868 protein-coding genes, 10 tRNA genes, 3 rRNA genes, 1 other RNA gene, 17 pseudogenes and 1 riboswitch (2 of these 900 running past the window's edge) are annotated in these 907,169 nt (G+C 64.7%); of the genes and pseudogenes, 527 read left to right on the top strand and 372 right to left on the bottom strand.

Features of this window, described 5'->3' with window-relative positions:
- The 5 genes from murA to MYCSP_RS06585 form a co-directional block, all read left to right on the top strand.
- On the top strand, positions 1-145 hold the 3' end of the coding sequence (gene murA, locus MYCSP_RS06560) for a UDP-N-acetylglucosamine 1-carboxyvinyltransferase (protein ID WP_088413427.1). 1,109 nt of this gene lie to the left of the window's left edge; the window shows 145 of its 1,254 coding nt (coding positions 1,110-1,254); its start codon lies beyond the left edge, outside the window; the stop codon is at positions 143-145.
- Positions 146-755: 610 nt separating this feature from the next.
- Positions 756-2,271, top strand: a 16S ribosomal RNA gene (locus MYCSP_RS06570).
- 298 nt (positions 2,272-2,569) lie between these two features.
- Positions 2,570-5,683 (top strand): 23S ribosomal RNA (locus tag MYCSP_RS06575).
- A 78-nt stretch (positions 5,684-5,761) separates the two neighbouring features.
- Positions 5,762-5,878 (top strand): 5S ribosomal RNA (rrf, locus tag MYCSP_RS06580).
- The 16S, 23S and 5S rRNA genes sit together here, the layout of an rRNA operon.
- A gap of 93 nt (positions 5,879-5,971) precedes the next feature.
- Positions 5,972-6,841 (top strand): DUF4436 domain-containing protein, encoded by an 870-nt coding sequence (locus tag MYCSP_RS06585; RefSeq protein ID WP_070911378.1) that lies wholly within the window; start codon positions 5,972-5,974, stop codon positions 6,839-6,841.
- On the opposite strand, the gene MYCSP_RS06590 is transcribed toward MYCSP_RS06585, so the two are convergent.
- The gene (locus tag MYCSP_RS06590) at positions 6,838-8,445 is read right to left on the bottom strand and encodes an adenylate/guanylate cyclase domain-containing protein (protein WP_070911377.1); all 1,608 of its coding nucleotides are present in this window, start codon (positions 8,443-8,445) and stop codon (positions 6,838-6,840) included. The two genes, MYCSP_RS06585 and MYCSP_RS06590, sit on opposite strands and share 4 nt — an antisense overlap.
- Positions 8,446-8,481: 36 nt before the next feature.
- Here MYCSP_RS06590 and nucS point away from each other — a divergent pair, with 36 nt between their 5' ends.
- A complete protein-coding gene (gene nucS, locus MYCSP_RS06595; RefSeq protein ID WP_070911376.1) occupies positions 8,482-9,150 on the top strand; it encodes an endonuclease NucS in 669 nt (222 codons plus the stop codon).
- A gap of 1 nt (position 9,151) precedes the next feature.
- Entirely contained in the window at positions 9,152-9,451 is a 300-nt protein-coding gene (locus MYCSP_RS06600) for a hypothetical protein (RefSeq protein WP_083013923.1), read from the top strand.
- Here MYCSP_RS06600 and mce read toward each other — a convergent pair.
- The gene (mce, locus tag MYCSP_RS06605) at positions 9,448-9,921 is read right to left on the bottom strand and encodes a methylmalonyl-CoA epimerase (RefSeq protein ID WP_083013924.1); all 474 of its coding nucleotides are present in this window, start codon (positions 9,919-9,921) and stop codon (positions 9,448-9,450) included. The genes MYCSP_RS06600 and mce overlap by 4 nt on opposite strands.
- A 62-nt stretch (positions 9,922-9,983) precedes the next feature.
- On the opposite strand from mce, the gene MYCSP_RS06610 reads away from it, so the two are divergent.
- The 3 genes from MYCSP_RS06610 to MYCSP_RS06620 all read left to right on the top strand — a co-directional run bounded on the left by MYCSP_RS06610 (position 9,984) and on the right by MYCSP_RS06620 (position 12,542).
- A complete protein-coding gene (locus MYCSP_RS06610; RefSeq protein ID WP_083013925.1) occupies positions 9,984-11,171 on the top strand; it encodes an acetyl-CoA C-acetyltransferase in 1,188 nt (395 codons plus the stop codon).
- A gap of 62 nt (positions 11,172-11,233) precedes the next feature.
- On the top strand, positions 11,234-11,587 hold the full coding sequence (locus tag MYCSP_RS06615; protein ID WP_083013926.1) for a DUF3817 domain-containing protein: 354 nt from the start codon (positions 11,234-11,236) through the stop codon (positions 11,585-11,587).
- A gap of 34 nt (positions 11,588-11,621) precedes the next feature.
- Positions 11,622-12,542 (top strand): co-chaperone YbbN, encoded by a 921-nt coding sequence (locus MYCSP_RS06620; RefSeq protein WP_088413429.1) that lies wholly within the window; start codon positions 11,622-11,624, stop codon positions 12,540-12,542.
- A 31-nt stretch (positions 12,543-12,573) separates the two neighbouring features.
- Here MYCSP_RS06620 and MYCSP_RS06625 read toward each other — a convergent pair whose 3' ends face one another.
- Genes MYCSP_RS06625 through MYCSP_RS06635 form a run of 3 tightly spaced genes read right to left on the bottom strand, consistent with a single transcriptional unit; the run spans position 12,574 to position 18,366 of the window.
- Positions 12,574-14,028: a neutral zinc metallopeptidase gene (locus tag MYCSP_RS06625; protein ID WP_070911370.1), complete on the bottom strand. Its 1,455-nt coding sequence runs from the start codon at positions 14,026-14,028 to the stop codon at positions 12,574-12,576.
- A 52-nt stretch (positions 14,029-14,080) separates the two neighbouring features.
- Entirely contained in the window at positions 14,081-16,297 is a 2,217-nt protein-coding gene (gene glgB, locus MYCSP_RS06630) for a 1,4-alpha-glucan branching protein GlgB (protein WP_088413430.1), read from the bottom strand.
- Positions 16,294-18,366 carry a maltotransferase domain-containing protein gene (locus MYCSP_RS06635; RefSeq protein ID WP_088415485.1) on the bottom strand — a complete coding sequence of 691 codons (2,073 nt, stop codon included), beginning with the start codon at positions 18,364-18,366 and terminating at the stop codon, positions 16,294-16,296. The genes glgB and MYCSP_RS06635 overlap by 4 nt, the downstream gene beginning before the upstream one ends.
- A 191-nt stretch (positions 18,367-18,557) precedes the next feature.
- On the opposite strand from MYCSP_RS06635, the gene glgP reads away from it, so the two are divergent.
- Positions 18,558-21,176, top strand: coding sequence for an alpha-glucan family phosphorylase (gene glgP, locus MYCSP_RS06640; RefSeq protein WP_083013929.1), 2,619 nt, complete (start codon positions 18,558-18,560; stop codon positions 21,174-21,176).
- A gap of 10 nt (positions 21,177-21,186) precedes the next feature.
- Here glgP and MYCSP_RS06645 read toward each other — a convergent pair whose 3' ends face one another.
- From MYCSP_RS06645 to MYCSP_RS06665, 5 genes are read right to left on the bottom strand one after another with little or no spacing between them, the layout of a single operon-like run.
- Complete coding sequence (locus MYCSP_RS06645; RefSeq protein WP_088415487.1) at positions 21,187-22,626, bottom strand: neutral zinc metallopeptidase; 1,440 nt, start codon at positions 22,624-22,626, stop codon at positions 21,187-21,189.
- 19 nt (positions 22,627-22,645) lie between these two features.
- Entirely contained in the window at positions 22,646-24,694 is a 2,049-nt protein-coding gene (locus MYCSP_RS06650; protein WP_162266320.1) for an ATP-dependent DNA helicase, read from the bottom strand.
- The gene (locus tag MYCSP_RS06655) at positions 24,691-25,245 is read right to left on the bottom strand and encodes an isochorismatase family protein (protein ID WP_088413432.1); all 555 of its coding nucleotides are present in this window, start codon (positions 25,243-25,245) and stop codon (positions 24,691-24,693) included. The genes MYCSP_RS06650 and MYCSP_RS06655 overlap by 4 nt, the downstream gene beginning before the upstream one ends.
- Before the next feature lie 24 nt (positions 25,246-25,269).
- Positions 25,270-25,863 carry a TetR/AcrR family transcriptional regulator gene (locus MYCSP_RS06660; protein WP_070911364.1) on the bottom strand — a complete coding sequence of 198 codons (594 nt, stop codon included), beginning with the start codon at positions 25,861-25,863 and terminating at the stop codon, positions 25,270-25,272.
- An 18-nt stretch (positions 25,864-25,881) separates the two neighbouring features.
- Entirely contained in the window at positions 25,882-27,186 is a 1,305-nt protein-coding gene (locus tag MYCSP_RS06665) for a nicotinate phosphoribosyltransferase (RefSeq protein ID WP_088413433.1), read from the bottom strand.
- A 117-nt stretch (positions 27,187-27,303) separates the two neighbouring features.
- Here MYCSP_RS06665 and clpS point away from each other — a divergent pair, with 117 nt between their 5' ends.
- Genes clpS through rdgB form a run of 11 tightly spaced genes read left to right on the top strand, consistent with a single transcriptional unit; the run spans position 27,304 to position 34,685 of the window.
- Complete coding sequence (clpS, locus tag MYCSP_RS06670; protein WP_043076067.1) at positions 27,304-27,606, top strand: ATP-dependent Clp protease adapter ClpS; 303 nt, start codon at positions 27,304-27,306, stop codon at positions 27,604-27,606.
- A gap of 11 nt (positions 27,607-27,617) precedes the next feature.
- Positions 27,618-28,205 carry an oxidative stress transcriptional regulator AosR gene (gene aosR / locus MYCSP_RS06675; RefSeq protein WP_083013932.1) on the top strand — a complete coding sequence of 196 codons (588 nt, stop codon included), beginning with the start codon at positions 27,618-27,620 and terminating at the stop codon, positions 28,203-28,205.
- Positions 28,202-29,194 (top strand): P1 family peptidase, encoded by a 993-nt coding sequence (locus tag MYCSP_RS06680; protein ID WP_088413434.1) that lies wholly within the window; start codon positions 28,202-28,204, stop codon positions 29,192-29,194. The genes aosR and MYCSP_RS06680 overlap by 4 nt, the downstream gene beginning before the upstream one ends.
- 38 nt (positions 29,195-29,232) lie before the next feature.
- Complete coding sequence (locus MYCSP_RS06685; protein WP_070911360.1) at positions 29,233-29,646, top strand: Mov34/MPN/PAD-1 family protein; 414 nt, start codon at positions 29,233-29,235, stop codon at positions 29,644-29,646.
- A gap of 18 nt (positions 29,647-29,664) precedes the next feature.
- Positions 29,665-29,946, top strand: a complete 282-nt coding sequence (locus tag MYCSP_RS06690) for a MoaD/ThiS family protein (protein WP_070911359.1) — start codon at positions 29,665-29,667, stop codon at positions 29,944-29,946.
- A 6-nt stretch (positions 29,947-29,952) separates the two neighbouring features.
- Positions 29,953-30,915, top strand: coding sequence for a cysteine synthase (locus MYCSP_RS06695; protein WP_083013934.1), 963 nt, complete (start codon positions 29,953-29,955; stop codon positions 30,913-30,915).
- Positions 30,912-31,589, top strand: coding sequence for a rhomboid family intramembrane serine protease (locus tag MYCSP_RS06700; protein WP_070911357.1), 678 nt, complete (start codon positions 30,912-30,914; stop codon positions 31,587-31,589). Before MYCSP_RS06695 ends, MYCSP_RS06700 begins: the two co-directional genes overlap by 4 nt.
- Positions 31,586-32,422, top strand: a complete 837-nt coding sequence (murI, locus tag MYCSP_RS06705; protein ID WP_070911356.1) for a glutamate racemase — start codon at positions 31,586-31,588, stop codon at positions 32,420-32,422. Before MYCSP_RS06700 ends, murI begins: the two co-directional genes overlap by 4 nt.
- 41 nt (positions 32,423-32,463) lie before the next feature.
- A complete protein-coding gene (locus MYCSP_RS06710) occupies positions 32,464-33,225 on the top strand; it encodes a cyclic nucleotide-degrading phosphodiesterase (protein ID WP_083013936.1) in 762 nt (253 codons plus the stop codon).
- A 49-nt stretch (positions 33,226-33,274) separates the two neighbouring features.
- Entirely contained in the window at positions 33,275-34,051 is a 777-nt protein-coding gene (rph, locus tag MYCSP_RS06715; protein WP_043076058.1) for a ribonuclease PH, read from the top strand.
- 13 nt (positions 34,052-34,064) lie between these two features.
- A complete protein-coding gene (gene rdgB / locus MYCSP_RS06720; RefSeq protein ID WP_088413435.1) occupies positions 34,065-34,685 on the top strand; it encodes an RdgB/HAM1 family non-canonical purine NTP pyrophosphatase in 621 nt (206 codons plus the stop codon).
- A 31-nt stretch (positions 34,686-34,716) separates the two neighbouring features.
- Here the strand turns inward: rdgB and MYCSP_RS06725 are convergent, their stop codons facing one another.
- The 4 genes from MYCSP_RS06725 to MYCSP_RS06740 form a co-directional block, all read right to left on the bottom strand.
- Positions 34,717-35,652, bottom strand: a complete 936-nt coding sequence (locus MYCSP_RS06725; protein WP_162266211.1) for an NADP-dependent oxidoreductase — start codon at positions 35,650-35,652, stop codon at positions 34,717-34,719.
- Positions 35,653-35,717: 65 nt separating this feature from the next.
- Positions 35,718-36,077: a DUF3817 domain-containing protein gene (locus tag MYCSP_RS06730; protein ID WP_070911352.1), complete on the bottom strand. Its 360-nt coding sequence runs from the start codon at positions 36,075-36,077 to the stop codon at positions 35,718-35,720.
- A complete protein-coding gene (locus MYCSP_RS06735; RefSeq protein WP_070911351.1) occupies positions 36,074-36,442 on the bottom strand; it encodes a hypothetical protein in 369 nt (122 codons plus the stop codon). The genes MYCSP_RS06730 and MYCSP_RS06735 overlap by 4 nt, the downstream gene beginning before the upstream one ends.
- Before the next feature lie 47 nt (positions 36,443-36,489).
- Positions 36,490-37,092 (bottom strand): LAGLIDADG family homing endonuclease, encoded by a 603-nt coding sequence (locus MYCSP_RS06740; RefSeq protein ID WP_235629527.1) that lies wholly within the window; start codon positions 37,090-37,092, stop codon positions 36,490-36,492.
- Between the two features lie 199 nt (positions 37,093-37,291).
- On the opposite strand from MYCSP_RS06740, the gene MYCSP_RS06745 reads away from it, so the two are divergent.
- The 5 genes from MYCSP_RS06745 (at position 37,292) to MYCSP_RS06765 (ending at position 44,906) form a co-directional block, all read left to right on the top strand.
- Positions 37,292-37,378 (top strand) — tRNA-Leu (locus MYCSP_RS06745).
- 60 nt (positions 37,379-37,438) lie between these two features.
- Positions 37,439-39,235: a fatty acyl-AMP ligase gene (locus tag MYCSP_RS06750; RefSeq protein ID WP_088413436.1), complete on the top strand. Its 1,797-nt coding sequence runs from the start codon at positions 37,439-37,441 to the stop codon at positions 39,233-39,235.
- Between the two features lie 148 nt (positions 39,236-39,383).
- Positions 39,384-40,841: a DUF3375 domain-containing protein gene (locus MYCSP_RS06755; RefSeq protein WP_088413437.1), complete on the top strand. Its 1,458-nt coding sequence runs from the start codon at positions 39,384-39,386 to the stop codon at positions 40,839-40,841.
- Positions 40,838-41,572, top strand: coding sequence for a DUF4194 domain-containing protein (locus tag MYCSP_RS06760; RefSeq protein WP_083013941.1), 735 nt, complete (start codon positions 40,838-40,840; stop codon positions 41,570-41,572). The genes MYCSP_RS06755 and MYCSP_RS06760 overlap by 4 nt, the downstream gene beginning before the upstream one ends.
- Positions 41,559-44,906 (top strand): ATP-binding protein, encoded by a 3,348-nt coding sequence (locus MYCSP_RS06765; RefSeq protein ID WP_088413438.1) that lies wholly within the window; start codon positions 41,559-41,561, stop codon positions 44,904-44,906. Before MYCSP_RS06760 ends, MYCSP_RS06765 begins: the two co-directional genes overlap by 14 nt.
- Here the strand turns inward: MYCSP_RS06765 and MYCSP_RS06770 are convergent.
- The gene (locus MYCSP_RS06770; protein ID WP_088413439.1) at positions 44,903-45,688 is read right to left on the bottom strand and encodes a crotonase/enoyl-CoA hydratase family protein; all 786 of its coding nucleotides are present in this window, start codon (positions 45,686-45,688) and stop codon (positions 44,903-44,905) included. The genes MYCSP_RS06765 and MYCSP_RS06770 overlap by 4 nt on opposite strands.
- 73 nt (positions 45,689-45,761) lie before the next feature.
- On the opposite strand from MYCSP_RS06770, the gene MYCSP_RS06775 reads away from it, so the two are divergent.
- Together MYCSP_RS06775 and MYCSP_RS06780 are read left to right on the top strand one after the other, a co-directional pair.
- The gene (locus MYCSP_RS06775) at positions 45,762-46,334 is read left to right on the top strand and encodes a TetR/AcrR family transcriptional regulator (protein WP_088413440.1); all 573 of its coding nucleotides are present in this window, start codon (positions 45,762-45,764) and stop codon (positions 46,332-46,334) included.
- Positions 46,331-48,565 carry a molybdopterin oxidoreductase family protein gene (locus MYCSP_RS06780; protein ID WP_088413441.1) on the top strand — a complete coding sequence of 745 codons (2,235 nt, stop codon included), beginning with the start codon at positions 46,331-46,333 and terminating at the stop codon, positions 48,563-48,565. Before MYCSP_RS06775 ends, MYCSP_RS06780 begins: the two co-directional genes overlap by 4 nt.
- Here the strand turns inward: MYCSP_RS06780 and MYCSP_RS06785 are convergent.
- Genes MYCSP_RS06785 through MYCSP_RS06800 form a run of 4 tightly spaced genes read right to left on the bottom strand, consistent with a single transcriptional unit; the run spans position 48,562 to position 51,815 of the window.
- On the bottom strand, positions 48,562-49,989 hold the full coding sequence (locus tag MYCSP_RS06785; protein WP_088413442.1) for an FAD-dependent monooxygenase: 1,428 nt from the start codon (positions 49,987-49,989) through the stop codon (positions 48,562-48,564). The two genes, MYCSP_RS06780 and MYCSP_RS06785, sit on opposite strands and share 4 nt — an antisense overlap.
- Complete coding sequence (locus MYCSP_RS06790) at positions 49,989-50,558, bottom strand: TetR/AcrR family transcriptional regulator (RefSeq protein WP_083013946.1); 570 nt, start codon at positions 50,556-50,558, stop codon at positions 49,989-49,991. Before MYCSP_RS06790 ends, MYCSP_RS06785 begins: the two co-directional genes overlap by 1 nt.
- Positions 50,559-50,593: 35 nt before the next feature.
- Positions 50,594-51,301: a GntR family transcriptional regulator gene (locus MYCSP_RS06795; protein ID WP_088413443.1), complete on the bottom strand. Its 708-nt coding sequence runs from the start codon at positions 51,299-51,301 to the stop codon at positions 50,594-50,596.
- Entirely contained in the window at positions 51,291-51,815 is a 525-nt protein-coding gene (locus MYCSP_RS06800; protein ID WP_083013948.1) for an HD domain-containing protein, read from the bottom strand. The genes MYCSP_RS06795 and MYCSP_RS06800 overlap by 11 nt, the downstream gene beginning before the upstream one ends.
- Before the next feature lie 97 nt (positions 51,816-51,912).
- Here MYCSP_RS06800 and MYCSP_RS06805 point away from each other — a divergent pair, with 97 nt between their 5' ends.
- The 6 genes from MYCSP_RS06805 to MYCSP_RS06830 are packed head-to-tail and all read left to right on the top strand — an operon-like array spanning position 51,913 to position 57,705.
- Positions 51,913-53,040 (top strand): TIGR03364 family FAD-dependent oxidoreductase, encoded by a 1,128-nt coding sequence (locus MYCSP_RS06805; RefSeq protein WP_088413444.1) that lies wholly within the window; start codon positions 51,913-51,915, stop codon positions 53,038-53,040.
- A gap of 28 nt (positions 53,041-53,068) precedes the next feature.
- On the top strand, positions 53,069-53,755 hold the full coding sequence (locus MYCSP_RS06810) for a phosphonatase-like hydrolase (protein WP_088413445.1): 687 nt from the start codon (positions 53,069-53,071) through the stop codon (positions 53,753-53,755).
- Between the two features lie 10 nt (positions 53,756-53,765).
- Entirely contained in the window at positions 53,766-54,803 is a 1,038-nt protein-coding gene (locus MYCSP_RS06815; RefSeq protein ID WP_083013951.1) for a 2-aminoethylphosphonate ABC transporter substrate-binding protein, read from the top strand.
- A gap of 1 nt (position 54,804) precedes the next feature.
- Positions 54,805-56,016 (top strand): ABC transporter ATP-binding protein, encoded by a 1,212-nt coding sequence (locus MYCSP_RS06820; protein WP_088413446.1) that lies wholly within the window; start codon positions 54,805-54,807, stop codon positions 56,014-56,016.
- Positions 56,013-56,906 carry a 2-aminoethylphosphonate ABC transporter permease subunit gene (locus tag MYCSP_RS06825; RefSeq protein ID WP_083013953.1) on the top strand — a complete coding sequence of 298 codons (894 nt, stop codon included), beginning with the start codon at positions 56,013-56,015 and terminating at the stop codon, positions 56,904-56,906. Before MYCSP_RS06820 ends, MYCSP_RS06825 begins: the two co-directional genes overlap by 4 nt.
- A 1-nt stretch (position 56,907) precedes the next feature.
- Positions 56,908-57,705: an ABC transporter permease gene (locus MYCSP_RS06830; protein ID WP_083013954.1), complete on the top strand. Its 798-nt coding sequence runs from the start codon at positions 56,908-56,910 to the stop codon at positions 57,703-57,705.
- Here MYCSP_RS06830 and MYCSP_RS06835 read toward each other — a convergent pair whose 3' ends face one another.
- A complete protein-coding gene (locus MYCSP_RS06835; protein WP_070911506.1) occupies positions 57,706-58,161 on the bottom strand; it encodes a MaoC family dehydratase in 456 nt (151 codons plus the stop codon). It lies immediately after the preceding gene.
- Positions 58,162-58,286: 125 nt separating this feature from the next.
- Between MYCSP_RS06835 and MYCSP_RS06840 the strand changes: the two genes are divergently transcribed.
- Positions 58,287-58,991 carry a sensor domain-containing protein gene (locus MYCSP_RS06840; RefSeq protein WP_235629528.1) on the top strand — a complete coding sequence of 235 codons (705 nt, stop codon included), beginning with the start codon at positions 58,287-58,289 and terminating at the stop codon, positions 58,989-58,991.
- A gap of 7 nt (positions 58,992-58,998) precedes the next feature.
- Here MYCSP_RS06840 and MYCSP_RS06845 read toward each other — a convergent pair whose 3' ends face one another.
- Positions 58,999-59,751 (bottom strand): TetR/AcrR family transcriptional regulator, encoded by a 753-nt coding sequence (locus MYCSP_RS06845; RefSeq protein WP_070911340.1) that lies wholly within the window; start codon positions 59,749-59,751, stop codon positions 58,999-59,001.
- 266 nt (positions 59,752-60,017) lie between these two features.
- Here MYCSP_RS06845 and MYCSP_RS06850 point away from each other — a divergent pair, with 266 nt between their 5' ends.
- From MYCSP_RS06850 to MYCSP_RS06875, 6 genes are all read left to right on the top strand, one after another.
- On the top strand, positions 60,018-61,775 hold the full coding sequence (locus MYCSP_RS06850; protein WP_088415490.1) for an alpha/beta hydrolase: 1,758 nt from the start codon (positions 60,018-60,020) through the stop codon (positions 61,773-61,775).
- Between the two features lie 69 nt (positions 61,776-61,844).
- The gene (locus MYCSP_RS06855) at positions 61,845-62,666 is read left to right on the top strand and encodes an alpha/beta fold hydrolase (RefSeq protein ID WP_083014002.1); all 822 of its coding nucleotides are present in this window, start codon (positions 61,845-61,847) and stop codon (positions 62,664-62,666) included.
- Positions 62,667-62,766: 100 nt separating this feature from the next.
- On the top strand, positions 62,767-63,483 hold the full coding sequence (locus tag MYCSP_RS06860) for a DUF1906 domain-containing protein (protein ID WP_083013957.1): 717 nt from the start codon (positions 62,767-62,769) through the stop codon (positions 63,481-63,483).
- A 590-nt stretch (positions 63,484-64,073) separates the two neighbouring features.
- Complete coding sequence (locus MYCSP_RS06865; protein WP_088413448.1) at positions 64,074-73,322, top strand: type I polyketide synthase; 9,249 nt, start codon at positions 64,074-64,076, stop codon at positions 73,320-73,322.
- Positions 73,319-73,723, top strand: a complete 405-nt coding sequence (acpS, locus tag MYCSP_RS06870) for a holo-ACP synthase AcpS (RefSeq protein ID WP_070911335.1) — start codon at positions 73,319-73,321, stop codon at positions 73,721-73,723. The genes MYCSP_RS06865 and acpS overlap by 4 nt, the downstream gene beginning before the upstream one ends.
- Positions 73,724-73,821: 98 nt before the next feature.
- Entirely contained in the window at positions 73,822-74,307 is a 486-nt protein-coding gene (locus tag MYCSP_RS06875) for an NUDIX hydrolase (protein WP_088413449.1), read from the top strand.
- On the opposite strand, the gene MYCSP_RS06880 is transcribed toward MYCSP_RS06875, so the two are convergent.
- A complete protein-coding gene (locus tag MYCSP_RS06880) occupies positions 74,304-75,902 on the bottom strand; it encodes a DHA2 family efflux MFS transporter permease subunit (protein WP_088413450.1) in 1,599 nt (532 codons plus the stop codon). The two genes, MYCSP_RS06875 and MYCSP_RS06880, sit on opposite strands and share 4 nt — an antisense overlap.
- 66 nt (positions 75,903-75,968) lie before the next feature.
- Positions 75,969-76,442 carry a thioredoxin-dependent thiol peroxidase gene (bcp, locus tag MYCSP_RS06885; RefSeq protein ID WP_088413451.1) on the bottom strand — a complete coding sequence of 158 codons (474 nt, stop codon included), beginning with the start codon at positions 76,440-76,442 and terminating at the stop codon, positions 75,969-75,971.
- Between the two features lie 84 nt (positions 76,443-76,526).
- Here bcp and MYCSP_RS06890 point away from each other — a divergent pair, with 84 nt between their 5' ends.
- The 3 genes from MYCSP_RS06890 to MYCSP_RS06900 all read left to right on the top strand — a co-directional run bounded on the left by MYCSP_RS06890 (position 76,527) and on the right by MYCSP_RS06900 (position 77,993).
- Positions 76,527-76,763 (top strand): DUF3618 domain-containing protein, encoded by a 237-nt coding sequence (locus MYCSP_RS06890; RefSeq protein ID WP_005059996.1) that lies wholly within the window; start codon positions 76,527-76,529, stop codon positions 76,761-76,763.
- Between the two features lie 67 nt (positions 76,764-76,830).
- Positions 76,831-77,427 carry a hypothetical protein gene (locus MYCSP_RS06895; protein WP_088413452.1) on the top strand — a complete coding sequence of 199 codons (597 nt, stop codon included), beginning with the start codon at positions 76,831-76,833 and terminating at the stop codon, positions 77,425-77,427.
- Positions 77,424-77,993: a hypothetical protein gene (locus MYCSP_RS06900; RefSeq protein WP_088413453.1), complete on the top strand. Its 570-nt coding sequence runs from the start codon at positions 77,424-77,426 to the stop codon at positions 77,991-77,993. Before MYCSP_RS06895 ends, MYCSP_RS06900 begins: the two co-directional genes overlap by 4 nt.
- Here the strand turns inward: MYCSP_RS06900 and MYCSP_RS06905 are convergent.
- Positions 77,990-78,820, bottom strand: a complete 831-nt coding sequence (locus MYCSP_RS06905; protein ID WP_088413454.1) for a class I SAM-dependent methyltransferase — start codon at positions 78,818-78,820, stop codon at positions 77,990-77,992. The two genes, MYCSP_RS06900 and MYCSP_RS06905, sit on opposite strands and share 4 nt — an antisense overlap.
- A 53-nt stretch (positions 78,821-78,873) precedes the next feature.
- Between MYCSP_RS06905 and MYCSP_RS06910 the strand changes: the two genes are divergently transcribed.
- The gene (locus MYCSP_RS06910; RefSeq protein ID WP_083014003.1) at positions 78,874-79,500 is read left to right on the top strand and encodes a TetR/AcrR family transcriptional regulator; all 627 of its coding nucleotides are present in this window, start codon (positions 78,874-78,876) and stop codon (positions 79,498-79,500) included.
- A gap of 100 nt (positions 79,501-79,600) precedes the next feature.
- Positions 79,601-79,984, top strand: coding sequence for a hypothetical protein (locus tag MYCSP_RS06915; RefSeq protein WP_088413455.1), 384 nt, complete (start codon positions 79,601-79,603; stop codon positions 79,982-79,984).
- Here MYCSP_RS06915 and MYCSP_RS06920 read toward each other — a convergent pair.
- Positions 79,981-82,884 (bottom strand): MMPL/RND family transporter, encoded by a 2,904-nt coding sequence (locus tag MYCSP_RS06920; RefSeq protein WP_088413456.1) that lies wholly within the window; start codon positions 82,882-82,884, stop codon positions 79,981-79,983. The two genes, MYCSP_RS06915 and MYCSP_RS06920, sit on opposite strands and share 4 nt — an antisense overlap.
- Positions 82,885-83,018: 134 nt before the next feature.
- Between MYCSP_RS06920 and MYCSP_RS06925 the strand changes: the two genes are divergently transcribed.
- Together MYCSP_RS06925 and MYCSP_RS06930 are read left to right on the top strand one after the other, a co-directional pair.
- Positions 83,019-84,230 carry a sensor histidine kinase gene (locus tag MYCSP_RS06925; RefSeq protein WP_088413457.1) on the top strand — a complete coding sequence of 404 codons (1,212 nt, stop codon included), beginning with the start codon at positions 83,019-83,021 and terminating at the stop codon, positions 84,228-84,230.
- Positions 84,223-84,879, top strand: a complete 657-nt coding sequence (locus tag MYCSP_RS06930) for a response regulator (RefSeq protein ID WP_070911325.1) — start codon at positions 84,223-84,225, stop codon at positions 84,877-84,879. Before MYCSP_RS06925 ends, MYCSP_RS06930 begins: the two co-directional genes overlap by 8 nt.
- A gap of 2 nt (positions 84,880-84,881) precedes the next feature.
- Here MYCSP_RS06930 and MYCSP_RS06935 read toward each other — a convergent pair whose 3' ends face one another.
- Genes MYCSP_RS06935 through MYCSP_RS06945 form a run of 3 tightly spaced genes read right to left on the bottom strand, consistent with a single transcriptional unit; the run spans position 84,882 to position 87,352 of the window.
- Complete coding sequence (locus tag MYCSP_RS06935; protein ID WP_070911324.1) at positions 84,882-85,370, bottom strand: DUF1003 domain-containing protein; 489 nt, start codon at positions 85,368-85,370, stop codon at positions 84,882-84,884.
- Positions 85,367-86,656 (bottom strand): magnesium transporter MgtE N-terminal domain-containing protein, encoded by a 1,290-nt coding sequence (locus tag MYCSP_RS06940; protein WP_088413458.1) that lies wholly within the window; start codon positions 86,654-86,656, stop codon positions 85,367-85,369. The genes MYCSP_RS06935 and MYCSP_RS06940 overlap by 4 nt, the downstream gene beginning before the upstream one ends.
- Before the next feature lie 60 nt (positions 86,657-86,716).
- On the bottom strand, positions 86,717-87,352 hold the full coding sequence (locus MYCSP_RS06945) for a TetR/AcrR family transcriptional regulator (RefSeq protein WP_070911322.1): 636 nt from the start codon (positions 87,350-87,352) through the stop codon (positions 86,717-86,719).
- A gap of 87 nt (positions 87,353-87,439) precedes the next feature.
- On the opposite strand from MYCSP_RS06945, the gene MYCSP_RS06950 reads away from it, so the two are divergent.
- Together MYCSP_RS06950 and MYCSP_RS06955 are read left to right on the top strand one after the other, a co-directional pair.
- The gene (locus tag MYCSP_RS06950; RefSeq protein WP_083014005.1) at positions 87,440-88,297 is read left to right on the top strand and encodes an SDR family oxidoreductase; all 858 of its coding nucleotides are present in this window, start codon (positions 87,440-87,442) and stop codon (positions 88,295-88,297) included.
- Positions 88,294-89,742 carry a flavin-containing monooxygenase gene (locus MYCSP_RS06955; protein ID WP_088413459.1) on the top strand — a complete coding sequence of 483 codons (1,449 nt, stop codon included), beginning with the start codon at positions 88,294-88,296 and terminating at the stop codon, positions 89,740-89,742. The genes MYCSP_RS06950 and MYCSP_RS06955 overlap by 4 nt, the downstream gene beginning before the upstream one ends.
- 6 nt (positions 89,743-89,748) lie before the next feature.
- On the opposite strand, the gene MYCSP_RS06960 is transcribed toward MYCSP_RS06955, so the two are convergent.
- Complete coding sequence (locus MYCSP_RS06960; protein ID WP_083013972.1) at positions 89,749-90,564, bottom strand: aldo/keto reductase; 816 nt, start codon at positions 90,562-90,564, stop codon at positions 89,749-89,751.
- A gap of 121 nt (positions 90,565-90,685) precedes the next feature.
- Positions 90,686-90,761: transfer RNA gene (locus MYCSP_RS06965), tRNA-Lys, on the bottom strand.
- 159 nt (positions 90,762-90,920) lie between these two features.
- On the opposite strand from MYCSP_RS06965, the gene MYCSP_RS06970 reads away from it, so the two are divergent.
- On the top strand, positions 90,921-92,141 hold the full coding sequence (locus MYCSP_RS06970) for a L,D-transpeptidase (RefSeq protein WP_088413460.1): 1,221 nt from the start codon (positions 90,921-90,923) through the stop codon (positions 92,139-92,141).
- An 81-nt stretch (positions 92,142-92,222) separates the two neighbouring features.
- On the opposite strand, the gene MYCSP_RS06975 is transcribed toward MYCSP_RS06970, so the two are convergent.
- The 4 genes from MYCSP_RS06975 to orn all read right to left on the bottom strand — a co-directional run bounded on the left by MYCSP_RS06975 (position 92,223) and on the right by orn (position 95,294).
- Positions 92,223-93,110 carry a DivIVA domain-containing protein gene (locus MYCSP_RS06975; RefSeq protein ID WP_083013974.1) on the bottom strand — a complete coding sequence of 296 codons (888 nt, stop codon included), beginning with the start codon at positions 93,108-93,110 and terminating at the stop codon, positions 92,223-92,225.
- 499 nt (positions 93,111-93,609) lie between these two features.
- Entirely contained in the window at positions 93,610-94,326 is a 717-nt protein-coding gene (locus tag MYCSP_RS06980; RefSeq protein ID WP_209435429.1) for an AAA family ATPase, read from the bottom strand.
- 218 nt (positions 94,327-94,544) lie between these two features.
- Positions 94,545-94,620: transfer RNA gene (locus MYCSP_RS06985), tRNA-His, on the bottom strand.
- 47 nt (positions 94,621-94,667) lie between these two features.
- Positions 94,668-95,294: an oligoribonuclease gene (orn, locus tag MYCSP_RS06990; protein ID WP_083013976.1), complete on the bottom strand. Its 627-nt coding sequence runs from the start codon at positions 95,292-95,294 to the stop codon at positions 94,668-94,670.
- A gap of 127 nt (positions 95,295-95,421) precedes the next feature.
- On the opposite strand from orn, the pseudogene MYCSP_RS06995 reads away from it, so the two are divergent.
- Positions 95,422-96,826 (top strand): annotated as a pseudogene (locus tag MYCSP_RS06995) (helicase HerA-like domain-containing protein); the annotation flags it as partial.
- Positions 96,827-96,996: 170 nt separating this feature from the next.
- Here MYCSP_RS06995 and MYCSP_RS07000 read toward each other — a convergent pair.
- Complete coding sequence (locus MYCSP_RS07000; protein ID WP_088413462.1) at positions 96,997-97,947, bottom strand: AurF N-oxygenase family protein; 951 nt, start codon at positions 97,945-97,947, stop codon at positions 96,997-96,999.
- 128 nt (positions 97,948-98,075) lie between these two features.
- Between MYCSP_RS07000 and MYCSP_RS07005 the strand changes: the two genes are divergently transcribed.
- Positions 98,076-98,735: a TetR/AcrR family transcriptional regulator gene (locus MYCSP_RS07005; RefSeq protein WP_235629550.1), complete on the top strand. Its 660-nt coding sequence runs from the start codon at positions 98,076-98,078 to the stop codon at positions 98,733-98,735.
- Here MYCSP_RS07005 and cmrA read toward each other — a convergent pair.
- A complete protein-coding gene (gene cmrA, locus MYCSP_RS07010; RefSeq protein ID WP_083013979.1) occupies positions 98,732-99,535 on the bottom strand; it encodes a mycolate reductase in 804 nt (267 codons plus the stop codon). The two genes, MYCSP_RS07005 and cmrA, sit on opposite strands and share 4 nt — an antisense overlap.
- 110 nt (positions 99,536-99,645) lie before the next feature.
- Here cmrA and MYCSP_RS07015 point away from each other — a divergent pair, with 110 nt between their 5' ends.
- Positions 99,646-100,965 (top strand): MFS transporter, encoded by a 1,320-nt coding sequence (locus MYCSP_RS07015; protein WP_162266321.1) that lies wholly within the window; start codon positions 99,646-99,648, stop codon positions 100,963-100,965.
- On the opposite strand, the gene MYCSP_RS07020 is transcribed toward MYCSP_RS07015, so the two are convergent.
- Positions 100,962-101,693 (bottom strand): MmpS family transport accessory protein, encoded by a 732-nt coding sequence (locus MYCSP_RS07020; protein WP_088413465.1) that lies wholly within the window; start codon positions 101,691-101,693, stop codon positions 100,962-100,964. The two genes, MYCSP_RS07015 and MYCSP_RS07020, sit on opposite strands and share 4 nt — an antisense overlap.
- A gap of 136 nt (positions 101,694-101,829) precedes the next feature.
- Between MYCSP_RS07020 and MYCSP_RS07025 the strand changes: the two genes are divergently transcribed.
- Positions 101,830-103,209, top strand: a complete 1,380-nt coding sequence (locus MYCSP_RS07025; protein ID WP_088413466.1) for a cation:dicarboxylate symporter family transporter — start codon at positions 101,830-101,832, stop codon at positions 103,207-103,209.
- 4 nt (positions 103,210-103,213) lie between these two features.
- On the opposite strand, the gene MYCSP_RS07030 is transcribed toward MYCSP_RS07025, so the two are convergent.
- The gene (locus MYCSP_RS07030) at positions 103,214-105,049 is read right to left on the bottom strand and encodes an APC family permease (protein WP_088415492.1); all 1,836 of its coding nucleotides are present in this window, start codon (positions 105,047-105,049) and stop codon (positions 103,214-103,216) included.
- Positions 105,050-105,182: 133 nt separating this feature from the next.
- On the opposite strand from MYCSP_RS07030, the gene MYCSP_RS07035 reads away from it, so the two are divergent.
- A complete protein-coding gene (locus MYCSP_RS07035) occupies positions 105,183-105,524 on the top strand; it encodes a DUF732 domain-containing protein (RefSeq protein ID WP_070911488.1) in 342 nt (113 codons plus the stop codon).
- Positions 105,525-105,546: 22 nt separating this feature from the next.
- On the opposite strand, the gene cysC is transcribed toward MYCSP_RS07035, so the two are convergent.
- The 5 genes from cysC to MYCSP_RS07060 all read right to left on the bottom strand — a co-directional run bounded on the left by cysC (position 105,547) and on the right by MYCSP_RS07060 (position 111,867).
- On the bottom strand, positions 105,547-107,424 hold the full coding sequence (cysC, locus tag MYCSP_RS07040) for an adenylyl-sulfate kinase (RefSeq protein ID WP_083013982.1): 1,878 nt from the start codon (positions 107,422-107,424) through the stop codon (positions 105,547-105,549).
- Positions 107,424-108,341, bottom strand: coding sequence for a sulfate adenylyltransferase subunit CysD (gene cysD / locus MYCSP_RS07045; RefSeq protein WP_083013983.1), 918 nt, complete (start codon positions 108,339-108,341; stop codon positions 107,424-107,426). The genes cysC and cysD (MYCSP_RS07045) overlap by 1 nt, the downstream gene beginning before the upstream one ends.
- On the bottom strand, positions 108,338-109,141 hold the full coding sequence (stf0, locus tag MYCSP_RS07050) for a trehalose 2-sulfotransferase (RefSeq protein WP_070911248.1): 804 nt from the start codon (positions 109,139-109,141) through the stop codon (positions 108,338-108,340). Before stf0 ends, cysD (MYCSP_RS07045) begins: the two co-directional genes overlap by 4 nt.
- A gap of 76 nt (positions 109,142-109,217) precedes the next feature.
- A complete protein-coding gene (locus MYCSP_RS07055; protein ID WP_088413467.1) occupies positions 109,218-110,579 on the bottom strand; it encodes a sulfatase family protein in 1,362 nt (453 codons plus the stop codon).
- 88 nt (positions 110,580-110,667) lie between these two features.
- Positions 110,668-111,867, bottom strand: coding sequence for an AAA family ATPase (locus tag MYCSP_RS07060; RefSeq protein WP_088413468.1), 1,200 nt, complete (start codon positions 111,865-111,867; stop codon positions 110,668-110,670).
- A gap of 56 nt (positions 111,868-111,923) precedes the next feature.
- Between MYCSP_RS07060 and MYCSP_RS07065 the strand changes: the two genes are divergently transcribed.
- Entirely contained in the window at positions 111,924-112,649 is a 726-nt protein-coding gene (locus MYCSP_RS07065) for a hypothetical protein (protein ID WP_088415494.1), read from the top strand.
- Between the two features lie 63 nt (positions 112,650-112,712).
- Complete coding sequence (locus MYCSP_RS07070; RefSeq protein ID WP_088413469.1) at positions 112,713-113,285, top strand: hypothetical protein; 573 nt, start codon at positions 112,713-112,715, stop codon at positions 113,283-113,285.
- Positions 113,286-113,578: 293 nt separating this feature from the next.
- Here MYCSP_RS07070 and MYCSP_RS07075 read toward each other — a convergent pair whose 3' ends face one another.
- Entirely contained in the window at positions 113,579-115,885 is a 2,307-nt protein-coding gene (locus MYCSP_RS07075; protein ID WP_235629551.1) for a Tex family protein, read from the bottom strand.
- Between the two features lie 102 nt (positions 115,886-115,987).
- Between MYCSP_RS07075 and MYCSP_RS07080 the strand changes: the two genes are divergently transcribed.
- Complete coding sequence (locus MYCSP_RS07080) at positions 115,988-116,680, top strand: hypothetical protein (RefSeq protein WP_088413471.1); 693 nt, start codon at positions 115,988-115,990, stop codon at positions 116,678-116,680.
- Positions 116,681-116,686: 6 nt separating this feature from the next.
- On the opposite strand, the gene MYCSP_RS07085 is transcribed toward MYCSP_RS07080, so the two are convergent.
- On the bottom strand, positions 116,687-117,589 hold the full coding sequence (locus MYCSP_RS07085; protein ID WP_088415496.1) for a hypothetical protein: 903 nt from the start codon (positions 117,587-117,589) through the stop codon (positions 116,687-116,689).
- Between the two features lie 73 nt (positions 117,590-117,662).
- Here MYCSP_RS07085 and MYCSP_RS07090 point away from each other — a divergent pair, with 73 nt between their 5' ends.
- Positions 117,663-118,277 carry a TetR/AcrR family transcriptional regulator gene (locus MYCSP_RS07090; protein WP_088413472.1) on the top strand — a complete coding sequence of 205 codons (615 nt, stop codon included), beginning with the start codon at positions 117,663-117,665 and terminating at the stop codon, positions 118,275-118,277.
- Positions 118,278-118,292: 15 nt separating this feature from the next.
- On the opposite strand, the gene MYCSP_RS07095 is transcribed toward MYCSP_RS07090, so the two are convergent.
- Together MYCSP_RS07095 and MYCSP_RS07100 are read right to left on the bottom strand one after the other, a co-directional pair.
- Positions 118,293-118,637 (bottom strand): DUF732 domain-containing protein, encoded by a 345-nt coding sequence (locus MYCSP_RS07095; RefSeq protein ID WP_088413473.1) that lies wholly within the window; start codon positions 118,635-118,637, stop codon positions 118,293-118,295.
- 87 nt (positions 118,638-118,724) lie between these two features.
- Positions 118,725-119,474, bottom strand: coding sequence for an SDR family NAD(P)-dependent oxidoreductase (locus MYCSP_RS07100; protein ID WP_088413474.1), 750 nt, complete (start codon positions 119,472-119,474; stop codon positions 118,725-118,727).
- Between the two features lie 180 nt (positions 119,475-119,654).
- On the opposite strand from MYCSP_RS07100, the gene MYCSP_RS07105 reads away from it, so the two are divergent.
- The 4 genes from MYCSP_RS07105 to MYCSP_RS07120 all read left to right on the top strand — a co-directional run bounded on the left by MYCSP_RS07105 (position 119,655) and on the right by MYCSP_RS07120 (position 123,398).
- Complete coding sequence (locus MYCSP_RS07105) at positions 119,655-120,485, top strand: helix-turn-helix transcriptional regulator (RefSeq protein WP_088415497.1); 831 nt, start codon at positions 119,655-119,657, stop codon at positions 120,483-120,485.
- 76 nt (positions 120,486-120,561) lie between these two features.
- Positions 120,562-121,452: an aldo/keto reductase gene (locus tag MYCSP_RS07110; RefSeq protein ID WP_209435430.1), complete on the top strand. Its 891-nt coding sequence runs from the start codon at positions 120,562-120,564 to the stop codon at positions 121,450-121,452.
- 12 nt (positions 121,453-121,464) lie between these two features.
- Positions 121,465-122,301, top strand: coding sequence for an LLM class F420-dependent oxidoreductase (locus tag MYCSP_RS07115; protein ID WP_088413475.1), 837 nt, complete (start codon positions 121,465-121,467; stop codon positions 122,299-122,301).
- A 95-nt stretch (positions 122,302-122,396) separates the two neighbouring features.
- On the top strand, positions 122,397-123,398 hold the full coding sequence (locus MYCSP_RS07120) for a GNAT family N-acetyltransferase (RefSeq protein ID WP_088413476.1): 1,002 nt from the start codon (positions 122,397-122,399) through the stop codon (positions 123,396-123,398).
- Between the two features lie 154 nt (positions 123,399-123,552).
- On the opposite strand, the gene MYCSP_RS23060 is transcribed toward MYCSP_RS07120, so the two are convergent.
- The 3 genes from MYCSP_RS23060 to MYCSP_RS07130 form a co-directional block, all read right to left on the bottom strand.
- The gene (locus tag MYCSP_RS23060; RefSeq protein WP_157886160.1) at positions 123,553-124,452 is read right to left on the bottom strand and encodes a hypothetical protein; all 900 of its coding nucleotides are present in this window, start codon (positions 124,450-124,452) and stop codon (positions 123,553-123,555) included.
- Between the two features lie 202 nt (positions 124,453-124,654).
- Positions 124,655-126,091, bottom strand: coding sequence for a glycoside hydrolase family 19 protein (locus MYCSP_RS07125; protein WP_235629529.1), 1,437 nt, complete (start codon positions 126,089-126,091; stop codon positions 124,655-124,657).
- Between the two features lie 421 nt (positions 126,092-126,512).
- Positions 126,513-126,586 (bottom strand) — tRNA-Arg (locus MYCSP_RS07130).
- Positions 126,587-126,659: 73 nt separating this feature from the next.
- Here MYCSP_RS07130 and MYCSP_RS07135 point away from each other — a divergent pair.
- Positions 126,660-128,669: a cytochrome c oxidase assembly protein gene (locus tag MYCSP_RS07135; RefSeq protein WP_088413477.1), complete on the top strand. Its 2,010-nt coding sequence runs from the start codon at positions 126,660-126,662 to the stop codon at positions 128,667-128,669.
- Here MYCSP_RS07135 and atzF read toward each other — a convergent pair.
- Complete coding sequence (gene atzF, locus MYCSP_RS07140) at positions 128,666-130,276, bottom strand: allophanate hydrolase (RefSeq protein WP_162266213.1); 1,611 nt, start codon at positions 130,274-130,276, stop codon at positions 128,666-128,668. The two genes, MYCSP_RS07135 and atzF, sit on opposite strands and share 4 nt — an antisense overlap.
- A 180-nt stretch (positions 130,277-130,456) precedes the next feature.
- On the opposite strand from atzF, the gene ssb reads away from it, so the two are divergent.
- The 5 genes from ssb to MYCSP_RS07165 all read left to right on the top strand — a co-directional run bounded on the left by ssb (position 130,457) and on the right by MYCSP_RS07165 (position 138,697).
- The gene (ssb, locus tag MYCSP_RS07145) at positions 130,457-130,930 is read left to right on the top strand and encodes a single-stranded DNA-binding protein (protein WP_088413478.1); all 474 of its coding nucleotides are present in this window, start codon (positions 130,457-130,459) and stop codon (positions 130,928-130,930) included.
- 118 nt (positions 130,931-131,048) lie between these two features.
- Positions 131,049-132,722, top strand: a complete 1,674-nt coding sequence (gene ettA / locus MYCSP_RS07150; protein ID WP_070911225.1) for an energy-dependent translational throttle protein EttA — start codon at positions 131,049-131,051, stop codon at positions 132,720-132,722.
- Positions 132,723-132,949: 227 nt separating this feature from the next.
- Positions 132,950-137,620 carry an NAD-glutamate dehydrogenase gene (locus MYCSP_RS07155; RefSeq protein ID WP_162266322.1) on the top strand — a complete coding sequence of 1,557 codons (4,671 nt, stop codon included), beginning with the start codon at positions 132,950-132,952 and terminating at the stop codon, positions 137,618-137,620.
- Between the two features lie 7 nt (positions 137,621-137,627).
- Positions 137,628-138,053 carry an acyl-CoA thioesterase gene (locus MYCSP_RS07160; RefSeq protein WP_070911224.1) on the top strand — a complete coding sequence of 142 codons (426 nt, stop codon included), beginning with the start codon at positions 137,628-137,630 and terminating at the stop codon, positions 138,051-138,053.
- Complete coding sequence (locus MYCSP_RS07165) at positions 138,050-138,697, top strand: hypothetical protein (RefSeq protein WP_083019379.1); 648 nt, start codon at positions 138,050-138,052, stop codon at positions 138,695-138,697. The genes MYCSP_RS07160 and MYCSP_RS07165 overlap by 4 nt, the downstream gene beginning before the upstream one ends.
- Here the strand turns inward: MYCSP_RS07165 and MYCSP_RS07170 are convergent.
- Entirely contained in the window at positions 138,694-140,283 is a 1,590-nt protein-coding gene (locus MYCSP_RS07170) for a glycoside hydrolase family 13 protein (RefSeq protein WP_083019310.1), read from the bottom strand. The genes MYCSP_RS07165 and MYCSP_RS07170 overlap by 4 nt on opposite strands.
- Before the next feature lie 51 nt (positions 140,284-140,334).
- A complete protein-coding gene (locus tag MYCSP_RS07175) occupies positions 140,335-140,742 on the bottom strand; it encodes a globin (RefSeq protein WP_083019312.1) in 408 nt (135 codons plus the stop codon).
- Positions 140,743-140,979: 237 nt separating this feature from the next.
- Between MYCSP_RS07175 and MYCSP_RS07180 the strand changes: the two genes are divergently transcribed.
- The 4 genes and pseudogenes from MYCSP_RS07180 to MYCSP_RS07195 all read left to right on the top strand — a co-directional run.
- Positions 140,980-141,531: an HNH endonuclease gene (locus tag MYCSP_RS07180; RefSeq protein ID WP_088415502.1), complete on the top strand. Its 552-nt coding sequence runs from the start codon at positions 140,980-140,982 to the stop codon at positions 141,529-141,531.
- Between the two features lie 22 nt (positions 141,532-141,553).
- The gene (ctaJ, locus tag MYCSP_RS07185; RefSeq protein ID WP_083019316.1) at positions 141,554-141,823 is read left to right on the top strand and encodes an aa3-type cytochrome oxidase subunit CtaJ; all 270 of its coding nucleotides are present in this window, start codon (positions 141,554-141,556) and stop codon (positions 141,821-141,823) included.
- On the top strand, positions 141,810-142,277 hold the full coding sequence (locus MYCSP_RS07190; RefSeq protein WP_162266214.1) for a DUF5130 domain-containing protein: 468 nt from the start codon (positions 141,810-141,812) through the stop codon (positions 142,275-142,277). The genes ctaJ and MYCSP_RS07190 overlap by 14 nt, the downstream gene beginning before the upstream one ends.
- Positions 142,278-142,406: 129 nt before the next feature.
- A pseudogene (locus MYCSP_RS07195) lies at positions 142,407-143,246 on the top strand (hypothetical protein); the annotation flags it as partial.
- A gap of 6 nt (positions 143,247-143,252) precedes the next feature.
- Here MYCSP_RS07195 and pepN read toward each other — a convergent pair.
- Positions 143,253-145,844, bottom strand: a complete 2,592-nt coding sequence (gene pepN, locus MYCSP_RS07200; protein ID WP_088413481.1) for an aminopeptidase N — start codon at positions 145,842-145,844, stop codon at positions 143,253-143,255.
- Positions 145,845-145,949: 105 nt separating this feature from the next.
- On the opposite strand from pepN, the gene MYCSP_RS07205 reads away from it, so the two are divergent.
- Positions 145,950-146,567 carry a mycothiol-dependent nitroreductase Rv2466c family protein gene (locus tag MYCSP_RS07205; protein WP_083019320.1) on the top strand — a complete coding sequence of 206 codons (618 nt, stop codon included), beginning with the start codon at positions 145,950-145,952 and terminating at the stop codon, positions 146,565-146,567.
- On the opposite strand, the gene MYCSP_RS07210 is transcribed toward MYCSP_RS07205, so the two are convergent.
- Positions 146,564-147,520, bottom strand: coding sequence for a M48 family metallopeptidase (locus MYCSP_RS07210; RefSeq protein ID WP_083019322.1), 957 nt, complete (start codon positions 147,518-147,520; stop codon positions 146,564-146,566). The genes MYCSP_RS07205 and MYCSP_RS07210 overlap by 4 nt on opposite strands.
- A 47-nt stretch (positions 147,521-147,567) precedes the next feature.
- Between MYCSP_RS07210 and MYCSP_RS07215 the strand changes: the two genes are divergently transcribed.
- From MYCSP_RS07215 to MYCSP_RS07225, 3 genes are all read left to right on the top strand, one after another.
- Positions 147,568-148,047, top strand: a complete 480-nt coding sequence (locus MYCSP_RS07215) for a ribose-5-phosphate isomerase (protein WP_070911217.1) — start codon at positions 147,568-147,570, stop codon at positions 148,045-148,047.
- 6 nt (positions 148,048-148,053) lie between these two features.
- A complete protein-coding gene (locus MYCSP_RS07220) occupies positions 148,054-148,851 on the top strand; it encodes an Fpg/Nei family DNA glycosylase (RefSeq protein WP_083019326.1) in 798 nt (265 codons plus the stop codon).
- 78 nt (positions 148,852-148,929) lie between these two features.
- Complete coding sequence (locus MYCSP_RS07225) at positions 148,930-149,592, top strand: TetR/AcrR family transcriptional regulator (protein ID WP_070911215.1); 663 nt, start codon at positions 148,930-148,932, stop codon at positions 149,590-149,592.
- A gap of 5 nt (positions 149,593-149,597) precedes the next feature.
- On the opposite strand, the gene MYCSP_RS07230 is transcribed toward MYCSP_RS07225, so the two are convergent.
- Both MYCSP_RS07230 and MYCSP_RS07235 read right to left on the bottom strand, forming a co-directional pair.
- Positions 149,598-150,488 carry a hypothetical protein gene (locus tag MYCSP_RS07230; RefSeq protein ID WP_088413482.1) on the bottom strand — a complete coding sequence of 297 codons (891 nt, stop codon included), beginning with the start codon at positions 150,486-150,488 and terminating at the stop codon, positions 149,598-149,600.
- Between the two features lie 21 nt (positions 150,489-150,509).
- Positions 150,510-150,583: transfer RNA gene (locus MYCSP_RS07235), tRNA-Gly, on the bottom strand.
- Positions 150,584-150,726: 143 nt separating this feature from the next.
- Here MYCSP_RS07235 and MYCSP_RS07240 point away from each other — a divergent pair.
- The 7 genes from MYCSP_RS07240 to MYCSP_RS07270 all read left to right on the top strand — a co-directional run bounded on the left by MYCSP_RS07240 (position 150,727) and on the right by MYCSP_RS07270 (position 156,478).
- Positions 150,727-150,800, top strand: a tRNA-Pro gene (locus tag MYCSP_RS07240).
- Between the two features lie 65 nt (positions 150,801-150,865).
- Positions 150,866-152,323, top strand: a complete 1,458-nt coding sequence (gene tig / locus MYCSP_RS07245; protein ID WP_088413483.1) for a trigger factor — start codon at positions 150,866-150,868, stop codon at positions 152,321-152,323.
- Positions 152,324-152,506: 183 nt separating this feature from the next.
- Positions 152,507-153,100: an ATP-dependent Clp protease proteolytic subunit gene (locus tag MYCSP_RS07250; protein WP_005060147.1), complete on the top strand. Its 594-nt coding sequence runs from the start codon at positions 152,507-152,509 to the stop codon at positions 153,098-153,100.
- Positions 153,097-153,750, top strand: coding sequence for an ATP-dependent Clp protease proteolytic subunit (locus tag MYCSP_RS07255; protein WP_046253161.1), 654 nt, complete (start codon positions 153,097-153,099; stop codon positions 153,748-153,750). The genes MYCSP_RS07250 and MYCSP_RS07255 overlap by 4 nt, the downstream gene beginning before the upstream one ends.
- A gap of 255 nt (positions 153,751-154,005) precedes the next feature.
- Complete coding sequence (gene clpX / locus MYCSP_RS07260; RefSeq protein ID WP_070911212.1) at positions 154,006-155,286, top strand: ATP-dependent Clp protease ATP-binding subunit ClpX; 1,281 nt, start codon at positions 154,006-154,008, stop codon at positions 155,284-155,286.
- 20 nt (positions 155,287-155,306) lie between these two features.
- Positions 155,307-155,918, top strand: coding sequence for a maleylpyruvate isomerase family mycothiol-dependent enzyme (locus MYCSP_RS07265; protein ID WP_162266215.1), 612 nt, complete (start codon positions 155,307-155,309; stop codon positions 155,916-155,918).
- 20 nt (positions 155,919-155,938) lie between these two features.
- A complete protein-coding gene (locus tag MYCSP_RS07270; protein WP_088413485.1) occupies positions 155,939-156,478 on the top strand; it encodes a GNAT family N-acetyltransferase in 540 nt (179 codons plus the stop codon).
- 48 nt (positions 156,479-156,526) lie between these two features.
- Here the strand turns inward: MYCSP_RS07270 and MYCSP_RS07275 are convergent, their stop codons facing one another.
- The 3 genes from MYCSP_RS07275 to MYCSP_RS07285 are packed head-to-tail and all read right to left on the bottom strand — an operon-like array spanning position 156,527 to position 159,063.
- Positions 156,527-156,757, bottom strand: a complete 231-nt coding sequence (locus tag MYCSP_RS07275) for a hypothetical protein (protein WP_070911209.1) — start codon at positions 156,755-156,757, stop codon at positions 156,527-156,529.
- A 10-nt stretch (positions 156,758-156,767) separates the two neighbouring features.
- On the bottom strand, positions 156,768-157,955 hold the full coding sequence (locus MYCSP_RS07280; protein ID WP_088413486.1) for a fatty acid desaturase family protein: 1,188 nt from the start codon (positions 157,953-157,955) through the stop codon (positions 156,768-156,770).
- A 16-nt stretch (positions 157,956-157,971) separates the two neighbouring features.
- Complete coding sequence (locus tag MYCSP_RS07285) at positions 157,972-159,063, bottom strand: ferredoxin reductase (protein WP_088413487.1); 1,092 nt, start codon at positions 159,061-159,063, stop codon at positions 157,972-157,974.
- Positions 159,064-159,167: 104 nt separating this feature from the next.
- Between MYCSP_RS07285 and MYCSP_RS07290 the strand changes: the two genes are divergently transcribed.
- Complete coding sequence (locus MYCSP_RS07290; protein ID WP_162266216.1) at positions 159,168-159,824, top strand: TetR family transcriptional regulator; 657 nt, start codon at positions 159,168-159,170, stop codon at positions 159,822-159,824.
- On the opposite strand, the gene MYCSP_RS23285 is transcribed toward MYCSP_RS07290, so the two are convergent.
- A complete protein-coding gene (locus MYCSP_RS23285) occupies positions 159,821-159,997 on the bottom strand; it encodes a hypothetical protein (RefSeq protein WP_088413489.1) in 177 nt (58 codons plus the stop codon). The two genes, MYCSP_RS07290 and MYCSP_RS23285, sit on opposite strands and share 4 nt — an antisense overlap.
- Before the next feature lie 40 nt (positions 159,998-160,037).
- Here MYCSP_RS23285 and MYCSP_RS07300 point away from each other — a divergent pair, with 40 nt between their 5' ends.
- Positions 160,038-160,724, top strand: coding sequence for a guanylate cyclase (locus MYCSP_RS07300; RefSeq protein ID WP_209435440.1), 687 nt, complete (start codon positions 160,038-160,040; stop codon positions 160,722-160,724).
- Between the two features lie 10 nt (positions 160,725-160,734).
- Here the strand turns inward: MYCSP_RS07300 and MYCSP_RS07305 are convergent, their stop codons facing one another.
- The 3 genes from MYCSP_RS07305 to MYCSP_RS07315 are packed head-to-tail and all read right to left on the bottom strand — an operon-like array spanning position 160,735 to position 164,643.
- Complete coding sequence (locus tag MYCSP_RS07305; protein ID WP_088413491.1) at positions 160,735-161,493, bottom strand: DUF2185 domain-containing protein; 759 nt, start codon at positions 161,491-161,493, stop codon at positions 160,735-160,737.
- A complete protein-coding gene (gene fdhD / locus MYCSP_RS07310) occupies positions 161,490-162,314 on the bottom strand; it encodes a formate dehydrogenase accessory sulfurtransferase FdhD (RefSeq protein WP_070911202.1) in 825 nt (274 codons plus the stop codon). The genes MYCSP_RS07305 and fdhD overlap by 4 nt, the downstream gene beginning before the upstream one ends.
- Entirely contained in the window at positions 162,307-164,643 is a 2,337-nt protein-coding gene (locus MYCSP_RS07315) for an FdhF/YdeP family oxidoreductase (RefSeq protein WP_088413492.1), read from the bottom strand. The genes fdhD and MYCSP_RS07315 overlap by 8 nt, the downstream gene beginning before the upstream one ends.
- A 273-nt stretch (positions 164,644-164,916) precedes the next feature.
- Here MYCSP_RS07315 and MYCSP_RS07320 point away from each other — a divergent pair, with 273 nt between their 5' ends.
- From MYCSP_RS07320 to MYCSP_RS07345, 6 genes are all read left to right on the top strand, one after another.
- Positions 164,917-166,878, top strand: a complete 1,962-nt coding sequence (locus MYCSP_RS07320) for a 2-oxoacid:acceptor oxidoreductase subunit alpha (RefSeq protein ID WP_083019364.1) — start codon at positions 164,917-164,919, stop codon at positions 166,876-166,878.
- Positions 166,875-167,972: a 2-oxoacid:ferredoxin oxidoreductase subunit beta gene (locus MYCSP_RS07325; RefSeq protein ID WP_088413494.1), complete on the top strand. Its 1,098-nt coding sequence runs from the start codon at positions 166,875-166,877 to the stop codon at positions 167,970-167,972. The genes MYCSP_RS07320 and MYCSP_RS07325 overlap by 4 nt, the downstream gene beginning before the upstream one ends.
- Positions 167,973-168,135: 163 nt before the next feature.
- Positions 168,136-168,435, top strand: a complete 300-nt coding sequence (locus MYCSP_RS07330; protein WP_070911198.1) for a hypothetical protein — start codon at positions 168,136-168,138, stop codon at positions 168,433-168,435.
- 692 nt (positions 168,436-169,127) lie between these two features.
- On the top strand, positions 169,128-169,460 hold the full coding sequence (locus MYCSP_RS07335) for a transglycosylase family protein (protein WP_070911197.1): 333 nt from the start codon (positions 169,128-169,130) through the stop codon (positions 169,458-169,460).
- Between the two features lie 102 nt (positions 169,461-169,562).
- Positions 169,563-170,129 (top strand): molybdenum cofactor guanylyltransferase, encoded by a 567-nt coding sequence (gene mobA / locus MYCSP_RS07340; protein WP_083019369.1) that lies wholly within the window; start codon positions 169,563-169,565, stop codon positions 170,127-170,129.
- A gap of 5 nt (positions 170,130-170,134) precedes the next feature.
- Entirely contained in the window at positions 170,135-171,406 is a 1,272-nt protein-coding gene (locus MYCSP_RS07345; protein ID WP_207547385.1) for a YibE/F family protein, read from the top strand.
- Between the two features lie 19 nt (positions 171,407-171,425).
- Here MYCSP_RS07345 and MYCSP_RS07350 read toward each other — a convergent pair whose 3' ends face one another.
- Both MYCSP_RS07350 and MYCSP_RS07355 read right to left on the bottom strand, forming a co-directional pair.
- Positions 171,426-172,112 carry a VOC family protein gene (locus MYCSP_RS07350; RefSeq protein WP_088413495.1) on the bottom strand — a complete coding sequence of 229 codons (687 nt, stop codon included), beginning with the start codon at positions 172,110-172,112 and terminating at the stop codon, positions 171,426-171,428.
- 9 nt (positions 172,113-172,121) lie between these two features.
- Positions 172,122-173,276 (bottom strand): FAD-dependent oxidoreductase, encoded by a 1,155-nt coding sequence (locus MYCSP_RS07355; RefSeq protein ID WP_088413496.1) that lies wholly within the window; start codon positions 173,274-173,276, stop codon positions 172,122-172,124.
- Positions 173,277-173,403: 127 nt separating this feature from the next.
- Here MYCSP_RS07355 and MYCSP_RS07360 point away from each other — a divergent pair, with 127 nt between their 5' ends.
- The 7 genes from MYCSP_RS07360 (at position 173,404) to MYCSP_RS07390 (ending at position 182,836) form a co-directional block, all read left to right on the top strand.
- Positions 173,404-174,018, top strand: a complete 615-nt coding sequence (locus tag MYCSP_RS07360) for a DUF937 domain-containing protein (protein ID WP_070911192.1) — start codon at positions 173,404-173,406, stop codon at positions 174,016-174,018.
- Positions 174,019-174,077: 59 nt separating this feature from the next.
- On the top strand, positions 174,078-174,641 hold the full coding sequence (locus MYCSP_RS07365; protein WP_131822170.1) for a hypothetical protein: 564 nt from the start codon (positions 174,078-174,080) through the stop codon (positions 174,639-174,641).
- A 51-nt stretch (positions 174,642-174,692) separates the two neighbouring features.
- Positions 174,693-177,332: a valine--tRNA ligase gene (locus tag MYCSP_RS07370; protein ID WP_088413497.1), complete on the top strand. Its 2,640-nt coding sequence runs from the start codon at positions 174,693-174,695 to the stop codon at positions 177,330-177,332.
- On the top strand, positions 177,329-178,765 hold the full coding sequence (folC, locus tag MYCSP_RS07375) for a bifunctional tetrahydrofolate synthase/dihydrofolate synthase (RefSeq protein WP_083014142.1): 1,437 nt from the start codon (positions 177,329-177,331) through the stop codon (positions 178,763-178,765). The genes MYCSP_RS07370 and folC overlap by 4 nt, the downstream gene beginning before the upstream one ends.
- 62 nt (positions 178,766-178,827) lie before the next feature.
- Positions 178,828-179,172 (top strand): DUF4233 domain-containing protein, encoded by a 345-nt coding sequence (locus MYCSP_RS07380; RefSeq protein ID WP_088415504.1) that lies wholly within the window; start codon positions 178,828-178,830, stop codon positions 179,170-179,172.
- A gap of 10 nt (positions 179,173-179,182) precedes the next feature.
- On the top strand, positions 179,183-179,593 hold the full coding sequence (ndk, locus tag MYCSP_RS07385) for a nucleoside-diphosphate kinase (protein WP_070911187.1): 411 nt from the start codon (positions 179,183-179,185) through the stop codon (positions 179,591-179,593).
- Positions 179,594-180,004: 411 nt separating this feature from the next.
- Positions 180,005-182,836, top strand: a complete 2,832-nt coding sequence (locus tag MYCSP_RS07390; RefSeq protein WP_088413498.1) for a translation initiation factor IF-2 N-terminal domain-containing protein — start codon at positions 180,005-180,007, stop codon at positions 182,834-182,836.
- A 15-nt stretch (positions 182,837-182,851) separates the two neighbouring features.
- Here the strand turns inward: MYCSP_RS07390 and MYCSP_RS07395 are convergent, their stop codons facing one another.
- Together MYCSP_RS07395 and MYCSP_RS07400 are read right to left on the bottom strand one after the other, a co-directional pair.
- Positions 182,852-183,184, bottom strand: coding sequence for a heme-binding protein (locus tag MYCSP_RS07395; RefSeq protein ID WP_088415506.1), 333 nt, complete (start codon positions 183,182-183,184; stop codon positions 182,852-182,854).
- A 46-nt stretch (positions 183,185-183,230) separates the two neighbouring features.
- On the bottom strand, positions 183,231-183,557 hold the full coding sequence (locus MYCSP_RS07400) for a hypothetical protein (protein WP_070911185.1): 327 nt from the start codon (positions 183,555-183,557) through the stop codon (positions 183,231-183,233).
- 325 nt (positions 183,558-183,882) lie between these two features.
- Here MYCSP_RS07400 and rplU point away from each other — a divergent pair, with 325 nt between their 5' ends.
- The 8 genes from rplU (at position 183,883) to MYCSP_RS07440 (ending at position 189,964) form a co-directional block, all read left to right on the top strand.
- Positions 183,883-184,194 carry a 50S ribosomal protein L21 gene (gene rplU / locus MYCSP_RS07405; protein WP_070911184.1) on the top strand — a complete coding sequence of 104 codons (312 nt, stop codon included), beginning with the start codon at positions 183,883-183,885 and terminating at the stop codon, positions 184,192-184,194.
- 13 nt (positions 184,195-184,207) lie between these two features.
- Positions 184,208-184,465 (top strand): 50S ribosomal protein L27, encoded by a 258-nt coding sequence (gene rpmA / locus MYCSP_RS07410; protein WP_070911183.1) that lies wholly within the window; start codon positions 184,208-184,210, stop codon positions 184,463-184,465.
- A 56-nt stretch (positions 184,466-184,521) separates the two neighbouring features.
- The gene (obgE, locus tag MYCSP_RS07415; RefSeq protein ID WP_083014138.1) at positions 184,522-185,970 is read left to right on the top strand and encodes a GTPase ObgE; all 1,449 of its coding nucleotides are present in this window, start codon (positions 184,522-184,524) and stop codon (positions 185,968-185,970) included.
- Between the two features lie 98 nt (positions 185,971-186,068).
- The gene (gene proB / locus MYCSP_RS07420; RefSeq protein WP_088413499.1) at positions 186,069-187,163 is read left to right on the top strand and encodes a glutamate 5-kinase; all 1,095 of its coding nucleotides are present in this window, start codon (positions 186,069-186,071) and stop codon (positions 187,161-187,163) included.
- 112 nt (positions 187,164-187,275) lie between these two features.
- Positions 187,276-187,917, top strand: coding sequence for a hypothetical protein (locus tag MYCSP_RS07425; protein WP_088413500.1), 642 nt, complete (start codon positions 187,276-187,278; stop codon positions 187,915-187,917).
- Positions 187,918-187,950: 33 nt separating this feature from the next.
- Positions 187,951-188,568, top strand: coding sequence for a hypothetical protein (locus MYCSP_RS07430; protein ID WP_133054120.1), 618 nt, complete (start codon positions 187,951-187,953; stop codon positions 188,566-188,568).
- A 189-nt stretch (positions 188,569-188,757) separates the two neighbouring features.
- Positions 188,758-189,351 carry a nuclear transport factor 2 family protein gene (locus MYCSP_RS07435; RefSeq protein WP_088413501.1) on the top strand — a complete coding sequence of 198 codons (594 nt, stop codon included), beginning with the start codon at positions 188,758-188,760 and terminating at the stop codon, positions 189,349-189,351.
- A 70-nt stretch (positions 189,352-189,421) separates the two neighbouring features.
- Positions 189,422-189,964, top strand: a complete 543-nt coding sequence (locus MYCSP_RS07440) for a hypothetical protein (RefSeq protein ID WP_070911178.1) — start codon at positions 189,422-189,424, stop codon at positions 189,962-189,964.
- 2 nt (positions 189,965-189,966) lie between these two features.
- Here MYCSP_RS07440 and MYCSP_RS07445 read toward each other — a convergent pair whose 3' ends face one another.
- Positions 189,967-190,833, bottom strand: a complete 867-nt coding sequence (locus MYCSP_RS07445) for a ribokinase (protein WP_083335960.1) — start codon at positions 190,831-190,833, stop codon at positions 189,967-189,969.
- Between the two features lie 56 nt (positions 190,834-190,889).
- Between MYCSP_RS07445 and MYCSP_RS07450 the strand changes: the two genes are divergently transcribed.
- The 10 genes from MYCSP_RS07450 to MYCSP_RS07495 all read left to right on the top strand — a co-directional run bounded on the left by MYCSP_RS07450 (position 190,890) and on the right by MYCSP_RS07495 (position 200,289).
- Positions 190,890-192,233 (top strand): glutamate-5-semialdehyde dehydrogenase, encoded by a 1,344-nt coding sequence (locus MYCSP_RS07450; protein WP_083014125.1) that lies wholly within the window; start codon positions 190,890-190,892, stop codon positions 192,231-192,233.
- 13 nt (positions 192,234-192,246) lie between these two features.
- Positions 192,247-193,161 (top strand): AAA family ATPase, encoded by a 915-nt coding sequence (locus tag MYCSP_RS07455; protein ID WP_083014123.1) that lies wholly within the window; start codon positions 192,247-192,249, stop codon positions 193,159-193,161.
- Positions 193,161-194,585 carry a vWA domain-containing protein gene (locus MYCSP_RS07460; RefSeq protein ID WP_070911174.1) on the top strand — a complete coding sequence of 475 codons (1,425 nt, stop codon included), beginning with the start codon at positions 193,161-193,163 and terminating at the stop codon, positions 194,583-194,585. The genes MYCSP_RS07455 and MYCSP_RS07460 overlap by 1 nt, the downstream gene beginning before the upstream one ends.
- A gap of 32 nt (positions 194,586-194,617) precedes the next feature.
- Complete coding sequence (gene nadD, locus MYCSP_RS07465) at positions 194,618-195,241, top strand: nicotinate-nucleotide adenylyltransferase (protein ID WP_083014121.1); 624 nt, start codon at positions 194,618-194,620, stop codon at positions 195,239-195,241.
- Positions 195,238-195,651 (top strand): ribosome silencing factor, encoded by a 414-nt coding sequence (gene rsfS, locus MYCSP_RS07470; protein WP_083014119.1) that lies wholly within the window; start codon positions 195,238-195,240, stop codon positions 195,649-195,651. The genes nadD and rsfS overlap by 4 nt, the downstream gene beginning before the upstream one ends.
- The gene (gene gpgP, locus MYCSP_RS07475) at positions 195,648-196,313 is read left to right on the top strand and encodes a glucosyl-3-phosphoglycerate phosphatase (protein WP_070911171.1); all 666 of its coding nucleotides are present in this window, start codon (positions 195,648-195,650) and stop codon (positions 196,311-196,313) included. Before rsfS ends, gpgP begins: the two co-directional genes overlap by 4 nt.
- Complete coding sequence (gene octT / locus MYCSP_RS07480) at positions 196,300-197,049, top strand: diglucosylglycerate octanoyltransferase (RefSeq protein WP_083014117.1); 750 nt, start codon at positions 196,300-196,302, stop codon at positions 197,047-197,049. The genes gpgP and octT overlap by 14 nt, the downstream gene beginning before the upstream one ends.
- Before the next feature lie 3 nt (positions 197,050-197,052).
- Positions 197,053-197,889, top strand: a complete 837-nt coding sequence (locus MYCSP_RS07485; protein ID WP_083014115.1) for a DegV family protein — start codon at positions 197,053-197,055, stop codon at positions 197,887-197,889.
- 85 nt (positions 197,890-197,974) lie between these two features.
- Positions 197,975-198,772, top strand: a complete 798-nt coding sequence (locus MYCSP_RS07490; RefSeq protein WP_083014113.1) for a ComEA family DNA-binding protein — start codon at positions 197,975-197,977, stop codon at positions 198,770-198,772.
- Positions 198,769-200,289 carry a ComEC/Rec2 family competence protein gene (locus tag MYCSP_RS07495; protein ID WP_083014110.1) on the top strand — a complete coding sequence of 507 codons (1,521 nt, stop codon included), beginning with the start codon at positions 198,769-198,771 and terminating at the stop codon, positions 200,287-200,289. Before MYCSP_RS07490 ends, MYCSP_RS07495 begins: the two co-directional genes overlap by 4 nt.
- A 12-nt stretch (positions 200,290-200,301) precedes the next feature.
- Here the strand turns inward: MYCSP_RS07495 and MYCSP_RS07500 are convergent, their stop codons facing one another.
- The 5 genes from MYCSP_RS07500 to MYCSP_RS07520 form a co-directional block, all read right to left on the bottom strand.
- On the bottom strand, positions 200,302-201,717 hold the full coding sequence (locus MYCSP_RS07500) for an FAD-dependent oxidoreductase (protein WP_088413502.1): 1,416 nt from the start codon (positions 201,715-201,717) through the stop codon (positions 200,302-200,304).
- 90 nt (positions 201,718-201,807) lie between these two features.
- Positions 201,808-203,133: a hypothetical protein gene (locus MYCSP_RS07505; RefSeq protein WP_088413503.1), complete on the bottom strand. Its 1,326-nt coding sequence runs from the start codon at positions 203,131-203,133 to the stop codon at positions 201,808-201,810.
- Complete coding sequence (locus MYCSP_RS07510) at positions 203,130-203,498, bottom strand: alpha-crystallin domain-containing protein (protein WP_083014174.1); 369 nt, start codon at positions 203,496-203,498, stop codon at positions 203,130-203,132. The genes MYCSP_RS07505 and MYCSP_RS07510 overlap by 4 nt, the downstream gene beginning before the upstream one ends.
- A gap of 17 nt (positions 203,499-203,515) precedes the next feature.
- Positions 203,516-203,674, bottom strand: a complete 159-nt coding sequence (locus tag MYCSP_RS23290; RefSeq protein ID WP_070911165.1) for a hypothetical protein — start codon at positions 203,672-203,674, stop codon at positions 203,516-203,518.
- Positions 203,671-205,521: a hypothetical protein gene (locus MYCSP_RS07520; RefSeq protein ID WP_083014106.1), complete on the bottom strand. Its 1,851-nt coding sequence runs from the start codon at positions 205,519-205,521 to the stop codon at positions 203,671-203,673. Before MYCSP_RS07520 ends, MYCSP_RS23290 begins: the two co-directional genes overlap by 4 nt.
- A 152-nt stretch (positions 205,522-205,673) precedes the next feature.
- Between MYCSP_RS07520 and holA the strand changes: the two genes are divergently transcribed.
- On the top strand, positions 205,674-206,624 hold the full coding sequence (gene holA / locus MYCSP_RS07525) for a DNA polymerase III subunit delta (protein ID WP_070911163.1): 951 nt from the start codon (positions 205,674-205,676) through the stop codon (positions 206,622-206,624).
- 80 nt (positions 206,625-206,704) lie between these two features.
- Here holA and rpsT read toward each other — a convergent pair whose 3' ends face one another.
- Positions 206,705-206,965 carry a 30S ribosomal protein S20 gene (gene rpsT / locus MYCSP_RS07530; protein WP_088413504.1) on the bottom strand — a complete coding sequence of 87 codons (261 nt, stop codon included), beginning with the start codon at positions 206,963-206,965 and terminating at the stop codon, positions 206,705-206,707.
- A gap of 245 nt (positions 206,966-207,210) precedes the next feature.
- Here rpsT and MYCSP_RS07535 point away from each other — a divergent pair, with 245 nt between their 5' ends.
- From MYCSP_RS07535 to MYCSP_RS07550, 4 genes are all read left to right on the top strand, one after another.
- Positions 207,211-208,875 (top strand): circularly permuted type 2 ATP-grasp protein, encoded by a 1,665-nt coding sequence (locus MYCSP_RS07535; RefSeq protein ID WP_070911478.1) that lies wholly within the window; start codon positions 207,211-207,213, stop codon positions 208,873-208,875.
- Complete coding sequence (locus MYCSP_RS07540; protein ID WP_070911161.1) at positions 208,875-209,852, top strand: alpha-E domain-containing protein; 978 nt, start codon at positions 208,875-208,877, stop codon at positions 209,850-209,852. Before MYCSP_RS07535 ends, MYCSP_RS07540 begins: the two co-directional genes overlap by 1 nt.
- Positions 209,852-210,691, top strand: a complete 840-nt coding sequence (locus tag MYCSP_RS07545; protein WP_083014104.1) for a transglutaminase family protein — start codon at positions 209,852-209,854, stop codon at positions 210,689-210,691. Before MYCSP_RS07540 ends, MYCSP_RS07545 begins: the two co-directional genes overlap by 1 nt.
- Before the next feature lie 62 nt (positions 210,692-210,753).
- Positions 210,754-211,401 (top strand): TetR/AcrR family transcriptional regulator, encoded by a 648-nt coding sequence (locus MYCSP_RS07550; protein ID WP_083014103.1) that lies wholly within the window; start codon positions 210,754-210,756, stop codon positions 211,399-211,401.
- A gap of 19 nt (positions 211,402-211,420) precedes the next feature.
- Here the strand turns inward: MYCSP_RS07550 and MYCSP_RS07555 are convergent, their stop codons facing one another.
- On the bottom strand, positions 211,421-212,020 hold the full coding sequence (locus MYCSP_RS07555) for a type II toxin-antitoxin system PemK/MazF family toxin (RefSeq protein WP_083014102.1): 600 nt from the start codon (positions 212,018-212,020) through the stop codon (positions 211,421-211,423).
- 77 nt (positions 212,021-212,097) lie between these two features.
- Here MYCSP_RS07555 and lepA point away from each other — a divergent pair, with 77 nt between their 5' ends.
- Positions 212,098-213,954, top strand: a complete 1,857-nt coding sequence (lepA, locus tag MYCSP_RS07560) for a translation elongation factor 4 (RefSeq protein ID WP_088413505.1) — start codon at positions 212,098-212,100, stop codon at positions 213,952-213,954.
- A 19-nt stretch (positions 213,955-213,973) separates the two neighbouring features.
- Here the strand turns inward: lepA and MYCSP_RS07565 are convergent, their stop codons facing one another.
- Entirely contained in the window at positions 213,974-214,741 is a 768-nt protein-coding gene (locus tag MYCSP_RS07565; RefSeq protein ID WP_088413506.1) for a DUF899 domain-containing protein, read from the bottom strand.
- Between the two features lie 55 nt (positions 214,742-214,796).
- Between MYCSP_RS07565 and MYCSP_RS07570 the strand changes: the two genes are divergently transcribed.
- The 5 genes from MYCSP_RS07570 to MYCSP_RS07590 all read left to right on the top strand — a co-directional run bounded on the left by MYCSP_RS07570 (position 214,797) and on the right by MYCSP_RS07590 (position 219,595).
- Positions 214,797-215,795: an NAD(P)H-dependent flavin oxidoreductase gene (locus MYCSP_RS07570; protein ID WP_083014099.1), complete on the top strand. Its 999-nt coding sequence runs from the start codon at positions 214,797-214,799 to the stop codon at positions 215,793-215,795.
- An 8-nt stretch (positions 215,796-215,803) separates the two neighbouring features.
- Entirely contained in the window at positions 215,804-215,986 is a 183-nt protein-coding gene (locus tag MYCSP_RS07575) for a hypothetical protein (RefSeq protein ID WP_083014098.1), read from the top strand.
- An 81-nt stretch (positions 215,987-216,067) separates the two neighbouring features.
- On the top strand, positions 216,068-217,996 hold the full coding sequence (locus MYCSP_RS07580) for a glycoside hydrolase family 15 protein (RefSeq protein WP_234809115.1): 1,929 nt from the start codon (positions 216,068-216,070) through the stop codon (positions 217,994-217,996).
- Entirely contained in the window at positions 217,993-218,790 is a 798-nt protein-coding gene (locus MYCSP_RS07585; RefSeq protein WP_088413507.1) for a hypothetical protein, read from the top strand. The genes MYCSP_RS07580 and MYCSP_RS07585 overlap by 4 nt, the downstream gene beginning before the upstream one ends.
- A gap of 16 nt (positions 218,791-218,806) precedes the next feature.
- Positions 218,807-219,595, top strand: a complete 789-nt coding sequence (locus MYCSP_RS07590; RefSeq protein WP_088413508.1) for a hypothetical protein — start codon at positions 218,807-218,809, stop codon at positions 219,593-219,595.
- Here MYCSP_RS07590 and MYCSP_RS07595 read toward each other — a convergent pair.
- From MYCSP_RS07595 to MYCSP_RS07615, 5 genes and pseudogenes are all read right to left on the bottom strand, one after another.
- Positions 219,585-220,837: pseudogene (locus tag MYCSP_RS07595) on the bottom strand (FAD-dependent oxidoreductase). The gene MYCSP_RS07590 and the pseudogene MYCSP_RS07595 sit on opposite strands and share 11 nt — an antisense overlap.
- Positions 220,824-221,345: a hypothetical protein gene (locus tag MYCSP_RS07600; protein ID WP_088413509.1), complete on the bottom strand. Its 522-nt coding sequence runs from the start codon at positions 221,343-221,345 to the stop codon at positions 220,824-220,826. The pseudogene MYCSP_RS07595 and the gene MYCSP_RS07600 overlap by 14 nt, the downstream one beginning before the upstream one ends.
- Positions 221,342-222,499, bottom strand: coding sequence for a hypothetical protein (locus MYCSP_RS07605; RefSeq protein ID WP_083014093.1), 1,158 nt, complete (start codon positions 222,497-222,499; stop codon positions 221,342-221,344). The genes MYCSP_RS07600 and MYCSP_RS07605 overlap by 4 nt, the downstream gene beginning before the upstream one ends.
- Before the next feature lies 1 nt (position 222,500).
- Entirely contained in the window at positions 222,501-222,914 is a 414-nt protein-coding gene (locus MYCSP_RS07610; protein ID WP_083014092.1) for a hypothetical protein, read from the bottom strand.
- Positions 222,911-224,470, bottom strand: coding sequence for a hypothetical protein (locus MYCSP_RS07615; protein WP_083014091.1), 1,560 nt, complete (start codon positions 224,468-224,470; stop codon positions 222,911-222,913). Before MYCSP_RS07615 ends, MYCSP_RS07610 begins: the two co-directional genes overlap by 4 nt.
- Before the next feature lie 59 nt (positions 224,471-224,529).
- Here MYCSP_RS07615 and MYCSP_RS07620 point away from each other — a divergent pair, with 59 nt between their 5' ends.
- The 8 genes and pseudogenes from MYCSP_RS07620 to MYCSP_RS07645 all read left to right on the top strand — a co-directional run bounded on the left by MYCSP_RS07620 (position 224,530) and on the right by MYCSP_RS07645 (position 229,391).
- The gene (locus MYCSP_RS07620) at positions 224,530-224,790 is read left to right on the top strand and encodes a hypothetical protein (RefSeq protein WP_088413511.1); all 261 of its coding nucleotides are present in this window, start codon (positions 224,530-224,532) and stop codon (positions 224,788-224,790) included.
- A gap of 167 nt (positions 224,791-224,957) precedes the next feature.
- Complete coding sequence (locus MYCSP_RS23690; protein ID WP_407661639.1) at positions 224,958-225,053, top strand: Ms4533A family Cys-rich leader peptide; 96 nt, start codon at positions 224,958-224,960, stop codon at positions 225,051-225,053.
- A 132-nt stretch (positions 225,054-225,185) separates the two neighbouring features.
- The gene (locus MYCSP_RS07625; protein ID WP_070911146.1) at positions 225,186-226,229 is read left to right on the top strand and encodes a sulfate ABC transporter substrate-binding protein; all 1,044 of its coding nucleotides are present in this window, start codon (positions 225,186-225,188) and stop codon (positions 226,227-226,229) included.
- Complete coding sequence (gene cysT / locus MYCSP_RS07630) at positions 226,226-227,125, top strand: sulfate ABC transporter permease subunit CysT (protein ID WP_083014089.1); 900 nt, start codon at positions 226,226-226,228, stop codon at positions 227,123-227,125. Before MYCSP_RS07625 ends, cysT begins: the two co-directional genes overlap by 4 nt.
- Positions 227,122-227,937 carry a sulfate ABC transporter permease subunit CysW gene (cysW, locus tag MYCSP_RS07635; RefSeq protein WP_070911145.1) on the top strand — a complete coding sequence of 272 codons (816 nt, stop codon included), beginning with the start codon at positions 227,122-227,124 and terminating at the stop codon, positions 227,935-227,937. The genes cysT and cysW overlap by 4 nt, the downstream gene beginning before the upstream one ends.
- 15 nt (positions 227,938-227,952) lie before the next feature.
- A pseudogene (locus MYCSP_RS07640) lies at positions 227,953-228,615 on the top strand (sulfate/molybdate ABC transporter ATP-binding protein); the annotation flags it as partial.
- Positions 228,616-228,645: 30 nt separating this feature from the next.
- The gene (locus MYCSP_RS23695; RefSeq protein ID WP_407661690.1) at positions 228,646-228,972 is read left to right on the top strand and encodes a TOBE-like domain-containing protein; all 327 of its coding nucleotides are present in this window, start codon (positions 228,646-228,648) and stop codon (positions 228,970-228,972) included.
- A gap of 92 nt (positions 228,973-229,064) precedes the next feature.
- Entirely contained in the window at positions 229,065-229,391 is a 327-nt protein-coding gene (locus tag MYCSP_RS07645) for a hypothetical protein (protein ID WP_070911474.1), read from the top strand.
- Between the two features lie 45 nt (positions 229,392-229,436).
- Here MYCSP_RS07645 and MYCSP_RS07650 read toward each other — a convergent pair whose 3' ends face one another.
- From MYCSP_RS07650 to MYCSP_RS23700, 7 genes are all read right to left on the bottom strand, one after another.
- On the bottom strand, positions 229,437-229,589 hold the full coding sequence (locus MYCSP_RS07650) for a zinc transporter permease (RefSeq protein WP_083014088.1): 153 nt from the start codon (positions 229,587-229,589) through the stop codon (positions 229,437-229,439).
- A gap of 110 nt (positions 229,590-229,699) precedes the next feature.
- Entirely contained in the window at positions 229,700-230,407 is a 708-nt protein-coding gene (locus MYCSP_RS07655) for a sirohydrochlorin chelatase (RefSeq protein WP_083014087.1), read from the bottom strand.
- A complete protein-coding gene (locus tag MYCSP_RS07660) occupies positions 230,400-231,692 on the bottom strand; it encodes a sulfate adenylyltransferase subunit 1 (protein WP_083014086.1) in 1,293 nt (430 codons plus the stop codon). Before MYCSP_RS07660 ends, MYCSP_RS07655 begins: the two co-directional genes overlap by 8 nt.
- Entirely contained in the window at positions 231,692-232,621 is a 930-nt protein-coding gene (gene cysD / locus MYCSP_RS07665) for a sulfate adenylyltransferase subunit CysD (protein WP_083014085.1), read from the bottom strand. The genes MYCSP_RS07660 and cysD (MYCSP_RS07665) overlap by 1 nt, the downstream gene beginning before the upstream one ends.
- Positions 232,618-233,340: a phosphoadenylyl-sulfate reductase gene (locus tag MYCSP_RS07670; RefSeq protein ID WP_088413512.1), complete on the bottom strand. Its 723-nt coding sequence runs from the start codon at positions 233,338-233,340 to the stop codon at positions 232,618-232,620. Before MYCSP_RS07670 ends, cysD (MYCSP_RS07665) begins: the two co-directional genes overlap by 4 nt.
- Positions 233,337-235,019 carry a nitrite/sulfite reductase gene (locus MYCSP_RS07675; protein ID WP_088413513.1) on the bottom strand — a complete coding sequence of 561 codons (1,683 nt, stop codon included), beginning with the start codon at positions 235,017-235,019 and terminating at the stop codon, positions 233,337-233,339. The genes MYCSP_RS07670 and MYCSP_RS07675 overlap by 4 nt, the downstream gene beginning before the upstream one ends.
- 111 nt (positions 235,020-235,130) lie before the next feature.
- On the bottom strand, positions 235,131-235,274 hold the full coding sequence (locus MYCSP_RS23700) for an Ms4527A family Cys-rich leader peptide (RefSeq protein WP_407661640.1): 144 nt from the start codon (positions 235,272-235,274) through the stop codon (positions 235,131-235,133).
- Between the two features lie 89 nt (positions 235,275-235,363).
- Here MYCSP_RS23700 and hemW point away from each other — a divergent pair, with 89 nt between their 5' ends.
- The gene (hemW, locus tag MYCSP_RS07680) at positions 235,364-236,539 is read left to right on the top strand and encodes a radical SAM family heme chaperone HemW (RefSeq protein WP_083014082.1); all 1,176 of its coding nucleotides are present in this window, start codon (positions 235,364-235,366) and stop codon (positions 236,537-236,539) included.
- A 6-nt stretch (positions 236,540-236,545) separates the two neighbouring features.
- Here the strand turns inward: hemW and MYCSP_RS07685 are convergent, their stop codons facing one another.
- The gene (locus MYCSP_RS07685) at positions 236,546-236,854 is read right to left on the bottom strand and encodes a type II toxin-antitoxin system VapB family antitoxin (protein WP_005060335.1); all 309 of its coding nucleotides are present in this window, start codon (positions 236,852-236,854) and stop codon (positions 236,546-236,548) included.
- 111 nt (positions 236,855-236,965) lie between these two features.
- On the opposite strand from MYCSP_RS07685, the gene hrcA reads away from it, so the two are divergent.
- From hrcA to MYCSP_RS07730, 9 genes are all read left to right on the top strand, one after another.
- A complete protein-coding gene (gene hrcA, locus MYCSP_RS07690; RefSeq protein WP_088415511.1) occupies positions 236,966-237,991 on the top strand; it encodes a heat-inducible transcriptional repressor HrcA in 1,026 nt (341 codons plus the stop codon).
- Positions 237,992-238,026: 35 nt separating this feature from the next.
- Positions 238,027-239,172 (top strand): molecular chaperone DnaJ, encoded by a 1,146-nt coding sequence (gene dnaJ / locus MYCSP_RS07695; protein WP_070911136.1) that lies wholly within the window; start codon positions 238,027-238,029, stop codon positions 239,170-239,172.
- Between the two features lie 3 nt (positions 239,173-239,175).
- Positions 239,176-239,955 carry a 16S rRNA (uracil(1498)-N(3))-methyltransferase gene (locus tag MYCSP_RS07700; RefSeq protein WP_083014081.1) on the top strand — a complete coding sequence of 260 codons (780 nt, stop codon included), beginning with the start codon at positions 239,176-239,178 and terminating at the stop codon, positions 239,953-239,955.
- A 77-nt stretch (positions 239,956-240,032) separates the two neighbouring features.
- On the top strand, positions 240,033-241,085 hold the full coding sequence (locus MYCSP_RS07705) for a PhoH family protein (RefSeq protein ID WP_083014080.1): 1,053 nt from the start codon (positions 240,033-240,035) through the stop codon (positions 241,083-241,085).
- Positions 241,082-241,594: an rRNA maturation RNase YbeY gene (gene ybeY, locus MYCSP_RS07710; RefSeq protein ID WP_005060346.1), complete on the top strand. Its 513-nt coding sequence runs from the start codon at positions 241,082-241,084 to the stop codon at positions 241,592-241,594. The genes MYCSP_RS07705 and ybeY overlap by 4 nt, the downstream gene beginning before the upstream one ends.
- A gap of 34 nt (positions 241,595-241,628) precedes the next feature.
- Positions 241,629-242,936, top strand: coding sequence for a hemolysin family protein (locus tag MYCSP_RS07715; RefSeq protein WP_083014079.1), 1,308 nt, complete (start codon positions 241,629-241,631; stop codon positions 242,934-242,936).
- Positions 242,929-243,255: a cytidine deaminase gene (locus MYCSP_RS07720; protein ID WP_083014078.1), complete on the top strand. Its 327-nt coding sequence runs from the start codon at positions 242,929-242,931 to the stop codon at positions 243,253-243,255. Before MYCSP_RS07715 ends, MYCSP_RS07720 begins: the two co-directional genes overlap by 8 nt.
- On the top strand, positions 243,252-244,166 hold the full coding sequence (gene era / locus MYCSP_RS07725) for a GTPase Era (RefSeq protein ID WP_083014077.1): 915 nt from the start codon (positions 243,252-243,254) through the stop codon (positions 244,164-244,166). The genes MYCSP_RS07720 and era overlap by 4 nt, the downstream gene beginning before the upstream one ends.
- Positions 244,167-244,292: 126 nt before the next feature.
- A complete protein-coding gene (locus MYCSP_RS07730) occupies positions 244,293-245,141 on the top strand; it encodes a DUF559 domain-containing protein (protein ID WP_088413515.1) in 849 nt (282 codons plus the stop codon).
- 111 nt (positions 245,142-245,252) lie between these two features.
- Here MYCSP_RS07730 and MYCSP_RS07735 read toward each other — a convergent pair whose 3' ends face one another.
- On the bottom strand, positions 245,253-246,653 hold the full coding sequence (locus MYCSP_RS07735; RefSeq protein WP_088413516.1) for an amidase: 1,401 nt from the start codon (positions 246,651-246,653) through the stop codon (positions 245,253-245,255).
- Between the two features lie 73 nt (positions 246,654-246,726).
- Between MYCSP_RS07735 and recO the strand changes: the two genes are divergently transcribed.
- From recO to MYCSP_RS07750, 3 genes are read left to right on the top strand one after another with little or no spacing between them, the layout of a single operon-like run.
- Positions 246,727-247,512, top strand: a complete 786-nt coding sequence (gene recO, locus MYCSP_RS07740) for a DNA repair protein RecO (protein WP_070911128.1) — start codon at positions 246,727-246,729, stop codon at positions 247,510-247,512.
- Positions 247,475-248,383 carry an isoprenyl transferase gene (locus MYCSP_RS07745; RefSeq protein ID WP_088413517.1) on the top strand — a complete coding sequence of 303 codons (909 nt, stop codon included), beginning with the start codon at positions 247,475-247,477 and terminating at the stop codon, positions 248,381-248,383. Before recO ends, MYCSP_RS07745 begins: the two co-directional genes overlap by 38 nt.
- Positions 248,383-248,793 carry a hypothetical protein gene (locus tag MYCSP_RS07750; RefSeq protein WP_070911127.1) on the top strand — a complete coding sequence of 137 codons (411 nt, stop codon included), beginning with the start codon at positions 248,383-248,385 and terminating at the stop codon, positions 248,791-248,793. Before MYCSP_RS07745 ends, MYCSP_RS07750 begins: the two co-directional genes overlap by 1 nt.
- Here MYCSP_RS07750 and MYCSP_RS07755 read toward each other — a convergent pair whose 3' ends face one another.
- Both MYCSP_RS07755 and MYCSP_RS07760 read right to left on the bottom strand, forming a co-directional pair.
- Positions 248,794-249,252 carry a Fur family transcriptional regulator gene (locus MYCSP_RS07755; protein ID WP_088413518.1) on the bottom strand — a complete coding sequence of 153 codons (459 nt, stop codon included), beginning with the start codon at positions 249,250-249,252 and terminating at the stop codon, positions 248,794-248,796.
- Positions 249,249-249,608: an ArsR/SmtB family transcription factor gene (locus MYCSP_RS07760; RefSeq protein WP_005060366.1), complete on the bottom strand. Its 360-nt coding sequence runs from the start codon at positions 249,606-249,608 to the stop codon at positions 249,249-249,251. Before MYCSP_RS07760 ends, MYCSP_RS07755 begins: the two co-directional genes overlap by 4 nt.
- Positions 249,609-250,098: 490 nt before the next feature.
- On the opposite strand from MYCSP_RS07760, the gene MYCSP_RS07770 reads away from it, so the two are divergent.
- From MYCSP_RS07770 to MYCSP_RS07885, 24 genes are all read left to right on the top strand, one after another.
- Positions 250,099-251,181: a hypothetical protein gene (locus tag MYCSP_RS07770; RefSeq protein WP_088415513.1), complete on the top strand. Its 1,083-nt coding sequence runs from the start codon at positions 250,099-250,101 to the stop codon at positions 251,179-251,181.
- A gap of 52 nt (positions 251,182-251,233) precedes the next feature.
- Positions 251,234-252,349 (top strand): N-acetyltransferase, encoded by a 1,116-nt coding sequence (locus tag MYCSP_RS07775; protein ID WP_207565757.1) that lies wholly within the window; start codon positions 251,234-251,236, stop codon positions 252,347-252,349.
- Positions 252,349-253,329: an NAD-dependent epimerase/dehydratase family protein gene (locus tag MYCSP_RS07780; RefSeq protein WP_088413519.1), complete on the top strand. Its 981-nt coding sequence runs from the start codon at positions 252,349-252,351 to the stop codon at positions 253,327-253,329. Before MYCSP_RS07775 ends, MYCSP_RS07780 begins: the two co-directional genes overlap by 1 nt.
- The gene (locus MYCSP_RS07785; RefSeq protein WP_083014073.1) at positions 253,326-254,384 is read left to right on the top strand and encodes a fatty acid desaturase family protein; all 1,059 of its coding nucleotides are present in this window, start codon (positions 253,326-253,328) and stop codon (positions 254,382-254,384) included. The genes MYCSP_RS07780 and MYCSP_RS07785 overlap by 4 nt, the downstream gene beginning before the upstream one ends.
- Entirely contained in the window at positions 254,381-255,736 is a 1,356-nt protein-coding gene (locus tag MYCSP_RS07790) for an aminotransferase class III-fold pyridoxal phosphate-dependent enzyme (RefSeq protein ID WP_083014072.1), read from the top strand. Before MYCSP_RS07785 ends, MYCSP_RS07790 begins: the two co-directional genes overlap by 4 nt.
- Entirely contained in the window at positions 255,733-257,238 is a 1,506-nt protein-coding gene (locus MYCSP_RS07795; RefSeq protein WP_088413520.1) for a pyridoxal phosphate-dependent decarboxylase family protein, read from the top strand. The genes MYCSP_RS07790 and MYCSP_RS07795 overlap by 4 nt, the downstream gene beginning before the upstream one ends.
- Positions 257,235-257,945: a hypothetical protein gene (locus tag MYCSP_RS07800; protein WP_088413521.1), complete on the top strand. Its 711-nt coding sequence runs from the start codon at positions 257,235-257,237 to the stop codon at positions 257,943-257,945. The genes MYCSP_RS07795 and MYCSP_RS07800 overlap by 4 nt, the downstream gene beginning before the upstream one ends.
- Positions 257,942-258,448, top strand: a complete 507-nt coding sequence (locus MYCSP_RS07805) for an SRPBCC family protein (protein ID WP_088413522.1) — start codon at positions 257,942-257,944, stop codon at positions 258,446-258,448. Before MYCSP_RS07800 ends, MYCSP_RS07805 begins: the two co-directional genes overlap by 4 nt.
- A complete protein-coding gene (locus tag MYCSP_RS07810) occupies positions 258,445-259,188 on the top strand; it encodes a hypothetical protein (RefSeq protein WP_088413523.1) in 744 nt (247 codons plus the stop codon). The genes MYCSP_RS07805 and MYCSP_RS07810 overlap by 4 nt, the downstream gene beginning before the upstream one ends.
- Before the next feature lie 3 nt (positions 259,189-259,191).
- Entirely contained in the window at positions 259,192-260,130 is a 939-nt protein-coding gene (locus MYCSP_RS07815) for an ABC transporter ATP-binding protein (RefSeq protein WP_088413524.1), read from the top strand.
- Positions 260,127-260,897 carry an ABC transporter permease gene (locus MYCSP_RS07820; protein ID WP_070911117.1) on the top strand — a complete coding sequence of 257 codons (771 nt, stop codon included), beginning with the start codon at positions 260,127-260,129 and terminating at the stop codon, positions 260,895-260,897. The genes MYCSP_RS07815 and MYCSP_RS07820 overlap by 4 nt, the downstream gene beginning before the upstream one ends.
- A 17-nt stretch (positions 260,898-260,914) precedes the next feature.
- Positions 260,915-261,190, top strand: a complete 276-nt coding sequence (locus MYCSP_RS07825) for an acyl carrier protein (protein ID WP_070911116.1) — start codon at positions 260,915-260,917, stop codon at positions 261,188-261,190.
- On the top strand, positions 261,187-262,845 hold the full coding sequence (locus MYCSP_RS07830; RefSeq protein ID WP_235629530.1) for a fatty acyl-AMP ligase: 1,659 nt from the start codon (positions 261,187-261,189) through the stop codon (positions 262,843-262,845). The genes MYCSP_RS07825 and MYCSP_RS07830 overlap by 4 nt, the downstream gene beginning before the upstream one ends.
- On the top strand, positions 262,842-263,711 hold the full coding sequence (locus tag MYCSP_RS07835; protein WP_088413526.1) for an MlaE family ABC transporter permease: 870 nt from the start codon (positions 262,842-262,844) through the stop codon (positions 263,709-263,711). Before MYCSP_RS07830 ends, MYCSP_RS07835 begins: the two co-directional genes overlap by 4 nt.
- A 38-nt stretch (positions 263,712-263,749) precedes the next feature.
- Entirely contained in the window at positions 263,750-264,568 is an 819-nt protein-coding gene (locus MYCSP_RS07840) for an MlaE family ABC transporter permease (RefSeq protein WP_088413527.1), read from the top strand.
- Positions 264,537-266,078: an MlaD family protein gene (locus tag MYCSP_RS07845; protein WP_162266217.1), complete on the top strand. Its 1,542-nt coding sequence runs from the start codon at positions 264,537-264,539 to the stop codon at positions 266,076-266,078. The genes MYCSP_RS07840 and MYCSP_RS07845 overlap by 32 nt, the downstream gene beginning before the upstream one ends.
- Entirely contained in the window at positions 266,075-267,142 is a 1,068-nt protein-coding gene (locus MYCSP_RS07850; RefSeq protein WP_088413529.1) for an MCE family protein, read from the top strand. Before MYCSP_RS07845 ends, MYCSP_RS07850 begins: the two co-directional genes overlap by 4 nt.
- Positions 267,132-268,184, top strand: a complete 1,053-nt coding sequence (locus MYCSP_RS07855; RefSeq protein ID WP_167346509.1) for an MCE family protein — start codon at positions 267,132-267,134, stop codon at positions 268,182-268,184. The genes MYCSP_RS07850 and MYCSP_RS07855 overlap by 11 nt, the downstream gene beginning before the upstream one ends.
- A complete protein-coding gene (locus MYCSP_RS07860) occupies positions 268,181-269,290 on the top strand; it encodes an MCE family protein (RefSeq protein ID WP_088413530.1) in 1,110 nt (369 codons plus the stop codon). Before MYCSP_RS07855 ends, MYCSP_RS07860 begins: the two co-directional genes overlap by 4 nt.
- Positions 269,287-270,450: an MlaD family protein gene (locus MYCSP_RS07865; protein ID WP_162266218.1), complete on the top strand. Its 1,164-nt coding sequence runs from the start codon at positions 269,287-269,289 to the stop codon at positions 270,448-270,450. The genes MYCSP_RS07860 and MYCSP_RS07865 overlap by 4 nt, the downstream gene beginning before the upstream one ends.
- Positions 270,447-271,646 carry an MlaD family protein gene (locus MYCSP_RS07870; protein ID WP_088413531.1) on the top strand — a complete coding sequence of 400 codons (1,200 nt, stop codon included), beginning with the start codon at positions 270,447-270,449 and terminating at the stop codon, positions 271,644-271,646. Before MYCSP_RS07865 ends, MYCSP_RS07870 begins: the two co-directional genes overlap by 4 nt.
- 2 nt (positions 271,647-271,648) lie before the next feature.
- A complete protein-coding gene (locus MYCSP_RS07875) occupies positions 271,649-272,545 on the top strand; it encodes a metal-dependent hydrolase (RefSeq protein ID WP_088413532.1) in 897 nt (298 codons plus the stop codon).
- A 100-nt stretch (positions 272,546-272,645) separates the two neighbouring features.
- Positions 272,646-274,079 (top strand): glycine--tRNA ligase, encoded by a 1,434-nt coding sequence (locus tag MYCSP_RS07880; RefSeq protein ID WP_088413533.1) that lies wholly within the window; start codon positions 272,646-272,648, stop codon positions 274,077-274,079.
- 13 nt (positions 274,080-274,092) lie between these two features.
- Positions 274,093-275,487, top strand: a complete 1,395-nt coding sequence (locus MYCSP_RS07885) for an aspartate aminotransferase family protein (RefSeq protein ID WP_083014056.1) — start codon at positions 274,093-274,095, stop codon at positions 275,485-275,487.
- Here the strand turns inward: MYCSP_RS07885 and MYCSP_RS07890 are convergent.
- The 3 genes from MYCSP_RS07890 to MYCSP_RS07900 all read right to left on the bottom strand — a co-directional run bounded on the left by MYCSP_RS07890 (position 275,484) and on the right by MYCSP_RS07900 (position 279,335).
- Positions 275,484-276,506 carry a 1-aminocyclopropane-1-carboxylate deaminase gene (locus tag MYCSP_RS07890; RefSeq protein WP_088413534.1) on the bottom strand — a complete coding sequence of 341 codons (1,023 nt, stop codon included), beginning with the start codon at positions 276,504-276,506 and terminating at the stop codon, positions 275,484-275,486. The genes MYCSP_RS07885 and MYCSP_RS07890 overlap by 4 nt on opposite strands.
- A 48-nt stretch (positions 276,507-276,554) precedes the next feature.
- Positions 276,555-277,235 (bottom strand): GntR family transcriptional regulator, encoded by a 681-nt coding sequence (locus tag MYCSP_RS07895; RefSeq protein WP_088413535.1) that lies wholly within the window; start codon positions 277,233-277,235, stop codon positions 276,555-276,557.
- A gap of 66 nt (positions 277,236-277,301) precedes the next feature.
- Positions 277,302-279,335, bottom strand: a complete 2,034-nt coding sequence (locus MYCSP_RS07900; RefSeq protein ID WP_088413536.1) for a TPM domain-containing protein — start codon at positions 279,333-279,335, stop codon at positions 277,302-277,304.
- A gap of 59 nt (positions 279,336-279,394) precedes the next feature.
- On the opposite strand from MYCSP_RS07900, the gene MYCSP_RS07905 reads away from it, so the two are divergent.
- A complete protein-coding gene (locus MYCSP_RS07905; RefSeq protein WP_088413537.1) occupies positions 279,395-280,678 on the top strand; it encodes a deoxyguanosinetriphosphate triphosphohydrolase in 1,284 nt (427 codons plus the stop codon).
- A 20-nt stretch (positions 280,679-280,698) separates the two neighbouring features.
- Positions 280,699-282,600, top strand: coding sequence for a DNA primase (dnaG, locus tag MYCSP_RS07910; RefSeq protein WP_088413538.1), 1,902 nt, complete (start codon positions 280,699-280,701; stop codon positions 282,598-282,600).
- A 1-nt stretch (position 282,601) separates the two neighbouring features.
- On the opposite strand, the gene MYCSP_RS07915 is transcribed toward dnaG, so the two are convergent.
- Entirely contained in the window at positions 282,602-282,850 is a 249-nt protein-coding gene (locus MYCSP_RS07915) for a hypothetical protein (protein ID WP_030095233.1), read from the bottom strand.
- Positions 282,851-283,072: 222 nt separating this feature from the next.
- On the opposite strand from MYCSP_RS07915, the gene MYCSP_RS07920 reads away from it, so the two are divergent.
- Positions 283,073-283,145: transfer RNA gene (locus MYCSP_RS07920), tRNA-Asn, on the top strand.
- 691 nt (positions 283,146-283,836) lie between these two features.
- On the opposite strand, the gene MYCSP_RS07925 is transcribed toward MYCSP_RS07920, so the two are convergent.
- Entirely contained in the window at positions 283,837-284,073 is a 237-nt protein-coding gene (locus MYCSP_RS07925; protein ID WP_088413539.1) for a hypothetical protein, read from the bottom strand.
- Positions 284,074-284,161: 88 nt separating this feature from the next.
- Positions 284,162-284,579: pseudogene (locus MYCSP_RS07930) on the bottom strand (LppU/SCO3897 family protein); the annotation flags it as partial.
- Between the two features lie 807 nt (positions 284,580-285,386).
- On the opposite strand from MYCSP_RS07930, the gene MYCSP_RS07940 reads away from it, so the two are divergent.
- Entirely contained in the window at positions 285,387-285,605 is a 219-nt protein-coding gene (locus tag MYCSP_RS07940; RefSeq protein WP_157886161.1) for a cold-shock protein, read from the top strand.
- Between the two features lie 24 nt (positions 285,606-285,629).
- Here MYCSP_RS07940 and MYCSP_RS07945 read toward each other — a convergent pair.
- Positions 285,630-285,904: pseudogene (locus MYCSP_RS07945) on the bottom strand (DUF2628 domain-containing protein); the annotation flags it as partial.
- On the opposite strand from MYCSP_RS07945, the gene MYCSP_RS07950 reads away from it, so the two are divergent.
- From MYCSP_RS07950 to MYCSP_RS23065, 4 genes are all read left to right on the top strand, one after another.
- A complete protein-coding gene (locus MYCSP_RS07950) occupies positions 285,897-286,334 on the top strand; it encodes a VOC family protein (RefSeq protein ID WP_083014047.1) in 438 nt (145 codons plus the stop codon). The pseudogene MYCSP_RS07945 and the gene MYCSP_RS07950 sit on opposite strands and share 8 nt — an antisense overlap.
- Before the next feature lie 41 nt (positions 286,335-286,375).
- Complete coding sequence (locus MYCSP_RS07955) at positions 286,376-286,843, top strand: hypothetical protein (RefSeq protein WP_133054119.1); 468 nt, start codon at positions 286,376-286,378, stop codon at positions 286,841-286,843.
- Positions 286,844-286,937: 94 nt separating this feature from the next.
- Positions 286,938-287,141 (top strand): hypothetical protein, encoded by a 204-nt coding sequence (locus MYCSP_RS07960; RefSeq protein ID WP_070911092.1) that lies wholly within the window; start codon positions 286,938-286,940, stop codon positions 287,139-287,141.
- Positions 287,142-287,173: 32 nt separating this feature from the next.
- Positions 287,174-287,440 (top strand): hypothetical protein, encoded by a 267-nt coding sequence (locus MYCSP_RS23065; protein ID WP_157886162.1) that lies wholly within the window; start codon positions 287,174-287,176, stop codon positions 287,438-287,440.
- Here the strand turns inward: MYCSP_RS23065 and MYCSP_RS07965 are convergent.
- Positions 287,430-288,143 carry a DUF5642 family protein gene (locus tag MYCSP_RS07965; protein WP_083014045.1) on the bottom strand — a complete coding sequence of 238 codons (714 nt, stop codon included), beginning with the start codon at positions 288,141-288,143 and terminating at the stop codon, positions 287,430-287,432. The genes MYCSP_RS23065 and MYCSP_RS07965 overlap by 11 nt on opposite strands.
- Positions 288,144-288,202: 59 nt before the next feature.
- On the opposite strand from MYCSP_RS07965, the gene MYCSP_RS07970 reads away from it, so the two are divergent.
- The 3 genes from MYCSP_RS07970 (at position 288,203) to MYCSP_RS07980 (ending at position 291,822) form a co-directional block, all read left to right on the top strand.
- A complete protein-coding gene (locus tag MYCSP_RS07970) occupies positions 288,203-288,934 on the top strand; it encodes a VIT1/CCC1 transporter family protein (protein WP_088413541.1) in 732 nt (243 codons plus the stop codon).
- An 84-nt stretch (positions 288,935-289,018) separates the two neighbouring features.
- A complete protein-coding gene (locus MYCSP_RS07975) occupies positions 289,019-291,019 on the top strand; it encodes an ABC transporter ATP-binding protein (protein WP_162266329.1) in 2,001 nt (666 codons plus the stop codon).
- Positions 291,016-291,822, top strand: coding sequence for an energy-coupling factor transporter transmembrane component T family protein (locus MYCSP_RS07980; RefSeq protein ID WP_088413543.1), 807 nt, complete (start codon positions 291,016-291,018; stop codon positions 291,820-291,822). The genes MYCSP_RS07975 and MYCSP_RS07980 overlap by 4 nt, the downstream gene beginning before the upstream one ends.
- An 80-nt stretch (positions 291,823-291,902) precedes the next feature.
- Here the strand turns inward: MYCSP_RS07980 and MYCSP_RS07985 are convergent, their stop codons facing one another.
- Genes MYCSP_RS07985 through MYCSP_RS07995 form a run of 3 tightly spaced genes read right to left on the bottom strand, consistent with a single transcriptional unit; the run spans position 291,903 to position 294,845 of the window.
- Complete coding sequence (locus MYCSP_RS07985; protein WP_083014042.1) at positions 291,903-293,165, bottom strand: ABC transporter substrate-binding protein; 1,263 nt, start codon at positions 293,163-293,165, stop codon at positions 291,903-291,905.
- A complete protein-coding gene (locus MYCSP_RS07990) occupies positions 293,165-293,980 on the bottom strand; it encodes a carbohydrate ABC transporter permease (RefSeq protein ID WP_088413544.1) in 816 nt (271 codons plus the stop codon). Before MYCSP_RS07990 ends, MYCSP_RS07985 begins: the two co-directional genes overlap by 1 nt.
- Positions 293,967-294,845 (bottom strand): carbohydrate ABC transporter permease, encoded by an 879-nt coding sequence (locus MYCSP_RS07995; RefSeq protein ID WP_083014040.1) that lies wholly within the window; start codon positions 294,843-294,845, stop codon positions 293,967-293,969. Before MYCSP_RS07995 ends, MYCSP_RS07990 begins: the two co-directional genes overlap by 14 nt.
- Positions 294,846-294,918: 73 nt before the next feature.
- On the opposite strand from MYCSP_RS07995, the gene MYCSP_RS08000 reads away from it, so the two are divergent.
- The 7 genes and pseudogenes from MYCSP_RS08000 to MYCSP_RS08030 form a co-directional block, all read left to right on the top strand.
- The gene (locus MYCSP_RS08000; protein ID WP_088413545.1) at positions 294,919-296,436 is read left to right on the top strand and encodes a TldD/PmbA family protein; all 1,518 of its coding nucleotides are present in this window, start codon (positions 294,919-294,921) and stop codon (positions 296,434-296,436) included.
- Positions 296,437-296,464: 28 nt separating this feature from the next.
- Positions 296,465-297,841: a metallopeptidase TldD-related protein gene (locus tag MYCSP_RS08005; protein ID WP_088413546.1), complete on the top strand. Its 1,377-nt coding sequence runs from the start codon at positions 296,465-296,467 to the stop codon at positions 297,839-297,841.
- 99 nt (positions 297,842-297,940) lie between these two features.
- Entirely contained in the window at positions 297,941-298,603 is a 663-nt protein-coding gene (locus tag MYCSP_RS08010; RefSeq protein WP_083014160.1) for a response regulator transcription factor, read from the top strand.
- A complete protein-coding gene (locus MYCSP_RS08015) occupies positions 298,600-299,616 on the top strand; it encodes a sensor histidine kinase (protein WP_088413548.1) in 1,017 nt (338 codons plus the stop codon). The genes MYCSP_RS08010 and MYCSP_RS08015 overlap by 4 nt, the downstream gene beginning before the upstream one ends.
- Complete coding sequence (locus MYCSP_RS08020; RefSeq protein ID WP_088413549.1) at positions 299,613-301,163, top strand: DUF4153 domain-containing protein; 1,551 nt, start codon at positions 299,613-299,615, stop codon at positions 301,161-301,163. The genes MYCSP_RS08015 and MYCSP_RS08020 overlap by 4 nt, the downstream gene beginning before the upstream one ends.
- 50 nt (positions 301,164-301,213) lie before the next feature.
- Positions 301,214-301,287: transfer RNA gene (locus MYCSP_RS08025), tRNA-Ile, on the top strand.
- 114 nt (positions 301,288-301,401) lie between these two features.
- Positions 301,402-301,608, top strand: a pseudogene (locus MYCSP_RS08030) (helix-turn-helix domain-containing protein); the annotation flags it as partial.
- 223 nt (positions 301,609-301,831) lie between these two features.
- On the opposite strand, the gene MYCSP_RS23070 reads toward MYCSP_RS08030, so the two are convergent.
- Positions 301,832-303,166, bottom strand: a complete 1,335-nt coding sequence (locus MYCSP_RS23070) for an ApeA N-terminal domain 1-containing protein (RefSeq protein WP_157886163.1) — start codon at positions 303,164-303,166, stop codon at positions 301,832-301,834.
- A gap of 523 nt (positions 303,167-303,689) precedes the next feature.
- On the opposite strand from MYCSP_RS23070, the gene MYCSP_RS08045 reads away from it, so the two are divergent.
- The 7 genes from MYCSP_RS08045 to MYCSP_RS08075 are packed head-to-tail and all read left to right on the top strand — an operon-like array spanning position 303,690 to position 308,771.
- Complete coding sequence (locus MYCSP_RS08045; RefSeq protein WP_088413552.1) at positions 303,690-304,085, top strand: hypothetical protein; 396 nt, start codon at positions 303,690-303,692, stop codon at positions 304,083-304,085.
- A complete protein-coding gene (locus MYCSP_RS08050) occupies positions 304,085-304,690 on the top strand; it encodes a DUF3558 family protein (RefSeq protein WP_088413553.1) in 606 nt (201 codons plus the stop codon). Before MYCSP_RS08045 ends, MYCSP_RS08050 begins: the two co-directional genes overlap by 1 nt.
- Positions 304,691-304,714: 24 nt before the next feature.
- Positions 304,715-305,929, top strand: coding sequence for a hypothetical protein (locus tag MYCSP_RS08055; RefSeq protein ID WP_088413554.1), 1,215 nt, complete (start codon positions 304,715-304,717; stop codon positions 305,927-305,929).
- A 31-nt stretch (positions 305,930-305,960) separates the two neighbouring features.
- A complete protein-coding gene (locus tag MYCSP_RS08060; RefSeq protein ID WP_088413555.1) occupies positions 305,961-306,278 on the top strand; it encodes a WXG100 family type VII secretion target in 318 nt (105 codons plus the stop codon).
- 3 nt (positions 306,279-306,281) lie between these two features.
- Positions 306,282-307,643 (top strand): C40 family peptidase, encoded by a 1,362-nt coding sequence (locus MYCSP_RS08065; RefSeq protein WP_005099154.1) that lies wholly within the window; start codon positions 306,282-306,284, stop codon positions 307,641-307,643.
- Positions 307,643-308,275 carry a sensor domain-containing protein gene (locus MYCSP_RS08070; RefSeq protein WP_005099244.1) on the top strand — a complete coding sequence of 211 codons (633 nt, stop codon included), beginning with the start codon at positions 307,643-307,645 and terminating at the stop codon, positions 308,273-308,275. Before MYCSP_RS08065 ends, MYCSP_RS08070 begins: the two co-directional genes overlap by 1 nt.
- 19 nt (positions 308,276-308,294) lie before the next feature.
- Positions 308,295-308,771, top strand: a complete 477-nt coding sequence (locus MYCSP_RS08075; RefSeq protein WP_088413556.1) for a hypothetical protein — start codon at positions 308,295-308,297, stop codon at positions 308,769-308,771.
- Positions 308,772-308,916: 145 nt separating this feature from the next.
- On the opposite strand, the gene MYCSP_RS08080 is transcribed toward MYCSP_RS08075, so the two are convergent.
- Positions 308,917-309,738, bottom strand: a complete 822-nt coding sequence (locus MYCSP_RS08080) for an RsiV family protein (protein ID WP_088413557.1) — start codon at positions 309,736-309,738, stop codon at positions 308,917-308,919.
- Positions 309,739-309,912: 174 nt separating this feature from the next.
- Between MYCSP_RS08080 and MYCSP_RS08085 the strand changes: the two genes are divergently transcribed.
- Positions 309,913-312,273 (top strand): arylsulfatase, encoded by a 2,361-nt coding sequence (locus MYCSP_RS08085; RefSeq protein WP_088415519.1) that lies wholly within the window; start codon positions 309,913-309,915, stop codon positions 312,271-312,273.
- On the opposite strand, the gene MYCSP_RS08090 is transcribed toward MYCSP_RS08085, so the two are convergent.
- Positions 312,270-312,536: a hypothetical protein gene (locus MYCSP_RS08090; protein ID WP_070911077.1), complete on the bottom strand. Its 267-nt coding sequence runs from the start codon at positions 312,534-312,536 to the stop codon at positions 312,270-312,272. The two genes, MYCSP_RS08085 and MYCSP_RS08090, sit on opposite strands and share 4 nt — an antisense overlap.
- A gap of 124 nt (positions 312,537-312,660) precedes the next feature.
- On the opposite strand from MYCSP_RS08090, the gene MYCSP_RS08095 reads away from it, so the two are divergent.
- Together MYCSP_RS08095 and MYCSP_RS08100 are read left to right on the top strand one after the other, a co-directional pair.
- Positions 312,661-313,431: a S1/P1 nuclease gene (locus MYCSP_RS08095; RefSeq protein ID WP_083014032.1), complete on the top strand. Its 771-nt coding sequence runs from the start codon at positions 312,661-312,663 to the stop codon at positions 313,429-313,431.
- Positions 313,432-313,575: 144 nt separating this feature from the next.
- The gene (locus MYCSP_RS08100) at positions 313,576-314,667 is read left to right on the top strand and encodes a GGDEF domain-containing protein (protein ID WP_088413558.1); all 1,092 of its coding nucleotides are present in this window, start codon (positions 313,576-313,578) and stop codon (positions 314,665-314,667) included.
- Between the two features lie 7 nt (positions 314,668-314,674).
- Here MYCSP_RS08100 and MYCSP_RS08105 read toward each other — a convergent pair whose 3' ends face one another.
- The 3 genes from MYCSP_RS08105 to MYCSP_RS08115 all read right to left on the bottom strand — a co-directional run bounded on the left by MYCSP_RS08105 (position 314,675) and on the right by MYCSP_RS08115 (position 317,130).
- A complete protein-coding gene (locus MYCSP_RS08105) occupies positions 314,675-315,499 on the bottom strand; it encodes a glycoside hydrolase family 16 protein (RefSeq protein WP_070911074.1) in 825 nt (274 codons plus the stop codon).
- 66 nt (positions 315,500-315,565) lie between these two features.
- Entirely contained in the window at positions 315,566-316,096 is a 531-nt protein-coding gene (locus tag MYCSP_RS08110) for a cytochrome b (protein ID WP_083014030.1), read from the bottom strand.
- Positions 316,093-317,130 carry a catalase family peroxidase gene (locus MYCSP_RS08115; protein ID WP_088413559.1) on the bottom strand — a complete coding sequence of 346 codons (1,038 nt, stop codon included), beginning with the start codon at positions 317,128-317,130 and terminating at the stop codon, positions 316,093-316,095. Before MYCSP_RS08115 ends, MYCSP_RS08110 begins: the two co-directional genes overlap by 4 nt.
- Positions 317,131-317,181: 51 nt before the next feature.
- Here MYCSP_RS08115 and MYCSP_RS08120 point away from each other — a divergent pair, with 51 nt between their 5' ends.
- Together MYCSP_RS08120 and MYCSP_RS08125 are read left to right on the top strand one after the other, a co-directional pair.
- On the top strand, positions 317,182-317,838 hold the full coding sequence (locus MYCSP_RS08120; protein WP_070911071.1) for a M15 family metallopeptidase: 657 nt from the start codon (positions 317,182-317,184) through the stop codon (positions 317,836-317,838).
- An 85-nt stretch (positions 317,839-317,923) separates the two neighbouring features.
- A complete protein-coding gene (locus MYCSP_RS08125) occupies positions 317,924-318,631 on the top strand; it encodes a hypothetical protein (protein ID WP_088413560.1) in 708 nt (235 codons plus the stop codon).
- A gap of 1 nt (position 318,632) precedes the next feature.
- Here MYCSP_RS08125 and MYCSP_RS08130 read toward each other — a convergent pair whose 3' ends face one another.
- Entirely contained in the window at positions 318,633-319,580 is a 948-nt protein-coding gene (locus MYCSP_RS08130) for a hypothetical protein (protein ID WP_235629531.1), read from the bottom strand.
- A gap of 189 nt (positions 319,581-319,769) precedes the next feature.
- Here MYCSP_RS08130 and MYCSP_RS08135 point away from each other — a divergent pair, with 189 nt between their 5' ends.
- The 4 genes from MYCSP_RS08135 to MYCSP_RS08150 all read left to right on the top strand — a co-directional run bounded on the left by MYCSP_RS08135 (position 319,770) and on the right by MYCSP_RS08150 (position 323,871).
- Positions 319,770-321,356, top strand: coding sequence for an ABC-F family ATP-binding cassette domain-containing protein (locus MYCSP_RS08135; protein ID WP_088413561.1), 1,587 nt, complete (start codon positions 319,770-319,772; stop codon positions 321,354-321,356).
- 94 nt (positions 321,357-321,450) lie between these two features.
- A complete protein-coding gene (locus MYCSP_RS08140) occupies positions 321,451-322,485 on the top strand; it encodes a M4 family metallopeptidase (RefSeq protein ID WP_088413562.1) in 1,035 nt (344 codons plus the stop codon).
- A 10-nt stretch (positions 322,486-322,495) separates the two neighbouring features.
- On the top strand, positions 322,496-322,759 hold the full coding sequence (locus MYCSP_RS08145) for a protealysin inhibitor emfourin (protein ID WP_088413563.1): 264 nt from the start codon (positions 322,496-322,498) through the stop codon (positions 322,757-322,759).
- A 71-nt stretch (positions 322,760-322,830) separates the two neighbouring features.
- Positions 322,831-323,871 carry a M4 family metallopeptidase gene (locus MYCSP_RS08150; RefSeq protein WP_088413564.1) on the top strand — a complete coding sequence of 347 codons (1,041 nt, stop codon included), beginning with the start codon at positions 322,831-322,833 and terminating at the stop codon, positions 323,869-323,871.
- Here the strand turns inward: MYCSP_RS08150 and MYCSP_RS08155 are convergent.
- Positions 323,868-324,167: a hypothetical protein gene (locus MYCSP_RS08155; protein WP_088413565.1), complete on the bottom strand. Its 300-nt coding sequence runs from the start codon at positions 324,165-324,167 to the stop codon at positions 323,868-323,870. The genes MYCSP_RS08150 and MYCSP_RS08155 overlap by 4 nt on opposite strands.
- A 76-nt stretch (positions 324,168-324,243) precedes the next feature.
- Between MYCSP_RS08155 and MYCSP_RS08160 the strand changes: the two genes are divergently transcribed.
- On the top strand, positions 324,244-325,383 hold the full coding sequence (locus MYCSP_RS08160) for an acyl-CoA dehydrogenase family protein (protein WP_088413566.1): 1,140 nt from the start codon (positions 324,244-324,246) through the stop codon (positions 325,381-325,383).
- An 11-nt stretch (positions 325,384-325,394) separates the two neighbouring features.
- On the opposite strand, the gene MYCSP_RS08165 is transcribed toward MYCSP_RS08160, so the two are convergent.
- Entirely contained in the window at positions 325,395-327,611 is a 2,217-nt protein-coding gene (locus tag MYCSP_RS08165; RefSeq protein WP_088413567.1) for an MMPL family transporter, read from the bottom strand.
- 173 nt (positions 327,612-327,784) lie between these two features.
- Here MYCSP_RS08165 and MYCSP_RS08170 point away from each other — a divergent pair, with 173 nt between their 5' ends.
- Positions 327,785-328,138 (top strand): Rv2640c family ArsR-like transcriptional regulator, encoded by a 354-nt coding sequence (locus tag MYCSP_RS08170; protein WP_088413568.1) that lies wholly within the window; start codon positions 327,785-327,787, stop codon positions 328,136-328,138.
- Between the two features lie 44 nt (positions 328,139-328,182).
- On the top strand, positions 328,183-329,115 hold the full coding sequence (locus MYCSP_RS08175) for a TauD/TfdA family dioxygenase (RefSeq protein WP_162266331.1): 933 nt from the start codon (positions 328,183-328,185) through the stop codon (positions 329,113-329,115).
- A gap of 134 nt (positions 329,116-329,249) precedes the next feature.
- Here MYCSP_RS08175 and MYCSP_RS08180 read toward each other — a convergent pair whose 3' ends face one another.
- Genes MYCSP_RS08180 through MYCSP_RS08190 form a run of 3 tightly spaced genes read right to left on the bottom strand, consistent with a single transcriptional unit; the run spans position 329,250 to position 333,421 of the window.
- Positions 329,250-329,885 carry a cysteine hydrolase family protein gene (locus tag MYCSP_RS08180; protein WP_083014022.1) on the bottom strand — a complete coding sequence of 212 codons (636 nt, stop codon included), beginning with the start codon at positions 329,883-329,885 and terminating at the stop codon, positions 329,250-329,252.
- 17 nt (positions 329,886-329,902) lie between these two features.
- Positions 329,903-332,386 carry a glycogen/starch/alpha-glucan phosphorylase gene (locus MYCSP_RS08185; protein WP_088413570.1) on the bottom strand — a complete coding sequence of 828 codons (2,484 nt, stop codon included), beginning with the start codon at positions 332,384-332,386 and terminating at the stop codon, positions 329,903-329,905.
- 57 nt (positions 332,387-332,443) lie between these two features.
- Positions 332,444-333,421, bottom strand: a complete 978-nt coding sequence (locus tag MYCSP_RS08190) for a quinone oxidoreductase family protein (RefSeq protein WP_088415525.1) — start codon at positions 333,419-333,421, stop codon at positions 332,444-332,446.
- 91 nt (positions 333,422-333,512) lie between these two features.
- Between MYCSP_RS08190 and MYCSP_RS08195 the strand changes: the two genes are divergently transcribed.
- Positions 333,513-334,025, top strand: a complete 513-nt coding sequence (locus tag MYCSP_RS08195) for a MarR family winged helix-turn-helix transcriptional regulator (RefSeq protein ID WP_088413571.1) — start codon at positions 333,513-333,515, stop codon at positions 334,023-334,025.
- Here the strand turns inward: MYCSP_RS08195 and MYCSP_RS08200 are convergent.
- Complete coding sequence (locus MYCSP_RS08200; protein WP_070911465.1) at positions 334,022-334,606, bottom strand: TetR/AcrR family transcriptional regulator; 585 nt, start codon at positions 334,604-334,606, stop codon at positions 334,022-334,024. The two genes, MYCSP_RS08195 and MYCSP_RS08200, sit on opposite strands and share 4 nt — an antisense overlap.
- Before the next feature lie 106 nt (positions 334,607-334,712).
- On the opposite strand from MYCSP_RS08200, the gene MYCSP_RS08205 reads away from it, so the two are divergent.
- Both MYCSP_RS08205 and MYCSP_RS08210 read left to right on the top strand, forming a co-directional pair.
- On the top strand, positions 334,713-335,873 hold the full coding sequence (locus MYCSP_RS08205) for an acyl-CoA dehydrogenase family protein (protein WP_070911061.1): 1,161 nt from the start codon (positions 334,713-334,715) through the stop codon (positions 335,871-335,873).
- A gap of 8 nt (positions 335,874-335,881) precedes the next feature.
- Positions 335,882-337,090 (top strand): lipid-transfer protein, encoded by a 1,209-nt coding sequence (locus MYCSP_RS08210; protein WP_070911060.1) that lies wholly within the window; start codon positions 335,882-335,884, stop codon positions 337,088-337,090.
- A gap of 3 nt (positions 337,091-337,093) precedes the next feature.
- On the opposite strand, the gene MYCSP_RS08215 is transcribed toward MYCSP_RS08210, so the two are convergent.
- Entirely contained in the window at positions 337,094-338,467 is a 1,374-nt protein-coding gene (locus tag MYCSP_RS08215) for a styrene monooxygenase/indole monooxygenase family protein (RefSeq protein WP_088413572.1), read from the bottom strand.
- 74 nt (positions 338,468-338,541) lie between these two features.
- On the opposite strand from MYCSP_RS08215, the gene MYCSP_RS08220 reads away from it, so the two are divergent.
- The gene (locus tag MYCSP_RS08220; protein WP_088413573.1) at positions 338,542-339,606 is read left to right on the top strand and encodes a GGDEF domain-containing protein; all 1,065 of its coding nucleotides are present in this window, start codon (positions 338,542-338,544) and stop codon (positions 339,604-339,606) included.
- A 13-nt stretch (positions 339,607-339,619) separates the two neighbouring features.
- Here MYCSP_RS08220 and MYCSP_RS08225 read toward each other — a convergent pair whose 3' ends face one another.
- Positions 339,620-341,371, bottom strand: coding sequence for an amidohydrolase (locus tag MYCSP_RS08225; protein WP_088413574.1), 1,752 nt, complete (start codon positions 341,369-341,371; stop codon positions 339,620-339,622).
- A gap of 13 nt (positions 341,372-341,384) precedes the next feature.
- Entirely contained in the window at positions 341,385-342,473 is a 1,089-nt protein-coding gene (locus MYCSP_RS08230) for an S-(hydroxymethyl)mycothiol dehydrogenase (RefSeq protein WP_088415526.1), read from the bottom strand.
- 24 nt (positions 342,474-342,497) lie between these two features.
- Here MYCSP_RS08230 and MYCSP_RS08235 point away from each other — a divergent pair, with 24 nt between their 5' ends.
- Positions 342,498-343,316, top strand: a complete 819-nt coding sequence (locus MYCSP_RS08235; protein WP_083014014.1) for a serine hydrolase domain-containing protein — start codon at positions 342,498-342,500, stop codon at positions 343,314-343,316.
- A 224-nt stretch (positions 343,317-343,540) separates the two neighbouring features.
- Positions 343,541-344,074 (top strand): DUF3145 domain-containing protein, encoded by a 534-nt coding sequence (locus MYCSP_RS08240; RefSeq protein ID WP_083014013.1) that lies wholly within the window; start codon positions 343,541-343,543, stop codon positions 344,072-344,074.
- Positions 344,075-344,081: 7 nt separating this feature from the next.
- Here MYCSP_RS08240 and MYCSP_RS08245 read toward each other — a convergent pair whose 3' ends face one another.
- The 8 genes from MYCSP_RS08245 to aceE form a co-directional block, all read right to left on the bottom strand.
- Positions 344,082-344,468: a DoxX family protein gene (locus MYCSP_RS08245; protein WP_083014012.1), complete on the bottom strand. Its 387-nt coding sequence runs from the start codon at positions 344,466-344,468 to the stop codon at positions 344,082-344,084.
- 59 nt (positions 344,469-344,527) lie between these two features.
- A complete protein-coding gene (locus MYCSP_RS08250; protein WP_088413575.1) occupies positions 344,528-345,361 on the bottom strand; it encodes an alpha/beta fold hydrolase in 834 nt (277 codons plus the stop codon).
- Complete coding sequence (locus MYCSP_RS08255; RefSeq protein WP_088413576.1) at positions 345,358-346,779, bottom strand: acyl-CoA carboxylase subunit beta; 1,422 nt, start codon at positions 346,777-346,779, stop codon at positions 345,358-345,360. The genes MYCSP_RS08250 and MYCSP_RS08255 overlap by 4 nt, the downstream gene beginning before the upstream one ends.
- A gap of 18 nt (positions 346,780-346,797) precedes the next feature.
- A complete protein-coding gene (gene kasA / locus MYCSP_RS08260) occupies positions 346,798-348,051 on the bottom strand; it encodes a 3-oxoacyl-ACP synthase KasA (RefSeq protein ID WP_043080046.1) in 1,254 nt (417 codons plus the stop codon).
- A 5-nt stretch (positions 348,052-348,056) separates the two neighbouring features.
- Entirely contained in the window at positions 348,057-348,356 is a 300-nt protein-coding gene (gene acpM / locus MYCSP_RS08265) for a meromycolate extension acyl carrier protein AcpM (RefSeq protein WP_030095371.1), read from the bottom strand.
- Between the two features lie 129 nt (positions 348,357-348,485).
- The gene (locus MYCSP_RS08270; RefSeq protein WP_083017882.1) at positions 348,486-349,394 is read right to left on the bottom strand and encodes an ACP S-malonyltransferase; all 909 of its coding nucleotides are present in this window, start codon (positions 349,392-349,394) and stop codon (positions 348,486-348,488) included.
- A gap of 159 nt (positions 349,395-349,553) precedes the next feature.
- Positions 349,554-350,834 (bottom strand): PucR family transcriptional regulator, encoded by a 1,281-nt coding sequence (locus MYCSP_RS08275; protein ID WP_070911051.1) that lies wholly within the window; start codon positions 350,832-350,834, stop codon positions 349,554-349,556.
- A gap of 51 nt (positions 350,835-350,885) precedes the next feature.
- Positions 350,886-353,675 carry a pyruvate dehydrogenase (acetyl-transferring), homodimeric type gene (aceE, locus tag MYCSP_RS08280; RefSeq protein WP_088413577.1) on the bottom strand — a complete coding sequence of 930 codons (2,790 nt, stop codon included), beginning with the start codon at positions 353,673-353,675 and terminating at the stop codon, positions 350,886-350,888.
- Positions 353,676-353,815: 140 nt separating this feature from the next.
- Between aceE and MYCSP_RS08285 the strand changes: the two genes are divergently transcribed.
- The 4 genes from MYCSP_RS08285 to MYCSP_RS08300 all read left to right on the top strand — a co-directional run bounded on the left by MYCSP_RS08285 (position 353,816) and on the right by MYCSP_RS08300 (position 355,489).
- Positions 353,816-354,373 carry a hypothetical protein gene (locus MYCSP_RS08285; RefSeq protein WP_070911049.1) on the top strand — a complete coding sequence of 186 codons (558 nt, stop codon included), beginning with the start codon at positions 353,816-353,818 and terminating at the stop codon, positions 354,371-354,373.
- 91 nt (positions 354,374-354,464) lie between these two features.
- Positions 354,465-354,890: a DUF3052 domain-containing protein gene (locus MYCSP_RS08290; RefSeq protein WP_070911048.1), complete on the top strand. Its 426-nt coding sequence runs from the start codon at positions 354,465-354,467 to the stop codon at positions 354,888-354,890.
- Positions 354,891-354,921: 31 nt separating this feature from the next.
- The gene (locus MYCSP_RS08295) at positions 354,922-355,383 is read left to right on the top strand and encodes a peroxiredoxin (protein WP_070911047.1); all 462 of its coding nucleotides are present in this window, start codon (positions 354,922-354,924) and stop codon (positions 355,381-355,383) included.
- A gap of 31 nt (positions 355,384-355,414) precedes the next feature.
- Positions 355,415-355,489, top strand: a tRNA-Val gene (locus MYCSP_RS08300).
- 543 nt (positions 355,490-356,032) lie between these two features.
- Here MYCSP_RS08300 and MYCSP_RS08305 read toward each other — a convergent pair.
- Positions 356,033-356,434 carry a DUF6319 family protein gene (locus tag MYCSP_RS08305; RefSeq protein WP_083017878.1) on the bottom strand — a complete coding sequence of 134 codons (402 nt, stop codon included), beginning with the start codon at positions 356,432-356,434 and terminating at the stop codon, positions 356,033-356,035.
- Between the two features lie 547 nt (positions 356,435-356,981).
- Between MYCSP_RS08305 and MYCSP_RS08310 the strand changes: the two genes are divergently transcribed.
- The 5 genes from MYCSP_RS08310 to MYCSP_RS08330 all read left to right on the top strand — a co-directional run bounded on the left by MYCSP_RS08310 (position 356,982) and on the right by MYCSP_RS08330 (position 362,024).
- The gene (locus tag MYCSP_RS08310; RefSeq protein WP_088413578.1) at positions 356,982-357,710 is read left to right on the top strand and encodes an MspA family porin; all 729 of its coding nucleotides are present in this window, start codon (positions 356,982-356,984) and stop codon (positions 357,708-357,710) included.
- Positions 357,710-358,984 carry a hypothetical protein gene (locus MYCSP_RS08315; protein ID WP_083017902.1) on the top strand — a complete coding sequence of 425 codons (1,275 nt, stop codon included), beginning with the start codon at positions 357,710-357,712 and terminating at the stop codon, positions 358,982-358,984. Before MYCSP_RS08310 ends, MYCSP_RS08315 begins: the two co-directional genes overlap by 1 nt.
- Before the next feature lie 19 nt (positions 358,985-359,003).
- On the top strand, positions 359,004-360,203 hold the full coding sequence (locus MYCSP_RS23705) for a hypothetical protein (protein WP_133054145.1): 1,200 nt from the start codon (positions 359,004-359,006) through the stop codon (positions 360,201-360,203).
- A gap of 518 nt (positions 360,204-360,721) precedes the next feature.
- The gene (locus MYCSP_RS08325) at positions 360,722-361,324 is read left to right on the top strand and encodes an LppU/SCO3897 family protein (RefSeq protein WP_456080954.1); all 603 of its coding nucleotides are present in this window, start codon (positions 360,722-360,724) and stop codon (positions 361,322-361,324) included.
- Positions 361,325-361,427: 103 nt separating this feature from the next.
- Positions 361,428-362,024: an LpqN/LpqT family lipoprotein gene (locus MYCSP_RS08330; RefSeq protein WP_083017900.1), complete on the top strand. Its 597-nt coding sequence runs from the start codon at positions 361,428-361,430 to the stop codon at positions 362,022-362,024.
- Here MYCSP_RS08330 and MYCSP_RS08335 read toward each other — a convergent pair.
- The 6 genes from MYCSP_RS08335 to MYCSP_RS08360 all read right to left on the bottom strand — a co-directional run bounded on the left by MYCSP_RS08335 (position 362,014) and on the right by MYCSP_RS08360 (position 367,497).
- Complete coding sequence (locus MYCSP_RS08335) at positions 362,014-363,072, bottom strand: DUF2235 domain-containing protein (RefSeq protein WP_088415530.1); 1,059 nt, start codon at positions 363,070-363,072, stop codon at positions 362,014-362,016. The genes MYCSP_RS08330 and MYCSP_RS08335 overlap by 11 nt on opposite strands.
- 12 nt (positions 363,073-363,084) lie before the next feature.
- The gene (locus MYCSP_RS08340; RefSeq protein ID WP_083017870.1) at positions 363,085-364,458 is read right to left on the bottom strand and encodes a WXG100 family type VII secretion target; all 1,374 of its coding nucleotides are present in this window, start codon (positions 364,456-364,458) and stop codon (positions 363,085-363,087) included.
- Between the two features lie 109 nt (positions 364,459-364,567).
- Positions 364,568-365,107, bottom strand: a complete 540-nt coding sequence (locus tag MYCSP_RS08345) for a DUF3558 domain-containing protein (RefSeq protein ID WP_083017868.1) — start codon at positions 365,105-365,107, stop codon at positions 364,568-364,570.
- 6 nt (positions 365,108-365,113) lie between these two features.
- Complete coding sequence (locus MYCSP_RS08350) at positions 365,114-365,482, bottom strand: hypothetical protein (RefSeq protein ID WP_083017866.1); 369 nt, start codon at positions 365,480-365,482, stop codon at positions 365,114-365,116.
- A gap of 121 nt (positions 365,483-365,603) precedes the next feature.
- Positions 365,604-366,647 (bottom strand): Nickel transporter NicT, encoded by a 1,044-nt coding sequence (nicT, locus tag MYCSP_RS08355; protein ID WP_207565784.1) that lies wholly within the window; start codon positions 366,645-366,647, stop codon positions 365,604-365,606.
- Between the two features lie 37 nt (positions 366,648-366,684).
- Positions 366,685-367,497 (bottom strand): oxygenase MpaB family protein, encoded by an 813-nt coding sequence (locus tag MYCSP_RS08360; RefSeq protein ID WP_083017862.1) that lies wholly within the window; start codon positions 367,495-367,497, stop codon positions 366,685-366,687.
- A gap of 28 nt (positions 367,498-367,525) precedes the next feature.
- On the opposite strand from MYCSP_RS08360, the gene MYCSP_RS08365 reads away from it, so the two are divergent.
- Positions 367,526-368,470: a cobalamin biosynthesis protein gene (locus tag MYCSP_RS08365; protein ID WP_083017860.1), complete on the top strand. Its 945-nt coding sequence runs from the start codon at positions 367,526-367,528 to the stop codon at positions 368,468-368,470.
- Here the strand turns inward: MYCSP_RS08365 and MYCSP_RS08370 are convergent.
- Genes MYCSP_RS08370 through MYCSP_RS08380 form a run of 3 tightly spaced genes read right to left on the bottom strand, consistent with a single transcriptional unit; the run spans position 368,455 to position 370,401 of the window.
- Positions 368,455-369,270, bottom strand: a complete 816-nt coding sequence (locus tag MYCSP_RS08370) for an SURF1 family cytochrome oxidase biogenesis protein (protein ID WP_088413581.1) — start codon at positions 369,268-369,270, stop codon at positions 368,455-368,457. The genes MYCSP_RS08365 and MYCSP_RS08370 overlap by 16 nt on opposite strands.
- Positions 369,270-369,758, bottom strand: coding sequence for a low molecular weight protein-tyrosine-phosphatase (locus MYCSP_RS08375; protein ID WP_070911031.1), 489 nt, complete (start codon positions 369,756-369,758; stop codon positions 369,270-369,272). Before MYCSP_RS08375 ends, MYCSP_RS08370 begins: the two co-directional genes overlap by 1 nt.
- Entirely contained in the window at positions 369,751-370,401 is a 651-nt protein-coding gene (locus MYCSP_RS08380; protein ID WP_070911030.1) for an HAD-IA family hydrolase, read from the bottom strand. Before MYCSP_RS08380 ends, MYCSP_RS08375 begins: the two co-directional genes overlap by 8 nt.
- Positions 370,402-370,435: 34 nt before the next feature.
- Here MYCSP_RS08380 and cobC point away from each other — a divergent pair, with 34 nt between their 5' ends.
- From cobC to MYCSP_RS08410, 6 genes are all read left to right on the top strand, one after another.
- Positions 370,436-371,467, top strand: a complete 1,032-nt coding sequence (gene cobC, locus MYCSP_RS08385; RefSeq protein ID WP_088413582.1) for an Rv2231c family pyridoxal phosphate-dependent protein CobC — start codon at positions 370,436-370,438, stop codon at positions 371,465-371,467.
- A complete protein-coding gene (locus MYCSP_RS08390; protein ID WP_088413583.1) occupies positions 371,464-372,603 on the top strand; it encodes a Nif3-like dinuclear metal center hexameric protein in 1,140 nt (379 codons plus the stop codon). The genes cobC and MYCSP_RS08390 overlap by 4 nt, the downstream gene beginning before the upstream one ends.
- A complete protein-coding gene (locus tag MYCSP_RS08395) occupies positions 372,600-373,322 on the top strand; it encodes a zinc ribbon domain-containing protein (protein WP_088413584.1) in 723 nt (240 codons plus the stop codon). The genes MYCSP_RS08390 and MYCSP_RS08395 overlap by 4 nt, the downstream gene beginning before the upstream one ends.
- The gene (locus MYCSP_RS08400) at positions 373,319-374,431 is read left to right on the top strand and encodes a bifunctional RNase H/acid phosphatase (protein ID WP_088415531.1); all 1,113 of its coding nucleotides are present in this window, start codon (positions 373,319-373,321) and stop codon (positions 374,429-374,431) included. The genes MYCSP_RS08395 and MYCSP_RS08400 overlap by 4 nt, the downstream gene beginning before the upstream one ends.
- Before the next feature lie 9 nt (positions 374,432-374,440).
- Positions 374,441-375,244, top strand: a complete 804-nt coding sequence (locus MYCSP_RS08405) for a HugZ family pyridoxamine 5'-phosphate oxidase (RefSeq protein WP_083017848.1) — start codon at positions 374,441-374,443, stop codon at positions 375,242-375,244.
- Between the two features lie 125 nt (positions 375,245-375,369).
- Positions 375,370-376,566 (top strand): HNH endonuclease, encoded by a 1,197-nt coding sequence (locus MYCSP_RS08410; protein ID WP_070911025.1) that lies wholly within the window; start codon positions 375,370-375,372, stop codon positions 376,564-376,566.
- Here MYCSP_RS08410 and MYCSP_RS08415 read toward each other — a convergent pair.
- The 7 genes and pseudogenes from MYCSP_RS08415 to MYCSP_RS08445 all read right to left on the bottom strand — a co-directional run bounded on the left by MYCSP_RS08415 (position 376,536) and on the right by MYCSP_RS08445 (position 381,713).
- Positions 376,536-376,982: a hypothetical protein gene (locus tag MYCSP_RS08415; protein ID WP_083017846.1), complete on the bottom strand. Its 447-nt coding sequence runs from the start codon at positions 376,980-376,982 to the stop codon at positions 376,536-376,538. The genes MYCSP_RS08410 and MYCSP_RS08415 overlap by 31 nt on opposite strands.
- Positions 376,979-378,208 (bottom strand): DUF58 domain-containing protein, encoded by a 1,230-nt coding sequence (locus MYCSP_RS08420; RefSeq protein WP_088413585.1) that lies wholly within the window; start codon positions 378,206-378,208, stop codon positions 376,979-376,981. Before MYCSP_RS08420 ends, MYCSP_RS08415 begins: the two co-directional genes overlap by 4 nt.
- A complete protein-coding gene (locus MYCSP_RS08425; protein WP_088413586.1) occupies positions 378,205-379,167 on the bottom strand; it encodes an AAA family ATPase in 963 nt (320 codons plus the stop codon). The genes MYCSP_RS08420 and MYCSP_RS08425 overlap by 4 nt, the downstream gene beginning before the upstream one ends.
- A complete protein-coding gene (locus tag MYCSP_RS08430) occupies positions 379,164-379,649 on the bottom strand; it encodes a hypothetical protein (protein WP_088413587.1) in 486 nt (161 codons plus the stop codon). Before MYCSP_RS08430 ends, MYCSP_RS08425 begins: the two co-directional genes overlap by 4 nt.
- A complete protein-coding gene (locus MYCSP_RS08435) occupies positions 379,646-380,566 on the bottom strand; it encodes a DUF4129 domain-containing protein (protein ID WP_088413588.1) in 921 nt (306 codons plus the stop codon). Before MYCSP_RS08435 ends, MYCSP_RS08430 begins: the two co-directional genes overlap by 4 nt.
- Before the next feature lie 56 nt (positions 380,567-380,622).
- A pseudogene (locus MYCSP_RS08440) lies at positions 380,623-380,940 on the bottom strand (VOC family protein); the annotation flags it as partial.
- 89 nt (positions 380,941-381,029) lie between these two features.
- A complete protein-coding gene (locus tag MYCSP_RS08445; RefSeq protein WP_088413589.1) occupies positions 381,030-381,713 on the bottom strand; it encodes a methyltransferase domain-containing protein in 684 nt (227 codons plus the stop codon).
- Between the two features lie 283 nt (positions 381,714-381,996).
- On the opposite strand from MYCSP_RS08445, the gene rnpB reads away from it, so the two are divergent.
- Positions 381,997-382,399, top strand: an RNA gene (gene rnpB / locus MYCSP_RS08450) — RNase P RNA component class A.
- Between the two features lie 17 nt (positions 382,400-382,416).
- Positions 382,417-383,841, top strand: coding sequence for an RNB domain-containing ribonuclease (locus MYCSP_RS08455; RefSeq protein WP_088415533.1), 1,425 nt, complete (start codon positions 382,417-382,419; stop codon positions 383,839-383,841).
- Here MYCSP_RS08455 and MYCSP_RS08460 read toward each other — a convergent pair whose 3' ends face one another.
- On the bottom strand, positions 383,842-385,302 hold the full coding sequence (locus tag MYCSP_RS08460) for a CYTH and CHAD domain-containing protein (RefSeq protein ID WP_088413590.1): 1,461 nt from the start codon (positions 385,300-385,302) through the stop codon (positions 383,842-383,844).
- A 273-nt stretch (positions 385,303-385,575) separates the two neighbouring features.
- Here MYCSP_RS08460 and MYCSP_RS08465 point away from each other — a divergent pair, with 273 nt between their 5' ends.
- Complete coding sequence (locus tag MYCSP_RS08465) at positions 385,576-387,378, top strand: fatty acyl-AMP ligase (protein ID WP_070911017.1); 1,803 nt, start codon at positions 385,576-385,578, stop codon at positions 387,376-387,378.
- Between the two features lie 8 nt (positions 387,379-387,386).
- Here MYCSP_RS08465 and panB read toward each other — a convergent pair whose 3' ends face one another.
- Positions 387,387-388,265, bottom strand: a complete 879-nt coding sequence (gene panB / locus MYCSP_RS08470) for a 3-methyl-2-oxobutanoate hydroxymethyltransferase (protein WP_088413591.1) — start codon at positions 388,263-388,265, stop codon at positions 387,387-387,389.
- A 174-nt stretch (positions 388,266-388,439) separates the two neighbouring features.
- Here panB and MYCSP_RS08475 point away from each other — a divergent pair, with 174 nt between their 5' ends.
- Genes MYCSP_RS08475 through MYCSP_RS08495 form a run of 5 tightly spaced genes read left to right on the top strand, consistent with a single transcriptional unit; the run spans position 388,440 to position 397,283 of the window.
- The gene (locus MYCSP_RS08475) at positions 388,440-389,813 is read left to right on the top strand and encodes a WS/DGAT/MGAT family O-acyltransferase (RefSeq protein ID WP_088415534.1); all 1,374 of its coding nucleotides are present in this window, start codon (positions 388,440-388,442) and stop codon (positions 389,811-389,813) included.
- Positions 389,814-389,836: 23 nt separating this feature from the next.
- Entirely contained in the window at positions 389,837-391,366 is a 1,530-nt protein-coding gene (locus MYCSP_RS08480) for an alpha/beta hydrolase (protein ID WP_070911451.1), read from the top strand.
- A 35-nt stretch (positions 391,367-391,401) separates the two neighbouring features.
- On the top strand, positions 391,402-392,940 hold the full coding sequence (locus tag MYCSP_RS08485; protein WP_088413592.1) for an alpha/beta hydrolase: 1,539 nt from the start codon (positions 391,402-391,404) through the stop codon (positions 392,938-392,940).
- 19 nt (positions 392,941-392,959) lie between these two features.
- A complete protein-coding gene (gene glnA, locus MYCSP_RS08490; RefSeq protein WP_070911014.1) occupies positions 392,960-394,300 on the top strand; it encodes a type I glutamate--ammonia ligase in 1,341 nt (446 codons plus the stop codon).
- Between the two features lies 1 nt (position 394,301).
- Positions 394,302-397,283: a bifunctional [glutamine synthetase] adenylyltransferase/[glutamine synthetase]-adenylyl-L-tyrosine phosphorylase gene (locus MYCSP_RS08495; protein ID WP_088413593.1), complete on the top strand. Its 2,982-nt coding sequence runs from the start codon at positions 394,302-394,304 to the stop codon at positions 397,281-397,283.
- Positions 397,284-397,323: 40 nt separating this feature from the next.
- Here MYCSP_RS08495 and MYCSP_RS23080 read toward each other — a convergent pair whose 3' ends face one another.
- Entirely contained in the window at positions 397,324-397,800 is a 477-nt protein-coding gene (locus MYCSP_RS23080; RefSeq protein ID WP_133054144.1) for a hypothetical protein, read from the bottom strand.
- Positions 397,801-398,598: 798 nt separating this feature from the next.
- Positions 398,599-399,348 (bottom strand): annotated as a pseudogene (locus tag MYCSP_RS23610) (hypothetical protein); the annotation flags it as partial.
- A gap of 329 nt (positions 399,349-399,677) precedes the next feature.
- On the opposite strand from MYCSP_RS23610, the gene MYCSP_RS08505 reads away from it, so the two are divergent.
- Positions 399,678-400,013, top strand: a complete 336-nt coding sequence (locus MYCSP_RS08505; protein WP_088413594.1) for a hemophore-related protein — start codon at positions 399,678-399,680, stop codon at positions 400,011-400,013.
- Between the two features lie 3 nt (positions 400,014-400,016).
- Here MYCSP_RS08505 and MYCSP_RS08510 read toward each other — a convergent pair whose 3' ends face one another.
- Positions 400,017-400,385: a VOC family protein gene (locus tag MYCSP_RS08510; protein ID WP_070911010.1), complete on the bottom strand. Its 369-nt coding sequence runs from the start codon at positions 400,383-400,385 to the stop codon at positions 400,017-400,019.
- A 62-nt stretch (positions 400,386-400,447) separates the two neighbouring features.
- Here MYCSP_RS08510 and MYCSP_RS08515 point away from each other — a divergent pair, with 62 nt between their 5' ends.
- The 4 genes from MYCSP_RS08515 to MYCSP_RS08530 all read left to right on the top strand — a co-directional run bounded on the left by MYCSP_RS08515 (position 400,448) and on the right by MYCSP_RS08530 (position 403,646).
- Positions 400,448-400,903, top strand: coding sequence for a MarR family winged helix-turn-helix transcriptional regulator (locus MYCSP_RS08515; protein ID WP_070911009.1), 456 nt, complete (start codon positions 400,448-400,450; stop codon positions 400,901-400,903).
- Positions 400,904-401,063: 160 nt separating this feature from the next.
- Positions 401,064-401,612, top strand: coding sequence for a hemophore-related protein (locus MYCSP_RS08520; RefSeq protein ID WP_083017818.1), 549 nt, complete (start codon positions 401,064-401,066; stop codon positions 401,610-401,612).
- 37 nt (positions 401,613-401,649) lie between these two features.
- Positions 401,650-402,360 (top strand): response regulator transcription factor, encoded by a 711-nt coding sequence (locus MYCSP_RS08525; protein WP_070911007.1) that lies wholly within the window; start codon positions 401,650-401,652, stop codon positions 402,358-402,360.
- A complete protein-coding gene (locus MYCSP_RS08530) occupies positions 402,357-403,646 on the top strand; it encodes a sensor histidine kinase (RefSeq protein ID WP_088413595.1) in 1,290 nt (429 codons plus the stop codon). Before MYCSP_RS08525 ends, MYCSP_RS08530 begins: the two co-directional genes overlap by 4 nt.
- A 10-nt stretch (positions 403,647-403,656) precedes the next feature.
- On the opposite strand, the gene MYCSP_RS08535 is transcribed toward MYCSP_RS08530, so the two are convergent.
- Positions 403,657-404,160, bottom strand: coding sequence for a nuclear transport factor 2 family protein (locus MYCSP_RS08535; RefSeq protein WP_070911449.1), 504 nt, complete (start codon positions 404,158-404,160; stop codon positions 403,657-403,659).
- A gap of 41 nt (positions 404,161-404,201) precedes the next feature.
- Between MYCSP_RS08535 and MYCSP_RS08540 the strand changes: the two genes are divergently transcribed.
- Positions 404,202-405,140, top strand: coding sequence for an endonuclease/exonuclease/phosphatase family protein (locus MYCSP_RS08540; RefSeq protein ID WP_162266332.1), 939 nt, complete (start codon positions 404,202-404,204; stop codon positions 405,138-405,140).
- On the opposite strand, the gene MYCSP_RS08545 is transcribed toward MYCSP_RS08540, so the two are convergent.
- The 4 genes from MYCSP_RS08545 to glnA (MYCSP_RS08560) all read right to left on the bottom strand — a co-directional run bounded on the left by MYCSP_RS08545 (position 405,127) and on the right by glnA (MYCSP_RS08560) (position 408,469).
- Positions 405,127-405,537, bottom strand: a complete 411-nt coding sequence (locus tag MYCSP_RS08545) for a DoxX family protein (protein WP_088413597.1) — start codon at positions 405,535-405,537, stop codon at positions 405,127-405,129. The two genes, MYCSP_RS08540 and MYCSP_RS08545, sit on opposite strands and share 14 nt — an antisense overlap.
- Positions 405,538-405,571: 34 nt before the next feature.
- Positions 405,572-405,982 carry a DoxX family protein gene (locus MYCSP_RS08550; protein WP_088413598.1) on the bottom strand — a complete coding sequence of 137 codons (411 nt, stop codon included), beginning with the start codon at positions 405,980-405,982 and terminating at the stop codon, positions 405,572-405,574.
- Between the two features lie 38 nt (positions 405,983-406,020).
- On the bottom strand, positions 406,021-406,899 hold the full coding sequence (hchA, locus tag MYCSP_RS08555; protein WP_088413599.1) for a glyoxalase III HchA: 879 nt from the start codon (positions 406,897-406,899) through the stop codon (positions 406,021-406,023).
- A gap of 133 nt (positions 406,900-407,032) precedes the next feature.
- Positions 407,033-408,469: a type I glutamate--ammonia ligase gene (glnA, locus tag MYCSP_RS08560; protein ID WP_030095429.1), complete on the bottom strand. Its 1,437-nt coding sequence runs from the start codon at positions 408,467-408,469 to the stop codon at positions 407,033-407,035.
- A 139-nt stretch (positions 408,470-408,608) separates the two neighbouring features.
- Between glnA (MYCSP_RS08560) and MYCSP_RS08565 the strand changes: the two genes are divergently transcribed.
- The 4 genes from MYCSP_RS08565 to MYCSP_RS08580 all read left to right on the top strand — a co-directional run bounded on the left by MYCSP_RS08565 (position 408,609) and on the right by MYCSP_RS08580 (position 412,706).
- Positions 408,609-409,073, top strand: coding sequence for an RDD family protein (locus tag MYCSP_RS08565; protein WP_070911002.1), 465 nt, complete (start codon positions 408,609-408,611; stop codon positions 409,071-409,073).
- 31 nt (positions 409,074-409,104) lie between these two features.
- Positions 409,105-410,499: an MFS transporter gene (locus tag MYCSP_RS08570; protein WP_088413600.1), complete on the top strand. Its 1,395-nt coding sequence runs from the start codon at positions 409,105-409,107 to the stop codon at positions 410,497-410,499.
- A gap of 91 nt (positions 410,500-410,590) precedes the next feature.
- Positions 410,591-411,427, top strand: a complete 837-nt coding sequence (locus tag MYCSP_RS08575) for a GNAT family N-acetyltransferase (protein ID WP_070911000.1) — start codon at positions 410,591-410,593, stop codon at positions 411,425-411,427.
- The gene (locus MYCSP_RS08580; protein ID WP_088413601.1) at positions 411,414-412,706 is read left to right on the top strand and encodes a SidA/IucD/PvdA family monooxygenase; all 1,293 of its coding nucleotides are present in this window, start codon (positions 411,414-411,416) and stop codon (positions 412,704-412,706) included. Before MYCSP_RS08575 ends, MYCSP_RS08580 begins: the two co-directional genes overlap by 14 nt.
- On the opposite strand, the gene MYCSP_RS08585 is transcribed toward MYCSP_RS08580, so the two are convergent.
- Positions 412,589-413,134, bottom strand: coding sequence for a TetR/AcrR family transcriptional regulator (locus MYCSP_RS08585; RefSeq protein ID WP_235629533.1), 546 nt, complete (start codon positions 413,132-413,134; stop codon positions 412,589-412,591). The two genes, MYCSP_RS08580 and MYCSP_RS08585, sit on opposite strands and share 118 nt — an antisense overlap.
- Between MYCSP_RS08585 and MYCSP_RS23475 the strand changes: the two genes are divergently transcribed.
- On the top strand, positions 413,019-413,270 hold the full coding sequence (locus MYCSP_RS23475; RefSeq protein WP_235629534.1) for a hypothetical protein: 252 nt from the start codon (positions 413,019-413,021) through the stop codon (positions 413,268-413,270). The two genes, MYCSP_RS08585 and MYCSP_RS23475, sit on opposite strands and share 116 nt — an antisense overlap.
- A 131-nt stretch (positions 413,271-413,401) precedes the next feature.
- Positions 413,402-414,607 (top strand): cytochrome P450, encoded by a 1,206-nt coding sequence (locus tag MYCSP_RS08590; protein ID WP_088413603.1) that lies wholly within the window; start codon positions 413,402-413,404, stop codon positions 414,605-414,607.
- Here the strand turns inward: MYCSP_RS08590 and MYCSP_RS08595 are convergent.
- From MYCSP_RS08595 to sucB, 5 genes are all read right to left on the bottom strand, one after another.
- On the bottom strand, positions 414,604-415,353 hold the full coding sequence (locus MYCSP_RS08595; RefSeq protein ID WP_070910997.1) for a DUF4191 domain-containing protein: 750 nt from the start codon (positions 415,351-415,353) through the stop codon (positions 414,604-414,606). The two genes, MYCSP_RS08590 and MYCSP_RS08595, sit on opposite strands and share 4 nt — an antisense overlap.
- A gap of 67 nt (positions 415,354-415,420) precedes the next feature.
- The gene (gene lipA / locus MYCSP_RS08600) at positions 415,421-416,410 is read right to left on the bottom strand and encodes a lipoyl synthase (protein WP_070910996.1); all 990 of its coding nucleotides are present in this window, start codon (positions 416,408-416,410) and stop codon (positions 415,421-415,423) included.
- Positions 416,407-417,099, bottom strand: coding sequence for a lipoyl(octanoyl) transferase LipB (lipB, locus tag MYCSP_RS08605; protein WP_070910995.1), 693 nt, complete (start codon positions 417,097-417,099; stop codon positions 416,407-416,409). The genes lipA and lipB overlap by 4 nt, the downstream gene beginning before the upstream one ends.
- 4 nt (positions 417,100-417,103) lie before the next feature.
- The gene (locus MYCSP_RS08610; RefSeq protein ID WP_088413604.1) at positions 417,104-418,027 is read right to left on the bottom strand and encodes a TIGR01777 family oxidoreductase; all 924 of its coding nucleotides are present in this window, start codon (positions 418,025-418,027) and stop codon (positions 417,104-417,106) included.
- A 4-nt stretch (positions 418,028-418,031) separates the two neighbouring features.
- On the bottom strand, positions 418,032-419,759 hold the full coding sequence (gene sucB / locus MYCSP_RS08615) for a 2-oxoglutarate dehydrogenase, E2 component, dihydrolipoamide succinyltransferase (RefSeq protein ID WP_088415535.1): 1,728 nt from the start codon (positions 419,757-419,759) through the stop codon (positions 418,032-418,034).
- Positions 419,760-419,898: 139 nt separating this feature from the next.
- On the opposite strand from sucB, the gene MYCSP_RS08620 reads away from it, so the two are divergent.
- Positions 419,899-420,129 carry a DUF167 domain-containing protein gene (locus tag MYCSP_RS08620; protein ID WP_088413605.1) on the top strand — a complete coding sequence of 77 codons (231 nt, stop codon included), beginning with the start codon at positions 419,899-419,901 and terminating at the stop codon, positions 420,127-420,129.
- On the opposite strand, the gene MYCSP_RS08625 is transcribed toward MYCSP_RS08620, so the two are convergent.
- Together MYCSP_RS08625 and MYCSP_RS08630 are read right to left on the bottom strand one after the other, a co-directional pair.
- Positions 420,126-420,740, bottom strand: coding sequence for a TetR/AcrR family transcriptional regulator (locus MYCSP_RS08625; RefSeq protein ID WP_083017888.1), 615 nt, complete (start codon positions 420,738-420,740; stop codon positions 420,126-420,128). The two genes, MYCSP_RS08620 and MYCSP_RS08625, sit on opposite strands and share 4 nt — an antisense overlap.
- A gap of 2 nt (positions 420,741-420,742) precedes the next feature.
- Entirely contained in the window at positions 420,743-421,762 is a 1,020-nt protein-coding gene (locus MYCSP_RS08630) for an NAD-dependent epimerase/dehydratase family protein (RefSeq protein ID WP_088413607.1), read from the bottom strand.
- Positions 421,763-421,878: 116 nt separating this feature from the next.
- Here MYCSP_RS08630 and MYCSP_RS08635 point away from each other — a divergent pair, with 116 nt between their 5' ends.
- Positions 421,879-422,220 carry an oxidoreductase gene (locus MYCSP_RS08635; protein WP_083017791.1) on the top strand — a complete coding sequence of 114 codons (342 nt, stop codon included), beginning with the start codon at positions 421,879-421,881 and terminating at the stop codon, positions 422,218-422,220.
- Positions 422,221-422,226: 6 nt separating this feature from the next.
- Here the strand turns inward: MYCSP_RS08635 and MYCSP_RS08640 are convergent, their stop codons facing one another.
- On the bottom strand, positions 422,227-423,735 hold the full coding sequence (locus MYCSP_RS08640) for a leucyl aminopeptidase (RefSeq protein ID WP_083017789.1): 1,509 nt from the start codon (positions 423,733-423,735) through the stop codon (positions 422,227-422,229).
- 50 nt (positions 423,736-423,785) lie between these two features.
- Between MYCSP_RS08640 and gcvT the strand changes: the two genes are divergently transcribed.
- Positions 423,786-424,880, top strand: coding sequence for a glycine cleavage system aminomethyltransferase GcvT (gcvT, locus tag MYCSP_RS08645; protein ID WP_088413608.1), 1,095 nt, complete (start codon positions 423,786-423,788; stop codon positions 424,878-424,880).
- A gap of 54 nt (positions 424,881-424,934) precedes the next feature.
- Entirely contained in the window at positions 424,935-426,038 is a 1,104-nt protein-coding gene (locus MYCSP_RS08650) for a branched-chain amino acid aminotransferase (protein WP_088413609.1), read from the top strand.
- Here MYCSP_RS08650 and MYCSP_RS08655 read toward each other — a convergent pair.
- The 5 genes from MYCSP_RS08655 to MYCSP_RS08675 all read right to left on the bottom strand — a co-directional run bounded on the left by MYCSP_RS08655 (position 426,035) and on the right by MYCSP_RS08675 (position 430,818).
- Positions 426,035-427,738: a metallophosphoesterase gene (locus MYCSP_RS08655; protein ID WP_088413610.1), complete on the bottom strand. Its 1,704-nt coding sequence runs from the start codon at positions 427,736-427,738 to the stop codon at positions 426,035-426,037. The two genes, MYCSP_RS08650 and MYCSP_RS08655, sit on opposite strands and share 4 nt — an antisense overlap.
- An 88-nt stretch (positions 427,739-427,826) precedes the next feature.
- Positions 427,827-428,585 carry an adenosylcobinamide-GDP ribazoletransferase gene (locus MYCSP_RS08660; protein ID WP_088413611.1) on the bottom strand — a complete coding sequence of 253 codons (759 nt, stop codon included), beginning with the start codon at positions 428,583-428,585 and terminating at the stop codon, positions 427,827-427,829.
- Complete coding sequence (gene cobT, locus MYCSP_RS08665; protein ID WP_088413612.1) at positions 428,582-429,607, bottom strand: nicotinate-nucleotide--dimethylbenzimidazole phosphoribosyltransferase; 1,026 nt, start codon at positions 429,605-429,607, stop codon at positions 428,582-428,584. The genes MYCSP_RS08660 and cobT overlap by 4 nt, the downstream gene beginning before the upstream one ends.
- Positions 429,604-430,137, bottom strand: a complete 534-nt coding sequence (locus MYCSP_RS08670) for a bifunctional adenosylcobinamide kinase/adenosylcobinamide-phosphate guanylyltransferase (protein WP_083017780.1) — start codon at positions 430,135-430,137, stop codon at positions 429,604-429,606. Before MYCSP_RS08670 ends, cobT begins: the two co-directional genes overlap by 4 nt.
- A 6-nt stretch (positions 430,138-430,143) precedes the next feature.
- Positions 430,144-430,818, bottom strand: a complete 675-nt coding sequence (locus MYCSP_RS08675; RefSeq protein ID WP_088413613.1) for a DUF3043 domain-containing protein — start codon at positions 430,816-430,818, stop codon at positions 430,144-430,146.
- Between the two features lie 22 nt (positions 430,819-430,840).
- Between MYCSP_RS08675 and MYCSP_RS08680 the strand changes: the two genes are divergently transcribed.
- Together MYCSP_RS08680 and MYCSP_RS08685 are read left to right on the top strand one after the other, a co-directional pair.
- The gene (locus tag MYCSP_RS08680; RefSeq protein WP_162266219.1) at positions 430,841-431,902 is read left to right on the top strand and encodes a glycerate kinase family protein; all 1,062 of its coding nucleotides are present in this window, start codon (positions 430,841-430,843) and stop codon (positions 431,900-431,902) included.
- Between the two features lie 101 nt (positions 431,903-432,003).
- A complete protein-coding gene (locus MYCSP_RS08685; RefSeq protein ID WP_070910983.1) occupies positions 432,004-432,375 on the top strand; it encodes a HesB/IscA family protein in 372 nt (123 codons plus the stop codon).
- On the opposite strand, the gene MYCSP_RS08690 is transcribed toward MYCSP_RS08685, so the two are convergent.
- On the bottom strand, positions 432,376-432,918 hold the full coding sequence (locus MYCSP_RS08690; protein ID WP_070910982.1) for an Rv0361 family membrane protein: 543 nt from the start codon (positions 432,916-432,918) through the stop codon (positions 432,376-432,378).
- Positions 432,919-433,067: 149 nt separating this feature from the next.
- Between MYCSP_RS08690 and MYCSP_RS08695 the strand changes: the two genes are divergently transcribed.
- Complete coding sequence (locus tag MYCSP_RS08695) at positions 433,068-434,039, top strand: carbohydrate kinase family protein (protein WP_088413614.1); 972 nt, start codon at positions 433,068-433,070, stop codon at positions 434,037-434,039.
- Here MYCSP_RS08695 and asnB read toward each other — a convergent pair.
- Positions 434,036-435,964 carry an asparagine synthase (glutamine-hydrolyzing) gene (gene asnB / locus MYCSP_RS08700; protein ID WP_088413615.1) on the bottom strand — a complete coding sequence of 643 codons (1,929 nt, stop codon included), beginning with the start codon at positions 435,962-435,964 and terminating at the stop codon, positions 434,036-434,038. The two genes, MYCSP_RS08695 and asnB, sit on opposite strands and share 4 nt — an antisense overlap.
- A gap of 148 nt (positions 435,965-436,112) precedes the next feature.
- On the opposite strand from asnB, the gene ctaC reads away from it, so the two are divergent.
- The 4 genes from ctaC to MYCSP_RS08720 all read left to right on the top strand — a co-directional run bounded on the left by ctaC (position 436,113) and on the right by MYCSP_RS08720 (position 439,433).
- Positions 436,113-437,162, top strand: coding sequence for an aa3-type cytochrome oxidase subunit II (gene ctaC / locus MYCSP_RS08705; RefSeq protein WP_070910979.1), 1,050 nt, complete (start codon positions 436,113-436,115; stop codon positions 437,160-437,162).
- A gap of 15 nt (positions 437,163-437,177) precedes the next feature.
- The gene (locus tag MYCSP_RS08710; protein ID WP_070910978.1) at positions 437,178-437,597 is read left to right on the top strand and encodes a cytochrome c oxidase subunit 4; all 420 of its coding nucleotides are present in this window, start codon (positions 437,178-437,180) and stop codon (positions 437,595-437,597) included.
- 238 nt (positions 437,598-437,835) lie between these two features.
- Entirely contained in the window at positions 437,836-438,702 is an 867-nt protein-coding gene (locus tag MYCSP_RS08715) for a hypothetical protein (protein ID WP_070910977.1), read from the top strand.
- Positions 438,702-439,433: a DUF2561 family protein gene (locus MYCSP_RS08720; protein WP_083020271.1), complete on the top strand. Its 732-nt coding sequence runs from the start codon at positions 438,702-438,704 to the stop codon at positions 439,431-439,433. The genes MYCSP_RS08715 and MYCSP_RS08720 overlap by 1 nt, the downstream gene beginning before the upstream one ends.
- A 6-nt stretch (positions 439,434-439,439) precedes the next feature.
- Here MYCSP_RS08720 and MYCSP_RS08725 read toward each other — a convergent pair whose 3' ends face one another.
- The 5 genes from MYCSP_RS08725 to ctaE form a co-directional block, all read right to left on the bottom strand.
- A complete protein-coding gene (locus MYCSP_RS08725) occupies positions 439,440-439,877 on the bottom strand; it encodes a PPOX class F420-dependent oxidoreductase (RefSeq protein WP_088413616.1) in 438 nt (145 codons plus the stop codon).
- A gap of 67 nt (positions 439,878-439,944) precedes the next feature.
- Positions 439,945-441,609: a cytochrome bc1 complex cytochrome b subunit gene (gene qcrB / locus MYCSP_RS08730; RefSeq protein ID WP_088413617.1), complete on the bottom strand. Its 1,665-nt coding sequence runs from the start codon at positions 441,607-441,609 to the stop codon at positions 439,945-439,947.
- Positions 441,606-442,775 carry a cytochrome bc1 complex Rieske iron-sulfur subunit gene (gene qcrA, locus MYCSP_RS08735; RefSeq protein ID WP_162266220.1) on the bottom strand — a complete coding sequence of 390 codons (1,170 nt, stop codon included), beginning with the start codon at positions 442,773-442,775 and terminating at the stop codon, positions 441,606-441,608. The genes qcrB (MYCSP_RS08730) and qcrA overlap by 4 nt, the downstream gene beginning before the upstream one ends.
- 2 nt (positions 442,776-442,777) lie before the next feature.
- Entirely contained in the window at positions 442,778-443,665 is an 888-nt protein-coding gene (gene qcrC, locus MYCSP_RS08740; RefSeq protein WP_083335947.1) for a cytochrome bc1 complex diheme cytochrome c subunit, read from the bottom strand.
- Positions 443,666-444,286, bottom strand: coding sequence for an aa3-type cytochrome oxidase subunit III (gene ctaE, locus MYCSP_RS08745; protein WP_070910972.1), 621 nt, complete (start codon positions 444,284-444,286; stop codon positions 443,666-443,668).
- 190 nt (positions 444,287-444,476) lie between these two features.
- On the opposite strand from ctaE, the gene trpD reads away from it, so the two are divergent.
- Positions 444,477-445,559 carry an anthranilate phosphoribosyltransferase gene (gene trpD / locus MYCSP_RS08750; protein WP_088413619.1) on the top strand — a complete coding sequence of 361 codons (1,083 nt, stop codon included), beginning with the start codon at positions 444,477-444,479 and terminating at the stop codon, positions 445,557-445,559.
- A gap of 9 nt (positions 445,560-445,568) precedes the next feature.
- On the opposite strand, the gene MYCSP_RS23085 is transcribed toward trpD, so the two are convergent.
- The 3 genes from MYCSP_RS23085 to MYCSP_RS08765 all read right to left on the bottom strand — a co-directional run bounded on the left by MYCSP_RS23085 (position 445,569) and on the right by MYCSP_RS08765 (position 448,370).
- Complete coding sequence (locus MYCSP_RS23085) at positions 445,569-446,444, bottom strand: hemophore-related protein (RefSeq protein ID WP_157886164.1); 876 nt, start codon at positions 446,442-446,444, stop codon at positions 445,569-445,571.
- A gap of 120 nt (positions 446,445-446,564) precedes the next feature.
- Positions 446,565-447,170, bottom strand: a complete 606-nt coding sequence (locus MYCSP_RS08760) for a TetR/AcrR family transcriptional regulator (protein WP_088413621.1) — start codon at positions 447,168-447,170, stop codon at positions 446,565-446,567.
- Positions 447,171-447,179: 9 nt separating this feature from the next.
- Positions 447,180-448,370: an acyl-CoA dehydrogenase family protein gene (locus tag MYCSP_RS08765; protein WP_088415537.1), complete on the bottom strand. Its 1,191-nt coding sequence runs from the start codon at positions 448,368-448,370 to the stop codon at positions 447,180-447,182.
- A gap of 151 nt (positions 448,371-448,521) precedes the next feature.
- Here MYCSP_RS08765 and MYCSP_RS08770 point away from each other — a divergent pair, with 151 nt between their 5' ends.
- Together MYCSP_RS08770 and MYCSP_RS08775 are read left to right on the top strand one after the other, a co-directional pair.
- On the top strand, positions 448,522-448,926 hold the full coding sequence (locus MYCSP_RS08770; protein ID WP_083019992.1) for a MerR family transcriptional regulator: 405 nt from the start codon (positions 448,522-448,524) through the stop codon (positions 448,924-448,926).
- A complete protein-coding gene (locus tag MYCSP_RS08775) occupies positions 448,923-449,930 on the top strand; it encodes an alkylmercury lyase family protein (RefSeq protein ID WP_088413622.1) in 1,008 nt (335 codons plus the stop codon). Before MYCSP_RS08770 ends, MYCSP_RS08775 begins: the two co-directional genes overlap by 4 nt.
- Here MYCSP_RS08775 and MYCSP_RS08780 read toward each other — a convergent pair.
- The 3 genes from MYCSP_RS08780 to MYCSP_RS08790 all read right to left on the bottom strand — a co-directional run bounded on the left by MYCSP_RS08780 (position 449,899) and on the right by MYCSP_RS08790 (position 453,311).
- Positions 449,899-451,692 (bottom strand): DEDD exonuclease domain-containing protein, encoded by a 1,794-nt coding sequence (locus MYCSP_RS08780; RefSeq protein WP_083019971.1) that lies wholly within the window; start codon positions 451,690-451,692, stop codon positions 449,899-449,901. The two genes, MYCSP_RS08775 and MYCSP_RS08780, sit on opposite strands and share 32 nt — an antisense overlap.
- 36 nt (positions 451,693-451,728) lie before the next feature.
- Positions 451,729-452,487, bottom strand: a complete 759-nt coding sequence (locus MYCSP_RS08785; protein ID WP_088415538.1) for a class I SAM-dependent methyltransferase — start codon at positions 452,485-452,487, stop codon at positions 451,729-451,731.
- A gap of 71 nt (positions 452,488-452,558) precedes the next feature.
- Positions 452,559-453,311: a class I SAM-dependent methyltransferase gene (locus MYCSP_RS08790; RefSeq protein ID WP_083019974.1), complete on the bottom strand. Its 753-nt coding sequence runs from the start codon at positions 453,309-453,311 to the stop codon at positions 452,559-452,561.
- Positions 453,312-453,404: 93 nt separating this feature from the next.
- Here MYCSP_RS08790 and MYCSP_RS08795 point away from each other — a divergent pair, with 93 nt between their 5' ends.
- The 5 genes from MYCSP_RS08795 (at position 453,405) to MYCSP_RS08815 (ending at position 458,089) form a co-directional block, all read left to right on the top strand.
- Positions 453,405-453,626: a hypothetical protein gene (locus MYCSP_RS08795; RefSeq protein ID WP_083019976.1), complete on the top strand. Its 222-nt coding sequence runs from the start codon at positions 453,405-453,407 to the stop codon at positions 453,624-453,626.
- A 220-nt stretch (positions 453,627-453,846) separates the two neighbouring features.
- Positions 453,847-454,953, top strand: a complete 1,107-nt coding sequence (gene ripC, locus MYCSP_RS08800; protein WP_083019996.1) for a peptidoglycan hydrolase RipC — start codon at positions 453,847-453,849, stop codon at positions 454,951-454,953.
- A gap of 65 nt (positions 454,954-455,018) precedes the next feature.
- The gene (locus MYCSP_RS08805; protein WP_083019998.1) at positions 455,019-456,182 is read left to right on the top strand and encodes a hypothetical protein; all 1,164 of its coding nucleotides are present in this window, start codon (positions 455,019-455,021) and stop codon (positions 456,180-456,182) included.
- Positions 456,183-456,187: 5 nt separating this feature from the next.
- Complete coding sequence (locus tag MYCSP_RS08810; RefSeq protein ID WP_088413625.1) at positions 456,188-457,345, top strand: glycosyltransferase family 4 protein; 1,158 nt, start codon at positions 456,188-456,190, stop codon at positions 457,343-457,345.
- A gap of 9 nt (positions 457,346-457,354) precedes the next feature.
- Complete coding sequence (locus MYCSP_RS08815; RefSeq protein WP_088413626.1) at positions 457,355-458,089, top strand: class I SAM-dependent methyltransferase; 735 nt, start codon at positions 457,355-457,357, stop codon at positions 458,087-458,089.
- Here the strand turns inward: MYCSP_RS08815 and MYCSP_RS08820 are convergent.
- Positions 458,068-459,879, bottom strand: coding sequence for an AMP-dependent synthetase/ligase (locus MYCSP_RS08820; protein ID WP_083019982.1), 1,812 nt, complete (start codon positions 459,877-459,879; stop codon positions 458,068-458,070). The genes MYCSP_RS08815 and MYCSP_RS08820 overlap by 22 nt on opposite strands.
- 82 nt (positions 459,880-459,961) lie before the next feature.
- Here MYCSP_RS08820 and MYCSP_RS08825 point away from each other — a divergent pair, with 82 nt between their 5' ends.
- Positions 459,962-460,357, top strand: coding sequence for a polyketide cyclase / dehydrase and lipid transport (locus tag MYCSP_RS08825; RefSeq protein ID WP_070910964.1), 396 nt, complete (start codon positions 459,962-459,964; stop codon positions 460,355-460,357).
- Here MYCSP_RS08825 and MYCSP_RS08830 read toward each other — a convergent pair whose 3' ends face one another.
- Positions 460,358-460,786 carry a nitroreductase family deazaflavin-dependent oxidoreductase gene (locus tag MYCSP_RS08830; protein ID WP_083019984.1) on the bottom strand — a complete coding sequence of 143 codons (429 nt, stop codon included), beginning with the start codon at positions 460,784-460,786 and terminating at the stop codon, positions 460,358-460,360.
- A gap of 82 nt (positions 460,787-460,868) precedes the next feature.
- On the opposite strand from MYCSP_RS08830, the gene MYCSP_RS08835 reads away from it, so the two are divergent.
- From MYCSP_RS08835 to MYCSP_RS08865, 7 genes are all read left to right on the top strand, one after another.
- Positions 460,869-461,309: an SRPBCC family protein gene (locus tag MYCSP_RS08835; RefSeq protein WP_070911443.1), complete on the top strand. Its 441-nt coding sequence runs from the start codon at positions 460,869-460,871 to the stop codon at positions 461,307-461,309.
- Positions 461,299-462,579 carry an ArsA family ATPase gene (locus MYCSP_RS08840; protein WP_407661692.1) on the top strand — a complete coding sequence of 427 codons (1,281 nt, stop codon included), beginning with the start codon at positions 461,299-461,301 and terminating at the stop codon, positions 462,577-462,579. The genes MYCSP_RS08835 and MYCSP_RS08840 overlap by 11 nt, the downstream gene beginning before the upstream one ends.
- Positions 462,576-462,965, top strand: a complete 390-nt coding sequence (locus tag MYCSP_RS08845; protein ID WP_088415539.1) for a hypothetical protein — start codon at positions 462,576-462,578, stop codon at positions 462,963-462,965. The genes MYCSP_RS08840 and MYCSP_RS08845 overlap by 4 nt, the downstream gene beginning before the upstream one ends.
- Before the next feature lie 310 nt (positions 462,966-463,275).
- Positions 463,276-463,998, top strand: a complete 723-nt coding sequence (locus MYCSP_RS08850; protein ID WP_083013686.1) for a lysophospholipid acyltransferase family protein — start codon at positions 463,276-463,278, stop codon at positions 463,996-463,998.
- Positions 463,999-464,073: 75 nt separating this feature from the next.
- Positions 464,074-465,372 (top strand): glycosyltransferase 87 family protein, encoded by a 1,299-nt coding sequence (locus MYCSP_RS08855; protein WP_088413627.1) that lies wholly within the window; start codon positions 464,074-464,076, stop codon positions 465,370-465,372.
- A 9-nt stretch (positions 465,373-465,381) separates the two neighbouring features.
- Entirely contained in the window at positions 465,382-465,894 is a 513-nt protein-coding gene (locus MYCSP_RS08860) for a polyadenylate-specific 3'-exoribonuclease AS (RefSeq protein WP_083013688.1), read from the top strand.
- Between the two features lie 59 nt (positions 465,895-465,953).
- Complete coding sequence (locus tag MYCSP_RS08865; protein WP_070910959.1) at positions 465,954-467,342, top strand: class II 3-deoxy-7-phosphoheptulonate synthase; 1,389 nt, start codon at positions 465,954-465,956, stop codon at positions 467,340-467,342.
- A gap of 9 nt (positions 467,343-467,351) precedes the next feature.
- Here the strand turns inward: MYCSP_RS08865 and MYCSP_RS08870 are convergent, their stop codons facing one another.
- Positions 467,352-468,656 (bottom strand): protein kinase domain-containing protein, encoded by a 1,305-nt coding sequence (locus MYCSP_RS08870; protein ID WP_083013689.1) that lies wholly within the window; start codon positions 468,654-468,656, stop codon positions 467,352-467,354.
- 39 nt (positions 468,657-468,695) lie between these two features.
- Positions 468,696-469,136, bottom strand: coding sequence for an SRPBCC family protein (locus MYCSP_RS08875; RefSeq protein WP_070910957.1), 441 nt, complete (start codon positions 469,134-469,136; stop codon positions 468,696-468,698).
- An 81-nt stretch (positions 469,137-469,217) separates the two neighbouring features.
- Between MYCSP_RS08875 and MYCSP_RS08880 the strand changes: the two genes are divergently transcribed.
- Positions 469,218-469,622, top strand: coding sequence for an Rv2175c family DNA-binding protein (locus tag MYCSP_RS08880; RefSeq protein WP_070910956.1), 405 nt, complete (start codon positions 469,218-469,220; stop codon positions 469,620-469,622).
- On the opposite strand, the gene MYCSP_RS08885 is transcribed toward MYCSP_RS08880, so the two are convergent.
- Together MYCSP_RS08885 and MYCSP_RS08890 are read right to left on the bottom strand one after the other, a co-directional pair.
- On the bottom strand, positions 469,619-471,076 hold the full coding sequence (locus MYCSP_RS08885) for an alpha-(1->6)-mannopyranosyltransferase A (protein WP_235629553.1): 1,458 nt from the start codon (positions 471,074-471,076) through the stop codon (positions 469,619-469,621). The genes MYCSP_RS08880 and MYCSP_RS08885 overlap by 4 nt on opposite strands.
- 118 nt (positions 471,077-471,194) lie before the next feature.
- Positions 471,195-472,238 (bottom strand): polyprenyl synthetase family protein, encoded by a 1,044-nt coding sequence (locus MYCSP_RS08890; protein ID WP_070910955.1) that lies wholly within the window; start codon positions 472,236-472,238, stop codon positions 471,195-471,197.
- Between the two features lie 129 nt (positions 472,239-472,367).
- On the opposite strand from MYCSP_RS08890, the gene metF reads away from it, so the two are divergent.
- Entirely contained in the window at positions 472,368-473,348 is a 981-nt protein-coding gene (gene metF / locus MYCSP_RS08895; RefSeq protein WP_088413629.1) for a methylenetetrahydrofolate reductase [NAD(P)H], read from the top strand.
- Here metF and MYCSP_RS08900 read toward each other — a convergent pair.
- Both MYCSP_RS08900 and MYCSP_RS08905 read right to left on the bottom strand, forming a co-directional pair.
- Positions 473,323-473,985: an LppM family (lipo)protein gene (locus MYCSP_RS08900; RefSeq protein WP_162266336.1), complete on the bottom strand. Its 663-nt coding sequence runs from the start codon at positions 473,983-473,985 to the stop codon at positions 473,323-473,325. The genes metF and MYCSP_RS08900 overlap by 26 nt on opposite strands.
- Before the next feature lie 14 nt (positions 473,986-473,999).
- Positions 474,000-474,662: a GNAT family N-acetyltransferase gene (locus tag MYCSP_RS08905; protein WP_083013693.1), complete on the bottom strand. Its 663-nt coding sequence runs from the start codon at positions 474,660-474,662 to the stop codon at positions 474,000-474,002.
- Between the two features lie 278 nt (positions 474,663-474,940).
- On the opposite strand from MYCSP_RS08905, the gene MYCSP_RS08910 reads away from it, so the two are divergent.
- The 17 genes from MYCSP_RS08910 (at position 474,941) to MYCSP_RS08990 (ending at position 494,667) form a co-directional block, all read left to right on the top strand.
- Positions 474,941-475,348, top strand: coding sequence for a DUF3040 domain-containing protein (locus MYCSP_RS08910; protein ID WP_070910951.1), 408 nt, complete (start codon positions 474,941-474,943; stop codon positions 475,346-475,348).
- A gap of 360 nt (positions 475,349-475,708) precedes the next feature.
- Complete coding sequence (gene mraZ / locus MYCSP_RS08915; protein ID WP_070910950.1) at positions 475,709-476,140, top strand: division/cell wall cluster transcriptional repressor MraZ; 432 nt, start codon at positions 475,709-475,711, stop codon at positions 476,138-476,140.
- Positions 476,115-477,293 (top strand): 16S rRNA (cytosine(1402)-N(4))-methyltransferase RsmH, encoded by a 1,179-nt coding sequence (gene rsmH, locus MYCSP_RS08920; protein WP_088413631.1) that lies wholly within the window; start codon positions 476,115-476,117, stop codon positions 477,291-477,293. Before mraZ ends, rsmH begins: the two co-directional genes overlap by 26 nt.
- A complete protein-coding gene (locus tag MYCSP_RS08925; protein WP_088413632.1) occupies positions 477,290-478,276 on the top strand; it encodes a hypothetical protein in 987 nt (328 codons plus the stop codon). The genes rsmH and MYCSP_RS08925 overlap by 4 nt, the downstream gene beginning before the upstream one ends.
- Positions 478,273-480,201: a peptidoglycan D,D-transpeptidase FtsI family protein gene (locus tag MYCSP_RS08930; RefSeq protein WP_088413633.1), complete on the top strand. Its 1,929-nt coding sequence runs from the start codon at positions 478,273-478,275 to the stop codon at positions 480,199-480,201. Before MYCSP_RS08925 ends, MYCSP_RS08930 begins: the two co-directional genes overlap by 4 nt.
- A gap of 127 nt (positions 480,202-480,328) precedes the next feature.
- Positions 480,329-481,882 (top strand): UDP-N-acetylmuramoyl-L-alanyl-D-glutamate--2,6-diaminopimelate ligase, encoded by a 1,554-nt coding sequence (locus tag MYCSP_RS08935; RefSeq protein ID WP_088413634.1) that lies wholly within the window; start codon positions 480,329-480,331, stop codon positions 481,880-481,882.
- The gene (locus tag MYCSP_RS08940) at positions 481,875-483,359 is read left to right on the top strand and encodes a UDP-N-acetylmuramoyl-tripeptide--D-alanyl-D-alanine ligase (RefSeq protein WP_162266221.1); all 1,485 of its coding nucleotides are present in this window, start codon (positions 481,875-481,877) and stop codon (positions 483,357-483,359) included. Before MYCSP_RS08935 ends, MYCSP_RS08940 begins: the two co-directional genes overlap by 8 nt.
- Entirely contained in the window at positions 483,356-484,435 is a 1,080-nt protein-coding gene (mraY, locus tag MYCSP_RS08945) for a phospho-N-acetylmuramoyl-pentapeptide-transferase (protein WP_070910946.1), read from the top strand. Before MYCSP_RS08940 ends, mraY begins: the two co-directional genes overlap by 4 nt.
- A gap of 6 nt (positions 484,436-484,441) precedes the next feature.
- Positions 484,442-485,899, top strand: a complete 1,458-nt coding sequence (gene murD / locus MYCSP_RS08950; RefSeq protein WP_088413636.1) for a UDP-N-acetylmuramoyl-L-alanine--D-glutamate ligase — start codon at positions 484,442-484,444, stop codon at positions 485,897-485,899.
- An 11-nt stretch (positions 485,900-485,910) separates the two neighbouring features.
- A complete protein-coding gene (gene ftsW / locus MYCSP_RS08955) occupies positions 485,911-487,488 on the top strand; it encodes a putative lipid II flippase FtsW (protein ID WP_083013698.1) in 1,578 nt (525 codons plus the stop codon).
- 45 nt (positions 487,489-487,533) lie between these two features.
- Complete coding sequence (gene murG / locus MYCSP_RS08960; RefSeq protein WP_088413637.1) at positions 487,534-488,682, top strand: undecaprenyldiphospho-muramoylpentapeptide beta-N-acetylglucosaminyltransferase; 1,149 nt, start codon at positions 487,534-487,536, stop codon at positions 488,680-488,682.
- Positions 488,679-490,151, top strand: a complete 1,473-nt coding sequence (murC, locus tag MYCSP_RS08965; protein ID WP_070910943.1) for a UDP-N-acetylmuramate--L-alanine ligase — start codon at positions 488,679-488,681, stop codon at positions 490,149-490,151. Before murG ends, murC begins: the two co-directional genes overlap by 4 nt.
- Positions 490,148-491,110, top strand: coding sequence for a cell division protein FtsQ/DivIB (locus MYCSP_RS08970; RefSeq protein WP_083013700.1), 963 nt, complete (start codon positions 490,148-490,150; stop codon positions 491,108-491,110). Before murC ends, MYCSP_RS08970 begins: the two co-directional genes overlap by 4 nt.
- A gap of 209 nt (positions 491,111-491,319) precedes the next feature.
- Positions 491,320-492,483: a cell division protein FtsZ gene (gene ftsZ, locus MYCSP_RS08975; RefSeq protein WP_070910941.1), complete on the top strand. Its 1,164-nt coding sequence runs from the start codon at positions 491,320-491,322 to the stop codon at positions 492,481-492,483.
- Between the two features lie 48 nt (positions 492,484-492,531).
- Positions 492,532-493,239, top strand: coding sequence for a peptidoglycan editing factor PgeF (gene pgeF / locus MYCSP_RS08980; protein ID WP_083013702.1), 708 nt, complete (start codon positions 492,532-492,534; stop codon positions 493,237-493,239).
- Positions 493,239-493,949: a YggS family pyridoxal phosphate-dependent enzyme gene (locus tag MYCSP_RS08985; protein ID WP_083013703.1), complete on the top strand. Its 711-nt coding sequence runs from the start codon at positions 493,239-493,241 to the stop codon at positions 493,947-493,949. The genes pgeF and MYCSP_RS08985 overlap by 1 nt, the downstream gene beginning before the upstream one ends.
- Positions 493,950-494,037: 88 nt before the next feature.
- Entirely contained in the window at positions 494,038-494,667 is a 630-nt protein-coding gene (locus MYCSP_RS08990; RefSeq protein ID WP_083013704.1) for a cell division protein SepF, read from the top strand.
- 58 nt (positions 494,668-494,725) lie between these two features.
- On the opposite strand, the gene MYCSP_RS08995 is transcribed toward MYCSP_RS08990, so the two are convergent.
- The 3 genes from MYCSP_RS08995 to MYCSP_RS09005 are packed head-to-tail and all read right to left on the bottom strand — an operon-like array spanning position 494,726 to position 496,284.
- Entirely contained in the window at positions 494,726-495,472 is a 747-nt protein-coding gene (locus MYCSP_RS08995) for a DUF899 domain-containing protein (protein WP_083013705.1), read from the bottom strand.
- A 9-nt stretch (positions 495,473-495,481) separates the two neighbouring features.
- On the bottom strand, positions 495,482-495,823 hold the full coding sequence (locus MYCSP_RS09000) for an ArsR/SmtB family transcription factor (protein ID WP_070910936.1): 342 nt from the start codon (positions 495,821-495,823) through the stop codon (positions 495,482-495,484).
- Positions 495,820-496,284, bottom strand: a complete 465-nt coding sequence (locus MYCSP_RS09005; RefSeq protein ID WP_083013706.1) for an SRPBCC family protein — start codon at positions 496,282-496,284, stop codon at positions 495,820-495,822. The genes MYCSP_RS09000 and MYCSP_RS09005 overlap by 4 nt, the downstream gene beginning before the upstream one ends.
- Positions 496,285-496,493: 209 nt before the next feature.
- Here MYCSP_RS09005 and MYCSP_RS09010 point away from each other — a divergent pair, with 209 nt between their 5' ends.
- The 4 genes from MYCSP_RS09010 to MYCSP_RS09025 all read left to right on the top strand — a co-directional run bounded on the left by MYCSP_RS09010 (position 496,494) and on the right by MYCSP_RS09025 (position 498,962).
- Positions 496,494-496,787 (top strand): YggT family protein, encoded by a 294-nt coding sequence (locus MYCSP_RS09010; protein ID WP_070911436.1) that lies wholly within the window; start codon positions 496,494-496,496, stop codon positions 496,785-496,787.
- Between the two features lie 229 nt (positions 496,788-497,016).
- Positions 497,017-497,844, top strand: coding sequence for a DivIVA-like cell division protein Wag31 (gene wag31 / locus MYCSP_RS09015; RefSeq protein WP_070910934.1), 828 nt, complete (start codon positions 497,017-497,019; stop codon positions 497,842-497,844).
- Positions 497,845-497,889: 45 nt separating this feature from the next.
- On the top strand, positions 497,890-498,345 hold the full coding sequence (locus MYCSP_RS09020; RefSeq protein WP_088413638.1) for a hypothetical protein: 456 nt from the start codon (positions 497,890-497,892) through the stop codon (positions 498,343-498,345).
- Positions 498,346-498,359: 14 nt separating this feature from the next.
- Positions 498,360-498,962, top strand: coding sequence for a M15 family metallopeptidase (locus tag MYCSP_RS09025; RefSeq protein ID WP_088413639.1), 603 nt, complete (start codon positions 498,360-498,362; stop codon positions 498,960-498,962).
- An 11-nt stretch (positions 498,963-498,973) separates the two neighbouring features.
- Here MYCSP_RS09025 and MYCSP_RS09030 read toward each other — a convergent pair whose 3' ends face one another.
- Both MYCSP_RS09030 and MYCSP_RS09035 read right to left on the bottom strand, forming a co-directional pair.
- Positions 498,974-499,948 carry an MBL fold metallo-hydrolase gene (locus tag MYCSP_RS09030; RefSeq protein WP_088413640.1) on the bottom strand — a complete coding sequence of 325 codons (975 nt, stop codon included), beginning with the start codon at positions 499,946-499,948 and terminating at the stop codon, positions 498,974-498,976.
- A 1-nt stretch (position 499,949) separates the two neighbouring features.
- Positions 499,950-500,513, bottom strand: coding sequence for a carboxymuconolactone decarboxylase family protein (locus tag MYCSP_RS09035; protein ID WP_083013711.1), 564 nt, complete (start codon positions 500,511-500,513; stop codon positions 499,950-499,952).
- A gap of 178 nt (positions 500,514-500,691) precedes the next feature.
- On the opposite strand from MYCSP_RS09035, the gene MYCSP_RS09040 reads away from it, so the two are divergent.
- A complete protein-coding gene (locus MYCSP_RS09040) occupies positions 500,692-501,240 on the top strand; it encodes a TetR/AcrR family transcriptional regulator (protein ID WP_407661693.1) in 549 nt (182 codons plus the stop codon).
- 43 nt (positions 501,241-501,283) lie between these two features.
- Here MYCSP_RS09040 and MYCSP_RS09045 read toward each other — a convergent pair.
- A tRNA-Leu gene (locus tag MYCSP_RS09045) sits at positions 501,284-501,369 on the bottom strand.
- A gap of 126 nt (positions 501,370-501,495) precedes the next feature.
- Between MYCSP_RS09045 and MYCSP_RS09050 the strand changes: the two genes are divergently transcribed.
- Together MYCSP_RS09050 and MYCSP_RS09055 are read left to right on the top strand one after the other, a co-directional pair.
- The gene (locus MYCSP_RS09050) at positions 501,496-502,824 is read left to right on the top strand and encodes a M20/M25/M40 family metallo-hydrolase (RefSeq protein ID WP_207565749.1); all 1,329 of its coding nucleotides are present in this window, start codon (positions 501,496-501,498) and stop codon (positions 502,822-502,824) included.
- Between the two features lie 26 nt (positions 502,825-502,850).
- Positions 502,851-503,372, top strand: coding sequence for a YbhB/YbcL family Raf kinase inhibitor-like protein (locus MYCSP_RS09055; RefSeq protein WP_070910919.1), 522 nt, complete (start codon positions 502,851-502,853; stop codon positions 503,370-503,372).
- 18 nt (positions 503,373-503,390) lie between these two features.
- On the opposite strand, the gene MYCSP_RS09060 is transcribed toward MYCSP_RS09055, so the two are convergent.
- The 3 genes from MYCSP_RS09060 to MYCSP_RS09070 are packed head-to-tail and all read right to left on the bottom strand — an operon-like array spanning position 503,391 to position 505,770.
- Positions 503,391-504,452, bottom strand: coding sequence for a quinone-dependent dihydroorotate dehydrogenase (locus MYCSP_RS09060; protein WP_083013715.1), 1,062 nt, complete (start codon positions 504,450-504,452; stop codon positions 503,391-503,393).
- Positions 504,452-504,709, bottom strand: coding sequence for a DUF5703 family protein (locus tag MYCSP_RS09065; RefSeq protein ID WP_070910917.1), 258 nt, complete (start codon positions 504,707-504,709; stop codon positions 504,452-504,454). The genes MYCSP_RS09060 and MYCSP_RS09065 overlap by 1 nt, the downstream gene beginning before the upstream one ends.
- A complete protein-coding gene (locus MYCSP_RS09070; RefSeq protein ID WP_083013716.1) occupies positions 504,706-505,770 on the bottom strand; it encodes a YncE family protein in 1,065 nt (354 codons plus the stop codon). Before MYCSP_RS09070 ends, MYCSP_RS09065 begins: the two co-directional genes overlap by 4 nt.
- A gap of 89 nt (positions 505,771-505,859) precedes the next feature.
- On the opposite strand from MYCSP_RS09070, the gene MYCSP_RS09075 reads away from it, so the two are divergent.
- The 7 genes from MYCSP_RS09075 to MYCSP_RS09105 all read left to right on the top strand — a co-directional run bounded on the left by MYCSP_RS09075 (position 505,860) and on the right by MYCSP_RS09105 (position 510,611).
- On the top strand, positions 505,860-506,174 hold the full coding sequence (locus MYCSP_RS09075; protein WP_083013717.1) for a hypothetical protein: 315 nt from the start codon (positions 505,860-505,862) through the stop codon (positions 506,172-506,174).
- A 56-nt stretch (positions 506,175-506,230) separates the two neighbouring features.
- On the top strand, positions 506,231-507,061 hold the full coding sequence (locus MYCSP_RS09080; protein ID WP_083013718.1) for an undecaprenyl-diphosphate phosphatase: 831 nt from the start codon (positions 506,231-506,233) through the stop codon (positions 507,059-507,061).
- Complete coding sequence (locus MYCSP_RS09085; RefSeq protein ID WP_070910913.1) at positions 507,058-507,750, top strand: histidine phosphatase family protein; 693 nt, start codon at positions 507,058-507,060, stop codon at positions 507,748-507,750. The genes MYCSP_RS09080 and MYCSP_RS09085 overlap by 4 nt, the downstream gene beginning before the upstream one ends.
- A gap of 46 nt (positions 507,751-507,796) precedes the next feature.
- Positions 507,797-508,384 carry a DUF3090 domain-containing protein gene (locus MYCSP_RS09090; RefSeq protein ID WP_070910912.1) on the top strand — a complete coding sequence of 196 codons (588 nt, stop codon included), beginning with the start codon at positions 507,797-507,799 and terminating at the stop codon, positions 508,382-508,384.
- On the top strand, positions 508,368-509,198 hold the full coding sequence (locus MYCSP_RS09095; RefSeq protein WP_083013719.1) for an SCO1664 family protein: 831 nt from the start codon (positions 508,368-508,370) through the stop codon (positions 509,196-509,198). Before MYCSP_RS09090 ends, MYCSP_RS09095 begins: the two co-directional genes overlap by 17 nt.
- A gap of 70 nt (positions 509,199-509,268) precedes the next feature.
- Complete coding sequence (locus tag MYCSP_RS09100) at positions 509,269-510,183, top strand: LppU/SCO3897 family protein (protein WP_083013720.1); 915 nt, start codon at positions 509,269-509,271, stop codon at positions 510,181-510,183.
- A gap of 92 nt (positions 510,184-510,275) precedes the next feature.
- Entirely contained in the window at positions 510,276-510,611 is a 336-nt protein-coding gene (locus MYCSP_RS09105) for a DUF732 domain-containing protein (RefSeq protein ID WP_083013721.1), read from the top strand.
- 3 nt (positions 510,612-510,614) lie between these two features.
- Here the strand turns inward: MYCSP_RS09105 and MYCSP_RS09110 are convergent, their stop codons facing one another.
- On the bottom strand, positions 510,615-511,460 hold the full coding sequence (locus tag MYCSP_RS09110) for an LLM class flavin-dependent oxidoreductase (protein ID WP_083013722.1): 846 nt from the start codon (positions 511,458-511,460) through the stop codon (positions 510,615-510,617).
- 55 nt (positions 511,461-511,515) lie between these two features.
- Here MYCSP_RS09110 and MYCSP_RS09115 point away from each other — a divergent pair, with 55 nt between their 5' ends.
- The 8 genes from MYCSP_RS09115 to MYCSP_RS09150 all read left to right on the top strand — a co-directional run bounded on the left by MYCSP_RS09115 (position 511,516) and on the right by MYCSP_RS09150 (position 516,797).
- Positions 511,516-512,280 (top strand): 3'(2'),5'-bisphosphate nucleotidase CysQ, encoded by a 765-nt coding sequence (locus MYCSP_RS09115; RefSeq protein ID WP_083013723.1) that lies wholly within the window; start codon positions 511,516-511,518, stop codon positions 512,278-512,280.
- A gap of 20 nt (positions 512,281-512,300) precedes the next feature.
- Positions 512,301-513,539, top strand: coding sequence for a cysteine--1-D-myo-inosityl 2-amino-2-deoxy-alpha-D-glucopyranoside ligase (gene mshC, locus MYCSP_RS09120; RefSeq protein ID WP_083013724.1), 1,239 nt, complete (start codon positions 512,301-512,303; stop codon positions 513,537-513,539).
- Between the two features lie 9 nt (positions 513,540-513,548).
- Positions 513,549-514,424: an SDR family oxidoreductase gene (locus MYCSP_RS09125; RefSeq protein ID WP_083013725.1), complete on the top strand. Its 876-nt coding sequence runs from the start codon at positions 513,549-513,551 to the stop codon at positions 514,422-514,424.
- Between the two features lie 96 nt (positions 514,425-514,520).
- The gene (locus MYCSP_RS09130) at positions 514,521-514,967 is read left to right on the top strand and encodes a hypothetical protein (protein ID WP_083013726.1); all 447 of its coding nucleotides are present in this window, start codon (positions 514,521-514,523) and stop codon (positions 514,965-514,967) included.
- Positions 514,968-515,142: 175 nt separating this feature from the next.
- The gene (locus MYCSP_RS09135; RefSeq protein WP_234809092.1) at positions 515,143-515,493 is read left to right on the top strand and encodes a hypothetical protein; all 351 of its coding nucleotides are present in this window, start codon (positions 515,143-515,145) and stop codon (positions 515,491-515,493) included.
- A 9-nt stretch (positions 515,494-515,502) separates the two neighbouring features.
- Positions 515,503-515,838 carry a hypothetical protein gene (locus MYCSP_RS09140; protein WP_083013728.1) on the top strand — a complete coding sequence of 112 codons (336 nt, stop codon included), beginning with the start codon at positions 515,503-515,505 and terminating at the stop codon, positions 515,836-515,838.
- A 71-nt stretch (positions 515,839-515,909) separates the two neighbouring features.
- The gene (locus MYCSP_RS09145; protein ID WP_083013729.1) at positions 515,910-516,356 is read left to right on the top strand and encodes a hypothetical protein; all 447 of its coding nucleotides are present in this window, start codon (positions 515,910-515,912) and stop codon (positions 516,354-516,356) included.
- 120 nt (positions 516,357-516,476) lie between these two features.
- Positions 516,477-516,797 (top strand): hypothetical protein, encoded by a 321-nt coding sequence (locus MYCSP_RS09150; RefSeq protein ID WP_083013730.1) that lies wholly within the window; start codon positions 516,477-516,479, stop codon positions 516,795-516,797.
- A gap of 114 nt (positions 516,798-516,911) precedes the next feature.
- Here MYCSP_RS09150 and MYCSP_RS09155 read toward each other — a convergent pair whose 3' ends face one another.
- On the bottom strand, positions 516,912-517,802 hold the full coding sequence (locus tag MYCSP_RS09155) for an alpha/beta fold hydrolase (protein WP_083013731.1): 891 nt from the start codon (positions 517,800-517,802) through the stop codon (positions 516,912-516,914).
- Between the two features lie 296 nt (positions 517,803-518,098).
- Here MYCSP_RS09155 and MYCSP_RS09160 point away from each other — a divergent pair, with 296 nt between their 5' ends.
- Positions 518,099-520,039 carry a heavy metal translocating P-type ATPase gene (locus MYCSP_RS09160; protein ID WP_088413644.1) on the top strand — a complete coding sequence of 647 codons (1,941 nt, stop codon included), beginning with the start codon at positions 518,099-518,101 and terminating at the stop codon, positions 520,037-520,039.
- A 3-nt stretch (positions 520,040-520,042) separates the two neighbouring features.
- Here MYCSP_RS09160 and MYCSP_RS09165 read toward each other — a convergent pair whose 3' ends face one another.
- From MYCSP_RS09165 to MYCSP_RS09185, 5 genes are read right to left on the bottom strand one after another with little or no spacing between them, the layout of a single operon-like run.
- Positions 520,043-520,600, bottom strand: coding sequence for an RES family NAD+ phosphorylase (locus tag MYCSP_RS09165; protein WP_083013733.1), 558 nt, complete (start codon positions 520,598-520,600; stop codon positions 520,043-520,045).
- On the bottom strand, positions 520,601-521,080 hold the full coding sequence (locus MYCSP_RS09170) for an MbcA/ParS/Xre antitoxin family protein (protein ID WP_083013734.1): 480 nt from the start codon (positions 521,078-521,080) through the stop codon (positions 520,601-520,603).
- 37 nt (positions 521,081-521,117) lie between these two features.
- A complete protein-coding gene (gene nbtC, locus MYCSP_RS09175; RefSeq protein ID WP_157886165.1) occupies positions 521,118-524,210 on the bottom strand; it encodes a nocobactin polyketide synthase NbtC in 3,093 nt (1,030 codons plus the stop codon).
- Positions 524,203-525,531, bottom strand: a complete 1,329-nt coding sequence (locus MYCSP_RS09180) for a beta-ketoacyl [acyl carrier protein] synthase domain-containing protein (RefSeq protein ID WP_083013763.1) — start codon at positions 525,529-525,531, stop codon at positions 524,203-524,205. Before MYCSP_RS09180 ends, nbtC begins: the two co-directional genes overlap by 8 nt.
- Before the next feature lie 31 nt (positions 525,532-525,562).
- Positions 525,563-526,321 (bottom strand): thioesterase II family protein, encoded by a 759-nt coding sequence (locus MYCSP_RS09185; RefSeq protein WP_088413646.1) that lies wholly within the window; start codon positions 526,319-526,321, stop codon positions 525,563-525,565.
- Between the two features lie 228 nt (positions 526,322-526,549).
- Here MYCSP_RS09185 and MYCSP_RS09190 point away from each other — a divergent pair, with 228 nt between their 5' ends.
- From MYCSP_RS09190 to MYCSP_RS09200, 3 genes are read left to right on the top strand one after another with little or no spacing between them, the layout of a single operon-like run.
- The gene (locus MYCSP_RS09190) at positions 526,550-531,583 is read left to right on the top strand and encodes a non-ribosomal peptide synthetase (RefSeq protein WP_088413647.1); all 5,034 of its coding nucleotides are present in this window, start codon (positions 526,550-526,552) and stop codon (positions 531,581-531,583) included.
- Positions 531,580-536,115, top strand: coding sequence for a non-ribosomal peptide synthetase (locus tag MYCSP_RS09195; protein ID WP_088413648.1), 4,536 nt, complete (start codon positions 531,580-531,582; stop codon positions 536,113-536,115). Before MYCSP_RS09190 ends, MYCSP_RS09195 begins: the two co-directional genes overlap by 4 nt.
- Positions 536,116-536,133: 18 nt before the next feature.
- Positions 536,134-539,607: a non-ribosomal peptide synthetase gene (locus MYCSP_RS09200; RefSeq protein ID WP_083013739.1), complete on the top strand. Its 3,474-nt coding sequence runs from the start codon at positions 536,134-536,136 to the stop codon at positions 539,605-539,607.
- A gap of 4 nt (positions 539,608-539,611) precedes the next feature.
- Here the strand turns inward: MYCSP_RS09200 and MYCSP_RS09205 are convergent, their stop codons facing one another.
- Complete coding sequence (locus MYCSP_RS09205; RefSeq protein WP_083013740.1) at positions 539,612-540,991, bottom strand: SagB family peptide dehydrogenase; 1,380 nt, start codon at positions 540,989-540,991, stop codon at positions 539,612-539,614.
- 205 nt (positions 540,992-541,196) lie between these two features.
- On the opposite strand from MYCSP_RS09205, the gene MYCSP_RS09210 reads away from it, so the two are divergent.
- From MYCSP_RS09210 to MYCSP_RS23615, 3 genes are all read left to right on the top strand, one after another.
- Positions 541,197-542,351 carry an alpha-hydroxy-acid oxidizing protein gene (locus MYCSP_RS09210; protein WP_070910894.1) on the top strand — a complete coding sequence of 385 codons (1,155 nt, stop codon included), beginning with the start codon at positions 541,197-541,199 and terminating at the stop codon, positions 542,349-542,351.
- 112 nt (positions 542,352-542,463) lie between these two features.
- Entirely contained in the window at positions 542,464-542,952 is a 489-nt protein-coding gene (locus tag MYCSP_RS09215; protein ID WP_157886166.1) for a hypothetical protein, read from the top strand.
- Positions 542,949-543,500 (top strand): Mce protein, encoded by a 552-nt coding sequence (locus MYCSP_RS23615; protein ID WP_088413650.1) that lies wholly within the window; start codon positions 542,949-542,951, stop codon positions 543,498-543,500. The genes MYCSP_RS09215 and MYCSP_RS23615 overlap by 4 nt, the downstream gene beginning before the upstream one ends.
- 55 nt (positions 543,501-543,555) lie before the next feature.
- Here the strand turns inward: MYCSP_RS23615 and MYCSP_RS09225 are convergent, their stop codons facing one another.
- Positions 543,556-544,509 (bottom strand): PAC2 family protein, encoded by a 954-nt coding sequence (locus MYCSP_RS09225; RefSeq protein ID WP_407661650.1) that lies wholly within the window; start codon positions 544,507-544,509, stop codon positions 543,556-543,558.
- Positions 544,510-544,687: 178 nt separating this feature from the next.
- Between MYCSP_RS09225 and metH the strand changes: the two genes are divergently transcribed.
- The 21 genes from metH to MYCSP_RS09330 all read left to right on the top strand — a co-directional run bounded on the left by metH (position 544,688) and on the right by MYCSP_RS09330 (position 568,624).
- Positions 544,688-548,440 carry a methionine synthase gene (gene metH, locus MYCSP_RS09230; protein ID WP_088415541.1) on the top strand — a complete coding sequence of 1,251 codons (3,753 nt, stop codon included), beginning with the start codon at positions 544,688-544,690 and terminating at the stop codon, positions 548,438-548,440.
- 46 nt (positions 548,441-548,486) lie between these two features.
- Complete coding sequence (locus MYCSP_RS09235; protein ID WP_083013744.1) at positions 548,487-549,170, top strand: HAD family hydrolase; 684 nt, start codon at positions 548,487-548,489, stop codon at positions 549,168-549,170.
- A gap of 16 nt (positions 549,171-549,186) precedes the next feature.
- Positions 549,187-549,468 carry a phosphoribosyl-ATP diphosphatase gene (locus MYCSP_RS09240; protein ID WP_005061184.1) on the top strand — a complete coding sequence of 94 codons (282 nt, stop codon included), beginning with the start codon at positions 549,187-549,189 and terminating at the stop codon, positions 549,466-549,468.
- Position 549,469: 1 nt separating this feature from the next.
- On the top strand, positions 549,470-550,351 hold the full coding sequence (gene hisG / locus MYCSP_RS09245) for an ATP phosphoribosyltransferase (protein WP_070910888.1): 882 nt from the start codon (positions 549,470-549,472) through the stop codon (positions 550,349-550,351).
- A 69-nt stretch (positions 550,352-550,420) separates the two neighbouring features.
- On the top strand, positions 550,421-550,816 hold the full coding sequence (locus MYCSP_RS09250) for a response regulator (protein WP_083013745.1): 396 nt from the start codon (positions 550,421-550,423) through the stop codon (positions 550,814-550,816).
- A gap of 228 nt (positions 550,817-551,044) precedes the next feature.
- The gene (locus MYCSP_RS09255) at positions 551,045-551,431 is read left to right on the top strand and encodes an NADH-quinone oxidoreductase subunit A (RefSeq protein ID WP_043077533.1); all 387 of its coding nucleotides are present in this window, start codon (positions 551,045-551,047) and stop codon (positions 551,429-551,431) included.
- 70 nt (positions 551,432-551,501) lie between these two features.
- A complete protein-coding gene (locus tag MYCSP_RS09260) occupies positions 551,502-552,056 on the top strand; it encodes a NuoB/complex I 20 kDa subunit family protein (protein WP_070910885.1) in 555 nt (184 codons plus the stop codon).
- Positions 552,053-552,739: an NADH-quinone oxidoreductase subunit C gene (locus MYCSP_RS09265; protein WP_083013746.1), complete on the top strand. Its 687-nt coding sequence runs from the start codon at positions 552,053-552,055 to the stop codon at positions 552,737-552,739. Before MYCSP_RS09260 ends, MYCSP_RS09265 begins: the two co-directional genes overlap by 4 nt.
- Positions 552,740-552,774: 35 nt before the next feature.
- The gene (gene nuoD / locus MYCSP_RS09270; protein WP_083336001.1) at positions 552,775-554,046 is read left to right on the top strand and encodes an NADH dehydrogenase (quinone) subunit D; all 1,272 of its coding nucleotides are present in this window, start codon (positions 552,775-552,777) and stop codon (positions 554,044-554,046) included.
- Positions 554,043-554,798, top strand: a complete 756-nt coding sequence (gene nuoE / locus MYCSP_RS09275) for an NADH-quinone oxidoreductase subunit NuoE (protein WP_083013748.1) — start codon at positions 554,043-554,045, stop codon at positions 554,796-554,798. Before nuoD ends, nuoE begins: the two co-directional genes overlap by 4 nt.
- Positions 554,795-556,099, top strand: a complete 1,305-nt coding sequence (nuoF, locus tag MYCSP_RS09280; protein ID WP_083013749.1) for an NADH-quinone oxidoreductase subunit NuoF — start codon at positions 554,795-554,797, stop codon at positions 556,097-556,099. The genes nuoE and nuoF overlap by 4 nt, the downstream gene beginning before the upstream one ends.
- Positions 556,096-558,480: an NADH-quinone oxidoreductase subunit G gene (locus MYCSP_RS09285; RefSeq protein WP_088413651.1), complete on the top strand. Its 2,385-nt coding sequence runs from the start codon at positions 556,096-556,098 to the stop codon at positions 558,478-558,480. The genes nuoF and MYCSP_RS09285 overlap by 4 nt, the downstream gene beginning before the upstream one ends.
- Complete coding sequence (nuoH, locus tag MYCSP_RS09290) at positions 558,477-559,745, top strand: NADH-quinone oxidoreductase subunit NuoH (RefSeq protein ID WP_083013751.1); 1,269 nt, start codon at positions 558,477-558,479, stop codon at positions 559,743-559,745. The genes MYCSP_RS09285 and nuoH overlap by 4 nt, the downstream gene beginning before the upstream one ends.
- Positions 559,738-560,274, top strand: coding sequence for an NADH-quinone oxidoreductase subunit NuoI (gene nuoI / locus MYCSP_RS09295; protein ID WP_088413652.1), 537 nt, complete (start codon positions 559,738-559,740; stop codon positions 560,272-560,274). The genes nuoH and nuoI overlap by 8 nt, the downstream gene beginning before the upstream one ends.
- Positions 560,275-560,303: 29 nt before the next feature.
- Positions 560,304-561,032, top strand: a complete 729-nt coding sequence (locus MYCSP_RS09300) for an NADH-quinone oxidoreductase subunit J (protein WP_083013764.1) — start codon at positions 560,304-560,306, stop codon at positions 561,030-561,032.
- Positions 561,029-561,328, top strand: coding sequence for an NADH-quinone oxidoreductase subunit NuoK (nuoK, locus tag MYCSP_RS09305; protein WP_043077524.1), 300 nt, complete (start codon positions 561,029-561,031; stop codon positions 561,326-561,328). The genes MYCSP_RS09300 and nuoK overlap by 4 nt, the downstream gene beginning before the upstream one ends.
- A 16-nt stretch (positions 561,329-561,344) precedes the next feature.
- Entirely contained in the window at positions 561,345-563,210 is a 1,866-nt protein-coding gene (gene nuoL / locus MYCSP_RS09310) for an NADH-quinone oxidoreductase subunit L (protein ID WP_088413654.1), read from the top strand.
- The gene (locus MYCSP_RS09315) at positions 563,204-564,802 is read left to right on the top strand and encodes an NADH-quinone oxidoreductase subunit M (protein WP_209435431.1); all 1,599 of its coding nucleotides are present in this window, start codon (positions 563,204-563,206) and stop codon (positions 564,800-564,802) included. The genes nuoL and MYCSP_RS09315 overlap by 7 nt, the downstream gene beginning before the upstream one ends.
- Positions 564,799-566,415 (top strand): NADH-quinone oxidoreductase subunit NuoN, encoded by a 1,617-nt coding sequence (gene nuoN / locus MYCSP_RS09320; protein ID WP_088413655.1) that lies wholly within the window; start codon positions 564,799-564,801, stop codon positions 566,413-566,415. The genes MYCSP_RS09315 and nuoN overlap by 4 nt, the downstream gene beginning before the upstream one ends.
- Positions 566,416-566,579: 164 nt before the next feature.
- A complete protein-coding gene (locus MYCSP_RS09325) occupies positions 566,580-567,830 on the top strand; it encodes a fatty acid desaturase family protein (RefSeq protein WP_088413656.1) in 1,251 nt (416 codons plus the stop codon).
- Between the two features lie 125 nt (positions 567,831-567,955).
- Positions 567,956-568,624, top strand: a complete 669-nt coding sequence (locus MYCSP_RS09330) for an ABC transporter permease (RefSeq protein WP_407661656.1) — start codon at positions 567,956-567,958, stop codon at positions 568,622-568,624.
- Between the two features lie 22 nt (positions 568,625-568,646).
- Here MYCSP_RS09330 and MYCSP_RS09335 read toward each other — a convergent pair whose 3' ends face one another.
- Positions 568,647-569,327 carry a nuclear transport factor 2 family protein gene (locus tag MYCSP_RS09335; protein ID WP_070910874.1) on the bottom strand — a complete coding sequence of 227 codons (681 nt, stop codon included), beginning with the start codon at positions 569,325-569,327 and terminating at the stop codon, positions 568,647-568,649.
- A gap of 44 nt (positions 569,328-569,371) precedes the next feature.
- Positions 569,372-570,661 (bottom strand): cytochrome P450, encoded by a 1,290-nt coding sequence (locus MYCSP_RS09340; RefSeq protein ID WP_235629555.1) that lies wholly within the window; start codon positions 570,659-570,661, stop codon positions 569,372-569,374.
- A 216-nt stretch (positions 570,662-570,877) separates the two neighbouring features.
- Here MYCSP_RS09340 and MYCSP_RS09345 point away from each other — a divergent pair, with 216 nt between their 5' ends.
- Positions 570,878-571,543 carry a TetR/AcrR family transcriptional regulator gene (locus MYCSP_RS09345; RefSeq protein ID WP_070910872.1) on the top strand — a complete coding sequence of 222 codons (666 nt, stop codon included), beginning with the start codon at positions 570,878-570,880 and terminating at the stop codon, positions 571,541-571,543.
- A 40-nt stretch (positions 571,544-571,583) separates the two neighbouring features.
- Positions 571,584-572,240, top strand: coding sequence for an MOSC domain-containing protein (locus tag MYCSP_RS09350; RefSeq protein WP_088413658.1), 657 nt, complete (start codon positions 571,584-571,586; stop codon positions 572,238-572,240).
- Between the two features lie 4 nt (positions 572,241-572,244).
- On the opposite strand, the gene MYCSP_RS09355 is transcribed toward MYCSP_RS09350, so the two are convergent.
- Complete coding sequence (locus MYCSP_RS09355; protein ID WP_088413659.1) at positions 572,245-573,054, bottom strand: thioesterase family protein; 810 nt, start codon at positions 573,052-573,054, stop codon at positions 572,245-572,247.
- A complete protein-coding gene (locus MYCSP_RS09360; protein ID WP_083013757.1) occupies positions 573,051-573,941 on the bottom strand; it encodes a RecB family exonuclease in 891 nt (296 codons plus the stop codon). The genes MYCSP_RS09355 and MYCSP_RS09360 overlap by 4 nt, the downstream gene beginning before the upstream one ends.
- Before the next feature lie 172 nt (positions 573,942-574,113).
- On the opposite strand from MYCSP_RS09360, the gene MYCSP_RS09365 reads away from it, so the two are divergent.
- Positions 574,114-576,081 (top strand): CocE/NonD family hydrolase, encoded by a 1,968-nt coding sequence (locus MYCSP_RS09365; protein WP_162266223.1) that lies wholly within the window; start codon positions 574,114-574,116, stop codon positions 576,079-576,081.
- A 95-nt stretch (positions 576,082-576,176) separates the two neighbouring features.
- Positions 576,177-577,106: an acyl-ACP desaturase gene (locus MYCSP_RS09370; RefSeq protein WP_088415544.1), complete on the top strand. Its 930-nt coding sequence runs from the start codon at positions 576,177-576,179 to the stop codon at positions 577,104-577,106.
- On the opposite strand, the gene MYCSP_RS09375 is transcribed toward MYCSP_RS09370, so the two are convergent.
- The gene (locus MYCSP_RS09375; RefSeq protein WP_407661657.1) at positions 577,103-578,455 is read right to left on the bottom strand and encodes a DEAD/DEAH box helicase; all 1,353 of its coding nucleotides are present in this window, start codon (positions 578,453-578,455) and stop codon (positions 577,103-577,105) included. The genes MYCSP_RS09370 and MYCSP_RS09375 overlap by 4 nt on opposite strands.
- A 264-nt stretch (positions 578,456-578,719) precedes the next feature.
- On the opposite strand from MYCSP_RS09375, the gene MYCSP_RS09380 reads away from it, so the two are divergent.
- On the top strand, positions 578,720-579,556 hold the full coding sequence (locus MYCSP_RS09380; protein WP_070910868.1) for a tRNA (adenine-N1)-methyltransferase: 837 nt from the start codon (positions 578,720-578,722) through the stop codon (positions 579,554-579,556).
- A 9-nt stretch (positions 579,557-579,565) separates the two neighbouring features.
- Here the strand turns inward: MYCSP_RS09380 and MYCSP_RS09385 are convergent.
- Positions 579,566-580,170, bottom strand: a pseudogene (locus MYCSP_RS09385) (hypothetical protein).
- 98 nt (positions 580,171-580,268) lie between these two features.
- Positions 580,269-580,784: a hypothetical protein gene (locus MYCSP_RS09390; RefSeq protein ID WP_088413662.1), complete on the bottom strand. Its 516-nt coding sequence runs from the start codon at positions 580,782-580,784 to the stop codon at positions 580,269-580,271.
- 163 nt (positions 580,785-580,947) lie between these two features.
- Between MYCSP_RS09390 and arc the strand changes: the two genes are divergently transcribed.
- Complete coding sequence (arc, locus tag MYCSP_RS09395) at positions 580,948-582,756, top strand: proteasome ATPase (RefSeq protein ID WP_083018350.1); 1,809 nt, start codon at positions 580,948-580,950, stop codon at positions 582,754-582,756.
- Positions 582,757-582,899: 143 nt separating this feature from the next.
- Here the strand turns inward: arc and MYCSP_RS09400 are convergent, their stop codons facing one another.
- Entirely contained in the window at positions 582,900-584,048 is a 1,149-nt protein-coding gene (locus tag MYCSP_RS09400) for a hypothetical protein (RefSeq protein ID WP_083018331.1), read from the bottom strand.
- Between the two features lie 149 nt (positions 584,049-584,197).
- On the opposite strand from MYCSP_RS09400, the gene MYCSP_RS09405 reads away from it, so the two are divergent.
- The 6 genes from MYCSP_RS09405 (at position 584,198) to MYCSP_RS09430 (ending at position 589,995) form a co-directional block, all read left to right on the top strand.
- Positions 584,198-584,680, top strand: coding sequence for a sigma-70 family RNA polymerase sigma factor (locus MYCSP_RS09405; protein WP_070910865.1), 483 nt, complete (start codon positions 584,198-584,200; stop codon positions 584,678-584,680).
- Entirely contained in the window at positions 584,677-585,423 is a 747-nt protein-coding gene (locus MYCSP_RS09410; RefSeq protein ID WP_083018329.1) for an anti-sigma factor family protein, read from the top strand. Before MYCSP_RS09405 ends, MYCSP_RS09410 begins: the two co-directional genes overlap by 4 nt.
- A gap of 190 nt (positions 585,424-585,613) precedes the next feature.
- Positions 585,614-587,302 (top strand): thiamine pyrophosphate-binding protein, encoded by a 1,689-nt coding sequence (locus MYCSP_RS09415; RefSeq protein ID WP_162266339.1) that lies wholly within the window; start codon positions 585,614-585,616, stop codon positions 587,300-587,302.
- A complete protein-coding gene (locus MYCSP_RS09420) occupies positions 587,289-587,948 on the top strand; it encodes an SRPBCC family protein (protein WP_162266340.1) in 660 nt (219 codons plus the stop codon). Before MYCSP_RS09415 ends, MYCSP_RS09420 begins: the two co-directional genes overlap by 14 nt.
- Entirely contained in the window at positions 587,945-588,958 is a 1,014-nt protein-coding gene (locus MYCSP_RS09425; RefSeq protein WP_083018325.1) for a 3-oxoacyl-ACP synthase III family protein, read from the top strand. The genes MYCSP_RS09420 and MYCSP_RS09425 overlap by 4 nt, the downstream gene beginning before the upstream one ends.
- A complete protein-coding gene (locus tag MYCSP_RS09430) occupies positions 588,937-589,995 on the top strand; it encodes an aminotransferase class I/II-fold pyridoxal phosphate-dependent enzyme (RefSeq protein ID WP_083018323.1) in 1,059 nt (352 codons plus the stop codon). The genes MYCSP_RS09425 and MYCSP_RS09430 overlap by 22 nt, the downstream gene beginning before the upstream one ends.
- A 78-nt stretch (positions 589,996-590,073) precedes the next feature.
- Here the strand turns inward: MYCSP_RS09430 and MYCSP_RS09435 are convergent, their stop codons facing one another.
- Positions 590,074-590,898, bottom strand: a complete 825-nt coding sequence (locus tag MYCSP_RS09435) for a class I SAM-dependent methyltransferase (protein WP_088413663.1) — start codon at positions 590,896-590,898, stop codon at positions 590,074-590,076.
- A gap of 93 nt (positions 590,899-590,991) precedes the next feature.
- On the opposite strand from MYCSP_RS09435, the gene dop reads away from it, so the two are divergent.
- The 9 genes from dop (at position 590,992) to MYCSP_RS09480 (ending at position 598,848) form a co-directional block, all read left to right on the top strand.
- Positions 590,992-592,488 carry a depupylase/deamidase Dop gene (gene dop / locus MYCSP_RS09440; protein WP_083018319.1) on the top strand — a complete coding sequence of 499 codons (1,497 nt, stop codon included), beginning with the start codon at positions 590,992-590,994 and terminating at the stop codon, positions 592,486-592,488.
- Between the two features lie 89 nt (positions 592,489-592,577).
- Entirely contained in the window at positions 592,578-592,772 is a 195-nt protein-coding gene (locus MYCSP_RS09445; RefSeq protein ID WP_030095612.1) for a ubiquitin-like protein Pup, read from the top strand.
- On the top strand, positions 592,769-593,617 hold the full coding sequence (gene prcB, locus MYCSP_RS09450) for a proteasome subunit beta (RefSeq protein ID WP_083018316.1): 849 nt from the start codon (positions 592,769-592,771) through the stop codon (positions 593,615-593,617). Before MYCSP_RS09445 ends, prcB begins: the two co-directional genes overlap by 4 nt.
- Positions 593,614-594,396 carry a proteasome subunit alpha gene (gene prcA, locus MYCSP_RS09455; protein ID WP_083018314.1) on the top strand — a complete coding sequence of 261 codons (783 nt, stop codon included), beginning with the start codon at positions 593,614-593,616 and terminating at the stop codon, positions 594,394-594,396. Before prcB ends, prcA begins: the two co-directional genes overlap by 4 nt.
- A 104-nt stretch (positions 594,397-594,500) precedes the next feature.
- Entirely contained in the window at positions 594,501-594,860 is a 360-nt protein-coding gene (locus MYCSP_RS09460; RefSeq protein WP_083018312.1) for a hypothetical protein, read from the top strand.
- Positions 594,857-596,047, top strand: coding sequence for a hypothetical protein (locus tag MYCSP_RS09465; RefSeq protein WP_088413664.1), 1,191 nt, complete (start codon positions 594,857-594,859; stop codon positions 596,045-596,047). The genes MYCSP_RS09460 and MYCSP_RS09465 overlap by 4 nt, the downstream gene beginning before the upstream one ends.
- A 125-nt stretch (positions 596,048-596,172) precedes the next feature.
- Entirely contained in the window at positions 596,173-597,030 is an 858-nt protein-coding gene (locus MYCSP_RS09470; RefSeq protein ID WP_088413665.1) for an ABC transporter permease, read from the top strand.
- Complete coding sequence (locus MYCSP_RS09475; protein WP_088413666.1) at positions 597,027-598,055, top strand: taurine ABC transporter substrate-binding protein; 1,029 nt, start codon at positions 597,027-597,029, stop codon at positions 598,053-598,055. The genes MYCSP_RS09470 and MYCSP_RS09475 overlap by 4 nt, the downstream gene beginning before the upstream one ends.
- Positions 598,039-598,848: an ABC transporter ATP-binding protein gene (locus tag MYCSP_RS09480; protein ID WP_083018305.1), complete on the top strand. Its 810-nt coding sequence runs from the start codon at positions 598,039-598,041 to the stop codon at positions 598,846-598,848. The genes MYCSP_RS09475 and MYCSP_RS09480 overlap by 17 nt, the downstream gene beginning before the upstream one ends.
- Here MYCSP_RS09480 and MYCSP_RS23230 read toward each other — a convergent pair.
- The 3 genes from MYCSP_RS23230 to MYCSP_RS09495 all read right to left on the bottom strand — a co-directional run bounded on the left by MYCSP_RS23230 (position 598,845) and on the right by MYCSP_RS09495 (position 602,960).
- Complete coding sequence (locus tag MYCSP_RS23230) at positions 598,845-600,071, bottom strand: ankyrin repeat domain-containing protein (protein ID WP_162266224.1); 1,227 nt, start codon at positions 600,069-600,071, stop codon at positions 598,845-598,847. The two genes, MYCSP_RS09480 and MYCSP_RS23230, sit on opposite strands and share 4 nt — an antisense overlap.
- Positions 600,072-600,212: 141 nt before the next feature.
- Positions 600,213-601,688, bottom strand: coding sequence for an amidase (locus MYCSP_RS09490; RefSeq protein ID WP_088413667.1), 1,476 nt, complete (start codon positions 601,686-601,688; stop codon positions 600,213-600,215).
- A gap of 27 nt (positions 601,689-601,715) precedes the next feature.
- Complete coding sequence (locus tag MYCSP_RS09495) at positions 601,716-602,960, bottom strand: glycosyltransferase (RefSeq protein WP_088413668.1); 1,245 nt, start codon at positions 602,958-602,960, stop codon at positions 601,716-601,718.
- 165 nt (positions 602,961-603,125) lie between these two features.
- Between MYCSP_RS09495 and pafA the strand changes: the two genes are divergently transcribed.
- The 7 genes from pafA (at position 603,126) to MYCSP_RS09530 (ending at position 611,412) form a co-directional block, all read left to right on the top strand.
- The gene (pafA, locus tag MYCSP_RS09500) at positions 603,126-604,484 is read left to right on the top strand and encodes a Pup--protein ligase (RefSeq protein WP_088413669.1); all 1,359 of its coding nucleotides are present in this window, start codon (positions 603,126-603,128) and stop codon (positions 604,482-604,484) included.
- Between the two features lie 155 nt (positions 604,485-604,639).
- Entirely contained in the window at positions 604,640-605,641 is a 1,002-nt protein-coding gene (locus MYCSP_RS09505; RefSeq protein ID WP_083018298.1) for a helix-turn-helix transcriptional regulator, read from the top strand.
- Positions 605,638-606,591 carry a helix-turn-helix transcriptional regulator gene (locus MYCSP_RS09510; protein ID WP_083018297.1) on the top strand — a complete coding sequence of 318 codons (954 nt, stop codon included), beginning with the start codon at positions 605,638-605,640 and terminating at the stop codon, positions 606,589-606,591. The genes MYCSP_RS09505 and MYCSP_RS09510 overlap by 4 nt, the downstream gene beginning before the upstream one ends.
- A gap of 57 nt (positions 606,592-606,648) precedes the next feature.
- Positions 606,649-606,909, top strand: coding sequence for a Sec-independent protein translocase subunit TatA (gene tatA, locus MYCSP_RS09515; RefSeq protein WP_162266341.1), 261 nt, complete (start codon positions 606,649-606,651; stop codon positions 606,907-606,909).
- 45 nt (positions 606,910-606,954) lie between these two features.
- Positions 606,955-607,887 (top strand): twin-arginine translocase subunit TatC, encoded by a 933-nt coding sequence (gene tatC, locus MYCSP_RS09520; protein WP_088413671.1) that lies wholly within the window; start codon positions 606,955-606,957, stop codon positions 607,885-607,887.
- The gene (locus MYCSP_RS09525; protein ID WP_088413672.1) at positions 607,884-610,625 is read left to right on the top strand and encodes a DEAD/DEAH box helicase; all 2,742 of its coding nucleotides are present in this window, start codon (positions 607,884-607,886) and stop codon (positions 610,623-610,625) included. The genes tatC and MYCSP_RS09525 overlap by 4 nt, the downstream gene beginning before the upstream one ends.
- A gap of 79 nt (positions 610,626-610,704) precedes the next feature.
- On the top strand, positions 610,705-611,412 hold the full coding sequence (locus MYCSP_RS09530) for a DUF4333 domain-containing protein (RefSeq protein ID WP_070910843.1): 708 nt from the start codon (positions 610,705-610,707) through the stop codon (positions 611,410-611,412).
- Positions 611,413-611,465: 53 nt separating this feature from the next.
- Here the strand turns inward: MYCSP_RS09530 and MYCSP_RS09535 are convergent, their stop codons facing one another.
- Complete coding sequence (locus MYCSP_RS09535) at positions 611,466-612,401, bottom strand: 5'-3' exonuclease (RefSeq protein WP_083018344.1); 936 nt, start codon at positions 612,399-612,401, stop codon at positions 611,466-611,468.
- Positions 612,402-612,467: 66 nt separating this feature from the next.
- On the opposite strand from MYCSP_RS09535, the gene MYCSP_RS09540 reads away from it, so the two are divergent.
- Positions 612,468-613,592: a M24 family metallopeptidase gene (locus MYCSP_RS09540; protein ID WP_088413673.1), complete on the top strand. Its 1,125-nt coding sequence runs from the start codon at positions 612,468-612,470 to the stop codon at positions 613,590-613,592.
- On the opposite strand, the gene MYCSP_RS09545 is transcribed toward MYCSP_RS09540, so the two are convergent.
- Positions 613,582-614,007 (bottom strand): F420-dependent biliverdin reductase, encoded by a 426-nt coding sequence (locus MYCSP_RS09545; RefSeq protein WP_070910842.1) that lies wholly within the window; start codon positions 614,005-614,007, stop codon positions 613,582-613,584. The genes MYCSP_RS09540 and MYCSP_RS09545 overlap by 11 nt on opposite strands.
- A gap of 101 nt (positions 614,008-614,108) precedes the next feature.
- Between MYCSP_RS09545 and MYCSP_RS09550 the strand changes: the two genes are divergently transcribed.
- The 4 genes from MYCSP_RS09550 to MYCSP_RS09565 are packed head-to-tail and all read left to right on the top strand — an operon-like array spanning position 614,109 to position 617,516.
- Positions 614,109-614,834, top strand: coding sequence for an SDR family NAD(P)-dependent oxidoreductase (locus MYCSP_RS09550; RefSeq protein ID WP_083018341.1), 726 nt, complete (start codon positions 614,109-614,111; stop codon positions 614,832-614,834).
- Positions 614,813-616,015 (top strand): precorrin-6y C5,15-methyltransferase (decarboxylating) subunit CbiE, encoded by a 1,203-nt coding sequence (gene cbiE / locus MYCSP_RS09555; RefSeq protein WP_088413675.1) that lies wholly within the window; start codon positions 614,813-614,815, stop codon positions 616,013-616,015. The genes MYCSP_RS09550 and cbiE overlap by 22 nt, the downstream gene beginning before the upstream one ends.
- A complete protein-coding gene (gene cobM / locus MYCSP_RS09560; RefSeq protein ID WP_083018292.1) occupies positions 616,012-616,767 on the top strand; it encodes a precorrin-4 C(11)-methyltransferase in 756 nt (251 codons plus the stop codon). The genes cbiE and cobM overlap by 4 nt, the downstream gene beginning before the upstream one ends.
- Before the next feature lie 20 nt (positions 616,768-616,787).
- Positions 616,788-617,516, top strand: a complete 729-nt coding sequence (locus tag MYCSP_RS09565) for a cobalt-precorrin-6A reductase (RefSeq protein WP_088415548.1) — start codon at positions 616,788-616,790, stop codon at positions 617,514-617,516.
- Here the strand turns inward: MYCSP_RS09565 and MYCSP_RS09570 are convergent.
- Together MYCSP_RS09570 and MYCSP_RS09575 are read right to left on the bottom strand one after the other, a co-directional pair.
- Entirely contained in the window at positions 617,488-618,981 is a 1,494-nt protein-coding gene (locus MYCSP_RS09570) for a precorrin-2 C(20)-methyltransferase (RefSeq protein ID WP_088413676.1), read from the bottom strand. The genes MYCSP_RS09565 and MYCSP_RS09570 overlap by 29 nt on opposite strands.
- A gap of 6 nt (positions 618,982-618,987) precedes the next feature.
- Positions 618,988-619,614 (bottom strand): precorrin-8X methylmutase, encoded by a 627-nt coding sequence (locus tag MYCSP_RS09575; RefSeq protein ID WP_070910838.1) that lies wholly within the window; start codon positions 619,612-619,614, stop codon positions 618,988-618,990.
- A gap of 95 nt (positions 619,615-619,709) precedes the next feature.
- Between MYCSP_RS09575 and MYCSP_RS09580 the strand changes: the two genes are divergently transcribed.
- Positions 619,710-620,465, top strand: coding sequence for a hypothetical protein (locus MYCSP_RS09580; protein WP_157886167.1), 756 nt, complete (start codon positions 619,710-619,712; stop codon positions 620,463-620,465).
- Here MYCSP_RS09580 and cobG read toward each other — a convergent pair.
- Complete coding sequence (gene cobG, locus MYCSP_RS09585) at positions 620,410-621,585, bottom strand: precorrin-3B synthase (RefSeq protein WP_088413678.1); 1,176 nt, start codon at positions 621,583-621,585, stop codon at positions 620,410-620,412. The genes MYCSP_RS09580 and cobG overlap by 56 nt on opposite strands.
- A gap of 33 nt (positions 621,586-621,618) precedes the next feature.
- On the opposite strand from cobG, the gene cobN reads away from it, so the two are divergent.
- The 7 genes from cobN to MYCSP_RS09620 all read left to right on the top strand — a co-directional run bounded on the left by cobN (position 621,619) and on the right by MYCSP_RS09620 (position 630,851).
- Positions 621,619-625,236, top strand: coding sequence for a cobaltochelatase subunit CobN (cobN, locus tag MYCSP_RS09590; RefSeq protein ID WP_088413679.1), 3,618 nt, complete (start codon positions 621,619-621,621; stop codon positions 625,234-625,236).
- Between the two features lie 9 nt (positions 625,237-625,245).
- Positions 625,246-625,650 (top strand): PPOX class F420-dependent oxidoreductase, encoded by a 405-nt coding sequence (locus MYCSP_RS09595; protein ID WP_083018281.1) that lies wholly within the window; start codon positions 625,246-625,248, stop codon positions 625,648-625,650.
- 19 nt (positions 625,651-625,669) lie between these two features.
- Positions 625,670-626,062 carry a PPOX class F420-dependent oxidoreductase gene (locus MYCSP_RS09600; RefSeq protein ID WP_070910833.1) on the top strand — a complete coding sequence of 131 codons (393 nt, stop codon included), beginning with the start codon at positions 625,670-625,672 and terminating at the stop codon, positions 626,060-626,062.
- A 38-nt stretch (positions 626,063-626,100) separates the two neighbouring features.
- Positions 626,101-626,613 (top strand): FxsA family protein, encoded by a 513-nt coding sequence (locus tag MYCSP_RS09605; protein ID WP_088413680.1) that lies wholly within the window; start codon positions 626,101-626,103, stop codon positions 626,611-626,613.
- Positions 626,614-626,759: 146 nt separating this feature from the next.
- Positions 626,760-628,292 carry an amidohydrolase gene (locus MYCSP_RS09610; RefSeq protein ID WP_165757494.1) on the top strand — a complete coding sequence of 511 codons (1,533 nt, stop codon included), beginning with the start codon at positions 626,760-626,762 and terminating at the stop codon, positions 628,290-628,292.
- Positions 628,285-630,084 carry an apolipoprotein N-acyltransferase gene (gene lnt / locus MYCSP_RS09615; protein WP_088413681.1) on the top strand — a complete coding sequence of 600 codons (1,800 nt, stop codon included), beginning with the start codon at positions 628,285-628,287 and terminating at the stop codon, positions 630,082-630,084. Before MYCSP_RS09610 ends, lnt begins: the two co-directional genes overlap by 8 nt.
- Positions 630,085-630,089: 5 nt before the next feature.
- Entirely contained in the window at positions 630,090-630,851 is a 762-nt protein-coding gene (locus tag MYCSP_RS09620) for a polyprenol monophosphomannose synthase (protein WP_070910830.1), read from the top strand.
- A 12-nt stretch (positions 630,852-630,863) separates the two neighbouring features.
- On the opposite strand, the gene MYCSP_RS09625 is transcribed toward MYCSP_RS09620, so the two are convergent.
- From MYCSP_RS09625 to MYCSP_RS09645, 5 genes are all read right to left on the bottom strand, one after another.
- Positions 630,864-631,625 carry an SDR family NAD(P)-dependent oxidoreductase gene (locus MYCSP_RS09625; protein ID WP_088413682.1) on the bottom strand — a complete coding sequence of 254 codons (762 nt, stop codon included), beginning with the start codon at positions 631,623-631,625 and terminating at the stop codon, positions 630,864-630,866.
- Between the two features lie 12 nt (positions 631,626-631,637).
- Positions 631,638-631,973: an RNA polymerase-binding protein RbpA gene (locus MYCSP_RS09630; protein ID WP_070910828.1), complete on the bottom strand. Its 336-nt coding sequence runs from the start codon at positions 631,971-631,973 to the stop codon at positions 631,638-631,640.
- Between the two features lie 209 nt (positions 631,974-632,182).
- Positions 632,183-633,079 (bottom strand): class I SAM-dependent methyltransferase, encoded by an 897-nt coding sequence (locus tag MYCSP_RS09635; protein WP_083018274.1) that lies wholly within the window; start codon positions 633,077-633,079, stop codon positions 632,183-632,185.
- Positions 633,080-633,146: 67 nt separating this feature from the next.
- Positions 633,147-636,170 (bottom strand): MMPL/RND family transporter, encoded by a 3,024-nt coding sequence (locus MYCSP_RS09640; RefSeq protein WP_088413683.1) that lies wholly within the window; start codon positions 636,168-636,170, stop codon positions 633,147-633,149.
- Positions 636,167-636,565, bottom strand: a complete 399-nt coding sequence (locus MYCSP_RS09645; protein WP_083018337.1) for an MmpS family transport accessory protein — start codon at positions 636,563-636,565, stop codon at positions 636,167-636,169. Before MYCSP_RS09645 ends, MYCSP_RS09640 begins: the two co-directional genes overlap by 4 nt.
- Before the next feature lie 224 nt (positions 636,566-636,789).
- On the opposite strand from MYCSP_RS09645, the gene MYCSP_RS09650 reads away from it, so the two are divergent.
- Both MYCSP_RS09650 and MYCSP_RS09655 read left to right on the top strand, forming a co-directional pair.
- Entirely contained in the window at positions 636,790-643,146 is a 6,357-nt protein-coding gene (locus MYCSP_RS09650) for a type I polyketide synthase (RefSeq protein ID WP_088413684.1), read from the top strand.
- A gap of 75 nt (positions 643,147-643,221) precedes the next feature.
- Positions 643,222-643,941, top strand: a complete 720-nt coding sequence (locus MYCSP_RS09655) for a thioesterase II family protein (RefSeq protein ID WP_070910823.1) — start codon at positions 643,222-643,224, stop codon at positions 643,939-643,941.
- Between the two features lie 27 nt (positions 643,942-643,968).
- Here MYCSP_RS09655 and MYCSP_RS09660 read toward each other — a convergent pair whose 3' ends face one another.
- Complete coding sequence (locus MYCSP_RS09660) at positions 643,969-644,334, bottom strand: hypothetical protein (RefSeq protein WP_070910822.1); 366 nt, start codon at positions 644,332-644,334, stop codon at positions 643,969-643,971.
- 257 nt (positions 644,335-644,591) lie between these two features.
- Between MYCSP_RS09660 and MYCSP_RS09665 the strand changes: the two genes are divergently transcribed.
- The 6 genes from MYCSP_RS09665 to MYCSP_RS09690 all read left to right on the top strand — a co-directional run bounded on the left by MYCSP_RS09665 (position 644,592) and on the right by MYCSP_RS09690 (position 649,298).
- Positions 644,592-644,921: a hypothetical protein gene (locus tag MYCSP_RS09665; protein ID WP_070910821.1), complete on the top strand. Its 330-nt coding sequence runs from the start codon at positions 644,592-644,594 to the stop codon at positions 644,919-644,921.
- 165 nt (positions 644,922-645,086) lie between these two features.
- The gene (locus tag MYCSP_RS09670) at positions 645,087-645,920 is read left to right on the top strand and encodes an ABC transporter permease (RefSeq protein WP_088415549.1); all 834 of its coding nucleotides are present in this window, start codon (positions 645,087-645,089) and stop codon (positions 645,918-645,920) included.
- A gap of 10 nt (positions 645,921-645,930) precedes the next feature.
- Entirely contained in the window at positions 645,931-646,680 is a 750-nt protein-coding gene (locus MYCSP_RS09675; protein WP_083018335.1) for an ABC transporter ATP-binding protein, read from the top strand.
- Positions 646,625-647,686, top strand: coding sequence for an ABC transporter substrate-binding protein (locus tag MYCSP_RS09680; protein WP_083018267.1), 1,062 nt, complete (start codon positions 646,625-646,627; stop codon positions 647,684-647,686). Before MYCSP_RS09675 ends, MYCSP_RS09680 begins: the two co-directional genes overlap by 56 nt.
- A gap of 22 nt (positions 647,687-647,708) precedes the next feature.
- Entirely contained in the window at positions 647,709-648,806 is a 1,098-nt protein-coding gene (locus tag MYCSP_RS09685) for an LLM class flavin-dependent oxidoreductase (RefSeq protein ID WP_070910819.1), read from the top strand.
- Positions 648,807-648,863: 57 nt separating this feature from the next.
- Positions 648,864-649,298 (top strand): pyridoxamine 5'-phosphate oxidase family protein, encoded by a 435-nt coding sequence (locus MYCSP_RS09690; RefSeq protein WP_083018263.1) that lies wholly within the window; start codon positions 648,864-648,866, stop codon positions 649,296-649,298.
- Between the two features lie 12 nt (positions 649,299-649,310).
- Here the strand turns inward: MYCSP_RS09690 and MYCSP_RS09695 are convergent, their stop codons facing one another.
- From MYCSP_RS09695 to eccA, 12 genes are all read right to left on the bottom strand, one after another.
- Entirely contained in the window at positions 649,311-651,167 is a 1,857-nt protein-coding gene (locus MYCSP_RS09695) for a CocE/NonD family hydrolase (protein ID WP_162266344.1), read from the bottom strand.
- A gap of 104 nt (positions 651,168-651,271) precedes the next feature.
- Positions 651,272-652,270: a type VII secretion protein EccE gene (eccE, locus tag MYCSP_RS09700; protein WP_083018259.1), complete on the bottom strand. Its 999-nt coding sequence runs from the start codon at positions 652,268-652,270 to the stop codon at positions 651,272-651,274.
- Complete coding sequence (mycP, locus tag MYCSP_RS09705) at positions 652,267-653,622, bottom strand: type VII secretion-associated serine protease mycosin (protein WP_088413685.1); 1,356 nt, start codon at positions 653,620-653,622, stop codon at positions 652,267-652,269. Before mycP ends, eccE begins: the two co-directional genes overlap by 4 nt.
- The gene (gene eccD, locus MYCSP_RS09710) at positions 653,619-655,007 is read right to left on the bottom strand and encodes a type VII secretion integral membrane protein EccD (protein ID WP_088413686.1); all 1,389 of its coding nucleotides are present in this window, start codon (positions 655,005-655,007) and stop codon (positions 653,619-653,621) included. The genes mycP and eccD overlap by 4 nt, the downstream gene beginning before the upstream one ends.
- Before the next feature lie 61 nt (positions 655,008-655,068).
- A complete protein-coding gene (locus MYCSP_RS09715; protein ID WP_088413687.1) occupies positions 655,069-655,932 on the bottom strand; it encodes an ESX secretion-associated protein EspG in 864 nt (287 codons plus the stop codon).
- A gap of 32 nt (positions 655,933-655,964) precedes the next feature.
- Positions 655,965-656,255 carry a WXG100 family type VII secretion target gene (locus tag MYCSP_RS09720; RefSeq protein ID WP_070913619.1) on the bottom strand — a complete coding sequence of 97 codons (291 nt, stop codon included), beginning with the start codon at positions 656,253-656,255 and terminating at the stop codon, positions 655,965-655,967.
- 18 nt (positions 656,256-656,273) lie between these two features.
- A complete protein-coding gene (locus tag MYCSP_RS09725) occupies positions 656,274-656,567 on the bottom strand; it encodes a type VII secretion protein EsxS (RefSeq protein WP_088412985.1) in 294 nt (97 codons plus the stop codon).
- A gap of 60 nt (positions 656,568-656,627) precedes the next feature.
- Positions 656,628-658,199, bottom strand: a complete 1,572-nt coding sequence (locus MYCSP_RS09730) for a PPE domain-containing protein (protein ID WP_088413688.1) — start codon at positions 658,197-658,199, stop codon at positions 656,628-656,630.
- Positions 658,200-658,204: 5 nt separating this feature from the next.
- Positions 658,205-658,513 (bottom strand): PE family protein, encoded by a 309-nt coding sequence (locus tag MYCSP_RS09735; protein ID WP_070913613.1) that lies wholly within the window; start codon positions 658,511-658,513, stop codon positions 658,205-658,207.
- Positions 658,510-662,559, bottom strand: coding sequence for a type VII secretion protein EccCa (gene eccCa / locus MYCSP_RS09740; RefSeq protein WP_088413689.1), 4,050 nt, complete (start codon positions 662,557-662,559; stop codon positions 658,510-658,512). The genes MYCSP_RS09735 and eccCa overlap by 4 nt, the downstream gene beginning before the upstream one ends.
- Positions 662,556-664,115: a type VII secretion protein EccB gene (eccB, locus tag MYCSP_RS09745; RefSeq protein ID WP_083018033.1), complete on the bottom strand. Its 1,560-nt coding sequence runs from the start codon at positions 664,113-664,115 to the stop codon at positions 662,556-662,558. Before eccB ends, eccCa begins: the two co-directional genes overlap by 4 nt.
- Positions 664,112-665,974: a type VII secretion AAA-ATPase EccA gene (eccA, locus tag MYCSP_RS09750; RefSeq protein WP_083018035.1), complete on the bottom strand. Its 1,863-nt coding sequence runs from the start codon at positions 665,972-665,974 to the stop codon at positions 664,112-664,114. The genes eccB and eccA overlap by 4 nt, the downstream gene beginning before the upstream one ends.
- A 398-nt stretch (positions 665,975-666,372) precedes the next feature.
- Between eccA and MYCSP_RS09755 the strand changes: the two genes are divergently transcribed.
- Positions 666,373-667,086, top strand: a complete 714-nt coding sequence (locus MYCSP_RS09755) for a siderophore-interacting protein (protein WP_083018037.1) — start codon at positions 666,373-666,375, stop codon at positions 667,084-667,086.
- An 18-nt stretch (positions 667,087-667,104) separates the two neighbouring features.
- Here the strand turns inward: MYCSP_RS09755 and MYCSP_RS09760 are convergent, their stop codons facing one another.
- Together MYCSP_RS09760 and MYCSP_RS09765 are read right to left on the bottom strand one after the other, a co-directional pair.
- Positions 667,105-667,416, bottom strand: coding sequence for an SDR family NAD(P)-dependent oxidoreductase (locus tag MYCSP_RS09760; RefSeq protein ID WP_083018039.1), 312 nt, complete (start codon positions 667,414-667,416; stop codon positions 667,105-667,107).
- 102 nt (positions 667,417-667,518) lie between these two features.
- Positions 667,519-668,664, bottom strand: coding sequence for a flavin-dependent oxidoreductase (locus MYCSP_RS09765; RefSeq protein WP_083018041.1), 1,146 nt, complete (start codon positions 668,662-668,664; stop codon positions 667,519-667,521).
- Positions 668,665-668,735: 71 nt separating this feature from the next.
- Here MYCSP_RS09765 and MYCSP_RS09770 point away from each other — a divergent pair, with 71 nt between their 5' ends.
- The 8 genes from MYCSP_RS09770 to MYCSP_RS09805 all read left to right on the top strand — a co-directional run bounded on the left by MYCSP_RS09770 (position 668,736) and on the right by MYCSP_RS09805 (position 677,969).
- Positions 668,736-669,605, top strand: a complete 870-nt coding sequence (locus tag MYCSP_RS09770; RefSeq protein WP_083018043.1) for a LysR family transcriptional regulator — start codon at positions 668,736-668,738, stop codon at positions 669,603-669,605.
- 203 nt (positions 669,606-669,808) lie between these two features.
- On the top strand, positions 669,809-670,561 hold the full coding sequence (locus tag MYCSP_RS09775) for a GntR family transcriptional regulator (RefSeq protein WP_083018045.1): 753 nt from the start codon (positions 669,809-669,811) through the stop codon (positions 670,559-670,561).
- A gap of 7 nt (positions 670,562-670,568) precedes the next feature.
- Positions 670,569-670,796: a 4Fe-4S dicluster domain-containing protein gene (locus MYCSP_RS09780; RefSeq protein WP_005058882.1), complete on the top strand. Its 228-nt coding sequence runs from the start codon at positions 670,569-670,571 to the stop codon at positions 670,794-670,796.
- A gap of 11 nt (positions 670,797-670,807) precedes the next feature.
- Positions 670,808-672,217, top strand: a complete 1,410-nt coding sequence (locus tag MYCSP_RS09785; RefSeq protein WP_083018047.1) for an ABC transporter substrate-binding protein — start codon at positions 670,808-670,810, stop codon at positions 672,215-672,217.
- Positions 672,214-673,086: an ABC transporter permease gene (locus tag MYCSP_RS09790; RefSeq protein ID WP_088413690.1), complete on the top strand. Its 873-nt coding sequence runs from the start codon at positions 672,214-672,216 to the stop codon at positions 673,084-673,086. Before MYCSP_RS09785 ends, MYCSP_RS09790 begins: the two co-directional genes overlap by 4 nt.
- A complete protein-coding gene (locus MYCSP_RS09795) occupies positions 673,083-673,826 on the top strand; it encodes an ABC transporter ATP-binding protein (protein WP_070912730.1) in 744 nt (247 codons plus the stop codon). The genes MYCSP_RS09790 and MYCSP_RS09795 overlap by 4 nt, the downstream gene beginning before the upstream one ends.
- Positions 673,826-676,507, top strand: coding sequence for a fumarate reductase/succinate dehydrogenase flavoprotein subunit (locus MYCSP_RS09800; protein ID WP_088413691.1), 2,682 nt, complete (start codon positions 673,826-673,828; stop codon positions 676,505-676,507). Before MYCSP_RS09795 ends, MYCSP_RS09800 begins: the two co-directional genes overlap by 1 nt.
- Positions 676,508-676,607: 100 nt before the next feature.
- A complete protein-coding gene (locus tag MYCSP_RS09805) occupies positions 676,608-677,969 on the top strand; it encodes a salicylate synthase (protein ID WP_088413692.1) in 1,362 nt (453 codons plus the stop codon).
- On the opposite strand, the gene MYCSP_RS09810 is transcribed toward MYCSP_RS09805, so the two are convergent.
- Complete coding sequence (locus MYCSP_RS09810; protein WP_083018052.1) at positions 677,966-679,615, bottom strand: (2,3-dihydroxybenzoyl)adenylate synthase; 1,650 nt, start codon at positions 679,613-679,615, stop codon at positions 677,966-677,968. The two genes, MYCSP_RS09805 and MYCSP_RS09810, sit on opposite strands and share 4 nt — an antisense overlap.
- A 99-nt stretch (positions 679,616-679,714) precedes the next feature.
- Here MYCSP_RS09810 and MYCSP_RS09815 point away from each other — a divergent pair, with 99 nt between their 5' ends.
- From MYCSP_RS09815 to MYCSP_RS09830, 4 genes are read left to right on the top strand one after another with little or no spacing between them, the layout of a single operon-like run.
- On the top strand, positions 679,715-684,097 hold the full coding sequence (locus MYCSP_RS09815) for a non-ribosomal peptide synthetase (RefSeq protein WP_088413693.1): 4,383 nt from the start codon (positions 679,715-679,717) through the stop codon (positions 684,095-684,097).
- Positions 684,094-685,383 carry an NADPH-dependent L-lysine N(6)-monooxygenase MbtG gene (gene mbtG, locus MYCSP_RS09820; protein ID WP_088415552.1) on the top strand — a complete coding sequence of 430 codons (1,290 nt, stop codon included), beginning with the start codon at positions 684,094-684,096 and terminating at the stop codon, positions 685,381-685,383. The genes MYCSP_RS09815 and mbtG overlap by 4 nt, the downstream gene beginning before the upstream one ends.
- Complete coding sequence (locus MYCSP_RS09825; RefSeq protein ID WP_088413694.1) at positions 685,349-685,579, top strand: MbtH family protein; 231 nt, start codon at positions 685,349-685,351, stop codon at positions 685,577-685,579. Before mbtG ends, MYCSP_RS09825 begins: the two co-directional genes overlap by 35 nt.
- A gap of 9 nt (positions 685,580-685,588) precedes the next feature.
- Positions 685,589-686,413, top strand: a complete 825-nt coding sequence (locus tag MYCSP_RS09830) for a class I SAM-dependent methyltransferase (protein WP_235629538.1) — start codon at positions 685,589-685,591, stop codon at positions 686,411-686,413.
- Here MYCSP_RS09830 and MYCSP_RS09835 read toward each other — a convergent pair.
- The 12 genes from MYCSP_RS09835 to MYCSP_RS09890 form a co-directional block, all read right to left on the bottom strand.
- Positions 686,410-688,158, bottom strand: coding sequence for an ABC transporter ATP-binding protein (locus MYCSP_RS09835; RefSeq protein ID WP_088413696.1), 1,749 nt, complete (start codon positions 688,156-688,158; stop codon positions 686,410-686,412). The genes MYCSP_RS09830 and MYCSP_RS09835 overlap by 4 nt on opposite strands.
- Entirely contained in the window at positions 688,158-690,740 is a 2,583-nt protein-coding gene (locus MYCSP_RS09840; protein ID WP_083018061.1) for an ABC transporter ATP-binding protein/permease, read from the bottom strand. Before MYCSP_RS09840 ends, MYCSP_RS09835 begins: the two co-directional genes overlap by 1 nt.
- 67 nt (positions 690,741-690,807) lie before the next feature.
- Positions 690,808-692,103 carry an MFS transporter gene (locus MYCSP_RS09845; protein WP_070912787.1) on the bottom strand — a complete coding sequence of 432 codons (1,296 nt, stop codon included), beginning with the start codon at positions 692,101-692,103 and terminating at the stop codon, positions 690,808-690,810.
- 74 nt (positions 692,104-692,177) lie between these two features.
- Positions 692,178-693,086, bottom strand: a complete 909-nt coding sequence (thpD, locus tag MYCSP_RS09850; RefSeq protein WP_083018063.1) for an ectoine hydroxylase — start codon at positions 693,084-693,086, stop codon at positions 692,178-692,180.
- Entirely contained in the window at positions 693,083-693,475 is a 393-nt protein-coding gene (locus MYCSP_RS09855) for an ectoine synthase (protein ID WP_070912720.1), read from the bottom strand. The genes thpD and MYCSP_RS09855 overlap by 4 nt, the downstream gene beginning before the upstream one ends.
- Positions 693,476-693,511: 36 nt before the next feature.
- On the bottom strand, positions 693,512-694,792 hold the full coding sequence (ectB, locus tag MYCSP_RS09860) for a diaminobutyrate--2-oxoglutarate transaminase (RefSeq protein WP_070912719.1): 1,281 nt from the start codon (positions 694,790-694,792) through the stop codon (positions 693,512-693,514).
- Between the two features lie 28 nt (positions 694,793-694,820).
- Complete coding sequence (gene ectA, locus MYCSP_RS09865) at positions 694,821-695,315, bottom strand: diaminobutyrate acetyltransferase (RefSeq protein ID WP_268793817.1); 495 nt, start codon at positions 695,313-695,315, stop codon at positions 694,821-694,823.
- A gap of 276 nt (positions 695,316-695,591) precedes the next feature.
- Entirely contained in the window at positions 695,592-697,235 is a 1,644-nt protein-coding gene (locus MYCSP_RS09870; protein ID WP_083018066.1) for an FUSC family protein, read from the bottom strand.
- A gap of 3 nt (positions 697,236-697,238) precedes the next feature.
- A complete protein-coding gene (locus MYCSP_RS09875) occupies positions 697,239-697,862 on the bottom strand; it encodes a MerR family transcriptional regulator (protein WP_083018068.1) in 624 nt (207 codons plus the stop codon).
- Between the two features lie 67 nt (positions 697,863-697,929).
- Positions 697,930-699,138: a Dyp-type peroxidase gene (locus MYCSP_RS09880; protein ID WP_088413697.1), complete on the bottom strand. Its 1,209-nt coding sequence runs from the start codon at positions 699,136-699,138 to the stop codon at positions 697,930-697,932.
- Between the two features lie 2 nt (positions 699,139-699,140).
- A complete protein-coding gene (locus MYCSP_RS09885) occupies positions 699,141-699,605 on the bottom strand; it encodes a copper chaperone PCu(A)C (protein ID WP_070912713.1) in 465 nt (154 codons plus the stop codon).
- Between the two features lie 6 nt (positions 699,606-699,611).
- Positions 699,612-700,328: a FadR/GntR family transcriptional regulator gene (locus MYCSP_RS09890; RefSeq protein WP_088413698.1), complete on the bottom strand. Its 717-nt coding sequence runs from the start codon at positions 700,326-700,328 to the stop codon at positions 699,612-699,614.
- A gap of 91 nt (positions 700,329-700,419) precedes the next feature.
- On the opposite strand from MYCSP_RS09890, the gene MYCSP_RS09895 reads away from it, so the two are divergent.
- The gene (locus MYCSP_RS09895) at positions 700,420-701,661 is read left to right on the top strand and encodes a CynX/NimT family MFS transporter (RefSeq protein ID WP_088413699.1); all 1,242 of its coding nucleotides are present in this window, start codon (positions 700,420-700,422) and stop codon (positions 701,659-701,661) included.
- Here the strand turns inward: MYCSP_RS09895 and MYCSP_RS09900 are convergent, their stop codons facing one another.
- The 6 genes from MYCSP_RS09900 to MYCSP_RS09925 are packed head-to-tail and all read right to left on the bottom strand — an operon-like array spanning position 701,662 to position 707,050.
- Positions 701,662-702,369 (bottom strand): anti-sigma factor, encoded by a 708-nt coding sequence (locus MYCSP_RS09900; RefSeq protein ID WP_088413700.1) that lies wholly within the window; start codon positions 702,367-702,369, stop codon positions 701,662-701,664.
- Positions 702,366-702,911: a sigma-70 family RNA polymerase sigma factor gene (locus MYCSP_RS09905; protein ID WP_083018137.1), complete on the bottom strand. Its 546-nt coding sequence runs from the start codon at positions 702,909-702,911 to the stop codon at positions 702,366-702,368. Before MYCSP_RS09905 ends, MYCSP_RS09900 begins: the two co-directional genes overlap by 4 nt.
- Before the next feature lie 32 nt (positions 702,912-702,943).
- Positions 702,944-703,717 (bottom strand): DUF1295 domain-containing protein, encoded by a 774-nt coding sequence (locus MYCSP_RS09910; RefSeq protein WP_088415553.1) that lies wholly within the window; start codon positions 703,715-703,717, stop codon positions 702,944-702,946.
- 8 nt (positions 703,718-703,725) lie between these two features.
- Complete coding sequence (locus MYCSP_RS09915; protein ID WP_088413701.1) at positions 703,726-705,000, bottom strand: class I SAM-dependent methyltransferase; 1,275 nt, start codon at positions 704,998-705,000, stop codon at positions 703,726-703,728.
- The gene (locus MYCSP_RS09920; protein ID WP_083018077.1) at positions 704,997-705,734 is read right to left on the bottom strand and encodes a DUF1365 domain-containing protein; all 738 of its coding nucleotides are present in this window, start codon (positions 705,732-705,734) and stop codon (positions 704,997-704,999) included. The genes MYCSP_RS09915 and MYCSP_RS09920 overlap by 4 nt, the downstream gene beginning before the upstream one ends.
- Positions 705,731-707,050, bottom strand: a complete 1,320-nt coding sequence (locus MYCSP_RS09925) for an NAD(P)/FAD-dependent oxidoreductase (RefSeq protein ID WP_209435432.1) — start codon at positions 707,048-707,050, stop codon at positions 705,731-705,733. The genes MYCSP_RS09920 and MYCSP_RS09925 overlap by 4 nt, the downstream gene beginning before the upstream one ends.
- 230 nt (positions 707,051-707,280) lie before the next feature.
- On the opposite strand from MYCSP_RS09925, the gene MYCSP_RS09930 reads away from it, so the two are divergent.
- The gene (locus tag MYCSP_RS09930) at positions 707,281-708,174 is read left to right on the top strand and encodes a cyclopropane mycolic acid synthase family methyltransferase (RefSeq protein ID WP_088413703.1); all 894 of its coding nucleotides are present in this window, start codon (positions 707,281-707,283) and stop codon (positions 708,172-708,174) included.
- Positions 708,175-708,192: 18 nt separating this feature from the next.
- Here MYCSP_RS09930 and MYCSP_RS09935 read toward each other — a convergent pair whose 3' ends face one another.
- The 9 genes from MYCSP_RS09935 to MYCSP_RS09975 all read right to left on the bottom strand — a co-directional run bounded on the left by MYCSP_RS09935 (position 708,193) and on the right by MYCSP_RS09975 (position 718,666).
- On the bottom strand, positions 708,193-708,687 hold the full coding sequence (locus tag MYCSP_RS09935; RefSeq protein WP_088413704.1) for a TspO/MBR family protein: 495 nt from the start codon (positions 708,685-708,687) through the stop codon (positions 708,193-708,195).
- Between the two features lie 32 nt (positions 708,688-708,719).
- Positions 708,720-710,069: an HNH endonuclease signature motif containing protein gene (locus tag MYCSP_RS09940; RefSeq protein ID WP_088415554.1), complete on the bottom strand. Its 1,350-nt coding sequence runs from the start codon at positions 710,067-710,069 to the stop codon at positions 708,720-708,722.
- A 79-nt stretch (positions 710,070-710,148) separates the two neighbouring features.
- Positions 710,149-711,258: an MFS transporter gene (locus MYCSP_RS09945; protein ID WP_162266346.1), complete on the bottom strand. Its 1,110-nt coding sequence runs from the start codon at positions 711,256-711,258 to the stop codon at positions 710,149-710,151.
- A 47-nt stretch (positions 711,259-711,305) separates the two neighbouring features.
- A complete protein-coding gene (locus tag MYCSP_RS09950; protein WP_088413706.1) occupies positions 711,306-712,394 on the bottom strand; it encodes a Gfo/Idh/MocA family protein in 1,089 nt (362 codons plus the stop codon).
- Positions 712,395-712,396: 2 nt separating this feature from the next.
- The gene (locus MYCSP_RS09955; protein ID WP_088413707.1) at positions 712,397-713,227 is read right to left on the bottom strand and encodes an HAD family hydrolase; all 831 of its coding nucleotides are present in this window, start codon (positions 713,225-713,227) and stop codon (positions 712,397-712,399) included.
- On the bottom strand, positions 713,211-714,536 hold the full coding sequence (locus MYCSP_RS09960) for a DegT/DnrJ/EryC1/StrS family aminotransferase (protein ID WP_070912690.1): 1,326 nt from the start codon (positions 714,534-714,536) through the stop codon (positions 713,211-713,213). The genes MYCSP_RS09955 and MYCSP_RS09960 overlap by 17 nt, the downstream gene beginning before the upstream one ends.
- A 320-nt stretch (positions 714,537-714,856) precedes the next feature.
- Positions 714,857-716,440, bottom strand: coding sequence for a fatty-acid--CoA ligase FadD1 (gene fadD1, locus MYCSP_RS09965; RefSeq protein WP_088413708.1), 1,584 nt, complete (start codon positions 716,438-716,440; stop codon positions 714,857-714,859).
- The gene (locus MYCSP_RS09970; RefSeq protein WP_083018089.1) at positions 716,433-717,347 is read right to left on the bottom strand and encodes an alpha/beta hydrolase; all 915 of its coding nucleotides are present in this window, start codon (positions 717,345-717,347) and stop codon (positions 716,433-716,435) included. Before MYCSP_RS09970 ends, fadD1 begins: the two co-directional genes overlap by 8 nt.
- Positions 717,344-718,666 carry a flavin-containing monooxygenase gene (locus MYCSP_RS09975; protein WP_083018090.1) on the bottom strand — a complete coding sequence of 441 codons (1,323 nt, stop codon included), beginning with the start codon at positions 718,664-718,666 and terminating at the stop codon, positions 717,344-717,346. Before MYCSP_RS09975 ends, MYCSP_RS09970 begins: the two co-directional genes overlap by 4 nt.
- 118 nt (positions 718,667-718,784) lie before the next feature.
- Here MYCSP_RS09975 and MYCSP_RS09980 point away from each other — a divergent pair, with 118 nt between their 5' ends.
- From MYCSP_RS09980 to MYCSP_RS10005, 6 genes are read left to right on the top strand one after another with little or no spacing between them, the layout of a single operon-like run.
- Positions 718,785-719,414 (top strand): TetR/AcrR family transcriptional regulator, encoded by a 630-nt coding sequence (locus MYCSP_RS09980; protein WP_088413709.1) that lies wholly within the window; start codon positions 718,785-718,787, stop codon positions 719,412-719,414.
- Between the two features lie 22 nt (positions 719,415-719,436).
- The gene (locus MYCSP_RS09985) at positions 719,437-721,227 is read left to right on the top strand and encodes an N-acyl-D-amino-acid deacylase family protein (protein WP_083018094.1); all 1,791 of its coding nucleotides are present in this window, start codon (positions 719,437-719,439) and stop codon (positions 721,225-721,227) included.
- Positions 721,228-721,271: 44 nt separating this feature from the next.
- On the top strand, positions 721,272-721,595 hold the full coding sequence (locus MYCSP_RS09990; protein ID WP_025982481.1) for an ArsR/SmtB family transcription factor: 324 nt from the start codon (positions 721,272-721,274) through the stop codon (positions 721,593-721,595).
- On the top strand, positions 721,595-722,263 hold the full coding sequence (locus MYCSP_RS09995; protein WP_083018096.1) for a cation transporter: 669 nt from the start codon (positions 721,595-721,597) through the stop codon (positions 722,261-722,263). The genes MYCSP_RS09990 and MYCSP_RS09995 overlap by 1 nt, the downstream gene beginning before the upstream one ends.
- Positions 722,264-722,323: 60 nt before the next feature.
- Positions 722,324-722,698, top strand: a complete 375-nt coding sequence (locus MYCSP_RS10000) for an ArsR/SmtB family transcription factor (RefSeq protein WP_083018098.1) — start codon at positions 722,324-722,326, stop codon at positions 722,696-722,698.
- Positions 722,695-723,702, top strand: coding sequence for a cation diffusion facilitator family transporter (locus MYCSP_RS10005; protein ID WP_083018101.1), 1,008 nt, complete (start codon positions 722,695-722,697; stop codon positions 723,700-723,702). The genes MYCSP_RS10000 and MYCSP_RS10005 overlap by 4 nt, the downstream gene beginning before the upstream one ends.
- Here the strand turns inward: MYCSP_RS10005 and MYCSP_RS10010 are convergent.
- Positions 723,677-724,936 (bottom strand): APC family permease, encoded by a 1,260-nt coding sequence (locus MYCSP_RS10010; RefSeq protein WP_083018103.1) that lies wholly within the window; start codon positions 724,934-724,936, stop codon positions 723,677-723,679. The genes MYCSP_RS10005 and MYCSP_RS10010 overlap by 26 nt on opposite strands.
- Positions 724,933-725,268, bottom strand: coding sequence for a YnfA family protein (locus tag MYCSP_RS10015; protein ID WP_083018105.1), 336 nt, complete (start codon positions 725,266-725,268; stop codon positions 724,933-724,935). The genes MYCSP_RS10010 and MYCSP_RS10015 overlap by 4 nt, the downstream gene beginning before the upstream one ends.
- 94 nt (positions 725,269-725,362) lie before the next feature.
- On the opposite strand from MYCSP_RS10015, the gene MYCSP_RS10020 reads away from it, so the two are divergent.
- Entirely contained in the window at positions 725,363-725,806 is a 444-nt protein-coding gene (locus MYCSP_RS10020) for a nuclear transport factor 2 family protein (protein WP_083018107.1), read from the top strand.
- Between the two features lie 3 nt (positions 725,807-725,809).
- On the opposite strand, the gene MYCSP_RS10025 is transcribed toward MYCSP_RS10020, so the two are convergent.
- From MYCSP_RS10025 to MYCSP_RS10035, 3 genes are read right to left on the bottom strand one after another with little or no spacing between them, the layout of a single operon-like run.
- The gene (locus MYCSP_RS10025; RefSeq protein WP_083018109.1) at positions 725,810-726,241 is read right to left on the bottom strand and encodes a PPOX class F420-dependent oxidoreductase; all 432 of its coding nucleotides are present in this window, start codon (positions 726,239-726,241) and stop codon (positions 725,810-725,812) included.
- Positions 726,242-726,278: 37 nt separating this feature from the next.
- The gene (locus MYCSP_RS10030; protein WP_070912677.1) at positions 726,279-726,713 is read right to left on the bottom strand and encodes a hypothetical protein; all 435 of its coding nucleotides are present in this window, start codon (positions 726,711-726,713) and stop codon (positions 726,279-726,281) included.
- A 59-nt stretch (positions 726,714-726,772) separates the two neighbouring features.
- The gene (locus tag MYCSP_RS10035) at positions 726,773-727,351 is read right to left on the bottom strand and encodes a TetR/AcrR family transcriptional regulator (protein ID WP_083018141.1); all 579 of its coding nucleotides are present in this window, start codon (positions 727,349-727,351) and stop codon (positions 726,773-726,775) included.
- Between the two features lie 45 nt (positions 727,352-727,396).
- On the opposite strand from MYCSP_RS10035, the gene MYCSP_RS10040 reads away from it, so the two are divergent.
- On the top strand, positions 727,397-728,251 hold the full coding sequence (locus MYCSP_RS10040; RefSeq protein ID WP_083018112.1) for a phytanoyl-CoA dioxygenase family protein: 855 nt from the start codon (positions 727,397-727,399) through the stop codon (positions 728,249-728,251).
- Here the strand turns inward: MYCSP_RS10040 and MYCSP_RS10045 are convergent.
- The gene (locus MYCSP_RS10045) at positions 728,248-729,012 is read right to left on the bottom strand and encodes a polysaccharide deacetylase family protein (RefSeq protein ID WP_083018114.1); all 765 of its coding nucleotides are present in this window, start codon (positions 729,010-729,012) and stop codon (positions 728,248-728,250) included. The two genes, MYCSP_RS10040 and MYCSP_RS10045, sit on opposite strands and share 4 nt — an antisense overlap.
- 70 nt (positions 729,013-729,082) lie before the next feature.
- Between MYCSP_RS10045 and MYCSP_RS10050 the strand changes: the two genes are divergently transcribed.
- Positions 729,083-729,853 carry a DUF2127 domain-containing protein gene (locus MYCSP_RS10050; protein ID WP_088413710.1) on the top strand — a complete coding sequence of 257 codons (771 nt, stop codon included), beginning with the start codon at positions 729,083-729,085 and terminating at the stop codon, positions 729,851-729,853.
- A gap of 7 nt (positions 729,854-729,860) precedes the next feature.
- On the opposite strand, the gene MYCSP_RS10055 is transcribed toward MYCSP_RS10050, so the two are convergent.
- The 6 genes and pseudogenes from MYCSP_RS10055 to MYCSP_RS10080 all read right to left on the bottom strand — a co-directional run bounded on the left by MYCSP_RS10055 (position 729,861) and on the right by MYCSP_RS10080 (position 734,244).
- The gene (locus tag MYCSP_RS10055; protein WP_088413711.1) at positions 729,861-730,400 is read right to left on the bottom strand and encodes a hypothetical protein; all 540 of its coding nucleotides are present in this window, start codon (positions 730,398-730,400) and stop codon (positions 729,861-729,863) included.
- A gap of 84 nt (positions 730,401-730,484) precedes the next feature.
- Positions 730,485-731,447: a cytochrome c oxidase assembly protein gene (locus tag MYCSP_RS10060; protein WP_088413712.1), complete on the bottom strand. Its 963-nt coding sequence runs from the start codon at positions 731,445-731,447 to the stop codon at positions 730,485-730,487.
- Position 731,448: 1 nt separating this feature from the next.
- A complete protein-coding gene (locus MYCSP_RS10065; RefSeq protein ID WP_083018120.1) occupies positions 731,449-732,132 on the bottom strand; it encodes a phosphatase PAP2 family protein in 684 nt (227 codons plus the stop codon).
- Between the two features lie 81 nt (positions 732,133-732,213).
- Positions 732,214-732,564 carry an ectoine synthase gene (locus MYCSP_RS10070; protein ID WP_083018122.1) on the bottom strand — a complete coding sequence of 117 codons (351 nt, stop codon included), beginning with the start codon at positions 732,562-732,564 and terminating at the stop codon, positions 732,214-732,216.
- A pseudogene (locus MYCSP_RS10075) lies at positions 732,449-733,499 on the bottom strand (alpha/beta hydrolase). The gene MYCSP_RS10070 and the pseudogene MYCSP_RS10075 overlap by 116 nt, the downstream one beginning before the upstream one ends.
- A gap of 313 nt (positions 733,500-733,812) precedes the next feature.
- The gene (locus tag MYCSP_RS10080; protein WP_133054148.1) at positions 733,813-734,244 is read right to left on the bottom strand and encodes a hypothetical protein; all 432 of its coding nucleotides are present in this window, start codon (positions 734,242-734,244) and stop codon (positions 733,813-733,815) included.
- 157 nt (positions 734,245-734,401) lie between these two features.
- On the opposite strand from MYCSP_RS10080, the gene MYCSP_RS10085 reads away from it, so the two are divergent.
- The 4 genes from MYCSP_RS10085 to MYCSP_RS10105 all read left to right on the top strand — a co-directional run bounded on the left by MYCSP_RS10085 (position 734,402) and on the right by MYCSP_RS10105 (position 738,034).
- Positions 734,402-734,950 carry an LGFP repeat-containing protein gene (locus MYCSP_RS10085; RefSeq protein WP_165757492.1) on the top strand — a complete coding sequence of 183 codons (549 nt, stop codon included), beginning with the start codon at positions 734,402-734,404 and terminating at the stop codon, positions 734,948-734,950.
- Positions 734,951-735,064: 114 nt separating this feature from the next.
- Complete coding sequence (locus MYCSP_RS10090; RefSeq protein ID WP_083018128.1) at positions 735,065-735,277, top strand: CsbD family protein; 213 nt, start codon at positions 735,065-735,067, stop codon at positions 735,275-735,277.
- 808 nt (positions 735,278-736,085) lie between these two features.
- Positions 736,086-736,547, top strand: coding sequence for a hypothetical protein (locus tag MYCSP_RS23620; RefSeq protein ID WP_074232789.1), 462 nt, complete (start codon positions 736,086-736,088; stop codon positions 736,545-736,547).
- A 74-nt stretch (positions 736,548-736,621) separates the two neighbouring features.
- Entirely contained in the window at positions 736,622-738,034 is a 1,413-nt protein-coding gene (locus tag MYCSP_RS10105) for a sensor histidine kinase (protein ID WP_083018130.1), read from the top strand.
- Positions 738,035-738,063: 29 nt separating this feature from the next.
- Here MYCSP_RS10105 and MYCSP_RS10110 read toward each other — a convergent pair whose 3' ends face one another.
- Together MYCSP_RS10110 and MYCSP_RS23295 are read right to left on the bottom strand one after the other, a co-directional pair.
- Positions 738,064-738,741: a response regulator transcription factor gene (locus tag MYCSP_RS10110; protein WP_032692659.1), complete on the bottom strand. Its 678-nt coding sequence runs from the start codon at positions 738,739-738,741 to the stop codon at positions 738,064-738,066.
- A 38-nt stretch (positions 738,742-738,779) separates the two neighbouring features.
- On the bottom strand, positions 738,780-738,944 hold the full coding sequence (locus tag MYCSP_RS23295; protein ID WP_167346511.1) for a hypothetical protein: 165 nt from the start codon (positions 738,942-738,944) through the stop codon (positions 738,780-738,782).
- Between the two features lie 189 nt (positions 738,945-739,133).
- Between MYCSP_RS23295 and MYCSP_RS10115 the strand changes: the two genes are divergently transcribed.
- A complete protein-coding gene (locus MYCSP_RS10115) occupies positions 739,134-739,943 on the top strand; it encodes a COG4705 family protein (RefSeq protein WP_088413713.1) in 810 nt (269 codons plus the stop codon).
- Positions 739,944-739,970: 27 nt separating this feature from the next.
- Here the strand turns inward: MYCSP_RS10115 and MYCSP_RS23090 are convergent, their stop codons facing one another.
- The gene (locus MYCSP_RS23090; protein ID WP_157886168.1) at positions 739,971-740,135 is read right to left on the bottom strand and encodes a hypothetical protein; all 165 of its coding nucleotides are present in this window, start codon (positions 740,133-740,135) and stop codon (positions 739,971-739,973) included.
- Positions 740,136-740,226: 91 nt separating this feature from the next.
- Between MYCSP_RS23090 and MYCSP_RS23485 the strand changes: the two are divergent.
- Positions 740,227-740,340 (top strand): annotated as a pseudogene (locus tag MYCSP_RS23485) (Rv2640c family ArsR-like transcriptional regulator); the annotation flags it as partial.
- 176 nt (positions 740,341-740,516) lie between these two features.
- Here the strand turns inward: MYCSP_RS23485 and MYCSP_RS10125 are convergent.
- Together MYCSP_RS10125 and MYCSP_RS10130 are read right to left on the bottom strand one after the other, a co-directional pair.
- On the bottom strand, positions 740,517-741,257 hold the full coding sequence (locus tag MYCSP_RS10125) for a TnsA-like heteromeric transposase endonuclease subunit (protein WP_167346513.1): 741 nt from the start codon (positions 741,255-741,257) through the stop codon (positions 740,517-740,519).
- Between the two features lie 1,619 nt (positions 741,258-742,876).
- Positions 742,877-746,053 carry a DEAD/DEAH box helicase gene (locus MYCSP_RS10130; RefSeq protein WP_088413714.1) on the bottom strand — a complete coding sequence of 1,059 codons (3,177 nt, stop codon included), beginning with the start codon at positions 746,051-746,053 and terminating at the stop codon, positions 742,877-742,879.
- A gap of 160 nt (positions 746,054-746,213) precedes the next feature.
- Between MYCSP_RS10130 and MYCSP_RS10135 the strand changes: the two genes are divergently transcribed.
- On the top strand, positions 746,214-746,729 hold the full coding sequence (locus MYCSP_RS10135) for an ABC transporter permease (RefSeq protein WP_157886170.1): 516 nt from the start codon (positions 746,214-746,216) through the stop codon (positions 746,727-746,729).
- A 664-nt stretch (positions 746,730-747,393) separates the two neighbouring features.
- Positions 747,394-747,819: a hypothetical protein gene (locus MYCSP_RS10145; RefSeq protein WP_088413717.1), complete on the top strand. Its 426-nt coding sequence runs from the start codon at positions 747,394-747,396 to the stop codon at positions 747,817-747,819.
- 148 nt (positions 747,820-747,967) lie between these two features.
- Here the strand turns inward: MYCSP_RS10145 and MYCSP_RS10150 are convergent, their stop codons facing one another.
- Together MYCSP_RS10150 and MYCSP_RS10160 are read right to left on the bottom strand one after the other, a co-directional pair.
- Complete coding sequence (locus tag MYCSP_RS10150; protein ID WP_005058085.1) at positions 747,968-748,216, bottom strand: DUF3297 family protein; 249 nt, start codon at positions 748,214-748,216, stop codon at positions 747,968-747,970.
- 377 nt (positions 748,217-748,593) lie between these two features.
- On the bottom strand, positions 748,594-749,121 hold the full coding sequence (locus MYCSP_RS10160; RefSeq protein ID WP_088413718.1) for a hypothetical protein: 528 nt from the start codon (positions 749,119-749,121) through the stop codon (positions 748,594-748,596).
- A 164-nt stretch (positions 749,122-749,285) separates the two neighbouring features.
- On the opposite strand from MYCSP_RS10160, the gene MYCSP_RS10165 reads away from it, so the two are divergent.
- Positions 749,286-751,511, top strand: a complete 2,226-nt coding sequence (locus tag MYCSP_RS10165) for a S9 family peptidase (RefSeq protein ID WP_088415557.1) — start codon at positions 749,286-749,288, stop codon at positions 751,509-751,511.
- 54 nt (positions 751,512-751,565) lie between these two features.
- On the opposite strand, the gene MYCSP_RS10170 is transcribed toward MYCSP_RS10165, so the two are convergent.
- Complete coding sequence (locus tag MYCSP_RS10170; protein WP_070912777.1) at positions 751,566-751,856, bottom strand: MerR family transcriptional regulator; 291 nt, start codon at positions 751,854-751,856, stop codon at positions 751,566-751,568.
- Positions 751,857-752,027: 171 nt separating this feature from the next.
- Between MYCSP_RS10170 and MYCSP_RS10175 the strand changes: the two genes are divergently transcribed.
- The 3 genes from MYCSP_RS10175 to MYCSP_RS10185 all read left to right on the top strand — a co-directional run bounded on the left by MYCSP_RS10175 (position 752,028) and on the right by MYCSP_RS10185 (position 753,998).
- Positions 752,028-752,480: an Hsp20/alpha crystallin family protein gene (locus MYCSP_RS10175; protein ID WP_070912776.1), complete on the top strand. Its 453-nt coding sequence runs from the start codon at positions 752,028-752,030 to the stop codon at positions 752,478-752,480.
- Between the two features lie 337 nt (positions 752,481-752,817).
- Positions 752,818-753,504 (top strand): hypothetical protein, encoded by a 687-nt coding sequence (locus tag MYCSP_RS10180; protein WP_088413719.1) that lies wholly within the window; start codon positions 752,818-752,820, stop codon positions 753,502-753,504.
- Between the two features lie 287 nt (positions 753,505-753,791).
- Complete coding sequence (locus MYCSP_RS10185) at positions 753,792-753,998, top strand: cold-shock protein (protein WP_088413720.1); 207 nt, start codon at positions 753,792-753,794, stop codon at positions 753,996-753,998.
- Positions 753,999-754,216: 218 nt separating this feature from the next.
- Here the strand turns inward: MYCSP_RS10185 and MYCSP_RS23305 are convergent, their stop codons facing one another.
- Positions 754,217-754,576, bottom strand: coding sequence for a DUF5994 family protein (locus MYCSP_RS23305; RefSeq protein ID WP_167346535.1), 360 nt, complete (start codon positions 754,574-754,576; stop codon positions 754,217-754,219).
- A 565-nt stretch (positions 754,577-755,141) separates the two neighbouring features.
- On the opposite strand from MYCSP_RS23305, the gene MYCSP_RS10195 reads away from it, so the two are divergent.
- Positions 755,142-756,074: a 2OG-Fe(II) oxygenase gene (locus MYCSP_RS10195; RefSeq protein WP_157886171.1), complete on the top strand. Its 933-nt coding sequence runs from the start codon at positions 755,142-755,144 to the stop codon at positions 756,072-756,074.
- A 14-nt stretch (positions 756,075-756,088) separates the two neighbouring features.
- Positions 756,089-756,919 (top strand): SDR family NAD(P)-dependent oxidoreductase, encoded by an 831-nt coding sequence (locus MYCSP_RS10200; RefSeq protein ID WP_088413723.1) that lies wholly within the window; start codon positions 756,089-756,091, stop codon positions 756,917-756,919.
- Between the two features lie 274 nt (positions 756,920-757,193).
- Here the strand turns inward: MYCSP_RS10200 and MYCSP_RS10205 are convergent, their stop codons facing one another.
- Both MYCSP_RS10205 and MYCSP_RS10210 read right to left on the bottom strand, forming a co-directional pair.
- Positions 757,194-758,099, bottom strand: a complete 906-nt coding sequence (locus tag MYCSP_RS10205) for a DMT family protein (protein WP_083016809.1) — start codon at positions 758,097-758,099, stop codon at positions 757,194-757,196.
- 111 nt (positions 758,100-758,210) lie between these two features.
- Positions 758,211-759,104, bottom strand: coding sequence for a LysR family transcriptional regulator (locus MYCSP_RS10210; RefSeq protein ID WP_088413724.1), 894 nt, complete (start codon positions 759,102-759,104; stop codon positions 758,211-758,213).
- 134 nt (positions 759,105-759,238) lie between these two features.
- Here MYCSP_RS10210 and MYCSP_RS10215 point away from each other — a divergent pair, with 134 nt between their 5' ends.
- The 3 genes from MYCSP_RS10215 to MYCSP_RS10225 are packed head-to-tail and all read left to right on the top strand — an operon-like array spanning position 759,239 to position 761,069.
- On the top strand, positions 759,239-760,165 hold the full coding sequence (locus tag MYCSP_RS10215) for an NADP-dependent oxidoreductase (RefSeq protein WP_088415558.1): 927 nt from the start codon (positions 759,239-759,241) through the stop codon (positions 760,163-760,165).
- Positions 760,166-760,171: 6 nt separating this feature from the next.
- A complete protein-coding gene (locus MYCSP_RS10220; RefSeq protein WP_083016802.1) occupies positions 760,172-760,636 on the top strand; it encodes a cupin domain-containing protein in 465 nt (154 codons plus the stop codon).
- A complete protein-coding gene (locus tag MYCSP_RS10225) occupies positions 760,623-761,069 on the top strand; it encodes a MauE/DoxX family redox-associated membrane protein (RefSeq protein ID WP_083016795.1) in 447 nt (148 codons plus the stop codon). The genes MYCSP_RS10220 and MYCSP_RS10225 overlap by 14 nt, the downstream gene beginning before the upstream one ends.
- On the opposite strand, the gene MYCSP_RS10230 is transcribed toward MYCSP_RS10225, so the two are convergent.
- The 3 genes from MYCSP_RS10230 to MYCSP_RS10240 form a co-directional block, all read right to left on the bottom strand.
- Positions 761,038-761,646: an LGFP repeat-containing protein gene (locus MYCSP_RS10230; protein WP_083016791.1), complete on the bottom strand. Its 609-nt coding sequence runs from the start codon at positions 761,644-761,646 to the stop codon at positions 761,038-761,040. The genes MYCSP_RS10225 and MYCSP_RS10230 overlap by 32 nt on opposite strands.
- Positions 761,647-761,790: 144 nt before the next feature.
- On the bottom strand, positions 761,791-762,486 hold the full coding sequence (locus MYCSP_RS10235; protein WP_088413725.1) for a carbonic anhydrase: 696 nt from the start codon (positions 762,484-762,486) through the stop codon (positions 761,791-761,793).
- A gap of 13 nt (positions 762,487-762,499) precedes the next feature.
- Complete coding sequence (locus MYCSP_RS10240) at positions 762,500-762,916, bottom strand: DUF5313 domain-containing protein (RefSeq protein WP_083016784.1); 417 nt, start codon at positions 762,914-762,916, stop codon at positions 762,500-762,502.
- Between the two features lie 233 nt (positions 762,917-763,149).
- On the opposite strand from MYCSP_RS10240, the gene MYCSP_RS10245 reads away from it, so the two are divergent.
- From MYCSP_RS10245 to MYCSP_RS10255, 3 genes are all read left to right on the top strand, one after another.
- Positions 763,150-763,518, top strand: a complete 369-nt coding sequence (locus MYCSP_RS10245; RefSeq protein ID WP_083016909.1) for an ArsR/SmtB family transcription factor — start codon at positions 763,150-763,152, stop codon at positions 763,516-763,518.
- A 144-nt stretch (positions 763,519-763,662) separates the two neighbouring features.
- A complete protein-coding gene (locus MYCSP_RS10250; RefSeq protein WP_162266347.1) occupies positions 763,663-765,495 on the top strand; it encodes a phosphoenolpyruvate carboxykinase (GTP) in 1,833 nt (610 codons plus the stop codon).
- 46 nt (positions 765,496-765,541) lie between these two features.
- Positions 765,542-767,209, top strand: coding sequence for a SulP family inorganic anion transporter (locus MYCSP_RS10255; RefSeq protein ID WP_167346515.1), 1,668 nt, complete (start codon positions 765,542-765,544; stop codon positions 767,207-767,209).
- Positions 767,210-767,249: 40 nt separating this feature from the next.
- On the opposite strand, the gene MYCSP_RS10260 is transcribed toward MYCSP_RS10255, so the two are convergent.
- Genes MYCSP_RS10260 through MYCSP_RS10270 form a run of 3 tightly spaced genes read right to left on the bottom strand, consistent with a single transcriptional unit; the run spans position 767,250 to position 768,896 of the window.
- Entirely contained in the window at positions 767,250-767,720 is a 471-nt protein-coding gene (locus MYCSP_RS10260; protein WP_088413726.1) for a hypothetical protein, read from the bottom strand.
- The gene (locus tag MYCSP_RS10265) at positions 767,717-768,004 is read right to left on the bottom strand and encodes an SHOCT domain-containing protein (protein ID WP_088413727.1); all 288 of its coding nucleotides are present in this window, start codon (positions 768,002-768,004) and stop codon (positions 767,717-767,719) included. Before MYCSP_RS10265 ends, MYCSP_RS10260 begins: the two co-directional genes overlap by 4 nt.
- A 19-nt stretch (positions 768,005-768,023) precedes the next feature.
- Positions 768,024-768,896, bottom strand: coding sequence for a universal stress protein (locus tag MYCSP_RS10270; RefSeq protein WP_088413728.1), 873 nt, complete (start codon positions 768,894-768,896; stop codon positions 768,024-768,026).
- A gap of 237 nt (positions 768,897-769,133) precedes the next feature.
- On the opposite strand from MYCSP_RS10270, the gene MYCSP_RS10275 reads away from it, so the two are divergent.
- The 3 genes from MYCSP_RS10275 to MYCSP_RS10285 are packed head-to-tail and all read left to right on the top strand — an operon-like array spanning position 769,134 to position 770,950.
- A complete protein-coding gene (locus MYCSP_RS10275) occupies positions 769,134-770,009 on the top strand; it encodes a universal stress protein (RefSeq protein WP_088413729.1) in 876 nt (291 codons plus the stop codon).
- An 18-nt stretch (positions 770,010-770,027) separates the two neighbouring features.
- Positions 770,028-770,234 carry a hypothetical protein gene (locus tag MYCSP_RS23490; RefSeq protein ID WP_083016898.1) on the top strand — a complete coding sequence of 69 codons (207 nt, stop codon included), beginning with the start codon at positions 770,028-770,030 and terminating at the stop codon, positions 770,232-770,234.
- Complete coding sequence (locus MYCSP_RS10285) at positions 770,231-770,950, top strand: VIT1/CCC1 transporter family protein (RefSeq protein WP_088413730.1); 720 nt, start codon at positions 770,231-770,233, stop codon at positions 770,948-770,950. The genes MYCSP_RS23490 and MYCSP_RS10285 overlap by 4 nt, the downstream gene beginning before the upstream one ends.
- Here MYCSP_RS10285 and MYCSP_RS10290 read toward each other — a convergent pair.
- From MYCSP_RS10290 to MYCSP_RS10310, 5 genes and pseudogenes are all read right to left on the bottom strand, one after another.
- Positions 770,940-772,634, bottom strand: a complete 1,695-nt coding sequence (locus tag MYCSP_RS10290; protein WP_088413731.1) for a SulP family inorganic anion transporter — start codon at positions 772,632-772,634, stop codon at positions 770,940-770,942. The genes MYCSP_RS10285 and MYCSP_RS10290 overlap by 11 nt on opposite strands.
- A gap of 17 nt (positions 772,635-772,651) precedes the next feature.
- The gene (locus MYCSP_RS10295) at positions 772,652-774,370 is read right to left on the bottom strand and encodes a sensor histidine kinase (RefSeq protein ID WP_088413732.1); all 1,719 of its coding nucleotides are present in this window, start codon (positions 774,368-774,370) and stop codon (positions 772,652-772,654) included.
- Between the two features lie 95 nt (positions 774,371-774,465).
- Positions 774,466-775,086, bottom strand: a pseudogene (locus MYCSP_RS10300) (response regulator); the annotation flags it as partial.
- Complete coding sequence (locus MYCSP_RS10305) at positions 775,083-777,494, bottom strand: phosphoketolase family protein (RefSeq protein WP_088413733.1); 2,412 nt, start codon at positions 777,492-777,494, stop codon at positions 775,083-775,085. The gene MYCSP_RS10305 and the pseudogene MYCSP_RS10300, both read right to left, overlap by 4 nt.
- Positions 777,491-778,396 (bottom strand): universal stress protein, encoded by a 906-nt coding sequence (locus MYCSP_RS10310; RefSeq protein WP_083016891.1) that lies wholly within the window; start codon positions 778,394-778,396, stop codon positions 777,491-777,493. The genes MYCSP_RS10305 and MYCSP_RS10310 overlap by 4 nt, the downstream gene beginning before the upstream one ends.
- Before the next feature lie 210 nt (positions 778,397-778,606).
- Here MYCSP_RS10310 and MYCSP_RS10315 point away from each other — a divergent pair, with 210 nt between their 5' ends.
- Positions 778,607-779,614: an Acg family FMN-binding oxidoreductase gene (locus MYCSP_RS10315; protein ID WP_083016749.1), complete on the top strand. Its 1,008-nt coding sequence runs from the start codon at positions 778,607-778,609 to the stop codon at positions 779,612-779,614.
- 13 nt (positions 779,615-779,627) lie between these two features.
- Here MYCSP_RS10315 and MYCSP_RS10320 read toward each other — a convergent pair whose 3' ends face one another.
- The gene (locus MYCSP_RS10320; protein WP_088415562.1) at positions 779,628-780,629 is read right to left on the bottom strand and encodes a zinc-binding alcohol dehydrogenase family protein; all 1,002 of its coding nucleotides are present in this window, start codon (positions 780,627-780,629) and stop codon (positions 779,628-779,630) included.
- A 51-nt stretch (positions 780,630-780,680) separates the two neighbouring features.
- Positions 780,681-781,274: an Rv1733c family protein gene (locus MYCSP_RS10325; protein ID WP_235629539.1), complete on the bottom strand. Its 594-nt coding sequence runs from the start codon at positions 781,272-781,274 to the stop codon at positions 780,681-780,683.
- A gap of 227 nt (positions 781,275-781,501) precedes the next feature.
- On the opposite strand from MYCSP_RS10325, the pseudogene MYCSP_RS10330 reads away from it, so the two are divergent.
- The 3 genes and pseudogenes from MYCSP_RS10330 (at position 781,502) to MYCSP_RS10340 (ending at position 783,741) form a co-directional block, all read left to right on the top strand.
- Positions 781,502-782,308, top strand: a pseudogene (locus MYCSP_RS10330) (universal stress protein).
- A 24-nt stretch (positions 782,309-782,332) separates the two neighbouring features.
- Positions 782,333-783,211, top strand: coding sequence for a universal stress protein (locus MYCSP_RS10335; protein WP_088413735.1), 879 nt, complete (start codon positions 782,333-782,335; stop codon positions 783,209-783,211).
- Entirely contained in the window at positions 783,208-783,741 is a 534-nt protein-coding gene (locus MYCSP_RS10340) for a GNAT family N-acetyltransferase (RefSeq protein WP_083016733.1), read from the top strand. The genes MYCSP_RS10335 and MYCSP_RS10340 overlap by 4 nt, the downstream gene beginning before the upstream one ends.
- 73 nt (positions 783,742-783,814) lie before the next feature.
- Here the strand turns inward: MYCSP_RS10340 and MYCSP_RS10345 are convergent, their stop codons facing one another.
- Entirely contained in the window at positions 783,815-784,243 is a 429-nt protein-coding gene (locus tag MYCSP_RS10345) for a cellulose-binding domain-containing protein (RefSeq protein WP_083016730.1), read from the bottom strand.
- 187 nt (positions 784,244-784,430) lie between these two features.
- Complete coding sequence (locus MYCSP_RS10350) at positions 784,431-785,531, bottom strand: glutamate--cysteine ligase (protein WP_083016728.1); 1,101 nt, start codon at positions 785,529-785,531, stop codon at positions 784,431-784,433.
- A 124-nt stretch (positions 785,532-785,655) separates the two neighbouring features.
- Here MYCSP_RS10350 and MYCSP_RS10355 point away from each other — a divergent pair, with 124 nt between their 5' ends.
- Positions 785,656-786,195 (top strand): isochorismatase family cysteine hydrolase, encoded by a 540-nt coding sequence (locus tag MYCSP_RS10355; RefSeq protein WP_083016881.1) that lies wholly within the window; start codon positions 785,656-785,658, stop codon positions 786,193-786,195.
- A gap of 116 nt (positions 786,196-786,311) precedes the next feature.
- Positions 786,312-786,767 carry a DUF1942 domain-containing protein gene (locus tag MYCSP_RS10360; RefSeq protein ID WP_083016725.1) on the top strand — a complete coding sequence of 152 codons (456 nt, stop codon included), beginning with the start codon at positions 786,312-786,314 and terminating at the stop codon, positions 786,765-786,767.
- On the opposite strand, the gene MYCSP_RS10365 is transcribed toward MYCSP_RS10360, so the two are convergent.
- From MYCSP_RS10365 to MYCSP_RS10375, 3 genes are read right to left on the bottom strand one after another with little or no spacing between them, the layout of a single operon-like run.
- Complete coding sequence (locus tag MYCSP_RS10365; RefSeq protein ID WP_088413736.1) at positions 786,764-787,195, bottom strand: arsenate reductase ArsC; 432 nt, start codon at positions 787,193-787,195, stop codon at positions 786,764-786,766. The two genes, MYCSP_RS10360 and MYCSP_RS10365, sit on opposite strands and share 4 nt — an antisense overlap.
- Positions 787,192-788,199: an ACR3 family arsenite efflux transporter gene (gene arsB / locus MYCSP_RS10370; protein WP_088415563.1), complete on the bottom strand. Its 1,008-nt coding sequence runs from the start codon at positions 788,197-788,199 to the stop codon at positions 787,192-787,194. The genes MYCSP_RS10365 and arsB overlap by 4 nt, the downstream gene beginning before the upstream one ends.
- Positions 788,200-788,258: 59 nt before the next feature.
- Positions 788,259-788,663: an ArsI/CadI family heavy metal resistance metalloenzyme gene (locus MYCSP_RS10375; RefSeq protein WP_070912646.1), complete on the bottom strand. Its 405-nt coding sequence runs from the start codon at positions 788,661-788,663 to the stop codon at positions 788,259-788,261.
- Positions 788,664-788,764: 101 nt separating this feature from the next.
- On the opposite strand from MYCSP_RS10375, the gene MYCSP_RS10380 reads away from it, so the two are divergent.
- Complete coding sequence (locus tag MYCSP_RS10380) at positions 788,765-789,124, top strand: Rv2640c family ArsR-like transcriptional regulator (protein ID WP_088413737.1); 360 nt, start codon at positions 788,765-788,767, stop codon at positions 789,122-789,124.
- A 34-nt stretch (positions 789,125-789,158) separates the two neighbouring features.
- On the opposite strand, the gene MYCSP_RS10385 is transcribed toward MYCSP_RS10380, so the two are convergent.
- Both MYCSP_RS10385 and MYCSP_RS23100 read right to left on the bottom strand, forming a co-directional pair.
- Positions 789,159-789,347: a hypothetical protein gene (locus tag MYCSP_RS10385; protein WP_088415564.1), complete on the bottom strand. Its 189-nt coding sequence runs from the start codon at positions 789,345-789,347 to the stop codon at positions 789,159-789,161.
- 106 nt (positions 789,348-789,453) lie between these two features.
- Positions 789,454-789,629 (bottom strand): annotated as a pseudogene (locus MYCSP_RS23100) (FAD-dependent oxidoreductase); the annotation flags it as partial.
- A 202-nt stretch (positions 789,630-789,831) separates the two neighbouring features.
- On the opposite strand from MYCSP_RS23100, the gene MYCSP_RS10390 reads away from it, so the two are divergent.
- From MYCSP_RS10390 to MYCSP_RS10415, 6 genes are all read left to right on the top strand, one after another.
- A complete protein-coding gene (locus tag MYCSP_RS10390; RefSeq protein WP_083016874.1) occupies positions 789,832-790,422 on the top strand; it encodes an FKBP-type peptidyl-prolyl cis-trans isomerase in 591 nt (196 codons plus the stop codon).
- Positions 790,423-790,618: 196 nt separating this feature from the next.
- Positions 790,619-791,530: a LysR family transcriptional regulator gene (locus MYCSP_RS10395; RefSeq protein ID WP_088413738.1), complete on the top strand. Its 912-nt coding sequence runs from the start codon at positions 790,619-790,621 to the stop codon at positions 791,528-791,530.
- A gap of 362 nt (positions 791,531-791,892) precedes the next feature.
- Positions 791,893-792,945 (top strand): acyltransferase family protein, encoded by a 1,053-nt coding sequence (locus MYCSP_RS10400; protein ID WP_083016696.1) that lies wholly within the window; start codon positions 791,893-791,895, stop codon positions 792,943-792,945.
- Between the two features lie 121 nt (positions 792,946-793,066).
- Entirely contained in the window at positions 793,067-794,056 is a 990-nt protein-coding gene (locus MYCSP_RS10405) for a phospholipase D-like domain-containing protein (protein ID WP_083016692.1), read from the top strand.
- Positions 794,049-794,618 carry a chromate transporter gene (locus MYCSP_RS10410; RefSeq protein ID WP_083016688.1) on the top strand — a complete coding sequence of 190 codons (570 nt, stop codon included), beginning with the start codon at positions 794,049-794,051 and terminating at the stop codon, positions 794,616-794,618. The genes MYCSP_RS10405 and MYCSP_RS10410 overlap by 8 nt, the downstream gene beginning before the upstream one ends.
- The gene (locus MYCSP_RS10415; protein ID WP_083016668.1) at positions 794,615-795,160 is read left to right on the top strand and encodes a chromate transporter; all 546 of its coding nucleotides are present in this window, start codon (positions 794,615-794,617) and stop codon (positions 795,158-795,160) included. Before MYCSP_RS10410 ends, MYCSP_RS10415 begins: the two co-directional genes overlap by 4 nt.
- Positions 795,161-795,167: 7 nt before the next feature.
- On the opposite strand, the gene MYCSP_RS10420 is transcribed toward MYCSP_RS10415, so the two are convergent.
- Positions 795,168-795,383: a hypothetical protein gene (locus tag MYCSP_RS10420; protein WP_083016664.1), complete on the bottom strand. Its 216-nt coding sequence runs from the start codon at positions 795,381-795,383 to the stop codon at positions 795,168-795,170.
- A 138-nt stretch (positions 795,384-795,521) separates the two neighbouring features.
- Here MYCSP_RS10420 and MYCSP_RS10425 point away from each other — a divergent pair, with 138 nt between their 5' ends.
- Genes MYCSP_RS10425 through MYCSP_RS10440 form a run of 4 tightly spaced genes read left to right on the top strand, consistent with a single transcriptional unit; the run spans position 795,522 to position 798,613 of the window.
- A complete protein-coding gene (locus tag MYCSP_RS10425) occupies positions 795,522-796,127 on the top strand; it encodes a class I SAM-dependent methyltransferase (RefSeq protein ID WP_083016872.1) in 606 nt (201 codons plus the stop codon).
- Positions 796,128-796,137: 10 nt separating this feature from the next.
- Positions 796,138-797,043 (top strand): DUF1295 domain-containing protein, encoded by a 906-nt coding sequence (locus tag MYCSP_RS10430; protein WP_209435433.1) that lies wholly within the window; start codon positions 796,138-796,140, stop codon positions 797,041-797,043.
- Positions 797,040-798,200: an FAD-dependent oxidoreductase gene (locus MYCSP_RS10435; RefSeq protein WP_088413739.1), complete on the top strand. Its 1,161-nt coding sequence runs from the start codon at positions 797,040-797,042 to the stop codon at positions 798,198-798,200. Before MYCSP_RS10430 ends, MYCSP_RS10435 begins: the two co-directional genes overlap by 4 nt.
- A complete protein-coding gene (locus MYCSP_RS10440) occupies positions 798,197-798,613 on the top strand; it encodes a cupin domain-containing protein (protein ID WP_162266227.1) in 417 nt (138 codons plus the stop codon). The genes MYCSP_RS10435 and MYCSP_RS10440 overlap by 4 nt, the downstream gene beginning before the upstream one ends.
- A gap of 4 nt (positions 798,614-798,617) precedes the next feature.
- Here MYCSP_RS10440 and MYCSP_RS10445 read toward each other — a convergent pair whose 3' ends face one another.
- Positions 798,618-799,070 (bottom strand): TIGR03618 family F420-dependent PPOX class oxidoreductase, encoded by a 453-nt coding sequence (locus MYCSP_RS10445; RefSeq protein ID WP_083016657.1) that lies wholly within the window; start codon positions 799,068-799,070, stop codon positions 798,618-798,620.
- 164 nt (positions 799,071-799,234) lie between these two features.
- Here MYCSP_RS10445 and MYCSP_RS10450 point away from each other — a divergent pair, with 164 nt between their 5' ends.
- From MYCSP_RS10450 to MYCSP_RS10465, 4 genes are read left to right on the top strand one after another with little or no spacing between them, the layout of a single operon-like run.
- Entirely contained in the window at positions 799,235-799,915 is a 681-nt protein-coding gene (locus MYCSP_RS10450; RefSeq protein WP_088413740.1) for a TetR/AcrR family transcriptional regulator, read from the top strand.
- Positions 799,916-799,929: 14 nt separating this feature from the next.
- Complete coding sequence (locus tag MYCSP_RS10455; RefSeq protein ID WP_083016654.1) at positions 799,930-800,907, top strand: SDR family NAD(P)-dependent oxidoreductase; 978 nt, start codon at positions 799,930-799,932, stop codon at positions 800,905-800,907.
- Positions 800,897-802,546, top strand: coding sequence for an AMP-binding protein (locus MYCSP_RS10460; protein ID WP_088413741.1), 1,650 nt, complete (start codon positions 800,897-800,899; stop codon positions 802,544-802,546). The genes MYCSP_RS10455 and MYCSP_RS10460 overlap by 11 nt, the downstream gene beginning before the upstream one ends.
- Before the next feature lie 25 nt (positions 802,547-802,571).
- Positions 802,572-803,732, top strand: a complete 1,161-nt coding sequence (locus tag MYCSP_RS10465) for a lipase family protein (protein WP_088415567.1) — start codon at positions 802,572-802,574, stop codon at positions 803,730-803,732.
- 42 nt (positions 803,733-803,774) lie between these two features.
- Here MYCSP_RS10465 and MYCSP_RS10470 read toward each other — a convergent pair whose 3' ends face one another.
- A complete protein-coding gene (locus MYCSP_RS10470) occupies positions 803,775-805,133 on the bottom strand; it encodes an amino acid permease (RefSeq protein ID WP_083016639.1) in 1,359 nt (452 codons plus the stop codon).
- Positions 805,134-805,306: 173 nt separating this feature from the next.
- Between MYCSP_RS10470 and MYCSP_RS10475 the strand changes: the two genes are divergently transcribed.
- Positions 805,307-806,002 (top strand): GAF and ANTAR domain-containing protein, encoded by a 696-nt coding sequence (locus tag MYCSP_RS10475; protein ID WP_083016635.1) that lies wholly within the window; start codon positions 805,307-805,309, stop codon positions 806,000-806,002.
- Positions 806,003-806,014: 12 nt separating this feature from the next.
- Here the strand turns inward: MYCSP_RS10475 and MYCSP_RS10480 are convergent, their stop codons facing one another.
- Together MYCSP_RS10480 and MYCSP_RS10485 are read right to left on the bottom strand one after the other, a co-directional pair.
- Complete coding sequence (locus MYCSP_RS10480) at positions 806,015-806,332, bottom strand: hemophore-related protein (protein WP_088413742.1); 318 nt, start codon at positions 806,330-806,332, stop codon at positions 806,015-806,017.
- Between the two features lie 24 nt (positions 806,333-806,356).
- The gene (locus MYCSP_RS10485) at positions 806,357-806,689 is read right to left on the bottom strand and encodes a hypothetical protein (RefSeq protein ID WP_083016629.1); all 333 of its coding nucleotides are present in this window, start codon (positions 806,687-806,689) and stop codon (positions 806,357-806,359) included.
- A 51-nt stretch (positions 806,690-806,740) separates the two neighbouring features.
- On the opposite strand from MYCSP_RS10485, the gene MYCSP_RS10490 reads away from it, so the two are divergent.
- From MYCSP_RS10490 to MYCSP_RS10520, 7 genes are all read left to right on the top strand, one after another.
- The gene (locus MYCSP_RS10490) at positions 806,741-807,274 is read left to right on the top strand and encodes a DUF6328 family protein (RefSeq protein WP_083016626.1); all 534 of its coding nucleotides are present in this window, start codon (positions 806,741-806,743) and stop codon (positions 807,272-807,274) included.
- Positions 807,275-807,369: 95 nt separating this feature from the next.
- Positions 807,370-809,478 (top strand): catalase, encoded by a 2,109-nt coding sequence (locus MYCSP_RS10495; RefSeq protein WP_088415568.1) that lies wholly within the window; start codon positions 807,370-807,372, stop codon positions 809,476-809,478.
- Between the two features lie 33 nt (positions 809,479-809,511).
- Positions 809,512-809,781 (top strand): hypothetical protein, encoded by a 270-nt coding sequence (locus MYCSP_RS10500; RefSeq protein ID WP_070912628.1) that lies wholly within the window; start codon positions 809,512-809,514, stop codon positions 809,779-809,781.
- A gap of 12 nt (positions 809,782-809,793) precedes the next feature.
- On the top strand, positions 809,794-810,210 hold the full coding sequence (locus MYCSP_RS10505) for a ChaB family protein (RefSeq protein WP_070912627.1): 417 nt from the start codon (positions 809,794-809,796) through the stop codon (positions 810,208-810,210).
- A 166-nt stretch (positions 810,211-810,376) separates the two neighbouring features.
- On the top strand, positions 810,377-810,604 hold the full coding sequence (locus MYCSP_RS10510) for a hypothetical protein (protein WP_070912626.1): 228 nt from the start codon (positions 810,377-810,379) through the stop codon (positions 810,602-810,604).
- Positions 810,605-810,726: 122 nt separating this feature from the next.
- Positions 810,727-811,356, top strand: coding sequence for a phosphate signaling complex PhoU family protein (locus MYCSP_RS10515; protein ID WP_083016622.1), 630 nt, complete (start codon positions 810,727-810,729; stop codon positions 811,354-811,356).
- Positions 811,353-813,137, top strand: a complete 1,785-nt coding sequence (locus MYCSP_RS10520; RefSeq protein ID WP_088413743.1) for a thiamine pyrophosphate-requiring protein — start codon at positions 811,353-811,355, stop codon at positions 813,135-813,137. The genes MYCSP_RS10515 and MYCSP_RS10520 overlap by 4 nt, the downstream gene beginning before the upstream one ends.
- On the opposite strand, the gene MYCSP_RS10525 is transcribed toward MYCSP_RS10520, so the two are convergent.
- Positions 813,134-814,600 carry an aminotransferase class I/II-fold pyridoxal phosphate-dependent enzyme gene (locus tag MYCSP_RS10525; RefSeq protein WP_083016616.1) on the bottom strand — a complete coding sequence of 489 codons (1,467 nt, stop codon included), beginning with the start codon at positions 814,598-814,600 and terminating at the stop codon, positions 813,134-813,136. The two genes, MYCSP_RS10520 and MYCSP_RS10525, sit on opposite strands and share 4 nt — an antisense overlap.
- A gap of 194 nt (positions 814,601-814,794) precedes the next feature.
- On the opposite strand from MYCSP_RS10525, the gene MYCSP_RS10530 reads away from it, so the two are divergent.
- The 5 genes from MYCSP_RS10530 to MYCSP_RS10550 all read left to right on the top strand — a co-directional run bounded on the left by MYCSP_RS10530 (position 814,795) and on the right by MYCSP_RS10550 (position 817,112).
- On the top strand, positions 814,795-815,475 hold the full coding sequence (locus MYCSP_RS10530) for a PAS and ANTAR domain-containing protein (protein WP_088413744.1): 681 nt from the start codon (positions 814,795-814,797) through the stop codon (positions 815,473-815,475).
- Positions 815,476-815,539: 64 nt separating this feature from the next.
- Positions 815,540-815,779 carry a hypothetical protein gene (locus MYCSP_RS10535; protein ID WP_083016611.1) on the top strand — a complete coding sequence of 80 codons (240 nt, stop codon included), beginning with the start codon at positions 815,540-815,542 and terminating at the stop codon, positions 815,777-815,779.
- Between the two features lie 11 nt (positions 815,780-815,790).
- Positions 815,791-816,159, top strand: a complete 369-nt coding sequence (locus MYCSP_RS10540) for a hypothetical protein (RefSeq protein ID WP_083016608.1) — start codon at positions 815,791-815,793, stop codon at positions 816,157-816,159.
- Between the two features lie 45 nt (positions 816,160-816,204).
- Positions 816,205-816,825, top strand: a complete 621-nt coding sequence (locus tag MYCSP_RS10545) for a flavodoxin family protein (protein WP_162266229.1) — start codon at positions 816,205-816,207, stop codon at positions 816,823-816,825.
- A gap of 11 nt (positions 816,826-816,836) precedes the next feature.
- Complete coding sequence (locus MYCSP_RS10550; protein ID WP_070912619.1) at positions 816,837-817,112, top strand: hypothetical protein; 276 nt, start codon at positions 816,837-816,839, stop codon at positions 817,110-817,112.
- 60 nt (positions 817,113-817,172) lie between these two features.
- Here the strand turns inward: MYCSP_RS10550 and mbp1 are convergent, their stop codons facing one another.
- On the bottom strand, positions 817,173-817,409 hold the full coding sequence (gene mbp1 / locus MYCSP_RS10555) for a microaggregate-binding protein 1 (protein WP_070912618.1): 237 nt from the start codon (positions 817,407-817,409) through the stop codon (positions 817,173-817,175).
- Between the two features lie 196 nt (positions 817,410-817,605).
- Between mbp1 and MYCSP_RS10560 the strand changes: the two genes are divergently transcribed.
- The 5 genes from MYCSP_RS10560 (at position 817,606) to MYCSP_RS10580 (ending at position 820,676) form a co-directional block, all read left to right on the top strand.
- Entirely contained in the window at positions 817,606-818,040 is a 435-nt protein-coding gene (locus tag MYCSP_RS10560; protein WP_162266230.1) for a low affinity iron permease family protein, read from the top strand.
- Positions 818,018-818,416, top strand: a complete 399-nt coding sequence (locus MYCSP_RS10565) for a low affinity iron permease family protein (protein ID WP_070912616.1) — start codon at positions 818,018-818,020, stop codon at positions 818,414-818,416. The genes MYCSP_RS10560 and MYCSP_RS10565 overlap by 23 nt, the downstream gene beginning before the upstream one ends.
- Positions 818,417-818,459: 43 nt before the next feature.
- The gene (locus MYCSP_RS10570) at positions 818,460-819,263 is read left to right on the top strand and encodes a nucleotidyltransferase family protein (protein ID WP_083016594.1); all 804 of its coding nucleotides are present in this window, start codon (positions 818,460-818,462) and stop codon (positions 819,261-819,263) included.
- Positions 819,263-820,048, top strand: a complete 786-nt coding sequence (locus tag MYCSP_RS10575; RefSeq protein WP_088413746.1) for a metallophosphoesterase family protein — start codon at positions 819,263-819,265, stop codon at positions 820,046-820,048. Before MYCSP_RS10570 ends, MYCSP_RS10575 begins: the two co-directional genes overlap by 1 nt.
- 172 nt (positions 820,049-820,220) lie before the next feature.
- Positions 820,221-820,676, top strand: coding sequence for an ATP-binding protein (locus MYCSP_RS10580; protein ID WP_088413747.1), 456 nt, complete (start codon positions 820,221-820,223; stop codon positions 820,674-820,676).
- Positions 820,677-820,683: 7 nt separating this feature from the next.
- On the opposite strand, the gene MYCSP_RS10585 is transcribed toward MYCSP_RS10580, so the two are convergent.
- Positions 820,684-821,106, bottom strand: coding sequence for an STAS domain-containing protein (locus MYCSP_RS10585; protein ID WP_083016862.1), 423 nt, complete (start codon positions 821,104-821,106; stop codon positions 820,684-820,686).
- A gap of 446 nt (positions 821,107-821,552) precedes the next feature.
- Positions 821,553-822,371: a SigB/SigF/SigG family RNA polymerase sigma factor gene (locus MYCSP_RS10590; protein WP_070912612.1), complete on the bottom strand. Its 819-nt coding sequence runs from the start codon at positions 822,369-822,371 to the stop codon at positions 821,553-821,555.
- A gap of 286 nt (positions 822,372-822,657) precedes the next feature.
- Between MYCSP_RS10590 and MYCSP_RS10595 the strand changes: the two genes are divergently transcribed.
- Both MYCSP_RS10595 and MYCSP_RS10600 read left to right on the top strand, forming a co-directional pair.
- Positions 822,658-823,353 carry a HemK2/MTQ2 family protein methyltransferase gene (locus tag MYCSP_RS10595; RefSeq protein WP_083016587.1) on the top strand — a complete coding sequence of 232 codons (696 nt, stop codon included), beginning with the start codon at positions 822,658-822,660 and terminating at the stop codon, positions 823,351-823,353.
- Between the two features lie 44 nt (positions 823,354-823,397).
- Positions 823,398-823,565, top strand: a complete 168-nt coding sequence (locus MYCSP_RS10600) for a CDGSH iron-sulfur domain-containing protein (protein ID WP_088413748.1) — start codon at positions 823,398-823,400, stop codon at positions 823,563-823,565.
- Here MYCSP_RS10600 and MYCSP_RS10605 read toward each other — a convergent pair.
- Together MYCSP_RS10605 and MYCSP_RS10610 are read right to left on the bottom strand one after the other, a co-directional pair.
- Positions 823,562-824,581, bottom strand: coding sequence for an iron-containing redox enzyme family protein (locus MYCSP_RS10605; RefSeq protein WP_083016580.1), 1,020 nt, complete (start codon positions 824,579-824,581; stop codon positions 823,562-823,564). The two genes, MYCSP_RS10600 and MYCSP_RS10605, sit on opposite strands and share 4 nt — an antisense overlap.
- Positions 824,582-824,634: 53 nt before the next feature.
- Positions 824,635-825,096 (bottom strand): flavin reductase family protein, encoded by a 462-nt coding sequence (locus MYCSP_RS10610; RefSeq protein WP_083016859.1) that lies wholly within the window; start codon positions 825,094-825,096, stop codon positions 824,635-824,637.
- 203 nt (positions 825,097-825,299) lie between these two features.
- On the opposite strand from MYCSP_RS10610, the pseudogene MYCSP_RS23495 reads away from it, so the two are divergent.
- Positions 825,300-825,887: pseudogene (locus tag MYCSP_RS23495) on the top strand (Crp/Fnr family transcriptional regulator); the annotation flags it as partial.
- Between the two features lie 66 nt (positions 825,888-825,953).
- Positions 825,954-828,356 (top strand): phosphoketolase family protein, encoded by a 2,403-nt coding sequence (locus tag MYCSP_RS10615; RefSeq protein ID WP_167346537.1) that lies wholly within the window; start codon positions 825,954-825,956, stop codon positions 828,354-828,356.
- Between the two features lie 147 nt (positions 828,357-828,503).
- Here MYCSP_RS10615 and MYCSP_RS10620 read toward each other — a convergent pair whose 3' ends face one another.
- The 3 genes from MYCSP_RS10620 to MYCSP_RS10630 all read right to left on the bottom strand — a co-directional run bounded on the left by MYCSP_RS10620 (position 828,504) and on the right by MYCSP_RS10630 (position 830,355).
- Positions 828,504-829,514, bottom strand: coding sequence for a DNA topoisomerase IB (locus MYCSP_RS10620; protein WP_088413750.1), 1,011 nt, complete (start codon positions 829,512-829,514; stop codon positions 828,504-828,506).
- Positions 829,515-829,576: 62 nt separating this feature from the next.
- Complete coding sequence (locus MYCSP_RS10625) at positions 829,577-829,843, bottom strand: YdeI/OmpD-associated family protein (protein ID WP_083016570.1); 267 nt, start codon at positions 829,841-829,843, stop codon at positions 829,577-829,579.
- Positions 829,840-830,355, bottom strand: coding sequence for a hypothetical protein (locus MYCSP_RS10630; RefSeq protein ID WP_088413751.1), 516 nt, complete (start codon positions 830,353-830,355; stop codon positions 829,840-829,842). Before MYCSP_RS10630 ends, MYCSP_RS10625 begins: the two co-directional genes overlap by 4 nt.
- Positions 830,356-830,490: 135 nt before the next feature.
- Between MYCSP_RS10630 and MYCSP_RS10635 the strand changes: the two genes are divergently transcribed.
- From MYCSP_RS10635 to MYCSP_RS10645, 3 genes are all read left to right on the top strand, one after another.
- Positions 830,491-831,492, top strand: a complete 1,002-nt coding sequence (locus MYCSP_RS10635; RefSeq protein WP_088413752.1) for an alpha/beta fold hydrolase — start codon at positions 830,491-830,493, stop codon at positions 831,490-831,492.
- A gap of 58 nt (positions 831,493-831,550) precedes the next feature.
- Positions 831,551-832,978 (top strand): Hsp70 family protein, encoded by a 1,428-nt coding sequence (locus MYCSP_RS10640; RefSeq protein WP_088413753.1) that lies wholly within the window; start codon positions 831,551-831,553, stop codon positions 832,976-832,978.
- A gap of 71 nt (positions 832,979-833,049) precedes the next feature.
- Positions 833,050-833,667, top strand: coding sequence for a DUF1345 domain-containing protein (locus tag MYCSP_RS10645; protein WP_083016853.1), 618 nt, complete (start codon positions 833,050-833,052; stop codon positions 833,665-833,667).
- On the opposite strand, the gene MYCSP_RS10650 is transcribed toward MYCSP_RS10645, so the two are convergent.
- Entirely contained in the window at positions 833,664-834,812 is a 1,149-nt protein-coding gene (locus MYCSP_RS10650; protein ID WP_083016556.1) for an acyl-CoA dehydrogenase family protein, read from the bottom strand. The two genes, MYCSP_RS10645 and MYCSP_RS10650, sit on opposite strands and share 4 nt — an antisense overlap.
- A 22-nt stretch (positions 834,813-834,834) precedes the next feature.
- Complete coding sequence (locus MYCSP_RS10655; protein WP_088413754.1) at positions 834,835-836,064, bottom strand: acyl-CoA dehydrogenase family protein; 1,230 nt, start codon at positions 836,062-836,064, stop codon at positions 834,835-834,837.
- 125 nt (positions 836,065-836,189) lie between these two features.
- On the opposite strand from MYCSP_RS10655, the gene MYCSP_RS10660 reads away from it, so the two are divergent.
- The 4 genes from MYCSP_RS10660 to MYCSP_RS10675 all read left to right on the top strand — a co-directional run bounded on the left by MYCSP_RS10660 (position 836,190) and on the right by MYCSP_RS10675 (position 838,575).
- Positions 836,190-836,816, top strand: coding sequence for a TetR/AcrR family transcriptional regulator (locus MYCSP_RS10660; RefSeq protein ID WP_088413755.1), 627 nt, complete (start codon positions 836,190-836,192; stop codon positions 836,814-836,816).
- Between the two features lie 195 nt (positions 836,817-837,011).
- Positions 837,012-837,287 (top strand): hypothetical protein, encoded by a 276-nt coding sequence (locus MYCSP_RS10665; RefSeq protein WP_083016842.1) that lies wholly within the window; start codon positions 837,012-837,014, stop codon positions 837,285-837,287.
- 48 nt (positions 837,288-837,335) lie between these two features.
- On the top strand, positions 837,336-838,178 hold the full coding sequence (locus MYCSP_RS10670) for an aminoglycoside 6-adenylyltransferase (RefSeq protein WP_235629541.1): 843 nt from the start codon (positions 837,336-837,338) through the stop codon (positions 838,176-838,178).
- 31 nt (positions 838,179-838,209) lie between these two features.
- The gene (locus MYCSP_RS10675) at positions 838,210-838,575 is read left to right on the top strand and encodes an RNA-binding S4 domain-containing protein (RefSeq protein WP_088415571.1); all 366 of its coding nucleotides are present in this window, start codon (positions 838,210-838,212) and stop codon (positions 838,573-838,575) included.
- Positions 838,576-838,579: 4 nt separating this feature from the next.
- On the opposite strand, the gene MYCSP_RS10680 is transcribed toward MYCSP_RS10675, so the two are convergent.
- Positions 838,580-840,196, bottom strand: coding sequence for a diflavin oxidoreductase (locus tag MYCSP_RS10680; RefSeq protein WP_088413756.1), 1,617 nt, complete (start codon positions 840,194-840,196; stop codon positions 838,580-838,582).
- Between the two features lie 133 nt (positions 840,197-840,329).
- Between MYCSP_RS10680 and MYCSP_RS10685 the strand changes: the two genes are divergently transcribed.
- The gene (locus MYCSP_RS10685; protein ID WP_070912595.1) at positions 840,330-841,106 is read left to right on the top strand and encodes a hypothetical protein; all 777 of its coding nucleotides are present in this window, start codon (positions 840,330-840,332) and stop codon (positions 841,104-841,106) included.
- Here the strand turns inward: MYCSP_RS10685 and MYCSP_RS10690 are convergent.
- Both MYCSP_RS10690 and MYCSP_RS10695 read right to left on the bottom strand, forming a co-directional pair.
- Entirely contained in the window at positions 841,076-841,624 is a 549-nt protein-coding gene (locus MYCSP_RS10690) for a DUF1802 family protein (protein ID WP_088413757.1), read from the bottom strand. The genes MYCSP_RS10685 and MYCSP_RS10690 overlap by 31 nt on opposite strands.
- A 9-nt stretch (positions 841,625-841,633) precedes the next feature.
- The gene (locus tag MYCSP_RS10695; protein ID WP_088415572.1) at positions 841,634-842,521 is read right to left on the bottom strand and encodes a universal stress protein; all 888 of its coding nucleotides are present in this window, start codon (positions 842,519-842,521) and stop codon (positions 841,634-841,636) included.
- Between the two features lie 286 nt (positions 842,522-842,807).
- On the opposite strand from MYCSP_RS10695, the gene MYCSP_RS10700 reads away from it, so the two are divergent.
- The 5 genes from MYCSP_RS10700 to MYCSP_RS10725 all read left to right on the top strand — a co-directional run bounded on the left by MYCSP_RS10700 (position 842,808) and on the right by MYCSP_RS10725 (position 851,885).
- On the top strand, positions 842,808-843,140 hold the full coding sequence (locus MYCSP_RS10700; RefSeq protein ID WP_070912593.1) for a hemophore-related protein: 333 nt from the start codon (positions 842,808-842,810) through the stop codon (positions 843,138-843,140).
- 287 nt (positions 843,141-843,427) lie between these two features.
- Entirely contained in the window at positions 843,428-848,854 is a 5,427-nt protein-coding gene (locus tag MYCSP_RS10710) for a glutamate synthase-related protein (protein ID WP_088413759.1), read from the top strand.
- Positions 848,855-848,861: 7 nt separating this feature from the next.
- On the top strand, positions 848,862-850,601 hold the full coding sequence (locus tag MYCSP_RS10715) for a diflavin oxidoreductase (RefSeq protein ID WP_088413760.1): 1,740 nt from the start codon (positions 848,862-848,864) through the stop codon (positions 850,599-850,601).
- A complete protein-coding gene (locus tag MYCSP_RS10720) occupies positions 850,591-851,427 on the top strand; it encodes a ChuX/HutX family heme-like substrate-binding protein (RefSeq protein ID WP_088413761.1) in 837 nt (278 codons plus the stop codon). The genes MYCSP_RS10715 and MYCSP_RS10720 overlap by 11 nt, the downstream gene beginning before the upstream one ends.
- A 167-nt stretch (positions 851,428-851,594) precedes the next feature.
- On the top strand, positions 851,595-851,885 hold the full coding sequence (locus tag MYCSP_RS10725; RefSeq protein ID WP_083016533.1) for a hypothetical protein: 291 nt from the start codon (positions 851,595-851,597) through the stop codon (positions 851,883-851,885).
- Here MYCSP_RS10725 and MYCSP_RS10730 read toward each other — a convergent pair.
- From MYCSP_RS10730 to MYCSP_RS10740, 3 genes are all read right to left on the bottom strand, one after another.
- Complete coding sequence (locus tag MYCSP_RS10730) at positions 851,874-853,244, bottom strand: LLM class flavin-dependent oxidoreductase (RefSeq protein ID WP_088413762.1); 1,371 nt, start codon at positions 853,242-853,244, stop codon at positions 851,874-851,876. The genes MYCSP_RS10725 and MYCSP_RS10730 overlap by 12 nt on opposite strands.
- The gene (locus tag MYCSP_RS10735; RefSeq protein WP_162266348.1) at positions 853,241-854,488 is read right to left on the bottom strand and encodes an MFS transporter; all 1,248 of its coding nucleotides are present in this window, start codon (positions 854,486-854,488) and stop codon (positions 853,241-853,243) included. Before MYCSP_RS10735 ends, MYCSP_RS10730 begins: the two co-directional genes overlap by 4 nt.
- Before the next feature lie 159 nt (positions 854,489-854,647).
- A complete protein-coding gene (locus MYCSP_RS10740) occupies positions 854,648-855,130 on the bottom strand; it encodes a hypothetical protein (RefSeq protein WP_088413764.1) in 483 nt (160 codons plus the stop codon).
- Between the two features lie 99 nt (positions 855,131-855,229).
- On the opposite strand from MYCSP_RS10740, the gene MYCSP_RS10745 reads away from it, so the two are divergent.
- The gene (locus MYCSP_RS10745) at positions 855,230-855,886 is read left to right on the top strand and encodes a maleylpyruvate isomerase N-terminal domain-containing protein (RefSeq protein WP_088413765.1); all 657 of its coding nucleotides are present in this window, start codon (positions 855,230-855,232) and stop codon (positions 855,884-855,886) included.
- A 100-nt stretch (positions 855,887-855,986) separates the two neighbouring features.
- Entirely contained in the window at positions 855,987-857,468 is a 1,482-nt protein-coding gene (locus MYCSP_RS10750) for a flavin-containing monooxygenase (RefSeq protein WP_083016521.1), read from the top strand.
- A 12-nt stretch (positions 857,469-857,480) separates the two neighbouring features.
- On the opposite strand, the gene MYCSP_RS10755 is transcribed toward MYCSP_RS10750, so the two are convergent.
- On the bottom strand, positions 857,481-858,155 hold the full coding sequence (locus tag MYCSP_RS10755; RefSeq protein ID WP_083016517.1) for a (2Fe-2S)-binding protein: 675 nt from the start codon (positions 858,153-858,155) through the stop codon (positions 857,481-857,483).
- A 110-nt stretch (positions 858,156-858,265) separates the two neighbouring features.
- Here MYCSP_RS10755 and MYCSP_RS10760 point away from each other — a divergent pair, with 110 nt between their 5' ends.
- Complete coding sequence (locus tag MYCSP_RS10760) at positions 858,266-858,712, top strand: SRPBCC family protein (RefSeq protein ID WP_070912758.1); 447 nt, start codon at positions 858,266-858,268, stop codon at positions 858,710-858,712.
- A gap of 27 nt (positions 858,713-858,739) precedes the next feature.
- Here the strand turns inward: MYCSP_RS10760 and ripD are convergent, their stop codons facing one another.
- Positions 858,740-859,288 carry an NlpC/P60 family peptidoglycan-binding protein RipD gene (gene ripD, locus MYCSP_RS10765; protein WP_070912581.1) on the bottom strand — a complete coding sequence of 183 codons (549 nt, stop codon included), beginning with the start codon at positions 859,286-859,288 and terminating at the stop codon, positions 858,740-858,742.
- 243 nt (positions 859,289-859,531) lie between these two features.
- Here ripD and MYCSP_RS10775 point away from each other — a divergent pair, with 243 nt between their 5' ends.
- The 4 genes from MYCSP_RS10775 (at position 859,532) to katG (ending at position 863,643) form a co-directional block, all read left to right on the top strand.
- Positions 859,532-860,197, top strand: coding sequence for a GNAT family N-acetyltransferase (locus MYCSP_RS10775; protein WP_083016513.1), 666 nt, complete (start codon positions 859,532-859,534; stop codon positions 860,195-860,197).
- Between the two features lie 174 nt (positions 860,198-860,371).
- Positions 860,372-860,779: a MarR family winged helix-turn-helix transcriptional regulator gene (locus tag MYCSP_RS10780; protein ID WP_070912757.1), complete on the top strand. Its 408-nt coding sequence runs from the start codon at positions 860,372-860,374 to the stop codon at positions 860,777-860,779.
- Between the two features lie 152 nt (positions 860,780-860,931).
- On the top strand, positions 860,932-861,390 hold the full coding sequence (locus MYCSP_RS10785) for a Fur family transcriptional regulator (protein WP_070912579.1): 459 nt from the start codon (positions 860,932-860,934) through the stop codon (positions 861,388-861,390).
- Positions 861,391-861,426: 36 nt separating this feature from the next.
- Positions 861,427-863,643 (top strand): catalase/peroxidase HPI, encoded by a 2,217-nt coding sequence (gene katG / locus MYCSP_RS10790; protein WP_088413766.1) that lies wholly within the window; start codon positions 861,427-861,429, stop codon positions 863,641-863,643.
- Positions 863,644-863,701: 58 nt separating this feature from the next.
- Here the strand turns inward: katG and MYCSP_RS10795 are convergent, their stop codons facing one another.
- The 3 genes from MYCSP_RS10795 to qcrB (MYCSP_RS10805) are packed head-to-tail and all read right to left on the bottom strand — an operon-like array spanning position 863,702 to position 866,005.
- Positions 863,702-863,998 (bottom strand): barstar family protein, encoded by a 297-nt coding sequence (locus MYCSP_RS10795; RefSeq protein ID WP_088413767.1) that lies wholly within the window; start codon positions 863,996-863,998, stop codon positions 863,702-863,704.
- Positions 863,995-864,396: a ribonuclease domain-containing protein gene (locus tag MYCSP_RS10800; protein ID WP_088413768.1), complete on the bottom strand. Its 402-nt coding sequence runs from the start codon at positions 864,394-864,396 to the stop codon at positions 863,995-863,997. Before MYCSP_RS10800 ends, MYCSP_RS10795 begins: the two co-directional genes overlap by 4 nt.
- 22 nt (positions 864,397-864,418) lie before the next feature.
- The gene (qcrB, locus tag MYCSP_RS10805) at positions 864,419-866,005 is read right to left on the bottom strand and encodes a cytochrome bc1 complex cytochrome b subunit (protein WP_088413769.1); all 1,587 of its coding nucleotides are present in this window, start codon (positions 866,003-866,005) and stop codon (positions 864,419-864,421) included.
- A gap of 140 nt (positions 866,006-866,145) precedes the next feature.
- Here qcrB (MYCSP_RS10805) and MYCSP_RS10810 point away from each other — a divergent pair, with 140 nt between their 5' ends.
- Complete coding sequence (locus MYCSP_RS10810) at positions 866,146-866,808, top strand: TetR/AcrR family transcriptional regulator (protein ID WP_088413770.1); 663 nt, start codon at positions 866,146-866,148, stop codon at positions 866,806-866,808.
- On the top strand, positions 866,805-867,455 hold the full coding sequence (locus tag MYCSP_RS10815; RefSeq protein ID WP_083019839.1) for an enoyl-CoA hydratase-related protein: 651 nt from the start codon (positions 866,805-866,807) through the stop codon (positions 867,453-867,455). Before MYCSP_RS10810 ends, MYCSP_RS10815 begins: the two co-directional genes overlap by 4 nt.
- Positions 867,456-867,462: 7 nt before the next feature.
- Here the strand turns inward: MYCSP_RS10815 and MYCSP_RS10820 are convergent, their stop codons facing one another.
- The 6 genes from MYCSP_RS10820 to MYCSP_RS10845 are packed head-to-tail and all read right to left on the bottom strand — an operon-like array spanning position 867,463 to position 872,009.
- On the bottom strand, positions 867,463-867,702 hold the full coding sequence (locus MYCSP_RS10820) for a hypothetical protein (RefSeq protein WP_083019842.1): 240 nt from the start codon (positions 867,700-867,702) through the stop codon (positions 867,463-867,465).
- A gap of 39 nt (positions 867,703-867,741) precedes the next feature.
- Positions 867,742-868,566, bottom strand: a complete 825-nt coding sequence (locus MYCSP_RS10825) for an ABC transporter permease (protein WP_083019844.1) — start codon at positions 868,564-868,566, stop codon at positions 867,742-867,744.
- The gene (locus tag MYCSP_RS10830) at positions 868,563-869,732 is read right to left on the bottom strand and encodes an ABC transporter substrate-binding protein (protein ID WP_088413771.1); all 1,170 of its coding nucleotides are present in this window, start codon (positions 869,730-869,732) and stop codon (positions 868,563-868,565) included. The genes MYCSP_RS10825 and MYCSP_RS10830 overlap by 4 nt, the downstream gene beginning before the upstream one ends.
- Positions 869,729-870,457: an ABC transporter ATP-binding protein gene (locus MYCSP_RS10835; RefSeq protein WP_088413772.1), complete on the bottom strand. Its 729-nt coding sequence runs from the start codon at positions 870,455-870,457 to the stop codon at positions 869,729-869,731. Before MYCSP_RS10835 ends, MYCSP_RS10830 begins: the two co-directional genes overlap by 4 nt.
- Entirely contained in the window at positions 870,433-871,482 is a 1,050-nt protein-coding gene (locus MYCSP_RS10840) for an acyl-CoA dehydrogenase family protein (protein ID WP_083019850.1), read from the bottom strand. Before MYCSP_RS10840 ends, MYCSP_RS10835 begins: the two co-directional genes overlap by 25 nt.
- Complete coding sequence (locus MYCSP_RS10845; protein WP_083019852.1) at positions 871,479-872,009, bottom strand: DUF4242 domain-containing protein; 531 nt, start codon at positions 872,007-872,009, stop codon at positions 871,479-871,481. The genes MYCSP_RS10840 and MYCSP_RS10845 overlap by 4 nt, the downstream gene beginning before the upstream one ends.
- Before the next feature lie 32 nt (positions 872,010-872,041).
- On the opposite strand from MYCSP_RS10845, the gene MYCSP_RS10850 reads away from it, so the two are divergent.
- The 3 genes from MYCSP_RS10850 (at position 872,042) to MYCSP_RS10860 (ending at position 873,910) form a co-directional block, all read left to right on the top strand.
- Entirely contained in the window at positions 872,042-872,701 is a 660-nt protein-coding gene (locus MYCSP_RS10850; protein WP_070912568.1) for a TetR/AcrR family transcriptional regulator, read from the top strand.
- Positions 872,702-872,728: 27 nt separating this feature from the next.
- The gene (locus tag MYCSP_RS10855; RefSeq protein WP_083019855.1) at positions 872,729-873,181 is read left to right on the top strand and encodes an SRPBCC family protein; all 453 of its coding nucleotides are present in this window, start codon (positions 872,729-872,731) and stop codon (positions 873,179-873,181) included.
- A 69-nt stretch (positions 873,182-873,250) separates the two neighbouring features.
- On the top strand, positions 873,251-873,910 hold the full coding sequence (locus tag MYCSP_RS10860; protein ID WP_083019857.1) for an MBL fold metallo-hydrolase: 660 nt from the start codon (positions 873,251-873,253) through the stop codon (positions 873,908-873,910).
- Here the strand turns inward: MYCSP_RS10860 and MYCSP_RS10865 are convergent.
- Positions 873,907-875,478 carry an FAD-binding oxidoreductase gene (locus MYCSP_RS10865; protein ID WP_083019859.1) on the bottom strand — a complete coding sequence of 524 codons (1,572 nt, stop codon included), beginning with the start codon at positions 875,476-875,478 and terminating at the stop codon, positions 873,907-873,909. The two genes, MYCSP_RS10860 and MYCSP_RS10865, sit on opposite strands and share 4 nt — an antisense overlap.
- On the opposite strand from MYCSP_RS10865, the gene MYCSP_RS10870 reads away from it, so the two are divergent.
- The 3 genes and pseudogenes from MYCSP_RS10870 (at position 875,477) to MYCSP_RS10880 (ending at position 877,647) form a co-directional block, all read left to right on the top strand.
- Positions 875,477-876,250, top strand: a complete 774-nt coding sequence (locus MYCSP_RS10870) for an HAD family hydrolase (RefSeq protein WP_088413774.1) — start codon at positions 875,477-875,479, stop codon at positions 876,248-876,250. The two genes, MYCSP_RS10865 and MYCSP_RS10870, sit on opposite strands and share 2 nt — an antisense overlap.
- Positions 876,251-876,259: 9 nt before the next feature.
- Positions 876,260-877,040 (top strand): annotated as a pseudogene (locus MYCSP_RS10875) (SGNH/GDSL hydrolase family protein).
- A gap of 43 nt (positions 877,041-877,083) precedes the next feature.
- Positions 877,084-877,647 carry a hypothetical protein gene (locus MYCSP_RS10880; RefSeq protein ID WP_083019909.1) on the top strand — a complete coding sequence of 188 codons (564 nt, stop codon included), beginning with the start codon at positions 877,084-877,086 and terminating at the stop codon, positions 877,645-877,647.
- A gap of 4 nt (positions 877,648-877,651) precedes the next feature.
- On the opposite strand, the gene MYCSP_RS10885 is transcribed toward MYCSP_RS10880, so the two are convergent.
- Complete coding sequence (locus MYCSP_RS10885; RefSeq protein WP_088413775.1) at positions 877,652-878,197, bottom strand: hypothetical protein; 546 nt, start codon at positions 878,195-878,197, stop codon at positions 877,652-877,654.
- Between the two features lie 39 nt (positions 878,198-878,236).
- Between MYCSP_RS10885 and MYCSP_RS10890 the strand changes: the two genes are divergently transcribed.
- Positions 878,237-879,661, top strand: a complete 1,425-nt coding sequence (locus MYCSP_RS10890; protein WP_088413776.1) for an alpha/beta hydrolase — start codon at positions 878,237-878,239, stop codon at positions 879,659-879,661.
- 4 nt (positions 879,662-879,665) lie between these two features.
- On the opposite strand, the gene MYCSP_RS10895 is transcribed toward MYCSP_RS10890, so the two are convergent.
- The 5 genes from MYCSP_RS10895 to MYCSP_RS10915 form a co-directional block, all read right to left on the bottom strand.
- Positions 879,666-880,139, bottom strand: coding sequence for an SRPBCC family protein (locus MYCSP_RS10895; RefSeq protein ID WP_088413777.1), 474 nt, complete (start codon positions 880,137-880,139; stop codon positions 879,666-879,668).
- Positions 880,136-880,486 carry an ArsR/SmtB family transcription factor gene (locus MYCSP_RS10900; RefSeq protein WP_083019872.1) on the bottom strand — a complete coding sequence of 117 codons (351 nt, stop codon included), beginning with the start codon at positions 880,484-880,486 and terminating at the stop codon, positions 880,136-880,138. The genes MYCSP_RS10895 and MYCSP_RS10900 overlap by 4 nt, the downstream gene beginning before the upstream one ends.
- Positions 880,483-880,935, bottom strand: a complete 453-nt coding sequence (locus MYCSP_RS10905) for a VOC family protein (RefSeq protein WP_088413778.1) — start codon at positions 880,933-880,935, stop codon at positions 880,483-880,485. Before MYCSP_RS10905 ends, MYCSP_RS10900 begins: the two co-directional genes overlap by 4 nt.
- Before the next feature lie 151 nt (positions 880,936-881,086).
- Positions 881,087-881,959, bottom strand: coding sequence for an LLM class flavin-dependent oxidoreductase (locus tag MYCSP_RS10910; protein WP_070912754.1), 873 nt, complete (start codon positions 881,957-881,959; stop codon positions 881,087-881,089).
- An 86-nt stretch (positions 881,960-882,045) separates the two neighbouring features.
- Positions 882,046-882,426, bottom strand: a complete 381-nt coding sequence (locus MYCSP_RS10915) for a DUF4345 domain-containing protein (protein WP_088413779.1) — start codon at positions 882,424-882,426, stop codon at positions 882,046-882,048.
- Positions 882,427-882,526: 100 nt separating this feature from the next.
- On the opposite strand from MYCSP_RS10915, the gene MYCSP_RS10920 reads away from it, so the two are divergent.
- Both MYCSP_RS10920 and MYCSP_RS10925 read left to right on the top strand, forming a co-directional pair.
- Entirely contained in the window at positions 882,527-883,114 is a 588-nt protein-coding gene (locus tag MYCSP_RS10920) for a TetR/AcrR family transcriptional regulator (RefSeq protein ID WP_088413780.1), read from the top strand.
- A 68-nt stretch (positions 883,115-883,182) separates the two neighbouring features.
- A complete protein-coding gene (locus MYCSP_RS10925; RefSeq protein ID WP_088413781.1) occupies positions 883,183-884,163 on the top strand; it encodes a pirin family protein in 981 nt (326 codons plus the stop codon).
- 11 nt (positions 884,164-884,174) lie between these two features.
- Here the strand turns inward: MYCSP_RS10925 and MYCSP_RS10930 are convergent, their stop codons facing one another.
- Complete coding sequence (locus MYCSP_RS10930; protein WP_083019882.1) at positions 884,175-885,128, bottom strand: GlxA family transcriptional regulator; 954 nt, start codon at positions 885,126-885,128, stop codon at positions 884,175-884,177.
- Positions 885,129-885,166: 38 nt separating this feature from the next.
- On the opposite strand from MYCSP_RS10930, the gene MYCSP_RS10935 reads away from it, so the two are divergent.
- Positions 885,167-885,961: an HD domain-containing protein gene (locus tag MYCSP_RS10935; protein WP_407661695.1), complete on the top strand. Its 795-nt coding sequence runs from the start codon at positions 885,167-885,169 to the stop codon at positions 885,959-885,961.
- Positions 885,962-885,964: 3 nt separating this feature from the next.
- Here MYCSP_RS10935 and MYCSP_RS10940 read toward each other — a convergent pair whose 3' ends face one another.
- Positions 885,965-887,230, bottom strand: a complete 1,266-nt coding sequence (locus MYCSP_RS10940; RefSeq protein ID WP_088413782.1) for a competence/damage-inducible protein A — start codon at positions 887,228-887,230, stop codon at positions 885,965-885,967.
- 31 nt (positions 887,231-887,261) lie between these two features.
- On the opposite strand from MYCSP_RS10940, the gene MYCSP_RS10945 reads away from it, so the two are divergent.
- A complete protein-coding gene (locus MYCSP_RS10945) occupies positions 887,262-887,669 on the top strand; it encodes a DUF6194 family protein (protein ID WP_088413783.1) in 408 nt (135 codons plus the stop codon).
- Here the strand turns inward: MYCSP_RS10945 and MYCSP_RS10950 are convergent.
- From MYCSP_RS10950 to MYCSP_RS10980, 6 genes are all read right to left on the bottom strand, one after another.
- Positions 887,666-888,739: a GNAT family N-acetyltransferase gene (locus tag MYCSP_RS10950; protein ID WP_157886173.1), complete on the bottom strand. Its 1,074-nt coding sequence runs from the start codon at positions 888,737-888,739 to the stop codon at positions 887,666-887,668. The genes MYCSP_RS10945 and MYCSP_RS10950 overlap by 4 nt on opposite strands.
- 83 nt (positions 888,740-888,822) lie before the next feature.
- Positions 888,823-889,980, bottom strand: coding sequence for a GNAT family N-acetyltransferase (locus tag MYCSP_RS10955; protein ID WP_157886174.1), 1,158 nt, complete (start codon positions 889,978-889,980; stop codon positions 888,823-888,825).
- Between the two features lie 41 nt (positions 889,981-890,021).
- Entirely contained in the window at positions 890,022-890,465 is a 444-nt protein-coding gene (locus MYCSP_RS10960) for a universal stress protein (protein ID WP_088413785.1), read from the bottom strand.
- 10 nt (positions 890,466-890,475) lie between these two features.
- Positions 890,476-890,847 carry a fluoride efflux transporter CrcB gene (gene crcB, locus MYCSP_RS10965; RefSeq protein WP_083019894.1) on the bottom strand — a complete coding sequence of 124 codons (372 nt, stop codon included), beginning with the start codon at positions 890,845-890,847 and terminating at the stop codon, positions 890,476-890,478.
- A complete protein-coding gene (locus MYCSP_RS10970; RefSeq protein WP_088413786.1) occupies positions 890,844-891,314 on the bottom strand; it encodes a fluoride efflux transporter FluC in 471 nt (156 codons plus the stop codon). The genes crcB and MYCSP_RS10970 overlap by 4 nt, the downstream gene beginning before the upstream one ends.
- Before the next feature lie 13 nt (positions 891,315-891,327).
- Positions 891,328-891,400, bottom strand: a riboswitch (Fluoride riboswitch).
- Between the two features lie 16 nt (positions 891,401-891,416).
- Positions 891,417-895,265 (bottom strand): bifunctional nitrate reductase/sulfite reductase flavoprotein subunit alpha, encoded by a 3,849-nt coding sequence (locus MYCSP_RS10980; RefSeq protein ID WP_088413787.1) that lies wholly within the window; start codon positions 895,263-895,265, stop codon positions 891,417-891,419.
- Positions 895,266-895,474: 209 nt separating this feature from the next.
- On the opposite strand from MYCSP_RS10980, the gene MYCSP_RS10985 reads away from it, so the two are divergent.
- A complete protein-coding gene (locus tag MYCSP_RS10985) occupies positions 895,475-895,750 on the top strand; it encodes a GlsB/YeaQ/YmgE family stress response membrane protein (protein ID WP_070912546.1) in 276 nt (91 codons plus the stop codon).
- Positions 895,751-895,874: 124 nt separating this feature from the next.
- Here the strand turns inward: MYCSP_RS10985 and MYCSP_RS10990 are convergent, their stop codons facing one another.
- The 4 genes from MYCSP_RS10990 to modA all read right to left on the bottom strand — a co-directional run bounded on the left by MYCSP_RS10990 (position 895,875) and on the right by modA (position 899,747).
- Positions 895,875-896,906: an APA family fibronectin-binding glycoprotein gene (locus MYCSP_RS10990; RefSeq protein WP_088413788.1), complete on the bottom strand. Its 1,032-nt coding sequence runs from the start codon at positions 896,904-896,906 to the stop codon at positions 895,875-895,877.
- Positions 896,907-897,076: 170 nt separating this feature from the next.
- Positions 897,077-898,144, bottom strand: a complete 1,068-nt coding sequence (locus MYCSP_RS10995) for a sulfate/molybdate ABC transporter ATP-binding protein (RefSeq protein ID WP_088415576.1) — start codon at positions 898,142-898,144, stop codon at positions 897,077-897,079.
- Positions 898,144-898,938, bottom strand: coding sequence for an ABC transporter permease (locus tag MYCSP_RS11000; protein ID WP_088413789.1), 795 nt, complete (start codon positions 898,936-898,938; stop codon positions 898,144-898,146). Before MYCSP_RS11000 ends, MYCSP_RS10995 begins: the two co-directional genes overlap by 1 nt.
- Positions 898,935-899,747 (bottom strand): molybdate ABC transporter substrate-binding protein, encoded by an 813-nt coding sequence (gene modA, locus MYCSP_RS11005; RefSeq protein ID WP_088413790.1) that lies wholly within the window; start codon positions 899,745-899,747, stop codon positions 898,935-898,937. The genes MYCSP_RS11000 and modA overlap by 4 nt, the downstream gene beginning before the upstream one ends.
- Positions 899,748-899,948: 201 nt before the next feature.
- Here modA and MYCSP_RS11010 point away from each other — a divergent pair, with 201 nt between their 5' ends.
- The 4 genes from MYCSP_RS11010 (at position 899,949) to MYCSP_RS11025 (ending at position 903,965) form a co-directional block, all read left to right on the top strand.
- Positions 899,949-900,632: an SDR family oxidoreductase gene (locus MYCSP_RS11010; protein ID WP_070912542.1), complete on the top strand. Its 684-nt coding sequence runs from the start codon at positions 899,949-899,951 to the stop codon at positions 900,630-900,632.
- Positions 900,633-900,727: 95 nt separating this feature from the next.
- The gene (locus tag MYCSP_RS11015; protein WP_088413791.1) at positions 900,728-901,711 is read left to right on the top strand and encodes an LLM class F420-dependent oxidoreductase; all 984 of its coding nucleotides are present in this window, start codon (positions 900,728-900,730) and stop codon (positions 901,709-901,711) included.
- A gap of 49 nt (positions 901,712-901,760) precedes the next feature.
- Positions 901,761-902,357, top strand: a complete 597-nt coding sequence (locus MYCSP_RS11020; protein WP_088413792.1) for a TIGR03086 family metal-binding protein — start codon at positions 901,761-901,763, stop codon at positions 902,355-902,357.
- 123 nt (positions 902,358-902,480) lie between these two features.
- Positions 902,481-903,965: an NAD(P)/FAD-dependent oxidoreductase gene (locus tag MYCSP_RS11025; RefSeq protein ID WP_088413793.1), complete on the top strand. Its 1,485-nt coding sequence runs from the start codon at positions 902,481-902,483 to the stop codon at positions 903,963-903,965.
- Between the two features lie 7 nt (positions 903,966-903,972).
- Here the strand turns inward: MYCSP_RS11025 and MYCSP_RS11030 are convergent, their stop codons facing one another.
- The 4 genes in view from MYCSP_RS11030 to MYCSP_RS11045 are tightly spaced (at most 27 nt apart) and all read right to left on the bottom strand, a layout consistent with a single transcriptional unit that may run on beyond the window.
- A complete protein-coding gene (locus MYCSP_RS11030) occupies positions 903,973-904,620 on the bottom strand; it encodes an urease accessory protein UreD (RefSeq protein WP_088413794.1) in 648 nt (215 codons plus the stop codon).
- A complete protein-coding gene (gene ureG / locus MYCSP_RS11035; RefSeq protein WP_083013395.1) occupies positions 904,610-905,311 on the bottom strand; it encodes an urease accessory protein UreG in 702 nt (233 codons plus the stop codon). Before ureG ends, MYCSP_RS11030 begins: the two co-directional genes overlap by 11 nt.
- A gap of 27 nt (positions 905,312-905,338) precedes the next feature.
- Positions 905,339-905,992 (bottom strand): urease accessory protein UreF, encoded by a 654-nt coding sequence (locus MYCSP_RS11040; RefSeq protein WP_083013334.1) that lies wholly within the window; start codon positions 905,990-905,992, stop codon positions 905,339-905,341.
- Positions 905,992-907,169, bottom strand: the 3' portion of a protein-coding gene (locus MYCSP_RS11045) for an urease subunit alpha (protein WP_070912537.1). The gene runs 556 nt beyond the window's last position; only the last 1,178 of its 1,734 coding nucleotides appear in the window; the start codon falls outside the window, past its right edge; the stop codon is at positions 905,992-905,994. Before MYCSP_RS11045 ends, MYCSP_RS11040 begins: the two co-directional genes overlap by 1 nt.

A 907,169-nucleotide genomic window follows, 5' to 3' on the forward strand; every position in this document is an offset into this window, starting at 1 on the left:
CCGGGCCGGCGCGGGACTCGTGCTGGCGGGGTTGGTGGCGGATGGCGTCACCGAGGTATACGATGTGTTCCATATCGACCGCGGTTACCCGTTGTTCGTGGAGAATCTCCAGAGCTTGGGTGCCGAAGTCGAGCGGGTCGGCTAGCGCTGACCACCCCCAGAACCCGAAGTTGACTCAAGTTCATTGGACTTGGTACAGTGGTCGGGTTGCCCTGAATGAGCGAGGCCGGGACAAGGAAGCGATTCCGAAATTCCGGTCTTAGGTTGGTGCGCAGTTGACCAGCCAAAACCCGGAGTTTGACTCAAGTTCACCGAACTTGATACGGTTCCCGGGCCGCTTGCAAAGGGCGAAAGCCGAAATAGAAGAAGAAATTCAGATATCTCGGCGATAGGATGGCGCGCAAGTGACCAGCCAAAACCGGGAATTTGACTCAAGTTCACCGAACTTGATACGGTTTCCCAGCCGCCCGAAAGAGCGGAAGTCGGAATTCAGGAAGAAATTCCAGAATGTCGGCGATCGGATGGCGCGCAAGTGACCAGCCAAAACCGGGAATTTGACTCAAGTTCACCGAACTTGATACGGTTTCCGAGCCGCCCGAAAAGGCGGAGGCGAGAATAAAGGAAGTAATTCCCGAATTCATAGCCACAACAAATAAATGTGTTGTTTGAGAACTCAATAGTGTGTCAGTGTTTACATAGACATTTTTTATGTCGATAACAATTCTTTTGACAGTTGTTTTGCCGGGATTAAATTTTGTTTGGAGAGTTTGATCCTGGCTCAGGACGAACGCTGGCGGCGTGCTTAACACATGCAAGTCGAACGGAAAGGCCCTTCGGGGTACTCGAGTGGCGAACGGGTGAGTAACACGTGGGTGATCTGCCCTGCACTCTGGGATAAGCCTGGGAAACTGGGTCTAATACCGGATAGGACCACACACTTCATGGTGAGTGGTGCAAAGCTTTTGCGGTGTGGGATGAGCCCGCGGCCTATCAGCTTGTTGGTGGGGTAATGGCCCACCAAGGCGACGACGGGTAGCCGGCCTGAGAGGGTGACCGGCCACACTGGGACTGAGATACGGCCCAGACTCCTACGGGAGGCAGCAGTGGGGAATATTGCACAATGGGCGCAAGCCTGATGCAGCGACGCCGCGTGAGGGATGACGGCCTTCGGGTTGTAAACCTCTTTCAGTAGGGACGAAGCGAAAGTGACGGTACCTACAGAAGAAGGACCGGCCAACTACGTGCCAGCAGCCGCGGTAATACGTAGGGTCCGAGCGTTGTCCGGAATTACTGGGCGTAAAGAGCTCGTAGGTGGTTTGTCGCGTTGTTCGTGAAAACTCACAGCTTAACTGTGGGCGTGCGGGCGATACGGGCAGACTAGAGTACTGCAGGGGAGACTGGAATTCCTGGTGTAGCGGTGGAATGCGCAGATATCAGGAGGAACACCGGTGGCGAAGGCGGGTCTCTGGGCAGTAACTGACGCTGAGGAGCGAAAGCGTGGGTAGCGAACAGGATTAGATACCCTGGTAGTCCACGCCGTAAACGGTGGGTACTAGGTGTGGGTTTCCTTCCTTGGGATCCGTGCCGTAGCTAACGCATTAAGTACCCCGCCTGGGGAGTACGGTCGCAAGACTAAAACTCAAAGGAATTGACGGGGGCCCGCACAAGCGGCGGAGCATGTGGATTAATTCGATGCAACGCGAAGAACCTTACCTGGGTTTGACATGCACAGGACGTACCTAGAGATAGGTATTCCCTTGTGGCCTGTGTGCAGGTGGTGCATGGCTGTCGTCAGCTCGTGTCGTGAGATGTTGGGTTAAGTCCCGCAACGAGCGCAACCCTTGTCCTATGTTGCCAGCGGGTAATGCCGGGGACTCGTAGGAGACTGCCGGGGTCAACTCGGAGGAAGGTGGGGATGACGTCAAGTCATCATGCCCCTTATGTCCAGGGCTTCACACATGCTACAATGGCCAGTACAGAGGGCTGCGAAGCCGCAAGGTGGAGCGAATCCCTTAAAGCTGGTCTCAGTTCGGATTGGGGTCTGCAACTCGACCCCATGAAGTCGGAGTCGCTAGTAATCGCAGATCAGCAACGCTGCGGTGAATACGTTCCCGGGCCTTGTACACACCGCCCGTCACGTCATGAAAGTCGGTAACACCCGAAGCCAGTGGCCTAACCTTTTGGAGGGAGCTGTCGAAGGTGGGATCGGCGATTGGGACGAAGTCGTAACAAGGTAGCCGTACCGGAAGGTGCGGCTGGATCACCTCCTTTCTAAGGAGCACCATTTCCCAGTCGAATGAACTCGGGAACATAAAGTGAGTATCTGTAGTGGATACCTACTTGGTGAATATGTTTTGTAAATCCTGTCCACCCCGTGGATAGGTAGTCGGCAAAACGTCGGACTGTCATAAGAATTGAAACGCTGGCACACTGTTGGGTCCTGAGGCAACACATTGTGTTGTCACCCTGCTTGGTGGTGGGGTGTGGTCTTTGACTTATGGATAGTGGTTGCGAGCATCTAAACATAGCCTCGCTCGTTTTCGAGTGAGGCTGGTTTTTGCAATTTATTAGCTAAGTTCTTAAGGGCGCATGGTGAATGCCTTGGCACTAGAAGCCGAAGAAGGACGTAGGAGGCTGCGATAAGCCTCGGGGAGCTGCCAACCGAGCTTTGATCCGAGGATGTCCGAATGGGGAAACCCAGCACGAGTGATGTCGTGTTACCCACTGCTGAATATATAGGCTTTGGGAGGAAACGCGGGGAAGTGAAACATCTCAGTACCCGTAGGAAGAGAAAACAACCGTGATTCCGTGAGTAGTGGCGAGCGAAAGCGGAAGATGGCTAAACCGCATGCATGTGATACCTGGTAGGGGTTGTGTGTGCGGGGTTGTGGGAGTTGTACTTGCCGGTTCTACCAGGCCGGCGGACAGTAAAAAAGTGTCGCGATTAGCGGAAGTGGTCTGGGACGGCCCGCCGCAGACGGTGAGAGTCCGGTACGCGAAAATCCGACACCTGTCTCGTACTTCATCCCGAGTAGCAGCGGGCTCGTGGAATCTGCTGTGAATCTGCCGGGACCACCCGGTAAGCCTAAATACTCTCTAGTGACCGATAGCGGATTAGTACCGTGAGGGAATGGTGAAAAGTACCCCGGGAGGGGAGTGAAATAGTACCTGAAACCATGTGCCTACAATCCGTCAAAGCCTCCTTGTGGGGTGATGGCGTGCCTTTTGAAGAATGAGCCTGCGAGTCAGGGACACGTCGCGAGGTTAACCCGTGTGGGGTAGCCGTAGCGAAAGCGAGTCTGAATAGGGCGCCCATAGTGGCGTGTTCTGGACCCGAAGCGGAGTGATCTACCCATGGCCAGGGTGAAGCGGCGGTAAGACGCCGTGGAGGCCCGAACCCACTTAGGTTGAAGACTGAGGGGATGAGCTGTGGGTAGGGGTGAAAGGCCAATCAAACTCCGTGATAGCTGGTTCTCCCCGAAATGCATTTAGGTGCAGCGTCGCGCGTTTCTTGTTGGAGGTAGAGCTACTGGATGGCCGATGGGCCCTACTAGGTTACTGACGTCAGCCAAACTCCGAATGCCAATAAGTTAGAGCGCGGCAGTGAGACGGCGGGGGAGAAGCTCCGTACGTCGAGAGGGAAACAGCCCAGATCGCCGGCTAAGGCCCCTAAGCGTGTACTAAGTGGAAAAGGATGTGCAGTCGCGAAGACAACCAGGAGGTTGGCTTAGAAGCAGCCACCCTTGAAAGAGTGCGTAATAGCTCACTGGTCAAGTGATTGTGCGCCGACAATGTAGCGGGGCTCAAGTACACCGCCGAAGCCGCGGCATTCATGCAATACATTCCCTTCGGGGCAGTGGCATGGATGGGTAGGGGAGCGTCCTGCACCCAGCGAAGCTGCGGAGTAATCCAGCAGTGGAGGGTGCGGGAGTGAGAATGCAGGCATGAGTAGCGACAGGCAAGTGAGAAACTTGCCCGCCGAATGACCAAGGGTTCCTGGGCCAGGCTAGTCCTCCCAGGGTAAGTCGGGACCTAAGGCGAGGCCGACAGGCGTAGTCGATGGACAACGGGTTGATATTCCCGTACCCGTGTGTGCGCGCCCATGATGAATCATCGGTACTAACCGCCCAAACGGTTCTAGATCAATCTCTTCGGAGTGCGACGTGAACCCGCTGCGTGGGACCAACGGTGGTAGTAGTCAAGCGATGGGGTGACGCAGGAAGGTAGCTGTACTGGTTAGTGGTTATACCGGAGCAAGCCCGTAGGACGACATCTAGGCAAATCCGGATGTCATATGTCTGAGAGGTGACGCATAGCCGATTGAGGCGAATTCAGTGATCCTATGCTGCCAAGAAAAGCCTCTAGTGAGTTCACACACGGCCCGTACCCCAAACCAACACAGGTGGTCAGGTAGAGAATACTAAGGCGTACGAGATAACTATGGTTAAGGAACTCGGCAAAATACCCCCGTAACTTCGGGAGAAGGGGGACCTCGCTTGGTGACCGGACTTGCTCCGTGAGCTGATCGGGGTCGCAGAGACCAGTGAGAAGCGACTGTTTACTAAAAACACAGGTCCGTGCGAAGTCGCAAGACGATGTATACGGACTGACGCCTGCCCGGTGCTGGAAGGTTAAGAGGACCCGTTAACCCTTGGGTGAAGCGGAGAATTTAAGCCCCAGTAAACGGCGGTGGTAACTATAACCATCCTAAGGTAGCGAAATTCCTTGTCGGGTAAGTTCCGACCTGCACGAATGGCGTAACGACTTCTCAACTGTCTCAACCATAGACTCGGCGAAATTGCACTACGAGTAAAGATGCTCGTTACGCGCGGCAGGACGAAAAGACCCCGGGACCTTCACTATAGCTTGGTATTGGCGTTTGGTTCGGTTTGTGTAGGATAGGTGGGAGACTGTGAAGCAGGCACGCCAGTGTTTGTGGAGTCATCGTTGAAATACCACTCTGATCGTATTGAACCTCTAACCTCGGACCGTATATCCGGTCCAGGGACAGTGCCTGGTGGGTAGTTTAACTGGGGCGGTTGCCTCCCAAAATGTAACGGAGGCGCCCAAAGGTTCCCTCAACCTGGACGGCAATCAGGTGTTGAGTGCAAGTGCACAAGGGAGCTTGACTGCGAGACTTACAAGTCGAGCAGGGACGAAAGTCGGGACTAGTGATCCGGCACCTCTGAGTGGAAGGGGTGTCGCTCAACGGATAAAAGGTACCCCGGGGATAACAGGCTGATCTTCCCCAAGAGTCCATATCGACGGGATGGTTTGGCACCTCGATGTCGGCTCGTCGCATCCTGGGGCTGGAGCAGGTCCCAAGGGTTGGGCTGTTCGCCCATTAAAGCGGCACGCGAGCTGGGTTTAGAACGTCGTGAGACAGTTCGGTCTCTATCCGCCGCGCGCGTCAGAAACTTGAGGAAACCTGTCCCTAGTACGAGAGGACCGGGACGGACGAACCTCTGGTGTACCAGTTGTTCCACCAGGAGCACGGCTGGATAGCTACGTTCGGACAGGATAACCGCTGAAAGCATCTAAGCGGGAAACCTATTCCAAGACCAGGTTTCTTACCCTTTTAGAGGGATAAGGTCACCCACAGACTATGGGTTCAATAGGCCAGACCTGCAAGCGTAGTAATACGTTCAGGGAACTGGCACTAATCGACCGAAAACTTACTAATAAATCGCAACCACTATTCGTCGTCATCAGACGACCACACTCCACCACCAGATAACTTGTGTTGATCACACGAAAGAGTTACGGCGGCCACAGCGAGAGGGAAACGCCCGGTCCCATCCCGAACCCGGAAGCTAAGCCTCTCAGCGCCGATGGTACTGTTCTCGACACGGAACGGAAGAGTAGGACACCGCCGAACATAAATTGGAAATGCCCCCCAGGAAACTGGGGGGCATTTTCATATTCTGACTGCTAGATTTCTGAAATAGCGTCGCGTAGAGATAGGGATCTTGTGCAGGCATTCAAGGGGCGCTTCAAGTTGAAGCCGGCCGCCACCACTGTGGGTGCAGTGGTAGTTGTGCTGGTCATCTACGTGGGCTTCTTGCTCATCTATCGGATGCTGGATCACCATTCAGGTCCCCCGTCGGCTGATCTGGATCTGTCACGGGACAACGAGACTGTGGTGGTCATTGATCTGCAAGACCTGCGGACAGTGAACAACCGGCTCGATGCCGAGGTCGTGGTGCTACCGGCGAAGACGACTCTCGATGCCTTCGGGCTGCTGAATGCGGACATGTCGGTGCGGCTGGTGTCGTCCCTGGATTATGGCGAGCGGCACTTTCCGCGGGGCACTGTTCCCGCGGCCATGGACGACACCCTGGTCGCGACGGGCGATGCGCAGTCGTGGCCATTCGACGAATACTCGACTGGGAATCTGCGCGCAGAAGTCATGGTGGGTAACGGCGATGGCCGTCGACCCGTGCCCGCACGCATCGAAGTGATCGGGAGCCTGGGCGGATGGCGCGTGTCGACGGAGACATCCCCCGCGCCGGCCGGCAAGGGGGATCAGACCACCGTCACGTTGGTACGTGCCCGCGGCACGCTGGCTTTCGATGTGGGTATCTGCCTGGTGTTGATCACGCTTCCGACGATGGCGCTGATCGTGGCGATCGAGACGGTCAAGGGGCGGAAGAAGTTCCACCCGCCACTGACTACCTGGTTCGGCACAATGCTGTTCGCGATTGTTCCGCTGAGAAACATCCTGCCCGGAGCGCCGCCGCCGGGGGCCTGGATAGACCAGGCTTTGGTGTTATGGGTGCTTATCGCACTGGTCGTGGCGATGGTGCTGTACGTCGAAGCCTGGTGGAAACAGTCCGATTAGACCGGCACCGCGAGTTCGGTCGGTTCGGTGCGCCCACGCAGCGTCACGGTGTCGCCCGAGCGCCAATGCAAAGCCTCGCGGTGGTGAGCGCGCAAGACGGTGTCGAGCGAAGCGACCAAATGGCCCGGCACCGTCTTGGACAGCTCGCAAAGCCGGGCAGCCTCATTGACCGGGTCGCCGATCACGGTGTACTCGAAACGATCATGAGCGCCGACGTTTCCGGCTACCGCCTGCCCCGAGGCGACGCCGATGCCTGCCTGACATTCTGGTACCTCGATCCGTAGCCGGCGCGCGATGGCGCGTGCGGCGGCCAGCGCCTGACTCTCGGGACGGTCCTGCCGGACCGGCGCCCCGAACACCGCGAGGGTGGCATCACCCTCGAACTTGTTGACCATGCCCTCGTAGCGGTCGATCTCTTCGACGACGATGGTGAAGAACCGGTTCAGCAGCGCGACCACCTCGATTGCGGGCCGGGTGGCGGCCAGCTGGGTGGATCCGACGATGTCGGCGAAAAGCACTGCGACATGGCGTTCTTCGCCGCCCAGTTCGGGCTGTTGCAATTCGGCGGCCGCGGCGACCTCGCGGCCCACGTGCTTGCCGAACAGGTCTCTGACCCGTTCACGTTCGCGCAGGCCCTCGACCATGGTGTTGAAGCCCGCCTGCAGTTCACCGAGCTCGGTGCCGTCGTACACGACGAGATCGATATCGAGGTCATTTTGGGCAACGCGCTTGATCGCGGTCTGAACCTCCTTCACCGGCGTCGCCATCAGCCATGATGCGATCCAGATCAGAATGAGCCCGAAGGTCGGAATCGCGCCGGCGATAATGATGACCGCCACCGCGAGCTGGCTCACCGTGAGGTTGTGCAGGACCAGGGCCCCGATCCCGGTTATGACGATGCCCGCCGCGGGCACGCCCGATCCCAGCATCCAGGCAAGCACCGTGCGCACCATCACACCCGAAGCCAGCCTGCGTCGGCGATAGCCTGCCTCCAGTGCGCGGGCGGCGACGGGCCGCATCGCGAATTCGGTGAACAGGTAGTTGGCGGCACAGACCACCGCGCCGCTGAAGCCGACCGCGAAGAAGATCTTCGGGATGTACATCGGGTCATAGAGCCCGTAAAGCAGGGTGAACAACCCCACGCCACCGGCCCACAGCACCGACTGTATGACGGTGAGCCGCCACGGTACCGCGAAGGCGTTGCGCTGGTCGGCCTTGGTCGGTGGGCGCTCGTCCAACGCCCACCGCACTGCTTTGAAGATGCGCCGGGTGCCCCAGACGGCACCGATGAGGACGGCGAGGGCGATGTAGACGGGCACTATGACGAAGTTGACCCAGGCGGGTGCGTCGAAGACGTTGGGTGTGGGGAACGCCACCGTCACCAGCAGAATGACGACGCCGATGCCGATGATATTGGCGGCCACCACAAACACGGTCAGGATCAGCTGGATCCGGATCCGCTGGATGAACGTGCTCTCGTCGGCCGTCCCGAGCAGCCAGGAACCGTAGCCATTGCCGGTGTTGATGTTTCCGGTCTGCCCCGTAATCGCGCCCAAGGCACGGCCCACCCGGCGCGACACTGCGCGAATCGACTCGTTTGCCATAGTTGTAGTCAGCCTATCGCCCGATACAGTGGGCCGGTGCGTCTTGTCGTAGCCCAGTGCACTGTTGACTATGTCGGTCGTTTGACCGCCCATCTACCTTCCGCCAAACGCCTCTTGCTAATCAAGGCCGATGGTTCGGTGAGCGTGCACGCCGACGATCGTGCGTATAAGCCGCTCAACTGGATGAGCCCGCCGTGCTGGCTGACCGAAGAGGCGGGCGACACCACCGTGTGGGTGGTGGAGAACAAGACCGGTGAGCAGCTGCGGATCACCATCGAGAACATCGAACACGACTCGGCCCATGAGCTCGGCGTGGACCCTGGGCTGGTCAAGGACGGTGTGGAGGCGCATCTACAGGAGTTGCTCGCCGAGCATGTCGCTCTGCTTGGAGACGGTTACACCCTGGTGCGTCGCGAGTACATGACCCCGATCGGGCCGGTGGATCTGCTCTGCCGCGACGCCGACGGCGCGACGGTGGCCGTGGAGATCAAGCGCCGCGGCGAAATCGACGGCGTCGAGCAGCTGACCCGTTACCTCGAACTGCTCAACCGGGATACCACGCTTGCTCCGGTCGCCGGGGTCTTCGCCGCGCAACAGATCAAACCCCAGGCTCGCACGCTTGCCGAAGACCGTGGAATCCGTTGCCTGACACTCGATTACGACGCAATGCGAGGAATGGACTCGAACGAGTTCAGGCTGTTCTGAGATGGTTCGTCGGGGAAAGCGGCGTCATCCGCACCGCGAGCCCGGCAGTCCGTCGCCGTCGATCGGCGCAGATCGGATCGAGCAGGGCGCCGACGGCTTCGACTATCACGTGCGGCGCATCGCGGAGGCACGAGCGATCAAGGTCTATCGCTGCCCCGGATGCGATCACGAGATCACGATCGGGGTGGCGCACGTGGTGGTGTGGCCCGTCGACGACAGGGCAGGGGAGGACCGTCGGCACTGGCATGCGCCGTGCTGGACTAACCGCGCCAATCGGAGCCCGACGCGGCGCTGGAGCTAGTGCGACTCGGTGGGCTGCACGAGCTCGATGAGCACGCCGCCGGTGTCCTTGGGGTGCAGGAAGTTGATACGCGAGTTAGCGGTGCCGATGCGGGGCTCGTCGTACAGCACCCGCACGCCCGCGGCGCGCAGCTGATCGGTGAGTGCATCGATATCGGTGACGCGGTAGGCGAGCTGCTGCAGGCCGGCTCCCTTGGTGTTCAGGAACTTGGCGATCGGCGAGGACTCGTTCAGCGGAGCCATCAACTGAATCTGCGCGCTGCCGGGCTCGGCGCCGGGGAAGGACAACATCGCCTCGCGGACGCCTTGCCCCTCGTTGATCTCCTCGTGCACCAGGATCATGCCCAGGTGCTCGTGGTACCACTCGATTGCCGCGTCGAGGTCGGGCACGGCGATACCGACGTGGTCGATGGCAGTCACCAGCCCGGTCGATAGGATCGCGGGTACATCAAGAGGAGACGAAGTCGTCATAACGCAACGGTAACCCGTTCCAGAAAACGGCGTCCAATCAAGAAAGTTACGGAAGGACTCCCATGGCCCCGACAAATAGGTCCGTAATAGTTGCCGGAGCGCGCACGCCCGTTGGCCGGTTCCAGGGGTCGCTGAAGGATTTCTCCGGGGCACAGCTCGGCGGCTTCGCCATTGCCGGTGCACTGGCGAAGGCCAAGGTGGCGCCGTCCGCGGTGGACTACGTGATCATGGGGCAGGTACTCACCGCCGGCGCGGGCCAGATCCCGGCACGTCAGGCCGCGGTTGCCGGCGGAATCGGCATGGACGTCCCGGCGCTCACCATCAACAAGGTGTGCCTGTCCGGCGTGGATGCCATTGCGCTGGCCGACCAGTTGATTCGGGCCGGAGAGTTCGAGGTGGTGGTCGCCGGTGGGCAGGAATCCATGACCAACGCCCCCCACCTGCTGCCCAAGAGCCGGTTCGGGTTCAAGTACGGCGACGTGACGCTCGTGGATCACATGGCCTTTGACGGTCTGCACGATGCCTTCACCGATCAGGCCATGGGCGTGCTGACCGAACAACGCAATGTTTCCGACAAGTTCACCCGTGAGCAGCAGGACGAGTTCGCGGCGCGCTCCCACCAGAATGCTGCCCGTGCCTGGAAGGACGGTGTCTTCGCCGACGAGGTGGTCGCCGTGCAGATTCCGCAGCGCAAAGGCGACCCGATCGAATTCGCCGAGGACGAGGGCATCCGCGCCGACACCACCGCTGCCTCGCTGGCTGGTTTGCGTCCGGCGTTCAGCAAGGAGGGCACGATCACCGCGGGATCGTCCTCGCCGATCTCCGACGGTGCCTGTGCCGTGGTGGTGATGAGCAAGGAGCGCGCCGAGCGCGAGGGGCTGGAGTGGTTGGCCGAGGTCGGTGCACACGGTGTTGTCGCCGGCCCCGATTCCAGCCTGCAGCTGCAGCCGGCCAACGCCATTCGCAAGGCTTGTGAGCGGGAAGGGATTTCGCCCGAGCAGCTGGACCTGGTCGAGATCAACGAGGCGTTCGCGCTGGTGGGGCTCGCCTCGGTCAAGGACCTGGGTATCGACCCCGCCAAGGTCAACGTCAACGGTGGTGCCATCGCGATCGGTCACCCCATCGGGATGTCCGGCGCCCGGATCACGCTGCACCTGGCGCAGGAGCTCAAGCGCCGCGGCGGTGGAATCGGCGTGGCGGCATTGTGCGGTGGCGGCGGTCAGGGTGACGCGCTGATCGTGCGAGTGTGATTTACGACGTACTGTAGTAGGCCTGAGGGAGTGTCGGGGTCCCCATCGGGCAGACTGAGGGCATGACACAGCTTTTCGACCTGCGCAGCACTGCCAGCAGGTTCCGCACCGTCGCGTTGCTCGAGGCCGTCAGCTGGGCGGGACTGCTCACTGGGATGTTCTTCAAGTACGTCCCGGACCCGGGTAACGAGATCGGTGTGAAGGTCTTCGGCTGGATCCACGGCATCGTGTTCATCGCGTACTTGGTGATGGGGTTCCTGGCGGGCCGCGAATATCGCTGGAATCCACTGACCTGGTTGCTCGCGCTGTTAGCTGGGATTGCCCCATTGTGCAGTGTGATCTTTGTCATATGGGCTGATAAGGCGGGCAAATTGCCCGTCGCGGGGACGAATGCGACGGGCGACGCGACGCCGTAGTGCGTAGGCCGCGCGCCGTGACAGACTGGAGAGCGTGACCCGACCACGTCCCGCGATGGCTGCTGCCATGTCCGGAGCCGTCGACCTTTCCGCCCTCAAGCAGCGTGCTCAAGAGCCCGCCGCGCCCCGTGAGCCTTCGGCGGGCGGTGAATGGACCGTCGACGTCACCGAGGCGAATCTCGAAACCGAGGTGCTTGCGCAGTCCAACCGCGTCCCGGTCGTCGTGCTGCTGGGCTCGCCGCGTAGCGAGGCCTCGGCGGCACTCGCCGCCACGCTGGGCGACCTGGTCGCCGAGGACCGCGGCAAGTGGTCCCTGGCGCGGGTCAACGTCGACACCAGCCCGCAGATCGCACAGGTCTTCGGGGTGCAGGCGGTGCCGACGGTGGTGGCAGTGGCCGCAGGCAGGCCCATCACCAGCTTCGCGGGTCCCCAACCGGCAGATCAGCTGCGACGGTGGATCGATTCGATCCTCGACGCGGTCGCCGGCAAGCTGCCCGACGCTCCCGAGTCGGAGGGCGGGGACGTCGAGGAGGCCGTCGACCCGGCGCTGGTTGCCGCGCGGGACGCCCTGGATGCCGGCGACTTCGAGGCGGCCAGTGCCGCCTATCAGGCTCTGCTGGACGGCGGCGCCACCGGCGCGGTGGCAGTAGAGGCAACCGCGTCGGTACGCCAGATCGCATTCTTGGTTCGCGCGACGGCTCAGCGCCAGGATGCGGTGCAGGTCGCCGATGCCACACCGCGCGACATCGACGCGGGGTTGGCCGCCGCCGACGTGGAAGTGCTTTCTCAGCAGCCGGATTCGGCTTTCGACAGGTTGGTGGCGCTGGTGCGTGTTACCAGCGACGATGACCGTGCCACGGTGCGCGCCCGACTGCTGGAACTGTTCGAGCTGTTCGATCCCGCCGACCCTGCGGTGATCGCTGGTCGGCGCAAGCTCGCCAACGCCCTGTTCTGACCTTCCCTGTATCCTGCTGGCGCGGAATCGGTTACGGGAAACGCTTGGCGCAGGTCTGGTCGTTGCCCAGCACGCCGATCCGGTAGGCATCGATGCGGGAGAAGCCGGCCGGTGCCGTCTCGCCCTTGACATCGCTGGAAGCCCTGCCGCTGGAAAGCAATTCGGAGACAGCCTCGTCGAGGTCGCCGCCGGAGAGGATCACCGGCGCACGCGGGGTCACGATGCCCCGGCCCGCGGCACGCGCGGTGAAATACCCCGTCAGGCATGCCGTGCGTAGCCCGGTCATGATGCCTTCGGTCTCCAGCCCCGCGGCCTTCTCCGCGGCCAGCGCATAACGCGAGACGATCACGCTGAATGCCGAGTAGTCACCGTTGACTTGCGCCGAGAACAGCGCCCGGTCCGACACGGGCGTTGCCATCTTCTGCAGCGCCTTGGGATCCAGCGCGATCGTGTTGTCCGTGGGGCAGTACGAGGCAGGTGCCGTGCCCGTGCCGTCGGAGCATTTCCCGTCGCCGTAGACGGTCTTGGGCGGGTTGTCCATGGGAAACACCTGCGCGGCTGCGGCCAGCACCACGTCGATGGTGTCTTGCTTGATGGGCCAGTTGTCGCCGTTGGGGCCCACCCCCAGACCCTTCGGCAGCTCGCCCCGGCGCTTGAGGATCTCGCGGGCGTCGATGCGCTTGCAGGCCATGGGCCCGTCGGTGAATCCGAACTGGAAGGCCGACACCCGCTCGAAGGCCGACCCGTGGATCGCCCACTTCTTACTGGTGTCGTTGTCGCGGATGGCGATCATTGCCGCCATCACCTTGTTGAGCCCGTCGGCGGTGTTCAGGGTGAATCGCGGCGAATCGCCCTGGGTGACCCAACGCAGATAGGCCCCGGCGAAGCAGTCGGCCTGCTGCTCCTGGTTGAGATCCATGAGGTACTCGACCTGGTCCTTGCTCATCTTCGGATCGTCGATCGGGTTGATGAGCTGAGCGTGGTACTGGATCGAGTGCCCGTACTCGTGGGCCATGACGGTGTTCATGGCCATATCGCCCATCTGCTTGCGCAGGTAGGGGAAAAGCTGACCGCGATCCCATGCGAACGAGTTGTCCAGCGGGCAGAACGCGGCGTTGATGAAACCGTTCAGGTTGCCTCGGCAGAACTCGAGATCTTCGTTGTCCTCGCGGGAATCGACGGAGATGAGCAGGGACACCGGCCGGAAGTTGGCGAACGAATCGCCGTAGAACTGCGTCCAGAACTCCTCGATATCGGCCAGGGAGACCTTGACGTAATCGTCGATCTGGCCGTTGTCGGTGTTCTCGATCGCGCGTTTGGGGACCTGCACCCCGGGCTTCATGCCCGAGGGACCGTCGACGGCGGGCATGCCGGCCACCCGCAGGGGGTCTGCGTAGATCGATTGGGGTTGGCCACCGAGCGGACGGCCACACGATGTGGTCACGAGCACCAGCCCCACCAGCAGTGCCATCCAGCGTTTGGACATCGAGCCACCCCTTTAGATACGCGATCGTGCGTCTAGCGCATCCTAATGTTTTCTACAGGTCCTCTGACACGGGTTCCAACCAGATCGCCGCGGCGGGCGGCAGCGCCAGCGTGGCCGAGGCGGGACGGCCGTGCCAAGGGTTGGCCGAAGCGTTGACCTCGCCGAGGTTGCCGACTCCGCTGCCCCGGTACTGCACCGCGTCGGTGTTGATGACCTCGCGCCAGCGACCGGTGAGGGGCAGCCCCACCCGGTAGCTGCTGTGCTCGACGCCCGCGAAGTTGAAGATGCATGCCAGCACCGAGCCGTCGTCGCCGAAGCGCAGGAAGCTCAGCACATTGTTGGCCGAGTCGTTGGCGTCGATCCACGAATACCCTTGCGGCGCGGTGTCTTGTGACCACAACGCGCGCCGCCGCTGGTACGCGGAGTTCAGATCGGCCGTCAGCGCTGCGATGCCCGCCGAGTACCCGTCCTCGTCCAGCTGGAACCAGTCGACACCGCGCTCATCGGACCATTCGGCGCGCTGGCCGAATTCCTGCCCCATGAACAGCAGTTGCTTTCCTGGATGTGCCCACATGTATGCCAGCAGGCAGCGCAGTCCGGCGGCCTTGGCGTGGTCGTCGCCCGGGATGCGGGTCCACAGCGTGCCCTTGCCGTGCACCACCTCGTCATGGCTGATGGGCAGCACGAAGTTCTCGCTGAACGCGTACAGCATCGAGAAGGTCATCTCGTGGTGATGGAAGCTGCGGTGGATGGGATCGCGCCCCAGATAGCCCAGGGTGTCATGCATCCACCCCATGTTCCACTTCATGGAAAAGCCAAGGCCGCCAAGATTGGTCGCCCGCGTGACGCCGGGCCAGGATGTGGACTCCTCGGCCACGGTGACGATCCCGGGATGCAGCTTGTGCACCGTGGCGTTCATCTCCTGCAGGAACTGCACGGCCTCGAGGTTTTCGCGACCGCCGTGGACGTTGGGTGTCCATCCACCCTCGGGGCGCGAATAGTCCAGGTAGAGCATCGATGCGACGGCATCCACGCGAAGCCCGTCGATGTGGAATTGGTCGAGCCAGAACAGGGCGTTGGCAACCAGGAAGTTGCGCACCTCGGGACGGCCGAAGTCGAAAACGTATGTGCCCCAGTCCAGCTGTTCGGCGCGGTGGGGATCGGCGTGCTCGTACAGAGGTGTCCCGTCGAAGCGGGCAAGGGCCCACGCGTCTTTGGGGAAATGTGCAGGCACCCAGTCGACGATCACTCCGATACCGGCCCTGTGCAGGGCATCGACCAGGTACCGGAAGTCGTCGGGCGTACCGAGTCGCGAGGTCGGAGCGTAGTAGGACGTCACCTGGTAGCCCCAGGATCCGCCGAAGGGGTGTTCGGCCACCGGCAGCAGCTCGACGTGAGTGAATCCTTGCACCAGAACGTATTCAGTGAGCTCGTGGGCCAGCTCGCGGTAGGTGAGTCCGGGACGCCAGGACGCCAGATGCACCTCGTAGGTGCTCATCGGCTCGAACACCGGGTTGCTCGAGGTGCGCCGTGACATCCATTCGCCGTCTTCCCAGGAATACGACGAGGTGGTGACGCGCGATGCGGTGGCGGGGGGTTTCTCGGTCGCGAAGGCGAAGGGATCGGCACGATCGGTCACCGATCCGTCGGCGCCGTGCACCCGGAACTTGTACAGCGCGCCGAGCACCATGCCGGGCCAGAACAGCTCCCAGACCCCTGACGATCCCAGCGTTCGCATGGGGGCGTCATTTCCGTTCCATCCGTTGAAATCGCCGATCAGCGAGACGCCGCGCGCGTTGGGCGCCCAGACCGCGAAGGAGATGCCGCTGACCTCGCCATCGGCAGTGACGAACGAGCGGGGATGTGCGCCAAGGATTTCCCAGAGCCGCTCGTGCCGACCCTCGTTGAACAGGTGAAGGTCCACCTCGCCGAGGGTGGGCAAGAACCGGTAGGCGTCGGCGATGACAAGCGATGTGCCGCCGTAGTCGACGTCGAGTCGGTAGTCCAGGAGGTTCAGGAAGGGCAGGGCCACGGCGAACAGACCCGACCCGATATCGGCCATCGGATGGGTCTCGTTGCCGACCAGAGCGGCGACGGTGGCTGCTCCCGGCTTGAACGCACGAATGACGGTGTGTCCCTTGCCGCCGGGGATGGGATATTCGTGCGCGCCGAGTATCGAATGCGGATTGTGGTGCGTACCCGCGGCCAGTCTGGCGATATCGGCACGATCCGGTGCCAAGATCGGTGATGCGGCGCTGTTCTTGGTCATGGGCGGTACACCAGGTGCGTGCGGGCGGGTTCGCGAACCTGCGGCAGGTTGAGGATGTGCGCTACTTGTCGAGACGGGTCGAGTCGCACATAGTTGGCTTGGCCCCACCGATATTGCTCACCGGTGAGTTCGTCACGTACCCAGAAGGTTTCGTGCCAGTCGAGACCGAGTGCGGGCAGATCGAGCCAGATGGTGCCGTCCTCGGGGCCGAAGGGGTTCAGATTCACCACAATCAGGACCGCATCACCGGTGACCGGGTCGAACTTGGAGTATGCCAACAGGGCGTCGTTCTCGACGTGATGGAAGGTAATGTTGCGCAGCTGATGCAGGGCCGGGTGCAGCCGGCGGATCTCGTTGAGTCGGGTGATGAACGGTTCCAACGATTCATCGCGGGCAGCGGCGCCTTTGTAGTCGCGAGGGCGCAGTTGGTACTTCTCCGAGTCGAGGTATTCCTCGCTGCCTTCGCGCAGCGGAACATGTTCGTAGAGTTCGTATCCTGAGTACACACCCCAGGTGGGGCTGAGTGTGCCCGCCAGGACGGCGCGGATGGCGAACATGCCCGGCCCGCCGTGCTGCAAGCTGGCGTGCAGGATGTCCGGGGTGTTGACGAAGAGGTTCGGGCGCGCCAGGTCCGCCTGCGCGGCAATCTCCCTGCCGAAGTCGGCGATCTCGGATTTTCCGGTGCGCCAGGTGAAGTAGGTATACGACTGGGTGAAGCCCAGCCGGGCCAGGCCGTACAACCGGGCCGGCCGAGTGAATGCCTCGGAGAGAAACAAGACATCGGGATCGGCCGCCTTGACCTCGCCGATCAGCCACTGCCAGAAGTCGGGCGGCTTGGTGTGGGGGTTGTCCACACGGAATATCTTGACGCCGTGAGCAACCCAGTGTTGAACCACGCGCAGGACCTCGGTGTACAGCCCCGCCGGATCGGCGTCGAAGTTCAGGGGATAGATGTCTTGATATTTCTTCGGCGGGTTCTCGGCGTAGGCGATGGTGCCGTCGGGGAGTTCGGTGAACCACTCGGGATGCGCGCTCACCCAGGGATGATCCGGTGCGCATTGCAAGGCCAGGTCCAGCGCCACCTCCATGCCGAGCTTGCGTGCGGTGGAGACGAATCGGTCGAAATCCTTGAGCGTGCCGAGCTCGGGGTTTATCGCGTCGTGGCCACCGGCGGCGCTACCGATTGCCCACGGTGAGCCCACCTCGCCGGGTTCGGCGACCGGATTGTTGTTACGGCCCTTACGGTTTACCTCGCCGATCGGATGAATCGGTGGCAGGTAGACCACATCGAATCCCATCGCGGCCACGCGCGCGAGATCGGCCGCAGCGGTCGCGAGGGTGCCGTGCATGGGCCGCCCGTCGGGTCCGACTCCACCGGTGGAACGCGGAAACAGCTCGTACCAGGAGCCGTACAGCGCGCGGGTGCGATCGACCCAGATACCGTATTGGGTTCCGCGAGTGAGCAGGTCGCGCAGCGGGAACTCGTCCAGCAACGTCAGCGTTTCCGGGGACAGCGCGTGTTGGAACCGCGCGCCTGGATCATCCTGCGTACGCAGCACTTCCGCGGAATCCACGAGGGGTTGGCGGCGCTTGCGCGGCACTCCGGCCGCGGCCCGCTCGAACAATCGGGCACCGATCTCCAGGTCGTTGGCCAATTCTGCGGCGCCCTGCCCGGCCTCCAGCTTGGCCGCGACATTGTGCCGCCAGGTAGCGACCGGATCGCCCCAGCCGTCGACACGGAAAGTCCACAACCCTTCCCGGTCCGGCACGAAGCTGGCGTGAAAGCGGTCGAGGGCCCCTCCCGGGTGCATCGGGACATGCAGCGGCTTGATACGCGTGGCGTTCTTGTCCTTGTCGCGTGGGGCCGAGATCCGGCGCAGTGGGCCTTCGGAGAGCTGCGGGTAGTGGGGGCCCAGGCAGCGCACCACTAGGGTCGCGGCCACGGCGTCGTGGCCTTCCCGCCAGACGGTTGCGGCCACGGGCACGACCTCACCCACGACGGCCTTGGCCGGATAGCGTCCACCCGCGATCACGGGGGCGACATCGTCGATGCCTATGCGTCCGGTCACCACGTCCACCGTAGTAGAAGGGCTCTTACGGCGCGGTATAGAAGTGGGCACGGAACCGTCACCGACACGCCCGCTTGTGGCGGCAACGTGCGATACGGAACCGCCACAACACGGCGTGTCGGCGCGGACGTGTCGGTGCGGAATTGCCGCCGGGCATGCGGACGAGCGAAATCTCAGTAAAGTTCTGAAGGGTGAAAGCCCTACGTCGATTCACGGTTCGTGCCCATCTTCCGGAGCGGTTGGCGGCGCTGGGCGAGTTGTCGAACAACCTGCGCTGGTCATGGCATCAACCCACCAGGGATCTGTTCGCCGATATCGACCACCAGTTGTGGGAGCAGACCAACCACGATCCGGTTGCGGTCATGGGATCGGTGCCCGCGCAGCGGCTCGACGAACTGGCCGCCGACGATGGCTTTGTCGACAGGGTGGCGGCTCTCGCGGGTGATTTGCACGACTACCTCAATCGGCCGATGTGGTACCAGCGCCAGCTCGAGCGGGGCCAGGAAGACGACGCGGGCGCCCCCGACTTACCGTCCGCGATCGCCTACTTCTCGATGGAGTTCGGTGTCTCCGAAGTGCTGCCGAACTACTCCGGTGGTCTGGGGATTCTGGCCGGCGACCACCTCAAGGCCGCCTCCGATCTGGGGCTGCCGCTTGTCGCGGTGGGGCTGCACTACCGCTCGGGGTACTTCCGTCAATCGTTGACCGCTGATGGTTGGCAGACCGAGCAGTATCCGCTGATCGACCCGGCGGGCCTGCCCCTGCGCTTGTTGGCGCACGAGGATGGCACCCCGATTCTCGTCACGGTGCCGATGCCGCAGGACCGGGTGCTCTCGGCGCGCATCTGGGTTGCCCAGGTGGGCCGGATTCCCTTGCTGCTCTTGGATTCCGATATCGCCGAGAACGATCGGGAGCTGCGGTACGTCACCGACCGGCTGTACGGCGGCGATCAGGATCACCGCATCAAGCAGGAGATCCTGGCCGGAATCGGCGGTGTGCGCGCCATCCGTGCCTATGTGGCCTCGACCGGCTCGCCAGCGCCCGAGGTGTTCCACACCAACGAGGGACATGCCGGATTCCTGGGGCTCGAGCGCATCCGGGAGTACATCGGACAGCATGGCTTGGACGTCGAGACAGCCCTGACGGTGGTTCGGTCCAGCACCGTGTTCACCACCCACACACCGGTTCCCGCCGGTATCGACAGATTCCCGGTCGACCTGGTGCGGCGGTATTTCGGTGAATCCGGCGACTCAACCCTGCTGCCCGGCCTCCCGGTGGACCGCATCATCGCCCTGGGGGCCGAGGACGACCCCTCCACGTTCAACATGGCCCACATGGGGCTGCGGTTGGCCCAGCGCGCCAATGGCGTCTCGTTACTGCACGGCCAGGTGAGCCGGTCCATGTTCAACGGGCTGTGGCCGTCGTTCGACGCCGCGGAGGTGCCCATCGGCTCGATCACCAACGGTGTGCACGCTCCCACGTGGGCAGCCCCGCAATGGCTGGAACTCGGGCAGCAACTGGTGGGTGCCGAGGCATTCAACGACGCCAGTGGATGGGAACGCATCCACGAGGTGGACCCCGGACACATTTGGTGGATTCGCTCGCAGCTGCGTGAGCAGCTGATTCAGGACGTGCGCCGGCGGATCCGCGCATCGTGGCTGCAGCGCGGTGCCGCCGAAGCCGAATTGGGCTGGGTGGACAGTGCCTTCGACCCGGGTGTGCTGACCATCGGGTTCGCCCGCAGAGTCCCGACGTACAAGCGGCTCACGCTGATGCTGCGCAACCCGGAGCGGCTGCGCGAGTTGCTCCTCGACGAGAAACATCCGGTGCAGCTCATCGTGGCCGGTAAGTCGCATCCCGCCGACGACGGCGGCAAGGGGCTCATCCAGCAGATCGTGAGATTCGCCGACCAGGCCGATGTGCGGCACCGGATCACCTTCCTGCCCGATTACGACATGTCGATGGCCCGCTACCTGTATTTCGGCTGCGACGTGTGGCTCAACAATCCGTTGCGCCCGCTGGAGGCATGCGGCACCTCGGGCATGAAGAGCGCCCTCAACGGTGGGCTCAACCTGTCCATCCGCGATGGTTGGTGGGACGAGTGGTACGACGGTGAAAACGGTTGGGAAATACCAACTGCCGACGGGGTAACCGACGACGCCCGGCGCGACGACCTGGAGGCCGCTGCGCTGTACGAGCTGTTGGCGCAGAAGGTGGCGCCCAAGTTCTACGAACGCGATGAGCATGGCACTCCGCAGCGGTGGGTCGAGATGGTGCGTCACACTCTGGAAAAGCTCGGGCCAAAAGTGTTGGCATCCAGAATGGTTCGTGATTACACCGTCGGCTACTACGCCCCGGCGGCTGCCTCGTTGCGTGCCACGGTAGGTGCCGACGAGTCCTTTGCCCCGGCCAAGGAGTTGGCGCGCTATCGCGAACGAGTGCAGCAGGTATGGCCGTCCCTGGTCATCACCGAGGTCGACAGTTCGGGTCTGCCCGACACCCCGTTGCTGGGATCGCCGTTGACGCTCACCGCGTCCGTGCAGCTGTCCGGGCTGGCGCCGTCGGAGGTCGCGGTGCAGGCCGTGATCGGGCGAGTTGACTTGGACGACAAGCTCTCCGACTCGGAGATCGTCCCGATGACTCACACCGGAAGCCGTGGCGGCGGCGTGGAGACCTTCTCCACCACTACGACCCTGCCGGTCTCGGGATCGGTGGGCTACACGGTGCGGGTGCTTCCGCACCATCCGCTGCTGGCCGGCGATAGCGAGCTGGGCCTGGCGGTGCTGGCCGCCAGCGACCTGGAGCACTGACCCGGGGAGTTCAGCCGTAACGCCTGAGGCAGCGATCGGTCGATCCTGCCACTCCGTCGCGGAAAGCATCGATGCGTGAGAAGCCGGCCGGGATGGTGGTTCCGTTGACATCGCTGGCCACCACGCCGTTGGTCAGCAGCCCGGACACCGCCTCGTCGAGGTCTTCGGCGGCGAGCACGAAGGGATTGGGTTCCCGGGTGGGCACGCTGGGGCGGGCCATCGCCGCAGAAGCGACACCCGTCAGGCAGGCGGCGCGCAGGGCGCTCTGCCCGGTGTCGAGGGGAAGATCATGTTGATTCTCGACCGCCAGTGCATAGCGGGATATGACCATCGAGTAGGCAGTGAAATCGCCGGTTATCAGCCCCTTGTCGTGGGTGGGCCGAGCCAGTTCGGTCAGTCGCGGTAGATCCAGGGCCACGGTGTTGGAACCAGGGCAGTACACCGCAGCCGCGCCTTCCACACGGCGCCCGGCCTCGTCGCACGCCGCGCCCGACAACGACAGTCGCGGCGGCTCTGCAGGTGCGTACACCGCTCGCAGGACTGTCATCAGGGCGCGCAGGGTGTCGGCGGAGACGGGTATGTCGCCCGATTCGCCCACGGGCAGGTTCACCGGCAGGCCCCCGTGGCGCTTGGTGATCTCGGCCATGTCGATCCGGGTGCATGGGGCCGCCCCGTCCATGAATCCGCGTTGGAACGCCGATACCCGTTCGAAGGCGGATCCGTGTGAGTCGATGGCGTCGCCGGCCTCGATCGGGTTGTCCCGGAAAGCGATGAGCGCGGAGATGACCGTGTTGAGGCCGTCGCCGGTGCTCAGCGTGAAACGTGGTGAGCTGCCCTGCGCCACCCACCTCAGGTAGGTACCGGCCAGGCAGTCGGCCATCTGCTCGCCGACCAGTGTCTGCGTCTGCGAGTCGACCATCTCCGACAGGTGCGCGACGGCGTGCCCGTACTCGTGGGCCAGTGTCATCGGTACCGCCATGGGCCCGAACATCCGCACCAGCTTGGGCAGCAGCGCTCCTCGGTCCCAGCCGAGGCTGTTCTGGCTGATGCAGTACCCGGCGTTGTCGAAGCCGACCGTGGGGTGGTTGCAGAATTCCGCCGCGGTGGAGCCGCCGCTATCCCATGACATCAGCGATTCCACCGGACGGAAAGTGGCCCAGAAGGTCTTGGGGTAGGCGTCCTGCCAGAAGTCCTCGATGTCGGCGACCGCATTCAATGCGAGACGGTCCGTCTCTCCATCGTCGGTGCCGCGCACCGCCCTGTCGGTCGGTTTGGGGTGTGATCGCAGTCCGGAGGGACCGTCGACAACCGGTAGCCCGGCGACTTGATAGGCGTTGCCCAGTTGTGAAACCGATTCGCCGTCAATGGCATTCGCGCACGCCGAGAGTCCGAGAACGAAGCAGGCCAGGATCGCCGTCGATGTGTGGAACCACCTGACCGGAATCGACATGGCCATCCCTCTGCTGCGGCTATCCCCGGGTGCGGGTGCCCCCTCCAGCATAGGTCGCCTTGTGCTTGGTCATCAGGCGTTGCAGTGCGGCGGTGACCACCGACAAGTCGTGTGTCGACCAGAACGGCGGCAGTGATGCCCGCAGAAATCCGCCGTAGCCCGCCGTTGCCATTCGTGAATCAAGTATCGCGACAACGCCTCTGTCGTGTGCGCTACGCAACAGTCGGCCGGTTCCCTGTGCCAGCAGTAGCGCTGCCTGGGTGCCCGCCACCGCCATGAAGCCATTGCCGCCGCGGGCGCTGATCGCTCGTTGTCGCGCAGCTCGCAACGGGTCATCCGGACGCGGGAACGGAATTCGGTCGATGAGTACCAGCGACAGCGAGGGCCCGGGTACGTCGACGCCCTGCCATAGGGACAGGGTTCCGAACAGTGAGGTCTCGGGGTCCGCGCTGAACTGCTCGACCAGAACCGATGTCGCGTCGTCACCCTGGCACAGCACCGGAGTGTCGAGCCTGGTGCGCATCTCCTCGGAAGCCTCTTTGGCGGCGCGCATCGAGGAGAACAGCCCGAGGGTGCGACCCCCTGCCGCGCGGACCAGCGTCTCGATCTCGTCGAGTGTTGCCGCTCCGAGGCCGTCGCGCCCCGGGGCGGGCAGGTGTCGTGCCAGATAGAGGATGGCGGATTTCTCGTGCTGGAACGGAGATCCGACATCGATGCCATGCCAGGTGGCCTTCGGCTCGGCGGTGGGTTCCGCACCGGGCTCCCGGGCGGGCAGCCCCCAGGAGGCGGCCATCGCGTCGAACTTCCCGCCTAGGGCCAGCGTGGCGGAGGTAAGGACGACGGTGCGTTGCCCGAACAGGCGGGTGCGTAGCAGCCCGGCCACCGAGAGCGGCGCAACGCGCAGTACCGGGCGCACCGAGCCTCGGTTCTCCTCGTGATCCAGCCACACCACATTGGGACGCGCTGTGATGTCCGGTTCGGCCCAGCATGCCAGAGCCGACGAAGCGGCATCGACGATGTCATCTAGTGCGGCAACAGCTTCTGAACGCGCCGAGGCCGTGGCCGGGTCGGTGGACTGGCCCGTGGGAATCTCGGTGCGTGCCGCGGCGGCGGCGTCACGCAATGCGGTCAGGTAGGTGACGGTCTCCTCGTCCGCGCGATCGATGGTGCCCGGCCGGCTGTCGTGGATCAGCGAGGAGAACGTCGCCGAGCTCGCCTCGAACCGGCTTGCCGTCTCCGGTGACACCAGGCGGCCGATACGCCGGATGGTGACGGTGAGTCCGACCGCCGAGAGTTCTTGGGTGGCAACGCTTGTCACCCTGTCAACCAGGTCATGTGCCTCATCGACGATCACCGCGTCATGCTCGGGCAGGATGTTTATGTCGGCGATGGCATCGATGGCCAACAGCGCGTGGTTGGTGACCACCACATCGGACTGGCCGGCGTCGAGCCGGGCCAGCTCGGCGAAGCACTCCGTGCCGAACGGGCATCGCGTGGCGCCGAGGCACTCGCGCGCCGACACGCTGACCTGTGACCAGGAGCGGTCGGGGACGCCGGGCTTGAGCTCATCGCGATCCCCGGTCTTGGTTTCTTCGGCCCACTCGTTGAGCCGCTGCACATCGCGGCCGAGCGCGCTGGCAGCGAAGGGCTCGAACAAGGTGTCCGGTGCCTCCTGATCGGAGGCGGCGCCGTTGTGCAATTTGTTGAGGCACAGGTAGTTTCCGCGGCCCTTGAGAATGGCGAACCTGGGCCTGCGGGCCAGGGACGGCGTCAGGGCATCGGCGAGCCTGGGCAGGTCGCGATCCACAAGCTGGCGTTGCAGCGCGATGGTTGCCGTCGAAACCACGACCGGGGAAGACTCCTGGATGGCGTGAGCGATCGCGGGCACCAGGTACGCCAGGGACTTCCCGGTGCCGGTGCCGGCCTGGACCACCAGGTGCTCACCGCTGTGCAGGGAGTGCTCGACGGCGGTGGCCATGGTGAGCTGCCCTGCGCGTTCTGTGCCGCCGAGTGCTGCGACGGCGGTGGCGAGCAGGCCTGTGGATGCGGTTGCGTCGGTTTCCTTCAGCGGATCACCTCGACGCCGGCGCCTTGGAGCTCCTCCAGGGCGCGGCTGACCGATTCTTGGCCAATGCCAACAGAATACACGGTCAGCACACGGGTATGCAGCCCCTCGCGCACCGCGTCACGGGCAGTAGCGGACACGCAGTAGTCGGTGGCTATTCCCACCACGTCCACGCTGTCCAGATCTCGGGCCTGCAACCAGGTTGCCAGAGTGGTGCCGTCGGTACAGACGCCTTCGAAGCCCGAATATGCGGCGGCATAGGCGCCTTTGGAGAACACCTCGTCGACGGGGGTGAGGTCCAGGTCCGGGTGAAAGTCCGCACCGGGCGTGCCGACCCGGCAGTGCGGCGGCCAACTGGTCTCGAAATCCGGGGTTTCGGAGAAATGACCGCCGGGGTCGACGTGAAAGTCGCGGGTCGCCACCACGGCGTCGTACGTTCCGGACCTGGTGAGGTCGTTCAGCGCCCGGGCGAGTGCGGCACCACCGGATACGGGCAGCGATCCTCCCTCGCAGAAGTCGTTCTGCACGTCGACGACGATAAGCGCCCTGCCCATGGATCGACGGTACCCGGCCGGTGCTCAGTCGAAGATGGCCGACACCTGGCGGCCCATGCGCGAGATGTAGTCGATCAGCTCGTCGCGACTGATCGCCAGATCTCCGCGCAGATAGTCGATGATGGCGCCCGAGGCGGCGCCGACGAGCGATACCGACAGGAACCGGCGGCGGCCCGGGTCGTCGACATCGATCAGTGCCTTCTCGGCCAGCGAGGCGAAGGCCATCGACCCGGCGAACCCCACGCTGCCGAGGGTCGGCTCGGTGAACGGAGCCAGCATCATGATGCGGCCGTACTCGGGGTTGTCGACGGTCGCGCCGATAAAGGTCTCGACCGCGCGGGTCTCCAAATCGTCCCCGTCGGGGGCGAATTCGGTGACAACACGCATCACGGATTCGAGCACGTCCTGGTACACGGCGCGCACGAAGTCGTCCCGGTCGCCGAACTCCTCGTAGAAATTGCGTTCGGAGACACCGGAAGACCGGCACACGGTGCGGATGGTCAGTGCCGGGCCGTCGATGGCACCGAGTGCGGCGATACCCGCGTCGAGCAGTGCGCGTCGACGCGTAGCCCTACGCTCCTCGGGAGTGGTTCCCGCCCATTGCCTTCTGGCTGCCATGTGACCTCCGGACCCGAATTATCCCACCAGCCGGGTGGCAATCGCAGGATCCCCGTGGGAAAGGCCCAACCCTTCCCACGGCAGGCTCAACAATCCCGTCCGCACGCGCTCCCGGGCGTCGTCGAGTGAGTCGGCGGTGACTGGCTCACCGCCGCGTATCAACGCCCCCGTGAGTGTGCGGTGCGGCTCGGCCACCTCCGGCTGCCCGGCGGTGGCGCGGTACACGACTTCCTCGAGGATGGTGCCGGTCGCTTTGGCGATACGCAGGGCACACTTGTGGCCGCCGTGAGATTCCTTGTGGCTGCTGCGTTTAGCTACGGGTATACCGTCGATCTCGACGAGTTTGTAGACCATCCCGGCCGTCGGCATCCCGGAGCCGGTCACCACCGAGGTACCCACCCCGTAGATGTCCACGGGCTCGGCGCGTAGGGCGGCTATGGAGTACTCGTCGAGGTCTCCGGAGACGACGATGCGGGTTCGGTGCGCGCCCAGCGCGTCCAACTGTGCCCGGACTTGCCGGGCCAACATGCCCAGGTCACCCGAATCAATACGCACCGCCCCGAGTTCGGGACCCGCGACCGCGATGGCGTTGTCGACCCCGGTGGTGATGTCGTACGTGTCCACCAGCAAGGTGGTGCCGACGCCGAGGGCCTCCACCTGGGCCCGGAATGCCTCGCGTTCGGCCTCGCTGGGACTCATGCCGTCCTTGGCGTGCAGCAGTGTGAAGGCATGTGCGGCGGTGCCCCGCGCCGGCACGCCGTAGCGGCGCTGCGCCTCAAGGTTGGACGTCGACTCGAATCCCGCCAGATAGGCCGCGCGGGCACAGGCCACCGCCGCGAGCTCGTGAGTGCGCCGCGACCCCATCTCGATGAGCGGGCGGTCTCCCGCCGCCGACACCATGCGGGCGGCGGCAGACGCGACGGCGCTGTCGTGGTTCAGGATCGACAGCGCCAGGGTCTCCAGAATGACGCATTCGGCGAAGGTGCCGCGCACGGTCAGCACGGGAGAACCGGGGAAGTACAGCTCTCCCTCGGGGTAGCCGTCGATATCGCCACCGAATCGGTAGGAGGCCAGGTAGTCGAGGGCATCGCGGTCCAGGAAACTGGATAGCGATGTCAATTCCTCGGATCCGAAGCGGAACTCGGCGATGGCTTCGAGCAACCGTCCGGTCCCTGCGACCACCCCGTATCGGCGGCCGTCGGGGAGCCTCCTGGCGAACACTTCGAAGGTGGCGTGACGTCCCGCGGTGCCATCGCGTAGTGCGGCGGCAAGCATGGTGAGCTCGTATTTGTCGGTGAGCAATGACGTGGACGGGTGCGTCATGTGCGCCACGTTAGCGGGATATCCGGCGATGTGGACGGGCGCCGACCGGCCTCGGGCGGTGGCGGGAAACTCAGAACTTCGTGCTGACATACTCGGCGGTCCCGGTATTCTGGGGCCATGGGTGCGCCGGCGCGAGCCTTGCCAGGGACTACAGCGGAGAGGTCTGTCGAACACGTCGACCAGACCCAGTCGCCGTGGGTCACCATTGTCTGGGACGATCCGGTAAACCTGATGAACTACGTCGCCTACGTGTTTCAGCAGCTGTTCGGCTACAGCGAGACCGAGGCCACCAATCTGATGCTGCAGGTTCATCACGAGGGCAAGGCCGTGGTGTCGTGCGGTGCCCGCGAGTCGATGGAGATCGACGTCAGCAAGCTGCACGCCGCGGGTCTGTGGGCCACTCTGCAGCAGGATCGATGAGCCGCTGATCCGTGCGTAAGTGGAAGCGCGTCAACGCCTCCGATGGGATTCGGCTGCGTTCGGAGATGGAGCCGCACGAGGCGGCGCTGGTGCAGTCGATGGTCACATCCATGCTGGCGATGCTGGACGAGCGCGAATCGTCGGCGCCTAGTGACGAACTGGCGCAGCTGACAGGCATTCGCACCGGCAACACCGAGGCCCCCACCGATGTCACCCTGGGGCGGCTGCTGCCTGACTTTCATCGGCCTGACCAGGACGGCACCAGCAGCATCGAGGCGGTCAGCGGGCTCAACAGTGCACTACGCAGCCTGTATGAGCCGGACATCATCGATGCCAAACGCGAGGCCGGACAGCGGTTGCTGCGGACGATTCCCGCAGACGGCGGGCGATTCGAGTTGTCCGAGGACGATGCGCGATCCTGGTTGACCGCGCTGAATGACGTGCGCCTGGCTCTGGGAGCGATGCTCGGGATCGACAGCGACGGGCCCCAGGAGCTGCCCGCGGACGATCCCATGGCCGGGCATATGGACATCTATCACTGGCTGACGGTGATGCAGGAGCTCTTGGTGCTCGCCTTGATGGGGAAATCGGCGGTATGAGTCTGTTCTCTGGAGCGATCACCGATGTTCCGGGAATACTCGTCGGGCATCACCAGCAGGTAGACCCCGATGCGAGCCTCGGAGCAGGCTGGGCCACCGGGACCACCGTGGTGCTGGCACCGACGGGGACCACCGGCGCCGTCGATGTGCGCGGTGGAGCTCCCGGCACGCGTGAATCCGATCTGCTCGAGCCCGCCAATACGGTGTCGACGGTCGACGCCATCGTGCTCACCGGGGGAAGTGCCTACGGATTGGCCGCCGCCGACGGGGTGATGCGCTGGCTGGAGGAACGGGGCAGGGGAGTGGCGCTGCCCGGTGGCACCGTGCCCATCGTGCCGGGTGCGGTCATCTTCGATCTGCCGGTGGGCGCCTGGAAGAACCGTCCGGATGCTGAATTCGGTTACCGTGCAGCCGAACTCGCCAATGACGCGCCGCAGTGGGGTGCGGTGGGCGCCGGTGTCGGCGCCCGGGCCGGAACGCTCAAGGGTGGAGTCGGGTCGGCCAGCGTGAGTCTTGGCGGCGGCATCGTCGTCGGCGCCGTGATCGTCGCGAATCCGGTTGGATTGGTGATCAATCCGGCGACGGGGCTGCCCTGGACCGCCGACATCGTGCCTGAGCTGAGTGCACCGCCTGTCGGCGAGGTCGAGAACCTGCGCAACCTGCCGGACAAGTCGGTGTCGTTGAACACGACGATCGGCGTGGTGGCGACGAATGCCGCCTTGAGTAAGGCGCAGTGCCGCCGCGTGGCCATCGCCGCCCACGACGGGTTGGCGCGGGCCATCAGGCCTGCGCACACCCCGATGGACGGGGACACGTTGTACGTGCTCGCGACCGGGACTGGCGAGGGTGATGCCGAGGTCCTCACAGCCTCGGTGGGGATCGCCGCCGCCGAGGCAGTCGAGCGGGCCGTGGTGCGCGCAGTGGTGGGCGCCGCGAGCATCGCCGGAATACCCGCATATCGTGACGTGTTGCCAGGAGCGTTTTCGTAGTGCTCCGTCACAGCTGAAGAAGGTAGGAAGGACCGGCAGTGCTTCGTATTCGTGCAGACCTGGTCGACGCCATGGTCAAGCATGCCCGCGCCGACCACCCCGATGAGGCGTGCGGTGTCCTGGCGGGCCCGGAGGGCTCCGATCGTGCCGAACGGCATGTGGCCATGATCAACGCCGAGCGATCTCCGACTTTTTATCGCTTTGATTCCGGTGAGCAGCTTCGAGTTTGGCGCGCGATGGATGACGCCGACGAGGTACCGGTGGTTATCTATCACTCCCACACCGCGACCGAGGCATACCCCAGCCGTACCGACATCAACTTGGCCGCAGAGCCCGATGCCCATTACGTCTTGGTGTCCACCCGCGACCCCGAGCAGCATGAGCTGCGCAGTTACCGGATCGTCGATGGGGTGGTCACCGAAGAGGACATCACCATCGTCGAGCAGTACTAGAGAAAAGGAATTCTCACCGTGTCGATTCAAGTATCGATCCCCACGATCCTGCGCACCCACACCGGTGGCGAGAAGCGCGTCACCGCAACGGGATCCACCCTGCAAGCGGTGATTGCAGATCTGGAGTCCAACTACTCGGGGATTTCCGAGCGACTTGTCGACCCCGCTATTCCGGGCAAGTTGCACCGATTCGTCAACATCTACGTCAACGACGAGGACGTGCGGTTCTCGGGTGGGCTGGACACCGCGATCGCCGACGGCGATTCGGTCACCATCCTGCCTGCCGTGGCCGGTGGCTAGCGGCACATGACCCGATACGACTCGCTGCTGCAGGCCCTGGGGAACACCCCGCTCGTCGGGTTGCAGAGACTGTCTCCGGTCTGGGACGGCGATCCTCATGTGCGGTTGTGGGCCAAGCTGGAAGACCGCAACCCGACCGGCTCCATCAAGGACCGGCCTGCCCTGCGCATGATCGAACAGGCCGAGCGCGACGGATTGCTGGAACCAGGGGCGACGATTCTTGAGCCCACCAGCGGCAATACCGGCATCTCCATGGCGATGGCCGCGCAGCTCAAGGGCTACAAGATGATCTGCGTGATGCCGGAGAACACGTCCATCGAGAGGCGTCAGCTCCTTGAGCTCTACGGTGCCCGGATCATCTTCTCCCCGGCCGAAGGTGGCTCCAACACCGCCGTCGCCACGGCCAAAGAGCTTGCCGCGCAAAACCCCTCGTGGGTGATGCTGTACCAGTACGGCAACCCGGCCAATGCGGATGCGCACTATCACGGCACCGGTCCGGAGATCCTGGCCGATCTGCCCGAGATCACTCATTTCGTCGCCGGGCTCGGCACCACCGGAACCCTGATGGGCACGGGGCGGTTCCTGCGCGAGAACGTTCCGGGGGTACAGATCGTCGCCGCCGAACCTCGCTACGGTGAGGGCGTCTACGCGTTACGCAACATCGACGAGGGATTCGTGCCCGAGTTGTACGACCCGGAGGTACTCACCACCCGCTTCTCGGTGGGGTCGTTCGACGCGGTGCGCCGCACCCGCGAGCTGGTTCAGGTCGAAGGCATCTTCGCGGGCATCTCGACCGGTGCGATTCTGCATGCGGCGCTCGGAATGGCGGCCAAGGCGGTCAAGGCGGGCGAGCGCGCGGACATCGCGTTCGTGGTCGCCGACGCCGGATGGAAGTACCTGTCGACCGGCGCGTACGCCGGTACCGTGGATGACGCAGAGGACGCGCTGGAAGGGCAGTTGTGGGCATGACGGGATATGGCGGTGGCTCCGAGCTTTCGGGTTCCGCTGCCTCCCGTCCCGGGCGCTCTGGACGTCCGCAGTGGGTCACCGGGGGAATTCTGGTGGCCTCGTTCGTGGCCCTGCTGTACGTCGTCGAGGGCATCGATTCGGTCACCGGACACCGCCTCGACGAGAACGGCATCCGGCCGCTGGAGACCGACGGTTTGGACGGCATTCTCTTCGCGCCGCTGCTGCATGCCAACTGGGGTCACTTGGTTGCCAACACCGTGCCCGCACTCGTGTTGGGTTTCCTGGCGGCGGCCGCCGGCATCGGACGTTTTCTCCTGGCAACCGCGATCATCTGGGTCCTCGGCGGTGTGGGGACGTGGCTCATCGGCAATCTCGGCACGCCGTACGAGACCAATCACATCGGGGCGTCGGGGTTGATCTTCGGCTGGCTGACATACGTGATCGTTCGGGGATTCTTCAACCGCAGTGTCGGGCAGATCCTCATCGGGTTGGTGGTGATCGTGCTCTACGGCGGTGTGCTGTGGGGCGTGCTGCCCGGTCAGTTCGGGGTGTCCTGGCAGGGGCATCTGAGCGGTGCCGTCGCCGGCGTACTGGCGGCGTACTGGCTCTCCGGCCGGGAGCGCAAGGCGAAGACCGCGCATGGTTCCGGAATACCGCCCAGGCTCACACCATGAGCGAGGCACCTATCGGGATTTTCGATTCGGGGGTCGGCGGATTGACCGTCGCACGTGCTGTCATCGATCAGCTCCCCGATGAGGACATCATCTACGTCGGGGATACCGGCAACGGACCGTACGGTCCGCTGACCATTCCGGAGATCCGCAAGCACGCGCTGGCCATCGGCGACGATCTCGTCGGACGTGGGGTGAAAGCGCTGGTGATCGCCTGTAACACGGCCTCGGCGGCATGCCTGCGCGACGCCCGTGAACGCTACGCACCGGTGCCGGTCATCGAGGTGGTGTTACCCGCCGTACGGCGAGCCGTGCACACCACGCACAACAACAAGATCGGCGTCATCGGAACGGCGGCGACCATCGCATCGGGTGCGTATCAAGATGCGTTCGCGGCAGCCCGCGATACCGAGATCACCGCAGTGGCGTGTCCGCGTTTCGTGGACTTCGTCGAGCGTGGCATCACCAGCGGACGGCAGGTGCTCCAACTCGCCGAGGGCTATCTGGAGCCGCTGCAGCGGGCGCAGGTGGACACGGTGGTGTTGGGTTGCACCCACTATCCGTTGCTGTCCGGGTTGATCCAGTTGGCTATGGGTGAGGACGTGACGTTGGTGTCGAGCGCCGAGGAAACTGCCAAGGACCTGCTGCGGGTGCTGTCCGAGAAGGATCTGCTGCGGCCGCATGACGCTCCGGTCGCGACGCGGGTATTCGAGGCAACCGGCGACCCGGACGCATTCCGCAGTCTGGCGGCTCGATTCCTTGGCCCGGCTGTGACGGCAGTGCAAACTCGAGCTAGCGGTGTTCCTGGTTACACCGAAATTGCAACACCTCTCTGACCCTGTGCCGAGACGCTTGCCCGGCGTGGCAAGCTAGGGCTGTGCGAGTCACCGTGCTCGGCTGCTCGGGCAGTGTCACCGGACCGGATTCACCGGCATCTGGTTACCTCCTGACGGCACCGGATGCGCCACCGTTGGTCATCGACTTCGGTGGCGGTGTCTTGGGCTCTCTGCAACGTTTCGCCGATCCTGGATCGGTATCCGTTCTGTTGTCGCATCTGCATGCCGATCACTGCCTGGACCTGCCCGGTCTGTTCGTGTGGCGCCGTTATCACCCGAATCCGCCCAAGGGCAAGGCGATCATGTATGGACCGGCCGACACCCTGGTGCGGGTGGGCGCCGCCTCTGCGGAGATCGGGGGCGAGGTGGACGACTTCACGGACATCTTCGACCTGTATGCGTGGAGCGAGGGTGTGCCCGTCGAATTCGGATCGCTTACGGTCACGCCCACACGGGTGGCTCACCCGCCTGAGTCGTATGGGCTGCGGATCGAGGACACCTCGGGCGCCGTGTTGGCCTACAGCGGGGACACAGGCATCTGCGATGCCGTGGTCGAGCTGGCCCGCAATGCCGATGTGTTCCTGTGCGAGGCGTCGTGGACGCACATGCCGGGGCATCGTCCGCCGGACCTTCACCTGTCGGGAACCGAGGCAGGCCAGATCGCGACCCGGGCGGGCGTCAAGGAACTGCTGCTGACGCACATCCCGCCGTGGACCTCGCGCGAGGATGTCATCGCGGAAGCCAAGTCGGCATTCGACGGTCCGGTACGCGCCGTGGTCGCCGGGGAGAGTATCGACCTGTAGCTCTGCCACTCAGACTCGGCACTGTCGCGGAGACGATAAGGTCGAGGGCGTGTCCAGACGAGAAGACGGCAGACAAGACGACGAACTGCGCCCGGTAACCATCACGCGGGGATTCACCTCACATCCAGCGGGTTCGGTGTTGATCGAATTCGGCCAGACGCGGGTGATGTGCACGGCCAGTGCCACCGAGGGGGTGCCGCGCTGGCGCAAGGGTTCTGGACTTGGTTGGCTGACAGCCGAATACGCGATGCTGCCAGCGTCGACGCATACCCGCAGCGACCGTGAGTCGGTCAAGGGGCGGGTAGGCGGCCGTACTCAGGAGATCAGCCGCCTCATCGGACGCTCACTACGTGCCTGTATCGACTTGTCGGCATTGGGGGAGAACACCATTGCCATCGACTGCGATGTGTTGCAGGCCGACGGCGGTACCCGCACCGCTGCGATCACCGGTGCCTATGTGGCGCTGGCCGACGCGGTGACGTATTTGGCCGCGCACGGCAAGCTGGCCGATGACGAGCCGTTGTCGTGTGCGATCGCCGCCGTGAGCGTGGGCGTGGTGGATGGCCGGGTGCGTGTGGACCTTCCGTACGAAGAGGATTCGCGTGCCGAGGTGGATATGAACGTGGTGGCCACCGATACCGGCACCTTGGTCGAGGTGCAGGGCACCGGGGAGGGCGCGACCTTCCCGCGGTCCACACTCGACAAGCTGCTGGATGCCGCCGTGGGTGCTGCCGAACAGCTGTTCGTCCTGCAGAAGGAAGCGCTCGCGTTGCCGTACCCCGGGGTGCTGCCGGATGCGCCGCAGAAAAAGGCGTTCGGTTCATAGTAGGCGGGGGGCCATGAAAATACTTGTCGCAAGCCGAAATCCGAAGAAGCTCGCCGAGCTGTCGCGCGTGCTTGAGTCGTCGGGGATCTCCGGTGTCGAGTTGGTATCGCTGACCGATGTTCCGGGGTACGAAGAAGTGCCCGAGACGGGTGCGAGTTTCGAGGACAACGCGCTCATCAAGGCGCGTGAAGGTGCGCAGCAGACGGGATTGCCCTGCGTAGCTGACGATTCCGGGATCGCCGTGGATGCGCTGAACTGGATGCCGGGGGTGCTTTCGGCCCGCTGGAGCGGACGGCATGGCGACGATGCCGCCAACACCGCACTGTTGCTCGCGCAGCTGTCGGACATACCCGACGAGCGTCGTGGCGCGGCGTTCGTCTCGGCGTGTGCGCTGGTGACGCCGGAGGGTGAAGAGGTGGTCGTCGAGGGACGCTGGAAGGGGTCGATTGCCCGGGAACCCGCAGGGGAGAACGGCTTTGGCTACGACCCGATCTTCGTGCCACGGGGCGGCCTGCGAACCGCCGCGGAGCTGACGCCCGAGGAGAAGGACGCGGTATCGCATCGCGGACGCGCGCTGGCGGCGCTGCTGCCGATGCTGCGCAACCTGGTGAATCTGGGCCGCACCGCTCCCTAGTTCCTCGGTTTCCTTGCTCGCGGGAAGGCGGCTAGGGCAGCAGGATGATCTTCCCGCGGGCGTGGCCGGTCTGCCCGTACTCGTGGGCCTGGCGTGCTTCGGCCAGGGGATAGGTGCGGTCGACGGTGACCTTCAGTTCGCCATTCCCCGCGAGGCGGACCAATTCTGGGCGGGCAGCGAGCCGGATGTCGGTGCCCGGGTCGGCGCCGGGGCCGCCGCCCAGTGCCTTGAACCCATCGCGTGCGGCACGATCGAATCCGGCGATCGTGGCGATGCGGTCCTTGTCGGCGACGAGCGCCAGCGAGACGTCGGCGGCCTCGTCGGTGCCGACAAGGTCGAGTGCTGCATCCACCGGACCGATTGCGCTGACGCGCTCTTGCAGACCCGGGCCGTACTCCACGGGGATGGCACCATAGCCGCGCAACTGATCGTGGCGCGCGGCACTGGCGGTGGCGATCACCGTGGCGCCCCGGGCCTTCGCGAGTTGGGTGGCCAGCAGACCCACGCCACCGGCGGCGCCGTGGATAAGAACGGTGTCGCCCTCGGTGACGTTGGTGGCTTCGAGCAGGTGGACGGCCGTCTGCCCGGTCAGGAGGAATCCGGCGGCCTCGTCGAACGACAAGCCTGCGGGCTTCTTGAACACCTCGTCCGCGCCGGCGATGATCCGGCTGGCGTAGCCGCCGATCTGCCCGGCGGCAATGACACCGTCTCCGGGTACGAGCCCGCCGACACCCGTGCCCACGGCCGCGATGGTCCCGGAAATCTCCAGGCCAAGGCGTATCGGGAGCTTGTCGGGGTCGGTACCGAAGGCGCCCGAGTACAGCTTCCAGTCGATCGGGTTAACGCCCGCGGCCTTGACGTTGATGAGCACCTGTCCCGGGCCGGGGCCGGGGGTCGCGATGTCGTGAAGTTCCAGGACATCTGGACCGCCGTATGTAGTTGCGACAACCGCTTGCGTCATGTTCATACGTGTACGCAAGGTCCGAAACCATGTCAATATTCCTGACATGAAAGATTCTTTTCGCAGAAGCCCTAGAGGCCGAACTGTTCCTTGACCTGCTTGGTGCGATAGTGCTCGACGATGAAACCGAGCAGCGGGATGGTGCCCGCGAGCAGCGTGCCGATGGTGCGTGGCCACGGCCAACGCACCTTGATGGCCAGGTCGGTGGTGAAAATCAGGTACACAAAGTAGATCCAGCCGTGCACGATGCCGATCCAGCTCGGCGGATGCGGAACCTGCTCAACGTATTTGAGCCACATCTCCCAGCACAGCGCGATCAGCCACACACCCGTGGTCCACGCCAGGATGCGGTAGCGCCACAGCGCGCCCCGGATCTTCTCAACCGGTGTGATGACGGCAGGCGTGTCGGGTGTGGCGTCTTGCTCGGTCACGGGGCGGGCTTCCTATCTTCTTCGGCCAGGGCGGCGAGGTACGCGTTGTATTCGGTCAGTGTGCGGTCCGCGGGGTCCGGCGTGGCGGCGGCGGGGCGCTCGGGCAGCAGGCCCTGAGGTATCTCGGTGACCCGATCGGTGGGCGGCGGGGGCGGTCCCTCGTCCTCGTATTGCACGAAGCGGCGATAGGCCCAGATCACGAATGCTGCGAACAGCGGCCATTGCAGTGCGTAGCCCAGGTTCTGGCCATCGCCGGTCACCGACTCGAAGCGCTGGAACTGCCAATAGGCCAGGCCGAGGAACGCGACCACACTGACGCCGACCAGCACGATGAGCGCTGGTCTCCGACGCCGTGTAGTGGACACCTTCTGACGGTACCGCGTGAGCGTGGTGAAGATGCCAACGCCCCTGGTCAGCGCTTCGGCCCGATGAAACTCGTCCAGACGTGCGGTGGCCGCCTCGCGGTAGACGGACACGACGTACCTGTCGATCGTGTCCAGGGAATGTCGAGGTTGTCGAGAGCAGCGCTGAAGAGTCCGAGGATGTCTTCGGAGCGATTGGTGAAGTGATACCGCACGCTGGCCACCCCGCGATCATTCGCGACGACGCGGCAGCCGTCGCTGTGGATGAGGCCTCGAAGGAATTCTTCGGTGGCTAGATCGACGTGTTCTTGCTGCCACGGTTCCAGTGCGATCTTTCGACTGTGCTTGCGGCCCGGGCCGTGCTGAGGAAACAGGCAGGGCCAATGCTTGGACGACAGAGAAACGTCTGTGCAACCGTCCTTGCGGTCGACTATTGCTGCGAGTTGTCCAGGCATCAGCACGTCAATTGCCTCGCGGCATTCGGCGATTATCTCGGCATACTTCGCGTCGCAGGTTATTCGTAGTCGCCATGTTCGAGGAGATCGAGAGATGCAACCGTCGCCCAGATACATTCCGAGGAGGTAGGCGTAACGGCCTGCGGGCAGTGTCGTGAAGTTGTGCTTGGTGCAATCGTTCGCATGCTCGATTCGCATGGGAATCGGGTGACGGCGCCATTGGCACACGGTGCGTCGCGGGATTCCGGTGCGGAGGGAAATCGCGCAGTCGTTTAGTCCGGCCTCGATGAGGAACCGGACACTCTCGAATTCTTCGCGTGATCGCGTCAACATCCCTCCGTGGAATCGAACCTATACAGGCTCACTGACAAGCTGGGCGGTACCATGGCGGAGCCATGCGGGCGTGATGAAATTGGCAGACATGCTGGCTTTAGGTGCCAGTGCTTGAGAGAGCGTGTGGGTTCGAGTCCCTCCGCCCGCACCAATGGGTCAGTGCACCTCGATGTACTTCGGCTGCACTCGCGGCCGCGCCTAGACTGAAAACGTGGTTCGCAGTGACGGTTTGCTTGACATCGAAGATTGCCTGAATTCCGACGGAAACATCGAGCTGCCTCCCGGCACTACGCTGATATCCCTCATCGAGCGCAATATCAGGAACGTCGGAGACACCGTCGCCTATCGGTACCTCGACTTCACCACCTCCGAAGACGGCACCCGCGTCGAGCTCACCTGGTCGCAACTCGGGGTGCGTCTCGACGCCGTGGCCGCGCAGCTACAACGCCATGTCCAGCGCGGTGAACGTGTCGCAATCCTGGCTCCGCAGGGCCTCGATTACATCGTCGGCTTTTTCTCGGCCATCAAGGCGGGCGCGATCGCCGTTCCGTTGTTCGCCCCCGAACTGCCTGGACACGCCGAACGCCTCGACACCGCGTTGACGGATTGTACGCCCTCAGTGGTGTTGACCACTGCCACGGCGCGCGCCGCGGTCGAAGAGTTTCTGAACGGTCGTCCGGAGACGCCACGGATTCTCGTCATCGACGAGATACCCGACGAAGCGGGAGAGTCGTTCGAGTACGTGCACCTCGTGGAGGACGACATCTCGCACCTGCAGTACACCTCGGGCGCCACCCGCGCACCGGTGGGCGTGGAGATCACCCATCGGGCTGTCGGTGTCAACCTGACGCAGATGATCCTGTCCATCGACCTGCTGGATCGAAACACCCACGGCTGCAGCTGGTTACCGCTGTACCACGATATGGGTCTGTCGATGATCGGCTTTCCGACCGTCTACGGTGGGCACTCCACCCTGATGTCACCGACGGCGTTCATCCGCCGGCCGCAGCGCTGGATCAAGGCACTCTCCGACGGGTGCAAGGAGGGCCGCGTGATCACCGCCGCGCCGAACTTCGCCTACGAGTACACGGCGCAACGCGGCGTACCGAAGGACGGCGCGGATATCAACCTCGACAAGGTCGTGATGATCATCGGCTCGGAGCCGGTCAGTATCGATGCCATCCGTGCGGTGGAAAAAGCGTTCGCGCCCTTGGGATTACCGCCGACCGCGTTCAAGCCCTCGTACGGAATCGCCGAGGCCACCCTGTTCATCTCCAATATCGCCCCGGATGCCGAGCCCTCGGTCGTGCACCTCGACCGCAAACAGCTTGCGGCGGGCCGCGCGGTCGAGGTCGCCGTGGACGCTCCCAATGCCACCGCCCACGTGTCCTGCGGTCAACTCGCCCGCAGCCTGCACGGCGTTGTCGTCGACCCCAGCACCGAACACGAGCTTGCCGACGGCCAGGTCGGCGAAATCTGGTTGCAGGGCAACAACGTTGGCCGCGGATACTGGGGCCGCCCCGAAGACACCGAACGGGTGTTCCATGCCCGGCTTGGCCACCCGTTGCCGCAAGGCAGTCACGCGGCGAAGGCCGACGCCGACGGCCACTGGTTGCGCACGGGCGACATGGGCTTTTACCTCGACGGCGGGCTGTATGTCACCGGCCGCCTTGCCGACCACATAACCCTCGGGGGGCACGGTCACTACCCGCAGGACATCGAGGCCACCGTCGCCGACGCCTCGCCCATCGTGCGGCGCGGATACGTCACCGCGTTCACGGTCGACGACGGTCTGGTGATCGTGGCCGAGCGTGCGTCGCGTACCGCCAAGGCCGACCCGCAGGAAGCCGTCGACGCGATCCGGGCCGCCGTCGGCACCGAGTACGGTCTGGAGCCCGCTGACGTGCGATTGCTCCCCGCGGGCGGCATTCCCCGCACCACCAGCGGAAAGCTCGCACGGTTGGCCTGCCGGGGCCAGTACCTGGAAGGCACGCTGGGCGTCCACTGAGGTCCCAGCTAACTCATTTGCCTCATTTGTCCCACGTCAGCGAGCCCATTCGCCACGCCCCGCTCGGCCCGGTAGGTTTTCCGGGCCAGTGGCTATGACGGCTGCGCGGCCGGGGGACAAGCCGCTAGCTATGTGATGGAGGTGTGCGATGGATGACCTGACAGCCGAAGAGCTGTTCGCGCACAACGACGACGTGCAGAAATCCCGCGCGGTTCGGCTGCTGGCCGCTAAGAACCTGGCGCCGTACATCACGCTCATGGAGCGCCACCTGGACCGCAGCGCCAAGGTCTCCGAACCTCAGCTGGTGGCCAGGCTCGACAGAGACCTGGGCGCCGTCGGCCTGGGGGAGCAGTCGGGACTCGCCCTCATCAAGAGTTGGGCCAGCGACGGATGGCTGCACCGGGTATCGGACGGCGCAGGCCCGGATGCCGAGAATGTCTGCTCGCTGACCGAGGACGCTCGCAGTGCACTGGCCTTCGTACGCCGACTGCGCCGCGCCGACACGGTCGCCACGGGTGGATCCATTGCGGGTATCGCCGCTGGACTCAAGCGGGTCGCCACCCAGCTGGACGGTGACCCGTCCCGACTGCGTGCCGATATCGAAGCCCAGATCGCCGAGTTGCAGACCCAGCTGCTTGCCATCGACGACGGATACCGTCCCGAACCGGACATCGTCGACCTCGAGGACGAGACCCGTGCCATCGCCTATCAGATGGAGCAGGTGATCACCGACATCGTGCGCTACGGCAGCATGCAGAACGAGATCACCGCCGGACTGATCGACGCCGCCGAAGACTCGGATTCGGGATTCCGCGACCGCGCGCGCCGGATGTTCGCCGACTACGACGCCCTCTTCGATTCGCGGGAGCGCGCCTCCTATGCCGCGTTCACCCGCACCATCCAGGATCCGGATCAGCGTGCCGTGCTGCGCAGCGATATCGCCTGTGTCGCTGAGGGATTGCCTGAACTAGACCCCGGTCTGCGTGACGTCATGAGGAACTTCTTCAAGCTGGTCTCCCAGCAGATCGCCGAGGTTTCCCGCATCGAGCAGCGCTGCGCACAGCGCATCCGGCGGTTCTTCGCCGCGGGCACGACCGAGCAGGCACGTGGCCGCGCACGACAGCTCAACGACGCGCTGGCCGCCGGGCACGCCCTGCTCAAGGTGTCGACGGCCGATTCGCCGATCGATGCCGAGCTGCCGATGGGACGCTCGGCAGCGGCGGCCATCGGCGCACTCTCGTTCACCATCAAGGACACCGCGCCCCCGGTGCTTGCGCAGGATGCGCCGTCCGGACCGCTGGATCTGAGCGGATTCTCGGCATTGGCCACCCAGGTGGACATGGCCGCATTGGCCGAGACGGTGAACAGCGCTGTTGCCGGTGGCCCAGTTTCCTTGCCCGACATGATTTCTCATGTCGAGGCTCCGTATCTGGGCGATGTGATCGTGCTGTGGTCGCTCGCTCTCAAGCAGGACAACACAGCCGATCGTGGTTCGGTGAAGGTGAAGTTCCGGTCCCTTGACGGACAGGACCGGGTGATGGAGGTACCTCAGTTGATGTTCCGCGAACCGGTGCTGGCCACCCTGGATGAGGGAGTGGCGCTGTGACGACGCAGGCCTCGGGGATGCCCTTGGGAAACATCAACTTTGACGATCTTCCGGGCGTCGAGCCCGACGCTTCGGCGCCGCGAACCGTCAAGGGGCCGCGGTTCGACGGCGATGCCAGTGAGCTCCCCGACAAGGCGTGCTGGGCGCTGCAGAACTTGGTGGCCCGGCGTTATCTGAGCAAGGACGGTCAGCCCGAGTTGTGGGCATCGATGATCGAGCACCGCAAGGTGTTGGCCTCGCGTCTGTCCGAACTGGACCTACGGCTGCGGGTGTTCGACGATCTCGAGGTTGCGTACGCCGAACCGGCCCCCTTGGAGAACCCCAGTGCGTACGGCGCCCGGGTATTGCGACGGGAACCCCTGGGCACCTACGCCTCGATCGTCGCGTTGCACCTGGCCAAGATCGCGCGGACCGCGCATGACGAACATGTCGTGGTCAGCCGTGACGACATCCATGAGCTGTTCGCCAACGTCAGTCACGACATCGACCGCGACGAGGCGATGCTGCGCGACCGTGTCGACGAGGCGATCAAGCGTTTGTCCAAGGCGGAGATCCTGCAACGCACCCGCGATGACGAGCACAGTTACACCATCAGCCCGGTCATCAACGCGCTGATGTCCGCGCAGATGATCGAGGCATTGCAACGCCAGTACGAGCAGTTGCAGCGCGGCGGCGCCGCCCCGGAAGACTCCACCGACGAAGAAGATGGCGATACCGATGACGACGAATGAGACTGCAACCCAGCAGTTCTGGCTGTCCCGACTGCAGGTCATCAACTGGGGTGTCTTCGATGGCTATCACAGCATCGAATTCAGCCGTAATGGCACGCTGATCACCGGTTCCTCGGGCAGTGGAAAATCCTCGCTACTGGACGCGATCTCACTGGCCTTCCTGTCTTCGAACCGGCGCAACTTCAACGCGTCCAGCGACACCACCGCCGCCGGCTCCAATATGGGTAAGCGCACCGTCGACAAGTACGTGCGTGGTCTGTGGGGTGAGCTGAAGAACCCGGGAGAGCGGCCCAAGCAGATGTTCCTGCGCGGTACGGGTGGGGCGTGGTCGGCGATCGCGGTGACCTATTCGGGTACCGACGGCCGCGTGATCACCGGCTTGGTGCTCAAATGGCTTGCGCCTGGTTCTGATTCGGACTCGTCGAGTCGTTACTACCTGATCGATGCCGACGCCGACATCCGCGATCTGTGCAATGCCTGGGCGAGCAAGGGATATGCCGGCTCGGTGTTCGAGGGCGCGGGCTGGCGTGGCCACAAGAGCGAACGCTGGTACCTGGAGCAGCTGTACGCCGCCGTCGGTATCCAGGGTTCGTCGGCCGCGCAGCAGCTGTTGGGCAAGGCGAAGTCGCTCAAGAGCGTGGGCGGCCTGGAGCAGTTCGTGCGGGAGTACATGCTCGACGAGCCTGAGTCCATGGCGGCGATCTCCGAGGCACTGGGACAGATCACCCCGTTGGTCGACGCGCGGGCCGCGCTCGCCATCGCCCAGCGTCAGCGGCAGACGCTGGGCGATATCGAACAGATCCAGCAGACGTACGCCAGTGATGCGGCGCAGCTGGCCACCGTCGATGTCGTGGACCATCACACCGTGCGCGACTACGTAGACCAGCAGCGTTTGGCCCTGGCAGGGCCGGAGATCGACCTACTGGACACCGAGATCACCCGGCTGGGCGGGGAATGCGACGAAATCCAGTCGCGCCAAGACATTCTCACCGGTGAGCGCGACAAGCTGCTGGGTCGCATCGCGGCGGCAGACAGCAATCTGGCACCGCTCAAGAGCGAGTTGGTCCACGCCCGGGCTCGCGCCGAGGAGGTGTCGCGCCGCCGCACCGCCTATGACAGCGCGCTGTGGGATCTCGGCCACGATGAGGACATCGAATCCGCCGAGGAATTCGAAGCCATGCGGGTGGAGAGCCTGCGCGCGGTCACCCGGATCAACGCCGAACTCGAAGCCGGTCATGACGCCTACGTCATGGCTGCCGGTGCCCTGTCGACGGCTCGTGACCAATTGCGGGCCGCCTCTGCGGAACTCAAGCGGGTCGAGCACCTGGGCACCCCGGTGCCTCCGGATGAGGACCGCATGCGCGGGGAAATCGCCGCGGCACTCGGTCTCACCGCCAAGGACCTGCCATACGTCTGCGAGCTGATGGACCTGCGCCCCGGGCAGGAGCGGTGGCGCAAGTCCGTGGAGAAGGTACTGCGCTCCACCGGCCTGTGCCTGTTGGTGCCCGATCAACATCATCGGCAGGTGCTGCGCTATGTCAACGAGAACCCGATGCGCGGTTACCTGCAGATGGAGCGGGTGATCCCGTCCGGCTCGCCGCGGCGCGCGGAGCCGGGCACCCTTGCCGACTGCCTGCGCCTGACCAACCCGAATCACGAATGTGCCGGTGCTGCCATGAGTCTGGTGGCCGGCGTGGGTGACTACGTGCTGGTCGACAGCCCCGACGAGTTCAGCAAGCACCGCCGGGCGGTCACCGATCAAGGTCTGCGCAAGGACGGTGACCGGCGTGCGGTCAAGGACGACCGACGCGAGTTGCGCGCCTCGCAATACATCTACCAGGGCAACGCCGGTGACAAGCGGGCTGCGCTCTCCGACGATGTGGTCGAGGCGCAACAGGCCGTGGGTGATGCCGAGAAGTTCATCGGCGAAATGGATACCAAGCGCGAGGAATTGCGCTCGGAAGTGGTGCGGTGGTCCAAACTGCACAGCCAGTACGAGTATTGGAGTCAGATCGACACCGACTCGGCAGAGGCGGCGGTCTCGCGACTGCAAGATCAGTACGACGCGATGTTGGAGGCCAACCCCGATCTCACCGGCCTGCAGCAACAGGCCGATTCGTATCTCGACGAGATCAAGAAGCTCTCGGAGCGTATCGGTGCGTTGAGAAAGCAAGAGTCCGAGCATGATTCGCGCCGTACGCGGCTGCTGGATCTGATGGACAATCTGAGCCCGCGGGAGGTGGGCGGGCACACTCGCTCCGGCATCGAGGCCTATGTGCCGCAGCTTTCCTCCAGCCTGGACGTGTTGGAACCCGACGCGTACCGGCTGGAGCTGTGGCGTCAGATCGAGAAGGATCAGTCGGTGTTGCGAGAGAGCGTCACCCGCTCACGCAACGAGCTGAACCGGATCCTCAATGCCTACGACCGGGACTTCCCCGATTCGATTCCCAACGACAGCGAGAACTTCGACGAGAAGATCCACGACTACGTCGCGCTGTGCCGCCGGATCGACGAGCGAGACCTGCCCGCCGCCTATGAGCGGATGCTCAGGCTCATCACCGAGCAGGCTCCCACCGCCGTGCTGCGACTGCACCAGCTCGCCGAGGAAGAGGCGCATCGCATCACCGACCAGATCGACCGTGTCAATAGCGGTTTGGGCTCGGTGGAGTTCAATCGGGGCACGCGTCTGACCCTGCGCGCCGAGCCCAAGGCGCTCGAAGCCGTGGGCGAGCTCAACGAACGTGCCCGGCGTATCTCCGCGCGTGCGGTGGCAGTGTCCATGGGCGACGAGAAGGCCATCCACGACCAGTACCAAGACATCTTGCAGCTGCGGAACCTACTGGCCGCCGAGACTCCCGAGGCCCGCCAGTGGACGCGCGACGCATTGGATGTGCGCAATCGCTTCGTGTTGTACTGCGAGGAACGCGATGCCACCACCGGGGAAGCGATTCGTACCTACAGCAATGCGGGTGCGAACTCCGGTGGGGAGCAAGAGAAGCTGATGGCGTTCTGCCTCGCCGGCGCGCTGAGCTTCAACCTGGCCAACCCGGAGACGGGAGACAACCGGCCGGTGTTCGCGCAGCTGATGCTCGATGAGGCATTCTCCAAATCCGATCCACAGTTTGCGCAGCAGGCGCTCTCGGCGTTCCGCAAGTTCGGGTTCCAGCTGGTGATTGTCGCGACCGTGCAGAACACCACCACCATCCAGCCTTACATCGACAGCGTGGTCATGGTGTCCAAGCCCGATGGCCCCGGCGTGCGCCCGGTTGCCTCGACGCGCACCGTGCCCATCGGCGAGCTCGGTGATGTGCGGAAGGCCGTGAGCGCGCGCTAGCGGCCCACGAATTCGGCGGTGGTGCGGGTCAGGAATGCCTGTACGCCCAGTGCGGCGTCTTCGGTGGTGAACAGTTCCCGGATGGTGGGCACCAGCTGGGTCTCGGCGCTCGCCTCGCCCTCGCGTACCGCTTGCCGGGCATTGCGCAACGTGGCCTGTACACCCAGCGGTGCCTGACGGGCGATGGTCTGTGCGATGGCGACGGCCTTGTCCACATGCCGGCCCGCGGCCACGACCTCCTGCACGATTCCGATGCGATGCGCCTCGGCGGCGTCGAAGGTGTCGGCCGTCAGCATCCACCGCATGGCGTTACCCCAACCCGCAGTGCGGGGGAAGCGGATCGTCGCCCCGCCGAAGGGGTATATCCCGCGGTTGATTTCGAGCTGCGCGAAGGTAGCTGTCTCATCGGCGATCACGATGTCGCCGGCGAGCGCTAGCTCGATGCCCAGCGTCAGAACCTTGCCGTGGACCGCGACAATCAGCGGCTTGGACAGATGCGTTCCGTCTACCTGCCACGGATTGATTCCGCCGTCCGGGGTGAGCGATGCGCCTCCCTGAATCTCGGCGGCCACGCTGGCCAGGTCCAGCCCAGCGGTGAACATCGTTCCCTCGCCGTACAGCACCGCGGCTCGTAGGCCCGGGTCGGCATCGAACTCTGCCAGTGCCAGGGACAACTCCTGCAGCATCGTCTTGTCGAAGGCATTGCGCTTGGCGGGCCGATTCAGCCCGATGACCTGGACATATCCATCGCGCCGGATGCTCAGGGTTTCGTACGCGCTCATTGACTTCTCCGTCTCGGTGGGCGATTATGTAGGGCATCATACATAGACCGCCTGCCGGGCCGGAAGGACGAGAATGAGCACCCCGCGCGAACGAATGGTCGCCTCGGCGGCCTTACTGATCCGGGAGCGCGGTGCGCATGCGACGGCCATTTCCGATGTTCTCGAGCACAGCGGCGCACCGCGCGGGTCGGCGTACCACTACTTTCCCGGCGGGCGCACTCAACTGCTCTGCGAGGCAGTGGATCTTGCCGGCGACTACATCGCCGGGATGATCGATGCCAAACCCTCGGTGGTGGACGCACTCGACATGCTCGTCGCCTCCTATCGAAAGCAGCTGACGCGCAGCGATTTTCGGGCAGGATGTCCGGTAGTCGCGGTGACGGTGGAGGCAGGGGACCCGGAAAGCCCGGCCGGCAATCAGCAGCTCATCGAACGCTCGGCAGAGGTCTTTCGGCGCTGGATCGGCCTCATCGCCGACAAGTTGGCTGCCGCCGGTGTTGCCCGGGCGCGCGCCGATGAGCTCGCGATGATGGCGATGACCTCGTTGGAAGGGGCCATCATCGTCGCGCGATCAACCCGTGACATCGCACCGATCGACGTGGTGCACAAGCAGTTGCGCGCTCTTATCGAGGAGGCTCTGTCATGAACACCACCAACTGGCTGCCCACTGCCTGCATTTTGTGTGAGTGCAACTGCGGCATCGTGGTGCAGACGGAGGGGCGCACGCTCGCCAAGATCCGCGGAGACAAGGAGCATCCGGGCTCGAAGGGTTACACCTGCAACAAAGCGCTGCGCCTGAACCACTACCAGAACAACGCCAACCGGCTGATCTCGCCCATGCGCCGCCGGCCCGATGGCACCTATGAGGAAATCGATTGGGACACCGCGATCGTGGAGATCGCCGAGGGTTTCCGGCATATCCGTGACAGCTACGGCGGCGACAAGATCTTCTACTACGGCGGTGGTGGCCAGGGAAACCACCTGGGTGGTGCCTACAGCGGCGCGTTCCTGAAGGCGATCGGCTCCAAATACCGCTCCAATGCGCTGGCCCAAGAGAAGACAGGCGAGGCCTGGATCGACAAGAGCCTGTACGGCGGGCACACCCGTGGCGAGTTCGAACACGCTGAGGTGTCGGTCTTCGTCGGGAAGAACCCGTGGATGTCGCAGAGCTTCCCCCGGGCCCGCGTGGTGCTCAATGAGATCGCCAAGGATCCCGCGCGCTCGATGGTCGTCATCGACCCGGTGATCACCGATACCGCCAAGATGGCCGACTTTCACCTGCGGGTGCGCCCCGGAGCCGACGCCTGGTGCCTGGCCGCTCTTGCCGCGGTGCTGATCCAGGAGAATCTGTGTGACGAAGTCTTTTTGGCTGAGCACGTCAACGGCACCGAGGAAGTTCGTGACGTGCTGCGCGCGGTACCGATCGCCGACTACGCGCTGCGCTGTGGCGTCGATGAGGATCTCATTCGGCGGGCGGCCCGGCGGATCGCCGCGGCCGAGAGCGTGGCGGTCTTCGAAGACCTGGGGGTCCAGCAGGCCCCCAACAGCACGTTGAGCTCGTACCTGAACAAGATGCTCTGGATACTCACCGGCAGCTTCGCCAAGCGCGGTGGCCAGCACCTGCATTCGTGGATGGCCCCGCTCATGGGCGGGTTCTTCGGCAAGACTCCGGTAACCGGAGCACCCATCATCGGTGGGCTGCTGCCGTCCAATGTCGTCCCCGAGGAGATCCTCACGGATCACCCCGACCGATTCCGCGCCATGATCGTCGAGAGCAGCAATCCCGCTCACTCCCTGGCGGATTCGGCGAGATGCAAGGAGGCCTTCGAGTCCTTGGAGCTGCTGGTCGTCGTCGACGTGGCGATGACCGAGACCGCACGCCTCGCACACTACGTGCTGCCCGCCGCCACCCAGTTCGAGAAGGTGGAGGCGACGTTCTTCAATCTGGAGTTCCCACACAACACCTTTCAGCTGAGGCACCCGCTGTTCGAGCCGGCGCCGGGAACCCTGCCCGAGCCCGAGATCTGGGCGCGGTTGGTCCGGGCGCTGGGTGTGGTGGATGACGCGGATCTGCAGCCGTTGCGTGAAGCCGCCGCGCAGGGGCGCGACGCCTATCTCCAGGCATTCTTCGCGGTGCTGGGAAACCCGGTACTGGCCCCGCTGGCTCCCTATGTGCTGTATGAAACCCTCGGCCCGACCTTGCCCGAGGGGCTGGAGGGGGCCGCCGCGCTGTGGGGCTTGGCGCAGAAGGTGATGATGACGTATCCACAGGCGGTGGTGCGGGCGGGCTATCCCGATGGCAACGCGTTGTTCGATGCCATATTGAACAGTCCGTCCGGGGTGGTCTTCACCGTCCACGAGTACGAGGACGACTTCGCGCTCATCACGCACACCGACCGCAAGATCGCGTTGGCGATCCCTGAAATGCTGGACGACATCAGAGGATTGGCATCCCGCCCCGCCCAGCTGACCACGCCCGAGTTCCCGATCGTGCTTTCCGCCGGTGAGCGGCGGGCATACACCGCCAACGACATCATTCGCGACCCCGCCTGGCGTAAGCGGGACCAGCAGGGTGCGCTGAGGGTCAGTGTGGAGGACGCCCAAGCGCTTGGGGTGGCAGATGGGGAGCGGGTGCGTATCGCCACCGCGGCGGGCAGCGCCGAGGCCACCGTCGAGATCAGTGACATGATGCAGCCCGGCCATGCCTCGCTGCCCAACGGGTTTGGGCTCGACTACACCGATGAGTCCGGTGAGATCAGCGTCCCGGGCGTCGCACCGAATGCGCTCACGTCCTCGGCATGGCGTGACGAGTACGCCGGCACGCCATGGCATAAGCATGTGCCCGCGCGCATCGAGCCGTTGGCCGTCCGCGTCTAGCGCACACGAGCGAGGTAGTGGCGCACGGTATTCTCGGATTCGGTGATGACGCCGATGTAGCCATCCGGACGCACCAGGACAAGCGTCGAAGGCTCGACGTCGTAGTCAGCGGAAGGGCCCATCCGCTGGACGCGTATATCGGCGATGTCGGGGGTGTGGTCGCCGAATGTGAGCAGGGTGAAGTGCGTGCCGCGCAGCACATCAAACAGATGAGTGCCTTCCGGCAACCGGGCGTCTGGCGCGCGGTCACCGGCCCCCAGGTTGCCGGGGTGTGCGCGATCATCGACGGCCAATGATCCTCCGCGATAGGTGATGTCCATCTGATGCAACTGAGGCGCGGGCCCGTCGGAGGGCTCGAAGTTACGCCGGTGTAGATCGGTACTGAGCCCGAGCACGGCGGCGGCGACGGGCATCCGCTCTTCCTCGTAAGTGTCCAGCAGCTCGGCTGGAGCGCCTGAGACGACCGCCGCCAGCTTCCAGCCCAAGTTGTAGGCGTCTTGCACGCTGGTGTTCAGGCCCTGTCCGCCCGCCGAGGAGTGCACGTGGGCGGCATCTCCAGCCAGGATCACTCGGCCCTTCCGGAACTTGTCCACCATTCGTGCGTTCACGCGATACAGCGAGATCCACCGAAGGTCATGCAGCGCGATATCTTCGCGTCCCGAACGCTCGACCAGTAGCCGCTGAACCGCCCCGAGGGTGAGCGGGGGAACATCATCAGCGGCCATACTGGCGACAAACTGATAGTGCTGGCTGCCGGGTAGATTCCACAGCGAAAAGCGTTCCGACACCTGACCACCCCGCGTCAACACGTGACAGAACGTTCCCTCCAAACCGTCCGCTCGCACATCGCCGATCAATGTCCGCTCGCGCTCGAATGTCTGTCCGGCGAATCTGACACCGAGAGCCTTGCGGACGGTGCTGCGCCCGCCGTCGGCGCCGATGAGATACGAGGCGCGGCGTGTTTCAGGAAGTCCCTCGCGGGACACCGAAACCGTCACTCCCTCGGTATCCTGCTCGAATCCTGTTACTTCGCAGCCGAACTCCACATCGCCACCGAGTTCACGCAGCCTGGACAACAGGATCTCGTCGGTGCGCCATTGCGGCACCATCCAAAATCCTGCATAGGGCACGCCCGGTCCCGACGGGATGTCAGAACCCAGCATTTCCAGTAGGGAGCGCTCGGCAACGACGTCATGCCCCGAGTAGATGCGAAAGGAGGGCATGGGCATTCCGCTTGCCGTGATGGCCCCTGAGATCCCGAGATCGTCGAACACCTCCTGAGTACGCGGGGAGAGCCCCTTGCCTCGGGAGCCCGGGAACGTGCCGGGTGCCTTGTCCAGTACCCGGCACGCGACACCGCGCCGCGCCAATTCGCACGCCAAGGTCAGCCCGGTGGGTCCGGCGCCCGAGATCAGTACGGTCATCAAACACGTCCTTGCGCAAGGACAATCAAGACGTCGTCGACCAGTCGACCGATGAACTCATCGTCGAGTGTTGCTTTCAGTGTCAACCGGTGCGCGAGCATCGCCTCGGCGACATCGTGGACCAGTTCGCGGTCGACGTCCGGGCGCACCTCACCGCGCGTGACGGCCCGGGAAAGGGGAGCGTCGAACGGGGAGAGGTTCGAGTCGGCTAGGTGGCGAGCGATGGCGTCGGCCAGTTCGGTGTCGTGCTCCATAGCGCGGATGAGGTCGGCATACAGACTCGGGGGCATGGACTTCGCCTTGTGACGCAGCATCTCCAGTGTCGCGAGTAGGTCACCCTGCAGCGAGCCGGTGTCGGGTACCTGCGCGTTGCAGTGCGCGTCATGTGCGTCAAGGGCCGCCTTCACCAGCTCGGCCTTGTTGCTCCACCTGCGGTAGATGGTCGTCTTACTGGCATGTGCCTGTGCAGCAACGGAATCGATGGTAAACCGCTCGTACCCGTCGCGCGCCAGTACCTGCAGGGCGGTGTCGAGTATCGCCGCGGTGCGTGCGTCGCCGCGTGGAACCATGAGTATTAAGTGTACGGCATTCGTACACTTAATACTCATTCCTTGAGTACAGCCTCGAAGGCAACCCGGTCGCCGCGGAAGAGTGAACGCACACGCTCGATCGGCCGTCCTTCGGTATCGAGCGTGCGCCGGTGCATCAGGAGCATGGGCATGGCGGTCGAGGTGTCTAGCAGCGAGGCTTCGCGTGGGGAAGCGAGCACTGTTTCGATGCGCTCGACGGCACTCCCGAACTGAACCCCCATGCCGCGTATCGCCTCGTACAGCGAGGTGCCGGGATCGAAGCCGTTGTGTAGTGCGCCGAACCTCGACTTGGCCAGGTAGGTGCTCTCGAGTCCGAGTTTGGCGCCGTCGGCCAGAAGTACGCGTTCCAGGTGCATCACGGTGGATCCGCTTCGGATGCCGAGATCGCGGCACAGATCCGCATCGCCGGCGATGTCCTCCCAGGTGACCAGCAGTCGTCCCGGGATTCGGCCCTGACTGTGCGCGCCCTCGGTATACGAGCGTAAAGACAATGGCTGCAACAATTTTGGTGCCGACACCACCGTGCCGCGCCCCCGTCGCTCGATGCGGCCCTCCACCAGCAGCTCGTGCAGCGCCTGACGGACCGTTTCGCGCGACACCTCAAATCGTTCGGCGAGATCACGCTCGGGCGGTACCGAATCTCCTTCGTCGAGTGTCGAGAGAATGCGGTCCAGTTCGGTGCGCACCCGGTAGTGCTTGGGTAGCCGCACGTCAGCCGTCATGTCTTGCCACCACCCTTCGTGCCAGTGCGAGCACGTGTGGGATGGAAAGTGTCATGGCGCCAGGGGCTTTCGCGCCATCATCGAATCTGCGTAGCCGTAGTGCGTCGACCCACCATGGGTGCTCGCTCCATCGAGCGTCCGATCCTGCGCCGCCCTGGTGGGCCAGTGAGGCCACGGATGTGGGAGACAGGCGGGCGGCATAGGTCGAATCCGTCAGCGCGAGGTAGCGCTTGGCCGCCACATGTGAGCCCGCGAGCCACCCGACGCGGTTTCCCAGGCGAGGGGTGAGCCAATGTCGTGCGACGGCGTCATGCCGGTGATCGGGGGCTGCGCCGAGGAGCGGGCTGTGTCCGATGTCGTGCAGAACGGACGCGAGCACTAGCTCGTCGTCGGCGCGGTCGGCGTGAGCGAGGTAGCCCGCTTGCAGGGCGTGGTCGAGCTCGTCGACGGCCTCCTCGTCCCATATCCCACGCAAGGAGAGCAGTACCGCTTCGAGTTCGGCGACGGTGTCCACAGGCGTAGCGTACGCCAAATTGGTCTATACCAATTGTTCACTCGGAGTTCGGTCGCGTGTTATTGATTGGTCTAGACCAATACGGGACGCTGGTGGCATGCGAGTGATAGTGATCGGCGGCGGGATTCTCGGAACGGCCCATGCATGGGCGGCGATCGAGCGCGGACAACATGTGGTGCAGTTGGAACGCGAAGCGGAAGCGCGCGGGGCGACGGTCCGGAACTTCGGGTTGGTGTGGGTTTCCGGCAGATCGACCATTGAGCTGCGCGCCGCGCAACGTTCTCGGGATCTGTGGCATGGCATCGCGAAATCAGTCCCGGGTATCGGCTTTAGGGCGATCGGCTCACTGACGTTGCTGCGGACCCAGGAAGAGGTGGCGGTCGCCGAGGAGGTGATGACGCGTTCCGACGCGGACGAGCGGGGGTTCAGTCTTCTTGAGCCCGGAGCGGTTCTGCGGCTCAACCCGGCATTGCGCGGCAAGTTCCTCGCCGGATTGCACTGTGCCCGCGATGCCGCCGTCGAGTCACGGGTGGCTCTGCCGGCCCTGCGACTGCACATGAAGAAGACAGGACGCTACACCTTTGTGGCGAATCGCGAAGCGCGTGCCATAGACACCGCCTCCGAAGGAGTTTCGGTCCGTGTTGACGACGGAGAGGTCTACCGCGGAGATGCGGTTGTGATGTGTGCCGGGGCGGCACACGGCGGACTTACGCGAGAGCTGTTGGGCAACTTCCCGGTCCGTAGAGTGCGATTGCAGATGATGCAGACCGCTCCGCTCGGCGAGGAGCTGACCACGGCGATCGCGGACGGTGACAGCCTGCGCTACTACCCGGCGTTCGCCGGAGAGGCGCTCGATGCCTTGAATGCCGTGCAGCTGCAAGAACCTACGGCCGCCGACCACAAGATGCAGCTCCTCTGCGTGCAACGACTGCACGGTGGCCTCACGATCGGGGACACCCACGAGTACACCGAACCGTTCGCCTTCGATGTCGATGAGGCGCCCTACCGGCATCTCATCAGCGCCGCGGAAGAACTGCTGGGCCACAAACTCCCGCCGGTGGTACGGCGCTGGGCGGGGGTCTATTCACAGTGCACCGACCCGAACCAGATCGTCTACCGGCACCAGCCTGCGCCAGGGATATGGGTGGTCACCGGGCCCGGTGGGCGCGGAATGACGCTCGGTCCAGCCATCGGCGAGGACACCGCAGACCTGATGAATCTCTAGCGGCCACGACCCCGAGAAAGGAAAAACTATGTCCGACATTCCCATTCGACTTGCCGTGCTCGACATGGCCGGCACCACCGTAGCCGACGGTGGATTGGTGCTCCAGGCGTTCGAGACGGCAGCCACCGCGGGGGGCATCGAGGAGGCCGGCCCCGAACGTGATCGCGCTCGCCAGTACGTCATCGACACCATGGGGCAATCGAAGATCGCCGTGTTCCGTCATCTGCTCGGAGACGAGGACAGGGCGCAACACGCGAACCGGACGTTCGAGGACGCCTACGATGCGCTGATCGGGGAAGGTCGCGCCCGGCCGATCGACGGTGCGGTGGAGGCGATCTCGGCATTGCGGGAAGCGGGCGTCAAGGTAGTGCTCACGACGGGATTCAGCGCCCCCACCAAGGAGAAGCTGCTGGCAGCGCTCGGTTGGGCCGAAATCGCCGACCTTACGCTGGCCCCCTCGGAGGCCGGGCGCGGAAGGCCATACCCGGACCTGGTGTTGACGGCGGTGCTTCGCCTGGAGGTCAACGATGTTCGCGAGGTAGCAGTTCTCGGGGATACCGCCAGCGACGTACTGGCCGGCCGTCGCGCGGGAGCGCAGATCGTGGCGGGAACGCTAACCGGTGCTCATGACGCGGCCCAGCTCGGCACCGCCCAGCCCACGCACATAGTGCATTCGGTGGGCGAGTTCGCCGATATCGTCCTGCGGCGAATCTGAATAACCCGATATGAGACATCTCGCATGGGTACGGACGTGGACGGTGGCAGCGGCCCTTGTATTCAGCGTCGTCGTGGGCGCATGTGGAGGGACCGGCGGTGGTACCGGACCCAACTCCGTCACCGTCTACAGCGCCGATGGGCTGGGTCCGTGGTACAAGACGCGATTCGAGGAGTTCACCCAAAGCACCGGAATCTCAGTGAACCTCGTCGAAGCCGGGTCCGCTGAGGTGGTTTCGCGGGTGGCGAAGGAACGGGCCAATCCGCAGGCCGACATGTTGGTGACTTTGCCGCCGTTTGTCCAGAAGGCGGCGAGCAATGGACTGCTGGTAGCCGCCGGTGTCGATGTCTCGGCGGTCGCGGACCACAACAAGGATCGGGACGGCCGGTACGTCGCCATCGTCGACAACTATCTGACGTTCATCGCGAATCCCGCTGCGGCACTGAAGGACGCGCGCTGGGATGACTTGCTGGATCCGCGGTTCAAGGGCAAACTTCAATATTCGACGCCGGGGCAGGCAGGGGACGGGACCGCCATGCTGGTCCTGCTTCAGCGGCTCATGGGAGAGCAGGGTGCCCTCGACTACCTGGGCCGGCTGCAGCACAACAACGTGGGACCATCCAGTTCTACCGGCAAGCTTCAGCCCAAGGTCAGCAATGCCGAACTGTGGGTGGCCAACGGGGACGTTCAGATGAATCTGGCCTCCATCCGTGAGGACCGCTCGAACTTCTCGGTGTTCATCCCTGCGGCTGACGACGGTGTCAGGTCGACCATTTCCCTGCCTTATGTTGCCGGAATTACCAAGGGTGCAACACATGTGGAGAACGCGAAGAAGCTGCTCGACTACCTATTGTCCACGAGGGTTCAGCAGACGGTCTCTCGGGAAGCGTTGGGTATGCCGGTGCGTGCCGACGTGAAAACCGAAATGGGACCCGACACGCCGTCGAACGTAATGGCGGGCGTGAACATCTGGTATCCGGACTGGGACCAGGTGCTCGGCACCCTAGACGCGTCATTGACCGCCTATCAGAAAGCGACCGGGAGCTGACATGAATTGCAGTGCCGAATTCTCTTCACCCGAAAGTTCTGTCGGCGATGTTCTTGCCAGTGCGCCCTCTGGATTTCCCCAGCGTACTGGCGCCGCCACGGACGCTCCGGCCATTGTCTTCGATCACGTGACCGTCGCCTACGGGCGCGGTAGGAAGAGATCGGAAGCGCTGCGGAACTTCAATCTGCGCATCACTCGCGGTGAGACGGTGGCACTTCTCGGACCCAGCGGGTCAGGAAAGTCAACCGCCCTCAAGGTGCTTGCAGGCTTCGTGCGGCCAGCCTTTGGCACGGTTCGGTTGGACGGTCGAGATGTCACAGACCTGCCACCGGCTAAGCGGGGAATCGGAGTGGTGGTGCAGTCCTATGCGCTGTTTCCGCACATGCGGGTGCACGACAACGTCGCCTTCGGGTTGCGTGCGCGGGGCACCAAGTCAGATCACATCGCGGCGCGTGTCGAGGAGACTCTCGCGATGGTGAGCATGTCCGCGTACGCCGACCGCTATCCACGCGAGCTGTCCGGTGGTCAGCAGCAGCGCGTGGCCATCGCGCGTGCGCTGGCCGTCCGGCCTCGGGTACTGCTCCTGGATGAACCGCTTGCCGCGCTGGATGCGCAACTGCGCCAGTCGATGGTCGCGGAACTGCAACAACTGCAGCAGACTCTCTCGGATACCGCGATGCTGTATGTCACCCACGACCAAAGCGAGGCGCTGGCGTTGGCCGACCGGATCGCGGTCATGCGCAACGCGGAGCTGGTCGACATCGATACCGTGCACAACCTGTGGACCAGGCCCCCAACTGATTTCACCGCCAGTTTCCTTGGTGGTGCCAACCTGATCCCGTGCACGGTGGGCCGGGTTTCGGGTGAGTCAGCACTCGTCTCGGTGGGAGACAAGATGCTCAGTGTGACGGCGCCTAAGGCCGAATTCGGCCGCGATCCCTGGGCACCGGGTGTGAATGCCCTGGTGTGTGTGCGTCCGCACACGCTCTCGGTGGTCGCCGTCACCGAACCCGGCGCACTGCGGGCACGCGTCGCACGTCAGGTGTGGCGAGGGGCCTCGACCAGGCTTTCGCTGGCGGTGAATGGATTCCCGGACCAGCTGATCGAGGCGGATGTACCAGGGCGCGGCGACTTTGCGCCAGATTCGGTTGTCGGAGTGAAGTTTCCGGAACCGGCCGGAGTGCTCGTCACCGCTCCGGGTGCCGGGGGATGACCACGGTGCTGGAGCGCCCCGGCCCGCCTGACGCGCAAGCCCGCCCGCAGCCCCGATCCGCAGCGCCCGTTCTCTGGGCGTTGCCGCCACTTTTCGTCGTACTCGTCATCATCGTGTACCCGCTGCTGAGAGTGCTGTCGAATTCCGCTGAAGGAAAGGGGAATAGCGCTTGGTCCGCGGTGCTGACCTCCACCATGTTTCAGCGCGCGTTGGTGACCACCGCACAGGTTGCCGTCCTCACCACCATCGGGTGTCTGATGTTAGGTACTTTCCTTGCCGTCGTGTTGTCCTTCGTGCCATTTCCCGGGTCGGAATTGGTTGGCCGTCTCATCGATACCGTGCTCGCGCTTCCGTCCTTTCTGATCACCCTGGCCTTCACGTTCTTGTACGGCACCGCGGGCGCGGTCAACGCGGTCATCGCGAGTCTCTTCGGAAGCTCACGGACACTCGATTTCCTGTCCACCCCCACCGGCGTGGTCCTGGCCGAGATCACGTTCTTCACGCCGTTTGTGGTGCGTCCCTTGCTGGCCGCCTTCGCGACAGTTCCACGTGAACAGCTCGATGTCGCGGCCAGCCTCGGTGCTTCTCCATGGCGGGTGTTGCGTCAGGTGGTGATGCCGGAGGCGTGGCCCGCACTGATGGCAGGTGGAAGCCTGGTGCTGCTTTTGGCGCTCAACGAGTTCGGCATCGTGCTGTTCACCGGCGCCAAGGAGGTCGTGACCCTGCCGGTGCTCATCTACACCAGGGGAATCGTCACGTTCGATTTGCCGGGGGCCGCTGTCATCGCGACCGTTCAGGTGGTGGTTTCGCTGGCCCTGTACGGCCTGTACCGGATCATCTTCTCGCGCATGGTGTCTGGCCGGACCGCCGAGTACCCGAAGGAGGTCTGACATGCTGTTGTGGACAAGGCGGAGCAGAATGGTCCTCTGGGCAGTCTTCGCCGCCGCTGTCACTGCAATCTTCGTGGCGCCGATAGCGACCGTGGTGCTGGCAGGATTTTCGGGAGAGTGGACGGGCCCGCTGCCTTCGCAGCTTGGGGTCGGGCGATTTGAGAAGGTCCTGGGCGGTGACGATCTGGCCAGTTTGGCGGTCAGTCTGCAGACCGCCCTCATCGCGAGCGCGTTCGCACTGGTCCTCGGAACCTGGGCGGCGTTGAGTGTGCGTGAAGTGGCCCCGTGGTTTCGCCGAGCCGTCGACATCCTTTTCCACCTGCCGATCGCGATTCCTTCGGTGGCGATCGGGTTGGGATTGTTGATCGCCTTCAACGAACGCCCCTTTCTGCTGGGAGGGACGAAATGGATTGTGATCGTTGCCCATACCGCGCTTGTCCTGGCCTTCGCGTTCAGCTCCGTATCGGCTGCGCTGGCACGTCTGGACCCGGCTTACCGGCAGGTGGCCGAGTCATTGGGCGCCGGGCGCGGCCGAGTTCTGAGCAGGGTGACGTTGCCGCTGTTGATGCCGTCGTTGGGAGCGGCGGCCGGATTGGCTATCGCATTGTCGATGGGAGAATTGGGCGCGACGGTAATGGTGTACCCGGCCACATGGCGAACCCTGCCGGTGACCATCTTCGGCCTCTCGGACCGTGGACAAGTCTTCTCGGCGGCAGCGTCCACCACGCTGCTGCTCCTGGTGACACTGCTCGCGTTGCTCGTGGTCGGCCGGATCCGCGGGAAACCTGCCTGGCCGTGACTACTGGTATAGGTACACGCTTTCGGCGGCACAGGGCGGCCGATCCTTGCCCTCGATCTCGTACTTGATCCCGTACGTCGCCTCCACGGTGCCTTTGTCGCGCTGCTTGGCCGACAGCAGCGTGACGTGCCCGCGCACGCGCGCGCCCACGTGCAGCGGCGCGGGGAATCTCACCTTGTTGACTCCGTAGTTGAGCACCGCGTCGTACGACGCGATCTCAAGTACCTCGTCGAGGAATGCCGGGGCCAGAGCGAGCGTGAGGTATCCATGCACGATAGTCCCGCCGAAAGGGCCGGACTTGGCACGTTCGGTGTCGATGTGAATCCACTGCCGGTCGCCGGTCGCGTCCGCGAACTCATTGACCTGTTCCTGGGTGATCTGAACCCAACTGCTGGTACCCAATTCGACTCTGCCCAGGGACAGCAGCTCCTGTGGTGTCGCCAGCTTGGTGGACATACCGCGCACTCCTTCTCGGGTCGTGGTGCCTTTTCGCATTACCGACCGGTCATGTCGGCTGGACTCTTCTTACCCGAGATCGCATGCCTGCCACGGGACAATGCCCAAATCCGGGAGAGCACCGTATGCGGGTAAAGTTTGCCGACATGAGGTGGTCAGTACCGCTGGTGCTCGCGCTGCTGCTCGCCGCGACGGGCTGCCAAAAGGGGGTCGACGGGGAGGCGACAGCGGAAAGAGGATCTGTTTCGGCGGGCCCGATTCAGCCCGCCCAGCTCGACCAACTCCTGACTCCGGCGCTATCGCTGACCATCACGCCGGGCAAGCCGCTGTTCGAAACCGACATGCAATCGGTCCTGTGGACAGGTTCCGATCCCGCCGAATGCCAAGGGGTCGTCGGGTACGGCCGCCATCCGCTGTTCCCCACGAACTACACCGGCCGCGAGGCGCGGACACAGACCGACAACCAGTATCCCAATCAGCACCAACTCCTCGAAGTCTCGGCCACCTATCCCGGTGATTTCCAGGCGGCGAAGTTCTTGGATTCGGTCCGCGCGAAAGTCTCCGCGTGTCAGCGCCAGGTGGTTGCGTGGGGTGATGACGGGAAGCGCAGCACCGTCACGCCGGGTCCGGTCACCGCGGGTTCACCCGATATGGTGCGGTGGTCGACGAATCTCGATGGTGATCAATGGATTTGCGAGTTCACCGTGATCGCCAAGGCCAACGTGATCGCACAGCTGGTGACCTGTTCGGGGGATCGATCGATCGACAACACAGCGCTGTCGAACCAGCGGCTCGAGAAGATCGAGGAGCTGCTCAACTCCAAGGTCTGACGGTCGATCAGGAAGCCTCGCGTGCTGCGATGTCCTGGGCGAGCAGGTGCTCGGCGCGTTGGATGATGGCCTCGACGGTGAAGTCGAAGTTGGCATCCGAGATCGTGGCGATCGAATGACCGCGGGAGGCCAACTCGTGCAGGGTCGGGGCGATCGCGGGGTTAGGTACCAGGCTGCGGGCCTCGCCGGACGCGGGCATGACGGTATCCATGTGCTCGAGGACCACGATGCCGCGAATGTGCAGAGACAGGGAGAAGTACACGTCCAGTGCGTTGTCTGGGCTGAATCCGACGCCGATGAGGGTCTGTACCAGCGATTCCAGGTTCTGAATGCTCGCCTGCAAGGCCTCACTGCTGAGCTCACTCGTGCGCATCAGGATGAGCTCGACCAGTACCGGACGCTCTCGAAACGCTTGACGCATCCGGTGGGTGTGGCAGCGCAGGGCGTCCTGCCACGTTTCGTCGCCGACGAACGGTGCGGCGAAGTGATACTGCTTTGTCGCGCGGTCGGTCATCGCATCGAGCAGCTCGCCCTTTTTGCGGAAGTACCAGTAGATACTCGTGACGCCGACGTCCAGATGCTTCGCTAGCAGCGGCATGCTCAGCCCACTGATGCCAATTTCCTCGGCGAGTTCGAACGCGCCGGCGATGATCTCCTCGGCCGAGATGGAGCCGCGGCGCCGTCGTTCCCGCTTGGGGCTGTGTGAAGGGCCCTGTGTGCTGGTCGTCCTGGCCTCACGGCCGACACCGGCATGTCGCATGTGTAATCCTCGTCGTGCCCCCGTCGCGCCGCTCTGTCCCCGTCCTACCGTTGAAGGCCCTGATGGCAAGTTGGCAGGATACCGCAGAAGCCTGGGAGCGCGGTCGGCTCCCCGGCTGGCCCAGTTCGCTGCGCTGGTGATCTACGGCACCTTTCCGGGATTTGCGCAGCCGGGTTCTGGGTGTTGGTGGCAGCGCGACCTACGGGTCACACTCGCGTTGCCGATCTGGTAATACCCCTGTGCGGTGCTCCGACGTGCGTGCACCATTGACACTCACAGCTGGCGGCATCGAGAAGGGTGTGGCAATGGCGATCGACCGGGATATCGACAAGGACCACGACGAGGAGCCAGACACAGCGCTCGCCGCGTCCACGCCCGAGAAATCCGAGATGCCCGCATGGTGGGTGCGGCGGTACACGTTCACGGGTACCGCGGTCGGCTTGGTCTTCCTCTGGCTGTCGATGACACCGTCACTGTTGCCGCGGGGCCCGCTGTTCCAGGCATTGGTGAGCGGGGGTTCTGGAGCCATTGGTTACGGGCTCGGTGTCCTGGCGGTCTGGCTGGTGCGCTACATGCGGTCACAGGATTCGAGCCCGCGGGCACCGCGCATCGCATGGTGGATTCTCATCGTGGTCGGGATCATCGGCACCGTCTTGATGATCGTCTGGTTCCACTTCTGGCAGGACCGCGTACGTGACCTCATGGGCGTACCGAGGCTCACGTTCTGGGCACATCCGCAGACCGCTGTGCTGTCGATCATTGTGCTGTTCGTGCTGGTCGAGATCGGGCAACAGATCCGCCGGCTGATTCTGTTCCTGATCGGACGGCTCAACCGTGTGGCACCCAAACGCGTTTCCGCGGTGGTTGCCGTCACGCTGGTGGTGGTTCTGGCGATGGCCCTCATCAACGGTGTTGTCGTCAGGGTGGCGATGGACTTCTTGAACAACACCTTCTCGGCGGTGAACAACGAGGAGAGCCCGGACAACCCCGCGCCGACGACATCGCTGCGCTCGGGCGGGCCGGGCTCGTTGGTCTCCTGGGCGTCGTTGGGGAATCAGGGCCGTGCCTTCATCGGTGGTGGTGCCACCACCCGTGAGCTGTCCGCGTTCAACAACGCGCCGGCCACCGAACCGATCCGGGCGTACGCGGGCCTGGAGTCCGCGGACGGCATCAAGGCGACGGCCGAGCTCGCGGCTCGCGAGCTGGAACGTGAGGGTGGCTTGCATCGCAAGGTGGTGGCGGTGGCCACCACGACGGGAACCGGCTGGATCAACCAGGCCGAGGCAGACGCTCTGGAATACATGTACAACGGCGACACCGCCATTGTCAGCATGCAGTATTCATTTCTGCCCAGCTGGCTCTCGTTCCTGGTGGACAAGGAGAACGCGCGTCAGGCAGGGCAGGCGTTGTTCGAGGCCGTGTCCGCGCGGGTGCGTGCCATGCCGGAGGCGGTACGGCCCAAGCTGGTGGTGTTCGGGGAGAGTCTCGGATCGTTCGGCGGCGAGGCGCCGTTCCTGTCGGTGAACAACATCGTGGCCCGTACCGACGGTGCGCTGTTCTCCGGCCCCACGTTCAACAACTCCATGTGGCTTGAGGCCACACACAACCGCGACGACGGGTCGCCCGAGGTGTTGCCGATCTACGACGACGGACAAAATGTTCGATTCGTTTCGCGCCCAGAGGATCTCAAGCGCCCCGCGAACACCTGGGGGAACCCGCGCATCGTCTATCTACAGCACGCGTCGGACCCGATCGCCTGGTGGAACCCCGATCTCATTCTGAGCAAGCCGGACTGGCTGCGTGAACCGCGTGGTTACGACGTGCTGCCGAGCATGGAGTGGATACCGTTTGTGACCTTCTTGCAGGTTTCCGCCGACATGGCTGTCGCGGTGAATGTTCCCGACGGGCATGGCCACGTGTACGTGCGGGCGGTCGCCGATGCGTGGGCAGCGATCCTGCAACCGCCGGGATGGACACAGGCGAAGACCGAACGGCTGCGACCACTGTTGCACTCGGGGGCCTAGCCGCCGACCTCGACGGCGGATGTTCCGTACGGTGGCTGGGTGAGCCACACCCTGGGGTCGAGTAATTACTTGACTACCTCCGACGGGCGCGCGTTGCACTACATGGTCGCCGGAACCGGTGATCCGACCGTGGTCTTCGAGTCGGGGATGGGCTTCTCGCGATCGGCCTGGGGTCTTGTGCAACCCCTTGTGGCCCAGCGTTTTCGGTCGGTGGTTTATGACCGAGCGAACCTGGGGCGCAGCGATGACGATCATCAGCCGCGCACCCTGGAACGAATCAGCGGGGACCTGAGTGAGCTGCTGGCGGCACTCGGTCCGGGGCCTTACATCCTGGTGGGTCACAGTTACGGCGGAACCATCGCGCTGGCCTCGACGGTGGCCGATCCGTCGCGCATCGCCGGCATCGTTCTCGTCGATCACTCCGACGAGAACCTCGATGCCTATTACCGTCCCGCCTCGCCCGGTTTGCGGTTCCTGGGCGTCATCCATCGGGCGGCCCTCGACGTGATGGGCCGGGTGGGCCTGCTGCCGTTTCTCGTTCGCCGCATGATGCCGCGGATGCCACGCGATGTCGTCGACGACATGGTGTCCGAAGATCTGACGTGGCGGGCCGGACGCGCCGCCAACGAGGAGGACCGCAGGTTTGTCGACGGGATGGCCGGGTTACGCGACGAACCACCGACTCTGGGCAGCATTCCCGTCACCGTCATCTCGGGAGCGCGCGCGGAGTTTCTGAATGAGGAGACACGGTCCGAACTGAATGCCGCACATCAGGTGACGGCACACCGCCTCGGCGCGCGCCACGTGGTGGCGCGCAAATCCGGACATCAGGTCGTTCTGACCGAACCGCGTTTGATCGCCGACGAGGTGTTTCGGATCGCGGATGCCTAGAAGTCGATGTGTCGTATGTGACATGCGTGGCTACCGTTTTTGTTGAGGTAGTTGTCGTAATCTGAGGCCCGAGTGCTCGGATCGGCCTTGTGAGGTAGCAGTGGTGTCCATATCCCGTCGGGATGTCCTCAAATACGCCGCCGCCTTGCCGGCCGCGGCGGCACTGGGCGGCGCAGCTTGGGCGACCCCGCGGGCGAACGCCGCATCATTGGGCACACTCATCGACTACGCCGGCGGTGTTCCGACTCCCGAAGCGATCAAGGCCGCCGGGCACCTGGGCGCCATCCGGTACGTATCCGATCCACGCAGCCCCGGATTGTCGGCGGGCAAACCCATCAAACTGGCCGAGGCGCGCGATCTATATCGGGCGGGTTTGAAGATCGTCTCCAACTACCAGTACGGCAAGCAGGACACGGCGGACTGGCTCGGTGGCCATGACGCCGGCATCAAACACGCACAGCGGGGTTGGCAGCTGCATGTCGCCGCGGGCGGTTCCTACAACGTGCCGATCTACGTCTCGATCGACGACAACCCGACACCTGAGCAGTACAAGAATCAGGTGGCGCCCTACCTGAAGGCCTGGGAAACGGTGGTCGGGCACGCCCGCACCGGCCTCTACGGCAACTCCAAGACCATTGATTGGGCCCTGCAGGACGGGTTGTGCTCGTACTTTTGGCAGCACAACTGGGGCAGCCCCAAGGGTTTCGTCCATCCCGAGGCGCACCTGCATCAGTTCGAGATCGACAAGCGGCAGGTCGGCGGAATCGGGGTCGACCTCAACGACATCCTCAAGCCCAATTTCGGGCAGTGGGTCTAGAACGAGGCGTCACCTGTTTGCGTCCCGGCTGCCACATGGCCGAAACCGGCGGACTTCGATACCGGGACTCCGAGCGCGGTCTCGGCGACGTTCCGCTCGCCTCATGGGTCGCTGAACAAACCTCACCAGTCACACCTGTCACACAAGTTGAATCAGTATTTCAGTGCCAGCAAACTTTTGGCGCAAACTCTAAATTTTCGCGGTCTAGAAGGCCTTGTCGCAGTCGCCGAACCCGACACGCGCGAATGTGGTCGGCGCCACCCAAATCAAACATAACGATTCGATAACAATCGATGTCTGATCTGCGATGTTATACCTACTCGACCGTAACCACCTGCATGCAGCACGTTTGATTCGGCGGTTAGTTGCCAGCGCCTGGCCTGCTGTTACGTATGCGGTGGTTACTCCCGCGTAGAACTCGGCAGTAACTATTGAGCCAGAAGAAATCGCCACCCCTCTTATGACACTCTTAAATCCAGACCTGCGGAGATGGTGCAGATAAACGTGCCACAACACGCCCCCGATCGACAGAGACGACGAACTCGGGTGCGTCTGGAATCACGACTGACGGAAAGACGGGTAGCGGCGACGTGACGATCAATGAATACGACAAGGTGACCAGCTCTGAGGACCCCGACGCCAATGGTGCGGTCGATCCGGGTCCCAGCGCGGGTCCGGCACTGATCGATCGTCTGGAGTCCGGTGAGCCGTACGCCGTGGCATTCGGGGGACAGGGCAGCGACTGGTTGGAGTCGCTCGCGGACTTGGCGGCCTCGGCCGGTATCGAATCGGAGCTGGCGACCCTCGCGGGTGAGGCCGAGCTGCGCCTGGAGCCCGTCGCCAAGGAACTCGTCGTGGTGCGCCCGGTCGGATTCACGCCGCTCACCTGGGTGCGTGCGCTGACCGCCGAAGAGCCCGTACCCGCCGCCGCGCAGCTGACCTCGGCCGCGGTCTCGATGCCCGGTGTGCTGCTGGCCCAGCTCGCCGCGATCCGCGCCCTGAAGATCCAGGGCCTGGACCTGGCCCAGTTGCCGCCAGTCGCCGTCATCGGACACTCACAGGGCGTGCTGGCCGTCGAGGCGCTCAAGGCCCACGGCACGCGCGATGTCGAGCTGCTGGCCATCGCTCAGCTGGTAGGCGCGGCAGCCACCCTGGTCGCGCGTCGTCGCGGCATCGTGGTGCGTGGTAATCGCACCCCCATGGTGTCGGTGACCAACGTCGACCCCGATCGCATCAAGGCACTGCTGGACGAGTTCTCCCAGGACGTCCGCACCGTGCAGCCGCCGGCGCTGTCCATCCGCAACGGCCGCCGCGCCGTCGTCATCACCGGCACCCCCGAGCAGCTGTCTCGGTTCGAGCTGTACTGCGAGCAGATCGCCGAGCGCGAGGCCGCCGAGCGCAAGGACAAGGTCCGCGGTGGTGCGGTGTTCAGCCCGGTCTTCGACCCGGTTGACGTCGAGGTGGGATTCCACACCCCGCGCCTGGCTGACGGCGTGGAGATCGCCGGCCGCTGGGCGGCCGCGGCAGGTCTGGACGTCGAACTGACCAAGGCACTGACCGAGGCCATCCTCGTCACCCCGGTCGACTGGGTGAACGAGGTCAACCATGTCGCCGACGCCGGCGCCCGCTGGATTCTCGACCTGGGCCCCGGTGACCTGCTCACCCGCCTGACCGCCCCCGTCATCCGCGGCCTGGGAATCGGGATCGTGCCGACCGCCACGCGCGGCGGGCAGCGCAACCTGTTCATGCACGGCGCCGTTCCCGAGGTCGCCCGGGCGTGGACCTCCTTCGCGCCCACCGTGGTGTCGCTGCCGGACGGCTCGGTCAAGCTGTCCACCAAATTCACCCGGCTCACCGGACGTTCGCCGATCCTGTTGGCGGGCATGACGCCGACCACCGTCGACGCGAAGATCGTTGCGGCCGCTGCGAATGCCGGCCACTGGTCCGAGCTCGCCGGCGGTGGGCAGGTCACCGAGGAGATCTTCAGCGCCCGCATCGAAGAGCTGACCGGTCTACTGGAGCCCGGTCGTCAGATCCAGTTCAACTCGCTGTTCCTCGACCCGTACCTGTGGAAGCTGCAGGTGGGCTCGAAGCGCTTGGTGCAGAAGGCCCGTCAGGCCGGCGCGCCAATCGACGGTGTGGTCGTGACCGCCGGTGTCCCGGAGCTGGAAGAGGCCGTCGCGCTCATCGACGAGCTCACTGAGATCGGCTTCAGCCACATCGTGTTCAAGCCGGGCACCGTCGAGCAGATCCGCTCGGTGGTGCGCATCGCGGCCGAGGTTCCTACCCGCCCGATCATCATGCACGTCGAGGGTGGCCGCGCCGGTGGACACCACTCCTGGGAGGACCTCGACGATCTGCTGCTGGCCACCTACTCGGAGCTGCGTTCGCGCTCCAACATCACCGTGTGTGTCGGCGGCGGCATCGGGACCCCGGAGCAGGCGGCTGAATACCTCAGTGGTCGTTGGGCATTGAAGTTCGGCTTCCCGCTCATGCCGGTGGATGGCATCCTGGTCGGCACCGCGGCAATGGCGACGCTGGAGGCCACCACCTCGCCGTCGGTCAAGCAGATGCTGGTGGAGACCCAGGGCACCCCGGAATGGGTGCCCGCCGGAAAGGCGCAGGGCGGCATGGCCTCCGGGCGCAGCCAGCTGGGTGCCGACATCCACGAGATCGACAACGCCGCGTCACGCTGCGGCCGTCTGCTCGACGACGTCGCAGGCGACGCCGACGCTGTCGCCAAGCGTCGTGACGAGATCATCGCCGCGATGGAACTGACCGCCAAGCAGTACTTCGGCGATGTCACCGAGATGACCTACGCGCAGTGGCTGAACCGCTACGTGGAGCTGTCCATCGGTGAGGGTGACAGCACCGCCGACACCGCGGTGGCGCATTCGCCGTGGCTGGACATCACCTGGCGAGATCGCTTTGAGCAGATGCTCAAGCGCGCTGAGGCTCGCCTACACCCCAAGGACTTTGGGCCCGTGGAGACGCTGTTCGTCGACGAGTCGCTCCTGGAGCGTCCCGCCGATGCCATCGCGGCGCTGCTGCAGCGTTACCCCGAGGCCGAGGCCATCAAGCTGCACCCGGCCGATGTGCCCTTCTTCGTCGCGCTGTGCAAGACGCTGGGCAAGCCCGTCAACTTCGTACCCGTCATCGACAAGGATGTGCGTCGCTGGTGGCGCAGTGATTCCCTGTGGCAGGCACACGATGCCCGTTACACCGCGGAGCAGGTGTGCATCATCCCCGGCACCGCCGCGGTCGCCGGGATCACCCGGGTCGACGAGCCGGTGGGCGACCTGCTCGACCGGTTCGAGCAGACCGCCATCGACGAGGTTGTCGCCACCGGCGCGGAGCCGCTGCCGGTGCGTTCGCGCCTGCGTCGCCGCTGGGATGTCGAGGGCCCCCTGGCAACGGTTCTGGACGCGCCGGATGTGTTGTGGTCCGGTCGTATTGCCGTCAACCCGGTGCACCGGATCGCTCCGGATGGAGCCTGGCAGGTCTTTGAAGACCGCACCGCTTCGCACCCGTCGACCGGTGCACGTCTCGAGGTCACCGGCGACGACTCGGTACGTTTGAGCGTGCCGCTCTCGGGCACCTGGGTCGACATCGACCTGACCTTGCCCGCCACCACTCGCGACGGAGGCGCCCCGGTGGTGACCACCGAGGCCGCGGCCGCCGCCATGCGGACCGTCCTCGCGGTAGCCGGCGGTGCTGAGAACCCAGCGATGCTCCCGCGTGTGGAAAACGGGACCGCGCGCGTTGTGGCGCACTGGGATCCGGAGCGCGTGGCCGATCACACCGGAGTCACCGCGGTCCTTCCCGCGCCATTGGCACCGGGATCATCCATCGTGCCGGATGCGTTGGTCGGGTTGTGCTGGCCCGCAGTGTTTGCCGCCATCGGCGATGCCAAGACCGAGGACGGCACCGGAGTTATCGAGGGTCTGCTCTCGCTGGTGCACCTGGACCACGCGGCTCACCTGGTCTCCAAGCTTCCCGCCGAGAGCGCCGAACTGACTGTTACCGCAACGGCTTCCGCGGCCACCGACACCGAGGTCGGCCGCGTCGTCCCGGTTGAGGTCACCGTGGCGGCAGCCGACGGCACCGTGCTGGCCACCCTGAAGGAACGATTCGCGATTCTGGGCCGCAATGGCGCTGCCGCGCTGGCCGACCCGGTGCGTGCCGGCGGTGCGCTCTCCGAGCATGAAGAGGACACCACTCGTCGTCGTCGGCGTGACGCCAAGCTCTTCGCTCCTACCGACATGCGGGCGTTCGCGGTGGTGTCGGGTGATCACAACCCGATCCACACGGACAAGTCGGCCGCACTTCTGGCCGGGCTGGGATCGCCCATCGTGCACGGCATGTGGCTTTCCGCCGCGGCGCAGCACGTGGTCACCTCCGCCGACGGCTCGAGCACCCCGCCGCGCACCCTGGTGGGCTGGACCGCGCGATTCCTGGGCATGGTGCAGCCGGGCGACGAGATTGACGTGCGCGTGGACCGCGTCGGAATCGATTCCGGCGCAGAGGTTGTGGAGGTTCAGGCCAAGGTCGGCAGCGACCTGGTGATGTCGGCCACCGCCCGTCTGGCAGCGCCCAAGACGGTGTACGCCTTCCCGGGCCAGGGCATCCAGCACAAGGGCATGGGTATGGATGTGCGCTCGCGCTCCAAGGCCGCCCGCAAGGTCTGGGACAAGGCCGACAAGTTCACCCGCGAGCGCCTCGGCTTCTCGGTGCTGCACGTTGTGAAGGACAACCCGACGAGCCTCATCGCCGGTGGCGTGCACTACCAGCACCCCGAGGGCGTGCTGTACCTGACGCAGTTCACCCAGGTGGCCATGGCCACGTTGGCTACGGCGCAGATCGCCGAGATGAAGGAATCCGGATCGTTCGTCGAGGACGCCATCACCTGTGGTCACTCCGTCGGCGAGTACACCGCTCTGGCCACCGTCAGCGGCGTGATCCCGCAGGACGGTCTGCTCGAGGTGGTGTTCCACCGCGGGTCGGCAATGCACGACATCGTGCCGCGAGATGAGCAGGGACGCAGTAACTACCGTCTGGCTGCCATCCGCCCGTCACAGATCGGCCTGGAGGACGCCGACGTCGAGGCGTTCGTCGCCGACATCGCCGATCGTTCCGGAGAGTTCCTGCAGATCGTGAACTTCAATCTGCGGGGTTCGCAGTACGCGATCGCCGGAACGGTGCGCGGCTTGGAACTGCTGGAGGCCGAGGTCGAGAAGCGCCGCGAAGCGTTCGGTGGCCGTCGTTCCTTCATCATGGTGCCCGGTATCGATGTGCCGTTCCACTCCGAGGTGCTGCGGGTCGGTGTCGCCGAGTTCCGTCGTTCCCTCGAGCGCGTCCTGCCGATGGACGGTGACCCGAATCTGATCATCGGCAAGTACATCCCGAACCTGGTGCCCAAGCCGTTCACCCTGGATCGTGAATTCATCCAGGAGATCCGGGATCTGGTTCCCGCCGAGCCGCTCGACGAGGTGCTCGCCGACTACGACACCTGGCGCAACGAAAAGCCGGTGCTGTTGTGCCGCAAGGTGCTTATCGAGCTCCTCGCCTGGCAGTTCGCCAGCCCGGTGCGGTGGATCGAGACCCAGGACCTGCTGTTCACCGAGGAGGCCGCGGGCGGTCTCGGCGTGGAACGGTTCGTCGAGGTCGGCGTGAAGTCGATGCCGACCGTCGCGGGCCTGGCCAACAACACCCTGAAGCTGCCCGAGTTCAGCCACAGCTCGGTCGAGGTGCTCAACGTCGAGCGCGACCACGCCGTGCTGTTCGGCACCGACAGTGACCCGGAACCCGAGCCCGAGATCGAAGAGGTCGCTCCGGCACCGGCGGACGCGGCTGCCGCGCCTGCTGCTGCTCCGGCTGCTGCGCCCGCGGCACCGAGCGGTGGGCCGCGTCCAGACGACATCGGGTTCGATGCCTCCGACGCCACGTTGGCGCTCATCGCGCTGTCGACGAAGATGCGCATCGATCAGATCGAGCCGGTGGACTCCATCGAGAGCCTCACCGACGGCGCCTCCTCGCGGCGTAACCAGCTGCTGGTCGACCTGGGCTCCGAGTTGAACCTGAGTGCCATCGACGGTGCCGCCGAGGCGGACCTGTCCGGACTGCGTGCGCAGGTCACCAAGTTGGCGCGCACCTACAAGCCGTTCGGCCCGGTGCTCTCGGACTCGATCAACGATCAGCTCAAGACGGTCTTCGGACCCTCGGGCAAGCGTCCTACCGCCATCGCCGAGCGGGTCACCAAGACGTGGGAACTCGGCCCCGGCTGGGTCAAGCACGTCACCGTCGAGCTGGCATTGGGTACCCGCGAGGGCACCAGTGTTCGTGGCGGCGACCTCGGTGGCCTGGCGCCCAGCACGCTGGCCGATGGCAATGCTGTCGACGCGGCGATAGACGCCGCCGTCTCCGCGGTGGCCAGCCGTCGCGGTGTGGGTGTCTCGCTGCCCTCTGCGGGCGGTGCAGGCGGTGCCACCGTCGACGCGGCCGCGCTGAGCGAGTTCACCGACCAGATCACCGGTCGCGAGGGCGTTCTCGCCTCGGCCGCCCGTCTGGTGCTCGACCAGCTTGGGCTGTCGACTCCGGTCGCCGTTCCCGACGGTGCCACCGATACCGAGCTCGTCGAGCTGGTCTCTGCCGAGCTGGGCTCGGACTGGCCGCGTTTGGTGGCGCCGACGTTCGACGGCAAGAAGGCCGTCGTGTTCGACGACCGCTGGGCCAGCGCTCGCGAGGACCTCGCGCGGTTGTGGATCACCGAAGAAGACGAGATCGACAGCCAGTGGGCGCAGTTGGCCGAGAGCTTCGAAGGTGCCGGGCATGCCGTTGGTACGCAGGCCAATTGGTGGCAGGGCAAGTCCCTGGCGCAGGGCCGCAACGTGCACGCCTCGCTGTACGGGCGGATCGCCGCCGGTGCCGAGAGCCCCGAGCAGGGCAAGTGGGGCGCCGAGGTCGCGGTGGTGACGGGTGCTTCCAAGGGCTCGATCGCCGCGTCGGTGGTGGCCGAGCTGCTCTCGGGTGGCGCGACGGTCATCGCGACCACGTCGCGTCTCGATGAGGACCGGTTGGCGTTCTACCGCAACCTGTACCGCGAGAGCGCACGCTTCAGCGCCAAGCTGTGGGTGGTGCCGGCCAACATGGCCTCGTACTCCGACATCGACGCGCTGGTGCAGTGGGTCGGCACCGAGCAGTCCGAAAGCCTTGGGCCGATGTCGATTCACCTCAAGGACGCACAGACCCCGACGCTGCTGTTCCCGTTCGCCGCACCGAAGGTGGTCGGGGATCTGTCGGAGGCCGGGTCGCGCGCCGAGATGGAGATGAAGGTGCTGCTGTGGGCCGTGCAACGGCTCATCGGTGGGCTGTCGGCCATCGGTGCCGAGCGCGATATCGCCTCGCGTCTGCACGTGGTGCTGCCCGGTTCGCCGAACCGCGGCATGTTCGGTGGCGACGGCGCATACGGCGAGTCCAAGTCGGCACTCGATGCACTGGTCACTCGCTGGAAGGCGGAGTCATCGTGGGCATCGCGAGTTAGTCTGGCGCACGCGCTGATCGGCTGGACCCGTGGTACCGGGCTGATGGGTCACAACGACGCCATCGTCACCGCCGTCGAAGAAGCGGGAGTCACCACGTACTCGACCGCGGACATGGCGTCGATGCTGCTGGCGCTGTGCAGCCCGGAGGCGCGAGTGCAGGCCGCGCAGGCGCCGGTGGAGAAGGACCTCACCGGTGGCCTGGCCGAGGTCGAACTCGACATGGCCGAGCTGGCCGCCAAGGCTCGCGAGGACATGGAGGCAAAGGCCAAGGCTGAAGCCGCCGCGACCTCCGATGAGGAAGAGGACCCCAGTCTCATTGCGGCACTGCCGTCCCCGCCGCGCGGATACACCTCGACGGTGCCGCCGGAGTGGGCCGACCTGGATGTTGACCCGGCCGATCTGGTGGTCATCGTCGGTGGTGGCGAGCTCGGTCCGCTGGGCTCGTCGCGCACCCGCTACGAGATGGAGGTCGACGACGAGCTGTCGGCGGCCGGCGTGCTGGAGCTCGCCTGGACCACCGGACTGGTCAAATGGGAGAACGATCCCGAGGCCGGTTGGTACGACACCGAAACCGGTGAACTGGTGCCGGAGTCGCAGCTGGTCGAGCGGTACCACGAGAAGGTGGTCGCCAACATCGGTGTCCGCGAGTTCGTGGACGACGGTGCCATCGACCCCGATCATGCTTCGCCGCTGCTGGTCTCGGTGTTCCTGGACAAGGACTTCACCTTCACGGTGTCGACCGAGGCCGAGGCCCGCGAGTTCGTGAAGTGGGATCCGGAGCACACCGTGATCCAGCCGCTGGCCGATGGCAGCGACTGGCAGGTGACCCGCAAGTCGGGCACCGAGGTTCGGGTGCCGCGCAAGACCAAGCTGTCGCGGACCGTCGGCGCGCAGATCCCGACCGGTTTCGATCCGACCGTGTGGGGCATCACCCCGGACATGGTCAGCTCCATCGACCGGGTGGCGCTGTGGAACATGGTCGCGACGGTGGACGCCTTCCTGTCGGCGGGCTTCACCCCGACCGAGCTGATGCGTTGGGTGCACCCGAGCCAGGTGGCCAACACCCAGGGCACCGGTATGGGCGGCATGACCTCGATGCAGACCATGTACCACGGAAACCTGTTGGGCCGTAACAAGCCGAACGACATCCTGCAGGAAGTACTGCCGAACGTCGTTGCCGCGCACGTGGTGCAGTCATACGTCGGTTCCTACGGTTCGATGATCCACCCGGTGGCCGCGTGCGCCACCGCGGCGGTGTCCGTCGAGGAAGGCGTCGACAAGATCCGGCTCGGCAAGGCACATCTGGCACTGGCCGGTGGGTTCGACGACCTCACGCTGGAAGCCATCATCGGCTTCGGTGACATGGCAGCGACTGCCGACACCGAGATGATGCGGGCCAAGGGCATTGCGGACAAGCGTTTCTCGCGTGCCAACGACCGTCGCCGCCTCGGCTTCGTCGAGGCCCAGGGTGGTGGCAGCGTGCTGCTGGCACGCGGCGATCTGGCCCTGAAGATGGGCCTGCCGGTCCTCGCGGTGGTCGGGTACGCACAGTCCTTCGGTGACGGTGTGCACACCTCCATCCCGGCTCCCGGCCTGGGTGCGTTGGCGGCGGGACGCGGCGGCAAGGACTCGGATCTGGCGCGCGCGCTGAACAAGCTGGGCGTGACCGCCGACGACATCGCCGTCATCTCCAAGCACGACACGTCCACGCTCGCCAACGATCCCAACGAGACCGAGCTGCACGAGCGACTCGCGGCCTCGCTGGGGCGCTCGGACGGTGCGCCGCTGTTCGTCATCTCCCAGAAGAACCTGACCGGCCACGCCAAGGGCGGTGCCGCGGTGTTCCAGATGCTGGGCCTGTGCCAGGTATTGCGCGACGGCGTCATCCCGCCGAACCGCAGTCTGGACTGTGTCGATGACGAGCTGGCCACCAGCCAGCACTTCGTGTGGCTGCGGGAGTCGTTGCCGCTCAAGGAGAAGCTGCCGCTGAAGGCGGGCCTGGTGACCAGCCTCGGCTTCGGTCACGTGTCCGGCCTGGTGGCACTGGTGCATCCGCAGGCGTTCATCGCCTCGCTGCGTCCAGAGGATCGTGAAGACTACGAGAAGCGTTCGCGTGAGCGCGTTCTCGCCGGACAGCGTCGCCTGGCCTCGGCCATGGCCGGCGGTCGGCCGATGTACGAGCGGCCGGATGGGCGTCGCTTCGACCACGATCACGATGAGTCGGAGAAGCGTCAGGAAGCCTCGATGTTGCTGGATCCGGGTGCGCGCCTGAGTGAGGACGAGGTCTACCACCGGTGATCGTCGGTATCGGGATCGACCTAGTCACCATCTCCGAGTTCGGAGAGCAGCTGGCCAGTCCCGGAACCGCTTTCGGGTCCGCGTTCACGCCGGGGGAGCGGCGTGACGCGGCCTCCAAGACCGGCGGTGAGGCGCGGTACTTGGCGGCCCGTTGGGCCGCCAAGGAAGCCGTCATCAAGGCGTGGTCCGGGTCGCGCTATTCGCAGCGACCGGTGTTACCGGAGAACATCCACCGGGACATCGAGGTCGTCACGGACACCTGGGGCCGCCCGCGCATCCGGCTCTCCGGGGCGATCGCCGAGTACCTGGCCGATATGACGATGCATGTGACGCTGACGCACGACGGCGACACCGCGGCGGCCTTCGTCGTGCTGGAGCAAGAGGGAGAAACGCCTTCCTAGTGTCGAGTGTGCGGATACAGCTGGTTTTCGCACAGATATCGATTCAATCCGCACACTCACGTCTGCCGGATATGGACTCGATCTGTTAAGAAGTGCCTATGGCGGTACCGGATTTCGTAGTTGAGCTGCGTCGGCATATCGGGCATGCACCACTGTGGTTGCCCGGCGTCACCGGTGTGGTCATTCGCGATGAGCAGGTGCTGCTGGTCAAGCGTGCCGACAATGGCGCGTGGACCGCGGTCACCGGAATCGTAGATCCGGGGGAGAACCCGGCCGACTGCGCCGTCCGGGAAGTGTGGGAAGAGTCGGGTGTTCAGGCTCTGCCCACGCGATTGGTGTGGGTGCACGTGAGTCGGCCGATTGTGCACGTCAACGGCGATCACGCGCAGTACCTGGATCACGTGTTCCGTATGGACTGGGTCTCTGGGTCGCCGTACGCGGCCGACGGCGAGAACGTCGCCGCGCAGTGGTTCGACATCGCGGCGATGCCGGACATGACCGCCGATATGCACCGCCGCATCGAGCTGGCAGTCGATACCGAGAGCACCGCAACGGTTTTCGATACCGCCGATTCACTGAGCTAGGGCCGCGATGCCGGTTCTGTCGTGGTGACCGGCGAGATGAGAAACGTCGCGGCAAGCCCCGCCGCAAGAAACGTCGCCGCGAGGTAACTGCCCAATTCGACGCCGTGCGCCATCGACGCACGGGCGGCTTCAGCGATGCCGGCGGTCTGTGGTTGGTGAGCGAACCCGTCTATGGCCGCACCCGCGCTGCGTACGATCGCGCGTGCGAGGGAATCGGATTGGTCGGGTGGGAGCCCGGAGGCTGTGAGCGTGTGGGTGAGCCGTGCGCTGATGGCGCTGAAGAAGGCCGTCGTCAGCACGGCGATCCCGAGCGCCGAGCCGAGTTGGCGGAAGACGCTTTGCATTCCGGACCCCTGACCGGAACTGCGTTCGGGAACGTCGGCGAGCACAACGTTGGTCACTTGAGCGGTCGCGAAGCCGATGCCGATGCCATAGACGAACAGTGCTGCCGAGATGGCCCACCACGTGCTGTCCGGCCGTGCGATGGTTCCGAGCACGGCCAGTCCCGCAGCCTCAAGGGCCAAGCCGATACGGACCAATCCCAGTGCCGAGATTCGTGATGTCATCCCGAAACTGGCTCCACTGGCCACGAAGCTTCCCAGCGCCACCGGCACCAGCGCCAAGCCCGCTTCAACGGCGCTGTATCCCAACGCGAATTGCAGCCATAACGGCAGAACCGCCACGATCCCGAATTCGCCCATCCCGATGATCAGCGTTGCGATGTTGCCATTGCGGAAGGAGTCGATAGAGAAGAGCCGCACGTCCATCAGCGCTTTAGTCGGCTGTGTGGGGTCGACCTGGCGGGTCAGCGCGACCTGACGAATGACAAAGCCGATCAGGGCCAGTGCCGCCAGGACGAGTGCGATGAACACCGGGGACAGGCCGAGTGTCCACCGGATGCCGAACAACTCGAACGGCTCGGCGGCGTGTATCCATCCGTAGGTGCGGCCGTCGATCAGTCCGAAGGCGAGCAACCCCAGTCCGAGGATCGAGAAGAACGCTCCAGCTGCATCCACCGGAGCGCGCGTGCGCGGCGAGCGCGGGACGAAAGCCAGTGCGCCGAGGCAGATCACCACGACGAGCGGGATATTGATCCCGAAAGCCCAACGCCACGAGGCATGTTCGGATAGCCAGCCACCGAGCAGCGGGCCCAATGCAGTCGCGGCACCGATGGTCGACCCCCAGACGGCGAACGCCTGACCTCGCGCCTTGCCGGTGAACTGTGCGTTCAGGAGCGCGAGGGATGTCGGCAGGATCAATGCGGCGCCCGAACCTTGCAGGAAGCGCGCCAGTATCAGCCACCCTCCGGTGGTGGCCATGCCGGCCAGCAGGCTCGTCGCACCGAAAATGATTACGCCGGTGAGGAAGACGCGCCGCGCGCCGAGAATGTCGGAGACGCGGCCGACGAGCAACAGCAGCGCCGCGAAGACGATCGTGTACGACTCCTGTACCCACTGGGCCTGCGCCGAGGTGACACCGAGGTCGCGCACGATCGAAGGGACGATGACGTTGACGATCGTCGTGTCCACGACGATCAGTGCCACTCCCAGCGCGATGGCGGCCAAGCCGAGCCACTTGCGCGCGTTCTCAGGCATGCGATCCCTTGCTAGTTGGGTGGCGTGCCGGTGGGCTCGCGCTCGCCGGTTGTCACCCGCCGAGCATTAGACGGATAGGTCGCGGCGCAACTTCGCGACGTGTCCCGTCGCCTTCACGTTGTACTGCGCCACCTCGATCTTGCCCTTCTCGTCCACGACGAAGGTCGATCGGATGACGCCCTCGACGATCTTCCCGTACAGCTTCTTCTCACCGAAGGCCCCGTACGCGGTCAGCGTTGTCTTGTCGGGGTCGGACAGCAGCGGGAAGTTCACCCCGTCGCGCTCGCGGAACTTCGCCAGCTTCTCGGGCTTGTCGGGGGAGATGCCGATGACATCGAGACCGGCCTCGTTGAGCTCGGCGAGGCTGTCACGGAAATCGCAGGCCTGCTTGGTGCAGCCGGGGGTCATCGCGGCGGGGTAGAAGTAGATGATCACCTTGCGGCCCTTGTAGGAGGACAGCGATACCTTCTCGCTGTCGGCGTCGAGCAGAGTGAATGCCGGGGCCTTGTCGCCAACTTCGAGCCGCTTGGTTTCCGCCATGACCGGTGCCTTTCTGTTGACCCGTACAGTTGTTGCCCTAGGGTAGTTGCTTGAGTTTCATACCGCGGACGTGGAGGAGTGCACGTGGCCAGGGATCCAGAGGCAATCAAGGCCGATATCGACAAGGCGCGCGATCAGCTCGCCGCGACGGTCGACACCCTGAGTGATCGCGCAAACCCGCAGCGTCTGGCCGAGGATGCCAAGGCTTCCGTGCTGGCGACTCTGAACAAGCCAGCCGTCAAATTCACCATCTTGGGCTTCGGGGCCGTGGTTGCGGTGCTGGTGGTTCGTAAGGTCGCAGGCAAGTTCCGTCGCGACTGATGTAGTGGGGTATTGCCCTGTTCCGCTATCTTGACAGATAGTTTGCTAGCTGAGCTATGCTCGCCGGATGTGGCTTCGGCTTGCGATGGCGTCGTGGTTGACGCGAACGTTGGTTGTTTCGCTTCTGCTCGCGTTGGTTCTGGCTGTTCCGTTATTTGGAATGGACTTCTACATCGGTGACTGGCATACCGATGTACCGATGTGGCGTCAGCTGGACTGGTGGGTGGGGATTGCCGCGCTCAGTTTGTTCCTGGGGTCGCTGATAGGTATCACAGGAGAGCTGGATAAGGACAAATACGTTCAGGCACTGGCCGGGGTCGATCCTGCGGACTTTCGCAAGGTTTCTCGCGCGGTTGAGCGTGGACCTGTACCCGAGGATCCGGTGATCCAGCAGGCCGCGGCGCGTATTGCAGAGATCTATCGACGTAGCGAGTGCAAATCGCGCAAGTCTTCGATCGCCCGCAACCTCATCTTGGCGGGGCTGCATATCTGTGCGGCTTTATTCGCGCTGCGGTACGAATTCTTACAACCCTTGTTCGTCATCGTTCCTCTCGTGCTGGCCATCGAATTCATCGCGTTGGCGTTGCGCTCGTGGCGACGGCTTCCACGGCTGGAGAAGCGAGTGGAGCTGTTGACGATGCACGAATCGCAGGTGCCTGCATGACACTTCGCCTCACTCTTGCGCCGCTGTGGATGCGGCTGATCGCCAACATCGGGATGGCTTGGGCTGTATGCGGTGCCGTGCTGATCTTCTGGAGGCCAGCGGACCCAGATCCGCTCCGCGGACAGGGCTATTGGTGGATTGCCGTCGGAGTTGCAGGACCTCTCCTCGGAGTGCTGATGACACTGGCAGGCTTAATCGAGCGGGGGAAGTATGTCGCTGTCGTGAAGGATATTGCGCCGCAGGAGTATCGGCTTGTGGCGAGCGCTCTCGTACGCGGTCCATTGCCCACCGATCCCACTATGAGGTCAGCGGTCGTTCGCCTGGCCGGTCTCTATCTGAAGTCGGCAGAGCGTAAGTCGCCGCATTTCGGGCGGCTGTCCCTCGGCATGATCTGTTTGTGGACCGCGATGGCGGCTCTTCAAGCCTTTGACGGCAGTGCAAACCCCGCCCTCATCATGATGAACTTGCCTTTGTGGGTGTTCTACGCGATGCACCACTACTACGTGATTCCGCTCGTCGAGGCGCGCCGCGCGCTCATACTGAGTCTCGAAGGCGCACAGGCCTAGAACTCGAATCGTAAGATGCGGGCGGTCCGCCTCGACGTCTTGCTCTTGGCGGCTATCCGCGTGGCGATTCGCAGCCACGTTGGAAATAGTTCCACCTCGGGCGCATCGGCCAGGCTGAATTCCTCCACTAATCGCAGCCGCGGATTCCAGCGCTCTGGGGTATGCGGATCGTTGTACCCTTCGAACTCCCGCGACTGGTTGACTATCTTGCCGGCCTTCTGCGGGAAAAGTTTTGCGACCCAGAGCCCGACCACCAAGCGCCCATAGTCGTTGTACGCCAGCTGTCCGGTAGGGAAGTGGTCGGTGATGGCTCGCATGATCGCGATGATCTGCTCCTTGGTCAGGAACGCGAACAGGCCGTCGGCAATGACCATCGTCGGGCGATCCGACGGGATACCGGTGATCCACGCCGAGTCGGTGACGGACACCCCGACGGTGTGCTCGTGCGCCCCCGGGGGGAGTGCCTTGTCGCGCAACGCTGCCATCCCGGGTAGCTCGACGCTGTACCAGTCGACGGTCGCCGGCGGCTGCACGCGCCGGTATCCGTCGTCGAGGCCGGCACCCAGATCGACCACCACCGCGTCGGGATGCTCAGCGATGAACGTGCGCACGCGATCGTCGAGAAGCTTTGCGCGCAAGGACGCTTGGCATACCACTGGAGTAAGAACCCCCAGCGTGTTGAAGTCGTAGTCGATTTCGGCGACGGCGGCCGTCGCACCGGGGTCGTGCAGGATCGGTCGCTGCCAGCCGTCGTTGACGGCCCGCGCCTTGAGGGTGAGGAAGGCAGTCTCTTCTCGTGGGGTGATGTCTGTGGTGTCGAGGCCCATGAGCTCGACTATACAAGCGTGTAGTCAATTGTCCATTCGTGTAGCATATGGCGATGGAGACCGTGGATCCCGACGACCTCACCGCCCGCGCCCGCATTCGGGACGCTGCGTTGCATGAATTCGGCGAAAAGGGATATGACGGTGCCACTATTCGGGGCATCGCTGCGCGCGCCGGGGTGTCTTCTGGGCTGCTGCGCCACCATTTCGGGTCCAAGCAGGAGCTGCGGGACGCGTGCGACGAATACCTGGTCAAGACGATGCGCAACATCAATGAGCAGGTTCGGGCGAACGTGGCACGTGGTGACATGCAGTATGTTTCGGCGCGTATCCCGATCGGTCAGTATCAGGACTACATCACACGGGCGCTGGTCGACGGCTCCGCGGGCCAGGTGTTCGATGAGATGGTCGCGATGACCGAAGGCTGGTTGGCCGGTGCCGATCACAACCGGGTGTTTCCGGCGGAGATCGATGTGAAGTCACGCGCCACCGTCATTACGGCCATGGCGTTGGCGGTCCCATTGCTTCAGCAACATGTTTCGCGTGGCCTCGGGGTGGATATCGGTTCACCCGAGGGTGATTTGAAGATGGCGGCCACGCTCGTCGACGTGTATGCCAATCCGCTGTTGACGTCCGAGCAGGCAAAATCGGCACTCGAGGACCTGGCGCACAGAATGGGGTAGCCATACCTATTGGGCAATATTCGCTGTCTGGCCTCGCGATTGCGCCTTCACCTGGGTACTCTTAGCCCGTGCCACGTACCTGCGCACTGGCTGGATCCCGATGATTTTCGTCGCTGGTCTACGTCTTGACGCGACCGCGGTCAAGGCGTCGGCGATGGTGCTCTACGTCGTCGGATTTGCCTTCACCGTGTTCTTCGGCGTGGATGGCGTGCGCCTTGCCGTGGTGCTCCTGGTCGGCATCGCAGCGACGGCAATGCACTACTGGCCGGAACGCGAGAAGTTCGACCGAATTTCGATAGCGGTCGCGATTGGTCTCCCGATCGCGTTCATGCTCGACGCCTGGTCGACTTGGGTTATCGACCAGACCCCGGCGCCCGGTGTGGGAATCGGTGTGGTGCGCCTGCTGGCGTGGCTGCTGTCGGTCGCCGGCATTCTGGCGTTTCCGCGACGCCTCATCGACAGAGACGCCGACCCGGAGGGCTAGGCCTGGGTTCTTTCCAGCCGCGACGGCCTCGTCAACAAGTACGAGAGCACCCCGGCGGTACGCGGCGATCGAGTCTTGGACCACCGGAACAACAAGCCGCGCAACAGCGGCGCCGGTGACCACCAGAACCACTTGCCCAGTGCGCCCGCCATCGCGGGCACCACGAAGGTTCTGACGATGAGTGTGTCGATCATCAGTCCGACGCCGATGGCGGTGCCGACCTGTTCGATGCTCAGGACGTTGCTGGAGAGCATCGCGAACATGGTGATGCCGAAGACGATTCCGGCCGTGGTGACCACGCCGCCGGTGCCGCCGAATGCGCGGATCATTCCGGTACGTAATCCGGCGCCGTGCAGGAAGATCTCCTCGCGCATGCGCATGGTGAGCAACAGGTTGTAGTCGGCGCCGACCGCGACCAGTGCGATAAGGGCGATCGACGGGACCGACCAATGCAGGTCACGTCCTAGCACGTCATGCCAGATCAGGGTGGTGATCCCGAGTGCGGACACGTACGAGACGATGACGGTGCCGATCACCACGGCCGCTGCCACCGGGCTGCGGAGCATGACCAGCACGATGAGGAAGACCAGCGCGAGCGCCACGGCCGCCAGCAGGAGGAAGTCGTCGTTGACGTAGCCGCGCAATTCGGCGGTGCCCGTGCCGAATCCGGTGAGGTTGACCGTGGTACCGGCCAGGGTGCCCTCCTTGGTGGCTTCGCTCACCGCGAGCATGATCTGCGGGGAGCGATGTGCGCCGTCGGCCCCGAATACCTTGCCGTCGCCGAACACCAGCATGCGCGTGGAACGCCCGTCAGGGCCGAAGTAGAGTCCGGCCGCACGCTGGAACCGCGGGTCCTGCCAGGCGCGCTGCGGCAGGTAGTAGCCCCCTTCACCACTGCTGCGGAAGTCCTCGCGCATGGCACGTAGGTATTCGGTGAGCCCGGAGAACATGCTGCGTGTCTCGCCGACTGCCTTGGTGAGTTGGTCGGTGATAGCGCTCAGCTGCCCCACGGTTGCTCGCATGTTCTTCACCGAATCCACGGCGCCGGAGAACGATTTCTGCATGCCCTGGGCGCCGGTGCCGAATTTGGCGGTACTGGCGGTCAGAGAGGCGGTCGCCGCGACGACGGAATCCATAGGTTCGACGGCCTTGAGCACCAGCGAGCAGATGCCGTCATTGGCACAGTTGGGGTTGCCGTTGGTGAAGTTGCGCAGCGGCTCCATGTACCCGGAGACCTGAGCGACGTTGTCCTGCAGCGCCTTCATCCCGGAGTGCATGTCGCCGACGCCGCCGTTGAGCTCGCCGAGTCCGCTTACCCCGCCGGCCAGTCCCTTTTGCAGCTGCGCGATGGCCCCGGAGAACTGGCTCAGTGTTGTCGAGAGCTGGTCGACGGCTCCCAATCGTTGGCTCATCTGGGCGGTTCCGTCATCCAACTGATCGGCGATGATTCCGGCCTGTTCGGTCAGCGCGGCCTGTTCGGGAATGGAGCCCGCGGGGCGGGAGGCCGATTGGACCATGCGAATTCCGGGAATCTCCATGAGCTTCTTGGTAACTCGCTCGATCCCGATGACGCCGGCGGGATTGCGTAGGTCATGGTCCGATTCGATCGAGACGATCTCCGGCAGCAGGCGGTTCGGCGGGAAATGTCGATCCATTGCTTGATAGCCCTGGTTGGCCTGAGTGGAAAGCGGTTGGGCGGCAAGCTCGTCGAAGCCCAGACGTAGACCGGTTGCGGGCAGAGCGCAGACGATGAGCACCAGCGTTGACCCGGCCAGCACCGGACCCGGCCAGCGCGCGACCATGGCTCCCACCCGGCGCCAGCGGCGCCCCGGCTGTCCACGCACCGGACGCGGCTGTGCCAGGCCACGGCGGCCCGCCAATCCGATGAGTGCGGGCAGCAGCGTGAGCGAGGCCAGCATGCCGGTGAGTATCCCGATGGCGCAAGGCAGTCCGGCGCTGCGCAGCATGCCCACCTGTGCGAACAGCAGACAGGAGAGCGCTGCGGCGATGGTCAGCCCGGATGCCGCGATGACTGGGGCCACACTGCGATTCGCGATGACCAGGGCCTGCTCGTGCTGCACGCCGGAGCGGCGTTGTTCGTGGTAGCGGCCCAGCAGGAAGATGCCGTAGTCGGTCGCCGCGCCGAGAACGAGGGCGGCAAGCAGTGCCACCGAGAAGATGGACACCTCGATGAGATCGCGCTCACCGAGGAGGGCGACGATCGAACGTGCCACCGCAAGCCCGAGGCCTACTGTCATCAACGGGATCGCCGCGGTGATGACGGATCGGTACACGATGAACAACAACACGGCGATGAGCACCACGGTGACACCGGTGATCATCAGCATCTGGGTGTCGATGGCGGTCAGCTCGTCGGCGATGGTGGCCCCCGGCCCGGTGACCCAGGCGTGCATACCCTCCGGCGCGGGCTCGTCCGCGACAATCTTGCGAACCGCAGTCAGTGCCTCGTTGGCCTTGGCGGCGCCGAGCTCGCCGTTGACGCGCAGCATGGTGTAGACGGCCTTGCCGTCTGGACTGAGCGCGCCCTCGGCTGTCAGCGGATCGGCCCACAGGTCCATTGCCGAGTCCAGGTGTGTGGTATCGGCGCGCAGTTTGGTCAGCAGCCGGTCGTGATACTGATGCTCGACGGGTCCCATCTTGCGATCGCTTTCCAGCACCAGGTAGTTGAGGTTGTTACCCGCGCCGTCCTGAAACTGGTTACCCATGACGGCACCTGCGGCGTTCACCGGTGCGTCCTGCGGCAGGAAGCCGCGGGCATGGTTGTGCGCGGTGCTTTCCACCTGAGGCACAAGCAGATTGCCCGCTCCGGCGGCGAGCATCCAGAGTCCGATGATCAGAACCGCGTAGCGGCTGGAGAACCGTGCGATGGCGTCCCACATGCCTGCCGACGCTACGGAGATGCCGGGTGGGCGTCGTCGTGCTGTAGGCGAGACTTGTTCTCCTACCGTGGTAGGAGACGTAGATCCGCGTGAAGCATGATGTGCGACGGGCCGACCGCCTCTACGCTGGCACTATGGATCGGTTCCGGGAAGTCGCGCTGCGGCGCCGTGCTTTGGTGCCGTACGAGTTTCCGTGGACTGTGCCGCTGGTGATGTACGGCAGCACGCTGCTCATCGTGGGATGCGCGGTGGTGCAGCGTGGCTTCACTCATCCCTGGGTGCTGCTGCTGGCGGTCGGCGTGGCGTTGGCGCCGATCCTCATTTTCACCGTTGGTGGCTACAAGCTCAACACGTTCTGGACCGTGGCATGTGGTCTCGCAGCGGTGGCTTTGTTCTTGACGTGGCCGCCGAATGTGGTGGACGCCGCCCCCTTTCTGTTGATGTTCACTATCGGCGAGGTGGGTGCGATGGCGTCGGTGCGCGCGGGGCTGCTTGCGGTGAGCGCCTGTGTGGCGCTGTTGTTGGTGGCCGAGCAACTGCATCACCTCGGCACCTTCTCGCTGTACATGGTGTTCTTCGTCGTGACCGGGTGGCTGATCGGCCACATCATGCAATTGCAACAACGAATTCTGCTGCAGGAACGCGCACAGCAGGTACGTATGCAGGAACAGGCTGCCGCCGATGAACGGCGTCGCATCGCGCGTGAAATCCACGACGTGATAGCGCATTCTCTTTCGGTGACACTGTTGCATCTCACCGGAGCAAGGCGAGCGTTACAGGAGGATCATGATGTGGACGATGCCGTCGCAGGCTTGGTCGACGCTGAACGCCTTGGGCGTCAGGCCATGTCGGACATCCGAGGCACCGTGGGCCTACTGAGTGCGGGTCCGGGTGGCGTCGAGCCGATGCGTTTGGCCCCCGAACCCGGCATCGCCGATATCCCGGATCTGGTGGCTGATTTCACTGCGGCGGGAATGGCGGTGGAATCACATATCTACGGGCTGGGTGAGTCCGTCAGCGCCGGAGTGGGTTTGGCGTTGTATCGGGTGGCCCAGGAATCGTTGGCCAACATCGCCAAGCATTCGCCTAAGTCGTCGGCTGCGGTATTGCTGGACGTCAACGGCTCGGTCGCGAGTCTGACCGTGAGCAACGATCTGGCGGTTGGGCTCCGGCCGGATGCGTGTTCGGGAGGTGGGCTCTCGGGAATGCGGCAGCGCATCGAGACGCTGGGCGGGGAGTTCCGTGCCGGGAAGGCCGAGGACGGCTGGACGGTGTCCGCCACGGTTCCCCTGTCCAACGGGACGTCGTGCCGCGCCCGACGGAAGGTGCTGTGGCGCCATGACTGACGCCGAGGTGGGCGTGCTATTGGTGGACGACCAGGAACTGGTGCGCACCGGGTTACGTCGGATTCTGCGCCGCAAGGACGGATTCGCGATTGTGGGCGAGTGCGCCGACGGCAGCGAGGTCGCGGCGGCGGTGACTCAGGTGCGGCCCGATGTGGTGATCATGGATCTGCGTATGAAGCAGATGAGCGGCATCGAGGCCATCCGGTTACTCCATGCATCCGACGGGCCGCCTGCCTTGGCGCTCACCACATTTGACGACGACGAGCTGCTCTCGGGAGCTTTACGCGCAGGTGCGGCAGGGTTCATCCTGAAGGACTCGCCCGCCGAGGAGCTGGTCCGCGCCGTGCACGCGGTGGCTCGCGGTGAGGCGTATCTGGACCCGGCGGTGACATCGCGGGTGCTCAACGCCTATCGGCGGGCGCCGGCCACCACCACGGGCGACGCCGAAGAGAAGCTCACCGCGCGTGAGCTGGACGTTTTGGCGCTCATCGCCTCCGGTGCCACGAACTCCGAAATCGCCGAAAAGCTGGTGATATCCGAGGTGACGGTCAAGAGTCACATCGGCCGCATCTTCGTCAAGCTCGACCTACGCGATCGGGCCGCCGCGATCGTGTATGCCTATGACCACGGCATCGTGACGCCCAAATAGCGCTACTTCAAGCCCTTTTCGCGGATCTCTTCCAGCGTTTCGTGTAGCTGTTCCAGTTCACGTCGCAGGTAGTCGCGGGTGGCCACCTCGCCGACCGCCAATCGGAGCGCGGCCAGTTCCCGGGCCAGGTATTCGGTGTCGGCCTTGGTCTGCTCGGCGCGCCTGCGGTCCTCTTCCAGCGCGACACGGTCGCGGTTTTCCTGCCGGTTCTGGGCCAACAGGATCAGCGGTGCCGCGTAGGCGGCCTGTGTCGAGAACGCGAGGTTGAGCAGGATGAACGGGTACGGATCCCATTGCAGGCGAATCGCGAAGAGGTTCAGGACAATCCACACGATGACGAACACCGTCTGCATGGCCAGATAGCGTCCGGTGCCGAGGAACCGGGCGATGTTCTCGCTGACTCGTCCGACTGCCTCGACATCGAGACCGAGGGACAGTCCGCGTGAAGTACGGGGCGTATCGAGCCGCTGTCGCGCCGATGCGTCACTCACGAACGGTCACCGCCTGCCACACTCTCGGGTTCGTCGGCGCGCCAGCCGTCGGGCATCAGGTGGTCGAGCACGTCGTCCACGGTGACAGCTCCGAGCAAGTGATCCTCCCTGTCGATCACCGGGCCACATACCAAGTTGTAAGCGGCGAAGTAGCGGGTGACTTCGGCCAGCGGGGCCTCGGCGTCCAGATAGGGCAGGTCGGTGTCGAGAATGCCGCCGACCATCGCATAGGGGGGTTCACGGAGTAGGCGCTGCAGGTGCACACACCCGAGGTAGCGCCCGGTGGGCGTCGCGGTGGGCGGTCGGACCACGAATACCAGCGAGGACAGCGCCGGTGTCAGATCCGGATCACGGACGCGGGCAAGGGCTTCGGCAACCGTGGTGTTGGGACTGAGGATCACCGGCTCCGGTGTCATCATGCCGCCGGCGGTGTTGGGGGAGTGGGTGAGCAGTCGGCGGACGGGCTCGGAATCTTCCGGATCCATCAGCGCCAGCAGCGATTCGGCCTCTGCGGGGGGCAGCTCGCCCAACAGGTCGGCGGCGTCGTCGGGGTCCATGGCCTCCAGCACGTCCGCCGCCCGCTCGTCTTCCAGCTTGGTCAGCACCTCTGCCTGGTCGTCTTCGGGAAGCTCCTGGAGGATGTCTGCCAGTCGCTCGTCGTCGAAGGCGCCCAGCACCTCATCGCGTCGCTTGGGGGGAAGCTCGCGAATGGCATCGGCCACCTCGACCGGCCGCATGCCCTCGAACTGGAGCATCAACTGGGCAACACCCTGTCCGGGGAGATTCAGGGCCGACGGCGTCAAACCGTGGATATGGCTCCAGTGGGTCACCTGCACGCCGGTGCGCCGCCCCAGCCGCCGCGGGCTTCGCACCGCGACGCGGGTGACCACCCAGTCGCGGGTGCGGGTCTGCTCAAGGCCCAGGTCCACCACGGTGAGGTCCACGCCGTGGAACTGTTCGAGCTGGGGATCGTCGGTGCGCACAGTCGTGTCCAGGACCTGACCCAGGACCAAGGCCTCGCTGGGGCGTTGTTCGAAGCGGCGCAGTGAGACGTTTCCGGTGTTGAGTGTCACCGATCCGGGCTCGATGGCGGTGACGCGCAGCATGGGCACGAAGATCCTTCGGCGCGTGAGCATTTCGACGACAAGCCCGATGACTCGCGGCTGTTTTCGGGTCACGCCAATGGCGATCACGACATCGCGTACCCGTCCGATCGATTCGCCGTCCGGGCCGAGAACCACCAGGCCTGAGAGCCTGGCTGCGAACACTTTGCTCACTGCGGCCATGACAGCAAGATTAGGGGGTGGGGACCTGACCGCTGTCCTCCGGTGTCGCGAGCTGGGTGGTTAGGGGCCGATCCCGCCGTACATGAGCGCGATGACCGCGTCCGAGAATCGTTCGGTGTCCTGTACTTCGCCGCCCCGCGAGGCGTGCAGTCCGTTGGCCAGGATCATCCCGGTCACCGCGCGAGCGGTGTACTCGGTGTCGAGATCGGCACGTAGATAACCTTTTTCGACTCCGTGCCGCAGATAGGCTTCCGTCAGGTGATCGCTGGTGGAGAGCATGGCGAATACGCGTTCGCGCAGCTCGCTGTCGACCGAGCCCGCCTCCAGCAGAAGCAGCGGCAACTGCGGGTTGTCCCGGAACAGGTGGGCAAGCGCGGCGCCGATCCGGACCGACTGCTGGCGGTACTGCTCTATGTCGTCGGCAAGGCCTGCGGCGTTCTCGGCACTGATCGCCTCAAAGATCTGTCCGGTGACGTCATCGATGACATGCTCGATGATGTCCCGCTTGCTCTTGAAGTACCGGTAGAAGGTCCCATGGCCGATCCCGATCCGTCCGGCGATGTCCGCGACACCCGTGGCGTGGTAGCCCTGCTCGGCGAAGCACGCGAACGCCGCATCCAAAATCTCCTGCCGCATCTCGAGCTTCTTGCGCTCGGCGCGACTGAGCGTGGGAGAACCAGCCGGGCTTGTCGACATAAGCGGCGATCCTACCGACCTTGACATGACTCAAGAATGACATATCATTCCGAAACTGACACGCCATTCCGTTCACTGGAGGTTGATGTGAGTCGCTATCCGAAGATCGAGCTTGCCGGCGCGGTGGTCGTCATCACCGGCGGAGCCAGGGGTATTGGGGCCGCGACCGCGCGCCTCTTCGCCGAGCGGGGCGCCGAAGTATGGATTGGCGATGTGGACGACGTGGTCGCCAAAGAAACCGCGGACGGCATCCGTAATGCACAGTCCGGTGTCCTCGATGTCACCAAACCCGAGTCCTGGGCCGCGTTTCTCGACCGGGTACGTGCCGAATCCGGCCCGGTGGACATCCTGATCAACAATGCCGGCGTCATGCCGCTGGGCGGATTCGTCGAAGAAAACGAGCGCACCACGGACCTGATCCTCGATGTGAACGTGCGCGGGCCGCTCAACGGTGCGCGCGCCGCGTTGCCGGAGATGGTGGCCCGCGGTCGTGGACACGTCGTCAACGTGGCGTCGATGGCAGGCAAGTTGGCCGTCCCCGGCATGGTCACCTACAACGCCTCCAAGTTCGGTGCCGTGGGGTTGTCGGTGGCGCTGCGCAAGGAGTACGGGAACACCGGCGTCAGCGTCAGCTGTGTGCTGCCCAGCGCGGTCCGGACCGAGCTGGCTTCGGGTGCGCCACTGGGCAAGGGCATGCCGACGGTCGATCCCGAGGACGTGGCCGAGGCCATCGTGCGCAGCGTGCAGACCCGCCGTGCGCAGATCTCGGTGCCGGGCTGGCTCGCGTTCGGGTGGGGTCTGGTGGATCTGTTTGTGCCCGAACCAGTCGAGCGACTCGCCCGCCGACTCATCGACGACCGTCGTGCGCTGACATCGCTCGACCTGAACGCGCGCGGTGCCTATATCGAGCGCATCGAGCGTCAGAGCAAGGAGCATCAGAAGTGAGCGATCAGCGTGACCCCAGGATCGTCGTCATCGGCGCGGGTATGGCCGGAATCGCTGTGGGACACAAGCTCAAAGAGGCCGGCTTCGACGATTTTACGATTCTGGAGAAGGGTGAGGACGTCGGCGGCGTCTGGTACTGGAACCGCTACCCGGGGCTGACCTGCGATGTGCCCTCGCAGGCCTATCAGTATCCGTTCGCGCCCCGGACGGACTGGCCGCGGCTTTTCGCCACCGGCAGTGAGATTCAGGCGTATCACCGCAAGGCTGCCGAGGATCTGGGCGTGATGCCGCATATTCGGTGCGGACAGGAAGTGACGGCAGCCGAGTTCACCGGAACCGGCTGGCGGGTGACGACCGGGGTAGGGGAGAGCCTGGAGTGTGATTTTCTGATCGCCGCCACCGGGGTGCTGCACCATCCGAACATCCCCGACATCCCCGGACTGGACAGCTTCCAGGGGAAGGTCGTGCACACCGCGCGGTGGGACGATTCGATCACCCTGGAAGGCAAGCGCGTCGCCGCCATCGGAACCGGTTCCACTGGCGTACAGATTGTTTCGGCCATGCAGCCCGTCGTCGAGCAGGTGACGTCGTTCATCCGGACTCCGCAGTGGGTGCTGTGGGCGCCGATGGCGATGCGGCAGCCGAAGTTCGTCACGAAGCTGTTAGAGGCGTTGCCGACCCAACGTATCGTGCGGTTCAGTGCGCTGACAGGCACCGACGCTCTGGTGAACATCGTGACCAGGCCCGGCTGGGGGCGGCGGCTCGTGCAGCAGTACGCCCGCGCGTGCCTGCACTTGATCCGCGACAAGGAATTGCGTCGGAAGCTCACCCCGGATTACCAGCCGCTGTGTAAGAGGCAGGTGCTGTCCGGGTCGTTCCACCGCGCCGTCCAGAAGCCGAACGTCGAGATCGTCACCGACCGCATCGACAGGATCACACCCACCGGAATCGTCACCGTCGACGGCATCGAGCGCGACTTCGACGTGATCGTGCTGGCCACCGGATTCCAGGCGCACAACTACATGCGTCCGATGAATCTGGTTGGCAAGGACGGATATTCGATTGACGAGGCATGGGACAAGGGGCCCAAGGCCTACCGCATGACCGCGATCCCCGGCTTCCCGAACTTCTTCACCGTGCTCGGCCCCAACTCGCCGACCGGGTCGATCTGGCTGCAGCACACGGCCGAGCGCACCGCCGAGTACATCATCAGCTGGCTTCATCGCTTCGCCCGCGGCGAGATCACCACGGTCGAAGTGAGCCGCGAGGCCACCGATGAGTTCAATGACCAAGCGCGCGAAGCGATGAAGCCGACTGTGTGGGCTACTGGCTGTAACTCCTGGTACCTCACCGAGGACGGGTCGGTCGATCTGTGGCCCTTCGATCGAAAGACCATGGAGCGCATGCTCGCATCACCCGAGGAGAGCCACTACATCGTGCAGTGATGCGCGCTAACGCAGGTTGAACGTCGCCGGATCCGGGCCGATGCGGCCGTCGGTCGCATCGAGCGCGGTGATCCGATCCACCTCGTCGGCGCTGAGCTCGAAGCCGAACACGTCGAAGTTGGCCGCGATGCGTGCCGGTGTCACCGACTTGGGGATGACGACGTTGCCCAGCTGCAGATGCCAGCGCAGGATCACCTGTGCGGTGCTCACCTGGTGTGCTTCGGCGATGGCGCCGAGCGTCGGATCCTGCAGAATCGTGCCCTGGCCCAGCGGCGACCACGCCTCGGTGGCAATGCCGTACTCGGCGTGGAAGGCGCGCAGCTCGGGCTGGGTGAACCGGGGATGCAGCTCGATCTGGTTGAGAGCGGGCACTTCTCCGGTCTCGTCGATCAGCCGCTTGAGGTTGTCGACGGTGAAGTTGCTGACCCCGATGGCCTTGGCGCGGCCGTCGGCCTGGATCCGCTGCAAGGCCTTGAAGCTGGCCACATATTCGTCGAGCTCCGGGACCGGCCAGTGGATGAGGTACAGGTCCACATAATCGGTGCCCAGCCGCGCTAGGGAGGCGTCGAAGGCGCGCAGCGCGTTGTCGTAGCCCTGGTCGGAATTCCACAGCTTGGTGGTCAGGAAGATCTCGCCGCGAGGGACGCCAGACTCTGCGATGGCCGCGCCGGTGCCTACCTCGTTGTCGTAGATCTTGGCGGTGTCGATGCTGCGATATCCGACCTCGAGCGCGGTCGAGACGGCGGCACGCGCCTCGTCGTCGGGCACCTGCCAGACGCCGTAGCCGAGCTGGGGAATCGCGGTACCGGAGTTAAGGGTCACTGGGGGAACCACATGGGGAACTGTCACGGTCAACCCAACACGAGGAGCCCCCGAGTATTCCCGGGGTTCTCGACCAAAATGAAACGCCCCGCTCCCAGGACTGGGATACGAGGCGTTTCTGTGGTGCGCCGTCAGGGGCTCGAACCCCGGACCCGCTGATTAAGAGTCAGCTGCTCTACCAACTGAGCTAACGGCGCGTGAACGTGCGTGGAAGACCTTAGCAGCCTCGGCGCCCGTAACGAAAATTGAAATCCCCGCGATAGCCCGGTCGCGGTTATTGAGGTCGTCGTGGGCCCTCGTGAACCCGTACAATCATCGCTGAGCTTGCATGCATCAAGATTCAAAGGGAGCAAAGAATGACCCAGGGTCGTCCACGCCTGCGAAGTGGCGCGCGTCGGCGGTGGGTAACCGCGCTGGTTCTTCCTTTCGTAGCACTGACCGTGCTGGCCGGATGCACGAGCACCGCGCCCAAGGAGCCGCCGAAAGTCATTGACAAGGCAACGCCTTACGCCGATCTGTTGGTGCCCAAGCTGGCGATGTCGGTTAAGGATGGCGCGGTCGGCGTGCCGGTCGATGCGCCTGTGACGGTGACCGCGGGTGAAGGTGTGCTCGGAACCGTCACCATGGTCAACTCCGATGGCAAAGACATTGCCGGTGAAATCGGCCCGGACGGTGTGACCTGGTCCACCACCGAACCGCTCGGTTACGACAAGCAGTACACGATCACCGCTGATGCCCGGGGTCTTGGCGGTGTGGCGCGCGCCAACGCGACGTTCCGCACCCATTCGCCGGACAACATGACGATGCCGTACGTGGTGCCGGGCGACGGCGAGGTGGTCGGCGTCGGTCAGACCGTGGCGATTCGGTTCGACGAGAACATCCCCAACCGGGCCGCGGCCGAGAAAGCCATCAAGATCACCACCAACCCGCCTGTCGAGGGTGCCTTCTACTGGTTGAATAACCGCGAAGTGCGTTGGCGCCCTGAGGCATTCTGGGAGCCGGGCACCTCGATCGACGTGAAGGTCAACACCTACGGTGTGGACTTGGGCAATGGTGTGTTCGGACAGGACAACGCGGCCTCGCGTTTCTCCATCGGCGACGCGATCATCAGCCGGGTGGACGACAACAACAAGGTCGTCAACGTCGAGCGCAACGGCGAGATCATCAAGACCATGCCCACCTCGATGGGTAAAGACAAGGCCCCCACCAACAACGGCACCTACATCATCGGCGAGCGGTTCAAGGATCTGATCATGGACTCCTCGACCTACGGCGTCGCGGTCAACTCACCCGACGGGTATCGCACCAAGGTGCAGTACGCCACTCAGATGTCGTACAGCGGCATCTATGTGCACGCCGCACCGTGGTCCGTCGGCGCGCAGGGCCGCACCAACACCAGCCACGGCTGCCTCAACGTCAGCACGGCGAACGCGAAGTGGTTCTACGAGAACACCAAGCGCGGCGACGTGGTGATCGTCTCCAACACCGTCGGGCCGGTGCTACCCGGCACCGAAGGGCTGGGCGATTGGAACATCCCGTGGTCGCAGTGGAAGGCCGGAAACACCAGGCAGCAGTAGGCATCAACTGGCGAGCAGACGTAAAAGCCCCCGCGCGCTCGGCGTGTCGGGGGCTTTTACGTCTGCTCGCGGGGCCTGAGATCAGCCCTCGATGACCTTCTGGTCGATCACACGCTTGGACGGCACCATGATGATCGACTTGGAGTTGTCGCGATCGCGGTAGGCCGACTCCAGGATCGACGGGATGCTCTCCAGCTTGCCGTGCACGCTCATCAATTGCTCCAGGATCGAGATGCGCTGCTGGCCAACCTCTTCCACCGACCGGCGGGCCTGATCCAAGCGGCGCTCGATCTGCTCGTCGGCCAGGCGCAGACGGCGGTCGGCCTCATCCTTGGCATCGGCGAGCCGCTTCTCGCACTCGGCCTGGGTACCGCGCCGCTGCTCGTCGACGGCCGCCTGGGTCTCGGTGCGTAGCTTGGTCAGCTCTTCGTCCAACTCGGTCTCGGCCTTCTCGCGCCGCTTGGTCTCGGCGGCTCGCAGGCGCTCAGACTCGCTGACCGCCTGGGCCACAATCTGATTGGCTTCCTCGCGGGCACGCGCCATGACCTCGGTGTATTCGGTCTCCAGTGCGCTCTGCCGTGCCGCCATGTCGGCCAGCATTTCCTTGTGTTTGGTGCGCATGGCCTCGGCATCGGACTTGGCCGAGGCGACCAGGGCCGCGGACTCGGTGCGCGCCTCGTTCTGCATCTCGGAGACTTCGTCGACCGCGATGCGCAGCATCTTGGCCATGCGGTCGGTCATCGCGTGCGCGGAGGGGGAGGTGTCACTGAGTGTGGACACCTCGTCCTTGAGCGAGGCGATCTGCTTGGTGGCGTCCTCGAGGCGGCTCTTGAGCGTCTCGACATCGTTGAGCCCGGACTGGTGCATGATCGTCAGCCGGCTGATGTACTCGTTGACCTCGATCGGGTCGTACCCGTTGCGGGTCCGAGTGAAGTTCCGAGTGGACTCATTGGTGGTGGTCGCGGTCACTGGTACCCCTTGGAAACAGGTATGGAAGTAGCGGATGGGCGTTAGCCCGCGAAGAGTATGACACGCGTTACCAGTTCTCGTATACAGCTGTTGGTAAAGACTGGATCATGGCGTAACCAGATTGTTCACATCTGACACACCTGGTCATAGTGTCTATTTCCGTAAGTCTTGCCGCCAATGATCGGTGGCAGCATGCCTGCTGTGGGTTCGCCCCTGAGATGATCAACTATCAAAACTATTTGCTAGAAATTTTGGGGAGGAATCACTGCGGAAGTGCATGACGTGTGGCACATGATTTGCCATGGAGGCAATTATGGACGTACTGCCCATGGGCGGGTTTCCTGAATTTGATCTTGATTGCGCCAGGTCAGGTAGCGCTGGTGCGGACTACCCGGTCGCGGTATGGGGTACCTGGCTGGTGGCGGCGGTTCGTGCGGCGGCGGTGGCACGGATCAGGAGGCAGAACGGAACGAACGGCTGATACGTCAAGGTTGCGCCGTCACAGCGGCTCGTCGGAAAGCAGAATTCGCAGCATCGGCTCCGGGTTCACGAGGAACTCTCGTGTGATCCGGTAGTGCTCTGTGTCGCGATAGTCAACGGGATTGATTCCTTCTTCGGAGCAGGCGTAGATGAGTGAATCTGGGTAGGCCATGAGGATCGGCGAATGAGTGGCGATGACGAATTGTGAACCTTTGCAAACTAATTCGTGCATTCGTGCTAACGCGGCCATTTGGCGCGCAGGCGAGAGCGCCGCTTCGGGCTCGTCGAGCACGTAAAGGCCGTCATTGGAAAATCGGTTGGTCATCAGCGCCAGAAAGGCTTCGCCGTGGGACTGCTCGTGTAGCGATCGGCCGCCGTAGTACGACATGATCTGCCCGCTCGGTCCTCCGTCCAGGCGCTCGATCTCGGTGGCGACGTTGAAGAAACTTTCCGCACGCAGGAAGTACCCCGTTCGTGGTTTCCGTACTCCGCGAGCGATCCGAAGGTAATCGTGGAGTCCGGAATGGGAGGCTCGGGTCGAGAACGTGAAGTTTCGGCCGCCGCCCTCGGCGTTAAAGCCGAGTGCCATAGCGATGGCTTCGAGCAAAGTGGACTTGCCGGACCCGTTCTCTCCCACGAAAAAGGTGATCCGTGGATGTAACTCGACGGTCTCCATGGACCGAATCAGCGGTAACGAAAACGGGTAGGTCTCGAAATTCGGTACGTCGTCACGCATCAGGGTCACGCGGTTGAGGAACTGAGGGGAATCCAAGTACTACCTCCAGAACAGGGCCAGTGTTGTCGACGGCGCTTTCCGCTGAGCGCCAGCGAAGCACACGACGGGCTATACGGCTACTGATGTGCCGTCCCGAGGCTAGTCGCGGCCGTTTGAGGAGGATTGGTCCACGAGTAAACGAAAACCCCGCCTACCGGAGTAGACGGGGATTTCCGTGGTGGGGTGGCTGACGGGACTCGAACCCGCGACAGCCAGGATCACAACCTGGTGCTCTACCAACTGAACTACAGCCACCATTGCCGCGCGAAGCGGCGTCACAGATCTTAACCGGTGAGGGCGCCTTAGGCCGAATCGGTATCCGGCGCGTTATCGAGGGCCGCCACGATCGCGACAAGGTCACTGGTAGAGGGCCCGGGGTCGGGGACGAAGGCCGCGCGACGGTAGTAGCGCAGCTCGCGGATCGATTCCTTGATGTCGGCCAGGGCGCGGTGGGCCAGGCCCTTGTCGGGCTGGCCGAAGTAGATCCGGGGGTACCAGCGACGGCACAGCTCCTTGATGGAGCTGACGTCGATCATCCGGTAGTGCAGGAAGCCGTCCAGCTCCGGCATATCGCGCGCGATGAAGCCCCGGTCGGTGGCGATCGAGTTTCCGGCCAGGGGAGCGGTCTTGGCCGAGGGCACGTGCTGGCGGATGTAGTCCAGCACCAGGGCCTCGGCCTCTTGGATGGTGACCACCGACTTGCGGACTTCGTTGGTGAGCCCGGATTTGGCATGCATGTCTGCGACCACCGGCGGCATCGCCGCCAGAGCGGCGTCATCGGCATGAATGACGAGGTCTATGCCCTCGCCGAGGATGTTGAGGTCGCCGTCGGTGACAAGGGCGGCGATCTCGATCAGCTTGTCGGAGCCGAGGTCGAGCCCGGTCATCTCGCAGTCGATCCAGACCAGTTCATCGCGTGGAGCACTCACAGTCTGACCACATTAGCGGTACGTGCGATCCGCGAGTGTGACGTCAACGCGGAATTTCGCGAGCAATTCATCGCCGACCCCACCGTCGGCGATGACGGGGACGGTTCGGGGCATTAGGGTCGTGGCCATGGCCGAGCAGACCACCGCGGGAGCCACGCCCGCACAGCAGATCGCCGCCGGATACGCCACCACAGGTCAAGCACTTGAACTGGGGTCGGTCGTGGTCGACGGCACCGTCGACCCGGCGGCGCGTATCCGCATTCCGTTGGCGACCCTCAACCGGCACGGCCTCATCGCCGGCGCGACCGGTACCGGCAAGACCAAGACCCTTCAGGTGATCGCCGAGCAGCTCAGCGCCGCAGGAGTGCCTGTGGTCATGGCCGACGTCAAGGGCGACCTGTCCGGCATCTCCAAGCCCGGCGAGGCCAACGACAAGACCGCCGCCCGCGCCAAGGACACCGGCGACGACTGGGCGCCGACGGGCTTCCCGGCCGAGTTTGTCTCCCTCGGAACCACCGGAATCGGTGTGCCCATTCGTGCCACCATCCACAGCTTCGGGCCGATTTTGTTGTCAAAGGTGCTGGGGCTCAACGCGACCCAGGAATCCACGCTGGGGCTGATCTTCCACTGGGCAGACCAACAGCAGCTACCACTGCAGGATCTGAAGGATTTGCGCGCGGTCATCACGCACCTGACCAGCGATGAGGGCAAGGCGGACCTGAAGAACCTCGGTGGCGTGTCGGCGGCGACGGCGGGCGTGATCCTGCGAGCGCTGATCAACCTGGAGGCCGACGGCGGCGACACGTTCTTCGGCGAACCCGAAATCGATCCGAACGATCTGATGCGTACTTCCGGAGACAAGGGCATCATCACGCTTGTCGAGCTAGGGGCGCAGGCTGCGCGGCCGGTTCTGTTCTCCACTTTCTTGATGTGGATTCTGTCCAACCTGTTCACGAAGCTGCCCGAGGTCGGCGACGTTGACAAGCCGAAGCTCGTGTTCATCTTCGACGAGGCGCACCTGCTGTTCGCCGACGCGTCGAAGGCGTTCCTGGAGCAGGTGGAGCAGACCGTCAAGCTCATCCGGTCCAAGGGTGTCGGCGTGTTCTTCTGCACCCAGCTGCCCACCGACGTGCCCAACAACGTGCTCTCGCAGTTGGGTGCGCGTATTCAGCACGCGCTGCGTGCGTTCACGCCCGAGGACCAGCAGGCCCTTGCCAAGACCGTCAAGACCTATCCCAAGACGGATGTGTACGACATGGGCACGGCGCTGACCTCGCTGGGCATCGGCGAGGCGATCGTCACGGTGCTCTCCGAGAGGGGCGCGCCGACGCCGGTGGCATGGACCCGGATGCGTGCGCCGCGTTCGCTGATGGCCGCCATCGGTGACGACGCCATCAAGGCGGCGGCCGCGTCCAGCCCCCTGCAATCCAAGTACGGCCAAACGGTCGATTCGCGATCCGCCTTCGAGGTCCTCGCCGAGAAGGCAGCCCAGGCGGCCCAGGACGCCCCCGTCGAGCAGGCTCCCGCGAAGAAGAACGGCAAGCCTGTACCTGAGAAGCCCAGCTGGTGGCGGCGCCTGCTCAGCAACAGGAGCTTTCAGAGCTTCCTCAGTGCGCTGGGCAAGCAGCTCATCCGCAATATGGGTAAGAAGTAGGGGCTGCCGAGCAGTTCGTTGTCTCTGCGCCGAGACCTAGCCCGAGACTCAGGCGTCTGCCGTCCGTTTCGACTGTGGCACAAAGCCTTCGGGCAACATCCGGGAGCGCCGCCAGAGAAACTGCACCAGGCGGCCTTCGAGCATGTTGGCCTCGTTCATGACGCGGACCAGGCGTTCGCCGAAGAACCGCAGATTCGCGTGATAGTGCGGGTTGCGCAGTGCCGTCCACGCCGAGCGTAGGGGCGGAAGCCCGGCGTCGCGATACACCGCGGGTTGCACCATGACCAGCGGGATCACCGATGCTCCTGCGGCGACGATCAATCGCTCCACGGCCATTCGGGCCCGACCGGTCTTGGCGACGGCACGGTTCAGTGCCGTCCGTGCGTAGCTGATATGCCGGGCTTCCTCCACCACGTGGATTTTCGCAATCGCGCGGGTGCGTGGCTGCAAGGTCTCGTCGTTCATGGTCTGGCGCTGCAGCCGGTCCAGTATCTCCTCGACCATCAGCATCATCGAGAAGATCGTCGCGGAAAGCGGTGCCAGCGCGGTCACGCCCACCAGGGCCCGGGCGATCATCGGCGGGTCATAACTGCGATCGCTCAATGTGTTGATCTGGCGGCCGAACATCACCGAGTGGCGGCACTCGTCGGCGACCTCGGTCAGCGCGTATTGCGCTGTGGCGCTTCGTGGATCGCTGATCGAGGCCAGCTTGAGCATTGGATGCATCAGGGCGCTCTCGGCGAGGATGCCCCAGCTGGCCAGGGCGGATGCCTCGAGTCGTCCCAGTCGGATCTTCTCGTCCTCGGTCATTCGGTCGAAGATCTTGGTGCCGTAGAGCGAGATGTATTTGTCGGGCACATAACGCAGGCCCGGGACGTCGGGCGCATCCCAGTCGACGTCCACGTCTGGGCTATAGGAACGCTCGACCGATGACCGCAGCAGTCGCACGGCCGTGCGCTCGATCGGCGAGTCGTCTTCGTCGATAGGCGTTTGCGACATGACATGCCTCCCGCTGCTCAGTCCGTCATTTCAGTAGGTAGTACCGAAAAGTACCGGGTACTTCGCGTATCGTCAATGGCATGGCGAATGGTGGTGATGCGCGGCGCGAACGATGGGCACAGCACAAGGTGCGGGTGCGCCGCAGATTCGTTGCCGCCGCCATCGTCGCGATCGAGAGGAACGGCCCGTCGGCCACGGTGGAGGACGTCGTCCGCGCGGCCAACTCCGCTAAACCCAAGCTGTATCGGCATTTTGAAGACCGCGATGATCTGTTCGGCGCGGTGGCGCAGGCCATGGTGGCCGCGATCCGGCGGCAGCTGACCGGCGCCGTCGACATCGGTATTCCGCCGAGAAAGTCCGCGCAGCGGGCCGCATCTCGCTTCATCGAGCTGGTGCAGCGGTACCCGCAGTCGACCCGATTCCTTTTCGAGCATCAGATGGTGAGCATGCGAGGCAAGCCTGCCCCGGCGCTGCGTCCACGTGGGGCCATCGCCGAGCTCGCGGCGGCCATCTCGTCGTTCCTGGAGCGGGTGAACGTGCATCCGGCCGGCGCCGACCAACTGGCGGCCGCCTTGATCGGTGCCGCGGCGACGACGGCGATATGGCAACTGGCGCAGGACGCGCCGCCCGACGATGCTGTCGCTCAGCGCCTTGCCGAGACTCTGAGGGCCTCGGTCGATGCCTTCCTGCGATGCAAGGGCGTCATCATCGACCCGGACCAAGCCCTCGATCCGGGAAAGGTCGAGACCGCGCGTGCCGCGCTCCTGGACCTGCGGGGTCAGGGTTAGTCGCCGAGCTTCTTGTAGAAGCTCCCCACGATCGGAGCGACGATGGCACGCGGGGCGTAACCCGCAGCCACCGACATCGCCTTGGACGTGATGCCGGGAACAACGCGCATCTTGTTGCGCTCCAACGCATCCAGGGAGACGCGTGCCGTGTACTCCCCGTTGATCCACAGGAAGTCCGGAACCACCTTGTCGACGATCGATGCCTCGGCGGGGTCGGGTTCGACGGTGCGCACCGGCCCGGGGGCCAACAGGGTGACGTGCACGCCGGTGCCCTTGAGTTCGCCGCGCAGCGACTCCGAGAAAGTGTTCGCGAAGGCCTTGGTCGCCGCGTAGGTCGCGTTGTTGGGAATCGGGGAGTTACCGGCCGCCGATCCGGAGATCAAGATGCCGCCGGCGCCGCGCTCAAGCATGCCGGGCAGCACGGCCAGCGTAAGGTCATGTACCGCAACAGCGTTGAGCTGCACCTGCTTGCGTTCGCCCTCGGGGTCCAGGCCGCGGATGGGCCCGAACGTCGCCGTCCCGGCGTTGTTGCACAGGATGGAGATATTGCGCTCGGAGAGTTCCTTGCACAGCACATCGCGGGCGACCGGATCGGCTAGATCCACCGCGCGTACCTCGACGATCACGCCCGTCTTCTCGGTCAGGGTGTTGGCGAGGTCGCTGAGAATCTCACCGCGGCGGGCGGTGATGATGAGGCTGTGTCCGCGGGCGGCAAGCTCTTCGGCAAGCGCCGCGCCGATGCCCTGGGAGGCTCCGGTGACAACGGCGCGGGCATCGGGACTTGGTGCGGGTATCGGCATGGGGCAATCGTAAAGGTTGCCATTGGCGCCCCAGGCTACGCTGGTCGGTAATGAGCATGCCTGGGGTCGAGAACCCGGTGGGGCGTCAAGACCCAGGGACCGGCCGACAATTGCAGACCCACACTTCACGTGGCCGGATAGCTGCCTGGGCGGCGTTCGACTGGGGGTCGGCGGCCTTCAACACCGTCATCGTGATGTTCATCTTCACGCCGTACCTGACGGGTCGGGTCGGTGCGGGCATGCCCGACGGGGTGCCGCAGGGCCTTCTCGGCTGGATGATGGGTCTGGGCGGTGTCCTTGTCTTCCTGCTTGCGCCGGTCATCGGGGTGTGGGCCGACACCCCGCAGCGGCGCCGCGTCGCGCTGGGCACACTCACCACCTTGGTGGTGGTGGTCGCCACGACGATGAGCCTGGTGCGCGAGGACAATCGCTACCTCTGGTTGGGTCTCGGGTTGTATTGCGCGGGTTCGGTATTCAACGAGCTGGCCCAGGTCCCCTACAACGCGATGCTGCACGGGCTCACCACGCCGGCCAATGCCTCGCGGGTGTCCGGCCTCGGCTTGGCCGCCGCGTACATCGGGGGCGTCGTGGTCCTGCTGGTGTGCTACCTGGGCTTCATCTCGGGAGACGGGCCGACCCGCGGTCTCTTCCACATACCGGCCGGCGACGGCTACGACGTGCGCGTGTCCGCGCTGCTGGCGGCGGCATGGTTCGCGGTGTTCGCGTTGCCGCTGGTGCTCAGCCGACCGCTGGCCGATCCGGGCGCTCCGCCGCCCAGCTCGCCCGGGCTGCTGGGGGTGTATCGGGAGTTGTGGCGCGACTTGGTCGAGCAATGGCATATGGATCGGCGCATCATCTACTTCCTCATGGCGAGTGCGATCTTCCGCGACGGGATGGTCGCGATGTTCGCGCTGACGCCGGTCATCGCCAACGGCGTATTCCATCTGTCCGGCGCGGACATCACCTTGTTCGGCGTGGCCGGGAACGTCATGGCAGCGCTCGGCGCGGTGGTGGGCGGACTGATCGACACCCGGCTGGGCTCCAAGGGGATCATCGTCGGTTCATTGACGGCGATCGTCACCCTCGGCGTCGTAATGATGTTCCTGACGGGCCAGCCCGCGTTCTGGGTCTGTGGGCTCGCCATCGCGGCGTTCGTCGGGCCTCCGCAGTCGGCGGCCCGCACGCTGGTGCTGCGGATGGCTCCGGCCGGTCGGGAGGCATTCGTCTTCGGCCTCTACACCATGACCGGCCGGGCAGTATCTTTCGTCGGTCCGTGGCTGTTCGCCACGTTCGCGCTGCTCTTTCATGCCACCCGTGCGGGTATCGCCGGCCCGGTGCTGATGATCGGATTGGGACTGGTGGCCGTCATGCTGGTCAAGGTTCCCCGATACCACCCCGTCACCGGCGAAACCGTCAGCGGCGCAAGCTAGCTCAGGGTGCTGCAGGTCGCCATCTTTCCTGACGTCGTGCTCTTCTGTGTTCCGTTGACAACCAGCGAGCACGACACATCGTGCGAGAAGTCGGCGGCGATCACCACGGCGTTCGTCACCTGCTCGGTGTTCAACTTGACCTCTTTGCGCCACGGCAGCTTGACATTGAACTCCATTTGCAGGGAGCCGCTGGCGTCGAAGTAGGTGATGTTGAGGGCCGGGCCGTGGCCGCCCACCTCGTAGACCACGGTCTCCGTCGCGGCCTGGCTTCCCTGAGTTGGGGGATTGACCGGGATCGGCGGAATGGTGAAGCTCGGTATCGGTGGGATGGTCGGCCGACTGGGCACGGTGGTCGTCGAGGTTCGCGTCGAGGGAGTGGCGACAACGGTTGGGGGCCTGTCGTCTTGCCGTTGAATCAGCACGAACAGCGTGATGATCAGCGCGACGATCACCACCAGCGCGCCGATCCCGACAACCCACAGCCAGAAGGTGTTCGATCGGCGCGGGGGCTCGGGATCCTTGGGCGGTGGGCCATACGAGCCGTACTGCTGCGGAAGCACCGCCGTTTGGTTGGGCTGGGCGGTGCCCCCGAGCGCGGGGTACTCGAACGCCTGTGATGCGTAGGCAGGGTCTTCGGGGTAGTCCAACGGTTGGCTGGACTGCGACCACGACCCGTATGACGTGGAGCCGCTCGAGGCGGCCGCATCGTCGCGGCGGTTGCTGTCCATGGCCGTCAGGGTACCCGCCAAGCTATCAATGCAGGTGAAAGCCCGTCAGCCGTGTTTTCGGCGGATCGTCACCGGGAGGTAGGACAATGGCGGGGTCGCGCTGTGATCCCGGTCACGGTACGGCACGATAGGGGCCATGACAGTGACCGAATCGACGGCTTCCAAGAGCACCCCACCCAAGAAACACAAGGACCGCACCCATTGGCTCTATATCGCGGTCATCGTCGCGGTGGTGCTGGGCGTCGCGGTCGGCCTGCTGTGGCCGGGATTCGGGAAATCGGTGGGCGTGCTCGGTGAGATCTTCGTGAGCCTCATCAAGATGATGATCAGTCCGGTCATCTTCTGCACGATCGTGTTGGGCATCGGCTCGGTGCGCAAGGCCGCCAGCGTGGGTCGTGTCGGCGGGTTGGCGTTCGTCTACTTCCTGGCGATGTCCACGGTCGCGCTGGCGATCGGGCTGGTGGTCGGCAACCTGCTCGCGCCCGGCACCGGCTTGCACCTGTCCACCGCGAATCAGGGCGCGGGGGCCAAGTACGCCGACCAGGCCCACGCTGCCGGCGGCACCTGGCACTTCATCAAATCGATTGTGCCGGAGACCATGTTCTCGGCACTGACCTCCGGCAGCGTGCTGCAGACGCTGTTCATCGCACTACTGGTCGGCTTCGCGGTACAGGCGCTCGGATCCACCGGGGAATCGATCGTGCGCGGTATCGGGATGCTTCAGAAGCTGGTCTTCAAGGTCCTCATCATGGTGCTGTGGCTGGCGCCTATCGGCGCCTTCGGTGCCATCGCCAATGTGGTCGGCCAAACCGGCTGGAACGCCGTCAAGGAACTGGGCGCACTGATGCTCGGCTTCTACACCACGTGCGTGATCTTCATCTTCGGTGTGCTGGGCGCGCTGCTGTGGGCAGTGGCCCGGGTATCGATCTTCAAGCTGGTGCGCTACCTGGCACGCGAATACCTGCTCATCGTCTCGACCTCGTCCTCCGAATCGGCGCTGCCGCGGCTGATCGCCAAGATGACTCACCTCGGCGTGGAGAAGTCGACGGTGGGAATCGTTGTCCCGACCGGATACTCGTTCAACCTGGATGGGACGGCGATCTATCTGACGATGGCTTCGCTGTTCGTCGCCGACGCGATGGGCAAGCCGCTGTCGATCGGCGAGCAGGTCTCACTGCTGGCGTTCATGATCATCGCCTCCAAAGGTGCGGCCGGGGTGACCGGGGCCGGAATGGCAACGCTGGCGGGTGGATTGCAAAGCCATCGGCCCGATCTGGTCGACGGAGTGGGCATGATCGTCGGCATCGACCGGTTCATGTCCGAGGCGCGGGCGTTGACCAATTTCTCCGGGAACGCGGTGGCCACGCTGCTCATCGGAACCTGGACCAAGACGACGGACCGCGACCGGATCAAGTCCGTGCTCTCGGGGGCGGAGCCGTTCGACGAGACGACCATGCTCGACGATCACGTGGGTGATGTCGAGGCTGAGAAGGCACCCGTGCAGGCGGCCGGATGAGACGTCAGCCCATCCGGTAGGGATAGTTGGCGACGATCGCATCGGTGCGGTCGATGAGGTTGGCCGTCAGCACGATCCCGGTTTGGTTGTGCAGGACCTGATGCCAGCGACGCTTGGTCTTGATCTCGGTGATGAGCACTGTCACCTGACGGCCGTCGCATTGTCGCTTCTTGACGTATTCCACCAGCGGAGTCACCAGGGACCGATGCGCGGTAGGAAGCACGACCAGTTCCAGGCCCGGATTCCATTGCGCCCAACGCTTGGTCATCGCGTTGGCCTTCTGATCGGTGCGGCTGATGGTGACCGGAACCACCTCGCCGCCCAGATGCAGCGCAGCCTCCAAGAGGTGCACCGTTCGCTTGTTGATGTCGTCGATGGGCACGATCACCAGCGGTGTCTGGTCCGGGGGGGTCGGCGTCAGAGCAGGCAATTCATCCAGCGCCAGTTCGCGTTTGACGCCCTGATAGTAGGACTCGGTGCGTCCGAACAGGAGGATGAGCAGCGGGATCACGATGACGAGCAGCCAAGCGCCCTCGGAGAACTTGCTGACGAAGAACACCACCATCGCGAGGGCCGACAGCGTGGCCCCGAAGCCGTTCAACGCGGCCTTCCAATGCCAGCCGGGGGTACGCGCGCCGAACCAGTGCTTGACCAAGCCGACTTGGCTGATGGTGAAGCCGATGAACACGCCGATCGCGAACAGCGGCAGCAGCCGGTGGGTGTCTGCGTCGCTGGCGATGAGGATCAGGGCCGCGAAGATCGCGAGGGCTGCGACACCGTAGCGATACACCGGCTTTTCCGCCCGCAGTCCGAACAGGTGCGGCATCCGGTCGTCCTTGGCGAGCAGGCTCATCAACACCGGCAATCCGCCGAAACTGGTGTTGGCGGCGAATCCGAGAATCAGCGCCACGGTGACATTGGTGATGTAGAACGGCAGCCCCGTGCCGAATGCCGCGGCGGACAGCTGCGCCAGGATGGTGACGTCACCGCGAGGTACTACATGGTGGGCCTTGATGAGAATGCTGAGTCCGATCAGCATGGCGCCCAACAGGATTCCCAGGGCGACCTCGGTGTGCTGGGCTCGTTTGATAGCGGGAGTCTTGAAGGCCGGGACGCCGTTGGCGATGGCTTCCACGCCCGTCAGGGATGAGCATCCGGCCGCGAATGCCTTGAGGACCAAGATGATTCCGAGTGCGCTCACCGGCTCGACGGGGCCGAGATCCTTCCCGATGACGGCTACCGGGGTGGCGTGTGCGAGCCCGAACACGATGACCGCCAGGATGCACACGATGAACAGAAGCGTCGGCAGCATGAGGACCTTCGCCGACTCGCTGATGCCGATCAGGTTCAGGATCGTCAGTATCGCCAAGCCGATCAGCGTGACCGGCAGCAGGTGCGGGGCGAGAGCGGGAAAGGCGCTCGCCAGGCTCGCTGCTCCGGCGGCCAGGCTCACCGCGACGGTCAGTACGTAATCGACCACCAGACTCGCGGCGGCCAGCAGGCTCGCCCCGCGCCCGAGGTCCTTCTTCGCCACGGCGTACGAGCCGCCGCCTTCAGGGTGGACCGCGATCACCTGGCGATAGGAGAACACGAGCACGATGAGCAGCACCGTGATCCCAATGGCCACCGGCAGGGTGAAGGTGATGGCTCCGACGCCGCCGGCGATCAGGGCCAGCACGATGGCCTCGGGGCCGTAGGCGACTGAGGACAACGCGTCGAGGGACAACGCGGCCAGCCCGCCGACAGAGGTCAGCTTGTGCGCGTCGTCCTTCAGGACGCGGCGCAGGCGGGGGTCCGCGACGCGCTGCGGTGCGGGATGAAGAGAAGGGGCAGGAACCACCGAGGGAGAGTAGGCCACGCGGTGGTGCTTTTCGTGGTTCTTTATGCGATCCTGAGGCCACGGCAGTGGTGTCAATCACGATGACATCCGCGAACCTATGTCCGATGAGGTCAACGGATGTAGACTCACTGGCATGAAGGGACTCAGTCTTACTGCGATGATCGCGATGGGTGCGGGTGCTGCGGCGATCGCCATGGCCTCTCCGGCGCACGCCGATGACGTCAGCTTCAACGAGACGTTGCACTCCTACGGGATCTACGCGCCACCGGACAAGACTGCTTACCTGGGCAAGATCGCCTGTCACCGGTTGGACACCGGCCTGGACAAGGATGCCTACCAGTCCACCGAGTTCCTGGCCAAGAACCTGGACCGGAAGAGCACCACCGAGCAGAAGTGGCAGTTCCTGGGCGCTTCGATCGACGAGTACTGCCCCGAGCAGCGGCCCGTTCTGGAGCGCGCGGCTAACCGTACCTAGGCCGGTTCGTTCTTAACCGCGCTCAGCGAGCGCGGTTAAGAACCTCGATCACCTGAGCAACCAACCCGTCGATATCGGCACCGGTCGTGTCGAGAACCAGTTCGGGATTTTCCGGGGCCTCGTAGGGCGCCTCCACACCTGTCAGACCCTTCAATTCACCCGCACGCGCCCGTGCATACAGTCCCTTGGGGTCTCTCTTCTCGCATTCGGCCAGCGGTGTGGAGATATAGACCTCGATAAACGGCAGCTTGGCCGCGGCGTTGATGCTGCGCGCGGTCTCCCGGTCGGAGCGCAGCGGCGACACCAACGATGCCAGCGCCACCACGCCGGCGTCGGCGAACAGCCGCGTCAGGTGCGACACCCTGCGGATGTTCTCGGCGCGGTCGCCCGGCGAGAACCCGAGGTCATCGGAGAGCCCGTGGCGCAGGTTGTCGCCGTCGAGCAGGTAGGCAACCTGCCCGGATTCCACCAGCGCGCGTTCCACTGCCACCGCGATGGTCGACTTGCCCGATGCCGGTAGCCCCGTGAACCAGATGATGGCACCGCGCTGCGCCGTGCTGTCCCAACGGTATTCACGGTCAAGCGCCGACGGGTGCCAACGGATGTCGGTGCGCGAGTGCGTTTCGGGTTTGACCTCGCGTGCCTCGATGATGGTGCCGGCGCCGACGGTGTCATTGGACGCCTCGTCGATCAGGATGAAGGCGCCGCTGTCTCTGCTGTCGGCATACGAATCGGCCACCACCACCGAGCTGGTACGCAGGGTGACCGCACCGATGTCGTTGAGCGCCAACTCAACCGGACCGTCCAGCTCGTCGAGAGTCTCCGGATCCAGCCGCGTGTGCAGGGCCTGGACGGTGGCGCGCACCGTCCGGGTGCCCTGCTTGAGGGCGAGCCGGTCGCCGGCGCGCAGCGGGCCGTTGGTGAACCAGCAGACCGTGGCATCCAGCTCGCGGGCCAGCACCGGTAGCACCGCATCCTCGGCTCCGCTCACCAGCACGTCGCCGCGGCCCACGTCGATGTCGTCGGCCAGTTCGATCGAGACCGACAGCGGAGCCACACCGGTGGAACGGCTTTCGTCCAGGGTGTCGACCACCGTGACGGTGGAGCGCGTCCCCGACGGCAGGTTCACCACCGAATCTCCGACGCTGAGTGTGCCTGCTGCCAGGCGGCCAGTATACCGGCGACGCTGGTCGGCGGTGGGGCGCGAGACCCACTGCACGGGCAGGCGCAGTTTGGCGGCTTCCGGCTGTGGAGGTGAAAGCTCGACGTTTTCAAGGTATTCGAGCAGGGTGGGGCCGGAGTACCACGATGTGTTCTGCGAGCGGTGCACCACGTTGTCGCCGTGCTTGGCCGCGATCGGAATGACCGTGATGTCCACCTTGCCCAGCCGGTCGGCGAGCAGATGCAGCTCGCGATCCACCTCCGCGAACCGTTCCGCGTCGAAGTCGACTAGGTCGATCTTGTTCACCGCGGCCACAAAGTGCTTGATGCCCAACAGCTTTGCGATGCGGGCGTGGCGGCGGGTCTGACGCAGCACCCCGGCCCGGGCGTCGACCAGCAGGATCGCGACATGGGCGTTGGAGGCACCGGTGAACATGTTGCGGGTGTAGCGCTCGTGGCCGGGGGTGTCGGCCAGGATGTAGCTGCGGCTCTCGGTGGAGAAGAAGCGGTACGCGACATCGATTGTGATGCCCTGTTCGCGTTCGGCGCGCAGGCCATCGGACAGCGCGGCGAGATCGGCGTTTCCCTCGTCGTCGGTAACGGCTTCCAGATGATCGACCGGCAGGCTGTCGGTGTCATGCAGCAGCCGCCCGATGAGCGTGCTCTTGCCGTCGTCCACCGAGCCGGCGGTGGCGATGCGCAGAAGTTGGCGGGTGTCCACCGCGGTCTGGGTGCTCATCAGAAGTAGCCCTCTCGTTTCCGGTCTTCCATGGCGGCCACGGATGTGCGGTCATCGGCGCGGGTCTCGCCGCGCTCGGAGACGGTGGCCACGGAGATCTCCGCGATCACGCCCTCGATCTCGGTGGCTTGCGAGCGCACGGCGCCGGTGATGGTCATGTCGCCGACGGTGCGGTAGCGCACCCATTCGGTGGCCGCTGTCTCGTCGGCCGTCGGGATGGCGTACTCGGAGGTGGCCAGCAAGATGCCGTCACGCTCGAACACCTCGCGTTGGTGCGCGTAGTAGATCGAGGGCAGCTCAAGGTTTTCCAGCTGGATGTAGCGCCAGATGTCCAGCTCGGTCCAGTTGCTCAGCGGAAACACGCGGACCTGTTCGCCCTTGCGGATGCGGCCGTTGTACAGCGACCACGGTTCGGGCCGCTGGGCGCGAGGATCCCACTGCCCGAACTCGTCGCGGAAGCTCAGAATGCGCTCCTTGGCCCGGGCACGTTCCTCGTCGCGTCGCGCGCCACCGAATGCCGCGTCGAAACCGCCGGCTTCCAACGCGTCCAGAAGGGTGCGAGTCTGTTGGCGGTTGCGTGAGGCGCCCGGGCCCGGATCGGCGACCCGTCCGGCGTCGATGGTGTCCTGCACCGAGGCGACGATCAGTTTGTGGCCAAGCCCGGTGGTGCGGCGGTCGCGGAATTCGATGACCTCGGGGAAGTTGTGCCCGGTGTCGACGTGCAGCACCGGGAAGGGCAGTGGTGCGGGCCGGAAGGCCTTCTCGGCCAACCGCAGTAGCACGATCGAGTCCTTGCCGGCCGAGAACAGCAGTACCGGGCGTTGCAGTTCGGCGGCCACTTCGCGGATGATGTGCACCGCCTCGGCCTCCAACAGCCGAAGTTCGTTGACCTGTAGTGGATTTTCTATCGTCGTCATAGCGGCAGTCCCTCCTTTTCTGCGTCGGCCCGGTATCGGTCCACCCAGTCGTCGGACCGCTGATCTGCCTGGCGCTCCAGCACCGGCGGCGGCGCCAATCGGGGATCTTGTCCCAGCGCCTCCAGCACGGTGCCCACCACCTGAGTCAGGTTGCGCCACAGGAATGGGTACGAGATGTCGATGGGTTGGATGTTCTCCTCGGCGAACCAGCGGCGCCACCCCGCCTCCTGCGCCTGCAGCATGGTGATGACGTGGGCGATCGCCCCGGCGTGGTACTCGGCGCGTGCGTCGCGGACCGGATCGGGACGGCCACGCCACACCCGGGTCTGCACCGCGCGCCAGAACGAAACCGCCTGGGACACAACGTCCGGTCGGTACACGTGCACCAGCACCGGGTCGCTGCCGACGACGTCGCGTATCGCGGCGAGTAGACCCTCGCCGGAGCGGTCGGGCAGACCCTGCGCGCGGTTCAGCAGCAGCGGGGTCTGGTTCCACATCAGCTTGCCGCCCCAGATTCCGTTCGGGGTGCGCCCCACAGTACGGATGTAATCGCGCCAGATGGTGGCGGGCGCCAGGTCGGGCTTGCCCGCGTCCAGCGGATCCAGCAGGCGCAGGATCGACTCGTCCTGGACGTCGGCGAACCATTCCCGCGGCTGCGGGGACTGGCTCGTGGTGGGCAGGTACTGGAAGAACTCCTGTGGTTCGCCCGCTACACCGGTCGCGCGCAGGGATTCCACCAGGAGGGTGCTGCCACTGCGCTGCGAGGCGAGCACCAGATATGCGGTGGGGTGGTCGGGCATGCGCAGTAGCCTAACCGCAATTGTTTTGTATTCGACTAATTGGGTTCGCCATGAATTGCAATCACCGCGAACATAACTATTGTTCGATTCCGCGTTCGTTGGCGATCGCGGATCGGTTGGCTCCGGGTCTGCCGTGGACGCGCAGGAATGTCTCGGTGTATCGCTCGGAAATACGTGTGCCCGCGAAATCTGAGGGGATCACGTCGAAGGTCTGCTCCCGCCAGTGGTTGAGGCGCAGTGCCAGGTCGTTGGCGATGGTTTCCGACTCCTCGTTGGCAACCGTTCCCAGCAGGTTATGAGCTTCTTCAGGGTCGTCCACAAGGTTGTAGAGCTCGCGATGGGGCCGGGGTCCGGTGATGTGCGTGGCAACGGCCCGGCCCGGGGGGCTGTCGGCAATGTCCCAGGGCAGGTCCAGAACCGGCCGGGGCGCGTAATTCTCTATATAGCTGTAATTCTTCGTGCGAATAGCGCGAATAGGATCAAAGGAATCATGATAGGTCTTCGTGGTGAATACCTCGGAACGCACTTCTTTTAGTTCGCCCGACGGCTTCACGATATTGCCGGCGTGGGAAACTCCCTGAACTTCCTCGGGAATTTCTACACCGAGTATTTCCAAAAGCGTGGGCAGCAGATCGACGCCGCTGAAGAGCTCGTCGTACCGCAGCGATTCGGTGCCGCGGCCACGCGGTGGACGCACGATCAAAGCGATTCCGGTACCGGCGTCGTACAGGGTGGACTTGGCCCGTGGCAATGCCGGGCCGTGATCGGTCATGAAGACCACCCAGGTGTTTTGGTCCAGGCCCGTCTCGGCCAACACCTCCAAGAGCTCACCGACCTTGGCGTCGGCCACGGAGATGGAGCCGTAGAACTCGGCGAGGTCATCGCGGACCTCAGGGGTGTCGGGCAGGTAATCGGGGACGTTTACCGTCTCGGCGTCTGACGGTTCATAGCGCTCCCTCGGAAAGGGGCGATGCGTCTCGAAGAATCCGGCGGTGAGCAGAAACGGCGACTGCGGGGAATTGCGCAACCAGCGGGTCGCATGTTCCACCACATATTCGCAATAGGAGTTCGATACGTCGTACTCGTCGAATCCCAGCGTCGCGGGGTACGCGGTTTCGTGTTGCATTCCGAACAAGGCTGTGTGCCAGCCCGATCCGGACAGAATGTGGGGGAGGGTGCGCACTCCGGCGCGGTACTCCCAGCCGTGGTGGGCAAGGCCGATCAGGCCATTGCTCTGCGGGTACCGGCCCGTGAACAGGGAACCGCGCGACGGTGAGCACAATGGTGCGGTGGCATGCGCGCGGGTGAACAGGATGCCGTCGGCGGCCAGCTGGTCCAGGTGCGGGCTGCACACGTCGGGATGCCCATAGGCACCTAGATAGCGACCGAGGTCGTGCCAATGGACGATCAGAACGTTGTCCCGTGACGCTTCGGTCACTGTGCTCCCTTCCGTGGTTCGACGGTCCAGCCAACAGTGTGCCTTGCGTTTCTGGCAACCGTTCCGCTCAGGGCGAGCACCTAACTCTTCAGCGCGACACCCAATGCCATGAAGGAGCCCTGAGAGGGTCGAGCCCAACGATCTGCGTCTCGCCCCAGTCCTTGACGAGTTCGAGTCTGATCGCCGGTCCGGCCTCGTCGAATCGGTCGTTCTCGCCTGCAAGGATGTCGCGCAACGGACGTGCGGCAAGGTGGTCGACAAGAGCACTCGCATGGGTGATCACCACCACCTGGGTCTTCGCGGCCGCTGCGCGGATGAGCGTGGCGAGTGGAGCGATGAGGTCGGGGTGCAGCGATGTTTCCGGCTCGTTGAGCACCATCAGCGGCGGCGGTTCAGGGCTCAGCAGGGCCGCGGCCCACAGCAGGAAGCGCAACGTGCCATCGGACAGCTCTGCCGCGCGCAGCGGGCGCAGCATCCCATTCTGCTGCAGCTGCAGATCGAAGATCCCCCCGCGGACGGCGACTGACACCGAGGCGCCGTCGAACGCAGCGGCGACGGCACTGTCCAAGGTATCGCTGCGGGTCTCGATGATCGTCTGGATGGCGGCTGCCACGTCGCTGCCGTCATTGGAGAGCACCGTTGTGCGCGTGCCGATCTGAGGTTGACGAGCCGGCGCCTGCATGTCCACGCGGAACCCGTCGTAGAACCTCCAGCCACGTAGCGTGTCCCGCACCGCACCCAATTCGGGGAACCTGCCAGGGAATTCGGAGAGTACGCTGCGGTATGTCGGTAGCGAGCGGTTGAAGTCCTCGAACCCGCGACCTGAATCCGAACGAGCTTCCGCGACGGGGCGGATTCTGCGGACCAGGGTCGAGCTGGGGCGAACCGATGGTCCGGTGAACACGATCTCGCGCTTGATCTCCGGGTCTCGGCCAAACGCGGAATCGCCGGGAATCGGCAGGCCGAGGTCTACCAGGTAGCCAAAATCTGTTGACGCATAACCCAGCTCGATAGAGAGGGGCCGTGTGCGGACCGTGGGCTCAACGGTACCGGTGCGTCGCGCGCCCTTGAGGTTCTCCGGCCCGGCCCACATCGCCGATTGCAGTCCGCCCTGGCGGGCCAGCGACCCGATGACCTCACCACGGCCGCAGTCGGCCAGTAGCTGCAGTGCCCGGTAAAGCGACGACTTTCCGGTCCCGTTAGCGCCGGTGACGACCGTGAGTTGGGTAAGCGGCAGCACAAGATCGCGCAGCGACCGGTATCCCCGAACGGCGACAGTGGTGAGCACGGCGCCAGGTTAACCAAGGGCACCGACATCTGACGGTGAACGGTTACGCTGCGACTGTGCTCCGGGTACGAGGCTTGGTCGCGGTTGTCGCGGCGCTGCTCTGCGCTGCGGGGGTGCCGTCGTGCCGTGTCGGCACCGATTCGCTGGCGCAGTGCAGGAACATCCTCAGTAGCGTCGGTGCCAAGAACTGCGAGTTCACCTCCACTGATGCGCTGGGGCTCCGGTTCGAGAAACGGATTGTTGGTACATCTGCCCGGATTCGCATCTTCACGCGTTCCGGAGTGATGGTTCAAACGGTCAGCCATGCCATCGAGGACTCGCCCGAATCCGGCGTCATGCTGTTGCGAGATTTGGACGGCGACGGCCGCGATGAGCTGCTCCTTTCATTGGACACCGGTGGCGCGCATCCGAATTCGCACTGGGCGCTGTGGCGGACGACGGGTAACTCCACACAGTTCCGTGCGGTGCATGCTCCGCACCTGCGTGATGACGTGATGCATGATGTCGGTGCACTGTTCGGCAGTGACTTCTGGCATGCCGGAGACGGCTTTATCGCGGAGTATGGGACCGGCCCAACACGCAGCTGGCTCACGCGGATCTATCGGTTCGATGGTGACGAGCTTGCGCCGATCGTGTCGGTTCAGAACGATGGAGTTCGGTTGGACGGAAGCATGAGCCCGTGCCAATTGGAGAAGGTGTACGACCTTGCGCGCATCGGTCTCGCAGCCGACGAGGCGCGGGATCATTTCTGCACCAGCACCGAAGAGCGTCAACGGCGCTAGAGATCACCAGGTTCTACGCCTCAACGGTGTTCGGTACCATCATCCGGCATGGGACCCGGGGGGATGCGCAAGCTAGCCATCGCGACAGCCGTTTTGATGATCAACCTGGTCGGATCACTTTGTTTCACTGCGCCGGCGAACGCGGACCCCGCGTTCCCGGACATCGACTCGCTGCCCATGGCCTCGATCAAATATCCCGCGGGCTTCGATCCGACCGACGGGAAACAGTGGCCGATCGAGAACATCTTCTCGCCCGCCGATGGGGTGTATTGCCGGTTACGTCTGCAGGCATGGGGGACCTTCCAAATGCCACCCGCTGATGTCGCCTGCGCGGGTGAGTTACCGGGAATGCCGAACGGCGAGAACATCGCCCGTATTGATATCGGCACCTCAGGCGCCCCTTACGCAAGATTCCTCAAAGGATCTAACTCCTTGGGGGACCTCAATACGTACCCGCACTTTTCTGCCGGGAAACAATTGCAGGTGTTCCTCAATACTCGGAGCATTCTGATGTCGTGCGGTAGCGGCAATGGGGACGATTTCATCTTCGCCTGCCATGCCTGGCAAAGCCTTGGCCAGGCTGACTTCCCTCCGCACGGCTTTGTACTGGCCGCTTCAGGCAGCTGGGTGTTCTGAGGGGAGATGAAGCGCAAGATCGCTTCTGCGCCGCCACGAGATCATCGAGGGCGGTAGATGATCGAGCTGACTTCGATGCACCGCTTCACTATCACCGGGCATGGGGAGGCTGCGATCGTGGATGGGGCGCAACTTGGCGATCGGACAATTTACGAAGGGGACCATGCGCTGATTGATGGCACCGAGTGTGTGATTTGGTACATCGACAGCGCTCCACGAATTCTCGATGTCGAGCCAGGCGTGATCCCCGTAGGCCTCGTGATCGGGAGGCCGGGCGAGGATCCCCCGAGGCCCTACCGCCCGAAACCTGCGTTGCGCAGCGCGTCCGCCATCGAACCCGTCGGACGAGACTCTTCCCGCTGGCGGGAATTCTTGTCGCGGTTCTGGTTCCGGCGACCCTGATTCCGGTCGTCGCGGTTCCTGTCGTCACGGCGGGGAGCGCTGGCCCGTTCGGGGCGCTTGCCCTGCGGTGGATCGTCATTGAGGCGCAGGCTCAGTCCGATCCGCTGGCGTGGGATGTCCACATCGGTGACCTTCACCCGCACCACCTGACCAGACTTGACCACCTCGTGGGGATCGGACACGTACCGATCCGACATCGCCGACACGTGCACGAGGCCGTCTTGATGCACACCGACGTCGACAAACGCGCCGAACGCGGCCACGTTCGTCACGACACCTTCCAGCACCATGCCGACCTTCAGGTCCGACACCTTCTCGACACCGGCCGCGAACGTTGCGGTGGTGAATGCGGGCCGGGGGTCACGCCCGGGCTTCTCCAACTCGCCGAGAATGTCTGTGACGGTGGGTATTCCGAATCGGTCGTCGGCGAAGTCGGCAGGTTTGAGTGAGCGCAGCGAGCGTTCGTTGCCGATCAGCTCGGCGAGCGTGATCCCCGAGCGATCGAGGATCTTGCGGACCACCGGGTAGGACTCGGGATGCACACCGGAGGCATCCAGCGGGTCATCGCCGCCCTGGATACGCAGGAACCCGGCGCACTGCTCAAAGGCCTTGGGACCCAGGCGGGGAACCTCCAACAGGCCCTTGCGGCTACGGAACGCGCCCACCTTCTCGCGGTACGCGACGATGGACTCTGCCAGGGATTCCGTCACCCCGGAGACTCGCGCCAGCAGCGGCACCGAGGCGGTGTTCAGATCGACACCAACGGCATTGACGGCATCTTCGACGACGGCATTGAGGCTGCGCGCGAGGGTGCCCGGAGTGATATCGTGCTGGTACTGCCCAACGCCGATCGACTTGGGCTCGATCTTCACCAACTCGGCCAACGGATCCTGCAGACGTCGCGCGATCGACACCGCGCCCCGCAGCGTCACATCCAAGTCCGGAAGCTCATGTGCGGCATAGGCGGATGCCGAGTACACCGACGCGCCCGCCTCACTCACCATCGCCTTAGTCGGGGCCTTTGCTCCCGCAGCCTTGATATCGGCGATGAGTTCGGCTGCCAGGGCATCGGTTTCGCGCGATGCGGTTCCGTTGCCGACTGCGATCAACTCGACGCCATGGCGGGCGACGAACGCCGCGAGGGTGGCCTTGGCCTCATCCCACTTCTTCTGCGGTTGGTGCGGATAGACCGCGCAGGTGTCCACCACCTTGCCGGTGCCGTCCACCACGGCCACCTTGACGCCGGTCCGGAACCCGGGATCAAGACCGAGCGTGGCGCGGGTACCCGCGGGCGCGGCCAGCAATAGGTCCTTGAGGTTGCGGGCGAAGACGCTGACGGCGTCTTCTTCGGCGCGTTGACGCAGCTTGAGTCGGGCGTCGACGGATGCGGAGAACATGAGCTTGGCGCGCCAGGCGACCCGGACGGTGCCGGCCAACCAGGGCGTCGCCGGGGTCTTGGCGGTCAGGTTCACACCGAGTGACTGCGCGACCATGGCTTCGTAAGGGGCGTCGTCGCCGCAGTCGAAGTTGAGGGCCAGAACCTGTTCCTTCTCGCCACGCATGACGGCGAGCACGCGGTGCGAAGGCATGCTCTCCAGAGGCTCGGAGAACTCGAAGTAGTCACGGTACTTCTGTGCTGCTTCGGTTTTCGCGGCGTCCTCAGACCACGGTGCGGTTCGCAGTGCGCCGTCTGCCCAGAACTTGGTGCGCGTGGCGCCGACAAGCTCAGCGTCCTCTGCCGCACGCTCGATGAGGATGTGGCGGGCGCCGTCGAGCGCGGCATTGGCATCGGCCACGTTCTCGGTGAGGAACTCAGCGGCCACCTCGGTGGGCACCAGGCTCGGGTCCGTCAGCAACCGGTCGGCCAGCGGTTCCAGTCCGGCCTCGCGAGCGATCTGGGCCTTGGTACGACGCTTCGGCTTGTACGGCAGGTAGATGTCTTCGACACGCGCCTTCGTATCGGCAGAGAGCAGCGCCGCCTTCAGGTCATCGGTGAGCTTGCCCTGCTCTTCGATGGAGGACAGCACCGCGGCACGGCGCTCGTCGAGTTCCCGCAGGTACCGCAGCCGTTCTTCCAGTTCGCGCAACTGACCGTCGTCCAGGCTGCCGGTGACTTCCTTGCGGTAACGCGCGATGAACGGGACCGTGGCACCCTCGTCGAGCAGCCGCACGGCGGCCGCGACCTGGGCCTCGGCCACGGCCAGTTCCGCAGCGAGGCGGGCGTTTACAGATTTCACGGTCACGCTCTGAGTCACGCCGAGGGACCCTACCCAATGCGGAGGACAAGCTACGCTCACCGGGTGCGTGTCTGGAGCGTGTTGTGCCTGATCTTCCTGGTCGCGGGGTGTGCGTCACACACGCGGCAGGGGACGCCGACCTCATCGGGCGCGTCCTCGGTAAGTACTTTGAGCCAGACGCCTCCGACGACTTCGACAACGTCGTCGGCACCTGCGCCGGGGCCGGGCGCGTCCGTGGAGTCGGTGACCCGCTGGATCGAGGCGGGCGACCCCGTCGATCCAGAGGAATTCCGCGCGGTCGATCAGGACGGCGCACCGTCGCAGCTGTCCGAAGGTGAGGTGGCGTTCCGCTCACCCGGTGAGCTTGGTCCCCGGATCATCGGGGGATGCATCACGGCGTTCAAGTACAAGGTGCCGCTGTCCTGTCTGCCGGGGATTCGCAATGCGCCGCCCCGTCCTCCCGATCTACCCGGCCAATGGATCTCGGGCTGGGTGAGCTTCGACGGAGCGACCGTCACCCTGGGCAGCCTGCATGGAGACCCCGGGCCGTTCAGCGAGGGAGTGGGCCTGCCGTTGGAACACGGAAAGCGGCTGAAATTCGGTGACTACCAATGCCGATCGGACGCGAAGGGTTTGTACTGCGTGAACTATCCGCATCACTCGGCCGTGCGACTCGGTGACGAGCTCGTGGTTTTCGGGTGCACCAAGCGGGCGATCCCGCCGCGTGGTATCGGAGTGCAGTACGACTGCGGATGAGTGCGGTCAGCCCGTCAGCCTCTGCTCCAGCAAGGCTGCCGTGAAGCGATACAAGGCGAGTAGTGAGATGAAGCCGAACATGAACAAGATGACGCTGCCGACAGACTCGTTGACCGGGTTGAGAAACAGGCCGAACGCGTAGGCGCCGATGACGACGATGGGCGCGGCATCGACCCAGCCGAGCGGACGTTGCTCAGCGCGTGCCAGCGCTTCCCTGCCCAACACGGGCAGGAGCGCGAACGAAATGACGAGCGTGATCAGGAAGCCCCAGATCGCCCAGCCGACAGGTAGTGCCGGATCGCCGAAGAAGGAGTCCGCGGGGGCGAGTGCTTTGGACTTGCCGACCCATTCATAGATGCCGAACTTGGTGCAAAAACCGTTGGCCAGGAATGCGATCCAGGCGTGCAGCATGCCGTACAGCACGCAATGCCATATGACTTGCCATGGTCGTAGGCTGCGCGGGGCGACCACGATCTTTCCGTCGAGTATCACATTGATGATCACGTAAACCGGCCACAGCAGCGCAACCATGCCGACCGGTACCAGCAGGGGAACGCTGCCGATATGTGGGCCCATCATCGGGATGTCGCCATAGCGCAGATCTCCCCAGATGAATCCGCTGTAGCTGATGTTGGCCTGCTCAAACGCCCATTCCACGACGGATGCGATGACGAAGTAGGCCAAAGCCAACTTCACGCCCAGGTGTTTGAGCATGTGCCCGAACACCGCGACCACCAGTGCCAACGAGGTGATGGTCTGGGCGACGACGGGCAGGCCAGCGCCACCGGTGGAGATTCCTGACCACAGCGTCATGACGACCCACACCACGCAGGCGACGCCGAGGGCTACGTCGATGGGATGGGCCCGCCGCGCTTGGCTGTTCGTGCGGTTGTCGGTGCTGGTACTCAATCTGCGCCGTCCTTCGGGGTCTGAATCCGCCATCGACTGGAAAATTATTCTAGAAAAATTCTCTAGTCAAGAGGTGATTCAGTATTCTTCGGTGGTGCCCACTGCCTCGAATGCCGGTGTCGCCCGTCGTCGCGCGATCCTCGACGCAGCGCTTACGTCCTTCCTGAAGAGTGGTGTGGCCGGCGCCACGGTCGAGGCGCTGCACCGCGAATCGGGCGCCAGCGTGGGCAGCATTTATCACTTCTTCGGGAGCAAGGAAGGCGTCGCCGCCGAGTTGTATCTCGAGACACTGCGTGACTATTACGATGCGTATCTTGCGGTGCTGCAAGATAGTTCGGGAGCGCGCGGCGGGATCGAGGGTGCCGTGCGTTTCCACTTGGAATGGGTTGCCGCCCACGAAATGCGGGCTCGGTTCCTATTCCACTGTCGGGAGTTCGAGGTCATCGAGGATTCTCGATCGACCATCACCGCACTGAACGAAGATTTCTACTCCCAAGCCAGTGCGTGGCTGCAACCGCACGTCGAAAAGCGGCGCATCAAGCCCCTGCCGCCCCGGTTATGCCAGGCGTTGTGGATGGGTCCGTGCGTCGAATATGCCCGGCTATGGCTGGCGCGATCGGCCGATTTCGACATGCTGGCCGCAGCGTCTGTTCTCGGGCGGGCGGCGTGGGACGCGGTTAAGGCTTAATCTGCGCGCGATCTGCTACGCCGGTGGTGGCGTCGCGGGGTTCAGCGCGTTCGGGCACAGCTCGCTTTGCAGAATGTCGAGATAGACATTGGGGGCTGGTGCGGGCGCGACGCCGGAACCCACCGGGAACTGCGATCCCACCTCCTCCGGTGGGACACCGTTCTTCAAGTCGCGGCAGGCCTGGTGTCCCGCCTGGACCACGTACGGCTCGGCATCCTTGTGAATGAAGACCCCGGCGGCGCGCAGACTGTCCAGGAACGTGTGGTCGTTTGCCTGCGCAGTACCGACGCCGAACACGCCACCGGCCGACATGCCGGCCGCGGCCATCCCGACGACGATCCTGGTACGGAGCTTGTCCATCCCTAATTCCTTCCAGTCACCAGCATTATTGCCACGGGACAGGGCTTGGCATGGGCGAATTGCGAACACAGCATGTTCACGCGGGCGCTAGTTCAGCCCACCGCCGATGACCAGGATCTCTCCGGTAATCCACGAAGCACGGTCAGAGGCCAGGAATGTCACCGCCGGGGCGATGTCCTCTGGCACACCGATCCGGCCGAGCGGGGTTATGTTCTCGATTTCAGTGCGGAACTCGCGGCTGGAGAAGGCGCTGGATTGCATGCCGTCGGTGACGGTCAACCCGGGATTGACCGAATTCACCCGGATACCCCGCGGGCCCAGCTCCTTGGAGAGGGTACCGGTAATCGCATCCACGGCGCCCTTTGAGGCGGTGTACACCAGCGAGTTTGCCGGGGTGAAGCTGGTGACGCTTGACCCGATGTTGACGATGCTTGAGCCGGAGTGAAGAGCACTGGTGAGCGCTTCGGCGATTGTGATTGCCAGGCCGAAGACGTTCAGGCTGAACTGACGTTGAAGTTCCGCTGCGGTCACCGATTCCACCGCGCCCATCTCATACACCCCTGCGTTGTTGACCAGAATGTCGAGCTTGTCGAACCGGCTTCTGAGTTCACCGAACAGTTCTTCGACACTGGCCGGGGCGGAGATATCGGCCTGGATGGCGAAGGCTTGGCCCCCGGAGTCTTCGATTGACTTCACCACATGGTCTGCGCCGCCCTTGCTCGATGAGTAGTGGACCGCCACGTGCGCTCCCGCGGACGCCAGGTCACGAGCAATGGCCGCTCCGATTCCCTTCGATGCGCCCGTAACGAGTGCCGTCTTGCCTGTCAGAATGCCCATCTTTATCTGTCTTCCCTTTAACCGCAGTATGTTTCGATGACTACTCATGCAGCGTAAGTTTGAGGTCGTGACCTAGGAAGGGTGCGCTGCTCCTACTCGGCCAGGCTTCGGTCGAGGGGTGCGCTGGGTGGGTGTGTTACACCCTGGTTGGGACGAGTCGCCGTGAGTATGTTGAGAAACATGGATCGGCGAAATGAGTTGGGCGACTTTCTGAGAGCGCGCCGGGCTTTGATATCGCCGCGACAGGCGGGGCTGCCGCAGGATGAGCCGCGCCGTGTCTTGGGCCTGCGGCGCCAAGAGGTTGCCGTGCTCGCCGGGGTGAGCGCTGATTACTACACCAGGCTGGAACAAGGGCGGGAGCGCCATCCTTCCGATCAGGTGCTGCGGGCGATTTCGCGGGCGCTGCAACTCGATACGCATGCGGCTGAGCACCTAGCAGTTCTTGCCCGGCCAGCCGGGGGAGCATCCGCCTCCGTCGCTCAGGGCGATCCCAGCGCGGGAGCGATGAGAATCGTCGACAACGTAGTGCATGCGCCGGCATTGGTAGTTGGACCGGCGCTGGACATCTTGACCATGAATGCGCACGCCCGTGCGCTCTACGGCGACTTCTCGCGCGCGGACAACCTGGCGTACATGGTTTTCCTCGACCCCGCGGCCAGGCAGTTCTATCTCGATTGGGACGACGTCGCGCGGGCCACTGCCCGCAATCTGCGTGCGAATTCGGTGACGTTCCGTGACGACCCGCGTGTAGCAGAAGTTGTAGGTGAGTTGACGATTCAGAGTGATGCCTTCACGTTCGTGTGGATGCAGCACGATGTCCGGCCACGAACAAGCGGAACCAAGCGATTCCGTCATAGCCAGGTCGGCGAGATCAGCCTTCAATACGACAATTTCGCGGTCGGCGACGCGCCGGGGCAGCAGCTTCTTGTCTACTCGGGGGACCCGGGCAGTGCCGACTGCGACGGGCTCACGCTGCTGTCCAGGCTTGCTCTGGACCAGGCGTCCGAATAGCAGGAAAAACGTCAAATCCATTCGAGACGAATATTTTTCGTCGTCTCTTGAGTTCAGATTGCGCAGGATAGATTTCGTGACATCACAGCAGACTGCTAGTGCGGGAACACTCACCATCGGTGGCGACATCACCGTCAACAGACTCGGCTACGGCACGATGCAGTTGACCAGCCCCGGCGTGTGGGGTCCTCCGCGAGATCCGGCAGCTGCGGTGCTGTTGCTCAAACGTGTGGCTGAGCTGGGAGTGAATTTCTTGGACACCGCGGATTCCTATGGCCCGCATACTGTCGAAGACTTGATCTGCGAGGCGCTGCACCCGTACTCCCACGATCTGGTGATCGCCACAAAGGTAGGTATCGCGCGTACCGGCCCGGCGGATTGGGGTTGGATCCCGCTCGGGCGGCCCGAGTATCTGCGCCAGCAGACGGAAATGAGCCTGCGGAGGCTGAAACTGGAGCGGATCGACTTGCTTCAGTTGCATCGAGTCGATCCCGTCGTTCCTTTGGAAGACCAGATCGGTGAGCTCAAGCTGTTGAGAGAAGAAGGCAAGATCAGGCATATCGGGCTCTCGGAGGTCTCGGTGAGCCAGTTGGATGCGGCGCGGCAGATCGTGCCCATCGCCTCGGTGCAGAACCTGTTCAATCTCACCGATCGGTCAGCATCTGACGTCGTGGACTACGCCACGTCCTACGGCATTGCCTTCATCCCATACTTTCCACTGGCAACCCAAGGCCTGGATGGTTCCGGTGCCGCTCTGGACGTTGTCGCGCGTGCGCATGGCGCAACTCCGGCGCAGATTGCCTTGGCATGGCTTCTTCGATGCTCTCCGAATGTGCTTCCGATCCCGGGGACTTCGTCGGAAGCGCATCTCGCACAGAACCTGGCCGCTGCAGACATCGCACTCAGTGATTCCGAGTTCGATGCCCTGTCTACGGCTGTCCCGCGGCTCCACGGCGAGCGCACATAGCGGGAGAGTGCAATGCGGATAGGCATTTTCACCACCATCACCGATGAAGGCATGGAACCCGGAGAGCTGGCGGTCGAGATCGAGGCGCGCGGATTCGAGTCGCTTTTTGTCCCCGAGCACACGCACATTCCGGTGACGATCGAAACGATCCATCCCGGCTGGGATGAAATACCCCGCGACTATTGCCGCAGCCTAGATCCGTTCGTAGCGTTGTCCTTTGCGGCGGCTGCGACGAGAGACCTGCGGATCGGTACCGCTGTGGCGCTGCTTGTCCAGCGAGACCCGATCACGTTCGCAAAAGAGTCCGCCACCCTGGATAGAGCATCGGGTGGACGGTTGGAGTTGGGGATCGGTGTCGGATGGTTGCGTGAGGAGATCCGCAATCACGGCACCGATCCGCGCACGCGGGTGGCATTACAGGGTGAGCGAATCCAAGCGGTCCAGAAGATCTGGACGGAAGAGCAAGCCGAGTTCCACGGCAAGTACGTGGCGTTCGACCCGATCCACTCCTGGCCCAAGCCGCTGCAACGACCGCACCCACCGGTGTGGTTAGGCGGCTGGGGCCCATCCACCCACGAACGGGTGCTCGACCATGCCGACGGCTGGATGGCCCCGACAATGCTTGGGGCGGAGGAGCTTCACCAGGGGATCGACGAACTCAATCGGCTGGCGGCGCAACAGGGCAGGGCGCCCGTTCCCGTGACCGCGACCGTCTTGGAGCCGCGGCCCGGCGATATCGAACGCCGCCTCCACTTGGGTGTGCACCGGGTACTGTTGGGCCTGCTGCCGGCTGCGGGCCGCGACACCACCCTGCGCACACTGGATCGCCTTGCCGCACTGATGGCCTAGCGCGCCGGCTGCGGATGTGGTTCCGCCATTAGCCGATCAGACATGGTGGCCGGTGATTACCATGCCAACTGACTCAGCTGGTTCGGGCTAGGGCGGTGCGCATCGTGGACAGAGCGTGGCCCAGATCTGTCGGCGTCGATGCCGCAGAGCTTGCGGAATTGGAGTTTTTCGCAGGCAGCGCGGTCGACGCGCTTAAGCCGCTGGCCGAGTTGCTGTCGCCACTGGACGCGGCCGCCGGGGATGTACTCATGCGTCAGCGCGAGCCGGCCGACTGGTTCTTGCTCCTCGGCTCAGGCGGAGGCGAGATCCGTCATGCGGGAGAAGACGGGGAGTCGGTCGTCGCACATCTGAGACCCGGCACGGTGGTTGGCGAGATCGCGCTTCTGCGTGGGACTGCCCGGTCGGCGACCGTCGTGGCGACCGAGCCATTGCGGGGCTGGGCCGGCGGGTGGGATGCGTTCACCGCCATGCTCGAAATCCCCGGTGCGTCAGAGGCGTTGGTCTGGACCGCGCGTCAGCGGCTGGCCACGTTCGTGACCCCTATTCCGGTGCGGCTGCGTGACGGCACCGAGTTCCACCTGCGGCCCCTTCTTCCCGGCGACAGGCAGCGCCTGGCAAGGCTCTCGCCGCGTACGGTCTATCGCCGGTTCCTGGGAGTTCCCAGTAAGCGGATGATCACCTATCTGTTTGAGCTCGACTACCTCGACCACTTCGCGTGGGCACTTACCGACGGAGCCGACGGCCTCGTTGTGGCCGATGCTCGATTCATCCGGCACGTCGACGAACCCGACAGTGCCGAGTTGGCCTTCACGGTTGGCGATGACTACCAGGGCCGGGGGATCGGAACACTACTGATGGAGGCGTTGGCGGTGTCTGCTCGTGCCGACGGCGTACGTCGATTTACGGCGTCGGTGTTGGCCGACAACTACGCGATGCGCAACATTCTGAATCGGTACGGCGTGCGCTGGGCATCGGATGGACCGGGCGTCGTCGTCACCGCACTCGATGTTCCGCACGTACGGGAGCTGAGTCTTTCTTCGGAGGTGTCCCGAAGGGTTCGTATCGCCACGCGGCAGGTGATTCAGGCGTTGTGCTGATGAGCGGGAAGTGCAGGACTGGCTTAGGACGTCCTTGAGATCAGTCGAGTGCTGTATGAATAGGTTGAAGTCGCAAGGGGGCCAAGGTGGCGCCTGCGTTCAACTTCAAGAGTCATCCCAATACCGACGATGCAGAGGCACTTTGTCGCGAGCTTCACTGGGGTACAACTCTTTGAGCTAGATATTCAGCGTTGCTTACGAGCGTGTTCTGATTATCTCCGTGGATGATGACCAGGTCGTTGCTCTTTGCCTTATTTGGCACTAAGCGAACAGAGTTGCCATCAGACAAGGTGATTTGTTGCAGCACGGAACCAGGTTCGACTTGAGTCCAATTCTCTCCTTCCAGTTTCCAGCTGCTCGGTTTGTACCATTCATCGGACTGACCTGCATCAAAGCATTCTCTGCTGGAGTAGCTCATCATAAGTAAGTCGGATGCTGACCACCACAGTCTTGTAATGGACGATCGTATATCTGGTTTAGGGTTGGGAAGATCGAGATATTTAATATCGCGTGCCTTTATATCAATTTTTCCGACGATACTATTTGCGCACTGGCGAGCGTAGTTTCCGAACGCCGCATACTGGCCGTCAGGGCTGAATTGCGCAGAACCCACCGGGACATCGGTTTTCGCAGAACCAATCGTACGCACATCTTCTGATCCTTCAGCCAGATAGATTCGACTTGACCCTGGCGTCAGCCCGTTCTCCAACCGGGAAAACAGAAAAGTGGAACCATGCGCGGCTATAAGGCGGGGGATGGATGATGGAGCCCCGGCGGGAAGGGGAGGAAAGACGACTGTACGCAGCTTAACCGGGGATGGTGGTGAGGCAGCGAGATCGAGGCTCATTAATTGGTTAGGAGCCTCGAACCAAACTACCGTATTTCCCGCCCCTGCCTTTACCTCCGATGAGGCAATTGGCAGGTGCCTGACCTCTTGATTTTCAATATTTACAGCTACGAGCTCGTAGGGCGATGCGCTTGCTTTCGAGACCGTGTAGACGAAATCTCCACTCTGAGTGAATGCCAGTGAATCTCCAATGGGATTTGTGGGCACTCGAAATGTGACCTTAGTCCCTTTTATTAATCCGATTTCATCTCTACTGGAGTACGCTAATTCGTCCGATACTCGAACGGAGCTTACTGGCGGGGATGGCTGTTCGCATGCCGAGATTGTGCTGGCTGAGATTACCAATGTGACAAGTAATGCAAGTGGGTTGAGCGCTCGCACGAAAGATTCTCTTCTCATGGGATTTGGCTCAGCATCGCGGGGTGAGGTAATCGTACGCCTTTTCGAACGCATCTCGCCGTACCGCCTGTCCGGTCTGCCCGCCATTAATCTGTTGTGTGATCTTGTCAAAGTTTTCCCAGTCGGTGCTAGATTGTACCTGATCTGCGAGGTAGTTCCCATTCGTGTGTTGGGCGTTAATGTATTTATCGCCTTGCTTTGCACTACCGGCACCGCCATCGGTGAAGAACCATCCTGCCACGCGCATTATTGCATGCATGTTTGTCGGATTGCTCAAATAGTCAGGGTTGCTTTCAAACGTACCCGGTGCGAGGTTCAAGAGCTGATCGAAAGCTTGATCTGCATTTCGATAGTTTCCCCGGCCCGTCAGTTGCATCGTCCCGTGGCCGCGATACTTGAAGCCATCGCCAGAAGCTACGTCGCCATTTCCATTTGAGTTGGCATAGTTAGTGTTGAAATAGTCTTGTTCAGCAGCACTACCCTCAGGGTATGGTGAACCTTCAGTGAGATCAGCAAAGGCGGGTCCCACTTCAGCTCGAATCTGTGCCAAGAACGCGGAAATCCGTGAGACCGAATTTATCTCATAGACCCGCATCGCTATCTGCACCGGCGTAGAGACAGATCGGAGCGTTTCGTCGCTGATTTTCGGATAGACCGTACGCATCAGACCGTCGATTCCATAGTCGCTATGGCAAGGCTCGTTTGATTGCCTACTTGGTGTCTGCGCGGGCGTTTCTGGTGATTGTTTTTGTGGTCCTGTTTGTTGGGGTGCGCAGTTGCATTGGAATGCGGGGCTGAATTTGCGGCTTGGTTGTTGGAAGGTGTTTCCGGTGCCGCCGAGGGAGGAGGCGATGAAGCTGCGGAGTTGTTCGAAGATGCCGTAGTACTGGGCTTGTTGTTCGCATTTTTGTTGGAGTTCGCGGTCTTGCTGGTCTTGTTGGTTGTTTTGGTTGGGTTGTGGGGTTTGGGTGGGTTGTTGGTTGCCTTGTTGGGGTTGTTGCCCTTGTTGTGGTGTTTGGTAGTCGGGGTTGGTTTTGCCGGGTCCCTGGGTGTAGGGGGTGGCGGTTTGGTAGTCGGGGATTTGGGTGCCGTGTTGGGGTTGTTGGCCCTGTTGGCCCTGTTGGCTGCTTTGGCTGGTGCCTTGTTGGGGTGCGCCTTGGGTGCCGGTGTTGTAGATGGAGATGCCCGAGTTTTGGTCCAGGGGTGGCTGGTTGATGCCGCCCTGGTAGTCGGGTTGTTGGGGTGGTAGGCCGGGTGGCTGGAATTGGCTGCCGTTCATACCGCCGTCGCCGGGGCCGCCGGTGGGGCCGGTGGGGTCGGCTGCTGCGGTCTGGACGGTGGAGAACCCGCTGCCGGCTGTGGTGTGGTCGCTAGCGATCTTGGCGCCGCTGATGGCGAGGGCGGTGATGGCCACGACTGCTGATGTGCGACGCAAACCTGGCGACATGTGCCACCGATCTTTGATTACCACCCGAAGAAGCCCTCCCACTCACGCCACACACCATCGGATATGTAGCTGACTGCCAGCATCATGACAGAACACACCAGAACATGTCCACATATCTAGAGCATCAACGTGTTTGCTGATAATGCCCACTAGGCGCCATGGCGATGCGGCAGCCGGAGATGACCGCTTCTCACCTGGCAATACCTTGGATCCATGTCGAGCGCTCGGGCTGCGTGAGTCGAAAGTCTGGCTTAGCTACCTCTACGCACCGGCCACCGCTTGGTGCTTCAGCTATCTGCTCTGTGGTCGGGTGCGCCGGAGTGTGGGATTGTCTGCAGCTTCCGCCTAGCTGAAGGGCGGATAAGGGGGCATGTCACTGACGTTTGTGTATGAAATCTGCCCCCACCTGCGAAAAAACTTGCGCCCCCGGCAGGAATCGAACCTGCGACCTAGGGATTAGAAGGCCCTTGCTCTATCCAACTGAGCTACGGAGGCATGTGGCGCTCGCCGCACGGGAGTCTATCGAACCGGTGACGGTGCGGATCGCATCTCGCCATACCCTTGATTGGTGACCACCACGCCCACCGCCAGGAAGACCGATTCGCCGATCTGGACGATCGTCGTGGGTCTGGCGGCACTGGCAGGCCTGGTTGCAGCCATAATCGGCGCACTCTCGTTGACGGACGCCTTGCTCGCGACCGGCCTGCCCAACCCCGGCCCCATCACGTCCTACGGGCTGCCGTTCGTGCGTGCCGCCGCCGAAATCGTCGCCGTCGTCGCCGTCGGCGCGTTCATGCTCGCGGCCTTCTTCGTTCCTCCGCAGGCCAGCGGGGTGCTCGATGTGGACGGATATCGCTCGCTGCGCATCGGCATGGCGGCATCGGCCGCGCTGGCGGTGCTCTCGGCGGTCATGGTGCCGCTGTCGGTGTCCGACGTGTCCGGTCAGCCGGTCAGCGATTTCGGCCCCGGAGAGTTGTGGTCACTCGCGGGTGACATCGAGACGGTGAACGCCTGGCGTTGGATGGCCTTCATCGCTGCCGCCGTCGCGATCGCCAGCCGAGTAGTGCTGCGCTGGTCGTGGACGCCCCTGCTGGTAATCGGATCGGTGGCCTCACTGATGCCGCTCGCGTTGGTGGGGCATTCTGCCACCGGTGGCGCACATGATCTGGGCACCAACAGTCTGATCATCCATCTGGTCTCCGCGGCGCTGTGGGCGGGCGGTTTGGTGGCGCTGTTGATACACGCGCTGCGCGGTGGAGGCTACCTCGACGTGGCCGCACGCCGGTTCTCCACGGTGGCGCTGTGGTGTTACGTCGCGATCGGGCTCAGCGGCATCATCAACGCGCTTATCCGGGTGCAGCTTTCGGACCTGTTCACTACCCGATACGGCTGGCTGCTGATAGGCAAGGCCACCGCGCTGCTGGTGCTGGGGGTGCTGGGGTATCTGCAACGCCGTTCGGCAATAACGGCATTGACCGAGGAACCGCAGAACCGCCGGCCGCTGATTCGGCTTGCCGGGATGGAAGCCGTCATTTTCGCGGTTACCTTCGGCATCGCCGTCGGGCTGGGACGTACCCCGCCACCACCGCCGGTCAACCTCAATCCCTCACCTGTCGAGGTCGCCATCGGCTACAACCTCGATGGCCCGCCGACACCGGGCCGATTGATGTTCGACTGGCGCTTCGATCTCATCTTCGGAACGGCCGCCATCGTTTTCGCGGTCGCCTACCTGGTCGGAGTGCACAGGCTCAAGGCGCGCGGCGACGAATGGCCGGTGGGGCGCACCATCTCCTGGGTATGCGGCTGCGCCTTCTTGCTGATCGCCACCTCATCGGGCGTCGGGCGATACATGCCCGCGATGTTCAGCATGCACATGGTCGCGCACATGATGCTTTCGATGCTGGTGCCCGTGCTCTTGGTCCTCGGTGGCCCCGTGACATTGTTGTTGCGGGTGCTGCCCGCCGCGGGCAAGGGTGATCCACCCGGGCTGCGCGAGTGGGTGCAGATGGCGTTGCACAGCAAGTTCTCTCGCTTCTTGACGCATCCGTTGGTGGCGACGTCGCTGTTCATCGGCGGGTTCTACGGCCTGTATCTCAGCGGGCTTTACGACGCCGCCGTCGACGTGCACGCTGCGCACCTGGCGATGAACCTGCACTTTCTGCTCAGCGGATACCTGTTCTACTGGGTGGTCATCGGCATCGATCCGTCTCCGCGGCGGCTGCCCCCGGTCGCCAAGTTGGGCATCGTGCTGGTCTCACTGCCCCTGCACGCCTTTTTCGGCGTCATTCTGATGGGCACGAAATCCATTCTCGGCGAAAAGTTCTACAGCAATCTCGCGTTGCCCTGGCGGATAGATCTGGCGTCCGATCAGCACATGGGTGGCGCGATCACCTGGGCAACGGGAGAGTTGCCGTTGATGGTGGTGATGATCGCGCTGGTCATCCAGTGGTCGCGCTCCGATGAGCGGCTTGCCCGACGGCAGGACCGTGCCGCAGACCGCGATGACGACGCCGACCTGGCCGCCTACAACGCCATGCTGGCCAAAATGGCCCAGCACGACGAGAAGACGCGCGGCTAGACCGCGCCCGCGGCAATGGCCGCCGGCCAGCTGCCGTGCTCGCTGATGTCGACGCCGGCCCGCGCGGCGGCGCCGTCGCAGCCAAAGCCGGTGCGCCACAACCCGTCATCACACTCGACCTTGCCCAGCAGCATGGGCTCGGGCAGCTGCGCCAGGAAGGTTCCCAACGCGGCGGGGGACAGTCGCCAGATCTCGCCGCCGATGCTCACGCCATCCTCTTCGGAACGGGTAAGGCCGGGCTTGGGTGGTGTGGTGCGTAGTGCCGACATCCGGTACCTGGCGGCGGTGCGCACCGGACCGACCCAGCGTGCCCCCAGATCGGTGAGTTGGAACTCCAGCGGGCCTCCCCTGAGGTGCGCGCCGAACACCGCAAGCTCGTGGGACAGGGTGATTGCTGCAGGCCAAACATCTTGTCCGACAGGTTCTCCGGTCACCAGGGCGGCGATGTCGAAGGCCACCGCGTCATCGAAGGCCCGTGCGATGACCGTCACCCCGAACTGCGCCTCTCCGGCGGTGCCCGCGGGTACCGACACCGCGCACAGGTCGAACAGATTGCAGAAATTGGTGTAGGTCCCCATGGTGGCGTTGACGCCAACAGGGTCCGCGGTCACCTGCTCGATCGTCGGATGCAGCGGTGCGGTGGGCACCAAGAGTGCATCCGCTCCTGCCAGTGAGGTCATGGCTTGCTCGCGCAGGCGTTGTACCTCGGCGCGATCACGAACGAGGCGATGCGCGGGAATATCACGCGCACCCGAAATGATCTGCGCCACAGTGGGGTCAAGCGTGGCCTCCGGATGCGCGTCGATGAATTCGCCCACGGCGGCGTAACGCTCGGTGACCAACGCACCCTCGTACAGCAGTTTTGCTGCGGCCAGGAAGGGCGCCAGGTCAACCTCGACGATGGTTGCTCCGGCCTCCCGAAGGCGTTCGACCGCCGCGTGAAACGCGTTGCGCCACAATTCGTCCAGGGCCGGCAGCTCGCGCGGGACCGCGACGGTGGGCTGCGGCGGCGCGGCCAATCGGGTGTTGGCCGGCCACGTCCGCGGCCCGACCGCGGCACCCATGGCGGCCATCGCGAGGTTGGCGGTGGTCAGGGACGGCGCGAAAATGGTGACACAGTCATAGGATTCGCAGGCCGGGACCACACCTTCGGTGGAGACGACGCCGACCGTCGGTTTGATCCCGACGATGCCCTGTAGTCCCGCGGGCACGCGGCCAGATCCGGCCGTATCGGTACCGATCGCGATATCGGCCTCGCCGGTCGCGACGGCCACGGCGGATCCGGAACTGGAGCCGCCGCTGATGTATTGGGGACGGCGCGAGTCGGATACCGCGCCGTATGGGGAGCGCGTACCGACGAGCCCGGTCGCGAACTGATCGAGGTTGGTCTTGCCGACCACTACGGCGCCCGCCGCACGCAAGGCCGCGACTGCCGGTGCGTCGTGTTCGGGAACGTACGCGTACTCCGGACAAGCAGCGGTGGTGGGCACACCGCCCACGTCCACGTTGTCCTTCACTGCGAGTCGTACACCGGCCAACGGCCCTGATGAGCCCTGCAATTCGGTGGCGATTTCGTTCTCGGGGCGGCGCATGATCCAAACCGTCATGTGAAGCAAGGTACGGGTGGTGGGACGTATCGGCCACTTATCCCCAATCCGACATTCATCCACAGCGGCGGCTTGAACACGCATGGATGACGGGTCGCGGTGTCGGTGTGCGCGGGGTTACTGGAGCCACGAAGGGCACCCGAACGGTGGTGCGCAGATAGGTAAGGAAAGGCACGGACCATGTTTGAAACGCCAGTGACTGTGATCGGCTCTATCGTCGGAGATCTCAAGCGGCGCCAGGTCGGCACCGACGAGATGATCAGATTCCGGGTCGCCAGTAATGCGCGCCGTCGACGCGACGACGGCAGCTGGGTGAATTCCAACTCCCTCTTCATCAACGTCAGCTGCTGGGGTCGGCTGGTCACCGGAGTGGGCGCCGCCTTGGGCAAGGGAGCGCCGGTGATCGTTCACGGTCACCTGCACACCAGCGAGTTCGAGGACAAGGACGGCAACCGCCGCCAGATCACCGAGATGAAGGCGATCGCTGTCGGCCCGGACCTGTCGCGGACCATCGCCCGCATAGAGAAGGTCGGATACACCGGTAAACAGGAGGACACCGAGCAACCCAATGCCGATGCTGAAGAATTGGTGCCTGAGCCTGCGGAAGCAGTCGAGAGCAGCGAGGAGTCGGCCAACCTTCGCCTGAGTGCTTGATCTGTGGGCTGACACCGGCGACCGCGCGGTCGCCTCTCACCTAGGATGGTTCGGGCAGCTCACCAGAACGGCCGTGAGCTGCGGCGAAAGAACTTAGAGGAGAGGCGACAGCGCGGCAATGGCTGAGTACATCTACACGATGATGAAAGTCCGCAAGGCGCATGGCGACAAGGTCATCCTCGACGATGTCACCCTGAACTTCCTGCCCGGCGCCAAGATTGGTGTGGTCGGTCCGAACGGCGCCGGTAAATCCAGCGTCCTGAAGATCATGGCCGGGCTCGACAAGCCGAACAACGGTGAGGCGTTCCTGGCCAACGGGGCTTCCGTCGGGATCTTGATGCAGGAGCCGCACCTGGACGAGACGAAGACGGTGCGTGAGAACGTCGAGGACGGCGTGGCCCTCAAAGGCAAGCTCAATCGATACAACGAGGTGGCCGAGTTGATGGCCACCGACTACTCCGACGAGCTCATGGAAGAGATGGGCAAGCTCCAGGAAGAACTGGACGCGGCCGACGCCTGGGATATCGACTCTCAGCTGGAGCAGGCCATGGACGCGCTGCGCTGCCCGCCGCCCGACGAGCCCGTGACGCACTTGTCCGGTGGTGAGCGCCGACGGGTGGCGTTGTGCAAGCTGCTGCTGTCCAAGCCCGACCTGCTGCTGCTCGACGAGCCCACCAACCACCTGGACGCAGAGAGCGTGCTGTGGCTCGAACAGCACCTGGCCAGCTACCCCGGCGCCATCCTGGCTGTCACCCACGACCGGTACTTCCTGGACAACGTGGCCGAGTGGATCCTCGAGCTGGACCGCGGCCGGGCCTACCCGTACGAGGGCAACTACTCCACCTACCTGGAGAAGAAGGCAGAGCGCATCGCCGTGCAGGGGCGCAAGGACGCCAAGCTGCACAAGCGGCTGCAGGAAGAGCTCGCGTGGGTGCGTTCCGGTGCCAAGGCGCGGCAGGCCAAGAACAAGGCCCGTCTGCAGCGGTACGAGGAGATGGTCACCGAGGCCGAGAAGACGCGGAAGCTCGACTTCGAGGAAATCCAGATCCCGACCGGTCCGCGTCTGGGCAATGTGGTGGTGGAGGTCGAGCACCTCGACAAGGGCTTCGAGGGCCGCACCCTCATCAAGGACCTGTCGTTCACGCTGCCCCGTAACGGCATCGTCGGCGTCATCGGCCCCAACGGTGTCGGTAAGACCACGCTGTTCAAGACCATCGTCGGGTTGGAGAACCCCGACGGCGGCGAGGTCAAGGTGGGCGAGACCGTCAAGCTGAGCTACGTGGACCAGAGCCGCGCCGGCATCGACCCCAAGAAGAACGTGTGGGAGGTCGTTTCCGACGGGCTCGACCACATTGTGGTCGGCCAGAATGAAATGCCTTCGCGGGCTTATGTTTCCGCATTCGGGTTCAAGGGCCCGGATCAGCAGAAGCCGGCCGGTGTGCTCTCCGGTGGTGAGCGCAACCGTCTGAACCTGGCGCTCACTCTCAAGCAGGGCGGAAACCTGATCCTGCTCGACGAACCCACCAACGACCTGGACGTCGAAACCCTGGGCTCGCTGGAGAACGCGCTTGAGCAGTTCCCCGGCTGTGCGGTGGTCATTTCGCACGACCGGTGGTTCCTGGACCGCACTTGCACGCACATCCTGGCGTGGGAGGGGAGCGACGACAACCCCGCTTCCTGGTTCTGGTTTGAAGGCAACTTTCAGGCCTACGAAGAGAACAAAGTGGAACGTTTGGGTATCGATGCAGCCAGACCTCATAGAGTTACCCACCGCCGCCTGACTCGCGACTAGGGTGAGGTTGCGTGTCGAAACCCGGCATGCAACCTCAGCCAGGAGCGTTCTGCGTGACTGTTAATACAGGGACCACCACTTCCGAAAACACGCCGTATACCAACGGATCTGGTGTACCGGCCATCGAAACTCTGACAGCTGCTTTCAGCCGTGCCCGCTTCCTGGGAGACCAGGAATGGGACGAGGTATTCGATGCCGATGGCCACGCCGCACCGCCGGCCCCGCCCGTGCGGGAAGCACTCTTGCGCGCACTCCTGCGACTGGCGGCACAACGCCAACCGCACGCGATATCGATGGCGGTCTACCGCAATGGCGACGACGCCGGACTGGGCACCGCGCTGCAATTGGTGACCGACTACACGCCGTTGCTGACCGAGTCGATCACCGTGCTTCTGCGCCGGCTGGGTGTGGCGATCGTCGACCTCATGGACCCGGTTTTCACCGTCGAGCGTTCGGCCGACGGCGCGCTGCTCTCCGCGGCCCCGCTGGACAACCCACACAGTGACAGCGCCGTCGGCGCCGAGTGCTGGATCCACTTGCAACTGCCGCCGTCCATTGATGCCGAGCGCCTGGCCTTCATCGAAACTCAGCTGCCGCACACCCTGGAAGACGGCAGCCATGTCGCCGCCGACACCGAGGCGATGCGCGATGCGGTCATCGAGTTGGCCGTCGATCTGGATGCTTCCGCGGGCACCGCCAGGTTCTCTGCCGCGGAGCTGACCGAGGTCGCCAACTTGCTGCGCTGGCTGGTCGACGGGAACTTCACGGTGCTGGGCTACCAGCGCTGCACGGTGGAGAACGGACGAGCGACGGTGGACGAGTCGAGCAGGCTGGGCCTGCTCAAGCGCCGTGAAGAAGTGCTCCCGCAGCTCACCCACAACGACGATCTGCTGGTGCTGGCGCAGGCCACCACACCTACCTACCTGCGGTACGCCATCTACCCGAACATCGTGGTGATACGGCAGGACGACGGCAGCGGGCCCGCCGTCGAACACCGCCTCGTCGGAGTGTTCACCGTCGCCGCGATGAACGCGGACGTGATGAGCATCCCGGTGGTTTCCGACCGGGTGCATCAAGTGTTGGCGCGTTCGGACGCCAGCCAGGACTCGCTGGCCGGGCACATGCTGATCGACATCATGCAGAACCTGCCCCGCGCCGAGCTGTTTGCGGCGGGGGTTGACCAGCTCCAGAATCTCGTCACCGCGGTGCGGAACATCGGGGCCCACCCGGGCACTCTGTTGTTCCTGCGCGCCGACGAATTGGGGAACTTCGTGACGGCCCTGGTGTACCTGCCCCGCGACCGTTACACCACCACGGTGCGGCTGGCCATGCAGGACACCCTGGTGCGCGAGCTTGGTGGCACGGGCATCGACTACACCGCACGTGTCAGCGAATCACCCTGGGCACTGGTTCATTTCACGGTCCGTATGCCGGAGGACAACCAGTCCACCAGCGTGGACACCTCGGAAGAGAACCGGGTCCGCATCCAGGGGCTGCTCACCCAGACCACCCGCACCTGGAGCGATCGGCTGGTCAGCGCGGTGCGACCTGATTCCCCGATCGATCGGGCCTGCGCGGAGCGGTATTCGGTCATCCTGCCCGAAGTCTTCAAGACAAACGTTCCGCCCGCCGAGGCCATCGCCGACATCGCCAGAATCGAAGGGCTGCAGAAGGATTCCATCGACCTGGCCTATGACGCCGAGGAGCTGGGCACCGGAGTGCTCAGCATGTATCTGGGCGGACGTTCGGCGTCCCTGAGCCAGGTGCTGCCCGTGCTGCACAGCATGGGTGTCGACGTGCTGGAGGAACGTCCGTATCACTTCACCCGGCCCGACGGCCTGGCGGTGTCGTTGTACGCCTTCCGCATCGTGGTGCATCCGGCGATTGCCCGCACTTTCGACGCGGACGGCACCGAGCGCCGCGCCGAGTTGCTCACCGATGCCATTGACGACGTCTGGCATGGCCGCGTGGAAACCGACAGGTTCAACGAGTTGGTGCTGCGCGCCGGTCTTACCGCCGGCCAGATCACCATCTTGCGCGGATACGCCAAGTACCTGCGGCAGGCGGGTTTCCCGTACAGCCAGGCGCACATCGAGACGGTGCTGGCCGACAACTCCCAGACCGCACGCGATTTCGTGGAGCTGTTCGAGGCGCGGTTCGATCCGGCCATCACCGACGACACGCTGGCCGAAGCCAAGGCCGCGCACGTGTTGGCAGAGATCGACAAGGTGGTCAGCCTCGACACCGACAGGGTGCTGCGCGCGTTCTTCGGGCTGATCCAGGCCACGCTGCGCACCAACTACTTTGTGAAAAAAGAGGACTCGGCGCGCGCCAAGGGAGTGCTGTCCTTCAAGCTCAACCCGCGCGAGATCACCGAGCTGCCCGAGCCCCGGCCGCGCTTTGAGATCTTCGTGTACTCCCCGCGGGTGGAAGGCGTGCACCTGAGGTTTGGTCCGGTGGCACGTGGTGGCCTGCGCTGGTCCGACCGTCGCGAAGACTTCCGCACCGAGATCCTGGGACTGGTGAAGGCGCAGGCCGTGAAGAACGCGGTCATCGTTCCCGTCGGCGCCAAGGGCGGCTTCGTCGTGAAGAATCCGCCGGTGGCCACCGGCGACGCTGCCGCCGACCGCGACGCGTTCCGCGCCGAGGGCGTGGAGTGCTACCGGCGCTTCATCAGCGGTCTGCTCGACATCACCGACAACCGGGACCGCACCACCAACGAGGTCGTGCCCCCCGAGGGGGTGCGCCGCCGCGACGGCGACGACCCCTACCTCGTTGTCGCCGCGGATAAGGGCACCGCGACCTTCTCCGATATCGCCAACGATGTCGCGTTGTCGTATGGATTCTGGCTCGGCGACGCGTTCGCCTCGGGCGGCTCCGTCGGCTATGACCACAAGGCGATGGGCATTACCGCCCGCGGCGCTTGGGAGAGCGTCAAGCGTCACTTCTTGGAAATGGGAATCGACACCCAGACACAGGATTTCACCGTTGCCGGGGTCGGCGACATGAGCGGCGACGTCTTCGGCAACGGCATGCTGCTGTCCCAGCACATCAAGCTGGTGGCCGCGTTCGATCACCGGGACATCTTCTTGGACCCCAACCCCGATCCGGCTTCCTCCTGGGCGGAGCGCAAGCGGATGTTCGCCCTGGAACGCTCCAGCTGGGCCGACTACAACCCCGCGCTCATCAGTGCCGGCGGCGGTGTCTACAGCAAGGAACAAAAGTCGATACCGATCAGTCCCGAGGTGCGTGACGCACTCGGAATCGACAGCGACGTAGCAGAGATGACGCCGCCACAGCTCGTGCGTGCCATCCTGCTCGCGCCGGTCGACCTGTTCTTCAACGGCGGCATCGGCACCTACATCAAGGCCGAGAGCGAATCGCAGGCCGATGTGGGAGACAAGGCCAACGACGCCGTCCGTGTCAACGGAAACCAGGTGCGCGCCAGGGTGATCGGGGAGGGCGGCAACCTGGGCCTGACGTCACGGGGACGCATCGAGTTCGAGCTCAACGGCGGTCGCGTCAACACCGACGCCCTGGACAACTCCGCCGGTGTGGACTGCTCGGACCACGAGGTCAACATCAAGATCCTGATCGACTCGCTGGTCAGCGCAGGCAAGATCGCAGCCTCCGAACGGACAGCCCTGCTGGAATCGATGACCGACGATGTCGCCACGCTCGTGCTGGCCGACAACGAATCTCAGAACAACCTCATGGGCACCAGCCGTGCCAATGCGGCCTCGCTGCTCAGTGTGCATGCGCGGCAAATCGGCTACCTGGTCGCCGAGCGCGGGCTCGATCGCGAGCTGGAGGCGCTGCCGTCGGAAAAGGAGATCGATCGCCGCGTCGCACTCGGGATCGGTTTGACCTCACCGGAACTGGCGACGCTCATGGCGCACGTCAAGCTGGGGCTCAAAGATGATCTGCTGGCCAGCGATGCCCCGGATCAAGAGGTCACGCTGCGACGTATGGTGCACTATTTTCCGGACGTGCTGCGTGAGCGCTTCGACGCAGAGATCCGGCAGCATCCGCTGCGCAAAGAGATCTATGCCACCATGCTGGTCAACTCGGTGGTCGATTGCGGTGGAATCACCTACGTGTACCGGCTTTTCGAGGATGCCGGGACAGGTTCGGTGGACGGTCTCAAGACCTATGTGGCCGTTGAAGCGATCTTCGGGCTGCGCTCGCTGTGGGACCGCATCCGCCATGCCGATGTGCCCGTGGCGGTTTCGGACCGGCTGACGCTGGACATGCGCCGTCTGCTCGATCGCGCATCGCGGTGGCTCATCAGCTACCGGCCGCAGCCGCTGGCGGTGGGCGCCGAGATCAACCGCTTTGCCCAGGGCATTGCCGAGCTGAGCCCGAAGCTCACCACCTGGCTGCGCGGTCACGATCTGGAGATTGTCACCAAGCAGACCGAAGACTTGGTGGCACTGGGTGTTCCGTTCGATCTCGCCAGTGACGTGGCCAGCTGCCTCTATGGTTTCAGCCTGCTGGACATCATCGATATCGCCGATATCGCCGATCGTGACGGCGCCGAGGTCGCGGATCTGTACTTCACCCTGATGGACGACCTGCGGGTGGATGATCTGCTGACCGCCGTCTCGCAGCTGGAACGCAACGATCGGTGGCATAGCCTGGCCCGGTTGGCGATCCGCGATGACATCTACTCCTCGCTGCGGGCGCTCACCATGGACGTGCTGTCGGTGGGCGAACCGGACGAGACCGGTGAACAGAAGATCGCCGAGTGGGAGTTCACCAACGCCTCGCGTCTGGAGCGGGCCCGCGGCACCCTGGCGGAGATCTTCGCCTCGGGCGAGCCGGACCTGGCGACGTTGTCGGTGGCAGCACGCCAGATCAGAGGGATGATCAGGAGCAGCATCACCGGTCCTGCATGATGGAGCCATGAGTTCTGATAAGCCCGGCTATGTCGCGGCGGTGCCGGTCCGCTGGTCCGATATCGACATGTACCAGCATGTGAACCACGCGACGATGGTGACGATCTTGGAAGAGGCGCGAGTGCCCTTCCTGCGTGACGTCTTTGGTGCAGAGATCACCACCACGGGCCTGCTCATCGCCGACGTCCACGTGAAGTACAAGGGGCAGGTGCGGCTCGCGGACTCGCCGTTGCAGGTGACCATGTGGGTGTCGAAGATCCGGGCGGCGGACTTCACCATCAACTACGAGGTGCGTTCGGTGGATGCAGCACCCGACTCCAAACCCGCGGTGATCGCCGACACCCAGCTGGTCACCTTTCACCTCGACAGCCAGACCCTGTTGCGCCTCACCGATACTCACCGCGAATACCTGCAGCGGTGGTCACGGCCGTGACCGAGGCCCCGCTGCGGGTACCCGACGCCTATGACCGCAAGGACCTCGCCACCTTCCTCACCCGTGTCGCTCAGCTCGACGAGTCGGCGGTGGTGCGGCTGCGCGTGCGCGACGATGGCCGGGTAGTTGTCTGGGCGGCAACACAGTTCGATGTGCTGGCCTGCCGTGCGGTGCGCGGCGAGTTGCGCACACCTGATATCACCGCCGCCGTCGACGAGGTGCTGCGTGGTCTGCAGAGCCCTGACGCGGACGGCTATGTGCACACCGGGTTCCCCATGGACTCGGTGTGGCGCGGTGCCCTGCCGGCGGACAACGGTTTCGAATACCTAGACGACATTCCTGCGCGGTCGGTGCTCGAACTGGCACAGCGCGGGGGAGAGCTGGCCCGCGAGCACGGCAGTGCTCACGGGCCGCCCGTGTCGCTGCTCGATCAGTCGGTCGTCACTGTCGACGGCGCCGGTGGTCAGCAGGTCGACGTGCCGATGCGATGCGTATTTGCCTTGATCGCAATGGGATTCATCCCGCCGAGCCCCACCGAGGAGGAGCCGGTGCGGGTGCGCGCCCTGCCGTCATGGCTGCGCCTGGATGCCCGGTTCGGTTCGGTGTATCGCCATCGAACCGACCTGTCGCTGCTGGTGCGTTAGACGATCCAGGCCGCGGTGTTGCGTGGCAGCTTGCCGTTGACGAGCGGCCCGCTGGTCAGGATGACTTCGCCCTCGGGCAGATCCACCAGATCGCTGCTGACGTTCACGGCGCAGGTGAGGCCGCCGCCCTTGACGCGGAATGCCAGTGCGCCCGGCGGGCTGCCGTACCACTCCAGGCTGGTGCCCTTGAATTCTGGACGGTTCTTGCGCAATTCGATGGCCCGCCGATACAGCGACAGCGTGGAGTCGGTGCGCTCTAGCTGACGCTCGACGGTGAATTCCGCCCAGCCGTGCGGCATGGGCAGCCAGGTCTGGTCGTTGCTCGAGAAGCCATAAGGGGGATCGGTGCCCTCCCAGGGGATCGGCACCCGGCAGCCGTCGCGGCCCCGCTCGGTGTGCCCGGAGCGCTCCCACACCGGATCCTGCAGGGCCTCGTCGGGCAGATCGACATTCGGCAGTCCGAGCTCGGAACCGTTGTAGATGAACACAGTTCCGGGCAGCGCAAGCATCACCAGGGCCATGGCCCTGGCCCGCCACTGGCCGATCTGGCCGTCGCCGTAGCGCGTCACCTCGCGCTCCACGTCGTGGTTGGACAACGTCCAGGTGGGTGTCGCGCCCACGGAATCCACTGCGGCGAGCGAGTTCTCGATGGCCGAACGGATCTTGTCGGCATCGAAGTCGGCTTCGACCAGTTTGAAGTTGAATCCGAGGTGCAGCTCGTCGGGCCTGACGTATTCGGCGAAGCGGGTGTTGTCGTTCACCCAGATCTCGCCGACGGCAACCACATCGCGGTACTGATCGAGCACCTTACGAATCTTGCGGTGGTATTCGTGGACGCCTTCGTTGTTGAAGCGCGGGTCTTCGTCGGCGATGTGCAGCATCGAGGTTTCGGTGTCCTCGATATCGGGGAGGCCCGGCGGCTTGGCCATGCCGTGGGCCACGTCGAGGCGGAAGCCGTCGATGCCGCGGTCCAGCCAGAAGCGCAGGGTGTCGGCGAAGTCGTCGAACACCTCCGGGTTGTCCCAGTTGACGTCGGGCTGTTCGGGAGCGAACAGGTGTAGGTACCACTGGCCGGGAGTGCCGTCCGGCTCGGTGATCCGTGTCCAGGCCGGGCCGCCGAACACCGACGGCCAATTGTTCGGCGGCAGTTCGCCATTGGCGCCCTTGCCGTCTCTGAAGATGTAGCGCGCACGGGCATCGCTGCCGGGTGGGCTCTGGAGTGCTTCCAGGAACCACGGGTGCTGGGAGCTGGTGTGATTGGGGACAAGGTCCATGATGACCTTGATGTTGTGCCGGTGCGCCGAGGCGATGAGCCGGTGCATCGCGATCGATCCACCGAACAGCGGATCGATCTCGCGTGGGTTGGACACGTCATAGCCGTGGTCCGCCATCGGCGATCTGGTGACTGGATTTAGCCAGATGCCTTCGATGCCGAGCAGGTCAAGGTAGCCAAGTTTTGCTGAAATACCGTCGAGGTCTCCGACCCCGTCGCCGTCGCTGTCGCCGAACGACCGCGGGTAGATCTGATAGAAAACGGCCCGCGACCACCAGGGGTCGTCATGTTGGCCCAAGTAGGCGGGGGTCACGGTTGATCATTCTGCACCACGGCGGCGTCGGCCTCGAATCGCGATCGACCGTCAGAACGGGGAGTTGACCATCGACTGCGCCGCCATTTCCAGGTAGCTCCACAGCTGGGCGCGATGCTCGTCGTCCAGGGTGTTGCGGTCGATGGAATCGACGGCGGTCCGCATGCAGCGCAGCCACGCGTCACGCTCGATGGGCCCGATCCGAAACGGTGCGTGACGCATCCGCAATCGCGGATGTCCGCGCTGATCCGAGTAGGTACGCGGGCCGCCCCAGTACTGCTCGAGGAACATTCGCAGGCGATCCTCGGCGCCGGTGAGATCTTCTTCCGGATAGAGCGGCCGCAACACCTCGTCATCGGCTACCAGCTCGTAGAAGCGGGCCACTATCGCGTGGAAAGTGGCCTCGCCACCGACGGCCTCGTAGAAGTTTTCTGGGGTAGGGGCTGCCACGTACGCCATTGTGCCGGTACCTGTGTGGGCCGGTCAGCCGGGTTGGTCACGTGATGTTCATTGGATTGACCTGCGAACACGGTGCAAATTGTCGTGCGAAGACCGCCGAATCGTGGTGCACTGGTTGTAATGGCGCAACACAAGAAGAGCCGTGGGCACCGGCATAGCAGTGCCAGCGCTGGGCCGACCCAGAACGGGTCGGCCCGAATACTGCACAGTGTCCCGGGGACGAGGGTCCCCGGGGCCATTCCCCCGCAGCAGTCCAACGACGCCGGTTCCCTATGGGGCCGGCGTCGCGTGTTATTGCTGAACTCCACATATGAGCCGCTGACTGCGCTGCCGATGCGCCGCGCCGTGATCATGCTGCTGTGCGGTAAGGCCGATGTGGTGCACGACGACCCAGGTGCCCCCGTCATCCATTCCGCCACGACGTCGGTGGCGGTCCCGTCGGTGATCAGACTGCGGACCTTCGTCCGGGTGCCCTACCGGGCCCGGGTTCCGATGACGCGCGCCGCGCTGATGCATCGTGACCGGTTCCGTTGCGCGTACTGCGGTGGGCGGGCCGACACGATCGATCATGTGATCCCGCGCAGCAAGGGTGGTTCGCACTCCTGGGAGAACTGTGTGGCCTGCTGTTCCTCGTGTAATCACCGCAAGGCGGACCGGCTGCTGGCCGACTTGGGCTGGGCGTTGCACACCACGCCGATGCCGCCCAAGGGCCAGCATTGGCGGCTGCTGTCGTCGGTGAAGGAACTCGACCCGGCCTGGGTGCGATACCTGGGCGAGGGCGCGGCGTGACTTATCGGCTACGGTTTGCATCGTGAGCTTCCTCAACAGCCCCACATACATCGGGATGCCGGTATGGGTAGCCCTGATCGCGCCGGTCTTCCTCGTGCTCGTCGGACTGTGGACGATGCGCAAGAAGGGGCCGCACCCCGCGACGTACAACATGAACGACGGCTGGACGCACGCCCCGATCCTGTGGGCTGCCGTCGACGAGAACATCGGTGATGCCCATGGGCATGGCCACGGTCATGGCGGCCACGCAGGCGCCGAGGCGATTGGAGGGTCCGCACGTGGCAAGTGGTGAAGTCACCAAGACTGCTCCCGCGGAACTCCCTCGCGGATGGGCCGAGACCGTCAGCGGTCGTATCTCGGGCGTTACCGAGCCGGGTGAGCTGTCGGTCAACTACCCGTTCCCGAACTACGAGCTGGCCACGCTCGACGATGCCCTGACCTACGGGTCACGCCAGTCGAAGGCGCGGTTCTCGGTGTACATCGGCGACCTGGGGTCGGACACGTCCATCGGCGCTCGCGAGGTCTTCCTCAAGGTGCCCACGCCCGACGAGGCCGTGCTGATCGCCGTGTCGCCCGACCAGCACGTCGTGGAGGTCGTCTACGGCGAGGGACTCAAGGGTCGTGGCGCCGAGTCCGCCGCCGACCTTGGTGTCGCCGCCGCGCTGGCGTCGTTCAAAGAGGGCAACCTGCTCGACGGGATCATCAGCGCGGTGCGCGTGATGAGCGCCGCCATCGCACGCCCCTAGTTCCCGCGCGGACTACCGCGCACCCCGCTTTTGCGTCGAGCGCATACCGCACGCATGCGAATTCCCCGAATTCACTGCGCCTGGTATGCGCTCGACGCGTTTGTCGGTGGGCTGCCGCATGATTCGGCGATGGTGAGTGGGGTGGTTCTCGGCAGTGAGGCACTTCGCGCGGGCTTGGTGACACGCCATGAGCTGTCCGCGAAGTATGTGGCCTGGCATAAAGACGTTTACATACCTCGAGATTGCGCGATGACTCCGACGATTCGCGCCGAAGCGGCGTGGCTGCGATCGCGCCGCCGGGGAGTGCTCGCGGGCTTCTCGGCGGCAGCGCTGCACGGCGCGCAGTGGGTTGATCTGTCCCGGCCGGCGGAAATCGTGGACGACCACAACCGTCGCCGCGAGAGTGGTGTGATCACCCGCAGGTGTGCGCTCGGTCCCGACGAGGTGTGCGTGGTGCGCGGCATGCGGGTCACCACCGCCGCCCGCACCGCGCTCGACCTCGCGAGTCGGTATCCGCAAGATGTCGCGGTGGCTGTCATCGATTCGCTCGCCCGGGCGACGCAGCTGTGTGCACTCGATGTGCTCGAACTCGTATCCCGGCATCGCGGGATGCGTGGTGTGCGGCGGGCGCGGGCCGCCCTCGACCTGGTCGACGCCGGCGCCCAATCGCCCAGGGAGACGTGGCTGCGGCTGCTGCTTATCCGGGCCAGGTTGCCGCGCCCCAGCACGCAGATCGTGGTGCACAACGGCGACTTCGTCGCCCTCGGTTACATCGACATGGGCTGGGAGGACGTCATGGTGGGTGTCGAATACGACGGCGACCACCATCGCAGCGACCGTCGGCAGTACCTCAAAGACATCAGGCGCCTGGAGATGCTCGAAGGCCTGGGCTGGCTGATCGTCCGGGTGGTCGCCGAGGACCACCCGGAGGACATCATTCGCCGGGTGCGCGAGGCCCGCGGCGCAAGGGGGTGCTTACTGGGCGTCGAACTCGCGGGCCCGCAGCGACCTGACGATGCCCGCGCGTCCCTCGGAGACCAGGCGGCGCAGCGCCGACGGGATCTCCTTGGCCAAGAAGCCATCTGCTGACTCCACCGCACGCTGCGAGATGTCCCACGAGGGGTACAGGCCGATTACCACGGTCTGGGCCACTTCGCTGGAACGCCGAGCCCACACACCCTCGATGGCATCGAAGTAGCGGCCCGCGAACGGCTCCAGCAGCGCGGCCTGTCCGGGCTGCACGATGCCCGCGATCACCGAACGCGCGGTGATGTTGGGCAGCGTGTCATCCTCGATGACCTGCTTCCACGCGGCCTCCTTGACCTCGGCGACCGGTCGGGCCGCGCGCGCCTGCGCCGCCTGACGCTTGCCCGCCGCGGTCTGGTCGCGCTCCAGCTCGGCGTCGATGAACACCGACGCATCCGGCTCCAGTGCGCCGGATGCCGCCAGCGCGTTCACGATTCGCCACCGCAGGTCGGTGTCGACGGTGAGGCCGGGCAGGTCCAGCGCCGCGGGATCGGAGTCCAGCAGCGCCTGCAGCACGACGGTGTGCCCCGCGGACAACACCGAAGTGGTGAAGGCGTTCACGAACGCCAGCTGATGGTCCGAGCCCGGCTCGGCGGCGCGCGCCAGCTCCAGCAGCCGGTCGGCGAAGGCCGGCCAGCCGTGCTCGCGTGCCCACTCGGGTTCCACGTACGAGCTCAGCGCGGTCTGGGCCTGCAGCAGCAGGCGCTGCGCCACACCCACTTCCGACTCGGCGTGCACACCGGAGGACACCAGCGCCACGAAGTCGCGTGCGCGTAGCTCGGCCTCGCGGGTCATCTCCCAGGCGGCCGACCAGGCCAGGGTGCGCGGCAGCGGCTCGGCGATATCGGCGATCCGTGACAGCACCGTTTCCAGCGATTCGTCGTCGAGCCGCAGCGAGCAGTACGTCAGGTCGTCGTCGTTGACCAGGATCAGCTTGCCTCGGGAAACACCAACCAGCGCCGGCACATCCGTCGACGGACCCTCGACATCGAGCTCTTCGCGATGGATTCTGACGAGTTTGCCGCTGGCCCCGGATGTAGCCGACTCCGCGGCTCCGGCGTCGTCGTAGATCCCGACGGCCAGCCGGTGCACACGTGTCTCACCGGCTCCGGGCGCCGCTCCGGACTGCTTGACGACGAACCGCGTGAACTTGCCCTCGTCGTCGACCTCGAATTCGGGGGACAGGGTGTTCAGACCGGTGGTCTTGAGCCACTGCGTGCCCCAGTCCGACAGGTCCCGCCCCGAGGCCGCTTCCAGCGCCCCCAGCAGGTCGTCGAACGTCGCGTTGCCGAAAGCGTGCGCCGTGAAGTACGCGCGCAGACCGGAGAGGAAGTTCTCCAGACCGACATACGCCACCAGCTGTTTGAGCACACTGGCGCCCTTGGCGTAGGTGATCCCGTCGAAGTTCACCTCGACGGCGGCCAGGTCTGGGATGTCGGCGGCCACCGGGTGAGTGGACGGCAGCTGATCCTGGCGGTACGCCCACGACTTCTCGACGTTGGCGAAGGTGGTCCACGCCTCGGTGTATTCGGTGGCCTCGGCCTGGCACAGCACTGAGGCAAAGGTGGCGAAGGATTCGTTGAGCCACAGGTCATCCCACCACCGCATGGTGACCAGATCGCCGAACCACATGTGCGCCATCTCGTGCAGCACGGTCTCGGCGCGGCGCTCGTAGGAGTACTTGGTGACCTTGGAGCGGAAGACGTAATCCTCCAGGAAGGTCACCGCACCGGCGTTCTCCATGGCGCCGGCGTTGAACTCCGGCACGAACAACTGGTCGTACTTGCCGAACGCATACGGGGTGCCAAAGTTCTTGTGGTAGAAGCCGAATCCCTGTTTGGTCTCGGTGAACAGTCGGTCGGCATCCATGAACTCCGACAGCGAGGCGCGGCAGTAGATGCCCAGATCGATGGTGCCGTGCTCATCGGAGTACTCGTCGTTCCACCGGGCGTACGGCCCGGCGATCAACGCGACCAGATAGGTGCTCATCTTCGCGGTGGTGGCGAAGGTGTGCACGCCGTCGGCGACGGACAGCGGCGCGCCGTTGGAGATCACCTGCCAGTGGGCGGGGGCGGTCACCGTGACGTCGAAGGCGGCCTTGAGGTCGGGCTGGTCGAAGCACGCGAACATCCGCTTGGCATCGGCGGTTTCGAACTGCGAGTACAGGTACACCTCGTCATCGACCGGGTCCACGAAACGGTGCAGTCCCTCACCGGTGTGCGAGTACTCGCAATCTGCCTCCACCACCACGGTGTTGGAGGCCAGCAGCCCGGGAAGCTCGATGCCCTGCTCCTCGTCGTATTCGCTGACGTCCAGCGCCGTGCCATTGAGCTCGACTCGACGCACCGTGCGCGCGGCGATGTCGATGACTGTCGACCCACCCGGCTGCGCGGTGAAGGTGACAGTGGTCGCCGAGTGGAACGTCTGTTCGCTGGGGGCGCCTGCACCGTCGGTGAGGTCGAGGGTGATCGCGTAGTGCTGGACGTCGATCGCCGCGGCGCGGGCCGCGGCCTGGTCACGGGTGAGGTTAGGGAGTGCCACGTACCCAACGTAGCCGGTAGAGGGCTTCTCGTGCGGGATGGGAACACGAGGGCGGCATCCTGAGTTGGGAAAGACGTTGGCCACATCACACTCGAAAGGCGCGTTATGTCTGCAGGCAAGAAGGACCTCGCCGAATTCTGGTTCGATCCGCTGTGTCCGTGGTGCTGGATCACCTCGCGGTGGATCCTGGAGGTCCAGAAGGTTCGCGACATCGACGTGAAGTTCCGGGTGATGAGCCTGGCCGTCCTCAACGAGGGACGCGAGGACCTGCCGGAGCGTTACGTCGAACTCATGAAGACGGCCTGGGGCCCGGTGCGGGTCGCCATCGCCGCCGAGCAGGCCAAGGGCCCGGAAATCCTGGAGCCGCTGTACACGGCGCTGGGTACCCGGATCCACAACCAGGACAACAAGGATCTGCCCGTCGTCATCGCCGAATCACTGGCCGAGGTGGGTCTGCCTGCCGAATTGGCCGACGCGGCCCAGTCCACCGACTATGACGAGGCGCTGCGCGTCAGCCACCATGCCGGTATGGACAAGGTGGGCCCGGACGTCGGGACTCCGACCATCCACGTCAACGGTGTGGCCTTCTTCGGCCCGGTGATCTCCAAGATCCCGCGTGGCGAAGAGGCCGGGAAGCTGTGGGATGCGTCGGTGATCTTCGCCTCATACCCACACTTCTTCGAGCTCAAGCGCACCCGTACCGAGCCGCCGACCTTCGACTAGTACCGCGGCGGCGGGTTGTCGAAGGTGTAGCCCTGCGGCTGCGGCAGATAGCCGTGCGGTATCGGAGACGGCGCCGGCGGCAGCAGCGGCGGCACGGGAGGAATGGGAGTCGGCGGCAGCAGCTTGGGTCGGAAGAACAACGACCCGGCCTGCTGCCGATTCCGCAACGCCGCCGCGCGCCAGGTGTGCACGGGGTGGCTGGAGAGCATGTTGACCAGCCAGACGAAGAAGCCGGTCTCCAGGGTGGCGCGGTTGGCCAGCGTGTCGAATTCGACGCGCTTGAGCAGGTACTTGCCCGCCGCCATCACCCCGATCGCTCCCTGAATCCCGGTGGGGCGCATGGCGTATCCGTGGTTGTCGGCGGTGTACTCCATCGACCGCGACAGCGATGTCCCCAGGAAGGGGACGAAGTTCATCGCCGTCTGGGCGAATTGGCGCCAATAGGACGCGTGCCCGGCGGCGATGTGGCCGACCTCGTGGCCGATGATGAACGCCAGTGCCTCCGGGTCACGGGCGTCGCCGCCGATCTCGAACAGGTCGCTGTAGACGACGACGAACCGGCGGAAGCCGTGGCCGCTGGCGAAGGCGTTGATCTGACCGTTGCCCAGCACGACGTAGGCATCGGGCACTTCCTGCAGGCCGAAACGCTGCGCAGCCTCGACCACCATCGCGTATCCCTCGGGGAATTGGGTGGGCGACATCTTCACGCCGTTCACCCGCTGCTGCCCGTACAGGATGCCTCGACCTAGGTACAGGGTCAGGGGCGTGGCGGCCAGCGCGACGATGATGATGTTCAGGTCGACGTGCTCGGGGTCGGCGAGATACCCGACGATGCTGAAAATCGCGCCGGCGTACAGCAGCACGGTGAACAGGATCACGACGACGAGCAACCCGATCTCCCACGGATGGCGGCGCGGGGGATAGGTGTACTGGGGCAGTCCGACCGGGTACATGCGCGCCACGGTAACCGACCGCAGGGCCACCTGACACAATCAGCGGCATGCGCGTCTATGTGGGAGCCGATCACGCCGGATACGAGTTGAAGCAGAAGATCATCGAGCATCTTCGTGGCCGCGGCCACGAGCCGGTGGACTGCGGGGCCTTTGAGCTGGACCCGCAGGACGATTACCCGGCATTCTGCATCGACGCCGCACGTCGCACCGTTGCCGATCCGGGCAGCCTGGGCATCGTGCTGGGCGGTTCGGGTAACGGTGAGCAGATCGCCGCCAACAAGGTCCCGGGTGCCCGCTGTGCACTGGCGTGGAGCCTGGAGACCGCCGTCCTGGCCCGTGAGCACAACAACGCCCAGCTGATCGGCATCGGCGGCCGCATGCACACCGTGCCGGAGGCGCTCGCCATCGTCGACGCGTTCCTGTCGGCCAAGTGGTCCGAGGAGCCGCGACACCAGCGCCGCATCGACATCCTGGCCGAGTACGAGACCACGCACGACGCGCCGCCGGTACCGGGCGCCAACGCGTAAACGCCTGTGCCGGAGGGGCATACCCTGCACCGGCTGGCCCGGCTGCATCAGCGCCGGTTCGCCGGTTCGCCGGTATCGGTGAGTAGTCCGCAGGGGCGGTTCACCGAGGGCGCGGCCGCGGTCAACGGACGCACCTTCGTGAAGGCACACGCCTGGGGCAAGCACCTGTTTCACGACTACGGCCCCGTCGGTGTCGTGCACGTACATCTGGGGCTCTACGGCACCTTCACCGAGCTCCCGGTGCCGATGGGTATCCCCGTCGGCCAGGTCCGGATGCGTATCGAGGGAACGGAGTTCGGCACCGATCTGCGTGGCGCGACGGCGTGCGAACTCATCGACGGCGCGCAGGTCGACGCGATCTTGGCCCGCCTCGGCCCGGACCCGTTGCGTCCCCGATCCGACCCGTCCTCCGCGTTTGAGCGGATAGCCAAGTCCCACAGGCCAATCGGTGCGCTCTTGATGGATCAGAAGATCATCGCCGGGGTGGGCAATGTGTACCGGAGTGAGGTGCTGTTCCGGCTGAAGATCGACCCGTACCGGCAGGGCGATCGGCTGGATCCCGATGAACTCACCGCACTCTGGGATGACCTCGTCGACCGGATGCGGATCGGGTTGCGGGTGGGCAAGATCGTCACCGTCGACCCCGAATATGACCATGGCGACCCGTCGTACGCGCCCGATCGTCCGCGCACGTACGTATATCGGCGCGCGGGGTCGCCGTGCCGGGTGTGTGGCACGCCCATTCTCACCGCCGAGATGGATGCGCGAAATCTGTTCTGGTGTCCCTCATGTCAAATTCGCTGATGTCAACCGCGATGACGTCTCCGGTTGTAAACTGCGCTGAATGGGACTGCGAGTACCAGTAACCCGAAAGGGGAGTTCATGACGCGACCGGGTGCGCCGTTGGGAAAGCTCATGGCGCGCGCGGTCCGTGGACTGGGCTCGCACCCCGAACCCGATGGCATCGAGACCCGGCTGCTGGATGCCGCCATCGAGGTGCTGGCCGAGCGGGGCACCCAGACGGCCACCATCGACGAGGTGGCGCGGCGGGCGAAAGTGGGCCGCGCCACAGTGTTTCGGCGCTTTTCCAGCAAGGACGCGTTGTTCGAGCGGGCGCTTGCCCAAGAGATGCAGAAGTTCCTGGACGAACTACAAGAGCGCGCCGGTGGTTTCGACGACATCGGCGAGCGGGTCGCCGAAGGGTTCGCAGTCTGCATCGAGATCGTGAATCACCCTCTGCTGCGCAGTGATTCACTCGTAGCCAGAATGACCGCAGTCGAAGTGATCACTCAGGGCGATCCGGCGCCCATCGACCTGGCGCGGAACTACCTCATCGCCCAGATCGACCAGATGCGCGAGGAAGGGCGCATCCCGCCGGGCGATTCCGGGCGGCAGGTCGACGTATTGATCCACCTAGTGCTGGGATACCTCGCGGCACCGACGACGACCATCGACCTCGGCAACACCGAAGAGGTGCGCGCACTGGCCCGCGAGACGTTCGCGCCCATCCTGCTGACGCCCAACGTGCCCCTCACGGCGCAGTAAGCGTTCTAGAAGTCTCCGAAATCGCCACCGAAGTCGCCGCCGCCACCATCCCAGCCGCCGCCGTCCCAACCGCCACCGTCCCAACCGCCACCGCCGCCTTGGTCCCAGCCGCCACCACTTTGGTCCCAGCTGGAGCCGCCCTGGTCCCAACCGCCTCCTTGATCGGCGCCTGATCCCTGATCCCAGCCGGCCTGGTCTGCGCCGCCGTCCTGCCCGGCGTTGAGTCCGGCGTCATAGCCGTCGGAATATCCTTGGCCGAAACCGCTTTCGAAGCCCTGCGCGCCGTAACCCACGCCGTGCATGCCGGAGAAGAGCGAGTTGAACAGCAGCGCCGACCCCACGCCCCAGGCGCCCGCGACGAGGGCGGGCTTCCACCACGGCTCGGAGTACCAGCCCGCAGGAACGGGACGCCCGGCAACGGTGCCGCCGGGGTAGTAGTTGGGGGTGCGGCCGGACGGTTGCGGAGACGCCTCGATCTGGCGGCCCTCGAATTCGATGCTTCGATCCTCGCTGACCGCGCCCGCCTTGCTCTGTCCGGCGGTCGAGGGCAGTTCGGGTCCGGGATCCATGCCCATGGCGAGCCGAGCGGCACGCACGTAGTAGAGGCCCTCGATGGCGCTTTCCTTGGCAAGTGCTGCCTGCGCCGGGGTCCGGGCCTGCTCGATGGCCGAGGATGCGGCGGTGTAGCGCTCAGAGGCGTCGGCCAGCGCCTGACGAGACGCGTCGTCGTTCCCGCTCAAACCCAGCACCTGTCCACCGAGGCGTTCGGTGAGGCGACGGGCGTCGGCCTTGGCGTCTTCGAGCTGATCGCCGCGGCGGCGACTCGATCCCTGTGTATAGATGATCGCGCCGCCGACGATCACGCCGACGAGAAGCAGGCCCAGGATGATTTCCATGGCACCTACGGTACTGACTGGTGGAGCGGGTGACGGGAATCGAACCCGCGTAGCTAGTTTGGAAGACTAGGGCTCTACCATTGAGCTACACCCGCATGCTTGCGAGGTTGTCCCGCACGCGCTGACGAATGTACAGCGCCGGGGCGGATCAAATCCAATTCTTACCGTGACATGTCGAGGCCGTAGGATCACGTGGTCTTGCACGAAGTCACGTTGGAAGTGATGGACGCAGGTCCGACGGGGTGTAGCGCAGCTTGGTAGCGCATCCGCTTTGGGAGCGGAGGGTCGCAGGTTCAAATCCTGTCACCCCGACAGCACGACAGTACGAAGAACTGCAGGTCAGACGATCTGCCGCGAACTATGAAGGAGCACTGCACGTGAAGAGCACCGTCGAAAAGCTGAGCCCGACCCGGGTTCGCATCAACGTCGAGGTTCCCTTCGCAGAGCTCGAACCAGATTTCTCCAAGGCCTACAAGGAGCTGGCCCAGCAGGTCCGTCTGCCAGGCTTCCGCCCCGGTAAGGCCCCCGCGAAGCTGCTTGAGGCCCGCGTCGGCCGCGCCGCCGTACTGGAGCAGGTCGTCAACTCGGCCCTGCCGGCCCGCTACAGCGAGGCCGTCACCGCCTCCGACGTCAAGCCCCTCGGCCAGCCGGAGATCGAGGTCACCAAGATCGAGGACGGCCAGGAGCTGACCTTCACCGCCGAGGTGGATGTGCGCCCCGAGATCGAGCTGCCCGACCTGAGCACCGTCGCGGTGACCGTCGAGCCCGTCACCGTCGAGGACTCCGAGGTCGAGGCCGAGCTGGACTCACTGCGTGCGCGGTTCGGCACCCTCAAGGGCGTCGAGCGTGCCGCCGAGAACGGCGACTTCGTCTCGATCGACCTGTCGGCCACCGTGGACGGCAAGGAGGTCGAGGAAGCCGCGACCACCGGTCTGTCGCACGAGATCGGCTCCGGGCAGCTGATCGACGGTCTCGACGAGGCCATCATCGGCCTGAAGGCCGGCGAGGAGAAGGTGTTCACCACCAAGCTGGCCGCCGGTGAGTTCGCCGGACAGGACGCCGAGGTCACCGTCAAGGTCGGGTCCATCAAGGAGCGCGAGCTCCCCGCCGCTGACGATGATTTCGCCCAGCTGGCAAGCGAATTCGACACCATCGGCGAGCTCAAAGAGAGCCTCACCGAGCAGGTGAAGGGACGCAAGCGCATCGCGCAGGCCGACGAGATCCGCGACGAGACCATCACCGCGCTGCTCGAGAAGATCGAAATCCCGGTCCCCGAGAAGATCCTCGAGGAGCAGATCGGCAACAGCCTGCATGAGGCTGTCCACGGCCTCGACCACAACGAGGACAAGCTCAACGAACTGCTGGAAGAGCAGGGCACCTCGCGCGAAGAGTTCGACAAAGACATGCGCGAATCCGCCACCAAGTCCATCAAGACCGAGCTGCTGCTCGACGTGATCGCCGACAAGTTCGACATCAACGTCGACCAGCAGGACCTCACCGAGCGCCTGGTCCTGATGTCGCGTCAGTACGGCATCGAGCCGCAGCAGCTGATCCAGTACCTGACCCAGCAGCAGCAGTTGCCGGGTCTGTACGTCGACGTGCGCCGCGGCAAGGCCATCGCCGAGGTCATCCGTCAGGCCAAGGTCACCGACTCCACCGGTGCCGATGTCGACGTCGACGCCGTGCTGGGACCGCGCCGCGGTGGAGCCGACGAGACCGACGCCGAGGACAAGCCGGCCAAGGCCAAGAAGAGTGCGGACAGCGAGAAAACAGACAAGTCCGAGAAGGCCGAGAAGAAGGCCAAGAAGAAGAGCAAGGACGACGACGCCGAGTAGTCCGCGTCACGCGGCGATGAGAGTCTCGCGCGAAGAGCATCACGCTCTGAGCGAACTCGCCCGTGGCGGGGAGTGCGCAGCACCCGATGTTGGTTAATGTCGGCAGTACGCAAAAAGGTTCTCAAGATTGGTTTCATACGGACCCCGAAGAGCTAGACGAAGGCAGGTTGCACAGTGACTGAAATGCGTTCGGCGACAGCCGGGCTCAACCTGATCGACTCGGTGTATGAGCGTCTGCTCTCCGAGCGCATCATTTTCCTGGGCCAGCAGGTGGACGACGACATCGCCAACAAGCTGTGCGCGCAGATTCTGCTGCTGACGGCCGAGGACCCCACCAAGGACATCCACCTGTACATCAACTCCCCGGGTGGGTCGATCAGCGCCGGCATGGCGATCTTCGACACCATGCAGCTCTCGGAGTGCGATATCGCGACCTACGCGATGGGTATGGCCGCGTCGATGGGTGAGTTCCTGCTCGCCGCCGGGACCAAGGGCAAGCGTCACGCGCTGCCGCACGCCCGGATCCTCATGCACCAGCCGCTCGGTGGTGTGACCGGCAGCGCCTCGGACATCGCCATCCAGGCCGAGCAGTTCCAGGTCATCAAGAAGGAGATGTTCCGTCTCAACGCCGAATTCACCGGCAAGAGCATCGAGCAGATCGAGCAGGATTCCGACCGCGACCGCTGGTTCACTGCCCCGGAGGCACTCGAATACGGGTTCGTCGACAAGATCATCACCCGCGGCAATCTCAACGGCAGCAAGGGAGCCTCCAAGTGATCTCCAAGCACCTCAACCCCGAACTGGCGCCGCAGGCGCGCTACATCTTGCCCTCGTTCATCGAGCACTCGAGCTTCGGTGTCAAGGAGTCGAACCCCTACAACAAGCTGTTCGAGGAGCGCATCATCTTCCTCGGCGTGCAGGTGGATGACGCCTCGGCCAACGACATCATGGCGCAGCTGCTGGTGCTGGAGTCGCTGGATCCCGATCGGGAGATCACCATGTACATCAACTCCCCGGGTGGCTCGTTCACCTCGTTGATGGCGATCTACGACACCATGCAGTACGTCCGCTCCGACATCCGCACGGTGGTGCTGGGCCAGGCCGCGTCGGCCGCCGCGGTGCTGCTGGCCGCGGGCACCCCGGGCAAGCGCATGGCGCTGCCGAATGCGCGTGTGCTCATCCACCAGCCCGCGTTGTCCGGCGTGATCCAGGGTCAGTTCACCGACCTGGAGATCCAAGCCAAGGAAATCGAGCGCATGCGTGTGCTGCAGGAGACCACCTTGTCCCGGCATACCGGCAAGGACGCGGAGATCATCCGCAAGGACACCGACCGCGACAAGATCTTCACGGCCGAGGAGGCCAAGGAGTACGGGATCATCGACGTCGTTCTGGAGTACCGCAAGCTCTCCGCCCAGGCGGCCTCGTAGCCGCCGGGCGGCCGGCTGCGGATAACAGTTGCAACACACCGGTCCTCGGTGCGCGTCATCGGCGGCTCCGGTCGGTGTGAGGCGATATGTTCTCCAGCACGGCGACGCGTAAATGCCGTCGGTGCGATTCGCTTTATCGGTCGCGGTGCGGCCGAGGTAGCGGGTAGCGTCGGGTTCGACAGCTCGTTTGATCAGGGCAGGGACGTGTTGACATCACGATCCACCACCGCGTGACAGGAAGTAGGACCGGCCACCATGGCACGTATCGGAGACGGCGGCGACCTGCTGAAATGCTCGTTCTGCGGAAAGAGCCAGAAGCAGGTCAAGAAGCTCATCGCCGGCCCCGGCGTGTACATCTGCGATGAATGCATCGACCTCTGCAACGAGATCATCGAAGAGGAGCTGGCCGACGCCGACGACGTCAAGCTCGATGAACTGCCCAAGCCTGCGGAGATCCGCGAGTTTCTGGAGAACTACGTCATCGGCCAGGACAACGCGAAGAAGACGCTGGCCGTCGCCGTCTACAACCACTACAAGCGCATCCAGGCCGGGGACAAGGCCCGCGATGCCCGCGGTGAGACCGTTGAGCTGGCCAAATCCAACATCTTGATGCTGGGCCCCACCGGCTGCGGCAAGACCTACCTGGCGCAGACGCTGGCCAAGATGCTCAATGTGCCCTTCGCCATCGCCGATGCCACCGCCCTGACCGAGGCCGGATACGTGGGCGAGGATGTCGAGAACATTCTTCTCAAGCTGATTCAGGCCGCCGACTATGACGTGAAGCGTGCCGAGACCGGCATCATCTACATCGACGAGGTCGACAAGATCGCCCGCAAGAGCGAGAACCCGTCCATCACCCGGGACGTCTCCGGTGAGGGCGTGCAGCAGGCCCTGCTGAAGATCCTGGAAGGCACGCAGGCATCGGTGCCCCCGCAGGGCGGCCGCAAGCATCCGCATCAGGAATTCATCCAGATCGACACCACGAACGTGCTGTTCATCGTGGCCGGCGCGTTCGCGGGCCTGGAGAAGATCGTGTCCGATCGTGTCGGCAAGCGTGGCCTGGGCTTCGGTGCCGAGGTCAAGTCCAAGGCCGATATCGACACCACCGACCACTTCGCCGAGGTCATGCCCGAGGACCTGATCAAGTTCGGCCTTATCCCCGAGTTCATCGGTCGTCTGCCGATCGTGGCCTCGGTGACCAACCTGGACCGCGAATCGCTCATCACGATCCTGTCCGAGCCGAAGAACGCGTTGGTGAAGCAGTACACCCGCCTCTTCGACATGGACGGCGTCGAGCTGGAGTTCAGCCAGGACGCGCTGGAGGCCATCGCCGATCAGGCCATCCACCGTGGTACCGGCGCCCGCGGTCTGCGCGCCATCATGGAGGAAGTGCTGCAGCCGGTGATGTACGACATCCCGAGCCGTGACGATGTCGCCAAGGTCGTGGTGACCGGCGAGACCGTCATCGACAACGTGCTGCCGACGATCGTGCCGCGCAAGCCCTCGCGCACCGAGCGTCGCGACAAGTCCGCCTAAGGCTCGTCGTGCAGAGCGCCATGGAGTTGGCGCGGGCCGAGCGCATCGACCTCGCCGAGCTCCTGGCCGGACTGACACCCGAGCAGTGGAATGCCCCGTCGTTGTGTAGCCAGTGGCGGATTCGTGACGTGGTGACGCACATGATCGGCTACGAAGACCTGAGCCGCGGCGAGTTCTACGCGCGTGTCGCCAAGGCCGGTTTCAACCCGAACCGAGCCAACGCCAATCGAGTCGCCGAGCTGGCTGACCGCACCCCCGAGCAGCTGCTGGAGATGGTGCGTGCCGCAGAAACGCCGGGGGTGCTGACATCGGGTTTCGGGGGGCGGATCGCGCTGCTGGACGGCATCGTGCATCAACAAGACATTCGGCGCCCGCTGGGGATTCCGCGTGAGATTCCCGAAGACCGGCTGAATGTCGCCATGGATTTCGCGCGCTGGGCACCGCCGGTGCGGGGTGCGCTGCGTGCCCGGGGTGTACGGCTGGTGGCGACTGATACGGGTTGGGCGGCTGGGAGGGGACCCGAGGTGACCGGGCCGGCGGAGGCGCTGCTGATGGCGATGGCGGCACGCCCATGCGTGCTGGCAGAACTCGCTGGGCCGGGTAAATCAACCCTGGCGCAACATATTTCGTAACGCCTCGTAAGCTGGTACTGATGTCCACCGAGTTCATGAGCCAGCCGACGCTAGAGGGCCCGACGCTCACCCTGCGTCCGTTGGAAGACGACGACGTTGAGCCGCTGTACCGTGCCGCCAGCGATCCCCTCATCTGGGCGCAGCACCCGAGTACGGACCGTCATCAGCGACCGGTGTTCGACAAGTGGTTCGCTGAGGCCTTGGCCGCGAAATCGCTTGTCATCATCGATCACTCGACGGGGGAGATGATCGGCTCCTCTCGTTTTTACGAGTGGGATCCGGACAAGCGTGAGGTCGCGATCGGGTACACCTTCATCACCCGCGAGTACTGGGGTGGGACCGTCAACGCCGAGCTCAAGACGCTGATGCTGGATTACGCCTTCATCAACGCCGACCTGGTGTGGTTCCACGTGGCCGCGGCCAACCTCAGGTCGCAACGCGCGCTCGCCAAGATCGGTGCCCACGAGCACCACCGCCAAAAGCGGGAGATCAACGGCGCGCTGGAAGACTACGTGTACTTCACCATCACCGCTGCCGACTGGCGAGAAGCCTCCGACTGAGCGCCACGTTCGCTACCGAGTGAAACGTGGCACCGAATCGGCGACCGGTCAGTGCGTAACCGGATCGTCGTCGACGTCCACGCCCGACCGGGACCGGTCCTGCTCGGCCCGCTTAGCCGCTTCGCGCATCTCGAAGGCGTCCGTGGCGATCTCACCGATCTGCCGGGTGACATCGACCACCGCATTGGTGATGATCTTGGCGATCTCGCCCACGTGCTCGGCGGTCGACGACACGACCTCTTGCGCCAGGTCCTTGTTGCGTTCGAACTTGCTCACCACGGCTCCTAACTTACGCGTCTACCAGCTCGCCGCGCTCGTCAACGACGACGACCTCGGGTTCGGCCACCGTCCCCTTGTTTGCGTCTTGGCGTGCGTCCCGCTCGATGTGCACCACGAGCTCCTGTTCGCCGCGGAACCAGCCGGTGGGAAGGGACAGGCGGGCGATCTTCTTCCAGGTGGACGAGAGCTGGGCGAACAGGCCACCCGTGTTGTAGGGCAGGCCGTACTTCTGGCACAGCTCGCGCACCTCGGTGGCGATCTCCGGGTAGCGGTTGGCGGGCAGGTCCGGGAACAGGTGATGCTCGATCTGGTGGGACAGGTTGCCACTCATGATGTGAAAGAGCCTGCCGCCCTCGATGTTCGCCGAGCCAAGCAGCTGCCGGACGTACCATTCGCCGCGCGTCTCGTTGGCGGTCTCCTCCTTGGAGAAGGTCTGGGTGCCGGAGGGGAAGTGGCCGCAGAAGATGATCGAGAACGTCCACACATTGCGCACGAAGTTGGCCGACATGTTGCCCAGGAAGGTGATCGGAAACAGCGGACCGGTGAGCGCCGGGAAGATCACGTAGTCCTTGAGAACCTGCTTACTGGCCTTGCGCCACATGCCTTTGATCAACGGCTTGAGGTCGTACCACTTGCGCTTGCCCCTCACGATGTTCTCGGCCTCGAGCTCGTGCACCATGACGCCCCACTCGAAGAAGACCATCAGGGCGGTCGCCCATGCCAGGTTGCCCAGGTAGTACGGATTCCACTTCTGCTCGGGCGCCATGCGCAGGATGCCGTAACCCACGTCGCGGTCCATGTCGACGATGTTGGTGTAGGTGTGGTGCATGTAGTTGTGCGAGTGCCGCCACTGGTCGGCGGGGCACACGGTGTCCCACTCGAAGTCGCGTGAGTTGAGGCCCTTTTCGCGCATCCAGTCGTACTGGCCGTGCATCACGTTGTGGCCGATCTCCATGTTGTCGAGGATCTTGGAGACGGACAGCGCACCTACCGCGGCGAGCCACACCGGCGGGATGAACCCCAGGTACATCAGGGCGCGCCCCGCGGCCTCGCAGCCGCGTTGTGTCTTGATGATCGAGTAGATGTACTCGCGGTCGCGCTCGCCCAGATCGCCGACGATCCGCTCGCGCAATGCATCGAGGTCCTTGCCCAGCGCCTCGACATCCGCTGCGCTGATGGTGATTTCGTTGCTGGTCATCGTCTATCTCCTGGGTTTAGAGGTTGATCGAGACGTCACCGACGGGCGCGGTGATGCAGAGCTGGATGTGCTGATCGGGGTCGTCGTTCTCGTCACCGGTGCGCAGGTTGCGGGTGCACCCGGATGTCTTCACCGCCGTGCAGGCGAAGCAGATTCCCATCCGGCAGCCGAATTCAGGTTGCAGACCGGCGGCCTCAGCCTGTTCGAGGATGGGACGACCGTCGTTCTCGGCGGTGACGCCCGATGTGGCGAATCGCAGCACGCCGCCGGCTTCCCCGGTGGTGCCCGAGGTGGTGAGGGTGAACTCTTCGGTGTGCAGACGGTCGGAGAGTCCGCGCTCGGCGTACAGGACGCTCACCGCCTCGTGCAAGGAGGGCGGCCCGCACAGGAACGTCTGAGCGTCCGCATGCCAGGGCACGATCGCATCGAGCTGTTCGGCGCTGAAATGTCTGCCACCGGCGCGCGTGTACTCCGTGTGCACGGTCACCGACGGCACCTCGCCGAGTGCAGCGAGTTCGTTGGCGTACGCGTTGTCCGCTGCGGTGGGCGCGTAGTAGAGCACCGCGAGCTGACCCGGATACCCATTGCCGATGAGTGTTCTCGCCATTGAGAGCACGGGTGTAATCCCACTTCCGGCGGCAATCAGGACCGTCCGGATGGGACGCGGCGACGGAAGGACGAACGTGCCGGAGGCCGGGGTGATGCTGTACACGTCGCCGACCGCGGCATGCTTGTACAGATAGTTCGAGACCAGGCCCTCGGAGCGGCGGGCGATGGTCAGCTCGATGATCTCCCGGGCGTCGTCGGCGCACGAAGGCGAGAAGCAGCGGACGTGGCGCACGCCGTCGATCACAACTCCCAGTTGTACGAATTGACCTGCGTGAAAGCCCGTGAACTGGCGCGTTGTGCGCAACGTCAGGGTCACCGACCGGGTGGTGCGGCGTTGCACGCGGATGACGCGGGCGCGCGCCTCTTCCCAGGTGATCATCGGATCGACCAGCTCGAGATAGCGATCGACGGCATGTGGGGTCACGGCGGCTGTCAGCAGCCGGCCCAGGGACGACTCGGGGGTGAGGATGCGTCGGGTGGCTTTAGTTAGAAATGTCATTCGAACTCCCTCCGTTAGGTTAACGAATGTACACTGAAATTGTGAACCAACATGCCCCCACTCAGTCAAGCCGTAGTGACCGTGTCGGTCATCACAGCGATACAGTGATCGCCATGACCAGTCATCGAGAGCGGGGCTCGTACTCGGGTTCCTCGTCGCGACGTGACTCGGTTCGGGGTGAGCAGAAATTGCGCACCCGCACCGCCTTGATGGAAGCCGCTCTCGAGCTCTCGCGCACCCAGGCGTTCTCGGGATTGAGCCTGCGCGATGTGGCCCGCGGAGCGGGAATCTCGCCGACGGCGTTCTACCGCCACTTCTCGTCCCTAGATGACCTGGGTGTCGCGCTGGCCGAAGAGGGGATGCGCATCGCTCGGGGGATCGCGCGGGAAATACGCCGCCGCGAACCGGCGACGTTGGCCGAGTCCATGCGCATCCTGGCCGAACAGGTACAGGAAAACCCGGATCAGCTGCGATTCGTCGTCACCGAGCGGTACACCGCGCCCACCGAGGTGCGCCGCGCGGTGAGCATCGAAATGCGTCTACTCGCGGGCGAGCTGGCGATCGATCTGGCCCGACGTGACCAAATGCGGCTGTGGGATTCCGCTGACCTGACCACGGCGGCCAACCTGATTCTGTCCATCGCCGCCAACGCGGTGGCCGAACTCGTACAGCTCGACGCGGACACCGCCGAGGTCGTGGACGTCGCGACCAACGCCTTGAAGATGGCGTTCGTCGGTCTGCAGAACTGGCGTTCCAGCTAGTTCGAGGTCTGCTGCCCGCGACGTTCTGATTCGCCGAGGCGCTGATGCAGCCGGTCGCGGATCTCTGCGACCGTGTACGCCTTGCGTTTGCGTTGATCCCGGGCGACCAGCACGCCTCCCGCCGCCACCCCGACGGCCCCGGCGAGCCCGAGCCACTTCCACATGTTGGCCATCGGTCCAGGCTACGGTGCGGGGATGAGTGAGCAAGTGAGTGTGTCGATCGAGGAGGCGCTCGATGCGACACGCACGGGCGACATTTGGGTGTTCCGCGGTCGGTCGGGCCCGGACCGTCTCATTCAGACATTGTCGAACAGTCCGGTCAACCACGTCGGGATGACGCTGGCGATCGACGATCTGCCGCCGCTCATGTGGCATGCCGAACTGGGAAACAAGCTCACCGACGTGTGGACGGGCGATAACCATCGGGGAGTGCAGCTGCACGATGCGCGTGAGGCGATCGAGAGATGGTCACACGTCTACGGCCAGCGATGCTGGCTCCGTCAGCTCAGCCCGCGGGTCACAGCCGAGCAGGAGGACGTCGCCCTGCGGGTCGTGGCGCGGATGGACGGGACACCATTTCCTGCCACCGCCCGGCTGACCGGCCGGTGGATGCGCGGCCGACTCCCCACCATCAGCGACCTGACTCGTGGACTTCCCTTCGTGCACAAGAAGGTTCGTGAGGTGGCCGAACGGGACATCACGAAAAAACGGCAAGCCGGGCTGGAGACCGCGTTCTGCGCCGAGACGGTGGCGATCACCCTGGAGGAGATGGGGCTGCTCGTCACCGAGAAGCGTTCGAACTACTTCGATCCGGGATCGTTCTGGAGCGGTGACAATCTGCCGCTGGCGCCGGGCTACTCGCTGGGCAGGGAGATCGCCGTCGAGGTGCCCGAGCCTTAGGCAATCGGACTCACGTGATCCGAATTGAGCGGACGAGCTGTTCGGCCGGCGCCAGATCCCGTTCGTGATCAAAGTAGACGGCGAGCTGGACATGGCTGGGGACCCCGACTGCGAAGCCGAACAGTGCAGGTGCGCGTCCATCGGGTGACTGTTCGTCCACGCGGTAGGAATGGAACAAGATTCCTTCGGCGGACCAGTCCTTGCGGTCATACGCAGCCGGGGAGGCGTTTTGGACAATCTTATCGAGACGTTGCCGCGGCTCTTCGATGTTCTCCCATACCGCGATCCACGCGGTGAGGCCGGGGCGCCACAGCACGAGGTGCTCGTCCTCGGTTCGTCGGCTCATGGGCTCGGGCGCAGCGATACTGCAATGTGCGGTCAGTTGGCCTCGCCCCTCGACCCACGGAAAGTCCGGATTCAATCCATGCGGGTTTGAAGCGTCGGGATCGACGGGCGCGCCCTCTGGATCCTCGACGAAGTGATCCCCCTCTCGTAGCCATGCGGTGCCGTGGCGTGCATCCAGATGAGGCAGTATCGCGCGGTCGTAGTTGGCAATGGTGTTGAGCGAGTACAGGCCCAGATTCGCGGCGTCGTCGACGTACTCCTGGCTCTCGTCGCCGGCGAAGAAATTCCAGCCGGAATAGTCGCGGAACATGAAACCCACCGGACAGCCGTCAACGGTGATCCGATCGCTGGCGATGCAGGCCTCGTTCCGCGCGAGGTCGGGAACAATTTGATCGGCAGGAAGCCGGAACACCTTGTCTGTCACCCGGTCACTCGATCTGCTCGGGTGTAGACGTTCATGCTGTCTGCGCGCAGAAACGCCACGAGCGTCATCCCAGACTGCGCAGCCAAATCGACAGCGAGTGAGGAGGGCGCCGACACCGCCGCCAGGATGGGAATGCCTGCCATGGTTGCCTTTTGGGCAAGCTCGAACGAGGCGCGTCCGCTCACCAGCAGAGTGGTCCCCGTCAGGGGCACCCTGTCGTTCTCCAGCGCCCACCCGATGACCTTGTCTACCGCGTTATGCCTGCCGATGTCCTCGCGCACCGCCAGCAGGCTGCCGTCCGCCGTGAACAATGCGGCGGCGTGTAGCCCGCCGGTGGTCGCGAAAACCTTTTGTGCCGCACGAAGTTTGTCGGGCAGACCGACCAGTGTGTTCGATTCGATCGTGGAGGGGTCGTCGCCGGGAGAGAAGCGGCTGATGGTCCGCACCGCCTCCAGGGAACCCTTGCCGCAGACACCGCACGACGAAGTGGTGTAGAAGTTCCGCGTCACCGTCGGGTCGGGGGCGGGTACGCCGGGGGCTAGCGTCACGTCCAGAACGTTGTAGGTGTTCAGGCCGTCGGGGCCGTCGCCCTGGCAGTACCGCACCGTCATCAGGTCGTCGCGACTACCGATGACACCCTCGGTGAGCAGGAATCCCTGGGTGAGTTCGACATCCGATCCAGGGGTGCGCATGGTGACGGCCACCGGCTGCCCGTTGACTCGAATTTCCAGAGGTTCCTCGACGACGAGAGTTTCGCTGCGGTCGCCTCGCCCGACGCCCTCGATGCGCCTGATCCTGCGCCTGTCCGTGACCCTACCCACGGGCTTCCAATCGGATCACGACCGCCTTGGACGCCGGAGTATTGGACCGCTCCGCGACATGGTCAAGGGGCACAAGCGGATTGGTTTCCGGGTAGTAGGCGGCGGCATTGCCGCGCGGTGTGGAGTAGGGCACCACGAGGAAGTCCTCGGCCCGGCGCTCCTCGCATACGCCGTCCTTGCCCGGATACTCGGACACCAGATCGACTCGCGAGCCCTCGGATAACCCTAATGCCACAACGTCTTCCGGGTTGATGAAGATCACTCGTCGGCCCCCCTTGACGCCGCGGTACCGGTCGTCCAGGCCGTAGATGGTGGTGTTGTACTGATCGTGGCTGCGCAGCGTCTGCAGCACCAGTCGCCCCTCGGGGACCGGCACCCACTCCAATGGTGCCGACGAGAAGTTGGCTTTACCCGTATGAGTGGGGAATTCACGATCGTCACGCGGCGGGTGCGGCAGTGCGAACCCGTCCGGTTGCCGCACCTTGACGTTGTAATCGGCACATCCGGGCACCACCCGCGAGATCGCGTCGCGAATGGTGTCGTAGTTCTCGACGAATCGATCCCAGGGAACCGGATGCCCGGGTCCCAGAATGGCGCGTGCCAACTGGCACACGATGGCAACCTCACTGCGCAGCAGGGTGCTTGGGGGGTGCAGACTGCCGCGTGACAAGTGCACCATGGACATCGAATCCTCCACGGAAACAAGCTGTTTACCCGACTGCTGGATATCCCGGTCGGTGCGCCCGAGGGTGGGCAGGATGAGAGCAGTGCGCCCGTTCACCAGGTGGCTGCGGTTCAGCTTGGTAGAGATCTGCACGGTCAGGGCGCAGTTGCGCAGTGCGGCCTCGGTGACGGCGGTGTCGGGGGTGGCCGAGGCGAAGTTGCCGCCCATGCCGATGAAGACTGACACCTTGCCGTCTCGCATGGCGCGGATCGCGTCGACGGTGTCGAACCCGTGCTTACGCGGAGTGCTGATGCCGAACTCGGAATCCAAAGCCGCCAGGAATTCTTCGGGCATCTTCTCCCAGATACCCATGGTGCGGTCGCCCTGGACGTTCGAGTGACCGCGCACGGGGCACACCCCGGCACCCGGCTTGCCGATCATGCCCCGCATCAGCAGCAGGTTCGTCGCCTCGCCGATGGTCGCCACCGCATGTCGATGTTGAGTCAGGCCCATCGCCCAGCAGATGATGGTGCGCTGCGAGTTGGCCAGCATGTCCGACACGGTGCGTAGCTGGTCCATGCCGATACCGGTTGCTTGCGTGACGGTTTCCCAGTCGATGCTGCGCGCCCGAGTGGCCCATTCCTGGTAACCGGCGCAGTGCTCTTCGATGAACTGCCGATCGACGATGCTGCCGGGTTTGGCGTCCTCGGCCTCCAGCAGCAGCCTTCCCAGTCCGGTGAACAGTGCCATGTCCCCGCCCAGGCGGATCTGCACGAACTCGTCGGCGATCGCCACACCGTGGCCGAGTACTCCGTTGACCTTCTGCGGATCCTTGAACCGGAGCAATCCGGCTTCGGGGAGTGGGTTGACGGCAATAATTTTGGCGCCGTTGGCTTTTGCCTTCTCCAACACCGAAAGCATGCGGGGGTGATTGGTGCCGGGATTCTGGCCGGCGATGAGGATGACATCGGCGTGCTCGATATCGGGCACCGACACCGATCCCTTGCCGATGCCGATCGAGTCCGTCAGTGCGGTGCCCGACGATTCGTGGCACATGTTGGAGCAGTCCGGCAGGTTGTTGGTACCCAGGCTGCGTACCAGCAGCTGGTAACAGAACGCGGCCTCATTGCTGGTGCGCCCGGAGGTGTAGAACACCAGGCGGTCCGGATCCGCGGCCGCCCTGACCTCGCGGGCAATGAGCTCGTACGCGTCATCCCAATCGATGGGGCGGTAATGCGATTCGCCCGGGTGTAACACCATCGGATGAGTCAGTCGCCCTTGCTGACTCAGCCAATACTCGGGTGCCTCGCGGAGCTCCTCCACCGAGTATTGCGCGAAAAAAGCAGGGGTCACGGTGCGCTTTGTCGCCTCTTCTGCGACGGCCTTGGCGCCGTTCTCGCAGAACTCGGCTAGTTTGCGGTGTCCCGGAGTCTCGGGCCACGCACAGCCGGGGCAATCGAAGCCGTGACGCTGATTCAGCTTGGTCAGTGTCGCGACGGTGCGCAGGGGGCCCATTTGTTCGAGGCCGCGTTGCAGGGAAACGCCCACCGCGGTCATTCCCGCGGCGACATCCTTCGCGCCGGTGACGGCGATACGGGGTTCGCCGGTCTCTGCCGGTTCGGCTCCGTTGTCGTGGTCAACCGTCGGTATCCGGTGCCCGGTCATACTTCTCATTCTGGACCCGTCGTCCAGTCTGGGTGTCACTAGCCTCGGCCGGTCTTTCCCAGGTGACGGCATCGCGGGGTAACCAAGCAGATGCTTGGCTCGTGCTTGTGATTTGCCTCACGTCTACTGGCGGGTACCGGGGCAACTGCACTGGCCAGGCAGCGAGAATGGCTCGACACGTGTCAAGTTTCGTGCCTGCGGGTATGGCCTCGTCAAGGTCAGCGGTGTGAAAGTGCAATAATCGGTACCGAGAGTGACAGAAAACTCTGCTGAATGGTGGCGTACGTACCGTCACCGCCAGAGTTCGTCGTGAAAGGTAGGTCACCGGTGGGCGACGGAGCCGTATCGGAGAAGCTGGAAAAAGTCGTCATCCGGTTTGCTGGAGACTCTGGCGACGGTATGCAGCTCACCGGAGACCGATTTACCTCCGAGGCTGCGATCTTCGGCAACGACCTCGCAACACAGCCGAACTATCCCGCCGAGATCCGCGCCCCTCAGGGCACGCTTCCCGGTGTTTCTTCCTTCCAGATCCAGATTGCCGACTACGACATCCTCACCGCGGGTGACCGACCCGACGTGCTGGTGGCGATGAACCCGGCGGCGCTGAAGGCCAACATCGGCGACCTGCCGCGCGGCGGCATGGTGATCGCCAACTCCGACGAGTTCACCAAGCGCAACCTGGCCAAGGTGGGCTACCAGTCGGATCCGCTGGAGCACGACGACATGTCGGACTACGTGGTCTATCAAGTTCCGATGACCACCCTGGCGCTCGGCGCCGTCGAGCCGGCCGGCGTCTCGAAGAAGGACGGCGCGCGTACCAAAAACATGTTCGCGTTGGGCCTGCTGTCCTGGATGTATCACCGTCCGCTGGAGGGCACCGAGCAGTTCCTGCGCGAGAAGTTCGCGAAGAAGCCCGATGTGGCCGAGGCCAATATCTTGGCGTTCCGGGCAGGCTGGAACTATGGCGAGACCACCGAGGCCTTCGGCACCACCTACGAGGTGGCCAAGGCGTCGCTGCCGCCGGGCGAGTACCGACAGGTTTCCGGTAACACCGCGATGGCCTACGGCGTTGTCGCTGCGGGTCGGCTCGCGAACACCAAGGTGGTGCTCGGCACCTACCCGATCACTCCGGCCTCGGACATCTTGCACGAGCTGAGCAAGTACAAGAACTTCGATGTGTTGACCTTCCAAGCCGAGGACGAGATCGCCGGAATCGGTGCGGCCCTTGGTGCCTCCTTCGGTGGAGCCCTGGGCGTCACCAGCACGTCGGGTCCCGGCGTGGCGCTCAAGAGCGAGGCGGTGGGTCTGGCGGTCATGACCGAGCTCCCGCTGCTGGTGATCGACGTGCAGCGCGGCGGTCCGTCGACCGGTCTGCCCACCAAGACCGAGCAGGCCGACCTGCTGCAGGCTCTGTATGGCCGCAACGGCGAGTCACCCATCGCGGTGCTCGCGCCCCGCTCGCCTTCGGACTGCTTCGACATCGCGATCGAGGCCGTGCGCATCGCGCTCACCTACCGGACTCCGGTGATGATCCTGTCCGACGGCGCGATCGCCAATGGCTCTGAGCCGTGGGCCATCCCGGACATCGCGAGCTATCCGGCGATCGAGCACACTTTCGCCTCGCCTGATCAGGATTTCGCGCCCTACAACCGCGACCCGGAGACTCTTGCCCGTCAGTTCGCCGTCCCGGGTACCCCCGGGCTGGAGCATCGCATCGGCGGCCTGGAAAAGGCCAACGGTTCGGGCAACATCTCGTACGACCCGGCCAACCACGACCTCATGGTGCGGTTGCGTCAGCTCAAGATCGACGGAATCACGGTGCCGGACTTGGAGGTTGACGATCCGACCGGAGATGCTCAACTACTCATGATCGGGTGGGGCAGCTCGTACGGCCCCATCGGAGAGGCCTGCCGACGTGCCCGTCGCAAGGGTCTGAAGGTTGCGCATGCGCACCTGCGTCACCTCAATCCGTTCCCGAAGAACCTGGGCGAGGTACTGCGCAAGTACCCCAAGGTCGTTGCGCCGGAGATGAACCTCGGGCAGCTGTCGCTGCTGCTGCGCGGGAAGTTCCTGGTGGATGTGCAATCGGTGACTAAGGTGCAGGGCATGGCCTTCCTCGCCGACGAGGTCGAAGAAATCATCGATGCGGCCCTGGACGGGTCGCTCGCCGACAAGGAAAGTCAGAAGGCTGTTCTCGCGCGTGAATCCGCGGTGGCCGTAGGGGATCGAGCATGACCGACGTACTCAATGGACTCAACGGCATCAGTGGTTTGGCCGGTACCGATCTGGGCTTGAGCGCCAATGCCCTGGTGCCCACCACCGACGAGGAGCAGAAGTCGAAGGACTTCACCTCCGATCAGGAAGTGCGTTGGTGCCCCGGTTGCGGTGACTACGTCATCCTCAACACCATCCGTGGCTTCCTGCCGGAGCTCGGCCTCAAGCGCGAGAACATTGTGTTCATCAGCGGTATTGGCTGCTCGAGCCGGTTCCCGTACTACCTGGACACCTATGGCATGCACTCGATCCATGGCCGCGCGCCGGCCATCGCGACCGGCCTGGCGCTGGCTCGCGAGGATCTGTCCGTGTGGGTGGTGACCGGTGACGGCGACGCGCTGTCCATTGGTGGCAACCACCTGATCCACACCCTGCGCCGCAACGTGAACCTGACAATCCTGCTGTTCAACAACAGGATTTACGGTCTCACCAAGGGGCAGTACTCGCCGACCTCGGAGACCGGCAAGGTCACCAAGTCGACGCCGATGGGCTCGCTGGACTACCCGTTCAACCCGGTATCCCTGGCGCTGGGCGCCGAGGCCACATTCGTGGGACGGGCGCTGGACTCGGACAAGAAGGGGCTGTCGGAGGTACTGCGTGCCGCAGCCGCCCACCGTGGTTCGGCACTGGTCGAGATCCTGCAGGACTGCCCGATCTTCAACGACGGGTCCTTCGATCTGTTGCGTAAGGAAGGCTCCGAGCAGCGCGTCATCAACGTGAGCCACGGCCAGCCGATCACCTTCGGTGCCGAGGGCGAACTGTGCGTCGTCCGTTCAGGTTTCGGCCTGGAGGTCGCCAAGACGGCCGATGTGAAAGCCGAGGACATCGTGGTGCATGACGCGTATTCGGATGATTCGGCCTACGCCTTCGCGCTGTCTCGGCTGTCCGAGCAGGACCTTGAGCACACCGTGATGGGTGTGTTCCGCAGCGTGCAGCGTCCCACCTATGACGACCTGGCTCGTGAGCAGCTGACCGCCGCTGCCGCCGCCAAACCGAGCGACACCGCCGCACTGCAGGCGCTGTTGACCGGTCGGGACACCTGGACCGTCGGCTAGACCCATATCGGCTGGTTTTCGCCGTCGTGCATTCGGACGCTTCGGCGTCTCCTCGCGCGCGAAATGCGGTTGCTCTCGTAAGATTCAGGGACGTTGATGTTTCCGTGCCGGGTCTCCGGTCCGGAACGCAACCTTCATGCCCTAGATACGAGGTGAGAAGGCCGTGAGGCAGTCGCTGATCGCGATAGCAACAGCAATGGCGATGATCGGTGTCTCGCTGGGCGGTGCAGCCATTGCGGCAGCCGCCGGCAACGCCAACGACGTCATCAACGAGCTCAAGGCAAACGGGTATCGGGTGATCATCACCAAGAGCGGTGCCGGCGACTTGAGCAAGTGCACCGTCGTCTCGGTGGAGAAGCAGTCGCCGGTAACGGATGTGGGTGCGGGGCGCGATGCACAGAACTATCCGACGACGGTCCCGGTGACGTCGCGAAAGATCGCTGTCGTCTCGCTGCGCTGCTGATCGGCTCACACGTTTGACGGGCCCCTCGGCAGATGTTGTCGCGTGAGGGCGAATAGGGCTATGTGCCAACACATTTCGTGGTGGCTATCGACGGCTGCCCTGGAGCGAGGCGTCGATTGTCCGAATTTGTTGCGCAATTGGTAATTGGCAAATAGTGTTATTTGTGATGCGCCTGTGAATAGAGTGAATTTGTCAATTCGCCACGCCGCATGTTTTTAAAGTTTCTAATGTGACTTGAGTGATTTGCCGTCATCGTGGTATGGCTCACAAATAGAGCGTGATCTGACTCACTAATCGCAGGTAGGAGCGACCCTAAGGGAACCTGAGAATTTCTTAAGTGACCTGGGGTTAGTCGCTGAAGATTGGCTCTGTAATTGTTTCGTTATTGGTTTGGGATGTGCGTGTCGTGAGATGACTTTCGCTGATTGGTTCCGTACGGTCCGACACGTCAAGAAACCGGAGCAAAACTCCGAACCGTGAACCCTGTGTGCAAATGGGGCCAGGGACGTCGCTAGGCGGTCTCTGGCCACCGGCCCGCGAGAGCCGGTGAGGCAGCAGCCGCCTCCCTTGTCGCGCCCGACCGAGACGGCGCGATCCGACGAAGATGTCCGCCTCGCCTGGAGGCGTGCCAGAGCCCGCTGCGGTATCCGCAAGCGGGCGGTGTTCGGTGCGTGCCCGGCGAGAGGAAAGACATGAAGTACATCCGCAAAACGCTCACCACCCGCGCCGTCCTATGGGCCATGGCCCCTGCGCTTGTCGCGGCTCCGATGGCGCTGGCTGGAACAGCGAGTGCGGATCCGGTCAACTGGGATGCCATCGCCGCGTGCGAGTCCGGTGGCAACTGGGGGATTAACACCGGAAACGGCTACTACGGCGGTCTGCAGTTCAACATGGGCACCTGGCGTGCCAACGGCGGCTCCGGCTCCCCGCACCTGGCTTCGCGCGAGGAGCAGATCCGGATCGCCGAGAACGTGCTGGCCCGTCAGGGGATCGGCGCATGGCCCGTCTGCGGACGGCGCGGCTAGACCCCGAGAAGTACACCACCAACTCAACAAGCCACCAAGAGCGGACACCCACGGTGTTCCACCTCTTGGTGGCTTGTTGGTATCTGTGCGTAAGTTTCTTCCATGAACCAACTCGCGGCGGTGGTGCTCACCGGTGGCGCTTCGCGCCGCATGGGGCGCGACAAGGCCGCCATCCGCTGGGGCGGGCAAACCCTGGCGCGGCGCATCGTGCGGGTGGCGAGCTCGCGGTGTGCGCCCGTGATCGTGGTGCGTGCGCCGGATCAGGACATCGCGACTCCAGACGCGATCGTCGTCGACGATCGCGAGCCGGGGCAGGGGCCATTGGTGGCGCTGGGGCAGGGGCTGCGGGTGGCCGCGGACAGGGGAGCGGTCAGGGCCTTCGTCTGCGCCGTGGACATGCCACTGATTGCCCCGGCACTCATCGATGAACTCGCGGCGGGTGGTGACCGCATCGTCGTCGCCACCGCGGACGGCCGGGATCACTACCTGGCTGCGGTCTATGACGTAGGCCTATGCGACATCGTTGATGAGTTGACTTCCGCCGGGGAACGCCGACTCGGTGCGCTCCTTGAGCGCGTTGGTGCGCAACGAATTTCGATATCCGAGCCGAATTGGATCGTCAACGTGAACACCGAGGCAGACCTGGCGGCGTTGCCACCTTTACCCTGACAGTCGTGTCGCACTCGCATAGCCACTCCCACGCTCATCATGGACTAGGGCCGAAAGGAACCGCACCCTTCGGATCCACCGCCGCCCGCATCGTGGTGGGCCTGCTGGCCGCGATGGGGATCGCCGTCCTCATCGGACTGGTGACGTTGTGGCCCGAGCACCGCACCGTGGATATCCCGCTGCCGTATCAGAACGCCCATGGTGGCGCGGTAACCACCGAGTCGGGCACGGTGCTGTCGACGCGCCTCGGTGAATGCGGCAGTTTGTCGACGGGACAAGTACTCACCGCCGATCCCTCGGCGGGGCAGACGCCCGATTCGACGTGCTCGCTGGACCTCATCGCGATCACCTCCGGGCCCAACTCGGGAGCCAAGACCCAGCTTGAGTTCACCTCCGGCGGCGGACAACCGACTCTTTCTGCCGGAGAACACATCCGGATCACCCGGCAGGTCGACGCGCAGGGTGCGACCAGTTACAGCTTCTATGACTACGAACGCACCTGGCCGCTGGTCGCCGTCGCCGCGGCCTTCGCGATCGTCATCTGCCTGGTGGCGCGCTGGCGCGGATTGCGGGCGCTGGTGGGCATCGTGGTGGCGTTCCTGGTGCTCGCCGTGTTCCTGCTCCCGGCGTTGCGTGACGGCGGTCCCGCGTTGCCGCTGGCATTGGTGGCGTCGGCGACGATCCTGTTCGTGGTCATCTACCTGGCCCATGGCGTGAGCATGCGCACCAGCGCAGCCCTGCTGGGCACGCTCACGGCGATGTTGTTCGCGGCCGGACTGTCCTGGGCCGTCATCGAATTGACGCACCTGACCGGCCTGTCCGACGAGCAGAACAACGAAGTCGCCGCCTACATGGGGGGAGTGTCGATATCGGGGCTGTTGCTTGCCGGCTTCATCATCGGCTCGCTCGGTGTTCTCAACGACGTCACCGTCACCCAGGCATCGACGGTCTTCGAGCTGGCGGAGCTGGGCGACGGTTCCACGCGCAGGGAGGTATTCCTGGGCGCCATGAGGGTCGGGCGCGATCACATCGCCAGCACCGTCTACACACTCGTGCTGGCCTACGCCGGGAACTCGTTGCCGCTCATGTTGCTGTTCAGCGTTGCCAACCGATCTCTGGGTGACGTGCTGACCAGTGAGGGCGTCGCGATCGAGATCGCCCGATCCGCGGTCGGTGGCATCGCGCTGGTGCTGTCCGTTCCGCTGACAACCGCGATCGCCGCAGCCTTGGCGACCCCCGGCAAGCGGGGCGTAACCGCGGGCGGCCGAGCGGCCTAACCGAGGGCGGGCGAGCGGCCTAACCGAAGGCGCAGAACTCGTTTCCGTCCGGGTCGGTGAGCACGGTCCAGCGGATGTCGGTGTCGGGGCCGCGAAGCGCACGGGCGCCGTCGTGCACCAGTTCGGCGGCGTCCGCGCGCACATCCCAGTGCCAGCGGTTCTTCACCACGCGTTCGTCGGGAACCCGGACGAACTTCCAGATCAGGTCGCCCCATCCGGCGCCGCCGCGCAACCACCGCAGTGTGCCGTCGGAGCCGGGCGTGAGCGTGCCGCCGACACGGTCTTGCCACCACTGCGCGATCTCGACCGGTTTGTCGCTGTCGGTGCATACCGCGAAGAGTTTTGCGGGTGTATCGCTTTCGAGCTCTGGATCGAGAAACGCGCAGAACTCGTTGCCTTCGACATCGGCCATCACGACCCATTCCGGTTCGGTTGCCAGTGCCGTCGCGCCCAGTGCGACGAGGTCGTCCACCGTGCGCGCGTAGACGTCGAAATGCACACGGTTCTTGACGGTCTTGGCCTCGGGCACCCGGTTGATCCAGATGTCGACATCCTCGCCGCGCCGGATCAGCGCTTCGCCAGCCTCGTCGATGTCGACCTCCCCGCCAATGGCCGCGGCCCAGAACTTGGCGACCGGGACAGGCAGCGTGGCGTCGATGCAGAAATCCTTGAGACTGGCATTGGGCTTGGGTCCGTTGGGAGACACAGGGGAATCCTATGGGCCAACCACGACACCGCCGGCGTCATATCCGGCGATGCGCTGCAACTGTCTCCAGAACACCGAGGCGGGGATGCGACCCGACGCCCGCACCAGCAGGCCGCCCAGCGCCGCCGGCCGGGCAAAGGTCACGTGCCCGATCTGGCGGCTTCGGTTGACCACCGCACGCGTGCGTGACCTTCGCCGCCGTGCATATTCACGGAAAGCGCTTGGCAGAGAGGATCGTTCGGACGCTGCCGCGCCGAGCACGGCGGCATCCTCGAGTGACAGGCACCCGCCCTGGCCCAGGTGCGGGCGCATCGGATGCGCGGCGTCGCCCACCAGGACCACCCGACCGCCGGTGATCCGGCGCAGGCGTCCGCGATCGTAGATATCGCCGCGCAAGACCGAAGTCTCATCGCTGCTGCGTAGAAGGTCCGGAATGGGATCTGCCCAGTCGCCGAACTTGCCCGTCAGGTAGTCGATTTCGCGGCCGTGTGCGCGCTGCGCCTCGTGGGATCGCTCGCCGGCGAACCAGTAGGTGCGGTTGCCGGACAAAGGCAGGTGGCCGAACTCTATCCCCGGTCCCACGGTAATCCCGGCCAGTTCATCGGGGATGGCCACTGCGGCAATGCCGCGCCACGCGGTGTATCCGGAGTACCGGAATGCGAGCGGGCCGTTGAGATACTGCGCGGCCAGTGATCCGATTCCGTCGGCTCCCACGACCGCGGCGGCGGTGAGCGACGTGCCGTCGGCGAGCTCGACAAAGGTCCCGTGTAGTCCGTCTCGAACGTTGCTCACCCGGGCGCCGTAACGCACGGTCCCCGGCGCGAGGCGGTCGGCCAGAATCGCCAGGAGTTGATTGCGTTCGGTGACGGCGACAGGCTCTCCCACGGCCTTGGTGAGCTGTCCGCTCGGTGGTTCTCGCAGCACCCGCCCGTTGTGCCAGCGCATCATCCCGGTCTCCACACGGGCGCTTGCGGCGCGCACCTCGTCGCCCACGCCTAAGGCATCGCATGCCGCTAATGCATTGGGCCATAAGGTAATTGCATATCCGGTGGAGGTGCCGTCCCGGTCATCGAGAACCACGACGTCGCGCCCGGATCGTTGTAACGCGACTGCGGTGGCAAGACCGGCAATCCCGGCGCCAACCACGACAATGTGGTCGCTCATAGCTTGACGTTATGGGCGGACCCCACAGCGGTAAAGGGTCTGGGGTTGTGATGTTCGGCATTCGTTCACTCGCGGCTGATCTGCTTGGCTAAGGTTCACCAAACCCCAGATATCTAGGAGGAGACCCATGGCCACACTCGACGAGCTACTGAATGAGATCCCGACCGATCAGATCGCCGCAAAGCTCGGGGTCGACAACGAGACGGCCGACAAGGCGATCAAGTCCGTGGTCCCGCTGCTGGTGGGTGGCCTGCAGGCCAACGCCGACGACCCGGAGAAGGCCGCCGATCTGCAGGCCAACGTCAACAGCGCACCGAGCACCCTTCTCGACGGCGGCGTGAACGTCGATGACGTCGACCAGAATGCGGGTAGCGCCGTCGTCGCCTCGCTGTTCGGTGACAACAACGCGGACGACGTCGCCGCGAAGCTCTCCGGTGCGGGTGCAGGCAACAGCGACCTGATCAAGCAGCTGCTGCCCATCCTGGCTCCGATCGTGCTGGCCTTCGTGGCCAAGAAGCTCACCGGCGGCGGTGCGCAGGCGGCGCCCGCGGAGGCACCCGCCGCCAGCGGCGGCGGAATCGGCGACATCCTGGGCAACATCCTCGGCAGCGCCGTCGGCGGCGGGGCGGCTCAGGGTGGAAACAACCCGCTCGGCAGCATCCTGGGCAGCGTGCTCGGCAGCAAGGGCGGAAGCGACGCGCTCGGCAGCATCCTGGGCGGGCTTCTGGGCGGCAAGAAGTAACCGCGCAGTCTCACTCGGAACCACCCGGCGCCCCGCGGCCCGGGTGGTTCCGTCGTGTGGTGGCCCGCCCGCCCGGGCCAGTGCTTCTCGGAGCCGCGACGGTCGCGTGCGGCGGCGCGCTGTGGGGAGCGTCATGTCCGGGCGGGGACTTCTTCCTCCTGCTGCTTGTCGGGTATGCGGCCGTGGCGATCGCCATCGTGTGGGTGCTACGGACGGCATGTCACCTCGCCCTGCGACGCGCCGGTTCTGGGGAGGCGCGAGCATCGTGGTTACGGGTGAGTGCGGTCCCCGTGGTGATCGCGATGACACTCCTGGCCATTGGCGGCGACGTGCCCATGCGTCTGCGGTTCGCGCAGGCACGAGGCGCTTTTGAGGGGATTGTGCGGTCGATTCAGGAGGGCCGTCCTGCGCCGACAGTGGTTCGGTTGGGCACCTATCGTGTCAGGAGTGTCAGCTCGCGGGGTCCGAACATCTACTTCGTCGTCGACGGCGGTGGGTTCCTCACCGACGAGGGATTCGTCTATCTGCCGCACGGCGCGCCGCAGAAATCAGAGATCGGTGAGAGAACCTGGGTGCGGCACTTCGGCGGCGATTGGTACACCTTCAGCGCCGATATGTTCTGAGCCGCTTGGCACGTGAAAATGGCAGGGACCGGCAACCCTAGAATCTGATGGGTGACCCAAATCCCTGATACCAATGCCGCCGACTCCCTGCCCACGTCATGGGATCCGGGAGCGGTAGAGGCGGATCTCTATCAGGGCTGGGTGGACGCCGGATACTTCACCGCGGACCCGTCCAGTGACAAGCCCGGCTACTCGATCGTGTTGCCGCCCCCGAACGTGACCGGCAGCCTGCATATGGGGCACGCGCTCGACCACACCCTCATGGACGCCCTCACGCGCCGCAAACGCATGCAGGGCTACGAGGTGCTGTGGCTGCCGGGCATGGACCACGCGGGCATCGCGACGCAGAGCGTCGTGGAAAAGCAGCTGGCCGCCGACGGCAAGACCAAAGAGGACTTCGGCCGCGAGCTGTTCGTCGAGAAGGTGTGGGACTGGAAGCGCGAGTCCGGCGGCACCATCGGCGGGCAGATGCGCCGCCTCGGCGACGGTGTCGACTGGAGCCGCGACCGCTTCACCATGGACGAGGGCCTGTCCCGTGCGGTGCGCACCATCTTCAAGAAGCTGTTCGACGCCGGGCTGATCTATCGGGCCGAGCGGCTGGTCAACTGGTCGCCCGAGCTCAAGACCGCCATCTCCGACTTGGAGGTCAAGTACGAGGAGGTCGAGGGCGAGCTCGTCTCGTTCCGCTACGGCTCTCTCGACGACAGTGAGCCGCATCTGGTGGTGGCGACCACCCGACTGGAGACGATGCTCGGTGATACCGCGATCGCGGTGCACCCCGACGACGAGCGTTACCGGCACCTGATCGGCACCGAGCTGGCGCACCCGTTCCAGGACCGCAGCATTCCGATCGTCGCCGACAACCATGTCGACCCCGAGTTCGGCACCGGTGCGGTCAAGGTGACTCCGGCGCATGACCCCAACGACTTCGAGATCGGGCTGCGGCACAGCCTGCCGATGCCGACGATCATGGACGTTCACGGCCGGATCTGCGACAGCGGAACGCAATTCGACGGCATGGACCGATTCGAGGCGCGGGTCAAGGTGCGTGAGGCGCTGGCCGAGCAGGGCCGCATCGTGGCGGAGAAACGCCCATACCTGCACAGCGTCGGGCATTCCGAGCGCTCCGGTGAGCCCATTGAGCCTCGCCTGTCGATGCAGTGGTGGGTCAAGGTCGAGTCGCTGGCCAAGGCCGCCGGTGACGCGGTTCGGGGCGGTGACACCGTGATTCACCCGGCCAGCCTGGAGCCGCGCTGGTTCGCCTGGGTGGACGACATGCATGACTGGTGTATCTCCCGCCAGCTGTGGTGGGGTCACCGCATCCCCATCTGGCACGGCCCCGGCGGCGAGATCGTGTGCCTGGGCCCCGACGAGACAGCCCCCGAGGGCTACGAGCAGGACCCGGATGTGCTCGACACCTGGTTCTCCTCGGCGCTGTGGCCGTTCTCCACGATGGGTTGGCCCGAGGCCACCCCGGAGCTGGAGAAGTTTTATCCCACAAGCGTTCTCGTCACCGGGTACGACATCCTGTTCTTCTGGGTGGCGCGGATGATGATGTTCGGCACCTTCGTGGCCGGCGACCCCGTGCTGCATGGCGGCAAGGTGCCGTTCGACAACGTCTTCCTGCACGGCCTGATCCGCGATCAGTTCGGTCAGAAGATGAGCAAGTCCAAGGGCAACGGCATCGATCCGCTGGACTGGGTGGAGATGTTCGGCGCCGACGCGCTGCGCTTCACCCTGGCCCGCGGCGCCAGCCCCGGTGGCGACCTGTCCATTGGCGAGGACGCCGCCCGCGCCTCGCGCAACTTCACCACGAAGCTGTTCAACGCCACCCGTTTCGCGTTGATGAATGGTGCCGCGCTGGGCGAGCTTCCCGCCGCCGATGCCCTCACCGATGCGGACCGATGGATTCTGGGGCGCCTCGAGCAGGTGCGCGCGGAGGTGGACGCCGCACTGGATCGCTACGAGTTCAGCGTGGCCTGCGAGGCGCTGTATCACTTCGCCTGGGACGAGTTCTGTGACTGGTACCTGGAATTGGCAAAGGTCCAGATGAACGACAGGGCCGACGGCACCCGCGTCGTGCTGGCCACGGTGCTGGACACCCTGCTGCGGCTGCTGCATCCGGTCATCCCGTTTGTCACCGAGGTGCTGTGGAAGACGGTCACCGGCCAGGAGTCCGTGGTGATCGCCGACTGGCCCACCGGCTCGGGTATCGAGCTGGACAGCGTTGCCGCGCAGCGCATTGCCGACATGCAGAAGCTGGTGACCGAGGTTCGGCGGTTCCGGAGCGACCAGGGGCTGGGTGACCGGCAGAAGGTGGCGGCCCGGTTGGCCGGTGTTCTGGATGCCGGATTGGACGGACAACTTGCCGCAGTGACCTCGCTGGCCTGGCTCACTCCCGCGGAAGACGGTTTCACCCCGACGGCGTCGGTGGAGGTGCGGCTGTCCGCAGGCACCGTCACCGTCGAGGTCGACACCTCCGGCACCGTCGACATCGAAGCCGAACGTCGACGGTTGGAGAAGGATCTTGCCGCCGCGCGCAAGGAACTCGACGGCACCACAGGCAAACTGGGCAACGACGCCTTCCTGGCGAAGGCGCCCGAGGCCGTCGTCGAGAAGATTCGTGCCCGCCAACAGGTGGCCACCGAGGAAGTCGAGCGGATCACCGCCCGTTTGGCGGGACTGGCGTGAGCGAGACGTTGAGTCCGGAACCCTCGCCCGACGAGATCGCGGCCCTGCTGCAGATCGAGTATCTGCTCGATCAACGCTGGCCGGAGACCAAGATCGAACCGTCCACCGACCGCATCGTCGCGCTGATGGAACTACTGGGCTCGCCCCAACGCGCGTATCCGTGTATCCACGTCGCCGGAACCAACGGCAAGACCTCGGTGACGCGGATGATCGACGCGCTGCTGACGGCACTGCATCGGCGTACCGGGCGTACCACCAGCCCGCATCTGCAGTCGGCGGTCGAACGTATCGCCATTGACGGCCAACCGATCTCGCCCGCGAAGTACGTGGAAATCTACTCCGAGATCGAACCGTTCGTGGAGCTGGTGGACAAGCAGTCGCAGGAGCAGGGTGGCCCAGCGATGAGCAAGTTCGAGGTGCTGGTCGCCATGGCATTCGTCGCCTTCGCCGACGCGCCGGTGGACATCGCCGTGGTGGAGGTTGGGCTCGGCGGGCGCTGGGACGCCACCAATATCGTGGACGCCCCAGTTGCCGTCATCACTCCGATCGGCATCGACCATGTCGAATTCCTGGGTCCCGACCTGGCCACCATCGCGAACGAGAAGGCCGGAATCATCAAGCGGCACAAGCTCGATGCGATGACCGGCGAGGCCGGTGCCGACACCGTGGCCGTGATCGCTCAGCAGGCCCCCGAGGCAATGGACGTGCTGCTGCGTCAAACCGTCGAAGCCGACGCCGCCGTGGCGCGTGAAGGCTCGGAGTTCGCGGTGCTGTCGCGTCAGGTCGCGGTCGGAGGCCAGCAGTTGGAGCTGCAGGGCCTGGGCGGGGTGTACCCGGAGATCTTCCTGCCGTTGCACGGTGAGCATCAGGCGCATAACGCCGCCGTCGCTCTGGCCGCGGTCGAGGCGTTCTTCGGTGCGGGGGCGGACCGCCAGCTCGATATCGATGCGGTGCGAGCAGGATTCGCGTCGGTGATCGTGCCCGGGCGTTTGGAGCGGGTGCGCAGCGCTCCCGCGGTCTTCCTGGACGCCGCTCACAATCCGCATGGCGCGGCCGCGCTGGCCGACACCCTGCAATCCGAATTCGACTTCCGCCGCCTGGTCGGCGTCGTCAGCGTGATGGCCGACAAGGACGTCGCCGGTATTCTCGCCGCGCTTGAACCGGCATTCGACGAGATCGTGGTGACACACAACGGTTCTCCCCGTGCCATGGAGACCGACGCGCTGGCGGGTATCGCGCTTGAACTGTTCGGTGAAGACCGCGTCGTGGTGGCGCCCACCCTGCTCGACGCCATCGAGACCGCCACCGCGATGGTCGAAGAAGTCGCCGAAGACGGCGGAGCGGAAGGCTTTTCCGGCACCGGCATCGTCATCACCGGATCGGTCGTCACCGCGGGTGCCGCCCGGACACTGTTCGGAAAGGATCCGCAGTGAGTAATCCCGAGGACGAGACCCAGCCGGCTCCGGTGGATCCGTGGCGGGGTTTCCGCGGGGTGATGGCAGGCACGCTCATCCTGGAGACAATCGTGGTGCTATTGGCCATCCCGGTGGTGAAGACGGTGGGCGGCGGGCTCTCGCCGTTGTCGCTGACCTTTCTCATCGGCATCGCGGTGGCCATGATCTTGCTCTCCGGCATGCAGGGCCGGCCCTGGGCGCTGCAAGCCAATCTGGCACTGCAAGTGGTGCTCGTCGCGGGGTTCTTCGTGAACGCCGCGATCGGATTCGTGGGCCTGTTGTTTCTCGGCGTCTGGTTGCTGATCTGGTACATGCGCAACCAGGTCCGTGACCGTCAGAGCCGCGGGGAGCTGCCGGGTCAGCGGGGGAGCGCTACCGACCAGTAGGCTGTCGCCCGTGACTGAGCGGACGCTGGTTTTGATCAAGCCCGATGGTGTGCGGCGGGGACTTGTCGGTGAGGTGTTGAACCGTATCGAGCGCAAGGGCCTGACACTGGCCGCGCTGGAACTGAAGAACGTGGACGACGCCACGGCCCGGGCCCACTATGCCGAGCATGCGGAGAAGCCGTTCTTCGGTTCTCTGCTCGAGTTCATCACCTCGGGTCCGCTCGTGGCGGCCGTGCTGGAGGGCCCGCGCGCCATCGCCGCGTTCCGGCAGCTGGCCGGGGGCACCGACCCCGTGGAGAAGGCCGCCACCGGCAGCATCCGTGGCGACTTCGCCCTGGAGACCCAGGAGAACCTGGTGCACGGCTCCGACTCACCCGAGTCCGCGGCCCGCGAGATCGCGCTCTGGTTCCCCGCCCTCTGACCCAATCCCCCTGATCTGAAACCCACGAGTGTGCGGTTTGCGTCGGTTCCTCGCGGAATTTCGACGTAAATCGCACACTCGATTTATATGCCGGGGAAGCGCGCGGCCGAGCTGATTGGTGTCCTGGTCCTCACCACCTGATTCGTATGGGATACTGAGTGTGGGTCACGGCACATGCGGCCACAACCGGCCAGCCACCGACCCGAATGACGGCACGGCGAGCGCGATCACCATTGCAGCACGTCAAGCCATCATTCCAGCCAGGCACCGGGTGGGTTCGGAACTGCGGCATCGCAGCGACGGATCGCTCGGAGCAAGACCACCACAAACCCGGACCTAGCCCGGGTACATAGAGAGAAAGCCCTCGCGTGGCCGCGTCTGACGACGCGCCCGGGGGCTTGAGGAGAATAAGTGGCCGACTATGAGCTACCAGAAGACCTACACACCAGCACACCTGAAGGGGAACAAGCCGCGCTAACGCCGGACACCCCGAAACTCCCTGCTGAACAGGGAGAACTACCCGAGAAGCTGCGAGTGCACTCCCTCGCGCGCGTGCTCGGAACCTCCACACGCCGCGTACTCGACGCGCTGTCCAACCTGGACGGGCGGGCCCGCAGCCCTCACTCGAATGTCGACAAGCAGGATGCCGCGAAGGTGCGCGAGGCGCTCGCCGGTGAGGCGGAACCCGCTTCCGCGCCGGAGCCCGTCGCGGTGGTGGCCGCCGAGGAGGCGGCTCCCGCGGTCGCCGAGAGCTCACCCGAGGATCCCGACAACCCGCCGACCACTCCGATTCTCGTCGCCGAGACGACAGTCATCGAGGCTGCCGCGGTGCCGGTGCCCCCGGCGTCTGGCCCGACCGCCTATGACTACGGCCCGCTCTTCGTGGCACCGCAGGCACCCGAGCCCCAGGAACGCCCCGTGCCCGCTCGCGCCGAGAAGGCCGCGGAGAAGCCCGTCGAGAAGACCGAGGACGTCGACGAGGATTCCGGCGACGGCGACGATCCGGACGGCGACGGCGATCGTCCGGCGCGCCGCAGGCGTCGCGGACGTCGTGGACGTGGGCGCGGCCGCGGCGAGCAGGCCGGTGGCGAAGGCGGCGACGAATCCGACGGTGAGGGTGGCGAGACCACCGACGCCGACGATGCTCCCGAGAACGGCGAAGACGCCGCCGCGACCGACGGTGACGAGTCGAACGCCGAGGACGGCGACACCCCGGAGGGCGCCAGCCGCCGCCGACGTCGGCGCAGGCGGCGTAAGGCCGGAAGTGGCGACGACGGCGATGGCCCGTCGGACGACGATCCGCCCAACACCGTTGTGCACGAGCGCAGGCCGCGGGCCGAGCGGGGCGACGAGATTCAGGGCATCTCCGGATCCACTCGCCTGGAGGCCAAGCGTCAGCGTCGGCGTGATGGTCGCGACGCCGGACGGCGCCGCCCGCCGATCCTGACCGAGGCGGAGTTCCTGGCCCGGCGTGAGGCTGTCGACCGGGTGATGGTCGTGCGGGACAAGACCCGTACCGAGCCGCCACACGAGGGTGCCCGGTACACGCAGATCGCGGTTCTCGAGGACGGTGTGCTCGTCGAGCACTTCGTGACGTCGGCGGCGTCTGCTTCGCTGGTGGGCAACATCTACCTCGGTGTCGTGCAGAACGTGCTGCCCTCGATGGAGGCGGCCTTCGTGGACATCGGTCGTGGCCGCAACGGCGTCCTGTACGCCGGTGAGGTCAACTGGGATGCAGCCGGTCTCGGCGGCTCGAACCGCAAGATCGAGCAGGCGCTCAAGTCGGGCGACTACGTCCTGGTCCAGGTCAGCAAGGACCCGGTCGGACACAAGGGCGCCCGCCTGACCACGCAGATCTCGCTGGCGGGCCGCTACCTGGTCTATGTGCCGGGTGCGTCGTCGACCGGAATCAGTCGCAAGCTCCCCGATACCGAGCGGCAGCGTCTCAAGGAGATTCTGCGGGACATCGTCCCGTCGGACGCCGGTGTCATCATCCGCACCGCATCAGAAGGCGTGCGGGAAGAGGACATTCGCGCCGATGTGCAGCGGCTGCAGGAGCAGTGGCAGGACATCGAAAAGCGTTCCGCCGACCTCACCTCCAAGGCTTCCGGGGCCGCTGTGGCTCTCTACGAGGAGCCCGACGTGCTGGTCAAGGTGGTCCGAGACCTGTTCAACGAGGACTTCTCCAAGCTCATCATCGAGGGCGACGCCGCCTGGGGCACTATCGATGACTACGTGAAAACCGTTGCACCCGATCTTCTTTCGCGGATCGAGCGGTACGAGGGCAAGGAAGGCCCGGACGTGTTCGTGGTGCACCGCATCGACGAACAGCTGGCCAAGGCGCTCGATCGCAAGGTGTGGCTGCCCTCGGGCGGAACGCTGGTCATCGATCGCACCGAGGCCATGACGGTCGTCGACGTCAACACCGGGAAGTTCACCGGTGCGGGCGGCAACCTGGAAGAGACCGTCACCCGCAACAACCTGGAAGCCGCCGAGGAGGTCGTGCGGCAGCTGCGTCTGCGCGACGTCGGTGGCATCGTCGTCATCGACTTCATCGACATGGTGCTCGAATCCAACAGGGATCTGGTGCTGCGCCGTCTCACCGAGGCATTGGGGCGTGACCGCACCCGTCACCAGGTGTCGGAGGTGACCTCCCTGGGGTTGGTGCAGCTGACTCGCAAGAAGCTGGGCACCGGCCTGATCGAGGCCTTCTCATCCACCTGTGCCCACTGCGCCGGTCGCGGCATCGTGTTGCATGTCGATCCCGTGGATACCGCCGCGGCGGCGACGGGCGCGAAGAAGGCCGAACCCGGACGGCGGGCCAAGAGGTCTCGCAAGGGCAAGGCCGAGGAGCCAGAGGTGGTGGTGGCGCGCACGCCCTCGCACCCGCAGGGAGAACACCCGATGTTCCGGGCGATGGCGGCGGCGAACGGCCACCATGAAGGTGATGAAGACGGTGAGCCCGCCGACGAGGCGCTGGACAACGACGCGGTCGACGAGGTCGAGGACATTGTCGAGGCCGTCGAGAGCGCCGAGACACCAGGCGACCCGGGGGCCGAAACCAAGTCCGCTCCCGCCGAGAGTGACGGCACGCAGGAAACCCAGGCCGAAAGTGCGCCTGAGGTTACTGTCGACGAGCCCGAGGCGCCGGAGGCCGCACCGAAACCGGCTGCCGAGGCGCCCACCAGGCCCCGACGCAGGCGGTCGGCGGCTCGTGCCGCAGGGCCGCCGGTCGAGCACTAAGCCGCGCGGCAGCGGTTAGTTGCAGCGCTCTCGGAAATCACCCAGGGGCTGGCGGATCTCCTGGAGATCAGCCTTGACCTGGGGATTTTCCTCCAGATACTGCCGGGCCTTGTCCCGGACCTGATCCTTGGGCTGGCCCTTGAGGCTCGTGAAGAAGTCGTTCACGTCCGGATGGGTGAACAAGTAGGACGACGTGGCCGCGGAGACGCCCGTCGCGACACCCGCGAGGTCCGCGGCCGTGCAGTTGGGGGGCGGATCGGCGGCGGCGACAACGGCTCCGTGCAGCGCCAGCGCGGCGGCGACACCGAATAGCCCCGCGGCCATCCTGCGGGCGGCCCATGCTGTCATCATGACTCCTCTGTGGTCGAATTCATCACTGCTGGAACGGCATTGATCACCGCGGCCCTCCGCCACCGCCACCGGGGCGGCCTGGCCGCCCGAAGTCCGGCGGTGGAGACGGGTTGACGGTGGGCGGTGTGTGCTCGGAACCGAGGATGAGATCCATTCCCCAGTTGTCGCAGGACCAGTCGTTCTCACAGGGATAGGGGACATATGGCGTCGAGGATGTCGTGCTTGCGCCCCCACGAACGTCGCCCTGCGCGCACAAGGTGGTTCCGTTGGCGTTGACGCAATCGGCCGCGGCGGGCTCCGCAGCGATCACGGCGAGCGCCGGCAGCATGATCACCACGCCGGCCGACAGGAAGCACCGAATGGTTCTCATGCTGCCACCTTCGCACTCAGAGGAGCCGATCGCCCGCCGATCGGTACGGTTATCTGCGGCGGCCCGGGCTCGGTGAGAGAAGTGTAGTTCCGATCACACCCGCGAAGAGTGCGATTAGGACTCCGGCATCGCCGAGCGAGGGGTGTCAGTTTGACCCTTAGCCCGCTGGTCACGTACCCTTAGGACCTTAAGAAGACCGTCGCGAGGCTTCCGGCCCGCGGCATGCGGCCCAGTGGAACAACCGAGCGGGCCCACCCCACGATCCAGATGCGTCAGCCGACCTGGTTGCGCGCGTCCGAACAGCAGAGCAGAGGTAGACGCAACGATGGCGACCTACGCAATCGTCAAGACCGGTGGCAAGCAGTACAAGGTTGCCGTCGGCGACCTGGTGAAGGTCGAGAAGATCGACTCGGAGCTCGGCTCCTCGGTGCAGCTGCCCGTCGCCCTGGTCGTGGATGGCGCCACCGTCACCACCGACGCGGACAAGCTGGCCAAGGTTGCAGTGACCGGCGAGATCGTCGAGCACACCAAGGGCCCGAAGATCCGCATCCACAAGTTCAAGAACAAGACCGGCTACCACAAGCGGCAGGGTCACCGTCAGCGGCTGACCGTGCTCAAGGTCACCGGAATCAAGTAGGAGCGTCTGACACATGGCACACAAGAAGGGCGCGTCCAGCTCGCGCAACGGTCGTGACTCCGCCGCGCAGCGGCTCGGCGTCAAGCGGTTCGGTGGCCAGCTCGTCAAGGCCGGCGAGATCCTGGTCCGCCAGCGCGGCACCCACTTCCACCCCGGTGTGAACGTCGGGCGTGGCGGCGACGACACCCTGTTCGCGACTTCTGCGGGCACCGTTGAGTTCGGCGCCAAGCGTGGTCGCCGGGTCGTCAACATCCTCCCGGTCGACGCTTAATTTGTTGTTTTCTGTTCTGCGTTGATCGAACAGAGAACAGTGTGAAGGAGGCTTAGGTGCCTCGTTTTGTTGATCGCGTCGTCATCCATGCCAAGGCAGGTACCGGCGGTCACGGCTGTGCTTCGGTGCATCGTGAAAAGTTCAAGCCGCTGGGCGGGCCCGATGGCGGCAACGGCGGTCGCGGCGGCAGCGTGATTCTCGAAGTGGACCCGCAGGTGCATACCCTGCTGGACTTCCACTTCCACCCGCATGTGCAGGCGCCCAACGGTACGCAGGGCATGGGGGCCCACCGCAACGGCGCCAACGGCGACGACTTGATTCTCAAGGTGCCCGACGGCACCGTCGTGCTGGACGACGATGGCCGGATTCTTGCCGACTTGGTCGGCGCGGGTGCGCGTTTCGACGCAGCGGCCGGTGGCCGAGGCGGCTTGGGCAACGCCGCGTTGGCATCCCGGGCACGCAAGGCCCCCGGTTTTGCATTGCTCGGCGAGGCCGGTGCCGAGGTCGACCTCACCCTCGAACTGAAAACCGTCGCCGATGTCGGGCTGGTCGGCTTCCCGTCGGCGGGTAAATCCTCTCTGGTCTCGGTGCTTTCGGCCGCCAAGCCGAAGATCGCGGACTATCCGTTCACCACATTGGTGCCCAATCTCGGCGTGGTGACCACCGGCGAACACTCCTTCGTGATGGCCGATGTCCCCGGGCTCATTCCGGGCGCAGCCGATGGACGCGGGCTGGGGCTGGAATTCCTGCGGCACATCGAGCGCTGCGCCGTGCTGGTTCATGTCGTGGACTGCGCGACGCTGGAACCCGGCCGCGACCCGGTCTCTGATATCGATGCTCTGGAAAATGAGTTGGCGCGATATCAACCCACGTTGCAAGCTGATTCCGTGCTCGGTGATCTGGCCGATCGGCCTCGTGCGGTGGTGCTCAACAAGGTCGACGTGCCCGAGGCCGACGAGCTTGCCGACTTTGTCACCGAAGAGGTCTCCAAGCGCGGCTGGCCGGTCTTCAAGGTGTCGACCTTGACCCGTGACGGACTGCGGCCGTTGACCTTCGCGCTGTGGGAGATGATCGAGGCGGCCCGCGCCGCACAGCCCGAACCGGTGAAGACCCGCCCGGTGATCAGACCGATCCCCATCGACGAGAGCGGATTCACCGTGTCCCCGGACCCGGATAATCCGGGTGGTTTCGTAGTGCGCGGTGTGCGGCCCGAACGCTGGATCCGTCAGACCAACTTCGAAAACGACGAGGCCGTGGGCTATCTGGGTGACCGGTTGGCACGTCTGGGCGTCGAAGACGCGTTGCTCAAGCTCGGGGCACAACCCGGCTGCGCGGTCACCATCGGGGCGATGACCTTCGATTGGGAGCCGCAGACCCCGGCGGGTGTCGACGTGACGCTCAGCGGGCGCGGCACCGATGCGCGTATCGACAAGGTCGATCGAGTGGGTGCGGCCGAACGCCGCCAGGCCCGCCGGGTGCGCCGCGGGCAAGTGGAACCCGAGTGAGCCCCGGAGCCGCGAAGCCGGCGACATCCAGCCCCGGAGCCGCGAAGCCGGCGACATCCAGCCCCGGAGCCGCGAAGCCGGCGACATCCGGCCCCGGCATGCAGGCGCGTCAGGCCATTCAAGCCGCGCGCACCGTCGTGGTGAAAGTCGGCACCGCCGCCCTCACCGATGCGACGGGAACCTTCAGCGCCGACCGGATGGAATACCTCGTCGAGGCTATCGAGGGCCGGATGAAGGCCGGATCCGACGTGGTGATCGTGTCGTCGGGAGCGATCGCGGCGGGCATGGTTCCGCTCGGATTGACCAAGCGCCCAACAGATCTGGCGACCAAGCAGGCCGCCGCCAGCGCGGGTCAGGTTGCGCTGATCGGCGCCTGGAGTGCAGCCTTCGCGCGTTATCAGCGCACCGTGGGCCAGGTTCTGCTGACCGCGCACGACATCTCCATGCGCGTGCATCACACCAATGCCCAGCGCACACTCGACAAGCTGCGGGCGTTGCACGCCGTGCCGATCGTGAACGAGAACGACACCGTGGCCACCAACGAGATCCGCTTCGGCGACAACGACCGGCTCTCGGCGCTTGTCGCTCACCTCGTGGGTGCCGATGCCCTGGTGCTGCTCTCCGACATCGACGGGCTATATGACTCCGATCCCCGAAAGGGAAACGCGCGCTTCATCTCCGAAGTGAGCGGGCCCGAAGATCTGGCCGATGTGATCGCCGGACCGGGAGGTTCGCGTGGCACCGGGGGAATGGCCTCGAAGCTTTCGTCAGCGCTGTTGGCTGCCGATGCCGGCGTCCCCGTGCTGCTGGCCTCGGCGACCGAAGCGGCCGCGGCACTGGGCGACGGCTCCTGCGGAACCGTTTTCGCCGCCCGCCCACAACGCATGTCGGCTCGCAAGTTCTGGGTGCGTTACGCCGCGGAGGCCACCGGCTCGTTGACGCTGGATGCCGGTGCCGTACGTGCCGTGGTGGCATCGCGGCGTTCGTTGCTGCCCGCCGGGATCACCGAGGTATCCGGGCGCTTCCACGGTGGCGATGTCGTCGAACTTCGCGACGCCGAGGGGACCATGGTGGGCCGCGGTGTGGTGGCCTATGACATAGCCGAATTGGCGACCATGCTGGGGCGTTCGACCAATGAGCTGCCCGAGGACCTGCGGCGCCCGGCGGTTCATGCCGACGACCTGGTCACCTGAGCGCCTCCGCATTTGCTCCAAAGAGTGGCGCGCCGCAACGGCGCCTGATACAACTTGTCAGCTGGTTCTCAGCTTGGGGATGTGCCCTGGGCGTCGTGTGGGGAGGGTTCGGATGACAAGCCGGAAATTGGGGTTCGTCAGCGCTTTCGTGAGCGCAGTGGCGCTGGTGGTGGGATTGTTCGGCTCGATGGCCGTGGCAGGTGCCTCGCCCGATACTGCCGAGACCCAGATCAGGAACCTCATCGCGGGTCAGCTTTCCGCACTCCAGGCGGTCGACGCCGTCGCTTACGGTGCGACCTACTGCGCCGAGCTCCGCGACAAGGTGGAATCCGACCACGCCCAGATGTTCACCCCGCCGGATGTCACCCGCCTCGAGGGGGCCAACGCCAAGAAGCTGCGCGCCAAGGTCAAGGAGCTCTTCCCGGCGGCGTCGAGCAGTGCGGTCGAGGCGTTTGTGCAGGCGGTCGCCGACCAGGACCAGGGCGGGGTCGACGATGCCTGGCACCAGCTGTGGGCCAGTTCGTTTGCGAAGCTCTCATACCGGGTGAAGACTGTCGAGGTCACCGGGGACAACGCCGAGGCCACCGTTGCCGTTCGCGTCGGCAGTAAGAGCAGCAACCAGCGCTGGGATCTGGTCCGTGAGGACGAAAGCTGGAAGGACTGCACCACACCGGCCACACAGGAGACCGCTGTCGGTTTGGTCGGCGGTCAAGGCCAGCAGGCGTTGCTGGACGCTCCGTTAACCGGCGAATAGGACCGAATAGCACCACAGAGGAAGGTGGCGGACGTGACTATACGTATTTTCGCTTGGGTAGCAGGACTTTTCGTGACCGTCGGGCTGCTCGCGCAGACCGCCGCCGCAGGTGCCGCCCCGGCCGATGACGCCGAGATCCGCGATGTCACCGCGGGCAGGCTTTCGGCACTACAGGCCGTCGACGCGGTCCAGTACGCATCCTTCTTCTGTGGCGATGTGCGGGATCAGATCGAATCGGATTGGGGGCAGTCGTTCACGCCGCCCGATGTGAGCCGCCTGCAGGGTGCGAACCCGAAGAAGCTGCGCGCGAAGCTTCGTGAGGTCTTCCCGCTCGCCACGGACGCCACCGTCGGGGAATTTGTGACCGCGGTGGAGAACCAAGACCAGCAGCAGTTGTCGTCGGCGTGGCACCTTTTCTGGGTGGAGACCTTCGCGAATCTGACCTTCAAGGTCACCAAGGTGACGGTCAACGGCGATGCGGCCAACGCCACCATCGCCTTCCGGAACACCCAGGGTCGCGGTAACGAGCCGCGGAAGTTCGTGCGCGAAGACGGAGCCTGGAAAGACTGCACGCCCGAGGCCACGCAGTCCGACACGGCGATCGGCCGCGATGAGCCCCTGCTGGAGAGCCTGGTCGGCGCCGAGGGCTGACACGACAGAGCGTGCCCGCCGAGCAACGTGCCGGGTGGCGTCGGTAAGCACGGTCTTCGGGCCGCGCTGCCTGGTAGGTTTGCTCGGTGAGGGTGGCACGAGCTGATCTGGACTGATAGAAATTAGCTCGGAGCCGAGTGGTCAATATGAGCGAGGGTTGTCATGGTTTGCCGGAGATGGGCAGGAGCGTTGCTGCTGGGGGCGCTGCTGTTCAGTGGTGTGGGTTGTACGCAAACCGTTGAGGGCGACGGTCAGCCCAACGCCGAGGCGCTCGCGGCTGCGCGTGATGAAAACCAGATCAAGGCCCTGATCGAGCAGCAGAACACCTACACCGCGAACTTCGATTTCACGAAGCTGGCCGAGACCAAGTGCGCCAAGTATCGGGACGCCACCGCGCAGAGCGGACCGCCGATTCCGCCGATGAGTGAGATCGCCCCGCCCGAGATCGCCACCGTGCCCGGCGCCGGTGACGCGCTGCGGGGATTGCTGGCCCAGAAGTTCCCGACAGTGCCGCAGGACGTCATCAACGCCGTGGTGGACAGCCTGGTGGCCCAGGACGAGCAGGCGTATCAGACTGCCATGCGCAATCTGCTGAAATCGCTCATCACCGTCAAGGTCACCGACATCCAGAACATCGAGGTCAAGGGAGACCAGGCCACCGCGGACCTGACGATCACCACCACGTCGGGGAACAAGCCGCCGTCCCAGGAGAAGCAGACCATCAAGTACGTCAGGGAAGACGGAAAGTGGCTGGACTGCGCGCCGCCGACCGGCGGTGCCTGAGCGAACCGTAACGGACGCGGCATCCTGCGGCGATAACGTCATGAAGCACTGCCGACCAGGGGAGGGAACCGTGAAGCGAACGCTCGTCATCACCGCAGCGCTGGCCGCGCTGGCAACCCTCGGGGTGCCCGCGGTGCATGCCGCGCCAAACCGGGACGCGGTGACAGAGCACGTGCGGGCCTGGGAAAAGGCGTACAACGATGTCGACACCAACAAGATCGGCGACCTGACCTGCGATAAGTACCGCGACCGCGAGCAGGCACAAAACGAGTCCCGGATCCCGACGTGGGACGACTTCGTCAAGCCCTCGGACTTGTACGCCAAGTTCCCCAAGCTCTCGCAGGGAACCCTCGACCAATTGCTCGACGCGGCCAAGCGCAAGGATGCCGCGGCATTTCGGGCAGCATCGGTCCAGGTGGTGCGCGAGAACGCGCATCTGACGGTGACCAATATCGACAAGATCAACGTCATCGAGGCCAAGAATGCGACGGTGACGGTGACGACGTCGTCGGTGTGGGGCAACGACTCGCCCAAGACCACCACGGCGGACTGGTATCTGACCTACGAGCGCGACGCTTGGCGTTACTGCAACCCGGTACTGACCGTCCGCTAGGTTCAGGCCCCCTTGAGCGACAGCTCGATCCTGGCTGCTGACGGGGCGCAGTTTCCGGCCCCTGATCGTAGGGTGGCGAGCGCGCCGGCCACATTCGCCCGTCGCAGGGCTGTTTGAGCTCCCTGCGGCCACCATGCCGCCAGCACGCCGGCGAAGACGTCACCGGCTCCGGTGGTGTCGAGCGGTCGCACCGGATACGACGGCACCGTGATCTCACCCTGGGGGCTGCGGTAACGCGATCCTTCCTCGCCCAGCGTGGTGACCAGGTGCCGCGACGGGTACAGCCAGGATCGGGCTTCGGTCTCGTTGACCACCACCACGCTCGCGCGAAAGGCCAGCTCTGCCAGGTCAGGTGAACGTACGGGTACCGGGGAAGCGTTGAGCACGAACTGTTTTCCGGCTTCTGCGGCCCAACGGGCCGCGGTCAGCGCGACCTGAATCGGGATTTCCAGCTGGCACAGTAGGACATCGTGCGAGCAGATGATGTCCTTGTGCACCTTCTCGTCCAGGGTGAAGGCGCTGTTGGCTCCCGGTGCCACCACGATGCAGTTCTCGCCGGAATCCTCCACGGTGATGGTGGCCATTCCACTGGGCCCATCGACCTCGACGAGCCCGTCGAGACCAATATTGTTGTCCGCCAAGTGAGATCGCAGCATGGGTGCAGCCCCGTCGGAACCCACCGCGCCGATGAACTGTACCGAGGCGCCCGCACGTGCCGCGGCGACAGCCTGATTCGCCCCTTTGCCGCCGGGAGCGGGCAGGGCCGACGTCGCCAGGACTGTCGCGCCGGGGGCGGGCAGCTCCTCTACCCGCAACGTCAGATCCATGTTGACGCTGCCGAGGACACATACCGTGGCTAACTCGGTCACCCGCCTAGGCTAGTCCTGGCGCAGCTACATTTCGGGCACCCGGATACCCTGACACGATGAGCGTTTCAACCAACGAGTTGGCTCACGGTTCTGGCCGCCCCCCGGCCAGCTCGTCCGACGCCGCTGAGGACCTGCGCGCAGGTGTTCATGATGCCGCTCGTCGGGCGCGTGTCGCGGCCCGTGACCTGGCCCGGCTGACCGCTGACGCCAAGAACGCCGCGCTCCATGCTGCGGCCGACGCCGTCGTCGCGGCCACCGATTCGATCATCGCCGCCAATGCCGATGACCTGCAGCGAGCCCGTGGTGCCGGTATCGGTGAGGCCATGCTCGATCGGCTGGCCCTCGATGCGCGCAGGGTCGCCGGCATTGCCGACGGCCTACGCCAGGTCGCGAGTCTGCCGGACCCGGTCGGCGAGGTGCTGCGCGGCTCCACTCGGCCCAACGGACTGCGATTGCGCCAGATCAGGGTGCCGCTCGGGGTTGTCGGCATGGTGTACGAGGGACGGCCCAACGTCACGGTCGACGCGTTCGGGTTGACCCTCAAGTCGGGCAACGCGGTGCTGCTGCGCGGCAGTTCGTCGGCCGCAACCTCCAACGCCGAACTCGTGCGGGTGCTGCGTGCGTCGCTGGTCGCCAGTGGCCTGCCTGCCGACACCGTCCAGCTGCTCGACAGCAGGGACCGGGTGACGGTGACGCATCTGATCCAGGCGCGCGGCTTGGTCGACGTGGTGATCCCTCGCGGCGGGGCGGGACTCATCGATGCCGTGGTGCGCGACGCGCAGGTACCCACGATAGAAACCGGAGTCGGCAACTGCCACGTGTATGTGCATGCCGACGCGGACCTCGATCTTGCCGAGCGAATCCTGTTGAACTCCAAGACCCGTCGGCCCAGCGTGTGCAATGCCGCCGAAACCCTGTTGATCGACCAGGCCATTGCGGAGGCGGCGGTGCCGCGTCTTGTCGGTGCGCTGCAGGCCGCCGGGGTCACGGTGCACGGCGATGAGCAGCTGGCGCGGAGAGCATCGGATGCGGGTCTGTCGGCGGTCATTCCGGTGACGCAGGAGGACTTCGACACCGAGTATCTGTCCCTGGATATCGCGGCAGCCGTCGTGGACGATCTCGATGCCGCCATCGGTCATATCGATCGACACTCCAGCGGGCACACCGACGCCATCGTCACCGCGAATCTCGGCGCGGCCCAGGAGTTCACCGACCGGGTAGACAGTGCCGCGGTGATGGTCAACGCCTCCACCGCGTTCACCGACGGCGAGCAGTTCGGATTCGGTGCCGAGATCGGCATCTCCACCCAGAAACTGCACGCCCGTGGCCCCATGGGGCTGCCCGAACTGACCACCACCAAGTGGATCGTCCTCGGCGACGGTCAGATCCGTCCCGCCTAACACCTGGAGTACCGTGTCTGACCCTCTTCGCCCGAGTGGCTCATCGCAGTCCCGAACCCAGACCGCGCCGCTGTTCACGAGCATCGACGACGTCACCACACGGTTGGCCGAAACCGGATACCTGGCCGACACCGCCACGGCGACAGCGGTATTCCTGGCCGACAGACTGGGCAAGCCGCTTCTGGTGGAGGGCCCCGCGGGTGTGGGCAAAACCGAATTGGCCAGGGCGGTGGCGCAAACCACCGGCTCGGGTCTGGTGCGCCTGCAGTGCTACGAGGGCGTCGACGAGGCGCGGGCCCTGTACGAGTGGAACCACGCCAAGCAGATCCTGCGCATCCAGGCCGGTTCCGACAAGGACGCAGACTGGGATGAGACCAAGACCGACGTCTTCGCCGAGGAGTTCCTGCTGTCCCGGCCGCTGCTGACGGCGATCCGTCGCGAGGACCCGACGGTGCTGCTGGTCGACGAGACCGACAAGGCGGACATCGAAATCGAGGGCCTGCTCCTGGAGGTACTCAGTGACTTCGCGGTCACCATCCCCGAGTTGGGCACCATCGCCGCCAGCCGCAAGCCCTTCGTCCTGCTGACGTCCAACGCCACCCGCGAGCTGTCGGAGGCGCTCAAGCGTCGCTGCCTGTTCCTGCACATCGACTTCCCGGACGCCGAGCTGGAGCGGCGCATCCTGCTCAAGCGGGTCCCCGAGCTGCCGGCGTCGCTGGCCGAAGAGTTGGTGCGCATCATCGGCGTGCTGCGCAACATGCAGCTGAAGAAGGTGCCCTCGGTGGCCGAGACCATCGACTGGGGGCGCACCATCTTGGCCCTCGGACTGGACACCCTCGACGACGCCGTCATCGCGTCGACGCTCGGAGTGATTCTCAAACACCACTCCGATCAGCAGCGGGCCGCGGGAGAGCTGAGGCTGAACTAATGCCCGCGCGTAAGCCCCCCAAGGCGGTGCTGCCCCTGGCACCGCACGGGCTGCCGGGTCATCTGGTGGGCTTCGTGGAAGCGCTACGCGAGCAAGGCATCTCGGTGGGCCCGTCGGAGACGGTGGACGCGGGCCGGGTGATGACGGTGCTGGGGTTGCAGAATCGCACCGAACTCCGAGAGGGGCTGGCCTGCGCGGTGTTGCGCCGCGCCGATCATCGGCCGACCTTCGACGTGCTCTTCGACCTGTGGTTCCCGCCCGCGCTCGGCGCGCGCTTCGTCGAGGTGGACAGCGATTCAGGGGAGGGGCCGCTCGACATAGACGACATCGAGCAGGTGCGTGATGAGCTGGCAGACCTGCTGGCCTCCGATGCCGGCGATCTGCCGCTGAACTCGTTGATCGCCCAGATCGTGGAGGCCTACGGAAAGTACAACTCCACCCGGGGAACCTCGTATTCGGCGTACCAGGCGATGAAATCGCTGTCCCTGGACCAGATCGAGGCCAAGCTGCTCGCGGGTCTGCTGGGCGGCGGGGACGATGCCTCGCCCACGGATCAAGCCGTGGCAAAGGCGATCGCCAAGCAACGAATTTCAAAAGTGCGCAGCCTTGTCGAGGCGGAGACCAAGCGCCGCACCGCCGAGCAGTTGGGGCGTGAGCGCGTGACCGCCTACGGGGTGCCGCAACTGGCCGAGAACGTCGAGTTCCTGCGAGCCTCGGGGGAGCAACTGCGCAACATGCGCCGGGTGGTGCAGCCCCTGGCGCGAATGCTGGCCAGCCGGCTGGCGGCCCGGCGCCGGCGTGCGCACACCGGTCAGATCGACTTGCGGCGCACCCTGCGTAAGTCCATGTCGACCGGCGGCGTGCCGATCGACGTCGTGCAGCGCAAGCCTCGCCCGGCCCGCCCCGAGCTGGTGGTGCTCTGCGATGTGTCTGGATCTGTCGCGGGGTTCTCGCATTTCACCCTGCTGCTGGTGGACGCGTTGCGTCAGCAGTTCTCGCGGGTTCGCGTCTTCGCCTTCATCGACACCACCGACGAGGTGACCCACCTGTTCACTCCGAACACCGACCTGGCCGAAGCCATTGTGCGGATCACTCGGGAGGCGCAGGTCTTCACCGGCGATGGGCACAGCGATTACGGGCACGCCTTCAAGACGTTCGTCGAGAAGTTTCCGACAGCGTTGTCCCCGCGCAGCGCGCTGCTCATCCTGGGTGACGGGCGTACCAACTATCGCAATCCCGCCGTCGAGGTGCTGTCCTCGATGGTCTCTTCGAGTCGTCATGCGCATTGGCTCAACCCCGAGCCCAAGAACCACTGGGGAACCGGTGATTCGGCGGCAAAACGCTACGAAGACGCCATCACCATGCACGAATGCCGATCGGCCAAGCAGTTGGCCGCGGTGATCGACAACCTGCTGCCCGTCTAGCGCGGTCCATCACTCCAGTAAGCTGGCAATTCGTGCAATCTGACCGACGGCGACTTGGGGTTATGGGCGGGACATTCGACCCGATCCACAACGGTCACCTCGTGGCCGCCAGTGAGGTCGCGGACCGCTTCGAGCTCGACCAGGTCATCTTTGTGCCGACCGGTCAGCCGTGGCAAAAGCAGGGGCGCAAGGTGAGCCCCGCCGAGCACCGGTACTTGATGACCGTCATCGCCACCGCATCGAATCCGCGGTTCACCGTCAGCCGGGCCGATATCGACCGTGGTGGTGCCACCTACACCGTCGACACCCTCACCGATCTACGCGACGCACATCCCGACGCGGACCTGTACTTCATCACCGGCGCGGACGCGCTGGCATCCATCCTGTCGTGGGAGAACTGGGAGCAGCTGTTCACCTTGGCCAAGTTCATAGGGGTCAGCCGGCCCGGATACGAACTGAGTTCCGATCACATCGCCCATGCCGAGCTGCCGCCCGACGGCCTGTCGCTCGTCGAGGTGCCCGCGCTCGCCATCTCGTCGACCGACTGCCGGATTCGAGCGGGGCAGGAGCGACCAATCTGGTACCTGGTGCCCGACGGCGTCGTGCAGTACGTCGCCAAACACCGTCTTTACGAGAACCGAGGGGATGCCGCATGACCGCCGCCACAGAAGCCGTCGAGCTGGCGACGCTGGCCGCACAGGCCGCCGCGTCCAAGCTCGCCGCCGACGTTGTCGTCATCGACGTATCCGAGCAACTGGTCATCACCGACTGCTTCGTCATCGCGTCCGCATCCAACGAACGTCAGGTGAACGCGATCGTCGACCAGGTCGAGGAGGTGTTGCGGCGGGGCGGCCACAAGCCGGTGCGTCGTGAGGGCGGCCGTGAGGGTCGGTGGACGCTGCTGGACTATGTCGACGTGGTGGTGCACGTCCAGCATGAGGACGAACGGAACTACTATGCACTGGAACGGCTTTGGCGTGACTGCCCGACCATCCCGGTGGATCTGGACGCCTTGCCGGCCGAGTACGCCACCGATGCCCCGGCCGATACGGAGGAAGACGCATGATCCGCCGGTTGGTGCTGCTGCGGCATGGGCAGACGACCTTCAACGCCGACAGCCGCATGCAGGGGCAGCTCGACACCGGATTGTCGGATCTGGGCCGGGCGCAGGCTGTGGCCGCCGCCGAGGTGCTGGCCAAACGGTTACCGCTGGCCATCGTGTCCTCGGATCTGCAGCGTGCGTACGACACCGCGACGGCACTGGCCGACCGCTGTCACGTGGAGGTATCCGTCGACGAACGGCTACGGGAAACGCATCTGGGTGATTGGCAGGGTTTGACGCATCACGAGGTCGACGCCATTGCCCCCGGCGCCCGGGCCGCGTGGCGTGACGATGCGACCCTGGCGCCACACGGGGGCGAGAGCCGCATCGACGTGGCCAACCGCAGTGTGCCCCTTGTTGCCGAACTCGTTGAAGCGGTGAAGGATTGGGGAACCGATGAGCGCGACCATCCGGTGGTGCTGGTCGCGCACGGAGGCCTGATCGCCGCGCTCACCGCCGCACTGCTGCGGTTGGACGTGAGCAACTGGCCGGTGCTCGGTGGAATGGGCAATGCGAGCTGGGTTCAGCTGGGTGGTCACTCGGCCGACGGGGCGGGCTTCGAGGACATTCGCTGGCGCCTGGATGTGTGGAACGCCTCGGCGCAGGTGACCAATGACGTCCTCTGACAGTGCAGACGGCACCGAACGCAAGACGCTATTGGTCTTCGCCGACTCCCTGTCCTACTACGGGCCTACCGGCGGCCTCGCCGCCAGCGATCCCCGGATTTGGCCCAATATCGTTGCCAAGAAACTCGATTGGGATCTGGAGCTGATCGCGCGTATCGGCTGGACGTGCCGGGATGTGTGGTGGGCCGCGATTCAGGATCCGCGTGCCTGGGCCGCGGTGCCCACTGCGGGAGCGGTGATCTTCGCGACCTGTGGCATGGACTCGCTGCCGTCACCGCTACCGACGGCCCTGCGTGAATCGATTCGGCTCATCCGGCCGGCCAAACTGCGCAGCTGGGTCCGCGACGGTTACGGATGGTTGCAGCCCCGGCTCTCGCCGATAGCCCGCAACGCGCTGCCGCCCAAGCTCACCGTCGAGTATCTCGAAAAGACCCGTGGTGCACTCGATTTCAATCGCCCTGGATTGCCGATGATCGCGTCGTTGCCGTCAGTGCACATCGCCGAATCGTACGGCCGCGTGCACTCCGGCCGGGATGCCACCGCAGCGGCCATCGCCGCCTGGGCGTCCGAGCACAAACTGCCCGTGGTGGACCTCAAGGAAGGGGTCGGCGAGGAGATTTTCGCGGGCCGGGGCAATCCCGACGGGATCCACTGGAACTTTGTCGCGCACGAGCGCGTTGCCGAATTGATGATTGACGCACTGCAGTCCGCGCTGCCCGAACTCAGGGACAGGTGACCCATGCCGGTTGTGGTGGTGACGGATTCGGGGGCGCGCCTGCAACCGCAAGATGCCGCGATGCTGGGCATCCGGCTGGTGCCGTTGCACGTGCTGACCGGTGATCAGGACCTGCGCGACGGAGTGGATCCGATTCCCGCCTCGGTTTACGAGAAGGGGCGGGCGACCACGGCCGGTGCCTCGCCGGCCGAACTCACCGAGGTGTACCGGCGGGCACTCGCCGACAGCGGTGGCGACGGCGTGGTCGCGGTCCACCTGTCCGGCAGGCTCTCGAGCACATTCGAGGCCGCCGAGCAGGCGGCCCGCGAGTGCGGCGAGCAGGTGCACGTCGTCGACTCCCGGTCGGCGGCGATGGGCAGCGGTTTCGTCGCCCTGGCGGCGGCACGGGCGGCGGCGGCGGGCGCCGACCTGACCGCGGCGTATCAGGCCGCGCGGGATGCGGTGGGGCGCAGTCGGTGTGTCATGGTGGTGCACAAGCTGGACCACCTGCGGCGCAGCGGACGCATCAGTGCCACTTCGTCCTGGCTCGGCACCGCGCTTGCCCTTAAGCCCGTGCTGCAGATCGATGGCGACGGCAAGTTGGTGCTTGCGCAGCGAGTGCGCACCGCCACCAAGGCCATCGGGGCGATGGTCGACAACATTGTCGACTTCGTGGGCGAGCGCCGGGTGTCGGTGACGATTCACCATGTCGACAACAGCGAAACCGCCGAAAAGGTCAACGAGCTGGTGTGCTCGCGGCTGGTCACCGCTCACGATCCGGTGATCTCGGAGATGGGGCCGGTGCTGGCGGTACACGTGGGTCCCGGCGCCGTCGGGGTCTGCGCCGAACCTGTGGACTGACCAGGAACTGTCCACAATCCCGCCTTGATCCACAGATGTCGGTCCGCCGCTTGTCGGATGGTCCGTCGCTTCCTAGCGTCAAGTCATGGAGTCCGAGCTGCTGCACCGACGTCTGGCACTGTCCGGGCGTGAGCCTGATGACGATGACGACGACGTCACGGGGACCGCTGCGGGGACGCAGTCCGAACCGGCACTGCGTTGGCTCCCCGATGCGCTGACGACCGGCGGCACGCGGAGCTGGCTGGAGTCCATCAGGACCGACCCCGGCCGCGCCGGCATGGTCGCGCTGGGTGCGATCGGTGTATTGGCGGTGCTGGTCACCGTCTTCACCGTGATGCGTCAGCCGCCTGCGCCCGTCAGTGCGAACCTTCCTCCGGTGCAACCGGTGTCATCGACGTCGGTGTCTGCGCCGAGTTCGATGGTCATCAGTGTGGTCGGCTTGGTCAAGCGGCCCGGCCTGGTGACCTTGTCGAGCGGTGCGCGGGTCGCCGACGCGGTGACGGCGGCCGGGGGAGTAGTCGACGGCGCCGATGTCGTCACCTTGAACATGGCACGCCCCGTGGCCGACGGCGATCAGATCGTGGTCGGTCTGGCTCCGGTATCCGGGCAGCCTGTGGGGATGGCGAGTTCGATCGTCGCCGCCGGCCAGGTGCCGACCGGGAGCGTGGGTGCCACGTCGACGTCACCCTCAGGACGGGTAAACATCAATACGGCAACAGAATCCGAGCTCGATGAGCTACCCGGCGTGGGGCCGGTCATGGCGGCGTCGATCGTCCGGTGGCGATCCGAACACGGGAAGTTCACCAGCGTCGATCAGCTCTCGGAGGTAGACGGGATCGGTCCCTCGCGGCTGGACAAGCTGCGCGCCCTCGTCGTGCTGTGAAGTCGGTGCAGGCCGATGAACCTGGGCCGGATCTACGGCTGGTGCCACCGGCCCTTGCCGCGTGGGGCGTGACCGCGGCAGGAATCCTCTGGCCAGTAGGCTATTTCAGTGCAATCGTGCTGGGGGCCGGTGCGCTCGCGGTGTGGCTCTCGCGCCATCGCATGAACAACAACGCCATCGTCGCCGGAGTGCTCGCCGTTCTCATCGCCGGCGTCGGCTTTTCGGTGGCCGCGGCCATCCGGTACGACGGCGTGCAGAGTCATCCTGTGCGCACTCGTGTCGGGCAGGTTGTCGCGGTACAGGTGCGAGTGACCGACGACCCGAAGGTCATCACCGGTGGCCGCGCGATGATGCGCGCCCAGCTTCTCGCGGTGGGGGAGCCGGCGCAAGCGACCGCCGGCACGGTGCTGGTGTTCGGGACATCCTCACTACTGGCTGTGGCCGCAGTCGGTGACACGCTGCAGGTGCGCGTGACCGTCGCCCGCCCCGCGCGGCGTGACCTGACCGTCGCCACGCTAGCCGTGGTCGGAGAGCCGCGGGTCATCGATCATTCGCCGATCCTTAGCGCAGCCAACGGCATTCGAGATCGATTCGTGGAGGTGGCGCGCGGTGCGCTACCTGCCGATCATGCCGCGTTGCTGCCTGCGTTGGTGCTCGGGGATACCAGCGCGCTCGATACCGGCACCGTTGCGATGTTTCGGACGTCGGGGCTCACGCACTTGATGGCGGTCTCGGGGGCCAACGTCTCCATCGTGTGCGGGGCGATTCTGCTGCTGGGCCGGCTGGTAGGACTGCGCGTCTCGGTGGTGTTGGCCGGGCTGGTTCTTGTCGGTTTCGTGGTGCTGGTGAGGCCCTCGCCGAGCGTGCTGAGAGCCGCGGTGATGGGCGTGATCGGTCTGCTCGGCGTGCTGACGGCGCGGCGCCGCCAAGCCATACCTTCCCTGGCGGCAACAGTTTTGGTGCTGCTGACGGTGTCGCCGGGTCTTGCCGTCGATGTCGGTTTCGCGTTGTCCGTGGTCGCGACGGCGGCGCTGGTGGTGTTGGCCCCGCACTGGTCGGCGCGCTTGACAGCCCGCGGCTGGCCCAAACCTCTGGCCGATGCATTGTGCATTGCCGTTGCCGCACAGGTGGTTACCGCGCCGCTGATCGCCGCCATCTCGGGAAGCATCGGTGTGGCTTCCATTGCCGCGAACCTGATGGCGGGTGTGGTCATCGCGCCCATCACGGTGCTCGGAACCGCGGCGGCGGCGCTTACCGTCGTCTCGCCACCGGCTGCGGGTCTGCTCGTGCGATTCTGCGGCCCGGAGCTGTGGTGGCTGCTGCGGGTCGCCGACTACGCGTCCGCAGGCGGTTCGACAGCGATTCCGGTGCCCTCGGGTGTGAGCGGGTTCGTTGTCGTGGCTGTGGCGCTTGGGGTTTCGGTGTGGTTGTGGCGCCGTGGATGGTTTCGCCAGCTGGCGTGCTCCGGGGTGCTGTGCGTGCTTGCCCTGGTGATCTCGGCGCAACTGGTGAGTTGACGCAACCCTGCACTACGTCCCGGACAGGGCGGGTTCGCGACGGGCGAGCTGCACGGGTGCGTCGTGGCGCCGCCAGCAGTGACGCAGTACCCGCAGCACGAAAGTGGGTCGCCGCATCTGGGACGGTGAGTCGTGCAGGTTGCTCACGCGCAGGATCGTTTCGGTGATTCGAATATCGTTGCGCGCCGCAATCAGGATCTTCGCGGACCACCACGCCATCGACTTCCGCAGGATGCGCTGTGTGAACGGCGTGTCGGCGGGCGCTGTCGTGTAGAGCGGCGCCGCCATCCTGTTCTGCTGCCACACCGTGTCGATGCGCCGGCCGACGGCGTGAAAGTAGCGGCGGGCGAGTCCGGTGTCACCCTCGAAGAGGCAGTCCCGCAAGGTGACGGCCTCCAGCAGCGCCATCGTCATGCCCTGGCCCCTGATGGGGTCCAGGCTGCAGATGGCGTCGCCGATCACCAGTAGCCCTTCGGGGAATTGCTCCATCTGGTCATAGCGCCGCCACACCGCGTCGCGGTACCAGAAGGTGTGCACATCGCCGATCGGAACCGCCGACCGTAGGGTCTCCACGAGCTCGCCGGGTACGAATTGTTCTGCAAAGGCGATCATTTCGGCGAACGTGGTGGGAGGCTCGTCCAGATTGAATTTGCCCAGGGTCAACATGACGGTGCCGTTTTCGCAGCGGGCGATTGCTCCGCCATACGGGTGTCCGGGCGCGGCGTTGAGAAAGGTGAGTTTGTCCATGGGGGTGTCGTCGGAAATGTGGAGGAGTTGACTCGCGTAGGTCACCGGAGATGTCATGCGGGTCTCAGTCGGACGGGCAAAGCCGAGGCGACCCAGGAAGGTCTGCGTGCGCGGGGTTCTTCCGGTGGCGTCCACCACAAGGTCGGAGATGAGCGTCGTCACCAGGCCGGTGGATCGCCGCGCCACGCGAACGCCGGTGACGCGATGTTCCGCGGTCATGGGCTCGATGACGTCGTGGCCATCCAGGAACTTCACATTGGCTATGCGCTGAACGCGTTGCCGTACTTGTGATTCCAAGAAGGGGCGGGTTGCCAGGTAGAGCCTGAACGTCTCCGGGTCGTCGAACTTCTCCGATCGATTGAACATCTCGTGTGGTCCGATCAGCATCCTGACGCGAGACAGATCACCCTCATCGCAGACCGTGGCGCCGTCTGCTTGCATCTCGTCGAGGATTCCGGGGAACAAGCGTTCCAGCCCCTGGGTGCCGGAGCTCATCAACATGTGAATGTGCTGTCCCTGCGGCACGCCGCTGCGTGGGGACGAGCCGGCCTTGAGCTCATCGCGCTCGACCACAGTGACCGATCGGTATGTCTCGGACAGCACCCGGGCGGCGAGCAGTCCCGCCATCCCGGCGCCGAGGACAACCGCATGATCTCTGTGTTCCCGCTTGTCAGGTGTCATCGCTGTTCCTTTCGTCCCGATGCACCCTACTCTTATCTATCTCTTAATTTCTTAGAATTACCTTAGATTTAGATTGCCTTTGGGACGCGATCAGCCACCGAAGAGCAGGTAGAGCCCGGTGAAGGTGTACCCGACCATGACGAGCATCATCGCCAACTGCCCGGTCACTTGGTGTCGTGTGGGGAGCACCTTCAGTGCCCGATCATGTGCGGCGACGACGCCCGCGATATGCCCGGCCAACACGAATCCCACCTTGAGTGTCGACAGCACGGACGGGTGCATCGACAAGAGATAGGAGACGTCGACATCGGACAGCCATCCGCGCCCCAGGGGGTCGGCGAGTCGGAGCACGGTCTGCTGTCCGCGCTCCACGAGGTACGTCAGATAGTGGGCGAATACATAACCGATCACGATCGGGATCAGCGAATGCGCCAAGAGGCCCGGCAGATCGCGCCGGGTGGTGCGGTCTACGCCACCGGTCGCACGGGCGGCCAGGCAGAAGGTTGTCGCGACGGTGGCGATGAAGACAGCCAGCCCCGCGGTCCGGATCGCGACCGCGGCCGCCGTCGAGCCACCGGCCAGTTCGTCGACGAATCCGCGCCAGGCGGGCATCGCCGAAAAACTGTCGAAGGCAGTAGAACCCAACAGCACCGCGAGTACGGCCACGATGCCCGGCCGAATCGGCAGCGACGGAAGGTGATCGAACGGGTTACCGATCGCGATGCGGCCGTCGGCATTGCGCCGCAGGGGAGCCAGGCGTGAGGCCACCATGCTGTACACGTCAAAGGGATCGGCATGCGCGCACCAGCGGGTGCCACAGGCCAGCGCGCCCGCGAGTGTCACCGCCAGGTAGACCACCAGCCAGATCTTGACCGCTGCGAGCGATCCCGGATCAGCACTGGCCAGCTCCAGCCAGACGAACATGAACAGACCGGCGGCGGCGGGCCAATATCCCCACCGCCGTGGGTATTCGGTGGGAGGTGGTCGCCGTGACAAGGGCAGTAGCCGGTACACGGCAGGCACCGGTGACAGCAGTCGCCATGCCGGCCCGAACAGCAGCGACACCGCCACCAGCCCGACCCAGAACAGTACGTAGAAGACGCCCGGCAGTGGGTTCCTGCTGTCCTGCGGGCCGAACAACGCCGCCGTGCCGATCCATACGGTCGCCAGCAGCACCATGCCGGTGACGATCCACCGTGTGGCCGGCGCGTCGACAGCCGCCGTGATCCAGGACGGCAGTGGACGTCCTGGCCGGGCCGCGTCGAACCGCGGCTTCTTCCACGCCAGTGCCACCACGGCAAAAGTGAATGTGAGCGCCCACGCCGCACCGATCAGTGCGTAGGTGTAGGGGATCGGAAGATCGGCCGAACCGCCCAGCCCATGGGCAAGAACGATGGTCGTCCGATCGTTGGTCACGGCTGCACGGTGATCGTGGCGACCGTCTTCTTCAGCTTGTGGAGTTCTACGTCGACCTTCCCGGGCAGATTGACGGTGAACTGAAACGTCTGCCCGCCTTTCGGCTCGATCTCGAAACTGTGATCGGGAGTGGAGTGAACGTGCAACTCGTCGGCGGCATCGCTGTCCACGCGAATCACGATGGGCTCTGAGACACGCGCTTGCAACGTGGCGTTGGTCGGTGTGACGACTCCGCTCTTGATGGCGACGTCTACGGTCAATCCCGCAGGCGGCGTGCTGGATCCGGTGGCGGGTGTCTCTCTCGACGTGCCGCAGCCGCTGCAGAGCACGACGGCGGCGGTGATCGCCGACAGAGCTTTGATGATCATCTTTTTCGTTCCTCCTAGTCGCGGTGTTCTTCGTCGTTGGCCGGGTCGTCCTCGTCGGCTTGGCGGCGGTCCCGCATCGCCACCCAGATGACCACGCCCGCCACGACTACCGCGGGTGCGAACGCGGGCAATGCCAACAGCAGCGAGTGATCTGCCAGGTACTCGACGGTCATGGGCCGTGTGGCACCGGTTCCTTGGGTCCCGGTGTCGGCAATGCGTTGCTGTCGCTGCGCGTTTCGGTGCCGTTGATGCGCCCGGCGCCCCAGCTCAGTACGGCGATCAGCACCAGGGTGCAGAACAACACCACCAGGGACGCCACGTTGAACAGCCAGGACGGGTGGTTCTGATTCCGCTCGCGTTGCAGGATCGTCAGCTCTTGGGTGAATGGCCGTGTGCTGGATGCCAACGCGGGCGTCTCCTCGGCGCCGATGCCCGGATCGGCGGGCAGGAAGATCGGTACGCCGGCCATCGTGGAGCCGTCCTGCACGCGCAGCAGCGTCTTCCACGAGCCGTACACCGGGATCGGCTGGGTCGACCGGTAGTGGCCCTGCCCGATCTTCTGCAGCTTGTCGATCGCCAGGCCGTGGTCGTTGGCCAGGCCGCCCTGCCAGGACAGGATGGTCACCCATTCGGGATCGTCGCTGATGAGGTCGCTCGGGTTGATCACCACGTCCGCCGACACCATGCGCTTGCCGCCATCGCTGGACAGGTCGTTCAATGTGATTGTCGCGGTGGCGTGTTCGGGTACGTCGGTGCGCAGCCCGTTGGCCACCGCGGCCCCGAGGATCAGCACCGTCAAGACGACCGCGGTGATGCTCGCGGCGGGTTTGGGTAGCTTCTGGCCGGTCAGCACCAGGCCCAACAGGGCGCCGCAGACACCCATGGCGATGGCGACCGGTACCGACATCGCCAGCGCCTCGGGCCACATGCTCGTCGGCCACGGGTAGCGGTAGACCGCACCGATCCAGAGCGACTCCAGCCACAGTCCCGCGGTGCCCACGCCCAGCCCCGCGACGGCGCCGAACAGTATGGGGCGCTTGATCAGCGGAGTCAGTGCGATGAGTTCCACGACCAGGGCAGGCCCGAGATACAGCGCGAACCAACTCGTCGGTCCACCGAGAATCGGCCCGGCGAGCAAGGCGACGGCCCCGCGCAGCACGATGGCCAGTAGGGCGCCGATGATCGCGGCGCCGCGGCCCATCACGATGCGCGCGCACACCGCGGCGAAGGCGGCAGCCGCGGCGATCATCATGGGCTGTTGCACCAGCCTGAACTGTTCGACACCGAAGTCGTATTCGATCTGGAATACCGACAGCCCGATGAACATCCCGCCAAAGGACAAGTAGCGCAGGAACTTCACGAACTTCGTGTCGTCGTCGGAGCTGAAACCGATGGCCCGTCTGCCCTCGTACTCGAGGATCAACACGGAGACCAACGACAGTCCGGCGCCCCCGATCAGCATCAGGTGGGTGGGGCCCCAGAGTGTGACGTCCTGGCCAAAGATGCGGTGCCAAATGTCATCCAGCGGGAAGCCGATCAAGGCGTACAGGCCGCACATGGCCATCAGCAGGCCGCCGACCGGCGCGTACCAGCTGCGGGTGATGCGCACCGCCGCCGCGCCGGGCTTGTCGTAGGGCAGAACGATCGCCAGGGTGCCCGCGATGAACAGCAGGAACAGGCCCAACAGAATGAAGTAGTGCGCGGGATTGGCTAGCGGACCGGCGTCGCGGCCCTTGCCGATGTGCAGGCTGACATCCCAGATGAAACCGAACAGCGCGGCGACGATCGTCGTGACGAACAGGCAGATCTGCAGGGCAACCCAGGGTGGCCGGTTGAACTTGTTGCCCACCCGGTCCGCGAGATTCTGCAGCCAGGTGATGCGTCGCTGACGATGCAGATAGCCGATCCACAGCAGGCCGACCGAGACGATCGTGGCGGCCACCGACATGCCGATCACCTGGTCGAGGGCCGCACCGCCGCCCTCGTCGGCGGCGAGGATGTGCACGGATTGTGTTGTCATGGGCTCGCCATCCTGTCGGTGAGTAGGGAGCAACCGGTCATGCTGGCGGGCAATGTTTCCAGAATTCGTCGGCTCAAACAGGAGTACGTACTAATCGACCACTCAATCGATATCGGGATCCGACCGTCCCCGGGGCATGGGACGATCATCGGGTGACCGAAGCGCTGCACCTGATCCTGGGAGACGAAGAACTATTGGTCGAACGCGCGGTGACTTCGGTGCTGCATGCTGTCCGCGGCAAGGCGAGCGGCGACATCCCCGTCAACCGGCTGCGCGCGGGCCAGGTCGACGTCGCGGAATTGGCCGAGCTGCTGAGCCCCTCGCTGTTCGCCGATGAAAGAGTGATCGTCGTCGAGGCGGCCGCCGAGGCGGGCAAGGACGCGGTCACGCTCATCGAGCAGGCGGCCTCCGATCTGCCACCGGGAACCTTTCTGCTCGTGCAACATTCGGGAGGCGGCCGCGCCAAGGCGTTGGCGGGCGCCTTGCAGAAGATGGGTGCCGCGGTGCACGACTGCGCCCGCATCACCAAGGCTGCTGAACGAGCCGACTTCGTGCACAAGGAATTTCGCCGGCTGGGGCAGAAGGTGGACGCCGACGTGGTCGCCATCGTGATCGACGCCGTCGGCTCCGATATCCGTGAGTTGGCGGCCGCGTGTTCGCAACTGGTATCGGATACCGACGGCAATGTCGATGAGGCCGCGGTGCGCCGCTACCACTCCGGTCGCGCGGAGGTCTCCGGATTCGACATCGCCGACAAGGCAGTGGTGGGGGACATCGCCGGCTCCACGGAGGCGCTGCGCTGGGCGATGCAACGCGGTGTCCCGCATGTGCTGTTGGCCGACGCGCTGGCCGAGGCCGTGCACACCATCGCGCGGGTGGGACCCATCAAACAGAACGCCTACGCGGCCGCGTCCGAACTCGGGATGCCGCCATGGCGCATCGAGAAGGCCCAGAAACAGGCCCGCCGATGGACGCGGGACGCGGTGGCCGAGGCAATGCGCGTGGTGGCCGCGCTCAACGCCGATGTGAAGGGGGCGGCGGCCGATGCCGACTACGCCCTGGAATCGGCCGTGCGTAAGGTGGCCGAACTGGTGAGCACCTGACCCGGCGGGACCGTCTCACGACACGAAAAACGCCGAGCGGGCGCGGTAGCGCTCACACTCGGCGTTGATCGAAAGAAAGATCAGAGCTTGTTCAGAGCCAGGGCCAGCGCCGACTTCTTGTTGGCGGCCTGGTTCTTGTGGATGACACCCTTGGTGACGGCCTTGTCCAGCTTGCGGCTGGCCGAAACGAGCAGCTCGCCCGCCTTGTCCTTGTCGCCCTCGGCGATGGCCTCGCGCAGTCCGCGGATGGCCGTGCGCAGGGACGACTTGGTCGCCTGGTTGCGCAACCGGGCACGCTCGTTGGTGCGGATGCGCTTTTCCTGCGACTTGATATTGGCCACGCGTTTAAATCCTTCGGTAAATCGTCTGGTTGGGCGGCAGGCCTCCAGATCATTGGATCCGGGGCAGCTGAGCAGCGCCGCAAGGGAAGAGACTACCAGGGGAACGTCCAAAACCTGAAACCGGTGGGTGAGCGCACAACACGAGATTGCGTTCAGGTAGCCAGCAAGTATCGGCGATACGCGCGCATGCACTGCCGAATCCGGCGAGTTGGTGCAGCATGGGCAACGTGAGCCTGCGAACAGTGATGCCGAACTCGGGGCGGCCGACACGCTCGGCGGCAACGTCCCGGCTAACCCGGCGTGACGATCAGATATTCGGCGGATACCGCGAGCTGGTGTCTGAGAAGGGGGCCTACTCCAAGGCCTTCGACGAAATGTTCGACTCGGACGGGAACGTGCGCGGGCCCTACAAGGGGATCTATGCCGAGCTGGCGCCCACCGATGCCGCCGATCTGGCCGCGCGCGCGGACGCGCTGGGCAGGGCGTTCATCGATCAGGGCATCACGTTCTCGCTGTCGGGTCAGGAACGGCCGTTTCCGCTGGACCTGGTGCCGCGTGTCATCGCCGCCGCGGAGTGGTCGCGGCTGGAGCGGGGCATCGCGCAGCGGGTGCGGGCACTGGAGCTGTACCTGGCCGACATCTACGGCGATCAAGAAATCCTGCGCGACGAGGTGATCCCGCGCCGGTTGGTCACATCGTGCGAGCACTTCCATCGTGAGGCCGCCGGGATCAATCCACCCAACGGTGTGCGGATCCATGTCGCGGGCATCGATCTGGTGCGCGACGCCCAGGGCACATTCCGGGTCCTGGAGGACAATCTGCGCTCGCCGTCCGGGGTGTCCTACGTCATGGAGAACCGTCGCACCATGGCACGGGTCTTCCCGGACCTTTTCGCCACCCACCGGGTGCGTGCGGTGGACGATTACTCCTCGCACCTGCTGCGGGCGCTACGGATGTCGGCGGCCACGAACGAGGCCGATCCCACAGTGGTGGTTCTCACACCGGGAGTCGCCAACTCGGCGTACTTCGAGCACTCGCTGCTGGCCCGTCAGATGGGTGTCGAATTGGTCGAGGGGCGCGACCTGTTCTGCCGGGACAACCAGGTCTACATGCGCACCACCGAGGGCGAGCGTCAGGTCGACGTGATCTACCGCCGCATCGACGACACCTACCTGGACCCCATGCAGTTCCGTCCTGACTCGGTCCTCGGGGTCGCCGGGCTGCTCAATGCCGCACGCGCCGGAAACGTCGTCATCTCCAGCGCGGTGGGCAACGGGGTGGGCGACGACAAGCTCGTCTACACCTACGTGCCGACCATCATCGAGTACTACCTCGGTGAGAAACCCATTGTGGCGAACGTGGATACGTTCCGATGTTGGCTCGATGAGGAACGCGAGGAAGTGCTGGATCGCCTCGAACACCTCGTCATCAAGCCGGTCGAAGGCTCCGGGGGATACGGGATCGTCTTCGGGCCCGACGCCTCGGAGAAGGAACGCGCCGCCATCGCCAAGAAGATCAAGGCCGATCCGCGCGGCTGGGTGGCTCAGCCGGTGGTGCAGCTGTCGACGGTGCCCACGAAGATCGGGGACCAGTTGGTGCCCCGGCACGTGGATCTGCGCCCCTTCGCGGTCAATGACGGCGACGACGTGTGGGTGCTGCCCGGCGGGCTGACCCGGGTCGCGTTGCCCGAAGGCTCTCTGGTGGTGAACTCCAGCCAGGGTGGTGGCTCCAAGGACACCTGGGTGCTGGCATCGCGGGCGTCGGTGGCCGAACGCGAGCTCGCCGGTGCCGAGCTGGTATCCGAGCTGCCCCAGGCGGCGGAGGTGGAGCAGGGTCCCGAGGCGGCCACCGCGGGATTGCAGCAGCACCATGTGCAGCAGCAACAACAGCAACAGCAGGTGATGCGCTGATGTTGGCCCGAAACGCGGAGTCGCTGTACTGGATTGGTCGTTACGTCGAGCGCGCCGACGACACCGCACGCATCCTCGACGTGACGGTGCATCAGCTGCTCGAGGACGCCAGCGTGGATCCCGATCATGCCTCCCGCGTGTTGTTGCGGGTGCTGGGCATCGACGCGCCGGACACCGTGCTTGACGTGTGGTCGCTCACCGAGCTTGTCGCGTTCAGCAGGGGAGTGCAGGGGGGATCGATCGTCGACTCCATCTCGGCGGCGCGTGAAAATGCCCGTGGTGCACGCGAAGTGACGTCCACCGAGATGTGGGAGTGCCTGAACACGACGTTCAACGCGCTGGCGGACCGCGAGCGCGCCGCGCGCAGGCTCGGCCCGCACGAGTTCTTCACCTACGTGGAGGGGCGTGCCGCCCAGTTCGCGGGACTGGCCGATTCCACCCTGAGCCGCGACGACGGCTACCGCTTCCTGGTGCTGGGCAGGTCCATCGAGCGAGTGGACATGACGGTGCGGCTGCTGCTGTCGCGTGTGGGTGACCGCGCCTCCTCGCCGGCATGGGTGACGCTGCTGCGTAGCGCTGGCGCACATGACACCTACCTGCGCACCTACCGTGGCGTACTGGACGCCAATCGGGTTGTCGAGTTCATGCTGCTGGATCGGTTGTTCCCCCGGTCGGTCTTTCATTCCCTGCGGCAGGCCGAGCTGAGCCTGGACGAGTTGGATCACCGGCCGCACAGCCGAGTTGGTGCGCGCGCCGAGGCGCAGCGACTCCTGGGCCGTGCCCGCAGCGAGCTGGAGTTCATGAGACCCGGTGTGCTGCTGGAGGATCTGCCCACCCGGCTGGCCGGGCTGCAGCAGACCTGCCGGGAACTGGGCGAGGCGGTGGCATTGCAGTACTTCCATGCCGCGCCGTGGGTGGCGTGGACCGATGCCGGGGGCCGGCACGATCTGGATCCGATCGAGGAGGGTGAGATCTGATGTGGCGCATGCGCATCGTGCACGCCACCGGGTACGCGTACAAGACGCCGGTGACGGCCTCCTACAACGAGGCACGACTGACACCGCGCAGCGACGGTCGGCAGAACGTCATCCTCAACCGCGTGGAGACGGTCCCGGCCACCCGTTCGTATCGGTACGTCGACTACTGGGGCACCGCGGTCACGACCTTCGACCTGCATGCCCCGCATACCGAGCTGGAGGTGACGGGCCTGTCGGTGGTGGAGACCGACGTGGCCGAAAAGCCCGAGGACGGCGTGGACTGGGCTGAGGTGCACACGACCGGGGTGATTGACCGGTTCGACGAGTATCTGTCGCCCACCGCGTACGTCCCGCAGAGCAAGAAGGTGCAGGCGGTCGGCAAGAGGATCGGCAAGGACGCCAGCCCCGCCGAGGCGATTGTCGCTGCGTCCAAATGGGTCCACTCGGAACTCGACTACGTGCCGGGGACCACCGGGGTGCACTCGTCGGCGCTGGACGCGCTGCGCGAGAGCAAGGGAGTGTGCCAGGACTACGCGCACCTGACGCTGGTGCTACTGCGCAGCATGGGCATTCCGGCCCGCTACGTGTCGGGCTATCTGCACCCCAAGCGTGACGCGGTGGTGGGCGAGACGGTGGACGGGCAGAGCCACGCCTGGATCCAGGCGTGGGCCGGCGGTTGGTGGGATTACGACCCCACCAACGACAGCGAGATCAACGAGCAGTACGTCACGGTCGGTGTCGGGCGAGACTACTCGGACGTCAGTCCTCTCAAAGGCATCTATTCAGGGGGTGGCTCGACCGATCTGGACGTTGTGGTCGAAGTAACACGACTCGCCTAAACGACCCAGAAAAGGCGGTTATTGCACAGGTGTCTGGCAAGAAGAGTAATAATGCGTAGACCATGGTGACCAAACAAGCTACCGGGCTATACGGCGGACGAACGGCAGACGAGCGCCGCGCGGAGCGGCGGCGACGCCTCCTTGAGGCGGGGCTCGAGGTAATGGCCAGCTCCGGCTGGGCAGCGACAACGGTCCGGGAGATCTGCAAGACCGCCGGACTGAACACCCGCTACTTCTACGAGTGCTTCGACGGCCTTGACGAGCTGCTCGTCGCGGTCTTCGACTGGATCATCGAGGACAGCATCGCCACCGCGGGTTCGGCGATGGCCGCGGCAGAGAAGGACTCACGCTCGCAGGTGCACGCCGGCGTCGTGGGTGCGGTGACCGCGCTGACCGCCGACCCCCGGCGCGCCCGCGTGATCGCCACCGAGGCGATGGGCAGCCAGCGTCTCACTCGTCGCCGTATGCGGTTGACGCACTACATGGCGTTGATGCTCGGTGCCGCCCGCGCCGAGTTCGACCCGGATGCCGATCCGAACTACACCGCGGTGCAGGCCGAAGCCCTGGCCGCGGGGGTCGCCGGCACCGTGTTGGCATGGCTCGACGGACGGCTTCGTCTGGAGCGTGAGGAACTGGCCGAATACACCGCCCAATTCGTCGATCAGGCCATGTTCACGCCGCTGCCGGTACACAACTCGGTCGAACACTGAAACGAGCTGGTCGATCCGATCAGCTCCAAGAGAACCGCGTACGCAGACGTGCCGCGACGATGTTGAATCGCTCCACGTCCAAAATGGCGCCCTCGCGCCGAATTCCTTCTTCGGGCACGTCGAGCACTCGATCGAGGCGCACCCAGCTGGGGCGCCCGTCGTAATCCCAGCTGCCGCTGCCCAGCGCTACCCAATCCGGATCGGTCTCGTGGCGCTCCTTGCTGGAGAGCATCAAACCCAGCAGGAGCGTGCCGTCGCGTCCCACCACGAGCACGGGACGATCCTTGCCCTGCGACGGGTCGTCCTCGTAGACCACCCAGGTCCACACGATCTCGCCGGGATCGGCGCGACCGTCCAGGTCGGGGGTGTATTCGATGCGGCGGGCCCGATGGGCCGTGGGCACGCTGCGGTTGGTGACCGGGCGGCCCGGAATGGCGGTCTGCTGCTCCGGCTCGACGACGCCGATCGCCTCGAGCCCCCGTTGAAGTCCACGCTGGACGAATTCCGACCCCTGTAGTTGCCGCAGCACCTTCGGGCCTTCGCGGAACACGACTTGTTCAAGAGTGTCCACCGCGATCTTCCCGAGCCTCCGCCCGAGCGTCTGCCACTGTGACGCCATGCTGCGAGCATACTGACCGGTAGTCCCTGGGGACGCGTGTGTCAGGAGCATGCCGCGCGGCATGGGAGCATGGTGCCGTGCCAAGTTTTGCCGACACGACGTTCACGGACCCGGCGCTCATCCGTAACTTCTGCATCATCGCCCATATCGACCACGGGAAGTCGACCCTGGCCGACCGCATGCTGCAGCTGACGGGCGTGGTCGACGAGCGGTCCATGCGTGCCCAGTATCTGGACCGCATGGACATCGAGCGTGAACGTGGCATCACCATCAAGGCGCAGAATGTGCGGCTGCCCTGGCAGGTGAAAAACACAGCCGGGCAGTCCGAAGATTTTGTCCTGCACCTCATCGACACCCCCGGCCATGTGGACTTCACCTATGAGGTGTCCCGCGCCCTGGAGGCGTGCGAGGGCGCGGTACTGCTGGTGGACGCCGCGCAAGGCATCGAGGCGCAGACGCTGGCCAACCTGTACCTGGCGCTGGACAAGGACCTGACGATCATTCCGGTCCTGAACAAGATCGACCTGCCTGCCGCGGACCCGGAACGGTACTCCGAGGAGATCGCGCACATCATCGGCTGCGAGCCCAGTGACGTGCTGCGTGTTTCCGGGAAGACCGGTGAAGGTGTCGCCGCGTTGCTCGACGAGGTGGTACGGCAAATCCCTGCGCCCCGAGGTGATTCGGATGCCCCGGCGCGCGCGATGATCTTCGACTCGGTGTATGACATCTACCGTGGCGTGGTCACCTACGTACGTGTCGTCGACGGCAGGATCACCCCGCGCGAGAAGATCGCGATGATGTCCACGGGCGCCACCCACGAATTGCTGGAGGTGGGCATCGTCTCGCCGGAGCCCAAACCCTCTGCGGGCCTTGGGGTCGGCGAGGTGGGCTACCTGATCACCGGCGTGAAGGATGTGCGTCAGTCCAAGGTCGGTGACACCGTCACCTCCGCCCGCAAGGGCGCGACAGAACCGCTGACCGGCTATCGCGAACCCAAGCCGATGGTCTACTCCGGGCTGTACCCGGTGGACGGATCCGATTACCCGAACCTGCGCGAGGCGCTGGACAAGCTGCAGCTGAACGACGCCGCGCTCACCTACGAGCCGGAGACCTCGGTGGCCCTGGGCTTCGGATTCCGTTGCGGCTTCCTGGGATTGCTGCATATGGAGATCACCCGCGAGCGGCTGGAACGCGAGTTCAACCTCGACCTCATCTCGACGGCGCCCAATGTGGTGTACCGCGTGGTCAAGGAAGACGGGAACGAGATGATGGTGACCAATCCGTCCATCTGGCCCGAGGGCAAGATCCGCTCGGTGTTCGAGCCGGTGGTCAAGACGACCGTCATCGCACCGAGCGAGTTCATCGGCTCGATCATGGAGTTGTGCCAATCGCGGCGCGGCGAGCTCGGCGGCATGGATTACCTGTCGCCAGAGCGCGTCGAGCTGCGCTACACAATGCCGTTGGGCGAGATCATCTTCGACTTCTTCGACTCGCTGAAGTCGCGCACGCGCGGCTACGCCAGCCTGGATTACGAGGAGGCCGGCGAGCAGGAGGCCGATCTGGTCAAGGTCGACATCCTGTTGCAGGGTGAGGCGGTCGACGCGTTCAGCGCCATCGTCCACAAGGACGGGGCCTCGGCGTACGGCAACAAGATGACCGTCAAGCTCAAGGAGCTCATTCCGCGCCAGCAGTTCGAGGTGCCGGTGCAGGCCGCCGTCGGGTCGAGAATCATTGCCCGCGAGAACATTCGTGCCATCCGCAAGGACGTGCTCTCCAAGTGCTACGGCGGTGACATCACCCGTAAGCGCAAGCTGCTGGAAAAGCAGAAGGAAGGCAAGAAGCGCATGAAGACCATCGGGCGGGTAGAGGTGCCGCAGGAGGCCTTCGTGGCGGCGTTGTCCACCGAGTCGACGGCGGACAAGCCCAAGAAGTAGTCCTAACGGAGGCTCAGGCTCAGTCTTCTTGGCAGCACTGACTCGGCATGCCCACGACGGCTCCTCCTTGCGGCCAGCCGGCCGGCGAGTCCTCCCACGGTTCCTGGCGGCCATAAGGCGTCAGATCCAGGAACGGGTATCCGACCGCGGAGTGGTCCAGCCCGCGCGCGAAGGCCGAATAGGTATGAAAAACCTCGTCGTCGCGACGCAGGAAGACGCTGGCACCCGGCCAATCGCCGCGCAGGTCCTCGTCACTGAAACCCTGGGCGTGTAGCTCGGCGAGTGACCGGTAGTTGTACTCGATCGGGGCGCGTGACGGGTCCAGCGTGACGTGGAAGTCGTAGCTGAAATCGCCGTCGTCGGTCGAATACCACGGGAACGTCCAGCCGTGCTTGTCGCGGTAACGGGCGATGCTCGCATACGGCGCGCGGGAGATGCAGGCGAAGGTAACGCCCTTGTCGTGCAACAGTGCGATGTCCTGCTCGGTGAACGTCATATCGGCGGCCCCGGTGCAGCTGGGGCAGCCGCGGTCGGCCTCATCCAGCCACATGAAGTGGTGGACGTACAGCGTGTGCCGTCCCTCGAACAGGTCGATCAGAGCCACCTGGCCGCCGGGCCCTTCGAAGAGATAGTCCTTGTCGACCTTCACCATTGGGAGCCGTCGGCGTTCGGCATTGACGGCATCGCGCAGGTGTGTGGCCTCCCGTTCGCGGGCAAGCAGCTTCTTGCGTGCCGCCAGCCATTCCTGGCGGCTTACGACATCGGGGTAAGCGGTTGGTGTGCTCATACCGATACCGACCCACCCGCCCGTCAAAACTCATCGCGTCGATACGCTGAGACACATGAGTACCGTGCTCGCCGGGCTTGGCCTTCCCGTGGTCGGTGCCCCGATGGCCGGCGGCATCACCGTTCCCGCGTTGGCGCGCGGTGTGAGTGCGGCAGGCGGATTCGCGCTGATGCCCGCGGGATATCGCACCATCGCTCAGCTGCAGCAGGACCGCGAGGCCATGGGCGATCTTCCCTTTGGTTTCAACGTGTTCGTCCCCACCCCTGACCACGGCGCCGACTTGAGCGAGTACCTGGACAGGCTGAAGGTGTGGGCCGACAAGCTTGAGGTCGCTCCCGGCGATCCGGTCTGGCATGACGACGGCTACGCCGACAAGATCGAGTATTTGGTCGCCAATCCGGTGCCGGTCGTGTCCTTCACCTTCGGTGTGCCCAGCGCGGCCGATGCGCACCGGCTGCGCGCCGCCGGGTCCGAGGTGTGGATCACGGTGACCAGCGCCGCCGAGGCCACGATCGCCGAGGGGATCGGTGCCGATGCCCTTGTTGTCCAGGGGCCGGAGGCCGGTGGGCATCGCAGCAGTTTTGACGCGGGTGCTCCCGAAGAGCCGCTGTTGGACCTGATCGCGAGCGTGCGCGCGGTGACCGCACTCCCGATCGTTGCTGCCGGCGGAATCATGGACGGCGCCGACATCGCCCGCGTGCTTGCCGCGGGTGCCGTGGCCGCGCAGCTGGGTACCGCACTGGTGGTGACCGACGAGTCCGGGGCCAAACAGGTCTACAAGGACGCCCTGCTGCAACCCGCCGACACGGTGGTGACCCGGGTCTTTTCCGGCCGCCCGGCGCGCGGCATTTCCAACGCGTTTCAGCGCGACATGGAATCTGTTGCACCGGTGAGCTTCCCGGCACTGAACTCGGCAACCAAGGAACTGCGGGCAAGTGGGGATCCGGACGTGATGTCGCTATGGGCGGGCACGGAGCATCACCGTGCCCGCGCGCTGCCGGTAGCCGAATTGATGGCCACGCTGGCTGCCGAGCTCAATGCGGCCCGGGGATAGGGGAGCAGATGAAACCGGCCACCCTGATCTGGGCGGTGCTGATCGCCGCATGCCTGTTGATCGGCATCGATCTAGTCATCTATCTGGCGGGTCCGCGCAGCGGAGGCTCGATCAATGCCCTGGTGGCGCTGCTCGTCTTCAATCTGTTGCTGTTCGGTGGGCTCGCCATCTACCTGCGTGGCCGACGCTAAATAGCCGGTGTGTTCCCGGACCGCACCTACGATGGTCCGATGGTGTCATCTCTTGATCCCGAGCTGTCGCTAGAAGGACTGATGTCCACTCAGGCTCCAGTCCAGCGTCGTGGCCCGTTTCCGCCGATCGCCGACTATGCGTTCCTCTCGGATTGGGAGAACACTTGCCTGATCGCCTCCAACGGCTCGGTGGAGTGGATGTGTGTGCCGCGCCCGGACTCGCCGAGCATCTTCGGCGCCATCCTCGATCGTGGTGCGGGGCACTTCCGGATCGGTCCCTATGGACACAACGTGCCCGCGGCACGCCGCTACCTCCCGGGCAGCCTGATGGTCGAAACCACCTGGCAGACCAAGACCGGGTGGCTCACGGTCCGCGACGCGCTGGTGTTGGGACCCTGGCACGACGTCGATTCGCGGTCGAAGACGCACAAGCGCACCCCGACCGACTGGGATGCCGAGCACATCCTGCTGCGCACCGTGCGCTGCGTCAGCGGCACCGTCGAGGTGATCATGAACTGCGAGCCCGCCTTTGACTATCACCGCGAGGGACTCACCTGGGAGTATTCCGGTGACGGATACGGCGAGGCGATTGCCCGGGCGACCAAGAACCCCGACGACAACCCGACCCTGAAGCTCACCACCAACCTTCGGCTGGGGCTGGAGGGGCGCGAAGCGCGGGCCCGTACCCGCCTCACCGAGGGCGACAGCGTGTTCGTCGCGCTCAGCTGGTCCAAACACCCTGTCCCGCAGACCTATGCGGAGGCCGCCGACAAGATGTGGAAGACCGCCGAGGCCTGGCGGCAGTGGATCAACATCGGCGAGTTCCCCGATCACCCGTGGCGGTCGTACCTGCAGAGCAGCGCGCTGGTGCTCAAGGGGCTGGCCTATTCTCCGACCGGAGCTCTGCTGGCGGCATCGACCACGTCGCTGCCGGAAACGCCTGGTGGAGTGCGTAACTGGGACTACCGGTACTCCTGGGTGCGGGATTCGACCTTCGCGCTGTGGGGTTTGTACACCCTCGGCCTGGACCGTGAGGCCGACGACTTCTTCTCCTTCATCGCCGACGCGTCGGGCGCGAACAACGGGGAGAAACATCCGTTGCAGGTGATGTACGGCGTGGGTGGTGAGCGCACCCTGACGGAGGGGGAGTTGCCGCATCTGTCCGGGTACGACGGGGCCCGGCCGGTGCGGATAGGCAACGGTGCATTCGATCAGATTCAGCACGACATCTGGGGCACCATGCTCGATTCGGTGTACGTGCATGCGAAGTCGCGCGAACAGATTCCCGCGACGCTGTGGCCGATTCTGAAGAATCAGGCCGAGGAGGCGGCACGGCACTGGCGTGAACCGGACCGCGGCATCTGGGAGGTGCGCGGCGAGCCGCAGCACTTCACCTCGTCCAAGATCATGTGTTGGGTCGCCATGGATCGCGGCGCCAAACTTGCCGAGATGCACGGCGAGAAAAGCTATGCCCAGCAGTGGCGGACCGTCGCCGAGGAGATCAAGGACGACATCCTCGAACACGGCGTGGATGAACGTGGCGTGTTGGTGCAGCGTTACGGTTCTACGGCCTTGGACGCCTCGCTGCTGCTCGCGGTGCTCAACCGATTCCTGCCGCCGGACGATCCGCGAATCCGCGCGACGGTGTTGGCGATCGCCGATGAGCTGACCGACGACGGCCTGGTGCTGCGGTACCGCGTAGAGGAGACCGATGACGGCCTGTCCGGCGAAGAGGGCACCTTCACGATCTGTTCCTTCTGGCTGGTCTCTGCTCTGGTGGAGATCGGCGAAGTGCGCCGGGCACGGCACCTGTGCGAGCGGTTGCTCTCGTTCGCCAGTCCGCTGCAGCTCTACGCCGAGGAGATCGACCCGCGTACCGGGCGCCACCTGGGCAACTTCCCGCAGGCGTTCACCCATCTGGCGTTGATCAACGCCGTTGTGCACGTCATTCGGGCCGAGGAGGAAGCGGATGTGAGCGGCACCTTCCAGCCCGCGAACGCGCCGACATGAGGCCGGGGGGCGCCGCCGCGGTCGCGGTGGTGATCTGTGTGCTCGCCGCCGGTTGCGGGCGTACTGCCGATCGCGCTGAGCGGCCCCCGACCGCCGTCGAATCGTCTTCGCAGACAGGGCCTTCGAGTTCGGCGGTGAACCCTGCCCCGGCAGAATCGGCACCGATCACTGCTGCACCCGCTTTCGGGTATGTCCCCGAATTGGAGGCCGTCACCGGCGATGAAGGAGTAGTCACCTACGACGTCCATCTACCGAAGCTCTCGGGTGGGGTGGACGCCGTGCGCGACCGATTCAACGAAGGTACACGTGCTGCACTGCGGGACTTGATCGAGAACTTGCCCGGCCCGGACACGGACCAGAAGGTGTCGATCAGTGACGGCGATCTCGGGCCGGGTCCCGAGAGCACCCGCGTCGCGATGATCGGGCCGCATGTGGTGGCGGGCATCCAGGTGTACCTCTGGTACGCGGGCGGCGCCGCTCACCCCAACCAGTCGGTCCTGACGACCGTGATCAACGGTGATACCGCGCAACCCATCACCTATGACGACCTGTTCCCCAATCAGTACGCCGCCCTGGAACGGCTGAGGCAGGTGCTGCCCGGTCTCGATCCGAGTGGGCGAGTGCGCCAGGACACCGTCAACGGGCGACTCGAACAGTGGTTGCCTACGCCCACCGGGTTGCGGTTCTACGTCCCGGTCTCGCACGCAGCGGGCGATTTTGTTCCGATTGCCGTGCCCTGGGAGAGGATTCGCGATCTGGTCGATCCCAGAATCGTGCCGGTGTTGAGCCAATAGTTGGGGGTTTTTGCTCATGAAGTTCGGTCTTGCGGTGACGCTGGTGTCGACGTGTGGTCTTGTCGTCGCGTGCCTGCTGCCACCCGAACAACCCACGCAGACCCCCGAGGCCCCCGCGTACACCAGTCCAACACCCTCGAAACCGGTGGTGTCCCTGACGCCGGCGCAAACTCCGCCAACCGCCAAGCCGGCCTTCGGATTCAACCCGACGCTCGAGCAGGTGACCGGCAAGCAGGGGAAGGTCGACTACAACGTCAAACTGCCGCAGGTGACCGGAGACAAGGCCAAGGCTCGCGACCGATTCAACGAAGGCATGCGTGCGGCCCTGAACGACGTGGTGCGCGGGTTGGACGATCCGAAGCTCACCAAGCAGGCGACGGTCGGCGATGGCCAGCTGGCGGCACGGGAGGCCAGCCGGGTGTCCTTCATCGGTCCGCACGTGGTGGCGGGAGCCGCGGTGTTCTATACCAACAGCGGTGGCCCGTACCCCAGTAACCGGGTGGCCACCATCACCATCAATACCGACACGTCGCAGCCCATCATGTTCGGCGATGTCCTGCCCAATCAGGAACAGGCGCGAGAACACCTGCGTACGTTGGCTCAGCAGCTCGGGCCACCCGATCGCATCAAGGCGGCCGGGGACATGAAATCCGAGCAGTTCCTGCACTGGTTGCCCGCGCCGAAGGGCCTGACGTTCTACATTTCCGTCCCGCATATCGCCGGGGACTACGTCCCGGTGACGGTGCCGTGGGAGAAGATTCGCGATCTGGTGGCCCCCGGGATGCAGACGGTCCTCAGCCAGTAGGAGAGCGGCGCGCGAAATCGGGCGCGTGCTCGGGTAGTGGACCAATGGCCACCCCGTAGGCCGGAATCGCTTGCAACCACGGGTATTTGGTGGCAAAAGACAACACCGAAGCCACCCTGGTACTGGGTGTGACGGTGGTGTTCGAGTCCACCGCCGAAAACACCCGCCGGTGCACGGCACGCTGCACGCGCTGGATCAGCGCGGTCGGTCCCCACCGTCGCAGCTGTACCTTGCGAAGGTCGGCGGTGGTTAGAGTGCCGGTGCGCAGCGGTTCGGCGAGGATGCGCGCGGTCGCCACCGCGTCGGCGATCGCGAGGTTGATACCGACCCCGCCGACCGGGGACATGGCGTGCGCGGCGTCCCCGATGAACAGCAGGCCGTCCCGGTACCACTTACGAAGCCGATTGAGCTGTACATCAAGTAGTTCACGTCGTCCCAGCTGGTAATGGCAACGGTACGGTCGGCCAGCCAGGGCACCATTTCACTGATCCGGTCGCGCAGCACCTGCACGTCGCCGCTGCGCATCTGCGAGTCGGTGCCCTTGCCGATGAGATAGCCGCACTGGAAATACTCGCCGCGGTCGAGCATCACCATGAATCGGTTGGTGCCGACGCGCGCACGTGGCCCCTGGGGATCGCCGGGGTGTTTCGGAAGGCGGAACCACCAGACGTCGATCGGAACGCCGAACTGTCGTGGGCGCATACCCGCCGCCGCGCGCAACACCGAGCCCCGGCCATCGCAGGCGACCGTGAGGTCCGCGCGGAGTTTCCCGGTTTCTCCTGCAGCGGTGCGAAATTCGACGCCCGTGATCTGATCTCCGGACCGCAAGAGTCCGGTGACCTCGGTACTGCGCAGCAGTTGGAAAGTGGGCTCAGCCTGCGCGGCACCGGCCAGCATTTCCAGGAAGTCCCATTGGGGCGCCATCGCGATGTGCTTGTGCGGTCCGGGCAGCCGGTTGAGATCGCCCAGCCGGTACGTCTGTTCTCCGAGGTCGACGGTCACCTGTTCGACCAAGTTATGGGGCATGGCGGCGAATTTCGGGCCGAGTCCCAATTCGTCGAGGAGGTTCAACGTGCTGGCGTGCACGGTGTCTCCGCGAAAGTCACGCAGGAAGTCGGGGTGCTTCTCCAACACCGTGACCTGGACGCCGGCGCGCGCGAGCAGCAGCGCCAACATCATTCCGGCGGGCCCGCCGCCGGCGACGGCGCAGGTGGTGCTCTGAGACAGCTCAGGTTTGGTCACGGGTTCTCCTCCACGCCACGATCAACACCCCGGCCAATGCGAACACGGGTATCAGCGAGATGGTCCAACTCAGCGCCAGGGGCGGTCCGGGTTGGGGTAGCACCTCCAGGTCCAGGGTGCCCTTCCCGGGGCCCTGTGGACCGGTGATGTCGAAGACGAACCGGTAATGCCCTTCTTCCTGCAGCGCGCGAACATCCAGGCCCCAGACCTCACGCTTACGTGGATGGCGCGCCAGCGGTTCTGCACGCCCATCTCGCCCGTCCGGCGAAACGATGGTGAGGGTCCCCGACTTGCCGGTAATCCCGTCTGCGGGAATGAAGGTGAAGTCAAGAGATTGCATGGCGCGCAGCGGCCAGGTCGAGAAGCCGACGGTCAGTGGATAGGGGCCCGCCCTCACCTGTTCGGTGTGCACGACGTTCACGGGCGCGTAGGCCTGAGCCGGGGCGCTGATCCCCAGAGACAGCGCCAGGACGCCGGCGAGCGCGGTCAAGACACGAATATGCCTCACGCGGTGGCCTCCACGGTCTCGGTGTCGTTTCCGGGCACCCGCAACATCAGGGCGATGCGTTGCGCAAGGAATCCGGCGAGGGCACCCACCACCAGCCCCACCAGACCGACGGTGACGTAGCTGCTCACGGTCTCGGTGCCCTGGCGGTAGAGGATCGCGCCCTGCAACAGATAGCCCATGCCTGCAACCGAACCCAGGAACGCGCCGATGCCAGTCATCGGCCACCGCTGCCATTTCCGGTCGCGTGCCAGGTACAGCAGGCCGGTGGCGAGTAGGGCGAAGATCCCCAGGAACATGGGCATCATTCCCGGGATCGCGGGTGGGCCGTCCCACAGGTCGTCGCGCAAGGGCAATCCCACCGCCGTGGCGTATTCATGTGCAGCCCAAGGTGAGAACCACCAGAAGATGGCTTGGATGGCACCCATGATCGCCGCGACGGCGAGCGGCGCCAGTGTCGACCGCAGGACGCCCGCGACGAGCAGCAGTACGAGCGGAACGACGAACGCCGAGCCCAGTGAGATGGGGTTGAAGTCGAACTTGAAGAGCCACAATGCGGTGAACGGAATGGCCGTCATTGCCGCCACCAATGACGCCTGGGCCATCAAACCCACTGCACCCCAGCGGAATCGCCGTGCCGCGGCAAAGGTCACGATGCTACCGAGGTCGGTGACGGTGCCGGAGACGAACAACGCGAAGTGCGGGGGTGATGCCAATACGGCATCGAACCCGTAGACCGTGTGCCACCAGAGGTCCAGCAGCCCGTAGAGGAGAAACGACGCGGCGCCACAGCCGGAGAGCAGGAAACCGAGCGGAGCGGTGAACCTGCCACCGAATACGCGAATCGGCACGCCACCCACCCAGCGCGGTACATCCTCGCCCGCGCGCTGTGCCGCCGTGATCGTCAAAACCATGATGAGGCTGGTGATTCCGCCGATGGCACTGCCCGAGTACAGGAACAGATGCGGCAGCGTGAAGAAGGTATCGGGGCCCACATCGTCATGCCATTCCACGTCCCAGGTGGTTCCGACCGCGCCCACCACGCTGCCCAGCAGCACCCCGTACGCGCCCAGTGGCGCGTACCTCTCGATGGTGTCGCGGGTGATACGGGGCGTCTGGCTCGCCCCGACGTAGGTGGCGCTCGTCTCGGTGCTCATCTCAACCTCCACTCACCCATAGTGGCATCGTCGTGCGTTCATCGGGGTCACCTGAGGGAGGCGTGACGGTCACGGCTATCTCCCACGGACCGGCCATCGACAGCATCACCTGGTCGAACTTTGTGCGGCCCGACACCACCTCGCGCAGTGGCGGCATGGCGTGCCCCATCAGTGGCATGACCAGTTCGACTGTCACCGACTCTGATTCGGGGAGACCCTGGTTCTCCCTGTTGGTGACGGCGATCTCCAGTGCCGTCATCCCGACGCGTGGGCTGTCCACGGTGACCGTGACGACGTAATGCTCGGTGCCGGAGTGCAGCGTGACGGCCTCGGGCGTGCTGGGCCAGGCGATCCATGTCAACGCCAACACCGCGGCAACGATCATCGCGAGCCCCGCCCACACTCTGCGCGTCATGAGATGTCCAGTCGTACCGGGATCGTCAGCACCCGGTAGTCGCGCTGTGCCTGAATCCAGGCGAGATAGCGCCCGGGCGTGGGGAACGTGAAGGTGAACGGCACATCGGGACCGAACGCGGCGACCGTCTCGTCGGGCGGACTGTCGCCGTTCAGAGGTGGCGCCCCGACCATAGGCGGCATGGAATCGTCTTGTGTCGCGGCGCTGTTGGAACCATGTGTCATGTGGGGCATCCCCGGCATGTCTGCTCCACCGTGGCCGCCCATCGAATGGGCATGTGCCCACATCGCCGAATCCTGCACTGCCGTGCCGAGGTCGTTCGCGGGAGCCTCACGCGGAATCGGTCCGGCGATAACCAGGTGACCCAGCATGCCCAGCCACGGCTGCAAGACCGGGTCGGATCCCACGGTCGCCGAGAGCGTCGTCGGCCGCCCGGCACGCAGGCCGGTCGCGGTGACGTGCACGTGCAGCCCGTCGATCATGCGCATACCGGGTCCGTCGAAGGGTGCGGGGGCAGCGGGCTTGCCGTCGCGCGAGGTGAGCCCGCCCGGCAGACGCACCGTCTGCACTCCACCGCCGCGCCGCACGAACTCGGCCGAGACTGCGTAACGGCCCGCGACCGTCGGCGACAATGGCACCGAATAACGGCCCGGCGCAACCCTTATCGGATGCAGGTGAGACAGCCGACCGTCCGGGGCGACCACCAGCAGGTGGATGAGCGCGCTGTCGTGGATCACCAGGTCGTCGGCGGGCAGACCGGTGGCCGTGTCGACGAGTGAGAAGTCGATGTCGGTAGTGCGGCCCGAATCCAGCACGGGCTTTTCGGCGATGAGCGTCGCCGAAGGCCGGGAGTAGTCGGTGACCGCGGGGCGGTCGAGCCGGTAGGGATTGGCCGTGTTGTCGGCGGTCGGGTCACGTTGCAAGCCCGGCTCGGGCGGGGGAGGTGCCGACGTGGACAGCACGGCACCGGTGACGGCCACCGCGAGCGCCGTCACCGTAGCGGTCACAGGTAGGGCGATCCACACGCCGCGACGTACCCGGGTGGCCACGACGAGCGAGATCACCAGCAGCAGGCCGGTGGCGGCCAGACCGAGATACGCCACTCGTTCCGGTGGTGACATTGCCTGACCCATCAAGACCAACGGGATGCGGGCGGTGTGCACGCCATCGCTGAGAGTGAGATCGGCCGGCCCGGTGCGATCGACGTCGAGAGTCGCCCCGTACGGACCGGGCTTTTCGCCGAGGACTACCAGCGCCGTCGACGTGGGCACGCCCGGGGCGGGGTCGTGCTCTTCGGTGCCGACACCCGTGGGGATGAGCTGCAACCGGAGTGGACCGGCAGCGGTGCCCTGGTGGGTGATGACATCCACGCGCAGCGGGCCGGGGATGCCGGTGACCCGGCGAGCCACCACGGTGAGCTCGCGCTCGCCCAGGCTCTGCGCTATCTGCACGTCGGCACCCGCGGTCGCCGAGTCCGCCGCCGCAATGGGGGCGCCGCTGAACAGTGCGAAGAGCGCGAGGACCAGGGACAGGTATGTCGAGGACAGGCGGGTCATCGGGATCCAGTCTGCCCTGCGCCGACAGCACCACGACGCGGTCCGCCTAAACTGGCCGCGTGAACAGCGACAGCGTGATCGGCCTCCTGAGTTGGTGGGATGGTGTCGAGCTGTGGCTGAGCGGGCGCGGATTCATTCTTCAAACAATCATCGTGATGCCTGTTGTCCTGGTGTTGGCGTACGCGATGGCCGTCGCCGGCGACAAGATCTTGTTTGTGCTGTTCAGCGTGACGAATCGGCTTGGACGGCTCTACCAGGCGACGCGCCGCCGTCCCATCGAAAGCCCCATGATCGCGGTCGTCCCGGCGGACCTGCCGTGAGCGGCATGCCGCAGTCGCGGGTGACTTTGGCGCTGGTTGCGCTGGCCGTCCTGGTGATAGTCGCCTGGCTGTTGAGCCGGTAGTTACTGGCTGTTGACGCAATAATGCTTCTACCAGCCGGTTCGACTGTAAAGACGGCATCAAAGGGCTCTGCTACGCTTCCGCTCATGCATTCCGCAGCCCCGGGTAACCGCGTGCGCCACATCCTGGCGCTCATTGCGGTCGGCACATGCGCGGTCGCAGACGTTCACTGTTGTCGCTAGACCCATCCCGTCCGCGGTTTGGTGTCGGTAGCGGCTAGTTCAAAGCCCACTGGCTGTTTCGCTACCTTTCTGTCGTTACGGGACTTACATGAGATATCCGTCCAGGTAATCGCAATCCCACGAAAGGTCCTCATGCTCAACATCGCGAAGACGGTCGGCGCCCGCCGGTGGCGCCACATCGGAGTTCTTGCCACCGCGGCAACTGTTCTCGCCGCCTGCGGTGGAGGATCCAGCGACGTCGCCGGCGGCGAGTCGCATTCCGACGCCGACACCACCCTGACGCTCGTTGCCTACGCGGTGCCGGAGCCAGGATGGAAGAAGATCATCCCGGCATTTGCGAACACCCCCGAGGGCAAGGGCGTCGCGGTCACTACTTCCTATGGCGCGTCCGGCGACCAGTCGCGGGCCGTTGTCGACGGCAAGCCGGCCGATATCGTGAACTTCTCGGTCGAGCCCGATGTGAGCCGCTTGGTCAAGGCGGGCAAGGTTTCCGAGGACTGGAACTCCGATGCCACCAAGGGTGTTCCGTTCGGTTCCGTCGTTTCTCTCGTGGTGCGCAAGGGCAACCCGAAGAACATCAAGGACTGGGACGACCTGCTTCAGCCGGGGATCAGTGTGATCACCCCCAGCCCGTTGAGCTCGGGCTCGGCCAAGTGGAATCTGTTGGCGCCGTATGCGGCCAAGAGCAATGGCGGACGCGACGAGCAAAGCGGGCTCGACTACATCGGCAAGCTGGTCGGCGAGCACATCAAGCAGCGTCCGGGATCGGGGCGTGAGGCCACCGACGTGTTCCTGCAGGGCAGCGGTGATGTGCTGATCAGCTACGAGAACGAGGCGATCAACGTCGAGCGTCAGGGCAAGGATGTCGAGCACGTCAACCCGCCGCAGACATTCAAGATCGAAAACCCCGTCGCGGTGGTGAAGGAGAGCGTCCACCCCGACAAGGTGGCCGCGCTGAAGAACTTCCTCTACACCCCCGAAGCGCAGAAGCTCTGGGCAGAGGCGGGATTCCGTCCTGTCGATCCCGCGGTTACGGCAGAATTCGCCAAGGACTTCCCGACACCGGAGAAGCTGTGGACCATCGCGGAGCTGGGCGGATGGAAGACGGTTGACCCGGCGTTGTTCGACAAGGAGAACGGCAGCATCACCAAGATCTACAAGAAGGCCACCGGATGACAACGTCAACGGACCAGTCGACTGAATCGGCGTCCGAGCCGAAACACGCTGCCCGGCCCGACCGTGAGGTCGGCGCCGGGCGGTCGGGATCACTGTTGACGCGACGGTATGGCAGCACATCGCTGCGGGTCGGCGCGGCCTCGATCTGGCTCAGCATCATCGTGCTGTTGCCGTTGGCCGCGATTATCTGGCAATCGGCCGGCGGGGGGTGGACCGCATTCTGGAACTCGGTCACTTCCAACGCCGCCATCTCGTCCTTCAAGGTGACCCTCGGAGTCTCGTTCGGCGTCGCGGTGGTGAATCTGTTCTTCGGGTTGCTGGTGGCGTGGGTGCTGACTCGTGACGATTTCCCCGGAAAGCGGTTGGTCGACGCTGTCATCGACCTTCCGTTCGCCTTGCCGACGATCGTGGCCAGCCTCGTGATGCTGGCGCTGTACGGTCCGGGCAGCCCGGTGGGCATTCACATCCAGCACACCAAGTGGGGCATCGGTATAGCGCTGCTGTTCGTCACGCTGCCCTTCGTGGTGCGGTCGGTGCAGCCCGTGCTGTTGGAACTCGACCAGTCGGTCGAGGAGGCTGCGGCCTCGCTGGGTGCCGACAACTGGACCATCTTCCGTGCGGTCATCCTTCCGGCGTTGCTCCCGTCGTTGTTATCGGGCGCGGGCTTGGCCTTTTCACGTGCGATTGGTGAATACGGCTCGGTGGTGCTGATCGGCGGTGCGGTGCCCGGTGAGACCGAAGTGTCGTCACAGTGGATCAGGACACTCATCGAGAACGACGATCGGACCGGCGCTGCGGCGATTTCGATTGTGCTGCTGCTCATCTCGTTCGTCGTGTTGTTCATCCTGCGGACCGTCGGTTCGCGCGCGGCCAAGCGAGAGGAGCTGGCACAGTGACACCGTCGCCGGTGGTTCGGTATCTCGCTCGGTATGTGGCGTTGCTCTATGTCGGCATCCTGGTGATCGTTCCCGTGGGTTTGATCCTGTGGCGTACGTTCCAGCCCGGGATCGGGGCGTTCTTCGAATCGGTCGCCACTCCGGCCGCGGTGTCTGCGTTGCAGCTGTCGCTGTTGGTGGTCGCGATCGTGGTGCCGTTGAACGTCATCTTCGGTATCCCTACCGCACTGGTGCTGGCGCGAAACAAGTTCCGCGGTAAGGCAGTGCTGCAGGCGATCATCGACCTGCCCTTCGCGGTCTCGCCGGTGGTGGTGGGTGTCGCGTTGATCCTGTTGTGGGGGTCGGCCGGCGTGTTCGGTTTCGTCGAAAACGACTTCGGTCTGAAGATCATCTTCGGATTTCCCGGCATAGTGCTCGCCAGCATTTTCGTCACGATTCCGTTCGTCATCCGTGAGGTCGAGCCGGTGCTGCATGAATTGGGCACTGAGCAGGAAGAGGCGGCCGCGACGTTGGGAGCTACTGCGTGGCAGACGTTCTGGCGTATCACGCTGCCGTCGATCCGATGGGGCTTGACCTACGGCATCGTGTTGACCATCGCGCGAACTCTCGGTGAGTTCGGTGCGGTGATCATGGTCTCGTCCAACCTGCCCGGCAAATCGCAGACCCTGACCCTGCTGGTGGCCGATCGCCATCAGCGTGGCGCCGAGTACGGCGCCTATGCCATCTCAACGCTGTTGATGGCTGTTGCGGTGATTGTCCTGGTGGTCCAGGTCGTCATCGATGCGCGACGAGCCAAAGCCATTAGCGAATAGCAAGGAGCCAACAAGATGACTGACGCGATTACCGTTCGCGGCGCGAACAAGCATTACGGTGACTTCGCCGCGCTGGACAACATCGACTTCGAAGTGCCGTCGGGCTCGTTGACGGCATTGCTCGGCCCCAGTGGCTCCGGTAAGTCGACCCTGCTGCGGGCTATCGCGGGGTTGGACCAGCCGGACACCGGCACCATCACGATCAATGGTCGCGATGTCACCGGCGTGCCGCCGCAGCGGCGTGGAATCGGTTTCGTGTTCCAGCATTACGCCGCGTTCAAGCACCTGACAGTGCGTGAGAACGTGGGATTCGGCCTCAAGATCCGCAAGAAGCCGAAGTCGGAGATCAAGGACAAGGTCGACAACCTGCTGGAGGTGGTGGGGCTGAGCGGTTTCCACACGCGCTATCCCAATCAGCTTTCCGGTGGTCAGCGCCAGCGCATGGCGCTGGCGCGTGCACTGGCCGTGGACCCGGAAGTGCTGCTGCTCGACGAGCCCTTCGGTGCTCTCGATGCCAAGGTCCGTGAGGATCTGCGGGCTTGGCTGCGCCGACTCCACGAGGAGGTGCATGTCACCACGGTGTTGGTGACGCATGACCAGGCGGAGGCGTTGGATGTCGCCGACCGGATCGCGGTGCTGAACAAGGGGCGCATCGAGCAGGTTGGATCGCCGGAGGATCTGTACGACCGTCCCGCGAACAGTTTCGTGATGTCATTCCTGGGGCCGGTGGCCAAGCTCAACGGAATCCTGGTGCGCCCGCACGATATTCGTGTGGGGCGAAACGCAGATCTGTCCCGCGCCGCCGCAGAGGGCACCGGCGAGACCACCGGCGTCACCAAGGCGAGGGTGGATCGTGTCGTGCATCTCGGTTTCGAGGTGCGGGTGGAACTGACCAGCGCGGCGACAGGCGAGCAGTTCACCGCGCAGATCACGCGTGGTGATGCCGAGGCACTCGGACTGCACGAGGGCGACCACGTGTACGTGCGGGTGACCCGCGTTCCCGACCTGGGTGAGCTGGCGGAGGCTGCGTCCTAGGGCGCGTTGCTGCGTTTTCAAAGGACACCTGCAGGTGCCCGGCTACGGGCGACACATGCCGGTCTGTCGGGGGTGGGTGCCATCGTTCGGTGATGGCGGCGAAGAAACGGGTATGCGGGGTTGAGCTGCGCTATCTCCTGACGTTGTATCTGCACCGGTTCGGCGAGACGACCGTGTCCGAGCTGGTGCAGATGTTGGATCGCAAGGGGTTCGATACCGGCGGACGGACGTCGAAGGCGGTGTCCGACGCGTTGCGCTGGGAGGTCCGCCGTGGCCGGGTCATTCACTATGGCCGGGGGAGTTACGGTCCCGGTGGGATACCGCGCGGCACCGAGCACCGCATGTTGCAGCGGGAGAAGGCCTTGTTGTCGCTCGTAGGCGGGCACGACGAAGAGTGGTCGCCGAGCTGGGATAGATAAAGAAAATGGCCCCCGGTTCGCCGGAGGCCATTTGTGTGTCGGGCTCTAGTGTTCGTCGTAGTGATCGCCGTGCGGAGCGTGGCGGTGCCCGTCGTGGATGTAATCCACGTGATCTTCGTGAGCAACTGCCTCGTGACCGCAGTCAGGGCCGTGAACGTGGTCTGGATGGGTATGGGTTTCATGTTCGGTGCTCGTCATGATCAATACCGTATCGCATACATGCGCATACAACAATGTGTTGGGAGATGTAGGCCTGTTCGGCCGACGTCGGCGTGCTGGGGCTAGCGCCCAAGTTCTGTCCTTCGGCGTCAGCGATTGAGTGCCGGGGCCTGACTCGGCAGAGTCGCGACCGTCGCCATGTACCGCTGCACCACGACCTCGGCGACCAGTCGGTCCGCGCCCAAAGGCGCCGCTACCGGCATGTTCAGTTGCGCGGCCTCGGCGCACATCTGGTCAAGCAGGAGGCCGGGGGACAGGAACCACGGTGCGACAACGATTTCCGTGGCGCCACGGGCGCGCAATGACTCCGCAGCATCGGCAAGGGTTGTCGGATCGCCGGTGGCGAACACCGTTGTCGCGATCTCCCACTGCGCGGCCAGGGCGCGGGTGCGGGCATTGGCCGTGGGATCGGAGGATCCGACCGCGGTCAGAATGACGCCGGGATTGTCGGTGCCGACCTCGGCCACACGCCGCCGGGCCAGTCGCAGCAGTCGGCCGTCGGCGCCCAGCACCGGAGCCTGCCGGACCCGCAGCCCCGAATGCGCCGTGGACAGCATCGTCGGCAGATCGATTCGTGCGTGATAGGCGTCCGACAACAGCAGTGGGACCACGACCGCGTCCCCGCGCAACTCGCCCAGCACGTCGACGAGGTTCGGCTCGGACAACTCCAGGAAGGCCGGCCGGACATCCAGATCCGGCCTCAGGAGCCGCACCTGCTCAACCAGGCGGCGCGCGTTCTCGGCGAACCGCGGGTCGCGGCTCCCGTGGGCTACAGCGAGGAGCGTCGGGCTAGACACGATTCAGTTCGACATGGCGCAGGGCATCGCCGACCAGCCCCGCGGCCAATGTATTACCGCTCGACGGATCGATCAGCAGGAAGCTCCCGGCTGTACGGTCGTCGACGTACTCGTCGACACTGATCGCCTCGGCCAGGCGAATGCTGATCTGCCCGATATCGTTGAGCTCCAATGACTCCGGCTGAGCATCGGCGGAAAGGTTCTGCTCGTCGAAGCGCTCCACCAGCTCGCCGACTATGGCGGGCACGGTCCGGGTGCCGTGTTTGAGTAGCAGGCGCGCCCCGGCCTTCAACGGCTTGTCGGCCAGCCAGCACACTGTGCCCTCGAGCTCCGAAACAGGCTCTGGCACATCGGCCGAAGCGATCAGATCGCCACGCGAGGCATCCACGTCGTCGGCGAGGATCAGCGTGACGCTGCGTCCTGCCTCGGCCACCTCAAGAGGCCCGTCTGCGGTGTCGATGCCCGCGACCGTGGTGCGCTGACCGGCGGGGGAGATCACCACCTCGTCACCCACGCGCACCGAGCCCGCGGCTACCTGCCCGGCATACCCGCGATAGTCCGGGTACTCGGCGGTGCGCGGACGGATCACGTACTGAACCGGGAATCGCAGGCCGATGGTGCTGGATGCTCCGTCGGATTTGCCGTGCGCCGGAACCGATTCCAGATGCTCGATGAGGGTTGGGCCGTTGTAGAAACCGGTCCGCTCGCTACGGGTGGCGATGTTGTCGCCGTGCAGCGCCGAGACCGGGATCTCCACCACATTCTCCGGTTTCCAGCCCAGCGAGCTGGTCAGCTCGTTGAACTCGGCGCTGATCGCCTCGAAGATCCGGGCGCTGTCGGGCACCAGATCGATCTTGTTTACCGCCAGCACCAGTCGCGGCACACCCAGCAGCGCCAGCACCGCGGCGTGACGGCGGGTCTGCTCGATGACGCCCTTGCGCGCGTCGACCAGCAGAATCACCAGCTGTGCGGTCGAGGCTCCCGACACGGTGTTCCGGGTGTACTGCACGTGCCCGGGAGTGTCGGCGAGGATGAACGAGCGCTTGGGCGTCGCGAAGTAGCGGTACGCCACGTCGATGGTGATGCCCTGTTCACGCTCGGCGCGCAGCCCGTCGACCAATAGCGACAGATCCGGAGCATCGAGCCCGCGCGACTCGGAAGCCTTGGTGACGGCGTCGAACTGGTCGATGAGCACCGACTTGGTGTCGTACAGCAGCCGGCCCACCAGGGTGGACTTCCCGTCGTCGACACTGCCGGCGGTGGCAATGCGTAGAAGATCAGACATCAGAAGTAACCCTCTCGCTTGCGGTCTTCCATCGCCGCCTCGGACACGCGGTCATCGCCGCGGGTGGCGCCGCGCTCGGTGATTCGCGACGACGCGACCTCGGCGAGCACCGCCTGCACGTCGACGGCATCCGAGAGCACCGCGCCGGTGGTCGAACCGTCGCCCACCGTGCGGTAGCGCACCGAAAGTGTTTGAAGCTCTTCGCCGTCGCGCGGCCCGCCCCACGGCCCGGGAGTCAGCAGCATGCCGTCGCGATTGAACACCTCACGCTCATGCGCGTAGTACAGGCTGGCCAGCTGCACGTTCTCGCGGGCGATGTAGCGCCACACGTCCAGCTCGGTCCAGTTACTGATCGGGAACACGCGGACGTGCTCGCCCGGAGCGTGCCGGCCGTTGTACAGGCTCCATAACTCGGGGCGCTGCTTCTTGGGATCCCACTGGCCGAATGCGTTGCGCAAGCTGAAGATTCGCTCCTTGGCGCGTGAACGCTCCTCGTCGCGACGTCCACCGCCCAGCACCGCGTCGAACTTGTTGTCGGTGATGGCCTCCAGCAGTGGAATGGTCTGCAGCGGATTGCGGATTCCGTCCGGCCGCTCGGTCAGACGGCCGTCGGCCAGGTAGTCCTCCACCTTGGAGACCACCAGGCGTAGGTTGTGCCGTTCGACGATCTCGTCGCGGAAGGCCAGCACCTCGGGCAGGTTGTGCCCGGTGTCCACGTGCAGCAGCGCGAAGGGAAGCGGTGCGGGCCAGAAGGCCTTGAGCGCGATGTGCAGCAGCACCGTCGAGTCCTTGCCGCCGGAGAACAGCAGGACCGGACGCTCGAACTCGCCGGCCACCTCACGGATGATGTGAATCGACTCCGATTCGAGGTCGGTGAGTGTTTCGGTCTGGTTCAACACAGACTCCATTTCGGTCTCCGTTGTCGTCATGAGGCGTGCAAACCGCATTCTGTCTTGGCCAGGCCCTGCCAGCGTCCGCTCCGTGCGTCGCCGCCGAGCACGGGCTTGGCCGTGCACGGGGCGCAGCCGATCGACGGATATCCCTCGTCCACCAGTGGGTTCACCAGGGCTCCGTGCTCGTCGATGTATTTCTGCATGTCCTCGTCGGTCCAGGCCGCGATCGCGTTGATCTTCACGAGTCCGAATGCCTCGTCGAAGCTGATCAGCGGCGCGTTGGCCCGGGTCGGGGCATCAACGCGACGAAGCCCGGTCACCCAGGCCGAGTACCCGGCGAGCGACGCGCGAAGCGGCACCACCTTGCGCAGGCGGCAGCACTCGCCGGGATTGCTGGCGAACAGGTCCTTGCCCACCAACTCGTCCTGCTCTGCCACCGAGTGCTCGGGGGCCACGTTCACGATGTGGATGTCATATACCGACTCCACCGCGTCACGGGTGCCGATCGTCTCGGCGAAGTGATATCCGGTGTCCAGGAACAACACATCGACACCCGGACGCACCTGGGCGGCCAGGTCGACGAGTACCGCGTCCTGCATGTTGGAGGCCACGACGTACGTGTGCGGGTCGCTCCCGAAGTTCTCATCGGTCCAACGCAGCAGCTCCTCGGCGGAGGCGTCCACCAGTTCGGCAGCGCCACGCTCGGCCAGCGCGCGCAACGAATCGAGGTCCTTTGTGCTTACGTCCGAGGTCATCGCAAGTCCGCCTCCTCGGCCCGAACTGCCCACTGCGCGAAGCGCTCTCCGTTTTCGCGCTGCTTGACGAAGTTGCGCACCACGCGGTCGATGTAATCGCCGAGCTCGGTGCTGGTGACCTTGTGCTGGCGCAGCTTACGGCCGAAACCACTGTCCAGTCCCAGGCTTCCGCCCAGGTGCACCTGGAAGCCCTCGACGCTGTTTCCGTCGCCGTCGTCGACCATCTGGCCCTTGAAGCCGATGTCGGCGACCTGCGACCGCGCGCAGGAGTTGGGGCAGCCGTTGATGTTGATGGTGACCGGCGTATCGAGCTCGGCGTTCAGATCTTCGAGCCGCTTGTCCAGCTCGGGCACCAGATCCTGTGCGCGCTTACGGGTTTCGGTGAAGGAGAGCTTGCAGAACTCGATGCCGGTGCACGCCATCAGATTCTTGCGCCAGTGCGACGGCCGCGAGGGCAGGCCCAGCGCGTCGAGGCCTGCCAGGAGCGCAGGCAGCTCGTCGTCACTCACGTCGAGGATGATCAGCTTCTGGTACGGCGTGAACCGGATGCGGTCCGATCCGGCCTTCTCGGCCAGGTCGGCGACCGCCGACAAGATGGTGCCGGAAACACGTCCCGCGATGGGGGACACGCCAACGGCGTTGAGCCCGTTCTTGAGTCGCTGCACACCCACGTGGTCGATCGGCCGCGGAGGCTGCACCGGGGCCGGGCCGTCGATCAGTGGACGCTTGAGATACTCGGTCTCGAGAACTTCCCTGAATTTTTCCACGCCCCAGTCCTTGACCAGGAACTTGAGTCGCGCCTTGGCGCGCAGTCGCCGGTACCCGTAGTCGCGGAAGATGCTGACGACGCCCTCCCAGACATCGGGCACCTCATCCAAGGGCACCCACACGCCAAGGCGCTGGGCCAGCATGGGGTTGGTCGACAGGCCACCACCCACCCACAGATCCAAACCGGGGCCGTGCTCGGGGTGCACCACGCCGATGAACGCGACGTCGTTGATCTCGTGCACCACGTCCTGCAGACCGGAGATGGCCGTCTTGAACTTGCGGGGGAGGTTGGCGTACTCCTTCTTCCCGATGTACCGGCGCACGATTTCGTCGATGGCCGGGGTCGGATCGAGCACCTCGTTCAGTGCCTCGCCTGCCAGCGGCGAACCGAGGATCACGCGCGGGCAGTCGCCGCAGGCCTGCGTGGTGTACAGGCCCACCTCGTCGAGACGGCGCCAGATCTCCGGCATGTCCTCGACCCGGATCCAGTGGTACTGCACGTTCTCGCGGTCGGAAAGATCGGCGGTGTCCCGCGCGTATTTCGTCGACAGATCGCCCAAGGTGCGCAGGGCACCGACCGACAGCGCACCGCCGTCGGAACGGACCCGCAGCATGAAGTACTCGTCCTCGAGCATGTCGGTGTTCTCGTCACCGGTCCAGGTGCCGTCGTAACCCGGCTTGCGCTGTGTGTACAGGCCCCACCAGCGGAAGCGGCCGCGCAGGTCGGTCTTGTCGATGCTCTCGAAGCCCTTATGGGCGTAGATGGTTTCGATGCGCTCACGCACGTTGAGCGGGTGGTCGTCCTTCTTGGCCTGCTCATTGGGGTTCAGCGGCTCGTGCTCACCGAGCGCCCACTGGCCCTCGCTGCGCTGTTGCTTGGGGCGAGCGGGCCGGGTCTCGCTGGTTGTCATGGTGCTCCTAACGAAGGCAGGCACAGTCGTGGGCGACACACCGGGGCTGACCGGAGGCGCAGATCCTCACGACCGTTCGGGTGGCTGGTGGTAGGACTGGGGCCAAGTACGTCAGTAGGGGAGACAACACGCGCTACAGACACGCTTCAGGTCGATATGCCGCCGCGCGACAAGGGGGACCTGATGTGTGCTCACGTGGCCAATTGTGCCACGCGAAGCTGACACCCCGCGCCACCGGGCCGTAATTCCGCTCATTGTGAGCAAAACCTCTATTCGGCATGGGGGATTCCCGCTATCGGCTATACAGATTTTTTCTCCCGCCGACCCTGGCACACACTTGAGCGGTGAGGCCCGAAACCATTGCCACCCTGCCGCCCTTGGTGCCGGCAGCCGGGCGCCCTTTCGGGATCTACGTGCATGTCCCGTTCTGTGCCACACGCTGCGGATACTGCGATTTCAACACTTACACCGCCGACGAACTCGGTGATGGGACGTCCACCGCGGGCTGGCTGGAGGCGCTGCGCGCCGAACTGGATCTGGCGGCCCGCACCCTGGACGGAAACCCGGCGGTGCAGACGGTGTTCGTGGGAGGCGGTACGCCGTCCCTCCTCGGTGGTGCCGGGCTTACCGAGGTGCTCGACGCGATCAGTGCCCACTTCACCGTGGCGCCGGGCGCCGAGGTGACCACCGAGGCCAACCCCGAATCCACCTCACCGGCCTTCTTCGAGACGATTCGCGCTGCCGGCTACACGCGCGTCTCGTTGGGCATGCAGTCGGCGGCCCCGCACGTGCTGGCCACCCTGGATCGCGTGCACGCGCCCGGCCGGGCGGTGGCGGCGGCACGGGAGGCGCGGGCGGCCGACCTTGGGCACGTCAACCTGGATTTGATTTACGGCACTCCCGGCGAGACCGACGACGACCTGCGCCGATCCATCGATGCCGTGCTGGAGGCCGGGGTCGACCACGTGTCGGCGTACGCACTGGTGGTGGAGGAGGGCACCGCGCTGGCGCGCCGCGTGCGCCGCGGTGAGCTACCGAATCCGGACGAGGACGCACTGGCCGATCGCTATCAGCTTCTCGACTCCGCGCTCTCGGAGGCGGGCCTGAGCTGGTACGAGGTGTCCAACTGGGCACGGCCCGGCGGGCAATGCCGTCACAACCTCGGGTACTGGGCCGGTGGTGACTGGTGGGGCGCCGGGCCCGGCGCGCACGGACACGTCAACGGGGTGCGCTGGTGGAACGTCAAGCACCCCAACACCTATGCCAAGCAGCTGGGACAGGGGCAGCTTCCCGTCGGAGGACACGAGGTCCTCGGCCCCGTCGAACGACACACCGAGGACGTGCTGCTGGCGGTGCGGCTGAACACCGGGATCGCATTGGCGGACTTGACCGTTGACGAACGCGGGCGGGTGCCCGAGGTGGTGGCCCGTGGACTGGGGGAGCTGGTCGACGACCGGCTGGTGCTCACCGATCAGGGACGTCTACTGGCCGACGGCGTGGTGCGCACCATCCTGGACTAGACGCGCCTAGACCACCCGCAGCTGATCCATGTCGAAAACCCTGGCATGCAGCACAACCCGATTGCGTAGTGCGGCCCGTACGGCCCGATGCAGTCCGTCTTCCAGATAGATGACGCCCTGCCACTTCACGGCGTGCGGGAACAGGTCCCCGTAGAACGTGGAGTCTTCGCTGAGTAGACGGTCCAACGCGAGCACCGTGGTGGTGGTGACCAGTTCGTCGAGGCGGATCTGCCGGGGCGGGATGCGTGACCAATCCCTGGTGGAGAGCCCGTGTTCTGGATACGGCTTCCCCTCGCGTACACCCTTGAAAATCATCGGTGACGAGCCTCCATAACACCTGAGGTTAGCGTGGACGGCCACGGCGGAGGGCCGGTGCGGCCCGGCCCCGTAAAATAAAGGGCAAAATCACGCCCAAGGGAGGTGACCATGGCCAGCGCGGACGATCGGCGCTTCGAGGTACTGCGTGCCATCGTTGCCGACTATGTCACCACCAAGGAGCCGATCGGCTCCAAGGCCCTGGTCGACAGGCACAGCCTGGGCGTCTCCAGCGCCACCGTGCGCAACGACATGGCGGTCCTGGAGGCGGAGGGTTATATCGCTCAGCCCCACACCAGCTCGGGGCGCATCCCCACCGAGAAGGGCTACCGCGAATTCGTCAATCGACTCGAGGACGTCAAGCCGCTCTCGGGTGCCGAGCGTAAGGCCATCCTGAACTTCCTGGAGGGCGGCGTCGACCTCGACGACGTGCTGCGCCGGGCGGTGCGACTACTGGCGCAGATGACCCGTCAGGTCGCCGTCGTGCAATACCCGACGCTCTCTTCGTCCAGCGTGCGCCACCTGGAGGTGGTGTCCTTGTCTCCGGCCCGGCTGCTGCTGGTGGTCATCACCGACACCGGGCGCGTCGACCAGCGGATCGTCGAGTTGGGCGATGTCATCTGCGATGACCAGCTGAGCAGGCTTCGTACGCTGTTGGGTGCGGCGTTGGACGGCAAGAAGCTGTCGGCGGCCTCGGTGGCCGTCGCCGAGCTGGCCGAACAGTCCGACGACGATCTGCGTGATCCCCTCACGCGGGCCGCGACGGTCCTGGTGGAGACGCTCGTCGAGCACCACGAGGAACGGCTGCTGCTCGGCGGAACGGCCAACCTGACGCGCAGCGCCGCCGATTTCGGCGGTCAGCTGCGTACCGTGCTGGAGGCGCTTGAGGAGCAGGTGGTCGTGCTGCGCTTGCTCGCCGCACAGCAGGAAGCCGGCCGGGTGACCGTGCACATCGGTCACGAGACCGCTGCCGAGCAGATGATTGGCACCTCTGTCGTCTCCACCCCGTATGGTGCGGGCGGAGCTGTATTCGGCGGCATGGGTGTGCTGGGGCCCACACGGATGGACTACCCGGGAACCATCGCGAACGTCGCGGCGGTTGCCATGTATATCGGCGAAGTGCTAGCCAATCGCTAGCGATATGTGAACTAGAACAGGACGTAACGAGCACAGTGGCGCGTGATTACTACGGCATCCTCGGGGTCAGCAAGGGTGCCAGCGACAGCGAGCTGAAGCGGGCGTACCGCAAGCTCGCTCGCGAGCTGCACCCCGATATCAACCCCGACGAGCAGGCACAGGCCCGGTTCAAGGAGGTCAGCGTCGCCTACGAGGTGCTGACCGACCCGGAGAAGCGGCGCATCGTCGACCTCGGCGGCGACCCGCTGGAGAACGGCGGCGGGGGCAACGGGTTCAGCGGCTTCGGTTCGGGCTTCGGTGGCCTGGGCGACGTGTTCGAGGCGTTCTTCGGCGGTTCCGCCGGTGGATCGCGCGGTCCGCGTGGGCGCGTGCAGCCGGGGTCCGACTCGCTGCTACGCATGCGTCTTGAGCTGCTGGAATGTGCCACCGGCGTGAGCAAGCAGGTGACCGTGGACACCGCGATCCTGTGCGACGGATGTACCGGCAAGGGCACCCACGGGAACTCGGCGCCGAGCGCCTGTGAGACCTGTGGCGGCCGCGGCGAGGTGCAGACCGTGCAGCGTTCCCTGCTCGGCCAGGTGCTGACGTCGCGCCCCTGCCCGACGTGCCAGGGGGCCGGCGAGGTTATCACCGATCCCTGCCACAAGTGCGGCGGCGACGGCCGGGTGCGCGCCCGTCGTGAGATCACGGTCAAGATCCCGGCCGGTGTCGGCGACGGGATGCGGGTGCGCCTGGCGGCTCAGGGCGAGGTCGGCCCGGGTGGTGGACCGGCCGGCGACCTCTACGTCGAGGTGCACGAAAAGCCGCACGACGTGTTCATTCGTGACGGCGACGACCTGCACTTCACGGTTCGCGTCCCGATGGTGGAGGCGGCGCTGGGCACCAGTGTGTCCGTCGACGCCATCCTGGACGGGCCCACCGTCATCAAGGTCGAGCCGGGTTCGCAGCCGGGCTCGGTGGTGACGTTGCGGGGCAAGGGCATGCCGCACCTGCGCACCGGAGTCCGCGGCAACCTGCACGCCCATCTCGATGTGGTGGTGCCGACGCGACTGGATTCCAAGGAACGCGAGCTGCTCAAGGACTTCAAGGCCCGCAACAAGGAGGGCGCCGAGGTCGTATGGGCCGAGTCTGCCTCCGGCGGGGTGTTCTCGCGGCTGCGCGAGGCCTTCACGGGTCGGTAGCTCGTGGCTGCCGCGACGATCTTCTACGTCGAGCGGGTCCCGTCCGTGGGTGAGCAGGTGGTCCTCGACGGCGACGAGGGTCATCACGCCGCGCGGGTGCTGCGCATGCGGGCCGGTGAGCCCGTGATGGTGTGCGACGGCGCGGGCGAGGTCGGTGACGGTGTGGTTGCCTCCGTCGACCGCGCGGGCCTGACGATCGACGTGACCGGGCGCTGGAGTGTTGGCGCCGCGACTCCCAAAGTGACTGTGGTGCAGGCACTTCCCAAATCGGATCGCTCCGAGCTGGCCGTCGATCTGGCGGTGGAGGCCGGTGCCGACGAGATCGTCCCGTGGCAGGCACAGCGCTGTGTGTCGCGTTGGGACGCAAAGGCGGCGAAGGGTCGGCAGCGCTGGGAGGCCGTCGCCCGCGCGGCGTCGCGCCAGTCCCGGCGGGCCAACCTGCCCATGGTGGCGGACTTGCATTCGACCGTGCAGCTTGCCGAGTTCGTCGGTGCTCGGGTCGCGGGCGGAGCCGTCGTGCTGGTGCTGCACGAGTCGGCGCAGTCCGGGCTCAGCACCCTGAAGGAGCGGTTGTCGTCGGCTCCGGCGGTGGTGTTGGTCGTTGGCCCCGAGGGCGGCGTCGCGGACGAGGAGCTGGGCGTTTTGACGGCAGCAGGTGCGGTTCCGGTGCGTTTGGGGCCGACGGTATTGCGCACCTCCAGTGCCGCCGCCGTCGCACTGGGGGCGCTCGGGGTGCTGACGGATCGGTGGACCGGTGGGCCGCTGGTGCACGGTGAGCGCTAATCGCGTGGAGGCTGACGGTTGCCGGCGGTAAACTCGAAGCAACTTCACAACCCAAGAAAGCAGGCGACCTTAACCACGTGACGAGCCGAGAAGAAGGTGCCGCTGCCCCGTCTGTGTCTACTCCGGACGTACGCAGCAGCGTCGAGATTCCGAACGATCTCATCATGGGCCTGTTGGGTTCAGCTGATGAAAATCTGCGCGAGCTTGAGGACGTCCTGCCCGCCGATGTCCACGCCCGCGGCAACACCATCACCTTCACGGGCGAACCCGCCGACGTGGCGTTGGCCGAGCGGGTGATCTCCGAGCTGATCGTGATCGCCCGGCGCGGTCAACAGCTCACCCCCTCGACGGTGCGCCATACCGTGGGAATGCTGACCAGCGACGGTGACGAGTCGCCCGCCGAGGTGCTGAGCCTGGACATTCTGTCGCGACGCGGCAAGACCATCCGCCCGAAGACGCTGAACCAGAAGCGCTATGTGGACGCGATCGATGCCAACACGATCGTGTTCGGCATCGGCCCGGCCGGTACCGGCAAGACGTATCTGGCAATGGCCAAGGCGGTCAACGCGTTACAGAGCAAGCAGGTCACCCGCATCATCCTGACGCGGCCCGCCGTGGAGGCCGGGGAGCGGCTGGGATTCCTGCCGGGCACGCTCAGCGAGAAGATCGACCCGTACCTGCGGCCGCTGTACGACGCGCTGCACGACATGATGGATCCCGAGCTGATCCCCAAGCTGATGGACGCGGGGGTCATCGAGGTGGCACCGCTGGCCTACATGCGCGGCCGGACCATCAACGACGCGTTCATCATTCTCGACGAGGCGCAGAACACCACCGCCGAGCAGATGAAGATGTTCCTCACCCGGTTGGGGTTCGGCTCCAAGATCGTGGTGACCGGTGACATCACCCAGGTGGACCTGCCGGGCAATGCCCGTTCGGGGCTGCGCGCGGCGATGGACATCCTCGACAACATCGAGGGAATTCACTTCTCGGAGTTGACTAGTGCCGACGTGGTTCGCCATCGGCTGGTGTCGGAGATCGTGGATGCTTACGCGCGGTTCGAGGACTCGGACCTGACAGGCAATCGCGCGCAGCGGCGTGCGTCGGGGAACCGGAGTCGGCACCGATGAGCATTGAGGTCGTCAACGAGTCGGGTATCGACGTCGCCGAGGGCGAGTTGGTGAGCGTGGCTCGTTTCGCCATCGCGGCAATGGATGTCCACCCGGCAGCCGAACTTTCGATGATGCTCGTCGACCTCGCGGCCATGGCGGACCTGCACATGAGGTGGATGGACCTGCCCGGCCCCACCGACGTGATGTCGTTCCCGATGGACGAGCTGGAGCCCGGGGGACGTCCCGACGCGCCCGAGCCCGGCCCGTCGATGCTGGGTGACATCGTGCTGTGCCCCCAGTTCGCGGCCGAACAGGCGGAGGCGGCGGGGCATTCGCTGGCGCACGAGCTCGCGCTGCTGACCGTGCACGGTGTGTTGCACCTGCTCGGCTACGACCACGCCGAACCCGAGGAAGAGCGCGAGATGTTCGCGCTGCAGAACCAGCTGCTGCAGGACTGGTATGAGCAGCAGGCTCAGCTGTACCGCGACAGCCGGCTGCTCGACAAGTCGCGCAACTTCGACGAGTGATGAGCGTCTTGCGCGAAGAACGTTGGTTTTGAGTATGTCTGGCATAGGGCTGCTGCTGGCGGCGATTGTGCTCGTCGGCCTGGGCGGTGCGTTCGCGGCCATCGACGCGGCCATCAACACGGTCTCCTCGGCGCGCGTCGACGAGCTGGTTCGTGAGGAAAGGCCGGGCGCGGTAAGGCTTTCGGCCGTCATCCGGGAGCGCCCACGGTACGTGAACCTGGTCGTGCTGCTGCGCACCACCTGCGAGATCCTCTCGACGGTGTTCCTGGTGGGTTACCTGACCGCCCGGATGAGTCTGGGTGCGGCACTGATGATCTCGGCGATCGTCATGGTGGTGACGAGCTTCGTGGCGATCGGGGTGGGTCCACGTACGTTGGGACGCCAGCACGCGTACTCGATCGCGCTGGGTGCCGCCGTTCCGCTGCAGGTGATTTCGGTGCTGCTGGGCCCCATTTCGCGACTGCTCATCGTGCTCGGTAACGCGGTGACGCCCGGCCGCGGATTCCGCAACGGACCGTTCGCCTCCGAAATCGAGCTGCGCGAGGTCGTCGACATGGCGCAGCAGCGCGGCGTGGTGGCCGATGACGAACGCCGGATGATTCAGTCGGTGTTCGAGCTGGGCGACACCCCGGCCCGCGAGGTGATGGTGCCCCGCACCGAGATGGTGTGGATCGAAAGTGATAAAACAGCCGGCCAAGCCACGTCACTCGCGGTGCGCAGCGGACACTCCCGCATCCCGGTTGTCGGCGAGAACGTCGACGATGTGGTCGGCGTGGTGTTTCTCAAAGACCTTGTGCAGCAGACGTACTACTCGGTGAACGGTGGGCGAGACGTCACCGTGGCCCAGGTGATGAGGCCAGCGGTGTTCGTTCCGGACTCCAAGCCACTGGACGAGCTGCTGCGTGAGATGCAGCAGCACCGCAAGCACATGGCGCTGCTGGTGGACGAGTACGGGGCGATCGCCGGGCTGGTGACCATCGAGGACGTGCTGGAGGAGATCGTCGGGGAGATCGCCGACGAGTACGACCACGATGAGGTCGCCCCGGTGGAGGATCTGGGCGACAAGACGTTCCGCGTTTCGGCCAGGCTGCCGATCGAGGACCTAGGGGAGTTGTACGACATCGAGTTCGATGAGGACCTGGACGTCGAGACCGTCGGCGGCCTGTTGGCGCTCGACCTGGGCCGTGTGCCGCTGCCGGGCGCGAAGGTCGCCTCGCATGGACTTTTGTTACAGGCTGAGGGTGGTCCGGACACGCGTGGCCGGGTGCGCATCGGCACGATCCTGGTGCAGCCCGACCCCGATGCGACAAGCGACGAGAAAGCGGAGGAAAAAGATGACTGAGCTGGACGCCGAAGACAACAAGCTCGTCGTGCTGGCCCGTGGCGCGATGGGTCGTGCCGGGGCGACGTCGGGGGCGGCGGTGCGTGACGGCGATGGCCGCACGTATGCCGGTGCGCCGGTGTCGCTTACGGATCTGTCGCTGACCGCGCTGCAGGCGGCCGTGGCGGCCGCGGTGTCCAGCGGCGCGACGGCCATCGAGGCGGCGGTGCTCGTCGGCGGCTCACACGAGGACCCGGGTCTCGCGGCGGTGCGGGAGCTGTCACCGTCGGCGACCGTCATCGTGACCGACCGCACCGGTGTGCCCGCGGGGCAACTGTGAGTTCGCAGGAATTCCGTTCGGGCTTTGTCTGTTTCGTCGGTCGGCCGAACACCGGCAAGTCGACGCTGACCAATGCGCTGGTCGGGCAGAAGGTCGCCATCACGTCGAACCGGCCGCAGACCACCCGGCACACGATTCGCGGGATCGTGCACCGCGAGGATTTCCAGATCGTGCTGGTCGACACCCCGGGACTGCACCGCCCGCGCACGCTGCTCGGGCAGCGGCTGAACGACCTTGTGCGCGATACGTATTCCGAGGTCGACGTGATCGGGCTGTGCATCCCGGCCGATGAGGGCATCGGGCCGGGGGACAAGTGGATCTACGAGCAGATCAAGCTTGTCGCGCCGCGCACCACGCTCGTCGCGATCGTCACCAAGATCGACAAGGTGAGCAAGGAGAAGGTCGCCGAACAGCTGCTGTCGGTGTCGCAGCTGGTCGGCCCGGATGTGGACATCGTGCCGGTATCGGCCGTCTCCGGTGCCCAAGTCGAGGTGCTGACAGAGGTTTTGGCGTCCAAGCTGGCGCCGGGGCCGGCGTTCTACCCCGATGGTGAGCTGACCGACGAGCCCGAAGAGGTGCTCATGGCCGAGCTGATCCGTGAGGCCGCGCTCGAAGGCGTGCGTGACGAGCTGCCGCACTCGCTGGCGGTGGTCATCGACGAGTGCAGCGAGCGCGAGGGGCGGCCCGAAGGCTCCGAGCTGATCGACGTGCACGCGATTCTCTATGTCGAGCGGGACAGCCAGAAGGGCATCGTGATCGGCAAGGGCGGTTCGCGGCTGCGCGAGGTCGGGACCAACGCGCGCAGGCAGATCGAAAAGCTGCTCGGCACAAAGGTTTTCCTGGATCTTCGGGTGAAGGTCGCCAAGAACTGGCAGCGCGACCCCAAGCAACTCGGCAAGCTGGGGTTCTGAGCGGCGCCCAGAACCCCTTCCCGCCGACACGCCGTGTCGTGGCGGTTTCGTATCGCACAAGTTCGCCACTAACAGGCGTGTCGGCGACGGCGTTCTTTTGTCGGTGGTCCGTGGCAGGGTCCGCCCATGGACAAACTCATCGTGGGCAGCGAGGCCATCGCTGCGGGGGTGCTCACGCGGCACGAGCTTCGTCAGCACTATGACGCCGTCTTTCGCGACGTGTACCTCCCGGTCGGGGTTGAGCTCACCGCGGGTGTGCGGGCCAAGGCGGCATACCTGTGGGCGGGTCGGCAGGCCGTGGTATGCGGGGTGTCGGCAGCGGCATTGCTCGGCAACCCGTACATCTCCGTCGAACGTGTGGTGGAGCTGAATCGGCAGCGGCGCAATGCGCCCCAGGGGATCGTGATCCGGGGTGATCGTCTTTCGCCCGACGAGTGCACGATGGTCGGCGATGTCGCCGTGACCACACGGGCGAGGACCATTTTCGATATCGGTCGACGGGTGCAGACGCATCGAGCAGTCGAGCTGACGGACGTGCTGCTGCGCGATTGTGATGCCACCGAGGTGGACGCACTGGTCGCTCGACATCGCGGTGCCCGTGGACTCCGGCGTCTGCAGAACGTGCTCTTCCTGGCAGACCCCGGGGCGGAATCCGTGCAGGAGACCCGGTTGCGTCTGTGTCTTGTGAGCGGCGGGCTGCCGCGGCCAGAGACTCAGATCGAGCTCCGGGGTTCCGGAGGGCGAGTGGTTCGCCTAGATATGGGCTGGCGAGCCGAACGCTTGGCGGCCGAATTCGACGGCGCGCAGCACTGGGGAGATTCGGCGCAGCATCGTCGCGATATCGAGCGACAGGAGTTCATCGCGGCCATGGGGTGGAAGCTCATTCGGGTAAGTCGCGATCAACTCGCCAACGACCCGGGCGCGGTCCTCGCGCGTGTCAGGTCCGCTTATCGGTCCAGAGCGCAGGCGGCCTGATTTCGACACGCCCGCTCGTGGCGACCTTGTGCGATACGAAACCGCCACCACACGGCGTGTCGGCGCAGGGGCGGCGCGGGGATGACGGCCGCGCGGAACGCGGCACGTCCCTCACCACCAGGGGTCGGGGGTTTCCGATGCCCAGTCGTTCACCGACTCCAGCTGCGCGGCAAGGGAAATCAGCAGCGGCTCGCTGTTCGCCGGACCCATCAGCTGCACGCCGATCGGCAACCCGTCCTCGGTGAATCCGGCGGGCACATTGATCGACGGCCAGCCGAGCACGTTCCACGGCCACGTCATCGGACAGGCGCCGATCTGCCCGCGATCCGTTGCCACACTGCCGATGTCGTCGAAATCGTAGATACCCGTCGGTGGTTGCGCGGTGGTCGGTGCCAGCACCACGTTGAAGCTGCCGAAGATCTTGCCGACGCGCGCCTGCAATCGCGGTTCGGCGGCCCGCGCTCGTCGCAACACCCAACCGGCCAGTCGCCGACCGGTGCGCATGTTCGTGACCGTCCGCGGGTCCCAGTGCGCCCCGGCATCGAGCCGATCCCGCCAGGGGAGCAGCCCGGCCGTGGCCCGCGGCAGGAAGTTCAGGCCGAGCCCGACACCGTAATCCGGGTCGCCCTCGGACACCATGTGCCCGAGGGAGCGCAGCTGATGACCGACGTATCGGGTGGCGGCCTCGATCGTGGGATGAATGTGCGCGGAGAATCCAGAGAACGGCACCTTGAGCGACAACGCGACGCGCAGCTGACCCGGGTCCTCGTGGACGGCGTCGAGAACCCGAACATGGGGCGGCTTGTGCAGATCCCCGGCGACATTCCCCGACGCCGCGTCCAGCAGCAGTGCGGCGTCGGCGACCGTGCGGGCCAACGGCCCGTGGACCGTTATCCCGTTGAACGCCTCCGCCAGTGGCCACGTGGAGATCCGGCCGCGCTGCGGCTTGATGCCGATCAGATGCGTCCAGGCCGCCGGAATCCGGATGCTTCCGGCCCCGTCCGAACCGATGGCGCCCGCGACCAGCCCGGCGGCCACCGCTGCGGCGCTGCCGCCGGAGGACCCGCCGGGGGTGTGGCCGCGGCTCCACGGATTGCGGGTGTGCCCGAAGCCGGGCCCGCTGGTGAAGCCCCATTGGCCCAACTCGCAGGTGTTGGTCTTGCCGACGATCACCGCCCCGGCGGCGCGCAGCCGGCGCACCAGCTCGGCATCCTCGGACTCCGAGCCGACGGCCCCTGCGGTACCGAACGCGGTGGGCGTTCCCGCCAGATCCGTGTCGTCCTTGATGGCGATGGGCACCCCGAGCAACGGGAGCCGCTGACCGGCCGCTAACCGCTTGTCGGCCGCGGTGGCCTCGGCGAGGGCGCTCTTGGTGCACACCACCCGGAACGCGTTGAGTGTCGACTGGCTGGACTTGATCGCGTTGAGCGCCGCAAGGGTCAGCGAAACGGAGCTGACCGAACCCTCCACCAGCGCGGAGGCCTGGGACGTCAGCGTGGGAAAGCCCGACATGACCAGAAGGGTAAGCCGTCGAAATAGTGCGTCAATGCGGGGATTCGTCGGTACCAGATGGGAAACTACCCGAATGCGGCTTTATCGGGATCGTGCTGTCGTGCTGCGACAGCACAAGCTCGGCGAGGCCGATCGCATCGTGACCCTGCTGACCCGCCAGCACGGCTTGGTGCGCGCGGTGGCCAAGGGCGTGCGCCGCACCCGCAGTAAGTTCGGGTCACGGCTGGAACCGTTCGCGCATATCGACGTGCAGCTGCATCCGGGGCGCAATCTCGACATCGTCACCCAGGTGCAGGCCATCGACGCCTTCGCCGCGGACATCGTCAGTGACTACGGCCGGTACACCACCGCCTGCGCCATCCTGGAGACCGCCGAACGGATCGCCGGTGAGGAACGGTCTCCGGCCGTCGCCCTGCACCGCCTCACCGTCGGCGCACTGCGGGCCATCGCCGACCAACAGCGCTCCCGCGAGCTGGTTCTCGACGCATACCTGTTGCGCGCCATGAGCATTGCCGGGTGGGCTCCCGCTATCAGCGAATGCGCCCGCTGCGCCAACCCCGGTCCGCATCGGGCCTTCCACGTGGCGGCGGGCGGCAGCGTGTGTGTGCACTGTCGTCCTGCGGGTGCGGTGACCCCGCCGCAGGGTGTGCTGGAGCTGATGGCGGCGCTTCATGACGGCGACTGGGCGGCCACCGATGACGTGCCGCAGGCCCTGCGAACACAGGCCAGCGGATTGATCGCGGCGCATTTGCAGTGGCATCTGGAACGCAAGCTGCGGACACTCCCGCTCGTCGAACGTGGCAGCAGGTTAAATATGAGCCATGGTGAAGAGCAGCCAGCCCGATCCGCAGCAGGATAAGTACTACACCGACTGGGCCGACGTACCTCAGGGCTACAACCCGACGTTCCCGGACAAGACGGTGTTTCCTGCTGTTTTCCCCAAGCTGCTGCCCGGTGTGGGCCCCGGCGGCACCCGGCCGCATCCCGCCCCCAAGCACCCCTCGGGTGCCACGCCGCCGACCATTCCCAAGGAACTGGTTCCCCGGCACGTCGCGGTGGTGATGGACGGCAACGGCCGCTGGGCCCGCGCCCGCGGGCTGCCGCGCACCGAGGGTCACAAGATGGGCGAGGCCACCATGATGGACATGGTGTGTGGTGCCATCGAGATGGGCATTCCGTGGCTCACCACCTACGCGTTCTCGACGGAGAACTGGCGCCGCCCCGCCGACGAAGTTCGCTTTCTCATGGGCTTCAACCGCGACGTGGTCAAGCGGCGACGGCACGATCTGAACAACATGGGTGTGCGGTTCCGATGGGCCGGCCAGAAGACGCGACTGTGGAGCAGCGTCTACAAGGAGCTCGAGATCACCGAGGAGCTCACCAAGAACAACAGCACCCTGACGTTGACCACTTGTATCAACTACGGTGGCCGGGCCGAAATCGCCGAGGCGACAAGGAGAATCGCCCGTCTGGTGGAATCCGGGCAGCTCAAGCCGGACCGCATCACCGAGGAGACCATCGCCAAATATCTCGATGAGCCCGATATGCCCGACGTCGACCTGTTTCTGCGGCCCTCCGGCGAGTTCCGATCCAGCAACTTCATGATGTGGCAGTCGGCCTATGCCGAGTTCGTGTTCCAGGAGAAGATGTACCCGGACTTCGACCGCCGCGACCTGTGGGCGGCCTGCCTGGAATACGCCCAGCGTGACCGGCGATTCGGGTCGGCGTGATGGCAGACCCCGAAGACGGAGCCGGCGAGATTCTCGATCGGGTGTACCGCGTGCTGCACCCGGTGCTGCCGGTCACCAGGGAACCCGACGGCGCATTGACCGCGGACTACGAGGGCACCCTGACCTCGATCCGCGTCGTCACCATCGCGGCGGGCCTGGACGTGGTGTCGCTCTCGCAAGTGCTGGCCTGGGATGTGGCCGTCAACGCGAAGTCTCGTCATCTGGTGGACGGGCTTGCGCAGAAGTCCCTGTTCGGGAACATCCTGCTGATCGCCAAGGGACGTAAGGCAGACGTGTTGCTGCGCTACAACTTTCCGGCCACCGGTATCGACGACGACGACGCGTTGATGACGCTGCTGATGATGGTGTTCGCCACGGGCGCCGACGCGCGAAAGGCGCTGGGCAACTAACTAAGAGCTTCGGCGTTCGGCGCTACAGCGGCTGCAGAAACCGAAGACCTCGACGGTGTGGTGCACCTCGGTGAAACCGTGCTCTTCGGCGATGTCGGTGGCCCATTTCTCGACCGCGCCCGCCTGCACCTCCACCGCGAAACCGCAACTCTGGCATACCAAGTGGTGGTGATGGCCGTCCGAACAGCGGCGGTACACCGACTCTCCGGTGTCGTTGCGCAGCACGTCGACCTCGCCCGATGTCGACATGGACTGCAGCGTCCGGTAGACGGTGGTCAGGCCGATGCCCTCGCCCTCGCGTTTGAGCTCGTCGTGTAGCTCCTGCGCGGACTTGAACTCGTCGGTCCGCTTGAGCAGGGCGGTGATGGCGGCGCGCTGGCGGGTGGAACGTACGGTCCCGCGCAGGGCGGGCCGTTCCTCGCGGACGCTGGGGGGACCTCCGGCCTGCGTGGGCGTCATCTCTGTTCCTCGGTATGCGCGACCGCGTCGACGACGATGTGGGAGAGGTGATCGTCGACGAGGCGGTACATGACCTCGCGGCCCTGGCGCTCCCCGGAAACCACTCCGGCGGCCTTCAGCACCCGCAGGTGCTGGCTGATGAGCGGCTGGGCCACCCCGACCGCGTCGACCAGTTCATGCACGCAGCGCTGCGATTCGCGCAGCTGCAGCACGATGGCGATGCGCACCGGCGCGGCGAGCGCGCGGAGCAGCTCACCGGACTGTTCGAGGATCTCGCGCGGGGGCAGCGGACCGGGCGGGGTGAGCGGCGCATGCGGCGGTTCGTCGTGTGCGGAGCTAAGCACGGTGTTCACCACGGCGATCTACCTCAACCTGAATCACGCCCCGGCCTGTCCGGAGACCCAACGTTTGAGTCCGGCGGCAAACCGGGCCCATCTATTGAGGGTAGTGGCCCGTAGCCGATCTGGTGGTAAGGGTGTGGCCGTGGCGGTCCGTGCCCGGTGCGGAGCCCCAGGGCGGACGGGCGACTCCCGCCACGCCTTCAACATTTGCTGCTTTGACCGGATCTGCCGCTGCGACGGGCGTTCGATGGCGTGGAAGGGCCTGTAAAGGCGGCGATTGCGGGCGTTCCCGCGGCCGCGACCTCGCGTTCACTCCGGGCCTGCGCGAGGCGAATCCGCGGCAATCGCCCATCAAATTACTGCCCCGAACTGCTCGATTTCGGGTGAGCAGCGTCACAGCCCGCTCACAGGTCTCGGCGTTGACACGGGGGCGCGCAATCTCTACGTTATGAAAACGATAATCATTATCAATTAAGACTTTGATGCCTACCCGAGGATGATCGTGATGGCCGCCTTTGCTACCGACACCAATGAGTTGAAGAACACCGACAGCGGAAGTCGGCCGGGATGGTTCGTCAGCAGACGCGTCGACATCCTCTTTGTCTTCGGTCTGGGCGCATTGTTGTCCGCGGTGCTGTTCGCGGCCGACGGGCACAAGGGCGTGTTCCTGGTGGGTGCGGTGGTCTTCTCGCTGCTGTCCGACCTGCCGCATGTGCTCACCACCACGGCCCGCGTCTGGATGGATCCCCGGGAGCGGTCACGGTACTGGGCGCATTACGTGATCAGCTTCGTCGTGGTCGGCGCGATCGTCGGCACGTTGTGGTTCGGTGGCTGGTTGGTACCGCTGCTGGCCATCTGGGCCTACTGGCAGGTGTTCCACGTTCTCAAGCAGCACTTCGGGATCGTCAACATCTACGCAGCGAAGAACGGCTACAAGGGCCCGCGAAACCGGATCAAGTACGCGCTGTACGCCACCTGCCTGGCCCCGGTGCTGTACCGGGCGAGCCACGGCCTCAACTTCTCCGAGTACGAGGTCTTCGGTCACCGCCTGCCGTTCTCGAACCTGAGCGTACCGGTGCCACCCATTCCCGGCTTCCTGGTGATCGCTGGATTCGTCTGTGCCGCAGTCCTGTTGGGTGTCGCGGTGTGGGAGCAGTTCCAGCTCAAGCGGGCGGGGCAGCGCGCGCTGCCTGCCATGTCGGTGGCCACCTTTGTGATCGCGGCGCTGTCTTACAACCTGTCCTACCTGCTGGTTTCGGACCTCTTCGCGCTGATCCTGATCGCGACCACCACGCACAGCCTGCAGTATCACCTGATCAACTGGACGCGGAACAACACGCGCTTCGCGCGCAGCGAGGACCCGGGCGAGAAGAAGCTGCTCTTGGCGCGATTGTCGACGCGGAAGGCGCTGCCGCTGTACATCGCCTTCTTTGCAGGGCTGGGCATCCTCGCCGGCCAGCTCGACACGATCATCTTCGCGGTCCCGCTGACCTTTGTGCTGCACCACTTCTACATGGACGGTGCGCTGTGGAAGAGCAAGGGCAATCCCGAGTTGGCCCACGACCTGGGAATCGTCCGTGCTGGATAGAGCACTGATCGAGCAGCCGGCCGGGCAGCGGCAGGCACGCCCGCCGGTATCGGTGCGCAGGGTCGAGTCACACTGCGAGGCCAAGCAATTCGTCGCGATGCCTTGGCGCGTCTACGGTGACGATCCGCTCTGGCGGCCCACGCTGCGTCGCGTCATGCACGCGAAGATGAACTCCAAGCACAACGCGCTGCACCGTGAGGTGCAGATCGAGAACTTCGTCGCCTACCGCGGCGGTAGCCCCGTCGGACGCATCTCCGCGGCCATCGATTCGGCATACGTGCAGCGTTACGGCGACTGCGCATTCTTCGGATTTTTCGAGAGTGTGGACGACGAGGCGGTCACCGCCGCTCTACTCGGGGCGGCCGAGCAGTGGGCCGCCGGCCGGGGCGTGACCAAGATGGTCGGTCCGTTCAGCTACACCTCCCGCGAAGAGGTCGGACTCCTGGTCTCCGGGTATGACCGACCGCCCGCACTCATGCAGCCGTACAACCCCCGGTATTACCCGGCGTTGGTGGAGGCTTCCGGATACCGCAAGAAGTTCGACAGCGCCTCCTACCGTTGGCATGTCGACGGCAGCCGGGACGTTCGGCAGCGTCTGCTGCGGCGAGCCGACGCGGTGATGCGCGACCAAGGACTGACGGTGCGCTCGGTGCGGATGCGCCGCTACGCCGACGAGCTGGAAATGCTGCGGGGTCTCTACAACGACTCCTTTGCCCATCACCCGGAGAACGTTCCGCTCAGCCGCGAGGTGTTCTCGGGTATGGCAGCCGAAATGCGGCCGCTGATCGATCCGAACATCGTGCGAATCGTCGAATCCGATGGCGTTCCCGTCGGATTCCTGCTGATGCTGCCGGATGTCAACGAGATCGTCGGGCGCTCCGGTCGGCTTACCCCGCCACTGTTGGCTCGCCTCGCCGCCCGGCGTGAGGGGCGCATCCGCGGGATCGAGACGGCGGTCGTGGTGCTCATCGGTGCGGTGCAGACCCAATTCGGGGCCGGGATCGGACGGGTGCTGGCAGGGGAGATCGTCCGGACGATCACCGGCAGCGGCTACTCGTCGGTCGCCACCACGTGGGTGCACGAGGACAACGTGTGGTCGAATTCGCTGACCTCCCAGATGAAGACAGACCCCGAGAAGATCCACCGGGTCTACCAGAAGGCGCTGTGATGGGCGACCGGACACTGGTCACCGGGGCCACCGGATACCTGGGATCCACCCTGGTGAAATCCCTGGTGCAGGCCGGGGAGCGGGTCACCGTCCTGACCAACCCGCACGAGGCGGACGTGCTTCCCGGAGGGCTGCGCGAATACGTCGAGACGACCCGTGCGGACATCACCGACGCACGCAGCGTTGACGACGCGATGCGCGGCGCCTCTCACGTGTACCACCTTGCCGGCATCGCATCGCCGAATTCCCGCCTGGGGCACAAGATCTGGCAGACCAATGTGCTCGGCACCTATCACGTGGCGCGTTCGGCGCTACAGCACGACGTGCAGCGCATGGTGCATGTGTCGTCCACCGCCGCCATCGGGTATCCGCCCAACGGGGTGGTGGCGGACGAGGATTTCGATCCGCGTGATTCGGTGCTGGACAACGTGTACTCGGCGACCAAGCGTGCGAGTGAGCAACTGGTGTTGGACTTCGTCGAACGCGGCCTGAATGCCGTCGTGGTGAACCCCGCCGCGGTGTTCGCGCCGGGGACCGGGCCCGCCCGGTCCTGGCAGGGGCTGCTGGTCGCCGCGCGCAAGGGCCTGCTGCGTGTGGTGCCGCCGGGAGGCACCGCCGTGTGCTCGGCACGAGACTTCGTCGCCGGTATCACGGCGGCAATGGCCAAGGGAGACAGCGGGCGTCGATACATCCTCAGCACCGCCAACCTGTCCTACCGGCAGATCGGAGAGCTGCTGGTGGCCGCGGTGGGCCGTGCGCATCCGGTGCGGTCTGCGCCGATGGGGCTCTTCCGGGCAACGGGCAGGGGAAACAGGCTGCTGCGCGATGTCTCCGGCCGCTTTGACCCCGACGATGTGCTGGCTGCCGAGAACATCGAGCTGATGGCTCGCGAGCTGTATTACGCACCCGACAGGGCCGTGCGAGAGCTGGGAATTCCCAAGGTCTCTACCCACGAATTGATAGCGGAGTTCGTACGATGACGGTCGAGCCACGGCAGGTACAGGCCGGCTCCAAGGAAGCCCTCGGCATCTCGATGGCCGATGCGCGTGCGCTGGTGGCAGACCTGGCGGCCCGCAGACAATGGATCTATTGGCTGGACCTTGCCGCTTGCCTGGCAATCGGGTACACGGCCTTCCTGTTGTGCCCGGCAGAGAATCTACTCTCGATGCCTGCGGTGGCGTGCATTGTGGTGGCGGCCTTCGCGTTCTATCGCGCCGTGCTGTTCGTGCACGAGCTCGTGCACGCCGAGGAAGACTTGCGCTGGTTCTCGGTGGTATGGCATGCGGTGTGCGGAATACCTTTTCTGGCACCGAAATTCACCTTCGAGTTCCACCACGAACACCATGCGTCGCGCACCTACGGGACGGCGGAGGACGGCGAGTACGTCACCTACGCCAGTGAACCGCGCTGGCGCATCATCGTGTTGCCGTTCACCGCGCTGGGCGGACCGCTGGCCTTTGTCTTCCGGTTCCTGGTGCTTGCTCCGCTGAGCTGGCTGATTCCGGCGATCCGGCCGGTGGTGCTGACCCGGGCGTCCTCGCTGATGATCGACGCCGACTTCGAGCGCCCGCTGCCACCGGCGGGCACCCCGCGTTCGTGGCTGGTGCAGGAGATCGCTTGTTTCGCCTACACATCGGCCATGCTGGTACTGCTGCTCCTGGGCGCCTACTCGCCGTATCGGTTGGTGGAGGCCTATGCCGTGATTGCCCTGGCATTGTTCGTGAACTGGCTGCGCGTGCTGGTGGCCCACCGGTATGAGGGCAAGAGCGAGCGCATGACCTTCCCGGAGCAGGTTCTCGATTCGATCGATCACCCGTCCGTGCCCGTCCTTGGTTCGCTATGGGCGCCGGTCGGGTTGCGTTTCCATGCGGTGCACCACTTTTTCCCTCAGCTGCCTTACCACCAGCTGGGGGAGGCGCGCCGGCGGCTGATGGCGGCGATCCCGCCCGATGCCGGGTACTGGTCCACCGAAGACCGTTCACTCGCCTCATCGCTGCGGCGGCTGCTCGCCCACCCGCGTAAGGAGGCGGTATGACCACAAGTCAATTCACGTCCACGGCACGAGAGTCCGGGGCCGCGACATACTCTCGGCGATTGCCCATACGGCCGGTCGAGGCGCGGGGCGCACGCGTGCGCGCCGACGACGGCCGCTGGTACGTCGACTGCTTGGCCGCCGCGGGTGCCATGTCGCTGGGCTGGAACCACCCGGTTGTCAGCGAGGCGGTCATCAAGACGGTTTCCTCGGGCGAGCCGCTGCTGTCGTTGGACTTTCACACCCCTACCCGGGATCGATTCGTCGAGGAGCTGCTCTCCATCCTGCCCGTGCGGCTGGCAGCCGATGCCAACATCCACTTGTGCTCACCCAGCGGGGCGAGCGCGGTCGAGGCCGCCCTGATGCTCGCCGAGATCGCCACCGGTGGCCGTGAACACATTGGCGTGCAAGGTGGATTCCACGGATGCACGCGGGCCGCGCGCGCCACGAGCTCCGGCGGCGGCCTGCGCCGACAACCGGTGGTGTTGTCTCCGCAGGCCAGCTTTCTGCCCTATCCGCAGGATTACCGCAGTCCCTTCGGGGTGGGCGGGGAGCAGGGTGTCGAACTGGCGATCGCGGTGGCCGACGCACTCACGCGCCCGCACAGCGGAGTGACGGCCCCGGCATCGTTGATCGCCGAGTTCGTGTTGGGAGAGGGTGGGGTGATCCCGGCGCCGGCGCGGTGGGGGCAGGCGCTGCGCCGTACGGCATCGACACTCGGTGTCCCACTGATCGCCGACGAGGTGCAGGCGGGTATGTATCGCACCGGCCCCGCCTGGGCGTTTCAGCACTGCGGCATCGAACCCGACATGATGGTCATCTCCAAGGGGCTCGGTTCCGGTATTCCGATCGCGGTTCTGGTGGTGCGCAAGGAATTCGACGTGTGGGAGCCCGGAGCGTTCACCGGCACCTTCCGTGGCAACGCGATAGCCTTCGCCGCGGCGAGCGCCGTGATCCGCTTCGCGCGGGAGAACGGTCTGCGCGGGCAGGTGACCGCTCGCGGCCAGGTCTTCCGGGATGGTCTGAACGCCATCGCATCCGGTTCGAACCTGGTCGGCGACGTGCGCGGGGTCGGCCTCATGCTGGGTGTGGAGATCGTGGACCGCGACCAGCCGTGGCCGGACGACGCCGGAGCGCCGGCCCCCGATCTTGCGACCGAGATTCAGCAGGCCTGCCTGCAGCACGGTCTCATCGTCGAGACCGGTGGACAGTACGGCAACGTGGTGCGGTTCCTGCCGCCGCTGACCATCGAGGAACCCGACATCTCCGCCGCGCTCAACGCCTTCGAGGCTGCACTCGCGGCGGTGGAGCGCACCCGGTCAACCAGTGGATCCGAGCTCGCGGAGTCACGATGACGGCGAACCAGAGTCCCTTCGTGAGTGTCTTTCTCACGGGAGATAGCGAAAACACCTACCGCGAGGCCATCGCACTGGCGGCCGACCGGGCCGGCGGCGCGCTGGGCGGTGCCACCGTGCCCGGACTGGTCGACGGTTACGCCGCGCTGAAACGCGAGGCCGGGCGGCTGGATCTCGACGACCCCGACGGGGTGGGACTGAGCCGGGCGTTGGACGAAGCAGCGGGATTGCTCGCCGAGAAGTCGGTCGTGGTAACGCATCCCGCATACCTGGCGCATCTGCATTGCCCACCCGCGTTGCCGTCGCTGGCCGCAGAGGTGCTGATCAGCGCGTTCAACCAGTCGATGGACTCCTTCGACCAGGCTCCTGCGGCTACCGCCATCGAACAGCAGGTCATCGAATACCTGTGTGCCAGAATGGGATACGGGCTGGCCGCCGACGGCACTTTCACCAGCGGCGGTACCCAGTCGAATCTGCAGGCACTGCTGCTGGCCCGCGATCTCTTCGCCCGCAGATCAGGATGGGATATCGCGACCCAGGGACTGCCGCCGGAGGCCGGTTCATGGCGGGTGCTGTGCACCCGGCAGACACATTTCTCGGTGCAGCAGGCTCTTCGGGTGCTCGGTCTCGGTACGGCCGCCGTCATCGAGGTGCCCACCGACGATGCCGGGCGGCTGCGGTCCGAGGCGCTCCCGGAGATCCTGGACGACGCGGACCGCGCGGAAACGCCGATCTTCGCCCTCGTACTCACCGCCGGAACAACCGATTTCGGGGCGATCGACCCGCTGGAGGCGTCCACCGAGCTGGCCCGGGCGCGGGGCATCTGGGTCCACGTGGACGCCTGCGCGGGTGGCTGCCTGATCTTCAGTGAGCAGCATCGGGGCCTGCTGCGCGGTATCGAGCAGGCCGACTCGGTCGCCATCGATTTCCATAAGCTGCTGTTCCAGGCGATCAGTTGCAGTGCGCTCTTGGTGCGTCACCGGGAGAGCTTCGAAGTGCTTGCCGCGCACGCGGATTACCTCAACCCGGTCAGCGATGCGGAGCAGGACGTGCTCAATCTGGTGGGCAAATCCCTGCAGACCACCCGCCGCTTCGACGCGCTCAAGGTGCTGGTCACCTTGCGGGCGGTGGGGCAGCGGCATGTCGCCGCGATGATCGATGCCACCTGTGCGGCGGCCTCGGCCGCGGCGGCAGTGGCGGACGAGCATCCGGACCTGGAATTGGCGGCGCCGGTGTGTACCAACACCGTGGTGTTGCGCTGGCGGCAGCCGGACGTCGCTTCTGAGGCGCGTGACCTGATAAACGAAACGGTGCGGGCAGAGCTCGCCCACAGCGGCCGCGCGATCGTGGGGCGCTCCAGCGCCGCTGGGGGTCAGGCGATCAAACTCACCTTCGTCAATCCCTTGGTCACCGCCTCTGCGGCGGCCGCGATGGTCTCCGAGATCGCCGCCCATGGCAACAGGATCTGGCGTGCGCGTACCCCGGAGGTCAGCGCCATATGAGCGACCAGCTGGCACGTGTGGAGCGCGTCTCTGCCGCCGACGCACGGTTCGCCTGGGCCAAGAACGTGGAGTTCTCGATCTTCGGTCTGGAGAACGACTTCGCCGACGACGTCGATATCGCGGCAGGGGAGATGGTGCACTACCGCCCCTGGGAGCGCTCGTCGGAGATCTACGTGGGCTTCTCCGGGGAATCGCCCGAGCATCCCGTCGGCGTACTGCGAGCCCTGAGGCACGATCCCGAGCTGGGCCTCGGCAGCTTCAGTACGCTGCGCGACGCCCGAAACTACCGCCACGGCACCGGAGCCGCACGCAATTATCTCTATCCGCAATGGGATTCGTTCTTCGACGGTGTTGCGCCGGAGCGCATCGCCGAGCTGGCGACCCAGGGAGTGCGCAAGAGCCATCGCCGCGCCGGGATGATCGAGCAGATATGGCACGAGTTCTTCGGCGCGCTGGCGACCGAGGGTGTCCACTTCGTCACGGTGGCGTTGGTGGTGCCGCTCTTCGACTGGTATCAGCACCTGCTGTCGGAGAGGCTGCACCAGATCGGCGACATCCTGCCTCACTACATCGGGGCCGACAGCGTGCCCGCGGTCCTCGACATCAGTGGGTCATTCGTTCCGGATGCCGCCGGTGCCGTGCAGAACGGCTCGCTGTTGGCCGCCACGGCCACCCCCTCGTCCCCCAAGAAGGAAAGAGTCAGATGAGATCGATTCACACCGAAGAGCACGTCTTCCGCAAGGTCAGCGAGATCGACTGTCCCGTAGACAAAGTATGGGAGCGGGTGACCACCCAAGAGGGCATCAACGACGAGATGGGCCCGTACATGAAGATGACGATGCCCAAGCAGTTCCGTGGCAAGTCCATCGCGGATGTCACCCCGGGCACCCGCATCGGCAAGAGCTTCCTGCTGCTGTTCGGTGTGCTCCCGTTCGGGTTCGACGACATCACCGTGGCGCGGCTGGAGCCCGGCCGGATGTTCCGCGAGGAATCCCTGATGACGGGTATGCGGGTGTGGGTGCACCACCGCACTCTGGAACCGCTGGGCGACAAGACGATCGTCACCGACGAGGTCACCCTGGCCCCGCAAGCCCCGATGGGTCTGATCCCCGGTTGGGGCCGGCTGCTGAGCAAGATCCTGGCGGCCTTCTTCACGCACCGGCACCGGCGCCTCAGCCGTACCCTTTCCGTCGCCGGAGTGCCGCGATGAGACGTCTCGGCGCGGGCGCGCTCGCGGTGCTGGCGGTGGCGATGGCCTCCGCGTGCGCGCCGGTGAACGAGGAAGCCGGGAAACCCGTCGGGCACGCCTTCCAGTTGCTGAAGTACCCTGCGTCGCAGGCAGATCCGGCGGCAGAGCCGCAAGGAAAGTCCCCCTTCGGTGATTACGCACTGGAAGTGTCCGGCTCGGTGACGTATCTCGGCGAGACCACCGCCCTCCCGGGTGCGGGTGTCATGACCGTCGGGCCGGGACCGCGACGCGGTGAGCTGAAGATCGAGCAGTACTACCAGGGAGACCGATTCCCCTACGAAACGGGGATCGTCTCCGGTGGAGACGGCAAGCCCAGCACGCTCGATGCCATCACCATCGTCAACCCGCTGGACTCGCGGGTGACCCTGCAATGCGCGGTGGACGGCGGAATCGCCTTGGCGGATATCGACGGTGAGCGTGAGCTGGCCGGAACATGCGGTGGGGGATCGAAGGCGCACGGGCACGTGAGGGCCGATGGCAGTCGCAAGGCGACGTGGCGCGACAAACCCGTCGACCTGATCCGCACCGTGGTGGACCTGACCATCACCGGCTCCAGCAGCGGTCAGATCCACCAGGTCAACGAGGTCCCCAGGGACGGCAGCTTCCCCCTGTCCACATCGATCGACGTGAACATGACGGCGCAGGGCATCAGTCTCACCCAGAAGCTGCAGCGCCACGTCCTCCCGAAAGTGAAGGACTGATTGATGACAACGGAAACACAGACTCCGGCGCTGCGCGCGACCGATCTGGTCAAGGCCTACCCGGGGTCGGAGGCCCGGGCGGTGGACGGCTTGAACCTGACGATTCCGCGAGGTGTCGTCTACTGCCTGCTGGGCAGGAACGGGGCGGGCAAGACCACCACCATTCGCATGGCCACCACCCTGCTCACCCCCACCAGTGGGGAGCTCGAGGTGCTCGGCGTTCCCGTGGACAAGACCAAGGAGCTGCGCCCCCTCATCGGTGTGGCCCTGCAAGAGGTGGCACTCGATCTGTGGATGTCACCGGTCGAGCAGATCCGCATGAGTCTGGCCATCGCCGGCTGGCCCAAGGCGCGGCGCAAGGCGCGCGAGGAACAGCTCATCGAGCAGTTCGGCCTGAGTAGCTATGTGAACCGCAAGGTGGGCGCGCTGTCGGGCGGCATGCGCCGCCGCGTCGACGTCGCGCTGGCGGTCGCGCACAACCCGCAGATGCTCTTTCTCGACGAGCCCTCCAGTGGGCTGGATATCGAAGGCAAACAGGAGGTTTGGAATGCTATCCGGCTGCTGCGTTCCGAAGGGCGGACCGTCGTGCTGACCACACACGATATGGACGAGGCGGTGTCACTCGCCGACGAGGTGGGCATCGTCAAGAGCGGACAGCTCGTGGCGTCGGGCTCCACCCAGGAGTTCACGCGCAGCCACGGTTACGCCGTCGAGATCTCGGCCTACGGCGGCATCTCCGAGGACACGGCCAACGAATTGGTGGCCGCGGGCTACACCCTGCAACGCGGTGAGACCGGGACCTTGTCCGGGACATTGGATTCCGCGTCCGCTACCGACCTGGAGGCGCTCAGTGCCCAGCTCGGTCGCGTCGGGTTGGGTGCGGCCAGCATCGAAGTGCGATCCACCTCGCTGCGCGACGCATTCCTGGAGGTGACGCAGTGAACGCCTTGTCCAACACCGCGCGGCTGTTTCGCCGTTACGTCGTCGTGGGTCTGCGACAGCCGGTCTTCGGGTTCATCTTCCCGATCGTCTTCCCGGTCGTCCTGGTGATCTTCGTGCGGTCGATGTTCCAGCGGGTCGCCGACCTACCCGGGTTCCCGCTGTCCTCCTACACCGCGTACATCGCGCCGGGCCTCATCATGCTCATTCCGATGCTCGGCGCGGGTTACGGCGCAGGCACACTCATCGACGAGATCCGATCGGGGTTCACCGACCGGCTGCGGCTCTACGGCGTGTCCACCGGACAGATCATGGCGGCCAAGATCGGCTTCGAGATGTTCCGCATCCTCCCCGCGGCGGTCATCGTCATCGGACTGCTGGCCTTCCTCGACGCGCCGCTGCGGGCGGGGCTGTTGACAGGGTTCTTCCTGGTTCTGGTGATGTTCCTATGGTCGGCGGCGTACAGCTCCCTGTTCTACCTGGTGGCGTTGCGCACCCTCAATCCGCAGGCGCCCGTGGCGATGCTGCCGCTGGCCCTACCGGTGCTGTTCGTCAGTCAGGCACTCATGCCGTCGGTGTTCCTGTCCGATTGGCTCAGGATCAGCATCAACGCGAATCCCTTCTCCCACATCGTGTCCGCCGCCTCCACGATCATGTACGGCGAATTCGACGCCATGCTGGTGGTCAAGGGCGCCCTGGTTGCCATCGGCATGTTCGCGCTGCTGCAAATCCCCATCCATCTGGTGATCCGCCGCAAAATCGGCAAATAGAAGGCATAGAGAAAAATATGGAAACCCCGTCACAACACGATGTTCTTCGCGCAAGCGACTCATCACAGGTCCGTGAGTTCCTCATCGAATTCATCGCCGAGGAGCTTGAGCTACCCACCGCGGACGTCAACGACTTCTCGGAACTGGTGGGCGATCTCGGGTTCGACTCGCTGTCATTCGCCCTGGGAGTCTCGGAGATCAAGGGTCGCTTCGGCATTCAGCTGACCAAGGACGACGTCTTCGAATGCAAGACCCTCGGCGCGCTGATCGAGCTCGTGGAGAGTCGACTGTGACGACGAATCCGGTGATCGAGCGGTTGCGGGCCGGCGCCGGCATCGCCCACCGCGGCCTCACCTCGGCACCAATCGGCCCCGACGGGACGTCGCTGCTGGACGAGTTGCGCACGGTGCCATGGGCGGATGTGCACCTGACGGGGTTGCGCATCGCGGGTGCCCTCCAGGCCGCGGGGGTACGCCCCGGTGACGCGGTCGCGGTACTGGCCGGTGCCCCCGGCGAAATCGCTCCACTGGTGCAGGGCATCTGGCTCTCCGGCGCCTCGGTGACCATGCTGCACCAGCCGACCCACCGGTCCGATATGCGCGTGTGGGTCGAGGACACCGGCCGGGCACTGGCCGCGGTCGGTTCCTCGACGGTTGTGGTGGGCGACCCGTTCATGGCCGCCGTCGGCCAGTTCGGGTCCGTCGCCACGCGCGTTTTGGAGTTGCCCGCCCTGTTGAACGGGCCGCCCGGCGAGGTTGTGGAGACCGACCAGGACGCTATCGCCTTCCTGCAGTTGACCTCCGGCTCCACCGGTACGCCCAAGGCCGTCAGCATCAGCTACCGCAATATCGAGGCCAACCTGCGGGCCATGGTGAGCGCGTCCGGCGCGGACCCCGAAACGGATGTGGTGGTGAGTTGGCTGCCGCTGTTCCACGACATGGGAATGATGGGCTATCTGATCGTCCCGATGTGCCGGGGAATGAACACGGTCAGCGTGACGCCGATGGACTTCCTCGGTGATCCGCTGTTGTGGGCGAGGCTCATCAGTACCTATCGCGGCAGCATGACAGCGGGCCCTAACTTTGCGTACTCACTGCTGGCCCGCCGCCTGAGCAAGGCACCCGATGGTGCATATGACTTGTCCTCGTTACAGTTCGCGCTCAGCGGTGCCGAGGCGATCGACGTCGCGACCCTCGAACGGTTCGCGGCGCAGGGCGCTCGCTTCGGTATGCGGGCTGAGGCCATCGTCCCCGCCTACGGTATGGCCGAGGCCACGCTGGCGGTCTCGTTCGTGCGGCGCGGTGAGGGGTTCCGGGTGTGCCCGCCGCATCCCGATCTGGTCGCAATAGAGGGCGCAGAGGTCAGTGCGCGTGTGCCGCTGGGGCTTCCGCTGCCCGGATGCGAGGTGCGGGTGGTCAACGACGACCGCGAGGTGTTGCCCGTGAACGCGATAGGCGAGCTGGAAATTCGTGGGGACAATGTCACCGCCGGGTACCGCACGGCATCGGGATTCGAGCCGATGTTGGACGCGCAGGGCTGGTTGTCCACGGGCGATATCGGCTACTTGATGCAGGACGGTCAGCCGGTGATCTGCGGGCGTAAGAAGGACATCCTGATCATCTCGGGGCGCAACGTGCATCCCGAGGACATCGAGCGGTCGGTCGTCGGGGTGGCCGGCGTTCGTTCCGGCGGCATCGCCGCGGTGCGTCTGTCCACGGCGGCGGCCGGTGAAGGATTTGCGATGGTGGCCGAATCGGCGCTACACGCGAACACCGCCGAGAGCGCACGCATCCGTGCCGAGGTGGCCGATCGTGTCTACCGCACCCTTGGGGTGAGCCCGCGTGACGTCCATGTGGTCCCCGCCGGTTGGATCCCGAAGACGTCCTCGGGGAAGCTGCGCAGGAGAGCCACCACTGAACGTCTAGCAAAATGTAGTGTGAGGCGATGACTGGGCAGGGCCAGCAGGTCCGTGTCCGCCCCGTGGTGTCCAAAGTGGTTCGCCCACTGGGTTATCGAAGTGCGGTCTATATACGACATCACCCGATTGCTGCGCTCACCACAGTGGGCGAGCAATTTGTCCTGGGCGTGCATACGCTGCGCTACTTCGTGACGGATTTGGTGACCGGTCGTTTTCAGTGGACGGAGTTCGTGCGGCAGGCGGCCTTCATGGCGGGTACGGCCGTGATGCCGACGGTGCTGGTGGCACTGCCCATCGGGGTGACGCTCTCCATTCAGTTCGCGCTGCTCGCGGGGCAGGTCGGTGCTACCTCGCTGGCCGGTGCGGCGAGCGGCCTGGCGGTGGTGCGGCAGGCCGCATCTCTGGTGGCGGCCATGTTGTTGGCCTCGGCGGTGGGCTCGGCGATGACCGCCGATCTCGGGTGCCGCACCATGCGTGAGGAAACCGCGGCCATGGAGGTCATGGGTGTCTCGGTGGTGCGCCGCCTCGTGGTCCCGCGGTTTGCCGCGGCCATTCTCATCGGTATCGCTCTTACCGGCGTGGTGTGCTTTGTGGGGTTCCTGGCCAGTTACCTGTTCAACGTGTTCGTACAGGGCGGTGCCCCAGGCAGTTTCGTCGCCACCTTCGCATCGTTCGCCACCCCGGCGGACCTGCTGCTGGCACTGATGAAGGCGGCGGTCTACGGGGCCGTCGTCGCGGTGATCGCCTGCCAGAAGGGGCTGGCCGCGCACGGTGGGCCGACCGGAGTGGCCAACTCGGTGAACGCGGCCGTCGTCGAGTCTGTGCTGCTGCTCATGATCATCAACGTCGTGGTCAGCCAGGTCTACACCATGCTGTTCCCCAGGGCGGTGCTGTGACCGTCACGCTTGACAACGGCCACAAGACTTTTCGTCCCATGGTCTTCACGGTGGATGTCGCTGCCGGTCCGCTGGCGCGTCTCGGCCACATGGTCACCTTCTTCGTGCACGCCTTCCTGGCGATCCCGATCGCACTGCGCCGCTATCGGCGTGAATTCTTGCGGCTGCTTTCGGATATCACCTGGGGCAACGGGTCGATCGTCGTCGGCGGTGGAACGGCAGGGGTGGTGCTGGTGCTCGGCATCACCTCGGGAGCTCTGGTGGCGATCGAGGGCTACAACTTCCTGAGCCTCATGGGGCTCGGGCCCGCTACCGGTGTCATCTCCTCGATGGTGACCACGCGTGAGCTCGCCCCGATCATGGCCGCGCTGGCCTTCGCGGTGCAGGCGGGATGCCGGTTTACCACCCAACTGGGCTCCATGCGTATCGCGGAGGAAGTCGACGCGATGGATTCCCTTGCCATCCGACCGATTCCGTACCTCGTGACCACGCGCCTGCTGGCCTCTGTGGTCGCCATCGTGCCCCTGTATGCAGCATGCTTGACGATCAGCTACCTGTCTTGTCAGCTGATGGTGCGTCTTGTCAGCGGCGGTTCGACGGGGCCGTATCTGCACTACTTCACACTGCTGATCAACGGGACCGATATTGCCTACTCGGTCCTCAAGGCGATCGTCTTCGTATGGATCGCCTCGGCGGTGCAGTGCTACTACGGCTTCTGCGCAGACGGGGGTCCGGAGGGTGTGGGCATCGCCGCCGGGCACGCGATGCGCGCCAGCATCACCGCGGTGATCATCGTCAACATGCTGCTGACCATGGCGCTGTGGAGTGTCGATTCGGGCGCCAGGTTCGGGGGTTGACGTGAAGAATCGCCGTGATAGCCACCACGATCTGGATGGTGCCGTCTTCTCGCGCCGCCAGCTGCTGGTGCGCGGGGGCGCCGCGCTGGCCGTCGTCGTCGCCATGACGGCGGCGCTGTTGGTCAAGTCGACCGGAGTGCTGGACCGGTATGTGAACATCGTCGCCGAGCTGCACAACGTCGGCGATGGTCTGCCGCCGCGGTCGGATGTGAAGTATCGGGGCGTGCTTGTTGGCACCGTCGACGGAGTCACCTCGGGGGTCGGTATGCAGCCCAACCGGGTGCATGTGCGGTTGAAACCCCTTTATGCTCCATCGATTCCCGCCACCGTGACCGCACGGGTGGTACCGAGCAACGTGTTCGCGGTCTCGGCCCTGCAGCTCGTCGACCATGGGTCCGGTGCGCCGATTCGCGAGGGTGGGCATATCGCCGAGGACACCCGCCTGCCCACCGTGCTGTTCCAGACCACCGTCAACAAGCTGCGCGAGATCCTCACCGCGACCGGTCGGGGCCGCGAGGACAACACCCTGGGGATCCTGGCAGCCGTGGGAGCCGCCACCGACCATCGCCGCGTCGAACTACTCACCAGTGCGGCACAACTCGACCGCGCACTCGATCAGCTCAATGCCGTCGTCGCGACCGACCAAGGCCCTTCGACGGTGTCGGCGTTGGTGCATGCCGCCCGTGGGCTCTCGCAGACCGCACCGGATCTGGTTGATGCCTTGCATCAGGCCGTGGTGCCCATGCAGACCCTCGCCGAGAAACGGGACCAATTGCGCACATTCATCGGTGCGGGGGTGCACACCACCGGCACCACCGCGGAGTCGCTGCGCAACCACACCGACCAACTCATCCAGATCACCACCGATCTGACACCGGTGCTGGGCGTGCTGGCCGACAACGCCCAGCACTTCGTGCCGATCTCCCAACGCATCACCAGGTTCTCGGACACCTTCTTCCAGCAGGTGTGGGACCCGGAACTGACCACCGCGCGGGGTCGGGTGAACCTGTCCTTCACCCCGTCGTACACCTACACCCGCGCCGACTGCCCGCGTTACGGAGAACTCAAGGGGCCCAGTTGCTTCACGGCACCGCAGATCGCGGTGCGCCCGGACCTGCCTGAGGTACTGCTGCCGCAGAACTATCACCCGCCGGCCAATCTGGCGCCGCCGCCGGGAACGGTGGTCGGCGAGAACGGCAACCTCGTCGCCGTTGGACCGCCGTTGGTCAACCCGAACCCGGACCTGCGTGACCCCAACCCGCCGGTGCCGTCCTGGCTCACTCCCGCTCCGCCTGTACCCGGCAGTGCCGACCCGGGTCAAATCGGCATGGCACCCGCTTCTTTCGGTGGAAACGTGGGTCCGGTCGGCAGCGTGCAAGAGCGCGGACAGCTGGGCCGAATCCTCGGACAGCCGGCCACCTCGGCAGACCAGCTGGTGCTCGGGCCCATCGCCCGGGGCGCCGTCGTGACCAGAACACAGGACCTGAACAACCAAGGAGATGCTCGATGAGAGGCACGGCAACGCGCGGGCCCCTGATCGGGCTGGCCGTCTTCCTGGTGATCGCCACGGTGTTGACCTGGCTCGTGTACGTCACTCTGCGCCGGGATGTCAAGGGTTCCACGGTGTCCTACGCGGCGATGTTCACCGACGTCTTCGGGCTGCGTGAGGGTGACGATGTGCGGATCGCGGGCGTGCGCGTCGGGCGGGTCCAGCACATCGAGCTCATCGGAACCGTCGCCAAGGTGAGCTTCGCGGTCCAGGACGGTCAGCCTCTGCCCGCCGACGTCACCGCGTCGGTCACGTATCAGAACATCGTGGGTCAGCGTTATCTCGCCTTGGCACAGACACACTCGGGCGCGGGCGGTTTACTGGCGCCGGGTGGTGTCATCCCCGTCGAGCGCACCGAACCCTCCTTCGATATCGGCACCCTGCTCAACGGATACGAGCCGCTGTTCGCGGTCTTGGATTCGGCGCAGGTGAACAACCTCACGCAGGCCGTCATCGGGTCGCTGCAGGGGGACACCGCGGCGTTCGCCACCCTGGTGGATCAGACGTCGACGTTGACCAAGACGTTCACCGGCCGTGACGATGCGCTGGACCATGTGATCGCCGGCCTGGACAACGTGGTGGGCAGCCTCGCCGCGCAAAACAAGGATTTCGAGGACGCCATCGGCGCCACCCGCTCCGTGGTGGGCCAGTTCGACAGCCGCCGGCCCGAGCTGGTGGCCTCGGTGGGGAAGATGACCGAGGTGGTCAGAAACCTGTCGCGGATCGCCAGGGATGTTGATCCGTCAGTGCACGAATTGCTCACGCGCGAGCCCGGTTACACCCAGCACATGCTGGACATCGAGCCGCAGATCGCATACGCGGGTCTCAACACACCGCTGTTCCTCAAGGGTCTGGCGCGCATGTTCGGGCAGGGCGCCTACATGAATGCCTATGCCTGCGACGTGAACATCTACGGGTTCTTCCCGGGGCTCAACGACGTCGTCCCGATCATCGTCAACGCGGCCACTCCGGGTGGGCGGGCCAAGCACACCGCACGCTGTAGGAACGCCGGCGATGGCGGCTGAGGTGCGCATGTCCCGGCTCTCCGTTCTTCGTAGACCGCTGGACTCCCACAACAAGACCTGGCTCGGTGTGATCGCGGTGGCCGTCGTGGCAGCGCTCATCGGCGCACTGCTGCTGGTGAAGCAAGTGGGCCTGGGGTACCGGCAATTCACCGCCGAGTTCCTGCAGGCCGCCGCGCTGCGACCGGGGAATATCGTCACCGTCGCGGGGGTGCAGGTCGGTTCGGTGACCGGTGTGCGGCTGGCGGGTGACCATGTGGAGGCGACTTTCCGGGTGCGTGACAACATTGCGGTCGGCCGTGAATCGCGGGCCGCGATCAAGATCACCACGCTATTCGGCTCCCGGTATCTGGACCTGCGACCGGCAGGCGGCGGAGCTCCCGAGGGCCGGCGGATCAGCCTGCAGCACACCGAGGTTCCCTACGACTTGCAGGCCGCACTGGCCGATTCGACCCGCACCTTCGAGCAGGTGGACGCCGATCGCATCGCCTCGTCGCTCACCGTGCTCGGTACGCAACTGGACGGGCTGCCCGGTGTGGTGCCGCAGGCCATGGAGAACGTGCGTGCGCTGTCCTCGGTGATCGCTCAGCGGCGCGAGCAGTTGGGCACGCTACTGACCAGCACCGAGAGCGTCACCGGCATGCTGCGCCGCCAGCAGTCCGATATCGGCACCTTCATCCGCCAGGGACAAGAGCTGGTGGGCGAGTTCGTGGCACGCTCGGCGGCCTTCCACGCGATGATGCGCTCACTGCAGAGCATCGTGGAGTCGCTGCGCACCATCGTGGTGGGCGATCACCGTGCCCTCGATGGGGTCATCCACACCATGGAGGAGCTCAGCGGCAAGCTCGCCAAGCAAGATGCCTTGTTACGCAACCTGCTCCAGATCGCACCGGTGCCCATTCGTGAAATCGCCAACGCCACCGGGTTTGGCAACTCGATCGAGGCAAACCCGGGTGGGGGCGCTCTCATCGATTCGTGGATGTGTGCGATCAGCGGCCGCGCCAAGCAATTCGGGATGCTCGAGTACTTCAAGGACTGCCAGTGACCAAGATTCGCACCATCCTCCTGATCGCGGTGGCACTGGTCCTGGTCGTGACCACCGCGGGCGCGGCATGGTCCGTCACCCGGGACAGTGGAACCATCACCGTCACGGCCCAATTCGACAGTGCCGCAGGCCTGTATCCCGGCAATGTGGTTGCCGTGCTCGGCATGCCGGTAGGGCAGGTCTCCAAGATCACCGCCAGGGGCGGCTACGCCGAAGTGGAGTTCACGGTTGACGGTCAGGTGAAGGTCCCCGCCGATGCGCAGGCCGTCACCCTCTCGACGTCAATCCTCACCGACCGTCAGGTCGAACTGTCGCCGCCGTATCGCGGCGGGCCGGCGCTACGCGACGGCGACACCATCGGCCTGAACCGGACCCGGACCCCCGTCGAATTCGACCGGGTGCTCGGCATGCTCGACAAACTCTCCGGATCCCTTCGCGGTGACGGCGCCGGGGGCGGGCCCATCGCCTCGGTGCTCAATGCCGGTGACGGGGTGGCCGCCGGCAACGGTGACCGAATCAAGACGGCACTGGACGAGTTGTCCCGGGCCTTGCGCCTCGGCGCCGACGGCGGGGCGCACAGCCGCGAGCAGATGACCGCCATTGTCCGGAACGTGAGCGGTCTGTTGGACGCGGCGGCCCGCAACGACGCGAGCCTGCGCCAGTTCGGTTCCACGGTGCGGCAACTCAGCGACATCCTGGCCCGTGAGAACTTTGGTTCGGGCAGTACCGGGCGGCAGTTCAACGAGGTGATCGAGCAGACCGGGAAGATCCTGCAGGACAACCGCGACGCCGTCCGCCGCGGTATCGCCAACGGCAACAAGAGCATCCAGACGGTCTACGACCGCCAGCGGGAGGTCGCCGAATTCTTCGACGTGTTGCCGCTGATGGCCGACAACCTCTACAACGCCATCGACCAGCGCAACGGCGCAATACGTGCACACTTCCTGGCCGACCGCATGGTCTTCGACGGCCAGATGGCCAAGGAGATCTGCAATCTGATGGGACTGCGCCAACTTGGTTGCAGCACAGGAACCTTACAGGACTACGGTCCCGACTTCGGGCTGACGTACATGCTCGACGGGCTCGCCGCGATGGGACAGAAATGATGCGACGCAGGCTATCGGCATTCGCCGCGATCATGATCCTCTGCGCGGGGTGTTCCACCGGTGGACTGGCCGACCTGCCACTGCCCGCCCCCGGATTGGGTGGTGGGGGATACCGGCTGACGGCCGTGTTCGCGAATGCGCTCAACCTGCCCGAGCGCGCCAAGGTGAAACTGGCCGGTGCCGACATCGGCGAGGTGGAGTCCATGGCGGCCAGGGACTTCCACGCGGTGACCACCCTGCGCATCCGCCACGACGTCACGCTTTCCGCTGGCAGCACCGCGCAATTGCGCACCGCCACACCGCTCGGTGACGTCTTCGTGGCCATCACCGCGCCCGAACGACCCCACGGCGGCACGCTTGCCGACGGCGACACCATCCCGATAGATCAGACCGGTGCGGCGGCAACCGTGGAGTCGGTGCTCAGCTCGGCCGCGATCCTGGTGAACGGCGGTGCGGTGCACAATCTCACCAACGTCGTCAACGGCATGGGTAGGGCGGCCGGTCCGGACGGTGAGGCCTTCGGGCGCATGATCGGAAAGTCCAACGAGCTGCTGGGCAAGCTCAACGCGCGCTCGGGGCAGCTGGATGCCGCGATGACGCAGACGGCCCGGCTGGCGGAGGCGCTCGACGGCAGGAGCGAGGAACTCGGGCAGGTGTTGCACGCGGCGGGTCCGGCGACGGCGACCTTGCAGGAAAACGCCGGCCAGATTTCCGATCTGGTGCTGCTGCTGGGTGATACCGCGCGCGAGTTGGGCAAGTTCCCGTCCATCGCGGGCACCGATACCAGCGGACGCAGCGTGGTGGCCGATGCCAACGCCATCTCCCGGTCGTGGAACGACGTGGTGCTGGATCCGGAGACCAGACTGCTCTCGCTCAACCGGCTGTACGCACCCTTCATCAAGATCACCGCGGGTTCGTACATTTCCGGCCGCGCCGGTATCGACCGTCTGGTGCTGGGTGCGATACCGGATGCGGGTTTCGGGGGAGATCCGGGCTTCCACGGCCCCAAGCGATACGACTGGAACAAGCTCGTCGGCACCCTCAAATACTCGTTGTGGCGGCTGCAGGAACGTGTGGTCGGGCAGGGCCCGGAAGCGCAGGGCCCTGAGGTACAGCGCCCCGCCTCGCCGGAGGCTGGTCTACCGGGGTCCGGGCGATGAGCCGCGCGTGGGTGAGCGGGCTGTCGCTCGTTGCGACCCTGGCCATTTCGGTCGCCTACCTGCTGGTCGCAGTGCTGCATGTGCGGCCGCTGGCGTCGAGTTACCCGGTGACCATTCAGCTCGCCGAGTCCGGGGGCCTGTTGCCGCACCAGGACGTGACGCTGCACGGTGTGCGCATCGGCTCCGTCGAGTCACTGACCTTCACCAGAGACGGCGTGAACGCGACCGTCACCGTGGACAGCGAGGTGCGCGTGCCGGCCTCCGCTGCGGTACGGGTCTCCGGGCTGTCCCCGGCCGGTGAGCAATACCTCGACTTCTCCGCGGCATCGGATGCGGGCCCGTTCCTGTCCGCCGGGGATGTGATCACCCGCGACCGCACCGCTATACCCGTCACCCCGGCGCAGCTGCTGACCCACGCCGACGGCGTTCTGGCCCAAGTGGATCCGGTGAAGATCGCACGCATCAAGAAGGAACTGAGTCTGAGCGCCGACGGGCCGCGCAAGCTCACCGACATCGTCGACGGCGGGGTCTTCCTGCTGGCCACCCTCGACTCGGTGCTGCCCGAGACGGTCAGCGCGATCAAGGACAGCCGCACCGTGCTGTCGGCGGCCGTGGACGTCAACGGCGGCATCGCGGCCACTGCCCGAAATTTGCGCGGCACCCTGGCGGGTGTCAACGCGATGGACGGCGGCTACCGCAAGCTCATCGACCAATCCCCGCGAGTGCTGCAGGCCACGGACAAGCTGTTCGACGACAACTCCGACACCATGGTGCAACTGTTGGCCAACCTGGCCGTCAATGCCCGGCTGTCCTACGTGCGCGTGCCCGCGCTCAGTGCCCTGTTCCCGGCCTATCGTGGTTCGGCGCTGGAGGCGTTCATCAGCACCATGCACGACCACGGACTGTGGGTGACCTCCGATCTGTATCCGCGGTACGCCTGCGATTACGGCACACCCCGGCGCCCACCCTCCTCGGCGGACTATCCGGAACCGTTCCTGTACACCTACTGCCGCGACGACGATCCCGCCGTCCTGGTTCGGGGTGCCAAGAACGCGCCGCGTCCCGCGGGCGACGACACGGCCGGGCCCCCGGCCGGCGCCGACCTGGGCGCCACCTCCGACCCGACGCCGCCGGGCCGATACACCGTGCCGACGCCCTACGGCGGACCCGCACTGCCCATCGAGCCACCGAAATGACGATGCCGACGCACAACGCGCAGCCGCGTCCGGCTTCTGCGGCCGGACGTGCGGTGCACACCCGCCGCATCGCGTTCACATTCGACGGGGCGGCGCCCTCGCGGCGGCATTTCGTGGCCGACGACATCGCCATGAGCCATCTGGTGGCACTCTTGTCGGGCTTCTTCCCGTCCGGTGAGGAGTTCTTCATCCAGTCGGTGCGGCGCTACGACCGGCAGATCACCGACCCCGTGCTCAAGAAGCAGGTTGCCGGGTTCATCGGGCAGGAGATGACCCACGGGATCCAGCACCGCGAACTGAACACGCAGTTGGTGCACCGCGGCTACTGGGCGACCGGGCTCATGGACCGGGTGGGCGCGCGTTTGGTCAAGCGCATGAAACAGCATCGGGACCGGCTGCCGGACAGCGTCGCCCGGTGCGCACTGGCCATCACCGCCGGCGTGGAGCACCTCACGGCCATCCTCGGAGAGCAGGTGCTCAGCGTGCCCTGGATACAGCACCAGCTGACCGACCCCGAGGTGCGCGCGATGCTCAACTGGCACGCCATCGAGGAGATGGAACACAAGTCCGTCGCCTTCGACGTGTACCGCTACATCGGTGGCGGCGAGCCGATGCGCATCGCGGCGATGATCGCGACCCTGGCGCTGTTCCTGAGCCGGACGGTGATCCTGCTGGCCTCGATCGCCACCGATCCGTGGGCGTGGCGCCACCCGCTGCGCACCCTGCGCAGCGTGCTGACCTTGCCGCGCACGCCGCTGTTCGCCGGACTCGGCGCCAAAATCCGGTGCTACCTGCAGCCGGGATTTCACCCCGACGACATCGACCACGGCCCGTTGCTCGAGAAGTGGCGCCAGGAGTACTTCGGTCCCGAGGGCATCCTGCTGGACCATCTGAAGTAGCTGCTGCGACCACCGAGGTAAAAAGCTCTTTCTTCGGCCCTTAGGCTGTTCAGGTCAATTACTGCAGTCCTGTGGATCTCAAGAGGAGCCTGAGCAGATCGTGGCCGCCAAGCCGAACAGTGCCGATAGGAAGCCGGTCAACAATATCGAGGCCGTCGTCAACCTCGCCAAGCGCCGGGGACTCGTGTACCCCTGCGGTGAGATTTACGGCGGTACCAAGTCGGCGTGGGACTACGGACCGCTCGGTGTGGAGCTCAAGGAGAACATCAAGAAGCAGTGGTGGCGCTCGGTCGTCACCAGCCGCGACGATGTCGTCGGCCTGGATTCCTCGGTGATACTGCCCCGTCAGGTCTGGGTCGCCTCCGGTCACGTCGACGTGTTCAACGACCCGCTGGTCGAGTGCCTGAACTGTCACAAGCGGCACCGCCAGGACCACTTGCAGGAGGCCTACGCGGAGCGCAAGGCGGCCAAAGACGCACAACCCATCGATCCCGAGTCGGTCCCGATGACCGAGATCGTCTGCCCGGACTGCGGCAACAAGGGGCAGTGGACCGAGCCGCGCGACTTCAACATGATGCTCAAGACCTACCTGGGTCCCATCGAGACCGAAGAGGGTCTGCACTACCTGCGTCCCGAGACGGCCCAGGGCATCTTCGTCAACTTCAAGAACGTCGTCACCACGTCGCGCCAGAAACCACCGTTCGGTATCGGTCAGATCGGCAAGAGCTTCCGCAACGAGATCACGCCCGGCAACTTCATCTTCCGCACGCGCGAGTTCGAGCAGATGGAAATGGAGTTCTTCGTCGAGCCGTCGACCGCGCCCGAGTGGCACAAGTACTGGATCGACACCCGGCTGCAGTGGTACGTGGATCTGGGTATCGACCCGGAGAACCTGCGGCTGTACGACCACCCCAAAGAGAAGCTGTCGCACTACTCCGACGGCACCGTCGACATCGAGTACAAGTTCGGTTTCAGCGGCAACCCGTGGGGTGAGCTGGAGGGCATCGCGAACCGCACCGACTTCGACTTGTCCACGCACGCCAAGCATTCCGGTGAAGACCTGTCGTACTACGACCAAGCCGAGGATCGCCGCTACACCCCGTACGTGATCGAGCCTGCGGCCGGTCTCACCCGCTCGTTCATGGCCTTCCTGGTCGACTCGTATCACGAGGACGAGGCCCCGAACGCCAAGGGCGGGGTGGACAAGCGCACCGTGCTGCGCCTGGATCCGCGCCTGGCGCCGGTCAAGGTCGCGGTGCTGCCGCTCTCGCGCAACGCCGACCTGAGCCCGCGCGCCAAAGCGCTGGCCGCCGAACTGCGCCAGAGCTGGAATGTCGACTTCGACGACGCCGGTGCCATCGGACGCAGGTATCGTCGACAGGACGAGATCGGCACCCCGTTCTGCGTCACAGTCGATTTCGACTCGCTCGAAGACGACTCCGTCACCGTTCGCGACCGCGACGAGATGACCCAGCAGCGTATTCCGATCGGCGGCGTGGCCGATCATCTCGCCAAATCTCTCAAGGGCTGCTAGCCGAGGAGCAGAAATGACTGACGTCCAGAACCACATCGGAATCGATCCCGCCAGCGCGCCCATCGAGGCGCCGGCGGCCGAGGCGCAGGTCCGTGCCGACGACCGTGGACACGTGTTCCACTCGTGGTCCGCGCAGGCCATGATCGACCCACTGCCCATCGCCGGGGGATCGGGCGCCACCTTCTGGGATTACACCGGCAAGGAGTACCTGGACTTCAGCTCGCAGCTGGTGAACCTCAATCTCGGACACCAGCATCCCCGTCTGGTCGAGTCCATCAAGCGTCAGGCCGACAGGCTTGCCACCATTCAACCGGCCTTCGCCAACGACGTGCGCGGTGAGCTGGCCCGCCTGGTGACCGAGCGCGCCCCGGGAACGCTGAACAAGGTCTTCTTCACCAACGGCGGCACCGAGGCCGTGGAGCACGCCGTGCGCATGGCGCGTCACCACACCGGCCGTCGCAAGGTGCTTGCCGCGTACCGCAGCTACCACGGTGGCACCACCACCTCGATGTCGCTGACCGGTGAGCCGCGCCGCTGGGCCAACGACCCGGGCGACAACTCGGTGGTGCACTTCTTCGGCCCGTACGCCTACCGTTCGGCGTTCCACTCCACCTCGCCCGAGCAGGAAACCCAAAGGGCGCTGGAGCATCTGGAGCAGCTCATCAACCTGGAGGGCCCGCCCACGATCGCCGCGATCATCCTGGAGTCGGTGGTCGGCACCAACGGTGTGCTGGTGCCCCCGCCGGGTTACCTGGCCGGGGTCCGCGAGATCTGCGATCGTTACGGCCTGGTGTTCATCGCCGACGAGGTCATGGTTGGCTTCGGGCGTTTCGGAGAATGGTTCGCCATCAACGCCTTTGACGTCACCCCGGACCTCATCACCTTCGCCAAGGGCATCAACTCCGGTTACGTGCCCCTCGGTGGTGTGGTGATCTCCGATGCGATCGCCACCAGCTTCGATCACCGTCCGTACCCGGGTGGTCTGACGTACTCCGGTCACCCGTTGGCCTGCGCGGTCGGTGTGGAGACCATCAAGGTGTTCGAGGACGACAAGATCCTGGAGCGGGTGCGCGATCTCGGCGAGCGCGTGGTGCGTCCGGAGCTCGAGCGCTGGGTGCAGACGCACCCGAGCGTCGGCGAGATCCGTGGCCGCGGATTGTTCTGGGCCGTGGAACTGGTGCGCGACAAGGAAACTCGCGAGCCGTTGGTGCCGTTCAATGCCGGCGGTGAGGCCGCCGGACCGATGAACGCCTTCGCGGCGGCGTGCAAGAAGGACGGCCTGTGGCCGTTCACGCACTTCAACCGCACGCACGTGGCGCCTCCGCTGATCATCAGCGAAGAGGATCTGCGGCGCGGGCTCGCGATCATCGACGAGGCGCTCAAGGTCGCCGACGGGTACGCGGTTTAGCCGGTGAAGACGCCGCTGTAGGCGTTCAGTGCCGGCTGGCCACCCAGATGGGCGTACAGCACGGTTGAGCCGGGCTCGATTGTCCCGTCGATAACCAGGTCGATCAGCCCTGCCATCGACTTGCCCTCGTACACCGGGTCGGTGATCATGGCCTCCAGCCGCCCGCACAGCCGGATCGCTTCGGTGGTGGATTCGACGGGCACGCCGTACTTTTCGCCCGCCCACCCCTCCAGCACGGTGATCTCGTCGGGGCGCAGGTCGCGTTCGAGGCCGATCTGACTCGCGGTGTGCCGCGCGATTCGGGTGACCTGGTCGAGGGTCTGCGGGAGGGTGGCCGATGCGTCGATGCCCAATACCCGCCGCGGTGGGCCCCCGGCATCGGCGAGTGCGGCGAATCCCGCGATCATGCCGGCATGCGTCGATCCGGTGACGGTGCACACCACGATGGTGTCGAAGAAGACGCCCAGTTGTTCTTCCTGGGCGGCCACTTCATACGCCCAATTGGCGAAGCCCAAGCCGCCGTACTTGTGTTCAGATGCGCCTGCGGGGATGGGATAGGGCTTGCCGCCACGGTTTTCGACGGCGGCCAGGGCGACTTCCCACGACCGGCGGATGCCGATGTCGAAGCCCGCCGGGTCCAGCTGCGTGTGGGCGCCCATGATGCGTGACAGCAGGATGTTGCCGACCTTGTCGTTGACGGGGTCGTCCCAGTCCACCCAGCGTTCCTGCACCAGGTGGCATCGCATGCCCAGCACCGCCGCGACGGCGGCCACCTGCCGGGTGTGGTTGGACTGATATCCGCCGATGGATACCAGGGTGTCGGCGCCGCTGGCGAGAATGTCCGGGACGATGTATTCCAGCTTGCGTATCTTGTTGCCGCCGAAGGCGAGCCCGGAGTTGCAGTCCTCCCGCTTGGCCCAGATCTGGGCGCCGCCGAGATGTCGGCTCAGGCGTTCCAGGTGATGGATGGGGCTGGGCCCGAAGGTCAGCGGGTAGCGGGGAAAATCGTGTATCGACAAGGCGCTCTCCTGGCGTTGTTCGGGTAGATCGTTGTGGAACAGCGTGTTTCAGCTGGCTCCGCGCTCTTCCTGCGTGCCGTCTTCGGGCGCGGGGATGAGGGTGTGCCAGTTGTCGCGTGTTGCGCGGCCGGCGCCCTCGCTGTCACCGGCCTCGCACCGGGCGATGATCTGCTCGTGCAGAGCCACCGAGTGGCGCCCGTCGCGGCTGGAGAACCGGATGCGTTCCAGGCGGCGCAGCACCGGGGTGACCTGTTCGAGTACGGCGGCGATGTACGGGTTGGCGCTGGCCTCGACGGCGACGGTGTGAAACTCGTCGTCCGCGGCCAGTGCGGCATCGGGGTCGTGGGCGTCGAGCGCGGCGGCAAAGCGGGTGTTGGCGTGGCGCATCGCGGCCAGATCACCGGCGGAGATGTTGGCGATGGCTTCCCGCACAGCCAGCTCGTGCATCGCGGCGGCGACCGACTGCGCCGCACGTGCCTCGCGGACGTCGACGGGGCTGACGATGGTGTGCCGACCGGGCTGGGTCTGCACCAGACCGGCCTGCTCCAGGCGGGCGAGGGCCTCGCGGATCGGGGTTCGGCTCACGCCGAGCCACCGGCTCAGTTCGTCGTCGCGCAGGCGCTCGCCGGGGGCCAGGGTGCCGTCCACGATGGCCTTACGCAGGGCCTTGTATGCGTCGTCGCGCAGGAGAGACCGCGCTACGACGCCTTCCGACGGGGGTACTGGCATGCAATATATTGCACATCGGTCGGCAGGAATCGTCAAGTACCCGGACGTGCCGGGGTGATGCGCCTGTTAGAAGCGGCCGCTTCCGCCGCGATAGCTGATTCCCGAAGACCGGGATGAGCCGCCGTAGGAGGACGACCCGGACCCGGACCAGGAACTGTGATGGCTCGATCCGCCGCTGAGCATGCCGCGCAGGATGCCGCCGATCACCGCACCCGCCACATTGCCGGCCACGTCACCGGCGACGCTGTATCCGCCATAGTTGCCGTACCCGTTGCTGTAGTAAGACTGCGCCGCGCGGACTTCTTGCATCGCGCCGCTTTCGGCGCGCGCGGCCAGCTCGGCGGCGCGGTTGGCCCACAAGATGGCGTTCGACGGATTCGACTCGCGGCTGGCCTCGGCGGCGGCGATGCTGCGCTCCGCCTCGGCGATGTCGCCCCGGGCCCCCGCGCCGATGGCACCGCGATGCAGGCCGATGTACTGGCTCACCGAGGTCACCTTCTGGCGGGCGTTGCCGATGGCTTGTGCCAGCGCCCGGGCCCGGCGTTCGGCGGCGGCCTGCTCCTGCTGCACGGCCGCCAGCAGCTTGTCCAGCTCGGCGTCGGCCTTCGAGAGGTGGCCGAACGCCGTCAGGGGATCGGTGGCTCCCACGCGCTCGGCGTCGGCGACCGCCGACACAGCGGCATCGTGCGCCTGTGCCAGCTCCTTGGCATACGGCACGGCGGCCTGTTTTTGCAGTTCCTCGGCGTGAGCGATGCCCGACTTGGTGTCCGCGATCGCCGCCGGCAGGGCGTCGGTGGCGTGCCGAATGTTGTTGGCGGCGTTGTCCACCGCGTCGAGCAGCGCGGTGGCCTGGTTGAGCGCCGACTCGGCCCCGCGCACCGCGTCCACGAGGCTCATCTGCTGGCCCTCCATCGGACGGGCCGCCAGTTCCCGCCCATGCGTGATCCGCGAATCCGCGAAGCGGACGCGCTCGTTGGCCTCGGTGATGTTTTCGGCGATCGGGGCCAGCGCCGCGCCGTCGAATTCGGTGCGCAACTGGGCCAGGATCTTTTCGGATTCGGGCACCCGTGCGGAGATCGCCACCACCTGTTGGGTGAGCGCGTTGAGCCGGTCGGGTGCGTTGATCACCAGGTTGCGCAGACCGTCGAAGGCCGTGGACTGCTCGTCGAGGGTGCGGTCGGCGCGCGTGGCGGAGGTGATCACCTCGATCAGCAGCCGCCGCTGTTCCATCGGCGTCTCGGGGATGGCGTCGTCGAGCTGCTTGCGCACGGAGAAGGACTGCGCCAACGTCGCTTTCGCCGACTCCACGGCCTGGCGGAACGGCGTCGTCTGCTCGGTGCCGAACTCCTCGACCGCCAGCGCGAGCTCGGCCTCACTGGTGCGCACCGCGTTGTCGACATTCACCACAATCGATTTCGACAGCTCGTCGAGCGCGTCGACCGATTGGGCGGCCAGCGCCTGGGCGTCGGACGGGTCGATGCCCTTGGCGGCCTCGACCTCGGCGCGCCGTCGTGCCCGGTTGCGGAACCACGAATACAGCACGAAGGCCCCGACGATGATGCCGCCGAACGCCAGCGCGCCCAGGATGGGCTTCCACGGTACGGCGAATGTCGAGGCGATCGCGTCCTCCAGACCGTTGGCGGTCTTGATGGCGGCGCCGTCCCAATCTTCCTTCCGCAGGGCCGGTTCGATGGTGTTGGACCGCAGGTCGTCGACCTCGGAGTCGGTGACATTCTGGATGTTCGACGGGAGCTGGAAGGAGTAGGCGCGGTCCTCGGTGGCCACCGCCAGCAGGGCGTCGCGGTCGCCGAAATTGCTTGCCTTCATGGTCTGCTCGGCCCAGGCCGCGGCGCCGGTGTTCCCGAAGTCTTTGACGAACACCACCCACAGCCGCACGTGCTGCGTCTCGTAGAGCTGGTCGATGGCGGCACGCACCCGCGACGGGTTCTTGAGCGCCCCGGCGCGATCGGTGACATAGCTCGGAACCCGGAAGGGCGGGTCGGCGCTCGCCGCCGGGGCCAACAGCAGTGTCGGGGCAAACACCGTGAACACCGCGATCAGGACTCCCAGCAGACCCCCGAGGGCACGCAGCAGACGCATGGTCGCCAATCTAATGCCTCGCGAGGCGCGGGGAACCGTCCTGGCAGACTGTGCCTACGATGCGCAAAAAGGATGCCTACACCGATTCCGACCGTGAACGCGTCGTCACCGAAACACCCAAGACGGCGATGATGGACATCCCGGCTGCTTCTTTGACGGAGTACCGGACCGACTTCGCGCGCGACCGCGCACGCGTCCTGCACAGCGCCGCCTTCCGGCGTCTGGCCGACAAGACTCAGGTGGTGGGCCCGCGCGAGGGCGACACGCCGCGCACCCGGCTGACCCACTCGGTGGAGGTGGCGCAGATCGGGCGCGGCATCGCCACCGGCCTGGGCGCCGACCCCGATCTGGTGGACCTGGCGGGCCTGGCGCATGACATCGGTCATCCGCCGTACGGACACAACGGGGAGCGCGCGCTCGACGAAGTGGCCGTCGACTGCGGCGGCTTCGAGGGCAATGCCCAGAACCTACGCATCCTCACCCGGCTGGAACCCAAAGTGGTTGACGCGGACGGCAACAGTGCCGGGCTGAACCTGACGCGGGCAGCGCTGGATGCGGCGACGAAGTACCCGTGGCTGCGTCCGCCGGGTGGCGGAAAGTTCGGCGCCTACGACGATGAAGTGGACGCGTTGACCTGGGTGCGCCACGGCGCTCCGCCGCGGCGCCGGTGCCTGGAAGCGCAGATCATGGACTGGTCCGACGACGTCGCCTACTCGGTGCACGACGTCGAGGACGGCGTGATCTCCGGACGCATCGACCTGCGGGTGCTGGCCTCGCCGGGGGAGGCCCAGGTGCTCGCGGAGCTGGGCGTGCAGTCCTTCGGCGGGCTGGAGCAGGGCGCGCTGGAGGAGGCAGCGGCACGCTTGGCCACGCTGCCGGTGGTCGCGGCCATCGGCCCCTACGACGGCACCCTGGGGGCCTCGGCCGACCTCAAGCGGTTGACCAGTGAGTTGGTGGGCCGGTTCGCCTCCGCGGCGATCGGGGCCACCCGAAAGGTTGCCGGGGACGGGCCGCTGGTCCGGTTCGAGGCCGAGTTGACCGTGCCCGAGGTGGTGGCCGCCGAGGTGGCGGTGCTGAAAATGCTTGCGCTGCAGTTCATCATGTCCGATCCGAAGCATATTGCGGTACAGGCCCGGCAGCGTGAACGCATTCACCGGGTGGCGCGCTGGCTGGCCGAAGGGGCCCCGGCCACCCTGGACCCGGTGTTCCTGCCCGCGTACAAGGATGCCGTCGACGCCGCGGCCCGCACCCGCGTGGTCATCGACCAGATCGCGTCCTACACCGAGAGCCGGTTGGAGCGGGTGGACCGCGATAGCCTGGGTGTTCAGGCCAGCTGGGGGTAGGGCGGCATAGACTGACCCAAATGGCCGGACGCATCCCTGATCGCGATATCGCGGCGATTCGTGAGCGCACCCGGATCGAGGACATCGTCGGCGACTACGTCCAGCTCAAACGGGCGGGTGCCGACTCGCTCAAGGGCCTGTGCCCGTTCCACGACGAGAAGTCGCCGTCGTTCCATGTGCGGCCCAACCACGGGCATTTCCACTGCTTCGGCTGCGGCGAGGGCGGTGACGCCTACACCTTCATCCAGAAGATCGAACACATCACGTTCGTGGAGGCTGTCGAGCGGTTGGCTGATCGCATCGGCTACACCATCAACTACGAGGGTGGCGGCACCGCCGCGCAGCGTGACCGTGGTACCCGGGCGCGGCTCGTGGCCGCTAACGCCGCGGCGCAGGAGTTCTACGCCGCCGCACTCGATTCACCCGAGGCGGCACCGGCGCGTCAGTACCTGACCGAGCGCAACTTCGACGGCGCGGCTGCCAAACAATATGGGTGCGGATACGCGCCGTCGGGGTGGGACACCCTGACAAAGCACTTGATGCGCAAGGGTTTCGAGTTCAAGGAGCTCGAGGCGGCGGGTCTGTCGAAGGAGGGCCGCCGCGGTCCGATAGACCGGTTCCACCGGCGGCTGCTGTGGCCGATCCGTGCCAGTAGCGGCGAGGTGATCGGCTTCGGTGCGCGCAAGATCTTCGACGACGACACCATGCCCGGCAAGTACGTCAACACCCCGGAAACCATGCTGTACAAGAAGTCTTCGGTGCTGTTCGGTCTCGATATGGCCCGCCGGGACATCGCCAAGGGGCACCAGGCCGTGGTCGTCGAGGGCTACACCGATGTGATGGCCATGCACCTGGCGGGTGTGACGACCGCGGTGGCCTCCTGCGGTACGGCCTTCGGCGACGAGCACCTCTCGATGCTGCGCCGCCTGATGATGGACGACTCGTACTTCCGTGGCGAGCTCATCTACGTGTTCGACGGCGATGCCGCCGGCCAGGCCGCCGCGCTGAAAGCCTTTGAGGGAGAGCAGAACCTGGCGGGGCAGTCGTTCGTGGCGGTGGCCCCGGACGGGATGGATCCGTGCGATCTGCGCCTCAAGTCGGGGGAGGGGGCGTTGCGGGATCTGGTGGCGCGGCGCATCCCGCTTTTCGCGTTCGCGATCCGCAGTGCACTGGCCGAGTCGGACCTGGAGATCGCCGAGGGGCGCGTGGACGCGCTGCGCCGGTGCGTGCCGATGGTCGCCAAGATCAAGGACCCCACGCTGCGCGACGAGTACGCCCGTCAGCTCGCCGGATGGGTCGGTTGGGACGATGTGGCGCAGGTGCTCGCGCGGGTGCGTGAGGAGGCTGGTAAGGCCGCCAAGGGCGGTGCGGTGGCGACCGACCGTCGTCCCCGTGGGACCGAGCCCGCGGCGCCGAAGGTCAGCATGCCCGACCCCAAGGATCCGACGCTGTGGCCGCAGCGCGAGGCGCTCAAGGCGGCACTGCAGTTCCCGGCGTTCGCCGGACCGGTGTTCGACTCGCTGACTACCGACAGCTTCACCCACCCCGGATACGTGGCGGTGCGCACCGCGATCGAGGCGGCCGGCGGCACTGCGGCGGGGATCGTCGGTGCGGAGTGGATCGAGAAGGTGCGTCAGAGCGCGTCGTCGCAGAACCAGGTGACGTTGATCAACGCGCTGACCGCCGAGGTGATCCAGGTGGACAGCGACGAGCGGCTGCCCCGGTACATCGGGTCGGTGCTGGCCAAGTTGCAAGAGGTGTGGGTCGGGCGGCAGGTGGCCGAGGTTAAGTCCAAGCTGCAGCGGATGTCACCGGTGGAGCACGCCGACGAGTACCACGCGTTGTTCGGCGATCTGGTGGCGCTGGAGGCGTACCGGCGCAGTCTGCTGGAACAGGTCAGCGGGGACGATCTGTCCGTCTGACCTACTTGTTGTCGAGCTGAGGCTCGGGCTCCAGGATCATGGTCGTCTCGTCGATCGGTGTGAGCTCCACCATGTGCGGGTCAGGGGACAGCGAGTTGGCCAGGCGCCGTCGGCTGATCTCGATCAGCTTCTTGGTCGCGGGGCTGCCGGTGACGGCCTGATACCCATTGACGATCTGCTCGTATCGGCGGCGGCCAGCCTTCGCACCCAGCACGTAGCCGGCTGCCAGCACCAACAAAACCCGAATCACGAACCCTCCACCAACTAACGAAGTTCTCCCTATCCTGCCTGACGCTCCTGTGAACGGCTGCGTCAGGACGGTCACATCTGCCCGCCTCTGAGCGACAACCCACGATGCCCACCGTTTTTGTCGCTCGTAGGCGGGCACCGAGGGGAACCGACTTGGCTTTCACCCCCGGTCGTAGGCTAGAGTCATGCCTCGGCTCGCGGTACAAACAACGCGAACCGGTAATCCCCTGTAGCTCAATTGGCAGAGCTTCCGACTGTTAATCGGACGGTTCTTGGTTCGAGTCCAAGCGGGGGAGCGCAGCAGGTTCTACGCCTCGAACTCCGTCTCCTCATGGAGGCGGAGTTTTGCGTTCACCGGCCAACAGCGATTCCGCACCGCGTCTAGGAGTCTCCACGCGACTCCACGCCAGCGCACACGACTGAGCGGCCATTATCCGGCTCGGTGCTTTGCCCGGTGGCGGCCAAGGCGGCGATTCGCGGACCCGTCGCTGGCTTGAATCCTCAACCCCGGGGTTCGCGTCGATGCCACCATGGTGCTGATCGCCAAGCTTCGCCTTCGATGGTCACTTCTCGGAAGCGTTCGTCGAGTTCGGCAACCGCCAGCCGGAGCCGGTGTGCACGGCGACCGCCGCGGTGCATGAGTGATTCGAGCCGGTCGCGAGCGTCGTCAAGAATGAGACCGTCACACCATGGGCAGAAGCCGGTACGTTCATGGCCGCCTTCGCGTACTCGTTTCTCTGTTCGCTCTACGTGTTGGCGCCATTGGTTGAGATATCGCAGGGCGGCGCCATCTTGGCGGGGCCGGCGGATGCGGTGCGGGTTCACCGCTGGAATAGGGCTCGTGCCCTTTCATGGAAAGTGTTCATATGCAACGCCGTATCGTGGCGCGGCCGGTGCAGGTCGGCCAAGATGCCGACGAAACCAAGATAGCAGGGAAGTCCGCGAAGGTGGCTGGCCGCACGCGCTCACAGTGGGCAGCCTGGGAATCTAGCTGGGTGACTCGACGTCCTGTCCCGACGCGTAGTGAATCGTGACCGGGACGCCGGTCACCTCCTCGATCAGCATCGCGCCTAGCGGCTTCAGCTCGTAGTACCGGTGAACGTTGCCCTGCGTATCGGGCGCTGTGGAGCATGGCCCGTTCGGGCATACCACCCTGATCGGCGCCGCGAGCACGGCGATGAGCAGCGCGCCGACAATACCCGTGATGATGGCAGTTCTTTTCACGTCACCCCTCGCTCGTCTCGTCCCCCGCAGCGCCAGATAGTCCGATCCAACGCCACCGCCAACTCGTCCGCGGACCAACGCCTCTGATCTACGCCACCTGCCACAAACGACAGGCTACTTCTGGGGTCTCCGTGCAGATCGTGAACCGACGCTGCGGATGCTTGTAGCCGCCCTCGGCGCAGCCGTCCAAAGTGGTAGTGTCCAAGATGATCTCGATTGGCCTGATGCGTTTGGGTGCATCGGTGTCGGTGCAGGCAACCTTGGTTACAGGCTGGGCCACGCTGATGCACGACGATGTGTCCCATGCCAGGTCTAGACATGCGGTGTACTGGCAGGTGGCCGCGGAGTTGGCGTAGACCGAGTGGTCGGCATCCCCGCATTCTTTCGGAACATTCACACGCTGAACGACCCGGTAGGTATTTCGGTCCGAACCACAATCCACCACCGTTCAGTGCGGCATTCACCAGCTCGCCGCCCAAATTCACGCACCCACCCACCGGCGCCTCGAGGACCGAGGCCAGTCCCGCATACGGTCGAGGCGCCAGGATAGCTTCCGGTACGGCGCAACATGAGTCTGACGCTTGTGACCTGGGGAAAACCGCGATACCGTTGCGCAATCGGAGCTTTGCTGCCAGCAGGGAGAGCTATGAGAAAGCTGGGTTTATTAGTCCTTGCGGGCGCGCTGTTGCTTGCGTTTTTCGTCGTCTACGTCCGGGATCGTCCCGAGAGAAACGAGGCTCCGGTCTCTCGTGATGAGGCCGTTGGAGTCGCCTCCCCAACTACGGTCGCAACGATTTACATTGGCGGCCTCGTGCCCGCGCCTTTCTCCGATGTCGACGCCGTTATCGGTGGAGAGCAGCCGGTCTATAACGAGCCCAGATTCAGCGATGAGTCTTCGTCTACCGAGCCGCCAAGGCAACGGTCGTGGACTTTGGCTTCGGGTACTCACGTCACCGTGAAATGTAGAGCGGGCTTGCCGTACTACACCTCCGAGGGCCGGACCTGGACTCCAGATTTATTCGTGTACTACGAATCGGGAAACCCTGCAGTCCAAGGGCAGGGTTACATCGCCGGGACCGCAATCGCTCTCCGGGGCCGCACGCCAGACACCAACCAGTTGATTAGCGGGGAGCAGCTGCGGCTGTGCGGGCGATGACTTGTGTGAACGACGGCATGCAACACGACACCTCGCGCCGGCCCGATCTCGCTTCGATCCAAACAACCTGCGTGCCAGTCGTGCAACGACTACAAGCCAGGACTGGGGGACCGCGGCTAGCTTGATGCGATGGACGGCGGCGGCAATGCTAGGCGATATGGCGCAAGGCATCGTGAAGTTCTTCAAGCCCGAGAAAGGCTGGGGTGCGATCACGTCACCTGAGCTGCCCGACGGGCTGGACGCCTTCGCGCACTACACGGCGATTGAGGGCGAGGGCTTTCGGATGCTCAGTGAAGGGGAGGGCGTTGAGTTCGACTATGAGAAGAGGCAGCAGGACAGCTTCCAGTTCGTCGCAACACGCGTGCGTCAGCTCTGACTCGCGCCGACTGACTTGTGCGACCTACTTGCGACGTAGCGCCCAATCTTCGCGCATCTCGCGACTGAAGCGCCATCCGATCCCATCGAAGGATTCCATGATCGGCTGCCCACCACCCGGTGACGGTAATAGGCAGGGCCCGCAAGGATCACTCCTAGAAATAAACCAAACAGCATCACGGTTATGGCTTTACGCCACATGCCTTTGACGGCGAAGTAGATCGGCCCAAAGAACAGAGCTGGCAGCCTTGTCCGGTCTCGCTGCCGATACCTTCTCGGTAGCATCCGGCGCATGGCCATCAAGCTCGAGAACGTTGGGATCGCCGTGCGCGACCTCGAAGCGACTATCGCGTTTTTCACCGACCTCGGTCTCACGGTCGTCGGCCGCGCCACGGTCAGCGGCGAGTGGACCGAGACGGCCGTGGGCCTCGATGGCAACCACGCGAACATCGCGATGCTCCAAACACCGGACGGTCATGGCCGCCTCGAACTGTTCGAGTACATCCATCCCGAAGCAATCGAGTCGAATCCCACTCGTCCCAACGAGATTGGCATGCATCGTGTCGCCTTCTCAGTCGATGACATCGACCAAGCCCTTGAGATAGCCGCGAAGCACGGCTGTCATCCACTTCGAGGCGTCGCGACCTACGAAGACATCTACAAACTCACGTACGTTCGCGGCCCCAGCGGCATCATCGTGATGCTCGCCGAGGAGCTGCAGAAGGGCTGACCGGACTTGCTCTGCCGCCGATGCGAGTCATACTTCATCCGGTGAGGAGCGCAGTGCGTGTGGGCGTGGTCTTGATGGCCTGCGCGCTTGTTTCGTGCTCACGCGCCCCCGAGCTTCCGCCGATGGAAACCGAGGTGAGCGACGGCCCGTTGGTCTGCAAGGTCCAGGAGATGGTCCGCCTCGGAAACATGGTGCCGATGCTGACCTCGCACGGTTCGCTGCCGCGACCAACCGGGTATTGGGCGGCGTTCTCGATCGTGGTCACCAACAACGGCGCCGAGAAGTCGAGCGCATTCAATGTCACCGACCAATCGTTAGCCACCTCGGAGGGGCCTGTCGTGCCCCTACCGAAGATCCATGAACTTTTGGGCAATCCTGTCGACGTCCTCGCCGGGGATCAGGAGACGTTCACCGTCGCCTTCGAGGTGCTTCCCGGCGCGATCATGCGCTCCTTGACCCTTCGGTGCGGCACCAAGTCCATCACCGTGGGCGTGGACCAGCCGAGCTAGCCGGCACCCCGCGACGCGCGTTTATCTCCCGACAATGTCGGGTATCCGAGCGTGCACCACCCGAACAACTGGTGACGAGGCAAGGAGCGGGCGCATGACCGTCGTAGCCGGAAGTACGTTCGAGCGATTGGTGGGCGGCCGTCTCACCACCTATGTCGTCAAGGCCGTGCGTTGGGCACCGTTTCAGTACGCCGAGGTGGAACCCGTGAAGGGCGGCAGACGCCAATCGATGCCGCTGCGGGAGATCGAGGAGCGTGTGGTCGATTTCCGGTCCCTGGAGGAGCTCGCGGATCTCTAAATCCCAAGCCGCAGCGGGACTATCCTGGAGGCATGAAGCGACCACGCAAAGTGGCGCGAATTCTCGGCTCCGCACTTGTCGCGGCAGCTCTGGCTTCAGCGCCAATGATCTTGCCCAGCCCGGCAGCGGGCACCGCCCACGCGACCGTATGCGCGTCGGCCGGAACCACCTCCAAATGCGAGGGTGTGCCCAGCTCGGCCTGGTACGGCTACGGCTATTACCCACCCGGTGCGTACTGGGGAGCTCCGGGATACCCGCCCTTAGCGGGGGCGGGCATCCCGATACGTCCTATCCCTTGACGGCGTTGACGGCCTTCACGAAGACGTCGGACAGCTCGTTACGGTCGACCTCACCCATGCCCGACACCGACACGGCGTGGTGATCGTCGAGCTGCGCGGAGTAGGCGACCTGCGCCATTTCCTTCTCCATGCCGGGCGCGCTGATCTTGATACTGGTCGAGGTCCCGCTCGTCGTCACTCCGTCGATGGCGGGCGCGTCGATCTTCTCGCCGGTGCCCTCGGCCATGCCGGCGATCGAAATGGTGAACTTGTCGCACGCGCCGCCCGTGGTGTCGGCGGGAATCGGGTTCACAGTCTCCATCGCCGCGGCGATGATCATCGTCTTGGACAGCGGATCGGCGCCGCCCTTGGCTCCGGTGATGCCCTGCATCGACGTCCCGGTCACCTGCGGGAAGGCGCCCAACATCTTGTCGGCGCATTCCTGCGGCGTGAAGGTGGCCTTGTCGAAGATGCCCTTCATCTGGTCGAGCATCTCCTGGGTGACCGTCGTCTTGGGCTGCACCTCGACGGTGTACCCGGCGGGGAACTGGTCCTTGATGGTGTCGATCTTGGCGATGTCGATGCTGCTGGCCGGGGCCGCAGAGCTGGTGGCGCTGCTGACCGACGTGTCCGCGGACTCGTCCTTCTTGTCGTTGTTCGAACACGCCAGCAACAGTCCGCCGGTCAATACGACGGTGCCGAAAACGGTAAGCGAACGATTCATGTCGGTAATTCCCCTCTGAGCAGTGCGTTTTCAGCAACCTGGAAGTAGATTCAATCATCGTGGCAATCGACGGCTCTACGGGATCTGCCGAACTACCGCATGAATTTGACCACACGCACCCAGACGTGTCCGGGGGATGGTTGCGTGCGGCCACGTTCGGCGCCATGGACGGCCTGGTTACCAACACGGCTCTGGTCGCCGGTGTGGGTGCCAGCGGGCTCGACGCGCACGCCATCGTGCTGACCGGCGCGGCCAGTCTGGTGGCGGGTGCGTTCTCGATGGCGCTCGGGGAATTCACGTCGGTATCGACGTCCAACTCGCAGATCGAGCACGAGGCGAGCGTGGAGCGTCGCGCGATCCAGCTGCATCCGGACGCCGAGAAGCAGGAGCTCATCGGCATGCTCGGCGACATCGGCCTCTCGCCGCAGACCGCGGCTGCCGCGGCCGACGAGATCCATCGGGACGAGAACACCGCGGTGACGATTCACCTCACCCGCGAGCTCGGCGTCAATCCCAACGACACCCCGTCGCCGTGGGTGGCCGCCATCTCCTCGTTCCTGACATTCTCGGTGGGCGCCGTGGTGCCGCTGATCCCGTTCCTGCTGGGCTTCGCGTCACTATGGGCCGGGCTGATCTGCGGCGGCGTGGGCCTGCTCATCGCAGGATGGGTCGCTGGGCGCTTCACCGCGCGGGCCCCGTGGATAAGTGCCGTGCGACAGTTGGCCTTTGGCGCCATCGCTATCGGTGCCACCTACCTGATAGGCCATGTGATCGGCGTCGCGGTGAATTAGTGCCCCGCGCGGCGAAGCTGAGAAGGCGCTGAGAGCGGTTGAGCCTGCTGGCAGAATTGTGAAGTGAATTTCACCAGGGTGCCGCTGAAACCCGATGAGTTGGCCCAGGCGGCCGTCATGGCCGCGCTCACCGCATCCATGGTCATCATCGGCACCACCCTGCCCATCTTCGGCGCCATCCAACTGCTCGGCGCGGTTCCCATGGGTCTGCTCGGCTACCGGTATCGCGTCCGGGTGCTGCTGGCCGCGGCACTGGCCGGTGGCGTCATCGCGTTCCTGCTCGCCGGGCTCGGCGGATTCATCGCGATGTGCCAATGCGTCTACATCGGCGGCCTCACCGGGGTGGTGCGCCGTCGCGGGCACGGCATGCCCGTGTTGACGGTGCTCGGGGTCATCTGCAGCACGATCATCGCCGCCTTGGCGGTCGGCGCGCTGTCGCTGCTGGAACGGATGCGCACCCTGCTCTTCGATGCGCTGCGGGCCTCGCTGGAGGGCCTGTTCAAGATGATTGCGCATGTGCCGCATCTGGAATTCGTGGGTGCGGACGCCACCAGCGCCATCGACTTCGCGATGCGCAACTGGGTGTGGTTCATCGGCGGCATCGTCTTCACCTTCGTGCTGCTGCACACGATGTTCGGCTGGTGGGTGCTCTCCCGGGTGATCAGGCGGCTCGCCGTGATCCCCGATGTGCACCAGCTCGATCCGCCGGCCGACGCGGGTGCGGTGGGCCCGGTGCCAGTTCGTCTGCACGATGTGCGTTTCCGCTATCCGCGTGGCGAAGCCGATGCGCTGGCGCCGCTTTCGATGCACATCGATATCGGTGAGCACGTCGCGATCACCGGCCCCAACGGTTCCGGCAAGAGCACCCTCATGCGCATCCTGGCCGGGCGCGAACCCACGTCCGGTGAGATCCAGCGGCCCGGAACGGTGGGTCTCGGCGCGGTCGGTGGCACCGCCATCGTCATGCAGCATCCGGAAAGTCAGGTGCTGGGCACCAAGGTCGCCGACGACGTGGTGTGGGGCCTGCCCGCCGATCACCAGGTCGATATCGACGGTCTGCTGCGCGAGGTCGGGCTGGAGGGCATGGGGCAGCACAGCACGTCGTCGCTGTCGGGCGGAGAGCTACAGCGGCTGGCAGTGGCTTCGGCGCTGGCGCGCGAACCCGCGCTGCTGGTGGCCGATGAGATCACCAGCATGGTCGACCCGCAGGGACGCCAGGATCTGCTCGGGGTCCTGTCCCGGCTCACCGCCCAGCACCGAACATCCTTGGTGCACATCACACATTTTCAGTCCGAGGCTGTCGCCGCTGACCGCGAAGTGGCGCTGCGTGCCGTCAACGGCAAGACGGCCCGTACTGCGATTCAGACCGTGCCCGTGCCCACCACCACGGCCGCGACGCCCGATGTCGAGTCGCCGGTGGTTCTCGAATTCGACTCCGTCGGCCATCAATATGCCAGCGGCACACCATGGTCCAAGACGGCGTTGCACGATGTGTCGCTGACCGTCCACGAGGGCGACGGTGTGCTCATCCACGGCGGCAACGGCTCGGGCAAGTCGACGCTGGCCTGGATCGCCGCCGGCCTCACCAAACCCACGACGGGCCAGTGCCTTTTGGACGGTAAGCCGGTCTCCGATCAGGTGGGGTCCGTCGCCATCTGTTTCCAGGCGGCCCGGTTGCAGCTGCTGCGCAGCCGCGTCGACTACGAGATTGCCTCGGCAGCAGGGTTTTCGGGGCGCGATACGGCGCGCGCCATCGAGGCTCTGGCCCGGGTGGGACTCGAGCCCGGCTTGGCCACGCGTCCCATCGATCAACTCAGTGGCGGCCAGATGCGCCGGGTGGTGTTGGCCGGATTGCTGGCCCGCTCGCCGCGTGCGCTCATTCTGGATGAGCCGCTCGCGGGTCTGGATGCCGAGGCGCAGGCCGGCCTGCTGCGGCTGCTGATCGAGGTGCGTGAGCGTGAACGGCTGACCATCGTGGTCATCTCGCATGACTTCGACGGCATGCAGGAGCTGTGTCCGCGCACCGTGCACCTGCAATCCGGCGTGCTGCTGCCCGAGTCGGTGGCATCGGGGGACCGGTCATGACCACGACACGTGCACCGCGCCGCCCCGTTGTGCTGTTGCGTCCGGTGCCCGGCACCTCGACCATTCACGAGCTGTGGGCGGGGACCAAACTCATTGCGGTCTTCCTGATTTCGGTGCTGCTGACGCTGTTTCCCACCTGGACAGCTATCGGAGCGGTGGCCGGGTTGGTGATCCTCACCGCGTGGCTGGCGTACATTCCGCGCGGCGCCGTACCCACCATCCCGATGTGGATGCTGGCGCTGGTGATCGGCGGTAGCCTCACCGTGTTCTTCAGCGGCGGGCCACCGTTTTGGCACATCGGCGGATTGACCATCGGATTCCACGGGGTGCTCGCGGTCGCGCGCACGACCGCCGTCGCGATAGTGCTGCTCGGTGCCGGAGCCATGGTGTCGTGGACCACCAATGTCTCCGAGATCGCGCCCGCGGTGGCGCTCTTGGGTCGGCCGCTGAAGGTCTTCGGGATCCCGGTCGACGAGCGCGCCGCCACGCTGGCGCTGTCGTTGCGGTCATTCCCGATGTTGTTCGACGAGTTCCGGGTGCTGGTCGCGGCCCGCAGGCTGCGTCCTCCTCAGGTGCGCGAGGGCAGGCGCGGGTTCCGGTGGGTGTCCGAGGTGGTCGATATGCTCACGGCGGCCATCACGGTCGCCCTGCGGCGTGCCTCGGAGATGGGGGATGCGATCACGGCGCGCGGTGGTACCGGGCAGATCGCGGCGCACCCGGTGCGGCCGGGTCTGCGTGATGCGGTGGCGCTACTGCTGCTGATCGCGGTCGGAACCGCGGTCGTGTTGTTCGAGGTGCTGTAGCGCGGGGGAATGGCGTCGAGTGTGCCGATGGTGTCGATTTCTGGGGGAATTTCGACCGTATCCGCACACTCGGCGCGCAGTTACCGCTCCAGTGCCTTGTTCGCCGCCTGCTGCGCCTGTTGCAACGCGGTGTGTACGTCGAGCCGTCCCAGGAACATCTCGGCGAAATAGGGCTTCAGCGCGGCGAACCCGGCCCCGTAGCCACGCCCATTGGGTGCGGCGATCTGGGGACCGTTGAGCACCTCGAAGAACGGTGCGACGTCGACGCCCTTGCCCGCCCAGTGCTGAAAGTACGGCTCCCGCGCGCTGAGCACGGCCGGGATCGCCGCGCCGTCACGGCCCAGGAACGCGTTCCCGTCGGCGCTACCCATCCAGGCCAGCACCCGCTGGACGGCCTCGGGATGCGCCGACGACGAGTTCGCGGCCGCCACAATGCCGTTGGTGACGCTGACCCGGCCCTGCGGTCCGGCGGGCATCATCGCCACGCCCCACGGGAAGGTGGCGTTCGCCTGGATCTGTGCCAGGTTATAGGTGCCGGACTGGAACAGCGCCATCCGTCCCTGCAGGAACTGGTTGCGCGAGAAGTCGTTGTTGTCGTTGGTGTCGGCGGCCGACGGCGCCACCTTGTCGACGTTGATCAGATCCACCAGGTAGGTGAAGGCCATCTGCGCGCGCGGGTTGGCGAACGCGAACCGGTCGTCGGCCTGGAACACCGCACCCGCCGAGCCGAGGTAATTCAGGTAGATGCCTTGTAAGTCGTTGGCGGCGTTGTATCCCCAATGGCCGGGCCCGGTGAGCCGGTGCAGCATCGGGCGTAGCGTGTCGACGGAGGGATCGGCATCCCAGCGCAGTTCGGCGAGCTCGGTGGGATCGACCTGGGCCTCGTCGAGCAGGTTCTTGTTGTAGTACAGGGCAATCCCGGCATCGCTGAGCTGTGGCACGCCCCAGAGCTTGCCGCCGCGGGTGAATTGGGCGACGACGGATGGATCCCAGTCCGCGTGCGGTGCAACGGGGATGAGGTTCCCGGTGTCGGAGTAGTCGGACAGGTAGCCGCTGTTGACCCAGAAGATGTCGTCGGCGCCGTGCCCGGCCACATCGGTGCGCAGACTGTTGAAGTAGCTCGCATACGAGGTGACGGTGACGGTCACCTCGATCTCGGGATTGCGGCGGCTGAACTCGCCGAACGAGCTGCGATACGCCGTGGCCACCTGCTCGTCCCAGACCCGGACGGTGACTACCGTCTTCCCGTGCGGCGTCTTCGGAATTCCCAGCCATACCGCGATTCCGAAGAGCAGCAGCGCAACCAGCCCGAGGACCAACACGGCGCGTGTCGAGGATTTCATCACTTGAGTCCGCTCAACGTGATGGAACGGACGATGTACTTCTGGAACGCCACGAACAGCATCACCAGCGGCACGATCGCCACCGTGGTCGCCGCCATCACGATGGGCCACTGCGCATTGAACTGGGACTGCAGCCCGGCGGTCGCGACGGTCAGCACCCGCCAGTTGCCTCCGCTGGTGATCACCAACGGCCACATGAAGTTGTTCCATTGCGACACCACGGTGATGAGCGTCAGCGTGATCAGGATCGGCCGGCTGACCGGAACCACCACATGCCACAGGATGTCCAGGGTGCTGGCCCCGTCCAGCCGGGCCGCGCGAATCAGGTCGTCGGGGATGGTGCGGAAATGTTCACGCAGCAGGAAGATCGCGTAGGGCGATCCGAACATGAACGGGATGACCAACGCCCAGAACGTGTTCCGCAGGCCGACCTGCGTCAGCATCAGATACATCGGCACCACGGTCACCGTGGCCGGAATCATCAGCGTGGCCAGGTACACCCAGAACAATCCGTCGCGCCCCGGGAACTGCAGGCGCGCGAAGGCGTACGCGGCCAGCACGGAGAACGTCAGCTGGCCGATCACGATGATCGCCGTCATCAACACCGTCACCAGTGCCGCGCGCCCGAACCCGGCGTCGGCCAGCCCGGTGTAGTTGGCGATCGTGAACGGATTCGGCGGGGCCAACGGAGAGTCGGCAGAGAACTGCTGCGTGGTCTTCAGCGATGCCGACAGGGCGAACAGGAACGGCCCGAGCGTGAGTGCTGCGCCCAGGATCAACAAGAGATAGACGAGCGCATTCCTAGACCAGGTCATAGCTCACCCGCGTCCGGAAGTAGCGGTGCTGGATCACCGTGACGGTCACCAGGATCAGGAACAGGATCAGCGACATCGCGGCCGAACGTCCCACATGAGCGGACTCGAACGCCTCGGCGTACACGCGGTGCGCGGCCAGGTCGGTGCGGTTCTGCGGCCCACCGCCGGTGAGCGCGTACACGGTGTCGAAGGTCTGCACCGCACTCACCACCCCGGTGACAAGGACGAAGAAGAAGGTGGGCCGCAGCATCGGCAGGGTGATACGGCGGAACCGCTGCCAGGCCGTCGCACCGTCCACGCGGGCCGCGTTGTGCACATCGCCCGGGATGGCCAGCAGACCCGCCATGAAGAACAGCGCCACATAACCGACGTTTGTCCACACACTCACCGCCGCCACCACCGGCAGCGCCAGCGAGGGGTCGGTGAGCCATTCGATGCGCGCGCCGAGGAGGCGCTCCATAAAGAACCCGATCGCGCCATCGGTGGGTGCCAACATCCAGTGCCACAGCACGCCGATGGCCAGCGGCGCGCAGATCCAGGGGATCACGTAGATGGTCCGGAACAGCACGGTGCCGGGCAGGCCGCGCACCAGCAGCGTCGCCGCGAAAAGCCCGAGCGCCGTCTGCACCGGGATCACCAACGCCACGAAAAGCAGCGTCACCAGCAGGGAGTGACCAAAGGCGCCGTCGGTGAGCACCGAACGCCAGTTGTCCAGGCCGACGAACTCGATGGGGCCCAGCAGATCCCAGCGGCACAGGCTCAGCCACACCACCACCAACATGGGCAGCAACAGAAACGCGGCCACCCCGAAAAGACTCGGGGCCAGCAGCCCGTATGCGACGGCTGTCTGCCGCGACCTACTCACGGGAACATTAAATCGCCGATGAGCCGCTTGCGCGAAGAGCGGGTGCCTGGACGGCGACGGTAGCGTTGAGCGTGTGACTCGGTCCGTAGATTCCGATTTCCTGGCGCTTCCGCGCGCCGCACTTGCCGATGCTGCTTTGAGCGCGGCCCGCGCCGCCGGTGCCAGCTATGCCGACTTACGCATCCATCGGCTCGTCAACGAGGAGCTGGTGCTCCGGGACGAGCAGGTGGAGACCGCGGTCTCCGGGCGCACCATCGGTTTGGCGGTGCGGGTGATCGTCGACGGAACCTGGGGATTCGCCTCGCATGTGCAGCTGGACGCGGCGGCCGCCGCCGAGACCGCGCGCCGGGCGGTGGGAGTCGCGCGCGGGCTGCGGAGCCTGAACCGCGAGCGGGTCGAGCTGGCGGCCGAGCCGGTCTACGCCGACGTGCAGTGGGTGTCCGAGTACGAGATCGATCCGTTCGAGGTGTCGCAGGCCGACAAGATCGCGGTATTGCAGGAGTATTCGGGGCGGCTGCTGGCCTCCGACGGTGTCGACCACGCTTCGGCGACGCTCACGGCGGTCAAGGAGCAGACCTTCTGCGCCGACACCTTCGGCTCGTCCATCACGCAGCAGCGGGTGCGCATCATGTCGCAGCTGGACGCGATCGCGGTCGATGCCGCCACCGGGTCCTTCGAGACCATGCGCACCCTGGCCCCGCCGATGGGCCGCGGCTGGGAGGCCGTCGGCAGCGACGGTGTCTGGGACTGGAGCACCGAGCTGCGCGAGATCCCGGAGCTGCTCACCGAGAAGGTGAAGGCGCCCAGCGTCGTCGCCGGCCCCACCGACCTGGTGATCGACCCCACCAACCTGTGGCTGACCATCCACGAATCCATCGGCCACGCCACCGAATACGACAGGGCCATCGGCTATGAGGCCGCCTACGCGGGCACTTCGTTCGCGACCCCCGACAAGCTCGGCACCATGAAGTACGGTTCGCCCGTCATGAACGTCACCGCCGACCGTAACGAGGTCCACGGTCTGGCCTCGGTGGGCTACGACGACGAGGGGGTGGCCTCGCAGCGCTGGGACCTGGTGCGCGACGGCATCTTTGTCGGTTACCAGTTGGACCGCGTGTTCGCGCCCCGGCTGGGCCAGGAGCGTTCCAACGGCTGCTCGTACGCCGACTCGCCGCACCATGTGCCGATCCAGCGCATGGCCAACGTGTCTCTGCAGGCCTCCCCGGAGGAGCGCTCGACCGACGACCTGATCTCCGGAGTCGAAGACGGCATCTACATCGTGGGCGACAAGTCGTGGTCAATCGACATGCAGCGCTACAACTTCCAGTTCACCGGGCAGCGGTTCTACCGCATCCGCGGTGGCAAGCTGGACGGCCAGCTGCGCGACGTCGCCTACCAGGCCACCACCACCGACTTCTGGGGTTCGATGGAAGCCGTTGGCGGCCAATCCACCTGGCGACTGGGCGGAGCCTTCAACTGCGGTAAGGCCCAGCCCGGACAGGTGGCGGCGGTCAGCCACGGCTGCCCGTCGGCGCTGTTCCGCGGCGTCAACGTTCTGAACACCAAAGAAGAGGGCGGTAGCAGCCGATGAGCCGCTTGCGCGAAGAGGAGACGGCACAGTGATCCCCGCACAGCAGGTCGCCGAGGATGTCCTGGCCGAAGCCGCGCGACGCGGCGGCGCCGACGACACCATCGTCTTGATCCAGGACAGCAGCGAGGCCTCGCTGCGCTGGGCGGGCAGCTCCATGACCACCAACGGCGAGTCGATCAAGCGCAGCATCGCGGTGATATCGATTCTGCGGCAAGGTGATCAGGCCCGTGTCGGTTCGGTGCTCACCGAGGATGCCGATCCGGCCGCGCTCGCCGGTTTGGTGGCGGCCAGCCAGACCGAGGCCGCGGCCGCGCCGCCGTCGCGCGATGCCATGCCGCTGCTGGGGCCCGGTGAGGCCGTGGGGGAGAGCTGGGATGCGCAGATCTCGCGTACCGGCGCCGACGTGTTCGGCTCGCTGGCCGCCGACCTCTCGACGGGCTTCGACGGCCCGGACACCCTGTACGGGTACGCCCGCCACGAACGCCAGACCACTTTCTTGGCGTCATCGACTGGGCTGCGCCGCCGGTTCACCCAGCCGACGGGCCAGGTGGAGATCAACGCCAAGCGCGGTGTCGGCAGCGCGTGGGCCGGGGTGTGCACGCCCGAATTCGTGTATGTGCCCACCGAATCGCTGCTGCGCCAGCTCTCCGAAAGGCTCACGGCCGCACAGAATCAGATCGAGCTCAAGGCAGGCCGCTACGAGACGCTGCTGCCGCCGTCGGCGACCGGGGACCTCATGCAGTACCTGGTGTGGACGATGGGCGGGCGCGGCGCGCACGAGGGCCGCAACGCCTTCGCCGGGCCGGGCGGCACCCGCATCGGGGAGCGCCTGACCGAGCTTCCGGTCACGGTCTACTCGGACCCGTCGTACCCGGGGCTGGAGAGCAGCCCGTTCGTGGCGACGCCGATCTCCCGGGAATCGTTGTCGGTCTTCGACAACGGCATCGGCATCGAGCGCGTCGACTGGGTGCGCGACGGCGTGATCAACGCACTGAGCTATTCGCGTGCCGATGCCGCCGAATTTGGTGCCGCCCCCACGGTGGGCGCCGATAACCTCGTCATGACCGGGGGAGGCAGCCAGACGCTGGAGCAGATGATCGCCGCCACCGAGAACGGTCTGCTGCTGACCACGCTGTGGTACATCCGCGAGGTGGACCCGACCACGCTGCTGCTGACCGGGCTCACCCGCGACGGGGTGTACCTGGTGCGCGACGGCCAGATCACCGGCGCCGTCAACAACTTCCGCTTCAACGAGAGCCCGATCGATCTGCTGCGGCGCGTCTCGCAGGTGGGCGTCACCGAGTACACGCTGCCGCGCGAGTGGAGCGACTACGCCACCCGCCAGGCCATGCCGGCACTGCGGATTCCGGATTTCCACATGTCGTCGGTCAGCGCGGCGCAGTAAGGGGGCCGCTTAGCGGTCTCCACAGAACCTTCACAAAAGGTTCCAGCCATCCCCACAAGCGTCAAATAACCTGTTCATGTGCCCAGCCAGCGAAGAATCTTGGTTGTCGACGACGAGCCGACGATCTGTGCGTCCATATCCGCGCGGCTTTGCGCCGAGGGGTATGCGGTAGACACCGAGGACAACGGCCTCGACGCGGTGCGGCATTGCCGCGAAACCCCGCCGGATCTGATGGTGCTCGACGTCATGCTGCCCGGCCTCGATGGGCTGGAGGTCTGCCGCCAGGTGCAGGCGCAGGCGCCGATCCCGGTGCTGATGCTCACCGCGCGCGGCACCGAAACCGACATGTTGGTGGGCCTGGGAGTGGGGGCCGACGACTACCTGCCCAAGCCGTTCAGCATGCGGGTGTTGGTGGCCCGGGTGGCCGCCCTGCTGCGCCGCGCCGAGCGGGTCGCGCCGCCGAGCACCGATGTGCGCATTGGGCAGGTGCGCATCGACGTGTCCGAGCGCCGCGTGTACCACCGGGACGACGAGGTGCACCTGACGCGCACCGAGTTCGATCTGCTGGCCTATCTGGCCGATAACCCGCGGGTGGCGATCAGCCGCGACCGGCTGCTGGATCAGGTGTGGGGCTGGAGCGAGGGGCTGCCGTCGGGCCGGCGCACCGTAGACAGCCACATCAAGGCGTTGCGCCGCAAGCTCGGCCAGGAGCTGATCCGCACCGTGCACGGCATCGGATACGCGTTGGAGGTACCGCGATGAGCCAACTGCTGGAACTGCTGCCGCGACCGCTGGATCCGTTGCGCTCCTTCAAGTTCAAGACGGCGGTGCTGGTGGGGGTGGCGCTGCTGATCGCCACGTGTCTGCTGTGGATCACCGCCGAGTGGAAGCTTCGGTACGCGCTCACGCTGGCGTTGTTCGTGTCGTTCGGGGTGACGTGGTTTCTGGCGCACGGTATGACCTCGCCGCTGCGGGATATGACGGCGGCGGCGCGTTCGATGGCCCAGGGCGACTACTCGCGCCGGATTCGCTCCACCTCACGCGATGAAGTGGGTCAACTGGCAACGGCTTTCAACCACATGGCCGCCGAGCTGCAATCCGCTGAGAAGTACCGCCGTGAGTTGGTGGGCAACGTCTCCCACGAGCTGCGCACACCGATCACGGCGCTGCAGGCGGTGCTGGAGAACATCGTCGACGGGGTGGCCGAGCCGGACCCGGCGACGCTGAAAACCGCACTGGCACAGACCGAACGGCTGGGCCGGCTGGTCGATGACTTGCTGGATCTGTCGAAGCTCGAGAACGGATCGGTTCCGGTGCAACGCGAACCGTTCGCGGTGCGCGAGTTCGTCGATGACGCGGTGGCCGAGGCGAAGACGACCGGACGCCAGGTGCGTTACCACGTGACCGTCGAGCCGTTCGATTTGGCGGCGGTCGCCGACACCGCGCGGCTGCACCAGGTGGTGGCCAACCTGCTGGACAACGCTTCCCGGCACAGCCCGCCCGGGGGACAGGTGTCGGTGTTCGCGCGCACCGAGAACGACGCACTGCTGCTGGAGATCGCCGACACCGGGCCCGGCATCGCACCGCACGAAAGATCACGAGTGTTCGAGCGATTCACCCACGGGGGATCGCGCGACGGCGGCACCGGTTTGGGGCTGGCCATCGCGCAGTGGGCCGTCGATTTGCATGGCGGCCGTATCGAAATCGTGGACGCGCCCGGCTGCCGGGTGCGCGTCACATTGCCGCAGTTCGACAACGAGGAGGGGAATTCATGACCACTGGTTCGATAGTGCCGCCGCCGTATCCGATTCCGGGGGCGCCGGCCGAGGCCGCAGTGCCGCCCGTGCCGCGCCCGCCGGTACCGATCTTCGGGCCGCCGTCGCGGTTTATGACGGCCTGGCCCCGGGACATCCGCTCGAAGATGACCCAGGGGGCGCTGCTCAGCGGTATCGGGGCGGGTCTAGTGGGGGCGCTGTGCTGGCGCTCGTCACTTCCGGGTCTGGGCTGGACGCTGACGGCGTTCGCGGTGGCCCTTGCGGCCTTCGCAACACAGAAGGTGCAGTGGACGCCCACCCGTGTCGGCGCGCTAGTGCTCGCGCTGTGCCTGGCGGTGGTGCCGACCGTGCGGGACGCGGGATGGCTTGTCGCGCTGTGTGTCCTGACGTCGCTGGCGTTGTTCGTGTACGCGCTGGCTCCGGCGCGGACGTGGACGGGACTGATCTACGGGCAGTTCGTGATGCTGAGGGCACCGTTCCGTGTGGCGGGCTGGATGCGCCGCGGCACCCGCACCATGTCGCGGGGTCGCAAGATCAACCCAGACCGGGCGGCCATCGTCGTGCTGATCACGCTCGGCCTGGTGGCGGCGTTCGGGGCGCTGCTGGCCGACGCCGACGCGCGGTTCAACGCGTTGATCAGCGGGGTCTTGCCGTTCGTGTCCTTCGGCGATGTGGTTGGCCGGGTCGTCGTCGGCGTGCTGGTCGGTGGGTTCGCCTTGGGCGCCATCTACGTGCTGTCCAAGCCGCCGAGCTTTGACCGATTGGCGCCGACCGAGCCCAAGAAGCTGCCGCGCTGGGAGTGGAGCTTGCCGCTGGCCGCGCTGAATCTGCTGTTCATCGCGTTTGTGGGCGTGCAAATTTCGATGCTGTTCGGGGGAGACGAGCACGTGCAGGTCACTGAGGGGTTGACCTACGCAGAGTATGCGCGCCAGGGCTTTTGGCAGCTGCTGTTCGTCACCATCCTGGTGCTGGGGGTGATCGCAGTGGCGATCCGCGTCGCGGGGCGCGAGGATGCGCGTGACCGGCTGTACCTACGGGTGCTGATCGGCGGGCTGTGCCTGACCACGCTGGTGATCGTGGCCTCGGCCATTCACCGGATGTCGTTGTACGAGAAGGCGTATGGGTTCAGTGTGGAGCGGCTGCTGGTGCGCTGGATCGAGCTGGGCATGGCCGTGGTGTTGGTGCTGATTCTGGTGGCGGGCATCCGGATGAGTGCGCGGTGGCTGCCCACCGCTGTGGTGGCGGTCGGTTCGTTCGGGATGCTCGGGTTGGCGATCTTCAACCCGGAAAGCTATATCGCGCAGCGTAACGTCGAGTTCTTCCAGCAGACCGGCAAGATCGACCAGTGGTACATGGGGAGCTTGTCGTCCGACGCATTCGCGGCGACGAAGTCGCTACCCGAGGACGTACGGGACTGCGTGCAGGGCAAGATTGCGTATCACCTGCGGGAGACTGCGCCCTGGTACGAGTACAACGTGAGCCGGGAGAAGATCCGGGCTGCCGAGGTCAAGGCAGCGTCGTGCAACCTGGATTACGACCACAGGTGACCTGGCTTCCAGGGGCTTGGCAGGGGATCGGCTAGAGTCGTGACCTGCTGGGGGCGGTAGCTCAGTTGGTTAGAGCCGTGGACTCATAATCCATTGGTCGCGGGTTCGAGCCCCGCCCGCCCTACAAACAGAGGTGTATGACGTCGGGTGATGCTTGGCGTTTCTGTGTCGGGTGAGGTTTACGGCGTTTCGGCTGATGCTTTTACACGTGGTTCGGTTGATCCTTGACACTCCCTAAATGAGGGAGTTGAGCGTGGTCGAGCAGCGGTATCAGGCCGTGTTGGCCGTGATCAGCGACGGTTTGTCGGTTTCGCAGGTCGCCTCGAAGGTGAGGGTTTCTCGGCAGAGGCTGTATGCCTGGTTGGCCCGGTATGAGGCGCAGGGCCTGGAGGGTTTGGCGGATCGGTCGCGTCGGCGGAAGGGCTGTCCGCATCAGATGCCAGCGGCGGGGGCAAGACCGAGCGGTTTCACCGAAGCCGAGTTCCTCAGCACCGCAGCGCCTTTCCTCACCTCAAGACCAACGGTCCAAGCTGAATCTGACTCCAGTCAATTGACAATTTTCCTCGCCCCCGGTCCCACTACATCAACGAGTGGCTGATGAACTATCGCAATGTGTTCGATAGCAGAAATCTGAGACCCGGAGCAGGTGAGCTGCCTTTCAAATTCGCTCATAGCTGGCCCCGCGCAACGATCTGTCGAACGTCGATGCCAACTCGATAGTTGCGGTGACTGTCGCAGATGATTCCTGTCATTTTCTTATTCCGCGCAATGCGATTCAGCAGTGCTGATTGGAGAAGGATTTCCGCTGATCGCGTAATGGTGTAAACGTCTTCGGCATCGTATGAGAAGACGGGTTCGTGCTTGATTCGATTGTACGTATCTCGGAAAATCTTTGACCACACATCTAGATCTCCAACAAACTCCTTGAAAGCCGAGCCGGCGAACTTCGCAAGACATTGCGTCAAACTTCCGTTTGGTTTCCCTGCCCACGCCACTCCAGCTCTGCGATGAATCTCTGACCAATAGTCAATCGCAGCGGCAATCTCCATGCATCGGGTTTCCACTGCCAGGCCGCGTCCGAAGCGGTAAATCTTGCTGATTGGCCCAGTTGCACGTCCGTGCTTGCGTGATAACTCAATCCAGCCGTCTACCCCTCTAATTCCGCCAATCTGCGAAAGGTTGAATACTGGATATTTATTCATTGATTTTGGTGCTTCGCTCCCCGGCGGAACCGTCATAATGCGGCTAATCCAGAGTTCAGGAGACCGTGAGAAAACACTCTCTTGCTTCAGCTCGATATCTGCTGTGCCGACGTCGGCAACTACGAAGCCTTCGTAAGCCATGTTGATGAGGTCTTGCACGGCAAGAATAGGCTCAAGGTGATCCTCCCATTGTCTCGGCTTCGTGCTCTTGGTGACAACTGCCAACGGATTCTTGAGCACTCGGACGTCATCTGGCCCTGAAACTGACCAATGAGACGAGAAGGACACTTCAATTCCGCGCCGTACCGGCGCTGTAATCTCTTTTGATGGACGAAGTTTGGCATCTACAGATTTGGAACGGCCTACTGCGTCGGTGTGCCTCTTCATTGCCACGCCGCCTATACCCGACCAGAACATTACTCTAGGGAAAGTCACAAGCATTCTTGTCAGTTTCTCGCTAGCGACGTTGCGCAAATTCACGTTTGAGAGAACTGACTGCAATCGATAAGATTCTGAGGAAGACCTAACGCCACCGATGTTGCTGTTACTGCTAATTCCAGAGATATCGTAGAACACGGCGCCGGCGGGTTTAGTTGAACCATATATGACTCGTGGAATTTCTCGGCTGGCGGTCGAGGCTGTATACGGATCAAGATTTGTCACCGTCTCTATGTGGATCAGTCTGTCGTCTTTGAGCTCCACATGTCCATTCGCGGCTTCTTCGTAGTTCAAAACTTTATCCAGGTCCGTCCAAAATTGGCCGGTAGTCCCATTCAGTATGTCTTGCAATTCGTCGGCCATTTCCGCATGTTACAAGCTGATTCAACGGCGATGATTGAACCACGCCGAACCAATCTGCGGCTTACCCAACTAAACCCTGCCTTGGCGAAGGTGAGCAGCGAGCGGGCAGCAGTCGGGCCGGTGAGCCGACCAGCGGTAAGGCATTCACGTGACCGTGTTTGAGTCGGTCACGGGGCGGAAGCAATTGAATCGCAAGGCATTCAATGCGTTCAAACGGATCGCGCGGCGCTTCAACCGAGGCTCTGGCCTGACCTCGAAACGCCAGGTGACGAGTTCTCATAATCCGTTGGTCGCGGGTTCGAGCCCCGCCCTACAGGTTGTCTTGTATGACGTCGGGTGATGCTTGACAGCTGTTTCGGTTGATCCTGGCGCTCCTTCAATCAGGGAGTTGAGCGCGGTCGAGCAGAGGTATCTGGGCCGCCATGTGATTGCAGATTTTCTTGAAATTGTTGGAACCAGATTGGCCCTAGTGTCGTCGTATCTAGATGAATGCCAGTTGTGACGACGAAACGCGAGGTCAGTGGTGAGTGTTCGGGACTATCAGTTCGACATGACCGGGATGAGCCCCGAGGAGCGCGAGCGCGCGGCGACGGGAGCGCAGGGGATCTTGCATATGGAAGACGGAGCCGGCAAGACCATGGCACAGAAGCTCCTCGTTGTGCGTGATTCGCTGAACGATGCACTGAAAGCAGCCGAGCGTGCTCAAGAGGTCGCGGGGTTCGGCGAGTTGCAAACCGGCTATGAGGTCACCAAGTTCTACAAGGACCAGTCAACGGAGGCGCGCGCCAAAATCACGGCTGACAGGGATGCAGTGCAGAAGCAGATTGACCATTTCCTGGCGATGGAGCTGCTGTACAAGAACCAGGACGATTACAACGCCGGCAACTTCGGTGCGTACCAAGCGAGCGTTGTTTACTGATGCGCTGGCTCATGTCGCTGCCCATAGCCGCGTGCATCGTTGCGTTGACTGCCGCAGGGTGCACCGATACCACCGGGGGCATCGCGAAAACTGATTCATCCGCGAGTAAGCAATCCGCCTCAGCCTCGACTTCGACACCGGTCACCAATACATTGCCGAGTCCACATCCTGGCCCGACGGACAACAACAACGGCACGAGCTTTGATCCCTGCCTTGCGTATTCAGCAGATGAATTGCGGGCATGGGGTGTGAAGCCGGGTTCGGTTGAAGACCTCGCTAACACGCCCTCGCTGCAGCGGGGTTGCGCCTGGTCCGGGGATGGATGGGACGTCCAGCAGACCGTGCTCAATCGCCCCATAAGTGACTATCTCAACCAGGACCTGTTCCCTGGATCTGAACAAGTGACCGTCGAGGGGCTCGCCGCGGTGCGATGGCGTGATGAGGTTGACCCGCAGCGTGTCTGTTACGTGGAGCTTCCTGCTCAGAAAGCGTCCGTGGGAACGATCGTTGGTGTACGGAACCCCCAGGCGCAGAAAGTGATTCCAGACGCCTGCACGAAGGCGATGAGCATTGCAACAGATACAGCCAAGAAGCTGCCCAAGTAGGGCCTGAACAGGGGAGACGATTTCATGGCTGACGATGGATGGCAGAGCCGTTCTCATGCTGACATTGTGGGGAAGCTAGGTGCGCTGAAGGCGGACAACGCGTTCACTCTGGCCAACACATGGAGCGATGTATACACGAAGCTCTCTGATGCGGCCGTCTCATACGGCAATGCGAAATCCAAACTGGCAGAGCCAGATTTCTGGACGGGTAAAGGCCCTGAGGCTGCGCTCGATGAGATGACTACCAAGGAACGCGAACTCAATTCGGACAGTGGGACGTCAGCGAAAGCGGGCAAGATGAGTACAGCCTTGTTCCAGGACGGCGAGGTGCTCTCGCAGTCCTCGCGGGTAGCGCAAGCGTATCCGGTGCCGCCCGATGACACCGATGCTGATTCCAAAAAGAAGCTGCTGGAGGCGGTCAGGGCTGAGGCGCAGCGCCTTTACACCTCGCCGTTGGAGGCCGACCGGCCCAAGTTCACGGAAGACTCGAATACCACTGCTGGTGGCCCTATGCCTGCGGGGCCTGGCGGCAACAACGACGGCGGTGGTGGTTCGAGTTCGGGCGGTTCTGGCAGCGGTACTCAAACCCCGCCGTCATCCTCGGACGGCTTGGCCAGCAAGGACACCAAACCGCAACTGGCCGGTGGCGAGGGTCAGCAGGCTGGCGCAGGTCAAGGACAGGGCGGCCAGGGCAGTGGTTCCGGTGGCGGCACTCCGGGTGGTGGTCAGGGCGCGGGTTCTGGTGGTGCTGGTTCTGGTTTGGGTTCTGGCTCGGGTGGTTCTGGCCTGCCGATCGGTAGCACGACTGCGGCTGGGTTCTCGCCGTCATCGACGGGTACGGGCGTCGGTGGGTCAGGTTCAGGTGTGGGCGGACCTGGCGGGCTGAGCGCGCTGCGCGGTGGGGCGGGCTTGCCGGGCGGTGCCGCAGCTGGTGCTGGCGGTGGTGGCGTGAATCCCGCTGGTGTGGGTGCTGCCGGTGTACGTGGCATGGGCCCCATGGGAATGATGGGAGGCGCCGGTGGGCACGGTCGCGGGGGCAAGGGTGAAGACGATGACGATCACGCGACGCCGCAGATCCTGATCAATTACGACAACACCGACGAGTTCATGGGCGACATGCCAGCAGCTTCACCGGGGGTTATCGGTGACTGGTCCGAGCAGGAGAAAGCCGAAAAGGCAGCGCGGGATCGGGAAGTTCGCCGCTACAAAGCCCTTGGCTGGGACGTGAAGTTCGAGTGACCACGGCCGGTGTGCCGGAAGGGGTACGGCGATGAGTGAGACCTTCAATGTGAGGTCAGAAGATCTTCACCGGCACGGTGAGTCGATTCTTGACGCGGTGAAGATCTCCCGCGACGAGCACGCGGGCCATCACGATCAGATTGAGGAGGCCTCCTCCGGTTGGATCGGTGAATCGGCCTCTGCCCTCGTGGATCTACACAAAGCATGGGTTGACCAGCGTGCGACGCTGCATCACCAACTTAACCAAGTTGGTATCGGCATGCAGGAAGACGCCAAGACGTTCGCGGCCATGGAGGAGCAGAACCGTGGCTCGATCGGTAAGGCGAATCCCGCAAATGGGGGAGCTTAGGTCATGGTGACCCCCGCTGATATCGAGAAGTGGAATCCGGACAAGCTACTTGCTGTGATCGGGACCGCTGAGAGCGCCCACAAATCTCTGGAGAAACTTGGCGAGAATTACGACGGCACCAAACGGAGTTTGAGTGACTGGGGTGGTTTGACGGCCGAGGCGTGGAAGGCCCAACACGGTAAACTGCGTACCGACATCACCGAGCAGGGTCGGCAGGCTAAAGCTGTCGCCGACGCCATGAAGCCCCTCTATGACGAGGTCCTGGCCGTCAAGCGCGAGTACCAAGACATCAAGGGGACTGTCGAGCGAAACGCGTCATTCGACAGCTCGGGTGCCACCGTCCATTGGAAACTCAATCCGAACGGCACTATCAACACGGGTGGCGCGTCCCTGGATTACCAGTCCGCGATGGTCAAACAGGACCTCGAACAACGTATGCAGAATGTCTTGACCAAGGCAACCACTGTCGATGCGGACATCGCAAATGCATTGCGTGCCATCACGTCCGGCGGTGTGCCAACCATCGGCGGCCAGGCGCCAGTAGACAAACCAAAGGACGAGCCCAAGCCCGCGCCGCAAGACCCATCGGTGTTGGCGTCTGGGCCCGTGGGTGGGCCGGATGGAAACCCGCCGTATCCCAATGGGGCCACGCCGACCATGATCCCCGGCAAGACAATTCCGATGGCCGATAACCCGCCTGGGTGGGATCAGAACATGGCTCCCGGACCGCAACGCGATCAGGCATGGAAGGACTACCTGTCGGGTAAGAATCCGGACGGCAGCCAACGTGCACCCGGAACGCCGCCGCTGGCGTTGCCTAAGCCGGAAGCTGTGAGTGACAAGGGGTTACGTGTTATTGGTGCGGCCGGACGTCAGCAAGGCGTTTCGTATGCCTGGGGTGGCAACAAGTCTGTGGGCGGGCCAACTCAAGGGACGCTTGCGGGGGACCCGCCCGACGGCGGCGCACATCGGTATCACGATGACCAGCGCACAGGTTTCGACTGTGGGGGACTCGTGCGCTATTCGACTCAGCAGGGCGCCGGATACGATGTGTTCCAGCGGGCGGACGGTCTGGATTCTGGTGCGGGCACGGACCGGATCGACAAGAGTCAGCACCTTACGCCGGTATCCGGCGGGGCCAGAATTCCCTCCGGGAAGATCTCGAGTATCGCGCAGCCGGGCGACATTCTTGTCTTCGAGACCCCGGGCAGCGGTCATGAAGCATTTAGCGGCAACAACACTCAGCACACCGGTATATATGTCGGTAATGGATACATGATCAATGCGCCTGAATCGGGAAAGCCTGTCAGGTTGGACAATGCGGACGAGGATAGCCGTATGACAGACGTGTTGAGGCTCAAGTGATGAGGGTGTTGCTTGCCGGACTGCTGATGGTGTTGGTGGGTTGCACGCAAGCACCCACTGCGACAACGGAACCTCCCGCGCCGCCGGACAGTAGCACCCTGACTCTGAGTGTTGCGGAAGTGCGTGAGATAACGCCGCCTGCACTCGAATCAGAGCCCGACTTCGACCTGCATAAGCCATACACCGACCCGCAGCCTGATCTCGACATGTCTGTCGCGTGCCAAAAACTGTTCAACCAGGACCAGAAGTTCGGTGAGGGGTGGACGAACTTCCGCACCCTCACATATTCCGGGCCGAGCAACATTGGAATCAAGCAGAGCATCGCTGTATACCCAGACCGCAACGCAGCCCAAGCGGTCTTCGGCGGAATCCAGGACAACCTGTCGGCCTGTCAGAAAAGCTATCCCGTCGCGCGTTACGGCGCTCCATACACGCTGAGCAAGCTAGCAGGCGATGACAAGACCGTCATGGCCCAGTACGCCGACACCGTCAACGGACCGGGCAGTGTCGAGCTGTATCGACTGGACGAGCAAGTGATCATCGATGTCAGCGCCGCCCACTTTTCCACCGACCCGCATGTGGCTGAAACCGTCTTGCAACGGATTCGAGAGAAACTGCGTTCTCGCGCGTGACTGCCAAGAGGTATGCCCAATGACGAAGCCGCAGCCCCAACTAGATCCGCCGCGGCTGGAGCTGGCCGCGGGCTTGTACGACATGGCGTCCTGGCAGCTCGACGTATTCCTCGATGACGCTGCTGGCTACGGTATTTCGCCAAAGGACGCCGCGAGCCTTCAGGCACTGGTTGACCTGATGCGGTGGCAAGCCGAGGGGTACCGGCGTTATGCGGCGAAGATGCGCGCCGAAGACGAGATGGTCGACGCCTACTTCGCGGGTGATGTGGTGGTGCCGAACACTGCGGCAGCTTTCGAGGCATCGATCACCCGCCCCGACCATCCGCCCTTCCCGAAGCGGTCCGAAGCCATCGATTACCAGCTACTGCGGCCCGTGCGAGAACAACTCGAAGAGGCCCACACAGTGCTCTCTCGTGGCTCCAGGCCGGTGATGGCCTATGCAGCTAAACAGGCCGCGGCGCTTTACTCTTGGTGTCATCCGACGTTGCCTGTGTGACGATCGAAAACGTGCACGGGTAGCGGCATCCCGGAACCTGGCTTGCTTCACGTCACACGAGGCGCATAGCGTCGCTCGCAAGTCCCTTGAAGAGCCGGGACGCTCCGAGAGAGCATGCGCTGTACTAAGCGCACGCCGAGAAGCCCTACGCGATCATCGGGTCGATCGCAGACCTCGGCACCAGCACCTGCAACGCCCCGTACGAGTCCGGCAGTATCGCGCCCTGGTCGAAGAAGAACATCACTCCGTCGTTGAGTACCGCGAAATTCTGGTAGTTCGAAGGGTTGTACAGCGACGCGGGGGAGAACGGCAACGGCGGCGGGGGAGGTGGCGTCGTCGTCGAAGTCGTAGCCGACGTGGTGGTGGTCGGCTGTCCCGAGGTTGTTGTCGTCGGCGTGGGAGTCGCCACCGGCGGCGGTGCCAGCTGCTGCTGCAGCTGAGCCTGAACGATCGGTGCGACGATCTTCAACGGATCATCGACCCGCCACAGCGGCGCACTTTCTTTGTCGTCCTGCGCAACCGTGTAGAGGATCGGCTTGCGGTAGCTCTGGTCCCAGTTGTAGGCCTTGAACGTCGTCTGCGCGCTGCCGGTGTTTTGGTAGATCTTGAAGACCACGGTCTGCGTGCCGCGCGGGGGAATCGCCGAGGTGTATGCCGTCGGCTTGATGCTCAGCTGATACGGCGTGCTGCGGGCGGTATTGGACTTTGCGGTGTTGAGAAATGCGTCGCGCGTCTTGGCGACGTATTCGGCGATCGGCTTCTGTTCCGGGTAGTTCAGCGGAATGGTGATGTCGGCGCTATACCCGGGGTCCGAGAGGCGGATCTCACACGTGGTGCCGGTGTTATTGCCCTTGAGGTCGGCGCAGTAGTCGTGTGGCGCCGCCCCCGCTACGCCAGAAAAACCGAAGATGGCGGCAGCCGTGGCCAGTACGGACACGCTTACCGAGCGTATGGATAAGTAGGGCACGCCTGCACTCTAACTTCGCAAGGTGAACCAAGTGCCCGGACCGCAGAACTGAGCCACCGAACCGACCTGCGCCTTTGAAGCTCCTGATAATCAGATGGAAGCCCTCTCCGCAGCCTCGTCACCTCGGTACGATCACTGCGTCCTTGGATCTTGAACCCCTACGAGGGAGTGGCCATGACGGGATCACCCGAATCCGGATTCAACGGCAAAATCGCGCTGGACATAAGGGATTCCGAACCGGACTGGACTCCCTACGCCGCACCCACCGCGCCCGAGGGCGCGCCCAACGTCCTGTATCTCGTCTGGGATGACACCGGTATCGCCACCTGGGACTGCTTCGGCGGCCTCGTCCAGATGCCCGCCATGAGCCGCATCGCCGAACGCGGCGTGCGCCTCTCGCAGTTCCACACCACCGCCCTGTGTTCACCCACCCGCGCCTCGCTGCTCACCGGCCGCAACGCCACCACCGTCGGCATGGCCACCATCGAGGAGTTCACCGATGGCTTTCCGAACTGCAGCGGCCGCATCCCCTTCGACACGGCGCTGCTCTCGGAGGTGCTGGCCGAAAAGGGCTGGAACACCTACTGCGTCGGCAAGTGGCACCTGACGCCGCTGGAAGAGGCGAATCTCGGTGCCACCAAGCGGCATTGGCCCCTGAGCAGAGGTTTCGAACGGTTCTACGGATTCATGGGTGGCGAGACCGACCAGTGGTACCCGGACCTGGTCTACGACAACCACCCCGTCGAACCGCCCGCCACCCCCGAAGAGGGCTACCACCTGTCCAAGGACATCGCCGACAAGACCATCGAATTCATCCGCGACGCCAAGGTGATCGCCCCCGACAAGCCCTGGTTCTCCTACGTGTGCCCCGGTGCCGGGCACGCCCCGCACCACGTCTTCAAGGAATGGGCCGACAAGTACGCCGGCACGTTCGACATGGGCTACGAGCTGTACCGCGAAATCGTGCTGGAGAACCAGAAGAAGCTCGGCATCGTCCCATCGGACACCGAATTATCGCCCGTCAACCCGTATCTGGACGTCAAGGGCCCCAACGGTGAGCCCTGGCCGCTGCAAGACACGGTGCGCCCCTGGGACTCGCTCAACGACGAGGAGAAGCGCCTCTTCTCCCGCATGGCCGAGGTGTTCGCCGGCTTCCTGAGCTACACCGACGACCAGATCGGCCGCATCCTGGACTACCTGGAAGAGTCCGGCCAGCTCGACAACACCATCATCGTGGTGATCTCCGATAACGGCGCCAGCGGTGAGGGCGGCCCCAACGGCTCGGTCAACGAGGTCAAGTTCTTCAACGGCTACATCGACACCGTTGAAGAGAGTCTGCGCTTCTACGACAACCTCGGCGGCACCGACACCTACAACCACTATCCCATCGGCTGGGCGATGGCGTTCAACACCCCCTACAAGCTGTACAAGCGCTACGCCTCCCACGAGGGCGGCATCGCCGACACCGCAATCATCAGCTGGCCCAAGGGAATCGCCGCGCATGGCGAGGTCCGCGACACCTACGTCAACGTCTGCGATATCACCCCGACCATCTACGACCTGCTGGGCATCACCCCGCCCGCGGCGGTCAAGGGCATCGCCCAGAAGCCGCTCGACGGCATCAGTTTCACCGCGGCACTGAAAGATCCGAAAGCGGACACCGGCAAGGACACCCAGTTCTACACGATGCTGGGCACCCGCGGCATCTGGCACAACGGCTGGTTCGCCAACACCGTGCACGCCGCGACCCCCTCGGGCTGGTCGCACTTCGACAAGGACCGCTGGGAGCTGTTCCACATCGAGTCCGACCGCAGTCAATGCCACGACCTCGCCAACGAGCATCCGGAGAAGCTCGAAGAGCTCAAACAACTCTGGTTCGCCGAGGCCGACAAATACAACGGCCTGCCCCTGGCCGATCTGAACCTCCTGGAAACCATGACCCGGTGGCGGCCCTACCTGGCGGGGGAGCGCACCTCGTTCACGTACTACCCGAACAGCGCCGAGGTGGGCCTCGGCGCCATGGTAGAGATTCGGGGACAGTCGTTTTCGATCCTCGCCGAGGTCAGCACCGACACCGGAGCCGAGGGCGTCATCTTCAAACAGGGTGGCGCGCACGGCGGGCACGTGCTGTTCATCCAGGACGGCAAGCTGCACTACATCTACAACTTCATGGGGGAGAAGGAGCAGAAGGTCTGCTCCGAGGCTGCGGTGCCGTTGGGTGCGCACGTGCTCGGGGCGCGCTTCGTCAAAACCGGCACCGCCCCGGGCAGCCACACCCCGGTCGGCGATGTCACCCTCTTCGTCGACGAAGACGCCGTCGGCTCACTGGGCGGCGTGCGGATCCATCCCGGCACATTCGGTCTGGCCGGCGCCGGCCTGTCCGTCGGACGCAACAGCGGCTCGGCGGTCTCCTCGCAGTACAAGGCGCCGTACGCCTTCACCGGCGGCACCATCGCGCAGGTGGTCGTCGACATCTCCGGGGAGCCCTACGAAGACCTGGAGAAGAAGCTGGCGATCGCCTTCGCGAAGGATTAGGCGGGCCAGTCGGTGAGCTGTTCCCACTCGCCGAACGGCGGCTTGTGCTCGGCCTTGATCACGATCTGCCCGGTGACCGCCGACCCGGGGTGGTACTCGTCGATCGCGAAACCCCCCTGCCGGTTCTCCGGCGTCGCGCCGTCCCAGATGTAGATGGGGCCGGGCTCGGCATCGACTTCGGCCACCTCGGTACCGCACTCGGCGACGGGCTCGTCGCGCCCCACCCCGGTGTGCTTGCCGTCGGTACGTCGCCAGATGCTCACGATCCGGATGCTACGCGCTGGCGCGCGCGCTGGGCAGCCACAACTTGACGATGTGGTGAACTCCAAGAACGAGTAGGCGTCTACGTAGGCCACCGCGCCCGCGCTGTGTCACCGTGGAGTGGTGATGAAAAGGTTTGGTGCGTTGGTGGTTGCGGCCGCCCTGCTGCTCGTGACGGCCCCGTTGGCCGCCGCCTGGGGCCCGCAGGGGCACAACATCGTGGGGGCGGTCGCCGATGCGAAGCTCACCCCCGCGGCCCGCGCGGAGGTTTCCCGCCTGCTGGCCGGCCAGGCCAACCCAACGCTGGCCGGGGTGGCCAACTGGGCCGACCAGGTGCGCCCCAGCCGACCCGAGACCGCGCCCTGGCATTACGCCGACATCGCCGAGAACAATTGCCAATACGTGCCCGCCATCAATGGCGACAATGGCAATAACGTCATCGAGGCCATTCGTACCCAGAGCGCGATCCTGGGCGACAGATCCAAATCGGATGCCGAACGTCAAGAGGCCCTCAAGTTCGTTGTGCATTTCGTCGGCGATATCCACCAGCCGATGCACGACGGGTACGCGCGCGACCGCGGCGGAAATGACATACCACTCACCTATAACGGCCGGTCGACCAATCTGCATTCGGTGTGGGACAGCGGACTGCTGAACACCCGTGGATTGAACGACGCCCAATACACCCAGGTAATCCAGGGCCTGCCCGCACCGGAGCTGGGCAGTACCGATCCCGTCGACTGGGCGCAGGCCACCTGCCAGATCGCCGTGGGCGCTTACCCCAACACCTCGACCATCGGTGCCGATTACACCAACCAATACCGGCCCATTGCCGAGGCGCAATTACGCCTCGGTGGAGAACGCTTGGCGCGCTTGATCAACGAGACGCTGACCTGACCGTTCGTATCACCACGAATCTCATTTGGCTCCCAACAATCACTGTGCCTTACGATGCCTGATTGTGGTTTAGCGCGTATGCCACATTGGGTAGTCGATTGATCGCTACTCGATCGGTTGATGTTCGCTTGGTGAGGGCGGTAGGTGGGTATCACATATTCGGGTCAGGTTGACGCCGGATCGGAATCGAATCGCCGCAGTAAAGGCGCACGGGTTTACCGGAACAACAACGATATTCTGGAACGGGTGGGGTTGCGGCGTCCCGCGGCACTGGCGAACGCGGTCTTCATCTCCGCCGTCGGGGCGGCGGCAATCTTGCTGGCCTCCACCGGATTATCGAAGGTGCCGCTGCTGTGCATCGGCTTGTCGATCCCGGCGTTCTTCTGGGGAATTCGGTATTCACGGCCCAGGCCGGTGACGTACGCGGAGTCGATCGTGTACGTCCTCTACTGCGATGTGGCGATTCTGACCGGTATCTGCGTGGTGACCACGACGGGTGTCGCGTTCGTGAAGCTGGCGTGGCTGCTGGCGGTCAACGCCTATGTATCCCTGGTGCACGGCCGGGCGGCGGTCGGCATGCAGTCGTTGGTGACCGCGGCCGGGACGGTTCTGGCCGTAGCGGGAGCGATATCTCGCGACGAATACTCCACGGCCGCGCTCACCGCCGCGGTGGTCACCATGCTGTTGGCGAATCTGTTTGCCGGATGGGTCATTTACCTGGGTAAGGCGCAGTTCAGCGAGCACGCCGACGGGCGTGACCGACTGGCGCGCCACGACGAGCTGACCGGCCTGCTGAACCGGCGCGGCCTGCAAGAGGCGTATGAGGCCAAGGCAGGTGAACCGGGCGCTCACGTGGTGGTCGTGGTCGTCGACCTGAACTTGTTCAAACAGATCAACGACACCTTTGGCCATCACATCGGCGATCAGGTGCTGCAACGGACAGCTCACCGGCTGCGCTCGGTGGCCGGGCCGGACGCCTTGTTGGTCCGCCTCGGCGGCGACGAATTCGGGATCGTCGCGGTCACCGACTCGCCACGAGACCTCGACTATCAAAGCGCCGTGCACGCGGCGCTGAACGGTGCCGGTGACGACGTGCCGGTAAGCGCCAGTGTCGGCGTCGCCACGGCGGTGCTGCCCGAGTCGGATCAGACGACGATCCACACCCTGGGGCCCATCGTCGCCCACCTACTGGTGGAAGCCGACGCCGCGATGTACGGCGCAAAGAAAGCGGTCTAGGAGCGAGTTACCAGACGCGCACGTAGTCGACGAGCATCTCCGCCGGGTACGAACCACCCGCCGGATCGCCACCACCGGAGCCCGCGACCGCCAGGTTCAGCATCGGCTGCAGGGTGTAGCCCGGATCGTTAAACGGCCAATCGTCAAGGGAATTCGCGTCGACCGTCAGGTACGGCTCCATGCCGTCGTGGTAGTCCATCCAGAAGTACAGCCCGGCATCGGTCCACGTGCAGCGCCAGGTGTGCCAGTTGTTGTCCACCGGCATCGGCAGCGTCTCGAACGAGGTGCCGTCCAGCCGTGCGTGAATCGTGGTGCCCGAGGGCCAATCCCGGTTGCCGTACCACTCCACCAGGTCGATCTCGCCGCCGCGCTCGGGGTTGTCGTTCAGTAGCCACCACGCCGGCCATGCGCCGTCGGTGAGGCAGTTGAACTTGATGCGCGCCTCGAAGGTGTGGCCGATGCTGCCGCGGAAGGTGCCGTGCAGCTTGCCGCTGAAGTACTTGCTGCCTTCCTTGGTCGCGCGGATCACCAGGTTGGAGTTTCCGTCGAGGAAGATGTTGGTGCGGCTGTCGCGGTACTCGCCCATGTTCTCGGGGCGATCCCAGAACACGGGGTTCTTGATCCGCTCGCGGAACTTCGCGGCCACCCACTTGGAGCCGTCGGGGGCCGAACCGGCCGGGCCGTCGAACTCGTCACGGAAAACGAAGCCGGCAGTCTGGGCATCCGGTGGCGCCGCGGGCTGACGTCCCGGGTCGGCCTGAGCCGTCGGGAGGGGCAATGCGGCTGCGGCCATGCCGAAGCCCATGGTCAGTATCAATTTACGGCGATCCATTTCGGGCACCCCGAAACGATAATGGTTGTACCTAGGCAATGGACGCAGCCCCGGCCATTTTGGCTGCTAGTGGCGCGGAAGCATTCTGCTGAGCAAGCGGTCCCGCAACCCGATGGTGTGGAACAGCACCGCGCTGACATGGGCAACTATGCAGGCGAGCAACGCATAGGCCACCCACGCGTGCGCCTCGCGCAGCACGCCGTACCACCCGATGCTGGTCGGCACGATCGACGGAAAACGCAGTCCGGCGATCTCCACGGGCACCCCGGACGCCGACACCAGAGCCCATCCGATCACCGGCTGCGCCAGGAACAACGCGTACATCGCGAGCTCGGAACCGGCGGCGATGAATCGCTCCGGCCCGGCCAACGAGATCGGCGGCGGCTTGTGCCAGATGCGGTTCCCCAGGCGCAGCACCGCGAGCACCAACACCAGCACGCCGACGGCCTTATGCCAGGCCAGCACCATCGGATAGTCACCGAGCGATCCGACCAGCAGCGCGCCCAACACCAGCATCGAGATGATCGCGACCGCCATCAGCCAATGCAGGAGCTGCGCCGCCAACCCAAAACGTTCGTCATCGCTGGATTCCGTCATCGCATGTCCTGCCCGAACTGTTCGACCGGAGCGGGAGTCTCCCGCGCACGCCGCCGATACGACTCCGCGTACACCGCCGCTCGGGCCGCCAGGATCGGATCATCGGAGAGCTCAATTCCCTTGGGCAACACCGTCGGATCGAAGTTGGTATCCCGGATGTGTTCTTGCTCTTGGGGAATCGCGTGGCCGAGTATCAGCGTGCCGACGTCGATCTGCTCACGATCGGGCGGCCACGGCAGTGTCGGGTCATGCGTGGGATCCACACCCGGCATCCCGACCTGCAGCAGCAGCCGGTAGCGCAGCTCACCGCGACGCATCCGCTGGGCCAGGGCCTCGAACATCCAGTTGGGTCCGTTCTTGACCGGGGCGCCGGCTGCGTTCCCGTCGGGGATCACCCGCCACCGCACCGGCGTCCGAGCGCCGTCTTTGTTGACGAAGATGAAGGTGTTGAGGCTGGAGTAGCTCGCCTCGGCGAACGACGCCGCCTTGGGCGCGGCCTCGATGAGCTTCTGTGCGGCGGCGGCCGGCGGGTTGTCGCGCATGAACGCGCTCACGCGGTCCTTGTCGCCCGAGGTTCGTGCCGCAAGCAGCCCATAGAACATCTCGGGCGTCGGGGCCATGAACACCGGCGCGGCGGCCATCGCGGTACGCCACTGCTCCCCGCCGGGAAGCGAGAAGTCAAGAGCCAGTGCCTGTCCGGAGCCGGTGTCGGGCTGATGCGGGTTCTGGCCGCCCACAGAGAACCGTCCGGCGACCGGATACACGCCCTTGGTGAACACCGACGCCGACGACACCTGCGCTCCGGCGCCGTTGCTTTCGAAACGACCGGACACGGCAAGGGCTTTGGCGTGGTTGCGCCGGTACCCCACGAACGTGCCGCCGGTCTTCTCGAACAGGTCGATGAAGGAACGTCCGGTCAACCGCGAACCGGCCCGACCTTCCAGTGCCAGGAAGCCACCCAGCCCCGTCACGGTGACGGCTCCGGCAGCGACCAGACCCACAAACATGCGGCGATCGAGCTTCTGTGCGACCACGATTTGAGGGTAATACGCCGAATCTGAAGGTCTAATGAAGACAATGAAGAGATGATGAAGCGTCTCGTCCTTGTTGCCGTGGGTCTTGGGTGTGTGCTCAGCCAGGTCGCGCCCGCCCATGCGGACCCCGATATCCCGCCGGTCAGCGAGGCCGCCCGCGCCGCCGGACTACTCGATGTGCGCTCTGTGGTCCCCGACGCCGTCATCGACCTGCGCTACGCCACCACCAACAACTTCACCGGTGTGCAGCTGTATCCGGCCGATGCCCGCTGCCTGGTGCACGAGTCGATGGCTCCCGGCCTCAAGACCGCCGCCGACAAGCTGCGCACCAACGGCGAACGGCTGGTCTTCTGGGACTGTTACCGCCCGCATGAGGTGCAGGTCCGCATGTTCCAGGTGGTGCCCAACCCCAACTGGGTCGCCAAGCCCAGCCAGTACGCCCGCAGCCACGAGGCCGGACGTTCGGTGGACGTCACCCTGGCCAACGCTCGGGGCCTGGTTGACATGGGCACTGGATTCGACGATTTCTCGCCGCGCTCGCTGGCCTACGCCACCGACGGGGTGAGCCCCGATCAGCAGGCCAACCGTGCCCGTCTGCGCAGCGCCATGCAGGCCGGTGGGCTGCAGGTGTATTCGGGGGAGTGGTGGCACTTCGACGGTCCCGGAGCGGGCGAGGGACGCCCGTTCCTGAATGCTCCCGTCAACTGAAATCGAGTAGTCCAGTACCCGGTGCGATGGCGCCCTACCGGAGTAATTTCCCTTTCGGGTCCACACGGTCCGCTGGGAGGTTGCCATGCCTGCATCACCGATCCCGCTCGCGATGCTCGCCGCGGTTCTTCTGGTTGCCTGCGGCGGTACCGGTGAGACGGTCACCCGCACCGTGACGCAGACCGTCACCGATCAGACGACGATCACCCACCAGGACGGTGGTTCCCACGGAAACGCCGGCGGCAGCGAGTCCACCCCCGGTAGGACGCCCAAGGACGACGGGCTGGCGTGGGTGCCCTATGGGCCCAAGGACCCCGCGTTCCCGACACCGGGCTGGGACGTCTACGTCTACTTCCTCAAACACGACTGCGACAGCCTCAAGAACGTCCAGAATCCCACGGGCAATCTCTACGAGGCGGCGGTCGGCGTATGCCGTGCCGCGGTGAACGGTGAAGCGAGCCAATGGGATGCCGCGGCCAAGGCCTTCGCCGCGCGCGGTGCGGGAATCGAGATCGGCCCGGCGCAATGTGTCGACGACACCATTGCCGCCATGGTCACCACACTGCTGGCTTGGCACGACGAGAACCCGGGACGCCGGCCCGAATTGACGTTCCCGCAGACCGACGGCCGCACTGCCTGCTCGAAAGACAACAACAGCTTCGTGCCGCCGGATGAGAACGGCGACACCACTTCCTCCCCAACCAGTTCCACCACATCGAGCACCACCACATCCAGCACGACGTCGTCGACCACCACGTCGAGCACGACAACCACCGCACCGTCGGGGCGCTGACTCAGTGCGAGAACTGCCAGTGCACCGAATCGTCCTCGTCCAGCACGATGATGCTGCCCTTCTGGATGGTCCACCCTTCGGTCATCAGGAACAGCCGACCCCCGGACTCGGCCAGCAGCCGTAAACCCGTGGTGCGGTACAGCGTTTTGGGTCCGGTGGTGATCTGCTCGGTGCGCACCACCGGGGAGTCGATGCCTAACGGGCTCTCGCTCACGGCTGTCGCCCGGGGCAGCGACGACACCGAGTCCTCATAGCGCTGCGCGTACCCCCGCCCGACGATATCGGCATACCCCTGCACGGCCCAGAACATCGCTGCCGCAATCACAATGCCGATGAGCACCGCCTCCAGCACGTCCTGAGGGCGGGCGATGGCATGGTGCGGCCGCGTGCGTTCCTGCCCCTGACGGCGCAGATGCCTGCCGTACACCGCCAGCGCCGTGCCGATCGCAATCATGAGCGGCCACACCACTGTTCCGGGTTCCCACTCTCGCGTCAGCTCGGGCATCACCACACCGAGGATGGCGATGGCCAGGCCGCCGAACGTCGTGATCGTGCAGACCGCCCGGATCGCGCCGGTCATGCCGTCGCGCGCGATCTTCTCGGACAACGCGCGATGCGCTGCCAGCCAGGCGATTCCGATGACGGCTGTCGCCAGGATCGGCAGATACAGCGTGCTGATGCTGCGCAGCACGTAGTCCTGGGTGGTGAAGCGGAACAGGCTCACCTCGATGCCCATCCACTGTGACTGCGCATCGCTACGTGCCCAGCCGAAGTACAACAGCAGCGCGGTGATCATCGTCAACGGTGTTCCGACCGTGGTGATTACGGCGATGACGGGGCGAAGGATCGACACCGGATCCGGCGGATCCTCGGCGGACGGACCGTCGGCCTTTCCCGGCGCATCGGCGGGCTGACGCGCTGTCTCCTCCGACGCTGCTTCGGCCGGCATGGCAGCATGCTACGCGCGACGGCCCTGACCTGGGAGGAAAATTCCCTTGCCGCTCGGGCCTCGCCGCGCCTATCCTGGCTGGCGTCCTCGTCCCCGACGAAAGGTACGACATGGATCTGTGAGGTCTGGCAATCCGCCGGCGCGTCATCGCGCGATTTCGGCGACCCACCTCACAGGAAGGCTTTTCCCATGTCCGCTGTCATTTCCTCCAACGCCCTCACCTACGTCCATCCCGACGGTTCCGTCGCTCTCGACGGGCTCGACATGCTGGTCCCGGCGGGGCGCTCCGGGCTGGTCGGTGTCAACGGCTCCGGCAAGTCCACACTTCTCCGGCTCATCGCGGGTGAGCTGCGGCCCACCTCCGGGCTGGTGCATGCCTCCGGTCATATCGGTTACCTGCCACAGGATCTCACCATCCGCAGCGAGCAGTCGGTGCCCGAGCTGCTGGGCCTGACGCCGGTCTTGGCGGCCATCGAGGCCATCGAGAACGGATCCACCGACCAGGACGACTTCGACACCGTCGGCGACGACTGGGATCTGGCCGAGCGGGTCGGCGCCGAATTGGATCGTCTGGGCCTGCCCACGGCGGTGTTGGACCGCACCCTGGGCGAACTGTCCGGAGGCGAGGTGATCCGGTTGGGGCTGGCCCGGCTGCTGTTACGGCGGCCGGACGTCCTGCTGCTCGACGAGCCGACCAACAACCTCGACGGCGAATCCCGCCGCCATCTCTACGAGGTGGTGTCTTCCTGGCAGCGCACCCTGCTGGTGGTCAGCCACGATCGTGAACTGCTGGAGCACGTGGAGCGCATCGGGGATCTGCGTGACGGCGCCGTGACCTGGTACGGCGGCGGATACAGCGACTATGCGGCAGCGGTGGAGGCCGAGCAGGAGGCGGCCGCGCAGGCGATCTCGACGGCCAAGGCGGACGTGCGCCGGGAGCGGCGCGACCTTGCCGAGGCCGAACGGGTGATCGCGCAGCGGCGCCGCTACGGCGCCAAGATGCAGGCCAACAAGCGTGAACCCAAGATCGTCATGGGGTTGCGCAAGCGGGCCGCGCAGGAATCGGCGGCAGCGCTCAAGCAGACGCAGACCGACCGGCTGGACAAGGCCCGCGAGCATCTGGACGAGGCGCAGACCAGGCTGCGGGTGGACCGCTCCATCCGTATCGACCTGCCGGGCACCGATGTTCCCGCCGGCCGCGTTGTCGTCACCACCGACAAGCTGGTGCTGCGCCATGGGGTGGCCGCACATCTGGATCTGCGCGGGCCCCGGCGGGTCGCGCTGGTGGGGCCCAACGGTTCGGGAAAGACCACACTGCTGCACACGATCGCCGGGCGCATCCCGGCCGCCGAAGGCGCTGTGACGGTGCATGTTCCGCTGGGTCTGCTGCCACAGCGTCTCGACCTGTTGGACGATGCGCTGAGTGTGGCCGACAACGTGGCGCGTCGAGCGCCGCACGCCGACATCAACACCGTCCGGGCGAGGCTGGCGCGTTTCTTGTTCCGCGGCACCGCCGCCGACAGGCTGGTCGGTGCGCTGTCCGGTGGCGAGCGGTTCCGGGCCACGCTGGCCGCGGTGCTGCTGGCAGACCCCGCCCCACAGCTGCTGTTGCTCGACGAGCCCACCAACAACCTGGACTTCGCCTCCTATGACGCGTTGGTCTCGGCGCTGGGCGAGTACCGGGGTGCCCTGGTCGTGGCCAGCCACGACCCCGGATTCCTCGAGGACATCGGGGCCGAGCCGGCGGACTGGAGAGCCGACCCGGCAATCGGGTAGTGCGCTACGCAGGCCGGGGAGATGACCGCGGACACACACTGAGCGCGTCATGTTCCCCGACCGCGAACGCGCGGCCACGTCAAGGAGACTCGCGATGTGTTTCATTATCCCCCAAGATGTCCTGCTGCGATTGGCCGACGATGACAGCGTCGCCGACGACTCGCGTACGGCCCTAGCGGCCACGGCCGCGTCCGAATCGGCATGGCGCACACTGCGCGATGCGCACACTCTGGCCACCCAGGCCGGATTGCTGGCCCGCGCCGACGCGTTCGCCGATGTGGCCAAGGCGCTGGCCAAGGCCCCCGGCACCCCGGTGTTCGACTGCAAGCACACCACCTCGCTGCCCGGCGTCACGATCGCCAACCCGGGCACCTCCACCGATACCGCGGCCAAGCATGCGTTCACCGAAACAGCCTCGGTGGCCAAGTTTTACAAGGAGTGCTTCGGGCGTAACTCGGTCGACGACGAAGGCATGACGTTGGTGTCTTCGGTCCACTACAGCGTGAACTACTCCAACGCGTTCTGGAACGGTTCGCAGATGACATACGGCGACGGAGACGGTGAGATCTTCGTCGACTTCACCGGATCCAACGACGTGATCGCCCATGAACTGACGCATGGCGTCACCCAGTACACGGCGGGTCTGCTCTACAACAACGAGGCCGGCGGCCTCAACGAGAGCATGTCGGATGTCTTCGGATCGATGTTCCGGCAGTGGAGCGCCGGACAGACGGTGGATCAGGCCGACTGGCTGATCGGCAAGGACATCATGGGTCCGCGCGCCATCGCCAAGGGCTACACCTGCCTGCGCGACATGGCCGACCCGGGTGCCCAGCACTGCCTGGCCCCGCAGCCGTCGCACTATCGCGACTACGTGCCCGGCAGCGATCCGCATGAGAGCAGCGGCATCCCCAACTACGCGTTCTATCTCGCCGCGACCAAACACGGGTCGTACTCCTGGCAGGGCGTGGGCACGGTCTGGTACGAGGCCCTGACCAGCCCGAAGGCCCGTCCGAACATGAAGATGAAGACCTTCGCCAACCTGACCCGCGAGATCTCCGCGGCCAACGCGGCGGCGGAATCGGTGCACAAGGCGATTGACGACGCGTGGACTGCGGTCGGGCTGTAGCGTCGGCGTCATGGTGGAGTACCTCATCGACAGACGGGGCGGATTCACCGGGCTTCCGGCCAGCGGCACGTGTACTGACCAAAGCTTGGACCCCGAGGCGCGACGTGCACTGGATGGATTGTTGGACAGCCCCGGGTCGCTTCCGGGCGACCCGGGTGCGGACCGTTTCACCTATACCGTGACCCGGGTCAGCGGGTCGGCTCGGACCACGCGGGCTATCCCCGAGAGCCTGCTTCCCGATGCCGTCCGGCAGATCGTCAAAGAACAGATCTGACGCCGCGAACCTGACAGTTCGGCGGTCACGCGCCGAGCGTGTGTCGGCGTTGCCCGGTAGGGTGAATCGTAATGTGCAAGCGTTCTATCATCCCGCTGGCCGTGTTGTCGCGATTGGCCGAAGATAACGACATCGCCGAGGATTCGCGCGTCGCATTCTTGGCCACCGCGGCATCCGAATTGTCTTGGCGCACCTTGCGCACTGCGCACACGCGCGCCTCCCAGGCCGGGTTGGTGGCAAGCGGCGATGCCATCGGGACGGTCATCGCCGCGCTGGCCAAGGTCCCCGAAACACCGGTGTTCGATTGCCGGCAGACCACCTCGCTGCCCGGTGTGGCCGTAGCCGATCCGGCCGCCTCCAAGGATGCCACCGTCCGGCGTGCGTTCACGCAAACGGGCGCGGTGGTGCGGTTCTACCGGGAATGCTTCGGCCGCAACTCCGTTGACAACGCCGGGATGACGCTGATCTCGTCCGTGCACTATGGCGTCAAGTACGCCAACGCATTCTGGAATGGATCCCAGATGGCTTACGGGGACGGCGACGGCAAGATCTTTCTCGACTTCACCAAATCGAACGACGTGATCGGCCACGAGTTGACGCACGGGGTAACACAATTCACGGCGGGCCTGACCTACGAGAACGAACCGGGTGCGTTGAACGAGAGCATCTCGGATGTGTTCGGTTCGATGTTCCGGCAATGGCAAGCAGGTCAGAGCGCGGACAAGGCCGATTGGTTGGTCGGCAAGGACATCATGGGTCCCGGTGCCCTCGGCAAGGGGTACACATGCCTGCGTGATCTCGCCGATCCCGGTGCAAGCCACTGCCTCTCGCCGCAACCCGCTCACTATCGCGACTACGTGCCCGGCAGCGACCCACACGACGGCAGCGGCATTCCCAACCATGCGTTCTATCTCGCGGCCACCAAGCATGGCGGCAATTCCTGGGAGGCCGTGGGCAGCGTTTGGTATGCGGCGTTGACCAGCTCGAAGGCCAGAAAGAACATGACGTTCAAGGCCTTCGCGAAACTCACCCGGCAGCTCGCCGCGGACCGGTCAGGGGCCGACTCACCCGCAACGGCGATCGACGCAGCATGGACCGAGGTTGGGCTCTAGTCTCCGACGTCCCAGTAGTTGGGGCAGGACACGTCGACGTAGACGGTCGTGTTGGCCTTGACCTCGCGGCCCGAGCGGTCGGGGTTGTTGATCCCGTTGACGGTGCAGTATTCCAGTGGAGTCAGGGTGTTGCCGTTGACCCAGTTGATCTGGACCTCGTACCCCTGGCTCTCCAGCGCGGAGATGGTTTCGCTGGCCGAGCCCGACCCGGCCACCGGCCAGTTGGGGTCTGCGACAGCCATCGGCGCAAGTGACAGCGCCATCGCGGCCGATACGAACACTGCGGCGAACCTCATGGGAAACCTCCTCCACCATGTTAGCTCGCTCGGCTGAGGCAAGATGGGACCTCACATCCCATGAATGGAGAGACCGATGACGTTCTCGCCCGAGCACGAAGACTTCCGCAGTACTGTCCGCCGGTACATCGAGGAGAAGATCAACCCCCACGTCGACGAGTGGGAGCGCGAGCAGATGATGCCGCTGCACGATCTCGTCGCAGATATGGCCAAACTCGGATTGGTGGGCCTGGAGTACGACCCCGAATACGGCGGGCAGGGCGCAGACCACCTCTTCACGCTGGTGCTGGCTGAGGAACTCGGCCGGGTAGATCACGGCTCGTTCCCGATGGCCTTCGGGGTTCATGTCGCGATGGCCACGCCGTCGCTGCACAAGCACGGCACCGACGAGCTCAAGCGCGAGTTCCTCGCGCCGGCGTTGCAGGGTGAGCAGATCGCCGCGATCGCGGTGACCGAGCCCGACGCCGGGTCCGACGTGGCAGGCATCAAGACCCACGCCCGCCGCGACGGCGACGACTGGGTGATCAACGGCTCAAAGATGTTCATCACCAACTCCGTTCAGGCCGACTGGCTGTGCGTGCTGGCGCGTACTTCGGACGAGGGCGGGTACGCGGGGATGAGCCAGATCATCGTGCCGACCAAGACGCCCGGGTACGAGGTCCGCAAGCTCGACAAGCTCGGCATGCATGCTTCCGACACGGGCCTGATCACCTTTGACGACGTGCGGGTGCCGGTCTCCAACACCATCGGCGAGGTCGGCCGCGGGTTCCAGCAGCAGATGTCGCAGTTCGTGATGGAGCGCATGTTCGGCGCGTATGGCATCCCTGCCAGCGTGAACCGGGCGTTGCAGCGCACCAAGGAGTACGCATTGGCACGCCACGTGTTCGGTAAGCCGCTGACCAAGAATCAGCACCTGGCCTACCAGTACGCGGGGCTGGCGGCACGGGCTGACATGCTGGAGGTCTACAACCGCGACATTGCCGAGCGGTACATGGCGGGGGAGAACGTCACCCGCAAGGTCACCATCGCCAAGCTGACCGCCGGACCGTTGGTGCGCGAGGCGGGCGACTGGTGCCTGCAGGTGCACGGCGGCATGGGGTACATGACCGAGACCTGGACGTCGCGATTCTTCCGGGATCAGCGCCTGCTCAGCATCGGCGGCGGCGCCGACGAGGTGATGATGCGGGTGCTGTCCCAGATCGACGGATTCTCCTGAGGGCTGCCGAATCAGCTTTCAGTGAGGCCCCACCGGGCATGAAGCCGGGCCAGCGGGCGGGGAGCCCACCAGTTGACGGTGCCCGCGATTCGCATGAACGCGGGCAGTAGCAGCATGCGCACGAGCGTGGCATCCAGGAGCACGGCGATGGTCATGCCCAGCCCGGCCATGCGCATGAAGGACACCTGGCCCGTTCCGATACCCGCGAACACCACGGCCATCAAAACCGCTGCGGCGGTGACAACCCGGCCGGTGCGCGCGATGCCGTGCGCCACCGCGTCGTCGTTGGCCGGCCGATCCTTGACAGGAGAGGCATCCCAGTACTCCTTGATCCGCGAGAGCAGAAACACCTCGTAGTCCATGGACAGCCCGAAGGTCACGCAGAACATCAAGATGGGCATGGGTGCGGCGACAGCGCCGGTGACCGTGGTGCCCAATCCACCCAGGTGCCCGTCCTGAAAGACGAACACCAGGGCGCCGAACGCCGCCGAGAGTGATAGTGCGTTCATCACAAGGGCTTTGATGGGCAGCAGCACGCTGCCGGTCAGCAGGAACAGCAGCGTGAACGTGGTTATCGCGATCACCGTCAGCACCAGTGGTGTCGTGCCCAGAATCGAGTCCACTGAATCGCGGTTGAGCTGCACGGTGCCGCCGAACAGTGTCTGTACCGGCGCCTTCACCTCGCGTAGCGCGGTGAGCTGGTGCTCGGCTGACTCGGACGACGGATCGAGATCACTGGATATGTTGAGCAGCACGGCATTTCCCGAGCGGGTGGACGGATCGCCCGGGCCGACCAGCTGTCCTTGCCGCCAGATTCCGTCCGGACCGGTAACCGTGCCGACATCTGGTATCCGCGACAGGTTCGCGCCATAGGCGGCCAGCACCGGCGATGGACCGCCCACGTCGGGCAGCACGATCTGAACCTGCCCGCTGGAGTCGTCGCTGAAGTCGGTGCGCAGCATGTCACCCACCTGGTGCGCCGACGACGTTTTCGGCAGCACCCGATCATCGGGATAGCCGAAGTGAATACCCAGGAACGGCGCGCCCAGCGACAACAACAAGACGGTGATGCCCGCGCCCACCGGTATGGCATGGCGTTGCACGAACCTGGTCGAGCGGAACCAGAACGATTCCGCGAGTGGCTTTTCCGCGCGGCGGCGGGTGAGCCTCAAGGAATCTACGCGCTCACCCAGCAGGGCAAGGATCGCCGGGGTGACCACGAGCGTGACGACCGCCGCGAGTGCCACGACGCTGACCCCTGCGTAGGCGAACGACCTCAGGAAGTACATCGGGAAGATCGCCATCGCGGCAAGGGACAGGCCGACGGTGACGGCGCTGAACACGATCGTTCGGCCGGCGGAGGTCATCGTGCGGACGATCGCCCGTGCACGCAGGTCCTCGGCGGGCACGCCCGCGTCGCGCCCGGCGGAGACCTCCTCGCGGTAGCGGCTCAGCACCAACAGTGTGTAGTCGATGGCCAGTGCCAGGCCCAGCGCGGTGGTGAGGTTGAGTGCGAAGGTCGACACATCGGTCACCCTGGTGATGAGACTGAGCAGGCCGGCGGTGCCCGCGATTGCCGCGATGCCGACCGCCAAAGGAATGGCCGCGGAGACAAGTCCGCCGAACACCCACACCAATACGAGGAAGGTGATCGGTATGGCGACCGCCTCGGCGATCAGCAGATCTTTGGCCGACTGTTCGTTGATCTGTGCGTAGACGATGGATAGCCCGCCCGCCGTGATGTCGACATCTGACGGTGGCGGGGGAAGAACGGAGACGATCGCCTTGGCATGCAATGGCGCTTTGGCCTCGCCGCCGGCGATCGAGGCGAGAATCAGCCCGGTCTGGCCGTCTTTGCTGCGCAGCGCGGCCGCCATAGTCGGCTCCTGCCATAGCGATTCGACGCGCTGCACGTTCGCATCGGATCTCAGCGCCGAGGTGACCGCGGCGACATATGCGGCAACAGGCGCCTTGGCCGGACCGTTGTCGATCTGTTGCCCCTCGGGAACGGTGATGGCCAAGACCAAGGGGTATCCGCCGCGGCCGAAGCTCTCGGCGGTGGCCTCGAGGGCACGGGAGGATTCCGACGTGGGATCGACGGATCCGCCTGCTTGCAGCTTGTCGGAGACGTCTGCTCCGAGTACCCCGAGCAGACCCACGGCCAGTACCGAGAGCACCAGCACCACAGTGGGCCTTTTGAGGATGGCGTTGGTCAATGCGGCGAGCATGGTTGATCCCCTTTCGTGCCGGACAACAACACGATGTACCGATGGTGAGAACTTCTCACCGCCGGATGTCTCTGCCGCGCTTAGGCATTTGGTATATGTCAAATATTGATCTGTGAGGAGAATGCCACACATTTGATATATGTCAAGATGCTTTGGCGGGTAGAGTATGTGACATGCCCAAGGCGTTGCCCGTGATCGATATCAGCGCGCCGATCTGCTGCGAGCCGATCGCGATGGTTCCGCTGGGCGAAGACATGGCGGTGCATCTGGCACTGCGGCTCAAGGCTCTTGCCGATCCGGCACGGCTTCGGTTGATGTCGATTCTGATGACCTCCAACGGCGGCGAGTTGTGTACCCGAGACCTTGCAGAACTGGTCGGACTGACCGACGGCACCGTCAGTCACCATCTGAGCCAGCTGAAGAAGGCCGGGTTGGTGACCGCGCTGCGGCGTGGCCCGAACGTGTACTACCGCGTCAACGCCCAGGCCATCGAGGCATTGCGCGGGGTGCTGATGACCTGCTGCTGACCGTGGCACGTCGGGTGGAAGGAAGATGCTCAATGAGAGCGATGGTGGACAGCGCGCGGCCGTCGGTGTGGACTCCGCGGGATTTTCCCGACGAGTCGGCGTGGTCGTTCTCGCTCGATGATGCCGACCGGGATGTTCTGATCGCCTACGGTCGGGGTGAAACAGGCGATCTGTCAGCACATTTCGGCCACGCAGCAGCGCGATGGCTCGACCTGCTGCACCAGGGGCCCGGATTCGTGCGGTTACGCGGCTTTCCCATCGAGGAACTCGCCGAAGGCCAGGTTGAGCGCGCCTACCTGGGCCTCGGATCGCTCCTGGGCCGTCCGGTCGGTCAAGATCGGCATGCGAACCTGCTTACTCACATCCGTGACGAACAGATCGCCGTGGAACCGGGCGTGCGCAAGTACCGCACCAACCTGCGCCAGGACTTCCATAGCGATGGCTCGGACCTGGTCGCGCTGCTGTGCCTGCATCCTGCGAAAAGTGGCGGTGAATCCAAGATCGTCAGTGCGCACGCCATCTACAACGAGATGTTGCGCCGTGCTCCGCACTTGGTCGAGGTCATGTACCAGCCGATGCCGTGGGATCGCAACAACGAACAACGCGACGGCGAATCGCCATTCTTTGAGCTTGCCCCCATCGCCGACATCGACGGCACGCCGCGAGTCTTCTTCATCGCCTGGTACATCCGCGACTCTCAGCGCCACCCCGATGCGCCCCGGCTCACCGCCGCGCAAGGTGCGGCGCTGGAGCTGGCCGAGAACATCGCCAACGAGCGTGCGTTCCATATCGAGATGCAGTTCGCGCCCGGCGATGTGCAGATACTGAACAACACCACCGTGCTGCACTCCCGCGAGGAATACTCCGATCACGACGATCCGGCGCTGCGGCGTCACCTGCTACGCCTGTGGTTGACCACCGAAAGGGCCGCCACCCACGAAATCCTGCGTGCCGGTATCCCGAAACAATCAGGCTGATCGGTTCCGATAGGGGCGCGCTCCGGAAGTGCATCTCGAGGTGCCCACCTCTGAGCGACAAACCCCGTGCCTCCGCGAAAGTTGTCGCATAGAGGTGGGCACTGGGGACATGTCCCGGGAATCCCTGGGTGCCCTCAGACTCGCGCCAGCTCCTGCTCCACCGACGTCACATCGGCGATGTTCACCCCGATGAGGGTCAGGTCGTGCACCCGCTCCGGGGTCACCTGCGAGGTTGCGTCCTCGACAAGCACCGCGCGGTAGTCCCGTTCGGAAACGTCGAACAGTGTGGCGCGCGGGCAGTTCGGCAGATTGCAGCCCGCCACCACGACGGTCGACACGTCCCGCTCACGCAGGTGCTGCTCCAGCTCGGTCCGGTAGAAAGCGCTCCAGCGGGGCTTGAACACAATGTGCTCCGCGGGCCCGACTTCCTGAAATCCGCCCGCCAACAGTAGCTCTGAGTCCAGCTGGGCGTCGTGTGGCAGGAGCTCGGTGGGGATTTGCGAACCGTCGCTGCCCGGCGCCGCGACCTCGCGGCCGGCGAGAATTTCTGCGCGACGGGGCAAATCGGTGTCTGTGCCACCGGGGACATAGAGCCGCACCACATGCACGATCGGCCGCCCGGCCTTGCGGAAAGCCGATACCAGACGTGTGAGCGCCGGAATCCGATCGGCGGTCCCGGGCACCGCCATGGCACCGGAGACGAACTCGGTCTGCACATCGATGACCACCAGTGCTGAACTGTCCCACTGCGGAGCGACGAAGCTAGTCACCCCACCACAGTAGGCGCCTACACCTGGACGGTGACCGGCCGCACACCCCAAATGTCGTCGCAGTACTCGGCGATGGCGCGGTCCGAGGAGAACTTGCCGCTGCGGGCGGTGTTGAGGATCGACATCCTCGTCCATGCCGTCACGTCGTGCCAGGCCTCGGAGACCCGGTCCTGGCATTCGATGTACGAGGAGTAGTCGGCCAGCACCAGGAACGGATCGTGACCGCGCAGCGAATCCACGATGGGTGCGAACACCGACGGGTCGCCGCCCGAGAAGTGGCCACTGGCAATCAGATCCAGCACCGCACGCAGCTCGTCGTTCAGCTCGACGAAGTCCTCGGGACGGTATCCCTCGTGCACCAGGCGCTGCACCTCGTCGACGGTGAGCCCGAACAGGAAGAAGTTCTCGGACCCGGCCTCCTCACGCATCTCGACATTGGCGCCGTCGAGCGTGCCAATGGTGAGCGCACCGTTGAGCATGAACTTCATGTTCCCGGTGCCCGATGCTTCCTTGCCCGCCGTGGAAATCTGCTCCGACAAGTCCGCGGCAGGGTAGATCAGGTGCGCGCTCTTGACGTTGAAGTTCGGCAGGAACGCCACCTTGAGGAACTGGCTGACATGTGGATCGTTGTTGACGGCCTCGGCGACTGCGTTGATGAGCTTGATGATCCGCTTGGCCATGAAGTATCCGGGCGCGGCCTTGCCGCCGAAGATGAAGGCGCGCGGGGCGATCCGCAGTTCCGGGTTCTGCTTGAGGCGGTGGTACAGCGTCACGATGTGCAACACGTTGAGGTGCTGGCGCTTGTACTCATGGATCCGTTTGACCTGGACGTCGAACATCCAATTGGGATCAAGGCTCACCCCGGTGGTCGCCAGCACGTACTCGGCGAGCCGGGCCTTGTTGAGGCGCTTGACCTCTCGCCACTGCATCCGGAAAGACGAGTCCTCGGCGTAGGGTTCCAGCTCCCGCAGCTTGTCCAGGTCGGCCACCCAGCCCTCGCCGATGGTGTCATCGAGTAGCTCCCGCAGCGCCGGATTGGCCAGCGCCAGGAAGCGGCGCGGTGTCACTCCATTGGTCTTGTTGCCGAATCGCTCGGGCCACAACTCGTAGAAGTCTTTGAGCACGCTTTCCTTGAGCAGCTCCGAATGCAGCGCGGCCACACCGTTGACGGCGTGGCTGCCGACGGTGGCCAGATGCGCCATCCGCACGCTCTTGCCGCCGTCTTCGCCGATCAGCGACATGCGCCGCACCCGGGCATCGTCGCCGGGGAAACGCGACCGGACCTCGTCGAGGAAACGCCGGTTGATCTCGTAGATGATCTCCAGGTGCCGGGGTAGGGACTCGGCGAACAATCCCAGCGGCCAGGTCTCCAGCGCCTCGGGCAGCAGGGTGTGGTTGGTGTATCCGAAGGCCGCCACGGTGATCTCCCAGGCCTCGTCCCAGCCCAGTCCGCGCTCGTCAAGAAGCAGCCGCATCAGCTCGGCGACGCCGATGGACGGGTGAGTGTCGTTGAGCTGCAAGGCGAATTGTTCGGCGAGTTCGTTGACCGGACGCTCGGCCACATCCTCCAGGATGTGCAGCACGCGCTGCAGGGAGCACGAGACGAAGAAGTGCTGCTGCAGCAGCCGGAGACGCTTACCGGCCTCGGGCTCGTCGTTGGGGTAGAGCACCTTGGTGACGGTCTCGGAGGACACCTCGTCCTCGACGGCCTTGTAGTAATCGCCGGCGTTGAAGGCATCCAGCTCGAAGGACTGCACCGCGCGCGCACTCCACAGGGTCAGTGTGTTGCACGTGTTCACCCCGTAGCCCTGGATGGGGGTGTCGTAGGGGATGCCCTTGAGGAAGCGCTGCGGTACCCAGCGGGCCCGGAATTTTCCGTCCTCGTCCAGGTACTGCTCGGTGTGGCCGCCCCATCCGACGAGGAAGTTGAGGTCGGGTTTGGCGATCTCCCAAGGGTTTCCGTTGTCCAGCCAGTTGTCGGTCTTCTCGACCTGCCAGCCGTCGCGGATTTCCTGATCGAAGATCCCGTACTCGTAGCGGATCCCGTACCCGATCGCGGGACGATCCAGGGTGGCCAGCGAGTCCATGTAGCACGCCGCCAGCCGTCCCAGGCCGCCGTTGCCCAGGCCCGGCTCCTCTTCGCATTCGAGTACCTCGTCGAGATCCTGGCCCAGTGCCGAGAGCGCGTCGCGGGCCTGCTGCTCGATCTGTAGATTCAGCAGGTTGTTGCCCAGCTGCGGCCCCATCAGGAATTCGGCGGACAGGTACACCGCCACCTTGCGGCTCAGATCCAGATAGGTCTGCATGCTGGCGATCCAGCGCTGCTGCATGCGATCTCGGACCGCGAGGGCCAGTGCGCGGTAGTAGTGGGCGGGTGTCAGCACGCTCGCCGGACGCCCGATCGAGTACCGCAGGTGGTCGATGATGGCTCGCTGCAGCGTGTCCGCGTTCAAGCCGGTGCGGGAGTGCTCGTCGTGATCGAGTTCGGCGAAGTGCGTCATGTCAACACCGTGCCATCGAATGGCGCACGGGAAAACCGAAAACAGGCGACCGGCAGGTTACTGGGGAGTGACCACCACACGCACCCCGGACGGCTCCTTCGACGCCCAGACGGATTCGATCTCGGACAGCGGCCGGGCCAGCGTCTGTAGCTGCAATTCCCCGCTGTCGACCATGGCGAACAGCTTCGGCAGGGCCTCGGTACGGGCGCGCAGCAGGGCCTCGGGTGGCATGCTGCCGATACCGACTCCGGACAGGATGATGCCCGTGCTGCGCAGGGTAGAGGCGTTGACGCTGACGGTCTCCCCGGTCATCGCGCCGATCTGCACAAAGCGGGTGGCGTGGAAGTGCGCCGACGGATGGCTGGCCGCGATCGCGTTCAGGGTCTGTTCGGCGGGGGAGCCCCACAGGTAGTCCAGTACCGCGTCGAACGGGCGCGCCGCATGCCGTGCGGTGATGCTCTCGGCGAGGTCATCGCTGCCCAGCGTGATCGCGTCGTCGGCACCGACCGTGCGCAGCCAGTCCAACCGCTCGGTGCTGCGGCCCGCGACCGTCACCCGGCCGGCCCCGAACACCGACTTGGCCAACTGAACCGCCAGCGAGCCGGTCACGCCGGTGGCGCCCAGCACCAGCACATGCTGGCCGGGCTGCACCGCGGCGCCATGGGACAGGGCCAACCAGGCGGAGATGCCTGGGTTGGGTATCGCGGCGGCGGTCACCGAATCTACGTGCTCGGGCACCTCTACGGCCCCGGCCGGGTACACGAGGGTGCGCTCGGCCATCAGGCCGTACGGCGCGACGGAACCGGCGTACACGCGGGTACCGTTGGCCAGCCGGGCGACCCCGTCGACCCCGGCGATAGCCGGAAGGGTGACTTCCTTGCTGCTGTAGTGCTTTCCGGAGATGACGGCGCGGGTGAGATTGGTCAGCGCCGACGCCTCGACGGTGGCGACCTCGGCGCCGTCGGCCGGCTGCGGATCGGGGAAATCGGTGTAGGCGGGCTGCTGCCCCCACTCATGAACGACTGCTGCCTTCATGGCGTACTCCTCAAGTTTCTGTAGAAATGGTTTCCATCGAAACCATGGAAACAATGTACGACGCCTGCCGTCGGATGGCAAGATGGTTTCCATGAAAACCAAGTCGGCGTTGATCGGCAGTATCAACACCCTGGTGGGGGCGGTGGGGGACAAGTTCGAGCCGGACGAGGATTCGGACGCCGAGCGCGATTTCATGGCGCAGCGATGCCCGTCCCGGATGGAACAGCTCATCAGGACGCTGCCGACGCTGTCCTTGCATCTGCTGGCGGCGATCGCCGAGGGGCCGGTCAGCGTGGTGGGCCTGGCCGCGCGCTCGAGTCAGCTCAAGGGCACGGTGTCCAAGCATGTGCAGCGACTGGTGGATGCGGGTTGGGTCGAGCGCACCCCGATTCCCGGCAACCGCAAGGAAATTGAGCTCACGCTAACCGCGGACGGACGCATCATCGCCGATGTGCATGCCGCACTGCATGAGGAGATGGAACGCGGTGTGCGCGATTTCTTGCAGCGCTACAGCAATGCCGATCTGCAGGTTGTCGAGAGGGTGCTACAGGATCTGCTGGCTTCGGGCAGGGATGGAGTGCGGATCGTGGCGCAGAGCTCTTAGTCGCGCACCTTGATGGACAGCGTGGGTTTGGGGATGTCTCCCGGCTGTACGCGATCCCAGGCGGCATCGATGAGCGGCTGTAGGAGCAAGGCTCCCATCTGGCGAACCAGTACCGATACCACCTGAGTAGATTCCGTGCGATCAGTGGGCGCCATGCCTTTCTTGCGCAGCGTGGCCACCTCGTCACGGGTGAGGCCGATCAGCGCATCGAGCAGGTGCATCTGCTCGCCGGAAGGTTCCAACACCGCCCTGCGCACATAGTTCACGATCGGCGGGTTGGCCTCGAGCATGCGTCGGACCGCGGCGTCGCGGGCGGCGGCGAGCTTGCGGGGGTCCTTCTCGTCTTCGACCGACCGGAGCGTGCTGACGAAGTAGTCGACCACCAATTGATCGACGGCCTCGCGTAGCCCGGCCTTGGTTTTGAAGTGGTGCTGCACCAGTCCGAGGGTCACTCCGGCCTCGGATGCCACCGCACGCAATGAGATTCGCTCCTCTCCGTACTGGGCATACAGATCCAGCGCGGTATTGCGAATACGCGCCTTGGCCGTCAGGTCCTCATCCGTTGCGCGCGGGTTTGCCATGGCTGCCATCTTACTGCACCCCTTTACAAATGAATCTCAAACGATACACTTGTATCGTCCTCGACGAGGAGGTCCAGGACGTGCTGTCCCTGAATGGAGTGAACTGATGTCCGAATTGTTCCCGGCCTATCGCGCGTCCTGGGAAACCGACGCGCATCGCGACCTGCGTAAGCACGCCGCGGAGTTCCTGCGTAAGGAGTCCACACCCAACCAGGAGCGCTGGAGTGCCCAGCATCAGGTGGACCGTGAGTTCTGGAACAAGATGGGCGATGCCGGACTGCTGGGGCTGGACCTACCTGAGGAATATGGTGGCGCCGGAGGCGATTTTGGGTTCTCGGCTGTGGTGGCCGAGGAGCTTGCGCTGGCGCAGGACTCCTCGACCGGGTGGGCCGTGCACTCACCAATCGTCGCGCACTACATCAACACGTACGGCAACAAGGAACAGCTGGATCGGTGGATGCCGGGGATCATCAGTGGCGATTTGGTACTCGCCATCGCGATGACCGAGCCTGGAACGGGTTCGGATCTACAGGGAGTGCGCACGACCGCGATCCGCGATGGTGACCACTACGTCATCAACGGTTCCAAGACCTTCATCTCCAACGGCACCCACTGTGACCTGTTGGTGATCGTGGCCAAGACAGATCCGACGCAGGGGGCCAAGGGGATATCGCTGATTGTCGCCGAAACCAAGGACCTGCCGGGATTCGAACGCGGCCGGGTGTTGGAGAAGGTGGGCCAGCACGGGCAGGACACCCGTGAGCTGTTCTTCACCGATATGCGTGTGCCGGTGGCCAACAGGCTGGGTGAGGAAGACGGCCAGGGGTTCCTCCAGCTCATGACGCAGCTCGCGCGGGAACGGCTCATCATCGCGTCGGCCAATGCGGGCATGGCCGAAGCCGCTGTGCTGGAATCGATCAAGTACACCAAGGAGCGCGAGGCGTTCGGCAAGCCGCTCATCAAGTTCCAGAACACCAAGTTCCAGCTGGCCGAATTGAAGGCCGAGGTGCTCTCGATCAAGACCACCGTGGACTGGTGCATTCAGAACTACATCGACGGCACCAACGACCCCGCGACCGCCTCGATCGCCAAGCTTGTCGCCTCCGACAAGGGCGTCGCCGTGGTGGACCGATGCGTTCAGTTCTTCGGCGGATACGGATACATGATGGAGTATCCGATCGCCCGCGCCTACGCGGCCGCGCGAGTCAACAAGATTTACGGCGGCACAAGCGAAATCATGAAAGAACTCATCAGCCGATCGCTCTAGGGAGAATCATGAAGAACAATAATCGGGTTTTCGTGGTCGGCGTGGGCATGACCAAATTCGAGAAGCCGGGCCGTCGCGAGGGCTGGGACTACCCGGCCATGGTCAAGGAGGCCGGAACCAAGGCTCTTGACGACGCGGGAGTGCGGTACGAGGACATCGAGCAGGCGTTCATCGGAAACGTTTACGGTGACTCGTGTTCGGGCCACCGCGCCCTCTACGAGCTGGGCCATACCGGCATTCCGATCTACAACGTCAACAGCAACTGCTCGACGGGATCGACGGCACTGTTCATGGCGGCCAACGCCATTCGCAGCGGCCAATCCGATGTGGTGATTGCGGCCGGGTTCGAGAAGATGGAACCCGGCTCGTTGGGCATGAAGTTCACCGACCGCGAGTCACCGCTGCAACCGCAGATCATCGCGCTCGGCGAGCTGAGCCAGCCGCAGTTCCCGATGACCGCGTGGATGTTCGCCGCCGCAGCCGAGGAGTACATGCGTGAATATGGCCTGACTGCCGAGCAATTGGCGTGGATCGGTTACAAGAACCACAAGCACTCGGTTAACAACCCGTACAGCCAGTTCCAGGACGAGTATTCGTTGGAAGACATCCTGACCTCGCGCGCCATCGTGGGTCCGCTGACCAAGCTGCAATGCTCGCCCACCTCGGATGGGTCGGCGGCCGCGATCGTGGCGAGCGAGGAGTTCGTCGACAAGCACGGATTGGCCGATCAGGCCGTGGAGATCGTCGGGCAGGCCACCGTGACCGATCGGGCTGATACCTTCGACGGCACCGCGGCGGGCATCGTCGGCGCGAACATGAACAAGGCCGCCATCGCCTCCGTGTACGAGCAGGCGCAGATCGGCCCCGAGGACATCGACGTGGTGGAGCTGCACGACTGCTTCTCGGCCAACGAAATCCTGGTCTACGAGGCGCTCGGCTTCTGCGAGCAGGGCGAGGCCGGCAAGCTGATCGACAACGAGGACACCACCTTTGGCGGCAAGTGGGTGGTCAACCCGTCGGGCGGATTGATTTCCAAGGGGCATCCGCTGGGCGCGACCGGCCTGGCCCAATGCGCGGAACTGAACTGGCAGCTGCGCGGGCAAGCCGACAAGCGTCAGGTCGCCGGTGCCGCCGCCAAGGATGGTGTGGCGTTGCAACACAACATCGGGCTCGGCGGTTCGGTGGTGGTCACGGTATACCGCCCGGCCAACCGGTAGCCGTCAGGCGGCGTGAACCAGCCCGGACCGCGCGAACTGCCCGGCAGGGGAGAAGCGTTCCAGGATGGCGTCGGCCGGCTCGCCGGCCCACTCGGTGATGAGCTCCTTGGCCGCCTCGATCGAGGTCACCCTCTCGAAGGGTTTCGGATCGTCGAGCAGACTGAACAGCTTGGATGCGAATCCCTGGTGGACGTGACCGGCCGCGAAAAACAGATCGCCGTAATCGTGCAGCTCGTCATCGCCGAGGTAGAGCCTGGTCACCAACTGTGCTGCGCGAGCCCGGCGGTTGTAGAACTCCTCGAAAGCCCCAGTGAGCCAAGTGGTATCGAAAGGTCCTTCGTGTGCTGCGGCCTTGTGAACCAGCGCGGCCGCCTGGATCAGGCCGCCCTGCGCGCCCTGCCCGGCGATGGGGTCATAGGCCACCGCGGTGTCGCCGAGCGCCGCGACGGGATGACCGCTGGCCGTGTGCCCCACCCCGTGTCGCACCAGCTGGGTCACCGCTCCGGTGATCCACGAATGCGGGTCCTCCTCGATGACGTTGAGTGACAACACCTCCGGCAGGTCCCAGTCGATGTACTCGCGGTGCACATCGGTGACGGCCTGCAGGGCGGAGGCCGCACTGTCGACGGCGGCGTACCGTCGTTCCCACTCGCTGCCGGGCTTGGCCCACGTCAGGAACGACCAGGAGGGGCCTGCGTCCTTATGCAGGTAGGGCCCCCACCATGCCTCGCCCTGATCGGTGATGAACGAGAACGCGCTGTGCTGTCCACCTGCGGGCCCACGGTGCGCGAAGACCTCCGGCCCATGTCCCAATCCGGCCACCGTCAGCATGAGCAGCCGCCGCTGCGGACGGTCGTACACGGTGCGCGAGGCGTCCACCGGGAACAACGACGACAGCCCAGCCCGGCCGGTCGCCACCAACGTCAGGTCATGCTCGGCGGCGATCGAATCAAGCCGCTGCGGGTCCACCTGCTCCACGACGAGGCGACCACCGCGCTCCTGAAAATCGGTGAGCCGGTCATCGGCCTTGAGTCGGGTATCCACGGCGACGCCCCGGGTGCCGCCGTCAAAGTCCGCGTCGAAGGCGATGATCTCGGGGCGTTCGGGTTCGTTGCCGTCGACCAGGCGCACGCTGAGGCCCGTGGAGGTGGGCCCCGGATCCAGGTAATTCGCCAATCCCAGACTGGCCTCAGCGCGCTGTGCCTCGCCGAAAATGAGCGAGGTACCGGTGGCGGGCACATCCTCGCGCAGGCTCCGCTGGTCCCGATCGCTGTAGACGGTGACGTCAAAACCCTTGCCCAACAAGCCCAATGCCGCAGTCGCGCCGGTCTGGCCCGCGCCGATAATGGCGGCTTTGCGTCCGTGTTTCGTCGTCATGTCGCCACTATCGGCGTGTGAACTTGTGCGCGAAAGGCACCCGCTCATGGTGATTGCAAGGTCCATAATGGCCCGTGCGCAATCGGCAGCGGCTGGAACCGGGTTTCCAGTACGACGTGGTCACCAACGGCCTGCGAGATACCGGGCAACTGGGCAGGCTCAGGACTGCGATCGGTGTGATGTGCATGTTGGTGGTCGTGCTTGCCCTGATCAGCAACTTCAATGCGCTCGGCCCGCAGGGTTTCTGGCCGCGCTTGGTCGTCAACATCGCGGCGGCATCGGCGGTGATCGTCGGCTTGTGCTGGTTCTTCCTGCCGTGGCCAAGTCGACGGGTCATGGTCTGTTTCGTGGTGTGGGCCGATCTGACGGTGGCGATCGGGACGGCCATGTTCTCCGACCCCATGGCCAGGCTTTTTGCGATCGTCTACCTGGGCCTCATCGGCCTGATTCCCGCCTTCTTCTTGGGTAGACGGGGCCTTGTGGCCCATTGTGGATTCGCCCTGGTGAACCTGAGTGTGCTCATCGCGCTCAACGTCGAATCGGGCGTCTCGACATGGTTCAACCAGATCATGTACGTCTTACCGATCCTGACCTCGGTCATGATTGTTCCGGTGCTCCTACAGGCAGTGATCGAGAGCACGACGTACTCGATCCTGGGCTCGGCGGTCGCTGCCAACCGCGATCCACTCACCGGCCTGCTGAACAGAAGGGGAGTCAACGCCACGAAGGAGGTCCTGCATCGCAAGCGCCTCGACGCCGTGGAAGTCGTCGTGGTGCTGCTGGACCTCGACGGGCTCAAGGAGCTGAACGACGCGCGTGGTCACGATGCGGGGGACGCCACCTTGATCGAGGTGGCGGACATGCTGATGGCGAGTACGCGCGTGGGCGAGATCGCCGCGCGCATCGGTGGCGACGAATTCCTGGTGGTGGCGTTCCCCGGGCGGCGCGAGAGTGTCCACGACACCATTCGTCGGGTGAGCACCCCGAGGCCGGGCATCGATTCCTGGAGCGTGAGCGTGGGTGCAGCATGGCAGTCCACCGCGGACGGCAGCTTTGATTTCGACCAGCTACTCCGCCGGGCGGATGAAGCCCTGTACCAGGCCAAGAGCTCGCGGGGTCTGCCGCAACAGCAGCGCTGAGCGCGGCATCGGTCTAGCGCTCGGGTGCGGTGTAGGTCTGTCGCCCGGCCAGATAGGTGGCCCGGACTGTGATCTCCCGCAACGCATCCGCTCCGACGGCGTGCGGGTCGGCCGACAACACCACGAGATCGGCGTACTTACCCACCTCAAGGCTGCCGATCTCGGTGTCGAGATGCAGCTGCCAGGCCGCGTCAATGGTCTGCGCGCGCACGGCCTGCGTGACGCTGATCCGCTGCTCGGGGGAGAGCACTCGGCCCGATCCCTTGGCCTTGCGGGTGACCGCGGTTGCGATGTTGCCCAACGGGTCCGGTGGTGAGACGTTGCCGTCGTTGTGGAAGGAAATCCGTAGCCCGGCGTCCAGCGCGGACTTGGCCGACATCCAGTGCGCGCCATGGTCTTCACCGAACAGCTCGTCAATGAGGGGATCACCCCAGAAGTAGACGTGCTCGATGAACAGGCTGGGGTGTACGCCCAGACGCGCCGCGCGCTGGAACTGCGCCGGCGTCATCGCGCCCACGTGTTCCAGGCGGGAACGCGCCGACGCGGGGGACTGGGCCTTCTCGTATGCGTCCAGCACCACGTCCACCGCGCGGTCGCCGTGCACGTGACAGGCCAGCTGCCAGCCCTGCTTGATGAAGGCCGTCGCCAGCTCGGTGACCTGCTCGGGGGTGTAGTTCATCCCGCCGTGGTGATGGGGTTCCAGGCCCATTCGGCGGGTGGCTTCGGTGTCCAGATAGGGGAACGAGGTGAAAATGTTTCCCTGCCAAGGTGATCCGTCGGCCCAGAGCTTCATACCGATCTGCGCGAACATCTGGTCCGCACCGGCCCGCGGACCCGCGACGTGTGCGGGGTCCTTGGCCAGCTCAGGGGTGCCCATCTCGTAGGCGCGGATGCGCAGCTTGACGGCCGGGTCGGCGGCCATCCGCCGGTACAGGTCTGCCGATTGTGCTGCGCTGTAGCTGTGTTCACTGGTCGTGGCGATGCCCGCGGCAGCCAGTTGACCGAAGGCCCAGTGCAGGTTCTCGTACGCGTTGGGTTCGGCGACATCGCGGAGATAGGGCGTCATCAGGGTGACCAGCGCGGCGGTTTCCCGGACCTCGCCGGTGAGTTCACCGTCGGGTCCGTGCACGTACTCCGAGCCCACCGGATCGGGCGTGTTCCGGGTGATTCCGGCCAGCTGGAAGGAGGCGCTGTTGGCGTACGCGGCATGCCCGCTGTTGGCCACGATGATTACCGGGTTGTCCGGTGCCAGCGCGTCGAGCTGTGTGCGCGTGGGCAATTGGAGATTCGGCTGTAGCAGCAGGTCGATGCCGTACAGCAGCACCTGGGTGCCCCTCGGGGTGGCCCGAACGGTATCGGCCAGCTTCTGCATCACCTCCTTGCCGGTGGGAACCACGAACGGGCGCACGTCCACGGCAGGTGGGCCCAGCGTCGCGGCGATCTGGCTCGGGTGGCTGTGCGCCTCGACGAACGCGGGAAGCAGCGCGCACCCGCCGAGCTCGATGACGTCCGTCTCGGCGGTGCGCAGCCTCATCACGTCCTGTCGCGTGCCGACGGCGGCGATTTTTCCCGCGGTGACAGCCAGCGCCTCGGCGGTGGTGTCACGGCCGTCGACCGTCACAATCGGGCCGCCGACGAAGATCAGGTCGGCGCCGGTGTCGGGACCGGCGGTGTCGTCATCGCATCCGGCGAGTGCGGCCAAACCCGTTGTGGCAGCCGCCACGGTGGCGCCTCCCACGACGAACTGCCTCCGATTGATCGACACGTGCCGACCTCGGTTAGAGCACTACCACTGAGCGTAGGACCTCGCCGTGGTGCATTTTGTCGAATGCGGCCTCGATATTTTCGATCCCGATGCGTTCGGAGACGAACCGGTCCAGCGGCAGACGGCCCTGCTGGTACAGCGATACGAGGGTGGGGAAGTCGCGCTCAGGCAGGCAGTCGCCGTACCAGGAGGACTTCAGGGCACCGCCGCGGGAGAAGAAGTCGATGAGCGGCATCTCGAGCTTCATGTCGGGGGTGGGAACGCCGACCAGCACGACGGTGCCGGCCAGGTCGCGGGCGTAGAAGGCCTGCTTCCAGGTTTCCGGGCGCCCGACGGCGTCGATCACCACGTCGGCGCCGACCTCGTCGGTGAGTTCCTGCACCGCGGTCACCACATCATCGACATTGCGGGCGTTGATGGTGTGGGTGGCGCCAAAGTCCTTGGCCCAGGCCAGTTTGGTGTCATCGGTGTCGATGGCGATGATGGTCCGTGCGCCCACCAGGGCGGCTCCGGCGATCGCGGCGTCCCCGACACCGCCGCATCCGATCACCGCCACGGTGTCGTCGCGGCCGATGCCCGCGGTGTTGACGGCCGCGCCCAGTCCGGCCATCACTCCGCACCCGAGCAGCCCGACGACGGCCGGGTCGGCGGTGGGGTCGACCTTGGTGCACTGTCCGGCGTGTACCAGGGTCTTCTCGGCGAAGGCGCCGATGCCCAGGGCGGGGGTCAGCTCGGTGCCGTCGGTCAGCGTCATCTTCTGGGTGGCGTTGAAGGTGTCGAAGCAGTACTGCGGGCGTCCACGCTTGCAGGCGCGGCACACTCCGCACACGGCGCGCCAGTTCAGGATCACGAAATCGCCGGGCTCGACGGTGGTTACGCCCGCGCCGATGGTTTCCACGATCCCGGCCGCCTCATGGCCCAGCAGGAACGGGAACTCGTCGTTGATCCCGCCCTCGCGATACGTCAGATCGGTGTGGCATACCCCGCACGCCTGCACCTTCACCACGACCTCACCGGGCCCCGGATCGGGGATCACAATGTCCACCAACTCCACAGGAGCCTTCACCGATCGAGCGATCACACCGCGCACAGTTTCAGACATGCGCATGACGCTACAGTCCCAGCCATGGGTGCTCTCGACCTCGTCGCCGACTGGCCGGTAACAACCGTCGCCGCTGCCGTAGTGGGGCCGGAGGGCGTCAGGGCCCAAATCGGCCCTGTGACGCACCAATTCGCGCTCGCGTCGGTCACCAAACCACTGGTGGCCCGTGCGGCACAGGTGGCTCTCGAAGAGGGTGCCGTCGAGTTGAGTACTCCGGCAGGTCCACCCGGCTCGACGATCGAGCATCTGCTCGCCCATGCTTCCGGACTGTCGCTGCTTTCCGATGCCGTGATCGCCAAGCCGGGCACTCGCCGGGTGTACTCGAACTATGGCTTCGCGGTACTGGCACATGCCGTCTCTGCCGGAGCCACCATCGAGTTCGGCACGTATCTGCGCGAGGCCGTGTTCGAGCCACTGGGAATGGGGCACACGGTCTTGCCGGGCGGGGCAGACACCGCCGGGTACGGCGGCTCGTCCACCGTCGTGGATCTCGTGGCCTTCGTCGGAGATCTGCTGCGGCCGCGTCTGGTCACCGCCGAAACACATCAGCGAGCCACCAATGTCGCCTTTCCAGGGTTGGACGGGGTGCTGCCCGGCTATGGCGTGCAGCGGCCCAATGACTGGGGTCTGGGCTTCGAGATCAAGGGAAGCAAGATCCCGCACTGGACGGGTGCCGAGAATTCGCCGGCCACCTATGGGCATTTTGGTCAGGCCGGCACGTTCATCTGGGTGGATCCGGCCGTCGATCTGGGGCTGGTCGTGCTGACCGACCGAACCTTCGATGGCTGGGCCAACCAGGTGTGGCCTCAGCTGTCCGATGCCGTGCTGGCCGAATTCGGCTGACTTTCCTTCGAAACTCTTCGGCGGGGGTCTGGCGGGGTACAGGGGCCTCTGTCAAAACTCTCAGGAAGCCGTTACCTCAAATTCGTCGGTAGGACTGGCGCAACACGCGCACCACAGGGCACAATGGTGTCACAAGGCACATTGGTGTAATTCGGTAACACGCTCTAGAAGCTTCGCGAGTCGTTGGGGAAGACGTCCTCGTCGAAGACAAAGGAGCACTACGAATGCACGCGTCGCCTCAGTTCGCCGACTCGACAACCGGCGTGGTGTACATCCATGCCTCACCGGCTGCGGTATGCCCGCACGTCGAGTGGGCTTTGTCGTCGACTCTGTCGACAATCGCTCCCGGGCGCACCGGCGAGTCGGTGAAGTTGCGTTGGCAGGCCCAGCCGGCCATGCCGGGGCAGCTGCGTGCCGTCACCAACTGGGTGGGCCCGGTCGGAACCGGTGCACGCCTGGCCAACGCCCTGCGCTCGTGGCCGGTGCTGCGCTTCGAGGTCACCGAGGACGCCAGCGACGGTGTCGACGGTCAGCGCTTCAGCCACGTTCCGCAGCTCGGCATGTGGAGCGGGAGCACCAGTGCCAACGGCGACATCATGGTCAGCGAGATGCGCCTGCGCGGGTTGATGGAATCCGATGCGGGCAGCATCACCTCGGAGCTCGACAACATGCTCGGCACCGCCTGGGATGACGCGCTGGAGCCGTACCGCAGTGGCGGCGACGGCGCCGAGGTGACCTGGCTGCGCGGAGTCGGCTAGGCGGGGGCTACCCCTTGTTCGCGTTGCCGATCACGCGACTGATCAGGAACCCGATGTAGGCGAGGCCGCCGAGGCTGCCCACGATGCGGGTGCGGCGGAACGCCAGCGCGAGCCCGAGCAGCAGCTCGGTGAAGCCGTTTTGGTACACCCAGCGGCGAGTGTCCTCCGGGAAGGCGACCTTGGAGATGGACTCGAACGGCTGGGGTGCGACGAAATGCGCGACGCCGGTGGCTGCCAGTCCGGCACCGCCAGCCCGGAAGCCGATGCGGATCAGGTTCGCGATGAGAACCGAGAGTCGCTGGATGAGACTAGGGCCGACCTTCGTCGGGACGAGCGTTGCGGTCGGCTGACCGTCGACGAGCAATTTGAGCGCCTTCTTGCGTCGCAGTGCCATTCCCCAGACTCCCTTGTCGATTATGTGAATGAAACGTCACTCTAACAGTACGGGGATGGCTAGGCGTCGGCTTGTCGCGTGGCGACGTCGATGCCGAACGTCTCCACCAGGAAGCTCACGATCGCGGGTGTCACCCGGCGCGGCCAGAACCGCAGGGTGGCCAGTGTTCCGGCCGAAACCACCTGCGCGCCAACGATATCGATGGCGAGATTGTGCGCGTCGGCCGCCGGGTGCAGCGGGTCGGCGGTGAGCGAGAGGATCATGGTGGGCGCATCGACGGCCCGCCGTACCGCGCGTGGCGGTGCCATGCGGCCCACCAGCATGCCCCTCATGAACGCCGCGGATCTCGACGGCGGAGCGGTCAGGAAGGAGCGAATCAAGCCCAGGGTGGGCTGCTCGGTTTCGGGGAACGATCGGGCCACCGCGCCGACCAGCCACACCAGCGGCCGACCGAGCGTGAACAGGGTGAGCCCGGCGGACCACAGGTATCCGGCGGCACCGATGCCGTTCTCCAGGAATGGCCCCTCCAGCAGCAGACCGGCGACCTTCTCGGGTGCCAGCGCCGCCGCCTCGACCGAGACATTCGCGCCGACGGAGGTGCCACCGAGCACCGCGCGCTCGATGCCCAGGGCATCCAGGGCGCCGATGAGCTGGCGGCCAAGCGCTTGTGAGTTGTAGCGGTCCGGCTCGAGCGGGCGCTCATCGGCGGTGGTGCCGAGCAGGTCCAGGCAGATCACCCGGAAACCGCGCTCGGCCAATTCCTTGGCCCAGGCGTGTTCCAGATAGTGCGAGGTGAGGAAGGCGTGGGACAGCACCACAACGCGGTCCCCGGAACCGAACTGGCGATATGCCAGCCGGTGTCCGTCGACCGTGACCGTGGTGCCGACCGTCACAGCGGGATGTTCTTGTGCCGGCCGCGCCGTGACGGCGCTTCGGCGAGGGCGCGGGTCAGCACCGCGCGGGTCTGCGACGGCTCGATCTCCTCGTCGACGACGCCGATCTCGATGGCACGATCCACGCCACCGGCGATCCGCTCGTGCTCGAGAGCCAGCTCCTCATGCAGGGCCTCGCGCTCCTCTTCGGGGGCGGCGGCCAGCTGCTTCTTGTGCAGGATGCCTACGGCGGCCTTGGCGCCCATGACGGCGACCTCGGCGTCCGGCCACGCGAACACCTTGGTGGCGCCCAGCGAGCGGGAGTTCATGGCGATGTAGGCACCACCGTAGATCTTGCGGGTGACCAGGGTGACGCGCGGAACGGTGGCTTCACCGAACGCGTGTAGGAGTTTGGCGCCGCGGCGCACCACCCCGCCCCATTCTTGGCCGACACCGGGCAGGTAGCCGGGCACGTCCACGAGCACGATCAGTGGGATGCCGAAGGCGTTGCACAGGCGCACGAAGCGTGCGGCTTTTTCGGCGCTTTCGGAGTTCAGGCAGCCCCCCAGACGCAGTGGGTTGTTGGCCAGCACGCCGACGCTTCGCCCGGCCAGGCGGCCCAGGCCGATGACCATCGACGGCGCCCACTTGCCCTGGAATTCCTCGAACGGGTCATCGGAGTCGAGCAGGGCGTTGACGATCGGGTGTACGTCGTAGGCGCGTTTGGCTGATTCGGGCAGCAGCGCGCGCAGGTCGGTGTGATCGGCCTCGGCGCGGCCGCGGTCGAACACGCCCTGCTGGCAGAAGAACCCGACCAGCTTGCGACCACGCGCGTAGGCGTCCAGCTCATCGTCGGCCACGATGTGGCACACACCGGATTTTTTGTGGTGGGCTTCGGGGCCGCCCAGGGTGGCCATGTCGACGTCCTCGCCGGTCACCGAACGCACCACGTCGGGTCCGGTGACGAACACGCGGCTTTCCGGGGCCATGATGATGACGTCGGTCAGGGCCGGCCCGTAGGCGGCGCCGCCGGCGGCGAAGCCGACGACGACCGAGATCTGCGGGATGTAACCGGAGGCGCGGATCATGGCCTCGAAGACCAGCCCGACGGCGTGCAGGGCCGAAACCCCTTCAGCCAGACGGGCACCGCCGGAGTGCCAGATACCCACGATGGGGCTCTGCTCTTCGATGGCGGTGTCGTAGGCGGCCACGATGTGGCGGCAGCCCTCGATACCCATGGCCCCGCCCATGACGGTGCCGTCGGTGCAAAAAGCGATGGTCCTGACTCCGTTGACCGTGCCACCGGCGGCCAGCACACCCGAGCGGTCACGCTCATGCAACAACTCAACACTGCCGTCATCGAAGAACGTGCTCAACCGCAACAACGGATCACGCGGATCGAGCGATTCGTCGACGGCCTCCGGAGCCAGGATCGTCATCTTGAGCCTCTCTGGTGCTTAGTACTTGCCAAAGGCAAGCGCAACGTTGTGCCCGCCGAATCCGAACGAGTTATTGATTGCGTATTTAAAATCCCCGTGACGCGGCTCTCCCGCAACGACATCCAGGTCGATTTCGGGATCAAGGTTGTCAAGATTGAGCGTCGGCGGGATAACGCCGTCGCGCAGTGCGAGCACGGTGAGCACGGACTCGAGAGCGCCGACGGCGCCGATCGAGTGGCCGAGCGCTGACTTGGGCGCATACACCGCGGCGTGCTGCACACCGGCGACGTGAATCGCGTTGGCCTCGGCGACGTCGCCGATCGGGGTGGCCGTGCCGTGAGCATTGATGTGGTCAATGTCCTTGGGGGACAAGCCAGCTGTCTGAATCGCGCGGGTCATGGCCGCACCGGCGCGGACGCCGTCGGGGCCGGGGGCCACCATGTGGTACGCGTCGGAAGTGATTCCGGCGCCCATCACGCGGCCGATGATCTGCGCACCGCGAGCCTTGGCGTGCTCCTCGGTCTCGATGACCATGAGGGCGCCGGCCTCGCCAAACACGAACCCGTCGCGATCCTTGTCGAACGGGCGAGAAGCCTTCTCCGGCTCGTCATTTCGTGTCGACATCGCGCGCATCATGGAGAATGCGGCGATCGGAAGGGCCTCGATCATGCCCTCGACACCACCGCAGACGATCATGTCGGCATCGCCCATCACGATCTGGCGCCACGCGTGCGCGATGGCTTCGGAGCCGGAGGAACACGCCGACACCGGCGTGATGACGCCCGCGCGGGCGCCGATCTCCAGGCCCACCACCGCGGCGGCACCGTTGGGCATGCACATCTGGACGGCGAGCGGTGAAACCTTGCGAATGCCATGCTCATTCATGGTGTCGTAGGTTTCGACGATGCGCTCGCCACCGCCGAGCCCGGTACCGATGACGACGCCGAGACGGTCCTTGTCGATGTCATCGGGCGTGCCGGCGTTTTGCCAGACCTGACGGCCTACGTGCAGCGCCATCCGCTGCACGTAGGCCATCCGGCGAAGTTCCAACCGGGTCATGTGGTTGTCGATGGGCTCCTTGAGGTGCCCACCGATCCACACGGGCAGACCGAACTTCTCGACGAATTCGTCCTCGAGAACCTCGATGCCGCTCTCCCCGGCGATCAATCCCTTCCACGTGCCCTCGATGTCAGGCGCGATAGAGGTCGTTGCGGCGAGAGCCGTCACAACGACGTTGGGGAAGCCACCGTTGGCAGTGGAAGGGGTTGTCACTGGTCCTAGCCCTCCAGCTGCGCGCGGATGTTGGCTGCGGCCTCGGGGTTTTCCTGCTCGAGCTTCTCGATGTAGTTGACGACATCGCCAACGGTCCGCAGACCGGCCAGATCCTCATCGGGGATCTTCACGCCGTACTTGTCCTCGGTCTGGACGGCGATCTCAACCATCGACAGCGAGTCGATGTCCAGGTCGTCGACGAACGACTTCTCGAGGGTGACCTCGGAAGGCTCGATACCGGTGACCTCTTCGATGATCTCGGCGAGACCGGCGACGATGCGATCTTTTTCTTCTGCGGTGGCCACTCGGTGGCTCCCTTCGGTGTTGTGGACTGCGGACGCAGCCCTGGGGTGAACTCTGTTATGTGGAACTGGATGAGAGAGCGGCACTGCCCACTCATCCGGGGGTACTACTTATTTGGGTGGTTTGGCCGCTTACAGCTCGGCCAGGGCGTCTAGGTCTTCGAGGGTCTTCAGCGCGTGGTTCGCGACGCCGCGCATCTCACGCTTGGCGATGCCGGACAGCGCACCCGAGGGCGGCAGTTCGACGACGGCCTGTACATCTGCCGTCTTGAAGTACTCGGTGCACAGATCCCAGCGGACCGGAGACGTGAGCTGGTTGACCAGCTTGTCCATGGCGTCGACGCCAGAGGCGACGGGGGAGCCATCGAAGTTGGACAGCAGGGTGGTGACCGGCTCGGACGGAAGAATCGCGGCTGCGGCGGCGGCGTAGGCCTCCTGCGCGGGAGCCATGAAGTGAGTGTGGAAGGCGCCGGCGGTGGCGAGCTGGCGGACGCGCGCCTTGGCCGGGGGGTCCTCGGCCAGCTTCTCCAGCGCGGTGATGCGACCGGCGGCCACGATCTGTCCGACCGCGTTGCGGTTGGCCGGAACCAGTTCGAGGGCCTCCAGGCGCTCCAGCACCTCGGCCTCGTCGCCGCCTAACACGGCGGACATGCCGGTGGGGTCCAGCGCGCAGGCCTTGGCCATCTCGGCGCCGCGGGTGGCGGCCAGGGCGACGGCGTCGTCCGCGGAGATGACCCCGGCGATGGCGTAGGCGGCGATCTCGCCCACGGAGTGGCCGGCGACCACGGTGGTCTTGGCGTTGAGGTGACCGCGCTTGGTCAGCTCGTCATAGGCCAGCAGGGTCAGTGCGACGACCAACGGCTGGGTGATGGAGGTGTCGGTGATCTCGTCGGCGGTGGCGGTGGTCCCCAGGCGCACCAGATCCAGTCCGCTGGCCTTCGACCACTGCTCAACCTGATCCTTGGCACCGGGCAGTTCGAGCCACGGTGTCAGCATGCCGGGTGTCTGAGATCCCTGTCCGGGAGCGAGCAGCGCAATCACGTGTTTAAGAGAACACTGTGAGAGGCCGTTTGCGCCGTGTAAGAGAAAATGAATCTTGTCTTAAGTATTTGTGGGAAGCCTACAAAAAGTCATCCGTTGCGACCCGATCTATACCGTCCCGCAATGTGGGACCTCGCAGGTGACCGGCCGGTAGCCCTTCTAAGTCTTAATGACATTGATTGTGACGGGTGTGATTCCTGGTTCAGGAGTGAAGACGTCGGCGTGGTCCTGGGCCAGTCTGCCGACGGTTGCCGCGACCCGCAAGACATAGGCATCACGCGGGGACGTTGGGTCTCTTCCGGTGAAATCGGTGATTCGCTTGAGTCGATAGCGGACGGTATTTGGGTGAACAAATAGTGCCCGCGCGCACGCCTCGATCGCGCCGCCCGAATCTAAGTAAGCGTCCAGTGTCTCTGTGAGTGCCGGGCCGGCATCGGCCAGCGGCCGCATCACTTCCGTATTGAGCGCCGCGATGGCCGCCTTGTCGCCCAGTAGGGCGCGCTCGGGCAGCAGCTCGCGCGAGGACACCGGCCGCGGCGCGCCGCGCCACCCCGAGACCGCGTCCATTCCCGAGAGCGCCTCCACGGCGCTGGTGTGCGACGCGCTCAGGCTTCCGGCGGTGGGGCCCACCACGACAGGGCCGTCGGAGAAGACCTTGATCAGATCGACCAGGAATTTGTCGTGCGCGGTGATCGGGCCCGACACGATGGTCAGCAGTCGGGTGCCCTGGATGACGGCCAGGGCACCGCGCCCGTGGCGCTGCGCCACCTCGTGCACCAAAGTTGTCGCCGTGGCGACGATTTCCGGCCGTGGGGTGCCCACGATGACGGTAGCCGGGGCGTTGGTGTCCCAGTTCAGGGCCGCCGCACGCGAGAGCATGTCCGGTCCGGTGTCGCCGCGCACCACCGCGTCGACCACCGTCGCCTCCAGGCGCGAATCCCAGGCGCCGCGGGTCTCGGCGGCCTCCGCGTAGGCGCTGGCGGCGCCGAACGCGAGGTCGCGGCTGTAACGCAGGATGCCCTCGGTGAGCGTCACCAGCTGCTCGTCGTTGCGGGCGAGCAGGGGCAATACCTCCTCGAAGAACTCCATCGCGGTGCGCACCATGTCGACCGAATGCCGCAGCGCGATGCGTTTGGCCAGGTCCTGCGGCACCACCTCGAAGGCTTGCATGGTGAAGCCGACAGTGCCCTCCGGGTCGCGGATCCACTCGGTGAAGTTGTTGATCGCCGTCTGCACCACCAGCGCGACGCTGGCGCGCTGGGAAGCCTCCAGGTCGGTGAAGAACGGAAGCCGGTCCTCCATGACGTGCACGGCCTCGGTGGACAGGCGCCCGGAGTACTGCTTGATCCGGTGCAGGAGCGCCTCGGGCACCTCGGCCCGCTCCCTGGGCTTGCGCGCAGCACGAAACCCGCGGGGAGCGGTGGCCGGATTGTCGGGCATCCCTAAAAGATACCCCTGATACCTAGTGGGAAACCGCCAAATTCGGGGAAGTTAGGCGCTCCCGGTGTCCTTGAAGGAGACGTCGGCGGCCGACACGTCGTCGATCTTGTACTGCGCGGCCGCCCGAACGGAGGCCTCGCGGTCCAGGGCGCCGTCGTCGGCCAATGCCTCCAACACGGCGACGACGACGGACTCGGCGTCGGTGTTGAAGTACCGGCGGGCGGCGGGCCGGGTGTCGGAGATGCCGAACCCGTCGGCGCCGAGGGTCCGGTACGTGCCGGGCACCCAGGGACGGATCTGCTCGGGCACCGCGTGCATCCAGTCCGAGACCGCCACCTTCGGGCCTTGCGCGCCCTCCAGTGCCTTCGCGACATACGGAACGCCCTTCGGGCGATCTGGGTGGCGCAGCGCCTGATGGTCGACGGCGAGTCCGTCGCGGTTGAGTTCACCCCAGGAGGTGACGGACCACACGTCGGCCGCCACATCCCACTGCTCGGCCAGCAGATCGGCGGCCTTCAGCGCGTCGGGCAGCGACACCCCGGAGGCCAGGATGTGGGCCTGATGCTTGCGCGCTTCGGGGGCCGCCCGGAACTTGTAGATGCCGCGCAGGATGCCCTCGACATCGACGTTCTCCGGCTCGGCCGGCTGCACGTACGGCTCGTTGTACAGCGTGATGTAGAAGTACACGTTCTCGCTGTTCTCGCCGTACATCCGTTGCAGGCCATGCTCGACGATGTGCGCGATCTCGTATGCGAACGCCGGATCGTAAGCCACCACAGCGGGATTGGTGCTCGCCAACAGCAGCGAGTGGCCGTCGGCGTGCTGCAGACCCTCGCCGGTCAGGGTGGTGCGTCCGGCGGTGGCGCCCAGCACGAAGCCGCGGGCCATCTGGTCGGCGGCGGCCCACAGGCCGTCGCCGGTGCGCTGGAAGCCGAACATCGAATAGAAGATGTACAGCGGGATCATCGGCTCGTCGTGGGTCGAGTACGCCGTGCCCACCGCAGTGAACGAGGCGGTGGATCCGGCCTCGTTGATGCCCTCGTGCAGGATCTGTCCCTGGGCGCTTTCCTTGTACGCCAACATCAATTCGGCATCCACCGAGGTGTACAGCTGGCCGTTGCGGTTGTAGATCTTCAACGACGGGAACCACGAGTCCATCCCGAAGGTGCGGGCCTCGTCGGGGATGATCGGAACGATGCGGTTGCCGATGTTCTTGTCGCGCAACAGTTCTTTGAAGGTGCGGACCAGCGCCATGGTGGTGGCGACTTCCTGCTTGCCCGAGCCCTTCTTGATCGAAGCGTAGGTCTCCGAACCCGGCAGCGTGAGCGGGCGCGACTTGGTGCGACGCGAGGGCACGAAGCCGCCCAGCGCGCGGCGCCGGTCCAGCATGTACCGGATTTCCGGAGCCTCGGGGCCGGGGTGGTAGTACGGCGGCAGGTAGGGGTTCTCCTCGAGCTGTGCGTCCGAGATCGGGATCCGTTGCTTGTCGCGGAAGTCCTTCAGGTCGTCGAGCGTCAGCTTCTTCATCTGGTGGGTGGCGTTGCGGCCCTCGAAATGCTTGCCGAGCGTGTAGCCCTTGATGGTCTTGGCCAGGATGACCGTCGGCTGGCCCTTGTGCTCGGTGGCCGCACGGTAGGCGGCGTACACCTTGCGGTAGTCGTGGCCGCCGCGCTTGAGGTTCCAAACCTGAGCGTCGGTAAGGTCTTTCACCAGTTCCTTGGTGCGCGGATCGCGCCCGAAGAAGTGCTCGCGGACATAGGCGCCGTCGTTGGCCTTGTAGGTCTGGTAGTCGCCGTCGGCGGTGGTGTTCATCAGGTTCACCAGTGCGCCGTCGCGGTCGGCGTGCAGCAGGGCATCCCATTCGCGGCCCCACACCACCTTGATGACGTTCCAGCCGGCACCGCGGAAGAAGGACTCCAGCTCCTGGATGATCTTGCCGTTACCGCGCACCGGGCCGTCGAGGCGCTGCAGGTTGCAGTTGACGACGAACGTCAGGTTGTCCAGGCCCTCGGTCGCGGCGATGTGCGCCAGGCCGCGCGATTCGGGCTCGTCCATCTCGCCGTCGCCGAGGAATGCCCACACCCGCTGATCGGAGGTGTCCTTGATGCCGCGGTCGCGCAGGTAGTGGTTGAACCGCGCCTGCATGATCGCGTTCATCGGCCCCAGACCCATGGAAACCGTTGGGAATTGCCAGAAGTCGGGCATGAGTCGCGGGTGCGGGTAGGAGGGCAGGCCGCCGCCGGGGTGGCTCTTCTCCTGGCGGAACCCGTCGAGCTGATCGGTGGTCAGCCGGCCTTCCAGGAAGGCGCGCGCGTAGATGCCGGGGGAGGCGTGCCCCTGGATGAACACCTGGTCGCCGCCGCCCGGGTGGGCACTGCCGCGGAAGAAATGGTTGAACCCGACCTCGTAGAGGGCCGCGGAGGACGCGTAGGTCGAAATGTGGCCGCCCACACCGACGCCTGGGCGCTGTGCGCGGTGCACCATGATCGCGGCGTTCCAGCGGATCCAGGCACGGAATCGGCGCTCGGTGTCCTCGTCGCCGGGGAACCACGGCTCGTTCTCGGTGGCAATGGTGTTGACGTAGTCGGTGGACGTCAGCGCGGGGATGGCCACACGGCCGGCGTTCGCCCGTTCCAGGAGCCGCAGCATCAGGTACCGGGCGCGTGCCGGACCCGAGCGCGCCAGCAGGCCGTCAAAGGACTCCAGCCACTCGCCGGTCTCGTCGGGGTCGATATCCGGCAGATATGACGCGACGCCCTCGCGGATCACTCGCACACGTTCGGATTGATTTGAGGCGCTTGAATTTCCGGCCAGATCCTGGCGTGCGAACTCGGTGGTCAACTTTTCTGCTCCTTAGGGGTGGGGGTGCAGATCTCAGTCACGATCAGATCGGTATCCCCATCGTGCCCCAAGTCACTTGCTACTAGCGAGTCTGGTCCAGTCATAGTGTTCGGAGCTATCTCAGCGGGTACCGTCGTGACATGCGTATCGCGGCGCTGTTCATCGCGTTGGCGGCCATCTGTGCCGCGGCCGTGGCGGGCTGCACCGTGACCACCGGAGGGCGTGCGTCGGCGCCCAGCGAGTCGGTGTCGGAGTACCGCACCTATGTCTCACAGTCCATCGAGACGTCTCGGTCCGAGGAATCCAAGCGTCTGGAGACGTCGCGGGCCCAGGCCCAGTCCGATGCGTGTGAGACGTTCGCGATGACGTCCAACGCCGCCGTTTCCGCGGGCAACGACCTGATCTCCATCATGAACGACGAGGGCGGCTACGGATCGAGCGCGGAGGCCAAGGTGGGGCCCGTCATCAACGCCCTCAACACCAGCGCCGGCCAGATCGACTCCATCAAGGCCAACGCCCAGACCGACGAGCTGCGCGATGCGCTGACCCAGTACGTCGAGCAGTCCCGAAAACTCGCCGGAGCGTTCGACAATCGGTTGACTGCCGGCAATCTCAACTCGGTGGTGCGGACCTTCAACGACGCGCGAGAGCGCGCCGGGAAGATCTGCGAACCCCTTCTTCAGACAAAAGGCCGATAGTGCCTGACGAGGGTTGCCATTGGCATGCGACGATGTGAGCATTCATCCCATGTGCGCAAGCACGCACCTGTGAATAAGGAGGGGCCGAACGGTGGTCGCGGCGGCTGACGCCTCGAACTATGCCCGCAAGTTGGGCATCCAGCGTGATCAGCTTGTGCAGGAGCTGGGCTGGGATGAGGACACGGATGACGAAATCCGGGCTGATATCGAGGACACGTGCGGTTCGGAGCTTCTGGACGAGGACTCCGACGATGTCGTCGATGTTGTCCTGTTGTGGTGGCGAGATGACGACGGCGACCTGGTCGACGCGTTGATGGACGCCATCACTCCACTGGCTGAAGACGGCGTGATCTGGGTGTTGACGCCCAAGACCGGCAAGCCGGGCCATGTGCAGCCCTCGGAGATCGCCGAATCGGCACCGACGGCAGGCCTGGTGCAGACATCCTCGCTCAATCTGGGGGACTGGAGCGCGACGCGGTTGGTGCAGCCCAAATCATCCCGGGGCGGGCGGCGATGAGCGCTCGTGCGAAGAGCAGAAGGTCTCGCTGATGCTGCCTGTCGGCACCCCCGCACCCGATTTCACCCTCCGCAACCAGAACAACCAACAGGTCAGCCTGAGCGATTTCCGTGGCAAGAAGGCCGTGCTGCTGGTGTTCTTCCCGCTGGCCTTCACCGGCGTCTGTCAGGGCGAGCTGGACCATGTGCGCGATCACATCGGCGACTTCGAGAACGATGACGTGCAGATCATCGCGCTGTCGGTGAGTGCAGGGCCGATCCACAAGATCTGGTCGAGCTATAGCGGCTTCACCTTCCCGATTCTGTCCGATTTCTGGCCGCATGGAGCCGTCGCCGAGGCGTACGGGGTGCTCAACGAGAAGGCCGGATATCCCAATCGCGGGACTTTCGTGGTGGATGCCGACGGAATCATCCGATTCGCCGAGATGCTGGACCCGGGGCAAGCCCGTGACCAGGGGGGTTGGGTAGAGGCGCTGGCCGCGCTACATTCGTGAGCTGATTCCTACGTCGGCGACGACGTGGACCGGGCGTGTAGCTCAGTGGTAGAGCTCTGGTTTTACACACCAGCGGTCGGGGGTTCGAAACCCTCCGCGCCCACCAAATCTCTGTGCTGGTCATTGCGCTTGGCCGTCCGCCCCGGGCCGGAGGCGGTGGACGATTCCCGCGGTTCGTGTGCCGGACACCGACTTGTTCCTTGCTGGTTGCGCGACATGACTACCGTTCGCGCGTGCGAAAAGCCGCCACAGTGCTTTGCCTGACCCTGGCCCTTGCCGGCTGCGGCTATGGTCGAGTGAGAATGGCGCCGCACCCTCTCATGCTGTCGACTGTTATCTCGTGCAGCCGTGCCGCGTACACCGGGGCTCCTTACTACGTACAGCTGCGCGATCCGGCAGATCGTCCTGGGCTATGTGCAAAGGCCCTCAAGATGCTCACGCCTCGGCAGTTCCAGGAAATCCCTGGCCTCACGCAGCACTGCGTGTTCAGCCGCGATGAGTCGATCCGACCCAAACACACGGTCGTGTCCATATACAGCGACCAAACCCCGGCGAGCATCAACGCCGCACGACTCGCCTGCCTGAGCACAGGCCCACACCCTGCGTAAGGCCCTGGCGTGCAGGCTCCACGCCCGCCAAATCTCTGCGTTCAGTCCAGATCGGCGAGCGCTTTGCGCGCGGCGTCGAGTTCGGCCTCAAGTGCAGCCACCTTAGCGGCCTGCTGGCAGCGTGCTTCCTCGATGACAGCATCGATCGGGGTGGACAGGTCCTCGTGTAATTCCTTGGCCGCGCGAGAGACGGCGGCTGCCGCGACGGCGAGATTGCGAGCCAGGTAGGAGCTGCCCTGCTTGAGCTCGGCGTGCCATTCGCCGTCCGCGGTTCCGGTGACGGTGAGAGTCAGCTGCAGAGTCTTGGTCCGCTTGCCCGCGGTCTTCTGGCCGGTTGCCTTCTTCGGCTTCTCCTCGGCAGGGATCTCGGGGGCCGGCTCGTCGGAAATGGCGGTCTCAGCGGGCAGTAGTTCTGTTGCCGGACTGTCGATGGTCATCGTCACGGTGAGAGCTCCTTCTTAAGTTTCACGCGCAGTGGAGAGCGATGACAGCCATTAGAACACACGTTCGATGCCAGGTTGGCGGGAAGCTCCCGGAGTGTCGCGAATACCAGTTAGCGGGCAAACGTCTCACCGTTGCTTTCCAGCAACCTTCATTGCGGCTCGGCGCCGCGATTTCGCCCGCCATGCCGGTGATCGCCGGCTGTGTTTTCGCAGATCCGGTATCGGAGTGCGCCCCGGTGGTCTCGCGGTGTCGAATCTGGCTGTATGTGCCAGCCGCAGTTGCGCCGGAAATGTTTCCTGTGGCCACGCCGGCTTTCCTTGGGGGTGATTCCAGTTGTCTCCGCAAAGTTCGCGATCTTGAAGGCGCAAACTGTGACGAATTGGTCTCTGTGTTGACAAGAGAAGGTCTCGGCCCTAGATTCTCCAGCATTGCCATGAGATGTGTTTTCGCAGTAAATAGCATCACAAGGCATTGCCTACGAAGTAGGTGCGCGAACGGGGGTCCGGCCGCAATGGGTCAGGACGAGACACGGAGGGGTTCGGTTTCATGAAGTTGCCAGATTTGGCACGTCGAAGCTGCATCGCTGCAATCGCAACATCCATGACGGTTGCGACGACGATCTTTCTGGGAGCCTCTGTGGCTGCCGCGGATCCGCAGGGGATGCCGGACCAGTACCAGCAGTTCGTGACGGACGATGGTTGGACGGTCGGTTTGACGCTGACCAATGAGGTCATCGATCACATCGACAACATCGCTGGTGCGAGCAACTCATGGCAGGCGCGAGTGTCCTACCGTGCAGAGGCGACCATCACGGGTTCGGGGTCGGCTGTGATCCAGGATGCGCAGTTGGAGACGGGGTACTTCGTGGGTTGCCGGACTGACTCTTCCTCGGGTGTGGAGTTGGGTGGCGACCTCGGCTTGACGCTCTCTCAGCAGGTGTTCGGCCAGGGCTACGGCGGTGGCTACGGACAAGGCAGTCAGAGTGGCGGTGGCGGCGGTGGCTTCGGTGGTGTGTCCGGAGGCGGCTCGTTGGGCGCCCAGGAGCACATCGGTGGATACATGCGCGTGCTGCTCAAGCCGGGTGGCTTGGCCCAGTTGCCGATGGACCGCATCAATTTCCGGAACATGCGTGCGGTTTCTCAGGTGCGCAATCAGAACGTGGAGGCCGATGGCTGTGGCGGTCAGGTGAAGATCCAGTCCTTCGCGACATTCCGGATCCGCACCGAGAACGGCAATGACACCCAGACCATCTACGGCGAACCCAAGGACCTGTGATGACTATCCGTACTCGTGGTGCCGCGTTGTTGGCCGCGCTGTCGTTCGTTTTTGCACTTGTGATGGGTTCTGCGCCAAGGACTCTGGCAGATCCGATCCAGCCGCCGCCTCCGAAGCCGATCCCGTATCCGGTGGCTCAGCCCGACGATCTTCCGCGTATAGCCCCGATCGGTGGGGCACAGGTGAAGACGAACACGCCGTTGGGCCTCGGGCCGGGGACGGGCCGGCCGTTGGCGGCCGGACGCGAACGCTCCAACGTCACCATCTCGCCATCACCCACCGATGGCACGCATCTGCCGACGGCGATCGCCGGCAAGGACGTGGTTCTGCACCTGCCTCAGGAGCGTGAGCTCACGCCGGCGCAGTGGGGAGACGGCGGTTCGGCCACCTTTACCTCTCGCGATACCGATTACCGGATTTCGCCATTCGCCGGGGGCGGTGTCGATGTGAACATCATCCGGCGCACCATCTTCACGCCGGAGAACTTCACCTTCGGCCTGCGGGTTCCCGAGGGCACCCACGTGCGTCAGGGCAGCAATGTGGTGTTGGTCGAGTCCGACGCCGCGCCTGGTCTGCCTGCGACGCCGATCGCCACGTTGTCGGTGCCGGTCGCACGTGACGCCAAGGGCAACCCGGTACAGGTGAACCCCGTGATTCACGGTGACTACATGTATCAGCAGTCCAACCTGGCGCTGGATCTCGGTCCCGCGGACATCTTCGCGTTCCCCATCACGATCACGCTGTCTTACCGGGCCTCGTCGATCCCGGCGAGCGGCCAGCTGGCCAGCGACTGGGAGGGACTGCCCGAAGGTGGTGGCCCGCCCGAGGCGAAGAAGGCTGCGCAAATCATCGGTGCACCAGGGGATTACGTGGTAGATCCGGGTGGTCAGTACCGCCCGGGGAACGTCGATCCGGTGCTGTACGGCCAGCGGCACGCTGACCGGTGCCTGTCCGGACCCAACGAATTCCGATCCGAGGACGGACGCACCGCTGACTTCTGGAGCTCATGCCAGCGCCAGGCGATGTGCCTGGATGTCACGCCCGCGCAGATGTCGGTGGATGTCTGCAAGAACCAGGCCTTCGCGAACATGTCGGCGCAGTGCACCGCAACGTTTGGGCAGACCGGGCCCGACTACGAGGCATGCCTCAACGTCGCCAACGGTCATGCGGCCTGGTCCAAGGAGAACTTGCTAGGCGGCGGGCTCTGCCAACCAACCGGCCCGGGTACCAACACCAGGTTCTTGCCCTCGAACAACAACCGTTATTGCAGTTGACCAGCAGGGGAAGCAGCTGATGACACCGGTGAAGTCGCATGGGTCGCGTCTGACCGTCAGTTTGCGGCGTGCCTTGGTTGTTGTGGCGGTTGCCGCCATTGCGGTGTCGGGTTGGCAGCTGATCAACACCGTTTCATCAGGCGTTGGTGTGCTGGGGTTGCCTGGCGCAACGGCCGATCCGACTGGCCCGCCCGGGCCAACAGGTGATCCGAGTGGCGCCAATGGTGGTCAATTTCAGCCCCCGGCTCCTCCGGCGCAGATGCCCGACTACCGAGGTGGGATCAACCAGCCGCCGTTGGATCAGAACAACGGGATCTCGATCTACAACACGGGCGCTCAAGGGGCGCCCCAGCAACCCGATCAGCAAGGCGCGCAACAAGGGGATCGGGGCCAACAGCCTCAGCACGGGACTCAGATTCCCGATTATCAGTCCGCGACGCCGTACACGCAGGGCCCTGGCCAGGCCAATCCAGATCATCAAGCGCCGCAACAAGGTAACCCGCCTCAGCAGGACCAGCCACAGCAGGGGCAGCAGAACCGGCCACAGAATAGGCAGGATCAAGACACTCGGCAGTTCGACCAGCAGCAGCGCCAACAGCAATGTGAGTCTGCGGCCCAGTACTACGGAATTCTTGAACAACTGCGCAGCTTCGTAGCGTCAGCGTTGGGTGGGGCTGGGTCTGTGTTTCAGCAGCCCAGCCGCAAATTCACACCGGCTGACCAGTGCAACTGCGCTCCTCGGCAAGGCGGACCCCAGAAACAATCGCCGGAGACGGGGGACAGCCAAACGCCACCTACTGACGAAACCAGGCAGAACAAATGCCCGGAGACTGGTCCGGACGGAATGGTAAATCTGCCGTCGCTGGAAAGCCTAAACAAGGGTTCTGAGTACCATTTAAAGCCAAATGCGGCAAATATCGCCCGGGTTGTAGCGAACCTCTTCCCGGATGTCCCGAAGATCGGTGGTTGGCGGCCGCCTGACCCGCCGTACAACGAACACGTATCGGGTCGGGCCACCGATATCATGACCTATGAGAATATGCAGCTGGGGCAGAAGATAGCCGACTATCTGGTGGCTAATTCACAGTGCTTCAGTATTCAGTGGGTTATTTTCAACCAAAAAATTTGGAATGCTAGTACTGGCAAATGGTCTCCGATGGACGATCGCGGTAGTCCAACGGCCAATCATATGGACCACGTGCACGTAAACTCCTTATAGAACCTCGGTTGGTAGTGCGTAGAAGGGCGGGCAATGTGGAAATCAAGCGGGTAGGGGCGATGGCCGGCGTCGCCGCAACTGCTGGTCTGGGTGTTTTCCTTATCGTGGGCTGCGAGACGCCGGGCAACAAGAGCCCGATGAATGAGCCGACATCCGTATCGCCTGTAGAAACTCCCCGGGTGGCTCAACCTGGGGCGACAGTGTCGCAGGCTGCGCACCCACCGCTTACCCGCGTAGAAGGGGAAGCGAAGCTACGTATTCCTCATGAAAACTATTCGGGCGAAATAGCTTCTGGTTGGTGGACCGGTACGCCCAACGCCGGCGGTAGCTGCACGTACGAAACATATCTAGACCGAGAAGTTGGTGAAGAACTAGACGAGTCAGGTACCAGTAAGGCCCCTGAAGTCGTCAAGTTCCGAATACACCCCATCGGTGGTTCCGTGAAACTCAGTGGAAACTGCGTTTGGACTAAAGACCAGTAATACTTCTACCGTCGAGAAACAATATAGGTACAGTTGATGATTTCAAAAGTTTGTAGCTCTTTGTATGCTGCTAGAGCTGTTTCTGTTCTGCCCGTTCTGATTCTTGGGACGGCGTGCGGCGGGCCCCCTGAATCTCCGTCTTCTACGGTCGCTGCGACGGCTTCTTCTACCAAGCAGGAGCTGACCGATTTCGCGGATATCGCGGGTCAGTTTCCCTCGCCGGGATCGTTGACGGCCAACGGTCAGGCCGAAGCTCCGGTCGGAGGGTGCGTGAACTTGGGTGGTGAACTGGTCAATGCCTCGCTGACCGTGGTGGATTGTGGTTCGGCGCAAAACACATACCGCGTGGTCCAGCGGGTCAACGTTCCACAAGAGTGCGGGGATACAGATCGCTCCTACTACCACAATTCGAAGGCCTTGGGCCAGTACACCGCGTGCCTGGACCTTGCATGGGATAAGTCGTCGTGTATCAGCCTGGGCCAGCCCGTCACCAAGGTTTCGTGTAACGACACGGCGGCACCAAACCGGATCAAGCCGCTCAAGGTGATCCTGGGCACCACGACTCTGGATGGCTGCACGGACGGCGGTTACGCGCATCCCCAACGCCGGTTCACCATATGCACGGAGACACAAAAGTAGTTTCCTTTGAGTTATCTGCGCTCCAATCAATTTTGTATCTAGTTAGGCTTATCCGATGATTCGGGCACCTCGTTGGATGCTGGCCGCGATGTGCGCGGCGACGATGTTGGCATCGGGATGCACAGCTGTCGTCGACGGCGACGCTGTTGCCACCCCCGGCGAGGAAGGCAAGCGGCTCACCAACCCGAAATGCAGCGAGGTGACGGTGCCGCTCCTGGAAGTGCCGTTGGACAACGATTCCGAGCCGCGAGTTGAGGTTCCGCAGCCCCCGGGTTGGGAACGTGTCCAGCGGTTCGAGAGTGGCATCGTGCGGGTCTATCTGGCGGCTCCGGACCTTCAGGCCAACGGGTTTGTCCCGAACACCACGGTGGCCATCGCCAACCTGACGGGCAAGGCATCCACCGAGGATGCCGCGTTCGCCACCGAACGGGCGGGCTTGGAGTCGTTCGGGGTCACCGATCTGGTCGAGGCTCCGGGCAGCATCTGCGGGTATCCCTCAACGACGATGACCTACAACATGGGGCTAGGGAACATCCCGGTGCATCGCCTGACCACCACCGTGGTGGCGGTCAAGAATGACAACAAGATGTTCACGGTAGGGGTGTCCGTGCAGGCGCTGGACGATACTGTTCGTGGTTTTGACAGTGCCCGCGAGACGATCCTGGCGGGCTTGCAGGTGAGCCCGCCTGCTACATCCTGATATCGGTTGGTGGAGAGGCCCATTGGGCGTCAATGATCGTGGTGTGTTCCGGTAGCGGTGGTCGGTAGCTTTTGTCATGTGCCATGCGGTCGGCGACGCTCGCGTGAATCCAGGCGCCGTCGGGGATGCGGCGACGGCGGAACGTCAACAGCGCCCAGAGCCAGCTGACCCGATGGATCTCGCCCATGGCGTAGTTCGGTTCAACCGAGCAATACCGTTGGTATTTCTCGGTATTGAGTATCAGCCCGTGTTCGGCTGCGCCGTCGATCACCCACTTGAGCGCTATATCGGAAAGCCTGTCGTCGTCGGCGTAGTCGCCCCCGATGTCGGAGTGGATTCCGGCGAACCACGCCTCGTCGACAAGCCGTTGATCGCCGAGAAACTTGATGAGGTACTCGCGATAGGGGCGGCGCCTTTCATCGATGGCGACCGCGTGACGGCCTGCCTCGGCATTGGGAACGCTTGGTGCATAGGGCCATTGCATGCTGCGTTTGAAGATGCCGGGAGCGCTGACGGTGTCCCAGAGTCCAAGGTAGGCGATGGGAATGGCGAACTTTCCGTCCTCGCGACGAGCCACGGTGCGTGAGAAGGAGTGCAGCTGGTCCCACCGCTCGGGAGACCAGCTTTGGCACGACTGCGCATACAGGCTGACGGCATAGGGGACAAGGTTCTGCGAGCCTGGGCGCAGCATGCCCACCGAGTTGAGTAGCCCGGCAAGACCTCTCGCGCAGAATGCGCCGCGGCTGAATCCGAAGATGAAGATGTGATCTCCCGGCTGCCACCGTTCGATCAGATAGGTATAGGCCTGAGCTAGCTTGGCGCGCAAGCCAACCCCGAACGCGATAGCCAGCGTGCGGGCGACGAACTGACCCACTGGGGCATACGTTCCGATGGCAGGATCGGTGCCGACACCGGGGTCGTAATAGGAGATCTGACGGTCCGTCAGATCGTGGACCACCATGTCGTAGCCGCGAACCACATTCGTGTTTCCCGCTGCGCGGATCTGATTACCCGTGCCGTCGAAGCAGATGACGATGTTCTTGGCCATCGCCATTCGATGTTAGTCCTCGCCGTCGTACGGCTTCGGGTCGTACGGCGAGGCATGCGGATTCTGGTAGGCGACGTGCTCCTCGTTCCACACTCCGATGACGGCGGGGGACACCTTGGGCAGCGGACCGATGAGCTCGTTGCCGTTGTCGAGGCTCACCAGGAACTCCGGGGTGAAGTGCTGGTCCTCGTCTTCCTGGTGATGCTGGCCGGCGGCACCGGGAGTCATCATGGTCGGCGGCTGGGCAATGCCCATGCCCGACATCGGCGAAGCTGTGGGTGTGGCTGAAAGCCCCATGCCGGCGCCTGCCGTGTAGGAGCCGGCGATGATCGGTCCGGCGGCGAGGGGACTGATGTCGTCCTTCTCGTCCTTCTTCTCATCCTTGTTGGTGGTCGGCTTACCCCATCGGCCGATGCCATAGGTGCCCGGAACCGAGCCGGTGTTGGGGCCGGTGGCCGTGGTGCTGCCACCCGACGAAGGCCGAGTGTTAGCACCAGCGCCTGCTCCGGCGGCAGCTGCTGCCGCGGCGGCAGGGCCGCTACCGCCCGCTCCGGAACCACCACCTGCCGCACCCGCGGCGGCCGCTGCCGCGCCCGCGGCGCCAGCTCCGCCGGAAGCCGATGCTTGCGATGGGTCTGCTGCTAGAGCAGCGGCCGCAGCCGCACGCACTGCAGCTTCGTCGACGGGTTTGATCTGGTCGGGCTTGATGTCCTTGCCTGTGCCCAAGTTATGGGAGGAAGCAGTGTTGACTGCTGCCGCTGCCCCGTCGCCGAACTGTGGCGCTGCTGGGAGACTAGGGATGCCTGAACCTGCCTGCTGCGAAACAGGAGACCAGACATTCCGCATGATCATGCGGGCCTCATCCTGTTTTTGCTGGGCCAGCGCTTGCTGGGCGTAGTACTGCTCGTAGGCGGCCTGTGTCTTTACTTGAGGTTCGTGTACTTGAACTACCTCAGGCATCAGCCCTTTGATCTGCGTCATCGCCGTTTCAACCTCGGCGGGCTTGGTAGCCATGAGTGACATGCCGTCGCTGACCTTCTCGGCGTGGCTCTTGTAGTCGGAGATTGCCTGCTTGGCAGCTTCAGCACCTTGGCCGGTCCAGCTGCCATTAATAGCTGTATCCAGCGAGCTCTTGAAGTTGTCGAGTGCTGACTTGAACCCAGTAGCCAGCTGCTCCCACTCGCGTGAGACTGTCAGGGCGGACTCTGAGTCGAACGCGTCCGAAGCTTCCTTCAGCCGTGCGTGGGCCCAACCTCCGAAGTCTTCTACAGGGATATTGGCTGACTCCGTACCGCCATCGATGTTTGCCCCGTGCAGTCGCTGCTTCGCATAGACCACTTCACGTTCGCGGTTGCCCCTCGTCCAGTCGTCTTCATCTCCGCTCATGGCAGCTCCTTCTTCTCGTGGCTCACAGGTCTGCTATTAGGTTCTGACGTGGCTGGCGTCGATCTGGTTCCATGGTTTTGAACTTTCTTCGACACGCTTGGCACGTCTATCAGTAAGGGAAGTACGGCATGAACGCCTCGATGTTTGCTTGTGCAGCGGCCAAACAGTCGGGGTAGGGTGCAAAACCGTTCAGTCCATCAGTGACCAAGACTCCGTATACGCCGGTCGATGCTGCTACATCGATCGCACACCCATCTTTGCGCGGTGGGGCAGATACGTAGAAGCTGAGTGCTTTTCGGCCATTGATCTCGAAATCGCGATAGCCCCAATGAGTTGCGTCTTGCCTGTCGGTCTCAAGGGTGTAGTTCGAAGCTGACACAGAAAGGTAGTACCCAGATTGTGCTCGGTACTTACATAGGTAGTTTTCAACACCAGCACCGTTGATTGAATTTGGTTCTGGCGGCCGTGAGTCGAGTTGTTGTTGTGCTATTACGCGTGCTGGAATCTCGTTGCATGGCTCGTATGTAATACGAGTGTGGCCCTTGCTGTTCGTCGGTAGGGGTGAGGTTACGGGTACGCCCGATATGGGCGACCCACACGCGGTCAAGACGACCACGGCGTAGCCCAGCGCCAATCTGCGAATCAACATGCTGGGCTATTTACCGAACCCGCCATAAGAGTTCGCGTTGCCGTGGTCCATCCGCTCGTACGCAGCCCTGAGCGCGACGAAGAGCGTCTTCATTTCCTCGGTCCGATCAATGTGCGACTGGAAGGTGTTCTCTGCGCTGTTGGCATCCCCAGCCGCCTTCGCTTGAAATTTCCTTGCTAGCTGCGCGCCGGAATCGAGATGCTGTTCAGCAAATCCGAGCTTCCGCTGGCTGAGCGCCTCGGCATCATGCTTGAGGCTCTTAAGACCGTCCATGTAGGCGTCGCACGCGGTGAGGATGTCTCGGAACTGCTGTGGGTTGAGGTGTAGCACCAGGCCGTCTGCATTTGCGCTGTTTGTCAGATTGTCTAGCGACATCGAGCCCCCTCAGATCATGGCCGGGTTTGGCCAGGTGAGATTCATCGTATGTGTATAAGACGTCGAGCGTCCCCGATCGGTTCCATCGAATTTAGGCCACCGTTTCCGCAGGTCTAACCGTCTACCCGCCCCAGCGCCTGCGCACTCCGGTGTACCGCCAGCCCAGGGCTGCCAATGCCCAGGTCGCGATGAACAGTGCCACAATCACGTAACCCATCGCGGCCAGGTCCAGCCCGCCCACCGCGGCCAGCGGCCCCGTCGTGATGTCCAGCTTCTCGGTGAGAATCGAAATGATCTCCTGCGCCCCGATCAGCATGGCCACTGCCACCGAGAGCCCGGTGATCACCAGGTTGTAGTAGATCTTGCGCGCGGGCTCCTGGAACGCCCAGTCGTAGGCGAAGTTCATCAGCGATCCGTCGAGCGAATCGAACAGCGACATCCCGGCGCTGAACAGGATGGGCAGCACCAAGATCGCGTACCAGGGCAGCCCGGTCGCCGCGGCCCCACCGGCGATCACCAGCAGCGACACCTCGGTCACCGTGTCGAATCCCAACCCGAACAACAGACCCACCGGGTACATCTGCCACGTCCTGCGAATCGTCGCCGTCAACGGCCCGAATAGCCGGTTCAGGCCGCCGCGATTGGACAGTTCGCGTTCCAGGGCCGCCTCGTCGACCTCGCCGCCCCGCATCCGCTTGGCGATTCGGTAGATGCCGATCAGCGACACCAGGTTGAGCAATCCGATGAGCAACAGGAACGTTCCCGACACGGCCGTCCCGAACAAGCCCGTCCACTGCTGCAGCGACGAGTTCTCATCGGAAACGTTGGCCGCCAACGCCTTAACGCCGAGCGCCAGCAGCCCGACCATGATGAACACGATCGACGAATGTCCCAACGAGAACCAGAAACCTACCGACATGGGGCGGCGCCCATCTGCCACCAGCTTGCGGGTGGTGTTGTCGATGGCCGCGATGTGATCGGCATCGAAGGCGTGCCGCATGCCCAGCGTGTACGCCGTGACACCCAGCCCCACCCCGAAGACGCTGCCCTGCACCGTGAAATGTGCGGGCGCCACCAGAAGGACCAGCATGCCCCAGCCGAGAACATGCAGGGCGATCACCGCGACACTCATTCCGATGACGCTGCGTCTCTGACCTGTATCCAGACGACGCCACGCATTGAGTAACGGCACGACTGCGAGCCTAGACGACCGGCTTGCCCATTCGCTCGCGCAATCGCATGTCCCAGATGAGCACCGCATACGACAACGTCCACAGCGGCGCGGGCACCACCCGATCGGCGACCCGCAGCGCGCCCAGCAGCGCATCGAAGCGCCGCTGATCACGATCCGTCCACGCCACCTGCAACAGCTCCCGGAACTGCGGGGGCAAAAACCCTTTGGTCGCAAACAGATTGAACCGGCCGGCCATGCTCAACGGCCATGGCAGCATCTTGAACGACGCCACACCCAACAGATGTTCACGCACCGGCGCATCGATGCGCAGCCCGTCCAGCGAGCGTTTCCAGTAGTCGTTGAACGCATCCCGGTCCTGTGGCCATGCCTCGGGCCGCACCTGTAGCGCCGTGCCGATGCGCGCGCCGTCCCGGTAGATGGCATCTGCGGTCTCATCGTCGAGCGGACCGTGCAGCGACTCGTACGCCTGCACGTAGTACTGATACAGGCAGGCCGCCACCCACAACTGCAGGTCCGGATCGAACGCGTTGTATTTCACCGGGCTCGCGGGCGTCGAGCGCACCCGGCGGTGCACCGCGTCAACCCCGCGCTTCATCACCTCGCGATCGCGGCGGCTGCCCATCGTGGCGACCGCCAGAAACATCCCGGTGGTGCGCGCCCGTTTGAACGGGTGCTTGTAGACATTGCCGCTGTCGACGGGGCTCTCCAGCACTCCGTATCCGACACCCGGGTGCGAAAGCTGCATGATCACGTTCGAGGCAGGCAACAGCAGCGAAGCGGGGTTGACCAGATCGACAAGCCTGGCAGGGGAGTGCTTCATTGCACAGCAAATTCTATAGGGTGTTGGCGTGTCGCGCCGAGGATTTCGCGCCGCGGGTATTGCCCTCGGTTATGCCCTGGACCGCCGCTTCGGTGACCCGCAGCGATTGCACCCGGTCGCCGGATTTGGCCAGGTCGCTGGCGCGTTGGAGGGGTACACCTACCGCGACTCCAGGCTTGCCGGCGCAGCACACACCGCCGCCCTGCTGACGGCCGTTGCCGTTACCGGCTGGGGCGCCGAACGCGCGGCGCGTCGATCCCCGGTGGCCACCGTTGCCGTGACGGCGGCCGCGACCTGGGCCACCCTCGGCGGGACGTCTTTGGTCCGGGTGGGTGCCGGCATGTCCGAACACCTCCATGACAACGACATCGACGGGGCCCGCGCGCTGTTGCCATCGCTGTGCGGCCGGGACCCGAGCCTGCTCGACACCGCCGGCATCGCCCGCGCCAGCGTGGAATCGCTGGCGGAAAACACCTCCGATGCCCACACCGGGCCGCTGGTCTGGGCAGCGCTCGCGGGTGTCCCCGGGGTGCTGGCCTATCGCGCGGTCAACACCCTCGACGCGATGATCGGCCACAAATCAGACAGGTATTTGCGATTCGGTTGGGCGGCAGCACGGTTGGACGACGTGATGAACCTGCTTCCCGCCCGGGTCACCGCGCTGGCCACGGCGGTTGCTGCGCCGTTTCTCGGGGGCTCGGCGGTCGCCGCGCTGCGTGTCTGCCTGCGCGACGGGCGAAGCCATCCCAGCCCCAATGCCGGCGTCGCGGAGGCGGCCTTCGCCGGTGCGCTCGGTGTGCGTCTGGGCGGCCCCCTGCGATACCCGTACGGCGAGGAGACACGGCCGGTGCTCGGTAATGGCGCACCCCCGCGGATCGGGGATATGCATGAGGCGGTGCGGCTTTCGCGTGCGGTCCAGCACGTGACGGTGGTTGTCGCGGTGATCGCGACCCTGCGTCAGCGCCGTCCGTAGCGGTCGGCCATCCGTTCCTCGGTGGTCTGCGGCACCCCGGGTCTCGCTGCTTTCGCCGCCGCGGTCGCCGCGCGGCGCTGCCTGATCTCGGAGAACACGAAGTAGCCCAAACCAATCGGTGCCAGAATTCCGAAGGCGATCCACTGGATCCCATAGGATAGGAACGGTCCGGCGTCCAGCTGCGGCAGCGGAATCGCGCCCAGGCCGCCGGGCTGATTCTCGGACAACTGTAGATAGGGCCCGGCCAGTGGAGCCTTCAGCAGCGTCGACACTTGTTCCGGAACAATCGAATAGACCTGGTATTGACCGTTTTCCAGGAATGGCGCCTTGTCCGACTGTTGTTCGGGCTCCCGCAGCCGTGCGTTGAGGGTCACCTGTCCGGTCGGCGCCGTGGGTATCGGTGGCACGCTGGTGCCCTGCTCGGGGCGGACATAGCCGCGGTTCACCAGGATTGCGGGTCCACCATCTACTTGAAACACCGTCAGCGCCTCATAGGCGGGCTTGGCGTCGACCACCCGGAGCCGGGCCAACACCTGCTGATCAGGCAGATAGTGGCCCGTCGCCGTCACCCGGCGCCACTCGGAATCTTCGGGCATCGAATAGTCGGCTCGCAGCTCATCTTTGAGCGGCACCGGATCGGCGCTCACCGACTGGGCGATCCGGCTGTTCTCGCGCGAGGTCTTGGTGTTCTTGCCCAGCTGCCATGGCGCCAACACCGTGAAGCACAGATACGCGAACGCGACGACCACCAACGCCAGGGCAATCCATCCCGGGCGCAGCAGAAACGCGAGCTTTCGCATCAGTTGTTCCCACGCTCCGCCAGGGTGTGGTCCACCCATTCGTGCAGGCCGGGCATCGCCGCCTCGATGACCGACAGCACGTCCACGAAGTCCTCGCGGGTGCCGTAGTACGGGTCCTCGACATCCATCGCGGCCCGGCTGGCCCGCGGATCGAAGGACCGCAGTAGCCGCACTCGTTCGGGGTCGGCGCCCAAGTGCAGCAGCATCCGGGAGTGGTTGCGCGCCAAGGCGATGATGAGGTCGGCGCTCAGATGATCGTCGTCGACCTGGGCCGCACGGTGATCCGTCGGGTAGCCGTACTCGGCCAGCACACTGGACGCGCGTTCGTCGGCGGGCTGCCCGGCATGCCAGTCCCCGGTTCCCGCGCTGGTGACCCGGACGCGATCGGCAAGTCCGCGCTCGGACAGCTGGTGGGCCAACATCTTCTCGGCGATGGGAGAGCGACAGATGTTTCCGGTGCACACGAAGGTGACATGCAGCTCAGACATGTAGCTCCTCCAGCAACTGCTGCGGGGTGCTCACGCGCCCGATGATCCACTCAGCCAGCTCACCCGGATCACCTTCGAAATCGGTTGCTCCGTAGCCCCAGTCGACGACGACGGTACCGATCCCGTGCGCAGCCGCACCCTCCACATCGTGCACGCGGTCACCGACCATCACCACGCCGGTCGATGGGACCTCGTCGAGCTGGGACAGCGCGTGCTTGATCACGTCGGCCTTGCTGGACCGGACGCCGTCCGGGCTGGCACCGGCGATCACCTGAAAAAACTCGGCAAGCCCGAAATGCTCCAGGATGCGTGCCGCGATGGGCTCGGACTTGGACGTCGCAACGACCATGGGCACTCCGGCCTCACGCAGTCGGGTCAGTACGTCGCGAATACCGTCGAACATCTCGTTCACCGCCCAGCCGCGTTCGCCGTAGTCGGCGCGGTAGGCGGCGATGGCATCGTCGGCGCGTTCGCCAAGGCCCATGGAGCCAAGTGTGATGTGCATAGGCGGCCCCACCACCCGCGACGCGATGTCACCCGTGGGTTCGGGAGCTCCGACATGGCTGAGTGCGTGGCGGAAACTGGAGACGATCCCCGGTGCGGAATCGGTCAGGGTGCCGTCGAGATCGAAGATCACCAGCATCGGAGGAGCCACCCCCCTACATTAATGTCGAGCTATGAGTGGGTCGACGGAAGCCAGGAGAGCGGCTGCGCGCTATCACGGCGACCAGGCGCTGACACCCGGCGTCCTGGACTTCGCTGTGAACGTACGCGCCGCCGCGCCGCCGCAGTGGCTGCGCGACCGGCTCGTCTCCCGTGTCGATGAGCTTGGTAGCTACCCGACCCGGGCCGACGAGGAACGCGCCGTGGCCGCGATCGCCGAACGCCATGGCCGCGCGCCCGATGAGGTGCTGCTGTTGGCCGGCGCCGCCGAGGGCTTCGCCATGCTGCCCCGGTTAAGCCCACACCGGGCCGCCGTGTTCGCACCCGGGTTCACCGAGCCCGAAGCCGTCCTTGCCGAGGCGGGCATCCCGATCGATCACGTGGTGCTGCCGCCGCCGTTCACCCTTGATGGTGGCACGGTCCACGACGACGCCGACCTGGTGGTCATCGGTAACCCCACCAACCCGACCTCGGTGCTGCACACCCGCGAGGACCTTCTCGCGTTGCGGCGCCCCGGGCGAACCCTGCTGGTCGACGAGGCCTTCATGGACGCGGTGCCCGGTGAGCCGCAGTCGCTGGCCTCGCAGCGGCTACCCGGCCTGGTGGTGCTGCGCAGCCTCACCAAGACCTGGGCGCTTGCCGGGTTGCGCGCGGGCTACGCCGTCGGTGATCCCGAGATATTGGCCAGGCTTGTGCAGGGGCGTGCCCATTGGCCGTTGGGCACCCTGCAACTCGAAGCCCTTGCCGTCTGCAACACCGCCGAAGCGGTGGCGTATGCGGCGGAGGACACACGCCGTCTTGTCGCTACCCGGCGGCGACAGGCCGACGCATTGCGCGGACTGGGGCTGACCGTCACCGAAGGGGCCGCGCCGTTTCTCCTGGTGGCTGTGCCCGATGCGGACCTGATGCGAAAACACTTGGAGACCAAGAATATTACCGTCCGTCGCTGCGACACTTTCGTGGGTCTGGAAGGGGACCATCTGCGGGTGGCGGTGCGATCTGAATGGCCCGAGCTGGTGCAAGCGATGAAGGAGATTCTGCAGTGAGTGTGCGGCTCACAGACATCATCGGCGTGCTCGACGACGCCTATCCGCCGGCATTGGCCGAATCATGGGATTCGGTGGGCTTGGTATGCGGTGATCCCGACCAGCGCATCGACGGCGTGACCGTTGCGGTCGATGCGACTACCGCGGTGCTCGACGAGATGGACGGCGCCGCCTCTCAGCTGCTGCTCGCCCATCATCCGCTGCTGCTGCGGGGTGTGGACACGGTGGCGGCCAGCACCCCCAAGGGCGCGTTGATCCATCGCCTCATTCGTTCCGGTGGTGCACTGTTCACCGCGCACACCAACGCGGATTCGGCCAGCCCCGGGGTTTCCGACGCGCTGGCCGAGGCGCTCGGATTGACCGTCACTTCGGTGCTGGCCCCGCAGTTCGCCGACTACGACAAGTGGGTGGTCTTCGTGCCCACCGAATCTGCGGATGCGTTGCGGCGCGCCATGTTCGACGCGGGTGCCGGGCACATCGGCGCCTACTCCGACTGCTCGTGGCACGTCACGGGCACCGGACAGTTCCGGCCGCTGGAGGGCTCCGACCCCACCATCGGTGCACACGGTGTGGTGGAACAGGTGGTCGAGGACAGGGTGGAGATGGTGGCACCGTCACGGTTGCGCTGCGAGCTGTTCGCGGCCATCAACGCCGCCCACCCGTATGAGGTGCCGGCCATTGACGTGTTGCCCATGGCCCCCGCGCCCGCGGGCACCGGACTGGGCCGCGTGGGTGTACTGCCCGCACCGGAGCCACTGCGGGACTTCGTGGCCCGGGTCGGCGCCGCGCTGCCGGAAACCGTGTGGGGCACCAGGGCGGCCGGTGATCCAGATGCCTTGATCCAGACCGTCGCCGTCTGCGGTGGTGCGGGCGATTCGATGCTGAGCACGGTCGTTCGCTCCGGTGTCGACGCGTACGTCACCGCGGACCTGCGGCACCATCCCGCAGATGAGCATGTCCGGGCAAGTAGCGTTGCACTGGTCGACGTCGCTCACTGGGCCAGTGAATTCCCGTGGTGCGCGCAGGCGGCGCGGGTGATCGACAACGAATTCGGGGCGAAGCTGCCGATACACATCTCCCCGGTGCGCACCGACCCTTGGACGCTGGGTTGCCCAGAGAAAGAAGAGCAAGAATGAAAGCCAATGTGGCACAACAACGTCTATTGGTGGATCTGGCATCGGTGGATGCCGAATTGACACGCGTCGCGCACCGGCGTGCGAATCCGCCGGAACGCCAGGAACATGCAGAACTGCAGGCGCAGCAGCGGACCATCTTGGACGAGGTGGGCGCACTCGGCATCGCCCTGGAGGACCTGGATGATCAGGTGGCCAAGCTGGACGCGGAGGTGACTGCCGTGCGTCAGCGCGAGGATCGCGACCGCTCCCTGCTCGCGTCGGGCAGTGCCAACGCCAAGGAACTCACCGAGATTCAGCACGAACTCGGCACCCTGGAGCGTCGTCAATCCAGCTTGGAGGATTCCGAGCTGGAACTGATGGAGCGCCGCGAGGAGCTACAGGGCCAGCAGAACTCGGCACAGGCCAACGCCGACAAGATCGCCGAGCGGATGGCCGAAATCGAGCGGATCCAGCGCGCGGTCGCCATCGACACCGACGCCGAGGAGAACCAGCTACGGCAGCGTCGTGACGGTCTGACCTCGTCCATCGACGGTCCGCTGCTGGAAACCTATGAGCGGCAACGCCGTTCGGGAGGCCCCGGGGCGGGCTTGTTACAGGGCAACAAGTGCGGTGCGTGCCGGATAGAACTGGACCGCGGCGAGCTGGCCCGGATCTCGGCGGCCGACGTCGACGAGGTGCTGCGGTGCTCGGAGTGCAGCGCGATTCTGGTGCGCCCGTGAAGGTTCTTGTCGAGGCGGACGGCGGTTCACGCGGCAATCCGGGATTGGCCGGGTACGGCGCGGTGGTGTTCTCCCCGGATCACGAGACGGTGCTGGGGGAGGCCTGTGAGGCGATCGGCCACGCCACCAACAACGTCGCCGAATACCGGGGTCTGATAGCGGGACTGGCCGAGGCAGCACGACTGGGCGCCACCGAGGTGAACGTCTCGATGGACTCGAAGCTCGTCGTCGAGCAGATGTCCGGACGGTGGAAAGTCAAACATCCCGACCTGATCACGCTGTATCAGCAGGCGGTGACCGCCGCGATGCAGTTCGAATCCGTCAGCTACAGATGGATTCCGCGGGAACGCAACAAATATGCCGACCGGCTGGCCAACGAGGCGATGGACCGTGCCAGCGGCATCGAGCCCAAGGCCGCCAAGAAGCCCAAGGAAACCGCGGAAGCCAAGGAATCCAAGCCCGCGGACTCCGCTCCGGGTTGGACAGGTGCGCGCGGCAAGCCCACCCGAATGCTGTTGCTGCGTCACGGACAGACCGAGTTATCGGTGCAGCGCCGGTATTCCGGCCGGGGAAATCCCGAGCTCACCGCACTGGGCCGCGAACAGGCCGCGAACGCCGCCCGTTACCTCGCCAGCCGGGGCGGTATCGCGGCCGTCATCAGCTCGCCGCTGGGGCGCGCCACGCAGACCGCCACCGCGGCGGCCGATGCGCTCGGTGTTCCGCTGACGGTCGATGACGATCTGATCGAAACCGACTTCGGCAAGTGGGAGGGCCTGACCTTCACCGAGGCGTCCGAGCGTGACCCGGAGCTGCATGCCCAGTGGCTCGGCGATACCTCGGTGACTCCGCCGGAGGGGGAGAGCTTCGACACCGTGCACCACCGGGTGCGGCGCGCGCGCAACCGGATCATTGCCGAATACGGTGGCGCAACGGTTTTGGTGGTCTCACACGTCACACCGATCAAGACGCTGCTGCGCCTGGCACTGGATGCGGGCCCGAGCCTGCTGTACCGGCTGCACCTGGACCTGGCGTCACTGAGCATCGCCGAGTTCTATTCGGACGGTCCGGCATCGGTGCGACTCGTCAACGAGACCTCGTATCTGACTTAGGCTGTCGCCATGGCTTCTCGTGATCACGGTGATCCGGGCGATGCGCCCACCATCGCCCCGCCTCTGACAGATGTCGCCAATCCGGCGCGGCCTTCGGCCGCGGAGGAAGCACGAACGGTCGCAGCGTCGACGAACACCGCCACGCTGGCAAGTCTGTCCGCTGACGGTGACCCGTGGGCATCGCTGATCACCTTTGGGCTCCTCGACGGTGCGCCGGTGCTCTGCGTCTCGCAGATGGCCGAGCACGGCCGCAACTTGGCGCGTGATCCGCGGGCCAGCGTGTCCATCGTGGCGCCCAATCCGCCCGAGGACCCACTGGCCAACACCCGGATCACGCTTGCCGGGAAGGTTCGCCGGCCCAGTGCGGAAGAGCTGCCCGCCGCGCGCGAGGCGCACATCGCGGCGGTGCCCGCCGCGCGGTATTACATCGACTACAGCGACTTCTCTGTGTGGATTCTGGATGTCGAACGGGTGCGGTGGGTCGGTGGCTATGGCCGCATGGACTCGGCCAGCGGTGCCGAATACGGTGCGGCCGCAGCCGATCCGGTCTCGCCAAAGGCCGCTCGCGCCGTCGCGCACCTCAACGAGGATCACGGCGACGCGCTGCTCGCGATGGCGCAGCAGCTGGGCGGGTATCCGGATGCGACCGAGGCGCGGTGTGAGGGCGCTGACCGATACGGGCTTGATATCCGGGTGAGCACCCCGCGGGGCTGGTCGGTGACGCGAGTCGGCTATGTCGAGCCGATCGACTCTATCGACGAGCTGCGCGGCGCGACCGTGCACCTGGCGCGGCTCGCTGCTCCGGGGGCCTAGCGCAGCGGCGGCGAGAATGTCTACCGCTCCGCGATATTGTGGATAACTCGTTTCCCGCTCGAATGGTTGTGGATAACAACGGAAGTCAACGCTTAGCGCGCTGACTCGTGCGTAACGTTGATGATGTGTCCGAGACCGATCCTGCCGCCCGCGCGACACAGCTTGTCGAGCGCATCGCGGAGCTGGAGCGTGTCAAAGCCGCCGCCGCGGCCGAACAGGCTCATGCCGCGGTCCTGCTCGACCATGCGCGCCGCGCGGAGGAGGCTGCCAACGGTGTGCCTAGGCGACGGCAGGGAGCAGGTGTTGCGACGGAGATCGCTCTGGCGCGGCAAGATTCGCCCGCTCGGGGAGGTCGTCACCTTGGCTTCGCGAAGGCGTTGGTCAACGAGATGCCCCACACACTTGCGGCATTGGAGTGCGGTGCGCTGAATGAATGGCGCGCGACGATCCTGGTGCGTGAAACCGCATATCTTGCCCTCGAAGACCGGCAGAAGATCGACGTCGAGATGTGTGCCGATCCTTCCCGGCTTCGGGGTCTGGGCGATGCCAGGCTCACTGCGGAGGCGAAGCGCCTCGCGTATCGGCTGGATGCCGAGGCCGTAGTGCACCGTGCCCGCCGGGCCGAGAACGAACGTCGGGTAACGATCCGCCCTGCGCCCGACACCATGACGTACCTGACGGCATTGCTTCCGGTGAAACAAGGGGTGGCGGTCTATGCCGCTCTTAGGCGAGCCGCCGATTCGTCGATGGATCCCGTTCGCGGGCAAGGACAGATCATGGCCGACACTCTCGTAGAGCGGGTGACCGGTCTATCTTCTGCCGAAGCGGTCCCCGTGGGTGTGAACATCACGATCTCCGACGAGTCGTTGCTCGGCGGGGGCGTCGAGCCGGCCGTGATCGCGGGCTACGGGCCGATCCCGGCGGCAGTGGCGCGCCGGCTTGTATCCGAGGCCGTCAGCTCCGGTGCGAAGGTACTCGCGCGGCGCCTGTATCGCCGCTGCGGCACCGGTGCATTGGTGGGAGCGGAGTCGCGAAGCCGTTTGTTTCCGAGGGGACTGGCCGAGCTGATCGACGTGCGCGATCAGACCTGTCGGTCGCCATACTGTGATGCTCCGATCCGACACCACGATCATGTGGTGGCGAGCGCGCGAGGCGGGGCTACCTCGTTCGACAATGGCCAGGGTCTGTGCCAGCGCTGCAATTACGTCAAGGAGGCACCCGGGTGGAGGGCCGCGGTCGAGGCAGGGGCTGACCGGCACACTGTGGAGATCACCACACCGACGGGAACCGTCTACCGCTCCACCGCCCCTCCGCTGCGCTGAGTAAGCGGCCGCAGGGCCAAGACATAAATGAGGACGACGGCGACCGGCACGGCCATCGGCAGCCATGGCGACTGTCCCACCGGCACCGCGGTTGCGAGCAGGGCGGCACACCCGAACACGAGCGCGGGAACGATCACCTCGCTTCTGACGGCGTTCACCTCAGAGGGCCAGCGCAGGGGATAGGCGGCCAGCAGATACGCCACCGCAGCCAGACCGGAGACCATCGCGAGCACCGGTGAGGTTTCCCCGAACGCCAGGACGCCGACGACGAACAGCACCGCCGGGGTCACGAACACCCGGAATCGAAGACCGGCCAGCACCACAAGCGCTGCGCACACCGAGAAGAGAAGCTTGTCGGTGGCTGCGAGCACCATCACCAGCCCGAGGGCGGCCGCCACCATCACCCGGACATTCATCGGTGTCTTCGCGTACGCGGGCGACGCGGCAACAGATGCATCGCATGGTTGAGTCCGGCATCGTGACTCCAGCCGACGACATCGACCCCTGTCACGGCGATGTTGCGATACATCCGTGACCGTTCCAACCGCCACCACCGGGCGACAATCGGATCGGGCTCCTCACGGAAGGGCAGGCGGTCCAGCACATCGACGACGAGAACCGGATGCCCACGCCGCCGGAGGTCGGTCAGCGCGAGTCCGAAGTCGGCGTTCAACAGGGTGGAGAATGCCACCACGATCGCGTTGGGCGGCATGGCAGCGCGCGGGGCAAGTGCACTGGCACTGTGCGAATGCCATTCTCCGGCATCGAGAACGGCGTCCAGCAGACGGTAGAACTGATGCCGTCCTATATCGGGAGCGAGCCATCGCGGCGCACTGCCCAACATGACGACACCCGCCCGGTCTCCGCGCTGCAACACAGACTGCACGAGCTGCGCGGCGCCGCGTGCGGATCTTTCTGTTGCCACGGTGGCGGGGCCCGACGGCTGCGGATAGGTGTCGATCAGAACCACGACGTCGGCGGCCCGGTCGGTGAGCCGGTCGGTGACATGCAGGCGTCCCCGTCGCGCGCTGACTCGCCAATTGACCGTGCGCAGTGAGTCACCCGGGACATACTCGCGGATGTCCGCGTACTCGACACCCGGGCCGTGGTGCCGGGTCAGATGTGTGCCGATCCGGTCGGGCAGGTCAGCGGGCGGCAATGCCACGTCTTGCGGGTCGGCCAACGGATACACACGCAGTTCCGCGGCGGGCAGCGTCACTATGGCGCCCGTCCACAAACCCGACGTCGAGACCGTCTGAACCGCAACCGGGATGGCGTACCGGCCCCACCGCTCGGCCGAAACCCGCATCGTCACGCGCTCGGGCGCAGCAGCCTTGTCCACCTCGATCTGCAGGCCGTCGACAGCGGTCGATCGCACCCCACAAACCACGGCCGGCTCGGCGGATGCGACCGATGTGGTGATCGTTACCGTCTCAGACTCCAAGCACCGTAACGGTTCTGATTCGTCGGCAACCCATACCCGGGCTTCCGGAGGGCGCCGGGCCGCGCCGACGAGGGCGCCGATGAACGGCGCCGCGAAGAGGACAAGCTGCCAGCGCCCGGTGATCATCGCGAGCACCAGTGCCGCGCCGGCACACGCGGCCAGCGCCGATGTCAACGAGGACGCGCGCCAACTGATCATCCGGACGCCCGGGGAACCGGTAGCCGATGCAGAAGCTCGTCGACCACGTGTGTACCGGTGATGCGGCGCACCCACATCTCGGGCCGCAGACTGATGCGGTGCGCCACCGCCGGCACCGCGAGCGCCTTGACGTCCTCGGGGATCACGAAGTCGCGGCCGAGCAGCATGGCTCGTGCCCGGGACATCTGTACGAGGTCCAGTTCGGCACGGGGGCTGGCACCGACCTCGACATGCGAGTGACTGCGCGTCGCGGCGGCCAGGGCCACGATGTAGCGAAGCACGTCCGGGTGCACCGAAACCTGTTCCACCGCTTCCCTCATCATGATGAGGTCGTCCGCGGACACCACTTGCGACACCACCGGCTGCGTCGAGCCCCGATCCAATCGGCGCTGCAGCATTTCGATCTCAAGGTCCTCGGTCAGATATCCCAGCTGCAGCCGAACCGCGAATCGGTCCAGTTGGGCCTCTGGCAGCGGATAGGTGCCCTCATACTCGATCGGATTATCGGTCGCCAGCACCACGAACGGTGTTGGCAGTTGGCGCGTTTTACCATCGATGCTGACCTGTCCCTCCGCCATGGCTTCCAGCAGGGCCGACTGCGTCTTGGGTGGGGTGCGGTTGATTTCATCTGCCAGTAGCAGATTCGTGAAGATGGGCCCGGTCCGGAACTCGAAGAGCCCGGACGACATGTCGTAGATCGTGGAGCCCAGCAGGTCTGCCGGCAGCAGATCCGGAGTGAATTGCACCCTGGCGAAATCGAGCCCCAACGCAGCCGCGAACGATCGAGCGATCAGCGTCTTACCCAAACCCGGCAGATCCTCGACGAGGACGTGTCCGCGCGCGAGAATCGTCAGCAGAATCAACTGCAGCGCATCGCGTTTCCCGACAACGACTCGTTCGATCTCGGTCAGCACCGCGTCCGCATGTCGGGTGGCGACGGCAACCGGCAGTGTCGTCACATCCGCTCCAATCGTTCGAGTATCGATTGCAGTACCTCGCGGCCGGGCGCGGGCTCGGCTCGGTCCGTGTCCGAGGCTCCATTCGGATCGACCCACCGCCAGAGCTCGGGGCCGAAGGTCATGCGGCCGGTCGCGGCGAGCGCCGTGCGGTCCTTTGACTGCCGATGCCCTGCTGCCGTCTCGAAATCGGCTGCGATCAACGGGCGAAGCTGTCGATCCCAGTCGCCGCGGGTCCGTTCGGCCCAACTGATTCTGGCTTCGGCGCGGGCAAGCCAGCGTTGCAACGTCTCGTCGGCCGGGAGGCTGGCCGGTGGCAATGGTTTCGGTGCACGCGCGCTACGCAGCTGGCCGCACAGCAAGTACAGCCCGACGGCCACCATCGCGCCGGTGATCGGCACCGTGAGGGGACGCAGCGGGCTGGCGGCCACGCAGGCTTCCGTCAAGATCACCACCAGCACCACGGCAGGTGCCAGCCATTTCATGGGCGGCTCCGAAGATCGTCCAGCACGACCCGCAGCCATTGGGCCGCCGATTCACGATCGGCCTGCGTCATCCGATGCGGGCTGAATCGGGCCTCCGAGAACAGCGAGACGAGTTGAGTGCCCGCGTGCGAATGAAGGGCGCCGATATGAACCGCGCGTTGCAGCACTTCCGACGGGGTGTCCGACTCCAGTGGTGCCGCCTCGGGTGCCGCGGTGAGTCCCTGCTCCATGGCTGCGTAGCAGGCGATGATCGACGCGCGCGGGTCGCGGCCCGGCTCGGCAACCTCCGCGAGTCCGAGTTCGACAAGGTGGGCAAGCGATCCTGGTGCCTCATCGCAGGCATCGGGTTCCGCGGATCGATCCCTACCCACCTCCAGGGTCTCCGGATCTCGGCGCCTGAGCACGAAGACCATCACGGCGATGCCGGCCAGCACCACACCGAGGATCACCAGGGGTGCGTTGGGTTCCTTCCGAACCGGCGCATCGCCCGGAGTCTTGTCAGGCTCGGCGTCGGGACGTCCCGGTTCGGACGTGCTCGGGGCAGGGTCGCGCACGGGCCCCTCGCCCGTCGGCCTGGCCAGATAGAGCACCGTCCACACCGCGCTCAGCAGCGCAAGCACGGTGGCGACGGCAATGATCGCTTCGCGCCGCGTCAATCCCCGTAACCGTAGGTACGACGGGCTCTCGGCCGACGGAGTCATGCCGGGGCGTCGTCGCCGAAGACTCAACAGGATGAGAATGGCCACGACGCCACACAGCAAGAGCTGCAACGCTATTGAGTGAGGTTCATCGCGGGGTTCTTCGGGCTGGGGTAGGACCTTCGGATCCGGAAGATAGCTGCGTAGTGCAACGACAGAAAGCGCGACCAGGACCATGAGCCCGGCCGCTCGAACGAACAGTCTGTCCGCACTGTTCATGCCTCATGGTTGCATGACGAGAGGCATGATTTCGCAGGTTCAGCCAGGTGCCCGCATCACGAATAGGTGCCCTCGGGGATGAGGTTGGTGATACAGAACGGATGCCCGGCCGGATCGACCAGCACCCGCCATCCATCCGGATTGGGCTGGGTTTCGGCCTTGCTCGCCCCGAGGCCGAGAATGCGAGCCTCTTCCGCATCGAGATCCGATGCCGCAAGCTCCAGGTGCAGCTGCTTGGGCACCGAACCCTGCGGCCACTGCGGCGGTTGATGATCCGCCACCCGCTGGAACGTCAACAACACGCTTGCGCCCTGCAAGGCGACCATGTCCGGGCTCTCGAACAGGATCGTCAAGTCAAGTACCTGCTGATAGAAGAAATAGCACCCAACCTGGCGGTTCCCGCCATGATGTTCTCCTTCACCGTACGTGCCAACCCCGTCCAACAGCATCGCACGCAGGCGCACTACTCCCGATGAGCGGATGCCAACCACGCCGGCAGTTGCGCGCGCCCGTCCGAACCGATCGCGACGTTGCGGTATTCGAATCCCTCGGGAAGCGTTCGCGGTGCGTTGATCCACGCGCGCGCCGCGCTGACCTCGTCAACGACCAGGTGTTTTCCGAGGATGTCACGGAGTTGTTTCTCGGTAAAAGGTCGTGGCCCAAAAGTGGCCTCCGGGGGAAAAGCTTCGGTCGCGAAAACCAATGTGAAAAATCGGCCGCCTGGTTTAAGCGCGCGCGCCGTCGATCGAATGTATCCGTCGCGTACTTCCTGGGGAATGCTGTGAAATACAAGGCTATCGATCACAGTGTTGAAGTGGTTTTCGTATCCGTTATCCACGCTTAGATCCGCGACATCGAACAATGCGGTCAGCCCAAGTTGTTGGGCCGCTGTACGTGCCTTATCCACCGCGTTCGCTGACAAGTCGAGCCCGACGACGTCATAGCCATACCCGGCCAGTGTCAACGCGACGACGCCGACACCGCAGCCCGAGTCGAGGATCGGACTCTTCAGGCGTCCTTGATGGTGGATAGCGGCTATTTCCGGCTGCATCTCGCCGATATTCCAGCCCGGTTCGCCGGGTGCGTAGTCGGCTTCGCCGCGGTAAAGCTCATCCCAATCGACAGAATTCACATTGAAAGTAGGCATGCCGGCGAGTTTAGGGGCCGTTTTACGAATGCGGCAATGGTGAATTTCTTTTGTAGGAAACCGGAATACGCGAACAAATTGTACCACCGCGCACTGGGGCGATGCTGGATGCGAAATGTCGAACTGCTGAGCCGCGGCTACAATTCGATCTATTGGGCGTGTTCTATCGAAAGAATGGCCGAAAGAATTCGCTGAATATGTGACCCAGCGCGTTCCCTGAGGGCTATGTGATGTTGGAGTGTGGCGGCCGGAACCCCCTGAGCAGGTACGATGACCGCGCGGACGAGTTGGCCGGGCGGCCGCGGGCCGCAGGAGAAATCCTGCGGTTCGAGGAAAGTCCGGACTTCACAGAGCAGGGTGATTGCTAACGGCAATCCGAGGTGACTCGCGGGACAGTGCCACAGAAAACAGACCGCCACCCTTGGGTGGTAAGGGTGAAACGGTGCGGTAAGAGCGCACCAGCGGACCGGGTGACCGGTTCGGCTCGGTAAACCCCACCCGAAGCAAGGCCAAAAGGCTGTGTTCGCACAGCTGCGGAAGTGTTCGAGGGCTGCTCGCCCGAGCTTCCGGGTAGGCCGCTCGAGGTACCCGGCGACGGTGTGCCCAGATGGATGGTCGCCGCTGCGTGGCCGCGGCTAGCCCGCGGCTGTGCGGAACAGGATCCGGCTTACAGGCCAACTCGCCCGCCTCCTACCCTGAATGGGTGACGTTGAAGCGGCTGTTCGCTCGCGACCTGAGCTTCGACGGCATTCGTAGCGAATTCGCGCTCCCCGCCGAATTCGATTCCGGTGTGCAATCGGAGGCTGCCGAGGCTGTCGACCGTCACCACGCAGAACGCATCGACCGCACCGACCTGGAACTCGTCACCATCGACCCGCCCGGGGCCCGGGACCTCGATCAGGCCCTGCACCTGGAACGCACCGCCACGGGTTACCTGCTGTACTACGCCATTGCCGACGTCGCCGCGCAGATCGAACCCGGCAGCGCATTGGACGCCGAGGCGCGCCGGCGCGGCGAGACCATCTACCTGCCCGACGGTTCGGTGCCGCTACACCCCTTGGTGTTCTCCGAAGGCTCGGCGAGCTTGCTGCCCAACGATATTCGTCCCGCCGCGTTGTGGCGTATCGAAACCGACGACAACGCCAACCCGGTGAGCTGGAGCGTGCAGCGTGCTTTGGTGAGATCGGTGCAGCAACTGACCTATCGGGAGGCCCAGGACGCGGCGGACGCTGGAAACCCTCATCCCTCGATCGCCGTCCTTCCTGAATTCGGGCGCAAAAGAAGAGATCTCGGGCTGAGCAGGGGAGCCATCGAACTCAATCTCCCCGAACAGGACGTGGTGCGCGGCGCCAGTGGTGACTGGGAACTCGTCATCGAGGCGCGTACCGAAATCGACGGCTGGAACGCGCAGGTATCTCTGCTCACCGGGATCTGTGCGGCACAGATCATGCTCGACGGCGGTATCGGCATGCTGCGGACGCTGCCGCCCGCAGACGGCGATGTGCGCCGGTGGATGCGGCGCACCGCCGATGCCCTGGGGCTGCCGTGGAGCAGTGACACCCCGATCGGAGCCCAGCTGGCCGCGTTGGATCCCTGCGCCACAACCACATTGGCGATGATGACGCAGGCAACCACCCTGTTGCGCGGCGCCTCGTATCTTGTCTTCGACGGAACATGCCCGGACGATCAGGCCGCCCTGCACGCGGGTATCGCCGCCCCCTACGCCCACGTGACCGCGCCGCTGCGCCGGCTGGGGGACCGATTCGTCACCGAAGTCTGCCTGGCGCTGTGCGCGGGCACGGAGGTGCCGCAGTGGGCGCGGGAGGGGCTGGCCGAAGCCAGATCGTCGTTGCTGCGCTCGAACACGTTGGCCAACAAGGTGGAACAGGCGTGCGTGGACCTCACCGAGGCCACCATCCTTGCCCCGCAGAAGGGGCAGACCTTCGATTCGGCGGTGCTGCGCGGCGCCGAGAAGAAGCGAGCCGCCGAGGTTTTCGTGACCGACCCGCCGATCCTTGCCCGCTGTGAAGGCAATCCGCCCGAGGGGCAGCGCGCCAAACTCATGCTGCATGAAGCGGATCCGGGTACCCGGACCGTGCTGTTCGGCTTCCCCGCCGAGGGCAGCTGATCACTTCTTGTGACGCACGGCCTTTCGGAGGGCCTTGAGCGTTGACTCGACCTGACGGCGTGCGGTCTCGGCGGCATCGTACTCACGCTGGTACAGCACCCCATAGGTGAAGGTGTCCTCGCCGGAGCTGTGCGCCTCGGCGGCCTGGGTGGCCAGATAGACCCGGCTGACCGTGCTGTCCTGATGCTCGCCCAGGAGCTCCTGAATGTCCTTGGCAGCCTGGGAGATCTTCTTGGCGCCCTCCGCGCTGGCCACATAGCGCAGTCGCTTGGCCGACTTGCGGATGCGATGCAGGGCCTCGTCGCGATATTCGCCTTCGGCACGCGCGGCCGCCCTTGCCGCACGACGCACCTTGCGGTACGCGGCATCGAGCGTCCCGCCCTCCTCCGAATGATGGGTCTCCGATGCCGGTCCGGCGGTCGCGACCAGCTCATCGAGGGTGTTGAGCAGCCGGAAGTACCGGTGGCTACGCATCGCCGCCAGCGCTCGGTGCAGGCCGTTGTCGTACCGCTGCCTGGCGGCGTCCACCAGCCGCTCGTGCACCGGCCCGCGGATGAGCGCCTCGGGCAGCTCGGCGAGTGCGGCGTCATACCGCTGTGCGAGCACCTCGGCATCGCGCGCCACTCCGAGGATGTTGGCCAGCAGGCGCAGCTCGTCGAGCGGTTCAGGATTGGTGTCCAGCCCGAAGCGCTCGGGGTTGGACTGCAAGAGACTGCGGATGCGACGGATGGTGACGCGCATCTGGTGCACCGAATCGTCGGTGTCCACCCGGACCGCCCGGTCCCAGCCCTGCAGCTGCTCCAGTTGTTCCAGCAGCGCGCGCTGGATCGAGTCCTTGCCCTTGGGACGTTCACGTTCGGGCACATCGAGAACGCGCGCCAGTTTGGAGCCGTGCCCGGCAGGTGCCGCCCCGGCGTCGAGTAGGCGGGCCGTGATCCGGTCGAACAGGGCGAGGTCGGGGTCGCTGGAGTCACCCGGGCCCGATTCCGAGAGCTCCAGCTCCCATTCCCGCCAGCTCTGATCGCCCGCGGTGACGTGGTCATCGCAGAACTCGGCGAGCTGCCGGCCGTCCGCGCCGATCAGCCGTGACACCGTGCGGTGAGTGGTGATGCGTGCCACCGGAGCGAGCTCGTCCTCTCGCACCACTGCCAGCACCGTGTCCCGCAGCTCTTCGGGAACCGTGTCGCCGGTCTCGCCGAGGGGAAGGCGCAGCTCGGTTCGGGTGTCCGGGCCCGCGGGCAGCTTGAGATGCCAGCCCGCGTCGCTGCCACCGGTGCGACGCCGCAGGGTGATGCGACGCTGGGCCAACCGCTGATCCTGGGTGTCAAAGTACACGGCGTCTAAAATTTGCTGAGGTTGCTGCTCTACGTGTGCGACAGCGGAGATTCCCTCGAATGAAGGGTTGATCGTCGCGTCGGTGACGTCGAATTTCCGCTCGACCTCGACGTGTTGAGATGGCATGAGATGTGTGCCCTGACGGTCGAAGGGACGGGATGCTCGGGTGTGCGGGCTTGGGCGAGTACGCGACACGGTGCCACATTCAGGTAAACAATGGTCACGAGTCGTCACGGGGTAATCTAAGATTCTCTTAGGGTTCTCATAAGGTCGGGGTATCAGATTGGGACGCGATATTCGCTTCGCACCGCGTGTGGTGCTGGGTGACAGTGTTGCCTGGTCGGTATTGTCCCCCCTTATGGGACGCCAGCCGTGTTCACAGCTAGACCGAGGTCACCCATGAAGTTGAATGTTGAGGAGTACCTGGACGGCAAAGGTGCTATCACCTTGCCGGACGGTTATACCGTCAACTACTACCTCGAGCGTGTCATCAGCGAGTTGGGCGAGACCTTCGCCTACCGCTACCTGGACTTCAACACCAACTCCGAGGGCGAACCCAACGATCTCAACTGGACCCAGCTTGGCCAGCGCTCTCGTGCAGTCGCCGCGCGTCTCCAGCAAGTAACCAAACCAGGCGACAGAGTCGCCATTCTGGCGCCCCAGGGCCTCGACTACGTGGTGGGTTTCTTCGCCGCCATCGAGGCCGGGAATATCGCGGTCCCATTGTTTGCTCCGGAGTTGCCCGGCCACGCCGAGCGGCTCGACGCGGTGCTCACCGACGCGGAGCCGACCGTGGTGCTGACCAACAACGCCGCGGCCGAGTCCGTCAACCGCTTTGTCCGCGGGCTGCCGCGTGACCGCCGTCCCAGGGTGGTCGCCGTCGACAGCGTCCCCGACTCGGTGGCCGCCACCTACGCCAAGGTGACGCCGGACACCGACGACATCGCCTACCTGCAGTACACCTCGGGATCTACCCGAGTTCCCGCCGGTGTGGAGATCACCCACCGCGCGGTGATGACCAACGTCCTGCAGATGATCATTTCGGTCGGTTTGGACGACAGCATTCGCAGCGTCAGCTGGCTGCCGCTGTACCACGACATGGGTCTGCTGATGATCCTGTTCCCGCTGTGCGGTGGCCGGATCACCCTGATGTCCCCGGTGTCGTTCGTGCGACGGCCCGGACGGTGGATCAAGGAACTCGCGGCCGAGGCGCACCTGGGCCGAACCTTCGCCGCCGCACCGAATTTCGCTTTCGAGCTAGCCGCCGAGCGGGGCCTGCCGAAGGACAACGAGGAACTCGACCTGAGCAATGTCGCGGGTCTCATCAACGGATCCGAGCCGGTCAGCATCTCCTCGATACGCAAGTTCAATGACGCCTTCGGGCCCTACGGACTGCCGCCGACCACCATCAAGCCGTCCTACGGCATGGCCGAGGCGACGCTGTTCGTCTCCACCATCCCCTCGGACGCCGAGGCCTCGGTGGTGTACCTGGACCGCAGGGAGCTGGGCAACGGACGTGCCGTGCGGGTCGAGGCCGACGACGAGAACGCGGTCCCGCAGGTGTCCTGCGGGAAGATCTCGCGCAGCCAGTGGGCCGTGATCGTCAACCCGAACGCCGAATCCGAGCTGGCCGACGGCGAAGTGGGTGAGATCTGGCTGCACGGCGACAACATCGGCCGCGGCTACTGGGGCAGGCCGAAGGAGACCGACTTCTCCTTCCGTAACAAGCTGCAGGCCCGGCTCGACCACGGCAGCCATGCCATCGGTACTGAGCCCGGTGCGACCTGGTTCCGCACCGGAGACCTGGGCGTCTATCTGGACGGCGAGCTGTACATCACCGGACGGGTCAAGGACCTGGTCATCATCGACGGTCGTAACCACTACCCGCAGGACATCGAGGCCACCGTCGAGGAGGCCTCGCCTGCGGTGCGACGCGGTTTCGTGGCAGCGTTCTCGGTGCCCGCAGACGGATCTGGGGAGCAACTGGTCATCGTCGCCGAGCGCGCCGCCGGTGCCGGTCGGGCCGCGCCGGAGCCGATCGTCGACGCCATTCGCGCCGCGGTTTCACGACGTCACAACCTGCCCATCGCCGATGTGCAGTTGGTCCAGGCGGGCGCGATTCCGCGCACCACCAGCGGAAAGCTCGCACGCCGAGCCTGCCGCCAGGAATACCTGGACAACAAGCTCGGCGTGCGCGCCTGACGCTTTGGTCAGTACGAGTGCTCGGGAGCGGGGAACGTCCCGCGAGCCACCTCGTCGGCGTACTGCTCGGCGGCCTTCCGTAGTTCCGCGCCGACCTGGCCGAACTGCTTGACGAACTTGGCGGTCTTGCCGCTGGTCATTCCGGCCATGTCCTGCCAGACCAGCACCTGGGCGTCGCATTCGCGACCCGCTCCGATGCCGACCGTGGGGATGGTGAGCTTGCCGGTGATCTGCGTGGCCAGATCCGCTGGGACCATCTCCATCACCACGGCGACGGCCCCGGCCTCCTGCACCGCGATGGCGTCGTGGATGAGCTGCGCGGCGGCATCGTCGCGGCCCTGAACCCGGTATCCGCCAAGGCCATTCACGCTCTGCGGGGTGAAGCCGATGTGCGCCACCACCGGAATCCCGGCGGCGGTCAGGGTAGCGATCTGCTCGGCGACGCGTTCTCCGCCTTCGAGTTTCACCGCGTGTGCGCCGCCTTCCTTCATGAACCTGGTCGCGCTCGCCAGGGCCTGAGCGGCCCCACCCTCATAGGAGCCGAAGGGTAGGTCGGCGACCACCAGTGCCTCGGTGGCCCCGCGAACCACGCCGCGCACCAAAGGAATCAGCTCGTCGATGGTGATCGGCACGGTGGTGTCGTACCCGTACACCACATTCGCGGCCGAATCCCCGACCAGCAGAACGGGAATCCCGGCCTCATTGAAAATCCGTGCGGTCGAGTAGTCGTACGCGGTGAGCATCGACCACTTGTGGCCCTCGGCCTTCCACTTCTGCAAGTGGTGCACCCGGGTCTGCGATGAGCGTTTTGCGCGAAGAGCATCAGGCTGCGTACGCGGCTCAGTCGATTTTTCGGAAGCAGCGCCATACAAGGCAGATTCAGACATCGGTGTCTCTTTCGTTCGTCTCCTCAAGGCCCATCCGGGTCCCTGGGTTTCTAACGATGTTCAGTCTGCCATCGCACAGCCGCCAGATGAATATCCGGGCGCGTGGACTTGGTCACATCGGCAGTCGCAGCATTCGGTCACGACGGCATACCCGGCTCGCCTAGCATCGGCCGCATGCAGCGGCTTTCCGGACTCGACGCCAGTTTTCTCTACCTGGAAACACCCACTCAACCCATGCACGTGTGTGGGGTACTGGAATTAGACACCACCACCATTCCTGGTGGCTACTCGTTCGAGAAACTGCGGACAAAACTCGCCGAGCGGGTCGAGGGCATCCCGTCCTTCAGGGAAAAGCTCGCCGACAGCCGACTGAACCTGGATCACCCGGTGTGGGTCGAGGACGACGACTTCGACATCGACCGCCACCTGCATCATGTCGGCCTGCCCGCACCCGGCGGCAAGGCCGAGATCTCCGACATGTGCGGACATATCGCGTCGCTGCCCCTGGACCGTGCCCGCCCGCTCTGGGAGATGTGGGTCATCGAGACCGGTGACAAGGACCGGCTGGTCGTCATGACCAAGATGCATCACGCCTCCGTCGACGGAGTGACCGGCGCCAACCTGATGTCGGCGCTGTGCGGTCTGGAACCCGATGCCGAGGCACCCGAACCCGCACCCGGCGTCGGCGGCGCCAACAGCATCGAGATCGCGGTCACCGGAGCCCTCAAATGGGCGTCGCGACCGCTGAAATTCGCCAAACTGCTGCCCTCGACCATCGGAGTGATCCCCGCCTGGCTGGAGCGCTCCAAGCGGGGCGAGGCCATGACCGCGCCCTTCTCTGCGCCGCGCACGTCGTTCAACTCCACGATCACCAGCCGCCGCAATGTCGGTTACGCCCAGTTGGACCTTGAGGATGTGCGCGCGGTCAAGAACCACTTCGACGTCAAGGTCAACGACGTCGTGATGGCCATCTGCGCCGGTGCGCTGCGCAAGTACCTGGACGACCGCGGCGAGCTCCCGGAAAACTCTTTGGTGGCCATGGTTCCGGTGTCGGTGCACGACAAATCGGACCGGCCGGGCCGAAATCAGGTGTCCGGCATGTTCTCCCGCCTGGAGACCAATGTCGATGATCCAGTAGACCGGCTCGCCGCCATCGCCGAGGCCAACAACGTCGCCAAGGAACACACCGCAGTGCTGGGCGCCACCCTGCTGCAGGACTGGAGCCAGTTCGCGGCGCCTGCGGTGTTCGGCACCGCGATGCGGGTCTACTCGCGTATCCGGTTGGCCGACCGCCATCCGGTGATCCACAACCTGGTGGTCTCCAATGTGCCGGGACCGCAAGTGCCCCTGTACTTTTTGGGCGCCCAGGTCATCGGGATGTACCCGTTGGGCCCGATCTTCCATGGCGCAGCGCTCACCGTCACGGTGATGTCGCTGGACGGGAAGCTCAACGTCGGTCTGATCTCCTGCCCCGATCTGGTGCCCGATTTGTCTGCGCTGACGGACGACTTCGGCGTGGCGCTCGAGGAGCTGAAGGCCCGGATCTGAGTTCACATGGCAACATGGCTGACATGATGTTTCGTGGGCTTGGTCGCCCTGGGCTGTTGCCGCTATTGGCTCTTGCCTCGGTGGTAGCCGTCGTCTCTGGTTGTGTGCGGTCCGTCGAAGGCCAGGCGATGGCGGCGCGGCCGTCGGAAACCGCCCTCAGTTGGGGGGATTGCGACGGTCTGACCCCCGAGAACGTCACGGTTCCGGCCAGCACGGTGTGCTCCGAGCTCGAGGTGCCCGTCGACTACACCAAGCCCGAGGGTGCCAAGGCGCGGCTGGCGATCATCAAGTACCCGGCCAAGGGCAACAAGATCGGCTCGCTGCTGATGAACCCCGGCGGCCCCGGCCAGTCGGGCATCGAGGCCGCGACCGCCATCGTCAAACAGGTGCCCAAGGAGATCCGCGATCGCTTCGACTTCATCGGATTCGATCCGCGCGGTGTCGGGTCGTCCACGCCGGCCATCGAGTGCAACAGCGACCAGGACGTGGATCGCCTGCGCGCGCAGAACGACACCGACTACAGCCCCGAGGGCGTCGCGCGCATGGAGCAGGATTCCAAGGACTTCGTGAAGCGTTGCATCGACAAGGTGGGTCTGGAGTTCCTCGCCAATGTCGGCACCGTCAACGTCGCCAAGGACATGGATCGGCTCCGCGCCGCACTGGGCGACGAGAAGCTGACCTACCTGGGTTACTCGTACGGAACCCGGATCGGCACCACCTACGCCGAGGAGTTCCCGCAGAACGTGCGGGCCCTCATCCTCGACGGCGTGATCGACCCCAACGCGGATCCCACTCAGGCCGATATCGACCAAATCGCCGGATTCCAAAAGGCTTTCGACAACTACGCCGCCGACTGCGCGAAGACCCCGAGCTGCCCGCTGGGCACCGATCCGGCGCAGGCGACCGCACGTTATCGGGCGATGATCGATCCGTTGGTCGATCATCCGGCCAAGACCAAGGACGGTCGCGGACTCTCGCACAGCGACGCGATCATCGGCACCATCATGGTGATGTACTCGCCCACACTGTGGGAGGCGTTCACCAAGGCGCTGCGCCAGCTCAGTGAGGGATCGGGCGACATCCTGCAGCTGCTCGCCGACGCATACATGAAGCGTGACGAGGACGGGCACTACAGCCACGCCCAGGATGCGCAGACCGCCATCAACTGCGTCGACGAGCCACCGCAGACCGATCGCGCCAAGGCCGTCGAGAAGGACCGTCGCATTCGTGAGGTGGCACCGTTCCAGGACTACGGCCAGTTCACCGGCAACGCACCGCTCGGGGTGTGCGCGTTCTGGCCCGTACCGCCGACGAGCAAGCCGCATCCCCTCCACGTGCCCGGTCTGCCGAAACTGCTGGTGGTCTCCACCACGTACGACCCGGCGACCCCGTACCAGGCGGGTGTTGAGCTGGCTAAACAGCTCGGCGGAGGCCTGCTGACCTACGACGGGACCAAGCACACCATCGTGTTCGACGGGAACCAGTGCGTCGACAAGGCGGCCGAGGACTATCTCATCAAGGTCACGACTCCGGCCGAAGGGGCCCGCTGCTGATCCCTTTTGGCGCCCGACATGACACGATGTGGCCCATGATGCGGATGCGCCGGGCGTTGCCGGTGATTCTTTTGATGTCCTCGGCTGTGTTCTCGGCGGGCCCCGTCATCCCTGCAGCGGCCGCGCCGCTGCCGGCGCCCAGCCCGTCCCTGCAGGCGTTCTACGACCAGAAGGTGACGTGGGGGAGCTGCGCGGGCTTTGTCAGTGATACCAGCCGCATTCCGACCGCGCAGTGCGCCAAGGTGAAGGTGCCCGTCAGCTACGACAAGCTGATGGGTGCGGTGGCCGAGCTCGCGGTGCTGCGGGTGCCCGCCTCCGGCAAGCGCGTCGGCGCTCTGCTGGTCAACCCGGGCGGACCGGGTGGATCGGGTGTTGACCTGGCGGCCGGCATGGGCGCCAAGCTCGGCGAGAGTGCGGTGGGTCAGAGCTTCGACATCGTGGGATTCGATCCGCGCGGTGTCGGTGGCTCCACGCCGACTCTGCGGTGCCGTACCGACGCCGAGTTCGACGCCTTCCGTAAGGAACCGCTGGCCGACTACAGCCAGGCCGGCGTCGCCCACATCGAAAACGTCTATCGCCAGTACGTCAACGAATGCGCAAACCGGATGGGCCTGGACTTTCTCGCCAACGCCGGAACCGCCTCGGCGGCAAGGGATATGGACATCGTCAGGGCAGTTGTCGGCGACAGCAAGCTGAACTACCTGGGCTACTCCTACGGCACCGAGCTGGGTACCCAGTACGCCGAATACTTCCCGCAGAACGTGCGCACCATGGTCTTGGACGGCGCGATCGATCCGACCATCGACCCGGTGGAGTCCAACGTCCGGCAGATGACCGGATTCCAGGTGGCATTCAACGACTACGCGGCCGACTGCGCCAAGGATCCCAAGTGTCCATTGGGGACTGACCCATCGCAGGCCGTCAAGCGTTTCCATCAGCTGATCGACCCGCTGGTGGCCAAGCCGGCCAAGACCAATGACCCGCGTGGCCTGAGCTACCAGGACGCCATCACCGGCACCATCCAGGCGATGTACACACCGCGTTACTGGAAGTACCTCACCTCGGGCTTGGCCGGTCTGGTCGACGGCAGCGGACCCGATGACCTGCTGTGGCTGGCCGACCAGTACCAGGAGCGCGACGACCAGGGTCGCTACGACAACCTGCAAGACGCCTTCAATTCGATTCGGTGCGTCGACGGGCCCACCCCGAAGGACTCGGCTCCCTGGGTGGCCGCCGACAAGCGACTGCGCGAGCAGGCGCCGTTCTCCAGCTACGGCGAGTTCACCGGTTACGCGCCGCGTGACATGTGTGCCTTCTGGCCGGTGCCGCCGACGTCGACACCGCACACCCCGTCGACGCCCGGTCTGCCGCCGGTCGTGGTCATCTCCACGACCCATGACCCGGCGACTCCCTACGAGGCGGGAGTGGCACTGGCGCAGCAGCTGGGCGGATCGCTCATCAGCTACGAGGGCACCCAACACACCGTCGCTTTCAACGGCGAGGCATGTGTCGACGAGGCGGTGACGCGATACTTCGTCGACGGCACCGTGCCTCCTAAAGACGTCCGCTGCTGACCTGCGGCATACTCTCCCCATGGATCGTCAGAAGGAATTCGTGCTGCGCACGCTGGAAGAACGCGATATCCGTTTCGTCCGGCTGTGGTTCACCGATGTTCTCGGCTACCTCAAGAGCGTCTCCATCGCGCCTGCCGAGCTCGAAGGGGCCTTCGAGGAGGGCATCGGCTTCGACGGCTCGTCCATCGAGGGCTTCGCCCGTGTCTCCGAATCGGACACCGTCGCGCATCCCGACCCGTCGACGTTCCAGGTGCTGCCCTGGACCACCAGCGCCGGCAAGCACCACTCGGCACGCATGTTCTGCGATATCAAGCTGCCCGACGGATCACCGTCCTGGTCCGATCCGCGGCATGTGCTGCGCCGCCAGCTGGCCAAGGCAAGCGATTTGGGCTTCTCCTGCTACGTGCACCCGGAGATCGAGTTCTTCTTGCTGAAGAACATGCCCGACGACGGCTCGGCCCCGATCCCGGCCGACGATGCCGGGTACTTCGACCAGGCCGTGCACGAGGCCGCGCCCAACTTCCGTCGGCACGCCATCGACGCGCTCGAATCCATGGGTATTTCCGTGGAATTCAGCCATCACGAGGGCGCGCCGGGTCAGCAGGAGATCGATCTGCGCTACGCCGACGCGCTGTCCATGGCCGACAACGTGATGACGTTCCGTAACGTGGTCAAGGAAGTGGCGATCATCGACGGTGTGCATGCCACCTTCATGCCCAAGCCGTTCAGCGATCACCCGGGCAGTGCGATGCACACGCACATGAGCCTGTTCGAGGGCGACACCAACGCCTTCCACAATCCCGATGACCCGTTGCAGCTGTCCGAGGTCGGCAAGTCGTTCATTGCGGGAATCCTGGAGCACGCCAACGAGATCAGCGCCGTCACCAACCAGTGGGTGAACTCCTACAAGCGTCTGGTGCAGGGCGGCGAGGCACCGACAGCGGCATCCTGGGGTGCGGCCAACCGCTCGGCGCTGGTGCGGGTGCCGATGTACACGCCCAACAAGTCGTCATCGCGTCGCATCGAGGTGCGCAGCCCCGACTCGGCCTGCAACCCGTACCTGACGTACGCGGTGCTGCTGGCCGCCGGACTGCGCGGTGTGGAGCAGGGTTACACCCTTGGACCCGAGGCCGAGGACGACGTGTGGCAGCTGACCGCCGCCGAGCGTCAGGCCATGGGATACAAGGAGCTGCCCAGCACCCTGGAGAACGCACTCATCGCCATGGAGCGTTCCGAGCTGGTTGCGGAAGCGTTGGGGGAGCATGTCTTCGACTTCTTCCTCCGGAACAAGCGGGCCGAGTGGGCGCGCTACCGCAGCAACGTGACCCCGTTCGAGCTGCGGGCCTACCTGGGTCTCTAAGGTGACTCGAGCCTCCACCGAGCGTTCGAAGGTCCCTAGCGTCGGACGGCTGGGGCTCGTCGATGTGCGGGCCGCATCGCTGCTCGAAGAGCTGGGCTGGACCACCGAGGCGCATGTCCCGCTGTTGTGGTCGCTGTCCAGATCGCCGGACGCCGACGCGGCGCTGCTCACCCTGATACGGCTGCACGAAGAGATGGGCCCCGAATGGGCCGCTCTGGATCGTGAACTGGCCAGCGACACCGCGCTGCGCGGGCGGCTGCTGTCGGTGATCGGCTCGTCGTTGGCGCTCGGTGATCATCTGGTGGCGCATCCCGACAGGTGGCAGCTGCTGGTCGGGGACATCGAACTTGAGTCCAAAGAGGCACTGCAGGAACGGTTCCTGACGACCGTCGGTGCTTCCGGCGGGCGGGCCTCGGTATCGGAGGCCGTTGCGATCTCTGCGCTGCGCGACGCCTACCGGGACAGGCTCCTGGTGCTCGCCGCGCTCGATCTGGCGGCCACCGTCGAGAACGAGCCGGTGCTGCCGTTCTGTCTGGTGGGGCAGCACCTGTCGGATCTCGCCGATGCCGCGCTCACCGCGGCGTTGGCCGTCGCGGTGTCGCTGGTGGTTCCCGAGGGACAGGATCCGCCCCGGCTCGCGGTCATCGCCATGGGCAAATGTGGTGCGCGCGAACTCAATTACGTCAGCGACGTCGACGTGATCTTCGTGGGGGAGGGGGCGGACTCGCTGACCACCCGCGTCGCCGGGGAGATGATGCGCATCGGTTCGAGCACCTTCTTCGAGGTGGACGCCGCGTTGCGGCCCGAGGGCAAGGCGGGCGCGCTGGTGCGCACCCTGGACGCTCATGTGGCGTACTACCGGCGGTGGGCCAAGACCTGGGAGTTTCAGGCGCTCCTCAAGGCACGCCCCGCCGTGGGAGATCCGGAGCTGGGTAAGGCGTACATCGACGCGCTCATGCCGATGGTGTGGACCGCTTGCGAGCGTGAGGCTTTCGTGTCCGAAGTCCAGGCCATGCGCCGTCGGGTGGAATCGCTGGTGCCGGCGGACCTGCGCGAGCGCGAGATCAAACTGGGCACCGGCGGGCTGCGTGACGTCGAATTCGCGGTGCAGCTGCTGCAACTGGTGCACGGTCGGGCGGATGAGTCGCTGCACGTCGCGTCCACGGTGGAGGCGCTGGCCGCGTTGTCTCTCGGTGGTTACATCGGACGCGACGACGGCGCGAATCTGACTGCCTCCTACGAATTTCTGCGGCTGCTGGAGCATCGGCTGCAGCTGCAACGGCTCAAGCGCACGCACACTCTGCCCGCGCCGGAGGACACCGAGGCGATGCGCTGGCTGGCCCGGGCTGCCCATGTGCGTCCCGACGGACAGAACGACGCCCTGGGAGTGCTGCGTGCCGAGATCAAGCGGCAGGCGGTGCGGGTGTCGCGCCTGCACACCAAGCTGTTCTATCAACCGCTGCTGGAATCGGTCACCGAGTTCGACAAGGAAGCGCTGGGACTGTCCAACGAGGCGGCCGTGCGTCAGCTCGCGGCCCTGGGCTACCAACAGCCGCAGCACGCGCTCAGTCACCTGTCCGCGCTGACCAAAGAGGGCGGCCGTCGCGGACGTATCCAAACAATTCTGCTGCCAACACTTTTGGACTGGCTCGCGGATACTCCCGACCCGGACGCCGGGCTACTGGCCTACCGACGGGTCAGTGAGGCGCTTGTCGAGCAGACTTGGTATCTGCGCACGCTGCGCGACGAGGGTGCGGTGGCCAAGCGCCTCATGCAGATTCTGGGCACCTCGGCCTACGTGCCGGATCTGATCATGCGCGCGCCCGAGGTGATCCAGCTGTACGCCGACGGTCCCAATGGTCCGAAACTTCTTGAGGCGGAACCATCTTCGGTGGCCAAGGCCCTGATCGCCTCGTCGGCACGTCATGCCGATCCGGAGCGGGCGATCGCCGCCGCACGGTCACTGCGGCGGCGGGAATTGGCGCGGGTGGCCTCGGCGGATCTGCTGGGGCTGCTGGATGTGGTCGATGTCTGCGGCGCCCTGACCTCGGTGTGGGTCGCGGTGCTGCAGGCGGCTCTGGACGCGGTGATCAAGGCGAGCATCCCCGAAGGGCAGGAGGCTCCCGCGAGCATCGCGGTCATCGGGATGGGGCGGCTGGGCGGCGGCGAGCTGGGATACGGCTCCGATGCCGACGTTCTGTATGTCTGCGATCCCCGTGACGGGGTTGTCGATTCGGATGCGGCGCGCTGGTCGGCCACGGTGGCCGAAAAGGTGGGCAAGCTGCTGGGTGCGCCGAGCACCGACCCGCCGCTCCAGGTCGACACCGGACTGCGGCCCGAAGGCCGCAACGGGCCGATGGTACGCACTCTGGCCGCATACGAGACCTACTACGCGCAATGGGCTCAGCCGTGGGAGGTGCAGGCGCTGCTGCGGGCGCACAGCGTCGCCGGCGATTCCGACCTTGGCCTACGGTTCCTGCGCATGATCGACAAGACGCGTTATCCCGCCGGAGGCATCGCCCTGGACTCAGTACGCGAGATTCGACGCATCAAGGCGCGGGTGGATGCCGAGCGGTTGCCGCGCGGTGCCGACCCGAACACCAACACCAAGCTGGGTCGCGGCGGGCTGGCCGATGTGGAGTGGACCGTGCAGCTGCTGCAGCTGCGCTACGCGCACGAACATCAGTCCCTGCACAGCACCTCGACGCTGCAGACGTTGCAGGCCGCCGCGGATGCCGGGATCGTCGAGGCCGAGGACGCCGAGCTCTTGCGACAGGCCTGGTTGACAGCGACCAACGCGCGTAATGCCTTGGTGCTGGCGCGCGGTAAGCCCACCGACCAGCTGCCCGGCCCGGGGCGGCTGCTCAACACGGTCGCCGCGGCGGCGGGCTGGCCCGACAACGACGGCGGCGAATTCCTGGACAACTATCTACGTGTCACCAGGCGTGCGAAAGCGGTCGTACAGAGGGTGTTTGGCGAATAGCTTCTGCTAGCAGAGTCAAGTCGTGTTCTGTCGCTTGAAACTATGTTCCAGCTGAGAAGATGTACAGCTGAGCCTTGTTTGACGTCGCTGTTCCGGTGAGAAGAGATAGTGATGTCGTCTTGGCGCTGCTGGGCTGAACCGTACTGATAGACATTTGAGCCAAGTCGCATGTGAAACCAATCTTCTTCCACTCTTCGACGAGGTAGTTCGCGATGCCGTTGCAAGTGGTGGGCTTGGCATCCAGAGGTCGATTGTTGATAAGTACATGACTGCCGGAATTATCGCCTTCAAAGGCTCCCACGTACGATGGCGATCCCGGCCCGGGTGGCCAAGTTCCCTCCATCTTTATCAGCCGATATGAGTCGGGAATCGAGACGGCGAGATTCTCCAGCACTTCCTTCGCCTCTTGCTCCGATACTGCCCTTGTACTGGGCGACGTAGTGGGCGAACCGCAAGCAATCAGCGCTGTTGAAAGAACAAGCATAGCGAGTGATGGTTTCATTACTTTGTTGACCATGCTATCTCGATTCTCTTCGTAGGGTCTGTGCACGCGGTGCGCCTATTTGAAACTCTGTATACTGCTCGCCCCATATGTATTGAATATTCTGGCCCAACCTATATCTCGCAAGAATGCGAAAGAGTCTATAGCGTTCGACCGCGGATCGGTGAATATAGAACCTGCATCCTCGGGGTGCGCGAAGTCGGTTACATCGTATATGTAGAATCTTTGTGAGATCGAGGGGTTCCCTTGCTCAAAGTTTACCTGCGTCACGATTTGCGCGGAGTAGCGCCCCAGTGAGTACACGGTGTCAGGGTCACTGCCGGCTACGGCGAACCATCCCCCAGGTTGGCCCTGCCAATCGGATTCGTTGCCAAACACTTCAGTAAAGCTCGTTGAGCCGCACTGTTCCAACGCCTTCTTCGCGGCATTGAGCGCCTCCTGCCTGGCGGCAGTCAATAAATCAGGAATCCCTTGGATCATTTTTCCGTAGGCACCGTTGTAGGTGTCCTTACCGAATTTGTCTACGATTGACTCGGGAAATGTGAGTGATTTGGCGACGGCGGAGCTTGGCCCACCGTCCTCATTTGCCAGGTAGTGCTCCATCAATGTCGAAGCGTCGGTCCAGCCACGTATAGCCATGTAATCACTGGCGGCCTTGGCCTTTACCCGTGCGGCGTTACCCTTGGCTGATCGCTCCAGCCAGTTCAACTGAGTCTTTCCAAACTCGGGGTCGGAATTGGCCTGTCTGGGATTAAGTGCCGGGTTGTTGCTTGCGAGGGCAGAGTTGGGAACTTGGATACCCCGGTCAGGTTTGATGGAGCAGTTTTTGTCTGGTTGTTCTGGTGATTGTTTTTGTGGTCCTGTTTGTTGGGGTGCGCAGTTGCATTGGAATGCGGGGCTGAATTTGCGGCTTGGTTGTTGGAAGGTGTTTCCGGTGCCGCCGAGGGAGGAGGCGATGAAGCTGCGGAGTTGTTCGAAGATGCCGTAGTACTGGGCTTGTTGTTCGCATTTTTGTTGGAGTTCGCGGTCTTGCTGGTCTTGTTGGTTGTTTTGGTTGGGTTGTGGGGTTTGGGTGGGTTGTTGGTTGCCTTGTTGGGGTTGTTGGCCCTGTTGTTGCCCTTGTTGTGGTGTTTGGTAGTCGGGGTTGGTTTTGCCGGGTCCCTGGGTGTAGGGGGTGGCGGTTTGGTAGTCGGGGATTTGGGTGCCGTGTTGGGGTTGTTGGCCCTGTTGGCCCTGTTGGCTGCTTTGGCTGGTGCCTTGTTGGGGTGCGCCTTGGGTGCCGGTGTTGTAGATGGAGATGCCCGAGTTTTGGTCAAGGGGTGGCTGGTTGATGCCGCCCTGGTAGTCGGGTTGTTGGGGTGGTAGGCCGGGTGGCTGGAATTGGCTGCCGTTCATACCGCCGTCGCCGGGGCCGCCGGTGGGGCCGGTGGGGTCGGCTGCTGCGGTCTGGACGGTGGAGAACCCGCTGCCGGCTGTGGTGTGGTCGCTAGCGATCTTGGCGCCGCTGATGGCGAGGGCGGTGATGGCCACGACTGCTGATGTGCGACGCAAACCTGGCGACATGCGCCACCGATCTTTGATTACCACCCGAAGAAGCCCTCCCACTCACGCCACACACCATCGGATATGTAGCTGACTGCCAGCATCATGACAGAACACACCAGAACATGTCCACATTAGGCGGAGGTTTGTTGGTTGCTGAATGAATCCAGTGGCGCGAGTGGAGGCTATGGCTTCGGGGATAACCTGCTATTACCTGGCAATATTACAAGTCCGGCCTGGTGATCCCGGAGGCTCCCGGCGAGAATGTCGGCTGGGCTATCAGGCGGTACATGTCACCGGGCGTGCGAAAGCGGTCGTGCAGAGGGTGTTTGGCGAGTAGCTTCTGCTTCATGCGGACCAAGATCCAGATCATCGTGGTACTCGGTGTAGTCGCCGGCGCTCTCGGCATGGCAGCGCCCGTTCAGGCAAAGCCGCGAGACTGCACGGTCTCCGAGGAAGCTCGGCTCGACGCGGTGGAAGCGACCAAACGCGCGGAGTACCTGGAGCGCCATCCCGACGTCAACGCGGGAATGAGCAATGCCCTCAAGAACACCCCCGGCGACGGCGGCGCCAAGCACGAGGCCGTGCAGGCATACCTCGACACGAACCCCACGGCGAGGGCTGATCTGGACGCGATCCGTCAGCCGGTGCAGGACTTCAAGAACCGCTGCTGGCCAGACGGCTAGCCGTCAGGCGCGGTCGTGGAGCGTCACCTGGTAGCCGTCGGGATCGGCGAAGGTGAAGGTGCGACCGAAAGGGCCGTCGATCGGTGCGGAGACGATGGTGTGGCCGTCGGCGACCAGGGCGTCGTGAATGGCCTGCACATCTGTGGCGTGCAACCAGATTGCGGCACCGATACCGGGCTGGGCAATGGACGTGATATCCGTGCCGGGAATGACGTCGCGTAGCGCGAAGGCGATCGGTTTCGTCTCGAAGACTACGGCATGCGGTGGTCCTGCCGGCGAGCGGACGAGGCCGAGGTACTGCTCGTAAAAGGCTTGCGACGCACTGAGGTTACGTGCCTGAAGTGAGATGAAATCTGGGCCGGTGACGGGCATGGGAACGCTCCTTTATTCATGTCAGTTTACTGACATGAATAAATCTATGTCAGAATTCTGACATGAGTCAAGATGGTGTGGGTGTCGACTTAGAGACCTCGCTGGGCTACCTGCTCAAAGAGACGTCGAGCGCTTTGCGCACGGCCATGGAGGAGGTGCTACGGCCGCTAGGGATGAGCATCACGCACTACTCGTGCCTCGAGTTGTTGGCGCAGCGCCCGGGGCTTTCGAACTCCGAGCTCGCACGGAGGGCATTCGTGACGCGGCAGACGATGAATGTGCTGTTGCAGAATCTGGAACGAGACGGCTATGTGACCAGGCCCGCAGAAGCTCCTGTGGGCAAGGTGCTTCCCGTCCGGCTCACGCCTCGAGGCAGACGCTGCCTGGAGAAGGCGACCGTCGCGGTCCGCTCCGTCGAACTCAGAATGCTGGCCGGTATGACCCAGACCGAACAGTCGGACGCGTTCCGCCTCCTGCGGCGCATGATTCACGCCCTGCGGGACGGCGGCGGCTCTTAGTCCGAGGCAGTGTCCGACCCGCTGAACAACAGCGCTGTAATTTACGGCACGCTTCTCATGGTTTCTTAACGTTCAAGCCATGACCGTCCAACCAACGCTCGATAGCGTCCCGGACGGGCCGGCACCTCGTCGGCTGTAACGCTGAACAAGGAGTTACTCCATGAAGTTCACCTCTGCTGTCCTCAGTGGTGTCGTTGGCGCAGGTGCCGTGGCCAGTGCCCTGGCATTCGCAGGTGCCGCCGGCGCTGCCCCCGGCCAGTGCACCGCCGCTGAGTTCGCCCGCACCCACTCGACCGTGTCGAGCCAGGTGGCGAGCTACTTGGACAAGAACCCCACGATCAATGACGGCATCACCAAGGCCGCCAAGGCCGCGCCGGAGGGCGAGCGCCGTGAAGCCATCAAGACCTACCTCGATGGCCAGCCCGCCGCCAAGGCCGAGCTCGACAAGATCCGTCAGCCGCTGACCAGCCTGAAGAACAGCTGTGGCGCGGACACCGACGACGCCACCCCGGCCGCGCCCGCCGGGCTGGTCGGTCAGCCCGCACAGCCGGCCGAACAGCCTGCGGCCCCGGCTGAGCAGCCGCAGCAGCCGTGGAACCCCTTCGCGCCGCAGCAGCCGGCCGAGGAGACCGCCAACACCCAGCAGGCCACCCCGGCCGCACCGGCCGCTCCGAACGTCACCGCGGTGGTTGATCAGCAGGACGTCTAACAACATCTTTGGGTGGGCGGCTTAGCCTTATGTGGCGATGACACAGGAAACTACCGCCCGTCACAAGGTGTTGATGGTCGATGACGACCCGGACGTTCGGAACTCGGTAGCCCGCGGGCTACGTCACTCGGGTTTCGACGTCCGGGTCGCTGTCGATGGCCGCGACGCGCTTACCCAGCTTGCGGCCGATGAGCCCGACGCCCTGGTGCTCGATGTGCAGATGCCCGAGCTGGACGGGGTGGCAGTGGTTACCGCACTGCGGGCCTTGGGTAATGACATTCCGATCTGCGTGCTCAGCGCACGCGACACCGTCAACGATCGGATCGCCGGCCTGGAGGCCGGCGCCGACGACTATCTGACGAAACCGTTCGACCTCGGCGAGCTGGTGGCGCGTCTGCGCGCGCTGTTGCGCCGCCGCGGCGCCGGTGCCGGTGGCCTGGCTACCTCTGCCATCACCGTCGGGCAGGTGACGGTCGACGTGGCCCGCCGGCTGGTTTTCAGTAACGGAGAGCGCGTCGAGCTGAGCAAGCGAGAGTTCGATTTGCTGGTGGTGCTGGCCGAGAACACCGGAGTGGTGCTGAGCCGCACCCGACTGTTGGAACTGGTGTGGGGCTATGACTTTGACGTCGAGACCAATGTGGCCGACGTCTTCGTCAGCTACCTGCGCCGCAAGCTGGAAAACGGGGGAGCCGCACGGGTCATCCATACCGTCAGAGGTGTGGGATACGTGATGAGGGAAGAGGCGTGAAACGCTCGCTCTCGCTGCGTACCCGCGTCGCGGTCGCGGCCTTCCTGGCCGCGGGCCTGGTGGTCGCGCTCATCGGCATCGTGGCCGGTATCGCGCTGGTGCGCAACGACACCCGACAGCTCGACCGGCGTCTGGACATGCTGACGGATGCGGTCCAGGCCACCACCCGTCATGGCGAGACCACCTTCGTGCTGACCGTCCGGGACTCCAAGAGCGGAGGCCTGGTGATCTTCCGCGGCGTCGAGTTGCCGAGGCTGCCGTTGGGGACGGGGAATGTGACTGTCGGCGACGTGAACTACCGGGTGCGGACCATCGAGAATCCGGAAGAGCAGACCGTGATTTCCCTGGGGACGCGGTCGGACACGGTGTTGGTCAACCACCGGGGAATCCCGGTCTTCGTCGCGTTGGGTGTGCTGTCGATGCTGCTGGCCGGAGGATTCGCGTGGCTGTTCGCCGGTCGCGCGGTACGGCCGCTACACCAGCTCACCGACCAGACCCGCCAGCTGGACACCGATGGCCTGCACGTGGCCGCCGTGCGCGGTGCCCGCGAGGCAGAGGAACTCGCCGACGCCATGGCCGCCATGCTCGGCCGGGTCTCGGCGGCGCAGTCCGAGACCACCAAATCGCTTCTGGCGGCGCGTGATTTCGCCGCCAGTGCTGCCCACGAGCTGCGCACCCCGCTCACCGCGATGCGTGCCGACCTGGATACCCTGCGTGCGCACGACCTGTCGGATGAGGAACGCACCGAGGTCATCGGTGACCTGCAGCGCGCGCAACGGCGCGTCGAGGCCACCATTACCGCGCTAGGGCAGCTGGCCTCCGGCGACCTGGCCCGCCCCGAGGACCGCGAACTGGTGGACATCGCCGATCTGCTGGACCGGGTGGCGGGGGATGCGTTGATGCACCGGGCCGACACCCCGGAAATCACCGTCAACGTCGACGACGGCGGTGTGGTGCTGGGTTGGCCCGACGGGCTCCGGCTGGCCGTGGACAACTTGGTGCGCAACGCCATCAACCATGGCAACGCCAAACATATTGTGCTGTCAGCGAATCGGGTCGATGATCGGTTGGTCATCGAGGTTGACGACGATGGCGCCGGACTGCCCGAGGCCGACCGGCAGCGGGTGCTGGGCCGGTTCGAACGCGGCCCCGGTGCCAAGCCGGGCGGGCTGGGGTTGGGACTGGCCCTCGTCGCGCAGCAGGCCGCGCTGCATGGGGGAGACGTGGTGCTGTCGGCCAGCCCGTTGGGCGGTCTGCGCGCGACGCTGACGATCGCGGCAAAATAGGACGCGGCAGTTAGTTCTTGCGCGACCCGTACTTGGTGAGCCATTCGCGGGCCTCGTCGGGCAGATTGCCCGACGCCTCGGCCGCCTTGCACCAGCGCCGCACCATCTTGACCATGTTGGCGGGGTTGTAGGCGTCCTCCTGTTGCGACCACAGCCCGTCCCCGGCGTAGTGCAGCACGGTCAGGTTCGGCTCGCCCCAGTGCTCGCCGTCGCCCGGATCGCTCATCACATTGTCGATTTCGCAAACCACCCAACCCTTTTCGGGGTCGAACACCGTCCAGGTGGCGGGCAGGCTCGGCATGTGGTTGCCGGGGAACTCGGCCATGACCGCCGTGATGTACTGGCGAATGGCCTCTTTGCCCTGCAGTCGGCCCACCACGTGCTCGATGTAGAGGGCGTCCTCGGTGTACATCTCGGCGTAGGGGTTCCAGTCGCCGGTCTCGATACAGCGATGAACCGTGGCCTGGTGTTGCGCGAACGCTTCTTCGAGTTCGGCGCGGCTGAATGATGGCATCAACATAAGGTACCGTCCCTGAGGTGCGAGGACGGACCGCCGTGGGGGCGCTGGGTTGGCTGCTGGCCGTCGCCGCGGTCTTGGCTATCGCATCGCGCTGGGCGCGGTCCAGTTGGTCGCCCCTGATCGGGCTGACTGCTGGCATGCCCGTCACATGTCTGCTGATGGTCGTGGGGCTGCTGCTGTTTCTGGCGGTGCGGCAATGGTGGGGTGTGCTCGCCGCGACCGTGGTGATCGCCTTGCAGGTGCTGGCCCTCGCGCCGCTGTATCTACCTGACAGCCATCCGCAGGGGACCGTGGTCACCGTGATGCAGACCAATCTGCGTTTCGGTGCCGGTGATGCCGGCGCGGTGGTGGCCGCGATTCGTGAACACGATGTGGGCGTGGTGACCGTTGACGAGCTGACCGCAGAAGCCCGAACCAAACTTGTTGCCGCGGGTATCGATTCAGTGCTCCCGTATTCGTACACCATCACCGAGCCGAAGGCTGCGGGCACCGGGATCTGGAGCCGATACCCGTTGACGCCTGTGCATCAGGATGATCAGAGCTTTGCCATGCGGCAGATCTGGGCCGAAGCCGAGATACCCGACGCGGGCCCCGTCATGCTCGTTGCCGTGCATACCCGGCCGCCCGACAAGGACATGAGTTCACCGGGCTGGCTAGCCGAACTGGACACCACCGGACGACAGCTGCAGGCGTTGCGTCCCGATGTGAAAGTCATTGTCGGCGGGGATTTCAACGCCACTTACGACCATTTCGTGTTCCGGCAGATCCTCACGGGCGGCTTCGCCGATGCGGTGGATCAGGCTGGTTCGGGCTGGTTGCCCACCTGGCGCGAAGGGCGTTGGTACACCAGGCTGATCGGGATCGACCACGTGCTGACTCGCGGCGCGACCGCCACTTCGGTGAGCACCCAGGAGATCTATGGCACCGATCACCGGGCGCTCATCGCCACGGTAGTAGTGCCTAGCTCTTCTTGAGTGCCGCGTCGATAGACAGCGATCCGCCGCCGGTGAAAACCAACAGGAAAAACGCCCAGCAGAACACGGCGGCCAACTCGCCGCCGTTCTCGATCGGCAGCAGCCCCGCGGACTGGTGCTGGGAGAAGTAGGCGAACGCCATGGTGCCCGAGGCGATGAACGCCGCTATCCGGGTCCCCGCGCCGAACAGAATTGCGACGCCGGTGAGGAACTCAAGGGCGCCTGCCCACCAGCCCAGTGACCACGACTCCACCGGGGGCATCGACGCGAGGTCGGGCCAGCGGAACAGGGTCGCGGTGCCGTGGACCGTGAACAGGAAACCGAACACAATCCGAAACAGGGACAGGACAACGGGCGTGGCGCCGTCGAGCTTGGCGACTGAGCTGGAGGAGGCCATGGCCAGGATGCTAAACCAATTCTCGCGGAACGACTTAGCGCTTAGCGCGGGTAATGAATCGATCCAGGGACAGCGCCCCGCCGCCGGTGAACACCAGGAGAAGGAAGGCCCAGCTGTACAGCGCGGCTGGCTCGCCGTTGTTCTGGATAGGCAGCAGGCCCTCGGGCTGGTGGTAGGTGAAGTACGCGACGGCCATCGCGCCGGATGACACGAACGCCGCCAGCCGGGTACCCAGGCCGAGGACGATCGCCGCTCCGCCAACGAATTCGATGATTCCGGCCCACCAAGGCAGGGTGCCCACAGACTGCAGGTATGAGGCCAGCGGCCAGCCGAACAGGTGGGAGGTTCCGTGCAGGAAGAACAGGAACCCCACCACGATCCGGAATGCGGACAGGACGACCGGCGTCAGGCCGGTGAGCTTGTTTTCGATATCAGCGAGAGCCATGCGCTTAACAATAGGACCATGGTCCGCTTTATTCCTGCTTACCCGCCGGAGACGGCCTTCACCAGGGTGTCTGCCGCCAACAGTCCGAGATTGTTGGAGGCCAGCGGGCTGTCGCCGGTGAGTAGTTTGCGATCGGCGTGTGTTTGCCCGGTGATTCCGGTGTTGAGAATCGTGACGCCCTGCTTGCGCAGATTCTCCCCGACGAGCCACGGCATTTGACCTGGGATGTAACCGATTTCGATGTTCACTCCGGTGTCCAGACTGTCTGGGAACACGCACAGGCTGTATCCCTGGAAGGGTGACTCGTCGCGATCCAGGCCGGCGGCGAGCAATGCTCCCGGGCCATGGCAGAGGGTGATGATGTATTTGTCGTACTCCAGCGCCCAGTCCAGCACCGTCCGTACTTCTTCGCTATCGGGGATGCCCAGCAGCACGCCATGCCCACCTGGGATGAACACGGCGAGGTAATCGGAGTCCGGGCCCAGGGCGTCGGCAATGACGTGTGAGAGCTTCTGGGGTTTCTTGAGTTTCGTGGAAAGCTCGGAATAGGTGTTCAGCACCGCCTCGTCCTGGCGGGGCATTGCCCAGAGCTCCAGCTTGGCGGGACTGCCCGATACCGTCGCCACGTCGATGCCGAACCCCGCGGCCTTCAGATGGTGCAGGGGCAGCAGCATCTCGACGGGGTGGTTTCCGGTGGAGAACATGGTGTCGTTCTGCATGAGCATGTAGCGCTCTTCGGTGGCGATCATGAGGATCTTCCAGCGGCCACCGGTGTAGGCGTTCTCGTGACGAACGCCGTCGAAATCGGTCTTGGACGGCACGTACTGGCTCAGTGAGTACGGCGACGGAAAGTAGGCGTTGTCTTCGGCAGGGTCTGGGACGGGGGTCCGGCTCAGTTCATCGGCTGCGTTCGGCACGAGATTCCACGCTCCTCGAAAAGTTAGACGGGACATCTATTTTCAACCTACGCCGATGCGGGATATTCCGTCGCACGATCCCGAAAACGACAAGGCCCCCGGGATGTTCCCGGGGGCCTTGTGCGAAAACGACTTACACGTCGAAGTACAACGCGACCTCGTACGGGTGAGGACGGATGTTGATCGGCTCGATCTCGTTCTCGCGCTTGAACGCGATCCAGGTCTCGATCAGATCGGACGTGAAAACGCCACCCTCGGTGAGGTATTCGTGGTCCTTCTCGAGGTTGTCGATCACCGTGGCCAGGTTGGTCGGTGCCTGCGGGATGTTGGCGGCCTCCTCCGGAGGCAGCTCGTACAGGTCCTTGTCGACGGGGGCCAGCGGCTCGATCTTGTTCTTGATGCCGTCGATACCGGCCATCAGCATGGCCGCGAACGCCAGGTACGGGTTACCCGAGCTGTCCGGGCAGCGGAACTCGAGGCGCTTGGCCTTCGGGTTGTTGCCGGTGATCGGGATACGCACACACGCGGACCGGTTGCGCTGGCTGTACACCAGGTTGATCGGGGCCTCGTAGCCCGGCACCAGACGCTTGTAGGAGTTCACCGTCGGGTTGGTGAACGCCAGCAGCGACGGGGCGTGGTGCAGGATGCCGCCGATGTAGTGGCGGGCCACATCCGAGAGCCCGGCGTAGCCGGCCTCGTCGTGGAACAGCGGCTTGCCGTCCTTCCACAGGGACATGTGGGCGTGCATGCCCGATCCGTTGTCACCGAACAGTGGTTTGGGCATGAAGGTGACGGTCTTGCCGTTGGCCCAGGCGGTGTTCTTGATGATGTACTTGAACAGCAGCACGTCGTCGGCCGCGGCCAGCAGGGTGTTGAACTTGTAGTTGATCTCGGCCTGTCCGCCGGTGCCCACCTCGTGGTGACCGCGCTCCAGGGTGAAGCCGGCGTTGATCAGGTTGGTGGTCATCTCGTCGCGCAGGTCCACGAAGTGGTCGTACGGGGCGACGGGGAAGTAACCGCCCTTGGGGCGAACCTTGTAGCCGCGGTTGGGGCTGCCGTCCTCCTCGTAGGGCTCGCCGGTGTTCCACCAGCCGGCCTCGGAGTCGATCTCGTAGAAGGTGCCGTTGATCTTCGAGTCGAAGCTGACCGAGTCGAAGATGTAGAACTCTGCCTCGGCGCCGAAGTAACAGGTGTCGGCGATGCCGGTGCTGGTCAGGTACTGCTCCGCCTTGCGGGCCACGTTGCGCGGGTCACGCGAGTAGGCCTCGCGAGTGAACGGGTCGTGGACGAAGAAGTTGACGTTCAGCGTCTTGGCGGCGCGGAAAGGGTCGATCTTGGCCGTCGAGATATCGGGCAGCAGCAGCATGTCGGACTCGTGGATCGACTGGAATCCGCGCACGGAGGATCCGTCGAAGCCGAGTCCGTCTTCGAAGACGCTGGCATCGAAAGCAGATGCAGGGATAGAGAAGTGCTGCACGACGCCCGGCAGGTCACAGAACCTGACGTCCACGTACTCGACCTTCTCGTCGGCAATGAACTTGAATACCTCGTCGGGGCTACTGAACGCCATGCTTCTCCTTATTCCTCTTGTTCCGCTGATCCAAGACCGCGCGATGCGAACCTATGGAGCCGGTGTTGCCCGCCGGTCAACCATATGTTGCGCGGATGTTACGCGTAACCACAGTTCGGTTGGCATTTACGCTGTGAGTATGGCGCGAGACCTGGGTTCATGGTTGTCGGGGCTTGGTTCGGTGCAAGGGGCGGGCAACTCTCGGTACCCGGGAGAGCAGCTCGGCCTGCCCGAGGCCGGGCCTGGATCGGCGGCACCGATGTCGCGGCGGCTACTGGCGCTGCTGCTCGACTGGCTGATCGCCGGCGGACTGGCACTGCTGTTCGTCAAGGGAAACCTGTTGTCGCCCACGCTTTCCTCGGCCCAGCTGCTTACCTGGATCGCCATCGGCACGGTCGCGGTGCGGCTGTGGAGGTTCACTCCGGGCCAGTACCTGGCGGGTCTGCAGGTGGCGCCGGCCGACGGAACCAACACGATCGGTATCGGCCGCACGTTCGTCAGGAACCTGCTGATCGCCCTCATCGTGCCGCCGCTCGTCACCGATATCGACGGCCGTGGTCTGCATGACCGGGCGACCCGCACCGTCGTGATTCGTGTGCGATGAGCGCTTGCGCGAAGAGCGCGGGCAGCGCTAGATGATCCTGCTTGCCGTCTGTATGGCGGTGTTCATGCTGCTGCTCGACATGACGATCGTGTCGAGTGCACTCGCCGACCTGCAGCTGTCTTTGGGGGCCGACCTCGCCGATCTGCAATGGGTCATCGACGCCTATGCGCTGCCGATGGCAGGGCTGCTGCTCACAGCCGCCACTCTCGGCGATCGCCTGGGTCGCCGAAAGCTCTACCTGCTGGGCATGGCGATCTTCACGGCAGCCTCTCTGTGCTGTGCGCTGTCGGGCAATGCGGCCACGCTGATCGGGGTGCGGGCGGTGCAGGGCGTCGGTGGCGCGATCCTGCTGGCGGTATCGCTGCCGATCATCGCGGCCGCGTACCCGCAGGAGCGCCGCGGTGGCCCCATCGCGATCTATGGCGCGGTGATGGGCGCGGGTAGCGCCGCCGGCCCGCTGCTGGGCGGATTACTCGTCACACATTTCGGGTGGCAGGCGATCTTCCTGGTCAACCTCCCGGTGGGTGTGGCCGCGCTGGTGATCGCGGCCCGGCACCTGCCGGAGACCCGTGCCGACGAGGTACGGCCGGTGGACTGGGCGGGCACGATGCTGCTCACCTTCGGTCTGCTGACCGGTGTTTTCGCGGTCATCTCGCTGCATGACGGGGGGATCGGAGCTCGCGCGTCCGGCGCCCTGGCGGTCGCCGCGGTCATCGCCCTGGTGTTGTTCTTCTGGTGGGAGAACCGTGCCCCGGCGCCGATGCTGAGCCTGCGGCTGGTCGCCTCGCCGGGCTTTGCCGGAGTGTGGGTTGCCGCGGCCGCGGCCTCCGGCACGCTCATCGCGGCCACCAATTACCTGGCGTTGTACTTCATGGACACGTTGGGTTACAACGCTTTTGAGACCGGGCTGCGGGCCGGGCCGCTGACACTGGCCACCATTGTGGGTGCGCCGCTCGGAATTCTGGTGGGCAAGCGGCTCCCCACCATGGTCACCATTCCCGCAGGAGTAGCGCTGGTGGCGCTCGGACTGTGGGCCGCGTCGGGGGCACATGCCGATACGGCCTGGACTCATTTCATCGTTGGTTCGGCGCTGGCCGGTTTGGGATTGGGCGCCCTGTCCGCGGTGACATCCGATGCGGCTCTGCAGTTCGTGCCGCTGAGCGATGCCGGGATGGCGACCGGATCGGTGAGCACGGGCCGCCAGATCGGCATTCTTTTGGGCGTCGCGGGCATGGGTGTGGCATTCGGGCATGCCGCCGCGCGCCAGCCCGAGGCCCGGGCCGCAGGCGCCGCAGCCATCAACAGTGTGCTGTTGCTGGGGGCGGTCGCGGCGGCGTGTGCCGCGTTCATTTCGCTGATTCTGCTCGGGGTGGCTACGATGAGTCGCTCGCACGATCCGGCCACCGGAGAGTCGCTAGCTATCTAGCCATCGGTGCAGAGCGCCTGCCAGTGCGGATACCCACGGGGATTTGTGCATTGCGGTCGTGCGCCGTAGACAGAGGGAGTAGCTTTCGATCATGGAGAGCGCGGCGGTTCTCATCGCGGCGCCCGGTGTCGGTTCCGATCGGGGGACGGACGCGAACCCGCGGCCGCGGTACAGCATTGTGTTGTCGTCGGATCCGGCTGAAATAGAAGCCGCACAACGACTTCGGTATCAGGCATTCGCCGACGAAATGGGGGCGCCGCTGCCGCATGCCGTTCGCGGGCCGCTCACGGGCGAGATGATTGACCTGGACAAGCTGGATCCCTATTGCGACCATCTGCTGGCGCGCGACGAGGACACCGGCGCCATCATCGGCTGTTGCCGGTTGCTGCCGCCCGAGGGCTACCAAGCGGCGGGGGAGACCTTCACGGACTCGATGTTCGACGCGTCGGCCCTGGACCCGCTGCGGCCCAAATTGGTTGAGATCGGCCGGGTTACCGTCGCGCCCGAGCATCGCAACGGTGCGGTGATGGGGATCTTGTGGGCCGGGATCTTCCGGTACCAGCAGATGACCGAGCACCAGTACGCGATTGGCTGTCTATCCGTCCGGATGGAGGACGGCGGGCCGCGTGGATCGTTGGTGCGCTCGGTGCACGATTTCGCGCAACGGTTTGCCGCCCCCGAGGAGTATCGGGTCATACCGCGCCAGCCCGTCGTGGTCGACGGCGTGCCGCTGGAGGACATTCCACCGCAGGAGAAGGCCAAGATTCCGCCGCTGCTGCACGGATGCCTGCGGATCGGTGGGCGTATCTGTGGTCCGCCGTCCTTTGACCCGGAGTTCGACATGGCGGACTTCTTGGTATTGGTCACCAAGGACACTGCGCGGCAACGCTATTTGGAGCGTTTGGAGCGGTCCCTTGCTCTCGGATAGCCATGCGCCCCACGATGTGCTCGGGGTCGGATTCGGGCCGTCGAACCTTGCGCTCGGGATAGCGCTGTCCGAGCATCCCCATAGGCTCTCGGCACAGTTCGTCGACGCTCAATCGCAGTTCGGATGGCATCGCGGCATGCTCATTCCGGGGGCTCGGATGCAGGTCTCGTTTCTCAAAGACCTGGTGACCCTGCGCAATACGAAGAGTCACTACACCTTTGTCAACTACCTGACCGAACGTGGGCGGCTGCCGGACTTCATCAATCAGCAGAGTTTCTTTCCGACCCGGGAAGAGTTCCACGATTACCTGGATTGGGCGCAACAGGCGCTTGACGCCGATGTCAGCTATTCGTCGCGGCTGGTGGGCATCGAGGCGGCCCACGACGGGTTCGAGGTGCGGTTGCAGGACACCTCGGGGTCATCGCCGGACCGTTCGATGCATGCACGTGCTCTTGTTCTGGGCTGTGGAACCTTCCCTGCGATGCCCTCCGGGATCAATCCCACTGCCCGGCAATGGCATAGCAGCCAGCTGTTGCACCGTCTCGAGGCGTTGGACGGTCCTCCGGCCCGGGTCGCGGTTGTCGGTGCCGGGCAGAGTGCCGCCGAGGCGGTTGCCTATCTGCACAGTCGGTACCCAAGTGCCCAGGTGCACGCCATTTTCGCGCGGTACGGATACAGCCCGGCCGACGACAGTCCCTATGCGAACCGGATTTTCGACCCGGCGGCAGTCGACGACTTCTACGGCGCCCCCGCCGAGGTCCGCCGGCAGTTGGTCGACTATCACCGCGACACGAACTATGCGGCAGTCGATTCCCCGCTGATCGCCGATCTGTATGACCGCGAGTACCGGGAACGGGTCAGCGGGCAGCGGCGCCTGTGGATGCACAACGCCTCCAAGATCGCCGCGGTCGATGAGACCCGTGGACGGGTGCGCCTCGCCGTGACTCATCTGCCGACATCGTCGACCGAGATGCTGGATTGCGATGCGGTGGTGTACGCCACCGGATATCGACCGTTGGATGTGCGGGCGTTCCTGGGCGCGCTCGCATCGTGCTACGAATTCGACGCCGACGGCCGGCCCGTGGTCGAACGCGACTACCGGCTACGGCCGCGCGCTGATGCCCCGGGGGACATCTACCTCAACGGCTCGGTGGAGCACACTCACGGACTGTCGTCCTCGTTGCTGTCCAATGTCGCGGTGCGGGCCGGCGAGATCGTGGATTCGCTTGTCGCCGAGGCGGAGACGCGCGAGGCGGTAGCGTCCTTCAAGACCGGGTAGACGAAGCGCTCGATCATCTCCGACTCCAGCGCGGGATCAGTTGCGGGCCAGAAGAGGAACGCCATCACCACACGTGCAATCCATTGCGCGGCGGTCTGGTCGGTGAGCCCGGTGAAGGCCGATGCCGAGCGCGTGATCTCCGAGGATGGTGTCAGGTAGGACCCGAGAGACGCCGGGGACATCGTCGCCAACATCGCGCTGACAACCGCGTCGTTGCGCACCGCGGTCAGTGACGCGGTGATGGCGGTGACCGCGCGCCGCGTCGCATCCGCGGACTCGACCGCACGCTGGATGTCCGCGGTGACGCTCGCGATGTTTCGGGCCAGTACCGCGTCGACGATCGCGGCTTTGCCGCCGATATGCCGGTACACCGTGGCCCGGGAGCATCCCGCCTCCCGGGCCACCGCATCCAGGTTTAGCCGGTCCAAGCCATGGCGGGCGATCTGCCGGGCCGCCACCGACACGATGCGGTCGGTGGCCATGGTGTGGCGATCACCCCGGTGCAACCAGTCCGAATACCCTGACATCAGACTCCAAATCTATCTCATAGTGAGACAAAATTAGCCATGATTCTCATCATCGACGCAGGTGGAACGGGCGAGGTGAGACGGCATGGATTGCGGCTCTGAATAGGGCGTTCTCACTTTCGGGAATGCCTTGACGTGCGGTTTTGTGGTCTGCCAGCCTCGTGGGTGATGAGCACCGTGGAATTGTTCGACCCGCAGGTCCTGGAGGATCCGTATCCGTTTTATCGGCGGCTGCGTGAGACGGCACCGGTGTGGCCGGTGGCAGATTCCGGCTTCTACTTTGTCTCGCGCTGGGATCTGGTGGTGGAGGCGACCGAGCGTACCGAGGACTTCTCGTCCAACCTCACCGCCGCACTCATGCGATCGGGCGACGGTGTGACGGTGGCGGCAATGGGGCCGCCCGCAGACCCCACACATGTGCTTGCCACCGGCGACGAACCGGTCCATCACGCGCATCGCAAACTGGTGCTGCCGACCCTGGTCGCCAAGCGGATCACGGCGCTGGAGCCGGTGATGGCCGAGACCGGTACGCAGTTGTGGGAGCGCGGTGTGAACGGTGACAGCATCGACTGGATGGCCGCGATGGGTGACGCGCTGCCCATGACCATGGTGGCCCGGCTGATCGGCCTGCCCGACGAAGATGTGCCGCAGCTGGTGCAGTGGGGTTATTCCAGTACGGAGATGCTCGGCGGGCTGAATACACCGGAACGGCAAACTCAGGTCGTCACGGACACCATGTACCTGGTGCTGTACCTGCGTGAGCACCTGGAGAAGGAGCTCGCGGCGCCGGGCGAGGACCTGCTCGGATACCTGGCCCGGGCCTGCAAGCGGGGCGATATCTCGCTGGACATCGGGGTGATGATCTTGGTCCAACTGGTGGGTGCGGGTGGTGAGTCGACGGCCGGGCTGATGGGCAATGCGGTGCGCATCCTCGGCGAGAATCTCGACCTGCAGCAGCGCATCCGATACGACCGGGCCCTGTTGCCGGCGTTCCTGGAGGAGGCGCTACGGCTGGAGTCACCGTTCCGCGGCCACCATCGTCACGTGCTCGCCGATACCTCGCTCGGTGACGTCGAATTGCCCGCCGGTAGCCACCTCACGCTGCTGTGGGGCGCGGCCAACCGAGACCCGGCAGCCTTCGACGACCCAGACACCCTGCGCCTGGACCGGTCGAGCCCGCGCAGCCACATCACCTTCGGCAAGGGGCTGCATTTCTGCGTGGGAGCGGCGCTGGCACGCCTGGAGGCGCGCACCGCGATCAACCTATTGCTGGATCGCACACGCGAATTTGTCGTCAAACCCGATGGCGCTCAATGGGTCCCAAGCATCATGGTGCGTCGGCACCAGAAGCTGGAGCTGGCGCTCGGGAACTAACGCCGCCTGATGGTGCGCTGCATCCCGCCGCGCACCTTCCCCTGGCCGGGTATCGGACCCTTGGGCATGGCGGCAGCGCGTGAACCCAGCGCCGCCAGTCGCGACTCCAGCGAGTCCATCTGCTTGGCGGTGATGTTGGCGGGGAGCTTGGTGAGGTGGCGCTCCAGCTTGGACAGCGGCACCTGGCCGTCCTCGTTGCCGACGATGACGTCGTAGATCGGCGTATCGCCGACGAGGCGAGCGGTGCGCTTCTTCTCCTGGGCCAGCAGCGGGCCGAGCCGGCCGGGGGCGCCCTCGGCGACGAAGATGACACCGGGGCGGCCGATGACGCGGTGCACGACGTCAAGCTGGGTGGTTCCGGCGACAGCGGTGGTGACCCGCCACTTCCCACGCATGTTGTCCAGCGCCCAGCCCGCGGCACCCTTCTGTCCCTCGGCCTTGGTGAACACCGACTTCTGTACGCGCCGGCCGAAGATGATGAACGCCACCAGCACGCCGAGCACCACGCCCAGGATCGGGAACAGGAACGTGCTGATACCACCCGAGAAGTACCCGGCAACCGCGAACACGGCGACGATCAGCACAAAGGCGCCGATCATGTAGGGCAGCAGCCGCTTGTCTTCCTTGCGCTGAATCTGGAAGGCCTGCCACATCTGGGCGCGGCGCGCCTTCGACTCGGCCTTGCGGCGCGCCTTTACCTCGGCCTTGGCGGCCTTGGCCTCGGCGGGACTCAGTGATTTAGCCATGGCTAGAGAATATCGCCGTCTGCGGCGTGTCCTTACCGCGCTGCCCGACGACCTTGGCGCGAGCGGCTCATCCGATGAGGTTGATCGCCTCTTGACGGGCCGAACCTGCTGCCGCCAGGTGCTCCAGGGCATCGGGCAGGGGCCGGCCGTGGTGCGCCATCGCCTGCGCGTACAGCCGTCCGGCCCGGTACGAGGAACGCACCAACGGACCGGCCATCACACCGGCGAAGCCCAGGCCCTCCGCGAACTCCGAAAGTTCCACGAACTCCTGCGGTTTGACCCAGCGGTCCACCGGATGGTGGCGCGGCGAGGGACGCAGATACTGGGTGATGGTGATGATGTCGCAGCCCGCCTCGTGCAAATCAACGAGCGAATCCTGTATTTCTTGGTTGGTCTCGCCCATACCGAGAATCAGGTTGCTCTTGGTCACCAGCTGCGCCTCACGCGCCGCGGTGATCACCGACAGGCTTCGCTCGTAGCTGAATGCGGGCCGGATTCGGCGGAACACCCGGGGCACCGTCTCCAGGTTGTGGGCCAGCACCTCGGGACGGGATGCGAACACTTCGCTCAACTGTTCCGGGATGGCATTGAAGTCCGGGATGAGCAGCTCCACGCCGGTGGCCGGGTTGAGCTCCTTGATGTATCGCACGGTTTCGGCGTACAGCCAAGCGCCGCCGTCGGGCAGATCGTCGCGGGCCACTCCGGTGACCGTCGAGTACCGCAGGCCCATGGTGTGCACGCTCTCGGCGACGCGACGCGGCTCGTCGCGGTCCAGGTCGGCGGGCTTACCGGTGTCGATCTGGCAGAAATCGCAGCGACGTGTGCACTGCTCGCCACCTATGAGGAAGGTGGCCTCGCGGTCTTCCCAGCATTCGAAGATGTTGGGGCATCCGGCTTCCTCGCACACGGTGTGCAGGCCACCCGAGCGCACCAGCGACTTGAGTTCCTTGTATTCGGGTCCCATCTTCGCTCGGGTGCGGATCCAGTCCGGCTTGCGTTCGATGGGGGTTTGGGCGTTGCGGACTTCGAGCCGCAGCAGCTTGCGGGGTTCGGTCATACCGTCGTCCCGACCGCGAGGCGACCCTCGAGTGCGTCGAGCACCGAGGAAACCACCTGGTCGCGCACCTCGGCGACGGTGACATCGCGGCCCAGCTCGGCCGACAGGGTGGTGACACCGGCATCGCTGATGCCGCAGGCCACGATCGGCAGATAGGCATCCAGGCTGTTGTCGCAGTTGAGAGAGAAGCCGTGCATGGTCACGCCGCGCTGCACCCGGACCCCGATGGCGGCAATCTTGCGTTCCGGCTTTCCGCCGCCGGCGGCCAGCCATACACCGGAGCGGCCGTCGACGCGCTTGGTCGATATGCCCAGCTGTGCGCACACCGAGATGATCGACTCCTCAACGCGGCGCACGTAATTCACCACGTCGATGGGCTCGGCCAATTGGATGATCGGGTAGCCCACCAGCTGGCCGGGCCCGTGCCAGGTGATCTTGCCGCCCCGGTCGGTGTCGATGACGGGCGCGCCGTTGATGGGCCGTTCCTGCGGCTCGGTGCGTCGGCCCGCGGTGTAGACCTCGGGGTGCTGCAGGGTGAGCAGGGTGTCGGGCCCTCCGGCGACGCGTGCCTCGAGGATGTCGCGCTGCAGCTCCCATGCCGCCTCGTAGTCGATGGTGCCCAGATCCCGCACGACGACGGGATCTGCGCTGGACCGGATGGATCCATGAGAGCGGTGCACGGGTTCCATTATTTCACTTAATAGGTTGGGCGTTGTTGGCGTAGGCGAGCGCCTCGCCGATGGTGTGATGTTCGAACTCGAATCCATGCTGTTCCAGGACGGCCGGGATGACCCGCATGCTCCGCGTCAGTTCGGCGTCGGCGAACTCGCCGAGGAGGGCGCGCAGGGCGAACTGGGGTGCGACCAGCAGCGTCGGACGGTGCAACGTGCGCCCGAGGGCCGCGGTGAACTCGGCATTCGTCACCGGCGCCGGGCCTGTCAGGTTGACCGCACCCGACAGCGTCGTTTCGTTCAATGCGAATTCGAGGGCGCGGATCTGATCCTCCAGGCTGATCCAGGGCATGTACCAGCGTCCGTTGCCCAGTCGAGCGCCCAGACCGAGTGCGAACAGCGGCCGCGACCGGCCGAACAATCCGCCGGCGGGGGAGATCACCAGGCCGGTACGAACCTTCACCACTCTGGTCCCGGCCTGCACGGCATCTTCGGTGGCGGCTTCCCAGTCGACGCATACCCGCGCCAGGAAACCCGTTCCACTGGAGGTGGTTTCGTCGATGATGCGGTCTCCGCCGTCACCGTAATAGCCAACTGCCGAAGCGTTGATCAGCACCGGCACCCCGGCATCGGCGACGGCACCGGCCAGCACCTCGGTCGGGATGACGCGGCTGTCGTAGATCTCTTGCTTGTAGGCGCCCGACCACCGTTTGTCGCCGACGCCGACCCCACACATGTTGACGACGGCGTCGGCGCCGTTCAGGGCCCCGTGTTCGATGTGCCCGCTCGCCGGATCCCAGCGCTGCTCGTCGGGTCCCATCGGATCGCGCCGAACCAACCGGACCACCGTGTGGTCCGCGGCACGCAACGACGCGACGAGGGCAGAACCGATCACCCCCGACGATCCGGCGATGACAATGCGCTTGTGCTGGGATTCAGAGCCCATAGGCCTACAGACCCAGGTCCGCCTCGAAAGCCCCCTCTTCCAGGCGATGTTTGATCGTGGTCAGGAACCGCCCCGCGTCGGCTCCGTCGATCAGGCGGTGATCGTAGGTCAGCGGCAGGTAGCAGACCGACCGGATACCGATCGACTCGTTGCCGGCATTGTCGCGAATGACCCTGGGACGCTTCACAATCGCGCCAGTGCCGAGCATGGCGGCCTGCGGCGGCACCAAGATCGGGGTGTCGAACAGGGCGCCCTGGCTGCCGATGTTGGTGATCGTGAAGGTGCCCCCGGCGAGCTCGTCGGGCTTGAGGTTTCCGGAGCGCGCACGAGCCGCGATATCGGCGATGGCACGTGCCAGCCCGGCCAGCGAGAGATCACCGGCGTTGTGGATCACCGGGGACAGCAGACCCTGATCGGTGTCGACCGCGATGCCCAGGTGCTCGGCGTCGAAGTAGGTGATCTCCTTGGTGTCCTCGTTGTAGCTCGCGTTGACGTTGGGGTGTGTCTTGAGCGCCTCGACCGCGGCCTTGGCGAAGAACGGCAGGAATGTCAGGTTGACACCCTCGCGCTCGGCGAAGGTGGCCTTGGCGCGGGCCCGCAGCGCGGCGATCTTGGTGACGTCGACCTCGTGGGTCTGGGTCAGCTGCGCGGTCTGCTGCAGCGATTCGCGCGTCTTCTTCGCGGTGATCTGCCGAATCCGGTTGGCCTTCTGCGTGGTTCCGCGCAGGTGGGCCAGCGACGGGGCCGGGGCAGCCGGAGCCGACGGTGCCGCCGCGGGGGCGGCGGCCGGTGCGGGTGCCGCAGGCGCCTTGGCGGCTTCGGCGGCGGCGAGCACGTCCTGCTTGCGGATGCGTCCGCCCACGCCGCTACCGGCCAGCGCGGACAGGTCCACGTTGTTCTCGGCAGCCAGCTTGCGCACCAGGGGGGTGACGTACGGGTTGTCGCCGGTGCTGCCGTTGGCGGCGGGCGCAGGTGCGGCAGGTGCCGCGGGAGCGGGAGCGGCAGGTGCCGGAGGCGCGGCAGGTGCGGCTTCGGGAGCGGGAGGCGCAGCCGGTGCCGGCGGGGCCGCCGCAGGTTCGGGGGCCGGAGTGGGCGCGGGCGCCGCGGCGGGAGCGGCACCGGCAGCACCGATGACGGCCAGTTCGCCGCCGACGGCGACGGTGTCGTCCTCGTTGGCCGAGATACTCAGCAGCACACCGGCGACCGGTGACGGAATCTCGGTGTCGACCTTGTCGGTGGAGACCTCGACGAGAGGCTCGTCCACGCCGACCTCGTCGCCCACCTTCTTGAGCCAGCGGGTGACGGTGCCCTCGGTGACCGACTCGCCGAGCTCGGGCATCGTGACCGAGGTGCCCGGACCCGCCGGCGCCGCAGCGGCGGGCGCGGCCGGAGCGGCCTCAGGAGCAGGTGCCGGCTCGGGTTCGGGTGCGGGCGCAGGTTCGGGCTCCGGAGCGGGGGCGTCCGCGGGAGCGGGCTCGCTGGAAGCGGCTTCGCCGGCCTCACTGATCACGCCGAGCTCGCCGCCGATCTCGACGGTGTCATCCTCGTGGGCGACGATCTTGGTCAGCACACCCGCGGTGGGAGCCGGGATCTCGGTGTCCACCTTGTCGGTGGAAACCTCGAGCAGTGGCTCGTCGACTTCGACCGTGTCGCCCTCTTGCTTGAGCCACCGCGTCACCGTCCCTTCGGTCACGCTCTCACCGAGGGCGGGCATCTGGACGGAGAAGGCCATGGTTTCCACTCCTGAAAAGGGTTTTGGACGGCGGCTCAAAACAAAACGGACACTTCATGGCTTACCACAGCGACGTGTCCGCCGGGTCAATCCTGTCACTGAGCGCAACGACGCGCCTGTCCGGGTCCAAGATCTAGGAGTGAGCGTGCGCACGGTTGTCTGCGTCATCAAGCCCGGCAGTCGCAAGGGCCCGGCGGTGGAGGTTGCCGACGATGGCGCGCTGACCCTGTTCGTGCGCGAGCCCGCGATCGACGGCAAAGCCAACAAGGCCGCGGTCGCGTTGCTTGCCGAGCACCTGAACGTGCCGAAGTCGTCGGTGCGGCTTGTCGCCGGTCAGACGAGCAGACTGAAGCGATTTTCGGTCGGCTAACGCTGGCGGCGCTTGGCCGCGGTGAGGTCGTCGAGCGAGGACAGGCGCGGCGCGGGAACGGGAAGCGGTGCAGTGCCAGCGGCACGCAGCCCATCAAGCAGGAGCGCGAGATACCGGCGCCATGCCTGCTCGCCGAGCGTGTACACGGGCCCCAGCATGGTGAGGATCACGCCGATGTCTTCCTGCTGCGCGTCGGCCCGGATCACGCCGGCTGTTCGTGCGCGCTCGACGAGCTGCGTCACCGGCTGCACGATGTTGGGCCAAATCCGTTCCTTGTCCTCGGCTCGGCCGCGGCCCGCCAGCGCGTCATAGAGTCCGCGATCGGCGGCGTGGCGAGCGGCGATGCGCTCGCAGAATGTAGCGAGTCCCCGCCAGGGGTCTGTGATGGCGAGTGCCGCGCGAGCATCCTTCGCGATCTGTTCGGTGGCCTCGCTCAAGATTTCGGAAGCCAACTCGTGTTTGTCGCGAAAGTGCCGATAGGCGGTGCCTGTCCCCAGTCCGGCGCGCCTTGCGACCTCATCGAGTGTCGCATCGAGGCCGCGTTCGGAAAACACCTCGCGTGCCGCCGCGACAAGGCGCTCACGATTGGCCACCGCGTCTTGACGGGCCACGGTCACACCAGCCCGTGCGCGAGGAGATCTCGTGCGCAATCGGTGACAGTTTCGGCCCCGGCTCTGGCCGACCAGCCCAGCACTCGCTCGGCCTTGGCAGTCGAATGCCGATTGCGTCGCCCGAGCCCGGGCGTGATCGACCGCAGATCGGGATTCACCAGCGCAAGAGCGCGCACGGCGATGTTCGGAAGCTGTCGCGTCGGCACTTTCGCGCCGTCGGTTCCCAGACGTTCCCGTAAGACTGCGGCGATATCACTCATCCACATGAATTCTCCTGTACCCAGGAATCTTTCACCGGCGGCATGGGGCGACGTCATGGCTCGCAGATGCAGATCCACCAAATCCCGGACGTCGACGACCTCCAGTCCGATTCTCGGTGTCCCGGGCATCGCTCCCGAGAGCATTCGTCCGATGACCTGAACGGAGCTGCCCTTGTCGCCTCCCAGTGCCGGGCCGAAGACTGCTCCCGGCAGGATGGTGGTTAGTTCAGTCTGCCCGCCATAGCTCTTCATGAAGTCCCAGGCCGCGCGCTCCGCAACAGTCTTAGAGCGGCGGTATGCGGGAAGCCCGGGTTGGTTGGGGTCGGTCCATAGGGTTTCGTCGGTGACGCCGTCTTCGGTGTAGGAGGCCGGGCTTGCCGCGTTGGCGGCAGAAGTCATGACCACGCGCTTGACTCCCGCAGCAGTAGCCGCCCGCAACACGTGAAGCGTGCCTTCGCGAGCTGGCACGAGCAGCGCATTTGGATCTCGGGGATCGTCGGGGGTGAGCGGGGAAGCGATATGCAGCACGTAGTCACATCCCTCGGCCGCGCCGGCCCAACCGCCCGGATGAACCAGGTCGGTATGCGCGAACTCGATCTGGTCCGCGTGATCGGTCGCCTGCGCCACGGCTTCGCGGACAGGGTCCTCCTTGGTGCGACCACGAACCGTGGTGCGCACTCCATATCCGCGCCGGAGTAACTCGGCGATCGCCCAGCGGGCGATGAATCCGCTGCCGCCGGTGACCAGGACTGTTTCGTTCACAGCACTCCCTTATCCAAGCGGAGATTACTTCTCCGTTTCTCGCACGCTACCATCAAACGGAGATAATTACTCCGTTTATTTAGCGTGATCTCAGGATTAGCTGGCACCATGGTCCAATGGCATGGATTGACGCCTTCCGCGGCAAGCGAGAGGGGCAGACCAAACAGGGCACGAACGACGACCTGCGCTACCTCGCGAACTGGGCCGCGGCGCGCACGGGCGTGGAGGCCTATGTCGAACCGCAGACCAACTTTTCCGACGTCACGGTGATTCTCATCGCGGGGGACGGCGAATGGACCCGTCGGCGCGTCGGCGGTGTCGCGGGTGCGCGCCGAATCTCCGAGCGACTCAAGATCCCGGTGTACGACGTGCACCGCACGGGATACCCACAACGCAAGCGTGACTACGACGCCCGGCAGAAAATCCTGAAGCGACGGGCAGCCGAGGAAGGCGCCTAGCCGACGTCAGCCGTTGGTGGCGATGTCCTCCAGCACCCCGAAGATGGTGCGCACCGGCACGCCGGTCCCGCCCTTGGCCGTGTAACCCCACGGTCCGCCGGTGTTGAACGCCGGGCCCGCAACGTCGATATGTGCCCACTGCACACCGTCGGCCACGAACTCGCGCAGGTACAGACCGGCCGCCAACATGCCGCCGTTGCGGTGGTTGGTGACGTTCGCCAGGTCGGCAACCCTGGATTTGAGATCGTCGCGCAGTTCCTCGGGCAGCGGCATGGCCCAACCGTTTTCGCCTACGGACTGCGAGATCGTCGACACCCGGTCGCGGAACTCGTCGGTGCCCATCACACCAGGAGTGCGGGTGCCCAGGGCCACCACCTGTGCACCGGTCAGCGTCGCGGTGTCGATCAGATAGTCGGGCTCATCCTGGCAGGCCCGCACGATCGCGTCGGCGAGGATGAGGCGACCCTCGGCATCGGTGTTGATCACCTCGACGGTGGTGCCGTCCAGGTGGGTCAGCACGTCTCCGGGGCGCTGTGCCGTCGAGGACGGCATGTTCTCGGCCATGGGCACCGTCGCGATGACGTCGATGGGCAGCTGCTGGCGGGCGGCCAGCAAGGTCACCGCGATAACCGCTGCCGCTCCACCCATATCGGAGGTCATGTTCTCCATGCCGCCCGCGGGCTTGATCGAGATGCCACCGGTGTCGAAGGTGATGCCCTTGCCCACGAGCGCGACCGTCTTGGCCTTCTTCCCCTTCGCGCCGCGGTAGGTCAACCGCACCAGCCGTGGCGGACGCGAGGAGCCCTTGCCCACGCCGACGATGCCGCCGTAGCCGCCCTTGGCCAGCTCCTTGTCGTCGAGAACCTCGACCTCGATACCTTCGGTCGTCGCCAAAGCCTTTGCACGCTTGGCGAATTCGGCCGGGAACAGATGACTCGGCGGGGTGTTCACGAAATCGCGGGCCGTCGCGACGGCGGTCGCCACCGCGGCACCGCGCTCCATGGCTTCCTTCTGCGCACGGCCCTTGTCGCCGACGAGCAACGTAACTTTCTGCAGGCCAGCATCCTTCGGTGCGGTCTTGGCGCTGCGGAACTCGGCGAAGCGGTATCCGCCCAGCACCAGGCCCTGCACGGTGGCGTCGACGTCGCGCTCGGACAACGTGGTCACCAGGTTCTCGACATTGTCGAGCGAGCGGGCAGCCACGCCGGCGGCGCGACGGATCGCCTCGGGGCCCTCGGCCTTACCGAGCCCCACCGCGAGCACACTGGCCACCGGCAACCCGTCCACCACCACCCGGGTGAGCTGTTCGGCCGAGCCGGTGGCTCCGACCGCCTTGAGCGCGGCCTCGATGGACTTGACGGCGGTCTTGTCCAACAGCTGGGCGTCGACCACCTTGGGGCCCTTGTCGGACTCCTTCTCGCCGGGGCGCACCCCCACCAGCAACACTGCGGCGGAGATACCGCGCTGCGGAATGGAGGTGGCCAGGGCGAACGAAGGTGCCGTGTATGCGCTCATAGCCTCACAGCCTAGTGAAAGCGCGTGGCGGGCCAATTAGGGTGAACGCCATGACGGACCTCTTGCTCGGACCACTCCATGATCGGCACGCCGCACAGGGCGCCACCTTCGCCGAATTCGGCGGCTGGAACATGCCGGTGTCGTACGCCGGAACGGTGGGGGAGCACACCGCCACACGTGAGGCCGTCGGTCTATTCGACGTGAGTCATCTGGGCAAGGCGCTGGTGCGCGGACCGGGCGCCGCGGCCTTCGTCAACGCATGTTTTACCAACGACCTCAACAAGGTTGGGCCGGGTAAGGCGCAGTACACCCTGTGCTGCACCGAGACCGGCGGGGTCGTCGACGACCTCATCGCCTACTACGTCTCCGATGACGAGATCTTCCTGGTGCCCAACGCCGCCAACACCGCCGCCGTGGTCGCTGCCCTGCAGGCACAGGCACCCGAGGGAATCACCATCACCGATCAGCACCGCGACTACGCGGTGCTGGCGGTGCAGGGGCCCAAGTCCGCGGAGGTGCTGCAACGCCTCGGGCTGCCAACGGATATGGAGTACATGGCCTACGCGGACGCGACGCTGGACGGTCTGCCGGTGCGGGTATGCCGCACCGGATACACGGGCGAGCACGGCTACGAGCTGCTGCCGTCCTGGGATGACGCCGGTGCCGTGTTCGACGCGCTGTTGCCGGTGATCACCGAGGCAGGTGGACAACTCGCCGGTCTGGGCGCGCGCGACACGCTGCGCACCGAGATGGGCTATCCGTTGCACGGTCACGAGCTTTCCGCCGACATCAGCCCGGTGCAGGCGCGCGCGGGCTGGGCCGTCGGCTGGAAGAAGGACGCGTTCTGGGGACGCGACGCGCTTACGCAGGAGAAGGCCGTCGGTCCGCGCCGCACCCTGCGGGGCCTGCGCGCGACCGGCCGGGGTGTGCTGCGCACCGATCTCACGGTGCTCTCCGGCGGTCAACCGGTGGGAGTGACGACATCGGGCACCTTCTCGCCGACTCTCAAGACCGGTATCGCCCTGGCCTTGCTGGACACGTCCGCCCAGATCGCGGATGGAGCGAGCGTCGTCGTCGACGTGCGCGGCCGCGAGATCGAATGCGAGGTCGTCAAGCCGCCGTTCGTGGACACCAATCCGGGATAAAACGAGCGATAACGGGTTCGGATTTGGCGACGGCGGACGGCTAGACTGCCGAGCATGAATCCGCTTCCCGAGTTCACCCGGCAACTCAACCCGTCACCGGCCAGTCCGGCGCGTCGGGCTGAGGTACTGGCCGCGCCGGGATTTGGGAAGTACTTCACCGACCACATGGTGTCCATCGACTGGAACGCCGAAAATGGCTGGCACAACGCGCAAGTGGTGCCCTACGGCCCCATCACCCTGGACCCGTCGGCCGTCGTGTTGCACTACGGGCAAGAGGTCTTTGAGGGGCTCAAGGCCTACCGGCAGCCCGACGGGACCATCGCCGCGTTCCGGCCCGAGGCTAACGCCGAACGGCTGATCCAGTCCTGCCGGCGCATCGCCATCCCCGAGCTGCCGCAAGAGCTGTTCATCGAGTCGCTGCGCCAGCTGATCGCGGTCGACGCCGAGTGGGTGCCGCCGGGCGGTGGCGAGGAATCGCTGTACCTGCGGCCGTTCATCATCGCCACCGAGGCCGGCCTGGGGGTTCGGCCCGCCGCCGAGTATCGCTATCTGCTGATCGCCTCGCCCGCGGGCGCGTACTTCTCGCAGGGCATCAAGCCGGTCAGTGTGTGGCTCTCGCACGAATACGTGCGCGCCGCACCGGGCGGGATCGGCGCGGCCAAGACGGGCGGCAATTACGCCGCCTCGCTCGTCGCGCAGGCGCAGGCCGCCGACGAGGGGTGCGATCAGGTGGTCTGGCTCGATGCCATCGAGCGCCGGTACATCGAGGAAATGGGTGGCATGAACCTGTTCTTCGTGTTCGGGCGCGACGGCGAGGCCCGTCTGGTGACTCCGGAGCTGTCCGGTTCGCTACTGCCCGGTGTGACGCGAAAGTCCTTGTTGCAGCTGGCCTCCGACGCCGGTTTCGCCATCGAGGAGCGCAAGATCGACGTCGACGAGCTGGAGAAGAAGGCCGGATCGGGCGAGATCACCGAGGTGTTCGCCTGTGGCACGGCTGCGGTCATCACGCCGGTCGGCCGGGTCAAGCACTCGGGCGGCGAGTTCACCATCGGTGACGGGGAACCCGGCGAGGTCACCATGGCACTGCGTGACACGTTGACCGGAATCCAGCGCGGCACCTTCGCCGATACGCACGGCTGGATCACCCAGCTCGGCTAGCTCTTCACCCGGCGGCGATAGGTCACCTTGTCGAATTCGTGACCGTATTCGTCGACGGCGGCCACGTCCATCTCGCTGACCAAGGTTCCGGGGCGCACGTCCACGCGAATGAAGGCGTAGTTGCGGTAGCGCACCCGCGACCACGACACCGCCTCGGCATGCTTGCTGCCGTCCGGTGCCCAGACGTAGCTGTTGGGCACCAGGGTGTCGCCGAGTTCGCGGCCGCGGTAGCCCTCCGGCTCGCCCGGCTGAAAGTCGTAGCGGGGCCGACCAGCCGAACCCACCGTGTAGTACACGGTGCCATCGGATTCCGGATCGACTGTGGAATTGTCACCGGCCTCACGGGTCGGGCGCCCCGCCCGGATGGGGTCGGTGCGCTCGAAGACGTGGTTGTGCCCCTGGAGCACCAGATCCACTTGATAGCGGTCGAACAGCGCACACCACGCGTCGCGTACGCCGCCGTCGCTGGCATGGGAGAGCGTCGTCGAATAGGCGCAGTGGTGAAAGAAGCACACGATGAAATCGATGTTCGGGTTGGTGCGGTATGCCGCCAATGTTTTTCCTACCCAGCCGGTTTGGGCTCCGCCCGAATACCCCGTGTTCGCTCGGATCTCGTACGAGACGTCGTTGGCGTCCAGCGAGAGCACGGCGACATTGCCGTACGTGAACGAGTACGCCGACGGGCAGCCGGTGGGGCCGTTGCCGGGGAACCCGAGACGTGCCAGATGGCCGCCGTATCCGTGGGTGCCGTATGCCGCTTCCATGTCGTGGTTGCCCGTCGCGAACATCCACGGGGTGGTGGAGGCGCTGGGCTCGATGGATGTCAGGTACACGTCCCAGACGAACGGGTTGTACTTGTCGAATCCTGCTGCCGCCGTGCCGCCCGAGGATACGAATTGCGGCTTCTTCCCCATCCCGGATGGGTCGGCGTACGCGATGTCCCCGGCCAGGATGTGAAAGTCGGGGCGGCACGCCACGATCTGATTCAAGACGTTCTGCGTGTGCGACACGCCAGGGTCGTTGTCCGCGCTGTAGTAGTTGTCGTCGTACTCGCCGGCGGCGAGCCCCGGTGGCTGGGTAGGGGTCTCATCGGTGCCCTGATCACCCATCATGGTGAAACGGAAGGGGGCGAGGGCGTTTCGTGCGGACGGTATCGCCGTCGAGGACGAACGAATATCGCCCAGGAACCCATCGGCGGTGCGCCAACGGTAGAAATGCTCGGCGCCTCCGCCGATCCCGTGCACGGGTGCATGGACGTAGAACTGTTCGGCGCCCAGGACTCCGTGTGCCTCCGACGGAATCTGGGTCACCAAGTTTCGAATCTCGGCCTCTAGCGACGCACCGAGTTCGGGCGTGGGGCCATGGTCGAGAAAGACCTTGGTGCCGTGCGGATTCCTGGACAACTGCCCGGAGAAGCTGAGCTGGCTGGTCGAGTCCGCGCCATACCCCACACGCCTTCCTGCGACGCTCAGCGGCGCGTCATCGGCATACGCCCGCCGCCCGAACGGCGTCATTCCCAATGCGGCGACCGCGGCGGCCGCCGCCGATCCCCGCAGGAAGTTGCGGCGCGACACCGCGTGACGGCGCAGATACCCGCGATGCCACTCGTACTGCTCGGCCATCGACATCGACTGGGCCACCGATTCGGGGATGCCCATGTCCGGTGTCTCACCGGCGGGATTCAACGGGTTGCGCGGCATAGCTTCGAATGGTGGCTCACCGCAGCAGATAACGCGACCGCACAGGCCGGTGCGACCACAAACTCTTGGTGAATCTTTCGTAGTCCTGTCAGTACGCCGCGAGCCCGAGCGCGGCCAAAGTGGTGGTCACCTCGATGCTCGCGCCCAACACATCCCCGGTGATGCCGCCGAACCTGCGTACGCAATGGCGCACCAGCAGCGCTCCGACCGCCAGGGCCACCGCCACCGCGACCGGCCCCTGCCACGGCCGCCAGGGTTGCGCCACAAGCCCGACGGCCATGGCCGCGAGCACCCACAGCGCCGCCAGCCATAACGGTTGGGACCCGGCGACCCTGGCACCGAAGCCGCTCTGCGCGGCACCGGGTACGCCGCGGCGGCATGCCACCACCGCGCTGACGCGTCCGACCGTGACCGCTAGTGCGATGGCCAGCCATTCTTGCCGGGACGCCAGCACTCCGAACGACAACGCCTGCGCCAGAAGGGTGATGATGAGAGCCACCACGCCGAACGGCCCCGCCGAGCCGTCGCGCATCACGGCCAGCGCGCGCTCCGGCGGCCCGTAGCAACCCAGCCCGTCCGCGGTGTCGGACAGTCCGTCGATGTGCAGGCCCCGCGTCGCGAGAATCGTCACCGTCACCGCCGCCAACCCTGCCAGGGCTGCCATGTACTCCAAACTCATCAACCAGGCGACGGACGCGGCCAGTGCCCCCAGCGTGGCCCCCACCACGGGCAGTGCTCCTAGCACCGGGCCTGACAATGTCCCGGCTAGTCGCGCGGGAACCGGTGCCACCGTGGAGAATTCGAAGGCTCCACCCACGGGGCGCAGGATTCGCAGCAGCACGTTCATGACGAGCTCGCTGCGTTGTCGACTCCCGCTTCGTCGAATGTCGCCATCTGGGCGAGTGTGCCCACCGCGGCCTGTAAAACGGGCAGCGCGACGAGTGCGCCCGATCCCTCACCCAGTCGCATGTCCAGATCCAGCACGGGATCGAGCCGGAGACGTTGCAGGGCAAGGGAATGCGCGGGCTCGGTAGAGCGGTGTCCGGCAAGCCACCACTGCCGTGCCCCCGGTGCCAGCTGCTCGGCCACAAGTGCGGCGGCGGTGACCACCAGTCCGTCGAGCAACACGGGAGTGCGTCGCACCGCCGCCTGCGCCACGAAACCGGCCATCGCCGCCAGGTCCGCGCCGCCCGCCCGGATGAGTAGCCCGACAGGATCGGTGCGCACGTCCCTGGTGCGGCGCAGCGCATCGCGGACAGCGGCGGTCTTGCGCGCCCATCCGGCATCGTCGACGCCCGTGCCCCGGCCCACGACCGCCACCGGTTCGCTTCCGGTGAGCGCCGCCACCAACACCGTTGCCGGTGTGGTGTTTCCGATGCCCATGTCGCCCGCGATGAGCAGATCAGCTCCGCCGTCGATCTCGGTGTCGGCCAAGGCGATTCCGGTGGACAGCGCGCCGTGTGCCTGCTCCTCGGTGAGAGCGTCTTCGACGGCGATGTTGCCGCTGGGGCGGCCCACGGCGATGTCGGCGACGCGTACGCCTGCACCGGTCAGCGTGGCAAGCACGTTCACGGCCGCGCCGCCCGCTTCGATGTTCCGCACCATCTGCGCCGTCACCGACGGGGGATAGGCGGATACTCCGGCGGCTGCCACGCCGTGATCACCGGCGAAGACGACCACTCGTGGTCGCTGGAATGTCTTAGGCGGGCACTGGTTCTGGCATGCAGACGCCCACACCGACAGCTCCTCCAGGCGCCCCAGCGCACCGGCGGGCTTGGTGAGTCGCCGTTGACGCTCGCGTGCGGCATCGGCGATGTCGGGGTTGGGCGCCGTCACCGGGGTGAATCGCGGAGCTTCGGGTGAGGTCACGTGAGGCGTCCTTTGATGACCAACGGCTGGCCGGCGACCACCAGAACCACGCGTTCGCAGCGTGCTGCCACAGCCTGGTTCAGGGTCCCGAGCGTGTCGGTGAAGAGCCGCCCGGACGCGGTGTTGGGCACGATGGTCAGTCCGACCTCCGGGCTCACGATCACCAAGTCGACGGTGTAGGCGTCGATCGCGTTCAGCAATTCGCCGATATCTGGGGTGACCGCATCGCTGCCGGTATCCCAAGCGTCCCGGGCGTCCATCGCCGCGGCCAGCCAGCCGCCGAGATCGTCGACGAGCGTGGGCAGCGGTGCGCGCGTGTGTAACTCGCCCGCGATATCCGCCGTCTCGGCGGTCGTCCAGTGGGCGGGGCGCCGCGATCGGTGTGCGGCAACCCTGTGCGCCCACGCCGTGTCGTCGCTAGCCGACGATCCGGTGGCCAGGTATCGCGCGGGTCCCGCGGCGGGAAGCAGGGATTCGGCGAAACGCGACTTTCCCGAACGAATTCCACCAAGAACCAGCGTGGTAGGCACGTGAGGCTAGACCGGCTCGCCGCGGTCCACCCGGGGACGCGGGGCGCGCATCTTGCGCAGCTGCGACGCGCGGCTTGCCGCGTACCAACCGAGCTTGAATCCGCTCTCGTCACTGGTGGGGAAGCGCTCGCCCACGCGCTTGTTCACGAGCCTGCCGACGAAGACACCGTCCACGATCATCACAAGCATCAGAACCAGCATCGCCGGGGTCATCCACATCTGCACCTGGACCGAGGGCACAGCGAACATGGTGAAGATCAAGAAGAGCGCCAGCGGCATGAACAGCCCCAGCACGTTGCGCCGCGAGTCGACGATGTCGCGGGCGAAAGCACGCACCGGGCCCTTGTCGCGAGGCAGCAGGTATGCCTCGTCGCCGGCCATCATCTTTTCCCGGTTGTCGGCCATCCGGGCGCGCCGCTCGGCGTTCTCGATCTTGCGCTCGGCGCGTGACAGCTTCGGTCCGCGCAGGGCCTTACGCCGCTGCCGGGCCTCGGAGCTGGTCAATGGTGCCGGGGCGACGGGTCCGCGGCGCTTTCCGGCGTCCCGTTTGGGTGTGGGACGGCCCTTTCCGGACTGCACCGCCCCGGAAGTACCTGTGATGTCCGTCTCACCGGATGGCAATGTGGACGTCGCGGCAGCCTCGTCGGAGGGAGCGGATTTCTTTCGGCCGAGCAGATTCACACGCCCAGATTATCCTGCGCGAATGAGTCAGATTCTGGTGGCGCCCGACAGCTTCGGTGACACACTCACCGCCACCGAGGCGGCCAGCGTCATCGCGCAAGGATGGGGGAGCGTGCGCCCCGCCGACACCTTGACCGTCAGCCCGCAGTCCGACGGCGGCCCGGGGTTCGTCGAGGTGCTGGCGACTCAACTGCCCTCGGCCAGGCGGCACGCGGCACGGGTCCGAGGCCCGTTGGACGAGGACGTCGATGCCACCTGGCTGCTGGACGGGGTCACCGCCTACGTCGAATGCGCGCAGGCCTGCGGGCTGCCGCTGCTACGGCAAGCTCCGACGGTTGACACGGCATGGCGCGCCGGCAGCGCAGGTGTCGGAGAACTGATTGCGGCTGCCCTGGACGCCGGGGCGACGCGGATCGTGGTCGGCCTCGGAGGGAGCAGTTGCACCGACGGAGGCGCGGGACTCGTGGAAGCCCTCGGGGGGATCGGCCCAGCACAGCACCGGCTCATCACGACGGAACTGGTGGTTGCCAGTGACGTCGAGCATCCGCTGCTCGGTGCGCGTGGTGCGGCCGCGGTATTCGGCCCGCAGAAGGGTGCGGACCCGGACACCGTCAATCGCCTGGAGGCGCGGCTCGCCGAGTGGGCGACGGCATTGGAGGCCGGAACCGGCCGGTCCGTGCGAGATCTCGCCGGCGCGGGGGCAGCGGGCGGAATCGGGGCGGCACTGCTGGCGCTCGGCGGCCGTCGAGAATCGGGAGCGCGCATCCTCGCCGAGCACACCGGCCTGGATGCAGCGATTGCACGGGCCGATCTGGTGATCACCGGGGAGGGCAAGTTCGACGACCAAACCCTGCACGGCAAGGTGGCCGGGGCGGTGGCAGCGCGCGCCGCGGCTTCCGGCACTCCGGTGCTGGTGTTGGCCGGTCAAGTGGCGCTGACCGCCGCCGAGTACCAGCGGGTGGGTATCGCGCGCGCCGAATCGATCACCCAGTTCGCGGGGTCGGTGCAGCGGGCCATGGAGGACGCTGCCGGTCAGCTCGCCGGATTGGCGGCACTCGTCGCACGTGACTGGCCGGTGGGCTAGGGCATAGATGTAGGAATAGCCGCAGACGAGGTACCGTTGAGGTCAGAAGACGTCCCTACAAGGACGTCCACCCGAGAGCTTCGACCAGGGGAGATCCCACCATGACTGTCCAAGACGAATCGACCGCCACTTCCGCCACCGAGGAAGCTCATGGCGTCGTCTTGACCGATGCCGCCGCCGCCAAGGCCAAGGCGCTGCTGGATCAGGAAGGCCGCGACGACCTGTCGCTGCGCATCGCCGTCCAGCCGGGTGGCTGCGCGGGTCTGCGGTACCAGCTGTTCTTCGACGACCGCGCCCTCGACGGCGACCTGACCGTCGACTTCGACGGTGTGACCCTCACCGTGGATCGCATGAGCGCGCCGTACGTGCAGGGCGCCTCCATCGACTTCGTCGACACCATCGAGAAGCAGGGCTTCACGATCGACAACCCGAACGCCACCGGCTCCTGCGCCTGCGGCGACTCCTTCAACTGATCAGAACGCGTTCCCGCCTCGCATGTACGCGGAGCAGACGTAGATCTTGTTGTCGTTGAGCAGTAATTCGGCCTGACCCTGCGGCGCATCCTTGCGCTTCTGGCTGGTCGCGGTGAACAGCACCTTGAGCTGGTACTCGGAGAAGTAGACGATCTTGTCGATCGACTTGACCGTCGCCGTCCCGAAGGTGGCCACAAACTGTTGGGCGTTGGCGCGCACGATCGTGTCATCGGTGTCTTTGTCGCGCACCGCGTCATACAGGCCGCAGCCGGCGTTGCGCGCCAGGGTCACGGTGTCGAGCCGGGCCATCGCATCCAGGTAGCCCTGGATGGTCTCCTGGATCCGCTCCTCACTGGGGCGGTGGGAGACGCCCGAATTCTTCGTCAGAAATCCCAGCAGCAGCGCCAGCACCACCAGCACGGCCACCACGGCAGCGGGTGCGAGCCAACCGGGCACCTTGCGCTTGCGCTCCGGGTAGTCGACCGGGGGAGGCATGGGCGGTAAACCAGGGTAGGGCACCGTCGAATAACCTGGTTCAGCCATTGATTCTCCTGAAAATCGTTTCCCCAGTCTCACTCCCCGACCACCCAGGCTAGCAATCGGCCACAACCGCTCTAACAGTTACGTTAGGTAAGCTTTTGGGGTTGTCTCTCGACTGCAAACCCGCCCGAATCCAACGAAGGGTCTCACGCGTGTCCATCATCGTCACCGGATCCATTGCGACCGACCACCTGATGAACTTCCCCGGCAAGTTCTCCGAACAGCTGCTGGTCGAGCACCTGCAAAAGGTGTCCCTGAGCTTCCTGGTGGACGATCTGGAGATCCGTCGCGGTGGCGTCGCGGGGAACATCGCCTTCGCCATCGGCGTGCTCGGGGGCAACCCCGCCCTGGTGGGCGCGGTCGGCGCGGACTTCGCCGAGTACCGGTCATGGCTTGAGCGCCACGGCGTGAATTGCGACGCGGTGTTGATTTCCGAGACCGCGCACACCGCGCGATTCGTGTGCACCACCGACCAGGACATGGCGCAGATCGCGTCCTTCTACCCGGGTGCGATGTCCGAAGCGCGCGACATCTCCCTGGCCGACGTCGTATCGCGCACCGGGACACCGGAATTGGTGATCATCGGAGCCAACGACCCCGATGCCATGTTCCGCCACACCGAGGAATGCCGCAGCCTGGGGCTGCCGTTCGCGGCCGATCCGTCGCAGCAGCTGGCACGCCTGTCCGGTGAGCAGGCCCGCGAGCTTGTCGGCGGCGCCGCGTACCTGTTCACCAACGACTACGAGTGGGATCTGCTGCTGTCCAAGACGGGGTGGACCGAGGCCGATGTGCGTGAGCGTGTCGACCTGCGGATCACCACCTTGGGCCCCAACGGCGTCGAGATCGTGGAGAAGGACGGCACTTCCCTCAAGGTGGGCGTGGTCCCGGAGAAGGGGCAGGCCGACCCGACCGGTGTCGGCGACGCGTGGCGTGCCGGATTCCTCACCGGCCGCAGCGCCGGACTGAACCTAGAGCGGTCGGCGCAGCTGGGTGCGCTCGTGGCCACACTGGTTTTGGAGACCGTGGGTACCCAGGAATGGCTGTGGGAGCGCGACAGCGCCCTGGCTCGCCTCGCCGACGCCTACGGTCCGGACGCGGCGGACGAGATCGGTGCGGCTCTTTAGAGCTGCACCGGGTAGTGCGGTTCCTGGATGTTCGGCCGCACCGACTGCTCGACGAAGATCGCATGCCACAGCATGAAGATCAGTACCGTCCACAACCTGCGGCTGTGATCGGCGGCTCCGGCCGCGTGCTCGGTGAGCATCCGGCTCACCGCGTCCACGTTGACCAGGTGTCCGGCTTGCGTGGTCGCGAGCATCTCGCGGGCCCACTCGTGCAGTAACCCGTCCACGAACCAGTGCCGGATGGGCACCGGGAAGCCCAGCTTGGTCCGGTGTAGAACATGCGCCGGCACAATGGGTTCCAGCGCCTTACGCAGGGCGTACTTGGTGGTGTCGCGGGTGATCTTCTCCCGATAGGGCAGCTGGGAAGCCACCTTGAACACCTCGGGATCCAGGAACGGCACCCGCAGCTCCAGCGAGTTCGCCATGGTCATCTTGTCGGCCTTGACCAAGATATCCCCGCGCATCCAGGTGAACAGATCCACATACTGCATGCGCGCCACCGGATCCCACCCCGCGCACCGCTCATAGAGGGCCGCCGTGACGTCCTGGTGGCCCCATTCCGGACGGTAGTGGGGGAGCACCGCCCGCAGCTGATCGTCGTTGAAGCTGCGCGCGTTCCCGTAGTAGCGCTGCTCCAATGTCATCGACCCGCGGTGCAGCAGGCTCTTGCCGCGCACCCCGTCCGGGATGGCGGCCGACAGGCGTGCCGCACCGCGCCGCAATGCGCCGGGCAGGTAGTCGAAGGGCTTGAGCGACAAGGGTTCCCGGTAGATCGTGTATCCACCGAACAACTCATCGGCGCCCTCGCCGGAGAGCACCACCTTGACGTGCTTACGCGCCTCCCGGGCCACGAAGAACAACGGCACCAGCGACGGGTCCGCCACCGGATCGTCCAGATACCAGACGATTTCGGGCAGCGCGGAGACAAACTCCTCCTGGCTGACCACCTTGACGACATGTCGGGCACCGATCGCCTGCGCCGACTCGACCGCCACATCGACCTCGGAATAACCTTGCCGCTCAAAACCTGTCGTGAAGGTGATGAGTTTGGGGTTGTGCCGGATCGCCAGCGCGGCGATAGCGGTCGAGTCGATGCCGCCGGACAGGAACGACCCCACCGTGACATCGGCGCGCATGTGCTTGGCCACCGAATCGGAGAGCACCTCGGTGATCTCGTCGTACCGGGACTGGCGGGTGGCGCGCGTAAAGGGCCTCACCTGGAACCGGGCCGGGAAGTAGCGCGTGACGCGCGGCGGCTCGCCGGGGGCGATGCGCGCGTACGACCCAGATTCCAGGCGCCGGATCTGGGTATGCAGGCTCTCGGGCTCTGGAACGTACTGCAGCGTCGTGTAGTGCTGCAACGCCCGTAGGTCGAGTTCGGTCCCGATGCCCAACTGCTCCACCAGGTCCAGCAGACACTTTTTCTCGCTGCCCAACGCGGTGCCGCCCGGGCCCGTCGCCATGAACAGCGGCTTGATGCCGAAAGGATCGCGTGCGCAGAACAACTCGCGCCGGGCGGTGTCCCAGATCGCGAAGGCGAACATGCCGCGCAGCCGGTGCAGCGCGTCCGGGCCCCAGAAGTGATAGGCGGCCAGGATGGCCTCGCCGTCGCCCTCGGTCGCGAAGACGGCGCCGTATTCGGCCCGGAGCGCTTCTCTGAGTTCTAGGTAGTTGTAGATCTCGCCGTTGAAGACCAGCACGTACCGATCTGGGGCATCCGCGGGCCCCCAGCGCAGCGGCTGATGCGAATGCGCGATATCGATGATCGAGAGCCGATTGAAGCCGAAGAGCACGTTTCCCTCGTGCCATATCCCGGGTTCGTCGGGGCCGCGGTGGCGCATATGCACCATCGCCGCATCTACCGCCGGGCTATGAGATTCGAGGGAAGACCCGGGCGGGCCCAGCCACGCCACCAGTCCACACACGCGGCCAAGTATGCAACATCACGGGACCTAGGTCCCGACACCGGCCCCGTCGCAGCCCTGATGCGACCGCGTGGTCTACGCTGCGTAGTATTCGATTGCTGCCACTGGTCAGCGATGGATTCTGCAGGCGAAACAGGAGGCTAAAAACGTGACGTCACGGTCCGGCTCACGGTCGTCCCTGCTGGCCACTGTGGTGCTGTTGGGCGCGGCGAGCTTCCTGCTCAGCGGTTGTAGCGTCCAAGAAGTACTGCGGTTCGGTTGGCCCGAGGGAATCACTCCCGAGGCTCACGACTACATGGCCCCCTTGTGGACCTGGGCGGTTGTCGCCTCGTTGGTCGTCGGTGTCATCGTGTGGGCCCTGACCTTCTGGACCGTCGCGTTCCACCGTCACAAGCCCGGCGATACCGAGTTCCCGCGTCAGTTCGGCTACAACCTGCCGCTGGAGCTGGTCCTGACGGTGGTGCCGTTCCTGATCATCGCGGTGCTCTTCTACTTCACGGTCGTGGTGCAGAACAAGGTCATGCACAAGGACCCGAACCCCGAGGTCGTCGTCGACGTCACCGCGTTCCAGTGGAACTGGAAGTTCGGCTACCAGAAGGTCGCGTTCAAGGACGGCAGCCTCAACTACGAGGGCGCCGACCCCGAGCGCAAGAAGGCGATGACCTCCAAGCCCGAGGGCAAGGACGCGCACGGCAACGAGCTCGTCGGCCCGGTGCGCGGCTTGAACCGCGAAGATCGCACCTACCTGAACTTCGACAAGATCGAGACCATCGGAACGTCGTCGGAGATCCCGGTGCTGGTGCTGCCCAGCGGCAAGAGCGTCGAGTTCATCCTGGCCTCTGCGGACGTCATCCACTCGTTCCGGGTGGTCCCGTTCCTGTTCACCCGCGACGTGATGCCCGAGCCCAAGGCCAACAACTCCGACAACGTCTTCCAGGTCAGCAAGATCCTGAAGGAAGGCGCGTTCGTGGGTCGCTGCGTCGAGATGTGCGGCACCTACCACTCGATGATGGCCTTCGAGCTGCGTGTGGTCAGCCCCAACGACTTCAAGTTCTACCTGGAAGCGCGCAAGGCCGGTAAGACCAATGCCGAGGCGCTGGCCTCGATCGGGCAATCGCCGGTCTCGGTCACCACCAGGCCATTCGACGGCCGTCGCGGCGAGCTTGCGCCGGCAGACAACAACGCGGCGAAGAACTAGGCGAGGGAGCGCAGCATGCATATCGAAGCCCGACTCTTCGAAATCCTCACCGGGTTCTTCGCCCTGGCCACCGTCGTGTACGCGGTGCTCACCGCCATGTACGCCAACGGTGGTGTGGAGTGGGCGGGCACCACCGCCATGGTGATGACCACCGGTCTGTCGCTGATCATCTCGACGTTCTTCCGCTTCGTGGCCCGTCGTCTGGACACCCGTCCCGAGGACTACGAGGACGCCGAGATCGCTGACGGCGCCGGAGAGCTGGGTTTCTACAGCCCGCATAGCTGGTGGCCGCTCATGATTGCGCTGGCCGCCGCCACCACTGCTGTGGGCGTGGCGCTGTGGCTGCCGTGGCTGATTGCCGCCGGTGCGGTATTCGTCCTCAGTGCGGTCGCCGGCTTGGTCTTCGAGTACCACATCGGCGCGGAGAAGCACTAGCTCATCGCGCGTTTTGCCTCGTCGTCCACCACTGTGCTCGTGCTTTGCGGCGGGACTCCCGTGGCTGGTGTGACATTGCCGTGTGCACTATCACGATTTCGATAACAATCCGGTGGTCAGTTTGGTTTTTCAGGCCGTCGGGATTCGTCGCCCCGGATTGCTTTGGCTATCGTTGCCATGGCCCCTCAGGCAGGTGGCCCGCCGGGGAGCGGGAAGTGACGAAAAGGAACTTGTGTAGATGAGTGGGACGGACAACCCAGGGTCGGGGACTCCCGGGGAAGTTCCGGACCTGGATGGTCCGAACGAGGATGGCGCAGCTGCTGACTCTTCCGGGGCGGATTCCTCGGCGTTTCATTCACAGGCGTACTCGGCGCCCGAATCCGAGCAATTCACCAGCCCGTACGTGCCGTACGACGAATACGACACCCAACTGGTCGACGGCGAGGAACCGGCTCCGCCGCGGTGGCCCTGGGTCGTCGGAGTGGCGGCGATCATTGCCGCGATCACCCTGGTGGCGTCCGTCGCACTGTTGGTAGCCGGGCGCTCGGACGAGACCACCGGTGCCGCCAAGAGCACCTCTGTCACGCCGACACCGAGCACCACACCGTGGAACGAGATCATCACCACCACGACACCGCCGCCACCGCCACCGCCCCCACCGCCGAGCAGCGAGCCCCCGCCTCCGCCGCCGCCCCCGGTCGTGACCGAGACGGTGACCGTGGAGCCGCCTCCGCCACCGCCGCCCCCGCCGGTGACGACACACGAGGCGCCTCCGCCGGTGACCACTACGACACCGCCGCCGCCTCCGCCCCCGACGACCACGACGCCGGCCGGGCCGCGACAGATCACCTATTCGGTCACCGGATCCAAGGCTCCGCTCGATCGCATCTCGATCACCTGGACCGACGGTTCCGGCCGTACCCGGGTGAACCCGAATGTGTACATCCCGTGGTCGATTACCGTCACTCCGATCTCGAATTCGGAGATCGGCTCGGTATCGGCAAGCAGCTTCCTGCGCTTGAGCCAGCTCAATTGCACGATCACCACCAGCGATGGCCAGGTGTTGTCGTCCAACAACAACAATTCGGCGCAGGCAACCTGCTGATGCCAGCAGGTCGATTGGCCAAGCCACTGGAGGCGATTGCCGGCCCGGTGCGGCGTTCCACCCCCGAGTCCGTCGATCGGATGCTGGTCGGGCTGTGTGCGGTCATCTGGTTGGCTTTCGTCGGCATGCTGGTCGGTGCGATCGTCGTGATTGCCGGAATGGGGCAGGATTCGGGATCGTCCGGGTCGTCCTGGGGGATCTACATCGTCATCGGCGTGTCGCTGGCCGTCATCGTCGGGGCCATACCGCTGCTGTTGCGCGCTCGTAAGACGGCGGCCCAGCGCACGGCGCGGGGCGCATCGAAGACCGCGCCTAAGTCCAAGGGCAGCAACGTTTCCCGAGAGGGGGACGCACCGTCCGGTCCGCCTCCAGCGGAGGCCTCGACAGAGAAGCTCAAGACCTTCGGCGGTCTGGCCGATCATGTGAGTCATGTCCCCAAGGACTACAGCGGTCCCGGGTCGCCGGCATACCGCGCTGCCGCCGAGGTAGCGGCGAAATCGGCGGTTGTGGACCGGCTGTGGTTGCGGGCGACGGTGGGGATCGCGGGTGCGATCGGCCTTGCCCTGCTGGCGGTGGTCACCGGTACCTATTTGCTTGCGGTGGACAGTGATACTGCGGCCATCGTGGCCTTTGTGTTCGCCGGCCTGATCACCGGTGCGATGGGCGCGATCCCGTGGTTTACGTTGAAGAAGCTGCGTGAGCTCGGCGCCTCGGGGTCGTCCGAAAAGTAGCCGTCTCTACTCCGCGATGCCGGCGCGGGCGATCACCTTGGTAATCCTGGCCCGGACAAGTGATTCCTCGGGCACCGCATTGCGGTGGCCGTACTGCTCGGCCAGCTCGGCTCCCATGTAGCGCGCACCGATCCGGGTCGCCCAGTCCAGCAGCTCGTCGTGACCGCTGGTGAGGTGTGCTTCGGCGGTGAACTGGACATAGGAGAACGGTGGCCGCTGGTCGTCGACAGCCAGCGAGATACGTGGATCGCGCCGGATCGCCTTGCCCTTCAAGGTGTCCGTGCCGGTCATGAAGATCAGCTCGTCCCCGTCGGAACCTTCGTTCAGGAGAAACCAGACGGGCGTCACGATGGGGGCGCCGTTGGCTCGTACCAGGCCGAGCATTCCGGTGCGCGTGCCCTCGGTGGCGAAGGCCCACCATTGCTCGCGGGTCATCTCACGCATACGTCCACCCTAAAGCAGTTGGGCCCCGCACACTTTCGTATGCGGGGCCCAACCGTAGAACTGACTTCTAGTGGCCGTGACCGTTCGTCGACGGTTCGCCGTCCTGGTACTCCTTGAGGGCGAGCAGCGACTTGTGGTGTGCCTCGTGTTCGGCTTCCACCAGTGCGGCTTGCTCGTCGGCGGGGTCGGCGAACAGGAACGAGCCGGTGCCGGGTGCGCCGGCCGATCCGAGCTTGTTCATGCGCTGAGGTACCGCTGCGCCCTGGTATTCCAGGGGGATGGCGTGGCCGTGCTCGTCGACACCGGCCAGTGGCTGGTGCAGCTCGATGTACTCGCCGTGTGGCAGTCGCTTGATGATGCCGGTTTCGATGCCGTGCTCTAGGACCGCGCGGTCGCTGCGCTGTAGGCCGATGGCCCATCGGTAGGCGAGGTAGTAGACCACGATCGGCAAGATCACCATGCCGATGCGGCCGATCCACGTGGTCGCGTTCAGCGAGATGTGGAACTTGAGCGCGATGATGTCGTTCATCGCGGCCAGCGTCAGGATCATGTAGAAGGAGATCGCTGCCGCGCCAACGGCGGTGCGTACCGGGGCGTCACGCGGACGCTGCAACAGGTTGTGGTGCGCATCGTCACCGGTGAGCTTCTTCTCGATGAACGGGTACATCGTCAGCAGTCCGAAGACCACACCCATGATCAGGGCGACTGCGAAGACCGCCGGCACGGTGTGTCCGAAGATGTACAGCTCCCACGCGGGCCACAGACGGGCCAGACCCTCGGTCCACATCATGTAGAAGTCCGGCTGGCTGCCCGCGGACACCTGGGACGGCTTGTAGGGGCCCAGCAGCCAGATGGGGTTGATCTGCAGCAGACCACTCATCAGCGCCAGGATGGCGGTGGTGAAGGCGAAGAACGAACCACCCTTGAGCGCGAACACCGGCAGGATCCGCACACCGACGACGTTCTTCTCGGTGGCACCGGGTCCGGGGAACTGGGTGTGCTTCTGGTACCAGACGAGGGCCAGGTGAACGGCGATGAGCGCCAGGATGATCGCCGGGATCAGCAGGATGTGCAGCGCGTACATGCGTGGGATGAACACGTTGCCCGGGAAGTCGCCGCCGAACAGCGCCCAGTGCAGCCAGGTGCCGACGACCGGGACACCCAGCGTGATGGACGACATCGCGGCACGCAGGCCGATGCCGGAGAGCAGGTCATCGGGCAGCGAGTAGCCGAAGTAACCCTCGAACATTGCCAGGATCAGCAGCAGCGAGCCGATGACCCAGTTGGCTTCGCGGGGACGGCGGAACGCACCGGTGAAGAAGATGCGCGCCATGTGCACCATGATCGAGGCCGCGAACATCAGGGCGGCCCAGTGGTGAATCTGGCGCACGAACAGTCCGCCGCGAACCTCGAAGCTGATGTTCAGCGCTGTTTCGTAGGCCTTGGACATCTGCACACCGCGCAGCGGCTGGTACACGCCGTTGTAGGTGACCTCGGCCATCGACGGGTCGAAGAACAGCGTCAGGTACACGCCCGAGAGCAGCAGGATGATGAAGCTGTACAGCGCGATCTCACCGAGCATGAACGACCAGTGGGTCGGGAAGACCTTGTTGATCTGTCGCTTCATCCCGGCGGCAAGGTGGTACCGCGAGTCCATCGCCTCGCCCTGGGCGGCGGCGATCTTGCCTATGCGAGAGGGTTTTTGGACGGCGTCCGTGGCTCGATCACTCATGATTTGCGCTCCCAGAATGCGGGTCCGACGGGTTCAACGAAGTCGCCGTTGGCGACGAGGTATCCGTCCTTGTCGACGGTGATCGGCAGCTGCGCCAGCGCGCGGGCGGCCGGCCCGAAGATGGGCTTGGCGAAGTGCAGCGCATCGAACTGCGACTGGTGGCACGGGCACAGGATGCGGTAGGTCTGCTGCTCGAAAAGCGATGTGGGGCAACCCAGGTGCGAGCAGATCTTGGTGTACGCGAACAGGTCGCCGTAGTTGAAGCTTTCCTGTCCCTTGCGCTTGATCACCTTGGGCATGTCGACGGGCCGCACCCGGATGATCATGACGGGGTTACGCACGCCCATCTGGATGTGCGACAGCTTCTCGTGCGATTCCACGGTGGTGCCATCGCCATCGGACTCGCGCCAGGGGAACACGGTCTCCATGCCGCCGGCGTCGATGTCCTCGGGACGGATCTTGAGCAGGACATTGGAGCTGCTGCCCACGGCCCGTCCGAGGTAGATGGTCTCGCCCTTGTACCGCGGGGTCCAGCCGCTGGTGAGCAGCACGGGCTGCTTGCCGTTGGCGGTGGGAACCACGCGCGCCCAGGGGTTCTTGATGATGCCGCCGATGAGGGCGACTGTGGCACCGGCACCCATGGCGCCGACACCGAAGCCCAGGGCTCGGATGATCATCTTGCGACGGGGAAGCGTCGAGGTGTCCAGGGTGTCCTGCAGCTGCGCGACGATGGTCTTGCGGTCCACCTCGGAGGATCCCGGGCCGTCGTGACGGTCCTGGATCGAGATCTCCTGCGGGATGAACTTCTTGGTGTACAGCACCGCACCGATACCCAGCGAGAGCACCGACAGGCCCAGCGTCAGGCCGTACAACGGCGTGGCCAGGTTGTAGACCGCGTTGCCGGGATCGCCCAGCGGCTTGTACTCCCACGGCCAGAACAGGAACACCCCGAGCAGGGCGAGTCCGAACACACCACCGAGGGCGAACCACAGCGCGATCTGACGCTCCGCGCGCTTCTCGGCCTTGGTGCCCTCGACCGGCCAGCGCGGCTCGCGGTAGACAATCTCGACACCGTCGAGATTGGTACCAAGCTTGACCAACTCGTCGCGGCTCATGCTCGCGAGCTGCTCGGCGCTCGGGATCTCTGGCTTGTCAGCGTCACTCACGCTCACGCGCGTGCTCCAATCCACAGTGCCGCGGCGATGGCGGCGACGATGCCGATGATCCACATGGCCATGCCCTCAGAGGACGGGCCGAAGCCCCCCAGGCCGTAACCGCCCGGATCGGGGGTCTCGGCCGAAGCGCGGACATACGCGACGATGTCCTTCTTCTCTTCGGGGGTGAGCTGACGATCGGAGAACTTGGGCATGTTCTGCGGTCCGGTCAGCATCGCGGTGTAGATCTGCGCCTCGCTGGCCGGGTCGAGTTCGGGGGCGAACTTACCCGACGAGAGCGCTCCACCGCGGCCGGTGAAGTTGTGGCATGACGCGCAGTTCAGGCGGAACAGATCGCCACCGCGGGCGATGTTGTTGCCGCGCAGCGACTCCTGCGCCACCGCACCATCGGCATCGCGAATCACCTGCGGGCCGCCACCGTTGGCCTGGATGTAGGCGCCCAGGGCGTCGGTCTGCTCTTCGTCGAAGATCGGGTCCTTGCGCTGGGCCTGAGCCTCGTTGCGCATGGCCGGCATACGTCCGGTGGAGACCTGGAAGTAGACGGCCGCCTCGCCCACGCCGATGAGGCTGGGGCCGCGGTCGGGCACACCTTGCAGGTTGGCGCCGTGGCAGGTGATGCACGAGGTTTCGTACAGCTGCTTGCCGGTACGCAGCAGGGCCGACTTGTCCTCGTCGGCCACCGCGACCTGCGGGGTTGGCGTGAAGGTAGAGGCCAAGCCGCCCGCAACCACCAGTGCGATCAGCAGCAGCAAACCTGCTGAGACGCGACGGCGGAACTTGCGGCGTGCGCGATTCTTGGCGGCTGTGTCCTTTACGGGCTCCACGCTCACCTGTTGTGCTCCCTTCACCGGGCTGGGCTGGGTCTTTGGGCCGTCGGGCATTTAGCGGACAAAGTAGATGGTGGCGAACAATGCGATCCACACGATGTCGACGAAGTGCCAGTAGTAGGACACGACGATCGCGGAGGTCGCCTGGGCCGGAGTGAACTTACTCATCCGGGTGCGAATCAGCAGATAGACGAAGGCGACCAGACCGCCGATGACGTGCAGGCCGTGGAAGCCGGTGGCCAAGTAGAAGGTTGAGCCGTACGAGCTACTCGCGATCGTGGTGCCCTCGTGCACGAGGTTCATGTATTCGTAGCCCTGGCCGAGGACGAAGAAGGTGCCCATGATGAGGGTGATGACGTACCAGCGGCGCAGCCCGAAGACGTCCCCGCGTTCTGCGGCGAACACACCCATCTGACAGGTGAAGGACGACGCGACCAGCACCGCGGTGACGGGGATGGCAAGCCCGAGGTTCAGCTCGGTGGGCTCCGGTGGCCAGTTACCGCCGGACTGGGCCCGCGCGGTGAAGTAGAAGGCAAAGAGCCCAGCAAAGAACATCAATTCACTGGAAAGCCACACAATGGTGCCAACACTCACCATATTGGGCCGGTTCAGTGAATGAACCCGCTGGGTAATGGCGGTTCCCGCCGGCGATCCTGGGGCTGCTGCGGTCGTCACGTCGTAAGTATGACGCTTTGTAGTTGTCGAGAGCCACCCGGGTCCGACATTGATTTGTGACCGACTCTCCACAGCATGCGTGGCCTCTGGAGAGAGCGGTATCGATGACCTGCGCCCGGCGTGTCGCGGCAGGCTCCGAAGGCATTTAGTCCTTTGTTGTCACCGCCGTGTCCATGGGACCATTTGCGGCGTGCTGGAACATTCCTGGCCCCAGGTGTTGGGGGAGCTGACCAACCGTCGCGACCTTGCGGCAGGGCAGGCGGCCTGGGCCATGGACCAGATCATGACGGGGACGGCGACACCAGCCCAGATCGCGGCCTTCGGGGTCTCGATGCGGATGAAGCGTCCGACCTCGGACGAGGTGTCCGAGCTGGCCGACACCATGCTGTCCCACGCGATCGGCTTTTCCTCCGGCGCGGATGGCGGCCCCATCGGTGCCAACGCCGTCGACATCGTCGGCACCGGGGGCGACGGCGCCAATACGGTGAACCTGTCCACCATGGCCTCGATCGTGGTGGCGGCCTGCGGGGTGCCGGTGGTCAAGCACGGCAACCGGGCGGCATCCTCCCTGGCCGGTGGCGCCGACACGCTGGAGGCGCTGGGTGTGCGCATCGATCTGGGCCCCGATCAGGTGGTGAGCAGTCTTGCCGAGGTCGGTATCGGATTCTGCTTCGCGCCGCATTTTCATCCGTCGTACCGGTACGCCTCGGCGGTGCGCCGCGAGATCGGCGTTCCCACCGTCTTCAACCTGCTGGGTCCTCTGACGAATCCGGCCCGCCCGAGGGCGGGTCTGATCGGCTGTGCTTTCGCCGACCTGGCCGAGGTCACCGCGGGGGTGTTCGCGGGGCGCGGGGCCAGCGTGCTGGTGGTGCACGGTGACGATGGACTCGACGAGCTGACCACCACCACGACCAGCACCATCTGGCGGGTTCAGGCGGGCACCGTCGACAAGCTGCGGTTCGACCCGGCGGCCTTCGGGTTCGCGCGGGCACGGCTGGAGGAGTTGGTAGGTGGCGATCCCGGGTTCAACGCCGCGGAGGTTCGGGCGGTGCTGGGTGGTCGCGCGGGTGCCGTGCGGGACGCGGTGGTGCTCAATGCGGCCGGCGCGATGGTCGCGCACGCCGGGTTGGCCAGCGATGCCCAATGGGTGCCCGCCTGGGAGGACGCGCTGGCCCGAGTGTCCACCGCGATCGACTCAGGGGCCGCGGCGGCGCTGCTGGACCAGTGGATCACTGTCAGCCGGCGACTCGGGAAGGAACAAGACGAGACGTGAGCGGCGGATCTATATCCACGGTTGCCGGTTGTTGAACCAGGCTTGATAGTCGGGGTGGCTGTCCAGGAACGGTTGGATCTGAGCGCGTCTTAGCTCCCAGGGGAACTGGTGCACTCGCGCGAATTCTTCGGCCAGGTCGGGGTGGGCGTCGAGATAGTCCTGGACGTCAGGTGGGTAGGGCGCGTTGTCGTTGGTGGGGCACCGATATGGGCACGTGTCCGTCCAGGTGGGTTGCCAGTTGTCCCAGTAGCCGCTATTGGCCCAGTCGTAGGCATATGTGTCATCCCAGGCCAGGTCGCGGTTCCAATTCCAGTGATAGGGCCAGCGGTGCCGCGCGTACAGCTCTGAATCGCCGGTAGGCCTTTGGCCGGGCTTGGCGGCCTCCTGGCGTCCCGGCTCGTTGCCGCCGGATGCGGGTGCTGGTGTGGTCTTGGCTGGCGCGGCCGACGGGTTGGTGCTCGTCGACGGTTCGTCTGCGGCGGCGGTAGGTGCCGTGGACACCGGCGCCTTGGCCGCGGGCACCGGTGTGGCCGCGGTGCTGCTGGCTGGTTCGTGTGGCTGGGCCGTCGGTGGCACTGGGGCGTTGCCGCCCTTGGGGGGCTCTGCCGGATTCTCCTCGTGAGGGGTTGACAGGGGTGTCTGTGCTTGTGGCGGGGTCGCCGATGCTGCGGGGGCAGGCGCCACCGGTGCGGGCGCCGCTGCGGGTTCGGGTAGGGATACCGCCGGTGCGGGTGCCGTCACAGGTTCGGGCACAGACACCACAGGAGCCGGGGCGGGGGCGGGCGGATCGGGGGGTGCCGCCCAGCCGAAGGCGGGCGAGCAAATCATCACTACGGCAATCGATCCCGATACGAACAGGAGCCGCCTACCCCGTGACCGTTTCATGGTTTTCTCCGCGTCTGTGATGCCGACAAATTCGCCCTCGCCAATGCGATAGTGCCTGCGGTAACTGGCGATAGCGTCGTCGGCAACTGTGAAAAACCTGTGTCTTCAGGCCAACTCGTGTCAGTCAGTCGCCAACTGCTGGCGTGCGAGCGCTTGCCACTGCTGCAGGTGCGGGTCGGTCGCGGGATTCCGCGGGGTGATGGCATAGGTCAGTGCGACTCCGCGCATGCTGGTGTTCAGTAATTCGCGCAGTGCCGTGTACTGCGGGCGTGCGGTGAGCGTCGGCCCAAAGAAGTTGTCGGTCGCGGTTCGGACCAGCTGTCCGATGGCGTGTTCCTCGGGGGCCAGTGCTGCTCGTAACTCTTTGTGGGTCCGCGCCGCGATCCACAACTCCATGGACGCCCAGAAGTATGGCTGCGCGTAGGTCGCCCACATGCTGGCGACGGCAGCGTCGATTCGCTCGTCCGGACCATCCGGCCAGTCGGTGCGATCACGTTGCGCGCGAACGCGTTCCTCGGCTAGATGGTGCACAGCCGCGACCAGTAATGCATCGCGGGAAGGGAAATGGTGTAACAGCTTGCCGCGGGACACGCCGGCTTCCTGCTGAATCCGGACGGTGGTCGCCGCGGCATAACCCTCAGTGACCAGGATGTCGAGTGCCGCGTCGAGAATGCGGCGTCGGCTCTCGCGGCTTCTGGCCTGTTCGGCGCGTTGGGTGGCTACCACCTGTGCAGGCTATCCGGTCACGTCACGCCCGATGAGCCGCCGCGCGATGACCCACTGCTGCAGTTCGTTGGCACCCTCGAATATTTCGAGGATCTTCGCGTCGCGGTAGAGCTCTTCGAGCCGTACGGATTCGCCGGTTTCGGCTACCCGCCGCGCGAATCCGTAGCCGCCGTGGATCTGGAGAGCGTCGCGCACGGTGTCTACCGCGACCCTGGTTCCATGGGCCTTGGCCATCGCGGCTTCGGGTTCGGCGCTTGCTTCGCCGCGATCCAATCGGGCCGCGGCCTTCTGGTAAAGCGAACGGGCGCATTCGATTTCGGTAGCACGCTCGGCCATTTTGAATTGCCAGTACTGCATCCTGCCGAGCGGTCCGCCGAACAGGTTGCGGGTGCGCAGGCGGTGCACGGCAAGATCCAGCGCCGCCTGCGCGACGCCGACGCCGGCGGCGCCTATGCCGATTCGCCCACGGGTGAGACATGAGATCGCGACCGACAGACCCGCACCGACGTCGCCCAGCACATTCTCGGAGGGGACGAAGACATCCTCGAACACGATGTCGGCGGTGAGCTGGCCGCGGTGGCCCATCTTCAGATCGGGGTCTCCGACCCGGATGCCGGGGGAGTTCTTCAGATCGATCAGGAGCATCGTCTGGCGTTCGCCGGTGCGCACCAATGCGGCCACCCACTGCGCGACAACGCTATTGGTGATCCATCGCTTGCGCCCGTTCACGATGAATCCGCCCGATGTCTCCTGTGCCACCGTGTGCATTGCCCCGACGGACAAGTCGCTGCTGGCATCCGGCTCGGTGGTCGCGAAGGAAAACGCCTGCTGGCCCGACACGAGTTCGGGGATGAGGGCCTCGCGCAACGTGTCCGAGGCAAACGCGAGGGCCTGTGGCACCAGAATGCACTGCCCGTCATAGACGCCGGCCATCGACGACGAGTGATACGCGATTTCCTCGGTGACGGTGCATGTCCCGAGTGCCGGGTAAGACAGGCCGAGTCCGAAGGGGTGCGCGAACGGGACGGCGAATAGCCCGGCATCGGCGAGGCCGCGGAACGCGTCCCAGGGGAAGCTGTCGCGGGTCTCCTCCTGTGCACCGATTCTGCGGGCCACCGGTGCCAGCGTGCGCTCGATCGCCGACCGCGCGCGATGTCGGAGTTCGACCACTTCATCGGGTAACCAGATGTCGCAGGACATCACATCCTGTGTGCGTGCCACGGTCGTCAGCTGTGCGGTCACGAGCGAGCCTCCTTGTCGTCTACATAAACAGTCATATCAGACTGTTTATGTAGACGACAAGATATGCGAGCTTGACCCTGTAGTGCGCTACAGGGTCAACAATGGCGTCATGCGCAGTGGCGAGGTGGCCTCCGAGGCCGGCGTGAGTGTTCAGACGGTGCGGTATTACGAACGCCGGGGCCTGCTTTCGCGGCCGCCGCGGTCCTCGTCGGGATACCGGGCCTACCCGGTGGACGCCGTCGAGGTCGTCCGTTTTGTCAAGAGAGCACAGGAACACGGATTCACACTCGATGAGGTCGACGAACTGCTGCAGCTGGCCGACGGTGGGCCCGAGGACTGTCAGGCCGCTCGTGACCTGGCGCAGTCCAAAATCGACCAACTGGCAGCGAGGGCAGCCGAACTAAACCGGATGATGCGGTCGCTGACCGACCTCGTCGATACTTGCGACCGACCACGCAAGGACCGCAGCTGCCCGCTTGTCCGGACCCTGAACAACGAGGGGACGGCACGATGAATCTGGAGATCCTGCAGGTGCCCGACTGCCCGAATGTCGCAGTGCTGCAAGACCGAATCGCTGACGCGCTGGAGGCGGAACGCGTTACCGCGACAATCGTCCACCGCGTGATAGAGAGTCTGGCCGCCGCCGAGCAGTTCGGTATGACCGGGTCGCCAACGTTACTCGTCGACGGCAAGGACCCCTTCGGTGAACCCGGGCTGGCACCCGCGGTGTCCTGTCGCCTGTATCCGGCGGAGGACGGCAATCGATACGACGGAGCGCCATCGGTCACCGCACTTCGCGCCGTCCTGCGCGTCGTCCGCGACAACGACTGCGATGCGACCGTCGCGACGTTGGGGCAGTGGAGTGGTTTGACGCTGCCCGAGGGCACCATCGAGCGCGCGATTCATGGTGCCGCCTTGCGCGCCTTTGCATTCGGTGGCGTGGCGCCCACACCGGACGAGCTCGCCGCGGTCTCCGGCGTCGACATGGCAGTGGTGGGTGCCGTGCTGGAAAATCTCCACCGGACGGACATCATTCGTCTTGACGACGAGGGCCGAATCGCTTCGGTGTATCCGTTCTCCGCGACCGCCACGGAGCATCGGGTTCGGATCCATGGCGGTGCCGAGGTGTATGCGATGTGTGCGGTCGACGCACTGGGGATTTCCGCGATGTTGGGTGGCCGACCTATCACCATCGATTCGGTCGACCACCACACGTCCGGGGCCATCGCTATCCGGGTGGACGGCGATGCCGCGACAGCCGATCCGGAATCCGTGGTGGTTTTCCTCGGGATGCAGATGGCAGAGGGTCCGCGGGCGGAAACCTGCTGCGGCCACATCAATTTCTTCACGGACTACGAGTCGGCCGAAACGTGGTCGGCCGCGCACCCGCAAGTGACCGGAACCGTGCTTGATCTGGCTGCCGCGACTCGATGTGGCGTGGCGCTCTTTGGCTCCTTGCTGACCAGAGAAGCCGACGGGACCGCCGTCAGCCCGCAGCCCGGGAATGAACAGGGCTAGCGACCCTGACCAGCTCGGCCATTCCCCAGTCGTCTTGATGGACGCTGTGTGCCATGCGTGCACTATGCGCTGTCGCCACCCAATCCCGCAGCGGGCCAGAGCATCCCGTGGCCTCGGCGTAGCCCTGGGTCGAGGACACGATGCGTACTCCGGGCTCGGCCAGCCAGCGGGTGACCAGCCCGATCTCCTCGGGTGCGGCCCCGCCGAACGGTTCCGGTGTGGGTAGCACCACCTGAGCCGACGCCGAGGCCGCCGCCACCACCGGCATCGGGGGGACGCCGCGGCGGGCGACCGCGGCACCGGCCAGTTGTCCGTGTCGCACTACCGCGAGCTGCCATCCGCCCGCGCCGTCGGGGCGTGCGGCGATCAGCTCCTCGATACGCGAGAGCGCGTGTAAGCGGTGCTGGCGGGCCAGGGCTCCGATGAGGGCGGCCGCCGCGTCGCGTTGTCGCGCTGCGGTTTCGTAGCGTGAGAGGGCGCCGAGTTCGGCCACCCGGTCGCACATGGCGTGCAGCGGATCTCCTTGTGTGCCCGCGAGGACGGCGAGCGCCGTGACGAGGCAGTCCCGGTATCCGACCGCGTCCACCCCGGCCGGCGCGGGACACGGCGAGGCGGTGTCGTGCGGGTAGGACTGGCCGTCACAACCGGGGCCATGCCGTCCGTTGGTGCCGATGCGCGTGGTGCAGGTGCGGACGCCGCTGAACCGGGCAAGGGTCAGGGCGGCGGTCGTCGCGTCGCCACGCGCACGAAACGGGCCGAACATGGACCGTCCGCCGGTGGTTCGGACGACGGCGAACCGGGGGAACGGCTCGTCGGTGAGCACCACCCACCACCAGCGATGCGGGAAGCGGGACTTGCGGTTGTACGGTGGTGCGTGCGCACCCAACAGTCGCAGCTCGCGCACCGCGGCCTCCAGCGGGTGCGCGCAGGTCACGTGGTCCACCGTGGTTGCGAGGGTGACCATCTCGCGCATCCGGCCGCGGGGGTCCGCGCCGGTGAAGTACTGCTGCACCCGTCGGCGCAGGTTGACAGCAGTGCCCACGTACAGCACCTCGCCCGATGGTCCGCGGAACAGGTAAACCCCTGGTGCGTAAGGCATTCCATCGGCCAGGGTGCGCTTGCCACGTAGCTCGTTGGGCACATGGGTGCGATAGCGTCGCAGCTCACCCATGGTGTCGACGCCTTGGTTGCCCACCCGGCCGATGAGCGCGTGCAGGACGTCGACGGTGGCCCGGGCATCGTCGAGCGCACGGTGGTTGGGGGTGGTCGTCGCGCCGAGCAGCTGGGCCAGCGCACCCAGGCTCACGCGGGGGGCCTCATCGCGCGAGAGCACCCGGCGCGCCAGCCGGACGGTGCACAGCACGGTGGGGTGCGGCCAGTCGATTCCGCATTGCCGTGCGGCGGCCTTGAGGAACCCGATGTCGAAACCGGCGTTATGGGCGACCAGTACTGCGCCGCGGGCGAATTCGAGGAAAGCCGGCAACACCTGTTCGATCGGTGGCGCGTCCACCAGCATTGCCGAGGTGATGCCGGTGAGACGGACGATCTGTGGTGGCAGCGATCGTTTCGGATCGACCAGCGTGGCCAGCTCTCCAAGTACCTCGCCGCCACGCACCTTCACCGCGCCGATCTCGGTGATCGCGTCGTTCTCCGCACTGCCGCCGGTTGTCTCCAGGTCCACCACCACAAAGGTGGTGTCGCGCAGCGCCTGCGCCGATGACCCCGACGAGGAGTCCACCTCGTCGAAGGTCAGTTGCGTCATGTGGTGACGGTAAGACCAGGGACCGACATTTCGGGTTCACGCCACGGGGGTACAGATCAACGCGAATGCGTCCCTCGTCGCCTCCACACCGTCTGCCCCAATCGACTGCCCAAGGCGTAAGCGCAGTTCGGCGCGCTGAGGATCGTCGAGCATTAGATACCTGGAGAGCGTGAGCACCATCTCCGTGTATGTCTCCGCCGGGAACTGTAGCTGCTGGGTGAAATGCCGACGCTCTGCGTGGTAGCCGGCCCGCTCGATCGTCTGGACGAGTCTGTCCCTCTCGGAGTCCGTCGGCTTTTGTGTGGACTGGGTTCTGTAGTCGGCGAGTATTGCGCCGATGTCTTGCCGGGCCGGCCTGGTGGGCACGATGTGATTCCACGCCAAGACTAATCGGCCACCGGGGCGCAGGATCCCCAAAGTCTTCTCCAACGCCAACTGGGGCTGCACCCAGTGGAACGACTCAGCGAACAGCACCATCTCAAATGAACGTCCGGAGGGCGCCCAATCTTCGTACGACGCCACTTCCACGTCGATGCCCTTGGCTGCAGCGACCTGAGCCATCCGGGCGTCGGGTTCCACGGCAGTCACCTGTGCTCCGGCGGCTGTCAGCTGCGTGGACGCGATGCCCGTGCCCGCGCCGACATCCAGAATCCGTGGACGGCTGCCGGTGGGCACTAGTTCGTCGATGAATGCCTGCGGGTAGCGCGGGCGGTACCTGTCATACGAGTCCGCCACGCCTCCAAAGGATTCAGCTCTGCGGCGGTCTGTGTATGTGAGGCGCGGCTGCTCGGTCATATCGTCAGCATGCCTAGGAATCCTGGGCAGCCACTTAAAGCCGCTTGTCAGTTGTCGCAACGTTTCCGGGTTCACGCCACGGGGGTACAAAGCAACGCGAGTGCGTCGTTCGTGGTGTCGACGCCACCGTCGCCGATCTTCTCTTCGAGCCGCGACCGTAACTGGCTCCGTTTGGCCGGGTCGAGTGTGAGGTGATTGGAATACGTGAAGACCATGTCCAGATAGGCCTGCGTGGAGAAGTGCTTCCGTTCCAGGAAATGCAGGTGCCGCACGTGATACCCGGACTTCTCGATCACCGGGGACACCGCGTCCTCGGTGTCGATGGAGGGGCGCCTCGTGGTGTCCAGGAAATCGGAGTAGACGGTGTCCAGGTCGCGCCGTGTCGGGGCGGTGGGTTCGATGCGGTTCCACACCAGGGCGAGCCGCCCGCCGGGGCTGAGCACTGTGCGCACTTTCTCCAATGCGGCGTGGGGCTCCACCCAATGAAAGGACTGCGCGAACAACACCAGATCGAATGTCCGGCCAGCCGGCTGCCAGTCCTCGAACGTGGCGACCTCGACGTCGATGCCCTTGGCGGTCGCCGCGCGGGCCATCCGGGCGTCCGGCTCCACGGCGAGCACCTCGGCGCCCGAGGCGAGCAGCTGGGCGGCCGCGATTCCGGTACCCGCTCCCACGTCCAGGGCACGCACCCGAGCACCGGAGACCAGTTCGTCGATCAGTGGTTGTGGGTAGCGGGGACGGTGGCGGTCGTAGGCATCGGCGGATTCTCCGAACGACTCGGCCCGTCGGCGGTCGGTATGTGCTGGTTGTTGCTCATCCGTCATACCGCCAGGGTGCCAGGCAGCGGCTACTTGTCGGTGGGCGCGGATACGGTCCGCTCGAACCCGAAAGAACGACTCAATGGGAGAGGAGGAGCCATGCTCATCGACTGCGACGATTGCGCGATGCGCGGCCCGGGATGCGAGGACTGCGTGGTCAGTGTGTTGTTGGGGGTGCCCCAGACACTCGCTGATGACGAGCGTGCCGCGTTGGCCGTCTTGGCCGAGGCCGGGATGGCGCCCAAGCTGCGCCTGGTGCCGATTCAACGCACCTACGACACGCCTGATTCTGCGAAGACGCCCGATGCGGGAGTCGCATAGGGCACACTCGAATGAGGTGCTTGATGGCCCTGCCCGGAAACGGGGAGGAGAACCGACGCTTACGCGACGCTGACGTCGTTCCACACTGCGGTGGACAACGCCGATGCCATTTCGTAACCTATCTGAGACCTATCGGCGTCGCGGTTCGCGGCGATCAAATTGCAGTAAAGGGATGTAGTCAGTGAGTGTCGGGCGTCTTCTTCGAAATCATTCGGATCGACTGACGCCCTCACCTCTTCGCCGTGTGGTACTCGCGGCGACTGCTGCCGCCCTGGTCGGAGGGATATTTGCGGGCGGTCAGACCGCTACCGCAGACCCCAACAACGACGCCGTCAAGAAGCTCAACGAACTGTCCCGCCAGGCCGAGGCGACCTCCGAGGCGGCTAACTCGGCGAAGATCGATCTGGACGCCAAGCTGGCGGCTCAGCGCGATGCCGAAAAGGCTGTTCTTGCCGACGAGGCGGTCGCGAAGGCTGCGCGCATGGCGGTGTCCACGTACCAAGTCGACGTCAACAAGGCCATGGTCGCCGCTTACATGGGCGGTAACACCAGCGGTTACGGCGCGGTGCTGACGTCCAATTCACCGCAGAACCTCATCGACCAGCTGTCGGTGCAGCGCACGGTGGGAACCGAGATGCGTAGCCGCATGGACAGCTATCGCGCGGCGCAGTCCTCGGCGGATGAGGCCGAGCAACGGTCCCGTGACGCCGCCGAGAAGGCGCGGGTGGCCGCCGAGCAGGCCAAGAACGTCCGTGCTTCGCTGCAGGCCAAGCAGAGCCAGCTGCAGGTGCAGATCGCGGTCGTCAAGTCGCAGTACAACACCCTGAGCCCCGGTCAGCGTGCACAGCTGGCGCTGCCGGCACCCGTCCCACCGCCGCCCGCGGCGCAACCGGGTGAGGCCGCCGATGTGCCCGAGCCGCTGATGCAGGCCGCGGCTGCCGCACCCGCGCCCGAGGCCGCCATCGGCGGTGGCGGGTCTGCGGTCGGTGCGAACGCCGTCGCGGCGGCATTGACCCGCATCGGTGCGCCCTACTCGTGGGGCGGTTCGGGCCCCAACGCCTTCGATTGCTCTGGTTTGGTCATGTGGGCCTACGGCCAGCAGGGCGTGTCGCTGCCGCACTCCAGTCAGGCACTGGCGCGCGGCGGCACCCCGGTCGCGCTGAGCGAGCTGCAGCCGGGCGATGTCATCAACTTCTACGGCGACGCCTCGCACACCGGTATCTATGTCGGCAACGGCATGATGGTGCATGCGTCCACCTATGGTGTCCCGGTCGCGGTCGTGCCGATCACGTCCTCGGGCCCGATTTACAACGCGCGCCGCTACTGAGTCCTGGTTATCGTGCTGGTGTGCCCGGGGTAGCACGTTGCGCGCCGTTTCTCGCGGTGCTGCTGCTGATTCTGTGTGGGGGTTGTCGAGCACAGCCCGCCGCGCAATCCCATGACGTGCGCGCCTCGATCCGAGAACTGTTGACGCGTTACTCCGAAGCGCTGCGCAGCGGCGATGCTGCGGCATTGTACGCCGTGCTCGCACCGGACAGATCCAAGTTCATCGAGGCGCAGCGACGTCTGCAGGAGAATCTTTCGGAGCTCAAGACCGATACGTTCGAGTATCGGCCGGCGGCCGAGATTCCGGCCGATCCGATTGCCCCACACCAACAATGGCGACTGGACGCGGCGTTGTTCTATGCGATCAGCGGAGTAGACAAGGTCGCGGTCCGGCGCCCCGTCACCGTCGGTATGGTGCACGACAACGACGGCTGGCGGTTGTTCGACGCCAGCGCGATCACCGTGCCCTGGCAGTACGGCCCGGTGATGGAGACGCGAAAGAAGGCGGGGGGCCGGGACGTGCTGGTGCTCGGTCATCCCGGCTCGGCGGTCGCGCCGCGGCTGGTTCAGGAGATAGACGGCGCCATGAGGTCGCTGTCGGAGTTTTGGGGGGCACAGTCGCGTACGGGGATGCTGTTCGTCGCCGCGGAAACAGACGCGGAATTCGCCGCCCTCGTCGGTGGCGAACACACCGAGGGAATTGCCGCTGCCGCTGTCGCGGACCGTGTTGACAGCGGAGTCGCGGTGGGACAGCGGGTGATCTTCGCACCCGGCTCGGCAGCGCTGCCCGCCGATCAATTCCGCGTGGTGCTGCGCCATGAGCTCTTCCATGCGGCCGCTCGTACCGTCACCGGTGACCGTGCGCCGCTGTGGTTGGTGGAGGGAGTGGCGGACTACAACGGCCGCCGGGGCAGCGATACCCCATTCCGCAATGCGGCGCCCACGTTGGCGAGTGCTCTTGCCGCAGGACGTGTTCCGGATCATCTGCCGACCGACGAGGAAATCGAGAATCCAGGGCCTCGTCGCACGCAGGCCTACGAGGAAGCCTGGTCGGTCGCGCAGTATGTGGCCGAAGCATACGGCGAGCCCCAGCTTGTGCAGCTGTATCGGTACGGGGCGCAGTTCACGCCGGACCCACAGGGGGCGGCGATCCAGCGCGCGCTGGGTATCGACGAGGCGACATTGGTACGCCAGTGGCAGAGCTGGCTCGGCTCTCGTCCATTACGGTAAGCGTCGTGACATTTCACCCCGGCGATCAACGGCAGCGGATTCTGTTGGTCACCAACGATTTTCCTCCCAGGCCCGGCGGCATCCAGTCCTACCTGCAGGAGTTGGTGACCCACCTGGTCGGATCACACGAGGTCACCGTCTATGCGCCGCGGTGGAAGGGGTGTGAGCGTTACGACGCCGCCGCCGATTATCAGGTGGTCCGGCACCCCACCTCGCTGATGCTGCCGGGGCCCGGTGTCCGCCAGCGCATGGTCGACCTCATCCGTTCGCAACGCTCGGATGTGGTGTGGTTCGGCGCGGCCGCGCCACTGGCGCTGTTGTCCTCGGCTGCGAAGGCGGCAGGAGCCGCCGTGACGGCCGCCAGCACGCATGGGCACGAAGTGGGTTGGTCGATGCTCCCGGTGGCGCGTTCGGCGCTGCGGCAGATTGGGGAGAGCACCGACGTGATCACCTACGTCAGCCGCTACACCCGGGGACGGTTCGCCGCGGCTTTCGGTCCACGCGCCGCACTGGAACATCTGCCCTCCGGTGTCGACACCGGCCGTTTCCGCCCCGACCCGGCGGCACGCGAGGAGTTGCGGCAGCGCTACGGGCTCGGCAGCCGACCGACCATTGTGTGCGTCTCCCGGCTCGTGCCGCGCAAGGGGCAGGACATGCTCATCGAGGCGCTGCCGGCGATCCGGGAGCATGTGGACGGCGCGGCGCTGGTGATCGTGGGCGGCGGTCCGCACGCGGAACCATTGCGGGCCTTGGCAAATCGGGTCGGCGTCGATGAGCACGTGGTGTTCACCGGCGGCGTGCCCTGGGAGGAACTGCCCGCTCATCACGCGATGGGCGACGTCTTCGCGATGCCCTGCCGCACCCGTGGGGCGGGGCTCGATGTCGAGGGGCTGGGAATCGTCTTCCTGGAGGCGTCCGCCTGCGGTGTCCCGGTGGTCGCCGGAAACTCGGGGGGTGCACCCGAGACCGTGCGCGATGGTGAGACCGGACTCGTCGTCGACGGTAGATCGGTGCCCGCCATCACCGACGCCATCGTGCAGATCCTGTCCGATCCGGCGCGCGCGGCGCTGATGGGGGCAGCGGGTCGCAGCTGGGTGACCGACCATTGGCGCTGGGATCACCAGGCCGCCCGATTCGCCGAGTTGGTCAGCGGCTCCGCATAACCTGGGCTGGTGGACCCTGTCGAACATGCGTGGCACACGCGCGACGTGTATGACCGGCTGGCGCCGGTCTGGTCGGCGACGACGGACGATGGGCCGTTCAATGGACTGTTGGAGAGGCCCGCGCTCCGCTCACTGATCCCGCGCCCGCTGATCGGCACGTCGGTCCTGGATGCCGGATGCGGTTCTGGTGCCCAGTGCGAATGGCTCCTCGATGAGGGAGCCGAGGTCACCGGTGTGGACCTGAGCCCGGTGATGATCGATCAAGCGCGCCAGCGCTGCGGTTCGCGGGTCGAGCTGCTCGTGGCGGATCTGGCGGAGGCACTACCGCTGGAAGCGCAGTCGTTCGACGGCGTCACATGTTCGCTTGCCTTGCACTACCTGCGTGATTGGCAGGTGCCGCTGGCGTCATTCGCGCGAATCTTACGTCCGGGAGGGTGGGTGGTTATCTCGCTGGACCATCCCTTCGGTGCTCCGCTGCCCGATCAGCATGACGGCTACTTTCAACACCAGCTGGTCAGTGATACCTGGACCAAAGCGGACGTCGAAGTGACTCAGCACTTTTGGAGACGGCCCCTCGCTCAGGTCGTGGATGCGTTCGCCGATGCCGGCTTCCTTGTGGAGCGCATCGTGGAACCACGCCCGTCCGGCGAGGCAATGCGGCGATTTCCCGCCGAGCTACGAAACGTCGTCGATTCACCCAGCTTCATCGTCTATCGGCTGCGTTACTCGGGTGCTCCCGTGTAGATCGCATCGATATCCGCGGCGAACTTGTCGGCAACTACGTTGCGCTTCACCTTGAGCGTCGGCGTCATCTCGCCGGTGGCCTCGGTGAAGTCGACCGGCAGAATCCGGAACTTTTTGATGGCTTCGGCATGGGAGACAACCTGATTGGCCGCCTTCACGGCGGTCTCGATCTCCGCCAGCAGATCGGGATCCTCGACCAGGTCGGCGACGGTGGCATCGGCAGGCTTGCCGTTGCGCTGTTTCCAGCCGTCGATGGCTTCCGGGTCGATGGTGATCAGAGCGCCGATGAATGGCTGCTTGTCGCCGACCGCCATCGCCTGGCTGATCAACGGGTGCGAGCGCAGCTGATCCTCCAACACCGCGGGCGCAACGTTCTTGCCTCCAGCGGTGACGATGATTTCCTTCTTGCGGCCGGTGATCGTGACGAATCCGTCCTCGTCGATCGCGCCCAGGTCGCCGGTGTGGAACCAGCCGTCCACGATCGATTCGTTGGTGGCGGTCTCGTTGTTCCAGTAGCCGCTGAAGACCACGCCACCGGACACCAGCAGCTCGCCGTCATCGCCGAGCTTGACGGCGTTACCGGGCAACGGCCTTCCGACACTGCCGATCTTGAGGCCGCCGATGACGTTCACCGCGCATGCGGCCGTCGTCTCGGTGAGACCGTAGCCCTCGTAGATGGTCAGGCCGACGCCGCGATAGAAGTGGCCCAGCCGAGCGCCCAACGGGGCTCCACCGGAGATCGATGCCACGCATTCGCCGCCGAGTGCCGCCCGTAGCTTGCCGTACACCAGCTTGTCGAAGGCCGCGCGCTTGGCACGCAACACGATGCCCGGGCCGCCCTTGTCCAGCGCCTCGCTGTACTCGATGGCGGTCTCCGCGGCGGCATCGAAAATCTTTCCCTTGCCGTCGTTCTGGGCATTTTGACGGGCGGTGTTGTACACCTTCTCGAAGATGCGGGGGACCGAGACGATGAAGGTCGGCTTGAAGATGCCGAAGGTCGGCACCAGCGTTTTGATATCGCTGGTGAACCCGACGGTGACCTTGGACTGGAAGCAGGCCATCGCGATACCGCGGGCCAACACGTGGGCCAGCGGCAGGAAGATCAGTGTCCGGCTGCCCTTCTGCAGGTAGTCAGGGAAAACGGCACGCGCACCGCGGGTTTCGTAGACCAGATTCGAGTGGGTGAGTTGGCAGCCCTTGGGCCGACCCGTGGTTCCCGAGGTATAGATGAGTGTCGCGGGGTCGGTGGCCTTGATGGCAGCCAGTCGGCCGTTGAGTTCGGCGGCATCGACACCGGCGCCCGCCTCGGCGAGTTCGTCGAGGGCTGCGGGCGCGCTCGAGCCGGCGATATGAAACACCGTGCGCAGGTTGGGCAGTTCCGGAGCGAGTTCTTCGGCGATCTTCGCGTGCGCATCGGATTCCACGAACAATGCCACCGCGGCGGAGTCCTGCAGCACCCACCGGACCTGATCGGCCGAGGATGTCTCGTAGATCGGAACGGTGATCGCGCCGATCGACAGGATCGCGTAGTCGATGATCGTCCACTCGTAGCGTGTCGCCGAAATCAGTGCCACGCGATCGCCGGGCGCCACGCCCTTGGCGATCAGGCCATTGGCCACTGCACGGATCTGCGCGGCGGCCTCCGCGTAGGTGACGGGCGTCCAGGTGTCGCCGACAAGACGGGAGAAGGCAGCCTGGTTGGGGTCCTCATGCTCGTAGTCGTAGACGGCATGAACAACCGAGGCGTTGTCCTCGACGGTGAAGGGGGCAGGAACGCTGAACTCTCGCACCTGCTCAGACTAGTCGTGGCCCGAAGATCGTCGAAGGCGTTGCCCGCATTTCTCTCGGCGGCGAGGCTTAAGCTTGTCCGCGATGAACAGCATCCAGGTCGCCGACCAGACCTTTATCGCGGCAGATCCCGCGGACATCGGCCGCGCCATCTCCAACCCCGCGGACTGGCGCCGTTGGTGGCCTGACCTGCAGCTCAACGTGGTGGAGGAGCGCGGCGAAAAGGGCATCCGGTGGACGGTGGCCGGGCCGCTCACCGGGACCATGGAGGTGTGGCTTGAGCCCGCCCTGGACGGGGCGATCCTGCACTACTTCCTGCATGCGGAGCCCACCGGCGCCACACCCGCACAGGTGGCCAAGCTGAAGCTGGCCCAGCTCAATCACGCCCGCCGCGTCGCCGGGAAACGGTTCGCCTTCGGGGTCAAGCAGCAGCTGGAGACCGGCCGGCCGGTCGGTGAATCGCGGCTGCCCAGTCCCTGATCAGGCCGGGGCGAGCACGACCACGGGTATGGGTCGGGAAGTCGCCCGCTGATACGCGCTGTAGTGGCCAGAGTTGTTGGTATCGGCCAACTTCCATAGCCGCTCGTAATCGGCATCGCCGGGCAGCAGGGCGGTGGCGTGGACCCGGCGCTTGTGCCTGCCCAGTTGTACCTGGACATCCGGATGCGCCCTGAGGTTGTGATACCAGGCGGGATTGCGTCGCGCACCGCCGTTGGAGGCCACGATGACCAGATTTCCGCCGTCCCGCGCATAGGTCAGCGAGTTGATGCGCTGCGCTCCGGTCTTGGCGCCGATCGAGGTCAACAGCAGGCTCGGGGCCATCCCCGGAACACGATGACCCAGATAGCCTTTCGATGCGATGTAGATGCTCTGGTGCACACCGAGCACCTTCGCCACCAGACGGCTCATGGGCGTCTCTCCTTCGCGGGGCCGCAGCGAATTGCCAGGATGGGAGTATCCGAGCGCCAGCGAGAAGGGTACCGTCTGTCAGGTGGCTGAGAAGACTACCCAAACGATTGCCATCGACGCCGAACCCGGCAAGGTGATGGCGGTGATCGCCGATATCGGCGCCTACCCGGAATGGGTGTCGGAGTACAAGGAAACCGAGGTGCTCGACACCGACTCCGAGGGCAGGGTCAAGCGTGCCCGGTTGGTGTTGGACGCCGGTGTCCTCAAGGACACCCAGGTCCTGGAGTACGTGTGGTCCCAGGACGGCCGCAAGGTCACCTGGACCCTGGCGGAAAGTTCCCTACTGCGTTCGCTGGAGGGCACATACCTTCTGGCGCCCAAAGGGTCTGGCACCGAGGTGACCTACGAGCTGGCGGTCGACCTTCAAATTCCGATGATCGGAATGCTCAAGCGCAAGGCCGAACGCAAGATCACCGATTCCGCGCTCAAGGATCTGAAGAAGCGAGTCGAATCTGACCGCTAGCGACGTCGACGCGACGCCGCGCCCAGATGTCGAACTACCGTTGACAGCCACCATCGGTCTATTCGTCGGCAAGGGGGGCGTGGGTAAGTCGACGCTGGCCGGTGCCACTGCGGTTCGATATGCACGCGCCGGGCAACGGGTGCTGGCGGTATCCACCGACCAGGCGCATTCCCTGGGTGATGTCTTCGGCGCCCAGGTCGATCCTTCCCCGGGTGCTCACTGCGTGCGCGTCATCGAAGACCCGTACGGCGGGCAGCTCGACGTCATGGCCCTGGACACCCTCGGTCTGCTGGAGCGGCGCTGGGGTGAGATTTCCGCGACGATCGCCGCGCAGTACCCCGAATCGGATATCGGATCGCTTGCCCCAGAAGAGCTTTCCGCGTTGCCGGGCGTTCAGGAGATGCTCGGGCTGCACGAGGTTCAGCAGCTTGCCGACACGGGCGAATGGGATGTCGTCGTGGTCGACTGTGCCTCGACTGCCGACGCCTTGCGCATGCTGACGCTGCCCGGAACCTTCGCGATGTATCTGGAACGGGCCTGGCCGCGCCATCGAAGGCTCGGTGGCATCGGAACGCCACGCGCACTGGTGCTGGCTGAACTGCTGGAACGTGTTGCGGCGTCGGCGGATCGACTTGCGGGTTTGCTCTCGGATGCCGAGCGGGTGGGAGCGCATCTGGTGCTGACCCCCGAACGGGTGGTGGTGGCGGAGGCCATTCGCACCGTGGGTGCCCTGGCACTCATGGGTGTGCGCATCGACCAGGTGATCGTCAATCAGGTTCTGATTCAAGATGATTCGTACGAGTACCACAATCTTCCCGACCATCCTGCCTTCGAGTGGTACATGCAGCGCATCACCGATCAGTCTGCCGTTCTCGATGAGATGGGGGAGGCGATCGGGGATGTGGAGATGCTGCTGGTACCGCATCTGCCGCGGGAACCCATCGGGCCGGATGCCCTCGGTGAATTGGCCGAGGCGGTGCGCCGCCGTGACGGCGCCAAGCCGCCGGCTCCGCTGGCCACCGTCGTCGAGCACGAATCCGGATCCGGCGCGGACACCGTCTATCGGTTACGGCTAGAGTTACCGCAGATCGACCCGGCCACGTTGAGCCTCGGCCGGGTGGGAGATGACCTGGTCATCGGCGCAAATGGGATGCGTCGGCGGGTCCGGCTGGCCTCCGTGCTGCGGCGCTGTGTGGTTGTCGACGCCCGGCTCGTCGGTGGCGAGCTGACCATACGGTTTAGAGCTGATCCGGAGGTGTGGCCTACGTGACGGGTACCCATCCGGAGCTCGGTCCCGAGCTGCGGGCGTTGGCCGCCTCGATCCTGGACAAACTCGATCCGGCGCTGCGCCAGGCCGCGCGCGCACCCGCCGACGGCGGTGTCCCCGGGAAGTGCGACCAGTTGTTCTGCCCGGTGTGCGCGCTGGCGGCTTTGATCGAGGGCGAGCATCATCCGCTGCTGGCGACGATCGCCGAACACAGCCTCGCGCTGGTGATGGTGGTACGCGCGATGTTGGAGGCAGAGGCGGGCCCAAATGGCCCCGACGGCCCGGGCGACGGTGGGCTCGGCCCCGAGTATCACAGCCCGTTCCCACCCACCCCGACGAGCTCGCAATCGACTGGCTATCAACCCATTCCGGTCGACATCGACGAGTGATCAACTCCCGAGACCGGGTCGGATCGCCTGGACGCCCGGGGAACCCTTCTGGGACATCGTGTCCCATCTATCGTCGGTGCGGGGCCGGCGAGTGCGTCATGGGCGTCTACCAGGTCGCGAAAATGGCTCCGCGCACGGCGGCGTTTCCCTCGGCGACGGCGGCGTCCCTCTGGCCGGTGTCCATCCCTGGACTGTCTAACGTCCGGGACCTTAGACAGTCCACGGAGTTTCGCCGCCGCCGAGGGTAAGCTCGGCGCCAGCCCCATGGGAGTTCATCGGGGACTGGGACGGGCCCGGGAGAGGATGCGCGATGTTCTACTGGCTGCTGAAGTACATCTTCATGGGGCCGATCCTGCAGCTGATGGGCCGGCCGAAGGTGGAAGGTCTGGAGAACATCCCGTCCTCGGGTCCGGCCATCTTGGCCGGGAACCATCTCGCGGTGGTGGACAGCTTCTTCCTTCCGTTGGTGTCCACCCGCAGGGTGACGTTCCTGGCGAAGAGTGAGTACTTCACCGAGCCCGGTTTCAAGGGCTGGCTCAAGAAGGTGTTCTTCGGCGGCTCCGGTCAGGTGCCGATCGACAGGACCAGTGCCGATGCCGCCGAAAACGCGCTGAGCACCGCCAAACGGCTACTCGGCGAGGGCAAGCTGCTGGGCATCTACCCGGAGGGCACTCGGTCGCCGGATGGGCGCCTGTACAAGGGCAAGACCGGTCTGGCGCGCATGGCACTGGCCACGGGTGTTCCGGTCATCCCCGTCGCCATGGTCGGCACCAACGTCATGAACCCGCCGGGGACCGCACGCTGGCACTTCTCCAAGGTCACCGTGAAGATCGGCAAGCCGCTGGACTTCTCCCGGTTCGACGGGATGGCCGGCAACCGTTTCATCGAGCGCGCGGTCATCGACGAGGTGATGTACGAGCTCATGCAGCTGTCCGGTCAGGAGTACGTCGACATCTACGCGGCCTCGCTCAAGGACAAGCCCGCGGAAGCCACGCAGCCCTCCGACCGTGTGCCGGAGAGCGCCGCCGGTTAATCCGGTTTCCAGCTATCCGCGCCGGTACCGCTACTCTTAGGGCCACCGGCGGGAGAACTGAGAGATGCGAGGGCCGTGCCGAATTCAATAGACGAAACCACCGTCGCGGACGGCGGCTCCGCTCGTCGAGTCGCCAGATGGATTACGTGGGGTGGCCCGCTCGTCCTCGCAGTGGCCCTGTTGCTGCACGCGATCGTGTTCATCCACTGGCCTACGTACGCGCTGCAGATCGACGTGTTGGTCTATCGATTCGGCGGCACCCGCGTCTTGGACGGGCTCGACCTGTACTCGATCGGACGCAACGGCGAGATCGACGATCTGCTGTTCACCTACACCCCGTTCGCGGCGCTCGTGTTCACCCCACTGGCCTTCATCACCGACTTCACCGCACAGGTCTTATCGCTCCTGGTGTTCCCGGCGCTGCTGGTCTACTCGGTGTGGCGCATGCTGCGGTGGCTGAATGTCTCCGTCGGTGCCGGACTGTGGGGGCTGTTGGCGCTGCTGGTCGGGCTGGTCTCGTGGCTGGAGCCGGTCCGGCTCTCCATTCAGCTGGGGCAGATCAACCTGCTCATCCTCGCCGTGGTGGTGACCGACGTCTTGGCCCCCAAACGATGGAAGCTGGCCGGGATCGGAATCGGGATCGTCGCGGGCATCAAGCTGACCCCGATGATCTTCATCGTCTTCCTCTTTGTGGTGGGACGGATTCGCGCGGCCGTCGTGGCCACCGTCACGCTGATCGGCACCATTGCTCTGGGCTTCATCTTCCTGCCGTCGGCATCGCACTACTACTGGGTTGACCGCGCCTTCGAGAAGATCAGCCGCATCACCCGCGATCCCACCGCGAGTACCAGCATCAGCGGTCTGTTTCTCCGTTTGGACCTCTCGGCCGCGACCGCCACCGCGCTGTCTGTGCTGGTGATCGTGGTGAGTTTGGTGATCGCGACCATGGCCTACCGGCGGAATCAGTTGTTGTTGGCGATCTCGGTCGTGGGCATGGCCTCGGCGGCTGCCTCGCCGTTCAGCTGGAGCCATCACTGGGTGTGGTTCGTGCCGTTGGTCGTGCACCTGAGCTATCGCGGGTATGTCCTCGGCAAGCGGGCCTCCGCGATCACGATGTGGGTGTTCTGCGCGGTGTTCGCGGCCTGGTTCACCAGTCTGAGCGGAAAGACGCCGGACTCCGGCGCCCTGACGCTGCGGCCCGGAGGCGTGCTGAACGACCTGATCCCCAGCCTGTACGTGTTCGTTCATCTCGGGGTGCTCGTGGCCAGCTGGATATGGCTGCGGCGCGATTGGTCGGAAGCCAACGACGTTGCGGGCGAAGAGGAATCGTCACAGGCCGATGAGCTGGCGCCGGCGTCTCCGGCGCACAACTAGGCGGCTCGCGTGCGTTATTTCTACGACACCGAGTTCATCGACGACGGCCGCACCATCGAACTGATCTCCATCGGGATGGTCGCCGAAGACGGCCGCGAGTACTACGCAGTCTCCACCGCCTTCGATCCGCAGCAGGCAGGCCCCTGGGTGCGTCAGCATGTGCTGCCCAAGCTGCCGGCGCTGTCCTCGCCGCTGTGGCGATCCCGCGGACAGATTCGCGACGAGCTGGCCGAGTTCATGGGTCTGAACGGGGGCGGTGGTCCCGCGGACCCGATCGAACTGTGGGCCTGGGTGGGTGCCTACGACCATGTGGCGCTCTGTCAGCTGTGGGGGCCCATGACGGCGCTGCCCCAGCCGGTTCCGCGATTCACCCTGGAGCTGAAGCAGCTGTGGGCAGATCTGGGACGTCCTGCCATGCCGAAGCGGCCCGCCGACTCTCACGATGCGCTGGTCGACGCCCGGTTCAACCTGGCCCGCTACCGGGCGATGGTCCCCGATGAGCGCTTGCGCGAAGGGCGATAACTGGGACGGCCGAGCCTCGGGGTGAAAATCCGCTGGTTAGACCCGGTTAAGATGGGTGCGTGAACTGGACAGTCGACGTCCCCATCGACCAATTGCCGGAGCTGCCGCCGCTCCCGGCGGATCTGCGTGACCGCCTCGATGCCGCGCTGGCCAAACCCGCTGCTCAGCAGCCGAGCTGGCCCGCGAATCAAGCCGCGGCCATGCGAACCGTGCTGGAAAGCGTGCCCCCGATCACCGTCCCCGCGGAGATTCAGCGGTTGCAGCACCAGCTGGCTCAGGTGGCGCGCGGTGAGGCGTTCCTGCTGCAGGGCGGCGACTGCGCCGAAACCTTCGCCGACAACACCGAGCCGCACATCCGTGCCAATATCCGCGCCCTGCTGCAGATGGCCGTGGTGCTCACCTACGGGGCGAGCATGCCGGTGGTCAAGCTGGCCCGCATCGCCGGCCAGTACGCCAAGCCGCGCAGCTCGGATACCGACGCGCTGGGCCTGAAGTCCTACCGCGGTGACATGGTGAACGGTTTCGCGCCCGACGCGGCACTGCGCGAGCACGACCCCTCACGCCTGGTACGCGCCTACGCCAACGCCAGCGCCGCGATGAACCTGGTGCGCGCGGTGACGGGCTCGGGCATGGCCTCGCTGGCCCTGGTGCACGACTGGAACCGTGAGTTCGTCCGCACCTCGCCGGCGGGAGCCCGGTACGAGGCGCTGGCTTCGGAGATCGACCGTGGTCTGAAGTTCATGAGCGCCTGCGGTGTGGCGGATTCGAACCTGGACACCGCCGAGATCTACGCCAGTCATGAGGCGCTGGTGCTCGACTACGAGCGCGCGATGCTGCGCCTGGCCGAGGACGAGAACGGCGAGCCCGCGCTCTACGACCTGTCGGCCCACTACCTGTGGATCGGCGATCGCACCCGGCAGCTCGATCACGCACACGTGGCGTTCGCGGAGATCATCGCCAACCCGATCGGGATGAAGATCGGTCCGACGACCACACCCGATCAGGCCGTCGAGTACGTGGAACGCCTTGACCCGCACAACAAGCCGGGCCGCTTGACGTTTGTTTCGCGGATGGGCAACTCCAAGGTGCGCGATCTGCTCCCGCCGATCATCGAGAAGGTGCGGGCGACCGGACATCAGGTGGTCTGGCAGTGCGACCCGATGCACGGCAACACCCACGAGTCGCCGAGCGGTTACAAGACACGGCATTTCGATCGGATCGTCGACGAGGTGCAGGGCTACTTCGAGGTGCACAACGCCCTCGGGACACATCCGGGTGGCATTCACGTCGAGATCACCGGCGAGAACGTCACCGAGTGTCTCGGTGGGGCACAGGATATTTCCGATGATGACCTGGCCGGCCGCTACGAGACGGCATGCGATCCGCGACTGAACACCCAGCAGTCGCTGGAGCTGGCGTTCCTCGTGGCGGAGATGCTCAGAGACTAAGGCTGCGGACTAGAACAGGTTGGTGATGTTGGCGCCCAGCGACCAACATCCCGCGGCCACCGAACTGGTGATGATCAGGACGATCACCAGCCACATGAAGATCGCGCGGCGGCTCTGCTGGCGTTCGTATCGGTAATCGGAGTCGTCGACATCGGCGAAAAACGCCGATTCGTCTAACTCGTCGTCGAACTCCCGATCGTATTCGGGATCGTAGGCGGGTACCGGGTCCATCATCCGCGTGGGGTTGGGCACCTTGGGCCGTGCGGCGACACTGGGTCGTGCGGAAACACCCAGGGCCGCTGCGGCCGAGGCGGTGTCGGCGGCATCCGATGTGCTCGGAGCACTGAGGTTTCCAGTGGTGCTGCCGCCGGCGTCGATCAATCTGCTGCGGTACAGCTGTTCGGCGACATGCTGTTTAGAGTCCTTGGGGGCGGGCACCCGGAAGGACGGCAGCCGTAACTCGGAGGCGATCGCGTTCAGTTCGGCGCCGAACTGCGCGGCGTCGGCGTAGCGGGCGTCCGGGTCGCGGGAGGTGGCCCGCAGCACCAGTTCGTCGAACTCCTCCGGAACCCCGTCGATCGCTTCGCTCGGCGCAGGAACATCGCGATCGATGCGTTGATAGGCCAGTGCCAACGGCGTATCGCCGGTGAACGGTGTTGAACCGGTGAGCAATTCGTACATCAGGATGCCCGCCGAATAGACGTCGCTGCGCGGCCCCGCGGAACCGGTGCGCACTTGTTCAGGGGACAGATACGCCGCGGTGCCCAGGATCACGCTGGTCGAGGTGATTCCGGCTTCGGCGACGGCCCGGACCAACCCGAAATCGGCGAGTTTGACCTCGCCGTCATCGGAGATCAGTACGTTCTCGGGTTTGACGTCGCGGTGCACCAGCCCCGACCGGTGTGCCACCGCCAGACCACCCAGCAGCGGGTTGAAGACCGCGGCGACCGCATGCGGCGGCATGGGGCCCCGTTCGCGCAGCAGCTCGCGTAGCGTGCCGCCGTCGATCAGCTCCATCACCAGGAACGGGTGCTTGCCGTCCATACCCTGATCGAAGACGGCCACCAGCCCGGGGTGACGCAGCCGTGCGACGGCGCGGGCCTCAAGCCGGAATCGGGCCAGGAACCCGCTGTCGGAGGCGTAGCGGCTGTCCATGACCTTCACCGCCACGGGGCGATCCAAGCGGGTGTCCAGCCCGCGGTACACGGTCGACATGCCGCCCGTGGCGATCGGAGCCTCTATGCGGTACCGACCGTCGAGCACCGCGCCGATCATCGGATCGAGGCGGGCACTGGGGGACTTGGGCGACGTCATCGCATCGATCGTATCGAGTGATGCGGGAACGCCCCGTCGTCAATGCCGCTTATCGAGCATTTCGCGCAGTGAGTTGAGGATCGGCCCAGCCCCCGAGAACAGCATCGTCCGCCACTGGCGGTGCAGGGGAATGGACGGGTCGAAGCGGCTGTATGTGACGCGGAGTCGCGTGCCGCCGGGCTCCGGGAGCAGATTCCACCGGGAGGTCACTTCGATGCCGGGCGCGGTCAACACCTGTTCGATGTGCTCACAGGGCACCACGCTGGTGTAGGTGGTGCGGACCACGCCGTCGAACCCGACCGCCGGTTGCGGGTGGGTGATCATGACCCGGGTCTCTCCGACTTCGACCGGGGCGTCGCTGACCTCTTTCACCTGAGAAGCGGTCAGTTCGAGGGAGACGAGAACATCCCAGACCTTCTCGACGGGGTAGGGATAGTACTCACTATGGGTGACCGATGTCGGATCGCCGGAACTCGTCACGGTCCGAAGGTTACGCGTGTCACCACACCCACAGGACACTTTTGACGACGGTGGCGCGCGGGGCGACTAGCGTCATTCGTCATGAGCGCAATTCCATACGTTGCCGACACGCTTGACGCCGATGAGCCGCTGTTCTCCCTCAAGGAGGTGGCCGTGCGCCTGCGGGTACCGGTGAGCAAGGTTCAGCAATACTTGCGCGACGGCGAGCTGATCGCAGTGCGGCGCGATGGCGAAATCAAAGTTCCCGTCATCTTTTTCAGCCCCGAGGGGCCGGTGGTCAAGCATTTGTTCGGGCTGTTGTCCGTGCTGCGGGACGGAGGGTTTCACGAGCCGGAGATCATGCGCTGGTTGTTCACCGGTGACGAGTCACTCACCGTGAGCCGGGATGGCACCACCGAACGGATCGAGGCTGCCCGCCCGGTCGACGCGCTGCACGGGCATCAGGCACGTGAGGTGCTGCGGCGGGCGCAGGCCATGGCGTATTAGCTGGCGGGAGCCGGCGATTGTGCTTCGGCGGCTTCGGGACCCTGCGGTTCGGGTGCGGAGTTGATCATCCGCCATGCGATGGTGGCGCAGGTCGCGGCGATCAGCACGTGGATCCATACGTACATGCCGTGGGAGCCATCGGGTTTGAAGATGACCATGATCCACGCGGAGAAACCGGCGATGGCGGCGATGGCGGTCCGTGACTGCAGCAGCGGCGCCGCGATGGCCAGCGGCCAGGTGTAGTACCAGGGCAATGCAGCCGGTGCCATGAGCACCACGACCACCATGGCCCACAGAATGCCGAACATCGCATCGCGATCGTTGTGGCGGTGCCGCCACCAGATCACCGGCAAGCTGACGGCGATGACCATCACCCCGATGATGCGGGTGATCTCCAGAACCGCATCGAAGTTGACGGTGACGAAGAGACCGGCGAAGACGTTGATGATGTTGGCGACCGCGGTCGGCACCGTCAGCCAGTTGATGATCTTCACCGAGCCGGCCAGTGCGGTCAGCCATCCCAGACCCACTCCGGCGATCCAGGACAGCACCGCGAAGACGGCGACGACGATCGCGACGGAGGCCGCCGACGCCAAGGCGAAGGCGGCTATCGGGCGGCGCTGCGGCGAACCCTCGGCGGCGTTCTCGATGAGTCGACGCATCCAGATCCAGACCAGAAACGGCAGTGCGAGACCCGCTGTGGCCTTGACGGCGACAGCCAAGGCCACCACCGAGATACCCCAGACATGGTGTCGCTCAAGGACGAGGGCGATGCCCGCCATCATGATCCCGACCATCAGCATCTCGTTGTGTACCCCGCCCATCAGGTGGATGATCACCAGCGGGTTGAGCACGCAGATCCACAATGCCTTGCTGGCATTGGCGGAAAGGTGTTGAGCGACCTTGGGTGTGGCCCACACGAGCAGTGCCAGCCCGGGCAGCATGCACAGACGCAGCAGCATGGTTCCGGCCACCACGTCGTCGCCGACTATCTGGGTGACAAACCGTGCGATCAGGATGAACAGTGGCCCATAGGGGGCGGTGGTGGTGGACCAGATCGGACTGACGTTCTCCAACAACGGATTCGGATTCTCGACGGGGCCCACCACATACGGGTCGAACCCGTCGCGCAGCAGCGCGCCCTGTGCCAGATAGGAGTACGCATCCCGGCTGAACACCGGAACGGAGGCCAGCAGCGGCAAAAGCCAGCACGGAATGACAACCAGCAGCGACTCCTTGGTCACCCTGCCCGCGATGACATGCCGGCCCAGCCCAAGCCATGCCAGCAGCATCAAAACAACCCCGAGCCACATCAGGATCGAGGAGACCACCAGTCCGTGTCCGAAACGCAACCAGGACAGCCCGAGGGACTCCAGCAGCGGATCATGTTGGCGAGTGCTGCCCGCGCCCAATCCGCCGATCGCGATGAGAATCGCGCCGCCGAATCCGGTGATGGCCGCACGCCCCGCGGGGGACCGGAGGAAGGCGCCCGCCCATCCGCTATCCGGTTCGAGCGCAGTGTGTTCGGGTTCTACCGGGGGCTCGACGGCCTTCGATGATGTGCTCACGTGATCATGCGTTCCGGTTGGACACCAACCGGACCAGGTCGGACAGCGCGGCGCGGGCGTCCTCGGCGATGTCGGCGCTCGCCAATTGGTCCAAGGCGCGCTGCGTGTGCTCCTCGATGCGCGATTCCACCGCGGTGAGGGCGCCCAAGTCGACTATGAGTGAACACATTTCGCCGACCTGCTGGTCGGTGAGGGGGGTACCGATCCACGAGTGCAACAGATCCTCGGCGGCACTGTCATGGCGCCGCGCCAGCTGCAGCGCCTCGGCCAGCAACACGGTGCGCTTTCCGGAACGCAGATCGTCTCCCGCGGGTTTGCCGGTCACCTTCGGGTCCCCGAAGACGCCGAGCACATCATCGCGAAGCTGAAACGCGACGCCGATATCGAGCCCGACGTTGCCGAGAAGCTGTGAGATTTCTGGGTTCTCGGCAGCGATGGCGACGCCCAGCTGCAGCGGGCGTTGCACCGTGTAGCCGGCGGTCTTGAAACGGATGACGCGCATGGCGGTTTCGACGGACTCGTCACCGGAGGATTCAGACAGTATGTCCAGATATTGGCCGCCCAGTACCTCGCTGCGCAGGATCGACCACACACCTCGCGCCCGCGCGTGCGTCTCCGGCGAGAGCCGTGCTCCCACGACCATGTCGTCGGCCCAGGTGAGTGCCAGGTCACCCAGCAGAATCGCCGCGGATATTCCGAACTGTTCGGGGGAGCCGGACCAGCCGTTCTCGCGGTGCAGGGCGGTGAACTCGACGTGGATGGTGGGCTCGCCACGCCTCGTCGCAGAACTGTCGATCACGTCGTCGTGGATGAGCGCGCACGTGTGCAGCAGCTCCAGCGCGGCACATACCCGCAGCACTTCGGGGTTCCACGGATCGGGATCATCGGTGACCGCGCGCCAGCCCCAATACGCGAACGCAGGGCGCAGTCTCTTGCCGCCACGCAGCACAAACCGGTCAAGGGCGGTGATCGCATGCTCATAGTTCTGTCCGATATGCGCGGTGTGTTCGCGGCATTCGGCCAGGAACTGGCTCAGCTGGTCGCTCACCGCATCGGTCAGGTGCCGGGCGTTGGCAGCGGCTACGTTGACACTCAGCGGGGCGTCCTTTCACGGTGCGGCAATTGGTCCCGGATGCACGGGGAGTGAACCTAGAGTAATCCCACCTATCCTGGACGGGTGACAACCAACCCGCTCGACCATGATGCACCGGTCGCCGAGCTGCAGGATCCGGGGTCGATCGCCGATCGACTGGCCGCGGTTCAGCCCGGCGAGGTCGCGTTCTCGGTCGAGTTCATGCCGCCCCGTGATGAGGCGGCCGAGGCTCGGTTGTGGCGGGCGGCAAGAGTTTTCGAGCGGTATCAGCCGGTTTTCGTCTCGGTGACCTACGGCGCAGGCGGTTCTACCCGCGACCGCACGGTGCGGGTGACCGGGGAGCTGGCCGAGAACACCACATTGCTACCGGTTGCGCACCTGACCGCGGTCGGGCACACCGTCGACGAGCTGCGCGCCATGGTGGGTGCGTATGTGGACCGTGGCATCACCAATATCCTTGCCCTGCGCGGCGATCCGGCCGGGGATGTGAACGCGGAATGGATTCCTCACCCGGGTGGCCTCACCTACGCGGAGGAACTGGTGCGGCTGGTTCGCGACCTGGGCGATTTCCACGTCGGGGTGGCGTCCTTCCCGGAGTGCCATCCGCAGGCGATCGATGTGGACAGCGATACGGCCAACCTGGTCAACAAGCTCCGGGCCGGGGCCGAGTACTCCATTACCCAGATGTTCTTCGACGTCGACGACTATCTGCGGCTGCGGGACCGGGTGGTGGCCGCCGACCCCGAGCAGGGCGCCAAGCCGATCGTTCCGGGACTCATGCCCATCACATCGCTGCGTTCGGTACGCCGGCAGGTCGAGCTCTCCTCGTCCACATTGCCCGCTGCGTTGGAGGAACGGCTGCTCCGGGCGGCAGGAGACGGACCGGAGGAGAACCGGGACGAGGTTCGCAAGGTCGGCGTCGATGTCACCACCGCGATGGCATCCCGATTGCTGGCCGAGGGGGTTCCGTGTCTGCATTTCATGACGCTGAACTTCGCGCGGGCCACCTCCGAGGTGCTGGAGAACCTCGGCGTTCGGATTACTCCGGGAACTGGTCGGGGGTAAAGCGCGGGGACTGGTCACGGTCCAGCCAGGCCAGCGAGGCGACCAGGGCGCCGACCAGCAATGCGGCGATCGCCACAAAGATCGTGGCGCCGTTGAACGAGCGAGTGCTGGGGTCGGTGTAGCGCGCGGTCGCCGTGAAGGTGCTGACCACGCCGGGACTGAGTTTCCACTGCACGGAGTCGGAGCCGAGCGTCTCCCCGTTGGTCGATTCGATATCGCCGGGGAAGGACACGGCCAGCGATACGTCGGCGTCCGAGCTGGTTTCCAGCGCGGTGAGATCTGCGCGACCCTCCAGCACGACCATCTCTCCGTTGCGGCGCAGAGTCAGGTCGAACCCGGCGGCGTTCTTGTTCATGCCGGCCAGCTGGGGGACCTCGGAGAAGGTCAGGTCGTTGAAGATGGCACGCGATCCCACCATGCCGTTCTCCTCGTACTCGCTCACCTGAACCTTCTGTGCGAAGGACATGTTGCGGTCGAGCTGGGGACCTTTGTCGTCCTTGCCCTGTGGTTTGGCCACGGCGATCAGCTGGCCGGAGACGTGATCGTCGGTGGTGACGGTCATCGAGGCCTTGACGCGCACACATCCCGACAGCAGCGGCAGCGTCGTCAACAACAGCACGGCAGCGATTCGTGCCACGCGCCCTGGGCTAGTCATCGCGGCTCATCGTGCCAGACGGCGGTCGCGCCGGCCTGTCGATATCCGGGTTCCAGGGGCAAAGGCCGGCCGAGGACGGCAAATCGCCTTGGATCTCCCGCGAACTGATGCTGCCGGATGACGTCGGTGAATCCGAGGCGGCGGTACAGCCGCCAGGCCCGATTGGATTCGCCGGTGATTTCGGGAGTGGACAGCAAGACATGCGATTCGGGGCGGCCGCCGAGCAGTCGGCGCGCCAGCGCTTCTCCGAAGCCGTGTCCCTGCAGGCCCGGGTCGACGTGTAGTTCGGTCAGCTCGAAGTACTGATCGAGGAGGGCGCCGATGCGATCGCGTGGCATCCCCGACTTGCGTAGGCCCTGGCTGACCTGTTGGTGCCACCATTGGTCGGCAGCTCCGCGGTAGCCGTAAGCGATCCCGACGATGCGGGCCCGGTCCATCAGATCCTGGTCGACGGCGGAATCCGCCCCGGATGAGTCCGACGGGGTCTGGAAGACGGCGGCCGCCTGCCAGCCGCGTCTACGGCTGTGTTCTAACCACATGGGAGCGCGCTGATCCTCGGTGCCGTGCGGATAGCCCATGGCGATCACGTAGACACGAAGCGCTTCGCTGAGCCGGCGCTGCATATCGCGTTGCGACAGGTCGGCCAGGAATGTCGTCAACGTGCGTCCTTTTGGTTTCCGGTTGAGCCTTGGTGTGTACTGCCCGGGTTTATCACGCTTGGCCGATTCCCGGGTGCGGTCGTGGCTTTCGCCGGGTCTGTCGGCGCGCCGTAGTGTGGCGTTGCCCGGCGGGAGCTGCTGGGAGATTGATGGGTGAACCGGGTGGTATAGCGGGTATTCACCTCGTATTATGAACGTGAGGGTGTTGTAACCGCGGCACCCTTGATAAAACGACACGACACACTCAACCGGTTGCGATGCGCCAGAGGGAGGGACCGATGCCACTCTCCGAGCACGAGCAGCGCATGCTCGACCAGATTGAGAGCGCGCTGTACGCGGAGGATCCCAAGTTTGCGTCGAGCGTGCGCGGAGGCCGCCTGGGAGCGACCTCCGGCCGTCGTCGTCTGCAAGGCGCGGCGCTGTTCTGCATCGGATTGGCCATGTTGGTGATCGGTGTGGCGGTTCCCGCCACCCAGATCGGAAACTTTCCGGTCCTGAGCGTCATCGGATTCGTCGTGATGTTCGGCGCCGCGGTTTTCGCGATCATCGGAAGCCGACGCTCGGAGCAGGACGCCACCGGGCCGGGGTTATCGGGTGGGGCCAGTGGTCGCACTCGTCGGCCCCGTGCCGCTGGATCGTTCGCACAGCGCATGGAAGAGCGTTTCCGCCGCCGTTTCGACAACTGACAAACATCCGCTAAACCGGTCCACGATCACAGACCCGCGCACTCCGCGCGGGTCTGTTGCTTTGTGAGTTGCTGTCCGGGCCGCTGGGCGCCTCCGGTCCGGACTGCCGGGTGATCGCTCGCAAGCCCGGTTGCCCGGGCAGGCCAAATCGTTATCAACTCGTCGAGATACCGGCGCCCCACTCACCCCCACCGGGTTTACCTGGGAAAACAGCATTCTGATGCCCTCTGCCACCCTTCGTGTGGGTGCATGGTGGGGAGACACGCGGCAAATCAGATTCAAAGTGGGGGATTGTGGGGTAAAGTGGCGCATATCGGAGGGAAGGGTAGCTCCGAAGGGTTTGGACAGGGAGGTGTCGAGATGTTTCTCGGTACCTACACGCCCAGGCTCGACGACAAAGGGCGGTTGACGCTGCCCGCCAAGTTCCGGGACGCACTAGCGGGAGGGTTGATGGTCACCAAAAGCCAGGACCACAGCCTCGCCGTGTACCCGCGGGCCGAGTTCGAGCAGCTGGCGCGCAAGGCCGCCGCGGCTTCCCGGAGCAACCCCGAGGCCCGTGCCTTCCTGCGCAACCTGGCGGCAGCCACCGATGAACAGCATCCGGACGCGCAGGGCCGTATCACCCTGTCTGCCGACCACCGGCGGTACGCGGACTTGTCCAAGGATTGTGTGGTCATCGGATCCGTTGACTACCTGGAGATTTGGGATGCTGCGAAGTGGCAGCAATACCTGGAGGAACACGAAGAGAACTTCTCGACGGCCAGCGATGAATCCCTCAATGGCATCTTCTGAGCGGGCCCGCGAAGCGCGGCCTCTGTCCGATACGGCCCTGGCGTACTTCCCCGACGCCAGGTTCGCACCATCGGGCAGGGACCAGGCTTCGCGGGTCTATTGCACCTACCAGCGCTCTCGCCCCCGGAGGGGTATCGCCGTGTCTGACAATGATTTTCCGGCTGATTCTGGTGCCGCGTTCGGTCACGTTCCGGTCATGCTCGATCGTTGCTACGAGCTGCTGGCGCCGGCGCTCACCGCCAGGTCGGCTGACGGGGCCGGTGCGTTTCTGATCGATGCCACCCTGGGCGCCGGTGGGCACACCGAGCATTTTCTGGCCTCGCTGCCGGAGCTCACCGTCATCGGTCTGGATCGTGACACCAACGCCCTGGACATTGCCCGGAAGCGGCTGGCACCCTTCGGAACACGATTCGTCGGAGTGCACACCCGCTACGACGGGCTCGCCGACGCGCTCGATGGGCTCGGTTACCCGGCGACGTCCTCGGTCGACGCGGTGCTCTTCGATCTGGGTGTGTCTTCCATGCAGCTCGATCAGGCCGAACGCGGATTCGCGTATTCGATCGACGCCCCGCTGGACATGCGGATGAACGCCCAGGATGAGCTGACCGCCGCGGATATTCTGAACACCTATTCGGCCGCGGAGCTGTCCAGAGTGCTGAGCAGATTCGGTGAGGAGCGCTTTGCGCGCCGCATTGCCGCCGAGATCGTTCGGCGTCGCGCTACGGAACCTTTTACGCGCAGTGGACAGTTGGTTGAGCTGCTGTACGCGACCATCCCCGCGGCGACGCGCCGTACGGGTGGCCACCCAGCGAAACGGACCTTTCAGGCTCTCCGGATAGCGGTCAACGCAGAGTTGGAATCCCTTGCAGCGGCAATACCTGCCGCGATGGCCGCGCTACGTCCGGGCGGCCGCGTCGCGGTGATGGCCTACCAGTCACTCGAAGACAAGATCGTGAAGGCGCAGTTCGCTGCCGCCACCGCATCGCGGTCGCCGATCGATCTGCCGGTCGAACTACCCGGTGACGCACCGGAATTCACCCTGATCACCCGCGGGGCGGAACGGGCGAACGATGCGGAAATAGAAATCAATCCACGTAGTGCACCAGTGCGGTTAAGGGCAGTCGAACGAGTTGCGGATAGGAGGCGGGCATGATCGGGGTGCGCAAGAAAGCAGGAGAGGCACCCAAGAAATCCAAGCCCGCCAAGCCCGTCAAACGGCGCGGTGCCGCGCCGAAGGCAACCGGTTCCGGCCCCTCGCCGCGTCCGCGTCGCTCGGCTCCCCAGACCATGCCCATCCCGGTGCAGCGCAAGGCGCCCGAGAAGATTCGTCCCGCCACCAGTACTCAACAGGCCAAGGCCCGCGCGAAGGCGCGTAAGGCCAAGGCGCCCAAGGTAATCCGGATACCGCTGCGCGAGCGAATTCTTACTCGTCTGTCCGAGGTGGATCTGCGGCCTCATGTCTGGATCACCAGGGTTCCGTTCGTCGTCCTGGTCATCGGTGCCCTTGGGGTCGGTCTGGCCATCACCCTGTGGTTGTCGACCGACGCCGCGGAGCGTTCCTACCAGCTGGGCACCCAGCGGCGCACCAACGAGGAACTGCTGCAACGCAAGGAAGCCCTTGAGCGCGATGTGCTGCGCGCGGAATCGGCGCCGGCATTGGCAGATTCGGCACGCGACCTCGGCATGATCCCCTCGCGTGACATCGCACATCTGGTGCGCGACCCGCAGGGCAACTGGCTGCTGGTGGGCGCTCCGAAGCCCGCTGAGGGCGTTGCGCCGGCACCACTGAACTCGGTGATCCCCGACGACGCCGACGCCGTTCCCAAGGCGGGCAACTCGGTTGAAGTGCCGGTACAGCTGCCTCCCGTGCCGCCACCGGTGGCCGTCGTGCCGCATATGGCCCCGCCTGCCGCAGTCCCGCCCGCACCCGTGGTGGAAGCCCCCGTCGGACAACAACCCGCGCCTGTGCAGCAGGCCGCTCCGGCGCCCGCGCCGGTGGTCGCCGCGCCGGATCCGGCCATCGCGGTACCGCCCCCTGTGGCCGACGCGCCGCAAGCATCAAATATCACGAATTCTCCAGTAACCGGGGAACAATTCAGTCCCGTGGCAACAACGATTCCCCTCCCGACGGCGTGAACCGGCAGGATCGGTCCCGGCCGGTCGGTGCCCGGCGCACCCGGCGGCCGGTTGCTGCCATTTCGCGGACGGCAGGCTTCGCCTTTCGTCACCGCACGGGCAACATCATCATCTTCCTGGTGTTGGCCGTCGCGGCCATCCAGTTGTTCACCCTGCAGGGACCGCGCGCGGCGGGTCTGCGCGCAGAGGCCTCGGGACAGCTGAAGGTCACCGAGACCGAGAAGGCATTGCGCGGCGCCATCGTGGATCGGCTGGGTAACAAGCTGGCCTTCACCATCGAGGCCCGCGCTCTGACGTTCCAGCCGAAGAAGATTCGCGAACAGCTCAACAAGGCGTGGGAGAAGAGCGCGGAGATCCTGAAAGACCCGGGCAAGAGTGACGCCGACAAGGCCGCTGCGGCGAAGACCAGGGCCACCGAGCCGGAACGCCGACTGCAGCAGATCGCCGATGGGGTGTCGGCCAAGCTGGGCAACAAGCCCGACGCCAAGAGCCTGCTGAAGAAGCTGCGCAGTGACGACACCTTTGCCTATCTGGCGCGCTCGGTCGATCCGGGCATCGCCGCCGAGATCGTCAAGGAGTTCCCCGAAGTCGGCGCGGAACGGCAAGACATCCGCCAGTATCCCGGCGGCTCGCTGGCTGCCAATATCGTCGGCAGTATCGACTGGGAGGGTTACGGCCTTCTTGGTCTTGAGGATTCGCTGGACAGCGCGTTGGCAGGCAAGGATGGATCGCTGACCTACGACCGCGGATCTGATAACGCGGTGATTCCGGGCAGCTACCGTGATCGCCACAACGCGGTCAATGGGTCCACCGTGGAACTCACGCTGGACAACGACATTCAGTTCTACGTGCAGCAACAGGTCCAACAGGCCAAGGACCTATCCGAGGCGCGAAGCGTCTCCGCGGTGGTACTCGATTCGAAAACCGGTGAGGTCCTGGCGATGGCCAACGACAACACCTTTGATCCGTCGCAGAACCTCGGTAAACAGGGGAACCGCGAGATGGGCAACCTCTCGGTGTCCTCGCCGTTCGAGCCGGGGTCGGTCAACAAGGTCATTACCGCTTCGGCGGTGATCGAGAACGATCTGTCCAATCCCGATGAGGTACTGCAGGTTCCGGGCTCCATCAACATGGGCGGCGTCACGGTTCGCGACGCGTGGGCGCACGGAACGGTGCCGTACACCACCACGGGTGTGTTCGGAAAGTCGTCCAACGTCGGCACGCTGATGCTGGCGCAACGGGTTGGCCCGGAACGATTCATGGATCTCGTGGACAAGTTCGGCCTGGGGCAGCGTACGGGTGTGGGCCTGCCCGGTGAGAGTGCCGGCATCGTGCCGCCGATCGAGCAGTGGTCGGGCAGCACCTTCTCGAACCTGCCCATCGGCCAGGGCTTGTCGATGACGCTGCTGCAGATGACGGGCATGTACCAGGCCATCGCCAACGACGGGGTGCGGGTGCCGCCGCGCATCGTCAAGAGCATCACGACCTCCGACGGCGTCCGCAAGGAAGAACCCCGCCCCGAGCCGGTGCAGGTGGTCAACGCGGGCACCGCGCGCACGGTCCGCAACATGCTGCGTGCGGTGTTGCAGCCGGACGCGCGTCAGATCCAGAACGGAACCGGTGCGTCCGGTGCGGTCGACGGTTACCAACTCAGCGGTAAGACCGGTACGGCCCAGCAGATCAATCCTGCCTGTGGGTGCTACTTCGACGACGTGTACTGGATCACGTTCGCGGGAATCGCCACCACGGACGATCCCCGGTACGTCATCGGCATCGAGATGAACGCGCCGAGGCGTGGCTCGGACGGGTCTCCGCACATGACCGCCGCGCCGTTGTTCCACAACATCGCGTCCTGGCTGATGCGGCGCCAAAATGTGCCCCTATCACCCGATCCCGGGCCACCACTGATCCTGCAGGCGACCTGAGTCGTCCTCATCGATCTGGGGGTACCTGCCCGCCCGGTAATGTCGTTTGACGCCCGAGGACGAGCAGCTTGCGCGAAGACCGCCAAGCGGGGGCAGGCGACAGACACACGGCAGGAGGTGATCGCAGGTGGCGGCATCCGGTACCCACCGGTTCCTTCCCCGGACACGTCCGCACCCGGTCGCCGACCTCGCATCGTTGGTCTCGGCAGAGCTGCGCGGGCCAGATGCGTCCGCCATGGTCGTCTCCGGGGTGACGCTCAGGGCGCAGGACGCCCGCGCGGGTGATCTCTTCGCCGCACTGCCCGGCACCAGTGCACACGGTGCACAGTTCGCATCCGAGGCGGTGGCGGCGGGCGCGACGGCCGTGCTGACGGATGCCGCCGGGGCCCAGTTGGTGGCGCAGCAGGGTCTCGATATCTCGGTGTTGACGCACACCAACCCGCGCGCGGTGCTCGGAGAGCTCGCGGCGACCATTTACGGAGACCCGTCGCGCCGGCTGCGGGTCGTGGGGGTCACCGGCACATCCGGGAAGACCACGACCACCTATCTGGTCGAGGCCGGGCTTAGGGCCGCGGGTAAGCGGGTCGGCCTCATCGGCACCGTCGGGGTGCGCATCGACGGTGAGGATGTGCCCAGCGCGCTGACCACGCCGGAAGCACCGGCATTGCAAGAACTGCTGGCCGAAATGGTGCAACGCGGCGTGGACACCGTGGTCATGGAGGTGTCCAGTCATGCGCTGGCTCTCAATCGCGTAGACGGCACCCATTTCGCGGTGGGCGCGTTCACGAATCTTTCCCGAGATCATCTGGACTTCCATCCCGACATGGAGGATTACTTCGCCACCAAGGCCCGCCTGTTCCAGCGTGATTCGCCCTTGCGTGCGCACAGCAGTGCCATCTGCGTCGACGACGAGGCCGGGCGCGCCATGGCGGCGCTGGCGCGCGAGGCGGGCCCCGGAGTCGTCACGGTGACCTCGCACGCCGGTGCGGTCGCGGACTGGACCTGTTCGGGTGTGGCGGTCGGTCATGACGGCGGTCAGCAGTTCGTTGCGAATGGTCCGGCGGGCGCTGCTGAACTCGCCATCGCACTGCCCGGCCACTACAACGTGGCAAATTGCCTTGTTGCCGTCGCAATTTTGGATCTTCTTGGAGTCTCTTCGGCGACAGCGGCACCGGGAATCGCGACTGCCGGGGTGCCGGGGCGCATGGAAGCGGTGGTCGCCGGTCAGCCGTTCTTGGCGCTCGTCGACTATGCCCACAAGCCCGGCGCATTGCGTGCCGTTCTCGAAAGTCTGCGCAGCCACCGCCGCGGCCGCCTGGCGGTGGTGTTCGGGGCGGGCGGCGACCGCGATCGCGGCAAGCGTGCCGACATGGGGCAGGTCGCCGCGGAGCTGGCCGACTTGGTGGTGGTCACCGACGACAATCCGCGAAGCGAGGAACCGGCCGCGATACGTTCCGAGATCATCGCGGGTACCGCTGGTTCGGATGTGCAGGTGATCGAGATCGGCGACCGGCGGGCCGCCATCGACTTCGCCACGCTCTGGGCGCAGCCGGGGGACACCGTGCTGATCGCGGGCAAGGGGCATGAGAGCGGTCAGAAGACGGGCGATGTCACGGTGCCCTTCGATGATCGCGTGGAGCTGCGTGCGGCCCTGGAAGCACTTGGGAGTCTGGATGATTGAGATGACCGTTGCCGAGATCGCCGAGATCGTCGGCGGGCGGCTCGACGGGATCACCGCGCAGGAGGCGGAGCAGGCGCGGATCACCGGCACCGTCGAATTCGATTCGCGTCAAGTGGGTCCCGGTGGGCTCTTCCTGGCCCTGCCGGGAGCCCGGGTTGACGGGCACGATCATGCCCGCGGCGCCGTCGCGTCCGGGGCCGTGGCCGTGCTGGCCGCCAGGCCGGTCGGCGTGCCGGCCATCGTGGTGTCGCCTACCGGCGTAGCGCGTACCGAAGTATCTGCGCTGGAACATGATTCGGACGGATCGGGCGCTGCGGTACTGGCTGCGACCGCAGCGCTGGCGGCCGAGGTGGCCCGTCGGCTCTCGGCGCAGGGACTGCGCATCGTCGGCGTCACCGGCTCGTCGGGCAAGACGTCGACAAAGGATCTGATCGCCGCGGTGCTCAGCCCGTTCGGCGAGGTGGTGGCTCCTCCCGGCTCCTTCAACAACGAACTCGGTCATCCCTGGACCGTGCTGCGGGCAACGGAATCGACAAGGTTTCTGGTGTTGGAACTTTCGGCCCGGCGCCCCGGAAACATCGCCGACCTTGCTGCCATCGCACCGCCGTCGATCGGTGTCGTGCTCAACGTCGGCACGGCACACCTGGGGGAGTTCGGTTCGCGACAAGCCATCGCCGACACCAAGGGTGAACTACCGCAATCGCTTTCGAGCGATGGTGTGGCGGTGTTGAACGCCGACGATTCCGCCGTGGCCGCGATGGCCGCCAAGACATCGGCCCGGGTGGTGCGCACCGGCGTGCACAATTCCGCCGACATCTGGGCCACCGACGTCAGTGTCGACGACCTGGCCCGGGCCCGGTTCACCCTGCACACCGCGAAGGATTCGGTCCCGGTTCGGCTGGCGGTGCACGGCGAGCACCAGGTAGGGAACGCGCTGGCGGCCGCCGCGGTGGCGCTGGAATGCGGCGCGACCCTCGAACAGGTCGCGGCCGCGCTGGCCGGGGCTGGCCCGGTGTCGCGGCGCCGCATGGAGGTCAGCACCCGAGACGACGGGGTGACCGTCATCAACGACGCCTACAACGCCAACCCCGATTCGATGATGGCGGGGCTCAAGGCCCTGGTTTCGATGGCCCGCCACGGGGCGCAGCCGCGCCGCAGCTGGGCGGTGCTGGGTGAGATGGCCGAGCTGGGGCCCGACGCGATATCCGAGCACGACCGCATCGGACGGGCCGCCGTGCGATTAGATGTCAGTCGATTGGTAGTCGTCGGGACTGGGAGGTCACAGCGGGCAATGCATGCGGGTGCGGTGATGGAGGGGTCGTGGGGGTCCGAGGCGGTGCTGGTGGACGATCCTGCGGCAGCCGCCACACTGCTGGCCGACGAGGTGGCCGAGGGCGATGTGGTGCTGGTCAAGGCATCGCAATCGGCCGGGCTGTGGGTTGTGGCCGATGAGCTGTTGAAAGCGGGTAAGGCATGAGGCAGATCATCATCGCCGCCGGGATCGCGATCCTGGTCTCGATCATGCTCACCCCGGTGCTCATCCGGGTGTTCTCGCGGCAGGGCTTCGGCCAGGAGATCCGGGACGACGGCCCGCAGCACCATCAGAAGAAGCGCGGCACTCCGTCGATGGGCGGCGTCGCGATTCTGGCGGGCATGTGGGCCGGTTACTTCGGGTCGCATCTGGTCGGCATCGCCTTCGGATCGGACGGCCCCTCGGCATCCGGCCTGCTGGTGCTCGCGCTGGCGACGATGCTCGGCGGAGTCGGGTTCATCGACGACTTCATCAAGATTCGCAAGGCACGCAATCTTGGTCTGAACAAGACGTCCAAGACGGTCGGCCAGATCTTGTCGGCGCTGGTCTTCGGTGTGCTCGTGCTGCAATTCCGCAACACCGACGGGCTGACCCCGGGCAGCGCCCAGCTGTCCTACGTGCGCGAGATCGCGACCGTCACCATGCCTGCGGCGATCTTCGTGCTGTTCTGCGTGATCCTGGTGATGTCCTGGTCCAACGCCGTCAACTTCACCGACGGGCTGGACGGACTGGCCGGTGGCTGTATGGCGATGGTGACGGGCGCCTATGTCATCGTCACCTTCTGGCAGTACCGCAACGCGTGCTCCACGCATCCGGGCGTCGCCTGCTACAACGTGCGCGACCCGCTGGACCTCGCCGTGATCGCGGCGGCGACCGCGGGTGCGTGCATCGGATTCCTGTGGTGGAACGCCGCCCCCGCCAAGATCTTCATGGGCGACACCGGATCGCTGGCCCTGGGTGGCGTCATCGCCGGCCTGTCGGTCACCACCCGGACCGAACTGCTCGCGGTGGTGCTGGGCGCGCTGTTCGTCGCCGAGATCGTGTCGGTGGTGCTGCAGATCGCCGCGTTCCGCACCACCGGCCGCCGGGTGTTTCGCATGGCGCCCTTCCATCATCATTTCGAGCTGATGGGCTGGGCGGAGACGACTGTCATCATCCGTTTCTGGCTGTTGACGGCCATCGCCTGCGGACTGGGCCTGGCACTGTTCTACGGCGAGTGGCTCGCCACGATCGGTGACTGAGCGGCCATGATCGCTTCCGAAGTCGCCGAGCTGACCGGCGGTGCCCGGGTTCTGGTCTGCGGTGCACGGGTCACCGGTGATGCGGTCGTCGCCGCACTGACCGGATTCGACCTGCGCATCACCGTCTGCGATGACAACGAGGAGGCCCTGCGGCGTCATCGCGCGGCGGGGCGCGCGGCGCTGACCACCATCGAGGCGCAGCGGTCCATGGCCGATCAGGATCTGGTGATCGTCAGTCCCGGATTCGGCCCGTCCTCACCCGTCGTGGTGGCCGCCGTGCGGGCGGGCCTGCCCATCTGGGGAGACGTCGAATTGGCTTGGCGCCTGGATGCTTCCGGCCGCTATGGGCCACCCAAGCGGTGGTTGGTGGTCACCGGTACCAATGGGAAAACCACCACCACGGCGATGGCCCACGACATGGTGACCGCGGCAGGTCGCACCAGTGCGCTGTGCGGGAACATCGGTGACCCGGTGCTCAATGTGCTGGATCGCGATGTCGAATTTCTGGCCGTCGAGCTTTCCAGCTTCCAGCTGCACTGGGCGCCCTCGGTGCGGCCGGCGGCCGGCGTGGTGCTCAACGTGGCCGAGGATCACCTCGACTGGCACGGGGGAATGGATGGCTACACTCGGGACAAGGCCCGGGCACTCGACGGTGCGGTCGCCGTCGTCGGTCTTGATGACGCAGTGGCCGGTGGGCTGCTTACCGGCGCCGCGGCGCCGGTCAAGGCGGGGTTCCGAATCGGTGAGCCCGCGTCCGGCGAGCTCGGAGTGCGCGAGGGCTGGCTGGTGGATCGGGCATTCGGTGCCGATGTGCCGCTGATCGAGGCATCGAAGCTTCCGGTGGCGGGTCCGATCGGTGTGCTCAATGCGCTGGCCGCAGCGGCGCTGGCCCGCGCGGTGGGCACGTCCGCAGAAGACATCGCCCGGGCGCTGGAGGCCTTCCAGGTGGGACGGCATCGAGCCGAGTTGGTCGCTCGGGTCGCAGACGTCGCCTATGTGGACGACTCAAAGGCCACCAATCCCCACGCGGCCGCAGCATCGATTTCCGCGTACCCGCGGGTTATCTGGATCGCTGGGGGGTTGCTCAAGGGGGCTGCAGTCGATGACCTGGTGCGTGACTGCGCCGACCGGCTGGGCGCGGTTGTGCTGATCGGCCGGGATCGTGGACTGATTGCTGAGGCTTTGGCGCGACACGCGCCGGATGTACCCGTAGTTGCGGTTGTTACGCGCGAGGATGCTGGGGTGCAAGAGGCAAATGTGGTTTATGTGACTGATGAGGCGGATGGGGGTGGCGCTGACTTGGGCACTCGAGTCATGGCCGCGGCCGTTCGGCACGCCAGCACACTGGCCCAGCCTGGCGACACCGTGCTGCTGGCCCCGGCCGGCGCGTCCTTCGACCAATTCAGCGGGTACTCCGAGCGTGGCGATCGATTCGCCGCGGCGGTGCACGCACTTACCGGTTAGGTGACCTCGCCGTGTCGACCCTGACCGCTCCCTTCGCCAGAATCTTCCGCTCCGAGAAGAGCGCCGACACCAAGACCCCGGCCAAGGCCGCCAAGAAGTCCTCCGATACGAAGGGCGACGGGTTGGTCGCCCGCACTCGTCTGGGCGCCTGGCTGAACCGCCCGATGACGTCGTTCCATCTGATCGTCGCGGTCGCGGCGTTGCTGACTACCCTCGGCCTGATCATGGTGCTGTCCGCGTCGGGCGTCGAGTCCTATGACGTCGACGGATCGGCCTGGACCGTCTTCGGCAAGCAGGTGCTGTGGGTCTGCGTCGGCTTGGTGGGTTTCTACATCGCCTTGCGCACCCCGATCCGGGTGATGCGCAAGTACTCGTTCCCCGCGTTCGTCTTCACCATCGTGCTGATCACCCTGGTGCTGGTGCCCGGAATCGGCACGTACTCCAATGGTTCTCGTGGTTGGTTCGTCTACGGCGGTATGTCGATGCAGCCCTCGGAGCTCACCAAGATCGCCTTTGCGATCTGGGGTGCACATCTGCTGGCCTCGCGCCGCATGGAGAAGGCGACGCTGCGCGAGATGCTGGTGCCGCTGGTGCCGGCCGCGCTCCTGGCGCTGATCCTGATCGTCATCCAGCCCGACCTCGGGCAGACGGTCTCCCTGAGCATCATCTTGCTGGCTTTGCTGTGGTACGCCGGTCTACCGCTGAAGGTCTTCCTCAGCTCGGTGGTCGCCGCCGTATTGGCCGCGGCCATTCTGGCCGTTTCGGCCGGGTATCGCTCGGACCGGGTGAAGGCGTGGCTGGATCCGTCCGCGGACCCACAGGCGACCGGCTATCAGTCCCGGCAGGCGCGATTCGCGCTGGCACAGGGTGGCTTCTTCGGCCAGGGGCTGGGGCAGGGTTCGGCCAAATGGCACTACCTACCCAACGCCCACAACGACTTCATCTTCGCGATCATCGGCGAGGAGCTCGGTTTTGTCGGCTGCCTCGGGGTGCTCGCCCTGTTCGGAGTCTTCGCATACACCGCCATGCGCATCGCCAAGCGCAGTGCCGATCCGTTCCTGCGGATGCTGACCGCGACCGCCGGTATGTGGGTCATCGGGCAGTCCTTCATCAACATCGGATACGTGATCGGTCTGCTGCCGGTGACCGGTATCCAGCTTCCCCTCATCTCCTCGGGTGGAACTGCCACGGCCACGGCCCTTTTCATGATCGGTCTGATCGCGAATGCGGCACGCCATGAACCCGAGGCTGTCGCCGCGCTGCGTGCGGGGACCGGGGACCGGATGAACAGGCTGCTACGGCTCCCCGCTCCGGAGCCGTACGTGCCGCCCCGCATCGACAGCGCGCGTGATCGGCTCCGCGCCAAGTCGGCCGCACAAAGCGCCGCGGCGGCCAAACCGCAGCCCGAGCGCAAGCGGCAGCCGGAGCCCGCGCAGGCGCCCAAGCGCAAGCCACGTGCACGCACCGAGAGCGACGCAGGGCATCATAGGCAGGTACAGCAGGTGCGCAGGGCCTCGGGCACGCGCGCGAGCGGCCGGTCCCGTGAGCAATCCCGGGCCGGGAGTTCACGGGCCCGAACCCATCGATAGTCGCTGAACATGTGATTGCCGCCAGACCGAAAGGATGCTCCCGGAGTGAGTGACGAACTTCGGCCGCTTTCGGTGGTACTGGCCGGTGGCGGTACTGCGGGACACGTCGAGCCCGCCATGGCGGTCGCCGACGCGCTGCGCGAGATCGACCCGTCGGTGCGGATCACCGCACTCGGTACCGAGCGCGGGCTGGAAACCCGGCTGGTGCCCGATCGCGGCTATGACCTGGAGCTGATCGTTCCGGTGCCCCTGCCGCGGCGTCTGACCGGCGACCTGATGCGGCTGCCGTTGCGGGTGCGCCGGGCGGTTCGGCAGACACGGGCGGTGTTCGACAACGTGGACGCCGACGTGGTGATCGGTTTCGGCGGATACGTCGCCCTGCCCGCCTATCTGGCCGCTCGCCGCGGGCCGTTGCGTCGCTCCCGTGTCCCGGTGGTCATCCACGAGGCGAATGCCCGTGCAGGCCTTGCCAACCGAGTTGGGGCCCGCCGCGCGCAGCGCGTGCTGTCGGCGGTCTCGGACTCCGGCTTGCGTCACGCGGAAGTGGTCGGTGTCCCGGTTCGCGGGTCTATCACCTCACTGGATCGGGCCGCCCTGCGGCAGGAGGCGCGCGCCCATTACGGCTTTGACGACGACGCCGTGGTGTTGTTGGTATTCGGAGGTTCCCAGGGGGCGGTATCCCTGAACAACGCCGTCTCAGCCGCCGCGAACGACCTTGCCGCTGCAGGCGTTTCGGTGTTACATGCACACGGGCCGAAGAACACGGTCGAGCTGCCCGAGCGCGCCCCGGGTGCCCCGAGGTATGTGGCCCTGCCGTACCTGGACCGCATGGACCTGGCGTATGCCGCTGCGGATATCGCGGTGTGCCGATCCGGCGCGATGACCGTCGCCGAGGTCTCGGCGGTTGGGTTGCCTGCCATCTACGTACCCCTGCCCATCGGTAACGGTGAACAGCGGCTCAACGCGTTGCCGGTCGTCGACGCCGGCGGTGGTGTCATTGTCGCGGATCGCGAACTCACCCCGGAAACATTGGCGCACATGGTGATCGAGATAGTGTCCGATTCCGGCAGGCTCGCGGAGATGACATCGGCCGCAGCGCTGTCCGGGCATCCGGATGCCGCACGGCAGGTCGCCCAGGTGGCGCTGGACGTCGCCCGCGAGCAGCGGTCTCAGGGACGGGGAGCACGGCGATGAACGTTGGTCCACTGCCGGAGCACCTGCGTCGTGTGCACATGGTGGGCATCGGTGGCGCCGGAATGTCCGGTATCGCCAGGATTCTGCTTGACAGGGGAGCGCAGGTATCGGGCTCCGATGCCAAGGAGTCCCGTGGGGTGTTGGCACTGCGCGCCCGCGGCGCCCTCGTCAACGTCGGACATGACGGTGGCGCCCTGGACCTGCTGCCCGGTGGTCCCACGGTGGTCGTCACCACCCATGCCGCCATACCCAAGACGAATCCCGAACTGGTGGAAGCGAACCGGCGGGGGATACCGGTGCTGCTGCGTCCGGTGGTGCTGGCGGACCTGATGGCCGGATATCGCACGCTGATGGTGACCGGAACACACGGCAAGACCAGCACCACCTCCATGCTCATCGTGGCACTGCAGCATTGCGAATACGATCCGTCCTTCGCCGTCGGCGGTGAGCTCAACGAGGCCGGTACCAACGCCCACCATGGCAGTGGGAATGTGTTCGTGGCCGAGGCGGACGAGAGCGATGGCTCTCTGCTGCAATACCGGCCCGACCTGATCATCGTCACGAACATCGAGGCCGACCACCTGGACCATTTCGGCAGCGTCGAGGCGTACACCGCGGTGTTCGATGAGTTCGCCGAAACTCTTGGGCCCGAGGGAGTCCTGGTGGTGTGCCTGGACGACCCGGGTGCTGCCGCGTTGGCGCGCCGGGCACACGAGCGCGGAATCCTGGTACGTGGATACGGCAGCGTCGAGCAGGCTGAGGCCGGGGATGTCCCCGTGGCGGGGTGGCTGCGGGATTGGCAGTTCAAGGACACCGGAGCCACCGCCCAGATCCAGCTGACAGGGGAGACCACACCGCGGACCATGCGGCTGGCGGTGCCCGGTCGGCACATGGCCCTGAATGCCTTGGCCGCGGTGGTGGCGGCCAAGGAGATCGGGGCATCCGTCGATGACGTGCTCGACGGGTTGGCCGGATTCGAGGGTGTGCGCCGCCGATTCGAGCTGGTCGGGTCGGTCGAGTCGGTGCGGGTGTTCGATGACTACGCACATCACCCCACCGAGGTGCGCACGGTGCTGCAGGCGGTCTCCGGGATCGTCGCGCAGCAGGGACACGGCCGTTCCGTCGTGGTTTTTCAGCCTCACTTGTATTCCCGCACAGCAGCTTTCGCGACAGAGTTTGCCGAGGCGCTGAGCATCGCCGATCTGGTGTTCGTGCTCGACGTCTACGGGGCGCGGGAAGCACCGCTGCCCGGTGTCAGCGGTGCGCTGATCGCCGAACAGATCTCCACGGTTCCGGTGCATTACCTGCCCGATCTGTCGACGGTGGCCGACAAGGTCGCCGCAGCCACCGCACCCGGCGACCTGGTGATCACCATGGGCGCGGGCGATGTCACGTTGCAGGGCAAGGAGATCGTGCGCGCACTGCGCGCTCGCGCCAATGACTGGCCACCACCCAGGAACGGCCAATGAGCAAGCCGGACGGGACTTCCGAAGGTCCGTCCGAGGACGCGGTGGATGCGGTGGATGCGGATCAGGTGTCCATCGAGGCCGACGAGATCAGCGAGGAATCCGCCGCTGCGCCGGTCGAGGAGGGCGATGTCACCGCGGACGACGCCGAGGGGCCGCGCATGCGGGCCCGGCGCGAGCGGATGGAGCGCCGGGAGGCCCAGCGCCGCGCGATCGCCCTGGAGCAGGCTCGTCGTGAGGCGAAGGCGGCGGCCAAGGGCAAGTACGTCGACCAGGGCAAGGGGGCCGGCCGCGGCAAGGTCCAGGGTCTGCAGACTCTGCTCTTGGCGGTTCTTCTCGCGCTGATCGCGGTGGGTCTCGGGGCGATTCTGTATTTCACGCCGCTGATGTCGGTACGCCAGACCGTGGTGACCGGCACCGGAGTGGTCACCCAAGAAGATGTCCTTGGCGCACTGAACATCCCGAAGGGCACCAGACTGCTGCAGATCGACACCGCCGCCGCCGCGGACCGGGTGGCGAGCATCCGTAGGGTGGCCAGCGCCCGCGTGCAATGCGAGTACCCGTCGACGTTGCGCGTCACGATCGTCGAACGGGTTCCCGTCGCGGCCTGGACCGGCGGCGACGGGACGCACCTGATAGACCGTGACGGGGTGGATTTCGGCACCGAACCGCCGCCGCCGGGCATCCCGGCGCTGGATGTGGTGGCTCCCGGCCCGCAGGACCCGACCACCAAGGCGGCGCTGCAGGTGCTCACCTCGCTGGCACCCGACCTGGCGCGGCAGGTCGCCAAGATCGCGGCGCCGTCGGTGTCGTCGATCACGCTGACGCTCGACGACGGGCGCACCATCGTGTGGGGGACCACCGAGCGGACCGCGGAAAAGGCCGAAAAGCTCGGTGCGTTGCTCACGCAGCCCGGCCGCAACTACGACGTCTCCAGCCCGGATCTGCCCACCGTCAAGTAGGGCGCTCTGCCGCCCAGGGGTTCTGGAAATAGCCACGCGAAAATCCCGGCATCTTTCGGCGCGCCTCCCGAGCGTGGTTAACCGCGCCCCCTACCGTTCTGTTTCAGCGGGACAACCTGACATAACTCTAAGCCTGAGGTAGAGGTTGAGAGTTTGCAGAGGGTTCCAGATCTGACAGACCACGGCAGCAACCAGGGAGGAAGGCGACCATGACGCCTCCACACAACTACCTCGCGGTGATCAAGGTCGTCGGCATCGGTGGCGGCGGTGTCAACGCCGTCAACCGCATGATCGAGCACGGCCTCAAGGGGGTCGAGTTCATCGCGATCAACACCGACGCGCAAGCGCTGTTGATGAGCGATGCTGACGTCAAGCTCGACGTCGGCCGCGATTCGACCCGCGGCCTGGGCGCCGGTGCGGACCCCGATGTGGGCCGCAAGGCTGCCGAGGACGCCAAGGACGAGATCGAGGAGCTGCTCAAGGGCGCCGACATGGTCTTCGTCACCGCAGGTGAAGGTGGTGGCACGGGTACCGGCGGCGCACCGGTGGTGGCCAGTATCGCCCGCAAGCTCGGCGCGCTGACCATCGGCGTGGTCACCCGGCCGTTCTCGTTCGAGGGAAAGCGCCGCAGCGGTCAGGCCGAGCTGGGTATCGGCTCGCTGCGTGAAAGCTGCGACACCCTCATCGTCATCCCCAACGACCGTCTGCTGCAGATGGGTGACGCCGCGGTATCGCTCATGGACGCGTTCCGCAGCGCCGACGAGGTGCTGCTCAACGGTGTTCAGGGCATCACCGATCTCATCACCACGCCGGGTCTGATCAACGTCGACTTCGCCGACGTCAAGAGCGTCATGTCGGGTGCCGGCAGCGCCCTGATGGGCATCGGGTCATCGCGGGGCGATGGCCGCGCGCTCAAAGCCGCCGAGACCGCCATCAATTCACCGCTGCTCGAGGCCTCCATGGAGGGTGCTCAGGGCGTGCTGATGTCGATCGCCGGTGGCAGCGACCTGGGGCTGTTCGAGATCAACGAGGCGGCCTCGCTGGTGCAGGAGTCGGCGCACCCGGAAGCGAACATCATCTTCGGAACCGTCATCGACGATTCCTTGGGCGACGAGGTGCGGGTCACCGTCATCGCCGCCGGTTTCGACGCCGGTGGTCCGAGTCGCAAGCCGATTACCCCGGGTGGTGCCGCGGCGCCCGGGACGGTCGCCCCCGGTAAGGCAGGTGAGGTGAACGGCTCGCGCACCAACGGCACCAGCATCTTCGACACCATCGACGCGCAGAGCCTGCCCAGGGATACCAACGGGTCGACGGTGACGCTCGGCGGCGGCGACGAGGACGATGTCGACGTGCCACCCTTCATGCGGCGATGAGCGCTTGCGCGAAGAGCCTCCAACGAGGCTAGGGACTCCTTCTTACTCATGGGTTTTCGAGTTCGACGCGTTACCACCACCCGTCGCGGTGGAGTGTCTCGTGCGCCGTTTGACAGCTTCAATCTCGGCGATCATGTCGGCGACGATCCGGATGCGGTGGCGGCCAACCGGTCCCGGCTCGCCGGTGCCCTGGGGGTGCCCGACGATCATCTGATCTGGATGCAACAGGTTCACGGTGACCACGTGCACCGGGTCGAGGGGCCCGGTACCTCCGTCATTCCGGAGACCGACGCGCTGGTGACCAGTGAACCGGGTATCGCGCTGGCAGTGCTGACCGCCGATTGTGTGCCGGTGCTCTTCGCCGACGCGGCCGCGGGTGTGGTGGCGGGTGCTCATGCCGGACGAGTGGGCGCCAAACTCGGCATCGTGCCGCGGACCATCGAGGCGATGGTCGCCGCTGGGGCGCAGGTGGAACGCATCTCGGCCTTTCTGGGGCCGGCGGTGAGCGGCAGCCACTACGAGGTGCCCGCTGAGATGGCCGCCGATGTGGAGCAGGCATTGCCGGGCAGCCGTACCACCACGTCCACCGGAACTCCCGGTCTGGATCTGCGCGCCGGAATCGCCCGGCAGCTTTCCGGATTGGGTGTGACGGCAATCGATATCGACCCGCGGTGCACGGTGGAGGACACCGATTTGTTCAGTTATCGCCGGGAGCCGCGCACCGGTCGACTGGCGTCGGTGATCTGGCTCAGCTGATGACGCGTGCCGAGGAATTGAGTGCGGCATTGTCCTCAGTGCGGGAACGGATCCGTGCCGCCGCGGCCGCTGCCGATCGGGACCCGGAACACATCCAATTGCTGCCGGTCACCAAGTTCTTTCCGGCCGGCGATGTCGAGGAGCTGTACCGGTTGGGGTGTCGCGCGTTCGGGGAATCCAGGGACCAGGAGGCGGCGGCGAAGGTGGCAGAGGTCGGTCACGGCGACATTCAGTGGCACATGGTGGGAAATCTGCAGCGCAACAAGGCGAAATCGGTTGCCCACTGGGCTCATTCGGTGCATTCGGTGGACAACGCGCGGTTGGTGTCTGCGTTGGACAGGGCGCGCGGGGCAGGGGAGAGGTCGGAGCCGTTGCAGGTGTTCCTGCAGGTCAGCCTGGACGGCGACACCGCACGGGGCGGGCTGCCCGTCACGGATACCGACGGGGTCGACGAGCTGTGCGCACAGGTTGTCGCCAGCGAGCATCTCGAGCTTGCCGGTCTGATGGCTCTGCCTCCTCGAGAGGCCGATCCCGACCAGGCGTTTCGTCGGCTCCAGCAAGAACACGAACGCGTTCGGCAGCGCTATCCGCAGGCCGATCGCTTATCGGCGGGAATGTCCAACGACCTGGAGACCGCCATTAAATATGGGTCCACTTGTGTGCGTGTCGGAACGGCGTTGATGGGGCAACGACCGCTAACGTCACGGTAGATCGTCACTCCAGTCACATTTGCAACACAGCTGTAGAGACCGAGCGAACAACTGAACGCCATTTAGCCCAAGTACGGAAGGTCACGCGATGAGCACGCTGCACAAGGTCAAGGCCTACTTCGGCATGGCTCCCATGGACGACTACGACGACGAGTACTACGACGATGTCGACGCCCCCGCGCCCCGTCGCGCGCCCGTCGAGGATCGCCGTTACCCGCGTCGTGGCGATCGGTTCGCCGACGATGCCGACTACGGCTACGACGAGCCCGGCTACCGTCCGGGTGCCCCGAGCGGTTACGCGGACGAGGACCGCTTCCGCGCTCCCCGTGAATTCGACCGTCCGGCACCGCGTTTGGGTTCGCTGCGAGGCAGTGCCCCGACTCGTGGGGCGCTGGCCATGGATCCGCGCCGTGCCGCGATTTTCGAGGAGGGCAGCCCGCTGTCGAAGATCACCACGCTGCGTCCCAAGGACTACAGCGAGGCCCGCACCATCGGTGAGCGCTTTCGGGACGGCACCCCGGTGATCATGGACCTGGTGTCGATGGACAACGCCGACGCCAAGCGCGTCGTGGATTTCGCCGCCGGACTCGCATTCGCGCTGCGCGGTTCGTTCGACAAGGTGGCGACCAAGGTCTTCCTGCTATCTCCGGCCGATATCGACGTCAGCGCCGAGGAGCGCCGTCGGATCGCCGAGAGTGGTTTCTACTCCTACCAGTAAGTCTCCCTGTCGAATCGGTGCAAGGTGCGCTCAGCGCGCTCCTTGCACCGATTCGTGTTTAGTGGCACGGCTTGGCCGGCCTCGGATCGTGCGGATCGTCGGGGTCCGGGTCTCCGAACCAGCGTGACGGTTCGTGTGCCCCGTATGTGTCATGCCAGTCCCACCATTCATATGCGGGGGACTGTGGATAGCCCTGCGGCGAGTCTTCCCACGTCTCCTGACGGCCCAGCGCCGTCATGTCGAGGAATGTCCAGGTGTTGTTGAAGGCCTCGTCCCCGCGGTTGTTGATGAAGTAGGTGCGAAACACGCGGTCGCCTTCGCGGATGAACGCGTTGGTTCCGTGCCAGTCTTCGACACCGAAATCCCGGTCGAAGGTGCTCTCGGGAACCATGGTGTACCAAGGGATCTGCCACCCCATGCGGGTCTTGATGCGTTCCAGATCGGCCTGGGATCCGCGCGAGACGTAGACCAGGGTGGTGTCGCGGGCATTCAGATGAGCCAGATTGCCGATGTGGTCGGCCATCAGCGAGCAGCCGATGCATCCGTGTTCGGGCCAATCGCCCGTGCCGGGATCGATGAAGGCGCGGTACACGATGAGCTGGCGCCGGCCCTGGAACAGGTCGAGCAGGCTCACCGCGCCCTCGGGGCCCTCGAAACGGTACGAGCTGTCTACCTCGGTCCAGGGCATGCGTCGGCGCTTGGCGGCCAAGGCGTCGCGAGCTCGGGTGAATGCCTTCTCCTCGGCGAGCATCTGCTGATGGGCGTGTTCCCATTCTTGTGCCGGCACGATGGCGGGTGTCTTCATGACTATCTCCTATTCGGCCTTCTCGGTGTTCTGCAGGCTCTCGGCGATCTGCTTGATGCGTGCCAGCCGTCGATCCCATGCGGCACCCACCGCGGTGAGCTGCTCGGCGATGCGTGCGACCTGCTCTGCATTGGCGCGGTACTGCTTCTCTCGGCCGTTGGCGGTGGCGTGGACCAGGCCGGCCTTGTCGAGAACTGCGAGATGTTTGGTCACGGCCTGGCGGGTGACCGGAAGACGGTCGCTCAGCGTGGTCGCGGTCGCCATACCGTCACTGAGGATGAGATCGAAGACCCGACGCCGCGTCGGGTCGCCGACCGCCGCCCACAGGTCGTCGTCGATGACGGCCGTCATGATCGGCCCGCCAGCTCCAGAGCACAGGGAGCCAGCCGGGGCAGGTGCTGTGCCCAACCCTCCTCGTGGGCCTCGTACTGCTCGGCGACCTCCGACTCCGTCCGGCCCTGGTCCCGAAAGCCGACCTCGGTCATCCGCACGCGTGTGCCCGTGCCCGACGGTGTCAGGTCAAAAGTGACCAGTAGCGAATTTTCAGGATTCGCCGTGTGCCCCTCCGGATAACACCAACGGAACGAGAACCGCCGCGGCGGATCCACGTCGACGAGCGTGAGCCCGAAGACGTGGATCTGGTCTGGCTCCTCGCCGTGGAAGGAGATCTCACCCCGCGTCCCGGGGGTCGGGGCGAACTCGGCCTCGTCGGGCCACCACTGCCTCATATGCTCCGGGCGGCTGATGACGGAGAAAACCACCTCTGGCGTCGCGTCGACATGAAGCTCTCGCTCGATCCGTTCGTATGACATGTCTCTCCTTACTCGCAACGATCGGTTGCGTATGACGCTAGTCCCGAATCGAACAATATGCAACCACTAGTTGCCAATCAGGGGCCCTGCGGCGCGGTCCAGGGGATTTGTTGTGCGGCAGGCGGTCCGGCGGGCCCTGCCGGTAGGCTGGGGGCGCTGTTGTAAGAAGCCCGCGCGTGGTTGTTCACGCTTGGCCGGTGAGGGGTCCGTTGGCGCTGTTCTTTGAGATCATTGGCTACGCGCTTTTGCTCTTCTGTTTGCTGCTGTTCGCGCGCATAGTGATCGAGACCATTCAGTCCATTAGCCGTGATTGGCATCCGCGGGGTGCCACGGTGGTGATTCTGGAGCTCATCTTCACCATCACCGACCCGCCGGTGCGGTTATTGCGTCGTCTCATTCCGCCGCTGTCCCTTGGTGCGGTGCGATTCGACCTATCCATTACTTTGCTGCTTTTGGTCGGATTCTTTGGCATGCGGGTGGCGTTCCTGATGGCGGCTGGCTAAGCCCGTAGCGACGCAGAATTTCGGTATTCAACTCACATCGATCTGGATACGAATACGCGTCATATCCAAAGCCTCAGAGTATTTTTATGCACGTCAGAGGGATACTTAACAAGCTCTGCTGCGACCGGCGGGTCTGATGTGACAGGATGGACGCCAGTTACAGTGAGACCGCATGTTCGCTTTACACTGCAATACGATTCCAGACGTCGAGACTTGATAGGGGCAGGCAATGCCGCTTACACCAGCTGATGTACACAACGTCGCGTTCAGTAAGCCACCCATCGGTAAGCGTGGATACAACGAGGACGAAGTTGATGCGTTCCTCGACTTGGTGGAGAACGAGCTGGCCCGCCTGATCGAGGAGAACTCGGATCTGCGTCAGCGGGTTCAGGAGCTGGACCAGGAGCTGGCCGAGGCCCGCAAGGGCGGCGGCGCGGCCCCCGCCTACGAGGCCCCCAAGCCCGAGAAGAAGCCCGAGCCCGCTAAGCCGGAGCCGACACCGGCACCCGTGGTGGCGGCTGCTCCGGCCGGTGCGTCGACCGAGGAACACCACGTGCGCGCGGCCAAGATCCTGGGCCTGGCACAGGACACCGCGGACCGTCTCACCGGGAACGCCAAGTCCGAGTCGGAAAAGATGCTCGCCGATGCTCGCGCAAATGCGGACCAGATTGTCAGCGAGGCACGCGCCACCGCCGACAAGACGGTCACCGAGGCACGGACCAAGGCCGAGGCGCTACTCTCGGATGCCCAGACCCGTTCCGAGACCCAGCTGCGCCAGGCGCAGGAGAAGGCCGATGCCCTGCAATCCGATGCCGAGCGCAAGCACTCGGAGATCATGGGCACCATCAACCAGCAGCGCACGGTGCTGGAGGGGCGTCTGGAGCAGTTGCGTACATTCGAGCGTGAGTACCGCACCCGGCTCAAGACCTACCTCGAGTCTCAGCTCGAGGAGCTTGGCCAGCGCGGTTCCGCCGCGCCCGTCGATGCGGGGGCTTCGAACGAAAACGCATCCAAGGAAGCCGGTTTCGGCCAGTTCAACCGTGGGAACAACTACTGATTTAGATCGGTCTATGCTCGCGGCACGTATGAGGAGTGATTCGCGATGCTGATCGTCGCATTGGTACTGGCCGCCGTCGGTCTGGCGTCCCTGGTGGCCGCAGTCGTCACCAGTAACGAGGTTCTTGCCTTCATCTGTATCGCCGCGGCAGCCGTCGGCGTGGTGCTCATGATCGTCGATGCCATCCGCGACCGGCATGCCGGTGCTCTGGAATCTGATGAGGAATCCGGGGAGGACGGCGGCGAACTCGACGAAGAGCACTCCGACGAGGAGGCCGACTCCGCCGCTGTGGCCGAGGATGGCGCGGAAGCCATTGAGCCAGAAGCTGATCCGGCCGAGACCTCGGTGATTCCGGCGGTGCGCGAGAGCGCCACCCCTGCAGCCGGCGCGGTGAGCCTCAAGGAGGCTGCCACCGCCGCTCACCATCATTCGTCCGCTGAAGAGACCTACGAGCAGTTCGACGTGGACGACGAGGACGAGGACGAGCCGCACCGCTCGTGACGGGACCTTGTCGGATGTCGCGTGGTGCAATCGTGGGCCTGGCCGCCGCCACGACGCTCACCTTGTCGGCATGCCACGGCGCGGGCCCGGCCGTGAGCGGCCATTCCGACGCGGTGGCCACCATCGTTCTGGTGACGGCCCAGACGACCGTTCCGCCCCTGTCGACGCCCAGTACGCTCGGCGAGGAGCCGGACGGAGGCGCATTGTCCGCGCCGGTCAGTCCGTTCGACACCTCCTCGTTGGCGGTCATCAGGCTGGACCCGCCGCTCCTGCGAGCGGTCCAGGACGCCGCGACCAGCGCCTCGGCCGACGGGGTGGCACTCGTGATCACGTCCGGCTGGCGTTCGAGGGCATTTCAGCAGCAGCTGCTCGATGATGCGGTACAGACATACGGCAGCCTTGCGGTGGCCCGACAATGGGTGGCCACTCCGGATGAATCGCATCATGTGTCGGGCAAGGCCGTCGACATAGGTCCCGCCTCGGCCTACGGCTGGATGCTGGCGCACAGCACTCAATTCGGTCTGTGTCAGGTCTTCGCCAACGAGAAGTGGCACTACGAGCTGACTGCGGATGCCGAAGGGCAGTGTCCGCCGCTGCGGACTAACGCGGCAGGTTAGTCGGACTTGCTTTACTTCTGACCTGCTGCGGCCTTGGCGAGCTGACCAGAGATGGATTCCATTGCCTGGGTGAGGTTTTGGAAGGGAATTTCGGGGTCGTGTTCGTGGTAGATCGCCGCGATGATGATCGGCAAGGTGACCATCGCTTCAGGATATTTCGTGACATCGATGAGGGCAGTCGCGTCCTCGACGGGGATGCCCTGGTCGTAGAGGCGGTTCGCTTGCTCGTGCAAATCCGACCAGAACGCGATGCCGCGATCGACGGCCGCGTCGATCTCGGGGCCGACGAGCACCGGACCATGCCCGGGTACAACGGTTTTGGCGCCGAAGGCGCGGATGCGCTCCAACGCGGCGATCCAGTTGGGGATCGAACCCGACCAGACGACCTTCACGATGGCGCGGGTCAGCAAGTCGCCGGAGAAGAGCACCTTGTGTTCGGGCAGGAAGGCGATCGCGTCTCCGACGGTGTGGGCCGGACCGAGCTCATGTAACTCGACGTCGAGCTTGCCCACCCGAAGCGCCCTCTCGCCCGAGAACGTGGCGTCCGCGGGCCGAACGCGTACTTCATCGAAGCGGAAGGGCTTGGCCAGTGGAGCCAACACGTGCATAGGTGAAGACGGGTCGGCGCTGCCGCCCAGCAGCTCGGCGGTCAGGTCGGCGTGCTCCTGCACCATGAGCGCACTGGCGGCTTCCGTGGCGATGATCTCGACATCGTTGGCGAATGCCTGATTACCGAAGAAGTGGTCGCCATCGGTGTGCGTGTTGAGCACATATCGCACCGGGGCGGTGGCCGTGTGCTGCCCGAACGCGGCACGCATCTCCCGTGCGTGCCGCACATCGTAAAGGGTGTCCACGACCAGTGATTCGCCATCGCTGACCACCAGACCCGCGTTGGCCAGCCCGAAGCCCTCATCGCCGGAGAGGAAAACGTGTGCGCCTCCGCCGAGTTCGACGAGTCCCTTCTGGAACGCGAAATCCTGCGTCATGTCAGTTCTGCCCTTCTTCTGAACGCAACGTGTTCGTGGCGGTCGTGAGGATGTCTTTCGTCTCGCCCTCACCTTCGGCAGTGATGCCCAGCGTCTTGAGGAAGAGTGCTGTCATCACGTAATGCCCAGTGAGCAGTACGATTTCGGCGATTTCGTTGTCTGAGTAGAACTTCTGGACCGCGGCGGTGCCCGCGGGCGCGTTGGTGATCCCGGCAAGAAGGTCGTCGACGAAACCGATCAGTGCGTCGAGGCGCTCGTCGCCGAAAGAATCTGCCCCAGACACCACCGCGTCGATCACCTCGGCCGGCACTCCGACGCGCTGCGCCTCGGGGGCATGGTGGTGGATCTCGTACTGGGCGTGCGTAACCGCGCCGACACGCAAGATGACCAACTCTCTGGTCTCCGGAGCCAGCCCGCCGTCTCTGAAGGAGAGCCCCAATGCGAGATAGGGCTTGGCGCTGTTCCTCGTCATCACCAGGCCTCGGGTCAGATTGGCCGGGAACAGATCGAATGCTTCCCGTTGCGTGGGGCTCAAATCGGCCACCGTCGGCAGAACGACGCTCATGAGTTTCCTTCCTGGGGCAGGGCCGGGCGGCGCCAGCGATACCATAAGAAACGATCCGTATCTTGCTTGATTCGATGATAGCACGCGTAAGATACGCAACGTGTCTACTGGAGACTTGAGGGAAAGCGTGGAAGCACCGCAGGTGGAGGCGGGTACGCGGCGGCGCGACGAAGCGCTGATGTCGGCAATCCGCGACGCGACATACGCGGAGCTGAAGGAACACGGCTACTCGGGGGTCACTTTCGAGGGTGTGGCCCGTCGTGCCAAGACCAGCAAGCCGGTGCTGTACCGCCGCTACCGATCTCGTGCGCACATGGTCGCCGACGCGCTGCCGACGCTGCGATACCCACCCGCGCGGCTCGCATCGGCCACTTCCTTGCGTGAAGACGTGCTGGCACTGTTGGGGGCCTTGCTCCGGGAGCTGCAGCGCATCGGGATTGGTAACTACCGCTGCCTATTGGCTGAGGCCGACGACCAGTTGGCCGACGACATGACGACGGCAATCGCCGGATGGGTCGACCACACCGTGCTGCAGGCCTTGTGCGAGGCGCGCGAGCGCGGTGAGATCGGCCCGGAAGACATTCCGCTGCCTGTGGCGACGAGCATCCTTGCGCTCATGCGCCACGAGCTGTTCTTCACCCGCAAGCCGTTTGACGACGACACGCTTGCGGAGCTGTTCGACACCGTCTATCTACCGTTGATCAATCTGACGTCGCGTGGCGGCTAGAAAGCGGAACTCGGCATGGCTGTGAGTGCCGGCGGATCGTGTGTGTCCGAGGGGGGACTTGAACCCCCACGCCCGTTAATAGGGCACTAGCACCTCAAGCTAGCGCGTCTGCCATTCCGCCACTCGGACAAGTGCGGGCACTATGGCCCGTGGTTGCCGTCATAGGCTAGCGGAAACCCTGCACAAGGCCCAAACCGGTTGCCCGCGCCCGGTGTGCAGTCTCCGACGATGGTAGGAAAGGTAGTTGTGACTTCTGTGAAACCGGCGCCCGAGGACGAGGTCGTCGAACTGGTCAGCACGCTGATCCGTTTCGATACCTCAAACACCGGAGAGCTGGAAACCACCAAGGGTGAGGCCGAGTGCGCGCGGTGGATCCAGCAGCAGCTGGAAGAGGTCGGATACACCTGTGAGTATGTCGAGGCGGGTGCGCCCGGACGGGGAAACCTATTCGCACGGCTTCCCGGGGCGAATCCTGATCGTGGCGCCCTGCTCGTCCACGGCCATCTCGACGTGGTTCCCGCCGAAGCCGCGGACTGGAGCGTGCATCCCTTCTCCGGGGCGGTCAACGACGGTTACGTATGGGGTCGCGGCGCCGTCGACATGAAGGACATGGTCGGGATGATGGTGGCCATCGCCCGGTACCTCAAACGGTCTGGGATTGTCCCGCCGCGAGATCTGGTCTGGGCTTTTGTCTCGGACGAGGAGAACGGTGGCAAGTGGGGCTCGCAGTGGCTCGTGGACAACCGTCCCGACCTGTTCGAGGGCGTCACCGAGGCCATCGGCGAGGTGGGTGGTTTCTCGCTGACCGTGCCCCGCAAGGAAGGCGGTGAGCGGCGCCTGTACCTGCTGGAGACGGCAGAGAAGGGCATCGCCTGGATGCGGCTGATCGCCAAGGCCCGGGCAGGCCACGGCTCGATGGTGCATGAGGACAACGCCGTCACGGCCGTCGCCGAAGCCGTCGCCAAGTTGGGGCGGCATCGCTTCCCACTGGTACTGACCGAGGCGGTCACACAGTTCCTCGCAGCGGTGGCAGAGGAGACCGGCTACGACTTCGACCCGGACTCACCGGATCTGGAGGGCACGGTCGCCAAGCTGGGTTCGATCGGCAAGATTGTCGGCGCGACCCTGCGTGATACCGCCAACCCGACCATGCTCAAGGCCGGCTACAAGGCGAATGTCATTCCGGCGACTGCCGAGGCCGTCATCGATTGCCGGGTGCTGCCCGGACGGCTGGAGGCCTTCGAGCGTGAGGTCGACGAGATCATCGGCCCCGACGTCGAACGCGAATGGGTGCAACTGCTCCCGGCCTACGAGACGACGTTCGACGGTGACCTGGTCGACGCGATGAATGCCGCGGTGCTCGAATTCGATCCCGAGGCCCGCACCGTGCCGTACATGCTCTCGGGCGGCACCGATGCAAAGGCATTCGCCCGGTTGGGTATTCGATGCTTCGGTTTCGCGCCGCTGAAGCTGCCGCCCGAACTCGATTTCGCGTCGTTGTTCCACGGTGTCGACGAGCGCGTGCCGGTCGACGCATTGACCTTCGGTACCAAGGTTCTTCAGCATTTCCTGCTCAACCACTGATCACGACCGACTGAAAGGACGCCCAGATGGCCTCTCCGTACGACTCCTTGCCGCAGCTGCCGACCTTCACCCTGACATCTGCCAGCGTCACCGATGGACAGCCACTCGGCATCGAGCAGGTGAGCGGAATCATGGGCGCTGGGGGACAGGACGTCTCGCCCGAGCTGAGCTGGTCCGGATTCCCGGAGGAAACGCAGAGCTTCGCCGTCACGGTGTACGACCCCGATGCCCCCACCGGATCGGGCTTTTGGCACTGGGCGGTGGCGAACCTGCCTGCGACGACCACGCAGCTGCCGGCCGGCGTGGGCAACGGAAGCGACTTGCCGGGGGATGCGATCACCTTGGCCAATGACGCGAGCCTCAAGCGGTACATCGGGGCCGCGCCGCCCGCCGGTCACGGACCGCACCGGTATTACATCGCCGTGCACGCCGTGAGCGTGCCGAAGCTTGAGCTGCCGGAAAGCGCCACCCCGGCATATCTGGGCTTCAACCTGTTTGGGCACGCGATTGCCCGTGCCGTCATCCACGGCACCTACGAGCAGCACTAGCTGCCTCGCGGGGGTCTGTTAGGAGGCGGAGCCGACGGCCTCCTGAAGGCTGGCGAAGCCCTCGTCACGTAGACGTTGGGCGATGCCGTCGTGAATTCGCTTGGCGTAGAAGCCACCCCGGTAAATGAAACCGGTGTAGCCCTGCAGCAGTGAGGCCCCCGCGGTGATGCGCGCCCAGGCGTCATCGGCATCCTCGATACCGCCGACGCTGACGAGCACCAGGCGATCTCCCACCCGTCGGTGCAGCCGCCGCAGCACCTCGAGGGATCGCGCGGCCACCGGCGGGCCCGAGATCCCACCGGCGCCCAGATCTTCGACATTCGGTGTCTGCAATCCAGCACGGCTGATGGTGGTGTTAGTGGCGACGATCCCGGCCAGGCCCAGTTCGGCCGCCAGATCGGCGATCTCGTCGATGTCGGCATCGGAGAGATCGGGGGCGATCTTCACCAGCACCGGGGTGGCGGTCTCCTCCAGCACCGCGGACAGGATTTTACGCAGCTCACCGATGGCTTGAAGGTCGCGTAGCCCAGGGGTGTTGGGGGAGCTCACGTTGACCACCAGGAAGTCGGCGGCGGGCCCCACCAGCCGGGCGCTCACCCGGTAGTCGGACGACGCGACGGCAGCCTCCACGATCTTCGACTTTCCGATGTTGGCGCCGATCGGCACCGTGGCCCTGCGAGTCGCCAGTCGGGGCGCCAAGGCTGCCGCACCGTGGTTGTTGAAGCCCATTCGGTTGAGAATGCCGCGGTCCGCCTTGAGCCGGAACATCCGGGGTTTCGGATTGCCCGGCTGGGCGATTGCGGTCACCGTGCCCACCTCGGCATAGCCGAAGCCGAGCGGGCCCCACACCTTGAGACCCTCGCCGTCCTTGTCGAATCCCGCGGCCAAACCCAAGGGTGCGGGGAAGTGCACCCCGAACACCTCGCTGGCCAGGATGGGATCAGTGGGGGCGCATAGACGATTCATCAGCCGGCGAGTCGGACCGAAGGCCGCCGCGGCGCGCAAAGATGCGAACACCAGAGTGTGCGCGCGTTCCGGCGGCAGGACGAAAAACAGCCGCAACAGGATGGCGTACAGCATCACATCACCGGGGCCGTCAACGGGCCGCCGAGGTTCCCGCGTAGCTTCTTGCGGCGCAACAAGACCCGTCGGCTTCCGTCAGTGTAGAGCCGTACCCGAGTGAGCTCCCAGCCGCCGAACTCGGCCTGAATCGACAACCGCAACGAGGCGGTGATCCTGGTGATCTCCGGTGGCAGTCGCAGTGGGTAGTAGTCGTAGTCGTCATCGGGTTCGCTTTCCCAACCTGCCGGGAAGCTTGATCGCGAGGCGCTGCTCATCCGATGCTCCTGATGTCGATGGCCTGTATCCCATCGCCCGCACCGGATGCCACATACAGGGTGGATCCGTCACTCACCAGTGAATTAGGTTGCCGCACAGTAGCGAATCGGGCCCTTTCCTCAGGTATGCCAGTGGACAGATCGTAGCCAATAACCGTGTTGGATGCTGTCTGCGACACCCAGATGAGCTTGCCCGAATAGGCGAGTCCATACGGCGCGTTGGGCACCGGATAGCGCTGGCGCAAGATGAGGGAATCCGCGAGCCCGAACACCAGCAGGGCGCCGCCGCGGGTATCGGCGACCAGTAGGCGTCCCTTGTCGTCGGCCAGCATCGTGGTGGCACCCTCGCCGGCGCGAAGAGCATGGGCGGTGCCGTCGCCGACGTCCGTCAGGGTGGTTACCGAGCTTTGCGCGCGATCGAGAACCGCAACCCTATCTCCTTGGTAGGCAAGGCAATCAACGTGTGCGAAACCCTGGGCACGGGCGATCACCTGGTTTTGCGCGTCGAGGGTGAAAACACTTCCGCCGCCGCCCAGCACGATTCGCCCGTCGGGCCGCCGGGTTATCGCCGAAAACTCGATCTGCTCCTGGCCCGGGATGTCGACCTTGTCGGTGCGCCCGGTGGCGATGTCGAGCGTGAAGTAGCCACCCTTGGTGGACAGGTAGAGCTTGCCGCGACCGTCACCGACAACCGCGGTCGCCGGGGAGGCGAGCGAGGCGGTGTGACGCGGGGCGTCCAGATTCACGGGGGTGAACAGCGTCACGGTACGGCCGCCATTGGCCAGAATCGACAGCGTGCCGGTCGGGGTGTCGAACAACACGGCACCGGCCTGGCCGGCGAATCGGTGCACTGTGCCGGCGGGCGCGGTCGTCAGAGGCGGTGACTGTGCTGCAGCGGCCGGGGTGATGACGCGCGGATCGGTCGAATTGTCGCTATCGCTGCCTGATGAGCAGCCCGACAGGACGCTTGCGGTCACGGCGATGACTGCTGCTAGCGCGGCGACTGTGCCCCTTATACCGCGCACATCGCGGCCCGGTAAATGATTCATTGGAACCATCATCGCAATTGACCTGGGGTTGCCGGACAGGAGATGACTTTCTCGGCGCGTTCGGTGCTAGCAGTCGGTAGCTGAGGGCTATCGTAAGGACCATGACGCTTGCCGACAGTCCGGTCTTCACCGTCGAGGTCCTCGTGACGGGCGTGCACGCGAATGGATTTGGTGAGGTGGGCGATGGTCGTAGCTTCGCTTTCCGCATCGAGGATTCGTTGCTGCGTGTCGAGATCTATCGAGCCTTCCTTACCGAGTTGGTTCCCGACGACAGCGATGTAGTGGCGGTGGGAACCCGGCCGATCACCGATATCGACGTCACCGACGAGCGCAGCATCGTTGCCGCGGTGCGTGATCTGGTCGCCGGCGCGCAGCCGGTGAGCACCAGCCGGCTCGCCCGGCTGCTGGCCGGCTAGGGCGATCTGCCGGCGCGTCCAGTACGGTCGCTGTCGTGGATTCGGCAGTAGCGGCAATGTCCTGGTTGCAAGTGATCGTGCTGGCGGTGGTCCAAGGGCTGACCGAGTTCCTGCCCATCTCGTCATCGGGTCATCTGGCGATCGTGTCGAGAGTGTTCTTCGACGAGGACGCGGGAGCCTCTTTCACCGCCGTGACTCAACTGGGTACCGAGGCGGCGGTGTTGCTCTACTTCGCCAAAGACATCTGGCGCATTCTTCGTGCCTGGTTTGACGGACTGTTCGTCAAGGCGCACAGAAACTTTGACTATTGGATGGGCTGGTACGTCATTGTCGGCACCATGCCCATCGGGATACTGGGCCTGGCGTTCAAGGATCAAATCCGTTCCGGTGCAAGGAATTTATGGCTCATCTCGGCGTCGCTCATCATTTTCGCGCTGGTCATCGCCGCAGCCGAGTACTACGGGCGTCAGGTGCGTCATACCGAGCAGCTCACCATGAAGGATGCCGTGATTGTCGGCAGCGCACAGGCTTTGGCGCTCATCCCGGGCGTATCCCGTTCTGGCGCCACCATCAGCGCCGGGCTGTTCCTGGGCTTGGACCGGCCGGCCTCCGCCCGGTTCGGATTCTTGCTGGCGATACCTGCGGTGCTGGCCTCGGGACTGTTCTCCCTGCCCGACGCCTTCCATCCGGTGACCGAGGGCATGAGCGCGACGGGCCCGCAGCTGCTGGTGGCCACACTCATCGCGTTCGTCATCGGATACGCCGCCGTTGCCTGGTTACTGCGGTTCATCAGTAACCACAGCATGTACTGGTTCGTCGGATACCGCGTGGTGCTGGGTCTGACGGTAATGGGCCTGCTGGCCGCCGGTGTGGTGAGCGCATCGTGACGGTCATCCTGTTGCGCCACGGGCGTTCCACCTCGAATGTTGCCCACACGCTGGCCGGTCGCAGCCCCGGTGTCCAACTCGACGAGAAGGGTCAGCTCCAGGCCCGCGGTGTCGTTGACCGGCTGGGCGCGGTGACGGTCCAGGCGATCGTCACGTCCCCGCTGCTGCGGTGCGAGCAGACCGTGGCGCCGTTGGCGGCGGAACTGAACCTGACGCCGGTCGTCGAGGAGCGGCTGGCCGAGGTGGATTACGGGCAGTGGACCGGCCGCGAGATCGCGGAGCTGCTCAGCGAGCCGCTGTGGAAAGTCGTCCAGCAGCAGCCCAGCGCCGCGCGGTTTCCCGGCGGTGAGGGGCTCGCCGAAGTGCAGGCGCGTGCGGTGGCCGCGGTGCGCGAGCACGATCGACGGCTGTCCGAGGAGCATGGTGGCGACTGCGTGTGGGTGGCCTGCACTCACGGAGATGTCATCAAGTCGGTGTTGGCCGATGCCCTCGGCACGCACCTGGACGCGTTTCAGCGCATCGTGGCCGACCCGGCGTCGATGAGCGTGGTGCGCTACACCGAGCTGCGGCCCTTCGTCATGCACATGAACCACACCGGCCACGACCTGTCGAGCGCATTGCATGCGCGGCCGCCCGAGAAGCCCGCCGGAGACGCCTCGGACGCGCCAGTGGGCGGCACCACCGATTAGAACCCTTCGCACGAGGGGTTCATTGACCGGTAGTTTTGGAGACACCATGCCGCGATCGATTCACGTATTCCGCAGCCCGGACCGTTTCGTCGCCGGAACGGTCGGAGAGCCGGGGAACCGCACGTTCTATCTTCAGGCCGTCCACGAGACCCGAATCGTGAGCGTGATGTTGGAGAAGCAGCAGGTATCGGTGCTGGCCGAACGCATCGGAACTCTGTTGTCGGAGGTCCATCGCCGTTTCGGGACTCCGATTCCGCCCGAGCCGGACGTGGTCGAGGACCTCAACCCGCTGGTGATGCCCGTGGACGCTGAGTTCAGGGTCGGCACCATGGGCCTCGGCTGGGATGCCGAGGCCAATTCGGTGGTTGTCGAATTGCTCGCGGTGAGCGAGCAGGAATTCGACGCGTCGGTGGTGCTCGATGACTCCGAGGACGGCCCGGACGCTGTGCGGGTGTTCCTTTCCCTGGAAGCGGCACGACAATTCGCGACGCGCTCCACCAGGGTTGTCTCCGCGGGGCGTCCTCCGTGCCCGCTGTGCGAGGAGCCACTCGATCCGGCCGGACACATCTGCGTCCGCACCAACGGCTACCGTCGCGGGACGGTGCCCGGGGCGCCAGATGACGCCGAGTCCTGACGACTCGGGCCCTGGCGGCAACCCCGAGGATCATGCCGCGATCCGTGACGGCGAGCTCACCGTCATCGGCCGCATCAGATCGGCCAGCAACGCCACATTTCTCTGTGAGGTCCAGAGCGAGGCGGGGGACAGCGTGCACTGCGTCTACAAACCGGTGCGGGGCGAGCAGCCGCTCTGGGATTTCCCGGACGGCACCCTGGCCGGTCGTGAGGTGGCTACGTACCTGATCTCGGCCTATTTGGGCTGGAATGTGGTGCCGTATACGGTCTTTCGTGACGGCCCTGCGGGCGTTGGCATGGTGCAGCGGTGGATCCACGAGCCCGAGCTCGCCGAGGGCGAGCTGGATTTGGTCGACATCTGCCTTCCGGATGCCGTGGCGCCGGGTTATCTGCCCATCCTGCGTGCCCTGGATGCCGACGGTGCCGAGATCGTGTTGGTCCACGCCGATGACGCCCTGTTGCGCCGTATGGCTGTTTTCGACACCCTGGCCAACAACGCCGACCGCAAGGGTGGTCACATCCTGCGGGGCGCCGACGGCGGTGTCTACGGTGTCGACCACGGAATCTGCCTGCACGCCGAGGACAAGCTGCGAACCGTTCTGTGGGGCTGGTCGGGCAAGCCCGTCGAGCCCGAGTTGCTCACCGATGTCGTTCGCCTCCATCACGGACTGCGGGGGGACCTTGGGGCTGCCCTATCGGCCCACATCACTACGGCTGAAGTGGCAGCTTTGGGCCAACGCGCTGCGATGATGCTGGATGAGCCGGTGATGCCGATGCCCGATCGCCACAGGCCCATACCGTGGCCCGCCTTTTGATTGCCGATCGTCTAGCCTGGTCGGCAAAGCATGGTGTTCCGAGACGGAACGGGGTCAGGGGGGTGCAGACGTGACAGGACCGGGCGATCCGTACCAGTACGGCGGTACCGGGCAGTGGGGTGCACCCGAAGGGCAATGGCAGGGAGCGCCGCCGACTCAGAACCAGTACGGGTACGCGCAGGATCAGTATGGGTATGCGCCCGCGGAGTACCCGGACGACTCGATCGGCCGGCTGTATGACGGAGTTCCGCAGGGGTACGCCGTCCCGCCCATGTATCCGGGCCTGCCGGGGCAGGCTCCTCAAGCTCCGCGCAAGCAGTCCAAGCCGTGGATCCTGATCGCGTCGATAGCGGGCGCGGTCGTCGTGGTGTTGGCCTTGGTGTTGGTGCTGATACTCAACCGGGAAAGCGCCCCCCGACAGTCCGCCCCGTCGCCGACCAGCACGGTGTCCTACGCGAACCCGGAGTCGCCGAATGTCGGTGGCTCGCCGACCTATCAGACGCCGACGGTGCAGCCACCCAGTCCGCCGATGGCGCCGCCGCAGGTGCCCGTCCCACCCCCGGCGCCGACGGGCCCGCCCAAGGCCCCGGGCCAGGTGGCCGCTGTGGGTGACTGCATCGCGCTCGCGGCTCCTTCGGACTACAAGACGGTTACCTGTGCCGACCCCAAGGCGGCGTGGCGGGTGATCGAGGTGGTTCCCGGTGGTAAGTGCAGGGCGACCTACACGGGATTCACCGCCGGCGATTTCTCGTATTGCATTGCCCCGCAACTGCGCATCGGCTCCTGCTATCAGACAGCCGTTGTGATGGGAAGCACCGTGTTCGTGGCCGCGGATTCCTGCCAGGCGCCGAAGGCGTTCGTCGTGCTGTTCGTGATTCCGGGGACCAAGGAAGCGGCGCAATGCAAGGGCAAGCCCGGCGTCGTGCATTCCTTCGCCTTCCCGGATCCACCGATGGCGATCTGTACGGGCGAATTCGCGCCGTGATCTTGAAAACTGGGGTGGTTCGACTTACGGAAAAACCCCTCCGACCAGTGCCTAGCGCGCAATAGGATCGTCTCCTCGTCAGAGGGGACATCATGATCACAAACTTTCGTGGGCTTTCGGCTACCGGTTTACTCGTTGCGTTACTGGGTGTTGTGGGGGTCGGGCTGGCGGTGCCGGCTCACGCCGACGGCGAGGTCGAGTTCCTGCAGATGTTGAACGACACCACGCCGGGTACCGCGATATTCGGTGGTGCGTCGGCCCGCTACCTTGCCAGCGGTTATCGGGCCTGTGACGCGTTGCGCGGCGGGGCGTCCAAGGAGGACGCGATTGCGGCCGCAACGGTTTTTCCGGGGATTCAGGCCCGTTGGGAAGTTGCCTCGATCGTGGATATCGCTCCGAAGACACTGTGTCCTGACGTCAAGCACTGACGCCTAACGCGGTGGCCCGTTTTCGATGCGGGCGCGTAGCGCGGCCAGCGGATCGTCGTGCTGACCACCCCAGTCCGAATCCAGGTACCAGGTGTACCCACCGTCATGCAGGGTCGCTATCTTCTCGCGGGTGGCGGCGAGCTCCTTCCAATCGGTGGTCGCCTCGTACACCATGTCGTAGCTGCCCTCGTTGCCCAATTCGCTTCGTAGCGAACGGGCTTCGCGTGCGGCGCCGAGCCAGCGTTCCAACGGCGGGTCGGCGTCGAACCGTCCGTCCGCGGTGGTGATGTTCGGCAGCAGCCCGTCGCAGCGGACGGCGCGGGACATGGATTTGCGTGATCCGGCCAGGCCCACACACCAGGTCGTGATGCGCGGCCGCTGCGCCGGGGGGTCGGGTGCCAGGTGTGTCGTCGGCATCACCCGGTAGTGCTTGCCCTCGTAGCCGAAGGGTTGGCCGGCCCACAGCCCGAACAGGACGTCGAGTCCCTCGTCGAGTAGCTCGGCGCGGGTCTTGCGGCCCTGGTCGCGCTCGAACGCCAGCCAATTATCGTGCAATGCACCCATTCCGACCGACAGGATGACTCGTCCACCGGAGAGCCGGTCCAGCGTCGCGGTGGTGGATGCCAGATCCCAGGGCTTGCGGCGCGGGAGCGGAGTCAGCATGGTGCCGAGCTTGATTCGGGTGGTGCGCATGGCGGCCGCGGTCAAGGCCACCCATGCGTCGACGCCCCAGACGGGTTCCCAGCCGAAGATCGCGTCCCAGCCCACCTCCTCGGCCAGCGCGGCCAGCTCCGCGACATCGGCCGCATCTCCCGTCGTCAGAACGATTCCGTAGCGCATGCCGGTCATGGGGCCGAGTATGCCGACGAGCTCAGACAAATCCGGATCGGGTAATACTGACCGGGTGACTCTTTCCGATGCCGCGCTCGCCGCAGAACTCGCCCACGAAGCTGGACAGCTGCTGTTGCAGGTGCGTGCCGAGCTCGGTTTCGACGACCCCAAGGGGCTCGGCGCTGCCGGCGACAAGCGCGCGAACGCGCTGCTGTTGGAGCGACTGGCGGCAGCGCGCCCCGCGGACGCTGTGCTTTCGGAGGAGGCCGTCGACGACAAGGCCCGCCTCGGGGCGCAGCGCGTGTGGATCATCGATCCGCTGGATGGCACCCGCGAATTCGGGTTGGAGGGCCGCAACGACTGGGCCGTGCATGTGGCCTTGTGGCAGGCCGACGGAGATGGTGGTTCGATCACCGATGCCGCCGTTGCGTTGCCCGGATTGGACACGGTATTTCGCACCGACGAGACCCGGGTGGCCCCTTCGGCGCGCGCTGAGTCGGACCCGATCAGGATCGTGGCCAGTGCCAGCCGGGCGCCCAAGTTCCTCACCGATATGGCCGAGCGACTCAACATCGAACTCATCCCGATGGGTTCGGCGGGCGCCAAGGCGATGGCGGTGGTACGCGGCGAGGCGGACGCCTATCTGCACGGCGGCGGCCAATGGGAATGGGATTCGGCGGCTCCCGCCGGGGTGGTGCTCGCGGCTGGGCTGCACGCATCACGTCTGGACGGCTCTGCGCTGCGATACAACGAGCCGCATCCGTACCTGCCCGACCTCATCATGTGCCGTCCCGATCTGGCGCCGTTGCTGCTGGATGCGGTCGCCGGGCGTGCCTGACCACCCCATAAGGTGTGCGTATGCAGTCGTGGGCGTCGGCGCCGGTTCCTGAACTCGACGGTCGTGGTCCGCAGCTACGGCTGTACGACACCGCCGACCGTCAGGTGCGCCCGGTAACCACCGGGCCGACCGCGACCATGTACGTGTGCGGCATCACCCCGTACGACGCCACTCATCTGGGCCATGCCGCAACGTATCTCACGTTCGACCTGATCTACCGGCAATGGCTCGACGCGGGCCTGGACGTGCACTACGTGCAGAACGTCACCGATATCGATGACCCGCTCTTCGAGCGGGCCGACCGTGACGGTATCGACTGGCGTCAGCTGGGGGACCGGGAAACCGACCTGTTTCGGGGTGATATGACAGCGCTGCGGGTGTTGGCGCCGCGCGAGTACGTGCGTGCCACCGAGTCGATCGCGTGCATCATCGAACTGGTCGAGAAGATGCTCGCCTCCGGCGCCGCGTACGTCGTGGACGATTCCGAGCACCCGGATGTGTACTTCCGGGTGGACGCCACCGAGCAGTTCGGTTACGAGTCGGGTTATGACATCGAGACCATGTCACGGCTCTTCGCCGAACGTGGCGGCGACCCGGACCGTCCGGGTAAGGCCAACGAGCTCGATGCGCTGTTGTGGCGGGCCGCGAGGCCAGGGGAGCCGAGCTGGGAGGCGTCATTCGGGCCGGGCCGGCCGGGCTGGCACGTCGAATGTTCGGCGATCGTGCTGCGCGAGCTCGGGGCCGGTATCGACATTCAGGGCGGCGGCAGCGACCTGATCTTCCCGCATCACGAGTACAGTGCCGCGCACGCCGAAGCCGTTACCGCACAACGCCGTTTTGCGCGGCACTACGTGCACGCCGGGATGATCGGGTGGGACGGACACAAGATGTCCAAGAGCCGCGGAAACCTGGTGAAAGTGTCCGGCCTGACGGCGCAGGGCGTGGATCCCGCCGCGATCCGTCTCGGGCTGCTGGCCGGCCACTACCGCGCGGATCGGTCCTGGAGCGATACTGTGCTCGCCGATGCGCAGGGCCGGCTGGCCCGGTGGCGCCGTGCGGCCGCGCTGCCCACCGCACCGAGCACTCGGGACGTGGTTTCGCGGGTGCGCCGCTATCTCGCAGATGATCTCGACACACCGAAAGCACTTGCTGCCCTGGATAATTGGGTGACCGATGCGCTGGCGTACGGCGGCCACGATGCAACGGCAGGTGGTCAGGTGCGCGATGCGGTGGATGCCCTGCTGGGAGTGCAGCTGTAGCGTCTGCCCATGGGTTCAACGGCGAACGACATCGCAGGCAAGACCGTCATGATCACCGGCGGCGCCGGCGGAATCGGCGTGGAGGTCGCGCACAGGCTGCATGCCAAGGGTGCGAATCTGCTGCTTACCGATGTGGACGAGGCCAAACTCGCCGCGATCGCCGACGATCTGGGCCGTGATCGTGTGCTGGTGGCTGTTGCCGATGTGTGCGATCTTGCCGCGCTGGAAGGAGCCGTTGCCCAAGCGGTCGAGCGGTTCGGTGGCATCGACGTGGTGCTCGCGAACGCGGGCCTGCTGACATTCGGCTCGGTGCTGCAGGTGGACCCGGCCACCTTCAAGAAGCTGATCGATGTCAACGTACTCGGGGTGTTTCACACGGTGCGGGCGGCATTGCCCTCGCTCATCGAACGGCAGGGTTATGTGCTGATCGTGTCCTCGCTGGCCGCGTATGCCGCCGCGCCCGGGGTGACGGCGTACAACGCGTCCAAGGCGGCCGTCGAACACTTCGCCAACGCACTGCGCCTGGAAGTGGCGCACCGCGGCGTTGATGTCGGTTCGGCACACATGTCGTGGATCGACACCTCGATGGTGAACGACCAGAAGGCCAACTTGTCGGCGTTTTCGGAGATGCTGACCCGGCTGCCACCGCCATTGAGAACCGTGACGTCTGTCGAAGCGTGCGGGAAGGCCTTCGTCAAGGGCATCGAAAAACGCCGCCGGCGCATCAACTGCCCCGGCTGGGTGGGGGTGACCCGCTGGCTCAAGCCGGTGTTGTCGACATCGCTCGGCGAACTGCCCATGCGGGGCATGATTCCCGAGATCCTGCCCCGCATGGATGCCGAGGTGGCCGCCCTGCAGCGGGCCGCGCGCGGGGAGTCCCAGTAACGGTTCCGCAGTCATACGCGTGGGGAATGCGACGGACTGAAGAATGTCCGAATGAATACCCACTACGGGTACGGGGTTCGGGTGTAGGGTAGTCCCATGGCGCTCACCGGTGAACGTGCGGTGCGGCGCGTGGCGCTTCCCGCGGCGTCGGCGTTGTTCTGGGCGCTGCTGACCATCGCGGTTGCGCTCGCGCCGATGCTGACGTGCCCGACGGCCCCGGCCGCTGCGGCGGGAAGCGCGATCACCGATCTGGGCGTCGTGGCCGCGTCACTGCGCGTCACCCAAGCGCCCCCTCTGATTGCCGCGGCGGTCGACACCGGCGATCATCACGGATGTCAGCTGCCCGTGATTAACGCGGTGACCGCGACCGGGCCGGGCGCCCTCCAAGGCTGGGCCCTCGCCATCACGGCGATGGCCTTCGGGGTATTTGTGGCGTGGGCCAGGAGGCACACGGCCAGGCGCGGCCCTCCGAAGGGGCGATCCCGGTGGTTGTCGACCAGCGGTCGCGAATGTTTCCTGCGCCTCTGCGTGATGCGGCGCTGATCGATATCTGCCTGTGTCCATCGATGACACGGGCCTGCGGTCGTAGCTTCCACCGCTGACCATACGAGTGCGGCCATTCCGGCAGGAATTGCGATGAGTGGGGTCATCAGGTGGCGATGCGCGATTGTGTCGCCAATGGTCACCACGTCAACACTTTTCAGACAAGGAAGCCGTCATTGTGGCTGCATCATGTTTGGCCGTTGCTCCAGCGTTGTTCAGGGGTCATGCCGTTGGCCTGGCACTGGCGGCCGGACTTGTCGCCGTCCTGTCGGCTGCTCCCGTCTCTGCCGGCCCGGCGCAGCCGGGGCCGCAGGCGCCCGGTAATGCGCAGGCTGTCATCACCGCACTGAAGACCCGTGGCGACCAGGTCATCGTCAACCGCAGCGGCCCCGTCAAACCACTGTCGCAGTGCATAGCCACTTCCGTGCGTGTCGGTCGGCACATCTACAAACAGGTGCCGCAGCGCAAAGGACCGGCCACTCGCACCCTGGCCTCACACGTCATGTACGTCACCATTCAGTGTTAGGGAATTTCCATGCCCAACAACAGATTTAGGCGCCGAGTCGTCATTGCGGTCGCATCGCTGGTAGCGGTACCGATCGTCACCGCATCTCCGCTGGCGTCGGCCGGGCCGGCGTCGACAAACGCCCTACAGTTGATCATGCTGTTGCAACGTCAAGGTGACCAGGTCATCGTCCATCGGGCGGGCGACAAGCCGCTGCAGATGTGCACCGTGATCTCGGTGCGCGAAGGCAGGTCCGAGTACTGGTGGACCCATCCGCGGATGGTCGACCCCAGTCCGGCAAGACGAGCCAACGGCCGCGGGAGCCAATTGCTGTACCGGACCGTGTATATCGATGTGCGATGTTGAGCCCGGACCGCGATGCCCTCGTCCTCTGCATACCGGGTAGGGGTATTGGCGCATCGTGTTATGGTGAAGATGTGTTGCCGCCCCGTGGCGAACGATCGTTCGGCAGTCTCCGGGTGGGGCGTGCCGCCTTGGTGTTCTCCATCGTCGCGGCGGCCCTCGCGATGCTGGTGTTGCAGTGCTCGGCGACGCCTCATCGCGACGCGGCCAGGGTGGCGCTGCCTCATCACGCCGTCGCGGTCGGCTCGCCGCGACAACTCAGCGACGTTGTAGCCGGTGTGCACGACCATGTCGGCAGGGCGGCGTTCCTCACGTGCACCGCGTCCGACGCCGTGGCCACAGTTCTGAGCGCGCCCGCCATGTTGCGTGTGCTGGTGCTTGCCGTATTGGCTCTGGCGGTCGATGTGTCGGCAGCTGTGGTTTGTTCATGCTCAAACAGGGGGCCGCCACCACATACCGCAGCTGCCGCGATCGTCGGCGGCCGCACTCTCATTCATCACCTCTGCGTAATGCGGCGCTGATCGGGGCGAGTTGGTTCTCGGCGCGCACCGACGCGTGCCAAGAACCAAGCGCGCAACCGATCCGTTACCCGCCTGCCGCGCCGACGTGGCGCGGCCCCATACATAAGAGGTTCTCTTGCCATGAACACCAATTTTCGCCGCCGTGTGCCCGGATTGACGCTGGCGGCCACCATCGCCGCGACGCTGCTGGTTGCCCCGATCGCTCACGCTGGTCCGGGCACGCTCGGCGACGCCGAACAAGTCATCGAAAGCCTGAAAGCCCAAGGCAACAAAGTCATTGTCACGAAGACGGGCAACAAGCCATTGTCGCAATGTGTCGCCACGCGGGTGCGCAAAGACCTCGATGTCTACGGAAACCCGCGGATATACCCGAACATTTCCTCCGGGCCTACTCGGCGGGTGTGGCTCTATAGCGTCTACCACGTCGACATCCAATGCTGACCCTTGGTGGACGCGCCACGGGGCGCCGCCTATCAGCTCGCGGGCCGCTTTGAGTGGCAGGGACGTTCTTCAGCGACGTGGTGGGGCGCTTGTATCAGGTTACGGCTGAAGGGATTACGGTATTGGGTGGCTCGCAATGTCGCGGGGCGACGAGGGTGCGCCGGCGATCCGGATGATTTCGTCGGCGACCAGGTGCGGCTCCGTGAAGACAACCTGGTGGCCAGATTTTCGGGCCTTCACCAACCGGGCGCCCAGCCGACCGGCGGCCCGCTCGTGTGCGCCGAGGAAGGCTTTGCGGATCGACCTGTCAATGAGTGTCGATCGCGTTGCGGAGATCACGGTGACCGGCATGTCGCCCAGTTTCGGGGGCCGGCGCCGCAGGCTCGCCAACCCCTGGAGAAAGAATTCTTCTTCGGCCTCGGCGGCCTGCCGGGCGCGCACGGTCAAATCTTCGGCAACCAGGTCATCCACCACGTCGGCGGGCATGCCGGGTGCGGCTCTGCGCACGGCTAGCGGCAAGAGGCGGAGGCGTCGTAGCGCATCGGTGGACCAGCGGCCCGCCAGCGCGAGCATGTGCAGACGTTTCAAGGATGGCCCGCAGCAGACGTCCAACTGCTCATCGGAATGGTCGACCAGCACCAAACCGGCGACATCGGAACGATTCTGCGCCGCGGTCGCCAGCGCGATCGTTCCTCCATAGCTGTGTCCGACCAGGATGTACGGGGCCGCATCCAGCGCGTCCAGTAATTCGCCGAGATCGTAGGTGAGACGTTCGAGAGTGCGTGGTGCGCCGTCGTCGTCGCTGCGCCCCAGATTGGCCCTGTCATATACGACTGTCGAGAACTGGCGCGCCACAAGAGGCTGCACCAGGCCCCACTCGGAGCGTGACGCGCCCAGGCCTGATTCAAACACCACGGTAGGGCTGCCGATGCCTGCCTTCATGACGTGCAGTGCACGCCCGTCTGCAAGCCGGATGAATCCACTATCGCCCAGGGTGTGCAACACCCTTCCATGATACCCCACGGGGGTATCTAATCGACCCGCCCTGCTCCGTTGACGTATACCCCCATGGGGTATACGGTGTGAGTATGAGTTCCCGCATGGAGCATCCCGAACATTCGTCAACCCAGACGTCAGCCGCGGCGGATGAGTCGAAGGCCCATGCTGGGCACGGCGGTTCACACGAGCAGCGTGATCATCGGCAGCACCAACACGGCGATCACTCGGACCACGCTGCGCATGGAGGTCACGGTGGTGGTCATGGCGATCACGTCGGACAGTTCCGCAGGTTGTTCTGGATCATGCTGCTGCTTTCGGTGCCGGTGATCGCCTTTAACGACATGTTCGCGATGGTCATCGGTTATCAGCTGCCGACGGCCGGGTGGGTTCGGTGGGTATCACCGGTCCTGGGCACCGTCATCTACTTCTGGGGCGGTAAGCCATTCCTGAGCGGCGCGGTCGCCGAGGTGCGCGGCCGCAAGCCGGGAATGATGCTGTTGATCGGCCTGGCGATCACGGTGGCCTTCGTCGCATCCTGGGGTGCCAGCCTGGGTCTGATCGATCACCAGCTCAACTTCTGGTGGGAGCTGGCGCTTCTGGTGGTGATCATGCTGCTCGGGCACTGGATCGAGATGCGGTCGTTGGCAAGGACCACGTCGGCGCTCGATTCCCTGGCCGCGCTCTTGCCGGACACCGCCGAGCGTATCGAGGGCGATGCGGTGGTGCGCGTCGCGCCGGCAGATCTTCGCGTGGGCGACGTCGTGGTCGTGCGCCCGGGCGGTTCGGTGCCGGCCGATGGTCGGATCACTGAGGGCAGCGCGCACCTGGATGAATCGATGGTGACGGGCGAGTCGCGTCCAGTACGCAGGCAGACCGGGGATCCAGTGGTGGCGGGTACGGTGGCCACCGATTCGGGCCTGCGCGTTGAGGTTACGGCGGTCGGTGACGACACCACTCTTGCTGGAATCCAGCGCCTGGTCGCCGATGCCCAGGCATCCAGCTCGCGCGCGCAGCGGATCGCCGATACCGCCGCGGGCTGGCTGTTCTGGTTCGCACTCGGCGCCGCGGGTTTGACGGCCGTGGCCTGGACGATACTGGGGGAGCCCGATACCGCGGTGGTCCGCGTCATCACGGTGCTGGTGATTGCGTGCCCGCACGCCCTGGGTCTGGCCATCCCGTTGGTCGTTTCCATCGCCACCGAGCGTGCAGCTCGGGGCGGAGTCCTGGTGAAAGACCGTCTGGCTCTAGAACAGATGCGCACCGTCGATGTCGTGCTCTTCGACAAGACGGGAACGCTCACCAAGGGTGCTCCCACGGTGACGGGCATCGAACCCGTTGACGGGCGCGATGCCGACACCGTCCTTGCGCTGGCGGCAGCGGCCGAAACTGACAGCGAGCACCCGCTGGCGCATGCCATCGTCGAGGCCGCACGCGGCCGGGGGCTGCGCATCGCCGCCGCCGGCGGCTTCTCCTCGGAACCCGCATTGGGCGTCACCGCCGACGTTTCAGGGGTACAGGTTGCCGTCGGCGGGCCCGCATTGCTGAAAAGGCATGGTGCGCAGGAGCTACCCATCGCTGAAACGTGGCGCTCCGAGGGGGCGATCATCCTGCACGTGCTGACGGACGGGCGGGTCGCCGGCGCACTGCGGCTGGCCGATGACATTCGCCCGGAGTCCCGGGACACCGTCGACGCACTGCACCGCCTGGGTGTATCGGTGGTCATGATCACCGGTGATGCACATGCGGTGGCCCACACGGTGGCGGCCGAAATCGGAGTCGACCGGGTGTTCGCCCAGGTGCGGCCCGAGGACAAGGCGTCGGCGGTGGCGCAACTGCAATCCGAAGGACACATCGTGGCGATGGTCGGCGACGGCGTCAACGACGCTCCCGCGCTGGCACAGGCCGATGTGGGCATTGCGATCGGAGCGGGCACCGATGTCGCCATCGCGTCCGCCGGTGTCATCCTGGGAAGCTCGGACCCGCGATCGGTGCTGTCGGTCATCGAGTTGTCGCGGGCCAGTTATCGCAAGATGAAGCAAAATCTCTGGTGGGCAGCCGGATACAACCTGGTCTCGGTTCCCTTGGCGGCCGGTGTGCTCGCTCCGATTGGGTTCGTTCTCCCGATGAGTGTGGGGGCCATCTTGATGTCGGCGTCCACCGTGGTGGTGGCGCTCAATGCGCAACTGTTACGCCGCCTGGATCTGCGTCCAGAACAATCCGTGCGGCGCATCCTGGGCAGGTGAATGTCAGTGGCTGATGGGACGATTCAGCGCCGCGGCGGCGTCGACGATGGCCGGGTGATGCAGATCCAGGAGTTCGACCCGCTCCAGTTTCGGGCGGACCCAGCTCGCCAGCACCGGCCACGACGGACGATGGTACGACCACCATCGGACGGCCTGCCAGCGCTGATCCGCGCCGTCGGCCATGGTCTCTGACCAGATCTGATGTCCCCAGGACTGGGTGACGGCGAGGTTCCGTGCGACCACCTGAGTGGGACGAAGCCCAAGCCGTACAAGTTGTTTCGCGTCATCGAGATCGCACACCCGCAGTTCGTCGGGCAGGCTGAATACGCCGAGCGCACGCCGAGCACCCAGTAGGGGGAACTCCAGCATCGAGTCATCCCAGACCTGTAGATCCCCGAACACCTCCCCACACGCCACCTCGGGCCGTGTTCCCAGATACCAGACGTAGTAGTCGGGATGGTCGATACGGCCACCGCGCTGCGGTCGGTGCTGATAGAGCGGGTGTCCAGGTTGTCCCGTCTTCGCGTCCGCGAGGTACGGGAAGATCCGGTAGGCGAGCATTTACGAAAAAGACCCCGCGGTAACAGCATCCAGTGCGTCGAGGACTCGGCCTGGTCCTTCGCTCAGCAGAACGTCGAGCGGCCGCGCGCCTCCGAGATAGCTGTTGGCGCTTTCCAGCCAGGTGGTCGCCGCCCGGTCACCCCACACCAGACGCGCCCGGGACACGACATGCTCGAGGTCGATGATCAAGGGAGCGCTGCGGCCGCCGGGGCGCTCCTCGCCGGAGATCCACCGGGACGGCTGCGACCGGTTCACGCCGATGATCCGGGCCAACTGTGCGGCCCCGCCCACGGCATCCACCAGGTAGGACACCCGCAGCGGTGCGAGCGGATCGTCTGCGGGCTGTGTTGCGACCGCCAGGTTGCCGACGACTACGCGCTTGGGGGTGCTCACCGAGCGGATAGCGGTCGACGCTCGCTTCTTCGCGGTTCCGGAGGTCGCCACTGCCTTGCTTGCGGTGCTGCGTCGTGTCGGTGCCATGCCACAAGTCTACCCAACAAGTTTGTTGGGCACGGGGTCAGTGCGTCTGAGCCGCGAGAGCCTCGATCACGTGGTCGACCGAGGCGCCCCCGAGCAGATCCTGCACCGGGAGCTCGAAATCGAGTTCGGCCTGCACGCGCCGACGGAACTCCAGCGCCTGCAATGAATCCAGCCCCATCGCCACCATGGGCATGGCCGTGTCGATGGAATCGGCGTGATCGGCGCCGATCACCTCGGCGAGCAATTGCACCAGATGTCCGGACCGGTTGGCGGGCACCACCGCTGTGGGTCGAATGAACTCGTCGGACGCGGCGGGCCTGCTGTTGTCTTCAAGCTCGGAGAGCAATGGGCCGTACCCGAACACGCCCAGCATCGCGCGTGCTTGCGTGAGGTCGAAGGCCCCGACGAGAGTGTTGCCTGCGTGCCTGCCCATGCCGGCGGCAAGGGCGTCGGCGGGACGCATCGGATGGACGCCAGCGGCAGCCAGCTTGGCGATACCCGTGTCATCGAGGTCGAGATGGACGGTCCACTGCCCCCACTGCACGGAGACACAATCCAGCCCGCCTGCACGCCGGCGGGCCGCGAGCACGTCCAGCATCCGGTTGCCCGCGGCATACATCAATTGGCCCTTGCCGCCGATTGTCGCAGCCAGCGAAGAACACAACATCACGCGGCAGGAATCGGTGCGGCGCAGGGCATCGAGAACATTGACGACGCCACCGATCTTGGCGCGCAATGCCTGCTGGAACTTTTCGACCGTGATCTCGGTGAGTGGGATATCCGAATAGTCCACGGCGGCATGAATGATCACGTCCGCCGGAGTACCATCAAGCTCTTCGGCAAGGGCGGCGACGGCGGCCGTGTCGGTCACATCGCAGGCGAGCGTCCGGACCACGGCGCCGGTACTGCGTCGTATCGCATCGAGTCGCCCTGCCACGGCATCGGTTTCGCCCGACCGACTGATCAAGGTGATCTGGCGGGCGCCCAACCGCGCGTAGTGCTCGCAGAACTCCTGTCCGAGCTTTCCGGTGCCTCCGGTGATCACCACGTGGTCGGCTGCTGCCGCGCTGGCCTCGCCGTCATGGTCTTGCCCGGCATCCAGAATGCGCTTGGCGTACATGCCCTCCGCGCGCAATGCCAGCTCAGATTCACCGGCTGATTGCAGCGCGGCCAGGATGATGGCGGCATGGCCCGGGTGTGCGAGGTCGGTCCCGAGGTCGAGGTGCCGGAACGCGATGCCCGGATGTTCTGTGCCCATGCAGCGGAACCCGGCCGCGATGGCAGCGTGCACGGGATGCGCCGGGGACTCGCCGGCGGTGGCCTGTTCGCCTCCGACGGTGAGGAGCCAGCATCCGGTGACGGAACTGGACAGTTCGGGCCACCAGGTGCGGTCGCCGAAGAACTGCGAGACCGCGTCGGCGGCCGCGCGATCGTCGAGCGGATCCGGGGCGGGCAGCACAATCACCACGGTGTCGGCGTCACCGGTACCGGATTCATCTGCCGGGGTGAGGATTTGGGCCGATGAGCCGAAGTCCGGCGCACCCTCTCGGAGAGCCTCGATCAGGGGGCCGGCTTCGCCGGTGGCGTCGATGAACCCGTACGACCTGGGCGGCATCATCGAGCGCCGGTTCACCTTGGTCCAGGCTTCGCGCAGCAGCCGCGGGCGTGCCGAGGACCGGGTGTCGTCCGCAACACGGTCAGCAACCTTCGCAACGGACTGTTTCGTCGGCGAGGAGAGCTCGTTTTCCGGCTCACGATACGACAGCCACAATGCAACATTGTTGTTCTGGACATTCGGAAAATCCCGCAGCGGCAGCGATATCGGCTCGGATGTCTCGGTTCGCAGTGCATCCCAGTCATAGTCGAGATCGTGGACGGCCAGGTTCGCAAGATTGGCGGCGAATTCGGTCAGATCCGTCGCGGTGCGGGTGGAGGTGCCCGCCACGCAGGTGGTGTGTTCGGAGTCCAGGGCCGCGAGGTTCTCCCGGATCGCGAGTTGCAGCGTGGGGTGCTCGGCCACCTCGATGAAGGTGTCGACCTGCGTCTGTGTCGCGGCAGCGATGGCACGGTCGAAACGGACGGCGTTGCGCAGGTTCCAGAACCAGTACTGATCGACAGGCAGCTCCGCGGTGATCGGCGCTCCGAGTGTGGCTCCGATGCAATCGATGTCGGTGGCGGCGAACTCGGCATCGCCAAGTCGCTGGACGAGCGCCTCGCGAATCTCGGCACCGATCGAGGCGATCATGCTGGTATGAGCCGGATAGCGCACCGAGATGACCCGTGCGAACACGCCGTCTTCGGTGAGGCGCTCGACGATACGGTGCACCGTCTCACGCTGGCCGGAAATCCCCACCATCGACGGCGAATTGACCACCGACAGCTCGGCCCAACCCGATTGCCGGGCAAGGAGATTCTCGCAGGTATCGCGATCGGCCGCGATGACTGCCATCGCATAGTCATCGGCCGGGAACTCGTCGGCGATCCGGGAACGGGTGCCCACCACGGTCACCGCGTCGGTAAGGGGCATGAGGCCGGAGACGTACGCCGCGGCGATCTCGCCCTGGCTGTGCCCGATTGTGGCATCCGGGCTGACACCTACCGAACGCCAGAGCGCGGTCAGGCCCGCCATCTGGGTGAACAGCGCGGGCTGGACCACACTTGCACTGTCGTCGGCAGGGAAGTTCTCGTCGAGAAGATAGTCGAGCGGAGAACGACCGAATTGGGCATCGAACAGTTCCGCGCAGCGATCGACCTCCGCGCGGAACTGGGGGAACGCGTCGTAGAAGAGTCGCCCCATTCCCGGCCGCTGTCCGCCCTGCCCGGGGAACACGAATCCCCGTCGGCGTGAGGTCGCGGGCATTGAGTTGCGGACCACCCGGGCGTGGTCCGTTCCGGTGACCACGGCGCGCAGGCCGGCCACCAGTTGGTCGTGATCGTCGACAGCGATCAGCGCGCGGTACCGGCGCGCCGTGCGGGTCCGAAAGATCATGCCCGCAATGCGGTCAGGGGAGACCTTTGGACGTTCAAGCACATAGGTAAGGAGTGCGGAGGCCTCTCTCCGCAGTACCTCAGGGGTGTCTGCGGAGAGCAGGACGGGGATGGCCCCGCCGGGCAAGCGGTGGCTAGACATCGTCGCCTTCCTCTCCCTCTGAGTCGCTGGCCGGCATCGCGATGATGGCGTGTGCATTGGCGCCACCGGCTCCGAACGACGAGACCGCGCCGTACCGGATGCCGTTCTTCGGCTCCCACGGGTGCAACTTGGTGGCCAGGCGGATCCCTGTCATCGACCAGTCGACCTTGGTGGTGGGATTGTCCGCGAACAAAGTGGGCGGGATGTGTCCGTGCTGTCCGGACAGCAGCAGCTTGGTCAGGCCAACGATGCCCGCAGCGGCCTGTGCATGCCCAGCGTTGGACTTTGAAGAGCCCAGAAATGCACTGGAGCCACCGGCGCCGTACGTACTCTGCAGTGCCATGATCTCCAGCGGATCACCGGCGCGGGTGCCGGTACCGTGTCCTTCGATCATGCCGATATCGGCCGGGTCTACACCAGAGGCGGCGATGGTCGCGGCGACCAGCTTCGCTTGCGCGCGTCCTCGTGGAACGAGAATGGGCTTACCGCCACCATTGTGGTTGGTGCGGATGGCCATGATGCGTCCATAAATGCGGTGACCGAGAGCGCGGGCACGTGATTCCCGTTCCAGCACAACCATTCCGGCCGCTTCGCCCCAAAGAGTGCCGTTGGCCTCGTCAGAGTATGAGCGGCAATGCCCATCGGGGTCGAGGGCGTGAACTCGGGAGAACTCGTAGAACGCGCCCGGCGAACCCAGTACGCAGACAGCGCCTGCCAGCGCCCATTCACACTCGTCTGCCCGTATTGCGGAGGCGGCGAGATGTACTGCCGACAATGATGATGCGCACGCGGAATCGATGCACATCGACGGGCCGATGAGGCCTAGTTGATGCGAAATGCGGCCCGCGATACCGAGTTGTCCTGTGCCGACAATGCGATGTCCGCTGTGGGCATGTACCTGTGCGACCCTGGGGCCATACTCTGTGTACGAGGCTCCCACGAAACATGCGGCCTCAGATCCGTCGACGGTGGCGGGATTGACGCCTGCGTGTTCCAGTGCTTTCCAGGCCAGCCGCATGCCGACTCGCTGTTGCGGGTCCATTGCTATGGCCTCGCGTTGGGTGACGCCGTAGAAGGCCGGATCGAAAACAGTTGCGTCGGTGATGAATCCGCCGGCATCGGAGACTCGGCCCCAGCCTTCGAGGTTGGATAGGGATAACAGTTCATCGATGGGCCAATCCCGATCGCGCGGGAACGGGCCGATGAGCTCTCGGCCGTCAGCAAGAGCATTCCAAAATGCCCTCGGGGTATCGATTCCGCCCGGGGCTTCAATAGCCATCCCCGAGATGACGACGGGGTCGTTCTCGACGCTGGAAGTGATTGCAGGAGTTGATGTCACGGTGTCCTTATCCCTACGACGAGGTCGCGCGGGCAATGTTGGTATTCAGTAGTTCGGCCAGAGCGTCGGTCTGCGAGTTCAGGAAGAAATGCCCGCCATCGAACAAGGTCACTTCCAGTTCGTCGGTGTGCTTGCCCCAGCCGTACAGATCGCGCATCGTGATCATGGGGTCTTGGTCTCCACCGATCGAGTGGATACGTGCCGCAACCTTGACATCATCCGCGCAGGCGTACGCATTGAATGCCTGATAGTCGCCCTTCATGACCGGTAGCGCCATCCGCATCACATCGAGGTTGCCCATGACGGCAGAATTCGTGCCCTCCAGAGCGCCCATATGCGCCAATACCGCATCGTCGTCGGTCGGCAGATCGGGTTTGTCGGCGATATTGCACGGTGCCACCGCCGAGGACACCGTCAGCTGATGCACATCCAGACCAGCAGCCTCTGCCAGGCGGGCGAACTCGAAGGAGATCACGGCTCCCATGCTGTGACCGAAGGTGTGGATAGGAACGCCGCGATTGTGCTCGGACGATTGGAACTCGGCGAAGGCTCCGGCGGCGATATCGGGGAGCGTCGCCAACGCCGGCTCACCCGCCCGATCCTGTCGCCCCGGGTATTGGAAGATTACGACATTAAAATTTGCTGCAGTTGCTTTTGAGAGTGTGCGGTACACCGAGGCTCCGGCACCCGCATGCGGAAAAAGCAGTAGCAATGGTGCATCGGCTGTCTCTGGCTTGTGAAACTGCCTGATCCATCCGAGTTTGCGATCCACGTCCAGCTTCCTTCCAAACTTGCAGATAGTTAGATTAGCCTAACGTAACTCTCGATGGGGTATGTCGCTCGCACCGTCCGCGGTGATGCAGGGCACCCATGGGGAGTCGCCCGCCGTCGCCGGCAGCCATTAAGGTAAGGCTAGGCATAGTTCGGAGATTGAGGTGGTTCGATTCATGCGCGCGGAGTCGCTCGGATTCCAGGCTTTCGTCGTCGGCGGTGACGCTCGGTGAGCGGAGATCAATTGTCCGCACTGGACCGCCGGCGGGAGCTGTTACGCAAACGACTCGCCGAAAGCGGTGTCGAGGCGCAACGCGTCGATGCGGTCCCTCGGGTCCAGGCGGGCGAGCGTCGCCGGCTGGCGCCGGGCCAGCGCCGGCTGTGGTTCCTGCAAACCAAGGATGCGGCCGACACCTCACTCAACATCTGCGTCGCGCACCGGATGCAGGGCGCGCTCGACGGCTCGAAGTTGCGTGATGCCTTCGCCGCGGTGATTGCGCGACACGACATCCTGCGTACTTCATACGGTGTCGATGCTGACGGAGAGCCCTATCAGGTTTTCAGTGACGAAATCGAATTGCCATGGACAACAGTCGATCTAGGGCATCTTGTTGAGGGCGAGCAAGGGCGGGAAGTTCAGGCGCTTGCTGATCGCGAGTTCGGGCGGCCGTTTGAACTCGCGGTGGACGCGCCACTGCGGATCACCCTGCTGCGTCTGAGCGATCAGGACTTTGTCCTGCTGCTGGTGGTTCACCATATCTGCTGGGACGACAACTCGTGGGAAGTGTTCTTCGCCGAGCTGAATGGTCACTACAACGGTCGCCTTACCGAGGGCCACGCGCCGCAGTTTGTCGTCGTGGGGGCTGGAGACGATTCAGCGTCCGAAGCGGACATCGAGTATTGGCGCAAATCCCTGACGCCGCTGCCGGATCCTCTGGAGCTCCCTGGCTCCGCCGCCACGCATTCTTCCAGGGCTGCACGGCGGCGTGCGGCAGCGTTACCTGACGAAACTGCTTCCCGGGTAGAGGAATTCGCCCGCGAGCACTCGGCGACTCCGTTCATGGTGCTGCTGGCGGCCTTCGGGACGCTCGTGTATCGGTACACCGCCGCATCCGATTTCGTGATCGCAATTCCGGTGGCTGAGCGTAAGGCCAATGCGGAAAAGGCGATCGGCTACTTTGGCAACACACTGCTGTTGCGTACCGCATTGGATCCGCGGCAGGGTTTCGCGTCCTACCTCGCCGCTGTGCGCGAGGTGTGCTTGGGAGCTTTCGGTCACCAGGGCGTCGGCATCGATCGAGTGGTCCGCGAAGTCAACCCGATTCGCAATGCCGGGCACGATGGGCTGGACGAGCTGGTCAGGCTCGGCTTCAGCATGCGCAAGGACGCCAGCGGATATCGGCTGGAGGGTGTCCAGGCGACCCAGCTCGATCTCAGTGCTGTCAGTGCGCAGTTGCCGCTGTCGCTGGCGATTGCCGCAGAGTCGTCCGGCACGATGGTTGAGATCGAGTACCAGACCGACACGATGCCCGAATGGCTTGTTGACCAGCTTCTGACGCATTACGGACGTCTACTGGAGGATGGGGTGGCCCGTCCGGAAGTACCTGTTGCTCTGCTGGACCCCTTCGGAGTCGAAGAGCATGCCGCACTGCTCGATCAATCGCGCGGGGTGTTGTCGACCGTCCCGCAGAAAACTCTTGTCGATGTGCTGGAAGAGGCCTGCCGGGCGACGCCCAATGCGCTGGCGCTGGTGGCTGACGATGGCGAACTGACTTACGATGCGCTGCATCGACGTTCCAACCGGCTCGCGAGATGGCTTGTCTCTCAGGACATCGGCACCGAGGACGTCATAGCGCTGAGAATGTCGACCTCGATAGAGTTCATCGTGGCGATGCTCGCAGTCCTCAAATCGGGTGCTGCGTACATGCCGATTGACCCCGCGTTGCCCGCTGAGCGCATCGAGTATCTGACCAGCGATGCGCGGCCGCGAATGGTGCTGGGCACTGAGGAATTCAGGGCCGCTGAGGCGAAGTCTGCGGATTTGGCCGACGCCGCAATCGATGACACCGAACGATTGCGTTCACTGCGGCCCGAGAACTTGGCCTATGTGATTTACACCTCGGGATCCACTGGGCGGCCCAAGGGTGTCGCCGTCGCTCATGCTGCCATCGCCGAGCACATCGTCTCGTTCACAGCAGACTGGAGCATGACTGCCGAGGATCGGATGTTGCAGTCGACTTCGGTGAGTTTCGATGCTTCGTTGGCCGACATTTTGTGCCCTCTGTCTCTAGGGGCACAGGTTGTTGTTCCGAGACCAAAGCCTTTCTCGGATATTGGGTATGTGATCGACCTCGTTCGTCGTCGCGGTGTAACGGTGCTGCACATGGTGCCGTCGCTGCTCAATTCGGTGATGTTATTGCCCGAGGCGCGTGAGCTTCGCGGGCTCCTGCGGCACATTCCTGTGGGCGGTGAGGCATTGCCAGGCGAGGTGGCAGACAAGTTCGCCACCATGTTTGACGCGGAACTGCGGAATCATTACGGCCCCACCGAGGCGGTGGTGTGTTCGACGTACATGCCGGTGGAAGGCCCTCAAGGTAATTCGGTGGTGCCGATCGGCAGGCCGAATCGCAATGTGTATGCCTACGTGCTGGATGAGGCGCTCGCGTTGGTGCCCGCAGGAGTCGTAGGTGAGCTGTATCTCGGTGGCGCCCAACTGGCACGTGGCTACCTTGGTCGGCCAACCCTGACCGCGGAGAGATTCGTGGCCGACCCATTCGGTTCCGGAGGGCGGTTGTATCGGACGGGTGATCTGGTGCGCCGTAATGTTTCCGGCGAACTGGAATTCATCGGTCGCGCGGACGAGCAGGTGAAGGTACGAGGGTTCCGTATCGAGCTCGGCGAGGTGGAAGCGGTCGTAGGCGCCGATCCTCGCGTCGGTCGCTGTGTGGTCACGGTGGTGGAGGACGCTCAGGTGGGGCCAATGCTGGCGGCCTACGTGGTGCCCGCTGCGGGCGGCGATGCGGAGATCAATCTGGAGGAGCTGAAGACTCGTGCGCAGGATCTACTGCCCGGGTATATGGTCCCCAGCGCGTTCGTGGTGATTCCGGAGATTCCGCTGACCACCAGCGGCAAGCTTGACAAGCGGGCGTTGCCGGCCCTCGATGCACTGGTGGACAGGGTGTTTCGTGCCCCGACAACACCCACGGAGCGCCGGATGTGTGCGATCTATGCGCACCTGTTCGGGCGGGCCGAGATCAGCCTGGACGATTCGTTCTTCGAGCTGGGCGGGCATTCCCTGCTTGCTGCGCGTCTCGTGGCGCAGGTCCGGGCTCAATTCGGCATCGACCTGACTGTGCGCACGGTGTTCGACAGCCCCACGCCGGCGGGACTGGCCGAACAACTCACCACGTATTTCCGCGAGGAGTTCGAGATCGAGCTCGACGAGCTGGACCTCGATGAGTCAGACGAGATGGAGGCCGCGCCGCAGGACGGCCGCCCAGAACTGGTTCGGGCCGTGAGGCCGGATCGACTCCCGTTGTCCTCCTCGCAGCTGTCCATGTGGTTCGAGTGCCAGATGGAGGGTGTCACCGACATCGCCAACATGTGGCTCGCGTTGCGCTTCGACGGTCCGCTGCAGACCGCTGCGTTGAGCGCTGCGCTGGGCGACGTGGTCGCGCGGCATGAGACGTTGCGGACCAACTTCGCGATTCATGAAGGCGCGCCGTACCAGATCGTGCATCCGTCACGGGAGTTGTCGATCCCGGTCCTCCAACGATCTGCGGAGGACCTTTCGGAGACGCTGGCAGAGCTGCGACACCACATTTTCGGGCTGGAGTCGGAGTCGTTGATACGGCCCACCATCATCGAATTGGGTCCGCGGGAACACGTGCTGGCGCTGGTGGTGCATCACCTGGTGGTGGATCATGCCTCATTCACCGTGATCGTCGACGACCTCGTGACCGCCTACCGTGCGCGTATCGAGGGGGAGGCCCCGAAATGGGATCCGCAACCGGTGCAGTATGCGGACTACGTCCTGTGGCAACGCGAAGCTTTTGGCCCCGATAGTGAATTCGGGCAGTCCGAGACGGCGTATTGGCGCGAGTTGCTGGCCGGCGTACCCGTCGAGATAGCCGTGGCACACGATCGTGCTCGACCACAGATCCTCGGAAAGCGCGGTGAAGTCGAGAGGTTCACCGTGTCTCCGGAGCGCAGGCAGGCTCTGACTCGGATGGCCGAGCAGCGTGGAGTCACCGAGTTCATGGTCTACCAGGCTGCACTGGCGACCGTGCTGCATCGGCTGGGCGGAGGTGCCGACATCGTGATCGGTAGCCCGGTGGCGGCCAGGGTGCACCCACATGTCGCCAATCTCGTTGGGCTGTTCGCCAATATGGTGGCGCTGCGCAATGACTTGTCCGGCGACCCGACGGTGCGTGAGGTGTTGGAGAGAAGTCGAGACGCCACCCTCAACGCGCATACCCACCAGGAACTGCCCATCGAGAAGCTGGTGGAAGCCATCAATCCGCCACGTTCGCTGTCCTGGAATCCGTTGTTCCAGACCATGGTGAACTTCCGGGGCGCCGATTGGGGTACAGAGGCACAGGACCTGACGGGCTCGGGCGAGACCTCGATGGTGCCGTTGCCCATGGAGGTGGACGTCTCCTTTCTCGACCTGAACTTCGCGCTGAACGTCACGCCGGAGGGCGGCCTCGATGTTTCGGTTGTGGCCAACGCCGATCTCTATGAGGTGGAGACCACGCGACTGATTGCCCAAGCACTGGATGCAGCATTCGATGCGTTCGTCACCCACCAGGACACCCGGATTTCCGAGATCGTGCTGCTGCCGGTCGATGCCATGGAGCGGCTGCTGGCTCCGCCGGCCGCTGCCGTCGAGCGCACCGCGGGGCCGGTGAATGAGGGCTCGGAGGAAACCAAACGCATACTGATCGCTCTCCTGGAGGAGCTGCTCGAGATCAGCGGCATCGACCCGGAGGACAACTTCTTTGCCTTGGGCGGGGACAGCGTCATCTCGATTCAGTGGTCGACACGTGCTGCCGAACGCGGGCTCGCGATGACACCGCAAATGGTGTTCGAGTGCGCGACGATCTCCCAGCTGGCCGGCGCCGTCGATTCTGCCGATCACGTTATGGTGGAAGATAATCCGGCGCCGTCGGCACGGGTGGAGCCCAGTGCTCCGATGAGTGCTTCCGGCCTCAGCGCCGAGGCGCTGGCGGAGCTCACCGCATCGTGGCAGGCGCAGTCGTGACGGGAACCGAACAGCAGCCCCAGATCGAGGACGTACTGGCGCTGAGCCCACTGCAGGAGGGCTTCTTCGCGCTGGCCCAGCTCGCGGACGAGAGTGTTGATCTGTACAGCATGCAGTTCGTCGCCGATATCGAAGGTGGCCTTGATATCGACTTGCTGCACCGCAGCGCGCAGGCGATGCTCACCCGCCATCCCAATCTGCGTGCCGCCTTCTGGGACCGCGGGCTGCCCAGGCCGGTGCAGATCGTGCCCACCCATGCGGAGATCCCGTGGGAGGAACGTAACGCGCGGCCAACGGAATTCGACGATATCGCCCTGAGCGAGCGACGGCGCCCATTTGACCTTGGCAAGGGGCCGGCGATCCGCATCGTGCTGCTCACAGTTCCCGATGAAGCGCGCTACCGAATGATCGTCACGACGCATCACATCCTGATGGACGGTTGGGCGATCGCGATCTTCTTCACCGAGCTACTCGCCGCCTACCAGGCACACGGATCGGTCGACGGATTGCCGGCGGTTCGTCCGTACCGTGACTACATCGCTTGGCTCAACACACAGGACACCGCTGCGGCAGCGGAGCGGTGGACTCGCTATCTCGGTACCGTGTCGGGGCCACTGATGCTCGCCGACGGTGCTGTCGCCGCGCACGACAGCGTGCCCGAGAAGTCTCAATTTCTTTTGACTCCCGAGGAAACCGTGCGGCTTCGCCAGTGGACGGCTGCCAATGGGCTCACCCTCAACACCGTCACCGCGTTCGCCTGGGCGCTGGTGCTCGGTCGGCTGACCGATCGTACCGATGTGGTGTTCGGCACGATCGTATCCGGACGGCCCAAGGAACTGCCCGATGTCGAGAGGATGGTCGGCCTCTTCATCAACTCGGTGCCGATGGTGCATCACGTCGACTATTCGGCCTCGGTTATCGAGCAGTGCACGCAGTTGCAGCGTGAGGCGGCCGCGATGCGTGATATCGGATATCTGAGCCTGTCCACACTGCAGCGGGCCGAGGGGAGCGCCGCGTTGTTCGACACCCTGTTCGTCTTCGAGAACGCGCCCATCGGCGATGCGGTCCAGGATGTGGAGATGGCCGACGGCGCTCGATTCCGTCCGGTCGAAATGGAAAGCCTCGCGCACTACCCTCTTACCGTCGTATCGCATATGCATGGCGAATCGTTGTTGGTGATGATCGAGGCGATTCCGGAAGCGTTGCAGTATTTTTCAGGTGCCAGTGTTGGCGAGCGCCTGGTTTCGATACTGCGTCAGTTGCCAGAGATCGCAGACCGCACGCCGGATGCGCTCGATGTGTTGACTGAGCATGAGCGCGCCGAGATCTTGGCCACCCCCTCGGCCGCCGATCAGTCCGTGTCGTCGGTATGGGAGTTGTTCCAGCAGCAGGTGGTCGAGAACCCTGAAGCCATTGCGCTTGTTGCGGGCCGCGAGGAGCCTCACACCTATGCGCAGTTGCATGCCGCCGCGTGCCGGTTGGGAAACGTACTGGCTGAGCATGGCGTGGGCCCGGAAACCACGGTGGCTCTGCTGCTTCCGCGTTCGATTGATTCGATGATCGCCATCCTCGCTGTGTTGGCCGCGGGCGCCGCATACGTGCCGGTGGATATCGCGCTGCCTACTGCGCGTGTCGAATCAATTCTGCGCCAATCTGATCCGAAGCTGGTCATTACCCACGCCGAGTATCAGGACATCGCCGGGCCGCAGCGCTCTGCGGTGGTTCTCGACGACCCCGCGACCGTCGAGCGGATTTCCGGACGAGAGGCGAAGATCGCAGCTGTCACCAGGCATCCCGATCAGAGCGCCTACTTGATTTTCACCTCCGGGTCCACGGGTGAGCCCAAGGGCGTCATCGGCACGCACGCTGCCTTGATGAGTTACTTTGCCGACCATCGCGATCGGGTGTATCGGCCCGCCTCGATGCGGCTGGGACGCAAGCTGCGGATCGCGCACGCGTGGTCGCTGAGTTTCGACGCTTCGTGGCAGCCGATGATCGGTTTGTTGGACGGCCACACCGTCCACCTCTTCGATGCCGAGGACATGCGCGACGCGCAGCGGTTGGTCAGCGGTATGGCAGAGCACGACATCGACATGATCGACACCACGCCGTCGATGCTGGCGCAATTGTCCGCCGCTGGTCTGCTCGATCGGGAGCTACCCGTCCTCGCGCTCGGCGGTGAGGCCATCGAGACTGCCCTCTGGAACCGGTTGCGTTCATTGTCCGGGACTGCCGTCTACAACTGCTACGGCCCGACCGAGACGACCGTGGAAGCCGTTGTGGCAGAGGTCAAAGACTATCCGAAGCCCACCATCGGTACGCCGAATCAAGGGATGGCCGGATACGTGCTGGACTCACGGCTGCGACCGGTACCGGACGGGGCCGTGGGCGAGCTGTATCTCGCGGGTGCGCAGTTGGCCCGGGGCTATGCAGGGAAACCGGCTGTTACTGCCGGCACCTTTGTCGCAGACCCGCAGCGACCTGGCCGGCGGATGTATCGGACGGGTGATCTGGTGCGCCGGCTGCCGCATGGAGGTTTCGCGTATCTGGGCCGGGCTGACTCACAGGTGAAGATCCGCGGCTACCGGGTCGAGGTGGGCGAGGTCGAATCCGCGCTGCGGCTGCAGCCGGGCGTGCACACCGCCGCGGTGACTGTGCTCCGTCGTGCCGGTGGTGCGAGCCTGGTGGGATTCGTTGTTCCGCAAGACCAGGCGGTCGACTTCGAACCGACTCGTACCCTGATGCGGCTTGCCGATCGGCTGCCGTCGTACATGATGCCGTCACGTCTTGTTGTTCTTCCGCAACTGCCCGTCACCGTCAACGGCAAGCTCGATGGGGACAGACTGGAGCGGCTAGCACTCGAGAGCCTGTCCGGCGGTACCGGCGGCGACGAAGCGCGCCCGGTCACTGCCACCGAATGCGCACTCTGCGAGTGCTGCGCCGAGCTGTTCGACGGAGCCGTGCCGGGTATCGACGAAGACTTCTTTTCACTCGGAGTGGACAGTATTGTCGCGATCTCGCTGGTCAACAAGGCACGCAAGCGCGATCTGGTAATCACCCCCCGCATGGTGCTGGCCGCGCCGACCATCCGCCAGCTTGCGGCCCTTGTCGATACCCGTGGTCACGTTGATTCCCTGGCGGGAGAGGCTGATTACGGTGAGGTGCCACCGCTGCCGGTCGTTTCGTGGATGTATGAGAGTGAGATCTACCGCAGACTTTCATTGTCGGTCCTCATTCGGCTGCCCGAGGAGATTGACAGTCCACGGATCGAGCAGATGCTCCAGTTGCTTCTCGATGGATTCGCCATGCTGCGGTCGACGCTGGTGGATACCCCTGACGGTCCCCGAGTTGTCACCCGCGAACCGGGCGCAGTGCGAGCCGAAAACGTGCTGAGCCGAGTGGAATTGCCTGCGGGTGCTGCCGCTCACGATGCGATTACCGTGGCCGCGCGCGAGGCGTTCGACGCCCTGGACCCACGGTCGGGAGCGATGATGCGCGCGACATGGTTGGTGGACGCCGGATCGGGTGACGCATTGTTGTTGACCGTCCACCATCTGGCTATGGATGTGGTGTCCTGGCATGTTGTGCTCGGTTACCTCGCCGACGCATGGCGAGCAGTGGAATCCGGTGGAGTTCCCAAGGCGCCGATGGAATTTACCTCCTACCGGCAGTGGAGCCAGCTGATGCAGCAGCGGGCATCCAGCGCGGATGTCTTGCGTCAGAGGGACTACTGGACCGAGCAGGTCGTGGGTGCCGATCCGGAGCTCGGGTCACGGCATGCGGATCCTGCCCGGGATACGTGGGGGACCCTGCAGACTACGCCGGTGCCTACCCCCGTGGAGATCACCACGCGACTGTTGGCCTCATTGAACAAGCCCGAGGGCGTGTACGGATTCCTGTTGTCGGCACTGGCGGTGACGGTCGCGAGTTGGCGCAAGCAGCGTGGACAGGACCCAGCCGCAGGCACTTTGGTGTCCCTCGAGGGGCACGGTAGGGCAGATGCCGAGCTTGACACAGATACCAGTGGCACCGTCGGCTGGTTCACCACCGTTTATCCGGTACGGATTGCATCCGGTGAGGCCGTAGTGGACATCGACGGGATAGAAAATGATGCCGACGCAGCACGGAGACTGTTGGCGGGCGTTTCGGAGTACTTCAGTAAAATTCCATACCAGGGTTTGGATTACGGACTGCTCCGCTATGCTTCTCGGTGCGAAGAGCTGGTCTCTGCGCGGGACCCGCAGATTCAGTTCAACTACGTCGGCCGGATGGATATCAGCGGTATCGACGATCAGCCATGGTCGCTCATCGCCGACGCTCGGAGTCTGGCTGTGCCCCCCGACTCCGAGCCGGAAATGCCACTGCGGTTTGCGATCAACATCGGTTCGGCAGTGATGACCACGCCTGAGGGCCCCCAGTTGCTGACCAATTGGCAGTTGAGTTCGGCACTGTTCACACCTGCAGATGCCGAACGGCTGGCACAGCTGTGGCAGCGAAGCGTTGCCGCGCTTGTCGAGGCACTCGACGGATAACGACGGGAAGAATCACGGATGGAATCATTCAGCAGGGACGAGATCAAGGCGACGGTCGCCGACCTCATAGGGCTCACACCCCAAGAGATCTCGGACGCAGACGACCTCATCACGCTCGGACTGGACTCGATTCGCATGATGACGTTGGCCGGTGGCTGGCGGAAGCGGGGCAGCCGCATCACCTTTGCGCAGCTCGCGGCCGAGCCTTCGGTGGAGTCGTGGTACGCGTTACTGGGTGACGGAACCGATCCGGTCTCGGATGCCGGCATCGGCAGTTCGGCCCCCGTGGCCAACGAGGATGCGGCAGAAGATGTGCCCTTCCCGTTGGCCACTATGCAGCATGCCTACTGGATAGGCCGTTCGGAGGATCAGGAACTCGGTGGGGTAGCGGCGCACCTCTACGTCGAATTCGACGGTGGAGCAATCGATCCCGAACAGCTGCGGTTGGCGGTCGATCGGCTCGTGGCCGCCCATCCGATGCTGCGGACCAAGTTCCTGCCCGACGGCACACAGCAGACCATGGCGGCTCCGGGGCGCGATGCGTTCAGCGTGGTGGATCTGCGTGGGCGTCCGGCCGATGAGATCGACACGGCGCTTGCCGCGCTCCGTGAACGCAAGACGCATCAGCGTCTGGCCATCGAGGATGGTCAGGTTCTCGACGTCACTCTGACCCTGCGCGCAGAGAACAGCAGTCGGCTACATCTGGATGTCGACATGCTGGCCGGCGATGCGATGAGCTATCGAATCCTGATCTCGGATTTGGCGGCGTTGTATCACGGTGCCGCACCGCCGGAACTGGGATATACGTATCAGCGGTACCGCACCGAGGATCGTGGCGATGCAGAGGCGCAGGAGCGTGACAAGCAGTGGTGGCAGGAAAGGTTGGAGAACCTGCCGGGTGCACCGGAACTGCCTGTCGTTCCAGTGAGCGAACGTACCGACCAGCACCGCACCGTTCGGTACGACTACTGGCTCGAACCTGAAGCCAAGGAGAAGCTACTGGTGGCCGCTCACCAGCGTGGGATAACCCCCGCGATGGCGATGGCCGCCGTTTTCGCGGAGACCATTGGCGGCTGGTCGGCGCAGAGCCGGTTCTTGTTGAATGTTCCCCTGTTCCATCGTGAATCGGTGCACGCCGACATCGACCGGGTGATCGGTGATTTCACCTCCTCGATCATGCTCGAGGTAGATCTCACCGAGGACATGTCGGTGGCTGACCGGGCCCGGGTTCTGCAGCGCAACATGTATGAGAGTGGGGCGCATTCGGCCTATCCAGGACTGAATGTGCTGCGGGATCTCGGCAGGTACCGGGGCGAACCTGTGCTGGCTCCGATCGTGTACACCAGCGCACTGAATTTGGGAGAACTGTTCGCCGAATCGGTCATGGACACCTTCGGCGAGCCCGTGTGGATCATCTCGCAAGGACCGCAGGTGCTGCTCGATGCTCAGGTGACCGAGGTGCGCGGTGGCCTCTTACTGAACTGGGATATCCGTGAATCCGCATTCCCGCAGGGCATGGTCGCCGCGATGTTCGCGCGGTATACCGATGCGGTGGCGGCGCTGTGTGCCGGAGACGACGGTTGGAATGCCGACGCGGCAGTGAGGCTACCTGTTTCCCAAGCCGAGGTGAGATCAACAGTCAATGCCACAGCGGGACCCGTAACCGGCCGCCGCCTGCACGAAGGCTTCTTCGATTTCGCGAAGACGAGCCCGGGTGCACCCGCGGTGGTCTGGGGCTTCGGTGACGAGGACGGTGTGTGGTCCTACGGCGACCTGGCGGCAGAGGCACTGGCCGTCGCCGGTGCATTGCAGGCGCGCGGGGTACGCACAGGTGATTCCGTTGCGGTGCAGCTCCCGAAGGGCCGCGACCAGATTCTTGCGGTGCTCGGCGTGCTTGCTGCGGGGGCGACGTATGTACCCATCGGATTTGACCAACCGGCCCAGCGCCGGGCCGCGATACTGGAAACCGGTGGAATCTCGGTGGCGTTGACCACAGACGGATCCGATATGCCTATCGACCATCTGTCGATTGACGCAGCCCGTCAGCATCAGGAGCCGCTCGGGGCGCCCGTGCTGACCGATGCTTCGTGGATTGCTTACGTCCTCTTCACGTCGGGTTCCACGGGCACCCCGAAGGGCGTCGACGTCTCACACGCGGCGGCGATGAACACCATCGACGCGTTGAACGACGAGTTCGAGGTGGTCTCCTCGGACCGTGCGCTTGGATTGTCCGCGCTTGAATTCGACCTATCGGTGTATGACATCTTCGGCATGTTCTCGGTGGGCGCTGCGGTGGTTGCCGTCGATGCCGCCCAACGCGCCGAAGCCACCACCTGGGTGGAACTAATACGGCGCCATCGGGTTTCAATTATCAACTGCGTACCCGGTCTGCTGGATATGATCCTGTCGATTGGCGGCACTGAGCTTGGTGATTCGTTGCGTGCGGTCATTCTGGGTGGCGACTGGGTAAGTGCGGACCTAGCGCGCAGGCTCGCCGCGCAGGTGCCCGGATGCCGCTTCACCGGCCTTGGCGGGGCGACCGAGGCGGCCATACACAGCACGATTTGCGAGGTGCTGGGCGATCCTCCGGAGCATTGGGCGACAGTTCCTTTCGGCGTGCCTCTGCGCAATGTGAGGTGCCGTGTCGTCTCGCAGGCGGGTCGTGACTGTCTTGACTGGGTTCCCGGCGAGCTGTGGATCGGTGGCGACAGCGTCGCGTCCGGCTACCGCAACGATCCCGAACGGACTGCGGAGCGTTTCGTCGAGTACGACGGGGTGCGCTGGTACCGAACGGGCGACATGGCCAGATATTGGCCCGATGGAACCATCGAATTCTTAGGCCGCGCGGACCATCAGGTGAAAGTCCGGGGCTACCGCGTGGAATTGGGCGAGGTGGAGAGCGCGCTGCGCCTGGTGCCGGGTGTACGCCACGCGGTTGCCGCCATAGTGGGTGGCGATGCACCGAATCTTGTTGCCGCGGTGGCGGGTACCCCAGATCATTGCACCGACTATCCGGCGCTGCTCGGTGATCTCCTCCCCGCCTACATGATTCCGGCGCGGGTTGAGCTCCTTGAGCACATGCCACTGACGTCCAATGGGAAGTTGGATCGGCGTGCGGTGTCCGCACTACTGGAGCAAGTGAACGTGGCGGTCGCGGACGCGGGGCCACGCCACGACCTCGATGCGGCTCTTATTGATCTCGTTGCAGGGGTGCTGGACGTCGAATCGGTTGGCGTACACGACGATTTCTTCGCTCGAGGTGGTGACTCGGTACTGGCGACGACCGTGATCGCGCGGGTGCGCGACTGGCTGTTCGTTGACCACGCGCTTGTCGGGGACTTTTTCGCCACGCGGACCGTCGCGGGGCTGGCCGATCGGCTGTTGAAGCGAGAGGCCGAACTCGGCACGCCGGATCGCCTGGCCGTCGTCGCGGGGCACTACCTCGAGATCGCGGCGATGACCGATGAGGAGATCCTGGCCGGGACCACCTGACCGGTCAGGAGGTGGCGGGCGTACCGAGCACCATGCTGCCCACACTGCACTCCTGCAGTTCGGGGACTGCCGCGGCCGCCGTGAATGCCGCGGTGTCACCGAAGCCCTGGGCGCATGCGCCCAGGCCCATCGCCGTGGCGGCCAGATAGATCGTCTGCATGAGCACGCCGACATGTTTGAGGATGGCCGAATACGCGACCTGCTCGTAGGTCCACATGACGCGGTCGGCGCGTGCCGCCATCACCAGGAGCACCTGCGGTTCGGCGCCGCCCTCAAGGGTCGCCGAGGTCGACTTCAGCAGCTGCTTCACCGGGGTGGAGTCCGCATCGGCGACCGGCCGCAGCACGTGCTCGAAGGAGTCGTAGTGGTACATGCCGGGCGCAAGCCCGGAGACGTGCCGAACCACCGGATACAGCTCGAGCTCGTACACGCTCCCGCCCGAGGGATAGGGCCGGGAGACCAGTTCCTCGCCCTCGCTTTCCGATCGGGTGCCGCGGGTTCGGGCTGTGCGATACAGCAGCTCGGAAAGCTGTTCGAGGGTAATCGGATTGGCGTCATTGAAGGCGCGCACCGAGATCCGGTCTTCGATGACGGCGGTCAGGGGCGGGTCGGCTGCACGCAACGCCGTCAGATCCGGGGCGGGCAATGCGACCGGGGTGCCTGGATAGTCGGGTTTGCGCGCCGCCGGTTGCGGGAACTTGCCCTTGGCCCACTTGGTCGGTCCGAAATGGTCCCAGGTGACGGTGCGTTCACCCAGCGTGCTGCGCCGGTGGAACCACAGGTCCGCTGCATTCCAGCTGATCGGGGCGAACTCGTGGCTTTCGTCATCGCCGTTGGCGACGAGAAATCCGCCCCAGCGCAGATCAGCGAGAAACCGTGCGACAAGGTCCGCAGGAAGGCCCGTGGTGACGCCATTGGGGCCGTCGAGCAGGGGAAGCAGGCGCAGATCCTGGATGCGGATGTCACACCAGCTACGCGGATTTTCGAGCACATAGCCGCGTGAATCGCGATGCAGTACCGAGAATTTCGAGAGATGAGTGGCTGGGGGCAGGGCGCCGGTAGGGCGGGGTCCTGGAACTCCGAAGCACTCGACGGCGTAGAGGTCGTGCCCGTCGTCACGGACCGCCACCGACAGCCATCCGCCGTCGAGTAGTTGGGTGACGAGCGCTTCGATGATGTCGCTGTCGGCATCGGCGACAAGGTCGGCCAGCGTGGCAGGACCGCTGTTGAGGGTTTTGAGCACACGCCGCTGCGCGCTGGTGAGCCCGGTGAGTTTCTCGTTGCGGGGCGGGTTCAGCAGTATTCCGCCCGCCGCTGTGACCAGGCATGTTGCGCCATCGCGCAGGGCGAAACGGGTCCCGGCAGGGTAGGTGAGAGCAGACAACGGAAGCCTTCCGGGTGATGTGCCGACGCCGAATGCGCATGCGCTTCACGCACGATCATAAGGAACCCCGGTAAGGTACCCCTAACTTGGGCACCCATTTGCTGTAGAGGCGGGTTGCCACCCGCGTGCAGAACGGTGGAGCCGGAGCCGAAAGTGCCCAGTACGCTCAACATCTAGCGAATGTCCGAACCATGAGGGGTGCTCGATGAACTTCGGCGATTTCCAGCTTCAGTTCTATGCGGCGGGTGCGCTCGGGAAGGTTTCGACCCTTCCGTTCACCTTTGCCGAACTGGAGAGTCGAGCGGAGCAGACGCTGGGCGAGGGAATCTTCGGCTATGTGCGTGGTGGTGCCGGTGACGAGCACACCCAGGATGCGAATGCCGCCGCATTGCGCCGTTACGGGCTGGTGCCCCGGATGCTGAGGGATCGGACCGCTCGGGACATGTCGACGTCATTTCTGGGGCGCACGTTCACCAGCCCGGCGTTCATCTGCCCGGTCGGGGTGCTGGGTGCGGTCCGCGAGCGTGGCGATCTGCTGACCGCCGCCGCGGCACGTGAGCTCGACATGCCCGCCATGTACTCGACGCTCTCGTCGGCCACCCTTGAGGAGGTCGCCACGGAGCGCGGCGATTCCTATGGCATCTTCCAGCTGTATCCGTCCTCGGACTCCGAGCTGACCGACAACTTCGTGCGGCGAGCGGAGGCCGCGGGATATGACGCCCTTGCGGTGACGCTCGACACGGGCACGCTCGGGTGGCGCCCGCGCGACCTCAAGCACGGATATTTGCCGATGCTGCACGGGCATTGCCTGGCGAACTACACGTCCGATCCGCGTTTCCTGCAGATCGCGGGCGTGCGTTCCGCCGGAGAACTGACGCCGATGCACGCGGGTCTGGTGTGGGCGTCGTTGTTCAGTCATCCCGGATTGACGTGGGCAGATATCGACCACTACCGAGAGCTGACGAAGCTCCCGATCATCCTGAAGGGCATCTGCGACGTCGACGATGTTCGGCAGGCGGTAGACCGTGGCATCGATGCCATCGCGTACTCCAATCATGGTGGGCGTCAAGCGAATGGGGGAATTCCCGCGATCGACGGCCTCGCTGCGGCGGTCGAGGCGGCCGGATCGGTTCCGGTGACGTTCGACTCCGGCGTTCGGGACGGTATCGACATCCTGCGGGCCGTCGCGCTGGGTGCCAGCCTGGTAGGGATTGCTCGTCCGTATGTCTACGGGCTCGCGCTCGATGGAACCAACGGCGTCAAACACGTCATCCAGTCGCTGCTGGCCGAAGCCGACCTGACCATGGCGGTGAACTGTTACCTTTCGCTCGAGGAGTTAGCGGTGCAGCGCCTTTCCTGAGCAGGGCGGTAGCCGACGAAGGGGGAGTGTCGTGATCCAGCAATGGCCACAGGAACCGGTCTCCTATCCGGGGTACTTGGCGCCTCCGCCTAGGCCTGGTCGGTGGGTGACGGTGACGATCATCGTGGCAGGCGTGATCAGCATGGTTGCTCTGACCGGTTGTGGTTTCCTGGGGTGGAAACTTGCGAGCGACCGGCGCCAGATGCCTTCCGGATCCGCAGAAGTTCATGCGGCGGCAGGGGAAGCGCTAACCGCGGCACGCGAATTCGTCACCCTGATGATCAACGTGGATTACCGAGAGCTGGAACAGAACACCTCGGAGGTGCTGGCACGCTCCACCGGCGAGTTCAAGACGAAGTACAGCAGCAGCCTTGATCAGTTACGCCAAACCATGGTGGAAAACCGCGCATCGGCCAAGGGCACCGTGGTCGACTCGGCGATTCGGTCGGAAATGGCCAACAAGGTCACCACACTGATGTTCGTTGACCAGTCGGTCAGGAATACCGCCGTGCCGGACGGCCGCTTGGACCGAAGCCGGGTGCAAGTGACCATGGAGAACGTCCAGGGTCGCTGGCTGGCGAGCGAGGTCGACACGGTATGACCGAGTACCCCTCGCTGCATCCCGGCCCTTCTGGTGGCCAGTGGCGGATCGCTGTCGCGAGCGTGATGGTCGGCGTGGCCGTTGTGGCACTGTGCGCCTGTGGCCTACTGGGCTGGAAGCTGTTGCACGACGGTCCCGTACTGGCTGCGCAGCATCGGGCACAGCAGTTGCGCGAGCAAGGACTGAAGGCGGCCGAGTCGGTGACTGTGCTTTTGACGTCGATAGATTCGTCGAATGTCGACGAGGATTTCGCCGAGATCCTGGAACACTGCACGGGCGATCTCAAGGACCAGTTCTCGAAAAGTTCCGTGCAGTTGCGTCAGTTGCTGATCGACAATCGGGCCACCGCGACCGGCAAGGTGATTGCCTCCGCTGTGCAGTCCGACACCGTTGACGCACCCGATAAGAAGGTGGTTGTGCTGTTGATGGTGGATCAGTCGATTACCAACAGTGAACGGCCGGATCCTCGAATCGACAAGAGCCGGATGAAGATGACCATGGAGTTGGTTGACGGTCGCTGGTTGGCGAGCAAGCTCGAATACATTTAGACAAGAGGCGAATCGATCAGCGCCTGCGGGCCAGCCGACCCAGGTCGGCCGTGAACTAGCCTCCGAAACGGGGACCGCGGCGGCGGAGGTACCGCTCGAACTCCGCGGCCAGCGCGTCGCCGTCGATCTTGCTGAGGATCTCGGTGGTGTCCACCTCGGCGTCGCCGCGTTCCTCCAGTGACTGCACGTACTCGGCGATCTCTTCGTCCTCGGTGGTCATCTCGGTAACCGCCTGCTCCCATTCCTCGGCCTGCTCGGGCAGGTCCCCGAGGGGCACCTCCACATCGAGCACGTCCTCCACGCGCTGCAGCAGGGCGACGGTCGCCTTCGGGTTGGGGGGTTGCGACACATAGTGCGGCACGGCGGCCCAGAATGCGACGGCCGGAATGCCGGCGTTCACGCAGGCGTCCTGGAACACCCCGGCGATGCCGGTGGGGCCCTCGTAGCGGGTCTCTTCCAGGCCGAAGAATTTCGCGGCATCCGGCGAGTAGGCAGTGCCACTCACCGGCACCGGCCGAGTGTGTGGGGTATCGGCCAGCAGTGCGCCCAAGATCACCACGGTGGACACGTTGAGACGGTCCGCGATGGCGAGCAAGCGGTTGCAGAAGGTGCGCCAGCGCATGTTCGGCTCGGCACCGTGCATCAGCACCACATCGCGCTGCGAGCCGGGAGGCGAGCAGTAGGAGATGTGCATGCCGGGCCACTCCAACTCGCGGGTGACACCCTTGACCAGCCGCACCACCGGGCGATTGACCTGGTAGTCGTAGTAGTCCTCGTCGTCGATGGTCATCAACGGGGTGGCCTGCCAGGTGGTGTCCAGGTGTTCCAGAGCGGCGCTGGCGGCATCGCCGGCGTCATTCCAGCCCTCGAAGGCGGCAACGACCACCGGGTCGCGCAGCACGGGTAGGCCGTTCTGGGCGGTATCCGACGGGGTCACGGTGTCAGCGTAAGCCCTGCGTGACGGGGACGAGCCGCGGCTGGCGGAGAATGGATTGGATAGCCAGATCACATTGTTGATATGACGGCCCTAGAGAAACCCGCACGAGAAAGTTAGGCGTTCGCACGACTGTCGAGTGACCACGTAGACTTCATCTGGTCGAGAGGCGTTGCAACGGTTCGGGGATCACAGCCCGTGACCGCCACGCTCGGCAGAGTTAAGGACGCCTTCCGCTCTGGAAGGAATGCGCGTGACCAATCCGCAGCCCAATATCAGGCCTGACAGCACGGACTCGCTGACAGCTGCCCTCGAACAGCGGATTCTGGTGATCGACGGCGCGATGGGCACGGCGATCCAACGCGACAGGCCCGACGAGGCCGGATACCGCGGCGAGCGGTTCAAGGACTGGCCGAGCGACCTCGTCGGCAACAACGATCTGCTCACTCTGACGCAGCCGCACATCATCGAGGGCATCCACCGCGAGTACCTCGAAGCGGGCGCAGACATCCTCGAGACCAATACGTTCAACGCGAACGCGGTATCGCTTTCCGACTACGGCATGGAAGAGCTGAGCTACGAGCTGAACTACGCCGGTGCCGCGCTGGCCCGGGCCGCTGCCGACGAGTACAGCACCCCCGATAAGCCCCGCTACGTGGCTGGGGCACTGGGGCCGACCACCCGAACCGCGTCGATTTCGCCGGACGTTAACGATCCCGGAGCCCGCAACGTCTCCTACGACCAGCTGGTCGCCGCCTACCTCGAAGCGGCCAACGGCCTGGTCGACGGCGGTGCCGACATCATCCTCGTGGAGACCATCTTCGACTCACTGAACGCCAAGGCGGCGGTCTTCGCCGTGGAGACGCTGTTCGAGCAGCGCGGGCGGCGCTGGCCGATCATCATCTCGGGCACGATCACCGATGCGTCCGGGCGGACATTGTCCGGTCAGGTCACGGAGGCATTCTGGAACGCGATCCGGCACGCCAAGCCTCTCGCGGTGGGCCTCAACTGTGCCCTGGGCGCCCCGGAGATGCGGCCTTACATCGCCGAGATGTCGCGTATTGCAGATACTTTCGTCTCCTGCTATCCGAATGCAGGTCTGCCCAACGCCTTCGGCGAGTACGACGAGTCCCCTGAGCATCAGGCCGGCTACCTTGCCGAGTTCGCAGAGGCTGGCCTGGTCAACCTGGTCGGCGGGTGCTGCGGGACTGCGCCCGCGCATATCGCGGAGATCGCCAAGGTTGTCGAGGGCGTGAAACCCAGGGATGTACCGAGCATCGACATCGCCACCCGGCTGTCGGGCCTGGAGCCGCTCAACATCACCGACGACTCCCTGTTCGTGAACATCGGGGAGCGCACCAACATCACCGGATCGGCCCGGTTCCGCAACCTGATCAAGGCCGAGGACTACGACACCGCGCTGTCGGTCGCCTTGCAGCAGGTCGAGGTCGGTGCGCAGGTCATCGACATCAACATGGACGAGGGCATGATCGACGGCGTCGCCGCGATGGACCGGTTCACCAAACTGATCGCGGTTGAACCCGATATCAGTCGCGTGCCGGTGATGATCGACTCCTCGAAGTGGGAGGTCATCGAGGCAGGGCTGAAGAACGTCCAGGGCAAGCCGATTGTCAACTCGATCTCCATGAAGGAGGGCGAGGAGAAGTTCATCCGTGAAGCACGGCTGTGCCGCAAGTACGGTGCCGCTGTCGTGGTGATGGCCTTTGACGAACAGGGGCAGGCCGACAACCTGGAGCGCCGTAAAGAGATCTGCGGGCGCGCCTACCGGATTTTGACCGAAGAGGTCGGCTTTCCGGCCGAAGACATCATCTTCGATCCGAACTGCTTCGCGCTGGCGACGGGTATCGAGGAGCATGCGACGTACGGGATCGACTTCATCGAGGCCTGCGCCTGGATCAAGGCGAACCTGCCCGGGGTGCACATCTCCGGCGGTATCTCGAACGTGTCGTTCTCGTTCCGTGGCAACAATCCCGTCCGCGAGGCCATCCACGCGGTGTTCCTGTTCCACGCCATCAAGGCCGGCCTGGACATGGGCATCGTCAATGCCGGCGCACTGGTGCCCTACGACTCGATCGACCTCGAGCTGCGGGACCGCATCGAGGATGTCGTCCTGAACCGTCGCGCGGATGCCGCCGAACGGCTGCTGGAGATCGCCGAGCGGTTCAACAGCACGGAGAACTCGGGCGGAGGAGACGATCGAGCTGCTCAAGAGTGGCGCAGTCTGCCTGTGCGCGAACGAATTACGCATGCCCTGGTCAAGGGAATCGACGCTCACGTCGATGACGACACCGAGGAATTGCGCGCCGAGATCGCCGACGCGGGCGGCCGCCCGATCGAAGTGATCGAGGGTCCACTGATGGACGGCATGAACGTCGTCGGTGACCTCTTCGGTTCGGGAAAGATGTTCTTGCCCCAGGTGGTGAAGTCGGCCCGAGTGATGAAGAAGGCCGTCGCGTACCTGCTGCCGTTCATCGAGAAGGAAAAGGAAGCGTCCGGGGCCGCCACATCCAAGGACACCAACGGCACGATCATCATGGCGACCGTGAAGGGCGACGTTCACGACATCGGCAAGAACATCGTCGGGGTTGTCCTGCAGTGCAACAACTTCGAAGTGATCGACCTCGGGGTCATGGTGCCTGCCGAGAAGATCCTGGCGGCAGCAGAGGAATACGACGCCGACATCATTGGGCTGTCCGGCTTGATCACCCCGTCGCTGGACGAGATGGTCAACTTCGCCGTCGAGATGGAACGTAAGGGGCTGGAGATCCCACTGCTGATCGGCGGCGCGACCACTTCGCGCGCCCATACCGCCGTGAAGGTGGCGCCCCGGCGGAGTGGCCCGGTGGTCTGGGTCAAGGATGCCTCCCGATCGGTGCCGGTGGCCGCGGCACTGCTCGACGACAAGCAGCGTCCGGGCCTGTTGGAGGCCACCGCGAAGGACTACGCGTCGCTGCGCGAGCGCCATGCGCAGAAGAACGAACGCCCGACGCTGACCTTGGAAAAGGCCCGCGCCAACCGCACGCCCATCGAATGGGACGGCTACCTACCGCCCGTGCCCGCTCAGGGTCTCGGCGTGCGCGAATTTCTCGACTATGACATCGCCGAGCTGCGCGAATACATCGATTGGCAGCCGTTCTTCAACGCCTGGGAGATGAAGGGTCGATTCCCCGACATCCTCAACAACCCGGCCACGGGTGAGGCGGCTCGCAAGCTCTACGACGACGCCCAGCAGATGCTCGACACCGTCATCAAGGAGAAGTGGCTGACCGCCAATGGGGTGATCGGCTTCTTCCCGGCGAACGCGGTGGGCCCAGGTTTTGACGACATCGAGGTCTACACCGACGACACCCGCACCGAGGTGCTGACCACATTGCACAACCTGCGTCAGCAGGGCGAGCACCGGGAAGGCATCCCGAACCGGTCACTGGGCGACTACATCGCACCTAAGGACACCGGTCTGGCCGACTACGTCGGTGCCTTCGCCGTCACCGCGGGGCTCGGCAGCCAGGATAAGATCATGGAGTTCAAGGCGGATCTGGACGATTACAGCGCGATCCTGCTGGAGTCGGTGGCCGACCGGCTGGCCGAGGCCTTCGCCGAGCGGATGCACCAGCGGGTCCGCAAGGAGTTCTGGGGATTCCAGCCCGATGAGCAGCTGGACAACGAGGCCCTCATCGGGGAGAAGTACCGCGGTATCCGCCCGGCCCCGGGTTACCCGGCCTGCCCGGAGCACACCGAGAAGGTGACGCTGTTCAACCTGATGGATGTCACGGAGCGGACGGGCATCGAGCTGACCGAGTCGATGGCGATGTGGCCCGGCGCCGCCGTCAGCGGCTGGTATTTCTCGCATCCGCAGTCGCAGTACTTCGTGGTAGGCCGGCTGGCCCAGGACCAGGTCGCCGACTATGCCAGGCGCAAGGGCTGGACGCTGCAGGAAGCAGAGCGTTGGCTCGGACCGAACCTCGGCTACAACCCGGAGGACTGAGCACCGGCGTCGTGGGCGGCAGGTGGCCTCTGACAGAATTGGTCGCATGCGTGCGGTGCTGTGGGATATGGACGGCACCCTCATCGAATCGGAAAAGCTCTGGGACATCTCGATGGGAGAGTTGTGCCGCAGGCTCGGCGGTGAGATGACACCCGAGCTGCGCACCGCGCTCCTCGGGGGCTCGGCGGACGCCACCATGCGGATGATCTTCACGGCGCTGGAGCTGGAGCACGATGCCGAGCGGATGGCCAGCGAGAACGCCTGGCTGCACGAATACACCGGTGAGCTCTTCGCGACCGACCTCACCTGGTGTGATGGTGCCCAGGACATGCTGGCGCAGCTTGCCGCCGAGCAGGTCCCGATGGCGCTGGTCACCAACACCATCAGATCGCTCACCAACCAGGCACTCAAGACCATTGGCACGCACTGGTTTACCGAGTCGGTGTGTGGCGACGAGGTGCCTGCGGGTAAGCCCGCGCCCGACCCGTACCTGCGGGCCGCCGCGCTGCTCGGGGTCGACCCGGGCGATTGCCTGGCCATCGAGGACTCGGTGACCGGTGCCGCCGCGGCCGAGACGGCGGGGTGCGCAGTGCTGGTGGTGCCCAACCACGTCGAGGTGCCCGCAGGCGACCGGCGCAGGCATGCCTCCACCTTGTCGGGCCTGTCGGTGGGCGACCTGCGCGGTGCCCACGCCGACGTGCTCACCGCGACCACCTGCAAACCCATATGACTCGCCGGGCGGGGTCGTGACAGAATCGCCACCCGTGAAGACCTTCGACGAGCTGTTCGCCGAGCTCAGTGACCGCGCCAAGACCCGGCCCGAGGGGAGTGGCACCGTCGCCGCCCTCGATGCGGGGGTGCACACCCTGGGCAAGAAGCTGCTCGAAGAGGCGGGTGAGGTGTGGTTGGCCGCCGAACACGAGAGCGACGAATCGCTTGCCGAAGAGGTGAGCCAGCTGCTCTATTGGGCACAGGTGCTGCTGATCGCCCGTGGTCTGACTCTCGACGACGTCTACCGGAAGCTCTGACATGACAAGTTCGAATGGAGCTTCACAGGGAGCACTGCGCGTCGCTGTCCCCAACAAGGGCGCACTCAGCGAGGCCGCATCGGAGATCTTGTCGGAGGCAGGCTATCGGCGGCGTGGGGACGCCAAGGATCTGACCGTGCTCGACCCGCAGAACGACGTCGAGTTCTTTTTCTTGCGACCCAAGGACATCGCGATCTATGTCGGCTCGGGCGAGCTTGATCTCGGTATCACCGGCCGCGACCTGATGATGGACTCTGATGCGCCGGTGATCGAGCGGCTCGCACTGGGATTCGGTGGTTCGACCTTCCGGTACGCTGCGCCCGCGGGGCGTGACTGGACGATTTATGACATCGCGGGAAAGAGAATCGCCACCGCGTACCCCAACCTTGTCCGAAAAGATCTGGCCGCCAAGGGGATCGAAGCCGATGTCATACGGCTCGACGGTGCCGTCGAGATCTCCATTCAGCTCGGGGTGGCCGACGTGATCGCCGACATCGTGGGGACCGGCCGCACCCTGCGTCAGCACGGACTGAGCGCCTTCGGTGAGTCTTTGTGCGATTCGGAGGCAGTGCTGATCGAGCGGGAGAACGCCGATCCGGCAACGGAATCGGCGCGCACGCAACTGACAACCCGCATCCAGGGCGTGGTGTTCGGCCAGCAGTATCTGATGCTCGATTACGACTGCCCGCGCGCCGTCCTGGACGAGGCACTCAAGGTGACCCCGGGGCTGGAATCTCCGACGTTGGCTCCGCTGGCCGACGAGGCATGGGTGGCGGTGCGCGCCCTCGCCCCGCGTAAGGGCGTCAACACCACGATGGACGCACTGGCCGCGATCGGAGCAAAGGCAATCCTGGCCTCCGAGGTCAGGTTCTTCCGGGCATAGTTCTCCTGGGTTTCCTGGGCTTTCCCGGATTCCTTCGCGAGTGGCCCCCACGCGTCCTACCATGGCCGTATGGCGCTGCAAGTCCTCGTGTACAGCGATGACATCACGGTCCGGCGCAAGGTAATTCAAGGCATCGGCACCCGGCCGGATTCCGCGCTGCCGCCGCTGGAGTTCATCGAGGTCGCCACCGGCCCCATGGTCATCGAGCGTCTGGCGGCCGCCGGTATCGATCTGGCGATTCTGGACGGTGAGGCGACCCCCTTTGGCGGGATGGGTGTGGCCAAGCAGGTCAAGGACGAGGTCGATGCACCGCCCCCGATCGTCGTTCTGACTGGTCGTCCGCAGGACAACTGGCTGGCGAGCTGGTCCCGCGCCGAAGCTGTGGTACCGCGGCCGATCGACCCGATGCGCTTGACCGCGACAGTGATCGATCTGCTCGGTTCGGCAGCCGCAACACGCAGCTGACTCAGTCGCAACACAACGGCGGCCTCAGCCTTCCCGGGCGCTTGGACTCGGTACTTAATTGCGCAAAACACCGTCAAACGGTGGCATGGATCCGGCGCCAACCGATAGTGTGTTTGTTAGGTCACATCTGTACTGGTCGGCAGCCCTCGACCACAACAGCAATGACGCGGCAATGTTGCCGATCCAGCACAGGGACCCGATGGATCGATTTCGGGAGGCTGGTCTGCGATGGATGCGTATGTACCGATCTTGGTACTCGGCGCCATTGCGGTGGCGTTTGCCGTTTTCTCCGTTGGGATTTCGTCGTTCGTCGGCCCACGCCGGTACAACCGGGCCAAACTCGAGGCGTATGAGTGTGGCATCGAGGCCACCCAGCATTCGATGGGGCGCGATCATCATGGTGCCGCCGCGGGTGGACACCGGGTGCCCGTGAAGTACTACCTCACCGCGATGTTGTTCATCATCTTCGACATCGAGATCGTCTTCCTGTATCCGTGGGCCGTCCACTTCGACGCCCTCGGAGTGTTCGGACTGCTCGCCATGGCCCTGTTCATCGTCAACGTGTCGGTGGCGTACGCGTACGAATGGAGGCGCGGTGGCCTGAGCTGGGATTAGCCCCGTGCGATTGGTGGGGCAACTGGAAGTCCTTGCAACATCACGAATAAGCACACCTGTCGGGAGAGTCATGGGTCTTGAGGAAAAACTGCCTAGCGGATTTCTGCTGAGCACCGTCGAGACGCTGGCGGGATACGTGCGCAAAGGATCGTTGTGGCCGGCCACCTTTGGGCTGGCTTGCTGTGCCATCGAGATGATGTCCACGGCGGGCCCACGATTCGACATCGCCCGCTTTGGCATGGAACGGTTCTCGGCCACACCGAGGCAGGCCGACCTGATGATCGTGGCGGGCCGGGTCAGTCAGAAGATGGCTCCGGTGCTGCGTCAGATCTACGACCAGATGGCTGAGCCGAAATGGGTACTCGCCATGGGAGTGTGCGCATCTTCGGGCGGCATGTTCAACAATTACGCAATCGTCCAGGGCGTCGATCATGTTGTCCCCGTGGATATCTACCTTCCCGGGTGTCCGCCGCGGCCGGAAATGCTGCTCCATGCGATTTTGAAACTGCACGAGAAGATCGCCCAGATGCCGCTCGGGGTAAACCGCGAGGAAGTCATCCGTGAGACCGAAGCCGCCGCACTTGCCGCGACGCCCACCATCGAGATGAAGGGGCTACTGCGGTGACGGACAACGAGCGGGAACCGCAGGAGATCATCGGTATCAGGCGCGGGCTCTTCGGAGTCACGGGCACGGGCGACACCTCCGGTTACGGTGGCCTGATCCGGTCAATCTCGTTGCCGGCCAGCTCGAACCGCCCCTACGGCGGATACTTCGATCAGGTGGTCGACCGACTGGAATCGGTTCTCGCGGAGCAGGAGCACGTCACCTACGAGGACGCCATCGAGAGCGTGGTCGTCTACCGTGATCAACTCACGATCCACGTCAAGGCCGAGCATCTGGTGCAGGTTGCCCAGTCCCTGCGCGATGACCCCGAACTACGTTTCGAGCTCAGCCTGGGTGTCAGCGGAGTGCACTACCCCGACGACGCAGCACGTGAACTCCATGCCGTGTACCCTCTCATGTCCATCACCTGGAACCGCCGGATCATGCTCGAAGTAGCAGTCCCGGAAAGTAATCCGCATATTCCGTCGCTGAACGCCGTGTACCCGACCACGGACTGGCATGAACGGGAAACGTACGACTTCTTCGGCATCGTCTTCGACGACCACCCCGCACTGACGCGAATCGAGATGCCCGACGACTGGGAAGGGCACCCGCAGCGCAAGGACTATCCGCTCGGCGGGGTGCCGGTCGAGTACCACGGAGCCACCATCGCACCGCCCGATCAGCGGAGGTCCTACAGCTAGTGACAACGCAGCCAGCACATCCTCAGACCGTTTTCATGGCCGGCGGCCAGGATTGGGACGAGATCGTCACCGCCGCATCGCAAGCCACCGACGAGCGAATAGTCGTCAACATGGGCCCCCAGCATCCGTCCACCCATGGCGTGCTGCGTCTGATCTTGGAGATCGAGGGCGAGACGGTCACCGACGTGCGCTGCGGTATCGGGTATCTGCACACCGGCATCGAAAAGAATTTGGAGTACCGGACCTGGACGCAAGGTGTCACCTTCGTGACCCGGATGGACTATCTGTCCCCGTTCTTCAACGAGACCGCGTACTGCCTGGGAGTTGAGAAACTGCTGGACATCACCGACGAAATCCCCGAGCGTGCGAGCGTGATTCGGGTGCTGATGATGGAACTCAATCGCATCTCCTCACACCTGGTCGCACTTGCCACCGGTGGCATGGAACTCGGGGCGATGACCGCGATGTTCCTCGGTTTCCGTGAACGCGAAATGATCCTGAAGGTCTTCGAGGCGATTACCGGTCTGCGTATGAACCATGCCTATGTCAGACCCGGCGGGCTCGCCCAGGATCTGCCCGACGGCGCCGAACAAGAGATTCGGGACCTGCTCAAGATCCTGCCCGGCAGGTTGCACGACATGGAAAACCTGTTGAACGAGAACTACATCTGGAAGGCGCGCACCCAGGGCATCGGATACCTGGACCTCACCGGATGCATGGCGTTGGGCATCACGGGTCCGGTACTGCGCGCCACCGGCCTTGCGCACGACCTGCGGCGTGCGCAACCGTACTGCGGCTACGAGAACTACGACTTCGACGTCGTCACTCACGATGATTGTGACTCATACGGCCGGTATCTGATCCGGGTCAAGGAGATGCACGAGTCCATCAAGATCGCACAGCAGTGTGTCGAACGATTGCGGCCGGGGCCGGTCATGGTGGACGACAAGAAAATTGCCTGGCCCGCCGACCTGGCCTCGGGCCCAGATGGTTTGGGCAACTCGCCCAAACACATCGCCAAGATCATGGGCACCTCGATGGAGGGATTGATCCACCACTTCAAGCTGGTCACCGAGGGAGTGCGGGTGCCGGCGGGTCAGGTGTATGTCGCCGTCGAGTCGCCGCGCGGTGAGCTCGGCGTCCACATGGTCAGTGACGGCGGAACCCGGCCCTATCGCGTGCACTTCCGCGACCCGTCGTTCACAAATCTGCAGTCCGTCTCCGCGATGTGCGAGGGAGGCATGGTGGCGGATCTGATCGCCGCGGTGGCGAGCATCGACCCGGTGATGGGGGGAGTGGACAGGTGACGGAGATCTTCGTGGAGCTCGGCAGTCGCCCACCCGAGGACGAGGGCCGATTCTCGGGGCGCAAGAACTATCCACCGGAGGTGGTTTCGCGGTTGTCCATAGACGCCAAGGAAATCCTCGACCGCTATCCGAGCCACCGCTCCGCATTACTGCCGCTGCTGCATCTCGTACAGTCCGAGGACGGATACGTGACGATGGCGGGCATCGGATTCTGTGCCGATCAGGTGGGATTGACCCCGGCCGAGGTGACGGCGGTGGCGAGTTTCTACTCGATGTACCGACGCGGACCCACCGGTGACTATTTGGTCGGAGTCTGTACCAATACGCTGTGTGCGGTGCTCGGCGGTGATGCGATCCTGGCGCGGTTGGTCGACGAACTCGATGTGCAACCCGGCGGTACCACCGGGGACGGCAAGGTCACACTCGAACATGTCGAGTGCAACGCCGCCTGTGACTATGCGCCGGTGCTGATGGTCAATTGGGAGTTCTTCGATAACCAAACCCCAGATAGTGCAGTTGATCTCGTGGAGGCACTGCGCGGTGGCCGTGTGCCCGAGCCCCGCCGCGGCGCGGCGCCGTGCACGTTCAAACAGACCGCCCGGATCTTGGCCGGGTTCGCCGACGACCGTCCCGATGCGGTGGCCGCGGCGCAGGCGGGTGCCCCGACATTGGCGGGATTGCGATTGGCTCGGGATGCACAGCGGAACGTGCGAACCGACGCGACGAGGTCGGCAGAGGAGATGGAGCCGTGACGTCGACGATTCTCACTCCGGTCCTGTCCGAGCACTGGGACGAGGGCGACTCCTGGACCCTCGAGGGGTATCTGCGTCACGCGGGCTACGAGGGCCTGCGCCGCGCACTGGACATGGAACCGGACGCGGTGATCGCCATGATCAAGGACGCGGGGCTACGTGGGCGTGGCGGAGCGGGGTTTCCGACGGGCACCAAGTGGTCCTTCATCCCACAGGGTGACGGCAGGCCGCACTACCTGGTGGTGAACGCCGACGAATCCGAACCCGGCACCTGCAAGGACATTCCGCTGATGTTGGCGACTCCGCATACCCTCGTCGAGGGCATCGTCATCGCGGCGTATGCGATCCGGGCCTCGCACGCCTTCATCTACGTTCGCGGTGAGGTCATCTCGGTGATCAGACGATTGCAGACCGCGGTCGCGCAGGCCTATGAGGCCGGATACCTGGGCCGCAACATCCTGGACAGCGGTTTCGATCTGGAACTGGTGGTGCACGCCGGTGCCGGTGCCTACATCTGCGGGGAAGAGACCGCACTGTTGGACTCGCTGGAAGGGCGACGCGGCCAGCCGCGGCTACGTCCGCCGTTCCCGGCCGTCGCGGGTCTGTATGCCAGCCCGACCGTGGTCAACAACGTCGAGTCCATCGCGAGTGTCCCGGCCATCGTGCGGCGTGGTGTCGAATGGTTCCGCACGATGGGGTCGGAGAAATCGCCGGGATTCACTCTCTACTCCTTGTCCGGACACGTGCGCAGACCCGGACAGTACGAGGCTCCGCTCGGGGTGACGCTGCGGCAGCTCCTAGAATTGGCCGGGGGGATACGCGACGGACACGGGCTCAAGTTCTGGACGCCCGGTGGCTCGTCGACACCGTTGTTCACCGCAGAACACCTGGATGTCCCACTCGATTACGAGGGCGTCAGCGCCGCCGGATCGATGCTGGGTACCAAGGCTTTACAGATATTCGACGACACCACCTGCGTGGTGCGCGCGGTGCTGCGGTGGACCGAGTTCTATGCGCACGAATCTTGCGGCAAGTGCACACCGTGTCGGGAAGGCACCTACTGGTTGGTGCGCATCCTGGCGCGACTCGAATCCGGTGAGGGGACCGCCGAGGACCTCGACAAACTTCTGGATATCTCGGACATCGTGCTGGGCAAGTCCTTCTGTGCACTCGGTGACGGCGCCGCGAGTCCGATCATGTCCTCGCTCAAGTACTTCCGCGGAGAATACGAGGCTCACCTGGAGAACGGGTGTCCCTTTGACGCGGCGGCCAGCACCGTCTTCGCGGAGGAAAACCGATGACAGCCACAGAGCCGGCTCTCAACACCGAGTTCGTCACCGTCAACATCGACGGAACCGACATCTCGGTGCCCAAGGGCACGTTGGTGATCCGGGCCGCAGAACTCATCGGTATACAGATACCCAGGTTCTGCGATCACCCACTGCTCGATCCGGTGGGTGCGTGCCGCCAGTGTCTGGTCGAGGTGGAGGGGCAGCGTAAGCCGCTCGCGGCGTGCACCACCACCGTCACCGACGAGATGGTGGTGCACACCCAGGTGACATCTGAAGCGGCGGAGAAGGCGCAGAGCGGCGTGATGGAACTGCTGCTGATCAACCATCCACTCGACTGTCCGGTTTGCGATAAGGGCGGAGAGTGTCCATTGCAGAACCAGGCGATGTCGACGGGGCGAGCCGAGACCCGTTTCACCGAGGCCAAGCGCACGTTTCCCAAGCCGATTCCGCTGTCCACCGAGGTGCTGCTGGACAGGGAGCGTTGTGTGCTGTGCGCCCGTTGCACCCGGTTCTCCCAGCAGGTGGCCGGCGATCCGTTCATCGAGCTGTTGGAACGCGGCGCGCTACAGCAGGTGGGCATCGCCGGTGACGAACCCTTCGAGTCGTACTTCTCCGGCAATACCGTGCAGATCTGCCCGGTGGGTGCGCTGACCGGCGCCGCTTACCGATTCCGCGCTCGCCCGTTCGATCTGGTGTCCTCGCCCAGCGTCTGCGAGCACTGCGCCAGTGGATGCGCGCAGCGGACCGACCACCGAAGAGGAAAGGTGTTGCGGCGCCTTGCCGGTGATGATCCGGAAGTCAACGAGGAATGGAACTGCGATAAGGGACGCTGGGCGTTCACCTACGCCACCGCGGGGGACCGCATCACCGACCCGCTGATTCGTAACGAGTCCGGAGACTTGGTGCAGGCATCCTGGCCGCAGGCACTGGAAGCCGCCGCAAAGGGTTTGGCCGGTGCCGGCGCAAACGCCGGAGTGTTGACCGGGGGGCGGCTCACCGTCGAGGATTCCTACGCGTACGTCAAATTCGCCCGTATGGCGTTGGGCACCAACAATATAGACTTCCGGGCTCGCGCGCACAGCGTTGAGGAGGCGGCGTTCCTCGGTTCGGCTGTTGCCGGGCGTGGGATGACGCAGACGTACGCGGCGCTGGAATCGGCGCCGATGGTCCTGTTGGCGGGATTCGAGCCGGAGGAGGAATCTCCCATCGTGTTCCTGCGTTTGCGCAAGGCGGTGCGCAAACGAGGAATGAAGGTGCTCACCATCGCGCCCTTCGCAAGCCGCGGCTCCACGAAGCTCTCCGCCGACGTGATTGCCACCGTTCCCGGTGCTGAGTCGGAAACCATTGCAGGACTGTCAAATTTCGAACTATTGCGTCAGCCGGGCGCGGTGATCATGGTAGGAGAGCGGCTGGCGTCCACGCCCGGTGCCCTGTCTGCCGCGGTCCAGCTGGCCGTCGAGACAGGCGCCACGCTGGTATGGATTCCGCGCAGGGCGGGCGAGCGCGGTGCATTGGAAGCCGGGGCGCTGCCGAGACTGCTCCCCGGTGCGCACCCGGTATCCGACAGCGCGGCGCGGCGCGCTGTTGCTGAAAAGTGGGGTGCGATCGCGCTTCCGGACCTGCCCGGGCTTGATGCCGCCGCCATGCTGGATCCGGGAAGCGGCCTAGGTGCCTTCCTCGTCGGTGGCGTCGAGCTGGACGATCTGCCGTACCCCGCCGCAGCGGCCGGTGCGCTCCGGGCCGCATTCGTCGTCAGTCTCGAGATGCGCCACGGGGCAGTCACCGAGCTCGCCGATGTCGTGCTCCCGGTGGCGGCGGTCGCCGAGAAGTCCGGCAGTTTTGTGAATTGGGAAGGCAGGCTCAGGCCCTTCGACACCACACTCGATGCCAGTGATGCCCTCGACGATCTCAGAGTGCTGGCCGCTCTGGCTCGGCGGATGGGTCGTCCGATCGGCCTGAGTCGTGGAAGCGAGGCACTCGCCGAGCTCGCGGACATCGGCCCCTGGGAGGGCCTGCGGGAGACCCCGGGAGCCGTGAGGGCGACGGCCAGGCCGCAGCCCGAAGCAGGGGAAGCGGTGTTGGCCTCGTGGCGGATGCTCCTCGATGCCGGTCGGTTGCAGGATGGGGAGCAGTACCTGGCAGGCACCGCACATCCGGCTCAGGTGCGGCTCTCGGAGGCGACCGCCAATGAAATCGGCGCCGCGGAGGGTGAATCGGTGACCGTGCGCAGTATGTCGGAGTCGATTCCGGGGGCCATCACCTTGCCGCTACGCATAACGGAGATGCCGGACAGGGTGGTGTGGTTACCCATGCGCTCGTCGGGTTCGGAGGTTCACCGGCAACTCGGTCCGGCGCTGGGACAAGTGGTGCGGATCGAGGTTGCGCCATGACCGGAAAAACCGATCTCTCGATGTTCGGGATTGATCCACTCTGGCTTGTCCTCGTGAAATGCGTTGCGGTGTTCGCATTTTTGGTCCTCACCGTGCTCGTCGCGATCCTCGTCGAACGCAAGGTACTGGCCTGGATGCAGCGTCGGATAGGCCCCAACCGGGTGGGCCCGTTCGGTCTGCTGCAGAGCCTGGCCGACGGCGTCAAACTCGCCCTCAAGGAGGGCCTGACACCGGCGGGGGTGGACAAGCCCATCTATCTGCTCGCGCCCATCATCTCGGTGGTGCCGGCGATTGTCGCCTACGCGGTCATCCCGTTCGGGCCCGTGGTGTCGGTCCTCGGTCACCGCACACCACTGCAGCTCACCGACCTGCCCGTGGCGATTCTCTTTGTACTGGCGGTTACTTCGGTCGGCGTGTACGGGATCGTATTGGGAGGCTGGGCATCCGGATCTACCTACCCGCTGTTGGGTGGATTGAGGTCTTCCGCACAGGTCATCTCCTACGAGATCGCGATGGGTCTCACATTCGCGGCGGTGTTCCTACTCGCCGGAACGATGTCGACGTCGGGGATCGTGGCGGCGCAAGCCGGCCGCTGGTACGTCTTTCTGCTGTTGCCGTCCTTCCTGGTGTACGTCACCGCGATGGTGGGGGAGACGAACCGGGCACCCTTCGACCTGCCCGAGGCCGAGGGAGAACTGGTCGGTGGCTTCCACACCGAATACTCCTCGCTGCGCTTCGCCATGTTCATGCTCGCCGAATACATCAACATGGCAACTGTTTCCGGGCTGGCTGCCACCATGTTCTTGGGAGGCTGGCATGCCCCGTGGCCACTGAGCCTCGTCGATGGCGCAAACGCCTCCTGGTGGCCGGTGCTGTGGTTCGTGGCCAAGGTCTGGGGCTTTATGTTCCTGTTCATGTGGCTGCGTGCCACTCTGCCCAGGCTGCGCTACGACCAGTTCATGCGATTGGGCTGGGAGATCCTGATCCCGGTGGCATTGGTATGGATCGTCATTGTCGGCGTGGTGCAAGCCATGGCGCTCTACGGACACGGAAACCCGTCGATCATCCTCGGGATCACCGGATTGGTGGTCTCGGTCGGCGCCATCGCCTTGGTGGGCGTCCTCTCCCGACGAACAGAAACACCAAAGCCCTTGTTGTCCAAAAATTTCGATCCGATGGCGGGCGGATTCCCGGTGCCGCCACTGCCGGGCCAGCACGTTGGTACCACCCCACATCCGACCAGAAAGGAGGACGCACATGCCTGATCTTCTGCGACGTTCGGCGGATGCCATGGCCGGGTTCTGGGTGACGTTCTCGTCCATGTTCAAGAAGCGGCTCACCGAGCAGTACCCCGAGAAGAAACAGCCCACCGCGCCGCGCTACCACGGGAGACACCAGCTCAACAGGTACTCGGATGGGCTGGAAAAATGCATCGGCTGCGAACTGTGCGCCTGGGCCTGCCCAGCCGACGCCATATTCGTCGAGGGCGCGGACAATTCCGAGCAGGAGCGGTTTTCGCCGGGGGAACGGTACGGCCGGGTCTATCAGATCAACTACCTGCGGTGCATCGGCTGCGGATTATGCATCGAGGCGTGCCCCACGCGGGCGCTCACGATGACCAACGACTACGAGATGGCCGACGACAACCGGGCCGACCTCATCTACGGCAAGGACAAGCTGCTGGCGCCGCTGCAGCCGGGCATGGCGCCACCACCGCATGCGATGTATCCCGGCACCACGGACACCGACTACTACCTGGGCAACCTGCCGAGGGCCGGAGGGGAAGCCAGGTGAGTTTCGATGTCGTGGCCGCCCACGCGGCAGTGCTTGCGGCCGAGGGCTTGTCGCGCACTCCGACGTGGGAAGGAGTGACGTTCTGGGTACTTGGTGCCATCGCGGTGCTGGGCGCACTCGGTGTGATCGCGGCCCCCAAGGCGGTGTACTCGGCGATCTTCCTGGCGATGACGATGGTCATTCTGGCGGTGTTCTTCGTGACCCAGGGCGCGCTGTTCCTGGGTGTGGCTCAGGTGGTGGTGTACACCGGTGCGGTCATGATGCTTTTCCTGTTCGTGCTGATGTTCGTGGGCGTGGATTCCTCGGACTCACTGGTGGAGACCCTGCCCGGACAGCGGGTGGGTGCCGTCGCGGCGGGGCTGGGATTCGGGATACTCGCCGTCGCCGGCATCGGAAATGCTTCTACCACGGCGTTCGTCGGACTCGACCAAGCCAACAGCCGAGGAAACGTCGAAGGTTTGGCCGAGCGCATCTTCATCGATTATCTCTGGGCGTTCGAGTTGACCGGAGCACTGTTGATCACCGCGACGATCGGTGCGATGGTGCTGGCGCACCGCGAGAAACTGGGCCACACCGGCGGTCAGCGCGAATTGGTCATTCGACGGTTCCAGCAGGGAGACCGCGCCACTCCGCTGCCGAATCCCGGTGTATACGCCCGTCACAACGCTGTCGATGTTCCCGCACTGCTTCCCGACGGGTCGTTCTCGGAGTTGTCGGTCAGCGGTGTGCTCACCCCTCGGGACATGGAGGCGCGGTGAATCCCGATAACTATCTCTATCTGGCCGCACTCATCTTCACCATCGGCGCTGCGGGCGTGATGTTGCGCCGCAACGCGATAGTTGTCTTCATGAGCGTGGAACTAATGCTCAACGCTGCCAACCTGGCGTTCGTCACTTTCGCCCGCATGCACGGGAACCTCGACGGGCAGGTCATCGCATTCTTCACCATGGTTGTCGCGGCCACGGAAGTGGTTGTGGGGCTGGGGATTATCATGACCATCTTCCGCACCCGCAGGTCGGCTTCGGTCGATGACGCCGATTTGTTGAAGTTCTAGGGAAGGAAAGCCGCCCGTGACATGGCTCATGCCGGCGCTACCCCTCGCGGGTGCGGCCGTACTCCTGCTCGTCGGTCGTCGCGGGGATGCGTGGGGGCACCTGTTGGGTTGCGCGACAGCCCTGGCATCCTTCCTCGTCGCTGTCGTCTCCTTTCTCGGAATGCTCGGCCGCTCCGGCACCGAACGAGCAGTACACGAAACGCTTTTCAGCTGGGTTCCGGTTGGATCGCTGCACGTCGATTTCGGGTTGACCCTCGATCAGCTGTCCGTGTGCTTCGCGCTGCTGATCACCGGTGTGGGTTCACTCATCCACATCTACTCGATCGGCTACATGGCACACGATCCTGACCGACGCCGCTTCTTCGGCTATTTGAACCTCTTCCTGGCGGCCATGCTGTTGCTGGTTCTCGCCGACAACTTTCTCGGTTTGTACGTGGGCTGGGAAGGTGTCGGCCTGGCGTCCTACCTACTGATCGGCTTCTGGTACCAGAAGCCGTCGGCAGCGGCCGCGGCGAAAAAGGCCTTCATCGTCAACCGGGTAGGCGATATGGGGTTGGCGCTGGCCATGATGTTGATGTTCGCGACATTCGGCTCGGTCGGCTTTGGGCAGGTGCTGGGGTCGGCGGGCGCTGCCGGTGAGAGTCGTGACACCGCAATCGGATTGGCTCTGCTACTGGCGGCCTGCGGAAAATCGGCTCAGGTGCCGTTACAGTCCTGGCTTGGGGACGCGATGGAGGGCCCCACCCCGGTCTCGGCACTCATCCACGCGGCCACCATGGTGACCGCGGGTGTCTACCTGATCACCCGGTCCGGGCCGATCTTCGAACGCGCCCCCTCTGCCCAGGCGGCGGTGGTGCTCGTCGGCGCCGTCACTCTGCTCTTCGGGGCGATCATCGGGTGCGCCAAGGACGACATCAAGAAGGCTCTCGCCGCGAGCACGATGTCGCAGATCGGGTACATGGTGCTGGCGGCCGGGCTGGGGCCCGCCGGGTATGCGGTGGCGATCATGCATCTGCTGACACACGGTTTCTTCAAGGCGGGGCTGTTCCTCGGTGCGGGATCGGTCATGCACGGCATGAACGACGAGACCGACATGCGTCGTTACGGCGGATTGCGTACGGTCATGCCGATCACCTTCGTCACTTTCGGGCTGGGATACCTTGCCATCATCGGTGTTCCGCCGTTCGCGGGTTTCTACTCGAAGGACAAGATCATCGAGGTCGCTTTCGGGCACGGTGGCGCGGGAGGTCTTCTGCTGGGGGCGGTGGCGCTGCTGGGGGCCGGGATCACCGCGTTCTACATGACCCGGGTCATGCTCCTCACCTTCTTCGGTAAGCGCCGTTGGCGTGAAGACGCGCATCCTCACGAATCTCCGTCGGTGATGACATGGCCGATGATGGTGCTCGCCGTCGGTTCGGTGGGCGCGGGCTTGGTGCTGAGCTTCGGTGGGGCTCTGCAGAATTGGCTGGAACCTGTCGTCGGCGCGCATCATGGTGAGCTACCCGTTCCGGCATGGGTGATCAGCGCGGTTACCGTCACGGTGGTGCTCTGCGGAGTCGGTGCCGCCTATCGGATGTACCGCACCGATGTTCCCGAGACGGCGCCGCAGGGTTCGCGGTTCACCGCCGCCGCACGTCGCGATCTTTATGGTGATGCCGTCAACGAAGCGGTGTTCATGCGTCCCGGACAACGACTCACCCGTGGTCTGGTTCTCGCCGACAACCGCGCCGTCGACGGTCTCGTCAACGGCGTGGCCTCCGCTCTCGGCGCGGTTTCGGGTCGGGTGCGGCAGATGCAGACCGGCCATGTCCGGTCGTACGCGTTGTCCATGTGTGCCGGCGCGGCCCTGGTGGTCGCGGTGTTGATGGCAGTGAGGTGGTGAGTGTCGTGGGTGCGGTGACTGCTCTGTGGCTCATTCCCTTGGCGGGCGCCGCCGTGGTGCTGCTGATACCGACGCACCAGCGCACGTTGGCGAAATCGGCCGCCCTGGGTGCGGCGGTGCTCGCGCTGATCGTCGCGATCGGACTGGCGGTCGCGTTCGACCCCTCCGGTCCGCAGTATCAGTTCGTCGAATCGGTGTCCTGGATACCGGCCTTCGGGATGAAGTACGCAGTGGGTCTCGACGGGATCGGCCTGGCATTGGTGCTGTTGACCACGGGCCTTCTTCCCGTTCTGCTGGTGGCTGGGTGGAACGACGGCGCCGAGGTCCCCGGCTACGGCAGTCGTCCGGTGGCGCACCGCTACGTGGCACTGATTCTGGTCGTGGAATCCATGGTGTTGCTGTCCTTTTCGGCCCTGGATGTGCTGTTGTTCTACATCTTCTTCGAGGCCATGCTGATCCCGATGTACTTCCTGATCGGAGGATTCGGAAGCATGCACTCCGACGTCACGCAGCGTTCGCGGGCGGCGGTGAAGTTCTTGATGTACAACCTGTTCGGTGGCCTGATCATGCTGGCGGCGGTCATCGGGCTGTATGTGGTCACCGCACGTGGCCAGGCCGGTACCTTCGACCTGCGGGACATCACCGAACTGGTCGCCACCGGCGCGCTCGACATCGATCCCGGAGTGGCCAAGGCACTCTTTCTGGGATTCATGTTCGCGTTCGCGGTCAAGGCACCGCTGTGGCCGCTGCACACCTGGTTGCCCGATGCCGCCGTGCACGCCACCCCGGCCAGCGCGGTGCTCATGATGGCGATCGTCGACAAGGTAGGCACCTTCGCGATGCTGCGGTATTGCATCCAGCTGTTCCCCGATGCCAGTAGGTATTTCACCCCCGTCATCATCACGCTGGCGGTCATCGGCATCATTTACGGTGCCATCGTGGCGATCGGTCAGGTCGACGTGATGCGTCTGATCGCCTACACCTCGATATCGCACTTCGGCTTCATCATCTTGGGCATCTTCGCGATGACAAGTCAGGGGCAGTCTGGTTCGACGCTGTACATGGTCAATCACGGAATCTCAACGGCGGCGCTGATGTTGGTCGCGGGATTCCTGGTATCCCGCAATGGCTCTCGACTCATCGCGACATACGGGGGAGTGCAGAAGGTGGCCCCGGTGCTCGCCGGGTCTTTCTTGGTGGCGGGTCTGGCCACGTTGTCGTTGCCCGGATTGGCGCCCTTTATCAGTGAATTCCTGGTTTTGGTGGGCACATTCACTCGTTATCCGGTAGCCGCGGCGTGTGCGGTGATCGCGTTGGTGTTGGCGGCGATCTACGTGCTGTGGATGTATCAGCGCATGATGACCGGACCGTTGGCTCCGGGAAACGAGAATATCGGCGATTTGAAGCGCCGTGAGCTGACTGTGGTGGCGCCGCTGGTCGCGCTGCTGCTGGTGTTGGGTATCTACCCCAGGCCGCTGCTGGATATCGTGAATCCCGCCGTCGAACAGACGTTACGTACGGTCAACGAGAAGGATCCTCCGCCCGCGGTGGCCGATGTCGCCCTGCGACATGGCGAGAGTGAGGGCCGATGACCGAGATTGGGATACTGCCCGCTCCGTCGATCGCCTACGGTGCGCTCTCGCCCATGCTGGTCATGTTCGGGGTGGCGGTGGTATCGGTACTCGTGGAGGCGTTCGTACCGCGACGCCATCGGCTCACGACCCAACTGGCATTGGCGGTGGGCGGAATCCTCGGCGCCTTTGTGGCCGTGCTGGCATTGGGCGGTTCACGCCAGGTCGTGATGAACGGTGCGGTGGCGATCGACGGTCCCACGCTCTACCTGCAAGGGCTCATCCTGGTGGCCTCCGGGTTGGCGTTGGCGGTCATGGCGCAACGCAGGACAGCCGTGGCCGTCCCGAGTGCGGTGGGCGGCGGCGCCGGCGGCGGGCTGGATGCCTTCGCCGTGCAGGCGTCCAGCGTCCCCGGAAGCGAACCGGAACGGGTGTTGAACCGCACCGGCATCACGCAGACAGAGATCTTCCCGCTGACACTGTTCGCGATCGCGGGCATGATGCTGTTCCCGGCCTGCAACGACCTGCTCACCATGTTCGTTGCGCTGGAGGTGTTTTCGCTGCCGTTGTACGTGATGTGTGCGCTGGCGCGACGCCGGCGGCTGCTGTCTCAGGAATCGGCACTCAAGTACTTCCTGCTCGGTGCGTTCTCGTCGGCGTTCTTCTTGTTCGGGTCGGCGTTCGTGTACGGATACGCGGGGAGCGTCGAACTCGACGCCGTCGCGCGGGCGATCGGTGCCGATGCAGGAGAGCGCTCCTTCCTGCTGCTGGGTGTGGCCATGCTGTCGGTGGGTCTGTTGTTCAAGGTGGGGGCGGTGCCCTTCCATTTCTGGGTCCCGGACGTGTACCAGGGGGCACCGACCCCGGTGACCGCGTTCATGGCGGCCACCACCAAGATCGCGGCCTTCGGAGCGCTGCTACGGGTTCTGTATGTCGCGCTGCCGGGGATCACCGCCGAGTGGCGGCCGGTGCTGTGGGCGGTGGCGATCGCCACCATGTTGATCGGATCGATCGGTGCGGTAACGCAGACCGACGTCAAACGCATGCTGGCCTATTCCGCCGTGGCGCATACCGGGTTCCTGCTGACGGGTGTGGCCGCCGCCAATGATCGGGGTGTGTCGTCGACGCTGTTCTATTTGGCCGCATATGGTTTCAGCACCGTAGGGGCGTTCGCCATCGCCGGGCTGGTGCGCTCCGGTGGCGCAGATGACGGTGCTGACGGCGACTTCGACGACGATGACGAGGTGAGCGAGCTGAGGCGGTGGGCCGGAATCGGCCGCCGGTCGCCGGTGTTGGGCATCGTGTTCGCACTGTTTCTGCTGGCGTTCGCGGGTATCCCGTTGACGAGCGGATTCGTCAGCAAGTTCGCGGTCTTCGAGGCTGCCGCGTCCGGTGGCGCCGTGCCCCTGGTGGTGGTGGGCGTCGTGTGCAGTGCCATAGCGGCGTACTTCTACGTGCGCGTCATCGTGCTGATGTTCTTTGCCGACCCGGTGGAGGACTCCGGGGTGCTGCGGATGCCCGGACCCGCGGTGACGATATCGATCGGAGTGAGCGCGCTCGTCACCGTTCTGCTCGGTGTGGTACCCCAGCCGCTGCTCGATCTTGTCGGGAATCTCGCCGACTTCGTCAGGTGAGGCCGGTCACCGTTCATCGGCTTTGACACGCCTTGGATTCAACCGGAACTCGGCGTGTCGACACCGGCCGTGGCCTGGTTGTCACCACCTGTGGCGTGTCCATTTACCAGCGAGTAACCTACGGGACCGTAGGCTATAGGTATCGTGGGCGCGGAAGGAGGCCGATGGCGATCACGGACATCTCGGCATTCGCGCATCTCACAAGCGAGGACGTCGAGAATTTGGCCGTCGAGCTCGATGGGCTCCGGCGTGAGATCGAGGAGTCGCGCGGTGCGCGCGACGCCCGGTATATCCGCCGCACCATCGCCGCGCAGCGCGCCCTGGAACTGACCGGCCGCGTGCTGCTGGCGGCGAGCAAGAAGCGCTCGGCGTGGTGGGCGGGAACGGTGACTCTGGCCGTCGCCAAGATCATCGAGAACATGGAGATCAGCCACAACGTCCTGCACGGGCAGTGGGACTGGATGAATGATCCCGAGATCCATTCCTCGACCTGGGAGTGGGACATGGCGGGCGCCGCGAAGCATTGGCGCATCACACATAACGTGGCCCACCACAAGTACACCAACATTCTGGATCTGGACGACGACGTCGGCTACGGCTTGCTGCGGGTCACCCGCGATGAGCCGTGGACGATCCGGAACCTGTTCAACATCCCCTTCAATTTCATGCTGGCTGCGGGCTTCGAATGGGGAATTGCCTTACAGCACTTGGAACTTCGGAAGATCTGGAATAGCGAAACGCGCGAGGCCACCAAGCAGCGGTTGCGGGAGCTGGCCACATCGGCGGGTTCGCAGGTGCTCAAGGACTACGCCGTCTTTCCGGCGATCACCGCGCTGTCTCCCGGTGCCACCTTCCGGTCGACCCTGACCGCCAATGCGGCGGCCAATTTGCTCCGGAACTTCTGGTCGAATGCCGTGATCTTCTGCGGGCATTTCCCAGACGGGGCCGAGAAGTTCACCGTGACCGACATGGAGAACGAGACGCGCGGCCAGTGGTACCTGCGCCAGCTGCTGGGCAGCGCGAATTTCGATGCCGGGCCGACCATGCGGCTGATGAGTGGCAACCTGTGTCATCAGATCGAACATCACCTGTATCCGGATCTGCCGAGCAACCGATTGCACGAGATCTCGTTGCGGGTACGGGAGATCTGCGAGCGCTACGACCTGCCCTACACCACCGGCTCGATGCTGTTCCAGTACGCGAAGACCTGGCGCACCATCGCCAAACTCTCACTGCCGGACCGATTCCTGCGGGCCACGGCTGACAACGCGCCCGAAACCCGTAGTGAGCGCATGTTCGTGGTCTTGGAACCGCGATCGACCGATGTGGATTCGGTGCCATCCGTGCCACGGCGGGGACTCAAGACCGCTATCGCCATGGTTCGCGAGCGCCGCCGCCACAAAGTCACGGTCTAACCTCTCGCAGGGCGGACCGTCACCGCCGTGGCAGTTGTTCCCAGCTACATCGACCGGTCGTGCCCCCCGTGGAGATCTTGATGATTCCGCCACGGAGGGCGACGTAACGCGATATGTAGTGAGGTGTGACCACGTATCTAGACGCGCCTCGGCTGACAGAAGCGACCCGAGAAGGGGGCGTCGCCCCGGGTTCCGTGGAGAAGCCCATTCGCTCGCTGATCGGCTTCCTGTCGATGACAGTGGACACGTTTGTCGCGATGCTGCGTCGCCCGCCTGCCGTGCGCGAGTTCTTCCGCCAGGCGGGATCGATAGCCAGGGTGTCGGTCCTGCCGATGTGCATGGTGGCGATACCGCTTGCCGTGCTGATTGTGCTTGTCCTGGAAGCCCTGGTGTTCGGCCCCACGGGATTCCCGACACACGCGGTACTGGTGGCGGCCGCCGCAGGTGCGACGGTGGTGTTCGCCGAGGCTGATTCGGAGCGAATACAACAGGAGATCGATGCCATGCGCGGACGGGGCGCGGACGTCACGCACGCGTTTATCGTCCCGCGTGTGCTCGCCACGGCCGTTGCGGCAGTGCCGTTGGCGTTCATAGCCGTTGGAGCAGCAGGTGTCTACTTCTTCTCCGCTTTCGGCAAGCACACTCCGTTGAGCCTGTTCGTCGGAAACCTGGCGCAACTGCTGAGTCCGTCCAATGTCCTCATTGTGGTCCTCGAAGCCGCCGCCCTGGGGCTCGTTGCGGGCCTCATCGCCTGCTACCGGGGACTCTCCGCACTCAGTGGCCCGGACGCCTAGATCCATCCGGCCACATCCTCCGCTAGCGCCTCGCGGTCAGCGCGGTCGCCAGGCGAAACACCGGTGCGACCAGACTGGCAGCGCGTAGTCCGACTTTCTGGAGATTGCGATTGCGTACCAGGGGTCCGAGTCCGGCAAGCTGCGCGGCGCCGTAGAGCATGTCCCAGTCGGTGTCGATGTGTGTGATCTTGAAGTCCTCGGTCAGGGTATAGCGGTCAATACCAATGAAGTTCAGGCAACGCCCTGTTCCCTTGAGTTTGGCTCCGGTGTTGGGTTCGACGGTCTGACCGATCATTCGGCCGATGCCCCGCCACGGGATGGTCACCCGCCACTCGTCCTGGAAGTAGTCCCAGTAGGGCAGTGACCGGTTGGTCCCGTCCTGTGGGTAGAAGGCGAAGTCGGGAAAGACGTCGAAGGCGGCCTGACAGTTGTCGATCGTGAACTGGCGTCCGAGCCGGTTCTCCTGGAACGTGGTGCTGTCGATATAGCTGCAATCATCGGCGATGCAATAGTCGATCTTCTTGATGTCTTGCTCGGCCCAGGCGTCGAACCAGGTGTACGCGAATTCGGTGCGTCCCTGGGCGGGAAGCCCGCGCTCGATGTCGTTCTTTTCCTGCTGCTGCACCTTCTTCCAGAACTCCGGCATCAGTGCCTGATATTGCGCATGTTCGGGAGAGGGCCCCAACTTGTCCAATCTGCTCATGGTTTTTCCTTTCGTGGTGGGCAATGTGTGGTGAATCTGTTGGTTCAGCGAGCGAACAGTCGTGTCGGTAGACCTCCGGCAAGGCCGGTGGATACGCGCACGCGATGCCGGGGTGTCCATCCGTCCCGGATCTGAAATGCGTAGCGTTGCAAGATGGCCCCGAGGGCCAGTGTTCCCTCGATGTAGGCCATGCGGGTTCCCATGCACTTCCGAGGGCCGATGCTGAACGGCAGGAAGGCATTTCGATTGACCTTGTCGGTCAGGAATCGGTTGGGGTTGAATTTGTCGGGCTCGGACCAGAATCGGGGGTCCCGCTGCAGTGCGTATTGGGTGATGATGACCTGTGAGCCCCGCGGAATGAAGTAGCCGCCTATCTCGTCATCCTCGACGGCCGTGCGGACATTGGCGGGTGCGGCCTGAAAGCGTTGCGCCTCATCGAAACACGCTCGCAGGTACCTTAGGTTTTCCAGGTCCTCGTATTCCAGCGATTTCCCACCGAGCGCGTCGACTTCCGCATAGGCCTTGCCCAGCGCGATGGGATTGCGGCACAGCAGTGCGATGGTCCAGGCAAGTGCGGCGGCAGTCGTCTCGAATCCCGCGAACACCAGGCCGGCGGCTTCGGAGCGCCGACGCCGTTCCTGGGTTTGGGGACAGCCGTCGAACTCCAGCCCAACCAGGGTGTCCACGAGATCTGGAGTGTCGGATGCCGGGCAGCCCCTGCGCTCGTCGACGAAGCGATCGAGGATGCCAAAGAGCTCGGTCTTGGCTTCTTCGCCACTGCGGCGTAATGGATTTGGTATCCATTGAGGCAGGAAATGCAGCACGACACGGCTGATGACGTAGACACCGTAGCGACGCGCGCCGTCGACGGCGCGATCGATCTCGGCGGGACTGAGTCGCACCTTGAACATCGAACGCATCAACCCGTCCATGACGACCGCACCGAGTTCGTGTTCGAGGTCCACCAGTTCGCCGCTGTCCACGTGACGCGACCAGGCATCGACTCGCTCGGCGATGCCTTCCATCATCAGCGGGGTCGCACCCGCCAATGCGCGCTCACCGAAGTAGGGATTGAACGCCGAGCGGACCCGCTTCCACTCCTGGCCCTCCAGCAGGGGCAGGGCTACCGGCTCGCCGGACACGAGCTCGATGGTGGCCTCGTGCTTGACGTATCGGTCGTGGTGCCGGGTGAAGACATGGTCGACGTAGTCGGGATGGTTGATCAGGGTGAGCGTGAGTGACGGCGTCGGACCCGTGAACAGGCGCACGATGTCGCCGTATCGGTTCGCGATCTTGGGCAGCAGTAGATACGGCAGGCGAGACGGATCGCCCATGCAGCTCAACCCCAGCAGGGCCGCCCGATGGAGGGGCACCTTGGGCGGTAGTTCCCGGGTATGGGCATTCGTGTCGATGGCCGGCATGCCGCGTTTCCTCTTCCGGTCGGTGACGTCTGGTGGCGAAGTGTATGGCGGATTTGAGGCATATGCAACATTGAATCAAAAATAATACATTGATTCAATCGCCAGGTAGATGGCACGAAGGGAGTTGTCGTGAGTCGTTACGACAGTGCGCCGGCCGACACCGTTACTATCGGCTCCGTGGTAGAGCTGGACTCGTTGCTGCGGCAACTGGCCACGGGAACCCTGTCCGATACGAATGTGGCGACATCCCGTTTACTGGACGCCGCGCGCGAAGAATTCATCGCCCATGGCATCGCGCGCACCGCGGTTGGCGACATCGCGCGCCGGGCGGGCGTCTCGCGTCCGACGCTGTACCGGAAGTGTGGGGACAAGGAAGACATTGTCGCGGCCGTATTGGTCCGGGAGACAACGGAATTCTTCGTCCGGGCGCAGGCGGTGCTCGCTCCTCTGCCGCATGCGGAAGGCAGGATGGTGGAAGCATTCGTCATGGGGATGCGGGAAGCGCGGGATCATCCCCTGGTGATGGCACTGAAGGAGTTCGACTCCGAGTCCTTCTCGCGGAACGTTTTCGACGTGAACGCGACGGGATACCAAGGTCTACTGGCTGTCATCGCGGAACTGCTGGCCGACGACGACTACCCCGTTCCGGCGGTGAAGCGTTCCCTCGACTTGGCCTTCCGGTTGACGTCGACGTTCTTGGTGAATCCGTCGGTGCTGCTGCCAACGGACACCGATGAGAACACCCGTGAATTCGCGACCAGGTATCTGCTACCGCTCATGCGCGCCGCCCGCTAGCGCGTGACGGCCCGGAAGGCAGACTTCGTATCCTGTACAGGTGGCGACAGTCTTAGCGGTGAATGTGGGGAAGCTGCGGTCTAATCCTGCCGGCGGGCCGGTACCTACCGGGATCGACAAGCGTCCAACCGATCTGGCGATCGCCGTCAGCGCACCCGTCGGGGGCCTCGGTAGCGGGCTGGCGGGCGACGCCATCGGTGACCACAGCCACCACGGCGGCGACGATCAAGCCGTCTATACCTATGCCCGGGAAGACCTCGACTGGTGGCAGGGCGAACTTGGGCGGGATCTAGGCAACGGCCAGTTCGGCGAGAACCTCACCACTTGTGATGTCGACGTGACGGGTGCGCGGATCGGTGAGCGATGGCATATCGGCACCGACGGGCTCGTGCTGGAGGTCTCGTCACCGCGGATACCGTGCCGGACATTCGCGGCTTGGCTTGATCGGCAGGGCTGGGTGAAAACCTTTACCGTGCAAGCGGTTCCCGGAGCCTATCTGCGTGTGGTCTCGCCCGGGGTGGTCCGACAGGGCGACTCTGTCACCGTCCGCAACCGTCCAGATCACCAGGTGACGGTAGGGATGGCATTCCGTGCGCTGACTCTTGAGCCCGCGCTGCTTCCCGCGCTGCTCGAAGCCCCTGGATTGTCGGAGCGCATCAGGGAAACTGTGCGCCGTAGGAGCGGGGTGTTGAAGTAATCCTCTACCGCCGTTGGACCAAGACCGTTTGCGCACTGGATCCGATGTAGCCCAGCCGGTCGAAGATCTCCGCGGTGGTGACCCCGACTCCGTCGGGTCCGACCGACATGCGGGCGCGCACCCCGAACTCGTCGCCCTGAGGAATCCGGTGTACGTGCATCACGGTGTCGGTGTTCATGTAGACGAATCGCAGCGGGTTGAGTGTTGCGCCTATCCCGTTGGCGGAGTCGATCACGGACGCCAGGCGTTGCCACGGAGTGGTGGGTTCGGTATCGACAATGTGCACGTGTGGCCGCATCCACGCCACCTGCGGTTCCCCGTCTGGTACCGAATACCATTGAAAATCGACGGATTTCGAGTAATTGGAACCCTCGAAGCCGAAGGCCGGCGGCGTAGGGCCCCGCGGGTACTCGGGCAGCGGCGGATATCGGTCGCTGGCCTTGTCGGCCGTCACCGACGTCGCCAGCAGCCAGGCGCTAGCCCGCGCGACGGAGCGATATCCGCCGTTGGCGTGTGCCTCCATCTCGGCGACGGCGAGCGCGATCCTGCGGCCGGGACGTTCGATCCACGCCCGTACCCGTACCGGTTCCAGCGGCACCGGCCCGAGGATGTCGAGCGCGACGCGGCCGATCCGCAGGCTTTCGCGTGGCTCGGGCAGTTCTTCGATGGCCTTGAGTAGCAAGGCCATCGGGGGAGATCCGTGCTGGAGATTCGGTCCCCAGCCGCTGGCGGTCAGTTCGGTGGACTCGAAGACCTGGAACTCGCCGTCAGTATCCAGTCGTCGGTAGTAACAGCCCGTCAGGTCCAATGTCATGCGGCATCTCCCGGGACGGCGGTCGCGGCGGCTTCGGCGTCTTCGATATCCGCGTCGGTGACACCGTAGTCGGCGGGCCAGCCCGGGTAGGGGGGTGGTGTGCCGCCGAATGCGGGACATAACGATTGATGGGCGCACCAATCGCACAACCGGGACGGATTAGGGCGGAAATCGCCGGTGGCGCCGAGGTTTTGAATGGTCCGCCAGATTGCCATGAGCGTCTTCTCGAATTTGAGTAGCTCGGCCTCATCCGGTGAGTAGTCCAGGACCTCGCCATCGGATAGGTACAGCAGTCGCAGCCGTCGCGGCACCACGCCGCGGGTGCGATACAGCGCGACGGCGTAGAACTTCATCTGGAATAAGGCCTTGGCCTCGAAGAGGGCGCGAGGTGCGCGGCCGGTCTTGTAATCCACGAGTCGCATCGCGCCCCCGGGGGCTATGTCGATGCGGTCGATGAATCCGCGCAGCATCGTGCCATCGGAGAGCTCGACCTCGACGCGCTCTTCGCAGCTGTCGGGGTCGAATCGGGTGGGGTCTTCCAGACGGTAGTAGCCCGATAGCAGGTCACGTGCCTCGTCGAGGAGCCGTGGAAGGTGCTCGGTCTCGACCACCTCGGCCAGTTCGGGATTGGATTCGACGAGCCGCTCCCACGCGGGCCGCACCAGCCCCGCCGCGGTGGCGTATTCGCGCTCGATCGCGGGCCGCGCGTACAAATCCTCCAGGGCGGCGTGCACCAGGCTGCCGCGCACCTGTGCGGTGGACGGCGGCTCGGGGAGCCGGTCGATGGCGCGAAACCGGTACAGCAGCGGGCATTGCTTGAAGTCGCTGGCACGAGAAGGGGACAGCGCGGGACGGCGCGTCGGCCGCTCCTGCGTGGGTTCCTCCATGGTTGGCAGCCTAGGCACCGAGTCCGACAGGTGCCGACGCCACGCCGCGCACAAACCCGGCGGAGGTTGTTCAACACATGTCACAAGTCGTCCCCAAAATACCCGTACTACAAGTAACGTGCATCTCCATGTCAGATACGGGCAACGATGCCCCCGTCCGGGAGGGACCGCAGTGACCACGGCAAAGTATCGAAGTTCCCAGGTTGCCGCACGGACGATCGACACCTCACTGGCCGGTGCGAGTCTGGCCGAGCAATGGACTGCGGTGGCAGACGGTCCCGGCCGATACCCGCGCGTCTCATTCACTCCCAATGTGTCGATACCGCTCGCCGACGGCACGGTGCTCAAGGCTCAGGTTTTTCGTCCTGCCGATGCCGACGGCACTCCGGTGGGTGATCGGGTGCCGGTGCTGTTCAATCTGACCCCGTACAACAAGTCCGTCACCCACGTGGCGGCCTGGCTGCTGCGGGGATTGGCACGGTTCGGCATTACCGTGCCCGCCGCACCGCCGAAGAATCCGCGCCTGTTCGAACTCGCCGAGCTGGCCCGAGCACTGCCGGGCGGTGGCCTGACGACGTTCGGTGTGAATGACGCGCTGATCCGTAGCGGCTATGCGCAGGTGGTCGTCGACGTGCGCGGCACCGGTGCGTCCACCGGTGACTGGGGAATGTTCAACGATGTCGAGCAGCGCGATACCGCGGAGGTGGTCGCCTGGGCGCGGGCACAGCCATGGTGCGACGGGACGGTCGGGATGTACGGCATTTCGTACTGTTCGATCAACTCCTTGCAGGCCGCGGGTAATCGGGTGCCCGGGCTCGGTGCGGTGTTCGCGGTGGAACCGGTCAGTGACATCTCTCGTGACCTCATGAAAACCGGTGGGGCGCAGACGTTCTTTTTGCCCGTGTGGATGCTGGCGGTGGCCCTGGGCAAGTGGCTGCCATCGCCCTCGGACGTGGTACGGGGCGGTATCGGGCTGGGCTGGCTGGCGGGGAGGCTGCGTGCACCACTGAATCGCGTGGTGCGGTACATCTTCGAAGGATTGCGTGGCGGGGGCGCTCTGATCGACGACGACGAGTATTTCCGGCAGATCAGCCCTCGGTTCGAGGACATCGAGATTCCGACATTCGTCTACGGGGCCTGGGACGACATCTTCGGCCCGGCCGCGCTGCGAATCCATCGTCGGGCTGCGCTGCCGGCCGGCAGGATTCAGGTCCTCATCAACGAGGGCTACCACGGATCTCCGGGCTCGCAGCTGGGCAGGCCGAACGGCCCGCCACGGCTGGATGTGTTGCAGCGTGCGTGGTTTGACAAGTGGCTCAAGGGTATTGAGAACGGAATCGATGGTTACGGTCCGCTCACCTTGCAGCAGCAGAACGGCGGATGGCACACCCTGGACACGTATCCGCGGCCCGAAGCCACGCCGCGACGGTTCTATCTGGATGCCGAACCCTCGGGGTTCGCGGCGCATACCGCCTTTGACGGCTCGCTGGGCGGCGCCGCACCGCTCAACCGCACCGAGCATCTCCTGCAACGCAGGATGGGGCTACTGAAGTCGCCCACGACGTCCCGGATGACGGCGGGTATCACGGCGGCGTTGGGCACCTCGGGTCTGAAGGACTCGCGTTACTTCGAACGCGGCGCACTCACCTTCACCAGCGCTGCTGCCGAGGAGTCGTGGGTGATCTCCGGTCCGCTCAACCTGCATCTGCGCACTAAAGCCTTAGGTAAGGAGGCATTTTGGGTTGTTTCGGTAACGGACGTCGCGCCGGACGGGTTTTCTCGGATGCTGGCCGAGGGCGCTCTGTTGGCCTCGCGCCGCGGCGTGGACGAGGGTAGGAGCCTGCGTACCGCCGACGGTGACTACCTGTCGCCGTGGCATCCCACGGGTAAGGGGCACAAAGTTCCCGTGGTGCCGGGTGTGCCGATGACTCTCGAGATCGACCTGACCGAGGTCGATGCGGTGATCGCGGTCGGTCATCGGCTGCGGGTGGTCATTTCGGCGGCCAGCTTGCCCCGGTACATTCCCTCGATTCCGGAGCTGTGGGCGAGTCGCCACGGCCAGTCGGTGGTGTTGGACCCGAGTGAGCCGAGCTATCTGGTGGCGCAGGTGGTCGCGCGTCCGGACGCCGGGGCCGCATAGTCCTCTCGAGTTCACCTATCTCTAACCTACTGTCCCGTAACTTACGCTACCGTAGGTTAGAGATCGCGGTCAGGCCGCACAGAGAGGTGGATGAGATGGTGACTGGACTACAAACACGACTACTCACCGAGCTGGAGCCCGTTGTCGAGGCCAATCTCGAGCGGCACCTGGGGGTCGCGCGGCCTTGGGCGCCACACGATTACGTGCCCTGGAGCAGGGGCCGGGACTTCGCCTTTCTCGGGGGCGAGGACTGGAAACCGGAGGACAGCCCGCTCGATCCGGTCGCCCAGGCTGCGCTGGTCGTCAATCTGTTGACCGAGGACAATCTGCCGTCCTATCACCGTGAGATCGCGACCAGGTTCGGCCGAGATGGGGCATGGGGGACATGGGTGGGCCAATGGACCGCCGAAGAAGGGCGGCACAGCATCGCGCTTCGCGACTATCTGGTCGTTACCCGCGGTGTCGATCCGGGCAGTCTGGAAGCAATGCGTATGGCGCATACGGTGGCCGGCTACGACTCGGGGGACAAGACGCCCCTGGAGGCGTTGGCGTACGTGTCGTTTCAGGAGTTGGCCACGCGCATATCGCATCGCAACACGGGTAAGGCCTCGGGCTGCCCGATCGCCGATCAGCTGTTGGCGCGGGTGGCGCTGGACGAGAACCTGCACATGATCTTCTACCGCAATCTGATGGCAGCGGCACTGGATATCGAGCCCGATGCGGCGATGCAGGCGATCTGCAAGGAGATCGTCGGATTCGCGATGCCGGGTATGGGAATGGAAGGTTTTGCCCAGAACGCCATCGCCATCGCCAAGGCCGGGATCTACGACCTGCGTATCCATCACGACGACGTCCTGCAGCCCACCCTGCGCTTCTGGCGCGTGTTCGATCGGGCCGATATCGGCCCCGACGGCGAGCAGGCTCGTGAAACCCTCGCGAAATTCCTTGCCGCCGTAGACGAACGCGCCAAGTACTACGAGGAGAAGGCGGCTGCGCGCTTGGCACAGCGCGCTGCACTCGCCTAGTTCGACGCGCTGTTGCCCGCTCGGCGGGTGGATCGCTGCTGACCGCGCCCGCCGCGCCGCGGCGTCCGGGCCGGCCGGCCCTCGCCGGATTCGGTGTGCTTGCGCACCCGGCGTCCGGGCCGCTGCTTGGCCGCGGCGGGAGCCGAAGGCTTCTGAGCCGGAGCGGGTTTCACATAGGGTGCGACCTCGCCGACGAGGCTGGTGACCTCGGCCGAGTCTGCCGTCACCTGACGTGGAGTGGCCTTGATGGCTGCCTTGCGCAGCAGCGCGTCGACATCGCGGCGCTGTTCGGGCAGGACGAGCGTCACGACGTCACCCGTGCCGCCGGCGCGTGCCGTCCGCCCCGACCGGTGCAGGTATGCCTTGTGCTCGGCGGGCGGATCGACGTGCACGACCAGGGCAACATCGTCGACATGGACCCCACGGGCGGCGACATCGGTGGCCACCAGCACTCGGGCCTCGCCGTTGGCGAAAGCGGCCAGATTACGGTCGCGTGCCCCCTGGGAGAGGTTGCCGTGCAAGTCAACCGACGGAATGCCCGACTTGGTGAGCTGCTGAGCAAGGCGCTTGGCGTGATGCTTGGTGCGCATGAACAGAATTCGGCGCCCGGTGCCGGAGGCCAGGGTGTTGACGAGATCGCGCTTGGCGTCCGGCCCCGACACGGTGAACACATGGTGTGTCATCGCGGCGACGGGAGAGTCGACAGGATCAACCGAATGCTCGGCGGGGGAGTGCAGGAATCTCTTGACCAACTTGTCGACATCGTTGTCCAGGGTGGCCGAGAACAGCAGGCGCTGACCGGAACTCGGTGTCGCGGCCAGCAAGCGGGTAACAACCGGCAGGAATCCGAGATCGGCCATGTGATCGGCCTCGTCCAGGACGCTGATGTCCACGCCGTCCAGCGTCAGCTGACGCTGCTTGAGCAGATCCTCCAGGCGGCCGGGGCACGCCACCACGATGTCCACACCGGCCTTGAGTGCCTGGACCTGTCGGTGCTGCGACACCCCACCGAAGATGGTGGTGACCTTCATCCGGTAGGCGGAGGCCAATGGTTCTATGACGGCGCTGATCTGGGTGGCCAGCTCGCGGGTAGGGGCCAGCACGAGTGCGCGTGGGCGGCCCGGCACCCGAACGCCCTCGGCGACACGAGCGACCACGGGGATGGAGAAGGCGAGGGTCTTTCCGCTACCGGTCTTGCCGCGCGCCAGGACATCGCGACCGGCGAGGGTGTCGGGCAGGGTGGCGGCCTGAATGGGGAAAGGTGCCTCGATACCGCCTTGCGTCAGGACATCGACGAGGGCCTCGGACACGCCGAGTGATGCGAATGTGGTTGTGGATGTTGAAGACACAGCAGTAATACGCCTTTCGAGGCTTGGATAGATGGCGAGATTGCCGACGGGCAAAATCGATCGCCGTGAGAAAAGCCTGAAATCAGCGGGGCTGACGAAGAATGATCTACGACGCGTGCGCACAGTCGCGCTTACTCACAACAGTACGGGCAGCATGCCCCTAGAGCTAAATCGTGTGTGCCGAAACACAATGAGGCTCCCGCTGCTCACCTGCGAAACCCGCCCCATTCGCGTCGGGCGGTGCGCACCTGGCAAGGTGAGCGCATGTCTCGAACCGGACCGTTCGTCGTCGGCGACCGCGTGCAACTGACCGACGCCAAGGGACGCCACTACACGATGGTGCTCGAGCCCGGTAAGGAGTTCCACACTCATCGTGGAGCCATTGCCCATGACGGGGTGATCGGGATTCCCGAGGGCAGTGTCGTGAAGTCGACCAACGGCGACCAGTTCTTGGTGCTCCGTCCTTTGCTGCTCGATTACGTGTTGTCGATGCCGCGCGGCGCGCAGGTGATCTACCCCAAGGACGCCGCGCAGATCGTGCACGACGGTGACATCTTCCCGGGCGCGCGAGTGCTGGAGGCGGGCGCAGGATCAGGCGCGCTCACCTGCTCGCTGTTGCGAGCGGTGGGGCCACAGGGATCGGTGATCTCTTACGAGATTCGTGAGGATCACGCCGAGCACGCTGTGCGTAACGTCACAACATTCTTCGGGGAGCGACCTGGTAACTGGGAGCTGGTTCTCGGCGATCTCGCCGAGCGGCCCGCCGATGCCGGCGGCGTCGACCGGGTGGTCCTCGACATGCTTGCTCCCTGGGAGACTTTGCCTGCGGTAGCCGAATCGTTGGTGCCCGGCGGCGTGTTGATCGTCTACGTCGCCACCGTCACCCAGCTGTCGCGGGTAGTCGAGGCGTTGCGCGAACAGCAATGCTGGACCGAGCCCCGGTCCTGGGAGACGATGCAGCGCGGCTGGAACGTGGTGGGACTGGCGGTGCGCCCAGAACACAGCATGCGTGGACACACCGCGTTCCTGGTCAGCGCTCGCCGTCTCGCGCCGGGCACGATCACCCCGACACCGCTGCGGCGTAAGCGCCTACCGAGCTAGCTTCTTCGGCTACGGCGTGGGCGTGGGGGTCGGCGCCTCGGGGGCGGGGCCCCGGGGGAAGGTGCCTCACTGGGTGCTCCGGTACCCGCGAGTGAGGTGCCGGTCTTGAGCAACAGGTCGGAGGTTCGCTTCGAGAGCTTCCATCCCGTGCCTTCGGGCGAGAAAGACATGGGGACCGCGAAGCCGCCCATCTTGGGGCTGGGGCTGTTGATGGTGACGACGGCCTCGACATCGCCCTGAGTCTCGGTCGACCACTTGGGGTCCTTCACGGTGAACGACAGCGGCGAGAACCCGGCATCACCGATGGCCTTGGTGAATTTGTCCAGCTGATCGGGAGTGGCGCCCTGGACGGATGCGACCTTCTCGGTGCCCGGCAGGTTGGGGTCCGCGAGACGGTTGAGGACATCGGTCAGCACCGCCGGATCGGGCAGCGGATTTTCCGGGCTCACCGCGGCGACGGTCGAGGACGCGGGCGGCGTTGTCGAGGAGCTCGCCGGGTTGGCCTTGTCGCTGGAACCACTGCAGGCGGTCAGCGCGAGAACGGCCGCTCCGGCGGAGATGGCGACAAGGTGGGTGGCAAGGCGGTGACGGGCCATGATCCAGGTGACTCCCATTCGGCGTATCGGCTCAGTCATTCGGTCAAGTGTGGTGACGATATCGGCGAGTGAGGTTATGGAGATCGTCCAACCCTCCTTGCGCTCCTTGCGTACGTCTACCTTCCAGACTTACCGGATGCCGCTTGAATCAGCGAAATGGCCGAGGCCTTGCTGATCTTCCAGCCGTCCTGGTTCACGAAGTTGATCTTCGTCGTGTAGGCCTGGGTCTTGGGTCCGGTGATGGTGACCGCAGCCGCTGCGGTGCCCGGCGCGGTGGACTTGATGTCGGACACCGTGAAAGCGAGGGGCAGGAAACCGTCACGGTTGGCGTTCTTGAAGGCACGGTCGGCGTAGATGGCCTCCCCGGCACCGATGCCGCCCTCGACCAGACCGCCCTTGGCAAGGGCCGACACGCCCGGATCGGCGAGCGAATACAGCAAACCGCTCAGTTCGTCGGAGCTGGGTGCCGCGTCGGCCGGCTCGGAGGGCACATCCCCAGGGACATCCCAGGAGGCCGGGACGATGCCGGAGGCCGTCACTGTCGTTGCTGTCGGACCAGGAGAGCTGGCTGTCGGCATGGCCGAGCCAACCGCTGCCGCCGCGAGTAAACCCAGCATGGCGACCCCTGACACACCGGTTCGTGAGCTCACGGTTGTCCTTTCGATCGACCTGAATGTGACGAACGCTAACAGCGTAGACGTCACAGCCAACGGGTAGACCCCGCACGGGCGGCCAATCGCCGGTAGCGTTGAAGCATCCACCGCACCAATTCTCGGTGTGGGAAAGGAGGACATCATGAGTGAGTCGGAGCGTTCTGAGGCGTTCGGCACACCGGATGCCGCCGAAGTGGAGCGGCTACGCCGAGAGATTGCGGCACTTCGCGAACAGCTGGAAGACGGCGCGGCACGCGGGTCCGGTGATACCGGTCGGCTGCGCGACCTGAACCAGCTCGAGGCCCGTATCGACTCCCTGAACGCGCGGAACGCCAAGCTGATGGACACCCTCAAAGAGGCCCGTCAGCAGCTCCTGGCGCTACGCGAGGAGGTCGACCGGCTGGGACAGCCGCCGAGCGGTTACGGCGTGCTGCTGGCCGTCCAGTCCGACGAGACGGTGGACGTGTTCACCTCGGGCCGCAAGATGCGGGTGACCTGCTCGCCCAACATCGAGACCAGCGAGTTGCGCCGGGGGCAGACGGTTCGCCTCAACGAGGCGCTCACCGTGGTCGAGGCGGGCAACTTCGAATCCGTCGGTGAGATCAGCACCCTGCGCGAGGTGCTGGACGACGGGCACCGGGCACTCGTGGTGGGGCATGCCGACGAGGAACGCATCGTCTGGCTGGCCGATCCGCTGACCTCTCCTGACCTTTCCGATGTCTCCGAGGACGCTGATGGTGCGGATCTCAAGCCCCGGAAACTGCGGCCCGGTGATTCGTTGCTGGTCGACACCAAGGCAGGGTATGCCTTCGAGCGCATCCCCAAGGCCGAGGTCGAGGACCTGGTGCTCGAAGAGGTGCCGGACGTCAGCTACAGCGACATCGGTGGTTTGGCGCGGCAGATCGAGCAGATCCGCGACGCCGTCGAGCTGCCCTTCCTGCACAAGGATCTGTACCAGGAATACTCGTTGCGTCCGCCCAAGGGCGTGCTGTTGTACGGCCCGCCCGGATGCGGAAAGACGCTCATCGCCAAGGCCGTTGCCAACTCGCTCGCCAAGAAGATGGCCGAGCTGCGGGGCGACGACTCACGCGAGGCGAAGTCCTACTTCCTGAACATCAAGGGCCCGGAGCTGCTCAACAAGTTCGTCGGCGAGACCGAGCGACACATCCGCTTGATCTTCCAGCGGGCCCGTGAGAAGGCCTCAGACGGCACGCCGGTCATCGTGTTCTTCGACGAGATGGACTCGATCTTCCGCACGCGCGGCACCGGCGTCAGCTCGGACGTGGAGACCACGGTGGTGCCGCAGCTGCTCTCGGAGATCGACGGTGTCGAAGGCCTGGAGAACGTCATCGTCATCGGTGCCTCCAACCGTGAGGACATGATCGATCCGGCGATCCTGCGGCCGGGCCGCCTGGACGTCAAGATCAAGATCGAGCGGCCGGATGCCGAATCGGCGCAGGACATCTTCTCCAAGTACCTGACCGAGAAGCTGCCGGTGCACTCGGAGGATCTGGCCGAGTTCGGCGGCGACCGCGGATTGACCATCAAGGCAATGATCGAGAAGGTCGTCGACCGGATGTATGCCGAGATCGACGACAACCGGTTCCTGGAAGTCACCTACGCCAACGGCGACAAGGAAGTCATGTACTTCAAGGACTTCAACTCCGGTGCCATGATCCAGAACGTCGTGGACCGTGCGAAGAAGAACGCCATCAAGTCGGTGCTGGAAACCGGCCAGCGGGGTCTGCGGATCCAGCACTTGCTCGACTCGATCGTCGACGAGTTCGCTGAGAACGAAGACCTGCCCAACACCACCAATCCGGATGACTGGGCACGGATCTCGGGCAAGAAGGGCGAGCGGATCGTCTACATACGCACCCTGGTCACCGGCAAGAGTTCCAGCGCATCGCGTGCGATTGACACCGAATCAAGCCTGGGCCAGTACCTGTAAGTACCTTCTCTATCGCCGGGTGTGGGCCTTCATTGCTCACGCCCGGCGATTTTTTTCACCCAGCGCATACCAGGTGCAGGGATATCGCTCCAATGGCCTGCATCCGGTATGCGTTCGGCGAGGATCCTGGCGTGGCGGATGCGTTAGACGCGTGAGGCCACCAGATAGGCGTCACGCCCGGCCAGGCTCACCGCGACATCGGCGATCAACGGTTCGAAGAACCGGCTGCGGTACTGAGGGTCCACGCTGCTGTTGACCGTGAAATACAGCCCTGAAAGCACTGCGACCAGCAGTGCCATGTGAATGAGGGTCTGTGGCAATCCGATTCGGATGCCGAACCATGTTCCCGCGCAGGGCGGCACGGCCCCGGAGGGGCAGACGGCTTCGCTGGACCACAATGCCATCACATCGTGGGGCACCGCCACGATGCCGAGCAGCATGAAGAAGGCGAACACCCCGGTGGTGAAGAAGACGACCTGAATCGCCTGCGAAACAACCATGACCAGCAGCACATTCAGGCGTTCCGGCCACCGCAACGCGGGCCTGGGTGCGTCGCCGTCGATGAGATCGGCCAGCGGAGTCCCCGCGAGCAGCGCCGCGCTCGCGTGCTGTTCGGCACGGTTGTCCCGGAGGCTGGCCAGCTCGTCGCGCACGGTCACCGCCATGAAGGCCACGGCCGTGAGCGCCAGGAAACCGATTGTCTGCCACAACCTTTCCCTGGTCATGCGGGCCGACAGCTGCCAGAGTTCGCCGGTGAAGAACACCACGACGGTCAACATCAGCAACGGCAGCGCGCGTGACATCAGTGTGCCGAGCGCCCCGAATTGTGTTGAGGCGTATCGCAGCGCCCACAGGCCGATGGATCCGGCGCCCAGGTAGGTCAGCCAGATCAACACCAGTGCGGCAAGCAGGAACGCGGGCATCGTGGCGGCGGCCGCGGTCCACGATCCGGTGTCGGCCAGGGGAAGCATGATCACGAAGATCGCGATGACGAGCCAGGACAGGATGCGGCGCACCGTGTCGCCCCGGACGGTGCCGAGACGTTGCAGTGCCGTCAGCACCAACGGCTGCGCCGCCAACAGCAGCGCGAGCACGATCAGCACGACCATCAACACGATCGACCGGGTGTCGTTGTCGGTGGAGACCAACTCATACAGCGACACGCCCGCGCCGGCCACCCCGATCATGGGTGCGGCGCGGTCCAACAATTCGCGGGAACGCACACGGCGGTCCAGAACGACGGGCAGCCCCCGGCTCAGGAACCACTCATGAACCTCCTCAAGATTGCGCACCCGATCATGATGACAAGCCTGTCGGAGGTGGCAAAACAGGCGTACGTTGAACCGATCGGGCGGTCGGATCGTGTAACCGTCGGAGGTGTTTCATGGCGGATGGGCAGGCGAGGCCTGATGCGCTTCGCGTAAACGGCTCATCAGGGCTTATGCGGGCCTTTTACGACGAGTACGCGGGCCCGCTGCATCGTTATGTCATGCATCTGACCCATGACTCGGCGCTGGCGGAGGACATCGTGCAGGAGGTGCTGTTGCGGGCCTGGCGGCATCCGACGCTGGTCAACCAGACCGAAGGGTCCGCCCGCGCGTGGCTGTTCACCGTCGCCCACAATCTGGTTCGCGACAACGCACGTAGCTCGCGATTTCGCAGCGAAATAGCCACCGCCGAAACGCCCGAGTTTGCCTCCCCGGATCAGGTCGATGCCACGTTGGATGCGTGGCTGGTCGCCGAGGCGCTGCGCTCACTGTCCACCGATCATCGGGCAGTCATCCTGCGCGCCTACTACCGCGGGAGTTCGGTCGCCGACATATCCGCTGAGCTGGGGGTGCCCGAGGGTACCGTCAAGTCACGCCTTCACTACGGTGTGCGCGCACTTCGGTTGTCGCTGCAGGAAATGGGGGTCACGCGATGACTGTCGAACATGTTTATGCCGATTGGGACGCCGCCTATGTGCTGGGCGCGTTGTCGTCGACCGAACGGCGTGAATACGAACAACACCTGGTCGACTGCGTGAGCTGCCAGCGCGCGCTGTCCGAGGTGACCGCGATGCCCGGGCTGCTGTCCAAGGTAGACCGCGACTACGCCGAGAAGATGGAACTCGAGGACCCGCCGGCACTGGCCAAGCCTGCCACCAGCTGCCCGGTGCAGGCGTTGTGGCCCAAGCTGCAGGCGCGCTGGCGCCGGCAGAGCGCGGTGCGCCGGCTCGCGTATGTGGGTGCGGTCGCGGTGGCCGCCGCCGTCGCATTGACGGTTTCACTGGTACCGCCGCCGTGGTATCACCGGCCCGCGCCGATGAACGTGGCGGCGGGTTCGCTGCCCTCGGGTGAACATTGGCAGCCGATGCGTCAGGTGACACCCTCGCCGATGAGTGCGCAGGTGGCACTCGTTCGCGACGGTGCCGGCACCCGTATCGAGATGTGGTGCAGTTATCCGGCGTACGGAGACGACACCGATGACTCGGCGGCGCCGTACGCGCTGCGAATCGGCACCCGCGCCGGTGGGAACATCATCGCCGGTTCGTGGACCGCCAAACCCGGTTCGACGATGATGACGTCGACGACCGTTCCGATGGCTCAGGACCAGATCGAGAGCGTTCAGGTGATCGACAATCACGGCGACGCCACGCCGCTGGTATTCCTCGAACTACGTCGCTGAGATCCTCCTCCCACACAGGGCGCGTGGGCCTTTGACATGCCCATATTGCGATTACCTGAAACCTGATTCATGTTGTGCCATCACATGATTGAGATGACTCGATCACTTTTTCTCGTGGATTGTTGAACCCGTCACGTGTGACAGTCGTGTACTAGTCATGACCACGCCGATATGTGCCGGGAACGGGAACATACGAGTGGTTGACTGGCTCGCCCTTGAGCTGCGTCGCCACGGTGTCGATTTCGTCTTCGGAGTCGACGGTGCCAACATCGAGGACCTTTACGATGCCGTGCACTACACACCGGGTATCCAGGCGATCGTCGCCAAACACGAGTTTTCGGCGGGCACCATGGCCGACGGCTATGCGCGCGCCACCTCGCGGATGAGTGTGGTGGCCACGACCTCGGGCGGTGGCGCCGTCAATCTCGTTCCTGCGCTTGCCGAATCGTATGCAAGCCGGGTGCCGGTGCTGGCGATCGTGGGCCAGCCACCCCGTCCCTTGGAAGGCAACGGCGCGTTTCAGGATGGAAGCGGACGGGCCGGAAGCATGGACCTCCAGGCGGTCTTCCGTCCCGTCTCCGGACACTGCGCGCGCGTGGAGCGCCCCGAGGAAATCGCGGAGGCACTCGCGCATGCCCTGGCCGCTATGCGGGATGACCTGCCTGCGGTTCTCTTGATCCCCAAGGATGTTCAACAGGCGCACCTGACCGCCGTGCCGCCGCTACAGGGTCGGCCCGAACGCCGCCCGGCGGTGCCCGCGCAGCTCGCCGACTTCGCGCAGCATCTGGCCGATACGCCCGGCCGGATCTTGGTGGTGGCGGGGCCCGAGGTGGCTCGACACGACGCCCGCGGCGAGCTGTCGGACCTCGTCGATCGTTTGGATGCCTTTGTCGCGGTATCCCCGGACGCCAAGGACGCCGTGGACGGTGAGGATCCGCGACTGCTGGGCGTCATCGGAGTCATGGGACATCCGGCGGTGGAAAAGGTGCTACGCCACGGTGTCACGTGTGTGTGCATCGGAACCACCATGCCGGTGATGACGCGAGGGGGTGTCGACTTTTCCGAGACGCCGGTCCTGTCCATCGGTTCGGTGACGCCGCATATCGAGTCCCGTCACCTGCAGACCGAGAACCTGGCATCGACTCTGGCCCGGCTTGCCGCCGTCCTGCCCACGCGCGTGGACGCTCCTGATAGCGAAACACTCTATGCACCAGCTCATCTCGAACCTCCTGCCCATGACGGCGGCGGAGTCCGATACCACGATGGGATGCATGTTCTGGACAGGGTGATTCCCGACGACGCGGACATCTTCGTGGACGCCGGCAACACCGGAGCCGCCGCTGTGCACTATGTGGGCGCGCGGCGGCGAGGGCGCTATGTCGTCGCGCTCGGGATGGGCGGCATGGGATATGCCTTCGGCGCCGGCATCGGCTGCGCGTTCGCGCGGGGCGGCCGCACCGTGGTGATCGCGGGTGACGGCGCATTCTTCATGCATGGCATGGAGATTCATACCGCCATCGAGCACCGGCTACCGGTGACATTCGTCATCGTCAACAACAACGCACACGCCATGTGCGTCACCCGTGAACAGCTCTACTACGGGGGAAACTACAGCTTCAACCGCTTCGCGCTCTCGCATATCGCGTCCGGCCTCGGTGCGATGTTTCCTGGTCTGATGTGCCATTCGGCCGAAACCGTGGCCGATTTCGAGGCCGCCATGCACGACGCGATGGCTCACAGCGGCCCCGCCGTGGTGGAGGTCATCTGCTCCACAGACGAGATACCACCGTTCGCCCCGTTCCTGTCATCCGAGATCGCTAAGGAGAAAACGCATGACCGACACGATTTCCGAAACCACCAAAGCCTTGCCCGCGCTTAGCGATATCGCCGCGGACGCCGGCACCGAGGATGCGCTTCCCGGAGTGCACCGTATCGAGACCTCACCCCGTGAGAAGGCGACGCCGATCATCATGGACATGATGCGGTCGGTGTACCCGCACGATCAGGTGTTCGGGCCGTTCTGCACCGTTCAGGAGTATGTGGACTGCCCGCCCGATGAATTGCATCGCTATCTGTCGGACACCCGCTGCCTGGAGGAATGGACGTACAGTCTGCGTGGCTTCGAGGAGACCGATGAGCCCGGCCTGTGGGTTGCCCACGACCGCTTGGGATCTGACACGCTGATCTATACCCGGACAGAATCGAACGCCGAATCCGGGACCGTGGACTACCACTGTGCCTGGGATCAGGGCGATCACCTGTGGATGATCTACCTCATGCGAGTGGTCGATGCGCAAGTGGTGCTCAACAAGCCGGGCTCGGTTGTGCTGTGGACCAATTGCCATCACCCGTTCTATGACGAGAATCCCTATCCGGAAACCGCTCCACCGCAACGTAAACCGTGGGTCGGGGACTTCTGGGACATGTTTGGTGCGGGCCACCTGTTGGAGCTGCTGAACCTGAAGGCCATTGCTGAATATCGACACAGCCACGGGCTGCCGATTGTTCCGGAGTGGATGAAATGACCGTCAGCATCTTCGACATCTCCAGCTATCTTCCCGAGAACCGGGTCAGTGCTGACTACTTCGCGCAGTACGCGAAGGACGACGATCTGGCCGAGAACGTCATGTTCCGTAGTCCGGCCTATCGGCATCACATCGCGGCCGACGAGACGGCGGTCGACATGGCCGAGCGCGCAGTGGCTGGTCTGCGGGAGCGCCACGGACAGGCCGTGCTCGACGAGGTCGACATTCTGCTGACCCACACCCAGCTGCCGGACCTGCCGTTCGTGGGCTGCGGTGGGGAGGTCGCCAACCGGTTGCAGATCCGACCTGAGTGGATCCTGGATGTGCACAACGGTGGCTGCGTGTCGTTCGTGCTGATGCTCAAACTTGCTCAGCAGATGATGGCCTCGTCGAGTGCGCGCTCCGCACTGATCGTGAACATGCAGAACGCGGCGGGACAGATCTTCGTACAGGAGCAGGTGCGGTCCACCGCACAGGCGTCGATACCGGGAGACGGTGCTACCGCGGCGTTGATCACCCGTGACGGAGGTTCGCCGGTCTTGGGCATCGAGACGCGCAATTTCGGTGAGTATGCCGGTGACATGACCTACGCGGTGACGCCTCATCGCAAGTATTGGGAGGCCGGATCCGGGCAGGGGCGGGTGGCCTTCACCGAGCACAAGATCAGCAAGGTGCTGGCCCGCGGTAACCGGATGGTGCCGGAAGTGGCGCTCGCCGTGTGCGATCGGATCGGGGTTGCTTCGACGGACCTGGACGCATTGGTGACCAATCAGCCCAACCGGATCTTCCTGCGGAACTGGCGCGATGCCCTGCAGCTGCCCAAGGAGAAGCATCCGGACACGTTTGACGAATGCGGAAACCTGTTCGGGGTGGGCATTCCGCACACGCTCGACCAGGCGATCTCCGAGGGGCAGGTTCGGACCGGCGACACCGTGATGCTGGCGGGATTCGCCCATGCCGGTGACTATGCGGCTGCGGCCGCGGTGCGATGGGGAGGGAGGGGTCAGTGACGGTGAGTCCGCTCCGACTGGCATTGAACGAAAATCCCTATCGTCCATTGCCGTCGGTGCGCGATGCGCTCAGGCACGACATCGCGGAGGTGAATCGATATCCCGAGTTTCTGCCCGTCGTGCTGCCGCGATTGATCGCCGAGCGAGTGGGCATGACACCCGAGGAGGTGGTGGTGGGAGTCGGGGCCACCGGGGTCGCGTTGCAGGTGCTGCAGGCCCTGTGCAGGCCCGGTGATTCGTTGGTCTTCGCACATCCGACCTTTGACGGGTACCCGATACTGGCCGACATAGCCGGGCTGATTCAGGTTCCTATTCCACTGGCGGACAACGGTATGACCGATCTCGATGAGCTATTGGGTGCGGCATACGACGCCGATGCGGCCGCCGTGGTGCTATGCCGACCGCATAATCCGACCGGAACGCTGATACCGGCCGAGCAGGTTTACGGGTTTGTCCGTCAAGCGCCGCCGACCAGCGTGGTCATCCTCGACGAGGCCTACATCGAATTCGTGGATCCCGATGCTCACCTGGACATACCGCGCTTGATCGCGACGCATCCCAACCTGGTTGTGTTGCGTACCTTTTCGAAGGCATACGGCTTGGCCGGGTTGCGGATCGGCTATGGATTGGCCGCTCCCGCGGTGTGCGGCGTGATCCGTCGCTATCAGCTCCCGTTCGGCATGAACCGGGCTGCGGCGGTCGCGGTGGCGGCGTCCTACGCGGCCGAGGACGAGCTGCGGCTCCGGGTCGATTCGATTGTCTACGAACGTGATCAGCTCCGGAAACGGCTCGCCCAGATGGGTGCACACATCCCGCAATCGCACGCCAATTTCGTGTATCTGCCGGCGCGCGGCGATGGTGCGCCGTGGATGTCGCTGCTGGGAACGGGTGACGTTGTCGCCAAGGAGTATCCAGACGGCGGTGTCAGGCTCACGGTCGGCGATCCGCGCGAGATGGCCATCGTCGCACGGCGGCTGCTGGAGGTAGATGAACTCGGTGATGGCACAGCACCTCAGTTGAGTAGGCCTGCTTCATAGACTGGTTGGCCGCGGCGATCCGTCCCCCCGATTGCCGACCCCGAAACGGCAAGGACCGCCGCGGTCAACCCCAACTTCTCAGAACGCGTAGCGGTGATACTGCGCCATGTATCGAAGCGTCGGCGACAGCGACATCGCCTTGGCCAGTAGCCGATACGCCATCTTGGTTCGTTGGAAGGTCTCCGAATCGAACGGCGACTCCCACTCCAGTAGCTGCAGCTTGGGGATGGCGTGGATGAGGTCTTCGGGGCGGTCGATTCCCCAGTACAGCGTCGCTCCCGAGCGCCGCACCACGGCATTCGACCATTGTGTCTTGATGCCGAACCGGTTGAACGCATCGAATTGCAGTTCCCCGTAGGGGAAGTGATCGACGATCCGGCGAAACAGTGCAATGCCGTCCTGCTCCTTGAGGTACATCGTCAACCCCTCGCCGATGGCCAATACCGGACGGCCGCCGGGAATGTTCGCGAGCCATCCGGGATCGATCACCGACGCCGAAACGACGCGGTAATGATCACGCGTTGGATAGAGCTGGTTACGCAGCGTGGCCACCTCGGGGTAATCGACGTCGTACCACTCGATCCCGGGGCCGGGATTCAGCCGGAAGTATCTGCCGTCGAGACCGCAACCCAGATGCAGTACGACCGCCTCGGCATGCCTGGACAGGAAGACGCGGGCCCAGTTGTCGAAATGCGCCGAGCGTGTGGTGACGGCGGGGGAGCGGCCGGCGGTGATGGTCGTCTTGGACCAGTCGTAGTCGATGCGGTCGGCGATATCACGGGCCAGCCGGTCTCCGAGGATCGGTGTGGGCAGATCGGCGTCGAGCGCCTTGGCGTAGAACGTCGCCAGCATGGTCTGCGGGGCTCCGCTGAGATCGACATGAATCTTCTCTGGGTAGCTCATGAAACCCGACGCTAACGCGGATTTTGAGGCGCGCAGAGCACTCTGAACAGTCCCCGGCGTGGTGTTCAGCCCCGCCTCTCTAGGCTGAACGTCATGCAACGGATCATCGGTACAGAGGTCGAGTACGGCATTTCGTCGCCCACGGACCCCGCCGCCAACCCGATCCTCACCTCCACGCAGGCGGTGCTGGCATACGCCGCGGCAACGGGGATTCAGCGGGCCAAGCGCACCCGCTGGGACTACGAGGTCGAGTCGCCGCTGCGCGATGCCCGTGGATTCGACCTGGGGCGTACTACCGGCCCGGCTCCGATCGTCGATGCCGATGAGGTCGGGGCGGCCAACATGATTCTCACCAATGGCGCCCGGCTCTACGTCGATCACGCGCACCCGGAGTACTCGGCCCCCGAATGCACCAACCCGCTGGACGCCGTCATCTGGGACAAGGCCGGAGAGCGCGTCATGGAGGCCGCCGCCCGCCACGTCGCCAGCGTGCCCGGCGCCGCACGGCTGCAGCTGTACAAGAACAACATCGATGGAAAGGGTGCCTCCTACGGCACCCACGAGAACTACCTGATGGACCGCCAGACGCCGTTCTCCTCGATCATCGCGGGCCTGACCCCGTTCTTCGTGTCGCGCCAGGTCGTCACCGGTTCCGGCCGGGTGGGTATCGGGCCCTCGGGCGACGACGCGGGATTCCAGCTCTCCCAGCGTGCCGACTACATCGAGGTGGAGGTGGGCCTGGAAACCACCCTGAAGCGCGGCATCATCAACACCCGAGACGAACCGCACGCCGACGCCGACAAGTACCGCCGGCTGCACGTCATCATCGGCGACGCCAACCTTGCCGAAACCTCGACATTCCTCAAGGTGGGCACCACCTCGCTGGTGCTCGACCTGATCGAATCCGGCGCGGATCTATCGGACCTGCAGCTGGCCCGACCGGTGCATGCGGTGCATGTGATCAGTCGTGATCCGTCGCTGCGGGCGACGGTGGCGCTCGCAGACGGTCGGGAGCTGACGGGCCTTGCGCTGCAACGTATTTACTTGGATAGGGTGGCGGAGCTGGTCGCCTCTCGCGATCCGGACCCGCAGGCCGACCACGTCTTGCAGGTCTGGGCCAAGGTGCTCGATCTACTGGAACGCGATCCGATGGAGTGTGCGGACCTGCTGGACTGGCCCGCCAAGCTGCGGTTGTTGGAAGGATTCCGGCAGCGCGAAAATCTGAGCTGGTCGGCACCGCGGCTACACCTGGTTGACCTGCAGTACTCCGATGTCCGCCTCGACAAGGGCCTCTACAACCGGCTCGTGGCCCGTGGCTCCATGCAGCGGATGGTCACCGAGCAACAGGTGCTGGACGCGGTGACTCGGCCTCCTTCGGACACCCGGGCCTACTTCCGCGGCGAGTGCCTGCGGCGGTTCGGTGCGGACATCGCCGCCGCGAGCTGGGACTCGGTGATATTCGATCTGGGCGGGGATTCGCTTGTCAGGATTCCGACGCTGGAGCCGCTGCGTGGCAGCAAGAGCCATGTGGGCTCTCTGCTGGACTCGGTGGATTCGGCTGCTGAGCTGGTCGATCAGCTCACCACATAACGGGTTGGGCGACGCACACTTGTGAAACGTCACCTCGTCGGCGCTGCCCGGTAGGCTGAACGGAACCGACCTAGAGTCAGGAGGCAGCGATGGCGCAGGAACAGACCAAGCGCGGTGGTGGCGGAGACGAGGACGACGTCACCGACCTGGGAGGACCGGCCGGGCAGGAGCGCCGCGAAAAGCTGGCGGAGGACACTGACGATCTGCTCGACGAGATCGATGACGTGTTGGAAGAGAACGCCGAGGACTTCGTGCGGGCATACGTCCAAAAGGGTGGCCAGTGATCTGGCGCGATGACTCGATCGCGCCCCAGCAGTTCACCCGGCACTCGCACCTCTCCTCCTTCTCGGAGTACCTGAGGATCCAGGCTCCGGAGCTCCTTCCGGCGCTCGGAAAGGCGAATGGTGACGTGATCTCCAGCCTGCCGCACGGGACTACCATCGTGGCGCTCACCTATCGCGGTGGGGTGCTGATCGCCGGTGACCGGCGCGCGACCCAAGGCAATTACATTGCCAACCGCGATATCGACAAGGTGCAGATCACCGACAACTACTCGGCCACCGGCATCGCCGGGACCGCCGCCATCGCCGTCGAATTCGCCCGGTTGTACGCGGTCGAGCTGGAGCACTACGAGAAGCTCGAAGGCGTGCCGCTGACCTTCAACGGCAAGGCCAACCGTCTGTCGGCGCTGGTGCGCGGCAACCTTGCGGCAGCCATGCAGGGCTTGGTGGCGGTGCCGCTGTTGGTGGGTTACGACATCGACGATCCGAACGGCGAAACCGCAGGGCGCATAGTGTCTTTCGATGTTGCCGGTGGTTGGCATGTCGAGAGCGACGGCTATCAGGCGGTGGGTTCGGGTTCGGTGTTCGCGAAGTCGTCGATCAAGAAGCTCTACAAGTCCGGTGGCGACGCGCTGAGCGCGCTGTCGGTGGCCGTGGAGGCGCTGTACGACGCGGCCGAGGACGATTCGGCAACGGGCGGGCCGGATCTGGTGCGCCGGGTGTTCCCGACGGCGATTCGTATCGATTCCGGCGGAGCGATTCGCGTGCCCGAGGCCGATATCGAAAGCATTGCGCGCGAGGTCATCGAGAAGCGGACCGAAGCGGCCGAAAGTGGTGATCCCTCATGACCTTTCCGTATTACGCCTCGGTCGAGCAGCTCATGCGCGACCGTTCGGAGCTGGCGCGCAAGGGAATCAGCCGTGGCCGGTCGGTCGTGGCGCTGACCTACGCCGACGGAGTGCTGTTCGTCGCCGAGAATCCGTCCAACTCGCTGCAGAAGGTCAGCGAGGTCTACGACCGGGTGGGTTTTGCGGCCGTCGGAAAGTTCAACGAGTTCGACCGCTTGCGCCGTGGCGGCATCCAGTGGGCCGACATGCGCGGCTACGCCTACGATCGCCGCGACGTGAGCGGACGGCAGCTGGCCAACATCTATGCCGAGGCGCTCGGCACCATCTTCAACGAACAGGCCAAGCCCTACGAGGTGGAGCTGTGCGTCGGGGAGGTGGCCCACCACGGTCGCGACACCGAACCGGTGCTGTACCGAATCACCTACGACGGGTCGATCGCGGATGAGCCACATTGGGTGGTCATGGGGGGCAACACCGAGCCCGTGATCAACTCGCTCAAGGAGAGCTACGCCGAGGGCGCCACGCTCAAGGATGCGGTTGGTTTCGCGGTGAAGGCACTGCAGGCCGGGACGGCCGGCACCAATGGCTCCGAGGGCCGGGCGCTGGGCGGACTGGAGGTGGCGGTGCTGGAACAGAGCCGTCCCCGCAGGGCCTTCCGCCGGATCAAGGGTGCCGCTCTTGAGGCGCTGCTGCCCGAAGATTTCTCGCCGGGGCAGACCGAGGGCGGCGGCGATCCCGGGCCCGAGTCCGGCGATTCCAAGGACACCAAGGACAGCTAGCCGCCGTCGTTGTTTGTCCACAGCCTGAAAATCGAGGGAACCGGGCAGCCGCACTGACGGTCCTACCTGCTATCGAACCCGTATAGCCCCAGGTAGGAGCAGTCATGTCCCTCGATGACCCGGACACATACATCGACCTCTCGACGCTGCGGCTCGCAGACGGTGCCTGTGAGGAGCTGGCGACGCGCTGCGAGCTGCTGCGAAGCGCATTTGCGAGCGTCATCGCCCGCCTGGAGACCTTCGCGCCCGTCAACCACGCCATCTTCGGCGACTGCGAAGAGGGGCGGGGGTGGGGCAGGGTCCTGCATGACGCCGCCCTGGCGTCGAGTGGATCGTTGGGTGCGGTACTCGAACAGCATCGATCCGTGCTGACCGAGTTCGCCGAGAGCTATCGGCGGATCGGTGACGCCTACCTCGACGTCGACAGGAGCTCCGCCGATCGCTCCCGGAAGGCGATGAGATGACCGGCACCGTACGGTCCGACGAATGGCACGGTGAGAAGTGGAGCCATGAATCGATCATGGACATGCAGGCGAGGATGGCCCCAGCGGATATCACACGCATCGCTGTAGAGTGGAAAGGCCATCTGCGAGAGCTTGATTCGCTGTTCTCGACCTTTCTGGAAGACGTGACCGCGACCATCGACGAGAGCTGGAGCGGTCCGGGGGCGAGGGCGGCTCTGCGCACCATGCGGGCGTATGTCGAGAACTCGCGCACCGCACTGGACCCGGCGCTCACCCTCTCGTCCGGTCTGGACGTGCTGGCGTCGGCGACACGAGAGCTGCAGCAGAAGATCGCGTCTCCGCCCGCATCGGCACCGGTCAGCAAGTTGGGTGACCTTCCTGGCTGGAGCGCGCCGTTCTCCGAGCACCTGAGCCGGTGGGAGCAGGCCTTGAATCAGGTGCAGACCATGTACAGCGGTCCGGCGATAGCGGCCGGAAACGCCGTCGCAGAACTGGTCGGTCCGCGGGAACGACTTCGCTTTGGTTCCGGACCGGATGCGAGCGTCGCGGCGGCACGCGATCGATCGTCCGATGAACAAGCCGAGCGTGCCGAGGAGTTCCTGGCGCGGTGGGGGCTGGGCGCGCAGGGGCAGAACCCGCAGCAGATGGTCTTACCGGGTGGCACCGCCATGGCGCCGCAAATACCTGCCATGACGAGATTTGCGGGTAACGCATTGCCGGGCAAGGGTTTCGGATCGGGATCGACATCCGGATCGAATATCGACGAGCTTGGCGAAGACGATGTCTACGCGGGTCAGGACTGGATGCGCGACCCGTTGTGGCGTGAGAGCCCGACCCGCAGCGCCGGATTCGAATCGACGGCGACACGCCAGCCGCTGGCTCCCGACCGGATGCCCCCACTCGCTGCGGGACCCACCGCCACGAGTGGCGGCGGTATCGGCACTGGCGCGGCGCCACGGTCATGGGGCGCGATGATGCCGATGATGGCCGCGTATCCGCCGCACGCAGGTCAGCGGCGAGGCGACGAGAACGAGCATTACTGCCCGCGGTACCTGGTCAACGGTGACAACACCCGCGAGCTACTCGGCGAGCTGCCCAAGGGAGCGGCCCCGGTCATCGGCCTGTGGGATAGCGACCCCGACGAGGACACCGGGCCAGCGCTCCGACGTGGGTTTCGTTCGCGCTGAGTCGGACTCTTGAGGGTCCGAGTTTGCGCCGGTATCAATACCGGGTGCCTTCCACACTGTCCGCAGATTGCTGCTGTCGCCTGACGCCGTTCCCTAGCGCCTAGTCACAGAAAGTCATTCGCACAGTGTCTATTTTCGTCGACTTCGTTCCGGACGAGTCACCCGCAGCCGAGGCCACCCCGCGCCCATCGCAGTGGCGTCCGCGGCTCACCCGTGCCGCCCTGCCGCTGCTGTCGGTAGTCGTCTTCATCGGAATATGGCAGCTGGCGGCGGCCAGCGGCATCTGGAACCAAACCTTCGTGCCGTATCCGAGCAGCGTGTGGCGCGCGTTCATCGAAGTATCCACCAACCACGACGGCGTGCACGGCTACGGCGGCTATCTGTTGGTCGAGCACCTGTACATGACGTTGCGCCGCTTGCTGTTCGGTGTGATCATCGGCGTGACGGCGGGTGTGCTGCTGGGGCTGCTGATGGGATCGATCGGGTGGGTGCGCAGTGTTCTCGAACCCTGGCTGACGTTCCTGCGCACACTGCCGCCGCTGGCGTATTTCTTCCTGCTGGTGATCTGGCTGGGCATCGACGAGGCACCCAAGATCACCCTGCTCGCGCTGGCGGCACTGCCGCCCGCGACCGTCGCCACCACGGCGGCGGTGGTGGCAGCCCCGGTGGGCTTGGTGGAGGCCGCCCGCGCGCTGGGTGCCAGCCGGTGGCAGGTGACCCGAGACGTGGTGATCCCGTCGGCATTACCCGAGACCTTCACCGGAATCCGGCTCGCCGTGGGCATGGCGTACTCATCGGTGGTCGCCGCCGAATTGTTCAACGGCATACCGGGTATCGGTGGTCTGGTGAAAGATGCCAGTAACTACAACAACACTCCGGTGGTGCTCGTCGGGATCTTCTCGATCGGCATCTCAGGGCTGGTGATCGACGGTGCCCTACGTGCGGTGGAGCGCCGGGCCGTGCCGTGGCGGGGCAAGATATGAGACTGCGCACGGTCGCGGCTGCCCTTGCCGTGGCGATGTCGGTCCTGTCTGGGTGCGCCATCGACCACTCCGGTCTGCAGAACGGCAAGCCCACCATTCGGATCGGCTATCAGAGCTTTCCCAGCGGAGACCTTGTGGTCAAGCAAAACCGTTGGTTGGAAACGGCATTGCCCGAATACAACATCAAGTGGACGCGGTTCGACTCCGGTGCCGATGTCAACACGGCGTTCATCGCCAGGGAACTGGACTTCGGAGCGCTGGGGTCGAGCCCCTTCGCGCGCGGCCTCTCAGCGCCCCTGAACATCGCCTATCGGGTGGCATTCGTGCTGGATGTGGCGGGCGACAACGAGGCGCTGGTGGCCAGCAACCGCAGCGGCGTCACAACGGTAGCCGAGCTCAAGGGTCGGCGCGTGGGCACGCCGTTCGCGTCCACGGCACACTACAGTCTGCTCTCCGCGCTGGCGCAGAACGGATTGTCGGCGAAGGACGTTCAGCTGGTGGACCTGCAGCCGCAGGCCGCGCTGGCCGCCTTCGACCGGGGCGACGTGGACGCCGTCTACACCTGGCTGCCCACCGTCGATCAGGTGCGCAAGAACGGCAGGCAACTGATCACCAGCCGACAGCTGGCAACCGACGGCAGGCCGACCCTGGACCTGGGTGCGGTATCCAACGCGTTCGCCGATGCGCACCCCGAGATTGTCGATGTGTGGCGCAAACAGCAGGCGCGGGCGCTCAAACTCATCCGCGGCGAGCCGAGTTCGGCGGCCAAGGCCATCGCGGCAGAGATCGGGCTCAGCCCACAGGAGGTGGCCGACCAACTCAAGCAGGGCATCTATCTGAGCCCGGAAGAGATCGCCTCGCCGAAATGGCTTGGTGAGGACGGCAAACCAGGCCACATCGCCATCGATCTGCAGAGCGCATCGCAGTTTCTGGCCGATCAGAAGCAGATCCCCGGTGCCGCGCCGCTGTCGACGTTCGAGAATGCTGTCTACACGAAGGGCTTGCCCGATGTCATTGGTCGATGATGTGGAAACCGGTGTACAGGACCGAGATACCGGATCGATTCGAATCAGCGGGGTGACCCACAGCTACGGCAGCGGTGCGACCAGGACGACGGCATTGGGCCCGGTGGATCTGACCGTCGAGCCGGGAACCTTCCTGGTGCTGGTGGGTGCCTCGGGCTGTGGTAAGAGCACCCTGCTACGGCTGTTGGCCGGATTCGAATCGCCGAGTGAAGGGGCCGTGCAGGTGGCCGGCGGCGTGCCCACACCGGGCATCACCTCCGGGGTGGTGTTCCAGCAGCCGCGCCTGTTTCCGTGGCGCACCGTGGGCGGCAATGTCGAGCTCGCGCTCAAGTACGCAAAGGTGCCCCGTGAACGCTGGGCGCAGCGCCGCGACCAACTACTCACCCGAGTCGGGTTGGAGGGCACCGCGAATCGCCGCATCTGGGAGATCAGCGGTGGCCAGCAGCAGCGAGTGGCGATCGCCCGTGCGCTCGCCGCGGAGACTCCGCTGTTTCTCCTGGACGAGCCCTTCGCGGCGCTCGACGCGCTCACCCGTGAACGTCTCCAGGAGGATGTCCGTCAGGTCAGTGCCGAATCGGGTCGTACCACGGTCTTCGTCACGCACAGCGCCGACGAGGCTGCTTTTCTCGGATCGCGCATCGTGGTACTGACCCGTCGTCCTGGCCAGGTGGCGCTGGATATCCCGGTGGGGCTGCCTCGGACCGGCGTCGACCCCGACGACCTACGCCGTTCGCCCGAGTATGCCGAGCTCCGCACCGAGGTGGGTCGAGCGGTGAAAGCCGCTGCCGCCTAGCCTGTTTCCGGGTATAGCCGCAGAAGCTCGGCCGCCTCGGTCTGGTACGCGTGCTCTGCCCAGGCCAGCGGGGTCGTGCCGAAACGGTCATCGGCGATCGTGCGATCGGCTCCGGCCTGCAGAAGTCGTCGGATCAGCTCCAGATCGCCGGCCCAGGCCGCATGGTGCAACGGCGTAGCGCCTTCCGCGTCGCGTGCGTTGACATCGGTGGGGAAGGAGGGTGGCACCAGAATGGCCCCCGTGGTGTCGATTCCGTGTCGGGCCAGTAGCTCCAGGCGGTCGGCGAACCCATGCCCGGCGGCCCACTCGATCTGTCGTCGCCACATCTGCTCGCGGGTCTCCATGGCCTCGCCCAGGCGGCGTTCCCAGGGGCTGATACCGGCGTCAGCCAGCCCGTGGGAGAACAGCAGCTTCAGATGCGAGTCATCGGGGCGGAACATCCGGTTGTAGAGGGTCTGCTGATCCACCGGGTGTGCGCCGCGTTCGAGCAGCACAGTGGCCAGCGCCTCGGCGAACGGGTGACGGGGCTGGCGGCCCGGTCCTTGCTCGCCTTCGCCGAAGGCGCCGGTGAGCGCGGTGAACGGGGTGGACAGCCCACACCACAGGTACCCCGAGTTCGGGTCGGCGCCGGCATCCAGCAGCAGGTGTGCGGTGGCCAGCGTGTCATCGACGGAGCGGCCCAACGGGGCGCGTCCGTAGCACAGGTACATCAGCGGAAACCATTGGTAAGGGCCGCCGCTCGTCGTCGCGAGCGTCGGCCGCGCGGCCAGGTGGCGGGTGAGCGCGGCAGGGTCGGCGGCAGAGGCGGCGGCCCACACGTGTTTCTCGACCAGTCCTGGCTCGTCGGCCAACAGATCGGCTGCCGCCTGCCAACGCGGCGGCTCGTCGTTCTCGTCGTATCGCAGCGACGCCAGGGCGCAGAACCGGTCGGCGGGGTCGAGGGCGGCCTCGTCCACCGCACTCGGATCGGTGTTCAGTTCGACGACGAGTTCCACGTAGCGCACGAGCGCCGGCCAGCCGGTGAATCCGTAGCGGCGTGCCGTCGTCGACTGTGCATCGTGCAGTGCGAATCGCTCACTCGCCAAAGCGATATCCGGGCGTGGATGGTATCGGCGCACCGTGGCGATCGCCTCGGGATCTTCGGTGCGTACCGCGCGCTGCAACCCGCGCGCGTCATCGCGGATGCGATCCAGGGACGGATTGCTGGGAAGGGTGCTGGCCATGACGGCCTCCTCTCGTGAGCCCGATGTCCGCGAGACCGGGCCGAGAAGAGGTCGGTGAACCTATCCAAGCAAAGCAGGGAGGCTGAGCCTCTTCGGGCGGACACCGGGCGCTCCTGCACGCCCGGCATCCACATTACCGCGCTACAGCGCGGGTCGGCGGTCCGCCCACGGCTGCGTCGCTTCCAGCTGAGCTGCCAGCCGAATGAGCAGCGATTCGCCGCCGAGTGGGGCGACGAACTGCACCCCGAGCGGCAGGCCATTCGGTGTCTGATACAGCGGCAACGAAATAGCTGGGCGCCCAGTGAGATTCGCCAACTGGGTATAGGGGACCCAGCCGAGATTGTCGTTGATCATGCTGTCGACGATGTTCGCGTACTTGAGCACGCGGGCCGTCTTGGTGCGTAGCAGCAGATCGGACACGGCCGCCAGCGGCGCCGGCAGGTTGAACTCGCCGATACGCGGCGGAACCTTGGCCAGCGTCGGCGTGAGCAGCAGATCGTAGTCGCCGAAGAAGGCCGACAGGTCCCGCACATAGTTGTGCCGGCGCTCCACGGCCGCAACGTAATCGGGGCCACTGGTGGCGCGGCCCAGCGCGGCGATGAGCAGGGTGTCGCGCTCGAATCCCTCGTCGCCCGCTCCGGTTCGCCGCTTGGTGTCGTCCACCTCGTAGGCGGCGTGCACAAACCAGGTCAGCAGGAAATCGCGGGCCAGTTGGCCGTCGTCGTAAGGGGCACTCACCTGTTCCACCTCGTGGCCCAGGTGAGTCAGAACACGTATCGCGGATTCGACCGCGGCGACCGCGGCGGGGTCGGGATTCGGGGTGATGACGGTGGGGATGCGCACGCCGATTCGCAGCTTGCCGGGGTCCCGGCCCACCTGTGAGGCATACGAATCCTGCGGTATCGCTGCCAGATACGGCGACGTCGCATCGGGTCCGGCGATGACGTCGAGCATGGCCGCTGTATCGCGGACGGTTCGCGATACGGTGCCGCTGACCGCCGCACCGTGCATGGGCTCACCGGCCATCGGGCCCATCGGAGTGATACCGCGCCCCGGTTTGAGACCTACCAGACCACAACATCCCGCGGGAATGCGGATCGATCCGCCCCCGTCGCTGGCGCCTGCCACCGGCACGATTCCGGCCGCCACCGCGGCGGCAGATCCGCCCGAGGATCCGCCGGGTGTGCGGTCCAGATCCCATGGATTACGGCTCGCACCAAATAGTTCCGGCTCGGTGATGCCCTTCGAACCGAACTCGGGGGTGTTGGTCTTGCCGAAGACGACCAGCCCGGCGTCGAGCCAGCGCTGCACGATGGTGGAGTGTTCCGTTGCGGGCAGGTTGGACAGCGCCCGGCACCCGCCCGCCGTCGGGTGGCCTTTGTAGTCCTGGCCCAGATCTTTGATGAGGAAGGGGACCCCCGCGAACGGTCCGGTCAGCTCGCCTTCGGCCTGTTTGTCTGCCTCGGGGATGGTCCTGACGACGGCGTTGATCTTGTCGTCGACCGCGGCCGCGCGCGCACGGGCGGCCGCGAGCAATTCGACCGGCGTGACCTGCTTGGTGGCGACCAGCTCGGCTAGGCCGGTGGCGTCATATTGGGAGTAGTCGGAGAAGTCCACCCGGCCAGCCTATGCCGCCTCAGGAGGTCAGGCGTTGGCCTTCTTCAACACGTCGTTGTAGATGGCGACGATTTTCTCGGTCTGCAACGACTGCCGCGGCTCATCCTGATGCGCGGATACGACCTCGGTCATCTGCCGGAGCTTGGCGCGGTTATCGGCGAGTGCGCGGATGGCCTTCGCGATGGCTTCGACGGACTCGTTCTCTGTGACCAGACCGCCGCCGTCGGGCACCGATTCGCCCAGGATCTGGTCGCAGAAGATCACCGGGGTCGACATCGAAATCGCCTCCAGCAGAACCAATCCCTGGGTATCGAAGCCGTAGGAGGTGAACAGCAGGGCGCTGCTGGCTCCCATCGCCGCCAGGCAGCTGTCCTGGCTGACCCGGCCACGCAGCCGGATGCGATGCGAGGCCCCGTGCGAATCGACGTACTTCTTGATCGCGTGTTCCAGGTGGCCGTCGCCGTAGATGTCCATGACGCAGTTCTGGACCTGGGTGGCCGCCTTCACCGCCTCCAGCACCCGCTTCTCGGGAGACAGGCGTCCGCACCAGATCAATCGCAGCGGCTCGTCATCGGTCGGCTTGTCGTCGGCGGCTTCGCGGGCGATGTCCACGAGCTCGTCGTCCACACCGTTCGACACCACCGAGATTGGGCGACGTAGACCGCGGTCGGTGAGTGCCTGCGCGAAGTGTGTCGTGGGGGTGATCTCGTGATCCACTGCCTGCGCCTGCGCCATCATCAGCTGCCAGGCCCGCCGTGACGCAGCGGACTCCTGCACCGTCGTCAGGTGGAAGTCCTTGGGCAGGTGGCGCTCCTGCATCTGACTGAAGATCCAGGCCAGCAGCAGGGGATTGGGGCTGGCCTTCTCGAAGTAGACGTCGTACCGCGTGTGCTTGGTCTGCACCACCGGGATGCCGTTGCGGCGCGCGGCCTCCACACCGGCGATGCAGACGCCCAAGTCACCCTGGCTGTGAATGATGTCGATGGGTCCGCGGGCGCGCAGCTCCCGATCGATCAGCTCCCGGTTCGCCGCTCCCGGCCACACGAAGGTGAAGTCGTCGTGCTTACCGAGCTTGCGCATGGCCTCGGCCACGAATGGCACGGGCTTGACCTCGACGACGTTCGGGTCGGGGTCGACGGTGTGCGCCAACGGTGCGGTGAACACGGTCACCTTGTGTCCCAGCCGCTCCAGGCCGTGACGCTGGCGGGCCACCGAGATCTGTGCCCCACCCAGGCTCTCGGGGTGAAGATCGGTGAACAGCGCTATATGCATCGTCGAAACCTGTCGTTGTGTGCCAATACGGCGTGCGGAACCGGGGCCCAACCCGCCCCGAACCGTATCGGATCGCCGGTACTGCCGCTGAGATACCCAGACAGAAGGCCCCGACTAAGGCCAGCCTCCCCACCGCGGATGACCTCACCCAGTAGGCTCGATCATGTGCAACGTCGAATTATGGGGATCGAGACCGAGTTCGGCGTCACGTGCACATTTCACGGCCACCGAAGGCTGAGCCCGGACGAGGTCGCCCGCTACCTGTTCCGCCGCGTGGTGTCCTGGGGCCGCAGTTCCAACGTCTTTTTGCGTAACGGCGCACGGCTCTACCTCGACGTGGGCAGCCACCCCGAATACGCCACCGCCGAATGCGACAGCCTGGTGCAGCTGGTCACTCACGACCGCGCCGGGGAGCGCGTGCTCGAAGACCTGCTCATCGATGCCGAACAGCGCCTGACCGATGAAGGCATCGGCGGCGATATCTATCTGTTCAAGAACAACACCGACTCGGCCGGCAACTCCTACGGCTGCCACGAGAACTACCTCATCGTGCGGGCGGGGGAGTTCTCCCGGATCTCTGACGTGCTGCTGCCGTTCCTGGTCACCCGCCAGCTGATCTGCGGCGCGGGGAAGGTCCTGCAGACACCTAAGGCGGCGACCTACTGCTTATCGCAACGCGCCGAACATATTTGGGAAGGTGTGTCGTCGGCGACCACCCGTAGCCGTCCCATCATCAACACCCGAGACGAACCGCACGCCGATGCCGAGAAGTACCGGCGCCTGCACGTCATCGTCGGCGACTCCAACATGGCCGAGACCACCACCATGCTCAAGGTGGGCACTGCGGCCCTGGTGCTGGAGATGATCGAGTCGGGTGTGGCCTTCCGTGACTTCTCGCTGGACAACCCGATCAGGGCTATCCGCGAGGTCAGCCATGACCTCACCGGACGGCGCCCCGTGCGACTCGCCGGAGGACGGCAGGCCAGCGCGCTGGACATCCAGCGCGAGTACCACGCGCGCGCCGTGGAACACCTCAACACCAGAGAGCCCAACGAGCAGATCGAGCAGGTCGTCGAGCTCTGGGGCCGCACGCTGGACGCCGTTGAGAGCCAAGACTTCTCGAAGGTCGATACCGAGATCGACTGGGTGATCAAGCGCAAGCTGTTCCAGCGCTACCAGGACCGCTACGACATGGAGCTGTCCGATCCCAAGATCGCGCAGTTGGACCTGGCGTATCACGACATCAAGCGTGGCCGCGGCGTGTTCGACCTGCTGCAGCGCAAGGGTTTGGCTGCCCGGGTCACCACCGACGAGGAGATCAAGGCAGCCGTCGACCAGCCGCCGCAGACCACCCGGGCCAAGCTGCGCGGTGATTTCATCACCGCCGCCCAGGAGGCGGGACGCGATTTCACGGTGGACTGGGTGCACCTCAAGCTCAACGACCAGGCGCAGCGCACCGTGTTGTGCAAGGACCCGTTCCGGTCGGTCGACGAGCGGGTGGAACGTCTCATCGCCAGCATGTAGCGGCCCATTTCTCGCCGAGATGACATTGGTGCTGGAGATTCGCCTGATTCACCCGCATGAGTGTCATCTCGGCGGCCGTAAACGTCGAACAAACTTTCGCAACACCCCCTAAAGCGCTGGCAGGAAACGCGCCCTGGTCCTCTAAGCTTTCCGCCGTGGCGATCTCCAAAGTCGAGCGGTTGATGAACCTGGTGATCTGCCTGCTGTCCACACGCGCCTACGTCACCGCCGAACGCATCCGAACCTCCGTGGCCGGTTACTCGGACTCGCCGAGCGACGAGGCCTTCAGCCGGATGTTCGAGCGTGACAAGAACGAACTGCGTGATCTGGGCATCCCACTGGAGACGGGGAAGGTGTCGTCCTTCGACGCCACCGAGGGCTACCGCATCCGCCGCGATGCCTACGAGCTGCCCGACATCACCCTCACCGCCGACGAGTCCGCGGCCGTCGCCGTCGCGACCCAGCTGTGGCAATCGCCCGAGCTGGTCACCGCGGCCCAGGGTGCGCTGATGAAGCTGCGGGCGGCGGGGGTCGACGTCGACCCTGCCGCCGAGAACGTCTCGGTGGCAGGGTCCACGGCAAACCTAGCAATGCCCGGTGGGCGCGGATCGGAATCGGTGTTGCGAGTTCTGTTGTCCGCCATCGACTCCGGTCAGGCCGTGCAGTTCGGACACCGGCCCTCGCGTGCCGAGCCTTACGTCACGCGCACCGTTGAACCCTGGGGCGTGATCACCGATCGCGGACGCTGGTATCTCGTCGGGCACGACCGCGACCGGGATGCCACCCGCACCTTCCGGCTCTCCCGTATCGGCGAGGACGTCACGATGATGGACAAACCGGGGACGGTACGACGCCCCGAGGGAGTGGATCTGCGCGCCATCGTGGCCAGGGCTGTCGGTGACGGGCCGGTGCGGATCACCGCACGTGTGTGGATCGCCGAGGGACGCGCCCAGGAACTGCGCCGCATGGGTGCCGTGGTCGAGCCCCGGCGGCTGGGCGAACGTGACGGAGATGTCGTCGAGATCGAGGTCGCCTCACCGGACCGGCTGGTCCGTTCGATCGCCTCCCACGGCGCCGACGCGGTGGCGCTGGAACCGGCCCAGGTGCGTGACGAAGTCGTGGCCCGGCTTCAGGAGCAGGCAGGAGTCACCGCATGACCGAGCTGTCGAACAGGCTCACGCGACTGCTGAACATGGTTCCGTACTTCCAGGCCAATCCGGGTATCAGCGCCGCCGACGCCGCCGCGGACCTGGGTGTCACCACCAAACAGCTGATGGCTGACCTGAACCAGCTGTGGATGTGCGGTCTGCCCGGCTACGGTCCCGGCGATCTGATCGATCTGTCCTTCTCCGAGGAGAGCATCGAGGTCACCTTTTCCGCCGGTATCGACCGTCCGCTACGCCTCACTTCGCCGGAGGCGACGGCGCTGCTGGTCGCGTTGCGCGCACTGCTGGACATGCCCGGAACCGTCGATCCCGAGGCCGCGCGCAGTGCCATCGCCAAGATCGAAGAGGCCGCCGGGGCGGCTCCCGCCGACGCTGCGCCCGTGCCGGCGCCCGCCGTCGAATCAGAGGCGGTGAGCGCGGTGCGTTCGGCCGTACGCAACCGCAAGGCATTGCGCATCGAGTACTACTCGGCATCGCGCGATGCGTTGTCGGAGCGCGTGGTCGATCCCATCCGCATCGCGGTGGTGGGGGACCACAGCTATCTGGAGGCCTGGTGCCGCGCGTCCGAGGGCGTGCGGTTGTTCCGGTTCGACCGAATCGAACAGGCCGAGGTCCTCGATCAGCGCGCGGCGCCGCCCGCACCGGCCGTGCAGACGGCCACCGACACCGGTCTGTTCGAGGCCGATCCTTCGCTTCCGGCGGCGACGGTGCTCGTCGGCCCGAGTGCCTCCTGGGTGTTCGACTACTTCCCGATGCGTCCGACCGGCACCCAGCATGCCGACGGATCGGTGGAGGCCGCGATGACCTACGCCTCCGAGGATTGGATGGCGCGTTTGATCCTGGGATTTGGTTCGGCGATCCGCGTGCTGGCGCCGGAGTCGTTGGCGCGACGCGTGCGCACCGACGCGGCGGCGGCGCTGGCGGCCTATCAGGCCAGCTGACCGCAACCCGCCCTGGGGTAGCATTCAGGGCAGACATGACGTCAGGAGGTGACCACATTGGGCGGTCTACAACCCATGCACTGGGTAATCGTTATCGTCGTATTCGCGCTGCTCTTCGGAGCCAAGAAGCTGCCAGACCTCGCGCGTTCGCTGGGTAAGTCGCTGCGGATCTTCAAGTCGGAAGTCAAGGAACTGCAGAACGACGGAAAGAGTGCGGATACCGCCGCGCAAGCCGTTGAGCAGCAGCAGGTGCCTCCCGCCGCCGCCGTGGAAGCTCCCCCCATCGAAACGACACCCGGTCACAAGCCCGCTGTCTAGCCGCGTTCGACCGCAGGATAGGCCGGCCGGACAGGTCATGCATTCATGAACAAAATCGTCGGTGCTCTTCGGCTGCGCCGACAACCCAAGAATCCCGACGGCACCATGTCGCTGGTGGAGCATCTGCAGGAGCTGCGGACGCGACTGCTGATCTCGGTGGCTGCCGTCCTGCTGACCACGATCATCGGTTTCGTCTGGTACGAGCACGCCATGTTCGGGATCGAAAGCCTCGGTGAGTGGCTGCGCGAACCGTATTGCTCGCTGCCGGCCAGCGCGCGAGCCAACCTCAGCGCCGACGGCGCCTGCCGGCTCTTGGCCACCGCGCCCTTCGAGCAGTTCATGCTGCGCCTCAAGGTGGGCCTGACCGCAGGCGTGGTGCTGGCCTGCCCCGTGTGGCTCTACCAAATCTGGCGGTTCATCACCCCCGGCCTGTACCGCAATGAACGCAGATTCGCGGTCATCTTCGTGACCGCGGCGGCGGTGCTCTTCGTCGCCGGTGCGCTGCTGGCCTACCTGGTGCTGGCCAAGGCCCTGCACTTCCTGTTGACCGTGGGTAGCGACGTTCAGGTCACCGGGCTCAAGGGTGACGAGTACTTCAGCTTCCTGATCAACCTGCTGCTGGTCTTCGGCGTCAGCTTCGAATTTCCGCTGCTGCTCGTCATGTTGAACTTCGTCGGGATCCTGTCCTACGACAAGCTCAAGAATTGGCGCCGCGGCATCATCTTCGGCCTGTTCGTGTTCGCCGCCTTCGCCACGCCGGGCTCCGATCCGTTCTCGATGACGGCACTGGGGCTCGCGCTGACGCTGCTGTTGGAGTTCGCGATCCAGGTCGCCCGCGTGCACGACAAACGCAAGGCCAAGCGCGAGGCCGCACAGCAACTCGATGACGACGAGGCCTCGGCGCTCGACGCGCCCGAAGCCATTGCCGCGCCCGAACCGATCGGTCCCCCCGAGCGGTTTGACAACATGGGCAAGTGACCAGCATCGGAACCGAGCTCAGCGCCTTCTCCCAAGGGCTGAGCTTCGCGCTCGATCCGTTCCAGGTGCGCGCATGCACCGCCCTGGAGAACGGCCACGGCGTGCTGGTCTGCGCGCCCACCGGCGCGGGTAAGACCATCGTCGGAGAATTCGCGGTGCACCTGGCGCTGGCGGCCGGGCGCAAGTGCTTCTACACCACCCCGATCAAGGCGTTGAGCAACCAGAAGTACAACGACCTGGTGTCGGTGTACGGGCCGGAGAAGGTCGGTCTGCTCACCGGCGACTCGTCGATCAATTCAGATGCTCCCGTGGTGGTGATGACCACCGAGGTGCTGCGCAACATGCTGTACGCGGATTCGCCGGCACTGCATGGTCTTTCGTATGTGGTGATGGATGAGGTGCACTTCCTCGCCGACCGGTTCCGCGGTGCGGTGTGGGAAGAAGTGATCCTGCACCTGCCCGAGGATGTCGCGCTGGCCAGCCTGTCGGCCACGGTGAGCAACGCCGAGGAATTCGGCGGTTGGATCAAGACGGTCCGCGGGGACACCACTGTGGTGGTCGACGAGACCAGACCGGTTCCGTTGTGGCAGCACGTCATAGTGGGCCGGCGGCTGTTCGACCTGTTCGATTACGACGGCAAGAAGACCGATGTCGACCCCGAACTCACCCGCTACATCGCCCAGCGTCGACAGGCCGATCGGTTCGCCGACTTCGACCGCCCACATCGTCGCGGGCCGCACCATCGGTCCCCGCAATCACGCCCCACCCTCTACCGACCGCCGTCGCGGCCGGAGGTCATCACCCGGCTCGACGAGGATGGCCTGCTCCCGGCGATCACCTTCATCTTCTCGCGGGCCGGATGTGATGGCGCTGTGGCGCAATGTCTTCGGTCCCGGTTGCGGTTGACGACGGAGGAGGAACGGCGCGAGATCGTCGCGATCATCGACCGCCGCACCGAGGGACTGCCCGAGGCCGACCTGGATGTGCTCGGGTACTGGCAGTGGCGGGAAGGCCTGCTGCGCGGAATCGCCGCACACCATGCGGGCATGCTGCCGGTCTTCCGACACACCGTCGAGGAGTTGTTCACCAAGGGGTTGGTGAAGGCGGTATTCGCGACCGAGACACTGGCACTGGGAATCAACATGCCCGCGCGCACGGTGGTGCTGGAGCGGTTGGTCAAGTTCAACGGCGAGCAGCACGCCGCGCTGACCCCGGGGGAATACACCCAGCTGACCGGGCGGGCGGGCCGGCGCGGAATCGACGTCGAGGGGCACGCCGTCGTGCTGTGGACACCCGAGGTGGAGCCCAGCGAGATCGCGGGCCTGGCGTCCACACGCACCTTCCCGCTGCGCAGTTCCTTTGCGCCGTCGTACAACATGACGATCAATCTGGTGCACCGCATGGGCCCGGACCCCGCGCGTGAACTGCTGGAGCGATCCTTCGCGCAGTACCAGGCCGACCGCTCTGTCGTGGGATTGGTGCGCGGAATCGAACGCGGTCAGAGGATGCTCGATGAGATCGCCAAAGAGACTGGCGGACATGATGGTTCCATCTTGCAGTACGTCCGGCTGCGCGCCAGTCTCTCCGAACGCGAGCGCGCGGCGGCCCGTGCCTCGCGGCTCGAACGCCGCGGCGCGGCCAATGATGCCCTGGCGGCGCTCAAGCGCGGTGATGTCATCGCCATCCCGCACGGAAGGCGCAACGGCGTGGCCGTGGTGCTGGAGCCCGCCAACGACGACGAAGATCCTCGTCCGCTGGTTCTGACCGAACATCGTTGGGCGGGAAGGATTTCCTCGGCAGACTATTCGGGAGGGGCGGAACCACTGGGATCCATCGCGCTGCCCAAACGCGTCGAGCATCGCCAGCCCAAGGTGCGGCGCGATGTGGCATCGGCGTTGCGATCGGCGCTCGACGAGGGCCGGGTGCGCAGGCCCCAACCCGCGAAGGGCCGCAAGGGTGCCGACGGATCGGATTTCGGGGTGGACGCCGAAGTCCAACGGCTGCGTCACGAAATCCGGGAGCATCCCGCCCATCACGGCGCCAACCGCGAGGAGCTGGCGCGCACCGGTGAACGCTATCTGCGCATCGAACGCGACAACGCTCAACTGCAGAAGAAAGTGGCTGCCGCGACGAACTCGCTCGCGCGCACCTTCGACCGCATCCTGGCGCTGCTGGCCGAACGCGGATACGTCGAGAGCAGCGAAGAACTGGGGATGAAGGTCACCGAAGACGGCATGCTGCTGGCCCGCATCTACAGCGAGAGTGATCTGCTGGTCGCCGAGTGCCTGCGGCGCGGGCTGTGGGCAGGCCTCAAGCCCGCTGAGCTGGCGGCGGTGGCATCGGCGGTGTTGTACGAGTCGCGCGGCGACACGGTATCGGTGACGGGCGAGGCCCCGACAGCCGCGTTGCGCGGGGCACTCGCCGAGACGCACCGGGCGCTGGCACGCCTGCGGCGCGACGAGCAGCAGCACCATCTGTCGCCGACCCGCGACATCGACGAGGGCTTCGTGGGGGCGGTCTACCGGTGGGCGACCACCGGAGATCTGGCAGCATCGTTGGAGGCGGCCGGCGATACCGGTACCGCGCTGCCCGCGGGCGATTTCGTGCGGTGGTGCCGACAAGTGGTGGATCTACTAGACCAGATTCACAAGGCGGCGCCGGATGCCGATGTGCGTTCGGCGGCAAAGGCCGCGGTGGCCGACGTGCGGCGTGGCGTCGTCGCCGTTGATGGCACATAAGGTCGAGCAAACGCTAAGGTGGAGCGTCAGCACGCTCTTACACACCGGTAAGTAACAATGTCGCGACACGGGAGGAACGATGAGCGGTCCACAGGGAACCGAACCTGGCGGACAGTGGGCGCCGCAACCTGGGCAAGGCCAAGAGCCCTGGCAGACACCGCAATCCTCAGATCCGGCGCAGCAGGGTGAGCAGGGGTGGCAGCAGCCCGCCTACGGTCAGGGACAGCAGTACCCGCAATACCAGCAGCCGGGTTTCCCGGCCGGTGGCTTTGGGGATCCGAGCCAGTTCGGTCAGCAGCCCGCCCAGCCGGGATTCGGCGAGCCGAGCCAGTTCGGTCAGCCGGGTGCCTACGGCCAGCCGGGACAGTACGGGCAGCAGGGCGCATACCCCGGCCAGTACGGGCAGCAGGGGCAGCCGTTCCCCCAGTTCGGCGCCGGCAAGCCGCAGCGGTCCACCAAGACCATCGCGATCATCGGCGGTATCGCCGCGGCCACGCTGATCCTGCTCGTGGTGCTGATCACCGCTTTCTTGGCTCCCGGTTGGGCCATGACCACCACCCTGGACGTCAACAAGGCCCAAGAGGGCGTGACCAAGGTTCTGACCGACGAGACCAACGGGTACGGCGCCAAGAACGTCAAGGACGTCAAGTGCAATGACGGCAACAACCCCGAGGTGAAGAAGGGCGCCACCTTCACCTGCGATGTCAGCATCGACGGCACCAAGCGTCAGGTCACCGTGACGTTCCAGAACGACAAGGGCACCTACGAGGTGGGCCGCCCCAAGTAATCCGCCTTTTCGAAAACCCCGAGTGTGCAGATCCACACTCGGGGTTTTTGTCGTCAGGGGAGCCCGTCGAGTGCCTTCTGCAGCCGGTTGATCGCCGACCCGATGCCCAACTCGACGCCCAGTGCGGCCACGCGCTGCGGATCGCGCGCCGTCAGTGGCAGCGCATCGCTGGCCCGATCGATTGTCACCGGCGCATCCACCGCCACCCGTACCACGGGTTCGGCGGCGCCGATGTAGTCCGTCGCGGCCTGTAACTTGGCGCGAACCGCTTTGGCCAGTCCGGATTTCGGATCATCAGCCGCCGTAAGGATGCCTGCCAGCGAGCCGTACTCGGCAAGAAGCCTGGCGGCGGTCTTCTCGCCCACACCCGCGACGCCGGGCAGGCCGTCGGACGGATCGCCGCGCAGCAAGGCCAGCTCCGCGTACGCCGCACCGGCTCGAGCGGCGGGCAAGCCGTACTGTTCGGCCACCTCGGTGGGGCCGAACAGCGTGGCCTTGGCGAATCCGCGACCCATGTAGAAGACCCGGACCGGCACCGGGGCCTCGGTGACGACCTGCAGCAGGTCACGATCGCCGCTGACGACGACGACAGGGTCACGACGTTCGGCCGCCGCCAGGGTGCCCAGTACGTCGTCGGCCTCGAAGCCCGGCGCGCCGGCAGACGCGATTCCAAACGCATCCAGCATGGCGGCGATCATGTCGACCTGGGGTGTCAGCTCATCGGGTACCTCCTCGACATCGACGGAAGCCGGCACCTCTTCCGCAACTCGATGCGCCTTGTACGACGGAATGGCCGCCACCCGCCATTGCGGGCGCCAGTCCAGGTCCAGACACACCACAAGCCGATGCGGCCGATGCAAGGTGATGAGCTGCGAGATGGTGTCCAGGAAGCCGCGGACGGCGTTCACCGGCCTGCCATCGGGTGCCTTGATGGAGTCGGGCACTCCGAAGTAGGAGCGGAACCAGAGGCTGGCGCCATCGAGGAGCAGGACGGGGCGTGCTTGGGCGGGGTCTTCGGACACGGCACCCAACCTATGCCAGATAGCCTGGACCGTATGGCAGCCCAGCGTTTCGAATCCGATGTGTACGCCGATCGCCTGCGACGTGCCGCCCGAGAGGCCGCGGCGGCCGGGGTGGCCGGGTTGGTGATCACACCCGGATACGACCTGAGATACCTCACCGGTTCGCGCGCGGAGACATTCGAGCGGCTCACCGCGTTGGTGGTGCCCGCCTCCGGCGCGCCGACCGTGATCACTCCGAGGATGGAGCTTGCGGCGCTGAAAGATTCGGCGATCGGCGACCTCGACATCCCGGTCAGCGATTGGGTCGACGGTGAGAACCCCTACGAGCTGGTACGCACGGCGTTGGGGACGACGGGAACGGTGGCGGTCACCGAGTCGATGCCCGCGCTGCACCTACTCCCGTTGGCGGAACTGATCGGGACAGTGCCCGTGCTGGCCACCGGAGTGCTGCGCAGGCTGCGCATGGTCAAGGACGCCTCCGAGATCGACGCACTGCGCAAGGCCGGGGCTGCCATCGACCGAGTGCACGCACTGGTTCCCGAGCTGCTGGTGCCGGGACGTACGGAGGCTCAGGTGTCCGCGGATATCGCTGAAGCGATTGTGGCCGAAGGCCATTCGGCGGTGGCCTTCATCATCGTCGGTTCCGGACCACACGGGGCCGACCCGCATCATGAGTGCTCGGATCGGGAGCTGCAGGTGGGGGACATTGTGGTGGTCGATATCGGCGGTAGCTACGAGCCGGGCTACAACTCCGACTGCACCCGTACCTACAGCATCGGCGACCCAGACCCCGATGTGGCGCAACGGATCTCGATCCTGGAGCAGGCTCAGCAGGCTGCGGTTCAGGCGGCCCGCCCCGGGGTGACCGCCGAATCCGTGGACGCCGCCGCGCGCCGTGTCCTGACCGAAGCCGGCATGGGCGAGGCGTTCGTGCACCGCACCGGGCACGGCATCGGGCTGTCGGTACACGAGGAGCCGTACATCGTGGAGGGCAACGATCTGATCCTGGAGCCGGGAATGGCCTTCAGCATCGAGCCCGGTGTGTATTTCCCGGGGCAGTGGGGCGCTCGGATCGAGGACATCGTCGTCGTCACCGAAAATGGTTGCGAATCGGTGAATTCGCGGCCACACGGCCTGACGGTTGTGCCTACTCGCTAGGAGTGTCGCCCCGGTTCAGCAGATCCGAGGAACCGAGCACCCGCTCGATCTTGACCTCGATGACCACGCGCTGAGGGTTGACGCGCGGGGTGCGGTAGCGCTGCGCGTAGCGCAACTCGGCATCGCGGACGGCTTCCTTGTCGGTGACAACCGTGGCTGAGCCCTCCAGTGAGAGCCAGCGTGCCCCGTCCACCTGACTCAGCACCGCGAGACCGCCGCGCTCGGCGTTGACGGCCTTCTGCGATCCACCGGTGGTGATCACCCGCGCGATATGCGTTGCGGGATCGAAGGTGAATCCGACGGCCACCACATGCGGGCTGTTGTCCTGCCGCAGGGTGGTGAGCATCGCCAGATGGCGCTCGGAGAGGAACGCCAGCGCATCGTCGGTAAGTCGGGTCGTAGGGGTGTTCGGCATCGGCTCTCACGCTAGCGCAGGACATAATCGCTGACGTGACCGACACGGTGCGACACTCCGGCAAGCTTGGGGATGAACCGCTTGCGGGAAGACCGTCGACGGTGGTGATTTTCGGTGGCCGTAGCGAAATCGGGGTGGAGGTAGCCACCCGACTGGCGCCAGGAAACACGGTGGTCCTGGCCGCGCGTCGGGCGGAGGACCTGCGTGAGGAGGAACAGCGGGTTCTCGATGCGGGCGCGATCGGCGTCGATCGCGTCGAGTTCGACGCGGCCCAGCTCGACAGTCATGAGTCGGTGCTGGCCTCCGTCATCGAGCGACACGGAGCCATCGACGTGGCGGTCGTCGCATTCGGGCTGTTGGGTGATCAGGCGCGGGCGGAGACCGATGCAGAGCATGCCGCCGCGATTGTGCATATCGACTACGTGGCGCAGATCGCGTTGCTGACCAGTCTGGCCGTGCGCATGCGCGGTGCCGGTCGCGGTGCTCTGGTGGTCTTCTCGTCGATCGCCGGATGGCGGGTGCGGCGGGCCAACTATGTGTACGGGTCGGCCAAGGCGGGGTTGGACGGTTTCGCGAACGGCCTCGCCGACGCGCTGCACGGATCCGGGGTCCGCTTGCTGATCGTTCGTCCGGGCTTCGTGATCGGCCGGATGGCGGCGGGTATGTCACCAGCCCCCTTGGCCAGCACCCCGCCCCAGGTGGCGCAGGCGACGGTGCGGGCGCTGCGTGGCGGAAAACGCACGGTGTGGGTTCCCGGGACGCTGGGCGCGCTCGCCTTCTTGATGCGGTGGGTACCGTCGTCGGTATGGCGCAGGATGCCGCGATGATTACCGTGGTCGGAATCGGTGCCGACGGCGTCGACGGGCTGTCGGTGCGATCTCGCCGTGAATTGCAACGCGCCTCAGTCATTTTCGGCTCGCTGCGCCAGCTCGAACTGCTGGCGCAGGAATCTCTGGTTGCCGAATGCCGGGTGTGGCCCTCGCCGCTGCTGCCCGCGTTGCCCACCATGTTCGACGGACTCGGCGACGTGCACGTACTCGCCAGCGGCGACCCCATGCTGCACGGTATCGGCACCACGCTGACCCGACTGTTCGGTGTGCAGCGGGTTCAGGTTCTCCCACATGTTTCCAGCGTGTCGCTGGCCTGTGCCCGAATGGGTTGGGCGGTGAACGATGTCGAGATCATCAGCCTGGTGAACGCGCCCGCCAAATCGGCCCGCAGGTACGGCGGGCGTGCGGTGGTGCTGAGTCGCAATGCCGATACCCCGGCGGAGCTGGCACGCACCCTGACCGCCTCTGCGCTGGGCGCCTCGCGATTGACGGTGTGGGAGCAGCTGGGTGGTGCGGCAGAACGTTCGTTCGGCGGCGTCGCCGGCGACTGGAACCATGTTCCCGGTGATGCGTTGAATGTCATTGCCGTCGAGTATGTTCCGGCTCAGGAGGTTGCGATCCTGCCCTTGGTCGCGGGGCTGCCCGAGAGCGTGTTCGAGCACGACGGTCAGATCACCAAGCGTGAGATCCGGGCGGTCACCCTGGCGTCATTGGCGCCGCGGCCCGGACAGCGGCTCTGGGACGTCGGCGCGGGATCCGGCAGCATCGCGGTCGAATGGTCCCGCAGCGGCGCCGGCTGTAGCGCCTCGGCCTTCGAGATCGACCCGTCACGGCGGGTCGCCATCGCGGCCAACGCGACGAAGTTCGGTGTCGATGTCGAGGTTCTCGATTCGGCTCCACAGGATTTCGAGCGGGCCACGGCGCCGGATGTGATCTTCGTCGGCGGCGGCGTGACTCAGCCCGGCCTGCTTGAGGCATGTTGGGAGCGGCTGCCGGGCGGCGGCCGGATGGTCGTCAACGCGGTGACGGCGGAATCCGAAGCGCTTCTTGTCCAATGGTATTCCCGACACGGGGGAGAGCTGCGCAGGTATCGCGTCGAGGATGCCTCCCCGCTGGGAGACTTCACCAGCTGGAGATCCCGGCTACCCGTCGTCCAATGGAGCGCCGACAAGCCATGACCGTCTACTTCATCGGCGCCGGACCGGGCGCCCCGGACCTGATCACGGTGCGCGGACAGCGGATCCTGCAGCGGTGCCCGGTGTGCCTGTACGCCGGCTCGATCATGCCGCGCGACCTGCTGGACGTGTGCCCGCCGGAGGCCAGGATCGTCGATACCGGGCCGATGACCCTCGATGCCATCATCGAGGAGATATCTGCCGCCGACGCCCAGGGATTGGATGTCGCGAGGCTGCATTCCGGTGATCCCTCGCTGTACAGTGCGGTCGCCGAGCAGTGCCGTCGGCTGGACGCGCTCGGCATCGGTCACGAGATCGTGCCGGGTGTCCCGGCCTTCGCCGCCGCGGCGGCGGCGCTGGGTGCCGAACTCACCGTTCCCGGCATCGCGCAGACGGTGACGATCACCCGAGTCTCGACATTGTCCACCGCGATGCCCGCGGGTGAGGATCTGCGGACCCTGGCCGCGCCGGGGGCGACCCTGGCGTTGCACCTGGCGGCGGCTCAGATCGACACCGTGGTAGCCGATCTCGTCGCCGGTGGATACCCGTCGGACACACCGGTCGCGGTGGTGGCCTATGCCAGCTGGCCTTCCGAGATCATTCTGCGCGGCACGCTTGCCGATATCGCGTCAAAAATGACGGCGTCCGGTGTGACTAAGACGGCGGTCATTTTCGTCGGCAAGGTACTTGCGGCAGAGGGGTTCACCGACAGCTATCTGTACTCGGCGGGACGACGGAGAGGGGCGTCGCACTAGTGGCAGCACCAAGGAAGATCCTGATCCTCGGCGGTTCGGCCGAGGCGCGTGAACTGGCCGAGCGGCTCGCGCCTCGATTCGATGTCACCACCTCGCTGGCCGGGCGAGTGCGGAATCCCGCGGTGCCGGCGGGCGCATTGCGCGTCGGGGGCTTCGGTGGCGAGGTGGGTCTACGGAAATGGTTGTCGGACAACGCCGTCGATGCGGTCATCGATGCCACCCACCCGTTCGCGGCGACGATCACCGAGAACGCTGTGGCGGCGTGCGACAGATTGGGCATCCCGCACCTGATCCTGCGCCGTCCACCCTGGCCGGCAGAAGACGCCACCGTGGTGTCCTCGGCGGCCGAGGCCAAGGACGCGGTGGTGGCGAGGGGCTTCTCGCGGGTGTTCCTGACCTCCGGCCGCTCCAGTATCGGGGCGTTCCTGTTCTCGGACGCCTGGTTCCTGATCCGGGTGGTGGAGCCGATGTCGGCCGATGAGTTGCCCGAACGGCACCACCTGCTGTTGTCGCGCGGGCCGTACACCGTTGCCGAGGAGACCGAACTCATGCGGCAGTACGAGATCGAGGTGCTGGTCACCAAGAACAGCGGCGGCACGATGACCTCGGCCAAGTTGGACGCTGCCGCAGCGCTGAATATCCCCGTCGTGATGATCGACCGGCCGGCTCTGCCGGAGCGCGTGTCCACGGTGTCCACCGTGGACGAGGCGCAACGGTGGGTTATTGAGCGGGATACCGCCGAGGTGTGAACACCTGAGGGCCGGATTCGGTGTCCTGCCACTGGGTCTGTGACGACCCGACGATCAGCAGGGTGCGCATGTCCACCACCGATGGGTCCAGCTCGCCCAGTGTCGTCACGTGCACGGATTCTCCCGAGCCGCCGACATCGCGTCCCACCACCACGGGAGTAGCCGGGGCGCGGTGTTCCAGCAGTACGTCGCGCATCGACGCGACCTGCCACGTGCGCGACTTCGAGGCGGGGTTGTACACGGCCAGCACCAGATCGGCCGCCGCCGCGGCACGCAACCGCGACTCGATGATGTCCCAGGGCTTGAGACGGTCGGACAGGGAGATCACGGCGTAGTCATGCCCCAGGGGAGCACCCACACGGCTGGCGACGGCCTGCGCCGCCGTCATCGCCGGAAGAACCCGCACCGTGACATCGGGCCAGGCCCGGGCCTCCTCCAACACCGCCGCGGCCATCGCGAACACCCCCGGGTCGCCGGATGAGACCACTGCCACCCGCCTGCCTCCGGCCGCAAGTTTGAAGGCGAGCTCGGCGCGCGCGGGTTCGTCACGGTTGTCGCTGGCGTGCCGAATCTGGCCGTCGCGGCAGGGAATCCGGTCCAGGTACGGACCGTAGCCGATGAGGTCGGTGGCCCGTGCCAGCTCCTGACGCACCTCGCTGGTGGTCCAATCGTGATGGCCGGGCCCCAGGCCGAGGACCGTCACCATCCCATCGGGCTCGGCTTCGGCGACCGGCTGTGCTCCGGGAACCAGAACCAGTGAGAAGTACGGAACCGAGGACGGATCGACGTCGGCCGCAGGAAGCACCCGCTGCCCGGACGTGCTGGCGCGTTCCACGTAGTAGGCGCGGTTCAGCAGGCCAGAGTTCTGAAGCGCCTGACGGACGGTGCCATAGGAGCGGCCCAGCTTCATGATGACCGCGGCATCGGAATCGCCGAGCCTGCGGGCGATCTCGTCGGCGGGCAGCGTGCCGGGGATGACGGTGAGGGTCTCGTCGCCCTCGACCAGGGGCGTCCCCGTAGCGGCCGAGGCGGCGCTGACCGAGGTCACGCCGGGGATGATCACCGCGTCGAACCTGTCGGTCAGGCGGCGATGCATATGCATGTACGAGCTGTAGAACAACGGGTCGCCCTCGGCGAGCAACGCCACGTTCCGGCCGGAATCCAGATGAGCGGCAATCCGATTCGCGGACTCTTCGTAGAAGTCGTCGATCGCACCGCGGTATCCACCCGGGTGGTCGGTGGTTTCGGTGGTGACCGGATAGACGAGATGCTCCTCGATTTGACCGGGCCGCAGATACGGTTCGGCAATCGAACGAGCGATGCTGCGGCCGTGCCGCGCGCTGTGGAACGCCACCACGTCGGCCTGGCCGATCACCCGTGCGGCCTTGACGGTCACCAGCTCGGGATCACCAGGGCCCAGCCCCACGCCCCACAGCACCCCGCGGGGTTTGTTCGGATCGGTCATGCTCCGTTAATCCTTATCGCTCGCAATCGCGTTCACCGCGGCGGCGGCCATCGCACTGCCTCCGCGTCGTCCCCGCACCAGTAGGTAGTCCATGCCGCGCGGCCGGTCGATCAGCTCTTGTTTGGACTGTGCCGAGCCGACGAATCCGACCGGACCGCCGAGGACCGACACCGGGGGAGCCACCCCGTCGTCGACGAGTTCGAGAATGCGGAACAGCGCGGTGGGGGCATTTCCGATAGCGGCAACCGATCCCGGTAGTCGATCAGCCCAAAGGTCCACGGCGGCAGCCGACCTGGTGGTTCCGGTGCGCTGCGCCAGGTCGGCGGCGCGTGGATCGGCGACCAGGGACACCACCTCGTTGTCGGCGGGCAGTCGCAGACGGGTGATTCCCGCCGCGACCATCGAGGAATCGCACAGAATCGGTGCACCCGCATCCAGGGCAGCCCGGGTGCGCGTCACCACATCGGCAGAGAAGGCGATCTCGCCGGGCAGATCGACCTGCCCACAGGTGTGTATGAGTCGGACCACCACACGCGCGACGTCGTCGGGGAACGCCGAGAGATCGGCCTCGGCCCTGATGGTCGCGAACGACTGCCGATAGATTTCGGCTCCGTCCCGTACGTAGTCCAGCACGCGCTAACCCTACGGGTGCCGATGCGCAATTCTTGAACCTGGCCCGCTCACCCCCGATAGCATCGGGCAATGAACGCCGTGCGGGGGACGGACCGGTGAGAGGCGCCGTGTTGCTCGCGGTGCTGGCCCTGCTCGGGGTGCTGACCGCGCCCGCACGGGCAATGGCCGAACCGTTGCCCGACTGCACGGCGGCATATGACCACCAGCTGCCGTCGTGGCAGTGCAGCGCCCGCTCATCCGATGCCAATCATCTCCAGGTGGTGGTGAGCCTGGCCGGCCGGGCGTCGACCTCGCCGGTCTATTCGCAGTCGACGGTGAAACTGCTGACCTCGGTGTCTGACAGTCGGGCCATCTACGAGGGCCGCGCGATCGGGCCCCCACATTGGGCGGATATCGACCGAGTAGGGCTCGATGAGCTGCTCTTGCCGGTTTCGGCCGGCACCGGTGGCACCGGTGGCACCGTATGGCGGGTATGGCACCAGGCCGACCGGGACCGAATTCTCGTCGACGCGGGAGAGCTGTTCGGTAAGACGATCACCGTTTCGGACGAGGGCTACATCGTGGACGTGTCGCCGGGAAACGGATACGGCGGAGCGGGTTTTCATCGTTTCGACGAGGGGCGATTGCACACCTACGCGAAGGTCGAATGGAACGACCGATCGGGCACATTCGAGTGTGCGCTGGCGCGATTGCCCGACGGAACAGCTCACGCGGATCTTTCGGTACTGAACATGGACGAGGTCCAGGCCCGCGATCACTTCTGCGGGGAGGCCGGAAGGTTGTTGGGAGCGACTTTTACCGAGCCAGTGGGCGATAGCCCAGCTCCGTTGCCACCAATACCTGGCCGTTAGCGGGGCTGCCGCAGGCGCGCGGGCAGCCGACCCAGTGCCGGTGCACCGGCGAATGAATACCGCTGGCGATCTCTTCGGCGACTTCGAGCCGCACGTCGGCGTGAACGTCGGTTCGTGAGCGTCCACACCCCGGCAACCCGGTGCACGAGCTGGCATTGAGCCAAGGGGAGCGCTCGTCGAAAACCAGGCCCAGGGGTGCCAGCACCCGCAGCACCGCATCGGCGTCCTCGTGGGGCAGATCGCATAGCAGTACCGACCGCCATGGGGTGATGACGAGGGGCTTTTCGGCGGCGGCCAGCAGCGCGGCCACCCGTGCGGGCAGTTGCCCGAGCGGAACGGCGGCACCCAGCGTCACCAACTCGCCGTCGGGATGCTGTTCGATCCATCCCACGGGCGCGTGCGGTCCGGATACGGCCTCGCCCGGGCCCGTGACCACTGTTGCGCCGATCGCCTCGGCAAGCGTCCGGGCGCCGGCCGGCAGCTCCCGGACGCGCCATGCGTCTCCCCGGATATCGACGAAGGTGTGCGCTGCCGCGAGCATGTGGTCGATGGCGGCGCCGGGTTCGGCGACGCACACGGAGGTGGCGTGGCCGTCGAGCAGCACGCGCCAGCCGCCGGGCTCGTGGACCAGCCCGATGTCGGCACCCATGGTCACCATGTCTGCTCGTCCGTCGTCGAGGCTGAACAGGAAGCGGCCCGGCAGGTCGGCGAGCGCGGAAGCTGAGATCAGCCCATGGTCGAGCGCGAGGACAAGCGGCCGCACATCGGGGAAGTCGCCGGCTCGCCCCGACAGCGGCGAGGCCACGATGTTGCGCACTCGTTCGTGGCTCGGCGACGGCAGCAGACCGGCGTCCGATAACAGGGTGCCCACCGCGTCCGCATCCCGGATCGACCGAAGCTGAACGTTGCCGCGGGACGTCAGCTCCAAAACGGGTGCGCCATGGCTGCCTGCTGCTGTGGCCAACGCGGCCAACTGCGCCGACGAGAGCATTCCGCCGGGCAGCCGGATGCGTGCCAGCGCTCCATCGGCCGCCTCATGTAACCGCAGCGCACCGGGGCACGCGTCGTCGGCGGTGCCTCGTGGTCTTCGCGCAAGCGGCTCGTCACCAGAGCGGGTCACCTACTCACCGTAGGACTACGGTACGAATGTCCTGTGAGCGATGCCCCGATCCTGATTCTGTCGACATCGGATACCGACCTGCTGAGCGCGCGCGCCAGCGGTGCGAACTATCGATGGGCCAACCCCTCTCGTATCCACGTCGATGACCTCCCGGACCTACTGAGCGGGATGGGTGCGGTGGTCGTCCGCCTGCTCGGTGGTCGTCGCGGCTGGGAAGAGGGCATCGATGCCGTCGTCGCCTCCGGAGTACCGGCCGTCGTGGTCTCCGGTGAACAGGCTCCCGACGCCGAGCTCATGGAGTGCTCCACGGTCCCGGGCGGTGTCGCCCTGCAGGTCCACCGCTATCTGGCCGAGGGCGGGACGACAAATCTGCAGCAACTGCACGCATTTCTCTCCGATACGGTCTTGATGACCGGTATCGGCTTTGAGCCGCCGGCGACCAACCCGGCCTGGGGTGTGCTGGAGCGTGACGGCGGAAATGCCGACGGACCCACGGTTGCGGTGCTGTTCTACCGCGCACAACAGCTGGCCGGTAACACCGGCTACATCGACGCTCTTTGTACTGCCATCGAAAACCTTGGCGGAAAGGCGCTTCCGGTGTTCTGCGCTTCGTTGCGTACCGCACCGCCCGAGCTTCTGGACACGCTCTCCGCTGCCGACGCCATGGTGGTCACCGTGCTGGCGGCCGGTGGTGCGACCCCCGCGTCGGCGGGGGCCGGGGGAGCCGACGACGAGTGGAACGTCGCCCACCTCGCGGCACTGGACATCCCGATTCTGCAGGGGCTGTGCCTGACCAGTCCCCGGGAGGATTGGGACGCCAACGACGACGGCATGAGCCCGTTGGATGTCGCCACTCAGGTTGCCGTGCCGGAGTTCGACGGACGCATCATCACCGTGCCGTTCTCGTTCAAGGAGATCGACGGGGACGGGCTCATCACATACGTGCCCGACGCCGAGCGCTGCGCACGGGTGGCGGGTATCGCCTTGCGGTACGCGAAGCTTCGCTCGATACCCGCGGGTGAGCGCCGGATCGCTGTGGTCTTCTCGGCCTATCCCACCAAGCACGCGAGAATCGGCAACGCGGTAGGGCTGGACACCCCCGCCAGCGCGGTCGCACTGCTGACCGCGATGCGGGGGGCGGGCTACAACGTGGGGGCGGACGGCGATATCCCCGGATTGCCCGTAACCGGCAGGCCTGCCGCGGACGGAGACGGAGACACCCTGGTGCACGCGCTCATCGAGCGAGGCGGCCAGGACCCGGACTGGCTCACCGCGGACCAGTTGGCGGGCAACCCGATTCGCGTGTCGGCGCGTCAATATCGGGAGTGGTTCTCCCGGCTGGCGCCGGGGCTCGCCGAGCAGGTCGTCGAGCACTGGGGTCCGGCGCCCGGGGAACTGTTCGTGGATACCAGCGCCAACCCCGACGGCGATATTGTGATTGCTGCATTACAAGCAGGCAACGTCGTGCTGCTGGTGCAGCCACCCCGGGGATTCGGTGAGAATCCGGTAGCCATTTACCACGACCCCGACCTGCCGCCGAGTCACCATTACCTTGCGGCGTACCGCTGGTTGTCGGCGCCGCGCGAGGAGGGCGGCTTCGGCGCTGATGCGTTGGTGCATCTGGGCAAGCACGGCAACCTCGAATGGTTGCCCGGAAAAACCGTTGGGCTGTCGGCTGATTGCGCCACCGATGCCGCGATAGGAGACCTGCCGCTCATCTATCCGTTCCTGGTCAACGATCCGGGTGAGGGCACGCAGGCAAAACGGCGCGCGCACGCCACCCTGGTCGATCATCTCATCCCGCCCATGGCGCGTGCTGAAACATATGGTGACATAGCGCGTTTGGAGCAACTGCTGGATGAGCACGCGAACATCTCGGCGCTTGACCCCGCCAAACTGCCGGCTATCCGCCAACAGATCTGGACGCTGATGCGGGCAGCCAAGATGGATCACGATCTGGGACTCGAGGAGCGTCCCGACGAGGATGTCTTCGACGACATGCTGCTGCACGTCGACGGATGGCTGTGTGAGATCAAGGATGTGCAGATCCGCGACGGTCTGCACATCCTGGGCAGCGCTCCGCAGGGACGGGCCCAGGTCGATCTGGTGCTGTCGATCCTGCGGGCCCGTCAGATGTGGGCCGGGGAGCAGTCGGTGCCCGGATTGCGGCAGGCGCTCGGCCTGGCCGAGGACGGAACGGACGATCGTGCGCGGGTGGATGAGATTGATGAGCAAGCACATTCGCTGCTGACTGCATTACAGGCCACCGGCTGGAATTCCGGGTCCGTTGACGATCTCACCGAGGATGCCCAGGTCGCACAGATCCTCCGGTTCGCGGCCACCGAGGTGGTTCCCCGTCTCGACGGCACCAACGGCGAGATCGACTCCGTCCTGCGCGCGCTGGACGGGCGGTTCATCGAGGCCGGGCCCTCCGGCTCGCCACTGCGCGGACTCGTCAACGTGTTGCCGACCGGACGCAATTTCTATTCGGTTGATCCCAAGGCGGTTCCGTCGAAGTTGGCCTGGGAGACGGGCCAGGCCATGGCCGACTCGCTGCTGGAGCGATACCGCACCGACTATGGCGACTGGCCGCGATCGGTCGGGCTATCGATCTGGGGAACCTCCGCAATGCGGACCTCGGGAGATGACATCGCCGAAGTGCTTGCGCTCCTGGGTGTTCGACCGGTGTGGGATGACGCCTCCCGGCGGGTGGTGAGCCTGGAAGCCATCTCGCTGGCAGAACTGCGGCGTCCGCGGATCGATGTGACCGTGCGTATCTCCGGATTCTTCCGCGACGCCTTCCCGCATGTGGTGACCATGCTGGACGACGCCGTCGCGCTGGCGGCCGGTCTCGACGAACCCGCCGAGCAAAACTATCTGCGCGCGCACGCCGAGATCGACCGCGCCGAGCACGGCGATTGGCGACGCGCGACCATGCGCATCTTCGGTTCCAAGCCGGGAACCTACGGTGCCGGACTCCTCCAGCTGATCGACAGCCAAAACTGGCGTAACGATTCAGATTTGGAGCAGGTCTACACCGCGTGGGGCGGGTTTGCCTATGGTCGTGGACTCGACGGCGCAGCAGCGAGCGAAGACATGCGCCACCAGTATCGCCGGATCGCGGTGGCGGCCAAGAACACCGATACCCGTGAACATGACATCGCCGACTCTGACGACTACTTCCAGTACCACGGTGGCATGGTCGCCGCAGTGCGGGCGCTCACCGGTAAGGCTCCGGCGGCGTACATCGGCGACAACACCCGGCCGGACGCCGTGCGAACCCGCACGCTATCTGAAGAAACCACAAGGGTTTTCCGTGCGCGTGTGGTCAACCCGCGGTGGCTCGAGGCGATGCGCCGTCACGGCTACAAGGGCGCCTTTGAAATGGCTGCCACCGTCGACTACCTCTTCGGATACGACGCCACCGCCAATGTGATGGCCGACTGGATGTACGAGCAGCTGACCAACAGCTATGTGCTCGACGAGCAGAACCGCAAGTTCATGCAGCAGTCCAACCCATGGGCGCTTCACGGTATCGCGGAGAGGTTGCTGGAGGCGGCCAGTCGGGGGCTGTGGGAGAAGCCGGATCAGCAAGTTCTGGATGATTTGCGGTCAGTGTTCTTGGAAACCGAAGGCGAGCTGGAGTCGTAGCATCGGAGCATGGCCCAGGACAACCACTTGGACATCGGCACGGTGGCAGTGGGCCGGTACATCCTGTTGACCACATTCACCAAAGACGGTGTCCCCAAACCGACTCCCATGTGGTTCGTCACCGAGGGCGACGAGCTGCTGATGACGACCGGTGGCGACTCCTGGAAGATCAAGAGGATCAGGCACAGCCCCGCGGTGACGGTGGCCGTGTGTACGCAGGGCGGCCGGGTGATCAGCCCGACCGCGCAGGCCACTGCCGCGGTGGTCGAGGAGCCCGCCTCCGTCGAGCGCATCCGCACGGCGGTGCTGAAACGGTATGGGTTGTTCGGCAGGCTCGCGGCCGCGCTGCACTCCCGTCGTGGGGGTTCCAGGGTCGGTATCTCGGTGACGCTGGGCGCGCCGGAATCGCCCTGACATCCCTAGACTCGTCGGCATGGGTGTGAACCTCCCGGTGCCGACCTTCGACGAAGTCTGTGCCGCCAAGTACGTCTTGCTGACCACCTACACCAAGGATGGTCGCGCCAAACCCGCGGCGGTGTGGGCGGCGCCGGAGAACGGTGAGCTGCTGGTATGGACCGAGACGAACTCCTGGAAGGTGCGGCGCATCCGCAACACCGCGCGGGTGTCGCTGGCGGTCTGCGATGTCCGCGGCAAGGTTCGCAGCGGCGAGATCGAGGGAACCGCGCGGGTCCTGGATACTGACGGCACCGAGCGAGCCCGCGCCGCGATCACCCGCAAATACGGCCTGGTCGGGTGGGTCTTGGTGAAGGCGAGCCTGCTGCGCCGGGGCGCGGGAGGCACCATCGGGCTGGCCATCACGGCCTGATCCGGGAACCCGGCAGCGGTTCGGCGCGTTGACCCGATATGTGGCGAGGCCTGTTTCTGATCTATGTGATCGTCGAGGTGTGCGCCCTGGTGGCGCTGACCTCGGCCGTGGGCATCGGCTGGACCATCATCGCCTTCGCGGCGGCCTTCTTCGCAGGCCTTGTGCTGGCCGGTTCGCAGGCTCGGCGCTCGCTTGAGCAACTGCGCCGGGGAGGGAAATCCCCAGGCGGAGCCGTAGCGGATGGCGCGCTGATCGCACTCGGAACGGTCGCGGTGGTGATTCCGGGGCTGGTGTCCTCGGTCGTCGGACTGCTGTTGCTGCTGCCGCCGACGCGCGCCCTGCTACGGCCGGTGCTGACTTTGGTCGCGGCGCGGCAGTTGAGTCGGCGTGCACCCCTGATCACGGTCATACCCGCCGGATACGGCGCATATCAGAGCACCCGGACCCGGTCGAACGCCTTTGACTACATCGACGGTGAGGTCGTCGACGTCGACGAGGACCCCGCCGGGCAGGCCTCGAGATCCCGCTTCGGTCGCGACCTGCCCGCATAGACGTCGTCTAAACCCGGCAGAATTACCGAGTGCAGACTCCTCACACGGGCGGCTCATCGGGGCGGGACGCTCTTCGCCCCAGCGGCTCATCGCACCTGCTCGTCAACGCGCGCGTGCACAGCCCGTCCCACCCGGCGGCAACCGCGATGGCCGTGACCGGCGACGTCATCAGCTGGATCGGCGAGGACGACCTCGGCCGCGCGGAGTTCCCGGATGCCGAAGTCGTCGACCTGGAGGGGGCATTTGTCGCTCCGGCATTCGTCGACGCCCACGTTCATGTCACCGCCCTCGGACTGTCCATCATCGGACTGGATCTGTCCGACGTGACCTCGCGCGAACGGTGCTTGGCCCGGCTGACCGCATACGCCGGTGAGCACGACGACACGGTGATCTGGGGGCACGGCTGGGACGAATCGCGCTGGCCGGATCGAGCGCCGTTGACCACTGCCGACCTCGACGGTGCCGCACCTGGCCGCGCCGTCTACCTCTCCCGTATCGACGTGCACTCGGCCGCGGTCTCGACGGCACTTCGGCGACAGGTGCCCGGGCTTGCCGAGGCCACCGGCTTCCATCCCGAACATCCGCTGGCCGGTGCCGCTCATCATGCGGCGCGCTCGTACGCGCGCGGTGCTCTTTCGGTCAACGGGCGGGCCAGGGCACGGCGTGCGGCCCTCGACCGCGCGGCATCACTTGGCCTGGTCTCGGTGCACGAATGCGGAGGGCCCGAGATCGGCGGCCTGGAGGACTTCCGTGAGCTGTTGGCCACCGAACATGGGGTGCAGGTCACCGGATACTGGGGCGAGGCGGCCCGTGACGCCGATCATGTCCGTGAGCTCATGGCCGCGACGGGTGCCGCAGGCCTGGCCGGCGACCTCTTTGTCGATGGCGCGCTGGGATCGCACACCGCCTGGTTGCAGGAGCCGTATCACGATGCACCGCACACCTGCGGCATCAGCCATCTGGACGCCGAAACGGTTGAAACACACCTGGACTCGTGCACGCAGGTAGGAGTGACGGCGGGATTCCACGTGATCGGGGATGCCGCGGTCACCCAGGTGATAGATGCGCTGGACCGCGTCGCGGAAAGCCACGGTGTACCGGCAGTGGCCCGGTGCGGCCATCGTCTGGAGCACCTCGAAATGATCTCGGCCGCACAGGCCGAGCGGCTCGGTCGTCTGGGGGTGATCGCCAGCGTGCAGCCGGCCTTCGACGCGCTCTGGGGTGGGCCGGACGGCATGTACGCCGATCGACTCGGTGTTGATCGAGGTACCCAGCTAAACCCGCTGGCGCTGTTAGCATCCCAAGGCGTGCCCCTCGCGTTCGGTTCCGATGCCCCCGTCACACCCATCGATCCGTGGGTGGCGGTACGGGCGGCGGCCCATCACCGCACCGCAAGTAGCTCCGTCTCGGTCCGTGCGGCATTCAGTGCGGCGACTCGAGGAGGCTGGCGCGCACAGGGAATTCACGACGGTGCGACCGGCACACTGACCCCGGGAGCGCTTGCCAGCTACGCAATCTGGGAGACAGGGGATCTGACCATCAACACCAGCCAACCGGGCGTTCAGCGCTGGTCCACCGACCCGCGCTCACGCGTCCCGGCTCTGCCGGATCTCTCGGACGCCGCCGTGCTTCCCACCTGTCTCCGAACCGTGCACCGGGGCAAGGTGATCCATGGCTGACGACACTGTCGACGAGTCGGTTGACGAGATTGTCGATGAGGGCGCGGCAGATCTCGACGAGTCGGCCGACGCTCCGGAAGGCGACGAGCCGCAGGCCGAGTCCGGCCCCTCGCGGAGTGCGGTCTTCGCGGCAGCGGCAGGGGCGCGCGCCCTGGCCTTTGGTCAGGCCTGGATGCGTGCGGCCCCCCGGCAGGGCGCGGCCGTGCTCGGAGGCCTCGCAATGTGTGCCAGCTTCCCTCCGTGGGGCTTCTGGTGGGCAGCGTTTCCCGCGCTGTCGATTCTGGGACTGGTGCTGTGGTCGCCGAAGTCCACGCTGCGCGGCGGGTTGGGATACGGGCTGCTGTTCGGTCTCGCGTTCTTCGTCCCGCTGCTGCCCTGGACCGGCCAGCTCGTCGGTGTGTTCCCGTGGCTGGCGCTGTCCCTTCTGTGCGCCATTTGGGTGGCCCTTTTCGGTGTACTGGCGGTGGCCGTGCGCAACCTGCCCGGCTGGCCGTTGTGGTTCGCCGCCGTCTGGGCGGCCACGGAATGGGGTCGCGCGAGCGTTCCCTTTGGTGGCTTCCCTTGGGGCCGGATCGCTTTCGGGCAGGGCGATAGTCCGATGTTGAGTCTGGCGCGATACGGGGGAGCGCCCCTGGTGTCCTTCGCGGTGGCGCTGGGTGCCTTCGCGGTGACCGCGCTGGGCATTGAGATGTACCGGTGGTGGCGCAGCCCGTCCGTGGGCCCGGACGGTGCCCGGCCGGTGCCCTCGGTGCTGCTGCCCGGCGCCTGTGTCTGCCTGGTCCTGTTCGCGATGGCCGTCAGCTGGCAGCAGGTCCGGCACGCGAGCCACGGTGCGACCGACGGACGCACCGTCACCGTCGCGGCCATCCAGGGCAATGTGCCCCGCCTCGGCCTGGACTTCAACGCGCAGCGGCGCGCCGTACTGGACTACCACGTCAAGGAAACCCTCCTGCTGGCCCAGGACGTCAAGGCCGGGAAGGCTCCCGCGCCGCAGTTCGTGGTGTGGCCGGAGAACTCCTCCGATATCGATCCGATCCGCAATGCCGATGCGGCCGAGGCCATCAACGAGGCCGCGCAGGCCATCGGGGTGCCTATCCTTGTCGGCGGGGTGCTGCGGCATCCGGACTCCACTGCCGAGCAGCCCAAGTCGATCAATTCGATCATCGTGTGGGATCCGAACACGGGCCCCGGTGAACGCCACGACAAGCAGATCGTGCAACCGTTCGGCGAGTACCTGCCGTGGCGGAGCTTCTTCGCGCACTTCTCCAAGTACGCCGACCGTGCGGGATATTTCGTCCCCGGCGACGGCAACGGCGTGGTTACCGCGGGCGGAGTCAAGATCGGCGTCGCCACCTGCTGGGAGGTGCTCTTCGACAGGGCACTGCGGCAGTCCACCATGAATGGTGCGGAGATTCTTACCGTACCCAGCAACAACGCCCTGTTCGGTAGCGCGATGAGCGAGCAGCAGCTGGCCATCTCCAAGGTGCGGGCTGTCGAGCACGACCGGGAGGTCATCGTCGTCGGCACCACCGGGATCAGCGCCTTCGTGTCTCCCGACGGGGTCGACGCAGGCCGCACCAAGTTCTTCGAGCCGGCCTACATCGACATGCAGGTGCGACTGCACAATGACCTGACACCGGCCACACAATGGGGCCCCTGGGTCGAATGGGCGCTTGCTCTGATCGCCGGACTGGCCGTCCTGGCCTCGGCTGGCCTGGCGATACTGCACAATGGAGGGCTGAAGAGGCCGAAACCTGAGGTAGAACCGGCCTCACCGATTAAGGAGACCTGACCGGAGTGGATCCCGTGACCGAACGTCCGAGCGCCCGGACCCTGGTGATCATTCCGACGTACAACGAGCGGGAGAATCTCCCGCTGATCCTTGGTCGGTTGCACAAGGCGCAACCCGATGTGCACGTGCTGATCGTCGACGACGGCAGCCCGGACGGCACCGGCGAACTGGCCGACGAGGCCGCGCTGGCCGATCCCGACCGCGTGCACGTGATGCACCGCAAGGAGAAGGGCGGCCTCGGTGCCGCCTACATCGCGGGCTTCGGTTGGGGCCTGGCACGTCAGTACTCGGTGTTGGTGGAGATGGATGCCGATGGCAGTCATGCCCCCGAGCAGCTGTCCCGACTGCTCGACGCCGTGGACGCCGGAGCGGATCTGGCGATCGGCTCTCGCTATGTGCCCGGCGGAACCGTGGTCAACTGGCCGTGGCGGCGGTTGGTGCTGTCCCGCAGCGCCAACGTCTATGCCCGGTTGGTGTTGGGCGTCAAACCCCACGACATCACCGCGGGCTACCGCGCGTACCGGCGTGAGGTGCTCGAAAAGCTGGACTTGGCCGCCGTCGAGTCGCACGGCTACTGCTTCCAGATCGACCTGACATTGCGGACCATCGCGCACGGTTTCGAGGTCGCCGAGGTGCCGATCACCTTCACGGAGCGTGCGATCGGTGAATCCAAGATGAGCGGTTCGATCATCAACGAGGCCCTGGTCAAGGTGACCAAGTGGGGTGTGCGAAGCCGACTGGACCGGGCTCGCGGCGTCAATCGCTGACGTGCTCAGCTCTCACGCATTGCGGGCCATCAGCCCGCCGTCGACGGGGATGACCGTGCCGGTGAGATAGGACGCGACCGGTAGGCACACGCTCAATGTCACGTGTGCGACCTCCTCGGCGCGGCCATAACGACGCAGTGCGGTGCGTCGACGGGCGTAGGTGTCCTTGTCCTCAGCGGAGATCGCGGCGGTCATCGCGGTGTCGATGGGGCCCGGGCAGATGCAGTTCACCGTGATCCCGTCGCGTCCCAGGTCGACGGCCAAGCTTCTGGTCAGACCCGCCAGGCCGGATTTGGCTGCGACGTAAGGGCTGTCGTACGGCGTGGCGCCGAGGGCCTCGGTCGAGGCGATGTTCACCACGCGCGGGGCAGGGGAGTCACGCAGGAAGGGAAGCGCCGCGCGGACAATCCGTTGTGGTGCGGTCAGGTGGACGGCCAACGATCGGTCCCAGGTCTCGCCGTAATCGGGGTCGTCGAGCGACCGGAACGCCGCGAAACCGGCGTTGTTCACCACGATGTCGAGCCGGCCGAATCGTTCGGCGACGGCGGTGACGACCTCGCTGATCTGTGCGCCGTCGGTGACATCCAGCGCCCACGGCACTGCCGCGTCGCCGATCTCGTCGGCGACCGCCTTCGCGTCCGCCAAACGCAGATCGGTGACGGCGACATATGCGCCGTCCTCGGCGAAAACCCGCGCTGTGGCCTTCCCCATGCCGCTCGCGGCGCCGGTGATCAGCACGGCCGAGCCCGCTACTGACCTAGCGGCCGCACTCATAGGGGTGGGCGACTAACCGCGACGACGGCCCTTGATCAGTTCCAGACGCTCTTTGAGCAGCTCGTCGAGCTCTTCGACGCTGCGGCGCTCCAAGAGCATGTCCCAGTGGGTACGCGGGGGCTTGACCTTCTTGGGCTCGGGCACATCGCCGTCGAGCAGGGTGCCCTCCATGCCGTTGCGGCATGCCCAGTTCGCCGGGATTTCGGCGTCGTGGGCGAAGGGGACGTCGAACTCCTCACCGTTCTCGGTGCGGTAGCGGGCCATACGGCGAGGCGCCAGGTCGTGGTCACGATCGGTTTCGTAGCTGACGGCGCCGAGCCGGCTGCCTCGTAGAACACGATCTGCCATGTGTACTTCTCCTCTATCACTGCGCGGTATTCACTGCGGGTCGGTGACCGTACATCCCGCGCTTACATTGCTGGTGGCTATTCAAGTCAACGCCGTACCCGCGGGATTAGTTCCCTGTTCATGCAGGTTGTGGCCCTCATTATAGGGCGTCAACCCTGATCTGAGCGCCACCGCTACGCATCCGAGACGTGTGGCGGCCGCACGTGCTGCTATCCGGTGCGCTGTGCGGTGGTAATGGCTGCCCGACCGTCGACGGGTGAGCGGCCGGCGTACGTGGGTGCGTAGTGCTGCAACAGTTCGAGGGTGGTCAGGTGCCGGCCGCACTGGAATCCATGGGTGGTAAGCAGCGCATCGGCGTCGCCGGCGGTGAGGCCGGTCAGGTAGGGCTCCCCGAACCGTGCTGCCGCCTCGGTCCACAGCCGGGCGCGAACGGACTTGCCGCCCCCGGCGACGACGGTGGTGTCGAGGTAGTCGAATACCAGCCGACTGCCGGGTGCGCAGACCGTTGCGAGATCGGCGAGTGTCGCATCAAGTGCTTGCTGGGTGAGGTACGCGGTCACACCGAGCCAGATGATCAGGCTCGGCCGAGTGGGATCGAAGCCACTGGCGAGCAGCCGTTCGCGGAGCACGTCGTGTTCGAAATCGCAAGGTACCCAGACGATCTGATCGTTGTTCTCGGCAGAGAGCAGCCCCTCCACGACGGCGCGTTTGTCCGCCTGGGTGGTGGGGGCGTCGACTTCGAAGATCTTGACGTGGCGGTGCGCGGCCCGGCGCAGCGTGGTGGTGTCGAATCCGGCGCCCAGCAGCACGATCTGATCGACACCGTCCTTGACGGCGGATTCCAGGACATCGTCGGTATAACGCACACGCAATACCAAGAAAAAATGTCCCGCGGCGCCGAATACAGATTTCAGTAATCCGATGAAGCCACGGGCTACCAATGGGTGGATCAAACCGGCCCGCAACAAGGGGTCGCGGACGAAATGCCGCGAATACGGATCGTCGAGAAGACGCCGACTTGGCGGCTGCAACGTTTCTGCCGCGCGCTGAGCGGCGCACGATTGCGCCGTAAAACTCGCGCGGCGATCAAGGCGGCGACTTTTCACGCGTAGGTCTCCGAATCTGGGGGTCGACAATTACCAATTCTGCAATTTCTATACAAAGATTTCTGTTTTATGCCTGGCGTGCGCCTGTCGTCGAACGAATTAGTGCCGGGTCCGTTTCTCGCAATGCGCGGCACGGTACTCGCATGGGCCACCAGAACCACCGGCCGAGCAGGGTCGCGATGGAGGGAATGACGAGTGAGCGGACGATCAGCGTGTCGAGCAGGAGTCCGACGCCGACGGTGGTGCCGATCTGTGCGAGGGTGCTGGAATAGCCGGCGATCAACGCGAACATCGTGAAACCGAAGATCAAACCGGCGGTGGTGACCACGCTGCCGGTTCCCACCATGGAGCGAATGATGCCGGTCTTGATTCCGGCGCGGAGCTCTTCCTTGAACCGGGCGACCAGTAGCAGGTTGTAATCCGCGCCGACGGCGACAAGAAATATGAAGGAACACGGTGCCACCGCCCAGTGCAGTGGCAGACCGACGCCGTGCTGCCAGATCGCCACACTGAGACCCCACGCCGAAAGGAAGGACAGCCCCACGGTGCCGACGACGGCGACCGCGGCGACGAAGCTGCGCAGCAGCAGCAGGACGACGCAGAACACGAATGCGAACGCCGCCACGGCGCTGGTGATGAAGTCCTCCCTGGCGAATGCGGCGATGTTGAGCAGTGTGCCTCCGGCCCCGCCGATGCTCACCTGGCTCCCGCCGAGCGAGGTGCCCTTGAGGGCGGACTTGGCCGCGGGGATGATCTTTGCGCTGTAATCCATGCTCTCTCTGCTGAACGAGTTCACGTCGCCCATGACGAGCATTCGGGTGATCTTGCCGTCCGGTGAGAAGAACACGGACAGGGCGGACTGGAACAACGGGGACTCGAACGCCTGACTGGGCAGGAAGAAATACCCACTCGGGTCGCCCTTCATATAGGTGTCGGCGATCTCCCGCAGGAACTGGGTGACCTCGTTCATCTGTACGAGCAGCGAGTCCGCCATGCCACGGATCGGAGTGAGAGTTTGTTGCGCGTCGGCCAGGAAGCGGTCCAGTAGCCGGACCTGCGCCACCAGATTCGGCAACGACTCGGAGGCGACACGGGACGCGTCCACCAGATCTTCGAACTTGCGCCCTCCGGCCTGGTTGAGTCCGTCGAGAACGGCCAGACCGGTGAGCGCGGTGTTGCAGGGCAGCAGCTGCTTGCAGTCGGGGACCATATCGACCAGCTGGCCTGCCGTATCGATACCGGCCGCGAGCATGGGCTGCATCTCGTTGTGGATGCTCTTCGCCGTCTTCAACAGGTCGATGAGGCGCGCTCGGGTGGCCTGGCCTGCGCCGCCGGGAAGTTCGACAGCGCGTTGGGTGACCTGGAGGTCCTTGAGGACCACCTTCACGCCCACGGAGAGCTGATCGATCTGACCGGTGATTCTGGCGATGCCGTTGAGCTGGGTGCTGACCATCTCCGCTATTTGGGACATTCGTTCACCGATGTATCCGCCCTGGTAGGTCAGGGTTCCCTGGGGTAGCGGAGATATCAGCGGCCGCGTGATGCCCTGCACCGCTTGGACACCGTCCACGCTGTAGACGGCATTGGTCAGCTTCGCCAGTGCGATCAGGTCGGCGGAGTTGCGCATGTCGTGGTCGGACTCGACGAAGAGCAGGTTCGGGTTCAACAGATTGGGCGGTAGGTGCCGATCCGCGGCGTCCAGTCCGAGGTTCGCCTCGGTGTTGGCCGGTTGTGCCGCGCGTTCGTTGTAGCTGATGACGTACGTCGGCAAGACCAGAATCGCGAGTGCGAGCACGGCGAGGCTGCCCGCGAGTACGGGGCCGGGCCAGCGGACCACATGTGTGGCGATGCGCCGCCAGCGCCGGATGGCGCGGTCTCCACGCGGCTCGTAGAGCCCGAGCCTGCAGCCGATTGCGAGTAGCGCGGGGCCGAGGGTCAACGCCGCCGCCAGCGCGGTGAGGATGCCGATGGTGCAGGGCAGACCGGAGGTGGAGAAGGCCGCGAGTCTGGTGAGGGTCATGCACGCGGTCGCGCCCGCCACGGTCAGCCCCGACGCGAAGATGATGCGTTGCACGCTCGACAGTGCGGTGTAGTAGGCGGTGGTTGGGTCCTGGCCCGCCCGTCGTGCCTCCTGATATCTGCCGAGCAGGAAGATCCCATAGTCCGTCCCCGCACCCAGCACGATGCCGGCCAACAGACTCGAGGCGAATATGGAGATGCCGATGATTCCGCGTTCACCCAGCAGCGCGACGATCGGACGGGCGGTCACCAGAGCGACCGCCACGACCAGCAGCGGCATCGATGCGGTGAACAGCGACCGGTAGGTCAACGACATGATGATCGTGATGCAGATCGCGCACGCGACGATGATCGGCAGGATCGATCGGTTGATCGCGAGCAGTTCGTCGTTCACGACCGCAGACGGACCGGTCACGTAGATCTTGACCCCATCGGGGGGTGGGTAGGCCTTGACGATGTCGCGCACCGCTTGGGTGGATTCCATGGCCAGCGCAGTGCCCATGTTTCCGGCGAGATTGAGGTAGCTGAAAGAGGCCTTCCGATCCTGGCTTTCGAAGGCCGGGGCGAACGACGGGTCGGACCACAGATCGATCGTGGTGACGACGTGCTTCTTGTCGGCCTTGAACTTCTCCATCAGGTCGGCGTAATAGCCGTGCATCTCCGCGCCGAACGGTTTGTCTCCTTCGGCCAGCACCGCGACGAAGTTGTTGGTGCCGCCATTGCCGAAGTACTTGCCCATGTTGGAGAGTGCCTGCACCGACGAGGCCTCGTCGGGCAGGAAGGACAGGGCGTGCCCTTCGATCACCTTTTCCAGTTGGGGCCCTGCAGCATTGAGGCCGCACGCGAGCAGCACCCACAGCACGACGATGGGTATGGATAGCCCGTACAGCAGCCTGGCGTAGAGCGGTCTGTGCTGTTCGGTGCCGGTACCGGCGTAAGTCTCGCGGCGGAACGGCACGGAGAACTCGTTGCGTACTCGCCCACCGAATGCTCGCGATCGATCGGAGAATCCGGCGCGGTCGCCGGGTGTGGCTATGGGTCCGGTATCTGCTTCGCTCTCATCCTTTTTCATGCGACTTGCACCTTGCAGCTGGCGATGCCGCCACTGGCGGTTGCGACTTGTTCGTCGCGGACCTTGCCGTTGACGGTGATCCTGCATCCGACGCCGGAGCTGTTGGATTGCACGACCATGCTGGTCACGAGCGAAGGTTCCACGGTTCGCAGTGCCTCCTGCCATGGCAGGACCGTGTTGACGTTTTGGTTGTGTCCGTCGTCGTCGAGATAGGACACCGTCGCCGGAGTTCCGTCGGGCCCGACCGCCTCGTACTGGATCGTTCGTTCGGACAGCGTGCCCAACGTGGGGAGGCGGCTCACCGTCCCCGCGGCCTCGTCCGGGATCTCACTCGAGCGCAGTTTGAGGATGAACAACGCCGCGACGGTAAGCACCGCCAGCACAACGAGATACACCCAGGCGTTTCTCATTGAGCTACTTCTGAGGGGATCAACAAAGTCATCTGAAACACCCTTCGTGTTGCCAATCAGACGGGTACAGTCCGAACTCCACGGAATGACACGGCAGGCACGGCATCGTTAGTGGTCAAGATGATTCCAGATGAGCTCACACTGTCTCGCTATTTCGGAAAAAGTTCCATCATCTCCCGATAGTTCGACAACTAGGAGAGGGCCGAGCATTGGTTGCAGTGGCTATCATTGGCATCGGATGCAAATTCCCCGGGGGAATTGGTGATCCGGACAGTTTCTGGAACTTTGTGTTACACAAAGGCGACGCTGTCGTCGATATTCCGAAGGATCGCTGGGACGCGGACAAGTACTACGACCCCGACCCGGATACACCGGGCCGGATGTACACCCGCAGGGGCAGCTTCCTGACCCAGGAGTTCCGGCGGTTCGACGCGGACTTCTTCGGGATCTCCCACCGCGAGGCCGCTGTCCTGGATCCCCAACAGCGACTTCTGCTGGAGACCACCTGGGAGGCGCTGGACGACGCGGGCATCGCCGCACAGGCGTTGGGCGGCAACGTGGGAACGTTCATCGGCGGCTTCATGAACGACAACATGATCAGCCGTGGGCTGGCCCGAAACCTCGAGAAGATCAACAACTTCGCGGCCTTCAGCGCGTCGCAGACCTTGTTGTCCAATCGCATCGCGCACGCGCTCGATTTCTGGGGACCGAGTATGACCGTGGACACGGCATGCTCGTCCTCGCTGGTGACGACGCACCTGGCGGTACGGGCGGTCGCGAACGGTGAATGTGACGTGGCGCTTGCCGGTGGCGTGAACGTCATGTTCCAGCCGGAAACGTTCATCACCATGTGCAAGGGCAGGTTTCTTGCCGCCGACGGTCGCAGCAAGTCGTTCGACGCGGCAGCCGACGGCTATGGCCGCGGTGAGGGCGTCGGGATCGTGGTGCTCAAGAACCTTGAGCAGGCGCAGCGCGACGGTGACCATATATATGCGGTCATTTTGGGCAGCGGGGTCAACCAGGACGGCAGAACGATAGCGTTGCCCGTCCCCAACCCGGTGTCACAGCAGCGGCTCGCGGAGCGGGTGCTCAACGAGGCGGGCGTCGACCCGGCCCTCGTCGGATACATCGAGGCACACGGCACGGGCACGAGCGTCGGAGACCCGTTGGAGGCCGCGGCATTAGGGCACTCGTACGGCCAGGCCGCCGGTCGCGCGGAGTCCCTGGTAATCGGTTCGGTGAAGAACAACTTCGGGCACACCGAAGCCGCGGCGGGCGTCGCGGGCCTGATCAAGGCCGCGCTCACCGTGCAGCGCCGGACCATTCTGCCGCAGGTCGTGCTCGACAAACTCAATCCCGAAATCCCCTTCGACGAACTTCGGATCCGCATACCCACCGAGGTCGAGCCGTACCCCGACCTGGGCGCTCCGGCATACGCTGCGATCAACAGCTTCGGCTACGGCGGGACCAATGCGCACGTCATCGTGTCCGAGCCGCCCGCGCCGGTCGCCGCTGCGCCGGTCAGGGACAGCATCCGGATCTTCCCGGTCTCCGCGCGCAGCAGTACCGCCCTGCACGAGGTCGCCGGGCGTTATGCCGAGCTCTTGGGTTCCGATACCTCCGGCGAGAACACGCAACGTCTGAAGACCGCGGTCACCGGCCGCCGTGCGCACCACTACCTTCGCAAGGGCTTCATCTACCGTGACGGGGACGACCTTCTCGCACAGCTGAATTCCTATGCCCAAAGCGATGAAGCGGCACCGGCGCGTGCGCTGGTCGAGGGGATCTCAGATCCGGTGTTCGTCTTCAGCGGTATGGGCCCACAGTGGTGGGGGATGGCGCGTGGTTTGTTGGAGACGCCCGGTGTCTTCCGTGACACCGCCGCCGAGATCGACGCGGTGTTCCAGGAGATCTCGGGCTGGTCGGTGATCGCCGAGCTGCTGCGATCCGAGGGAGACTCCCGTGTCAGCCGTACCGAGATCGCCCAGCCGGCGAACTTCCTGGTGCAATCGGCGTTGGCAAAGCATTTGCAGCAGTTCGGGATCCGGCCCGCGGCGGTAGTCGGACACAGTGTCGGCGAGGTCGCCGCAGCATATGCGAGCGGTGCGTTGTCCCTGCGAGACGCCGCCACCGTCTCCTTCCACCGCTCTCGACTGCAGGCCAAAACAGCGGGGTCCGGCGGCATGCTGGCCGTGGGGCTCGATGCCGAGGAAGCCCAGCGCCGAGCCGCGCGCTTCGGCTCTGCGGTATGTGTCGCGGCGATCAACAGCGCTTCGGCCACAACGCTATCCGGCGACTCCAAGGCCCTGCGGATCCTGCACGACGGGCTTGCCGAAGATGGAGTCTTCGCCCGCATGCTGCACGTCGAAGTCCCGTATCACAGTCAGCTCATGGACCCCATCCTCGATGAGCTTGCGACCTCTCTGGCCGGGCTTGCCCCGCGTCAGGCGGACGTGCCGTTGTATTCGACGGTGACCGGCGAGAAGATCGACAGCGCTGCATTCGCGGACCCGGACTACTGGGTCAAGAACGTGCGGGAAAGCGTCTTCTTTGCCAAGGCCATCGACACACTTATCACGGACCGCTACCGGGTGTTCCTGGAGCTCGGGCCGCACCCGGTGCTGCTCGGGAACATCCGGGAAAGCTTTGTACGCCACAGTGTCTCCGGTGCGGCGGTGCAGACGTTGCACCGGGATCAAAGTGATGAGCAGTCGGTGCTGCAGGCCATTACCGACCTGTACGCGGTCGGCGCGATCGATGTCCCCGGTGAGGCCGCGCTCTATGAGGACGGCGCGGTTCCACACATGGAGTTGCCGAAATATCCATGGTCGCAGGACGAGCTGTGGGAGGAAGATCCGCTGACGCTGCGAGCGCGCTATGGCGACGCCGATCGCTTCGCGCTTCTCGGCGACAGGGCGGACGCGCTGACGCCGCAATGGGAGGTCACCCTCGCTGCCGCGAACCTACCCTGGCTCTGCGACCACACCGTCCTCGGTTCGGTCGTGCTTCCCGGCACCGCGTATCTCGACGTGGCACTGTCGGCCGTGCGTCAACGATCCGGTCGCACCTATGCGGGCCTGGACTCCGTGGTCTTCGCGGTGCCGTTGGTAGTCGCCGAACACGATGCGCCGATCACGCGGCTCACCGTGGACGAACCGACGAAGAGGTTCACCGTCAACGGCCGCTCCGCGCACACCCAACTGTGGACGGCGCACGCCAACGGCAGATTGGTCGAGGCGAACCCGGGGACGTTACGGATCGACGTCCCAACACAATCCGAGTTCGACAGGGTCTTCGAGGGCGACGACGTCTACAAGGGGTTGTCCGCGGTCGGGCTTTCCTACGGTCCCGCCTTCCAGCGAATTCGCAACGTGCGCATCAGCTCCGCGGGTTGCGTCGCGCAGCTGACGAGCCTGGACGCGGAGTCTCAGCCCAGGCATGCCGTCCACCCCGCACTCGCCGACTCCGCATTGCAGTGCATCGCCGTTCTCTTGGCGGCGCGCCCGGAGCTGGACATACCGCCCACGGCGCATATCCCGGCGGCGGTCGACCGGGTGCGGCTCTACCACGAGGTGCCAGAGGATCCGATCGCGGTCGTGGAGATCACCGGCACCCAGCCGTTGCGGGCGAATGCCTATTTGGCTTCGCCGGACGGCGACGTGGCACTGGCGATGACCGGAGTGACGCTGCGGCCGGTGGGATCGGCCACGGAGCCGCTGTCCGAGCTTGACCAGTACTTCTACGAGCCGCGTTGGGAGCCTTTGGAAGAGGAGGTCGACGGCCAACCTATCGCGCCGCCCGCGGCGGCCCGCCCGGCAAACGTGATCGTCGAGATCGGAGACGCGCCCGCCGCTGTTGTCGAAGGCGCACGCCGCGCGTCTGAAGCCGACGCGGTCGTCCTGACGGCCGAAGCCGAGCAGTCCGCGGAGTTGGCGGAGGCCTTTGGTGCAGCGCTGGGCAGGGACGCGTACTTGCGTGTCTTGGTGACGGTCGGGTCGGGCGGGGCCCTGGTGGAAAGCCTGTATCAGGTGGTTACCGTCGCGCAGGCACTCAGGACGGTGCTGGAGGCCGAAACCGAACGCGGCGTGGTGAATCCGGATGTGCAGGCGGTCCTCGTCAGCCAAGGGGCCTTCCTCGCGCCGGGCGATCGTGATCTGGTGTTGGACCGGGCCGCGCTCGTCGGGGCACGGCGTGTGTTGGCGAATGAGCAGCACCCCGCCAGATGGTCCCTGGTAGATCTGCCCGATTCGGCCTCCGCGGCCGAGGTGGCCGCGGAGATCTCCGCGATGACCAAGGCCGAAGAGGTGGCCGTCCGCGCGGGACAGCGCTGGACACAGCGGATGCGCCGTTCGTTGTCCGAACTCGTCGCGCCGTGGGAAGAGCCATTCGAACCCACGGACCCCGATGTTGCCTATGAGGTGCAGATCCCGGACACGCGCACGCTCAAGGACATCGCGCTGCGCGCCTGCGATCGTGTCGAGCCGGGACCCCGGCAAGTGGAGGTCCGGGTGGAGACCGTCGGCCTCAACTACAAAGACCCGCTGAAGATTCTCGGGATCTTGACCGAGCGCGAGCTCGGCGAGACGTACTTCAAGTTGGAGCCCGGCATGGAGGGCTTCGGTGTCGTCACGCGGGTAGGGTCCGCGGTCAACGAGCTTCGGGTCGGGGAAAGCATCGCGGTCGCCGAGCGCGGTCTGCTGCGCCGGTACCTGACCTTCGACCTCGATGGCGGGGCCGCGTGGGAGCGGATAGAAGACGAGCATCTGCAGCGTGCGGACTTCGATCCACTCGCGGTGGGCTCGGGCGTCCCCTTCTTCACGGCGGGCTACGCGTTCTACAAGCTCGCCGACCTCCAGCCTGGCGAGACGGTGCTCATCCACGGCGCGGCCGGCGGCATGGGCATGGGTGCGGTGCAGGTCGCAGTCAACATGGGCGCGACCGTGTACGCGACGGCCGGCACCGAGGAACGCAGGCGTGCGGCGCTGGAACTCGGCGCAGCCGCGGCCTTCGACTCGCGGTCCGTCGGGTTCGTCGACGACATACTGCGCATCACGGAAGGGCGAGGAGTCGACGTCATCTACAACTCGCTGCCCGGCGAGATGATCGCTCAGAACTTCGCGGTCGCCGGAGAGTTCTGCCGAATCATCGAAATCGGCAAGGCTGACATCTATTTCGGTGGCGCGATGGATCTCAAGCCATTCAGCGGGAACCTCTCGTTCCACTCGATCGACATGGATCGCATGCTGCGGCTGCGGCCGGAGATCTTCCGCGAACTGCGGCGCGAGTGCACCGAGATGCTCACCTCGGGCAAGCTCACCCCGCTCCCGTTCACGCGGTTCCCCATCGAGGAGGTCGTGGGGGCGTTCGAGGCGGTGTTCCGGGCGGAACACATGGGAAGGATCGTGCTGGACTTCCGGAACCAGACCCCGAAGCTGCTGCCCCGCAAGGCAGATCCTGCACCCGTGCTCGCCGGCCACTCCTACCTCATCACCGGTGGATTCGGCGGGTTCGGGTTGGCCACCGCGCGTTCGCTCGCCAGGGCCGGGGCTACCCATCTGATTCTCGCGGGGCGCAGCGGCGCCACCACCGAGGTGGCGCGGGCGCAGATCGAGGCGTTGCGCGCCGCCGACGTGGACGTGTGGGAAGAGCGGATCGATATCAGCGACTACGACCAGGTCGCGGATCTGATCGGCAAGGTGGAGGCTTCGGGGCATCCGCTGCGCGGTGTCTTCCACGCCGCGGCGGTGGCTCATGACGAGGTGATCGCCGATATCAGCGCCGAATCGTTGCACAAGGTTTTCGCGCCGAAGGTGCAGGGCGCACTGAACCTCGACAAGGCCACGCGCGAGCACAATGTGCCACTGGACCACTTCGTGCTGTACTCCTCGATCAGTGGTCTCATCGGCATCGTGCCGCAGCTGACGTACGCGGCGGCCAACAGCGTCCTGGACGCTCTCGCTCATTCGCGACACGCGGACGGACTGCCCGCGCTGTCGGTGAGCTGGGGTGCGATGAGCGGCGGTGGCATGGCCGAGACGGACGCCATTGTGAAGTTCCTCGACTCGGTGGGATTGCGCCGCCTCAACATGGATCTCGGGGCGACGCTCATGCACGAGTGTTCCCGTTTCAGGCTTCCGCATGTCGCGGTCGCGGGCGTCGACTGGGGGGTCTTGCGTACCCCACTGCCCTCGACGGCCAAGAGCACACGGTTCGCGCACCTGTCCGCCGAGGCCGCAGCAGTGTCCAACGAGCAGGCCGCCTTCCGTGCTGCGGTGCTGGCACTCCCCGAGGAGGAGCGGGGGCCGATGGTCACCAAGGAGTTGGCCAAGGAACTCGCCAACGTGCTCAAGGTCGATGTGGACAGCATCGACCCCACCGGACCGATCGCCGACCTGGGGATCGACTCCCTGATGGCGGTCGAGTTCGCGGCCCGGGCCGGCAAGCAGTTGAACATCCAGATCAGTGCGTTCCAGTTCACCCCCGACCTCACCCTTGAGGCGGTCGGTGCCCGAGTCGCACTACTCATTGCGCAAGGGGTCGGCGATCCCGAGCATGACGCGATATAGAGGATCGGCGTGACTGTTGCGACTCCGCTCGAATGTTGGTGGTGGCCCAGGGCTTATCAACCCTCCTTGCCGACCGTGTTGTTCTTCCCGGGCGCCGGGGCCAATCACGCCGGTGAACAGCACCTGGTTCCCCATCTGGCGGGGGTGAACTTCGGGGTGTGGCGGATGCCGGGGCGCAGCACCCGGTCGACCGAGCCATCGCCGGAGAGCCTGCGCGCGTTGTCGGAGGACTGCGCGTCGGCGATCATCGGGCTCGGTTGCCGTCGACCTGTCCTGGCGGGCAAGAGCTTTGGTGGGCTGTTCGGCTACACGGTATGTCAGGCGTTGGAGTCACGAGACTTCGCGGTGGGCCGGTTCGTCCCGGTGGTCAGCGGGCATCCGTCCTTGTGGCGAATGGATGCTCTCTATGCCAAGACCCGGGGGCACAACCCGAAGCAACATGCGCTCTGGAGGCTCACCAACGACGAGCGGCGCGGGGCGTGGCCGCCGAAGAAGATCGCCGACGAGTCATTGCTGGAGCAGGCGCGGTTGCATGCGGTGATCGATTTCAGTCTTGGCCTGCAATCGATTTCGCGCCGCCGGATCACGACTGCGATCACGGAGGTGAGCGCGAAGGATGACGAGGTGATCCCCAAGTTTGCACCACCGCGCCGATGGGCACCGTACACGAAGGGGGAGTTCACCAGCATCCTCGTGACGGGCGGGCACTACTTCTACTGGTCGAATCCGCAGGCCTTGGCGACCATCTTGACGCACGAGGCCGAGTTGGCCCTCGGCGGCTCGTACTCCTACTAGCCGCCGAGGCCTACCAGCCGCTGAGGCCTACGGGGTCTCGCGCTGGCAGTCGGGACCGGTGTACTGCCAGTTCGGGTTGCTGGTGTACTCGCAGCCCGGGCCCACGTACTTCCAAGCGGGGGCCGGCGGCGGCAGTTGTCCGCCTTCGCCGCGCCAGTTGGGTCCGGCGTACCGCCAACCCCATTGGCTGAACCAACTGTCGGGGTTCACGCAGCCCTCCATGGTTCCTGGCCCCCAGGGGGGCGGCGGTGAAGGATACGGTCCGTTGAAGCACACGTCCGCGGGGGCGGGGCTCGGCTGCGCCGAGGCCAGGCCCGCGTTGATGACGGCGACCGGAGCGGCAATGACGCCAGCTGCCAACACGGCCTGCCCAAGCTTGATGATCTTGTTCATCGCACAACCTCCGACGTTGGATGCCGCTGTGATTGGGCAAGATTAGCGCACTATCATCCGTTTTCCCGGCAATTGTGTTAATTGCGCTCGATGGCTTTGCGTGGCGTGGAGCCGGACTCACCACACCGGCTCCCACCAGTCATGTCGCCGGTTTTGGTGATGCCGATTTCTCATATCCGACGGCGGTCAGGTGGTTCGCTGTCACGGGCCGGACCTTGTGTGACTGCGGAGCCGGGCCACCACTACGCTGACACGACGTGGCACGTCGCAAACATGCTCAGCCCTGCAAGTGGTGCGGGCGTGAGGTCGACGACGCCGAACTGGGGCGGCGGCGCCAATATTGTCGCCAGTCCTGCCGACAGCGCGCCTACGAACAACGTGCCGCGGTCAAGGGCACCTCGGTGCCCGCCGATGCCGTCGTGCTCACCGCCGACGAGGCGACCGACCTGGCAGATCGCGTGTATCAGGCGCGATGCGCGGCCGAGGACGTTGCGACCGCGGTCGAGGAGGGTGCGACCCAGGAGGAACTGCGCCAACTGTGCGAAGAACTGCTACGGGCCGCCAAGGCTGCGGACGGTTGGCGTTAGTCCCCTCCGTAAGCGCGAGCAGACGTAAAAGCCCCCAATCACCCGGCGTGTTGGGGGCTTTTACGTCTGCTCGCGCTTAAGTCTTCACCGAATCCGAACGCGCCCATAGTTTGTCAACACCTGTCGATACACAGCCGCCGACCCGTGAGGATTCCCGAGCTTTTCATGACCACCCGTAATACGTTGGTGGCCGCTGCGGCGACTGACACAGATACCCCCGCTTCCACCCCGTCCCGGCGGGAGTGGGTACTCAATCGGCGCTGGGAAATCGTTCGATTTCTCTCCCCGTTAGCGGTGCTGCTCATCTGGCAGGCAGCCAGCGCCTGGGGGTTGATCGATCCGGACATCCTGCCCGCGCCCTCGACCATCGCGCACGCCGGAATCGAATTGATCGGCAACGGACAGCTTGCCGAGGCGTTGCGGGTATCCGGCGTCCGTGCCGCCGAAGGACTGCTGCTGGGCGGCCTGGTGGGTGTGGTGCTGGGCGCCGCGGTGGGGTTGTCACGTCTTGTCGACGCGGTGGTGGACCCGACCATGCAGATGGTTCGGGCGCTGCCGCATCTCGGGCTGATCCCACTGTTCATCGTGTGGTTCGGCATCGGGGAGCTGCCCAAGGTGCTGATGGTGGCGCTCGGGGCGGCGTTCCCCTTGTACCTCAACACCACCTCCGCCATCCGGCAGGTGGACCCCAAGCTCTTCGAAACCGCTCAGGTGCTTGGGTTCTCCTTCTGGCAGCGTCTGCGGGTCATCGTCGTGCCCAGTGCGACACCCCAGGTGCTCGTGGGCTTGCGTCAGTCTCTGGCGTTGTCCTGGCTGACCCTCATCGTCGCCGAGCAGATCAACGCCGACGCCGGGGTGGGCTTCCTTATCAACAACGCACGTGACTTTCTACGTATCGACGTCATCATCTTCGGTCTGGTGGTCTACGCGCTGCTGGGCATTGTCACGGACGCCGTCGTGCGCGTGCTGGAACGGCGTGCGCTGCGATACCGATCATGAAAGGCAGATCATGACAGCGGTTTTCGAGGTCGCCGAGTTGTCGGCGCAGTCCGCCACCCCGGCGGCCGAACTGGCATCGGTGACCAAATGGTACGGACGCAACCGCGTGCTGGACGACGTGTCGTTGCGGGTCGGTCGCGGTGAGATCGTGGCGTTGGTGGGACGCAGCGGCTCTGGCAAGTCGACGGTTCTGCGGGTGTTGTCGGGGTTGGCCGGTGACTACGACGGCGACCGCGAGGTCTTGGGCGCACCCGCGGTCGCCTTTCAGGAACCACGGCTGTTCCCGTGGCGCTCCGTGCGCGATAACGTGCTGTACGGGCTCACCCGCACCAAACTGTCGAGGACCGAGGCACTTTCCCGTGCAGAACGAGCCCTGGACGAGGTGGGGCTGGCCGACAAGGCGCAGGCATGGCCGTTGACGCTCTCGGGCGGACAGGCGCAGCGGGTGTCCTTGGCGCGTGCGCTGGTCGCGGAGCCGCAACTGCTGCTCCTCGACGAGCCGTTCGGCGCCCTGGACGCGCTGACCAGGCTTTCCATGCACCGACTGCTGCTGAATCTGTGGCGGCAGCACGAATTCGGCGTGCTACTGGTCACGCATGACGTGGACGAGGCGATATCGCTCGCGGACACCATTGTGGTGCTGGACGAGGGCAGGGTGGTGCACACGCTGCGCATTCGGAATCCACGCAAACCGCAGGGCAAGCATGACGCCGAAACCGAGAAATACCGAGGAGAGCTCCTTGCGCAGCTTGGCGTTTAAGTCAATCGTCGGTGTAACCGCGATTCTGTTGTCGTTGACGGCGTGCACCTCCGGTCGTGACGAGGCAGGTGATTCGGCCGCGCCACAGCTTGTCCCGCTCTCGGAGCTGGCAGGTCTGACTCTGCATGTGGGGGATCAGAAGGGCGGCACGGAGGCGCTGTTGCGGGCGGCGGGTGAGCTGGACAACGTGCCGTACAAGATCGAGTTCTCCACCTTCACCTCCGGCCCGCCACAGATCGAAGCGGCGACCGCGGGCAAGATCGACTTCGCTGTCACCGGCAACACGCCGCCGATTTTCGGTGCCGCTTCCAAGGCGAAAATCAAAGTGGTGTCCGGATACACCAACGATGCTTCCGGAGATCAGATCCTGGTTCCCGCGGACTCCGCCATTCACGCGGTGACCGATCTGCGCGGTAAGAAGGTACTGGTCGGCAAGGGCAGTTCGGCGCACGGTCATCTGCTGCTCCAGCTGCAGAAGGCCGGTCTCACCATCAAGGATATTCAGGCCGTGTTCTTGCAACCGGCCGACGCGTTCACCGCGCTGAGTCAGGGCCAGGCCGATGCATGGGCCATCTGGGACCCGTACACCGCGATCGCCGAAAAGCAGCTCAAGGTTCGTACTCTCGTGACCGCGAGCGGCGTCGCCAACGGATACGGGTTTGGTGTCGCCGCACAATCGGCTCTGCGTGATGCCCAACGCAATACGGCATTGTCCGATCTGGTGCAACGCATCGCCCGGGCCAGCTCCTGGGCGCAGGCGCATCCGCAGGAGTGGTACGCGAAATACGCCGCGGCCATCGGAATCGACCCCGCGGCAGCCGCTTTGGCGCAGTCGCGCAGCGTGCGCCTGTCGATACCGCTGAACGACGAGGTGAACGCCTCGGAGCAGAACCTGACCGATCTGTTTGCCCAGTCCGGCCAGATCCAGGGCAAGCCCACGTTCTCCGATTTCGTCGACAACCGCTTCAACGACGTTCTCAGCCAGTTCTTCGTCAAGTCCCAATAACTCACCCAAGGAGAGCATTCCCGTGGCCGCCAAGTTTTTCTGGTTTCTGCCCACCAACGGTGACAGCCGTTCGATCGTGGGCGCCTCACACGCCTCGACGCACCACACCGTCCCGGCGGGCTACCGCGAACCGAGCCTGCGGTATCTCGGCGAGGTCGCTCGTGCCGCGGACCGGCTGGGCTTCGAGGGTGTGCTGACTCCCACCGGCACCTGGTGCGAGGACGCCTGGCTGACCGCGGCCGGGCTGCTGGATCAGACGGAGCGCCTGAAGTTTCTGGTGGCCTTCCGGCCGGGATTGGTACCGCCCACCCTGGCCGCGCAACAAGCGGCGACCTTGCAGCGCTTCTCCAACGGCCGATTGCTGCTGAATGTGGTCAGTGGTGGTGATGATGCAGAGCAGCGGCGCTTCGGCGACTGGCTCAGCCACGACGAACGTTACGAGCGCACCGGGGAATTCCTGCAGATCGTCCGCGACGTCTGGAAGGGCGAGCCTGTCGACTTTTCTGGAAAGCACTACACGGTCACGGATGCGCGCGTATCGGAGCCACCAAGCCCGTTGCCGCAGTTATATTTCGGCGGTTCCTCCCCGGCGGCACTGCCCATCGCGGCCGATCACGTCGACGTGTATCTGACCTGGGGTGAGCCACCGGCCGCCGCGGCAGCCAAGATCGAGGCGGTGCGCGCGCTGGCCAAGGAGCGCGGACGGAACCTGCGATTCGGAATCCGGCTGCACACCATCAGCCGCGACACCTCCGAGGCGGCCTGGGCCGTCGCGAACTCGTTGGTCGGGGAGCTGACGCCCGATCAGATCGCCAAGGCGACAGCGCTGCATTCGAAGTCCGAATCCGAGGGGCAGCGTCGCATGACGGCGCTGCACGGCGGCCGGCTCGACAAACTGGAGATCTATCCGAACCTGTGGGCGGGTGTCGGACTTGTGCGTGGCGGTGCGGGTACGGCCCTGGTGGGCAGCCACGAGGAGGTCGCCAACTTGATCTCCGAGTACCACGCCCTCGGGTTCGACGAGTTCATCCTGTCCGGGTACCCGCACCTGGAAGAGGCGTATTGGTTTGCCGAGGGCGTGCTGCCGTTGCTCAGGAAACGCGGAGCGCTGGCCGCGTAGGCGGTGAGTATTCGTCAGCCCGGTCCGGCTGTCGGTAGGTACTCGTAGGGTGGGGTCATGGGATTGAGTTTGGAAGAACGACAGGCATTTTTGGCCGAGCCCCATGTCGCGGCGATCTCGGTGAGTGCCGGGGCGGAACGAGCTCCGCTGACCGTGCCGATCTGGTATTTCTATACCCCCGGCGGTGATCTCTGGATCCCGACGGGTAAGGGGTCGCGGAAGCATCAGCTGATCGAGGCGGCGGGCCGGGTGACGCTGATGGTCGATCGGGAACAGCCGACGGTGCGCTACGTGAGCGTGGAGGGCCCGGTCACCAAAATCGTGGCTCTCGAACACGACCAGCATCGGCAGGTGGCCGCGCGCTACATCCCCGAGGAGTTTCTCGAGGGGTATCTCAAGTACGCCGAGGGATATGGCGAGCAGATCGCCGTGTATGTCTCGCCGGAGCATTGGCTCTCGGCAGACCTCGGTGGCCCGGAGAACTGGGGCTGATTCCTCGGTTCCTCAACGGGGCATCGGGAACGTCTCGCTTCCCGGATCGCCGGCGGGTATGACCGGCAGCGTGAGTGTCGAGGGGTGCGCCGCATCATGGAGGATTGTCTGGGTGGCGGTGCGCAGCTCGGCGTGCTGACCGAAGGGCGCACCAGTGTTCGGATTCGGTGCGTACTGGGGGAAGTCGCTGCTGGAAATCTCCAGCCGGATGCGCTCGCCGGACCGGAATTGGTAACTGACGGGCCAGATGTCGATGCGGTACATGCGTGGCTGTCCCGCGGGGACGGGGTGTCTCTCGGACAACGATTGCGCTAGCGAGGTCCGGACGATGCCGTTGTTGAGGTTGACGGCCGTGCCATCCGATCGCACGACAACAAGCTTCGCGGTGAAATCGGTGTCCGGGGCCGACGACGACGCCCATAGGTCGACGGTGATCGGGCCGGTGACCTCGGTGTCGGCGGATAGCGGGGCGCCGGTGTACGTCAGTACATCGGGACGCTGCTCCACGGCCGTCTGGTCGTATCGACCTTCGGGAGCCGAATCGGCGGCGCAGCACGAATGCCCGCCGGCACTCGGCACCGGATCGGCCGGGTCGTAGAGATAGGTATCGGGCCGATCATGAGGTGATGACGAGCTCCGCAGGGTTCCATCATGTTTCGCACCGGGACCACCGAGGTGATAGACGGTCCAGTCCGTCTGCGGCAGCGGCCACGCGGGCGCGCTCTTCCATTTGTTCGCACCCATCAGGTAGTAGTCGACGCGGGGCGACTCTGGGGCGACGGTGTTGTCTGCGCCTTTGAGGAAGTGATCGAACCACGCCAGCTGCAACTCGTTCACGGGGCTGTTGGCGCCCGGCCCCAGTTCCTTTAACAGTGGTGACGGGCTTGACAATTCGCGACCCCAGGCAAGGTGATCCCACGGCCCGATGACGATGCGTTGATGACGACGTGCCTCCGGGGACCCGCCGCGTGCGGACATGCCTGCGAAGTTCTCCAGGCCACCGCGTAAGAACGCGTCGTACCAGCCCTCGAAGTGCAGCACCGGGACATTGACGCTCTCGTACCGGTCACGGATGCTCCACCGCCTCCAGTAGTCGTCGCGGGTCGAATGCGTGATCCAGTCGAAGTACCACGGCGCCACGCGGGGATTACCCGGCTGCATCGGTGGAAGACCCGCGTAGGGGCGGAAAGCGAGCCAGCGATCACGCTCCTTGGCGGCGGCCTCGAGTTGTGCGACGGCGGCATCATCGCCCCGGTTCTCCGCCGCCGTGGTGGCGATCGTCCCCATCGCCCAGGGCAGCACGAAGCCGAGCCGGAACTCGCCGCCCTCATAGGTCCAGCCGTCGTAGTAATCGGAGGCGGTGTTGGAGGGGACGATGGTGCTCAGGTGTGGGGGAGTCATGGTGGCGGCGAGCCATTGTGTCGCACCGACATAGGAGGAGCCGTACATTCCCACCTTGCCCGTGGAACCGGGGAGACCGGCGGCCCATTCGATGGTGTCGTATCCGTCGGTGCCGTCGTTGCCGAATTCGGTGAAGACCCCGTCCGAGGCGCCCTGACCCCGTATGTCCTGCACCACCACGAGGTAGCAGTGGGAGGCGAACCAGTCCGGCGCGCGGAATCGCGACGGCTGCACCTGCGCACTGCTCTTGCCGTACTGGGTGCGCATCAGAATGACCGGAACGGGATCCTTGAGCTTGGGGCGGTAGACGTCGGCGCGCAGGATTGTGCCGTCACGCATGGTGGCCGGCACATCGGTCTTCTTGGCGACCGCGCACGGACCGCGACCGTCAGCAGGCGGCCAGGAGGCCGCGCCGGTGTTCGTGTGCCCGCAGGCCGTGAGTACGAGACTCAGCGTGGCGGCGAACATTCCCAGACGTCTGGCCGAACCTGCGATCACTCCGAAAGGGTACCGAGGGTGAATCTGCCCGATGGATCCCCGAAGTGATGGGCCACCGCGCGAGAGGTTCGGTGTCAGACCAGAGCCGGTGTCGCGTTGCGCTGTGCGAGTTTGTCGAGGAACTCCGGGGTGACATTGGCGTTCGCCGCGCGCAGGGGGCTGGACGACAGCGGGTCCATGGCCCGCAGGACGAGCAGGTGCTCACCCCAGCACGGCGTCAGCCCGGCCAACGGCGCTCGCGGGGCGGGCTTCTCCTCGGTGCGCAGCGCGCACACCACGCTCAGATGGGGAGCGTCGGTAGTGCCGGTCAGCTCAAGAACCGTCCAACGTTCGGGCAGTGCGGCGCTCCAGACATCCCTCAGGGTTTCGGGCAACTCGCCGTTCACGGTGGCGCGATAGGCAGCCAGGTAACCGTGATCGTCGATGACCCCGCGCGAGCCCTCCTTGACCTGGACGGGCAGTGGCGCGTTCGGGCTCTCGGCCGCGTTGACGTGCCAGCCCAGCTCACGCAGGTGATCTGCCAATCGGCGTGCCACCGTATCGGCGGTCTCGCGCAAGGGGATTCGCGGGGACCGTGCCTGCAGCGCGGTGAGGTTGGCCGCGGCACCAAGGGTCAGGCTCACCCAGGTCTTGCTTTCGGCGCCGACGTCTGCGGTGGTGACCCGGATGGACGAGCAGCGCACGCCATAGCGATCCAGGTACCCGGCGATAAGCCCGATCGGCACTTCCTCACCCGATTCCGGTGAGGTCAGCTCCAGGGCCACGGTGCTGCGTGCGTCGACGCCTGCGGTGACAACCTGAGCGGTATCGGCGGCGGGGGTCCGTCCGGAGATCCGGCGGGCCAGCAGTTTGGTGAACCGTCCGAGAAGGTCGGTGAGGAAGGTGCCGCGCCACCACACCAACAGAACCAGCGCCAGCACTCCGGCGGTGATCGCGATCCAGCGGTCGGCGGGATCCCGGCGGTAGAGCGCGAAGGCGCCCATGGCGATCAGCGTGGCCACCAGGGTCAGACGCAGCGTGCCGGGCACCGGCGGTCGATACAGCTTCAACTTCTTGCTCTCATTCGTGCTCACTCAGTGCTCTCCTGTCTGCGACGTGCGCTGAGCGCGGCGACGACGATCACCGCGAGCAGGCATACACCGGCGCCCAGGAAGGCGAGTCGCCGGGGAAGTGGATTTTCCGGGGTGGGAGGGGGTGGAGGCACGACAGCACGCGCGCTGGGACCTGCCGGCGCGTTCCCGTTGGCCGGGACCTCCCAGGTGAGTGCGGCGACCGGGTCGACGGTTCCCGCTCCGACGAGATTCGAAGGTGATCGTCCCGCGTCCCGCGCGGTTCGTTGCAGCCGCGAAATGACCTGAGGTGCTGTCAATTCGGGATAGCGGCTGCGTACCAGCGCCGCCACCCCGGACACGTATGCGGTGGCATAGCTGGTTCCGAAGAGAGGAACCGCCTTGCCGTTCTGGCCGATCATTCCGTTGGCCAGCCCGCCTTCGGCATCGTTGGACAGCGACGTCACGTTCTCGCCGTTGGCCGCGATACCCACCCATGGGCCCGCCATCGTGAACTTCGACGGGCTGCCATCGGCACCCACCGAGCCCACGGACAGCACATACGGCTGCCACCAGGATGGAACCGAAACAGATTCCACCCCAGTCCAGTTCCTGGGGTCGGCGCTGAGACCGCTGAACGGATTCTGCTGGCAATTGGCGCCGCCGCCGTTGACGTTGCCGGCCGCCGCGACGACGACGGCGTCCTTCTCCTCGACCGCGTACCGCAGTGCTGCGCCGAGTGCCGCCTGGTCGATGGGTTTGGCCGCCGGAACACAGACAACCGACGAAATGTTGATCACACGCGCCCCGAGGTTCGCCGCATGCACGATCGACCGGGCCAGCGTGCTGACAAATTGGGTGGCGCCGTTGGTGGTCGGGTCGCCGCCGGTGAGCCGCGGAGAGAACTTGGAGGATTCCTGACGGATCGAGATCAGTTTGGACGCCGGTGCGATGCCGGAGAATCCGTCGGGACCGGGCTGGGCGCCGATGATGCCGGCGACCATGGTGCCGTGCCCGTCGCAGTCGGTGAGCCCGTCGGTTGACTGCACGTAGTCGCCGCCGCCTTCGACATGAAGTCGCGAACTCGGCTTCACCCCAGTGTCGATGACGGCGACGCTTTGGCCCTCACCGCGAGAGAAACGCCATGCCTCTTCGAACTCGGGTGAAGGTTTTCCGGAGGTGCCCGTGCCGGGCAACAGCACCGTGGTGCTGCACGCCGCGGACTGCGTGCCGGCGGTGGCGCTTGGGGATGAATCCCGTGGTAGCGCAGCGGGATCTGCTTCCGGCTGGATGACCGCGTTGGCGGCGGGAGCCGTCATGGGAGACAGCGCCAGCAGCATCGCGGCGACGGCGCCCACAGACAGAAATCGCATCATCGGTTGAGGATCCAGGTGAACAGCCCGGTGAGGTATGCGATGACCGGCAGCAGCGAGGCGTCAATGCCCGAAGCGAGGAATCCCAGGAGACGCCGGCTGGGCAGCGAGTAGCTCTCTGCCTCACCGATCTTCGGGTTGAACACGACGACTGCCACCGCCGCCACCAGGAACGCCAGCACTCCGAGCGCAACCAACGCGCCGGTGTAGCGCCCCGCGGCGGCGAAGATCACCAGCAGTGTGGTGGTCACCAGGAACGGTACGGCCAGCAGCCAGGCCTTGCACACGGCCGAATCCCATACCCGCGCGCGCAGTGCGGCTCCGGCGCTCACCGCGACCACCAGGTACCAAGCCCATGGGCTGACGGGCGCCGATCCGCTCACGATGGCCAGCGATCCCAGGATGGCCAGAAGCGAGGCGCCCGCGATGAATCCGCTCTGATGCGAATCGCTCAACTGAACGCGTCGCGGCAGGTCCTTGAGAACCGACATTCCGGGGGCAGAGGGGGTGGCGTCGCCCGGGGCGGGAATGGTCGGCAGAGGGAAGCGTGCGGCCAAGGCCGAAAGCTGTGCGGCACGCAGGGTGACCAGCAGTGCGACGATGATCAGTCCGCTGCCCACGATGAGCAGGGAGGGATGCCAGAGGATCTGAGCGCCTGCGGCAACCGCGATACCGACCGACAGCACCGCAGTCGCGGTGAAGAAGGCGATCAGCTGGCGCGCCACAATCAGGTAGATCAGCGACCATGCGGCCACTCCGGCCGCGCCGAGTAGAACGCGCGGTGCCAGTCCCTCACCGGGCACGGCCAGGGCAAGTGCCCCGGCAATCGGGGCCAGTGCGACGATGGCCAGCTCCGCGCCCAGGCGCGGGGAACGCATGTGCGCCACCAACGCACCGATTGCCGCGGCTACGGCCACCACTGCCAGACCGGCGAGGCTCAACGACGACCCGGTGCGAAGGTTGTGCACGATGGCCAGAACCGTTGCTGCCACGATCAATCCGAGGACACCCAGGCGTGCGACGCGGGCAATGTGCTCGGCACCCCACGGACGCTTGCGTGATTCGGAGAAGATGACGGCTGCGTCCGCGATGTCCTCGACGATGCCCGGTGCGGCGGGGCCGGCGGGGGTGGGGCGCAGGGTGAGCAGGTCGCCGTCGACGACGCCCACGGTGTCCAGGGTCGCGTCGGCGCTGAACGGAGCACCGTTCACCGGGGCCAGGCTCAGCCGTTGAGGCGTTGCCGATTCAGGGGCATCGGGTGCCACCATCCGGTGTACCGCGGGAATGATGTCGCGCATCGGCAGCTGTGTCGGCAAGGCGACTTCGGTCAGCTTCTCTTCACCGAGCACGGCTACCCGGACGATGGGCATCACGGCGTTGTCAGACATGGTGTTTCGTTGGACTCTCTCGATAGGGGGTGGGGCTCAATGGGGAACTACAGGAACAGCATCAGTCGAACTCTCGGGTCAGCCGGGCATCCGGGAACCAGTGCCCTTCCGGGAGCGTGGTCATCAACTGCTCGACGGCCACGGCGATCGCGAACGGGGTTCCGGGCGCGAAGGTTGACAGCCAGGTGCCGTCGCCGGCACGGTGCGGGCTGACGAGGATGCGTCCGGCGCTGGTGTCTACCACGCTGATACCCACCTCGGAGGTCTGCTGGGTTGCGCTATCGCGTTGTCCAGCAACTACTTCGACATAGTTGCGGTTTCCGACGAACGCTGATTCCACCACATTCTGCGCGGCGGGAGGGACACCCAGATATCCCATGACATCGGCCAGCGAGGCGCCGGAACGCAGCTGCTCGTCGGCCTTGGCTCCCACGTGAGTGGGCAGGGTGAACTCGGGGAACCGTGCGGGTGCGCGCCATCGAAGCCCGGCGACCACGCTGGGGACGAGCGCGGAGGGGTCATCGGCGTCGACCACGGTGAAGGTGATCAGATGTGCGTTGCGCAGTGAGACCACGGTTTGTGCGCGGCCCTGCGACTGTTTGCGCGCGATGATGCCGCGCATAACGTCCGGGTTCTCTGAACCTGCTGCGACATAACGCAGTTCGAGCCAGCGGTCGGGGCGGCACACCGCGCGAATCCATCCCGCCACGGCCGGATCCACTGTGCCGTCGGGCAGTAGAACTCCGGCGCGGGTGAGTTCCTGAACTCGCTGGGCATTGAACCCCGCGCGTTGTGCTTCATCCCGGAAGGGGACGGTGATCGCCAGCACCCAGGGAAAGGTGCCGGCGCTCAACGTATCCGCGAGGAACCAGGCCTGGTCGACCGTCAGCTCGACGGCATCCGGCGACCGAGTGGCCTGGTTCATCGCACGATCAGGTGCAGGAGCACCAAGGGCGTCTATGCGCCCCATTTGGCTCCTTCGGCCATGTCGCGGGCGTTCATCGAGAGGGTGTTGGTCTCGTGGGTGCTGCCCATGGCGCGGTAGGCGCGCACGAGTTCTTCCATCGCGGTGTTCCACTGAGCCTGCCAAGCGGCCTGACTCATCGAGGTATCACCATGCCAGGCAGCCTGCAGAGAAGCCTGCTGAGCCGCCAGGTCGGCGCCCAGAGCGGTCAGCACACCGGAGAAGGTGTTCATCTCACCGGCATGGGCCAGCATCGCGGGATAATTGAAAGTGATCTGCGACATTGTCTTATCCGTCCTTTCCTAGACGCCGACGTAACGGCTGGCAGCGGCGGCGTCTTCTGCGACGTAGGTCGCCGCGGCGTCACCAAGGTTGACCTGGGCGATATCCAGCAGTGCGTTGACCTTGGCGGCCACCTCCACGAACCGGGCGTGCGCGGCTTGGAAAGCAGCCGAGGACTCACCGACATGGAACGCCTGCGCCGATATCGCCGCCGACTCGGCCTGCGAAATCGTCGAACGCATCAAAGCGGTCTTGGCTCCGAAGGTGCCCTCGGCGGCCACCAGAGCGGGGATGTGTGCGTCAAGCAAACTCATAGGATCCTCTCCTTACTCTCTGTTTCTCGTTCGTGTACTGCGTCGTGCGTCTGTGGCGAATCAGGTGCTCGACCCCCTGTCACCGGGCGGCCAGTCCTCGTCCGGCGCTGGCGCAGAGGGGGTTCCGGGGTCGTGTTCGGGATCGGTGCCCCAGGTGGTGGGGAGCATGGGCATGGTCCGGGTTCCGTCCACTGCCTCCGCGGCGGATTCGCGCTTGACAAGACCGGCCGCGCTCGTCGTCGAGGTGGTCCTGGGCACGGTGCCGGCGAATCCCAGCTGCCCGGCTCCGCGGCCCGAAGACCCCACACCTGCGGGCTGGCGGGTGGCCGACTCGGAAAAGTCCGGGCTCACCGTTGAGTTCATGTCCATGAACTGGTGCGCCGGGTCCTTGATCCGGGCGCCGCGCTTGCGGCGCGCCCGTGAACGTGCCGAGGCTGCGGCCGCGGCGGCCGCGGAGATTCCCGCGGCGGGCGCCTTGGCGCCGCTGCCCTCGTTCAACGTCGGCCCGAACCGTGCCGCGGGCGGATCTTCTCGCGCCGCGTAGACCAGGTATGCCGGAGCCGCGGCAGCCGCCGCAGGCGAGGCCGGAGCGGTGGGCGCCGATGCCACACTTGAGCTGCCGCTCAGTGGCGCACCGCCACCGCCGGGCAGTCCGCCCATCGCAAATGGTTGCTGCTGAGGCGCATTGCGCTCGATCCTGGCAGCTTCCGGAGCGGGTTCCGGCGCCGGTGCGTCGGCCTCGACCGGTACCGGGTTGACGAGCTGCGCCAGTCCGACCAGAAGCAACGGCAGCCACAGCGGCGCGGACAGCATCACACCCCAGAAGGTGAATCCGAAGGGGATGAAGAAGGCTTCGTACGCGATGAAGAACAGCAGCGGTCCCCAAGCCACCAGTGCCTCAAGGGGATTGCGCAGGAAGTCTTGCAAGATCTTCTGCAGGGTGCCCAGTGGATCGCTGAAGAATTCCTGGATCTGCCGCATCAGCTTTTCGAAGAAGCTCTCGCTGTTGTCCAGTGCGGTGCCGGATTCGAGGGCTTGGGCCTGTGCGGCCATGCCGGTCATGTCGGCGGTCATGCGGGACATCTCCCCGCCCGGCGCCATGATCATCGGCGACGGTTCCGTGGGTGCGGCGGCGGCCAATGCCGTACTCGAGACACCTTGGTAGATGCTCATGGTGGTGGCGGCCTGGACCCACATCCGGATGTAGTCGGCCTCGTTCACTGCGATGGGAATCGTGTTGATACCGAAGAAGTTGGTGGCCAGCAGCACGCCGTGGATCATGTGGTTGGCAGCCAACTCGGCCAGCGTGGGCATGGCGGCCAACGCCGTGGTGTACCCGGCTGCCGCCGTCTCGTGCAGGACGGCGTTGGTGGCGCTCATCGCGCTCTGCTGCGTCAGCCACGCCAGATACGGCGCATGACTGGCCACGTACTGCATGGCACTGGGCCCCTGCCAGGGACCGGCATTGGTGGCGGCCAACAGTTGGGTCAACTCCGTGGCGGCCGTGGCGTACTGCACCGAGAGCGCCTGCCATTGCGCGGCAGCTGCCAACAGTGCGCCCGGGCCGGGCCCGGCGCTGAGCAGCGCCGAATGCACCTCGGGGGGCGAAGCCATCCAAATCGGAGCCGTCACCGGATCTAGCCTCGCGCGATCAGGTAGGTCGCAGCCGCCTGCATGTCCCCGGTCGTGTAGCTGGCAGCGGACTCCGACACACCCAGTGCGGCCCGGCCCAATTCCTCGACGGCCACCGCCGCGACACCGGTGTGCTCCACACCGCGAGCACTAAAACCCGCGGCGGTCTGCAGCGATACCGGATCGGCCGCCGGCGGCACGACCGCACCGATCACCGGAGCGGCGGCGGCATGGGCGGCAGCCAACCGTGCGGTCAGTGCCTCCACGGCCGCACTGGTAGCCATCAAACCTTCCGGAACAACGTTCAGATTCATCGTGGATACTCCCTTCCCTGAGCAACATGCTCACCGACGAGCGGATTGACGGTCTGTACATATGTCGGGACATCGTTATCGGACAACAGGATTCCGCGGCCTGCGGGCAGTCGTTCGAAACGGTGGCCGCGAATGCGGCCCCCGTCCTGCGGGCTGCCGCTGAGCATCAGGGTGTGGGCCTGCAGCTCGTGGAAGCGACGCAGCATGGGGTTGGTCATCAAGATATGACCCGAACCGGTCGCTCGTGCGGTAATGATCACGCGCAGGCCGAGCTCGCGAGCCTCGGCAAGCAAACCGGTGATCGGATTCCAGGGCCGCTGCCCGATGTACGGGCCGCTGACGGCCGGTGCGTCGGGGATCTGGTCCACGTCATCGATGATCAGGTAGTGCCGCTGCGCGGTCACGCCGCGCGATACCCAGTTGTGCAGCTCCTCGGCAGACAACCCGGCCGGTGGCCGGCGCTTCTCCAGGAGCGCGCCCAGGCCCAGCATCGCCGGGGTGATCCGGTCGATGTTGGGGGTGTACTCGTTGTCGGGGAACAGTGGTTCGTCGACCAGATGCAGTCGCCGGTCCAGGACCGTGAACGCCACCTGGTCGGGTGCCGAGTGCTCGCGGACGGTACGGATGATGTGCCGTAACAGCGTCGTCTTGCCGGATCCGCTGTCGCCCAACACCATCAGCAGCGGGTTGTTGGCGAAGTCGAGCGCCACCGGTGCCAGATCCTGCTCGCGCTGACCGATGACAACCTGCTCGCGCCCCGGATACAGCGGGCCGATGGCATTGGGTGCCAGGTCTGCCGGCAGCAGGCGGACGATGGGTGCCTTAGCCCCTGGGTAGTGGGCGTTGACCTCTTCGACGGCCTTGGCGTCCGATTCTGCGAACAGGAAGTGTTCGGCCTGCATGGTCAAACCGCGACCCGGCTGATCGTGCGGAACGCTCTCGGCGGGGCGGCGCAGCGCGCCCGGTACCCGCACATTGCTGTCGGCCGAGTCGTGCAGCTTGAGCTCGAGGCGAAGTCCCAGGGAATCACGCATCGCCAGCGGCACCTCGATCCAGTTCGGCGTTGTGATCACCACGTGGATGCCATACGACAATCCGGTGTTGGCGAGCTCGGTGAGCCTGGCCAGCAATGGGTTTCGGGTGTTGAACTGATCGGTGTTGTCGCGGCTGAACGCATACAGGTTGTCCACCAGCAGGAAGGTCTCGCCGTAGCCGTCGTCCAGTGTGCGATCGCTGTCCCGCAGCGCGCGCAGCTGACTTACCGAGGTGATGCCGCGATCGCGGAACAGGCGCTGGCGGTACGCCAGCAGCTGCTCCAGCTCGCCGAAGGTACGTCGGATGCGCTCGGGCTCCAGGGCGCTGGCGACACTGCCGACGTGCGCCAGCCCGTCGAGAGCGTGCAGTTGTCCGCCGCCGTAGTCGATGCAGTAGAACGTGACATCGCGAGGGGAGTGCAGCGCCGCTGCCGACAGCATGAAGGTCTGTAGCGCCGTTGACTTCCCGGACTTCGGGCCGCCGTGAATGATCACGTTTCCGGCAGACGAGGTCGCATCGAAGATCAGCGGATCGCGGCGCATCTGGAACGGCTTGTCGATCTCGCCGAGTGGCCAACGTAGCTGGCGCGCCGGGATTCCGGTCTGGCTCAGCACGTTCGCCAACGGAATCGCGGTGTCCAGCGGCGGCAGCCACAGCTCCGGTGCGCGCGGGCCCACCTTGGACAGCTGATCGCCGACGGTCGAGACCAGCTTGCGGGCCGGCTGCCGTGGTCGGTCGGATTCGCCCTTGACGATCACCGTGGTGGGGTCGGCGGCCACCGGTAGCGCAGTGAACTGCCTGGGTTGCGGGGTGGCGCGGATCTCCACGGTGGTGGTGGTCGACGGTGGTTCGTACATGCCGTCGACATAGGTGCTGCGGAACTTGATGGGTACCGCACCCGGCGCGGGCACCAGGAAGCCAACGCCCTTGTGGTCCTTGCCCGATTCGATGTGGTATGCATCCTCGGTCCCGATGATCTGCCGGGATGCACTCGGGCTGGCCACCTTCAGACCGATGCGGTACGAGGTGTTCTTGTCGATGTCCTTGATCTTGCCGACGTCCAGGGTCTGCGAAGCGAACAGAATATGGATGCGGAACGAGCGGCCCTTGCGCGCGACGTAGTCGAACAGCTCGGCGTACTCGGGATGGTCCTGGAGCATAAGCGTGAATTCGTCGGCCACCACGAAGAGCGTGGGGATCGGCGGCAGGTCGTGACCGGCGGCGATCGCTTCCTCGTACTCGCGGACCGAGTTGAAGGCACTGCCCTGCACATCACGGCCAGCTTGCTTGAGCAGATTCTCGCGGCGGGCAACCTCCCCGCGCAACGTGTCGGCGAAACGATCTGCCAGCGAACGCTTTTCGGCCATGTTCGAGATCACGGCGACAACTTGCGGGAAGTCGCGGAAGATGTCGGCCCCGGCCTCGCCCTTGAAGTCGGCGTAGATGACGATCAGGCGGTCGGCGGAGTGGGTCGTCAAGAGCGACAACAGGATCGACATCAGCGTCTGGGACTTGCCCGAGCCTGTCATACCGATCATCAGACCGTGCGGGCCCATGCCGCCCTCGGCCTCGTCCTTGAGATCGAACATCAGCGGTTCGCCAGAGGACGTCACGCCGATAGGCACCCGCAGCTCCTCGTCGCGGGAGCGCGGCGACCAGAGGGCGGGAACATCCAACTGAGACGCGTCCTCGATGCCGAGCAGGGAGGTGAACGTCGCGCCGCCGGTGGCAGCGGAACGCAGCCCCGGATGGGTCGGGTTGGAGTCCCAGCGGGAGAGCCGACGGGACACGTGGGAGGCGGTTCCTACCGTGATCTGGTCTGCCTCGTCGATGTACGGCTGCCAATCGTTGCCATTCCACCGGGCAATGCGTGCGCTCACGCCGTTCCGGCTGACCTGCAGCACAGGGCGTTCGGGGTTCAGGTAATCGGGAAGCTTGAAGAAGCCCGCCGAGCCTTCCGAATCTTCCTGGCCGTCAACCCGCTGGATGACGGTGACGCCGTCGAGGCCGGTTGCCGGGATGGGTGAATTGACGCCATTCAGATCGTATGTCGGATCGTCCAGGATGATCAGCACGTGCTTGTGCGTTCCGGACTCGGTCCCGAAGAGCGCGCGCTCGGCCAGTGCGGGCTTGAGCGCCTCGAAGAGTTCGGCACCGGTGCGGCGCAGGTAGCGCGCGGGCCCGACGCCGTCGACCTCGCCGCTGATGTCCACGTGCGGAAGCCACTTGAGCCACGACCACTCGGCATCTTCGACGCTGGGGCCGGCCATCGCCACGGTCAGCAGCGTCGGATCGTGGAAGGTGGTGGCCTGCGTCACCCACGAGCGGATGGCGGCGCGAGTGACGTCGTCATCGCCGAGCACGGTGATGCGCGAGACCTTGTTCAGGTCGATGCCGAGCGGAGCGCTACGCACGGTGCGCTGCGTGTCCAACAGTCCACGTAATGCGCTGTGGCTCACGGGTTCTAGGTCGATTTCGTCGGCAATGTCCTTGACCCGCACCGGGCTGGCCAGCGGGACGTCATGGCGTCCCGCGCGCACGATCAGGTAGTCGTCGTCATCGGGATCCCGCTCCCATTGGCGACGGGTGCCCGGGACAGTGGTCAGCTCCTCGGGATCCGGGTGCGACCACTCCAGGGCCTTGCGCTGCTGTGCGGCGTGGGTGCGCAGGTTCTCGCGCACCACCGACAGATACCGCAGGTAGTCGCCGCGCTCGGCGTCGACCTCCTCGGTGCGGACCTTGTCATTGCCATTTCGCATGAATGCGGTGGCCGCCAACAAGAGCACGAAGGGGAAGAACAGCGTGGTCGGTGAGATGACACGCATGCCTGTGGCGAACAGTGCGACCACCATGCCGACGATCAGGACCACGATCACCACGGGCATGGCGCGCCGCAGGAACGACGGCGGTACCACCCGGGGCAGCTGCGGAGGCGCCTCGACGGTCACCGTGGCATCGGGTATCGCCGGGGGCGCTACACGCCGATGGGGTTCGAAGATGAGACGGCTCAACGGGACTCCTGTGCCTGAGCAGATGGGTTGTCGGTCTGGATACGCATGGCCGGTCGATCACTCGGGGCCAGGCTGTCGTGCGACAGCAGGGCATCGGCGCGTGAAAGCGACGGCCCGGACGCGAACAGATCCAGAATCGACGAGGGGATGGTCAGTGCCGGCTTGTGCAGGCCGAGTGCCTCGAGGGTTTTGTCTCCGTCGGCCTCGGTGTCGATGCCATAGCGGACGCCGGTATCGGATATCCACTGATATCCGCCGCGGCCGCTCGGCTGCACCAGGTATCCGACACCGGGGGTGACGGCGACCCGGGTCGGGGTGGCGGCGGTGGAGATCAGCTGCACGGTGTGCACCGAATCCGAGAGAGGCAGAACCGAACCCGCGAGCAAGGACCACGAATCCGAGGCGGCATCGGCCGTCCTAGTGAATCGGGTGCACAGCACGGGATCTTCGTTGGCCGCCAGTGGCTTCACGGCAGCGCTGGGGAAGATCCGGGTATCGATGGCCGACGCGGGCGAGGGCGTCGGCAGATGCGCGATCTGGTCGGCCGTCAACCGCGGCGGCTGCTCCAGCCCATAGGAATTGGCATTGCGCAATGCCGACGCGATCACGGGTGAAACCTGTTGTACGCCATCGGCAAGCACCACGTAGTGCACTGGCGTATTGTCGGTCGAGTAGCTGACCAGCACCGAGCCGACAGGCGCCGCGACCGGTAGGGGATATGCCGTAGGCGACCCTGCTCCGGCGATAGCGGGAACCACGAGTGCCGGGGCTTCGGGGATGGCGTTGAGCAGACGGGTCGTCACCGGACGCACAGCGGGTGGCGCGGTGAAGCCCAGGGCACTGGTGACGGCGACGTCCGTGAGGTTGAGCGCGCTGCGCTTCCCGTCCCACAACAACCACGTGCCTGATTCGCTCGACACCACGGCAGCACGGTCGCGGGGGAGATCGGCGGCCTTGTCGCCGCTGGTGTCCAGCGCTCCGGCGATCACGGTGACGGCACGGTTGTCGGAGGCCTCGCATACCGCCCAGGCGGCGTCGGTGCTCTTGGCCTGGACCATGCGTTCCGGGGCGCCGGGAATGCCGATCAGGTTGCCACGCGGAAACTTATCGAGTTCCGCACTTTTGACCATCGTCGGGTCCACGGCCTTGCCGGCGATCAGACGGGCCGAGGTGAGGTTGAGCACGGGGTGCAGGTTGTCACCCACCCGTACGTAGAGCGCGGCGGTGGACCGGTCGGCCAGCACCGGATCGGTTCCGGCGATACCGGAGGGGCGCATCAGGCTCAGCAGAAAGCACCCGGCGATACCGGTGATCACGATGACGGCACCCATGCCGAATGCGCGGGATTGGGTGCGCAGCGGGTCCACGAGCATGCGGGCATCGTGCAGCGCCACGCCGGACGCGATGCGCCGCATGACGAATCGCCATCCGGTCACCTGGTGGCCGGTGACGAACCCGCGCCGGTACTTCAGCGGCTCGGGACTCTCGCTGGCCGGGGTGCGTGATGCGAACGCCCGACGCTCGGAATTGGGGTTGTTCTCTCGGTTGTCGCTCATTTCTTGACCGACGCCCCCGAGGCCGACAGTCCGAGGCCGCTGACGATGGCCTCGACCGAGGCCTGTACATCCTCGACCGTGACGGTCATGAGGTCGTCGTCGCTGAACTCTTCGGCACCCGAATTGTCAAGGCGGTGTTCACGTTCCTCCTCGGAGCGTTCAACGACGTTACGTACGAAGCGGCCGTTACCGGCGACGTCGATGCTGCGGCGCGCGATGCCGCGGGTGTCCGGTGCCTCTGCGGCACACATTGCCGAGAAGGCGGTGAGCAGCTCGGCGGCGGCACCCTCGTCGAACCGGCTGTCGCGCACGGATGCCATCGCGGAGGCGATCTCCACGAGCTCGGACGGTGCGTACGAAGGGAATTCGATGGACCGTGTGAAACGAGAGCGCAGACCCTCGTTGGTGTCCAGGAACTGGTCCAACTCGGCGCGGTATCCGGCGACGATCACGACCAGACGGTCGCGGTCGTTCTCCATCCGGGCGAGCAGGGTGTCGATGGCGACCAGGCCGAAGTCGTTTTTGGCGCCGGTGGACACCAGGGCGTACGCCTCGTCGAGGAACAGCACGCCGTCCAGCGCGCTGTCGATGACGGCATTGGTCTTGGCTTCGGTCTCACCGATGTGCTGACCGATGAGGTCGGCACGGTGTACCTCGCGAACGTTTTCACGCTTCAGAAGTCCCAAACCGCAATAGATCTTGGCCACCACGCGAGCGATGGTGGTCTTACCCGTGCCGGGAGGACCGGCGAACACCAGGTGGTGCGTGCGATGACCAACGGCCAGTCCGCGCTCCTGACGCCGCAATGCCATGGCGACGGAGCTCTTGAGCCGGGAGACCTGGTCCTTCACCTGTTCCAGACCGATGAACTCGCTGAGCTGCTGCTCGGCCTCGGCCAGCAGGATCGCCTTGCGCTCGTGGGCCTCGGGGTCGATGAAATCTTCTTCGGTGGGCTCGGTTTCGGGATCCCAGGGATCGGTACGCGCGGCGATGCGCGCTGCGGTCGTGGTGTGCAGACCCACGCTCGGATCGGTGAGCGCATGCTCGATCTCGGCATTCTCCGGATTGGCCGCGTACAGGTCCTGCAAGACCTCGGTGGCGGTTTCCTCGTCGCCATGGTGGCGCAGGTTCAGCGCCTTGGCCAGGGCGCCGTCGGTGGCGGCCACGTCGATGGGGCCACTGGGATCTTCGAGATAGGACAGGGCGGGGTTGACCATGCCGAGCTTGGCCAGCGCGATGCCCAGGGTGATCCGCACGGCGTGCGACGTGGTGGGGTCCAGCGACGCATCGGTGACAACCGGCGTCAGCAGTGTGACGACATCGGACCAGCGCTCGGCCCGGTTCTGCATGGCAGCGGCGACCCACCGCGCGTTGAACCACCCGGGGCGACGCTCGGTCACGGCGGTGATCAGCTCGTCGGCCTTGGCATAGTCGCCCTTGTCCACGAGGGCGGCGGCGTAGGCGAGGTGGTAGTCATCGGGGCCGCTGGCGCGAAACTCCAGATACAGCCCCGTGTCATAGGTAAAGGTGAGATCGCCCGGATTCAGATTCACCGCATGCTGAAGATGTCCGGCGGTGGCTGCCGTCTCGGAGATCGCTTCCAGGACGTCGATGGTGGCACCGCCGGAGGCGGCCAGACCGACCCAGACATCGCAGTGATCCTGGGCCGTCCGGCACAGCGATGTGAAACCGTAGCGCGCTGCCGGCAAGTCTGCGGGACGTCGCCTGTCGTTGACAGAGAGACCAAGAGCCCGGCAGCAGGTTGCGAATCGGCTCTCCAATTCGGGGTCGATGCGTGCCGGCGCCGCCTTATCGGCGGCCACCCACTCTCGCTGACCAACTCGTTCACGAATGTCCACTTACAGCCCTTCACCCGATCGACACGCTCGCTGACTGGAGTAGTCGGCTCGCGAACGTGATTGGTTCCTGACAAAGCTCCCTCGAGCCGTCAGCAAATTTTTGGTTGATCGCCTGCTGTTGCCGGCTTGCTCTCCGTGGTGTCGGAGATGGTTGAACCGGTACCCCTGAGTGGCGGCGCGGCGTCCCGGTGTGACCACCGCCACAACCGGGCGTTCGAGTTGACCAACTCGTTCGCGAGTACTCATCTACCGCCTTTACCCATGGCACCGTTGCTTGCTCGGCAAGAGATTAGCATTCCCTTACCTAAGTGTCGATAGCTAACCCGGCTCTTCCGCAGGTCAGCATAGTTAGGCTAGCCTAAACTAAACGAAGCATTTAGTGAATCGAGGAGGGTGTAATGCCGAGCACAGTGGCGCAACCGACACGTGGATGGCAGGGGACAGTTCTGAAAATGTTCCGCGCCGGCGACTATCAGCTAACAGTGACCGGTCGGTCCGATGTCACGGAACACTACGTGCGGCTCAGCTTCGCAGCCGGTGGCCTGCTGCGGGGCCGCGAGGTTCACCCGACCATGTGGATTCGGTTGTGGTTCTCGGATGGAGTGAAGCTGCATCAGCGCGGATACACACTGGTCAACCCCGATGCAGGAGCCGACACGGTGGACATCGAGTTCGCGCTGCACGACGGGCTCGCGGCTCGTTGGGCACAGGCGGCCGGCGTTGGCGACACGATCGAGGCAACGGTGCTGGGCAGTCACTTCGCGCTACCCGACCCTGCGCCGCGTGGTTACGTCATCGTCGGCGACAGTGCGTCGCTGCCTGCGATCAACTCCCTGCTGAAGGCGATCGGGGACAGCCCGGCCACGGTGTTCCTGGAAGCCGCGCATGAGAGCGATAAGACACTTCCCGTCGGTGGCGAGGCGACCTGGGTCGACCGGCAAGGCGGCCGCTCGTTGGCGGAGGTCGTACGTGCGGCCGCCTTCGACGCCACCGGCTATTTCGGCTGGGTGGCATGCGATACCCGGAACACCCGCGAGGTCGCCCACGTCCTCAAGGACCACTTCGGGATCGCCCGCAGGTCGATGAAGGCCCAGGCCTATTGGATGGCCTAGTCCGGGAACCCAGCGGGTCTACGAGGCGAGCCGCAGGTGGGGCATCTGCCTGCCGGTGGCATCCAAGATGGTGGTCACGGTGCCAAAGCGGTCGGTGGCGCGTCGGCAAAGCTCACGCAGCTGACGTGGATCGCTGGTATCCGCGGCAATAGCCATGACCTGGTCTGTCCCGTAGCCGTGCAGCATCCTCGTCAGATCGGTGGCGTGTCGGGCACAGACGACGACCCGATGCCCGTTGCGTACCAGAATCTGCAGGATCTGGCGGCCGCTGGGGTCGTCGGCATTGAGGACGACGACCACGTCGGTGCTGGGGTTCGGGTTCTGACGCATGTCCCTATTGAGCCAGCGATTCCTGGACCCCGGATGTGAGCGTCATGTGGATTGGTTGGGTGACCTCCGCCGTTGGTTGCATTCACGCCGAGTCCGCGGATGTCACGCTCTTGTGCGCCGACGGTAAGACCGCGCGGCTTCGGCCAGCCCCTCCGGGGATTCCTCGCCCCAGGATCGCAGCATCGCGCGGTTGGCCAGCACCACATTGCGTGTGGCCTCGATCCGCTCAGACTCGTAGTCGGCCAGTCCGCGGGTGGGATCGTTCGGGCGGCCTGACAGTGTGCGCGCCAGCGCGCGGGCGTCGACCACAGACTGTGATCCGCCGTTGGCGCCCAATGGGTACATGGGATGTGCGGCATCGCCCAGCAGGGTGACTCGCCCCTGGCCCCACCGGGGTAGCGGGTCGCGGTCGACCATCGGGTATTCGACGATGCATTCGGTGCTACGCACCATGGTTTGAATATCCAGCCACCCGAAATCCCAGCCGGGGAAATGCCGCAGTACCTCGTCGGCTGTCACGGGGTCATTCCACCGGGCCCCGTCCGGGAGCTGCCCGGCACAGCCGGTACGTGCGAGCGCCACCCAATTCACGGTGCGCTCGCCGATGGGGTAGGCGATGAGTTCGTGATCGGTGTCGTCGTGTGCGGCGATCATGGCCTTACCCGTGAGGAACGGTCCGACATCGACGGCGCCGCGCCACATCCGCACACCGGACCAGCGCAACGGATCCGCGGGATGCAGCTGTGCGCGTACCGCCGAGTTCACGCCGTCCGCGCCAACCAGGACATCTGCTTCGACATCGCCGCCGGTGGTGTGGGTCCGCACGCCGACCGCACTGCTCTCGAATCCGAGAACGCGGCAATCCGTCCGAACCGCTTGTGGGCCAATGCGTTCCCGTACCGCATCGAGCAGCATGAGTTGCAACCGACCACGGTGGACAGAGATCTGTGGGTACGGGTAGTCGCCCGTGAGGCCGCGCGGCTCGGTGTACAGGACGGTGCCGTGCTTGTCGCAGAACCGGATCTCGGTGGTGGCGACGCCCGCGTGGGCCAGCGCATCACCCAAACCGAGTTCGGTCAGCACGCCCACGGCGTGGGGCAGCATGTTGATGCCCACGCCCAGCGGCTTGACCTCGTGCGCACTCTCCAACACCACCACCGGGAACCCCGCGGCATGCAGGGTCAAGGCTGAGGTGAGTCCGCCGATACCTGCTCCGGCAATCACGATCGATGTCTTGTTGGTCTTCATATGATCCAGCGTCGAGTGATGTCGCGTAGAAGTCCAAGATCTATGTGTTCATCTATCTATAAGATCTTCTTATGGAGATTCATCAGCTGCGCTATCTGCTCGCCGTCGCAGAGACGGCGAGTTTCACCAAGGCCGCTGTCTCACTCCATGTCGCCCAACCCGGAGTAAGTGCTCAGATTCGCCTACTGGAACGCGAACTGGGGCAGGAGTTGTTCGACCGGTCGGCGCGTCAGGTCCGCCTCACCGATGCGGGTGAAGCGGTAATTCCTTACGCCCGAGCAGCTCTAGCTGCGGTGGACGGCGTTCGTGCCACGGCGGACGAGATCGGGGGACTGCTGCGGGGACATATCGCGTTCGGGACCGTCCCCTCGCACGGCGCCGACCTGCCGACGCTGCTCTCGGGTTTTCATGATGATCACCCGGCGATCACCATCGCCCTCACCGAAGCGGGGAGCGACGAGCTTGTCTTCGGCCTGCGCGAGGGCCGGTTGGATGGCGCGATCGTGGCTCTGGGGGCGAAAGAGCCGGAGGGTCTTGGCCTGCGCGTCATCGATGACCAGCCCCTGGTGGCGGCAGTTGCCGGCGGCGATCCGTTGGCGAGACGTCGTACGGTCACCCTGGAGATGCTCGGTGAGCGGACCCTGATCTGCCTACCGAGGGGCAGCGGCGTCCGGTCGATCCTGGAAACCGCATGCCGATCTGCGGGGTTCACTCCGAACGTTGCGTTCGAGGCGAGCTCGCCGCGATCACTGGTGACCCTCGCCGAGCAGGGGCTCGGTGTGGCGGTGCTGCCTGCCCCGTACGTGCGGGACGGCGGCGCCCTGGTGGCGCTGGGCATCCGGCCGGCGTTGCGCGGTCGCCTCGCGTTGGCGTGGCGTCTCGACGGTTCCATCGGCCCGGCAGCGCGCAGCTTCCTGGAGCGGGCCCGCACCGCGCTGTGACGGTCGTTGCGATCATCCTGAATCCAATCTCCGGCCCCGCGCCCCGGTGGCGCAATGGTGCATCTACGACGGTGCATAGCAGGTCGTGGGTGGTGTCGACCGGCGCAATGCAACGGACCTGACAGATTTTCATTTCACCCGGCCGGTAGCCGCTGAACAGGCCTTTAGCGTGTGGGCGAGGTCGATTCACGTCAGGAGGACTCGTGGCCGCTGCCGAGCCCACGCCATTGCGTCGCCCACGCGCCGATCAGGCGCGGTTGGTCGCCGACGTGTTGCGTCACCAGATCCACGCGGGTGGTTACGTCGACGGTGGCCTGCCGAGCGAGCAGGAGTTGGCCGCCGAATTCTTCGTCTCCCGTAACACCGTCCGTGAGGCACTGACGACCCTCAAAGACGAGGGCCTGATCGAGCGCGGGCCACGCACCGGCACCCATGTGGCGTTGCGCAAGTATGAGCACGGTTTGGATGCGCTGCTCGGGCTCAAGGAGACATTCAAGGGTTACGGCGAGGTTCGCAATGAGGTCCGCGTCATCCAAGAGGTGAACGCCCCGCCCGCGGTGGCCCTCCGATTGCGTGTCGGTGCCGGAACCCCGGTGATCTTCATCGAGCGTCTGCGCTATCTCGGTGACTTGCCGCTCAGCCTCGACAAGACCTATCTCACGCCGGATGTGGGGGAGGCGGTCATCGAGCACCAGCTGGAGACCAACGACGTGTTCGCCCTGATCGAACGTGTCACGGGCCGTCGGTTGGGTTCTGCCAACCTGTCTCTGGAAGCCGTTGCGGCGGATTCACATTCGGCTGCGACACTGCAGGTGCCGGATAACGCGCCACTGCTGCTCCTGGAGCGGCTCACTCATCTCGACGACGGGACCCCCGTCGATCTCGAATACATCAGAATGCGCGGAGACCGAATCACGTTGCGTAGCAGCTTGCTTCGGCCCGCCGAAGGAAGGTAAGCGCGACGTGACTCTGGTCAACAACCGCATCGACGTCCCGGTCACCATCGATGAATCACTGTGCATCGACGGCTGCACGCTGTGTGTGGACATCTGCCCACTCGATTCGCTGGCGATCAATCCAGAAAACGGTAAGGCCTTCATGCACGTCGACGAGTGCTGGTACTGCGGGCCCTGCGCCGCACGCTGTCCCACCGGAGCCGTCACCGTCAACATGCCCTATCTCCTTCGTTAAGTCAGGACACCATGAAGAGAACAGCCCTTCTCAGTTCCGTTGTCACGACCCTGCTCCTGCCGCTGCTCGCCGGTTGCTCGCTGGACTCCGGGTCCGGCTCGGCCAATGAGGTGACCGTCGTCGTCGGCTATCAGTCGAAGACCATCAACACCGTGACCGCGGGCACACTGCTGCGCGCCCAGGGTTACCTGGAGAAGCGGCTCGCCGAGGCCGGCGAGCGCACCGGAACCAAGTACACCGTGCAGTGGCAGGACTATGACACCGGGGCGCCGATCACCGCGCAGATGCTCGCCGAGAAGATCGACATCGGCTCGATGGGCGACTACCCGTTGCTGATCAACGGGTCCAAGACTCAGGCCAACGAGAAGGCTCGCACCGAACTGGTGTCGATCACCGGATACAACGCCAAGGGTGCGCTCAACATGGTTGTGGTGCCAACAAATTCGCCGATTACCGCTCTTCCCGAACTGAAGGAAAAGAAGGTGTCCGCCAGTGTGGGCTCCGCGGGGCACGGAACCCTGGTACGCGCGCTGCGCAACGAGGGTATCGATCCAACCAAGGATATCGAGGTGCTGAATCAGCAGCCACAGGTCGGGGCATCGGCACTGGAATCCGGTCAGGTACAGGCACTGTCACAGTTCGTGGCGTGGCCGGGCCTGTTGGTGTTCCAGAAGAAGGCCAAGCTGCTCTACGACGGCGCCGAGCTGAATGTCCCGACTTTCCATGGAGTGGTGGCGCGCCGAGACTATGTCAAGCAGCACCCCGAGGTACTTGACGCGTTCCTGCAGGCGCAGCTCGACGCTACCGACTTCATTCACGAGAAGTCTCTGGAGGCCGCTCGCATCGTGGCCGAGGGCAGCGGCCTGCCGCAGGAAGTGGTGTACCTGTACAACGGGCCCGGCGGCACGTCGTTCGACGCCACGCTCAAGCCCTCGCTCATCGAGGCTTTCAGAAGCGATGTGCCCTATCTGAAGTCGATAGGTGACTTCGCCGATCTCAACATCGACGAGTTTGTGCAGGACGGTCCGCTGCGTCAGGCATATACGAATCGTGCGAAGAACTACGAGACCGAGTTGGCGGCCAAGGTCAATCCGTTGGTGCTGAGGCCGGCCGACGGTGCGGATCCGAGCAATGCCGCGGAGATCTGGTTTGACGGCAAGGATTCCACCCAGGTGTATGGCACGGCGCAGGAGTTGCTGAAGGCTGTCGGTGCGGCCAATGCCGCGGGACAGAAGATCCGTGCCGCCTACATCGCCGACGCCGAGCTGGGCACCCGGTGGTTCGCCGACCATGCCTGGTGGGTTCGGGATTCGGCGGGACTGCACCCGTTCACCACCAGTGCCGGTGCCACGCGCTACATCTCGACGCATCCGGGCGCGACACCCCTGGATTACGCACAGGCCTTGGCGGCGGCTTCATGAGCAGCCTGCCCATCCTGCAGGCTCGACCGCGCGCGGTACCGGTGATCGAGGATGCAGTCGACGAGCCGACGAATCCCCGACGTCCGGGGTCGCCGTATGTCGCCTGGAGTATCCGGGCCTCGTCGGTCGCGGTCGCGGTATTGCTATGGCAGCTGTTGACGGTCAACAAGGTGCGCTTCGGGCTGCGTTTCGACACTCTGCCCACGGTCACCGAAATCGCCTCTGCCTTCACCAAGCGCATTGGCACCGAGCAGTATTGGCTGGATCTCGGTCAATCGACCATCCGGATTCTCACCGGATTCGGCCTCGCGGCGGCGCTGGGGATCGTCACCGGCATCTGGCTGGGGCGCTCCCCGTTGTTCGCGAACATCTTCGGCCCGCTGACCGAACTGGCGCGCCCGATCCCGGCGATCGCCATAGTGCCGGTGGCGATCCTGCTGTTTCCCAGCGATGAGGCCGGCATCGTGTTCATCACCTTCCTGGCGGCCTACTTCCCGATCATGGTGAGTACCCGGCACGCGGTGCGTGCCCTTCCGACACTCTGGGAGGAGTCGGTGCGCACCCTGGGCGGCAATCGCTGGGATGTGCTGTTGCGTGTGGTGCTGCCCGGCAGTCTGCCGGGGGTCTTCGGTGGGCTGTCCGTCGGCATCGGCGTCGCCTGGATTTGTGTGGTGTCCGCCGAGATGATCTCGGGCCGTTTGGGAGTCGGGTACCGCACCTGGCAGTCGTACACGGTGTTGGCTTACCCGGACGTGTTCGTCGGAATCATCACCATCGGCGTGCTCGGGTTTCTGACATCGGCGGCCGTCGAGGTGGTTGGCCGTCGTGTCACTCGTTGGCTACCCCGGGCCGAGGAGGTGCGCTCATGAGCGCTTCAACACTGGTGCTGGACGGGGTGAGTCTCGGCTATGGCGGACGCACAGTCGTGGATCGTCTGAGCCTGACCGTGCGCCCCACCGAAATCCTGGTCCTGACCGGGCCGTCGGGCTGTGGCAAGTCCACCGTGCTGCGGGCCGTAGCCGGGCTGCTGTCGCCCGAGTCGGGGGCCATTGCCGCCGATGGCGAGAAGGTCGTCACCACCTCCCGACACCGGGCCATGGTTTTCCAGGACAACGCATTGCTGCCCTGGCGCACAGTGCGATCGAACATCGAGTTGGCTCTCAGGCTGGGTGGTGTGCCGCGCCAGGGCCGGCGTGAGGCGGCGCAGGTCTGGATCGACGATGTGGGACTGACGGGATTCGAGAACTACCTGCCCAAGAGCCTCTCCGGCGGTATGCGCCAACGTGTCCAGCTGGCCCGCGGCCTGGCCGGTGCGCCCCGTGCGGTCATGATGGACGAGCCGTTCGGGGCGCTGGATGCACAAACCCGTGCCAGCATGCAACGCCTGCTCGTCGACACCTGGCGCAGCCACCCCACCACGGTGGTGTTCGTGACGCACGATGTCGACGAAGCGCTCCTGCTCGGCGACCGAATCGCTGTCCTGGGGCGCGCGGGTCAACCCCTGCGTGCGCTGCTGGACGTCCCCCGACCCCGTGAGGCCGACGTCGATCGCAGCATGTTGCGCGCCGAAGTTCTTGCCGCACTGAACCATACGGAGCTTGTTTCCTGATGCAGACCCCTGAAGTTGATAGCGCCATCCGGCTGGACTGTGACGTCCTGGTGATCGGCGGGGGCACCGCCGGAACCATGGCGGCGCTGACCGCGGCCGAGAACGGTGCCCAGGTGATTCTCCTGGAGAAGGCGCATGTGCGCCATTCCGGTGCGCTGGCCATGGGAATGGACGGTGTGAACAACGCCGTCATCCCGGGCAAGGCCGAGCCGGAGGACTACGTCGCGGAGATCACCCGCGCCAATGACGGAATCGTGAACCAGCGCACCGTGTATCAAACAGCGACACGCGGTTTCGCGATGGTGCAGCGCCTCGAACGCTACGGAGTCAAGTTCGAGAAGGATGAGCACGGTGAGTATGCGGTGCGGCGCGTGCACCGATCGGGCTCCTATGTGTTGCCGATGCCCGAGGGCAAGGATGTCAAGAAGGCGCTCTACCGCGTGCTGCGGCAGAAGTCGATGCGCGAGAAGATCCGCATCGAAAACCGCGTCATGCCGGTGCGCGTGCTCACCGATGACGGGCGGGCCGTCGGCGCCGCGGGCTTCAACACGCGAACCGGCGAATTCGTCACGGTCGGTGCGAAAGCGGTCATTCTGGCCACCGGGCCCTGTGGTCGCCTGGGTCTGCCCGCGTCTGGCTATCTGTACGGCACCTACGAGAACCCGACCAACGCCGGCGACGGATACGCGATGGCTTACCACGCCGGCGCCGAGTTGTCGGGGATCGAGTGCTTCCAGATCAACCCGCTCATCAAGGACTACAACGGTCCAGCATGTGCCTATGTCGCCAATCCCTTCGGCGGCTATCAGGTGAACGCCAAGGGGGAGCGCTTCGTCGACTCCGACTACTGGTCCGGGCAGATGATGACCGAGGTCAAGAACGAAATCGAATCCGCGCGCGGCCCGATCTATCTCAAGGTGACTCATCTGCCGGAGGAGACGCTGTCGGCGCTGGAAGGCATTCTGCACACCACCGAGCGGCCCACGCGCGGAACCTTCCATGCCAACCGTGGACATGACTACCGCACACACGACATCGAGATGCACATCTCCGAGATTGGTTTGTGCAGTGGACATTCCGCATCGGGGGTGTGGGTGGACGAGCATGCTCGCACCACGGTGCCCGGTCTGTACGCTGCCGGTGACCTGGCTTGTGTGCCGCACAACTACATGATTGGCGCCTTCGTCTATGGCGATCTGGCCGGTGAGCATGCCGCCTCGACCCTGTCGAAAATACCGGCGCCACTGGAGTTTCCGGTTGACCAGGTCAAGGAGGCGCATGAGTTGATCTATCGCCCGTTGCGCCATCCCGACGGTCCGCCGCAGCCGCAGGTCGAATACAAGCTGCGTCGATTTGTCAACGATTATGTGGCCCCGCCGAAGACGGCGGCCAAGCTGTCGCTGGCCGTGCAGACCTTCGAGCGGATGGCCGAGGAGGTGGGCCAGATCGGCGCGCGCACGCCCCATGAGCTCATGCGCGCCGCCGAGGTGTCGTTCATCAGGGATTGCGCCGAGATGGCGGCGCACTCCTCGTTGACCCGCACCGAATCGCGGTGGGGTCTCTACCACGACAGGGCGGATCTACCGGATCGTGACGACACGAATTGGCGTTACCACCTAAACCTGCGCAAGGGTGCCGAGGGTGGCATGGACTTCGTGAAACGTCCCGTCGCACCGTATTTCGTTCCGGTTCCCGGCCTCGACGATCTGCCGTCGGGAGAGACCGAACCGATCGCGGTGCACCAGCCCGAGCTGCTGGGCGGCAAGGCCCCGGCCGCCCGGGTCTCTCAGGCGGTTCCGGCGGAGGCGGAGCAACCGCCCTCCCCACGGATTGCCGCGGTGCTGTCCCTGGAGGCCCCGACTGTGGAGGATCTGGCACCGTATCTGTCCGACGACGATCCGGGTGTACGCCGTACCGCGATCGCGTCCCTGACCGAACACATTCCCGGCGGTTACGAGGATGCCTTGTTGAATGCGTTGGGCGACAGCGATTCCTCGGTGCGCCGCACAGCGGCCGATGGAGTGCGCGAATTGGTCGAGGTACTGGAGACCCCCGCGGCGATCCGCGGATATGTCAGCGCACCCGATCCGTTGGTGCGCAGTACCGCGCTCTACGTCGCCAGCGCACGGCGAGTGGGCGATCCGTCCGCCTATGTTGGTTCGCTGCGCGACCCCGACCATCGGGTCCGGATCGAGGCCGTGCGTGCGCTGGTGTCTGTGGACGACGCGGTATCCATCGGCACCGCAGCCGATGACGACAACCGTGAAGTACGGATCGCCGTGGCCAATGGGCTCGCCAAGCTGGCCGCCGGTGGCGAAACGGTGCGGGCGCTGGTGTCCGATCGTGACCCGCTGGTGCGGGCGGCCGCGCTCACGGCGATCGGCACACTGGGGGTCGATGAAGGAATTTTCGACGCCGTGGAGGAGGCGCTGCGAGCCCCGGCCTGGCAGATCCGCCAGGGAGCGGTGCGGGCACTGGCGGGGGCATCCCCGGAGCAAGCGCTGCCTCCGCTGGGGCGGGCCCTGGCCGATCCGCACCTGGACGTGCGTAAGTCGGCGGTGCTGAGCCTGAGCCAGTGGGCATCGGCGGAGCCTGCCGCGCGCGAGGCACTGACTGGTGCGCTCGACGATGGCGATGCCGATGTGAGAGCCTATGCGCGACAGGCACTTGCGGCCGGCTGACGGGAACGCCACAAGCACAATAGATTCGGCCCGGCAACGTGGCGGAGGTCATGTTACGGGCGGGTACCAGGGCCACTTAGCATAGGCTAGGCTTACTCGGGTGTCGAAGATGAGTACGGTCGTAGATCCCCATACCGGCGCCCGGACCTGGGTCTCTGTTCAGGAAGGGCTGCCAGACGGCTTTGCGCCGGCAGACCTGGCAAGTGTGCTCGCGCAGGAAATCCCCGAATGTAACGGCGACGAATACCTGATATACGAGCGCGACGGCGAATGGGTGCTCGCCATCGGTGCCCGTGCCTCCGTCGAACTCGACAGCGACGGCCTGCGCATCAACCGCGATGGGGCCGTCGAGCAGCGCAGCTGGTCCGGTCATCCGGGCTCCGCCCTCGAACAGGCCGTGAACGAGATTTCCGATGGCGTGCATCGCGTCTTCGGGTGGGTTGCGTTCGAGTTCGGCACCTACCGTTTCGGCTTGCAGCACCGGCTGACCCCGGGCACCGCGTTGGCGCGGGTCTTCGCTCCGCGCGCCGAGGTCGTGATCAGCGCCGACGGAGTGTCGGTGTGCGACGAGACCTATATCGACCAGATCAGGCGACTGATCGGTCAGGGTGCCCCCGCAGCGCCGGTTCCGGCGTCCATCGACTTGGTTCCGGACACGTCGGACTACCGCGGCCGCGTTGCCATCGCCACCGCCGAGATCCGATCGGGCCTGTACCACAAGGTGATTCTGTCGCGGCGCGTGGAAGTGCCGTTCGCGATGGACTTTCCATCCACCTACCGTCTCGGACGGCACAACAACACGCCGGTGCGTTCCTTCTTGCTGCGGCTCGGCGGCATCCGTGCCCTGGGCTACAGTCCCGAGCTCGTCGCCGCCGTGGAAGCCGACGGAACCGTGATCACCCAGCCATTGGCCGGAACCCGCGCCTTCGGCCGGGGAGAGGACGCTGACCGTGTCGCGCGCGACGACCTTGAGTCCAATGCCAAAGAGATTGTCGAGCACGCGATTTCCGTGCGTAGCTCGCTGGCCGAGATCGCCGAGGTGGCCGATCGCGGTAGTACCAAGGTGACCGATTTCATGACCGTGCGTGAGCGCGGCAGTGTGCAGCACCTGGGTTCGACGGTCAGCGGCGCGCTGAGCTCAGGTATGTCGCGAATGGACGCGTTGGAGGCGCTCTTCCCTGCGGTCACCGCTTCCGGCATCCCCAAGGCGGAGGGTGTGGACGCCATCCTCCGGCTCGACGATCACCCGCGCGGCCTGTACTCGGGTGCCGTGGTGATGATGTCCCCGGACGGCGGCCTGGACGCGGCGTTGACGCTGCGCTCCGCCTACGAGCAGAACGGGCACACCTGGCTGCGCGCCGGAGCCGGCATTATCGAGGCCTCCACACCCGACCGGGAGTTCGAGGAGACCTGCGAGAAGCTCGGCAGCATCGCTCCCTATGTGATCAAGCGCGAGGCTTAGCTCGTCAGGGTGGCCAGCAGTGCCCGCTTGTCGATCTTGCCCACGGCGGTGAGGGGCAGTGCGGGCACTGCGACCAATTTGTCGACGCGCGAGTGGGTGGCGGCCCCGCGGTCCTGCAGGTGCTGGTTGAGTTCGGCGGCCGTTATCGGCTTGCCGCTGAACACGATTGCTGCACAGACGATTTCGCCCAGATACTGATCCGGTAGGCCCACCGCGGCGGCCGCGTAGACCGCCGGATGGGTCTGCAGATGTGATTCGAGGTCCAGTGCGGCGATGGACTCGCCCCCGCGCAGGATGACGTCCTTGATGCGGCCGGTGACCTCCAGGTATCCGTCGGGCAGTGCCCGCACACGGTCCCCGCTGCGGTAGAAGCCGTCCGCGGTGAAGGAGCGCATGTTGTCCGCGTCGGCACGGTAGTACCCGTTGAGGGTGTACGGCCCGCGCACCAGCAGCTCGCCGGTCTCACCGGGAGCGACCTCGGCGCCGTCCTCGTCGACGATGCGAACCTCGTCGGCTGGGCACATGGGTCGGCCCTGCGTATTGTCCAGGAGGTCCGTGGGATCGCCGGGGCGGGTCAGGCATAACAGGCCCTCGGCCATGCCGAAAACTTGCTGCAGTCCCGGGGTGAGCGATTCGCGGACCGTGCGCGCGTCGCCAGCACCGAGTTTTGCGCCGCCGACCTGTAGCAGACGCAGCGATTCGGGTAGCACCGGCTCCCATGCGGTCGCCTGGGCCCACAGTTGCGCCAGCGAGGGCACCAGGGCCGTCACGGTCACCTGATGTCGGGCGATGGTCTCAAACGCCGACTCGGGGCTTGGGTCTGCGAGGAAGACCGTTGTGGCACCTACGCTTATCGCCCCGAGCAGGCCGGGGCAGGCCAGCGGGAAATTATGGCCGGCAGGCAACGCAATCAGGTAGACGTCGTCTTCGGTGAGGCCGCACACTCGTGCGGCCTGCGTGGCGTTGTAGACGTAATCCTCGTGGGTCCGCGGGATGAGCTTGGGGGCGGCGGTCGTGCCACCCGACACCAGCAGCAGCGCGGGGGTGTCGGTCTGCGAGCTGGGCAGGGGCCCCTGAGGTTCAACGCTTTCCAACAGGCTCGACCAGGCGGTGAAAGGCCCTGCCTCGCCGTCTACCACCACGGTGCGCAGGCCCGGATGTTTGTGGGAAAGCTCGACTGCCAGCGCCCGGTAATCGAATCCGCCCGCGGAGTCGGCGATCACGAGCGCCACCGCATCGGCCACCTCGACGAAATGGGACAGCTCCGCGGCTCGGTGCCCAGGCAAGCACATCACCGGTATCGCGCCGGCACGCATCAATCCGAACAGCGCCACGGCGAAGGATGCCCGATTGGGAAGCTGCAGCAGGACTCGGTCCCCGGCGTTTATCCCGAGCCGGACGAAGGCGTGGGCAGCACGATCGGCGGCCTCGTCTAGTTCTCGGTAGCTCAGGGCGGAGTGCTCGTCGATCACCGCGGGGTGGTCGGCGCGCCTGGCGGCGGCCTTCCGAAGCAGGGACTCGACGGTGCTTCCGGCCCAGTATCCGGCCTCGCGATAGGCCCCGGCGCGCGCCGGAGGGAAGGGGACGAAACCGTCCGTGACAGCTCCCGCTGTCGTGGCGGCAGGGGTGGGTGTGGCCTGAGTCATCGCAGCTCCTCGTGGGTAACCCCTCGCAGTCTAGATAGGGTAGCCTCCTCACAGTTAGGGCAGCCTGTACTAATAGCGAAAACGCGAGGTGAGGTCGAGTTGCGCACCGTGAGCAAGGGTGACGTCGAGGTGGGCGTCACCGGCGGAGGAGCGTCGTTGGGCCTCGATCCTGAGAACGCTGCACCGCTGTCCGCGGTGCAGCAGCGCATCTGGTTCGCCCATCAGGTGACTCCCGTACCGATGAACGTGTGCCGTTCGTATCGGCTCAGCGGTGAGGTCGACATCGACAAGCTGCGGGTCGCTGCCGCCGCCGTGGTGGGCCGTCACGAGGCGCTGCGCACGACGATTCGCGCCGGCATCGACGGCAATCCTGTCGCGGTGGTGCACAACGAGCTGCTGGCCCCCTGGACGGAGCATGACGTCTCCTGGCTCGCGGGTACCGCGCAACAACTGCGATTGGGTGTGCTGGCGCAACGTGAGTTCGGAACCGCATTCGATCTGACCGTGGATTCGCCATTGCGCATCACGGTCATCCGCACCGGCGCCACGGAGTGCATCGTGCTGGTGGTGGCCCATCGCATCGCATGGGACGACGACTCATGGTCGGTGTTCCTCGACGACTTGACCACTGCCTACGTCCACGGTGCTATCACGGCACCGCTTCCGCTGCGTCCTCCGCTGGCCGGGCCCGATCGTGGTGATCTTGCCTATTGGCGCGAGGAGATGGCCAATCCTCCTGAACCACTGGAACTTCCGGGGGTGCACGGCTCGGTGGTGCCGACGGAATGGAAGGCCGCTCGCTGTTCCACGCGGCTCTCGCCGTCGGTGATGGAGCAGGTGGAGCAGTTGGCATGCGGGGCCGAAACAACGCCCTATGTGGTGTTGCTGACAGCATATTCGGCTCTGCTGCATCGCTATACCCACGCCGACGACTTCATCGTGGCGGCCCCGGCTTCCATGCGCGACGCCACGATGCGGGGCCGAATCGGGTGTTACGTGAACGCGATCGCTCTGCGGATGCGTCCGCACAGTGGCGAAAGCTTCCGGGACCTGTTGGCCAAGGTGCGACGGACCACCTTGGACGGGTGCGCCCATCAGGGAGTCAGCCTGGATCGAGTGGTTCCGCGCGTCGGCTTCGCGATGGGTGCCGACTCTGCCTCGCGTTTCTGTCCGCCTGGAATCCACTGCGAACGAGCATCATTGGACGGCCAGATGGCGTACGTGCCGCTGGGCCTGGGGATCGAGACGGCTCCCGATGGTGCTCACGTGGTAGCCGAGTACCTACTCGACGTGCTGGACGAGCGTATGGTGGCGCAATTGCTTCGGCACTTTGTCAACCTCTTGGACGCCGCTCTTGCCGGTCCGGACCTGCCGTTGGGCAGCCTGGAACTCATGGACGGCCGGGAAGCCGGGTGGCTGCGAGAGGTGTCGTCGGGCGAGGATTTTGAATCCGAACCGGCGACGCTCGGTGAGCTTGTGGCCGCGCGCGCTGCCGCTCAGCCCGACGCTACCGCGCTGGTGTACGAGGGCCGGCACTACTCGTATCGGGAGACCAACGAGCTGGCGAACCGGCTGGCGCACTGGATGATTGGCCAGGGTGTAGGCGCCGAAGATCGCGTGGCGGTGCTGCTCGACAAGTCCCCGGATTTGATCATCACCGCACTGGCCATCGCCAAAGCCGGCGCGGTGTATCTGCCCGTTGATCCCGAGTATCCCGCCGACCGCATCGCGCATATTCTCGCCGACGCGCAGCCCAGTCTTGTCATCCGTGAACCGGTCACCGGCTGGGAGCAGTTCGATGCGCGCGAACCGGCCGATTCCGACCGGGTGCGGCCCCTTTCTCCCGACAATGCCGCGTACCTGATCTACACATCGGGTTCGACGGGAATGCCCAAGGGCGTGACGGTGACGCACCGTCCGCTCACCGAGTACTTCAACTGGTTCCGTGCCGAGTATCACGTCAGCGGATCGGATCGAGTGCTGCAGGTGGCCTCGCCCAGCTTTGACGTATCGGTGGGCGAGATCTTCGGCATCCTCAGTTGTGGTGGCCGATTGGTCATTCCGCGCCCCGGCGGTCTCGGTGACGTCGCGTACCTGACGGATCTGTTGAACAACGAGGCTGTCACCTCCATGCACATGGTGCCCTCGCTGCTCGGGCTTGTCCTTTCGCTGCCCGGAGTCACCCAGTGGAAGTCGCTACGTCGGGTTCCGGTCGGCGGGGAGGCGTTGCCCGGGCCGGTGGCGGACAAATTCCACGCCACCTTCGATGCGTCGCTACACAACTTCTATGGCCCCACAGAGGCGGTCATCAACGCATCTCGGTACAAGGTTCGCGGAATCCAGGGTACGCGGACCGTGCCGATCGGTACGCCCAAGATCAATACACAGATCCATATTCTGGATGAGACGTTGCGGCCGGTACCTGTGGGAGTTATCGGCGAGATCTACATTGGCGGAACGCATCTGGCGCGCGGATACCATGGTGCCGCGGGGCTGACGGCACAGCGGTTCATCGCCGATCCCTTTACCCCGGGGCAACGGATGTATCGGTCCGGTGACCTCGCGCGCCGCGCTGCGAGCGGCGACATCGAGTTCGTCGGTCGTGCCGACGAGCAGGTGAAGATCCGCGGATTTCGGGTGGAACTCGGTGAGATCTCCTCGGCGATCGAGGTCGACCCCAGTGTCGGCCAGGCGCTCGTGGTCGTCGACGAGCTGCCGCACCTCGGCAGACGTCTCGTTGCCTATCTGACACCGGTCGGCGAGCATGTGGTCGATATCGATCGCATCCGCTCTCGGATTGCCGCGGCCTTGCCCGACTACATGATTCCCTCCGCGTACGTTGTGCTCGAAGACCTTCCGATTACGCCGCACGGCAAGATCGACCGGGATGCCCTGCCGCCGCCCGAGGCGGGTTCCATCACCGAACGCCGCCAGCCGGAAACCGCATCGCAGCGGCTGGTCGCCTCGCTCTTCGCCGAGTTGCTCGGGTGTACGGCCGTGGGCGCGGACGACTCTTTCATCGCGCTAGGCGGTCATTCACTGCTGGCAAGCAAGCTCTCGGCCGCGATCCTGACCGAATGCGGGGTCGGGATCGAGATCCGCGAAATCTTGGAGCAGTCCACCGTCGCATCTCTGGCGCAACTGATCGATCAGCGCCGAAACGCCGACGCCGACGACGCCGACGACTGCATGTGTGAGGCTGACCCGATCCCGTTACTTCCCAATGGTCGTCGGATGTACGAGCACGGAAACCCGCGCCGGCTTGCCGAGACCGCTGTTTTCTGGTTGCCGGAGGGCATCACGCGATCGATGTTGGAGGAACTGTTCGGCGCTGTGGTCGGCGAGCACGAGGTGTTGCGCAGCCGCCTGGACCGCGACAACATGGCGCTGGTTCCGAGGTTGCGGCCCGCCCTGCGATTTGTGGAGATCGTCGCGGCGGATCCCGCCGACGTCGCGGGCGCCGAGATCGATCGCGCAGTGGATCGGCTTGATCCGGAACAGGGCTGGATGCTCTCGGCCGTGTGGCTGCATCCCGACGGAGGGCCTGGCGCCCTTGTCCTGGCCGTGCATCACCTAGCCGCAGACCCGATGTCCTGGCGGACAATCGTCGAAGGGCTGGAATCCCGCTGGCAGAGCCTGGTAACAGGCTCGGTACAGCCGCCGGTCCTGGCCGCCTCCGGATATCGGCGGTGGGCCAACTCGTTGGTGGCGGCTGCCGGGGATGTGCGCAGCCTGCCATTCTGGATTGCCCAGCTCGACGGTGACGACCCGGAAATCGGTTCGCGTCGAATCGTTCCCGAACGTGATCGGGAGGGTGATCTGGCGGTCACCGTCGAAGCGGCGCCGTGCGAGGTCACCACGCCGCTGCTGAACTCGGGAATCCCGATGGATCAGCTTCTGATGGCTGCGGCCGCGCGCACCGTGGCTCAGTGGCGGCGCCGCCGAGGGCAAGCCGCGGTTGAGCCACTGTTGGCGGTGCAGGTGCCTGGGCGCAAGCACGCCACGGCGGCAACCGTGGGACCGCTCAGCACGACATATCCATTGCGTGTCGGTGGCGCCGATCCACTCGGGGTGGGCGCGCGCGGTTTGGTGGAGCGAATTGTGCGGCAGCACAGCGCAATGCCGGGGCGGAATATCGACTATGGGCTCTTGCGGTATCTACGTGCAGATTCCAGTGCCGTGTTGCGCAAGTACCGCGATCCACAGATCTTGTTGAACTATCTCGGGCATGACTTCGGATTCGAGGGCGAGCTGCTGCGCCGCGACGGAATGCTTTCGGTATCGGGTTCGCCGGTGCCAGAACCAGATTCGGCGGTTCGGCACGAACTCGACATTTCGGTGCTGATTATGGAAACCACCGAAGGGCCGTCCATCGGCACACTGTGGCGCGCGATTCCGGAGGTGCTTGGCCGCTCCGAGGTCGCTGAGCTGCAGGCGATATGGCACGAACAGCTGGGGATCTTGGCGAAGGAGCAATGGTGACATCGACATTGGCAGTGATAGGCGCGGGCGCCAAGGCGGTCGCGGTCGCGGCCAAGGCAGCCGTGCTGCGCGAGTGTGGTGTCGAGGTGCCCGATGTGGTGGCGATCGAACGTCAACAGGTCGGCGCCAACTGGCAGGCATGTGGCGGCTGGACGGACGGACAGCACCGGCTGGGGACCAGCCCCGAGAAGGATGTGGGCTTTCCGTACCGGTCCGCGGTACTGCCCGGACGCAATGCAGAGATCGATGCCCGGATGATGCGGCTGAGCTGGCAGTCTTACCTGGTTGCCACCGGTCAATTCGCGGAGTGGGTCGATCGCGACAAGCCGGCGCCAACGCATAAGCGGTGGGCCGACTACCTGACTTGGGTGGCCAACACGGTCGACATGAAGGTCGTACACGGCGAGGTGACAGGTCTGTCCATCGACGACAATCGATGGGTGGTGGGCACCAACGATTGCACCATGGCCGCGGACGCCGTGATGGTGACCGGACCCGGTCAACCGGAGCGCTCGGTGCTGCCCGAACATCCGAATGTCCTGTCCATCGCCGAGTTCTGGCGCCGCTGCGCCGGACCTACCCGGCTCACGGCAGAACGCGTTGCGGTGATCGGTGGCGGCGAGACCGCCGCCTCGGTGCTCAACGAACTTTTCGGACACCGGGTTGCGACGGTCACTGTCATCTCGCCGGGCGTTACGCTCTTCACCCGTGGTGAGGGCTATTTCGAGAACGCGCTATTCAGCGATCCGACCGGGTGGCTGCACCACACCATGGAGGAGCGGCGCGACGCCCTGAACCGTACCGATCGTGGGGTGTTCTCGGCACGGGTGCAAGAGTCGTTGTTGGCCGATGACCGTATCCGCCATCTGCGCGGCAGGGTCGCCCACGCCGTTGCCCTCGAAGACCGGATAAGGCTGACGCTGCGCAGCGATCGTGCGGGCGAGCCGTTCGAGACCGTGCACGGGTTCGACCTGGTGATCGACGGCGCGGGCGCGGATGCGCTGTGGTTCCTGCCGCTGTTCGACCAGAGCGCGCTCGATCTCATGGAGCTCAAACTGGGTGCCCCCGTGGACGGAAACGTCTTGCAGGAGTCTCTCGGTCACGATCTGTCGGTGAACGGCCTTACCCCAAAGCTGATCCTTCCGACGCTCTCGGGCCTGACCCAGGGCCCGGGGTTCCCCAATCTGAGCTGTCTCGGGTTGTTGTCGGATCGTGTGCTCGGTGGCCATAGCAGTACCGAATCGGCTCGTCATGGAAGGAAAACAGTTGAGTACCAACCCATTTGATGACGATAGCGGCAGCTTCTACGTGCTGGTGAACGACGAGGAGCAATACAGTCTATGGCCCAAGGCCATTGAAGTCCCGGCGCAATGGCGCGTGGTTTTCGGCGACGCATCGCGTGCGGAGTGCGTGGAGTACGTCGACGCCAACTGGACCGATATGCGCCCCAAGAGCTTGCGCGACGCGATGGCGGGCAGCTAGACAGGTCTGGTGAGCAGCGGCGAACCGGATCACACCGCAGTACGCACCGCGCTATGGCGGGCCTTGCATGTCGAGTTGGACCCCCCGCCGCACGTGCTGACCGATCTCGTCGGCTTGCAACTGGTGGCGCCCTCGGCGGATTGGCGTCGGCGCCCCGACATGGATCCGCGGGGTTCCACCGTGTCGCGCCTTGGCATGGTGGCGCGAGCCCGATTCGTCGAGGACCTTGTCGACCGGCAGGGTGTCGGTCAATACGTCATTCTGGGCGCCGGGCTTGACACCTTCGTGCAGCGCCGCCCTGAGGCGGGGGAGCGGCTCACCGTCTTCGAGGTGGATCAGCCAGATACACAGGTGTGGAAGCGGAAGCGGCTGACCGAGTTGGGATTCGAGATTCCTGACTGGCAGCGGCTGGTCCCCGTCGACTTCGAAGCGGGCGGATCGTGGCGAGATCAGCTAGAGATCGCGGGCTTCCACCCCGGCAGACCGGCGGTGGTGGCGTCCACGGGTGTCAGCATGTATCTGCACCGTGATGCCATCGTCGCGACTCTGCGCCAGTGTGCGTCCCTCGCGCCGGGTTCCATTCTCGCGATGACGTTTCTCTTGCCGTCGGAACTGCTCGATGAGCAGGACCGCGCGGTTCGGCAGGCAATCGTGGCGAGGGCGGCGGATTCGGGTACGCCCTGGGTCAGCTTCTTTTCACCCGCGCAGATGTTGTCCCTGGCGCAAGAATGCGGTTTTCCCGACGCATCCCACGTGCCCGGGCATGAACTCATCGAGCGTTACGTGCCCGGCACCGGGCTGTCCGCCGAGGAATTCCTGGTGGCCACCACCTAGTTGGATGCCGCTGCGATACGCCAGCCGGAGGTCGACTCCTGCTGGCGCCAGAACTCGGCGAAACGTCCTCCGCGGGCGCTGAGTTCTGGGATCGAGCCTTGCTCGACTACTTGCCCCTCATCCACGAACAACACATGATCTGCGTTGCGGATCGCGCTGAGCCGGTGGGCGATCATGACCCGCGTCCGGACTCGCGGATCGTTTCCGATGGCCTCGGTGACCGCAGTCTCGTTCTCGGTATCCAGGGCGCTGGTGGCCTCGTCGATCAACAGAATGGGAGCGGGTTTCACGAGAGCGCGCGCGATGCTCACCCGTTGGCGCTCGCCGCCGGACAATGCTGTGCCGGCCTCGCCGACCCGGGAATGCTCGGCGTCGGGTAGGCGGCCCACGATCTCGTCCACCCGCGCGAGTGCCATTGCCCGGCTGGCTTCTTCGTCTCCAGCAGTGGGGTGCCCGGCGAGAATGTTGTCCCGGATCGGCCCGTCAAACAGGTAGGGATGCTGGAAGACCATGCTGACCAAGGCACGCCGGGTGGCGGTGTCCACGGTGGCGACATCGGTTCCGTCGATCAGGATCTGGCCGCTGACCGGTTGCTGCAGGCCCGCGATGAGCGAGAGGATGGTGCTCTTCCCGGAACCGGAGGGTCCGACGATGGCGGTTGTGGTCCCCGGCTGCAAGGTGAAGTCGATGCCCTTGAGGACCTGTTCCTCGGCACCGTCGTAGCTGAACCCGACATCGCGGAATTCGATGCGGGGCGCAGGCGTCTCGGCAGAGGCAATCGCGTCTCCCGGCTGGTCCACGGCATCGGTCGAGATGATCGTGTGCAGGCGTTCGAAAACCCCACGCGAGTTCTCGACGGCGGAGGCCAGGCCCGCCAGTACGGTGAACGGTTCCAAGAAGCGCACCACCACGACCATCAGAGCCACCGCCTCCGGCGCCCCGATTTCGCCGCCCAGCGCCAGCACCGTCGTGGTCCCGGCCAACAGGATGAGCGCAATTTGGCTCACGATGGTGAACATCAGCTGACCGGGGATCTGGAACAGCAGGAGCCGCATGGTCGCACCGCGGGCCACCGCGACCGCCTCGCCGGTCTGGCTGCGGGCGGGGGCGACGCGCCGGCTCGCCCGGAGTGCGGCCTGGGTGCGCGCAAACTCCAGGATTCGTTCGGTGAGCAAGCTGTGCGCCTTGGCGTCTGCCTCGTCGGCCGATCGCACGATCCGGATGCTCGCGAGCAACGCGCCCAGCAGCAATGGCAGGCTGATCGCTGCGGCCACACCGAGCTTCCAGGAGATGAAGAACAGCCCAGTCGTGATGGCTGCCGGCAACAACACGGCGCCGAGGAGCGGGGTGAGCAGATTCGCGATGAACCCCACCAGATCTGGGCCTCCGGAGGAGATGGCCTGGCGGGCCATGGCAGTGCGCTCGGCGGTGAACCATCCCAGCGGAATGTGGGTGAGCCGGTCGGCCACCCGATGCTGCGAGTCGTTCAGCAGCGCGAAACCGATGCGATAACCGATGCGCGCCTGCGCGGTATCCACGATCCATCCGCCCACCGTCACGGCCGTGAGCACGCCGAGCCAGGGCAGAGCATCGCTGGGGGTTGCGCCGAAGAGGGCACCGAGCAGAGGCACCAACAGAAGGCAGCCCGCTGCACGCAACGCGACCGACACCAGCGACAGCACGATGTATGCCCACAGCGGCCCGCGGTGGCCGGGGGGAATCAACCGAATCAGGTTGGAAATCATCAGATGTTCTCCCCGGCAAGTACGACCGACGGTTCTTCGAGGCGGCCTTCCCACAGTCGCCGGTACCGCCCTTGGGCGGCCACCAGCTCGGCATGGGTGCCGATCTCGACGACGTGTCCGTGGTCGAGGACCACGATCTGGTCGGCATCGGCGATGGTGTGCAGGCGGTGGGCGATGACCAGCACCGTCCGGTTGTGGATCAGCCTGCCGAGCGCCTGTTGTACCAGGTACTCGGATTCGGGATCGGCGAAGGCGGTGGCCTCGTCGAGGATCAGGATCGGGGTGTCCGCCAGCAGTGCGCGGGCGATGGTGAGCCGCTGCTTTTCACCCCCGGAAAGCTGGGTGTTGGTATCCAGCACGGTGTCGTATCCGTTGGGAAGACGCAGAATTCGTTCGTGTATCTGTGCGTCCCGGGCGGCCGATTCGACTTCGACGTCGGTGGCTTCGGGGCGGGCCAACGCGATGTTCTCCCGGACGGTGCCGGCGACCAGTTGCACATCCTGGAAGACGAATCCCACCTTGGTGTACAGCTCGTCAGGGCTGAGTGCTCGGATATCGGTGCCGTCGATTCGGATGGTGCCGCCCTCGACGTCGTGGAAGCGGGCGAGCAGGGAGGCCAGGGTGGACTTGCCCGAGCCGGACGGGCCGACGAGGGCGGTGACGGTTCCCGGTCGCAGCGTCAACGTCACGTCGTGAATAACGGGTGCTCCGGGCCGATAGCCGAAGGTCACGTTCTCGAAAGACACGGAGGAGACCTGGTCGGCGCCCGCAGGTGCCTCGATGAGGCCCAGTTCCGTCTCGTCCAGGACGACGGCGATATGCCGCGCCGCTTCGACGCCGCCGCGAATGCCGCCGAGTCCGTATGCGATTCCCAGCAGCCGGGTGCCGAATGTGGTGCCGAGCACGAGGAACGGCAGCAGTGTCTCGGGCCGCATCGTCCCCGCGACGACGAATAGGGTGCCGGCCGCGGCGATGATCCACAGGAATGTCGTGGGCCTGGTGGCCAGGTCCATGAATGTCTTCTTGCCGATGAACGGCCGCTGCCATTCGTTGAGGAAGGTGATGTACTCGTCGAGCTTGCGCTTGAACGAGGATGCCGCGGCACCGCCGAACACGCGGATCACCGGTTGTCCTTCGAGATAGGCGGCCGATTCGCCGCTCATTCTCTCGGTCCATCGGGAGGCCTCGATGATCTTGGGGCCGCTCTGGAACATCATCGTCGCCGTCGTCACCACGTGGATGAGAATCGGGATGAGAAGGATGAGAGCCATCCGCCAGTCGACGATGAACAGGTACACCAGCACGGCGACCGGCCCGACCACGGCTGCCACCGCGTCCGGGATCGCGTGGGTGATCAGGTAGTGCAGGGACAGGGTGTCGTCCTGGATGAGCTTTTTGACCGATCCGGAGCCGCGCTGGGTGAACCACCCCAGCGGAACTCGGGAGAGTTTGTCCAGTAGTCGGCGCCGGATGCTCGCGCTGAACCGGATATCCACCACGTGTAGCCACAGGGTGAGAGCGGTGCCGAGTGCTGCGCCCAGTACCAACAGCACGAGGAAGATGAATCCGGTATGCCACAAACGGGTTTCGTCGGCGCCGGCCAACAGCAACCGGGTGAGTTCGACGAGCACGACGAACGGGGCCAGTTCGACCAGGGTGATGATCACTTGCAATATGCCGCTGGCGATCATCTGCTTCTTGACAGGTGCCAGCAATTCACCCGCGGCCTGTGACCGCCACCGTCCTTGCGGGACAGCGGCTTCGGGCGCGGGCGCAGGCCTGGCCGCGGGAGTCGGGGCGGAGGGCTTCGGAGCCGGTGCCTGATGAGCCTCGGTGTCGCCGCGGCGGCTTCCCATCGCGCGGCCAAAGGTCCAGTAGGCCGCGGCGTGCAGCTCGCTCTTCGGGAAACCGAACTCGTCCTTCAATCGCTTGCGTAAATGCTTGAGCGATCCTGCCTCGGGTCCGGCCCACGCGTACCAGTTGGACCAATCGCGCGCCTCGATGGCGGCCGCGAGCGAGGTCTCGTCGATTCGGTCCACCCAATGCAACTGTCGCCGGGGATGGTCTGTCAGTGGAATGAGTTCGTCGTTGGGGTCGTGTCGTTCCAGGTACACCTCGACGTCTACGTCCGCGGGCAGCGCGGCCAGGATCGAGTTGATGGCGGGAATGGACGCGGCATCACCGATGAGAAGGAACCCGGCCGGCAGGTCCTCGGGGATCTCGAAGCGTGACGAGCCGAAGGACACCACCGGAATCGTCATTCCTGGTCGCACCGCCGCTGCCCACTGGCAGGCGGGGCCCGCCGGCTCGTGGATGACGACGTCGATGGTGAACTCGCCCGTGCCCTCGTTCGTGGACACGATCGTGTATGCGCGTTGGTGCTCGGTGCTGCCGCCGTCGGGGTCGGGGAACCAGAACCGGAGCCACTCGGCGGGGGTGTGCAGCAGGTCTTCGAAGAGCGTCGGTGCGGACATCTCGATCCGTACGCAGTTCGGCGCGACGGGTGTGGTGCCGACGACGGTCGCCACGTGATCGCGCGCCCCGAGCCCGCGCAGCACCGCGCCCTGGAACCCTCTACCCATGCTTATGTGACCTCTGTTCGTGCCCGCCTTTACTTAGCCCATCCTAACCTAAGCGGTATGGGCGGGGTCAGGCACGAACGACGTCATCCTCTGACTGGGGCGGTTCGGCGTCATCGGGATCTGCGCAGGGGATATCGGTGCCCGCGATGGAGGCTCCGGCCGTCTCGATGAGGAATGGCAGGGCACAGAGCCCGATCACACACGCCAGCATCAAGTAGGCGGCGGGGAACAGATCCCAGCCCGTCTTGTCCACCATGAGGTCGTTCACCAGCGGCGCGGTGCCCCCGAAAGCAGCGGTGGACAGGTTGTAGGAGATCGCGAATCCGGCATAGCGAACCTGAGTGGGGAACATGCAGGGGAAGGTCGCGGTGATGGTGGACAGCTGCGGTATGTACAGCAACCCGAGAACCGCGAAACCAACTATGGCCCAGACGAATCCCTGCCCCATCAGCCAGAACATCGGTAGTGAGAGCGCGAAGAGGCCGGTCAGGGAAAACAGCCACATGGGCTTGCGCCCCACCCGGTCCGACAGCGCTCCGCAGAACGGCAGGAACGCCATCATGGCGATCTCGCCGATCAGGATCACGATCTGGCCCTGAGTCTCGGTCATGCCGAGTCTGGTCTTGAGGTAGGTCGGCTGATAGCTGAGCAGGGTGTAGTTGGTGATGTTCAGTGCGATCACCAGCAGCATCATCACGATCATGGGCCGCTTGTATTCGCTGACGAGATCGCGGAGGCGGTGCAGTGCCGATTCTTGGCCCTCCGGCTCGTGCTCCTGCATGTCGACGAACAGCGGTGGATCGTCGAGGCGGCTGCGCAGATACCAACCGATCAGACCCATCGGCAGCGCGACGAGGAACGGAATGCGCCAGCCCCATGAGTGCATCGCCTCGTCGCTGAGGGTGGCATCCAGGACGAGGACGAATGCGGCACCGGTTGCGAAGCCGCCCAAGGTCCCGAACTCGAGGAAGGAGCCATACTTGCCGCGCTTCTTGGCGGGCGCGAACTCGGCCATAAACGTTGCTGCGCCGCCGTATTCGCCGCCGGTGGAGAATCCCTGCACGACACGCAGCAGAATCAACAGTGCAGGTGCGGCCATACCGATGCTTGCCCAACTGGGCAGCACGCCGATGAGTGTGGTGGACAACGCCATCAGCACGATGGTGATGGCCATGACGCTCTTGCGCCCCAACCTGTCGCCCAGTGGTCCCCAGACCATGCCGCCCAGGGGCCGCAGCAGGAAGGAGATCGCGTACCCCAGCATGGTGAATGCGGTGCCCAGGGTGGGGAAGAAGGCCTGCGTCAGGAAGGTGGTGGTGGCCGCGTAGACGCCGTAGTCATACCACTCGGTGGCGTTACCCATCGCCGATGCCGTAATGGCCCGGTGTAGCTGCCGCCGGCCCTCTGGGGCCTCGAAGTCCGGGCCGGCGGCCGCCATCAGATGCTGCTCGGCGATCGGGGGGTCAGCGGCGTGAAGTCTCGCGCGGCGATGTACTCGGGGCGCGGTTCGTATCCGGCGAAGGGTTTCTGCGGGGTGTTCTCCACCGAGTTGAACACCAGGAACACGTTCGAGCGTGGATAGGGACTGATGTTCGACCCCGATCCGTGCATCAAATTGCAGTCGAACCACAGCGCATCACCGGGCTGGCCAAGGAATAGTTCGATGCCACTCGTGACGGCGGCCTCGGCAAGCGTTTGGGTAGACGGCACGCCGATCTCTTGTTCCACCAATGACTTCCGATGGTTGTCGCGCGGCGTCGCGCCTACACAGGGATAGAAGGTGCGATGCGTGCCCGGCATCACCTGCAGCGTCCCGTTGTAGGCGACGTTGACGGTCAACGCGATCGAGCACGACACCGTGCGCATCTGGGGTAGCCCGTCTTCGGTGTGCCAGGTCTCGAAGTCCGAATGCCAATAGAAGCCGCGCCCCCGGAACGCGGGCATGGCGTTGATGCGGGACTGATGCAGGTATACGGGCCCGCCCAACAGCTGTTCGGCGACATCGAGAACACCCGGCGAGCACGCCACATCCATCACCACCGAACTCAGCACGTGCGCCTCGAAGATGGAACGCACCTCCTGTGATCCGGCCTCCCTGATGATCCTCGGGTCATCGCCGAGTTGCGATGGAACCCTGTCGATCTCGCTTCTCAATGCGGAGACGGTCGCGTCGTAGACGGTGCTGGGCCGGATCAGGAAGCCTTGCTCCGACATCTGAGTCAATGCCGGCGGGGCCAGCGGCCCCTCGTCGGCTGCGCCCCAGACGACGGGCTCGCTCCGCACGATCGGTGGCTGTTCGGCCTCCAGGCGGCTGGGGTAGCGATCGGTGATCGCGGGGGCGCTCATGATAGGACGGGCGCAGCCGGGTATGCGCCGGACTCGTCGTGGACCTCCCGTCCGGTGACGGGAGGATTGAAGACGCACATCATGCGCATCTCGGTGTCTGCGGAAAGTTGGTGTCGCTCATTGCCGTCGAGCAGATACATGCTGCCCGGCCCCAACGTGAACACGTCGCCGTTCTCCAGGTTCTTCAGCGTGCCGGTGCCGGCAGTCAGCCACACCGCCTCGATGTGGTGCTGGTAGTGGAAGACGTGGACAGTGCCTGCGTCGATGGTGGTTTCGTGGAAGGAGAATCCGACTCCGTCATCCGCCAGCACGATCCGCTTGCTGTGCCAGCCTTCACCGCTGACATCGCGTTCGGTACCCGTGATCTGTTGGGTAGTACGGACAATCAAGATGTTCCCTTTCTCTCGTCGTACGCCTTGTCGGAGTTACTGGGCCGATTCCGTGATGGCCTCGCGTAGGGTCGCGATGCCGATATCGAGTTGTTCATCGGTGGTGGTGAGTGCAGGCAGCAGCTTGACCACTTCGTCCTTGGGGCCGGAGGTCTCGACCAGCAGTCCGCGTTCGAACGCGGCCCGGCTCACCCGCGACCCTCGCTCGGTGTCGGCGAACGCGATGCCCTGCACCATGCCGCGACCACGCACCGACACCGAGTCGTCGTCGGCCACCAACGCGGTCAGCTCGGCATGCAGGCGGTCGCCCTTGCGACGCACATCGTCACTGAATGTGCTGTCCTGCCAATACTTCTGCAGTGTCGCGGTCGCCGTGACGAAGGCGGGGTTGTTTCCCCGGAAGGTGCCGTTGTGCTCGCCGGGAGCCCACTGGTCCAGATCAGGCCGGATCAGTGTCAGGGCCATCGGCAGGCCGTAACCGCTGATCGACTTCGACAACGTCACGATATCGGGCCGGATACCCGCGTCTTCGAAGGAGAAGAACGAACCGGTTCGGCCGCAACCCATCTGGACGTCGTCGACGATCAGAATGATCTCGCGCTTACGGCACAGGTCGGCGAGCGCCTGCAACCATTCGGCGCGTGCGACGTTGACGCCACCTTCGCCCTGCACGGTCTCGACGATCACCGCGGCGGGCTTGTTGAGGCCGCCGCCCTCGTCGTCGAGAACCTTCTCGAACCATTGGAAGTCCTCGGTGACACCGCCGAAGTAGTTGTCGTACGGCATGGGGGTGGAATGCACCAGCGGCACCCCGGCCCCCGCGCGTTTCATCGAGTTACCGGTCACCGCGAGCGATCCCAAGGTCATCCCATGGAACGCATTGGTGAAGCTGATGATCGACTCGCGCCCTGTGATGTTCCTGGCGAGCTTGAGTGCGGCCTCTACGGCGTTGGTTCCGGTGGGGCCGGGGAACTGGACCTTGTAGTCCATCCCGCGGGGCGCCAGGATGGTCCGCTCGAACTCTTCGAGGAACTGTTGCTTGGCGACCGTGGCCATATCGAGGCCGTGGACCACGCCATCGGTCGTGAGGTAGTCGATGAGGGCGGTCTTGAGCACGGGGTTGTTGTGTCCGTAGTTGAGCGCGCCCGCGCCGGCGAAAAAGTCCAGGTAGCGCTCACCGGAGGTATCGGTCAGCCACGACCCTGAGGCGGACGCGAAGGTGGTGGGCCAGGTGCGGCAGTAACTGCGCACCTGGGATTCACGCTCGTTGATGACCTTCGGCAGCCCAGCTTCCTGAGCGGGCAAGGTGGCGGTCATTTCTGTATCCCCTTTCGGCCCAATATTTTTAGGCACTGTTATTTGGGCGCTTCATGTGTTCTTGCGGAGTGAGCCGCAGTAATGGCTCTGCCTCATGTGCGTCGGGGAAGAGATCCACGCCGAATCCGTGGGACTCGGTGAGTTCCATGCCGCGCCGGCGGGCAAATCCGGCGAAAAGCGCACGTGAGGCTGTATTGGACTGTGTGACAGTGGTTTCCATGACCAGCGGTTCGCCTTGCAAGGTCGCGAGAGAATCCGCGAGCCAAGCCAGCATGCTGGCGGCAAGTCCGTTTCCGCGATACGCCTCATCGACGCCGACCTGCCAGATCATCAATGACCCGGAGGGGCGTAGGTAACCGGTGACGTAGCCGATGACTTCGTCGCCGACCTTTGCGACGGCGGATGTAGAAGGAAAGTCGGTGCACCACAACACATATGAATAAGAGGAGTTGAGGTCAAGCACGCCGGAATCGCGCGCGATGCGCCACATGTGAAGGGCATCCGACTGAGTCGGGTGGCTAATCGACCACACGGGGGTGCAACGTTTTTCAGTTTGCAGTTCAGTATCGACCACTAAAAATCACCATCACGACAACGTGTTTCGTATCAACTCGGGTTTCGTACCGTTCGACCGTAACCACATTGACACCGGTATGGCCAGGACCCGCGGCGGCGATCCGGGTCAAGTCCCGGCGTTTGCCGAGGGTATCCACATGATGTGACCCTCGTCACATTATTGCGGGACGATGAGAACTTGACGGGATCTTGACGGATGTGCATCGAGATTGCCCGGCAATCGTCACGGGTTGCTGCTGAAGCAGCGCTCCCAACGGTCGGGATCGGCGAGCATCTGTCCGGGAGGTGTGGCCCAACAGGCGGCCACCAGGTCATAACCGTGATGAATGAGTGCTGCGTGCGCCGGCCAGTGCGACTGCAGCCAGGCGGGCTCGTTGTGTGCGGTGTCCACCCCGGCCCGTATGGCGCCCTCAAGTTCGAAGGACAGGTCCCGGGCCTCCGCATATGCGGCGTCGTGGGCGGGCTCGACGCGTGCGGTCGCGATCAGCCCGAGGGCGGCCCTGCGGATACGGGCTTCGGTGAAGGCGAAGGTCCGGCGATGAGCGCGTGGTGCGATCAGATACATCGAGGCCATGGCCACGGCGACGCCGATGATCGTCTCGGCCAGACGGTCGCGCACGATCGATGTCACCGACCCCTGCAGTGTGACCACACCCGCCGAGAGCAGCGCGATGGGGGTCACGAAGATGACGGCGACGGCGTAGTTGCGCGGCAGAAACAGCTCGGTGCAGAACTGCAGCGTCGCGACCGCTGCGATGAGTGCGTATCCGGTGAGGGAAAGCTGATACAGGACCGCGAAGAGGACGAGCCCGATCACCGTGCCCGCGAAGCGCTGTAAGCCGCGCACCGAGCCGTGCAACCGGTCCGGGCCCAGGTGAATGATCACGAGGGCGCTCAGGATCGCCCACTGGGGCCGTGTCAGGCCGACGGCGGCACTGAGGACGCCGGCTCCCAGGCAGGCGACGCCGACCCGTCCGGCGGTGATGGTGGCGTGCGAACGGAACCGCACCGAGCGGCGCAGCCGGTACCAGATGCTGGGCCGCACGACGAGGACGTGATCACCGGGGATGAGGTGATCGAGCACCGTCTTTCGGCCCACCGCAGTCTCGGTGAATCTGCGGTGGGTATCGAGCATGGTTGTCACCAAAGGTGAATCGGAACTCGTGGACAGCCCCGCGTCGTGCAGCGCGGTCCATGCCGACGAGATCGCGGCACCCGCGGCATGCCGGGCGTCGACCGTCGCGTTGCCCGGCCGCGCGTAGACATCGACCGCTTCGACTGCTCGCTGGACGGCGACGCGTTCGGGTTTGTGCCGGTCGATCGCGGCGCCCGCCATCGAAACGATCACGGCGGTAACCGCTCCCAGGCCCGCACAGACGAGAATCCGCATGGGGTCCACACCCCATTCGGTAGCGCCGAGCGCACCACCGCACACCAGGACGAAGAACAGTGCGCCCGGGGGTCCAAGGCGAAGAGCATCGACGGTGTAGACGACCGGGATGGCGACCGCCGTCAGGGTGAGGATGGTCGCCGCCTTGTTGGCGACACCGCCCGGGGCGTGGGTGCCGACCATGGCACCGATCGCGGCGACGAGCATCAGCGTGATACCCGCGGTGGCCACGACCGCGGCGCGCACCCGATAGGGGCGGCCTTCGCCGTACAGGACGGCGAAGGCGCCGTAGGTGACATAGAGCGCGGCATTCGGGTAACCGGCCGCGACGACCATCGCGCCGGGAATCGCGACGGCCGCGGCGGCGCGCAGTCCGATGCTCCAGCGCCGGCCCGCCGGTGGTGCCGAAAACAGAATGGAACGAGCCCGGGCGATCTGCGGAAGCGGATCCGGCGATTCAGGCGCGGGCGGGGTCACACGTCATTTCATACCGTGCCGGTGGCGGTAGGCGCGCTGTTTACAGGCGGGGGAGCAGTAGCGCGGGGGGCGGCCCTTGCCCTGGGTGCTCAGTTGGCCTCCGCAGAAAACGCAATTTCCGGAGCGGCTGCCCGTCATTTCGTCACAGGTCGCAGCAGATTCGTAACAAGTGCCGCGGGCGGCGGATACCAAGTCTGGGCCGGCCGCGCGGCCACGCGGCGTACGGACGCGCAGCTCACCATCCAGGTAGGGGCAATCGACGATGTCCTCGTTCTGGCAGCTGAGTAGGTGATTGAGGTACTCGCGGGCATGGTCGAGCTGTTCGATCCGTGCGGAGATGTCCGCGACTTGCTCGGTGACCGCATGGCGCCAGGTATCGGGTTGTGCAGAATGTGATGTCACGATGGCGGCCTGGCGTAGCGGCATCATCCCGGTGATGCAGCACAGATATGCGATGCCGATGCGCCTCAGGTCTCGCTCGGTGTAGGTGCGGCGGCCGCTGTGCTGTGTCGGCGAACTGAGAACGCCCTGCTTTTCCCACCAGCGCAGCGTGGACGGCGCCAGGCCATAGAGTGCGGCTGCCTCGCCGATGTTCACCGTGGGTTCGGCGGCGGCGGGTCTCGACATCAAGCTCACTTCACCATTGAAACTTAGGTAACCCTAACTTGCAAGGGGTTCATGCGGGCGCTGCCTGCTAGCCCAACAAGGAGTGGCCTAGATAGCCATCCTCGGCGGTGCCGGGCGGCATGACGAACACGGCCGATCCGACCGCGGTATTCCACTGGTTGAACTCGTCCTTGTCGGCCAGGCGTTGTTGGACGGGGACGAACTGCGTGGCGATATCTCGTTGGTATGCAGCGAAAATCAGCCCCGAGTTCGATGAAGCTCCCGGCATTGGTGCGTCGTCGAAGTTGTAGGGGCGTCGCAAGAACCTCTCGCTCGGGCTGCGGTGGCGCGCCAGGGCGATATGGGAGGTTGGCGGGATGACCGGGATGCCGCCGCGGGTCATCGTCAGGTCGGGCTCATCGGATTCCTTGTCGCCGGACAACGGCGCTCCGTTGTCCGAGCGTCGGCCCATCACCAGATCACGGAGCTTGCGGTCCAACTGGTCCCATCCGTCCAGGTCCATCCTGATCCGTCGAAGCACCAGAAGTGTTCCGCCCCTGAGCCACTGATGGTCTTCGCCCTGGTGCCACAGCAGGCTGTCCAGCTCCGCGACGCCGGGGTTCACCGTGCCGTCGACCTGGCCCATGAGATTGCGCATGGTGCCTCCGGACGGGTCTTCGGCGCGTGGCGTCCGGAATCCGGTCTGGCGCCAACGCTCGGAGGCCAGCGAGCGCACGTTCTTCAGTAGCACCCGCGCGGCGTGCGCCACCACAAGCATGTCGTCGGCGCAGATCTGCAGCAGGAGATCGCCTCCGCACCAACGTGTGTCGAGCCGGTCGGTGGCGAAGGCCGGGAAGTCGCGGGCCGAGGCGGGGCATTTGTCCGCCATACCGACCTTGGTGAACACCGACGGGCCCAGACCTGTGGTGATCGTCAACCGTGCTGTGGATGTGGCCAATTCCGGTTCGGTATCGGCCAAGGCGGGTTGGCCTTGGGTCAGCCTGGCCGCGTCGGTGGTCCACAGTCGCAAGATCGACCGCAGGTTCTCGCGGGCCGACCCCGGTTCCGCGGCGGCCCCGGACAGCAGGTCCAGCGCGAGGAACATGGCGTGCGATTGCGCGGCGGTGGAGATCCCTGCCTGATGCTCCCCGTAGAACGGTTCGACAGCCGGAACGCTTTGCGGGCGTGCGGCCTGGGATTGCGCGGACCAGGCGGACAGACCGGCACCCGCGGTGAGGGCGGCCGCAGCGCCGCCGCCGACGATGAGCCCCCGTCGAGAAAGAGAACGACGCGTCATGATCAGGGCTGGTAGTTCTCGTTGCCGCCTGCGAAGTCACGGATCTGGGCTGTCAGGGGCTTTGTCGAGCCGTCCTGGAAGGACAGCGTGATGACGACGTCCTGGCCGGGGCGAAGGGGAGTGGTCAGTCCCATGAGCATCACATGGTCGCCCCCGGGGGACAGTTTGTGTTCGCCGTTGGCGGGAATGACGACCCCGCCTTCCTTGGGGCGCATCAACCCACCGGAGGTCACCTCGTGCAGTTCCACCGATCGCGCGGCGGGTGAGGTGGCGGAGACGATGCGGGCCTCGGTGGAACCGTTGTTGTGCACCGTGCCGAACACGGAGGTCATGGAGCCGTCGGGTGCGGACTTGGCCCACTGGTCGGTGATGGTTACTTCGGAGGCCTGCTCAGCGGGCGTGGACTCATGCGCCGAACAACCGGCGAGCAATGACAGCGCGACTGCTGCCGGGATGACGATCTTCACGTTGAGCTAGTCGTGCGGAAGGTGAGAAAAGTTCCGGCCGGGCAGTTTTCGGCGCAGGCTCAGCTCCGCGAAGAGCTGTTCGGTGGCGGCCTCTGCCGCTTCGATGTCGCCGGCGATGACGCCCTCGACGAGCTTGGTGTGCTCGTGCTCGAATGAGCACTCCGCGCCGATGGGATTTCCGCGCATGTAGTGATCCATCAGGCCCAGCAGTGAGTCGTAGAGCTCCAGGTAGAGCGCGTTATGGCTAGCGGCGACCACGGCCCGGTGGACCGCGATGTCGGTCGAGATGGCGTCCTCGACGTGTTGTGGCGCGACATGCAGGGGCGCCCACAGTTCATTGCGTCGCCGCAGCAGCGCCCGCAGCTGCTCGATGTCATCCTCGTCACGTCGCTGTGCGGCGAGCCCGGCCGCGGTCACTTCGAGGGTCTGCCGTAGCTCGATGAGGTCGCGGTCGTTGGCGGCGGCGAAGTAGTCGGCGATGGCCGAGCCACCGCCGCCCAGGGAGAGCACATAGGTCCCCGAGCCCTGCCGTCGTTCCAGCATGCCCGCGTGGACCAGGGCCTGGACGGCCTCCCTAATTGTGTTGCGAGAGGTTCCCGTGAGCTCGCACAATTCGGGTTCGGTGGGAATGCGCGCACCGATGGCCCAGCGCCCCGACAGAATCTCCTCGCGGAGTTGCTCGGTGACCTGGCCAATCAGTGTTTGGCGACGTACCGGCTGCATGACGGCTCATCGTAGCGTGCGTCGGAAATCACGTTGAACCAATTCATCCATTCATCCTATGATTTGCCGGGCTGCTTAAGGAGGATGACCGGTGACCGCGACCATGCACGACGAAACCCACACCATCTCGGCTTCCGCGCTGCGGCGTGGGCGTGTGATGGTGCTGGTAGCGATTCTGCTGTTCGCGCTCTGCCTCCGGTCCGCGGTTACGTCGTTGACCCCGCTGCTGACCCAGATCTCACGCGAGATCGGGTTCGGATCCGCGGTGATCGGTGTGTTCGGGATGCTGCCGACGGCCATGTTCGCGGTCGCGGGGCTGGTGACGCCTGCCCTCACAGAGCGGTTCGGCCTGGAGCGCACGACGCTGGCCGCCGTGGTGGCCACCGTCATCGGTATGGCGGCACGGCCCGCGATGAACTCGACCGGCGGGCTGCTGGTGTTGTCCTGCCTGGCGCTGCTCGGCATGGGCATCGGCAACGTGGTGATCCCCCCGTTGGTCAAGCGATACTTCTCGCATCGTGTCGCGCTGATGAGCGCGGCTTACCTGACGGTGTTGCAGATCGGGACCACCGTCCCGGCGCTGACCGCGGTTCCGTTGGCGGATGCCTACGGATGGCGATTCTCGTTGGCGGCCTGGGTGCTGGTCCCGGTTGCGGCCCTGCTGCCCTGGATCGGTGTCGTGATCGCGCGCCGCGGCCATGACGTCGACGATCACTCTGCCGAGCCACGTGCGGATTCTGCTGCCGTTGGCCAGGTTTGGCGCTCGCCGCTGGCATGGGGAATGGCCGGCATGTTCGGTATGACGTCCCTGGTGACCTATTCCATGTTCACCTGGATTCCGGCGATCCTGACCTCGGCGGGCGGTAGCGCCTCGCTGGGTGGAGTGATGGTGGCCCTGTTCTCGGCGGTGGGATTCGTTGGCACGCTGACCATTCCTCCGTTGGCTGCTCGTATGCGCAATCCGTTCCCGCTCGTCGCGGCGTGCCTGGTGTGCTTCCTCGTCGGATTCGCGGGCCTGCTGTGGATGCCGATGACCGCCACCGCGGTGTGGGTGATCGCGCTCGGCTTCGGGCCGTCCACGTTCCCGCTGGGGCTGACGCTGGTCAACTTGCGTACGCGTACCCCCGCCGGTTCCGCGGCGTTGTCCGGCTTCACTCAGGGCGTTGGATACGCCGTTGCATGCGTGGGCCCCCTGCTGTTCGGTGTGCTGCACGATGTGAGTGGCAGCTGGTACGCACCGTTCGGCCTGTTGCTTGTCGCGATCACCGTGCTGGGTATCGGCGCGTTCCAGGCCTGCAAGCCCCGGATGTTAGAGGACACTTGGGGACGCTGACTACTGGACAAGTGGTAGTTGTGCGATGACCGGGCCGGTCGGTGTGGCAGAACCCCGCCCGCTCTCGACGGTGAACGCCAACGAGGTGGAGTCGTCGAGGCGGGGTATGACCGCGGTCGTCGAGGGTGCGACGGCCTGAGCGTCCATGGTGCCGGCCGATTTTGGTCCCCGGTCGTCGATCAGCCACATTTGGTACACGGTGCCGGGTTGTGGTGGTGCGACGTTGTTCATCACGAGTACCGCGGTGTTCTGCTGCCGTGAGTAGACAACGGTCGCGGTACCGCCGGTGGGAATCGCCCCGGTGACAGTCCGGACGTCGCTTGCGCTGAAGACCTGCTGCGCGGTCGGCGGCGGGGGGCGCAGGATGGTACCGATTCCGGCGGCGGCCAACCCGATGGCGGTGGCGGCCGCGACGGCGACCAGTGGAGCTCTCCATCGGTTGATATTTGTTGCCCCGGAGGTCCTTTGGGCGTCTCGCGCCACAATCTTGAGTAGTCGTGGACGGAGCCGGGCCGGGGGTTCGGTCGCGGTGCTCGCCGCCAAGGTGGCCATGGTTTCCCGTGTGGCGCGCACTTCCTGGGTAAAGGAGAGGGTTTGTTCGGTCGCGCCTGCGGACAGCCACCGGTCGATCTGGTCTCGTTCGTCATCGGGCAACGCGTGCAGTGCATAGGGGGTGGCGGCCGTGATGAGGTCATTGGGTTCGGTCATGGTGTCCCCAGGCATCGGCGCAGCGCCTTGATTGCGTCACGCATCCGAGATTTTATGGTTGCCAGATTGGCGGCAAGCCGTTGCGAGACTTGGTTGTACGTCAAACCGTCGTAGTAGGCCAGATGCAGGCATTGGCGTTGGGTGTCGGTGAGCGTGTCGAGGCATTCGGTGACTTGCCGCTGCTCTTCGTTGAGGATTGCCGATTCTGTGACCACGTCGGCGGCTCGTTCCATAGTGGCGGCGCCGTAACGTGACTCGCGGTCGGCTGCGGATTGTTCCGAGCGCACGCGGTCGATGGCGCGGCGGTGAGCCAAGGTCATGACCCAGGCCAGCGGAGATCCGGCGGTGGGGTCATAGCTTTGGGCTGAACGCCAGATCTGTAGGTAGATCTCCTGCGTCGTCTCTTCGCTATAGCCGGGGTCGCGTAATACCCGCAACACCAGCCCGTAGACGCGTGCGCGAGTGTGATCGTAGAGAGCGGCGAAAGCATCGGTATCGCGGTCGGCGACACGGCGCAAAAGGGCATCCAGGTCGCCGGTCACGGACGTGAGCCTAAACGTATCGCGGAGAATGTTCATGGCATTGCGCGCTTCGGGGGTCGCGGGAGGAAAAAGGAGACCTGGCTCTGGTACTCGTCGAATCCGGGCCGCCCGGCCATGGCCTTCTCGGTGCGGCGACCTCCGGTGGCATAGACCAGGAAATAGGTCATCAGCACGGGGTAGGGGACAGTTGCCAACGATTGCCAACCGGTGACGGTGACGAGCCACAGCCCCCACCACACGCAGGCATCTCCGAAATAGTTCGGGTGCCGCGTCCAGGCCCACAAGCCTTGGTCCATGATCTTGCCTTTGTTGGCAGAGACCTGCTTGAAACGGCGCAGTTGATGATCACCCACTGTTTCGAAAATCATTCCGAGCAGCCACAATCCGAAGCCGACCGCCAACACGGGACGCAGCGAATCCGGAGTGGGCCCTTCGACGGCTGAACGTTGGATGGGTATGGAGACCAGCCACGTGGCGGCGGCTTGGATGGCGAAGATCTTGCGGAGCACATGCGGCACCGAGAAGTCACCGTCAAGCAAGTCGCGGTATCGCGGATCTTCGCCTTTTCCAGCCGATTTCACCAGCATGTGCCAGGAGAGCCGGGCGCCCCATATTCCGACGAGCACGAGCAACAGAACCCGGCGCTGCCAATCACCGCCGCCCAGTGCGGCGCACACCGCTGCCACTGCGATGAACCCGAGACCCCACGCGACGTCGACCACGTTGTAGCGCCCGATGCGGTAGCCGATCAGGAAAGTCACGCTGTGCACAACCACGACGGCGCCCAGAGAGCAGCCCATCACCATCAGAAAATTCATTGCTGGCCTCGCTGGAAAATCCATTGGTGGACATCGAGATACCCGGAACGAAATCCGGCTTCGGAGTAGGCGAGGTACAGCTGCCACATGCGGTAGAAGGCGTCGTCGAAGCCCAACGACGACACGGCCTCGCGCCGGGTCGCGAACTGTTGACTCCACAGCCGTAGTGTTTCGGCGTAGTGAGGACGCAGTGAGGTCATCTCGACGGTCCTCAGATGTGTTGCTTCAGTGGTTGTCTCGGTGATAGCTCGCACCGAGGGGAGCAGACCGCCAGGGAAGATGTACTTCTGTATCCAGGTATGAGTGTTGCGACTGGCCAGCATTCGCTCATGGGGCATGGTGATGGTCTGAAGGGCCAACCGCCCGCCCGGTTCAAGCAGCCTGTCGATGGTTTGGAAATACGTTGTCCAAAAATCGAATCCAACCGCTTCGATCATCTCCACGGACACGACGGCGTCATACCGGCCATGTACGTCTCGATAGTCGCGCAGCTCTATCTGCACCCGGTCGGACAGTCCGGCAGCTTGCGCCCGCTGCTGGGCCATTATCTGTTGTTCGCGCGACAAAGTGACCGATCGGACCTGCGCGCCGCGGGCCGCTGCCGACAGGCACAGTTGCCCCCAACCCGTGCCGATCTCCAGAACGCGGGTGCCGGGGCCCACCTGCGCGTGATCTAGTAGGCGATCGATCTTGCGTCGCTGGGCGTGCACAAGTGTGTCCGTTGAGCCCGGAATGCGGTCGAACAGTGCGCACGAATAGGTCATGGTCTCGTCCAGGAACAAGGCGAAGAACTCATTCGACAGGTCGTAGTGATGCGCAACATTGCATAGGGCTTGGGGCGGCTCGTTGTACTGTGCCCGTGGGATACGCGGAACGGCGATACGCCGGAAGCGTTGCAGCACTGGCGGAACCAGCTCTTCCATCGATGCAGCCAACGGGGTGAGAAAGCCAGTCAGGTCGTCGCAATCCCAATCGCCGGCCATGTATGACTCACCGAACCCGATCAGGCCGGACTCGCCCAGGCGTCGTGCCAGTACCACCGGCCGCCGGATCCTCATCGTGGGCAGGGACGCATCGGCTGCACCGACAACGGAGCCGTCGGGGTATGCCAACCGTACTGGGAGCCGCGAAGCCGCCCGACGCAGCAGTTTGTCGGCCGCTGCCGCGCGTGCTGCCGCCAGCGGCCCCGAAGAAACTCGCCCGGTATCTGGCCGACGGCGCAATCCGCAATCTCCCAGATCAGTTGTTTCGCTGTCGATATGCCCGTTCACGCTGTCTTCGTCCTCTCATGTTCGGGTGTGCGCTCTACCACCGGTAGCCCTTTCAGCCATAGCCTGACCCCTTCTATGCGGATGGCCAGCGCACCCATCAGCGGCGCCGCGGGCGCAATGACCTGCAGCCGCAATAGTTCACCGATTCGGGCATTGCGCCGGGTGCCGCGGACTGCGGCGAAGAATGGCTGCTGACCGCTGCGCTGCAACGCGATGCTGATGTTCAGCGTGTCGCCGGGGAGGGGGGCACGGACGTGGTACCGCCCGTCTACGTCGTTGAAAGGTGACACGTAAAACCGTTTGGCTACTGCTGAATTCGCGACAGGAGGCAGAAGATATGCGTGTCGCCCGCCGTAAGTGTTGTGGACCTCGGCAATCACGTGCACCAGAGTGCCGTCGCGGTCGCGGCACCAATACAGACTCAATGGGTTGAAGACATGCCCCAACACCCGAGCTTGCAGCAGCGCGGTGACGGTGCCACCACTGAGATCGGCTCCGTGTGAAGCCAAGAATCGATCCACACGTTGTCGCATCGTGTCATCGACGTCCCCCCAGAAGTGGTCCCGCGCCTGGAAGCTTGCGAAGGCTCCGAGTCCGCGGGGTAGGCGCGGCGGCTTGTCGACATCGATATACCAGCAGTAGCCGCGATAGGTGAACCTATGTGCCACCGGGGAGCGCCGCACGTGGACGATCCGGGTGCGGTACAGGCAGGGAACCAAGGGCGCTGAGCTCATCGCGCGTCCACCCGCCGATCGCGCTGAGTGGCCGAAGGCGTCGCCCAGTATCGGCCCAACGCCTGGGCCGCCCGCAGACCTGACGCTGCGCCGTCCTCATGGAAACCCCACCCGTGGTAGGCCCCGGCGAACACGATGCGGCCGTCGTTGAGGCTCGGCAGTCTGCGTTGGGCAGCCACAGATTGCGATGTGTAGACAGGGTGGTGATAGGTCATTTCGGCGAGTACTGCCGCGGGCTCGACCAGGCACTCGCCGCCGAGGGTGACCAGAAATCTTTGCGGTCCAGGCAATCTCATCAATCGGGTGATGTCATACGTCACCACGACGCCCTGGCTGTCGTCCTTGCTCAGATAGTTCCAGGACGCGCGGGCCGCTGCGTAGCGGGGCAAGAGGGACTCGTCGGTATGCAGTTGCGCCGAATTGCTCACGTAACCAATGGCTCCCAGCACTGCACGCTCGGCGGGGGTCGGCTGCGCCAGTAGGCTCAGCGCCTGATCGGAGTGCGTCGCAATTACGGCGGCATCGAACACTCTCGGTGGGTGTCCTGTCGCCGTTACCGTCACACCCCCTGCCGGGATGCGCTCGACCTGGGAGACCGAGGCACCTGCGAACGCCTCGTGTATGCCGCTGACCACGGCATCGACATACGTGTGCGAGCCCCCTTTGACCGTTTTCCACTGCGGCGATCCGAACACCGACAACATGCCGTGATGGTCGAGGAACCTGAACAAGTACTGCGCCGGATACGTCATGGCCTGCCCGGGCGGGCACGACCACACGGCCGCCACGAGTGGTGTCAGGAAGCGATCGACGAAGAACTGCGAAAATCCCGACTGCTGAACGAAATCCCCGAGTTGCACCGCTTCGCCCCTTGGGTCGGCGAGCAGGCGCCGCGCGCAGCGGTGAAACCGCTTGATCTCTGCCAGCATCCACAGATAGCGGGGCCTCGCCGTGGCCGGGGACGCGAACAAGCCGCGCGGTCCGCGCGCGCCGGCGTATTCCAGGCCGATGCTGTCATCCCGCACCGACATCGACATGTCCGCGTCAGCGGTCTCGATACCGAGTTCGTCGAACAGCCGGCACAGCGTGGGGTAGGTCCGGTCGTTATGCACCAAGAACGCGGTGTCGATCGCGGTCGGGGCACCTGGGCGGACGTGGACGAACTGCGTATGAGCATGGCCGCCGAAACGTCGATCAGCCTCGTACAAGGTGACCCTGTCGTGGCCAGAGAGCACGTGGGCTGCGGTCAACCCGGCCACACCACTGCCGATGACGGCGATAGATCTCGCACCGGTGGGGGCTGATATTGCATTCACACCCAATATTCGGAGTAGACCGGCCCGCGGATGGGTATGGCTGTTTCGGGCGGCGCCTCGGCATGGGCTCAGCTTTTTCCGCAACCGGCCCATCCGGAGGACGTTTGGCACCGAATTGACAACAGAGCCGCGCGCACATGCCCCCCGAGTGCGGCCACTGACGCGCACCCGCAGACGAAAGGCCTGCGGTCAGGAGACGTTGCCGTACCGCTATGAAAGGTTCCGCTCAGATGTCAAAAGCACCACGCCTGCGCCCGCATTTCAGCGATGTTCAAGCTCATTACGACCTGTCGGATGACTTCTTCCGGCTCTTTCTCGACCCGACCCAGACATATAGTTGCGCCTACTTCGAGCGCGACGACATGACCCTCGAAGAGGCACAGATCGCCAAGATCGACTTGGCGTTGGGCAAGCTCGATCTGGAGCCCGGCGTGACGCTGCTGGACGTGGGCTGCGGTTGGGGCGCCACTCTCAACCGGGCGCTGGAGAAGTACGACGTCAATGTCATCGGCCTGACACTGAGCAAGAACCAGAAGGCGCACGTCGAGGCCCTCTTGGCGGCATCGTCGAGCACCCGGTCAAAGGTCGTCGAGCTGCGTGGCTGGGAAGAGTTCGACGGCAGCGTCGACCGGATCGTGTCGATCGGCGCGTTCGAGCACTTCGGCTTCGATCGTTACGACGACTTCTTCAGATTCGCTTACAACGCGCTACCCGATGACGGCGTGATGCTGCTGCACACCATCACCGGGTTGCATCCCAACGAGGTCATCGCAAAGGGCCTGCCGCTGAGCTTTGAGCTGGCACGGTTCATCAAGTTCATGGTCACCGAGATCTTCCCCGGTGGTCGGCTGCCCACCATCCAGATGGTGCACGAGCATGCCGAGCGGGCGGGCTTCAGCTGTACGCGCACACATCAACTGCAGCCGCACTACGCGAAGACCTTGGACCTGTGGGCCACGGCGCTTGAGGAACACAAGGACCAGGCTGTCGCGATCCAGGACGAGACGGTTTACGCGCGCTATATGAAGTACCTGACCGGATGCGCCGACGCGTTCCGCACCGGCTACATCGACGTCGCCCAGTTCACCCTGCCCAAGCTGCACATCCCGTATCTCGAAAAATAGCGACCGTTGGGCAAACGACTAGCTATTCAGTTGCCACACCGAGAAATTCAGGACCGCCGCATATGTCGTCCACGCCACATACGGAAGCAGCAGAATTGCAGCCCATCGGCTCCGGTGCCAAAACAGCATCACTGTGGTGGCGATGAATCCCCACAGCACCAGGATTTCGATGAATGCCGTTCCCCGCCAGCCAAGGCCGAAGAACAACGGTGTCCACGCCATGTTCAGAAGGAGTTGTATGCCGTAGACCGCCAGAGGTATGCGGTTTTCCCGCGAGGGCTGAGATCGCCATACCAGCCATGCCGATACCGCCATCAACGCGTACAGCGCCGTCCATACGGGGCCGAACAGGGATGCCGGCGGAGCCCACCCGGGTTGTTGCAGGCGTCCGTAGGATTCCGCAGCACTTGCCGCGGCCATCCCGCCAACTCCCGCGACGATGGCCACCGCGATCACGGACACGGCGAGCCCGGCCCATTCTCTGGGCCATCTGCGTGAAACCCCTTGAGTCATATCGACATAATAGCGCGATGTGCTGACGTCCCCTAGAAGGGCGGCGGATTGGCCTCGGCGTAGGCGGCCTGCACGTTCGCGCGTTCTAATCGGTCTTGCCGGTTGAGGTTTCGCTCGTCGCGTTGGCGTCGTTGACGGTCCTGGGTTCGCGTGCGGGCACGCGTGAGATTGTTGAACAGCAGCCCGCCGGCGGGGGTGGTGATGTAGGTGTGCCCGGTTGGTGCCTTCCATACGACGGTGCCATCGGGTTCCTGAACTTCTCGCCATCCGCAAAACGTCTTCAGTAGATGATGCTTGCGGCACAATGCTTTGAGATTCTCGGCGTCGGTACGACCGCCGTCGGCGTAGGAGACGCTGTGGTCCAGGTCTGCGGTGTCGGCAGGGCGAGAGCAGCCAGGAAAGCGGCACAACTGATCCCGGCACCGCACAAAGGTGTCGAGTTTCCGGGTAGGCCGGTAGCGATCTGTGCCGTCGGTCGCATCCAGGAGATGGACGCGGGCGCCGGGTTGTGCAGCGATCTGGCGAGCCTGACCGGCACTGATCACTCCGAACCCGGATACATGGCCCGGCTCAAGGCTTTCGGGGTCTTCCAGGGTGTCCTGGTTTGCAACCATGTGCACGATAACCTGTGTATCGGCGACACCGCGGCCGGTGCAGTCAGCGGCCGCGCAGGTGCACCGCATGCGATCGAGGCCTTGGGTGAGGGCGCCAATGGCATCGGCACGCCGCTGTGCCGTGGTGCGCGGGTCCGCGCTGCAGACGGTTCCTACAAGCTGCTCGAGACGTTTGTCGAGTGCGACAGCGTGCGGGGTCTGCAGCACGCCCCAGATCTCCGCGAGTGGGTCGCCGGTGTCTAGTGGCCTGATCTGGATGTGCCGGTCATCGGTGGCGGTCTTGGTGCGGCGCACGGCATCACGATCGTGGCGGTAGACCAGGGAGTCCAGGGCGGCGGTGATTCGTTTGATCGACCAGCGTTCCCAGCGAGGCAGTGCTTCGGAGATCGCCGCGTCCACGGCGGCGACCACGCAGTCATCCTCGAGTAGTTCAGTGCGGCCGATGATCAGTGCGATGGTGCGAAAGTCGATGTCGCCCGCAGCGAATCGCTCGGCAACTGACCGCAGGCGATGTCGCAGCACATAGGCGTAACGCATCTGGTGTGAGGCCAACGCGTGGGTGATGCCTTGCGCGGCGGCCACCTGGGCGGCGACCTCGTCCCAGCGGTCCACCGTGAACCGATCGCGTGGGTCCTCATGTTCGGGATCGGCATGGCGGTCTACCAAAACCCCAATAGCCGAGAGACGCCGCGAGGCAGCCTGCGCCTCGGCACGTTGGGAGGAACTGATCACGTCGATCAGTTCGCCATCCCCCAAGGTATCGAACATACATTCGAACATACTGGGGGAATGGCCAGCAGGCAAGGGGTTTCGACAACAACTTCCCGCGCGCCGGTAACGGACGGCATCACGCGGTGGAATGGCTGTTTCTGGGCGCGACGATGAGAATCACCAGTAGCGCGGCAGCCCCAGCGAACAGCAGCGGGACGCCGCGCGGTCCGAAGGCATCCAGGGTGGTGCCGACGGGGAGCGCCATCGCGGCACCGCCGAGGCTTGCCGAGGCCACGAAGTAGCTTGTCATGATCGGAATCGGGATTCCTCCGATTCGGGTGGCGAGGGTCAGTGCCACCGGGAACATCGCGGCCGCGAGCAGCCCGGCCGCGATCACCCACGGCAAGGCGGTTGCCAGTTCGTCACTGAAGCGCGCGAGGCCCAGCAGCGCGGTGGTAAGTCCAATAGCCAGTACCGCCAGAGCTTTTCGCCCAACAATCGTATGCACGACACTCACCGTAAGTAGGCGACCGGCGGTGATGCCGAACCAGAATCCGCTCACCGCAAGCACGCTGGTCGTTGCCTCGCCGTGGGAGTCGACGATTCGCGGCAGGAAGTTCGCGAAGTTGGTCTCAAACCCTGCGTAGACGACGGCGAAGACCAGCAACAGGCAGGCCGCGGTAGTCGGTATCCGGCGTACTGCAGGCCTCGGTGCTGCGGACGCCCCGGCCGTGTCGACCTGCGTGCGCGGACTCAAGGAGGCCCTGTGCGTGCGTGTCCAGACCACACACAGTATGGCCATCGCCGTGGCGGCGAGGGCCACCGGCGCACGCCAGGAGATTACCGGCGACAGCACGAACACCAAGACCGGAAACAGCAACGCGGCAAGGCCAAAACAGGCCTCAAGCACCGTCAGGGCGCGAGGTCCGCGTGCGGGGTCCAAGGCCAGTGCCCCGATCTGTGTCTCCAGCGAGCCCGCTGCCGCGCCGAGAATGACGCTGGCTCCCAGGAGAATCGGAGGGCTCAGCACCCACAGCGGCGCAGACAGTGCGATCGCAAATAGTGCCAGCGCGATGGTGATGTGCCGGCCGACGCCGATCCTGGTGCTGAGGCGAGGCGCCGACAGTACGCCGAGCAGGAATCCGGTGAACTGCGCGGCGATGAGTGCTGCCAAGGTCTGGCTGGCGGCCTCGACCGGCAGCGCATAGGGGGACACGGTGCCCCAGAACACATGTGCGGTGCCCACTCCGGCGTAGGCGCCGCACGATGCGAGATGGACGTGCCCGGAGCCGGTCACAATTCGACGGGACTCGGCAACGTGTAGTCGACCGGCAATCGCTCCGACTGGGACTTGCTGCCGCGCAGCAGTGTCTCGAGCACCTCCTGGGCGGCCAGACCGTCCTCGAACGTCGCCAAGGTCTGACGATTCATCGATACTCCGCCGGTGGAGACGAGACGACTCCAGTGATCGATTTCCGAGCGAAACGAATCCGACCAGCCGTGTACTTCGTTGGCCGGGTCGGACAGCAAGGTACGTTCCAGCTCAACAGTTTCGGTCTCGGCACCGCGTGAGATGAGGTAGTGCCCGGGGTCGGCCGTGTGGTAGCGGAACACGGCATTGGTCCCCACGATCCGGATGGAGAATCCGCAGTCCGCGGTCGGTGCTGCCTTGGATGCGATCAGGGAGAAGATGCTTCCGGTATTCAGACGGCCGTAGATCTCGGCGTGGTCGTCGACCTCAACGGCCTCATCGCCTTTGTTGTTGACATGAGTGGTGATTCGCGCCTGGCATTCGTCGACGAGGATTCGGCCTCCCGATATGTAGGTGAGCAGGTCGAGTAGGTGAACCCCCAGATCGCCCAGCGCTCCGCTGGTGCCGTTGGAGCGGCCGCTGTCGCGCCAGGTGTGGTTCTTGCGGCGGTATGCGGAATCCTTTCGGAAACCGAGTTCTAGCGCGCAGATCGTGCCGAAGTCGCCGCGCTGGAGCCTGTGGCGCAGCTCGACCACGACCGGAAGATGCCGATAGTTGAATCCGACGAGCGCAGGGGACGTGATTTCGCCGGCGGCCGCCACCATCTCCTTGGCCTCGACTCGTGAGAGCGCCAAGGGCTTTTCGCACAGCACTGATCGTCCGGCGCGTAACGCCGAGAGCGAGTGGTCGCGATGCGTGAAGTTGGGTGAGGCGACGACGACAGCATCGGAAAGTCCCAGCAGGGCATCGACATCGGTCACCGGGGTGCCGCCATGGGCATGGGTGAACGTCGCGGCTGCGTGAGCATCGATATCCAGGACCGCCACCAGTTCAGCGGATTTGAGGGTATTCAGGGCGCGCGCGTGTGCGCGGGCGACGCCGCCGGCGCCGATGATTCCGACTTTCAACATGACTACTGCTCCTTTGTGAGAATGTGGCGAATGGTGTCGAGGACTCCGCCGGCATGAGGCCGGGCGGTGATATGTGAATGCGCTCTGCGCGCCTCGGCGGTGGCATTGGAGACCAGCCATGCGTGACCGGCACACGCGAGCATGCCGAGGTCGTTGCCGCTGTCGCCGAAAGCCAGAGTGCGGGTGCGCGGTACCTGCCAACAGTCCTGCAGGAAGAGTGCTATCTCCTTTTTCCCTGCACCCAGCGGCAGAAAGTCGACATCCAGGAAGCCCTCGGGATCGCCGGCAGCGGGGTTGCAATGGTTGACGTTGACGGCGAGAGACTGGGCTGCTACCAGACGACGCAACGAGCTGACCCGGCCGTCTTCGTCGAGGTCCTCCACAACCGCATGCAGATAGAAGTTGCGCTTGTAGACGCCGGCTCCGTGGGTCGACTGTGGTCTGAGATCAAGATCCGGCCGTGCCGCCAGCACGCGATCGACCCGTGCCGAAAACTCCTGGGGAGTGGGGAACCGGGCATGCCAGCGCGGGTCGGCGGTCAACTGTCCGTCATTGTCGGCGACGAGCAGGTCCGTGCCCAGGTTTCCGCCGATGAACGCGGGCCGCAGGCCACTGGCCAGTTCTTCGAGTCTCCCGATCACCGTGGTCGGGGCGCTGCCGGTGATGAATCCGAACCGCAGACCAGCGGACACGGATAGATCGTTGACGAGTTCTGCCAGGTCGGTCAGGTCACGTTGGGAGCGGATCGCGGGGTCGTGTGCGAAGAATGTTTCATCGAAGTCGCACAGCACCAGCCAGTCCGTCTCGGTGCGGGTGTTAACGAAGGACGTCATGCAGAGCACCGATCACGCGGTCTTGCTCGGCGAGTGTGAGCCCGGGGTAGAGCGGGAGCTGGAACATTCGCGCATGTGTAGCCTCGGTGCGAGGCAACTTGACACCCTCGAATATGCCTGCCGCCGAGGGTGTCTGGTGTTTGTGCGTGAGTACCGGATAGTAGAGATCTGTGGCGACTCCGGCCTCTCGCAGCGCGGAGGTAACGGTGTCTCGATTCTCCTGGGCTGTTTCTACGGTGAACAGGTGCCAGACATGATCGACGTCCCAGTCGGGGAGCCGAAGGCGCCCGTCGTGGCTCAGGTCGGTGAGACCTTCCACATACCGTCGGGCGAGGATGCTGCGGGCCAGGTTGTTCTGGCCCAGCCAGTCGAGACGGGCGCGCAGTACCGCGGCTTGCACGTTGTCCAGACGGGAGTTGAGTCCGTATCCACTTGCTTTGACGTTCTTTTGGCCTGCCGCGAAGCCGTGATAGAGCAGTTCGGTCACCCGTCGGGCAAGACCGGGTAGGCGGGTGGCCACCGCACCGGCTTTCCCTATTGCGCCGAGGTTCTTGTAGGGGTTGAAACTGAGTATCGCGGCATCGGTGAAGTGCCCCAACCCGTCAAGGCCGATTCCCTGGCATGCGTCCTCCACGACGGGGATGCCATGGCGTGCAGCGACTTCCGTCAACGCGTGAATGTCGGCGAACGCACCGTACAGGTGCACCGGCAGTACCGCGACCGTCCGACTCGTGATGGCCGCCTCGACCTCTTCAGGGTCCAGCAGGTAGTTGTCTGCGCGGGTATCTACCAACACGGGCCGTGCGCCCGTGAGGAATACCGCGTTTTCGGTGGCTGCAAAGCTGTTGGCGGGCATGATGACTTCGGTACCGGGACCCGCGCCGAGCGCGAGCAGCACGGCGGTCATCGCATCGGTGCCGCTGGAAGCTCCGACAACGTGGTCGAGCCCCAGGTAGTTCGCGATCTCGTCTTCAAACGCATCGACGTGAGGGCCGGAGGTGAACTTTCCGGTCGGCAGCACACTCTCGATCGCCCCGCGAATAGCGGGTAGCTCCGCGGCGTTGACCAACCTGGCCAGCGGTAGGAAATCGACTGTGTCAGGAGCTATTCCCGGTGCGAGCACATCGCCGACGCCCCGTAAGCCCGGGTGCGTGGCCAGGTCGCGGAGCGTGGTGTAGGCGCGACCTGCCGGGATTTCGTCAGGATGCACCCCTCGCCCGGAGAGTATGGCCTGGGTGAACGCGCGGGTTATCGAGGACGGCGAGGACCCGGCGCGTGCCGGCAGATTTGTGGATTCTGCAATAGACATAGAGACTCCCGGAAAGAAAGCAGGTTAATCAATTTTGATGGCGACTTGTCGGTGCCCGCCGGGGCGTCATGCGTCGACGGATCTAATAGGCAACGTGTCATTTAATTGCGCTGCCGTCAATAGATATCGGCGCCGCTTTCACACAGCCATCATGCATGCTTAACTTCTAATTAATCTGATCAGCGTGTGCTTAATTTATCCGCACAGTGACTTCCCAGGCATTCGGAAATGTGATGACTGCCATCCGATATGGCGATAAATGCCGGTGTGGCTCGACGACAGGGCCAAGGCCTCAATATTTAGTCAAGATTTGTGCAGATCTATTGAGATAGCGGATACATAGAGAAAAACTCGGCACCGCGCTCTTCTCGATGCCACAATTCGTCGGCGCCCACATCGAGGCCGTCGGAAATTAGCGTGCGTTTGACAATCTTATTGGTAGCGGTGGACGGCAGGCGCTGAGTCAACCGGACATACCGGGGCCAGCCGATCCGTGGTAGGTCCTGCTGCGCGGAAAGAAATTCTGTGAGCTCCAAATATGTCAAAGGTGCCCGCAGCACCAACGCCGCCGCCACCGCGTCATTACCCCGCGCGTCCCGGATGGCGTATACCGCCACCTGACTCACTGCGGGATGTCTCTGCAGGATTCGCTCGATGGGTGCCGCCGCCAGATTCTCGCCGTTGATCCGCATCCAGTCGGCTGTGCGCCCCGCCAGGTAGATCCAGCCGTTGGCGTCTCGGTAGGCGAGGTCTCCAGACCAGTACATGCCGTGGCGCATGCGCTCGCCGGTGGCGTCCTCGTCGTTGTAGTACCCGGAAAAGAACCCTGCTCCTTGGGTATTCACCAACTCGCCAACTGCCTCATGCGGATTGGACAGGATGCCGTGCGCGTCGAACCGCGCCACCGGACACTCGGTCAGAGTGTCGGGGTCGTACACCCCGACACCGGGAAACCCTTTACCGATTGACCCTGCCGGTGTTCCCGCTTCTCGGGTGATGATTACCGCGTTCTCGGTCGAGCCGAACCCGTCGTACACCATGACATCGAAGCGTCGCGAAAACTCGGCGATGTCGTGGTCGGAGGCTTCGTTGCCGAACGCCACCCGCAAGGGGTTCGATGCGTCGTCGGCTTGCTCCTCGGTGGCCAGTACATACGCCAACGGCTTACCCACGTAGTTCATATAGGTGGCGCCTACTTCTCGGATATCGGTCAGAAACCTCGAGGCGGAGAACTTGGCCGGGGCCAGTGTGGCGCCCGCGGCGACAGCGACGCCCCATCCTGCCAAGACGGCATTCGAATGGAACAGCGGCATCGAGACGTAGCAGACGTCGGCGGGGGAGAGTGAGAAGCGGTCGACCAGCGACTGCGCCGCGACGAGCACCATCGCGTGTGTCACCAGAACTGCTTTCGGGTCCCCGCTGGTGCCCGAGGTGAAGATCATCATGAACGGGTCAAGGGCTGTGGCGGTGCGATAGGGCCGCAGTTCACGAGCCGCATGCACCTGCGCATGCCACTGCGCACCGTCGACGTCTATCACCGTCACACCGGTCAGATTCAGGGTTTCGAGCAGGGAGCGGTGCTGATCGTCAACCAGCAGGATCTGCACATCCGCCTTGCGGATATCGCGTTCCAGTCCCTGATCGCGGCGGGTGTTGTTGATTGCGCACAAGATGTATCCACCCTGCGCTGCCGCGGCCATCGCGGTGGCCATCGCCGGCGTGTTGCCGAGAAGAGTCCCCACGTGCAACGGCCGGAGTGGATCCGCCAGCCGAATCAACGTTGCCGCCTGCCTGGCCGCCTCGGCCAGGTGTTCACGCCAGATCCAGGTCTGTCCTCGGTAGACGAGTGCGACGTTATCGTCGGTCGTGCGGGCGTTGACCAGTTGCTGAATGGTCTCAGCCATGGGCCGCTGCGGTCAGTGATGCTGCCTTCACACCCAGATGCCTTGTCAAAAAGCTGATTTGGTGGGATATCGCGGCATCGAAGTACTCCTGTCCCTGATACACGCCGAAGTGGTCACACGGATAGTGGCGCACTTCGGCGCGTGCCTTGAAGGCGGCTTTGGCCGCCGCATGCGGTGGTGCGGCACGATCGAAGTCGGCGATCTGCACGAGGGTGGGACAGCTGACCTCCGAGGCGTACCGAGTGGGGCGGTAGGAAGCGAGCTGGGTACCAACGGTCGCATCGATCTCATTGCGCCACGACGGACCCGCGATCGCGAGATGCGCCTCGTAGTAGCCCTCGCACGTCAATGCCGCCAGTTCGCCGGGGCGACCGACGATCGGGATCGTGTGCTGCTGACGGCCCACCCGGCTGCGGATACCGGTGAGCGCAGAACGCAGTAGGGTGCCGGCGCTGTGCTCGCCCATCGCCGAGCGCGCGGCGGCGACGCCATCCACCAGAGGAGTCACGGAGACGACGGCCGCCACGTCGTTACGCGAGCCGGCGACCGCTAATACATGCCCGCCGGCCAGGGAAACACCCCACAGCACGACTCGGGTGGGATCGACGCCCGGCAGGCGTGCGGCCGTGTTCACCGCGGCGTGGTAGTCGTCGATCTGATGGCTGAAGGAAACCTGTTGGCGGGGAAAGCCGTCCGAGGCGCCGAAGCCGCGGTAGTCGAATGCGAGCGCGTGCATGCCCACATCGGCCAGGCGCTCGGCGAATGGTTCCAGGCCCGAGTCCTTGGTGCCACCCACTCCGTGTGCCATCACCACCACGGGCGCCGTGTCGTCTGCGGTGTTGGCGCGGTACAGCCATGCATCGCAGTCGATCCCATGACTATTGAATCGGATGTTCTGTCGGTTCACGCGGCACCTCCCGCCCGCGCGAATCCGCGCGGGATCTCCTTGGTTCTCATGTCGTGCTCATAGAGGAAGTAGTCCAACTGCTGGGTATGCCGTGGGCGATCCAGCATGTGCCCGGTGTACTTCCGATGCTCTGCCGCGATCACCTCGTGCATCTCGCCGACCGAGGGCAGTCGATACTTGCCCGCCGCATATGCGCCGACCAGACGTGCCTGGCATTCGACGAACGGGAACAGGGACGGAACGGCCTGCGCGAGGCCGACGAAGATCAGGTCGTCGAGGCCGGGCTTGAACATCCGCTTGTACAGGTCGATCCGATTGTCCGGGGCGCTCAGGAATTCCGGATCGAAGAAGGGGAAGGTGATGTTGTACCCGGTCGCGAAGATGATCACATCGAAGTCGGCGGAGGTGCCGTCCTCGAAGTGCACTGTTTGACCGTCCATGTGGCTGACGTCGGGCTTGGGAGCGATGTCTCCCGAGCCCAGTCGCAAGGGGAGTTCCACCGACTGGGTGAAGTGTGCCTCGCCGAATTTGTGGTTCGGCACCGGCAGTCCCAATTGATCGGGGCGACCGGCCATGAGTGGTTGCATCATCTGAAAAAGCTTGCGTTGCCAGGACATCGGTATGTGCGGGCTGGTGCGGAAGTACTTGTCCGCGGGTTGACCGGCGATGTATTTGGGGACGATCCAGGCGCCCGAGCGGGTGGAGAGGGCCACTGTGTTCCCGGTGGCACGAGATGACAGTTCGACGGCGATGTCTGCCGCACTGTTGCCGAGGCCGACTACCAGGATCTTCTTGTCCATGAGATCGAGTGGGGTACGCGGATCGATGTAGTGGTGCGAATGCAACGTGGTGCCGCTGAAAGTGCCAGGGAAGTGCGGATATCTGGGGTCCCAATGATGCCCGTTGGCCACGACCAGAAGGTCGAAGAGTCGTCGTTCACCCGTCTGGGTCAGCAGTTCCCATCCGCCGTCGGGTAGCCGCTCCGCGTGGACGATGCCGTTCTGGAACTCGATGTTGCGCTTGAGGTCGAAGGCCGTCGCGTAATCCTCGAGATACTGCTTGATGAGTGTGTGGTGCGGAAAGTGTGGGTAGCTCTCGGGCATGGGGAAGTCCCGGAAGGAGAGCTGATGCCGCGAGGTGTCGATGTGCAGGGAACGGTAGGCGCTGCTGTTCCCGTTGGGATTGCCGAACGCCCAGTTTCCGCCGATCCGATCCGAGGTCTCGAAGCACGTGTGAGGAATACCGTAGTCGGACAACATTTTCGCGGATGTGAGTCCGCTGATGCCGGCGCCGATGATCGCGGTATTGGGTCGGGTCATGGCACTCCTCCGAATGCGGCCGCGGCGATGCGGTCGCTTGTGAACAGTTTTCAAGATCTGTACATCCGCAGTGTACACAGATCTTGAAATGTGTCTACACCTTGTTTACATTGAGAGCATGACCGCGGTGTTCGACGAAGCCTCGATACCTGATCCCGATGGCGATTCGGTGGCCGCACGGCTGCTGGATGCTACCGAAAAGCTGCTGGCCGACAAGGGTATTCGTGCAACCACGATGACCGACGTGGCCGAGGAGGCGGGCGTTTCCCGGTCCTGGTTGTATCGCCACTTCCCGGACAAGCAGACCCTGGTGGGTGCCACGATCATCCGCCTGATCGAGGTCAGCTGGGCGCAGTCGGCGGCCGAGCTCGCGGCCATCGAGGGGTTCGAGGAAAGGCTGGTGGCCGGCGTGAAGATCGGCCGCCGTGCCTATGACGATCCAGGCACCCTTCTCATGCGGATGCGGGTGCGCGAGCCGGAAGAGTTCATGGCTTGTGCCGGTGCGGGGGTTCAGGGATTGGTGCCTGATCTAGCCGGGTTCTGGAGACCCTACGTGGAGGCGGCCCGCGATGCCGGAGAGATTCACGCGCGCACCGATGTCGATGAGGCCAGCGAGTGGATCGCGCGCGTGATGATCAGTCTGGGCAGCGTCCCCGGGAACTGCGTCGACCCCGACGATCCGGTCTCGCTGGGGCGGCACTTCCGGCGTTATGTCCTGCCGGCGCTTCGCATTGCGCCCGTGAAATAGCAGCAATACAAGGAGGAACCAGATGGCTTCCCAGTTCGACACGGTGATACGAAACGGGCGATGGTTCGATGGAACGGGCGCTCGGTCCGCTGTTCGGAACATCGGTATCAAGGATGGTCATATCGCCGCGATCTCGGCGGAAACCCTTGAGGAAGCGAACTGTCCGAACGTCATCGACGCCACCGGAAAGTGGGTCCTGCCGGGCCTGGTCGACATTCATACGCATTACGACGTGGAAGTGCTGGCCGCTCCGGCGCTGTCGGAGTCGGTTCGTCACGGGGTGACGACCGTGCTGCTCGGCTCGTGCTCTTTGTCGGTTGTCCATGTCAACGGCGTCGATGCCGGCGACATCTTCGGCAGGGTGGAGGCCATACCGCGCGACCATGTGATCGGAGCCGTGGATCAGCACAAGACGTGGACCAACGCGCATGAATACGTCGCTGCGCTGGAATCGTTGCCGTTGGGGCCGAATATCGCCACCTTTCTGGGGCATTCGGATATGCGGGCGGCGGTGATGGGGCTAGATCGGGCAACCCGAAAAAACGAGCGGCCCACGCCCGGCGAGCAGGCGCAGATGGACCGGTGGCTGACAGAGGCGCTTGATGCCGGTTTCGTCGGGATGTCCTCACAGCAGTTGCTCTTCGACAAGCTTGACGGAGATATCTGTCGTTCCCGGACACTGCCCTCTACGTATGCCAGGTCGCGGGAGCTACGCAAGCTCAAATCGCAGCTACGCCAAAGGAATCGGGCACTGCAATCCGGTCCCGATATCGAGAATCCGTTCAACGTGCTCTCTCAAGCCGTTCAGTCGCTGGGCATCCTACGTAAACGATTGTCCACATCGCTGCTCTCGGCGGCGGATATCAAGGCCAACCCCTATGCGATCCGGGCGATGGGGCCGCTGGCTCGCGTGATCAACAAGTTGGGCGGAAACTTCCGCTGGCAACACCTGCCAGTGCCATTCGAGGTCTACGCGGACGGTATCGACTTGGTGATCTTCGAGGAGTTCGGCGCGGGGGCCGCTGCGCTGCATCTACGCAACGAGGTCGAGCGCAATGAGCTGCTGCGCGACGAGACGTACCGCCGCCGGTTCCGCAAGGAGTATGAGAGCAAGTTTGGCGTAAGGGTCTGGCACAGAGACTTTTTCGATGCCGAGATCGTCGCATGCCCGGAGGCCTCTGTCATCGGCAAATCATTTGGACAGGTCGGTGTGGATCGCGGTGGCCTACATCCAGTGGACGCGTTCCTCGATCTGGTTCTTGAACACGGCACCGCCATTCGTTGGCGGACCACCATTTCCAATCATCGCCCCGAGGTGCTCAAGCAGCTGGCGCGCGACCCCGGGATTCAGATCGGCTTCTCTGATGCGGGCGCTCATCTACGGAACATGGCCTTCTACAACTTCGGGCTGCGCCTGCTGCGTCATGTGCATGAGGCGCAGCGGGCGGGGCGGCCATTCATGACCGTCGAGCAGGCGGTGCACCGGCTCACCGGGGAGCTCGCGGACTGGTACCAGATCGATGCCGGTCATCTCCGGATCGGTGACCGCGCAGATCTTTTCGTGATCGATCCGGAGCGGCTCGACGGAACGCTGACCGAGTATGCCGAGCAGTCCGTTGCTGCGTATGGCGGACTGTCGCGGATGGTCAACCGCAACGACGCCACTGTCAGCACTGTGCTGATCGGTGGACAGGCCGTGGTGGTGGATGGGCGACCCGCCGACATTTTGGGCAAGCGGCGCACCGGGAGCTTCTTGCGGGCGGCGGAGAAGGTGCGCGCGGTGGCTAGGGGTCGAGTCTCCGTCGAGAATTAGTACATCTAGAAATGAATACAGAATAGCCTGTACTATCTGGGTTCATGGAGACCCTGGTTCATCGTGATGCCCTGACGAGATTCGGGTGCGCGTTGTCGGACCCGACCCGGGCGGCGATTCTGTTGAGCCTCAGATCGCGCCCGGGCTATCCCTCCGAGCTTGCCGAGGAGGTGGGGGTGTCGCGACAGATCACCTCGAATCACCTTGCATGTTTGCGTGGTTGCGGGTTGGTCGTCGGTATTCCGGAGGGGCGACGCACCCGGTACGAGCTGGCCGATGAGCGGATCGGCCACGCACTGGATGACTTGGTGGATTTGGTGCTGACGGTCGATCCGTCGTACTGCCCGGTGGACGAGGGCTGCTGCTGATGGTGCTCACCTCGCAGCGCCGGGACGTGCTGAATCGCCGGGTGCGTCTGTTCGTCGCCGCCACCATCACCTACAACGTGATCGAGGCCGTCGTGGCCCTCACCGAGGGCGCTCGGGTCTCGTCGACCGCGCTGATCGGCTTCGGTCTGGATTCTGTTATCGAAGTATCGTCGGCCGCGGCCGTCGCATGGCAGTTCAGTGCCAAGGACCCGGAGGCCAGGGAAAAGGCGGCGCTTCGTGTGATCGCGTTCTCCTTTTTTGCCTTGGCCGCATACGTGACGGTGGAATCGATCCGCGCGCTGGTCGGCTTTGGTGAGGCCAGACATTCGACGGTCGGGATCGTGCTGGCTGCGGCCAGTTTGGCGATCATGCCGGTGCTGTCCTGGGCGCAGCGACGCGCGGGCCGCGAGTTGGGGTCTGCCTCGGCGGTCGCCGATTCCAAGCAGACACTGCTGTGCACATATCTGTCGGCGGTACTACTGGCAGGCCTGCTGGTCAACACGTTGTTTGGATGGTCGTGGGCCGACCCGATCGCGGCCTTGGTGATCGCGGCAATCGCGGTGCGAGAGGGCATGAACGCCTGGAAGGGAGAATCCTGCTGCGGGCCAGGGCTTACCTCGGGCGTGGACGTCATCGGCGACGACGCGTGTGGGTGTTGCGAACACTGAACGTCTCAATGCTCTATTATCTGCGTATCAATGCAGATATGTAGTAGAGGAGCATCTGCGATGGGGCAGACGGACAAGTCGTCGTTGGGCGACGAGCAGGTCGGGTTGGTGGTCGAGGTATTCCGAATGCTGGCTGACGCCACGCGTGTTCGGGTGTTGTGGGCACTGACCGCTGGCGAACTGTCGGTCAACGAGTTGGCGGACCTCGTCGGCAAGCCGGCGCCCTCGGTGTCGCAACACTTGGCCAAGTTGCGAATGGCGCGGCTGGTCCGGACGCGTCGGGACGGCACCACCGTCTACTACAGCCTCGAGAACGAACATGTCGAGCAGCTGGTGACCGATGCGGTGTACAACGCCGAGCATGCGGGTCCGGGTATCCCGCCGCATCACCGTTCGGAAGCGGCCCTGCGCACCGTGAAAGGGGTTGGGCGATGAGTCATACCCGTAATGCGCCGGTGCATCATGACGACCACGACCACGAGCACCATCACCACCACCACGGGGGCGGTCTGCGGCGAATGCTTGCCGAGATCGTGTCCCCGCATAGCCATGACGCCGCAGACAGCATCGACGACGCGCTGAGCTCCAGTGCGGCAGGCACCCGGGCCGTCAAGACCAGCCTCGCGGCACTACTGGTGACAGCCGCGTTTCAAGTGGTCATCGTCGTGGTCTCGGGGTCGGTGGCGCTCGCGGCGGATACCATCCACAACTTCTCCGACGCGCTCACCGCGGTTCCGCTCTGGATTGCCTTTGCGCTCGGAACACGCGCTGCGACAAAGCGATACACATACGGATTCGGCCGCGCCGAGGATCTGGCCGGCTTGTTCGTGGTCTCGATGATCGCGTTGTCGGCGGTGGTCGCGGGCTACGAGGCGGTGATGCGCTTGATTCATCCCGTGCAGATCGGCCAGCTGGGCTGGGTGGCGGCGGCGGGTGTCGTCGGCTTCATCGGCAATGAACTTGTCGCCCTGTATCGGATCCGGGTGGGCCGCCGGATCGGTTCGGCGGCATTGGTTGCCGACGGCCTGCATGCGCGCACCGATGGATTCACCTCGCTGGCGGTTGTCCTCGGAGCGGTAGGTGTCGCGCTGGGATACCCGTTGGCAGACCCGATCATCGGATTGGTGATCACCGTGGCCATTCTCGCGATCCTGCGTACCGCGGTACGAGACGTGTTCCGGCGGTTGATGGACGGCGTAGATCCCACCCTGGTGGACGCCGCCGAAACAGCGCTGGCCGCTCAGCCCGGGGTGCGGACGGTACGCAGTGTCCGGTTGCGGTGGATTGGACATCGCCTGCATGCCGATGCCGAGCTGGACATCGATCCGGATGTCAGCCTCGTCGAGGCGCACCGCATCGCCCATGTCGCCGAACACGAACTCACCCATGCGGTTCCCAAGCTCGACACCGCCCTCATTCACGCCTATCCCGGCCACTGACGCGACGGGCCGCATAGACTCCGACGCCGAGGGCCAACACCGTGCTGCCGGCGGCCACCGACGACAGCGGTAACGCGAGAGCCACCACCACACACCCGATCAATCCCAGTGCCGGGACGATGCGGGGGGGACGTCCCTCGGCAGGGGATAGCGTCCACGCCGAGGCATTGGCCACCGCGTAGTACACGAGCACCGCGAAAGACGAGAAACCTATCGCCCCGCGCAGGTCAGCGATGGCCGCCAGAATCGAAACCACCAAACCGACAACAAGTTCAGCGCGGTACGGCACCCCATATCGGGAATGTACCGCGGCCAGGGCAGGGGGCAGGTGGCGGTCGCGAGCCATCGCGAAGGTCGTGCGGGATACGCCGAGGACGAGAGCCAGCAGCGAGCCCGTCGCCGCGACGACGGCGCCGATTCGTACCACCGGTTCCATCCACCGCACACCCGCGACGGTGACCGTATCCAGAAGAGGGGCTGCCGATGTGGCCAGCCGCGACGGACCCAGCGTTGTCAACACTGCCACGGCGACAACGGCATAGACGACCAGCGCGATGCTCAAGGCGATCGGGATGGCGCGTGGGATGGTGCGCGCCGGGTCACGCACCTCCTCGCCCAAGGTCGCGATGCGGGCGTAGCCGGCGAAGGCGAAGAACAGCAGACCGGAGGCTTGTAGCACGCCAGTGATCGACACCTCGGTGACGTCGAGGGCCGCAGCATCGATTCCGCCGGAGCCGAACGCCGTGACCACAATCGCGGCCAAGACCGCCAGCACGATCGCCACGACGAGGCGCGTCAGCCATGCCGATTTCTGAACGCCCACATAGTTGATCGCTGTCAGTGCCACCACGGCGGCCACCGCGACGGCGTGCGCATGCGCCGGCCATGCGTAGAAGCCCACCGTCAATGCCATGGCCGCGCAGGAAGCTGTCTTCCCGACCACGAACCCCCAGCCGGCGAGGTATCCCCAGAAGTCGCCGAGACGCTCGCGGCCATATACGTAGGTGCCGCCCGAGGCGGGATACACCGCAGCCAGCCGGGCCGAGGACGTCGCGTTGCAGTAGGCGATCACGGCGGCGAACGCCAGACCGAGCAGGAGGGCGGAACCGGCTGACTGAGCGGCGGGGGCGAGGGCCGCGAAGATGCCGGCGCCGATCATCGAGCCCAACCCGATCATGACGGCGTCGAAGGTACCCAATTCTCGTCGAAGCGAGCCGGGCTGATCGGCGCTCATGCGCTCCGGGGTGCGTACATGATGACCCCCACCCCGGCCAAGCAGATCAGTGCGCCGCTGATGTCCCAGCGATCGGGGCGAAAGCCGTCCAACGCCATTCCCCAGAGCAGCGATCCGGCCACGAATACTCCTCCGTACGCGGCCAGGATTCGGCCGAAGTGGGCGTCGGGTTGCAGGGTCGCGACGAACCCGTAGGCACCCAGGGCGATGACGCCGAATCCCACCCATGCCCACCCGCGATGCTCGCGTACCCCCTGCCAGACGAGCCAGGCACCACCGATTTCCAGGATCGCGGCCGCGGCGAACAAGATGATCGACTTTGCGACGGGCATGGGGTGAGCCTAATCGCCCAGATCGGGCCCGCGAGGTGCGCGCAGATCGTAGGATCTCGACTCGTCGAACTTCGGGGGAGGGGAAAACATGGGGATGCGATCTGCGTCGGTGGTCACCGGCATGTGGCTAGCGCTGTCGCAGCGAAACTGGGCGGCAGTTACCACGTTTCTGGCCGACGACTGCATCTATCTGGATATGCCGGTGGGGCCTACTGCAGCCGCGCGCGGACCGGGGAACATCGTGAAGCGACTGAAAATCGGGCTGGGGCCCTTGGCGGATTACGTCCACCATGACGGGCTGATCGTCGCGAACGGCGAGGACGTGATGTACGAGCACTCCGAGACATGGACCTGGAGTACGGGTGAAACCGCACTGTTGCGCTTCGCTTCTGTGCTCAAGGTGATCGACGGAAAGATCGCACTTTGGAAGGACTATTGGGACATGGGAGCGCTGACCAATTTCGCGCCACCATCGTGGATGAATGACCTGATGAACGCCGATATGAGCTGGATCTATGACGCGACTGGTGAGGTCTGAGCCTTAGCCCAATTTTTCGCCGTAAATCCGTTCGACGTTCAGCGCCATGAGTACGCGACGATCCGCCACCATGACCGATCGGTATTCATCCCAATCGGGGTGTTCTCCGGCCGCACCCCGGTAATAGTCGACGAGCGCGTCGACCTCTGGCCCGTTCGGATCTGATCCGGGGCCGGTGAGCGTTACGGCTCCCTCGGCAGTGGCCCAGGCCCGCCCGTCGGCACTGGTGACTTCCAATGCGGCGCGGGGGTCGCGGCGAAGGTTCACCGTCTTGGCCCGCCCGTCCGTCATCGAGACATAGATGACGGCCTTGTCCCGGTCGAAGAAGGGTGTGACGGGGGAGAGCTGTGGCACTCCGCTGGACTTGATGGTCGCCAGTACACCGATGCGGCTGCCGGCGATGAGCGCGTGCGGATCGAACTGATCAGTGGCCATGCCTGCACGAACTCCGTGCGTTGGACAGGTATTCCACCTAGACGACGGTCACCGTGCCGGTGCACCGGGCGAGGTTCTCGTCATTCCAGAAGAAGCCGGAACGGCCGCCGTATTCGGTGGTGATCTCGACCTGGCCGGGGCCGGTGACGACGTTGAACGTGGACGCTCCTGCAGTACCGCTGCCTTCGCCGTGTGCCTCACCGACGGCGCCCGTGGTGAGGTTGCGCCAATGAAAGTACGCCTGCTTAGGGCCGGCGAGCCCGTCCGTGGCATTCATGTTCACGGTGCCGGGAATCAGATCGCGTCGTTGATCGGCCTGACTCGCCTGCCAGGCGCTGACCCGCACATCGCCGTCAAAACAGAGGGCTACCTCGCCTGATGGTGCTGCCGCTGCCATCGGGCAGGTAAGCACGGCTGAGCCGGCAATGGTCAGGGCAAGGACGGCGCCTCGACCCAGAATTGATGAACGCATGCAGGGAGTATCGCTTATGTGCTCTCGGTCTGGCCTCGGTTTCCCGGGCTGTGCAGGTGCTAGATGGTTCCCAGTGCGGCGCCGATCAGGCGCCAGAGTCGCTGGGTGATCAGCTCGGGATCCGGCAGTGGTGAGAGCTGGAGCTGCTGTGCGATCCCATGACGGATGCCACCGATGATGAATGCGCCCGCACTATCCGGGTCGATGTCGATGGGCAGCTGACTCAGCTTCTGCCCGCGGCGGATGTTCTTGGCGGCGTTGTGGCTGATGCGTTGCAGGTATGTCGCCTCCAACTCGGCGAGCTGTGGGTCGAGGGCTGCGCGATTGAGCAAGATCGGTGCTAGTGGGTCGGCGACGTGATAGTCCACGAATCGTCGGGTGCGCTCTAGCTCGTGAACGTGCCAGTCGGTCTCCAGGTCCAGGTGCGCGTCGGCAATGGCATGGAGGAGGCCCTCGTAGAACTCGTCGTAAATCACCACGAGCAAGCCACTTTTGGACCCGAAGTGGTGATAGAGCGCGCCGGTGCTCAGGCCCGCCCGCCGCGTCAGTCCACCCAGATCCATGACGCCGCTGCCGCGGACGAGCTCGTCGCGTGCGGCGTCGAGCAGTTGTTGACGTCCTATCGGCGAGCGTGCCATCATGTGATTCTACAAAACATAATTACTTTATGTTTAGGAGGCGCGATGAGCGCGGAAGTTTCGTCATTGGTGAACCTCGCGGGTGATCTCGCGGGAACGTATCGCCGGACGGTCAGCAGTGGTGAGACCATCGACCCTGCTGTCGCAGAAGCGGATCTGGAGGCGTTGCGGCGCGACGGATACGTGATTCTGCCCGATCTGCTCACCGCGACCGAGCTTGCCGAGATACGGGAAGCTGTTGTGCCGCTGCTGGATCTGCATGGCCGGAACCGATTCGAGGGGCATACGACGCAGCGGGTGTACAGCGTGCTGAACAAGACGCGTGCCTGCGATCGGATCGCGGATCACCCTCGAGTGCTCGCCTTGTTGGATCGGCTGTTCATGCCCAACTATCTGCTGTCGATGCTGCAGGTCATCAACATTCTGCCGGGCGAGCGCGCGCAGATGCTGCATACCGACGACGGTTTCTATCCGCTCCCGCGACCCCGGGCGGCCCTTGGAGCGGCCACGATCTGGGCGATCGATGATTTCACCACCGATAACGGAGCCACCGATATTATTGCCCGCAGCCATCTTTGGGGAGATCGCGCGCCGCAGGACGATGAGCGTGCGCCTGTGGTGATGACAGCGGGATCGTGCGTGTTCTTTCTCGGCACGCTGTGGCACGGCGGCGGTGCGAACAGCTCCGACGCTGCGCGTCTGGCGCTGACGGCCCAATACTGCGAGCCCTGGTTGCGCCCGCAGGAGGCATTCACGCTGTCCATGACTCGCGATACCGTTCGCGCTGTGTCCGAGGACATTCGACGCATGCTGGGATATAGCATCCATCCGCCCTTCATCGGGCAGGTCGACGGCATGCATCCCAAGCGACTGCTCGAGCCGGACGCGCCGTCGATCTAGTGCTGGTAGACGTCGTTGAGCGTCACGGTTCGCAACTGCCGTTCGCCGATGACATCGAGTAGTTGGTGATAGACCGTGGTCACGGGCGGATGGTTGAGGTGCCCGATGACGATCGCCTGCGGATTGAAGTACTTGTGCGCCATGTCCACGATGTATTGCGGAGTGACCACGCCAGAGTCCGACAGTGATCCGTACCAGAGCACCGGAGGTCCATAGCCGAGGCCCTGCGCCACTGAATCGGTTGCGGCGTTGTGCTTTCCGTACGGAGGGCGGAAGAACGGCGTCGGGTTGACGCCGTAGGTGTTGGTCAAGAACCTGGTGTTGCGGGTGAGCTGGTCGGCGATCTGCTCGGCGGTCAATGTCGTCAGATCCGGGTGTGACCAGGTGTGATTGCCCAGTTGGATCTGCCCGCTGTCGACCAACGGCCGAAGCAGCGGAGCATTCTGCGTCCACCCCGCGTTCACACCATTGACGAAGTAGGTCAGGCGAATTCCGGTGTCACGAGCCAGCCGGGTGTAGGCGGCAATGACGTTCGTATCGGTACCGTCGTCAAGCGTCAAAGCAAGCAGCCGCTGGCCGTCGGTGCGAGCCGGCAGGGCGGTCAGAGTTCCACCTCCCGGCAGTGGGACACGCGTCAGCCCGCCTCCTGCGGCTCCGGTCGATGTGCCCGGGTCGGCTGCGGCAGAGGCGGATTCGACGACCGCTGCGCCCACTGCGGCAGCGCCTGCCAGCAGTGTCAGAAACCTGCGACGGTCGAACACAACGACAGGGTAGCGCCAGAACCTGGATATCCCGCGGCGTCGCTCGTGATGTCGGGCTACCGTTTCTCCCGTGATCAACTTTGCTCTGAGGTCGTGCGGTCTGCGGGGTCATGCCACATTCGACCCCGACGAACAGTCGTTGCGGGAGCGTCTACGCGTTGAGACCCCGGTGGGTGAGGCATGGCGGTGCTTGCGCTGCGAGACGTTCGTGGTCGGAGCGCCCCGCTATCGGGGCCCGGCCGACACCGCACCGGAGATCCCTCGTGGCCGCCTGCTGCGCGATCGGACCCTGATGCGAGTACTGGCCGTCGAGCGCGTGTTCCGTGGTCTGGTGTTCGTATTGCTCGCATTCGTGGTGGTGAAGGTGCGCGGGTCACGGGAGCATCTTCAGCAGGTCTTCGAGCAAGACATCCCGCTGATTCGTCCACTGGCCAATCAGGTCGGTTGGAATCCCGACAATTCCAAGATCATTCACCATATCGGCCAGGCGTTTTCGCTATCGTCCTCGACACTGATGTGGGTGGCGGTGGGCCTTGCCGCGTACGCCGCGATCGAGTTCATCGAAGCGATCGGGCTCTGGATGATGAAGCGCTGGGGCGAGTACTTCGCCGTCATCGCCACGAGCATCTTCCTGCCGCTGGAGATCTATGAGCTCTTTGAAAAACAAACTTTTCTGCGGGTTTTGGCGTTGTTGGTGAACATCGTGGCCGTGGTGTGGCTGCTGTGGAGCAAGCGTCTTTTCGGGCTCAACGGTGGAGGTAAGGCGTATGAGGAAGAGCATCGCGCCGAGAGTCTGCTGAGCGTCGAGCGTGCGGGACTGGCCGAAGAGCTGGATCGGTAGGCCGCGCTCAGCCCCGTAGGCCGTGGCTGGTCAGCCAGTCGTCGACGGTGATGGTGGTCGTCACCTCGTCCAGGTCCAGGACCAGTCGGGTCTGCCGGTTGATCATGTCCACCGCGCGCTCGCAGACCGCGGTGGACTCGCGCCGCACCGCGGCGTGGATTGCCTCGTTCAGGCCCGAAGGGAGTTCCGCGGAGTCCTGCACGAGGCGTTCTGCGGTGCGTGCGGCGGTGGCGGTGATTTCATGCAATGTGCGTCGAACATAGCCGCGGACCTTCTCCACATTGGTGATTCCGTGGGCCAGCGCCAGGTACTTCTGGCGAGAATCCGCTTCGGGCGCATGCTCTCGACCCATCCGATCGGCGGCTTCACGGATCCGGTCGGAATCGTCCACCGCTTCAAAGGCCAGATAGAAGCCCGCGACGGCGCGCCCAAGGGGCGTTGACGTATCGACGGCAGGGGAGGGCGGACGCGGGGGCCGCTGGGCAGGTGCAGACTCGGCGACCAGAGATTCAACGAGCGCCGGTAGTTCGCACCGCGGGACATCCATCCGTCTATACTGCCCGAAAAATAGACGGACTGTGCAGAAGTTCGCCGGGGAACATCCGGCGCGATGCGGCCGGTGACCATGACGTCAGCGTCGCTTAAATCGATCGTTCAGCTGCGGATCGTTCTCCCACCATAGCGTTGACGGAGCGTTGTCCTGCGCCGCTGCGTCGCCGGCCGAGTTCGTCGAGCTCCGGTCAATCCGGTCGAGCTCGGCGTCGATCTGCGCGGCATGGGCCTTGTCGTCGGCGGACAGTGCGCGCATGAGCAGCAGCAGGAACGGCAGTCCGAGGACATCACCCAGTATCCAGAGGATGCCCGCTCCGATGCTCTGGTCGGTGCGCGGGTCGGGCCCCCAGGAACGGTGCAGCGCGCGATAGTAGGTAGTGGCTATCAGTGGTCCCTGCCAGAGCGCCAGTCCTAAGACTCCGTCGCCGATGGTCTCGGCCACGGAGATGAATAGCGATATCAGCTGAGGGTATTTACGCGGCACGGGGTCCAGCTGAAGGCGCGCATAAAAGTACGCAAAACCGATGGACGTCAACAATATTCGCGTGACGGCATCGAGAGAGCCATGCGTGAGCGAGGCCGTGTACCAGGGCGTCAGATACAACAGCCACGGCGCGGCCAGCATGGCGATGGATGTCGTCAATGGATGGGTCAAGAACCTTGTGGCCGTTGACGATATTGTCCTGTCAAACCGTGCTTGCCCGTCCGGCCGCAGTGCGCTGCGCACGACGGTCAACGGCCGGCCAAGGGCGAAGAAGAACGGTGCGACCAGTAGTAGCAGGACGACCTGCAATGCCCGCACCCAGAACAGTACGTGTGCGTAGGCGCCGATCATGCTGACGGATGCCAATGCCCAGCACCCGATTCCGATGAAGAAACAACTCACCCACGTGGCACTGATCTCCACGTGGCGACGCCGCGCGTGCACCAGCGCCCAGCAGTACCCGATGCCCAGCACGGCGGTGAAAGTGGCAGTCGCGATATCGACATGCCAGGTCTGCCAGGCTGTCGCCCAGCTGAGCGGCTCGGTGGGGGAGAACATCTCAGGCAGCGGGGTAGGGGGCCGGGGCGGTTGAGTTGGTGCGGTGCAGGATTGCGGCTGCAATGGTCACCACTGCGGTCGAGAGCACGATGCCCGCTAGGACATCCACCGCCCAGTGGTCTCCGAGGTATAGGCGGCTGGAGGCCACGCAGATCACCGCGACAACCGATGCGGACAACGCCGCCAAGCGTTTCCAGCCGTTGTGGTTGTATCCGACAAGCACGGTCAGTATTCCCACAAGAGCTGTTGTGCCGGTGACGTGACCGGAGGGAAAAGACCAGCCTGTCTCTGCGACCAACTGCGCACTGCTGGGTGGACGATGTTCTCCTACAGACCATTTCGCCAGGGCGGCGAGGACGAATGCCGACACGACTGTCGCGGCTACAGTGGCCGCCGTTTTCATGGACCGTGTTGAATACCAGACTCCCAGTGTCGCAATGGCGGTCGCGATCGATACCAGGGTGGGGCTTCCCAGGTGGGTGACGCCGATTGCGGCTGAGGTGAGCCAGTCATGCCGGTGAATCTCCATCCAGCCGAGCGTGCGATGGTCGACGGCCGAGCCCGAGTCGTAGTGGTGTGCGATTGCGGCGAGCGCCGCGAAGACGGTGAGCAGTCCCGCTGCGAGAATCGCGGCCACCCGCGTGTTCGTCGTTTCGGGTCGAAGATTGCGCAACCTGAAAGTCATCGTGCCCTTCTCGTCGATTTCCGGACCGACGAACCAGGCTAGAGGCCCTATCTGCGAATCTGCTGTGCGTGCGTGTTGGGCTCACGGGCTTCCTGGCGGAACTGCGGGCATGAAAACGCAGAGTGCTCGGATTTCTGACTCGGCGACGATGGTATGACGATCATGCTTGTCGAGCAGGTACATGGTTCCTGGCGCGAGTGCGTATGTCCCGCCGCGATCACGATCGATGAGTTGTCCGTCGCCCTCGACGATCCATACCGCCTCAATGTAATCAGGGTAATGCAATGGAGTCTCCGTGCCGGCATGGATCGTCGTCTCATGAAACGAGAAGCCCACGCCGTCGTCGGCGAGGATTATGCGCTTGGATGTCCAGTTCTCGGTGTCGCGCTGCCTGTCGGTGCCGGTGATTTCCTGGGTTGTCCGAACGATCATGGCTGGCACGACTCTTTTCTGAAAGATGTTTCAGGGTAGGCATTCTCGGTAAGGAATTCCACCAGTTGCTTGCGCGCCTCTCGGGCCTCGGGGATGGGTTTCATCGCCCAGTTGTGGAACATGCCGTCATAGATCTGCAGCCGCGACTCGGTACCCACGGTGCATGCGTTGAAGTGCAGGAGAAGTGCGTCCGGCAGGAGAATGTCGCGGGTGCCGACGAAGATACTCAACGCCGCAATGCCGGTGAGGTCGGCGTGCTCGGGGCTTAGCTCGGGATCATCCAGGGGTCGGTCTGCGGCATACCAACGCCCCGCCTGCTGGAGTCCTTCAATGCCGAGTTCTGGGTCGTGACGCTCGATGACCCGTGATAGCTCATGGTCCACAGCCATGTTGAGCCACGGCGAAAACAGTGCGATACAGGCAGGTTGGGGCTCGCCACGATCTCGAAGCTCCTGTGCAATGCCCAACGAGAGGCTGCCGCCCGCTGAATCTCCGAACAACACTCGGCCGGCTTGTGGGGTATCTGCCATCACTACGCGGTAGGCGCTCCGGCTGACCGCGGTGATCTCGCGATGGTCATGCTGAGGAGCGAGGGGATACATGAACAAGCTATATCGGCAACCGAGAGATTTGACGAGGTTATCCGCGAACCGCCAGTGGTGCTTTTCCGGCTGCTCGACGAAGCCGCCGCCATGCAGATGAAAGACGTGTAAGCCGTTCCAATCGCCGTCAGGATGCAGCGTGTAGCAGGCATGTCCTTGGATGTCCCGTCGGGTAATCCGGCGGCGAAGCCTCACCGCACGTGGTGGCTCGCATCGGGCAGGGCGCTGGTGGATGCTCAGACGGCGACGCATTCCGACAGCGGTGGCATAAAACGACTTCTTACGCTGCAACTGCGCCATGCCGATGATCACCCGCGCTCGCGCGGACACCATGTGACCTCCTCCATTGTGCGAGTAGATATTCCGCCACCGACATAGCAGAACCGCACGGTGCTCCGTACAGATCGCAGTACGAGGTGAGTGGCATTCAGCTCCGTTACCCGAATGTTCGGAGGCTAAACCTGCCTATGAAGCATCCCTGTGTCGAGGATTGGGCGTTTCGGAACGGGCGCAGATCAGCTGTCGCAGAAGCTGATCTGGTCATCGCCGTGGCCCAGGAAGACGCGGTTGCTGGTGCTTCCCGGGCGATCGAGCCCAGCAGCAGCCGTAGTGCGTAGTTGCCGGAGGTGCCACAACCCTGGCGAAATCACCTGGTGCCGGGGCCGCCGCCGACGGTGCCGTTCGTATCGGCGGGGCCGCTGGGGACCCCGCCCGCGGCCCCGTTCACTCCGGCGGGACCGTTAGAGGAACCGCCTGCGGAACCGCCGCCAGGGCCACCAATGGGGGGAGCGTTGGTGTTGGCGGAATCGCTGACGGGACTGCTGGGTGAACCACCGATGGGTCCCGTCACGTCGGAACGGTCAGAATTTCCAATGGGACCGGTCACGTCCGAACCGTCGGAAGAATCGCCGTCGGGATCGGCCACCTCGGAATCGCCGGGGAGTGCCGCCACTGTGGAAAGGACTTCTGCGGGGCTGCCGTGATTGGTGGCGAGGGCGCCGCCGAGCAGAGTCACGACCCCGCACACCACCAGTGCACGTCGCAACATCCGGTGGCGGTTTGAAGGCTCACCTGTCATAGCCACAACCCTAGTTTATTCTGTAAACAATTGCTAGCATCGTCGGGCATCGGAGGTTCGTTCATAGATGTCTCGTGCCGGAGCAAGATCGGCATGAGTGCAGTGCGTGTTTGTTGCAGAAGATCGATCACACACCAAGGGAGAGAAGTAGATGCGCATGAAAAATCTGCATGTCACCGCGTTGCCCGTAGCAGTAGGCGTTATTGCTTCAGTTGCGGTGGGCTGCTCACACAAGACTGGTGACGCGCCTTCGCTCAGTTCTGCTAGCTCGGCCGCTTCGTCGGCGATTTCTTCCATCACCGCCTCACCCTCTGAAAAACCCAGCACCACACAGATTCCGGGCAAGAACGGCACTCCTTACACCGTGGAGGGGCCGATTCTCGCCAAGTGGAACACCCTGAATGATGTTCAGAAGAAGGACTTGGGCGCACCGTACGACAATCAGAAGGAGACTCTGGACCGTAGCGGCGTCTATCAGCAGTTTGATGGCGGCGTGCTGATCTATCGCAACGGAGAGCCGGTCTATTTCGTGTGGGGCAAGATCCGGGACACATGGAATGACAATCAAGCCTCGCAAGGCAAGCTTGGCTATCCCACCGCCGATGAGGTGACCGAGGCCGACGGCTCGTTCAAGTCCACCTTCGAGCACGGAACGATCACTTTCAAGCCCGGCGATGCCGATGCGAAAGTCTCACTTACAAACTGAGCAACCAGTAGAAGCGTCAACACTTGGCGCGGGTCGTCGGTGGCCCTCGTAACACCGCGGACGATCCGAGCTGCCGACAACAGCGGAATTTGACTGTGAGAAAGGTTGGGAAACATGGGAATTGCCGATGACGCCCAGAACAAGTTCGATGATCTGAAGGGCCGCGCTAAGGAAGCCGCTGGGTCCGTCACCAACGACGACGATCTGAAAGCTGAAGGACAAGCCGAGCAGGGTATCGCCTCTGCCAAGCAAAAGGTCGCTGACGCCGCCGATAAGGTCAAAGAGGGTGTTGATGCCCTCAAGGGCAAGCTAACTGGAAACGGCTAATAAACCGCTGTCCATAACGCGGCTGACCTAGTGGGCCAGGCAATACCGTTGACCCACTAGGTCGGCCGCGGACAACAACGTTGTCCATTCTCATCCGATCTGGGGCATGAGGTGAGGTCTGACCTGCGGTGCCCCAGATTCGATGAGAATTTGATCCGGGCGTTTTCTCACTGAATCTGCGGTAAGTCGGCGCCATGCCCAGGGCGAAAACCGGTACGCGATCCCGCGATTCATCAACTGTGGACACAAGCGTGATAGCCCGGTTTGCCTGGGTTCCAGGTTTCGCGGTCCGGTGGGGTAGGTCCGGGAACCGCACAGGTGGGGCTGGGTGCGGGCGCAGTCTTGTTACTGACCGACCTTGATTGTTCGGCCTTCGCTGATGGCTACTGCCAGGACTTTGGCTTGGGTTTCATCGATTCCCTCGCATTTGAGGGCGGCTTCGATTTCTGTGACTGGCCGGTGTGCGTATTTGCGGGCCAGCTTTGTCGAGCTTTCTTTGAACCTCGCGGTCGATCTCGCGTTGAAACTTTGGGTTCATCTTGAATCCTATTGCGTTCCTTACTTTTATAGACATGTCTCATCCGAATGCGACACGGATCGTCGGGCGTGTCGGTCTTATGGGAGCGGCGGGAGCGATTAAGTGGGCTCCTCTGACCGAGCACCATGGCGTCTTGTTCTCTTGCCTTCTCAGTATGGAACGTATGTGCGAACAATGGCCGACGTGACGCGCCGGTCATGTGGTTGGCGCTTGGTGTAACGGGCCTTTGTTCTCAGCGAAGTCTCAGCGCCTGATGGGCATTGTCGGGGCATGTCGAACATTGATGACACGAATGAGTCCCCTGAACCACCCGAGGATGCGAATGTTGAGGGCGCTGAACTGAGTCCGAATGCTGGCCGGGTACCGGAAAGAGCCAGGTGGGCTCTGTTTACCCGGGCGGCGGCCATTGCTGGTGCAGCAGCTGCTGTGGTGGCGGTGCTAGGTCTGACGTTCGGTGCCGGTGTGTGGGCTGGGAGTGAGTTTGGTGATGAGTATGGCCGAGACGGTCGCGGACATAGCGAGTCTCGATCGCATGGGTATGACGCCGACGATGATGACGAGATCGATGAGCGTGGAGCAGGTCGAGAGGCCGCCGACGGCGGACGTGCCGGCGATGATGAGGGCAAGTCAAGCGATGGTCAGCGGGTACGTCCGGGTACTGAACGTACTCAGGCGCCCGCCCCGTCCTCGGCTGCGCCTGTCCCTGCGCCGACGGCCTCCGGGCGGTCGTAGGACTGCAATGATTATGGGATGTCGTTGCCATCCGTGAGGCGGTACCCAATGGCTGTGATGCGTGGGTGGAGCCGATGGTGAAGGGCCGCGTACGCATTGGCGCGTTGGTCTCCCGTTTGCGGCGCTGGTGTGGGGGGATCGCGACTCGCTCGGCGCTGGTGGCCGCCGTTGTGGTGCTGGCCAGCTTGGTAGTTGTGGGCTCGGCATCGGTGGTGCTGCTGTATCGGTCGATGTGTGCCGATGTTGATGACGCGGCTAATTCGCGCGCGTTGGCTGTGGCCGCGCGGCTCAAGAAGGAACCTCCTGACGAACTGGAGTCGGTGCTGTTGGCCACCGATCAGCGGATCGTGGCTGTCCAAGTCATCGATGCCAGAGGCCGGATCGTGCGACATTCGGACTCGGCGCCCAACGGGCCGCTAATGCCGTTGCGCGGCAATAACTTCCGAAATTCCCAGGTCGGTGTTTCTGCCACTGCCGATGATGATATTCGTGTGGCTGCGCTGACTGCGGATGGCCGCAAAGGCCGGTACACGGTGTTGGTGGGCGGCGGTATTGAACCGATCGAGTCGATGACCTCGACGGTCGCCACCATGCTGACGATCACCGCACCTGTTGTGGCCGTCGTGGCCGCAGGGGTGACGTATCTGCTGGTGCGGCGCTCACTGCGCTCGGTCGATGCGATCCGTTCCCGCGTTTCGGAGATCAGCGCCTCCGATCTGAGTGAGCGGGTGCCCGTGCCAGATCGCGCCGATGAGATTTCGGCGCTGGCGGCCACGATGAACAAGATGCTCGAACGGATTGAAGCCGGGCACACCGCCCAGCGCCGGTTCGTCGGGGATGCCTCCCATGAGCTCAGAAGCCCACTGGCAACAGTTATTTCGGCCTTAGAGATCGCTCAAAGCCATCCCGAGGTGTTCGACAAGACTCTCGTGCAGACGGCCTTGCTGCCCGAAGCTCACCGAATGCAATCCCTGGTCGAAGATCTGCTGCTGCTTGCCAGAGCCGATGAGCACGGGCTGCCGATGCGGCGCACCGAGATCGATCTCGATGATCTGGCCAGCACCGAAGTCGCGCGGCTTAAACGAGAAACGTCGCTGCAGGTTTCCGGGAATCTGGCGGCGGTCAAAGTCACCGGAGACGCGCTAGGGCTGGCACGGGTACTGCGTAATCTGGCTGACAACGCGGCCCGGCACGCCCGCACTACTGTGTCCATCGCGGTCAGTGCCGACGCTGACAGCACATGTCTGCAGGTCTGTGATGACGGTCCGGGAATCCCTGTCACCGAGCGTGGGCGTGTGTTTGAACGGTTTGTGCGCCTGGATGCCGACCGTTCCCGGCACGGCGGCGGCAGCGGTCTGGGTCTGGCCATTGTGGCCGAAATCGTTGCCGCACATAAGGGCACGGTAGATATCAGCGACCGTACAGGCGGTGGGACGGTGATGACCGTCCGGCTGCCGCTGGTCAACTCGGCCGACGCAGGCCGCTAACGCGTGCGGGGCGAACGCTGCGGACGTGGTCAGCCGTCGGAAGCGAACTCGCCCGATTCAAGCCGGTAGCCCACGCCGCGGACCGTGATAATCAGGTGTGCGCCGATTTTGCGGCGAAGATAGCCGACGTAGACTTCGACGACGTTGTCGGGGCCGTCATAGTGGTTATCCCAAACATTCTGCAGGATATCGGTTTTGGTGACTGCCGCGTCTTTGTTACGTAACAGGTATTCGAGCAGACCGTATTCGCGCGGTGTCAACGACACCGGGCTGCCGGCGCGTTCGACGACCCTGCGGGTGGGATCTAGTGAGATCTCGCCGGCGGTGAGCACGACGGGACGTTTGGGTGCGCCCCGGCGTATCAAGGCGCGCAGGCGTGCGGTAAGCACCATGAACGAAAACGGTTTGGTCAGATAGTCATCGGCGCCCAAATCGAAGGCATCGGTCTGGTCGTAGTCGCCGTCTTTGGCGGTCAGCATCAACACCGGGGTCCACACGTGCGCGGCCCGCATTCTGCGCAGCACCTCATAGCCGCTGAGCCCGGGCAACATGATGTCCAGGACGATCACGTCGAAGGATTCGTTGGTGGCCTGCCACAGTCCGTCGATCCCGTCGCCGACGGTAACCACAACAAATCCTTCGGCCCGCAGACCGGCTGTCACCGTGTCGGCAAGCAGCGGTTCGTCCTCAACGAGCAGAACCCGCACCGTGCGCCCTTCCGTGTAGCTTTGATCGCTGTCCAGTCTTACAGCCCTGGATGCGCGGCACCCAATACTGGTGCCGGTTCACTGACCGAGACCGCGGCACGTTCGTGTGCGCGCTCTTGTGCCTCGGCCACCGTGGCCGAGGCACCGAACAACATCAAAGCACCGATGATCAGAATCGCTGTCTCGCGGCGGGCAGTGGTCATAATCGGGCCTTTCTGCGTATCTGCTGGCCTCCGGGCGCCGATCGCCCGGGGGAATGCCATATCAGGTTGACATCGCAGCGCTGTGAGAACGCTGAGCGCCGACACCGCCCCGGTTCTCAGCGAATCCTCAGTCCCGCGCCACTAAGGTGCGGCCGAGATCGCTGACACCTACAACAGATTTGGCAGGTCATGGCCGTATCGAATTACAAACTTCCCCAAGTCACAGCCCTGTTCTGGGTTTTGAAGATCGCCGCAACCACACTCGGGGAAACCGGCGGGGATCTGATCGCCCAAACCTTGGACCTGGGCTACGCCGCCGCCTCAGTCCTGTTCATCGCGATCTTCGTGGTGAGTCTTCTTGCACAGCTGCGTGCCCGCCAGTTCCATCCGGCCTTGTACTGGACGGTGATCGCCGCGACCAGCACCGCCGGCACCACCATGTCCGATCTGATCAACCGCGGCCCCGGCTCAGACACCGACACCGCCGACGGCCTGGGCTACGGAGCCGGCGCAGTCCTTCTGATCACCGGACTCGTTGTCGTGTTTGCGATCTGGAAACTGACCCGGGAAACTTTCGATGTCGCCAACATCACCACCTTGCGCGGTGAAGTCCTCTACTGGGCGGCGATCCTGCTATCCAATACCCTGGGCACCTCCCTGGGCGACTACCTCGCCGACAGCTCCGGGATGGGCTACTGGGGCAGCGCAGCCCTAATCGCCGCCGTGATGGCCACCATCTTGGCCGCTCACTATCTCACCAACATCTCCGGAGTCCTGCTCTTTTGGGCTGCATTCATCCTGACCCGCCCCCTGGGGGCCACCGTGGGCGACTTGCTGTCCAAACCACTGGACAAGGGAGGGCTAGCGCTGGGGACCTGGGGCACCTCGGCAGCACTATTGGCGATCCTCGTCATCGGTATCGCCTTCGGATACCGCAAGACCCGCACCACCACCACGGACAATCCCGACCCAGACCTCCACGAGCTGGCCCGCGACTAGCCCAAACGCGTTGAGCGCCAGTCAACGTCACAGCAGATATGCCTCGGCCATCAGGCCGATGGCGGTGACAATCGCGGTCGCCGCACCGCAGAACAGCACGGATTTGGCGACCATCCAATTATCGTGCTCGATGGTTGGCGTTTCGGGGCGAAGATCGGCCGAGGTGAATCTGCTGGCATCGGGATTGTGCATGATCCTCACCATGCCGAGCAGACCCTTAAGTTTGGCTGAGAGCCCGAACCCTGAACTGACGAATCGCCAGCCAGTCATAGGATTCGGCCCGCGTAAACGCGGTGTTGATGGGTCAGATCGCCGTGGAATGAACGTCTTTCATCGTCCGGAACCTGGTGTTCTGACGGCACTGCCCGCGGTCCTTGATCCCATCTGCCGTCGGTGACTGAATGGCTGCGGTGAGCCGCTGATTGTGCACCCACTGTTCGATCGGGGTGATGTCGGTGTGGGCGTGGCCGGTGCGTTCGTTGATCTTCTGCAGAAGCAACTGAGGCCAGGCGATTCGGCGCCTGATGGGATGTTGTGCAATCTGCTGACGATGGATGGCCAGTGTCTCATCTCTCACCTGCCTGTACTTGGACTAACGATCGCGTCATCGGTCAATGTTGTCGCCGCAAGGTCGACGCTCAATTTGCGATGCCAGAGCAGGTGAAACAGGACAGGCAGCACCACCAGGGGAGTGCCCACCGCCAATACCCCGGCCATCAAGGGCCGAGCCCGACCGAACGCCGACATCAGATCATCGGCCAAACCAGGCCGAAACACGCGTGGATGCCGATATCCAGACAGCCACCGAAGATTGGCCCGCAGCACCGGATCAAGCACCCCGACCCGGCGGTAATCCCAGCCAACTGCCGCGCACTCAGCAGCCGAACGGTCAAATTTCTCCTGATCCGCTGCCTCGATCCGGCCATCATCGCGAACATCGAGCACGAGCGCTGAACCATCCCGGCGCCGCACGAAATAGTCCGGAGCATGACTTACACCATCTGCCCAACGGAACCAAAATGATTGTGATACAACGCCAATCACGTCCGGGTCAGCATCCAGCGCCATCAGCTGATCACGTTCCAGCCACGACTCATGGCCAACATGAATACCGGTACGGGAAAACCACCAAAAACCCGGGAAATTGCGTTGACCACGGTACGAAGGAAAATTCCGCACCGGTAAACAGTCAAGCTCAAACGGGAACGTCGCGCACCGGGCCAGCGGGAGGCACAAGCTGCCATCACGCCTGTCGAACTCCAGTTCAACGACACCCGCACTAACAGGCCAAGCCGACACCACCGACGTCAGCACATCTAAAGGTTAAGCACCGTGCCCCAGATTCAATGAGAATGCCCCAACATCCGTGAGAACGGACATCCATCGCTGATGTATATGAAAAAGGTTGTGGGGCTGGCTGATTCATGATCATTACGTCACTGTGACGCAATGGGCGTGCCTAAAGGGGTGGCGAAAGTGGTGGGGTAGCGCCGTTCATGGCGGTTTATGCGATTGTGCAGCTTCGGTTTGCGGGCGGCCTGCGCGTTCTGTGGGGTGCCCAGCGGTTAGAGGTGGAGCGTTGCCTGTGAGTGTTGAGTTGATGCCTGTTCTGATGATCCCTGTGCGGTCTAAATCGGATGGTTATCAATCGATTTCGGGCGACCGTCGAGGTGGGTCGGACGGCGCTGCATTACTCGTCGACCGACGGGGCCGGACAACGTTCCGATATGGACATATCGTCACAGTGACGTTTTTAGGCACGGGGGCTGGGCGTTGGAAGGGGTGCTCAATCTGCGAAATATGCTGTGGTCGAGTGATTTTGGCCGACGAAGCCGAAAGATCGGTCTCGCAAGGGGCGGTCGCGGCTATCGTCTGTGAGCCCAGGCGATCGGCGCGAAGGAACGTGTGGCGATAGCGTGGCTGATCTACCGGGGATGTGCGGACGCCAGGTGGGTGGTGGCCGGGTCGTCACAACGAAAAGTGCAGATAGGCGGCCTGTCGATGTGTGCTTGGCATATATCTAACGCCGATAAGACACATTATGTCAGATAGAAGTCTGCTTATTGCGGCACATGTAGGATCTGCCCCTGCTGTCCGTTCTCAATGGATATGGCAGTAATCTCAGCCATCATGGCAGTATCCGGAATCGGGGTGTTTTCTCTGAGATCTTGTCAGCACGAGGGCTGCTGATGACTCGGTGATGTCCTTAACTGCGATGTACACATCCGGAACGGTCTTGCCGCCCCACATACGCCACACCGCTACGCTGATTTGCCGGACACCCGGCATGTGAGCGTACGCGGCGTATGTTTCGAACTGTTGGATAGCGCCGCTAAGCGTGATGCGCGCATCTCGTAAGACGCGTAGCCACCTTCTAGTGCGGCTTTGGAGGTACACCGGCCGACCCGCCCACTCTGTCAGAAACGTGCTAGTTGGCGCAATATACCAACATTGGCTAGCTAGGAGGCCACAGCTTCGAACCCAGCTACGCCACCAACCGGACGCGTGAACAGCGCAATACCTACTGCGGCCCAACCTTAGTAAACAGGCGGGGAATGCCGCGAGTTCGGCTACGCAAACGAGTTGATGCGCCGCAGTGCGACTCTCAACTTAAGCACGTTGCGCTGGTCCCCTAAGGCTATCCGCGTCATCGCAGGACAAGAAGGCGTGCGCGTGCCTCCGTAGTTCATTCGGAACTGTCATCTTTACTGAGAAAGATATCCCAGGGATTGTCTCACAATTGATGTCATCTTCCCAGATCGCTACTGACACAATCAGTTAGAACGGACACCTGCTGTCCTTTCCGGTTTTAGTTGGCCAGTTTCCGGATAAACATGGCCATTTACGGATGTGGTGTGGTTTCCGCGTATTGATGGCCAACCAGCTTCCGGGAACGCCTGGTTGGGGCGCCTACCGGCTTGAGAGGTTTGTGGTCATTCGGAACACATGACCACGAATGCGCCTTTCGTGACGGCTTGGACGTACGAGGCGGCGGCGGCGATGACTCTGAGCTGTTCGTCGCTGGTCTTCTTCTTGCTGAGCCCGGGCTGCGCGACGATGGTGACGAACCGCGGCCGAAGGAGCAGTGCTCGTTCTCGAAGGCTTAGCAAGACGGCCCGGTCCCCTACTTCGTAGGGCTGTTTTCTGTGCGTGCGGTAGTAGTCCTGAGTGCGTCGATCGAGGTGTTTGAGTAATGGCTCGGCGCATTGGTTTCGCCAGCGGGCGCCGCGGATTGCTTGTCCGCAGACCTCATAGATGTCTTTGAGTCTGCCGCCAGCGGTGTCTTCTGATGAGTACTTGCAGTGCACGAGTGTGACCAGCAGTTGGTCGCGGTCGATACGCAGTCCGACGAGGTCGGCGGCCTCGCCGGCTCGATCATCGTCAATGAGGACGTCAAACTGTTGGCTTTGTTGCAGGTATCTGCTCATGTGGGCCTGAATTGAGTCCTGTCGACGATCCACTCCTTGGGACTCAACTCGAATGTTGGTAGTGCCCCAGTCGATTACGGTGAACTTGTCCTTGTCGTAAGGAGCGATGTCGGTGCGCGGCTCGAGTAGGCGATCGTCGCCGGTGATCAATCGGTCGGACCCAAGGAACAGCGTAGGTTTGTTGTCGTTGAACCATTCAGATAGTGGTTTGAGCTTCCCGCCACGGGAAATGACGTCTACGTCGTCATGCACTGCTTGGTAGTGCAGGCCGGTGTCGCCGACGGTCGCGGTATATGGAACCGTCCACTCAGGCGACACCACAGAGAAACGAAATGGGCCGGTGTCGGAATAGTCGTCGACCTGGAACCCGACGTCGGTAAGCAGATACGTCGCATCCTTGAAACGGGCGCGTTGGGCTGCGCCGGTACCAAGATAGAGCTCCCATGGCCATTCCAGGGCAAGAAGTGGCCATGGTGGCCGTTCTTTCACGTCGACTGGGATTATCATGTCGCCGAACAATGTTCGGACGTCAACTGATTTGTCGATTAGTTTGGATGCTTGTCGCTTGCACCAGTCTCGCCATTCGGAAAGGCCGGTTGCGGTCTGCATGGACCAGAATCGCCCGGACAGCGCAGCGGCGATGGTGACACGTTCGCCGTCATCAAATGCTCTGGCCGCTACGTGGGTGTTGGTTTTGTGTTCTCGCTCAGCCTCACTTAGGGCGAACCCGATATCACTGCCGACGAACATCGAAAACCGTTTGTCGCGGTCTCGGGCATCGAGCAGGCCCATGTTGGTTGGTATCAGCCTGTCGAGACGGGCGAAAACCCGGAACGGGTCTAGTCCGCGAATCTGGTCTGGGGCTTGATCTAGCACTGCTTCAGCGAGCTTGATGTACTTCTTTTTAGTATCCGAGCCATGTATAAAGAGCAGCCCGTTGTCTCGATCGAAATACATGATCACCAGGGTGTAGCTCACCGGCTGCAGCCCGGGAACATCGCCCCAGCGAAGGTCTCCTTGCGCTTCGAGGATGAACCAAGCGACATCATCACGAGAGCTGACACTCACTACACCGTCAAGGATGTCCTCTCCGTACATGATTGCAGCGTTGTCTGGTTCCCAATCGGAGGCGTCCGTCCGGAACGCTATGGCGCTCATCTTCGGCTCCAGTAGCCCCACGGGGACCTGTGATGGCGTCAGGGTGAATGCTGCATCGAATTCGCTGATCTCGACAGCACGTTCGGCTGCCCGGTCGGTGATGTTGCTGAGCACCTTGTCCCAGTCTGGATCCTCACGTAGCAAGGTCCGCAGCGGAGACAGCGCAGCTTCGGGGTCCTGGCTGACGAAGACACTTGCGGTACCGACTGGAGTTGGCGACTCGGTCCGAGCTATTCGCCCGATGAGTTGAATCGTAGGGCTAAGCGACTTATGAGTCTCATGTATCGCGGCGATCTTGAGAGTCGGAAGATCATAGCCCTCTCCAAGCATGTTGACACACACCACGATCCGAGAGGCACCAGCGCGCAGCGCCGCCAGGGCCTCCTTTGTCTTCTGTGGTGCTACCCGATCGTGCACCAGGCGTGGCGTGTACTGCGGGCCCAAGCGCGAATATATGGCGTGTACTACTTCTGCCTGTGCCTGAGTTTTGACCCTTGCGAGCAGGATGTGATCTAGCCCTTTGTCGAGGTCCTTTTTCAAACGTGCGATCGCTGCTCGCGCGAGCTCCTCATCAGAGTCCTCCAGCGCTACAATAGATGTGAAATCTATCTTGCTGAAGTACTTTTCACGTTGCGCTTCTCTGAGCGGAAATCGAAAGATGGTTCGGCCAGGCAGGCTTCGTCCATCCGTGCGAAATGGAGTAGCGGTGAAGAGAAGCACAGGCCGATCGGCGAACGCGCGAATCACGCTGGACCACATCGGTGCCGGTGCGTGATGGGCCTCGTCAACAACCAGATGGGTGCAGCTGTCGAGCAGGATCGACTTCGACTCGGCATCGCAGGCCAGGATTGAATTAGGTGTCGCGACAACCACGTTGGAAGCGGCGAGGAACCCCCTGGCATCATCGGGATCACTGAAGCCGTGCTCAAGTCGGCCGACGCAAGGCCTGAGTGCCGTGTGAGCCACGATACGTTCGCGCTGGAGTATGCCAAGTGTTTCGAACTTCTCCGCGATCTGATTCCGTAGCGCTGTTGTTGGTACAACGACTAGCAGCTTTTCGGGACGTGCGGCGACCATCCATGCGAGCATCGTTTCGGTCTTACCCGTGCCAGTTGGCATGATGACCAATGCTGGATCAGTCAGCCCTGATGACTGATAGCCGACGATCGAGTGCAGGGCAGCAATTTGGGGGCGCCGCAGGCTGTGTGGATCTTCGTGCGGCCGGAATCCAATGGATCCCTGATAGGACGCGAGTACGTCAGAAGGAGCGGTCAGCGCGCGATTGCCCGCCCATCCCAATCTGATTCGTGACTGCTTTATTACCGGAAGCACGGCAGTCAGGGGACCGTCACTGCCCGCGAGGGGGCCACGGTGCGCGGGCCAAGACCCGTACGGGCCCGCCACTTCCAGGAGTTCGCCGTCGTGAATGGTCATCTGATTGCATACCGGGACCAAAAGTTGCCGAACCTTGTTACCGCTGAAAACGGTCGGGCGTGCCCACTCATTGGCCGTGCTAACGGTCATTTACCCCCCTTTGCACGCCCGCGCTGATTAACTTGCGGCTGGGCACGCGCTATCGTCGGTGTCGCTTGGACAAGCCTTTATCATACTGCTGGCCAGCCCTATTCCGGTGGCGAATGGTGTGGCGAACCCTCTTCGAGCGGCTCGCGGCGGCGTTGCTCTGGTGTCAAGAGTCAAAGCCAGCCGCATCCAACTGTTCCTGATCAACTGGGTCGCGGTGATACTGCTCGCGGTAGTGCTGCCCGCGGGCTACCTGCTCGTGCTGACCACCATCGGCGTCGATCTGCCGCACCTGCTTGCCCTCTACGGATTCAGCGTCCTGACCATCGCCGCGGTCGGCATGACCGCCATCTCAATCCTGACAGTGGTCGGCGCCTGGGGCATGCGCATCAACCTGATCTTCTTCATCGCCCTGGGCCTCCCCTCATCAGGCGGCGTGATCGCCCTGCAGGCCGCCCCACCCATCTACCGGTACCTGTCAACCTTCGAACCCATGCACCAGATCTACCTGGGCACACGATCATTGCTCTACTTCGACGCGAACATGGGCGCCGGACTCCGACAAGCCCTGCTGCTGATCACGGCGTGTCTGGTGGCCGGACTTGTGGTCGGGCTGGCCGGCAACCACCTCTACGACCGCCGAGGCCTCGTCCGTGAACCTGTGGCCGCACATCAATGACCAGCGGGCCCGACACATCCGATAAGCCTGAGGGCAGATGGCAACTCTAGTCGAGCTCTGATCGACTTTTGTTGCTCTGAGCGCGGCGCTCGGACCATGACGCTCTGCTCTGAGGAGTCAGCAGATCATTGTCGTGGACGACACGCCAGGCCGCGATGAGATTGGCCTCGCGACTGTGTGCGGTGACCTCGCCAAGCAACAATTCGCGGCGATCAGGTTGAAGCCACACAAGATAGGCGTAGACCCGTCGAGTTCGTGGACGTTGAACGAACCGTATGCGCGATAAAACCCGGTTGGAGCCTCCCGTGTCGAGCAGGCGATGTGCGTGGCCCCCGGCGGCCAGGTCCTGCCTGTCAGCCGACTCCGAGCGCCCTACGCCGTCCATCGCGGCGAACGCATGACGCGGCAAAGACGTGGCGCGCCAGCGTCCCCCCACGTGATCCCGCTGTTCCTAGGTCGCCGAGCCTACGGCCAGCTGCGCACGTTGGTAGCAGAACTCGCTGCACCGCTGGCTGCCGGTAGATCCATAGCGCCAGGCATACAGTCTGGCCAGCCTGCTGAATCCGAGAACGCTGCCTCGACCTTGCCGGCACCCACGCCTCCAGCCGCGGCGTCCGGGAACCGCCGGGCGCGATCGGCGGTAGTCGCAGCTGTCGCAGTACTAATGATCGCGGGAGGCACCACTGCCTACTTCGTGATCCGACGCACCTCGAACCACTGCGACACCACGGCCGCCGCCGCCGAGGAGGTTGCCCACCTGAGCTTTGAGTTCACCGGTCTCGCAGATCAGAACCTGCCCGCGCTCAAGGAGCGTCTATCCCCTGAGGTTTACACACAGTCCGAACAGGCATTCCGCTCCGTCAGCACGATTCCCGGCGCAGATCGATACGTTTCGCATATCGCCGAGCTGACCAGCAAGCAGGTCGAGTGCTCCGGCACCAACGCCCGCGTTGAGTCACAGATCGCCTGGTCGGTAACTACACCGAGAAGCACTGCACCGCAGACCACGCACGGGACCTGGGCCACCACTCTCGAGTACCAGAAGAACAGGTGGATCGTCACCAAGGTTGACTACGCGTCTAAGCACTGAATGTGGCCGGTCCTAAGCGATTTCGCCGCCGGCGGGCCATTCTGCCCGTGTCCAGGCCCTTGTCCTGGTTTCGGCTTATCCGGTTTCGGAAGTTGCCGGCCACCGGAGTTGGAGCCGCCAGAAATCCAGGGGGCGTCCGCATTCTTGCTCAGCGGAAAAAAGGTTCAACCGTGCCACTGAGCTTGACGACCATCGGATTTCCGCGGCGATCCTTCGCGGTGGGGACTTCAACACGCACCCAACCCTCGGCCACGTTGTATTCGTGAACATTGGTTTTCTCGACACCATTAAAGCGAATACCCACGTCGCGGCGAAGCACCTCTTCGCTATAAAAGGCACTACGCGGATCGATGGAGAGGTGATTCGGCGGAACGTCTGTGTTCTGATCCTCGGACATGATGGCCTTCGTTGAATGCTGCGTTAGGTGCTCGGATTGTTCTCAAAGAATCTACGCGACCCTGCAGTAGTGGGTTGCGCGTAGGTCTAGGGGGGCCGCTCTCCCCTGCTGCTTCTGATGAATTCCGCACGTTCGTATCGGGAGGAATGCGCCACCCTCCCATCGTGTGCATCTACCAACCTGAGGACCGCATCTTCGTAGGCGGGGACGCAAGATCCTTGATCTGTGCCTTGCCAATCATTCGATTCTGTTCCAGGACCAGGCCGTCGATCCTGTCGATGCGGAGTTGGCACTGCGGATAATCGTCGCGGGTGGCGTGAATGGTCATCAAGGGTTGTTACGGCCAACTTCTTCGTGAATGGCTTCACGAGAGGTTTCTAGAATGTCGAGCTATCGTCTGGGCCGAGCACGAACCCGTGCGGGCCCCTTGAGGTCGACTCGGCAGGTCCCGGGACGGTGTCGACAACACAGGCCGTCATCGCCTGGTCAACCGCGCACGTGCCTGTCCATACCCCGCGCGTGAACACGACCTTGCTGCCAGCCGGCAGCAGTTTCGCCTGCCCGGGACCGGACGGAGAGTTGCCGAACTTACCGGCTTCCATGTAGCTCGCGGTCACGCTGCTATGGCTACTCCCCGGAATCGGCCCGGTGCACGTCGCGATGTCCCACATACCTCGAACATTGATCACCACACTGCAGTTCTGGCCGGCGGGAGTGCTGAACTGCACGCTGCTCACGGCACCGTTATAGCCGCTGGTCGGGATCGCGACCGTATAGTCGGACGTCTGCACCGTGGTGTACCGATCCAGATCCGGCATTTGCGGTTCAGCGACGGCCGGCGGCGCCAATGACACGCCGCTGGCTGCCAGTGCTCCGATACATCCCAAAGCCCGAGCGGACGCCATTCCGCCAGGTTAACAGCATGCGCCAGCCGTTCCGCTTGGTGACGATATTGACGGCGGCGACTGGAACGACCCATACGCCTCAGGCGAATTCGCAACCGACAACACTAGGCAATGGTCAAATCGTTCTTGACTGTGCCGCTACGTCCGGGTGTTGTATGACGGGCGTGACGACATTGCTGAGCGATTCGGATTATGCGCGTGCCGAACAGATGCTTTTCCCTTCTCGGGCCCGGCGGGTGCCGGGCACTGTGCTGACTCCGCAGTGGGTCGCTGACGGTGCCCGATTCTGGTACCGGATCGGAACCCGCTATGTTGCGGTTGATCCCGGCGTGAAGACTCGTCGTGCCGCCTTCGACCACGATGAGCTGGCCGCCGCACTGTCGTTGGCGGCGGGGCAGGCGGTGACCGGTGCCGATCTGCCGATACAGGCTGTGGAAATTCGGGCCGACGACACGGTGCTGTTCAGCGCGTTCGGCCGGAATTGGCAATGGGCGGACAGCGCCTGCACCGAATCTGACACGGCCGCAACTATTCCGGGTGCGATCCCGTCTCCCGATGAGCGGTGGGATGCGTTCCGCCGCGATGGCGATATCTGGATCCGCAGCCGGGCCGATGGTTCCGAACATGCACTCACCGATGACGCTGAACCCTATTTCGATTACGGTGGCCTGCCGGATACCACCGGTGCTCGTGCACTGACCCGTGCCCTGGGCATTCCGACGCCGATGATGCTGCACTGGTCGCCCGATTCCACCCGAATCCTGGTCGCGCGCATCGATCAGCGTGAGGTGCCCGAGTTGGTGCTCGTGGAATCGAGCCCGGCCGAGGGCGGCCGGCCGGTGGAACACCGCACTCGCTACTCGATGCCCGGCGAGGACACCGTGGCAACGATGACCTGGAACGTGCTGGATGTCGAGCAACGCACGGCAGTACGGCAGCAGAGCGAGCCGGCACCGATCATGCACAATGTCGCGCTCGTCTATGCCTGGTGGAGCGGTGACGACGTGTACTTCCTGCATCAGTCACGCGATGCACGCACCCTGCAATTGCGTCGCCTGGATCCGTCAACTGGTGCGGTCACCACGCTGATCACCGACACGTGCCAGACCCGGGTCGACGCCACCGTGGTGCTCGGCGACCCGCACATGGTGCACGTGCTGGACACCGGCGAGATCCTGTGGTGGTCACAGCGCGATGGTTGGGGCCACCTATACCTCTATTCGGCCGACGGCGCCGAAGTCACCCAGATAACCACCGGGCCATGGCTGGTGAGCAACGTGTTATGGGTTGACCAGAGTGCTCGACAGGTGTACTTCACGGCCAACGGTCTGGTCGAGGCCGACCCATACCTGCGGCAGCTCTGTCGAATCGGACTGGACGGCAATGGGTTTACCCGACTCACAGACGACGAGCTGGACCATGATGCGGTCAGCCCGCCACAGGGCGGCTACCTGGTGGACCGCGCCTCAAGCCCTAGCCTGCCACCACGCTCAGTGGTACTCGACAGGGATGGTCAGGTGGTGGTGGAGTTGGAGGCACCCGATACCGAAGACCTCGAGATTTTGGGCTGGCAACCGCCGGAGCGGTTTCGGACGACCGCCGCGGACGGAAAGACCCCCATCTACGGTCTGCTCTGGCGACCGCACGATCTGGACCCGGACCGCACGTACCCGATCATCGAACACATCTATCCGGGGCCGCAGCTCTACCGCGCCGGACCGATGTTCAACCCGCCGCACTACGGCGAACCGGAGGCCTTCGCCGCGCTCGGGTTCGCGGTGGTTGCCATCGACGGTCGTGGAAGCGCGGGGCGCAGCAAGGCATTTCATGACCACTCCTATGGAGATCTCGGCAACGCTGGAGCCCTGGACGACCACATCGCCGCAATCCGCGAACTCGGACAGCGGTATCCGTGGCTGGACACTGCCCGGGTCGGGATTACCGGACAGTCCGCTGGTGCGTTCGCCGCGGCGCGTGCCGTGCTGCGATACCCGGACTTCTATTCGGTGGCCGTCGCGGTCTCGGGCAATCATGACAACGCCCTCAACCTGGCGATGTGGGCCGAGCACTACCACGGCGATCTGAGCGCCGAAGGCCAAGCAGCGATCTCGAACACCACGCTGGCCGCCAACCTGAAGGGCAAGCTGCTGCTCATCCACGGTGAACTCGACGACAACGCGCACCCGTACATGACGATGCGGCTGGCCGACGCACTCATCAAGGCGGACAAGGACTTCGACCTGATCATGATTCCCGGCGCCGAGCACTCGCTGTACGGTTGGCTGCACTACTCACTGCGCCGAACCTGGGACTACTTCGTGCGACATCTACACGGCACCGAGCCACCCGGCTACCGACTACAGCCGCTGCTGCTCCCCTCGCTCGGCTGACCGGCGCACGATCTGACCAGCACATCAGGCTGTGCCGAAATGTACAGGCTTGTCTTATTCGGATGATTGGTTGATTGTTGCGCGGAGGGCTGTGTTGTCGTCTTCGAGGTCAAGTATGCGGGCGATGCCGGCTATGTTGACGCCGGCGGCGACGAGAGTGGTGATGCGGCGGATACGGGTGAGATCGTCGCTGCTGTAGCGGCGAGTGCCGCCGTTTGTACGCGCTGGCACCAGTAGGCCGTGACGTTCCCATAACCGCAGTGAGTCGGCGGCCGTACCGGAGAGTTCGGCGGCCACCGAGATGCCATATACGCCCAGGGAACGCGACGGATGATCCGCCGGCAGAGCGGTGTTCGAGCCGGAAGCGGGACTATCCCTGGTGGGTGGAAAATTTTTTGGGATCACCTACTTGCGTCTCCATCTTGGTCGGTGCTATATAAAAATCTAGGCCGTATGACACAGATTATCACGCGGCTGACACCAAATGTGAGAAAGGACTATGTGGAGGTGACCACCATGCTGATGCGTACCGATCCGTTCCGTGACCTGGATCGTTTCACCCAGCAGGTACTGGGCACGGCCGCGCGCCCGGCGGCGATGCCGATGGATGCCTGGCGCGACGGCGAGAGATTCATTGTGGAATTCGATCTACCGGGAATCGCCCAGGATTCTTTGGATTTGGACATCGAGCACAATGTGGTGACGGTGCGCGCTCAGCGTGCACCTGTTGACCCAAATCGGGACATGCTGGCCACCGAACGGCCCCGGGGCGTGTTCTCTCGTCAGCTTGTTCTCGGCGACAATTTGGATACCGAGAAGATCGCCGCGAACTACCACGATGGGGTGTTGCGCCTCGTGATCCCGGTCGCCGAAAAAGCTAAACCCCGCAAGATCATTGTCGACCGGCCCGCCGATAGCGTGATTGTCGATACCGCGTCATCGTCGGCCAGAGAGTCCATCGACGCCTGATCGGCAGAGCCGCCATAGCTCTTCGGCACACAGCTCTGCACCCGGGAAGCCGGATGTTCCACCTCAAGGGCCCGGCGGTCCGGCACTCCCCTTGGCCGCGGCTCCGTTCTCATCTCTCGTGAACTATCTCCACCTACCAGAGAACGGAGCCGCGGCCGGGCAATCGGGTTCAAGGACGAAAGGAGGTGACATCACAACGCACTGATTCAAGGCGGCGGTCTGGCATGCCGCATGCCCTACGGCCTACGCGTGATGCCGGTTGAGTCACGGACGACATGCGGCGCCAGACCCGCCTCACTATCCCTTGCCCGCTTCAAAAAAATTACGGTGACAGCACATGACAACGATGATCGAACCGTTTCCTCATGCAAACCCCGCCGACCACATCGAACAGCACATCTCTGTCGACGATTGCGAGGGCTCGGATACGTCCACCGAATTGATCGAATTATCGGTCCCTCTCGAAACCGACCCGGCCGACTACATCGACCAACGACAATGCGTCGCATCGACTCTTGACTCCGGCGAACCCCTGCAGGCGGGGTCTCTTTACAGCGATCAGCCCAAGCCTCTAACGCCAAATACGCTCGCCCGCAACAGACTTCTCCTGGCTACAGACATCTATCCCACCGGCCATCAAATCCGAATTGAAGATCACGGGACCAACGAAAGCCCCGAGATGCAACAACCCGGCACCGCGGCCCTTGATGTCGGTGAACACATCCTGTTCGTCTACACCATGACCGCCGACGAAGCGGACACCACCGACAGCACCGTCACAATTCGCATCTACGCTGGCAATGATCACGATAATCTCGGCGAACAGATCTACAGTGGCCACCTCATGCTGACACGGCCACAACTGGCTGTTGGCGATGCCCTCGAACCCACCGAAACCATGCTGCGCATCCCACTGCAATGCGCCGGTGCAATCCCCCTGCGGATATTCACCCGCACCACCATCAAGAACATCAGCGGCCCCAACGAAATCAACATCCTCCTGCCTCAAGACATCTTTCGGTAGCTCTCCCCGGCCAAGCCCGCCGGTACGCATCGGACCCTGCGATCGCGTTGCTCCCCCTGATCGTCGAGAAACCACCGACAAACGGATACAGCGCGGGCGAAGGCATCACCGTTTGGCTGTGCTATCCTCAAAAAGGTTGATTTTCTTAGTGACACGCTCGCGAAGATTTTCCGCGGCGGACACATACTCCATCTCCGTGACTCTCACCGGTTGCTTTGATTTTGCGTACCTCCGCAGACCCGAGATCGAAGGTCGATCTCGTTTTGAATACTCAGGAGAGTTATCGCATGGCACAAGGCATCGTGAAGTGGTTCAACGCCGAAAAGGGATTTGGTTTCATCACCCCTGACGGTGGCGGCAAAGACCTATTCGTCCACTTCTCTGGCATCCTCGGCAGCGGCGGATTCCGCAGCCTCAATGAGAACGATCGCGTCAGCTTCGACGAACAAGCCGGCGATCGCGGCCCGCAGGCTGTTTCAGTGCAGACGGTCTAATCCCCCTCAGCGCAAACAAGCTGGCTGCCTAGGAATTCTTAGGCGGGCCAGCTTGTTTTTTCGTAGATCTCTGTGCATCACCCTACGGCCGCCAAACTCGAGACAGCCCCCCCGTAGGAAACAGTACGATCTAGCCATAGCCAGTGAATCCCGTGGTGCGGAAAGTGCTTATGTACCGAGACCGCGGAAGCGAGTAGCGCATCCCGGGCACGGATCCCTCAGGCGGCCAAGATTATTCGTAGCGCGGCAGTCACCTGGTCCTGACTGGAGGAATCAAGTAGAGGCATCTGTGCAGCCAACCGCATGACCCTTCGAGCAAGGAGCTTGTTGGTGCGCGCAGGCACCAACAGCATCCGGACCGTTCGATACTCGCCCCGGAGCGTGGCAACCCAATGGAATGGGCGATTCGCGAGGTACTGAGGCATCGCAACCGACCTCATGCTGGAACGCGGCGAGCCCGGCTTCCAGTTCAGTGAGACGTGACCGACCGCACCGATGCGCTCAGACAACTCTTCTACTAGGGGCGACAGTTCACGCGCGATCAATCCATCATCCTGCGGCCACCACGCGCCGTTTATTCTGCCGGTCTTGCACTGCCCCAACGTGAAGCGGACCTGCGGGCCAGGGTATTCAGCCTGTGTCATACGTACTTCCCTGTTAATCATAGGGACTCAGACAACGGAATTCGCATGAGCCAGAACTTAGACGCTACCTGTTTCTCACTGCAGCGGTACGTCGTTACGCTACTCTCCCTGCATTGGTTTCAACAGCGCTGTTTGTAAATGGTTGACGCTCAACAAATCCCAGATCGCTTGACAGGCGCTGTCTCCATGGAGGAATGCGCAGGTCGAACCTGGCGGCATGCCGAGATCGTTCGGGCGGAGGGCTCGTCGACGGTGCACGCAAGCGTAATTTGGCTAGACGCTGGGCGATGCCGGACATTCTGCGTACGCAGGCTCACTGAGTTCACCGGCGGGTGTCGGTTTCCACGCCGCGATGGGCGCGACGGCGGCACCACAGAACGTCGTTTTGGTTGGGGCCGAAACCATGGCGCAGCATGACTCCGCTGTTGCATCGTGAGGCATGATCGATGCGGTCGGCCATCGGGGCTGCGCATGGTCGAGTGCGAGGAGCGGATGTCCGATGCGAATCGATAATGAAACTGCCAGCGTGCCATCAGAATCCGTCGATAGTTGTGTAGGTGATACCGTTATTCGAGTCGAAAAGCTCGAGCACAACGTGTCAGATCTGCAGCGCGAGTTTCACACCGCTGAGCCATTTCCGCACCTGGTGATCGACGATCTCCTCCGCTTGTCCTCGAAGTCCGCCAGTGCCTTTCCTGGCATCTCCTGGCCCTGGTGGAACCAATGGGACGACGGATACATCCGGAACAAACGGTTCTGTGCGGAAATTGACCTCATTCCGGAACCGTTCAAGGCTGTCATCAGAGAACTCAACGAACCGCGCTTTCTGAGCGTCCTCGAAAAGATAACCGGCATCGGGCAGCTACTCCCCGACCCCTACCTGTTTGGGGGTGGTATTCACCTCAGCGGGGCGGGCGGCATCCTGACACCCCATACCGACTTCCATTACCTTCGTGCGTTAAACCTCTACCGCCGCATCAACGTTATCGTCTATTTGAACAAGTCCTGGTCACTAGAGGACGGCGGTTGCCTGTCGCTTTACGACGCGGAGGGTCGGGCGGTTCAGACAGTTGTTCCCGTCTGGGGCCGGGCGCTCATCTTTCGCACCGACGACCAGTCGGTGCACGGATTCCCCGTCCCCGTCGTTGAAGGCTCCTGGCGCCAATCACTGGCGCTGTTCTACTACACAGCAGCTCCTGCTGACAGCTTCGGTGGTGACGAGACCACCTACTACAGGGAGCATGGCGAGCAGCACGGCCTCGCTCGAACGGCCCGACTGCTCGCCTACCGGCGCCTGCTGAACCTGAGCCGCAATATCAGCATGTTTGCGTATGTCGTGAACCCCAATCTCGGCCTGCCCGCGGTCAAGGCTCATTTCGCCTACCTCCGCAAGGCCAAGGCCCGCGAGATAGCCAGAAAACTGCTGCACTAGGAAGGGAGGCAGGAATGGAAGGCTTTGGCGGCAAGGTGGCCGTGGTCACCGGCGCAGGATCGGGCATCGGGCGTGCCTTGGCGATCGAGCTGGCCCGTTCGGGTGCCAGGGTCGCTATCAGCGATATCGACGCCGAAGGCATGGCCGAAACCGAACGTCAGGTCAAGGCTCTGGGCGCCGAGGTGCGCTCCGATCTGCTCAATGTCGTTGAACGCGTGCCCTTTGTTCTCTATGCCGATGCTGTCAAGGAGCACTTCGGCAAGGTCAACCAGATCTACAACAACGCCGGTATCGCCTATGCGGGTGACGTCGGGGTGAGCCCGTTCAAGGACATCGAGCGCGTCTTCGACGTCAACTTGTGGGGCGTCGTCAACGGCACCAAGGCCTTCCTGCCGCCCCTGATCGCCTCCGGCGACGGCCATGTCATCAATGTCTCGAGCCTGTTCGGCCTGATGTCTCTGCCCGGCCAGAGTGCCTACAACGCAGCCAAGTTCGCGGTGCGCGGGTTCACGGAGTCCCTGCGTCAGGAAATGGTCGCCGGCAAGAAGCCGGTCGCCGTCACGTGCGTGCACCCCGGCGGCGTCAAGACCGCATTCGCCCGCAATGCCACTGCCGCCGACGGAATCGATGTGCAGGCGGCGGCGGCCGTGTTTGACAAGTACCTGGCGAACACCAGCCCACAAGCCGCCGCGCGCATCATCCTCACCGCCGTGCGCAAGAAGAAGCCTCGAGTACTGGTCGGCCCCGATGCCAAGGTTCTCGATGTGCTCGTCCGGGTCATGGGAGCTCGCTACCAGGATCTCTTTTCGGTGTTCACAGGTCTCTCGGTACCCAAGCCAAACTAGTTCGGCCACAACAATGTCTGCTGGCCATGCAGATCAGACGTGGCCGGAGGGCGAACTCATCGCGATGTCGGCTGGCTGGTCGCCATCCCGAACGGTGGGTCTAGCCGCGGCCTTTCTGCGAGTTGGCTGACAATTCAGCGTCTAGCAGCGTGGCCTGGCCCTCGGCATTGACTCCGAATGAACTCGCCCTGCGAGCCGATCGGCAGAGCCGTCGACAACTGCCACAACTTCTGAACCTGGTGAATCAGCCAGCCCAGCCCTCTGCTGCAAGGGATTAACTATCGGCGGGCGCAGCCGGCTCCGGGACTGCGTCGCCAGACGTTGTGGACTGTGTGTGCTCGACGGCACCGAACACGGCCACCGCTACCGCGGATACCACCGCGACCAGGAACGCCACGGTGACCAGCCAGCTCAGCCCGGGGCGGGCGGTGTCACCCAAGAGCACTACCCCGGCGACGCCGGGTACCACCGTCTCCCCCACAACCAGCGCGGCCGCAGCGCCGGTGACGGAACCAACTTGCAGCGCAACGGTGAACAGATAGAAACCCCCTGCCCCCGCAATGATCACGGCGTACGCCGCGGGATCGGAGAGCAGTATCTTCGGGCTCACCGGCTCGAGTCCGTCCGCTATCCGCACCGCGACAGCCATTGCCCCGAACAGAATGCCCGCCGACAATCCGGCCGGGACTGCGGCACGGCTGCCCAGTAGGCGGATGAGAACGACACCGATGACCAGCACGGTGATCGATACCCACAGAACGCCCCAGTGAACGGCCGCCACGGCGGCATCCTCGCCGCGATGACCCGCGGTGACGCCCAGCACACACAATGACAACAAGACGGCGGCGATCGCCAGCCAGTCCCGCCGGCGCAACCTCACGCCCAGCACCATTGCGCCGAGCACCGCGGTAACCGCCAGGTTGGCGCTCATGATCGTCTGCGAAAGAAACAGCGGAATCAGTCGCGCTGAAATCAGACTTCCCGCGAAGCCGAGAAGATCGAGAGCCATCCCGGCAATGAACGCAGGAGTCAGCATGGCGGCAACTGTGGACCTGAAGGTCGGGCCGCTGTCGGCGGTGGGTCCCCTAAGCTCTGATTCACGAGCGCCGTAGCTCTGTAACACCGACGCGGTGCCGTACCCGACACACGCGAGCAACGCTGCGGCGATGCCGATCAGCATGGGGTGGAGGACTCATGGCGCTCGGGTGTCGACATCGCTTGATCGTAGTTTCCGAAGGCGCGATGGTCGGGCGGTGCACGGCGGTGTTAGGCGTCGATCTCACTCCCCTGCTCATGTCTGATGCTGACCCGACGCGACCAGTCGCTCGGCCAGTTGGGCGCTCGCCGGTCCGAGTCGGGATTGTTCGGCCGACGCGAGGTAGATCTTCCACATGATGGCGGGGCGCACAGCCAGTGCTCGCAGGTGGGGGAACTGCGCGGCCTCACTTGCGGGCATAAAAATCGTGCCAAGTCCGTGGTGGACCAAGCTCGCGGCGATCGAATACTCCAGAGCGACTTCATGCGGCGTGAATGCGGTGAAGCCTGCGGCCGTGAAGGCGTCCTCGACCAAACGGCGCAGGCTGAATTGGGCCGGAAATCCAATGAGGTGTTCGTCCACGAGTTCGGCTATTTCGGTGTGACTTCGGCCGGCAAGCCGATGGTCAGGCCGGCACACGAACATCATGGGCTCTTGGCACAGCAGCCGCATTTGGATGTCGGCCGGAAACCGGTCCGGCGCCGAGACCAAGGCAAGGTCAAGGGTTCCATCGGCAATGGCCGAAAGATATGCGTTCGATCCAGACTGGCTCTGCCGCAAGCGGATTTGAACGAGTGGATAGTCGCGGTGGAATTGTCCCAGCACCTTGGGTATGTCCAGTGGACCGAAGGAAATGAGCGCACCGAGATCGACGGTGCCGGTCAACTCGCCGCGGAAATCGCCGATGGAATCTTTCGCGTACCGAGCGGCCTGAATCACGCGGGTGGCATGCGTGCGGAACAGCTCCCCCGCTGGCGTCAACCTGATCTGTTGTCGCGTTCGGTCGAACAGTTCGACGCCGAGCTCCTTCTCCAGCTTGCCTACCGAGGTGGATAGGGCGGACTGAACAACGTGAACGCGTTGGACGGCTCGGGAAAAGCTCATCTCGCTGGCAACGGCAACGAAATGCTCCAACTGTCGAAGTTCCATGGGGACACCTCATCTATTTGATAGATGGAACATATCAAAAGTATCCGTTGGACTAGATGACTTGCGGCGGCTGTGATTGGAGAGACAACACCGACGAAAGGGTGGACATGTCGACCGTAGGAGATGTGAAGGTCATGAAGGCGATCGCCGCCGAACAAGGTGCCGAGGGCACCGCGCTGTCATTGCGGGACATGCCCTATCCGCATGCCGCAGAGAATGACGTCATTGTCCGAGTGCATGCCGCCGGATTCACCCCCGGTGAACTCGACTGGCCGGGAACGTGGTCGGACCGCTCGGGCCGGGGCCGTACCCCCAGCATCCCGGGCCATGAAGTATCGGGAGTAGTCGCCGAACTAGGCTATGGCACAACAGGACTGACGGTCGGTCAGCGAGTATTCGGCCTCGCGGACTGGACGCGCAACGGGACACTAGCGGAGTACGTCGCGGTGGAAGCTCGGAACCTGGCACCGCTTTCCGTCGATGTCGAACACGCGGTCGCGGCGGCCCTACCCATCTCCGGGCTGACGGCCTGGCAAGGACTGTTCGTCCACGGCCGGATTGCCGCAGGACAAAGAGTGCTGATACACGGCGCGGCCGGTGCGGTCGGCTCCGTGGCCGTGCAACTTGCGCACGAGGCGGGCGCGCACGTCATCGGCACCGGACGCACCGGCCAGCGTGATGAGGTGTTGGGGCTCAAGGCTGACGATTTTGTTGACCTGACCGCGGACACGCTCGAAGACGTGGGCGAAGTCGACGTCGTATTCGATGTGATTGGTGGGGAGATCCTCGATCGCTCAGCGGCACTGGTGCGCGCTGGAGGCACGCTGGTCACTATCGCCGAACCTCCGCGTGTTATCCCCGAAGGAGCGCGTGCGGTCTTCTTTGTCGTCGAGGCCGACCGTGCGCAATTGGCTCTTCTGCAAAATAAGCTGCGCGAGGGAAGGATCCGTCAGAACATCGGATCAATTCTCCCCCTTGAGGATGCGCCGAGCGCCTTCGATCCTGACCATAAGACTCGCGGCAAGACGATCATCCAACCGTCCCTGGCCGAAAGAGGTTGAGACCACATGGCCGCTAAGACTTTGTGTGTGGTACTCGGCGCCGCGGCGATGCTCGCTGCGATCTCCTGTGCCGCACCCGCACCACAGAACCCAGGTGAAAAGCCCACTGTCCGAAAAGTATTCGACCAAACGACCAACGTTCCGGGCAAGTCATTGATATCCGTTACCGTCAGCTATCCGCCGGGCGCAAAAAGTGAGGCACACCGTCATGCGAAATCGTCATTCATCATGGCCTATGTGATATCCGGAGCGATTCGCAGCCAGGTTGACGGTGAGCCTGCGCGTGTTTATCACGCGGGCGAAACCTGGCATGAAGCCCCTGGCGCACATCACACAATCGGCGAAAATGTCAGCAACACAGAACCTGCGGAGTTGCTTGCGGTCTTTCTGCTCGACACCGGCGACGGCCCGCTCACTGTCGACGACACGACAGATGCGCCGTCCGGAAGGAGCGCCCATGGAGAAGCTTGACCGGGTCCGGTTCATCGAGATGGCGCTTCGGGTGTCGCTCGCGACGGCGTTCCTGTCTGCTGTCGCCGACCGATTCGGCTGGTGGAAGCCATTCGGACAGGGCGCCTGGGGAAACATGGCGTCCTTCACCGACTATGTCCACCAGCTGGTCCCGTTTACTTCTGGATGGTTGCTGACGGTGCTTGTGTGGTCGTCCACGGCTGCTGAAATGATTCTGGGAGTCCTGCTCCTGATCGGATGGCGGCCACGGTACGTCGGCGCAGCAAGTTGCTTGCTGCTCATAACATTTGGAAGTGCGATGGCGATATCGTTGGGCCCGGAAGCGCCGCTGAGCTATAGCGTCTTCACCGCGGCCAGCGCTGCGGCGGCCTACGCGATACTCGGCGAAACATCGCCGTCGCCTACAGCCCCGCAGGGACGACCTTGCCGTTGACCGTCACCTCGACCTGGCCGGTCTTCGTGTTGTACTCAATCTGACCGTGCTCGAACGTCGTCACGAGCAGATCGCCGACGGCGTTCTCGTCGCTGGTAGGGATACCCAGCGGACCTGCTGAGCCGTTGGCGCCGGTGATCGAAGGCACGCCGTCCGGGTCGCGTTGGACATTCCACGCCTCGCGAGTCTTGCCCAGGGTGATGTACGCGGGCGTGCCGGGCTGGTTGTTCTTGGCGGTGATCGCACCACCCTGGAACTGCTGGAACACCACGCCACTGTCCCGGGTGCCCGCATTGTGGTCGCCCGTCAGAGGCTTGCCGAGTGCCTGCTTCTGATTCGCGGTTGCCGACGAGTACTTGGCAGCGATTGGGCCAGTCAGTGTCACTTCGACGTCTCTGTCCCCGATGAGCTTCACTTCGGTGGGCTGCGCCGGGGCCTGAGATGATGTGGTGGCGATCAACCCGATCCGAGGTGGAGCCGACGGGCCCAGGCTCGGGTCGTCACTGCAGCCCGCCGCGACAAATGCCACGGCTGCCAGGCCGACAACGGCCGTGCTGCGGTATGCGATTTTCCTCATGGGCTTCCTCTCGCGTCTCCTGCGTCGATCAAGCGGCGGCTAAACCCCTGCCCGGCCGGGACTCTAACCGAACTCGCCGACTGGCGCAGGAGATCGCGGTCCTGATGCCCGGGCTGGCCGAACTCGCAGCCGCTCGTGATGCGCCTACTGGTCCAGCCAGCTGACGATGCCGGTGTCGAGTGCGTAATACGCGCCGGCGATACGCAGCTCGTTGTTCTTGGCGTTCGATGCCAGCGGCGGATCGGCGCGTAAAGCGTTGACCGTCAATCGGATCTGGGCGCGAATAGTTCCCTCGATCAGATCGTCGAGGGATTTCCACTGTGCTTGTTTGGCCTCCAAGTAGGCGGGTTTGAGCGCTTCGACGACGTCGGCAAGGTGAGCGGGTGCAGGAGCTCTTTGCTCAAGGGATTTCACGGCCGCAGTTGCGGCACCGCAGCGCTGGTGGCCCAGTACCACCATCAGCGGGGTGTGGTCCATGATAGCGCCGTATTCGATGCTGCCCTCGATGAGGGCATCGTAATCCTGTGCCCCGGTGCGTATTACGAATAGGTCGCCGAGGCCTTGGTCGAAGATGATTTCCGGTGGGACTCGAGAGTCGATGCAGCTGAACACGATTGCCGCGGGATCCTGGCCGTCGGCTAGTTCTTGCCGCCGTCGCGCAGATTGATGTGGATGGGTCATCTGTCCGCTGGCGAAGCGGGCATTGCCGGCCTTCAGCGCCGCAAGTGGGTCTGCGTGTTCGGGCATCGCCGAGGTGGTGGTAGGTGTTGGAATGCCGCGCTCACACGCGGCGACGGCTACGAGTGTGAGCCCGCCGAGAAGCAGCGTCCGCCGGTTCATGGGAACTGCGTGTCTAGATGGGGTCGCTGCTGGAGTAGTTGTCGGCTGTTTGTGTCCGCGCGCCATAGCGCTGGGCGTACGCCTCGTGCTTGCGTGCGTTCTTTTCCCTGTTGACGTTGTCGGCGAGCTTGGGGTCAAGGCCGTGGGTTGCGAGCCGGTGGCGGCGCCAGATCTTGTTGAGGGCATGGGTCATCAGGATGGCCCACACATAGATGGGCAGTGTGATCGCTGTGTGTAATAGCAACCCGCCGGGCAGCAGCCAAAAGGGGGCCAGGATGAAGTGCGGCGGGATCACGTAACGGACCATGTGTCGTCGGATAGCGCCTGGGCCAGAGAGATCGTTGGCGACCCAGTCACGCATGCTGTCGGGCAGACGCTTGCCGTAGCAATAGGTGACGTATTGCCATCCGGTGGGTCGATCGGTGGCCATAGACAAGACTCCTGGGCGTTGTTGATTGTCCGCATTGTCGGTGCGCCCGCTGGGGCCCGGTTCCTCCGGGACGTCGGGGTGTGGTGGTTCCCACCGGGGCCTGTGTAGCAGACAGCCCTGCTGAATAGGGTAACCGCGGTGGGAACCAAACCGAACTATAGACCACCGTTGTCCTGCAGCATTGCCGGGTTGCTAATCTTTGCATGTTGTCGTATTGGTGAGGTGGAGTTGTGGTGGATGCGCGTCAGCCGCTGTATCGGATGAAGGCGGACTTCTTCAAAACCCTGGGGCACCCGGTGCGGATCCGGGTGTTGGAGTTGCTTAGCGAGCGGGATCGGGCGGTCTCGGAGATGCTGCCGGAAGTCGGGATCGAAGCGGCAAACCTATCCCAGCAGTTGGCGGTGTTGCGCCGTGCTGGCTTGGTGACCGCACGGCGCGAAGGTTTGTCGGTGCTGTACACGTTGACCTCGCCGCAGGTGGCCGAGCTGCTGGCGACCGCACGCACAATCTTGACCGGGGTCGTCGCCGATCAGGCCGAATGGCTCGACGGCGCTGATCCGGTCCCTGTGGGGCCCGCGGAGGCGACGCGGGCCCGGCGCTAGCCGGAGGTATCGGACGCTGCCTCCGGCTAGCGCCCACTAGTTGCTTGTTTTCTTAATTAGCGTGATGTGTTGATAGTCGAGTTGCGAAGGACATAAGGAGTGGTTGTGTCGGATGCGGTTGGCATAGCAGGTACGGCGCCAGTGATGCAGGGTTTGGCGCCGGCGCCCACGACTCATGCCGGGGTGTTGTTGTGGGTGGCCGAGATGGCCGAGCTATTGGGGCCGGACAAGGTGGTGTGGTGTGACGGGTCTGATGCTGAATGGAACCGCCTGACGGCACTGCTGATCAAGAAGGGCACCTTCGTTCCGCTGACCGGTAAGCCGAACTCTTTCTGGGCCGTCTCAGATCCGGCGGATGTGGCACGTGTGGAGGACCGCACGTTCATCTGTTCGGATGATTCCGCCGATGCGGGGCCGACCAACAACTGGATGGACCCGGTCGACATGACCACCATCATGACCGAGGAATACCGCGGCGCGATGGCCGGGCGCACCATGTACGTGATCGCCTTCTGTATGGGCCCGTTGGGCTCTGATGAACCGAAATTCGGTGTTCAGGTAACGGATTCAGAGTACGTGGCGGTCTCGATGCAGATCATGACCCGTTCCGGCACCGCGGTGTGGGATCGACTGGGGCTGCGCGGCCGATTCGTCAAATGTGTGCACTCGGTCGGTGCCCCACTTGCGCCCGGGCAGGCCGATGTGCCCTGGCCGTGCGACGAAACCAAGTACATTTCACATTTCCCGGCCACCCGCACCATCTGGAGTTACGGCTCCGGGTACGGCGGCAACGCGTTGTTGGGTAAGAAATGTTTCGCCCTGCGGATCGCCTCGGTGATGGCCCGCGACGAAGGCTGGCTGGCCGAGCACATGCTGATTCTCAAACTGACCTCCCCCGAAGGGGTCGTGAGATATGTAGCCGCAGCGTTCCCGTCCTCGTGCGGCAAGACAAACATGGCGATGCTACAACCCGCATTGCCGGGGTGGACGGCCGAGACGATCGGCGATGACATCGCATGGATGCGCTTCGGGGCAGATGGACGTCTATATGCGGTCAACCCCGAAGCCGGATTCTTCGGAGTGGCACCCGGCACTGGCGGCCGCACCAACCCGAACGCGATGGACACCATCGAGCTTGGCAACTCCATTTTCACCAACACCGCATTTACCAATGACGGCGATGTCTGGTGGGAGGGTATGACTGAGGCGCCGCCAGAACATCTGACTGACTGGCGCGGCCAGCATTGGACACCTACCTCCACCGAGCCTGCCGCGCATCCGAATTCACGGTATTGCACACCCATTGCGCAATGCCCGACGGTCGCCCCGGAATGGGACGATCCCGCCGGAGTACCGATCTCGGCAATCTTCTTCGGCGGCAGACGCGCCAGCACAGTCCCGCTGATCACCGAATCCCTCAACTGGCGCCATGGAGTGTTCCTGGCCTCCACGCTGTCCTCGGAAACCACCGCGGCCGCCGCCGGCCAAGTCGGGGTGTTGCGCCGCGACCCCATGGCAATGCGCCCCTTCCTTGGATATCACGTCGGCGACTACTTCCAGCACTGGCTCAACATCGGCACCCGCACCGACCCGGATCTGCTGCCGAAGATCTTCTACGTCAACTGGTTCCGCCGCAGTGGCGACGGCAGGTTCCTGTGGCCCGGTTTCGGGGAGAACGCCCGGGTCCTCAAATGGGCACTGGAACGCCTCGACGCCACCGCCGACGCCGTAGCCACTCCCATCGGCTACCTACCCTCCCTCGATGCCCTCGATCGCACCGGTCTCGACATCAGTGACCAGGACCTCGAAGCAGCGCTAGCGATCAACATCGACGAATGGGTCACCGAAACCGAATCCATCGACGAGTGGTACGCCCACATCGGCGGCAACCGCTTGCCCGACGAGCTACGGCTAGAACTCGGCGCCCTCCGGGCACGATTGGCGGAAGCTCGGCGGGGATGCGCCGAATTGCGATGACAACAAAGGTAATCAGCCTGCGTGCGGCACGTAGTGGCCTCCGTGGATGTGGGCCCAGGTGATGCGTCTCGCCAGCGGTGTCGCAGCACGGCTGCTGCCGCAACACGACGACTATGCAGGACTGAGCCGCTCGTGGCGCCGCGATATCCTTGCCGGCACAACCGTGGGGGTGGTCGCACTTCCCCTGGCCTTAGCGTTCGGCATCAGCTCGGGAGCCGGTGCCGCGGCCGGCCTGATCACTGCCGTCATTGCCGGTGTGGTGGCTGCTGTGTTCGGCGGGTCCCACGTGCAGGTCTCCGGGCCGACTGGAGCCATGGCAGTGGTGCTGGCGCCCATCGTCTTCCAGTACGGTGCAGGCAGTCTGGCTTTGGTCACCGTGCTGGCTGGAGTCATCGTGCTTACAGCCGGGATAACAGGTCTCGGACGGGCCGTCACCTTTATCCCCTGGCCGGTCATCGAAGGCTTCACTCTCGGAATCGCCACCATTATCTTCATGCAGCAAGTCCCCGCTGCTGTCGGACAGCCCGTACCCCAGGGCCAACGCCCACTGCTGGCAGCCATCGAAGTCCTCACCCACGCACGGTGGAACACAGCGTGGCCGCCGCTGCTGGTGGTGGTGTTGGTTGCCGCGTTGATGATCGGCCTGCCGCGAGTACACCGCGCGATCCCCGAATCCTTGGCCGCGGTAGTTGTTGCCACGGTGCTCGTGGCAACAACCGGGCTTGCGGTGGCACGAATCGGGCAGTTGCCGTCGAGGCTACCTGCACCACTCCTTCCGCACGCCGACCTGGCTGCGCTGCAGGCGCTTTTGGGGGCTGCCGTAGCGATAGCGGCCTTGGCTGCAATCGAATCATTGCTTTCGGCCCGGGTTGCAGCCACTATGTCGCCGACCGGACCCTACGACCCCGACCGCGAGCTCGTCGGCCAGGGGCTGGCGTCGGTTGCATCCGGTCTGTTCGGTGGTATGCCCGCCACCGGTGCTATCGCCCGAACCGCCGTCAACATTCGTTCAGGTGCACGTACCCGATTGGCCGCCATCACTCACTCGGTCCTGTTGCTCGCGGTGGTGTATCTGGCCAGCGGGCCCGTGGCCGGAATACCCTTAGCCGCATTGTCTGCGGTACTGATGATCACCTCGCTACGCATGTTCCCCCTGCGCACTGCGGTTACGATCCTGCGCTCGACTCGCTCGGATGCCCTCACCTTCGTCCTCACCGCACTCGTTACGATCTGCTTCGACCTCATCGAGGCCGTCGAGATCGGCATCGTGGTTGCCGCCTTCTTCGCCCTGCGTGTCGTTGCCCGCCGCAGCAGCGTCACCCGAGAGGAACTACCCGGCCCACCTCAACCGGGTGATGAGAAAATCGCACTACTGCGGCTCGATGGCGCGATGTTCTTCGGTGCAGCCGAACGCATCTCGAACTCAATCACCGACACTGAGCACCCCGACACCAGTGTTGTGATCATCCGCATGTCCCAACTCGGCATGCTCGACGCCACTGGCGCACACACCTTGGCGCAGATCGCCGAAGAACTCGAATCCCGCGGTATCACCGTCATCATCAAAGGTGTTCAGCCAGAACACCTCAAACTCCTCACCAACGTCGGCGTCATTGAGTCCCTACGGCACGAGAACCACCTCATCGGTTCCCTCGAGGAAGCCATCGCTCACGCCCGGCGTCATGCTACTGGTACTCACTCGAAAGGCGATTGACAGTAGCGTCGGTGTGGTGAAGCCTTTCCCCGCTGCCGACTTACGCGGTCTCTGACAGATCCTGCTGCTGAGTTTTCGGACTATGAGAGACCCCGTTTCGCGCCGGGGACCAACCGATAACAGTCAAATACAGACCTGCGAGTGCCATCGCAGCCGACATCGCCTGCCACCAGGGTGCCATCTCGATGAGACGGTTCCCCATCGAGAGATAGATACCGGGAAAGATCATCAGCGCCGCACCCTTGAACGCCGTCAACCATCCCAATATCGATATCAGTGCCGCTGTCGCACCACGCCACCACGGGTGCAGAACAATGATGACCAAGCCCATCGGGAGAACGAACGCGCCGAGCGCCCACGTCCACGTACCGGCGCTGGTGTCGGTGAGCTCTGAGAGGAGCGTCTGAATATTCGCGGGTCTCCCGAGTACCGTGAGCGCTGATATCAACAGGTACGGACCCAGAACACGTGCGAATAGCTTTGTCCTGAAATGAATTTGTGGTGATGTCATGGCTGGATCCTTCCAGTGGGATGAGAATCGGCGGCCCCTCGCAAGGTTGCGATCTGCCGCTGGAATTGGTTTTCATCGATTTCTCCACGTGCGAACTTCTCGGCCAAAATGCGCTTCGCGGAATCGGTGCCGCGCATAGGAACGGACTCTGTTGTGTTCGTGCTGAACACTTGCCGAAGCAATACAACGCCACCGACGATCAGCGCTGCCCAGAACAGCATCATGACGATCGCCATCCCGGCGTATGCCCACCCGCTCATGTCTGGTCCATACCAAAGCATCATGGTGTCTCCTTAATGTCGATCAGAGTTGTTGGTTGTGCCCGCAGATCATGAGCGTGCAGTCCGCGCCCGGGTATGTGGTGGCCTGCTGCTGTCCCAACAGTTCGCTAAGCCCGCCTCTGCGACCTCTGCCTATCACGGCCATTTGAATCGAATCACCCTGCTGTGAAATATATTTTGGAAGACCACCGTGCAGCAGGTGAACCTCGATATGTGTATCGGGATACTTACGTCGCCAGGGTTCGAGGTGCCGCTCCAGGCGTGCATTGAGAATGGCGGCCGAGTTGTCTTTCGCGTGGCTTCCCGTTTGTGAAGATGGAAGATGGCCGACGACTTGTGCGACCGCATCGCGCTCGGCAGCGGACTCCAAGCCATGTTGAAGCACGACATGCGAATCGGGTGTGTCCTCGAATTCGATGAGCACGACACCGTATTGCGCCCGTGCGCTCCGATGGCCGCGCACTATGACGACCGGACAGGCTGCGCGCATGGAAAGCGCGGCGACGGTGGAGGTGTCGCGATGGTTGGCGGCCCGTTCTCGACTCAATGTCCCGACGCACACCAATGCGGCCGCGCACGACTGGTAAGCAAGGACATCCAGCGCCGTTCCCTGGAGGATCTCGATCTCGATTTTGACCGGCTTGTCGCTGGATTGCACGGCGAGTACAACGCCCTGAGTGGCAATCTCGGCCGCGGCCACGTCGTGTGCGGCGTAGATTTCACTCGACATCCCCGCGCGAGGCTCGATCGCGTATACGAGACGCAACGGGATATCACGTTCGTACGCTTCATCGGCGGCCCACAAGGCCGCTGCGACGGCTCGGTGAGATCCATCAACCCCGACCACCACGACCTGCGAGGGTCTGCCGATCTCGGAGCGGATTCGTTCCGTCATGATGGAACCTATCTATGCCGTCAGTTGCTTCCAGACATGTTGTCGTGCAATGAATATGTTCGCGGGAACGCGCGCAGCGGAGCAGGGTCGAGCGCTCTCGGACGGTGAGGTACAAAGTCCGCGTTCGAGTGGTCCGGGCATGGGACCAACGGCGTCCCGGCAGGGACTGCGGACCCCATCGCGACGTAGGTGCCGTTCCATAGCGTGATGTGAGGAGGAGCGGAAGGAGCATTCGATATGCCTGGCACTGCACAGAAGTCCGGCGTTGTCGTCGCGATAGACGGGTCAGAGGAGTCGAATGCCGCCGTGCGGTGGGCTACGCGGGAAGCCGCGATGCGTCGGGACAGATTGACCATCGTCTCCGTGGTCAATCGGGAGTATCTCTATATTCGTGACCCCGAGACGCAGGATAGGGTCCACCAATGGCAGCGGCAACATGCCGAAGACGTGCTTCGTCGGGCTCAGGCGGCCGTCGAGGATTCGGACGGCGCCACCGCGATTCCGGAGATAGATACGCAGCTGATATACGGCAAATCGGTGCCGGTACTTGCCGACATGTCCAAGGACTGCCGAATCCTCGCGGTGGGTCGGCGCGGTCTGGGGGCCTTTGATCGGCTGGTACTCGGTTCGGTGAGCATGGGGTTGGTGCACTACGCGCATTGTCCTGTCGCCGTTATACATAGCGATAATCAACCCGATCTGTCTCAACCGGTATTGGTCGGTGTTGACGGCTCCCCCATCTCGGAGTCGGCCATTGCAGTGGCGTTCGACGAGGCGTCTCACCGTGAGGTCGCGTTGATCGCCATGCATGCCTGGGTGGATGTTCTCGATGTGGCGCCGGAATTCGACTGGCGTGTAGAACGCGAAGAGGCGCAAGAAGTCCTGGGCGAGCGATTGGCCGGCTGGCAGGAGCGATACCCCGACGTGCAGGTGATCCGCAAGGTGGTGAAGGGAAACCCAGGGCGCTGGCTTGTCGAACACTCTGGGCAGGCACAACTGGTCGTCTTGGGCAGCCACGGCCGAGGTGGATTCGCGGGGATGTTGCTGGGGTCAGTTAGCCGACGCGTCGTGGAGGCGGCCCACAGCCCCGTGATCGTGGTCCGACCCTCGTAGATGCCGAGAGGAGTCGCGATGGACATGTTCGTCATCGAATTCTGGCGGTACTTGATCGGCCGTGCGTGCTCTCTCGATCGGAAGATGACGCCCACTGAGCGAGTTGTCGCGTTCAAGCGCCTCGTCGAAGCACTGACGTTGATGTTGGCGCTAGCTACGCTAACCGGGATACGGAGCATTTGTGGCCACCGTAATCAATTGTCAATCAGTGCAAGTGTGTCATGAGCGGTGAACTGACCCGCCATTCGGGTGAGCCACATAGGCAGGATACGGGGAGCCGATTGAACTGGCTCCGTGCGGGTGTCCTCGGCGCCAACGACGGAATCGTGTCGACCGCCGGCATGGTGGTGGGCGTGGCTGCGGCAACTGCGGAGCGCGGTTCCATCTTTACCGCCGGAGTCGCGGGCATTGCGGCCGGAGCGATATCCATGGCGCTGGGTGAGTATGTTTCGGTCAGCACTCAGCGCGATACCGAGCGGGCGCTGCTGGAGAAGGAACGCACGGAGCTCCGAGACTCCCCCGAGCCTGAACTGGCAGAGCTAGCCTCCATTTATGAGTCGAAGGGTCTATCACCGAGCACGGCTCGACAGGTCGCCACGGAACTGACCGCGCACGACGCCTTTGCCGCACACGCCGAGGCCGAGCTCCATATCGATCCGCACGGGTTGACGAATCCATGGCATGCTGCGGTGTCCTCGGCAATCTCCTTCCTGACCGGAGCCATGCTGCCGATGATTGCCATCCTGCTGCCGCCCGCGGCTTGGCGAATCCCGGTGACAGCGCTGGGCGTATGTATCGCCCTGGTGCTGACAGGATGGATCAGCGCCGCCCTTGGCGAGGCCGGCCGTATCCGGGCCATTTCACGGGTCACCTTTGGCGGATTGACGGCCATGGGGGTGACTTATCTGATCGGTACGCTCGTTGGGCACGCTATGTCTTGAGATCCTCAGGGCGGGCATGGAACGCATCGACTGCCGTCGGGAGCGTCACGAAAATTCTGCTCTCGCCGATCCGCGACAGCAGATCTGCTGCGGCCAAAGCATCGCGCAGATCTTGTTTGACCCGTGCCATAGCGAAAACTATTCCCCTGTCGGATAAGTCGCTTCTCAGCCGCTCCAGCGCATCCAATGCGGTGAGGTCCACGTCTACGTTGGCCTCTGCGCTGAGTATGAACCATTCGACGGGCTCCGGGGCCGTGGTTACTGCATTCATCGCGCGACGGCGGAAATCCTCGGCATTGGCGAAACACAGTGGTGCGTCATACCGGTAGACGACCAGCCCTGGCACCGGGCTTGCGTTCGGATAGTCGTCGACATCGTGCATGCCCGGTACTCCGGGGACGTAGCCGAGTACTCCGTCATGCGGATGCGCGACCCTGCGGAGCAAGTCGAGTATCGACAAGGCGACTGCGGCCAAAATCCCATACAGCACACCAAGCCCGAGGACAGCCAGCGTTGTCGCGAGCGCCAGAACGAACTCGCTGCGGCGGAATCGGGCGAAGCGGCGGTACTCGGACACGTCGATGAGCCTGAGTGCGGCATACACCACCAGTGCGCCCAGGGCAGCTCGCGGGACCAGAGCCAAAACCCCATGTGCAAAAAGCAGCACCGTCAGCACAAGGACGAATGCGATCAGGGAGAACAGTTGACTGCGGCTTCCCGTCGAATCACCGAGTGCGGTGCGGCTACCGCTGGAACTGACCGGAAAGCCTTGCATCAAACCAGATCCCATGTTGCACAGACCTAGCGCGCGTAGCTCGGTGTTGGGATCGATGTCTTCGTTCCGGCGGGTCGCGAATGCGCGCGCAGTCAGTATGTTGTCGGAGAACGCGACCATGGCTACACCCATCGCGGGTATGACCAGCGTCCCTAGTTGGCTTACGTCGATGTGGGGCACATCGGGAATCGGGAGGCCCGCCGGAACCCGGCCCACGAGGTCAAAACCGGGTGAGGGCAGGGCCGATGCGGCCGCGGCGGCAACGGCAACCGCGATAAGTGGACCGGGCATGCGAGAGGCCCAGCGGGTAAGAGCCGCCAATAGCGTGAGTACGGATGCGGCCAGTATGAGCGTCGGCCACCGAATGTGCTCGAACTGTCCTGCCAACGATCTCACCTGGGCGATGAAATCGTCGCCGGAGTTCCGAGTGCCGGTTATCGTACCGATCTGACTGCCCGCCATGGTGATTCCAACACCACCCATGTAGCCGACGAGCACCGGATGCGAGAGCAGATTGGCGAGCACTCCGAGCTTGATGAGGCCTGCCGCAAGACACACAACCCCCACTAACAGCGCCAATGCGGCTGCCAAAACCGCATAGCGCCCCGAGTCTCCAGATGCCAACGGCACCAGGACAATCGCCGTCATTAGGGCGGTAGTGGACTCGGGTCCGACGGACAGTTGTCTTGACGATCCCAGGAAAGCGTAGATGACCAACGGTGCCAAGGAGGCCCACAGGCCGCTGACCGGCGGCAGGCCCGCGAGTGCGGCATAGGCCATGACCTGCGGAACGAGATATGCCGCGACGGTGATGCCGGCGAGAACATCTCCGCGCAGCCAGGTGCGTCGGTAATCTGACAACAGCCCTAGACCAGGTGCGAAATTCTTCCATCGCATGAGGACCGTCATGGTGTCTCGCCAGTCCGTTACGGGAGCGGTGCCGACCAGTGGATGCGGGTTCCTCCCGAGGCCGGCGTGGCGATATCGACCTGTCCCCCTACGGCCTTGGCGCGGGTCGCCAAGTTGCGTAGCCCGCGCTGATGCACGTCATGGGGTATTCCGATTCCGTTATCGGTGACCTCGATGGTCAGATCGTCATCAACCGATATCAGAATGCCCACTTCTGAGCCTTGAGAATGCCGCACGGTATTGCTCACCGCCTCGCGCACTACGGCTCTGGCATGTTCGGCAATATCGGCCGGGACGACGTCGAGCGGCCCACTGATCCGAACCGATACTTGGAACGATGTCTCGTCGGTCAATTCGGCGATGGTTTCTCGTAGCTCGGCGCGGAGTGAAGGCCCTTGTGTGGCAACGGTATGCAGATCGAATATAGCCGTGCGGATGTCCTGAATGACGTTGTGAAGTTGGTCGATGTGGTCGAAGAGGCGGGCGGCGACCTGAGGCGATTTGATCGCGCGGCGATGCGTACTCTGCATCGACAATCCAATCGCGAACAATCGCTGGATGACATGATCATGCAGATCTCGGGCGATCCTGTCCCGGTCCGCGAGCATAGCCATTTCGTTCATCGTGGCCCGGGTTTCGGCGTGCTCGAGCGCGAGGGCCGCCTGGTCGGCGAAGGAGGCGGCAATCTCGAGCTGTCGGGACGCGAAGTCGACGCCTGTCGGCGTCCGTATCAATAGCAGCACACCGGCGGTCGATTCTCGACCACGCAGTGGTAATGCCATGGCCGGGCCAAAGCTGATACCAGTGCCCGCTGGTATGTCGAAGTCCAGTCGGTGCACGGTGCGCGGCGTCCGGTCTTGGAAGGCAGCTCCGGAGGTCGACCCCTCAAGTGGGATTCGTTGTCCCCTGAGTTCGTCGCCGTCGCCACCCGCGCATACGGCGACCGTCAGCGCGTCGACTCCGTCGTCGTGGACACTCGGGGCAGGCAGGGCGATGACGCCGTAGTCGGCGTTGACGAGTGTGCAGGCGCGTAGCGCGATGAGATCCAGAGCCTCCGCGGGCTCGACGCCCGCCAGCAGCGTCGAGGTCACTTCGCTGATCGCCTGCAACCACTGATGGCGTTCCTTCGCCGCGTTATACAGGCGTGCATTCTCGATGGCGATTCCGGCGGCTCCGGCCAATGCGCGCACGACCACCTCGTCATCGGTCGTGAACTCGGCGCCGTCACGCTTTTCGGTCAGGTAAAGCCGTCCGTACACCTGACGGCCCAATTCGACGGGAACGCCCAGGAAGGTGCGCATGGGAGGGTGATTCGGTGGGAACCCGACGGATGCGGGATGGCGCGCGATGTCGGCCAGACGTAGCGGTTTGGCCTCATCGATGACCACCCCGAGCACCCCGTGTCCGGTGGGTAGCGGCCCGATCAGTTCGCGGGTCGATTCGTCGACCCCCTCGTAGATGAACTCAGTCAACATGCCATCCGGCCCCAGAACGCCAAGGGCCCCGTAGCGTGCGTCTACTAGTTCGGTGGCAGCCTTGACGATCTGGCGCAGAGTCATATTGAGGTCGAGCCCCGAACTGATCGCCATCACCGCGTCCAGAAGGGCATCAACCCGGGTGCGGGTCTGGGTGATGATGCGCTCGATACGCGCCTGGACCTCCTCCAGCAGCTCGCTGAGCTGAATGTGGGCGAGTTCCTTGGTTACCGACTCTTGGGCACCCGACCTGTCGGCCACCCGCCAATTTTGGCAGAACTGGATACGTCCTGCTGGCCAACCGGCTGAGAATTGACGCCGCGTGATCTTGGCTGCTCACTGTAGGTGTGGGTGTCGGCCAGCCTGGCGGCAAGTACGGCGGCCTGGGTGCGCCGTTCCATGCCGAGCTTGCCGAGTAACCGCGACACATAATTCTTCACGGTCTTCTCGGCGAGGAACATTTCGCCGGCTATTTGCCTATTGGTGAGTCCCTGCCCTATCAACTCAAGCAGCGTGCGCTCCTGGTCGTTCAACGTCGCGACCGGCGACGATTCAGTAGCGGCTTGAAGGCGGCTTTTCAGCACCGCCGCCGCCCGATTGTCGAGCAGGGAACGCCCGGATCCGACGGCCCGGATTGCCGACACCAGATCCATCCCCTTGATGTCTTTGATCACATACCCCCCGGCGCCGGCCATGATCGCGTCGAGCATCGCTTGTTCGTCCGTGAAGGAGGTCAGCATGAGGCAGTTCAGGTCGGGGCATCGTGAGCGCAGATCTCGACATAGTTCGATGCCGTTGCCGTCGGGCAGCCGCACGTCGAGCACGGCGATATCAGGATTGACCGCCGGGATCCTCCGCATGGCCTCGCCGGCAGATGAGGCCTGCCCCACCACTACGAGGTCGTCCTCGTCGTCAATGAGGTCGGCTACTCCGCATCGGACGATTTCGTGGTCGTCGACCAGGAACACTCGGATCACGATGGGGCTCCCTCCCACCGCCAATGTCGGACCTCGGGAAGGTCTTCTCCATAGGTGCGGATCCAGTCATGGTGGCGGGCGTGCATTGCGTGCATGTCTTCCCGCAGCTGTCGGGCGCACGCGTCATCAAGTAATCCGGGCGTCCGCTCGAGTACGTCGATCACCAGCTGGAAGCGGTCCATCTTGTTCAAGACCAACATGTCGAACGGTGTTGTGGTGGTGCCCTCTTCCAAGTAACCCCGGACATGCATGTTTGCGTGACCGGCACGGCGATAGGTGAGCTTGTGGATCAGCGATGGGTATCCATGGAACGCGAAGATCACCGGGCTTTCCTTGGTGAACAGGGTGTTGTACTCGGTGTCAGTCATACCGTGCGGATGCTGACTGTCTGATTGCAAACGAAACAGGTCGACAACATTGACCACGCGAATCTTCAATTGCAGCAGCCGCTTTCGCAGTACTGATACCGCTGCCAGCACCTCGATGGTGGGAACATCTCCGGCGCAGGCCAATACGACATCGGGTACTGAGCCGGCATCGCTACTGGCCCATTCGAAGATATCGGCACCGCGGGCGCAGTGCAGCGCGGCTTGCTCGGGATTGAGCCAGACCGGCGTGTAGTTCTTCCCGGCGACGATGACATTGATGTAGTCGCGGCTGGCTAGGCAATGCGCCGCAACCGACAGCAGTGTGTTGGCGTCGGGCGGCAGGTAGATTCGCGCCACTTCGGCTCGTTTATTTGCGACATGATCGATGAAGCCGGGATCCTGGTGCGAGAAGCCGTTGTGGTCCTGGCGCCAGACATGCGAGGTGAGTAGATAGTTGAGTGAGGCGATCGGGCGGCGCCACGGGAGTTGCCTACTGACCTTGAGCCACTTGGCATGCTGGTTGACCATGGAGTCCACGATGTGCGTGAAAGCTTCGTAGCACGAGAATAGGCCGTGCCGTCCGGTGAGCAGGTAGCCCTCCAGCCAGCCCTGGCACAGGTGTTCCGAGAGCACCTCCAGTACCCGACCGTCGCGACCCAGATGATTGTCGGTGGGCAGAATCGTTGCGCTCCATTGCTTGTCCGTCACATCGAAGACATCCCCAAGCTTGTTCGATTCGGTTTCATCCGGGCCGAACAGCCGGAAGTTTCGTTGCTCCGCGTTATGGACCATCAGCTCTCTCAGATACCGGCCCAGAATCCTGGTCGGGGAGGCGGGCACTCCCCCGGGCTGGCCCGTCACCACACCAAAAGTGCCGGGATCCGGCAAGACAAGCGGTCTTAGTGTGGCACCGCCGTTGGTATGCGGATTGGACCCCATTCGCCGATGACCTGATGGAACCAGTTGCTTGACGGTGCTATTCGGTGCTCCGCAATGATCGAAGAGCTCTTCTGGACGATAGGACCGCATCCATTCATCAAGCAGAACACGATGTCCGGCATTCTCGCGGACATCGCCGACGGGCACCTGGTGGGACCGCCACGTGCCTTCGACCTGAACTCCGTCTACGGCGGCCGGGCCCGTCCAACCCTTGGGGGTGCGTAACACGATCATCGGCCATATCGCGCGATGCAATGGCGCTCCTTGGCATCGGGATAGCAACTGGAGATCACGGATCTCCATGATCGCCCGATCCAGCGCCGCTGCCATCTGTTGATGCATGTCCGCTGGTTCGTGGCCGCTCACGTAGATCGGGCTATATCCGTATCCGCGGAGCAGATCCTCAAGCTCTTCTTCGGTAATCCGAGACAGCACAGTGGGGTTGGCGATCTTGTAACCGTTGAGATGAAGGATCGGCAGCACCACTCCATCAGTCGCCGGGTTGAGGAACTTGTTGGCGTGCCAGCTTGCGGCCAACGGCCCGGTCTCGGCTTCACCGTCGCCGACTACACAGACCGCGACCAAGTCTGGATTGTCAAGCACGGCACCGTAGGCGTGCGCCAAGCTGTATCCCAGCTCGCCTCCCTCGTGTATCGACCCGGGGACGTCTGGGGCTACGTGGCTGGGCACTCCTCCAGGAAAAGAAAACTCGCGAAACAACATTCGCATGCCATCGACATTCTGCGGGATGTCGGGGCGGACGTCACTGTAGCTGCCCTCCAGCCAGGTGTTCGCGAACATCGCGGGCCCTCCGTGCCCCGGACCAACGACGAACAGTGCGTTGATGTCGTGCGTAATGATGGCTCGGTTCATGTGGGCATAGACGAAGTTCAGGCCGGGCGAGGTGCCCCAGTGTCCCAACAACCGTGGTTTGATGTGCTCGCTCTGAAGGGGTTCCGTCAGCAACGGGTTGTCCAGCAGATAGATCTGCCCCACCGTGAGATAGTTCGCTGCGCGCCATTGAGCATCAAGGGCGTGCAGTTGATCGTCCGACAACGGGTGTCGATGATGTTGGGCCGCACTAGGCATCGCAGTGGTCATCGCTTGGTATCCGATGCGTGCGGGCGGGCAATCAAAACCGGACACGTCGCTTGGTGAATCAGCGCGTGGCTCGTCGATCCGAGAAAGAAGCCGGCTACGTCGCCGCGTCCACGACTTCCCACGACGATCAGCTGAGCATGCTGGGCGCGGCGCAGCAGCACGTCGGCGGGGTTGCCCATGGCCACAACACGATGGACGGTGACGTCCGGGTACTTCTCCTGCCACCCGGCTAGTCGTTCGGCGAGGATCTCGGACTGCTGTTGCTCGCTAGCTGCCCAATCCATGGTGCTCCATGCGGTGTATGCGTAGACATAGCCGGGTGGGACATCGTTCCACACGTGCACCGCTACCAACTCCGCGCCGCGCATGGACGCCTCTTCGAAGCCCCAGGCAATGGCATCTTCGCTGGACGGAGACCCGCTGACGCCCACGATGACAGGGCCGTCCGCAGGAGTGCCCGATTCACGAATGACGACCACCGGGCTGTGTCCCTTCGCGGTCAGCGTTACTGATACCGACCCAGCCATCATCCCGGTGAAACGTCCCAAGCCGGTTGATCCGACTACCGTAAGCAGCGCGTTCCGGGAGAGGTCGATGAGTGTCGGAATCGGTTGCGCCTTTACCAGGGTGGTAGCGACTTCGAGTCTGGGATGCAGCGCGACCACGTGGTCCTTGGCTTGATCGAGGAATGTGGCACCGTCGGAATCCAGATGCACGTAGAAACTCTCGGCCGCCGCGGGATTGAAACCGTAACCGAAACTGCTGTAGTCGATGGCATGGACGAGCTTCAGCGGAAGGTTGCGCCGCTCTGCTTCTGCGCTTGCCCAGGTGAGGGCGTGTAGTGCAGATGCGGATCCGTCGATTCCTACCAGGATGTACGGACGCGGGGTGGTTGCGCTCATGGTGGCCTCCGGGCGTGGGAAGTAGCTGATGTACACCACGCTATGACCGCGGCGTGCCTGGTCCCACGGCCAAAAGTCCCATGCTGGCGGGAACCAGGGCCATGCTCGGCAAGGTATTCCGCATGTCGTGGACTACCGGCGGTGGTGCGCGGTCCTGTTGTGGTCGTATCCGGGGACCAATTGCTCTGATGGGTCTGAACGGCCCGGACGATGATTGAGGCAGTGAACTCGGAGGTACCCGAAATGGCTCAGGATGTTCTTGCCCGCAATGTGGTGATCAAGGCGGTGCAGGCCGCGTGTCGGGCACCCTCGATTCATAACAGTCAGCCGTGGCGCTGGGTTTTGGATGGCGATCTTCAGCTACATCTTGATGTCAACCGTGTCCTTCACGTCGACCCTGCTCGTCGTGAGGCGTTGATGAGCTGCGGTGCTGCCCTCGACCATTTTCGGATAGCCATGGCCGCGTTCGGATGGTTGGTCAGGCCCGATTACTTTCCTAATCCGAATGACAATACTCATTTGGCCACAATGAATTTCGTCAAGATGCACTACGTGACGGATGCTCACCGGAACCGATTGCACGCAGCCGAGCAGCGTCACACCGATCGGCTTCCGTTTCTGCCCCCGCGCAGCTGGCCGCTGAACGAGCAGCTGATTTGTCAGGCGGTCGGCGATCGGGCCTTTGTCGATGTGTTGCCGGAAGCAGCGCGACACCGAGTTGTCGAAGCCGCGCAACTGAGCGAAGGGCTCCGTCAGTATGACTCGGATTACAGATATGAAATCGACTGGTGGACTGCTCCCTTCAAGTTTTCCGAAGGGATTCCGGAAAGTGCGTTGCCTTCCGAGGGTGAACGCGGTCGCGTCGACGTGGCTCGTGAATTTCCGCTTGCATTGCACCAGTCCCGGCGTGTCGGCGTATCCAAGGACGAGTCGACGTTGGTTGTGTTATCGACCGGTGGTGACACCCACCGCGACTTTCTGACATGTGGCGAAGCGTTGTCGGCACTACTGGTGGAGGCCACCGTCGCGGGCCTGTCGACGTGCACCCTCACGCACGTCATCGAACTCGCCGCGAGTAGGCAGATCGTCGGTGGCCTGGTCGAGCGTGAGTATCCGCAAGCGGTGATCAGAATCGGCAGCGTTCCCCCGCTGGATCCGGTACCTGCTCCTACCCCGCGCCGGCCACTGTCCGCGGTTTTGCAATTCGAGGGTGGGTAGTAGCTCCCCGCCGCTAAGGGATTAGTACCGCGGCGCCGGTGACACGACCTGCCGCAAGGTCCGAGAGCGCACGGTCCGCATGCGCGAGGCTGTATCGCGGGCCGCTGAGATGTAGGTGATGTGCCGAGGCGAAGTTGAGGAAGGCGTGAGAGTCGGCCCGCGTGTTCGCGGTCACCGATCGAATCTGCCTCTCCTGAAACAGATGTTGCTGGTAGTTCAGCTGGGGAATGTCCGACAGGTGGATTCCGGCGATCGCCAATGTGCCTCCACGGTCCAACGCTTCCATTGCGGGAGTGACTAATTCGCCGACCGGTGCGAACAGTATCGCGGCATCGAGAAGAGCAGGAGGGGTATCGGCCGGGCCCTGCGCCGACGCGACACCTAATTCGCGGGCGAGCGCTTGTGCATCCGTGCCCCGTGTCATCACATGGACCTCGGCGCCTTGAGCGAGGGCGACTTGCGCGGTGATGTGCGCGCTGCCCCCGAAGCCGTAGATGCCTAATCTTCCCCCAGGAGGCAGTTGAGCGCGTTGCAACGAGCGGTATCCGATGATTCCTGCGCAGAGCAAGGGGGCCAGTTCGACATCGGAGTATCCAGGCGGGAGTGGCAACGCGTATTCGGCTGGTACAACCGCGTACTCCGCGTAGCCGCCGTCCGCGTCCCACCCCGTGTAACGCGAAGCAGGGCAGAGATTCTCGTCTCCCCGGGCGCAGAATCGGCATGTGCCGCAAGTATGGCGAAGCCATGCGATACCGACCCGTTGCCCCAGGTGGAACTCGGAGCCCACATCTTCTCCGAGTTCTATCACCTCCCCCACGATCTCGTGTCCCGGTATGACATTCGCCGCGTGCGGTGCGAGGTCCCCCTCGGCGACGTGTAGATCGGTGCGGCACACCCCACAGGCGAGTACGCGTACCAGCAACTCGCCGGCCGATGCTGCCGGAATCGAGGTCCGGACGCGGCATAACGGGCCATGGGCGACCGGACCGGGGCGCTGTACCTGCCAGGCAATCATCTCGGTATCGCTCACGGCGCCCTTCTCTCCTCGGCGAACACTTGTTCAGGATCAATGATCGCTGTTCTTGTGCCCGTCGTGTTCGGTGAGAGCCTTGAATTCCGTATCCCATTGTCGGGCGCGTGTCTTGTCGATGCGTCGCCCGACGAAGGACACGAGGGCGAGGACGAAGACCACGCAAGCGACCCACGACAGGACCGCGGCGCCAATAGCGCGGCTGGTCGCCGTTTCCCGCGCCAGCGGGGCATCTACGTGACGGCCGGAGCTGTCGACCCATATTGAGAGGCGCTCTCCAGCTGCCAAGCTTGTCCCGTATGTCACAGTGTCCCGGCGCGGTACGCCATCGCTGGTCCATTGGGCGGGTACGAAGACGGTATCGCTGTGACGCCGCCCCGTGACGTGACTCTTTTCTGTCGCCACTGCTTCAACTTCGTGGCGTGTGCGTACTTGTTCCTCGTGGGTGCGCAGCGTCGCGTCGTGGACCGCCGTACCGATGGCGCCGGCCACAGAGAGCATCGCAATGGCCGCCAGGCAGCCCATCAACCGGGCCGCGGCATCCACTCGATCGCAGCCCCTGATGAGTGGATGCTTACGAAATAGATGTGTGAACAAGCTGTACCAATATCCGAAAGGTAAGGCGTTCATGACATCTCCCGAGGTGAAGGTCGTGACTATTAGATGCTCGCAACGCGTGCGGCGTATCGGCAGAGGATGCTGACTCCTTATGAGGGGTTCCTAGGTCGTACGGTCGATAGACCTTCTGCTCGTCGTGTCGCATACCAGCGGCGGGATAACCGGGACCAATGACTCCGGTTGCAGGTCGGCACTGCTCCTACGGTCAATTCAGCTGATCGAGGTAAGGGAGCACTGCGATGACTGAGTACGACCGTCATGGTCCGGTAGTGGTAGGCATCGACGGGTCCCGGGCGGCCATCCACGCCGCCGAATGGGCGATTGATGAGGCCATAGACAGGAATGTGCCGCTTTGCCTCGTCCACGTTACGAGAGTTGTCGTCAGCACGAAGTCGTTTGTCGACGAGTATCGGATCGATAAGGAATACGCCGAGACGGCATTGCGAGCGGCCGCGAGTGCCGTGAAAGCGACAGGAAAGCCGGTAAAGCTTGACTGCATAATCCGTCATGGTCTGGCCGGCGACGCTTTGGTCGCCGAATCGTGAAACGCCAGTCTGGTGTGTGTCGGTTCGGAAGGGGTCGGCCGCATCGCGAGTGCGTTCTTCGGGTCTACTGCGACAGAGGTCGCCAAGCGTGCACGTTGCCCGGTAGCGGTAGTCCATCGACCCGAGTCCATCTCTGATACAAGGCAGTTATGGATAGCGGTGGCGGTGAACGAGCCGGGTGAAAGCGAGGCGGCGATCGATTGCGCCATGCAGGAGGCGCGGCTGCGGCAGCTGCCTGTCCTTGCTGTCGGTACGTGGCAGGAGGACATGGGCGAGCACCCATACGACAAGCTCGATCCTCGAGTCGAGGCACTGCGCGAGCGCTACCGGGATGTCCGGATTTATCCGGTCGCAACGCCTGCGGATCTTGGACGCTTTGTCAAGAAAAGTGACGAACCGGTGGCCATCGCGGTGGTGCGCCGCGCAGAGATTGGGGACGTGATCCACACGCGACCGTCGCCGGGGGGCGGCGAACGTACCTTGCTCATCGTTCGCGATTGACAGATTCGACAGAGGGCGAAATCAATGAGCGCATCAGGCCTCACCGAGGCGGGAATCGTTGTGGGTGTAGATGGATCGGGCGCCTCGGATGCCGCCGTCCGGTGGGCCGCGCATGAATCGGGCACCCGGCGCGAGCCACTGATCATGATCGCCGCATTCGATATCGAGTCGACTCACGTCCACGATGACCAACGCAGAGAGCGCATTTATCAGTGGCGTGAGCGAGAAGCACAACTCGCGTTGGAAAAGGCGCAAGGCATCGCGCAGTCGGTGACCGACGGCGGACCGGTGGCTGTCCATTGCCGGGTCGCATTCGGACATCCGGCGCAGGTGCTCATCGATGCGACGCGCAACGCGAGCATGCTTGTGGTCGGGTGCCGCGGACTACGGTCACTGGACCGAATGCTCTTGGGTTCCGTGAGTACCGCAGTGCTGCATCACGCCAACTGCCCGGTAGCGGTCATCCACAACGAGAACGCTGTCGATAGCGGGGCTCCGGTATTACTCGGTGTCGATGGAACACCCGCTTCCGAGAAGGCAACGGCGATCGCCTTCGACGAGGCGTCGAGGCGGGACGCTCGGCTGGTCGCGGTGCACGCGTGGACGGCATCGCACTACTTCTTCGAGCCCGAACTCGACCTGGACGTGACGGAGAACGAGGAGCGCCAGACTCTCGCGGAGAGGCTGGCGGGATGGCAAGAGCAGTATCCCGAAGTCAAGGTAGAACGCCGAGTAGTGTGCGACGACGCTGCGCACTACCTCATCGAGGAGTCCGCACAAGCGCAACTGGTGGTCGTCGGCAGCCACGGCCGCGGCGGATTCGCCGGGATGCTGCTGGGTTCTGTCAGTTTAGCTGTGGCACAAGCTGCCCGAGTGCCGGTTATCGTGGCAAGGGCGCCATGAACCTCGCCCTCTCGCCGGGCTCGGAAAACCTGGTGGTAGCGGCCCGCGGTGGGGCTTCGGTGACCTTGAGAAGGCTGACTCACGACGACGCATCAGCGGTCGCAGACCTTCATGTCGGCCTTCCCGAGCTAGATCGATACCGGCGTTTCTTCAGTACACACCCGGTAGACGCGGTGGCTCTCGCCGAGTCGCTCACCGCACAGTCGCAGCTGAATGAGACGGTGGGGGCCTTTAAAAACGGCCGTCTGATCGGTGTGGCGAACTATGCGAGATGCGGTCCGGCGCAGAGTGCTGACGTTGCGATCGTCGTTGCGCACTCAGAACAACAACGCGGCGTCGGAACGATGCTCATGAAATATTTGGCCGAACTGGCTGTGCGCAAAGGGATCACCCAACTCACTGCCGATTTCCTAGCCGATAATCACCTGATACTCGGGATGTTTAGGGAACTGGGGCTGTCCTGCAGCATTGAGCACACCGACCGAGAGGTGCTCCATGCCTCCATTGACTTGACGACCGGGCGCGTGTAAGCAGTGTATTCGAGCCCTCGGGGGCCGAGGAACAATGCGGCAATGCAATGGGCTGCGTCTCGGCGGGATTCCCCTAGCTGCAGGGGTATTGCCCGTTGAGCACGCAATTCAACGGCGGTGAATAGGAACCGGTCAGGACGCCTCTCATCCCACCTGTGGCTGAACCGCCCGGCGGGATGATGCGGTTCCAGTTCGCGGGACCGAGGACATAGTGCGTGCCAGATTGTGCAATGGTGCTACTCCACGTATGCCGCACGGACTCTCCCATCGGCAAGTCGAATTCGAGCCTCCAGTCGGTTAACGGCTCGGTGCTCAAGTTGGTGATGGTGAATCGGGCGATGAATCCGGTCTGCCATGCCGATGTCACCGACAACGTCGCCGCAGCAGCGGCCGCATGGGCTATGGGTGCCATGAGTACCCCGAAGGCGGTGAGCGTCAATGCCGGCACCGCTACGTGAAGCACTGTGCGCCAGCGCTTCACGTAGTTGTCAAGTCTGGCCATAACCGCTAACACTAAAGCCAAACTGACGAAGTCGGCCCTCGCATCGCAGGTAAGCTGCCGTACCTTTGCGCAACTGAGACCGTCATGAAATTTGGGCCGCGGCGCGCAGCGGCACCAGCTTCTGGTTTGGGCCCATACTGGCCGAACGGTGGTGAAGGTAGATGGCTCCGGACAGCCTTCGCAAAGGCTATTTGAATGTCGTTGTCGCTGTGGCTAGTTCGGAGATGACGTCAGTGACCTTCTCGCCGCGAGTCCAAGCGCGGCGTTGCCGCATGGCCCCGTTGCCCTGCTCAGCGATGCGCGTCAGCTCTTCGCGGGCCATGTCGTAGTCCCCGAGCAATTCGAGGGCAGGCCGGAGGTGCTCGATGAGCCTCATCAACAGAACCTGCGCAGGAACTGTCGAGCAGTTGTCCGCCAGGTCAGCGGCCTGACCATCCAGACCGTCGTGTGCCGCCCTCCAATTGGCTGCACGTAGGACACAGTCCGGGTATCTGGGCATCGGGTCCCCGCGCTCCTGGGCTTCTAGTGCGCACATCACAGCGGCTCGGATGATTGTGGCTACCAGCACCGTCTCGGCCACGGTGGCAGGTACGTCGGCAACCCGGACCTCGACCGTCGGAAAGTGGGCCGACGGCCGCACATCCCAGTAGACCATCCCGTCATCGAGCACTGCCCCGGCGCGGCGCAGTGTCTCAACTGTGGTGTCGTACCGACCGGTCGATTCAAAGTATGGCGGTGGCCCAGAACTCGGCCAGCGGGTCCACAGCATGCTGCGGTAACTCGCATAGCCACTGTCCGCGTTGCGATATACCGCGGAGTTGGCAGTCAAGGCAAGCAAAAGATGCAACATTGGCCGCAGGCGGTTGCTCACGTCAATTGCTGACTCGCGGCTGGGTACGGCCACGTGCACGTGGCATCCGCAGATGCCTTGTTCATGGGCCAGCATGCCGAAATGGTCGGCCATCCGGCGGTAGCGCGGGGTGGTCGTGACCGGGAAGGCGTGCGGCACCGTCGGGGGCAGCGCCACGGCCAACAGGTGCGCTTGCTGATTGGCTGCGGCCGCTGCTGTGATACGGCGCAGCCGAGTCAGCTCAGCATGCAACTCGCTGCTGGTACTCGTCACGGCTGTGGTGGTCTCCACCTGGCAGCTCGTTAGTTCCAGCTGTAACTCGACGCCTTGAGTTGCCGCGTCATGCGCGACAGCCCTGTTGCGTGCGACGGGCTCGCCGCTTTGCCGATCGACGAGGAGAAATTCCTCTTCCACCCCGACGGTTGGATGGCCCTTCATGGCACAAGGTTTCCCGACACGCGGCGCTCAAAACCTCTGGGGCCGCGATGAGGAGGATCCCCGTTGTTTGATGTGGTCAGAAATAGATGCGGTTGCCCGTATGCGGAGCGGGTACCCCGGGGACATGAGTGAAACCGCCCTGCTGGCTGTCGACATGTTCAATACGTACCGGCATCCCGATGCCGACAGGTTGGCAGATAACGTGGCTGAAATTGTTAAGCCCTTGTCAGGCCTGATTTCCCGAGCGAAAAACTGCGACGACGTGGATCTGATCTACGTCAACGACAACCACGGTGATTTCGCCGCAGGCCCAGGTGCCATCGTGCAGGCTGCCCTCGAGGGCGCCCGCCCGGACCTGGTGCGGCCACTGGTGCCCAAGGGCGGGTTCAGGTTTATCACCAAGGTCAGGCACAGCATTTTCTACGCCTCCCCGTTGGAGTACCTCTTGGGGCGGCTGGGAGCGCGGCAGCTCATCTTGTGCGGACAGGTCACCGAACAGTGTGTTCTCTACAGCGCTCTGGATGCGTATGTGCGCCATTTTGACGTGGTCATACCTACCGATGCGGTAGCTCCCATCGACCTGGAACTGGGTCAATCTGCTCTGGAAATGATGCGCCGCAACATGCGTGCAACCCTGCGCAGCAGTACGCAATGTCTCCCCTGACAGTCCCGGCGGAAAGTGCGCGGGAATGGTTTGAACTCCTTGAGTTTGGATACCACCCCTTGCGTAACTAAACGCAATCACTCCTGACGACAGGAGTATGGCGGAGGGAGCTTGACGTGGCATTCTCAGATATTGCACGGACGTTGGCGGTGGCCGTTTCCGGAATCGCGACGGCCGGAATCGTGGCGGCGACGCCGGCCGCCGCAGACCCGGACACGCTGGATTTCGGCGAAAAGACCGAAATTCCCAGTGCAGGTGGCGCCATCGATTACACCGTGAGCAACCTGCGACCCAGCGGTCACAACGACGGCGTGTGGTACTCGGACGTAACGGCTCGAGCCGTTAGTGGTTCACCAACTCCCAACATCGCCGATTTCAACGCGCGGGCTGTCAACAGCTCCACCTACGCGGTCATGAAGGGGAACGAGCCGGATGGCCTTCCCAATCAACCACTTACGTCGGGCGCTCAAACCACTGGGCGAATCTACTTCGACGTACGAGGAGGCACGGCGCCCGACAGCGTTGTTTACCGCGATGCCGGGGGTACGGAGAAGGCTGTCTGGAGGGATTAACCTTTATCGCCAAAGAGTTCGGTTAGGAGGTTCCGGACACGCCGCTCGATGTCGTCACGGATCGGCCGTGTCGCTTCGACGGAAAGCCCGGCAGGGTCGAGCAGCGCCCAATTCTCATAACGCTTCCCGGGAAAGAAGGGGCAGGTATCTCCGCACCCCATGGTGACCACGACATCCGCGGCACGCACGATCTCATCGGTCCAGGGTTTGGGGTACTCGCCGGTGATGTCGATACCGACCTCGCGCATGACTTCGATGGCGGCCGGATTGATCTGATCGGCCGGTTCCGATCCCCCCGATAGGCCGATGGCACGTTCGCCGGCCAGATGGCTGAAGAATCCGAGCGCCATCTGTGATCGCCCGGCGTTGTGGGTGCAGAGGAACAGCACCGTTGGCCGGCGGCTGGGGGCGGATTGATTGTCGGTCATCGGGACGTGCCCCGGTTTCGCAGCGCTAGTGAGACATACACCAATGCGACGAGCGCAGGCACTTCGATCAAAGGGCCGACAACTCCGGCGAGCGCTTGACCGGAGGCGGCGCCGTAGGTGGCGATGGCGACCGCGATGGCCAGCTCGAAGTTGTTTCCGGCGGCGGTGAATGCCAGCGTGGCGGTGCGCGGGTACCCCAGACGGAGGATCGTGCCGAGCGCATATCCCCCACCCCACATGAGAGCGAAGTAGGCCAGCAGGGGCAGCGCGATACGGGCCACATCCCAAGGCCGAGACGTGATTTGGCTGCCCTGTAGAGCGAATAGGATGACGATGGTGAACAACAGTCCGCGCAGCGCCCAAGGTTCGACGAGAGGTAAAAACCGGTTCTCATACCACTGGCGGCCCTTGACACGCTCCCCCAGGTGTCGAGACAGGTATCCCGCGACCAGGGGAATGCCGAGGAAGATGAGTACGGATTTGGCGATCTGCCACGGTGAAATGGTGATCGCGGTCTGGGGAAGATGCAGCCAGCCCGGCAGCGCCGAGAGATAGAACCAGCCCAGCGCCGCGAACATCAGCACCTGGAACACCGAGTTCAATGCCACCAGCACGGCGGCCGCTTCGCGGTCTCCACATGCCAGATCGTTCCAGATAACCACCATGGCAATGCATCTGGCCAGGCCGACGATGATCAGGCCGGTGCGATACTCGGGCAGGTCCGGCAGCAGTAGCCATGCCAAGGCGAACATCAGCGCCGGCCCCAACACCCAGTTCAGCACTAGAGAGCCGATGAGCAACTTGCGATCACCGGTGACGGCGTCGAGTCGGTCGTAGCGCACCTTGGCCAGCACCGGGTACATCATGATCAGCAAGCCGATCGCGATCGGCAGCGAAATCCCGTCGACCTGAACTCTTTCCAGTGCCGAGTCTAGGCCGGGCACCCAGCGCCCGAGGAGCAGACCGGCGGCCATGGCCAACCCGATCCAGACCGGCAAGAACATGTCGAGCGTCGACAGTTTTCCTGGCGTGGCGTCGACGGGAGCTGAGTCGACGGCCTGGTTCACAGCGCCTCGCTGTGCTGTGGCTGGGTTCCGAAGGTCTCCGAATCGGCCAGCACCGTATAGATTTCCCACTTCTCTTTGTCAGGTGCGGTGACCCACACCTTGTCCTGGGTGGCGAAACAACACGTGGTGCCGATCTCCTCTTCGGTGAACATGCCTGCCTCGGTCAGGCGAGCGATCTCGGCATGCACCTGCTCGCTGGACTCCACCTGCACCCCCAGATGGTTGATGGTGCCCCCGCTGCCCGGGTTCTCCAACAGCACTAATTTCAAGGGCGGCGAATCGATCGCAAAGTTGGCGTATCCAGGTTTGCGTTTGGCAGGTTGGGTGCCAAAGAGTTTGGAATAGAACTCGATCGATGCATCGAGGTCGTCGACGTTGAGAGCGAGTTGCACACGGGACATCGGGGCCACCTCTGGGGAATGAGACATTCATCGAACTATCCGGCCGAGACCCAGTGTGCCACTTCTTTGACATATGTCAAAGCAGCGGGGATGCTGGACTCATGCCGAAGGCACTCCCCCTCGTGGATACGTCCGCCCCCGTGTGCTGTGCACCCGTGGCCGCTGGGCCCATGAGCGATCAGCAGGCCCTTGAGGTTGCGCTGCGACTAAAGGCTCTTGCCGATCCGGTGCGAGTGAAGATCATGTCCCAACTATTCAGTGCGCCGGAGAGGGAGGTCATCGGCGGTGGCCTGGCCGAGCTGCTCGGCCTCACCGAATCCACCGTCAGCCATCACATGAACCAGCTCCGTAAGGCCGGAATGGTGGAGTCGGAACGCCGCGGCATGAACGTCTTTCACCGCCCTGTCCCCGATGCGCTCACCGCGATCTGCACCGTCCTCGATCCCAGCTGCTGCCGGTAGCTCGCCGCGTTCGAGCAGCTGGGTGCCTGCTCCCCTAGGTGAAGGTGCGGCGTCCGAGCTCGGTGAAGTCCACCTCAACTTCGTCACCGTCACGCTCCACCTCGCAGTAACCACTTCGGCGAAGTTCGGCAAGCGCATTCCACGGGGGCTCGTCGTCCGGTAGGTACCAGCCGATCGCCGTCGGCCACTCGCGATCGTGATGATGATCGACGAGTTGATCCACCACCAATGTGGCCTCAGGGCTGAGCTCAACAGGCTCGGGGCGTTCGCCGCGTTTGCGTGAGAACCACTTCATGGCAGCAGTTTACGAGTAGGTTGACCAGAGCGCGCTACACCTTCTCGGCCATCACCTCGGCGGCCCCACGCTCCCCCGAACGGATGGCGCCGTCGACCCATCCGAGCATGACGGCGGAACTTTCGGTTCCGGCCCAGTGGATACGGCCACACGGCTGGCGCAACGCGGGACCGAACTCGGTGAGCACCCGGTCGGTGCGTGGCTGAGCATTTCAGGCGCAGCGCTGCGACCAGCCCCGCGAACCCCGCGCCGATGACGCAGTAGTCGACGTCCGCCATCATCCGCCTCCTGTCGGCAGTTGATCCGGGTGCTCTTTCCTGAAAGCTACTCCCGGAGCGGTGGCGACACTGATCGATTGGGCTGGTCGCTGCTGGTAGGAGGACACCAGGACATTGCTGTTAGCGTGACCATCGTGAACTCTTCGCGTGTGTACCCTGCCGCCGCATCTGCGGCCTGTGCGCTTCTGTCCGTCGTCGCGCTTGCCGCCTGCGGATCCGATACGGAGGCAAAGTCGGCGCCTGCCGATCCGCCGACCGCCGCCAGCGGGTGCCCAACAGCAGCGCCGCAGGCTGGTGGAACGCCGGAGTGGACGCTGGCCGGGACCACCGGCAACGTTGCGGTGACCGGCTCCACGGACACGGCCGCGCCGTCCGTCAACGTCACCGCTCCGTTCAGCGTGACCGAGACCCAGGTGCACACGTTGCAGGCTGGAACCGGACAGATTGTCGGAGACTTGGCCACGGTCTCGGTCTGCTACATGGGTGTCAATGGACGCGACGGTTCGGTGTTCGACAGCAGCTACACCCGGGGCGCGCCGGCTCAGTTCCCGCTTGGTGGTGTCGTGCCGGGCTTCAAGAAGGCAATCGCAGGGCAGAAGGTCGGGTCCACTGTCGCGGTTGCGATGACCTCCGCCGACGGCTATCCGGCCGGTCAGCCCAGCGCGGGTATCCGTGCGGGCGACTCACTCGTGTTCGCGATCAAGATCCTCGACGCCGCGAACTGACCGGTCACGCTGCGGCGCCGGCCTGTGTACTGCGCTTGGGCGCCGTGCGACAGTACGTGAGATAGGAAACGGTGCGCCGTTGTCAGCGTGATGACGTGGTTCTCTCTCCGGTACGTATCATCATCGTGAGAAGTGCCGAAGGGGTTAGCCGTCCCACGGGCGACGATCAAGATCGCCCTGACGATATGCTCAAACCGTGAGCGTACGCAGCCTGAATCTGGATGATTTGCGCTGCTTCGTGGCGGTTGCGAATCGATTGAGTTTTGCCCAGGCGGCACGAGAGCTGCATCTGACGCCACCTGTCCTCACCAGGCGGATAAGTAACGCGGAGCGAATCCTCAATGCGAACCTGTTTGTTCGCGATACGCGTACGGTCACGCTCACCGGTGAAGGCGCCAGGCTGCTGCCGCTTGCACGGGAGATCATCGAGAAGTTCGACAAGATGCCCGACGAGATTGCCAAGGGGCCGCTCCCGGTAAGGAAAATAACCTGCGGAGTGCCCCCGTGGTTTCCTCCGACGCTGCAGAACAAGCTGACGGTACTGGGGAAAGACAATGCGGAGAAGTTCACGCTGACGCAGGCGCCACTGGTCGGCTCTGAGATCATCGACGGCATCCTGCACGAAAGGCTGGACTTCGGGTTCGTCAGGCCAAGCTCGCAGGCCACCGTGCTCTCCTATACCACCGTGTGGAAGCAGCGGATCGGGGCGGTGCTTTCTCGGGCGCTGTATCAGTCCCGCGAATCTATCTGTGTAGCAGAACTTCTCGCGCTCGATTACATCGGTGACCGGCGCGACAGCGATACCGAGTATCGGCGCGATGTGGAAGCGGAGCTGGAGAAACACGGTCAGCTGACGCGCGCGGAATTCACCCCCGGTGATGCGGGACTGGCCAAGCAAGGCATCGCATCGGGTCAAGCCTTCAACCTGGCGCCAGTGCCTTCGCCGGGCGAACCGAGCGCCCTGGAATATGACGAGCTGGTGCTCGTACCGGTGTCGGATCTGCACTTCAGACTTCTGACATGCCTGGCCTACCGAGACGACACCGCCGGGCGTGATCGTGAGCTGCAGGGCGTTCTCGAGACCTTGCTTCTGTTGTTCCGCGAATAGCCGGCCATCTCGACATGCCCCGACAGCAAAACGATTAGTCGGGCACGCATTCACCCCGAGAAATTTGCTCCGATTGGCGGGCCGCAGGAAAGTCCACTCACGTCCATGTAACCCTGAGCTAGTCGTACGCGTTGTTACCCAATATCTGCTTCCTGCATGGCATTCGAATTGGCAAAGCAGGTTGTTTAGCCAACTCAATTCATCTATCCGGCGACGGCAGATCTGAGGAAATTGGCAAACAGCTTGATCAGGAGCTTGCCGGAAGGCCTCGGGTGCAGATAGGACCGGCACTGATGGGCATTGTGCAGTATGTTCATTTTGCAAAAGTAAAGGCATGTTTGTCGGGCGCCCAAGGGGGTTTTATGAAGCTTGGGCAGGTATTCGATCGGCGCCATAACGCGCTCACCACATGGCGTCTCATTCTCGCGGTCGGTGTGGTCTTCTGGCATTCGTGGCCGCTCACCGGTCGCGAAATCGACTACGCGCCGGTGACGCGGTTGCTGGGCGACATTTTCGCCGACGGCTTCTTCGTCATTTCCGGATTTCTCATCACCGCGGCCTGGATGCGCCGTCCGAACCTGAAGGACTACTGGACCTCCCGCATCCTGCGGATCTTTCCGGGCCTGTGGGTATGTCTGATGGTGATCGCCTTCGTCATCGCACCGATTGCGGCAAGAGTTCAACACACGTCGATCACGTTCTCCTCTGAGCTGGGATACGTGGTGAACAACGCCCTGCTCAACGTGACTTACTTCGATATCGACGGCACTCCCCTCAACGTTCCCTATTCGGGAGTGTGGGACGGATCGATCTGGACGCTGTTCTTTGTCCTGCTCTGTGACGTGATGGTCTCAGTGGTCGGCTTTGTCGGGCTATTGAAACGGCGTTGGACCATTCCGACTCTTCTCGTCGTCGCGCTGATCTGTTCCGCATACTTCTCGTACACGCCGGGGGCGTACACCTGGCCGCAGATGCTGTCACGGTTCTTCGTCGTGTTCCTTGCGGGTGCGTTGTTCTATCAGTACCAAGACCAGATCCCGGCCCGCTGGTGGTTGGTCGCACTGAGCATCGCGATCGTGCTGGGGTCCGGATTCACGCAGAACTATCGAGTGATCGGTGCCCTGCCGCTGGCCTACGCCTTGATCGTTTCCGGCGCGCTCATTCGTAAGACGCGACTGCGCAACGACTTTTCGTACGGCGTGTACATATACGCATTCCCGATTCAGCAGCTACTGGCCAGTTTCGGGTTGGTGCGGCTGAATCTGATCCTGTTCTTTGTGTTGGCAACGGCAGTCACCCTTCCGGTAGCCGCACTGAGTTGGTTCGTGGTGGAGAAGCGAGCTATAGCACTGAAGACGCGGATTCTTCGCAGGCCCGCCGCGCAGCCCGCGCCGCGCCGCGCCGCGGTGCCCTAGTACCAGTTGCGTTGGCGTTCAGTCTCGTTGCTGAGCCAGTACTCCCGAGCGTGGGGGGCCATTCAAGTGTTCATTTTCAATGGAAGAACTCTGCACGATCTTGGTGCTAGCTTTTGCTGTTGTGCTCCCCTTCACGCCCCGCCTGATCGTCGAGCCGGATGACGGACTGGCTCCGGTCCTGCAGTTCATCGAGAGTGCAGAGACATCGCTTCTCATCAAGCAATTCACCTTCACCGAGGAACGCTTGATCGAGGCGGTGATCGCGCGCCGCAAAGCGGGTGCGGACGTCCGGGTGATGCTCAACCCACAACGGTCTGGCGGTGACCGCGCCAACGACGACACGTTCGAGAAGCTCACCGACGCCGGGGTGAACGTGGCCTGGTCCAGTCCGAAATTTTATGTGACACACGAAAAGTCGATCGTCGCCGATGGGCGGGCGGCGCTGGTCGCGACCTTCAACCTCTGCGAGAAGTACTTCACGCAGACCCGCGACTACGGAGTGGTCACGGTTGTGCCCAGCCATGTGGAGCAGATCATCGAGGTCTTCGAGGCGGACTGGGAACATCGGGATTGGGCGCCGCGCGTCTTCGAAGGTCTGCTGTGGAGCAATGCGAATTCGAGATACCACATGGCCGAGTTCATCGATGCGGCCCGCTCGCGGCTCGACATACAACACCCGAAGTATGTCGACGCGGTCATCCTGGACCGTGTCGCCGCCGCGGTCGACCGGGGCGTCAAGGTGCGGGTGCTGTGCGGCGGCAAGCACGGCATCAGCGAATGGGACATCCTCGATACCTTCGCATCGCTTCGGACTTTGCGTCGCATCGGCGTGAAGGTGCACAAGCAGAAGAATCTGCGAGTCCACGCCAAGCTGCTCATCGCCGACGACACCCGGGCGTTGGTGGGATCGATGAACATCGACCGCAGCGCCTTCGATTTGCGTCGCGAACTCGGGATCACGATCACCGACCCGCTCGTGATCGCCCGGCTGAAGGACGTCTTCGATACCGACTGGGAGCTGTCCCACCACTACGAGCCACCCGATCCGCTCGACTCGTCTCGGCATCATGAGGACGACTTCCCGCACGACCCGGAATTGATGCATGAGTAGCGAGACCGCCGATCCGCCTGTTCCGCGGGTGTCTCTCTTGCGGTTGGCATGGACGTTCAACCACATCGCACTGGCCTCATTCGGTGGCGGTCTGTCGGCGTGGTCGCGAGAGATACTCGTCGTCGAACGAAAGTGGCTGGGCGAAGAGGAGTTCCTGTCCGCGATGACGATGTGCCGAATCCTGCCGGGTGCCAATCAGATCAATATGGCTGTCTTCGTCGGCACCAAGATGCGCGGTGTCCTGGGCGCCGTCGCCGCGGTGGTGGGTCTGTGTCTGGTCCCGTTGGTTCTGGTACTGACGGTGTCCTACTTCTACTTTCGCTTCAAGGAGGTACCGGCGGTCAAAGGGGTGCTACACGGCGCCTCTGCCGCCGCGGTGGCGCTCACCCTGGCAATGGTGATCAAGACCGGACAGAAATGCCTGACCGGTCTGATACCGATCCTGTTGTTCACGGCTAGTTTTGCGCTCAACGGACTGGTGCGCTGGCCCCTGCTGGGGACCCTGGCGCTTCTTGCGCCGTTGGCGATCTTCTGGGCATGGCCCAGAAAGGTTCCCGCATGAGCACCTACCTGCAGCTGGTGCTGCTGTTCGGATCGCTCTCGCTGATGTCCATCGGCGGCGGCAACGCAGTGCTACCCGAGATGCATCTGCGTGCCGTCAGCGGCGAGCATTGGTTGTCCAATTCGCAATTCGCCGACATCTTTTCGATCTCGCAGACCACGCCGGGGCCGAGCATTCTGATCGTCGCGATGGTGGGATACGCCGCAGGCGTTCCGGTCGGCGGAGTTGTCGGAGGCATTATCGGCGGTGTCATCGCCACGGTCGCCATGGTGTTGCCGGCCGCGTCGGTGGTGTACGCCGTCACCCGATTCTGGCAGCGCGCGCAGAACTCGAAATGGCGCATAGCGATCGAGAAGGGACTGGCGCCGTTGACGGTGGGCTTGATCCTGGCGACCTCTCTAGTGATGAGCAGGGCCGCTGATCACGACTGGCATGCCTACACGCTGACCGGTATCTGCACACTGATCTTCATTTTCACCAAGATGAATCCGTTGATCGTGGTCGCTGCGGCGGGTGTGCTCGGCTATGTGGGTTTCGTCTAGAGCCGGATCAGCGCCAGCCAATTCCGGGTGCGCCGAACCCGATCCCAAAGTCGTCATCGCCGGGCCACATCCAGGGTGAGGTGACATCGTCATCAGTGCCTTGCGTGCAGGCGGCGTCGGGGCCCAAGCCCCCGGAGAACTGGCACGACGGCTCGGCTCGAGCCGGGGCGGCGAGCGCCACCGCTGCCGCCAATACGGCTGTGACACATACGCTATGAAGCATTCTCCTCCCCCATTTGATGGCAATGACCTGCGGGGTTACCTTGAGATTAGCACTGGATTCGGAGAATCTCCGGCCGTTGGTCGAAGCGTTTGTAAGGTCTGATCCGTGGCACATCAACTGCTTGCGACAATGACTGGCATGGTCGAGCAGAGCCTCTGGATGCAAAAGGTCGCGGCAGATCCGAATCATTCACAGTGGTACCTCGAGCGCTTTCGCTCGATGGCGCGTGAGGGGGCAGATTTGGCAGGTGAGGCCCGGCTTGTGGACGCCCTGGTGCCTCGCGGTGCCCGGATTCTCGACGCAGGCTGCGGCTCCGGTCGGGTGGGCGGATTCTTGGCGGCGGCCGGGCATCGAGTGGTGGGTGTCGACGTCGACCCGACGCTCATCGAGGCGGCTGGACAGGACTACCCCGGACCACAATGGCTCGTCGGCGATCTGGCAGAACTCGACCTGCCCTCGCGCGGGATCACCGAGCCTTTCGACGTTATCGTCTCGGCGGGCAACGTGATGGCCTTCTTGGCGCCCAGCACCCGCGTGCGGGTGTTGGGCAGGCTGCGCACACATCTCGCGGGCGACGGTCGCGCGGTCATCGGATTCGGTGCCGGGCGCGACTATGCATTCAGCCAATTCTTCGACGATGTCGCCGAGGCTGGGCTTGCCCCAGATTTACTCCTGTCAACCTGGGATCTGCGGCCGTTCACCGACGGCTCGGACTTTCTGGTCGCGCTGCTGCGAGAAGCCTGAAACACCCGTCATGAATGCCGAAAGGAAAGGCGCGACCGTCGTGCGGGGCAAGTCGCAATCACTGGTATTGATCGGCGCCGCCTACGTGATCGCCGTGGGCGTGGGTGTCCTGTGGTTGTTCTGGGGGCCGAGTACCGGGCGGATGTGGCTGAACTCCTTGATCGCCGACGTGCTGGCCACCGTGGTGATCTTCGTATTCAGCAGGCTGTACCGCAATTCGAGTTTTTATGACGCGTATTGGAGCGTGATACCGCCACTGCTGTTGATCTACTGGTGGAGCCAGTCTGGAGTGCACGCGGTGCGTTGTTGGCTGGTCGCGATGGTGGTCGTGGTGTGGGCGGTGCGGCTCACGGCCAATTGGGTTTACGCGTTTCCCGGTCTGCACCATGAGGATTGGCGCTATCCGATGCTGCGTGCCAGTGCGGGTCGATGGGGATTCCTGGTGGACCTGGTGGCCATTCATCTCATTCCCACGTTGCTGGTTTTCGCGGGGATGGTGCCGGCGTACGTCACCGTGACGCGTCCAGGGGGCGACGTGGGGTGGCTGACCGCGATCGCGTGTGCCGTCGGACTCGCGGCGGTTGCGCTGGAGCTGGTCGCCGACACCCAGATGCACCGGTTCACCCGTGACCGTCGCCCCGGTGAGGTGATGGATCGAGGTCTGTGGTCGTGGTCGCGACATCCGAACTACTTCGGAGAGTTCAGTTTTTGGGTTTCCCTGGCGCTCTTCGGCATTGCGGTCTCCCCCGCCGACGCGTGGTGGCTGAGTCTGGGCGCGGTAGGCATGTTGGGCATGTTCCTCGGTTCCAGCATTCCGATGATGGAACAGCGCAGCCTGCAGCGCCGCCCCGAGTACCAGGACGTGATCAGACGGGTGTCCCGGTTTGTGCCACGCCCGCCGCGGACATCGGCGTGAGTCGCAGGCGGATCGTCGTAGCCGGGCTCGGCGACAGTGGGTTGCTGACCGCGATCCGGCTGGCTGGGCGCCACGATGTGGTGGGCATCTCCACCAAGCCCGCGTTGGTCAGTGGTCAAGAATTGGGCGTGCGGCTCGCGCGGCCCGAGGAGTGGGCGCAGAACTACTGGATCCCCTTCGACCGGTTCCACGGGCTGGATCGTGTGCGCACCGTGCACGCCATGCTGACTAGCGTGGACCTCGGCGCCCGAACGGTTTTCGCTGCTACCGGAGACGGCTCGCAGCTGGCGGAACCGTATGACACCTTGATTGTCTCGACTGGTGTCAGCAATGGTTTTTGGAGGCAGCCCGTCATGCAGTCAAATGCCGATGTGGCCGCGGATCTGCGGGCGGCTCACCAGACTTTCGCCCGCGCGCGCACCGCCATCGTCATCGGAGGTGGAGCCGCGGCGGTAAGCAGTGCCGCCAATCTGGCCATGACATGGCCGGATCTGCGTGTCGGTCTCTACTTTCCCGGTGAGCGCGCACTGACGCAGCACCCACCCAGAGTCTGGGACCGAATCCGTCGGCGACTGAGTGAACTACGCGTCGTATTCCATCCCGGACACCGGGCCGTCATCCCTGACGGATTCACGTGCGATCGGATCACGGCCGAGCCGGTCCGGTGGAGTTCGGGGCAGTCGCCAGCCTCCGCCGATGCGGTGGTGTGGGCCATCGGCCGGGTGCGGCCGAACACGGATTGGCTGCCCGCCGAGATACTCGACGAACACGGTTTTGTGCGGGTGACACCGCACCTGCAGGTTCTGAATCACCCGAATGTGTTCGCCGTCGGCGATGTCGCGGCCACCGATCCGCTGCGCAGCTCCGCGCGGAACCGTGCCGATCGTCTTGTCGCCCATAACGTTCACGCCGGGATGAGCGGCCGGGCATTACGCACCTACCGACCGCCGAGACATCGATGGGGCTCGGTGCTCGGTGTACAGCCTGACGGGCTGGAAGTCTTCGGGCCCTCCGGACACGCATTCCGATTCCCCGCGTGGTCGATTGAGCGTGTGCTGCAGCCGTGGATCGTCAGGCGCGGCATCTACCGGGGCGTCCGCCACAATCGGCCGTTCACGTCCGCAGAACCAAACCTTCCGGAAGGACCAATCGCATGAACATGGGTAGCAAGATCGCGATAGCCGCATGCGCCGGCGTCGCGACACTGACCGCCGCGTGTGGGTCGTCATCTGATACTCAATCCGGACGTGATCCGGTGAGCCGCACCGACTTGCAGCGTCACGACCTGAGCGTCCCGGGCCGAGAGAGCCTGCAGACCCGTGTCGACTTTCAGCCGGGAGCCCAGGCCGCGCGCCACAAGCACCCCGGCGAGGAGATCATCTACGTACTCAAGGGCACGCTGGTCTACGACATCGACGGTCAAGGGTCCAAGACCGTTACGGCCGGAGACGTACTGTTTGTTCCCGCCGAAACCTTCCACTCGGTCCGCAACGTGGGCGACGACGAGGGGTCCGAACTCGCCACCTACGTGGTCGACAAGGACAAGCCGCTTGTGGTGCTGAACAAGTAAGGAACTATCCGGTCGCCGGGTTGGAGTAGACGCGCCGCGGGGAAATCAAGACGGCGGTTCGGCGCTGCTCGGCCATCACTCGGTCGTAGGTTTCCCAGTCGTCATGCGTGCCGCCAGCGGCTTCAAAGATGTTGCGTAGCAGGAGTCGAAGCTCTTCGTCATCGACTCCGGGATACGGGTCGTCAGGGCCGGCGAGCTCGGCGGTTCCCTCAACGGTCACCCACCGCCACCCGGCGCGGACCACGATGGTGGCTCGCGGGTCGGCCCGCAGGTGGTCTAACTTGCGGCTGCCCCCTACCGCCACCAATGCCACGACGGATTCGCCGGTTCGCGGATGCGGCATGACGCCGGCGTTGATGACCGAGGACTGGACGCTGCTGTCGTCTCGAACGGTGCTCAACACGCACAGGCCGTGGTCGAGGCCGACGAGTTCGGCGAATGCGGATATGTCCGTCACAACGGAATCCTTTCGGTGGCCTGCCGCAGGCGACGTCACCAACTGTAGGCGCTGCCCGCCGGATTGAGGGCCGCGCGAAATTATTTGAATCTGATTCAGAAACCTCTTGACCCTCGCCTACGGCCGCACTACTTTCTGAATCAGATTCAAATACTGGAGGTGCTGTGGTCGGCAACAAAAGAGGCGTGGCATCACGCGCCGCGCTGCTGGAGGCCGGCCGAGTCGCCTTCAGCGCACACCGGTACGACGAGGTGTCGATCGTCGATGTGGCCCGCTCCCTGGGGGTGGCCGCGGGGTCGATCAGCTACCACTTCGGTGGTAAGCGTGGTTTCTACCTGGCGGTCGTGGAGCAGGCTGCCGACGAATTCTGGAGCGATCTCGTCCAGATGCGCGGCCCCGCGCTGCAGCGATTGTCCGACGGCATCGGCAAGTTCCTGGACCGTGCGCACCAAGAGCCGCGTGCCTTCGAGGCGCTGCTCGCCGATGTCGCCGATGCCGAGGTGCGCTGCGTGCGCGAGCAGCATCGGCAGCGTCTTGCGCATGCGTTGGCCGTCGAGATCACCGGCACGGAATCGACCCCGGTGCTGCGCGCCGCGATCAGTGGATGCCTGTCCTTCATCGAGGGAATCGTGCTGCATTGGATGCATACCGATGAGATCTCGCGCGACGCGGTTCGCGATCTGATCATCGCCAATTTCATCGGCACCGTGCTCAGTGCCGTGCGATCGGACCCGGATATCGAGCTGAGTCAGCGGGTCGTCGATGCGGTGCTGCCCGACGCGCAGATGCTGTCTCTGTTCGCCGACCTGGCGTCGATCGTGCCAGCCACCAACAACAACCAGTAGCCGAAAGTATCGAGATGTCAACGCTTTTACCCTCCGGGCCCTCCTCTGTTGTTCACCATCCGATCGCTCGCGCGGCGGCCTATCTGATCGGGCCACGTGGTCTGCGGGACGTCGAGCGTCTGCGTGCCGAGGTCGCCGGGAAGGTGGTTGTCGTCACCGGCGCCTCCTACGGCCTCGGAGCCGCCACCGCGGAGCTTTTCGCACACGCCGGTGCGCGGGTGGTGCTGGCCGCCCGATCGATGGACCAGCTCCGCTCGGTAGCTACCGAAATCGCCGAAAAGGGCGGTGAGGCGGCGGTTTACCAGCTTGATCTGACATCCGAGGAGTCGGTGACGGAGTTCGCTGATGCGGTTCTGCACGACTTCGGTGGGGTCGACTACCTAATCCACAACGCCGGTAAATCTCTGCGTCGCTCGGTGCACCTGTCCTATGACCGGCCCAAGGATGTCAATGCGACGTCCGGTGCCAACTATGTGGGCCCCATGCGGCTCACCCTGGCGCTGCTACCGGGGATGCGTGCTCGCGGCAGCGGCCACATCGTGAACGTGTCGACAGTGGGTGTGATGTTCGGCGTGGTTCCCAAGTGGGGCTTCTACTTATCGTCCAAGGCGGCATTCGACATCTGGATGCGTGCCGTGGGAATGGAGGCCCGGGGCGACGGCGTCACGCTGACAACGTTCTACGCGGGACTCATGCATACTCGGATGAGTGCCCCCAGCAGGTGGATGCGCTTGCTTCCCGGCCAGACCCCGTTCGACGCCGCACGGGTCCTGGCCCGCGCGGTGGTCGAGAAGCCGAGAACGTTGACTCCTGTTTACGGGCACCCATTCGCGATATTGGCTCCGGTGCTGCGGTTTCCCATGGAGCCGATTCTCGGTTTCGTCTATCGCCGATTGGGTGACACCCAAGCGTCTCTGTCCCGGGTGGCCGCAGGTCAATCCGAGGTCGCTCGCATCGGCGTCGCCGAGAAGGTCGGTGCTCATGCCGAATGACTTCACTCGGGGCGTCAGGCAATGGGGTGCCGCCGTGCCTGCGGCGATCACTTCGGGCGCGCTCACGCCGATGGGGCCGCGCGCGGTGGCCGCACTGGCCCGTAGCCTGTGGCAGCTGGGCCCGACACCGGCCCTGCTGTTGGCGGCCAGCGCGATTCGCTTTCCCGACCGTGTCGCGTTGATCGACGACTCCGGACCGCTCACCTATCGTCAACTGCAGCTGCGCGCGCAGGCCATTGCCGCATCGGTGTATGCTTTGGCGCCGTCGGCTCCTCGGTCGGTCGGCATCGTGTGCCGCAATCACCGCGGGTTCGTCGAGGCGATGATCGCGGGCGCTCAGCTCGGGGCCGAGCTGGTCTTCATCAACACCGAATTGACTCCTCAACAGCTGCAGGCGATTCTGCGACGTCACGAACCCGATGTGCTGGTGTTCGACGAAGAGTATGCAGCTGCGGTGCGAGACGCGCAGTACGAGGGACTGCGCGTGTTGGGTTGGCGCCAGAACCCGGATGCCGAAGACCTGCCCACGCTGGATGATCTTGCCGGGCAACGACACCCCACACCGCCGCGGGTCAGTCGTGCGGTCAAGCTCACTCTGCTGACCTCGGGCACTACAGGCCTGGCCAAGGGCGTGCCGCGTGCGATCAAGCTCCGCCAGCTGGTGCTCATGTGTGTGACCGCGATGGCCACGGTGCGGCTACGCTCCCGGGACCGTGTGTTCGTGGCTCCCCCGTTCTTCCACGGCTTCGGTCTGGCCGCACTGTTAGGTCCGTTGGCTCTTGGTGGAACCGCGCTGTGCCGCAGGAGATTCGATGCCGCGCAGGCCATCGAGGACATCGCACGGGAGCGCCTCACGGTACTGATGGCGGTGCCGGTCATGCTGCAGCGGATACTGGCGTTGCCGGGGCTTGACAAGGGCATCGCTTGCGGCTTGTCCCTGCGGTTGATCGTCACCGGAGCGGCTCCGATCTCTTCCTCGACGGTCTCCGGCGTGCTGAACGCGTTCGGGCCGATCCTGGTCAACGGTTACGGCTCCACCGAGGCGGGTGTGGTGGCCATCGCAGCGCCCGAAGACCTTGTCGCTGCCCCGAACACCATCGGACGGACGGCTCTGGGAGTGTCCGTGCGCATCCTGAGTGAGGACCGGCGCGAGGTTCCGGACGGAGAGACCGGAATGATCTTTGTGCGCGGTGGCCTGGAGTACGAGGGCTACACCCCCGACAAGGCGGCCCGACCCACGGCCAAGGAGGTCGTCGACGGACACGTAAACACCGGCGATATGGGCCATTTTGACGCCGACGGCAGGCTGTACATCGACGGCAGATCGGATGACATGATCGTCTCCGGCGGCGAGAACGTGTTTCCCGGCGAGGTGGAAGACCGGCTGACCACCCATCCGGATATCGCCGATGCCGTTGTCATCGGAGTGCCCGACGATGAGTACGGGCAGGTTCTGCGCGCGTTTGTGGTGGCGGCGGCCGGCGCCTGCGCTCCGTCCGAAGACGCGCTCAAGGCCCATATCAGGGATGGGCTGGAGCGCTACAAGGTTCCCAAGCGGTTCGTCGTGCTCGACGAGATACCGCGTAACGCGAGCGGAAAGGTGTTTCGCGCACAACTACATTCACTCGGCGCCAGCTAGGCGCCGTCGATACCGGAGGACAATGATGTCTGACTCTCAACTGAGTTCTCGCCCGCGCCGAGGCGGGTTCTATGAGCCGCCCTATCTCGACGACACAGGTTCCCCGGGGGACCTGCTGCGTGCGGAACCCATGACGGCGCGTCTGTTGCCGGGCGTAGCGATGTCGGCCCGTGCCTGGCGGGTGCTGTACCGATCGACCAATGCGGCGGGCGATCCCATCGCAGTCTCTGGCGTCATTCTTGTTCCCGATGTCCCAAACCCGCTGTCGCCCAGGCCACTCCTGGGTTTCGCGCCGGGGACACAGGGGCTGGCGCGCTCGGTCGCGGCACTGTCTCGTCAGCTCGCGATCGGGGTGGAGTACGAGGCGATTTTTCTATCCGCCGCGGTGCGCCGCGGATGGGTGGTCGCCGTCACCGACTATCCGGGCCTCGGTACCCCCGGCGTGCACCCCTACGTCATCGGAAAGACCAACGGTCGAGCGGTGTTAGACATCATGCGCGCCGCCCGGAACTTGCCCCAGGCGGACCTATCGGCCGACGGGCCGGCAGGTCTCTACGGATATTCAGAGGGTGGCAACTCCGCGGGCTGGGCTGCCCAGCTGCAGCCCGCCTATGCCCCGGATGTGCCGCTACGGGCGGTCGCAGTGGGCGCTGCGCCGGTGGACTTTCCGGAGCTGGTGGCCGACCTAGAGGGTGGGCTCTTCGCATTCTTGATGCTATACGCGGGGCTGGGCTTCGATAGTGCCTATCCGGACCTGCGTTTGCGTGACTATCTCAATCGAGGTGGTCGGATGGTGGCGGCCATATTGCGTCGCACCCACATCGTCGGTGCGATCGTCCTCGGCTTGTTCCTGCCCAAGAAGCGGCTGCGATATCTTTCGGCCGATCCGTTCGTCGAGCCGGATTGGGTTGCGCAGCTGCACGACAACAGCCTTGGACACCTAGCCCCCGCTGCGCCTACGTTGGTGGGTATCGGGCGTCAGGACCAGGTGATCCCCTACCGGCAGGCCGCGCTGCTATTACAGCGCTGGCGAGCTCTGGGGGCCGACGTACGGGAGCATCCGATCCGGTTCGGTGAACACATCACGGCAGCACCGCAGTTCGCCAAGGCCGGATTCGCTTTTCTATCGGAGCATTTCAGGCAAGCCGAGATAGGTGCGACATCGCGGGAAAGACAGGCCGGATGAACCGGCTCGGTAAGACGCTTGCGGACGCGCGTTAAGCCGCCCTCACCACGCCTTCCGGCTGAGTCGGTATCCCGCGGTGAGGAGTAGCAGCCACGCCGCACCGACGATGAGTGCGACGCGGGTGTCCGTGCTGAAACCGAGCAGGATCATGACGAACACCAAAAAGCCGGTCGCGAAAACCTGCAGGTATGGCCAGCCAGGTGCCAAGAAGGAGGGCATTGGCACCTCCCCGGCGTTTGGCTGCGTTCGGAACCTGAAGTGGGACAGCAGGATCATCAACCAGACAAAGACGGTCGCGAAGGTGGCAACAGAGGCGATCATGACGAAAACGCGTTCTTCTATCGCATAGTTCAACACCACACCGACGAGCAAGGCCGCCGTCATGACGACGACAGTCATCCAGGGAACGCCGTTGCGCGACACCCGCCGCATGACCGCAGGAGCCTGTCCCCGCTGAGCCATCCCGTAGATCATTCGGCCGGCGGCGAAGATATCGCTGTTGATCGCCGACAGTGCCGCCGTCACCACGATGATGTTGAGCACCGTGGCGGCCGATGAGAGTCCCAGCCCTTCAAATATCTGGACGAAGGGGCTGCTCTGCGCATCGATCGAGCGCCAGGGATTGAGGCACATGATCACGGCAAGCGTCAGGACGTAGAACAGGACGATGCGTACCGGAACCGTGTTGATGGCCTGGGGAATGGTGCGCGCGGGATCCTTGGCCTCCCCCGCAGTGATCCCGATGATCTCGGTGCCGCCGAACGCGAACATCACGATCATGAAGCTGCCGACGAAGCCGGCCAGACCGTTGGGAAAGAAGCCCCCGTCGTTCCACAGGTTGGCCAGGCCGTGCTGTTCACCGTTGCCGGTGGACGTCCCCCACAACAGGATCGCGACACCGCCGCCGATCATGGCCACGATGGCGAGGACCTTCACCAGGCTGAGCCAGAACTCGATCTCGCCGAACACCTTGACGCTGAGCAGATTTACCGCGCCGATGAAGAAGATTATCGACAAGACCCAGATCCAGCGTGGCACATCCGGGAACCAGAACCCCATGTACACACCGAAGGCGGTGACATCGGCCAGGCAGACGACGATCATCTCCAGCGCATATGTCCAGCCGGTGAGAAATCCGGCCAGCGGACCCAGGCACCGGGTCGCGTATTCGCCGAACGATCCCGCGACCGGGCTGCGTACCGCCATCTCCCCCAAAGACCGCAACACGATGTAGATCACGGCACCGCCAAGCAGATAGGCCAGCAGCACCGATGGGCCGGCTTGTCTGATCGCCTCGGCTGACCCGTAGAACAGCCCGGTACCGATTGCCGAACCCAACGCGATGAAGCGGATGTGGCGGGCGGAGAGCCCCCGCGTGAGGGTCTCCGACGTGCTGTTCACAGGACGAACTCCTATCGCGTGGCCGCATTCGGGGTTGTGGGACAACCGGGAAGTTAGCTGAGTTTAGGTGCACGGCCGCTGCCCGCTGCCACCGGAGCTGGAGGACGTCGTCGTGAAATCCGTATTCGGCGAGAATTGCCGTGGTTCGACCGTCAACTGGCAGGATCGTTGTCATGACCGACGACCCAGCTCCCGGCGCGTTCAGCGCGAAGATGGCGGACGTCGCGCGCCGCATGCAACAAGAGCACACCAGCGTCGAGATGACACTTCGATCGATCACCGCGGCAGCCCTCGAGAACGTGCCGGGTGTCGAGCAGGCCGGTATCACGTTGGTGACCGGCCGCTACTCGATCGAGTCTCGCGCGGCGACCTCGGAGGTGCCCCGCCTACTGGATGGAATTCAAGAGGACCTGAGACAGGGCCCCTGTGTGCAATCCGCCTGGGAGCACGAGACGGTACACGCGGATGACCTCGCCGCGACCACTCCCTGGCCCGATTTCGCGGCCGCCGCTGTCAAGCTCGGAGTGCGGTCCATGCTGTCCTTCCAGTTGTTCACCTATGGTGAAAACCTTGGGGCACTGAATCTCTACTCGAGCTCCCCGCAGGCGTTCGGAGCGGATTCGTACGACGCGGGCCTGGTCTTGGCCACGCACGCGGCCATTGTGCTTGTCGCGGCACAAAGGGAACAGCAATGGGTTTCGGCCCTTGCCTCGCGCGACATCATCGGTCAAGCCAAGGGCAAGTTGATGGAGCGGTTCAACATTGATGCCGCACAGGCATTCGTACTGATCAAACAATTGTCCCAGGAATCCAACACCAAGCTTGTGGACGTCGCCCGTGCGATCGTGGCAGATCGCCCATCTGGGTAACACGCGACACGGTCAGACCGTCCGGCATTCGCGCCGTTTGTCGTCGACCGGTGCCATGATGTCTTTAAGTTCGCGGTCCTGCTGGGGGTGCGCCGCGAAATAGGCCTTGATGCTGGCGGCACCAACGGATTCGGGCTGCAGGTAAGCCTGTGTGATCACCTCATTGGCTTCCGGGTATTTGTCGAAATAGACGCTAAGGGCGTAATCGACCGCCTGGACCGTCTGCGTGATGCTCTCGGGGCTGCACTCCGTTGACGCGTCTCCTACTGGCGTGCCGAACGCGGCGGCCACTGAGATTGTCAGGGCCACAGGGAAAATCTTGGTCCACATGCCGTGATCACCTCCGCGAATCGATCAGGGAATGTTCACACATCCCACATTCGGGATGCAGCCGCTTCCGCCGCCAGGTCCGCCGCCTCCGGTGGGTCCGCCGGGGATGCTGCCGGCTCCGCCTTCGGGTCCGCCGCCTCCGGTGGGTCCGCCGGGGATGCTGCCGGCTCCGCCTTCGGGTCCGCCGCCTCCGGTCGGTCCCCCGGGCACACTGCCGCTGCCACCGGGCGGGGGCGGTGTCTGGGTGGTGGTGCCCCCGCTGGAGGCGGGTGTGCCCGGGCCGCAGGCGACCAGCGAAGCTACTACCGCCAGGGAGCCGACGAGAACACTCACTGATGTTCTGGTTTTTGTATGCATACGTTGCCTCTACCCTGGTTTGATCCGGCTCAAACCGGGGATTCTCAGAATGTGGACGTGGACCACCCCGAGGATGACCAGCGGTGGAACGAGTCGGCCCGTCACGAGACCCCCACCGAACGCCTCGACCGGAATTGGACCAGCCTCCTGCAGGAGCTGCGGGTCGTGCAGACGGGTGTGCAGCTCCTCACCGGCCTGCTGCTCACGCTTCCCTTTCAACAACGCTTCGACATGCTCGATCATTCGACGCGGATGGTGTACCTAGCCACCGTGACTTTCTCTGTGGCGTCCACCGTGTTGCTGGTGGCGCCGGTGGGCCTGCATCGAGTGCTGTTCCGCCAACATCGCCTTCCCGTCCTGGTCTCTGCTGCGCATCGACTGGCGTTCGCGGGCTTGCTGTTGCTCGGGTTGGCCATGGCAGGTGTCACCGACATCATCTTCGACGCGGTTCTGGGGCAGAGCGCAGGCGTTACATCGGGAATCATTGCACTGATCACGTTCGGTCTCTGCTGGGTGGCGTTGCCACTTGCTCTCCGTCACAGGCACCTCGTGAGTACACCTCGCGAGCCACGACTCCCCTTGTAAGGCAACAACTTAACCCTGGGCAGGCCGGCGATGTTTGTCTTGCGGTCAGTGGGGTACCCGGCGGCAGCCTTTCCGTGCCGCAAAAGGAGAACATTGTGGACAGCCCGTCGAATCCGAAACAAGAACAACTCGACACGTCCCGGGTGGACCGTGACTCTGGCTACTTGACCACCCAGCAAGGCGTTCGCGTCGACCACACCGATGACGCACTGACCGCGGGAGTACGCGGCCCGACCCTGCTCGAAGACTTCCATGCTCGCGAGAAGATTACACATTTCGACCACGAGAGAATTCCCGAGCGTGTTGTCCATGCGCGCGGTGCGGGTGCATACGGCTACTTCGAGCCCTACGACGCTTGGCTTTCGGATTTCACGGCCGCGAAGTTTCTCACCACCCCCGGGTTGCGGACACCGGTGTTTGTCCGGTTCTCCACCGTGGCTGGCTCCCGGGGTTCGGCCGACACAGTCCGGGATGTGCGCGGGTTCGCGACGAAGTTCTATACCCAGCAAGGAAATTACGACCTGGTCGGCAATAACTTCCCCGTCTTCTTTATCCAGGACGGCATCAAGTTTCCGGACTTTGTGCATGCGGTGAAGCCTGAGCCCGACAACGAGATTCCGCAGGCCGCCTCGGCTCATGACACGTTGTGGGACTTCGTCTCCCAGCAGCCGGAGACGCTTCACGCCATCATGTGGCTGATGTCCGACAGGGCACTGCCACGCAGTTACCGGATGATGCAGGGTTTTGGCGTGCACACCTTCCGTCTGGTTAACGACACCGGCGAAGGCGTATTTGTGAAGTTCCATTGGAAGCCGATGCTCGGCGTGCATTCGCTGCTCTGGGACGAGTGCCAGCAGATCGCCGGCAAGGATCCCGATTACAACAGGCGTGATTTATGGGATGCCATTGAGGCGGGCCAGTATCCGGAATGGGAACTCGGGGTGCAGCTCGTGCCGGAATCCGATGAGTTCAGGTTCCCCTTCGACCTGCTGGATGCCACCAAAATCATTCCAGAGGAGCAGGTTCCGGTGCAGCCCGTCGGCCGGATGGTTCTCGATCAGAATCCGGATAACTTCTTCGCAGAAACCGAACAGGTGGCTTTTCACACGGCTAACGTCGTTCCTGGAATCGACTTCACCAACGATCCGCTGCTGCAGTTTCGTAATTTCTCGTATCTCGACACCCAGCTGATCCGTTTGGGCGGACCCAATTTCGCGCAGTTGCCGATCAATCGGCCGGTGGCCGAAGTCCGCAACAACCAACAGGATGGCTTTGCGCAGCACGATATTCCGCAGGGCAGGTCGAGCTACTTCAAGAACACACTAGGCGGTGGGTGTCCGGCCCTCGCCCACGAGGATGTCTTCCGTCATTACACACAGCGCATCGACGGTCACAAGATTCGTCAGCGCGCAGAGAGTTTCAAGGACTTCTATAGCCAAGCGCGGATGTTCTGGAAGAGCATGTCGGCCATCGAAGCCGAACATATCGTCGCAGCATTCTCATTCGAACTCGGAAAAGTAGGTGCAGATACCGAGATTCGTCCTCGTGTGGTCGACCAGCTCAATCTGGTCGATTCCGAGCTGGCGGCTCGGGTGGCTTCACGGCTGGGTCTGCCCGCCCCCGCACAGCACTCGGTAGAAGACACTCTCCCCGCTTCCCCCGCCCTCTCGCAACTGGACACGGAAAGGGACACCATCGCTACGCGACGTGTCGCGATACTGGCCGCCGATGGCGTGGACGTGCGCGGCGTCGAGAGGCTGCGGGCAGCCCTGCACAAGCGCCACGCAATCACAGAGGTGCTCGCACCGGTGGCAGGAGGGGTCTTGAACGGCGAGTTCGGCGGCGAGCTCGCCGTTGACCGGGCCATGACCACCATGGCGTCGGTCCTCTACGACGCGGTCATAGTGCCCTCCGGAGTGGAGTCGGTCGGGCGGCTGGCGCGAAACGGCTATGCCGTCCATTTCGTTTCGGAGGCATACAAACACCTCAAGCCGGTCGCAGCCTTCGGTGCCGGCCTTGATCTCCTACGTGCAGCCGCTGTCGTCGAGACACTGGCAACCACCACAGAGGTGGTGGAGGACGGCGGCGTGGTGACGACTGGGGCGGAGGATGAGGGCTTGCCCGCTGAGTTCGTGGCGGTGTTCGCGGCGGCGCTCGGTCGGCACCGCGCGTGGGATCGCGAGACCGAGATGGTGTCGGCATAGTTTGGTGTGGGCATTGTGGGGTAGTAGGTCGCCATGTCTGCCAGAAACTCCGACTCGAACGAAGACGACGACGTGGGCCCCGGTGACACGTTGAACGCCAGTGAGTCCACTGACTCGGACGAGATACATAACGCCGACGGAGATGAGCCGGTTGAGCCACCCGGGAAGTGGTCGGGCACTGGAAAGTTCGGCCTCACGGCCAGCGAGGCATCCGAGGGTGAATCCCTTGACCGGAAACTGGCGGCAGAGCGGCCCGACATCGATCGCGAAAGGGCGGATCGACGCGGAATGCAAGATTCCTGAAAGGAGCACACCGTGCCGAAGACAACGAGAAAAGGTAACGCCAAACAGAGCGAACTGCCCGACACGCTCCGTAGGTCTAGTGACAAGGCGCAGCGCACATTCGCCAAGGTTCATGACTCGGCAGTGGAGCAGTACGGCGAGGGCCAGCGCGCGCATCGGGTAGCTTTCGCCGCGCTTAAGCACACCTTTGAAAAGGTGGGCGACCATTGGGAGGAGAAGGAAACACCCGGGCCTTCTGATGAGCGAGCGCGCAGCGGCGGTCCCAATGCGCGCGGCAAGAGTGCGGAGGGTGTAGACGCCAGTGCCACCAAGGATCACCTCCTGAACATCGCCCGGCGGCTCGATATCCGAGGCCGGTCCAGCATGAATAAGAAGGAGTTGGTCTCGGCGATTGAAAAGGCCAATCGACGCGAAAGCCGCAAGGGCTGACAAGCCATCTGGCGACAGTGAGGCCGACCGTGCTGCCGTGGGCCGGTCGGCCTCACTCCTGCCATACCTGGCCTGAAGTTTCGCCAGAAGAGGCTCGCAACTGGGGTGTTTACCGCCATCTGGCACGGGTATGTCCTTTTCGCCAGCCACACGAGAAGGGAGCACCATGACACTGGCCGCTGACTCCGGAGAACTGACCGGTACCAAGGACAAGAACTACGACCTAATTCGATTCACGAAAGACTGCCTGGAGAACGCGCTGCGGTTGCAGACGTTCATCACCGACGCCGAACGCGAGAGCGATACCGAGGTGGTGCAGCTGTTTCGCAAGGCCCAAGCGGACAGCCGCAAGGGCGCTGAACTAGCGAAAAGCCTGTTGGCTAGCCGACTGTGAGTGTGATGTGGTCCCTCCGCCAGGAGCAAATAGGCGGAGGGACCACTGACCGTTCTAAGGACAAGACCCTGCGCACAACGTTTCATGAGCAGCTCACGGAGCTTGTCGCGGACACAGCACGCATGTGTGCAGGCGCGGCCGAAATGAACAACGCCGCAACACTATTGCTGTTCGATGACGAGCACCTCGGTGAGACGCTGCACGTGTCGTTGCGCACCGTGAGCAGGGCGGGTCGTTCGATTAGTGATCATGCGTTCTCGCTGCTTGCCTTGCAGGCGCCGGTCGCAAGTGAACTCAGGGCGGTTGTTGCCACCCTGCATATCGTCCGGGATATCGACCGAATGGCGGGCCTGGCCGCCAATGTTGCGCGCATCGCCATGCGAGAGGAACCTCGAGCGATCGTGCCTACGGAAGCTCGTGATGTTCTGCGTGAAATGAGCGCAGCCGCTGCAGCCTCCGCGCTCGGCGCACAACGAGCCATTGAGAGCAGTGATCAGACTCTCGCACGACGGATGGAGCAGGCCGACTGCAGGATGAACGTCTTGAACCGGCAGTTGTTCGAAATCGTCATGCAGCCGGATTGGCCACACGGCACCGTTGTGGCAGCGGATTTGGTCCTGGTGAGCCGATTCTACGAACGCTATGCCGACCACGCTGTGAACATTGCCCGGCACATCTACTTCCAGTCGACCGGCGACCACGTGTCCCTTGTCGAACCGGCCGAACCAACACCGAGAAAGGTCGAAACATGAGCCAGACTGTCGCCGACTTCATCGTGCAACGCCTGCGTCAGTGGGATGTGGACGAGATCTTCGGTTATCCGGGCGACGGCATCAACGGACTGTTGGGCGCTTTGGGGCGCACGGGCAACGGACCGATGTTCATCCAAACGCGCCACGAAGAGATGGCGGCATTCGCGGCCACCGGATACGCCAAATTCTCCGGGAAGATCGGGGTGTGCATGGCTACTTCTGGGCCTGGGGCGATCCATCTGCTGAACGGGCTCTACGACGCCAAGCTCGACCGCGTGCCGGTGGTCGCCATCGTGGGTCAAACCGCACGCTCCGCGATCGGGGGTAGGTATCAACAAGAGGTGGACCTGCAGACGCTGTTGAGCGATGTGGCAAGCGATTACGCGGTGGAAGTCAAAGTGGTCAGTCAATTGCCCGTTGTCCTCGATCGTGCGTTTCGCACCGCAAGGTCGAATCGTGCTCCCGCTGTGGTCATCGTCCCCTCGGACCTGCAACTGCAGGAGTATGAGCCTCCGGCGCACGTCTTCAAAGAGGTGCCGTCGAGTGATCCTTGCGACGTCGTCGGCACATTGGCACCCCCCGCGGATGCGATGGAGCGGGCTGCGCAGATTCTCAATGACGGCTCCAAGGTGGCAATTCTCGTGGGCCAAGGTGCACGCGGCGCAGCACAAGAGGTCGCCGAAGTTGCGAGGTTGACTGGCGCAGGGGTTGCAAAGGCGCTGCTGGGCAAGGATGTATTGCCCGATGACCTGCCATATGTGACTGGCTCGATCGGTCTGCTGGGTACGCGTCCCAGCTATGAGTTGATGCGCGATTGCGACACCCTGCTGATCGTCGGGTCGAATTTTCCCTACAGCGAATATCTGCCCGAATTCGGTACGGCGCGGGGTATTCAGATAGATTCCGACGGCGCCACGGTCGGCATGCGGTACCCCACTGAAATCAACATCGTCGCCGACGCCAAGGCGGCGCTGACGGCTTTGATCCCGTTGCTGCATCCAAAATCGGACCGAAGCTGGAAGGAAAGCATCGAGTCGGGTGTGCGCCGCTGGTGGTCGATTGTCGAACAGCAGAGCATGTTATCGGCGAACGCGATCAACCCCATGCGAGTGGTCTGGGAATTGTCTTCTCGATTGCCTCGCAACGCCATAGTGACGGCAGATTCCGGATCGTCGACCACGTGGTATGCCCGATGCCTGCGCTTCGGCGCTGATACCCGTGGCTCGCTCTCTGGCACATTGGCGACGATGGGGTGCGCCGTCCCCTACGGAATCGGAGCCAAATTCGCCCATCCCGACCGGCCCGTGATCGCACTCGTCGGCGACGGGGCGATGCAGATGAACGGGCTCACCGAACTGCTCACGATCGCTCGGTACCAGGACAAATGGTATGGGCAGCCGTTTGTCGTGTGCGTATTCCACAACGGCGACTTGAACCAGGTGACCTGGGAGATGCGGGCCATGGCGGGAGAGCCGAAGTTCCCGGCTTCACAATCACTTCCAGAAGTCTCTTATGCGGAGCTAGCGAAGGTCATGGGGTGGAACAGCATTGCCGTGAAAGCTGATGACGAGATTGGTGCCGCCTGGGAGCAGGCGTTGGGCACGCATGGTTTGACGCTGCTGGACATGCATTGCGATCCGGAGATTCCCCCGCTGCCACCGCATGTGGACTACGAGCAGATCAAGAACGTGGGCCGGGCCGTACTCAACGGTGATCCGAATGCATGGAGCATGCTGTCTCAGGGGGTGAGGGCCAAGGCGCGGGAGTTCACCGGTCGTTAGCGGCGTGCGGTCACTCGAATGTGCTCCAGGGACGGATCCGCCGGATCGGGCAGCATCATTCCCGCTCTCTTGCCTGAACGCAGGTACTCGAGAACAGGACCCGTGAGCCTCTCCCCCGGCACCACCACCGGGATACCTGGCGGATATGGCGTGACTTGTTCGGCCGCAATGCGACCCGCGGCGTCATGCGCTGCGACGGTCTCTGTGGGGCCGAAGAAGGCGTCTCGCGGCAGCATCACACTCTCCAGCTCCAGCTGCTGTGGCGATGGGAGATACAAGGGCCGCGGGTGGGCGAAATCCTCGGCGGCCGCGCGCCACGCCGAGAGGGAACCCAGAAGCCGCTCCATCGTCAGCTCCCGGTCCGCGAAGGACATTGTCGCCAGGAATCGACGGTGGTCACTCAACCCCACATCCAGCTGTTTGTGGTCGCGCAACCAATCAGCCGCCTGATACCCGGAGGTACCCGTGCGTGAAATGTCCACGAGTACCTGTAGGCGATCAAGGTCGTGAGAGGCTTCCACACCGAGCAGTTCTTCTTCCAGCACCTCAACGTCCGGGATGCGTTCCACTTCGGCTCGCACCCTGGCGGCCAAATCGAGCGCATTTGTGAGCAGTTCGTGGCCATGCTCAACCATCTGACGGCGCCAGCCGTCCATTGCCGCATAGACCATCACGTTGGGGCTGGTGGTCATCAACAGGTCCGCGCAGGCCGATAGGCGGGCTGGGTCAACGAGGTTTCCCTGTAGATGGAAGACCGAGCCTTGCTCGAACCCCGCACCCATTTTGTGGACGCTGACCACGCACACGTCGGCGCCGGCATCCATGGCCCATGTGGGTAACGCCTCATGGAAGGGCAAATGCGCTCCCCATGCTTCGTCGACTATCAGTGGCTTACTGCGGCGGTGACACACCTCGGCGATCCCACCGATGTCGGCGCAGGTGCCATACGGGCTGGGACTGACGATTAGAGCCCCAGCAGCGTCGGGATGCTGCCGCCACGCCTCTTCCACCTGCTGTGGCGAGGGTGGATGAGAGATGTGTCGTTCGGTGTCCCAGCGAGGAGTGATCCACCGCGGCTGCACTCCCGAGAAGATCAGCCCCGCGACGATCGACTTATGACTGTCGCGGCACACCAATAGTCCACCATCGGATCCGCCCGCGACCGCCATCATCGCGGCCTTGACGGAAAGCGAACTGCCGCATGTCGAGAAGAAGGCGTAGCAGGCGCCCACCGCGTCCGCCATCAACTCCTCGGCTCTCGCGAGAAGGTGCCCTGAGGCCTTGCGGTCGTCCAGGCCGCCGCTGGCCAGGAGGTCGCAACGGAATGGATCCATGCCCAGAATTCCCGTCACGCGTGCATCCACTCCCCGCCCCTGTCGGTGGCCTGGTGGCGTGAATCCATAACGGTCATCGCGGTGGTACCGATCCACTGCCTCAAGTATCGGCACCTGGCTGTGGTCCATCAGCACATTCCCCAGTCGCGCACAGACTCCGCCGGAAATTGGGAGCAGCTGTTGCCAGAATGGGGCAACGGGGGGTCTAGTCTTGTGCGGCGCATGGCGAGCCGAATACCCTATGGCTAGTTCGCTAAACACACGAGGTGCCGCCCCCGGACAGCGCCTCAAGAGATGTCGGATGGTGAGATTGCGGTCGCGGCATGTCTGATGAACTTTCTGAAGTGGATGTCGATGCCGACCTGGAGCAGGCCTTGGCCGGGGGCGCGCCTCAACATGTCGGATGGTTTCGCTTCTACTTCGCCGACGAGCGCTGGGAATGGTCCGCCGAGGTCGCGCGAATGCACGGTTATGGGCCGGATGAGGTCACTCCCACTACGGAAATTGTTCTGTCCCATAAACACCCGGAAGATTTTCATCAGGTCGCCACGACGCTGGACGAGATCCGTCGCACGGCTCAGGCTTTCAGTACGCGTCATCGCATCATCGATCTACAGCAACAGGTTCATCACGTCGTCGTGATTGGTGATCGGCTGTACGACGACGACGGCACTGTCATCGGGACACATGGCTTCTACGTCGACGTCACCCCGTCTGCGCAACAGGAGCGCGAGGATTCGCTGACCGCCGCCGTCGTCGAAATTACGGAGAGTCGTGGGATCATCGAGCAAGCGAAGGGCATGCTGATGCTGGTCTACCGGCTCAACGCCGACACGGCGTTTGATTTGTTGAAGTGGCGCTCGCAAGAGAACAACGTGAAATTGCGCGCGCTTGCCCAACAGGTCGTTGTGGACTTCCAAAGTCTTGACTTTGGCAAGACCATGCCGCCGCGATCGGAATACGACCGCTTGTTGCTGAGTGCTCACCAGCGAGTTCCTCGCTAGGGGTTTGACGCCTCGATCTTCTGGGAAGCCTGTTTATGCGGGATTCGACGGAAGGAAGAGGACCATGGCCGTGTGTGTGACCTGCGGGAATGTCTACCACAACACTTTCACTGTCACCTGGGGTGACAAGACGGCCACGTTCGACAGCCTGGAGTGCGCCATCACGGAACTGGCGCCGGTGTGTGTGGCGTGCGGTTGTCGGATTCTGGGGCACGGAGCGGAGGCCGACGGACGCCTGTACTGCTGCGCGCACTGTGCGCGTCAGGCGGGCTTCACCGGAATCAGCGACAGCAGCGATAGCTAAAAGCACCAGCTATGAATGCTCCGATGTACAGCGACGCGGACCGTAAAAGTAGGGACCGGAGAAGTTTTGTGCACGCGGTGCGGTTCAGTCTCGGGGTTGTGGCATTGGCCGTCGTCGCCCTGATCACCGCCATCGTGTGGATGGGACAGTGCTCGGTCAGCCTTGACGTGGATCAGGCATTGTGCGGCAAGCGCGGCACACCCCTGATTTCCATGGCCGCTCCAGGGATTCTGTTGATAGGCGGGATCGTTGCCTTTGCACAGACCTACCGGGTATGGCGACGCCGTGAGAGCTGGTGGATCTGGCAGGGCGCCGGATGGTTTCTGCTCTTACTCATGGTGGTGATGCTCGTACTGGCCGGCCGCATGATCACGACGTGACCGCGGTCGGGTTTGACGGACGGGGCCGGTGGGTACTGCCGAAAGATGGCCATCGTCCAAGAACCGCTGCGAGCCTTGAGCTTGATCTGCAGCCTCAAGCATCACAGCGAGCAGTCGAGTACCGAACTGCTGATAGATCAATTGGCCACAGTGTTGCGCGAGGACGGCATCCAGTGCGAGAGCGTGCGATGCGTGGATTACGACATCCATCCAGGGGTCGAGCAAGACATGGGCGATGGCGACCAGTGGCCGCAATTGCGTGACAAGGTACTTGGTGCGGACATCCTGATTCTAGGCACACCCACCTGGCTGGGGCATATGTCCAGTGTGGCCCAACGTGTTCTAGAACGGCTCGACGCAGAGCTCTCTGCGACCGATGAGGACGGCAGGCCCCTGCTCTCGGGCAAGGTCGCCGTCGCGGCCGTGGTGGGAAATGAGGATGGCGCACACAAGATCACCGCCGATCTCTTTCAGGCGCTCAACGATATTGGCTACAGCGTGCCCGCGCAGGGCTGCACGTACTGGAACGGCGAGGCCATGCACACTACGGACTATCGGGAGCTCTCGGAGACGCCCAAGGCAGTCGAGTCTGCCACCGCCTCGGCGGCACGCAATGCTGCACACCTTGCGCGGCTGTTGCGCGAATACCGTTACCCTTCAGGCTAATAGGAGAAATCATGCGTGAAACTGCCAATGACCCCGTGGACCATGCTCGCACATTCCGCCCTCATGCCGGCGAGTCTTTGAAAGACAGGGCGGCATGGCCGGGGTTGATGCTCATCGCGCTGGGGGTCATCGCGGTGGTGCTGGGCCTGGCCGCCGCCGCGTATCAGTTCTATGGCTGGACTTTGATCGGGGGTGCTGCCGCGCTGATATTCTTTCTTCTGGGCTGGCTGTGGTTGCACATCGAGCGTAGACGGGTTCGTAGAATGGAATCCCTTCGGCACGAATAACGTCGGAACATGCGATAAGGGGACGACCCCCGCAGCGGTCGTCCCCTTATCGCATGTCTGCTACTCGTGCGCCTCTTGACGCTTCTCGTCGGATTTTGCTTCCGCCCTGGCCTTCTCGGCCTCGGCTTCCTTGCGCGCTGCTTCGCGTTGCGCTTCTGCCTTGTCCTGCTGGGCCTTGCCTTCCTCGATCAGGTCGTCCCGTCCGGTAACGGTTCCGACCGCTTCCTTGGTCTTTCCCTTCACATCCTCGACGACGCCGCGAACGGCTTCCTGTGGCCCGCTGTTCTTTTCGGTCATGCGTCCTCCATCTACGCTGTTTCCACTTACTGGCTGATGCCGACGGGGCGAACTCGACTTTGTGCTCTCCCCGTCGAGTTGCAGAATTACCGCTGTCGCACGGCTCAAACATGGGTGATCAATCCCACTGGTGGACGCATCCGTTTAAAGGTTGCGGTGCTGGGTATTTCGGGCGATGAGCAGGAGGAGCACAGTAGTGAGTGGTAGCACCCGTCCCCACCAGAAAGCTGTCTATCCGTCCGATGTAGATCAACGGGTATCCGCGTTCGACCGATTCGCAACGGTCATGTCTGGATACGTCTCGCAGCCCTGGTTCTTCGTGGTCTGCGTGCTGCTGGTCGTGCTGTGGGCGCCAACGTTTCTGTTGTTCAACATCGATACCTGGCAACTGGTTATCAACACACTCACCACCATCATCACTTTCCTGCTAGTGGCGCTTTTGCAGAACACACAGCGACGATCGGATAACGCGGTTCAACAGAAGCTCAACGGAATCGCCGATGCTCTGGCGGACATCGTTGATGCCCTGGCACAGATGAACCCAGACTTGGCTTCTCAACTCGGTAAGGACAGAAGTGAGCTTCTCGACGCGGTAGGACTCGAAGAGCATGAGAGCACGGATTCACCCTAAAGGTGTTGCAGGTTACCGGTCCCGACTGGCTGTGCTACCGGGAGTGATCACTAGGTGGGCTGGTTCGATCTGGTCATCACTGGCAGCTATCGCTGTGGCTTTTCTCCTCCTCGTTTCCGGACTTGTCACCGAATTTCCGGCGTGGTGGCAGACGCTGGTGTATTCCGCGGGGGCACTGGTCAGTCTCCTCATGTTGTTCTTGATCCAGCACACCACCAACCGCGACACCAATGCGGTGTTACTCAAGCTGGACGAGCTCATTAGTGCTATCCCGGCCGCCAACGAGGAGGCGATTGACATCGAAGAGCGCGAGGTCTACGAACAGGAGGAAGTCCACCACCGTCTGCATCATGAGACGCGATCCGATATCGAATAGCGGATGATTGAGCCTGAGGCAGAGCGGGTAGCTGACGTACACCATGAATGAACAGGCGCTGCTTCAGACTCTTACCAGGGTGGTATCCGCGTTGTCGCAGAATGAGATTGCCTTCGCGGTGGCTGGTGGATGCGCCGTCTATGCGCGTGGCGGGCCAGTGACGACGCACGACATCGATATCTTCCTCCGAGAGGAGGATGTACGAGACAGTCTGCGCGCATTGCAGGCTGCAGGCCTGCGGTTGGAGGACCCGCCGGAGAGCTGGCTTACCAAGGCATATGACGGGAATGTGCTGGTGGACATTATCTTCTGCCCCAACGATAGGCCCGTTGACAACGACTTCTTGAATAGAGCCGAGTCGATGCAGATCGGGCCGACTCGAGCACCTGTTGTCACCGCGACGGATCTCATGGTGGACAAATTGCTGGTACTTGACTCGCATCGCTGTGATTTTGGCCCGGTGCTCAGGATCGCACGGGCGATCAGGGAGCAGGTCGATTGGCTGCAGGTGCAGCGCTCTACGCATCGATCACCCTACGCAACAGCCTTTCTGAACCTTCTCGTGAATTTGGGCATTGTGAACTTGAGTAGCGTTTCTTCTCAGGTAAACACCCAATATGACGAGGCTGAGCTACGCCGCAGACTGGCTGAGGACCCCAGGACCGCGGAGTTGGGTGTGTCGGTGACGTTCAGCGGTGAAACGTTGGCATTGGACGGTGAGGTCGATTGCCCGCAGCGCAGGGAAATGCTCTCGGTCGTGGCGCGGGAGTATGCGCCCGGCATGGCAATTCAGAACATGGTACGAGTGTCTGACACGAGCAAGCCCGGTCGTGAGGAGCTGATCTGATGATCCGCATCGCGGCCGTCGGCGACATACATCTGGGGGAAGATTCCGGGATGCAGCTTCGGCCGGCGTTCCAGGACATCGAGAAGTATGCGGACATCTTGCTGCTGGCCGGCGATTTGACACGGACCGGAACAGTGGCCGAGGCGACGGTCGTTGCGTCCGAGTTCGGTGGGCTCGCTGTTCCCGTCATCGCGGTGCTAGGAAATCACGACTACCACGCCAACCAGGTTCCGGAGATCACGGAGATATTGCGCAGTCGAGGCATTATTGTTCTGGATGGCAATGTATTTCGTATCGATATTGCGGGCCTCTCTGTCGGCATTGCCGGCATCAAAGGTTTTGGAGGCGGTTTCGCGGGCCGCTGCGGAAGCAACTTCGGCGAAGCGGAGATGAAGGCGTTCATCGGGTATACGCAATCGAATGCGGATCGGCTTGCACGGGCCCTGCGTGATCTCGACACAGATCTGCGAATTGCGTTGTTGCACTATGCGCCGACCCCAGAAACGCTTGGCTGTGAGCCTCCAGAAATCTACCCCTTCTTGGGATCGTATCTTCTTGGAGAGGCCATCGATGCCGCAGACGCCGACCTCGCGGTGCACGGACACGCACATGCCGGCGCCGAGCGCGGCAGTACACCCGGAGGGACGCCTGTTCGCAATGTTGCACAGCCGGTATTGCATTCTGCCTATGCGGTGTACGCCCTTGCGGAGCGAGCTTCCCCGTCTCGCGAGGGCACCCTGGCGCGAACCGTCCCGGCGCAAACCGTTTCGTGGACAAGGATCTAGTCATGGATTACGTTGGCTCGTTCCGTAGCGGCAGGGGAACAGGTATACTTTCGTTACCTATCCTCCTTGGCGGCACGCAAAATTCGGCGTGGATGTCGAGCGGCTGCTGGCAGGTATTGGTTGTGCGCCGATGATCCGGGTAATCTCGAGCGCAGGAAATATTGGGAGAGATATGACCGAGGCTCACACCACTGAATCCGGCAGTCGCCTGGACGACCGATCCCTTACGTTTGAAATGGCTGCCCGGCTGGACAATCTGGCGATGATACGCACCGTCGTGGCCGCCGCTACGACCTTCGATGATGTGGACATGGACACTGTCGCCGATCTCAAATTGGCCACGGATGAAGCGTGCACTCGGCTCATTAAGGCTGCCGTATCCGATGCCACCCTGACCGTCCGATTGGACTTTCAACCAGATCGGCTCGGTATCGTGGCCTATACGCATTGCGTGCCTGGGGATGTCTTTCCGCTGGACAGTTTCAGCTGGCATGTTCTCAATTCGCTCGTGGACCACGTCGAGACCTTCGAGCGGGACCACCCAGATGACGCGGCCGGCCGTATTGTCGGTATCGCCATGACCACGCGGCGAGACACCGTGGCTGCGGTGCGTGTGGCCCACGGATAGTGCTCGACTAGAGTGCCAGCTTCCTCCACACGTCCGGAATCGAATCACTCAGCGGGAAGGTACTGCTGTCTCCGCTGATATCGAGTAGTTTCGTGACAGCGCGGCCCGGGACCACCGACCATTCGATACCTTGCACGGCGCAGTGGCGACGTATCTGGTCCAGCGCCACCAGACCGTCGGTTCCGAAGAATTGCAGCCCTTGTAAATCAAGCACCAGCGTCCGGTGCCCATCCAGGTAGCGGGTCGCGTACTCCACGAGGTGGCGGGCGTTCACGGCATCGATTTCCCCCGCAGCCCTTACGAGAACGGCCGAGGGACGATGCCAGTGTGCTGTGAACCGCGCGGTGTCGTCCGTGGATGAAAACAGTGAAATGACACCGGATTTGGTTCGAGCCGCGAAACGTGATGCATTTTGGTCAATGACAGACATGTATGACTCCATCGATCGAAGCGTGCACTCTTTTCGGATTGGAGACACCAGGCGACTAGCCCGATATAGAGGCCCAAGCACTGCACTGGCATCTACAGATCCTGCGCGGCTGTGGACTCAACCTGGTCATGACGCTACCCCTACTCGCATTCGACCACAATGCATCTGGGCACGGAACCCGTGTAGCGCAAACCCTTATCCACGGCACCGACAGCGGTTTGCATCGTTAAGCTAATTTTGATTAGTTTGAATCTGGTCAGGTTGGGCGGTACCAGGCATAAGCGCGATGAGCGAGCAGTGCCCGACTGTTGACACGTTCCGCGGATAACCCTGCCGCACAAAGTTGGCAAAGCGGCGTACTAACGCAAGCGCGTTCATGGCTCACCTCCGGTATGTGCATGAGGTGATACCCGTTGACGAGGTGGTTAATCGCCGGTCATGGCTGACTACTGCAGCTGTTCCCGCAGGCATCGCAGGGTGTCGCTCAGGATCCGGGACACGTGCATCTGCGAGACACCGATCTCCCCGGCGATTTGGCTCTGGGTCATGCCCTTGAAGAACCTAAGCTCCAGGACGATGCGCTCACGAGGAGGCAGCCTGGCTAGCAGCGGACGTACGGACTCGCGGTTGGTGACGTGTTCCAACGCTGGGTCTGTGTCGCCGAGTAGATCGGTCAGATGTTTGGATTCTTCGTCCCCGCGTGCCAACGGTGCCTCGATTGACTGAGGTTGATAGGCGTCCGCCGCGACGAGGCTTTCCACGACATCTTCGCGGCTGATACCCAGCTCGTCCGCCAATTCGCCGGCCGTGGGTGCCCTTTGTAGCGTCTGGGTCAATTCCGCAGTAGCCCTGGCGATCTGCACATGCCTGTCTCGGATTGCCCGCGGGACATGCATCGACCATCCGTGATCGCGGAAGTGGCGGCGCACCTCGCCCATCATGGTGGGAACAGCGAAACCGAGGAAGCTGGAACCCTTTTCTGGATCGAAGCGGTTGACGGCATTCAGCAGACCCACCCGAGCCACTTGCACCAGATCTTCAAGGTCTTCGCCACGGCGATCGAAATGACGTGCGACATTGTCTGCTAAGGGCAGGCACCTATTCACAATCCGCTCGCGGCAGCACTGGTATGTCGGACTACCCGGCGACAAGTTCGCCAGAGCCCGAAACATATCCGGTACATCCGAATAGTCTTCAGGCGCAGCGCCTTGCTTGGATCTTGCCTCCGTGCGTCCGAGCTCCGGGACATCCACAGGGCATTCCATGTGTAGAACCCTCCCAATGCTGTCGACGGCGCGCGGCCCCTGGTCGATCACCTCAACCTCGGCGGCTGTGACGACGGGCCACGGTCTAGGGCGTGTCGGTGAACGCTATCTGCTAGGTCAAACCATGTAGGCGCCACGTCTGCTTCATCCACACTATGCCGATACACCGACGGGCACCACCCCGGAATGGCCCAAAGCGTGGGAACTAGCGTGGCCAGGAGATGTTTGATTCCCGGCCTGGGGGGAATTCAAGGCTCGATGGCTGTGCGGAGTCAAGGAGGCGCCTGTGTTGCTCGACCATTCCCTGGGCCGCGCGGTTCAAGTAGACCCGGGTGTATATGCACCACAGCATGATTCGTTGTTGTTGATTGGTACGATGAGGCAAATCGCTCCGCCCGAAGGCCGCCGTGTGTGTGACTTGTATACCGGCACTGGTTATTTAGCGTTGGAGGCTGCACGGCTCGGTGCTGCGAGCGTTGTCGCGTTTGACATTTGTCCCCACGCGGTAAAATGCGCCAAGGGAAACGCGGTCAGAACGGGATTCAATATCGATGTTGTTCAGGGTGATTGGACAAGGGCGGCAGGCCGTGAACCCTTCGATTTGGTGCTTGCCAATCCGCCGTACGTGCCGGGCGACCGTCGGGTCATATTGAGTGACAACGTTCCCACTTCGGCGGGGCCGGCACTGGCATTCCATGCCGGGGTCAGCGGTCGGCTGGTGCTCGATCCGCTGTGTGCCCACGCGCGCGAGATTCTCGCGCCGGGCGGAGTGTTGCTTGTCGTACAATCCGAGTTTGCCGATATCGCCCAAACAGTGCACACGCTCAATGCCAGTGGACTGAAGGCGGAAATCGCTGCCGAGCAGTACGTTCCGTTTGGTCCCGTGATGTCGGCGCGTGCGGCGTGGCTTGAGAGAATGGGCCGGCTTCAAAAGGGGCGCCGCGTCGAACGGCTGGCAGTGGTGGCGGCGAAGTTTTCATGAGCCATCGTGACCGCCGCGCAATCCGGATCGTTCCCTCAGGTCCGATGATGATCGAGGGCCCAGTGGAGATCCGGCTTCTCCGCGGCGAGACGGTTACCTCGGACCGATTCCAGGTGGCTATTTGTATGTGTCACAAGAGTTCTTGTTATCCATTGTGCGACACAAGCCATCGTGGAAACAGGCGAACGAAGAAGCGGTGCAAGAAGCGCTAATTCAGAGCACGGCTCAACGATGTCCGTCCCAGCGCCCAACTACTCATCAGATGGTCTGCCAGGCGGTGCTCCATCAGCCGGAAGACGCGCATACCGAACACGATCTGACCGCTCACGCCGGGATCTGTCTCCACCAGACCGGTCACCACGTCGGATCGAACGACCTCCTCGTGTACCGCATCGGCTTCGACATGCTCCTGGTAGAAGTCGATGCACTCCGACGGAGCGGACAGCCGCTGCAGCCCGCGGACCATCTGCCGTGAACCAGGAGGCGAGGTGATCTCCGTCGCCGCGAAATGTCCGACGGCCGCCCCGCGTAGCGCACGGTGCAAACCGAACAGAGACATGACATTGACCGCCGCCAGGGATTCGGCGGCGGCGCGATCGAGATAGCCGAGATACGCGGGGTTCATACCGGCGGCTTCAAGTAGGTCGGCAAACAGCTGCTGGTGCAACCTATTTCCGTGGCCCCCGCCGAATTCATCGAACTCGATGGCCATAAACGAGGCCTTGACCTGACCACAGAGGCGGGGAATCACCCATGCCTGCGGATCGGCCTCCTTCAAGTGGTAGAGCGAGCGGTGAGCGAAGTATTCCTGCATCTGTTCCCATGACGCGTGGTCCGACAGATATGCGGACAGATTCGAATCGTCCTCTCGTCCCCAGATCAGAGCATCCAGTTCGGCTGCGATCCCATACTCGTGTGAATCCTGACCGGCATCATGCTCGAGTCTGGTCAGCATGTCCTGCTCCATGAGTCGCCGTAGGCGCAGCAGACCGGCATCCCACTCCCACTGGGCGTCCACGCCTGCGAAGCCCCGATAGTGCAGCTCGTAACAGACGTACAACGCAAGCTGTAGATCGAGCCCATACGGGTCGGCCGCAGCCAATAGATCTTCGATATCGTCGGCATGGCTCGCGGGCGGCTGTTCGGCGAGCAAGTCGATTACCACTGTCGATAGCGGCCCCCGCGGCTGTGGGAGCCGAGGTTCGACGGCCGTCAGCATCCGGTTCATGGCTAGCGTGTACCCAGCCACCGCGGCCGCCAAACGGGTCGTACCCCGGGCCCCTACGCCTCGTGGCCTGGACTAAGCCCGGTGGCGTCCCGGGACGTGACATAGCTGGGCAGCTCCGCGGGTCTGCTCACAGCGGTCGGTGCCAGCACGTGGCCGACGTGATCGCCGAGTTCGACTCGCGTCAGTATCTCGCCCACAAACCACGCCGACGAACGGTCCAGGATCGGAACCCCCTGGGGGCCAATATGCCAGGAACACGCGTCGAACTTGTCGACGTCGTCGCCGGTGAGCTCGCCAAAGAGGTGCACAAGCTCGGTCTCGGTCTGCGGAATCACATGAACGGCCAGGTGCCTAGCCCCGCGTGAAACCCGCCAGGTGTGGTTCCGCGTGGAGAGGCCGGCCAGAAAGAGCGGCGGGTCAATACTGACCTGACCGGCGAACCCAACGAGACAGCCCGAAGGGCCGTCAGTTCCGTGCAGTGTGACCACGTACATCGGATGGTCCAGCTGACCCATGAGCTCGGCAAAGTCAGTCTGCGGATCCGATTGCCGTGAGGCTGCGTTCACCACTGCGCTCTCCCATCTGTCCCCTTCATACCCAGTTTGGCCGTACCTAGAACGGGTAGGCAGGCGTTATATCACTGTCCACACGAGACGGAGAGACTGTGCTGAACGCGGTAAGGGAGACGCCGGTATTCCGGGGTATGGATACTTCGACGATGTCGGCTGTCGCACACCGCCTGACTCGTGAGCATTTTCGGCAAGGCGAGGTGATCTTCAGCCCGGGGGACGCGGGTGACTGCATTTATCTGGTCGTCGAAGGCAAGGTCTCGCTCAGCCGGCGTTCTCGCGACGGCGTGGGCTGCCTTGCAACATTGGCGGGGCCTGCCGAGATGTTCGGCGAACTGTCGACGTTTGACTCGGAACCACGATCGTCGGAGGCCCGGGCGCTCACCCCGGTGGTCGCAATGACTCTGAATCGCCAAACCATTCACTGGTGGATCGCTCAGGAAAGTGAGGCCGCTCAGCAGCTGCTCAGGGTGTTGGCGCGTCAAATGCGTAAGGCCACCCGCAAGGTAGCGGACGTCCCTTACTCAGATGTCGCGGCACGCGTGGCGGCGCAGTTACTCGACCTGGCGCAACGATTTGGAACTCAGGATGGAGATTCGGTGTCCGTGGAGCATGGTTTGTCGCAACATCAGCTTGCCGAACTTGTGGGGACATCGCGCGAATCGATCTGCCACGTCTTGCACGAGCTTGAAAAGCGGGGATTCATACGGGTTCGGGGCGGGGCGATCACCATCTACGACTGCGAGGCCACTCCACAATCACGTCGCGACGGGAGCAATCTCGTGAGTACTTCCGCACTGCCGGTGAATGATTCAGACTCCGTTCGCTACTCGCGCCCTCTTTCCGTTGACGAAGTCCGGCGAATCGATACGTACTGGCGCGCGGCGAACTACCTATCGGTGGGCCAAATCTATCTGCTGGACAATCCACTCTTGCGTGAACCTTTGGCGGCCAGCCATATCAAGCCGCGCCTGCTGGGCCACTGGGGTACTACGCCGGGTATCAACATCGTCTACGCGCACCTCAATCGCATCATCCGCCAAAGGGATACCGATATCATGCTGGTGACCGGTCCGGGCCACGGAGGCCCCGGTGTAGTAGCCAATGGTTACCTTGAGGGCAGTTACAGCCGTTTCTATGCCCACATCGGCGACGACCTGGACGGCCTTCGGAAGCTGTTCCGGCAGTTTTCCTTTCCCGGTGGTATCCCCAGCCACGCGGCTCCGGAGACTCCAGGGTCGATTCACGAGGGCGGTGAGCTCGGATACGCCCTGGCGCATGCCTATGGTGCGGCTCTGGACAACCCGGACTTAGTGGTTGCCTGTGTCATCGGTGACGGCGAGGCCGAGACGGGCCCGCTGGCCGCCAGTTGGCATTCGAACAAATTCCTGAACCCGGCCACCGACGGAGCAGTGTTGCCCATCCTGCATCTGAACGGGTACAAAATCGCGAACCCAACGGTGTTGGCAAGAATCCCAGAAGATGATCTATGTGCGCTTCTGACCGGATATGGTCACGAGCCCCGTGTAGTTGCCGGAGACGACCCCGCGGATGTACACCAGCAGTTGGCCGCCGCTTGTGATTGGGCTTTCGACCGCATCGCGCACATTCAGCTGGAGGCGCGACAAGCACGAGTGACACAGCTTCCCCGCTGGCCGCTGATCGTCTTGCGCACACCCAAGGGGTGGACCGGACCGAAAATGGTGGAAGGACTGCCCGTGGAGGGGACATGGCGTTCCCACCAGGTGCCCCTTGCTGAATGCCGATCCGACCCTGCCCAGCTGAGGCAGTTGGCGAACTGGCTGGAGAGCTACCGTCCGGACGAACTGTTCGATGACCGCGGCGCGCTGCGCCCGGAGATCGCGGGACAGGCTCCCCGTATGGAGAAAACGATTGGTAGTAACCCGAATGCCAATGGCGGCCTATTGGTTCGCGAGCTCGACCTACCCGACATCGATCGCTACGCCGTCCCGATAGGGCCCCCTGGTACTGCGAGCGCCGAGGCCACAAAGGTACTCGGCTCCTACCTTCGCGATGTCATTGATCTCAACCCGCAAAACTTCCGTCTGATGGGCCCTGATGAAACGGCGTCCAACCGACTGTCAACGGTCTACGAACGCACCGACAAGGTGTGGCTGGAAGACACGGAACCGACCGACGAACACTTGGCACCCGAGGGCAGGGTCATGGAGGTGCTCTCCGAGCACCTGTGCCAAGGCTGGCTTGAGGGATACCTTCTCACGGGGCGCCACGGCCTCTTCAACTGCTATGAAGCCTTTGCACACATTGTCGATTCGATGCTCAACCAACACGCCAAATGGTTGTCGAGCAGCAGCCAGATCCCCTGGCGTCAGCCCATCCCCTCGCTGAACTACCTCTTGACGTCCCACGTGTGGCGCCAAGATCACAATGGCGCGTCACACCAGGACCCGGGGTTCATCGACCATGTCGCGAACAAGAGGCCAGAGGTGGTTCGCGTTTACCTGCCACCCGATGCCAATACCCTCCTGGCCGTCACCGACCATTGCCTGCGCAGTCGCCACTGTGTCAACGTTGTTGTCGCAGGCAAACAACCGGCATTGACCTACCTGAACATGGACGCTGCGCGAGCCCATTGTGCACGAGGGCTGGGCATTTGGGACTGGGCCAGTAATTCGTCGAACGAACCCGACGTCGTGCTCGCCTGTGCCGGAGATGTCCCGACGTTGGAAACGCTGGCGGCAGCCGACATCCTGCGCCGTCGGCTGCCAGAACTCGCAGTCCGGGTAATCAACGTCGTGGACATCATGCGTCTACAGCCGGCCTCGGAACATCCACATGGCATGTCGCACAGTGACTTCGACGCACTCTTTACGCCAAACAAGCCGATCATCTTCGCCTATCACGGCTATCCGTGGCTGATCCATCGCCTCGCCTACCGACACACGAATCACGACCGCATGCACGTGCGCGGCTTCAAGGACAAGGGCACCACTACCACGCCGTTCGACATGGTGATGCTCAACGACCTAGACCGCTTTCACCTCGTCATGGATGTGATTGACCGGGTAGAGGGGCTGGGAAGCCGTGCGACAAGCCTGCGCCAGGAAATGGCCGACGACCGCATAGCGGCATGCCGGTACACCCGAGAACACGGCCGTGATGATCCCGTTATCGCAGACTGGGTGTGGGAACACGAACTGGGCTCCCTCGCCGCCGGCCGTTGAGCGCATATTTCTAGCTCGGGCAGGAGTTGATGAACCGTCTGGCGGGAAGTAAAGGCCTGTCTTGGTGAGATTGTGGTGCGAATCCGTCGAGTCGACATGACGGCCTGTCGCCCGTTTCTGGATGGTGATTCCCCGCCCCCGGTCGTTCTATTTTCCGGCACGTTGGATGAGTTGATAGGTGGCCTTGTCCAGAATGGCTGCGGCGGTATCGGAATCCTTGTGTCCCGCGCGTCGCACCGCCGATGCGATGGTCCGTCCTCGCCGATAACTGTGTACAACTCGTGGGTCGACGTAGGAATCGCGGGCCACCGTAGCGGTATTGCCCAAGGCCGCACCGACCCGTTTCATGACCTCGGACCTAGCCCGCGCCATCTGTCTTCGCTCCATGGCGGGCGCCACCTCTGAAAACTCGACGGCCGCCAGCACCGTCGCATGCCATGTGCGCAAATCCTTGACGCTGAACTCTTCTCCCACCAGCTCCCTGAAACGATCGTTGAGATCAGCGGAATGGACCTCGGTGAGTCCAGAACCGTTGCGGTACTGCAAGAGTCGATGCGATCCGTCGTTAATGCGAAGCAGGGCCTTGATGGTACGTGCTGCCTTTGCGTCGGTGACCTCAAAATACTGCCGAACACCACTTTTAGCGGGGTAGTCGAAAACTGCGGACTCGCCGCGCACCAGGACATGTTTCGGGAGCAGCGTGGCCACCCCGTAGGAGTCGTTCTCATCCGCGTATTCATCACCGCCGGAACGGAAGTGGCCGTGGTCCAACAGTCGCAGACCAAGCGCGAGAACTCGTTGCCGCGTGGCGCCTCGCATGTCTAGGTCTTCATCTAGTCTCGCGCGTAGCGCAGGTAAACGCCGCGAAAGGTCCAGCACCCGGTCGAATTTTTCTTCCGCACGATCGTTCTGCCATGCCTCGTGATAGATGTACTGGCGCCGGCCCGCGGAGTCCCTGCCGACCGCCTGAATGTGGCCGTTGGCATGCGGACTGATCCAGACCTGCTTCCAGGCCGGCGGGATCACAAGTGAATTGACACGGCCTAGCGCCTTCTCATCGGATAGCAGCTCGCCGTCCGCGGTGTAGTACGCGAATCCTTTGCCACACCGCCGACGGGATATGCCGGGCCCATCGGACACACTCCGGCGTAAACGCATGGCACCTCCCAACCGCTTGGGTCAGGGCATTACCCGCTGGGTGGCAGGTCTACACGCGGCGATTACTTGCCGGTGCGTTCGCGATGCTTGCATCCAGGCCAGCAGCACGGCCGGCGTTTGCCTTCCTCCAGCTCTTCTTGAGTTCGCCGGATGCGGCGCTCCCGGGTGGTCTCCTGCTTGGCGTCCTCGACCCAACAGATGAACTCATTGCGGCCCAGGGGCGTGATGTCCTGCCACAGGGCTAGCGCTGTCGGGTTCTCGATCAGCGCCGCGCGCAGGTCGGTGGGTAGCTTGTGCACCACCCCACCCGCGACTCTCGGTCCGCTCACTGGGCAGGGGCGGCAGGCGCGGGCCCCGTCGGCTCATATCCGGGAGGCGGTGGGCCGTTCAGCGAGTGGTATCCGGGAGGCAGCGGGGGCCCGGAGGGCTCGGGCGCCGCGTACGGGTCCCTGATTCGGCCGGGGTTTGAGGACTCGGGGGCGTTCATGGAGATGTATCCGGGCGGCAGCTGGGGCGCGGGCCCCGCGCCGGCCGGGCGTTCGGCGACACCCTCGGGCGTGTCGAGTGGACCGTCGTGAGCCTGATGCCAGAGGTCGCGGATGGTTCCCATCGGGCCGCCGGACCCGGAGCCGTAGGTCTGGTTCGTGATCTCGGGCACCGAAGGCTGCGCGGGCGGGGGCGGTGGAGGGCCCACGGGCTCGGTACCAGGTGCGGCAGCCTGCGGAGTCGATGGTCCGGGTGGGGGCCCGGGCGCGACGGGATCGGCTCCGGAGGGAGCGGACAGGGATAGTGCGGCACCGGCGACGATCACGCCAGCGACGAACAGCTTGGCTGCGTCCATCGGGTCATCGTCGCATAGACGATCAACTGTCGCTGGTCGATGCGCCTTCGTGCGCCACCCTGGCACTGTAGAGTCCCACGCCGTCCTCACCCAGTACTCGGCGTCGACAGGCCTCTCACAGAATCGATTCCCGACATGATCAGCAGACGTGGATTTTCCAAGGTTGCATTTGCCGCGGCTGTCGGTGCGACCGCTCTCGGAGCGTGCTCGAACGGTGCGAGCATCGACACGACCCGGCCGCGCACACAGTTTCCGCCACTCAAACAGATCGATGCTGGGCTACTGAGCGTCGGATATGTCGACGAGGGGCCGCCCGACGGGCCGCCGGTGATCCTGCTGCACGGCTGGCCGTATGACATCCACAGCTATCTGGATGTGGTCCCGCTGTTGACCGCCAAGGGATTTCGGGTGCTGGTGCCGTATCTGCGGGGTTACGGCAGCACCCGATTCAGGTCCAGCGACACCTATCGCAACGGACAGCAGGCCGCGCTGGCCACCGATGTCATCGACTTCATGGACGCCCTGAAGATTCCGTCGGCCACCCTCGGCGGATTCGACTGGGGTGCCCGTAACGCAGACATTGTCGCGGCCCTCTGGCCCGAGCGGGTCAAGGCACTGGTCGCGGTCAGCGGCTACATCGTCGTGAACCTGGAGGCCAACCAGCAGCCACTGCCACCGCAGGCAGAACTGGGTTGGTGGTACCAGTACTACTTCTCCACCGAGCGAGGTCTGCGCGGCTACCGCCAAAACACCCATGACTTCAACAAGCTCATCTGGCATAACGCCTCGCCGACCTGGAGCTTCGACGACGCCACCTATGACCGTTCTGCCAGCGCGTTCGATAACCCCGACCATGTCGACATCGTGATTCACAACTACCGGTGGAGGCTCGGGCTGGCCAGGGGTGAGGCGCGTTACGACGCCGTCGAGGCCAAGCTGGCGACCAAGCCCACCATCGGCGTACCAACCATCACGATCGGTAGCGATTTCGACGGACCGGCCAAGGACGGATCCGCCTACAGAAAAATGTTCACCGGCAAGTACTCCCATCGGACACTCGACGGGATCGGACACAACGTCCCGCAGGAGGCGCCCAGGGAATTCGCCACCGCGATCATCGAGGTGAACGCCCTCTAGGCCGGTTGTCCCGAATCGCCCGCCTAGAATCGCAACGGAACAGGCGAACAGGTAGGGAATGAACTCACTCGGAATGTCGATCGGGGCTACACAACTGGTTGCCACCGACGGCAACCCGGACGGTGTTCCCGTCGTGCGAAGCTCGTTGCTCACGCTGCATGAGGACCGTCCCTCGGAGGTCGGCATCCCCAAGGAGCCGGGCCTGGGTCTAGCCGGATTCGTCGACCGCGTCGGGGACCCGGTGGGCATCGTCGGTGCAGACGGATCGACCCATAGCGCCGATTGGGTCATGGCCGAAGCCATTCGGGTCATGATCGCGGATGCGGCGGTGGTCGCGAACGTCGACACTCCCCCGGCGCTGGCGGCCGCCGTACCCGCGCATTGGGGCGAGCACTCTATTGCCGCGCTGCGTGCCGCCATCGACAAGGTGCCCGCGTTGGCGCCCGGCGGGCAACCGATGAAGCTGGTCCCCGATGCACGCGCCGTGCTGGTGAGCATGCGGGATCGTGTTCCCGATCATGGCGTGATCGTGGTGTGCGACTTCGGCGGAACCGGTACCAGCATCACGCTGGCCGACGCCACAGGCAATTTCGAGCCGATCGGTCAGACCGTTCGCCATCGCGATTTCTCCGGACAGCGGATCGACCAAGAGCTCTTGGCGCAGGTCCTCGCCGGTCTCAACCAGGATCCGGACGGCACGGCATCCCTGGGTGCATTGACGCGCCTGCGTGATCGGTGTCGCGCGGCCAAGGAGCATCTGTCCACCGATACCGTCACCGTGGTCCCGGTCGAGTTGCCCGGCGTCACCGCCGATGTGCGACTGACGCGCAGCGAGTTGGAAGATGGCATCCGGGAGCCGCTTTCTGCATTGATCGTCAAGGTTCAGGAAACCTTGGAACACAACAACATTGCCCCCGCAGCTGTGAGTGCCGTTCTCACCGTTGGCGGCGGATCGGGTATTCCCCTTGTCACCCAACAGCTTTCCGAGCGCTTGCGATGCCCGATCGTCGTTGCCCCCCAGCCCCAGCTTGCCGCGGCGTTCGGGGCCGCCATCATGGCGGGCCAGCCGAACGAAAAACTCGCGGTCGATGCGACAACCCGCTCTCCCGAGGCAACCATGATGCGGCCGGTGCCCGCGGGTGAGCAGACCGCCAAGAGCCCGGCGTCGGCGCCCATCGACACCGTCGAGTCGGGTCTAGCCTGGTCCGAGGCCGATACATCCCCGGAACTGCAGGAATATCAGGACTATTCGACGCCGGCGACTGACGCGCGACCGGAGATGACCTTCAGCACGGCTCCGGGCAACTATCGTGACACCGAGCCGATGCGCTGGTTCCAGCGGCCGGTCCTCTGGTTTCTTGCCGCGGCGGTCTTCTCGGCGGCGGTGTTCACCGCCCTGTTCATCGCGTGGCAGGACCGCGACGACGACCCGCCGTCACCGAGCACACGGTCGTCCACGACGGCGACGAGCACGCCAAATCCTTAGCGAGGCGCAATAGCCGCGCCATCGGCGTGGATGCTGTTGGATGTCGGGATGGTGTTCATCAAGGCGCGTTCGTGACCGGCGCCAGGCGATTCTGGATCGCGCTCGTAGCGGGGATGTCGGTCGGTGCACTGACGGGGGTGCTGCTACAGCGCTGGCAGGTGGCGCTGCTCGCGGTCGTCATCACGACCGCGGCGATCAACGTCGTGTGGTCGCTAATTGTGTTGTGGCCCATGGACCCCGATCAAACGCGTGCTCGTGCGAGCAGCGAGGACATGGACGACGAGCTGGGTGATCTGGCGATGCTGCTGATTCTGGTGGCCAGCCTGTCGGCAATCGGCATACTCCTCATCTCTGCCAATGACGAGGACAAGGGCGCCTATGCGGGGCTGTGCATCGGCGCCATCCTGACGGTATGGGCGATGCTGCACACGATCTACGCCGCCCGCTATGCACGCATCTACTATCAGGGCGCCCCCAGCGGTATCGACTTCAATACCGAAGTTCCCCCGCGCTATGTCGACTTCTACTACTTCTCGTTCAACCTCGGCATGACGTATCAGGTGTCCGATACCGCCGTCACCGCATCGCACATCCGTGACGTGGTGCTGAAACACTGCCTCTTCAGCTACATCTACGGCACCGTGATCATCGCGTGCACGATCAACCTGGTGATCAATCTCGTGGGCTAGACCTTGCTGCCACGTGCACGGTGATAGCGCGCCGTGTGGAAGTCGCGGTTACCGAACTCGGACTCAATCACGGTGAGGCGCTTGAAGTAATGCCCGATCGCCAGCTCCTCGGTCATGCCCATACCGCCGTGTAGCTGAACGGCCTCCTGCCCCACCAGGCGGGCGGCGCGTGCGATCGTCGCCTTGGCGGCCGACACCGCGCGGGTGCGGCGTGGGCCACCGAGATTGAGCGATGCCAGGTAGGAAGCGGCTACGGCCTGCTCCACCTCGATGTGCATGTTCACCATGCGATGCTGCAGTGCCTGGAAATTGGAGATCGCGACGCCGAATTGCTGACGTTGTTTGGTGTATTCGACCGTGTCGGCGAGTACCTTGCGCAGCATCCCCACCGCCTCGCACACGGTGGCGGCGGTGGCTTCGTCGAGCGCGGCGTCGATCATCGGCCATGCCTCGCCGATCTCGGAGATTCGTGCCGAATCCGGCAGGCGCAACCCGGATATCACCAGGTCACTGGCATGGTGGTCGTCGATTGTCCGATAGTGGTGTGCGGTGATCCCCGCCGGCGGATCGGCAGGATCCCACGGGATGGCGAACAGTGTGAGGCCCGCGACATCGGCGTCGTCGCCGGAGGTTCGCGCGGTGACGATCAGGTGGGTGGCGATCGGCGCATCGCTCACGACGATCTTCTCGCCGTCGAGCAGCCAGTCCTGACCTTCGCGCCGGGCGCTGGTCCGCACCGAATGAAATGACTGGCCGGAGGTGGGTTCGAGAGCGGCAAATCCGGTGACCACGTCACCGCCGGCAACACCACCGATGAGCTCGGCGGCCAGCTCGCTGCTCGATCGGCGTAGCAGCCCGCCGCCGAGAACCACGGTGCCGATGAACGGCTCCACGACGAGATGCCGTCCGAGTGCCTCGGCGATGACGAGCACCTCTTCGGCGCCCCCACCCAGACCATCCCGGTCTTCGGGCAATGGCGCGGCGAGGATGCCCAGCTCCTCGGCGAAGGACTTCCAGACCTGCGGCTGCCAGCCGGTCTCCGAACGCGCGGCGCGCCTGCTGGTGTCCAGGGCATATCGGTTGGACAGAAAGTCCGATACGGAGTTCTTCAGGAGTTGTTGTTCGTCGGTGAGGTTGAAATCCATGATGGTGTTCGCTCTTTGTCTGTCAGAGGCCCAGTTGGGCCTTGGCGAGGATGTTGCGCTGAATCTCGTTGGAGCCGGCATAGATCGAGCCAGCCCGATCGTTGAAATAGTGCAGCGGTGCCACCGCCTGCCACAGCTCGCCGCTGTGATAGCCGTCAACGGGTGGGGTGTATTCGATTACCGGGCCACCCGGCTTTGTGACATGGGGTTGATACACCCGACCGCGTGGGCCCGCTGCCTCCAGCGTGAGCGTGGTCAAGGCTTGCGACAGCTCGGTGCCGAGAATCTTGAGCATCGAAGAGGCTGTGCCCGGATTGCCGCCACCGGCCACGACCGCCAGCACCCGATGTTCCAGGACCTCCAGCACATCGACGCGAATCGCAAGATCGGCGAGCTTGGCACAGAACACGGGATCGTCGGCCAGGGTTCCGTGCTCGGTGGGCAGTGCCCGGGCGGCGGCACCGAGTTGATCGAGACCCACCTGCAGCATGGGCGCCACGGCTCCACCTCCGCGTTCGAACTCGAGGAGGTACTTGGCGACGGTCCAGCCCTCGTCGACCTCGCCGAGGACATTTGCCCTGGGCACGCGCACGTTGTCGAAGAACACGACATTCTGCACCTCCTCACCCGAACTCATCACCAACGGCTTGACCTCGATGCCCGGAGAGGTGAAGTCGATGAGGAGGAAGGTGATGCCGAGCTGCTTCTTGGGGCCCTTGGTGGTGCGGACAAGGGCGAACATCCAATTGGCCTCGCGCGCATGGGTGGTCCAGATCTTGGACCCGTTCAGGACGAAGTCATCGCCGTCGGCTACCGCCGACATCTGCAACGACGCCAGATCCGAGCCGGATTCCGGCTCGCTGTATCCCTGGCAGAAGAACACCTCGCCCGTCAAGATGCGGGGCAGGAAGAAGTCCTTTTGCTCCTGCGTGCCGAACTTGACGATGGCGTGTGCGACCATCCGAATTCCCATGGGCGACAAGGCTGGTGCCCCGGCAAGCATCGATTCGACCGCGAAGATGTAATGCTGTGCGACGCTCCAGGGTTGACCGCCATGCTCGACCGGCCAAGCCGGTGCGGCCCATCCCTTCGCATGCAAGACCGCCTGCCACTGCATGCTCGCCTCGTGGTCGCTGTACACGCTCGTTTGCAGACGTCCGGCGGCCCGCAGGTCATCGGTGAGGTTCTCGTCGAGGAACTCCCGCACTTCCGCGCGAAATTGTTCTTCCTCCGCCGAAAAGGCCAGGTCCATGTGCACTCCGTCGTATCGAGTCTGCTGAGGGGGAAGCGATGATTGCGATTAATCTGGATGCAAGCGCATTCAGATTAATCGCCGTCCTGTTCGCAGGCAATACCGGCTCCTGTAAGACTGGGCGGATGTCGTCTCCAGCCGGCCGGTCGTACAGCGGCCTCCCCGCCGACGAGCGCCTCGCGCGGCGTCGGCAGCGACTACTTGAGGTGGGTCTTGACATCCTCGGTGCCCCGGATGGGCCCGGCGACCTCACCCTTCGCGCCGTCTGTCAGCGTTCCGGGCTGGCGCAGCGGTACTTCTACGAAAGTTTTGCCGACAAGGACGAATTCGCGGTCGCCATCTTCGACTGGGCGATCGAAGGTCTGGCGGCGACCATCGAAGCGGAGGTCGCCGCCGCCCCACCACGCCTGCAGGTGCGGGCGGGGATCACCAGCGTGGTTCGGGCCGTCAACGCCGACCGCCGCATCGGGCAGCTGCTGTACAGCCCCAGTCAGGTCAATCCGGTATTGGTGCGCAAGCGATTCGAAGCAACGGCGATGTTCGTCTCATTGTTCGCCCAGCATCTGCACGACTGGTTTCGCCGCGACGATCAGGGCAATCTGCCCGCGCTCGCGCACTTCGTGGTGGGCGGTGTCGGGCAGGCTGTCTCGGCATGGCTGCATGGTGATGTCGTGGTCGGTGAGGACGAGCTCATCGAGCAGCTGGTGGACATGCTGCTGGCCCACGGGCCGGCGGGGTCCGCGCAGCGCTGAGTCTCGATGCTGCCGGGCCCGCCAATACCCCCTGGTAGTATCCTGAGAATTAACTGAAATGCTTATTTGAACTTGCTGAGTCCTCTCATGTCGATCTAGACATGTTGATTCAGCATGAGATATGCATACATCGCTATTAATAAATAGTATCTGGGTCTACTTCGCTGGAGAGGTGCTGAAATGCAAGGTGCGGGCATGAGACTGTTTATCGGAGCGGGTGCGGCGCTCGTCCTCGGTGTGGCCGCCGCGATCGGGTCGCCGGTCGCTCAGGCTGCGCCGGAGCCGCCGCCGGTGTGTTACGCCAATCAGCCCAGTGTCGGTTCCATGGAGTTCGATCCCTGTCTTGCCCCGGGCGATATCGAGTACCAACAGGGCGCTCATCAGCCCACCTACGAAGGTGCCAACCCGTTGACACCGCCGGGCGTCAACCCATTCGTGCCCGACGGCACCAACAAGAACAACGCCGACTAGCGAGGGCGCAAACGCGCGGGAAACTCCGGCCCGACACGCAGAAATCTCTTGAGAACTCCCCGCGTCACCACCAAGGATGTGGATGTGAATTACGGTGAGGTACTTGAGAAGTTGGTCGCATGGGCAGCCGAAACAGATGTGGTCCGGGCGGTCATCGTCACCGGGTCCGGTGCCGACGGGGATGCCCATCCCCTGTCGGACCGGGACATCGAGCTCTACGCATCGGATCCCGATGACCTGGCGGACGATGATTCCTGGTGGTCGGCGCTGGGCGAAGTCCTGGTGGTCGAGCGTCTGGAAGACGAGGACTCCGGATATGCGACTCGGCTGATCTACTACGCGGGCGGCAAGCTCGACTTCACCCTGATTCCCCACGAGGACTTATCCACGGTTACACACGACAAGCCGTTTCAGGTGCTGCTCGACAAAGACGGTGACGCACCCGACCCGGGTTCGATGAGTACGCCGGACGGTGAGCTCCCCGACGAAGAGGAGTTCCAGGAATGCGTGCATTGGGGCTACGCCGCGGCGCTGATGTGTGCGAAAGCGGTGGTGCGCGATGAACTCTGGTCGGCCAAGCTGCGCGACCAAGACCTCAAGGACGAGCTGTTGAGGATCATCGAGTGGGATCACCGTGTTCGGTACGGCACCGCCCACGACACCCGGTACCTGGGCACGAGGATGAACAGCTGGATGGACGCCGACATTCGCGATGAACTGCAGGACTGTTGGAGCCGTTTCGACAGCGACGACACCGTCAACGCGTTGCGACGCACGGTGGATCTGTTCGCGCGGCTAGCCACGCGCACCGGAGCCGCGCTGGAGTTCGAGTCCTTTTCCCATACACGGCTGCACCGGGAGATCGCGGAAATCCTCGCGCTCCGCGCCTAAGAGGTCGCGCGGGCGCTGCATGATGGATGCCATGGATTCGTCTCGTGTCGATCGCTGGCTGTGGGCGGTCCGGCTGACCAAGACCCGGCCAGATGCCGCTGCGGCATGTCGGGGCGGGCATGTGCGGATCAACGATCGACCGGCGAAGCCCTCGACGACGGTGGCCCCCGGCGACGAGGTTCGTGCACGGGTTGGTGACACGACGCGCATCGTGAAGGTGGTGCGGGTGATCCAGAAACGAGTCGGCGCCGCCGACGCGGTGACCTGCTACCTGGACCGAACACCTGTCCGGCCCGCTGTTCCGCCGGTGCTGGTGGCGGTGCGCGATCGCGGAGCGGGCCGGCCGACGAAACGGGACCGTCGAATGCTGGACAAGTGGCGCGCGAGCCGGGACTGAGCCTCTAGTAGACGTCGCGCACGTACCGGTGATTCTTGATGAGGTCATTGACGTACGCATGCGCGCCCGCGGCGTCCAGTCCGCCGCAGCGGGCAACGATCTCATGCAACGTGGCATCGACATCCTTGGCCATGTGGTCGGCGTCGCCGCACACATACAGATACGCGCCGTCCTGCAGCCATGAGTACAGCTCTGCCGCGCTCTCCAACATGCGGTGCTGTACATACTGTTTGGGCTCACCGGCCACCCCGTCGCGGGAGAACGCAAGGTCCAGGCGAGTCAACGTGCCGGAGTCGACGAATTCCTGAAGTTCATCGCCGTAGAGGAAGCTGGTGGCGCGACGCCGGTCTCCGAAGAACAACCAAGAGCGCCCCGAGGCACCCGCGGCATGTCGCTCTTGGAGGAACCCCCGGAACGGCGCGATTCCCGTCCCCGGTCCGATCATGATGATCGGCACGTCGGCCGCGGGCAGTCGGAAGGTGTGGTTGGGCCGCAGGTGTACCCGCAATGCTTGCCCGCGATCGGCGAGAAATGTCGATGCCACACCGCCGTAGGTTCGATCGCTGTCGGCGTATCGGATCGTGGCTACGGTCAGGTGGACGTGGTCCGGGTGGACAACCGGACTCGACGCGATGGAGTAATCGCGGAACTGAAGCGGTCGTAGGTTGTCGACCAACTCGTCAACCGTCAACGCGCCCAACCTGACCAGGTCAAGCACATCCTTGCCGTACAACCATGAGCCCGGTACCGGTGTCACATCGCCGCCGAGCGCGGCGACTGCGTCCGCATCGTCGGTTCGGGTGGCCACCAGTGTGCGAAGGGTCCGCGAGGGGGTGCGGATCTCCAGGTGATCGGAGAGCAGCTCGCCGAGCGGCTCATCGTGGCCGCTCACTCGCTGCTGAGCTCCGGCGCCCAGCTCGGTGAGGATGGCTTCGACGAGGGCAGGGTCATTGGTGGCGTGCACAGCGATCGAATCGCCTGCCTCATAGGCGATTCCGGATCCAGTGAGGTCCACCTCGTAGTGACGCACCTCTTTGTCGGATTCAGCCGTGGTGAGTAACCGATTGACGACCAGCCGGGCCTCGACGGTTTCGTTGCGCTCGCGCTTGGGCTGCGCGGGCGCCTCGGCCACGACGGGTGCTGCCGCGGCACCGATGTGGCCGGCGGCGAGCCGCTTCACCAGGTCGGTGGTCCACTCCTTCGACTGCTGCAGATACGGCCCGTCGATATCCACGCGTTCGGTCAGCCGGGTCGCGCCCAGCGCACCCAATCGCTCATCGAGCAGCAGGCCCGCATTGCAAAAGAACTCATAACTGCTGTCGCCGAGCGCGAGCACCGAGAAGCTCAGATGGTCGAGCCGATCGGCGGTCTCGGCGCTGATCGCTTCCCAGAACAGCAGCGCATTGTCGGGGAATTCGCCGTCACCGAACGTCGACACCACCGCGACGAAGTGCGATGCCGATTGCAGATCCGCGATGTCGACTTGGTTGAGCTCGATTGCCTCCGACTTGATGCCGGTGGCCTCTTCCAGTGCCTCGGAGAACGACATCGCGGCGTCCTCGGCGTTGCCCATATCGGTGCCATAGCCGACGATCAACGAAAAATCCGGCTGGGCGGTCACAGCACTCCCTCACTCGTGCGCGAGGCTGGTCCCAGCGCAGGGTAAGGGCGACCTTACTTTGAAGAAGGCTGCCATGGGGTCCTCCCCCTCTCTTCCCTGCATGGAGGGCTCATCAAACCGTTAGCATCCGAGCGTGACCTGGCTGAATACCTGGTGGCGCTACGACGTGGTGGATGGATACAAGGGTCCCCTGCTACTGGGGTTTGTCGCGTTCGTGGTGACCTTCGTGGTGACTCGCACGATTACTCGGCTCATTCGCGACGGACGGGGCCCCTTTCACAACATTTCCGGCGGTGGAGTCCACATTCACCATTCGGTGCCGGGTGTGGTGCTGTTGATCGTCGGCGGTTTCACGGCGTTGGGTTCTCCGCCGTTGTCGGTGTGGACCTACGTGGCGGGCCTGCTCGTGGGGGTCGGAGCCTCGTTGGTGCTCGACGAGTTCGCGATGATCTTCCACCTGGAGGACGTCTACTGGTCCAACGAGGGACAGCTATCGGTCGACATGGTCACGCTGGCCACCGCATGCATCGGCTTGGCCGCGGTCGGTGTGTCACCGGTGAACGTGGACGGTCTGGCCGGCGTCATAGCGATCGCCCGCGGCGTCGCAGTGATGCTGCTGTTGGTCCACCTTGCGTTGGTGGCAATCACCGCGTTGAAGGGTAAGTACCCGACCGCGATGATCGGGATCTTCCTGGCACCACTTGCCTGGGTGGCGGCCTTTCGCCTCGCGCGGCCAACATCGCCATGGGCGCGCTGGCGCTATTCAGCGGCAAAGCTCACCCGGGCGCGGCAGCGGGCGTTGGCATTCGATCACCGGTGGGGTCCGGTGCGCCAACGTTGGCTCGACGCCATCGGCGGAACACCGACACCTGAACTCCCTCACGCGCCGACGGACTCGCGGACCAGTTGAGCGACCTCGGTCAGTGCGGACTCCGTGCGCACCGGCGCTGCCCATTGTGGTTCGACCTCCAGCTGCACCCAGCTGGAGCAACCGCGATGTTCATCGCCACGGCGAATTCGTGCCGGGGTGACCAACGGGTACGCACGCACCACCAATGCCGTCAGGCGGTGTTTGGGCCGAAAGTCCAAGCGGTCTTCGCGAATTGATTTGGCTGTCCAGATGTGCAGCCCGGCAATGGCTTCGAGCGCCTCGGGCCGGTAGACCTCGATCGCGGCGACGACTTCAGCCCCGGCGCGCACCACGACTTCTGCTTCGGTGCTATCGGCGGCTGCCCGTTCCATTAGGTCTCGATGCTCTGGCCGCACCCGCTCGGCATGGCCGTGTACGGCCGTCGGAAAGAGGAGGAAGCGTGAATCGGTGAGCGCGAAACGCTTCTCGTGAATTCCGCCCTTCCGCAGCAGGACCGTCTGCCTGCCGTCGAGCAGGGCATGCACGACCGCGCTCCATTCCTTCAGCGCGGTCGTCACATCGTCAGACTACGGCCGGGGGACCACCATCACTGGGCACGTGGCTTTGTGTATCAGCGCATGACTGGTGGATCCCAGGAAGAAGCCCGCGATATCACCGCGCCCGCGGCTGCCCGTGACGATCAACTGCGCGCCGGCTGCCTTGTGAAGCAGGACGTCGGCGGGATGCCCGACCGCGACCACGCGCTGAACTGGCACCTCTGGATACTTCTCCTGCCACCCGGACAGACGTTCGGTAAGAATCTGCTCCTGGCGCTGCTCCTCTCGGGCCGAATCCATCGCGCTCCAGGCCGTGTAGGCGTACACGTACCCCGGCGGAATGTTGTTCCACACATGAACCGCCACCAACTCGGTCTCTAGGGTCGCGGCCTCCTCGAACGCCCACTCGATAGCGCTGTCGCTGGAATCGGAGTCGGCGACTCCCACCACCACGGGACCGTCGGGCGCTCCCGTCGATTCCCTGACCACGACAACGGGACTGTTCCCCTTGGCCGTCAACGACACCGACACCGAGCCGGCCATCATCCCGGTGAACCCACCAAGTCCGCTGGAGCCGAGCACCGTCATGAGGGCATTCCGGGATAGTTCGACGAGGATTGCCACCGGCTTACCGGCGGCCTTGACGGTGGACACCTCGACATTCGGGTACAGGGCATAGACGTGATCCTTGGCCTGGCTGAGAAACTCGGCCCCGTCGGTCTCGAAGTGCTGGTAGAAGCTGGCCGCGGCTCCGAGGTTGTATCCCTGCACGAAGCCGCTCAGGTCTACGGCGTGAACCAACGTCAGTGGCAGGTTCCGGCGCTGGGCTTCGGCGCCCGCCCATGTCAGAGCATGTAGCGCGGACGTCGACCCGTCGATACCGACGAGAATGTGGGGGTTTGGTGTCGTGGTGGTCATGGCTCCTCCGGTCAGGTAGGGCGATTGCTCCATCTCCAACGCTATTAACCCTCCGTCGTGGCTCCCATGGCCCAAAAACCCTACTGTCAGTGACTTTCGGCCATACCAAAGTGCGCTGCGTCACGTGGTGGGGTGGTCATTCGTGTTGGCAGAGCCCCCATTTGGAGCCGTAGGTCCGATAGATAGCAGGCCTAAGGACTCTTGAGATCCTGCTAGCGTTGTCGGTAACGGAATCCCGCCGATCGTCGATATGGACGTCGGGGGAACTGGCGGAAGGTAGACGAATATGGCTTTGACGGCGAAGTTGATTGTTGGTTCTGGCGCGGTGGCGTTATCCCTTGTTGCCGGTGGTGGAATCGCCTCCGCCGACCCGGATGTAACCGCCATCGTCAACACCACGTGCACCTATCCGCAGATCATGGCGGCACTGAACGAGCAGTCTCCCGCGGCGGCGCAGCAGGTCAATGCGAACCCGATCGCCGGTGCATGGCTGCAGCAGTTCGTGGCTTCACCGAAGCCGAAGCGCCAGCAGATGGTCAACGAGGTCAGGGGCATGCCCGCCGTTCAGGAGTACACCGTGCTGATCAACCAGGTCGCCAGCTCCTGCAGTAACTACTGATCGGCGATTTCCTCGGCGCTGCCCCATAATGGTGAGGGGCGGTCGGTCCACTGATGCGTCGGCTCGCTTGCTGTACTCGATGCTCGGTGTGACGTATATCCCGCCGACTATCCGACAATATCGACTTAGGCTAGGCTTGGTTTAACTGATCCCTGGAGGCCGGATTTCCGGCTCCTCTCGGGTCGAGACCACGCGGAACGCTGGTCGGGGCGGGTTCGCTCAACGGACGAGAGACCCAACGTCACACGCTGGATACGCCGTGCGCGGCGCTGGGTGAGGAGAATCGTCTGAACGGGCTCTATGACCAAGACCAGGAGAAAAGTAGCTGCGGCGTCGGTTTCCTGACCCGCAAGGACGGCATCCAGACTCACGATGTCGTGCGCAAGCTCCACGAGGCGTTGTGTGCGGTGCCACACCGCGGCGGAATGTCGTCCGAGGGCGTCGGCGACGGCGCCGGTGTGAATCTCGATCTGTCGTTGCGCTTCTTCTCCGAGCTGACGGGGGTCTGCGACCTCCGCCACGGGCAGTTCGGTGTGGGAAACTTCTTCCTGCCCAACGACCCGGCGTCGCATGCCGAGGCCGAGCAAGTCATCGAGCAGGCACTGCTGGCACAGGGATTCACGATCCTGCTCAGCCGCGATGTGCCGGTGAACAACGACGCGATCCGTCCTGCGGCCATCAAGTACCAGCTGCCGATCCGGCAATGGGTCTTTCGTTCCGACTCCGAACGCAAGACTCATGAGGCGCTGATGGCGATCGAGGCCGTCGCCTATACCCGCCCGGAACTGCTTGGGCTCTACCCGCTTTCGCTCAGTACGCGTACCCAGGTCCTCAAGGGTCGGCTCAACTCCAATGAGGTGGTGCCTTACTTCAGCGACCTGTCCGATCCCCGTATGGAAGTGCACTCGATGTTCTTCCATACGCGGTTTTCGACGAACACCGCACCGAATGCGACCATGGCGCAGCCGTTCCGGCTCATGGCACACAACGGCGAGCTGAACACGGACAAGAAGAATCGCTTGTCCGAGAATGCGATCGCGCGGGCACGCAATCGGGCGATCATCCGCCCGGTCGGGCAGTCGGACAGCTGTCGGCTGGACCAGACCCTGCAGAGCCGGGTGCTGGAGGATGACCTCGACCTCGTCACCGCCGTCGTCGCGATGATGCCGCCCGCATGGGAGAACGACACCACGCTGTCGCCGGGCGTGACCGCCATGCTCGAATTCTTCAGCCTCTACGAAGAGAAGAACGACGGTCCGGCCGCGCTGATCTTCGGTGACGGCAACATCATCGGCGCGCGCCTGGACCGGCTTGGTCTACGGCCGCTGCGCACCGTCGAGACCGTCGACTACCTGGGTGTGATGTCCGAGGCTGGGCAGATCTACTTCGACCCCGACACCGTGCTGAAGCGGGGCCGCATCGAGGCCGGCGGAATGCTCTACTACGACCACGCCGAGGCTCGCTCGTACGGCACCGTCGAGGCGCTGGAAATGCTTGCCGCGCGCCATGATTACCCGGCCATGCTGGCGCAGGCCCGGGTGAACATCGCGGACCTGCCCTATGTGCCGCCCGCCGGGCAGGGTTCACCTGCCCGGTATGACGGTGACCTTGACCGCCATCAGCGGTACGTGGCCTACTCACTCAACCAGGAGAGCTTCAAGTTCCTGATGGATCCGATGCTGGCCACCGGCCAGGAGAAGATCTCCGCCATGGGGTACGGCGCAGCCATCAACGCGTTGTCCAATCAGGAAGGCGGTGTTGCGAAGTACTTCTCGCAGAGATTCGCCCAGGTGACCAACCCACCCCTGGACAGCATCCGCGAGGCAGATGGCATGACCCTGCGCGTGGCGCTCGGTGCCAAACCCAACAGCGGTGCACAGCACGCACCGCAGATCGTGGTGCCCTCCCCCATTCTCACACATCTCGACATGCTCAAGATCCGTGAGCAGGACCGTACGCCGGTACGGCGCTTCGGGATGCGCTACCGCGTCGATCTCACCGATCCCGTGTCGAACGCCGACCGCATCGTGCGGGCGATCGACGAACTGTGTGATGCCGTAGAGGAATTCGCGCGAGAGACCGGTGGAATCGCGGTGATCTCCGATCGCCATGTCTCCAGTGACCGGGCCGCGATGCCCCTCATCATCGTCATCTCCGCCATCAATCAGCGCCTGATCGAGGAAGGTCTGCGCCTGCGTGTCTCGCTGATCGCCGAGAGCGGTCAGCTGTGCTCCTCGCATCACGTGGCCTCGGTGCTGGGATTCGGGGCGTCCGCGGTGTATCCACTCGCGGTGCAGATGCGGGCTGAAGAGAAGTACGGTCCCGACGTAGACGACGCGGTCAAGGCATTCAAGCATTTCGCCAAGGCCGCCGAGAAGTCGCTGATGAAGACGATGGGCAGGGTCGGACTGTGCACCGTCGAGAGTTACATTGGCGGTGAGTTCTTTGAGCCCAACTACCTAGACACCTCAGATCCTGTGTTGCGCAAGTACTTCCCCAATGTGGTGTCGCCGGTTGCCGGTGTCGGATTCTCAACACTGGCGGCTGCGGTGGCCGACTGGCATGCGCGGGCACTCGCGGTTACCGGTGAAAAGGACGTCCCGCTACTCGGCCTCTTCAAGGAGCGGGCCGAAGGCGCGGGCCACTCGTACGGCACCACCGCGGTGCGCGGCTTCGTGGACATGACCGAGGAAGCGATCTCGTTCGGGGATGAGGCGCGGCCCGAGAACCCGGACATGGCCGATCCGACGTACCTGCGGCTGCTTCCCTTGCATCAGCTCGAGGGTGCCTTCGGGCTCGATGATGAGGCCTACCGCAACAACAGCTTCGACGCGCTGCCCGCTCGGGCCGTCGACAGCTTCGACATCACCCCCGGATATCGGAGTTTTGTCCGTGCGATGAACACCGAGCGCACCCGTCGCCCGGCGGCCCTGCGCGACGTACTGGCACTGCCCGCAGATGTGAACTTCGTACGCACAGCCAACGAGTTCCGCAGGGAAATGGGCCAGTTCGCGCGGTTCGGGAACAACGACTTCCAAGTGCGCGGGCTGTCCTGCCGAGAGGCGGACGGCGAGTTCGAACTGCGGCTCTCACACTCCCCCGAGCGGCTGGCGGCACTGGCGGCCTCGCTGCGTGTGCGCTTCGGCGGTGACATCACCAACCAGGAGATCGTCGGCGATGCGCTGCGGCTGACGGCCACTGGTCAGGCGGCGAGCTATCTGGCGAAGATCAGAACGGCGCCGGAATCGGTTCCGCTGTCCTCGGTGCAACCGGCGAGCGAGATCACGCCCGCACTGACCTCCGGCGCCATGAGCCACGGTGCGCTGGTGGCCCCGGCGCATGAGGCTGTCGCACACGGAACCAACTTGGTTGGTGGACTGTCGAACTGTGGTGAGGGCGGCGAGCACATCAGCCGTTACGGCACCATCCGTGGCTCCCGCATCAAGCAGTTCGCGTCCGGCCGCTTCGGGGTCTGGGCGGGCTACCTCGCCGATCCGATGCTCCAGGAGCTGGAGATCAAGATCGGGCAGGGCGCCAAACCCGGCGAAGGCGGGCAGCTTCCGGCGCCCAAGGTGACCGTGCAGATCGCGGCCGCACGCGGTGGCACCCCGGGCGTCGAACTCGTTTCTCCCCCGCCACATCACGACACGTACTCGATCGAAGACCTCGCGCAGCTGATCCACGACTGCAAGGCGGCTCGTGTCCGCGTGATCGTGAAACTGGTTTCCTCCGAGGGCATCGGAACGATCGCGGTAGGGGTCGCCAAGGCCGGCGCCGATGTCATCAACGTCGCCGGGAACACCGGCGGCACGGGCGCGGCGGCGGTGACCAGCCTGAAGTATGCGGGCCGATCGGCGGAAATCGGTGTCGCGGAGGTGCATCAGGCACTCTGCGCCAACGGTATTCGGCAGAAGGTGGTGCTGCGTTGCTCGGGTGCGCACCAGACCGCCAGCGATGTCATCAAGTCGGCGCTGCTGGGGGCCGACAGTTTCGAGTTCGGGACCACCGCGCTGATGATGCTCAAGTGCGTGATGGCCAAGAACTGCAATATCAAGTGTCCCGCCGGGCTGACGACCAACGCCGAGGTGTTCGAGGGTGACCCGCGTGCACTCGCCCAGTACCTGCTCAACATCGCGCACGAGGTGCGAGAAATTCTCGCGACGCTCGGGCTGCGATCACTGCGCGACGCGCGCGGGCGCAGCGACCTGCTGCACCTGCTTGATCACCCCTCCAGCATCGGCACCCTTGACCTGCGTCGAATGCTCGCGGTGGCAGAGGAATTCGTTGTCGAAAACCCCGTGTACATGGAGAAGGACTACTCCGTGGACGATACGTTCGTCGCACAGTTCGACGGAGGTGGGGCCGAGATGCTTCCCGTGGCCCTGACCAACCAAAACAAGAGCGTGGGCGGACAACTCGCGATCGATATCGAGCGAATGCTCAACTATCAGGACGTCAGCGGACCGGCGGTTGCCACCGACGAACGCGGTCGGCGCTACCTGCTGCCGGAGAGCGTCACCATCACCACCACCGGTTCGGCGGGCCAGAGCTACGGCGTCTTCTGTAACGACGGCATGGTGCTCACGCACACGGGCACCTGCAACGACGGTGTCGGCAAGAGTGCGTGCGGTGGCACGATCACCGTGCGCTCCCCCGGCGGCGGTTCCGGTGAACCCGGTGGCAACGTCCTCATCGGGAACTTCGCGCTCTTCGGCGCCTCGGGCGGGCGGCTGTTCGTGGAAGGCCAGGCCGGGGACCGATTCGCGGTTCGGAACTCGGGTGCCACCGCGGTGGTCGAGGGAGCCGGTGAGTTTCTGTGTGAGTACATGACCAACGGCGCGGTGCTCAACATCGGCGACTTCGGCAAGGGCGTCGCCAACGGCATGAGCGGTGGCTTCCTGTACCAGTACGACCCGCGGGGCCAGTTGCCGTCCAAGGTGAGTCACGATTCGGTGCTGGTCTTGCCTGTCACCGACGCCCCATTCCACGAGGCTGCCGCGCGTATCCTGCTGCAGTGGCATGTGACGGCCACGGGATCGGCCAGAGGCCAAGCGCTGCTTGATAATTGGCAGAACACCAGAAACCATCTGGTCTATACGATGTCGCGGGCACTGCTGCAGTACCAGGATTCCGACGCCATTCTGCAGGGCAAGACCCGCAAGGAGCTGCTGGACGAACTCACCGCGGCCCTGGCCGGTTACCAGGTGCACAAGTTCAAATTGTCCTATCGCGACCAGCGCGATGTCCTCGGCGGATCTGTCCCAGCATACGGCGACACCGATACCGAGGGCATGTACGCGCTGCTGAACACCTACACGGTGCTGAACATGGCTCAACAACTGGCGCTGTCCAGGAGGCCGAACGTCACCGACGTGACCGATCCGCGGATCGGCAAGGCGGTACGCAACCTGGTGCTGACCGAGGACTTCTTCCTGATCCAGAAGTTGCAGAAGTACGCGCGGGAGGCGATCGACGGGTACAGCGACGAAGACCTGGCCGTGCTCATCGCGGACAAGCGGCTCACCGACTACAAGGACGCGCTGAGCCAGCGCAACGTTCTCTCGATGGACAGCCCCGGCACCTACGGCTGGATTCTGCACCAGAGCGCCAAGAACATCGACAAGATCGGTCGGCTGCCTTCCTTCGAGGAGCTGTTCGCGCACCAAGCGCTGCCGGTTGTCGCCCTTTCCGGACCGTCCCTCCAGACCACGTGAAGAAGCCATGAAGATCGCCTACATTCCCGAAGACGCACCGTTCAACGAAGACCAGAGGGCCTGGCTCTCCGGCTTCCTGGCCGGATTGCACTCCCGCCTCGCCATGAACCTGGCGCCGCCGCCGGCTCCCACCGCGGACCTGGCGGCACCTCGGCCACCGCTGCGCATCTTGTACGGAACTCAGACCGGCAATGCCGAAATCGTGGCGGGCGATGCCGCGGCGGCCGCCAAGGCGCAGGGGTTCGACGTGACGGTCAGTGGCCTCGACGAGATAGCCCTGGACGAATTCGCCGGTCTTAAGTACGTCCTGATCGTCACGTCCACCTACGGCGAGGGCGAGATGCCCGATAACGCCGAATTGTTCTGGGAAGCACTGTCTTCGGCGGTGGCCCCGCGGCTGGAAGGGGTGTCCTACGGTGTGCTGGCGCTGGGAGACACCAGCTACGACGGGTTCTGCCAGGCGGGCAAGCTGATCGACACCCGGCTCGAACAACTCGGCGCCAGCAGGGTGGTCGGGCGTGCCGACTGCGATATCGATTACGAGGTGCAGGCCGCCGAATGGGTTCAGGGCGCGGTGGGAAGCCTGGTGACCCTGGCCGGAGCCAGTGGCACGCCGGGCACTCCCCCGCCGAGCATCGTGGCGCGCTCCGGGTGGACCCGTAAGAATCCCTTCCCGGCGGAGGTACGGGTCAACCGGTTGCTGTCCCGGGCAGGCTCCGGCAAGGAGATCCGACACTACGAATTCGCACTCGCCGACAGCGGCATCACCTACGAGGCGGGCGATGCGCTCGCCGTCATCCCGGAGAACGACCCGGCGCTGGTGGAGGCGATCGCCGATCACTTCCGCGTCTCCGTCGGCACGTTGGTGGACGGCGAGCCGCTCGGCGAGCTGTTGGGCCGGCGCTACGAAATCAGCACTCCGTCGCGGGACTTGCTGAGCGAGGTGGAGAGCCGGGCCGAGAGCGAGGAATTCTCGCACGCGCTGCGCGGCGGTGTGAAAGAGGTGCTGGACACCTGGCTGTACGGCAAGGACATCCTCGACATCCTGCGTATCGGCGGCGATGCGCTCAGCCTTGAGGAATTCATGGGGCTGCTCAAGCCCCTGCAGCACCGCGCCTACTCGATCTCGTCGAGCTCACTGGCGCACCCGGATCGGATCCACCTGACCGTGGCCAGCGTCCGGTACCAGAGCCTGGGTCGCGAGCGCGGCGGCGTGTGCTCCACGTTCCTGGCCGACCGCGGGGAGAGCGCGCGAATCTTCCTGCAGCCCAACAAGTCGTTCCGGGTACCCGCCGACGACGACGCTCCGATGATCATGGTCGGCCCCGGCACGGGTGTGGCCCCGTTCCGGGCATTCCTGCAGGAACGCGAGCAGCGCGGTGCCGGTGGCCGCAACTGGCTGTTCTTCGGTGACCAACACCGTGCCCATGACTACGTCTACGAAAACGAACTCGACGGTTGGCACTCCTCCGGTCTGCTGGATCGGCTCGATCTCGCCTTCTCCCGCGATCAAGCCGAGAAGATCTATGTGCAGACCCGAATGCGCGAGCACGGCCGCGACCTGTTCGCTTGGCTGCAGGACGGCGGCCACTTCTACGTCTGCGGTGACGCGACGCGCATGGCCAAGGACGTGGACAAGGCGCTGCACGAGATCATCGGCGAGCACGGCGGATTCAGCGACGATGAGGCCTCCGAATACGTGAACACGCTCAAGCGGGAAAAGCGGTACGTCCGCGATGTGTACTGACGGTCGGCGCTGCGAACACTGCCCCGCCCGACGAATCGCGGCGGGGCCCAAAGCCATTGCCGAGGCACTTTCCGCCCTCGGCACGGTGGTCGCCGTCACCGCGAATGACGCCGCATTGCTGAGTCATACCGGTGAGTATCTCGAGCCTTCGTTTCCCGGGGAGGCGCTCAGCTGCGATGACGAGTACATCGCGCTGCGGCTGAATCCGGGTCTGGTCCGTGACGCCTTCCTGGCTCCTCGGGCCCTGACGATGGTCGGTGAGACCGGCACGCACCGTGCCTACCTCACCCCGCTGACGGACCGCCTGACGGTCAGTGCCCTTGAGCTCGCGCCGGCCGCAGATCCGGAAGCGTTCCCCGTCACCGATTGGTCGGATATCAGCTGGCGGGATGCCGATCAGCTCACCCACCTGGATGCACTCACCCCCGGGCGTTACCGGGTGCTTCCGTTCACCGGCGCCCGCAAGATCGATTCCGGGGTGGTGCCCCACCTGCTGGCTCACCTCGTGGACGTGGACATGCCGTTCACCATCGCGGTACCGGGTGGTGGCTGCGTCCAGCTGCACCGCGGCCACGCGGCGATGGTGGAACAGGCCGGTGCGCACATTGCGGTCATCTTCGGGGCATCGCGCTATGCCATGGATCCGGTCTTCATCGGGGAAAGCTGGGTGACACAGTCACACGGCACACAGGGGATGACATCGTCGGTGGAGTTGTACGACCACAGTCATCGGTGTGTCACCGCCATCACGCAGACCGGGCCGATCACCGCCCGGCTTCACCAGGCGTGGGAGCACATGGTTGCGTCCCTGCCGGACGGTGCGTGAAGGGCCGCACACCCATCTGTGTGATGCTCTGCTCACAGCAGACCGCTGGTGCAATGTGAACAGATTGAGATGTACCGGTGAATTGCGGGCAGCGTCCGGGAAATTGGATGGACCTAGCGTGTGCGCATGAAAGCGACACCCGGAGGGCGCAACATGGGCGGTGAACGGTGAGCAGCCTGGTCACGGTCGTCGATCCGATTCTTCCCGGTCGGAGCGCGGACCTGCGGCAGGCGCAGTACTACCAAGATGTTCTCGGTGAGCTGCGGGCGGTGGCGCGACGAGAACTGGACGACCATCTCGCTGCCCTGGAGCGACGAAGGCAGAGCGGCAAGCCGTCCAGCCTTTCGCGATTGCATCGGCTCGTCGGTGCCAAGCGAGCGGAACTGGCCGCCCTGGACCAGTTGCTGGTGGCGTTGAGCGATCGCTTCGGCGACCACTCGACCCTGTCAGCCGGGTAGCGGGGCGCGACGGTACGACGCGCCCGGGTGGTCCTCGGCCAGGTAGGGGCCGTGACCACCGAGATGCTCACGCAGGGTGACCCTTTGGCGCCGACGCGGAATCCGGCCACGGCGGCGCAGCTCGGGTACCACCAGGCGTGCGAAATCGACGAAGGTGCCGGGCGTGGTCACATACGCGACGTTGAACCCGTCAACGTCGGCCTCGTCGACCCAGTGTTCCAATTCGTCGGCGACGTCGGACGCCGAGCCGACGAGAACCGGCCCGCGCCCGCCGATCCCGATCTCCTGAGCCAGCTCTCGCGTGGTCCAGGTACGGCTCGGATCCTTGGTGAATGAGGCCAGCGCCGAACGATTGGCCTCTGTCTCGACGTGACGCAATGGTTCGTCGGGATCCAACTCGGCGAGGTCGACGCCGGTCCATCCGCCGAAGAGGGCCAATGCCCCAGTGGCGCTGACAAATTGGCGATACTCGTGCAACTTGGCAACCGCCAGATCATGGGTCTCAGCCACTATCGGCGTCACCATCGTGAACACCTTGATGGATCGCGGGTCGCGGCCCAACCGAGCCGCTTCCTCGCGCAAAGCCCGTACCGGTGGGCGAACCACCTCGGGAGTGGGGCCCGACACGAACACGGCCTCGGCGTGCGCGGCGGCGAATCGCACCCCGCGCGGTGACGTGCCTGCCTGGAACAGCGCGGGCGTGCGTTGCGGGGATGGTTCGCACAGGAATGGTCCGGGAACAGTGAAATGCTCACCGCGATGCTCGATGTCGTGGACCTTGGCGGGATCGGTGAAAATCCCCTGCGCACGATCACGCACCACGGCGTCCGGCTCCCAGGAGCCCTCCCAGAGCTTGTAACAGACTTGCAGGTACTCGTCGGCGATGTCGTAGCGCCGATCGTGTGGAATCTGAGTGTCCAGCCCTAAATTCCTTGCCGCACTGTCCAAATAGGATGTCACGATGTTCCAGGCCACGCGCCCCTCGGTGAGGTGGTCGAGTGTCGAGAGACGACGGGCCAACGTGTACGGCTGCTCATAGGTGAGCGACAGCGTGATTCCGAAACCGAGTGTCTCGGTGACCGCTGCCATCGCCGAGACGGCCAGTGTGGGGTCATTGACCGGGAACTGGGCGGCATCGAGCACGGCGGCATCCCGTGAACCGCCGTAGACGTCGTATGCACCCAGCACGTCGGCAAGAAACAGCACGTCGAAGCCGCCGGCCTCCAGGGTTCTGGCGAGTTCGGTCCAGTAGCTCAGCGTCCGATAGCGATGACCCTGGTCGTCGGGATGGCGCCACAGGCCTGGCGATTGATGGCCGACGCACGCCATATCGAAGGCGTTCAGGTAGATCCTGCTCACAGGGAATCTCCGATCTGGTCTCGGTAGGTCTCGCGCGCGGCGTATGCCGACAGGACGGTGAGCACAGAAAGCGCAAGGTAATAGACGACGATGAGCCAGGGGTCGCCGTGATTCGCTGCCAGTAGTGCCGCGGCGATCAGTGGAGCGAACCCGCCGGACAGCACGGCACCGATCTGATACCCGAGCGATGCCCCGCTGTATCGGACCCGGGTGTCGAACAGCTCGGCGAACCAGGCGGCCTGCGGTCCGTACATGGAGTCGTGAACGATGTTGATGCCGAAGATGATTGAGAGCACTACCAAGATCTTGGAGCCGGTCGCGGCGGTCAGGAAGAACAGCGTCAAGGCCACCGGCCCGGTGACCGCTCCGAACAGGTACAGACTGCGGCGGCCTATCTTGTCCGAGAGGGCCGACCACGCCGGAGTGCTCAGGATGCCCAGCGCCGAGGCGATCAGGACGGCCGTCAATCCAACCTGACTGTCCTTTCCGAACTGGTCCTGAAGGTATGTCAGCGAGTACGTGGTCAGCAGCACGAACAAGGCGATCTGGGACAGCCGTAAGCCGGTGGTGAGCAACACATTGCGGGGCTGCGTGCGTAGCACTTCCACCACGGGCAGGCGCGCCACCTCGCCGCGCTCACGCACCTGCCGGAACACTGCCGAGTCGCTGAGCCGTAGCCGGATCGCCAGACCGACGAGCACCAAGACGACGCTGCTCAGGAACGGAATCCGCCAACCGTAGGCGAGAAATTCCTCGGGCCCGGTGAGGACACGGGTCAGACCGAATACCCCGGTGGCCAAGAGCATTCCGGCGGGCGAGCCCAATTGGGTGAAGCTGCCGAACAAACCGCGGCGGCCGGGCGGGGCATGTTCGACAGAGAGCAGCGCGGCTCCTCCCCATTCCGCCCCCGCCGCAAGCCCCTGGAGAACGCGAAGCGTGGCAAGCGCGGCCGGTGCCAGGACACCCGCCTGGGCGTACGTCGGCAGCACACCGATCACCGCGGTGGCCACGCCCATCAGTAACAGCGCGCCGACGAGCATGGCCTTGCGTCCCACACGGTCACCCAAGTGTCCGGCGATCACGGCCCCGATCGGGCGCGCGCCGAAGCCGGCCGCGTAGGTGGCGAACGAGGCGAGCGTTCCGGCCGTCGGTGAGACGGTCGGGAAGAACAGCGGCTTGAGAACCAATGCCGCAGCCGTTGCGTACAGGTAGAAGTCGTACCACTCGATCGTGGTGCCGACCATGCAGCTCAGCGCGACGGTGCGAGCTGCGGGCGCGACCCGTTCCGCGGGTTCACCCGCAGGGACAGCAGGTGCCGCATTGGTGGTAGTCACGTGACGTCACGGTGTATCACCGGGTGGCCGGTGGGAACCTTTGCGCTCGGCGGGATTTCAGCGCCGGGGCTAGTAGCGCTCGGCTCGCATATCGGGCTGCGAATCCTCCAAAGGGGTAAGGATCGTGGCGAGCCATGTCATCGTCAGCGTGGCCAAGGCTAGTGCAGCCAGCAGTGTCCACACCAAGGGATCGGATCCGTCAGCGGTCTGATGCCACCACAGTGCAGCCAGGCTCGTCACCGTGCCGAGTGCGGCGGTGTAGGCCGCCGCACAACACCACCGGAAGCGCCGTCGGCGCAGTGCCACGAGCGAGACCATGCAGGCCACCAGGAACATGGTGGATGTCGCCGGAACCACGGCGTCGACATGCAGCGACGGGCTGTCATGCGCACCGAGGTTCGACCAGCGGCTCACTGCGGCCACACCCAGGACGAGGGCCGCGAGTAGCGCCGTCCATTGGCGTGGCCGGCTCATCCAGACGTCTTCAAGCACGCCGCGCTCGATCGCACGCAGTGTGTCCTCAAACCCAACGTCGTGGCGTTGCGTCTTCACTCGATGCCTCCCAAATCCGTACGTCTCTGAGACTAGAGGTCGGATGCGGTGGTGCGGCAGTTCCGTGCCACCTGGCGCAGGTAGTGCTAGCTTGCGGCCGTGGACCTGTTCACCCACAGCTGGGCCGCGCTGCGTGCAGCCATTTCGGCCCTACCCGACCAGGCGTTTTCGCAGCCGTCCGGTTGCGCGGGCTGGCTTGTGCGTGACCTGGTCTGTCATTTGATCATCGACGCGCAAGATGTGCTGATCACCCTGGCGACGCCCAGCAACGCGCCACCGACACGCGATGCGGTGACCTACTGGGAGGTCCTCGAGTCGCCGCCCACCGGGGATGACCCGCTTGATGCGCTGACCGTGCGGCTTGCCGCCGCGTATCAGGATCCGGGTCTGCTCACCTTCCATCTGGAGGATCTCGGTGCGGCGGTCGGCCGGGCCGCACTGCTCGCCGATCCGAACCAGCCGCTCGCCACCAAGGGCCAGGTACTGACCGCCGCTGACTACCTGGACGCTTATGTGTTGGAGTGGACGCTGCATCATCTGGACCTGGTCGCCCATCTGCCGGAGGTAGCGGGACCGCCCAGTGAGGGCCTAGCCTGCACCCGCCGGATGGTGGAACAGATCGCCGGATGTGAATTCCCGGTCGAGACATCCGATCGGGACGCCATCTTGATCGGCACCGGGCGTCGCGTTCTCAGCCCGGCCCAGGCCTGCGAACTCGGTGTTTCGCTGCACAGGCTCCCCGTTTTTTTGGCCTGAGCCCAGGACGAAGCACGGCGTCGACGCAATGCGAGCGTCGGCCGCCATCGGTATCTAGACGGGTAGACCATTTACCGGGGTCCGCGGCTAGCATTGGGACATGACAACGCAGTTTGACGCCGTCATCGTCGGAGCCGGTTTCGGCGGCATGGGCGCGGCGATTCAGCTCAAGGAGCTGGGCCTGACCAATCTCGCGATCCTGGATCGCGAGGACGACCTCGGCGGTACGTGGCATGTCAACCACTACCCCGGTCTGGCCGTCGACATCCCGTCGGCGACCTATTCCTACTCGTTCGAGCCCAACCCCTACTGGTCGCGTTTGTTCGCGCCGGGTTCTGAGCTCAAGCAGTACGCCAACCATGTGGCCGAGAAGCACGATCTGCGCAAGTACATGCGTTTCAACACGCCGGTGTCGGGTGCGCGCTGGGACGAGGAAGAGCAGCACTGGGTTGTCGCCACCGAATCCGGCGACACCCTCACCGGCAAGTACCTGCTCACGGCCACCGGCTACCTATCGCAGCCGAAGATGCCCGATATCGAGGGCATCGAGACCTTTGCCGGCAAGGTCATCCACACCACCAAGTGGGACAATACCTATCGCGCTGCCGGGCACAAGATCGGTCTGATCGGCACCGGCGCCACCGCCGTTCAGCTCATCCCGGAACTGGCCAAGGACGCGCAACACCTGACGGTGTATCAGCGCACCCCGATCTGGGTGGTGCCCAAGGCCGACGCAAAAGTGCCCGGCGTGATCAAGAAGCTCTTCGCCAAGGTGCCACGGACCCAAAAGATCGCTCGCACTGTGGGTTCGGCGATTCTTGAGGTGATCATGGTGGGTGGCGTCCTGCATTTCCGCCAGTTCCGGCAGGCCAACAATGGGGCCGCTATGTTGGCCAAGGCGCATTTGTTCGCACAGGTGCGCGATCGCGAGCTGCGCCGCAAGCTGACACCCGATTACGACTTCGGCTGCAAGCGGCCGACCTTCTCCAACACCTACTTCCGCGCGTTCGCCAAGAAGAACGTCAACCTGGAGACGGAGTCGATCGCACGCATCGAGCCCGATGGCATCGTCACCGCGGATGGTCGTAAGACCGTCATCGACACGCTGGTGCTGGCCACCGGCTTCAATCTCTGGGAATCGGCCTTTCCGGCGTTCGAGGTGATCGGACGGGAGGACTACAACCTCGGAAAATTCTGGCGGGACAACCGTTTCCAGGCATTCGAGGGCATCGCGGTGCCGAAGTTCCCCAACTTGTTGACGCTCAACGGGCCGTACTCGTACAGCGGGTTGTCCTACTTCGACACCATCGAGTCGCAGATGCGTCACATGAAGCGGCTGTTCGGCGAAATGGCACGCACCGGAACGCAAACCTTCGAGGTCACCGACGAGGCCAACACCGAATTCCTGGACCGGATGGTCGGCAACCTGGACAACTCGGTGTTCTATCTCGGCAGCTGCCAGACCGCGCGAAGCTACTACTTCAACCAGCATGGTGAGGCCGCGTTGTTGCGGCCGACCTCGACAGCCAGCGCCTACAAGGAGCAGGAGTCCTTCCCGCTGGAGGCGTACCAACTCGCGTAGGCATTCCCGGTACTAGCCCAGGACGCAGTCGCCGCAGACCGCGGAGCGGTCATCGGCCAGCTGATAGATGAGGCAGCAGCTGCGCCTGCGGAAATCCGGTCCGGCGCGTAGGACGCCGTCATCGATGCGCGGGTCGCGCAGATAGGTGTCGGCGACTTTCCGGGCGGCATCGGTCAGCTCGGGCCGTGATGCGGCGACGAGCTTGGCGGCGCTGTTGACGGCCGATCCGATGTTTCCCCACAGGACGCGGTCGCTTACCCCGGCTTCGTCGATCACACGCTGGGTGATGGATTCGACGACGGTCCCGGGCGTGGTACCGGTCTCCCCCGCTCGTTCGACCACAGAAAGCGGGTAGGGCCCGCCGAGTCGGTCCTGCCACCATAGATCGCCCGGCTCCTGGGAGATTGTCAGCTCACCGCAGGTGGCGGCGGCGACGGACGGTGCCAGGACGCGGGCAACCAAGCCGAGGTGGGCGACGGAGGCCGCCACTCGCAGGTCGACTTCGGCAGGGCTGTTCGGCAGACGGGCGGCGAGACTGCTGCGCACGCTGCTGATCCGGTCCCGGAGTGGGCCTGATCCGTCGGTCAGCACTGCCATGGGTCGCCACGGCGGCCTCGGGATATCCGTGGTGGCGTGCGTTTCGACTGCGAAGAAGGGCCCGAAGACCGACCGTTCCACCGCGCTCACATACAGATGATGTCATCAGCGCGATCAAGATCACGCGCGGGCGCGGCATTGGGATTAGGTTGTTCAGCGTCCGCTCCATCGATAGGCAGTGCGCGCGAAAGGTGTGTCTGGTGGCTGAGCAGGTCGGGGAACTCACAACTGTCCATTTCGAGTACCACTACTCGTATCCGGCGCACAGAGTGTGGTCGATCCTTACCTCGCCGCAGCTGTTCGGCCAATGGGTCCGGAACTTCGAGACGACGAGATATGCTACTGGACTTACGTTTTCGTTCGACGTGTTCCCGTTTATGGGCAGCGGATTCGTCGGCGAAATCGACGGTCGGTTCACCGAAGTCATCGATGACGAGCTGTTGGCCTACCGGATGGCCACCCGCGACGGTTCTATCGCCATCGACTCCCGCTGGACGCTGAATCCGGACTCGGAAGGAACGCGACTGCTGGTCGACGCCAGCGGATTCGACCCGGATGACCAGGATCAGGTGCGGTTCCGGCAGTTGTGTCTGGTCGGGTGGCCCGCGGTGCTGGGGCGCATCGACGAGCTTCTGCGCGAGCGATGACCGCGCAGAAGCTCTTGACGTGCCTGGTTATTCGATCACGCGAACCAGATACGGGGTCATGTCGTTGAAGCGCACCGGCGATACCTGAACCGCGGGTTCGGATGCTTCCAGCATCAGATTGTTGCCCAGGAACATCGTCACGCTCTGACTGCCGTTGGGGCCATAGAAGATGAGATCTCCCGGAAGTGCCTGTGCCGGTAGAACTTTCCTGCCTACGTTGTACTGGTCGCCCGACCTGCGAGGCAGTTTGATGCCGGCTGCGGCGTAGGAGTACACCATGAGCCCGGAGGCGTCGAACCCGGGAACCTTGGGGGCGGCGGCCGGTGTGGGGATCAATCCCAGCAGGCTTGTCGTTGCCTCGGGTGCGGCCGGCGTGGTGTCGGTGTTCATCGTGGGGCCGTCGGTGTTGCCTCCCCCGTACGTGAAGGGCACGCCGCGTTGCGACAGGCCGCGCGCGATCACCGCGTTGATCGTCTTCTGGGCGTCGGCGGGACTCCTGGGGACGTCGGCGGAGGCCAGTCCCGGGGTGGTGAACAGTAGTGCCAGGCCGAGCATGACGGCGTAGGTGCGTTTCATTCGATTGTCGCTTCTCTCCGGCCGTGAACACTGACTCCCGGGTGGTTCTTTCCGGCCGGCGATAACCACCAAGGTCCTTTGTACCGCCGAGCGCTAGAAGATCCCAATTAGGTTATGCGACATGGCCAATGAGTTGTCGTACCGTGACCGAACGGTGACACGGCGCGCATCTGCGGTGACAAGTCAACCCTTGCGCTCAACGTTTCTTGAGCGCGGTTGGCTCGCCGGTCGTAGGCTGGCGCCATGACCGATCACGACCGCCTTGCCACCCGTCGCGAGATTGCCGACGCACTCACGAGTGCGTTTGAACGGCGTCACGAAGTGCTTGATCTGATTGTGGAAGCCGATGACCGAAAAAGTGCCATCGATGCGATCGCTGCTCTGCTGGGAACTTCGCATTTGGGCGGCGAAGCGGTCATGGGCATGTCGTTCGACCAGCTGACCAAGGATGAGCGGCGGAAGAACGCCGCGGAGCTCGAGGACCTCAACAGTCAGCTCACCTTCACACTCTTGGAGCGCCCGGCGAGCTCGGGTGACAGTCTCGAGCTGCGGCCGTTCTCCGGAGATTCCGATGCCGACCTCTTCGCCGCACGTACTCAAGAGGTGGGCCGGGCCGGCGATGGTTCCGGCGCCCCTGCGGGTGGTCTGGAAGACGAGGTGCGCGCGGCGCTCGCGCGTATCGACGACGAAGAAGCGGCCTGGTTTGTCGCGGTCGAAGGGCCGAGCAAGGTGGGCATGGTCTTTGGGGAGCTGGTCGACGGTGAGGTGAACGTCCGCATCTGGGTTCACCCCGACTATCGAAAGAAGGGTTACGGCACAGCTGCTTTGCGGAAGTCTCGTTCGGTGATGGCGGCCTATTTTCCCGCCGTCCCCATGGTGGTGCGGGCTCCGGGCGCCGATCCTTCCTGAGCGCGGGCGTATGCGTGACATCCGTCAAGGGCATTAATCAATGTGCTTGATGCACTGATGAATTGGTGAGAAATTCCGGGGCGACACGCCGTCCGTCCGAGCTGCTTCGGGCGGTGGAACATCGGCGAAGTCCGCTACTGTTAGCGCGGTATGAGCACATACGAGGAATCTCCGATGGGCATCCTGGTGTCTCAGATGTACCGACTGCTGTGGTCACGTGCCTCGGTGATCGTGCGCGACTTCGGGGTCACGGTTCCGCAGATGGAGTGTCTGGCGGTGCTCTCCGCGCAGCCGGGGATATCCAACGTTGAGATTGCCGCGGAGCTTCGCATCACGCCTCAGGCGGTGAGCCTGGTGCAGCGATCGCTGGAAGAGGCCGGCCTGGTGCACCGTTCGCGCCGGCAGGCCGACGCCAGGGTGCTGACCACCGAGTTGACCGCCAAAGGGCGCAAGCTCTTCGAGCGGGCGGACGCGACTCTTCGCGAGGACGACGAAGAGGTGCTCGCCAACATGACAGAAAAGGATCGGGTCCAGCTACGCAGGCTGCTCGGCGGCGTGATCGAGACGATGTCGGCGCGGTAGCTCCCCCGTCGGTGAGTGCAAAAGCGCTCAGTGTCAACACTATTGATGACCTTTGTCGTTCCCTTGATTGCTGGTTGGGTGGGTTTTCGGCCGCGTCGAACTCTTTTTCTGATTTCCTGGACTCATTCCAGATAATTGGGCATACTGGCGTCATGGCCTTCACATCGGACGAGTACGCGGCGCTGCTGCGGACAGCCGATCTGCGCGTGACCCGGCCCCGGGTTGCCGTGCTGGAAGCCGTGGAAGCGAACCCGCATGCCGACACCGAGACCGTCTTCGGGGTCGTCAGAACAGGGCTGCCCGAGGTGTCTCGACAGGCCGTTTACGACGTGTTGGCGGCTCTCACCTCGGCAGGCCTGGTGCGCAAGATTCAGCCTTCCGGCTCCGTCGCACGATATGAATCGCGGGTCGGCGACAACCACCACCACGTCGTATGCCGCTCATGCGGTGTCATCGCGGACGTCGACTGCGCCGTCGGCGCCGCCCCCTGCCTCACACCGTCCGACTACAACGGTTTCATCCTCGAAGAGGCCGAGGTCATCTACTGGGGCCTGTGCCCCGATTGTGCTTCTCCGGAAGCGGCACCACGAGTTTCGGGATCACACACGTGATCACAGCCCACATCACCCCCTCCCGAAAGGAATGCTGTGTCTCAAGAACATCCGCCTATTGCTGAGGCGAACACCGAACCGTCGAACGGTTGCCCCGTAGCGGGCGGTCGCCTGAACTACCCCGTCGAGGGTGGTAACGCCAACCGCGAATGGTGGCCCAAACAGCTGAACCTGCAGATCCTCAAGAAGAATCCACCCGCGGCAAATCCGCTGGGTGAAGATTTCGACTATGCCAAGGCCGTGCAGACGATCAACGTCGACGAGCTCAAGGCCGATGTCGCGAAGGTGCTGACCAACTCGCAGGACTGGTGGCCCGCCGACTTCGGCAATTACGGACCAATGTTCATCCGCATGGCATGGCATGCCGCGGGCACTTATCGTGTCGGAGATGGCCGCGGTGGTGCGGGCGCAGGCATGCAGCGGTTTGCGCCGCTGAACAGCTGGCCCGACAACGTGCTCCTGGATCGTGCGCGCCGGCTGCTGTGGCCCGTCAAGAAAAAGTACGGCAACGCGCTGTCCTGGGCCGACCTGATTGTCTTCGCGGGCAACCACGCGATGGACACCATGGGATTCAAGACCTTTGGATTCGCCTTCGGGCGCGAGGACCGCTGGGAGCCCGAGCAGGACGTCTACTGGGGCCCCGAGCACACCTGGCTGGGCGACGAGCGCTACACCGGAGACCGCGACCTGGAGAACCCGCTCGCCGCGGTACAGATGGGTCTGATCTACGTCAATCCCGAAGGCCCCAATGGCAATCCGGATCCCCTGGCAGCCGCCATCGACATCCGTGAGACGTTCGGCCGGATGGCCATGAACGACGAGGAAACAGCCGCGCTCATCGTGGGTGGTCACACCTTCGGCAAGACGCACGGTGCCGGCGATGCCGGGCTGGTCGGACCGGATCCGGAAGACGCGCCGCTGGAACAGATGGGCATCGGCTGGAAGAGCTCTTTCGGCTCCGGTAAGGGTAACGACGCGATCGGTAGCGGACTGGAGGTGACCTGGACTCACACCCCGACCAAGTGGGACAACAGCTTCCTGGAAATCCTGTATGGCAACGAGTGGGAGCTGACCAAGAGCCCGGCCGGTGCACATCAGTGGAAGCCCAAGGACGGCGGCTGGGCCAACTCGGTGCCGATGGCACAGGGCACGGGCAAGACGCATCCGTCGATGCTGACCACCGACTTGTCGATGCGTTTCGATCCGATCTACGCCGAGATCACCAGGCGCTGGCTCGATCACCCCGAAGAGCTTGCCGATGCCTACGCAAAGGCTTGGTACAAACTGATCCACCGCGATCTGGGACCGCTGTCGCGGTATCTCGGTCCGCTGGTGCCCAAGGAGACCCTGCTGTGGCAGGACGTCATCCCGGCATCGGAGACCAACATCGGAGCCGATGACGTCGCGGAGCTCAAGAAGCAGATCCTGGCATCCGGGCTCACGGTGCCTCAGCTGGTTTCGACCGCGTGGAAGGCTGCGGCGTCCTACCGCAACAGCGACAAGCGAGGCGGTGCCAACGGCGGACGCATTCGCTTGCAGCCCCAGGCAGGCTGGGAGTCCAACGAGCCCGATGAGCTCGCTCAGGTGATCCGCACGTTGGAAGGCATCCAAGAGTCGTTCAACGCAGGTGACAAGAAGGTCTCGTTCGCCGACCTGGTCGTGCTCGGTGGAGCCGCAGCGGTCGAGAAGGCGGCCAAGGACGCCGGATTCAACATCACGGTGCCGTTCACGCCCGGCCGCGGCGATGCCACTCAGGAACAAACCGACGTCGACTCGTTCTCCTACCTGGAGCCGACCGCCGATGGCTTCCGGAACTACCTCGGGAAGGGCGCGCAGATTCCGGCCGAGTACAAGCTGATCGACAAGGCCAACCTGCTGGCGCTCTCGCCACCGGAGTTGACGGTCCTCGTCGGTGGCCTGCGCGTACTGGGTGCGAACTACCAGGGCTCGGAGCTCGGTGTGCTCACCGACAGGCCCGGGACGTTGAACAACGACTTCTTTGTCAACCTGGTCGATATGGGCACGGAGTGGACGCCGTCCTCGGCCGACGACGGCACCTATGTGGGCACCGATCGCGCCACCGGCGCCGCAAAGTGGACCGCGACGCGGGTGGACCTGGTGTTCGGAGCGAATTCCGAACTGCGGGCCCTCGCCGAGGTCTACGCGCAGGACGACGCCAAGGAGAAGTTCGTCAAGGACTTCGTCGCGGCCTGGGTCAAGGTGTCCGACGCGGACCGGTTCGACGTTCGCTGACCTCCACCACACGTAGATGGCCGGCTCCTGAGGGAGCCGGCCATCGCGTTATCTCGGACTAGTCCCGGTCCTTCGCCGAGGTCCGCGTCGTCAGCGGCACGCCGGCTTCTTCGAAGATCTCCTCGATGGCCTGCCAGTCCTTCTTCCCCACCGCGGACTTGATACGCGCGGCATCCTCCAGCACGAACCGGAACGGCTCATCGTCCGGGGTGCCGAATCCGCCGCGCAGGCAATCGACGAGGGCGTCGAGATTGCTCCCGAAATACCCGCCCGGCCCATTCACCGCACGTCCGAGCTCGGTGAAAAAATCTGTCCGCGTCCGGACACCGGAGCCGTCGACGACGTAGGTCTTCATGCGCCTTCAACCTCACAGAATGACTGGTAGTGATCGCCCGTGTAGTAGACGTGCGGTGGGTCGGTCAGAGGGGTACCGCCGGTGATGATGCGCCGCGTGCCGCGCGTCTTGCTGCCCGGCGTGCGGACCGTGTACTCGTGGTAGTACCCGCGGGGCTCCGAGGGCAGGATTCTCTCGCGGTTCTGGAAGACGACGCCGTCGTTACGCGGGTACGGGAACGGCCCACCCTCGTGGATCAGGTCCACCGTTCCGGAGGCCTCCGAGGGCAGTGCGGACAGGTCGCATTGGGTGATGGTGGCGCGCGCCGGAGAAGGCTCGGTGCAGCCGATAAGAGCCACCGCGAGAAGCGCGGCAACCACGACACGCAAACACTGCGACATGACTCGACGGTACTGCATACCGACGGTGCCGAAGAGCGACCTATCGCGATCGCCCCTGCAAAGCGGCTAGTTCGGTGCGCGCGGCGTGGTGTTCGGCTTCCACCAGTGCGGCTTGCTCGTCGGCGGGGTCGGCGAACAGGAACGAGCCGGTGCCGGGTGCGCCGGCCGATCCGAGCTTGTTCATGCGCTGAGGTACCGCTGCGCCCTGGTATTCCAGGGGGATGGCGTGGCCGTGCTCGTCGACACCGGCCAGTGGCTGGTGCAGCTCGATGTACTCGCCGTGTGGCAGTCGCTTGATGATGCCGGTTTCGATGCCGTGCTCTAGGACCGCGCGGTCGCTGCGCTGTAGGCCGATGGCCCATCGGTAGGCGAGGTAGTAGACCACGATCGGCAAGATCACCATGCCGATGCGGCCGATCCACGTGGTCGCGTTCAGCGAGATGTGGAACTTGAGCGCGATGATGTCGTTCGTGCACGAGAGCGTGAGCAGAATGTACAGCGAAAAGCCCGCGGCCCCAATGGCAGTGCGTACCGGGGCGTCACGCGGACGCTGCAACAGGTTGTGGTGCGCATCGTCGCCGGTGAATCGCTTCTCGATCCAAGGCCAGGCGATGATCACCGCGAAGCCGAGCATGATGCCCAACACTCCCCACAGCACCGCGGGCACGGTGTGGCCGAAGATGTACAGCTCCCAATCCGGGACGAGTCGAAGCAGGCCATCGGTCCACATCAGGTAGATATCGGGTGGAGACCCCGCCGCCACCTGAGAGGGCTTGTAGGGCCCAAGATTCCAGATCGGGTTGATCTGTAGTAGCCCGCCCATGACTGCGAGCACGGCGGTCACGATGGCAAAGAATGCGCCGGACTTCAGGGCGAACACCGGAACGATGCGTACCCCAACGACATTGGACTCGGTGCGGCGCGGGCCCGGGAACTGGGTGTGCTTCTGGTACCAGACAAGGGCCAAGTGAACGGCGATAAGCGCGATCATGATGGCGGGAACGAGCAGCACGTGTAGAACGTAAAGTCTTGGTAGGACGATGTTTCCGGGGAAGTCGCCGCCGAACAGCGCCCAATGCATCCAGGTGCCGACGATGGGTAGCGACATCATGCCCTGGGTAACCACGCGAAGCCCGGTCCCGGACAGCAGATCATCGGGTAATGAGTACCCGGCGAACCCCTCCGCCATGGCGAGTGTCAACAGCACCGAGCCGATGACCCAATTGGCCTCACGGGGGCGCCGGAAGGCGCCGGTGAAGAAGACGCGGGCCAGGTGCACCACGATTGAGGCCGCGAACATCAGCGCCGCCCAGTGATGGAGCTGGCGCACGAACAACCCACCGCGCACTTCGAAACTGAGATTCAGTGCGCTTTCGTAGGCCTTGGACATCTGCATACCTCGCAACGGCTGGTACACGCCGTTGTAGGTGACCTCGGCCATCGAGGGGTCGAAGAAGAGCGCCAGGTAGATGCCCGAGATCAGCAGCACCACAAAGCTATACAGCGCGATCTCCCCCAGCAGGAATGACCAATGCGTCGGGAAGACCTTGTTCATCTGTCTTCGCAGGCCCGACGACGCGTGGTAGCGAGAATCGACCGCGTTGGCAAGCTCCGTTGCTTGACCCATAGCTGCTCCCTGGGGAAGAGACTTTGTGCCTACTACGGAGGGTAGTACGCAATTACTACTTGCGGTAGTACTTTTTGCCTATCGGTGTAGTGGTGGTGGGCCGATCGGTAATAGAGCAGATGCTCTGTTATCGTGCGTGTGTGCCACGCCCGCGTATCCATTCCGTCGACGATCTGCTCGACGCCACCGAGCGCATCGCGGTGCAGGACGGTCCGGCGGCAGTGACTGTGCGCGCCGTGTCGCAGGTGACGGGCATCTCCAACGGCGTCATCTACCATGCGTTCGGATCCCGCGGAGGGATGGTCGGGCGGGCCTGGTTGCGCGCCGCTCAAAGGTTTCTCGACATGCAACGTGACGCCGTCGACGGAGCACTCGCGGCGGGCGGGCCCGTTGAAACTGCTGCAGTGAACGCTGTCGTCGCGGCGGCAGACACCCCCGCGGCCTTCGCGGAACGCTTCCCCGAATCGTCCCGCTTGGTACTCGGTGTACGGCGCGAGGATCTTCTGGGTTCCGATGTTCCGCAGGAAGTCTCCGATGCCATGGCGGGAATCGACTCCCTGCTGGTCGCCCTGTTCATCCGGCTGTCGCGGGCCCTGTGGGGTCGGGAAGACGGCCGTGCGGTGCAGGTCATCGAGGACTGCATCGTGGGGTTGCCGACCGGTCTACTGCTGCGGGGGCGCCGGGCGCCCGATGCCGCCACACGTGCACGCCTGGCAGCCGCCGTGCGCGCCATTCTTGCCATCGACCCACCCCCGACACGCCCGAATGGTAAGGGCGCCAATGTGAAAGGAAGCAAGGCATGACCCCCACTCTCGAACTTCAGGACACCATCGCGGTGCTGAACCTGGGCACTGACGAGAACCGGTTCTCCCCCGAATGGCTGGATACCGTCGACGGTCTGCTCGATGACGTGCTCACCGGCGCCCAGGCATTGGTCACCGTGGGAACCGGAAAGTTCTATTCGAACGGACTGGACTTGGATTGGCTCATGTCCCACGGAGATCGCACCGACTGGTATGTCGGGCGCGTGCAGGCGCTCTTCAGCAGGGTTCTCACTCTCCCACTGCCGACCGTCGCCGCGGTCAACGGCCATGCGTTCGGAGCCGGTGCGATGCTTGCGGTGGCCCACGACTACCGAGTGATGCGGTCCGACCGCGGATATCTGTGTTTCCCCGAGGTCGACATCAACATCCCGTTCACTCCGGGAATGGCCAGCCTCATCCAGGCCAAGGTCGGCCCCCAGACTGCGGTCACCGCGATGACCACCGGGCACCGCTACGGTGGCGACGCCGCGGTGGCCGCAGGTCTTGCAGACCGCTCCGCGCCGGAAGCCGAAGTGCTTAGTGTTGCAGTCGATCTGATGAGGCCTTTGGTGGGCAAGGACAGTGGGACATTGGGTGCCATCAAGGCAACGATGTTCTCCGCGACTGCCGCGGCGTTGGTGGCCTGAGTCCGTTCTATTGGGGAGGGATCACCGGAGGGCGGCACACGTTGCCCACCGGGTCCCACCACCAGCCGTTATCGCAGTTCAGTGGCGTCGTCGCTACCGGCGGCCGGCAGACGTTGGCCGCCGGGTCCCACCATCCGCCCGGACAGTTGGGCACGACGGGGTCAGCCCAGACGATCGGCGCGACGGTGGCTACCGGCAGTAGCGCTCCGGCGACGAGGACTATCGCACGGCGGGCACTCACGTTCACGGGACCACCTCCATATCGGGTAGTGCGGCTCGTGTGAGCCTACCCGGCACGCGGTGCGCGAAACCTGGGTTCCAACAGTCGCCTGGCGACCACATCAAGGGCGTATCCGAGCACTCCGATCACGAGAATGACGGCCACGACCTGGTCGTAGGCGAGCTGGTCTCGCGCGTTGAGGATCTGGTATCCCAAACCCGATCGCACGCCCAACATCTCGGCCGGAACCAGCACCACCCAGGCGATGCCCAGTGCGATGCGTACTCCGGTCTGGATGTGGCCACGTATCGCCGGAAGGATCACCGCTGTCAGCAGCTCGGTTCGGGTGGCGTGGAACGAGCGCGCGACGTGCAGATATCCGGGTTCGATACCGTGCACGCCGGCTGTGGTGTTGATGAGGATCGGCCATACCGCCGCCGCGGCGATGAGGAAGATGACCGGTTGGCTGCCGATCCCGAAGATCGCCACCGCGATCGGGGTCCACGACAGCGGGGAGATCATCCGCAAGAACTGGATCACCGGCCGCGCGGCGCGCTCGGCAGCGGTGCTCACGCCCAGCAGCAGACCCGCCGGGATGCCGATCACCGCAGCCAGACTCAGTCCGATCAACAGTCGCCACAGGCTGATTCCGGCATCCTGTAGCAGCACGCCGCGATGCAGAAGGTCTATCGCCGCGGCCAACGCCTTATCCGGAGATGTCTGACGTAGTAGCGAATGCGGTTGGCTGAGTATCGAGCTCGCGAACCACCACAGCGCGAGGCTCGACGTGACGGCCAACGCCGGTGGCCAGATCCGGGAAAGCAGCCCGGGCTTGCCCGGCACGGTTCCATCGGCAGTGGTGACCTCGGGGGCGCGTTCGATGATGCTCACAATGCCTGTACCTGTTCCGTTCGGGTGAAATCGGCTGCGATACCGAAGGCTTGCGGTCCGCCGTGTGCGGTGATCGCCCTGCGCACAAAGGTGTCGTCGACCAGATCGTCGTGTACCCGAGCCGGGTCGAGCCGATCCAGGAACCCGCGATCGCCGTCGACGACTGTGTCACGCATCGACTCGACCAGACGCTGGGTAAAGCTCCGATATGGGAACGGCTGAAAGCCCAGGCGTTGCGGATGCCAATCCGGATGACGCGGTGGATAAGGAGGGTTCGGATAGGTCAGTGCTGTCTGTACGGCGGGTACCGGCTGCGGAAGATACGTGCCGCCGCCAAGCGTTCCTGCCGCCGACTTTCGGTCGGCATCGATGCGCAGCTGGGCGGTGACCACCGCGTCGGTGACACCCTGCACCGCCGATGCGCGGCCGGCAATCACGTCGTCGCGCGTGACGAGCACGCAGCAGGCGTGGTCACGCCATACGTCGCCGAGAAAAGTGTGAATCCGTCCGATCTTCTTGATCTGTGCGATGGCATTGAAGGGATCGGCGACGACATATCCCCCGATGGATCGATTCGCCAGGGCCGGCACCATGTCGGAGGGGCTCATCACCACCAGCTCGACGGTGCGCCTGGCGCGTGAGGCGGTGCTCCTGATCACCGGACGCAACCCATGGCTACGTAACAGCTCTTGCACGACGATGTTGTGAATCGACCACCAGAACGGGATCGCCACCTGGCTGCCCGCAAGATCCTCCAGATGCTGGATGTCGGGCGCCACCGTGAGCGCCGATCCGTTGGTGTGATTCCACCCGAGCACCCGCACTCCATGCCCCAGCACCTCACGGAGCTGGATCGCCATTGGCATCAGCAAGTGCGCGACATCGATCTGCCGTGCCATGAAGGCCTCGGCCAACGAGGCCCAGCTGCGGAACAGCACCGGTTTGGCCGCGCTCACGGCTCCGGCCGGATACATTCCGGCGGAATGAGCGAGCAGCAGCGGAGCCGCATCGGTGATCGGCAGATATCCGATGCGTAGTTGGGCGCCGGTGTTGGTGGCGTCGGACGCCGCGGCACGAATCAGTCCGGTGGCTCCGAAAAGACCCGCCGCTGTGGTTATTCCGGCAGCACCCGCCAGTACGGCGCGGCGTGAGGTGGTGCCGCTCATTCGTGCGTCGCTTCCACCGCCGGGTGATATCGGGCAAGGATCTCCCGGCGTATTCGGGCATGCTCTCCCCCGGTGCGCCCGAGCGTCCACTCTTGCCGTATCCGTCCGCCGTCGCCGAGGAGAATCACCCTGTGCGCGAGCGCCAGTGCTTCATCGACATCGTGGGTCACCAGGATCACGGTGATGGCCAGCTCGACGGCCAGACTCTGCAGCCAGCTCTGTAGGTCTGCCCGGGTGACCGGATCGAGTGCGCTGAACGGTTCATCGAGCAGCAGCAGCCTGGGGCGAGTCGCCACCGCACGCAGGATGGCGACACGCTGGGCCTGACCGCCGGACAACTGGTCGGGATAGCGGTCCGAGAGCCGTTGTAGCCCGAAATGCCGCACCAGATTGTCCACGTAGACATCGTCGAATCCGTTGCGGTGCACCGCGAACCGTTTGGCGAAGACGATGTTCTCTGTGACGGTCAGCCATGGCATCAGCAGGGCATCTTGGAAAACCACCCCCGTCCGGGGGCGTCCTGACTCAGATGCCCAGACAACAGTTCCAGTGCTGAGCTCCTCCAAGCCCGCGAGCACTCGCAACAGCGTGGACTTTCCACTCCCGCTGGGGCCCAGGACGGCCACGAACTCGCCGGAAGCCACCTGTAGGTCGACGTCGCGCAAGGCCGCGGCCGATCCGAAATGCTTGGAGGCATTCGTTATTCGTACTGCGTCAGTTCCCACCGTAGCTGTCCTTCCGAGGGTGACTGTATGGGTAGGAATGCGGCCTCGCGGAACCGCCGGTTGGCTGCCGTCCCCAATGCGTATCCGGCGCCACCGGCCAAGGTGACCTCCAGTCGCGACGCCTGACCGGCGAGCCCCGCGGCATCGAGCCGGAGTCGAAGAAGATCGGCGATGGTCGGTTCGGTAGGCGCCGCCGCAAAGGCGTAGAGACGTTCTCGCAGTGTGATGTGACGCTGCGTCAGTTCGACTTGTTCGCCGGAGAACTGCTGCGCGAGCACGCCATGCGCGGCCCGCGCACCCTGCAGGGCAGCGGCGCTGATTCCGGCACAGAACGCGCTCTGAAGGAGAAGGAAGGCCGGCCGGATGTGGGTGACGAAGCCCGGCAGGTCGGTACTGATCACGTTCTCGAGGGGAACGTGAACCTTGTCCAGATACAGGGACGTCGAGGCCGTGGCCATGAGCGCCATGAGGTTCGGCGGGCGGTCGACGCGGATTCCTTTCGCGTTGACGTCGACCGCCACCACATAGGTGGCGCCGTCCTCGCCGCGGGCAGGCAACACCATGAGTGCGTAGGGAAACACGTTGGAGGCCCACCGGATCGGACCGGTGATGTGCAGACCGTGCCGATGCGTTGTCGCGACCAGCGGAACCTCCCCCAGTCCCGCGACCTGTTTGAGGCCGGCCGCCATCGCGGTCACCCCGGCCCGGCGCCCGGCCGCAAGGGTGGGCAGGTGCGCGGCACGGAAGGCAGCCGGGGCAAGGCTCACGTACTCGATCGTCATGCGGTGCGCCCATGCCGAGAAACCCACGGCCAGACTGCTTACAGCCACACGTTCGATCACCTGCACCGCGGGCACAAGGTCCGAACCGGCCAGACCCACATCGAAGAGGCCTTCAGCGCCCAGCGCGGCGATATCGACACGCACGTCGGTCTGATCCGCATCGAGAGCAGACGCACGGGCGGCCACCTCAGTACTGACGCGCTCCAGCGCCTCCTCGAGGTGCTTGACCACGACTGCCGTCACAGCGAGATGTCTCCGAGCCCATGCAGCCTGTCGACCGGAGTGTCGACAGCCTTTCGTGCGCGCAGCACCGCGTCCTCGTCGGGAGCGTCATAGAAGCACAGGCACTTGTCCATGTCTTCGCGGACATATGTGCGCAGAAAGCTGACCTCGGGCACGTCGGCATACCTGGGTGCCTTCGCCTTCTTACGTGCGAGGTAGGTGTCCATGTCCAGGTCGGCGGGCAGATCCCATTCCACCAGGTAGCCGGCGGCCGGGCGCGCGGACCTCAGCTGGTCAAGATCGGCGCCCACCAGGCGGACCGGGTGCGGCCCCGAAACCGTTTCGACGCCCAGGGAATCGGCATCCAGCTGCGGAGCGTCGGCATTGAATTCGGTGACGACGAAGACGCGACGGGCCTCGCGTGTCACCTGCGCCTCGATCAACTCGCCACCGTCACGATGAACCCGGCCGTCGAGCTCTTTGAGCAGCTGTGTGGTGTCGATCTTCCCGGCGGGGGCAACGGCGATCTCGTAGAGGTACAGGGTCACGTCACTTTTCCTAACTTCGACGAACGATTTCGATGTGCGGCAACGTGACCGTTTCACGGACAGACCGGTCTGTCTATCAAGGTGTGGTGGGCTACTCTGCTCCCATGAGCTCCACCACAGCACCCTCGGCCGCCCGGTCGGCCTCGACGGCCCGTGTGCTCGGGCCTGCCGATCGCCTGCTTCATGCGGCCGCGGATCTGTTCGCAGCGCAGGGCATTCGCGCGGTGGGGATTGACCAGATCCTGCGTGAGGCGGGGGTTGCCAAGGCGAGCCTCTACAGCAGTTACGGATCCAAGGACGCGCTCATCGTCGCCTATCTCGAAGAATTGGATCAGCGTGATCGCAACCGCTGGGACGCGGCCGTCGCGGCGCAGCGTGATCCCGTCGCGAAAGTGTTGACGTTCTTCGACCTCGCCACGGCGGCCGCGAAGGCGAGAGACTTCCGAGGATGCCTGTATGCCAACGCCGCTACCGAGTTCCCGGGCACGGAATGGGAGCCGGTACGCAGGCATCGTCAGTGGTTCCGGCAGACCGTGGCGGCACTCTTGCGTGAGGCAGGGCAGGCGCGCTCCGACAACCTTGCCCGGCAGGTGCAGTTGCTCTACGACGGCGCGCTGACAGCTTCGAAGATCGAGAAGTCCGTCGCGCCGATAACGCTCGCGCGCAAGCTCACTCGTGAATTGATCGATTAGACGGTGGTGCTCTGGTTGGATGGGGACATGACTGAGGACATCAGAGTGGTCTCTGCCAGCCGCGAGGTGGAAGCGCCGGCCCCGTCGATTTTCGAGCTCATCGCAGATCCGGCGCGTCAGCGCGACTGGGATGGCAACGAGAATCTCGCCGATGCCTCCGCCGGACAACGGGTGCATGCCGTGGGTGATGTGTTCGTGATGACCCTGACCAACGGGCACGTCCGAGAGAACCACATCGTGGAATTCGACGAGGCGCGGCTGATCGCGTGGCTGCCATCGGAAGTGGGCAAGCAACCACCCGGCCACCTGTGGCGCTGGGAGCTGGAACCGCTCGGTGAGGGCCGCACCCGGGTGACCCATACCTATGACTGGACCAATCTCGTCGACGAGAAGAGACTTCCCCGGGCACGCGACACCACGTCGGAGCGGTTACAGGCATCGGTAGACAGGCTTGGTGCGCTCGCCGAGTCGGGTGGATAGCGTCGGCTCACCCGAATCCTCCGTTGCGCCACTTGACCTCAAGTTCACTTGAGGTTGAACACTGGGCTCATGACAACCACGACATCGAATGTGCGCCAGATTCGATCCGACCTCTGGGAGATGCGATCGGATAGCCCGTTCCCCGGGCTGACCACTCACGCATACCTGTGGACTCGGGCCGACGGGAACGTGTTGTTCTACAGCCCGGCCACCGAGGCCGACTTCGAGACGATTGCCGAGTTGGGCGGAGTCGCTCATCAATACCTGTCGCACCAGGACGAGGCCGGGCCCATGCTCGCCGTCGTAAAGCAGCGGTTCGGATCGACACTGCACGCATCTGCCCGCGAAGAGGAGGAGATCGTCCGACACGCCAACCTCGATGTGCCGACCGTCGACCGGCACGTGGACGAGAACGGCGTCGAGGTGATACCCACGCCGGGGCATTCGATCGGCAGCACCAGCTATCTGGTCACGGGCGCCGACGGCGAGAAGTATCTGTTCACCGGGGACACCATGTTCCCCACCGAAGATGGTTCGTGGGCCACGTTCCTGGTCCCGGGGCGCGGCGACGCCGACGAGCTCGTGGGCAGTCTGCGACTGCTGGCAGGCCTTGCCCCGGACGTCGTCATCTCCAGCGCGTACGGGGGCGATACCGCGGTATCCGAACTGCCGGACGGGCGCTGGCGTGAGTTGATCGCGCAGGCGCAACAAAGTGTCAGGCGCACCTAGGGGCGAATCGCCTGCGGGAACGCGAAGATTCCGTTTGGGTCGCAGACGGAAGCAATCTGCTGCAGCCGGGGTAGGTTATGGCCGTAATACGCGGTAGCCCAGTTGGATAGACGAGGATCGATGTAGTTCACATACGCGCCGGGTCCACAAATCTCGCCGAGTCTGTCCCGTGCCTCGTCCACGCGGTGATATGCGACCGACGGCTCCGCACCGACGCCGTGATAGATCTGAACGGACGCTGCCGCCCGCCGATGCGGGAATGCCGTGGCGTCCGCGGATATCCGGCTCACCGCCCCGCCCAGGCTGTCGAAGATGAACGTCAGTCCGGGCTTGTCCGTCAAGAGCGCCTCGATGCGACCGGTGTCGACCGCGGGATCCGAGACCATGCGCGAGGACGCGACAAACGCCTCGCGCTGCAGCTGTCCCGTCCCCGTGCCCGTCCATGACGGCCGGCACTGCGCCAGCGTCAATGTCGAGCACCCGCCCATGAACTTCATGGCATCCAGAAACGCCATCTCGGCGTCAAATCGCTCGGTGACACCGATGCCGATCGCGCCCAGCAGGTCCTCGATCAGCGTGCGCGGATCGGCGCCGCGGGCGATGCAGCCGACGATTCGGCACCGCGGTGTGGCACCACCGACGGCATGCAGGGTTGTCCACAACTCATCGGGTGCACCGTCCATGAAGGTCAACCATCGATGCGTGATCGCCGCCGTGTCCCCCGGTGCGTAGTCGAGCGTGAATACCGTCAGCTGCGTGGACTCGGCGGTCTCGAACGTGAACTCTGTTGCGATGCAGAAATTTCCGCCGCCGACTCCGCGGATAGCCCAAAACAGGTCGGGTTCGGAATCCGCCGCCAGCACCCGTACTTCGCCGTCCGCTGTCACCGCGCGAGCGGACACGAGCTGGTCGCAGGTCAGTCCGAACTTGCGGGTGAGCACCCCTACCCCGCCACCGAGCGTTAGTCCGGCGATGCCCACCGTCGGACAGGAGCCACCGGCGAGCATCCGGCCGGCGGCGGCGATGCCCGTGTAGACGTCGATGAGTCGTGCGCCGGGCCCGATCACCGCCCGTGTCCCGGCCACCGAGACCTCCGCCATGCGCCCGAGGTCGACCACCAGCCCGTCGCTCGGGGTGCAGTAGCCGCCGTAACTGTGTCCGCCGCTGCGCGCCGCCACGGGTATCGCGCCGCTCGATGCGAACTCGACGCAGCGCGCCACGTCCTGTTCGGAGGTGCAGAAGGCCACCGCGCCAGGATGATTCACGTCGAAGAGCGGATTGAAGGCCCGCCCGGCCTCGTCCATTCCGGCCTCGCCACGCACCACAAGAGTTCCCGACAGCCTGCGGCGCAGATCTTCCCATCGAGGCGCGGCCGGTGGGTCGTCGGAATGATCCGTCGAGCATCCGATGACCGAGGCAGAACCGAGTGCGAGGATTGCCCCGGCTGAGAGCACCGCACGTCTGTTGATCAGCGCGGTAGCCGGTGCCTGGCGCGGTGGGTGGTCCATCGCCCCATCTTGTCGCCTCCCGCGGAGGCGTGTATTGCGCAGCGGTAGATTGACCCACATGACGGCGAGCCCGGCACCCGATCCGGTGGCCGACGTAGCGCTCAGCCCCAGCGGGCCGCGGGTCGGAGCCTTCTTCGACCTGGATGGCACCCTGGTGGCCGGATTCACCCCGACGGCACATGCCCGCGATCGGATGCGGCGCGGCCAGGCCAGTGTCGGCGAGGTTCTCGGAGTTCTGGAGGCCACCTTTCGGTACAAATTGGGCCGCATGGAATTCGAGCGTCTTGTGGTTCGCGCTGCCGGATACCTGCGCGGCGACTCGTTGGCCGAACTGGAGGCCGTGGGAGAACGAATCTTTCATCAGCACAATGCCTCGATGATCTATCCACAGATGCGCCGGCGTGTGCGAGCACATCAGGAACAGGGGCACACCGTGGTGTTGAGTTCGTCGGCACTGACGATTCACGCCGAACCGGTGGCGCGTGACCTCGGCATCACTCATGTGCTGTGCAACCACTTCGACCTCGACAACCAGGGACTTCTCACCGGTGGCATCCGTAAACCCATTGTGTGGGGGCGCAACAAGGCGACAGCGGTCAAGCTGTTCTGTGAGTCCAATGGTGTTGATTTGCAACGCAGTTACTTCTATGCGGACGGCGAGGAGGACATCGACCTGATGTCCCTGGTCGGCGAACCCTGCCCGGTCAACCCGCGTGGTCGTCTCGCGAGCATGGCATCGGAGCAGGGTTGGCCGATCTTGCGGTTCGAGGATCCGAGACCCCGTGGGGTGGCCTCGTCGCTGCGCCGGCTTGCCGGGATGGCCCGTCGATAGGCTTGGGGCATGGCGGGACGCTATGTGGCATTGGGGAGTTCGATGGCGGCCGGACCGGGCATCATGCCGCGTGTGCAGGGATCGCCCCGGCTGGCCGGGCGTTCGGTGCGCAACTATCCGCACCAGATCGCCGAACGCAGGGGCTACCAGCTGGTCGACGTTACCTACTCGGGGGCGACTACCGCGCATATCCTGTCCGACTCGCAGAACAACGCGCCACCGCAGATAAGCGCGCTCGACGGCACCGAAGACCTGGTGACGGTCACCATCGGCGGCAATGACGTCGGCTACGTGCCGTATCTGCTGGCAGCGTGTCTGCCGAGGATCCTGCGCGTGCTGCCCGTCATCGGCAGCGGGCTGAACGACCTGCTCGACGCCGGGAAGCGGGACGCGGCACTGGCGGTGGTCGGGGAATCGCTGCATGCGGTGGGTGACCAGGTGCGGAAACGGGCACCGCAGGCCCGGGTGATATTCGTCGACTATCTCGCGTTGTTGCCCCCCCGAGGGTGAACCCGCGCCGCCGTACACCTCGGACGAGGCCGCTACCGGGCGCCACATTGCCGCGGAGCTCGCGGCGGTTACCGAGGAGGCGGCCCATGCCACCGGCTGCGAGATCATCCGGGCATCGGCGGCCAGCGCCGGCCATCACGCCTGGTCGGTGCAGCCGTGGACGGCCCGGCCCGCAATCCCGTGGCCGTGGCGCGCGGCGCCGCTTCACCCCAACGAGGCCGGCATGACGGCCGTGGCCGACCTCGTGGTGGCCGTATTGGACGCCGCGTCTAATGACTGAGGTTGCGTCGTACACGGCTCGTCGCATTGCGATACTTGACCGCGTGCGCACAACCTCCCTGCTGATGGTTCCCGTCTTCGCCACCGCGATCGGGGTCGGATTCGCCAGCCCGGCGGCGGCAGTTGCGCCCCCGGCGGACGGGACCTACCGGATGATCGAGGAGGGGGCCGGTGAGATCACCTGGACCATGTCCGCGGTCTGCGTGCAGGCCTCGGGTACCCGTATCCAATCCGACTACACCGACCCCACCATCCAGGCCGACGGATGCACCCTGACCGTCACCAGCGCCACACCCGACATTCTCAAACACAGCGACAGGCTCCAGAACTACTCCACCCCGGCCAAGCTGGTCGACGACCAATGGACCTTTGTCCATGCCCGCCCGCAGGGCATGACCTGCCCGGATGGCACGTTCGCGCCCAGCCAGGAGAAGTACGTCTTCAATGACGAGACCCTCACCGGCGTGCACACCACCATTCACAGCGCGGTGTGCGGCGGCCAGCCGGGTATGACCAAGAAGCCCTTCAGCCTGCAGTTCGTGAAACCACTCGACGTGCCCGTGGACCGGTTCCCGCTGTACTGCGACGGGTTCGCGCACTGCTGGTAGGGAACTAGGGCAGCAACTGTACCCGCCAGAGCGCGGTCCTCGGGTCGATGACCCACATCCGTGTCATGGTGAGCCGCGTGATGAGCAACGCGCCACGGATCATCACCACCGCGAGTGGTAGTTCGGCGAGCACCGCGGCCAGGATCGCCCACCGCAGCTCCGACGGTCCGGCCGTCATGACGTCGAACCACGCATCGCAGATCAACAACACACCAGTGGTGAAGGCGGTCAACACGAGCAGTTGACGGCGCAGCAGGCCCAGCACCGCGGTGGCCACCATGAACGCCACCAACAGCATGTCGAACCCGACCCAGGTGGCCGTCCACCGCTGTGCCACATAGTTTTCCGGCAGGGTGAAGGCAAGGTAGGTGATCCAGGGAATCAGCGCGATCGAACCGCCGATCATCAGGCCCAGCCGCAGTACGCGAAACCTGCCCAGATTCGGCGGTGCCACCTCGCTGAGCGGGCGTTCCAGCCGCTTGATCAGGTCACGCCGCTCCTCCGGCGACAGCGCCGCGATCATCTCATCCGACAGATAGCTCTGGGTCATGTCCAGCTTCCTCCCAGGAAACCTCATCACAATGTCAGCGTGCCACCCACTACGCCGACGCCACCTCCGGCGCCGACCCCTATTCCGCAGCTGCCCGCCAACGACTTCCACCAGTACAGCCATGGGATTTCGGCCCTCGGCGGCTGGTTTCCGATTGTCGTGCAGGTATTGGCGGTCCTCGTGTTGTTGGTGGTCATCGGGTGGCGCACCCGCCGGTGGCGCCTGCTGTGGGTGCCCGTGAGCGTAGCCGTCGGTGCGGTGGGTGCCGTAGCGGCGTGGATCTACATGAATTCCGAAGGGCTGGCCTCCGACCCGGCACCGTTCAGGTTGTGGATATGGATCGGTGTCTTCGTCACGTCGGTCGCTGTCGCCGGCATCGGCTTTCGCGGCGCACGGTGGTGGCGTCGGGGCGTATCGCTGTTGGCCATTCCGTTGACGCTGCTGGCGGCACTCGTCGCGCTCAACACCTGGGTGGGCTACTACCCCACGGTGCAGGCGGCCTGGGGCGCGGTCTCCGCGGGCCCCCTTCCGAACGAGGTCGACATCAGCGACCTTGCGGGTCTGCGCAATTCGAAGCCCGACACCGGGAAACTTGTCCAGGTGGACATCCCGGGCGAGGCAAGTGGATTCAAGCACCGAGGCGAATACGTCTACCTGCCCCCGGCCTGGTTCACGGGCGACACCCCGCCGCGGCTGCCGGTGGTCATGATGATCGCAGGCGAATTCAACACCCCGGCAGACTGGGTTCGCACCGGAAACGCCACCCAGATGATCGACGACTACGCCAAATCCCATGGCGGACAGACACCGGTATTCGTCTTCGTGGATGTCGCGGGGAGCTTCAACAACGACACCGAATGCGTCAACGGGCCACGCGGCAATGCCGCTGACCATCTCACCGAAGATGTTCGGCCCTATGTAATTTCGGAGTTCAACGGGTCGTCTGATCCGGCGAACTGGGCTGTCGTCGGTTGGTCGATGGGTGGGACTTGCGCCATCGACCTGACGGTCATGCATCCGGACCTGTTCTCCACCTTCGTCGACATCGCCGGCGACCACGGGCCCACTGCGGGTACCAAGCAGCAGACCATCGACCGGTTGTACGGCGGCGATGCGGCGCGTTGGGATGCTTTCGACCCGCGCACCGTGATGGCCAAGCACGGACCGTATACCGGTGTGGCCGGGTGGTTCGAGGAGGCCATACCCCCCGCGGACAGCAAGAAACCCGGCGGTGTCAAGCGGCCGACCGCGGACACGCCCACCGGAATCGGTGGACACGACGATGTCACCGATGACGATCGGGAGGGTGCTGCCGCGGATCTCTGCGCCGCGGCACAGCAGGTGCAGATCTCCTGCTCCATTCACCAGATGATCAGCGGACACACCTGGCAATTCGCCAGCCGGACCTTCTCGGATGCGCTGCCGTGGCTGGTGGCCCAGATCCGTACCCCGGGGAGCTCCTGAGGCCTTACGGCGACCCGACCTGGTTCCGCAGCGCCTCCAGCAGCTCCTGCCACCATTGGCCGTGCCGCCGCAGGAACAGTCCGTCGGGAAAGGTATGGCGGGCAACGTGGTCCTGTGGAACGGACTCCCAGCCGAGGTGCTCGACCGTCACCCGGGTCTCGTCACCGACCGGCTCGAACCGTACCTCGACGGTCGTCATCTGGTCATCGGCAAAACTTTCCTGGCGCCAGGTCAGGCTCAGCCGCCTGCCCGGTTCCCACGCGGTCACCCTGCCGATCTCGAACTCGGTACCGTCCGGGTATGACTCGACGAAACGGCCATCCACGTACGGCTCGATGGCAAGCGTCCCAGCACGTTTCCGGGTGAATCGAAACAGAGTATTGGGCTGCCACCACATCCCGATGTCGTTGACGAACACCTCGAATGCCTGGGCCGGGGTGGCGCGCACCCGCAGCGCAACCTGTATCCGTGAGGTCATGGGATCTGCTGTCCCTCGATGTGCTCCTTGAAAGCCAACAGCTGTGTGGCCCAGAGTTTTTCGATCTCGTCGAGCCACGTCCTCAGTTCGGCCATGGGAGCCGGTCGCAGTGTGTAGATACGTACACGCGCGTCGAACTCCGGATGAGATTCCTCGACCAGTGCGCTGGCCTTGAGGGTCCGCAGATGCCTGCTCAGGGCGGCCGGAGTCAGGCCGACGGCCTGCGCGATGTCCCCAGCGCGAGATGGTCGATCCCGCAGCACCTCGACGATTCGTCGCCGATTGGGGTCGGCCAGCGCGGCGAGCGTGCGATCTAAACTCGCGGGCGCCGCGGAGGGACTCGTCAAACCCAGCCCTCGATGTTCAAGCCGCTTGCCTTTTCGGCGTCTTCGCGTGAGACGGTCCGGACGGTCTGACCGAAGGTCCACACATGGCCCTCGGGGTCCTGGGCCCGGTACACCCGGTCGCCGTAGAACTGGTCGGCCGGGCGCATCAAGATCTTGGCTCCGGCGGCCTCGGCCTGCCGACAATGCGTATCGATATCGCCGTCTACCTGAACGTGGATCGTCTGCGTACACCTGCCACCCACCGACTTGGGGCTCGCGACGCTGGCATCCCACTCGGATCCGACCATGAGATAGGAATCCCCGAAACGCATCTCGGAATGTTCAAGCTTGCCGCCGTTGTCGGTGATGACCATGGATCGTTCGAAGCCGAAGGCCTTCTCCAGCCAGTCGAGGGCTGCCGACGGGTCCTGGTAGACCACCGCCGAGGCCAAACTCGGGCGTGCGCTCATTGACTTCACCCTTCAATTCGGATACCTGACGGTTGATATTTAATGCTTGCGTTGAATATCTGTCAACGGTCATTCGGCGAGCAGACGTAAAAGTCCCGAACACGCGGCGTGTTGGGGACTTTTACGTCTGCTCGCGATGGAGAGGGGTGCCCTAGGGGTTGACCTTGGAGATGACGCGCTCGGCGAAGCTCTCCAGGTTCTTGATCTTGGTGTCCAGCGGCTCGGTGTCTGGCCCCATGACGTAGGGAATGCGGAAGCCCACGATGACATCCGTTACACCCTTGTCTTCCAGGCGCTTTACGCCATCGACTGTGAATCCGTCGATGGAGATCACGTGGATCTCGAACGGTTTGTCGGCCGTTCCTTCTTCTTCGCGGAACTTGTTCAGCTTGGCCAGCAGCTCGTCCAGATCCTCGGTGCCGCCACCGTGCATCCAGCCGTCGCACCGCGCGGCGCGGCGCAGGGCGGCGTCGGCATGCCCGCCGATGAGGATCGGAATCGGCCGGGTGGGTGCGGGGGTCATCTTGGTCTTGGGGATGTCGTAGAACTCGCCGTGGAACTCGAAATACTCACCGGTGGTGAGCCCCTGGATGATCTCGATGCACTCGTCCATGCGCTTCCCGCGCTTGGCGAACGGCACGTTCATGAGCTCGTAGTCCTCGGGCCACGGGCTGGTGCCCACGCCGAGGCCGAGTCGGTTGCCCGTCAGGGCGGCGATGGACGATGCCTGCTTGGCCACCAGCGCGGGTGGGCGGATGGGCAGCTTGAGCACGAAGACGTCGAAACGCAGCGTGGTCGTCACCGCGCCGAGGGCGGCGGCAAGTGTGAGGGCCTCGATGAAGGGCTTGCCGTCCAGGAATTCGCGACTGCCATCGGGTGTGTACGGATACTTCGAATCCGATTCGTACGGGTAGGCCAGGCTGTCACCGATGACCATGGCGTTGTAACCCGCAGATTCGGCGGCCTTGGCGAGCGGGATGTAATACGACGTGTCGGTCATCGCCTCGGCGAAGGTGAACCGCATAGATTCCTCCTTGAATGCGCGGTTGGTCTCGGTACTACGCACTCTAGCGGTTGCGAAATCTGAACTCGCATATTGGTTTTGCGGTGTCAATGAGCCTTCTCGTCGGCCCCGGCGATGGCGAAAAACACTGCCGGAACAACGATTTCGACCGCAAGCATGACAATCCAGAAGGGGTGCGGCTGTCCCCTGTCGATCAGCGAGGCCACTCGGCCGAGCCCGCCCACCAGCAGGCCCGCTGCCAGGAATCGGATGGCAGTAGCCGGGATGGGCGACTGCCGGGCGGCCCAGATCCACGCCAGGCCGTAGACGGCGAACAGTCCGGCGAAGAATCGCTCCTGACTGTCGGTGCTCGCGGTGATCTCTCCCCCGCCGAAGACCGTCTCCGCACCGCCGATGACGTGATATAGGCCGATGGCCAGGCAGATCACGCCGGTCAGAATCGCCAGGTACTTGAGTGCTTTGTCCATCTCCGCGTCCTTCGTGATCTCCGATAGAGTTGATAGAACGTTCTAGTGAGACCGTACAATGCGACGTAGCCGCGTACAAGGCTTCTCGAAAGGACGCGCCATGCCCGCCGATACCCGCGATCGAATCGTCGCCGCCGCCTGCGAGCTGTTTCGGCGGCAAGGCATGACGGGCACCGGGCTCAAGCAGATCGCGCAGAGTGCGGGTGCACCCTTCGGGTCGATCTATCACTTCTTTCCCGGCGGTAAGGCGCAGTTGGCCGATGAGGCCATTCGTGCTTCCGGTGTGATGTACCGAGATCTGGTGCTGGCGATCTTCGACCAAGCCGGCCCGGACCTTGCTGCCACAATCCGAGGCGCCTTCGCGGCCGCGGCCGACAACCTCATCGCGACCGACTACGCCGACGCGTGCCCCATCGCCACGATCGCACTGGAGGTCGCGAGCACCGACGAAACGCTGCGGCGTGCCACTGCTGATGTGTTCACCGACTGGATCGAGCAAGGCGCCGAGCGCATCGCGGGATCGGGTCTGCCGCCCGAGGTGCGTCGCCGTCTCATGCTGGGATTCATCACCAGCTTGGAGGGCGCGTTCGTACTCAGCCGGGCGTTGCGCAGTCCCGAGCCGCTGTTGGCTGCGGGTGAGACGGTTGCGGCCGCGGCGACATCGGCGCTGGCCGCAACCCCGGAGTAGGGCAGACGGAACAAAACGGACCGCAGTCCGGTTAATGCTGGCATAGAAACGCCACAAGGAGGTTTTGCATGCCAGCCATCACCGTGTCGGCACAGGACGCCCTGACCCTGCCGCGCATCCCAGCTCCCGAGCCTTCCGATACCGAACGTCCGGTGCGCTCCGTCACCAGCGGGCCGCGAGGATACGAAGGTGAAGGCTTTCCCGTCGTGCGCGCCTTCGCGGGTGTGCCGTCCTCTGAATTGGACCCGTTCATCCACATGGACCAGATGGGAGAGGTCGAGTACGAACCGGGCGAACCTCGTGGGACGGATTGGCACCCGCACCGCGGCTTCGAGACGGTGACCTACATGATCGACGGGCGGTTCGCCCATCAGGATTCGCACGGAGGCGGTGGACTCATCCACGACGGTGCCACCCAATGGATGACCGCCGGCTCGGGAATTCTGCATATCGAAACTCCCCCAGCCGAATTGGTGGAGAGCGGCGGAATCTTCCACGGCATCCAGCTCTGGGTCAACCTGCCGGCCCGCGACAAATTCCTGACCCCCGCCTATCAGGCCATCGAGGGAGCCGAAACCACGCTGGTGAGCTCGCCCGACGGCGGAGCATTGGTACGGATCATCGCCGGCGATGTCGGCCCACACCACGGACCCGGTAGCACGCACACGCCAATCACCCTGGCGCATGCGAGTATCCAACCCGGGGCGCAGCTGAACATTCCCTGGAATCGGGACTTCAACGCGCTGGTGTACGTGCTTTCCGGACGTGGCACCATCGGCGCGTTGGGGCATCCGATCCAGCAGGGGCAACTTGCCGTGCTGGGTCCCGGCGACCGGATCACGGTGGGTGCCGACACCGAACAGGACAGCAACCGCCCCGCGCTGGAGGTGCTGTTACTGGGTGGCCGACCCATCCGGGAACGGGTCGTGGCCTATGGACCGTTCGTGATGAACACCAAGGCGGAGTTGATCCAGGCCGTGGAGGACTATCAGGCAGGTCGGTTCGGGGCCATTCCGCCCAACGCCCTCATGCCACACGTCGCGCGCTGACCGTGAATTGCCTACCGCCGGAATGCTCGGCGGTAGGCACTCGGCGTCGTCGCGGTGACCTTTCGTAGATGTGTCCGCATGGCCGTCACGCTGCCGAATCCGCATTGTGCGGCAATCGATTCCATGGTCATGTCGGTATTCTCCAGCAATTCGCGAGCGCGGGTGGCGCGCTGCACGTCGAGCCAGCGCTTGGGCGTCGTGCCCACTTCCTCGCCGAAGCGGCGGTTGAACGTCCGAAGGCTCAGATGTGCGTGGCGGGCCAGTGTGGACACATCGTCGACATCGGCGAGACGCTCGGCCGCCCAGCTCAACGTGGGGCCGATACCACTGGAATCGTGAGATGTCTTGCTCGGCGGAATGAACTGAGCCTGCCCGCCGTCACGGTGCGGCGCCATCACGTTCCAGCGGGCCATATCCGACGCCGCGGCGGCCCCCAACTCGCGTCGCACCACGTGCAGGCACAGGTCCATGCCGGCCGACAGTCCCGCCGAGGTGAGGATGTCGCCATCGTCCACATACAGCGCATCGGGCCGCAGATCGACCAGCGGATAGAGCCTGCGCATGTCGTCGCAGTACTCCCAATGCGTGGTGGCGGGCCTCCCGTCCAGCAAGCCCGCGGCGGCGAGGACGAATGCGCCCAGGCAGATGCTGAACAACACCGCCCCACGTTGATGGGCGCTCGTCAGTGCGCCCAACACCTCGTCCGGTGGCGGGTAGTCGTGGGGGGCGCGTGCGGGAACGACGACGATGTCGGCGGTCTCAAGCGCATCGATGCCGTGTTCCACTTCGAGATTGAAACCATCTGGCGTCCAGACACTTCCAGGACGATGGCCACAGGTCACCAGATCGAATCCGTCCGGCTGGCCCGAGCGGCCCGGCCCTCTGCGGAACATCTGCACGGCGCACGCCAAGTCGTAGGTGATGACGCCGTCGAGAGCGAGTGCCGCCACCGTCTTGGTGCCCATACCTCACTATGGCATGAATCCGAGCATCTGTGGCATTCATGCCACTGGCCGCCGTCGGCGCCGCGGTCTTGACTCACAAGATGACGACGACCGAATTGGACTGGCACTGGGCGACCCGAACCGGTGGCGAGGTCTCCAGCGCCCAACGGCGTGCTCTGTTGGGCCGTTTGTTTCGCGCATTGCCCGCGATGGTTGGCGATGCGGTCAAAACCCGGGTGGGCCGTCGTGGGCAGGGTCGAGTCGAGTTCGAGTCGATCGCCGTGCCCGATTCCGCGCTTGCGCTCGCGGCCGAGCAGGAGGCGCGGGATTGTGTCACCGGGCACGTGCTTGAACACTCGTACCGCACATACTTCTTCGGAAAGGCATTGGCACTGCTGGACGGTGTGCAAGTCGACGACGAACTCGTATACGTCTCCAGCCTGCTGCATGATCTGCAGCTGGAGCACCCGACACCGGGGCGGTGTTTCGCGGTGGTCGGTGGTGAGCGCGCCGCGCAGTTCGTCAGGGCTCATGGGGCTCCCGAGGATCGTGCGGAGGCCGTCGGCGCCGCGATCGCGGCGCACATCACGCTGGGAGCCAGCGAAAACCTTGCAGACCCAGGTGGATTCGTATCGGCGGGGGCGGGCACCGACGTGTTCGGGCTACGGCTGTCAGACCTCGACGCCGCGTGGGTAGAGGAGCTACTGCGCCGGCACCCCCGATTGGAATTCAAGCGACACATGCTCAAGGCGTGGGCGAACGAAGGCGCAGCGGTGCCCAGGGGGCGGGCGGCGTGGCTGACTCGCTATGCGGCGTTCCCGCTGCTGGTCAAGGCCGCACCCTTCAGCGAGTAGTGGTTACTGCTGTAACAGCCTGCGCAGCAGATGTAGGGCGACGGTGGTTGCGCGCTCGCGAATCTGGTTGCGATTACCCGGGATGACAACCCGGAGATCGGCCTTCTCCCCCGCCGCGGTCTTCGCGCAGAAACACACCGTTCCCACCGGCTTGTCCGGCGTACCGCCGCCCGGCCCGGCAACGCCCGTGGTGGACACCGCGACATCGGCACCCAGCGCCTTCAGCGCACCGTCCGCCATGGCCTCGGCGACCTGCGGTGACACCGCCCCATGACTGGTGAGCAGCTGTGGATCCACATGCAGCTGACCCACTTTGACGTCATTGGCGTAGCTGATGACACCGCCCAGGAAGTACGCGGATGAACCCGGAACATCGGCGATCCGGGCCCCCAACAACCCCGCGGTACACGACTCGGCAACGGCCAGACGTCTCCCGCTCAGCAACCGGGCCACCAGCTCATCGACGGTCGAACCGTCGGAAGAGAACAGCGCCGAACCATGCCGGGTGTGGATGAACTCATGGAGGCGATCCCAGATGGGGCCGGCAGACGACTCGAATCGGGTGACCACCTCCACCTCACTACGCCGCAGGCAGGTGGTGATCTCCAGTGCGCCAAGGCTTCCCAGCTCCGATTCGGCGAGCCGGAGGGTCTCGGCGATATCCGGTTCGGTGATGCCGTACAGGCGCAGGGTGGTCTGTTCGATGGCCGCGGCGTCTTCTCCCACCAGCGCCCGGAAGGGCGCGGCATCGACGGCCGACGACCACATCCGTTGAAGCTCGTGCGGGGGCCCCGGCAGCACGATGATGACCACCTTGCCCTTGCACATGATTGCACCGGGTGCGGTGCCTACCGGATCCAGCGCCTGTCCCTGCGCAGGTACGAGCGCCTGTTTGGCAATGCCGACACGCAACGCCTCCCAGTCGACGTTCTCCCAGCGCTTCGCCATCGGCCGCAGCCGATCCATGATGGCAGCTTCTAGGGCGGCATTGAAAATGAGTGTGGTACCGGCGAATTCGGCCACGGTGGGCAGCGTCATGTCGTCTGCGGTGGGCCCGAGTCCGCCGGAGGTGACGATGAGATCGACCCCTTGATCGGCGAGAAACTCCAGTTGCGCTATCAGATCCTCTTTGCGGTCCCCGCAGACGCAGATATGGGCTACGTCAACCCCCACTTCTCGGAGATGCTCGGAAAGCCATGGCCCGTTTGCGTCGGCGACCCGCCCGGTGAGGACTTCGGTGCCCGTGACCACGATTCCCGCGCGCAACATGTCAGCAGCCTAGGCCGGTACGTTCGATGGCATGACTGTGGGCATCGACGAAGGCGCCGTCATCGAATACATCATCACGACGTTCCCGGATCTACAACACGAGGTTGTGCAGGGCAATTGGTTCTTTTTCCGCGGCGACGACCGTCAGGTGCCGGTGATCACCCTGATGTCCAACGAGGCATTCGACACGTACTCAGATTTGGGGCGCCCGGCGGTGTATCGACTCAACATCGGGGTCGGCGGTGACACTTTTGCGAACATCGCGGGAGGCTGCGATGTCTCGGTAGAGGTCGACTACACCGAGTTCGATCGGATCCTGCCTCATCCGGAGTATGGCGGTGCCAAATGGATATGCGTGGTCAATCCGGGTGAGGACACCTTTGCCGACGTCGTCAGGCCGTTGTTGGCCGAGGCCTGTGCACGTGGCCGACAGAACTAGATACCCGCCACGTACGCCCATAGTTCACGCCCGCCGAAGGACTCGCCCAGACTCGGCAGCGTCGGCCCCTCGCTCTGGAAGCCGTGCGCGGCGAGGGCGCCGATCAGGTGTTGGTCATCGACCCGTGGCGCAACGACGATCCGTCTCGTGGTCGCGGGACCGAGGGCCATGCGCCCGGCCAGGTCGGCGATGGTCGGGGTGAGTGCGTCCTCGGGCGCATCGGGACGTGGTCTGCCGATGAGCTCGGTCGTGGAGCTACCCGGGTCGACGGCTATCTCGACGGTGCCCGCAGGCCGGTCGGCCACCACCTCGATCTGGCGGTCCGGGGCAGCAGCCACGGTGCGCCGACAGCGACTGCGGAGTTCGTAGTGCCCACGCGCCACCAGGTCACCCCACGAGACCGCCGTCCGGCGTCCGACCTTCCACGAAGGCATGTTGTTCGAGAGTGCATCTCGCGCGCGGCGGAGCGTGGCAAGATTCTCGGTTGAGTTGCTCTGGAACCAAATCTGGTGATCGGTTGGCCGGCCGCCGTATTCGCGGAGCCGACGGCATGTTTGCAGCTGTGACCAGCCGACCGACTCGGCCAGTTTCTGCACCGCGACGTTCTGCACCGCAAGCGGCGCCACTGCGTGCGGAACGTCGGGGTTGGCCTCGAATCCGGCGATGATCAGGGATGTTTGTGCCCACTTGGTCACCGTGTGGGGAACCCCGGCGGTCCATGTCGATACCTCGGTGCCGCCCGTGCGCGGGTGTCGCCCCGCCATGCTCAGGTGCCCCAGCACGCGTTCACGACCCGCATCGAGGTGTACGAGCAGATATGAGGCCCCACCGCGTGCCACGTCGGCCAGGGCCTGCTTCCAGGTGTCGATCCACATGTACGGCGAATGCGCCGCGGCCCAGGACATGTCCGTGCGGCCGAAGGCCGGTGCCAGCCGCTTTTCGTAACGCAGATTGGTTTCTCGCCAGGACGGCCCGTCGGAGAGCCGCGGCGTGCGCAGCATGACGGTCATTCCGTCGATTTCGACCGGACCCAGGCAGCTCGGGGCGACCGGTCGATGACTCGCATGCATCACGGCAGGGTAGCGCACCATGCCGCGGATGCATCGGTGATTAATCGCCCACTGCGAGAAGGCGATTGCGGTGTACAGGCTGTCTATTTCGGCTGCGCGGTGGTCAACAGCGTCCACATCCGGCGTTTGACGCCGGGCTCTCCGAGGCTTGGTGGCGCCTCCCCCTCGTCGAGGAAGCCCTGTGCGGCAAGCCGGTCGGCGAGCGCTGAGTCGACGTCGCGGACCGCGACGACCGTCCGTCGCGACCCGTCCGGCCGATCTGCCAGATGGCTCGCGAGGATGGACACCACCGAGATGCGGGCAGCGTCCGATATCGAAGAGCTCAGCCGGGGCACCAGCTCCGTTGTCGAGGTTCCGGCGTCGGAATGAACATCGACCGAACCCCCCGGGTGCCCGCCGACCAAGACGCGGTACCGACCACGATCCGCCGGTTCGATGCGTATCACTTCCCCACTGGTGGAGGATATTTCGAATGAGCGAACGGATGCCGGAGCGTGCCATCTGCGACGCACCAGCTGGCGGGCGCGGATAACGGCAAATCGCGCCCATGCGGTCAGGTATTCGGCCGGCGGCGCACTGGATGTGGGCGGCGCGAGATCCATTTTCGCGAGGGGGATCTCCGTCAGTCGACGCCTGATCCAATCCCGATAGTCGGCCGTGTTGGCGAGAAGCCAGATGTGATGGTCCGACAACTGCCCGTCGTAGGCGCGCAACGCGCGACGTGTTTGTAGCTGGGTCCACCCCATGGACTCGGAGAACCGGTTTGCGCGGATATTCGACACGGCAACCGGCGCCAGGGCATGTGGGAGGTTGGGGCTTGCGTCGAATGCCGAGAGCACCGTGGTCAACTGGGCCCACGCACTCACCGCCGCCGGGACATCGACAGCCCACGAGGAGACCTCCGCGCCCCCGGTGCGCGGATCATGTCCGGTCATCGAGAAATGGCCGAGGACCTTTTCGGCACCGTCGTCGATACGTACCAGCAGATACGAGACGCCTCCCGCGCGCGCATCCGCGAGGGCCGACCGCCAGGTGTCCACCCACATGACCGGAGAATGTGCGCTCTCCCAGTCCATGTCGTCGCGATGGAACGCCGGTGAGAGTCTCGCGGTGAACGTCAGTGCGGTTTCTCGCCAGGACGGGCCGTCCGCCAGCCGGGGTGGCCGCAGCGTCACGGTCATCCCCTCGATCGTGACGGGGCCGCGGTCCACCGACAACCGGGTCTGACATTTGCTGCGCACCGGGCAAGGCTACCGCAGAAACGTTCGCTATGCGAGAACGGTCAGCCGCCGGGAACCAGGACGAGCGGAACCCGCCTCGCGCCGATGAGGCGATGCGACACCGATTGCCCGAGGAGGGTGTCGAGTGCCGACGCGGGTCCTCCCCGTGGACTCCCCAGGACGATCATCAAAGCGTCATGCCGCTGCGCCACCGCGAGAAGCTGAACGGCAGTGGGGCCGTGTGCCCGGTGGTATTCCCACGACACGTCACTGGCTGCGAGTTCGTCGTGCGCCGCGGCTTCGGCGGCGTCAACAGCCGTGCGCGACTGTGATTCCCAGTTATCGCCGTCGGGGTCCAACGGCTCGTCGTCCATGTCCTGGATGTGCACAACGTGCACGTGTGCGGCCAGCCGTCGCCCCAGATCGACCGCGAAGCGTAGTGCTGCGGTGCTTGGCGGATAGTGGTCCCATCCGACCACCAAGTGGGCGGCGGGTGACTCGCTCATAGCTCCATCCTCACGCCAACGCCCATCCCAGCGCCAGCCCCGCCGCACATGCGCCGACAGAGCCGAGCAATGTCCCAAATGTGTTGTACAGCGCCAGTGCCCACCGTCGCTGCTCGATCAACCGCACCGACTCGACACTGGCGGTGCTGAAGGTTGTGTAGCCGCCGCAGAATCCGGTGCCCAGCAGGGTGAGCAGTTGCGGGGACGCGTGGTGGAACACCACCAGTCCGGCCAGCAGGCCGATGAGGGCCGATCCGGTGAGGTTGATGAACAGCGTCGTCCAGGGAAACCGACGGGTCCACCGGTACTTGACGGCCGAATCCACCACGAATCGCAGTACCGCTCCCAGCGCCCCGGCCAGGATGACCGCCACGACCATCATTCGGGACCGCCCGAATAGCGTGCGAGAACTCGGGCCGCGGCGGCTATCCCGCCCAGCGCGGCGACCAAGCCCGCCGTGACGCTGACCAACGCATACGCCACGCCGGTGAGCAGGAATCCGTTACGCGTGAGGGTGTCGATCTCCAGTGCGAGTGCGCTGTACGTGGTGAAGGCGCCACAAAGACCCGTTCCGAGAAACAGCCGGATGCGCTGACGCCAGCCGCCATCGGGTCCGAGCAGGGTGAGTGCCTCCAGGGCCGCACCGAGGATGAACGCTCCGGACAGATTGGCCGCGAATGTTCCCCACGGCCAGGAAGCACCCGAGGCCGGCCACATCTGCTCGAACCAAAAGCGCAGCGCTGTCCCGCATACCCCGCCGAGGAACACCGAGAGCAGGGCGGAGGGTCGTAGGTGAAGCCGCGGATGCGGAGACTTCGGGGGGTGTCCACCGGTCACACTCGGTCCCATCGTGTTACGACACATCAACACAGGAACTATCAGCCATCAGTGGCGGTTCGGGACAAGCCCCGGCGAGATCCATCGCGCGTGATGAATATAGCGCGAGGTGTGTCAGTACACGTCGCGGACGTACCGTTTCTCGGCCACGAGCTCCTTGCGGAACTCGAGAGCCTGCTCCCCCGACAACCGTCCGTGCTTTTGAGCAATGGTGAGCAGTGCGCCGTCGACATCCTTGGCCATGCGGCTGGCATCGCCGCACACGTACAGGTGTGCGCCTTCGCGGAGCCACCGCCACATCTGCGCTCCCTGCTCCATCATGCGATGTTGCACGTAGATACGTTTGGCCTGGTCGCGTGAGAACGCGAGATCGAGCCTGCGCAACGAACCGTCGCGCAGGAAGCCGTCGAGCTCCTCGCGGTAGTAGAAGTGCTGCGTGCGGTGCTGATCGCCGAAGAACAACCAGTTGGGTCCGGTGTGCCCGAGCGCGCGGCGTTCTTGCAGGAACCCGCGGAAGGGGGCGATACCTGTTCCCGGCCCGATCATGATCATCGGCGTATCCGAGGTGCTGGGCGGGCGGAAATGCGGTGAACGCTGCAGAAAGATCGGGACCGGAAGTCGCTGAGCACGATCGGCCAGGAATGTCGATCCCACGCCACCACGGGCCGAGCCGTCCGGTCCCCGGTAGCGGACGATGGACACCGTCAGCCCGATGGCTTGCGGGCTGACCAGCGGGCTCGACGAGATCGAGTACTGACGTGGAGTGAGTCTGATCAGAACCTGCTGCCATTCGTCGATACCGGCACGGATGGGGAATTCGCGAATCACGTCCAGCGCGTTGCGTCCCTGCAGCCACAGCTTGCGCGCTTCGCTGTCGGGGCCCCGCAGCAACTTGATGGCGGGCTTGTCGCGGCGCCGCTCGGCGACGAAGCGCAGCAGATCGTCGGTGACGCGGCAGATGTCGTAGTGACTGGCGAGAGCGGTGGCCAGCGGAAGTTCACCGCCGTCGATGGTGATCGGCAGTTCGGCATCGAAACCGGTTGCGGCGAGCCAGCGTTGGACATCTTCCTCGCGGTTCGTCGGATAGATGCCGAGCGCGTCGCCCACCGAGTATTCGACGTCGTGACCGGTCAGGTCGAACTCGATGCGCCGAACCTCCTTGCCGGAGCCGGGTGCGGAAAGAATCTCGTTGTGCGACAACGCCGCCAGGATGGGTGCATCACGGGTGAAGCGTTCCGGCGCGGCTACCGGCAGCCCGTCGCTGCGCAATCGCCGGGCTGCCTCGGCGCTCGCGGCGGTACCGTCGCCGATCGCTTCCAGTAGGTCCGCGGTCCAGGACGCGACGAGTGTTCGGTCGGTGGCTTCTCCATCCACCCGCCCGAGCACCGGAGTGGCTCCCAGCTCGTGTAGCCGCGAGTCTAGGGCCTTGGCGTGACCGCAGAAGTCTGCATATGCGCGGTCGCCGAACCCCAGTACCGCATAACGCATATGGTTCAGGGGCTTGGTGTCGCCGGACAAGGCCGACCAGAATTGTGCGCCGTTGTCGGGCGGCCCGCCCTCGCCGAAGCTGCTGGCGATGAGCACCGCCGTGTGGACGTCGCCGAGATCGGCCGGGTCGCACTCGTCCATCGCGGTCAGCGTCGCGGAGATTCCCGCCGATTCCAGCAGCCGGTGCACCGCGGTGGCCGCGGTCTCGGCGTTGCCTGTCTGCGACGTCCATAGAATTGCGATGTCACCCAGCGCTTCTGTCAGCTTGTCGGGTGCGTTGTCGGCGACCGATCGCCCGGTGGGACGCAGCGTGACCGCGCTGACCTTGAATTCGGGTTGCAGCGAATCCGGATCGACGGCGTCGTTGGTCACCGCGTTGATCGCCAGACCCGGACCCTGCGCGTCGTTCCAGTGGAACGGGGCGAAACAGCTCCCGCGTTTGACTCTGTCGCTGATGGCCGCGGGCAGCTCGGCGGTGCCTCTCCGTGACGCGACTTCGACGATGTCGCCCTCGGCGATCCCGAGCGTCGCAGCATCGTGTGGGTGGATCTCCACGAAGGGCGACGGGTGGAGCCGGTCGAGGGTCTTGATACGACCCGTCTTGGTGAGGGTATGCCAATGGTGTTGCAAGCGGCCGGTGTTGAGCACCATGGGGTATCCCTCGCCGGGGAGTTCCGCGGGATCACGGTGCGCCCGGGCGTGAAACACTGCCCGGCGGGACGGGGTCGGGAAGGCCAGCCGCGGCACGGTGCCGTCCTCGGCGACGTGAAGGTCCTGGCTGATCCCGTCGTTCACATAGCGAATCGGGTTCCGGTCCCCGGCACTGTCGGGTGGACACGGCCATTGCACCGGGCCCTGTCGTAGCCGGGCGTAGCTCACGCCACGCATGTCATACCCGGTGCGTGGATTCCAGAATGCGCGGATCTCCTCGAAGATCTCCTCGCTCGAGGCGTAATCGAAGGCGTCTCCGAACCCCATCGCGGTGGCGATATCGCAGATCAGTCGCCAATCGGGCTGGGCGTCGCCCGGCGCCTCGGCGGCCTGATTGGTCAAGGTGGCGGTGCGTTCCGAATTGATGGAAACACCATCGGATTCGGCCCACAACGTGGCGGGCAGCAGGACGTCGGCGTACTCGTTGGTGGCCGTGGAAAGAAACGCGTCCTGGGCGATCACCAGCTCGGCGCGTCGCAGGCCGTCGATCACGTTCTGCCGATTTGCCACCGAGGCCACCGGATTGGTGCAGATGATCCAGCAGGCCTTGATGCTCCCCGCGGCCATCTGGGCGAACATGTCGACCGTGCCGGTGCCGAACTCCGCACGAACGGAGCCGGGGGGCAAATGCCATTGCTTCTCGACGAATTCGCGATCGGCGACGGACTTGACGGATCGTTGGCCCGGTAATCCCGGGCCCATGTAGCCCATCTCCCTGCCGCCCATCGCGTTCGGCTGGCCCGTCAACGAAAACGGTCCGCTGCCGGGGCGGCAGATGGCTCCGGTGGCCAGATGTAGGTTGCAGATCGCGTTGGTGTTCCAGGTGCCATGGGTGCTCTGGTTGAGGCCCATGGTCCAGAGCGTCATCCACTCGCGGGCCTCGCCGATCCACCGTGCGGCAGTGCGGATATCGGCCTCGGCTAGCCCCGTGATGGCCGCGACCACCGGCGGTGTGTAGGTGGCGAGGAACTCGGGCATTCCCGCCCAGCCCTCCGTGTGCTCGGCGATGAATTCGGAGTCGATGTCACCGTTCTCGACAAGCAGATGCAGCAGCCCGTTGAGCAGGGCGAGGTCGGTGCCCGGCGTGATCTGCAGGAACAGATCGGCGCGGTCGGCAGTGGCGGTGCGCCGTGGATCCGCCACAATCAGCCGTGCTCCGCTGCCGAGACGGTCGGCCATGCGCAGGAACAGGATCGGGTGACAATCCGCCATGTTCGCGCCGATGACCAGGAACAGGTCACTCTGCTCGATATCCGAGTACGACCCCGGCGGTCCGTCGGCCCCCAACGATTGTGCGTACCCGGTGCCGGCACTCGCCATGCAGAGCCGAGAGTTCGATTCGATATGCGTGGTCCGGATGTATCCCTTGGCGAGCTTGTTGGCCAGATATTGCGCTTCCAGGCTCATCTGGCCGGACACGTACAGCGCAATCGCATCGGGTCCGTCGTTGTCGAGGATGTGGCGGAGCCGTCGTCCGGTCTCGGCGGTCGTGGTCGCCAACGGTGCGGGGACGAGTTCCTGGTCGCGAGTGGAACGGACATGTGCCGTGGTCATGCGGCCGTCGGCGGCCATCAGCTGCGCATGGGTGGCGCCCTTGGTGCACAGGCGGCCGTGGTTACTGGGATGGAGTGCATCGCCCTCGACGGTCGCAATGGTGACCGGACCTGCCGACGGTGCGTCGGTACGCACCACGACCCCGCAGCCCACACCGCAATACGAGCACGCGGCGCGGCGTGTGCTCGGCGGTGCACTGAGTTCGGTCACCCCATCATGGTGAGCCAGGGAGATTCCCGAATTCTTCCGTCGAGGTTATCCGGCTGTCACGGCGTCCTCACCACCGGAACATATGGTGCGTGAGGCGGCACATCGCTCGCGGTGGCGCGTTACTTCGCCCGCCCGAACCGCTGTTCCACTAGCATCGGCACAGGGTCGACGCTCGTTTCCTGAAGGACACATACTCGAAGGAGCTAGACATGGTGTTGAACATCATTTGGATGATCATTCTTGGCCTGATCGTCGGCTGGATCGCCCGGTTGATCGTGCCCGGCAAGGAAAACTTCGGCTGGATTGTGACAGCGTTGCTGGGCATCGTCGGCGGCTACGTCGGCGGGACGTTGGGAAGCCTGGTCTTCGCGCCGCACAAGTTCACGATCACGCCGCCGATCAATCACGCATTCCTCGGTGCCCTGGTGGGCGCAGTGATTCTGCTGGTCGTCTACAAGTTCATCGCGGGGAAAACAAAAAGCTAAATCGGCTTGACCAGGCGGTACGGAAGACCGCCGCGAGCCCGTCCCACCTCGGATAGTCGCCAGACCTGCGCCCTGCTGCCCGTCGGATTCGTCGGGCAGCAGGGCGCTCGTCGTGGACTGAGTGCTAGACGGGCACGCCCGGTGCCGGAGGCGCGGCAGGAGGCGCCGGGGGCGCGGGCTGTCCCGGCGGAACTGCTTCGGGCGCCGGTGCACCAGGTGCCGCGGGGGCGGCAGGCGGTGGCGGCTGGTTGGGATCGGCCGGCGGGGGTGGCGGCTGGTTGGGATCCGCGGGCGGGGGTGGCGGCTGGTTGGGGTCGGCGGGCTGTCCCGCCGGAGGTGTGGCCGGAGTCGGCGGCGTCCACGGACGGATCGACTCGGTCAAGGCCTTGGCCACGCCCTTGTCCACCGGTGAGGCCGCGGTACCGAGCCAGACGATGAACCAGCGGTCCTTGCCCTTACCCACGGCCGCCGCCCAGATCTGACCGGGCTCCTTGGCGGCGTCATCGAACTTGACCTCGTAATACGAAGAAGCCGCGGGCATCCCGGCCACCTCGAAGCTCTGGTCTTCCTGGTTGATGCGGTTACCCGGGTAGGGCATGAAGAACTCACCCATATCCGAGGCCAGGCGGCGTGCGGCCTTCTGATTGTCGGGCTCGGCACCGGCGAAGAGCTTGAGGTCCAGACGGCCCAGCAGGATGCTTCCGTTCGGTGCGGCCGGATTGGTCAGCAGCGCGGAGCCATAGGTCAACCTACGGGCGTCCGAAGGCGTCCAGCTTTGGGGCACAACGTAACTGAAGCCACCCTGGTCGTTGTTGACGCGGCCGCCATCCGCCGGAGCGCCGGGCGCGCCGGGTGCGGGCGGAGTGGTGGGTGCGGCGGTGCCGGGCGGCGGAACGGCAGGAGGTGTAGTCACCGTCGTGGGCGTCTCCGGATTGGGTGCCGGTTGGCCCGGGGCGGGCGTCGCAGGCGGCGGGGGTGCATCGGTGGTCACCAGGTGGATGTCCGCCGTGCGAATCGATGCCGGCGCCTGATCGGCCGGTGCCGCGGCCAGGGTGATCGCCCCTGCCCCGGACAGCGAGGTGACCGCGACGGCCGCCGCTATCACCCGCGCTCGTTGCGCCCGCTTCGCTGCCGATGTTGCCCGTGGTTGCTGCATGCCAATGAACGTACCGTTTTGTCGTGCACGTGCAAGCGTAACCGGCAATCGGCGCGCCTGATTTACCGAAAGTTGCCAGTGGCGCCACTTCAAGATTATTCGGCGCGGTGGCAAGGGGTTTGGCTGACCGGACGCAAACATAGGTTTCCTCTCGAAGTCCCCGTCCCCAGCTACTGCGCCGCCTGAATGACGACCTCGTGGGCCTTCACGGCAAAGTATGCCGGCGCATCGGGTGCCAGCCTGAGTTCTGCCGCGGCGGCCGCGGTGATATGTGCGGTGAATATCGTGGTCCCAGCGGTTGCCGTTACAACCACGCTGTCTCCATGTGCGGTAAGGGCCGTGACGGATACCGCGATGACATTGCGTGGGCTACCCCCGGGTGGGGATAGATGTACGCCGACGGCGCGCGGTCCGAACACCGCGACGGCCTGTCGGCCTGGCTCGGGGCGTTCGGCACCGGACCACACCCCGTGAATGACCAGATCGTCGATGTGGAGCGCGCCGTCGGGACCCACGACGCCCTGGACAAGGTTCACCCCGGCGAAGCGTGCACCGAACTGGCTGGTCGGGCGGGCCAACACGGTGGCGGTGTCCCCCAGCTCGACAACTCGTCCGGCCTCGAGCACCATCACCCGATCGGCGATGGCGACCGCATCCATGATGTCGTGGGTCACCATCAGCGCGCATTGGCCGTTGCGTCCCAGCGCCCTTGCCAGCAGTGCCCGGACGGCAGGGGCGCTGTCGGCGTCCAGACCGGCCAGCGGTTCGTCGAGGAGCACCAGATCGGGCTCGGTGGCCAGCGCCCGCGCGATGGCCACCCGCTGCGCCTGCCCACCGGACAGTTCGCCCGGCCGGCGTCCGGCGAGATCACTCGCCCCCACCGATTGCAGCCAGCGGTCGCGCGCGGCGGGGGTTTCGCCGTGCCGTTTACCGCGCATTCCGAACTCGACGTTGCCGGCCACCGTCAGGTGTGGGAACAACAAGGCTTCTTGAAGCAGAAGCGCCGTCCGGCGCCGGTGTGTGGGGACGAAAATGCCCGTGGCACAGTCCGTCAGCACATGCTCGCCCAGCGTGATCTGTCCGGTGTCGGGTCGTAACAGACCAGCGATGAGTGCCAGCAACGTCGATTTACCAGCCCCGTTGGGTCCGACGATGGCCACGGTCTCCCCCGCCGCGACCGTGAACGCGGCCCGCACGTCGCGCCCGGAATGCCCTGCGTCGAATCGCAGTTCGCTCATCAGCGCCACCCGCCGGGGCGCCAGGTCTGCGCACCGACCACGGCGAGTACGACGGCCGCCACTGATACCAGGAGCAGTGACAGGGCTACCGCGGACTGTGCATCGGATTCGCGCTGTAGGTAGATCTCCAGCGGCAGCGTGCGCGTGACACCCTGTCGCGATCCCGCGAACGTCAACGTGGCACCGAATTCGCCCAGGGCGCGCGCGAAAACAAGGACCGTTCCCGACACCAGCGCCGGCATCACCAACGGGAGCGATACCCGGCGTAGCACGGTGGTGGGCGGCGCTCCAAGGCTGGCCGCCACGTCGTCGTAACGCTGTCCCGTCGAGGCCAGTGCGCCCTGCAGGCTGATGACCAGGAACGGCAGTGACACAAAGGTCTGCGCCAGCACCACCGCGGAGGTCGAGAACGCGATGTGGATTCCGGCGGCGTCCAGGTAATGGCCCAGAAGTCCCAGCTTGCCGAAGGCGTACAGCAGGGCGATGCCACCGACGACGGGCGGCAGTACCAGCGGCAACAGGATTATCGGGCGCAGCAGCCGAGTCGTCCAGCGGGGCCCACGAGCCAGCACGACGGCCAGCGGCACCCCCAACACCAGGCACAGCGCCGTGCTCGCCAAACACGTCCTGATGCTGAGCAGAAGGGCGGCCTGGGATGCCGGGCTGGTGATCAGTGCCGGGAACTGGGCCCAGTCCGCCTTCACCACCAACGCCAGTAGCGGCAGCACGATCAGCACCGTCGCGATGGATGCCGGCACGTACACCCAGCGCGGCAGACCGGGTGCGGGCGTCACGGCGCGGAGAACCCCGCAGCGGCCAGAATCTTGTGCCCGGCGTCCCCGGTGACGGTTTCGACGAACTGGTTCGCGCGTTCCGGACTGCGTGAGTTCGCGGTCACCGCAATCGGATAAGTGTTGACGATCGACTGTGCCTCGGGGAAGGCGACGGCGGTGACCTTGTCGCCCGCCGCCTTGGCATCGGTGACGTACACCAGACCGGCGTCGGCCTGACCCGCGATCACCTTGTTCAGCACATCGGTCACCGAGGACTCCTCGCTGACCGGATTCAACGGCACACCAGTCTCTTTGGATGCGGTGGCGGTGGCCGCTCCGCACGGAACCTGCGGGGCGCACACCACCAGGTCAAGCCCCGGCCGGCCCAGGTCGCCGAACGCGGCGATGCCCTTGGGATTGCCCGGAGCGACGACGATGGTCAGCGTGTTGGCGGCGAAGTCGACGGGATTGATGACCGAATGCGCCTTCCATGCCTTATCCATGTTGGCCGAATCGGCGGTGGCCAACACGTCGCCCTGAGCTCCCTGCGTGAGCTGCGTGACCAGATCCGAGGACCCGGCGAAGGTGAACTCGACCGTTGTCCCCGCGTGGGTCGATTCAAAAGACTTCCCGATTTCGGTGAAGGCCTTGCGCAGCGATGCGGCGGCCAGCACGTGCAGCCGAACGGCGGCCGAGTCCGAACCCGGCGACGGGGCCGCTGTGCTGTCCTGAGACGCCGTCCGTGAGCCGCAACCCGACATGGCCAGCGAACCTGCGAGGAGAACCGCGGAGAGGAGTTTCAGTGGACCCAGGATCCGTCTACCGGTCATCGGCACAACCCTAGCCGTACCTGGGGCGATACGCGGTGGTCGAGCATATTGCTACCGTCCAGTAATATTGGTCGTCAAACCCGTGCGACCCGGCCGCCAAATCCGGGGTATGAGGTCCGGGTTGTGTCACGATCAAGCTGATCAGACCTGGCGACAGGCGCGGATCGGTAAGGCTTGCAGGAAGCTAAGGAAGGTACCGCCATGGACGTACTGGTAACCGGAGCGGTTAACGAGGTCGGCCGGGCGGTCGCTGCGGAGTTCCGTAACGCCGGCCATCGAGTCGTCATCACCGGCCCCAACGCCGACGAGTTGGAAATCGCGGCCAAGGAGCTCGAGGTCGACGCCATCGTGTGCGACAACGCCGACCCCGACAGCCTGGAAGAGAACGTCGAGCTGTTCCCCCAGCATCTCGACGCCATCGTGAACATCCCCAATCCCGTCTGGAGCGAACCCGGGCCGCATCTGGGAACCCTCACCGATACCGGCGAAGCCTGGCTGTCCCGGTACGAATCGAGCGTGCTGACGGCGGTGCTGACCGTGCAGTCCATCGGTGATCACCTGCGTTCCGGCGCGGCGATTGTCAACCTGTGCACGCTCGGGACCCGCGACCGGTCGGGTGCGACCACGGCCGCCAAGGCCGCCCTGTCGGCATGGACCGCCGAGCAGGCCGAGCGGATGGGTACCCGCGGGATCACCATCAACACCATCGCGCCCGGACAGTCGGCCGAGGCCAACTACGACGGCCTCGACAGCGCCGATGGCGCACATGAACTGGTGGCCGCAGAGATCGCCCGGCTGGCATTGTTCCTCACCAGCCCACAGGCGCGTCACATCACCGGTCAGACGTTGCACGTCAGCCGCGGCGTCCCCGCCGGCGTTAGCTGACAGAAGCTGGAGTGCACTCCAGCCGTAGATCATCGAATTGCCTTGCGGGGCAAGACAGTAATGCCGTATCGGCGGATCGGGCGTAGTCTGGCCGGGTGACCATTCGGCTCGGATACCAGATCCCCAACTTCTCCTACGGCACCGGCGTCGCCGACCTCTTCCCCACCGTCGTCAGACAGGCGCGTGAGGCGGAGGCATCGGGATTCGACACGGTCTTCGTAATGGATCACTTCTATCAGCTGCCCATGATCGGCACCCCGGATCAGCCCATGCTGGAGGCATACACCGCCCTGGGTGCGCTGGCGAGTGCGACCGAAACCATCCAGCTCTCGACGCTGGTGACCGGCAACACGTACCGCAATCCGGCTCTGCTGGCCAAGACCATCACCACCCTCGACGTGGTCAGCGGCGGGCGCGCGATCCTGGGTATCGGCGCGGGATGGTTCGAACTGGAACATCAGCAGCTGGGGTTCGAATTCGGTACCTTCACCGACCGTTTCGAGCGGCTGACCGAGGCGCTGGAGATCATTCCGCCGATGCTCCGCGGCGAGCGCCCCACCTTCGAGGGCAAGTACTACCGCACGGAATCGGCGCTGAACGAGCCCCGCATCCGGCCGAACATTCCGATCATGATCGGCGGCAGCGGCGAGAAGAAGACCTTCGGTCTGGCGGTGAAGTACGCCGATCATCTGAACCTGCTCAGTTCGCTGGACGAGATTCCGCACAAGCTGGCCGTGTTGCGGCAGCGCTGTGAGGAGGCCGGCCGGGATCCGTCGACCCTGGAAACCTCGGCGTTCTTCTCGGTGTTCATCGACGATGACTCGGCGACGGCCTGGAAGCTGGCCGGAGAGCAGCTGCGTAAGAACGGTATCGACCTCGAGACGTTGCCCGAGGAAGCCCGGGCCCAGGTCCTGGGACGCACCCTGGTGGGCAGCCCCGAGGAAATCGCCGAGCAGGTGCAAACCCGTGTGCTCGATCAGGGCATCGACTCCGTCACGCTCAACGCGACGGCCAACGGGCACGTCCCCGGCGTCGTGGAACTGATCGGCAACACTCTTCGCCCGCTGTTCAAGGACTAGTCGGCCGGATTCGTCCTCGATCGCGCGATCCTTCGGCAGGATGTGGGATATGGACGCACTGTTCAGCCTGCAGCCCGCCGCCTCGGCGGTGGAGGCGCTTCTTGCCGGCGTATCCGACGATGCGTTGGACGACCCGACTCCCTGTGCCGACCTCACGGTACGTGCGCTGTTGAACCACCTACTGGGCCTGTCGACGGCCTTCCGGTACGTCACCGCGCCCGAGGAGGCCGCGGCACTGGGCATCGACCTGTCGGGCCCGTCGTTCACCGAGGACCTCGACCCGCAGTGGCGGACCGTGTTACCGCAGCGGCTCGCCGATCTCGTCGAGACCTGGAAGCAACCAGGAGTCTGGCAGGGCGAGTCGACCATTGCCGGAACCGTCATGCCCAATGACCAGGTGGCGATGGTGGCTCTGGACGAACTGGTGCTGCACGGCTGGGATTTGGCGGCAGCGACCGGTCAGCCGTTCGACCTGCCCGAGGGCACCGATCCGGGTCTGTACGGGTTCATCAGCGCGCTCGCCTCGGATAGCGGGATACCCGGCCTGTTCGGCCCGCAGCTGGCGGTCCCGGCGGGCGCGCCGCAGTTCGACCACATGCTCGCGATGTCGGGACGTGATCCAGGCTGGCGACCAGAGACCATGTGAGATATTTCGCTAAACTAAGTGACGCGACGTGCGGGGAAATCCCGACTACGGTTGGGGTGTTGGACCAAGTGTCAGACAAGGTGAATAACCCCAGTTGAGACACCATTCGATGAGGAGTGATCGATGAGCACGACACCAGACGCCGCCGGCCTTGCGGCGCCTAATGTCGCCGCCCCCGCGGCTCCGGTGCCCGGAGCCGCCAATCCGAAGCCCAAGATCAAGGACGCGCTGACACCCAAACACCGGGTTGTCATCATCGGTTCGGGATTCGGTGGTCTCACCGCTGCCAAGACACTCAAACGTGCGAACGTCGATGTCACGCTGATCGCGCGCACCACCCATCACCTGTTCCAGCCGCTGCTGTACCAAGTGGCCACCGGGATCATCTCGGAGGGCGAGATCGCTCCCCCGACCCGGCAGATCCTGAAGGATCAGGACAACGCCCAGGTGGTCCTCGGCGATGTGACGAGCATCGACCTGGGGAACCAGGTGGTGCACTCCTCGCTTCTGGGACACGACTACTCGACGCCTTACGACAGCCTGATCGTCGCGGCGGGCGCCGGCCAGTCCTACTTCGGCAATGACCATTTCGCCGAATGGGCCCCTGGGATGAAGACCATCGACGACGCTCTGGAACTGCGCGGACGCATTCTCGGCGCATTCGAGCAGGCCGAACGGTCCAGCGATCCGGTGCGGCGTCGCAAACTCATGACCTTCACGGTGGTCGGTGCCGGCCCCACCGGCGTCGAGATGGCCGGGCAGATCGCCGAGTTGGCCAATGAGACCCTCAAGGGCACCTTCCGGCATATCGATCCCACCGATGCCAGGGTCATCCTGCTGGACGCCGCGCCCGCCGTGCTGCCGCCCTTCGGCCCCAAGCTCGGCGACAAGGCCCGCAAGCGCCTGGAGAAGCTGGGCGTTGAGATCCAATTGGGTGCCATGGTCACCGATGTGGACCGGAACGGCCTCACCGTCAAGCACTCCGATGGCACCGTGGAGCGCATCGAATCGTGGTGCAAGGTGTGGTCGGCAGGTGTTTCCGCGAGCCCCCTCGGCAAGAACCTGGCCGAGCAGTCGGGCGTCGAGCTGGATCGCGCCGGGCGTGTCAAGGTGGGGCCGGACCTGTCAATTCCCGGTCACCCCAACGTGTTTGTGGTCGGCGACATGATGGCCGTCGATGGTGTGCCCGGTGTGGCCCAGGGGGCAATCCAGGGCGGGCGATACGCAGCCAAGCAGATCAAGGCGGAGCTGAAGGGCCGCAGCGCCGAGGAGCGTGCTCCCTTCAAGTACTTCGACAAGGGCTCGATGGCCACCGTCTCGCGGTACAACGCCGTCGTCAAGATCGGCAAGCTGGAGTTCAGCGGATTCATCGCCTGGCTGAGCTGGCTGGCGCTGCACTTGGTCTACCTGGTTGGGTTCAAGAATCGCCTGGTGACCCTGATCCTGTGGTCGATCGCCTTCATGACGCGCTCGCGCGGGCAGATGGCGATCACCGAGCAGCAGGCGTGGGCGCGAACTCGTTTGGACCAGCTCGAAGAGCTGGTCGCCGAGAAGAACGGCGACGACGAGAAGGCCCAACAGCCGCAGGAAGAAAAAGCCGCAAGCTAGAGCGGGGTCACTCGGACGGAAGGCGCTGCCCCTGCCAGGTGAGCAGGGAAGCGTCGCCGGCCAGGCGCAGCACGGTGGCGTCGGCGGGGACAGGTGTGTCGAGATTGGTTGCCGGGTAGCGCAGCTCGTTGACCAATGCCAGCGGGCAGCCCAATACGTCGTCGGTCACCGATCCCGCGCCGAGCTCGACGCGATGTCGCAGTAGCGGGCTGTCGTCGACATCGACGTCCAGTTGGCCGCTCCAGAAACCTGAAGACTCCCCTGCGCGGCCGATCTGTACGCGCTCCCGTAGACGCAGTCTGGCACCCGCCGATCCGCGAACGGTGACGTCTGAATGGTGAGAGGCGTTGGCCGCCACGATGGTTGGCGCCGGGTCCAGATCGAGCTCGCCGGCCACCGAGCAGTCCCACGCGGTCGAGGACCGAAGGCTGTCGCGGCCGGGCAGCGCCACCGCCGCTGCCACGGATCGCACCCGCAGCAGCGCACCCTCACCGACTTCGATGCGTACGAAGATCTTGTCGCCGCCCAGTGGACTGGCGGCCACGCCGACGAGATGTACGGTGTCGCTGTCGGTGAGCCGGCCTTGCAGGCTGCCCGTGCAGCGCAACCGCGGCAGTTGGCCCTTGTGCGCGACGATCTGGACCTCAGTGCGCATCGGAATCTGGTGCGTGGGTGTGCGGTCCCTCGAGATGGCTTCGGACCCAGGCCAATACCTCGGAGGCCGTGGGGTCTTCGGTCAGGGAGATCATCGCGGTCGGACGACCATCGCGCACAGCAGCCGCATCGCGGGCCATCACGCCCAAGTCAGCGCCCACCATCGGCGCCAGATCGGTCTTGTTGATCACCAACAGATCCGAGAAGGTGACGCCGGGGCCACCCTTGCGCGGTACCTTGTCACCGCCTGCGACGTCGACGACGAAGATCTGCACGTCGATCAGGCCCGAGGAGAACGTGGCGGTGAGGTTGTCGCCGCCCGATTCGACGAGGATGAGGTCGAGCGGTTCGTTGGTGGCGATGAGATCTTCGATGGCGTCGAGGTTCGCGGTGATGTCATCGCGGATCGCGGTGTGTGGACAACCGCCGGTCTGAACTGCGGTGATGCGTTCATCGGGAAGCACCGCGTGGCGGCGTAGAAAGTCGGCATCCTCGGTGGTGTAGATGTCGTTGGTCAGGACCGCCACCGAGATCTCGTCGCGCAGCGTGCGGCACAGCGCGGCGACCAGTGCCGTCTTGCCCGACCCCACCGGGCCGCCGATCCCGATGCGCAGCGGGTCCCCCGGCTGACGAACGCGACGGGGCCGGTCGATGTGTTGGTGGGGCTGGCCGTCGAGGAGGTGCGGTGGCATGTTCATCCAATCCTGGTCGTGCGTGAACTACGAAACAAAAAGCGGTCGTTCGCGTCGGAGGTGTTGTTCGGCGAGCACGTCGAGTAGGGGGTCTGACAGGCTGGCCAGCTCGGCGGCGGCCAGCGACGCGGTCTGCTCACACAGGCTCGTCAATGCCAGGGTGCCCACCGCCACCTCCGCCGGATCCAGGGCCAACAGCCGCTGTCCCGCGGTGGCGGACCCGGTGAGGGTGGTGTACACGACGACGAGGGCGATATCACGACCCGCCAAACCCGTTGCCGCTCCGATGATGCCGTACACAATGGGCAGATGCGGCTGCCTGCCGCACGGGCTCCAGTCGATGTGGGGCCAGGCGCTGGCGGCCAGGCGCTTGAGCCCTCGGCCCTGGGCGCGCGAGGCGTCTCGGGCCGCCTGTGACGGGGTGCGCGCATCGGTCTCGGCATCGGCACGCACCGGATCGAGTCGGCCGGTGGTGATGGCAGCGGCGATCGAGGCCGCCACCAGGCCGTGGGTCCGGATACGCCGCCGCAGGTATGCGTTGAGAGTGGCGCAGTCGCGAACGAGGCCCTGGGCGATGGCCTCCTCTACCCCACCGGAATGCACATGCGAACCGGTGGGCAACCGGGAGTCCGCCAGCGACAGCAGCAACGCCGTTGTCGTGGATGCGTCGGTGGCTTCCATCAGAACAGGAAATACCTTTGCGCCATAGGCAGTTCGGCGGCGGGCTGCTCCTGCCACACCTCTCCGTCGATGCGCACGGTGAACGTGTCGGGGTCGACCCGGATATCCGGCATCGCGTCGTTCAACGGCAGGTCTGCCTTGCCGCGGTGACGAACATTGCGGGTGGGAACCAGCCTGCGCCGGAGCGCGAGCCGGGCGGCCAGGTCGTCCTCGATGGCCGTCGGCGAGACGAAATGCACGGCCAGCCCAGGGGCCACATTGGGCATGGCACCGAACATGGGTCGCGGGAGCACCGGCTGCGGGGTGGGGATGGACGCGTTGGCATCACCCATGGCCGCCCAGGCGATGGCGCCACCCTTGATGACCGCATGCGGCCGCACGCCGAAGAACGCCGGCTCCCACAGCACCAGATCGGCCAACTTGCCGACCTCGACCGAACCCAGCTCGTGGTCGATACCGTGCGTGATCGCCGGGCAGATGGTGTATTTGGCGACGTACCGGCGCACCCGATTGTTGTCGTTGCCGTGGGCACCGGCGGGGTCCCCCGGCAGTGCACCGCGGCGTTTCTTCATGACATGCGCGGTCTGCCAGGTGCGCATCACCACTTCGCCGATGCGTCCCATGGCCTGGCTGTCACTGCCGATCATCGAGATGGCACCGATGTCGTGCAGCAGATCCTCGGCGGCGATGGTGGAAGGGCGAATCCTGCTCTCCGCGAAGGCGAGATCCTCGGGCACGGCGGCATTGAGATGGTGGCAGACCATCAACATGTCGAGGTGCTCGTCCAGGGTGTTGACGGTGTGCGGGCGCGTCGGATTGGTCGAGCTGGGCATCACATTCGGATGGCTTGCGACGGTGATGATGTCCGGCGCATGTCCGCCGCCCGCGCCCTCGGTGTGATAGGCGTGGATGGCGCGTCCGGCGATCGCGTCCAGGGTGCCTTCGACAAAGCCCGTTTCGTTGAGGGTGTCCGAGTGCAGGGCGACCTGGACATCGGCCTCGTCCGCCACGCGAAGGCATGCGTCGATCACGGCGGGCGTGGTGCCCCAGTCCTCGTGCAGTTTGAAACCTGCAGCACCGCCCCGCAATTGCTCCCACATGGATTCGGGATTGACGGTGTTGCCCTTACCCAGCAGCAGCACGTTCACCGGCCACCTGTCGAGCGCCTGCAGCATTC

This window comes from Mycobacteroides saopaulense, assembly GCF_001456355.1.
GTDB classification, from domain to species: Bacteria; Actinomycetota; Actinomycetes; order Mycobacteriales; family Mycobacteriaceae; genus Mycobacterium; species Mycobacterium saopaulense.

What these genes read in the sequence shown, in the direction of transcription:
- MYCSP_RS06590 (WP_070911377.1), bottom strand. Translation starts at nt 8,445, where the DNA reads ATGGCAAACGAGTCGATTCGCGCAGTGTCGCGCCGGGTGGGCCGTGCC.
- MYCSP_RS06600 (WP_083013923.1), top strand. Translation starts at nt 9,152, where the DNA reads ATGGTTCGTCGGGGAAAGCGGCGTCATCCGCACCGCGAGCCCGGCAGT.
- mce (WP_083013924.1), bottom strand. Translation starts at nt 9,921, where the DNA reads ATGACGACTTCGTCTCCTCTTGATGTACCCGCGATCCTATCGACCGGG.
- MYCSP_RS06610 (WP_083013925.1), top strand. Translation starts at nt 9,984, where the DNA reads ATGGCCCCGACAAATAGGTCCGTAATAGTTGCCGGAGCGCGCACGCCC.
- MYCSP_RS06615 (WP_083013926.1), top strand. Translation starts at nt 11,234, where the DNA reads ATGACACAGCTTTTCGACCTGCGCAGCACTGCCAGCAGGTTCCGCACC.
- MYCSP_RS06625 (WP_070911370.1), bottom strand. Translation starts at nt 14,028, where the DNA reads ATGTCCAAACGCTGGATGGCACTGCTGGTGGGGCTGGTGCTCGTGACC.
- glgB (WP_088413430.1), bottom strand. Translation starts at nt 16,297, where the DNA reads ATGACCAAGAACAGCGCCGCATCACCGATCTTGGCACCGGATCGTGCC.
- MYCSP_RS06645 (WP_088415487.1), bottom strand. Translation starts at nt 22,626, where the DNA reads ATGTCGATTCCGGTCAGGTGGTTCCACACATCGACGGCGATCCTGGCC.
- MYCSP_RS06655 (WP_088413432.1), bottom strand. Translation starts at nt 25,245, where the DNA reads ATGGGCAGGGCGCTTATCGTCGTCGACGTGCAGAACGACTTCTGCGAG.
- MYCSP_RS06660 (WP_070911364.1), bottom strand. Translation starts at nt 25,863, where the DNA reads ATGGCAGCCAGAAGGCAATGGGCGGGAACCACTCCCGAGGAGCGTAGG.
- MYCSP_RS06665 (WP_088413433.1), bottom strand. Translation starts at nt 27,186, where the DNA reads ATGACGCACCCGTCCACGTCATTGCTCACCGACAAATACGAGCTCACC.
- clpS (WP_043076067.1), top strand. Translation starts at nt 27,304, where the DNA reads ATGGGTGCGCCGGCGCGAGCCTTGCCAGGGACTACAGCGGAGAGGTCT.
- MYCSP_RS06680 (WP_088413434.1), top strand. Translation starts at nt 28,202, where the DNA reads ATGAGTCTGTTCTCTGGAGCGATCACCGATGTTCCGGGAATACTCGTC.
- MYCSP_RS06695 (WP_083013934.1), top strand. Translation starts at nt 29,953, where the DNA reads ATGACCCGATACGACTCGCTGCTGCAGGCCCTGGGGAACACCCCGCTC.
- MYCSP_RS06700 (WP_070911357.1), top strand. Translation starts at nt 30,912, where the DNA reads ATGACGGGATATGGCGGTGGCTCCGAGCTTTCGGGTTCCGCTGCCTCC.
- murI (WP_070911356.1), top strand. Translation starts at nt 31,586, where the DNA reads ATGAGCGAGGCACCTATCGGGATTTTCGATTCGGGGGTCGGCGGATTG.
- rdgB (WP_088413435.1), top strand. Translation starts at nt 34,065, where the DNA reads ATGAAAATACTTGTCGCAAGCCGAAATCCGAAGAAGCTCGCCGAGCTG.
- MYCSP_RS06725 (WP_162266211.1), bottom strand. Translation starts at nt 35,652, where the DNA reads ATGAACATGACGCAAGCGGTTGTCGCAACTACATACGGCGGTCCAGAT.
- MYCSP_RS06740 (WP_235629527.1), bottom strand. Translation starts at nt 37,092, where the DNA reads ATGCGAATCGAGCATGCGAACGATTGCACCAAGCACAACTTCACGACA.
- MYCSP_RS06755 (WP_088413437.1), top strand. Translation starts at nt 39,384, where the DNA reads ATGGATGACCTGACAGCCGAAGAGCTGTTCGCGCACAACGACGACGTG.
- MYCSP_RS06765 (WP_088413438.1), top strand. Translation starts at nt 41,559, where the DNA reads ATGACGACGAATGAGACTGCAACCCAGCAGTTCTGGCTGTCCCGACTG.
- MYCSP_RS06770 (WP_088413439.1), bottom strand. Translation starts at nt 45,688, where the DNA reads ATGAGCGCGTACGAAACCCTGAGCATCCGGCGCGATGGATATGTCCAG.
- MYCSP_RS06775 (WP_088413440.1), top strand. Translation starts at nt 45,762, where the DNA reads ATGAGCACCCCGCGCGAACGAATGGTCGCCTCGGCGGCCTTACTGATC.
- MYCSP_RS06780 (WP_088413441.1), top strand. Translation starts at nt 46,331, where the DNA reads ATGAACACCACCAACTGGCTGCCCACTGCCTGCATTTTGTGTGAGTGC.
- MYCSP_RS06785 (WP_088413442.1), bottom strand. Translation starts at nt 49,989, where the DNA reads ATGACCGTACTGATCTCGGGCGCCGGACCCACCGGGCTGACCTTGGCG.
- MYCSP_RS06790 (WP_083013946.1), bottom strand. Translation starts at nt 50,558, where the DNA reads ATGGTTCCACGCGGCGACGCACGCACCGCGGCGATACTCGACACCGCC.
- MYCSP_RS06795 (WP_088413443.1), bottom strand. Translation starts at nt 51,301, where the DNA reads ATGACGGCTGACGTGCGGCTACCCAAGCACTACCGGGTGCGCACCGAA.
- MYCSP_RS06805 (WP_088413444.1), top strand. Translation starts at nt 51,913, where the DNA reads ATGCGAGTGATAGTGATCGGCGGCGGGATTCTCGGAACGGCCCATGCA.
- MYCSP_RS06810 (WP_088413445.1), top strand. Translation starts at nt 53,069, where the DNA reads ATGTCCGACATTCCCATTCGACTTGCCGTGCTCGACATGGCCGGCACC.
- MYCSP_RS06815 (WP_083013951.1), top strand. Translation starts at nt 53,766, where the DNA reads ATGAGACATCTCGCATGGGTACGGACGTGGACGGTGGCAGCGGCCCTT.
- MYCSP_RS06820 (WP_088413446.1), top strand. Translation starts at nt 54,805, where the DNA reads ATGAATTGCAGTGCCGAATTCTCTTCACCCGAAAGTTCTGTCGGCGAT.
- MYCSP_RS06825 (WP_083013953.1), top strand. Translation starts at nt 56,013, where the DNA reads ATGACCACGGTGCTGGAGCGCCCCGGCCCGCCTGACGCGCAAGCCCGC.
- MYCSP_RS06830 (WP_083013954.1), top strand. Translation starts at nt 56,908, where the DNA reads ATGCTGTTGTGGACAAGGCGGAGCAGAATGGTCCTCTGGGCAGTCTTC.
- MYCSP_RS06835 (WP_070911506.1), bottom strand. Translation starts at nt 58,161, where the DNA reads ATGTCCACCAAGCTGGCGACACCACAGGAGCTGCTGTCCCTGGGCAGA.
- MYCSP_RS06840 (WP_235629528.1), top strand. Translation starts at nt 58,287, where the DNA reads ATGCGGGTAAAGTTTGCCGACATGAGGTGGTCAGTACCGCTGGTGCTC.
- MYCSP_RS06845 (WP_070911340.1), bottom strand. Translation starts at nt 59,751, where the DNA reads ATGCGACATGCCGGTGTCGGCCGTGAGGCCAGGACGACCAGCACACAG.
- MYCSP_RS06875 (WP_088413449.1), top strand. Translation starts at nt 73,822, where the DNA reads ATGGCGGTACCGGATTTCGTAGTTGAGCTGCGTCGGCATATCGGGCAT.
- MYCSP_RS06880 (WP_088413450.1), bottom strand. Translation starts at nt 75,902, where the DNA reads ATGCCTGAGAACGCGCGCAAGTGGCTCGGCTTGGCCGCCATCGCGCTG.
- bcp (WP_088413451.1), bottom strand. Translation starts at nt 76,442, where the DNA reads ATGGCGGAAACCAAGCGGCTCGAAGTTGGCGACAAGGCCCCGGCATTC.
- MYCSP_RS06895 (WP_088413452.1), top strand. Translation starts at nt 76,831, where the DNA reads ATGTGGCTTCGGCTTGCGATGGCGTCGTGGTTGACGCGAACGTTGGTT.
- MYCSP_RS06900 (WP_088413453.1), top strand. Translation starts at nt 77,424, where the DNA reads ATGACACTTCGCCTCACTCTTGCGCCGCTGTGGATGCGGCTGATCGCC.
- MYCSP_RS06905 (WP_088413454.1), bottom strand. Translation starts at nt 78,820, where the DNA reads ATGGGCCTCGACACCACAGACATCACCCCACGAGAAGAGACTGCCTTC.
- MYCSP_RS06910 (WP_083014003.1), top strand. Translation starts at nt 78,874, where the DNA reads ATGGAGACCGTGGATCCCGACGACCTCACCGCCCGCGCCCGCATTCGG.
- MYCSP_RS06915 (WP_088413455.1), top strand. Translation starts at nt 79,601, where the DNA reads ATGATTTTCGTCGCTGGTCTACGTCTTGACGCGACCGCGGTCAAGGCG.
- MYCSP_RS06920 (WP_088413456.1), bottom strand. Translation starts at nt 82,884, where the DNA reads ATGTGGGACGCCATCGCACGGTTCTCCAGCCGCTACGCGGTTCTGATC.
- MYCSP_RS06925 (WP_088413457.1), top strand. Translation starts at nt 83,019, where the DNA reads ATGGATCGGTTCCGGGAAGTCGCGCTGCGGCGCCGTGCTTTGGTGCCG.
- MYCSP_RS06930 (WP_070911325.1), top strand. Translation starts at nt 84,223, where the DNA reads ATGACTGACGCCGAGGTGGGCGTGCTATTGGTGGACGACCAGGAACTG.
- MYCSP_RS06940 (WP_088413458.1), bottom strand. Translation starts at nt 86,656, where the DNA reads ATGGCCGCAGTGAGCAAAGTGTTCGCAGCCAGGCTCTCAGGCCTGGTG.
- MYCSP_RS06945 (WP_070911322.1), bottom strand. Translation starts at nt 87,352, where the DNA reads ATGTCGACAAGCCCGGCTGGTTCTCCCACGCTCAGTCGCGCCGAGCGC.
- MYCSP_RS06970 (WP_088413460.1), top strand. Translation starts at nt 90,921, where the DNA reads ATGACCCAGGGTCGTCCACGCCTGCGAAGTGGCGCGCGTCGGCGGTGG.
- MYCSP_RS06980 (WP_209435429.1), bottom strand. Translation starts at nt 94,326, where the DNA reads ATGCGTGACGACGTACCGAATTTCGAGACCTACCCGTTTTCGTTACCG.
- MYCSP_RS07000 (WP_088413462.1), bottom strand. Translation starts at nt 97,947, where the DNA reads ATGTCGCAAACGCCTATCGACGAAGACGACTCGCCGATCGAGCGCACG.
- cmrA (WP_083013979.1), bottom strand. Translation starts at nt 99,535, where the DNA reads ATGCCGATACCCGCACCAAGTCCCGATGCCCGCGCCGTTGTCACCGGA.
- MYCSP_RS07020 (WP_088413465.1), bottom strand. Translation starts at nt 101,693, where the DNA reads ATGGACAGCAACCGCCGCGACGATGCGGCCGCCTCGAGCGGCTCCACG.
- MYCSP_RS07025 (WP_088413466.1), top strand. Translation starts at nt 101,830, where the DNA reads ATGACAGTGACCGAATCGACGGCTTCCAAGAGCACCCCACCCAAGAAA.
- MYCSP_RS07035 (WP_070911488.1), top strand. Translation starts at nt 105,183, where the DNA reads ATGAAGGGACTCAGTCTTACTGCGATGATCGCGATGGGTGCGGGTGCT.
- cysC (WP_083013982.1), bottom strand. Translation starts at nt 107,424, where the DNA reads ATGAGCACCCAGACCGCGGTGGACACCCGCCAACTTCTGCGCATCGCC.
- cysD (WP_083013983.1), bottom strand. Translation starts at nt 108,341, where the DNA reads ATGACGACGATAGAAAATCCACTACAGGTCAACGAACTTCGGCTGTTG.
- stf0 (WP_070911248.1), bottom strand. Translation starts at nt 109,141, where the DNA reads ATGCCCGACCACCCCACCGCATATCTGGTGCTCGCCTCGCAGCGCAGT.
- MYCSP_RS07070 (WP_088413469.1), top strand. Translation starts at nt 112,713, where the DNA reads ATGCGCAAGCTAGCCATCGCGACAGCCGTTTTGATGATCAACCTGGTC.
- MYCSP_RS07095 (WP_088413473.1), bottom strand. Translation starts at nt 118,637, where the DNA reads ATGGACAAGCTCCGTACCAGGATCGTCGTCGGGATGGCCGCGGCCGGC.
- MYCSP_RS07100 (WP_088413474.1), bottom strand. Translation starts at nt 119,474, where the DNA reads ATGGGCATTCTGACAGGCAAGACGGCACTCGTTACGGGCGCATCGAAG.
- MYCSP_RS07105 (WP_088415497.1), top strand. Translation starts at nt 119,655, where the DNA reads ATGGATCGGCGAAATGAGTTGGGCGACTTTCTGAGAGCGCGCCGGGCT.
- MYCSP_RS07115 (WP_088413475.1), top strand. Translation starts at nt 121,465, where the DNA reads ATGCGGATAGGCATTTTCACCACCATCACCGATGAAGGCATGGAACCC.
- MYCSP_RS07125 (WP_235629529.1), bottom strand. Translation starts at nt 126,091, where the DNA reads ATGTCGCCAGGTTTGCGTCGCACATCAGCAGTCGTGGCCATCACCGCC.
- atzF (WP_162266213.1), bottom strand. Translation starts at nt 130,276, where the DNA reads ATGACGGTTTGGATCATGCGCCGCCCCGAGAACGAAATCGCCACCGAA.
- ssb (WP_088413478.1), top strand. Translation starts at nt 130,457, where the DNA reads ATGTTTGAAACGCCAGTGACTGTGATCGGCTCTATCGTCGGAGATCTC.
- ettA (WP_070911225.1), top strand. Translation starts at nt 131,049, where the DNA reads ATGGCTGAGTACATCTACACGATGATGAAAGTCCGCAAGGCGCATGGC.
- MYCSP_RS07160 (WP_070911224.1), top strand. Translation starts at nt 137,628, where the DNA reads ATGAGTTCTGATAAGCCCGGCTATGTCGCGGCGGTGCCGGTCCGCTGG.
- MYCSP_RS07175 (WP_083019312.1), bottom strand. Translation starts at nt 140,742, where the DNA reads ATGGCGTACGTGGCAGCCCCTACCCCAGAAAACTTCTACGAGGCCGTC.
- MYCSP_RS07205 (WP_083019320.1), top strand. Translation starts at nt 145,950, where the DNA reads ATGTCTGCAGGCAAGAAGGACCTCGCCGAATTCTGGTTCGATCCGCTG.
- MYCSP_RS07210 (WP_083019322.1), bottom strand. Translation starts at nt 147,520, where the DNA reads ATGTACCCGGTCGGACTGCCCCAGTACACCTATCCCCCGCGCCGCCAT.
- MYCSP_RS07215 (WP_070911217.1), top strand. Translation starts at nt 147,568, where the DNA reads ATGCGCGTCTATGTGGGAGCCGATCACGCCGGATACGAGTTGAAGCAG.
- MYCSP_RS07225 (WP_070911215.1), top strand. Translation starts at nt 148,930, where the DNA reads ATGACGCGACCGGGTGCGCCGTTGGGAAAGCTCATGGCGCGCGCGGTC.
- MYCSP_RS07230 (WP_088413482.1), bottom strand. Translation starts at nt 150,488, where the DNA reads ATGGAAATCATCCTGGGCCTGCTTCTCGTCGGCGTGATCGTCGGCGGC.
- MYCSP_RS07250 (WP_005060147.1), top strand. Translation starts at nt 152,507, where the DNA reads ATGCGTTCGGCGACAGCCGGGCTCAACCTGATCGACTCGGTGTATGAG.
- clpX (WP_070911212.1), top strand. Translation starts at nt 154,006, where the DNA reads ATGGCACGTATCGGAGACGGCGGCGACCTGCTGAAATGCTCGTTCTGC.
- MYCSP_RS07265 (WP_162266215.1), top strand. Translation starts at nt 155,307, where the DNA reads ATGGAGTTGGCGCGGGCCGAGCGCATCGACCTCGCCGAGCTCCTGGCC.
- MYCSP_RS07270 (WP_088413485.1), top strand. Translation starts at nt 155,939, where the DNA reads ATGTCCACCGAGTTCATGAGCCAGCCGACGCTAGAGGGCCCGACGCTC.
- MYCSP_RS07280 (WP_088413486.1), bottom strand. Translation starts at nt 157,955, where the DNA reads ATGACCAGCAACGAAATCACCATCAGCGCAGCGGATGTCGAGGCGCTG.
- MYCSP_RS07285 (WP_088413487.1), bottom strand. Translation starts at nt 159,063, where the DNA reads ATGACATTTCTAACTAAAGCCACCCGACGCATCCTCACCCCCGAGTCG.
- MYCSP_RS23285 (WP_088413489.1), bottom strand. Translation starts at nt 159,997, where the DNA reads ATGGCCAACATGTGGAAGTGGCTCGGGCTCGCCGGGGCCGTCGGGGTG.
- MYCSP_RS07315 (WP_088413492.1), bottom strand. Translation starts at nt 164,643, where the DNA reads ATGACCGGGCACCGGATACCGACGGTTGACCACGACAACGGAGCCGAA.
- MYCSP_RS07320 (WP_083019364.1), top strand. Translation starts at nt 164,917, where the DNA reads ATGGTGGCGTACGTACCGTCACCGCCAGAGTTCGTCGTGAAAGGTAGG.
- MYCSP_RS07325 (WP_088413494.1), top strand. Translation starts at nt 166,875, where the DNA reads ATGACCGACGTACTCAATGGACTCAACGGCATCAGTGGTTTGGCCGGT.
- MYCSP_RS07335 (WP_070911197.1), top strand. Translation starts at nt 169,128, where the DNA reads ATGAAGTACATCCGCAAAACGCTCACCACCCGCGCCGTCCTATGGGCC.
- mobA (WP_083019369.1), top strand. Translation starts at nt 169,563, where the DNA reads ATGAACCAACTCGCGGCGGTGGTGCTCACCGGTGGCGCTTCGCGCCGC.
- MYCSP_RS07355 (WP_088413496.1), bottom strand. Translation starts at nt 173,276, where the DNA reads ATGAGCGACCACATTGTCGTGGTTGGCGCCGGGATTGCCGGTCTTGCC.
- MYCSP_RS07360 (WP_070911192.1), top strand. Translation starts at nt 173,404, where the DNA reads ATGGCCACACTCGACGAGCTACTGAATGAGATCCCGACCGATCAGATC.
- MYCSP_RS07380 (WP_088415504.1), top strand. Translation starts at nt 178,828, where the DNA reads ATGGCAGGCACGCTCATCCTGGAGACAATCGTGGTGCTATTGGCCATC.
- MYCSP_RS07395 (WP_088415506.1), bottom strand. Translation starts at nt 183,184, where the DNA reads ATGACAGCATGGGCCGCCCGCAGGATGGCCGCGGGGCTATTCGGTGTC.
- MYCSP_RS07400 (WP_070911185.1), bottom strand. Translation starts at nt 183,557, where the DNA reads ATGAGAACCATTCGGTGCTTCCTGTCGGCCGGCGTGGTGATCATGCTG.
- rplU (WP_070911184.1), top strand. Translation starts at nt 183,883, where the DNA reads ATGGCGACCTACGCAATCGTCAAGACCGGTGGCAAGCAGTACAAGGTT.
- rpmA (WP_070911183.1), top strand. Translation starts at nt 184,208, where the DNA reads ATGGCACACAAGAAGGGCGCGTCCAGCTCGCGCAACGGTCGTGACTCC.
- proB (WP_088413499.1), top strand. Translation starts at nt 186,069, where the DNA reads ATGCAGGCGCGTCAGGCCATTCAAGCCGCGCGCACCGTCGTGGTGAAA.
- MYCSP_RS07425 (WP_088413500.1), top strand. Translation starts at nt 187,276, where the DNA reads ATGACAAGCCGGAAATTGGGGTTCGTCAGCGCTTTCGTGAGCGCAGTG.
- MYCSP_RS07450 (WP_083014125.1), top strand. Translation starts at nt 190,890, where the DNA reads ATGAGCGTTTCAACCAACGAGTTGGCTCACGGTTCTGGCCGCCCCCCG.
- MYCSP_RS07460 (WP_070911174.1), top strand. Translation starts at nt 193,161, where the DNA reads ATGCCCGCGCGTAAGCCCCCCAAGGCGGTGCTGCCCCTGGCACCGCAC.
- rsfS (WP_083014119.1), top strand. Translation starts at nt 195,238, where the DNA reads ATGACCGCCGCCACAGAAGCCGTCGAGCTGGCGACGCTGGCCGCACAG.
- gpgP (WP_070911171.1), top strand. Translation starts at nt 195,648, where the DNA reads ATGATCCGCCGGTTGGTGCTGCTGCGGCATGGGCAGACGACCTTCAAC.
- octT (WP_083014117.1), top strand. Translation starts at nt 196,300, where the DNA reads ATGACGTCCTCTGACAGTGCAGACGGCACCGAACGCAAGACGCTATTG.
- MYCSP_RS07485 (WP_083014115.1), top strand. Translation starts at nt 197,053, where the DNA reads ATGCCGGTTGTGGTGGTGACGGATTCGGGGGCGCGCCTGCAACCGCAA.
- MYCSP_RS07490 (WP_083014113.1), top strand. Translation starts at nt 197,975, where the DNA reads ATGGAGTCCGAGCTGCTGCACCGACGTCTGGCACTGTCCGGGCGTGAG.
- MYCSP_RS07500 (WP_088413502.1), bottom strand. Translation starts at nt 201,717, where the DNA reads ATGACACCTGACAAGCGGGAACACAGAGATCATGCGGTTGTCCTCGGC.
- MYCSP_RS23290 (WP_070911165.1), bottom strand. Translation starts at nt 203,674, where the DNA reads ATGACCGTCGAGTACCTGGCAGATCACTCGCTGCTGTTGGCATTGCCC.
- MYCSP_RS07520 (WP_083014106.1), bottom strand. Translation starts at nt 205,521, where the DNA reads ATGACAACACAATCCGTGCACATCCTCGCCGCCGACGAGGGCGGCGGT.
- MYCSP_RS07535 (WP_070911478.1), top strand. Translation starts at nt 207,211, where the DNA reads ATGCCGAACTCGGGGCGGCCGACACGCTCGGCGGCAACGTCCCGGCTA.
- MYCSP_RS07540 (WP_070911161.1), top strand. Translation starts at nt 208,875, where the DNA reads ATGTTGGCCCGAAACGCGGAGTCGCTGTACTGGATTGGTCGTTACGTC.
- MYCSP_RS07545 (WP_083014104.1), top strand. Translation starts at nt 209,852, where the DNA reads ATGTGGCGCATGCGCATCGTGCACGCCACCGGGTACGCGTACAAGACG.
- MYCSP_RS07550 (WP_083014103.1), top strand. Translation starts at nt 210,754, where the DNA reads ATGGTGACCAAACAAGCTACCGGGCTATACGGCGGACGAACGGCAGAC.
- MYCSP_RS07555 (WP_083014102.1), bottom strand. Translation starts at nt 212,020, where the DNA reads ATGGCGTCACAGTGGCAGACGCTCGGGCGGAGGCTCGGGAAGATCGCG.
- MYCSP_RS07565 (WP_088413506.1), bottom strand. Translation starts at nt 214,741, where the DNA reads ATGAGCACACCAACCGCTTACCCCGATGTCGTAAGCCGCCAGGAATGG.
- MYCSP_RS07570 (WP_083014099.1), top strand. Translation starts at nt 214,797, where the DNA reads ATGAGTACCGTGCTCGCCGGGCTTGGCCTTCCCGTGGTCGGTGCCCCG.
- MYCSP_RS07575 (WP_083014098.1), top strand. Translation starts at nt 215,804, where the DNA reads ATGAAACCGGCCACCCTGATCTGGGCGGTGCTGATCGCCGCATGCCTG.
- MYCSP_RS07580 (WP_234809115.1), top strand. Translation starts at nt 216,068, where the DNA reads ATGTCCACTCAGGCTCCAGTCCAGCGTCGTGGCCCGTTTCCGCCGATC.
- MYCSP_RS07585 (WP_088413507.1), top strand. Translation starts at nt 217,993, where the DNA reads ATGAGGCCGGGGGGCGCCGCCGCGGTCGCGGTGGTGATCTGTGTGCTC.
- MYCSP_RS07590 (WP_088413508.1), top strand. Translation starts at nt 218,807, where the DNA reads ATGAAGTTCGGTCTTGCGGTGACGCTGGTGTCGACGTGTGGTCTTGTC.
- MYCSP_RS07605 (WP_083014093.1), bottom strand. Translation starts at nt 222,499, where the DNA reads ATGAGCACCGAGACGAGCGCCACCTACGTCGGGGCGAGCCAGACGCCC.
- MYCSP_RS07610 (WP_083014092.1), bottom strand. Translation starts at nt 222,914, where the DNA reads ATGACGCGCAGAGTGTGGGCGGGGCTCGCGATGATCGTTGCCGCGGTG.
- MYCSP_RS07615 (WP_083014091.1), bottom strand. Translation starts at nt 224,470, where the DNA reads ATGACCCGCCTGTCCTCGACATACCTGTCCCTGGTCCTCGCGCTCTTC.
- MYCSP_RS23690 (WP_407661639.1), top strand. Translation starts at nt 224,958, where the DNA reads ATGCATTCCGCAGCCCCGGGTAACCGCGTGCGCCACATCCTGGCGCTC.
- MYCSP_RS07625 (WP_070911146.1), top strand. Translation starts at nt 225,186, where the DNA reads ATGCTCAACATCGCGAAGACGGTCGGCGCCCGCCGGTGGCGCCACATC.
- cysT (WP_083014089.1), top strand. Translation starts at nt 226,226, where the DNA reads ATGACAACGTCAACGGACCAGTCGACTGAATCGGCGTCCGAGCCGAAA.
- MYCSP_RS23695 (WP_407661690.1), top strand. Translation starts at nt 228,646, where the DNA reads ATGTCATTCCTGGGGCCGGTGGCCAAGCTCAACGGAATCCTGGTGCGC.
- MYCSP_RS07645 (WP_070911474.1), top strand. Translation starts at nt 229,065, where the DNA reads ATGGCGGCGAAGAAACGGGTATGCGGGGTTGAGCTGCGCTATCTCCTG.
- MYCSP_RS07650 (WP_083014088.1), bottom strand. Translation starts at nt 229,589, where the DNA reads ATGACGAGCACCGAACATGAAACCCATACCCATCCAGACCACGTTCAC.
- MYCSP_RS07660 (WP_083014086.1), bottom strand. Translation starts at nt 231,692, where the DNA reads ATGTCTGATCTTCTACGCATTGCCACCGCCGGCAGTGTCGACGACGGG.
- cysD (WP_083014085.1), bottom strand. Translation starts at nt 232,621, where the DNA reads ATGACGACAACGGAGACCGAAATGGAGTCTGTGTTGAACCAGACCGAA.
- MYCSP_RS07670 (WP_088413512.1), bottom strand. Translation starts at nt 233,340, where the DNA reads ATGACCTCGGACGTAAGCACAAAGGACCTCGATTCGTTGCGCGCGCTG.
- MYCSP_RS07675 (WP_088413513.1), bottom strand. Translation starts at nt 235,019, where the DNA reads ATGACAACCAGCGAGACCCGGCCCGCTCGCCCCAAGCAACAGCGCAGC.
- MYCSP_RS23700 (WP_407661640.1), bottom strand. Translation starts at nt 235,274, where the DNA reads ATGAGCGGAATTACGGCCCGGTGGCGCGGGGTGTCAGCTTCGCGTGGC.
- MYCSP_RS07685 (WP_005060335.1), bottom strand. Translation starts at nt 236,854, where the DNA reads ATGATTTTCAAGGGTGTACGCGAGGGGAAGCCGTATCCAGAACACGGG.
- hrcA (WP_088415511.1), top strand. Translation starts at nt 236,966, where the DNA reads ATGGCCAGCGCGGACGATCGGCGCTTCGAGGTACTGCGTGCCATCGTT.
- ybeY (WP_005060346.1), top strand. Translation starts at nt 241,082, where the DNA reads ATGAGCATTGAGGTCGTCAACGAGTCGGGTATCGACGTCGCCGAGGGC.
- MYCSP_RS07715 (WP_083014079.1), top strand. Translation starts at nt 241,629, where the DNA reads ATGTCTGGCATAGGGCTGCTGCTGGCGGCGATTGTGCTCGTCGGCCTG.
- MYCSP_RS07720 (WP_083014078.1), top strand. Translation starts at nt 242,929, where the DNA reads ATGACTGAGCTGGACGCCGAAGACAACAAGCTCGTCGTGCTGGCCCGT.
- MYCSP_RS07730 (WP_088413515.1), top strand. Translation starts at nt 244,293, where the DNA reads ATGGACAAACTCATCGTGGGCAGCGAGGCCATCGCTGCGGGGGTGCTC.
- MYCSP_RS07735 (WP_088413516.1), bottom strand. Translation starts at nt 246,653, where the DNA reads ATGTCGGGCTTTCCCACGCTGACGTCCCAGGCCTCCGCGCTGGTGGAG.
- recO (WP_070911128.1), top strand. Translation starts at nt 246,727, where the DNA reads ATGCGGCTTTATCGGGATCGTGCTGTCGTGCTGCGACAGCACAAGCTC.
- MYCSP_RS07745 (WP_088413517.1), top strand. Translation starts at nt 247,475, where the DNA reads ATGGTGAAGAGCAGCCAGCCCGATCCGCAGCAGGATAAGTACTACACC.
- MYCSP_RS07750 (WP_070911127.1), top strand. Translation starts at nt 248,383, where the DNA reads ATGGCAGACCCCGAAGACGGAGCCGGCGAGATTCTCGATCGGGTGTAC.
- MYCSP_RS07755 (WP_088413518.1), bottom strand. Translation starts at nt 249,252, where the DNA reads ATGACGCCCACGCAGGCCGGAGGTCCCCCCAGCGTCCGCGAGGAACGG.
- MYCSP_RS07770 (WP_088415513.1), top strand. Translation starts at nt 250,099, where the DNA reads ATGGCCGCCTTTGCTACCGACACCAATGAGTTGAAGAACACCGACAGC.
- MYCSP_RS07780 (WP_088413519.1), top strand. Translation starts at nt 252,349, where the DNA reads ATGGGCGACCGGACACTGGTCACCGGGGCCACCGGATACCTGGGATCC.
- MYCSP_RS07785 (WP_083014073.1), top strand. Translation starts at nt 253,326, where the DNA reads ATGACGGTCGAGCCACGGCAGGTACAGGCCGGCTCCAAGGAAGCCCTC.
- MYCSP_RS07790 (WP_083014072.1), top strand. Translation starts at nt 254,381, where the DNA reads ATGACCACAAGTCAATTCACGTCCACGGCACGAGAGTCCGGGGCCGCG.
- MYCSP_RS07795 (WP_088413520.1), top strand. Translation starts at nt 255,733, where the DNA reads ATGACGGCGAACCAGAGTCCCTTCGTGAGTGTCTTTCTCACGGGAGAT.
- MYCSP_RS07800 (WP_088413521.1), top strand. Translation starts at nt 257,235, where the DNA reads ATGAGCGACCAGCTGGCACGTGTGGAGCGCGTCTCTGCCGCCGACGCA.
- MYCSP_RS07805 (WP_088413522.1), top strand. Translation starts at nt 257,942, where the DNA reads ATGAGATCGATTCACACCGAAGAGCACGTCTTCCGCAAGGTCAGCGAG.
- MYCSP_RS07810 (WP_088413523.1), top strand. Translation starts at nt 258,445, where the DNA reads ATGAGACGTCTCGGCGCGGGCGCGCTCGCGGTGCTGGCGGTGGCGATG.
- MYCSP_RS07815 (WP_088413524.1), top strand. Translation starts at nt 259,192, where the DNA reads ATGACAACGGAAACACAGACTCCGGCGCTGCGCGCGACCGATCTGGTC.
- MYCSP_RS07825 (WP_070911116.1), top strand. Translation starts at nt 260,915, where the DNA reads ATGGAAACCCCGTCACAACACGATGTTCTTCGCGCAAGCGACTCATCA.
- MYCSP_RS07835 (WP_088413526.1), top strand. Translation starts at nt 262,842, where the DNA reads ATGACTGGGCAGGGCCAGCAGGTCCGTGTCCGCCCCGTGGTGTCCAAA.
- MYCSP_RS07840 (WP_088413527.1), top strand. Translation starts at nt 263,750, where the DNA reads ATGGTCTTCACGGTGGATGTCGCTGCCGGTCCGCTGGCGCGTCTCGGC.
- MYCSP_RS07850 (WP_088413529.1), top strand. Translation starts at nt 266,075, where the DNA reads ATGAGAGGCACGGCAACGCGCGGGCCCCTGATCGGGCTGGCCGTCTTC.
- MYCSP_RS07855 (WP_167346509.1), top strand. Translation starts at nt 267,132, where the DNA reads ATGGCGGCTGAGGTGCGCATGTCCCGGCTCTCCGTTCTTCGTAGACCG.
- MYCSP_RS07865 (WP_162266218.1), top strand. Translation starts at nt 269,287, where the DNA reads ATGATGCGACGCAGGCTATCGGCATTCGCCGCGATCATGATCCTCTGC.
- MYCSP_RS07870 (WP_088413531.1), top strand. Translation starts at nt 270,447, where the DNA reads ATGAGCCGCGCGTGGGTGAGCGGGCTGTCGCTCGTTGCGACCCTGGCC.
- MYCSP_RS07875 (WP_088413532.1), top strand. Translation starts at nt 271,649, where the DNA reads ATGCCGACGCACAACGCGCAGCCGCGTCCGGCTTCTGCGGCCGGACGT.
- MYCSP_RS07885 (WP_083014056.1), top strand. Translation starts at nt 274,093, where the DNA reads ATGACTGACGTCCAGAACCACATCGGAATCGATCCCGCCAGCGCGCCC.
- MYCSP_RS07895 (WP_088413535.1), bottom strand. Translation starts at nt 277,235, where the DNA reads ATGCCAGTACCCCCGTCGGAAGGCGTCGTAGCGCGGTCTCTCCTGCGC.
- MYCSP_RS07900 (WP_088413536.1), bottom strand. Translation starts at nt 279,335, where the DNA reads ATGCGTCTGCTGCGTGCCCTCGGGGGTCTGCTGGGAGTCCTGATCGCG.
- MYCSP_RS07905 (WP_088413537.1), top strand. Translation starts at nt 279,395, where the DNA reads ATGCGCAAAAAGGATGCCTACACCGATTCCGACCGTGAACGCGTCGTC.
- dnaG (WP_088413538.1), top strand. Translation starts at nt 280,699, where the DNA reads ATGGCCGGACGCATCCCTGATCGCGATATCGCGGCGATTCGTGAGCGC.
- MYCSP_RS07940 (WP_157886161.1), top strand. Translation starts at nt 285,387, where the DNA reads ATGGCGCAAGGCATCGTGAAGTTCTTCAAGCCCGAGAAAGGCTGGGGT.
- MYCSP_RS07950 (WP_083014047.1), top strand. Translation starts at nt 285,897, where the DNA reads ATGGCCATCAAGCTCGAGAACGTTGGGATCGCCGTGCGCGACCTCGAA.
- MYCSP_RS07960 (WP_070911092.1), top strand. Translation starts at nt 286,938, where the DNA reads ATGACCGTCGTAGCCGGAAGTACGTTCGAGCGATTGGTGGGCGGCCGT.
- MYCSP_RS23065 (WP_157886162.1), top strand. Translation starts at nt 287,174, where the DNA reads ATGAAGCGACCACGCAAAGTGGCGCGAATTCTCGGCTCCGCACTTGTC.
- MYCSP_RS07965 (WP_083014045.1), bottom strand. Translation starts at nt 288,143, where the DNA reads ATGAATCGTTCGCTTACCGTTTTCGGCACCGTCGTATTGACCGGCGGA.
- MYCSP_RS07980 (WP_088413543.1), top strand. Translation starts at nt 291,016, where the DNA reads ATGACCACGACACGTGCACCGCGCCGCCCCGTTGTGCTGTTGCGTCCG.
- MYCSP_RS07985 (WP_083014042.1), bottom strand. Translation starts at nt 293,165, where the DNA reads ATGAAATCCTCGACACGCGCCGTGTTGGTCCTCGGGCTGGTTGCGCTG.
- MYCSP_RS07990 (WP_088413544.1), bottom strand. Translation starts at nt 293,980, where the DNA reads ATGACCTGGTCTAGGAATGCGCTCGTCTATCTCTTGTTGATCCTGGGC.
- MYCSP_RS08015 (WP_088413548.1), top strand. Translation starts at nt 298,600, where the DNA reads ATGAGCCAACTGCTGGAACTGCTGCCGCGACCGCTGGATCCGTTGCGC.
- MYCSP_RS08020 (WP_088413549.1), top strand. Translation starts at nt 299,613, where the DNA reads ATGACCACTGGTTCGATAGTGCCGCCGCCGTATCCGATTCCGGGGGCG.
- MYCSP_RS23070 (WP_157886163.1), bottom strand. Translation starts at nt 303,166, where the DNA reads ATGGCCGACGAATTGCAAGACATACTGAATGGGACTACCGGCCAATTT.
- MYCSP_RS08050 (WP_088413553.1), top strand. Translation starts at nt 304,085, where the DNA reads ATGCGCTGGCTCATGTCGCTGCCCATAGCCGCGTGCATCGTTGCGTTG.
- MYCSP_RS08055 (WP_088413554.1), top strand. Translation starts at nt 304,715, where the DNA reads ATGGCTGACGATGGATGGCAGAGCCGTTCTCATGCTGACATTGTGGGG.
- MYCSP_RS08060 (WP_088413555.1), top strand. Translation starts at nt 305,961, where the DNA reads ATGAGTGAGACCTTCAATGTGAGGTCAGAAGATCTTCACCGGCACGGT.
- MYCSP_RS08065 (WP_005099154.1), top strand. Translation starts at nt 306,282, where the DNA reads ATGGTGACCCCCGCTGATATCGAGAAGTGGAATCCGGACAAGCTACTT.
- MYCSP_RS08070 (WP_005099244.1), top strand. Translation starts at nt 307,643, where the DNA reads ATGAGGGTGTTGCTTGCCGGACTGCTGATGGTGTTGGTGGGTTGCACG.
- MYCSP_RS08075 (WP_088413556.1), top strand. Translation starts at nt 308,295, where the DNA reads ATGACGAAGCCGCAGCCCCAACTAGATCCGCCGCGGCTGGAGCTGGCC.
- MYCSP_RS08085 (WP_088415519.1), top strand. Translation starts at nt 309,913, where the DNA reads ATGACGGGATCACCCGAATCCGGATTCAACGGCAAAATCGCGCTGGAC.
- MYCSP_RS08095 (WP_083014032.1), top strand. Translation starts at nt 312,661, where the DNA reads ATGAAAAGGTTTGGTGCGTTGGTGGTTGCGGCCGCCCTGCTGCTCGTG.
- MYCSP_RS08105 (WP_070911074.1), bottom strand. Translation starts at nt 315,499, where the DNA reads ATGGATCGCCGTAAATTGATACTGACCATGGGCTTCGGCATGGCCGCA.
- MYCSP_RS08110 (WP_083014030.1), bottom strand. Translation starts at nt 316,096, where the DNA reads ATGACGGAATCCAGCGATGACGAACGTTTTGGGTTGGCGGCGCAGCTC.
- MYCSP_RS08120 (WP_070911071.1), top strand. Translation starts at nt 317,182, where the DNA reads ATGATGAAGCGTCTCGTCCTTGTTGCCGTGGGTCTTGGGTGTGTGCTC.
- MYCSP_RS08125 (WP_088413560.1), top strand. Translation starts at nt 317,924, where the DNA reads ATGCCTGCATCACCGATCCCGCTCGCGATGCTCGCCGCGGTTCTTCTG.
- MYCSP_RS08130 (WP_235629531.1), bottom strand. Translation starts at nt 319,580, where the DNA reads ATGCCGGCCGAAGCAGCGTCGGAGGAGACAGCGCGTCAGCCCGCCGAT.
- MYCSP_RS08135 (WP_088413561.1), top strand. Translation starts at nt 319,770, where the DNA reads ATGTCCGCTGTCATTTCCTCCAACGCCCTCACCTACGTCCATCCCGAC.
- MYCSP_RS08140 (WP_088413562.1), top strand. Translation starts at nt 321,451, where the DNA reads ATGTGTTTCATTATCCCCCAAGATGTCCTGCTGCGATTGGCCGACGAT.
- MYCSP_RS08145 (WP_088413563.1), top strand. Translation starts at nt 322,496, where the DNA reads ATGGTGGAGTACCTCATCGACAGACGGGGCGGATTCACCGGGCTTCCG.
- MYCSP_RS08150 (WP_088413564.1), top strand. Translation starts at nt 322,831, where the DNA reads ATGTGCAAGCGTTCTATCATCCCGCTGGCCGTGTTGTCGCGATTGGCC.
- MYCSP_RS08155 (WP_088413565.1), bottom strand. Translation starts at nt 324,167, where the DNA reads ATGAGGTTCGCCGCAGTGTTCGTATCGGCCGCGATGGCGCTGTCACTT.
- MYCSP_RS08160 (WP_088413566.1), top strand. Translation starts at nt 324,244, where the DNA reads ATGACGTTCTCGCCCGAGCACGAAGACTTCCGCAGTACTGTCCGCCGG.
- MYCSP_RS08165 (WP_088413567.1), bottom strand. Translation starts at nt 327,611, where the DNA reads ATGCTCGCCGCATTGACCAACGCCATCCTCAAAAGGCCCACTGTGGTG.
- MYCSP_RS08170 (WP_088413568.1), top strand. Translation starts at nt 327,785, where the DNA reads ATGCCCAAGGCGTTGCCCGTGATCGATATCAGCGCGCCGATCTGCTGC.
- MYCSP_RS08185 (WP_088413570.1), bottom strand. Translation starts at nt 332,386, where the DNA reads ATGACGCACTTCGCCGAACTCGATCACGACGAGCACTCCCGCACCGGC.
- MYCSP_RS08190 (WP_088415525.1), bottom strand. Translation starts at nt 333,421, where the DNA reads ATGAAGGCAGCAGTCGTTCATGAGTGGGGGCAGCAGCCCGCCTACACC.
- MYCSP_RS08195 (WP_088413571.1), top strand. Translation starts at nt 333,513, where the DNA reads ATGAAAACCAAGTCGGCGTTGATCGGCAGTATCAACACCCTGGTGGGG.
- MYCSP_RS08200 (WP_070911465.1), bottom strand. Translation starts at nt 334,606, where the DNA reads ATGGCAAACCCGCGCGCAACGGATGAGGACCTGACGGCCAAGGCGCGT.
- MYCSP_RS08205 (WP_070911061.1), top strand. Translation starts at nt 334,713, where the DNA reads ATGTCCGAATTGTTCCCGGCCTATCGCGCGTCCTGGGAAACCGACGCG.
- MYCSP_RS08210 (WP_070911060.1), top strand. Translation starts at nt 335,882, where the DNA reads ATGAAGAACAATAATCGGGTTTTCGTGGTCGGCGTGGGCATGACCAAA.
- MYCSP_RS08215 (WP_088413572.1), bottom strand. Translation starts at nt 338,467, where the DNA reads ATGACGACGAAACACGGACGCAAAGCCGCCATTATCGGCGCGGGCCAG.
- MYCSP_RS08230 (WP_088415526.1), bottom strand. Translation starts at nt 342,473, where the DNA reads ATGTCTGAAACTGTGCGCGGTGTGATCGCTCGATCGGTGAAGGCTCCT.
- MYCSP_RS08235 (WP_083014014.1), top strand. Translation starts at nt 342,498, where the DNA reads ATGGGTGCTCTCGACCTCGTCGCCGACTGGCCGGTAACAACCGTCGCC.
- MYCSP_RS08240 (WP_083014013.1), top strand. Translation starts at nt 343,541, where the DNA reads ATGCACGCGTCGCCTCAGTTCGCCGACTCGACAACCGGCGTGGTGTAC.
- MYCSP_RS08245 (WP_083014012.1), bottom strand. Translation starts at nt 344,468, where the DNA reads ATGGCACTGCGACGCAAGAAGGCGCTCAAATTGCTCGTCGACGGTCAG.
- MYCSP_RS08255 (WP_088413576.1), bottom strand. Translation starts at nt 346,779, where the DNA reads ATGACGATCCTGGCTCCGGAGGCCGTCGACGAATCGCTCGATCCGCGT.
- MYCSP_RS08275 (WP_070911051.1), bottom strand. Translation starts at nt 350,834, where the DNA reads ATGCCCGACAATCCGGCCACCGCTCCCCGCGGGTTTCGTGCTGCGCGC.
- MYCSP_RS08285 (WP_070911049.1), top strand. Translation starts at nt 353,816, where the DNA reads ATGCGTATCGCGGCGCTGTTCATCGCGTTGGCGGCCATCTGTGCCGCG.
- MYCSP_RS08295 (WP_070911047.1), top strand. Translation starts at nt 354,922, where the DNA reads ATGCTGCCTGTCGGCACCCCCGCACCCGATTTCACCCTCCGCAACCAG.
- MYCSP_RS08310 (WP_088413578.1), top strand. Translation starts at nt 356,982, where the DNA reads ATGAAGTTGCCAGATTTGGCACGTCGAAGCTGCATCGCTGCAATCGCA.
- MYCSP_RS08315 (WP_083017902.1), top strand. Translation starts at nt 357,710, where the DNA reads ATGACTATCCGTACTCGTGGTGCCGCGTTGTTGGCCGCGCTGTCGTTC.
- MYCSP_RS23705 (WP_133054145.1), top strand. Translation starts at nt 359,004, where the DNA reads ATGACACCGGTGAAGTCGCATGGGTCGCGTCTGACCGTCAGTTTGCGG.
- MYCSP_RS08325 (WP_456080954.1), top strand. Translation starts at nt 360,722, where the DNA reads ATGATTTCAAAAGTTTGTAGCTCTTTGTATGCTGCTAGAGCTGTTTCT.
- MYCSP_RS08330 (WP_083017900.1), top strand. Translation starts at nt 361,428, where the DNA reads ATGTTGGCATCGGGATGCACAGCTGTCGTCGACGGCGACGCTGTTGCC.
- MYCSP_RS08335 (WP_088415530.1), bottom strand. Translation starts at nt 363,072, where the DNA reads ATGGCCAAGAACATCGTCATCTGCTTCGACGGCACGGGTAATCAGATC.
- MYCSP_RS08340 (WP_083017870.1), bottom strand. Translation starts at nt 364,458, where the DNA reads ATGAGCGGAGATGAAGACGACTGGACGAGGGGCAACCGCGAACGTGAA.
- MYCSP_RS08345 (WP_083017868.1), bottom strand. Translation starts at nt 365,107, where the DNA reads ATGTTGATTCGCAGATTGGCGCTGGGCTACGCCGTGGTCGTCTTGACC.
- MYCSP_RS08350 (WP_083017866.1), bottom strand. Translation starts at nt 365,482, where the DNA reads ATGTCGCTAGACAATCTGACAAACAGCGCAAATGCAGACGGCCTGGTG.
- MYCSP_RS08360 (WP_083017862.1), bottom strand. Translation starts at nt 367,497, where the DNA reads ATGAAGCACTCCCCTGCCAGGCTTGTCGATCTGGTCAACCCCGCTTCG.
- MYCSP_RS08370 (WP_088413581.1), bottom strand. Translation starts at nt 369,270, where the DNA reads ATGCGAAAGCTCGCGTTTCTGCTGCGCCCGGGATGGATTGCCCTGGCG.
- MYCSP_RS08375 (WP_070911031.1), bottom strand. Translation starts at nt 369,758, where the DNA reads ATGTCTGAGCTGCATGTCACCTTCGTGTGCACCGGAAACATCTGTCGC.
- MYCSP_RS08380 (WP_070911030.1), bottom strand. Translation starts at nt 370,401, where the DNA reads ATGCTGGTGATCTTCGATCTCGACGGCACCCTGACCGATTCCGCACCG.
- cobC (WP_088413582.1), top strand. Translation starts at nt 370,436, where the DNA reads ATGAGTGGGTCGACGGAAGCCAGGAGAGCGGCTGCGCGCTATCACGGC.
- MYCSP_RS08395 (WP_088413584.1), top strand. Translation starts at nt 372,600, where the DNA reads ATGAAAGCCAATGTGGCACAACAACGTCTATTGGTGGATCTGGCATCG.
- MYCSP_RS08405 (WP_083017848.1), top strand. Translation starts at nt 374,441, where the DNA reads ATGGCTTCTCGTGATCACGGTGATCCGGGCGATGCGCCCACCATCGCC.
- MYCSP_RS08415 (WP_083017846.1), bottom strand. Translation starts at nt 376,982, where the DNA reads ATGAATGTCCGGGTGATGGTGGCGGCCGCCCTCGGGCTGGTGATGGTG.
- MYCSP_RS08420 (WP_088413585.1), bottom strand. Translation starts at nt 378,208, where the DNA reads ATGATCAGTTGGCGCGCGTCCTCGTTGACATCGGCGCTGGCCGCGTGT.
- MYCSP_RS08430 (WP_088413587.1), bottom strand. Translation starts at nt 379,649, where the DNA reads ATGAAATGGCTGGCACCTGCCGTGGTGCTGGTGGTGATCTTGACGGAA.
- MYCSP_RS08435 (WP_088413588.1), bottom strand. Translation starts at nt 380,566, where the DNA reads ATGAACAGTGCGGACAGACTGTTCGTTCGAGCGGCCGGGCTCATGGTC.
- MYCSP_RS08445 (WP_088413589.1), bottom strand. Translation starts at nt 381,713, where the DNA reads ATGCCTACTTTCAATGTGAATTCTGTCGATTGGGATGAGCTTTACCGC.
- MYCSP_RS08460 (WP_088413590.1), bottom strand. Translation starts at nt 385,302, where the DNA reads ATGCCATCTCAACACGTCGAGGTCGAGCGGAAATTCGACGTCACCGAC.
- MYCSP_RS08465 (WP_070911017.1), top strand. Translation starts at nt 385,576, where the DNA reads ATGAAGTTGAATGTTGAGGAGTACCTGGACGGCAAAGGTGCTATCACC.
- panB (WP_088413591.1), bottom strand. Translation starts at nt 388,265, where the DNA reads ATGTCTGAATCTGCCTTGTATGGCGCTGCTTCCGAAAAATCGACTGAG.
- MYCSP_RS08475 (WP_088415534.1), top strand. Translation starts at nt 388,440, where the DNA reads ATGCAGCGGCTTTCCGGACTCGACGCCAGTTTTCTCTACCTGGAAACA.
- MYCSP_RS08480 (WP_070911451.1), top strand. Translation starts at nt 389,837, where the DNA reads ATGATGTTTCGTGGGCTTGGTCGCCCTGGGCTGTTGCCGCTATTGGCT.
- MYCSP_RS08485 (WP_088413592.1), top strand. Translation starts at nt 391,402, where the DNA reads ATGATGCGGATGCGCCGGGCGTTGCCGGTGATTCTTTTGATGTCCTCG.
- glnA (WP_070911014.1), top strand. Translation starts at nt 392,960, where the DNA reads ATGGATCGTCAGAAGGAATTCGTGCTGCGCACGCTGGAAGAACGCGAT.
- MYCSP_RS23080 (WP_133054144.1), bottom strand. Translation starts at nt 397,800, where the DNA reads ATGGTCAACAAAGTAATGAAACCATCACTCGCTATGCTTGTTCTTTCA.
- MYCSP_RS08505 (WP_088413594.1), top strand. Translation starts at nt 399,678, where the DNA reads ATGCGGACCAAGATCCAGATCATCGTGGTACTCGGTGTAGTCGCCGGC.
- MYCSP_RS08510 (WP_070911010.1), bottom strand. Translation starts at nt 400,385, where the DNA reads ATGCCCGTCACCGGCCCAGATTTCATCTCACTTCAGGCACGTAACCTC.
- MYCSP_RS08515 (WP_070911009.1), top strand. Translation starts at nt 400,448, where the DNA reads ATGAGTCAAGATGGTGTGGGTGTCGACTTAGAGACCTCGCTGGGCTAC.
- MYCSP_RS08520 (WP_083017818.1), top strand. Translation starts at nt 401,064, where the DNA reads ATGAAGTTCACCTCTGCTGTCCTCAGTGGTGTCGTTGGCGCAGGTGCC.
- MYCSP_RS08525 (WP_070911007.1), top strand. Translation starts at nt 401,650, where the DNA reads ATGACACAGGAAACTACCGCCCGTCACAAGGTGTTGATGGTCGATGAC.
- MYCSP_RS08535 (WP_070911449.1), bottom strand. Translation starts at nt 404,160, where the DNA reads ATGCCATCATTCAGCCGCGCCGAACTCGAAGAAGCGTTCGCGCAACAC.
- MYCSP_RS08545 (WP_088413597.1), bottom strand. Translation starts at nt 405,537, where the DNA reads ATGGCCTCCTCCAGCTCAGTCGCCAAGCTCGACGGCGCCACGCCCGTT.
- MYCSP_RS08550 (WP_088413598.1), bottom strand. Translation starts at nt 405,982, where the DNA reads ATGGCTCTCGCTGATATCGAAAACAAGCTCACCGGCCTGACGCCGGTC.
- glnA (WP_030095429.1), bottom strand. Translation starts at nt 408,469, where the DNA reads ATGGCGTTCAGTAGCCCCGACGAGGTATTCAAGTTCATTGCCGACGAG.
- MYCSP_RS08565 (WP_070911002.1), top strand. Translation starts at nt 408,609, where the DNA reads ATGGCGCGAGACCTGGGTTCATGGTTGTCGGGGCTTGGTTCGGTGCAA.
- MYCSP_RS08570 (WP_088413600.1), top strand. Translation starts at nt 409,105, where the DNA reads ATGATCCTGCTTGCCGTCTGTATGGCGGTGTTCATGCTGCTGCTCGAC.
- MYCSP_RS08575 (WP_070911000.1), top strand. Translation starts at nt 410,591, where the DNA reads ATGGAGAGCGCGGCGGTTCTCATCGCGGCGCCCGGTGTCGGTTCCGAT.
- MYCSP_RS23475 (WP_235629534.1), top strand. Translation starts at nt 413,019, where the DNA reads ATGTTTCGGGCCAGTACCGCGTCGACGATCGCGGCTTTGCCGCCGATA.
- MYCSP_RS08590 (WP_088413603.1), top strand. Translation starts at nt 413,402, where the DNA reads ATGAGCACCGTGGAATTGTTCGACCCGCAGGTCCTGGAGGATCCGTAT.
- MYCSP_RS08595 (WP_070910997.1), bottom strand. Translation starts at nt 415,353, where the DNA reads ATGGCTAAATCACTGAGTCCCGCCGAGGCCAAGGCCGCCAAGGCCGAG.
- lipA (WP_070910996.1), bottom strand. Translation starts at nt 416,410, where the DNA reads ATGACCGAACCCCGCAAGCTGCTGCGGCTCGAAGTCCGCAACGCCCAA.
- lipB (WP_070910995.1), bottom strand. Translation starts at nt 417,099, where the DNA reads ATGGAACCCGTGCACCGCTCTCATGGATCCATCCGGTCCAGCGCAGAT.
- MYCSP_RS08610 (WP_088413604.1), bottom strand. Translation starts at nt 418,027, where the DNA reads ATGGGCTCTGAATCCCAGCACAAGCGCATTGTCATCGCCGGATCGTCG.
- sucB (WP_088415535.1), bottom strand. Translation starts at nt 419,759, where the DNA reads ATGGCCTTCTCCGTCCAGATGCCCGCCCTCGGTGAGAGCGTGACCGAA.
- MYCSP_RS08635 (WP_083017791.1), top strand. Translation starts at nt 421,879, where the DNA reads ATGGCATGGATTGACGCCTTCCGCGGCAAGCGAGAGGGGCAGACCAAA.
- MYCSP_RS08640 (WP_083017789.1), bottom strand. Translation starts at nt 423,735, where the DNA reads ATGAGCGCATACACGGCACCTTCGTTCGCCCTGGCCACCTCCATTCCG.
- gcvT (WP_088413608.1), top strand. Translation starts at nt 423,786, where the DNA reads ATGACGGACCTCTTGCTCGGACCACTCCATGATCGGCACGCCGCACAG.
- MYCSP_RS08650 (WP_088413609.1), top strand. Translation starts at nt 424,935, where the DNA reads ATGAATCCGCTTCCCGAGTTCACCCGGCAACTCAACCCGTCACCGGCC.
- MYCSP_RS08655 (WP_088413610.1), bottom strand. Translation starts at nt 427,738, where the DNA reads ATGCCGCGCAACCCGTTGAATCCCGCCGGTGAGACACCGGACATGGGC.
- MYCSP_RS08660 (WP_088413611.1), bottom strand. Translation starts at nt 428,585, where the DNA reads ATGAACGTGCTGCTGCGAATCCTGCGCCCCGTGGGTGGAGCCTTCGAA.
- MYCSP_RS08680 (WP_162266219.1), top strand. Translation starts at nt 430,841, where the DNA reads ATGAGTCAGATTCTGGTGGCGCCCGACAGCTTCGGTGACACACTCACC.
- MYCSP_RS08685 (WP_070910983.1), top strand. Translation starts at nt 432,004, where the DNA reads ATGACTGTCCAAGACGAATCGACCGCCACTTCCGCCACCGAGGAAGCT.
- MYCSP_RS08690 (WP_070910982.1), bottom strand. Translation starts at nt 432,918, where the DNA reads ATGGCTGAACCAGGTTATTCGACGGTGCCCTACCCTGGTTTACCGCCC.
- MYCSP_RS08710 (WP_070910978.1), top strand. Translation starts at nt 437,178, where the DNA reads ATGCATATCGAAGCCCGACTCTTCGAAATCCTCACCGGGTTCTTCGCC.
- MYCSP_RS08715 (WP_070910977.1), top strand. Translation starts at nt 437,836, where the DNA reads ATGAGTGGGACGGACAACCCAGGGTCGGGGACTCCCGGGGAAGTTCCG.
- MYCSP_RS08720 (WP_083020271.1), top strand. Translation starts at nt 438,702, where the DNA reads ATGCCAGCAGGTCGATTGGCCAAGCCACTGGAGGCGATTGCCGGCCCG.
- MYCSP_RS08725 (WP_088413616.1), bottom strand. Translation starts at nt 439,877, where the DNA reads ATGCGTGAGATGACCCGCGAGCAATGGTGGGCCTTCGCCACCGAGGGC.
- qcrB (WP_088413617.1), bottom strand. Translation starts at nt 441,609, where the DNA reads ATGAGTGATCGAGCCACGGACGCCGTCCAAAAACCCTCTCGCATAGGC.
- qcrC (WP_083335947.1), bottom strand. Translation starts at nt 443,665, where the DNA reads ATGCCCGACGGCCCAAAGACCCAGCCCAGCCCGGTGAAGGGAGCACAA.
- MYCSP_RS23085 (WP_157886164.1), bottom strand. Translation starts at nt 446,444, where the DNA reads ATGAAACGGTCACGGGGTAGGCGGCTCCTGTTCGTATCGGGATCGATT.
- MYCSP_RS08765 (WP_088415537.1), bottom strand. Translation starts at nt 448,370, where the DNA reads ATGTCCTGCGACATCTGGTTACCCGATGAAGTGGTCGAACTCCGACAT.
- MYCSP_RS08770 (WP_083019992.1), top strand. Translation starts at nt 448,522, where the DNA reads ATGCGCAGTGGCGAGGTGGCCTCCGAGGCCGGCGTGAGTGTTCAGACG.
- MYCSP_RS08775 (WP_088413622.1), top strand. Translation starts at nt 448,923, where the DNA reads ATGAATCTGGAGATCCTGCAGGTGCCCGACTGCCCGAATGTCGCAGTG.
- MYCSP_RS08780 (WP_083019971.1), bottom strand. Translation starts at nt 451,692, where the DNA reads ATGACGCAACTGACCTTCGACGAGGTGGACTCCTCGTCGGGGTCATCG.
- MYCSP_RS08785 (WP_088415538.1), bottom strand. Translation starts at nt 452,487, where the DNA reads ATGACCGAGCAGCCGCGCCTCACATACACAGACCGCCGCAGAGCTGAA.
- MYCSP_RS08790 (WP_083019974.1), bottom strand. Translation starts at nt 453,311, where the DNA reads ATGACGGATGAGCAACAACCAGCACATACCGACCGCCGACGGGCCGAG.
- MYCSP_RS08795 (WP_083019976.1), top strand. Translation starts at nt 453,405, where the DNA reads ATGCTCATCGACTGCGACGATTGCGCGATGCGCGGCCCGGGATGCGAG.
- MYCSP_RS08825 (WP_070910964.1), top strand. Translation starts at nt 459,962, where the DNA reads ATGAACAGCATCCAGGTCGCCGACCAGACCTTTATCGCGGCAGATCCC.
- MYCSP_RS08830 (WP_083019984.1), bottom strand. Translation starts at nt 460,786, where the DNA reads ATGAGCCGTCTGGTGGCGAAGGTGCTCGGTGTGCACCAGAGCATCTAC.
- MYCSP_RS08850 (WP_083013686.1), top strand. Translation starts at nt 463,276, where the DNA reads ATGTTCTACTGGCTGCTGAAGTACATCTTCATGGGGCCGATCCTGCAG.
- MYCSP_RS08870 (WP_083013689.1), bottom strand. Translation starts at nt 468,656, where the DNA reads ATGACGTCGCCCAAGTCCCCCAGTGCCCGCCTCGATCCGATGATCGGC.
- MYCSP_RS08880 (WP_070910956.1), top strand. Translation starts at nt 469,218, where the DNA reads ATGAGCGCAATTCCATACGTTGCCGACACGCTTGACGCCGATGAGCCG.
- MYCSP_RS08910 (WP_070910951.1), top strand. Translation starts at nt 474,941, where the DNA reads ATGCCACTCTCCGAGCACGAGCAGCGCATGCTCGACCAGATTGAGAGC.
- mraZ (WP_070910950.1), top strand. Translation starts at nt 475,709, where the DNA reads ATGTTTCTCGGTACCTACACGCCCAGGCTCGACGACAAAGGGCGGTTG.
- rsmH (WP_088413631.1), top strand. Translation starts at nt 476,115, where the DNA reads ATGAATCCCTCAATGGCATCTTCTGAGCGGGCCCGCGAAGCGCGGCCT.
- MYCSP_RS08925 (WP_088413632.1), top strand. Translation starts at nt 477,290, where the DNA reads ATGATCGGGGTGCGCAAGAAAGCAGGAGAGGCACCCAAGAAATCCAAG.
- MYCSP_RS08940 (WP_162266221.1), top strand. Translation starts at nt 481,875, where the DNA reads ATGATTGAGATGACCGTTGCCGAGATCGCCGAGATCGTCGGCGGGCGG.
- mraY (WP_070910946.1), top strand. Translation starts at nt 483,356, where the DNA reads ATGAGGCAGATCATCATCGCCGCCGGGATCGCGATCCTGGTCTCGATC.
- murD (WP_088413636.1), top strand. Translation starts at nt 484,442, where the DNA reads ATGATCGCTTCCGAAGTCGCCGAGCTGACCGGCGGTGCCCGGGTTCTG.
- murC (WP_070910943.1), top strand. Translation starts at nt 488,679, where the DNA reads ATGAACGTTGGTCCACTGCCGGAGCACCTGCGTCGTGTGCACATGGTG.
- MYCSP_RS08970 (WP_083013700.1), top strand. Translation starts at nt 490,148, where the DNA reads ATGAGCAAGCCGGACGGGACTTCCGAAGGTCCGTCCGAGGACGCGGTG.
- ftsZ (WP_070910941.1), top strand. Translation starts at nt 491,320, where the DNA reads ATGACGCCTCCACACAACTACCTCGCGGTGATCAAGGTCGTCGGCATC.
- pgeF (WP_083013702.1), top strand. Translation starts at nt 492,532, where the DNA reads ATGGGTTTTCGAGTTCGACGCGTTACCACCACCCGTCGCGGTGGAGTG.
- MYCSP_RS08985 (WP_083013703.1), top strand. Translation starts at nt 493,239, where the DNA reads ATGACGCGTGCCGAGGAATTGAGTGCGGCATTGTCCTCAGTGCGGGAA.
- MYCSP_RS08990 (WP_083013704.1), top strand. Translation starts at nt 494,038, where the DNA reads ATGAGCACGCTGCACAAGGTCAAGGCCTACTTCGGCATGGCTCCCATG.
- MYCSP_RS08995 (WP_083013705.1), bottom strand. Translation starts at nt 495,472, where the DNA reads ATGAAGACACCCGCCATCGTGCCGGCACAAGAATGGGAACACGCCCAT.
- MYCSP_RS09000 (WP_070910936.1), bottom strand. Translation starts at nt 495,823, where the DNA reads ATGACGGCCGTCATCGACGACGACCTGTGGGCGGCGGTCGGCGACCCG.
- MYCSP_RS09005 (WP_083013706.1), bottom strand. Translation starts at nt 496,284, where the DNA reads ATGTCATACGAACGGATCGAGCGAGAGCTTCATGTCGACGCGACGCCA.
- wag31 (WP_070910934.1), top strand. Translation starts at nt 497,017, where the DNA reads ATGCCGCTTACACCAGCTGATGTACACAACGTCGCGTTCAGTAAGCCA.
- MYCSP_RS09020 (WP_088413638.1), top strand. Translation starts at nt 497,890, where the DNA reads ATGCTGATCGTCGCATTGGTACTGGCCGCCGTCGGTCTGGCGTCCCTG.
- MYCSP_RS09025 (WP_088413639.1), top strand. Translation starts at nt 498,360, where the DNA reads ATGTCGCGTGGTGCAATCGTGGGCCTGGCCGCCGCCACGACGCTCACC.
- MYCSP_RS09030 (WP_088413640.1), bottom strand. Translation starts at nt 499,948, where the DNA reads ATGACGCAGGATTTCGCGTTCCAGAAGGGACTCGTCGAACTCGGCGGA.
- MYCSP_RS09035 (WP_083013711.1), bottom strand. Translation starts at nt 500,513, where the DNA reads ATGAGCGTCGTTCTGCCGACGGTGGCCGATTTGAGCCCCACGCAACGG.
- MYCSP_RS09040 (WP_407661693.1), top strand. Translation starts at nt 500,692, where the DNA reads ATGTCGGCAATCCGCGACGCGACATACGCGGAGCTGAAGGAACACGGC.
- MYCSP_RS09055 (WP_070910919.1), top strand. Translation starts at nt 502,851, where the DNA reads ATGGCCTCTCCGTACGACTCCTTGCCGCAGCTGCCGACCTTCACCCTG.
- MYCSP_RS09060 (WP_083013715.1), bottom strand. Translation starts at nt 504,452, where the DNA reads ATGCTGTACGCCATCCTGTTGCGGCTGTTTTTCGTCCTGCCGCCGGAA.
- MYCSP_RS09065 (WP_070910917.1), bottom strand. Translation starts at nt 504,709, where the DNA reads ATGAGCAGCGCCTCGCGATCAAGCTTCCCGGCAGGTTGGGAAAGCGAA.
- MYCSP_RS09070 (WP_083013716.1), bottom strand. Translation starts at nt 505,770, where the DNA reads ATGATGGTTCCAATGAATCATTTACCGGGCCGCGATGTGCGCGGTATA.
- MYCSP_RS09075 (WP_083013717.1), top strand. Translation starts at nt 505,860, where the DNA reads ATGACGCTTGCCGACAGTCCGGTCTTCACCGTCGAGGTCCTCGTGACG.
- MYCSP_RS09080 (WP_083013718.1), top strand. Translation starts at nt 506,231, where the DNA reads ATGTCCTGGTTGCAAGTGATCGTGCTGGCGGTGGTCCAAGGGCTGACC.
- MYCSP_RS09090 (WP_070910912.1), top strand. Translation starts at nt 507,797, where the DNA reads ATGCCGCGATCGATTCACGTATTCCGCAGCCCGGACCGTTTCGTCGCC.
- MYCSP_RS09095 (WP_083013719.1), top strand. Translation starts at nt 508,368, where the DNA reads ATGACGCCGAGTCCTGACGACTCGGGCCCTGGCGGCAACCCCGAGGAT.
- MYCSP_RS09105 (WP_083013721.1), top strand. Translation starts at nt 510,276, where the DNA reads ATGATCACAAACTTTCGTGGGCTTTCGGCTACCGGTTTACTCGTTGCG.
- MYCSP_RS09110 (WP_083013722.1), bottom strand. Translation starts at nt 511,460, where the DNA reads ATGACCGGCATGCGCTACGGAATCGTTCTGACGACGGGAGATGCGGCC.
- mshC (WP_083013724.1), top strand. Translation starts at nt 512,301, where the DNA reads ATGCAGTCGTGGGCGTCGGCGCCGGTTCCTGAACTCGACGGTCGTGGT.
- MYCSP_RS09125 (WP_083013725.1), top strand. Translation starts at nt 513,549, where the DNA reads ATGGGTTCAACGGCGAACGACATCGCAGGCAAGACCGTCATGATCACC.
- MYCSP_RS09130 (WP_083013726.1), top strand. Translation starts at nt 514,521, where the DNA reads ATGGCGCTCACCGGTGAACGTGCGGTGCGGCGCGTGGCGCTTCCCGCG.
- MYCSP_RS09140 (WP_083013728.1), top strand. Translation starts at nt 515,503, where the DNA reads ATGCCCAACAACAGATTTAGGCGCCGAGTCGTCATTGCGGTCGCATCG.
- MYCSP_RS09150 (WP_083013730.1), top strand. Translation starts at nt 516,477, where the DNA reads ATGAACACCAATTTTCGCCGCCGTGTGCCCGGATTGACGCTGGCGGCC.
- MYCSP_RS09160 (WP_088413644.1), top strand. Translation starts at nt 518,099, where the DNA reads ATGCTGCTGCTTTCGGTGCCGGTGATCGCCTTTAACGACATGTTCGCG.
- MYCSP_RS09165 (WP_083013733.1), bottom strand. Translation starts at nt 520,600, where the DNA reads ATGCTCGCCTACCGGATCTTCCCGTACCTCGCGGACGCGAAGACGGGA.
- MYCSP_RS09170 (WP_083013734.1), bottom strand. Translation starts at nt 521,080, where the DNA reads ATGGCACCGACACGACGCAGCACCGCAAGCAAGGCAGTGGCGACCTCC.
- nbtC (WP_157886165.1), bottom strand. Translation starts at nt 524,210, where the DNA reads ATGTCTAGCCACCGCTTGCCCGGCGGGGCCATCCCCGTCCTGCTCTCC.
- MYCSP_RS09200 (WP_083013739.1), top strand. Translation starts at nt 536,134, where the DNA reads ATGGAATCATTCAGCAGGGACGAGATCAAGGCGACGGTCGCCGACCTC.
- MYCSP_RS09210 (WP_070910894.1), top strand. Translation starts at nt 541,197, where the DNA reads ATGAACTTCGGCGATTTCCAGCTTCAGTTCTATGCGGCGGGTGCGCTC.
- MYCSP_RS23615 (WP_088413650.1), top strand. Translation starts at nt 542,949, where the DNA reads ATGACCGAGTACCCCTCGCTGCATCCCGGCCCTTCTGGTGGCCAGTGG.
- MYCSP_RS09235 (WP_083013744.1), top strand. Translation starts at nt 548,487, where the DNA reads ATGCGTGCGGTGCTGTGGGATATGGACGGCACCCTCATCGAATCGGAA.
- hisG (WP_070910888.1), top strand. Translation starts at nt 549,470, where the DNA reads ATGACAAGTTCGAATGGAGCTTCACAGGGAGCACTGCGCGTCGCTGTC.
- MYCSP_RS09250 (WP_083013745.1), top strand. Translation starts at nt 550,421, where the DNA reads ATGGCGCTGCAAGTCCTCGTGTACAGCGATGACATCACGGTCCGGCGC.
- MYCSP_RS09255 (WP_043077533.1), top strand. Translation starts at nt 551,045, where the DNA reads ATGGATGCGTATGTACCGATCTTGGTACTCGGCGCCATTGCGGTGGCG.
- MYCSP_RS09260 (WP_070910885.1), top strand. Translation starts at nt 551,502, where the DNA reads ATGGGTCTTGAGGAAAAACTGCCTAGCGGATTTCTGCTGAGCACCGTC.
- nuoD (WP_083336001.1), top strand. Translation starts at nt 552,775, where the DNA reads ATGGCCGGCGGCCAGGATTGGGACGAGATCGTCACCGCCGCATCGCAA.
- MYCSP_RS09285 (WP_088413651.1), top strand. Translation starts at nt 556,096, where the DNA reads ATGACAGCCACAGAGCCGGCTCTCAACACCGAGTTCGTCACCGTCAAC.
- nuoH (WP_083013751.1), top strand. Translation starts at nt 558,477, where the DNA reads ATGACCGGAAAAACCGATCTCTCGATGTTCGGGATTGATCCACTCTGG.
- nuoI (WP_088413652.1), top strand. Translation starts at nt 559,738, where the DNA reads ATGCCTGATCTTCTGCGACGTTCGGCGGATGCCATGGCCGGGTTCTGG.
- nuoN (WP_088413655.1), top strand. Translation starts at nt 564,799, where the DNA reads ATGACCGAGATTGGGATACTGCCCGCTCCGTCGATCGCCTACGGTGCG.
- MYCSP_RS09325 (WP_088413656.1), top strand. Translation starts at nt 566,580, where the DNA reads ATGGCGATCACGGACATCTCGGCATTCGCGCATCTCACAAGCGAGGAC.
- MYCSP_RS09335 (WP_070910874.1), bottom strand. Translation starts at nt 569,327, where the DNA reads ATGAGCAGATTGGACAAGTTGGGGCCCTCTCCCGAACATGCGCAATAT.
- MYCSP_RS09340 (WP_235629555.1), bottom strand. Translation starts at nt 570,661, where the DNA reads ATGGGCGATCCGTCTCGCCTGCCGTATCTACTGCTGCCCAAGATCGCG.
- MYCSP_RS09355 (WP_088413659.1), bottom strand. Translation starts at nt 573,054, where the DNA reads ATGACATTGGACCTGACGGGCTGTTACTACCGACGACTGGATACTGAC.
- MYCSP_RS09360 (WP_083013757.1), bottom strand. Translation starts at nt 573,941, where the DNA reads ATGGAGGAACCCACGCAGGAGCGGCCGACGCGCCGTCCCGCGCTGTCC.
- MYCSP_RS09370 (WP_088415544.1), top strand. Translation starts at nt 576,177, where the DNA reads ATGGTGACTGGACTACAAACACGACTACTCACCGAGCTGGAGCCCGTT.
- MYCSP_RS09380 (WP_070910868.1), top strand. Translation starts at nt 578,720, where the DNA reads ATGTCTCGAACCGGACCGTTCGTCGTCGGCGACCGCGTGCAACTGACC.
- arc (WP_083018350.1), top strand. Translation starts at nt 580,948, where the DNA reads ATGAGTGAGTCGGAGCGTTCTGAGGCGTTCGGCACACCGGATGCCGCC.
- MYCSP_RS09405 (WP_070910865.1), top strand. Translation starts at nt 584,198, where the DNA reads ATGCGGGCCTTTTACGACGAGTACGCGGGCCCGCTGCATCGTTATGTC.
- MYCSP_RS09410 (WP_083018329.1), top strand. Translation starts at nt 584,677, where the DNA reads ATGACTGTCGAACATGTTTATGCCGATTGGGACGCCGCCTATGTGCTG.
- MYCSP_RS09425 (WP_083018325.1), top strand. Translation starts at nt 587,945, where the DNA reads ATGACCGTCAGCATCTTCGACATCTCCAGCTATCTTCCCGAGAACCGG.
- MYCSP_RS09430 (WP_083018323.1), top strand. Translation starts at nt 588,937, where the DNA reads ATGGGGAGGGAGGGGTCAGTGACGGTGAGTCCGCTCCGACTGGCATTG.
- MYCSP_RS09435 (WP_088413663.1), bottom strand. Translation starts at nt 590,898, where the DNA reads ATGAGCTACCCAGAGAAGATTCATGTCGATCTCAGCGGAGCCCCGCAG.
- dop (WP_083018319.1), top strand. Translation starts at nt 590,992, where the DNA reads ATGCAACGGATCATCGGTACAGAGGTCGAGTACGGCATTTCGTCGCCC.
- MYCSP_RS09445 (WP_030095612.1), top strand. Translation starts at nt 592,578, where the DNA reads ATGGCGCAGGAACAGACCAAGCGCGGTGGTGGCGGAGACGAGGACGAC.
- prcA (WP_083018314.1), top strand. Translation starts at nt 593,614, where the DNA reads ATGACCTTTCCGTATTACGCCTCGGTCGAGCAGCTCATGCGCGACCGT.
- MYCSP_RS09460 (WP_083018312.1), top strand. Translation starts at nt 594,501, where the DNA reads ATGTCCCTCGATGACCCGGACACATACATCGACCTCTCGACGCTGCGG.
- MYCSP_RS09465 (WP_088413664.1), top strand. Translation starts at nt 594,857, where the DNA reads ATGACCGGCACCGTACGGTCCGACGAATGGCACGGTGAGAAGTGGAGC.
- MYCSP_RS09475 (WP_088413666.1), top strand. Translation starts at nt 597,027, where the DNA reads ATGAGACTGCGCACGGTCGCGGCTGCCCTTGCCGTGGCGATGTCGGTC.
- MYCSP_RS09480 (WP_083018305.1), top strand. Translation starts at nt 598,039, where the DNA reads ATGTCATTGGTCGATGATGTGGAAACCGGTGTACAGGACCGAGATACC.
- MYCSP_RS23230 (WP_162266224.1), bottom strand. Translation starts at nt 600,071, where the DNA reads ATGGCCAGCACCCTTCCCAGCAATCCGTCCCTGGATCGCATCCGCGAT.
- MYCSP_RS09495 (WP_088413668.1), bottom strand. Translation starts at nt 602,960, where the DNA reads ATGCATATAGCGCTGTTCACCGATCTTCACCCCGAGAGCCTGGGTGGG.
- MYCSP_RS09510 (WP_083018297.1), top strand. Translation starts at nt 605,638, where the DNA reads ATGACCGAGCTGTCGAACAGGCTCACGCGACTGCTGAACATGGTTCCG.
- tatC (WP_088413671.1), top strand. Translation starts at nt 606,955, where the DNA reads ATGAACAAAATCGTCGGTGCTCTTCGGCTGCGCCGACAACCCAAGAAT.
- MYCSP_RS09530 (WP_070910843.1), top strand. Translation starts at nt 610,705, where the DNA reads ATGAGCGGTCCACAGGGAACCGAACCTGGCGGACAGTGGGCGCCGCAA.
- MYCSP_RS09540 (WP_088413673.1), top strand. Translation starts at nt 612,468, where the DNA reads ATGGCAGCCCAGCGTTTCGAATCCGATGTGTACGCCGATCGCCTGCGA.
- MYCSP_RS09545 (WP_070910842.1), bottom strand. Translation starts at nt 614,007, where the DNA reads ATGCCGAACACCCCTACGACCCGACTTACCGACGATGCGCTGGCGTTC.
- cbiE (WP_088413675.1), top strand. Translation starts at nt 614,813, where the DNA reads ATGGCGCAGGATGCCGCGATGATTACCGTGGTCGGAATCGGTGCCGAC.
- cobM (WP_083018292.1), top strand. Translation starts at nt 616,012, where the DNA reads ATGACCGTCTACTTCATCGGCGCCGGACCGGGCGCCCCGGACCTGATC.
- MYCSP_RS09570 (WP_088413676.1), bottom strand. Translation starts at nt 618,981, where the DNA reads ATGACCGATCCGAACAAACCCCGCGGGGTGCTGTGGGGCGTGGGGCTG.
- MYCSP_RS09595 (WP_083018281.1), top strand. Translation starts at nt 625,246, where the DNA reads ATGGCCCAGGACAACCACTTGGACATCGGCACGGTGGCAGTGGGCCGG.
- MYCSP_RS09600 (WP_070910833.1), top strand. Translation starts at nt 625,670, where the DNA reads ATGGGTGTGAACCTCCCGGTGCCGACCTTCGACGAAGTCTGTGCCGCC.
- MYCSP_RS09605 (WP_088413680.1), top strand. Translation starts at nt 626,101, where the DNA reads ATGTGGCGAGGCCTGTTTCTGATCTATGTGATCGTCGAGGTGTGCGCC.
- MYCSP_RS09610 (WP_165757494.1), top strand. Translation starts at nt 626,760, where the DNA reads ATGGCCGTGACCGGCGACGTCATCAGCTGGATCGGCGAGGACGACCTC.
- lnt (WP_088413681.1), top strand. Translation starts at nt 628,285, where the DNA reads ATGGCTGACGACACTGTCGACGAGTCGGTTGACGAGATTGTCGATGAG.
- MYCSP_RS09625 (WP_088413682.1), bottom strand. Translation starts at nt 631,625, where the DNA reads ATGAGTGCGGCCGCTAGGTCAGTAGCGGGCTCGGCCGTGCTGATCACC.
- MYCSP_RS09630 (WP_070910828.1), bottom strand. Translation starts at nt 631,973, where the DNA reads ATGGCAGATCGTGTTCTACGAGGCAGCCGGCTCGGCGCCGTCAGCTAC.
- MYCSP_RS09640 (WP_088413683.1), bottom strand. Translation starts at nt 636,170, where the DNA reads ATGAAAAAGGATGAGAGCGAAGCAGATACCGGACCCATAGCCACACCC.
- MYCSP_RS09660 (WP_070910822.1), bottom strand. Translation starts at nt 644,334, where the DNA reads ATGAACAAGATCATCAAGCTTGGGCAGGCCGTGTTGGCAGCTGGCGTC.
- MYCSP_RS09670 (WP_088415549.1), top strand. Translation starts at nt 645,087, where the DNA reads ATGACCACCCGTAATACGTTGGTGGCCGCTGCGGCGACTGACACAGAT.
- MYCSP_RS09675 (WP_083018335.1), top strand. Translation starts at nt 645,931, where the DNA reads ATGACAGCGGTTTTCGAGGTCGCCGAGTTGTCGGCGCAGTCCGCCACC.
- MYCSP_RS09680 (WP_083018267.1), top strand. Translation starts at nt 646,625, where the DNA reads ATGACGCCGAAACCGAGAAATACCGAGGAGAGCTCCTTGCGCAGCTTG.
- MYCSP_RS09690 (WP_083018263.1), top strand. Translation starts at nt 648,864, where the DNA reads ATGGGATTGAGTTTGGAAGAACGACAGGCATTTTTGGCCGAGCCCCAT.
- MYCSP_RS09695 (WP_162266344.1), bottom strand. Translation starts at nt 651,167, where the DNA reads ATGTTCGCCGCCACGCTGAGTCTCGTACTCACGGCCTGCGGGCACACG.
- mycP (WP_088413685.1), bottom strand. Translation starts at nt 653,622, where the DNA reads ATGATGCGATTTCTGTCTGTGGGCGCCGTCGCCGCGATGCTGCTGGCG.
- eccD (WP_088413686.1), bottom strand. Translation starts at nt 655,007, where the DNA reads ATGTCTGACAACGCCGTGATGCCCATCGTCCGGGTAGCCGTGCTCGGT.
- MYCSP_RS09715 (WP_088413687.1), bottom strand. Translation starts at nt 655,932, where the DNA reads ATGAACCAGGCCACTCGGTCGCCGGATGCCGTCGAGCTGACGGTCGAC.
- MYCSP_RS09720 (WP_070913619.1), bottom strand. Translation starts at nt 656,255, where the DNA reads ATGTCGCAGATCACTTTCAATTATCCCGCGATGCTGGCCCATGCCGGT.
- MYCSP_RS09725 (WP_088412985.1), bottom strand. Translation starts at nt 656,567, where the DNA reads ATGAGTTTGCTTGACGCACACATCCCCGCTCTGGTGGCCGCCGAGGGC.
- MYCSP_RS09735 (WP_070913613.1), bottom strand. Translation starts at nt 658,513, where the DNA reads ATGAATCTGAACGTTGTTCCGGAAGGTTTGATGGCTACCAGTGCGGCC.
- eccB (WP_083018033.1), bottom strand. Translation starts at nt 664,115, where the DNA reads ATGAGCGACAACCGAGAGAACAACCCCAATTCCGAGCGTCGGGCGTTC.
- MYCSP_RS09755 (WP_083018037.1), top strand. Translation starts at nt 666,373, where the DNA reads ATGCCGAGCACAGTGGCGCAACCGACACGTGGATGGCAGGGGACAGTT.
- MYCSP_RS09760 (WP_083018039.1), bottom strand. Translation starts at nt 667,416, where the DNA reads ATGCGTCAGAACCCGAACCCCAGCACCGACGTGGTCGTCGTCCTCAAT.
- MYCSP_RS09765 (WP_083018041.1), bottom strand. Translation starts at nt 668,664, where the DNA reads ATGAAGACCAACAAGACATCGATCGTGATTGCCGGAGCAGGTATCGGC.
- MYCSP_RS09770 (WP_083018043.1), top strand. Translation starts at nt 668,736, where the DNA reads ATGGAGATTCATCAGCTGCGCTATCTGCTCGCCGTCGCAGAGACGGCG.
- MYCSP_RS09785 (WP_083018047.1), top strand. Translation starts at nt 670,808, where the DNA reads ATGAAGAGAACAGCCCTTCTCAGTTCCGTTGTCACGACCCTGCTCCTG.
- MYCSP_RS09790 (WP_088413690.1), top strand. Translation starts at nt 672,214, where the DNA reads ATGAGCAGCCTGCCCATCCTGCAGGCTCGACCGCGCGCGGTACCGGTG.
- MYCSP_RS09795 (WP_070912730.1), top strand. Translation starts at nt 673,083, where the DNA reads ATGAGCGCTTCAACACTGGTGCTGGACGGGGTGAGTCTCGGCTATGGC.
- MYCSP_RS09800 (WP_088413691.1), top strand. Translation starts at nt 673,826, where the DNA reads ATGCAGACCCCTGAAGTTGATAGCGCCATCCGGCTGGACTGTGACGTC.
- MYCSP_RS09810 (WP_083018052.1), bottom strand. Translation starts at nt 679,615, where the DNA reads ATGACTCAGGCCACACCCACCCCTGCCGCCACGACAGCGGGAGCTGTC.
- MYCSP_RS09825 (WP_088413694.1), top strand. Translation starts at nt 685,349, where the DNA reads ATGGAAGGAAAACAGTTGAGTACCAACCCATTTGATGACGATAGCGGC.
- MYCSP_RS09835 (WP_088413696.1), bottom strand. Translation starts at nt 688,158, where the DNA reads ATGATTTCCAACCTGATTCGGTTGATTCCCCCCGGCCACCGCGGGCCG.
- MYCSP_RS09840 (WP_083018061.1), bottom strand. Translation starts at nt 690,740, where the DNA reads ATGGGTAGAGGGTTCCAGGGCGCGGTGCTGCGCGGGCTCGGGGCGCGC.
- MYCSP_RS09845 (WP_070912787.1), bottom strand. Translation starts at nt 692,103, where the DNA reads ATGGGTAACGCCACCGAGTGGTATGACTACGGCGTCTACGCGGCCACC.
- thpD (WP_083018063.1), bottom strand. Translation starts at nt 693,086, where the DNA reads ATGAGCGCCCCCGCGATCACCGATCGCTACCCCAGCCGCCTGGAGGCC.
- ectB (WP_070912719.1), bottom strand. Translation starts at nt 694,792, where the DNA reads ATGACCGCCACCTTGCCCGCTCAGGAAGCTGGGCTGCCGAAGGTCATC.
- MYCSP_RS09875 (WP_083018068.1), bottom strand. Translation starts at nt 697,862, where the DNA reads ATGTCGAGACCCGCCGCCGCCGAACCCACGGTGAACATCGGCGAGGCA.
- MYCSP_RS09880 (WP_088413697.1), bottom strand. Translation starts at nt 699,138, where the DNA reads ATGACGCGTCGTTCTCTTTCTCGACGGGGGCTCATCGTCGGCGGCGGC.
- MYCSP_RS09890 (WP_088413698.1), bottom strand. Translation starts at nt 700,328, where the DNA reads ATGCAGCCGGTACGTCGCCAAACACTGATTGGCCAGGTCACCGAGCAA.
- MYCSP_RS09900 (WP_088413700.1), bottom strand. Translation starts at nt 702,369, where the DNA reads ATGACCGAACCCAATGACCTCATCACGGCCGCCACCCCCTATGCACTG.
- MYCSP_RS09910 (WP_088415553.1), bottom strand. Translation starts at nt 703,717, where the DNA reads ATGGTGATGGGCTGCTCTCTGGGCGCCGTCGTGGTTGTGCACAGCGTG.
- MYCSP_RS09920 (WP_083018077.1), bottom strand. Translation starts at nt 705,734, where the DNA reads ATGAGCTCAGCGCCCTTGGTTCCCTGCCTGTACCGCACCCGGATCGTC.
- MYCSP_RS09930 (WP_088413703.1), top strand. Translation starts at nt 707,281, where the DNA reads ATGTCAAAAGCACCACGCCTGCGCCCGCATTTCAGCGATGTTCAAGCT.
- MYCSP_RS09935 (WP_088413704.1), bottom strand. Translation starts at nt 708,687, where the DNA reads ATGACTCAAGGGGTTTCACGCAGATGGCCCAGAGAATGGGCCGGGCTC.
- MYCSP_RS09940 (WP_088415554.1), bottom strand. Translation starts at nt 710,069, where the DNA reads ATGTTCGATACCTTGGGGGATGGCGAACTGATCGACGTGATCAGTTCC.
- MYCSP_RS09950 (WP_088413706.1), bottom strand. Translation starts at nt 712,394, where the DNA reads ATGTTGAAAGTCGGAATCATCGGCGCCGGCGGCGTCGCCCGCGCACAC.
- MYCSP_RS09955 (WP_088413707.1), bottom strand. Translation starts at nt 713,227, where the DNA reads ATGACGTCCTTCGTTAACACCCGCACCGAGACGGACTGGCTGGTGCTG.
- MYCSP_RS09960 (WP_070912690.1), bottom strand. Translation starts at nt 714,536, where the DNA reads ATGTCTATTGCAGAATCCACAAATCTGCCGGCACGCGCCGGGTCCTCG.
- fadD1 (WP_088413708.1), bottom strand. Translation starts at nt 716,440, where the DNA reads ATGGCTGAGACCATTCAGCAACTGGTCAACGCCCGCACGACCGACGAT.
- MYCSP_RS09975 (WP_083018090.1), bottom strand. Translation starts at nt 718,666, where the DNA reads ATGACCCGACCCAATACCGCGATCATCGGCGCCGGCATCAGCGGACTC.
- MYCSP_RS09980 (WP_088413709.1), top strand. Translation starts at nt 718,785, where the DNA reads ATGACCGCGGTGTTCGACGAAGCCTCGATACCTGATCCCGATGGCGAT.
- MYCSP_RS09985 (WP_083018094.1), top strand. Translation starts at nt 719,437, where the DNA reads ATGGCTTCCCAGTTCGACACGGTGATACGAAACGGGCGATGGTTCGAT.
- MYCSP_RS09990 (WP_025982481.1), top strand. Translation starts at nt 721,272, where the DNA reads ATGGAGACCCTGGTTCATCGTGATGCCCTGACGAGATTCGGGTGCGCG.
- MYCSP_RS09995 (WP_083018096.1), top strand. Translation starts at nt 721,595, where the DNA reads ATGGTGCTCACCTCGCAGCGCCGGGACGTGCTGAATCGCCGGGTGCGT.
- MYCSP_RS10000 (WP_083018098.1), top strand. Translation starts at nt 722,324, where the DNA reads ATGGGGCAGACGGACAAGTCGTCGTTGGGCGACGAGCAGGTCGGGTTG.
- MYCSP_RS10005 (WP_083018101.1), top strand. Translation starts at nt 722,695, where the DNA reads ATGAGTCATACCCGTAATGCGCCGGTGCATCATGACGACCACGACCAC.
- MYCSP_RS10010 (WP_083018103.1), bottom strand. Translation starts at nt 724,936, where the DNA reads ATGAGCGCCGATCAGCCCGGCTCGCTTCGACGAGAATTGGGTACCTTC.
- MYCSP_RS10015 (WP_083018105.1), bottom strand. Translation starts at nt 725,268, where the DNA reads ATGCCCGTCGCAAAGTCGATCATCTTGTTCGCCGCGGCCGCGATCCTG.
- MYCSP_RS10020 (WP_083018107.1), top strand. Translation starts at nt 725,363, where the DNA reads ATGCGATCTGCGTCGGTGGTCACCGGCATGTGGCTAGCGCTGTCGCAG.
- MYCSP_RS10025 (WP_083018109.1), bottom strand. Translation starts at nt 726,241, where the DNA reads ATGGCCACTGATCAGTTCGATCCGCACGCGCTCATCGCCGGCAGCCGC.
- MYCSP_RS10030 (WP_070912677.1), bottom strand. Translation starts at nt 726,713, where the DNA reads ATGCGTTCATCAATTCTGGGTCGAGGCGCCGTCCTTGCCCTGACCATT.
- MYCSP_RS10035 (WP_083018141.1), bottom strand. Translation starts at nt 727,351, where the DNA reads ATGGCACGCTCGCCGATAGGACGTCAACAACTGCTCGACGCCGCACGC.
- MYCSP_RS10040 (WP_083018112.1), top strand. Translation starts at nt 727,397, where the DNA reads ATGAGCGCGGAAGTTTCGTCATTGGTGAACCTCGCGGGTGATCTCGCG.
- MYCSP_RS10055 (WP_088413711.1), bottom strand. Translation starts at nt 730,400, where the DNA reads ATGGATGTCCCGCGGTGCGAACTACCGGCGCTCGTTGAATCTCTGGTC.
- MYCSP_RS10060 (WP_088413712.1), bottom strand. Translation starts at nt 731,447, where the DNA reads ATGTTCTCCCCCACCGAGCCGCTCAGCTGGGCGACAGCCTGGCAGACC.
- MYCSP_RS10065 (WP_083018120.1), bottom strand. Translation starts at nt 732,132, where the DNA reads ATGACTTTCAGGTTGCGCAATCTTCGACCCGAAACGACGAACACGCGG.
- MYCSP_RS10070 (WP_083018122.1), bottom strand. Translation starts at nt 732,564, where the DNA reads ATGATCGTTCGGACAACCCAGGAAATCACCGGCACCGACAGGCAGCGC.
- MYCSP_RS10080 (WP_133054148.1), bottom strand. Translation starts at nt 734,244, where the DNA reads ATGACAGGTGAGCCTTCAAACCGCCACCGGATGTTGCGACGTGCACTG.
- MYCSP_RS10085 (WP_165757492.1), top strand. Translation starts at nt 734,402, where the DNA reads ATGAAAAATCTGCATGTCACCGCGTTGCCCGTAGCAGTAGGCGTTATT.
- MYCSP_RS10090 (WP_083018128.1), top strand. Translation starts at nt 735,065, where the DNA reads ATGGGAATTGCCGATGACGCCCAGAACAAGTTCGATGATCTGAAGGGC.
- MYCSP_RS23620 (WP_074232789.1), top strand. Translation starts at nt 736,086, where the DNA reads ATGTCGAACATTGATGACACGAATGAGTCCCCTGAACCACCCGAGGAT.
- MYCSP_RS10105 (WP_083018130.1), top strand. Translation starts at nt 736,622, where the DNA reads ATGGTGAAGGGCCGCGTACGCATTGGCGCGTTGGTCTCCCGTTTGCGG.
- MYCSP_RS23295 (WP_167346511.1), bottom strand. Translation starts at nt 738,944, where the DNA reads ATGACCACTGCCCGCCGCGAGACAGCGATTCTGATCATCGGTGCTTTG.
- MYCSP_RS10115 (WP_088413713.1), top strand. Translation starts at nt 739,134, where the DNA reads ATGGCCGTATCGAATTACAAACTTCCCCAAGTCACAGCCCTGTTCTGG.
- MYCSP_RS23090 (WP_157886168.1), bottom strand. Translation starts at nt 740,135, where the DNA reads ATGCACAATCCCGATGCCAGCAGATTCACCTCGGCCGATCTTCGCCCC.
- MYCSP_RS10130 (WP_088413714.1), bottom strand. Translation starts at nt 746,053, where the DNA reads ATGACCGTTAGCACGGCCAATGAGTGGGCACGCCCGACCGTTTTCAGC.
- MYCSP_RS10145 (WP_088413717.1), top strand. Translation starts at nt 747,394, where the DNA reads ATGATCGCGGGAGGCACCACTGCCTACTTCGTGATCCGACGCACCTCG.
- MYCSP_RS10150 (WP_005058085.1), bottom strand. Translation starts at nt 748,216, where the DNA reads ATGTCCGAGGATCAGAACACAGACGTTCCGCCGAATCACCTCTCCATC.
- MYCSP_RS10160 (WP_088413718.1), bottom strand. Translation starts at nt 749,121, where the DNA reads ATGGCGTCCGCTCGGGCTTTGGGATGTATCGGAGCACTGGCAGCCAGC.
- MYCSP_RS10175 (WP_070912776.1), top strand. Translation starts at nt 752,028, where the DNA reads ATGCTGATGCGTACCGATCCGTTCCGTGACCTGGATCGTTTCACCCAG.
- MYCSP_RS10180 (WP_088413719.1), top strand. Translation starts at nt 752,818, where the DNA reads ATGACAACGATGATCGAACCGTTTCCTCATGCAAACCCCGCCGACCAC.
- MYCSP_RS10185 (WP_088413720.1), top strand. Translation starts at nt 753,792, where the DNA reads ATGGCACAAGGCATCGTGAAGTGGTTCAACGCCGAAAAGGGATTTGGT.
- MYCSP_RS10195 (WP_157886171.1), top strand. Translation starts at nt 755,142, where the DNA reads ATGCGAATCGATAATGAAACTGCCAGCGTGCCATCAGAATCCGTCGAT.
- MYCSP_RS10200 (WP_088413723.1), top strand. Translation starts at nt 756,089, where the DNA reads ATGGAAGGCTTTGGCGGCAAGGTGGCCGTGGTCACCGGCGCAGGATCG.
- MYCSP_RS10205 (WP_083016809.1), bottom strand. Translation starts at nt 758,099, where the DNA reads ATGCTGATCGGCATCGCCGCAGCGTTGCTCGCGTGTGTCGGGTACGGC.
- MYCSP_RS10210 (WP_088413724.1), bottom strand. Translation starts at nt 759,104, where the DNA reads ATGGAACTTCGACAGTTGGAGCATTTCGTTGCCGTTGCCAGCGAGATG.
- MYCSP_RS10215 (WP_088415558.1), top strand. Translation starts at nt 759,239, where the DNA reads ATGAAGGCGATCGCCGCCGAACAAGGTGCCGAGGGCACCGCGCTGTCA.
- MYCSP_RS10220 (WP_083016802.1), top strand. Translation starts at nt 760,172, where the DNA reads ATGGCCGCTAAGACTTTGTGTGTGGTACTCGGCGCCGCGGCGATGCTC.
- MYCSP_RS10225 (WP_083016795.1), top strand. Translation starts at nt 760,623, where the DNA reads ATGGAGAAGCTTGACCGGGTCCGGTTCATCGAGATGGCGCTTCGGGTG.
- MYCSP_RS10230 (WP_083016791.1), bottom strand. Translation starts at nt 761,646, where the DNA reads ATGAGGAAAATCGCATACCGCAGCACGGCCGTTGTCGGCCTGGCAGCC.
- MYCSP_RS10235 (WP_088413725.1), bottom strand. Translation starts at nt 762,486, where the DNA reads ATGAACCGGCGGACGCTGCTTCTCGGCGGGCTCACACTCGTAGCCGTC.
- MYCSP_RS10240 (WP_083016784.1), bottom strand. Translation starts at nt 762,916, where the DNA reads ATGGCCACCGATCGACCCACCGGATGGCAATACGTCACCTATTGCTAC.
- MYCSP_RS10250 (WP_162266347.1), top strand. Translation starts at nt 763,663, where the DNA reads ATGCAGGGTTTGGCGCCGGCGCCCACGACTCATGCCGGGGTGTTGTTG.
- MYCSP_RS10255 (WP_167346515.1), top strand. Translation starts at nt 765,542, where the DNA reads ATGTGGGCCCAGGTGATGCGTCTCGCCAGCGGTGTCGCAGCACGGCTG.
- MYCSP_RS10260 (WP_088413726.1), bottom strand. Translation starts at nt 767,720, where the DNA reads ATGACATCACCACAAATTCATTTCAGGACAAAGCTATTCGCACGTGTT.
- MYCSP_RS10265 (WP_088413727.1), bottom strand. Translation starts at nt 768,004, where the DNA reads ATGATGCTTTGGTATGGACCAGACATGAGCGGGTGGGCATACGCCGGG.
- MYCSP_RS10270 (WP_088413728.1), bottom strand. Translation starts at nt 768,896, where the DNA reads ATGACGGAACGAATCCGCTCCGAGATCGGCAGACCCTCGCAGGTCGTG.
- MYCSP_RS10275 (WP_088413729.1), top strand. Translation starts at nt 769,134, where the DNA reads ATGCCTGGCACTGCACAGAAGTCCGGCGTTGTCGTCGCGATAGACGGG.
- MYCSP_RS23490 (WP_083016898.1), top strand. Translation starts at nt 770,028, where the DNA reads ATGGACATGTTCGTCATCGAATTCTGGCGGTACTTGATCGGCCGTGCG.
- MYCSP_RS10285 (WP_088413730.1), top strand. Translation starts at nt 770,231, where the DNA reads ATGAGCGGTGAACTGACCCGCCATTCGGGTGAGCCACATAGGCAGGAT.
- MYCSP_RS10290 (WP_088413731.1), bottom strand. Translation starts at nt 772,634, where the DNA reads ATGACGGTCCTCATGCGATGGAAGAATTTCGCACCTGGTCTAGGGCTG.
- MYCSP_RS10305 (WP_088413733.1), bottom strand. Translation starts at nt 777,494, where the DNA reads ATGACCACTGCGATGCCTAGTGCGGCCCAACATCATCGACACCCGTTG.
- MYCSP_RS10310 (WP_083016891.1), bottom strand. Translation starts at nt 778,396, where the DNA reads ATGAGCGCAACCACCCCGCGTCCGTACATCCTGGTAGGAATCGACGGA.
- MYCSP_RS10315 (WP_083016749.1), top strand. Translation starts at nt 778,607, where the DNA reads ATGATTGAGGCAGTGAACTCGGAGGTACCCGAAATGGCTCAGGATGTT.
- MYCSP_RS10320 (WP_088415562.1), bottom strand. Translation starts at nt 780,629, where the DNA reads ATGATTGCCTGGCAGGTACAGCGCCCCGGTCCGGTCGCCCATGGCCCG.
- MYCSP_RS10325 (WP_235629539.1), bottom strand. Translation starts at nt 781,274, where the DNA reads ATGAACGCCTTACCTTTCGGATATTGGTACAGCTTGTTCACACATCTA.
- MYCSP_RS10335 (WP_088413735.1), top strand. Translation starts at nt 782,333, where the DNA reads ATGAGCGCATCAGGCCTCACCGAGGCGGGAATCGTTGTGGGTGTAGAT.
- MYCSP_RS10340 (WP_083016733.1), top strand. Translation starts at nt 783,208, where the DNA reads ATGAACCTCGCCCTCTCGCCGGGCTCGGAAAACCTGGTGGTAGCGGCC.
- MYCSP_RS10345 (WP_083016730.1), bottom strand. Translation starts at nt 784,243, where the DNA reads ATGGCCAGACTTGACAACTACGTGAAGCGCTGGCGCACAGTGCTTCAC.
- MYCSP_RS10350 (WP_083016728.1), bottom strand. Translation starts at nt 785,531, where the DNA reads ATGAAGGGCCATCCAACCGTCGGGGTGGAAGAGGAATTTCTCCTCGTC.
- MYCSP_RS10355 (WP_083016881.1), top strand. Translation starts at nt 785,656, where the DNA reads ATGAGTGAAACCGCCCTGCTGGCTGTCGACATGTTCAATACGTACCGG.
- MYCSP_RS10365 (WP_088413736.1), bottom strand. Translation starts at nt 787,195, where the DNA reads ATGACCGACAATCAATCCGCCCCCAGCCGCCGGCCAACGGTGCTGTTC.
- arsB (WP_088415563.1), bottom strand. Translation starts at nt 788,199, where the DNA reads ATGTTCTTGCCGGTCTGGATCGGGTTGGCCATGGCCGCCGGTCTGCTC.
- MYCSP_RS10375 (WP_070912646.1), bottom strand. Translation starts at nt 788,663, where the DNA reads ATGTCCCGTGTGCAACTCGCTCTCAACGTCGACGACCTCGATGCATCG.
- MYCSP_RS10380 (WP_088413737.1), top strand. Translation starts at nt 788,765, where the DNA reads ATGCCGAAGGCACTCCCCCTCGTGGATACGTCCGCCCCCGTGTGCTGT.
- MYCSP_RS10400 (WP_083016696.1), top strand. Translation starts at nt 791,893, where the DNA reads ATGAAGCTTGGGCAGGTATTCGATCGGCGCCATAACGCGCTCACCACA.
- MYCSP_RS10410 (WP_083016688.1), top strand. Translation starts at nt 794,049, where the DNA reads ATGAGTAGCGAGACCGCCGATCCGCCTGTTCCGCGGGTGTCTCTCTTG.
- MYCSP_RS10415 (WP_083016668.1), top strand. Translation starts at nt 794,615, where the DNA reads ATGAGCACCTACCTGCAGCTGGTGCTGCTGTTCGGATCGCTCTCGCTG.
- MYCSP_RS10420 (WP_083016664.1), bottom strand. Translation starts at nt 795,383, where the DNA reads ATGCTTCATAGCGTATGTGTCACAGCCGTATTGGCGGCAGCGGTGGCG.
- MYCSP_RS10425 (WP_083016872.1), top strand. Translation starts at nt 795,522, where the DNA reads ATGGTCGAGCAGAGCCTCTGGATGCAAAAGGTCGCGGCAGATCCGAAT.
- MYCSP_RS10430 (WP_209435433.1), top strand. Translation starts at nt 796,138, where the DNA reads ATGAATGCCGAAAGGAAAGGCGCGACCGTCGTGCGGGGCAAGTCGCAA.
- MYCSP_RS10440 (WP_162266227.1), top strand. Translation starts at nt 798,197, where the DNA reads ATGAACATGGGTAGCAAGATCGCGATAGCCGCATGCGCCGGCGTCGCG.
- MYCSP_RS10455 (WP_083016654.1), top strand. Translation starts at nt 799,930, where the DNA reads ATGTCAACGCTTTTACCCTCCGGGCCCTCCTCTGTTGTTCACCATCCG.
- MYCSP_RS10460 (WP_088413741.1), top strand. Translation starts at nt 800,897, where the DNA reads ATGCCGAATGACTTCACTCGGGGCGTCAGGCAATGGGGTGCCGCCGTG.
- MYCSP_RS10465 (WP_088415567.1), top strand. Translation starts at nt 802,572, where the DNA reads ATGTCTGACTCTCAACTGAGTTCTCGCCCGCGCCGAGGCGGGTTCTAT.
- MYCSP_RS10475 (WP_083016635.1), top strand. Translation starts at nt 805,307, where the DNA reads ATGACCGACGACCCAGCTCCCGGCGCGTTCAGCGCGAAGATGGCGGAC.
- MYCSP_RS10480 (WP_088413742.1), bottom strand. Translation starts at nt 806,332, where the DNA reads ATGTGGACCAAGATTTTCCCTGTGGCCCTGACAATCTCAGTGGCCGCC.
- MYCSP_RS10485 (WP_083016629.1), bottom strand. Translation starts at nt 806,689, where the DNA reads ATGCATACAAAAACCAGAACATCAGTGAGTGTTCTCGTCGGCTCCCTG.
- MYCSP_RS10500 (WP_070912628.1), top strand. Translation starts at nt 809,512, where the DNA reads ATGTCTGCCAGAAACTCCGACTCGAACGAAGACGACGACGTGGGCCCC.
- MYCSP_RS10510 (WP_070912626.1), top strand. Translation starts at nt 810,377, where the DNA reads ATGACACTGGCCGCTGACTCCGGAGAACTGACCGGTACCAAGGACAAG.
- MYCSP_RS10515 (WP_083016622.1), top strand. Translation starts at nt 810,727, where the DNA reads ATGTGTGCAGGCGCGGCCGAAATGAACAACGCCGCAACACTATTGCTG.
- MYCSP_RS10520 (WP_088413743.1), top strand. Translation starts at nt 811,353, where the DNA reads ATGAGCCAGACTGTCGCCGACTTCATCGTGCAACGCCTGCGTCAGTGG.
- MYCSP_RS10525 (WP_083016616.1), bottom strand. Translation starts at nt 814,600, where the DNA reads ATGGACCACAGCCAGGTGCCGATACTTGAGGCAGTGGATCGGTACCAC.
- MYCSP_RS10530 (WP_088413744.1), top strand. Translation starts at nt 814,795, where the DNA reads ATGTCTGATGAACTTTCTGAAGTGGATGTCGATGCCGACCTGGAGCAG.
- MYCSP_RS10535 (WP_083016611.1), top strand. Translation starts at nt 815,540, where the DNA reads ATGGCCGTGTGTGTGACCTGCGGGAATGTCTACCACAACACTTTCACT.
- MYCSP_RS10540 (WP_083016608.1), top strand. Translation starts at nt 815,791, where the DNA reads ATGAATGCTCCGATGTACAGCGACGCGGACCGTAAAAGTAGGGACCGG.
- MYCSP_RS10545 (WP_162266229.1), top strand. Translation starts at nt 816,205, where the DNA reads ATGGCCATCGTCCAAGAACCGCTGCGAGCCTTGAGCTTGATCTGCAGC.
- MYCSP_RS10550 (WP_070912619.1), top strand. Translation starts at nt 816,837, where the DNA reads ATGCGTGAAACTGCCAATGACCCCGTGGACCATGCTCGCACATTCCGC.
- mbp1 (WP_070912618.1), bottom strand. Translation starts at nt 817,409, where the DNA reads ATGACCGAAAAGAACAGCGGGCCACAGGAAGCCGTTCGCGGCGTCGTC.
- MYCSP_RS10565 (WP_070912616.1), top strand. Translation starts at nt 818,018, where the DNA reads ATGAGAGCACGGATTCACCCTAAAGGTGTTGCAGGTTACCGGTCCCGA.
- MYCSP_RS10570 (WP_083016594.1), top strand. Translation starts at nt 818,460, where the DNA reads ATGAATGAACAGGCGCTGCTTCAGACTCTTACCAGGGTGGTATCCGCG.
- MYCSP_RS10575 (WP_088413746.1), top strand. Translation starts at nt 819,263, where the DNA reads ATGATCCGCATCGCGGCCGTCGGCGACATACATCTGGGGGAAGATTCC.
- MYCSP_RS10580 (WP_088413747.1), top strand. Translation starts at nt 820,221, where the DNA reads ATGACCGAGGCTCACACCACTGAATCCGGCAGTCGCCTGGACGACCGA.
- MYCSP_RS10585 (WP_083016862.1), bottom strand. Translation starts at nt 821,106, where the DNA reads ATGTCTGTCATTGACCAAAATGCATCACGTTTCGCGGCTCGAACCAAA.
- MYCSP_RS10590 (WP_070912612.1), bottom strand. Translation starts at nt 822,371, where the DNA reads ATGGAATGCCCTGTGGATGTCCCGGAGCTCGGACGCACGGAGGCAAGA.
- MYCSP_RS10600 (WP_088413748.1), top strand. Translation starts at nt 823,398, where the DNA reads ATGATGATCGAGGGCCCAGTGGAGATCCGGCTTCTCCGCGGCGAGACG.
- MYCSP_RS10605 (WP_083016580.1), bottom strand. Translation starts at nt 824,581, where the DNA reads ATGAACCGGATGCTGACGGCCGTCGAACCTCGGCTCCCACAGCCGCGG.
- MYCSP_RS10610 (WP_083016859.1), bottom strand. Translation starts at nt 825,096, where the DNA reads ATGGGTCAGCTGGACCATCCGATGTACGTGGTCACACTGCACGGAACT.
- MYCSP_RS10620 (WP_088413750.1), bottom strand. Translation starts at nt 829,514, where the DNA reads ATGCGTTTACGCCGGAGTGTGTCCGATGGGCCCGGCATATCCCGTCGG.
- MYCSP_RS10630 (WP_088413751.1), bottom strand. Translation starts at nt 830,355, where the DNA reads ATGGACGCAGCCAAGCTGTTCGTCGCTGGCGTGATCGTCGCCGGTGCC.
- MYCSP_RS10635 (WP_088413752.1), top strand. Translation starts at nt 830,491, where the DNA reads ATGATCAGCAGACGTGGATTTTCCAAGGTTGCATTTGCCGCGGCTGTC.
- MYCSP_RS10640 (WP_088413753.1), top strand. Translation starts at nt 831,551, where the DNA reads ATGAACTCACTCGGAATGTCGATCGGGGCTACACAACTGGTTGCCACC.
- MYCSP_RS10650 (WP_083016556.1), bottom strand. Translation starts at nt 834,812, where the DNA reads ATGGATTTCAACCTCACCGACGAACAACAACTCCTGAAGAACTCCGTA.
- MYCSP_RS10655 (WP_088413754.1), bottom strand. Translation starts at nt 836,064, where the DNA reads ATGGACCTGGCCTTTTCGGCGGAGGAAGAACAATTTCGCGCGGAAGTG.
- MYCSP_RS10660 (WP_088413755.1), top strand. Translation starts at nt 836,190, where the DNA reads ATGTCGTCTCCAGCCGGCCGGTCGTACAGCGGCCTCCCCGCCGACGAG.
- MYCSP_RS10665 (WP_083016842.1), top strand. Translation starts at nt 837,012, where the DNA reads ATGAGACTGTTTATCGGAGCGGGTGCGGCGCTCGTCCTCGGTGTGGCC.
- MYCSP_RS10675 (WP_088415571.1), top strand. Translation starts at nt 838,210, where the DNA reads ATGGATTCGTCTCGTGTCGATCGCTGGCTGTGGGCGGTCCGGCTGACC.
- MYCSP_RS10695 (WP_088415572.1), bottom strand. Translation starts at nt 842,521, where the DNA reads ATGACCACCACGACACCAAACCCCCACATTCTCGTCGGTATCGACGGG.
- MYCSP_RS10700 (WP_070912593.1), top strand. Translation starts at nt 842,808, where the DNA reads ATGGCTTTGACGGCGAAGTTGATTGTTGGTTCTGGCGCGGTGGCGTTA.
- MYCSP_RS10715 (WP_088413760.1), top strand. Translation starts at nt 848,862, where the DNA reads ATGAAGATCGCCTACATTCCCGAAGACGCACCGTTCAACGAAGACCAG.
- MYCSP_RS10720 (WP_088413761.1), top strand. Translation starts at nt 850,591, where the DNA reads ATGTGTACTGACGGTCGGCGCTGCGAACACTGCCCCGCCCGACGAATC.
- MYCSP_RS10735 (WP_162266348.1), bottom strand. Translation starts at nt 854,488, where the DNA reads ATGGTCGGCACCACGATCGAGTGGTACGACTTCTACCTGTACGCAACG.
- MYCSP_RS10750 (WP_083016521.1), top strand. Translation starts at nt 855,987, where the DNA reads ATGACAACGCAGTTTGACGCCGTCATCGTCGGAGCCGGTTTCGGCGGC.
- ripD (WP_070912581.1), bottom strand. Translation starts at nt 859,288, where the DNA reads ATGAAACGCACCTACGCCGTCATGCTCGGCCTGGCACTACTGTTCACC.
- MYCSP_RS10775 (WP_083016513.1), top strand. Translation starts at nt 859,532, where the DNA reads ATGACCGATCACGACCGCCTTGCCACCCGTCGCGAGATTGCCGACGCA.
- MYCSP_RS10780 (WP_070912757.1), top strand. Translation starts at nt 860,372, where the DNA reads ATGGGCATCCTGGTGTCTCAGATGTACCGACTGCTGTGGTCACGTGCC.
- MYCSP_RS10785 (WP_070912579.1), top strand. Translation starts at nt 860,932, where the DNA reads ATGGCCTTCACATCGGACGAGTACGCGGCGCTGCTGCGGACAGCCGAT.
- MYCSP_RS10795 (WP_088413767.1), bottom strand. Translation starts at nt 863,998, where the DNA reads ATGAAGACCTACGTCGTCGACGGCTCCGGTGTCCGGACGCGGACAGAT.
- MYCSP_RS10800 (WP_088413768.1), bottom strand. Translation starts at nt 864,396, where the DNA reads ATGCAGTACCGTCGAGTCATGTCGCAGTGTTTGCGTGTCGTGGTTGCC.
- qcrB (WP_088413769.1), bottom strand. Translation starts at nt 866,005, where the DNA reads ATGGGTCAAGCAACGGAGCTTGCCAACGCGGTCGATTCTCGCTACCAC.
- MYCSP_RS10815 (WP_083019839.1), top strand. Translation starts at nt 866,805, where the DNA reads ATGACCCCCACTCTCGAACTTCAGGACACCATCGCGGTGCTGAACCTG.
- MYCSP_RS10830 (WP_088413771.1), bottom strand. Translation starts at nt 869,732, where the DNA reads ATGAGCGGCACCACCTCACGCCGCGCCGTACTGGCGGGTGCTGCCGGA.
- MYCSP_RS10850 (WP_070912568.1), top strand. Translation starts at nt 872,042, where the DNA reads ATGTGCGGCAACGTGACCGTTTCACGGACAGACCGGTCTGTCTATCAA.
- MYCSP_RS10855 (WP_083019855.1), top strand. Translation starts at nt 872,729, where the DNA reads ATGACTGAGGACATCAGAGTGGTCTCTGCCAGCCGCGAGGTGGAAGCG.
- MYCSP_RS10860 (WP_083019857.1), top strand. Translation starts at nt 873,251, where the DNA reads ATGACAACCACGACATCGAATGTGCGCCAGATTCGATCCGACCTCTGG.
- MYCSP_RS10870 (WP_088413774.1), top strand. Translation starts at nt 875,477, where the DNA reads ATGACGGCGAGCCCGGCACCCGATCCGGTGGCCGACGTAGCGCTCAGC.
- MYCSP_RS10865 (WP_083019859.1), bottom strand. Translation starts at nt 875,478, where the DNA reads ATGTGGGTCAATCTACCGCTGCGCAATACACGCCTCCGCGGGAGGCGA.
- MYCSP_RS10885 (WP_088413775.1), bottom strand. Translation starts at nt 878,197, where the DNA reads ATGACCCAGAGCTATCTGTCGGATGAGATGATCGCGGCGCTGTCGCCG.
- MYCSP_RS10895 (WP_088413777.1), bottom strand. Translation starts at nt 880,139, where the DNA reads ATGACCTCACGGATACAGGTTGCGCTGCGGGTGCGCGCCACCCCGGCC.
- MYCSP_RS10905 (WP_088413778.1), bottom strand. Translation starts at nt 880,935, where the DNA reads ATGAGCGCACGCCCGAGTTTGGCCTCGGCGGTGGTCTACCAGGACCCG.
- MYCSP_RS10910 (WP_070912754.1), bottom strand. Translation starts at nt 881,959, where the DNA reads ATGCGGTTCACCTTCGCCGAGGCGATGACCGACACGTCGTATTACATC.
- MYCSP_RS10915 (WP_088413779.1), bottom strand. Translation starts at nt 882,426, where the DNA reads ATGGACAAAGCACTCAAGTACCTGGCGATTCTGACCGGCGTGATCTGC.
- MYCSP_RS10920 (WP_088413780.1), top strand. Translation starts at nt 882,527, where the DNA reads ATGCCCGCCGATACCCGCGATCGAATCGTCGCCGCCGCCTGCGAGCTG.
- MYCSP_RS10925 (WP_088413781.1), top strand. Translation starts at nt 883,183, where the DNA reads ATGCCAGCCATCACCGTGTCGGCACAGGACGCCCTGACCCTGCCGCGC.
- MYCSP_RS10930 (WP_083019882.1), bottom strand. Translation starts at nt 885,128, where the DNA reads ATGGGCACCAAGACGGTGGCGGCACTCGCTCTCGACGGCGTCATCACC.
- MYCSP_RS10935 (WP_407661695.1), top strand. Translation starts at nt 885,167, where the DNA reads ATGCCACTGGCCGCCGTCGGCGCCGCGGTCTTGACTCACAAGATGACG.
- MYCSP_RS10940 (WP_088413782.1), bottom strand. Translation starts at nt 887,230, where the DNA reads ATGTTGCGCGCGGGAATCGTGGTCACGGGCACCGAAGTCCTCACCGGG.
- MYCSP_RS10945 (WP_088413783.1), top strand. Translation starts at nt 887,262, where the DNA reads ATGACTGTGGGCATCGACGAAGGCGCCGTCATCGAATACATCATCACG.
- MYCSP_RS10950 (WP_157886173.1), bottom strand. Translation starts at nt 888,739, where the DNA reads ATGCATGCGAGTCATCGACCGGTCGCCCCGAGCTGCCTGGGTCCGGTC.
- MYCSP_RS10960 (WP_088413785.1), bottom strand. Translation starts at nt 890,465, where the DNA reads ATGAGCGAGTCACCCGCCGCCCACTTGGTGGTCGGATGGGACCACTAT.
- crcB (WP_083019894.1), bottom strand. Translation starts at nt 890,847, where the DNA reads ATGATGGTCGTGGCGGTCATCCTGGCCGGGGCGCTGGGAGCGGTACTG.
- MYCSP_RS10970 (WP_088413786.1), bottom strand. Translation starts at nt 891,314, where the DNA reads ATGGGACCGAGTGTGACCGGTGGACACCCCCCGAAGTCTCCGCATCCG.
- MYCSP_RS10985 (WP_070912546.1), top strand. Translation starts at nt 895,475, where the DNA reads ATGGTGTTGAACATCATTTGGATGATCATTCTTGGCCTGATCGTCGGC.
- MYCSP_RS10990 (WP_088413788.1), bottom strand. Translation starts at nt 896,906, where the DNA reads ATGCAGCAACCACGGGCAACATCGGCAGCGAAGCGGGCGCAACGAGCG.
- MYCSP_RS10995 (WP_088415576.1), bottom strand. Translation starts at nt 898,144, where the DNA reads ATGAGCGAACTGCGATTCGACGCAGGGCATTCCGGGCGCGACGTGCGG.
- modA (WP_088413790.1), bottom strand. Translation starts at nt 899,747, where the DNA reads ATGACCGGTAGACGGATCCTGGGTCCACTGAAACTCCTCTCCGCGGTT.
- MYCSP_RS11010 (WP_070912542.1), top strand. Translation starts at nt 899,949, where the DNA reads ATGGACGTACTGGTAACCGGAGCGGTTAACGAGGTCGGCCGGGCGGTC.
- MYCSP_RS11020 (WP_088413792.1), top strand. Translation starts at nt 901,761, where the DNA reads ATGGACGCACTGTTCAGCCTGCAGCCCGCCGCCTCGGCGGTGGAGGCG.
- MYCSP_RS11025 (WP_088413793.1), top strand. Translation starts at nt 902,481, where the DNA reads ATGAGCACGACACCAGACGCCGCCGGCCTTGCGGCGCCTAATGTCGCC.
- MYCSP_RS11030 (WP_088413794.1), bottom strand. Translation starts at nt 904,620, where the DNA reads ATGCGCACTGAGGTCCAGATCGTCGCGCACAAGGGCCAACTGCCGCGG.
- ureG (WP_083013395.1), bottom strand. Translation starts at nt 905,311, where the DNA reads ATGCCACCGCACCTCCTCGACGGCCAGCCCCACCAACACATCGACCGG.
- MYCSP_RS11040 (WP_083013334.1), bottom strand. Translation starts at nt 905,992, where the DNA reads ATGGAAGCCACCGACGCATCCACGACAACGGCGTTGCTGCTGTCGCTG.